We start from the raw sequence: 837285 nt of genomic DNA on the forward strand, positions 1-837285 counted from the left end.
GAATACGATGACCGTGAATCAATTAATGCCTACAATATGATGATTGCACGGGGCGATTCAAAAGAGTATGCTTTAGCGGCATTACGACAAAAATCACGAGATAACTGTCGAATTCCTATGCAATGGACGGATGAAAAATATTATGGCTTCTCTACTCACAAACCTTGGTTAATGGGTCCTACTCACGATGAGGTAAATGTTGAGCGAGCACTTGAAGATAAAAATTCGGTTTTTTATACGTATCAAAAACTAATTAAATTTAGGAAGGAAATGCCGATTTTTGTTAAAGGAGATTTTGAATTAATTGATGCAGAAAATAATCAAGTGTTTGCCTATAAGCGAGTATTCGATGATGAAACCCTTTTGGTTGTATCGAATTTTACAAGTGAAACTATTCGTTTTGATACAGGGATTAATTTAACTGAGGGAAGTCAAATCTTAGTGGCTAACTATCCGCGGAAAATAGTGACACAGGAACTAGAATTACAACCTTTTGAAGCTATGATGATTTTAAAAAATAAGTAATTAAAAAGAGAAAAAACTTCGCGTTGAACGAAGTTTTTTCTCTTTTTAATTTTCAACATTTCGCACATAATCATCAAAGTATTGAATTAACTCTTTCTTGATTTGTTGATAATCTGCTTCAGAATAGTTCTTTTCTTCTAGCGTGCCATTAAAAAATGGCAAATTTAGTTCTTCTTTTAAACGTTCAATCACTTCTTCTTGCTTCATAAGGACCCCTTCTCAACGAATTGTTCTCTTCTATTATAGAACATTGTAGTCATCCGTCAATTGTTCAAAGGCAATTTTCATTTCTTCTAGACGTTCATTCAATTGATTGGTTTCATCTTCTTCATTGAAAAAATGTTGTTTTAATTCAAAATAAAAATTTTCGAAGGCTTGGAAAAAAGGCTCAGACTTGTTGTTTTCAAGAGCAGGAACACTTGTGTAGAGAACACGAGCGCTATGATAGTAAGTGAAAACCTCGTTAATATTTAATAAAATACGCGCTTCTTCTGGGCGTGGTCGACTTGTAACTAAGTCATGTAAAGATAAACTTTTTGTATGGGTTTCAGATAAATAAAATAAAAATAGTTCCAATTGCTCTTTCGTTGCAGACATGAAAACTCCTCCTCAAACAGTAGTAACATTTATTATAAATGAAAATGAAAGTGCTTGAAAAGCAATGCGCTCAGCAAAAATAATTATTTTAAGGGAAAACTATAGTTGTTGCTTTAGCATTCTTTTTAATCATGATAAACTGAGAGAAGTATAATAGGTCCTGACAGAGGAGGAAACAAATGAAAATTGTGATTATTGGTGCATCATTCGCAGGTATTTCCGCAGCAATTGCTTCAAGGAAAAAATATCCCCAAGCAGAAATTTCTTTAATTGACAAACAAGCAACAGTGGGGTATTTATCTGGTGGCTTAAGTGCGTATTTTAATCATACCATCAATGAATTACACGAAGCACGTTACATAACGGAAGAGGAATTACGTCGTCAAAAGATTCAGTTGCTTTTAAATAGAGAAGTCGTGGCAATGGATGTTGAGAACCAACTGATTGCTTGGGCGCAAAAGGAAGAACAACAGTGGTATTCTTATGATAAATTGATTTTAGCGACAGGCGCGAGCCAATTTTCCACGCAAATTCGTGGTAGTCAAACAGAAAAATTACTCAAATATAAATTTTTATCAGGTGCTTTAGCGGCTGTTCCATTACTGGAAAAGAGCCAGACAGTAGCCGTCATTGGTGCAGGACCCATTGGAATGGAAGCTATTGATTTTCTTGTGAAAATGAAGAAAACGGTCCATGTCTTTGAAAGTTTAGAAAATCTATTGCCTAAATATTTTGATAAAGAAATGGTTGCAGATGTTCAAAAATCTTTGGAAAAACAAGCAGTAATTTTCCATTTTGAAGAAACGGTCCTAGGAATTGAAGAAACAGCAAATGGTATTGTTCTTGAAACAAGCGAACAGAAAATTTCTTGTGACAGTGGGATTTTTGCTTTAAACTTACATCCTCAATTAGCCTATTTGGATAAAAAAATTCAACGAAATCTGGATCAGACAATCGCGGTGGATGCTTATTTACAAACTTCAGTGCCAAATGTTTTTGCCATCGGAGATTGCATTTCAGTTATGAATGAACCAGTCGCGGAAACTTTTTATGCTCCGTTAGTGAACAATGCGGTACGAACTGGCTTAGTAGTCGCCAACAATTTAGAAGAAAAAACACACCGATTCATTGGCTCTTTGCGAACAATGGGAACAAAAGTGGGGGACTATTACCTTGCTAGTACAGGTCTAACCGAAACGGAAGGTTTATTTTTTCCGCAAACACTTGCTTCCGTAATTGTTAGACAGCCAGCGCCGCCTCTACAACATGGGACAGAAATTTTAGGCAAATTAATCTATGATAAAGTGACACAACGGGTCCTTGGGGCACAGCTTTGTTCAAAAAACAATTGTTTAGAAAAAATAAATACGTTAGCATTAAGTATCCAAACAGGTCAGACACTGACAGACCTATTACAAAAAGATTATTTTTATCAACCTTCCTTAACCAATATTTATGATATTACAAATTTGATGGGTGCTTCGGCTTATTGGAGAGAGAACGATGAAAGTTGAGACGTTATTGGAAAAGAAAGCGATGCGACAATTATTAACGGTGCAACAAACCATCTTAGCAGGCGGTACCTGCTCAGTCTCTGATTTAACAGCATTTTTAGCGGTCACAAAAGCCTCCTTTGAAAAAGACTTAGAGGATTTACATTATTTTTTGAAACCTTTTGGACAGGATTGTCAGCTTACTTATGATGGCCAACAGCTATCAATCACCTTATCGGATTTTTTTTCGTTGAATCATTTAATTGAAGCATTTGTAAAAGAGTCTCTTAAATTTCAACTTTTAGATTATTTATATCGTAATAAAGAGTTTTCTATTGTTCAATTAACGACTAAATTTATGATTAGTGAGTCTTCTTTATTTCGAAAGATTAAGGAACTCAATCAATTGTTAGCCGCCTTTGATTTGCAAATAAAAAATGGACAACTACAGGGAGAAGAATTGCAGATTCGTTACTTTTACTTTCAGTTGTATTGGTATATTACTCCCTATGAAACACACCAGAAAAAAACGATGTCCCCGTTAAATAAACGGATAATTGAAGGGATTGAAACTGGCTTAGGTTTTACTTTTAATGAACATAATGCGTTAAAAGTTAGCCTTTGGTTGAGTATTACGAAAAAGCGCCTAGCGGTTACTTCAAAAAAATATCAACAATTGAGAAAGAAAATGATTGATTTTAAAGAAGATCCGTTATTTAAGCAAGTTCGACAATTGTTTTTCCGTTTTTCTAGTCGCTATTCATTAGAATTAGACGAAGGAGAAAGCATGATTCATTTTGTTTTTCTAATCACAATGTCGGTCTTACCAGAATCAGCTTTTGATGAATATTCCTTAATTCGGGGACGTCGTTCCGCTGTTTCTTTAGCTGATACGTTTATCTTGGAAAATGTGGTCTTGTATTATCGGCCCCATAAATTTGAACCTACTCTTGAGAAAACCATGGCTTACTATTTTTCACAAATTCATGGAAAACTCTATTTTTTTAAAGGAGAATTGGAAGTTTTTGATCGGGCCCATATCTGGGAAAAAGAACAGCAATTATCTAGTCGGGAATTAGCTTCTTTTTCAACAACGTTATTAGAAAAAGCTTTAGCTTGTTTTGATGAAACGTATCAACCAGGAGATAGTTTGCATGAACTTTCTCTGGTCAAATATTTAAGCGTGTTGGCATTAATTGAATTTAAAATGATTGGTGAAATAAAAATTGGAATTCATTTAGCAATGGATGCTCTTTATCAAGCGGCGTTAACACAAGTATTAATGCTTAGTCTTAAAAATATGAATGGCACGCTAGTGGAGAGGTATCAGCCTGAACAAACATATGATTTAATTGTGACCAATTATCAGCAAACGAGCTATCAAGGAACACCGGAAGTCTATGTTTTGTCAGAATTAAGTTCGACCTATGATGTGCAACAATTAAAAAAGAAAATACGCACCTTGCGGGAGAAATAAACAAAAGGTTGGTGTGACGGAAATTGTCTGATCCTCGCACCAGCCTTTTTACAACTAAAAGTCGAAAATTAGGCTTTTTTAAACAAAAATGTTTCTTTTTATTGAAAAATTAGAGATAATAAAAGTATTATTGAAAGCGTTGTCTTTGTTGGTTTTAGTAGAAATCCTTTCAATTTTTTTAAAATAAAAAAAGTTTTTGACATGTTTAGTTATTCTTTTGTTTGTAAGATAGGAACATAAAGAAAACGATTTCAAAAACGTTTAGGAGGAATTATCATGGCAGAAGAAAAATACATTATGGCGATTGATCAAGGAACGACTAGTTCTCGTGCAATTATTTTTGATAAAAAAGGAAACAAAATTGGTAGTTCACAAAAGGAATTTACTCAATATTTTCCTAATGCAGGCTGGGTGGAACATAATGCCAATGAAATTTGGAATTCTGTTCAATCCGTTATTGCAGGTTCTCTAATTGAGTCAGGAGTGAAACCAACGGATATTGCCGGAATTGGGATTACAAACCAACGGGAAACAACCGTTGTTTGGGACAAAGCAACTGGGTTACCCATTTATAACGCAATTGTTTGGCAATCACGCCAAACGACACCTATTGCTGATCAACTAAAAGAAGATGGCTACAGCGAAATGATTCATGAAAAAACTGGGTTAATCATTGATGCTTATTTCTCAGCAACGAAGGTTCGTTGGATCTTAGATCACGTAGAAGGTGCGCAAGAACGTGCAGAAAATGGAGAATTGATGTTTGGAACAATTGACACTTGGCTCGTTTGGAAATTAACGGGAGATACTCATGTCACTGATTATTCAAATGCAAGCCGGACGATGTTGTTTAATATCCATGATTTAGATTGGGATCAAGAAATTTTGGATCTTTTAAATATCCCACGAGTGATGTTACCGAAAGTCGTTTCGAACTCTGAAGTGTATGGATTAACAAAAAATTACCATTTTTACGGAAGTGAAGTTCCTATCGCTGGGATGGCTGGTGACCAACAAGCCGCCTTATTTGGTCAAATGGCCTTTGAACCTGGGATGGTTAAAAATACCTATGGAACAGGCTCATTTATTGTCATGAACACTGGCGAAGAACCTCAACTTTCTAAAAATAATCTGCTTACCACTATTGGCTATGGCATTAACGGCAAAGTATATTATGCCTTGGAAGGAAGTATCTTCGTGGCTGGTTCAGCGATTCAATGGTTACGAGATGGCTTAAAAATGTTGCAAACGGCTGCTGAATCTGAAGCAGTAGCCAAAGCGTCAACAGGGCACAATGAAGTTTATGTGGTTCCGGCATTCACTGGTTTGGGCGCACCATATTGGGATTCACAAGCGCGTGGGGCTGTCTTTGGATTAACACGCGGTACCACGAGAGAAGATTTTGTCAAAGCGACACTTCAAGCAGTTGCGTATCAAGTTCGTGACATTATTGACACGATGAAAGAAGATACAGGCATAGACATTCCTGTCTTAAAAGTAGACGGTGGAGCAGCAAACAATGATTTCTTGATGCAATTCCAAGCAGATATTTTAAACACTGCTGTTCAAAGAGCCCATAACTTAGAAACAACGGCCTTAGGCGCAGCTTTCTTGGCGGGCTTAGCGGTTGGCTTCTGGAAAGACTTAGAAGAAATCAAAGCATTCCAAGAAGAAGGACAACAATTTGAACCCATTATGGCGGAAGAAGAACGAGAAGATTTATATGAAGGTTGGCAACAAGCAGTAGCAGCTACCCAACAATTCAAACGTAAAAATAAGTAAATGGAAAAGGGGAATTTTCTATGACTTTCTCAATAGAAACACGCCGACAATCAATCGACGCTTTAAAAACACAACACTTAGATGTCTTAATTATTGGTGGTGGCATTACTGGCGCAGGCGTTGCCCTGCAAGCCAGTGCCGCTAAAATGAAGACAGGGTTAATTGAAATGCAGGATTTCGCAGAGGGCACCTCTTCACGATCAACCAAATTAGTTCATGGTGGTATCCGCTATTTGAAAACGTTTGACGTGGAGGTGGTAGCAGATACAGTGAAAGAACGAGCCGTCGTTCAATCCATTGCGCCACACATCCCTAAAGCGGATCCCATGTTATTGCCGATTTATGATGAGCCAAATGCAACATTTAATCTATTTTCTGTCAAAATAGCAATGGATTTATATGATCAGTTAGCTGATGTAACAGGTACCAAGTACGCCAACTATCTGTTGACAAAAGACGAGGTTTTGGCACGTGAGCCACAACTAAAAAGTGAAGGTCTACAAGGTGGCGGTGTTTATTTAGATTACCGAAATAATGATGCTCGTTTAGTTATTGAAAATATTAAACAAGCAGTAGCTGACGGGGCACATGCTGTGAGTCGGGTTCAAGCGGTGGGCTTTTTATACAATGATGAAGGGAAAATTACTGGCATTCAAGCAAAGGACCTACTAACTGACGAACAGTTTGAGATTCACGCAGATGTTGTGATTAATACTACTGGTCCTTGGTCAGATAAATTAAGAGGCTTAGACAAAAACGATTCATTTACACCACAAATGCGTCCAACCAAAGGGGTTCATTTAGTTGTTGACAAAAGCCGTTTAAATGTTCCTCAACCAACGTATTTTGATACAGGTAAACAAGATGGCCGCATGGTCTTCGTTGTTCCAAGAGAAGAAAAAACATATTTTGGGACGACGGATACAGATTACCATGGAGACTTTCAACATCCAACAGTAGAACAAAGTGATGTGGATTACCTATTGGAAGTAGTCAATAATCGTTATCCAGAGGTACAATTGACAATTGATGATATTGAAGCCAGCTGGGCTGGCTTACGACCTTTAATTTCTGCTAACGGTGGCTCAGATTATAACGGGGGAAACAATGGCAAACTTTCAGATAAAAGTATTGATGAAGTCATTGATGTCGTTGACAGATACCAAAAAAATCAAACAGATAAACGAGAAATTGAAGAAGTCCTAAACCATCTAGAAGACAGTTTGGTGGAAAATAAAGTCAATCCTTCAGCTGTCTCTCGAGGCAGCTCATTGGAAAGATCAGCGGATGGCTTGCTCACTTTGGCTGGTGGGAAATTAACAGATTATCGTAAAATGGCAGAAGGTGCGATGAAAATGATTCAAACCATCTTAGCAGAAGAATACCAGAAAGAATTCACCTTAATTGATTCTAAAAACTATCCAGTTTCAGGCGGGAAATTGAACCCTGCAACGGTAGACGAAGAATTAGAAGCGTTGGCAAAACATGGCGTGTCTAAAGGGTTAAGTGAAAAGGATGCACTATACTTAGCTCATTTATATGGCTCCAACGTGCCAACTGTTTTTGAAATGATTGATGATGCCAAAGTAATTCCTGGTTTAACCTTAACAGAAACTGTCTCTTTAAACTATGCGATGGAAGAAGAAATGGCTTTAACACCCGTCGACTTTTTATTGCGACGGACCAACCACTTATTATTTATGCGTGATCGTTTGGACCAAGTGAAAGCGGGAGTCATTGAAGAAATGGCACAGCATTATCAGTGGACAGCGGAAGAAAGAGCACGACACATTGAAACATTAGAAAAAGTAATTGAAGAATCAGATTTAAAAAATTTGAAAGTAGGGTGAAGAAAAAATGGGAACTTCGATGATGACACAATTATTCGGTGAATTTTTCGGAACGATGATTTTAGTTTTACTAGGGGATGGCGTCTGTGCCGCAGTTAACTTGAAGAAAAGCAAAGCCTTTGCTTCTGGTTGGGTCGTTATTGCTTTAGGTTGGGGCGCTGCTGTTACATTAGCTGTTTACATGTCTGGGTATATGAGTCCAGCGCATTTAAATCCTGCTGTAACAGTTGCGATGGCAATTACTGGAAACTTTGAATGGGGCATGGTTTTACCTTATATCGTAGCTCAAGTCCTAGGCGGTTTTATTGGTGGTTTAGTTGTCTGGTTAGCTTATTTACCCCATTGGAACATTACAGAAGACAAAGGTGCTATTTTAGGAACCTTCGCCACTGGTCCAGCTGTCCGTAACTATCCAGCCAATGTTTTAACAGAAATTATCGGCACATTTGTCTTGGTTTTTGGCTTACTAGCCTTTTCTCAAAACGACTTAGCGGCTGGCATTAACCCAATGCTTGTTGGGATTTTGGTCTTAGGACTAGGTCTATCATTAGGCGGACCTACAGGTTATGCAATTAACCCTGCACGTGATTTAGGACCTCGTTTAGCGCACCAAATTATTCCTGTGAAAACAAAAGGTGATTCTGATTGGGCTTATTCTTGGGTGCCAATTGTGGGACCTATCTTAGGTGCTTCATTAGCTGCAGTAATTTATTTATTCACTATTTAATAAAATGAAATGTAAATAGTTGTTTTAGACAATAAAAAACGCTTGTGAGAAGTAATCAATTCTTGCAAGTGTTTTTTGCTACATATTAAACCAAAAAAGATTTCCTTAGACATTTAGACAATTTGTCCAAATGCGGAACAGAACAATTTTTCTATATGATACAATAAAAGTGCACAAGTAATTGGGGGAGTAACACTTCATACTTATTTGTCAATTTTAAGCTGGACAGTGTGTTATTCAGTAATATATACTAATTTAAAAAGGAGTAAATGATTTGAAAGGGATAATGGTTTTGTTAGTGGGGACTGGGTACATTGGTTGGGTTATTTATAGAAATGGTCGTATGTATTTCCGTTATAAAAAAAATCTAAAAAAATATCAAACGACGCACCATCTAACGGACAGTGACCTAGAGATGTACCAAAGAATTATGGACGAATTAAAAAAACAAATTATTTATTTAAACGAACTAACGAATAAGTCACGAAATTTAAAAAAAATTGAACAAGTAGAACTGGGTGTTGCTTCCGCTAAAGGCATCTTTAAACACTTAGTGAAGTATCCTGAAGCAATTACTCATTTTAGTGATTTTTTATATCATAAGGTACCAGAGATTTTACGAGCATCAGAACGGTTTTTAAGCATTAAAGAAGATAAATTGTCAACAGAAGAAATAACACTTGCAACTAATGGTATCTTAAGTACCATACGAGTGTTGTCGGAAAGTATCACAGATGATTATGAAAGATTAGTCTCCGAAGCATCTGAGGAAATTTCCTTATCAAAAAAATTAGTGGAGAGAAAAAATGGCTAAACAAAAGAATTTTTATGATACATATGATGCACTTTTTCAAAAGCCAAAATGGTCGTTTTTTCCTGTCACAAGAACAGACACAGTAAAGCAACTTCCTAACCCCAATAAAAAAGTGGTAAAACCACAGACGAAAAAAAAGAAAAAACAAAAAAAGAACAAAAAAATTATTTGGATAGGCATTGCTGTAGCAATTGGCTTTATAGTATATATTGATCTTGCGGAGAAAGATGATTATTGGGATTACTCCGCTTCATCAGAAGATGTTTATCCTTTAAAAGAAGCTGGACTTACCACAACTGGACCTGTTGATTTAGAAAAACCACTAAAAGTCACAATAGAACAAAATAAACTTTTATTTAATCAAGGCTACCAAATAGAAATTATCGGCGATGCCGATATTGAAACCAGTGGCGGAAAGAACTTTTTAATTTTACCTTCTACAGAGGAGTATCCAGATACAAAATATCTAGGCAATATCAGTTTTTATGAAAAAAGAGACTATTATACATCGGCAGGTATGTACCTTTCTGGCAATCTTGTCAACAGTCTTTCTGATTATTTGGATACAAGTAAAGAGTTTATCAAAGCATATCCAATTGATAAAATTGCTGATGTACAAACCGGCTATATTTTAAAACGGAATCAAGGATATACAGACATCTCAAAATATTATCTCTTTAAAGATGGAACAGGATTTGAATTAGAAGTCTCTGTTGACCAATTGGAAAAGGTCAAAGATCCCAAAGACTATTCTTCTTTTGTAAAAACATACGCAAAAGAAGTCGCTTTTATAGAAAAAAGTTTTAAATTTGAGTCTACTGATGAGGAATCTCGATAGAGAAAATAGTTTTCAGCTTCAAGTAGCGCCTAGCAATACCTTTGTTGAAAAAATGTAAGAGCCTGAGACAAAAAACACTTTGGATCTTCGTCTCAGGCTTAAAAACTGATCAGCGGTGGAAGCGTAGCACTTTAAGGACTGAAGTACGACGTGTACCCACTTACTAGATTGTCTTTGAAGGTAACGTAGAAAAGAACAGCAATATACAAGTGACCTACAAACTATTTTCTGTCAGACTAAAACTGGCAGAAGTGGTTTGTAGGTCGCTTGTTTTCATTATGGCTGGTGAGACAGGTTGGCGCTTGATGTTTGTTTTAATATTGCAAATCAAAAATGGCGATACTTATTTTACTGAAAATTAGTTCCCAATCTTCTCGGGTTAATTCTTCTTCTAAAATGTAAATTCGGTCTATTTCTTTTGGTAAATCAAATAAGGGATAGTCAGTAATCACAATATCACAACTAGAAAAATCGGTTCGTTCAAAAATAATATCCTCACTAAATGCTTGCTTGATTTTCATCATAATAAAGCTAGCAATGTAAAAATCGCGAGAATATGCAACACCAATTTTAATTTTTTTGCGGGGACTATAGTGCTTATAAATTCGTAACAACAATTCACATGTCCAAATTGGGTTCTCCTGATCCTTAAATCTTAACTGATAAGGGGAATGCGCTGAAAAGTTTTGATAAAAAGCATAAATTTTTTTCTGTAAATCTTTTTGATAAGTACTATTTTTATTGACTAAAAAATCTAGAATCGCGGTATTTGGTTGCTGTGAAATAAATAATTGGTTATAGATAATATTTTTAAATAAAATAAGTAAGAAGTAATGACGATCAAATTCACGCATTTTTGGAATTTGAAAAACTTCGCAAAAATTGGTTAATAAAGAATCAACGTAGAAATATTCTGGGCAAGAAATTTCATTTAGAGCAGTCAGTAAATCTTTGGCTCGTTTTGCTGAATCAAAATTATCAATGGCAATGGGTGCAATGATATCTACAACCCGCTGTTGATCTTCTGAAAAATTTGATTGGGAACAAAAAATAGTTTGTTTTGAGTCTGAGAAAAGCCTTAAATAAGGATGTTCTTCAAATTCTTTTTGGAGATCATCTTCACAAGTATATGGAAAGCGATATTTTGCGATGTGTAAAAGTAAATTTAATTTTAGTAGAGAAGCGTGTTCCAAGCGTTCAAGAATTTCTGGTTTAATATGTTGCGTCAGTATATCTTCAAAATAAGTAGAGGTATAACGTGGTAAGGCTAAGGTATTTAAAAAGATGGTCCAGTAGACATCAAGAAAAGCATATAGGACTTGAAATTCAGAACCTGTAATCACTTTACTCGCGGAGGGGGAAAAATGGACGGAAATTCCATACAAACCAAATAGTTTATTAATGTTATTTAACCGTTTGTAAATGTAAGATGAGCTAAAATTAGTTTCTTGACTCACTTTCCAGACAGAATTGTTTTCTTTTTTGATAATTGCTTGAAAAAGAATGAAGTCAGTAGAATGGACACAGTAATAATTAAATAATAAAAAATAGTGGGAAAGAAAATCATTGGAAGTCGTATGTAATGAAATTTTTCCGTGATGGATCTGAATCTCTAAGGTATTTTCAGGAAGGGTTGCTAAGTCTTCTTGAATTTCACGAAGATAAATTGATAAATTTTTAGTAGAAAGATCGAATTTTCGGGCAACACTAGATAAATCAAGGTTCGTTTGTTTTGCTAAGTATAAAAAGACAGCCAATTTTTTTTGTGTTTTCTTTGAAAGTAAAAATGTTTTTATGGCATCTTGTGTTTTGATGAGACTCACTCCTTAGTAATAACTTCTCTTTTATTATAATAGTTCGCCTAATAAATTGTAATAAAAAAGAACAATTCTCATTGGTTTATGAGAAAATAACAAGATATTCAGCAGGAAAACACCTGTGTCAGTCGACACAGGTGTTACGATGAGCAAAAAGAGCGGGTTCTTTTTTTATCAAATAATTTTCCAAAGTGACGTGATCAACTAAAGAATCAATCACCCCTTCTTTAGAAACTGAAAATCCTGCAGCCTGAATTGCTATTTGAATGGCTGCTTCAGTCGGATAACCTTTCGAAAGATAGGAGGCGAGCGCGCTGATAAAGCTGTCACTGGCACCAGTGCTATCCACAGCTATATTTTCTGTTGCAGGGAAATAGTGGCACACTTGGGGTGTTTTTAATAACACGCCTTTTTTTCCTAAAGTAACAATGACATTTTTTACGCCCATTTCTAAGAAGTACGCCGCTTTCTCTTCTAATGTACCAGTATCTGGTTGAAGTTCCAATAATTCATCTTCATTGGGAATGAAAAAATCAACCTTTTCTAGTATATTCACTGGAATATGATGAATAGCAGCTGGTTTTAAAATAATCGGCACCCCTGAATGTTGGGCGATTTCACAAGCTTTTTCTACAGCAGACAAAGGAATTTCTGTTTGAATGAGACAAAAACTGGCATCCATAAATAGGTGTTTTTGCTGTGCGATTTTTTTAGGTGTAAGCGCTGTGTTTGCACCAGGTAAGATTGAAATCATGGAGTCGCCGCTTGTCTCAACATAAATATAAGCTTGACCAGTCTCAGTATCTTGAATACGTGTGATACCATCTGTCGTAACGTGGTATTTTTCTAATTCTTTATATAAGTAATTCGCATCTGTGTCTGAGCCTAAACAACCAATTAAGGTGGCCTGATGCCCCAGTTTGGTTAAGCCAACAGCTTGATTTAATCCTTTTCCGCCGGGGAATTTAGCATAGCTAGACAAAAAATTTGTTTTGCCGTTATGTGGTAAATTTGTTGAATACAGATAATTATCAACGTTTAAACTACCTACTACAATCATTTTGCTATGTGGATTAACACTAGACATGCCTAATGTATTTTTGTGATCTAGCACCAATTTTTCAGCGTCATTAATCAAGGCTGTTTTTTCTTTGCGTTTGTTAAGCAATAATAAGGCTAACTGGCTGCCAAACGTCTCTGTGTCTAATAAGACGGAAGAAATATGATCAGGTAAAAATGAACGATCAATTTTTCGCTTAATTGCGAGTAAAGAGTAATTATCGGGGGTTCGCAAACCGCTCTGCTTTAAAAGCTGTTCCAAAAAAACAGCCTGGGTATAGTCATCGGTAAGGATACCCGTAATCCCATCTGTGATAAGCTGATTACTGAAATCAGCAGGGATAGTAGTTAAAATATTTTCTTTACTAAAGGGTAAATTGACATCAAACAAGGCTTTTTTATAGCCTGCAATAATTGCTTCTTTATATTTTGGGTTAGTGACGAAATAACTAATTTTTTTATGGTTATTCTGTAATAATTCTTGGGTTAAAACATAACTAGCTTCTTCATAAAGCCCCGCTAGAGAAGGTAATTCGTTAGTTGAGTGATTGACGAAATAGTAAGGAATCGTTAATTCTTCTATAAATTTCGCGTATTGTTTACTGTTTTCATTGATTGGGTCCCAAATAATGCCACTGGCTTGTTTTAAAGTTGGCGAGGTAATATTTTTCAGTTCTTGTTCTAAACTACCGTGACTATTTAAAATCAAGCAGTTATAGCCATTTTCTTGAGCTTTATCAATAAAGCTCGTAACCCAAGCCTCAAAAGTTTCATGGCTATTTAATAATAACACGAAGGTTTTTGTAGTACTATTTGTGACGAGATTTGCTGAGTAAGGTGTGTAGTTGTAATCTCGAACGATTTTTAAGACACGTTCACGGGTTTCTTTACTAATAGTTTGATCTTTATTATTTATAATTTTGGATACAGTTGAAGCGGAAACGCCAGCTAATTTTGCAATATCTTTAATATTCATCATTTTCGTCCTTTCACTGAACTCTTTTTTATAGTAAGCATTCTAAAAGCAGAAAGTCAAGAAAAAGCCTAATTATTTATTATTTAGAAATTCTGCTTGACTTTTAATGAAAGCGCTGTTAATCTCAAGTTAAGAAAACGTTTCCGGAAATGTTTTTCCTAAATGTGAATGGAGGAAGAAAAATGGATACAAAGAAAAGACCGATCATTATTGATACGGACCCAGGAATTGATGATGCTGTAGCTTTAGCGATTGCACTGAATCATCCTAACCTAGAAGTTCGCTTAATAACGACGGTTGCAGGGAATGTAGATGTAGAAAAAACAACAAATAATGCCTTGAAACTTGTCGATTTTTTTGGGAAAAAGGTTCCTGTAGCCAAGGGGTGTAATTGTCCGTTACTTATTCAATTGGAAGATTCTGCTGAGATTCATGGGGAGACTGGCATGGATGGCTTTGAGTTTCCGCAACCTATCTCTACGTGTTTAGATATTCATGCAGTGGAAGCTATGCGAAAAGAAATTCTGTCTAGTGATGTTCCTTTGACCATTGTTCCAATTGCTGCATTAACGAATATTGCTTTGTTACTGACCCTCTATCCAGAAGTCAAAGAAAATATTGCAGAAATCGTCATGATGGGTGGCTCATTAGCAAGGGGAAATACAAATACAAGTGCCGAATTTAATACGTATGTCGATCCACACGCTGCACAAATTGTTTTCCAATCAGGTGTCCCGATAACAATGGTAGGATTAGATGTTACAAGTCAAGCTGTGTTAACGAATCATGAAGTAACAGCTATCAGAGCACTTGGTAGAGTTGGGGAAATGTTTTATGGTCTTTTCCGTCATTATAGAGGCGGCAGTTTAACTACAGGTTTGAAAATGCATGATGTCTGTGCGATTGCCTATTTAACTTCACCAGAACTATTTGAGACAACTGAAACGTTCATTGAAGTTGCTTTGGAAGGTCCAGCTGCGGGAGCTACTGTTGCGGATTTAAAAATGAAGTATCATAAAAACACGAATGCCGTTGCCTGTATAGATGTAAATGTTGAAGCTTTTCAAAAATGGGTTGTCGAAAAAATGAAAGCGGTTAATTAACTGAAGGAGGATAAGTATGATTGAAAGTTTATTGGTATTGGTCGTTTTAGTTGTTGTAGCCTATTTGATTGTAAAAAATTATCATCCCGCACTCAGTTTAATTATTGGTGCGCTTGTTCTACTTGCCTGTGCATGGATGTTAGGACATCCCATTTATCCTGCAGGGGAAGGAACCGGTTTTGGATTATTTGATATTTTCTTGAAGTTTAAAGATACAATTATTGCACAAGTGAGTTCAGCAGGAATTGTAATTATGATTCTTTTTGGTTATTCAGGCTATATGAATGCAATCGGGGCCAATCAGATGGCTGTCAACTTTTTGGTGAAACCATTAATGAAGATTAAACGTAAATCGTTATTTGTCCCTGTAGTCTTTTTAATTGGAAATTTAATGTCACTAGTAGTTCCTAGTGCATCAAGCTTAGCGATTATTTTAATGTCTATATTATATCCGATGCTAGCCAGCATGGGGATTTCATCATTAACTGCTGCAGGTGTGATTGCAATGACGGCAACTATCATGCCAACACCTTTAGGCGCGGATAACGTAATCGCCGCAAATAGCCTTGGTTATGATGTGTTAAATTATGTTGTATGGAATGCCAAAATTTCGCTGCCATCGTTATTAATCATTGCGGTGGCACAGTACTTCTGGCAAAAATACTGCGATAAAAAAGAAGGCGAGGCTGCCTATGTCTCATTAAATGAAGAAGGCTTAAGCAAACAAAAAGAATTTGATGTTCCTAAATTTTATGCAATATTGCCAATATTACCGCTATTATTAATTGTTGGAGTGGGAATCGCAGGAATGTTTGTCAAAGGAATAACGATGGATATTTTTGTTCTTACATTTATTTCTTTCTTCATTGCGGTATTGGTTGAGACGCTTCGCTTGAAATCTTTTAAAAAGGTTCAAGATACGGCTGTCGAGATGTTTAAAGGAATGGGGCAAGGGTTTAGTCAAGTCGTGATGCTTGTCGTAGGCGGTTCATTATTCACGTCTGCGATTCAAACGTTAGGAATTATTGATAGTATTATGGCATCTGTCGAAGCGTCAAGTTCAGCAGGAATCGTTACGACCTTAATTTTCAGCGGTGCAACGACCCTTTTTGGAATTTTAAGCGGTGGTGGACTGGCAATGTTTTATGCGGTTATCGAACTAATCCCTGGGATTGCCGAAAAAGCTGGGATTGATGGTATTTTAATTTCCTTGCCAATGCAGATGATCGCGAATTTAACTAGAACGATTTCTCCTGTAGCAGCAGTTGTCATGATTGTCGCATCAACAGTAGGAGTTAGTCCCATCAGAATTTTAAAACGGACGAGTGTACCGACCATCATTGGCATTATTAGTGTGATTGTCTTGTCGATTCTATTGTTACCTTATTAAGAGAATAAACAATGAAAATTAGAGTGGCTGATGAGAAAGAGTTACCGATGATTCTTCAATTTTTAACAGAAGTAAAGGCATACATGGATGTTGTGGGCATTACACAGTGGACAAAGGACTACCCTTCTCAAGAAGACATCCAAGAAGACATTACAAAAAAACGGTTGTATTTGCTAGTGCACGAAGAAATGATTTTTTCAATGGCAACGTTCTGTATGGAGCAGGAACAAGACTTTGTTTGGTTAAAGCGTTTTGCAACTTCGCCTAATTATATTGCTAAGGGTTATGGCAGTTTGTTGTTCCATGAATTGGAGAAACGAGCAGTCTGGGAAGGAAGACGTAAAATGTATGCTCAGACTAATCATACAAACCATAGAATGATTCGATTTTTCGAAAGTAAAGGGTTCACAAAAGTTCATGAATCTTTACAAATGAATCGCTTAGACTTTGGCTCTTTTTATTTATACGTTAAAGAATTGGAGAACCAATCCATCGTTTAAAATAAGAAAACAGGGAGCGTGGGACAAAAATCACTTTGGATTTTTGCTCCACGCTCAAAAACTGATAAACGGCGGGAACAAAAGCAACTCCTTCGGAAATAAGCCGAAATTCTCCAAAAATTAAAGAACAATTTTCGGAAATTCCTTCTTATTTCTCGGAGTTAAACGCTTCTGTCCCGACCTCCTGTTATTTTCCAAGGAAATAGTCAACTTAATTATACAAATAAAACACAAACACATTCGGGAACGGCAACATCTTTTTGAATCATTTCTAATAAGCCTGTTTCTTGGTTCCGACGATAAAGTGTTAAGTTATCAGAGTCTTGATTAGCGACAACAACGAAATCTTCAGAAGGATCTAAATCGAAATCTCTCGGAATATCGCCTTCTGTTGAAATTAATTGAATTCGTTCAATCGCTTCGCCATTTTCTGAAACAGCATAGACAGCAATTGAGTTATGGCCACGGTTTGAAGCATAAAGGAAACGGGCATCAGAAGAAATACGAATCGCAGCACCACCATTAAACGCATCATAATCAGCAGGTAAAGTAGAAACTTTTTGTAATTCAGTGAAAGAACCATCTGTTTCATCATATGAAAGAACTGAAACAGTGCTATCTAATTCACCAAATAGATAAGCCAATGATTTTGTTGGGTGGAACACTAAATGACGTGGACCAGTCCCTGGCTCAGTCACGAATTGAGCGATTTCAGAAAGCTTTCCATCTAAGCTAACATTATACGTATACACACGATCGGTTCCTAGATCACAGACGACTAAGCGTTGATCAGGTGTTAAATCTGTGTAATGAACATGGGCATTGTTTTGGTTTTCATGAGGACCAGTTGGCTCTGTATGAATCACTTTGTCAGCATCTTCCAAAGAACCATCTTCTAAGATACGATACACGTGAACGATACCTTGGTGATAATTTGCTGCATAGACAAGTTGTCGGTTTTCGTCAACAGCTACATAACATGGCGGCGCACCTTCCTCAGTTACTTTATTCAATAAGTTAAAATGGTCCATTTCTGGTTGATAAGCGGCAGTGCCACCTTCACCGTCAACACTAGTGACGCTAAAAAGTTCGCCCTTTTGACTCAGAGCAAGATAGGTAGGACTCGTTTCTTCTAACAAAAGTGTCGCTTCTGTTAAACGACCTTGTGTCGTATCTAATGCAATTTTATAAATGCCTTGGCTGGCTCTTCGAGTATAGGTACCTAGTAAAATTTGTTCTAACATCACAATTCCTCCAATTTGTTTCAACACAATCACTTTTTATGAAAGTGCTTTTATATAATGTAGTATACCATAAGAAGTCTAAGAACAATAAAACTTTCTATCTGAGATGTTCGCATTTTAAAGTGGTTTGTGCTATTATGATGAGAGACTGTGATGACAGTCATTTTTTGATTTTTAGAGGGGTGACGAACATGTACGACAATACGGATAATAACGGGACCGTTCGTTGTTCATTTTGTGGGAAAACACAAGAAGAAGTAAAAAAAATTGTTGCTGGTCCGGGTGTCTATATTTGTAATGAATGTATTGATCTATGTAAAGAGATTATTGATGAAGAATTTTATGATGAAGCAGTCCGAGAATTAACGGATGTGCCAAAACCCCAAGAAATTTTAAATGTTTTAAATGAATATGTTATTGGACAAGAACGTGCAAAACGCACACTTTCTGTTGCTGTTTACAATCACTATAAACGTGTAAATCAATCAGAAACAGCTGCAACTCAAGATGACGTTGAATTGCAAAAAAGTAACATTTGTTTAATTGGACCAACAGGTTCAGGTAAAACTTTCTTGGCTCAAACGTTAGCAAAAACATTAAATGTACCTTTTGCAATCGCTGATGCGACCAGTTTAACAGAAGCAGGTTATGTAGGGGAAGATGTTGAAAACATCCTTTTAAAATTACTACAATCTGCTGACTATAATGTTGAACGCGCGGAAAAGGGCATTATCTATATTGATGAGATTGATAAAATTGCCCGTAAGAGTGAAAATGTTTCGATTACTCGAGATGTTTCAGGTGAGGGTGTTCAACAAGCCTTACTAAAAATTCTTGAAGGAACAGTTGCAAGTGTACCACCACAAGGGGGCCGCAAACATCCACATCAAGAATTTATCCAAATTGACACAACGAATGTTCTCTTCATCGTTGGTGGAGCATTTGATGGAATTGAAACCATTGTTAAAAACCGCTTAGGCGAAAAAACTATTGGTTTTGGTAAAACTAATTCTGCTTTAAATGAAGAAGAAAGCATCATGCAACATATTATTCCAGAAGATTTATTGAAATTTGGTTTAATTCCAGAATTTATTGGACGCTTACCTGTAATGGCTGCGCTTGATAAATTAACGAATGATGACTTGGTTCGAATTTTAACAGAACCGAAGAATGCCTTGGTGAAACAATATCAAAAATTATTGTCTCTTGATGACACTAAATTAGAATTTGAACCAGAAGCATTAAAAGCCATCGCAGCCAAAGCCATTGAACGTAATACTGGCGCACGCGGACTTCGTTCAATCATTGAAGAAATTATGATGGACGTAATGTTTGATGTTCCTTCAGATGAAAGCATTGAAAAAGTTATCATTACTAAAATGGCCGCTGAAGGTACCGGTAAACCAACAATTATTTATAACAAAAAAGATAAAGAAGCTGTATAAGATTGAAGCTGAAAACAGCTCTTTCGGCGGATCTCCGAAAGAGCTGTTTTTGTTAAGCTTTTGAATGAAAGGCTGAACAGAAGAACGGAGGAAAACAATGAACGTACATAATGCAGAAATCGTGATTAGTGCGGTATCCCCTAAACAATATCCTGAATCTCAATTACCGGAGATTGCTTTAGCTGGACGTTCGAACGTTGGGAAATCATCTTTTATTAATACCTTGATTAATCGTAAAAATTTAGCAAGAACTTCAGGCAAACCTGGTAAAACGCAAACGCTAAACTTTTATTTAATTGAGGATGCCTTACACTTTGTGGATGTTCCTGGCTATGGTTATGCCAAAGTTTCTAAAACAGAACGTGCGAAGTGGGGAAAAATGATTGAAACGTATATCACTCAACGTGAGCAGTTACGTGCAGTCGTTTCTTTAATTGATTTACGTCATCCGCCGACCCAAGATGATATCCAAATGTATGAATTTTTGAAATACTATGATTTGCCAGTTATTATTGTGGCAACTAAGGCAGACAAAATTCCGCGGGGCAAATGGAACAAACACGAGAGTGTCATCAAAAAAGCCTTGAATTTTGATAAACAAGATGACTTTATTATTTTCTCTTCTGAAACAAAAGAAGGAAAAGAAGCAGCTTGGACAGCAATTGAAAAATTTCTATAGAAAAAAACAAGCAAAATTACTCTTTTGCTTGTTTTTTTGCTTCTTCTTTTTTTACTTCTTGTCGTTGTTTTGCCAGTTCTTCAAGAGGTACTTCTTTCTTTAATGGATCAACGGCGAAAGAATCGAAGAGTTTATCTAAGTCATTGGAACGTTCAAATTTTAATCCCATTTACTAAGCCTCCATTCCTTTTTTTATAGTGTAGCACGTTTTTTTTCATTTGGATAGCAACAGAAATGTAAGAATTCGTCATAGGTGCACCTGGTGTAATTTCTCGTAACTAAGACTTGCCAAACATGAAAAAACAAGCTATTCTTTAGTAAGAATTAGTTAGAAAGAAGGCACTTTATGAAAAATCCGTTAATCGGCGGTGTTCGTTTTTATCAACGATTTATTTCTCCAGGATTGCCTGCACGTTGTCGCTATTACCCAACGTGTTCACAATATATGATTGATGCAATTCATACACATGGAAGTGTCAAAGGAACAACGATGGGGGTAGCACGGATTTTACGATGTCATCCTTTTGTTAAAGGCGGCATTGACTATGTTCCGTTGAAATTTCGCTTGACGAAAAATCCTGATGAGACCTATCATGGACCGTATACGTATCGAAGAAATAAGAAAACAGAAGTAGAAAAGGATGGATAAATATGGCAATTTTAGCATTTGATCTTGGCGGTTCTTCCGTGAAATACGGCGTTTGGACAGGCAAAGAATTAACAAATCAAGGGAGCTTTCCAACACCTGGCTCTTGGGAAGAAATGAAAGCGCATTTATATTCGGTTTATGCAGACAAAAGAAATGAGTCGATTAGTGGTGTTGCTTTTAGTTCACCTGGAGTAGTTGACGAAAAAAGTCAACAGATTTTAGGGATTTCCGCCATTCCATATATTCATCATTTTAACATTTATGAAGAATTAGAAGCGTTGTTTGGCTTACCAGTGACTATCGAAAATGATGCGAATTGTGCTGGTTTAGCTGAGATATATGAAGGCGCGGCGAAAGGAAAAAAAGAAGTGCTTTTTGTCGTTATTGGGACAGGAATTGGCGGAGCGATTTTTCGCAATGGTGAATTGTACAAAGGCGCTCATTTATATGGAGGCGAGTTCGGACTGAACTTTTTAAGTAATGGCCAAACATTCAGTGAAATTGGCACAGCTGTCAAGATGGCTCAGCGCTATTGTGAACGAATTGGAGTCGAAAAACAGGCGGTGACAGGAGAAGAAGTTTTTGAACTGGCACAACGAGGGGATGAGATTGCTCGCGAAGAAGTCAATAATTTTTATGATTATTTAACACAAGGATTATTCGGCTTACAGTTTTCTTATGATCCTGAAATGATTGTACTCGGAGGCGGTGTTTCTGCTAAAGAAGGCTTATTAGCAGAGATTAATCGCCGGATGCTAACGCATTTACAGACCTTTGAATTAAAAGATTTTGTTCCAGAAATCGTGACCTGCCATTATCAAAATGATGCTAACTTGATTGGCGCAGCCGCCAACTTTCAAGCAAAAACGAATTGGGAACTATAAAGAAACAGCCGATTGTTATTCTCTTCAATCGGCTGTTTCTTTATTTATTTGCCTTGTCGTCAGTGCTTTCTTCTGCGTCAATCCGCGCTTGAACTTGTTGGCGTAAAGCTTCTAGTTCTTTTTCTTTCTTTTCTAATTCAGCTAAATCTTCAGAAATTTCATGGGCTTCTTCTGCTGGCTTAGGTTGTAAAAAGACGTTTAAACCAATCGCTATAAAGGTCCCAATGAATGTATCCAACACACGTTCCATTGCATATTGAAAGGAATCGCTTTGCGGAATACTTAAAGAAATCATTAAAAGTGTCGCAGTTGCAGAAATGATTCCAGCATTGTTATTAATCCCATCAGAAACAACGATGACGATAATGACTAAAAGTGGTAGTAGCAGTAATTCTACTAAGTGTTGATTAGGAAAATAATCTTGTGCTAATACATAAAGCAAAGCTAAAAAGCCACCCAATGTGTTTCCAATAATGCGCGATTTTCCAAAAGACAAACTGGTATTTAAATCTTGTCTTAGCGAAAAAACAGCTGCTAAACAGGCAATCATAGGTGAGCCACGATGGAAAAATTGAAATAAAAGAATACACAGCATGACAGCAATTGCTGTTTTTAACGTTCGCATGCCTAAACGAAATCGACCCACTATCATAAATATTCGCTCCTAAATAACTTTTCTCTTTAATGATAACCGAAATAGAGGTAAAATTACTAGAGAAAAGTGAAGAATTATTATTTTTTAAGGGGAGTATGCATGAAAATTGGTTTACGAACAGTCAAGACAGCCATTAGCGCTGCATTAGCAATGATTATTGCGGAAAAACTGGGATTACTTTATGCCCCTTCGGCAGGGATTATTTCAGTTTTAAGTGTTACTAGCACGAAAAAAACATCTGTCATGACAGGAATTTATCGTTTGTTATCCTTAGCTTTAGCAACTATTTTAGCGTATATTTGTTTTACTTTTTTAGGTTTTACAGCGATTGCTTTTGGTATTTTTTTGTTATTATTTATTCCAGCAGCTGTGTATTTTCAATTATCTGATGGTATTGTTGTGAGTTCCGTTTTGGTAACTCATTATTTAGTCGAAAAAAATCTTTCTTGGGCGATTATTGGAAATGAATTTTTATTAATGAGTATTGGTGTGGGACTAGCGTTATTAGCTAATTCTTATATGCCTGATACAGAAAAACGTTTAAGAGAAGACCAAGAAGTCATTGAAACAATGTTTCGTAAAATTTTAAGGGAAATGGCGCTACATTTAAACAACGCTGCAGGAGAGCGAAATTTGGTCATGCATTGTGCAGATTTAAAAACCTTTATTCGCACAGGCGAGACGTGGGCCAAAAATCATGCCGAGAATCAATTGCTGTCTACCAATACGTACTATTTAGAGTACTTTGCGATGAGAAAAATGCAAAGTAATATTCTAAAAAACATGTTGGAATTATTAGAAGATATTACTGTTGATGCGCAACAAGTTCGCTATATTCAACAATTATTGGAATATACGGCAGAAACATTTGCAGAGAATAATGATGGACAAGAAATTATGAATCGAATTAAGACCGTTTATGAAACCTATCGCACAAAACCATTGCCGCAAACAAGAAGTGAATTTGAAAATCGGGCGCGGCTCTTTCAGTTTTTACAATTATTTCAGTCATTCATTCAAGTCAAAGCGGACTTTGCCAAACTACAACTAGATAAATAAAAAAAAAGAAACCTTTTTAAACGGAGGTTTCTTTTTTGTTCTCTTAAAAATTCAGGCAAGTTCTTTAGTATTCATTGAGAATGTGTTAAACTAATGAGAAAGAAAAATAAAAGGAATGACCGCAATGGATAATGCTCAAGTGAAGAGAAAACATTTCCGTTTTCCAGCGTATGATGATGAACAGGGCGTAAAATTACCAACAGATAATGAACGTAACTTATTTCAAGATGATCTGATTGGTAAAGCAATGTCTGGTAGCAGAAGAACTGCAACATCTGCCGAAGATACTAGACAAAGCACACCATCCGTCCAACAACCAACAACGAATCAATCAACTACAAATAAACAAACACAACAATTAACGGCAGCACAACAAGAGCAATTAGCACGTCATCGTTCTAATTTGCCAGACTACACAAAACATGCTAGTAAAGCAACGAAAAATAAACAAGCAACGAAAAAAAATAATAGCCTTTTTGGGACGCCAAAAGGAAATGGCTGGACACAAACGTATAAAAAAAAAGAAGTCGTAGCGAAACCAAGTAGACCTGCCGCATCACCATTAGTGCAGAAAACGACACCTTCTTATTTTGTTCCTAAATATATCCCGGCTTCTGTGATTCCTGAGGAACAGGAACCTAGTTTTACTGAAGAAGAGTTGCTAAAAGCAATGAAAAAAGATCGTCGTTCATATGTGATTCTTGATGATGAACCAACGGCTTTTCAAGTGAAAGATACGGAAGAAGATCCAACGGTGCGGAAATTTAATATTCCAACCTCAGAACCTGAGATTCCTTTAACTAGACGACAATATCAACAAATCAAACCAGACTTAGAACGTTTTGGCGAAGATGCGTTAGATTTACGTTCGCGTTCCCGTTTGAATGCCGCAAAGAAAAATGCTAAAAGTCAAACTGCTTATGGGAAAAAATTAGCTAAAGCGAATGCTCAAGTGGAGCCGGAAGCACCTGTGACAGAAGAGAAGAAAAAGGGCATCTTGGATAAACCATTAAGTGGGATGCTAGAAGATTCAAGTTCTGTATTAGAAAACAGTAAATATTTTAGTTAAGAGATGAAACTTGCATGTGGATTTGAAACATGTAAGTTTTTTATTCTGTTTTAATAGTTGATTATTTTTTTGTTTTATACGATAATGAATCTCGTATGATTGAAATTTTTTTAAAAAAGGTATGTTTTATATAGTGACAGAGAAGAGGATTATAATGGGAAATCAAGAGAACAAATTATACCATTTTGTCGGAATTAAAGGTTCTGGCATGAGCTCATTAGCGTTGGTCTTACACCAAAAAGGCTACAACGTTCAAGGATCAGACGTAGAAGAGTATTTCTTTACACAACGGGATCTTGAAAAATCAGGTGTCCCTATTTTACCATTTAATGCAGATAATATTGATAAAGACATGATTGTTATTGCTGGAAATGCTTTTCCAGATACCCATGAGGAAATCGCCCGCGCCATCGAATTAGGCGCAGAAGTAATTCGTTACCACGATTTCATTGCTCGTTTTATCGAACCCTATACAAGCATTGCTGTAACAGGGTCACATGGGAAAACAAGTACGACTGGTTTGCTAGCACATGTATTAAGTGGTATCAATCCAACTAGTTATTTAATAGGTGATGGCACTGGCCACGGCGAACCAGATGCTGATTTCTTTGCATTTGAAGCGTGTGAGTATCGCCGTCATTTCTTGGCCTATTCACCAGATTATGCGATTATGACGAATATCGATTTTGATCATCCAGATTACTACAAGAGCATTGAGGACGTTTTTTCAGCGTTCCAAACAATGGCTCATCAAGTCAAAAAAGGAATTTTTGCTTATGGTGATGATAAGTATCTTCGCCAGTTAGAATCAGAAGTGCCAGTTTATTATTATGGTGTCAGCGAAGAGGATGATATCCAAGCACGAAATATTCAACGAACAACGGAAGGCTCATCTTTTGATGTTTATCACAAGGATGATTTTGTAGGTCATTTTGTCTTACCAGCATTTGGCCATCACAATATCATGAATGCGCTAGGTGTGATTGCTGTGGCTTATTTTGAAAAACTTGATATGCAAAAAGTCGCAGAAGAAATGCTAAGTTTTAAAGGTGTAAAACGTCGTTTTAGCGAGAAAAAAGTCAGTGACATGATTATTGTTGATGATTATGCGCACCATCCAGCCGAAATTAAAGCAACGATTGATGGCGCTCGTCAAAAATATCCTGACAAAGAAATTATTGCTGTCTTCCAGCCACATACATTTACACGAACAATTGCCTTAATGGATGAATTTGCTGAAGCACTGGATTTAGCAGATGAAGTATTCTTATGTAATATTTTTGGCTCTGCGCGTGAAACACAAGGCGAGGTACGCATTGAAGATTTAGGTGAAAAAATTCAAAAAGGTGGACAAGTAATTACCGAAGATAATGTGTCGCCTTTACTAGATTTTGAAAATGCAGTGGTGGTCTTTATGGGCGCTGGCGACGTTCAGAAATTTGAACAAGCCTACGAAACATTACTAAGTAACACAACTAGAAACGTTTTATAAGAGAACATAAACAAAATCGGGACAGGGGTATCTGGCTTCAAAAAATAAGAAGCTGCTCCTGTTCCGTTGTTTGTTTTTAAAATCTAGCATGGCAGATAAGTTGGTTTTGTTTAAACATCCTTTAAGGACTACTTTTTAGCTTGCCTTTTAAGTACATTTTGGTACAATTATCTTATCAATAACGGAGGTGTACTAATTTGAATATCGGAAAACCGAGAAAATTAGGCAAAACCATCGAAGATATCGAAGAGGGAGATTCGTTGTCCTTGACAGAGTCAATTGAAGACAAGGACTTATTACTTTACTTGGGCTTGACCAATGATGCGAATCCTTTATATATCCAACATGATTATGCCCAAAAAACAGAATATGAAAAACCAATCGTACCATCAATTATGCTGATGGGAATTATCACTAGTGCGATTTCAAAACATTTACCAGGACCAGGTTCACATGTTGTGAATTTCTCTGTGAACTTTGTGGAACCCGTTTTTCATTACGAAACATTGACTTTCCAATTAGAAGTAATCAAAGTCGACAAAATGAAAGATGTGATTACCATTTCAGTTGAGGCTGTTAATGAGCAAGAAAATCGCGTGTTAGATGCAGTGGTGATGGTTCAACCACCCCAAGTGACGATTGATGAACTAACAGAGAAAGAAGGGACTTTAACTTATGAATAATCAAGAGTATATCCAAACTGGCACAGGTTTGAATAAATTTTATGCCAAAATTTACGGATTTTTAGCGTTAGGAATTGGTATTAGCGCAATCATGGCTTATGCAATGACAACTGTCTTTTTACCCGTTCTAGCTACTTTATTCCAATCAAGCTTAGCTTTTTGGATGATTTGGCTTGTTGAAATTGGCTTAGTTTTATATCTAGGCGCAAAAGCACAGAAGAATCCAACCATTGCGATTGCAGGATTTGTTGCGTATGCATTATTAAATGGTGTCACTTTATCCGTGACGTTATTAATGTATACTGGTGGAACAGTGGCCGGCGCATTTTTAAGTGCAGCAGCTACCTTTGGCGCGATGTCATTAGTAGGTGTCTTTACGAAGAAAGACCTATCAGCAGTTGGTCATGCCGCTTATAGTGCCTTAATCGGAATCATCATTGCGATGTTGCTAAATATGTTCCTTTTACACAGTAATGCTGTAGAATTCTTTATTTCCATTTTAATGGTCCTAATTTTCTCAGGGATTACTGCTTATGATAACCAACGTATACGCCAAGTCTATGCGCAAACAGGTGATCAAGCAGGTACTGGGATGGCCGTTTTCTTCGCATTACAATTATATCTTGACTTCATCAACTTATTCTTAGCTTTCTTAAGAATTTTTGGTAAAAACAACTAACATGAACGTAAAAGAGCCAATCTGCTCAGCAGATTGGCTCTTTTTTTAACCCATTCCAATAGCGAAATTCAACAGTTTATCGGAGTATGTTGGATTTTCTAAATCGGTTTTCATTGTTTCGTTCAGTAGACTTAGCTGATCGGTAATGATGCCATCGACGCCATAAAAAATCATTCGTGTCATAACATCTTCATCATTTGCTGTCCAAGCATAAACCTTTTTCCCATCATGATGAGCGGCATTTACAAAGTTACGATTCATTGTACTGTATTCCATAGTAAAAAAGTCAACTGGCATTTTAGGCGGTCCCACAATGTTGAAAGGAATAACGTAGCCTACATAAAAGCGTGGTTCTTCTTTCTTTAAGGCCATCGCCGTATCATAGGTTAAGGTATGAAGGATATGACCGTTTTCTAAAATATTTTCGCGGTATTGTTTGACAAAACGCTGTACTAAATCAGGGCTATCTTGAGGCGTGGTTTTGATTTCAATTAATAAACGTTGTTTTAATTGATTGGCTTTGGCTAAATAATCATCGAAAGAAACCATTTTAGCAGTTTGACCATTTTCTGTGACATTCATATTCGTTAATTCTTTAAGTGTTAATTGATTCGGTCGTTTATTAACGCCCGTTAACGCCCGTAAATTAAAATCGTGCATGACAATAAATTGATGGTCTTTGGTTTCTTGAATATCCATTTCAACATAATCAGGTTTTGCCTTATTGGTCTCGATTAAAGAGTCTAAGGTGTTTTGAACGCCATTGTTACCATTGACACCACGATGGGAGATGGTAACCGGTTTTCGGTCAGGTGTATGACTTAGGTAATTCGTATTATAGGTGCCTACACCAATTCCGAAGATGATTGCAATCAAACAAAAAAGAACGACTCTGAAGGTGGTCCATTCTACCCGAACCTCTGATTTCGGGGTGAACCATTCTGGCGTGTCAGGCAAAATCCCTTCATCTTCCATATCATCAACAATAATGTAAAAAATAGCAACACTAGACAACACCAAGTTTAAGAGCATCATAACCTGAAGGAGTGTCATAGCGATGACAGCGCTAGGTAAAGACCACTCAGGTTTAAACGTTTCGACGGCGGTTTGACCTAAAAATATCAAGAAATAGCCAGCCGTAAAAATCCCTAAAACAGTTCCACCAATGATAATAAATTGTCCTAAAATCTGGAAAAAGCGTCGCTTTGTAATTTGCCAACTACGTTTCAAAGACTCACGAAAACCAACATCACGTAAAATCAACTCTGGAAGGGCAAAAGCAAGTCGAATCGCTAAATATAAGATAATCAGCTCTAACAATACGAAACCAATAATAATAATGACGCGATTTGCAAAAATAAAATCTAAGATAAAGGCTGGAATCTTAACTCTTGTTAATAAATAAGAGCGGAAGGTTAACCCACTTAATGGTAAAATCAAAAAGAAATATGCTAGGAAAAACAGAAAGGTAATTCCTCGAACTTTTTTGATCTGAAGCAAGGTGCCGTGCAATAATTGCGTTAGAGTAATTGGTTGCTTTTTCTTAATAAAATAAACACTAAGCAATAAAAAGGTAAATTCAAAAAAGAGCGCCAGTAAAATTAACAGCCCAATTAGTAGAAAAGTCAAAAGTACATAGGGATGTTGCGTAGCAATTGCCCCTAAGTTATCGTAGGAAATATAATCAATCCCACCTTCTTTGAGTACCAATTTGGACAAACTTGTCAATAAAGGCAATAGAACGAATAACATAAATCCGTGCATCAAGAGCACATCGCGAAAATACGCCGTTGTCCCTTTAAGAAAATCTAGCGTATTCACAATACTATTTTTAAAATAACTAAACATCAAAAGTCCCCCAGTTTCTACCAAAATTCCATAATAAAAGGACTAAATCAAACTGACACAGGCAGAGTTTTGATTTAGTCCGTTCGCTTTTTTATTTATTTTACATTCCCAGTAAGCTAGTTAAAAATGTACCGCCATAAATTAACGCAAGACTATATAAATAGATAGAAGCAGGTTTTGCTAATAAAATAATCAGAGTAAATTTTTTCACAGACATTTTTGTTAAACCGGCCATTAAACAAAGCGCATCATCCGGTGCAATCGGGAAGAAAATTGCTAAAGCAAACAATCGTTCAAAACGTTTTTCATTGTCTAACCAACCGATATACTTGTTATATGTTTTATCACTGACAAGGCTCATAATGAATGGTTTCCCATAATTACGACCTAATAAGAAAATGATAATAGAGCCAAGTGCAATACCAACGTAATTATAGACGAAGCCCATTGTTGGCCCGAAAATCAAGACCCCTGCAGCACAGCTAACACCACCAGGAATAATCGGAATAACCACTTGAATAATCTGAATTAACATGAAAATAATCGGACCGAGAATGACAGATTGCCCTACTAGTCCTCTTAGTGCATTGATGTCCTTGAAGACACCTAATCGGATAAAATAGATGGTTGCAATTATGGTTGCAACAATGCCCAAAATGGAAATAATATTAACAATTTTTCTAGATAGGGTAACACTCACATTTCTCATCTCCTTTAGTTATACTCATCGTACTTTTAGTATATAACTTTTTATCAATAAAAAACATCGTTTGTTCTTTCTGCAAACGAACAAAGTTGTAAGATACACATCATTTGATAAGTTTATTATACAAAAAAAGAGACAGAAAAGACATCCTACTTAAGACCCATTCTGCACTGATTTTTCGAAAGAGAGTAAAAGAAACGAAAGTGGCGCATTTTTTAGTAATATTATAGAGGGGCAAAGAGTGAAATTAAATTTGCATCCACGTCTTTAATGATTGCGTATCGTTGACCCCAAGGTGCATTCCAAGGTTCTTTAAAAACAATGTAACCAGCTTGGCTCATTTTTTTCACGGTTTTATCAACTTCTGCGGCCGTTTCACAAAGAAAAGCAAGTTCGATTTTATCGCCTTGTTGGCTAGGCGCAAACCCATAGACACCAGTAATCATTTGTAGTGAATTTAAAGAAATCCTGACGCCATTGTTTTGTAATTCTGTGTAATCAGGCGAAGCTTCTCCCAGCACGTTAAAACCTAGTGTTTGGTAAAAAGAGAGTGCTTGTGTCATATCGTTGACGATAATACCGACCATATCTAACTTCATCCTCATAACCTCCGATCTATGATAAAATAAGTGTAAGGGATTTTTTGGTAAAAACCAAACGATTTATAGCGAAAGTGCTTAAAAAATTAAAATGTAACAGTTTACAACGAAGAATAAGAAGACTATAATTATGTTAACTAGTTTTAGGTATACCTAAAAGTGAAATGTGTGAACAAGATAGATTGAGGGATGTTGGATGAAAGAAAAGAAAACGGAAAAAATGCTTAATTATGCAAATGGACCTAGTTTAGAAGAGATAAATAATACCGTTGAGGTACCTAAAAACGCAAGCTTTTGGCGAACTTTGTTAGCCTATAGCGGACCTGGCGCTTTAGTGGCTGTTGGTTATATGGATCCAGGAAATTGGATTACGTCAATTGCTGGCGGAGCGGAATATAAGTACACGTTACTTAGTGTGATTTTGCTTTCTAGTTTAGTTGCCATGTTACTACAAAGTATGGCTGCGCGCTTAGGAATCGTGACAGGAATGGATTTAGCCCAAGCGACTAGAGAGCATACAAGTAAACGAACGGGCGTTGCCTTGTGGGTGGTGACGGAGTTAGCCATAATGGCAACAGATATCGCTGAGGTAATTGGTGGTGCCGTTGCTTTGCAATTATTATTTGGTTTTCCATTATTAATTGGTGTGTTGATAACAACGTTTGATGTTTTATTACTTTTGCTACTGACAAAGTTAGGCTTTCGCAAAATCGAAGCAATTGTTTCTTGTTTAATTGCAGTCATCTTTTTTGTTTTTGCTTATGAAGTGGCATTAGCAGATCCAAATGTTGGTGAAGTATTACGAGGTTTTATTCCAGACACAAAAATAGCGACAGATAAATCCATGTTATTTTTAGCCTTGGGGATCGTTGGAGCGACAGTCATGCCTCATAACTTATATTTGCATTCTTCCATTGCGCAAGCACGGAAATTTGATCGTAACGATGATGCTGAGAAAGCCAAAGCAATTCGTTTCACTACTTGGGATTCAAATATTCAATTAACTGTCGCTTTTGTCGTAAATTGTTTGCTGCTAATCCTAGGGGGAGCATTATTTTATGGAACCAACAGTGAATTAGGTAAATTCGTTGATTTATTTGATGCTTTGAAAAATCCAGATATTGTTGGTAATATTGCTAGCCCAGTGTTAAGTATTCTTTTTGCAATTGCTTTACTGGCTTCTGGTCAAAATTCAACGATTACAGGTACGCTGTCAGGACAAATTGTAATGGAAGGCTTTATCCATTTAAAAATGCCGTTGTGGGCAAGACGAGTGTTAACTCGTTTGTTAGCAATTGTGCCAGTCATTATTTGTGTCATTATTTATGGCGGTAGCGAAACGGCTGTTGAAGACTTGTTGCTTTATACGCAAGTTTTCCTAAGTATTGCTTTGCCAGTGTCGATTATTCCTTTAACGATGTATACAAGTGATAAAAAATTAATGGGCCAATTTGCGAATCCAGCGTGGGTGAAATTTTTAGCTTGGATTATTGCTATTGCCTTGACGTTATTGAATTTATTTTTAATTTATGGCACATTAACTGGTTTAACGAATTAATAAAAACAAAGGCTGACTAGAAAAGTTGGCCTTTGTTTTTTCATAGAATTTGCGCGTAAGAAATGGTAGAATAGGAAAGATGAAATACAAGGAAGAGAGGCTTTCACGTGACAGATTATTTAAATGTAGGAAAAATTGTGAACACACAAGGAATCAAAGGAGAAGTTCGGGTCATTTCGAAAACGGATTTTCCAGAAGAACGTTATCAAAAAGGGTCAACGTTACTGCTATTTCAAGAGAAAAAAGCACCAATTGAATTGGTCGTGAAGTCCCACCGCAAGCATAAGAATTTTGACATTTTGAGCTTTGAAGGACATCCAAATATCAACGATGTTGAAAAATATCGTGACGGTATTTTAAAAGTTGCAAAAGACAATCTCGCTGAATTGGGAGAGGACGAATTTTATTATCACCAAATCATTGGTGCCACTGTTTATGATGAAACCGGTAGTGAACTGGGAAAAATTAAAGAAATTTTATCTCCTGGTGCGAATGATGTGTGGGTCGTCCAACGACCAAAGAAAAAAGATTTACTTTTACCGTATATTGAAGGCGTTGTTACAAAAGTCGATGTCGAAAATCAACGGATTGATGTGGACATTCCAGAAGGATTGATTGACGATGAGAATTGATGTATTAACTCTTTTTCCTAGAATGTTTGAAGGACCAATGGGGGAATCAATTATTGGGAAAGCTCGGGAAAAGCAGTTATTAGAATTGAATGTCTCTAATTTTCGCGATTTTTCAGATAACAAACACCAAACGGTCGATGATTATCCGTATGGCGGTGGCGCAGGGATGCTTTTAAAAGTACAACCGATCTATGATAACCTAAAAGCAATTGAAGAAGAGACAAACCAGCAACCAAAACGGGTCATCTTATTAGATCCAGCAGGAAAACCGTTTAATCAAAAAATGGCCGAGGAATTTTCACAAGAAGATCATTTAGTTTTTATTTGTGGACATTATGAAGGCTATGATGAGCGAATTCGCACGATGGTCACAGATGAAGTTTCATTGGGGGACTACGTTTTAACAGGGGGCGAATTAGGCGCAATGGTCATGATTGATGCGACAGTCCGTTTATTACCTGATGTCTTAGGTAACAATCTTTCTGCACAGACGGATTCACATTCCACTGGCCTATTAGAGCATCCACAATATACCAGACCTGCTATTTTCAATGATATGGAGGTCCCTGCCGTGCTAACGAATGGGAACCATAAATTAATTGCAGAATGGCAACTAAAAGAATCATTACGACGGACCTTTTTGCGTCGACCTGACATGTTGGAATCAGTAGAAATGACGCCTGAAATGTTGAAGTTATTAGAAGAAATTAAACAAGAAGAGCAAAAATAAGGGAACTTTCAAGAAAATTCTCTTTACAGCTTATTTTGTCTGTGGTAAACTAATTTGGTGAGTGCAATGCGCTCTAACTATTACAATATTCCGCTGTGGCAGAAGTGACCATAAGAATATTTGGGAATAAGGAGAAGGATAAAATGAATCCATTAATTCAAGAATTAACACAAGAACAATTACGTACGGATATTCCTGCGTTCCGCCCTGGTGACACTGTTCGCGTTCATGCGAAAGTAGTCGAAGGTACTCGTGAACGTATCCAGTTATTCGAAGGTGTTGTAATTAAACGCCGTGGTGCTGGAATCAGCGAAACTTATACAGTACGTAAAGTTTCAAATGGTGTTGGTGTGGAACGTACATTCCCATTACACACACCACGTGTTGCTCAAATTGAAGTGGTTCGCTACGGTAAAGTACGTCGTGCAAAACTTTACTACTTACGCGCATTACACGGAAAAGCAGCTCGTATCAAAGAAATCCGTCGTTAATCTTTACTATTCGACAAACGAACACCCTCTTGCTCAGCAAGAGGGTGTTTTTGTGTGTAATTAAGTGGAAAATCACTTTGACTTTTTTTTGAAGTCACATAAGTGTGAAAATTAGGTTTTTGGACAATGATTCAGAAATCTTTTGAAAATTGAAGGTGTGAGGAAATTTAGAAAGATAAAAAGAGGGAGTACTGAAAACCAAAATTTCAGTTAAGTGCTTGGATCAAGAAACAAAAACTACGTTAGTTTGTCAATATCAGTTGAAATTGGAGAAGAAGCAGAATGGGGTGATAGTATTGGCAAATTAATTATTTAAGGTCATCGTTACAGGATTTTTGTTTTTTATATTCAATCAAAAAGAAATAAATACAAAGAACACAGATAAGTATTTTAGCAAGTAACCAATAACTAGCAGGACTGTTGGTGCTATAAGAATACAAGAAAATAGTAGTAAACTTAATTAAGAATCGTTTGCTATTTAAATAGTGTTCTTTTCCTTGTAAAATATATACGATAAAATAAGTATATTAATTGTAAAAGGACATGATAATTATGGAAGAATTAGAATGGAATAATTTTTATGTTTGCTATAGTTTTGAGGGTAGTGATTCTTTTAATAACTGTCAAGATAGTAGATTACTTTGCGAATACTCCTGAAGTACAAATACAGAGAAAACTTCCTGAGTTTGAAAAAGTGCCACCTTATGATCCAAGAGATAATTCATTTCTGATACAAATTATTCTTTAAGTAGGACAACGACTAAGTTTATTTACCAAACCATTACAATAAGAAAAGGTGCAAGTATACCTAATTACTATTGGTATGATGATGGTCAATTTAGAGGAAATCTAAAACTTCAACGTTGGCAAGACTACGGAGAAGATCCAAACATAAGAGGATATATCTGTACTTATGGAGGCTACGTTACCAATGGTTCAAGCCCGGCGCAAAGAATTGTCGATATTAATGAACAATAGCTATTCTAACTTTATGTAATAGGAGGGAGTAATCATGAAAAAAATCGGGTATTTTAGTTGTATTATTTTTTTCATGTTTTTGGTAGGTTGTAGTAATAACAAAAAAGAAAACGGCAATCTTTTGAATGCCAGTTCGTTTCCTTTAATACTCACCACGATTATTGAAAAGGAAGAAGACCTAACGAAAGGTTCAATTTTTTTCAACAAGGATAAAACCATGACGCTTGAAAAAGAATATTTAGTTAATCCCAATAATGAAGACACAAAAAAAACAAGTAGAACAGAAAAAAAGGTATATAAAAATATTAAAATACAAGAAAATAAAGAGAACTATGAAATTACAGGTCAATTGGACAAAAAAACGAAAAAAATAGAGTTTAAAAAAGTTGATGAAGGTAAACGTATATCTGATGCAGAAGGTAATGTGTATGGTGATTTTGGTGGTAAATAGGATAGTTAAGTCATAAAAAAGAAGGCTAAAAATTTTTATTTTTTTCATCTCTATATTTTCTGATGCTGGTAAAAAAACTAACATCAGAAAGTATAGAGACGTTTTTGTGTAATTAAACAAAAAATCAACATTGACTAAGACCAGAAATACTTTCTATAGTTGTTCCTAGTTGCTCTAATATAAGACACCAAATTGATAACCATTTGCTTGATAAAACTCTATTAATTGTGGCAATGCTTGTTTTGTTAATTCCTTATCTGCTGAATCATGCATTAAGACTACTCTAATATTATAATCCGGATAAACCTCAAGTGAATGTTGATGGAAAGCGAGCATTTCTGCGACTGTAGTAGGCTGTCTGTCTAACGGCTCCGCATCCCCAACCATCGCATTCCAGTCAATCCAATGGATGCCAAGTTGTTTGAATAATTCATCAGATTTTTCTGTACCTCCCCATGACATATGACCTCCTGGGTATCGCCAGAGAGTTGTTTGAAATGTTTCGCCCAATATTTTTTTAAGAGAGTTCTCCATGGTTGCTATTTCCGCTTGTATTTCTTCAGTGTTGACAATCCCGTTTGGATATAACGTTGCATAATCATGAGTTGAACTATGAAAGCCTATTGAATGCCCTTCTGCAACTTCACGTTTCACTATGTTTTTATTTTCGGAAGTTAGGGTATTTCCTACAAGAAAAAAAGTTCCGTGGACGTTATACTTTTTTAATGTATCTAGGACTTGTGGGGTTATTTGATTATTAACGCCATCATCAAAGGTTAAGAATACTAATTTTTCACCTTTGTAAGGTTCTTCTCCAGTTATATATTTTCTGATTTTGTCTGCTGAATAAGCATATTTTTTTGATGAAATAGTCATGTGTGTTGATTCCTTTTCTAACTTGGTCGGGGAATCTTTTTTTGCAGTTGAATTTTTAGTCGATGTCTGCGTAGTATCATCATTTTTACTTGTTATCTTGGGTTGAGTTAATAGGAACGTTTGAATGAAAACAAGAACAATGAGGATTAACGCACTAAATAATACATACCCGTTTATTTTGAATTTTCTTTTCTTATGTCGCATACTTTCACTCCTCTTTGGTTAATGAAAAAGTTAAAAAATACACCTCCACGTTATACAAAATTGAACGTCCTATTAGTTATAGACGAATTTTAGGACCAAAAAGTTTCAATTTTTTCAATTTAGTTAGTTGTTTATTTAATAAAAAATAAAAGGTTGCTAGAGGATGAAAGGAGTATAATTTATTTATCTAGAAGAGTAATCGGAATGAGAAAGGACTGTGGAAATGGATCATCAACAGGTGTTGAAAAATGAAATTAAACAATATTTAGTGAGTAAAAACTGTGAGAAGACGTATTATCATTGTATGGAAGTTGGAGAGTATGCCTATCAACTTGGTGAAAAATATTTAACTAGTCCAGAAAAAGTAAGTATTGCAGGATATTTACATGATATCTCTGCGGTTTATCCAAATAATCAGAGAATTAGTGTCGCACAAAAATATGGGATTGAATTAAACGAAACAGAAATGGCCTTTCCAATGATAATTCATCAAAAAATTTCTAAGTCTATTGCGAAAATGGATTTTGGTATTGAAGACAATGAAATTTTATCAGCGATTGAATGCCATACAACATTGAAGAAAAACTATTCGGACATAGATTTAGTTTTGTTTGTCGCTGATAAAATAAAGTGGGATCAAGAAGGGAAGCCACCATACTTAGATGGTTTATTACAAGCTTTAAATTGTTCTTTAGAAAATGCCGCATATTTCTATATCGATTATATTTTGAAACACGATATTAAAGTCGTGCATCCTTGGTTATGGGATGCTTACAATCAACTTAATTTGATAATTAAATAACAAATAAACATAGTCGTTTTTAATCGAGTTTTGCTGGTGAGAAAAGTGGAAAAGTAGTACAGTATTCTTGTCAGAAAGAAGGGATTCCCAATGAAAAAAATAATCTTGATAGGTCTTTTATTGAGTATTTTATCAGGATGTTCTTCCAACAAAAGTGGCGATAGCACTGCAAGCAAATCAAGCAAGCCGACAGCAACATCAGAAATGAAAGCACCTGCTACCGTTAACAACAGCCAAGCAAGTCAAATGAGCACGGAGTCAAAATCTAGTACGACTCAAAGTAATTCTTCTGCTTCTACTAAAACTGAAAATCAGTTGTGGTCTGCACAAAAAAAGGCACAGCTACAACAATTTATGGCTGATTGGGGGCAACGGATGAACCAAACGTATAAAGAATATACACCAGGAAATTCAATCAATTTTAATGGTGTTCAAGCGCCTGATGGTCTAGTAGGAAATGCTACTATGCAACCAGCGATTGATCAGCATCCCATTTATTTAGAATGGTCTGAAAATGGACAAGTGAAGGATGGATATGCGTTAGTTGCTGTTTACTCTGATGCAGAAACGCAACCAGAAATGCAAAAGCATTTGTATTTATTCACCATCGTTAACAATCAGCCCTTAGTTTTAGTGACGATGCAAAATCAAGGAGATCCTTATGGCTATCTGTATTTTGGAGCAACAGATAATGCAAAGTTGAAGGCTGGGTTTGAAAAAATTGTAGGTGCCCCGTCAATTACTAAAGAACAAATCCCAAATATTTCAGTCAATCCGTGGTCTTCAAAAGAGGAAGCGATTGATTTTTACGAAGGAATGTATAAAAACACGGCAAACGAAATTTCAACTCAAATTGACTGGCATAACTATCAGCGGGCAAATTGGCGCGAGGTAGAAACAAAAGGCGACACGTTGACATTGCATTTTGCCAACGTGGGCGGTGCTGGGGGCTCATACACACAATTCACGAAAGTTGGTACGAATACTGTTGTTGTATCATTTGATGGTAATGCCGCTTATCCCGATAACCCAAGTAGCGTCTTGCTTGTGCAAAACAGTGATTATAAAGTTTTAAGGACTTTGAATCAGTAATAGGGGAAATACGTCGCTTACTTAAACATAGGCAAAGGCGGGGTGCTTACCATTTTATAAGTAACCTGCCTTTGCCTATGTGCTATTTTGGGGGATAGAGGTGCTCAGGGTAGGGGATGTTTATGCTAGATCTCTGTTTGACTAGGCTCAAATAGATCTAAATCAATCGTTGAAGTGATATCTGTTTATATAAAGATAGGCTAAATCGTCAATTTTTTACAAATCGTCGTTCATGTTAAAATAAATGGAGAAATGTTTTAGTATTCATAGTAAGTATTTTATCGTAGAATAAAAGATATACTAACAATGGAGCGATGAAAATGCTAAAAGAAGAAAGATTAAATGCGATAGTCTCTCTAGTAGATCAAAAAGGGGCAATCAAAGTTACTGAAATTATGGAACGATTAAATGTTTCGGATATGACTGTTCGTAGAGATTTGACAGAATTAGAAGCAGCGGGGCGTTTAAAACGAGTACATGGAGGAGCTAGCAGTTTAAATACATATCGTCCACATGAACTGTCTCATGCTGATAAACAAATTATTAATAGTGTTGAAAAAAAAGAAATTGTCCAAAAAGCATTAAGTTTAATTCACGAAGAAGAAACTATCTTCCTAGGACCAGGAACAACTATTGAACTTTTGGCCGAGGCAATGGAATTTAAACATTTAAGAGTAGTAACAAACTGTTTGCCTGTGTTTGAAACGTTAAGTAAAAAAAAGAATGCGTTGACCATTTATTTGGTTGGTGGAGAAATGCGACTTTTAACTAAATCTTTTTTTGGTGAAATCGCTAATAAAGCATTAGAAGAAATGCATTTTCATAAAGCATTTTTTAGTTGTAATGCGTTAAAAGATAATAAAATTATGACAGCCACTATTGAAGAAGGACAAACACAAGCAATTGCATTAGATAACTCAATAGAAAAATATTTGTTAATGGATACTTCTAAAGTAGAGAAACAGGATTTTTATTCTTTTTATCAATTAGAAGAAGTGACAGCGGTAGTTACAAATAAAGATAAATTTGACACATCTAAAGTATTGGAAAAAGTTGTCAGGGTGATCTACTAAAAAGAAGAGGTGCATCTGCACCTCTTCTTTTTAGTTTCCCTTATTGAGCTTTTTGAGCATAAATAATATTTCGCTTCTTCATTTGTTTTGCATACCAAATGAAAATCAGTAGATAGGCGACTAGCGCCAGACATGCGTATAAAATAAATTCGAGTTGACCTTGTGATGCATTGCCGACTAAGTATCCTAAGAATTTTTCCATTGGCCCTTCCATGGTAGTATGTGAAATTAAAGTATTATTATTTAGACCCGCTGGGAAAGCGCCAACTTTTTTTGCGGTTTCGGTAACGAACGGTGCAATTAGGGTACCAGACCATAAGAACAAAGGTAATTCGATTGCTCCAATGATAATCATTCGGATGAGTTTACCTCTTGTTACTACTAGTAGAGCAGGGGTTACACCCATTGCAATAATTCCGCCAAGTGGTAAAAGTTTATTGCCAGGTAGGACAATGGCTTCTAATAGCATAATTGGAGCCAATACGTTAGCTGCTGCCCAGATTTCAGCACGACCAGCTAAGAAAGGCCAATCTAAACCAATATTAAGTGTACGCCCTTTTAATTTATTCGAAGCAAAATCAGTGATACCTTGTGATAAAGGCTCAACTGCAGCGATAAACCAAGTTCCAATTAAAGAGAATAGTTCCAAACAGACTGCAGCCGTAAAGGATAGAGAAAAAATTTGCGTGGGTGTTTGGCCAGCTAAAAGACCCACAAAAATCCCTAAGTAAATCCCAATGGCAAATTTTGATCCCCAAAAGCCAATTTTACTATTCAATTTGGCAGCGTCAAAATCGTATTTGTCTAACCAAGGAAAAAGCTTATCAAAAATTTTATCAAAAACCATAATGATTGGATTCATCATATAGTTCATATGCGTGGTAGTCATAGGATTTGTATCTGGGGCGTTAAGTAAATCGTTAAACGTTGGTTTCATTAAGTCAGAATTGATAATTTTTAAAACACCTATGAAAATAACTAAGATTGTTGCAATTATTAAGTTTGCGCCACAAAAAATAGCAAATAAACCAACAATCGATAGATGCCAAATGTCGAAAATATCCACATCTAATGTGTTTGTTTTGTTTAGAATTAACATAATGACATTGACAATCACCATAATTAAAAGAAAGTAAAGCGTGTAAGGAGATCCCCAAGTGATGGTGGCTAAAGGTGCCCAACCAACATCAGTAATATTTAAAGAAATTCCTGTACGTTCTACGAAAGAGGCCATTGCATCTGAGAAAGCAGTAGTTAAAATTCCTATAATAGCACTGATACCAGTTAAAGCAATTCCTAGTTTAAGACCACCTTCTAATGCGCGAGTGGGTTTTACCTTAAAACAAAGGGCAATCAGTGTTAAAACAATAGTCATTAAAGGAGCAGCACCTAAATCAATTAAAGGTTTAAAAATTGTATTTGCTAGGTCAATAATCGTATTCATTTATTTTCTCCTTCATAAGCTAAGATAACAAAATTTTTATCTTAGTTTTGTTATTGTTGACAATGAAGCGTAAGTAATTAGTCTAAAAAGGAAATCATTTGTTTAAAGAGTGAATGATACTTTCCATTTGTTGATAAACAGGTTCAGCCATTGCTGGAATTCGATAAAGAATTGCGCCTGCATCAACTACAGGAATCGTGATTGGGAAACCTAAATCTGTTTTGGCGATTTGGGCGAAAATATCATAATGGGATAGCATCTCTTGATTGATATCTTTAATCATTACGGCATCGCAAGAAACTTGGTAGCCTCTTTTAGATAATTCTGTTTCTAATGCAGATTTGATTTGATGGCTAGAGTTTACCCCAGCCCCACATGCAGCTAAAATTTTAATCATGTTAAATCTCTCCTTTAAAATTTTTTTGTAAAAAACGATAAACTTCTTCTTTATCTTCACATTGAAAAAAAGCCAATAGTGATGAACGGTCTGTCGTGTTAATAAAATCCATGATAGTCGCTAAAAGACCCGTTTGTTCAATACCGTTTTCATTTAAAATCATGAAAAGAAAGGAAACAGAGAGCGTTTCATCTGGGATAATCATGTTATGAAATGATAAGGATTGTTTCAATTTAATCGGGATAATTCTTGTCGTGCGTACAAAGGTACTTTCGGTATGCGGAATGGCGATATTCGGTAGTGCAGGATCAATCGGTGTTAAACTTAAACCAGTCGGATAGTTATGTTCTCGTTCCAATAAATTAGTTAGAAAATCAGGTGTAACTAATTTCTTTTTTAACAAGTCTAAATAAACTTCTTCAAAAACTTCTTCTTGTGTTTTTTTGTTTGAAATATAGGTAGTATCTAATGAAAAAATCGATGTTTTAATAACCATAGAACCCCTCGTTTCTTTAATATATTATTATTTATTTACAAGTATAATATAAAACGCTTTCAAAAAGATGTCAACACAATATTAAACAATAATAAACAAAAAAGAAAATAAATGTTGAATAAAGTTCGATATTGTTTTATTATGTTTTCGAGAAGGGGATTTGAGTTTAAAGAAAGGGACAGAATTTTAATAGTAGATACACGAGGTAAGGAGGAAAACAAAATGCGTGTCATACTTGGTTCAGATTTAGATGGAATAAAATTAAAAGCAGAAATGAAACAATACTTATTGCAAGAAAAAGTTGAGGTAATCGATAAAAGTGAAAGTGCTTCGGAAGACTTTATAGAAGCAACGCTTGCTGTTGCTCATGAAGTTTTAAAGGATACTGAAAGTTTAGGAATCGTTTTTGATGGTTATGGGGCAGGTAGTTTTATGACTGCTGCTAAAATTAAAGGAATGATTGTCGCTGAATTGTCAGATGAGCGTTCTGCATATATGGCGCGAGAACACAACAATGCTCGGATGATCACGGTGGGCGCAAAAATTGTTGGAACGGAACTAGCCAAAAACATAATAAAAGAATTCTTAACAGGTCATTATGCAGGCGGGCGTCATCAAATACGTGTAGATATGTTAAATAAAATGGCTTAACAAATAATAGAAAGGAAGCGTTTTTATGAGAATTGCCATTGGTTGTGATCATATTGTGACGGATACCAAAATAGCAGTTTCTGATTTTTTGAAAGCAAAGGGATATGAAATTTTAGATGTAGGCACGTATGATTTTACTCGAACTCACTATCCTATTTTCGGAAAAAAAGTGGGAGAAGCCGTAATGAGCAATCAGGCTGATTTGGGTATATGTATTTGCGGAACAGGCGTTGGAATTAACAATGCGGTTAACAAAGTGCCGGGTATCCGTTCTGCTTTAGTTCGCGATATGACTACAGCGTTGTATGCGAAAGAGGAATTGAACGCAAATGTTATTGGTTTCGGTGGGAAAATAACAGGAGAATTCTTGATCTGTGATATCGCTGCGGCCTTTATTGAAGCACACTATCATCCAACAGAAGACAACGAACAACTAATTGAAAAAATTAATCAAGTTGAAAAACAACATCCAGAACAACAAGATGCGCACTTTTTCGATGAATTTTTAGATAAATGGCAACGAGGAGTCTATCACGATTAGTATTTAATCAATGAAGGTTACTTAAGAAAGTGATCTTAAATAATAATCATTGGTATTTGAGTTAAATTCCCCTTCATTAATTTTTATTGCTGTTTTAATGTGGCACTGTAAAGAGCATTATTAAGAAAAAGAAGTAACAAAGGAACAAATTGAAGGCTATACAGGTAACCATAAAAAGTACACGAGTTCTTTTCTCGTGTACTTTTTATGGTTTTACTGCTTGTTTTATTTTAGTAATTATTTTTCTATAAAAATAGTCCCAGAATTATTAAAATAATGCCGATAACTAAACTGCCGATGCCAGAAGCCGTACCATATTTTTTACCTAAATTTATATCAGTAGTATTTTTAGGAATCAAGTTTGAGAAAAAATAAAATTTTTTTACCAAGATTAGATATGCAACAAGTAAAAGTAATAATCCTAAGAGAAGATAACTAAGATTTTCAGCTAATAAATCTAGATGAGCTAATAACAATATCCCTAAAAAGAGGCCTACCAATCCATATTTCATCGTTTTTTTTTTTGCTGACATATAAATATCCCTACTTTACTTTTTAATTTATCAAGAGCATAAAACCATAGATTCGATATAAGTTCATTTTGTTGTATCCAAAAGAGGATGACCTGGAATGACCTATATAATTAGAAAATTGGAGTGATATATAGTTATTTTACCATAGCTTAAATGAGTTGATTAACTCCGAATAATGTACAACTATGTACACCTATTGTGGGTGGAATGTGTGTTGGGACTTTGCTAACCTAATAGTTGAAAAAATGAATCAATAAATTTAGAAAAGGGACTATTCAAACGTAAATTTTTTTGGAAATTGCTATATTATTTATTTTTTTAAGCGTAATCAACTAAATGTTTTTATGGATAAAGAAAGTCATTGTTCCTTGTCATCAAGCTACAACAGCCAAATTCATTAGAACTTTTTTAGTGAATGACTTTAATTTTAGAAAGGTACTGTTGTTAAACATTCATGCTATCAAAGGAGTGTGAGGCGAACGAAGCAAATATTTTCATTTTATAAAAGTTGTATTATGGACTCTTAAAAAGAGGTGATTTAAAAAATTTTGAAGTAGAAATGTTAAGAAAGGAGAGAGGAAATGACTTATTTAGTTCTGGTCAGTCATGGCGATTTTGCTAGAGGGTTAAAAAATTCATTAGGGATGTTTGCTAGCGATGAGATAGAGACAGTCAGAGTGTTTGGCTTACAACCTGGTGAATCTACCGATAATTTTGGTAAGCGGTTTCTTTGTGAGGTTGAAAAATTACCGCAGGAAACGAGGCTAATCGTTTTGGCTGATATTGTAGGCGGAAGTCCACTTGCTACTATTTGTAAAGTATTAGATAAGCAAAAAATGCTAGAAAATTCTCTGATTGTTGGAGGAGTGAATTTTCCAATGGCTTTAAATGCGCTTCTATTGAAAGAAACTAGTGAATTATCTGATTTGAAAAAAATGATAGTAGCAGATGCTTGTCATGGTATTAGAGAGTTAACTGTAACTGAAGACGATGTAACTGAAGAGGATATCTAAAGGAGAAGATGAACATGTCAATTTCTTTTGTTCGAATCGATGATCGAATGATTCATGGCTTAATTACTTTACGTTGGACTAAAGAAATGCCTTGTGATGGCATTATAGCTGTGAATGACAAAGCAGCAAGTAACCCTATTTTAAAGGAAGCATATAAAGCAGCTGCACAAGATAAAAAAACCTTTATTTGGACAATGGCGCATTTTTTTGATGTAAAGGATAAAGTATTAGCGTCTAAGTCAAAATACTTTTTGATTACAAAGAGCCCTTTGGATATGAAAAAAATTTTGGTGGATTGGCATTTTGTTCCAAGTGAAGTAAAAATGATTAATGTTGGACCGGGGAATGATCGCGAAGGGACAATTAAATTAGGGGATAACCAATCCTTTACAGCAGAAGAAGCAGCGGCTTTTGAAGAAATTGAAAAGGCTGGTTACAAAGTGGATTTTGCCTTGTTACCTGATCAACGAATTGGTTCTTGGGCGCATTTTAAAGCTAAATTTGGTTACTGATTCTAGAAGTTTTGAAAAGAGGAGAGTAGTATTATGACAATCAACTGGATACAAGCGGCTATTTTAGGCCTATTTGCTTGTCTGTGTTCAAATTCTTGTATGGCTGGACAAGCGGTGGGAAATTATACGATTGGGCGTCCTTTAGTCGGCGGATTAGTTTGTGGCATTATTTTAGGAGATTTAAAATTAGGAATCGCTTGTGGCGTAGCGATGCAATTAGTTTACATTGCTTTAGTCACACCTGGAGGCACAGTGTCTGCTGACGTGCGGGCAATTTCATATATCGGGATTCCTTTGGCGATGGTGGCGATTTCGACCAAAGGGTTAGATCCACTTGGCGGCTCTGCAGCCGACCTGGCTAAATCGGTCGGCACATTAGTTGGAACGATCGGAACGGTATTATTTTATTCTGTTGCTGCGTTAAATTTAGTTTGGCAATCGTTTGGTTGGAAAGATATAAAAAAAGGCAAGCTTGATCATTTATATGCCATTAATTTTGGTTGGCCGTGGATTTCTCATCTACTTTTTTCCTTTTTGCCAACCGTGATTTTAACCTATTTTGGGGCTACGGCTGTTACAGCAATGAGAGATGCATTACCTATGGATGGTCTTGCAATGAAAACGCTTTTTACTGTAGGTGGCATGCTTCCGTGTGTGGGAATTGCAATTTTGTTACGTCAAATTGTTAATAAGAACATTGATTTTGTCCCTTTTTTTGTAGGGTTCACATTAGCTGCTTCATTAAAACTCAATTTAGTCTCAATAACGATTATTGCGCTTCTTTTTGCTGTAATTTTTTATAAAATTGCTTTGATTAAAAACAATACTAAACTGGTTGATTCAACAGGAAGTCTAACGAATGATGACGAAGAGGAGGACATATGAGATGGAAGAGTTGAAAGCCAATAAATTAGACCAAAAAACGTTAAAGCATTCTTTTCATTTATGGTTTTGGGGAGCGTTAACTTGTTTTTCACAACAGCATATGCAAACCTTCGGCTATCTTTCTTCAATGCTTCCTATTATCAAAAAACTTTATCCAAAACATGAAGACCAAGTGAAAGCCATTCAAGCATATACAGCTTTTTTTAACACAAATCCAATGCTTGGAACGGTCATTGTTGGTGTGACTGCTAGTATGGAAGAGGCTAGAGCAAGTAAGAATGAAATTGATGGAGAAACCATTAATGATATGAGGGCAGGATTAATGGGACCAATTGCAGGGATTGGTGATTCATTAGTTGATGGTACCTTGATTCCTATCTTGTTAGGAATTTCCTTAGGAATGTCCACGGGCGGTTCGCCAATTGGTGCCATATTTTATATTATTGTTTGGACGTTAATTTCCTATTTTGGCCAACGCTTTTTGTATTTTAGAGGCTATCATTTTGGCGATAAAGCAGTAAGTTTCTTAGTTGGGAAAGAAGGAGCCGCCGTTAGAGTTGCTATCGGAGTTATTGGTAGTATGGTTGTCGGTGGGGTCCTTGCATCTTGGGCAAATGTGACTACTTCTTTTAAATTAATAGGTGCTGACGGAAAAGTTTTCCTTAAACTGCAAGATAAAATTGACAGTATTTATCCAGGATTATTAACGATACTTGTTACCTTGTTTTGTTGGTGGTTAATGTCCAAAAAACATGTTTCCGCTATTTGGACGATGCTTATTTTAGTTGTTATTTCTCTCGTTGGCGTTTTATTAGGTGTTTTCAATCCAGGATTAACTTACTGAACAATCACCAAAAAGGACTCTAGCTGTTAGAGCAAACTGGCTTTTGCAGAAAATCGATGCCGAAAAAGCTAATAAATTAAATTATTGTTCTCTAAGACACAGAAAGAATCTTGTGATTAAAATAAAAATATATAAAATAGAAGAAATTTAGAGACTAGCTTCTATTTTATATATTTTTTTGTTTTAGAAATTTAGTGGTTTATTAGAATTTTAGGAAAAATTTTACGAAAAGTGTCGCAAAAATGGCTCCTAAAAACGGTGCAGTTCCGGGAACAATCAACCCATATTGCCAATCATTATTGGTTTTATTTTTGATTGGTAAAAGTTGATAGGCGATACGAGGACCTAAATCACGTGCTTGATTCATTGCGAATCCTGTAGTACCACCTAGCCCCATGCCGATTGCCCAAACAAGCAAGCCAACAGCAATGGGTAGTTGTGTTTCGTAGGAATGTGCAATCGCTAAAATAGATGTTAAAAAAATGAATGTTGCAAAAGTTTCAACAAAATAGTTTCTTGGTAAATTTCGTTGGTTCGGATTTGTAGAAAAAATATTACGAATGGCGATTGGATCGACACTATCGGCGGATAGCTTGAAATGATCAGCATACATAATATAAACAATGACGGCGCCACAAATGCCGCCTAACATTTCAGCGATGACATAGGGAATGAAGTAAGACCATGGAATCATTCCTAAAATAGCTTGAGCGAGGGCCATTGCTGGATTAATACAGACTCCGCCAAAGACGAACAGAACAACAGAGATTCCAAAAGCCCAAGTAGTGATTGCAAACATGTGACCAGAACCAGCGTATTTTGTTCGTTTTAGGACATCGTCGCAGTGAACACCTACCCCAAATACGATCATTAATGCAGTTCCCATAAATTCTGATAAGATATGATGAAACATAAGATAAAGCTCCTTTAATCAATAGTTTTGTTATTTAATGTTTGGACGAGGCGATAGACTTCCTCAATTGTAAAATTATATTGTTTAGCAATTCGTTCACAATCTTGGTATTCAATAGACTCTTTCAATAGGCCATGATAATGATTTTTTTTAATATGGACCTTACCAAAAGGTGTTTCCAAGATTTTGAAAGAACGGTCCATCACACTACGTTCCATTGTTTGAAAACGCATACCAATTGTAGAAGTATGTTTAAAGAGTAGTTCTGTAAAATATTCTTTTTCCTCTGTTGTTGTTAAAACCGTTAATAGAATGGCACTTCGGTTTTTTTTCATATGAATGGGCGTGAAAAAAACATCTAGAGCACCATGTTCCAATAATAGATCCATTACGTAACCTAACTGTTCAGGAGTTTGATTGTCTATATTTGTTTCAATTTTTAAGACTTGGTCATGGTGTTCTGTCCTCTTTTTTTTACTATGTGTTTCAGTAAAGATTGATCCTCTGAGGGCATTGAACTTGCCTGTTTCCCGTTTGCCAAATCCGTAACCTATTTTTTCAATTAATCGTTGTTCTGGTGCGACAAATAGAGGACTAAGTTCTTTAAAAATAGCTAAGCCAGTCGGTGTGACAAGTTCAGTTTTTATCTCAAAGTCTTGTTGAATGATTAAATTCGTTTCTTTACGTAATTCCATCACCGCAGGAACTGGTATTGGCATGACTCCATGGGCAATTGTGATAGTACCACTTCCATCTGTAATTGGCGTTGAATAGACTTGTTCAATTTCTAACTGTTCCCATAGGATAAAAAAGCCAACGATGTCAACAATTGAATCAATTGCTCCGACTTCATGAAAATGAATAGTGTCAATTGTTTGTTGATGCACAGCAGCTTCAGCTTTTGCAATGTCATAGAAAACATTTTTACTATGTTTTTTTACAAAATTGGACAAGTCGCTTTTTTCAATTAATGTATAAATATCTTTTAAATTTCTAGAATGATTATGATGATGTGCATGTTCTTTCGTTTCATGATGTTCATTTTCGTGGTCAGGAGAGAGACTGTGTTTTATACCGTAATCCTTTTTTCCATGTTGTAGGAGAACATCGAAATCTGTTCCGTAAATACAACTTTTAGCAATTCGTTGGGCTTGAATGGTGAACCCATCGATGGGAAGTTTTTTTAATTCGATTAACAGTTTGTTTAAATCCCCGCCTAAGTCAAGCAACAATCCATTTAACATATCACCACTAAGACCAGAAAATGGTTCTAAAAATAAGCTTTTCATAGTGAAGACTCCTTTATTTGATTAATCATACTTGCATTATAAGCGGCACCAAACCCGTTATCTATGTTGACTACACTAACGCCAGAGGAACAACTATTTAGCATTCCTAAAAGAGCAGTCAGCCCTTGGAAATTGCTGCCGTAGCCTATGCTAGTAGGGACGGCAATCACTGGCACGCTAACTAGTCCGCCTAACACGGACACCAGTGCGCCTTCCATGCCTGCAATCACAATAACCGCCGAAGCCTGTTGAATCTCATCTAGGTGAGCGAACAAACGATGAATGCCAGAAACGCCTACATCATAGATACGTTTTATTTGATTCCCGAAAGTTTCTGCAGTGATTGCTGCTTCTTCAGCAACGGACATGTCTGACGTTCCAGCAGTAACTATCGCAATATAGTTTTTTGTTGTAGCCTCCATTTGGTTGATAACGAAACAACGTGCAAGTTCATAGTAGGTTCCATGAGGAAAGTTCGACTCTAAAGGCTGGGCTTTTTGTTGTGAAACGCGAGTAACTAAGATTGTATTGTTTTCTTTTCTTAAGCTATTGATAATTTTGATGAGTTGCTCAATTGTTTTCCCTTCCCCATAAACGACTTCTGGATACCCAGTTCTTTCTTTACGCTGCGTATCAATTTTTGCAAAGTCTAATTCGCAAAAGCCATTTAATTTGTTTGTTGCTTCTTCTAAAGATAATTTTCCTTCTTTAAAAGCTCCTAAAATTTCTTTCGGTTGCATAATACAACGCTCCTTATTCCTGATTTCTCAAGGATCATTATTCTACAATGACAGACAAGCCATCTCGAATCACAGTCACTTTTGCATTTAGACCTTCTCTTTCAAATGCTCGCTCTAACGCTTTATCAAACGTTTTTGCTATTTCCATATGCATCGAAGTGATAAGCTCAGGATCAACAAGATCTGAAACAAAAATTATATGATGATGAACTAAAATTCGCGCTAAAATTTGCGAAGTCCATTGATCTGGCACGGTTTCTAATCGTGGTGTATGGATGGCTGCTTCTAAAAATTCGTTTGGATTTTTAACATTGGCAATATTTTCATAAAAACCTTCACCACCGTGACCATCACGACACCCAGCGACCATAATAATGACACCGCCGTCTTTATTGGTTGCTTCTGCAGCGGTCATCCCTTTAACTGCTTGATAAATGTTTTGATCAAGTGGAAATCCGCCGTTCGTTGAAACCGCAATGTCGCAAGGTATTTTTTTGACACGGGCAATTTCTTTTACAAAGTTACAACCAACTTTATGCGCTTCAATCATATCGCCTGCAAAGGAACCAATAATTTTTTTGTCACCATCTAAAACGACATTAACAATAAAAGCTAGATTCGCTTTAGCGGCAGCGTAGACCATGTCATTATGAATCGGATTATCCGTTAGATTTCCTGTCCGTGAGTTGGAGGAATCAATAAATTCTCCAGAATGGTTAGCCATGATGGTTTTATAAGAAGCAATTCCAGGTAAAACAGATTTACGTCCACCAGAAAATCCTGCAAAAAAGTGTGATTCAATAAATCCTTCGGCCAGAAGTAAATCTGCTTCTGCTGCAATGCGATTAATGATACAATCGCCCCCTGAAGGTAGTTGACCGATTTTGACCATTGAGGAATCATCAGTAGAGATATGCATAACGATTTCTTCATTCTCTACAATCTCTTTACCATATTTGCTAATCAGTTCTTCTCGTGTAGAAGGGCGATGAAAGCCTGTAGCAACTAAAATCCGGATTCTAGCTGTTTTGTTCACTGAACGAATTCTACGCAAAATAATTGGGGTGATAATATGTGAAGGAACGGGACGTGTGTGATCGGAACTAATGAGGACAATGTCTTTTTTACCCTTAGCTAATTCTTCTAATGGAAGGCTTCCAATAGGATTGTCCAGCGATTTTTCGACTGTTTCTTTCTCAGTATATGGATTTGAAAAATGTTCAGCTTTTGATTCGAGAAGCCCAATAAAATTTTTATCGGGAATTCTTGCAGTAATCATTTTCTTGTCATAAGGTAGGTTAATTTCTACCATAGCAATCATCTCCTAAGTAATATTTTACGAGACTAAGTATAATGAAATTTAGGAATCACACAGTCCTTATTGTGGGTAACATTTGCTAACAAAAGGTTGGTGAGAGTGTTTATAATAGTTAACGAATCAAACAGAAACTTAGTCAAAGGAGTGACAATTATGGAGTCAGATTATCTTACAGCTTTCTTAGATAGAAAGAAGACGCCGATTATCAAAAAAAAACGCCATACTTATCTCGCTTATCATGGATTGGAGGAAGCGTACACCTATGTATTAAAGAAAGGGGTCGTTAAGACGAGTATTATTTTAAAGGATGGACGAGAATTTAATCTGTCGTATATTGTGTCTCCTGACATTATTTCATTGTTACGTGATGAAGTATCAAATTATACATCTGCTCCTTTTAATATCCGCATTGAGTCGGAAGAGGCTAGCTTTTATCGGATACCAAGGACTGTATTTTGGGAATATGTTAGAGAAGATGCTGTTCTTCAAGATTATGTACGGGATTACTACCGAGCAAAATTATCGGAGAGTATTAGTTCCTTACAGAATATGACAATGAATGGTAAGAAAGGGGCTGTTTGTACTTTTATTTACCAATTAATTGATTTGTTTGGTGTACAGACAGAGGAAGGAATATTAATTGATTTTCAAGTAACTAATGAGGATATTGCGGGGTTTTGCGGGATTTCAACGAGAAATAGCGTAAACCGAATTATCCATGATTTAAAAGAGGAAAAAGTCATCGATATCAAAAAACAAAAAATTGTGATTTACGATCAAAGTTATTTAGCTGATTATATTGATCGATAAGATAGGAGTCTGACGAACATGCATATTCCAGAAAATTATTTAAGCCCACAAACTTGCGCAGTGATGGGCGCGATTATGGTACCTGTCTGGTACCGCGCGGTAAAAAAAGTTGACGTTCAAATTAAATTAAAAAAAGATACAGGGACCATGTTAGGGATTTCCTCCTCCTTGTCATTTTTAATAATGATGTTTAATTTGCCAGTACCTGGTGGAACAACTGCGCACGCTGTTGGGGCTGTTCTCATCGCATTATTGATGGGACCTTGGGCCGCGACGCTGTCTGTTTCGGTGGCTTTACTATTACAGGCTTGTTTATTTGGTGATGGTGGTATATTAGCTTTTGGTGCAAACGCCTTTTCTATGGCGTTTGTGATGCCATTCGTGGGATATGGAGTTTATAAGCTAGTTACGCGTGTAAAAAAATTTGAAACAATGGGTCTTTTCTTAGCTGGGTATCTTGGTGTAAATGTTGCGGCATTTTCTACTTCTGTATTATTAGGTATCCAACCCTTACTATTCCATGAAGCGAATGGTACGCCACTTTATAGCCCATATGGTCTTTCTATAACTATACCAGCAATGATGAGTGTCCATCTGTTAGTAATAGGAATTGTTGAAGGTCTCTTCACCGTGTGTGTCTATAATTTTGTAAAAAGTGTGTCAAAAGATGCAATTTTTATCGAAGAAAAGAAGAAAAGGACTCCGTTGTTGCGATTAAAGAGACTGTTATTGGTTATGGTAATTTTATGTCCATTAGGTTTGATTGATCATGCCACCGCTTGGGGTGAATGGGATTTATCTGAATTAGTCAAGAATTTAAAACAGAATCATTTGCCTGCGGTACAACCAAAAGGTATGGTGAATGGTTTTTCATTTCATGCACTTTTCAGTGATTACTTTATTCCAGGACTGCCATTAGCACTCGGGTATATTTTAAGTGGCGTAACAGCCATAATCGTTTTTTTACTCATTTTTCGTTTATTTAATGGAAGAAGGCAAAGTTGATGCCTGAATGGATGAAAGAATCTTCCACGTCCTTTGAACCTAATAAAAAAGAAACCTTTATGCTTAAAAATCGAAAAGGAATCCTTTTTTTATTAAATAAATTTCAGGTGAGTGGGAAACGCAATAAGACTATTCTCAGTGATATACACCCAGCAATTCAACTGATCAGTACTTTTTTACTAATTGTTTTAATCAGCACAGCACAAAAAGTTCTTGTTTTGTGGCTCTTAGGCATCTACCTAGGCATGTTACTTTTAGTTGAAAAACCAACTATTCTACGAAACATTGTCAAAAAAGCTAGTATCCTCATTTTGATGCCGCTGATTATCTATTTACCGATCTTTTTTTTAGGTCAATTTAGTTTATTATTTATTGTTCATTTGTTTTTTTTTAGCCATAGCGATTAGTCAATATATGGAAACAACCAACATGAATCAATTTATAGCAGCATTAAAAATCTTTCATTTTCCGAATATAATACTTTTACAATTAGATATTACGATTAAATATATCTTTTTCTTTGGAAATCTCTTAATCCAACTGCTTGCCGCTGTAGAAGCTAGAGCAGTTGGTGGAAATATCCAGTTGAGTACGGGTAGTAATTTAATCAGTCTAATTTCTTTAAAATCTTTTACGTATGGGGAAAAGTTGGACATGGTGATGGAAGCAAGAGGATATACTGGTCAATATTATCGAGTAAAGCAACCATTAAAAACGAAAGATTTTTTGGTTAGTATTGTCTATCTTTTATTTTTCGGGGGGTTGCTTTATTTAGGGAGGAACTAATATGTATCGAGTAAATCATTTGGTTTATCGCTATCAAACGAAGCCTGTTTTTTCGCCTTGTAATTTGGAAATAGCCAGAGGAGAATATCTGGTTTTGATGGGAGATAACGGCAGTGGAAAATCCACTTTTTTAAATTTGCTCGCAGGTTTTTTAAAACCTTCCGAGGGAACGATTTATTTTATGGAACAATCATTAACGGCCTGGAAAAAAGACCCTATTCATAAAAAGAAGTATTATGCTCATTTGGGTATATTATTTCAAGAGACGGACACACAATTATTTAATGCAACAGTTTATGACGAATTGGCATTTGGCCCTAGACAGCTCCAACTATCCGAGCATGAAACAGCAAAAAGAATTAATGATTGTTTGAATTTATTAAAAATTACCCATTTAAGCAATCAAGTACCTTATCAATTATCGGGAGGAGAAAAGAAAAAAGTGGCTTTTGCTAGTCTGTTAGTAATGAATCCAGACGTGTATTTATTAGATGAGCCGTTTGCTGGGTTGACAAAAGAATCGGAAAAATTATTTAAAAAGATAATAAAAAATCTGCATCAACTTGGTAAAACAATTATCCTTTCCACCCATGACTATTTGAGTATTTGCGAGGAAGCTGATTCCATTTTATTGTTTGATTCGGCTGTCACAAGGTACTCAAAGGAAGAGATAGAAGCCAATGCTAACTTGTTACAACATTTAAAACGGTATTAAGTGTACAAATATTGACAATAATTGATACTATGAATCGTGATTTTTTCTAATGTGGAGATGTCTATAATTAATTATGTAAAAGAAAATCAATAGGAGATGGTTTAAATGTCTGTCATGAAAACGAAAGAACAAAATTTAGTTAGCGAATTACAAAAAATGGATAAGTTGGCTGTTGCATATTCAGGTGGAATTGATAGCTCTTACTTGCTAAAAAAAGCTTTGGACACTTTAGGTGCTGAAAATGTACTTGCGGTTGTTGTAAATTCAGAATTATTTTCTGATGATGAGTTTGATAAAGCGGTCGATTTAGCTAATGGATTGGGAGCAAATGTGTTAGGCCTTGAAATGAGCGAATTAGCGGATGATAGAATTGTTGCAAATAACCCTAATAGCTGGTTCTACAGTAAAAAATTATTATATAAAACTATTCGTTCGGCTATTCAGAAAGAGGGATTTGATGTTCTGGCCGATGGGATGATTATGGATGATAATACTGACTTTCGTCCTGGATTAAGAGCAAGAGATCAAGAAGGGGTCATCAGTCCGCTACAACAAGCTAAATTATATAAAATTGAAATACGTCAACTTGCTAAAGACGCAGGTATTTCCAATTGGAGTAAAGTTGCCTCATGTAGCATTGCTTCAAGAATTCCTTATGGCATTAAGTTAACACGCTCAGCTATTGATCAAGTATTTGCTAGTGAAAAATATTTACGGGAAATAGGTTTTCCAATTGTCCGTGTCAGAGCACATCATGATTTAGCACGGATTGAAATTCCAGAAGACAAACTTTCTCTGTTATTAGAAAACAGAGAAAAAATTGCAGATTATCTTAAAAAACAAGGATTTAATTATGTAACTTTTGACTTAGAAGGATTTAAATCTGGCCGAATGAATGATATCCTCACAGAGACTGAAAAAAAGGTTTTTTGTGAATGTTAGACAGATAAGTTTATAAAATTGAGTCGGTGTAACGGAGTCAGGACAGGGGTATTCCGTTACAAAAACCAAGTTTTCTGCTCGATTAGGTCGGTTGTTTTCATTGATTACTCTGCCAGTAGATTATCAACTTTTAAGCCTAGGAAAAATTCCCTTTGGATTTTTCCTAGGCTTTTTGTCTATTTAATCATTTGATATTTGCTAAAAAGAAATTAGCTGTAGAATTTTTTAAGATTACCAGTGATTGTTCAATTTGAGGAAAATAAATGGATTGTTCGGACTGGTTGATTAGTCGATTATTTTTGGGATTCGTGAGTGAAAGTATTTGCTGTGAATAGTTAAATAACTCAGTGTTTAGTGTGTCCGGCCTAACTGGCGTTAATTTTTTTAAGTAGTATTGTGTTTTCATAAGTTCTAAAAGAAGCTCTTCCATAGCAGTTTGCATTTCCAACAGTTGATCATTTAGTTGTTTTTGTTGCATTAAGCTTTCAGCAGAGGCATCGTTACTATAAATAGGAGATTCAAGAACAATTTCTTGAATAGAATAGTTTACTCTACGTTGTACCCGATAAGCTAGTACCCAAGCATCACTAGGCAACGTGGTCTCTTCATTGATTAACGCTAGCAAAATAGAGCTGATCGTTTTTGACCAACTATTGATATTTTTACGTAATACTTGACTATGCCATGTTGGGAAAATAAAAAACATAACAAAAGCAATCAGCGCACCAATAATTACATCAAAAACTCTTGTATAGCCTGCAGAACTACCACCTAATGTGAAAGTTAACCAAGTGGTCACACTTAGCATTAGAAATGCTTGACTTAATTTACGGACGGTTTCATACAATATAACTAGCAAACAAGACAATAGCATTGTCCATAAAGGATTTAGGTTTGTTAAGTTAGCAATTAATTGAGACAAAAAGATGCCTAAACAACCACCTAAAATAGAACCAATAGTTCTTGAAGTGATTTTACCGAGTGTACCATGATAACCTGGCATAACCATTAAACAACCAGAAATAACTACCCAGAATTCGTGATTAGCTAAAGGCAAAGGGTACATGTAATTAAGAATAAGCGAACAAAAATGACACACTAAACCTGTTAAAGCTAAACGAATTGCGAATCTAGCAGAGCTGCCTTTGTAAGAATGAAGGATCTCTTTGGCTTCTGCAAGTCCTTCTTTTGTGGGTAAGAAAGATTTAAATGAGATTTTTTTAAAGGATTGTTTGTTTTGTATCAAAAGGATTGCTGATTTTATTTCGGTGTTTGCTGAAGCAAATTCTTGAAGAGGCAGGGTTAATTGTTCTCCTTTTAAAAAGAGTAGAATTGCTTTTAAAGCAGGAAGATTTTCAGCTGCATTGGTTGAATCTAACGAGCCTGCAATTGCATCTGCTTGTGAAACCAAGGGATAAATCCATGGTGTTTTTTGATGATTGACCCATGGCATCGTTTCAACAGATTCGCGTACTTTTATTCTGAAATGGACATAGCGTGCGGGTTTTCCTTGTGCTAATAAATATAATTGTTCATATAAATCGGCTACTAATTTTCGTGCTTCATTATTTTGCGGCTTAGAATAAAGACAATAGATTAAACAAAGGATGGACATACCTAAAATTATTGCACCCAGACCTTCAAAAGTTTGACCAATAGACAAATTGCCTTTTAATTGCGCACCAGCTAGTAAAGAAATGGTCCCAAAGAGACATCGAATATACAGACCAATACTAAAGTTTCTTACAATCCCCGAAAAATACAAACCAAGGACGAATAATAAAATAATGAATATACTTGACGACTGTAAAAGTATCCCCAGACTGGCACCAAGAAAAATCATTAAAATACCATCTATGGCACTTCTTTGTGGAGAGCTATGTCGTGGTAAGACACAAATTACAGTGCCCAAAAAGCTACCAACATTTACTAAAACAAAAGCGAAAGGAAAGACTATTGTTAGAACAGCACCAACAGCATTTGCAATAATGATACTAAGAACAAGGGCAAACCAGTTCTGTCTTGTATCAAAAGTTAGTATAGGGCGACTATACGCCCAAGATGATTCTAAGAAGACCTCAAAAAAATTTTTGATAGATAATTTCACAAAACATTCCTTCTTTAAAAATTTATTAAAAGCTAAAAAATTATTCCTCTGCTAGTATACACCTCTAAATTTTTTTTTCAAATTTGCTCTTTTTAAGAAAACTCACAATTATAGTCCAACATTAAGTTTAGCCATATATTTTTGTTGAATAAATTCTGTAAGCTCATGCCAACTTTCTTCATTTTCAATGGAATCTAAGTAGAAAATATCTTGATTAGAAGTAGCTTTTTCGAAGGAATCTGTGATGATGATATCCGCATTTGTGAAGTCTTCGGTAATAGAGATTGCGTTTGTATTATATAAGGAGGATAACCGTGTTTTAATAAAATAACTTGCATAAAAATCTTTGATAATTTGTAAATAGATTCTCACTTGTACTTTTTTTTCGGACACAGACAATGTGTAAAGCAGTTGACTGAGTAACTCTAAATGCGTTTCTTGGTGAACTAATTTTGCCACCGTTCGTTTTATTCGATTAAAGTATGCCACATCTGACGGAGTACAAATTTCTGGCTGCGGTAAATAAAGTGTTAAAAAAGTATAATAATTGCCCTCCGTTAAAAAGTACCAAGCATTAAAAATAGAAAGATAGTAAACGTATTGATAATCATGCTGATTTGTCAGTAAGTAGGCTACTTGCTTAAATAATTTTTTTGATAAGACACAATAAGGATGGTTAGATTCTATAAATAATTTTTCTATTTGTTTCGTTTGCTTTTCCGAAAAGATATAAGGGATAAAAATGCGAGATAAAAAATTAAAGTATAAAATTTCAGTTTTTCTTGTTTCGCATTGAATGTCAGCGAAGGAGTGTTCAAGAAAAAATAAAGTCACATGACTGTATTGATTGATCAGAATAAAAAAAGAATGCAGGTTTTTAGAGTGCGGCATCTTTAAGAAGTTTTGTGCACTTGTTCTAGTTTTAAATATCGCATATAAAATATAAAACGCTCTTTTCTTCATTCGGACATTTTTATAGGATCGTTCAAGAAGTTCATCGGGTAGACTTTTTTTTATTTCTTCAAGACTTATTTTAGAAAAAGGCCAAGCCAATTCTTGAAAGGAATCTTGTAGGAAAATGAAAGAAAACACTCGAATCGATAATTCATTGCCAGTTAATTGATAAATACCCTTAATACTAACGATTACTATATCAAAAATTTTAAAAAAGTTATTCAGTTGTTTCGTGATTTTTACCAGATAATGTTCAGAAATATATAAAACTTTAATTAATTCGTTTTTATCAATGGAAGAATGTGTGACCAATTGTACGCAATAATTAAATTGTACATTGTTTTTTAAAAGATTAAGTTTTAACGTGTAGGCGTATTCGACCGCGCTTTTTCGGTACGCTGGATTTACACAAACAATGCCATTATTGTTAGAGACAATAAAATGTTGGATTTGATAAGTATCCTCGAATTCTTGATTTATTTTTATCAGATTTTCTTTGACCGTTCTTTTTGAAATTTTTAAATTGGAAGAAATTTCATTTAATGACGTATGAGCTCGCTTCACTATATAAAATAAAATTTCTAGCTCATTCGTTAGGTAGGATGGAAACATGTTATGGACCTCCAAAAGTAAAATTTAGGTTCATTGTAGTCTACTTTCTTTAAATTTTTGTATTGATATGTTAACACAAGCGCAATAAGAAGCGGCCATCACAATTAATGTACAGCCTTATACATTAATTGTGTGTGGCAAAGCAATTTCAATGTTGATAAGCTAGCAGTAGTTAGAATAATTATTATTTAGTTTCTAATTCCAAAAAAGGTCAAGGTGAGTAAGCAATGAAAAAAATCAACGAACAATTAAAAATGAAAATGCCAACCTACAAAAGAAAAAAAAGCATTGCTTATTTCTTTTACTCTTGTCTACTATTGGTATCGATTTCTTGTTTTTTGAGCGTGCATTTTCAAGAATGCGAGGCAGCTTCGCTCTATCAAGCGGGAGGGATAGCCATTGATTTGAGAACTGATTTACCTTATGGAATGGAGATAAGCCATGACGGTGGTGGTGGTCCTGATGGATCATTTGGAGGAAAATTACACGTAAAATTATACGGAACAGTGGACACTTCTCATACAGAAGCATTGAAGTTTCTTTCTTTTGGTACTGTAGGAATGCAATATGGACTGATGTTTCATTTGCCAGAAAATATAAGTGCAGATAATTTTAAAGCGGCTTATGACAAGGCTTTTGCGGATAATCCAGAAAATTTTTATTCAATTAGTGGACAAAAAAACACACAAATACCAATTGTTAACACAAAAGGAATGCGGACGTTTAACGGTTCTTCAGAAGATGGTTCACCGGGATGGGGTGATCCTGATCAAGATTATAGCGGAATTGATACTGAGCATCAGGTGATGTTTTGTGAACGGGGGGACACTATTAATTTTTCTTTTACTAAACTTTATGAAATTTGGCGACATGAACCTGACAAATCGGCCATAAAATTTGAACTTCATTTTGATTTAGATGTTGCTACTTTAATGAAGGATGGCGATTCAAAGGATTATTCCCTCAATAAAAATTTAACGAAACATCGCTTACCAGTATCAAATGTTTTGTCAGATGGTACTGAAAGTGATCAATTTTCGTTGTCGGCAGATTTTTTTGGTCGAACTTACGAATCAGATACAACGAATACGGTTAATCATAATTGGCTATTGTTTAGTTCGGATATGTGGTTACGTGCGACAAGTTTAGCGGCAGCAGCAAAGCAAGATCCAAATAATTTGAATCATCAAATTATCACTGGAATCACTGGGAAAGTGGCTACTTGGTCTTCTTATATCTCGCCATGGGACAGCGGCGATAAAGACAATCCATTATCCAATTACAATACCCAAGATGCCTCTAAATATCCTGAAATACCTGAAAGCAAAACGATGTTACCAGGGGATTTTTTATCACCAAAGTTTACGATGAACCAAAGACAAGACAATCCGCTTAATTGGACAGATGGGTATGTTGCTCAACGGTTTGCGCGCGTAGTTAATTTTCATACTCACACAGTTGATCCTAAGGCCAATGTGAATGTCTCTTCACAACAACAAAACGGGTTAACAACCTATTTATTTAGTGGCAAAGATGGTTGTGGGCTGCCGTTAGTCAATCCGCCAGGAACGGATTCTTCAGAGCCCACAGATAAAACATATATGCGCGTCACAATAGATCCATACCAAGTGCCAAGTTTAGAAAAGGCAGCTTTTGTTAAAGGTCAAACAACATTTCACCCGCAACAAAAGATACCAGTAGAACTAACCGTTAAGGCTCCGACAACTAGAAAAGTTCAGATTGAAGAAAAAATTTCAGGTGCTGCCCAAACTGATTTTCATAAAATTGGGGAGCAAGATTTAAAAAATTTACCAGTCACAGATGATTGCGTTAGTTTTAACTGTTTAGCAGATGCTTTACCAACTTCAGGAGATTACACATTAACATTTAGAATTCTTGATGTTGATGATACATCTAAAAGCTACTCAAATGAGAAAAGTTTAGCTGTACACATTGATCAAGCGCAAATTAAAGTTAAATCTCAAGATACGGTTTATCAATATACTCAATGGCAACCAGAAAGTGAAGTGACTAGCCTACAAACACCAGATGGTAAAAAAGGTGATTTTCGAGACGTATGTGTCACCATATATAAACTGGACGGAGAGCAAAAGGTCCCAGTAGATGCGGTGGATACAAAAGTGGTTGGTAAATATGAAATTGATTATAACTACCTAGGATTAGAGGCGCAGACTGCACTAGAAGTCATTCCCTCTTCAGCTCATATTGGTGCACATAACGGCAGCTTTTCTGTGGGGACGCCCTTCGATCCAAAACGTCTTTTTGATAGTGCAACAGATAATGATGGACAGTCCATTCCTTATAGTAAGATAACGATTCGCTATACGCCTAAGCAGGTAAACGATGAAGTAGCGGGCATCTATAGAATTACTTATGATATCTCTAAAATAGTAGGTTTTAGTAAAAGTGTTACTGTTGATTGGACCTACTATTACTCTAATCGTCTAGACTTTTATCACTTATCTGAACAACTAATGCCTTTTGAGAACGTAAAATTTAATGGCCAAGATCAAACACAGACATTAAAAAGTTGTGAGATGAACATTGAAGATACGGGGGATCCTAATCGGACAACTGGCTGGCAGCTTGAAGTAGCCTATAATTTAAATGATCAGAAAACACAAGCGTGGAAAGACGCAGGGCTTGATCTCACGCTAAATCCAAAGTCAGTCGATTATGTAACAACTGAGCAAAATATTATGGTTAACGATGAGCAACAATTAGTAGCTGATGTAAGTAACCAATCTATCAAAAATAAAAAAGTTTTGACGAAATTACAATTATTGCCCACATTAACTATTTCAAAAGTCACACCTGCTGATAAATATGAAGCTCAGTTAATTTGGAACTTAGAAGCAACACCGTAAGGGAAGAGGGAATAGCTGTGAAATGGTTTATCTATGATTTATTGTTTGTTGCCTTTATTCTTGGTTTGCCAATTCAAGCACAAGCTGAAGACAAGACAACTGACGCACAAGCTGGCACAAAAGTCATGGTAATAGTGAAAGAGAGTGAGGATATTGTTCCACATCCCAATGAGCTTATACCGCAGACTAACGATATGCCAACTTCACGAGGACAACCTAATTTTTTACCAAAAACAAACGAGATTACGTCTCAAGAGACGCTTTTTGGGATCGTGGTACTCGGAGGTACATTAATCGTCGGACTTTATAAAGAAAAGAGGAAAAATAATGAATAAAAAAATAATTGGTTTAACTGTCACTTTAGGAACGGGGATTTTTTTAATTGGACAACAAACTGTGAATGCGGCTGATAATACCAATACCACAGCGAATGTGTCGGTTTTAGGTGGCGGATTAACCATTACACCATTAGCACAAATTAACTTTGGGACGGTGACAAAAGACGGCCAAGATCATACGCAACCAGATCAAAGCAAGTCGCAACTTATCATTAATGATAATCGTGGGACAACGAATACAGGTTGGTATCTGACAGCGAATTTAGAAGATAAAGGAAAAGGTGTCACTGGCTTAGACGGAATGACACTTCATTTAGACACTAAAAAACCTGACGGATCTTCTGAAAAAGGTACCTTTACGGGCGTTGATTTAACCACAGATGCTTCAACCATTATTTCGCTAGATAAAAGTGATATCCGTTTATCAGACACTGTCACGACAGCCGATTTAAATGCAACGTTAAATATACCTAAAAGTATTGCTGCAAATACCTACTCTGGGACCATCGTCTGGAATGCCATCGATGGAGCACCCGCCTAAGAATTTAACATAAAACGATGTAAGAAAACGAGGCAGATAAATTGAAAAGAATTTTAAAGATACTTTTTATATTGACTATTCTCTGTTTAGGTGGAGCGATGCGTGCCTGGGCAGAGCCGTCTAATACCAATAGTTCAGCAACAATTGACAATGCGAATGCGTATACAGTCACACCCGTTTTCGGAGCAACTCAAAATAACAAAACCAGTAATTTTTTTGATATGACATTAACTCCGAAACAAAAAGATACATTCAAATTAACGATAACCAATACTACGCCGAACCCTCAAAAATTTAAAGTTCAGGTAAATACAGCAACAACAAATAGTAATGGGATAGTTGACTATACAAAAAGTAGCTTTGAAAAAGATTCATCGATGAGTTTGGTACTTAGTGATTTGATTAGTCCTAATAGGAAGGATATTAGTGTTCCTGGTAAACAATCACAAACGATTGATTTTCAAATAACGATGCCAGAAAAGTTATTCTCAGGAATTTTATTAGGTGGAGTGACGATTCGACCTGTAGAGATAGCTGGGGACCAAAGCAAGGGTGGGATTCAAAATGTTTATATGCATACGATTGCTATTCGGGTGAATGAAACAGCAGAGACCATACCTGCAAAATTGGAAAGTGGTTCTGTTAAAATTGGGCAAATTAACCGCCACAATACTGTTTCGATGGAAATTAAAAATCCACAGCGGAAGTTATTGTCAAAAGTCGAAGGAGATTTTTTTGTTAAAGAAAAAGGAACAAACAAAACGATCATTCACGAAAAGAAAAATAATCTGAGTTTTGCACCAAACACAAGGTTTGACCTGCCTATTTTACTGAAAGATTCGTTTAAACCTGGAAACTATAACTATACCATTAAGTTGAAAAATCATGAGGGGAACTGGACGTTCTCAAAGGATTTCACGATAAACAAGAAGCAAGCTGATCAGTATAATAAGCGTTCTGTTGATCATAAAGCCAAAAACCTTCACTGGCTTAAGTACCTCATGGCCTTTTTAATTCTAGTTATTTTAGGTGCCGTCTGCTATATCTTAGGAAAAAAGAAGGGAAAAATGAAGTTGTAAAACCTGCCTTTAAAATAGTTGACAATTATGCAGAAAAAATCATGCCAGTATGAATTATCTATGACATAAGGGAAGAATAGCTGTCTAGCAAGGATAAATTGTCAAATTAGCGTTAATTTACGCAAGTCATTGGTGTTCCTTATTTTGGAAAGTAGTATTATACTATTATTGTTCAATGATTCACAATAGAAACAAGGGGGAAAGAACCATGTATAAAGCAATTGTCGCAGCAAAAGGAAAAACAACAAAAATTGTTGAAAAAGAATCGCGTCCATTGAAAGATAATGAAGCGCGGTTGAAAATGGAAGTCTGTGGTGTCTGTCATACGGATTTACACGTTAAGAATGCAGATTTTGGCGATGTTAGCGGTTGTACCTTAGGTCACGAAGGAATTGGGATTGTGACGGAGGTTGGAAAAGACGTTACTAGTTTAAAGATTGGTGATCGTGCATCTGTTGCATGGTTTTATGAAGGCTGCGGGCATTGCGAATATTGTACTTCTGGTCGAGAAACGCTTTGTCGTTCAGTAAAAAATGCTGGATATACAGTTGATGGTGCCATGGCCGAAGAATGCATCGTCACAGACGGTTATGCGGTGAAAGTACCAGAAAATTTAGCATCAGAGCCAGCTTCCTCTATTACTTGTGCAGGGGTAACAACCTACAAAGCGATAAAAGAATCTGGGATTCGTCCAGGTCAATGGCTAATGATTTCAGGATTAGGTGGGCTAGGTAATCTAGCTTTACAATATGCCAAACATGTCTTTAATGCCAAAGTAGTAGCTGTTGATGTGAATGATAATCAGTTAGCTTTTGCGAAAGAAATGGGTGCTGATCTTTTAATTAATCCAGTTAAAGATCCTGATTTTGCTGCACAACTTCAAAAAGAAATTGGCGGTGTCCATGCAGCAGTAGTTACTGCGGTAGCTAAATCAGCATTTAATGGCGCAGTCGATGCAGTCCGTGCGGGAGGAACGGTTGTCGCCGTTGGATTGCCTGTTGAGACAATGGATTTATCTATTCCACGTCTTGTTCTTGATGGCATTCACGTAGTCGGATCGTTAGTTGGAACCCGTCAAGATTTAAGCGAAGCTTTCCAATTCGGTGCAGAAGGAAAAGTTGTTCCTGTTTGTCAAACACGCCAACCAGAAGAAATTAATGCTATTTTTGAAGAAATGGAACAAGGAAAAATTCGCGGGCGCATGGTCATTGATTTTCGCAGTTAATTTAGTTTTTTAGTGATTCGTTGATTTAATCTGAAAACCATGAAAGGATGGATGGAATGTTTGCGAATCTTACTCTCCGTGAGAGACGACTGCTTAAGCAAGCACAAGTGGGAGCCACAATTAGCTTTATTCTTTTGTTTGTACCAATTCTGACAATCAGTCTTTTGCATACTAGTGACTTATTAGCAAAATGGCTAGGTATAGTTGGGGTAATTATGGTTTTACCATTGTTGTATTTTGCGTGGCAGATTTTAAAGATAGCCTATAAAGATCAAAAAGATAATCCAACGCCTCCTTTATGGGTTCCGAAAGTTTATGGGATTGGGCTTTCGATCAATCCCTATCACCGGTTTGGAAAGTTAATTTTTATATTGCTAGCGGTACTGATAGTTGGCATCATCATTAGTTTGCTTTTCACACCAGCAAGTCAAATCAATCACTAAAAACAATTATTAAACACCCTCTTGCTGAGCAGGAGGGTGTTGATTATTTTTAAATAGACTAGATTTGAGCAACAGGTATTAGATTTTTGAAAAAAGTCTTTCTTTTTCTGATGTGGATATTTTCGCAATAAAATCATCATTATAAGTGAATTAACAGGTTTATCAAGGGTTAATACTTGTTAATGGTGGCTGCTATAATTAACCGTTGACAAACACAAAAAAACCATCATACGATAATTATGTTATTAAAAAAGTGAAAAATTGGTAGTCAACAAATGAAAACGCATTTATTGGGAAATTGTGATTCTGTACTAAAATTTTTATATAAGATGAAAATAGATTGTTTTCATTTAATAATTTATTGAAAGGATGTGTTTATGGAGGGGTTACTGAAACTGACTTTCTAACAGTCTCAGTAAACTAAGAAAATCGTTATGACTTTTCATCTGGATAAAACTTTGTTGGGTTTTGGATTTTGTGAGTAATTGTGTCGGAACTATTTTATGGGGAGCAATTTTAAGGAGGAAAAAATGAACAAAGAGTATCAGGGTAAAAAAATTTACGGTAAAAAGCACTGGTTGACATTTTTATTAGTGAGTTCGTCTGTATTGGCGTTCCATTCGTTTGTTACGATGGATTCTCAAGTGGTTGATGCGCAAGAGCAAACAGCAAAAGAAGACGTAGCTGATTCAGGAACGTCAGTCGGAGCAATTGTGTCGATTGAAAAAGCGGAGAAAAACTTTGTCATTACGTATGCTTCTGGAAAAAAAGCACAAATTAGTATTTTAAACGACCATCTTTTTCGCTATCATCTAGATCCAACTGGTAAATTTGAAGAATATCCAACGCCAAATGATCCAAAGCATGTTGCGAAAATTACGGCTAAAACAATGGCCGACTATGGTACACAAGCCTTTGAGCAAACGAACGTCACAGATTCAGGAAACCAATTTATTCTAGAAAATAATGGTTTAAAAATTATATTCGAAAAAGAAAGCGCTTTAATGAAGGTTCTAGACAAGAAAAAGAATCAAGTCATTTTAGAAGAAACCGCTCCGCTATCCTTTAAAAATGATAAAGCTACACAAACGTTAAAACAAAGTAGTCAAGAAAATTATTTTGGCGGAGGAACTCAAAATGGTCGATTTACGCATAAAGGAACAGCTATCCAGATTGTCAATACGAACAATTGGGTAGATGGCGGAGTAGCATCGCCTAACCCATTTTATTGGTCAACTGCAGGGTATGGCGTTGTTCGAAATACATGGAAACCTGGCAACTATGATTTTGGCAGTCATGATCCACAGACAACCACAACAACGCACGAAGGAACAGATTTTGATGCCTTTTATTTCTTTAATGATTCCTCAGCAGGTATTTTAAAAGATTACTATGAATTAACCGGGAAACCAGCTTTGATGCCAGAATACGGGTTCTATGAAGCGCATTTAAACGCGTATAATCGGGACTATTGGGTGAAAGTAGCAGAAGGAACCGCGGGAGCAGTTAAGTTTGAAGATGGTAATTTTTACAAAGAATACCAACCAGGCGATCTAGGAAACTTAAATGGCACGCTAGAATCTTTAAATGGAGAAAAAGAGAATTATCAATTTTCTGCACGCACAGTTATTGATCGATATAAGAAAAATGATATGCCGTTAGGGTGGTTCTTGCCAAATGACGGCTACGGTGCTGGCTATGGCCAAACAGATTCATTGGACGGCGATGTACAAAACTTAAAAGAATTTACAGAGTATGCTCAAGCCAATGGTGTTGAAGTGGGGCTGTGGACTCAATCTAATCTCCATCCAGCGGATCCTAAAAATCCTAAAAAAGGAGAACGGGATATTGCGAAAGAAGTTAGTGTCGCTGGTGTTAAAGCTCTCAAAACGGACGTGGCGTGGGTCGGGTATGGGTATTCCTTTGGCTTAAATGGTGTAGAAGATGCCGCGGATGTTTTTGTAAAAGAAACAGACGGCGCAGTTCGTCCGATGATTGTTTCATTAGATGGTTGGGCCGGAACCCAACGGCACGCTGGTATTTGGACAGGCGATCAAACGGGTGGTCAATGGGAATATATTCGCTTCCATATCCCAACATATATCGGGACTTCGTTGTCTGGACAACCAAATGTCGGTTCAGATATGGATGGAATTTTTGGTGGAAAAAATAAAGAGGTCAACATACGTGATTTCCAATGGAAAACTTTTACACCAGTGCAGCTAAATATGGACGGCTGGGGCTCCAATCCAAAAACGCCATTTGCTTTTGATCAAGAAGCCACAGATTTGAACCGAGCGTATCTAAAATTAAAATCAATGATGATGCCTTATAACTACAGTATTGCCAAGGAATCAGTTGATGGACTACCAATGGTACGGGCCATGGCTTTAGAATTTCCTAATGAAGGAACAGCATATACAAAAGATTCTCAATACCAATATATGTGGGGACCCAATTTACTCGTTGCCCCAATTTATAATGGCAATCAAGATGAGGCAGGAAATTCAATCCGTGATGGAATCTACTTACCAGATGAAAAACAAGTCTGGGTTGACTTATTTACAGGCGAAAAATATCAAGGTGGCCGTGTCTTAAATGGAGTAAAAACACCGCTCTGGAAGGTGCCCGTTTTCGTCAAAGATGGCAGTATTATCCCAATGACGAATCCAAACAACAATCCAAAGGAAATCCAACGGGATCAACGATCTTTCTTGATTTATCCAAATGGCGCCACTTCTTTTAATATGTATGAAGATGACGGAATTTCAACTAGTTATGAAGCTGGGCAATCAGCTACGACTAAAATAAATAGTCAAGGCCCTAAATCAAACGAAAAAGGGGATCTGACCGTTACTATCGAACCGACAAAAGGAAGTTACAAAGGCTTTGTTGATGAACGAAGCACCACGCTTGATTTGCTAGCTTCAGAAGCACCCGAAAGCGTAACAGCAATGGTGGGGGGAACAGAAGTAACCTTGAAACAAGCAGCTAATAAAGAAGAATTTTTAGCTGGCACAAATCTATATTATTTTGATAAAGAATTCCAAGTGAATCAGTATCTTTCTGAAGCTTCAGGAGAAAAACTGAACCAATCAGCGTTATCAGTAAAACTAGCGAAACAATCTGTGACCGCCAAAGATGTTCAAATAACTGTCAAAGGTTTCATTAATAAAGGAACGGTTGATGGAGGAAATACAACGGTCGATGACCAGTTAACTATTCCGGCAAATGTCGCAATCAATGAAGAAAAAACAACGCCATCTTCTTTGACTCTTCAATGGGATCAAGTAACTGAGGCAACAAGCTATGAAGTAGAGCGTGACGGGACTGTTTTCGGAAATATTCAAACGAATACAGCAACATTTGATGGATTTTCCTTCCTAAGCGAACATACTTTTCGAGTTCGAGCTGTTGGAAAAAACGGGGTCTCTGAATGGAGTGAACCGATTAAAGGAAAAACACAAGATGATCCCTATAAAGAAACAATTAATCAAGTCAAAGCAACAAGTAATTTACCAGAACAACCAGGCGCAGAATTGAAGAAATTAACAGATAAAGATTTGAGTACAGGTTGGCATACGAACTGGTCAACCGGCATCGCTAATCCAAGTGATGGAAATTTCTTGTCTTTAAAATTTGATCTTGGTGCGGAGTATCAAATGGATAAAATTGAATACTTGCCAAGAGACAATGCCGGCAACGGAAATATTTTGCAACTCCAGTATCGGACGTCGAAAGATGGAGCTAATTGGACAGAGTTTTCAGAACCTATTAACTGGAAGCAAGATGCTTTGACAAAAACCATTGAAACGAAGGACCAAGCGTATCGTTTTGTTGAAATGAAGGTATTAAAATCGGTGGGTAATTTTGGCTCTGGTCGTGAGATGCTCTTTTACAAACAACCAGGAACAGAAGGAATCTTACATGGAGACATTACTAACGATGGAACGATTGATGAAAATGATGCAATGAGTTATCGAAACTATACAGGCTTAGAATCTGTGGACAGTGACTTTAATGGCTATGTTGAAAAAGGTGATTTAAATAAAAATGGGGTAATTGATGCTTATGATATCAGTTATGTTTTACGACAATTAGATGGTGGGATTGAGATACCTGATGTCGAAGAAATTGCGGGCGGTTTATCCCTTGCTGTGGTTAATGAAAATGGCAAGGATACCTATCTTCCTGGCGATACATTAACCTTTACACTTAAAGGTCAAGACTTAAAAAACATTAATGCGTTAAGCACAAAAATGTCCTTTGATTCTAGCAAATTTGAACTTGTCGGTCAGCCTGCAACCACGAATAATACAAAACAAATGGAAAATTATTCTAAATATCGGAAACATTCAAATGATGTGGAGAATCTATATTTAGTTCTTAGTAATCAAGGAAATAAACAATTGTTAAATGGTTCAATGGACTTAGTTACCTTTAAAGTTAAAGTAAAAGAAACAACTCGCGTAAAACGTGCGACAACTGTTGAGCAGCCATTACAATTTGATATGAGTCAAGGCTTATTAGTAGGCCAAGGATTCCAACAAGCCACACTTTCAGATTTTTCTGTAACAGTGAAGCCCACAGAGCTAGTAGATAAAGAGTTATTACAAGCGCTAATTACGCTAAATCAAGCACGTGTCGAAAAAGAATATACGCCTGAAACTTGGGCAATTTTTAAACCAGTCTTAGATGAGGCAGTAGCTGTTCTAGCCAATGAACAAGCCACACAGACAGACGTTTCTGCTGCTGTGGAAAACCTAAAAAAGGCTGTAGAACAGTTGGAAAAAATGCCTGATGTAGCGAATAAAGCTGATTTAGAAAAAGCAATTCAAGAGGGGCTAACGAAGAAACCAAGTGATGGGCAAGAATTCACCGAAGAAACTAAAAAAGTTCTCGAAGAGTCATTAGCAGCAGCTCAAAAAGTATTTGCTCAAGAAAAAGTTACCCAAGAAGAAATAGACCAAGCGACTAAAACATTGCGTGAAGCAATTGCACAATTAAAAGAACAACCCGTCGCCGTTGATAAGGAAACCTTAAAAGAGAAAATCGCTCAAGCCCGAGGAAGAAAGCCGGAAGAAGGATACCAATTTACAAAAGAAACAGAAAAACAATTGCAAGAAGCAATTCAAGCGGCTGAAGCAATCGTAGCGAAAGAAACGGCGACAAAAGAAGAAGTCTCAGCGGCTCTAAACGCATTGGAAACTGCAATGGCTCAATTAAAAGAAGTACCCCTTGTAAATAAAGACCAATTACAAGAAGTTGTCAAACGAGCGCAGCAAGTCACTCCAAGTGAAGGGCACCAATTTACTGCCTCCTCGTTACAAGATTTACAAAAAGCGCTTTTAGCAGCTAAAAACACATTGAAAAACCCAGCAGCTAATCAAAAAATGATTGAGGAAGCGGTTGCTGAATTAACTAGTGCCATTGATGGGTTACAAGAAGAAGCGTTAGTTACAGATAAAAAAGCCTTAGAGGCAATGATAGCCAAAGCAAAAGCAATCAAACCATCTGCCGGAAAAGAATTTACCAGCGAGTCTAAAGCGCGCTTAACTGAAGCAATTGACCAAGCGGAAGGGATTTTAGCTGATAAAAATGCTCGGCAAGAACAAATTGATACTGCTGAAAAAAATGTAAAAACTGCTTTGGATAGTTTAGAGGAACAAGTCCTTCAAGCGGATAAAACAAAGTTGAGAGAACTGCTTCAAAAAGCAGAAACCTTGAAACCTAAAGCAGCAAAACAATTTACAAAAGCATCGCAAGAAGCTTTAGCTGAAGCAATTAAACAAGCAAAAGCACTTGTTGAGGACCCAAATGCGACGCAAGAAGCTGTGGACAAATGTTTAAGTATTTTAGCACAAGCCATTGAAGCAATGGCAGAAGAGCCAATCAGTAGCAACTCTACAGGCAACAATGGAAATCATGGCACGGTTAGCGGGACTGGTGGTGTAACCAGTCCAGGAAAGGGCACAGCAGCAGGTGGAACGACAACAAAAACCACCACTTCTGGTACTTTGCCAAAAGCAAATGAAGTTGTTTCGCCAATCTGGTCAATCAGTGGTTTTCTATTGATAGTAAGTATTGGTTTAGGAAAATTATTCTTCAAAAATAAAAAAGACCAAAATTAGCGTATCATTAACTTACAAGGCGCATTTGTACAAAAACAGTGTGCAAATGCGCAAGTAAGTAATAGGAGAGGATTTTTACGAATGAAAAGAAAGAAAATCAAGAATCAACTACTTGTTTTAACAAGTATTCTCGTTCTTCTGAGTTTGGAAGTCGCTCCAGTTGTTACGTTGGCTGCAGAATTACCAAGTAGCTCGCTACAAACAGCTCTGTCCTCGGAAACGACAATTACTTCGGAAGAAAAAGTAATTGAAACAACCGAAACAACTGTTGCTACATCGACAACGTCCACTAGTAGTTCGTCATCTGAATCAAGTAGTTTTACCGATACGACTACCGAATCAACGAGTCAGTCAACGACAGAAACGACAACCACAAATACTAGTTCTGAAACAAAAAAAGAACCTACAGAGCCAACGGTATCATCAGAAATCACGCAGCCTGTTGAACAATCGCAACCACCACAAGTTCCTGTGACCAAGCAAGAACCTGAAGAACCTATTCAAGTTCCTGAAGCCACCAATAACGTTGTTGAAGAAAATCAGGCTGTATCGTTAAATCCGTCCCTCAAAGTAGATGAAATAGCTTCTTCAAATTTAAAAGGCTACGAACTTCCACTGTTGTCGTCTTTTGGCGAAAAGAAACGGGCAGTCGTGGTGGCTGAAGCATTAAGACACGTTGGGAAAACAAAAAAAGAATTTAATTTGACGGAGCAAGCATTGACCAGTAGTTTCCTTGCCCAAAAAATTTACCAACAATTATTTAAAATAGACATTGGCAGTACACCGCAAGAACAAATGACATTTGGTAAAGTTCGTTCTATAGAGGAGGCAGAACCTGGTGATCTGATTTTTTGGCAAACAGCTGAAGGAAAAACGCTTCAAAATGGTGTTTATCTTGGCCAAGGAAAATATTTAATTGCCGCAGCGGAAGCGGATTCTAAGGAGGAACCAGAAGTAATCGCTCAGTTAGAGAATATCTATACTGCCAAACAACAACCAGACTCAAAAGAGGAAATACGCTTGGTAGTGACTAATCCTTTCAAGGAGTTCACATTAACGGAGTATGGCAAAGAAGTTTTAGCAACATATGGTGCGTCATTTGAAATGCAGAAGTCAGAACAAACCACAGCGTTTATTAAAAAAATTGGTGAGACAGCCAGAGAACTTGGCGAAAAATACGATGTTTTTGCATCAGTGATGATAGCTCAGGCTATTTTAGAAAGTGGCTCTGGCGAAAGTCAACTAGCCAAAGAACCTTATTATAATCTCTTTGGCGTGAAAGGTTCGTTCCAAGGAAATAGTGTTAGCTTTTCAACAAAAGAGGCTGATCAGAGGGGCCAACTTTATACAATTTCCGCTGGGTTTCGCGATTACGGTGGATATAATGACTCACTGCAAGATTATGTTCAATTACTCCGACAAGGGATTGACGGAAATCAAGATTTTTATAAACCAGCGTGGCGTTCGGAAGCCAAAAACTACCTTCAAGCAACGCGTTTTTTAACAGGTAAATATGCAACAGACAAGCAATACGATAATAAATTAAATTCGTTAATTGCGGTTTATAACTTAACGCAATTTGATTTACCAAAAACAGTGGACGGTTTGATTATCCAATCTAAAAATGAGCTGTCGGAAGCGGAACAGCAACAAATGCATTTTCCAGTCTATGATGGGATCAATTATAATCGAAGTGGTAGCTATCCCGTGGGCCAGTGTACGTGGTATGTCTATAATCGTTTCAAACAGTTGGGCACTTCTGTGGATGAATTTATGGGAAATGGCAGTGACTGGGGAAGAAAAGGACGTGCATTAGGCTATCAAGTTAGTTCATTGCCTAAAGCTGGTCGTGCGATTAGTTTCCAACCAGGAGTTGCTGGCGCAGATAATCAATATGGACATGTTGCTTTTGTTGAAGCGGTCACTTCTGATGGAATCATTATTTCTGAAAGCAATGTCATCAATGATCAAACGATTTCGTATCGTGTCTTACCTAATGTAATTGCTTATAGTAGTGGCGTGACCTACATTGGCGCTTGATCGACTCATTCAACAGGAAGAAGTGTGGATGTTTAAGTAAAAAATTAGCACAATGATCCATGTGTGAACTAACAAATTAAAATAACCAGAATCGACCAATGAATTGATTTTGTCATGTATAAAATGACAAGAACAGTTTGGCGGTTGATTCTTTGTTTTTCATCAACGAAGAGACAATAGTCCTCATGATTCGTTAGAAAAAGATGAATAGTCCAAAGTACTCTTTCTTGATGCTTTGTTATTTTATGTTTTTGTTTGCAGGAAACTACTGAAATCGCTATACTAAATTTATGTGAATATACTAACAGACAATCAATTTTTTTATCTCTTTTATTGGTGTATAGATTGATTGAACATTATAATCATTTGTCTTTTGTTGTGTAATTTTATATCTTCTTGAGAAAGGGATGAGTGAACAAATGGCTATTTATATATTAGAAGACCAAATTATTCAAGCAAAAGCGTTAGAAGCATTGTTAACAAATATCCTACATTCAAGAAATATTTATAATGAAACAATCCATTTATTTTCACGTTCAGATGAATTATTACAAGTGGCACACCAGGACGCCCAACTAAATATCTTTTTCCTAGATATTCAAATGAACAATCATATCCAGGCAGGATTTGAGGTTGCTAAAGAAATCAGAAAAACAGACAGTGAAAGTCTGATTGTATTTATTTCTACTCACACAGAATTAGTTTTAACTTCCTACAAATATATGGTTTCAGCTCTTCAATTTATTCAAAAGAACGTGGATTTTCTAGATTTCCAAAAAGAGGTCGAAACATGTGTCGATGCATATATTCAACAAAAAGAAAATATAAAGACAAAAAGTGAATATATTATCATTAACTTAAAAGCGTCCTCTATAAAAATGGATATTAATGATATTTATTTCTTTCAAACGGAATACGATCATCGTGTATCAATGGTTGGTAAAAATTTTAAAAGAGAATTTTATGGAACGTTATCAAAAATTGAACAACTGCATCCAGATTTGATTAGAGTCCATCAATCAATCATCATCAATAAAAAATATGCGTCAAAATTAAATTATAAAACGCATCTTTTAACTATGAGAGACGGAACGGAAGTACCAGTCTCAAGAAGATATTATACTCAGGTCAAGGCACTATTTCTTACTTAGGGAGGGATAATGACTAATTAAGGAATTATCTATCTATTAGTCGCTATATTCGTTATAATTTAGCGCAATACTTGAAGAGGAGGGCGATATGCTAATCGATTGGATTCTAAAAAATATTATGGATATGGATCAGGAAGATCAATCAGGAAAAACACAATGGACAAAGTATTATCTAACCGTTTATTTTTCTGGCTTATTTAATTTTCTGATGATTCTGATTTTATCAGTTTTATTTGGGACGTTAAGCGAAACCTTTATTGTATACGTCGTACTGATTTTTTTACGGCCTGTCGCAGGTGGCTGGCATGCAAAAACTAAATGGCTCTGTCGTCTAGAAAGCATTGTTATCTATGTCGCCATACCATTTGTATTGAAAAATTCTTCTGTGAGCTTACCGTTTATTTATAAAATTCTATTGATTTGCCTCTTAGTTGTATTATTTTATTGGTATGCGCCACAAGGAACAGCAATTGAACCTGTTCAACCATCTGATTTAAACGTGCTCAAAAAGCAAAGCCTTATAAGGGTGTGTTTACTTATTTTATGTAGTCTGTTTGTCAAAGAAAAGATTGCTTCAGTAATACTCTACGGTCTCGTCATCCAAGGTCTGATGATACTCCCTGTAACAAAAAATTTAATTGAAGGAAGTGTTTTTATGAAATTTGGTAAAAAAATAATTAAAAATGTTATTGAAAAAAGAGTTGCAAAAGTCAGTGATGGTGTGGGAACTAAGCCTAGATTAAATCAAAATTCGCCCAATATATTTGGACAATGGATGGGACAAACTGAAAAACCTAAAAAGAATATTGAAAAATGATTTTGTCGTTATTAGCTACTAACGTTTTGCTTGTATCTAGCTTTATCGTTTTTGTCTTTTTACGAGTAACATTGATCAAGATTGAATGTAAAATACCGTTACTTTCATTGCTTATTGTCATTAATCTTTGTTCGTTTGCGGCATTAATGTTGGGCTACTCTTGGTTGATTTATGCGCTGACAGTCGTTATTTTTACAGGATTTTTACTCATTCACAAAAAGAGGTTCTCAATTTTTAAAGCGATATTTTTATCCGTTTTTACATTGCTTATGGTTTCGTTTATCAATTACACGGAGCAAACGATTTTAAGTGTTTTTTTTCAACAGATTTATCAAAATAAATTATTATGGATTGCCTCAAATGTTCTTCTGTTGCTTATAAATATCTGGATTGCTTTAAAAATTCCCAATAGTGTTTTTTTAAGATTAAATCGTGTGTTAGAAAATAGCCGAATTTTTTTTGGTTGTTTACTTTTATTGTTGATTCTGTTGTTACTTTTTGTGTTTTTGATTTCGCCAGAGATTTCACCTGACTTTATGCGAGGATTTGTCACGGTAAATAGTTCTAAATTGGAGTTATTAATAAGTGTAGGTTTATTTTTAATTCTGATTGGTTTAGTCATTGAAGCTTATTTGGAAGAACAACGTATCAACACTCAATTATTGAATAATTTAACGATTTATACTGAAAAAATAGAATCCATTAACGAAGAGCTAGCGATGTTTCGTCATGACTATAAAAATTTATTGTATAGTTTACAAATTGCTATTTCATACGAAGATATTCTGGAAATCAAAAGAATTTATGAAGAAACGATTGCACCAACCAAAAAAATTATTGATAATGAAGAATTTGAACTTATGAAGTTAAATCGTTTGAAAAATATGGAACTTAAGGCACTCATAAGTATGAAAATTAATACCGCAAAGCAAGCAAAACTAAAAGTGATTGTTGATGTGCCAGAAGTATTTATTCTTGATACATCAATCGAATTAGTGGTTGTGATTCGTTTGTTGGCTATTCTATTAGATAACGCGATTGAAAACAGTGCAAAATCAGAATTGAAAATGTTCGCTATCTCAATTTTCAATAAAAATGAAACACAAGAGTTTGTGATAACAAATAGTGTTCAAGCCGAATTTGATTTTAGGGTTATGAAGAAAACCAAATTTAGTTCTAAAAGTAACCCTGAAGAGCATGGTTGGGGATTGTTATATGTAAAAGAAATTGTTGATTTTTCAGATCAATTTGACTTGCAAACGTCCTTCAATGAAGGATCGGTTACTCAACATTTAATTATTGAAAAAAATCATAATAGTAAAAAAGTTGTTAACGAATGAATTTGTTAACAACTTTTTTGCTATGGTATTGAGATATGAGGGGCAATACAGGAAAAAATGTCGGCTGATTAAGGAATTTAGATAGTGCCGGTTAGGTAGTTGTCTATAATGAAAATAGCAACAAATATTTACGCAGGGAAAGGGGCGGTCGTTTAACGGGAAAGATTAGGGAAGATAAAGCAATACTTTTGTTGGGAAAAGAAATAAAAGGAAACTGGGGAAGGAGTTAATCGTTTAATGAAGGGAAATAAAATTTTATACATTTTAGGTACAGGCATCTTTGTTGGAAGTTCATGTCTATTTTCTTCACTTTTTGTAGCAGCAGAAGAACAAGTTTATTCAGAAAGTGAAGTTTCAACAGTTTTATCGAAGTTGGAAAAGGAGGCAATTTCTGAGGCAGCTGCTGAACAATATACGGTTGTAGATCGAAAAGAAGATGCGTGGGGGATGAAGCATCTTAAGTTAGAAAAGCAAACGGAAGGCGTTACTGTTGATTCAGATAATGTAATTATTCATTTAGATAAAAATGGTGCAGTAACAAGTGTTACAGGAAATCCAGTTGATCAAGTTGTGAAAATTCAATCGGTTGATGCAATCGGTGAAGAAGGAGTTAAAAAAATTATTGCTTCTGATAATCCGGAAACTAAAGATCTTGTCTTTTTAGCTATTGACAAACGTGTAAATAATGAAGGGCAATTATTTTATAAAGTCAGAGTAACTTCTTCACCAACTGGTGACCCCGTATCATTGGTTTATAAAGTGAACGCTACAGATGGAACAATTATGGAAAAACAAGATTTAACGGAACATGTCGGTAGCGAAGTAACGTTAAAAAACTCTTTTCAAGTAGCGTTTAATGTACCAGTTGAAAAAAGCAATACGGGAATTGCTTTACACGGAACGGATAACACAGGGGTTTACCATGCAGTAGTTGATGGCAAAAATAATTATTCTATTATTCAAGCACCATCACTAGCAGCATTAAATCAGAATGCTGTTGACGCCTATACGCATGGAAAATTTGTGAAAACATATTATGAAGATCATTTCCAACGACACAGTATTGATGATCGAGGGATGCCCATCTTGTCAGTTGTTGATGAACAACATCCAGATGCTTATGACAATGCTTTTTGGGATGGAAAAGCAATGCGTTATGGTGAAACAAGTACACCAACAGGAAAAACGTATGCTTCCTCTTTAGATGTAGTTGGTCATGAAATGACACATGGTGTGACGGAACATACTGCCGGTTTAGAATATTTAGGACAATCAGGTGCGTTGAATGAATCTTATTCTGATTTGATGGGTTATATTATTTCGGGTGCATCTAATCCAGAAATTGGTGCGGATACTCAGAGTGTTGACCGAAAAACAGGTATTCGAAATTTACAAACGCCAAGTAAACACGGACAACCAGAAACCATGGCTCAATACGACGATCGAGCACGGTATAAAGGAACGCCTTATTATGATCAAGGCGGTGTTCATTATAATAGTGGAATTATTAATCGGATTGGTTACACCATTATCCAGAATTTAGGCATTGAAAAAGCACAGACTATTTTCTACAGCTCATTAGTAAATTACTTAACACCTAAAGCACAATTCAGTGATGCTCGTGATGCGATGCTTGCTGCTGCAAAAGTTCAATATGGCGATGAAGCAGCTTCAGTGGTGTCAGCAGCCTTTAACTCTGCTGGAATCGGAGCTAAAGAGGATATTCAGGTAAACCAACCAAGTGAATCTGTTCTGGTCAATGAATGAAAAAAATTCCCCAATTAAATAAAAATGGATAAGGAGTGGCATAATCTTATGAAAAAGTTCTCCATACGAAAAATTAGTGCTGGTTTTTTGTTTCTGATTTTAGTAACTTTGATAGCCGGTTTTAGCTTGTCTGCAAATGCAGAAGAGTATATCGTTCCTGCCGAAAGTCATTCACGACAAAAAAGATCGTTACTGGACCCTGAAGACAGAAGACAAGAAGTGGCAGATACAACCGAAGCGCCTTTTGCGTCAATCGGAAGAATCATTTCCCCTGCCAGTAAACCAGGCTATATTTCTTTAGGAACAGGCTTTGTTGTTGGAACCAATACAATTGTCACCAATAATCATGTGGCTGAAAGTTTTAAGAATGCCAAAGTATTAAATCCGAATGCCAAAGATGATGCTTGGTTTTATCCAGGTCGAGATGGCAGTGCGACACCATTTGGCAAATTCAAAGTGATTGATGTAGCTTTTTCCCCGAATGCGGATATTGCGGTCGTGACTGTCGGCAAACAAAACGATCGTCCAGATGGCCCAGAGTTGGGAGAAATTTTAACGCCATTTGTTTTGAAAAAGTTTGAATCTTCAGATACCCATGTCACAATATCAGGCTATCCAGGTGAGAAAAGCCACACACAATGGTCTCATGAAAATGATTTGTTTACATCTAACTTTACAGACTTAGAAAATCCATTACTATTTTATGATATCGATACAACAGGTGGTCAATCTGGTTCACCAATCTATAATGCTCAGTTTGAAGTAGTTGGTGTTCATTCCAATGGTGGCATTAAGCAAACAGGAAATCATGGTCAAAGACTAAATGAAGTGAATTATAACTTTATTGTTAATCGAGTGAATGAAGAAGAAAATAAACGTTTATCCGCTGTGCCAGCAGCGTAAAGAACCATAAAAATACTCGGAATTTCCAGAATCACGGGAAATCTCGAGTATTTTTGTTTTTTAAGATAGTGTAAGTTACGATAAAAGTACCTTGTAATTATCGGTTAAAAGCATATAATAGTGCTGAAAAGAAGGCAAATAATCCGATTAAGTTAGTATTTCTAAACCATCATAACTCGTAATGATTTCATGCTTTTGAGATAAAGCCGCCATCTCCGCATAAGACAAGCCGCCATTGTGAGAAAAATGGTTGGCAACGTAAATCGTTTTATCTGTGACGAGTTTTCTTTCTTTTAATTCTGCAATTAATTTTAAATTTTCTTCCCAATTCATATGACTATTGCCAGTTTCGTTTGTTTGACTAGTACAATCTAGAGAAACAATACTAAGAAGTAAATGGCTCTTTTCAAGATATTCAAACATTTCTGACGTAAAGTAACCTGTATCATGGGTGGATAAAAAAGCATCTTTACCATCGTCTATAACGAAAATAAAACAATCTTCACTGAAATTTCCATGTTGTGCAGGAAGGGGATAAATCGTATAGTTCGCAATAGTAAAACATTTGTAGGGCTGAATAACCTGATACTGTAATCGGGTATCGTCTTGACGACCTTCTAAATCAAAGGCGCGCTGATAAAACGTCTTAACTGCTTCATTTCCGTAAACAGTTAAACGATTGGGAATATCTAATGCATAACCAGACATTCGATAAGCCAAATCCTCGCCGTAAAAATGATCGGAATGCCAATGAGAGATTAGTAAAGAGTCAAAGTCTGCAAAACACAAGTCATACTGCAACAAGTGTAAATAAGAATCCCCTGGAAAATCAATCAGCAGGACATCATCAATAATTAATTGAGTTTGTGTACGAATTTCTCGTCCTTTTTTCTCTCGAGCGTACTTACATAATTTACAATTACAAAAAATTCCTGGAATCCGTTCTGCTGCACCCGTACCTAAATAGTTGATTTTCATTGGGAGTACCTAACCTTTCTTTGACATTCTTCATACTTAGTAGATAACGCTGAACCTTAAAGTAAATGGGCATGGAAACTGAAACATTTGTTGTGTCCATCTTACCTTTTTTAGAAAAGAATTGAAATGGAATTTCTTAAGTAAATTTGCGTAAAATAGAAAAAGCTAGACGCCTTTTTTAATAAGCTGAATTTGTTGCGAATGTTCATGCTATTTCCGAGAAAAAGTTTTACCAAAGGCACTTTCATATCCATCTGCTATTAGTTATAGAAAAATAACAAGATGGACATAGCTTATTAGAGCAAAAATAACTACGCTATTGATAAAGAGTGAGGCGTGTTTTGAACAGGTTGCGTGGGCAAATGAATTTGAATAAAAGGGATGACAAAAGATGACTATTGAAAAATTAGAATATTTTTATACCATTGCAAAATATAATAGTATTTCCAAAGCAGCCTCTGAACTCCATGTTAGTAAATCAACCTTAAGTGCGTCATTAAAAGATTTGGAAAGTGAATTGGGCCATTTACTTTTTGACCGTAACGGTAATTCTTTGACGTTAAATTCCTATGGTGATAAAATCGTCCAATCTGTATATATCATTTTAAACGAGGCCAAGAAAATGAAACTTAATTTGCATGAAATGATTGAGAATCCAGTGATGCGTTTAGGTTTTGGAAATACGTCCTTGATGTATAAAGTGACAGAAAACGAGGATCAACTGAATCGTTTTTGGGAATGTTACCATGGTTCATCGTTTGAGTTATTGAATAAATTGGAGAATCATGAGTTGGATTTTGTGATTACTTCTGCAGATGTGAATAGTCCAGTTTTAAAGAAAGAACAATTAATTGAACTAAAAATGTATCTTTGTGTTTCAAGAGAAATTAAACAAGAAATTGAGGAAGAAGGCTTCACCTGTTTGACCAACTATCCATTTCTATTTTTGCCGCATCACTTAGATCATTTAGAAGCTACCAAGAGTGTGCTAGAAATGTTGCAATTAACAAGTCCGCTTGTTTGTTGCTACGATACGTTGATGCTTACTCGTCTCATTGAAAAAAGTAAAGGAGTTTATGCGGTAATCTCTCTTCGGAAAGAACAACTGCAGGAAATTGATTCTAAACTCTTCTTTTTACCGATTGAACGAAAACAAAAATTTTATTTATACCGAAATGTTTCCAGTTCGGTTTTTGTCCAACCTGGTCAAATCAAGGCAACTTTACAAAAGTTGCTAGAGACTTAGCCATTAAAATTACTTTGGAATAGTTACCAAAAATAGCTTTATTCGCTTAGATTTACTTCTGCTGCGGATAAGGTTATTTTTGATGTTCATTGTTTAAAAGAGATGCTCAATTATGGGACTGTTCGATATTTCTGAACGGAATGTTCAATTATTTAATAACTTAAGAATCGATAAATCGTATCTATTACGGTTCAATTTAAAAGGGTTCTGGTGTATAGTTTGGCTATCTAAAGATTTACTTTTTTAAGTATAAAATAACTAAATGGCAAGCAATATAAAGAACTGTTGATACGTGAGTACTTGCGATAATCGTGTCGTTAGAAGTTTAAGTGTCATTGTTGCTTTTCCTGTTTTATGTAGTTGCTAGAAAGGACTGTTTTTATGATCGATAGAAAAAAAGTTATTTTGTATACTTGTTGCATGAGTTTGTTTGTAGTGACCATGGATGTTACGGTTGTCAATGTGGCGTTACCATCCATTCAAAGTGATTTTCACACGAATCTGTCTACATTACAGTGGGTAACAGATGGGTACACTTTAATGGTAGCATCCTTATTATTGTTATCTGGGTCTACAGCAGACCGAATTGGCCGTAAACGAGTCCTTCAATTGGGCTTAGCCTGTTTTGGTTTAGCGTCTTTCCTATGTGGGATTTCGCAAACCCCAGGGCAATTGATTGCGTTTCGCATGTTGCAAGGGATTGGTGGTTCTATGTTAAATCCGGTAGCAATGTCTATTATTACACAGGTATTTACCGAAAAGTTAGAACGTGCGAAAGCAATTGGCTTGTGGGGCTCTGTTACAGGGATTTCCTTAGGCATGGGCCCGATTATTGGCGGACTAATTGTTTCTTATTTTAGCTGGCGGTATGTCTTTTTTGTAAATGTACCGATCATTGCTGCGGCAATCATCCTTACACAAAAGTTTGTACCTGAGTCAAAAGTAGAGAAAACGGTGAAAAATGATTTTGTTGGTCAAGCATTGATGATTCTTTTTCTATTTAGTTCTATCTATTCCATTATCGGACTACCTAGAAAAGGGCTTTTCGCGCCAGATATTTTAAGTACTGGGATAATCGGCTGCTTAGCCATTGTCATTTTCTTTATTTATGAATATAACATTGACAATCCGTTAATCAACCCGCGTTTCTTTTTATCTATTCCATTTACATCGGCTTCTTTTTTAGCTATTTTTGGCTTTATCATATATAACGGCTATTTATTTTTAAACACGCTATATTTGCAAGAGATGAGAGGCTTCAGCCCGTTGGAAGCTGGCTTATCAACCATTCCTTTGGCTTTTGTTAGTTTTCTTGTTGCCCCGAGAGCCGGCGAAATGGTAGGGAGAATAGGGACGAAACGTCCTATTATGCTTTGTGGTATTTCAATGTTGGCTGTTAGCTTTTTACAATTATTTGTAACTAAAACAACGCCTATGATTATTTTATTTATTATTTATATCTTTTTAGGCATTGGGTTTGGGATGTTAAATTCGCCGATTACCATTACAGCGATTGAAGGAATGCCACTTTCTCAGTCAGGAACGGCAGCAGCCATTGCGGTGACATGTAAGCAAATTGGCAATTCTTTAGGGGTTGCGCTACCAAGTCTTTTAATTACAAAGCCTATTACTAGTTCGCTTACTCGAACACCTTTTACAAACGTATGGCTTTTATTTGGATGTTGCGCCATTGCGATTATCTTTTTAAGTTATTTATCCAATTCTCCGCTAGCGAAAAAGTCATTGCGCAGAGTTAGGTTTTATTTTTAACAAATCAAGATTTTTTTTGAAGGGAAAGGAAGACAAACTTAGATGAAAAAAATAAATAACCGATTAGGACTCTTTTTATTTTTTGTTTTACTCTTTTGGGCAAAAACGATTCTGGCGTATTACCTAGATTTCTCATTGGGCGTTAAGGGCAGTCTCCAGCGAGAAATTTTATGGTTCAATCCAGTTGCTACTACGCTGTTATTATTTGGCTTTAGTTTGTATTTTAAAAAGCATAAAACATTTATGCTTAGCTTAACTCTTTTAAATGTTTTAAATACATTAATTTTATATTTGAATATTATTTTTTATCGTGAATTCACTGACTTTATTACCATCCAATCTGTTTTTGGCTTTTCAAAAGTTTCAGAAGGGATTTCTGGTGATTTACTTGCTTTAATGAGAGTCCACGATGTCTTTTATTGGCTAGATACTTTAGTGCTGCTCGTTTTGGTATTTTACTCTTTTAAACAGCGACGGAATCATCAAGTCTTTGTGACCAAACCTATCAACAGAAGATTGGCGATCTCAATTAGTTGTTTAAGTGTCTTGCTCTTTTCGGTTAACTTATTTTTAAGCGAAACCGATCGTCCTCAATTGCTTCAAAGAATTTTTGATCGTAATTATATTGTAAAATATCTTGGCTTGGATGCATTCACAGCCATCGATGGTGTCAAAACAGCCATGTCAAATGAGGTAAGAGCAGAAGCTAGTTCAAACGAATTACCTGAAATCATGAAATTTACCAAGCAAAACAATTTACCGCTTAATCCGCAGTATGCCGGGATTGCCAAAGGAAAAAATGTATTTGTGATTCATTTAGAAAGTTTTCAACAATTTTTGATTAATATGAAAGTCCAAGGCCAAGAGGTTACACCGTTTTTAAATCAGCTCTATCAAAACAAAGCGACAATCAGTTTTGATAATTTCTTTCATGAAGTAGGGCAAGGAAAAACGAGTGATGCGGAGAACATGTTAGAAACAGGAACATTCGGGCTCCCGCAAGGCTCTCTTTTTACACAATTAGGATCAGACAATACTTTCGAAGCGGCTCCCGCTGTTTTAGGACAAAAAGGCTATACAACCGCTGTTTTCCATGGAAATGTGGGGAGTTTTTGGAATCGAGACCATGTGTATAAAAACTTAGGTTATCAATACTTTTTTGATCGGTCATATTTTTCAAAAGATGACAAAATGCTAGGTTACGGTATTTTAGATAAACAATTGTTGCGTGAATCAGCTAGTGAGCTTGAACATTTACAGCAGCCATTCTATGCGAAGTTTTTAACTGTGACCAATCATACCCCTTATTATACGGATGACCAAAACTTCCCGTTTCCTAAATTGAACACAGGCAATTCGATTGTGGATGATTATGTTCGAACAGCGCACTATTTGGATCAATCGCTAGAACAATTTTTCCATTACTTGCAAACAACAAGTTTATACAATCATTCTATTTTTGTTATTTATGGTGACCACTTCGGTATTTCAGATGCGAACAACAAGGACTTATGTAAAGCTTTCAACCGCGATCCAAAAACGTGGACAAACTATGACAATGCGCAATTGCAAAGAGTACCTTTGATGTTTTACATGCCAGGCTATACGCAAGGGAAAATCATGCACGAATATGGTGGGGAAATTGACGTTTTACCGACACTGTACCATCTTTTAGGTGTCGATGATAAAAATTATATCCATTTTGGCACGGACCTTTTATCTCCTCAATATAAACAAGTGGTTCCTTTTAGAAATGGCGATTTTGTAACGCCTCGATTTTCTTATCTAGGTGGGGAAATCTACAATAATCAAGGGAAAAAATTAGACCAAGTTCCAGCAGATTTAAAAGCAGAAGTCACGAAAGATAACGATTGGGTGAAAAAATCGTTAAGTTTATCTGACAAATTAAATCAGGAAAACCTTTTACGTTTTTATAAACCACAAGGATTCCAAGAAGTGCAACCAAAGGACTACAACTATGATGTGGCTTTTGAAAAAAACAAAGTCTTAGAAGTAGAAAAACAAAAAAATGCACAATCAACCAGCTTGTTTAGTCAAAATGGCAATCAAACGACAGTCCAAAATTATCCGACTACGCCATAGATCATTTAAGAAGGATAACTTTTGGAAGGGAAAGAGAATCATATATGAAGTGAAAGAGGTCAGAACAGAGTCGTTTATTTTCGAAGCAATTGGTTCTGTTTCCACCATTTATCAGGTTTTGAGCCTGGAACAAAAATCCAAAGTGATTTTTGTCCCAGGTTTTTTCGCTCTTTTATTGAGTAAGAAGTCAGTTTAGAATTTATATTAAGTTTCGCTGTACATTTTAAAATTACCATCAACAGAAAATACAACAGGCGAATTTTAGATAAAAAAATTAGTAAAACAAGTATTAAATAAATAGTATTTTTGAGGATAAAGTAAGAGAAATGTTGTTTTTTTAATAGTTGTTAACGGAAAACAAAATTATTTTATAGCCATAAAATATATTTTTATTATAATTATATTATAAAATAATGAGCATATGATTTGCAGATAATTTTTTCAGGGCCTATTCTGAATAGGAACTTAGCTATAAAAATAAAAGAGGAGAGTGGTTTTGATGAGAAAAAATCAGAAGATTGTGCCAATTGTGACAGCTTCAGACGAAAATTATGCTCCTTATTTGAATGTAATGATGACAACTGTTTTAGAAAATTGTCATTCGGAGAGATCTGTTCATTTTTATGTGATTGATGATGGGCTGTCGCTATCTAGCAAAAAAGCACTCCAAGAAACGGTTAGTAGTAACTCACAAAATGCGACTGTTGAATTTCTAACAGCAGACAAAGAAGTCTATCAAAATTTTTTAGTGAGTGATCATATTACAACGACCGCATACTTACGCATTTCTTTACCGTCACTTTTACAAAAATATAGCTATAAAAAGGTTCTTTATTTAGATGCAGATACGCTGGTTTTAGATGATATTGTCCAGTTGTATGATACGCCATTAGTGAACCAAACGATTGGCGCGGTTATTGATCCTGGTCAAGCATATGCCTTGAAACGTTTGGGCATCCATTCCTCCGATTATTATTTTAATTCAGGAGTCATGATGATTGATATTGACCGATGGAACGAGAAAGCAATCACTCAAAAAACAATTCAGTATCTAGAAGAAAATGGGGACCGCATAGTTTATCATGATCAAGATGCTTTAAACGCTGTTCTTTATGAAGATTGGCTAGCTCTAGAACCAAGATGGAATATGCAGACGTCTTTAGTTTTTAATCGTCATGAAGCGCCTAATGAAGCCTATCAAAAATTATATGCAGCGGGAAATCAAGAGCCAGCGATTATTCATTTTACTGGTCACGATAAACCCTGGAATACGTTAGAAAATCATCCTTATACAGCTCTTTATCTAAACAAGTTAAAGAAAGTAGGTGCAAGAAATGGAAAATAGAAAAGAATTAGCGATTGTCTCATGTTGCAATACCAACTTTGTACCGCATCTTGCTGCTATGTTTGTTTCAATTTTAGAAAATAGTCCTTCAGCGGCAGCTGTTCATTTTTATGTGATTGATGACAATATCAATTTTGAAAGCAAGCAACTACTGTATTTTACGATTAAACATACCCAAATCAATGCAGAGTTAACATTTTTAAAAATCAACCCCCATTTTTTCAAAAATGTTGTAACCAGTGAACGAATTCCCAAAACAGCTTACTACAGGATTGCTATTCCAGAGTTGTTTAGAGGAAGCCAGATCGAACGGCTGTTGTATATGGATTGTGACATGATTGCCTTAGATGATGTCGCAAAATTATGGACAGTTGATTTAGGTGAAAATATCATCGCCGCTGTTGAAGATGCAGGGTTCCATCAACGTTTGGAAAAAATGGCGATTCCTGCAGAATCTATGTGTTATTTTAACTCAGGCTTGTTGCTAATCGATGTTAAAAAATGGTTGAATTTAGATGTAACCACTAAAGTCTTAAGATTTATTGAAGAAAATCCAGATAAATTACGTTTCCATGATCAAGATGCATTGAATGCGGTTTTACACGACCGTTGGACCCAGTTACATCCTAAGTGGAATGCCCAAGGTTATATTCTGTCAAAAGCGAAAAAACATCCGACTATTTATGGAGAAAGACAATATGACGAAACGAGAAGAGCACCATCCATTATCCACTTTACTGGCCATGTCAAACCTTGGACGAAAGAATTTCAGTGGTATACCAAGCGTTATTATGATCAATATGCGAATAGGACGGCCTTTCGTTGTGTCAACACATTCAATCAATATTTATCTTATACGAAAATTAGCAGAAGGATTGAATATGCTCAATAATGAATATTGTCATGGATTTCGTAAAATCAGTTACTTGTTAGTTGTTGCCAGAACCAAACAATAGAAAGGAAGAAGTCGGGATAGAACTGTTTTTCAGATTTTGAGTATGAGACAAAAATCTAAAGTGATTTTTGTCTCATACTCTTTTTTGTCTATTTAAAATAAAGCCAGCAACTGGTATCATATTTAAGGATGGTTTTTTATAAAAAAATGATTTCTTGAGGGAAAAAATATTACAATAAAGAAAAATAAAAAAATGTAAACGTTATCATTTCAAGGTTATAGCGGTATGAAGATATTTATTAATACTTTTTATTGACAAAATAAAAAAAACCACCGTACTATTGGTTTGTGGTTATAACCAGTTAGGGTAAAGGAGAAAGTTATGGAAAATGCCTTTAAAAACAAAGCTTTGTATCATCAACTTGTTGATTTGCTGCAGGAACGAATCGAAACATGCATGATTCCTCATGACAAGTTGCCCTCTGAACGTGAATTGACTGCACAATATGGAGTGAGTCGGACGACGGTCCGGTTAGCGCTACAAGAACTAGAAAATAGAGGTTCCATCTATCGTCGTCATGGCAAAGGAACATTTGTTTCAGATATAAAAAAAGAGGCCGCTGATTTAGCTGGCGCATATAGTTTTACAGAACAAATGAAAGGGCTGGGTCGAAAACCACATACCCGTATATTATCCTTCGAAAAATTGGAAGCGGATAAATTTATTTGTCAGCATTTGAATCTTTCGTTAGGAGAGGCAGTTTTTAAATTAAGTCGGTTGCGGATTGCTGATAACGAGCCATTAATGGTTGAAGACACATACTTGCCTGTGAAATTTTTCTTATCACTCACGGATCAATTACTACGTAGCAAGCCATTATATGATCTATTTTCGGAAGATTTTAAGCAAACCGTTCGTTTAGCTGATGAAGAATTATACGCTAGCATTGCGTCAAAAGAAGATGCCAAATTATTGATGATTCCGGAAGGAGCGCCAGTCCTTCATTTAGCACGCCAGACATATAACATGAAAAATGAAATTATTGAATTTACGTTGAGTGTGGCGCGAGCAGATCAATTTCATTATCAGATACGCCATATTCGGAATAGTTAGGAGAGTTAAGTATGTTTACAGCAGAAAAAGAAGAACTAGAACAACTAGGAGCGGAAATCACGACACGTGAAATTCGTCAGCAACCTGAGCTTTGGCAAGAAACCGTGACACTTTATTATGAAAATCAAACAGCTTTGGAAAACTTTTTAAAAGAAGTCCAAGCCAAAGCGCAAGGAAAACGCACAAGAGTAATTTTTACAGGAGCAGGGACTTCACAATATGTCGGTGATACGGTTGTACCTTATCTCCGAGCACACGGCGACACACAAGCTTTTTCATTCGAAAGTATTGGGACAACGGATATTGTGGCCAAACCAGAAGATTATCTGATTAAAGACGAACCAACATTGTTAGTTTCGTTTGCAAGAAGTGGAAATAGTCCTGAAAGTTTAGCGGCAGTTGAAGTAGCTAATCAAGTGGTTGAAACAATTCATCATTTAGCGATTACTTGTGCTGAAGAAGGACAACTGGCACAAATAAGCCAAAAAGAAGAAAACAGCTTTTTATTCTTAATGCCAACACGTTCCAATGATGGTGGTTTTGCGATGACTGGTAGCTTTTCTTGCATGACCTTGGGTACATTACTACTCTTTGATCAAACAGCCTTTGAGCAAAAACAAGATTATGTAACCGCTCTAATTAAATTAGGTGAAGAAGTGCTATCCCGTGAAGAAGAATTAAATGAAATTGTTAACCTTGATTTTGAACGCATTGTTTATGTTGGTTCTGGAAGTTTAGCTGGTTTGACAAGAGAAGCGCAATTGAAAATTTTAGAACTAACAGCCGGCAAAGTTGCCACAATTTTTGACTCTTCTATGGGCTTCCGTCATGGACCAAAATCATTTATTAATGAAAAAACAATAATGTTTGGTTTTGTTAATAATACACCATACACAAGAGATTATGACTTGGATATCTTAGAAGAAGTTCACGGTGACGAAATTGCGGCGGGTGTTTTTGCGATTGCTCAACCTGGCAAACGTAATTTCTCAGGTTCAACTATTGAATATTCCGCAGAAACTGCTCTATTACCTGATGGCTATTTAGCATTAGCAGATATCATGGTAGCCCAAACAGTCGCACTTTTAACATCTATTAAAGTTGGAAATAAACCGGATACCCCTTCACCGACAGGTACAGTGAATCGTGTGGTTAAAGGTGTAACGATTTATGACTATAAATAATACAACATTTGGAGGAGGAACTATGCTTACGTTAACAGCTGGAAAAAAAGCGGCAATGGATCGTTTGTCAACCCAAGAAGGAATCATTAGCGCATTAGCCATTGATCAACGAGGTGCCTTGAAAAAAATGATCAAAGCGCTAGATGTAGAGCCAACTGATGCACAAATTGAAACGTTTAAAGAATTAGTCTCGAAAGAATTGACACCTTATGCGTCCGCCATTTTATTGGATCCAGAATATGGATTGCCTGCTGCAAAAGCACGCGATACCGAGGCTGGATTGTTACTCGCTTATGAAAAAACGGGCTATGATGCAACAACTCCGGGACGATTGCCTGATTTACTAGCAGATTGGTCTGTTTTACGCTTGAAAGAAGAAGGCGCAGATGCGATTAAATTTTTACTCTACTATGATGTGGATGAGGATCCAGAAATCAATCATCAAAAACATGTATTTATTGAACGCTTAGGGAGTGAATGTGCAGAAGAAGACCTACCATTTTACTTAGAATTAGTTTCTTATGATGCACAAATAGCAGATGCAACTTCTTTAGAATATGCAAAAGTTAAACCGCATAAAGTGAATGAAATGATGAAAGAATTTTCTAAACCCCAATATAAAGTAGATGTATTGAAAGTGGAAGTTCCAGTTAATATGAATTTTGTAGAAGGTTTTGCGCCGGCTGAAACAGCGTATACAAAAGAGGAAGCGGCGAATTATTTCTTAGAACAAAGTCAAGCCACTGATTTACCATTTATCTTTTTAAGTGCCGGTGTCTCAACAGAGCTATTCCAAGAAACACTACGTTTCGCTAAAGAAGCTGGTTCAACATTTAATGGTGTTTTATGTGGCCGTGCTACGTGGAAAAATGGCGTGAAACCTTTCGTTGAAGCAGGAGAAACTGCGGCTTGTGATTGGTTAAAAACAGAAGGCCGAGAAAACATTGAAAGTTTAAATGAAGTCATCGCGGCAACCGCCAGCTCTTGGCATGCGAAAGTTCAAGTAAACGAAGGGTAATTGGGAGGCATAGCTGTGATAGTAACAGTAACAATGAATCCGTCAATTGACATCTCCTACCTATTAGATCATCTAAAGCTTGATACCGTTAATCGGACCAGTCAGGTGACCAAAACCCCTGGTGGCAAAGGACTAAATGTCACTCGCGTTATTCATGATTTAGGTGGAGATGTTATCGCTACCGGCGTTCTTGGTGGTTTTCATGGGGCGTTTATTGCAAACGAGTTAAAGAAAGCAAACATCCCCCAAGCATTTACATCAATCAAAGAAGAAACACGTGATTCGATTGCGATTTTGCACGAGGGGAATCAAACTGAAATTTTAGAAGCTGGACCGACTGTTTCCCCAAAAGAAATCAGTAACTTCCTTGAAAATTTCGATCAATTAATTAAGCAAGCAGAAATTGTCACAATTTCTGGCAGTTTAGCGAAAGGATTACCATCAAATTTTTATCAAGAATTAGTTCAAAAAGCTCAAGCACAAGAGGTTAAAGTACTACTAGATACTTCTGGTGATAGTTTAAGACAAGTTCTTCAAGGACCATGGAAACCGTATTTAATTAAACCTAACTTAGAGGAACTAGAAGGATTACTAGAGCAAGATTTTTCAGAAAATCCATTAGCAGCTGTGCAAACAGCTTTAACAAAACCAATGTTTGCTGGAATTGAATGGATTGTCGTATCTTTAGGAAAAGATGGTGCAATTGCCAAACATCACGATCAGTTCTATCGTGTAAAAATTCCAACGATTCAAGCTAAAAATCCTGTTGGTTCAGGAGATGCAACCATTGCTGGTCTTGCATATGGACTAGCGAAGGATGCCCCAGCGGCCGAACTGCTAAAATGGGGCATGGCGGCTGGAATGGCTAATGCCCAAGAAAGAATGACTGGGCATGTAGACGTAGAGAACGTGAAGAAACATCTTATGAACATCCAAGTAGTCGAAATTGCTAAATAAAGAGCTTTCTTTATTTAGCAATTATCCAGTAATTGAAAGCGTTTACTAGAAAGGGTGGCAATGTGGAAAGATTTGAAATTAAAGAGGAGTTTCTTTTAAATGGTCAACCATTTAAAATTTTATCAGGTGCCATTCATTATTTTCGTGTAGATCCCTCAGATTGGTATCATTCACTTTATAACTTGAAAGCTTTAGGCTTCAATACAGTTGAGACATATGTACCATGGAATTTACATGAACCGCAAAAAGGAACATTTCATTTTGAGGGAATATTAGATTTGGAGCGCTTTTTAAAATTAGCACAAGAACTTGGACTATATGCGATTGTGCGGCCGTCTCCTTATATTTGTGCAGAATGGGAGTTTGGCGGTTTTCCAGCCTGGCTATTAAATGAACCAGGACGGATGCGTTCGAATAATCCAACCTATCTGAAGCATGTTGCGGAATATTATGATGTTTTAATGGAAAAAATTGTTCCGCATCAACTTGCTAACGGTGGCAATATTTTAATGATTCAAATCGAAAACGAATATGGTTCATTTGGCGAAGAAAAAGCGTATTTACGGGCGATTCGCGATTTGATGATTGCACGCGGCGTGACAGCACCATTTTTTACTTCTGACGGGCCATGGCGCGCAACATTGCGGGCAGGCAGCATGATTGAAGATGATATTTTAGTAACCGGAAATTTTGGCTCAAAAGCCAAAGAAAATTTCGGTATGATGCAAGCCTTTTTTGAAGAACATGGTAAAAAATGGCCGCTAATGTGTATGGAATTTTGGGATGGCTGGTTTAATCGTTGGAAAGAGCCAATTATTAAACGAGATCCGCAAGAATTGGCTGAATCAGTTAGAGAAGCATTAGCATTAGGCAGTATCAACTTATATATGTTTCATGGCGGCACCAATTTTGGGTTTATGAATGGCTGCTCCGCACGAGGAACCATTGATTTACCACAAATCACTTCCTATGATTATGATGCGCCTCTTGATGAACAAGGGAACCCAACCGAAAAGTATTTTGCGTTACAAAAAATGCTTCACGAAGAGTACCCTGCGTTACCACAAGCTGAACCATTAGTAAAAGATTCTTTTGCGCAAACAGCAATTCCTTTAACCAACAAAGTGAGTTTGTTTGCGACTTTAGAAACGATTAGTCAGCCAGTGGTCAGCGTTTATCCGCAAACCATGGAACAATTAGGACAAAATACCGGCTATCTTCTTTACCGAACAAGCATTGAAAAAGATGCTGCAGAAGAAAAGCTAAGAGTGATTGACGGTCGTGATCGTCTGCAATTATTTGTCAATCAGGTACATCAAGCAACGCAATATCAAACGGAAATTGGCGAAGATATTTACGTTACACTGCCGCAAGAGAATAATCAAATCGATATTTTAATGGAAAATATGGGTCGTGTCAATTACGGGCATAAACTATTTGCAGATACTCAGAAAAAAGGGATTCGAACGGGTGTCATGGCAGATTTACATTTTATGACGCAATGGCAACAATATTGTTTATCTATGACAAGCTGTGAACAGGTAGACTATTCAAGAGAATGGCAGCCTGATCAACCAAGCTTTTACCAGTATCATGTGGAGTTAGCAGAAGTGAAAGATACATTTATTGATGTTTCTAAATTCGGCAAAGGAATTGTTTTTGTTAACCAAACCAATCTTGGTCGTTTCTGGAATGTTGGTCCGACGCTTTCCTTATATATTCCCAAAGGATTATTAAAAGAAGGGCAAAATGAGATCGTCATTTTTGAAACGGAAGGAACGTACCAACCAGAAATTCAGTTAGTAAAAGAACCACTATATAAAGAAATGAAAGAGGGATTACAATGAGTATTATTGGCGTAAGAATTGATGGACGTTTGATTCATGGACAAGTGGCAAATTTATGGGCGACAAAATTGAATATTTCCAGAATTATGGTCGTTGATGATGAGGTTGCAGGGAATGCCATTGAAAAAAGTGGCTTGAAATTAGCAACACCAGCTGGCGTGAAACTAAGCGTGTTACCAGTTGAAAAAGCTGCTCAAAATATTTTAGCAGGAAAATACGACTCACAACGTTTACTAATTGTGGTACGGAAACCAGATCGTTTATTAAAACTAGTAGAACTTGGGGTGCCGATTAAAGAAATCAATGTTGGGAACATGTCTCAAACAAACGAAACACGGTCGATTACTAAGTCAATCAATGTGGTCGATCAAGATATTGAGGTTTTTAAAGAGTTAAATGCTAAAGGTGTCCATCTGATTGCTCAAATGGTGCCAAGTGACAAAGCGGAAGACTTTATGAGTTTGATAACAAAATAGGAGGGAACAAAAAATGAATATCTTATGGTGGCAGATCTTATTATTAACATTATACGCAGGATACCAAATTTTAGATGAATTACAAATTTATTCTTCATTAAGTGCGCCAGTGTTTGCAGGTCTTTTTGCAGGATTAGTGATGGGGGATATTAAAGCAGGACTTATTATTGGTGGAAGTATGCAATTAACTGTATTAGGAGTTGGGACTTTCGGGGGTGCCTCCAAAATTGATGCTAACTCAGGTACGATTCTTGCCACAGCATTTTCTGTGTCTTTAGGAATGAACCCTGAACAAGCAATCGCTGCTATTGCAGTACCAGTTGCTAGTTTAATGATTCAATTAGACATTTTGGCTCGTTTTGCGAATACCTACTTTGCACATCGAATTGATAAAATGGTCGAAGATATGAACTACAAAGGAATTGAACGTAACTTCTTAATGGGTGCCTTACCTTGGTCTCTTTCTCGAATGATTCCAGTCTTCTTAGCACTTGCTTTTGGTGGTGGTTTAGTACAAAAAGTTGTATCTGTCCTAAATGGCGATTTGAAATGGTTAGGTGATGGCTTGTCTGTTGCTGGGGCGGTCTTACCAGCGGTCGGTTTTGCAATTTTACTACGTTACTTACCAGTGAAAAAACATTTCCCTTATTTAATTCTTGGTTTCACTGTAACTGCTTTACTAGGAACAATCTTTACAAACATGCAACTTTTAGGAACATCTGTTGCGAGCGTTGTGAAAGACTTCAGTGGTGTATTTAACGCACTACCAATGTTAGCAGTCGCTTTAATTGGTTTCGCTTTAGCCGCAATTAGCTACAAAAATGGTCAAATGATTCCGAGTGGGCCAGCAGCCAAAAAAGAACATGCAGCGAATGATTCAGACGAAGGAGAGATTGAAGATGACGAAATCTAATTATAAATTGACGAAAGAAGATTTTAAACAAATTAATCGCAGAAGCTTGTTTACTTTCCAATTAGGTTGGAACTACGAAAGAATGCAAGGATCAGGTTACTTGTATACGATTTTGCCACAATTGCGTAAAATTTATGGGGATGATACGCCTGAATTAAAAGAAGTGATGAAAACACACACGCAATTTTTCAATACTTCAAACTTCTTTAATACGATTATTACAGGGATCGATTTGGCCATTGAAGAAAAAGAAGGCATTGCTGGAAAACAAACAGTTTCAGGTTTGAAAACTGGTTTAATGGGACCGTTTGCAGCAATTGGGGATTCAATTTTCGCAGCTTTAATTCCAACTATTTTTGGGGCGCTAGCTGCTAACATGGCGATTAATGGTAACCCAACTGGTATCTTTATCTGGATTGTTGCTCAAATTGCCGTGATGGTCTTCCGTTGGAAACAATTGGAATTTGCGTATCGCGAAGGAATTTCTTTGGTAACAACTATGCAACACCGCTTAACTGCCTTAACAGATGCTGCAACTTTACTAGGGGTCTTCATGGTTGGCGCTTTAGTGGCAACGATGGTTAATGTCAAACTATCATGGGCACCAAGTATTGGGGATGTAACACTTAACATGCAAAATAACTTGGATATGATTTTACCACGTCTACTTCCTGCAGGAATTGTCGGTGGCGTTTATTGGATGCTAGGTAAAAAGAATATGACGTCTACTAAAGCCATTTTTATCGTATTAATTGTCTGTGTCGCATTGTCTGCGTTAGGTGTTATTTCAAAATAAGTAAGACAGGAGAAAATCGATGAGTGAACATTTAGTTTTAGTAAGTCATGGCCGTTTTTGCGAGGAATTGAAAAAAAGTGCGGAGATGATTATGGGACCGCAAGAAACAATTTCCACTGTTGCTTTATTACCAGAAGAAGGTGAAGCTGACTTTTTAGAAAAATTTGAAGCGATTACGGAATCGTTAGAAGATTTTGTTGTCTTTGCTGATCTATTAGGGGGGACACCTTGTAATATATTATCTAAAAAAATTATGCAAGGTGCTTCGTTTGACTTATATACTGGAATGAATTTACCGATGGTTATCAGCTATGTAAATGCAAATTTATTAGCGATTGAAGGTGACTATGTTAAGGAATCAGCAGAAAGTATTGTGAAAGTCAACGAATTGCTGCTAAATGTTGCAGTAGATGATGAGGATGAATAATTCTGACTTGTTGTCGTAAGTAATCAAAGTTTTTAAGAGAATGATTTAGAGATGGACGTTCCAAAAATAAAAGAATTTATTTTTGGAACGCCCCTTTAATTGTTAATAATGAAAGCGTGTTCAAAAAATGTTAGGGGGCTGATTTATCAGATGAAACATGGAAAAATAAAACGATTTAGTACATTGACACTATTGGCAAGCGCAACGATTTTAGTACCATTAAGTACGTCTGCAGAAGAAACAACAAACAGCAGCACTGAAACAAGCTCATCAATGGTGGAACCTGCCGCAACAGAAGAAAAATTGTGGCAATCTGATTTTCCAGGAGGGAAAATTGGTGAGTGGCAAGATGTGATTGGTAAAACAAATCGAGAATTAGCAGGAGAGTCATTGGCGATTTCACGAGATGCAGCAGCAGGTAATAATGCCGTATCTTTAAATTTAGATTCCCCTAAATTAGCTGATGGTGAAGTAGAAACAAAGTTTAAATACACTGCTGGAAGCGGTCGAACGGGTGTGATTATTCGTGGTAATACCAAAGATAGCTGGGTTTTTGTAGGCTACAACGCGAATGGCAAATGGTTAGTTGAAAGCCCTAATTCGTGGAATGATTCGATTTCTGGGCCAACGTTAAATGAAGATACGAATTATTTGTTGAAAGTACGTTATGTTGGTGAAAAAATTACTATCTGGCTTAACACCACGTTGATTTACGAAGGAGAACCTGTTTTGGCCAACGGAGACAAAATTCCAACAGAAGCCGGACATGTGGGTGTCCGTTTGTGGTACGACAAAAAAATTGTCAATTATGACTATTTTAAAAATGGCCCCGTAGATAGCATTCCAGAAATTGTGCCAGAAGTGACACAAATTGCGCCAGTCAAAGTTTTTACAAAAATTGGTGTCGCACCAAAATTACCGAAACAAGTAAAAGTGACCTATAATACTGGTAAAGAAGCCAATGAAGCAGTCAGTTGGGATGAAATCGATCCTGATGCATACAAAGAACCAGGAACTTTTGAAGTCGACGGTACTTTGGAAAATACAAACATCAAAGCAAAAGCCAGCATTGTTGTTGCTAAAGACAATGAAGCTGAAAAAGGCGACAAAATCTCTTCCGCAGATTTAACAGCCGTGGTTGATCCACAATTTCCACGAATTATTCGCTACGAAGACCCTCAGAGTAATCAAGTGATTTTTAATGGCCAACACGAGAAAATTGACCAAGTAATGATTGATGGCAAAGCATATAAAGCAACTGCTGAAAAACAAAAGAGTGAAGCAAATCAAGCCGTTTATAATGTAGCTGTCCCAGAAATTGGTTTGCGTTTCACAACGACATTGACTGTTTCCGAAGGCCAAGAATTAGCTATGAAACTCTCAGATATTCGTGAAGAAGGAACTAAAATACACACAATTTCAATTCCAAATCAAGGCTTGATTTCTGTCAATAGTACAGATGAAGGGGCGACTTTTGCTGGCGTTGTGATGAATACTGGGACAAATGCAAATAACGGAAATAAAAATGGTGATACTATCCAAGATTTAACTACAACAAGCCAAGAAGAAACGAAAAAATATATGTATGGTTTCTTAAATACAGCGAATTATGCTGCAAGTTTTTGGACGAACGCCTATGGAGACGGCTCTGTCGATGGTAGTGACAACAATCGAATCCATAAACAAACAAAAGAAGCGGCGACTGGTTTTGTAACAACCTTGTCAAGTGGGGCATGGACCTATCGACCATTTGATGCACCGGAAGATTACACAACTGGAGAAACGCCAGAAGTGAAAGTTAAATTCTCAAAAGATAGCAACGACGACAATCGGGTGGATTGGCAAGATGCGGCAATTGGGTTCCGTTCAATTATGAATAACCCAATGGGCGCGGAAAAAGTCCCTGAATTAGTCAACCAACGGATTCCTTTTAACTTTGCTAGTCAGGCGACAAATCCATTCTTAGTGACGTTAGACGAATCAAAACGTATTTACAATTTAACAGATGGATTAGGACAAATGAATTTACTAAAAGGGTATCAAAATGAAGGACATGATTCTGCGCATCCAGATTACGGTGCTATTGGTCAGCGACCTGGTGGGGAACAAGCGTTGAATCAATTAATTGATGAAGGCCATAAATTAAATGCCGTTTTCGGTGTGCATATTAATGACACCGAGTCTTACCCAGAAGCAAAAGGATTTAATGAGGAATTAGTTGATCCAACGAAGCGTGGCTGGGATTGGTTAGATCCGTCTTATTTTATTAAACAAAGACCCGATGCATTGAGTGGTCGTCGCTATGAGCGCTTTAAAGAATTAAAACAAAAAGCACCGAATCTAGATTATATTTATGTTGATGTTTGGGGCAACCAAGGCGAATCAGGTTGGGCAAGTCGTCAACTAAGTAAAGAAATTAATTCACTCGGTTGGTTTACAACCAATGAATTTCCGAATGCTTTAGAGTATGACTCGGTTTGGAACCATTGGTCTGCAGAAAAAGATTACGGCGGTACAACAACGAAAGGCTTTAACAGTACAATCGTTCGTTTTATTCGGAATCACCAAAAAGACACTTGGATTATTTCCGACAACCCTTTGTTAGGTGGAGCTGAATTTGAAGCCTATGAAGGTTGGGTGGGTAAAACCAATTTTAATACCTACCGCCAAAAAACTTTTGCCATTAATGTCCCAACTAAGTTCTTACAGCATTACCAAATTACGAACTGGGAAACTACAACAGCAGAAGATGGTCAAATCTATGGCACGATTAAATTAGCGAACGGTGCTGAAAAAGTGACCGTTACTCAAGCAGATGCTAATTCGCCAAGAAGCATTACGTTAAATGAGACAGAAGTTCTAAAAGGTGATGCGTATCTACTGCCTTGGAATGTCAATGGTCAAGACAAACTATATCACTGGAATCCAAAAGGCGGTACCAGCACTTGGTCATTGGATAAGAAAATGCAAGGAAAAACGAATTTACATTTATATGAATTAACAGATCAAGGGCGTATTGACAAAGGCACAATTGCCACTACAAATAACCAAGTGACCATCCAAGCCGAGGCTAATACACCGTATGTCATTGCTGAACCTGACAGTATTGAACCGATGACATTTGGAACAGGAACACCATTTAAAGATCCTGGATTTAATGAAGCCAATACCTTGAAAAATAACTGGAAAGTTTTCCGAGGTGATGGAGAGGTTAAAAAAGATGCTAACGGTGATTATGTCTTTAGTTCAGAAAAAGAAAGAACCGAAATCAAACAAGACATCAATCTTCCTAAATCAGGAAAATATAGTTTGTATCTAAACACAGAAACACATGATCGCAAAGCCACAGTAACTGTTAAAATTGGTGGTAAAAAATATACGCGGACAGTGAATAATTCGGTTGCCCAAAACTATATTCAGGCAGATATTAACCATACAAGCAGGAAAAATCCGCAGTATATGCAAAATATGCGAATTGATTTTGAAATCCCAGATAATGCCAAAAAAGGCTCGGTGACGTTAGCGGTTGATAAAGGCAATTCCGTTACAAAATTTGATGATTTACGAATTGTTGAGCGTCAAACGGATATCATGAACCCAGACAAACAAACAGTTATTAAGCAAGATTTTGAAGACACACAAGCAGTTGGGTTATATCCGTTTGTTAAAGGCTCAGCTGGTGGTGTAGAAGATCCACGGATTCATTTATCAGAAAGAAATGAACCTTACACACAATATGGTTGGAATGGAAACCTTGTTTCAGATGTATTAGAAGGCAACTGGTCCTTGAAAGCCCATAAACAAGGAGCAGGTTTGATGCTTCAAACAATTCCGCAAAATATTAAATTTGAACCGAACAAGAAATATACGGTCCAATTTGATTATCAAACTGATGGTGAAAATGTCTTTACTGCTGGGACCATTAATGGGGAGTTGAAAAATAACAATGACTTTAAGCCAGTCGGTGAGTTGACTTCGACAGCAGCAGATGGTCAAACCAAGCATTATGAAGCAGAAATAATTGGGGATGCTTCAGGAAACACTACGTTTGGTATTTTTACAACAGGTGCCGATAAAGATTTCATTATGGATAACTTTACGGTCACAGTGGAATCGAAAAAATAAATTTAGTCTATCTAAGCAACTTGGGCTACAAGTTAAACGTACTTGTAGCCCAAATTGCTTCTTTTATGAAAAGAAGAAAGGCCTAGTGCCTCATTTTTATACTGCAGAATAAACAGACACATTTTTTAAAGTGTTTGGCTTCTTTGTGTATTTCATCAAGAACGAATGGACAAACTTGCCTTTTGCCACAAATCGTTTACAATTACAATGATAGGCATAATTTATTTAGAGGTGAAGTGATTGAAGAAATACAATGTTGATTGGAATTACTGGGTTGTCCGCTTTTTATTTGTAATGGCGCTGATTGTTGGCTATTTATTAATCACGAATTATCAGCACTTTGTCCATAGTGTTTCGGGTTTGTTAGGCATCTTATCCCCATTCATTACTGGGTTCGTGATTGCTTATTTATTGAGTGGAAGTCAGAAAAAAATCGAGGGATTACTAGAAAGAGTTCCTTTACCAGTCGTTAAAAAAGCGAAACACGGCTTGAGTGTACTCCTTTTGTACCTGATTATTTTGTTTATTTTTGTCTTGACATTAAACTATATCGTTCCGCTACTCATTAGTAATTTAGTAGATTTAGCAAACTCTTTACCCACTTTTTATGATCACATGGTTCAGTTTGTGATGAGTTTAGAAGATAAAGGGATTTTAAAAACAGCCGCGATTGAAAAATATTTAAATAGTGTCCTTAAAGATTTGTCGCCGGAACGTTTTTTAAATCAATGGACACAAGCGTTATTTTCATTAGGAACGTTGACTAAAAATGTTTCCTCATTCTTTTTAAATGCATTTTTAACGTTGATTATCTCAATATATGCGCTGGTATTTAAGCAATCTATTTTGACATTTGTTGAAAAGGCCGCCCACAAATTGCTGTCTGAAAAAGTGTACAAGCAAACACAAACCTGGTTAAATACAACGAATAAAATTTTCTATAAATTTATCAGTTGCCAATTTCTTGATGCTTGTATAATTGGCGTTTCATCAACGATTTTGTTAAGTATTTTGAATGTGAAATTTGCTGTGACTTTGGGGATTTTATTAGGTATTTGTAATATGATTCCTTATTTTGGTTCGATTTTTGCGTCAATTGTTGCTGGTGTGATTACGCTTTTCACAGGTGGTGTTACTCAAGCCATTACGGTGTTACTAGTTTTATTAATTTTACAACAAATTGACGGTAATATTATTGGTCCTCGAATTATGGGAGATGCCCTAAATGTCAATCCGATTTTAATTATTGTTTCAATCACGATTGGGGGAGCGTACTTCGGCGTCTTAGGGATGTTTTTAGCAGTTCCTGTTGCTGCAATCATTAAAATTATTGTCTCGGAGTGGCTAAATGAATCAAAAGAAAATGATAAGATTGTAGATTCTATTGAATCCTAAAGTAAAACTTTTCGTCTCGCGTTGACGAAAAGTTTTTTAGTGAGAAAGAAAGTTTCATTATTTGGAATTTTTGATATGCTATACTTGAAGTAAATAGAAAATCAAAATTGAGGTGAATAAATGCAGTTTTTAAAAAAATATGGCGGCTATTTTTTAGTTTTAGGGGTCTTACTTGATTTTTTTACACCTTATTATGTCGGATTCAAAGATCAAGGTTACAATCAATTGACAGAAGTAATTAGCTTATTAGGTGATGTGAATAGTCCAGTTAGGGAAACCTTTAATCATTTAACTATCATTGCGGGAATGTTGATGTTAGCAAGTTTACCTAGGATATATGCTATTTTTTCCAGAAAAACGAAAAAAGGTGCTTGGTTAGTAGTGGCAATGATTGGCGCTTATGGTTTATTTGATTGTATTTTCAGTGGGCTCTTCAGCGTAGACACTTCAAGCGCTGACACAGTTGCTACCGCGTTTCATAACGGAGGATCAGCAGTCGGTTATACAGGCTTTTTGTTGTTATCAGGCGTCTTAACCATTATCTATAGTAAAGACGGTTCGCAAAAAAATAAAAAACTTTTTGGCTTTTTGTTTATTTTATGTATACTTGCAGCCGGCTTATATGGCTTAGCAAGGATTCCACAGCTACAACAGGTAAAACCATTTAATTATTTAGGCTTATGGCAAAGAGTGAGTTCATTTTGTAATTATCTACCAATGCTGGCACTGTGTTTACAAACTAAAACCAATGACAAATTTGATTGAACATTTGTCATTGGTTTTTTACTAGTTAAAATTGTCTGGTAAGAACTTAATTATTGGCTACGGTGACTTCACCAGTAACAGTGGCGCCATCTTTTTCTAAGTCAGCAGAATCTTTGTATTCTTGTTTATCAAAAGTAATATTGCCATTAACTTTGGTACCATTTAAAGTAAAGCCATTTGCTTTCACCTCAATATCACCTTTGACAGTCCCGTGAACGATGTTGAAATTTTCAGAAGAAACGATTAGTTTAGGAACAGTGATTTCATATTCAGCAGTTACTTTTTTATTATCATCTTGAGAATAAAGCGCTAATTTACGATAGACATCGTTGGAATCTTTCCCCTTATCATGGAAAGTACCAGCAACTGTTACCTCTTTATCAAAAGTGACATTGTCAGTAGCTGCGACAATCCAATTTCCTTTATCACTTAACGCCATTTCGAGTTCTTCAGGTTTGGCACTAATTGAAGCACCAGAGACTACTTCTGTACTTGAATTAGCTGTTTCTTTGCTACTAGAACTACTATCTGTTTTTTTATCAGATGAACAAGCACTAAGCAGCACAAGAGCAGCAGTTGCCGTCAAAACAGTGGTGAGTACTTTAGACATTTTCATGAAAATCCCTCCAAAAAATTTATTTATTTCTTCCTTTATCATAACTGATTCAAAGGGAAATGAGTAATCATACACTCAAAGATTGAGAAGTTTGGAAGGGGAATCCACTTTAAAATGTATTTATATTTTTAACAATTTATTGTTATATAGTCAGTAGTATAAATTGGAAACTTAAGCATTCTTTTAGAATTTGATGGTTTTTAGCTTCTTTTTTTATTAATAGTTTTTATTTTTTGCAGCCTCTTTTTTCACAAGTAACATATTGGGTTGTATTTTCCCAGTCTTCAGGATTGTCATCGATTCGAGCTCCACAAGCTGTATAATTGCCATTTCTTACGTGGATTTTCCCTTTTTCAGATTTTTTTGTATCATTTCCAATATATTTTACATTAGCCATAAATTAGCAACTCCTTTTGTTGTATTTATAAATTTTTACTTCTGCTTAAGTTTCCATAAATAAAGATAGCATTTTTTTACATTGCAAACAAATATTTTTAGTTAACCTTAAAAAAAATAAGTTTTTGATTCATTTCTTTTTCAAATGTTCCTTTTCTGTAGTAAGCTAGTAATAGACAGAATTTAAGGAGGAGATTTTGATGCCTTGGAATATGAATGATTATCCTACATCAATGAAAAATTTAGCACCTTTGATTCGGAAAAAAGCGATAGATATTGGCAATGCGTTGCTTGCGGATGGCTACCCTGATGATCGTGCCATTCCAATTGCGATTAGTCAAGCGGAGAAATGGTATCAAGAGGCAAGTGCAGCAGACAAAAAGGCATTTGAACAAGAAGCAAATCCTACGAAACAAGATTCGCATAAACAGGATAAACATGCGGGAAAATTATTAACGGCGGCTGTCAACGTTAAATATAAAGACGGCCAATGGTTGGTGATTTCAGACAGCGCTGAAAAAGCAAGTAATACATTTACCCACAAACAAGAGGCGATTGAACGAGCCCAAGAAATTGCTCGGAATAAGCAAACAAAGCTGAAAATCTATAAGCAAGATGGTACGTTACAAGAAACCAAAGAGTATACTGAATAATTTTTCGAAACCTTGATATTCCGTTGCAATTCAAGAAACGGCTATCAAGTTTTTTTTGCGAGGGAGAAATGGACAAGTAAGAAAAAATAACAAAAGTTAAGAATGAGAATAAGGCTTGCTTTTCTAGTTTTTGGTGGGTACAATTACACTAATTAAGATAAAAAATCAAAATAATTGAGGTGCTACGACAATGGAAAAAGCCAATCTTGATTGGAATAATTTAGGATTTTCTTACATTAAAACGCCCTTTCGTTATATTAGTTATTGGCGAGATGGCAAGTGGGAAGAAGGCACGCTAACAGATAACAATCAGTTAACGATTAGTGAAGGTTCGCCTGCTCTACATTATGGCCAACAATGTTTTGAAGGATTAAAAGCGTATCAATGTGCAGATGGTTCTGTCAATTTGTTTCGTCCAGATGAAAATGCCAAACGGCTACAAAAAAGTTGTGCGCGTCTACTGATGCCACAAGTACCAGTAGAAACCTTTGTTTCTGCATGTCAAGAAGTGGTGAAAGCCAACCTTGCTTATTTACCGCCATATGGAACGGGCGGTACGTTGTATCTTCGCCCTTATATGATTGGTGTCGGCGATAATATTGGTGTAGCACCTGCCAAAGAATACATTTTTTCTATTTTTTGCGTGCCAGTTGGTTCGTATTTTAAAAATGGTTTAGCACCAACCAACTTTATCGTTTCTGACTATGATCGAGCAGCGGGTCGAGGAACTGGGGCCGCTAAGGTGGGGGGCAATTATGCAGCTAGTCTTTTACCAGGTGCAGAAGCACATGAGAAAGAATTTAGTGATTGCATTTATTTAGATCCGTATACGCATACGAAAATTGAAGAAGTTGGTGCAGCTAATTTCTTTGGCATAACCAAAGATGGTACTTTTATTACGCCGAAATCAGCGTCTATTTTGCCAAGTATTACTAAATATTCATTATTGACGCTAGCAAAAGAACGTTTAGGGATGACGGCGCTTGAAGGAGACGTTTACATTGATCGATTAGCGGACTTCTCCGAAGCAGGTGCTTGTGGCACAGCGGCGATTATTTCTCCTATCGGTGGGATTCAAAATGGCACAGATTTCCATGTGTTTTATAGTGAAACGGAAGTTGGACCAGTGACTAAGCAACTATATGATGAACTGGTTGGCATACAGTTTGGTGACAAAGAAGCGCCAGAAGGCTGGATTGTAAAAGTTTAAAGAGACAAAAAAGAGAGAATTCATGCTCTCTTTTTTTGTGTAGAATATTCAGAATTTTCTATAAAAATATTGACTTTGATTCTATTTAAAGGAATAATGGAAGATACAAGATTTAAAAAAGGAGGGAAAGCTATTGCTTATTAAATCAGCAGAATCAGAAGAAATGACGATTTTTTTTGATAAAGAAAACCAACCAAATGCACAAGTTCAAATGGGCATTATTACATTACAACCTGGTGAAAAACGGCCTTTAGCTGGATATGCTCGCCATGAACAGGATGAATATTCTTATGTGATTTCTGGCGAAGCACATACGATTTTAGAAGATGGTCAAGACTTAGTTGGAAAAGCTGGACAAGCCCAATTAATTGAAGCTGGTGAGGGGCACATTAATTATAATGATGGGTTGGAGCCAGCGGTCGTTGTCTGGATGCTTGTGGAAAGGACAAAATAAAAGGGGAGCTGTCTTTCTGTAAGTAAAAGCATAAAAAATGAAGAGTTATAGGAGAAAGAAGATGAAAAAGTATTTAAAAATCATAATGGTTTGTATTTTATTGGTAGGATTTTTAGCTGGGTGTACCAATAAAAATGAAAATAAAAAGAAACAGAAAAATACCAAAGAAGCCGTTCAACTGATGTCACCTTCAGAATTAACAACGCTCAACACCTCTGTATTATTGGATTTTCCAGATGCTATTGTCCAAACTGCAGCGTTTGAAGGGTTATATAGTTTAGATGAACAAGACCAATTGGTACCAGCTGTAGCAAAAGCATTGCCGACGATTTCAGAAGATGGAAAAACCTACACGATTTCTTTAAGAAAAGAAGCGGTTTGGAGTAACGATGATCCTGTCACAGCGCATGATTTTGAATATGCTTGGAAAAAAATGATTGATCCTAAAAACGGCTTTGTTTATAGCTTCCTCATCGTTGAAACAATTCAAAATGGTGCAGAAATCTCAGCGGGGAAATTAGCACCCAATGAACTAGGTGTCACAGCTGTGGATGATTATACATTAAAAGTGACGCTCAAAGAGCCAAAACCCTACTTTACGTCCTTGTTAGCTTTTCCTACATTTTTCCCGCAAAATCAAAAAGTAGTCGAACAATTTGGTGCGGACTATGGAACTGCTAGTGATAAAGTCGTCTATAATGGTCCGTTCGTGGTAAAAGATTGGCAGCAAACAAAGATGGACTGGCAACTAGCAAAAAATAATCGCTATTGGGATCACCAGAACGTGCGCTCAGACATTATCAATTATACGGTTATCAAAGAAACATCTACTGCATTGAATCTTTTTGAAGATGGACAATTAGATGTGGCTACACTAAGTGGTGAACTGGCGCAACAGAATAAAAATAATACGTTGTATCATTCGTATCCAACAGCGACAATGAACTATTTGCGCTTAAATCAAAAACGGAAAGGGCAAGCAACGCCGCTTGCAAACGAAAACCTGCGTAAAGCGTTGGCTTTAGGCATAGATAAAGAAAATCTAGTCAATAATATTATTGCAGATGGTTCTAAAGCGCTACATGGTGCGATTACGGAAGGCTTTGTGGTGAATCCCACAACGGGTCTCGATTTTCGTCAAGAAGCAGGTAATTTAATGGTTTATAACAAAGAAAAAGCGCAAAGTTATTGGAAAAAAGCACAAGCAGAATTAGGAGAAAAGGTTAACGTTGAATTGATGGTAACAGATGATGGTTCTTACAAAAAAATTGGTGAAAGTTTGCAAGGCTCGCTACAAGAACTGTTTCCTGGTTTGACAATAGAGCTAACCGCATTGCCAACGGAAGCTGCATTGAATTTTGGGCGAGAAAGCGACTATGATTTATTCTTAATTTACTGGACACCAGACTATCAAGATCCTATTTCTACCCTGATGACTTTATACAAGGGCAATGATCGCAATTATCAGAACCCTGTCTATGACAAATTATTAGATGAAGCAGCCACAACCTATGCCTTAGAGCCAGAAAAAAGATGGGCGACACTGATTGCAGCTGAAAAAGAAGTGATTGAAACGACTGCTGGCATGATTCCACTTAGCCAAAATGAACAAACAGTCCTGCAAAATGATAAAGTCAAAGGCTTGAATTTTCATACCTTTGGCGCTCCATTAACGTTAAAAAATGTTTATAAGGAAAAATAAAAAGAGAGCCTGGGCTGAAAATCGCTTTTGATTTTCGGCCCAGGCTTAAATCCTGCTTTTTAACCCAAAATTTGTCACCATTTAGCCTTTTCGGGTTTTATCTCGAACGCTTCTGTTCTAATAGTTCAGAATCAGGTGCAGTGTGGGGCTGGGCATATTTTTTCATATATGTCGGCAAGGCTTGACTAATCTTCGTAGGTAAAACAACATAGTCAGTTTTGGCCAAATCATCACCAATGAGACTGTGTAAGTAGACGGCGCCAGCAACGGTTTCAATTGTCGGCTTAAACTGAGCTAAAAAACCAGCAATGATGCCAGCCAAGGTATCCCCAGTTCCGCCAGTAGCCATCCCAGGGTTGCCGCCTGTATTTTGAAAAGGTTCTCCTGCGTGGAAAATTGTTGTGCGATGACTTTTTAAAACAATCGTACTGCCTAATTTTGCTTGTTGGCGCTGGTTATTTGCCAGTGTTTGTTGCTCAATAGGTAAGTGACTCAAACGTTGCCATTCCATTTGATGAGGTGTGAAAACAACTTTTTCAGGATAGGTAAGGGAAAAATTGCCTTGGCTAAACAGGGTAATCGCTGAGCCATCGATAATTAACCATTGTTGTTTTTGATGTTGGGCGAGTACCATCTTTAATATTTGTTGTGCAGTAGCATCTAAGCCTAAACCTGGACCAATTAAAATAACCTCCGCTTGCTCTACGACGTCCGTCAGAAGGACTGTTTCTTCAAAGCCCACGACCATCGCTTCTGGGCATCTTGCATGTAAAGGCCCGTGATTTTTAACATCAGTAATCACAGTGGTGAGACCAGCGCCACTATTGATACACGCTTCGGTACTCATGATGATGGCTCCGCCGTATTGACGGTTTCCTCCGATTAATACGACACGCCCAAAATTGCTTTTATAAGAGTCGGAGGGGCGTTGAGTGATGACTTCCTCTAAAATGTCCTTGCTTAAATAGCGCATTCTATCACTCCTTTTCTTGGGATTTCTTTGTTCTCAGTATACTACAAGAGCACCGAAAAAATCAGTTTATTTAATGTTAAAAGTTACTCTATTGAAGGCAATGAGGTGTATAATAAGGACCAGATAAATGAGTTAGGAGAGTGAAATAGATGGAAGAGAAAAAAACATTTTATATGAGTGGCTACGTAGGAATTGCGAGCTTATTAGTTATTTTAATTGCGGGAATTGGTTTATTTATTTATGGAGCGAGTCATACTAATGGTGTTCTTGTTGTTTTAGGTATTATTTTGTTAGTTGGGGCTATTTTATTTTTAAGTTCCTTAACTATTGTTAGTCCCAACCAGGCGAAAGCTATTTTATTTTTTGGTCGTTACTTAGGTACGATTAAAGAAAATGGGTTGTTTATTACCATTCCATTTACGCAAAAAATGAACATTTCTTTGAAAGTACGAAATTTCAATAGTTCTCTATTAAAAGTCAATGACTCTGACGGGAATCCAATCGAAATCTCTGCGGTCATCGTTTTTCGGGTAGTCGATACAGCTAAGGCGTTATTTAATGTCGATTATTATCAAGACTTTGTGGAAATTCAAAGCGAAACGGCAATCCGGCATGTAGCAACACAATATCCTTATGACACTTTTTCAGATAATGATGTAACTCTGCGAGGAAATACCGAACAAATTTCCGAGGAGTTAACCAAAGAATTGCAAGAACGCTTAGCAGTGGCTGGTGTAGAGGTTATCGAAACACGGTTGAATCATTTAGCTTATGCAACTGAAATAGCTAGCTCCATGTTGCAAAGACAGCAAGCAAAAGCAATCTTAGCGGCTCGACAAACAATTGTTGAAGGTGCGGTAAGCATGACACAAATGGCCTTAGAACAGATTGAAGAAGGGCAAGAAATTAATTTTACCGATGAACGAAAAGTACAACTTATTAATAATTTACTAGTCTCAATCATTACTGATAAGGGCACACAACCAGTTATTAATACAGGCGACGTTTCTTCTTAAAGAGGAAGCAACGCTAAAAATAGCAAAAAAGAGTCATCTTTCCGATGGCTCTTTTTTTGATAAACACGAACATTATATAATTTTAATCTATAATATTTCGGTTTTTCTTTGACATCTCTTTTTCTCATTGTTAGAATAACAGTGAAAAAAGGCGGAAGGAGTTATTACATTCATGAAACCATTAGTCGCTGTGATTATGGGAAGTACCTCAGACTGGGCAACGATGAAAGCTGCTTGTCTTGTGTTGGAAGAGTTGGAAATTCCTTATGAAAAACGAGTGATATCAGCACATAGGACCCCTGATTTGATGTTTCGTTTTGCAGAGGAATCACGAACAAAAGGATTGAAGGTTATTATCGCTGGCGCTGGTGGAGCGGCCCATTTACCAGGGATGGTAGCTGCAAAGACAACCTTACCTGTCATTGGTGTTCCAGTTAAAACACGAACATTAAACGGTATTGATTCACTGTTGTCTATTGTGCAGATGCCAGGGGGAGTTCCTGTAGCAACAACTGCGATTGGCACAGCAGGTGCTACCAACGCTGGGTTATTAGCTGCAGAAATACTAAGTATTGATGATTTACAGTTAGCAGAAAGAATCCAAGCAAGACGACAATCATTGGAAAAAGCGGTTATGGAAAGTGGGGAACAACTTGAATAAACCTTTAAAAGTAGGAGCAACTATTGGCATTATAGGTGGGGGACAGTTAGGGCGAATGCTAGTCATGAGTGGTAAAAAAATGGGTTTCCAAATGATTGTGTTGGACCCAACGATCAATAGTCCAGCTGGTCAAGTAGCTGACCGTCAAATTGTGGCAGCCTTTGATCAGATATCTGCTTTAACTGAACTAGCAGAATTAAGCGATGTGATCACCTATGAATTTGAAAATATTGAAGTGGCCTCCCTAGAAAAGGCCATTCCACTAGAAAAGTTGCCACAAGGAACAGAATTGTTAAAAATTACTCAAAATCGATTGCTTGAAAAAACGTTTCTTCAATCGATTGGCTGTAAGATTGCCCCTTTTGCGGAAGTAAAAAGCCAGAAAGAGCTGCCACAAGCAATAGAAAAGATTGGTTTTCCATGTGTCTTAAAAACTATTCAAGGTGGATACGATGGAAAAGGACAAGTCGTCTTAAAATGCGAAGAGGATTTCTCCCAAGCGACTAAATTATTAGCTAACGCCACTTGTGAATTAGAAAAGTGGGTGCCTTTCACTAAAGAACTTTCAATCATCGTTGCAGGGAATAAGCATGGTTACCAAAGCTTTCCTGTATCTGAAAACATTCATCGAAAGAATATCTTGCATGAATCAATTGTGCCAGCTCGAATTTCTGAGAATGTGCAACAAAAAGCAGCGGAATTGGCGCAACACATTGCTGAGGAATTAAATTTATCTGGGGTTTTAGCTATCGAAATGTTTTTAACGGATTCAGAAGAGTTGTACGTCAATGAATTAGCGCCACGGCCTCATAACTCAGGTCATTACTCTATTGAAGCTTGCTCATTTAGTCAATTTGATGCGCATATTCGAGGGATTAGCAATTGGGGCATTGGGTTACCCCAGTTACTTCAACCAGTGGTTATGGTGAATCTCTTAGGCGAACACTTAGAAAAAAGCTACCAATTATGCACGTCAAAACCCACTTGGCAAGTCCATTACTATGGAAAAGCCGAATCAAAAGTAGGCAGAAAAATGGGCCACGTCACCATTACAACACCTTGTATATCAGAAACGTTAAAGGAAATTGAGACTGTTGGTATTTGGAATGTAACTTAATAAATGCTTGCTCCAAGCAAGTTTTTTATTTTTACATTCGATAAACACGAACGATTATTGTTTTTTTGTAACTAATGTAAGTCTTTGTCTGGTGTAAATCGGCTGGCTTAGAAAGAATAGGGTTCATGAAGCTAACGAGAAGAGGGAAAGAATGGAAAAGAAAGCACTTGTGTATACAGGAAAAGCGAAGAAGTTGTATCAAACAGAAAATGCAGCGGTTCTTTTTGTGGAATATCTTGATCAAGCAACAGCTTTAAACGGTCAAAAAAAAGACAAAGTTCTTGGGAAAGGCGCTTTAAATAATCAAATCACTAGTCTAATTTTTGAACATTTACAGCAACAGAAGATTCCCAATCATTTTATCAAAAAAGTATCTGAACACGAACAATTAATTCAGGCCGTAGAAATGATTCCTTTGGAAGTTGTCGTACGTAATTATGCGGCAGGAAGTTTTTCAAAGCGTTTAGCGATTGAAGAGGGCACTAAATTAGTGACGCCTATTATTGAATTTTATTACAAAGAAGATCGTCTGGATGATCCTTTTATTAACGAAGACCATATTCAATTTCTAAAAGTAGCCACTCCTGCTGAAATTGTGGAGATTAAAGCATTGGCTTTACAAATTAATCAGGCGCTTAGTCAACTCTTTCAACGCCTCAATATTTGTTTGATCGATTTTAAAATCGAGATTGGTCGGACGAAGGCCAATCAATTGTTACTGGCAGATGAAATTTCTCCAGACACCTGTCGTTTATGGGATTTAAACACAAACGAACATCTGGATAAAGATGTTTATCGCCGTGAATTAGGAGAAATAGTTCCTGTATATGAAGAAGTTTTACAACGTTTACTAACAGCTAATTGAGGAGGAAGCGCGTATGTATTTTGTCAAAGTCTATGTTACGTATAAAGAATCAATTTTGGATCCCCAAGGTGAAGCGGTTAAGGAAGCAGTCCATCGGCTTGGTTTTACAGAAGTAGCCGAAATCCGTGTCGGTAAGTATTTTGAAATGCACGTCCAGCAGACAGAAGCAATTGAAGAGAAAATTGAACAAATTTGTGATCAACTATTAGCCAATGTAAATATGGAATCCTATCGTTTTGAAATTTTATCTTTGGAGGAAATTTAAATGAAATTGGCAGTGATTGTTTTTCCAGGATCCAATTGTGATGCAGACTTATTGTGGGCTGTCAAAGAGGTGATGGGCGTTGATGCAGAATTTGTCCGACATGATGCCACTTCTTTAGCAAAATTTGATGGCGTGTTATTGCCGGGCGGTTTTTCTTATGGCGATTACTTACGTTGTGGTGCAATTGCTCGGTTTTCGCCAATTATCAATGAGGTGATTCGCTTTGCTACAGAAGGCAAAATGGTTTTTGGTACTTGTAATGGCTTTCAAATTTTAACAGAAATTGGCTTGCTTCCTGGTACGTTGTTAAGAAATGATTCGCTTCGTTTTATTTGTAAAAGTGTCCCATTGAAAGTGAATACGCACACAAAGTTTACAAGCGAGTATCCTGAAAATGTTTCGATACATTTACCAGTAGCGCATGGCGAAGGGAATTACTATTGTGATGAAAAAACGTTGAAAGAGCTGAAAGAAAAGAACCAAATTGTTTTTACGTATCAAGAAAAGGTGAACGGTAGTCTTGCGAATATTGCTGGTATTTGTAATGAACAGGGCAATGTTCTAGGAATGATGCCTCATCCGGAACGAGCGATGGAAGAATTGTTAGGTTCAACAGATGGACGCAGCTTTTTTGCTTCAATCATTAAAAACTTTGGAAAGGAATTAAGCCAATGATGAATGAACCAACACCAAAAGAAATCAAGGAGACACGGTTGTATGCAGAATGGGGACTAACAGATGAAGAATATCATCAGATTGAGACCATTTTGCAAAGAGAACCTAATTATACAGAAACTGGCTTATTCTCCGTGATGTGGAGTGAACATTGCTCTTACAAAAATTCCAAGCCCGTTTTAAAAAAGTTTCCGACGGAAGGGCCACAAGTGCTTCAAGGCCCTGGTGAAGGAGCTGGGATTGTCGATATTGGTGACGGATTAGCTGTTGTTTTTAAAGCAGAGAGCCATAATCATCCTTCTGCAGTAGAACCTTACGAAGGAGCAGCTACAGGCGTTGGTGGAATTATTCGCGATATTTTCAGTATGGGGGCGCGGCCGATTGCTTTACTGGATTCGCTAAGATTTGGCGAACTGACGGATGCACGAACACGTTATTTGTTTCAAGAAGTTGTGGCGGGGATTAGCGGTTATGGAAATTGTATTGGTATTCCAACCGTTGGCGGTGAAATTGCTTTTGAGCCATGTTATCAAGGAAACCCACTTGTTAATGCTATGTGTGTGGGATTGATTCGTCATGATGAGATTCAAAAAGGCCAAGCAAAAGGCGTCGGAAATAGCATTCTTTACGTAGGTGCGAAAACAGGACGAGATGGAATTCACGGTGCGACCTTTGCTTCAGAAGAATTTAGTGAAGGTGAAGAACAGCAACGATCTGCGGTACAAGTAGGTGATCCGTTTATGGAAAAATTATTATTGGAAGCTTGTCTTGATTTAATCAAAAATCATCAAGATATTTTAATCGGCATCCAAGATATGGGGGCGGCTGGCTTGGTTTCTTCAAGTGCTGAAATGGCATCAAAAGCAGGTTCAGGCTTGATTCTAGAGCTGGATAAAGTTCCGCAGAGAGAGACGCAGATGAGCCCCTATGAAATGCTCTTGTCTGAGTCCCAAGAACGGATGTTAATCTGTGTGGAAAAAGGAGCAGAACAGCAAGTTTGTGAATTGTTTCAAACGTATGACTTAGAAGCGGTAGCGATTGGCTCCGTAACAGATGATGGACAGTATCGTGTCTTTCACGGTGGCAAAATAGTCGCAGATGTACCAGTAGATGCTTTGGCAGAAGAAGCCCCTGTCTACCAGAAAGCCTATCAAGAACCAGAGCGGATGCGTGCTTTTAAAAAATTAGCGCCCTTCATTCCAGAAATTACGAATAGTACGGAATTATTAAAACGCCTATTGCAACAGCCAACGATTGCATCGAAAAAATCAGTTTACGAAACCTATGATAGTCAAGTACAAACGAATACAGTGGTGCAACCAGGAAGTGATGCAGCTGTTTTAAGAGTGCGGGGCACCAATAAAGCCTTAGCGATGACAACAGATTGTAATAGCCGTTATTTGTATTTAAATCCTGAAATTGGTGGGCAAATTGCGGTTGCAGAAGCAGCCCGTAATATTGTAGCAAGTGGAGCACAACCTTTGGCTATCACTGATTGTTTGAATTATGGTTCCCCTGATAAACCAGAAAGTTTTTGGGAATTATGGACGTCGGCGGATGGAATCGCCGCAGCCTGCCGTCAGCTAGGAACACCCGTGATTTCAGGGAACGTCTCTCTTTACAATGAAACAGATGGTCAAGCCATTTACCCTACGCCGATGATTGGCATGGTGGGCGTGATTGAAGATGTTTCACAAATTACCACACAAGCGTTTAAACAAGTTGATGACTTAATTTATCTCATCGGTGAAACCCACGCAGATTTTAACGGCTCAGAAATTCAAAAAATGCAACTGGGTCGAATTGAAGGGCAATTACGCTCATTTGATTTAAAAGAGGAAAAAGCAAACCAAGAATTAGTTTTAAAAGCAATTCAAGCAGGCCTAGTTGCTAGCGCGCATGATTGCGCTGAAGGCGGCATTGCCGTTGCTTTAGCCGAGTCGGCTTTTGCCAACGAACTGGGGCTACAAGTGACACTGCCATTAAAAAAAGAATATCTATTTGCGGAGACGCAATCCCGTTTTATTCTTTCAGTTAGTCCCCAGCATCAAGAAGCATTTGAAACACTTATCGGAAAAAAAGCCCAACATATTGGGAAAGTGACTGAAACTGGTTTGGTCATTCATGCGTTAGATGATGTGATCAATTGTTCAACAAAAGATGCCAAAGCCTTATGGGAGGATGCGATTCCATGTCTTATGAAGCAAAAAGCTTAAATGAAGAGTGTGGTATTTTTGGTATTTGGGGTCATCCTGATGCGGCACACGTGACCTATTTTGGTTTACACAGCTTACAGCATCGAGGCCAAGAAGGCGCAGGAATTGTGGCGAACAATTCTGGGAAATTAGATGGCCACCGTGATTTAGGTTTATTAGCAGAAGTATTCCAAAAGCAAGAACAACTGAATGCGTTAGAAGGAACGGCGGCTATTGGTCATGTACGCTATGCAACCGCTGGTACGGGTAGCGTGGATAATATTCAGCCATTTTTATTTAAATTTTATGATAGTCAAATTGGGTTAGCACACAATGGCAATTTGACAAATGCCAAGCGTTTACGAAAACAACTAGAAAGAGAAGGCGCTATTTTTCATTCCAATTCAGACACTGAAATTTTAATGCACTTGATTCGAAAAAGCACTGCTGCCTCGTTTCTCGATAAATTAAAAGAGAGCTTGAATTTGGTTAAGGGTGGCTTTGCTTATCTTTTATTAACAGAAACGATGATGATTGCTGCACTGGATCCCAACGGCTTTCGCCCTCTCTCCATCGGACAAATGAACAATGGGGCGTACGTTGTGGCATCCGAAACGTGTGCATTAGAAACAGTTGGGGCTCGCTTTATTCAAGATGTGGCGCCTGGTGAAGTAGTCATCATTTCTGATGAAGGCTTGAAAATAGAGGTTTTCACTACGGAAGTCCAACCGGCAATTTGTGCAATGGAATATATTTATTTTGCACGACCAGATTCAAATATTGCTGGAGTTAATGTGCATACAGCTCGTAAAAGAATGGGGAAGAACTTGGCAATCGAAAGTCCAGTCGCAGCTGATATGGTAATTGGTGTACCGAACTCGTCATTGTCTGCAGCTAGCGGCTATGCAGAAGAAGCACAGATACCTTACGAACTAGGTTTAGTAAAAAATCAATATGTCGCTCGAACATTCATCCAGCCGACACAAGAATTAAGAGAACAAGGTGTCCGTATGAAACTATCGGCAGTTCGTGGCGTGGTCAAAGGAAAAAAAGTCATTTTAGTAGATGATTCGATTGTTCGCGGGACCACTATTCGGCGCATTATTCATTTATTAAAAGAAGCAGAAGCGCAAGAAGTTCATGTCAGAATTGCTTCACCGCCATTAAAATATCCGTGTTTTTATGGCATTGATATACAGACGAGGGACGAACTAATTGCGGCAAACTATTCAATTGAAGAGATCAAAGAGCAGATTGGCGCAGATTCGCTGGCTTTTTTGAGTGAAGCAGGGCTGATTGATGGGATTCAATTAAATTATGATGCTCCTTATTCTGGGCTGTGTATGGCTTACTTTAATGGAGACTATCCAACGCCTTTGTATGATTATGAAGAACAATATCAAGCATCCTTGAAAAAAGAAACTAGGAGGAATTGACATGGAAAATGCCTATTCAAAAGCTGGCGTAAATGTTGAGGCAGGATACGAAGTAGTGGAACGAATTCAAAAGCATAGCCAAAAGACACAACGGACGGGAACGTTGGGCATGCTTGGTGGTTTTGGTGGTTGTTTTGATTTAAGTAGTTACAAGCTTAAAGAACCAGTTTTGGTATCAGGAACGGATGGCGTAGGCACAAAGTTACTCTTGGCAATTGAAGAACAGAGACACGAGACAATCGGAATTGATTGTGTAGCAATGTGTGTCAATGATGTCGTCGCACAAGGCGCCGAACCGTTATATTTTTTAGATTATTTAGCGTTAGGGACCGTTAATCCAGCTAAAGTTGAAGCAATTGTTGCGGGTGTTGCGGCTGGCTGTTGTGAGGCGAATGCAGCCTTAATTGGGGGCGAAACAGCTGAAATGCCTGATATGTATGAAGCAGATGCTTATGACGTGGCTGGTTTTGCCGTGGGTATTGCTGAGAAAAGTCAACTCTTGACTCCAAGTAACGTAAAAGAAGGCGATTTCTTGATTGGTCTTCCTTCAAGTGGTCTTCATTCTAATGGTTACTCTTTAGTAAGAAATGTTTTTTTTAAGAAACATTCGTTTAAAACAACGGACGAGCTTCCAGAATTGGCACCCAAAACGTTAGGGGAAGAATTATTAACACCAACAAAAATTTATGTGAAGGAATTATTGCCATTGTTAAAAGCAGGACTCGTGCATGGGGCTGCGCATATTACTGGCGGCGGGTTTTTAGAAAATCTACCAAGAATGTTTTCTTCCGCATTAGCTGCAGAGATTCAATTAAATAGTTGGCCAGTGCTACCAATTTTTAAATTGCTTCAAAAATACGGTGAAATTCCACCTGAAGAAATGTATGAAATTTTCAATATGGGCTTAGGAATGATTTTAGCGGTGAGTCCAGAGCATGTTGAAAAAGTTCAGGAGCTTTTGCCAGAAGCTTTTGAAATTGGTCGTTTGGTACCTAGGAAAACGAAAGCCGTTATTTTTAAGGAAGCCTTATGAAGATAGCTGTTTTTGCATCTGGCAATGGTAGCAATTTTGAGGCGATTGCTGCAGCTTTTTCCCAGAAAAAAATCGCAGGGCAGTTGAGCTTAGTCTTTTGTGACCAGCCTGAAGCCCATGTATTGACCCGTGCCCAAAAGCGCAAGATTCCCGTTGTTTGCTTTTCGCCATCTGATTTTCCATCTCGTGGGCAGTATGAAGAACAAGTATTGAAACATTTAAAAGAGCATCAGATCGATTTAATCGTGTTAGCTGGTTATTTGAGAATTATCGGCAAGACTTTACTGGAGACTTATCCAAAGAGAATCGTCAATATTCATCCTTCTCTGTTACCTAGTTTTCCAGGTCTTCACGGAATTGAAGAGGCATTTCATTATGGAGTGAAAATAACAGGAATCACTATCCATTATGTTGACTCTGGGGTTGATACAGGACCGATTATTTTCCAAACAACCACCAAGATTGATACTGAAGATACATTGGACACATTAACAGAGAAAATTCATGCTCTTGAGCACGAATGGTACCCAAAAATAATTTCACAAATTGTAAAGGAGACAATGAAATGACCAAAAGAGCATTGATTAGCGTTTCAGACAAAACAGGAGTGACAACATTTGCAGCAGGCTTAGTTGCAAATGGCTTTGAAGTTATCTCCACTGGGGGAACAAGGACTGTCTTAGAAGAAGCGGGGGTACCGACACTTGCTATTGACGACATCACTGGCTTTCCAGAAATGTTAGATGGTCGTGTCAAAACGTTACATCCGAATATCCATGGCGGACTTTTGGCAAAAAGGGGAAACCAAGCGCATCAAAAAGCACTGACTGAACAAGGCATTCATTTTATTGACCTTGTAGTAGTGAATCTTTATCCATTTAAAGAAACAATTTTAAAACCAGCAATCTCTGAAGCAGAAGCGATTGAAATGATTGATATTGGCGGTCCTAGCATGTTACGTTCAGCGGCAAAAAATTATCAAGACGTAACAGCAGTGGTTGATCCTAGTGATTATGAACAGGTATTAAGTGAAATTAGCAGCACTGGAACTAGCCAGTTAGCCACTAGAAAAAGATTAGCAGCAAAAGTCTTTCGTCATACCGCTGCTTATGACGCGCTTATCGCTGACTATTTAACGACGCAAGTGGGTGAAACTGAACCAGAGAAACAGACGCTTACTTATGAACGTAAGCAAACATTGCGTTATGGCGAAAATAGCCATCAACAAGCCACCTTTTATCAATCCGTTGTACCTGTATCATTATCCATTGCTTCCGCTCGACAACTTCATGGCAAAGAACTGTCATATAACAACATTCGAGATGCTGATGCAGCACTCCGGATTGCTAGCGAGTTTACAGAACCTACGGTCGTCGCTGTTAAACATATGAACCCATGTGGAATTGGAACAGGAAAAACGATTTTGGCAGCCTATCGTCAGGCATTTGAAGCAGATCCAGTTTCAATTTTTGGTGGCATTGTTGTTTTGAATCGTCCAGTGGACCAAGCGACTGCGGCTGAAATGCATCAAATCTTTTTAGAGATAATTATTGCGCCTAGTTTTGAGGAAGAAGCTTTGGCACTGTTATCTCAGAAAAAGAATCTTCGTTTGTTAACGTTAGATTTTCATGCTCAAGAAAAAAAAGCGGTGGAATTAGTTTCTGTTATGGGCGGGTTATTAATTCAAGAACAGGATACAGTTGTTGAAAATGACCAAGCATGGCAAGTTGTTACAGAGCGCCAACCCACACCAGCTGAAAGAGACGCATTGAACTTTGCTTGGAAAGCAGTCAAGCATGTAAAATCAAATGCTATTGTTTTAGCCAATGAAAGCCAAACGGTGGGGATTGGCGCTGGTCAAATGAATCGAATTGGGTCAGTAAAAATTGCAGTTGATCAAGCCCAAGCAGCTGGAAAATTACAAGGGGCCGTCTTAGCAAGTGATGCCTTTTTCCCCATGGCAGATAGCGTGGAATATGCTGCACAACATGGTATTCAAGCAATTATTCAGCCAGGCGGGAGCATTAAAGATCAAGCATCAATTGATCTAGCGAATCATTATGGTATTGCGATGATTTTTACTGGGACTCGTCATTTCAAACATTAATTTTTAAAGGAGAAACCGATGAATATATTAGTGATTGGGCGTGGTGGTCGTGAACATGCAATCGCCAAAAAATTACAGCGAGAAGACAAAGTCAAGACTGTTTATTGTGCACCAGGTAATCCTGGTATGAGTGGTGATAATATTCGGACCGTACCTATCAGTGAAGAGCAGCAAACGGAACTAATTCAATTTGCGAAGGATAATCAGATTGATTGGACATTCGTCGGACCAGAAACGCCATTAATTGAAGGGATTGTAGACGCCTTTCAAGCAGCGGGATTACTGATTTTTGGCCCGACAAAAGCAGCTGCAATTATTGAAGGTTCAAAAAGTTTTGCGAAAGATTTTATGCAAAAATACCAGATTCCAACGGCGGAATATCGGGTCTTTCGACGTTTGGCACCTGCCTTAGAATATATTGAACAGCAAGGAGTACCAATTGTTATTAAGGCAGATGGTTTGGCAGCTGGAAAAGGAGTAGTAGTTGCCGAAACAAAAACAGCCGCAAAACGGGCGCTAGTTGCGATGATGGAGGACCAACAATTTGGAGCAAGCGGTCAAACGGTTGTAATCGAAGAATTTTTGCAAGGAGAAGAATTTTCCTTAATGGCTTTTGTTTCTAATGAGAAGGTATATCCGATGGTGATTGCTCAAGATCATAAGCGGATTTTCGATGGGGATGCTGGGCCGAATACAGGGGGGATGGGCGCTTATACACCAGTGCCTCAGATCCCAGAAGAAGCGGTTCAGCAAGCCATTAGCCAAGTCCTGAAACCGACTGCTAAAGGAATGGTGGCTGAAAAACGTCCGTTTCAAGGGATTTTATATGCTGGTTTAATCCAAACAGCAACTGGCCCCAAGGTTATTGAATTTAATGCTCGATTTGGGGATCCAGAAACACAAGTTGTGTTGGCCCGTTTAGAGAGTCCCCTTTCAGAAATAATTTCTTCATTGCTGGCGAAAGAGCAACCAACGATTGTATGGAATGAGTTAGCGAGTGTTGGTGTTGTTATAGCAGCAGAAGGCTATCCTAATCAATACAAGACAAATCTACCATTGCCCGAAATGTCTGGTGAAACCATCTATTATGCAGGGGTAACTCGTTCAGAACAGGCTCTGGTTTCGGCTGGCGGACGAATCTTTTTAGCAGAAGCAACTGCTTCGACTCTTGAAGAAGCCCGCAAAAAAGTTTATCAAACATTGGATAATTACTCATTTCCTGGAATGTACTACCGAAAAGATATAGGTGTGAAAGGCTTGATTTAGGATTTTCAAAAACAGAGGCAAGGACATTTAATCGAATGTTTCCTTGTCTTTTTTTTATTGCAAATTCAGATAGGGAGGCATAAACTGAAAGTATATCCATCATTAAACTAGAGGAGAAAGCTAAAATAATGAGAGAGAAGCAGATTGAAAAAGTTAGTCAGCGGTTGTTTATTGTTACAAGTATTTTAGCAGTCAGTTTACTATTATTAAGTGCGGTGGTCTATCCTGATTTACCAGCTCATGTGCCCATTCATGTGAATTTTTGGGGCGAGGGTAATTCGTTTGGCCCAAGATCTAGTATATTTATGTGGCCAGCGGTCCTGTTTGGCTTGAGTATTTATCAACGAAGTTATCAATCAGTACAACCATATGGCAGATGGCTGAAGGTATTATTAATCATTGTTAATCTTGGCGCTTTGTTTAGTATTCTGCGTCTATTTATTCATTTGTTGGTTTGAAGGGGTCGAAAGGTGAGAGAATGAGAAAGTTAATTTTGGTTTTTGTGGGCTGTGCCATGGCCTTTTGTTTATGGCCTAATCAAGCGGCGGCTGTAGCTGGTGGCTATGGCGGCGGACGTGTAGAAAGTCCTAGCGGAGGTAATCCCTCGAATGGTTTTTCGCCAAGCGGTGATGGATCAAGAAGTTATGTTCATAATAACGAGACCGGGACCAGCAACACAACGCCACTGGAAGGCTTAATTTCAACAGTGTTTTTTGTTCTTTTTGGGGGCGCGATGATTTGGCAAAGACGCCGTAGAAATCAACCAGTCGATGAAGGAGCTTTTCAAGAAATGTGGGCGGCATTACCTGGAACATCAAAAGAAAAAAAGGCACTCTTAAAAGAAATACAACAAACGTTTTTAGAAATACAACAAGCGTGGGATCAAGAAAACTTGTCTGTGGTCAAAGATAACTATACAGAAAAATTTTATCAAAAACATCTTGCAGTATTACAAGCAAATCAACAAGCGGGCATCAGAAATCATGTGAAAAAAGTGAAAGTAGCGCCAGCTTCGAATTATCATCCTATTAGTGAAACCAGTTTTTCACTGATGCTTCATTTTTCTTGTATTGACTACGAGGAAGATACTCAAAGCGGTCGTGTTTTATCAGGATACAAGCACTAAAAACAATATTTTTCACAACTTTGGTATTTTGATTACAATCCATCTCTTGGAAAATGGCAAGCAGACTTCATTCAACCTAAAGGATAGTGCTGAAAAGCGCTTGGGGTTTAAACCCCAAGCGCTTTTTTATTCTTCGATGCGTTTTACAAGCTGTATTTTTTTATTTAATACGTAAATCAGAATACCGCCGACGGTCATTGAAAGAAGTTCACCAAGTCCAACGGTCAACCATGTGTACCAAAAAGGTAACTGATAAAAGAACGTTAAGGGTCCGGCGACAGTGAACATGGACAAAGCAAAAAGAATGGCCGTCAGCATTAGTTTAATCAATAAATTTTGCTGATTTTTTGTCGCAAAATAGGCAATCCATAAGACTGCGCACGTTCCAGCGCTACCGATGACTATATCGATGATACCAAGAGGCGAAGCGGTGTTGGCAATCGCAACCCCTAACGTAATGGACCAGATATATCGCTTGTTAAAAACGCCTAAATAATTAAATAATTCGGCAAGACGAAGCTGTATCGGACCAAAACTAAGCGGAGCGAGAAGTACAGTGACAACAACATACAAAGCGGTAACCAGCGCCATTTTAGCCAACGCCGTAGCTGACCACGTACTGGTTTGTGGATTTGATGAATGATTCATTTAAGATTCTCCTTTATAAAACAACGACGTGTTTTAGTGATAACCATAACCAAAGGAAGGGCAGTAAAGCCAACTGAAGTGTTATGGTGTGAGTTGCCTCACTGTGTTACATGTTACTGAAGAACAGACACTCTGTAAAGTCTTTTTATTTCATGGTCCAACCACCATCAATGGTCATAACTGTGCCATGGATATAATCAGCGTCATCACTAGCTAGAAATAATGAAAGTTTTGCTACTTCCTGTGGCTGCGCCCAACGGCCCGCGGGTGTTTCACGTGCTACCCAAGTAGCCATTTCACCTTCTCCTACAAAATCAGCTGCGTTCATGGGTGTTTGGATGGCACCTGGCGCAATCGCATTTGCTCGAATGCCTAATTTGGCATAATCGTAGGAAAGTTGTTTTGTATACCCGATGATTGCGTGTTTGGAGGCAGTGTACGCTGCGCCGCCGCCCCCAGCTACTAAGCCAGCGATAGATGCCATATTAACGATTACTCCTTTTTTTTGTTGGAGGAAATAAGGTAATAGAGCATTGGTCACTAAAAAGACACTTTTTAAATTGGTTGCTAAAATTTGATCCCACAAAGCTTCCGAAGTTTCTAGAGAAGGGCGATAATCATCTAAAATACCTGCCGTATTTAATAAAATATCAATTTGGCCGTTGTTTTTCACAATTTGTTTCATCGTGGCTTGCACAAATGAGGGAGAAGACACATCACCGACAAAATAAGTAAATGGCTTAGTAGAATCTGGATTAACCAGTGCGGCTGTCTGTTTTAACCCCGTTTCGTCTAGGTCGATGCCAATAACCTCAGCACCTTGCTCAGCAAAGGCAATTGCTTGTGCTTGGCCAATCCCTGAAGCTGCACCGGTTACAAGCACCCGTTTTGTTTCAAATTCTTTTGGCATAAGAAAAACTCCTTTAAACATTTAAAAATTAAGGTCTAGAAGAACGAGCAATCGCCGTAATCTGCCAGACCTTATGTGTGTAATTATGCTTCAACAATCACCCAATCTTCTGCTAAGACATCACAAGGTGTTGGTGAAAACATGCTGTAGCCTTCATCAGAAGTTTTGATTAAAAAATACGGGGTAACTTGTAAAAATTCACCTTCGGAGGTGCCAATTTCATCACGTAATTCAATAAAAAGTTCAAAACCGCTCCAGCCTTTACGTACGGCTTTTTTTCCTGCTTTAATCTGTGGCAATACTTCTTCAAATGTCATTTGATTGTGCTCCTTTTTCGTTAAATGGTAGTTCGTGATAGCTCGTTGCGCCTTTTTCAATTGTCAACTGACCGTTAAGTAGATCCGTCATTTCAGCTATAAATGTTTCTGTTGCTTGTTCATCTACTAAACAAATTAACTGAATAGACTCTGTGTAAATAGTTTCTTTAAGCGTGTAGGGACTATGTTCCAAAAAGGCTTGGGCTTTTCCTAATAAAGGATAGGCGATCGTAATCAATAGTTCTTGTTGCAATTTGCCAATGACTAAACCAATTTCATCTAAAGTGTGGGAAAGAGCATGACTATATGCTCGGATTAAACCGCCAGCGCCTAATTTTATTCCGCCAAAATAACGAGTGACAACAGCCACTACGTTGATTAACTCTTTTTTCTTTAAGACTTCTAGCATTGGAACACCAGCAGTGCCACTAGGTTCGCCGTCATCGCTGCTCCGCTGAATGTCATTTTTTTCGCCGATCACAAAAGCACTACAATTATGATTGGCTTTCCAATGTTCTTTTTTTATTGCGGCGATAAAGGCTTTTGCTTCTTCTTCTGATGTTACGCGCTTTACAGAACAGATAAACCGCGATTTCTTGATTTCAATCTCGCTGAAACCATCTTGTTTGACTGTAATATAGCTTTCTAACATATGGGCATCCTTTTCTCTCGTAATAAAGTCAGTATAAAAAAGAATCAACTGAATAGCAACTTTTTCTCTCATCTTTTTTGTGAGATTTTTTGGAAAAAAACGTTATAATAAGGTATGATAGAGAAAAGGGAGGCGCTGGAAATGGTACATACACGACAGAAAAAATATGATACAATTACTCATTATTTGAAAACGAATGGCGGTTCCCAAGTTACCTTGACCTTTACCCAGTTTGATGAATTGTTATTCCCTCATTCTGGTTTACCAAAAACTGCTAAGACAGATGTCGATTGGTGGGCGAACGATTATAAGCATCCAGAAAAGGGCGCTTATGGTTGGTTGAATGCGAGTTACCAAGTAGTTCAAGTGAATTTGGAAAAAGAATATGTGGTATTTAATAAATTACTGAAATCAGCATGGTACGTTTAAACCAAGATTGTATCCGCTTTAAAAAACAAGAATGATTGACAAAAATTAACTTTACACTATAATATTTTTAATAGATAATGTTGAAAATTGAAAAAGGCAATGGTAAAAGGGGCTGTTAAAATGTCAAAAAAAACAATTATGTTAGTTTGCTCCGCTGGAATGAGTACTAGTTTACTTGTTACAAAAATGCAAAAAGCAGCATTTAATCAAGGCTTAGATGCCCATATATTTGCGGCTTCTGCATCGGAAGCAGAAACAAATTTAGAAAATAATCCAGTCGATGTGTTATTGTTAGGTCCACAAGTTCGTTATATGAAGAGTGATTTTGAAAAGCGTCTATCACCAAAAGGTATCCCAACAGATGTCATTAGCATGTCTGATTACGGCTTAATGAACGGGGAAAAAGTGTTGGAACAAGCCTTGGGTTTGTTAGCACAAGCAGATAAAAAAGAGTAAAAACAAGTTGTTTTTTCGAGAATTTTCGAAAAAGCAACTTGTCTTTTTTTATGACTTTAGTTAATTGGAATTGAGCTGAAACAGTCATTCTAGTTTATCAGTTCCATAAATTATAGAGCCGAAATTAGTCCTGTGAGCTAGAGAAAGACAACTGTCTTTAATTTTTTACTTTAATCTAGATACTAAAAAAACATACTTAACAATCTATTTTCTGAATAATGAACGCCTTTTTCCGTAGTCTGAAAGTTGTAATTCAAAGAATGATTAACAATATTTTTATATACGAGTCATTATAGTATGGCATAAGCATTTCGAATAACAGACTTATTCAGCAAATAAATGAGAGAGAATTCTGTTTTTGTTGTTTAAAAATAATGAGGTTATTTCATAAGGCATACTTTCTTCATACGTGATTTCTAAAGGACTATCTTTATCAAAAGAAATAATTTGTGAGTCAGGCATTGCAAGTAATATAGGTGAATGAGAGACAATAATAAACTGAGACCCCTCATCAATTAGTTTTTTTATAGATATCATTAAGGCTAGTTGGCGTTGAGGTGAGAGAGCCGCTTCAGGTTCATCTAACAGGTACAGACCATTTCCTCTAAACCGATGGTTCACCAGATTCAAAAAACTTTCGCCGTGTGATTGATGATGTAGGGATTTATCGCCATATTCAGAAAAATCTAAGTCTATATTTTCTGCATATGTAGCAACATTGTAGAAACTTTCAGCTCTTAAAAAGAAGCCATCCGTAGCACGCTTTACACTTTTTGCAACAGTTAAATAATTATGTAAATCCAAGTGAGTATCGTTTGTAGAGAAATTAAAATTAATACTACCGCCTTCAGGATTAAATCCCCAATTGACTGCAATTGCTTCTAATAAAGTGGATTTTCCAGTTCCATTTTCACCTGAAAAAAAAGTAATAGGTTTTTTAAAATTTAGTGAATTAAATTTATTCAGCCCTTCAATTTTTGAAAAAACAGAATCTTCTTCAAAAGCTTTGAGTTCTAGTCTTTTTAAAAAAATATTTTCCATGATAAAGTTTGCTCCTTTCTAGTCTTTTCAAATTAAAGCTTGAATTACTAGATATACTTTAACATTAATTTTTCTTTAAAGGTAGATAAATTTGTTTATAAAAAAGCTGCATATAGGTAAGTCGAAAGTAGAAGATTCGTGTAAACAATAAAGCGTATCAAGAGTTTGTTTAGTAGGTAACGACTAGATAAGAATAGAAAGATAACGGTGGGAGATCTCCTTTTTCGCAAAAAAGCTAGAGAAATGCGTATTTTATAATTGAGGTGGTTAACATGGAAGATTTGCATGGACGTAAAATAATTATTGAAGAAACAGAACCTTCAATACAGACAAAACTGGTTTATTTACCAACAATGTTAGAGCGTTCCCCCCTAACAATTCAATGTCAGCGGTGCGGGGAAGTCGTATCCAAAAAAGAAAACAGACTGGCGACAAATGTATACTACTGTCATGCGTGCATTCAATTAGGCCGTGTGACTTCTTGTCAAAAATTTTGTCATTTACCAGAAAGGCCCAATAGCCCAAGAACTGTCTTTTTTGAGTGGTCTGGACAATTAACAAAGGGACAGCAAGCGATCTCGGTTGAACTTTGTGAGACAGCAAAAGCAAGAGAGAATCGCTTAGTGTGGGCAGTTACAGGTGCAGGCAAAACAGAAATGTTATTTGCTGTTTTACACCAAACCTTACAAGAAGGGGGGCGGATTGCGCTGGCTTCGCCGCGTGTCGATGTTTGCTTAGAACTGTTTCCCAGAATCCAAGCGGTTTTTCCTCATGAAGCAATTGCTTTACTTCATGGAAACAGTCAAGAACCATATCGCTATACGAAACTAGTGATTTGCACCACGCATCAATTATTGAAATTCCATCAAGCGTTTGATTTACTTATCGTTGATGAAGTCGACTCTTTTCCTTTTGTTAATAACGAACATCTTTATTATGGAGTGCGTAACGCACGAAAAAAAAGAAGTAGTTTGGTGTACTTAACAGCAACGCCTACGAAAGAATTGCGGAAGCTTTTACAGCAAAAAAAGTTAGCAGCCAGTATTTTGCCAGCAAGATATCACCGTAGGCCATTACCTGTGCCACGCCGATTTTGGGTTCAGTCGTGGCAACGTCTTTCTAGCAAAAATATTAAAATCATTGCACATCATTTGAAACGTTTATTGGTGCGTAATTCAGTTTTACTATTTTGCCCAAGCATTTCATTAATTCACCAATTGCATGCATTAATAGCTGAGCGATTTTCCGACAAAGAAGTTGTCGCCGTTTATGGTAGTGATGAGCTTCGCCTAGAAAAAGTTCAAGCAATGCGTCAGCAGAAAACGGATATTTTGATCACTACAACCATTTTAGAACGTGGTGTGACTTTTGATGCAGTCTCAGTTATTGTTTATGGTGCTAATCATCGAGTCTTCACTTCTTCAACACTTGTCCAAATTGCGGGCCGAGTCGATCGAAGACAAGAATTCAATTACGGCGAAGTTTTATTTTTACATGATGGGGAAACAAGAGACATGAAAGAGGCAATTCGGCAAATAAAGCAAATGAATCGCTTGGCTAGCAAACGAGGGATGTTAGATGGATTGTAAAAATTGCACAAGCCCCATTCGTTTGGAGATAACATTAAAAATGCTCTTACGTTTTAAAAAATGGGCGAGGCCTTCACTTTGCCAGCACTGCCAAGCAAAGTTCCAGAAACTGCCAATGACAGGCACTTGTTTTGGCTGTAGTCGCGTCAGCCAAGAGCGCTATTGTTTTGATTGTCAAAGGTGGCAGCTGCTTTATCCAGAGTATTCTTTTCATAATGCAGCGTTGTTTCATTATGATGAAGGAATGCAAGAGTGGATGGAACGCTATAAATTTCAAGGAGACTATCGCTTAAGAATGTGTTTTAACGAGGAAATCAACTTTTACTTTCAGCAACAATCTGCGGACTATATTATTCCGGTGCCCTTATCCGAAAAACGAATGCAAGAACGAGGCTTCAACCAAGTAATTGGCTTACTAGAAGCGGCTGATGTTCCGTACAGCCCTTTTTTAATTAGAAAAGAGGAAAATGTTCCGCAATCTAAGAAAACTAGAAAGGAAAGAATGCGGTTGCAACAACCATTTGCCATCCAAAAAGAAAACCAAAAAAAATTAAAAAAATGTTCTGTTATTTTGGTGGATGACATCTATACCACTGGACGAACTCTTTTTCACGCAGCGGCTGTTATCAATGACTGTTATCCTAAAAGTTTGAATACGTTTACTCTCGCGCGATAAAAAGAAAAGAATTCATAAATTTGATGACTATTTTGTTGGCAAAACCCAGATTATTCGATATAATGAAATTAAGAAGAAGGGAATTAAAGAGTGGTCCTTTAATCTTTTCTTTACTGGTAGATGAAAGGGGTAATTGTTATGTTTAGATATAATGTACGTGGAGAAAATATCGAGGTAACCGAAGCGATTCGAGACTATGTTGAGAAAAAAGTCGGTAAATTAGAAAGATATTTCAGCGATTCACCTGAAGCAACGGTTCACGTGAATTTGAAAGTGTACACTGAAAAAACAGCCAAAGTCGAGGTTACTATTCCTCTTCCTTATCTAGTTTTACGAGCTGAAGAAACGTCACCTGATTTATACGCAAGTATTGATTTGGTTGTCGATAAATTAGAACGACAAATTCGTAAATTTAAAACAAAAATCAACAGAAAATCTCGTGAAACAGGACGTAACAATACAAAAGCCGCTGTCTTCTTAGTTGGTGAAGAAACAGAAGAAACACCTTCAGAATTAGACATCGTTCGTACAAAACGTCTATCATTAAAACCGATGGACAGTGAAGAAGCTGTTTTACAAATGAACATGTTAGGACACAACTTCTTCATTTTTGAAGATGCTGAAACAAATGGAACAAGCATTGTTTACCGTCGTAAAGATGGCAAATATGGCTTGATTGAAACAGACTAAAGCTTAAAATAAGAGCTGAAATGCCTTCGTGCATTTCAGCTCTTTAAACATCTTTAAAGCACGGAGTAAAGAAAAAATAAAGAAATACATAAAATAACTTTAAAAGTTCCTCTTTTAAAGGAAAATGTCTGTAAAATAGAGAGAAATGGTTTTCTTTCTCGTCAAGTAATGATAAAATAAAACGGATAGATTGTGCTTCTTGTACAAAAAGGATACAAAAATAAAAAGAGGTAATTGAAAGGAACACAGATACCAATGGCAAATTTTTTGAAAAAAATGATTGAAAACGATAAAAAAGAATTAAGACGATTAGAAAAAATCGCCGATAAAATTGATGCACATGCAAGTGCAATGGAACAACTAAGCGATGAACAATTACGTGAAAAAACAGATGAATTTAAAGCCCGTTATCAAAAAGGGGAAACCTTAGACGAACTATTACCAGAAGCGTTTGCGGTTGTCCGTGAAGCTGCTAAACGTGTACTAGGTTTATTCCCATACCGTGTCCAATTAATGGGTGGGATTGTGCTTCATGACGGGAACATTCCTGAAATGAGAACAGGTGAAGGGAAAACCTTGACTGCCACAATGCCTGTATACTTGAATGCACTATCTGGCGAAGGAGTACACGTTGTTACAGTTAATGAATACTTAGCAACCCGTGACTCTAACGAAATGGGAGAATTATATAATTTCTTAGGCTTAAGCGTTGGCTTAAACATTAACTCTAAATCTTCTGATGAAAAACGTGAAGCGTATAACTGTGATATCACTTATAGTACAAATAACGAATTAGGATTTGACTATTTGCGTGATAACATGGTTGTTTATCGCAGCCAAATGGTTCAACGTCCATTAAACTATGCAATTGTCGATGAAGTGGATTCAATCTTAATTGATGAAGCAAGAACCCCATTAATTATTTCTGGACAAGCTGAAAAATCGACAGCACTCTATACGCGTGCCGATAATTTTGTCAAACGCTTAAAAGAAGACGAAGATTACAAAATTGATATTCAGTCTAAAACAATTGGTTTAACAGAAGCAGGGATTGAAAAAGCTGAACAAACTTTCGGATTGGATAACCTGTACGATATTGAAAATACAGCATTAACGCACCATTTAGATCAAGCGTTACGGGCAAACTATATCATGTTATTAGACATTGATTACGTGGTTCAAGACAATAAAGTCTTAATTGTTGACCAATTTACTGGTCGTATCATGGATGGTCGTCGTTATTCTGATGGCTTGCATCAAGCGATTGAAGCAAAAGAAGGCGTCGAAATTGAAGATGAAACAAAAACAATGGCGACGATTACGTTCCAAAACTACTTCCGGATGTACAAAAAACTAGCCGGGATGACTGGTACTGCTAAAACAGAAGAAGAAGAATTCCGTGAAATTTACAATATTCAAGTCATTCAAATTCCAACCAATCGTCCAATTATCCGTGACGATCGTCCAGATTTACTTTATCCAACCTTAGAAAGTAAATTTAATGCAGTGGTGGAAGATATTAAAGAACGTTACCACAAAGGACAACCAGTGTTGGTGGGGACTGTTGCGGTAGAAACGTCAGAATTACTTTCGGATAAATTAAACGCAGCTAAAATTCCTCATGAAGTATTAAATGCGAAAAATCACTTTAAAGAAGCCGAAATCATTATGAATGCCGGTCAAAAAGGCGCAGTTACAATTGCAACAAATATGGCTGGTCGTGGAACGGATATTAAACTTGGTTTAGGTGTACTTGAACTAGGTGGTCTAGCGGTTATCGGGACAGAACGTCATGAGTCACGTCGTATTGATAATCAGTTGCGTGGACGTGCAGGACGTCAAGGGGATCCAGGGGTTTCACAATTTTATTTATCTTTAGAAGATGACTTAATGAAACGCTTTGGTTCAGAACGAATTAAAACATTCTTAGAACGAATGAATGTGCAAGAAGAAGATGCAGTTATTCAAAGTAAAATGTTTACTCGCCAAGTAGAGTCTGCTCAAAAACGTGTGGAAGGAAATAACTATGACACACGTAAAAATGTCTTACAATACGATGACGTGATGCGCGAGCAACGTGAAGTTATTTATGCGCAACGACAAGAAGTAATTATGGAAGAAAATGACTTGTCTGATGTATTGATGGGCATGGTAAAACGGACGATTGGCCGAGTGGTGGATAGCCATACACAATTAGAAAAAGAAGAATGGAATTTAGATGGGATTGTCGATTTTGCAGCCTCAACACTTGTCCATGAAGATACGATTTCTAAAAAAGATTTAGAAAATAAATCAGCTGAAGAAATCAAAGACTACTTAGTGGCACGTGCGCAAGAAGTATTTGAAGAAAAATCTCAACAATTGAATGGCCAAGAACAATTGCTAGAATTTGAAAAAGTAGTCATCTTGCGTGTTGTCGATACTAAATGGACAGATCACATTGATGCAATGGATCAATTACGCCAATCTGTCGGCTTACGTGCGTACGGTCAAAACAACCCATTAGTAGAATATCAAACAGAAGGTTATTCTATGTATAACAATATGGTGGGTTCAATCGAATATGAAGTAACACGTTTATTCATGAAATCGGAAATTCGCCAAAATGTCCAACGTGAGCAAGTAGCTCAAGGACAAGCGGAACATCCAGAAACAGAACAAGATGCAGCTGCACAAAGCAACACAAGTGCGAAGCGTCAACCTGTGCGTGTAGATAAAAAAGTGGGCCGTAATGATTTATGCCCATGCGGAAGTGGCAAAAAATTCAAAAATTGTCATGGAAGAAACGCTTAATTAAAGAAAAAACGCAGGGTGGGGCAATTTGTCCCGCCTTTGCTCTTTTTACAATAAAAAGAAAGAAGGAATCATTTTGGAAAACCCAGAAATTCGTACATTATTAGACGAAATGACACAAAAAATTACTAGCTTCAGGAGGTCTCTTTGACTTAGACCAGTTAGAAGAAGACATTGCCGAGGCGGAAAATCAGATGGGAGAACCTGGTTTTTGGGACAACACAGAAACGGCTCAAAAGCTAATTAACGAAACCAATAGTTTGAAAGAAAAATATCAACAATTTCATCAGCTCTCTGAGGAACTTGACGAATTAACGGTGATGTTTGAATTACAACAAGAAGAATATGATGCAGAGATTCAAGAAGAATTGGAAGAAAGAATTCATCTCTTGCAAGAACGTTTAACAACGTATGAGCTATCCTTACTACTAAATGAGCCATATGATCATAATAACGCCCTAATTGAATTACACCCTGGTGCCGGTGGTACTGAATCACAAGATTGGGGAAGTATGCTTTTACGAATGTACACACGTTGGGCAGAAAGTCACGGTTTCCAAGTTGAAACGTTGGATTACCAAGCTGGAGATGAAGCAGGGATTAAAAGTGTCACCTTATTAATCAAAGGTTACAATGCTTATGGTTACCTAAAATCTGAAAAAGGTGTCCATCGTCTTGTGCGGATTTCGCCCTTTGATTCCGCTAAACGCCGTCATACTTCGTTTTGTTCAGTTGATGTAATGCCTGAATTAGACGACACAATAGAAATTGCGATCAATCCAGATGACTTAAAAATTGATACCTATCGAGCAAGTGGTGCTGGTGGTCAGCATATTAATAAAACAGAATCGGCTGTTCGAATCACACATATTCCAACAGGTACCGTTGTCGCAAGCCAAGCACAACGTTCTCAATTAAAAAACCGTGAGCAAGCAATGAGTATGTTAAAAGCCAAATTATATCAATTGGAAATGGAAAAGAAAGCCCAAGAAGCAGCAAGTTTACGTGGTGAACAAATGGAAATTGGCTGGGGCTCACAAATCCGTTCTTACGTGTTCCATCCGTATTCAATGGTCAAAGACCATCGGACAAATTACGAAACCGGCAATGTACAAGCTGTGATGGATGGAGACCTTGATGGTTTCATTGATGCCTACTTAAAACAGCGCTTAAGTTAAGCTCTTCATTAAATTGAAATAAAAATGTAACTTAATGCAAGAAGTTTGCAATATTGACATGTTATAATGAGTAGGATTGAAGAAAAAAGAGATGGAGAGAACGCCATGATTGAAATGAAAGATGTAATGAAGAAATATTCGAATGGTACAACAGCGATTCGAAATATTTCAGTAGAGATTGACCAAGGCGAGTTCGTCTATGTGGTTGGTCCCTCAGGTGCAGGGAAATCAACCTTTATTAGATTAATGTATCGTGAAGAAAAAGCAACAAAAGGTAATTTGACAGTTGCAGGTCATGATTTAATGAAAATAAAAAATAAAGAAGTTCCTTATTTACGTCGTGAAATCGGCATCGTTTTCCAAGACTATAAACTATTACCAAAGAAAACTGTGTATGAGAACGTGGCCTATGCGATGCAAGTTATCGGACGACGTCCTCGCGAAATCAAAAAACGCGTGATGGAAGTTTTAGATTTAGTCGGTCTAAAACATAAGGTACGTGTTTTTCCAAGCGAACTTTCTGGTGGGGAACAGCAACGGGTATCCATTGCACGAGCAATCGTAAATACACCGAAAGTTTTAATTGCCGATGAACCAACTGGGAACTTAGATCCAGAGAATTCATGGGAAATCATGAAATTGTTGGACCGGATTAACGCACAAGGAACAACAGTCGTGATGGCAACGCATAATAGTACAATTGTAAATACGATTCGTCACCGTGTTATTGCCATTGAAAATGGTCGCATTATCCGTGACCAAGTGGAAGGAGAATACGGCTACGATGATTAGAACATTCTTTTCTCATTTATTTGAAAGTATCAAAAGTTTAAAACGGAACGGTTGGATGACTGTTGCCTCAGCAAGTGCGGTTACAATTACATTAGTTTTAGTTGGTATTTTTATGGGCGTTATTTTTAATGCAACGAAACTTGCTGATGATGTCGAAAAAAACGTGACAGTGTCAGTTTTTGTCGATATTGGTACAAAACAAAATGAAATGAAAACATTAGAAAAACAACTTAAAGGATTAGACAATGTTGAAGATATTTCTTATTCAAACAAAGATCAACAATTGAAAAAAATCCAAGAACAAATGGGGGATGCCTGGAATCTTTTCGAAGGCGACAGTAACCCATTATACGATGTGTATTATGTCCGTGCAAAAACACCAGAAGACACGAAAGATATTGCGAAACAAGCAGCTAAATTCCCAAGTGTTTTTAAAGCCGATTACGGTGGTGTAAACTCAGACAAAATCTTTAAAATCGCTCAAACCGTTCGAACTTGGGGCTTAGCAGCTGCTGCATTACTTTTATTCGTTGCAGTGTTCTTAATTTCCAATACCATTCGGATTACGATTTTATCTCGTCAAAAAGAAATCCAAATTATGCGTCTTGTAGGAGCGAAAAACAGTTTCATTCGTTGGCCGTTCTTCTTAGAAGGTGCTTGGATTGGGTTGATTGGCGCAATCGTGCCAGTCATTATTATGACGTTAGGCTACCATCAAGTTTATAACATGTTTAACCCGCAGTTATTGCGTTCGAATTATTCATTAATTCGTCCAGAAGATTTTATCTGGAAAGTCAATCTATTAATGATTGCAACAGGAATGATTATTGGATCACTAGGTTCAGTTATTTCAATGCGTCGTTTCTTGAAAATTTAAACGAAAAAAAGCTCTCCAAAATGGAGAGCTTTTTTTGTTTTAGTTTTAAAATACTTGTTATTTAATTTAAGAGTTTTCTCAGTTGTACCAACAAATTGATAACTTATAATTTTCAAGTCCTACATATAATGGTAAAATAGAATAGATTGAAATTAATTGGAGGAATAATGAATCGATGAAAAAAAGATTGCTATTATTTATTGGTTTGGCAAGTATACTTACTTTAACAGGATGTGCAAAATGGATTGATCGTGGTGAATCCATCACAGCGGTAGGCTCATCAGCTTTACAACCATTAGTAGAGACAGCGAGTGAGGAATATCAAAGTCAAAATCCAGGAAGATTTATTAATGTCCAAGGTGGCGGAAGCGGAACAGGTTTGAGTCAAGTCCAATCTGGCGCGGTAGACATTGGTAATTCTGATTTATTTGCAGAAGAGAAAAAGGGCATCAAAGCGGAAGACTTAATTGATCATAAAGTTGCTGTCGTTGGGATTACACCAATCGTTAACAAAAATGTCGGTGTCAAAGATATCTCAATGGAAAATTTAAAGAAAATCTTTTTAGGTGAAGTAACAAACTGGAAAGAACTTGGCGGGAAAGACCAAAAAATTGTTATTTTGAATAGAGCGGCCGGTAGTGGTACGCGCGCTACTTTTGAAAAGTGGGTCTTGGGAGATAAAACAGCCATTCGTGCGCAAGAACAAGATTCCAGCGGCATGGTTCGTTCCATTGTTTCTGATACACCAGGAGCGATTAGTTATACCGCATTTTCATATGTTACTGATGAAGTAGCTACGTTAAGCATTGATGGTGTTCAGCCAACAGATGAAAATGTAATGAACAATAAATGGATTATTTGGTCTTATGAACACATGTACACTCGTAAAAATCCAAGTGATTTAACCAAAGAGTTTTTAGACTTTATGTTGTCAGATGATATCCAAGAACGTGTGATTGGTCAATTAGGGTATATTCCTGTTTCGAAAATGGAAATTGAACGGGATTGGCAAGGAAATGTCATTAAATAATTCTCTTAACACAAAATTTACAAAATTAACATAAAATTTACATGTTATTAAAAACAAATTGATGTAAAAAAGGTACACTATTTTTATCTGTAAAAGTTGGATTGTTTGAGGAGGAAATATTCTTGGAAGATGTACAGAAAAAATTATTAACAAAATCGAAAAGAGCCAAGATGGAGCAACGAGGGAAATTTATTAGTTTCCTATGTATTGCCTTAATTGTAGCAGTGGTTGTTTCAATTTTCTATTTTGTTGCAAGTAAAGGACTTGCTACATTCTTTAAAGATAAGATTAATGTGTTTGATTTCTTATTTGGAACAAACTGGAACCCAAGTGATATCGGCGCAGACGGTAAACCCATGGTTGGGGCTTTACCGATGATTGCGGGTTCCTTTATTGTAACGTTTTTGTCAGCGATTGTTGCGACGCCATTTGCGATTGGAGCGGCTGTTTTTATGACAGAAATTTCACCTAAAAAAGGAGCGAAATTTTTACAACCAGTTATTGAATTACTTGTAGGGATTCCCTCTGTTGTATATGGATTTATTGGTTTATCTGTCATTGTTCCTTTTGTCCGTTCAATCTTTGGCGGAACTGGCTTCGGTATTTTAGCTGGTACGTTTGTGCTATTTGTCATGATTTTACCAACGGTTACTACGATGACCGTAGATGCATTAAAAGCTGTGCCTCGACATTATCGTGAAGCGTCGTTGGCGCTTGGTGCTACGCGTTGGCAAACAATTTATAAAGTTGTCTTGCGGGCAGCTGTGCCTGGTATTTTAACTGCGGTTGTCTTTGGTATGGCTCGTGCGTTTGGTGAAGCCTTAGCAATCCAAATGGTAATCGGAAATGCAGCTGTGATGCCAACTAGTTTGACGACACCAGCTTCGACACTAACAAGTATTTTGACAATGGGGATTGGGAATACAATTATGGGAACAGTAGAAAACAACGTTCTTTGGTCTTTAGCCTTAATTCTATTGTTGATGTCTTTACTATTCAACATTGTTATCCGAATTATCGGTAAGAGAGGAGCCTTAAAATAATGAATGCAAAAAAAGCAGATAAAATCGCAACAGGTATCTTATATGCCGTATCTGGCGTCATTGTTTTAATTTTGGCGGCCTTACTGATTTACATTTTAGCTAGAGGAATTCCACATATTTCGTGGGAATTTTTAACACAACCATCCAGAGCCTATCAAGTTGGTGGCGGGATTGGTATTCAGCTTTTTAACTCACTATATTTACTATTGATTACAATGATTATTAGTATTCCAATTTCATTGGGTGCTGGAATTTACTTATCGGAATATGCGAAAAAGAATTGGTTAACTGATTTAATTCGTACCTCGATTGAAATTTTAAGTTCATTGCCTTCCGTTGTTGTCGGGCTGTTCGGCTTCTTGATTTTCGTTGTACAAATCGGATATGGCTTTTCAATCTTATCAGGTGCGTTAGCATTAACATTTTTTAACTTACCATTATTGACTAGAAATGTTGAGGAATCTTTGAAAGCCATTCATTATACACAGCGTGAAGCGGGGTTAGCCTTAGGTCTTTCACGTTGGGAAACAGTTAAAAAAGTTATTTTGCCAGAAGCGTTACCAGGAATTTTGACAGGTGTTATTTTGAGTTCTGGTCGGATTTTCGGTGAAGCCGCTGCGTTAATTTATACAGCAGGACAAAGCGCACCTGCCTTAGATTTCAGTAATTGGAATCCATTGAGCGTTTCAAGTCCGATTAGTATTTTCCGTCAAGCGGAAACGTTGGCTGTGCATATTTGGAAAATTAATACCGAAGGAACGATGCCAGATGGCGCTGCGGTCTCAGCAGGTGCCTCCGCTGTGTTAATTTTAGTAGTTTTACTTTTCAATTTCGGCGCTCGTTTTATCGGCAACCGTCTTTATAAGAGAATGACATCAGCTTAATGTTAGGGGAATTAGCATGAAAGAATACAATTTAAATGATACCCATTTACTTCAACTAGATAGCCAAAAAGACCCGATTGCGTTACACACGGAAGACTTACATGTCTTTTACGGGGACAATGAAGCTATCAAAGGTGTTGATTTACAATTTGAAAAGAACAAAATAACCGCCTTAATTGGACCTTCTGGTTGCGGTAAATCCACGTATTTACGTTCGCTAAATCGTATGAACGATGGCATTGCCAATTCACGTGTTACTGGAAAAATCATGTATAAAGATGTCGATGTCAATACGAAAGAAGTTGACGTCTACGAAATGAGAAAACGCATTGGCATGGTTTTTCAGCGGCCCAATCCATTTAGTAAATCTATCTATGAAAATATCACATTCGCATTGAAACAGCATGGTGAAAAGGATAAGAAAAAATTAGATGAAATCGTTGAAACAAGTTTGAAGCAAGCCGCACTTTGGGATCAAGTGAAAGATAACTTAAACAAAAGCGCCTTAGCTCTGTCTGGTGGGCAACAACAACGTTTGTGTATCGCTCGGGCAATTGCGATGAAACCAGATATTCTGTTGTTAGATGAACCGGCAAGCGCGTTAGATCCGATTTCAACAGGAACGGTTGAAGAAACGTTAGTGAACTTAAAAGATGATTACACGATCATCATTGTGACACATAACATGCAACAAGCGGCGCGGATTAGTGACTATACAGCTTTCTTCTATATGGGTAAAGTCATTGAATACGACCATACAAGAAAAATCTTTACACGACCAAAAATTCAAGCAACGGAAGACTACGTTTCAGGACATTTTGGTTAGGAGGAGCAAGATGGGCAAAGAAATTATTTCATCAAAAGATTTACATTTATATTACGGGAAAAAAGAAGCATTGAAAGGCATTGATTTAACTTTTAATCAAGGAGAATTAACTGCCATGATTGGTCCTTCTGGTTGCGGGAAGTCAACGTATTTACGTTGCTTGAATCGTATGAATGATTTAATCCCAGACGTAACTATTACTGGAAGTGTCGTCTATAAAGGAAAAGATATTTATGGACCGAAAACAGATAATGTTGAATTACGTAAAGAAATTGGCATGGTTTTCCAACAGCCTAATCCATTTCCATTTTCAGTTTATGAAAATGTGATTTATGGCTTGCGCCTAAAAGGAGTCAAAGACAAGCAAGTCTTAGATGAAGCAGTTGAAACCAGTTTGAAAGCTGCTGCCGTTTGGGAGGATGTCAAAGATAAACTTCACAAAAGTGCACTTTCACTTTCTGGTGGACAACAACAGCGGGTTTGTATCGCTCGTGTGTTAGCTGTGGAACCAGATATTATTTTATTAGATGAACCAACTAGCGCCTTGGACCCAGTTTCTAGTGGTAAAATTGAAAACATGCTGTTAACATTAAAAGAGAAATATACCATGATTATGGTGACACATAATATGTCACAAGCATCACGGATTTCTGATAAAACGGCCTTCTTTTTACAAGGTGATTTAATTGAATTTAATGACACGAAAAAAGTATTTTTAAATCCAAAAGAAAAACAAACAGAAGATTACATTTCTGGTAAATTTGGTTAAAAGGGGGAAAAAGAATGTTACGGACACAATTTGAAGAAGAACTATTGAATCTGCACAATCAATTTTATGAAATGGGTATGATGGTTAGTAGTGCCGTCCATAAATCCGTGAAGGCATATATTAATCATGATAAAAAATTGGCTCAAGAAGTGATTGATCGCGATATTGAAATTAATGATATGGAAGTCAAACTTGAGAAAAAGAGTTTTGAAATGATTGCGTTACAACAACCAGTGACAACAGACTTACGTATGATTATCACTGTTATGAAAGCTAGTTCGGATTTAGAAAGAATGGCGGACCATGCCGTTTCAATTGCTAAATCAACGATTCGCTTAAAAGGAGAAACACGTATTCCTGAAATTGAAAAAGAAATTTCAGATATGTCTGATTATGTGAAAAAAATGGTGGATAATGTTTTAATCGCCTATGTTAAAACGGATCAAAAAGATGCACGAATGATTGCACAAATGGATGATCGTACTAATGAATATTTCGATAGTATTTACAAACATGCCGTAGAAGCAATGAAAGCTAATCCAGAAACGGTCATTAGCGGAACTGATTATCTACATGTGGCACAATACTTGGAAAGAATTGGCGACTATGTCACAAATATTTGTGAGTGGATTGTTTACTTGGCAACTGGTAAAATTACCGAATTGAATAGTAATCGTGACGAACAATTTTAAGAAAAACAAATAAAAAAACTAGGAGACGGCCTTTTTTAGACCAATTCCTAGTTTTTTTAGCGTAAAATGAGCTGATTTTATAAAACTAGTCCTTACTAATGAGAAGAAATCGTTCTTAAGTCCTATGACAAATGATCAAAAACAAGGCATAATAATGCATGTAAGGAAAACACTATTGAGTGAAAAATTTGCTAAGGAGGCAATATCCATGAAAGAAAGAGAACGCGTATTAGAATTAGTGAAAAAAGGTATTCTAACGTCAGAAGAAGCGTTAATTTTATTAGAAAATATGGCAACTGAAAAAGATGAAAAACAAATCGAAAAAGCTGCTGAAAAAGTTGATACACAAAATATTGGAACAACAAATAAAGAAGATCAAGTCGCAGATTTAATGGATGCATTAGAAAAAGGCGAATCAGAAGGACCTACTGTTGATTCGTTTGAAGAAAATACACAGGACAGTGCAGAAAAAGATCGTGAAAACTTAGAAAGAATTCTTGATGAGTTAGCAACAAAAGCCAATCGTGCTTCGGCTGAATTGGACGAAGTCAACGCAGAAATTGCCGGCATTAAAGAAGAAATTAAAGAAGTCGCAGAAGAAATTGGGACATTAGATACAAAAGAAGAATTAGATGCATTAACAGAAGATGAACAAGTTCAACGAAAAGACTTGCACGTTTTACTTGCACAATTAGAAGAAAAATTAGCGACTCAAAGTACTGAAAAAACAGCACTGGAAGAAGAACTAAAAAGCATTCGCAAAGAACAATGGAAAGGTCAATGGAATGATACAAAAGAAAAAGTTTCTTCTCAATTCTCTGAAGAGTGGAAAGATCAAGCCACAGACACCTTTAACCAAGTCGGCGGCAAAGTTGCCGAAGTTGGCGGCCAAGTGGGAGAATTCTTGAAAAAAACATTTAATTCTTTCAGTGACACCATGAATGATAATGTGGAATGGAAAGACATTAAAATGAAAGTTCCTGGTGTGGCAACAACTAAGTTTGAACATGAATTTAACTATCCAAATCCACAAGCAAGTTTAATTGATGTCAAGGTAGCAAATGGTACCGTGGTTTTCAAAACTTGGGATCAAGAAGATGTGAAAGTCGAAGCAAAAATCAAATTATATGGTAAAATGGCAGGAGATTCACCAATGGAAGCTTTCTTAGAACGAAGTGACATTGATGTGGATGATGAAACAATTTCTTTCCAAGTGCCAAACAAACGGGTGAAAGCAGATTTAACGTTCTATTTACCAAAACGCACTTACGATCATGTATCTGTTAAATTATTAAACGGAAATGTCTTAGTAGAAGAGTTAACAGCGAAAGATGTTTACACAAAATCAACGAATGGGACGATTACGTTTAAAAAAATTGATGCAACTATGTTAGAAATTGAAGGCGTGAATGGTGAAATTAAAGTCCTAGAAGGAACAATTTTAGATAACATTATTGAAACAGTCAATGGCGATGTGTCTATTTCCGCGGCACCAGAAAGTCTAAGTGTTTCTCTGATTAATGGAGATATCCGCATTACAGCTAAAGAAAAAACGCTTCGCCGTGTTGAAGCAAGCTCTGCAAATGGGAATATCAAGTTGGCCTTGCCTAATGACTTAGGCGTTGAAGGGCAAGTGAAAACGAATTTAGGTAGTATTAACAGCCGTTTAACAGATATTGAAGTTGTTCGTGAAAAGAAAGATCGCGGCAATCAACAATTACATTTTAGACGTGTACTGGAAGAATCAATGGCTCAAATTAATGCTTCTACAACAACGGGAAGTATTTTCCTAAAAGATACGGATAAATAATTAACAATTTTAAGCTAGAAAGGCTGACGAATCAGCCTTTCTAGTGTAAAATTTAGTAGACGAGGTGAAAACATATGAAAAGAAAACTAACAAAATCTCCGAATAACGTGGTTTTAACAGGAAGCTTAGCTGGGATTGCTGATTGGCTAGGAATTGACCCAACAATTATTCGTGTCGTTTATGTCTTGCTCAGCTTTTTCTCAGCAGGATTTCCAGGCATTCTCTTATACATTGCCTTAGCAGTCTTGATCCCTTCTGGAAGAACAGGAAGCGATCGCGGCTACGGCCATCAAAATCCTTATAATAGAAATGTTCGCAATGAAAATCCTTATGCTGCCAATAAAAAGCAACGTAAAGAAGCGGAAAAAATTGATGATGACGAATGGAGTGACTTTTAATGACATATTTTCAGCGATTGGTTGTTAATACACTGACATTCATTTCTTTATCAGTTGTTTTTCCTGGCATGATTCATGTGAGAGGCATAATGCCTGCAATTATTGCCGCCTTTGTTCTCTCAATCCTAAATATGTTGGTGAAACCAGTCTTAACAATCTTGTCGCTCCCATTTACTTTATTAACGTTTGGTCTATTTAGCTTTGTCGTCAATGCAGCGATTTTACAAATGACCTCGTTTTTTGTGGGGGAAATGAACTTTGGCTTCTCAAGTTTTTGGGCAGCGGTGCTAATGGCTGTAATTATGTCAATTGTCAATACGATCGTTACGGATCACAATTTATCTAAATATGAATAAAAAAGCCTGAAGAACGTAGCATAAAATGCGTCCTTCAGGCTTTTTCGATGGTTAAATTTTCTAGGTGACATTCTGGATGGCGGCTGATATAGCCATATAAAATGTTTAAAAAATCAACTTGTTGCTTCGAGTAATGCTCAATTGTTTTCGGTGGTTTTTTGGGCATGATTTTTTTTGCTAGTTCAAGCGATGAATATTTTTGAAACGTTTGTTTAGTTACAACACGTGTTGCTACCACCAAGCCTTGGTAAATTAAATAGTATTTGATTTTTTTCTGACAAGGTAACCACATCAGTTGCCAATCTCGTTGGTTAGCTTGACTAATTCGTTGATTTTGGTTTGCAAAGCGCGTCAGAAAGAGCCAATCTTCTTTGAGTTTTGCCGCTTTTTCGAAGGCTTGTTTTTCAGCAGCTTCTTGCATTTGTTGAGCAATTCGTTTGATTGGTTCTCGTCCTTGATTATGGAAAAAGTCGAACAATTCTTGTTGAAATAGTTCGGTCGGAATGGCACTCTCTTTTTGAAAGGTTTGATGCCAATAGTTGGTTGGGACGAGATCGTAGATACTATCCAAAATTATTTTTAAACGGTTTAATTTTCGACGAATCGAATAAGGACCAAAACAGTTCTCTTTAGTGGGAATATTTAAGAGTTTAATCTCTAATTGCCGCTCATTAACGGCTACCGATACATAAGAATATTGTTCATAAGCATTCATTTGGCGATTATAGCGCGGCCGGTACTGTTGAATCAGTTGACATTCTAGGAGGAGCGCATCCAATTCTGTGTCAGTATGGAGAACATCGAAGTCTATAATTTGTTTGACTAAACGCATCGTCTTTCGAGAATGTTGATGACTATTAATAAAATAGCTCGACACGCGATTTTTTAATTTTTTGGCTTTACCCACATAAATAATTGTGTCGGTTGCGTCTTTCATTAAATAAACACCCGGTGTTAACGGTAATTGATGGGCTTTTTCCTTTAAATATTCTTTCATAAGTTTCCTCTTTTCTTAAAAGGATCGGCTTCAAGTATACAAAGTTTTCTGAAATAGTCAAGTAACAGAAATAGCATAGGTAATTTCACTGAAAAATAGTTTCATTTTTTTGAAATATGATAATTCTAGGAATTATCTAGTGAATAGCTAGAAACTTGTATTTTTAAATGATAAAATATAACAAGTAGCAGAAAGGACTGACATTCGATATGACAGAAGTGGTAAAGATTTATCAACTGGTAGAAAATCTTTCTTTAGAAGTAGTATACGGAGATGAAGAAAGCTTAAATAGAACAATTAAAACTGGTGAAATTTCCCGGCCAGGTTTAGAATTAACTGGGTACTTTAATTATTATTCCCATGACCGTTTACAATTATTTGGGAGCAAAGAAATTACCTTTGCAGAACGAATGATGCCTGAAGAGCGTTTATTAGTGATGCGCCGTTTATGTGCGAAAGATACTCCAGCCTTTATAGTATCCAGAGGACTAGAAATCCCCGAAGAATTAATTACAGCAGCAAAAGAAAATGGGGTTTCTGTATTACGTTCACCGATTTCAACTTCCCGTTTACTAGGGGAACTATCCAGTTATTTAGATGGCCGTTTAGCTGTTCGGACAAGTGTCCATGGGGTTTTAGTTGATGTTTATGGACTTGGTGTTTTGATTCAAGGAGATAGCGGTATTGGTAAAAGTGAAACAGCTTTAGAGCTTATTAAACGTGGACATCGGCTAATCGCAGACGATCGTGTCGATGTTTATCAGCAAGATGAATTAACCGTGGTTGGAGAGCCACCAAAAATTTTGCAGCATTTAATTGAAATTCGTGGTATCGGGATTATTGACGTCATGAACCTGTTTGGAGCTAGTGCGGTCCGCGGCTTTATGCAAGTTCAATTGGTCGTTTATTTAGAGGCATGGGAAAAAGACAAGAAATATGATCGCCTCGGTAGTGATGATGCAATGGTTGAAATAGCTAACGTTGATGTCCCTCAGATTCGTATTCCTGTTAAGACCGGCCGAAATGTGGCCATTATCATTGAAGTAGCAGCAATGAACTTCCGCGCGAAAACAATGGGCTATGATGCAACAAAAACGTTCGAAGAGCGCTTAACCCGTTTGATTGAAGAAAATTCAGGAGAATAGAAGGAGAAGATGTGATGATGTTAGCTCAAGTAAATTCAATTGCATTTCGCCTTTTCGGTATTCCCGTCTATTGGTATGCAATTATTATTGTTTCAGGGATTGCTTTAGCTGTTTGGCTAAGTAGTCGTGAAGCCGTTCGTGTTGGTTTAAAAGAAGATGATGTCTTTGACTTTATGCTCTGGGGATTACCTGCAGCAATTGTTGGCGCGCGCTTGTATTACGTCGCTTTTCAATGGCAAGATTATGTAGACAATCCGATTGAAATTTTCTTTACTCGAAATGGTGGCTTAGCGATTTATGGTGGTCTTATTGGTGGGGGACTGGCGCTGTTTTTCTTTACGCGTCATCGTTTCATTTCTACATGGACTTTTTTAGATATTGCCGCACCAAGTGTGATTTTAGCGCAAGCAATTGGTCGCTGGGGCAACTTTATGAATCATGAAGCCTATGGGCCAGCGACCACCAGACAATTTTTAGAAAATCTCCATTTACCATCGTTTATCATTGATAACATGAATATCAACGGAACGTATCATCAACCAACATTTTTATATGAATCTGTCTGGAATGTTTTAGGCTTTATCGTTTTAGTGTTATTACGCAAAAAGCCACACTTTTTAAAAGAAGGCGAAGTCTTTTTAGGTTATATAATATGGTATTCTTTCGGCCGTTTCTTCATCGAAGGCTTACGGATGGACAGTTTGTATGCGTTTAGTAACATTCGTGTCTCACAATTGTTGTCTTTAGTGATGTTCGTGGCAGCAATTGTTATTGTGATCGTTCGTAGAAGAAATCCCAATTTGAAATTTTACAATCGGGAGAAACAAAAGAAAAAAATAACAACTTCTTAATCCAACTTGATTGAAGAATATGGTAAACTAAAGAAGTAACGTTGTTTAGCGAAAGGAGAGTTTCACCGATGAAACAAAAAGTCGCTGTTTTAGGTCCAGGTTCCTGGGGGACAGCTTTAGCTCAAGTATTAGCCGAAAATGGACACGAGGTCTGTATTTGGGGAAATAAACCAGAGCAAATCGATGAAATAAATACAAAACACACCAACAAACATTATTTACCAGAATTAATCTTACCTACTTCAATTCAGGCAACCACTGATTTAGCCACTGCTTTAGTAGATGTGGATGCGGTACTGTTTGTGGTACCAACTAAAGCCATTCGTTCAGTAGCACAAGAAGTGGCCCAACATTTAAAAACAAAACCAATTATTATTCATGCAAGTAAAGGGCTCGAACAAGGTACACATAAGCGGATTTCAGAAGTGATAGCGGAAGAGATTCCAGCAGAAAAACGGCAAGGGATTGTGGTTTTATCTGGTCCAAGCCATGCAGAAGAAGTCGCTGTGCATGACATTACAACCATTACAGCAGCAAGCGAAAATTTAGCAGACGCTGTGTATGTGCAAGAGTTGTTTATGAATGATTACTTTAGAATTTATACGAATGATGATGTGATTGGTGTAGAAACAGGGGCGGCCTTAAAAAATATTATTGCTTTGGGCGCCGGAGCGATTCATGGCTTAGGCTTTGGTGATAATGCCAAAGCGGCAATTATGACTCGTGGTTTAGCAGAAATTAGTCGTTTAGGGGTTGCGATGGGAGCAAACCCATTAACATTTATTGGTTTAAGTGGTGTTGGGGATTTAATTGTTACTTGTACAAGTGTCCATTCTCGAAATTGGCGTGCGGGTAATTTATTAGGAAAAGGCCATAAGTTAGATGAAGTCTTAGAAAACATGGGCATGATTGTGGAAGGTGTTTCAACAACTAAAGCAGCCTATGAATTGGCACAACAACTAGAAGTCGAAATGCCAATCACAGAAACAATCTACAATGTCTTGTACAATGACGAAGATGTACAACAAGCAGCAAAAGAAATCATGTTGCGCGATGGCAAAACCGAAAACGAATTTACACTTGATTTTTAGGAGGAAAAAAGATGAAAGTTAAAAAGGCAGTTATTCCAGCAGCTGGGTTAGGAACACGTTTCTTGCCGGCTACTAAAGCGATGGCAAAAGAAATGTTACCGATTGTTGATAAACCAACGATTCAATTTATTGTAGAAGAAGCACTAGCTTCAGGAATCGAAGATATTTTAATTGTGACAGGCAAAGCCAAACGTCCGATTGAAGATCATTTCGATTCAAATGTTGAATTAGAAAATAATTTAAAAGAAAAAAATAAAACCGATTTATTGAAATTAGTCGAAGAAACAACGGATGTTAATTTACATTTTATTCGTCAATCCCATCCGAAAGGCTTAGGTCACGCTGTTTTACAAGCGAAAGCATTTGTTGGCAATGAACCTTTTGTCGTGATGTTAGGCGACGATTTAATGGAAGATAAAGTGCCATTAACGAAACAATTAATGGATGATTACGAACAAACACATGCTTCGACAATTGCGGTAATGAAAGTACCCCATGAAGATACTTCAAAATATGGTATTATCAATCCAGAAAAAGAAATCGAAAAAGGACTATACAATGTCGAGAACTTTGTTGAAAAACCAAAACCTGAGGAAGCACCAAGTGATTTAGCGATTATCGGCCGTTATTTATTAACCCCTGAAATTTTTGATGTACTTGAAAATCAAAAACCAGGCGCTGGTAACGAAATTCAGTTAACAGATGCGATTGACACTTTAAATAAAACACAACGCGTTTTTGCTCGTGAGTTTAAAGGAGAACGTTACGACGTTGGCGATAAATTTGGGTTTATGAAAACAAGCATTGAATATGGTTTGACTCATCCAGAAGTAAAAGATAATTTACGAGAATACATTATTAATTTAGGTGCTCAATTAGCGAAAAAAGAGCAACCAAAAGAAAAATAAATAAAAATAAGCGTAAAATTTCAATTCGTTAGAAGGAAATTTTACGCTTTTTTTCTTAAAGAAAAGGGCATGAGAATTTTATAAAATAAATTGTCATTCTTAGCTTTATGAGTTGTGAAAAATATAAGTTGGTGTTATCCTAAGATTATAAATAAAATTTCAGAGGGGAGTAATGATATGTCAGGTGGGGAAATTGCTGCCTTAATTGCAGCGGTAGCATTTGTTGTTTTAGTCATCTTTTTAGTACTTGTGTTATATAAAGTTTCTCAAGTTGTTTCAAAAATTGAAGATACAATTGATGAAACAAATACAACAATCAAAGTCGTGACTAGCGATGTGAATGTATTGAGTCGCCAAGTGGAAGGCTTGCTTGTTAAAAGTAATGAACTATTAACAGATGTGAATCAAAAAGTGGCAACGATTGATCCGTTGTTTACGGCCGTTGCTGATTTAAGCGAAAGTGTCTCTGAATTGAACACCTCAAGTAAACATTTGATTACGAAGGTAGGAACCGTAGGGAAAGGCACAGCGAAAGCTGGTTTAGTGAGTAAAGTAGGCGGTTCTGCTTTTAGAGCAATGCGTTCAAAAAATAAAAAAACAAATAACTAATTGGAGGAGATTTTTATGGCTAAAAAAGGCGGATTTTTCTTAGGAGCAGTAATTGGTGGAACAGCAGCAGCCGTTGCAGCATTATTACTTGCACCAAAATCAGGTAAAGAATTACGTGATGATTTATCAAATCAAACAGATGATTTAAAAAACAAAGCGCAAGATTACACAGATTATGCTGTTCAAAAAGGAACAGAATTAACAGAAATCGCAAAACAAAAAGCCGGCGTTTTATCAGATCAAGCCTCTGATTTGGCAGGTTCTGTCAAAGAAAAAACAAAAGATTCATTGGATAAAGCACAAGGTGTTTCTGGCGACATGCTTGATAACTTTAAAAAACAAACAGGTGATTTATCTGATCAATTTAAAAAAGTAGCTGACGATGCTCAAGATCACGCGCAAGATTTAGGTGAAATTGCCGAAGATGCAGCAGAAGATATCTATATTGACGTTAAAGATTCTGCGGCAGCAGCCAAAGAAACTGTTTCTGCTGGTGTCGATGAAGCAAAAGAAACCACCAAAGATGTTCCTGAAAAAGCTGCAGAAGCAAAAGAAGATGTTAAAGATGCAGCGAAAGACGTGAAAAAAGAATTTAAAGGGTAATAAGCGTTTAGCTCATGAAAGCTAGCAACATATCGCGCTGCTTTTGTTCAGCGGCTTACCTTAAAATTTAGAAATGAGGCCATCAGTCCGGTTGACTGATGGCCTCATTTTATTTTTATGCTATTGGATAATTTGCAATTCTTTGGTTGTCTTAGTGAATGGTTCGGAGCCTGTTTTCGTTACGTGTAAACAATCTTCAATACGAACGCCTACTTTTCCAGGAATGTAAATACCGGGCTCAATAGAGAAACACATACCTTCTTCAATAACTAAATCATTGCCATGAACCAGCGATGGGTATTCATGGACAGTGGTTCCAATGCCATGGCCTAAGCGATGGTTAAAATATTCACCATAACCAGCTTTTGTAATTACACCTCGGGCAATATCATCTAATTCGCCTGCTGTAACACCAGGTTTCACCGCTTCAGTTGCTGCTAATTGTGCTTCTAAAACAATTCCATAAATTTCTTTTTGGAAATCAGAAGGTTCCAAGTAGCCGACTGTTCGTGTGGCATCACTACAATAGCCATTATGAACGACACCTAAATCAAATAACACTAAGTCATGGGGCTCAATTTTTGTTTCGCCAGGTACCCCGTGAGGACTAGCTCCGTTTTTTCCTGTTAAGACTAACGTATCAAAACTCATTGAGCGAATACCTTGACGTTTTAATTGATACTCGATTTCTGCAACAATTTCTTGTTCCGCAACGCCTGCTTGAATTGCTTTGAAGCCAATCTCAAAAGCGACATCCGCCCAACTACCAGCTTCTAGTAAACGTTGAATTTCAGGTTCTGTTTTAATTAATTGAAGTTTTTCAATTAAAGGCGTAACATCATGCGAAAAATCGCTAGCAGGGAAATAGGTTTTCAATTGATCGAAACGAGCTAAAGAAAGAGCTTGTTTTTCTAAAGCAAAGCGTGGTGTGCCTTGTGTCCGTTTATTTAATAAAGTCGCAATTTTTTCCCAAGGATTTTCGCTATCTAAATAACCATAAACGGGATAAGTCCAACTACTATTTTCGGCATCTTCGACTTCTAATGCAGGTGTAAATAAAAATGATTGGTCGTCCGCAGCGATAAACAAAGCTAACACGCGCTCATGAGGTTCGCTTTCGTAACCGGAAAAGTAAGCGATATGACCAGGATCACTAATATAAGTGAAGTCAATCTTTTCTTGGTGCATCCAATTTTTTAAATCGGCAATTTTTTCTTGATTCATAAAACATCCTTCTTTCTTTTATTCTGAAGTGAATCACAGTACTATCATAACATGAAATGACAAAAAGTTCCTTTTGAAATGGAAAGTAAATTTTCATGAAAAAACGATAAAACGGTTGCAAAAATAGAAGAATTTTGATATTCTAGGCTAGGAAAGAAATGTAAACAGTGTTTTCAGAAAATGAGAACAAATTCATATTTATAGGAGAAGAAACATGGAAAAACAAACAATTACAATTTATGATGTTGCTAGAGAGGCAAATGTATCTATGGCTACTGTTTCTCGTGTTGTCAATGGTAATCCCAATGTAAAACCAGCAACGCGTAAAAAAGTCTTAGAAGTGATTGATCGCTTAGATTACCGTCCTAACGCAGTCGCACGTGGTTTAGCAAGTAAAAAAACGACAACAGTGGGTGTCATTATTCCAGATGTTAGTAATGCATTTTTTGCTTCATTAGCACGTGGCATTGACGACGTGGCTACAATGTATAAATACAATATCATTTTAGCTAATTCAGATGGAGACGATCAAAAAGAAGTTACTGTATTAAACAATTTACTTGCCAAGCAAGTAGATGGGATTATCTTTATGGGTCATCGCATTACAGATGATATTCGTGGTGAATTTTCACGTTCAAAAACGCCTGTTGTCTTAGCAGGTTCAATTGATCCAGACGAACAAGTCGGTAGCGTTAATATTGATTACACAGAAGCAACGAAAGATGCAACAGCGACTTTAGCGAAAAATGGGAACAAAAAAATTGCTTTTGTTAGTGGTGCATTAATCGATCCAATTAATGGTCAAAACCGAATGAAAGGCTACAAAGAAGCTTTAGCGGAAAATGGCTTGTCTTATAATGAAGGCTTAGTTTTTGAATCTGAATATAAATTTAAAGCAGGTATTAATTTGGCTGAGCGTGTCCGTAACAGTGGGGCAACTGCTGCCTTTGTTACAGATGATGAGCTAGCGATTGGTTTATTAGATGGGATGCTAGATGCTGGTGTGAAAGTTCCAGAAGAATTTGAAATCATTACAAGCAATAACTCATTGCTTACAGAAGTCTCTCGTCCACGTCTATCAAGTATTACACAACCTTTATATGATATCGGTGCCGTGTCAATGCGCTTATTAACAAAACTAATGAACAAAGAAGAAATTGAAGAAAAAACAGTTGTTTTACCTTATGGAATTGATCAAAAAGGTTCAACAAAATAAATTGAATTAAACGGCTAAACAAAGAGCGGTAACTCTTAGTTTAGCCTTTTTTTGATACCTAAAAATGAGCCAGAAAAATACGTTTTCTGGCTCATTTTAGCGAGTTAATTATTATTCTTTTTATTATCGTTGTTTTTATTGTTATTGTTGTTGTTATTATTTGTAGTGGCACGTGGAGCAAGATTTCCCCAATAAGAAGCGTAATTGCTGTCTGTTCCACCGATCCCAAATTTATAGGTACTTTGTGGTGCACCATCTTTGGCATAGTATGAAATCGTTGTTTTGCCAGGTGTATTGAACTTGGCACCATTATAGGTAATTGAGCCAGGCTTTTCACCAGTAAATTCAGAAACTTTTGATTTAATGACACTTGGATCTAATTCAAATTTTTGACCAATGCCAAACAATTCTGGATTCGCATAGTACAGCGCGTTGGCTAAGTTCGCCATATAATTTCCATTATTGTCGCCGCTGGTCATCGTCATTGGTGCTGGTAGATCATGTCCTGCCCAAGAACTTAGTGTCACAGTTGGGGTAGAGACAATCAGCCATGAATCTTTAAACTCATCAGTTGTCCCAGTTTTTCCGACCCAATCAGCACTAGCTAGATGAGGATTCAAGCCAGCTAACGTTGGTTTGAATTTTGTCGTATTCGCAGAATCCACCACTGAGCGCAACAAGTCATTCATAATAGAAGCGGTCGCCGGTGAATAAACTTGCGTTCCTTCATCTTTGTGTTCGTAGACCACATGTCCGCTATTGTCTGTGATTTTTTCAATCATGTAGGCTTTTTGATATTTACCTTTGTTAGCAAGCGCTTGGAAGCCGTTTGTTTGTGTTACAACATTTGTTTCTACTGAACCCAATGGCGCAGATTCATAAGCCCAAGCATCTGAAGCTGGATAGTTCATTTTACTTAAGTAGTGATTGTAAGAGAAATTATCATCACCCATTTTTTTTCTTAGCTCATTATTAACATGAACGACAGGGATATTGAAAGACCAATTCAAGGCATTCCGAACAGTCACGAATTGATTTAAATCCACATTTGTGGAATTAACAAATTCACGACCATCAGCATAAGTCGTTGGGTAGTTGGCCAGACGACTTTCAGAACCAATGATTCCTTGATCAATCGCAGGACCATAGACAGAAATTGGTTTAATCGTAGAACCAACTTGACGATCGGCATTAAAGGCATGGTTGTTTTGATTAATATCGAAGTTTCTGCCGCCGATAAAACCAAGGATACGACCAGTAGCGTTATCCATTAAAATATTGCCAGTTTCAATCATTGTATTCCCATTGACATCTGCAGTGCCATCATCAAGCAAATAACCATAATTTGCGACAGCGGTTTGCATCGTGTTGTAAATATTCTGATCAATGGTTGATTGGATTGTATAGCCTTGCGACTGGATTTCGCGACGTGCTTGTTCTTCATATTGATCTAAACCAACTTGATCTAAATCATCACGATTAACTTTAGCTTTTTTCATATCTAAATCCATGACAATCTCAACTGCTTTATCTAACACCGTATAGTATAGATAGCCTTCTGTATTGACATTGGCCTGTTCAGTTGGTAAAAAGTCTTTTTTCAAGTCGTAAGCTTTGGCTTCTTCATATTCCTTTTGCGAAATAGCTTTTTCTCGGTACATACTGAAAAGAACAAAATCTTTTCTCTTCATGCCTAAAGACAAATCGTCTTTCAAGGCACCGGTGTTAGTATAGGGCGTGTAAACAATGGGACTTTGGGGAAGTCCTGCGATAAAGGCCGCTTGAGGAAGATTCAAGTCCTTGGCACTTTTACCAAAGAGTCCTTTGGCTGCTTCTTCCACGCCTGCAATATTTTCACCTTTGTTATTACGACCAAAAGGGGAGACATTTAGATAAGTTGTCACGATTTCGTCCTTAGAAAAGTATTTTTCAATACGTAAAGCTAATAAAATTTCGTTGGCTTTCCGTTTAAAAGTCGTTTCGTCAGTTAAAATCTGTTGCTTGACCAATTGCTGAGTCAATGTTGAACCACCAGAAGAACCGCCGATACCTGTCGCATCAGAAATCAGCGCTCGAACTAGCGCTTTTGGTACCACCCCATGATGTTCTTCAAAATATTCATCTTCTGTTGAAATAATGGCTTTTTTTAGCAATGGAGACATTTGATCGCCATTAATTCGTGTCCGAATTAAATCTGATTTGATGTTAGCAATCGGGGTACCGTCTGCGTAAGTCATTTTTGACACTTCGGTAATATCACTGATTTCTTTTTGCAATTCTTCCTTCGTTGGGGGCTGTGTATCTTCAACTAGAAAAGCAAAATATCCCATTCCGATACCTAAGCCAAGAGAGCCACCTAAGACAATCAGAATAACCCCAAAAACCACTAATGACTGAAAAACGCGAATAATGACATTTAAAATAAGTAAAAAGACATTGCCGCCAGAAGAGGTCGTTGGTTTTTGCTTATTGTTACTTGAATTATTTTTCAAAAGCTTCACCTCAATAAAATGATACATTCTGTGTTATTATAGCAAAAAAAAGCTTCTATGAATAGTTTCTACACCAATTGCCATTTTTTGTTGAAAAAACTTAAGAGAAAATAGGGAAATCTCATTTTTTGACTTTTCAAGTGTGACAGAATCGGTTACTATGAATAGGGGAATTTGATCTATTATTATGTTTTACTATAGGAGGAAAATCATGAATTCAGCTTTTTTTGAAGAATTAAAAGCCCGTGGGTTGGTCTACCAAGTCACAGATGAAGAAGCCTTACAAAAACAATTAAATGAAGAATCTGTTAAATTATATATCGGCTTTGATCCAACGGCAGACAGTTTACACATCGGGCATCTACTGCCAATTCTTATGTTACGTCGTTTCCAACAAAATGGCCATGTGCCCATTGCTTTAGTTGGTGGCGGAACTGGCATGATTGGTGATCCATCATTCAAAGATGCAGAACGTAGTTTAAACACACTTGATACAGTGAAAGCTTGGTCTGAAAGTATTAAAGGCCAGTTGTCACGTTTTATCGATTTTGAAGATGAAAAAAATCCAGCGATTCTAGCAAATAACTATGATTGGCTTGGAGAGCTTTCGTTAATTGATTTCTTACGTGATGTGGGAAAAAACTTTACAATTAACTATATGATGAGTAAAGAAAGCGTGAAACGCCGAATCGAAACAGGAATTTCTTATACTGAATTTGCGTATCAATTATTACAAGCGTATGATTTCTTGAAATTGTACGAAACAGAAGGTTGTTTATTGCAATTAGGCGGCAGTGATCAATGGGGGAACATTACTTCAGGGATTGAATTATTACGCCGAGAACAAGAAGTTCAAGGATTTGGCTTAACTATGCCTTTAATTACAAAAGCAGATGGTACCAAATTTGGTAAAACAGAAGGAAACGCAGTTTGGTTAGATGCGGAAAAAACTTCGCCATATGAATTTTATCAATTCTGGATTAACACAGATGATCGTGATGTCGTGAAATTCTTGAAATACTTTACTTTCTTAACATTGGATGAAATTGCAACAATTGAAGAAGAATTTACAGCGAACCCAGGTCAACGTGCTGCGCAAAAAGCGTTAGCCAAAGAAGTGACTACTTTAGTCCACGGTGAAGCAGCCTATCATCAAGCGGTTAAAATTTCAGAAGCTTTATTCAGCGGGGATATCCAAAGCTTAACAGCAGAAGAAATTAAACAAGGCTTTAAAGATGTACCAACGTACGAGGTGCAACCAGAGGATCAATTAAGTTTAGTCGACTTATTAGTTACCTCAAAAATAGAACCATCCAAACGTCAAGCCCGTGAAGATGTTCAAAATGGAGCGATTTACGTCAATGGAGAACGTAGACAAGATTTAGCAGCTGAATTGACAGAAACTGATAAAATTGAAGGACAATTTACTGTGATTCGTCGCGGGAAGAAAAAATATTTCTTGTTAAAATACTAATAGGAAGTATGATTATTGGTATACATGGTTTTTTGAATTATTGAATACCAAATTGAATACCAAATTTTAAAAATTAGCATAATTTGACAACTTATCAATTGCTTTTCTTTCAGAAGACTTGGTTACATGAGTGTAAATATCCATCGTGGTATTAACGTTAGTGTGGCCAAGTCTTTTCTGCACATCTTTAATTGTAGCTCCCGATTCGAATAACAAAGAAGCATGAGTATGTCTAAATGAGTGAGGGGATAGAGAAGTTTTCATTTCCGATGACAAAAGAAAATTAATGTGTTCTGGATAATGTAAAGTGTTATTCTTTCTATGAAAAATAAGCTGTTTATCATTACCTTTAGTTTTAAAACCATATTTTAACAATTCTTGCTTTTGATGTTTTTTCCAGATAATTAACTCAGATACAGTGGTATCATCAAGGCCTATGGTTCTATTAGAAGCTTTTGTCTTAGGCGTCGATATAATGTATTCTTTGCCTATTCTTGTAAGTGTTTTATTTACGGTTAATTGTTTGTATGAAATGTTAATATCTTCCCATGTTAAGGCGTATAATTCTCCCTTTCTGATTCCTGTAAATGCTAAGACACGGAATATTAAATAGTCTTGAAAGTTTAGTGTTTCTTTCGCTTCCGCCAGAAAATCTTTTAGTTCAGATAGTTCTAAAAACTGTTTCTTTTTTGTTTCATTTGTTTTATCTTTTTTAGGCATTACAACATATTGCATGGGGTTAATATCTATAATATCCTGAGCAACAGCATAGTGTAACATTTTTTGGGTTATTGATTTTAGCAGATAAAACGCTGAATATTCTTTACTCCATTTATTGACCGCTTTTTGACACATTAGTTTTGTTAATTTATTTATTTTAATGTTGCCAAACTCTGGCAAGATGTGAAGCCTAAACATACGCTCTGTATGGCCTGCTGTGATAGGTTTAACTGTATTTACATATTGGGCATACCAAAGCTCGTATACGTCTTTAAACGTGCTATAATTCTGTTTTACGAAACCTTTGGAATCCACTTCAAGTTCTAGTCTAGATAATGCCAGTTTTGCTTCTTTCTGTGTTCTAAAACCACGACGTGTGGTGCGTCTGCTTTTACCCGTTACTGGATCAACACCTAAATACGCGTTGAACATATAAGCTGTTGATCCATCTTTTTTTGTATATTTTTTTATTGAAGTCATATCTAGCAACTCCTTTATTCAAATTTCATTGCGGAAATATTATCTAAAAATATTTCTAATCATACTCTCCAATATCTTTTAGTTGTAAAAATAATTTGGCATAGTCGGATTTTAGCTCTTGATACTCTTCCTCAGTGAACTTATAACTTGGACCAGTACGAAGGTTTAAGTGTATATAGTCAATGTTCAATTCGTCGCATAATCGTTTTTCTACTTCATATTTATTCATATTGCTCCTCCTTGGGGAATGTATGTTCTTGTGTGGCTGAAAAGAAAAGCCCGAAGGCTAATCTTTATACTGTTGCTTTGAATTTTGCAGCCTTTTCAAATGATACAATAGGGCTAAATTGAATTTCTATTTCTCCAGGTTGATTTAACCCGAAGTGGGCAATACAGTCCATTTCTTTTCCAGAAGCTACCGATCCCATCGTGTTGTCATTCGGATACGTTTCGGCTTTTTTGTTATCAGAGCCGTATACTTCAATATCCATACCCACTGGAATATCTTTATCACCGTTGTTTTTAACAATATATGAAACTTTAACAACCTGTGCAGGTTGTTTTTCAGTAAATTCATTACGTTCTTCTGTAAGTTCTACTCCTGTTAGAGTATATTCTGCATTTCCTACTTTGACTGTATCGCCGATATTATAAAATTTATTTTCTTCTTTTTCATCTTTTGATTTTGAATTTTTGCTTGTTGATGATTGATTAACTTTTTCTCCACCGTTAGAAGAAGCTTTTTTATCATTACTACCAAGCGATCCTCCAATAATTATTAATACAATAACAGCCAATACCCAAAACCAAATTTTTTTATAAAAAGGTTTTTTTTCTTTCATAGTATAAGTTTTACCGTCTTCGCCTATCACTTTTTTTGCCATTTTTTTCTCCTCTTTCTGATATAATTTTTATACTCATAGCTCTCTACAAGAGAAATGCCCATGTTAGCGCACGGGACTTTTTATATAATTACACGTCCGATTACATATAGATCATCTAATTCGTCAGCGTAAAAATCAGGATATAATCGATTTCCATCTTCATCTAATTCGGTATTTAGAGACACCAAACGTAGCCTAGTTCCTTCTAGGTACATTTTTTTAATAAATGCTTCGCCATTTATTTCAATTGCCCCAATCTGTCCATTATAGATATCCATAGTTTCTTTTACAAAAACAATTTCACCATCTTGAAAAGTAGGGTACATACTGTCTCCACAAACTTGGAATGCTAAATCATACTGCGAAGGAGCTGAGCCGACTTCAACACTTTCTATACAACCTTTGTCATTAAATGCACCTCCACCAGCTGATAATCTGCCTGAAAGTTCTACAGTGGTTGTATTTGTTGGCATGAAAGCAATAACTTTATTATCGGATGTATTTCGTTTTTGCTCATCTAATTGCTGCTTGGCATACCTATATACTTTCTGCTTTCTTGTAGTATCTAACTTATTATAGATAGCTTCTATCGAAGAAAAATCATTCGAAGTGTTCCAGCCCATCAATTCTTCGGGAGTTGTTTTTAGAATTTTAGCAATAGTTATCAATCTCTCTGTAGGTAGTTTTTCGATATCGCCTTTTTCATATCTAAAAATTGTTGAACGTGATACACCAAGTTCATTAGCGATTTTATCAGCGCTAATATTCAATTCTTTTCTTCTTAATTTCATGCGTTCGCCTACATTCATTTTATCACCTCCAATAATTATTATATATTGCAGGTTGCATAATTGCAACAAAAATAATTGCATAAATGCAACTTTTTTGTTGACTGATAACATTCAAGGTGGTATATTACAAATATCAAGTCGCATAAATGCGATTTCAGAGAGAGGTGTTATAAATGATTAATGTTGCTAAATTAAAAGGCCTAATTGTTGAAAGAGGAACGACCCAACAAGCTGTAGCTGATTCTATTGGCATAGACAGAAGTACTTTCTACAGAAAAATGAAAAAAGGTGGAGATTTTTCTATAGAAGAGGCAAAAGGCATTAAAGAACAGGTTCCGTTATCAGATGCAGAAGCGATAGAAATTTTTTTTGGCAAAGAAGTCGCATTTACGCTACAAAAGAAAGGTTTAGGGGTGGGAACTGATGACCACGTTTGAAGAAGCGCTAAAACCATTATTTGATCAGTGGTTAGAGGAAGCATTGCCAGAAATAGGATGTAGGTTTAGACAGGAGATTGAATCGGAACTAGAGGCAAAAAACCAACAAACATTATTCAATCAAACGGAAATGGCGAAACGGCAAGGCGTTTCTGTAGAAACATTTAGAAAATGGCGAAAAGCTGGCTTGCAAGCAGAACCTAATCCCACTGGTAAATTGTTATTTGATTTAAATAAAGTTAATAAATGGCGAAAAGATAATGCTGCTAAGAAAGAACTTTAACTATATAAGGAGGCAGAGAAAATAACAATCGAAGGAACACCAGAAGAGATAACAGAAATGCTCCAAGCTATTGCGAGTAGCAAGGAGCAAATAGTTATTGAAAATGTACTAGGTAAAAAAGCAAGTCAATAGATTTCATTTTCTATGAATTCCCAAGATTTCGTATATAACCAACCTGCATGATCGGGGCCTATTTCGGTAATAAATATTAAATCATTATCGTCTAAAGCTTGTTGCTTGAGGGTATCCTTCATCTGCGCTGCTGTCATGTCGGTTTTTATTAACCAGAAAGATTCTAAGGGTTTGATATGACTACAATTCCAAGAAGCAATTGTATCAGCAATTTTTGCATATTTTTGTCCAGGAGATTGTAAGTCGTAGGTTAAAGCATACGATTTCATCAATTGTGTTCACCACCTTGTCATTTTTTCAGCAGACCACTTGCTGATAATTAAATTATACCAGAAAGGAAATAAACCAAATGAACAATTTAGTAATTATGAAAGACCAACAAGCGGTAACAAGTAGTTTACAAGTTGCAGAAGTATTTGAAAAGCAACACAAAGATGTTTTAGAGGCAATTGACACAAAAATTCAATCGGCGGAAAATTCCGCTCATTACCAAAATATGTTTGCCGAAGGTGAATATAAAGATTCAAGAGGTAGAAAACAAAGATTGTATTACATGAATCGTGACGGTTTTTCTTTTATTGCATTTGGATTCACAGGTCAAAAAGCAGATACATTCAAACTGAAATATATTGAGGCTTTTAATCAAATGGAAAAAGAAATTCAACAACCTAAATTGCCGACATCCCAAAGAGAATTGGCGATGCTTGCTTTATCAGCAAACGAAGAAACAAACGAACGTGTAGATGTAATCGAAAAAGAAGTAGCTGACTTAAAAGATAATCAAAAAATTGGTGCAGATGATTATGGCTACTTATCACGTCGAGTTCATCAACGAGTAGCAGAAGTAGCAAGAGGATTTGGAAAAATCACAAAGGAACAGCGTGGCAAGCTATACAAAGATATTAATTCAGGTATTAAGCAAATCACAGGCGTGGGGACCCGATCACAATTAAGAGAAAAACATTATCCAATCGTAATTGAATATATCAATGACTGGGAGCCTTCCACAGCCACAAAAACAGTTGTAAGACAAATGAGTTTTGACTTAAACGATATAGCATAGGGAGAATATTATGGCTTATACAACTGAACAAGAGGCTTGGATACTCAACCAAATCAAAAAAGAGCGTAAACAGCTACAAGATGATAGAGCAGCGCTCAGACAATCTGAACAATTAACGGAAAATAAAGCAGCTCAAATCGAAATAGAGCTTGAATTTTTAAGAGGTTTAGAAATTCAAAATAGAATTCATTTATAGGAGGTTAACCATGAAAGAAAATGAATTAGCAGAAATTATATTGGCTTTATGTATAGAGAATAAAATTACAATTTCGATACTTCGTAAGTCTGTAGATAAAGTAATTGAAGAGTTTGATAAACGAGGAATAATTGAAGAAAAATAAAAGCACTTGTTTCCAAGTGCCGATTTATCCATCAGGATTCATACAATAATCACATTCTTCTTCATACAATGGATGCTCTTTGATGTCTAAATATAAATAGTCTGATGCATAAACATGTGAAGGGTCCATTGAGTAAATCATGCAACTAGCGCAATAGTTGTCTAAATCATGGCTTACTCCCGTATTTCTATTAAGAATGTATCTCTTATTATTGAACGGTGCCTGCTGGATACGAATCCTATTTCCCATCTTTATCACCTCACTTTCATAGTAAATTATATCAAAAAATCATAGGAGGTTAACAATGAAAGCGATACGTGAAGCACGATTGATAGGCGCATTTTTATTGATGATTGTACTAGGAGTATTGCTGAAAAGTCACTTTTCAATGCCAATACTAGCAACACTAAGTGCACCTTTCTTTATCCATTGGTTTTTTAACTGGGATGAGGCAAAATACCAATATTCTAAAAAAAGACAAAATAAAAAGCCCCACTTTAGTTAGAGCTAAAGCAGGGGAAATAAAGTGAATAGAATCTAAATAAATTATATCACAGAAAGGACGGCAATAAAATGTCAAAAAATATTAATGTTCCTTTAAGTGGGATTAGTGAGGGAGGATTACAAGAACGATTTGATTATGAGCTTGCTCAAGTCATTAACAATATTAATGATCCTAATACCGATCCTACAAAAAAGAGAAAGATAACAATTGATTTAACGATTATTCCAGACGAATATCGTGAAGATATTTTGATTGATTATCAAGTGAAATCAAAATTAGTTCCAAGAGAAGCATTAACTTCAAAAATTATTATTGGTCAAGATGGTAAAGGAAAACCGTTAGCAAATGAATTGAAAAGTGGACAACGAGGCCAGATGTATTTCGATCCAGATGATTCTGAATTGAAAGATGATAAAGGCACACCAGTAGAAGAAATTGAAGAAACAGATAAAATAAAAAAATTTAAAACAAACTAGGAGTGAAATATTATGTCAGAACATTTAAAGGAAGCTTTAGCGTATGCAGTAAGATTACGTGATGACCAAAAAATTATTTATAAAGAAGAGGAAAAAGTATTTTTTGATCGCTCAAAAGCGGATTTAATGGAACTCGATCCAATTAAACGAGCAGAAACACTCACAGTTAATTCTTTATCTGGATTAATTGGTTATCTACAATCAAAATTTTCCCATGAAGAAGTTACGTCAAAATTATTAATTCATGTTGAAAGCCCAACAAACGTTGCTGTTTATTCAGCTTTAGATGCAGACCGTAAGCGTGAAAAAATTATTGAAGCAAAAGCGTTATTAGAAGTGTTTCCATATAGTCGCTTTATGGATTCAGAAGAATTTATTATTAATGTTCAATCTCTTATTCAACGTGATCTTGATGCAAAAGCTATTCTGGAATGTGCCAGCGCTATTCGAATTGAAGGCGGGGGAGATTTAGTTGATAACGGAGTTTCTCAAGTTGCTACAGTAAAAGAAGGAGCAGCAACGCTCACAAAAGCAGAAGTACCTAGTCCAGCATATTTAAGACCTTATCGAACATTTTTAGAAGTTGAACAGCCAGATAGCCCATTTGTTTTTAGAATCAATAAATATGGTCATTGCGCATTGTTCGAAGCAGATGGTGGGATTTGGAAACATGTAGCTATGGAACGTATTCATGAATATTTAACTCAATCTTTAAATGAGTATGTAGAAAAAGGTTCAGTAACAATTATTGCGTAAATAAAAAGAGCCTCACTCGTTTTTTGACGAGTGGGGACACATATAAAATTAACTAAGGAGAGTATACCAAAATGAACGATAAAATTCAAAAATTGATTAAAAAACTAGCAAAAGAATGCCAGAAAGAAGATGTAGCTTTATCTTTGGCAGCTATCGATTTAGAAGGAGAGATGGCAATATCTCAAGTTGGAAAAGGCACGATAGTAGCCATTGCTGCACATAGCCAATATACACTAACAAAAGAAAAACTGGAACAATCAGATTGTGATTGTCCAAAACATCGTTTATTAAAGGAGATGTACGGTATTGCAACAGAAACTACGACTAAAAATACACATACTTTTGTCACAGATGATCCAAACGATTTGATGGATATATTATCGAAGATTTCTCGAGGTGAGTTTAAATGACTAGAAAAGAAAAGTTAAACCAAGCAAAAAGATTAGCTGATTTATGGTACAAGCAACAAAAAAATAAAATATACATTGCGCAACAAAAAGAGCGTAGAGGTGTCGCATGACGACAAAAAAGCGACTTAAGCCGGCAAGCAATAAGTCGCATACAAAAAATTATACAAGAAAAATTATATCACAGAAACGAGGTCTTGTGAATGAATCGTAGTGAAGCAGATGTGCTAGATCAATTTTTAACAGAGCCGTCAGAAGAATTACAGAAAATCGAACCAGAATGGGAATATGACGAGGAGGAAGATAGCCGTGGCAACACTTTATGAACTTAGCAACGATTATTTAAAAGTTTTGTCATTAGCTGAAGAGCTTGATGATGGAACATTAAAAGATACGTTAGATAGTATTAGCGATTCAATCGATTTAAAAGTAGAAAACACAGCAAAAGTAGTTAAAGAACTTGAAAGCAACATATCTATTGTTGAAAAAGAAATCAAACGGCTACAGTCACGAAAAACAACGCTTTCTAACAATGTAAAGAACCTAAAAGGATATCTGCAAGATGAAATGGAAAAGGTCGGCAAAACGAAAATCAAGGGCGAATTATTCAATGTAGGAATTCAAAACAATCCAGTTTCTGTGAATATTATAGACGAAAAATTAATTCCTATTGGCTTTTTAATTCCTCAACCTCCCAAAGTTGATAAAACAGCTTTGAAAGAAGAACTGAAACATGGGGAAATCAAAGGTGCAGAATTAGTTCAAACTAAGAGTTTGAGAATTAGATAGGAGGTTTCAATATGGAAATAAAAAAGGCTAAACGCGAAAAAATAAAAGTTCCTATCATGATAACTGGTGCAAGTGGTAGTGGAAAAACAGTAAGTGCGTTGTTTATTGCTAAAGGAATTATTGAAAAAATGCATTCAGACTTATCAGAACAAGAACAATGGGAAAAAATAGGTGTCATTGACACTGAGCACAAACGATCGTTGTTATATGCTGATTCAACTATTGGGAATGTCGACATAGGGGAATTTTTGCATATTGATTTTGAAGCACCATTTACTGTCCAGCGATATATACAGGCTTTTAATTTATTCAAACAAGCTGGGGTTGAGGTGGTGATAGTCGATTCTCTAACACATGCTTGGAGTGGTGAAGGTGGCATTTTAGAACAAGTAGAAAACCATCAGAGAGGCAACTCTAAAAATCAAATGTTGGCTTGGAATAAAGTAAAACCATTAGAGAAAGAATTTCTTAAGTTAGTAACAGGAAATTCAATGTATGTGATTGGAACGTCTAGAAGTAAGCAAGCCTACGACATGGAAAAAAATGAACAAGGTAAAACACAAGTAGTAAAACTAGGGTTGAAACCTGATCAAAAAGATAGTTTGGAATATGAATTTGCTATCGCTTTACGTATTGATCAGGACCACATAGCGGAAGCTACCAAAGATAACTCAAATATGTTTAATATGCCTTTTAAAATAACAAAAGAAGTAGGCGAAAAAATATATGAATGGAGTAGCGAAGGAATAGATTTAGAAAAATTAAAAGATGAATTAATTAGTAGTATTACAGAACTTGCTACACAATCTGAAAATCATGAAAATATGTTTAAAGAGTTGCACAGCAAGATTAACAACGTACCTTTAAAAAACGTAAAAACTAAAGTTCTTGAGCGTATGAAAGAAATGCTAGAAAAGATTGAAGTTCCTAGTGTAGAACAACAAAGTGAAAACGAACTCGATGAAGAACAAACAGAATTATTTGACGACGCAAATCCTCCTATTGCAAATGATTTTGAAAAGAAGTGATTGAATGATTGGAAAAATCATAAACCACAAAGGGAATAAATTGGCCATCGAATTTGAGGATGAAATAAATTCAAATTTTCTCGAACTTCTAGCTAACAACGATGACAATTTAGTAAAAGTTGAACTATTAGATAATCGACAAATGTCTCAAAAACAGAATGCACTTTCTCACGTTTTAATAGCTGATATAGCTCGTTGGAGTTATGACGAACCCAAATGGATAGAGGAAGTTTTAAAGTATTACTACGAAGCTAAAAGTGGCGTGTATTTTGAACATAGTAAGGCTACACGACATGAAGCAACAGAATGGATTAGTTTTTTAATCGAATTCATTTTGAAAAATGATGTACCACTAGAAAAGAGATACCAATACTTGCTAGAAAATAACAAATGGTTTTATTACTGCCTAAAATATCGTAAGTGCTGTATTTGTGGTAAACATGCTGATATTTGTCACATTGAGGTTGTTGGTATGGGGCGTAATCGTAAAAAAATCAATCATGAGACATTCACATTTTATGCAGGATGTCGTCAGCACCATCAAGAGGAGCACCAAATGGGCACTAAGAACTTCTTGAATAAGTATCAAATTAAACCAGTGAAATTAAACATCGAAGAACGTAAGAAACTGAACATAGGAGGATGATTTAAATGCCAAACTGGGCAGAGGGAACACTTAAAATTAGAGGAAAAAAAGAGAATGTAATCAGATTTTTGAAAGAGGGGATAATTGCTTCACCTAATTTTAAAATGACTGAAGATGGACCAGTCACAGTCTCGCAAAAGGTTGAAATTTCTGAAGATGATTATTCAACCACATTGTACAGTGAGAACGAATTCTACATCAATAATACCAGACGTGCTTTCATAGATAGAAAAGAGATAGAAGTATGGCACGAAGAATGTGATGAAGCGTTAGCAGAGATATTAGATTTTAAACAGGCTTGGGGTGTTATCGAAGAAGATTTTGAAGGTATTTCAAAAAAATATAATATCGATATTAAAATTTTTGTTTTTGAACAGGGGATGGAGTTCACACAAGAAGTTGAAATTATAGAAGGGGAAACAACTAAAAATATTGTGAAAAAATACGATGACTATTTTTGGGAAGTGCCGTTTTCAACTATAGGAGGTTAGATAATTGGCTGAAAGAAGAATGTTTGCAAAGACCATCATTGATAGTGATGCATTTTTAGACATGCCACTGTCAACTCAATCTCTTTACTTTCATTTGTCAATGCGAGCAGATGATGATGGATTTATTAATAATCCTAAGAAAATCCAACGAATGGTTGGATGTGGAGATGATGATTTAAAGCTATTAATGGCCAAAAGATTCATTTTAGTTTTTGATAGCGGAGTTATTGTTATCAAGCATTGGAAGATTCATAACTATATTCGAAATGATCGATATAAACCAACTCTTTATCAAGAAGAAAAGGCTGAATTAGTAGAAAAAAATAGTAAGGCATATACCTTTAAAACCGAGGTTTTAGAGAGTGAAAGCCATCTTGGTATACCAGATGACAACCATGTTGGATACCAAATGGATACACAGGTTAGGTTAGGTAAGGATAGGTTAGTTAAGGATAAAAAAAAGAATAGTGTTGAGCCGAGCTCAACTATGCTTGAATTATTCGAAAAAGTTTGGAAAACATATCCGAAGAAAACCAATAAGAAAAAAGCCAAAGAGCAATTCTTAAAGAAAATTAAGTCAGATGAAGACTTCGAACGGTTTAAAACAGGATACAAAGCTTATCTTAAGTATATCAAATTAAACGACTGGTATCATCCACAAGAATTGTTCCGCTGGATACGTGATGAACGTTTTAACGATGAATACGACTTGTCTGAAACGACAACGCAAGCAAGATATACGAATCCTCCAGTTAGACAAGAGCAATTACCAGATTGGGTAAATGAACCAAAACAAGAAGAGGAAAAACTATCACCAGAAGAGCAAGCAGCTCTAAAAAGACAAATACAAGAATTGTCGGGAGGAGAGTAAATCATGATTGAAATGAAGGTACTTGATTATCGAATTACTAGCGATGATAAGCAAGTAATCGTAAATAAAGCGAGACGAAACGAACACGGAGAGTTAACCATTTTGACTGATAAAGACGGTACAGAAAAAGAGTCTCTCGCTTTGATTGGTTATTATGGCAATTTAAGTAAGGCTCTCGTCGCAATAGAACGCGATTATGTGCTTTCTAGTGGTAAAACAATACAAACAGTCAAAGAATACAAAAAAGAGCTAGAATCGATTCACAGCAAGCTAAAACGTGAATTAGATTTCGGGGAGGAATTTTAGATGAATGAATTAGTTAAATTAGTGGAAGAATGGGCGAAAGAAAAGCGTTTAGATAAAGCAGAGCCTGAAAAGCAAATGTTAAAAGTGATTGAGGAAGTCGGAGAAGTTGGGGCTGCATTGGCAAGAAACAACGAAAACGACCTAAGAGATGGTATCGGTGATGTGGTTGTGACATTAATTATTCTCGCTATGCAAAATAACATGGACTTATACGAATGCCTAAATCAAGCATATAGCGAAATCAAAAATCGCCAAGGGGAAATGGTAAACGGAGTATTCGTCAAAGAAGCCGATTTGTAAGGTTCGAGGTGGAAGAGATGCGAATTGTTCTACCGATTGAACCAAAGCCACAAAGTCGCCCGAGATTCGCAAGACGTGGGAATTATGTCCAAACCTATGAAGATAACGCTATGAGAGCCTATAAACAAAAGGTAAAAGCGTATCTACGAAAGGCAAAACCAGAATTGATTGAAAAAGGGGCTATTTTTGCGCAGGTGACGTTTTACGTTCCTGCACCTAAATATCTATTAAGTTCTAAAAAGAAACGCTTAGAAGTGGAATTAGAGCGGAAATATTGCGATAAGAAAAGTGACTTAGATAATTACCTAAAAGCAATACTTGATGCAAGTAACAAAATACTTTTTTTCTGATGACGGACAAGTAGCAAAAATAATTACTGAGAAAAAATATAGCTACAATCCTAGAATCGAAATAGAGATATACGAAATTGGAGAGGGTGGCGATGAAGAAAAAGAAAAATAATCCATATAAGATTATAGGCGATATGGTCATTATGGAAACTTTTAAAAATGACATATTTATATTTGATCGTGAAGATTTAGAACTTGTCTTGGAATCAACTTGGTGTAGAAACAAAAGTGGAGGATATCTAGTTTCAAGACGAAAAGGAAAAATTGTTAGGTTACACAGACTTTTAATAAATGCCCCAAAAGGTTATGTAGTCGATCATATAAACGGCGACATTTTAGATAACAGAAAAGCTAATTTGCGAATAGTTTCTCAAAAAGAAAATTCTAGGAATGCACGTTTACGTAAAAACAATACTACAGGTTATCCCGGAGTTTCACAGAAGCCAAACAAGAGATACAGAGCAAGAATCATGGTTAATAGACAAGAGATTGCTTTAGGAACTTTTGATACTTTTGAAGAAGCTAAAGAAGCAAGAATAAATGCAGAAAATAAATATTTTGGGGCATTTGCACCTCATAAAGGAAACTTAAGATATTTATGATGGTCAAATTGCTGTGATGGTTTGTCAAAAGCTGTATAGCATGCGACCACGGACAGAAATTGAAATTATGAGTTTGGAGGAAAAGGAATGACGAAAAACAAACTCAGAGAAACAAAAAGAGCCATTCGTCAGAGAATTCTTTTTTTGACTGGTGATGATGAATCATGGATGAATAATCCAGAAATCGTGGAAGAGGTCCAGAGATTATCAAAACGACTGAATTCTAACCTTATAAACGATAAGCGACCATTACCAAAATTAGAGCCTGACAAGCTGACGAAAGAAGAATATCAGCACTTATTAGACTTAGGTTATCAAGTAAATGATATTAAGAAAGCTCTCGGACTGGGAACAACCACATTTCAAAACTGGCGAAAGGCAAACGGCATAGAAAACATAATTAAGCGAAAAGAAAATAACAAAGTAAAGGAGACAAAACACATGAAATTTAATTTAAATACAGCAATGTTACTTATTTCAGGAAATTTTGGAGTGAAAGCAGAGGAATGTTTAACGATCTCAAAAAGCGGTCTGGCTTTAAGTGGTCCAGTAGTTCAACGATTGAACAAACCAGAATGGGTTCAACTGTATTTAGACGAACAAAACAAAGCGTTATTTGTTTTGCCGTGTGAAGCAACTGCGGAAGGTGCAAGAAGTTGTGTAAGTCCTAAAGTGAATAAAAAAACAGGCTATCGAAAAAGCTGGAATGGTCATGTGTTAAGAAAAGCTGCCGAAGTTGGAGGCTTTAACATTGAAACAGATGTTTACCATGTAAAACCAGAAGAAGTTGAAGATCATCCAAACGCTTTAGGATTTGACAAAGGCGGTCAAAGTGAATGGGTAAAACTAAATCTAAAATCAAAAAGAAAAAACGTAGACAAAAAGAAAAAGCTATTGCAAACAGCACATACAGCAAGCGAGGTAAAAGCGATGGTATGTATAAAATGCAAGGGACAGATGATTGTCTGGGAAAAAGATAGATTCGGTCATTCAAAAGCAACTTCTTGTCCGCTATGCAACAAAAGCGGGCAAAGTGTTGCGAAAAAGTTAGCAGAGATAAAAAAATTAAAGTAGAAAGAGGGATTTTATTATGAGCGAAAACAAATTAGTTGGTTTAGGAATTGGTGCAGTTGTTGTATTAGGTTTAGGGGCAGTAGGAGCGTTTAAATTCTTTGAAAAAATTGATAATGGCTATGTGGGTGTCCGCTACTCAATGAATGGCGGTGTCCGTGATGAAGTACTTACGCAAGGCGTGAAATTTGTAGGACTTGATAAAGTTACTCAATATCCAATTCGCTTACAAACGATCCAAGCAAAAGATGTTTCAGTTTCAACATCTGATGGTAAAAAAACAACGGTAAATATTAAATATGATTACAAAATCGATGCAACAAAAGCTGCAAAAATGTACAAAGAATTTGGCAATATTACCAGTGAAGATATTGAAAAAGGCTGGTTAAAATCAAAGCTACAGAAAGAAGCTCGTGAAGTTTATTCAAAATATAGCTTGCTTAGTGTCTTATCAGGCGATTCTTCAAAAGTGGAAGCTGCTTTATTGGAAAACTTTTCTAAAGCTGTAGAAAGCAAAGGTTTTGAAGTGGAAGATGTCACAGTGGGTGTACCAGAAGTAGATACTGATACACAAAAATCGATTGATGCGATTATCCGAGCTGGTCAAGAAAATGAAAAAGCAAAATTAGATGCTGAGACAGCAAAAACACAAGCAGACAGTGAAGCATATAAGAAAACTAAAGCAGCCGAAGCAGAGGCAGAAGCGAACAAAAAAGTAGCTGAATCAGTAACAGATGAATTGATTCGCTATACAGAAGCACAAGCTCGACAAAAACATGGCTGGGTTACAACAAATGGAGCCAATACAGTAGTCAAAGAAGGAAACTAAAATGGCATTTTTTCTAATTAAGATATTTATTGCTTTAGGAATAGTAGTCACGTTAACGATAACGTGGCTGCTCTTAAAGCCATTTATAAGGGATAAAAAAGACGATGAGGATCGTTGGGATAATTTTTAAGTAGAAGGAGGAGTGGAGGTTTGGTCGACCATAAAGAATTCTTTACTCCTTTGGAATTATGATACAAATTTTAGAACTATTTGGCGGCATTGGTGCGCCGAGAAAAGCATTAATAAATTTAGGAATTCCTCACAAATCAATTGATTATGTTGAATGGAATGAAAAAGCAGTACGAAGTTATAACGCTATGTTTGAAAAAGAAATAAAATATCAACCGCAATCTGTTGTTGGATGGAATTTGAAGCCAGATATTTTAGTGCATGGTAGCCCTTGTCAAGATTTTTCTATTGGTGGTAAGCAATATGGCGGTAATGTTGAAGATGGAACAAGAAGTAGCCTGATGTTTGAGACACTTAAAATTATAGAAAACTTTGGTATATGGAAACCTCAAGTAGTAATTTGGGAGAATGTTCCGAATGTATTCTCAAAAAAACTAGTTGGAGCGTTTCAAAAATACTTAAGTGATATGGAAAAGCTAGGATATTTCACAACATATAAAATCTTAAATGCAATGGATTTTGGTATTCCTCAAAAACGAAAAAGAGTATTTGCTATTAGTAAATTAGATGGTGAACCATTCAACTTTGATCTACTTAAACACAGACCACTAAAACCACTGGGGGATTTTCTGGAAGTCACCACTGATCAAAAATATTTGGTGACACAGCCTAGCATGTTATCAAAGATTAGAAGTAAAAGTAGCTTAGCAAATGGTTTCAGTGGCAGATTAGAAGTCGTAAACGATTTTGTTTATACGATTACCACGAGACAAGATCGATGTCCCAATAGCGGTTTGATTGAGTATGAGAAGAACAAATATAGAATTCTAACTGAAAAAGAGTGCTGGAGGTTAATGGGATTTGATGATGATGATTTTAACAATGCTAAAAAAGCAAATCCTGGAAAAAACGAAAAGTACAAAAATACGACACTTTATCATCAAGCAGGAAACAGTATTGTAGTCCCTGTTTTAGAAGCGATTTTTGAATGTTTATTACCAGAAAGCGAGTGAACAAAATGATTCCAAAATTTAGAGCGTGGGATACCTACGAGAAAGAAATGATAGAAAATGTTACACCTTTGTTTGATGACTCGAATAGCATGATGGCCATAATTACGGATTTTCAGATTAAAGGCAGTCCTGGTACGTCTAAAATAGAGATAGTAAGTTATGATACAACTTTTAATTGGGATGAATTTCCTTATGTCATCATGCAATCAACAGGCTTGAAAGACAAGAACGGCGTTGAAATTTTTGAGGGTGATATTTTGAAAATAATAGAAGTAACAAATGAAGGTATTTCAGAATACATTACTGATGTTATTTGGGAAGACTGTTCATTCGTGTTTAAAAGTGAGGGTGTAGATTACTATGACACTTTTTTAGGGGCGTTTTCAGGAGATCCAAATACGACATACCCACTTTTTGAACTATTAGTCATCGGAAATGTATGGGATAACCCAGAACTATTGGAGGGAACAGAATGAGTGAACTGAATCAATTAATTGGTTTTCTTGAAGAACAATTAACAGTAAGCGAACCAACACCTGATTATACTAGGCATAATCAGGAAATTATAACATATATTGAATATCTAAAATTAATGAAGCAACCGCAGCTCAACGAAAATCAGCAGATTGTGCTGGATTGGTTGAAAGAATCATGCAAATTACACGGATTACGTGAAGTTATCGAAATCATGGGATTTTTATCAACTACTGGTGGAAAAATGAAGTATAAGCAAGTAGCTTATGCATATGGTGATTTAAATGATGATGAATTAGCTCAAGTATTACAGTCATTTAGCCAGTGGGTTTGGGAACAGGAGGAAAAATAAATGAAATTTTACGAAATTAAAGAACCTTATTTTGCATTAATCGCTGCTAAAGATGAAAAACAATGTTTAAAACTTTACAAGGATATTGTTTGCGAAGTAGAAGACGAAAAAGAATTTTTTGATGATATGAAAACAATTGATAAATACGAAGCGTTGAAAATGGTTGCTGACAGCAGAGTGGGAGAGCAGGAAATGACAGGAATTGAAAGAGCTTTTGAAGATTTAGAAAATCTTGAAGAAAACGGCGAAGTATTGTTAATCGATGGTAGCTTGCTTTAGGAGGGAAACAGCGATGAATAAACAAGAATTGATTGAAGAGTTAGAATGTTTAGAAGTTCCTACGGATAGCTATAATTATTTGAGAGGTGCTAACTATGCTGTTGAAAAAGCAATTAGCTTAGCAAAACAACTAAAAGAATCGAAAAAAGCTGTGGTGCCGAATTTCGTGGCGGAGTATATAGAAATAAGAAAAAGAGATTATGAAGTAGGCGGTCTAGGTGCTGCGATCATTAAAGCTTTAAGGTCATGTAATGAGCCTGATTTAGAATCTTGGATGAATAATAATACTGAAGTGTTTGCTCGTGCATGGCTTGACGGCTACGAAGTCAAGAAAGAGCCGCTTTATTATGTGAAGTTGCCAGAAATTGGATATATGAGATTTGGATTTTGTATACCTGTTACAGAAAATATAGAAGAAGCAAAAAAATATACTGAACAAGAAATCAAAGCAGTTGACGAGCGCTATTGGCCGTTTGCTGTGAAGGTGGAGGAAGAATAAATGAAATACCAGGTTAGCTGGGAAAACAAATTAACAAACGAAATAAATATACATGGAACGTTCGAGACATTGCAAGACGCCTTACAATCAATTTATGATTGGTGGGACAAAAATGAATTTACTACACGTTACATTCGGCACTGGAACACTGGAAATCGTACGACTATTGATTACGGAAGTCACCACATGTTTTATTATATTTCGGAAGTAGAGGACGAATAAATGGAAAAATAAAAAGCCGGATCGCTCCGACTGTGAGTAATGTTTTCGACATAGTTATTATACCACAAAAGGAGCGATTCCACTTGATTCAATTGCTAAAAGAAGTAGATTTTCGACAAACAAAAGCGAATGCTAGAAATGTGTTGAAGAATTTTAGACGTTTAGAGCGAATAGCTGGTCGCTCTTTGATAGATTTAAAATCACCAATTATTACAGATATGCCTAAAAGCCAAAGTCATGGGAACAAAGCAGAAGATGCGCTAGTACAATTAGCAGATGCAGAAGCAGAAAGAGACGCAATTTTATCTGCGCTTATGGCATTAAGCCTAACTAGCAGACAAATTTTGCATTATAGTTTCTGTGTGCAGGACCATTACTCTAATTATAAAATCGCAAGAGAAGTCGGCTATTCTGAAAGAAGTATTCAAAGAATGAAATCAGAAGCTTTGATTGAATTCGCGGAAGCTTACCGAAACGGCAAAATAATTGCATATAAATAATTTTTGGCGGTTTTTTGGCGGAAAGTTGGCGGTTTTTATCAATATGTAGATGTTACTATGGTAGTGTCGAAAGATAAGGAAACGAGGTAAGGCATGCATTACCTATCTTAGCTCCGTTTCGCTTATCTTTTGAGGTTACCTACAAAAAAATAAAGAATAAGGATGTGGAGAGTCCAGTTCTTTCTGTCTCGTTTAGTCATAGGTAGCAAATATTGCAATAAACTTGGCATGAAGCTTACACGTAGACGTACGCTGAAAGCCTTCGTCAAGATAGCGCTATGTAAGTTGCAATGATCACTCACAAATCAGACGTTCTCAAAAATAAAAGAATGGGGTGTAATTCCTCTCTCTTTTTCTACAGGTTTGTGAGTGATTTATCGCTGTGGCGGAATAGGTAGACGCTCGTACGTGAGATTAGACATTGGAACAACGTATAAGTTCATATGTAGGGCTTTGGCCCATCGGGTAAATCTAATCATGCAAGGTGCAAATCCTTGCCAGCGATATTGAGTTTGTGGTAGGCAATCTCAAAAATGGCATAGTATAAAAATCCTTTCGGTTGGCGTGTAGCATCTGGGATGCAACGAGCATATAGCGAGATAAGAGGCAGGTTCGATTCCTGTCACGCCAATAGGTAGCTTTGCTACTTAAATAAAAGAATCGTCAATAGATGTTTCTGCTACATTCACGTGAGGCACTAGCTTGCAAGTGCCTCTTTTTGTTTGGAGGAATTGTTGTGTTTAAGTTATTTGAAGTCATTAAGCAGAAAAAAGATATAAAAAAACTAATAGGAGAGAGAACATGAAAAGTTATTGGTATGTATCGTTAACACATAAATATCCACAGCCGAACCGTTCAACTGATTCAGTACGTGTTGTAATGTCTGTGCAGATAAAGAAGAATGCATCTATTGTCGAAATGACGAGAGAAGCTACACCGAAAGAGATTGATTCTTGTAAGCTAGTTTATTGTGGTCATGGTAGTTGGGAAGATAAGCATATACAAGAGAATATAAAGAAGTACGTGAGGTGATAACAAATGAGTAAAAAAGAACAGATTAAAAAGCAACAGGCGCAGTTTTTAGAAATTATGAAGAAGATTCGTGAAGAGAAAGATGTAGATGCAATCGCAGAATTGTTTCTCGAAATCATTTCAGTATATGGCTTGAAGATGGATGAGACATCAGCATTACTTTATTACGTTCAGAAAGAAACACTTGAAGCAGATCACAATGCACAGTTCTTAAACGAACGATTGGAACTCGATGTTAAGTCGCTAGGTATTGAAGGAGTGTTACAAGTTCAACGTGCTTTGGTTAACACTTACCTTTCTAATATTGCCAACAATGATTGATGTATCATCCAAACAAGCACGAGCAAAGTTCTATAGCTCATCAGAGTGGAGAAGATTAAGACAGCAGTGTTTAGAGAAGGACCATTACGAATGCCAGTGGTGCAAACAAGAAGGCAAGCTAACAACTCAATATGATTCTATTCTTGAAGTGGATCACATTAAAGAGTTGGAACATTATCCACAGTATGCCTTAGACATAGACAACCTTAGAACTTTATGCAAAGACTGTCATAACAAACGACACGGAAGATTTAACTATAGAGAATCGAAAAGAAAAAGAAAGTGGGATGATGAATGGTGGTAAGCATGGAAGAAGCAAGAGTATCTGCGTTCTGCATGACTAACAAACATCAACACAATGAAATGAATGAAAGGCTAGGTGTGAGATACATAGCACGAGCTGAAGTGTTTTTTCCAACTTGTAAATGGAAAAAACAGAGAAACGAAGTTGTGGGAAATAATTTGCAAAAATCAACCAAAAGTGGGGGGATAACATACCCCCCCATCGAAATATTTTGCCCTAAAGTGGGGACAGCGGGAACCGGTGGATGGGGTCAACTGTCCAGAAAAATAGAAGTTCTCACGTACAACCCCCCCTTATTTACATAATGTTTAGAAAAGAGGTGAGTTCATGTCGAAGTTAGAAGAACGAGATAAACTCGTGAAAAAAGAAAAAAATAGGCTAATGAGGCTATTTAAAAATATACCAGAGAATAAGAAAAAAGCTGTGCAAGGTTTGATAATTCAAGCAGCTAGATTGCGTGTTTTGCTCGATGAAATGTGGGAAGATATATCAGAAAATGGCGATTATGAAATGTTTTCTCAATCAGAGAAACAAGAACCATATGAGCGAGAAAGACCAGTGGCCAAGTTATATAATTCAAGAGATGTTAGTTATCAAAGAGTTATAAAACAATTAACAGATTTAATTCAAGAATCTACAGAGGAAGATTCGGCAGGAAAATCACCTCCTTCTGATGGAAGTGATTTAATTTGTTAAGTAATAAATACGTTGAAGCATATTTTTCTATGTGGGAACAAGGAAAAATACAATTAAATAAAGAAAGAATTCAATTAATAGATTATCTTAAAGAAAAGGTATTGTGTCGCAATGATTTGTATTTTGATGAAAAACAAATTGAGCAATATATTGCATTTTCTGAAAAGAATTATTTTGAAATTGATCCATGGGAAAAATTTATAGTTCCGTTTATTTTTTTGTATTTTAAAGATACAAATGAAGTGTTTTTCGAACGTTTTTTCATAACTTTGGGACGTGGAGGAGGAAAAAACGGGTTTATTTCAACCTTGTGTAATTATTTTATCAGTCCGTTACATGGAATAAATAACTATGATGTGACTATTGTAGCTAATTCAGAAGAACAAGCAAAACGTTCCTTTGATGAATGTTTTAATAAAATAGATGCTAGCGAAACTTTACGTCGTCATTTTAAACATGGTCGGTCAAAAATTATTGGAAAAAAAACAAACAGCGTTTTTAGATTTGCGACAAGTAATGCTAAAACAAAAGATGGGGGACGAGAAGGCTGTGTTATTTATGATGAAATTCATGAAATGGTAAATTCTGCAATTGTAGATGTTTTTTCAGGTGGTCTTGGTAAAGTGGATAATCCACGAGAATTTTTTATTTCTACTAATGGTTTTGTTCGAGAAGGATACTATGATTTGTTAATGGAAAGTTGCATAGAAGTTTTAGAAGGGAAAAGTTCAGAACGAATTTTTCCTTTTATTTGTAAATTGGACAATATTAAAGAAATGGACAATGAAGAAATGTGGGAAAAAGCAAATCCTGCTTTATGTAAACCATTAACTAAAAGAGCAGAACGATTGTTAAGAAAAATTCGGAGTCAATATGAGGCTTTGTTAAAAGCACCAAGTGGCAGACGTGCCTTTGTAACGAAACGAATGAACTTGATTGAAGGAAATGAAGAAAAAGATGTAACTACGATTGAGAAGTTAAAAGCAACGAATAGGACTTATGCTATTGCAAGCGGTCAAAGTTGTGTCGCAGGTTTTGATTATGCAAGTATCAGAGATTTTGCAAGTGTAGGTTTGTTATTTGAAGTTGATGGAAATTTTGTTTGGAAACAGCATAGTTTTGCAAGAAAGCAGTTTTTGGACACTTTTAAATTGAAAGCTCCTATAAAAGAATGGGAGAGAGAAGGACTGATTACGATTGTTGATGAACCTTCAATTGATCCTCAACACTTAGTAGATTGGTTAAACGAACAACGGTTAATGTATTCTATTGAGCTAGTATGTGCAGATGGTTTTCGCATGGACTTATTAAAGCCTTTGCTGGAAAAAAATGATTATCAATACGAGTTTTTGAGAAATCCACGAGGTGTTCAAGCCAAAATAGCACCAATTATCGAAGATGGTTTTGCTAATGAACGTTTTATTTTTGGAGATGATCCATTGATGAGATGGTATACAAACAATACGTATATTAAAGAAGATGGACAAGGTAATCGAACTTTTTTGAAAAAAGAACCTGTTCGGAGAAAAACAGATGGCTTTCATGCATTTTTAGCAGCTTTGTATAAAAGAGACTGGATTAACGAAAGTGTTGATTATAAATCAGCTTTTGATATGTTGGATGAATTAGAATTTTAAGAGGTGATCATGATGTATAAACCCCAATACTTAAATATAGAACGAAAAGAAAAATCTGCTTATGGAAGTAATGCTGCATATTTCTCAAAAATAATTGTTAAGAGTAATGGGTTTAAATGGGCTGTTCCAAAGAAAAAAATAAATAAATCTGGACGTCGTTTTTTAGGGAAAATCAGATAAAAACCTTTCGGAATATTATTTAATAAGAGAGAGGAGGTGAACGAATGAGTTTATTCGATCTTTTAAAAAGTACATCAGCTAAGAATAGAGCAATTCAAGAAATGTTGGATTTTGAATTTATAAGTGAGGTATCCACCCGAGCCTATTTAAAACGTTTAGCACTAGATTCTGTATTGAATTTTGTTGCCCGAACTATGTCAACGATGCAAATTCAAATAAGGGATGGTACAAAAAGTGAATGGGAATATTTATTAAATGTTCGCCCAAATAAAGATATGTCAGCAAATGATTTTTGGCAAAGATTTTTTTATACTTTACTGAAAAATAATGAAGTATTAGTCATTGTATCAGATGATGATCAATTGTTAATTGCAGATAGTTTTTATCGCAATGAGTATGCTTTATATGAAGATGTTTTTGAGGGCGTTACGGTAAAAGGATATACTTATCAGAGAAATTTTAAAATGTCTGATGTTATTTATCTTCAATACAATAACGATAAATTAGAAAAGTTTACGGATGGTTTATTTAATGATTATGGCAAGCTTTTCGGTCGTATTCTGGAAGTAGCTATGCGAAATAATCAAATTCGAGCTTCTGTATCAATCGATCAAACGGGTAGCTATGGAGATAAGAAAGATGAAAACGGAAGAAGTACTCAAGAAAAACTACAAAAATTTGTAAATAAGATTTATAAATCGTTTAAAACAAATTCTGTGGCAATTGTTCCAAAGCTTAAAGGGTTTGACTATGAAGAATATACAAATAAAACCAATTCTTCTAATCAATCGTTAGAAGAATTAGAACAATTGAAAAAGACTTTAATTAATGACGTTTGTCGAGCAATAGGCGTTCCTTCTGCTTTAATTCATGGAGAAATGGCAGATTTAGAGTTTAACCTTAAAGCCTATCAAAAGCTTTGTATCATGCAATTAAAAGATAAGTTACAGTCTGAGCTTAATAATAAAATACTTGAAAAAAGTGAATATAAAAAAGGCCAAAGAATTGTTATTGAAAATGTTCTTAAACGTGATCCATATGAAGAAGCAGTCAAGATTGATAAATTAATTGCTTCAGGTGTATTTACACCAAATCAAGTATTAAGAGATTTTGAATACGATGAATCTGATGAACCGTTTATGAATGAACATCATATAACTAAAAACTATGAAAAACTGAAAGGTGGTGAGGAAGAAAATGACAGTGAAAATCAAGATTAATGGACCGATTATTTCTAATGATGATAAATGGTTTTATGATTGGCTCGATATGGATGCAACTTGTCCAAAAGATGTTTTGGATTTGCTGCCAGTAGAAAATGAATCTGTAGAAGTAACCATCAATTCTTATGGTGGTCTTGTAGATATGGGAAATGAAATTTACACAGCATTGCGTTCTTATGAAGGCGATGTAAAAGTAAACATTGTTATGGCAGGAAGTGCTGCAAGCATTATTGCTATGGCTGGAAATACAGTAGCGATTAGCCCTGTTGGACAAATTATGATCCATAATGTAGCCATGGGTGCTGGTGGAGATTATCATGTTATGGATAAAGCCAGCGAAATTTTACAAAAGGCTAATTCTTCTTTGGCTAATGCTTACGTTGCGAAAACAGGAAAAACGAAAGAAGAAATCTTAGCGTTAATGGACAAAGAAACATGGTTAACCGCAGAAGAGGCTGTTGAAAATGGTTTTGTAGACGAAATCATGTTTGAAAATATTGAACGTCCGTTGTTAGTTGCTGATGCTGGAAGTGGTCTTATTTCAAAAGATATTATCAATGAAGTGAAAAAACTAAAAAATCAGCAAAATGAATCGGTGACAATGGTAAATAAAGAAGAATTAAAGGAAATGATTGCTGAAGCTATCATTGAAGCCAAACAAAAGGAAATTACAAGTGAACAAACTATTGAATCTAAAGAATCAACAAACGTATCACCGTTTGCTAGATTCTTATTTTAATACACATTTTTAGGAGGAATTGATTATGACAATTAAATTATCGCAAGAATTTGAACAAGCAAAATTAAATTGGATTAATGCTGTTCAAAATGAAGAGTCTATTGAAAAACAAGGACAATTGTATGGCGAAATGCTTGATCAATTATTAGTAGAAGCGGAAAAAGCAGGAGAAAAAGGCGCAGAATCAATTGCGGCAGTTTCTAGTAAAGATAGAAACATGGATGCTAAAACACGCAAATTTTATAATGAAATTAATAAAGAAGTAGGGTACAAAGACGAAGAGCTGTTACCAGAAGAAACAGTAGATGAAATTTTTAATGATTTAACGACAGAACATCCGTTATTGTCTGCAATTGGCTTACGCAATGCAGGGTTAAGATTGAAATTTTTGAAATCTGATACAAGTGGAGTAGCTGTTTGGGGAAACGTTTTTGGAGAAATCAAAGGACAATTAGATGCAGCATTCAGCGAAGAAGAAACAATTGATAACAAATTAACCGCATTTGTCGTATTACCAAAAGATTTAAAAGGTTATGGGCCATCATGGATTGAGCGTTTTATTCGATTACAAATTCAAGAAGCTTTTTCTGTAGCCTTAGAATTAGCCTTTTTAACTGGTGATGGGAAAAACCAACCTGTAGGATTGAATCGTAAAGTGGCGAAAGGAACTCCTGTATCGGACGGGAAATATCCAGAAAAAGAACCATCAGGAGAATTAACTTTTGCCGATTCAAAAACAACAGTTAATGAGTTGAAAGAGCTATTTAAGCATCATTCAACAAAAGAAAACGGTAAATCTTTAGCTGTAGCAGGCAAAGTAAATTTAGTGGTGAATCCAGCAGATGCTTGGGATGTAAAAGCACAATATACTTTTTTAAATGCTAATGGAGTATATGTTACAGCATTACCATTTAATTTAAATATTATTGAATCTGTAGCACAGCCTACTGGTAAAGCATTGTCATTTGTAGTCGGAAGATATGATGCCTATATGGGTGGTTCTATGGGTATTCAAAAATATGACCAAACTTTAGCTCTTGAAGACTTAGATTTATATACAGCCAAAGGTTTCTATTTTGGAAAAGCAAAAGATGATAAGGCTGCGGCAGTTTGGACATTATCAGTAAGTACATTAGAAAAGTAAAACGCCCCACAATAGGAACAATTACACCTACGACAGATGGGGCTAATGTGGAATTGACATAGTTAAAGGAGGGATTTGATGACTAACGAAGAAGCATTGAAATTAGCCGAATTAAAGTTAGGAAAATTCAAGAAGCGGATGAAGATTTTTGGATCATCGGAAGATGATTCGTTAAAAGAAATCTTAGCCGCTTCTTTTTTACGACTTAATTCGCTAATTTATCCAACTAATCCCGAAAATGATTTAACTTTCATTGAGCTAGTTTTTGAAAGAAGTCGTTATGTTTATAACGATTCTTTAGAGTTTTTTGAAACAAATTATCAATCTGATATTTTAGCTTGTTCTTTAAAATATGCGGAGGTGTCTGATGATGATACATCCGAGTTATAAAACGCCCAAAATTAATAGTGGAAATCTTCGAACGCCTGTTCAATTTTGGAGATTTGTTCCAAACGATGGACCAGAACCAATGGAAGAAAAAAGGGAAAAGTTATATGAATGTTTTTGCTTGGCCTACAATCCCTCAATGAAAGATATGGAAATCTTGAATGCCAAAGGAACAAATGAGGGATTAACAATTAAAATCCGTGATCCCCATCAAGACTATATCCCAACTAATAAACACAAAGTAATTATTGATGATTACAGAGTGTTACCTAAAGGGAAAGAATGGGAGATTGTAGATGTTTCACCTGATTTTGAAGATAACCGCTTTATTAAAATTGTATTGGGGGCTACATCATGAGCGAGATAATCGGTTTAGAAGAAACGCTCAAAAATATGGAAACACAACTCGGAGCTGCCAGAGTCAACAGAATAGCCAATAAAGCATTGAGAAAACAAGGTGAAAGAAACAAACAGATTGTTAAGAAATACATGGCCAGTTATATGGATTCAGGGAAAACACATGATTTAGTAATAACTAGTGGTATAAAAAGTAATCCTAAGCGAGTGGAGACTGGTTGGGCTTCAAAAGAACGTGCACCTATCGTTCACTTAAACGAATTTGGCTACACACGTCATGGAACTTATGTGCGCCCTCGTGGAATGGGAAAACTTCAAGCAGCAGCTGATGAAATCCAAGCGAAAGCATTTAAAGAAATGAAATCGGATATGGAGGAATTAGCAAAATGAAAGACATGATGATGGAGGTTTACGATGCGCTGATTAAAAATGAAACAATCAAAAAGTTAGTAACACCTCAAAGAATCAAATTTTATGAAGTACCTGAAAATTTAGATATGACAAAGCCTTTTATTGTTATTGATAATTTTCTTGGTCCACAAACCAATGCTTATTTTGCTAATAATAAAGCATTATCTATTCGGTTTAATTACCAAATCAATGTTGAAAGTATGGATAGAATGACAACCAAGCGAATTTCTAAAGCAGCGGAAGAAACAATGAGGCAAATTGGCTTTGGTCGCCTTGAAGGCGGATTAGACCAATATTTTAGTGAAACAAAACGTTTTGTAGATGCAAGACGCTACAGAAAAAATACACAAATTCATGACACCAATTATTAATTGGTGTCTATTTTTTAGGAGGAAAACAATTATGCAAACATATGGTTTTAGCAGAATTACAATTAAACAATTAGATAATGAATTGAATCCAGTTGATGGAAAAAAATATACTGTTGAAGGTAAACCAAGAGAAGGTGCAGCAGCAAGTTTTGAAATTACTGGTTTGAAGAAAGAACCGTCAAAAGTATTTGGTTCAAATATTGCATATTATGTAGCTCGCAAAGGGCATGGAGATATTGCAGCTAATTTAGGTATTTTGGATTTTCCAGCAACTATTGAACATGAAATTTTAGGACATAAAAAAGCAACGGAAGAAAGTAAAGTTTATCACATTGGAGAAGATACAGAGCCACCATATTATGCAGTTCTCATTGAATCAGAAGATTTGTATGGTGAAAAAATTGGTTTTGGTATGTATGCAGGAACATTTTCATGCGATGGTATCAAAGGAGAAACGTTAAATGATGATGACTTTACACCAGAGCCGGGAGAGTACGTTTATTCTGCTATTTCTCGCCAAGTAGGAGATAAAAAAGTAACCGTTGGTTTTGCTGATAATTCTGAAGCATTAGAAGAATTGAAGAAAGAATTATTTGGAGATGAAACACACGAATTGGAAAAGTTACAAGCCCCACAGTAGGAACGATTACACCTACAACAGATGGGGCAACAATTGAGATGTTTTAAAAGGAGGAAAAGTAATGCCTGATACATTCAGAATTTACAAGAAGAGTGGAGAAAAAATTGCTGAAGGTACAAGTCCGTTAGCAATTACAGGATTATCATCTGGAACAGTAGTTAATGAAGGTGATTATCAAGCAACTCGTGTTAAAGGAGAGCGAGAATCTGAAAAGGTTAATATTGCAGGATTTACCGTTCAAGAAGCAAGAGGGCTAAATACTGCTGCTAATGATAAACCAACAGAAAATAGTACAGTACCAGAAATTAAGGAATGGTTAACTAAACATAATATAGATTTTTCAGGAAAAACATTGAAAGCTGATTTATTAGCATTGATACCGAACGACTAGTTTTACTAGTCGTTCTTTTATGATGAAGCTTTAACTAAGTTTCAAAGTTATAGCAGAGGTGCTAGTGGAGAATTTTCTTTATTAGAACAAGGTATCTCAAGTAATACAGGTTCAATTGTAAATAATTTTTCTAAAATGGGTCAATCAATTGAAACAATACTAACTAAAAAAATTGAAACATTGAAAGGTATAGTTAAAGAGTTACCAGACGATATTAAAGAAGCTGCCAATGAATTAACAGAAGATGAAATAGCAAATCAGGAAAAATATCTTGCTATAGTAAAAGAAAACAATGCTAAAATTACTCAAATCAAAAAAACTGCTTCAAATAATAATCGACAAATTAGCTATGAAGAAACTGTTCGGATAAAAGCTTATGCTCAAGAAAGTGCTGAAGCATACGTAAATTCACTGGGGAAAAGTGAAAAAGAATCAAAACAAATTCTGGAAGCAATGACTGGTAATGTTAGTGTTGCTTCAAAAGCACAAGCTAAAGAATGGCTGCAGTCATTAGGAAAACAAAGACAAGAATCTTCTCTTGAATATCAAAAGATGCAAGAAGATATGAAAGAAAAATTAGTGGATTCAGGATATGATTTAAATAGTAAGTATGCTAAAGAAATGCTTAAATTACTTAAAGAAAGTAGCGATTCTGCTCAACAAATAACTGATGATCAGATGTCAACAATTCTTGCAAAATATCCAGAATTAACTAATGAAGTTTTCTTAGCTAATGGTCAATTGATAAGTACAATGGGTGATGCATCAGAAGCTGCAATTACTCAAAATAAAAAACTAGCTTCTTCATTTACAGATATGACTAATACTTCTGCCAAAGCAGCAGAAGATAACGCAAAAAAAGTTGAACTAATGTCTGAAAAAAGTGGAGAATATGCTGATTTTTGGAATGATTTAGTTTTAGAAGATAAAGATGGACATGTGAAAACTAACGCTCAAGAAGCAATAACAGAAGCTGCAAAATCTGAACAAGGATGGAATAAGTTATTATTTGCTTCTAAACATGCGGATTTAAAAAGTAATGCCAAATTGATGATAGCGGAAGCTGCTATAGCTAATGGACGTTGGGAAAAGATGACCTTTACTGAACAACAAGCTTTGCTAAAGAGTAATGTTACTAAAACCATGACACAAGCATTGCAAGCTAAAGGTGATTGGGGAAAACTAAGCTTTGAAGAAAAGAAAGCAGTTCTTTATTCAAATACTCCAGAAGTTATGGCAGAAACAATGCTTAATTTGGGATTGTGGAAAGAGTATCAACCACAAGTTAAAGAATTAAAAGTAAAAAATCAAGGATTTCTTGAGGTATTAAGTCAATCTCAAGATAAAATTATCCACTGGTCACAAGTCCCAGTGGATATAAAGGAAATTCTTGGTGATAATTACGATTTACTTTCAAAAATATATGGATCAGAACAATCATATAATCGCTGGAAAAATTTACCAGATGATGAGAAAAAACTTCTGGCTAATAATTCTGATGTATTGCAAAAAATTATGACTTCTGATACTAGTTTAAAACAATGGAATGCGTTACCAGCTGATCAGAAAAAAATGCTTGGAGATAATACTGATTTATTAACAAAAGTTATGGCATCAGAAGAAAGTATGAATGCTTGGAAAGCTTTGCCTGATCCAGTAAAAAAAATGTTAGGTAATAACGAAGATTTAAAAGCTAAGATAGCCGAAGGTAGCTTAAGTGTTGAAACATATAATCAAGTTAAACCACATTTAAAAAAATTACTAGGTGATGCTTCAAATGTATCAAACCAATCACAGGTAGGTATTCAAAATTTAAATGCATTCAATGCAAACAATCCAGCAATGAAACTTTTAAAAGGTGATTCTTCAAGTGCGCAAAATGCTGCTAGAACTGGGGGTAGTGCCTTAAATATTTATAAAGCAAATAATCCAGCTAGCAAGAATTTAAAAGGTAATGCTTCAGGAGTAGTAAGTGCAACAGCTAGTGGTAATAGTAGTTTAAATGTTTTTGCTGCAAATAATCCTGTAGAGAAGTTGTTAAAAGCACGAGATGAGGCAACTGGGCCAGCAAGTTCAGCTAAAAATGCAGTAAATGATTTTAATTCAGGACCTTCAGTTATAACTAAAACATTAAAAGTTGTTGCTGATATTGGCGGAAAAGTGGCAAAAATTTTAGGACTTGAAACAGGAACAAATTATCACGTTGGAGGTCCAGCGATTGTTAATGACCAAAGAGGACCTGTTTATAAAGAATTAGTTATTCCTAAAGGCGGTGTGCCATTTATTCCAGAAGGAAGAAATGTTTTTCTTCCTGATTTGCCAAGAGGTTCAAAAGTCATTAAAGCTTCTGAAACAAAAAAACTGATTCCTCGTTATGAAAACGGCGTAGGCGTTCCGAGAAATTCTTCGGTTGTTAAAAATTTAATTGCTGTGCAAGAATCGAAGGAATCAACTGATTTTGGAGAATTAGCTTCAACTATGCGTGAATTACTTGCATATATGAAGAGCGGTAATTTTAATGGTATGGAAGTTAATCAAAATTTTGTTGTATCTGATACTAAAACAGCTCGTGAAGCAGCTATTGAAAATAAACGTCAATTAAGGAATTTAGCAAGGGGGCTTAAATAGTGAAGTTAGAATTAATGTATACAAATCAAAATGGGGAGCAACTCGTTTTTAACGAATCAGCTCCTTATTTTTTGCAAAATGTAGAAGGATTAGAAGCACCTGAAAATGTTGTTTTAGCAGAAGAAGTGTTCGGTGATGACGGCGCTAAAGTTGTAGGAATTCGATTAAGTACCCGTAAACCATTAATAGAAGGAGTTTTAATCGGTAAAACGGAAGAAGAAATTTATCAATTACGACGTGATATGATTCAAAAAATCGATTTAAAACAAACAGGTAAATTAACATTGAAAGTTTATGATAAAGAATATGAAACAGATGTGTTACCTATTCAAGCGCCTAGCTTCAAACTTTATGAAGATAGTCCTTTTAAAATTGATGAATGGAATTTATTTTCATTGCAGTTTGAAGCATTTGATTCGTATTTTCGTGATGTATCTTTTTATAATTCGTTAGTCCCATTAGCTACATTAAATCCAACACTTATTTTTCCTATGGTATTTGTTCAAGGTGAAGAGCACACGTTCGGGCGTTTTGAATCAGGAAATATTGAAAAAATTGTAAACAATGGAGACGTACAAGTTGGAGCAGTCTTTTTTATGAAATGTGTAACAACTGTGACTAATCCACAAATTTATGATGTAACGAAACAAACATTTTTTGGATTTAAAGGAACATTTGAATCTGGAACGAGATTTGAACTTTCAACTGTGCGTGGCAATTTATATGCTAAAAAAATTATAAATGGCAAAGAGACAAATGCGGTGCCAGAACGACTAGAAGGAAGTAGTTTCTTTCGATTATCAAAAGGAGATAATTATTTACAGCTAAAAGCAGCAAATAATACACAAAACGGTATTACATGTGAAATGCAATTTACACCGTTAGTAAGTGGGGTGTAAATAATGGATTTTGCTACGTCACCATTTGTAGAAATCTTTAGAAGAAAGTCAGGGTTTCAATACGAATCTTCTTCAGTCCTAGATATTTGGAAATCATTAAGTATTACGGAAAACTACAAGAAGTCAAATACATTTGAAGCCGTTCTTTTGATTGATTATATGCCAGAAGAGATGTTGAAAGAAGAAACTATTTTATTAATTAATAATTGCTTTTACTATATTGATTCTATTATTTGTGATGATTTTAGTAGTGGGTTAATCACTATTTCTGGTAAATCACTTTTTGGAAAAACTGGCAAACGGATCGTGTATCGTATTTATAATCAAACAAAAAGACCAGAACTAATCTGTTATGACCATTTAAGAAATGAGGTCATTGCTCCTTCAGATTCAAAGAGAAAAATTGATTATTTATCTGTAGAACAGCCACCAGCGATTACTAGTTCAACAATTAGTTATCAAAATAGTTATGGAAATGTTGAAGAAGAAATTGAAGGGTTATGCGAAAGTTATGGTTTTGGTTTCGATGAAGTTCCCTATCAATCAGGAAAAGTTGGAACAACTATTCGATTTAGAAAAAGTGAAAATCGCTCAAATATTATTCAATTTAGTACTACGTTTGAAAATATTACAAATGAATCTCTTGAAAAAAACAATTATGATGAAGCGACTACAGCTCTTATTTATGGAGAAGGAGAAGGTAAAGCTCGTAAGCATACTCAAGTAAACAACAATTTGAGTGGCCTCGAACGAAAAGAGATATATGTAGATGCTCGTGATTTACAACAAACGGTGAATGATGTGAAAATGTCTGATTCTCAGTATATTGCAACGCTTCAATCCAGAGGAAAAGAAAAGTTAGCTGAACAACCAGCGGTACTTGCTTTGAATGGGACTATCAATTTAAATGATAGTCTTTTTGTTTATGGTCGAGATTATAGATTAGGAGACCGAGTGAAACGTATTTCTTCTTTTGGTTATTCAGATACTGTTGTTTTAAATTCTGTAACTCAAACTTGGGATGAGAAAGGTTACCATATAGACGGTGAATTTGGTAATCAGAGTAAAACAATTATTGATGTAATTAAAAGAAAGTAGGTGTTTGTTTTTGGCAGAATTAAGTTTATTTTACGATGGTGTGCTACAAGATAATGGAAAGTATGATCGTGCGTATACCTCGGCAGACTGGGCAAAATATTTTGAGAATATTTTTCGAAATGGCGTGATGATGTCTATTGGAGAAGCGTTGAGAATAGCGCCAGCAGATTCAGTCGGAATGAGAGTAGTTGTTAAAGCTGGTTCAGCATGCTTAAAAGGCTATCAATATATAAACACAACAGCTTTTGCATTACCAATTGAAGTCGCTTCTTCGACACAAGATAGAATTGATTCTATAGTTGTTCGGCATGATTTAAATGCTAGACGATCATATGTAGCGGTAAAAAAAGGAAATATAGCAATTGAGCGCACGTCAGATATTTTTGAAATACAATTGGCTACTATTCGAGTTCCACGAAATAGCACAGCTATTACAGCAGATTTAATTATAGATAAACGTTCAGATGAGAAAGTTTGTGGCTATTCTACACCATTTGAAAATGTTTCGGTATCTGGAATGGAGAAGCAATATGAAGAAATGTTAAAGCAAGTATTTAATGATTTTTCAGCTTCAGCAGATGAAAAAAATAGAGAAATGTCTCAATCGTTAAATGATATGTCTGTTTTATTCAATACATGGTTTGATAATCTCAAAAATTTATTAGATAAAAATCAAGCTGCAAATTTGCAAAATCAAATTGATAAATTGACTGCAACTATTGATTTAGGAACTATCAATCATAAATTAGGTGGGTTTCCCAGTGTTAGAGCTTTAAGTTGGGATTATGGAGCAGGTGTTGTTCCTGTCGGTCAAGAAACAACAGGTGCAGGTGGAGGACATCCGCAGACGTTATCAATAAATATAGAATATTTAAGTAGAAATTCTTTAAAAGTAAAAGTACCTGTTGATTTCGGACTAGTGAATCCTAAATATCAAAAGCTTGATGAGTATCATCATAGATTCATTTCAGGAATAAAAACAATAGAAGTTATTTTAGGAGGAAATTAAATGAATGAGATTATAAAAATTAACGAAGGGGATCCGTTGTGGCATGAACCTATTAATGAAAATTTTGAAATTGTAGAACAATTAATTCAAGCTAAAAAAAGATATGTTTACAAAAAATCAGGACTTAGCGAAGTAGAAACCGCGTACAAAACTGCGTTTGGAGAAGAAACAAATATTCTTCTTATTCGTGAAAACGATAAAGTAGAGGCTTATTTGCGTGTAAATGTGGCAGATGCAACTAAACTAAAGACTGCTATGGTACCAATTTTTATTATTCCAGAAGGATTTAAAATTGACCAATCATTAAGAGAGGATTTTTGGAATATTGCATTAACGACAGTTCAATATACTTTCCCCCAAGGGAATTATGGAGCTCTATATGAAATGAATGCGAAAGGTATTCGGTTTGGTAGTGATAGAAAAGGAAATCACTATGTACATGGTAGTTGGCGCACTGCTGATCCTTTTCCAAAAAGTGGTAGTTTGGGAACAGGAACTGTTACTATACTTGATTAATACGTCGAAAAAGAAGTGTAAAGAAATTATCGGAAAGTAGGTAAGTAGTTTTGATTGAAGAATTTGTAAGAGGTTTATTAACAAATCCAGAGCAAGTAACATTTACAACTCTATTTGTTGGTTTATTTATTTGGGTGATGAAACAAAATAATGATCGTGAGCGTAATTATCAAGAAACAATTGGAAAGCTTGCGGACTCGTTAAAAGATGTTGAAGACATTAAAACGACGGTAGAAAAAATTCATGAGAAATTAAATTAAGGTATGGCTCTAAGCTATACCTTTTTATTATTAATTTTAGGAAGGTGTTTTTATGAAAAAAACTGTTAAATTATTAGTAGCTGGTGCAATGACATTAGGTTTGATGTTACCGATTGGCGCAAATGCTTATCAAATTGAACAAGACCCAATCAATTTTGGCGGCTATTTTCCCGGTTATGCAACCAATGAATTGATTGTATTGCATGAGTCAGGAAATGGAAATAATGTTGGTCCAAACAGTTTAGATAATGAAACAGCATATATGAAACGGAATTGGCAAAATGCGTATGTTTCATATTTTGTTGGTTCTGGTGGTCGAGTGAAACAGTTAGCACCAGCAGGACAAATTCAATGGGGCGCAGGACCAACAGCGAATGCAAAAGCTTATGCTCAAATCGAATTAGCACGAACGAATAACAAAGAAACGTTCAAGAAAGACTATGCAGCCTATGTTAATTTGATTCGCGATTTAGCAACTCAAATCGGCGCAACATTTGATTTAGATGATGGTACAGGATACGGAATTGTATCGCACGATTGGGTGTCTAAAACTTGGTGGGGTGATCATACAGACCCTTACGGATATTTAGCGCAGTGGGGCATCAATAAGGCACAGTTAGCCCAAGATTTGCAAACAGGATTGCCAGAAGATGGCTCAGAAACGATTGTGAACCCTGGAAAGCCGAACGCACCAAAATATAAAGTAGGTCAACACGTTCGCTTCACAACAATCTACAAAAATCCAGATGCGCCAATTAGCCAACATATCAATGCAGATAGTTTGTGGACGCAAGTTGGAACAATTACACAAAAACTAGACGGTCGTAAAAATTTATATCGTATCGAAAACAGCGGCAAATTACTAGGTTATGCAAACGATGGTGATATTGCGGAATTGTGGGAAAGTAGCAAACCAACACCAGCTAAAACATTCACCATTGGCGTAAATGAAGGCATTGTTCTTCGCAACGGTGCGCCGAGCTTGTCAGCGCCCGTTTACGGAGTATGGCCGAAAGGTTCTACTTTTAAGTATGATTCAGTTCGTGTAGCAGATGGCTATGTTTTTTTAGGTGGTTCTGATTCAAACGGAACTAGAATTTACATTCCTGTTGGTCCAAATGATGGCAATCCATCAAACACTTGGGGTACTGGATATTAAGAACAGCTTGATTTTCTGTAACCCTTAGTTTAGAATAAACTTACACTTATTTAAATTTCTCTTGAGTCGCCTTCCCAAAGGCGGCTCTTTTCAGGACCATTAGCTCAGTTGGTTAGAGCAAACGGCTCATAACCGTTCGGTCACAGGTTCGAGTCCTGTATGGTCCATAACGAAAGCCTCGCTCTCTAAATGAGAGTGAGGCTTATTTTTATTCGTCTAGGCATGAAATTGACTACCATTTGACTACCATAATGGTGTGAAAAGTTGTGGAACATTTGTAGTTGAATAAAACATAAACGGCTTTGTATCAACGTTTATTTGTGTTTTAGTGAGTAATTTGTACTTGTGATTTATTTCTTGTTAAAATACTAAAACACTGTGAACTTCAATCTTATACGGTTTATAAATTAAAAATAATAGTTAACAGTTAATACTAGCTTAATATTTTGCTTTAGGAAGACTTGTTTACCTTAATGTAAGCAAGTCTTTTTATAAAGTTTTGCTTATAGTACTAGAATCAATAGTCACCAACATTATCTTGAACGGTTTATTATATAAAAATACCGACCAAGTTTCTCTGGTCGGTATTCTGTCTAATTTTTAAGTCTCACTACAGATAGCCAATCCTTACTTGTATAATATTACTGTATGGAAACCTTCCATAGATCCTGACAGACCTTGATTTTGTAGTGAATCAATTTTTATATCAACAATTTCATAACCATCTAACTGCATAGAAGATATTATTTCATCAATTTGCGTAGTGTATTTGTCCTCACAGCCAAAATTTTGATTAATCCATTTACTAAAACTATTTACCATAACTAGATGAGTTAAACCATCTTTAGGTTTTAAAAATTTTTTTATTTCTTTTTGATAAATAGATTCTGCAGCACTTTTTTGTCCTTTTGTAAACATTCCCACTCTATTTCACCACCTTTCCAGTAAAATTATTATTGCTAATATATTTATTGCTTCAAGCTTTTTGTGAATGTCCAAAGTGTTAATCACTAATAAAGTTAGACTATTATTCCTCTCTATGGTGATTCATTAAGGAAAAGTATTGGTTAAAGCATATAGACGATAAAGATAGTATATCAATGTTCACAAAAGTCTACAATAAAAATTCAAATTTGTTATAGACTATATTAGAAAAGTAATGGGTGGGTATTGTTGTATCAACAATAAGGAGGACTGTAAGAAAAGTCCTTTGTCAAGATAGTATTGAAATAAAAAGCTGAAAATCAAAAGGACAAATGTTACAAAAAACTCTTTTTTACTATTGGGCATATTCAATTACAGATAACTTGTGCTATGCTAGAATAAAAAGTGCAGTCGCTATAAGGAGTAGGTTATGAAATCAATTGTCGAAAAGTTAAACTTAACGAAGTATCAGCAACTAGTTACTTTAAATAGACCACAGGGAGAGTATCTATCTGAATTTGCTTCAGCCGCGCAGCAATTACCCTCAGAACCAGTTGAGCTGATTTTTGCATTTGTGAAAACGATGGCGGAATTTCAAGAGATTGTTTCAATGGTGATTGAAGGTCAACATTTAGTAGAAAATGGGTTGTTATATGTGGCTTATCCGAAAAAAGGCAATAAAATGTATCCAACCTTTGTCCACCGAGATGAAATTTTTCCAACATTACAAGTAAACGAGGCAGATGGGTATATTAAAGGCTCAACCTTAAAATTTAATCGCATGGTTAGTTTAGATGAGACTTTTACGGTTGTCGGCATGAAGAATGTTCTTAAAAAGCCAGCGAAGAATCAGACCAGTTCTGCTGTTGGGGATTATGTTCAATATTTACCAGAAATTGAAGCGTTGGTACAAACAGAACCAGCTGCTGCAGCGACATTCGCTGCATTAACGCCTGGTTATCAAAAAGAGTGGGCGCGGTATGTATTTAGTGCAAAGCGAGCGGAGACACGGAAAAAGCGGCAAACTGAAATGTTAGCCATTTTAAAAGAAGGCTATAAAACCAAAGCCCTTTATCAGCAAAGGAAGAAATAATGGGGCAGTCAATTGAAACAGTTACAGCATACATCGAAACAGTTGAACCAAAATGGCGAATTGCTTATCAGCAAGTATTAGACGCCGTTTCGCAAAATTTGCCAGCAGGATTTGAATTAACAATGCAATATGGCATGCCAACCTTTGTTGTGCCGCTTTCAGTATTTCCAGAAGGCTATCTCAACCGTGGTGATGAGCCGTTACCATTTATCAGTTTAGGCGCTACTAAAAGGCAAGTAGCTTTATATCACATGGGATTAATGGGAAATGAAGCCGTCCGAAGTTGGTTTCAAGAAGCCTATCAGGAACAAGTGTCAACAAAGCTAAACATGGGGAAAAGTTGTCTTCGCTTCACTAATCCTAAGCGAATACCCTATGAACTAATTGGCGAATTAGTAACAAAAATCACGCTAGAAGAATGGCTGCAACAGTATCAATACCACCAAAAGAAAAAGAAGAATTATTAGGAGGAACCACATGTTATTAGGATCACACGTTAGTATGAGTGGCAAGAAAATGCTATTAGGCTCTGCCGAGGAAGCGGCTAGTTATGGCTCAACAACCTTTATGATTTATACAGGTGCGCCACAAAACACGCGCCGGAAACCGATTGAAGAAATGAATATTGAAGCTGGGCAAGCTTTTATGAAGGAACACAATTTAAGTAATATCGTCGTTCATGCCCCGTATATTATTAATTTAGGTAATACAATTAAAACGGAAAATTTCGGTTTTGCCGTTGACTTTTTGCGACAAGAAATTGAGCGAGCACAAGCGTTGGGAGCAACGCAAATCACGTTACACCCAGGTGCGCATGTTGGCGCAGGTCCAGAAGCCGGCATCAAACAAATTGTTAAAGGTCTAAACGAAGTCTTGTGGAAAGAGCAAATCCCTCAAATCGCTTTAGAAACAATGGCTGGTAAAGGAACCGAAATCGGCCGTACGTTTGACGAACTAGCTGCGATTATTGACGGAGTTACGCTAAATGATAAGCTTTCTGTCACTCTGGATACTTGCCACATTAATGATGCAGGTTATAATGTAAAAGATGATTTTGATGGCGTATTAGTTGAATTTGATAAAATTATCGGATTGGATCGTTTAAAAGTCATTCATGTGAATGATTCTAAAAATCCTATGGGCTCACATAAAGATCGTCATGCCAATATTGGTTTTGGCACTATTGGTTTTGAAGCTTTAAACGGTGTGGTTCACCATGAAAAATTAACTGCTTTACCAAAAATTTTAGAAACACCTTATGTCGGAGAAGACAAAAAAAATAAAAAGGCCCCTTACGGTTTTGAAATTGCGATGTTAAAAAATCAAACATTTGATCCAGAATTATTAGAAAAAATTCAAGGACAAAACTAAAGCAACAATCGCTCTTAAAGGTCCTATTGACATTTAAGAGCGTATATTTTTGACTTTTAATCACTATTTTGCAAAAAAATCAGACTTTTTTCATTATTTAAGAGAAATCCCGCAAAAAGAACTTTTCTTTTTTTGCTATTTCTAGTAAAATAATTCATTGAGAGCAAAACTATACGGAGAGGAGAGAGTTTCAATGGCAACAGGTTGGGTAGTATTAATCGCAGTAATCGCTTTATTAGTAGGCGCTGCAGGGGGCTTTTTCCTTGCACGCAAATATATGCAAGATTATTTCAAAAAAAATCCTCCCGTTAATGAGGATATGTTACGCATGATGATGGCATCAATGGGTCAAAAACCGTCAGAGAAAAAGGTTAGACAAATGATGCAACAAATGAAAAACCAAGGAAAATAGTAAAGGTTATTCAGGTAATCATGAATAAGTGTAAAAACGGGCTGATTTTCAGTCCGTTTTTTTGTTGTTTTGCGGGAGAATAGGATAATCTAGGAGGAAAAGAGCGAGACGTTTAATCAAAAACAACAATAACGAAGAAACCTTCTAGCTCGAAAGTAGTCTTCGTAGAACAACAAAGTAAAAGGAGGGACAACTGAATGTCCATATTCAAAAAATTAGGCTGGTTTTTTAAGCAAGAGAAAAAAAGTTATATTATTGGGGTTTTCTCATTAATGATGGTCGCTCTTGTTCAATTAGTCCCGCCCAAAGTTATTGGCGTCGTTGTAGATGAAATCGTTAACAAAGAAATTCGCTTAACGAAAATTATCGTGTGGGTTGCACTCTTGATTGGTGCTGGGCTTGCCCAATATCTTTTTCGCTATATTTGGCGGATGCATATTTGGGGGAGTGCCGCTCGTTTGGAAAAAGAGCTACGGACTCAATTATTTCATCATTTCACAAAAATGGATAGCATCTTTTATCAGAAATATCGGACAGGTGACTTGATGGCGCATGCAACCAATGATTTAAATGCCATCCAAAATGTGGCTGGAGCTGGGATTTTAACATTTGCTGACTCTGTGATTACGGGAGGAACAACGATTATCGCAATGGTTCTATTTGTCGATTGGCGCTTAACATTAATTGCTTTATTACCGCTGCCTTTATTAGCGGTCACCTCACGAGTTCTAGGTTCTAAGTTGCATGATGCCTTTCGAGATTCACAAGCTGCTTTTTCAGCGATTAATGATAAAACACAAGAAAGTATCACTGGAATTAAAGTCATTAAAACATTTGGGCAAGAAAAAGAAGATCTTGCTGATTTTACAGAGAAAATTGATGATGCTATCGTCAAAAATAAACGAACGAACTTTTTAGATGCACTATTTGATCCGTTTATTACGCTGATTATTGGTGTTTCTTATGTTTTGACAATTATTATTGGTGGTCGTTTCATCATGGAAGGAACGATTAGTTTAGGTCAGTTGGTCTCTTTCATTGCCTATATTGGGATGCTAGTTTGGCCAATGTTTGCGATTGGGCGCTTATTTAATGTGTTAGAACGTGGGAATGCTAGTTACGATCGTGTGAACGAATTATTACATGAAAAAACGCATATTATCGAACGAAAAGATGCCATCAAAACAATGGCGCAAGGGACAATTTCAATGAAGATTGATTCTTTTTCTTATCCAAAAGAAGAGACGGTGGCTTTGGAAAATATCCGATTTTCGTTGCAAGAAGGAGAAACCTTGGGGATTGTTGGCAAAACAGGCGCTGGTAAAACCACTATTTTGAAATTGTTGATGCGTGAATATGACCAATACCAAGGAACGATTTTCTTTGGAAAACATAACATTAAAAATTACACATTAGATGCATTGATGGGTGCAATGGGGTACGTGCCACAGGACCATTTTCTCTTTTCCATGACGGTACGAGATAACATTCGTTTTGCTAAACCAGACTTGGAACAAGCAGCAGTTGAACAAGCGGCAGCATTAGCATTTATTAACCAAGAAATTAAAGCATTCCCTGAAGGCTATGACACAATGGTTGGGGAACGTGGCGTTTCGCTTTCTGGAGGACAAAAACAACGGATTTCTATTGCACGGGCCTTGATTGTTGAACCAGAATTGTTAATTTTAGATGATGCCTTATCTGCAGTCGATGCGAAGACTGAAGAGGCGATTTTATCAAATCTAAAAGAAACGCGCCAAGAAAAAACCACTATTATTACAGCGCATCGTTTAAGTAGTGTCATGCATGCAAAAGAAATCTTAGTGTTGGATGAAGGGAAAATTATTGAACGGGGGACACATCAGGAGTTACTGACTCAGAAGGGTTGGTATCAGCGGATGTGGGAAAAACAGCAATTAGAAGCGAAAATTGAAGGGAGTGAGAGTTAATGGAAGAAAAGTATCAATCCGAATGGTCCAGAGAGTTACCGCTGAAAGAACAATTAACGATTGTTCAGCGTTTGTTTCGTTTTGCCAAACCGTTTCGACGCATGTTTTACACAGCTATTCTCTTTGCATTTGGCTTATCAATTATCAATATTCTTTTGCCTAAAGTCATTCAAGTTTTTATGGATAATTATTTAACGCCTAAAACTGCTACAATGCAAGTGATTCTAACTTTTGCTGCTATTTATTTTTTTGGTGTCATTGTCAAAAGTATTGTTTGGTTTTTCCAATGGTATTTGTATTCGATGGCTTCTTTAAAAACGTATCAATATATACGAGTGAAATTATTTGAAAAATTACACACTTTAGGTATGCGTTATTTTGATCAAACACCAGCGGGTTCGACGGTGTCTCGTGTTACCAACGATACAGAAACATTGTTTGAATTCTGGTATGTATTCCTAATGGTGATTACAGGAATTTTTGCCGTAATCTCGTCATTTTTTGCAATGTTTCAACTCAGTCCAGAAATTTCATTTTATTGTCTAATTTTCTTGCCAATTTTATTAGTTGTAATTTGGTATTACCAAAAATTTAGTTCAAAATTATATCGCAGTATGCGGGAAAAATTAAGTCAATTAAACACCAAACTAAATGAATACATCTCTGGTATGCAAATCATTCAACAATTTCGCCAAGAAAAACGTTTGGAAAAAGAATTTGAAGAAACCAATGATGACTATTTAAAAACACGAGTAGCAATGATTCGTATGAATTCGTTATTATTAAGTCCCATCATTAATTTGTTGTATACGTTGGCGATTGCATTGGCCTTAACTATGTTTGGCATCGATGCTTTACATTCTCCTGTAGAAGCGGGGATGATTTATGCTTTTGTAACGTATGTCCAAGCTTTTTTTAATCCGATGACACAAATGATGGACTTCCTAAGTATCTTTACAGATGGGATTGTCGCAGGTAGTCGTATTTTAAAAATTATGGATACGGAAGAATTAACACCGCAACAATCAGTAGGTGCGAATGGGGAAATTATTCGCGGGAAAATTGAATTTCGTAATGTTACTTTTTCTTATGACGGCAAAAACGAAGTATTGAAAAATATTAGCTTTGTTGCAAATCCCGGGGAAACCGTCGCTTTAGTCGGTCATACTGGAAGTGGTAAAAGTTCAATTATTAATGTACTCATGCGTTTCTATGAATTTTATGAAGGGCAGATTTTAATTGATGATCGTGACATTCGTGATTTTCCCATGACAGAATTACGGGAAAAGATGGGCTTGGTATTACAGGATGCTTTCATGTTTTATGGAGATATTGCTGGAAATATCCGTTTACTGAATCCAAACATCACAGATGAACAAATTAAACAGGCTGCGGAATTTGTTCAGGCGGATAAATTTATTCACACGTTACCCAATACCTATCATGCGAAAGTCATTGAACGAGGAGCGAGTTATTCTAGCGGACAACGTCAATTAATTTCGTTTGCACGAACAATTGTAACTGATCCCAAAATTTTAGTTTTAGATGAAGCAACCGCTAATATTGATACAGAAACAGAAGGATTGATTCAAGAAGGATTAGCCAAAATGCGACAAGGAAGAACGACAATTGCGATTGCGCATCGCCTTTCGACGATTCGTGATGCAAACTTGATTTTAGTTTTAGACAAAGGGCAGATTGTAGAACGAGGAACGCACGAAACGTTACTGGCAGAAGGTGGCCTTTATGCGGATATGTATCAGTTACAAAGTACGGAAGTTTAACGTAACAACAGAAAGAGTTAAATAACCCAAACAAAGACATTTAGTGTTAGGAAATTCCTAATTCTAGGTGTCTTTGTAGCTCTTTAAATTGCAAAAAAGAAGAGAAATGGTATGATATGAAGAGAGAAAAATAAACGAGGAAGTTAGGTGGAACTGTGAAGCCAGTTATAGTCAAAAATGTGCGAATAGGTGAAGGCAATCCCAAAATTGTGGTGCCCATTGTTGCTCGAACAGCCGAGGATATTTTGGCCGAAGCAACGGCGAGCCAAACACTAGATTGTGATTTGGTGGAATGGCGTTTAGACTATTATGAAAATGTCGCTGATTTTTCCGATGTATGTAATCTTTCACAACAAGTAATGGAACGGTTGGGGCAAAAACCGTTATTGTTAACTTTTCGTACACAAAAAGAAGGCGGCGAAATGGCTTTTTCCGAGGAAAATTATTTTGCTTTGTATCATGAATTAGTGAAAAAGGGTGCGTTGGATTTATTAGATATTGAATTATTTGCGAATCCGCTGGCGGCAGATACGTTAATTCACGAAGCTAAAAAGGCGGGGATTAAAATTGTTCTCTGTAATCACGACTTTCAGAAAACACCATCGCAAGAGGAGATTGTCGCGCGGTTACGCCAAATGCAAATGCGTCAGGCAGATATTTGTAAAATAGCTGTGATGCCACAAGATGCGACAGATGTACTTACGTTACTTTCAGCAACCAATGAAATGTACACCCATTATGCATCCGTTCCAATCGTTACTATGTCAATGGGACAGTTAGGGATGATTAGTCGCGTAACAGGTCAACTGTTCGGATCGGCACTAACTTTTGGCTCAGCCCAGCAAGCGTCTGCACCAGGCCAACTATCCGTACAAGTATTAAGAAATTATTTAAAGACATTCGAACAAAACAAGTGATTCAGAAGGTGAAAAAAGTGGCAAAGAAAAAAACACAACAAAAAACGAATGCGATGCGCATGGTGGAACAACATAAAGTACCATATAAAGAATATGAATTCGCTTGGAGCGAAGATCATTTAAGTGCAGAAAGTGTCGCTGAAAGTTTAGGTATTGAAAAAGGACGAATTTTTAAAACCTTGGTTACAGTAGGTAATAAAACAGGTCCAGTCGTGGCTGTCATTCCTGGTAATCAAGAATTAGATTTGAAAAAATTAGCGAAAGCTAGTGGCAACAAAAAGGTAGAAATGCTTCACTTAAAAGATTTAGAAGCAACCACAGGCTATATTCGTGGGGGCTGTTCACCAATTGGGATGAAAAAACAATTTCCCACCTATTTGGCTGAAGAAGCTCAACAATATTCTGCAATTATTGTTTCTGCAGGCAAACGTGGCATGCAAATTGAATTAGCACCTGAAGCAATCCTTTCGCTAACCAATGGGCAATTAGCGGAAATAACGACAGAAGAATAAGTGGGCTATAAGAAGAAGTCGAGACAGAACCGTTTATCTGTTTTTAAGCGTGGAGCAAAAATCCCAAGTGATTTTTGCTCCACGTGTTTAATTATCAAATTAATAAAGGAAAAGCATTAAGTAAACAGTGCTACTTTTTATTGGGATAAAATTTTTGTAATGCTTGCCGTGCGAGCATATCGGCCGCTTTGTTTTGACTTTCAGGTAGCCATTTGATTAAGAGCAAAGGAAAATTCTTTTCTAGTTGTTGATATTCTGCTAAATAAGGCTGGTACTTTTCATTTTTAGCATAGTTTTTTTCAATTGTTTGGACAACAATTTTACTATCTGAGTGGAGAAGAACGGTTTGTTGATTGTCTTCATTGGCAATCGCTTGTTTTAAAGCTTCAATCAGCACTTTAAATTCGGCTTCGTGATTACTAACAATGCCTAAAGGCACATGCAATTGTTGCCGCGATTGGTCGGTGAGGTAAACGATACCGCCGCCAGATTCACCTGGATTGCCTTTTGTTGCCGCATCTACATAAATTCTTAACATAAAATTACTCCTAATTTCTTTTTGTTCTTAAAAAAAGTATGTTACTATTATAACATATTTAAATTTAGCGGCGTTGATCCAGAAGTAGTGAGGGCACTTTATGAAAAAACAGAAATTTTATTGGCAGCCAGAATTAGCATCAACAATTATTTACTGGTCTTGCACATTTTGTATATTATTTATTAGTTTAATTTTAGCATTGGAAAATAATGGTCCTTACTTGATTAGTAATCTGGTGATGGTTCCATTTTTTGTGTTTGCTTATCTAGGAATTGCGCGGTCTTTTAATATGACAGAAACATCTTTAATTGTCAGAGATGTTTTGTGGTTTCGCAAAAAAGCACTTCCGCTTTCTCAGATAGAAAAAGTAACCTACAATGAAAAAAGCATCGAAATTTTTTCCTCAGAATTTAAGGAAGGCTCAAAAGTCTTTTTAATGAAAAAGAAAACGATTCCGTTATTTCTTGAGGCACTTAAGGTAAAAAAGCCTGAATTGAAGGTAGCAGAAGATCATTCTTTGGGCCTTCATAAAAAAGAAGAAAAAAACAAGAGTGAGTCATAAGTCGAAACGACTGGTGACCCACTCTCAAAATCTTAAAATAATCAGCTGAAACAAACGCTACGTTTACTTACTTTTTGGAGCTAAGCGCTGTTGGTTCAGCTTTTTTAGTTATCTATTTTTTTGACATGTGCTGCTTGTAGCCCACGATTGCCTTCCATTATCTCGAATTCTACAGATTGATTCTCATCAAGTGATTTGAATCCGTCACCTTCTATAGCAGTGAAGTGGACAAAAATCTCATCTTCTTCGTTGTAAACGATAAAACCATAACCTTTTCTGTTATCGAACCATTTGACAATTCCTTTTTGCATCCAATTCACGCTCCTTTTAGATTTGTAAAGACACTTTCATTATACGAGAAAAGGCTACCAAACGTCAATGGTTGGGTTGTTTAAAAAAGGTTATTCTAGCCATTCTATTCAATACAAGCTATAATTTAAAAGAAACAATGTGTCACAAAGACGATAAAGAATTGAAAAGGGGTCCGTTATGAAGACAGATATTAACATTGCACAAGCAGCAACATTAAAACCTATTCAAGAGATTGCCGAAACAATCGGTCTTTCAGAAGATTCGCTAGAACTTTATGGGAAATACAAAGCGAAAATAGATTTTCCGACGCTTCAATCCTTAGAAGCGCAACCAGAAGGTAAATTAATCCTCGTTACGTCGATTAATCCAACGCCAGCAGGAGAAGGAAAGTCAACCGTGACCATTGGTTTAGGAGATGCATTAAATCAAATCAATAAAAAAACCGTTATTGCCCTAAGAGAACCATCATTAGGTCCTGTGATGGGGATTAAAGGTGGCGCAACAGGTGGCGGTTACGCACAAGTATTACCAATGGAAGAAATCAATTTGCATTTTACTGGTGATATGCATGCGATTACGACAGCCAATAATGCCTTAGCTGCGTTACTAGATAATCATTTACAGCAAGGAAATGAATTAAAGATTGATTCTCGACGGGTGATTTGGAAACGGGCAGTGGATCTAAATGATCGTGCGCTCAGACAGGTCGTTGTTGGTTTAGGCGGTCCTTTCCAAGGTGTACCAAGAGAAGACGGTTTCGATATTACTGTGGCGAGCGAAATTATGGCGATTCTTTGTTTAGCGCAAAATTTAACGGACTTAAAAGAACGCTTAAGTCGGATTATTGTCGCCTATAATGACCAAAAAGAGCCGGTGACGGTTAAAGATTTAAACGTGGCAGGTGCCCTGACTTTATTATTAAAAGACGCCTTAAAACCTAATTTAGTTCAAACGATTGAAGGAACTCCAGCTTTTGTTCACGGTGGTCCTTTTGCCAATATCGCTCATGGATGTAACAGTATTTTAGCGACAAAAACGGCTTTGCATCTAGGGGATTATGTCGTAACAGAAGCAGGTTTTGGTGGCGACTTGGGTGGCGAAAAATTTTTAGATATTAAAGTACCTTCTTTAGGGAAAGCACCCGATGCCGTTGTGATTGTGGCAACGATTCGCGCGTTGAAAATGCATGGCGGTTTGGCGAAAGATCAGTTAGCAGAAGAAAATTTACCAGCGTTACAAAAAGGCTTTGCCAACTTAGAAAAACATATTCAAAACATGCAACGTTATGATGTACCAGTAGTTGTTGCAATTAATGAGTTTACACAGGATACAGAAAAAGAAATTCAACTATTGAAAGAAGCATGCCAAGCGTTAGGCGTGCCCGTCGAGTTAACAAGTGTTTGGGCGCAAGGTGGCGCAGGTGGCACGAATCTAGCGAAAACAGTAGTAGCAGAGATTGAAGCCAATACAAAACAGTTTCAACCTTTATATAACCCTCGCCAAACAATTGAAGAAAAAATTCAAGCCATTGTACAAACGATTTACGGCGGGGAACAGGCGATTTTTTCTCCGAAAGCACAAAAGCAAATTGCAGACTTTACAAAAAATGGTTGGGATCAATTACCAATTTGCATGGCGAAGACACAGTATTCACTTTCTGACAATCCTCAAAAATTAGGACGGCCAGAAGGATTTACGATTACGATTCGTGAACTAGTTCCAAAAATCGGTGCGGGGTTTATCGTGGCGTTAACGGGTGACATTTTAACGATGCCTGGCTTGCCGAAGGTTCCTGCTGCGTTAAATATGGATGTGGACGAAACGGGTCAAGCGAGCGGTCTCTTTTAAAGCCGCTCTTTCCTGAGACCTATTTTTAGTATATACTTGAAAGTAGCTCAATAAAAAATAATGACGGAAATTTATTGCGTAGTTTATTATAAGGAGCAACGACTATGGGGGAACGAGCAGATACATTTTTAGCACACTTTAATCGCATTGAAAAGTGGATGAGAGAGAGACTGAACAATCCTGTCAATATGGGATTCAGTGAAATGACAAGACGTCTTTCCCGAAAAGAAAAAGGACAGATTGCTCAATTTGAAGAGGATTTGCTTCAAATGGCTCAGTTAAGAAATGCCATCGTTCATGAGCGAATTGCTGATGATTTTGTAATTGCAGAGCCAAACGAATGGGCAGTTCAACGAATTGAAACGATTGAACAAGCTTTAACAAAACCAGAAAAAGTAGTGCCTAAATTTGCGAAACGTGTTACAGCTTTTGAAATCACCACTTCTTTAGAAACGTTATTAACGATTATTGCAAAAAAACAATATTCTCAATTTCCGATTTATGAAAAAGGTGTATTTAAAGGATTAATCACGGTTCGAGGGATTGGTGTATGGTTTGCCATTGAGAGCACCAAAGGCGAAGTTCACATTGCCAACCGAACGGTGCGAGAATTGTTGGCATCAAATTATAAACGCAGCAACTATCAATTTGTTTCCATTGAAGCAACCGTTTTTGAAGTTGAACAAATGTTTCGGGAGCAGCCACGCTTAGAAGCTGTGCTTATTAGTAAAAGTGGCCATCCTAATGGTGAGTTAGTAGGCATTGTTCGACCAAGAGATTTAGCAAGTATTCATAGAGAAAAGGAATGACGCGATTGTTAGTAGTATATTTTTTAATCAGTGCCTTATTAGTAGGGCTTGACCAATGGAGCAAATATTTGACGGTCCAAAACATTTCTTTGGGTGAAACAAAAGAATTCATTCCTGGATTTTTGTCGCTGACCCATTTAAGAAATACCGGAGCTGCTTGGAGCTTATTAGAAGGAAAGATGATATTCTTTTATGTCATCACAGTAATTGTTAGTGTCGTGATTATTTATTTATTAATTAAGAATTATAAAAAAAGTATCTGGTATTCTGTAGGTTTATCTTTTGTCTTAGCAGGTGCCATTGGAAATTTTATTGATCGTGTACGTTTAGGCTACGTGGTGGACATGCTCCAAACGGATTTTATGAATTTTCCTATTTTTAATGTTGCAGATAGTACGTTAGTGGTCGGCGTTATTTGTATATTTATTTATTTGATTTTAGATGAAAAAGCAGCAAAGGAAGGCAAAAATGGAACAAATTAACGTAACGATTCAAACAGAAAAAGGCCGGATTGACAAAGTATTAAGTGAACATTTACCCAATCATTCCCGCTCGCAAATTCAACAATGGTTAAAAGAAAAACACGTAACAGTTAACGGTGAAACGGTCCGCGCAAATTACAAAGTTACAGCAGGCGATGAAATTGTTGTAACAATTCCTGAACCAGAAGTGCTAGATATGGTAGCAGAGGATATTCCTTTGACCATTGTTTATGAAGACAATGATGTGATTGTCGTCAACAAACCTCAAGGCATGGTTGTTCATCCTTCGGCAGGGCATCCCAATGGTACATTAGTGAACGCGTTACTTCATCATGCGGATCACTTATCGGCGATTAATGATGTGGTGCGACCCGGAATTGTTCATCGAATTGATAAAGATACTTCGGGGCTATTGATGGTGGCTAAAAATGATCAAGCCCATGAATCATTAGCGAAACAGCTAAAAGAAAAAACATCGTTACGCAAATACGTCGCCTTGGTCCACGGTGTTATTCCTCACGATAAGGGAGAGATAAATGCGCCTATTGGTCGTTCCAAGGTTGACCGAAAAATGCAAGCGGTCATTGAAGGCGGTAAAGAAGCAGTCACGCATTTTACTGTTTTAGAGCGTTTTGATGCATTTACCTTAGTTGAATTACAACTAGAAACAGGCCGGACACATCAAATCCGTGTTCACATGAAATATATCGGTTATCCATTAGCTGGAGATCCATTATATGGACCGAAAAAAACATTGCCTGGCAATGGACAATTTTTACATGCGAAGTTATTAGGCTTTACACATCCTACTACAGGTGAACAATTAGTCTTTGAAGCACCTTTACCAGAAGTTTTTGAAAAAACTTTACACCAATTAAGAAATAATCATTGATTTTTTTCTGAAGAAGAGGTAAACTCTTTTTTAAGAAGAAAAATAACTAAATAACTGTAACCTTTAAGTTTAGTCCCGTGAGGCTAAGAAGGAATCATGCAAAAGAACACTAGGTGCGCTTAGTTAGTAAGTTGTGTGGGCTACATGGTACCCTTGTACCTTTTTAAACTGTAACCAACATCCTCCTATCCTCATACGGGTAGGAGGATTTTTTGTTGGAAAAAATAACAGGACAATTTCAATAAAAACCCACTTATTTTTCAGCTGCTCAATTGAAGGAAGAATCGCTGATCCCAAGACAGCGAGGACGTAGATAAAAAAGAAATGAGGAGGAAATTATTATGCCAAAGAAAGAAGTTGTTGACGCAGTCACAATGAAACGAGCGCTTACTCGAATCTCGTATGAAATTATTGAAAGAAACAAAGGAATTCAAGACATTGTTTTAGTAGGAATTAAAACGCGTGGGATATACATTGCACAACGTCTAGCCGAACGCTTAAAACAATTAGAAGATATTGACGTGCCAGTTGGTGAATTAGATATTACTTTGTATCGTGATGATGTGAAAGATATGGAGGAACCTGAATTACATTCTTCTGACGTACCAGTCTCAATTGAAGGTAAAGAAGTTATTTTAGTGGATGATGTCTTGTACACGGGCCGGACCATTCGTGCTGCGATGGACGCTGTTATGGATTTAGGTCGTCCGAGAAAAATCTCTTTAGCAGTCTTAGTAGATCGTGGGCATCGGGAACTACCGATTCGTGCCGATTATGTAGGAAAAAATATTCCAACATCAAAAACTGAGGAAATTATTGTGGAAATGGAAGAGCGTGACGGCGCAGATCGTATTATGATCAGTAAAGGAAACGAATAAAAAGGAGTGAACAACGTTGTCAGAAAAAGAATTTCGAAATGAGGATGCAGTCTTAGATATTAAAGACAGACCGCAAGCTTTTCACTGGGTTGGCCTAAGTTTACAACATTTATTTACGATGTTTGGCGCAACGGTTTTAGTACCAATCTTAGTGGGAATTGACCCAGGGATTGCGTTAGTCAGTTCAGGATTAGGAACAATGGTCTATCTGATTACTACAAAAGGAAAAATCCCCGCTTATCTTGGCAGTAGCTTTGCTTTTATTGCAGCGATGCAGATGTTAATGAAGAGTGATGGTTATCCAGCCATTGCCCAAGGTGCTATGACAACTGGTTTGGTATACCTAATCGTTTCATTAATCATTAAAAAAATTGGTTCTGACTGGTTGGATAAAATTTTACCGCCTATCGTTGTAGGACCTGTCGTGATGGTTATCGGTTTAGGCTTGGCAGCTAATGCCGCAAATAACGCAATGTATAACAACAACGTTTATGATTTTAAATATATTGCCGTAGCCTTGATTACTTTAGGCTTAACCATTTTTTACAACATGTTTTTCAAAGGCTTCTTAGGATTAATTCCAATTCTTTTGGGAATTGTCAGTGGGTACCTAGTCGCTTTAGCTTTCGGAATTATTGACTTAACCCCTATTAAAGAAGCTGCTTGGTTTGCTTTACCGAATTTTGAAGTACCTTTTGTTCAATATGAACCGAAATTGTATTTAAATGCCATTACAACAATGGCACCAATTGCTTTTGTAACAATGACAGAACATATTGGTCATTTAATGGTCTTGAATAAATTAACCAAGCGCAACTTTTTCCAAGACCCAGGCTTATCTAAAACTTTAATGGGAGATGGCTTAGCGCAAATTGTAGCAGGTTTTGTTGGTGGACCGCCAGTTACAAGTTATGGTGAAAATATCGGCGTGCTGGCAATTACAAGAGTACACAGTGTCTTCGTGATTGGTGGAGCCGCGGTGTTCGCTGTAGCTTTAGGATTTGTTGGAAAATTAAGTGCCTTGATTCTAAGTATCCCAGGACCAGTTATTTCAGGAATTAGTTTCGTCTTGTTCGGTGTGATTGCCGCAAGTGGTTTGAAAATCTTAATCGATAATAAGATTAATTTTGATAAGAAAAAGAATTTATTGATTGCTTCAGTAATTTTAGTCATCGGCATTGGTGGCTTAGTCTTCAAAGTAGGAACCTTTGAATTGTCTTCAATGGCATTAGCAACCGTCTTAGGAATTGTTTTGAATTTAATTTTACCGGAAAACGCACGTAGCGAAGAACAGTAGGAGGACTGGACGAATGATTATTACATCTGAACGAATTAGTTTAAAACATCTTTTAACTGCTGAGGCTTTAACCGACCGTGAAGTCATGGGGTTAATCCGTCGCGCAGGAGAATTTAAACAGGGGGCAAAATGGCACCCAGAAGAACGTCAATATTTTGCAACAAACTTGTTTTTTGAAAATAGTACTCGAACACATAAAAGTTTTGAGGTAGCTGAGAAAAAATTAGGCTTAGAAGTGATTGAGTTTGAAGCAAGTAGAAGTTCTGTTCAAAAAGGAGAAACGTTATACGATACAGTACTAACGATGTCGGCAATTGGTGTAGATGTAGCAGTCATTCGTCATGGTAAAGAAAATTATTACGATGAATTGATTCAAAGTAAAACGATTCAATGTTCTATTATTAACGGTGGGGACGGGAGTGGACAACACCCTACACAATGTTTATTGGATCTGATGACCATTTATGAAGAATTTGGTGGATTTGAAGGCTTGAAAGTGGCGATTGTGGGAGATATTACACATTCTCGCGTTGCTAAATCAAATATGCAGTTATTAAACCGTTTAGGCGCTGAAATTTATTTTTCAGGTCCAGAAGAGTGGTACGATCATCAGTTTGATGTCTATGGACAATATGTGCCATTAGATGAAATTGTTGAAAAAGTCGATGTGATGATGTTGCTTCGCGTGCAGCACGAACGTCATGATGGTAAGGAAAGTTTTTCAAAAGAAGGCTATCATTTGGAATATGGTTTAACCAACGAACGGGCAACTCGTTTACAGAAACACGCAATTATTATGCATCCAGCGCCAGTCAATCGGGATGTTGAACTGGCAGATGAATTAGTGGAAAGTCTGCAATCAAGAATCGTCGCGCAAATGAGTAACGGAGTCTTTATGCGCATGGCAATTTTAGAAGCAATTTTACATGGAAAGGCCTAGGTGGAGAAATGAAGACGTTAATTAAGAATGGGAAAATCATCAAAAAAGAGAATCAATTGATTGAGGCAGCACTTTGGCTAGAAAATGGTGTGATTCACGCAATCGGAGAATCGTTTGACGAAGCAGATTTTGAGCAAGTGTTTGATGCGAACGGGCAACTAATCACGCCAGGCTTGGTCGATGTGCATGTTCACTTTAGAGAACCAGGCTTTACGTATAAAGAAACGATTAAAACGGGTAGTAAAGCTGCTGCTCGCGGTGGTTTTACTACGGTTTGCGCAATGCCCAATTTGAATCCAGTACCAGATACGGCTGAAAAATTAAGTGAGGTTTACGACTTAATTCAAAAAGATGCAGTCGTGAAAGTTTTACAATATGCCCCCATTACAGAAGAGCTACGGAGTGAAGTTTTAACCAATCAGAAGGCCTTAAAAGAAGCGGGCGCCTTTGCATTTACGAATGATGGTGTTGGTGTCCAAACGGCAGGAACGATGTACTTAGCCATGAAAGAAGCGGCTGCATTAGATATGGCACTTGTTGCGCACACGGAAGATGAATCTTTATTATTTGGTGGTGTGATGCATGAAGGAGAAGTTTCTAAGAAATTAGGCCTACCAGGGATTTTAAGTGCAACGGAAGCTTCACAAATTGCTCGGGATATTACTTTAGCAAAAGAAACAGGCGTTCATTATCATGTTTGTCATGTTTCAACAGAAGAAAGCGTGCGCGTTATTCGGGATGCTAAAAAAGCAGGGATTCACGTAACAGCCGAAGTTTCGCCACACCATTTAATTTTAGTCGATGAGGATATTCCTGGTGACGAAGGGTTTTGGAAAATGAACCCGCCATTACGTGGTTTAGCAGATCGACAAGCATTGATTGACGGTTTGTTAGATGGCACGATTGATTGTATTGCTACCGACCATGCGCCCCATGGTTTAGAAGAAAAACAACAATCATTTTTAAACGCACCTTTTGGCATTGTCGGTAGTGAAACGGCCTTCCAATTGATTTATACGAACTTTGTCGAAACAGGCATTTTCACATTAGAACAAGTGATTGATTGGATGGCAGTGAAACCGGCAGAAATTTTTGGATTAAACGCAGGAACACTAACAATTGGTGCACCAGCAGATATTGCAGTTTTTGACTTAGCAACAGCTGCACCAATTGATGCAGAAGCATTTGAATCAATGGCTGTCAATACACCATTTACAGGGTGGACAGTCAAAGGAAAGACACTTATGACATTTGTTGACGGAGTATTAGCTTGGTCGGAGGAGGCGCAGTAGGTTTGAAAAGGTTATTGATTTTAGAAGACGGAACAGTATTTGAAGGAAAAGCGTTTGGTGCAGAAGGCAATGTAGTAGGAGAAGTTGTTTTTACTACTGGCATGACAGGTTACCAAGAAGCAATTACTGACCAAAGTTTTAATGGACAAATGATTACTTTTACGTATCCATTAGTTGGAAATTACGGGGTCAACCGAGATGATTATGAATCCATTGCACCAACCTGTAAAGGTGTCATTGTTAAAGAGCATGCGCGGGTTGCTTCAAATTGGCGTCAACAAATGACCTTGGATGAATTTTTAAAGCGCAAAGGGATTCCGGGAATTTCAGGAATTGATACGCGTGCGCTGACTCGTAAGTTACGATCAGCTGGAACAATGAAAGGGAGCATCATTGATGCCGTGGATGATTTGCCGCATGCGTTTGATCAATTAAAAGCGACAGTCATGCCGAAAAATCAAGTGGCACAAGTCTCCACCACTAAGCCTTATCCGAGTCCAGGTATTGGGCGTAATGTAGTCGTCGTTGATTTCGGGTTGAAACATAGTATTTTGCGAGAATTATCAAAACGGCAATGCAACTTAACCGTGTTGCCTTATAATACAACGGCCGAAGAGATTTTAGAATTAAGTCCCGATGGTGTCATGTTGACAAATGGGCCTGGAGATCCCAAAGATGTGCCTGAAGCTATTGAAATGATTCAAGCAATCCAAGGAAAAGTTCCAATTTTCGGTATCTGCTTAGGTCATCAGTTATTTTCATTAGCGAATGGTGCGGATACGTATAAGATGAAGTTTGGACATCGCGGTTTGAATCATCCTGTACGAGAAATTGCAACAGGACGCATTGATTTCACTTCACAAAACCACGGATATGCCGTAGATGAAGCAACAATTGATCCAGAAAAATTACTTGTGACCCACGTGGAAGTCAATGATGGAACGGTTGAAGGCGTGCGTCATCGAGATTATCCAGCTTTTACTGTGCAATATCACCCAGATGCGGCTCCAGGACCGCACGATGGTCTTCATTTATTTGACGAATTTATGGAATTAATGGATGCATGGAAGGAGCAAAACTAATGCCAAAACGAACGGACATCAAGAAAATCATGGTGATTGGTTCAGGACCAATCATTATTGGACAAGCAGCAGAATTTGACTATGCAGGCACACAAGCCTGTTTAGCGCTAAAAGAAGAAGGGTATGAAGTTGTTTTAGTAAACTCAAATCCAGCGACCATCATGACCGATAAAGAAATCGCGGATCATGTTTATATTGAACCGATTACTTTAGAATTTGTTTCAAGAATTTTGCGAAAAGAACGTCCTGATGCTCTTCTACCAACATTAGGTGGTCAAACTGGATTAAATATGGCGATGGAATTATCGGAATCAGGAATTTTAGATGAGCTAAATGTAGAATTGCTAGGAACAAAGCTCAGTGCGATTGACCAAGCGGAAGACCGTGATTTATTTAAACAATTGATGGAAGAATTAGAACAACCGATTCCAGAAAGTGAAATTGTCAATACGGTGGAACAAGCCGTGGCTTTTGCCAAACGAATTGGCTATCCAATTATCGTTCGTCCCGCATTTACCTTAGGTGGAACAGGCGGCGGCATGTGTGATACGGAAGAAGAACTCCGTCAGATTGCCGAAAACGGTCTGAAATTATCACCAGTTACACAATGTTTAATTGAAAAAAGTATTGCTGGTTTTAAAGAAATTGAATATGAAGTAATGCGTGATTCGGCTGATAATGCGATTGTGGTTTGTAACATGGAAAACTTTGATCCTGTCGGCATTCACACTGGGGATTCGATTGTTTTTGCTCCGAGTCAAACTTTATCAGATTATGAATACCAAATGTTACGAGATGCGTCCTTGAAAATTATTCGTTCATTAAAAATTGAAGGTGGCTGTAATGTTCAATTAGCTTTGGACCCGCATAGCTTTAATTATTATGTGATTGAAGTGAATCCTCGTGTTTCTCGCTCATCTGCACTTGCTAGTAAAGCCACAGGGTATCCCATTGCGAAGTTAGCCGCAAAAATTGCTGTTGGTTTAACATTAGATGAAATGAAAAATCCAGTTACTGGAACCACTTATGCCGAATTTGAACCGGCTTTGGACTATGTTGTTTCCAAAATTCCTCGTTGGCCTTTTGACAAATTTGAAAAAGGTGCTCGAGAACTAGGAACGCAAATGAAAGCAACCGGGGAAGTCATGGCAATTGGCCGCAATATTGAAGAATCCTTATTAAAAGCAGTTCGTTCTTTAGAAATTGGTGCTTATCACAACGAGTTAGAAGAACTAAGTCATGTCAGTGATTTAGAATTAACGAAGAAAATGGTCCATGCGCAAGATGATCGATTGTTCTACTTATCAGAAGCCATTCGCAGAGGATATAGCATCGAAGAATTACAAAGTTTAACGAAAATTGATTTATTCTTCTTGGATAAACTTTTACACATTATCGAAATTGAAACAGCCCTTGAAAGTCACGTGGACAACGTAGCTGTTTTGAAAGAAGCCAAACAAAATGGTTTTTCTGATCGGAAAATCGCAGCACTTTGGGGACAAACAGAACAAGCTGTCGCTGACTTCCGCAGAGCCAATCAAATTGTGCCCGTCTATAAAATGGTGGATACGTGTGCTGCAGAGTTTGAATCACACACGCCTTATTTTTATAGCACGTATGAAGTGGAAAACGAAAGCAATGTTTCGAAAAAGCCTTCTGTACTAGTATTAGGTTCTGGTCCCATTCGCATTGGTCAAGGGGTCGAGTTTGATTATGCAACGGTTCATTCTGTCAAAGCGATCCAAGCGGCTGGTTATGAAGCAATTATTATGAATAGTAATCCTGAAACAGTTTCAACAGATTTCTCTGTTTCTGATAAATTATACTTTGAGCCATTAACTTTAGAAGACGTCATGAATGTGATTGATTTAGAAAATCCGATTGGCGTGATCGTCCAATTTGGTGGACAAACAGCGATTAATTTAGCTGAGCCGCTCACAAAACAAGGCGTTAAAATTCTTGGAACAACGATTGAAGATTTAGATCGTGCGGAAAATCGTGATTTATTTGAACAAGCTTTGCAAGAGTTAGCGATTCCTCAACCACCAGGAGATACGGCCACAAGTGCAGAAGAAGCAGTCGTGATTGCTGATCGTATCGGCTATCCCGTTTTAGTGCGTCCAAGTTATGTTTTAGGTGGTCGTGCAATGGAAATTGTCGAAAATCAAAAGGATTTGGAAGATTATATGCGACATGCAGTCAAAGCTTCTCCAGAACATCCTGTCTTGGTTGATAGCTATTTATTGGGACAAGAATGTGAAGTTGATGCCATTTGTGATGGTGAAACAGTACTAATTCCAGGGATTATGGAACATATTGAACGAGCTGGCGTGCATTCTGGTGATTCAATGGCGGTTTATCCACCGCAGTATCTTTCTCAAGAAATTCAAGCAACGATTGCCGATTATACAAAAAAACTGGCACTTGGTTTAAACTGTGTAGGTATGATGAATATTCAATTTGTTATTCATGAAAATCGTGTTTATGTGATTGAAGTGAATCCTCGTGCGAGTCGAACAGTTCCTTTCTTAAGTAAAATCACAGGGATTCCGATGGCCCAAGTTGCTACAAAAGCGATTCTTGGTGAGAAATTGACTGACCTAGGATATCAAGATGGATTATACCCTGAAAGTAAACAAGTTCATGTGAAAGCCCCTGTATTCTCCTTTACGAAACTACAAAAAGTAGATACGTACTTAGGGCCTGAAATGAAATCAACTGGGGAAGTTATGGGTAGTGATTATTATTTAGAAAAAGCCTTGTATAAAGCCTTTGAAGCATCTGGCTTGCATTTGCCAAGTTATGGGGCTGTACTTTTCACCATTGCTGATGAAACAAAAGAAGAGGCGTTAGAAATTGCTAAGCGTTTTTCAGCAATTGGCTATAGTTTAGTCGCAACGGAAGGAACCGCTGACTTTTTAGCGAAGCATCAGTTGCCTGTTAAGAAAGTGACGAAAATTTCTAATCCTGAAGGGGAAACCGTGCTGGATGTCATTCGCAATGGGAATGCACAAGTGGTAATCAATACCATGGATAAAAATCGTTCCAGTGCCAACCAAGATGGGTTTTCAATCCGTCGGGAAGCAGTCGAACATGGGATTCCATTGTTTACCTCACTTGACACAGCAAATGCGATTTTAAAAGTTTTAGAATCAAGAGCCTTTACGACAGAAGCCATTTAAGCAAAAATCTGGAACAATCGTCTAAGGAGGACTGTTCCAGATTCTTTTACGAAGAAATAGAAAATCATTTATAGGGGAATCAGAGAATAAAGGAGTGAAGGATACTGATGCAGAGAAAGCAAGAAATGATGACCATTGTAGATCAAAAACAGTTAGCGCCACGGATTTATCAGTTAGACTTACAAGGCGAGTTAGTGAAAGAGATGACACGACCTGGACAGTTTGTGCATATCAAGGTTCCGCGTGCAGATTTACTTTTGCGGCGACCGATTAGCATCAACCAAATTGATCATTCGAATGAAACCTGTCGTTTGATTTATCGAGTCGAAGGCGCTGGAACGGAAGTGTTTGCCACCATGAAGGCTGGTGAACAATTAGATATTTTAGGTCCTTTAGGAAACGGCTTTGATATAACTACCGTAGCAGCTGGTCAAACTGCTTTTATCGTTGGCGGAGGAATCGGGATTCCCCCATTGTATGAATTATCAAAACAACTCAATGAAAAAGGCGTGAAAGTGATTCATTTTCTTGGTTATGCATCAAAAGAGGTTGCTTATTACCAACAAGAATTTATGGCATTAGGAGAAACACATTTTGCCACAGATGACGGCTCGTTTGGCGCTCATGGCAACGTGGGCCGTTTATTGTCAGAAGCGTTAGCAAAAGGACGGATCCCTGATGCAGTTTATGCTTGTGGTGCGAATGGTATGTTAAAAGCAATTGATTCTTTATTTCCAACACATCCACACGTTTACCTTTCTTTAGAAGAACGGATGGCCTGTGGAATTGGGGCTTGCTATGCCTGCGTTTGCCATAAAAAAGGAGACACTACTGGAGCAAAAAGTGTCAAGGTCTGTGATGAAGGTCCGATTTTTAAAGCAAGTGAGGTTATCTTATAATGAAAAATCCTTTAGCCGTTTCAATTCCAGGTTTAACATTAAAAAATCCAATTATTCCCGCCAGTGGTTGCTTTGGGTTCGGGGAAGAATATGCTAACTATTATGACCTTGATCAATTAGGTTCAATTATGATTAAGGCAACAACCCCCCAAGCACGATATGGAAATCCCACACCACGTGTAGCTGAAACACCTAGTGGTATGCTAAATGCCATTGGATTGCAGAATCCAGGCTTAGACGTGGTTATGCAAGAAAAATTACCGAAATTAGAAAAATACCCTAACTTACCGATTATCGCAAATGTTGCAGGTGCTTGCGAAGAGGACTATGTGGCTGTTTGCGCAAAAATTGGGCAAGCGCCTAACGTCAAAGCAATTGAACTGAATATTTCCTGTCCCAATGTGAAACACGGCGGCATAGCTTTTGGTACAGATCCAGAGGTTGCTTTTCAATTAACACAAGCAGTCAAAAAAGTCGCCTCTGTTCCGATTTATGTTAAACTATCACCAAACGTAACGGACATTGTGCCGATCGCCCAAGCAATTGAAGCAGGGGGCGCAGACGGTTTTTCTATGATTAATACATTGCTAGGGATGCGCATTGATTTAAAAACGAGAAAACCTATTTTAGCCAATCAAACTGGCGGACTATCTGGCCCAGCCATTAAACCTGTTGCTATTCGCTTAATCCGACAAGTCGCCAGTGTTTCTCAGTTGCCAATTATTGGAATGGGCGGTGTTCAAACAGTGGATGATGTCTTGGAAATGTTCATGGCAGGTGCTAGCGCTGTCGGTGTTGGTACGGCCAACTTTACAGATCCATATATTTGTCCGAAGTTGATTGACGGATTACCTAAGCGAATGGAAGAGTTAGGTATTGAATCGTTGGAACAATTAATTAAAGAAGTGAGAGAGGGGCAGCAAAATGCACGATAGACCAATTATTGCGTTAGATTTTCCCACGCAAAAAGAAGTGGCTGTTTTTTTAGAAAAATTTCCTAAGGAAGAAGCCTTGTTTGTTAAAGTGGGGATGGAACTTTTTTACGCAGAAGGACCAGCGATTGTTCGCTGGCTTAAAGAACAAGGACACGATGTTTTCTTGGATTTAAAATTACATGATATTCCGAATACTGTGGAAAAAGCGATGACAAATTTAGCAAAATTAGGCGTTGCCATTACCAATGTCCATGCAGCAGGGGGCGTTCGAATGATGCAAGCAGCTAAGGAAGGTCTAATCAAAGGGACTCAGCCAGGCGCTAAGGTTCCTGAGTTAATTGCTGTAACCCAGTTGACTTCTACTAGTGAAGAAGAGATGCAGCACGATCAATTAATCAACGTTCCTTTAGAGACAAGTGTCATTCATTATGCTAAATGTGCGGAAAAAGCGGGTCTGGATGGCGTGGTTTGTTCAGCATTAGAAGCTCGTGGTATTCAAGAAGCAACCAAGCAAACGTTTATTTGCTTAACACCTGGTATTCGTCCAGCAGGAAGTGCAGTAGGTGACCAACAACGGGTCGTTACGCCGCAACATGCTCGCGAAATCGGGTCCACATATATCGTTGTTGGCCGACCTATTACCCAAGCAGAAAATCCTTATGAAGCCTATCAAGAAATCAAAAAAGACTGGAGCGGAAAGTAACATGACAAAAGTAGCAAAAAAGATTGCCAAAGATTTATTAGATATTGAAGCGGTATTTTTAAACCCTAATGAGCCGTTTACCTGGGCAAGTGGCATAAAAAGTCCGATTTATTGTGATAACCGTATCACGATGAGTTATCCTGCTGTGCGTAAAGAAATTGCAGAAGGCTTAGCGGCAAAAATTAAAGAGACTTTCCCAGAAGTCGAAGTGATTGCTGGGACAGCTACCGCAGGGATTCCACATGCGGCATGGGTAGCCGATATTTTAGGATTACCAATGGTTTATATCCGCAGTAAAGCCAAAGATCACGGCAAAGGGAATCAAATTGAAGGCCGAATTTCTGAAGGACAAAAAATGGTAGTTATCGAGGATTTAATTTCAACAGGCGGTAGCGTGTTAGAAGCGGCAGAAGCGGCGGAACGTGAAGGAGCAACGGTTTTAGGCGTTGCGGCAATCTTCACTTATGAGTTACCCAAAGGAACGGCAAATTTTGCAGATAAACAGATGACGTTACTAACGTTAACCAATTATTCAACTTTAATTGATGCTGCATTAGAAGCAAATTATATCGAAGAAAAAGATGTTACCTTATTACAAGAATGGAAAAAAGATCCTGAAAACTGGGGCAAATAACCGTTGAACTAAAGATGGTTCTTGTCGTCTGATTTTTAGTGTCATTTTCAGTAACCAGATTTAACGGTAGGAGAACTTAGGTCATTTGCCGAGGAGCGTAATGATCTAAGTTCTTTTGTTTGACGTAGAAAAGATGTTAGGATAGAGTTTTAACATGAGTTTTACCTGATTACTATGTGGAAATGAAGGAAGAGTGTATGAAAAAAATAAAAAATATGGACGTTGAATGGAGCTATACAGGCAACGATGGACCAGAACATTGGCATACGCTATGTGACTGGTTTGCAGAAGGTGCTAAGTTTGCTTATCAATCGCCAATTGCTTTAGAAAAAGAAAGTGCTGAGACAATAAATTCTCAGATTACGTTTCATTATAAAAAAGAAGAATTCACTGAAAAGGAATTCAAAAATACGTTTCATTTTGTACCACCAAATACGGAAAGTTACGTAATGTTTGAAAATGTTGCGTATCATTTAACCGATATCCATTTTCATATGCCTAGCGAACATTTGCTGTCGGGAAAGCAGTATCCGCTAGAATTCCATTTGGTTCATATGAATGATGCTGGCGAAAATTTAGTTGTCGGTTGCCTGTTTAACATCACAGAGGAAGAAAATCGTTTTTCAGAAGCGAATCATCCGATGGACTGGGAAAACGGCACGCACCAACAATGGTTTAATCCGTCAATCTTTTTACCAGAGGAGCGTCTACACTACCATTATGTAGGCTCGTTAACAACACCGCCAACTAAGGGTCCAGTGAAATGGTTTGTATTTGATACCATTCAAAAAATGGATCAAGCCTTTTTAAATAAGATCAAGGAAGGAATGTTGGCCTTTAACAATCGGCCCCTTCAGCCGTTGAATGGGCGTAAGATTTATTTTTCAAATGATTAGTGTGTGGAGGAAAAAGTGTTGAATATTCAACAAATGAAGTATGTTGCTGCCATAGCTAACAATGGGAGTTTTCGGGAAGCAGCCAAAAAACTATTTATTACACAACCTAGCTTGTCAAATAGTATTCGGGAATTAGAAGAAGAACTAGGGATTTCCCTCTTTTTACGTACCAATAAGGGCGCTTTTTTAACAGAAGAAGGAATGGTTTTTTTAGAACAAGCAGAGAAAGTCTTAGTTCAAATGGAGTTATTGGAAAATCGCTATCGCGAGACAGTGACCAGCGAACGATTCTCCATCTCTTCGCAACATTACGATTTTTTAGGTGAGGTAATTGCCAAAGTTCTTAAAAAGTATGGGGATCAATATAAAGATTTTCGTGTCTTTGAAACCACAACCTTAAAAGTAATTGAAGACGTCAAAGGATTTCACAGTGAGTTGGGGATTATTTATTTAAATGAACAAAATAGTGTCAGTATTGAACGGTATTTAGAACAAGCTAATCTAGCCTACGAGGTAATTAGTACTTTTAATACACACATTTTTTTAGGAAATCATCATCCTTTAGCCAAGCAAAAAGAAATTCATTTAGAGGAATTAGTTCCCTATCCACAAGTCCGCTTTAATCAAGAAGGAAGCAATTTTTCCTATTTTTCTGAAGATTTAGTTGAAATTCCTGAACAGGAATCGGTCATTCATACTACAGATCGTGGAACCTTGATGAATTTGTTGGTAGAAACCAATGCTTATGCTTCTGGTTCAGGAGTCGTAACGGGTTTTACGAAGAAAGAAATTCGGTTAGTGCCATTGGCGCCAGCTTTGGAAAATCGTATTTGTTTACTCTTTCCCAAAAATCGGGAAATCAGTCCGATTGGTCGCTACTTTATCAAAGAACTAAAAGCGTTGTTTAAAAAAGAGGTAGATACCAAAACATTTAGCACTAAGGAATAAAAAGAAGAGGTCGGGACAGAAGTGTTTAACTCCGAGAAATAAGAAGGAATTTCCGAAAATTGTTCTTTAATTTTTGGAGAATTTCGGCTTATTTCCGAAGGAGTTGCTTCTGTACCCGCCGTTTATTAGTTTTTGAGCGTGGAGCAAAAATCCAAAGTGATTTTTGTCCCATGCTCTTCTTTTTTTGCTCATTTTGAAACAGTAGAAATGGTTTCTCTTTCAATTAATGTGACAGGCACTTGAATGTCTTCTATGATTTGAAGGTCTTGCTGCATCGTTTGTAATAACACTTCGCCAGCTAGTTTTCCCATTTCTTTAAAGTCTTGTGCCATGGTTGTTAATGGCGGTTCGACAAATGCTGCTGCTTGAATATCGTCAAAACCAATAATCGATAATTCTTTTGGCACATGAATACCTAGGTTTTTACAGTTTCGTAAACAATGTAACGCGCTGAAGTCATTATCGCAGACCACGGCTGTGAGTTGGTGCGCCTCAAAATACTGTTTAAAGTTGTGTTTATCTAAGAGATTGGTTTCTGTGATTGCTGTATGAAACGCCAGATTGGCTTCTTTTAAAGCTTGGAGATAACCTAAATAACGTTGCCGAACGGATTGTAGCGCCGGACTTCCTGAAAGGATATATCCAATTTTTGTATGTCCTAAGCCAATTAAGCGTTCGGTTGCTGTTTTACCACCAGCAAAGTTGTCTGATTGAATGGTTGCAAAAGGCAAATCATGGATCTTTTTATCCAAGACAACGACTGGAAAATTCATCAAAGCCAACTCAAACAGTAAGTCGAGGTAGTCATTACTAGTAGCAGCATAATAGACAAGCCCGGCAAACTCATTCACAATGTCCGCAGCATTTTTCTCTCTCAAAAAATTAGGCGAGGTCATAAAGACTTCTAAACCAGCTGCTTGAATAGTAGGGGCCAAACCGCTATAGAAATTTCCTACTGATAAATCGTCTGCAAAAGGCAATAAAAAAAGAACTTTATTTAAAGAGGTATGAAGAGGATGCTTTGGTGCTTGAACAAAACTTCCTTTTCCTTGGTGACGTTGGATTACGCCTTGCGTTTCCAACTCAGTTAGCGCACGTTTGGACGTAATTCTACTGACGTTAAACTGAGCCGATAATTCTTTTTCGGTAGGCACTTGCGCTCCAACAGGCAATCGCCCTGAATCAATTTCATTTTGTAAATAATCAATAATTTGTTGATATAATGGTTGCTTCATTCATTTCACCTCACAATAAGATATATCTTATTTATAGTTTACCATAAATTAATTGGTTTTAAAATGAAAAAAATGATCGAAATCACTAGACAAAGTGAAATGTAAACGCTATAATTCAATTGTGAAATGATATATCAAATTTAAGAGGTGACGAGAATGGTTTATACAGAAGTTCCAAAATCCGTAGCAACATTTATGGAGACAATTACAGAAAAATGCGGTGAAGCACATCAAGATTGGGCAAAAAACTTTCAGGCGGCCTTTGCCAATACTTTACTAACAACAGTGAAACGTCAAGAAGATGGTACTACCTTTTTATTAACAGGCGATATTCCAGCAATGTGGTTGAGAGACTCAACAGCACAAGTTCGTCCCTATTTAGTGATTGCGAAAGAAGACGAAGACCTTGCTCAAATGATTGCTGGTTTGGTTAAACGCCAGTTTCGTTATATTTGCATTGATCCTTATGCCAATGCGTTTAATGAAACAGATAATCATGCAGGCCATCAAACTGATAAGACCGAAATGAATGGCTGGATTTGGGAACGGAAATATGAAATTGATTCATTATGTTACCCGGTCCAATTAGCCTATTTACTTTATAAAAATACTGGGATGACCGAACAATTTAATTCAGATTTTGTGGAAGGCGTCAAAAAAATTCTCAACGTTTTCACAACAGAACAAGATCACGCACAGTCACCTTATTTATTTGAACGAGATACGTGGCGTCAAGAAGATACGTTGGTTGAAGCAGGGAAAGGAACGCCAGTTGGCAAAACAGGGATGACATGGTCAGGCTTCCGTCCTAGTGATGATGCCTGCCAATATGGTTACTTAGTTCCTTCTAATATGTTTGCAGTCGTAATTTTAGGCTATATTCAAGAAATTTTCTCTGATGTTTTAGAAGATGCTACGATTGTGGCGATTGCTAAAAAATTACAAGAAGAGATTGAAGAAGGCATTCAAACATTTGGACGAACAAAAAATCAAAATAACGAAACGATTTATGCGTATGAAGTGGATGGCTTAGGCAATGCAAGCGTGATGGATGACAGTAATGTTCCCAATTTAGTAGCAGCCCCTTATCTGGGTTATTGTTCAACAGAGGATGAACAATATTTAACAACGCGTCAAACCTTATTAAGTAAAGAAAATCCTTACTTCTATGAAGGCAAATACGCGAAAGGGATTGGTAGCTCGCATACACCAGAAAATTACGTGTGGCCGATTGCTTTAGCAATGGAAGGAATGACAACCAAAGATAAAGCAGAAAAAGAACGAATTTTAGATTTATTAGTTGCCACAGATGCGGGGACTCATTTGATGCATGAAGGTTTTGACGTAGATAATCCTGAAAATTATACAAGAGAATGGTTTTCATGGGCTAATATGATGTTTTGTGAATTAGTTATGGATTATTTTGACATCCGAGTGGAAAAATAGGAGGAAAAGTGATGACAAAGAAAAAAGTCTATATTGTTTCCCATAGTCATTGGGATCGTGAATGGTATCTGCCTTATGAAGAACATCATATGCGCTTAATTGAATTAGTGGATAATGTATTAGATTTAATTGAAAATGATCCAGAGTTTAACAGTTTCCATTTAGATGGACAAACGATTATCTTAGACGACTATTTACAAGTTCGCCCAGAGAAAAAAGAAGCCGTGAAAAAAGCTGTCCAAGCAGGCAAACTAAAAATCGGACCATTTTATATTTTACAAGATGACTTTTTAATTAGCTCTGAATCCAATGTTCGAAACATGCTGATTGGGCATTTAGAAAGTCAAAAATGGGGAGCACCAGTTCAATTAGGTTACTTCCCGGATACATTTGGGAATATGGGTCAAACGCCTCAAATGATGCAATTAGCAAATCTGCCTGCGGCTGCCTTTGGACGCGGGGTGAAACCGATTGGCTTTGATAATCAAGTCTTAGAAAGCGACTATAGCTCACAATATTCTGAAATGTGGTGGGAAGGTCCTGACCAAACCAAAATTTTCGGCTTGCTTTTTGCAAACTGGTATAGTAACGGGAACGAAATTCCTTCAGAAAAAGAAGCGGCAATCGCTTTTTGGAAACAAAAATTGGCTGATGTGGAACGTTACGCTTCCACAAACCATTTATTGATGATGAATGGGGTCGACCACCAACCGGTACAAAGAGATATTACTAAGGCCATCGCTTTAGCCAATGAACTATTCCCAGAATATGAATTTATTCATTCCAATTTCGATGACTATTTGAAAGCTGTTCAAGAGGAGTTACCAGAAGATTTAGGAACAGTAACAGGTGAATTAACGAGTCAAGAAACGGATGGCTGGTACACATTAGCCAATACTTCTTCTGCTCGCGTCTATTTAAAACAGTGGAACACAAAAGTCCAACGCCAATTAGAAAATATCGCAGAACCTTTAGCAGCAATGGCTTACGAAGTAACTGGTGACTACCCACATGACCAATTTGATTATGCTTGGAAAACATTGCTTCAAAACCATCCGCACGATAGTATTTGTGGCTGTTCTGTCGACGAGGTTCACCGAGGCATGATGACTCGCTTTGAAAATGCCAATGATGTCGGGCATTTCTTAGCAGATGAAGCAACACGACAATTAACAGAAGCAATTGATACAAATGTTTTCCCAGAAAAAGCGCACCCGTTTGTTTTATTTAATACTAGTGGCTATCAGAAAACGGAGGTTGTCACTGTGGAAGTGGAGATTGAACGATTGCCATTTTATACAGGAAAACCTGAAGATCTTTATCATGAATTAAAACAAAAAGCCACCCCAGATTATCAAGTGATTGATCCAACTGGAAAAGCCGTTGCAAGCCGTATTGTCAAAGAAGATGTTCGTTTTGGTTACGATTTACCTAAAGATGCTTTCCGCCAACCGTACATGGCTAAATACTTAACGGTCGAATTATCTGTCAAAGAAATGGCGCCATTCTCTTGGGATAGCTTTGCATTGATTCAAGGAGAAACGAAAGCTTTTGAAGGAAGTCTTTTGGCTCAACCAGCAATAAATGAAATGGAAAACGAATTTATTCAAGTGAAAATTGAAAACAATGGTAGCTTAACCATTGCTGACAAAAAAACAGGAGAAACATTTTCAAAATTGTTAACATTTGAAGATACTGGCGACATTGGGAATGAATATATCTTTTTCAAACCGACCGAAGACCAAGGAATTACAACTGAAAATGTAACGGCTGAAATCACGAATAAAGAAAATTCCCCTGTAAAAGCAAGTTATCAAATTAAACAAACTGTCATGTTACCAGTTTCAGCAGATGAACGATTAGAAGAAGAACAAAAGGCTGTTCGTGAGTTTAGAGAACGCCAAGCACAACGTTCAACGACGCTTCGCCCGTTCGAAATAACGACAGTGGTTACAATGATCAAAGAAAGTAACCAATTGTTCTTTGAAACAACCATTAATAATCAAATCAAAGATCATCGTTTACGCGTGCTTTTCCCAACTGGCATGGTCACAGAAACACATGAAGCGGATAGTATTTATGAAGTCGTGACACGACCAAATCAAGTAAGCGACACATGGGAAAATCCAACAAACCCGCAGCACCAACAAGCGTTTGTGAATGTTCATGACCAAAACAAAGGCGTGACTATCTTTAATGAAGGCTTAAATGAGTATGAAGTCTTAGCAGATGGAACCATTGCGGTCACATTAATTCGTTGTGTTGGCGAACTAGGTGATTGGGGCTATTTTGCGACACCAGAAGCACAATGCCAAGGAGAATATACCTTTAAATATGGTTTGTCATTGCATGGAAAACCAGAAGAACGCTTTGCTACGTATCAACAAGCCTATAGTGCACAAATTCCTTTTACTGCAGCTACTACTGCGCGTCATGAAGGTAAACTAGCACCGAACCATGTCTACTTGACAACGGCAGAAGGACCAATTGGTTGGACAGCCGTTAAACGTCAAGAGCAAACAAATCATTTAGTCGTTCGTGGCTTTAATCTAACAGCGCAAAATATTCCTTGTGAACTTCACAAAGAGACACAACCAGCGACTTGTTTAACAAATGTATTAGAAGAACCGTTGACACCAGCGATAGAAATCGATGCACCATTACGTCCGTTTGAAATTCGGACATGGCGTTTCGAAAAATAAATAAATAGGAGAACTTTGTTGAAAAGGACAAAGTTCTCCTATTTTCTTCTCTGCCGTTTTTTTGAGATATTTATAATAAAAATCTAGCGAAACAATGAGAAAATCATTCATTTTACGGTCAATTTGTGCTACTATAACGTCAACTGAAGGAGTGAAGCTAAATGGATTTAACCAATCGTTTTAATCGTCAAGTAAATAAAATTGCTGTTTCTTTAATTCGTCAATTTGACGAACAAGTCTCAGGAATTGAAGGTATTTTAAAATTAACGCTAGGAGAGCCGGATTTTAACACACCTGAGCATGTCAAAAAAGCAGCCAAAGAAGCAATTGATGCGAATTTTTCTCATTATACAGGGATGTCTGGTTTATTAGATGTCCGTGAAGCAGCCGCTTATTTTATGAAAGAAAAGTATCATTTGACTTACCAGCCTGCGACAGAAATTTTAGTAACAGTTGGAGCAACAGAAGCGATTTCAGCTTCGTTATTAGCAATTTTAGAACAAGGTGACAAAGTGCTATTGCCAGCACCTATTTACCCAGGGTATGAACCAATTATTACATTGGCGGGGGCGGAGCCGGTATATTTGGACACACGAGACAACGATTTTGTCTTGACCCCTGAAATGATTGAAGCGGCAATGGCCGAGCATGGGGAACAAGTCAAAGCAATTATTTTAAATTATCCTAGCAACCCAACTGGTGTCACCTATAACCGCCAAGAGTTGCAAGCAATTGCTGATGTTCTAAAAAAATACGACATTTTTGTGATTAGCGATGAAATTTATAGTGAGTTAACTTATGATGAGAGTCATGTTTCGATTGCTGAAATGTTACGTGACCAAACGATTTTAATTAACGGTTTGTCGAAATCACATGCCATGACAGGCTGGCGGATTGGCTTTATTTTTGCACCAGCGATTTTAACAGCGGAGATCATTAAAGTTCATCAGTATTTAGTTACTGCAGCTGCAACAGTGTCTCAAAAAGCGGCTGTTCGTGCCTTAATCGAAGGAATGCATGATGCTGAAATTATGAAAGAAGAGTATCGGAAACGGCGCGATTTTGTTTATGAACAGATGACTCAATTGGGGTTTGAAGTTGCGCGTCCAAATGGGGCCTTTTATATTTTTGCTAAGATTCCTACTGGTTATGAACAAGATTCTATGAAATTTTGTATTGATTTAGCGCAAAAAGAAGCAGTAGCGTTGATTCCAGGTATTTCTTTTGGTCCAGAAGCAGAAGGATACGTCCGGATTAGTTATGCGTCCGATATGGATAAATTAACAACGGCCATGGAACGAATTGCACATTACATGGCGACACAACGCGTAACGCACTAGCCTTTATAGATTCTTTACACACCTTTACCTTTTATTTACATTTAATTGAAACAGAATTAACAGAGTCTTGGTAGACTAAACTTGTAACTAATTGAAAAGGAAGTGCAAAGATGAAAAAACGTGTAATTGCAGCAACTATGCTGAGTCTAGGGTTATTATTAACTGGGTGCGGAGCTCAAGGAGGCACAACTGAAAAATCCAGCGAAGCGGATAGTAACAAACCAGTTAAAATTGTCGCTGTTGGTTCCACCGCTTTACAACCGTTAGTAGATGCTGCGAAAGATCAATTTACACAAGAACATCCTAATTATACAGTTTCTGTCCAAGGTGGCGGCAGCGGAACAGGACTTTCGCAAGTTGCAGATGGCGCAGTGACCATTGGAAATTCCGATGTGTTTGCCGAAGAGAAAGATGGCGTGGATGCCTCTAAATTAGTCGATCATCGGGTGGCCGTGGTTGGTATGGGACCAGTGGTCAACAAAGAAGTCGGCGTGAAGAATTTAACGAAGCAACAATTGATTGATGTCTTTACTGGCAAAGTCAAAAACTGGAAAGAAGTGGGCGGCAAAGATCAAGAAATCGTCGTAATAAACCGCGCAAACGGAAGTGGCACCCGAGCAACATTTGAAAAATGGGGCTTAGATGGAGCTAAACCAGTTCAATCACAAGAACAAGATTCTTCGGGAACAGTTCGTAAAATTGTTGAACAAACACCAGGAGCAATCAGCTATTTAGCTTTTTCTTATATGGATGATTCCACCGTTGCCTTAAGCATTGATGGTGTTGAACCAAAAGAAGAACACGTGAAAGACAATTCATGGAAAATCTGGTCTTATGAACATATGTATACAAAAGGGGAGCCTAATAAAGAAGTAAAAGCCTTCTTAGACTATATGGTCACCGATGATGTTCAAAAAACAATTGTCAAAGACTTAGGTTATTTAGCCATCACAGATATGCAAGTAGAACGTGATGTAAATGGAAAAGTAACTGAAAAATAAACAAAAAAACTCAGCCAATAAACAGGATTGGCTGAGTTTTTTTAGGCTTCTTTTTTTGTTAAAGGCAAGGTGATTGTAAAAGTGGTCCCTAAGCCTAAGTGACTATCAATGGCGATTTTACCGCCTAATAATTCTGTGTAATTTTGGACAATGGCTAGACCTAGACCGGTGCCACCAGAATGACGGCTACGTGCTTTATCGACACGATAGAACCGTTCAAAGATCCGTTCTTGGTCTTTTTGACTAATGCCAATGCCAGTATCTTGAACAGATAAACGTAATTGCTGATTTTCTATAGCATAAGAAATAGTAATCTGACCATTTTCTTGGGAATACTGAATGGCATTTTCAATTAGATTCTTCACGATTGGATAAAACAATTCGTATTTGGTGAAAAACTGGCTCTCTGGCAGACCATGAACGACTGTTTTCAGCTGTTTTGCTACCAATTGTTGCTGATAAGAGCCGAGAATTTCTGTAATAAATTTTTCTAAAGTAATTTCTTGTTCTGCATAAGGAATTGTTGCGCTGCCCCGAGAAAGTTCTAAAATTTCTTGAATTAATTGTTGCAGACGCTGGGCATCTTTTTGCATGATGTGCAAAAATTGATCAAGGACTTCCGGATCTTCTTTGGCACCGTCTATGAGTGTCTCGGTAAAGCCCAAAAGAGAAGTGACAGGCGTTTTTAATTCATGAGACACGTTTGATACAAAATCTTTTTGCATTTTTTCTAGTTGGCGAACGCGCGTTAAATCATAGGCAATTCCTAACACTTGATAATCATTGGCGCTTTGATCATCCAAGTAACGAAGAGAAAGATCTAAGCGTAAAGGTGTGGGTCCTTGTGTCACAGTGATTTCTTGATGTAAACTGTTTTTTTCAGCAACGACTTGATGGATTAAATGAATCAAATCGGCGTCTTGAATCACTTCAAGATAATTGCTTTGCATATTTTTAGCAGAGAGTCCTAACATTTCCTGCATTTTAGGGTTCAACAGACGAAGCCGTCCTTGCGTATCAATGATAAAGACACCAATCATCAACTCATCTAAAAGTTCGTGAAATTGCTCATCCGCAGACGTATACGCTTTATACGTTTGACTTACTTGTTGACTCAGTAAGTTAATAGTTTCGTAAAGTTCATTCCATTCAGAAGATTGCTGGATAATGGATCGATTTTCATCTGGATGTTTAAGCATTCGTTTCAGAATCGGTAAGACAGTCACTAGCGGTTGATTTTTTTGCCGTAACAATAAAAAGATAAACAAGGTAATTAGTAGGAACAAAATGCCAAATGTAAAGATAATATAGCGACGAAAAGATTGAATATTTTTAGAAAATAGCGCGGTTTGTTCCGAAATCCGAATAATGCCAACGATTTCTCCTGATTTTAAAACAGGCGTGGCAACGTACAGAAGTTCTTTATTTAACGTTTTACTCTTTCGTAAAGCTGAACCATAGGTAGCTCCTGATAGAACCGCAGCGATTTCAGGTCGTTTTTTGTGCGACTCTAGCGGTTCATTTTGGCTGCTGTCAAAAAAGACGGTACCATTTTTTTGCAACAAAGTTACCCGTTCTTCTGCATCATCTAACGCATGGGTGACAAGGAGTTGTTGTTGGTTTGTCAGTTGTCCTTTTTCGAAAACGGAAGGGGGCAACTGGTCTGTTAAAAGGGTATTTTTTCTTCTTAAATAGGTTTCTTGCTGAGCAACCATTTCTTTTTGAAAGAAAAAATTGGTCGCTGCAATACTCCCGACAAATAATAAAAGCATGACTGCCGCAACTAAAAAATATTCAATCCGCAGTCTCTTTTTCATCGTTTTGGCTCCTGAAAACGGTAGCCGAAGCCACGGACAGTTACTAAGTAAACGGGCCGTTTGGGATCGGGCTCGATTTTATCACGTAAATGACTAATGTGGACATCGACGATGCGACTTTGTCCAGCGAAGTCATATTGCCAAATTCGCTCCAACAAGGTTTCCCGATTAATGACCCGATCTTTGCGTTTCATAAAGTAAACGAGTAATTCAAATTCTTTCGGTGTTAGTTCAATGGGCTGATTGCGCACAAAAACTTCATAATTTTGTTCATCCACACGAATCTCGCCAATCACAAGCGGAGCTTTAGGTGTGTCCTCTTGAAGCGGTTCGGTCGTGGTAGGTTTTAAACGACGAAAAATAGCTTTCATGCGTGCTAGGACTTCTCTGGGACTAAAAGGTTTTGTTAAATAATCATCTGCCCCAATTTCCAAGCCAATGATTTTATCTACTTGTTCATCTTTGGCAGTTAAAATCAAAATAGGCGTGTCAATTTTTTCTCGACGAAGTGCTTTGGTAATTTCTAAGCCATCCATACCAGGAAGCATTACATCTAAAATTATAAAATCATATTGATTAGACAAAGCTAATTCGAAGCCGTTTTTACCATCTTCGGAAGTAGTCACCTGATAGCCTTCTTTTTCCAAATTAAAGGTTAACAAAGTTAAAATCGATGGTTCATCATCGACGACAAGAACTTTTTTCATTTACATAACTCCTTCAAGAAATTTCTGAAAATAAGTGTATATTTCACTATTGTTAGTTTAACATATTTTTAGAGGAAGAACGTACTTTAAAGTAAGCGAGAATGCTACTTTTGAGAAAAGTCAACTCATGGTATAATAGAGAAATGAAATGAGGAGAAGCGAATGATTGGTATTAGTAGTTGCTTAGGTGGGATTTGTTGCCGTTACGATGGAAAATCTCAAGAACAAGAAGCGTTAAAACAACTTGTAACTAATGGAAAAGCAATAATGATTTGTCCCGAAGTTTTAGGAGAGTTGCCCATTCCACGTCCGCCAGCAGAAATCATTGGCGGGGACGGCTTTGATGTTTGGGCGAATACTGCTTATGTATATACGGATAATGGGGAAGATGTCACTGAGGCGTTTAAAGCAGGGGCACAGCGCGCGTATCAAAAATTAAAAACTCAACAAATTACAACCTTGATCTTGAAAGAAAAAAGTCCCAGCTGTGGCAGCCAGCTGATTTATGATGGACAATTTTCTGGCATTAAAAAAGCTGGAGTTGGAGTCGCAACTGCTTATTTTATTCAACAAGGAATGACCGTTTATTCTGAAGAAACATGGCAACTTGCGGACATTTCTTTTTAAAAGGTAAAAACTTAGTAAAAAAAGATTGACTATTCCCTATGAAATCGGTAACCTATAAGGGATTGAAGATGGGAGCACGGCTCATGGAAATGGAAAAAACAAACCGCATGAATGCGTTATTTGAATTTTATTCGACATTATTAACGGAAAAGCAGATGAATTATATGGAGCTTTACTATGCTGATGACTTTTCTTTAGGAGAAATTGCGGAAGAATATGAGGTTAGTCGCCAAGCGGTTTATGATAACATTAAACGAACCGAAAAAATTTTAGAAGAATATGAAAAAAAGTTACATCTTTATTCAAACTATGTTGTACGGAAAGAATATCTTGAACAACTACAGCAGTATGTTCAAGAAACTTATCCCAAAGATAGTGAAATCAAAAAATATATTGAACAAATTCAAGAAATAGAGGAATGAAACTATGGCTTTTGAGAGTTTAACAAACCGCCTACAACAGGCAATGAGTAAAATCCGTCGTAAGGGAAAAGTTTCCGAAGCCGACGTAAAAGAAATGATGCGAGAAATCCGTTTGGCTTTATTAGAAGCCGACGTTAATTTACAAGTGGTCAAAGATTTCACAAAACGTGTCAGAGAACGGGCAGTAGGAGTCGAAGTATTAGAAAGCTTATCACCCGCCCAACAAATTGTAAAAATTGTTGATGAAGAATTAACGAAAACGTTAGGTTCAGAAACGGTTGAACTGAATAAATCTCCAAAAATCCCGACAGTGATTATGATGACAGGGTTACAAGGGGCTGGTAAAACAACTTTTACTGGTAAATTAGCAAAACACTTAATGAAAACTGAAAACGCTCGTCCGCTTTTAATCGCTGGTGACGTTTATCGTCCAGCAGCGATTGATCAGTTGAAGGTTTTAGGTCAACAATTAGAAGTTCCCGTTTTTGATATGGGAACAGATGCTAATCCAGTGGAAATTGTTCGTCAAGGGTTAGCATTAGCAAAAGAAAAGAAAAATGATTATGTCTTAATTGATACGGCCGGCCGTTTACACATTGACGAAGCTTTAATGGACGAATTGAAACAAATTAAAGAGTTGGCTGATCCCAATGAAATTCTGTTAGTTGTTGATGCGATGACGGGGCAAGATGCTGTCAACGTTGCAGATAGTTTTAATGAACAGCTTGGAATTACTGGGGTTGTTATTACCAAAATGGACGGCGATACTCGTGGGGGGGCTGCGCTGTCAATTCGGGCAGTAACGGGCGCTCCGATTAAATTTGTCGGTTCTGGTGAAAAATTAACCGATTTAGAAATTTTCCATCCCGATCGTATGTCGAGTCGTATCCTAGGTATGGGGGACATGTTGACGCTAATTGAAAAAGCGCAACAAGATTACGATGAGAAAAAAGCAGAAGAACTTGCTCAAAAAATGAAAGAAAACAGTTTTGACTTTAACGATTTCATTGAGCAATTGGATCAAGTTATGGGCATGGGACCGATTGAAGACTTATTAAAAATGATCCCTGGAATGAGTAACATGCCTGGTATTGAAAATGTCAAAGTCGATCCAAAAGATGTGGCACGGAAACGGGCGATGGTCTTATCAATGACCCCTGCAGAACGTGAAAATCCTGATCTATTAAATCCTAGTCGCCGCCGCAGAATTGCAGCTGGTTCAGGAAATAGTGTGGTTGAAGTCAATCGTATGATTAAACAATTTAAAGAATCCAAAAAAATGATGCAACAAATGTCCAAAGGGGATATGAACATTCCTGGTATGGATCAAATGTTAGGTGGCGGCGTTAAAGGCAAGCTAGGTAAAATGGCCATGAATCGTATGATGAAGAAAAACAAAAAGAAGAAAAAGAAAAAAAGATAAACAGGCTTTAGTTAATTATTGGAAGAAACAGAAAGTGCGCCATCAGTCGAAGAGACTAATGGCGCACTTTCTGTTTAAGCGTAGTTTTGGATAATTGCGTTTAATGCTTCGGCAAAACCAGCACCGTGTTGTTCATAATATGACGTAAATCGTTCATCGCCAACATACATAAGGCCTAACCCTTTGTGTGCTTCTGGCGAATAGCTTGACCAAGAGTACATTAACCAATCTTTGTGTAATTGGAAAATTTCTTGCGCAAGTTGCCTAGTCAACTTGGGTGATTTTTGATACATGGCTAACTTAGAAAATAAATCTTTTTCCACGTTCTGCATTGCTTGCATGTCTTTTTCCGTCAAGTTTAAATATTTTTTGTTGGCTTGTTCAATCGTTTCGTTGCCATATTTTTCCCGAATCTCTTTACCATATTTTTCTTCGTTTTCTTGAACTCGTTGTTGTTTGAATGCTTCGAATTTTTGCTGATCTGACATGTTTATCTCTCCTTTGTAATGGTGTAAGGTTTGTTGAACAGAGGCTAAAAGACGATCAATTTCATTGCGCTTTTCCAATAGTTTTTGTTGATGCTCGTATAAAGCCTGTTCAACATTAAAGTCAGGTTGCTCCAAAATTTCTTTAATTTCATCTAGTTTCAGATCCAATTCACGGTAAAAAAGAATTTGTTGCAAACGATTCACCTCGGCTTGCCCGTAAATTCGATAACCAGAAGAATTAATTCTGGCTGGTTGAAGAAGACCAATTTCATCATAATATCGTAACGTCCGTGCACTGACGCCAGATAGTGAAGCCATTTTTTTTATTGTATATTCCATCATTCATTCCTCCTGACAAAATCTATCATAAACCTTTACGTAACGAGAGGGTCAAGCAAAAAAATAAAAAAAGTGAGACAACCTGTAAAAAGTTGCCTCACTTTTTCTCGATTGATTCAATTAGGCAGTTAAGCGATTAAAGAAATCCACGTAAGCATCTACAATTGATTGTAAGAAGCCAACAGTGCCATCAATAATTTTACCATCTTCACCAATTAAGTTCGTAATACCGCCAATATAGGCTTCAGGTTGTTGTAAAGTTGGAACATTTAAGAAGACTAATGATTGTCTTAAATGATGGTTCGCACCAAATCCGCTAATTGCACCTGGTGAAACACTCACCACAAGTCCTGGTTTTTTATCCCAAACGCTTTCGCCATACGGACGTGAACCGACATCCAATGCATTTTTTAAAACAGCTGGTACTGAACGGTTATATTCTGGTGTTACAAACATTACGCCATCTACTTGTTTAACTTCTTCACGGAATGTTGTCCAAGCTTCGGTGGGGGTTCCTTCATCATCCAAATCTTGATTGTATAATTCTAAATCACCAATGTTAATAAAAACAGGTTCGAAATCAGCTGGAAATAAGTCCGCCATTGTTTTTGCTACCAATTTGTTAAATGAATCTTTTCTTAAACTCCCTACAAAAATACCAATTTTTTTTGTCATGTAAATCCCTCCATTTTTCTTTTACTTACTTTATGATAGTACTTTTTCAAAAAAAGCGCAAACGTTTTATCCTTGTACATTGTTGAACTTCGTAACTTCACGTATAATAGCTAGTAAAAGGATGAGTAAAGGAGCAACTGCTTGAATAAAAAAATAAATTGGCGCCGACAATTAACACCGTCGGAGAAACAAACATTGACTGAATTAAGAAACAAGGAAATGATTAAACAAGGAACTTTTTATAAATTGGAACAAACATTTCCTGAGGAATCAGCTTATACTTATTATGGTTTATACAGGAAGGGACAAGCCATTCAAGCGTATATCGTAGGGTATTGTTTTGATGGGGAAACCTTGGAAGCGACGATTGTTGCGCCAAATGTAGGGCCATTTTTTGAAGAACTTGTTCAAGAACTCGAAAAGCAAGCAGCTTTGTGGGGAATGAAAGAAGTCTTTCTCGTGATGGACGACAAGCAATCTGTTGGCCTGAATTATTTTAATAGACAAGGAATTGTGCCAGCTTTTTCAGAACAGTATCTGGTTTTTCAAAGAGAAACTTACTCACAGGCGTTGGCGAAGCTGACACTTCTCCGACCACAAGCGGCTGATTTGCATTCCTTGGCTAGGTTACTAGAAGGTACGCCTTTGCCGGAGGACCTTCAACGAACACTTATTTATAAAGAAAACAATCAACTTTTAGCCACGCTACGTTTGGATCATTTTGAAAACGAATGGGGGATTTATGGCTTTGTTGTGACAAAAACGCAACGAGGTCGCGGTCTTGGCCGTCAAGTGTTACAGTCTGCGCTCCGAATGATTTTAGAAAAGTCAGCCTCAGCGACTATTTTTTTAGAAGTTGAAACAGAAAATCAAGCAGCGCTTCATCTCTATCAAACAGAAGGCTTTCAAGTGAGAAACCAGTACAACTATTATCAAATTTTGTAAAAATTCTTCATTATTTCGTTTGTTTTCCTGCAAATTGGCTAAAAAAATTGAAAAAAAGTAAAGGTGTCAAGAAAAAACTCTTTACAGGTTGTTGTTAATCTGTTAAACTAACTCTTGTGATTAAGTTAATGGAGGTGTATTTAATAATGGCAGTTAAAATTCGTTTAAAACGTATGGGTTCTAAAAAGAGTCCTTTTTACCGTATTGTAGTAGCTGATTCTCGTTCTCCTCGTGATGGACGTTTCATCGAAACTGTAGGTACTTACAACCCTTTGAAAGACCCTGCAGAAGTAGTTTTAAAAGAAGATTTAGTTTTAGATTGGTTATCTAAAGGTGCGCAACCTTCTGATACAGTTCGTAACATCCTTTCAAAAGAAGGCGTTATGAAAAAACATCATGAAGCTAAAAACGTTAAGAAATAAGGTGATTGAATATGGCAGATGTGAAAGAGTTAATTTTAACTATTGTCCGTCCGTTAGTCAGTCAACCTGAAGCAGTCTCATTAGAAATTGAGGAATCAACTGATTTCCTCGAGTATAATTTGACTGTGGCCAAAGAAGATATTGGACGTATCATTGGTAAACAAGGGCGTGTTGCAAAAGCAATTCGGACAATTGTTTATAGTGTACGTATCGATGGTCCGAAAAAGGTCCGCTTAAATATTCTTGATGGTAAATAAGCATTAACAAGGAGGTAGCCTAGCTATCTTCTTTTTTTATACATAACCAAAAAGTTTTCATTGCTAGAGACAGGCCTTTCTTGCTAAAATAGATGTATCCAGAATAAAGGAGCGATTTGTATGGCAAAACGAATTATCATTATGAACTTTGATATTGAAAGTAAATCGTACCAAGCATTTTCCGAAATAAAAAAGATGCAGGCAGAAAGACAGCTTAAAGGTGAGCAAATGGCGGTTGTTACGCATGTTAATGATGGCCAGCATCAATTTAAAATCAATGATTTTATCGATTTTACAGGCAACAATCATACATCAAAAGATAGCATGATTGGGATGCTAGTAGGCATATTAGGTGGTCCTCTGGGCATTCTTTTTGGCTGGTTTGCTGGAAGTATGTATGGTGCAAGCAAAGACGCCAAAGAAATTCAAGAAGCACAAACGGTTTTTGAACATGTGATTCAAAAGATTGATGAAGGACAAACGGGATTATTATTAATTGCAGAAGAAGAAGACAACCGTCCGCTCAACCAATTGATTATGTTTGACTTAGGTGGCGAAATCACGCGGCTTGATTTAGAGGAAGTCCAACAAGAAATTAACGATGCGAACGAAGTTGCAAATGAAGCGAAACAATCGTGGCAAGCAAAAAAAGAACAACATAAAGAAGCGACATCGAAAGAAGAATAAGGATCAAAGACTGTTTTCTGAATAAAGGGAAACAGTCTTTTAAAATACTAAGAAATCACGGTTTTTTATGGTAGTTTGCTAATTATTTGTTATTTTATCGTAAAATACGGTAAACTAAGAAGAAAACTTTGAGAAAATAGATAAATTATTATTTGCTAAAGGAGCAAACTTCTTCTAAAATAAAAAGGAAGTTTAAAAGAAAGTATGGTAGCAGATGGAAATACAATTTTTAGGAACAGGCGCTGGTGTACCAGCAAAACATCGCAATGTCACAGGAATTGCGTTGAAATTATTAGATGAACGAAATGCAGTTTGGCTCTTTGATTGTGGTGAAGGGACGCAATTGCAAATTTTAAAAAGTAGTATTCGCCCAAGAAAAATTGAAAAGATTTTTATTACACATTTACATGGGGATCATATTTTTGGTTTACCTGGTTTGTTAAGTAGTCGTTCTTTTCAGGGCGGGACAGAACCTTTAGAAATCTATGGACCAGTTGGGATTGCTGATTTTGTTAAAACTTCTTTACGGGTCTCGCAATCGCGGTTGTCCTATCCACTGAAATTTATTGAATTAACGAAAGAAAATGACGTTATTTTTAAAGATAAACAATTCACTGTTCGCTGTAATATCTTGGACCATGGCATCACGAGCTTTGGCTATCGAATTGAGGAAGCAGCGCATGAAGGAGAATTACAAGTAGAGAAACTTCAAGCTTTAGGGATTCCTTCTGGGCCGTTGTATGGCAAACTCAAACGTGGTGAAACGATTGTTTTTGATGGACAGGAAATTAATGGACAAGCGTTTGTGGGAGAGCGTAAACCTGGACGAATCGTGACGATTTTAGGAGACACTCGCAAAACTAAAAATAGTGTAACCTTAGCACGACGAGCGGATGTTTTAGTCCATGAAAGTACGTTTAATAAACACGAAGCAAAAATGGCAAAAGCCTACTTCCACTCAACCAGTCAACAAGCAGCTGAAGTTGCAAAAGAAGCGCAAGTAAAACAACTTATCTTAACGCATATTAGTGCCCGTTATTTAACCAAAGAGGCCTATCAGCTTCAAGAAGAAGCCCAAGAAATTTTCCCCAATACAAAAATCGTGAAAGATATGGATATCATTGAGATTCCATTTGCCAATGAAGGAGGAGCTTAGATGGATTTAACAAATAAAGTCGTTGTCGTAACTGGAGGTTCAGCTGGTTTAGGTGAACAAATTTGTTATGAAGCAGCTAAACAAGGAGCGGTCGTCGTTGTCTGCGCCCGCAGAATTAATTTGATTGGTAAAGTTCGCGAGCAGTGTGCCACTTTAAGCGGACGAGAAGCATTTTCTTATCAATTAGATATTGCCGATCCAGAAAGTGTTGAACGTGTGGTTGAAGCTATTTCAGCAGAAGTTGGTCCTATAGATGTTTTAGTCAACAATGCTGGTTTTGGCTTGTTTGAAAATTTTGTTGAAATTGACTTGGCTGTTGCACGCCAAATGTTTGATGTCAACGTTCTAGGAATGATGACGTTTACTCAAAAAGTAGCTATTAAAATGATTGAAGCTGGGCAAGGACATATTATCAACGTTGCTTCAATGGCTGGGAAGATGGCTACAGCTAAATCAACCGTTTATTCTGCAACGAAATTTGCTGTGTTAGGTTTTTCAAATGCTTTACGTTTAGAATTGAAACCGTTGGGTGTAGCAGTAACGACTGTCAATCCAGGACCAATCCAAACAGAATTCTTTGATAAAGCGGACCCGACAGGCACTTATCTAGCTGCGGTGGATAAAATTGTTTTGGACCCTACGAAATTAGCGAAAGAAGTGGTTGGGAGTATGGGGACTTCTCGACGTGAGATTAATCGTCCGTTTGTCATGGAAGCAGCTGCCCGCTTTTATACATTGTTTCCACATTTAGGAGATTTCATAGCGGGAAATATTTTAAATAAAAAATAAAGGAGTCGATCAAGTCATGAAAAATCAATGGCGTGTTATTTTGGGCCTTGTGTTGGTCTTAATTGTTGTTATTTTTGCTGTTTTAAATAATCAAGCTGTTCCAGTAAACTTTGGTTTTACTAAAATTAGTGGACCGTTAATCTTAATTATTTTAGGTTCTGCAATTATTGGCGCACTAGTTGGGTTACTAACCTCCACAACCACTATTTGGAACCAACGTAAAGAATTAAAAGCTGTACAAAAAGAGTTGGATATTTATAAAAATGATATGGATAAATTAGTCAAAGAAGAAACGGAAAAAGTTCAACGTTCTTTTGATAATCAATTGGCTGATTTGCAAGCCAAACAAGCGGCAGCACCACAAGTCTCAGAACCAGTGGTCAACGAACAAACATCAAACACAGAAGTAGACGCAACGCCTGTGTCAGGTAGTCGTATTGATCGTTATGTGAAACCTCGTGTGAATGAAGAGGAACAAAAATAAGGAAGAGACTTTATCGCTAAGTTTCTTTTAAAATAAAACTGTGATATCTGCTATTTATCTAACAGATATCACAGTTTTTTTCTCAGATTTAAAAAAATGCTTTCTTTAGTTTTTGGAAAAATTTTGCTATAATTACTTGGTTAGGAGTGACGTCGTGAAAAAATCAAACTATCAATGGCAGTTACAGACAAAGACAGAATTACCTGTAGAATTTATAGAACAATTAAAAAAAGAAGAAATTAATCCATTAATTGGCCAACTTTTATGGCACCGCAATATCCGGACAGAAGAAGCATTACGTAAGTTTCTACATCCGACTATCGAAGATATTTATGATCCGTTCTTAATGCATGATATGGAGAAAGCGGTAGCCCGTATCCAGCAAGCCGTCGAAGCGGGTGAACAAATCCTTGTCTATGGGGATTATGATGCAGATGGCATCACTAGTACCACGGTTATGAAAGAAGCAATCGAATTAGTCGGTGGCATGGTTCAGTACTTTCTACCGAATCGTTTTGTTCATGGATATGGACCTAATAAAGACGTATTTGCTGAACAAATTGAACAAGGAGTCCAATTAATTGTAACCGTTGATAATGGTGTAGCCGGACATGAAGCAATTAGCTACGCTATGGCTCAAGGGGTAGATGTAATCGTTACTGACCATCATGAATTGCCTGAACAATTACCAGAAGCCTTTGCGATTGTCCACCCTAGACATCCGCAAGGTGACTATCCTTTTGGAGATTTAGCTGGTGTTGGTGTGGCTTTCAAAGTCGCTACTGCGTTACTTGGTGAATTGCCAATTGAGTTATTAGATTTGGTAGCAATTGGGACAATTGCTGACTTGGTTTCATTAACCGATGAAAATAGAACGTTTGTCAAAATGGGCCTTCAAATGATTCAAACTGGTGATCGAATTGGTTTAGACGTTTTATTACAAGAAGCGGGTGTGAAAAAGGAAGCTGTTTCAGAAGAATCAATTGGCTTTACCATTGGACCTCGTTTAAACGCATTAGGTCGATTAGGGGAAGCCGCACCAGGTGTTGAATTGATGACTACATTTGATGAAGAACAAGCGCTGGAAATCGCTAAATATATCGATCAACAAAACAATGAACGAAAAGACATTGTAACGACGATTGCCAAAGAAGCGCTGGATTTAATCGACCCGAATGCGCCGGTCCATATTTTAGCGAAACAAGGCTGGCATGAAGGCGTCTTAGGGATTGTCGCGGGCCGCATTATGCAAGAAACGGGGAAACCAACCATTATTTTAGCAATAGATGAATCTGGTACGACCGCTAAAGGCTCTGGACGTAGCATTAGCGCATTGAATCTCTATGAGGCGTTGAACGAAGTGCGTGAGCAATTCACTCATTTTGGTGGGCATCATATGGCAGCGGGAATGACTTTACCTGTTGAAAATATTCCTTTTGTTCAAGAACATTTGGCACACTTTATTGAAAAAAATCAAATTGATATGGCTAATGGACAAGAGTTGCTCATTAGTGAGAGCTTAGCGGTATCGCAGGCAACGACTACTTTTATTGATCAATTGCGTATTTTGGCGCCTTTTGGGACTGATAATACTGTGCCAACTTTTGTATTTAAGGAAATCACGCCTACGCAAATTCGGCAAATTGGTGCAGATAATGCACATCTGAAATTTCAAATGAATCAAGAAGGGGCACAATTGGATGCAATTGCTTTTCAAATGGGGCCTCAAGCGGATGAACTAGCACAAGGAACCGCCGATGTGGCAGGCCAACTTTCCATCAATGAATGGAATGGTCGTAAGAAACCACAATTAATGGTGACTGATTTTGCTGTATCGGGAAGACAATTATTTGATTTTCGTGGCAAAAATAATCAAACGAAACCAATTCCTTCAGAAGCAACAGCTTATCTTTTATTTGATGAAAAAAATCAAAAATTCATTTCAGATCCAACCGCTAATATTATTGTTTGGTCAAACCAAGAAGAATTGGTGGAAGCTGTTTCTCAAAATCAAATCGAACAACTGGTTTTTGTCGACTGTCCTGTGGAATCAATCACGGTTAAAGAAATTGTTGAAGCAACTGAGATACAACGTATATACATGATGTTTATTTCACCAGAAGAAGCTTATTTAAACGGTATGGCTTCACGTGAACAATTTGCAACATTGTATAAATTTATTTTGCAGCAAAAAGAAGTAAATCTACGTTCTCAGCTATCGAAGGTGGCAAATTACTTAAATATCCAAGAAAAATTATTAATTTTCATGATACAGGTGTTTTTTGACTTAGGATTTGTTACAATAGAAAGCGGTGTTTTAAACAGTATTGAGAAACCCGACAATCGACCATTGACTGAAAGTCAAGTGTACCAACAACGATTGAAAAAAATAAAAACAGAAGAATTTCTACTTTACAGTGATTGTCAAACAATACAACAATGGCTGTGGAATGAGGAGGACAAATAAAAATGGATTTAAGAGATTACATTGCAAGCATTCCAGATTATCCTGAGAAAGGGATCGTGTTCCGTGACATTTCTCCATTAATGGCTAATGGGGATGCCTATCGTGAAGCAACGAAACAAATCGTGGATTACGCGAAAGAAAAAAGAATTGATATGGTTGTAGGACCGGAAGCTCGTGGCTTTATTGTCGGCTGTCCAGTGGCTTATGAATTAGGGGTTGGCTTTGCTCCGGTTCGCAAAAAAGGAAAACTTCCTCGTGAAACCATCGAAGTGACTTATGACTTAGAATATGGTTCAGATACATTAACGTTGCACAAAGATGCCATCACACCAGGTCAACGTGTGTTGATTTGTGATGACTTGCTAGCAACTGGTGGTACAATTAAAGCAACCATCGAATTAGTCGAACAATTAGGTGGTATTGTGGTTGGTTGTGCGTTCCTAATTGAATTAATGGATTTACATGGCCGCGATAAAATTGATGGCTACGATATTGTTACCTTAATGGAATACTAATCTAATTTAATTAGAAAGAGCGAAGGAATTTAATCCTTCGCTCTTTCTTTGACATATTTATAAAAACGGAGCATAGCTTGGGGGGAACACACCGTTTTATTATTTATTAAGGGAACTTACGATAAACGTATCTTGCTTGCTGTTGTTTACGTGTACGTGTATAACGCTTCTCATCCCATGACATAAACCAAAGAATAAATAACGGCGTCACGATCATAAAAGCAAGACGTAATCCTAATGTTCCCAAAAAAATACCTATAACCAATACAAAAAATAAAAATCCAACACGACGAATTGCTTCCATGTGTATCACCTCTTCATTTGATTCGAACTAGTGTTCGTATTGTTATTATACGAATGTATGTTCGTTTTGTAAAGTCTTTTCTACTAATTTATGTTAAAATAATTCGAAAAGAAGAATAATCCTTTATAATAAAGAGATTTAGGGCAATAAAAGAACACGATGCTTTGAGCATCGTGTTCTTATTGTGCTGTGATTACGTATAAAAGAGAACAGAAAAATACATGAGGATCGCTGCAAGCATGACGAACAAGTGCCAAACTACATGCATAAACCGCACATTTTTCAATGAATAGAAGGCTGCACCTAATGTGTAAGACACGCCTCCTGCGACCAATAACGCTGTTCCTGTAAATCCAAGAGATTCATATAACGGACGAGCAGCGATGATACAGAGCCAACCTAAAACAATATAAATAATCGTTGAAATGTTTTTCACTGTTTCTTGTTTATGCAACGTGAGGGATTTATAGACAATACCGACGATGGCGATTAACCAGACTAAACTAAATAAGGTCCAACCTAACCAACCGCCAATACTAATTAAGCAAAACGGCGTATAGCTGCCAGCAATCAATAAGAAAATAGAACTATGATCGAAGACCTGAAAGACCTTTTTGGCTCTTGTAAAAATTAAACTATGAAATAACGTTGAAGATAAAAAAAGTAGAATCAACATGGAGCCATAAATAGCATAAGATACCACGTGAATTGGTGAGCCTAAACGAGCCCCTTTAACAAGTAAAATGACTAAACCAGCAATACTTAAACCTGCGCCTATGCCATGTGTAACTGCATTTAAGACTTCGTTCACGATTAGGTATTTTTTTGAGAAATGCGTTTTTTCCAATAAATTCACTTCCTTTATTTTAATTTGATGAAAAATTCGGCAGTGTCTGTTATACTATAACTAGATAATTAACCGTTTAATGGTATTCTACCATGAAAACAGGTTCCTTTTAAAGAAAGAGTGATAAATTTATGACAAACGTTAAAATCGTAACGGATTCTTCATGTACGATGGAAAAAAGTCTTAGAGATGAATTAAATATCCATATGATGCCTTTATCAATTATGGTTGATGGCGTTGTTTATCCAGATGATGATCATTTGCCAGGCGAAAAATTTATGGACATGATGGCTAATGCGAAGGCCTTACCCAAAACCAGTCAACCACCAATTGGTGAATTTGTAGAATTATATGATCGCTTAGGTGAAGATGGCAGTGAAGTAATTTCGATTCACATGACAAAAGGCTTAAGTGGAACGGTTGAAGCGGCCCGTCAAGCTAGCAACTTATCATCAAGTAAAGTAACGGTGATTGATAGCGATTTTACAGACCAAGGTTTGTCTTTCCAAGTCATTCAAGCAGCAAAATTGGCACAAGCGGGAGCGGGTGTTCCAGAAATTTTAGCTGAAATTGAACGCGTCAAACAAAATACCAAATTATACATTGGCATTTCAACATTGGATAATTTGGTTAAAGGTGGACGAATCAGCCGTACAACAGGATTATTATCAAACATTTTTAATATGAAAGTTGTCATGGACTTTGAAAATACGGAATTGATTCCTGTAGCGAAAGGCCGAGGCGTTAAAACGTTTAATAAATGGTTTGACGAATTGAAATCAGAATTAAGTAAGATTCCAAATGTTCGACAAATTGGCATTTCTCATGCGGATGGGCTAGAACTAGCAAATGGATTCAAAGAAGGATTACAAGCAATCTTTAAAGACATGGATATTCCCGTATTACATACGAATCCAGTCATTGCAACACATACAGGAAAAAATGCCTTTGCTATTATGTACTATACAGACTAAGAAATAACGAGGTTGGGTCTCACTCTTAAACGAGTAGACGCAACCTCTTTCTAACAAGAAAAGGAAAATTTCTTGTTGGTTTATTTAAAAGGAAGTGACGAAGATGAAAAAACAAACACAGCATATTTTGCTGACCGTCTTAACACCTATCCTCATTGCGCTAGGTGTTTTTACATTGTTAAGTGTGGCCATCCCCAAAGCAAAGCCACTATTAAAGCAAGAGAAAGTGGCCACAACTGCTCAAAAAAATCAAAAAGAAGTCATTCATTATACAGCTATCGGTGATTCTTTAACTGAAGGAATTGGCGATTTGACGAATAGTGGAGGTTTTGTTCCTATTGTGGCAGATGATTTAAAAGAACACTACAACTTGAACGGTGTTCAAACAGACAATTTTGGGAAAAATGGGGATCGTAGTGATCAAATTTTAAAACGAATCAAAGAGAAACCTGAAATTCAAAAAGGCCTTGCCTCTGCGGACGTGATTACGCTAACGGTTGGCGGAAATGACTTAATGAAAGTAATTAGTAGTAATATTTTCGACTTGAAAGTCAGCTCGTTCAATCGTCCACAAAAAGCCTATCAACGCCGAGTAAGACGACTACTTGAAGAAATCCGAGAGTACAACGAGAAGGCCCCTATTTATGTCTTAGGAATTTACAATCCCTTCTACTTAAACTTTTCCGAAATTACAGAAATGCAAGAAATCGTTGATAACTGGAATCAAGCAACCGAAGAAATGGTTCAAGAGCAAAAACGAGCCTATTTCATTCCTATCAATGATTTACTCTATAAAGGTCGTGGCGATGAAGTTGGCGTAACCGGTGGCGACTCAGAAACTACAGGAAGTAGTGCTAGCAAAGAGGATTTAAACAATTTGTTATATGAAGAAGATCGCTTCCATCCGAATAATCTTGGCTACCAAATTATGGCCGGAGCTGTCCGGGATGAAATGGTCAAGACAGAGAAAGAATGGATAACCAAATCAGAAGGTAGTGAATAAAATGAATGAAGAAAAGCCAAAAACAAGTAAATCAATTAAAAAGACACAACCAACCAATCTTAAACGAAATCCCTGGAAAATCGCTTTTCTTGTTCTAGTGGGTTTAGTCATTGGTAGTGTAGCTTTCGTGACATTTCGAGCAACACAAGTTCGCGAACCAGATTTAAAGAAAATACCAGCAATTGTTGAAAAAGAAGGCGAGCCAGTCGTCACCATTCAGTCAAAAAAACAACAGGTGAACAAACTGATTGACTTTTATTTAGCCGACTTTCAAAAAGGTTCGGAGATCAAATATAAATTTTATTTAGAAAATGATGCTTTATTAAATGGAACATTTCAGGTGTTAGGGCATGACATTCCTTTTTACTTATATTTTGATCCTTACGTGATGGCGAATGGTAATGTACAATTAAAAGCAAAAAGTTTATCTATAGGAACGTTAGGCTTGCCAATTAAAGAAGTATTGAAATTTGCTAAACGTTCTTACAAACTACCTAAATGGGTTGAAATCAATCCAGATGATCAAACTGTTTTATTACGTTTAGATCAGTTTAGAATGCAAAATGGTCTATTTGTTCGAGCAGAAAAGATTAATTTAGTTGACGATGACATTCGGATGAATATATACTTGCCAAAAGAGAAATAAAAAAGGAGTGTTAGAGATGGAAGAAAAAGCAATTTTTGCAGGCGGCTGTTTCTGGTGTATGGTGCAGCCTTTTGATACACAACCAGGGATTATCTCAGTTGTTTCGGGTTATACAGGTGGGCACGTGCCTAATCCAACATATGAACAGGTTCTAACACACACAACAGGCCATACGGAAGCAGTAGAAATCACCTTTGATCCAGCGATTATTTCTTACGAACAATTAGTGGACATTTATTGGCAACAAACGGATCCTACTGATGCTTTCGGTCAGTTTCAAGACCGCGGCGATAATTATCGGCCAGTTATTTTTTATCGTTCTCAAGAACAAAAAGAAATTGCTGAGAAAAGTAAAGAACGTCTAGCTAATAGCGGCCGTTTTACAGAACCAATTGTTACCACCATCGAACCAGCAGCACCATTTTATCCTGCTGAAGAATACCATCAAGACTTTTATAAAAAAGACGCTTTGCGTTATGGATTGTCCCATCAACGTAGAAGTGAATTTATCGAAGAAAAATGGAGTGATTAATTTACATGAGACGAAGCTTTTACCATTACTTAATGACATTAAAAGGTCCGGCTAAAGATTCTGAAACTGATTTTGCCAATGAAGCGGCCAAAGATATTCAGTTTCCAAAACAAACCGAGGATTATCATGAACTTTCTTCTTATTTAGAAATGAATGCTGACTATTTAAGCAACATGGACATCTTTGATGAGTTATGGGAAAAGTACCTTGAAAACAATAAATAAATCCAGAGGAAAAGCAAACAAAGCTTTTCCTCTTTTTTCATTCATGTTATAGTAAACAAAAGTAGTGACGAATTTGTTAGAAATGAGATGAAATATATGAAGAACAAACGAACTGTTCCTTTTTATCAATATATTATTTCGCTCCTCTGTGTCGCATTTTTAGCTGGAGGAAGTAGTTATATTTATTTTGATCATCGTGTTAAAAAGATGAGTCAAGAAGGGGCAATTACCAATGCTGATTTAAGCAAAGTGCAGGATTTATATAATGAAATTAGTACCAATTATGTAGGTGAAGTAGATAAAAATGAATTAGTTGAAGGCGCCTTAAAAGGCATGTCTGAAGCCATTGGAGACCCATACTCAACTTATCTAAATGAATCTGCTGCCAATGATTTAAACGAAAGCTTATCTGGCGATTTTGAAGGAATTGGTGCCACTATGACAATGAAAGATGGCGAACCAGTTGTAGCAGAGGCCCCTGTAGCAGATTCCCCAGCTGAAAAAGCGGGAATCAAAGAAGGCGATATTATTGAAAAAGTTGATGGTACAGCTACAAAAGGGATGAAACTAGCAGAAGTCGTGTCAAAAGTCCGAGGTAAAAAAGGAACTTCCGTTGAATTGACTATCCAAAGAGAGGGAGAAACTAAAAATATCTCAATCAAACGTGGGAAAATTCCCGTTAAAACAGTGACAGGTGAGTTAGACAAAAAAGATGCACAAATTGGCTCGATTAAAATTACGTCCTTTGGTAAAAAAACATATCAGGAATTGAAAGAAACAATCACGAATTTACGAGACAAAGGAGCTAAATCCTTTGTAATTGATGTACGCCAAAATCCTGGTGGACTGCTAGATCAAGCAGAGCGAATGGCCAGTATGTTTTTAAAAAATGGCGAAACAATTGTTCAATTTGAAGACAAAAAAGGACGTACGATGAAAGAAGTTGCTTCCAAAGAATTAGACGGCGGCTTTAAAGTAAAAGAACCTGTTGCAGTTATCATTGATGGCAATAGTGCCAGTGCATCCGAAATTTTTGCTGCAGCACTGCATGAATCTGCGAATGTCCCATTAATTGGAACGAAAACATTTGGCAAAGGAACGGTCCAAACGGTGAAAGATTTAAATGACCAAACCGAAATAAAATTGACTGTTTTAAAATGGTTAACACCAAAAGGTGAATGGATCAACGAAAAAGGAATTGAACCAACCATCAAAGCTGATTACCCCGAGTATGCCTATTTAAAATTGATTCCTCGCGATAAAACGCTAAAAGAAGGAAATCAATCTGAAGATATTCAGAACTTAAATGCTATTTTAGCTGTATTAGCGTATCCTGTTGATGAAAACAATGCAAACTACACCGCAGAAACAAAAGCAGCGGTTAGCGATCTTCAACAGAAAAATGGCTTGCCTATAACTGGAGAAATCGACAATGAAACAGCCACAAAAATTGAAGCCACTTTAGGTAAATTAATTCTTGAAAATGACGCTGCTTACGATACAGCAGTCAAGGAAATTCAAAAAAACTAGAAAAAAGGTGGCACGAAGTTGAAGAAGAAACGTGATTATGTTGGGTATTTAATGTACTTTCTGAAAATCTTAGTACCAGCAATCGTAGCCGTTTTTATTTTAAGAGGATTTTTCCTGATTCCTGTTCGGGTGGATGGCCATTCCATGCAAAAAACCTTGAATCAAGGAGATATGATTGTGATGGAAAAATTCTCCGCCATTAAACGGTTTGATGTGGTGGTCTTTAAAACAGACACAGGATCGATTCTGATTAAACGTGTGATTGGTTTACCAGGAGAAGCTGTGCGTTACGAAAACGATCAATTATATGTCAATAATCAGCCAATCGCTGAACCCTATTTAACTAAAAACAGAAAAAAAGATCATGAAACGATGCCTTACACTACGAATTTTGATTCAAAAGAATTGTTAATGCAAGAAAAATTACCTAAAGATAGCTATTTTGTACTTGGTGATAATCGCCGTATGTCCAAAGACAGCCGTTCTTTTGGTGCAATACATGCAGATCAAATCTTAGGGAAAGCACAATTTGTTTATTACCCACTCACTCATATGAAGATCATTCCTAAATAAGTAAGACCACTAGTTCGTTTATTTAAATAACGACTAGTGGTCTTTTCTAATCTGAAAAATTGTTCTCTTAGCTGAAAAATGTTAAGGTTAAAGTAATGATAGATGTAGGAGGTCATGCAAATGATTAGAAAAACTATTTTAGCAAGCTCTATCTTAGGCGTTGGGTTGCTAATTGGTGCATGTGGGAATCAAACCCAAACCCAAACCCAAATGAATTCAACCAATACCAGTGAATCATCACAGCCTAAAGTAACCGAATCAAGTCGCAAGTCATCTGAAAGTGCGTCTAATAACGAAGGTGTATCAAGCGATTCTAGTAAATCCACAAGTTCCACTACAGAATCAGAAATCTTAAAAGGTCTGGCGGAAGAAAAAACGCTAAAAGAAAAAATCCCGTCCTTAAATCAAACAACGATTAAGAAAGTCACTGATAATGAGTATAAACGCATTCTTGTGATGGAAGAAAAGGCTACAGGAACGACCTATAAAAGTATTTTGATAAAAAAACAAAATCGCTTAAAAATTGTCAACGAAACAACCGATGAATTGTTATACAATGGAACCCTATAAGAACGAAACCATTCAATAAACTCAAAAGTATCGCCATTGTTTTCAAAGAAAAATTTCTTTGGAAACAATGGTTTTTTTGTTGACAAAAGAATTTCTAAGATATATAGTTAGTTACATAAGTAGTTAACCGTTTAAGCGAGGTGTAAAAATGGAATTTAATTTTTCGGGGGAAAAGCCTTTATTTCAGCAAGTAGCCGATCAGATTGCCGAAGGAATTTTTAATGGCGCTTACTTAGAAGGCGAACAAATTCCCTCAACCACAGAAATATCAAAAAGTTACCAAATCAATCCAGCCACCGTTTTAAAAGGAATGAATTTATTAGTAGAACGACAGTTGATTGAAAAGAAACGGGGGATTGGCATGTTTGTTTTACCAGGCGCTCAAGAGAGAGTAAGAAGTGCACGGAAAGAAGAATTTTTAAATAAAGAAGTCTTAGAAGTTGTCGCAGAAGCTAAAAAATTAGGGATTACAGCTGAACAATTAAAACAACTAATTGAAAGAGGGTATGAAGCATGAGTTTGCGGGTGGAATCAGTAAGTAAAAAATATCATCAAAAAAAAGCACTAGATAATATTTCAATTACTTTTGAAAAAGAAACGATTTATGGGCTCTTAGGCAGAAACGGGGCTGGTAAAAGTACGTTATTAAATATCATAAATAATCGAAGTTTTGCCACTTCAGGTTCCGTTCAATTGGCGGGAGAAACAGTGACCGATAATGAGGCTGCTTTGACTCATATTTACTTAATGAGTGAAGATAATTTGTTTCCTCCTCAGTTAAAAATTAAAGATATTTTTAAAACGACTGAAGGTTTTTATGGATCCTTTGACTGGTCTTTGGCCGAACAAATGTTAAGCGATTTTGGTTTAGATAGTAAAAAGACATTCAAAAAATTATCAACTGGTTATCGGAGTATTGCTAAACTAATAGTGGCGCTATCCGTCCCCTGTGAGTATATTTTTTTAGATGAGCCAGTCTTAGGTTTAGACGCCAATCATCGGGAATTATTTTATACTTATTTAATTGAGACATACCAAGAACGTCCCCGTACGTTTGTGATTTCCACCCATTTGATTGAAGAAATTGCGAATTTATTAGAAGATATTATCATCATTGATCAAGGAAAATTGATTCGCACAGAATCTATTGAAACAATTTTGAAAAACGGTCGCATTGTTTCTGGGCCGAAAGAACAAGTAGAGCGCTATACTCAGTCATTGGAAATCTTAGGCATGGACACTTTAGGTGGAGCAGTTACGGCTTACGTGTACGGCGACTTGCCGACTGAAAAAGCAGAGGTTCAAATTGCGCCGCTAAATTTACAAACATATTTTGTACAATTAACCAATAGAAAGCCTAATGGTAATAAGTCAAGATATAAATTTTAAAATATGAGTTAGATTTTGAAAAATTAGACCGCACTGAACTAGACCCGACTAAAATCAAATTTTTTTCGGGGTAATCACGAAGATTTTCGCAAATAACTTTATGTTATTTTTCTATCACCACCTTCGCCGGCTGATAGAATTGACCGTTGCGTAGTAGCGCATCGATCAAGCGCACAAATTTTCTTCCGGTTAAGACGAGCGCTCGTTTATGTTTGTGTTTAGGTACTTCATTTTTCTTTTTTTGGTAGTACTCTTTAAATTCTGGAAGTGTACTTCTTACTCGATTGGTGGCTTCAATTAAGTAGTAACGAAAATAGCGATTTCCAGAACGATTTAGTGGCGTGTTTTCAGATTGAGAGTTTCCTGATTGATTTTTAGACCAAGTTAACCCGGCATACTTTGCTAACTTGGATTGATCATCAAATCGCTCGATTTGACCAATTTCAGCGATTAAGCCTGCAGTATAAACAGCTCCTAATCCTGGGACACTTAATAAGCATTGGGCTTCTGGAATTGTTTCAAGTAAAGCAGTAATGTTTTTTTCAATTTCTTTAATCTGTTTTTTTAGAAATTTGATTTCGTTGGCGATTATACCTAATACAAGGTCAATGGAATTCTTGGTTACTTTACCTAAACGATAAGAACTACGTACAGCTTTTTGAATACTTTTGACAAGTTGCTCTGGATTTTTGAATCGACCTTTTCCTAGCTTTTGAAGTAATTCAGCGGCTGATTCAAGAGGCATTTCCGAAAATTCATCTAAGGTAATACCTTCTGTAAGTAGATTCATAATTGAAGCTCCGAATATGGAAGTTTTATTGTCTTCATTCGCAAGTTCTTTTGATAAAGTATTACATTTATACGTCAAATTTTCTAAAAAATGTTGTTTTGCTTCTACCATTTGTGTCACTAATTGATAACGAGATCTTGTTAGTCGTTGAAGTCCAACATAAACTTCTTCTTTAATAGGAGACAATGTATGGAGATCTACTCGTAGATAATCAGCTATGATCTGTGCATCAATTTTATCTGTTTTATCCTGATCGAACATTCTTGAATACTGTTTGATTCTATAAGGATTTTCTACAGTAACTTCGACAGGTAACAGCTTTAAATCTTCATCTAAGTAGAAAAACATTGCTGGGTGAAAACTATAAACAGAAGTCGATTCCATACCTATGACAATTCGGCAGAAACCAAAGGTTTCTTGGTAGTCGAGAATTCTTTGTTTGATTTCGCTAGCTCCGATTAAATCGTTGCTAAGTGAACCTTCAAACAAGATCTCTTTGGAGTCTGTTAAAAAGCAAGTATCTAATTTTTGAGAACTAACGTCTAAACCAATAAATAATTTCATGGAAGGTCCTCCTTTCATAAATTTTTTGGAATACTTAGCTATTGAAGTTTATCCCTGAATCTTATTGAATAACCGCAATCTCGCTTAATAGTACTCAATTGTTTACCTCTTAAAAGCCACCCTATTTCCTACTAGAAATAGTTTAAGAAGTGAACGGTACAGCTAATGGGTTTGAGGCATGATAATCAATAAGTCGGGATGCAGGCTTTCTGCTGTAGTCATAGCTACAAAGGAAATTAGCAGTGTTCCGATAGACCGTTTCCATAAGTCTATTATCCAGGAACAAAATTCAATAGCCAAGGTTTAAAAGTTATTTAATAAGGAATAGCCCTAAGGGGTGACTGAAACGATGGAAGTCGTTTCAAAATATATATTACGAGAAGGAAAAGTAAAATGAAATTTAAAACAGCTTTGCGGTATCGTGTTATTTATCAAGTCCGTTCCTTAGCAATTTATTTTGGCTTTTATGCTTTGTTCGGCATTCTTTTTCCTCTTATTGGGTTGCTCTTTTCTAACGACGTGAACACTGTCAGCTCTGATGCAGTAATTCCTTGTCTGGTTTTTATGGGGATACTATCATTTTTAGGGGTAAACACAGATTTTAAACTGTTTATTCAAAACGGGCTTTCCCGCTGGACGATTTTTTTGGTGAATTTTGTAAGTAATGCTATTTTATCTTTGGTTGGATCCTTGGCTGTACTTGTACTGATTAAAGTATTTAGCGGCAATTTCATTTCTCATTTTCAATTATCAATGAAATTAATTGATGTCTATGCGCAAGGAAACTTTTTCATGTCGTGGTTGCTCTTTTTTATCTTACTAATGCTTAGCGGCTCACTTGGCTTGTTAGCAGGTGTCTTTAATGATCGGATAGATGGCGTAAAAAAACTCATTGTTTTATTGCTGTTATTAATGATTCCTATTTTACTGGGCACGATTGCACAATTAGGGGGGGCACCAATGCGCCTGAGAATGCTCCATGTCTTGCAAGCAATGGTTGGTTATCAATCCACTGGTTTTACTGTCCTACCACTTCTTCTGACAATCAGTTGCTTTGTTGGCATTAATCTTGGTTTGGCCTATTTATTGAATAAACATCGTGAAATTAAACGCGTAAATGCATAACTAATTAATAAGAACATGTTCAATGAGGTGAATTTGGAACATGTTCTTATTGTTTTAATTGAGAGATACATCGGAAGTACCATGACAAAGGAAAGGGCTTCCGTCAAAATAGAAAGAGAAGAAAGGAGTATGAAAAGAGTAAAAAACTTTGTAAATAAGTAAACGACAAAGAATGAAAAATGGAGGGGTAACATGGCGGTAATTGAAGCAAAAAATATTAAAAAAAGTTATGGAAAGAACGAAACAAAATTTGATGCGTTAAAAGGTGTTGATTTAAAAGTTGAAAAAGGTGAATCTGTGGCCATAATTGGTAAAAGTGGCTCTGGGAAATCAACATTTATGCACATTTTGGCATTGTTAGATCAACCAACTTCAGGAGATATTTATTTAAATGGTAAAAATGTTACTAGTATTAGAAAGAAAGTGCTGAATAAAACGAGAAATGAAGAATTTGGTTTTGTTTTTCAACAATTCTTTATGAATGCCAAGGATACAGTTTTAAATAATGTTCTTTTACCATTAAAAATTGGTGGAATTTCCGGTAGCAAGAGGAAAAAGATGGCTTTAGATGCGTTAAAAGCAGTCGGTTTGGAAGATAAAGTTCAAAACAAAGCGAATAATTTATCTGGTGGTCAAAAACAACGGGTATGCATAGCGCGTGCTTTAGTTAATAATCCGCAAATTATTTTTGCGGACGAACCTACAGGGAATTTAGATTCTGCCACTGGGAAGAAAATTGAAGAATTATTATTTGATTTAAATAAAAATAAAGGAATTACCTTAATTATTGTGACACATGATCCAGATTTAGCAGCACGTTGTGATCGGCAAGTTCATGTTCGAGACGGCTTGATTGTAGGAGGAGATGAGTAAATGAAATTTAGAGATATTTTAAAATCAGCTAGTACCAATTTAATGCGTAATAAAGGCCGAACCGTATTGACCATTATTGCAATCTTTATTGGAGCATTTACCATAGCTTTAACTACAGGAGTCAATATTGGTGTAAATGATTATATTGACAAACAAGTCGGCAGTGTCGGTGGTGCAAATCAGCTATTTATTCAGCCAAAAATGGAGATGAATGTTGGTAACGGAACAGAACCAAGTAAATATAATCCAGAGAAAAAAACCAGTACGATTCAACAACAAAGTATGCTTGCTGAAAAAGATATTGAGAAGATTAAAAAAATCTCGGATGTTACATCAGTGGAACCAATGAAATCCGTTGCTATCGATTATATAAAAGGAGCAGATAAGCATAAATATGTATTTTCAGCAACTTCTGCGCTAGATGAGATGACCATTGATTTAGCGGCTGGCCGTAAAGTTTCGCAAACGAGCCAGGACTTCGAAATTAATTTATCACCAGAATATGTAAAAGCGCTCGGCTATACATCTAGTAAAGCTGCCGTGGGAGAAACAGTTCAATTAGGTATCTCAAGTTCCTTGAAAGGACAAGAGCAAGTTATTGAAGCGAAAATTGTTGGCGTTAGAAATGCCAGTGTCATTCAAAATGGGCTCTCGTTGATGAATAAAGCATTGATTGATAAAGTTGTCTCAATCAATCAAGCAGATCTTCCAGAACATTTAAAAAATCAATACGCGATGATTATTGCTGAAGTTAAAAAAGACAGCACGCCAGAGCAGATTAAGGACATCAAAAAAGATTTAGACAAAGCTGGCTATTTAGCGACTACTGTCGAAGATGAAATTGGCATGATTCGTAATATAATCAATGCAATCACTGGTGTCTTAACCATGTTTGGTGCAATTGCCTTGTTAGCTGCAAGCTTTGGCATTATTAACACGCTGTATATGTCTGTCCAAGAAAGAACGCGAGAAATTGGTTTAATGAAAGCCATGGGACTTAGCAATGGGAAAGTCTTTACAATTTTTAGTGTTGAGGCGGCTTTAATTGGCTTTTTTGGCTCAATATTAGGCATTTTAGGAGCTGTTGGGGTTGGAAATTTAGTTAATCGTTTGGCAACGGATTCTTTTTTAAAGGCTTTAACAGGATTTAAATTAATTCAATTTTCATTGCCATCTTCACTAATGATTATCTTAGTTATTATGTTTATTGCTTTTTTAGCAGGAACTTTACCAGCTCGAAGAGCAGCCAAATTAGATCCAATTGAATCTTTACGTTATGAATAATAGACTAAAAACAGCTACTTTCTCTCAATTTAACTAAAGCATATTCTTATATAAAAAGAAGGCAATAGGCGTATACTAAAAGTGTGAAAAATGAAACAAATGAGAGGAAGTTGGTTTATGAAAGCTGTTGTGATTAATCAGTACGGAAGTAAAGAGGTACTTGAAGAAGCAGAAGTAACACTGCCAGAATTATCGGAACATCAAGTGTTGGTAAAAGAATACGCGACATCAATTAATCCGATTGATTGGAAATTGCGTGAAGGATATTTAAAACAGATGTTTGATTGGTCCTTTCCGATTATTCTTGGTTGGGATGTCGCTGGTGTGATTACAGAGGTGGGGAGTCAAGTAACGGATTGGCAAGTTGGCGATAAAGTTTTTGCTCGTCCTGAAACTACTCGTTTTGGCACCTATGCAGAAGTAACGATTGTGGATGATCATTTATTAGCAAAAATCCCTGAAACAATTAGCTTTGAAGAAGCGGCTGCCGTTCCGTTGGCTGGTTTAACCGCTTGGCAAGCATTGTTTGATCATGGTCACCTTAAAGAAGGAGAAACTGTTTTAATTCATGCTGGTGCAGGTGGGGTCGGTACTTATGCGATTCAACTAGCAAAAGAAGCGGGCGCACATGTCATCACGACCGCTAGCGCAAAAAATCATGCCTTACTGAAAAAAATTGGTGCAGATGAAGTGATTGATTATCATACAACGAATTTTGCAGAGGTATTAACTGATATTGATTTGGTCTTTGATACAATGGGTGGTGAGGTTCAAAAAAATAGTTTTGACGTCTTAAAACCAAACACCGGTCGTCTTGTTTCAATTGTGGGCATTGAAGATAAACAATTGGCAGCCAAAAAAAATATTTCTGCTGAAAGTATTTGGCTTCAACCAAATGGAGAACAATTACAAAAAATTGCTGATTTGATGGCAGCTGGAAAAGTGAAATCAATTATTGGTGAAGTTTTCCCTTTTTCTAGACAAGGGATTTATGATGCACATGCACTCAGTGAAACGCACCATGCAGTTGGTAAAATAGTTGTTCAAATGGCAGAATAAAAAGAAGCTCAGACAGTGAATTATCTTAAAATAGAAAAAGTGAGCCTGGGACAAAAATCCAAAGAGATTTTTGTCCCAGGCTCAAAACCTGATAAACGGCGGGAACAGAACCAACTCCTTCGGAAATAAGCCGAAATTCTCCAAAAATTAAAGAGCAATTTTCGGAAATTTCTTCTTATTTCTCGGAGCTAAACGGTTCTGTCCCGACCTCACTTTTTTGTTAAGAGGACAGATGTGCCAACCAAGTTTGTGTTTCCTTAATTTCTTGATAAGTTAATTGATGACTTTGTGTCCAAACCTCTTGTACGGTTGCTCCATGATTCTGAAATAGTTGAATCACACGCATACTCTCAGGAAGTGGGACAATCGGGTCATGCTCTCCTAGAGATAATAAAACAGAAGTGTCGGTCAAGTCTGGTTGATTGGTCAATTCAACAGGAAACATGGGATGATAGAGGACAGCTTGATGGTAGCTGTCGGGATGAGTAAGCAATAATTGAATAGCGATATTGGCCCCATTTGAATAGCCAATAAAAATAATTTTATCCAATGAAAATTGATGCTCGTTAGCGGCTTGTTGAATAAACTTATGAAGCGCCTCGCCGCGTTTTTCTAGATCTTCTAAGTCATAATGACCTTCCGCTAGGCGCTTAAAATAACGATTCATTCCATTTTCTGAAACATCACCACGAATACTTAGCACAGTAGCTTGTTTATTTAGTTCTTGGGCAATTGGCAGGAGAGATGTTTCATCACCACCTGTACCGTGAAGTAGCACAAAGACAGGTGCTTCAGGATGTCCTTTTTTAAAAATTGAATGCATTTTTTTCCTCCTTAGGCTCGTTTTGTATTGAAAGGCTTGATAACACTCTCAATATACTCACGACGGTTTTCTAAAAATGGCGCAAGAGATAACTTTTCTCCTAATGTTTCGTAAGGTTCATCCCCCATAAATCCTGGTTCATCGGTGGCTAATTCGACTAAAATATGCCCAATACGAACATACAATGATTCAAAGTAATAACGATCGACATAGCCAGAGTTTTGTAAGCCTAAATGATCAAAGAGCGCTTGCCAAGTCCCAAGTGATTTACGATCCGCTAGGCGGAATGCAACGTGATGTACTTCACCATATCCTTGTTGCGCTTGTGAGCTAGTATCATCGTCTACCAAAATGACTTGGGCACCATTGCCACCTTGGCCAACTTCTAGTAAATAGCGATTGCCTTCTTGTGCCACTACGTGAAAGCCTAGAATTTCTTCAAAGACTTCTTTGAATTCATGAAAATAGGAAATAGCTATTTCGACAGGTCCTAAGCCATAAATCGCAAATTCTGTAGGGACAGGTCCTTTTTTCCAAGGGGTGCCCGCTGCAACGCCCTGATTTAATTCATCAGAGATTAATTGATACGCTTGATCATCAAAATCCCAGAAGCGAAGGACTTTTTTGCCAAATTCTTCAGAAATACCTGTGTGTTTGACAGCAAATTCATTGAAGCGATTTTCATAATAAGTCAAAGCTGCATCTGAAGGAACCCGGAACCCTGTTCTTGAAATTGTATTGGTTCCTTTTAATCCTTTAGGGTTATTGGGAAAATCGAAAAAGGTCATGGTTGTACCTGGTGTACCCAAATCATCGGCAAAATAGGTATGGTAAGTATAGATATCATCTTGATTCACTGTTTTTTTGACTAAACGCATCCCTAAAACGTCCGTAAAGAAGTGATAGTTTTTTTCTGCATCACTTGTCATAGCTGTAACGTGGTGGATTCCTAATAATTGATCTTCTTTTTTCATCATTATTTCCTCATTTCGTTTCATTTGTTATTTTTCGTAAAGTTTTTTGAAGAAGTGTTAATTCTTCGGAAGAGAGTTGTTCAAATGCTTCTGCAATTCGCTTTGCATGCGTCGGGAAAATTTCTTTAATTAATGTTTTTCCAGCTTCTGTTAATTCAACGTAAGTAATGCGTCGGTCTTTTTCACTGGGGGTGCGCGTTACATAGCCTTTTTTATGTAATTGGTCAATAACATAAGTGGTGCTACTGCTAGCGATTAAAATTTTCTCCTTAATTTTTTGGATGGTCTGAGGACCTTTATGGAGTAACAGCTCTAATACTGAAAATTCTGTAATGTTTAAGTCATAACAAGTGACATCTTGCTTGGCAAGTTGCTCTAGTCGATGGCTGGTTCTTAATAAACCGATATAGGCTTTTAAAGCTTCTTGCTGTTGGGTCATTGTTTCACCTCTTTTTATTTCGAATTCGAGATAAATATAACTTACTTTTGGTAAGTAATCAATTAATATGCTTAAAAAGACAGCCAGCAAAAAATGTGAATTTTTGCTGGCTGTCTTTTTTGTTTAATTTAGAAGATCGTTGGAACTAAGCCGCCATCGATTCTTAAGGCTTCGCCTGAGAATGAAGAAGAATCCGGGCTGGCCACAAAGGTAACAAAACGACCAATTTCTTCTGGTCGAATGAGCCGTTGGATTTGTGAACGAGAACGATGATTTTTCATGAAATCTTTTTCCCAATCCTCTTTGGGAATGTCTGAATCAGCGTACATATCTTCCAACATTTTTTCTACACCTTCGGTAAGGGTTGAGCCAGGCATAACCGTGTTAACGGTGACATGTGTGCCGACAGTTAAGTTGGATAAACTTTTAGCTAAGGAAAGATTCATCGTTTTTGTCATGCTATATTGGGGCATTTCGCCAGAAGGCATCACCGCTTCTTCGCTAGCGATGAAAATAATGCGACCAAAATCTTGTGCAAGCATTTTAGGTAGATAAGCTTTTGCTAATGCATTGCCTGACAACACGTTCACAGTAAAAAATTTTTCCCAAGTGGCGTCATCGATGTCCCAGTATTCCATTGGTTCAAAAATCCCCATATTATTCACTAAAATGTCGACTTTAGGGAATTTTTCAAGTAAAGTAGTTCGTTGACTTTCAATGGAAATATCGGCAGTTCCTGCTTGAGGATGAGTGTCTGGAAACATTGTTTGTATTTCTTCAACAACTTTGATTACTTCGGCTTCATTGCGCCCATTGATAATGACATCGGTCCCTTCACGAGCCATTTCAATCGCAATTGCTTTGCCAATTCCTTTGGTTGAACCAGTAATTAATGCTAATTTATTCGTTAAGTGTAAATCCATTTAAATCCCTCCAACGTTTGTCTATATGTCTATATCTAGTGTAGGTCTTTTTCTGGACTTTTAAAAGGAAAAAGTTTTTTCGGCCCGCGGGAAACAAGCCCCAATAACTACTTAACAGCTGAATTTTCACTTTTTGGGCGTAAAACGAGTAATTATTGTCAGTAAAAAAGCGTCACTTTTTTGATAGAATAACTAGAGACGAAATTGGCTAAGACCAATTTTGTAAAATTGTACATAAAAAAGAAGAGTGGGAATGCTATGAAGAAACAATATTACTGGAATATACCCGATAACTTACTAAACTCGTTAAAACAGCGGAAAAAGTTATACAGCTTTTATAAAAATGAACAAAATAAGGCAAGAGAATTAGTAGAGAATTGTCAGTCGGTTCTTTTTCCTGAATTAGTCGCTTCGCTGAATAAAATAGATGAGCGGATTAAATTATTGATATTCTATCAAAATTTAGAAGATTGTGAGCTTTCAGAAGAAGAAATTATTACTGTGATTGAGCGAGAATATTTTGTGACTTTTTATGAAACAATTGAAGAATCGACCACTGAAATTATTAGTAGTCATTCTATGTATTATTTATTGCAACAGCCGACTAAAGAAATGCTTTGGGATTTAGACTTTAGTAACATGTTAAAACAAGGTCAGTTAGTTGATTTAATGGATTATCAAAAATTGACCAAATGTTATCAAAAGCTGCAGAATCAAGCTAAAAATTTGATTGAAAAATTAAATAAAGAAACATTTTACACATTCTATAGTCAACTTTTATTGATTGATTGCCAATGCAAATTATTAATAGAAGAGGCGCTTCTGAAAGAAGAATCATTGATGACGGTCGATGAATGCTTAACAGCCATTAAGCAAGAAATTCGAAAAATTCATTTTGAACAATTTAAATACCAACATTATTTATTTGAAGATTTATCTTTGCGGTACCAAGTTTAACGGAAGTGACAAAAAGAATGGTTGAATCTAACAAGAATGTTCGTTGTTTTCTGTTATATAAAAAGATATGATAGTTTCTGTAGAAAAAATAAAGGAGACGATTCATGAACGCAAATCGCTTAAAGTTATTGATGATGGGGTTAATGGTTCTTGACCATATTAGTTATTTTGTTCCGCCAGAATGGGCACTGATTTTTCATGTAATTACTCGTTGTGTCGGTGTATTTTTTGGTTACATGGCTGTAGAAGGGTTCAACTATACACGGAATGTTTATCGTTACAATGGTCGTTTGTATATTTGGGCAGCAATCATGTTTGTTGGAAATACGCTTCTAAATCATTTAGTGAATAATCCAGCTGTTGCTGTTCACAACAATATTTTCTTCACCTTAGCCCTTGGTGTCAGTATGTTAATTGTGACAAAAGCGATGCTAGAGATGCCAAAAATCAGTTTAAAAATTGTTTTATTGATTAGTATATTAGCAATTTTAGGAATAGGAGCAATGTTTGCTGAAGGTGGCATTGTGATGTTACCTTTTATGTTGATTACGTATTTAGCCAGAAAGAGACTTGTCTTACGGAACTGTTTATATGGTGCATTAGCGCTCTTTTTCTTAGTTACAAGTTTTCAATGGTTGGGAGATTGGCCAACGACAATTGAAATGTTAGCTTATAATTCTGATTTTATGTTTATCACTGTGTTACCATTTATATCGCTTTACAATGGTGAGAGAGGAAGCAAAGCACCATTTTTCAAATATTTATTTTACGGATTCTATCCGCTTCATTTATGGCTGATTGCATTGATAGCCAATTACGTTCATTAAACCTTTTTATATTAAAAGAATAAAAACAGCGACTCACAAAAATGTGAGTCGCTGTTTTTTTAGATGGGTAAGATACTGATTCCTAAAAGAAGAGTGACAAGTAGAAAAACAAAAAGCACAATTCGCTTATCATGAACCAGTAAGGCAATGTATTCTCGGATTAGAGCAGTTGGTAAAAAATATAAGGCAGTTGGCGCCCCGACACCTTCAGCTTTTAAGCCGACACGATGGGCATACATAGCTCCTCGTAAGACATGATAGTTATTTGTTGAAAAAATAACAGAGGGTTGTTTAGAATCAGACGGCATCTTTTGCCAATCTGCCTGAATTATTGCTTTAGAAAACAACATATTTTCATAAGTGGTTGTGGATTGGTCCTCCATCAAAATTGCTTCTGCAGGAATATTTTGTGAAAGCAAATATTTTTTCATTGCGAAAGCTTCGGCCACAGGTTCGTCAGGACCTTGACCACCGCTGACTACAAATTTAGCGGTGGGATTTTTTTCATAATATTCAATCCCTTTATCTAACCGACTCTTCAAAAGTGGAGGTACTTCCTCGCTACGAATTCCTGAACCTAAAACAATGATATAATCAACCGCTTTTTTTAAAGGAATCATTTGGTACATCCATGAATACAAGACGTAAGCAGCAAATAGAAAGGTCAGCAAAAGATCCATTAACAATAGAAAAAGTAAGAACAGAAAAAGCACATAAGGTATTTGCGCTGTGCCAACTGATAATAAATATAGAAAGGCGGGTAAAGCAATTAATAAGTTCAGCCCTAGGCCAGCAGACAATTTAGCCGTGACACTTTTGCCTTCTTTCGTTTGCATCGTACGTGAGTTAAAAATAAAGTAAAGGCAAATGCCGATAAACACAGCGGGAATTAATAGATAAGCAATGGCCAAAGTAATTAGGTCGCCATTCTTAAAATGTAAATAAATTTTGTCTAGTCCGATAAATAGTAAGGTGACTAATGACAATAAGGTGCCAGAAGCCAGAGTGATACCGCCGAGGATACTGCGGTTATTAATTTTTAATATACCAAATCCTAGTAGGGCGATAAACAAAAAGAATAGTAGTAGTGCCATTTAATTCCTCCTAAAAATAAGTATCTAAAGTATAACATGCTTTAGGATCTGACATAAATAAACAGCTGTGCCGAAGCATAAGTTTTCCTTTCATTCTTAGAAAAGAAGTTTTTTCATGAAAAGTAAATTAGATAACAATTGTTTAGAGAAAGAAAAGCTTGATTTACTAAGCTTTTCCTTCTCTATAAAAAATATTAATAAGGACATAAAAATTAACAATTTGTATGCGCTTACATACTGAGGTAGATTTAAAGTGTAAAGAAGAAAAAATGAGGTGAGAAAATGATCACTGTTTCAATTGCAGGAGGTTCACAACCAGAGATTTTACAGCTAGTTAAAAAAGCACTAAAAGAAGCCGAGCAACCATTGCAGTTTATTGTATTTGATACAAATGAAAATCTTGATACTGAAAATCTCTGGAAATATGTTCATTGCTCAGATGAGGCCACGGTAGCACAGGAAGCTGTCAGTTTAGTTGCAACTGGTCAAGCACAAATTTTATTGAAAGGAATTATTCAGACCCACACATTACTAAAAGAAATGTTGAAAAGTGAGCATCAATTAAAAAATAAACCGATTCTTTCCCATGTAGCAATGGTGGAGCTGCCTGCAGGAAAAACCTTCTTGTTAACCGATTGTGCGATGAATATCGCTCCCACTCAAGCAACCCTCATTGAAATTGTTGAAAATGCTAAAGAAGTCGCCCAAAAATTGGGATTGCATCACCCGAAAATTGCTTTGTTAAGCGCAGCGGAAAATTTCAATCCTAAAATGCCTTCGTCTGTTTTAGCAAAAGAAGTCACGGCACATTTTAATGGTCAACAAGAGGCTACGGTTTTTGGGCCACTTTCGCTTGATTTAGCGACCTCTGAAGAAGCGGTTGCGCATAAACGTTACAGCGGTCCTATCATGGGGGATGCAGATATTTTAGTGGTCCCAACTATTGATGTTGGAAATTGTTTATACAAATCATTAACCTTGTTTGGGCACGCCAAAGTGGGAGGAACGATTGTTGGCACAAAAGTCCCAGTCGTTTTAACATCTAGAAGCGATTCAACAGAAAGCAAATTCCATTCATTAAGATTTGCCATGAGACAAGTTTAAAAAAAGGAGCAGAAAAAAATGGAAACAGTATTGGTTATTAATCCTGGCTCGACCTCCACGAAGTTAGCGCTTTTTGCTAATCATGATTGCTTGGCAGAAGAAACGCTTAGACATAGCGTCCAAGAATTGGCACCTTTTGAAAATGTTGTCAGTCAAACACCATTTCGAAAACAAATGATCGCGGAATTTTTAGAAACACATAACATCACACAATTAGCCGCTGTCGTGGGGCGTGGTGGTTTGCTTAAGCCTATTCCTGGCGGTACGTATCTTGTCGACCAACAAATGCTAGAAGACTTGCGGACAGAACGCTTTAATACCCATGCTTCAAATTTAGGGGCGATTTTAGCTAATGAGTTTGCAGAAAAATATCACGTGCCAGCCTTTATTGTCGATCCTGTTGTTGTAGATGAGCTACAGCCATTAGCCAGGATTTCTGGATTAAAAGGCATTCAGCGGCGTAGCGTTGGTCACGCCTTAAATCAAAAAGCGGTCGCTCGAAAAATCGCTGAGGATTTAGGGAAAACATATGAGCAAAGCAATTTTATCGTTGTTCATTTAGGTGGGGGCATTAGCTTGGGGGCGCATCAAAAAGGCCGCATGGTGGATGTGGTAAATGGGCTTGATGGTGAAGGTCCTTATACGCCAGAACGCAGTGGTGCCTTACCGCTCGTTGAATTTGCGCAATGGATACTTGAACAGGAGTTAACGATTAGCCAAGTGAAAAAGCTAATTGCGGGTAATAGCGGTCTTAAATCATACCTAGGTGAAACAGATTTACGGCATATCCAAGCACAAATAGCTGCAGGTGATCAAACAGCAAATTACTATTTAAAAGGAATGTGTTACCAAATCGCAAAAAGTATTGGCGAGATGGCCGTGGTTCTTGAAGGCACAATTGATGCAATTATTTTAACAGGGGGCGCAGCCTATTCGCAAACCGTTGTTCAAGAAATTAGTCAAAAAGTCACTTGGATTGCACCAATTAAGGTTTACCCAGGTGAAATGGAGATGGCTGCTTTATATGAAGGCGTCAATCGAGTATTAACAGGGGAAGAACAAGCTTTAAATTATAGTGAAGCAAAAATTGAGCAGGAGTGATCAAAATGGCGGAACAAACAGATTTACTGATTTTAGGTGGCGGAACAGGAGGCTATGTAGCTGCAATTCGAGCCGCACAAAAAGGGCTAAACGTCACAATTGTTGAAAAATACAAATTAGGTGGCACTTGTTTGCACAAAGGCTGTATCCCTACAAAAGCTTTATTAAGAAGCGCAGAGGTTTTTGATACCTTAAAACAAGCGGCTTCTTTTGGGATTGAAACAGAGGCAGCGTCCATTGATTTTTCTAAAATACAACAACGAAAAGAAGGAATTGTTGAGCAGTTGCACAAAGGTGTTGAAGGCTTATGCAAGAAAAATAAAATCAAAATTTTAGCAGGCGAAGGTGCGATTTTAGGTCCCTCCATTTTTTCACCAGTCTCTGGCGCAGTGGCAGTTACGTTTAATGATCCAACACGAGAAGAAGAAATTATCGTTCCTAAAAATGTCATTATTGCGACAGGCTCTAGTCCTAAAACGTTACCTAATTTGCCACTGGATGAAGAATTTATCTTATCTTCTGATGGGATGCTTGAATTAGAAGAGCTACCAGAATCAATTGCAATTATTGGTGGTGGCGTTATTGGTGTCGAGTGGGCTTCTTTATTAAATAGTTTAGGTGTCAACGTAACTATCATTGAATTTTTGGATCGGTTACTTATAAATGAAAGTGCAACAATTTCTAAAGAATTAAAGAAACGTTTAGAGCAACGAGGAATTAACATTTTATTAGGTAGCAAAGTCCAAGAAGCGAAAGTTACTGGACAAAAGGTTCAAGTAGAAGTTGCAGGACAAGAAAGCCTCACTGTTGACAAAGTCATGGTAGCAATTGGTCGTCAACCCAATATCAATAAGTTAGGGTTACAGAATACCTCAGTGAAATATACTGACAAAGGCATTGAAGTAAATGAATTTTATCAAACCACAGAAGGACATATTTATGCGATTGGTGATTGTATCGATACACTTCAACTAGCCCATGTGGCTATGAAAGAAGGAGAGTTAGCTGTTCAGCATCTTTTAGGCGAGACAGTGGAACCTTTAAATTATACAAACGTGCCTCGAGGTGTTTATACAAATCCTGAAATAGCAAGTGTCGGCTATACTAGAGAAACTTTACCAGAAGATAAAGAAGTAGTGATTGGCACCTTTAATTTTAATGGTAATGGTAAATCACTTGTTTATGGAGAAACAGATGGCTTTATAGAAGTAATTCGTGACAAGAAGACCGATGATTTATTAGGGGTTTCTATGATTGGGCCACATGTCACGGATTTAATTGCCGAAGCAAGTACTGCCATGTATTTAGATGCCTCGCCCATTGAAATTGGTGAAGCAATCCACGCGCATCCAACAATGACAGAAGTATTGCAAGAAGCAGCCTTAGATACTTATGGCTTAGCGATTCACAAATAGAGAAAGGTTGATGAAAATGAAAACGCTTAAAAAATCGGGTTTATCAAAAGAAGAATTGATTCAGGCATATCGTCAAGTACTACGAGGACGTCGTTTAGACGAACGGTTGTGGCAATTAACAAGGATTGGTAAGACCTCTTTCAATATTTCTGGTCAAGGGGCAGAAGTTGCACAAGTAGCGATGGCGATGGCTTTTGATCCTCAAAAAGATTATTTTTTACCGTATTATCGTGATATGACCGCGTGCTTGGTTTGGGGCATGACCTCCAAAGATATTTTAATGGGTTCTTTTGGAAAAGAAGCGGATCCTTCTTCCCATGGTCGTCAAATGCCGAATCATTATGGTTCAAAAGAGCATAATATTGTTTCCTTCTCTTCAACAGTAAGTACACAAATGCCATTAGCGACAGGTGTTGGTTATGCAGCGCAACTTCAAAAAGCTGATTTTGTTGCATTGACCACCACTGGGGAAGGCTCTGCCAATCAAGGAGAAGTCCAAGAAGCTATGAACTTTGCAGGCGTAAAAAAATTACCAGTCATTTTTGTTGTTGAAAATAATGAATATGCGATTTCTGTCCCAATTGAAGAACAGTATGCCAATAAACGAATGGCCGATCGCGCGAAAGCTTATGGCTTTGAAGGTGTAACCGTTGATGGTAGTGATTTTACTGAAGTCTATCTAGCGTTTAAAGAAGCAGTAAAAGCGGCTCGCGGGAAAAAAGGACCAAAATTGATTGAATTAATGGTTTCTCGCTTGACTTCTCATTCCGCTGACGATGATCAATCTGTTTATCGTTCAAAAGAAGAAATTGAAGAGATGAAAAAGAACGATGCAGTGAAGCTTTTTGAAAAACAATTATTAGAAGAGGGCTATTTAACAGACGAAGACATTGCCAAAATTGATGAAGAAATTCGTGCAGAAATCAATCAAGCAACGGATGAAGCAGAAGCAATGCCAGATCCTGTACCGACATCAATTTTAGAAGAAGTGTATGCAAAATAAGAGAAGAGGAGAAGAAATATAATGGCTGAGATGACTTATTTAGAAGCAATTAACTTAGGAATTTCTGAAGAAATGGCTCGTGATGAAAAAGTAGTTATTTTTGGAGAAGATGTCGGCGGCGACAAAGGCGGCGTGTTCGGTGTAACAAAGGGCTTGGCTGCTAAATACGGTGACGAGCGTTGTTTTAATACACCGTTAACAGAAGGCCTAATTGGTGGTTTAGCTGTCGGCTTAGGTTTAATGGGCTATCGCGCAATTGGTGAATTTCAATTTGCGGATTACATTTTGCCTGCAACCAATCAATTGTTATCAGAGGCTCGGACAATGCGCTATAGAACAAAAGGCGATTGGACTGCGCCAATCGTTTATCGGACCCCTTATGGCGGCGGTGTTCGTGGTGGGCTGTATCATTCTCAGTCTACAGAAAAAGTTTTTTGTGGACAACCAGGATTAAGAGTTGTGACCCCCTCTAATCCTTATGATGCAAAAGGGATGATTAAAGCAGCGATTCGTTCCGATGATCCAGTCATTTTTTACGAACATAAGCGTTTATATCGTTTACTAAAAGATGAAGTGCCTGCAGATGATTATATCGTACCAATTGACAAAGCCAATGTCGTTAGAACGGGTAGTGATTTAACCGTGATTAGTTACGGCATGACCTTGCAATTAGCTTTAGCTGCGGCGGAAAAACTAGCCGCTGAAGGAATTGATGCCGAAATCGTCGATGTTCGCTCATTATATCCTTTAGATCGCGAAACATTAGTAGCTGCAGCTAAGAAAACAGGGAAGGTCTTACTCGTAACAGAAGACAATAAAGAAGGCAGCGTGATGAGTGAAATTGCGGCAATGATTTCAGAAGATGCTCTCTTTGATTTAGATGCACCGATTCAACGACTTGCAGGACCTGATTGTCCAAGCATGCCTTATGCATTACCTTTAGAAAGAGAATTTTTAATCAATGAAGAGCAAGTATTAGCAGCAATGAAAGAATTAGCAGAATTTTAATTGAAGCAAGGAGGAAAAAATAAATGGCCACAAAAGAAATCAAAATGCCTCATCTAGGCGAAAGTGTCACAGAGGCAGCCATTGTCCAATGGTTAGTTAAACCAGGAGATTCAGTGAAACGCTATGATCCCTTAATGGAAGTCGTTTCTGATAAAGTCACCACGGAAGTCCCATCAGATTTTGATGGTGTAGTAAAAGAATTTCTGATTTCTCTAGATACAGATGTGCCCATCGGAACAGCGGTGATGACGTTAGAGACAGAAGAAACAACCGAAAAAACAGAAGAAGCTACTTTAGCACCAGTGAAAGAAGCAAGTGCGGAACAAGCACAAGAACATGAAACGGTTGAAACAACAAGCACTGCGACGTCCCATCAAAAAAATAATGGTCGTTATTCCCCAGCAGTCCTTAAAATTGCCCAAGAAAAAAAGATTGATTTAACACAAGTTACAGGGACAGGTCGTGATGGTCGAATTACTAGAAAAGATGTTACAAACTTTACACCAACACAGGCAAGAACACCTGAGAAAACAGTGAGTCCAGGAACTAGCCCTTCAATTTCAGAGGAGCCAGTTGCTTCGCAAAATGAAAGCGCCGCAACAGCTAGTCCAACTGAAACAACCACAGATAAAATTGTCTCTGCAGATCCTGTACGTAAAGCAATTGCTAAAAAAATGGTCCAAAGTGTCAACGAAATCCCTCACGCTTGGTTAATGGTGGAAGCGGATGTGACCAACTTAGTCCAACTTAGAAATTCATTAAAAGATGAATTTAAACAACAAGAAGGCCTGTCTCTAAGCTTCTTCCCATTTTTTGCCAAAGCAGTCATTCAAGCGTTAAAGAAAAATCCAAAAATCAATACATCTTGGGATGATGGCTCAATTATTTATCATAAAGATGTTAATTTATCCATAGCTGTAACGACAGACGAGCATCTTTACGTGCCAGTGATTCAACAAGCGGATAACTATTCGATTGCAGGGCTAGCTAAAGAAATCAATCGCTTGGCACAAGAAGTCCGACAAGGAACGCTAGCAAGCAAAGAAATGCAAGGAGGGACCTTTACCCTTAATAATACTGGGACACTAGGTTCCGTCCAATCGATGGGAATTATTAACCATCCACAAGCTGCGATATTACAAGTAGAGTCAATTAATAAACGCCTTGTGCCAACCGCAGATGGAGGCTTTAAAGTGGCAGATATGGTTAACTTATGTCTTTCTATTGATCATCGAATTTTAGATGGACAACAAGCAGGTAAGTTCTTGCGAGATGTTAAAGATAATTTAGCGAAATATAATGCGGATACGGATGTATATTAAAAATCGTTCCTTACTTTAGTTAAATAAAAAGCGCCTCAAAGAAATAAACGCTCTTCTTTGAGGCCGCTCTTTATCTAACAGAAAGTTCAATCATTCTCAAACTTATTCTAAAAAAACAAAAATAATCAATAGGAGTGTTGAAAATGCCCACTGATAAACTGGATGCTCAATTAACCCCAAGAATATTTTTTAACAAAGTGTTAGCTGGAACAGCTTCCGGCACCATTATCGCCTTAATTCCCAATGCTGTATTAGGAGCCATTTTAAAATATTTTGCAGAATACAAGATTATCGAAATGATTATTCATGCGGCGCAAATTTTCCAACTAGCCACCCCTTTAATTATTGGTGGACTGATTGCTTTTCAATTTGGCTTAACGCCACAGAAAATGATGATTGCTGGCGGTGCAGCATTTGCTGGCTCTGGCGTGATTAAATTTAATTCAGAAGTGAAAGGCTTTATTGGTGCAGGCACTGGTGACATCATTAATATTATGATTACCGCTTCTGTTGCAGTCTTACTTTTATTAGTCATCGATAAAAAATTCGGTTCAGTGGAAATCATTGCTTTACCGATCGTTGTTGGAGTAGGTGCAGGCTTGTTTGGCATGTTGATTTACCCATATGTGACACAGATCACGGTCGCCATTGGTAAAGTGATTAACAATTTTACTGATTTCCAGCCAATTATCATGAGTATTTTAATTGCTTGTTCATTTGCTGCACTGATTATTTCACCAATCACTACTGTGGCAATCGGTTTGGCGATTCAGTTGAATGGCTTGTCTGCAGGTGCTGCCGCAATGGGAATTGCAGCCACAACTGTTGTTCTTGTGATTAATTCTTGGAATGTCAACCAATCGGGAGTGACACTGGCTGTCTCTTTGGGCGGTATGAAAATGATGATGCCTAACTTATTTAAATACCCAATTATTTTAATTCCTTGTTTATTTACAGCGACTATTTCAGCAATTCCTGTGGTTCTATTCAACATTTCAGGAACCCCACAATCGGCTGGATTTGGCTTGGTTGGACTCGTGGGGCCACTTGCTTCATTGGATGCGGGCTTAGGGATCTTACCTTTACTCTTTTCTTGGTTTGTTGTCCCAATTGTCGCGGGTTTATTCTCAAAATTCTTATTTGAAAAAGTGTTGAAACTTTATGATAGTAAAGTCGTCTTTGCTTATCAAGGCTAGGCTATCCATTAATTTTCTTTAATGATTTGGATAAAATCTCTAACATCTTCTGTCATACTAAAATCGCGGCGCAAAGCAATGCCGATGGGGAAATAGTCAAACTTATCTTTTAAAGGAATCCATTTCAGTCCCTGACTTTTTCCCACTTCATAATATTCAATCGGTAGCAAACAAATCGAATTATTTTTTTGTAAACTATAAAGAAGTACTTGTAAATCATCGTTATGCAAAATGATATTCGGCTCATAACCGAAGCTCCGAGTCCGATCTAGTAGTAGGCGACCAATCATAAAATTATCACTTAACGATGAAAATCGTTGATCTTTCAAATCTTTAAAAGTTAATTTTTCATGTTGAGAGAGAGGATTTGATTCTGGTACCACGACATAAACATGGTAGCCTTTGGTAGTCGTTTCTAAAGGTTCAATATGAATAATTTCAGGTAAGGTATTTGGGAAAGAAATTAGTCCCATATCAATTTCTTTATTTGCTAACATCGTTTGTAATTTTGGCGAGCCATCTTGCTGTAATATTAAATTCACATGTGGATGGGTTGTTAAAAATCGTGAAATTTCTTTCATAAATTGTACAGCAAATAAAGTAGTTAAGCCTAAACGCAATTGCTTTTTAACTGGTTTCTGGTTCATTTCACGAATATCTGTTACCAATTGATCGAATTGAAAAACAACTTCTTGGCCATGTTCATATAAATAAAGACCTGTATCGGTTAATTGAAACGGTTGATCAGAATGATCAAACAACGCTGTGCCTAACTCAGATTCCATTTTTTTCAATGCTAAAGAAAGTGTTGGTTGGGTGACAAATAAATTGCGAGCGGCCGCCGATAAACTGCGGGTATTAACAATTTCAATGAAGTACTTTAAAAGCTGAATATTCATCAGAAACTCCCTTTCTTTTTAAAAGCGCTTACACAAATGTGCTTGGATAAAAAATAACAAATAGATCACTTATAATATAACATATGTTTTGCCTTTTTATTGCTATAAAAGTAAGAGATAGAGATTTTCTTAGCAGATTTTTACCTAAAAATAAAAAATTGAACGGAGGAAAAGAAATGAAGATTATTATCGCAGGTGCTGGCGCTATGGGCAGTCGTTTTGGACTAATGTTACATCAAGCAGGAAATGACGTTATTTTTGTTGATGGTTGGCCAGAACATATTGAAGCAATAAGAAAAAACGGGTTAGTTGCTGATTTTAATGGCGAAGTGGTGACCGCTAAAATTCCTATCTATCCTCAGACAGAAGTAGCAAGCATCGATTTTACAGCAGACTTAGTTATCCTATTTACAAAAGCAATGCAACTGGAAGGAATGCTTGAAGCATTAGAACATTTCCTTAATAAAAATACGAAAGTTTTATGCTTGTTAAATGGAATTGGTCACGAAGATATTATCAAAAAATACGTGCCATACGAAAATATTTTATTAGGAAACACAATGTGGACCGCTGGGTTAGAAGGACCGGGTAAAGTAAATTTATTTGGCAATGGTTCGATTGATTTACAAAATTTAGGAGCGCAAAGTGAACAAGCAGCAGAAGCAGTCATTAAGGTATTAAATAACGCTGGCTTAAATGCACGTTATTCTGAGAATATTTTATCATCCATTTATAAGAAGGCCTGTGTAAATGGAACAATGAATGGTTTATGTACTTTGTTGGATTGTAATATGGCAGACTTTGGCGAAACAGAGCAAGCAGATCAAATTGTTCAACAAATAGTTAATGAATTTTTAGCAGTCGCTGAAGCGGAACAAGTTACGTTAGATAAACAAGCAGTCCTTCAACAAATCCGCTCGTGTTATAATCGAGAAACAATTGGTCTGCACCATCCATCGATGTATCAGGACTTAATAACCAATCATCGTTTAACCGAAATTGATTATATCAATGGAGCAATTGTTCGCAAAGGGAAAGTCTATGGGATTGCTACACCGTACTGTCAGTTTTTAACAGAGTTAATTCATTGTAAAGAAAATTTACTTCATGCTAAATAACAAGTAAAAACAGAAATACTCTTGAGTCGGTCTTGAGAAGAGCTTGACCTACTTCTTTCTATACTTTGCCAGTGTACAAGGCTGAGACAAAATCCAAAGTGAGTTTGGCTCAGCTTTTTTGTTTTTTAAAGAACACTACAGAAAATAAATCAAATCCGTGAAAAATATGTTAAACTAGAGAAGGTGTTTTTTCGCAAGAATCTACGCGGAACACAGGACTCGTTGAAGAATTGAATCAAAGAAACAATGTGTTAAAGAAGGGATTTGAACAGATTATGACCATTCAATGGTTTCCCGGCCATATGGCCAAAGCAAGAAGAGAAGTTTCGGAAAAAATCAAATATGTCGATATTGTATTTGAACTAGTTGATGCGCGGTTACCGCTTTCTTCCCGTAACCCAATGATGGACCAAATTGTCCAACAAAAACCACGATTAGTCCTTTTAAATAAAGGGGACTTAGCAGATAACGACCAAAATAAAAAATGGCAACATTACTTTCAAAAGAAAGGGTACCAAACCCTAGTCATCAATGCCCAACAAAATAAAGGAATCAATAAAATTGTGCCAGCAGCCAAGGAAGCGTTAAAAGAAAAATTGGCTCGTGAACAGGCGAAAGGCTTGAAACCGCGTGCGATTCGCGCAATGTGTATTGGGATCCCCAATGTTGGTAAGTCAACCTTAATGAATCGTTTAGTCGGAAAAAAAATTGCGCAAACTGGGAACAAGCCAGGCGTGACAAAAGGACAACAATGGTTACGCTCTGGTTCCCAATTGGAATTACTGGATACACCAGGAATTCTCTGGCCAAAATTTGAAGATGAAGAAATTGGGAAAAAATTAGCTTTAACTGGCGCTATAAAAGATCAATTATTGCATTTAGATGATTTGGCGATTTATGGATTAGAATTTTTTGCACGTTTTTATCCGCAACGTTTGACGGAACGATATGGTTTAACAGAGGAAGAGCTATTTTTACCTGCTCCAGAACAGTTGATGTTAATTAGCCAAAAACGTGGTTTTAGAGATGATTATAATCGAGCCAGCGAAATGATTATTTTAGAAATTCGCAGTGGAAAATTAGGTACATATACTTTGGACCGCTGGGAAGAACTAGGAGACGAATAATATGGCAAAAGAGTCGATTCAGGCAATCAAAGAAGCGTTGCTAACTGTCATTGATGCAACCGATGAACGATTAGCAAGCTGGCGAGAAGATGAACGTTCAGGAGTGCAACAAGCGATCAAACAATGGGAACGTCGCCAGTTAGCCAAAGAAAAAGAATGGCAACTTTTTAAAGAAATGAGTCAATTTGAGGAAGCGGCCTATAAAAAAGGCCATCGTTTAATTGCAGGAATTGATGAAGTAGGCCGCGGACCATTAGCTGGCCCTGTTGTGACAGCTGCAGTTATTTTACCGAAAGATTGTCAGTTATTAGGCTTAAATGATTCAAAAAAACTATCTGCTAAAAAACGGGAAACGTTATATAACCAGATTCAAGAACAGGCTGTCGCTATCGGGTTAGGTATCGCTGATCAAGGAGTCATTGATCAAATTAATATTTATCAAGCAACTAAACAAGCGATGAAAATGGCAATTGACGATTTAGCTTTTGCACCAGATTATTTGTTAATTGATGCAATGCAGTTAGACGTTCCCCAACCACAAGAAAGTTTGATTAAAGGGGATGCACGCTCCATTTCGATTGCAGCAGCCAGTATTATTGCAAAAGTAACAAGAGATCGATTAATGGAAGAATATGATGAATTATATCCTGGATATGGATTTAAAAACAATGCAGGCTATGGAACAAAAGAACATCTTCTCGGGTTAGAAAAATACGGTGTAACACCCATTCATCGACGTACGTTTGCGCCAATAAAAGATATGATTTAAAAATAAAACACTTTTTTTACGTATTCTTATTTTAAGAAGATGTGAAAGAGGTGTTTTTTGTTGGAAATTTTACAACGACAATTATTATTTAAATTAGCGGTATGCCAAGGAATTGGCAATTTAGGTATCTTAAAAGTGTTACAAGAAGCTATCGCACAAAAGCGTGTTGATTTTTCCAGTACAGAAATTATTAGAATCGCTGAAATCAAGAAATATCGTGAATTATTTGAACAATCTTGGTTACACCATACGATTCATAGTGAAGCGTTATATATACGACAATGCCAACACCAATTTATGACAATTTTAGATGCCGTCTATCCTAAATTATTACGAGAAATTTATAATCCACCAGCAATTCTTTTTTATAGAGGAAATTTACAATTGTTAAGCAGAAGGAAAATTGGCATCGTCGGCGCTCGCTATGCCACTTCGTATGGGTTAAGAGTGACTGAAGCTCTGGTTCCTAAAATAGTCAAAGAAGGATTCACAATCGTCAGTGGACTTGCCAAAGGCATTGATAGTCGTAGCCATGAGATGGCCATCCAGAACGGGGGTCAGACAATTGGAATTTTAGGCACTGGATTAGATGTATATTATCCGTATGAAAAGAAAGAATTACAGCAAACTATGAAGCAGAATCAGCTTGTTTTAACAGAATATGTGAATGGGAGTGGGCCGAAAAAATATCATTTTCCTGCACGTAATCGCATTATTGCTGGATTATCTTTAGGGGTCTGCGTGATGGAAGCTCGTAAGAATAGTGGCTCTTTAATTACTGCACAAGCGGCGATGGATTACGGGCGCGAGGTATTTGCCGTACCGGGAAGTATTTTCCAGTCTTTTTCAACAGGCTGCCATGAATTAATTCAGGACGGCGCTAAATGTGTTCAGACAATTGATGATATTTGTGAAGAATTGTGACTTTTACTAATTGTGAATTGACAACCTACGTTCACTTCGGTACTATTTAATCAGATTTTAATCTTTTGGTTGTTAGTTAGGAGTGTCTAAATGGAAACGGTTGTTAGAAAAAGATGGTTGTTTGGTATGCAGCTACTGGGCTTTTTGATTTTGGATCAAATTCCTTTGATGATGGTCTCACTTGTTCAATTTTCTACAGAAAATTTTTGGTTTCGCTTTGTTAGTGGATTAGTGGCTGTTGGACTTGGTGCCTATTTCGTCTATCTATTTGTTGCTTTTTTGAAAAAGAAAAAGCTCATAACTTGGACTTTTTTAGGAATCAAAGAAACCTTGCCAGTGGTCTTGTTAGGTTTGGTGATAATCTTTTGTGTGGGAATACTTGGTGATTTCTTATTACGTCTGGAAGGACTAGAGACGACCTCTAACCAACAAAGTGTTGAAGAAATTGTCCAAGCCATTCCTAAAGGGCTTATACTTATTTTTGCAGGTGTGATTGGGCCAATTTTCGAAGAGGGAATTTTTCGTGTCGGGATTCAAGCGTTTTTCAAGCCAGCTTCAAAAATAGGCATACTCGTTTCTTCTATTTTATTTGCACTTGTGCACACGCCCACAGATATAGGTAGTTTTATTATTTATTGGGGCATGGGTTTAGCGTTAAGTTGGGTCTATCTACGCACGGGTCGCTTTGAAGCTGCTGTCTTGACTCATTTTATTTGGAATGTTTTGGGTATTTTAATGCTTTAGGATAAAATCTATAAATCATAGGCATTTTTTATTTATAAATTCGGACAGTCAAACAGAAATGACAGAAATGTTAGAAAGCCTAGTCTTGACAAACCTATTCTATATAGCATATGATGTATTACGATTTGTGCGTTTTTTACATATATTATATAGTAGGAAAGCGAACACGAAAGGAGCTAATTGAATGGCCTATAAGTATCTCGTGATTGTAGAATCACCTGCCAAAGCCAAAACAATTGAAAAATATCTAGGAAGAAACTACAAGGTGGTTGCCAGTGTTGGTCACATTCGCGATTTACCAAAAAGTAAAATGGGGATTGATATTGAAAATAATTATGAACCTCATTATATTTCGATTCGCGGAAAAGGCGATGTCATCAAAAGTTTAAAAGCGGCTGCAAAAAAAGCTGAAAAAGTCTATCTCGCAGCCGATCCGGACCGAGAAGGTGAAGCAATTGCTTGGCATTTAGCTTATCTTCTTGGCCTTGATTTAAAAGATAAAAACCGTGTGGTATTCAATGAGATCACTAAAGAAGCGGTAAAAGCGGCATTTAAAGAACCTAGAACCATCAACGTTGATTTAGTTGATGCACAACAAGCACGGCGCATTTTAGACCGTTTAGTTGGATACTCGATTAGTCCTATTTTATGGCGTAAAGTCAAAAAAGGTTTGAGTGCTGGTCGTGTGCAATCTGTTGCTTTAAAAATGATTATTGATCGAGAAAATGAAATTCGAGAATTTAAACCTGAAGAATATTGGAGCATTGATGGGAATTTCCAAAAAGGTCGCAAGAAATTCAAAGCAAATTTCTGGGGCGTAGATGGTAAAAAGAAAAAATTACCAAATGCAGAAGCGGTGAAAGAAATCACTTCTCGAATTGACGGTAAAGATTACGATGTTACAAAAGTTGAGAAAAAAGAACGGAAACGTAATCCTGCATTACCTTTTACAACCAGTAGTTTACAACAAGAAGCGGCACGTAAATTAAATTTCCGTACCCGTAAAACCATGATGGTTGCGCAACAATTGTATGAGGGAATTGCTTTAGGGAAACAAGGCACTGTGGGGCTGATTACCTACATGCGTACAGACTCAACCAGAATTGCCGATTCCGCCAAAGCAGAAGCTGCTGAATTCATTGAAAAGACCTACGGAGATGAGTTCTCAGCACATGGCGGCCGCAAAGCAAAAAATACGCAAGGTGCACAAGATGCCCATGAAGCGGTTCGTCCGTCAAGCGTTTTAAGAACACCTGATGAAATGAAGAAGTATTTAGATAAAGATCAATTAAAATTATATACTCTTATTTGGTCGCGCTTTGTAGCTAGTCAAATGACACCAGCGATTTTAGATACCATGAAGGTCACGCTTCAACAAAACGGCGTAACGTTTATTGCCAATGGCTCCAAAGTGAAATTTAAAGGGTTTATGCAAGTATATGTTGAAGGACGCGATGATGGTAAAGAAGACAAGGAAAATATTTTACCTGAATTAGTGGAAGGTGACGTTGTTAAATCGGTCGATATCGAACCGAAACAACACTTTACTCAACCACCGGCTCGTTTTAGTGAAGCCACGTTAATCCGGACTTTAGAAGAAAATGGTGTGGGCCGACCATCAACGTATGCGCCAACATTAGAAACCATTCAACGGCGTTATTACGTGAAGCTAACCAATAAACGGTTTGAACCAACGGAATTAGGTGAAATTGTGAATTCCCTAGTTTCAGAGTTTTTCCCACAAATTGTCGATACACATTTTACAGCGACAATGGAAACGGACTTAGATAAAGTCGGTGAAGGTCAAGAAAAATGGGTTGAAGTTGTCGATCGTTTCTACAAGCCCTTCGAAAAAGAATTAACAAATGCCGAAGAAAAGATTGAAAAAATCCAAATTAAAGATGAACCAGCAGGTTTTGACTGCGAACTATGTGGACATCCAATGGTGATTAAGCTGGGTCGCTACGGGAAATTTTATGCATGTAGTAATTTCCCAGATTGTCGGAATACAAAAGCGATTGTCAAAGAAATTGGCGTGACTTGTCCTGTGTGTCACGAAGGACAAGTTATTGAACGGAAATCAAAGAAAAATCGGATTTTCTATGGCTGTAGTCGGTACCCAGAGTGTGACTTCACTTCTTGGGACAAACCAGTAGGCCGACCATGTCCAAAATGTGGGCAATATTTAGTAGAGAAAAAAGTTAAAGGCGGCAAACAAGTCGTTTGTATCAATGGCGATTATGAAGAAAACGTCCAAAAATAAGAAAAATTGAGACCGAAGAATTTACTTCGGTCTTCTCTTTTAGTAAAATGAATTGAGTTTGTAAGAGACAGCTCTTAACTTCTTGACATAGAAAGGAATTTTTATACATGACAAAAAAAGTCACAATTATTGGTGCCGGTTTAGCCGGAAGTGAAGCGGCATGGCAAGTGGCCAATGCTGGCGTACCAGTTGATTTATATGAAATGCGCCCTGTCAAAAAGACACCAGCGCATCAAACAGAAAATTTTGCAGAGTTAGTTTGTTCTAATTCATTACGTGGAAATAGTTTAACCAATGCGGTAGGTGTTTTGAAAGAAGAAATGCGCCGTTTAAATTCAATCATTATTGGTAGTGCAGATCAAACCGCTGTACCAGCTGGCGGCGCCTTAGCAGTTGACCGTGATTCTTTTTCTGAAACAATCACTGAAAAAATTAAAAGTCATCCATTAATTACAATCAAAAATGAAGAGATCACCGATATTCCAGAAGGGATTGTAATTATTGCAACGGGGCCCTTAACCTCTGAAAGCTTATCTCAAAAAATTCAAGAATTTAATGGTTCTGAAGGCTTTTATTTTTACGATGCAGCAGCACCAATTATTGATAAATCAACAATTGACATGGATAAAGTTTATTTAAAATCTCGTTATAACAAGGGCGAAGCGGCTTACTTAAACTGTCCGATGACTGAAGAAGAATTCAATGCTTTTCATGAAGCACTAGTCAATGCAGAAGTGGTTCCTTTACGCACGTTTGAAAAAGAGAAGTTTTTCGAAGGCTGTATGCCCATCGAAGTAATGGCGCAACGTGGCATTAAAACCATGTTGTTTGGCCCAATGAAACCTGTCGGACTAGAAGACCCTAAAACAGGTAAACGCCCTTATGCTGTAATTCAATTACGTCAAGACAATGCTGCAGCTTCTTTATACAATATTGTTGGTTTCCAAACGCATTTAAAATGGGGTGAACAAAAACGAGTATTCCGTATGATTCCGGGATTAGAAAATGCTGAATTTGTTCGCTATGGCGTCATGCACCGTAATAGTTTTATGAATTCTCCAGAGTTGCTAAAACCAACCTACCAATCAAAAAAACGTGACGATCTGTTTTTTGCTGGACAAATGACTGGTGTTGAAGGATATGTTGAAAGCGCGGCAAGTGGTTTACTCGCAGGTATTAACGCAGCTCGTCTTGCCAAAGGGGAAGAGCCGATTGAATTCCCTCGCGAAACGACTTTAGGAAGTATGGCTTATTATATTACACATGCAGAAGGCAAACATTTCCAACCAATGAATGCAAACTTTGGGCTTTTCCCAGAGTTACCTGAACGAATTCGTGACAAAAAAGAACGCTATGAAGCAATTGCTAATCGGGCCTTAGATGTCCAAGCTCAAGTTATCCAATCTTTAGACTAAATTAGAAAAAATATGAGAAAAGACCGAGCATCATTGCTAAGAAATGCGATGATACTCAGTCTTTTAATTTTTAGAAAAAAATAACAAAAGCTAAAGAATAGTTAAAATTGTGAACATATTTAGAAATATTGATTAAATTCTGACAACTTAATTGTCTTTTGAAAAAGGTTATGCTAAAGTTACTTTGTAATCGAATGAGGAGGGCTATCACATGGAAGAAAAGAATTGGCCTGAGTTATTTGCTCGTTATCTTATTGTCGAAAGAGGCTATTCAGAAAAAACAAAAAAAGCATATCAAGAAGATATACAACATTTTTTTTCGTTTTTAAAGACTTCAGGTAATGACAATTATTTGACTGTGGAACATTTGGATGTTCGGGCTTATTTGAGCGAATTATATGATCAGAAATATAGCCGCAATTCGATTAGTCGAAAAATTGCCAGTTTGCGTTCTTTTTATCAATTCTTATTAAAAAATGAAGCAATCCAAGAAAATCCTTTTTCCTATGTTCATATGAAAAAGAAACAGTTACGGTTGCCCCGTTTTTTTTATGAAAAAGAAATGGATGCATTATTTGAGAGCGCACAAGGGGAGCAACCGCTTGATTTGAGAAATCAAGCATTACTAGAAGTTCTGTATGGGACTGGTATTCGGGTCAGTGAATGTGCGAACTTAACGGTGGACGCAGTTGACTTTCAAGCTTCTGTTTTATTGGTTCACGGAAAAGGAAATAAAGACCGTTATGTGCCTTTTGGTTCATTTGCACAAGACGCCTTAAAGGATTACTTAGAGAATGGCCGCGCGCTATTAATGACAAAATATCAAAAAAAGCATCCGTATGTCTTTGTTAATCATCATGGTGAACAAATCACGCCAACAGGGATTGAATATGTCTTAAACCAACTAATTAAAAAAAGTTCATTAAATGCGGAAATTCATCCCCACATGTTACGCCATACATTTGCGACACACTTATTAAATAATGGCGCCGATATGCGGACAGTTCAAGAATTATTAGGACATGCTAATTTATCAACAACTCAGATATATGCGCATGTGACAAAAGAAAGTTTACAAAAAAATTATCGAACGTTTCATCCTCGTGCATAATGGAGGTAAACGTCTAGGAGGAACAATAATGGTTGAATCACAATTTCACTCTACAACAATTTGTGCAGTCGAAAAAGATGGAAAATTTGCAATGGCTGGTGACGGCCAAGTAACAATGGGGGAATCTGTCGTTATGAAAGGTACGGCCAAAAAAGTGCGCCGTATTTACAATGATGAAGTCGTTGTCGGTTTTGCAGGAAGTGTGGCAGATGCCTTTACATTAGAAGAAAAGTTTGAAGGAAAATTAAATGAATACAACGGAAACTTAACGAGAGCTGCGGTTGAGTTAGCCCAAGAGTGGCGGACACAACAGTCTATGCAAAAATTAGAAGCTATGCTGATTGTGATGAATAAGGAAGAAATGCTCTTAGTTTCAGGAACTGGGGAAGTCATCACACCAGACGATGGTATTTTAGCAATTGGTTCTGGCGGTAATTTTGCTTTGTCCGCTGCAAGAGCCATGAAAAACTTTGGTGATAAAGAAATGCCAGCGAAAGAGATTGCTAAAAATGCCTTAAATATTGCTGCAGATATCTGTGTATTTACGAATCATAATATCATTGTAGAAGAATTATAAGCGAGGGAAAATCCATGAATGAATTAAACAAAACACCAAAAGAAATAGTCAAAGAACTAGATCAATATATTGTTGGACAGCAAGCTGCCAAAAAATCAGTGGCGGTAGCTTTACGTAACCGCTATCGTCGCTTGCAATTAGAAGAAAATATGCAACAAGATATTACGCCTAAAAACTTACTAATGATTGGACCAACAGGTGTTGGTAAAACTGAGATTGCTCGTCGTCTCGCAAAAATTGTCAATGCGCCTTTTGTAAAAGTTGAAGCAACCAAATTTACAGAAGTAGGCTATGTCGGTCGGGATGTCGAATCAATGGTGCGGGATTTAGTAGAAAATGCGATCCAAATTGTTGAAAAACAACAATACAGTCGCGTGTATGCGCAAGCGTTAAAAAAGGCCAATCAACGTTTAGTCAAAGTATTAGTGCCTGGAATTAAAAAAGAACAAAAACAGGCTGGCGGTAATCAATTTGAACAAATGATGAACATGTTTAACATGGCTCAGCAACAGCAAGAAGCACAAGAAGAAGTAACGGAAGATATTCGAGCGAATCGCCGAACAATTTTGGAACAGCTGGAAAAAGGTCTATTAGATAATCGTGAAGTAACAATTGAAATTGAAGAACCGAAGAAAACGATGCCAGCTATGAACAATGGCCTAGAACAAATGGGCATCGACTTAAATGAAACGTTAGGCGCTCTGTCACCAAAGAAAAAAATCGAACGTACTGTAACGGTGAAAGAAGCACAAGAATTATTAGTGAAAGAAGAATCAGCAAAAATTGTCAATGATGCTGATATTCATAGTGAAGCGATTCGTTTAGCTGAATCAAGCGGAATTATTTTTATCGATGAGATTGATAAAATCACCTCTAAAAGCCAACAAAATTCGGGCGAAGTCTCTCGTGAAGGAGTACAAAGAGACATTTTGCCGATTGTTGAAGGCTCCCAAGTTAACACGAAGTATGGTCCTTTACAAACGGATCACATTTTATTTATCGCTTCAGGTGCTTTCCACTTGTCAAAACCAAGTGACTTGATTCCAGAATTACAAGGCCGCTTCCCAATTCGAGTTGAATTAGATGATTTAACGGCGGATGACTTCGTAAGTATCTTAACTGAGCCAAACAATGCTTTAATTAAACAATATGTAGCATTAATTGGCACAGAAAATGTTTCAGTCATCTTTACCAAAGAAGCAATTGAACGGTTAGCACACATCGCTTATGATGTAAACCGTGATACAGATAATATTGGGGCGCGTCGTTTACACACAATTTTAGAACGTTTATTAGAAGATTTATTATATGAAGCACCAGATATGCAAATGGGTGAAATTACGATTACCGAAGCATATGTCAATGAAAAATTGAATGACATTGTTCAAAATGAAGATTTAAGTCGTTACATCTTATAAAAAAGGCTGGAGGAGAAAAGATGGCTACATTATTAGAAAAAACACGTCAAGTGAACGAGCTTTTGCAAAAAAACAATCTGTTTGACGTACAAGCAGAACTTCCGTACAACAAAATGGCAATGATTTTAGGGGATATTTTAGAAAGTAATGCGTATATTATTAGCAGTTCAGGGGATTTGTTGGGGTATACTGAAAAATTAGATGTTAATAATACCCGTATCAAAAATATGTTTAAAGAGAAAAAATTTCCTCAAGGATACACCGAGGCCGTGGATATGCTCAAAGTAACCGAAGCCAATATTCCAATAGATAGTGATTTAACTGCATTTCCTTTTGAATCACGAGAGCTGTATCCGTTTGGGTTAACCACTATTGTGCCTTTGTACGGTGCTGGCAAACGCTTGGGTACGATTATTTTAGCGCGTGTTGAAAAATCCTTTAACGAGGATGATTTAGTGTTAGCTGAATATAGTGCGACCGTTGTCGGCATGCAAATTTTGTATCATCAATCCAGAACAATTGAAGCAGAAGTTCGCAGTGCGACTGCCGTGCAAATGGCCATCAACACTCTTTCATATAGTGAATTAAAAGCCGTCCACGCCATTTTTGAAGCCTTAGATGGCGAAGAAGGTCGTTTAACTGCTTCAAGTATTGCAGACGAAATAGGCATTACTCGTTCCGTAATTGTGAATGCCTTAAGAAAATTAGAATCAGCTGGAATTATTGAATCACGTTCTCTTGGTATGAAAGGGACTTATTTAAAAGTGTTAAATCAACAATTTATTAAAGAGTTGGAAAAATAAGCAATTGCTCGTATCAACTAGGAGGACAACGCAATGACTGTACAAATTGAAAATGAATTTCTAATCGCAACATTTGCTGAAGAAGGAGCAGAATTAGTAAGTTTACAATCAAAAGAAACCGGCATTGAATATATTTGGCAAGGAAATCCTGAATTTTGGGCCCGCCATGCGCCCGTACTTTTTCCGATTGTCGGTCGTCTAAAAGAAGATACGTATATGTACCAAAATCAAGCGTATCATTTAACTCAACATGGTTTTGCTCGTGATCAAGTATTTGATGTGATTGAAAAAGGTGGAGAAGAAGTTTCTTTTTCACTAAAATCAACAAAAGAAACCAAGAAGAAGTATCCTTTTGATTTTGAACTAGTGATTACTTATACATTAGAACACCAAGAATTGACTGTAAACTACCAAGTAGAAAATACAGGGAAAGAAGAGATGTATTTTGGGATTGGTGGTCATCCAGCCTTTAATGTACCTTTAGAATCTTCACTAACGTTTGAAGATTATTATCTAAGTTTTTCACCTAAAAAATCACGGACACAAATTCCCTTAGCAGGCCCGTTGATTGATTTAGCGAATAAAACGCTAGCCCAAACGAATACCAGCTTTGACTTAACGCATCAATTATTTGAAAATGATGCAATGATTTTTGAAACAAAAGGTCAAACAGCGATTACAATTGCCACAGACGAAAGTGACCATCAAGTCACTTTGAGTTATCCAGAAATGCCTTTTGTGGGGATTTGGTCACCGACACCGAAAGAAGCACCTTTTGTCTGTATCGAACCTTGGTGCGGGATTGCTGATGCTGTCGATGCAACTGGCCAACTTGCTGAAAAATTTGGCATCAATAAGTTACCAGCTAACGAACTATTTAAAACACAGTATATGATTAGTGTAAAATAAAGAAAAAGGCTGTGAACATTATTTGTTCACAGCCTTTTTCTTTATTTTTTTGCACGTAAGCCAAAAGAAAGGCGACTTTCTGTTCCATTTTTAATTCGCTGAATGTTTTCACGATGACGGACAAAGATAAAAGTAGTCAAAGCAATCGCAATCACGGTTAATAACCAGTTAAATGTTGGTAAAATAGCTGGAACAGTGAAAGGCAAAATAATAGTAGAAAGTGTAATTAGTACAGCGCTAATCATACTTGTTAAACTCACCATACTGGTTAGATACAGACAAATCACAAAAATAAGAGCAGAATAAATAAAAAATGTGGGGCTGTATGCTAATAACATGCCAGCGCTAGTGGCTACGGCTTTACCACCTTTGAAATTGGCAAAAATAGGGAAGGTATGCCCTAAAACAGCTGCTACCCCAAAGAAGAGCGGATTCACGCCTTGTAAACCAAACAAATAGGGTAATGAAGTGGCTAACGTTCCTTTCAAGATATCCATTAATAATACCGTAATTCCGGCAGGTTTCCCTAAGACACGAAATGTATTGGTTGTTCCTGTATTCCCACTCCCAAATTGGCGTATATCTTTTTTAAAGAAAAGTTTACCAATCCAAACACCTGAGGGAATCGAACCTAATAAATAGGCAACAAGTAACAAAATGACGATTTTCATCAAGTTAACCTCTTTCTTATTCAAACTAGGATTTATTTTATCATGAATAGAAAAACGGAACAACGTCTAATAACTAAAACAAGAAAAGTTTTTCTTTTGCTTGAGGAAGCGTTGACAAATGGTTGATAACCGTTATAATAAATGTGTGTCATTAGACAAAGACGTCTAATCACTGGTTTGAAAATTAGTTATCAACGAAGATACAATATATATGTACTTATGAAGTGTCAGGGAAAGAGGTGCGAATCCTCTACAGACCTACCTACTGTATGGTGGATGAAACCAATAAGACCACAGATTATTCTGGAAGGATTGGGAGTAAGAAGAAGCTAAGTCAGGATACCGGCTTGATAAGTCTAATCATTCTTTTGTAGGAAAAAGAAGGGGCTTTGAAGATAACTGGCTGAGTATATCATTAGCATAGTTAAGTGACTGCTTTTTTTCTATTGGAGAAAAAAGTGGTTTTTTTGTATTGTTTTGACGTTGAGACAAAGGAGGTTCATTTCAGAAAATTTTCCCCAAAATAAAATAGACGAATGCGAGGATGAAAAAATGAAAAAATTTACTTTAACAATGATGACTTTAGGTTTAGTAGCAACACTTGGCTTAGCAGGATGTGGCAAACAGGAAAAGAAAGCAACTACCTCTTCTGAAAAAACAGAAGTAACGTTACCAACCAAAGACCGTAGCGGCAAAGAAATTACTTTACCCAAAGAAGCAACCAAAATTATTTCCCTAGTACCATCAACAACAGAAGTGATTGAAGACTTAGGTAAAACCGACCAATTAATCGCAGTTGATACTCAAAGTAGTACAATGATGACTGATTTAAAAAAATTACCACAAATGGATATGATGGCTGTCGATGCAGAAAAATTGATTGCCTTGAAACCACAAATTGTTTATGTGAATGACATCAATTTAGCTAGCTCAGAAAGTGTTTGGAAGCAAGTGGAAGATGCTGGAATTACAGTCGTTAATATCCCCACTAGTACAAGTATCAAAGCAATCAAAGAAGACGTCCAATTCATCGCGGATAGCTTATCTGAACATGAAAAAGGACAAAAGTTAATCAAAACAATGGATCAAGAAATCGACGAAGTAGCCAAAATTGGGAAAACTATTAAAAAACCAAAAACTGTTTTGTTTGAAGTGGCTGCCTTACCAGACATTTATAGTTTTGGTAATGGGACATTTTTAAATGAAATGATTGAAACAATTGGGGCAAAAAATGTTTTGGCAAATGAAAAAGGCTGGTTACCAGTGACAGAAGAAGCGGCCATTGCTGCAAAACCAGAAGTCATTTTAACCAATGTTAACTATATGAAAGATCCCGCCAAAGAAATTTTAGCTCGTAAAAACTGGGAAAGCGTTCCTGCAGTTCAAAACAAAGAAGTTTTCGAAATCGATAACATGTCTAGCTCTTTACCAAATAACCACATTACCAAAGCATTAAAACAAATGGCAAAAGCTGTTTATCCAGAGGAATACAAGGATTTAAAAGATGAGTAAAAAAACGTGTCTCATACTGATGCTCTTGATCAGTATGAGCATGCTCTTTTTGGGTATTAAAATTGGAAGTGTTCAGATTTCGTTAACGGATTTGCTTCAAATTTTAGTGAAAAAGACGGTTTCAGAAGACGGGATTTTAGAGGGAATCATCTGGAATGTACGGTTACCGCGTGTCGTGATGGCCTATCTCGTGGGCGCAGGCTTAGCAGTAAGTGGCACGGTGATGCAATCACTCTTAGGTAATCCTTTAGCTTCTTCATATACTTTGGGCGTATCAGCGGGAGCATCCTTAGGCGCTGCGTTAATCATGGTAACTGGAGTAACTGCTTCGATCTTAGGGGCGTTTTTATTGCCTTTAACTGGTTTTATCTTTGGCTTAGCAACGGTCTTTTTAGTTTTGTTATTTACGCAAACAATGGATAGTCAAATGTCCAATCAAACAGTTGTTTTAGTAGGAATGATTATGACCTTGTTTGTCGGTGCTATTTTGACGTTGATTACAGCACTTTTCCAAGATTATTTGAAACAATTAGTCTTTTGGCAAATGGGTAGTTTTTCTGGCAGTAATTGGCAAAAAATTGCTATTTATTGTCCAATCTTGCTTGTCAGTAGTCTGTTTCTTTGGTTTGATGCCAACGCATTGGATGTTCTCGGTTTAGGAGAAGAACATGCGATGTTAGCGGGAGTAGAAGTCAAAACAGCAAAACTACGCATTATTCTTTTGGCTAGTTTACTAGCAGGAAGTGCGGTTTCATTTGTCGGTGTGATTGGTTTTGTTGATTTAATAGCACCACATATTGTCCGTCGCTATCTAGGGGCGACTCATCGCTGGCTGATTCCCGGTTCAGCAATCTTAGGTGGGACCATCATGGTACTAGGGGACACAATTGCCCGCACGATTTTATCACCAAGAGAAATTCCCATCGGGGCCGTAACAGCCTTGATCGGAGCGCCATTCTTCTTGTATATTTACTTTAAAAAAAGGGGCGTTGCTGCATGATTGAATTAAAAGAAACAGCTGTAACGCTCCAACAAACCCCCATTTTAAAAGATATTTCCCTCGTTTTTCCGACAGGTAGTAAAACTTGTATTTTAGGTCCAAATGGTTGCGGTAAAACGACACTTTTAAAAACGATTGCCGGACTTGTCCCTTATAGTGGTTCTGTTTTAATTGATGGTCAAGAAGTTCATGGACAAAAGCGGAAGGAATTGGCAACGAAAGTAGCGATGATGAGTCAATTCACGACAGTTGCTTTTGATTATACGGTTTACGAAACAGTTTTGATGGGGGCGTATCGACAACAAGCACAACGTTTTTTACCTATTGTTTCTAAACAAGAAAAAGAACGAGTCCTTTATTATTTAGAACGCACGGGTTTATTGCCTTTAAAAGATAAAGTTGTCAATCAGCTTTCAGGAGGACAACAACAACGAGTATTTTTGGCTAAATTATTTGTACAAGATCCAGAAATTATTTTATTGGATGAACCCAATAATCATTTGGATATTCGGTATCAACAAGAATTGATTCAGCAGTTAAATGAGTGGAGTGCGCAAGAAGGGAAAACGTTAATCGGGGTGTTTCATGATATCCGTTTAGCGTTAACGCTAAGTGAAAAAATTGTGTTTATGAAGCAAGGGAAAGTGGCCGCGCAAGGTGATTTTCAAACGTTGGCTTCCAAAGAATTTTTACAAACAATTTTTGAAACAGATATTGTCTCCTATTTTCAGAAACAACATAAAGTTTGGGAAACTATTCAATAATTTTGACAAGTTTTTTGGAAACAGGTAAGATAAAGGCAAAGAATCAGAAACACAATGGCGTGTTTTAACAAATCGGCAAAGGAGCCCAAGACTAAGTACGTGATGGTACTTGCTTTGGGCTCCTTTTTTATGGAGGTAGCGATGAAACGAATCATTTTAATGGGAGCTATCGGTTGTGGCAAAACCACGTTATGTCAAGCTCTGCAAGGCAAAGAATTAATTTATGATAAAACACAGGCGGTGGAATTTCATACAGAAATGATTGATACACCGGGCGAGTTTATTTTGCATCGACAATATTATAATGCGTTAAACGTCATAGCGGCAGAAGCAGATGTGATTGGTTTGGTTCAAAGTGCTGTAGAAACACAACAAGTTTTTTCACCAGGATTTGGTAGTATTTTCCCGAAAGAAATCATTGGTATTTTAACCAAGATTGATTTAGCACAAGATTCTCAGCAGTTAGAGATTGTTCGGCAACAATTAAAAAGTGCGGGTGCAACAAGAATTTTTGAAATTTCTTCTGTTGAAAAAATTGGCTTGCAAGAATTAGTAGATTATTTAGAGGAGGATGAAGCAGAATGAAAATTTATACAAAAACTGGCGATAAGGGAATGACGAAATTAGTCGGCAGCTCAACCGTCGCTAAGGATTCTGATCGAGTTGAAAGTTATGGAACGATTGATGAATTGAATTCTTGGGTCGGCTATATTATCAGCCAACTTCCACAAGAAAATCAAGAAATTAAAGGAGAACTAGAAGCTTTACAACATTTACTTTTGATGCGGGAACAGATTTGTCAACACCGATTGAAGCACAACGACCATTTAAATTACAAAAGGAAAGTGTGCATTGGCTAGAACAGCGGATTGATTTCTACACTGCACAATCACCAGATATTGATCGTTTTATTTTACCTGGCGGAACCCCAGCAGCCAGTATGGTTCATGTGGCTCGGACGATTGCACGGCGCGCAGAACGCATCATTGTTCGTTTAAATTGGACAGCCAAAATTAACGAAGAGGTATTGATTTTTACCAATCGTTTATCAGATTATTTTTATGCGTTGGCTCGCTATTTAAATGTTCAAGCACAACGACCTGATGTTTTTTATGAACGAAGCGAAAAAGTTTTCCACAAAATTAAAGAAGATGGATTGTAAACAGTTGCTTTTCTAAAAAACTTATGGTAAATTTCAGATAGATTAAACGAATATTTTATGAAAAATATGAATGGAAGCCAGTGAGAATCTGGCACGGTCCCGCCACTGTGAAGAAGCAAGGTTGCTTTTAAGTCAGGTCTTTTCATTTTTTCATTATTGGGCATGCTGTTTCGAGGCAAAACAGGATGTTTCTTAACAACGCTTGTGTTGAAAATCCAGCCCAAGATATTTGTATTAATCCAATTAATGGCACGAGGAAGTGCTTTTGGGAATTTTGGGCTGGTCTTTCAATGTTGAAGGAGATTTCAGGTACAATGACGTACTGCTATATTCCCTTTTTTTATTGACAATTAATTAAAGGCGTTGTACTCTATGGATAAGGTTTCGTGTACAATGGCGTATACATAAGGAAGCAAAGACGCTTCAGACAGATGATTTTTCGTTTGTTTGAAGTGTCTTTTTGTATTTTATTAAGGAGGAATTGAGATGAAAACAATTCATTTCCCTACCGAACTATGGGTAGGAGAAGGCGCATTAGCCAATTTGGAAACACTTCATGATAGACGTGTTTTCATTGTCACAGATCCATTCATGGTTGACTCTGGATTTGTGAATGAAGTGACAAAGCATTTAACAAAAAGTGAATGGCAAATTTTTAGTGACATCATCCCCGATCCACCAATTGATAAGATTGCTGCGGGAATTAAGCAGTTAGCGGCATTTCAAGGAGATACGATATTAGCTTTAGGTGGGGGATCCGCTATTGATGCGGCCAAAGCAATGAAATTTTTTGGCAAACGTACTTTGCAAACTCAGATTGCTGAGTTTATTGCGGTTCCTACAACTAGTGGAACTGGTTCAGAAGTTACGAATTTTTCAGTGATTACGGTTGCAGAAACTGGCACCAAAATCCCGCTTGTAACGGATGAAATTCAACCAGAAATTGCGATTTTAGATACAAATTTAGTGATGAGTGTGCCACCAAAAATCACAGCGGATACAGGAATGGACGTCTTAACGCATGTTATTGAAGCGTATGTTTCAACAGAAGCAAATCCGATTTCAGATGCGTTGTGCGAAAAAGTCGTTCGCCTGGTATTCGACAATTTAGAAATAGCCTTTAATGAGGGTAGCAACCAACAAGCTCGTGAAAATATGCATTTAGCTTCATGTATGGCAGGGATGGCGTTTAATGTTACTTCGTTAGGCTTGAATCACGGCATTGCTCATGCGGCAGGTGCGCGTTTACATGTGCCACATGGACGAATGAATGCAATGCTCTTACCTGAAGTCATTGCATATAACAGTGGCTTAGCGAATGGCAAAGTCACCAACGAACCAACAGCCAAACGTTATGCGCAGTTAGCAAATTGTCTAAATGATACACAGACAACCAATGCACGGATTGGTGTTCAACAATTTATTCGACAAATCAAGCAACTCCGTCAAAAATTAAACATGCCTGCCACTTTTAGTGACTATGGTTTACCAAAAGAAGAAGTCCAAGCTGCGATCCCAAAAATAGCTGAAGGCGCATTGATGGATGGCTGCACCAAAACAAATCCTGTCCAACCAACAGCAGCAGAAGTGACAAAAATTTTAAATTCTATCTTATAAGCGATTGACAGGATGAAATCGATAACATATAATGTGGGTAGCACAACGGCGTGCTTCAAAATTTAAGAGCAAAGAAGCTCCTTAGTAGAAAGCGAAAGTGGAACCTTTACGTTTTTTATTGAGGATTTTTTATTTGCTAAATTAAAGGAGCGAGTCTGGTTGGAAGAAAAACAACGAATGATTCAAGAATATGTTCCTGGGAAACAAGTAACGTTAGCGCACATCATTGCTAGTCCTAATAAAGAAATTTATACAAAATTAGGGTTGCCAGAAGGCACCAGCAATGCACTAGGTATTTTGACAATCACTCCGAGCGAAGCGGCAATTATCGCTGTTGATATTGCGACTAAAAGCGGAGATATCCAAATCGGTTTTATTGATCGTTTTTCTGGATCGGTAGTCATTTCTGGTGACGTAAGCTCAGTGGAAGCAGCCTTACAAGCGGTGATTGAAGGTTTACAACAGATTTTAAACTTTTCTGTAACTTGTAAAATTACCAGAACATAGCGTTGAAAGGACAAGGGCGTGAAGAAAATGGATGGACGAATTGTAATAGTCGATGATGAACCTATTACGAGACTCGATATTCGTGATATTGTGATAGAAGCAGGATACGAAGTAGTCGGTGAAGCGGCCGATGGTTTTGAAGCAATTGAAGTATGTAAAAAAACACAACCTGACCTAGTATTAATGGACATTCAAATGCCAATTTTAGATGGTCTAAAAGCAGGTAAAAAAATTGTTCAAGACCAACTAGCCAGTAGTATTGTCTTTTTATCTGCATACAGTGACGTACAAAATACGGACAAGGCTAAAAAATTAGGTGCACTGGGTTATTTAGTTAAACCTCTAGACGAAAAATCATTAATACCTACAATTGAAATGAGCATTGAACGAGGCAAACAAACGCAGCTGTTACTAAATCAAATCGATAAATTAAGTTTAAAATTAGAAGAACGTAAAATTATCGAAAAAGCCAAAGGTATTCTTGTAAAAGAAAATCATATATCGGAAGAAGAAGCCTACCAAATGTTGCGTACGTTAAGTATGAACAAACGCGCACGTATGAGTGAAATTGCAGAATTGATTGTAATGGATGATGAATAAATGAAACGATTAGAGCAATTATGTCACCAATATACCAATCTTTCAGAATCAGACATTAAAGAATTACAACGTACAGCACGTTATCTTTCTTCGACGACACTCTATCAAAGTGCAGATGTTTTTATTGATGTGTATAAGGAAATGTCACAGCAAGCACTAGTCGTTTATCATAAGCCGCCTGCGAAGACAACTTCTTTATATAGCGGAGATGTCGTCGGGATGGAAGCTTTATTAAAAAATGAACCTGGTGTTCTGCGTACCATGCAGACTAGCTTAAATAGCATTGGTTTGTTAGCAGTGACTCAGGAAAATCGTTTGATTAAGCAAAATATCTATCCCATTCGCAATGAACATCGAACGATTGGTGTCATTATTGTCGAGATTGCGGCAGATGAAGAGATTCAAGCGGACTTACAAAAAGAGGAGCTAAATAACTGCCAGTTAGCAAAAGTAGCGAAATCAACTAGTCAAGTCGACGCATTATTTATTGATCAATTGGCAGAAGCCGTTTTGATTTTTGATGCGGCGGGTCACTTATTAATTACCAATCACAATGCACAAGAGCTTTATCGCAAACTTGGTTATCGGGATAATATCATTGGAATGAGTTATGACAATTTGTCCATCGATTATACAACTTTTGAATATGTGTTGTATCAAATGAAATATAAAATGAGTAATCAACCAATTGAAAGCAAAACGACCTACCTTAATTATTATTTTAAGGTTCGGAAAGTATGGTTGGCATCAGAAGAACAACTGATTATGATTATTCAAGACAATACAGAATTTAAAGAAAAAGAAGCGGAAATTATTTCCAAATCTGTTGCGATTCGTGAAATTCATCATCGTGTTAAAAATAACTTGCAATCGGTGGTTTCCTTATTGCGTATTCAAGAACGGCGAACGCAAAGCCCCGAAGCAAAAAAAGTCCTTCATGAAAGTGTCAATCGAATTATGGCGATTGCAGCCACCCATGAATTGCTGTCAAAACAAGTCAAAGATGACGTTGCTTTACGGCAAACATTGGAAGCAGTGATGTATAATTTTAGACATCTTTTTCAAGGCGCACAACCCATTGAGATGATGATGGATGTTGATCCAGCCATTATGGTTTCTAGCGAACAAATGGTCACCATTTCCCTTGTTGTCAACGAACTATTACAAAACATTTTTGATCACGCATTTGAGCCACAAACAAGTGGCGTTGTTAAACTTAGTGGAACATTAGATAATAAAATGATTACCATTACTGTTACAGATAATGGTAAAGGCTATGACGTTCATCAAAGTAACGAGACCAGTTTAGGTTTGATGATTGTCAAAAGCTACGTAAAAGATAAATTAAAAGGAAAAATTACAATTGAATCCAATAAACAGGGAACTAAAACCTGTTTCTATTTCGAACAGAACACCAGTGATGTTGTTCATTGATTAAGCAAAGGCGCTTAAAGAAAAGTAGAAAGAAATTTTCTAACGATTCTTTAAGTGCCTTTTTGTATGCAAAAGGAGGCGAGTCAGGCGATGTCGAAGGAAACACTTTTAACCGTAGGGATTGATTTAGGGACGTCTACAACCCAATTAGTCTTGTCAGAATTAACTGTTGAAAATTTTGCCTCTGCGTTTACAGTACCACGTATCAGCATTTCTGATAAAAAAGTCATTTACCGAAGTGACATTATCTTTACACCCTTACTTAACCAATCAGAAATTGATGCAGAACCTATCAAAGCGTTTGTAGCGGAGCAATATCGCCAAGCAGGCATTCATAAACAAGATATTCAAATGGGTGCGGTAATTATCACAGGTGAAACTGCTCGAAAAAGCAATGCCAACAATGTGCTACGAGCACTTAGTGGCTATGCAGGTGATTTTGTCGTTGCTACGGCTGGACCTGATTTAGAAAGTATCATTGCTGGAAAAGGCGCTGGGGCTCAAACTTATTCTGAAACGAAACGCAAACCAGTGGTTAATTTAGACATTGGTGGGGGAACGACAAATTTAGCTGTCTTTAAAGATGGTGAAGTGATTGACACGGCTTGTTTTGACATTGGCGGACGCTTAATTAAATTAGATCAACAACAAAAAATCACCTATATAGCTCCGAAGATTCAAGAAATTATAAATAAAAAAGGGCTAACCTTGCACCTTGGTGACCAAGCCACCGAACAAAACTTACTGCCAATTATTTCGGAATTAGTTGCCGTGTTAGAAAATAGCATTGGCTTGGGGACACAAAGTCCGTTCTACCAGTTATTAGTAACCAACCATCCACTACGAAAAGCTGAGGAATTACCAATTGTAACATTTTCTGGTGGTGTGGCTGATTGCTTAAATACGACAAGTACGAATCTCTTTAAATATGGGGACATCGGCTTACTTTTAGGGAAATACTTGAGAAAGTCACTGATTTTTTCGGAAAAAGAAGTCTTAGAAAGCGCAGAAACAATCCGAGCGACGGTCGTCGGAGCAGGTTCACACACTGCTGAAATTAGCGGAAGCACGATCGCTTATCGTGAGCAAATTTTGCCGGTAAAAAATATCCCAATTCTAAAATTAGCGCAAGAGGATGAAACCCTTACTGTGACAGAATTAGGCAAGCGAATCCAAGAAAAACTCAATTGGCATCGTATTGAAGAAACACCCCAGATTGCCCTAGCAATTAGAGGCATGAGCAATCCAACATTTGCTGATATTCAACGCTATGGTCAAGGGATTGTGGAAGGATTAGCTAGTTTAGTTGCTGAACAAATTCCCATTATTGTTATGGTGGATGAAGACATGGCGAAAGCTTTAGGGCATGCCTTAAGTGCCCATCTGCCAAAAGACTATCCGTTTATCTGTCTTGACTCGGTCAAAGTAGAAAACGGTGATTATGTAGATATCGGCTTACCAGTGGCAGAAGGGGCCGTCCTTCCAGTCATTGTTAAGACCTTAGTATTTAATTAAAAAGGAGCGACACAAAGATGATTTTAAAAACCAAACTATTTGGCAAAGTCTATCAATTTACATCCGTTAAAGAAGTCTTAGCCAAAGCCAATGAAGAAAAGTCTGGCGACAAGTTAGCTGGCGTAGCTGCTAATTCAGCCGAAGAACGCGTGGCAGCGAAAGTCGTTTTATCGGAATTGTCCTTAAATGACTTGTTTAACAATCCCGTTGTTGATTATGACGAAGACGAAGTGACACGCATTATTATTGACCAAGTCAATATGCGAATTTTTGAAAGTATTAAACATTGGACAGTTGCAGAATTACGCGAATTTATCTTATCTTCGGAAACAACCGATTTTGATATCAAACGAATTTCCCGTGGACTCACTTCTGAAATGATTGCTGCTGTCTGTAAATTAATGTCCAACATGGATCTAATTGTTGGCGCAAAAAAAATCAATATTGAAAAAACCGCCAACACAACAATTGGCCGTCCCGGAACTTTTTCAAATCGTTTACAGCCGAACCATCCAACCGATAATGTCGATGGCATTATGGCATCAGTTATGGAAGGTCTTTCTTATGGCGCCGGTGATGCCTTAATTGGTTTGAATCCTGTTGATGATTCTACAGAAAGTGTTAAACGGATCTTAAACAAATTTGAAGAGTTCCGTAGCGAATGGGAAATTCCAACACAAACTTGCGTGCTTGCTCACGTAACGACACAAATGGAAGCCATGCGTCAAGGCGCGCCAACTGGCTTAGTCTTTCAATCCATCGCTGGTTCAGAAAAAGGGAACACAGCATTTGGTTTAAATGCAGAAATTTTAGCTGAAGCACAAGATTTAGCGCTTCACAGTGGTCAAGCAGCTGGTCCTAATGTGATGTATTTTGAAACAGGTCAAGGCTCAGAACTTTCTTCTGAAGCGAACTTTGGCGCAGACCAAGTGACAATGGAAGCGCGTTGTTATGGCTTAGCCAAAAAATTTGATCCGTATATTGTAAATACCGTTGTCGGCTTTATTGGACCAGAATATCTTTACGATTCAAAACAAGTCATCCGCGCTGGTTTAGAAGATCATTTCATGGGCAAATTAACTGGAATTTCAATGGGTTGTGATGTCTGCTACACCAACCATATGAAAGCTGATCAAAATGATATGGAAAACTTAGCAATGTTATTAGCAACAGCTGGTTGTACGTATATCATGGGGATTCCTCATGGCGATGATGTCATGTTAAATTATCAAACAACTGGGTTCCATGAAACTGCGACGATTCGTGAAACATTAGGCTTACGTCCAATTAAAGAATTTGAAGAATGGATGGAAAAAATGGGCTTAATGGAAAACGGAAAATTAACAAGTCGCGCTGGCGATGCATCTGTATTTATTAAATAAACGAGGTGAGAATACAAATGAACGAAAAAGAATTAAAAGAAATGATTGCCGGAATTTTAACAGAAATGGTCGCTGACAATCAAGCGGTTTCGACTGCCACTGTGACTGCTGAAGAAAAACCAGTCACAACACACGTCACTGAAACGACAGAAATTGAAGAAGGCCTAATTCCTGACATTACTGAAGTAGATTTACGTAAACAATTACTATTGAAAAATGCCGTAGATCCTGAAGCACTATTAAAAATGAAAGCTTTCTCGCCAGCTCGTTTAGGCGTTGGTCGTGCAGGGACGCGTTATATGACTAGTTCAACATTACGTTTCCGAGCGGACCATGCGGCAGCACAAGATGCGGTCTTTTCAGACGTAAGCGAAGACTTGGTAAAAGAAATGAATTTTATTTCTACAAAAACAATCTGTAACAGTAAAGATGAATATTTAACACGTCCAGATTATGGTCGTCAATTTGATGAAGAAAATAGTGAAATCATTCGGAAAAATACGACACCAAAAGCCAAAATCCAAATGGTCGTAGGGGATGGCCTTAGTTCAGCTGCTATCGAAGCGAATATTAAAGAAGTCCTACCAGCAATTAAACAAGGATTAAACATGTACAACTTAGATTTCGACAATGTAGTTTTTGTTAAATATTGTCGCGTGCCAGCAATGGATAAAATTGGTGAAATCACTGACGCTGATGTTGTTTGCTTGCTAGTTGGCGAACGTCCTGGTTTAGTAACAGCTGAATCTATGAGTGCCTACATTGCTTACAAACCAACTGTCGGTATGCCAGAAGCACGGCGGACAGTTATTTCAAATATTCACAAAGGTGGGACACCGGCTGTTGAAGCAGGGGCCTACATTGCCGAAATTATCAAAAAAATGTTAGACAAGAAAAAATCTGGTATTGATTTAAAAGAAGCTGAATAAAGGAGGATTTCTCATGAAAAATGATCGTCTAGGCGCAAATGTCCTAAGTATGAAAGTCATTCCCAATGTCGATCCGGCATTAGCAAAAGAATTATCATTGAAACCAGAACATCGCTCATTAGGAATTGTTACTTCCGATTGTGATGATGTCACTTATGTTGCATTAGATGAAGCAACCAAAGCCGCCGATGTTACTGTAGTTTACGGTAAAAGTATGTATGCTGGCGCAGCAAATGCTTCAACCAAATTAGCCGGTGAAGTGATTGGCATTATTGCTGGTCCGAGTCCTGCTGAAGTCAATAGTGGCTTGAGTGTCATTACGCAAGTCATTGAAGAAGAAGCCAGCTTCTATAGTGCTAACGAAGATGACAGTATTGTTTATTTTGCACATGTAGTATCAAGAACGGGTAGCTTTTTATCTGAACAAGCGAATATTCCTGAAGGTGAAGCGATTGCTTATCTGATTGCACCACCGCTAGAAGCAATGGTTGGCTTAGATGCAGCAATGAAAGCTGCCGATGTTCAAATGGGTGTCTTTTATGGCCCACCTTCTGAAACGAACTTTGGCGGTGCCTTATTGACAGGTAGTCAATCTGCATGTAAAGCTGCTTGCAGTGCGTTTGAACAAGTCATTCAAAATATCGCTGACAATCCGTTGAGTTATTAAGGATGTGACCTGAATGAAAGCATTAGGAATGGTCGAAGTCAAAGGATTTTTAGGTGCCATTAGTGTGGCCGATGCGGCATTGAAAGCCGCCGACGTTACTTTGTTAAAAGCTGAAATTATTAATGGCGGTTTAACAACTGTGGAACTGATTGGTGACGTTGCCGCGGTTCAAGCTGCCGTTGAAGTAGGAACGGAAGTAGCTAAAGAATTAAATTGTTTAATTGCTCATCATGTGATCTCACGGGTTGATGCTCAAACGGAAGTGATTTTATCAGATCCAGAACCCAAGTCAGCACCTGAACCGATGGAACAAGTAGAAGTAATTGAAGAAGAGATTGAAACACCAGATTCGGAAGAACACACTGGCATACGCCAAAAATTAGAAACACAACGCGTGGTTGATTTACGCAAACAAGCCTACAAAATGAACCTAAGTAGTTTAAAGAAAAGTGAGATTAAATTTGCCAATAAAGAAGCTTTAATTCAAGCAATCATGGCGGAAATAGAAAGAAGTGAAGACGAGTGGAATTAGTAGATAAAGACTTACGTTCCATCCAAGAAACAAGAAATTTAATCAGAAAAGCCAAAGAGGCACAGCAAGTATTAGCAACATTTTCGCAAAAACAAATCGATGCGATTGTCCAAGCAGTTTCAGAGGCTACATTTAACCAACGAGAAAAGTTAGCGAAAATGGCCAATGAAGAAACAGGATTTGGTATTTATGAAGATAAAATCATCAAAAATGCTTTCGCTTCAAAAGTAGTATATGACGAAATGAAGGACAAAGCTACAGTTGGTGTGATCAATGATGATGCTGCCAAAAAAGTCACTGAAATTGCTGTCCCAGTTGGTGTGATTGCAGGATTAATTCCTTCTACCAACCCGACATCAACAGTCATTTACAAAGCATTAATTTCATTAAAAGCTGCCAACAGCATTGTTTTTTCACCACATCCCAATGCGTTGAAATCGATTATTGAAACAGTGGAAATTATCCAAAAAGCGGCTATTGCTGCAGGGGCACCAGAAGGTTGTGTCTCGGTCATCAAAACGCCAACCATGCAAGCGACTAGCGAATTAATGAAAAATAAAGAAACAAATTTAATTTTAGCTACTGGTGGAAACGCAATGGTTAAAGCAGCGTACTCTTCTGGAACACCAGCAATCGGTGTTGGGCCTGGTAATGGACCAGCCTACATCGAACGAAGCGCAAATGTTCCTCATGCAGTGAAACAAATAATGGATTCAAAAACTTTCGATAACGGTACAATTTGTGCATCGGAACAATCAATTATTGTTGAAACTGTCAACCGTGAAGCGGTCAAAGAAGAGTTAATTAAGCAGGGCGCGTATTTCTTAAGTCCAGCCGAAGCCGACAAATTAGCTAAATTTATTTTACGACCAAACGGTACAATGAACCCGCAAATCGTGGGTCGTTCCGTTCAACATATTGCTTCATTAGTTGGTTTATCTATTCCAAAAGATCGCCGCTTAATTGTTGCCGAGGAAACACATGTAGGCTTGAAATATCCATTTTCAAGAGAAAAATTGGCACCGATTATTGCTTTCTATACAGTTGAAAACTGGGAAGCAGCTTGCGCGTTATCAATTGAAATTTTGAAAGGTGAAGGTGCGGGTCATACGATGGGTATTCACACAGAAAACAAAGAAGTCATTCGTGAATTTGGCTTAAGAAAACCCGTCTCTCGTTTGCTTGTTAACACCTCTGGTACACTTGGGGGAATTGGTGCTTCAACTAACTTAGTGCCAGCATTAACACTTGGTTGTGGCGCAGTTGGTGGCAGCTCAACTTCTGATAATATTGGGGTTGAAAATCTGTTCAATTTACGTCGTGTTGCATATGGCGTGCGTGATTTAGAAGAGATTCGTCAAGAATTTGGTCAAACATCAACCATATCTGTGGCTACTTCTTGCGAAACAACCAATCAAGAAGAACTAGTAAATGCCGTGGTGGCTCAAGTTTTAGCTCGCTTAAACTAACAAGAAACGAGCGAGTAAGAGTAAAACAAATGAATTATTGGATTTAGGGTTTGGGACCTAAGTCAAATTGATAATTGTCCCAAATTTTTAAAAATAAAACATACATCTTAGGAGGAAATTATAATGTCAAGTACAAATGCTTTAGGAATGATCGAAACTCGTGGTTTAGTAGGTGCTGTTGAAGCAGCCGATGCAATGGTGAAAGCGGCAAACGTTACTTTAATTGGAAAAGAACAAGTCGGTGGCGGTTTAGTTACAGTAATGGTTCGCGGTGACGTTGGTGCCGTGAAAGCAGCAACAGATGCTGGTGCTGCTGCAGCAGAACGTGTTGGCGAATTATTATCTGTCCATGTAATTCCACGTCCACATACAGAAGTAGACGCTATTTTACCACACGCAACAACTGAATTATAATTTTGATTTTTTGGGGCAGAGGTAGGTTCATTACTTCTGTCCTAAACTTTCATTGAGGAGGGGTGTTATGACAGTTATTACAGAAGATATGCTTCGCATCAAAAGGCTTAAAAAAGAACTAGAAGATGGCACGGATTTTGTGTTTCCTGTAGGCAGTTTTCTGACGCCAGCCGCCAAAAGCTATCTACGCGAGCATCGGATTAATAGCAGCTTCTCTTCAACAAACCCATTGCTTTCTGAGGTTCATTCAGTGAAGGCCTCCTCACAAAAACAAAAACAAGAACATTTATCGAAAGAAACAATTTATGAGATTCGGCACTTAAGCCATCTATTGTATTTGCCTTTCTTAACGAATGAAGCGTTATCAACAGAAGGTTGGTTATATTTCGAACAACAACAACTGTGGTTAGAGAAATTTATTTTAGAACAGTCGCTTGTAATGGAACCAGTCATTTTGGAATCAAAGGTAACTATTCTAACTAACCAACAGAGACAATGGCGCTATTCCTCAAAAGAAATTCAATTACAACTAGATAAAATTATTCTCCAGTTAAAAGGAGAATCACAACTGTTCGGCCTTTTTCAATCTTGGGCTACAGAATTAATTAGCACCATGGCTGAAATATCACGAAACTAGGAGATGAACAAATTGGATTCAATGAATGAAATTGTTGAAGAAGTTGTTAAACGAATTCAGCAACAACAACAAAATACTTTTGAAGTTGAAGCTTCTGGCCGACATGTTCATTTGTCTCGTCAAGAGATTGATGCATTATTTGGACCAGGATATCAACTAACAAAAGTGAAAGATTTATCACAACCCGGACAGTTCGTTTGTAAAGAACGAATTACGGTTGCTGGACCTAAAGGACTTTTTCAAAATGTGGTTATTTTAGGCCCTGAACGTAGCGAATCACAAGTTGAAGTTTCTATGACGGATACACGTATTTTAGGAATTAACGCCCCAGTTAGAGAGAGTGGCAAGACAGAAGGGACACCAGGTGTCACGCTGATGAACGGATCAGCAGTTGTGACATTAAGTCACGGCTTAATTGTTGCCAAACGTCATATTCACATGACACCCGAAGACGCCTTGAAAAATAAAGTAAGCAATAGCCAAATTGTGCAAGTCAAAGTGGAAGGCACACGTCCGTTAATCTTTGATGATGTAGTTGTGCGAATCAGTCCGCGATTTGCAACGTACATGCATATTGACTACGATGAAGCCAACGCTTGCGGCTTAACCAAAGGAGCTCGTGGCTATATTCTTAAGTAAAAGGAGGAAGGACAATGAACGTTTCTGAAATGGAAAATTTGATTCAACAGATTACTGATCGAATTTGCCAACAATTGCTGTCGTCGTCTTATTCAGTGGCTTTAGCAGAAGCAAAAGAAGCATTTCCTGAAGAAATGTTTGTTCGTTTTCCTGATGTAAATTGGGTAACCAAGGAGCAGAAGCTAGCACGAGGTTTGGTTGTAAAGAGGCTAACGATTTCCCAAGTAAACGCGATTGCGCATTTACAGGAAACGGATGAATTAGTCAAAAACATCTTAGCATTCTTATTTGAAGGTAAGCCGGTATTGGTTTTAACCCCAATACCTTCAGTGACTAAAAATTCCCGATTGAAGTATCGTTTGAAACAAACGATTCAGGAAAACGTGGACATGTGCCAACAGTTTGGGCTGATTTTTTATCATGATTCAGAAAATTACGCTGTGTTTCAGGCGGCCTGTCAAAAACAACTTCGTTCTTTGGCGGAGACCAAACGAACCTACATTACTGAAAAACAATTGATAAGAATGACAGAAGCAGGTGTTTCTTTAAGTAAAAATGCCTATTTAACCCCGTTAGCGACAGATTATGCTCGGAAACATCAATTGCTGACGTAAGGAGGAAAAACGATGCTTTTAGGAAAAGTGACTGGTAGCCTTTGGTCAACAAGAAAAGATGAAAAATTAAATGGCTGGAAATTTATGATGGTTGATATTTTGAATCAAGAGGACGAAAAGCAAGGATTTCTAATTGCTGCTGACAACGCTGGAGCTGGTGTCGGGGACAAAGTGTTAATTAGTCAAGGCAATGCTGCCCGTATTTCGGCAGAAGATCCGAATGTCCCAATTGATGCAATGATTGTTGGTGTCATTGATTCTACAGAGGAAGAATAGGGAGGACGAGACATGAGCATTAATGAAATTATTATGTATATTATGGTTCTTTTCATGATTATTGGAGGAATCGATAAATGTATTGGCAACAAACTAGGTTTAGGGGAGCAATTTGAGGAAGGGATTATGGCTATGGGTTCTCTAGCGCTTTCTATGGTAGGGATTATCACTTTAGCGCCTGTCTTAGCCAATCTTTTAAGCCCGATTGTCGTTCCTGTCTATGAATTACTAGGGGCTGATCCAGCAATGTTTGCCACAACCTTATTGGCTAATGATATGGGCGGCTTTGCGTTAGCGCAACAATTAGCCAATGATCCACAAGCTGGTTTATTTGCGGGGGCAATCTTAGGCGCAATGATGGGGCCAACGTTAGTCTTTACAATTCCAGTAGCGCTTGGCATTATCCAAAAAGACGACCAACAATTCTTAGCAACAGGTGTTTTGAGCGGGATTATTACAATTCCTTTTGGTTTATTAGCAGGTGGTTTAACAGCTGGCATGCCATTGTCATTGATTATTCCTAACTTAATTCCAATTATTATTGTTGCCGCTTTAATTATTTTAGGTTTATGGTTAGCGCCAAAAGGCATGATTAAAGGCTTCCAAATTTTTGGCCAAGGCGTAGTGATTGTCGCTATCTTTGGTTTAGTTGTGGGGGCGATTCAACTATTATTAGGAATTACAGTGATTCCTGGTATTGCACCAGTTACTGAAGGAATTGAAGTCGTTGGCGGGATTGCTTTAACTTTAGCTGGCGCTTTCTGTTTAGTAGCAGTGATTACGAAAGTCTTTAATAAACCATTGATGAAACTAGGAAAAGTTTTAGGAATGAATGAAGTAGCGGCTGCAGGAATGGTTGCTACATTAGCTAACAATATTCCCATGTTCCAAATGTTAAAAGACATGGATAATCGAGGAAAAATTATTAATATCGCTTTTGCTGTTTCGGCTTCTTTCGTTTTAGGTGATCACCTTGGTTTTACTGCAGGCGTAGCAAAAGAAATGATTTTTCCAATGATTGTTGGCAAATTAGTTGGAGGGATTACCGCCATTTTTGTGGCTATCTTTATGGCAAATCGAATGCTAGGGAAACCCGAAACAGAAGTGAAATAATGAGGTGTAAATATGACAGAATTAAATCGTGAAATGATTGAAACGCTTGTTCGACAAATTGTCACAGAAAAATTAATGCCGACTAAACAAGTGGATCCAAGTGGAATTATGTCCATCAAATTACCCGAAATCGACGTAACAGAAGACGACCGCTTAGATACAGGCAACCCAGCGGACATTGTTTACACAAAAGATCTGTTTTCTTTAGAAGAAAGCCCGCGCCTTGGTTGCGGTTTAATGGTGATGAAAGATACCACCTTCGATTGGACACTAGAATACGATGAAATTGATTATATTATTTCAGGACAACTGGATATACTGATTGACGGACGTAAAATTTCTGCAACAGCCGGTGAAATTATTTTAATCCCGAAAAGTAGCAAAATTCAATTTTCAGTGACGGGTGATGCCCGCTTTGTCTACGTGACTTATCCAGCAGATTGGCAAAGCCAATAATTATTTTACCGGCAGTCAGAGAATAATTTTGCAAAAACCCTTTACTCAGCGTTATAATAGATAAGAACGAAAAAAGGGGTTGAGTGAATGACATTTGAGAATCCAAGTCAAAATCAAATTTTTGATATTTTAAAACAAGCAAAAAATATTGCGGTGGTTGGTTTGAGTAACAAGCCCGACCGCACAAGTTACAAAATTGCGGAAATTTTACAGCAACATGGCTATCGTGTATTGCCTGTCAATCCAGTTTTAAAAGGTGAAACGGTGCTTGGCGAAACGGTTTATGGGACATTAACAGAGATTCCTGAAAAGATTGATATTGTTGACGTCTTTCGGCGGAGTGAATTTTTGCCAGAAGTGGCCGCAGAAACATTGAAAACAGAAGCGCCTGTCTTTTGGGCCCAACTAGGTTTGGAAAATGAAGAGGCAGCGAACTTGTTATTAAATGAAGGTCGTCAAGTTATTATGAACCGTTGTATTAAAATTGAATTGGCAAAAATGGCAGATGCTGAATAAACACGTGTAATTTTATAAAGAAAGAGCGTCCTGAACGGAAAGCTCTTTTTTTTTTGACCCAGATAGAGTATTATTGTAATGATGGTTTTAGAAGGAGCGAACGGAAAACGCAAGAAACCGGCTCACTCTTCTTCTAATTCTTTAAGAAATAGTTAATGTACGCTTATTAACTAAACGAGAATCTAAGTATAAGGAGTTTTTTCTTTGGCTAAAAAAATTAACAATGAGTACAATGATGCCTCTATCCAAGTCCTAGAAGGATTGGAAGCAGTGAGGAAAAGACCTGGTATGTATATCGGTTCAACCGATAGCCGTGGACTCCATCACTTAGTCTATGAAATTGTCGATAATGCAGTCGATGAAGCGTTATCTGGCTACGGGAATGAAATCAACGTAACTATCCAAAAAGATAATAGTATTTGTGTTGCAGACTCTGGCCGCGGAATGCCAACAGGGATGCATGCTTCTGGTATCCCAACAGTAGAAGTCATTTTTACTGTCTTACATGCGGGTGGTAAGTTTGGCCAAGGTGGCTATAAAACTTCAGGCGGACTCCATGGGGTGGGTGCCAGTGTTGTTAATGCCTTATCAAAGTGGTTAGAAGTTCATATTGTTCGTGATGGCGTTGAATACATGGAACGATTTGAGGACGGCGGTAAACCAGTTGGTACCTTAAAAAAAATCGGCAAAACAAAAAAACGCAACGGTACCTCTGTTACTTTTTTACCTGACGACACCATTTTCTCTACGACAAATTTTTCTTACGAAATTTTAGCAGAACGTTTGAGAGAATCAGCTTTCTTATTAAAAGGCGTCAAAATTACTTTAACGGATGAACGTGGGGAAGAACCCAAAGAAGAAGTCTTCCACTACGAAAAAGGCATTAAAGAATTTGTTGCCTATCTAAATGAAGAAAAAGATACATTAACACCCGTTGTTTATTTTTCAGGAGCCAAAGAAGGTATTGAAGTTGAATTAGCTTACCAATACAACGATGGCTATTCTGAAAATGTTTTATCTTTCGTTAACAATGTCCGCACAAAAGATGGCGGTACCCACGAAGTCGGTATGAAAACGTCAATGACGAAGGCGTACAATGAATATGCACGTAAAGTAGGACTATTAAAAGAAAAAGATAAAAATTTAGAAGGTAGCGACTTCCGTGAAGGCTTAGCAGCTGTCCTTTCAATTCGAGTACCAGAAAACTTACTACAGTTCGAGGGTCAAACCAAAGGGAAATTAGGCACACCTTTAGCAAGAACCGTTGTCGATAACGTCGTAGGCGAACAAATGGGCTTCTATTTACAAGAAAACAGTGAAATGAGTCAATCATTAATTCGGAAAGCGATTAAAGCCCGTGAAGCCCGCGAAGCGGCTCGCAAAGCTCGTGAAGAAAGCCGGAACGGTAAAAAACGGAAAAAAGGCGAATCGTTACTTTCTGGAAAATTAACCCCGGCTCAATCCAGAAATCCTAAGAAAAATGAATTATATCTTGTCGAAGGAGACTCGGCCGGTGGTTCAGCAAAACAAGGACGCGACCGGAAATTTCAAGCCATTTTACCGCTACGAGGAAAAGTCATTAATACGGAAAAAGCGAAAATGCAAGACATCTTGAAAAATGAAGAAATCAATACTATGATCTATACGATTGGCGCAGGCGTTGGTCCTGAATTTTCAATTGAAGATTGTAATTATGATAAAATCATCATCATGACCGATGCGGATACCGATGGTGCCCATATTCAAGTGTTGCTATTAACGTTCTTCTATCGTTATATGAAACCATTAATTGAAGTCGGCAAAGTCTATATTGCCTTACCACCTCTTTATAAAGTTTCTAAAGGAACTGGAAAAAAATCAGTCATTGAGTATGCTTGGACCGATGGTGAATTGGCAGAAGTGATTGATAAAGTTGGTAAAGGCTATATGCTCCAACGCTATAAAGGTCTGGGGGAAATGAATGCAGAACAACTTTGGGAAACAACGATGGATCCTGAAACTAGAACCTTAATTCGTGTTCGGATTGATGATGCAGCTCAAGCAGAACGCCGTGTGACCACATTAATGGGCGACAAAGTCGAACCTCGTCGAAAATGGATTGAGCAACATGTTCAATTTACGTTGGAAGAAGATGGCAGTATTTTAGATCGTTCAGAAGAAGACACTTCTGCACCAACAGGAGAAAGTCTTTTAGATGCGGAAAAAACAAAAGAAGCAGAACAAACCGATGACACTGAAATCAGTTTGTTTGACATAGAGTAGGGAGTGACAATTTTGGAAAAACGCCAAGAAGTTCAAGAATTAACCCTTGAAGAAGTAATGGGCGATCGTTTTGGAAGATATTCCAAATACATCATTCAAGAACGGGCCCTACCAGATATTCGAGATGGGCTAAAACCAGTACAACGCCGCATTCTCTTTTCAATGAATAAAGATGGCAATACCTTTGATAAAGGCTTTCGTAAATCAGCAAAATCTGTCGGAAACATTATGGGGAATTATCATCCCCATGGCGACAGCAGTATTTATGAAGCGATGGTGCGTCTAAGTCAAGACTGGAAATTACGGGAAGTACTAATTGAAATGCATGGAAACAACGGAAGTATGGATGGCGACCCACCAGCGGCGATGCGTTATACAGAAGCTCGTTTATCACAGTTAAGTGGTGAGTTGTTAAAAGATATCGACAAAAGTACCGTCGATTTCGTCTGGAATTTTGACGATACAGAAAAAGAACCCACTGTTTTACCAGCCAAATATCCTAATTTATTGGTAAATGGCTCAACGGGGATTTCAGCAGGCTATGCAACAGAAATTCCTACGCATAATTTAGCGGAAATCATTGATGGAACTGTGTATTTAATTGATCATCCTAATGCAAGTTTAGAGAAATTAATGGAATACATTCCAGGACCAGATTTCCCAACAGGTGGGATCCTACAAGGAAAAGCAGAAATTAAAAAAGCCTACGAAACCGGCCGTGGTAAAGTAATTTTACGTGCGAAGACAAAGATTGAGCCCTTAAAAGGCGGCAAACAACAAATTGTCATTTCTGAAATTCCTTATGAAGTCAACAAAGCAACGCTAGTGAAGAAGATGGATGAAATCCGTTTAAATAAAAAAGTAGACGGCATTGCCGAAGTTCGTGACGAAAGTGACAGAACTGGCTTGCAAATTGTTGTTGAACTAAAAAAAGATGTCAATGCAGAAGGTATTTTAAATTATCTATTTAAAAACACTGAATTGCAAATCAATTACAACTTTAACATGGTAGCCATCGACAACATGACCCCGCAACAAGTGGGACTAAAACGGATTTTAGAAAGTTACATTACGCATCGCAAATCAGTTATCATTAACCGTTGTCAATTTGAGTTGGACAAAGCTCGCAAACGTGAGCATATTGTTGCTGGTTTAATTAAAGCATTGTCTATCTTAGATAAAGTGATTGCAACAATCCGTGGCAGTAAAGATAAAAAAGATGCGAAGAAGAACTTAGTATCCGACTATGCGTTTACTGAAGAACAAGCTGAAGCAATCGTTACTTTACAGCTATACCGTTTAACCAATACGGATATTACTGATTTACAAGAAGAAGCGAAAACTTTAGAACAACAAATTGCTGAGTTATTGAACATTTTAAACAATGAAAAAGAACTATTCTCAGTCATGAAAAAAGAACTTCGCGAAGTTAAAAAGCAATATGGCAATCCGCGCTTAACTCAAATTGAAGAGGAAATCCAAGAAATCAAGATTGAAACAGCCGTGTTAGTTGCGCAGGAAGACGTGGTCGTAACCGTGACGCACGAAGGCTATATCAAGCGGAGTAGTATTCGTTCTTATACAGCATCAAAACCAGAAGAAATCGGCATGAAAGAAGGCGACTTTTTACTATATGCTGGCGAAGTCAATACATTAGATCATCTTTTACTAGTAACAAATAAAGGGAATATGATCTATCGCCCCGTCCATGAGTTGCCAGATTTACGCTGGAAAGAAATTGGCGAACATATTTCTCAAACCATTTTAAATCTTGCTATCGATGAATCGATTATTGCTGTATATCCTTATAAAGAGTTAAGTCCGACAAAAACCTTTGTTTTCATTACAAAAGCTGGCATGATTAAACAAACCAAAATGGCTGATTTTGAGCCTTGGCGCACTTATAAGAGCCGCCCGACATCTTGTATGAAATTAAAATCAGACCAAGATGAAATTACCAATGTTTATTTAACAAATGATCAAGACTTATTGGATGTTTTCCTCGTTAGCAATCGCGGTTTTGGCTTACGCTATCCATTATATGAAGTACCTGTTGTGGGTAGTAAAGCGGCTGGAGTTAAATCAATGAACCTCAAAGAAGACGATTATGTCGTTAATGGTTTACTGGTTCATTCTGAAGGGGATACACCGATTGTCATCGTTACCCAACGTGGCGGTGTTAAACGTATGTTAGCCCAAGAATTAACACAATTAGGACGAGCAAAACGTGGACTAATGGTCTTGCGGGAATTGAAGAAAAATCCACATCGTGTTGTCTTTATGTCTGAAAGTACCGATTTAGATTTATTAGTTACTACGCAAAAAGGCACACAAGAAGTTATTCAGTCGAAAAACTATCCAATCAGTGAACGAACATCCAACGGTTCCTTTGTCATCGATGAACAAAAAGATGGCCAAGTAATGGAAGTCCACGAGATGCATTCTGCAGTGATTGAAGAAGAACAAACAAACTAAACTGTGTTATAAATATCTCCACAGCAGGCATCTGTATTAATACAGATGCCTGCTGTTTTTAATACAGAAGTACATTTTTCACAAGTGATAACAACTATAAATCGTTCTTATTTTCACAAGTATAAATGTTTATATATCAGCGTTTATAATCTTTGCTCCCCATTTATTTATTAAGAAAGTGCAATAAATAATAAAAAAACGCTTGCATCTAAAAGGTTATGTGTTATACTAATCACATAAAGCTGTTACATACAATCAAGTAGCAGTTAACTAAGGAGGCAAACACTTCATGAAACAATGGGAAGGCTTTAAAGGCGACAAATGGAGAACAAGCGTTGACACTCGTGATTTTATTCAAAACAACTACACAGAGTACAAAGGCGACGACAGTTTCTTAGAACCAATCGCTCCGAGCACTGACAAATTATGGACAAAACTACAAGAGTTATTTGAAATCCAACATGAAAAAAATGGCGTTTATGACATGGATAGCGATATCCCAGCAACTATTACGTCACATGAACCTGGTTACTTAATCAAAGAAGAAGAAAAAATTGTCGGTTTACAAACAGATGTACCATTAAAACAAGCATTTATGCCATTCGGTGGTATTAAAATGGCGAACAATGCCTTAGTTTCAAATGGTTATGAAACTGACGAAGAAATGACAAAAATCTTCACAGAATACAGAAAAACACATAACCAAGGTGTTTTTGATGCCTACACAGCTGAAATGCGTTTAGCACGTAAAAACAAAATCATTACTGGTCTTCCAGATGCTTATGGCCGTGGCCGTATTATCGGTGACTATCGTCGTATCGCATTATACGGTATCGACTACTTAATGGAACAAAAGAAAAAAGATCATGATAACACTGGTAACAAAGAAATGACAGACGATGTTATTCGCTTACGTGAAGAAATTTCTGAACAATACCGTGCGTTAAATGACTTAAAACAAATGGCTGCTTCTTATGGTTTCGATATTTCTCGTCCTGCTGCAAATGCGCAAGAAGCAATCCAATGGTTATACTTTGGTTACCTAGGTGCCATTAAATCTCAAAATGGTGCGGCAATGTCAATTGGTCGTATCTCAGCATTCTTAGATATCTATATCCAACGTGACTTAGAAGCTGGTTTAATCACTGAATTTGAAGCACAAGAAATGATTGACCATTTAATCATGAAATTACGTATGGTTAAATTTGCACGGACACCAGAATACAACCAATTATTCTCTGGTTATCCAATTTGGGCAACATTATCTATTGCTGGTATGGGTATTGACGGTCGTTCATTAGTTACCAAAAATGACTTCCGTATCTTACACACCTTAACAAACATGGGACCATCTCCAGAACCGAACTTAACTGTATTGTATTCTTCTCACTTACCAGAAGGCTTCAGAACATATGCAGCTAAAATCGCGAAGGAAAGCTCATCTATCCAATTTGAAAACGATGACTTATTACGTGAAAACTGGGGTTCTGACGACTGTGCAATCGCATGTTGTGTTTCTGCAACAGTTATGGGTAAAGATATGCAATTCTTCGGCGCTCGTGCGAACTTAGCGAAAGCTGTTCTTTATGCAATTAACGGCGGGGTCGACGAAAAAACTAAAATGCAAGTAGCACCAAAATATCGTCCAATGACTGGTGACAAATTAGATTACCATGAATTCATGGAACGCTATAAAGACATCTTAGACTGGTTAGCTGAATTGTATGTTAACACATTAAACATTATTCATTACATGCATGATAAATATGCATATGAAGCACCACAATTAGCTTTAATGGATACTGATTTACAACGGACATTCGCAACTGGTATTGCCGGAATCTCTCATGCGACTGATAGTATCATGGCAATTAAACACGGTGAAGTAGAAGTAATCCGTGACGAAGATGGTATGGCAATTGATTATGTACCAACAAAAGAATTCCCAACATACGGAAATGATAACGAAGAAGCCGATGCAATGGCTAACTGGATTTTAGATTACTTTATGACACAAATTAAACGTCAACACACATACCGTAACTCTAAACCAACGACTTCATTATTAACAATCACTTCAAACGTTGTTTATGGTAAAGCAACAGGGAACACGCCTGACGGACGTCGTGCCGGCAAACCTCTTGCACCAGGTGCGAACCCAAGTTATCAAGACGGTAAATTCTTAGGTGAGAAAAATGGCTTGTTAGCTTCATTAAACTCAACAGCTCGTTTAGAATATACAATCGCTTTAGATGGTATTTCTAATACACAAACCATCAACCCTAATGGTTTAGGTAAAGACGACGACACAAGAATTAACAACTTACGTAACGTATTAGATGGCTACTTCGATAAAGGTGGTTACCACTTAAACGTAAACGTATTTACAAACGAATTATTATTAGATGCACAAGCACATCCAGAAAAATATCCAAACTTAACTATCCGTGTATCTGGATATGCCGTGAAATTCCGTGACTTAACTCCTGAACAACAAGCAGACGTTATTTCAAGAACTTCACACGACAGACTATAAAAAACATTTACATTATTTAACTGAAAGGGTGACATTTAACGTGTCATCCTTTTCGTTTGAAAGAAGAGGGATCATTATGACAACACCAGTTACAGGTAGAATTCATTCAACAGAAAATTTTGGTACCGTTGATGGCCCAGGTGTCCGTTTTATCGTATTTACACAAGGGTGTCGCATGAGATGTCAATTCTGTCATAATCCAGATACTTGGAAAATTGGTTCCGGTGGTCGTGTGGTGACGACTGACGAAGTATTAGAGGAAGCATTACGTTTTCGCTCTTATTGGGGCGAAAAGGGTGGTATCACTGTCAGTGGTGGTGAGCCGCTATTGCAAATGGACTTTTTAATCGATTTATTTAAAAAAGCCAAAGCACAAGGCATTCATACCACCTTAGATACGTGTGGCAAACCTTTTACTCGGGAAGAACCCTTCATTAGTCAATTTGATGAATTGATGAAGTATACAGATTTACTCTTATTTGACATCAAACATATTGATAACGAGCAGCATAAACTGTTAACAACGCAATCAAATGATAATATTTTAGAGATGGCTACCTATTTATCTGAAATTGACAAACCTGTTTGGATTCGCCACGTATTGGTGCCTCAACGTAGTGATTACGACGAATATTTAATCCGTCTGGATGCCTTCATAAAAACATTAAACAATGTAGATAAAGTTGAAGTGCTTCCTTACCATACGATGGGCAAGTACAAATGGGAAGAACTAGGTATTCCTTATCCATTAGAAGGAATTGAGCCTCCTAAAAATGATCGTGTTGAAAATGCGAAAAAACTACTACATGTCGAGGACTATCAAGGTTATCTAGCACGTTAACAAACGAAAAAATAGAAAAGAAGACAATTTTTTTGTTGTTTCTTTTCTATTTTTTGTTATCATTAAGAGTGAATCAAAACCAAGGAGTGTGTATTATGTCAAAAATTTTAGTTTTTGGACACCAAAATCCTGATACAGATGCTATCGGAGCAGCAATTAGTTTTGCTTACTTACAAAAAGAATTAGGAAAAGAGACAGAAGCTGTCGCTTTAGGAACACCAAGTGAAGAAACTCAATATGCCTTAGATTACTTCAATATTGAAGCACCACGTGTTGTCACTGAAGCAGCTAGCGAAACAAACCAAGTCATGTTAGTGGATCATAACGAATTCCAACAAAGCATTTCAGATATCGCTGAAGTAAACATTTTAGCAGTAGTGGATCATCACCGGATTGCCAACTTCGAAACAGCAGATCCATTGTATTATCGTGCAGAACCAGTAGGGTGTACCAGTACAATCATCTATAAAATGTTTAAAGAAAATAACGTGACAATTCCAGCTCAAATTGCTGGTATGATGGTCTCAGCGATTATTTCTGATACATTATTATTTAAATCACCAACTTGCACACAAGAAGACATCGATGCAGCGCACGCCCTAGCTGATATTGCTGAAATCAATTTAGAAGGCTATGGTCTTGACTTATTAAAAGCAGGAACAAATTTAAGCGATAAATCAGCTGAAGTTCTTTTAGATTTAGATGCTAAGAGCTTCCCAATGAACGGCAAAACAGTTCGCGTTGCCCAAGTAAATACCGTCGACTTAGCAGAAGTTTTAGATCGTCAAGCTGAATTAGAAGCAGCTATGGCCGCAGAAAATGCAGCCAATAATTATGACTTGTTTGTCTTAATTATTACGAATATCCTAGACAGTGATTCTGAATTATTAGCGATTGGTGCGGAACAAGCTAAAATTGAAGCAGCATTCAATGTAACATTAGTTAACAATCGTGCGTTCTTACCAGGCGTTGTTTCTCGTAAAAAACAAGTAGTACCACAATTAACAGAAGTCTTTAACTAAAACCGTAAGCGCCTAAGCAACGCGATAAATTCCTTGTTGCTTAGGCGCTTCAATAGTAAAGGGGCGTTAACATGAATGATTTAGCAATTTACTATCATTCTCCGCAACAAACGAAACAATACAATCATTTGCTCAACCAATCACTTTTTTTCCCTCTTGTTACTTTTATGTATGAACATCGGGAAGAAAGAATCATTTTAAGACAATTAAAAGCGGCCTTTGCAACAGAAGCCAAGTTAGAACAATTTTTATCAGAAATGATTGATTGTCAGTTAATCATTCGGGAAAATCGTCAATATCGTTTGAATTTTCCTATTTATACGGCAGCTGAAGTTGCGAGTTTGACCTTGGCTGAAGACGAACTTCCTAAGTTTAAAGGAACTGTAACAGAGCAATTATTTTGGCTAGCTGAATCTTTTTGGCCACAAGTGTTTCCAGAAGAGGAAGACTATTTTTTTGGCGTGAGCGGTGACCCCTCATTTTATCAAAAACAAAGATTGGCCTCGGCACAACTATCTATGATTACGCTTGAGAAAGAAAAGACAGAGGTTCCAACAATGCCTCGTTATTTTGATTACTTGTGCAAAGAGCAACCCTTGCCAGAAGCCTTCAGCGCTTTATATGACTTGCTAGGGGACGTAAATCCTGAATACTATCTTTCGCAAGCGAGAAGAGTTATTAAACAAGCTCTGCGAGGCCGCAAAGTCAGTACTGTGCCTAATATTTTTCAAGAAAGTTTGCACTTGACCCAAGTGATTACGATTGACCAGGACCACTTAAAACTCCTTTTACCAGTAGCAACGGAACAAGCCGAGCCTTTAGAAGCACAGTCGGATATTCTAGCATTTTATTATGAAAAAATTGCTAACCGATCGGCCATCGAACGCTTAGTTTTTATGCAACAATTGATTGAGCAACTAGGTACGAACTCTCTAAGTTATCTTAGAATAAATTAAAGTTACGATAATTTTATTATGTAAACTAAAAATCAATAACAAGAAATGACGCCGCTTCTTAGTGAGAAATGGAGTCATTTCTTTTGCGAACTTTTTTCGTCCAAAAACCACCGGAAATGAACTTAGGCTCATAGGAAATGATAAATGCTCTCGGCTCTAATTGATTGATTAATTTGTACAATGTACGTTCGTTTTTTCTTGGGGAAAGAATTTCTAAAACCATTCGTTCTCCTTCGCGTCCGTAGGCGACACTTTGCGTAACACCATAGCCGTGTTCACGAAGTGTTTCTGGTAAATGAAATTGTTCAGTAGTAGAAGGGAGGATAACTGATACCATAATATAACCCAAGGCCAAATAGTCTTCGATTTTAATTCCTACACTAATGCCAACAGCGTAACCAAGCGCATAAACAAGTAAATTTAAAGGATTGTCTAACCGATTCAGAACCATACTTAGCCCTAAGACATAAATTGTTATTTCAGCCATACTAACCAGCGGTGCAATAACCCGATAACCTTTCATCGTTAACATAAAACGAATAGTATTTAAGGTAATATACGCAAAATTAATGATAAAAATCATAGCTAACATTTTCAAATCAACGACCATAAAATAAGTACCTCTTTTCAAAATCTTTACATCCAGCCCTCATTATAGTACAGAAAAACTGAGAATCAAAGGCGAAACACTTATAGAAATGAATTCTTTTTTGAATACTCGCTCATATTATTCGCCTAATTTAACTGTTATTTGATATAATCTTAGTATGAAGTAAAAAGGAGGTAAGCGATGAAAATTTTTGTTTGGATTTTGTTATTTTTATTAGTAATTAACGTTATTGCTGCCTTAATTACTGTTTTTAGAAAACCTCGTAGTATTTCCAGCGTTTTAGCATGGATGATGACGTTGATTTTCTTGCCTGGTATCGGCTTTATTATTTACTTATTCTGTGGGCGAGGTATCGATGGACAAGAAGTTTTTAAATTGTCTGATGATGAAAAACAAATGGTTCAACGAATTAAAGAAAAAGTGGACATCGATAACAAAAAAGCAGGGCGCGATAAACGTTATGATTTACTTTATGATGCGAAAGTTTTAAATCGTTATTTCCGGAATATGGACGCATCACCGTTGGCCAAAAGAAATAGTTTACAATTATTCACAGATGGCCAAGAAAAATTCCAAGCATTATTTGAAGATATTCGTGCAGCGAAAGAAACCGTTCATGTGGAATATTATGCGTTTTTTAATGACACGATTGGCAATCAATTTTTAGATGTATTAATCGAAAAGTTGCATGAAGGCGTGGAAGTTTACTTAATTTACGATCCTTGGGGTTCACCCGGCGCAAATAAAAAGTTTTTTGCTCGTTACGTTGACGCTGGAGGAAAAGTAGCTCCCTTTATTACTTCTCGCGATATGATCCGTAAAACACGTCTAAATTATCACTTGCATCGGAAAATTGTTGTCATCGATGGGAAAATTGGCTGGACCGGCGGGTTCAATGTTGGGGATCAATATTTGAATGTCACCGAAAAATTTGGTTACTGGCGAGATACCCATATTCGTTTGGTCGGGACGGCCGTATTTTCATTGCAAGAGATATTTATCATGGATTGGAATGCTTCAGTCAAATATCCTGAAGAACGTATGACGTATCATGAAAAATATTTTAAATTACCAGAAGATCATGAAGTGGATCATTTGTCCTTACAAGTTGTTTCAGATGGTCCTGATTCAGAAGAAGAAATTTTGAAAAGCGGGTTTGTTCGGATGATTTTTTCTGCAGAAAAGAGTGTCTGGATTCAAACACCGTATTTAATCCCTGACGATAGTATGATTAATGCGTTGTTAGTGGCGGTTCGTTCAGGTGTCGACGTGCGAATTATGATTCCTTGTATGCCTGACCATCCCTTTATTTACCGCGCAACACAATATTACGCGAATTACTTACACAAACGCGGCATTAAAATTTATATTTATGATAGTGGGTTTATTCATGCAAAAACAATGGTGATTGATGATGAATTAGCTATGGTTGGCACAACAAACCAAGATATTCGCAGTTATTCATTGAATTTTGAGGTGAGTACGTTTATTTACAATCCCGACATTGCGTGGATATTAGCGCAAATCTTTGAAGAAGATATAGAAAAAAGTGTCTTACTAACCGACGAGATAATTAAAAAACAAGGGTACTGGCTACGCTTCAAGCAAAACTTTTCACGCTTGTTGTCACCAGTCTTGTAATCAATAAATCAGCAGTGAATGTAGTAAACTACTATTTTCACTGCTGATTTTAGTAACAAAACACTGAGGTGGTCTACCTAATTCATTGATAATCCCTCTAAATAATGGTAAATTAAAAATAAATTCAATCAGCTATTCTATCGTGAGAAACATAGTTATTACGTAGATCAGATCAAAGGGACATTCACGACGAGCAAATATTGAGTGTGTTTGCTGAAACGTGCATGTGTGATTTGATCTTTTTTATTGAGCTGTTATTTTATAGATAAGGAGTGGTCATCATGGACTACCAAGCAATAGCAAAAGAAATTTTGAAAGACGTAGGTGGCAAAGACAATATCGTGGATGTCACACATTGTTATACACGATTGCGTTTCATATTGAAAGATACGAAACAAGCGAACAAAGAAGCCTTACTACAAACAGAAGGTGTCATTTCTGTTGTTGAAAGTGGCGGGCAGTATCAAGTGGTTTTAGGCAATAAAGTCGCGCATGTTTATAATGCTCTAGAACCTTTGTTGGCTCAGCAACTTACGACCAAAACATCTACAAAAGAAAAAAATTCATTAGGCAATCGAATTTTAAATACTGTTGCCGCGATTTTCACGCCTGTCGTACCAGCAATTGCCGCTTCTGGCATGTTAAAAGGAATTCTAGCTATTGCTGTGATGGTCGCAAACAATTTTTACCAGGTCGATTTAAAACCTTTGAATACGTATATTATTTTAAGCGCCGCTTCCGATGCACTTTTTTATTTTATGCCAGTTATTTTAGGTTATTCAGCTGCTAAGGTTTTCAAAACAAACGAATATATCGCCATGGTAATTGGAGCCACCTTATGTTATCCAACCATCGTTTCATTAATGACTGAAGAATCAGCGGTTACCTTGTTTGGATTACATGTGACCAAAGCCAATTACGTTTCCACAGTAATTCCTATTATTCTTGCAATTTTTATGTTAGCTTATGTGCAACGCTTTTTGGAAAAAGTTATTCCAGAAGTTCTAAAAATTATTATGGTTCCTACGCTATCATTACTTTTAATGATTCCAGCCACTTTATTATTATTTGGACCGATAGGGATTTATTTAGGTGACGGCGTGAATTGGTTGTATTATTATATAATGAATTTTAGTCCCATCTTGTTAGGCGGTTTTATCGGCGGAATTTGGTGTGTCTTAGTCATTTTTGGGGCTCACCGTGGGCTTGTGCCAATTGGGATTAATGATGTCGCTCGAACAGGACGGCAAAATTTGCTAGCGTTTGCTGGTGCAGCAAACTTTTCTCAAGCGGGCGCCGCATTTGGCGTGTTTGTCCGCACAAAAAATAAAGGCTTGAAAGCCGTTGCTGCCTCTGCAACAGTGACTGCATTATTTGGTATCACAGAACCAGCCATTTATGGTGCAAACTTGCGGCTAAAAAAACCGATGATTTATGCGGTGGCTAGCGGAGCAGCAGGCGGGGCCTTAATGGGCTGGGGCGGTTCCTACGGGACAGCCTTCGCTAACCAAGGACTCTTGACCATCCCAGTTTACGCAGAAGCAGGAACCAAAGCCTTTATTTGTTATTTATTAGGTTGTGGCATTGCTTTTTTTGGTGCATTTCTATTAACGATTTTTCTAGGCTTTAATGATTTACCGCTTGACGATTCACGTCAAGAACCTGGATTAAAGACAGAGATAGGAACAGTCAAAGAAAAGCGACGGATTCAAGCACCTGTTCAAGGACAACTCGTATCTTTAGACCAAATTAACGATGAAGTCTTTGCTTCTCAACAAATGGGAAAAACGCTAGCTATTTATCCGACAGAGGAACAAATTGTTTCACCAGGAAATGGGCAAGTGACGGCTTTATATCCAACTCATCATGCAATTGGCTTAAAGTTAGACAATGGTGCTGAAATCCTCCTTCACATTGGAATCAATACAGTCGAATTAAAAGGGCGGGGATTTGAAACGTTCGTAAAAGTAGGAGAAAGGGTCAGACTAGGACAAAAACTGCTCTCTTTTGATAAACAAGTTATCCAAGCTGCTGGTTATGATCCAACCGTCTTAGTCATCGTAACAAATACTGTGGAAATGGCTATAATTGAGACAACCAAACAAACAGAGATTACACCACAAACAAATTTATTTTTCATGCAAGTAAAGGAGCAAAACTAATGGTTAAACAATTTAAGAACGATTTTTTATGGGGCGCTTCTTCCTCCGCTTTTCAAATTGAGGGCGCTTGGAATGAGGACGGCAAAGGCCTAACAGTTGCTGATTATAATTCTTTTAAAAAGTCAGCTGTTCAAGCAGATACGAAAGTCGCCAGCGATTTTTACCATCATTTCAAAGAGGACATTGCGTTAATGAAAGAATTAGGCTTAAAAACCTATCGTTTTTCTCTTTCATGGGCACGAATCATTCCAACAGGTGATGGCGAAATCAATCAAGCCGGCATCGATTTTTATAATGCCGTCATTGATACACTTTTAGAAAACGATATTTTGCCGTTTGTCACACTTTATCATTTTGATTTACCTTTTGCGTTGGTGGAAAAATACAATGGTTGGGCGGATCGTCGTTGCGTTTCCGCATTTCAACGCTATGCGCAAGTCTGTTATCAAGCGTTTGGTGATCGAGTCAAAAATTGGCAAGTTACGAACGAACAAAACTTAATGATTCGTGTCGATGAACGAATGAATATGTACGATGTTGCACCAGAAAATACTGAAAAAATTCGTGCACAAATGGATTACCATATGTTTGTTGCCCATGCGCTAGCGACGAATGATTGTCACCAATTGGTCGCTGGGGGAAAAGTCGGTCCCTCTGTTTCCTCAACGATGACTTATCCTAGTTCCAATAAACCTGAGGATGTTTGGGCAGCTCGTATGAATGATAACTTTAAAACAAATTATGCTCTAGAAATGTATTGTTTTGGCGAATACCCTGGTTACTATCAAGAGTATTTAACCAAATGCGGCATTTATCCCGAAACACAGCCAGAAGATCAAGCAATTCTGAAAGCCGCTAAACCAGATTTTATCGCCCTTAATTATTATCGGACGTTAGTTGCTAGCTATTTACCGACAGATGAGCAACACCCATTGGGTACGAAAGAAAAGGACATTGATTTTGATCTATACGGTTATTTTAAAATCGAAAAAAATCAACATTTAAAAACCTCTAAGTATGGTGCCCAAATTGATCCAACTGGTCTACGTTTAGTTTTAAATGATTATTATCGTCAATACCGTTTACCGTTAATCATTACAGAAAACGGCTTAGGCACACCAGATCACCTAACAGAGGACGGAAAAGTTCATGATGACTATCGAATTGCGTATTTGCATGACCATATTGCTGCTTGTCATGCGGCTATTTCTGACGGTGTTGAGTTGTTTGGCTATTGCCCTTGGTCGGTCATGGATATTTTAAGTTCTCATCAAGGATTCAAAAAACGCTACGGTTTTATTTACGTCAATCGTGAAGACCATGAGTTAAAAGATTTACGACGCATTAAAAAAGATAGTTTTTATTGGTACCAATCAGTGATTAAAAATAACGGTTTACCAGAAGAATAATGACCAAAAAGGATCATCCGTTGGCATAAGCGGGTGATCCTTTTGTTTTCAAGTTTTGTCGTTCCGTGTTAGGCTTAAGTTAATAAACCCATTAAAGGTGGTGAGAGAGATGAATAATTACGATTTATGGAAATGGGCTGCCGGGAAACGAACCGAAAAAGATAAAAATGAAACCTATAGCGCCAAAAATTGGTGGTATGTTTTACTAATGCTCGGTGTATTTGTAGGGATCATGTTGTTGTATTATTTAATCTCTGTGCTTTGGAATTAAGGGAAAATGGGCAAATGAGGAATTAAGAATAAAAAAAGACACCTTTTCAGGTGTCTTTTTTAACAGGATTCAGACAATGATAGCTGAATTGGAATAGGATAATTTTCCTCGAGTGCAACATCAGGATCCTTCATTCTACGAAGCAGTAAGTCAATCATAACGTCACACATCTCGTCGATTGGCTGCACAATGGTTGATAGTTGTGGGGCAATTCTTTTGATTAATTTTGTCCCATCATAACCAATTACTTTTAATTCTTCAGGAATGGCTATCTTCAATTTTTGAGCAATATTCATAACTGTAATTGCTGTCAAATCATCTGTACAAAAGATGCCGTCTACAGTTTTATTTTGAAGCAAACGTTCGATTTCTAGATTTTTTAATGTTGTAGAGGTTCCATTATCAATTTGTAGAATCGTTTTTTCTGCGCCATATTTTTCCATCGTTTGTTTATAACCAGCCAATCGATAATCGCTAGGTGCGCCTGTGTTATTAGCACCAGTAATAATTGCAATCTTTTGTGCACCACTTGCAAATAAGGCTTCAGTGGCTTTTTGGCCACCTTGAAAGTTTTGCGAAGAGACAATTGGAATGCCAGGTGCCAAGAAACGGTCAAAGGAAACAATAGGTAGTGAAACATTTTCATATTCGTTAATAGCTAAGTTATGGCTACCAGTGATTACACCGTCCACTTTATTTGCAGCGAGCATTCGTAAATAGGCGCGCTCTTTTTCTGGATCTTTTTCACTATCACATAAAATCACTTTATATCCTTGAACAAAGAGCTTTCTTTCCAGTGTTTCAATTAATTCACCAAAAAATGGATGACTAACAGAAGGGAAGACTAAACCAATCAGCTGCGTACTTTTTCCTTGGAGGCTTCTGGCTAATCCATTGGGTTGATAATTTAATTCTTCCATCGCTTGATGAACTTTATCAATTGTTTTTTGACTAAGATAACCATAATTATTAATCACGCGGCTCACCGTTGTCGGGCTCACACCAGCAAGCTTTGCTACATCCGTTAATTTAACCACCATTAAAATTCACCATCATTCCTAATTATTCGTATTTTCCAGCTCATAAAAACAAGCTTTTGCCGTCTTGGATAGATGAAGATACCGTTGCGCTTTATCTGGAAAGAAGCGACCAGTCATCGTTTTTTCACCTTTATTTACATAGATTTCTGCAACAGAGCAATCAACAAAAATAGTTAACTGAACTGACTTATTTTTCCTAATTTTAGTTTCACGAATTGTGCCATACTTTTCAGCAAAAGGTTGGCCAGCAAATGTTCGATCAAGGGTTATTTTACCATGAATCGTATCAATTGTAATTAAAAGTCCTTTTGAACCCGTTTCGTTCGCTAAAAGCCGAATAAAAGCAATCTCATTTTTGGGAATATCCACTTCTAATTCAAAAGAAGCAGTAGATAAAAAATGGCAGCCATTTGATAAAGTAGTAGCGGATTGACGAAGCATTTCTGTTTCAGAAACTGGATATTGAAATAGTTTCCCGTTGTGAATTGTGAGTTCTTTAATCAGACTTAAGCCATTTGCCCAACCCTCCACATCACTTGGGTAAGTGATTTCTGGCAACCCAATCCAACTGACCGCAAGTGCACGACCATCTGGCGCATTAAAGGCTTGAGTAGCGTAGACATCAAACCCTTCATCTAAATTTTCAAAAGGCCCAGCCTGAACTAAAGAAAGATTCTCCAAATCAAACGTTTCGGCCAATGTGTACATATTCGGATAGATATTCTGATAACTTTTTACAGATGGAGATAGACCTTGTGGGCAAAATAATAAGACAGGCTGGCCATCAATAAATACCAAATTGGGGCATTCAACCATGTAGCCTAATTCTTGGTCGGTGAACGTCAATTCGCCAAGTTGATGAAAATTGTGTACGTTTCGATCTTTAGAAAAATAGACCACAATTTTTCCTTGTCTATTTAAATCGCTAGCACCAATTAATAAAACAAGTCCTTCTTGATAAGGAAATACCATCGGATCACGAAAATGGGAAGAATAATTGGGGTCAATAGGTAGGAATGGTGTTGATTCCTTTGTGATCGCACCTAAAGAATTCAGCCATGCAATATTTTGATATGCAAATCGTTGCCAAGTTTGATCACGAACATTTCCTGTATAAAATAAACATAGTTGGTTATCTATTGGTAAAGCTGAGCCTGAATAGACGCCATGAGAATCATATTCAGAGTCGGGATAAAGGGCAATTCCTTCATAATCCCAGTGAATTAAGTCGGAGGAAGTTAAGTGGGCCCAACTTTTTAGTCCGTGAACACTCCCGAAAGGAAACGCTTGATAAAATAAATGCCACTGGTTATTGAAATACGAAAAACCGTTGGGATCATTTAGTAGTCCTGTCTGTGGTTGAATATGATACTTAAAACGCCAACTAGATTGCGCGATAATAGAAGTTAGATTTTCGAGGTGAGCAGATGTCCAAGAAGAATAAGGCGCATAACGTAATTCATCCGTCCATTGGTTCATGATGCTTGACATAAGTAATGTCTCCTTTATTAGAAAATAGTAGTTAGTCTAATAGTATAAACAAATCATAAAAAGTCAAACGTATAACATATATAAATCTAATTAAATCAAAATAATATCATAATTTACATTTATTTATGATAAACGTTCGACATATTACACAAAAACGAGTATCATACAAAATGTAAAAACGGTTACAGAAAAAATTAACAGGACTAGTTTAAGAGTGAGGAGAACCAGAATGAACAGAAATTGGTGGCAAAAAGAAGTGGCCTATCAAATTTATCCACGTAGCTTTTCGGATAGTAATAATGACGGAATTGGTGATTTACAAGGCATTATTCAAAAACTGGATTACTTAGAAAATTTAGGAATTACGCTGATTTGGCTGAGTCCAATGTACCCGTCGCCAATGGCTGACAATGGATATGATATTTCAGACTATTATGGTATTTCTAGCGATTTTGGTACAATGGCAGACTTCGATGAACTCATTGAAGAAGCAAAAAAACGAAACATAAAAGTTATTTTAGATTTAGTGGTAAACCATACATCTGATGAACATGCTTGGTTTCAAGATGTTTTAAAAAATCCTCAAAGTCGTTTTCGAGACTTTTATATTATAAAAGAAGGACGAGAAGCACCTACAAATTGGCGGTCTAACTTCGGTGGTAGTGTTTGGGAAAAATTACCTGGGGAAGATGCCTACTACTTTCATGCCTTTCATAAAAAACAGCCGGATTTAAATTGGGAAAATCCTGAACTACGCAAAGAAATCTACCAAATGATCCGTTTTTGGTTAAACAAAGGAATTGCTGGTTTTCGTGTAGATGCGATTAATTTTATTAAGAAAGATTTGACTTGGACAAACTTACCTGCTGATGGGGCAGATCAATTAGCCAAAGTAACAAAAGCGAGTAGAAATATGCCAGGAATGAGTGACTTTCTGAACGAGTTAAAAGAAAAAGCTTTTGCTGGTTTTGATATTGTCACAGTTGCTGAAGCGGCCGGCGTCAATTATCCAAATTTATCAGAATTTATTGGAGAAACAGGGTATTTCGACATGATTTTTGACTTCAAATGGGCTGATTTGGATGTGAAATCAGGAAGCGAATGGTTTTATAGAATCGATTGGTCTTGGAATGATTTACGCACATTAATTTTCAAACAGCAAGAAGCCATGCAAGAGGCTGGTTGGAGTGCAAATTTTATTGAAAATCATGATCAACCTCGAGCGACAACGAAATATTTAAAAGAACAGGCTCAACAGCCAAATGCGGTTAAAACATTCGGCGCCATGTATTTCTTTTTAAGGGGCACGCCTTTTATTTACCAAGGACAAGAATTAGGAATGACCAATTTTGAAAGGGGTTCGATTGATGAATTCGATGATATTTCTAGCATTGATCAATACTATCGAGCAATAAAAGAAGGATTTACGCCCAAAGAAGCCTTGTCACTTGTCAATTTGCGTAGTCGAGACAATGCCCGCACGCCTTTTCCATGGAATGATTCTATGTATGGCGGTTTTTCAAGCGTCAAACCTTGGTTAGGAATGGTGGATAATTATAAAGAAATCAATGCCGAAGCAGAAATAAAAAATAGTCAAAGTATTTTTCATTTCTATAAGCGGATGATTGCATTTCGTCAAAAGAGTCCCTATACAGACATCTTACTTTATGGAACATTTGAGGGACTATCAAATCTTCCAGATAATGTTATTGCTTATAAACGCAAATTAAATGAAAAAACAATTTACGCCTTTTTTAATTTTGGTGAGGCGGTTCCAATCCCTCATTATTTAGTTAATGGCACAGTTATTTTTGATACACAGTCTGAAGAACGAGAGCAATTAGTTCAGCAGGGAACATTATTAAAAAGCTATCAAGGACTATTGATTACTATAAATGAGTAGCTAGGAGGAGTATATAACATGGCAGAAAATTATCAGCAGGCAGCCAAAGACATTATTCAATTAATCGGTATGGATAACATTATATCGGTCACCCATTGTCAAACGCGGTTACGTTTTATTTTGAAGGACCATGAACAAGTAGATGGTAAACAACTAGAAAAAATCGATTTAGTCAAGGGTGTTTTTTATAATGGTGGTCAATACCAAGTGATTTTAGGAACTGGTATTGTGACTAAAGTGTATGATGAAATAGAAAAACTTGGAATCAATGTTGTGTCAAAAGCAGAGCAAACAGCAATTTTAAAAAATAATGAAACGGGCATGCGCAAAACAATGCGCATTTTAAGTGAAATATTCATTCCAATTGTTCCAGTAATTGCAGCAACAGGATTGTTCCTAGGGTTAAAAGGTGTTATTTTTAACGACACTTTTTTACAATTATTCGGAGCAAGTGTAGCCAATATTCCTGAAAGCTTTCAACAAATTGTCTCTGTCATTACAGATACCGTCTTTGCTTTTTTGCCAGCTTTGATTGTTTGGTCTACCTTTAAAGCATTTAATGCGACGCCTGTAATCGGGATTGTTATTGGTTTAATGATGGTATCACCCATTTTACCAAACGCTTATGCAGTTGCAACACCAGATTCTGGCGTGAAAGCTATTATGGCTTTTGGCTTTATCCCAGTTGTCGGTGCACAAGGGTCCGTTTTAAGTGCAATTGCTGCTGGTATAATTGGCGCAAAGATTGAACTTTTTTTCCGAAAAAAGATGCCGAATATTCTCGATCAAATTTTTACACCTTTTATGACTATGTTAATTACTTTTTTAATCATAATTCTCGGAATTGGCCCAATTTTGCATACCGTTGAGTTAGGCATGGTAGATGTTGTCCAATGGTTGATTGGGTTGCCCTTAGGACTAGGTGGTTTCGTGATTGGTGCCTCATATCCTTTAATGGTTTTGATTGGTATTCATCATACACTAACTATGGTAGAAACATCATTATTAGCAAATACAGGATTTAATGCATTGATTACAATATGTGCCATGTATGGGTTTGCCAACGTTGGCAGTTGTTTAGCCTTTGCGAAAAAAGCGCAAGATAGCAAAGTGAAGTCGACAGCCATTGGTTCTATGTTGTCTCAATTATTTGGAGTTAGTGAGCCTGTGTTATTTGGATTACTTATTCGTTGGAACTTAAAACCGCTGCTATGTGTCTTGTTTACATCAGGTTTAGGCGGAGCAATTTTAGCTATTTTTCATATTCAATCAAATTCTTATGGATTAGCCGTTATTCCTTCTTTCTTAATGTATATCTATAGTGCACATCAATTAGTGATCTATTTATTAGTCGCACTTTTATCTGTCGGTGTATGTTATGCATTAACCAGTCTATTTGCAATTCCACAAGAGGTTTTAATTTCAGATAAAGTAATCGAAGAGGAAGAACGCGAAGTCTTTGAAATGCAACATAACACCTTAGATGAACAACTTTTTTCTCCGGTAACTGGTTACGCCATGAATCTTACTGCTGTTAATGACCCGGTATTTTCAAGCGAGATGATGGGCAAAGGTTTAGCAATCATGCCAACAGCGAACAAGGTTTACGCGCCTGCAGATGGTTTATTAAACTTGGTTGCAGAAACTGGGCACGCTTATGGTATCCAAACGGACGCAGGAGCTGAAGTATTAATTCATATAGGAATTGATACTGTCACATTGGGGCAGGAGGTCTTTCAGACACAAGTAACCCAAGGTCACCGTGTTAAAAAAGGAGATCTTTTAGGAACGTTCGATCGAAAAGCCATTAAAGAAGCTGGGCTTGACTCAACTGTCATGGTTATCATTACAAATACTTCAAGTTATTTAAGTGTAGAGCCAATGATGTCAGATCATAATGAAATTACGCCGGAACAAATTATTTTAAATCTAAATACACCTAACTAAACAAAAGAACAGCAAGAAGTAGTTATCACTTCTTGCTGTTCTTTTTCTTAAGAAAAAACCAATGATTTTCGGTTGTATTTGTCTATCCGTTTGTAGTATGATTGAGTCAGTTTTAAAGGAAACATGCCAAGTATGGAAGACCATACTTGACACGCATTGACTAATTAAACATGGGGAACGTTGCCATAAGTTGATGTTCCAGTCAATAATGCAAGTAAATCAAACATAGCATGTACCTCCTTTAATTGATAATCAAAGTATAACATCTTTTAATGAATTTACATAATAATACAAGTGGAGGTCTGTTCGTGAAGGTAGCAGGAGACAAAATAAAACAAGCGAGAAAACTTAAAAAAATCACACAATCAGAGCTGGCTAACGGCATCTGTACGCAAGCAACAATTAGTAATATTGAAAACCGTAATCTATGTGACAGTTTAGATATTTTCTCATCTATTTGCCTCCGATTAGATTTAGAAGTAGAAGAATGCATGATGATTTCTGAAGAAAAGAAAATTGAAAATCTACTAAACAAAGTCGAGGATTTATCTTTACGGTTATTTCACTTAGAGGCCTACAATTTATTACAAGAAGTGCCTGAAGGTCTTATCTTATCTAATAATGAACTAACGACTAAATTGTTATATTATAAGGGAATTACTTGTTTATTAGGAAAAAAAGATAAAGCAGAGGCCTTGTTTTACCTATACCGGGGCGCGGAAATTGACCGTAAAGTCAATATTTACAACATTTTAAGCCTGAATGCGCTAGGTACGCTATATGAACTGGAAAAAGATATGAGAAAAGCGCAAGTGTATTACGAAAAATCATTACAAGAATTGGAACAATTTAAATTAGAATGTTCCTTGGAGCGCTGTAGAATTTATTATAATTCTGCTAAATTCTACTCGGAAATAAAAGATTACAAAAAAAGTGTCATTTTAAGCGAAAAAGGGATTCAGATTTGTCGTGACAAACACTCCATTTATTTGCTAGATTATCTTTTATATGAAAAAGCCTTTAACAAACAAATGCTCGGGGAAGACACAGCTGATGACTATCGTCAAGCCTATTATTTTACACAATTTTTTGGCAATACAGAAGTCCTACAATATATTGAGAAAGATATGAAAGCTTTTAATATTTCCTATTAATTTAATCAAAAAGCCGATAAAAGCTGAAAATCCAGTTTTTATCGGCTTTTTGAAAAGTCTAGGCAAGTTGCTTTTAAAAATCAGCAGTCACGGTTACGATAAGCAAGACGAAGTATTTAGGAGGATTTAAAAATGAAAACAGTAATGTGGTTTAGACGTGATTTACGATTACAGGATAATAAAGCATTAGCACACGCGTTACAAAATTCTGCAGCTGATGAATTGATTTTATTATTCCAAATGAATCCTCAACAATTTATTCAAGAAAGTGCTAATCATAACGCTTTTTTTGCAAGTTTAGCCTCGTTTAAAGAACGAATCGATCAAGAGGCACATTTACAAATCATGGTCGGCGAACCATTAGATTTATTTTCACGTTTGAAACGCAAATTACCCGATTGGCAGGCCATTTATTTTAATGAAGATACTTGTGGCTTTGGGGCAAAGCGGGACCAGCAAGCTATGCGCTTTTTTGAAGAAAATAATATTCAGTCTTTCTCTTTTCAAGATGCCTATTTGCATGGCTCTGAAGAAATTAAGAAGAACGATGGCAGCAAGTACCAAGTGTTTACGCCCTATTACAATAAATGGAAAGAGGCGCCTAAAGAAACACCGATTCCTGTTTCCTATACAGCTGAAAAAATTTTTAGTGCGTGTCTTTTTCCAGAAGAGGAAGCAGCTTATCGTGAACAGATTGCGAGGATTCCTTTAAAACACTATAGTGTCGGCGAAAAAACAGCCAGAAGGTGCTTAAATACTTTTATTGATCAAAAACTTCGATCCTATGAAAATAAGCGTGATTTCCCTTATCAGGATCAAACGAGTCATCTGTCTACTTTTTTAAGAACGGGAGAACTTTCGATTCGCACCATTTGGCAAGAGCTTGCATCTGCGCCTTCTAGCTTAAGTAAAGAAACCTTCAAAAAAGAATTAGCTTGGCGTGACTTTTACAATATGATCTATAGTGCGTTTCCACAACAAAAAGAGGAAGCTATTCAAGAAAAATTTCGTTATATTCAATGGACAAATGACCCAGAAATGTTTGTCAAGTGGCAAAAAGGGGAGACGGGGTACCCTATAATTGATGCCGCAATGCGACAACTGAATCAAACTGGTTGGATGCACAACCGCTTAAGAATGATTACTGCCTCTTTTTTAGTTAAAAATTTACACATCGATTGGCGTTGGGGTGAAAAATACTTTCAAAAAATGTTGATTGATTATGATGCCGCCAATAATATCGGTGGCTGGCAATGGGCTGCTTCAACGGGAACGGACGCTGTCCCGTATTTTCGGATTTTTAATCCAATTATCCAGTCAAAAAAATTTGATAATGACGGCCAGTTCATCAAAAAATATGTTCCAGAACTTAAGCAAGTGCCACAAAAGTATATTCATCAACCAAATCTAATGAACGAAGCTTTACAAACGCAATATCATGTACATTTAGGAGAAAATTATCCAAAACCCATTGTCGATTATGCATCAAGTAAAAAACAAACATTGTTTCTATATGAAGCGAGCAAAGAAATTCATCAAGAAATGAACAATCCAAGGTTTAAATAAACAGTAAACCCAACTAGCTTAGCAAATAACTTGTAAGGTTAGTTGGGTAATTAATTAGTCGAAAGAGAGGTGCAATTTATCAGCTAAAGTTTTTTATTCTATTCTAGTTAACATAATATACATTATACAAAGTAGAGTAAAAAGTATTAAAAAGCAAACAAAACCAGTCTTTAGTTTATCTAGACTGGTTTTGTCACGTACTTTATATAAATTATGCTTGTTGATTAATTGCTTGTGCGACACGTGCTCCATATTCTGGATTTACTCTAGTGAACAAATCAATTTGACGCGCGATGATTTCTTGATTTTTCACTTGACCTAAAGATGCCGCTATATTGTTAATTAAGTTTTCTTTTTCTTCGCTTGGCAGCAAATTATACAAAGCGTTTGCTTGTGTAAAGTGATCTTGATTATAGCTATAATTACCAACATTTCCCTCAACTTCAAAGGAACTAATTTTCGCCGTAGGATCTTCTTTTGGTGTTTCAGTATAACTATTTGGTTCGTAATTAATTTCGCTATTGCCATTGTCAAAACGCATATTGCCGTCTTTTTGGTAGTTATTTACAGGCGCTTTTGCTTGGTTGATTGGCAATTGGTGACTATTAGCGCCCACGCGATGACGATGTGCGTCCCCATAAGCGAACAAACGTCCTTGCAATAATTTATCTGGAGAAGCTTCAATACCAGGAACGAAATTCCCTGGTGAAAAGGTTACTTGTTCAACCTCTGCAAAATAATTCTCTGGATTTCTATTTAAAGTCATCGTGCCAACTTCAATCAGCGGATACTCTTTTTGAGAAACCGTTTTTGTTACATCAAAAAGTGTTTCTTTCATTGTTAACGCATCTGCATACGGGATAATTTGCACAGATAATGTCCAAGAAGGAAATTCTTGATTTTCAATTGCATTATGCAAATCTTCAATATGGAAATCTGGGTTTTTCCCAGCAATTTCTTCTGCTAATTGACTCTCTAGATTTTTGATTCCTTGGTTCGTCTTGAAGTGATATTTAACAAAAAATACTTCTCCAGCAGCATTGACCCATTTGAATGTATGGCTACCAAAACCATGCATGTGACGGAACGACAACGGAATGCCACGATCACTCATTAAAATTGTTACTTGATGAAGGCTTTCCGGTGAATGAGACCAAAAATCCCAAACTGCTTCTGGACTTTTCAAATGCGTCCGCGGATTTCTTTTTTGGCTATGAATAAAATCTGGAAACTTAATTGCATCACGAATGAAAAAAATGGGCGTATTATTGCCAACTAAGTCGTAATTTCCTTCGTCTGTATAGAATTTAAGCGCAAAACCGCGAGGATCACGCAATGTATCTGATGAACCTAACTCTCCAGCTACAGTTGAAAAACGAGCGAATAAAGGTGTTTCTTTACCAACTTCAGATAAAAAATCGGCTTTAGTATATTGTGCCATTGATTGACTCACCTTGAAAACACCATGAGCACCAGCACCTTTGGCATGAACAACCCGTTCTGGTACGCGCTCACGATTAAAATGAGCTAATTTTTCTAATAAATGAACGTCTTGGATTAGGACAGGTCCAAATTTTCCTGCAGTTAGCGAATTTTGATTATCGCCAACTGGACTTCCTTGTGACGTAGTTAAATGTTGATTTTTCACCTAAAACACTCCTTCATCTAAAATTATACTCATTGTATAAAAAAATCACTCTGCATAACAAAAATAATGCTTAAAAACACTCGAAAACATTTGTTATTTAATAGAATGATTAAAAATAGCAGTAGAATTTAAATCAAAAACAAATGTATTAACTTTAAACTGTTTACACCAACAAAAATAACAACCAATAATTCAAAGAAAACTAAAATGCTGTTTTTTTATTCAAAAAAGACCTAGCATCCCAATCATGCTAGGTCTTTCGTTACTTTTTTTGAGCGACCATTTTTATTGGTCATTCAGCGTTATTGATTGATCGCAACAGTCGTGTCTTCAGTCGATAGACCTGTCATAGAGGTGCTATCGGAAAATATTTTTTCAACTTCTTGTTCTGATAAAATATTTTCTTTCTTAGGCATTGAAATCGTCGCTTTTTTGGCTTTTTGTGTAATGCTAATTTTACTAGATAATGATTCAAGTCCCATATCAACGTTCTTGTCTTGCTGCGGTTTCACATTAATCAACATATTTGTTTTATTTTCTTTTGTATTAACAGAAACTTTAGCAGAAACATCTTTGATTTTTTCGAAAGGATCTTGTTCTTTACCTTTTTCAGATGCTTCTGTCGTAATTTTGATTAACTTTTGTAATTCTTTTTTTGTAAACGTATGGGTAATGGTGTCCCCTTTTTTCTCGAACGTATCCTTGTCTAATCCTTCTAAAAACTCTTTGTATTCCTTAGCAGACTGTTTTCGTTCTTTTTCCGATTCTTGATACTCTTTGATTGTATCTTGCCATTCTTTCGTACTTTCCTCGTTCATGGCTAAAAGATCAATGTATTTTCCTTTTAGTTTTTCTGTATCTAACTGAGAACTATCGATAGCACCGTCAGTCATTGAGTCTGCGACAGCGACAATATATTCCATCATATCTGTTGCTAAATAGAGTTTTGGCTCTTTGCCCTCGTTATCTAACGATCCAACCAATGAAATCGGTACATCCATTCCCATCGCTTTTAATTTCATCTCTAAGTTGAATGCTTTTTCTTTTTTGGCATCTACTTGAATCTTCCCAGAAAGCGATGCGTCTTTGATTTGCGTGATGAGCATCCCAATCATAGGATTCGTTTGTGCACCATCTTCTTGTGAAAATTTCATGTCACTAATTGACATAGAGAAATCCCAAACCCCAGATTCTTGTGCGTTTTGATTGCTGATCCCTTGAATGAACTCATCTTTCGCACTTTTGCCACAGCCTGTCAGTAACAAAGCTGAACAGAAAACGCCTGTAATAATCCCCACTTTTCTTTTTAACACACTTTTTCCCCCTCATTATATAAAAAATTAATTCCATTTTATTAAGAATAGCAAACATTGCTTATAAATAGCAATGTTTAATTTTAGATTTCCTCTCTTTTAATAAGTGGGATTGATTTAATCTTTTAGGTTTGAATCATTAAGCTGTATTATTTTTAAAATAAAATTGCTTTTCGCCAAAAAATACTGGGAAAAGTTCTGCTAAACTGCCAGCTAAAGGACCTTCTCGCAATTCTTTTTCAGTGACCCAAAACAAGGGTTGTTTCGTTTCTTCTGGTAGTTTAGCCGCTGTTTCTGCAATGAATAATGTGGCTAATTCCCGCGCACCCGAACAATCATTCAGCCATTCTGCAACACCTACTAATTGTGGTTTCAGCACTAATCCTGTTTCTTCAAGGAGTTCGCGAACCATGGCTGTTTCCATGCCCTCGTTTTTTTCAACATGTCCGCCAGGGAACGTCCAACCAGGCCAATCCTTTTTTTGTCGTTCTTGCACAAGGATTTCATTTTTCTGATTTCTAATCATACATAATGTTGTTAATTCTACTTCAAAATTCCGATTCATTTGGCACCTCATCATTTTTTCCTTTGTTAAGGTTACGATACAGAAAAACAGAGAAAGATTCAACTAAGAATTTTCTCTGTTTTATCATCTAACTCTTTAATAAGTCGTATTGCGATTGATATAAATGATGATATAACGCATGTTTTGCCATTAGTTGATCATGAGATCCTTCTTCCACAATACGACCACCATCAATATAGAAAATTTTATCGCTATTTTTGATGGTAGAAAGTCGATGAGCAATAATAAACGATGTCCGTCCTTTCAGAAGTTGTTGTAGTCCTTCTTGTAACAATTCTTCTGTTTTTGTATCAATACTGGAGGTTGCTTCGTCTAAAATTAAAATTTTGGGATCTGCCAGTAAAGCACGAGCAAATGAAATTAATTGGCGTTGTCCTGCCGAGAGAGTACTCCCCCGCTCTTCCACAACTGTTTCATAGCCATCTTTTAAATCCTTGATAAAGTCGTGCGCACGAACAATTTTTGCGGCTTGGATAACTTCTTCCTCTGTGGCTGCTAAATTTCCGTACCGAATGTTTTCAATAATCGTTCCTGAAAAAATAAACGTATCTTGAAGCATTACCCCCATTTGTTTTCTTAACGAACGGAGTGTCACATCGCGAACATCATAACCATCAATTTTAACGGCCCCTTCATTCACATCATAAAAACGACTTAACAAATTGATGATTGTTGTTTTACCCGCACCTGTTGGCCCAACCAAGGCGATTGTTTGTCCTGGCTCAATATGAAAACTAACATCGGTCAAAATATTTTTTCCTTCTTCATAACGGAAATAAACATGCTGAAAGTCGACGGTTCCTTTAATTGGCGGCAACTCAATAGCGTGCGGCGCATCTTGAATTTCTGGAACAACATCCATCGTTTCAAAAATCCTTTCCAAATAGGCAGTTGCAGTAATCAGAGAATTGTAGAAGTTACCAATATTGATGACCGGATTCCAAAAGTTATTGATATAACCGATAAAAGCAATTAGCGTCCCAGTGGTAACGGACACACCTAATTGACGGATTCCTACGAAATAGATAAAACAAGTCGTAATGACGGATATATTTTGCACTGCTGGCCATAATAAATACTGGACACGCACAGCTTTCATAAAGGATTGACGATATTCTTCGCTTACCTCGTTAAAAATTTGGAAATTTTCATCTTCTCGTGCAAAAGATTGTGTAATTTTAATTCCTGAAATACTTTCATGAATATAGGCATTTAAGTTTGATTGTTTATTGCTAAGCTCTTGGTAAGCTTTCCGTTGTTTCCCTTGAATAAACAGAACCATCACGAACAACACAGGCAATAGCAGTAAACTGTATAAGGTTAATTTCACATCAATAAATAACATGAAAATTAAGGTGATAATCACATTAAATAAATCAGAAATTAAATTGATCAATCCGTTACTTAGTAAATCACTTAACGTATTGATGTAATTGACCACCCGAATTAAGATTTTTCCATGCGGCCGACTGTCAAAATAAGAAAATGGTAATTTTTGTAGATGCTCAAAAATTGAAAAACGCATATCTTTTAAAATATCTTGTCCAATTTCTGTGATGGCATATATCCGATAACGCATACACCAACCAATAATCACCAAGGAAAATAGGAAAATAGCCCCTAGTATCAAGAGTAACGAGAGATTCTTTTGTGGAATTACTTGGTCAATCGCAATTTTAGTAAAGTAAGGGCCTAACATACTTGCCAGATTAGCTAATATGATGACAAATAATGTTTTAAAAACAGCTTTTTTGTAAGGCTTAATATAGGCGCGTAATCGTTTATAATGAGACCAATTAAATTCTTTTTCTAAAGTCTCATCCACATCAAACGTATTTCTAGCCACGCGACTCACCTTCCTTTGTCAGACCTAATTGTTTTTGATATACGTCAAAATATTTGCCTTTTTGTTCGACTAATTCGCTATGCGTACCGCTTTCCACCACACGGCCTTTTTCCATCATCAAAATTAAATTGGCCTCTCTCACAGAAGAAATTCGGTGGGCAATAATAAATGTCGTTTTCTTTTCCGTCAAACGACCTAGTTCTTTTTGAATTTTTGATTCTGTTTCCATATCAACAGCGGAAGTTGTGTCATCTAAAATTAAAATAGCTGGATCTTTGGTTAAGGCACGGGCCAGTGAAATCCGCTGTTTTTGGCCACCAGATAGGCCAACGCCGCGTTCACCAACAATTGTTGCATAACCTTCAGGCATTCTGGAAATAAAGCTATGGGCATCAGCAATTTCAGCCATCATTTGCACTTGTTCCAAGTTAGCCAATGTGTTACCAAAAGCAATGTTATCTTCTATCGTATTGGAAAAAAGAAAGACATCTTGCATAACCATGGAGATATTTTCTCGCAATTTACGAACAGAATAGCTTTTAGCATCTTTTCCATCAATATAAACAGTGCCTTTTGTTGGATCATAGAACCGAGCGATTAAGTTAACTAAAGTGGTTTTTCCTGAACCAGTTTCCCCTAAAATACCAATTGTTTCACCAGGTTTTGCTGAAAATGAAACATCCGATAAAATGGGGGTTTCTGGATCATCTGAAAAATGAAAGGACACGTGATCAAACGTCACATAGCCTTGGATTGGTTCTGCTTCTTTTTCCCGAGCAATGGGAATCTTCGGTTTCGTTGCTAATAACTGACGAATTTTAATGGACGATGCCGTAAAGCGTTGCACATCATTGATCAACCAGCCACTCATTCGCATCGGCATGTTCAACATCCAAAGAAAGCCGTTAAAGGCCACTAAATCACCAATTGTCATCCGACCTTGAATTACAAAGAGGCCACCAAGAACTAAGGCGATAACATTTAAACTACCTGCAAAACCGTCTAACCACGGTAAATATTTTTTAGAGACATCTGCGGAAGCCATATTCCATTTTTTATAGTCTTCATTGTGCTTGTTAAACTTTTCAATTTCATAAGGTTCTTGAGAAAAAGCTTTAACCACCCGATTTCCACCAATATTTTCTTCGACCATTGAATTTAACCGAGAAAAACTTTCCCGAATCTCAAAAAATACCGGATGCGATTCCTTCGACATTTTTTGTGTTAACAGAAAAATCAAAGGTGTAATTAAAATTAATGCTAGCATCAATTGCCAATTGATCGTCCCCATCACAATCACGGCTGCGATGAACCATAAAATACATTCTAAAAGGTTATAAGTGACCCAAGAAACGAAATGGCGGATAGCGTCTGTATCCCCTGTCATTCGCGCCATAATATCGCCAACACGTGTATGATTAAAGAAATCAAAATCTAATTCTTGAAGTTTGACATACATATCTTTTCTTAAGTCAAATAACGCAGATTGTCCAACCGATTCAAACAAGACTTGATAACTATAACGAACAACTGTCCGAATAACGGTCACCCCAATCATAATCCCAAGAATTGGGATAAGCTCTTCAGTTTTCCCCTGATTGATTACTTGGTCTACAATTCTGCCAGATAACAATGGAATAATAACAATTAAAATAGCGTTAATAACGACAAAAATAACAGCTAGCAGTAACTTATTCTTATTTTTTTTAGCATATTGCCAAATCCATTCAAAACTATTCATTTTCTCCCCTACTCTCTCTTGTTTTTATGGACGTGTATAAGATTACTGTTTTTTTATAGGAAAAGAAATGGGCATTCTTGTATATTTTGATGTACAATATAGTATAGAAAGCGGATACAAGTAGGAGTGATTTTTTATGAACTACACAAATAGTCGAACGTTTAATCCTGAAATTTTATATGCCTTTGATCCTTGGAACGAAGAGACCCACCCTTATAATTGTCATCATCATGAATTTCTGGAAATATCTATTCTTTTAGAAGGTGAATCTGAATATATTGTTCAAGGGCAACAGTACCATGCCACTGCTGGTACAGTGTTTCTTTTTAATCCGCGAACGGAACATGGTGAGCAACAAAAAGCAGGAACTTACTCACATCAACTACACATTGGCATTTCAAATCTCTATTTAGAAGGCTTAGCGCGAAACGTATTTCCAAATAAATCAGCTTTATTAGATTTAAGTCATTTACATGGTGCTTTTTTAGAAAAAGCTTGGCAAATTGTTCATGAATTAAACCATCAAGAAGTTGAATCAGCGTTACAAATTAAAGCTTTAGTTATTGAACTATTGGTCTATATTTTAAGAAGCTTAGCAGTTGATCAAGAAAATAAAATTGAAACTCGGCTATCGAAAACGGAAAAAAGAAAACGAAATTTAGTCAATCATACGATTTATTATCTGGAAACCCACCATGACGAAGAAATTACTTTGGAACAGTTAGCTGAAATGTTATATGTTACCCCGACTTATTTGTCGAAAACCTTTAAAGCGGCCACAGGCGTTGGGCCAATCAATTATTTAATTCAAATCCGCTTAAACCATGCGAAAGAATTGCTGAAAAATGATTCCTTAAGTGTCAAAGAAGTAGCAAAAACGGTTGGTTACGAAGATGCCTATCATTTTAGTAAATTATTCAAAAAATATTATGGAAAATCTCCTTCACAATTTTAAGATAAAAAAACAAGGAATCGTCGGCTTCACTGCGTCCGTTTCCTTGTTTTTGCTTTACGTTGACTCTTTTAACTGTTTCGTCATTGTATAATCGGTATGGCGTTCATTTCCCATATAAAAATCATGTTCATCTGTTTTTACGAAGCCCAATGATTGATAAAATTTTTGCGCTGGATGATTATGTTCCCAAACACCTAACCAAACCGTCTCTTTTTTTGCTTCTTCCGCTAATTCAATTGCTTTCGTAATCAAATGTTTGCCTAAGCCTAAACGCTTAAAAGATTTACGAATATAAATGCGCTCAACTTGTAACGCTTGTGGATGTTGATAGGTAATCTGAGCATCACCGTGATTTAATTTCACATAACCTGCAAGTTCATTATTATAAAAAGCAAAGAAATATTGCGAATCTTTATGTAAGATTTCGCTTTCTAAAACTGCTGGACTAAATTTCCTCTCATAATGTGCCTGTAAATCCTCTTCGTTTTCGCCATCTCCATAAGTATCTGCAAAAGTCTCTTGGCAAATGGCCTCTAATTCTGGTACGTCTGCGACGGTACACTCTCTAATAAATACTGACATACTAAAACTCCTTTGTAGATTAAATCAACTGTTTAATTAAAATTAAACAAGGATTCCAAGCGTCCCATAATGTCGGAAAAACCTCAAGGCGCTTAAAACCCAATGATTCGTAAAAACGAATAGTATGATCGTACACGGAATAATTTCCTTCGTCAACTGTTTTGACTTGAATAAAAAAATAGTTATTTTTAGAATACGTTTCCACGCTTTCTATCAATAACTTGCCGATACCTTTGCGATGATACCGCTTTTTAACTGCCATACAATGGATTTCTACTGTATCTTTACTTGTTTCTGAAAGTGTTATAAAACCGAGTATTTTATTCTCTACATCCTTTGCCACCCACATAGGTAAAGTGCTAGCTATATCGATATACTTGCGGGTCTCTTTTTCAAGGCCAAACCATTCTGGAAGATTAAACAATACTTCTTGTGCTGCCTGAGTCTTTTTATCTGCATTTTTTTCCCTTATAATTGTAAATTCTTTCAATTTACAACCTCCTTTTTGTTTACATAACAAAATTATTGTATACCCAATCTTTTTTATTAAATAATAGCATAGGTAGTTTAAAAATGTAAGTTAGTCATTTATTCTTTATTATTTCCTTAAAACAACGCCTTTTCTCGCTAAATCTGCCCTTTCTTTATTTTTTTCTGTTAAACTAAACGTATTAAGTCTATGAGGAGCGTGCGTATATGGATTATCTGAACACCTATAAGCGGTTGCTAGCATTGGCGGATGCAGGTCTTTTTTACGGGAAAGATGCTTTTGATCAAGAACGTTACCAAGAACTACGAGAACTTACGTTACAACTTATTAGCGCAACCGGACCCGAAGCGACTGTTTTGCCCGACTTAGAAAAAATCTTAACTAAAGAGGAAGGTTATCCAACACCGAAAGTAGATGTTCGCGGTTTGATAAAAAAAGAGAATCGTTTTTTATTAGTTGAAGATTTACGGACCAAAGAATGGTCATTACCTGGTGGCTATGCCGAAATTGGCTGCTCCCCTAAAGAAAATATTGAAAAAGAAGTATTGGAAGAAACTGGCTTAGTTGTTACAGCAAAAGAATTGCTTGCTGTTTATGATACAGATAAACGAAAAGACATTCCTCAACTATTTCAGTACTATAAAATGATCTTTTCTTGTGAGATTTTAGAAAATCATCCCTTTGAAAAAAACATTGAAACCTCGAATTGTGCTTATTTTTCTTTAGATAATCTCCCCCCTCTTTCTATCAAACGAACAACGAAAGAGCAATTAATGGCATTAATGAACCAAACAACTGGAGCGCTTAGTGACTAACAAAAAGGATGAAGAACTTCTGTTCTTCATCCTTTTTCTATTATTAATTACATATTTTCTAAAGCGGCTTGGGCTAATAAGTTTAAGTAGTTCCAAGGGCGATCAAAATGTGGTTGGAAGAAGAAATCAGAAATCGCTAAATCTTCGACAGTCATTTTATTTTGGACCGCTAATGATAAAGTATTGGCAGATTGTGTGATATCATATTTAGACATCAATTGACCACCAACAATGCGTTGTGTTCCTTTTTCATAGACTAATTCCATCAGAACTTTTTCAGTTGTTGGCATAAACTCTGGACGATAGTTATCTTCGAAAACAGTTGCTTCGACATCTAGTCCGTTTAATTTGGCACTTTCTTTTGTCACACCTGTTGAACCAATTTTCCAACCGAATAAATATAAGCCAGAAGTTCCCTGTGTGCCACGATAAGCCAATTTTTGTTCAGTCAAATTACGACCTACTAGCATACCTTGACGAACAGCATTCGTTGCTAATGGGATATAATTTTTTGTTTGACTTGGGTTGTAGTGAACAACTGCACTATCACCCGCAGCAAAAATATCAGGATTGCTTGTTTGCATATACTCATTGACTTCAATTGCACCATTTGGTAACATGTCAACTTTATCTTTTAATAATTCTGTATTTGGACGGAAACCAACACACATAATCACCATATCTGCTTCGAATTCTTGACTTGGTGTAATGACTTTTGCTACTTTTCCTTGCTCATCTGCTACGAATTGTTGGACATTTTCACCTAAAGCTAAATTAACGCCACGATCAACTAATTCTTTTTCTAGAACATCTGTGAATGGCTTATCTAAATATTTATTTAAAATGCGGTCTAACCCGTCAACTAAAGTAACTTGTTTACCTGATTCTACAAAAGCTTCTACTAATTCAATACCAATATAACCGCCACCAACGACAACGACACGTTTGGCATCTTTCGCTTTTTCGATGATCACGTTGGCTTGTGAATAGTTTTTACATAATAAAATATTTTCAGCATCAATTCCTGGAATTGGTGGAATAATTGGCCAAGAACCAGTTGTCATCACTAATTTATCATAAGAAACGGTCTCAGTTGCACCCGTTTGTAAGTTTTTCGCTATAACAGTTTTGTCGTCCACGTTGATTTCTTCAACATTGTGTTCCATCTTCACTGTTGCTCCTAAAGAAGCCAGTTCTTCTGGATTTGAATAAAATAAATCAGCAGCATTTTTAACTACGCCTCCAACGTACAAGGCAATTCCGCAAGATAGGAAGGAAATATTGTCATTTCTTTCATATACAGTGACTTCCGCCTCCGGGTGATTTGCTAAAATACTTTTAACTGCTGAAGTTCCAGCATGGGTACATCCTACGACTACGACTTTCATGTTGTAAATCCCTTCTTTCACAATCTTTGTTTTGCAGAGGTGACGTCTCCCTCTGTCTGTTTAAAATATATCAGAGGAATCAAGCTTATTCGAGTTCTATGCTTGTGAATCGCATATAAAAAAATTCACAAACTGTTGCTAATTCTTAATAATAGCTAGTTAATTTTTTGTTTTTAAGAATTTAAAAGTCAATAACCACACAAAAAAACAAGCGTAAGAGTGAAAACTCTTACGCTTGTGAAATTTGCCTAGACAAGTGACTTATCTTTTGATAAATTTTTAACAGTATGTAATTTTTTACACATTCTCCTGTTGTGCTTGTTGGCAATCTGGACATAATCCATATAATTCTAAACGATGTTCATTAATTTCGAAGCCTGTTAATTTACTAGCGGCCATTTCAACGTCCTCTAACCCTGGATAATGAAAATCAACGATTTTACCACATTTTTGACAAATCACGTGATAATGTTTCTTCGAACTAAAATCAAAACGACTAGATGCATCGCCATAACTCATTTCTTGAACGAAACCGATTTCAGTAAATAAACGTAGATTGTTGTAAACCGTTGCTACACTCATATTTGGAAAATGATCTTCTAGTGCGCGATAAATTTCATCAGCTGTTGGGTGTGTATGATTTTCGATTAAATATTCCAAGATAGCATAACGTTGCGGAGTAATTCGGATATTGGCTTCTTTTAATTCAGCAAGTGCATTTTTAACCAATACGTTGTCCATCTTTGTATCCCTCCCCTGTCTCTCTTTCTTAAATAATACTATTTCTTATTACGATTGACAAGAATTATTGTAGGATTCTCGTGGAAAAAACGAGCATTTTACTAAACTAAGAGAAATGCTCGTTTTTTGGCGTGTTTTTTATTCTGGAAATTCATAAAGAGCTGTCGAAAGATAACGTTCACCGTTATCTGGAACCAGCGCTAAGACACGTTTGCCTGCGCCTAATTCGACTGCCAAATCAATGGCAGCTTTAATTGCTGCCCCTGCTGAAATCCCCACAAGGATGCCTTCTTTTGGCCCCATTAAACGAGCAGTTTCTAACGCGTCTTCACTAGAAACGGCCGCAACTTTTTGATAAACGGTGGTGTCTAAAACGTCTGGGACAAAGCCAGCGCCTATTCCTTGGATTTTATGTGGACCTGGTTCGCCACCTTCTAAAACAGGCGACTCCGTTGGTTCTACTGCAACAATTTCAATATCTGGAAAAATCCGTTTCAATTCATGGCCAACTCCTGTAACGGTTCCTCCAGTGCCAACACCAGAAACAAACGCATCTAAGCCACGTTTACCAAAGACATCAACAATTTCTTTTCCTGTTTTTTGTTCATGTACCATTGGATTAGCTGGATTATTAAATTGTAAAGGCATGAAGTACCCGTGTTCTTCTGCTAATGCTGTAGCTTTTGCAATTGCCCCTTTCATTCCTTCGGCACCAGGGGTTAATAATAGATCAGCCCCATATGCTTTCATTAATTTGCGGCGTTCAATACTCATAGTATCTGGCATCACAATCTTAACTGGATATCCCAACGCAGCACCTACCATTGCTAACCCAATGCCTGTATTACCACTAGTCGGCTCAATAATCGTTTGTCCAGGTTTTAGGCGACCATCTGCTTCGGCTTGTTGGATCATGCTTAAAGCAATTCGATCTTTCACGCTACCACCAGGATTAAAGAACTCTAGTTTAACAAAAACATCTGCAGCTCCTTCTGGTACCATCCGTTTTAATTTCACAACTGGGCTTTGACCAATTAACTCTGTTACTGATTTTACATAACCTTTAGTCATAATCCTACATCCTCCAATTTTACAAACAATATAATAATTCTTTCTCTAAGCATAGCTCAAAAAAACGATTTCTACCAGAAAAACGAATTTTAGTTTGTGAAAAATTAAATAAAAAAACGGATTATGCTCATCAAATAATTGCTGCTAGCCCTACCTATTTTCACGATAAAAGACCTTACAAAAACTGCCGCTTTTGTAAGGTCTTTCTTCAACTAAATAATTGCAAAATTAACCGATTTGGATGGTTTGACCCACCGATAAAACAGAATCCAATGTTAATCCATTTAGTGACATTAAATTATCAACTGTCGTTCCAAAACGTGCAGCAATGTCCCACAATGTGTCGCCGTTTGCGACAGTGTAACTTTGACTAGCTACAGTTTCTGCTGTTGCTGTTGCAGAAGCCGCTGTATCGATTGTTGTATCAACGGTTCCCGTTGTATCTGAATAACTAGTGGTTTGAGCGACTGGTGCTCCCCAATCATATTGAGTTAAATTATATGCTTCAATTAACCAATTCAATTTTTCGGCATAGCCTGGATCAGTTGCATAGCTTCCAGCTAAAGCGGCTGTTGCATCGCGATAACTGCTAGTATTACTCTTCCAAACGCCTGAATAATGGTATGTATCCCCAAAAGCAGTGGAACGAATAACATTGGCATGATCTTGGAACGATTCCGCATAAGAATTATAACTTCTAAATGCTGCTGTGACGGTCACCCATTGTCCGTCTAAATATTCTTTTGTTGGCATATAAACAGATTGTCCATTATAACTTCCTTTTACACCAAACAAGTTATAGTTCGGTGCAGATGCTAACCCAGAACTACCATAACTACTTTCTAGCAACGCTTGAGCAATCATGACGGAAGCATACATATCATTGCTATTGGCAACGGCTGCTGCTGAATTTCCGATTTCATTAATAAATGCTTGCTGGCTTGATTCTGCTTGGGCAGGTACCGCAGCACCAACCACAGGTGCTAAAATCATTGAAGTCCCCGCAACGGCGGTAGCACGTTTATAAGCTTTTTGCTTTTTAAGAGCTTTTTGAATATGTTTACTACTTCTTGTTAACTGTTCGCTCATTCATTTTTCCTCCTCACTGTCTCACTTTTCTATTTTACCGTTAATTTCCTATTGAAACAAGAAATAAACGTATTAAATTTTGAGTTTTAAAATTTCTGTAATGTAATTGAAATCTTGTTTGTATTTAATTAACCCTCTTCACACTTGTGAAAACAACCACTTCTTCTTTTCAATTTGATGAGATTTTTGTTATTTATCCTCTTACTTTTCTTTATTTATTGTGATAAAATTTTTAATGGACTTGTCACTTTTTGAACAAACTTTATAAGAGAAGTCTGTTTTTGTAATCAAAACAACTATTGCCGAGTAGTTGTTGTATTACAAAATGAATTACATAGAAATGTAGGTGGTTAGATGAAGAAACAACAATCGGGTTTAACAAATCAAGTGACGTTTTTATTAGCGTTAACTTGCGGGGTCGTGGTCGCCAATATGTATTATATTCAACCAATTGGCACCCAAATTGCTCAGGCCTTTCAAGTCAGTATTGGTTCTATTGGTTTTGTTACTATGCTGACCCAATTAGGCTATGCGCTAGGATTACTTTTTCTTGTTCCATTAGGCGATGTCGTTGATCGTCGCAAATTAATCATTCGAGTAGCTGCGCTCTCCTCGCTGTCTCTAAGTGCTGCGTTTTTTGCACCAAGTTTTCTCCTGTTTGCACTCTCTTCTTTTTTTATTGGGCTGCTCTCTATTGTCGCCCAAATTATTATTCCTTATGCTGCGGTCATGGCGGGACCAGCGAACCGTGGTAAAGTAACAGGTCGAATGCTGGGCGGACTATTGACAGGAATTTTATTGTCTCGAACGATCTCGGGTTTCATTGCTAGTGCAGCTTCTTGGCGAACAGTGTACCTAATCGCCGTAATATTCGTGTTAGCATTGGTCGTTCTACTCCAATTAAAATTGCCCAAAACAGTGATACATACTCAAACTTCAAATCGATTAACTTATTTAGGTTCTTTGAAAAGTCTTCCTAAGCTAATCAAATCGCAACCTTTGTTAAGAGAAGCAACTGTCAATGGCTTTTTTATGTTTGCAACCTTTTCAATCTTTTGGTCTACGTTAATTTTCTTTGTTAGTAGTCCAGCTTATTATTGGGGACCGAAAGAAGTCGGTATTCTAGCAATTTTTGGTTTATCGGGAGCTTTCGTAGCACCCATCATTGGTCGTCTATCCGATTATTATCCAGAACGGAAGATTGTTTTGATTGGCCTGCTGATGCAGTTCGGTAGTTTTATCTTACTTTTTCTAGGTGGAACACATGTGGTCTTACTAATCTTAGCAATTATTGTTTTAGATATCGGTACTCAATTTGGGCAAGTAGCCAATCAAACACGCGTCCAAAATTTGGGAGAAGAAGCCAGCAATCGTAACAATACCGTCTTTATGTTTTTCTATTTCATCGGCGGTTCACTGGGTTCATTGATTGGTACATTAATGTGGCAAAACTATGGTTGGTCTGGTGTTACTTTAACTGGTATTGGGTTCCAATTGTTCGCATTATTTTTTCACTTTATGCTCTTTGCTCCCAAAAAGAAATGAAGCAAAAAAACCTGAATGCTATCACAAGCATTCAGGTTTTTTAATGTTTATTTATAGTGATTTATAGGTATTAACCACATTTTCAGGAGTAAAGCCGAATTTTTCAAGAACTAGACCGCCAGGTGCAGAAGCGCCGAAGTGATCAATTGTGATTGTTTTGCCTTCTGTTCCTACATAGCGTTCCCAACCAAAGCTTGCTGCAGCTTCAATCGCCACACGTTTTGTCACAGCTTTAGGTAACACACTTTCTTTATATTCAGCAGATTGTTTTTCAAATAAATCAAAACTTGGCATTGACACGACAGATACATCGATGCCTTCTTCCGCTAATTTCGCTTGTGCTTCCACTGCTAGATTTACTTCAGAACCAGTCGCAATTAAAATCCCTGCTGGTTGTTCACCTTTTTGTGGTGACAATACATAAGCACCTTTTTGAACAGAATCAGAAGCGTGTTCTAACGTTCCTTCTAAAACAGGTAAGTTTTGACGACTTAGAACTAAAATAGTTGGTGTTTCCGTAGAATTCATAGCAATTTTCCAAGCAGCAACAGTTTCATTGCCGTCTGCTGGACGAATCACATGAACATTTGGAATGCAACGAACACTTGCTAATTGCTCAATTGGTTCGTGTGTTGGCCCATCTTCACCCACCGCAACAGAGTCATGCGTTAAGACGTAAGTTACAGGAACTTTTTGTAAAGCGGCTAAACGGATTGCTGGACGTAAGTAGTCAGTAAAGACGAAGAATGTTCCGCCATAAACATGGCTACCACCGTGTAATTGAATCCCGTTCATTGCTGCAGCCATTGCAAATTCGCGAACACCAAACCAAATATTACGGCCTTCGTATTGACCAGGTTCGAAATCTTTTTCTGCAGCAACCATTGTATTATTTGAGGCAGATAAATCGGCTGAACCGCCCCAGAAACTTGGAACAACTTTTGAAATAGCTTGAATCGTTTCTTTACTTGTTACACGACTTGCGGCACTTGTTCCTAGTTCATATTTAGGTAATTCTTGTTCCCAACCTTCAGGTAATTGGTTGGCAAAAGCTTCTTTAAATTGTTTGGCTAATTCTGGATGCGCATGTTCATAGTTCTTAAACATCTCATTCCAAGCCGCTTCTGCTTTTTGGCCTTCGTCAATCATCGTTTCTTTAAAACGAGCAGCGACTTCCTCTGGCACAGTAAAGTCAGGATATTCCCAACCATAAACAGCTTTAGCCGCTGTAATGCCCTCTTCACCAATTGGCGCGCCGTGAACGGAAGAAGTTCCTTCTTTTGGTGCTCCGTAACCGATGACTGTTTTAACTTCAATCAATGTTGGTTTATCCGTTTCAGCTTTAGCCGCTTCAATCGCAGCCTCTATTTCATCTAAATCATTGCCATCTTTAACTAAAATATGTTGCCATCCGTATGCTTCATAACGAGCCCCAACATTTTCAGTAAAGGCTTTAGAAGTTGGTCCATCTAATGAGATGTCATTTGAATCGTACAAGACAATTAATTTACCTAATTTCATATGACCAGCCATTGAACTTGCTTCTTGAGAAACACCTTCCATTAAATCGCCGTCACCACAAATTGCGTACGTATAATGATCCATAATAGGGAAACTATCACGATTATAAGTTGCAGCTAAATGCGCTTCAGCCATTGCCATACCAACAGCCATAGCAATCCCTTGTCCTAGAGGTCCTGTTGTTGCTTCAACACCATCTGTGTGGTGCACTTCTGGATGCCCTGGTGTTTTACTATCCCATTGACGGAAATTTTTCAAATCGTCAATTGTTACGTTGTATCCTGATAGATGTAATAAGCTGTACAACATTGCAGAGCCGTGGCCTGCTGAAAGTACAAAACGATCACGATCAACCCAGTTTCTAGAAGTTGTTGGGTTCACCTTTAAATGTTTTGTCCAAAGTGCATACGCCATTGGGGCAGCACCCATTGGTAAACCAGGATGTCCTGAGTTCGCTTTTTGTACGGCTTCAATACTTAATGTCCGGATTGTATTAACGCCCAATTGATCTGTCTTGTCAAACAAAAAAATCATCTCCTAATTTAGGTTTTTTTTACCTTTATTCATAGTGTAGCTTATTTCGACAATGAAAGCAATTACTTTCTGTTGTGAAGTCCTTTTTCACGTTGAATTTTTTTTAGTTTTTCAGGAGTCACATCGGTCCCTTCTTGATCCACGACCTTCATTCCTTCGATATGGTGACGCATCCCTCCACGAAATGCTTCTAAATACTCTTTACGTAATTCTTGTTGTTCGACTTTTTCTTTCGCACTAAGTTCTTCCACTTTTGCTTTATTCGCTAATTCATTTATACGGGCAATTTTTTCTTTCGATAACATCAAAATCCCTCCTTACTCTCACTGTCTATATTATAAGAACTGCCTTAAAAAAACAACTATATTCTGATATTTATAAAACACGAACGCTTGTTTGATTTCGTTCGCATTTTATGGTACACTAATTTTATCAATTGAAAGAAGGTGCGGGTTTTGGCGAAACGTACAGAAACAAGACAATTAGAAGTACTTAAATATATATACGAACAAGTCGAATTAAAGGGCTATCCGCCAACCGTTCGCGAAATTGGGAAGGCTGTTGATTTATCCTCAACTTCTACCGTTCACGGACATTTAGCTCGTCTTGAAAAAAAGGGTCTAATCTTACGTGACCCAACAAAACCGCGAGCAATCGAATTAACACCAGAAGGATTGGAAAAGATCGGAATTCAACCGACAACTATTCCGATGTTAGGTGTCGTAACTGCTGGTGAACCAATTTTAGCGGTGGAAGAAGCATCAGATTTCTTCCCGTTACCTCCTGATTTACGTACAGAAGAAAATGCTTTATTTATGTTGACGATTCGAGGAGAAAGTATGATTAACGCAGGTATTCTAGATGGCGACCAAGTGATTGTTCGTAAGCAATCGAATGCCAATAATGGCGACATCGTAATCGCAATGACCGATGAAGATGAAGCAACCTGTAAACGATTCTTCCGAGAAGTAGATCATATCCGCTTGCAGCCTGAAAATGATGCATTAGCGCCTATTCTTTTAGATAACGTTACAATTTTAGGTAAAGTTGTTGGTTTATATCGCAATCATATTTAATAAAAAAAGGAAGTCACTCCGTTGAGCGGCTTCCTTTTTTGCTTGTTAACAAGTGAATAGCCTTTTGGGCTTCCTCGATAACCTCTTCTTCAGTTTCTACAGAAAGTAGATAATTTAAAGCTTCTAAACTTTGCTCGGGTTCTCTTTTTGCGAGCTGACCTAACGACCAAGCAGCTGTTCCGCGAATGACAGGACGCTGATCATTTAAACAGAGAATAATTTGTGGGATAGCTTCACGGCCGCCCAAATTCGCTAACGCAATTAAAGCATTCCGTTGCAATGGTTTTTTACCACGCCAAGAGCCTGCTAAGTGTCCGAATTGCTGTTTAAATTCTTTATTGGAAATAGTTAATAACGGTGCCAATTTGGGATAAACTTCTTCAATCTTTGGTTCCATCTCTTCATGAAAATGAAAATCTTTTCCTTTATTATAAGGGCAAACCAGCTGACAAATGTCGCAACCATAAATGACGTTACGCATTTTTTTTCGATACTCTTCAGGCATCATGCCTTTTGTTTGCGTTTGATAAGACAAACATTTTTGAGCATTCATTCGACCGTCCCCTAACAAAGCCCCTGTAGGACACCCTGTGATACAACGAGTACAATCACCGCAACCGTTTGGAACAGGTTCATCTGGCTCAAATTGAATGTTGGTGGTCACCTCACCTAAATATACAAAGGAACCAAATTCTTCGGTAATCAGTAGACCATTTTTACCAATGAATCCTAAACCCGCCCGCTGAGCAACAGCGGTGTCAACATATTCGCCAGTATCTACTTGCGGCCGAAAGCGCCAGTGTTCTTTTTCTGCTTCAGTGGCAGCTTGCTCTTCAATAAAAGCAATTAATTTTTGCAACCGATCCTGCAAAATGTGATGATAATCAATTCCCCAAGAGGCTCGCGCAAATTGGCCACGCTTTTCATCTCTAGGCATTTTTTCCTGAGCTTTGGTGGGATAAGCTAAAGCAATGGAGATAATACTTTTAGGATGCTCAAACGTTTTTTCTGGGTAAATTCGTTCTTCCACATTTTGATGTTCAAACCCCGAGTTATATCCTCGCTCTCGTTGTTCATGTAGAGAATCTTCTAATTCAATAAATGGTTCAGCATGAGTAAAGCCGATTTTATCGATGCCTAAACGTTGACTCTCTTGAATAATTTTTTCTTTCAATGTCGGCATTGCTCATGCCTCCCTTCATTTTATTATTTATCGTTTCGATGATACGTTTCATAGTCATGTGCATAGAGATTTTTCTCGTCCACGACGCCGGGAACAGTGGCAACTTTTTCCCAAACAGACCAGTCGATTTCTGGAAAGAAAGTGTCGCCTTCAAACGTTTCATGAATCATCGTCCGATATAAGACATCGCATGCGGGAATCAGTTCTTTAAAAACGACAGAACCTCCACCAATAACGGTCACGCCTTCATACTTGTCAGCATACGCAAGAATTTCCTCTACGGAATGCATAACCAAAACGCCTTCAGCTTGGTAATCCGGATTACTGGTAAGAACAATCGTTGTTCGATTTGGTAACGGACGACATCCCATGCCTTCGAAAGTTGCACGTCCTAAGACCAATGTATTATGAATTGTTTTTTCCTTGAAAAATTTCAAGTCGTTGGGTAAATGCCAAGGCAACTTGCCTTCTTTACCAATCACTCCTTGTTCATCTTGGGCCCAAATGGCTGCTAACATAGCTTCTCTCTCCTTTTTTATACGGCAATCGGCGCTTTAATCGTTGGATGTGGGTCATAGCCTTCTACTTTAATATCTTCCATATCAAAATCAAAAACAGAAGCCTTGTCTGGATTCAAAACGAGCGTTGGAAAAGAACGAACTTCTCGTGATAATTGTTCTTGCATTTGCTCCACATGATTTTGATATAAGTGGGCATCTCCTAGCGTGTGTACAAACTCCCCCACTTCTAAACCTGTTTCATGTGCAATCAGATGTGTCAATAAAGCATAGCTTGCAATGTTAAAAGGAACACCTAAAAAAACATCGGCACTGCGCTGATAAAGTTGACAGCTTAATTTTCCTTCATTTACATAAAATTGAAACATAGTGTGACAAGGCGGCAACGCCATTGAAGGCACATCTTCTGGATTCCAAGCGGAAACAATTAAACGGCGAGAATCAGGATTGGTTTTAATCATTTCAATCACATTAGCTAATTGATCGATAAAGCTACCATCTTTGGTTTCCCAGTGACGCCATTGCGCACCATAAATATTCCCTAATTCACCATATTTTTCTGCAAACTCTGCATCATTTAAAATGGCATCACAGAATTTTTGATGTTCTTCTTTGTATTGTTCTGCAAACGCTGGATCTTGTAAGACACGATGCCCAAAATCCGTCATGTCTGGTCCTTGATAATCTGCGCTTTTTACGTAACGTTCGAACGCCCATTCATCCCAAATATGATTATTTCGCTCTAACAAATAGCGAATATTCGTGTCGCCTTTTAAAAACCACAATAACTCACTTTTAATCAAGCCAAACGGTACTCGTTTGGTTGTTAGTAAGGGAAATCCTTTGGCCAAATCAAAACGCATTTGATAGCCAAATAAACTATACGTCCCAGTTCCTGTACGGTCTTCTTTAAAATGACCTTCTTCTAAAATCTTTTTTCCTAGCGCTAAGTATGCTTCTTCCATCTTATTCCCTCCGTCTCTTAATCCGCGTATTCACTCAAGTATTCCCAACGATTCATTTTTTCTTCTAACAATTGTTCCGTTGCAGTTACTGCTTCTTGCAATTCTTGTAAACGAACAAAATCATCACCCTGATGATTCATTTCTTCAGTTAATGTTTCTAATTTCGTTTCTAATTGTGTGATATCTTCTTCAATTGTTGCCCACTCTTTTTGTTCCATATAAGTTAGCTTTGTTTTTTCTTTCTTTTCTGTCGATGCTTCTTTTACTGGTTTATTGAGTGGTTTTTCTTTGACCTTTTCTTGTTCTTTTTGGTTCGCCAAATATTCACTCATCGTGCCATAAAATGATAGGATCTGACCATTTCCTTGAAAAACTAACAATTTATCCATTGTTTTATCCAAGAAATAACGGTCATGAGAAACCGCAATTACCGCTCCTTTGAACGTTTGAATATAATCTTCTAAAATGGTCAACGTATCAATGTCTAAATCGTTGGTTGGCTCATCCAATAATAACACGTTAGGCTGACTAATTAATAATTTTAAGAGATATAACCGGCGTTTTTCTCCACCAGACAGTTTGCCAATCAGTGTACCATGCATAAAACGAGGAAATAAAAAGCGCTCTAACATTTCAGCGACCCCAACGCTGCTTCCATCACTGCGTTTCACTTCTTCTGCTGCTTCTTGCAAATAAGCAATCATCCGTTGATTAGGATCCATTTCTTCGTTTTGCTGGGTATAATAGCCAATTCGGACGGTTTCACCGATACTATATAGACCACTCTCTAAAGGAATGCGGCCAGCTAAAATATTTAATAATGTGGATTTGCCTGCACCGTTTTTACCAGTAATGCCAATTCGATCGTTTGCTTGAATGAGTAAATTAAAGTCTTTCAAAAGCTGTTTGTGATCAATGGCATAATTTCCTTCCTTGATTTCCAGAACTTTTTTCCCTAATCGCTGCGTGGCAAAGTCTGCTTCTAAGGTGCCATTGGTTTGTACCTGATGCAAGTTTTCTTTTAAATCCTGAAACCGATCAATTCTTGCTTGCTGTTTCGTTCCTCGTGCTTGAACGCCTGCTCGCATCCACGCTAGTTCTTGTTTGAAGAGGCGTTTTCTTTTTTCTTCTTGCTCTACAGCGACGCGTTCACGTTCGGCTTTTTCCATTACATACGTTTCATAGTTTCCTTTGTACTCATACAGTTTTCCAAAAGAAAGTTCGAAAATCCGATTGGTTACTCGATCTAAAAAGTAGCGGTCATGGGTCACCATTAAAACCGCACCACGATAGTTATTTAAAAAGTTTTCTAGCCATTCAATCGTTTCATAATCCAGATGGTTCGTTGGTTCATCCAATAACAGTAAATCAGGCGCTTCAATTAAGACTTGCGCCAAGCTTACTCGTTTTAACTGCCCACCAGAAAGCTCACCTATTTTCTTTTCCAATGTGGGAATGCCTAATTTTTGTAAAATAATTTTTGCATTGGTATCTGCTGTCCAAGCATCTTGTTTATTCATGGCTTCTTCTGCTTGCGTGTAACGTCTTTGAACCCCTTCGTCTAAACCATTCTCACTTAAAGCAGCTAACGCTAATTCATAATTTTTGACCGCTTTTATGATTGGGCTGTCTCCCTGAAACACGGCTTCTGCAATCGTAATATTCTCGTCAAATGTTTGATTCTGGGAAAGGTACCCAATTTGATAATCACTTGGCTGCTGAATCGCAGCAAGATCACCATCACCGCTATCTACGCCAGCAATAATATTTAATAAACTGGTTTTCCCTGTGCCGTTAATCCCAATTAAACCAATGCGATCTTTTTCATGAATCAAAAAAGAAAGATGATCAAATAGTGTTTTTTCCCCATATGTTTTGGTTAAATCTGTTACTTTTAATTCTTTCACCGACACTACCAACTCCTTCTATTTTGGTCTTGCTTATTGTATCAAAAATCAGCGTATGCGGCTACCAAAAAAATAAATTATAGACGTTCAGAATAATCTTCGTCAAGAGAGAATTTCATATGTAGCGAACCTTAACCTTGGATAAAAATTCAAACCCGTTTTGTCCAAGGTTCTGTATGTTCTTTATTTTCTTGATAAATAGCCTCGAGCAAGCTCCCAAACATTGTCTTCATAATTACTAAAAACTGTGTATATATCTTTTCCCAAAGGATTGAACAGTGAAATACAGGAAACACCGGGATCACAACCTTCAATATAAATATGCGTATGATTTTTTGTTGGATTTACCAACCAAATTCCAAGTCCATAATGTTCTTTTCCATTTCCTGCATGTTTTTTAATCATTTCTGAAATGCTCTTTTCAGATAAGATTTCATAGGAGAACAGTCCATCCCAAAAGTTACAGTTGTTTCATTCAGGACTAAGATGCCTTGCATATTACGACTTGTAGATAGATATTATGTACACTTTGTTATCCTATGTTCATGATTTTTAATTTTAAACAGAGTGATTGTAGTTTGAATTAACTGCAATCACTCTACTTTTTTCTAATGTTATTTACTAATTAATTACCATTAAACACTTTTTTCATAAATTTGTTATATGAATCTTTGAAATGTAATAATCTAATTCCTAATTCGTCTGAGAAATCCCAAGTATCTACTATCAATTGAGGATAAGAAGCTATAATTTTTTTATAGATTGTGGATTTTCAACAGAACTAACCATAGAACTAATTTCTGAATAGATTAGTTTTAATTGTGTTTTTTGAACATCATCAGATATATTACATCTTTTATCTAATTCATTTAACAACTCCTTGCCTTCATTTTTTAACTTTACTTGATTTGTACTAAATTGTTTAGATTGGGAATATACCATTATTTCGCACCACCTATAAATCGTCTCTATTTAAAATAAAATCAAGTAGTAGATTGTATACTTTCACTGAGTTCTGCCCATTCATTATCTGAAAAGCTAGAAAATTCCAGACCAACAATCTCACTGTCTTCATTTAGAAATAAAGATACATGGTTAGACATTTTTACAACAGAATCTATCTTTTCTTTATCTAGCTTAAAATACAACCTTTTATATTCCCTAGATATTTTAAAACCAGATTCTTTAGTTATAATCGAATTTCCATTAAAAATATCTGTTTGAATTACTGGATTTTTTTCTGTATACTCATCAATAAATAAATTAGACTCCTCAATATCATTGATGGCTGTTAATACTACTTCTACAATTTTCTGTGTAACAGAATTGATTTTAAGCTCAACGAAGGATTCGTGTTCGTTAACGAATCTATAATAATAAAATTCTCCTAAACTATACTTATCATCATTTTCTGAAAATGATACCGTGATTGGGACATAATAGTCAACTTCCATATCATCTTTGACTAGTTTATCTTCATAACTTTTAATTTTCATAATTTGCTCCTTCCATAGTTAAGGCAGATATACAGCATGTTTAATAACTGGTAATTGTCCTGCTTCTCTAGCCGGACTAAATATTAATTCCCAATTATCTATTATTATTTTAGCATTAAATTTTATCCCTGTAGAGGTAGCTTGTTCTACAGCACCTTGAAAACTCCTTAATAATTGTTGTTCGGTAAGTTTTTGTCCATGAGATAAATTTCGAGTTGAATATTCTACCATGTGCTTGGTTCCGTTTGGATTTACCCACAATTTTCCCCATTAACACTCATTTCGAACGATTTAGGAATAGTAGTTCCTTCTCTTGGAGGTTGTGTACCTTTAATATCATCCCAGACTGTATTTGTAGACCCATTGACTTTCTTATAAGTCACAGTTCCTGTGCTTTTATTTCTATCTAATACATAATTTTTTCTGTTTTTATTGCTAATTAAGGCGTCGTTAGCGGAACTTCTCCCTTTTTTCACATTCCCTACATTATCAAGTCCGTCCAGTCGTGAAGCGGCTTTATTTCCATAATATGAGCCTAAAACGACATTTCCAATCTCCGTAAGCGTTCCAGACCATGCAGTATACTTGAATTTATTGGCTTCTCTTTGACTAATTTTCTTTCCTGTATAAGGATTAATGCCTATATTTGCACAAGCAATGGTTTTTCTGCTGATTTCTTCTAGACTGTCGGTTTTCTTGATTAGCTCTATTTTTGGTTTGGCTGTTTCAAGAACCGTAGAAGCTTCTTTTTTAATTTCCGTGAAGTAACTTTTATCCACACCACTTGGCAAGGTGTAGAGACCGTTGCTTTTGACAGTTGTTTCATTCAGGACTAAGATGCCTTGCATCGCCAACTGCATTTCCTCTAAGCTAGTGGCGAACAGGTTTTTAGTTTGTCGATCAAACTCATTGAGCTTTTGTATTTGCTTGTGGAGTTTGTCAATGTCTTGAAGGTTGCGACTTGTAGATTGGTATTATGTAAGTTTTGTTATCGTGTATTAATAATTTTTAAATCCAGGTTCTATATTTATTTTAAACAGAGTGATTGCGGTTTAAATTGACCACAATCACTCTGTTTTTTCTGATAGATATATTTTGTTAGCTATTGACAACTGGATTGATGAACCTATATCCTTACTATCAAGGCCTTATTATTTAATTATCAATCAGTAAATCGTCTTTTTTTATATGATTTACATTAATTCTTTTAAAGCATAGAATACTTCATCTCTAATTTGTTTTTCGCTATAGTACACATTAGGTAATTTCAAATCTTCTGTATTATCAGAAAATCTAGCTGACATATCAGAAATATTTCCTAGAACTGTATATTCTTTATTCGACAATTCATCATAATCTATTTCTAAATCAAAAATTTTCATAAACTGATTTGTAAAATGGTTAATTTCTATTTCTCCAAGATTCAAACCATTTAATAAATAATATAGTTGCTCTTTTTTTGTCATTATAGTTTCCTCCAGTATTATTGTTTTGATACTGCTGGTAATGGGCCCAATGGTCTTCTGTCATATTTAAAGTGATAAACAGTGTTTGTTGGTTTATCATAAAGCACTTCAAAATTATACTTCTTGTCATTAATATAAATTTTACTATAATACATTGTCGCACTAGAACCTCTGGGGTCAGACATTGAGATACCACCATTGATTACTTCTTTCAATGTTTGAGCTGGAACTGCTCTATCAGGATTAGCCATGTGCTCGTTCACTTTGTTTGTATAGTTAAAGATATCTTCTCCAGAAAATTTAGCCTCAGCACTCTTATTCCTATCAAGCGTATAAGCCCGTCCATTCTTACTTCCTTTTAAGCCATTACTCGTGCCACCAGTTTCGTTAGAGAATGTCTGGGTACTTCGGATTGCTGCGGTACTTAAGCCTAACATCCACAGGGAATCCCACACACCTGACTCTTGGATTTCATCCATGACTCCTTGACCTTTTGACAGGAGACCTAATCCCAAAACTCTGTCATCTTTTTCAAAGTAATTATAGCCTTTTTTCTGCTGATTATTGACTCGGGTAGTCAGTTCCTTTGGCGTCAATTCTACTACATCTAAGTCATATTTTTTTACTAGAGAAGCCAAGTTTCCTGATAGTTTTTTCTCGTCTATTCGGTAGGAATAGCCGTCCTTTTCTAGCATGTAATAATTGAAACCGTTCTTTTTATCATGAACATAAAGAATGGTGCAACCCGCTAACAGCTGTTTGTCAGTGACTTCATTTTTAGTATCTTTTTTAATCTCCGTAAAGTAACTTTTATCCACACCACTTGACAAGGTGTAGAGGCCGTTGCTTTTGACAGTTGTTTCATTCAGGATTAAGATACTTTGAATATTACGGCTGTTAGTTTGGTATTATGTAAATTTTGTTGTCGTGGATTTATGATTTTTAATTTTAGATTCTGTATTTATTTTAAACAAAGTGATTGTAGTTGAATCAACTACAATCACTTTGTTTTTTGATAGATATAGCTATATTTTATTAGCTATTGTCAACTTGATTAGTAAGTCACTACTTACAATTCAAAGCTCTATCATTTAACTGACAATCAAGTGATAGTGTTTTTTCAGTTCTCTATATTAATTAAAAAGTTTTTTCCAAAACAAATATTCCCTACCTCTTGATCATCACGATAAATTTTCAAATAGTGATCTGCTTTTTGTAAACTTGAAATATCTTTTAATTCAATAGAAATCATATCCATTTCTTTATATTGCAAAAATACATTAATCCTTTGCTCATACGTATATATAAACATTGTTAAGTTGAAATTTTCATTACTTCTTCGGTATAAAATATCTCCATCTTCTATATTTCCTGTTAAACTTTGTCCTTCTGAATAGAATAGTTCCATTAATTCTAAATCATCGTATTTGATGTCCATTTCCACTCTTCCTTACATAATAATTATTTGGGTATAACTGTTACGACTTTACCACTATCATTAGTGATGACTTTAACATCTTTATTTTCAAAAGACCAAGTATTGGGTCTGTTTCCTTTCAATTTCGTGCCATTTTGAATAGCCTCTTCTACTACAAAGGGCGGTATATTTCTTGGCTTTATATAATTGTTGACAAATTTATTATATGGATCAGATCCTGGAACTAAATCGTTATTTTTAGCAATTTCTTGAGCTCTTGTTCGCAGTTGTGCTCTGATTTCAGGCGTATGAGGAGCCATTCTTTCTAAAGCATGTCCTGAATAATCACGCCCATTTATATTTGCTCCATTTTTATTTAAACTCCAAGATATATCATCAATATTTTTATTCCCACTGACTTTCTTAGAAAAAGTCTGCGCATTCCTTACCGACGCAATGCCCATTCCTAACATCCACAGGGAATCCCACACACCTGATTCTTGGATTTCATCCATAACTCCTTGGCCTTTTGACAGGAGACCTAATCCCAAAACTCTGTCATCTTTTTCAAAGTAATTATAACCTTTTTTCTGTTGGTTATTGACCCGGGTAGTCAGTTCCTTTGGCGTCAGTTCTACTACATCTAAGTCGTATTTCTTTACTAGGGAAGCTAAGTTTCCTGATAGTTTTTTCTCGTCTATTCGGTAGGAATATCCGTCCTTTTCTAACATGTAATACTCAAAGCCGCGTGATCTATCATGAACACGAATAATCGTACAGCCTTCTAATAATTGTTTGTCAGTCACTTCATTTTTAGTATCTTTTTTAATTTCCGTAAAGTAACTTTTATCAACACCACTTGGTAAGGTGTAGAGGCCGTTGCTTTTGACCGTTGTTTCATTCAGGACTAAGATCCCTTGCATCGCCAACTGCATTTCTTCTAAGCTAGTGGCGAATAGGTTTTTGGTTTGTCGATCAAACTCATTGAGCTTTTGTATTTGCTTGTGGAGCTTATCAATGTCCTGTTGCATGCTTTCTGCCATCTTAATAAAGGTCCGTTGGGCATTTTGTAAGAGTTCATAAATTCCTGGAATTGGCTGACTATGGGCTAATGTGGCGACTGCTCTAGCAGAATCGTGCAATAATTGTTGATTGGCTTTCATGATTTTTATTTTTAATTTGAGTTTGTCTTCATCTAAAAAGCCCTCACTGGCAATAAATGAATCCGCAGCGTTGTATTTGACCAAATCACTTTGGACGTTATCAACGGCGGCAGTCATTCGATGAATCGTCGGAATCACTAATTCTGAAAATAGCCCTTTTCCCGCATTATAAGCAGCGCCAGACAATGTATGACCGTCGATGGCTGCGATTAGTTGCTGACAACCAGCTGTTAGCTCACTGGTGGTTGTTCGGGCAACTGCTAGGTTGCTGGACAGCGCACGCATCATTGCTGAAGAATCGCTACTGGAGTAGATTAATCCCATGACAACCGACTCCTTTCTCTTTGGAGCTGTAGTCGTTCTTCATTCGATTGTGCGGTTGCTTTTGTGTATCTTTGACTTAATTCATGTGTCTGTTGTTGTAAAAAGCCCTTTAAATAGCGTTGTTTTCCAGAGAGCTCCTCTTGCTCCCAACGCGTAAACTTACCGCCTTTATGAATCACTTCTGCATTGAGTTGCTCAAGTTCGCGAAAATTTCTAGTTAGTTCATACTCTAGTGTACCAAAAATGGTTTGGATTTGCTTCTTTTCCTTCGACAATTGATCCATCGCTCGTTCTTTTTCGACAATCTGTTCCGCATAGTTCCTTCTTAATTTTTCATTCGTATCCTTTTCCATCGTTTCTCCTTATTTAAACGTTGTTTGGCTATCTCTAGCCGCCATCGTTGCCGCTAATTTGGGGAATTTATTAGCTTGTGCGTTGACACCATTGACTACTTTTGCTAATTTATTGAGCAGTTGATTACTGACTTTAACCCCTTTTTTCATACTTGAAATATTGCTTTCTCCTAAATGACATGTTTGATTTTTACTCACAGATACATTCTTGATCCCGGCAATTGCCTTTTGGGCAGTGCCTTGATTGGATGCGATTTTTACCATCAGCTTCCTCCTTTAATTATTATATAAAAAGAGCATTCAAAAGAATGCCCTTTCAATTCATTAAAAATCAGAAGAAATTTCTTACTCTTCTGATTCTTCATGTGCTCGAAACATCTGATTATATCTTTCTTCATCTTCTTGATTATCTCTAATGACTTTAGATAAAGTGAATGAAGAAGAAATTAACCCTACCGATTCCATTAAATAATATCCCTTTACCATTAAAGGCTCCTTTAATGTATAAAGTCCCACCAAAATTAATACCACAAAGAACAGAAACGAACCCCATGCTAACATCACAAAAGCTGGTGTGTTTCGATAAGCTTTTTTCTTTAAATGATTATTCATTTTCCCCTCCAACAACTATAATTATTTAAAAACCAAATGAATGTGCATCCTGTTGATCTCGTTGTGCGACAGTATCAGCGTATTTGTTCAATTGTTGATTGATGCTAATAAGTAATTCTTCCATTTTTTCACGTTACCCTCTAATTGATTATATTGTTCCAAGTACGCTTGAAATGCTTCGCCTTTCCATTGTTGCGAAATTTGTTGATTCATTGAATTAACTTTGCGAATTGCATTGTTAATTTGATTCGAGGCTTGTGCGTAAACTTTAGCTTGACTCTTAAGTTGTTCTGGAGTTACCGCAACTGTCCCTACCATTTTCACCACTCCTTTTTAATCGTATATTTATTATTACAATAATTAAATTGTACACACAAACACCACATAAATAAAGGTTTTTTTAACGAAACATTAAAAATTGTTATTAAATAACGTTTTATGCATATATCAAGAAATATAAATAAACGTTGCGAATAATCATTAAAATATTTATTTTATTAAAAATTATATCTATCAATGGATTTTGTTATTATTTTTAATTAAATGTATAATTATTATAAAGAAAAAACCACCGTAAAAATTCTTTAAAATAAAAAATTTTACGGTGGTTTTTAGTCTGTACTTAAAATTTAGTTATAGGATTTTTAAATTTTGAAGGAGATATCAACTCTTCTCATACACTATTACTTATTCTTTATTAAAATTTTTAACAAATCGTTTCAGCGGAACGTTATTCACTTCGCCGCTAATCGAATAACTCTCTAATAAATTGACATTTTTTCGTAACTCGTTCGCTTCGATAATTGAAATGCGTTCAGATTGTTCGTAATGATCAATCATCCGTCGTTCTTCTTGGAAGCCTAATAATAGGTCTTTGACATAGTCTGTCTCCGTATGAACAATATATGAATCAATAAATTCGCCTTTTTCAAACTTATGGGCTAAATCCAAGCGTCCGTCAATGAAGAAATCAATTAAATCATCATCATAGACACCGCGCAAATTATCTAAACTCTTCAGAATAACTTGAGAATTTCTTAGAAAAACTTGGCGAATATTTTCTAGTTCTTCATTTCGTAATTCTTTTTCTTCTTCAGAAGCTTCACCACGATTGAAAAATAGCTTAGGATGTAAAAGAATCGAAATGATTTGTCGAGCAAATAATAACCAAAAGCCTACAATCGATAATAATTGTTTGGCAATCGACCGTTGCATCCGTGTAATCAAGCGTTGATACATACGATAACTTCTGACACTAATTTCTCCTTGTTTCAGACTTTCTTCTAAGCCGTCTCGTTCAATGGACACAATTAACGTCCGCAACTCTTGCACTTCTTGTTTTCGTTCCGCACTTAGCTGCTCGGTATACAATTCTTTTAAACGATCTTGATAATTTTCAATGACCGCATTCATTTCACCACGAGGATTCTCTTCATTTTGCTGTTTTAAGACATCAATGACATCACGTAATAAATCAATTTCGACTGACTCTTCATTTTCCACTTCCGTCTCTGAATCAGTTAAAAATGGTAAAACTAGAATCCCGCCAATCAGAGTCACCAAAATAACACAAGCCGTAATGAATAGTAATAACGGTCGTTCTTTAAAATGCTCCCCGTTAATCGCTGTTGGCAAAATAAAGATGGTGGCTAAACTCACTGTTCCTTTAACACCGCCAAAAGTTAAAATCAGCATTTCATTCATTGCGTTTTTAACTTTCTTAAGGCCATGTTGAAGCGTGTAAACACTGAAAATGGCTAAGAAACGAATCAAAAAGACAACGGCGCTAATAATTAGAACAACCATTAGTAGGAACCAGTTTGAATATTGTTGGTCAATCCAAATTGGCGAAAACACTTGAGAAAGTTCAATTCCTAAGAATAAGAAAACTAAGGCATTTAAAGTGAACTCAATCATACTCCAAATACTTTCGCCAACATTTGACAGCTCTGCTTCAAAAAGCGAAACTTTTTTCAAACTAGACGCTTGCATAATTCCAGCAATCACAGCAGCAATAATTCCAGAAACGCCAATCAACTCTGAAATTAAATAAGCAATAAATGGCAAGAGTAATTCAATCAACAAGTAGCCTGTAACATCTTTTGCCACTGCAGTTTCAAGTAAATGAACAATTTGCTGTTTTAATAGAACTAACACGATTCCGACTACCGCTCCACCAATACTGGAAATAACCAAGGTCCCTGCCGCTTCCACCGGCGAAAATGACCCTGTTAATAAAGCCGCTAATGCAAATTGAAAGGCTGTAACGCCTGATGCATCATTAATGAGTCCTTCACCAGATAAAATGTTCATCGAACGTTCAGGAATGTCAATTCGACCTGATAACGAACCTACCGCCACCGCATCCGTTGGCCCTAAAGCCGCCCCAAAAGCGAAGCAAGCGGCTAATGGTAAAGTAGGCAAAATCATATGCAAGGTCCAGCCGACTCCGACTAAGGTAATTAACACACCAAAAAAGGCCAAGAAAAGAATCATCCCGAAATTTTTCATCATTGCTTTCAGATTGATTAGCTCCCCTTCTCTAAATAAAAGCGGTGCAATAATCATTACTAAAAACACTTCAGGCTCAAATTCAATTTCCTGCCCCATTTTAGTTAAACCAATTAGAACGCCTACAATAATTTGCACAATTGGCAGCGGAATGACGGGAACAATCCGGTTGAATATGTTTGAGAAGGTAATAGACAGTGCAAAAACAATGATTAGAAAGGTAAATTCCATCCTATCATTCCCTTCTATATTAAATTTTTATTGACTTACCGATCAAAACATTTAAGTAATTTTTTCTTTTTAAGAATAATTTTCTTTTCGACTTCTTCTAACTCAGAACTGCGTTCGCAAAGTTCCAATTGAGCGCGTCGTGCTTCTAAACGAAGAAGTTCTCCTTTAATTAATTCAATTTTTTTGTAGCGTAAGAAATTTTTCTTTTGCATACGTTCTGCAAAGTGTTGTCGTTTTTCTTCAGGGATTGCTTGATATTTCTTTTTCAAGTCAGCGACACACTTTTCAAATTCTTCACTCACCGAAACAACTTCCTTCCAAAATTTAATCTGACTAATTATAACAAATTTTACCAAAAGTACAAGCAAAATTGCTTTCTTTTTTTCAAAAGAAATTCAGACAAAACTTAACGCGTGAAAAGCTGATTTCTAGGAGCTGAACATGGTTAATCTTCATTAACAATAATATCAATTTCTGCCTCTTCATTCATCCGTGTTGAAAGAAAAAGAACCATTTCTTCTAGTGGCGCAGAAAAGCGTAAAACCACCCCTCTTCTGCCTTTTTTTAAATACCCTAAACGAATACCGTTCGACTTTTGAACAAGGACAATCTTTTCGATATCTTTAAAGGCCGTGCCCCGATTGTCAAAAGGATGCGTAATAATACAGTCCTCCGCAAAACCTCTTGCATCGTAAAGAAAACTGAAGATAATCAAAATATATAACACACTTCGAATCATTTCAATTTTATCTCCTGCCGAAAATGCATTGGCCAGAATCATTAAACTAAAAAAAGCAACTAAATATTTTGTTGTAGGATGTTTTGCAGCCGGAATTACAATACTTTTACGTACGAAGTAAAAGTAACCATACATAACGACGACAAATAAAAATAGCAATAACGTAAATCCATCGATAATCACAAACGACTCCTTTATTTCTTTTTCTTTTGAATATCTGTTAATATATCATTTATTTCTTTAATTTCTTTTTTTGATTCATTAATCTTTTTGATAACCGCCTCACGGTTTTTTCCAGGCGGTAAGTCAATTGATTCTTGGTAGTAGTTTGCTAAAGCTTGAACTTTTTTCATTTTTTCGCTTTGCAACAAGGCTATATTTCTTTTCATTTAACCGCCTCCTCTTCCTTAGTATACATTACTTTGTAAGGAATTGCTTAATTTGCAAGATATTTTCTAATAAAAAGGAGTAATTTTACATTTTCTTATAAACAAAAAGTATTCGGCTGAGTAACAGCAGCAAACGACAAAATAATAGAATAAAAGATGAGACAGAAGTAGTTTACTTTTGTCTCATCTTTTATTATTGAGCTGAAATCGCTAAACCAATTGCTTTTTCCCCTAGATGGGTCCCAATAACTGGACCAAAATGACCGATTTCAATTTCTGCATTTGGGTATAGCTTTTGTAATTTTGCTTGTTCTTTTTCAGCAACGATGCGGTTATTAGCATGAATCACATACAGTTTAACTGGTGCTTCAATCCCTGCGTTTCGTTCACCAATAATCTTTTCTGCACGAGCAAAAGCTTTCTTTGTTGAACGGATTTTTTCAAATAATACAATTTTTCCATCTTCAAAAGTCAAGATAGGTTTAATCTTCAATAGCCCAGCGATCAAGGCTGCGCCATTCGTTAAGCGACCGCCACGAACTAAGTTGTTCAGATCTTCTACAATTAGATATGCATACGTATTATCACGAATTAAATCTAATTTGGCAAAAATTTCTTCTAAGCTGGCTTTTTCTTCTGTTAAATCTAAAGCAGCTTCTACCATGTGTCCCATTGGCATACTTGTAATTTTTGAGTCATATGGATACAAAGCAACGCCTGGGATTTCATCAGTAAGTCCGTGCAATGTATGAACAAAACCAGAGATTCCTGAAGAAAGATGAATGCTGATGATGGTGTCGTACCCTTGTTCAGCGATTGATTTGTAAAGCTCTAACACTTCTCCTAAAGCAGGTTGTGAAGTCGTCGGAAATTCTTTACTATTATTTAGCAATGCATAATATTCATCTGCTTCAATGTCAATGCCTTCGTTGTATATTTTTCCATCTAAAATGACTGGGATGGGAATTACAAAAAGATTCGGATGATCTTTAATGCGCTCGGGTAAATAAGCTGTACTATCTGTCACAATAGCAATTTTCATTTTGTAACCTCGTTTCACTAATTTTCCACGTTGTTTCTAATATAGCATAAAAAAGGATATTTTAAAATGCTTTCCTTATTCGTTCAGGAATTTTTCGATGGCGTCAGCATTTTTTTGTTCATCTACTTCTAAAATACTGCCTGCATAAGAGGATTCACCAAAATTCCAAGAATCTGGTACCGGAACCGATAATGACTCAACCCCTGCTTTTCCTTTAATCAACAATGATGGTCCATTCGTTAACATGAAACTAACAGGCACATCTGTCGACATATAGCCGACTAATTTCCCAAGTGATTCTGGGGTTCTTAATAAAGTCATTGGGTTTTTCATTTGGCTCATTACAGCTGACATAACTTGTTGTTGGCGACGAACCCGACCAAAGTCGCCTTCTTCATCCATCCTAAAGCGAGCGTATTGAAGTAAGACATGTCCATCCATGACCTGTTGCCCTTTTTCAATATCAACACCATCTAAATTCAGTGATTTTTCTGCATCGATTTTGACACCTTTTGGAAACATAGAGTCAACAATTTTTTCAAATGATTGGAAATCTACCTTAGCATAATATTTCGTATCTAAATTAAAGTTTTGTTTTAACGTTTCACGAACCAATTCAGCACCGCCATAAGCGTATGCGGCATTAATTTTATTCGGCCCGACACCAGGAATGTCCACGAATGTATCACGCATAAATGAAATTAATTTCGGTTTTTTTGATGGTCCATTTAGTTGGAGAACCATTATTGTGTCGGCTCGTCCAGCATCTTCCCCACGTGTATCGCTGCCAAGAATTAAAATATTCTTAGCCCCATTGCTACTTTTGACACCATTAAATGTTTCTACTTTTTCTTGAGGCAACGAGTCATCATGTTCTGCTGCAGATTTTCCTTTTAAAAACATGACTGTACTATAGGCAAATAACAGAATCAATAGGATCACTAGCCATTTGAAAAAGCGTTTTGTTTTTGATTTTTTACGTTTCTTTTTTGGTTTCTTGTCTTTTTTTCCGCGGGGTGGTTGGTCAGAACCGTTGCCACCACCTGAATCTGTTTGATGTCGCCTCTCACTTCTGCGACTGTCCTCAGTATAGCTGTCTTCGTAAACTGGCTCTTGAAGGCTTTCAGCTAGTTCTTCTGGTTCTTCTTCTCTATGTTCACCCATTGATTTTCGGGGATTAAAGGTCTTTTTATGCTCTGCTGGTCTCGATTTTTCATGAATATGTTTATAACGATCTACACGACTCATCGTGTCACTCCTTTACCTCTGTGTTTTATCACCTTTCTTAGGATACCTCATTTCGCAGGAAATTCCTATTACAAATATGTAATTTAATAAAAAATGAAACTCACTTTATCTAATAAGTAAGCTTCATTTTCATTTTTAACTCTTTAAAGTGTGGACAAAACATAGATCGGGTAATCCCCTAAAATTTTTATTTCTGCGCCAATCAGTTCCAGTTCTGTTAAAGCTGCTTCAATTAGTTTTTCTGGTTGATCATTCACTAAGTCCATTAAAAAGAAGTACTCTCCGAGCTTTGTTTTCAACGGCCGCGATTCTACTTTGCTAAGATTAATCCCTCGCCAACTAAACACACTTAATGCTTTGTGTAAAGAGCCAGGAACATTACTTGGCATCGTAATCGCCAGCGTTATTTTTTTCTCAGATAGCGGGAAAGAAATCGCTAAATTTTCAGAACCAAGAACCCAAAATCGGGTTTGATTTACCGATAAATCTTGTATATTTTTTTCAACAATGGTCAAATCATACATTTCCGCAGAAAGTTTTGGTGCAATAGCTGCAAAAGGTAATTCTGGATGTTCTGCAATGTATTTGGCGGCGTAAGCTGTTGAAGGCGTTGCTTCTAAAATCGCTTCTGGAAAGTTTTTCGCTAGAAACATCTGCGATTGAGCTAATGCTTGCGGATGTGATAAAATTTTCTGACTTTGTTGCCAGATCGCTTGATTCTCTTTTGCCACCATTAATTGTTGTTGAATCGGTAAAACTAACTCTGCTTGGACAGGTAACTGCGCTTGATGATACAAATAATCTATCGATGCGTTAACAGTTCCTTCAATCGTGTTTTCTATTGGAATAATGCTGCATGCCACTTCTTGATGTTCAATTGCTTTCAAGCAAGCTGGAATCGATGCGTACGGCATCAACGTAGCTTCAGGAAAAGCAGCCAACGTTGCACTGTACGTAAAGGAACCAATCGGACCTAAATAACCAACTTTCATCGTTTCTCTACTCCTTTAATTGTTGCAGAATTTCATTGATAATTTCTTCTGGCGAGCGATTGGTCGTATCAATTGTCATCTTCGCACATTCTTCATAAAAATTTTTACGAGACTCAAATAAAGTAATGATTTCTTTTGAAGAACGTTCTATAGCTAAGGGCCGCTGGTTTTCAGTATCTTCTGTGATTCTTTTTAACAGCTCTTCTGGTGTCGCATGTAAATAAATCACTTGCTGAAAAGATTTTAATAAGCTACGATTTTCTGGTCCGACAACAATCCCGCCCCCAGTTGAAAGGACGGCTGTATTTTTTGACAGCTCCTTTAAAAGTTGGGTTTCCTGTTCTCGGAAAGCTGCTTCACCATATTTTTCGAAATAGTCAGGAATTGAGCGTCCTATTTTTTCAATTAACGCTGTATCTAAATCAAGATGAGGCATCTTTAGTTTATTGGCCAAACTTTGGCCGATAGTTGTTTTACCCGCACCCATGAAACCAATTAAAACAATGCTTTCCATGGTTCGTTATCCTCCTTCGTTAACAACTTAAACGTTCTAAGTCGTCAAAAAATGCTGGATAAGAAACTGAAACTGCTTCAGCCTTATCTAATTCAACAGTGCCTTCTTTTACAAGTAATGCAGCAATTTGTAACATCATCCCGATACGATGATCCCCATAACTGGTAACTCTTCCACCATGTAAAGAAGTTGGTCCATGTATAATTAAGCCATCATCAGTAGGCGTGATGTCGGCGCCTAAAATTGTTAATTCTTTCGCTACTGCATCAATCCGATTGGTTTCTTTGACTTTCAATTCTTCTGCATCTCGAATGATTGTCGTGCCAGTAGCCTGAGTAGCTAACAAAGCAATAATCGGTAACTCATCAATTAAACGTGGGATAATAGCGCCACCAATCTCTGTAGCTGTTAATTGACTCGTTTTTACAAGTAAATCGCCAGAGTGATTGGCCTCATCTTCATTTAAAATAGTGACGGAACCACCCATGTTTTTAATCACATCTAAAATACCTGTCCGCGTTTGATTTAAGCCAACATTTTTCAGAAGTATCTCGCTATCTGGGACTACTAAACCCGCAACTAAAAAGAAAGCTGCAGAAGAGATATCACCAGGAACTACCACATTTTGACCTGTTAATTGTTGCGGTCCAGTTAACATAATTTTTTTACCGTCTACTTCAAGCGTCCCACCAAATTGTCGAATCATCTCTTCTGTATGATCACGTGTCTTTTCTTTCTCAACCACTACAGAAGTGCCCTCGGCTTGCAAAGCGGCGAATAAAATAGCCGATTTCACTTGAGCACTCGCAACAGGCATTGTGTAGTCAATCGGTTGCAAATTTTGAGTCCCGCGAATAGAAATTGGCGGAAACTCCGTTTGCTGAACCCCTTGACATTCCGCTCCCATTTGGTTTAAAGGAAGCATCACACGATTCATCGGTCGTTTGGCAATAGACGCATCACCATCTAGGCGCGTTTCAAAGGGACAGCCAGCTAAAATGCCCAGCATCAGACGAATTGTTGTACCTGAATTTCCAACATCAATTGTATTCCTCGCCTTTTTTAAACCTGCAAATCCTTGCCCCTCAACGGTGATTGTCGTCCCGTCATCTTCAATGTTCACACCCAAAGAACGAAACGCCGCTAAGGTACTTAAACAATCTTCGCCTCTTAGAAAATTTGTAATCGTTGTTTTTCCAGAAGAAATCGCTCCAAACATAATACTTCTATGGGAAATCGATTTGTCGCTAGGAACCATCAGAGTCCCTTGTAAATGTTTCACATTTGTACGTAGTTGCACCCTCATCACCTCTTATTTTTCGTAACACGTATAGTTCGTTTTTTTAGATAAAATTTGTTTTGCAGCTTGGCAGTCTGATTGATTTTTAAAAGACAATTGAAGAATCCCATAGATTTCTTCTCTCGTTTCTAAAATTTTAATATTTGTAAGAGAAAGGTCCGCTTCGCCTAAAATTTGCGTAATTTCAGCGATGATTCCTGGTTGATCTGGTACATCAACAAACAGATCATAGAAAGCTGGGATTGCGCCTTCTTTGTGAATAGGCAATTGAGCACGTGTTTCTTTGGCCTTATCAAAAAAATTACGAATAGCTGGGGCGTTTTTTTCTGTTAACCATTGGCAAACAGTAGTCATCTCTTTTTGCCAATTTTCTAGTAAGTCCAATAATACTAAGCGATTGCTTAATAAAATATCCGTCCACATCGTTGCATCAGAGGAAGCAATTCGAGTAATATCTCTGAATCCTCCAGCCGCTAGCTGCTGTGCTCTAGGGTAAGTGGTATTCAGTTGCTGACTTTCGTTCACTAAAGCTGCGGCAACAATATGTGGCAAGTGACTTAGAGCACCAGTAATTTCATCATGTTCCTGTGCAGGCATCGTAATAAACTTCGCATGCGTTCCTTTTAGTAATGTTTGTAACTCCTGAATCTGTTTGTTTTTTTCGCCATGGTCATCGATAAAAATATAGTAGGCATTTTCAAACAAACGTTCATCAGCGGCTGTTACGCCGGATTTATGTGAACCAGCCATTGGATGACCACCAATAAAATTTTTCATGTTAAGCTTTGTTGCTAACTGATTAATTTCCACCTTGGTACTACCCACATCTGTGATCAGAGCAGTTTCTAGTGATAATTGGTTTAATTCTTCTAGTTGTACTAAAGTTGCTTTAACTGGGGAACAAAGAAAAATAATCTCTGCTCGTCTTGCCCCACTTGTTAAAGATTCAGCTATCTCATCAATTAGACCCGTTTTCTTAGCAAATTCAGTTGACTCCGCTTGATTATCGAAACCGATAATCTCACTGTTTGGATGCCCTTTTTTGATACACAAAGCCAGTGAACTCCCGATTAGCCCTAATCCTACGATTAATATACGTTTCTTCATTTTTTCCCTCCATATACTTGCGACTTTCTTCCATTAAAAGTTTTGAGTATATAGGCGATAACGTTTCACTGCTTCTTTCATTTGTTCAAATGAGTCACTATCAAATTTTTCGAGCATAGCCTTCGCTACTTCCGTTGCAACAACGGCTTCACAAACAACGCTAGCGGCCGGTACTGCCGTGCTATCAGAGCGCTCAACGCTGGCCTTATAAGGCTCTTTTGTATCAATATTTACGCTTTGCAATGGTTTATAAAGGGTTGGAATAGGTTTCATGACACCACGAACGATGATTGGCATTCCGTTGGTCATTCCTCCTTCAAAACCGCCTAAATTGTTGGAAGTTCTGGTATAACCTGTACTTTCGTCCCAAACAATCTCGTCCATCACTTGGCTACCAGGGCGTTGTGCCATTTCAAATCCAATGCCAAACTCAGCACCTTTAAAAGCATTGATGCTTACAACAGCTTGCGCAATTTTGGCATCTAGTTTACGATCCCATTGAACATAGCTCCCTAAGCCAGCTGGAACGCCACCCACAAGTACTTCTACTACCCCACCAATTGTATCGCCATTTTTCTTGGTTTGGTCAATTAGTTCTTTCATTTTTTCTTCTACGGAAGGATCTAATACGCGAACGGCAGATTGTTCAGATCGTTCTTGAATTTCACGAATCGTTAAATTTTCAGGAATCGTAGCTTCAATCCCGCCTAATACCGCGACATGCCCAGCGACTTGGATATCCAGTTCAGCTAAGAGTTTTTTAGCAACCGCACCAATCGCCACACGCATCGTTGTTTCTCGTGCCGAAGAACGTTCTAAAACATTCCGTAAATCATCATGTTGATATTTCATGCCACCAACTAAATCAGCATGTCCTGGACGTGGTTTGCTGACGCGGCGGATTTTCTTTTGTTTTTCAGGAACTGGCTCTACTGACATCACGGAGGTCCAATTTTTCCAGTCTTTGTTTTCGACAATCAACGTTACTGGTGAGCCAAGTGTTTTACCATGCCGAATGCCCGAAGTAATACGTACTTGGTCTTTTTCAATTTTCATCCGTCCCCCACGACCGTAACCGCCTTGACGTCTTGCTAATTCTCGGTTAATCTCTTCGCTACTTAAAGGCAGACCGGCTGGTAAGCCTTCAATAATAGCAGTTAATTCAGGTCCATGTGATTCGCCTGCTGTAATAAAGCGCATCTTAAATTCCTCCTTCTCTATTTAAAAATGCTCGAATTTCTTCCGTTGGTAAAGAGACAATTTTCGCTTGACCAATTTTTTCTAAGACAATGATTTTAATCTGTCCCCCACGTGTTTTTTTATCATGTGTAATTGCTTGATAGAGACGTTCTTCTGGCCAACGATCTGTCGTTACTGGTAAATGGAACTTTTCTAGCATGGTGACCAACTCTTGGGTAGTCCCAAGTGGGGAAAGCCCTTGTTGTTCTGCGACTTGAGTTATTTGAATCATTCCTAAAGAAACGCCTTCACCGTGAGCAATCACCCCGTAACCAGCTGTATTTTCTAATGCGTGGCCAATCGTATGCCCAAAATTCAGAATCAAACGTAACCCCAAATCTAATTCATCTTCTTCGACGACATCACGTTTAATCTTGCAACAGGCCGTGATAATTTCTTCTGCATGTGCCACTAAATCTTGTTCATTTTCCAAAGAGGATAAACGGTGCCACAATTCAACATCAGCGATAGCTGCTGATTTTACAATTTCTGCAATTCCTTCACGCACACGTCTAGGTTCTAATGTTTTAAGTGTATTAGGATCAATTAAAACCCCATCTGGTTGGGCAAAAGTACCGACAAGATTTTTGGCTTTTTTAGTGTTAACCGCTGTTTTACCTCCAATGCTACTATCTACTTGTGCCAGTAAGGTTGTTGGTACTTGCAAAAAGTGAATACCGCGCATATAGGTTGAAGCGACAAATCCAGCTAGATCTCCCACAACGCCTCCACCTAGAGCAATTAGACCATCACTTCGAGTCAATTGCTGTTCCGCTAAAAAATCATAAAGCAGCTGAGCTGTTTCGAGGCTCTTACTTTGTTCACCTGCCGCTACAGCAATCAATGATGTTTCAAAACCAGCAGCTTGCAATTCTTTCTCAACAGCTGCGCCATATAATTTATTCACCGTTTCATCGGTAATAATCGCTACCCGTTGTGGCTGCCACAGGCTACGTACCCAGGTGCCAATTTTATCTAAGGCACCTGTTTCGATGGTTAAATCATATGAATGTGTAGGTAACGTTACGGTTAATTTCATGTCCTCTACTCCTCTGTCTTTACTAATCTTCTAAAGCATTAATTTCTTTCATTGCTTTTTCGATGATATGAACTTCTTTCATCATACGTAGGTAAGTTTTTTCATTCAAGGATTGTGGCCCATCTGACCACGCATTCGCTGGATCTGGGTGAATTTCTACAATCAAGCCGTCCGCACCTGAAGCAACACCTGCTCGGGCCATTGGCGGTACTAAATCCCAGATACCAACACCATGACTCGGATCAACAATAATTGGAAAATGACTTAATTTTTTAATTAAAGGCACCGCACTTAAATCAAGTGTATTGCGCGTAGCGGTTTCGTACGTACGAATCCCACGTTCAATGAAGATCACATTGAAATTTCCTTGCGCAGCAATGTATTCAGCTGCGTTTAGCCATTCATCAATCGTACCAGCAATCCCGCGTTTTAAGCCGATAGGTTTTCCAGTTTTACCAACCGCTTGTAATAACTTGAAATTTTGCATGTTGCGCGCACCGATTTGTAAAATGTCACTGTATTTTGCGACAAGTTCTAAATTCGCTTCATCCATCACTTCTGTAATGACTTGCATATCTAATTCATCAGCCGCTTGGCGAATGTATTTTAGTCCTTCTTCTTCTAGTCCTTGGAAAGCGTATGGCGACGTTCTAGGTTTGAATGCACCACCTCGTAAAATTGTTGCACCGCCAGCTTTAGCAATTCGCGCACATTCACGAATCTGATCTAAGCTTTCGATTGAACAAGGGCCCGCCATCATGGTCATACTGCCGTCACCGATTTTAACACCGTTCACATCAACCACTGTATTCTCTGGATGAAATAAACGACTCGTTAGTTTGTAAGACAACGAAATGCGGACACTTTTTTCCACGCCTTCTAATGCTGTTAACTCTGCTTCAACTAATTTTTCTGTATCACCAATCAAGCCTATCACTGTTTTTCCATTATCTTGACTTGTTTGAGTAGTTAAGCCTGCACCTGTTACTAAATCAATGACTTGTTTCATTTGCTTTTCGGTTGCATTTTCTTTCATAATTACGATCATTATATTCTCTCCTCATGCCTTTAAACGGCGCTCTTTTTATCTATTTTCAATTTTACGTTTCACGACTGATACAGGCATTTTTTGTCCTGTCCATTGTTCAAAAGCAGCAGCTCCTTGATAAAGTAGCATGTCCAAGCCGTTGCTTGTTTCTGCGCCACGTAAACGGGCTTCTTTTAATAACTGTGTTTCTCTGGGATTATAAATAGCATCATACACGAATAACTTCGGCTGAATCATTGCATAATTTTCTATAGGACTACTATGCGCATGTGGATGCATACCCACACTCGTTGCATTAACTAACAAGACGCTTTCAGCAACATCTTTTGCTAGTTTTTCAGTATCCGCTAAATCATTTAAATGAATTACACAGTTGGTTCGTTCAGTGAAATTTGCCAGTTTTTTTTGACTGTCGTTAAACCCCGCGCTTTTCCTGTTGTAAACGGCGATTTCTTTCACGCCATCTAAAGCAGCTTGGGCAATGATTGATAAGGCTGCACCACCTGTTCCTAAGATGGTCATTTTATTCTGAAAAACGTCAACCTTTTTCTCTTTCAAACTCCACATAAAACCAGTACCATCCGTGCTGTCTCCGTAAAGTTTTCCATCTTTGTTGACAATCGTATTAATTGCGCCAACCAGTTGAGCGGTAGGACTTAGTTCATCCATATAACTTACAGCCGCCACTTTATTGGGCATTGATAAGTTGGCCCCTAACATGTGAAACGTTCGAATCGCTTCAATTGCTTGTGGCAATGTCTCTTGTCCAACGTCAAACGCCAGATACCGAGCATCAACTCCTAAATTTTGAAATGCTGTATTATGAATCAACGGTGAAATACTGTGTTGGCTGGGTTTCGCGAATAGCCCAGCTAAACGAGTGGCTCCAGTTATTTCTTTCATCCTGTGTGCTCCTTTACGAAATTTTTTTAGTAAGTTTCTGAAATCCTAATTTTTGGCCAAACAAAAAGGATATTCACAGTAAATTTTAAGAAAAATCTACAGTGAATACCCTACAAAAAAGCAATATAAAAGCCACTATAGATTTTCTTAAATCTACATGGCTGAAAGTCATCTTAAATTTCCCTAGCCATTATAGATACAAACGTTTGTTGTCTGTACCCATAATGTTATGAATACAAACCTATCTAAAATAGCTAAAGTAAAAGTTATTCAGTTGTGTATGGTTTTTCTTCGTTGTTGTCATAAGAATCACTCCAAAACTGATTTAATTAAGAATTGTTAACAGTATACCGCTAGAAAAAACATGTGTCAACACTTATTCGCTTATTTTTTCGACTATTCCATTAAAACCAATGTTATTTTATTCGCCAAAAGACTAAAAAAGCCACAGGAACCAGTCATTTCACTGATTCCTGTGGGGCAAAAATTATTTTAATTCTTCAGCGTATACATCATCAACTGTTTGTGTTGGGTCGATAACAATGTATAAGTTTTTAGTTTTTTCGCTGACTTTTGTAGATTGATAGATGTTATCCAAGCCCTCATCTGTTTTATCTTTGTAAGGGAAATAAACTAAATCTGGTGTGCCATTTTTGTAAAGAATTTCCATACGTTCGATATCTTCATATTTTAAAGCACGAGAGAACATCCCTAATTCTAAGCCACCTAAGTTAATATCGTGGGTTTGAACATGATCTCCTTCTTGGAAAATTTCAATTTTGAACCCTTCACATGGATGAATTTCAACAAATTCACTACCATGGATACGGCCAAAACTTGTTGTAATATGTTTGATCCATAAATCACCAATAAAACGACGATCAATCGTCCAAGTTTCACCATTTCTGAAATAAAATTTAAGTCCTGTCATTTCTCTAGCCATAGCACAAATCTCCTTACTTAAAAATAATTTCTTACATTATTAGTTTACCATACTTTTGATAAACGGTCACAAACTTTCGCTGTAGATTCTTAATCTTTTGTTATTCTTTTAAAAAAAGAATCAATCTCAACTACTGCACGTTGGTGAGAACCTTTGGCAATTTGTCGCTCTCCTTCATAAGCAACAAATTCATAGCGTATTTTGTGTGCAGTCTGTTCAATGCTGGTCATCGTAACAACGATTGTCGCCCCTACCGCAGATGGATATAAGTGGCGCAATTCTAACACCGTTCCGACAGTTGTTTCCCCAACTGATAATTGGTCCTTCACAGCTTCTTTGGCTGTTTGTTCAATCATGGCAGCTAAAGCAGGGGTTCCTAAAACTTCTAAGTCACCAGAACCGAGCATTTTAGCCGTTTGTGATTCTTTCACCAAAAATTCTTTTGTAAACATTTCTGTTGGCATTATGCTTTCTCTCCTTTTGAACGTTGTTTTTTAGCAAACGAAAGCAGAACTTCTTGTTTATTCTCTAAGCTACCTTCAACAACGTGTTGCTCGATTTCAGCAATCAGTTCCCCTAACCATTTGCCTGGTGTTTCTTCTAAGACGGCTAAAAGGTCTTTTCCTGTGATGGCCAATTCATGTCTTTGATGGATGGGTAATGCCTTAACTAACTCTTTTGTTACTTGTACTTGACTCTCTTGTTGGTAATAATATAAAAGTCTTTCAACAAGTACTGCTGATTCTTCGCCTAATTCATAAAGCATCATTGGCTGCCAGTCGTTACTCAAACGAAAACGCAGACCACGTACTAATTGTGAAACGTTTTGAATTAATTGATTTGAAAGTTTCCAAGCCTTTAAGAAGGGGCGGATTTCTGCTTCTGGTAAATTCAATGATTGGATAAGTAACGTCCACGCTTCTGCTTCTGTTTCAATTTGACGAGCAGGCAAGTCCATTAAACGAAAAAGTCCAGCCCCTTGTTCTCGTAATTTGGGACAATATTGATAGCATTCTGTTTCAATAAACGGAGCTAAGCCACCTTGTCGATTAACCCCTAAAAGCATTTTTACAAATTCAATCGTAATGCGCTCTACTGAAATTTTTTCTAATAAAGGATGAAATTCAGCGATAGCGGCTAAGGTTTTTTCTTCAATTTTAAAATCTAATTGGCTAGCAAAGCGTAAGCCCCGCATCATCCGCAGAGCATCTTCATGAAACCGCTCATGGGGATTACCGACTGCACGAATGGTTTGATTAGTTAAATCTTCGATACCATCAAACAAATCAATGATTTCGCCTGTGCTGTCAAGTGCCAAGGCATTAATCGTAAAATCTCGCCGTTTTAAGTCTTCTTTCAAGGAGCGAACAAAGGTGACTTCATCTGGTCGACGAAAGTCTTGATAAGTTGACTCGGTACGAAAGGTTGTTACTTCATACTGTTGGTCTTCCATCAATACAAGGACTGTACCATGTTCGATACCCACATCAACGGTTCGTTTAAAAATTTGCTTAATTTCTTCTGGATAGGCACTTGTCGCAATATCGACATCATGGATTGGTTTATTTAATAAAGCATCACGGACACTGCCCCCGACAAAATACGCTTCAAAGCCCTGTGCATTGATTTCACGAATAACGGGAGCGGCTTCTTTAAATTCGTTTGGAATAGTTGTCAATTTCATAGCATCTGTTCCAATCCGTAAAGTAGTTCTGTTCTCTGTACCACTTGCCGACAAGCTAACGCCACTCCTGTCATGAATGAACGCCGATCATAAGAATCATGCCGAATAGTGAGCCCTTCACCTACACTGCCAAATTGGACTTGTTGGTGTGCCACTAACCCAGGTAAGCGGACACTATGGATTCGCAGACCCTCGAAATCAGCCCCGCGTGCCCCTGGTATTGATTCTACCTCTTGCGGATTCCCTTGTTTTTTTGCTGGCCGAACTTCTTGAATCATTTCTGCAGTTTTTATAGCCGTTCCACTTGGTGCATCCAATTTGTTATCATGATGTAATTCAATGATTTCCACATCTGGAAAATACTGCGCCGCTTTTTGGGCAAATTGCATCATTAAAACTGCCCCAATTGCAAAATTTGGCGCAATCAAGCCGCCGATGGCTTTTTCTCGAGATAGGTTTGTCAATTCGTTGATTTGTTCCTCCGTAAAGCCTGTCGTCCCAACAACTGGCGCCATACCATGTTCCAACGCAAAACGTGTATTTGGATAGGCGGCTTCAGGAACCGTAAAATCAATCCAAACATCTGGTTTGACAGCTAGGACTTCTTCTAAGCGCTGAAAAACGGGAATTGCTGTTTCATCATTGAAAGAAACAGTTTCTTGTGCTTCATGAGGATCATACACACCTACTAATTCAAAGTCTGCGGTTTCTAAGACCATTTGTGTAGCAGTACTGCCCATCCGTCCTTTAAACCCAGCGACAATTATTTTAATCATGTGTTTTCCCATCCTTTCTTTCAAAGCGATAGCGATCCCGCTTGTTAAATTTGGCCATATTTTCTTCAAAAACTTCGGTTAAATCAATCTCTAAAGAATTTGCCATGCTAATCAATACAAAAAAGACATCTCCAAGTTCCTCTGATACTGTCTTTGGTTTTTCGTCTGCTTTTTTCTGTTTTTCACCATAATAATGATTGACTTCACGGGCTAATTCTCCGACCTCTTCCGTCAAACGAGCCATTTGTCCTAATGGTGAAAAATAGCCTGTTTCAAACTGTTGAATATAATCATCAACTTCCGTTTGCATCGATTGCAAACTACGTTGTTCTGATTCTGACATTTTACCCCAACCTTTCTTACTCTACCTCCTACATCTTATCAAAAACTTGGCTATCTGGAAAGGTTCTACTTGTTGTTTTATATAGAGAATGATACAGTTTATACTGTAAAAGGACGTGATTAAATGGAAGAACAAAGATTTTATTTTAAAGATGTGTTATTTATTGTATTAGGAAGCTGTATCTATGCCTTTGGTTTGGTTACTTTCAATATTGCCAATGACCTGGCCGAAGGTGGTGTCACGGGGATTACTTTGATTTTAAGAGCCTTATTTCATTTTAACCCAGCATATACGACATTATTAATCAATATTCCGCTCTTATTAATTGGTGGTAAAATTTTAGGCAAACGCTCCCTCTATTATACGCTAATTGGCACCGTGTCGTTATCAGTATTTTTGTGGTTTTGGCAAAAATTTCCTGTTGAAATTAATTTAGATCATGATTTATTGATTGCTGCTCTCTTAGCTGGTTTGGCCGCAGGATTTGGGAGTGGCCTTGTTTACCGCGTAGGCGGAACCACTGGTGGGACCGACGTCATTGCCCGCATTTTCGAAAAATACTTTGGGATTAGCATGGGCCGCTCGTTGTTACTTTTTGATGTTGCAGTCTTACTCCTCTCGTTGACCTATATTGATGTCAAACGAATGATGTATACTTTAATTGTGTCCTTTGTTTTCAGTCGTGTTGTTGATTCTGTACTCGATGGAGCCTATGCTGCGAAAGGAATTTTAATTGTTTCCAATCATTCCGAAGAAATCGGTCAAAGTTTAATGGCTTCTTTAGAACGCGGGGTAACATATTTAAATGGTGAAGGTGCTTATTCACAAGTGGAAAAACGGGTTCTCTACACGGTAGTCAGCCCTCGAGAAATAATGGAAGTCAAACGGATTGCTAATGAAATAGATGAAAAAGCCTTTGTGTCCATCATTAACGTACATGAAGCAATTGGCGAAGGCTTTACTTATGCAAAACCCAGCAAACAACGTCGCTTTAAATTAAAACAATAAATAAAACCCAGCATTTTCAATAAATGCTGGGTTTTATTTATTGTTGCTTCAAACGATTTAATTCATCGGATAATTCTAAAAACGCTTCTTTGTTGCCTGTTTCTAAAGCATCATCAATTTGAGCTTTAATTAATGCCATTCGCTGCGTTTGTTCTTCTTGCTTAAAATATTGATCAATCGCTCTGGCAACTTCCTGATCCACTTGTTCATTCCATGGCGCAAACGGATTATCTTCTAAAACAGATAAATACTGGCTCGTTTGCCAAGCCTCTGGAAATACACATTCTAAATAAAGAGCTTTCCGCCAATTCATCCGAATCTCATGAAAAATTTGTTCCGGATCTGTAAATTCTTGTGCTTGGATAAAAAGCAATAACGGCTCCTTACCTAAACCATCCGCTACCACACGAATCCCCCGATCGGTTTTCTCTACGTTCTCAACAAAATGAACATTATTTAAAATCGCATCGTGCGTTAATAAGTAATTTAAAATCCACAGTACTTCTCTTCTTCCAAAAGGCACGGTATTCACTAACCAAGTTAAAAATTTTTTCTTTTCTGATAAACTAACAAACATCGTCGTTTCCTATCTTTCTTCCATATCTGCTAGCACAGATTGCATGTCGACATCACCAGGTTCATGTTCCAAATAATGGTGCAACAAGTGTTTTGCTTTTTCAAGTTCGCCTTCTTCTCGTAAGAACAATGCGTATTCTTTTAGAAACTCTGGTTCGTGAGACAATTCTTGCGCTGCTTGTTCGTAATGAACTTTAGCGACGGCAAAGTCTTCTAATTCGTTGTACGCTTTTGCTAAGTTCCATTCAGCATAAGGATGATCCGTTTCCTCTAAATCATTTAAAATAGTAATTACTTCCTCAAAACGCTCTTCCGTGATGTAGAGATTACTTAAGGTCAAACGACTTTCATCTGTTTTCTCACCTAATTCCAAAGCTTTTAACAACCAGTTTTCAGCACCAGCAATATCGTGTAAGCGATAGGCATTTTCAGAGGCAAATTGGTATAACTCTACTTGGAATGGGTTTTCCGCAATTCCTTCTTCGATCACCGCTTTTGCTTCCTCTAATTGCTCTTCTTCTTGGAGCGCTTCCGCTAAATATAGATAAAGTGATTGATAATGTGGGTTTAGTGTTTTTAATTGCTGGAACAATGCAATGGCTTTTTGATTCTCATGTAACTGTAAATAAGTGAAAGCTAACTGGAATAAACGATCATCTGTTTGTTCTTCTTTGACTGCGGCTTCCAAATAAGGAACTGCTTCTTCAAAATCACCTAACATGCTGTAACTACTCCCTAAGCGTTCATTCAAGGAAATAGCAGAGATTTGCGCTGTCCCACTTTCTACAATGCTTTGATAACGAGTGATAGCCTCGACAAATTGACCATTTGTAAAGTATAGTTCTCCCAAAGCAAATTGAATTAACGGCTCTTCTGGCATAAGATTGGCTGCTTCTTTTAATTTCGCTTCACTGACTTCTGGAATCCCTAAAACTTGGTACAAATCCGCAGTAACTAAGAGGCTTTGGACATAACTGTCACTAGTTTCTGGAATTTTTTCTAAATAGATGAATGCGTCATCTATTTCATTATTTTCAATGGCGATTTCTGCTAATGGAATGTTTAAGCCATCTGCATCGGGAAATTGTTCCAACAACTGTTGGAAAATTTGTTTGGCTTCTTCTAGAAAACCTAAAGATAATAACGTTTCCCCTAAATCAGCTAAGGTATTTTCATCATCTTTCTTTAATGCTTCTTCAAACATCAACTGTGCTTCTGCTAAATTTTCAGCTTGTAATGCTTGAACCATTTTTTCACTATATGACATAATTTCCCCTCAAATCTCTTTTAAAATTTCTTGGTATCTTTCAATCGTTGTTAACAGTTGATCGGGCGTTGGCTTTAAAGCTGCTCCTAGTTGACCGATTTTTTCCAACACCATAGGAGGACCTAGTGTTTCTGTGTGAAGCAAAACTTGTTCTGCGTAATCAGCACTTAAAATTTCTTTTGGAAACGCCACCGGAAAACCTAAGCGAATAAACCAAACGATAAAATTTTTAAATTGAAAATCAAAGTGATTGACTTGCTGGCTCCATAAAACTTGTAACAACAATCCTAATAATCGTTTCATGGGACCTGATAACAAATGGCCATTTTCGGTTGTAGCAAAGGCCACTTCAAAAACTCGGCCAAATTGATCCACTTTTTCCCCTGCTTGTTCATACAAAGATAACAACTCGTCTAAAATACCATTAAATGACGTTTGATTCAACCGTTTTTTATCTGGATACGTTTGGTATAGCATTTGTAAATAAGTATAATCACAGACAAGACCCGCTCGAATAAAAACGAGCAAATCAATTAAAGGGGCAGCACCTTTTTTATTGGTCAAGGTACTATCAAACAAAATTTCTTCTGAATGATTTTCTATATGCATAGTTGCATGCTGTGCTTGCTGAATTGTGACACTTGGTAAAAGTCCTTGCCGTAACGCTTGAACAGACACAGGCATCAGCCAACATTTGGAGGAACACTTACTTACTTACTTGGTGCAGAAATGCGGTTAATTGTAGTACCCCTTCATTACCCAAACCAATCAATAAAACATCCTGATTTTCTGGCCAATCAGCTAAGAAACGTAACACACTTTCTAATTCTGATAAGTCATTGCAATGAACATCATTGCGACAAATATACCAGTTTAATCCCAACTGTTCCCCAAAGGCATAATTAATCTTCTCCGAAAAAAGATCATAGTAACGCTGATTCGCCAAAACAACGATTGACTCCGTCGTTACTGGTCGTTTTTTTAGGACGGAAGCAAATGTTTCTCCATAAATAATAGCGACCTTGTTTTCCCCTCTAGAATAGTTGTATTTCATTGATTCACCACCTTAAGACTGTTTCCTCTTCCTTCACCCCAAGTCTAGCATAACCACTAAAAAACAGCTACTGGCAACAACTTATTTTTGTCCTTCATTCATAAATCTTTCTCTTTTTATCAAAAAAGCAAGGAGCGAGTGTCGAACCGTTCCCGCTTGATTCTCGGAGCGAAGCACGTTTTTCTCACCCAAGGTTCGTCACAATTTAACCTTTTAGCGTGCTGTTTCGACCACCTCTTAAAATAACATTTTTTATGTATGATTCAAAAAAGAACCCTTGGAAACCAAGGGTTCTAATTGTCTGTCTTATTTCACTGCATCTTTCAATGCTTTACCTGGTTTGAATGCAGGTACTTTGCTTGCAGCGATTTGAATTTCTTGTCCAGTTTGTGGGTTACGTCCTTTACGAGCTGCGCGTTCGCGAACTTCAAAGTTACCAAAACCGATTAATTGAACTTTTTCACCTTTAGCAAGAGTTTCTTGAATTGTTGAAAAGACAGCGTCTACTGCTGCAGTAGCATCTTTTTTAGTTAAACCAGTTGAAGATGCAACGTTTTCGATTAATTCTGCTTTATTTGCCATGGATCATTTCACCTCCTCTATAAGAGATACGATGTTTTTACACACCTAAAGTTCCGTCTATTTTTGAGTGGTCCAAAAACAGACAGCAAATATTGATCTGGTTCAATATTCTGTTAACAAGATAGCATAAGAAAGTTGTAATAGCAAGGTTTTTAGTGTATTTTAACCAGTTTTTTCAAAAAATAATCATTTTTTCTCAAAGTTGATAAATTTATTTGAATATCTAAAAAAAGTATGGTAGAATGCACTATTTTCGGCGTCGCGGAATGATTTTAATCGGTGTACCTTCAAACGTAAATGCTTTTCTGATTTGATTTTCTAAAAACCGGGCATAAGAAAAGTGCATTAGTTCCTCTTCGTTGACAAAAATAACAAATGTAGGTGGTTTGACTGCCACTTGTGTTGCATAAAAAATCTTCAAACGTTTTCCTTTATCGGTTGGTGTTGGATTAATTGCTACAGCATCCATTACAACGTCATTTAACAACGCTGAAGGAATCCGTAAGTTTTGATTCATACTTACTGTTTCAATTAGTTCAGGCAGTTTGTTTAAACGTTGTTTGGTTAATGCAGACACAAAAATAATGGGTGCATAATCTAAATATTGGAATTCATCACGAATTTCAGCTTCAAAATCACGCATTGTATTTGTATCTTTTTTGACTGTATCCCATTTGTTGACCACGATAATAATACCGCGACCTGCTTCATGGGCATAGCCCGCCACACGCTTGTCTTGCTCACGAATACCTTCTTCTGCATTCAAGACCATTAAAACAATGTCTGAGCGTTCAATCGCCCGCATTGCGCGCATGACGCTATATTTTTCAGTTGATTCGTATACTTTCCCACGTTTACGCATACCAGCCGTATCAATCATTAAGAACTTTTGACCTTCTTCAGATTCAAAATACGTATCGATTGCATCTCGCGTTGTTCCTTCAATATCTGAAACAATCACACGATCTTCACCAAGAATAGCATTAATCAATGATGATTTACCGACATTTGGACGCCCGATTAAACTAAATTTAATTGTATCTTCGTCCTCTTCTTCTGAAGTGTTAGGAAAATGTTTAACTGCTTCGTCTAACACATCGCCAATGCCTAAACCATGACTACCAGAAACTGGGAAAGGATCCCCTAGTCCTAAAGCATAAAATTCATAAATATCATTACGCATTTCAGGATTGTCAACTTTATTAACAGCTAAGATCACTGGTTTATTACTACGATATAAAATTTTTGCTACTAACTCATCTGCATCAGTAATTCCTTCACGGCCACTAGCAACAAAGATAATCACATCTGCTTCATCAATCGCAATTTCTGCTTGGTGTTTGATTTGATCCATAAATGGTTCGTCACCTAAATCAATCCCACCTGTATCAATAATACTAAATTCACGCCCTAACCATTCTCCAGTTGTATAAATACGGTCGCGTGTTACGCCGGGAGTATCTTCTACAATCGAGATACGCTCACCGGCAATGCGGTTAAAAATAGTCGATTTACCGACATTCGGTCTACCGACAATCGCAATAGTTGGATTTGCCATTTGATTCCCTCCTTGAGAATTTCAATCCTTACTAGTTTACCTAATCAAACCTTAAAGTGCAAGAAAAGTTTTAGTTTCTGCTGATTTTCTAACCAATTCAAGAAAAAATGAGTTTGACATAGCCGATCTGTTTACGGCTATGTCAAACTCATAAATTTCAAGAAAGTAACGTGTTATTCCTCTTCTTTCGCATCAGATAAAGCGTCACCTAAAATATCGCCCATGGTAAAGCCAGTATTTTCTTCAGGCAATTCATATTCCTGTTCTTCTTTTGGTTCTTCTTGAGACTCAGGTTTTGGTTCTAACGCTTTGATACTTAAAGCAATACGATGTTCCTCTGGATTAACTTCTAAAACTTTCACTTGTACTTGATCCCCTTCATGAAGAACTTCATGAGGCGTTGCAATATGCTTGTGAGAAATTTGAGAAATATGCACTAATCCTTCCACACCAGGGAAAACTTCCACAAACGCACCGAAGCTTGTTAGGCGTTTTACTGTTCCATCTAAAACAGTCCCAGCGGCTGCTTTTGTTTCGATATCTGTCCATGGTCCAGGCAATGTTTCTTTAATAGATAAAGAAATACGTCCTTCTTCTGGATTAATTGAAAGAATTTTTACTTGAACGTCTTCGCCAACAGTTAACGCATCACTTGGTTTGCCCACATGCTGATGAGCAATTTCAGAAACATGAACTAAACCATCCACGCCACCTAAATCAATGAATGCGCCGAAATCTGTTAAACGAGCTACTTTCCCTTCAACAACGTCTCCGTCATGTAAAGAAGAAAGTAATTCTTCTTTTTTCGATTCTTTTTCAGCTTCAACAACTGCTTTATGTGAAAGAATTAAGCGGTTTTCTGAAGGTTCGATTTCAATAATTTTAAATGCTAGTGTTTGACCTTTATATTCAGAAAAATCTGCAACAAAATGATCTTCAACCATTGAGGCAGGAACAAATCCGCGAACACCAACATCAACAACCAAACCACCTTTAACAACATTTGTAACAGGTGCTTCGATTACTTTGCCCGCTTGGAAATCTTGTTCAATTTCTTCCCAAACTTTTTTAGCATCTAAACGGCGTTTTGACAGTAAATAACTGCCGTTTTCTTTATCTTTGCCAATTGATGTGATAACAACTAAATCTAACACATCACCGACTTTCACAAGTTCGTGTACATCTTCAACTGGTAAAGTCGATAATTCCTTTGCAGGAACAACGCCTTCAACGCCCGCTCCTTCAATGCCGACAACAACTTGTTTGTCTTCAATGGCTAAAACTTCGCCTTTAACAATATCGCCAACACTGACTTCTTGAACGCTGTTCATTGCATCTTCCATTGTTTCGTTGTTTGCTACTTGTTTGTCTTCAAAATCTGTCATGCCTCTTATCCTCCTATGCCAACAAAAATTCCAAAACTTAGCTATATATACTTACATAGTACGAGATTTTTGTAAAAAAATAAAGCGATTTCTTCTATTTTTCTTAAAATTCTTTAAAAAAGTTCAAAACCTTTTTGTTTAATCACATTTTGTATGGCGGCGACGACTTCTTCAATCGTCAAGCCTGTTGTATCGATTTTCACAGCATCACTTGCTTGGACAAGGGGTGATACTTCTCTGGTTGAATCTAAATAATCCCGACGTTCAATCTCCGCCTTCAAGGTTTCAAAATCCGTCTCAATCCCTTTTTCTTGATTTTCTTTAAAACGACGTTCTGCACGTTCTTCAACGCTAGCCACCAAGAATATCTTTACTTCGGCCTTTGGTAAAACTGCAGTACCAATATCTCGACCATCCATGACAACTCCGCCGGCTTGACCAATTTTCTGTTGTAACGCCACCATTTCTTCTCTAACTTTTGCATGTTTTGAAACAGCTGAAACAGCATTCGTTACATCTGGCTGGCGAATCGCTTCGGTCACTTCATGACCATCGATAAAAACACGTTGGCCATTTTCTGCTTGCTGAAAAGAAATAGTGTGGTTGACACAAAGCGCTACTAATGGTTCTTCCGCTTGAATGTCGATTTGATTTTGCAAGGCCAAATACGTAATCGCTCGGTACATGGCCCCCGTGTCACAATACACATAATTCAATTGTTTTGCTAAAATTTTTGCAACTGTACTTTTGCCTGACGAAGCTGGTCCGTCAATAGCAATACTGATTTTCCCCATGAAAAAACTCCTTAACTGATATGCATCCTTTAAAATGCGCTTCTTCTTTTATATTAAAATCAGAAGAAAAGAACTTGGATTTAAATTGATGACGAGTCTCTAACGAAAAAGCAATAAGCCGAAATCCCTCGAAAGACGCAAACCATCTTTCGGAAATTTCTGCTTATTGGCATTCTCATGTAATCATTCGTCGCGGTTTAGCCCTTGAAAGTGCTGTCCAAACCTCTTTTTCTGGATTATTTAATACGTAATGGTTGTCCTGGATAAAACACAGATGTATCAATCCCAGGATTTAACGCTAAAATTTGTTCTAATGTCATTCCGTTACGTTCGGCAACTTGACGTGCCCCTTCGCCACTTTGAACGGTATCATAAACAGGTTGTTGGTTCTGCGCTTGTTGCTGTTGTTGATTTTGAGCTTCTTGTTGTTGTTGCTGCTCTTGTTGTTGCTGTTGCTGTTGTTGTTGTGCTTGTTGGTCCTGTTGTTGCTGTGCAGCAGCATCTGAACTTGAAGGTGTTGTATTTTCAGCTGGTTGGCTACTTGCTGGTTCTGAGCTTTCCACTGATTTTGACGTACTTTCTTTTTTCTTCTCTTTTGATGATGATTGGACTAATGAAGAAGATGGCTGGCTATTTTTGCTAGCACTTTCGTTCGGTTTCTTGTCTTGCATCATCCATAAGAAAGTCCCAATTGGAATGGCAATAATTAATAATAGCAAAATAACTAAAACAGTTAGAAATAATGAATTTCCTCGTTGCTGTTGGCGTTTTGCTAAACGAGAACCACCACCATTTTGATCAGGTTCATAAATTGATTGTTCCCATGGCTCACGAGCTTGGTTTTTCTTTTTGTCCTTTTTACTCACTGCTAATTTCCTCCTAAACTTCTCTCGCTTGTTATTATATCATAGCTTTTGCCAACTGCCGACTAAAAAAATGAATTAATCACGTTCTTTAAATAATTTTAGAAATTTAGAACGCCAATCTTCTTCATTTTGATTGCTGGTCTTGTTCGATTTTACTATTGAATCTTGGTAAATGTCAAAGAATAACGCACAATTATCACAACAAGTTTCCGGTGATTGTTTTACAATCGGTTCTTGAAAATAAGTTTGAATCAACGTTCTTCGACAGGTTGTGGTTTCAATATACGTCAGCATCCCTCTTAATTGTGCTTGGCGATCTTTTTCTTTCTCCTCTAAACGATGCTCTAGCTCTTCAAAAGAATAATCCTTGGCTAAATAGCCTTGGACCCATTTTTGTTGTAACTCGGTGGCATTTTCTAACAAACCTGCTTGTTCTTCTCCTTCAATCAGCGATTTTAAGGTCGCTCGATTCGCTCTTGTCTCTTCTAAGAAAAACCGATGAATAAATTCATCCCCTTTTTTATACAATAATAGCGCCCAACTTTTTTGACCATCACGTCCAGCTCGCCCGATTTCCTGCAGGTAATTTTCTAAGCTATCAGGCAAATCAAAATGAATCACTCCACGAACATCAGGTTTGTCGATTCCCATCCCAAAAGCATTCGTTGCACAAAGAATATCGATTTGATTATCAATAAATTGTTCTTGCAAGCGACTACGTTCACTAGCCTCCAAGCCCCCATGATAATAGGCCACCTTAAAACTGGTTTTCGCCTGAATAAGTTGACTGATTTGTTCTGTTTTGTTGCGCGTGGCGCAATAGATAATGATTTTACCAGCCGTTTTAGATAAGTAATCTAGTAATACTTCTTCTTTTTCTGACGTTTCCTTCACGAACAAGCCAATATTTTTTCGATTCACTGAAGAAAGAACTTCTTGATAGCTACCATGAGAAAATAATTGTTTTATAATTGCGTGCTGTACAACGGGTGTCGCTGTGGCAGTTAACGCCAAGGTCAAAGGAAAGTCTAGCTGTTTTTGGACCAGATCTAATTTACTATATTCAGGGCGAAAATCGACGCCCCACTGATAAACACAATGGGCTTCATCCACCACAAATAATGCAATTTTTTGGCGTTGTAACACACTAAGTACTTCTTGCTGCAAAAGCATTTCTGGGCTTAAAAACAGATAATCGTATTGGAACATTTTCGCTAAAATATAACGCTTTTCTGAATACTGTAACGTACTGTTTAAGGCAACCGCACCTTTAATTCCTTGTCTTTGTAATTGACGCACCTGATCTTCCATTAACGAAAGTAAGGGAGAAACAATTACCGTTAGTCCCTCTAACTTCTGGCCCACAAATTGATAACACAATGATTTGCCAGTGCCTGTTGGCAAAACAGCCAATGTATTCATACCGTCAAGTAAGTTTGTAATCACTTCTTTTTGACCAGGCTTAAACGCTGCATAACCAAATCGAGTGAATAATTCTTGTTCTAATGTCAACAATACTCACTCCTTTTCTTGCCAAATTTGTTGGATTTGATATAACCGGAAATCTAAATAAGAAAGCGTATCTTCTTGCGCTCGCCAATCCCGATACACCCACAATCGCGGATCTTGTTCTGTTTGAGCCAAGTTTTGGAGTATTGCCTCCTTTTCAAGATAAACAGACACCTGCAGCTGCCCTTGAATAGCCAACTCTAATAGATGATCATGAATGGTACTCAGTTTTATTTTTCGCTGCTCAGCAATTTCTTGAAGCGTCTTGCCTTCCGTTAACAATCGTTGGGTTTCTTGCATACTTTGGTTTAGATTTTTTTCTAGATACGGCCATACAAGCGTTCGTAAAGCAGGATAGTTTCCTTCGTACATTATCAACTGCAGTAAATGATGAACCGCTTGCGTATGCCATAAACGCTGTTCAAGAGCTGTCTTATGGCTTGTTAATTGCTGAGGAACTTTGCCAGTTTGCTGATAACCAGAAAGTTGCGCAACCAAATAGTCGCTTTCTGCTTCAGGTAGTAACTCAAACCCTCGCAACAGTTCTTCTTTGATTGATTGAATGCGCTGCTCTTTCTTGTCTTGTTGTAACCATCGTTTCAAATATAGTTGCGGAATCGGTGTTGATAAAAGTGGAATATACTGTTTTTCCTCAAATGATAAATACGAAGTCACTTGCACGGCAAATTGAATGAGTTGCCAACTTTCTCGATCACTTCTGCCAAAACGATAAAGATCAATTGTAGGATAATCCAGCAACGAAAAATGGTGCTCCTTTAAAAATAGTTGCCCTTCTTTTGTTAGTTGAATCTCATTTGTCTCTTTGTGATACTGAATTTGTTTCGCCTTCGAAAGTTTTTCAAGAAATTGAAAATAGGCTTGTTCGGAAATCGTTGGCCACCAGCCAATGAACCGTAAACAATCATATAAAAAACCATAAATCAAAACAGAGCTAGTCCGTTTGCCTTTTAAAAGATGATACAAAGTTGATGCACGTACCTTGTATCCATGAGATAATAACGCTAAAATAAAAGTTGCTTCCATAGTAAACCTCTTTTAGATAGGATGTGTCACTGTTTATGCAATCACGTTTAGTTCCTGAAAAATGTATTGCTTGTGGACTTTGTCAAGTTTATGCGCCCAATATATTTGATTATGATGATCATGGGATTGTCCTTTTTAAAGACGAGCCGCATGCTCGACAACAATTTATTCCAGAAAACGAACGCGAGAATGTGTTAAAAGCGTACCGCAAATGTCCCACGCGTGCAATAGAAATAAGCAAAAATGAGTGCTAAATAATTTAGCACTCATTTTTGCTTAGAGTATTTTTTCGAGCCAAGCAAGTGTTTGCTCATCTATCGAAACAAACTGTAATTGTCCTTCTTTTAGCGGTTCTTTGACTAAATGAATTTGATCATTTAGGCCATTGATCCATTCATAACGAAGACCATTTTCTTTTGCTTTAGAATTTTTGGCTTCTAAATAATAATTGACATGGTAATTTTCTTTACCATCCAATTGTAGCGTATTAATGGTCACTTCAAAATCTGGTGAAACATCGGTCGATTTCTTTTCACGTAATCGTTCAAGTGCTTCTATAAAAGAAGGAAATTGAGGATTATTTTCCCCACCAACGAGATATTTTTTAGCAAATTCTGTACTATCCGTATGACTTTTCACTTGTTTGGCAAATGCTTGATAAAAGGTTTCTAGCGCTTTGCGGGCATCATAGTCGCTAGCTAACGGAAAATTCAATTGTAGCGTTGGATTATCGGAGAGCGCTTCGACAAAATCATTTTCACCAATCGTTTCTTTTGATGTTTGAATTTCTTCTCCATTAATCGTCTTTTTAAGTTGAATCGTCATCCCTTTGGACCAGAACAAAGGGCCAATCGTTTTGCTTCCATTCGTTAGCGTACCAACTTTCCAATCATTAATATAAATATCTGCGTCTGGCAGATTGCTCTCCACAACAAAATTCATTCGTTTAAAATCTAAAGGTATACTAGAAATATAATTTTCCTCTTCTAATAAACGATACTCTTCTGTGATAACAGGTTCGCCGGTGCTATCTTTCACTGTGGCTGTAAAAGTATATTGTCCTGGCGCTAAGGGTCCCAATTCCTTTTGATAAGTGGTTGAGTCGGAAGTGCCCACTTCCCGCCCGTTCATTGCCAGCGTCACACCTCGCTGATTCGTCGTTAACTGAACAGAAACAGGCGTTAAAATGAATTGATAACGGTGAAAGAAAAATGCTGTTTGACTTGTTTCACGAATAGTTAAACCATGTAGCTTTTTATCCTTTAATAGCGCTTTTTCTAATTTTTTTAGCTCAGTTGGATTTTTTTGATAATAAGTGATTAAAGGCTTAATGCTTTGCGGATTCACTTGAAATTCAGACTCGTTCGTCCTCATTTTTTTACTTAATTCTTGGGCATCACCATTCTCAATCGCTTCAATAAAATGAGAAATTTGTTGTTCCTTAGAAAAATAATGCGTCCCGAGAAAATAGCTACCCGCTCCAAGAACGATGAACACAAAAAGAAACACCCAGATCCAGCTTCTTTTTGATCTGAGAGGAGTAGATTCGTTCCCTTTATTCATTGATGGTTGTGCTTGGTTTTCCTCTTGATGCATTGATTCATTCATTAGCGGAGCGCCGCATTCTTCACAAAAGGACTCCGTATCACGATTCACGTGACGACAATTTTTACACTTTTTCACTCAGGAAAACTCCTCTTTCTTTGATGATTTCTATCATACCAAGGGAAAGTTAAAATTACAATGCAGATGGTTTAGTATTTTTTAACAGAATGATGACAGATTATGACAACCTCTTTTCTTTTAGGCGTAAATTTTAAAAAACCACTGTCAAACATTGTTCAACAGCAGGTTTTTTATCATTTATTTTGTTAACGGTGTTTTTTTCTGAATAGTATGTTGTTTTTTTGATAGCCATGGCAATAACTTCGCATGTAGTACTAGAAAAACACCACTGACTAAGAGGCCTTTAATAAGGTTGAATGGCACAATACCAATCGCCACATAGCTTGCTAAAGATGTTCCTAAAAATTGTTGTGTGGTCACACCATATAATTGTAAGTAAATGGGTGTAATGACAAAATAATTCGCAATACTCATGAAAATTGTCAAGGCTAAGATCCCACTTACTAAGCCCATTATCCGATTTGTACGGATATTTTTCTTTTTACCAAAGAAATAAAAAATTGGCAAGGTGAAGATACTACTTGCTAAAAAGCTAGCGAAATCTCCCACCATATTTTGCGGTGCTAGTCCGGTTAAGAACAGGTGTAGCAACGAACGAACAAAAGCAGTAATTACTCCTGCTAACGGTCCGTACAAGAACATTCCGAGTAGAATCGGAATATCACTAAAATCGATTTTCAAAAAACTAAACGCCGGCATAATCGGAAATGCCACAAATTGTAATACTGTACCGATTGCGGCCAACATTGCAATGCTGACCATTTTTTGTACCTTGTTGTTCATCTGAAATCCTCCAATTAAGGACCCATCTTCAACGAACTTTTTGATTCGCTTCTTTGTCATACAAAAAAACCCTATTTTTCTGCAGGGAAAAATAGAGTAGGATTATCTGATGAAAAAGCGTCTCAAATAAGCCCTATCTTCTTTATCCAGACTATACTGTCGGTATTGGAATTACACCAATTCAATCGTTAAAAACGAGTCGTGGACTATAACCACCGGTCGGGAATTACACCCTGCCCCTGAAGACGAACCTTGTATTATATTTTTTTACTTACTTAGTGTAACCGATTTGAACAATGAATGCAACTAACTAAGCTTTTTTATTAAATTTCATTGATTGTTTCATTTCTCAAAAAAAAAAAAAACAATCCCTTCGCCATAAGCGCGAAGAGATCGAGTCATTTTATCTTATTTAGCTTGATTTAATAATTGACTGATTTCTTTTTTAGTTAAATCACGATATTGTCCTGGTCGCAAACCTTGTAAGGTCAACTCACCGTAACGTTCACGTTTTAATTTTTGAACAGGGAAACCAACAGCTTGAAACATTTTCTTCACTTGATGATTACGTCCTTCATGAATCGTTAATTCCACGACACTGCTACCTGTTTTAATATCCGCTGAAAGAATTTGAAAATTGGCTGGTGCTGTGCGTTTGCCATCAATGCGAATGCCTTTGGCTAATGGCAATAGATCCCGTTTAGTAGGTACACCTTTAATTTTTGCTACGTAGACTTTATCTACTTCATGTTTAGGATGGGTTAATTTTTGTGAAAAACTTCCATCATTCGTTAAAAGTAACAACCCAGAAGTATCATAATCCAGACGACCGACTGGATAAATTCGCTCAGTAACATCTGTAAAATAATCCGTTACTACTTTACGGCCTTTATCGTCAGACACCGCAGAAATAACCCCTCTTGGTTTATAGAATAAATAATAACCATATTCTTCTTGATAAATTGGTACACCATCAACCTCAACAGTATCTTGTTTACTTACTTGCGTTCCTAATTCTTTGACCACTTGGCCATTGACTTTTACGCGACCTTTGACAATTAATTCCTCTGCTTTGCGACGCGAAGTCACCCCAGCATGAGCAATTGCTTTTTGTAATCTTTCCATTGTTTAAGCTTCCTCGCCTTCTGTTGTTTCAGACATTGGGTTCGTTTCTTGATAACGATCAAAAAATAGATCCATTGGTAGTTCTTCTTCTAATTCATCTTCCATTTGTTGGATATCTGGTAATTCATCTAAACTTTTCAACCCAAAGTAATCCATAAAATACTTCGTTGTGCCATACAAAATTGCTCTACCAGGACCATCGACGCGGCCTTTTTCTTCTATCAACTGACGGGCAACTAACTTTTGGATAGAGCCAGAAGTCTGTACGCCACGAATTTCATCAATTTCAATACGCGAAATTGGTTGCTTATAAGCAATAATGGATAATGTTTCTAGCGCCGCTTGTGATAAGGCGTTCGACATAGGCGATTGCGCATATTTTTTTAGTAATGAGGCATATTTTTTCTTCGTTGTTAAGACAAAATGATTGCCGACTTCTAAAATATTTAACGCCGATTTATTGTCAGAAGCATAATGTTCTTTCAATTTCGTTAATTCTTCATAGGTTTTTGCTGTTGACTTCTCTAATAAGTACGCAAGCTCTTCCAAGCCAATTCCTTCTTCGCCAACCACAAATAAAATTGCTTCAATTTGACTAACTAATGTCACTGTGTTTCCTCCACCTCTGTTGTATCTTCCTGCTGGGTTTCTGTATTAAATAACAAAATTTCACTATAATTATTTTCTTGTTCAGCATAAATCACGCCCGTTTTCATTAATTCTAAAAGAGCCATGAACGTTGTCACAATTTCTTGTTTGGAATAAGAATCGAAGAAAGAGTCAAACGACACTGCCTTCCCTTTCTGTACTTGACGCATACGCTCTGAAATAGCGGAGATTTTTTCTTCGATGGAAACATCGTCACTGGCAACAGTTGTTTCAACAGGCTGGCGATTTTTTTTCTTTTCTAACATGGAATGAAAGGCTAGAAATAAATCAATTGTATTGATTTGATTAGGCGGTAGTGTTGTATCTTCCTCTTTATAATCATCCATATCCATTGGTTCTTTTGTATAATAGAGTTTACGTTCTTCTTCTTTTTCATGTAAAACAGTCGCTGCATATTTAAATTTCCGATACTCCAATAACTGAGCTACTAAAGCTTCCCGTGGGTCTTCCTCTTCAAAAAAATCTTCATCATCAATGATTTCAAGCTCTTGTTTTGGAAGCAACATCTGACTTTTAATAGCCATTAAGGTGGCAGCCATGACTAGATATTCTCCAGCGACTTCTAACTCTAAGGTTTGCATCGCATGAATATAAGACATGTATTGTTCAGTTACTGCTGTAATGGGAATGTCATAGATATCGATTTCTAATTTTTGAATTAAATGTAGTAGAAGATCCAGTGGTCCTTCAAAGACATCTAGTTTTAAATTAATTTCTTGCAAAAACGACACCTACTTTCTTTTCTCGACTTCCTAGTTTACCATAAATTTATTCGTTTGTGGGCATTCTCGCAAATTAAGCCCGAGGAAAATGTTCCTTATAAACATCTGCCATTCGTTGTTTGGTAATATGTGTATAAATTTGTGTCGTGGAGATATCTGCATGTCCTAATAATTCTTGAACGATTCTAAGGTCTGCGCCATTTTCCAACAAATGTGTCGCAAAACTATGCCGTAATGTATGCGGGGTAATATTTTTCTCTATCTGGGCTTCTCGGACAATCTGTTTTAAATTTTTCCAAATGCCCTGTCTAGATAACGGTTCGCCATGATGATTAACGAATAGGTGTGTTTCATTCGGATGATTTTTAATCAATTGAGGTCTGGCTTCGTTCATATAGCGCTCAATCCATTGAATCGCATAATCGCCTAAAGGAATAATTCGTTCTTTGTCCCCTTTTCCGATTGTTTGCAATAAACCAATGGATAAATGCAGATCCCCTAATTTTATTTCAATTAGCTCACTAACTCGCAGGCCCGTTGCATACATCACTTCTAAAATAGCACGATTCCGCATACCTAGTGGTTTACTTGTATCAGGCGTTTCAATTAATCGAGTCACTTCGTCAACAGATAATGTACTTGGCAATTTTTGAACTTTCTTGGGGGAGTCAATATGTTGCATCGGATTATGTTCGCTTAAGCGTTCTTGACGTAAAAATTGATGAAATCCTCTCAAACTAGAAATCATCCGAATCACACTTGCTGAAGCTTGCTGTTCTTCGTGAAGGGATTGCAAAAATTCTGTAATCATGTAACGGTCAACTTCGTCCCAAGAATGCAAGCCTTGTTCTTGTAAAAAGGCTACGTATTTTTTTAAATCTCGTTCGTAACTCCGTCGTGTGTTATTTGATAAGCCCCGCTCTATTTGTAAATAGTGTAAATAATCGACTAATTGTTCTTCCATTATCCTTCCCTCATTTCTAGTACTATCCTATCAGATTATGCCCTAGATTGCATGGGTAAATTCCAACTTATTAAAAAAAATCAACTGACAACAAAAGACTTGTTCACTAAGTCGTTAACTTAAGAACAAGTCTTTTGTTTTTGCTACTATTAGTAAAGAATAAATTTGTTATTTTATATATTTATCTAGAAAAGCAGCTACTGTTTCCTTATATTTTTCTGGGTTTTTATTATAAGCTTTCGCATGCTCTGCTCCAGGCACGACATATTTCTCTTTAGGTCCTTGGGTTGCATTATAAACTTCGTCTAACATACTAAACGGCACAAACGTATCATTTTCACCATGAATAAAGAGCATTGGTAAATGATTCTTTTGCAATTGCTTAACAGCGCTTGCTTCCCCAAAGAAATAGCCAGCTCTAAGTTTCGTAATCCCGCTAGTAACATTAACTAATGGGAAACTTGGTAAATAGAAAAGCTCTTTCAATTGATATTGCAACTCCTGATTGACTGTAGAATAGCCACAATCTTCCACAATGGCTTTCACGTTATCTGGTAATTTTTCCCCGCTCGTCATCATGACTGTAGCAGCACCCATACTGACACCGTATAAAGTGATTTGTTCTTGCTGACCATTTTCGGTTAAAACTTTCTCAATCCATTGGACATAATCTTTACGATCGGGCCAGCCGAACCCAATATAATCTCCTTGACTTTTCCCATGACCACGCGCATCTGGCGCTAACACATTGTAGCCCCAATCATGATACATTTTCGCAAAGACAGACATCGTTTCTGCCGAACCCATATAACCATGCGCCATAATAACGGTACGATTACTTTTTTTGTCAGCTGGTAAATAAATGGCCTTTAGACGTAGCCCATCTTTCGAAGTAATTGACCATTCTTGTCGATTTTTGTCATCTTTAAACCACGCGCCTTCAGGTGTCTGGACTACTTTTGACCCTGGGGTGTTCTCATTTATAAAGTCTTTCTTTCCTGGAACTACTGCATAATTATAAAAATATAAGCCTGCCGCAATTAAACCAATTGCAATTACTACAATAAGCGCAATCAAAATTTTTAACCATCGATTCATCTACGTACTCCTTTTATTTAAACTGTATGATTCATTATAAGTTGTCACCCTTTTTTTGACAACTACCATTCAAAGATTCAACCATCTTTCTTTACCACTACAATGAGACAATTTTGTTGCGACAAAAAAAGCATAGCACAAAAATATTACCTTTTACGCTATGCTCCACTTATCTATTTATAGGAAACTAAAAATTATTTATTTTCAATAAGTTTAAAACTTGACCATGGTTTCAAAAATTCTAATAAGAAACGTTCGTCATCAGAAATACGACCAACCACATTTACACGGCCATCATTTTTCATTTCTTTTAAAGCAATTTGTGTTTCCCCTTTGTATTGTCCATAGCCAACGTTGTCAATCAAGACATCGCCTCGAACAATATCTCTCGTTGTATGAGCTGGGAAAGGACGATCTTTATAGTAAACACGTGTCATTGTTGAACGCAAAACGTAATCAGAACAATCTCCACGATAACTGTGTAAGTTATCGAACAATGCAATTCTTTCATCTTCTGTGATTTCTGGTTCTGTATCCACTTTGATCGAAGGATACGGTGCATGAAAGGCTTCTGCCATTGCTGCTAATTCTGCTTCTGAGGCATAAGCATTTCCGACAGAAATATCATCGATTAATCCTGTTAAAACTAAATGCTTAACTTGCGTTGCAATTTCTAAATCGCGGTGGTCTTCCAAAGAACATAATCCATCTTGTGTCGGCCATGGTCCAAATGTAGCATCGTGTGAGTTCACAAACGCCATCGTATTTAAATTATATTTTCTAAATTTTTCTGAACAATAAACAAAATGCTCATAGCCTAAGCCTGTATAACGATGTGGATAGAAATTATGTGAGCCTAGTAAATTTTCTGTGTTTGGTGAGTAGGCCATAATATTATCTACATAACTTGTCCCTGAACTCATATTAATTTCAATTTTAATGCCATAAGGGTTTCTTGTCATATTCGCCTCTTCTTGCCCAGTAAAGCCAAGATCTAAACGAATACCGTAAGCGCCCATATCATGGAAAAATGATAAATCATCATAAGAGATGCCTAATTGTTCGAACAATGCAGGATTAATATCGACCATCACTTCCATACCTAATTGGTTGGCGTAATCTACGACTTTTTTAAACTCTGCTAATACCTTTTCCCGATCATCATTGATTTGCAATAAACTAGTAAAGACACGCTTAAAGCCGTATTTATGAGCCAAATCCAAATATGCTTTGTCCTTTTCAAATGTTGAACGTTCTGGATAAATTGAAATACCTAATTTTCCCATGTGATTGCCTCCTAAATTGTAAAACATAATAATGTATCTGCTTACATTGTAACAAAAAAAACAAAAGTGGTCTACACCTTTCCTATAGGAAATCTTATAAAAATTCCACTGGTTTGTTATCTTCTCTTTTGTTATGATAAAAAAGAACCTAATTGTCAGTGTGAAAGGAAGAGGAAAACAGATGAAACATAAGAAAATGCTTGCTGTTGCTTCAGTTGCAGCATTCACCTTGCTTTTAGCAGGCTGTAACACAACCAATAATAAAGGCACGACCGCAACGAGTGATTCTGTCGCTAAATCCAGTGAAAGTAAAACAAAGGATTCGGTCGACTTAAATTCACTAGATTTACCACAACTAAATGACAAAGTTGCCGAAGATCAAGACTTAGTCCAAATGGTTACTTCAATGGGAAATATTGAAATCAAACTATTTCCTAAACAGGCTCCAAAAACTGTCGAGAACTTTATGAAACATGCCAAAGATGGCTATTATGATGGCTTGACTTTCCACCGCGTCATCAATAACTTTATGATCCAAGGTGGCGATCCTAGCGGTGATGGAACTGGCGGAAACAGCATCTGGAATAAACCATTTGAAGATGAATTTTCAAACCAGTTATATAACATTCGTGGCGCATTATCAATGGCGAATGCAGGACCTAATACTAACGGCAGTCAGTTCTTTATTGTCCAAAATACAGATGATCAATCTGATGGTCTTTTATATGATGATTATCCAAAAGCAATCATTGATGCTTACAAAAAAGGCGGCTATCCTTCTCTTGACAAAAAACATACTGTTTTCGGTCAAGTAACCAAAGGAATGGATATTGTCGATAAAATTGCCAAAGTCGAAGTTGGTGCCAACGATAAACCAAAAACCGATGTTAAAATTGAAAAAATCAATATTCTTCAAGAAGCAAAAAAATAACAAAAAGTCAGAACGTACGCTGAAGATACGTTCTGACTTTTTGTTATTTTTGAATCGCTTGTAATGCCTTTTCTGGTACTTGGTCTTGATTGACCTCTTCATACGTATTGATGTGGGCCCCTTTATTTGAGACTTTTAGATAATGATCTGTTTTTAATTCATGGTCCGCTGTGAAAGTTATTTCTCGCGTTTTGCCTTCCTCATCTGCGGCTACTTGCGTATAACTAGCAATTCCATAGCCATTAACGCTATCGGCTTTCTTTGTTTTAACATACACATTTCCTTCTTTAACCAATGGATTTAATTGATCTAACACACCAGCTAATTCGCCAGAGTTCTTCTCTGCGTAAAACTTGGCCCCAAATAAACCACCACCAATAACAATTGCTGTCACCACTAAAAATTTAATAAATTTCATCACATAAATCCTCCCGAGTAATTATTCTCTGTTACTTCTTCCAAAGTATAGCAAGATTTAAACAATCCTTCCTCGGGCGCAACGACCAGTTTTTTCTCAGACTTATGTCGTATTTTTTTATTTTGAATAAATAACAAAACACTACTCTTCTATCAATAATTGACTTAATAATTGAATTTCTTGATTCTTAGTTAAGTCAATTGTTTTCATTGTAACCGCTGTGGCTAAACCTAAATAGATTACCACCATTTTAGGAAATAATTCGACAAATTTTCCTTTGTCCATTTGTACATATTTTTTATCCAATAATAAACGCTCTTCAAAAAAAGTTTGAAGCATTTGCTGCAATTCTTCTTCATAACCATGTGCTTTCATAAATAACGCCGTATAGATTTTTTGATGTTTTTGGGCAAATAATATAAAGTTCAGACCCAATGCAATCACTGGGTCTGAGGCACCGACATCTGCTTTATAAAATAATTGCATACGATGAAATAACGATTTAATTAAGGTTCGTTTTAAATCGTCCATGTTGACAAATTCTAAATAAATTGGCTGCGTAGAAATCCCCATAGTATCTGCAATATTTCTAGCAGTTAAATTAGAAAAACCTTTATCTACTAAAATTTTTTCAGCTACGTTTAAGATTTTTTCCTTTGTATATACCTTCGTTCTAACCATTTTCATACCCCTTTTCTCTTTTAGTTAACAATAACTTTATTATGTTCACACAAAAGAAAACCATTTTCATTATATATATAATATTTTACACTTTTTTATGCGTTTCTTTTCTCAAAATTTTCTATACATTTCAAAAAAATTGAGAATTTTCATCGCCTATAAACAAATAGGTCCAGAACAAAAGGTCATCACCTTTTGTTCTGGACACTAAACGGCTACACTCTTTATTCTTCTATTTGTTTGCCTTGTTCTTTGGCAAGCTCATTTTTATCATAAGCTACAAAGAACGGATAGTAAATCAAGATGGCCACTAGAATTAAAACAATATTCAAAACAGCAGCACGCCAATCGCCGCCTGTCGCCATAAAGGCGCCAATTGGTCCTGGTAAGGTCCAAGGAGCGGTAAAGACAACTTCACTTACTAAACCTAATTTTGTGGCAAACCAAGCAATCGTTGCTAAAACCATTGGTGCAAAGATAAAAGGAATCATTAAAATAGGATTTAAGACAATCGGTACACCGAAAATAACTGGCTCATTAATATTAAAAATAGACGGTGCTAAAATAGCTTTTCCTAGTTTTGAACCATATTCTGATTTTGCCCGAAAGGCTAATAATATGGCTAAACCAATTGTGGCTCCGGCACCACCAATCCAAATGAACCATTGGTAAAAAGGTTCTGCCGCAATCCGAGGTAATGCTTCGCCAGCTGCTTTAGCAGTCGTGTTTTCCTCTAATAGTTGTAGCCATAGAGGACGCGCCAACGATCCTACGATTGAAGCGCCGTGAATCCCAAAGAACCAGAAAAATGTTGTTAAAAAGACTAACAGCAAGACACTCAATAAAGAGTCTGCTGCTTGAACTAGTGGTCCTACTAAGTTCCCTACAAATGTGTGCCAATCAAAGCCTAAATAATAAGTAATTGAACCAATCAATAACATGACAATTAACGTCGGAGTCAATGATTCAAATGAACGAGCAACAGCAGGTGGAACGTTATCAGGCATTGTAATTTTGAACTTAGACTTATCTGTCACTCGATAGATTTCGACAGCAATAATTGACGTCACAATCCCGACAAACATCCCTGCACCACCCAAATTAGCCATTGGTAAAACAAACCCCGAAACGCCAGCTGCTTTACTGGCTTCTTCAGGAATCGCTACAGGTACTAATGTTAATAAAAAAGCAATCGTAGCCAAAATCCCTCCAGAGACTTGATCAAGATTATATGATTTCGCTAAACTAGCGCCAATGCCAAAAGTCGCATATAACGCCATAATGTACATTGTCATTCGGTAAGGCAATAAGATTGTAGCAGCATTACTTGTTAAAAATTGAGTAATGCCCCAAGATTCTGGTAACGGCGGAAACGCAATAATTAGAAAAAAAGAACCGACAATAATTAAAGGTAATGTCGCAATAATCCCATCCCGCACCGCACGTAAATGGCGCTGATTGGCAATTTTAGCCATTGGTCCAGCTAGATGATTTTCAATCCAAACAGTCAGTTTATCTAACATAAATAACACTCTCCTCTGTTTTTCTCTTAAAAAATAACTCCTTTAATCAGCCATAAATAAGAGATAAGCTCTAATAAAATAAGAGAAATTAAAAACAACCAAATAAAACGCTTACAAAAACCTGTTTTCGTTTCAATAAAATAATGACTATACGCTAACGCAAAAGCAATCCCAACAGGCAAAAAAATCATGGCACCAATATTAAACGGCAGATTGAAAGTCCATAATAAAACACTCGGCAACAGGACACCACATAAGAGCCCCATACTAAAAAGAAAACCGGCACTTTTAACTGAAAACTTAGGAACCATTGCTTGATTGTTTTCCATTTCAATTTCGCTCCTTTCGTTTGTTATTTTGTTACATTTAAAATTATAAGCTATTAAAAATATTATTTCAATCTATTCGGTGATTTAATACTAATTTTAAAATAAAAAACCAGTTCACTGAGTGAACTGGTTTTATGCTTATTCGACAAATTCAAATTCAAAATTACCAATCCGAACAATGTCGCCATCTTTCGCGCCACGTGCTCGTAATGCCTCATCGACACCCATACCACGTAATTGACGTGCAAAACGCATTACTGTTTCATCATGATCGAAATTCGTCATTTCAAATAATTTTTCTAATTTTTCACCAGATAAAACCCATGAAGCATCTGGTTCACGATCAATCGTAAATTCTGGACCTTCTGGTTGGAAGCCATAACGAACGGTTTCTTCCTCTACCACTTCATCTTCATATAATGGGAATTCAGGCGTTACTTCCAACAAGTCAGCTGTTGCATTTAATAAAGGTTCAATACCTTTACGAGTAACCCCAGAGATTGGGAAAATAGGTAGCTCATCGGCATACTCATCGGTGCGTTCCTTCGCAAGTTGCTCTTTAAATTTCGCTAAATTCTCTTCTGCTTCAGGCATGTCCATTTTATTGGCAACAATAATTTGAGGTCGTTCCATCAAGCGTAAATTGTGTGAAGCCAATTCTTTATTGATTGCCAAATAATCTTCGTAAGGATCGCGTCCTTCCATGCCACTCATATCAATGACATGTAAAATAACACGCGTCCGTTCAATGTGGCGTAAGAACTGTGTTCCTAAGCCGACACCTTGAGAAGCTCCTTCAATTAAGCCTGGCAAATCTGCTGCAGCAAAGCTTCGACCATCACTAGTAGTCACCATCCCTAAGTTTGGAACTAACGTCGTAAAATGATAGGCACCAATTTTCGGACGAGCGGACGAGATAACAGAGAGTAACGTTGATTTCCCTACAGAAGGAAACCCAACTAAGCCAACATCTGCTAAAACTTTTAATTCTAATTCGATTTTACGTTCTTGGCCCGGTTCGCCGTTTTCGGCAATTTCTGGTGCAGGATTTCTTGGGGAAGCAAAGCGAATATTCCCGCGACCACCGCGTCCGCCTTTTGCTACTACTAAGGTCTGACCATTCTCAATTAAATCCCCAATTAAGGCTCCAGTTTCTGCATCACGAACTGTTGTACCTGGTGGAACTTTGACAAGTAAATCTTCTGAACCACGACCGTGCATTCCTTTACTCATACCATTTTCTCCAGGTGTCGCCTTAAAATGACGATTAAACCGGAAATCCATTAATGTGCGTAATCCTTCTTCAACAACTAAAACAACGTCGCCACCGCGACCGCCATCACCACCAGCGGGACCCCCGTCTGGTACATATTTTTCTCTACGGAAAGCAACCATTCCGTCGCCGCCTTTACCAGCTTTGACATCAATCGTCACTTGATCTAAAAACATGGACATATAATTTGTCCTCCTATTCTACTTCTACTATCTTTAATCACCTCAAAAAGCGTGATTCGAAAGTCTTTATTATTGTATCGGGAAAACAACCGTTTGTCTAGCAATTCTAGTTAGTTATCGTTGGAAAAAGCAAAATTTCTCATGAATCTTTCGCTTTCTTTTTGTCGCTTCGCTATCAGTCTTTTGACAAAAAAATTTTAGAGGTTCATACTATAGATAGTTGAAGAAAATCACTTTTTCAGCAAGGGTCCAAAGAAACACAAACATCTAAAGGAGGAATTTTTGTTATGACAGTCAAAGTAGGAATTAACGGTTTTGGAAGAATTGGTCGTTTAGCCTTTCGCCGAATAAAAGAAGTTTCTGATGATATTGAAGTTGTGGCTATCAATGATTTGACTAGCCCAACAATGTTGGCTCACTTATTACAATTTGACTCTACGCATGGCACCTATCCTGGCACCGTGACAGCCACTGAAAATGGCATTGTGGTTGACGGCGAAGAAACCCGTGTCTACGCAGAACCAGATGCAAGTAAAATCCCTTGGGTTAAAGAAAACGGAGTAGACATTGTCCTTGAATGTACAGGTTTTTATACCTCTGAAGAAAAAGCACAAGCTCATTTAGATGCAGGTGTGAAACGTGTGGTTATCTCTGCTCCTGCAGGCGCAATGAAAACAATCGTTTATAACGTCAATGATGATACACTTGATGCCAACGATAAAATCATTTCTGCCGGCTCATGTACGACAAACTGTCTAGCACCGATGGCTTACTTTTTAAATAATGAATTTGGAATTGAAGTTGGTACCATGACAACTGTCCATGCCTACACATCAACACAAATGCTATTAGATGGCCCTGTTCGTGGCGGAAATCTTCGTGCGGCACGCTCTGCTGCAGACAATACTATTCCCCATTCAACTGGTGCTGCTAAAGCAATTGGCTTAGTTATTCCAGAACTTAATGGAAAATTACAAGGCCATGCCCAACGTGTTCCCGTTGTGGATGGATCCTTAACAGAATTAGTTAGCATTTTAAAAACAAAAGTAACAGCTGATCAAGTAAATGAAGCAATGAAAAAACACACCATTGATAACCCTTCTTTCGGTTATGATGATCGTGAAATTGTTTCTGGAGACATAATCGGCACGACAGAAGGTTCGATTTTTGACCCAACGCAAACAGAAGTAACGACAGCTGGCGATTTCCAATTAGTGAAAACTGTGGCTTGGTATGACAATGAATATGGTTTTACTTGCCAAATGATTCGCTTATTGGAAAAATTCGCTAATTTATAATTCCAATGAATAAAAAACTGCCTTGCATAAATTAATGCAAGGCAGTTTTTTTAATGTTTACTTTGACAACTTTGACAAATACCATGAAAAGTTAAGCGATGATCTTTGACTAAAAAATGATACCGACTTTCAACAATTTGCTCTACTTCACCAAGCAAGTCTTCTTCCACTTCCTCAATTGTGCCACATTCTAAGCATAACAAATGGTGGTGAAAGTGTTTGGCGCCTTCTTTTCTTAAATCATAGCGAGCTAAACCATCGTTAAAGCTCACTTTATCAACGACTTTTAAGTCTGTTAAAATTTCTAGCGTTCGATAGACTGTTGCTAGACCAATTTCCGGACTTTTTTGTTTTACCAAGAAGTAAATTTCTTCTGCTGATAAATGATCTTTTTCATTTTCCAATAATACAAGTACGGTTGCTTCCCGTTGTGGTGTTAATTTAAAGCCTGATTCATGTAATTGTTTTTTTGTCTTTTTTAAAGCAGCAGTCGAATCCATTATTACAGCTCCTTGTTTAGAATGATTACAAATTAAGAAACTTAATTTATCAATCAAATTAAAATAATTATAAAAGAAATAACTGTAATTTGCAAGATATTCTCAATTAGCTACCTTAATTTTTTTCTTTTGATTGCTCCAACGAGCCAATTAGAATTGTTTTACCATCTTCTTGTTTAATTAATTTTTGTTTCATTAAATGACCTAAAGCGCGTTTAAATTGAGCTTTACTAATACCAAAAGTCTGTTTAATTTCATCAGGGCTTGATTTATCGGTGAAAGGAATTTGGTGATCGTTTGCTCTTTCTAAGAAAGTTAGAATCATTAACGCATCATCGCTGATTACTTCATGACTTCTTGGTTTTAATGAAAGATTCAATACGCCGTCCGGCCGCACGCCAATCACACGTCCCACTACTTTTTCACCTAAACGTGGTTCTTGGAAACGTTCAGAAGGATGGATAAATCCAATGTATAAATCATCAGTTAAAATATACGTTCCTGCAAGTTTCAGACGATACACATGCCCAGTTAAGTTTTGGTTTTGCATTTCAGCATTCCCGCGTTTTGCCATGGCTTTAAAGACTTTTTCATCTGCTAATTCGCCCCAAATGCGGTCTTTACTGTCCACTTTTAAAGTAACCATTACTCGGTCTTCTTTTTTAGGCCAAAGTTCCCGCATGGTTGGTAATTCATCCAACGAAATAACGACATCTTTATCTGGTAAGCCAACATCCACAAAGACACCTAAATCACGTCTCGTTCCTGTGACAGTACCAAAGCCATAGCTACCAATGCGCACAGTAGGAATTGTAGTTGTCAGTGCTGGCTCTTGTTTTTGATTTAAATAACCAAACCCTTCTACAGCCTCCCCTATAGCATGCGTACCTTCTTCTTTTTTTAAACGGAATGTGATGCCATTTTTTTGAACAAAATAAAATTGTTCATTTTCATCGACCACAATGCCGGTAAATGTTGTTGCTAGTAATTCTCTCATTTATCATTAACTCCTCAAGGAAAATCAATCGAACAAAAGATTTCCGCTTTTGTTCGATTGTTTCTATTTTCTTTTATTGCCCTGCATTACGAGAAGCGTTCCCTTTGAACCAACCTGTTTTAGCATTGATTGTAACTAAATACATGTGAACATTTTTCTCTGTAGTGCCTTCTAATAATTTTGATTGATTGTTGGTTGCATAAAGATTGTAGTAACCTTCGCCATTCACAATTTTGGCAGGTTCTAAAGAATATCCGCCAGGAACCACATAGCCACGAGCAATCACTGTGTCTAAGACTTTTTCTTTCACACCTGGTGCCCATGTCCACGCTGGATTGCTACTATCAGCGATATCGGCAGCATCTGGCGCATAAAGCGGACTAGTGTACACCCCGTCACTGTTCGGTGCCGTGTAGCCATTCGCTTCTGTTTTTGCTGTTTCTTCCTTCTTAGCGTTCTCTTTTTTCGCGGCAACAGCTTGTTTCGCTTGTTCTTCTGCTTGTTTTGCTTGCTCTGCGGCAGCTTGTTCTTCTGCAATTCTTTTCTGTTCTTCTTCAACCTTGGTTAACGCTTGGTCAGCTGTCGTGACTTGTTTGATCAGTTCTTTTTTCAGCTTATCACTTGTTACTTTATCTACTTCTGCCTTAGCAGCTTGATACGTGTCTCGATTCAGCTGATTGGTAGTTTTTCCATCTTTATAAATGACCTCAACCGCTTTTTTAGCTTTTTGTAATTGGTTGTATTGTTGGTTCGCTTGATCGATTGCTTGGTTCATCAATTGGTCAAATGGATCATTTCCTGTTAATTTCTTTACGGAAATTGGTTGATCAGCAGCTAGAATCGCCGGTTTCAACTCATTGCCATTGACAATCGGCGCCTCAAATAATTGGTTGATTTGTTGAATGGTTTGTTGCTTCTCTTTCAATGTTTGAATTTGTTTATTTAATTGAGAATACTCTTCTGAATCTTTAATTTCCGCGACTTGTTTTGAGAGTTTTTCTGGACTAACAGTCACCATATCGGGTTTAATAAAAACTTGCTCCTTCGTGGTATAAAAGGCTGCTAGTTCATCTTTCAGCGTATCTGTTTTCTTGGTTAGCGCCGCCGCCTCTTGCGCGGCAGCTTTTTGCGTTTGATCATGATACGCCCAAGCACTACCTCCAGCTAATAAAACAACCGCAAGCGCAACGAAAACTACTTTTTTTGATGGTTTCTTCGGAGCAGGCGCTGGTTGAGCATTCCCAGTTTCATTCATCGGTGGTATCACACCTGAATCTGAAACTTTTTCCTCGGTTGCATCAGCGTCGCTCGGTGCCTCTAGCGACGCTGCACTTGTTAACCCTTCTTCAGAATCTGAAATGGATTCAGTTGGTGTTTCGGCTTGGGTTAATACTGCCTCACCGCTGTTTTCTAACTCTTGGGTCTCTGCTGTTTCTTCTGATGGATTTTCAGACATTTCTGTATCTGCTCGATGCGCTTGAATATAAGCTTGCAAAGTTTCGTTTGGTGTTACATCTTGATCTTCTATCGGTGGTTGTGAAAAAATTTCTTCTTCAGAAGTGGTAGAGATAACTTCAGTTCCTGAAATCTCTGTTAAAGCTTCCTCTTCTGACTTCACCGTCTCAGATACCTCAGCTGTTTCTGCTTCAACAGTAGTTGTTTCTTCCGTTGTTTCTTCTAAATTAACTGCTTCGTCCGTTGCTAGTTTTTCTTCTGTTGAATGAGTAGTCGTCGCTTCTGTCGCTGGTATCGTTTCCTCCACCGAATCATGAGTCTCCTCACTAGCCCCTTCTTGAAGCGCTGCTTCTGAATCAGAGCCTATTAAGTTATCTTCTATCGACTCTTCTTTTTTGTCATCATTACTTTCTTCTTCTGGTGATTCGCCAAACAGTTCCATCACATGGCCTAAGCTCATATCTTTTAACTCAGACCATTCAATATTCTCATTTAATTGATCTTCGTGTTGTTCATTTTCCTGTGTTTCAAAATCTATATTTGTTGAAGTCGTTTCCACTTCTTCTTTATCAACTGTTGTGTCAGTTAGTGAATAGCCACATGTTGGGCAGGTCGTTAATTCTGCATCGAATTCGTTCCCGCACTTCGGACATTTTTTTGTCATTCTTCCGCCTCACATTCTGCTAATATTCCATTACTTCTAATTTACCACAACTTGCGCCTTCTTCCAATAACTAGCAATGACATTTAGAGACTTTTTAAAAAACAAAAGCGGCTCTTCTCGCATGCACGAAAAGAGCCGCTAAACGGTATGTTTATTCTAAAAAGTCTTTTAATTGTTTTGAACGAGAAGGATGTCTTAGTTTTCTTAACGCTTTTGCTTCAATTTGACGAATACGTTCGCGAGTGACACCGAAAACTTTTCCGACTTCTTCTAGCGTACGTGTCCGACCATCATCTAAACCAAAACGTAAACGTAAAACATTTTCTTCACGGTCTGTTAAAGTATCCAGAACATCTTCTAGTTGTTCTTTTAACAATTCGTAAGCTGCATGTTCAGCAGGACTTGTAGCATCTTGGTCTTCAATGAAATCACCTAAATGTGAATCATCTTCTTCACCAATTGGTGTTTCTAAAGAGACTGGCTCTTGTGCGATTTTTAGGATTTCACGAACTTTTTCTGTTGGTAAATCCATTTCCGCACCAATTTCTTCTGGCGTTGGTTCTCTACCTAAATCTTGCAATAGTTGGCGTTGAATCCGAATCAATTTATTGATTGTTTCAACCATGTGAACAGGAATTCGAATTGTTCTAGCTTGGTCCGCAATTGCCCGCGTAATCGCTTGACGAATCCACCAAGTAGCATACGTAGAGAATTTGAACCCTTTACGGTAGTCAAATTTTTCAACAGCTTTCATTAAGCCCATATTACCTTCTTGAATTAAATCCAAGAATTGCATACCACGACCTACATATCGTTTGGCAATTGAAACAACCAAACGTAAGTTGGCTTCTGCTAAACGTTGTTTTGCTTCTTGATCGCCTTCTTCAATTTTAAGTGCCAATTCAACTTCTTCTGCGGCAGTTAACAATTGAACGCGCCCAATTTCTTTTAGGTACATACGCACGGGATCATTAATTTTAACACCTGTTGGCGCAGATAAGTCTTCTGCTTGGGCCTTTTCCGCTTCTTTTTCATCTTTTTTCAAGCTATGTTCACTTGGGTCTCCATTTTCATCGACCACGCTGATACCAGCATCTTCAACTTTTTGGATCAATTTTTCCATAGCTTCTGCATCCAAAGTATACGGTGTGGCTAATTGATTCGCTAAATCATCATAAACCACTGTTCCTTTAGGCTTGTTTTCTTTGATAAATGCTGCCACTGCAGCTTCATATTTTTTACTTGTTTCTTTTTCCATGAAAGAAGGCCCCCTTCATTTTTCGGTTCACGCTTGAAATAACTGATAAATCACTGGGACTTATCAAAATAAAATGAACAAAACGCTTAGTTCTATTCATTTATTGCTTAAGTAAATGTTCGTTGAGCTTTAAGCTGTCGAGCCAATTGGATAATCTCCATTGTTAATTCGGCTTCAAGCTGTTGGTTGCCCACTCGTTTTGCTTCTTGCTGTTGAATCTTTTTCTGCTCAATTGCCTCTGCAATACTTGATAAGGCAATTACATGTAATAAATCGGCAACTTCTCGCTCAGAGCTTTCTTCTGATAAATTCTGATACGCAATTTCAATTGCTAATTGTTTGGTTTGATTATCTTGCAAGAAATTAATAAAATCGGCAATGTCGAAACTTTGATGCAGTGTCGCATAACTTTCTAGCAAGAAATATAATTCTTGGTATTCATCATGAGCGAACGAAAAATCTGGCAATTGTTGAATGGTTTGCCGTACTCCTTGTTCATTCATTAAACGAAATAATAAAGAACGTTCTGCTTTTTGAACTTGGGTTAACGGTAACTTGTTCTGTACGTGATTCTCTTCAAAAACAGGTTCTTCCATTGGTGGTGGCATCATTTCATCTTGATAAAATTGTTGCCTTTCTTGCCGTTGGACTGAACGTTGCTCCTGCTTCAATTGATTGAATTGCTCTTCCAAACTATGAACAGAAAGTTGAAATTCCTGAGCAATTTGGTTTAAATAACGATCACGTTCCAAAGGAGATTGAACATTGGTTAACTCCCGTAACAATTCGTTCACATAATCCAATTGTTCTTTTTCGTTATTCATGTTTCTAGTTAACCGATGATAATTCATTTTAAAACTAAAAACTGTTTCTCGGCCATGATTGGCTAAATTTTGAAAAGCTTCTGCGCCATATTTCCGCACATATTCATCAGGATCCAGCTTTTCAGGGATGCTGACAATACTCAAGTCAAAATGACTGTTTTCTTGCAATAATTGAATCGCACGGTTTGTGGCTTGAACACCGGCATTATCGCCATCGTAACAAATAACTACTTCCTTAGCGACCCGCTCCAAACGCCGAATTTGTTCATTGGTCAAACTAGTCCCCATTGAAGCCACCCCACTTTTTACGCCTGATTGCCAAGCAGCGATAACATCCATGAATCCTTCAAAAAGCAATACTGTATTTTCTTTACGAATTTCTTTTCTGGCTCTATCAAAGTTAAACAGCGTTTCTCGCTTATTAAAAAGTGTTGTTTCAGGACTATTCAAGTATTTAGGCATCTCATCTCCTGGAAAATCAGCTGTTTTTAACAAGCGACCAGAAAAGGCGATGACATTGCCTTGGGGATCATTAATTGGAAACATGATTCGTTGATAGAAACGATCCAAAAACGTACCGTTATCTCTTTGGACAAACAGCCCAGAAGGCTCAAAAAGCGTTTCATCCAGTTGTTCATTTTTAAAAACTTGACTTAAGAAATCACGTTTTTGCGGCGCAAATCCAATTTGAAAGGTCTCAATTAGTTCTTGTGTTAACCCCCGCTCTAATAAATAGTTTAATGCGGGTTCGCCAATTTTAGTATTCACTAAAATATGATGGTAAAGTTCTGCGGCTTTACTATGCAGTTGTAACAAACTCCGTCTTTGTTGGTGTTCTGGGGTATCCGCTACTTCACGCGGCTCTGACCAATCAAAGTCCACAGATAAATGTTCCAAATCTGCAACACGTTTCACGGATTCTGGAAAACTAATGCCTTCAATTTCTTGCAAGAAATTAAAAACAGTTCCACCTTTCCCGCAGCCAAAACAGTGAAAAATTTGTTTGTCTTCTGCTACTGAAAATGAAGGGGAACGTTCTTCGTGAAACGGACATAAACCCATATAATTTTTACCGGATTTTTTTAACTGGACATACTGCCCAATAATATCTACTATATTCGTTCGGTGACGAACTTCCTCAATGACTTCCTGAGGAATGCGTTGTGCCATTGTCCTCACCTCCTAAGAATAGCATTGTGCTAACTCATGTGATTGACCGTTTAAAAAACGCACTGTCATTTCAGTGCGAATTCCAATGGACACATTTACACATGATTTATTGTATCACATAATCTCTGTTTTTCAAGTATCTTGTTTCAACTCAACAAAAAAAGAAAGTATCTAGGACAAAAGTCATCCTAACTCCTGCCTCAGACACTAACTCTTAAAATAATCAGTTAAACATCAAGCTTGCTCCGACTTCCTTCAAGATTTAAAGAAGAACTGCATTTCTGGAGACGAATGCTTTTAGCTCAACCTCTGTTTTTTATAAATCTTTAATTGTTTTTCCAGCACGTTTCATTTGTACGAAACCAATTGTTACACGCACCACAATATTAATGGCCATCATAATAAAGAAGAGACCCATTGTTTGCGAAGTTAAGAAACCAATTTCTAAAATGTTGTGGAATAACATAGCTGCTACATAAATACCAATAATGGTACTGAAAACCAAGAAAATGCGTAGTGGATTTAAAGGCAGACATGCTCGAACAACAGCCATACAGCTAATTCCAACTAATAAATAATACATTAACGTCGTGGTGTCTAAAGAAGAAAATCCTTGATTTTGTCCAATCAGATAAACAGCAATGATATTCGCTACAACTAAAAGCGCATTAACAGACGCATTTTTCAAAGCCGTTGGTAAAAACTTCCCGACAACTTTTCGTTTGTCCCCTTCGAAAGATAAGAAGAAGGCTGGATATCCTTCAATTGCTAAATCAATCAAGGTCACTTGAATCGGAATGAACGGAAACGCAATGGCCGTTAAGGCACAAATGATTGAGAGAATAAACGAATAAATCGTTTTAATGAAGAAAACGCTGGAAACTCGGGTTACATTATTTACCACACGCCGTCCTTCAAACAAGACATCTGGTAACGTTGTAAAATCAGAATCTAGCAAAACTAGATTAGAAATTTGCCGAGTAGCGCCATCTCCTTCTGCCATAGCGATACTACAATCCGCTTCTCGTAACGCTAAAACATCGTTGACGCCATCGCCGGTCATCGCCACCACATGCTCTGTGTCTTTCAACTCACGTACAATGGTTCGTTTTTGCTGAGGCGATACACGTCCGAACACTGTGTATTGCTGAACCGCTTCACGCACTTCTGCTTCTGTCGTTTTGGTCGACAAATCAATATAAGACTCATAACCGGGTAGCCCAGCACGACGAGCAATATTTGAAACAGTCACCGGATTATCACCAGAAATTACTTTTAAGTCGATTCCTTCTTCTTTTAGATAAGCCAGTGTTTCTTTGGCATTTTGGCGAATTGGATCATCAATTTCTAGAATTGCTAATGGCTCTAAATAAGGCATTTTGGTTTCGTTTAACGGTTGTTGTTCCGCAATGGCTAACATCAAGACGCGATACCCATTCTCTTGTGCTGTAAAAACAGCTTCTGGCAACCGACTATCGTCTACCAAACGCTCAGGAGCCCCTAAATAAACTGTCCCAATTTCTGGAAATTCAATAGCTCCCCATTTTCGTTCAGAAGAAAAAGCCAAGACTTCTTTTGCGCCAAATCGATTGGATACTTCATAATGATCACGAATTGCTTGCATTGTAATATTATTATCCGTACTTTCAGATAGGTAGCTTCCGATAATCTGTGGGAAGAGTTCTTCATATTTGTCATGCAAGATAATCGCCTTTTGCACTTTCATTTTACCTTCTGTAATCGTTCCAGTTTTATCTAAACACAAAGTGTCCACATGGGCCAATGTTTCAATTGAGTACATATCTTGTACTAGAATACGTTTTTTGGCTAACTTAATGACACCTGTTGTCAGCGCAATACTAATTAATAGTACTAATCCTTTTGGTAACATCCCTAACAAAGCAGCTGCAGAAGCAACAACAGATGTTTTAATGCCAGCATCTCTTAACCAAAAAGCTTCAACAAATAAAATAATCCCTAGAGGAATAATCACCCAACTTGTAAATTTAGAGACTTTACGAATCGAATTGACTAACTCTGATTGAATTGGTTTATGCACTTTGGCTTCTTGGGTGATTTTCACAGCATAGTTTTCGGCACCAACGTGGATAACACGGGCATAGGCTTGTCCGCTAACAATGAAACTTCCAGAAAGCAAGGTATCGCCGATTTCCTTTTCAATTAAATCTGATTCACCTGTTAACAACGCTTCATTCGCTTCGACTTTACCGTCAATAACTTCCATATCAGAAGGAACTTGTTCCCCTGCAGAGATAATAACAATATCTTCCATAACTAGTTCTTTTGTATCAATTTCTTGTTGTACGCCATTTCGAACAACATGAACATTTTCTTTTGCCACAATAGATAATTTTTGAACTAAATTACGGGCATGAATTTCTTGGAAAATCCCGATTGACATGTTCACAATAATAATCGCTAAGAAAGCCAGATTGGAATACGCTCCGACAAATAGTAAACAAACAGCGATTGCAAAGTTTAAAAAGTTGAATAACGTCATGACGTTATCAAAAATAATATCTTTTGTAGATTTCGCTACATTTTCCTCATAATTATTTTGAAGGCCTAACTCTTTCTGCTTGGCAACTTCTTCTGTACTTAACCCTTTTTTCAGGTCGACTTTATTCAACATCCAGCTCTTTCCCTACCTTTTCAATTAATCAGTTACATCCCTTCTAGTTTACTTGCATTTTCATGAAACTGCAAGAAAAGCCTAAAAAATTCCTGTAAGTTGAAAGAATTCTTTAGACTTTTCTCGTTTTAATTTAACTTTTCAATAAACCAACGATTCATTTTGACAATTTCCGCATAGAACATATTGCCACCATTTTGATAAAGGTAACCACCATTGTAAACTAACGCTTGCCAACGATAATAACGATATTTCGTATTTTGGTCATTCCCTAGCAACGGTGAAAGGACTTCTCTTGAATATTCTTCTGCTAACTCTGTCGTGTGTTTCCCGCCACGTTCTTTAACAAACTGAATATAATCCAGTCCATAATTATATGCTTGTACGCCTGTCCATTCATCACAGCCAGCTTCTTTTGCTTTCGCTAACGCTTCCGCGAGAAATTTGACGCCATGTGCGATACTTTCTTCTGGTGTTTCAATCACTTCTTGTTGTCCATAAACACTTTCACTGCTCTGCATAATATCGCCAGATTTTCCTTTAGATTCTGTATAGATAATCGCTAAAGCTAATGTTTTGTATTCAGGTATTTTATTTTTTTTGACTTCTGCTTCTACTTGTTTTTCAAAGGTCATTACCGTTTCAACATTTTGATGTATTTTATAGCCAAGATAGCCAAGACCAGCAACTAAACCAACAAACAAAAGTAGCATGATTTTATAAATTATTTTTCTTACTCTACGCATCGAATCATCCAAACTTTTTCTTTTAAGATACGTTCTATGTTACTTGAAATAACTGAAAAAAGCGAAGTTTTTGTTACTTCTTTAGTTTTATTTAATAAAAGTAACTTTTTTGTGAACAAACCGTAACTTCGCAAGATTGAACGTTTTCACCTAGAATAGAATAACAAGTAATTTTATCGAATTTCATCAAAAAAAGGGCTGCCTTACGGCTAGCCCTTTTTTACTTTTATTTTACGGTAACATTTCCGATTACATCATTCATTGAAGTCGTTTGACCTGCTTTTTGTAAATCGTATTGAGCAACAATATCTTGATTTGTGAAAACAACAATTAAATCTGATTTTTTGCCAGCTTGTTCTAATGCGGCTAAATCAATGGTTGCAATTTTATCGCCTTGTTTTACAACTTGGCCTTCTTCAACATGTAATGTAAATGGTCCACCTTGTAACTCAACAGTATCTAGACCCATGTGTAATAATACTTCAATGCCTGAATCTGTTTGGATACCTAACGCATGTTTTGTTGGGAAAATGCTAGTAATTTTACCAGCAACAGGTGTTGAAACTTCGCCGTCTGTTGGTACGACAGCAAAACCGTCACCCATCATTTTTGCTGAGAAAACATCATCTGGTACTTCAGAAATAGGAATAACTTTCCCATTCGCTACAGAATATAATTCAGTTTCTTTCGTTGAAACTGGTGCTTTTTCTTCAACAACTGGTTGAGAAACAGGTGTTTCTTTGACTGGTGTTGCTGGCGCTTGGTGGTTATATAATCGTTGCATTTCGTCAGCAACAAATTGTACTTCTGTACCAACGATCACTTGGATATTGGTGTCATCAATGACTTTCACACCAGGAACCCCAGTTGCTTTAATTTTTGCTTGATCCACTTTGCCTGTATCTTTCACTGTTAAGCGTAAACGAGTTGTACAGTTATCAATAGAAGTTACATTAGCATCAGCGCCTAAACCATCATAAATACGACGAGCTAGAGAAGCAAATTTGTTGTCGCCTTCTGCAACATCTGGCGTTTCTTCGCCATCGCCTTCTTCACGTCCTGGTGTCATTAAGTTAAACTTAGTGATTGCAAAACGGAAACCGAAGTAGTAAATTGCTGCAAAGACAAGTCCTTGAACCACCAACATCATTGGATGATTCGCGACTGGGTTTTTCAAACTTAAGAAGAAGTCTACAAAACCTGCACTAAAGGCAAAGCCAGCTGTCCAATGCATAAACGCAGCGAATGCTAAAGAAATACCTGTAAAGACCGCATGTAAAACATATAAAGGCCAAGCAACGAACATAAATGAGAATTCTAAAGGTTCAGTAACGCCTGTAAAGAAAGCCGCAAAACCAGCAGCTAACATTAATGAAGCTGTAACTTTTTTCTTCTCAGGACGCGCACATTGATAAATAGCAAACGCGCCTGCTGGTAAACCAAACATCATTACTGGGAAGAAACCAGCTTGGTACATCCCTGTTTGTCCTACAATTGCTTTACCAGTATCTAACGCTTGTTGACCAGCTAAAAAGTTCCCAATATCATTGATACCAGCAACATCAAACCAGAAAACAGAATTCAAAGCATGGTGTAAGCCTGTTGGAATTAATAGTCGGTTAAAGAAACCATACAAGCCAGCTCCTACGAAACCTAAGCTAGAGATTCCTTTACCAAAAGCAACTAATCCGTTATAAACAACTGGCCAGAAGAAGAATAAGACAGCTGAGATTGCTAACATCGAAATAGCTGACATAATAGGAACTAAACGTTTTCCACTAAAGAATGATAAAGCCATTGGCAATTTCACACCAGAGAAACGATTATACATTGCCGCAGCAACTAAACCAGCGACAATCCCGACAAAGACATTGTTGTCCATGCTGTTGAAGGCTGGGTTTACTTCAGCAATATCCTTGAAGCCTTTAATGGCTTGGATAGAAGCAGGCGCTAAAACAGTTTTTGGCACTAAATAAGCGACTAAACCAGCTAATGCTGCCGATCCATCTTTATCTTTTGACATTCCTAACGCTAAACCAACCGCAAATAATAATGCTAAGTTGTTTAAGATAGCCAAACCACCATTCATTAGAAAAGTTGTGGCTGGACTAGCGCCGATTGTTCCCACGATCCAGTTGGCAATACCGACTAATAAAGAAGCCGCCGGTAATACAGCAACTGGTAACATTAACGAACGTCCCATTCTTTGCATATACGCTTTCATTATACGTAACTCCTCACATAAACTATTTAATTTTTATTATTTGGTCATTCTTAATCGTTCAATGTGAATCGATAAATAACCAAGTTCTTCATTTGGTACTTGATAATGAAAATTTCTCATTAATAAGACTTGTACTTTTTTTGAGATTTCATAGCTTTCAGCATACTTTTTCTTTACGACTTCCAAAATTTCTTCATCTAAAACAGCATATTGATTTTGTTGGAAGCGATGAATAAACAAACGTAAATGATTCACCAAACGTGAATAACTGAGACTATTTTTATCATCATGAATATCAATAGCCAATTCCTGCTCGATTAAATGAATAATTTCAGAAACGATTGTAACTTCACGGATACTTTTACTATTATCAGTACGCCCGCTGCGAGCACTATGGATATGAATTGCAATATACCCCGCTTCATCATAACTAAATGGAATCTCTAAGGTTTGTGTTAAATATTCTACAGCCCATTGAGCAATAGCAAATTCTTCACTATATAAAATCTCAATTTCACTTAAAAGCTTGTTCCGAACAATAATATTATTTTGAATATTTTCAGCTGCAAAAGCAATGTGATCACTCAACCCAATATTAATATGTTCATTCAACTTTTCACCCAATACCGTTTCAGCATGTTGGATAATTTCTTCACTCGCTAAAAAGTATTTGTCTTCAATTTGTGATAGCAATACTTGAAGTTTTTTCAGTCCTTCTGGCTCCATCACAAACATCCGCTCCACCAATTGTCGAGATAAGACATCATTTTTAGTCTTATTAAACCCGACGCCTTTACCGACAGCTACTTTCTCCTGTCCTTCGTCAAGAACAAGTACAGCATTTTGATTTAGCACCTTTTTAATTTTCATAAATGACCCTCTTCTGCAGAAGTAATTCTAACATTTTCAGTGAAAACAACAAAAAAAGCATAGAACAATCCCGTTAAACATGTTGCGTAACCATTGTACACCACATTGTATTACGAAATTCTTCCATGCCTAGTATTATCCAGTCACATGAAAACGCTATTCATTTGTTAACAGTGCTTATTCTAACGAGTATCATTATTTTTGTCAACCTTTTTCAATTATTTTTTTATTAATTGTTGACTATTAACAAAAAAGAAGCTCTTATCGGAAAAAAAGTACCTTCAGCTAAAGGTACTTTTTTTCACTAATTTATTCTTTATAGGCATACTTATATGTGCTCGTTGCACCGAAGTTATGATACTGAATGCCTTTGACACCTGGTCGTACAAGCTGACTACGGGCCTCTTGGTATAAAGGAATTAAAGCGGCATCTTCTTCCACCAAGACTTTTTCAGCTTTAATTAATGTTTGCCAACGAGTTTCAGGATCATTTGCGTATTTAGTTGTTGCTTCTTCAATTAGTTGATCAAACGTTGGGCTAGAATAGTTCATACGGTTACCACTAACTGAGCTTTCTAAGAAAGTCATTGGATCCTGATAATCGGGTCCCCACATGCCAACAGACAATTCATAATCCCCTTTTCTCATTAATTCAATCGCATTATTTAAAGGAACTGTTTTGACATTAATAGTGAGACCTGGCAACGTTTCTTGTAACTGGCCTTGGATAAATTCAGCAACTTTTCGGTCACTATCACCATCTCTTGAAAGAAGTTCAATGGCTACATCTCCGTTTAGCTCTGCTTTTGCTTTATCTAAATACTCTTTGGCTTTTTTGGCGTCTGTTTTGACAAGGGCGCCTGCTTCTTGACGAAAATCTTCATTCGTTTCTGGGTTATATACAAATTTTTCTGGAATGTACCCATAAATTTCTTTTGAACCATCTGCTAAAATATTATCGACTAAACTCTTTTTATCCAAAGCATAAGCTAAAGCTTTGCGGACATTCTCATTTGCAAAAATGGATGGTTTTTCGTTTCTTTTTTGGTTTAAACGTAAGGAATAGACTTTTGACCGTTCGATTGCTTCATAGTCAGGGTTGTCTCGATTTTGTTTAGCAAAATCTCCTGTTAAGACAGCCACATCTAATTCACCTGATTCGTACAAATTATAAACGGTATTGGTTTCTTTAAGAACTTCAAAATGAATCGTTTCTGATTTTACTTTTTCTTTATCGTAATAGTCGGGATTACGCACAAAGTCCCATGACATCGCTGACTGATCCCAATTTTTCATTAAAAACGGACCATTAGATACAATCATTTCACTAGAAGTGCCATAGGCTTGTCCTTTTTCTTTCACGAATGCTTCGTTTTGTGGGAAAAATGGAGAAAATGCCAATAACGACGTAAAATATGGTACAGGCTTTTCTAAAGTAACCTCCAAAGTATAATCATCAAGCGCTTTGACACCCAATTCCTCTGGTGCTTTTTCCTCTTTTGTAATAGCTGTTCCGTTCAGAATCGTTCCTTCTAACAAGAAAAAGTAATTGGCTTGGTTTTTGGGATTCGCTAATTTACGCCAAGCAAAAACGAAATCATTGGCTGTTACAGCATCACCATTGGACCACTTGCCATCTTCTCTTAGTTTAATGGTATATCGTTTGCCATCCTCAGAAATTTCTGGCATCTCTTTAGCAGCAGCTGGTATTAGTTGATCTTTTTCATCCAATTGATATAACCCTTCAAAGACATTGGACTGTGCGTTAATACTGGCTTCATCTTGTGTAAAAATAGAATCCATTGAACCGATTTCCGAGTTCTCCATTAAATTTAAAACTTTTTTCGAGACACTGGTTTTCTCAGTTGCTTTCTCGTCTATTTTTGTTTCTGCTGTTGTGCCACAACCTACCAAGACCGTACTAACAAATAACATAATCCCCATCATTTTTAACTTTTTCATACTATTCCCCCTATGTGTCAATCAAACGGCAACTCTTCCATGGAAAGCCGTTCTTGCGAAACTATCAAGCATGCGTAGGGCAAGCCCTCATTTTCGTACTCAAATTCTCCCCGCTGGTTGTCAATTGGGTCTGCACGTAATTGCATTTTTGCCGGGTGAAAGTCTGCCTGGATCTCACTATTTGCGACCATTCTAAAAACATCTAAATTGCCGAAATAATGATTCCACCGCTGTCTATCCCCGTCTCGGTAAGCACCTCCGCCAAAAGATAAATCCGCAAAGAGCCAGCCGTACGGTTCTATATAAAATTGTGCCCAATCATGACAGCCTGTATAATGTGTAGAAACATATAATCCCGATTGCCATTTGGCTGGTATCCCTGCAATCCGACAAAGCGTGATAAACAAAATCGCTTGCACGCCGCAGTCACCTTTTAAATTAGTTGCAGCATACTCTGAAATATTGGTAATTGTAAAATATTCACGCATGAAAGAATAATGAATCTTTGTCGTCACAAAGTCATAAATCAAGCGTGCCTTTTTTAAGGGATTACTTTCATCGCCTACAATCTCATCTGCTAAATTTCTTAAATAAGGCGTGAATCGAATATGCGGTAACTGTTCCTCCAAATCAAAGCTTGGTTGCATTTTGTCTACGTTACTTTCTTCTAACTGTTGGTAAACCATCCGATTAACATAACAATATTCAACTGTAAACGTTTGATTTTCTTTTAAGATTGTTTCAAAACACAGTGTTCGTTGAGGCGCATCTTCTGCCGCAATATAGGTTTCCTCAGGTGACGTAGCTAGGATTTCAATTTCTGATTGTTGTTGACACGCTTTGGGCAGCGGCAAATGGACACGAACACGCTCACCTGGACGCTCAAATTCTTTTTTCACCTGAATGGTGGCTTTAATTGTTGTTTTCACTTTTCTACCACCGTTTTTTTGCATTTGTTCGATGTTCTCTTTTAGTTCTTTTTTGCGGAGAATTTCTAATTGATTGCTTTCTGCTTCCCGCAAACGTGCAACATATGCCGCATTTGTTTTAATTAAATTGGCCAAAAATCGAAGTTGGAAATACGGTTCACCGTCAATATAAACCCAGTCCACTAATCCCGTTTCTTTTAAACGAATTAATTCCTCTGTTTGATAATCCTGAAAAGTGTCTCTCATCATTTGATCAGCTTTTGCAAAGCTATGAGGATACTCATTCATACGCATCATTTTAATGACATCTTTTTCAATTATCAAACGTTCTTTTAATGCCTGCGGAAGTTCTTTTGTCAACCAAAAATCAATGGCAATATCCGCACTTGCAAAATCGCCAAATTCTTTCACCCTTTGAATTTCCTCAGGCAAAGGAACACTAAGATACTTTAAATCATACTTCATTTGCTTTACTCCTTTTTTAATGAGAAATGCCTAATCCAGCTGCTTCTCCTAATTCCAATAATGGTTTTGCTTCTAAGGATACGCCCCCAGTTACGGGCGCAGTTTCTAAACCGAATGTCGCATCTAAATCTGCTCGTGTGATATTCTTTTGAGCAGCAGCTAAATGGGCAGCAGCCGTGATGCCAATGGTTGTTTCTTCCGCCATGCAACCAATCATGCATTCGATGCCTGCTGTTTCACAAATCTGATTAATTTTCAGCGCTTCATGAATGCCGCCACACTTCATTAATTTTATATTGATAACATCGACTGTGCCTTTTTTAACTAATTCCAACGCATCTTGAGCATCAAAACAGCTTTCATCAGCCATAATTGTCGTATTAACTTGTGAAGTAACGTATTTTAGACCTTCTAAATCGCGTCTTTTAACTGGCTGTTCCACTAATTCAATTTGATAATCTGCTAATTCTTGAATCGCTTTAACTGCATCTTTGGGCGTCCAAGCCTGATTCGCATCTAAGCGGAGCTTGATATCAAAGCCAACTGCTTCACGAATCGCTTTTACTCTTGCGATATCAGCTTCAATTCCTGTTCCGACTTTAATTTTTAATGTATCAAAACCTAGTTTGACTTTTTCGACGGCTTTTTGTGCCATCACATTTGGTTCATCAATACCTAGTGTAATATCCGTTATTACTTGGTTATCATAGCCGCCTAACAATTGATAAAGAGGCAGTTGAGCTTTCTGACCCATCAAATCATAACAAGCAATATCGATTGCTGCTTTTGCCGCTGGAGCGAAAGCAGATATTTTATCCATCACTTCATGAATTTTCTCAATATTAAAGGGGTTTAAGCCAATGATTGCTTGGCCAAATAATTCGATCGTTTCAAGCGTGCCAGCCAACGTTTCACCGGTAATAAAAATTCCTGGCCCTCCTTCTCCATATCCAACTAATCCCTCTTCTGTTTCAATTTCCACAATTGCACTATCCGCTGATTCTATCGTCCCCAAAGCGATCGTAAATGTTTCTTTCAGTTTAATTTTCGATGCCCTAACATGTACCTGCTTAATTTTCATAAAATCCTCCCTTTGATATTTCCAATTGACTGAAAATTCAGTTTTTTAAAAATATCCAAAAATTAAATTTAGATTGTTATCGATCATTCTAAACTCATTGTTTTCTAATGTCAATAAAATAATGAGATTTCAATTAAAATAAAATGAATTTCGAATTTTATGAGCTTTTTTAATAAATCAGTAAATTACATGACATGTGAGATACTTCTCATTTACAAACATTCTTAAAAAAGGTATGATAGTAAAGAGGCAACTTGCAAAGGAGTAGAAGACGAATGAGTGAACAACCTCAACAACGTTCAACCGAAGAAGTTGAAGCAATTAAAGAAGATATTTTAACTGCATTAGAAACAGTGATTGACCCTGAATTAGGCATCGATATTGTTAATTTAGGACTAATTTATGAAGTTGAATTTGCAGAAGAAACTGGTGATACTGTCATCAAAATGACCTTAACCACAATGGGTTGTCCGTTAGCAGATGTTTTAACAGAACAAATCCATGGTGTTTTAAAAGATATTCCTGAAGTGAATAATATCGAAGTAAAATTAGTCTGGTACCCTGCTTGGACAACGGATAAAATGAGCCGTTACGCACGAATTGCTTTGGGTATTCGCTAGTTATTTCGAGGCTAATGATAAAAAACATATGAAAGAACCGATTGGTCCGTTCTTTCATATGTTTTTTTGTTTGTTTAATTTACTTATTTGATAAAAATTACCTGATGCCATCAATACTTGGCTTTTTCCAAATTTTTGCTACTGGATGGAAGTCTAATAAAAACTGTAGCTGCGTTCCACTGAAGCCTGATGCTCCAGCAAACATGATATGAAAAGTGAGTCCTCTATCCATAATCAGATACCCTGTATCCAGCACGCCATTTCTTTCATAAAACTGATAACGTTTTTCTCTTTGGGCTTCATTCGCTGCATTTTTGCCAATTTCTTCACTCTCCAAAAGAACCCCCTTAGGATAACGTGTCTTCAATAACGCTAACACGGTTGAACCTAATCGTTGGTTTCGGTGGTGCTGATCAATTGCAAAGAAAAAGACATAGGTTGCTTCAGGTGCAATTTGACTATTTAACAAAATCCCCACGTTCTCATCCGCCTCTTGAATAACAAACAAATGAAATTTTCCTGCTTGAGAAGACGTCAATAATTGATCAAACGGCAGTCTCTCTTCTTCTGGAAAAGCTTCTATGTAGGTTGCTTCCCAATAGGCTTGATTTCCTTGATTTAATAATGTGAATTGCATAAAAGCTCCTTTCTAAAATGATTGCTTCGTACTAATAACTTTTGTTACTTACATAAGACCTAAAAGTCATTTAAACATGCGACTGGTTATCCCTATACGCAATTATTTTTTGATACTAATCTAGTAGTTTAATCGTTCTCTGTTCCTGAGTCAATAAAAGAGCACAAGATTCGAGACTTTCAACGTTTAGTGAAAAGTCGATTCTTATTTCATTACAACCTATTCACTATTCGCTGCCCTCTTTTTTCTATTCGTTGATTTACTTGAACTAAATATTCATTTATCTCCTCTAGATTCTGAGGTAAGATAAACGAGTCTTTTTTCAAATGATTTTTCCATAGCGCTACTGGTTGATACTGTTCATTTAAAAATGGTTGCATCTCATACGTATGAACGTAGCTTTCCCATGAATGAAACGAAGCTAAAAATATCGAAAGTTGTTCTAAAGAATAATCCCAATAATCTTTAAACGATAAGCTTCTTCCACTGTTAAATCCTAGTGGAACTACTGTAATGTTTCCAATTGAATGGGTAAGTTCGGCAAAACGCTTTAATTGTGGGTCCTGATGGACTCGATCAAATTTAGTAAAATTGTCGAGAAGGAATTCATTCCATGTATATTTTTTGGGTACAGGATTTGGTAAATAGTCAGGAAAAGCTTGGTCAAAATAAGTTAAATATCGGTCCGAAATCACAGCCGATGCCCCGGAATCATGAGGCGGATACTTGCTATTTACTGCAAGCAAATTCTGTTCAGAAGGTTTTTCTAAATAGCTTTCTTGATTTTCCCCAATTACTTCCGCTGGTCTAAAGAAATCGGGATAAACAAGTTGTAACATAATTTTATACGTTGTCCAAAATGAGTTCATAATATCTTTGTGCACGGTCGCCTTCCCAGTTAACTTTAAAAAAACATCCTCCACAACCTCGTACTTTTCAATATGGACATTCGATGTTCTAGCTTTTAAAATATTTTTAACTGGCTGCTGTTGGTCATACTCTTGACCCAAAAGCAACTTCTTTAAATCATCTTTCGCTGAAATTGTCTTAACTGTAATCTCCGCCACTTTGAATAACTCCCATCCTATGATTTTCTCTATATTCTTTTATATTATTATACTAGAAAAACGCTCCCTCCTGCCCTTTTTTAATCAACAAATCATCAATTAGAAAACACCAACGAAACAGAAGTGCAACACTAGCATGCGAAAAAATGCGATCGGCAACTTATTTTTTAGACACTCTGTGTGTTTCGTATAGTCGAGGCTGGTTGCGTGTATTTTTTTCAAGAAAATTGAGCACAGCTATGGTATAGTCAAAACTACGATTATTTCAAACACGGAGCGACAGTTTATGGAAATGTACCAAGTAATTAGATATTTTTTAAATGAAATGGAGAAAAAGATTTGGCATGCCTTGTTAACATTAGTACTTTTTTGTCTTTATATTTCCATTTTTGATGTTCCTTTTACAATTAAAAATACATTCATCGGCAGACTACTTTTCCCGAAAGCTTTTATGAACGCAGGAAGTGCGAATCTGATTTTTTATTTGATTAGTTTTTTTGGTTTTTTATGGTCAATTTTCATTTTTGCTTATCTATTGAATAAGACACGCCTCAAATTATTAAATAAAACCTTTCCTTATCTTTTGGAAATATTAGAAGTCTGTATTTTGCCTTTAGTGATTCTTTTTGCTTACATTTATATTTATTTGCGGGTCCATGGCGAAGGTTTCAGCTATATACGAGAATCTCTTTTACAGCAAGAGTTAACTTATTCAATGAAATGGTTCCTTTGCCTTGGTAGTTTGGCGCCGTTATTTTTCTTTTTAAGCACTTTAAATTTAGCTAAACGAGTCAGACAAAAAAAAGACATGGAATCATGAAAATCCATGTCTTTTTTAGTCGGATATTGTTTTTACCGCAGGACAGTTTTCTTCCAAAAATTCAAAAATACTACTGTAATAATTTTCAGGTTCGTAGACACTTGAAGATAAATGTGGTGCTTTAGCAACAATGAGACCTTTTTTTATCCCCTGAGTTGCCGCTAAATTTTCTTCAAACATTGTCATTGGAACAAAGCGATCACCTGTACCGTGAATAAAGAATGTGGGCAACGTATTTTTGTGTAATTGTCTCACGGAAGAAGCGGTTTTCAATTGAAAGCCATAGTTATTTAATGCTAATTGATTAGCAATTGTTAAAATAGGAAAAGCGGGTAAATGAAAAGATTCATGTAGGACATATTTAAATTCATCATAAACAGAAGTGTAGCCACAATCCACTATTAATCCGCGGACATTCGTTGGTAACTTTTCACCACTTGCCATCATGACAGTAGCCGCTCCCATGGAACCGCCCACTAAAATAATTTCTGCTTCCATATCAATGGCAAGAACTTCACTAAGCCAACTTAATAAATCTAACCGATCCAGCCATCCCATCCCAATTTTATTACCTGAACTTTTCCCGTGCGCACGCAAATCGGGAACTAAAACATTGTAGCCTTCTTCTGCAAAACGTAATGCAGTATATGCCATATCGCGTTTTCCGTTTGAACGATAACCATGCACACAAATCGCCCAACGATGGTTATCTGGATAAGGAATAAAGCACCGTGCATACAATGTTTCATCTTTAATTTTCAACCAACGATCTTCAGCAAAAGACTCTGTCCAAAAAGCTTCGCCTTCTTGTTTTTGTTGTTCTTCTATTTTTGTATATCTTGTTTCACGTTCTTGAAAATTATCAGGATTTAATAACCGATGCCCTTTTTTATGATACCAAGGGTTGTCTTTAAGCAACGCAATTTTCAAAAAATAATTGGCAATGTAAACAGAAAAAACAACGCCAATCATTGCAAAAATGATCAGTAACCCGAGGAGCCATTTCATCTGCAAATCACACCCTCTTCTAAAGTATTTCCTTCTTCATTTAATATACTATGGATTTTTCATTTCTGAAAGAAATCACCCTCACATTTTGTTATTTTTTGAAAAAAAGTAGCCGTCTCAAAAAGAGGCGGCTACTTTTAATCTATCAACAATCCAACGTTGTCATATCTTCATATGTCTCACGGCGAGCAACTAATTTTGCTTGTCCATCTTCGACAAAAACCACCGCTGGTCGAGGATTTCGGTTGTAATTACTTGCCATTGAATAACCGTAAGCCCCCGTACTACTAATGGCCAATAAATCCCCTGCTTTAACTTCTGGCAATAAAATATCTCGAAGTAAGACATCTCCTGATTCGCAATATTTACCAACCACTGTGACTTTCTTGACTGAATCATGTCCCTCACGATTCGCTAGAAAACCATCATAAACTGCTTGATACAAAGCAGGCCGTATATTATCACCCATGCCACCATCTACGGAAACAAAATGACGAACACCAGGAACCTCTTTTTGCGCGCCAACTGTATATATCGTTGTGCCCGCTTCGGCAATTAAACTGCGGCCTGGTTCAATCCAAAGCTCAGGCAGTGGATACCCTAATTGTTCACAATGACCTTTCAAGGAATAAACAATTTTTTCAACAAATGTTGCTGGTGCTAATGGCTCATCTTGCTGCGTGTACTGCACACCAAAACCACCACCCATATTTAAAACACGTGCTGTAAATTGATGGACTTGCCGCCAGTCTTCTAAAATAGTGAACATTTTTTCAACAGCAGCTAAAAAGCCTTCCACAGCAAAAATTTGCGAGCCAATATGGCAATGGACCCCTTGCACATCAAAAGAGGGATTTGATAAAAGGCGAACGAGCGCTTCTGTTGCCTGGCCACTTGCAACATCAAAACCAAATTTTGAATCTTCTTGGCCTGTCAAAATGTAATCATGTGTTTCTGCATCCACGCCAGGACTCACCCGAAAAAGAACTTTTTGTGTTTGGTTTCGTGTAGCTAATAATTCTTCCAACAAGTCAATTTCGTAAAAATTATCAATGACAATTGTACCTATTTTGTTGTCCAAAGCATAACGTAATTCTTCAGGGGTTTTATTATTTCCATGGAACTCAATTTCCGCTGGCTCCATGCCCCCTTTTAAAGCTGTGAATAGTTCTCCACCAGAGACAACATCGCAAGCAATATCTTCTTCCTTTAACACTTGATAAATAGCTAAACAACTAAATGCTTTACTTGCATAAACCACTTTATTTTTGATACCTAATTGATTTAACGTTTGTTTAAAACCACGTGCCTGCGCGCGAATATGAGCGACATCATAAACAAATAACGGCGTCCCGAATTTTTGCGCCAACTTTACGGTGTCACAACCACCGATTTCTAAATGATTTTCCCGATTCATTTTTGCTGTACCAAATAACATGTTTTCCCGCCCCTTCATTTTGTTTTATTAAAAATCATAGCATAAAACCCAGTAGCTTCCTATAATTTTCCACATTTTTCTCTGACTTTCTCCTGTTGCTTTTTTTCGCCAAATAGCCTACAATAATTGGCATACGAATAAAAAACCTTTATTATCAAGACTTTAATCTTTTAAATAAAAATTGGTATATACGAAAAAGAAAGAAGGCAGATGACTTGGCTACACTGAACCGCGATCAACAAATTGAAGAAATTATTAATTTGGAAGCAATTTTGAATTTACCGAAAGGAACAGAACATTTTGTCAGTGATTTACATGGTGAATTTGAAGCTTTTGACCATATTTTAAGAAATGGTTCTGGGCGAATCCGAGAAAAAGTTCAATTTTTATTTAAACAAGAATTAAATGCCCATCAGATGGACGAGCTTTGTTTTATTATCTACTATCCAGAAGAAAAATTAACACTTTTAGAAAATGAAAGCGCCCTCTCTTATGAATGGTGGCTATTAACGATTCGCCGTCTGGTTGAAATCGTCCGTTCTTCTTCGATGAAGTACACACGTTCTAAAGTTCGCAAAGCCCTTCCTGAAACCTATGGGTATATTCTCGAAGAATTGATTTATCAATATGATGAAACAACAACCAAAAACGGTTACTATCAACAAATTATTGAAAAAATTATTTTACTAGGTGAAGCCAAACGTTTCGTGACAGAATTAGCTTATCTAATCCAACGTCTGATTATCGATCACCTACATGTTATTGGGGATATCTATGACCGAGGGCCAGCACCAGATAAAATTATGGACCGATTAATGTCCTATCACTCCTTGGATATTCAACTAGGCAATCATGATATGATTTGGCTGGCTGCTTATAGTGGTTCACTGGCTTGTTTAGCCAATGTAGTACGTATTTGTGCTCGCTATGGAAATTTAGATTTGTTAGAAGAACGTTATGCTATCGATTTAACCGCCTTAAAAAAATTTAGTTTAGAAACATATAAAGAAAATCCTGCTTTTGCACCCAAGAAAAATCCCTATCGTGCGTTAACTGAAGCTGAAAAACAAGTAGCGATGCGTGTGCAACAAGCCATTGCCATTATTCAAGAAAAACTAGAAGGGCAAATTATTGGTCGACGCCCTGATTTTAACTTGGCACATCGGCTACGCTTAGATAAGATTCAAGGGGAAACTATTACTTTTGACGAATGTCGTTATACATTAATTAACAGCTGTTTCCAAACCGTTTCTGAAGAGCAGCCTTACCAATTAACACGTGAGGAAAAACAGATAATTGATGATTTATTAACGCAATTTCAGTCTTCGCCGCGGTTAACAAAACACATGCGCTTTCTAATGAAAAAAGCTTCTCTTTACCTTGTGTATAATCAAAATTTATTGATTCATGGCTGTCTGCCTCTGAATGCGGACGGTACTTTTCAAGCTTACACATTTAAAGGCCACTCCTATTCAGGAAAAGCTTTAGTTGACTTCTTTCAGGAAATGTTAGAAGAAGCTTACGCTCAGCCTGCTAGTACAGATGACTATGCGACAGATTGTTTATGGTATCTTTGGTGTGGCGAAGGTTCCTCATTATTTGGCAAACGAGCTATGAAAACCTTCGAGCGTTATTTTCTCGCTGAAAAAGAAACACATTACGAAGAAAAGAATCCTTATTACTCTTTGCGTGATACGGTTGAAGTTTGTGAAAGAATCCTAGATGAATTTGAAGTGACTGGTGAAAATCGACATATCATTAATGGCCATACACCAGTTAAACGAACAAAAGGCGAATCGCCAATCAAAGCAAATGGCACGCTTCTCGTAATTGACGGCGGCTTTTCAAAATCTTATCAGACAATTACTGGAATTGCTGGTTATACATTGTTGTACAACTCGTTTGGTTTACAACTGACCGCGCATAAATCTTTTTCTAGTAAAGAAACAGCCATTTTAAATAATCAAGACATTCATTCCATCAAACAAGTCATCGATCGTCCCTTACAGCGGCTATTGGTGAAAGATACCACTATCGGCAAAGAGCTATTAAAGCAATCGCAAGCACTCCAAAAACAAATGAAACAAAACCAGTAGTGCCGTTAAAAAGACGCTTGCGCTCTTATCCGAAAAATGATTAAATGGAGGAGTTGAGAAAAATATCTATTAGAGAAACGGAAAGGGTTTTACATTGAAGAAACAGCAACTCTCACTATACGGCACCATTTTCTTTCTTTGCTTTTTCCTAATTGTGGGCTTCTTCTTCTCAAGTCGTGGCGAAGATTATGCCAAAGAATCTGAACAAAAAGTTACAATTGATTCCGCCAAACATGAGAAGCATACGAAAGACAAGGAAGAAAATAATTCAGCAAATACAGTATTTTTTGATAAAATAAATGACCTGCTCGTCGCTTCTGTCAAAGAATTTGAAGGAACGGTCGGGATTAGTTATTTGGATTTAGAAACTGGCGAACAGCGTTCCGTGAATGGCCAACATGAATTTTATACAGCTAGTACTATTAAAGTGCCACTGACGATGTTAGTCGCTGACACGGTTGCTTCTGGTCAAAAAAAATGGACAGACCTGATTCCTTATAACGCTGAAGAAGATTATGAAGAAGGAACTGGGATCATTGCCTATAATATCCAACCAGAATATCCATTAAAAACGTTACAAGAATATGCCATCACCTATTCTGATAATATCGCTAAAAATATGCTCTATGATACATTGGGTGGTGATGCAAAAGCAAAACGAGAAATGTATCAGCGTTATTTGCACAAGTCACCTTCGATTGAAGAACCACAATTTTCTTCGGAAGATGCGCTTGTTATTCTACAAAAATTATATACTGAAAAAGCAACAAAACCAGATTACCAAGCGATTTATGATTCTATGAAACAAAGTGTTTTCCATGAAAGAATGGAAACTCCCACAACTCAAGGAAAAGTTGCTCATAAAATTGGTTCTTATGATGAATTTATTCATGATATGGGGATTTTAGAAACACCTCACCCCTTTGCTTTAGCAATTTTTACTAAAGGACCTGATAATGCTAAGAGTGCTGCGTTTATTGCTTCAGTGACAGATAAGCTGTGGCAATTACAGGTGTCTGAATATCCTAATGATAACCATTGATAATGAAAATAAAAGCATCTTTTTTTAATGACAACGCTCAATAAAAAAGATGCTTTTTTTAGTAGTTATATTAATTAAAATATTTGTATTTCCCATAACCTTTTTAGCAATTATTTCTGAGTATTTATTAACTCCAACGAACCTAATTCTTTTCCTGCTGCATCATCTTCATAAGAATTTCTAACGATTACTTTATATAATGACTTATGATCCAAACTACTTAAGTCAAAAGAAATGTTAATTGTAGCATCTTCCCCTTTATTAAAGCCACTACCAATTTGACGTGCAATAGGTATCTCAAGACCGTTTTTATAAACTGAAATTAGAATATCACGACTTTTTTTATTTTTTTCTGGATTTGGAACATCCATAATCAGCGTAGTTTGAAGCGCATCACTTTGGGCCTTAATATTTTTAATTTTTTTCACGTTTTTAATGCTAGGTATCGTTTCTTTCATAATGGGTTGGTAAGGAATTTTAAACGTCCAATCGCCTTGATACTCTAATGCATTCTCAACACTAAAAGATCGGCTACTTGCTTTGATTGCTTCTTTTAATTCATTATCATGCTGTTCTTGATCTTCCCAAGCTAATCGGTAGATATGAAGCGTTAATTGATCTTGACTAACAAGTTTTTGCTTATTGAAAGTTGAAATCACTGAACCATAAAAAACATCCTTCTCGATTCTATATAACGATGTTGAACTTACACCCCCAAATAAATCTTCTTTGCTTCCTTCTCTAAATAACCCTAGTTGAATATCTTGAGAATAATTATTTCTAGCGATTTTTTTCTGTAATAACTCTTTTAATTTTTGATCTTTAATCTTAAATTGATAATCAAACGCCATTTTATTTTTTGTCGATACAAATTTTGTTAATACGATTTCTCGCTCATTTTGTACACTCCGCAATTCTAGTTTTGTTGGAACACCAGAAGATTCTACTGTTTGAACACCTGTATCTTGACTAATCCCCAATACCTCTTCTATGGCACGTCCAATGGGTGTTTTTACTATCAAAGTAAAAGTGGTAGCAATACTAATTAGCCCTATAATTAAATGTTTACGCGATATCTTTTTCTTTGGCTGTCTGTATTGTTTTATTTCTCCCATTAATATCTTAGTTCTTTGTGTGTTTAAACGTTCCACTGTTTCTAAAGGCATCTTTTTTTCATATTTTAATATATCACTTCGTTTTCTATCCATTTACCATGTCTCCTTTAAATATGTCCTTAATTTTTTTCGACCACGAGAAAGACGAATTTTGATGGTATTTGTTGAAACATCAAGTTGCTGAGCGATTTCTTTTATACTAAAGCCAACATAATAGTACATAACTAGCGGAACGCGATAATTATCAGGTAATTTATGTAATCCTTTATTCAAATCATATAAATCATCAAAAGCAGGAACAGAAGAATAAGTATCCATCCAGTGAGTTGTTCTCTGCTTTTCTCTAAAAATATTTTGAACTTGGTTTAACATTATTTTAAAAATCCATGAATTAAACGCATGTTCATTTTTTAATGTTGTTATTTTTTCCCATGCACATAGTTCAGTTTCTTGTAAACAATCAGCAACGTCGACTTCGTTTAATAGCATTTTATATGCAGCATTGTATAAAACTGTTTCATATTTTTGACAAAGGTGAACAAATGCTTGTCCATCTCCTTTTTTTGCTTTCTGAACTAATTTTTTTGTTGAAATTTTATCCATAAAACACCTCTTTTCATTTAACTAACTATTAGACGTTAAGTATCTGTAAAAGGTTTCATATTTTTATAAAAAAAATATCTGGGACAAAAGTCATTTTGACTACTGTCCCAGATACTAAAATCCACAATGAATAGCTGGCTACTTTACAGACAACAACTTCGTAAAACGTTCTGCCAACATTTGGTGGGCATCAATTTTTTTGGTTCCTTGTGCTTTTGCTGCAAAACTAGCAAAGTTTAAGCCAGCCCCAAATAGTTGTAACGCACCGTTGCCTAAATCTCCCTTTTTGAGAGCTTCAAGCCCATCTTCGATAAACTGGTTACTTTCATCTAAATGACACTCAGGAAGATATTTCACGCCGTGATGATAGCGTTTTACATTCAGAATGATTTGCTTCGCGGCTTCTTCTGAAATAGCCGCTCCCAAGTTTAACAGTAGCTCATTGATTGGTTCCACCAAGCGAGCATAATCACTTTCGTATTTTTGACAATTCAGTGCAATCGCTTTGCGGCGTTCTTCATTTTTCATTTTTTCCACTCCCTTTTTTATTAAAAACGAGCACGAAAGCTACCAACTGGCTTCGCACTCGTTCTTTCTAACCACTAATTTTCTTTGTTCATGCTTTTAATTTTAATTAGACGTGTAATTTCGCCACGTTCATTTTCTTCTAATTTCATTTGAATGTAGTAAATTGTTTCTTCTAATTGTGGAATCGTCATATACTCTAAAGCGTTGACACGACGACGCGTTTTTTCAATTTCTTTTGATAATAATTGGCACGTCTTTTCAACATTTGCAAGTGCTAATAATTTCGGTAAAATGCTTGAAATTTTAGCAAAAGCTTGATCAAGCTCGCTGTTTGAATTCACGTAGCCATAATCTAAAGGTGCTTCTTGAACCGATTCATCGTAATCAAAAATCATTTTAGGAACTGGCACACTTAAGATGTTCTGTTCAATAATTTCTAATTCAACTTTTTCGGCTGGAATTGCCACTAACTCTTCAATAAAGGCTTCGTTCAACGTTGCGTTTGCCAATACAAAATTTGATAACGCATCCGTCACTTCTTGTTCAACCTGAATACGTAACTCATTGTTTTCTTTGACTAGCGCAATAAACCGTCGCATCAATTCATCTTGTTTGTCTTTCAGCAACTTATGACCTCTCGTGGCCGTAGTTAACTGTTTTTTCAATCGGGAAAGTTCCATACGGGTTGGATTAACATTTAATCGAGCCATTTTTCTACTTCCCTTCAGTTAAATATTGATCGAGCATATCCTCTTTAATTCGTTTTAGTTCTGTTCTCGGTAGCATACTTAATAGTTCCCACCCAAGATCTAACGTTTCTTCAATCGAACGGTTTGTATCGAATCCTTGGTTGACATATTCTTCTTCAAAACGTTGGGCAAAAACTGCGTAAATTTTATCGACATCGGAAAGAGCTGATTCTCCTAAAATGACAGCTAATTCTTTGGCTTGTTTCCCTTGTGCATAGGCTGAGAACAATTGATTCATCGTCGCTGCATGATCCCCGCGCGTTTTGCCTTCACCAGTTCCTTTGTCTTTAAGACGGGAAAGTGATGGCAAGACATCAATTGGTGGTTGGATACCGCTCTTATATAGTTCCCGGGACAAGATAATTTGCCCTTCTGTAATATAGCCAGTTAAATCGGGAATTGGATGTGTTTTATCCTCCTCTGGCATTGTTAAAATAGGAATCTGTGTTACGGAACCTTTTGAGCCACGAATTCGGCCTGCTCGTTCATACAACGTTGCTAAGTTCGTGTAAAGATAACCCGGGTAACCACGACGTCCTGGAACTTCACGGCGTGCTGCTGAAATTTCTCGCAACGCTTCGCAATAATTGGTCATATCCGTCATGATAACTAAGACATGCATGCCCTTTTCATAAGCTAAATATTCAGCGGCTGTCAAAGCCATTCTAGGTGTTGCAATCCGTTCAATGGCTGGATCATTCGCTAAGTTCATAAACAAGACTGAACGATCAATTGCGCCTGTTTGACGGAAATCTTCCATAAAATATTCCGCTTCTTCAAAGGTAATCCCAATGGCCGCAAAAACTACGGCAAATTCTTCTTCACTATTTAACACGTTGGCTTGTCTGGCAATTTGTGCCGCTAATTCTTTATGAGGTAAGCCAGATGCTGAAAAAACAGGTAATTTTTGACCACGAACTAAGGTATTTAAATGGTCAATCGCTGAAATCCCTGTTTGGATGAACTCATCGGGATAATCACGAGCAACTGGATTGATAACTTCGCCGTTAATATCTAATTTTTTCTCAGGTAATAATTCTGGTCCATTATCTTTTAAGCGACCTAAGCCGTCAAAAACGCGCCCCATCATATCTGGCGAAACCCCTAATTCTAAAGGATGTCCCAGAAAGCGAACTTTTGAATCACGAATATTGATGTTACTCGTTCCTTCAAAAATTTGGACCATCGCTTTATCTCCATTGATTTCTAAAACTTGCCCTTGGCGAATTTCGCCATTTTGCATGCGTACTTCAATTAATTCTTCGTATTTTACGCCTGCCACTTTTTCAACAATCATCAGAGGACCAACGACTTCATTGATTGTACGATATTCTTTAATCATTCGTCATTCCTCCTTCAGCAATGATTTCTTTTATCGTTGTTTTAATTTCTGCTTGTAAACGATCCAATTTTTCTAATTCTTCTTCTGGTAAATACTTGCTACGAGCAATGCGATCGCGGATTTCAACTGTTCCCGCCATTAACTCAGAGAAATAAGTGCCTAAACTTAAGGCTTTTTGACCTTCTTCACCAAAAGTTAGAATCAATTGCAACATTTTCGCTTGTTTGGTTCGAGAAGTGAACGTATCCACGTCATCAAAAGCATTTTGTTGCAAATAGTCTTCCCGTAATGATTTGGCTGTTTCCAACGTTAAACGGTCTTTATCCGACAAGGAATCAATCCCAACCAAACGAACAATTTCTTCCAATTGAGATTCCTCTTGTAAAATCCGCATCCCTTCAGCTACCATAGCGGCCCAGTTTCCTTGCAATTCCAAGTCTAAATATTGCCCTACTTCTGTGGAGTAAAGAGAATAACTTTGCAACCAGTTAATAGAAGGAAAATGACGTTTTTGTGCTAATTGAGAATCTAAGCCCCAGAATACTTTAACAACGCGTAACGTATTTTGAGTGACAGGTTCTGATATGTCCCCACCAGATGGCGAAACCGCACTAATCGCCGTAATGCTTCCTTCACGATGATCTTTTCCTAACGCGATGACTTGTCCTGCTCGTTCATAATATTCAGCTAAGCGACTACCTAAATAGGCTGGATAGCCTTCATCACCAGGCATTTCTTCTAACCGACCACTCATTTCTCGTAACGCTTCTGCCCAACGAGAAGTAGAATCCGCCATAATTGCGACTGAGTAACCCATATCACGGAAATATTCTGCAATGGTAATCCCTGTATAAATCGAGGCTTCCCGTGCCGCTACCGGCATATTTGACGTATTCGCAATTAAAATCGTCCGATTCATCAAAGACTCACCAGTTGTTGGATCAATTAATTCTGGAAATTCATTTAAAACATCTGTCATTTCATTCCCGCGTTCCCCACAACCAACGTAAACGACTAAGTCGACATCGGCCCACTTGGCAATTTGGTGCTGAACGACTGTTTTTCCAGCGCCAAATGGTCCTGGAACTGCTGCCGCTCCGCCTTTCGTAATTGGGAAAAAGGTATCAATTACGCGTTGTCCGGTCACCATCGGTACTTTGGGACTTAGTTTTTCTAAAATGGGACGTCCCCGCCGAACGGGCCATTTTTGCATCATGCTAAAACTTTTTGTTCCTTTAGCCGTTTCCACTGAATAAACTGTTTCATCAATGGCAAAGTCCCCTGCTTTAATTTCGGCAATCGTTCCTGAAACGCCGAAAGGCACCATAATTTTATGTTGAATAATCGGTGTTTCTTGAACCACACCGACGATGTCACCTGCCGACACTTCTTCACCAACTGCCACAGTCGGTTCAAACGTCCATTTTTTCTCACGATCTAACGCATCAATTTTAACGCCACGGCCTAAAAAGTTACTGTGGGTTACTTCTTGAAATGTATCCAATGGTCGTTGAATACCATCAAACATTTCGGCAATTAAACCTGGGGCTAATTCAACAGATAATGGTTCTCCTGTTGAAATAACTGGTTCTCCTGGTCCAATGCCTGTTGTTTCTTCATATACTTGAATCGAAGCGACATCGCCTCGCATTTCAATAATCTCTCCGATAACGCCTAAATCTCCTACATGACAAATGTCTTGGATACTAGCATCTGACATGTTTTCAGCTAAAATCAAAGGACCTGAAACTTTGACAATTTTTCCAATTTGCACGCTCATTCTCCTTTGCATTATAAAATATTTTGTCCAATTGCTTTTTCAACATTTTTTTCAATCTCACTTAAACCGATTCCGATTGTACCATTATGACTTGGGATTAAAATAATCGCTGGTGTCACTTGTTCTTTGTATCGTTCAATCGTTTCTTCTGCTAAAGTAGAGGCTTCTTCCGTTATGAAAATGACCCCAAACTTATTTTTTGCCATAGTTTCAATGGCTTCTCTAACTTGCATTTCTGAAATGGCATGATGGACCTCAAAGCCAAACAGTTTAAATGGTAAGATTGAATTTTTGTCTCCAATGACACCAATTTTATACCCCATTGACTTTTCGCATCCTTTCTCGAATTTTTTCATTTGAAAACCCACTATGTTTTCCGACCAAAATTAAACGCAAATTTTTCCATTCAACTTCTTTCGCATTCAAAAAGGCTAGTAATGGGAGCGGCCCAAAAGCGACCGTTCGACCGTTTTCATACATTGAGGTCAGGTAATCATCTTTGAGTTTTTCAAAAGCCAATAAATTTAATTCATTGGTTTCTTTATTGATAATCTTTTCTAATAGTTGTCCGTAATTCGTTGTTCTGACAAATGCTGTAAATTCTACAAGTGACTTTTCCGCATAGGTCAACAGTTCTTTCTTTGAGAGACTGCCAGCGCTAGAAAGCACGGTTGATAAAAAGTTACTGTTTTGATGTTGAACAATCCCTCTAGCCATCGTTGATAGATTGGTTAAATCAATAAAAGCGATGACTTCCTTCGTTAACTCTTCATAGCCCAATTCATCCGCTAATTTTCGCTGTTGCTGTAAAAATGCTCGATCATAAAGGATATCAATTGCTTGTGGTAAACCGCCCTCTTCCAGATAGGCAAAAACATCACGAATCACTTCTAATAATGCTGGCTCAAGTTCGGAAGAGTTTTTTGTATGAATGGCACTTTTGACTGTGTTTAGAGAATAACGACCATCCTCTAAATAAAGATAATCAAAATCTTTACCTGTTTGCTCAGCTTTCGTCAAAATTTTCAAGTTATGGAAGGTAAAACGCATCGTATACAACGTTACTACAGCTGGTTCTGGAGCCATTTCATATAACCAGCGATAAAGATTTCCCAGCGCTTCAGAAGAATGGTAGTCAAATTTTTCTTCAAAAGTTTCGGTTAAATAAGGTTGATAAACCGTACTTTTTAACATATTTTTAACGTCTTCAACTGTTTCCGCTTCTAAAAGTTGTTGAAACTGTTGCTCAGAAAGCAGCTCCGTTTCTTTTAAACGAATCAGCGGATTAATTTGATGATACGTTGGTTTTCTCATGCTACGTCCTCCCTTCTTAACTGAAAAGTTTTTCTGCTACTTTAAAGCCTTCTGTTTTTTGAATCTCTTCAACTAATGCTGAAAAGAGAAAATTATAATCCAAACCGTCTTTTGCAACGATAAAGCCACTTTCTTTTGGAACAACTTCCTCTGAAAGCTCCCATTGAACAGTAGCATCAGAAAGGGCGGTCAGCCATTCTTGCGTCACTTTCGTTTGAGAATACTCTCCTAAAAGAATGGTCGCTTTTCCTGTTAATTCAAGTGAACCTAATTGTGCTTTCATAAATTGTTGAAATTCTTCCGCTGACCATTCACTCATCTTTAAGACCACTTCATCAAATAATTGGTTAAGATATGCTTGTTTTTTATTTAATGCATCCTGACGAATTTCTAGTGTTTGCCGTTGTTGGCGTTGTTTAAATTCTTTTAATAATTGTTGTTGTCGTTTTTCTATTTCATGTTCTTGCTTCAGCAAAATTTCTTGTTGTGCTGCTTGGAATTCTTGATCGATGCGCGTTTGTTCACTGGTGACATAGGCTTCGACTTCTTGCTTTCCTTGCTGCTTAATTTCACTGATGATTTTTTCAATGGCATCCATCCATCTGCCTCCTCAATTATTTGACGTTCAATACAAGTAAGAAGGAAATTACGAACCCTAAGATGGCATAAGTTTCAACCATGGCAGCATAGATAATTCCTTTTGTTGCATGTTCTGGTTTCTTCGCTAAAATTTGAATCCCCGCAGCGGCCACACGACCTTGGGCAATCCCAGAGAACAATCCTGCAAAAGCAATTGGTAAAGCTGCTACAAAATAGTTCAACCCTTGAACCATACTCATATCGTTTCCTAAGTTAATATAAATTAAGAAAGCAATAACGAAACCGTATAGTCCTTGTGTACCTGGTAATAACTGTAAAATTAACGCTTGACCAAATTTTTCTGGCTGCTCCGTCGTTAAAGCTGCTGCTGCTTCCCCAGTAAAGCCAACCCCTTTGGCTGATCCAATCCCAGCAAAAATTGTCGCCATCGCCATTCCTAATACTGCAAAAACAATTCCACCATTATTATTAATTAAGTAATCCATCATCTCTATTTTCCTCCAATAAATAATTTTCTATTTTTTCTCAACATTGACATACTTTTCTTTTGTTTTTAGCGGATTAAACGCCCGGCCACCGCCTGTGTAAAATTTTCCAAAGAACTCAACATATTGCAAACGTGCGCCATGAACATACGCACCTAATAACGATAAGAATATGTTTAACGCATGTAAAACAATTAACAGCAAGATGCCCACGCTAAAACGGGCAACTGGCGGCATGAACTCTACGAGCATATTAAACGCTGAAGCAATACTTCCCCCAGCAATTCCTAACGCCATCAAACGTGTATAACTAACTAAATCACCGACATAACCTGTCACACCGTATAGTCCATACAGTCCTTTGGCTAAGCCTTTTAATTTGGCCTTCGATTGAATCATTGGAATCACAATAATTGCAATGGCAGAAAGACTAGCTAAAATTGCACCTGCTGTAAATAAGCCTTCATTTTTAACCACTAATTTACCAACGACTAACAATGCTAAACCAAACAAAATCCCTAACCAAGCGTAACTTTCGTTAATACTATCTAAATAGCGCTTTTGTTTTGATAACTGAATCCCATTAATCATTAAACCGACAACCAATTGGATAAACCCAAAAATAACCGATAAAATAAGAATCGTATTTACATCTTCGGTCGTTGATAAAATCGGAAATGGTGATTTGATTCCAAACATTGTTGGCGGTAATGCTGCACCGAAAAACGAACCGTAAATGAAGCCCCAAATAATTGTTGGAAATGATAAAATCAAGAAAAAGTTGGCAAAACGTTTCATGCCTCTCGGTAAAACAAATGCTTTCAACGCAATAATAGACAAGAGTAGCATCAGTAAGCCATAGCCAATATCCGCTACCATCATGCCAAAAAAGACTAGATAAAACGGCATCATCGCAGGTGTCGGATCAACTTCTTCATATTTTGGTAAGCTATACATCTCTGTTAACATTTCAAACGGCTGCACCAATTTATTATTCGCTAGTTTAACTGGTATATCTGTCTCAATTTCCGCCTTCGTAGGATTTTCAAAAGTAAGAGCTATTTCGTCCTTAGGAACTTTTTCTTCAATCGCTGTCAAAATATCGGCTTTTTCTTCGACTGGAATCCACGTTTGCAAGATGAAAAATGATGAAGCATTTAACAAATGTTGACGTGCTTGTTCTCTTTGGATAACCGCCAATAAGACTTCTTCAGCCAAGCAAAACGTTTCATAAAAATCATGATAAGAAGCCAGTTGTTGCTTTAAGGCTTTTTCTTCTTTTTGTAAAATTTCATATCGTTCTTTGACTTGTTGATATGCCTCTTTAGGTGGAACATCATAACGGTATTGGAGTGGTTCAAAACTATATTGGTTTAATAACTCGGTTACACTCTGCTGATGTTCCTTCAGGTAAACGAGTGTAAAGTAACTATGATGCATACTTTGATAAATTTCTTCAAAATAAACCGTTGGCCATTGAGACAAAGCGCTCAAGAAACTGGCTTTATTGGCTAGATTTATCGAACCATGAACGACATAACTACTTTTTAACTGCTGTTTATGCGGTAAAATATCCAGATATTGCCAGCGGCCTAATAATTCTTCTTCAGCTTCTAATCCTTGACGATCCGTTTGAATTTGTTTCAAAGATTCTTGAATATTCTTTAATTCCGTCAAATAGCTTTGTAATGTTTCTTCATCAAAGGTTTGTTCCAACTCTTCTAAGGTGTAGACTTTTCTTTTTATCTTTAAGCCTTTTCCTGAAGAGCGTGTCAAAAATAAAAGAAGCTCTTGCAATTGTTGTAGCATCGTTTCATATTTACGTAGCTGTTCAGTTGACTGTTCTGCTTGTAAAAAAGAATATTGACTCTTTAAGGCTTGTTCTTCTTCAGGCGAATGAAAAATCCGTTTTACTTCGACAATTTGCAAGCCTTGAATGGCTTGTAGAATTGCTGCTTCTTTTTCGGCAGCGGCAATTATTGTCATTTTTTCCATTTTACTAACTGCCATAAACGTCTTTCACCCTCTCAATAATTGAATCAATGACTTGTTCTTTGTTCGCTTCGTAACGTTCGTGAAGCGCTTGTTCAGTGCGCTTTGTTTCATCTAAAAGTTGTTCTTTTTCAAGTTGTAACATCTTTTCTTGCGTTGCTAGTGAATCCGTCAGCACTTTTTCAACAGCTTCTTCACTCTCTTGACGTAGTTTAGCTAAACGTTCTTGCTTCTGTTCTTCATATAAACGACAATTCATCTTAGCTTGTTGCCGATGCTCTTCCACCGCATCTTCCGCTGCCTTGATTTGCTCTAGTACTTCTTGTACCATTGTCTCCACCTCCTTAGTTTTTACACCTTTAGCATATAAGAAAAAGGACTAGCGAAATAGAGATACGCTCAGCCCTTTTGTTTTAGGTATGCAAAAAGGCGCAAACTCAAAAATTGTTCTTCTCACCCCTTGAAGAACTGAATCCTTGAAGCTTTCGCCCAACCATTCTTTATTCAATACTCTACCATCTTAGCAAAGTTTTTCGCAAAATTCAATACTTACCCAAATGAATTAAAATAACAAATTTTCACTTTTATAATAGGTAATAAAAAGGCATTATTTTTTTCGCTTTATAATTATTGATCTTGAATTTTTTTCACATAGATGTGCTATACTTACGTAAACAATTAAATTTATTTGGAGGGATCTCTGATGAATATACGATATATTTCAATCTCTGGTAATACACGCTCATTTGTTCAACGTTTAACAACTTATGCTGAAGAGCAACATCAGCAAAACGAAAAAAATCCTACGATTACTTTCAAAGAAATTTCGGAAAATTCTCCGTTAGAAGTAGAAACAGAACCATTTTTTACTTTTGTGCCTACCTATTTAGATGGTGGCGATGGCATCAACAACGGCAATACCGAAATTTTAACAGAAGTCATGCGAGAATATCTTGCTTTTGAAAATAATTATCGTTATTGCTCTGGCGTGGTGGGCAGCGGCAATAAAAACTTTAACCACCAATACTGCCTGACAGCTAAACAGTATGCGGAACAATTTAACTTCCCCTTCTTAGCTGACTATGAATTAAGAGGTACTCAAGCGGATATTGAACGAATTTATGCTATTTTAAAGGAAAACCAATAAGCAAGTTTCATTACTAAAAAGCTCACCTATGATAGACTACATTTTGAGGTGAAGAAAAATGAGAAATACATGGTTAGCAGAACAACTTCAGTCAATCAGCGAAGAGCCCAATTCTTTTATTATCGAGGAAACCATCAAATATATTGAACAATTAGAAGATGATAATGAAAGTCTTCAAGTTGCATTGGAAGGAACTATTTGGAGTCCTAAAAAATGGAACGAACCATTGGAAAAATAATTTAAACAGAAGAAAAGAGCCAGAAACGTAAGTGTTTCTGGCTCTTTTCTTCTGTTATTTACAAATTATAGACGTGCATTTAAATCTTTTGCTAATTCTTCAAATCCTGGTTTACCTAATAAAGCGAACATGTTGCGTTTGTAAGCTTCAACACCTGGTTGGTCAAATGGATTAACCCCATTTAAGTAACCTGAGATGCCCACAGCAATTTCGAAGAAGTACATAACATAACCTAATGAATAAGCATCCATTGTTGGCACTTTAACGATCATGTTTGGCACACCACCATCTGTGTGAGCAAGCAACGTACCTTCGAACGCTTTTGTATTGACGAAGTCAATTTCTTTTCCTTGTAAATAGCCTAAGCCATCTAGATCTTCATTTTGTTCTGGAATTGAAATGCTATGGCGTGGATTTTCAATTTTAACCACTGTTTCAAATAAGTTACGCATACCTTCTTGAACATATTGACCCATAGAATGTAAGTCAGTTGAAAAGTCTGCGGCTGCTGGGAAAATACCTTTGCCATCTTTTCCTTCTGATTCACCGTATAATTGTTTCCACCATTCAGAGAAATAGTGCATGCCAGGCTCATAGTTAATTAACATTTCAGTTGTTTTACCTTTACGATATAAAATGTTACGTAACGCAGCATATTGATAGGCTTGGTTTTCTTTTAAGTCGCTCGTTGCGCCGTATTCTTTACGTGCATCATTTGCACCTTCCATTAAACGATCAATATCCGCACCGCTAACAGCGATTGGTAAAAGACCTACTGGCGTTAAAACAGTGAAACGGCCGCCCACATCATCAGGAATCACAAATGTTTCCCAACCTTCCGCATCAGCTTCAACTTTTACTGCTCCTTTAGCACGGTCAGTTGTCGCATAAATACGTTTATTGGCTTCTTCTTTGCCATATTTATTAATTAATAACTCTTTAAAGACGCGGAAAGCAATCGCTGGTTCTGTCGTAGTTCCAGATTTTGAAATAACGTTCACAGAAAAATCACGATCACCAATCACATTGATTAAATCAGCTAAATAAGTTGAGCTGATGCTATTTCCAGCAAAGAAGATTTGTGGCGCTTTCCGTTCTTCTTTGGATAATAGATTATTAAATGAATGTGTCAAAAATTCAATTGCTGCACGGGCACCTAAATATGAACCACCGATACCAATGACTACTAATACCTCAGAGTCAGATTGAATTTTTGCTGCTGCTTTTTTAATGCGCGCGAATTCTTCTTTGTCATAGTTTTCTGGTAAATCAATCCAGCCAGTAAAATCATTACCAGCTCCTGTACCTTCACGTAATGCTTTGTCCACTGCAGTGACTTGTGTTTGCATGTATTCCAATTCATGGTCAGCAACAAATGGTGCTAATTTGGAATAATCTAATTGAATGTGTGACATTCCTTTTCCTCCTCGAAAGTAAACTTACTACATGTATACTTTACGTGTTTTTAGACATTTTTTCAAGCAAATTCTTTTGGATAGACCAATTGTTTAATTTTAACTATTTAATTAGAGATATTTATTCTCTTAATCAAATAAACCAAGAAAAAATGCTAGGAAATCCTAGCATTTTTTGTTATTAAACGAGTCCTTGACTTAGCATCGCTGCCGCTACTTTTTCAAAGCCAGCAATATTCGCACCTAAAACAAAGTTATCTCGTGCCTGATATTCGTTAGCTGTATCACGACAAGTCTCATAAATGTTTTGCATAATTTGATCTAGCATACCGTCAACTTTTTCAAAGGACCAAGCTAAACGTTCAGCATTTTGGCTCATCTCTAATGCAGAAACCGCAACACCACCTGCATTAGCGGCTTTGCCTGGACAATAAATTACAGCTGATTTAGCAAAAACGGCGACTGCTTCTAGTGTACAAGGCATATTTGCGCCTTCTGCCACGACTTTCACTCCGTTTTTCACTAAAATAGCAGCTTGCTTTTCGTTGATTTCATTTTGTGTTGCACATGGTAACGCAATGTCATACGCTGTTTCGAAATCCCAAACAGATTCTTTGTCATAATAAGTTGCGCCTTTACGTGTTTCAACATATTTTGAAATGCGTTCACGATTTTTTTCTTTTAGTTCTTTTACTAACGCCACATCAATTCCTTCTGGATCATAAACAAAACCAGACGAATCGGAACATGTGATTACTGTAGCGCCTAGCTCAGTTGCTTTTTCCATGGCATAAATTGCGACATTCCCGCTACCAGAAACAGCGACTTTTTTGCCTTCAAACGTATCGTTTTTATCTGCTAATAAATGTTTAACAAAATAAACCGTTCCATAACCCGTCGCTTCTGTTCTTGCTTGGCTTCCCCAGTATCCTAAAGGTTTTCCAGTCAACACTCCTGCATCATAGTTGCGCAAGCGTTTATACATGCCAAACAAATAACCAATTTCACGAGCGCCTACGCCAATATCGCCTGCTGGAACATCTGTACTTGGACCAATATGTTTTTGAAGTTCGGTCATGAAACTTTGACAAAAGCGCATCACTTCAGCATCTGACTTACCTTTTGGATCAAAATCACTACCGCCTTTGCCGCCACCGATTGGCAAACCAGTTAAACTATTTTTAAAAATTTGTTCAAAGGCCAAAAACTTCATCACACTTAAATTCACACTTGGATGAAACCGCAAACCACCTTTGTATGGTCCAATCGCTGAATTATATTGGACACGATAGCCTCTGTTCACATGCCAGTTGCCCTGGTCATCTTGCCACGGCACACGAAATTGAAAAATACGTTCAGGTTCAATCAAGACACCTAAAACATTTGCTTCAATGTATTGAGGATTTTTTTCTAAAAAACCTTCTACGGTTGGTAAAAACTCATCGACTGCTTGTAAATATTCTGTTTGACCTTGGTCTAATTGGTGAATTTTTTCTTGAATATTTTTAACATATTGTTTTGCGTCCATTTAATCATCCTCTCATTGTTATAGGTTTATTTTAACTGAAAATTCAAAAATTACCATAGTCAAACGTTTATTTTTTTATTTATTTCTTTTTTGCATTTTTATTGCGCTAATGAAAGCGTTGACATATTTTTGTAAAGTATGTAATATAAAATTAGTAAGCAAAGATAAAAATTTGTTGATATTTTGCATTAAATACACTCTTATACATCAAGATGTATTTAAAGAAAAGAGGAATATTTATGGAAATGGAAAAATTTAAAGATGATTTAAAATCGTTAGGTAAAAGAGTAACAAAATTAAAGGAAAATATTGCTACCGAAGAAGCAACCAAAACTTCTTTAATTATGCCCTTCTTTCAAATACTGGGTTATGACATTTTTAATCCTTTGGAATTCGTTCCAGAATTTACTGCTGATGTAGGGATTAAGAAAGGGGAAAAAGTAGATTATGCGATAGTAATTGATAGTATTCCTACTATGTTAATTGAAGCAAAATCTGTCAACGAGCAATTAACAAAACATGATTCTCAATTATTTAGATATTTTGGGACTACGACATCAAAATTTGGAATATTAACAAATGGTAAAGAATATAAATTTTTTACCGATTTGGAAGAACCCAACAAAATGGACGTCTCTCCATTTTTAACTATTGATATAACTAATTTGAAGGATACACAAATACCAGAAATTGCTAAATTCCATAAAGACACATTTGATATTGATAAAATTACAAGTAGCGCTTCTGAATTGAAATATTTAAATAAATTTAAAGCTTTCTTATCAGATCAGCTTTTAGACCCTTCAGAAGATTTTGTAAAATATTTTGTTGGAGAAATTTATGGCGGAGTAAAAACTAAACAAACATTAGATAAGTTTACACCTATAATAAAAAAAGGAATAAATCAATTTATCAATGAAAAAGTAAATGAAAAGTTAAGTGCTGCATTAAATACTTCTGTTTCGGACAAAGAAGATGATTTGTCTGAACAGCCTGAAGATGAAATCGAGAATAATATAGTTACTACTCCTGAAGAATTAGAAGTTTACACAATTTCTAAACTCATTTTAAAAGATACAGTAGTGTTGGATAGGATATTTTATCGAGATAATAAAAGTTACTTTAATGTACTCCTAGATAATAATATCAGAAAATGGATTTTAAGATTTTACATGAATAATAATGGTATGAAAATAGAACTAAACAACGGATTAAAAGAATTAATTTCAATCGAATCACCATTAGATGTGTCTAATTATTCAGAAAAAATAATAAAAATTGTAAACGAGTTCTTATAAAACTAAGGAGCCAGTTAGTAAATTTTCAATTAGCTGGTTCCTTAGTTTTATTTATTTTTTTCCTTAAATCCAGAAAAAAACCCGTAATTATGGTACACTACCTATTGAATTGGAGGAGAACTATGAAGAAATTTGATGTAATTATTGTCGGCGCTGGGACGAGTGGTATGATGGCCACGATTGCGGCTGCAGAAGCAGGCGCTCAAGTATTATTGATTGAAAAAAATCGCCGTGTTGGGAAAAAATTATTAATGACTGGTGGCGGCCGCTGTAATGTAACCAATAATCGGCCCGCAGAAGAAATCATTTCATTTATTCCTGGGAATGGAAAATTTTTATACAGCGCATTTTCACAATTTGATAACTATGATATCATGAACTTTTTTGAATCCAATGGTATTCACTTAAAAGAAGAAGATCACGGACGCATGTTCCCTGTCACAGATAAATCGAAGTCAATTGTTGATGCGCTATTTAACCGCATTAACGAATTAGGAGTCACTGTTTTTACAAAAACACAGGTCACAAAAGTACTACGAAAAGACGATCAAATAATTGGCGTTGAAACCGAACTGGAAAAAATTTATGCACCGTGTGTTGTATTAACAACTGGCGGCCGCACTTATCCTTCCACAGGAGCAACTGGTGATGGCTATAAACTAGCCAAAAAAATGGGCCATACCATCAGCCCACTCTATCCTACCGAATCGCCTATTATTTCTGAAGAACCTTTTATCCTTGATAAAACGTTGCAAGGTCTCTCTTTACAAGATATTAATTTAACTGTTTTGAACCAAAAAGGAAAACCTTTAGTTAATCATCAAATGGATATGCTGTTTACACATTTTGGCATTTCAGGACCTGCCGCGCTCCGCTGTTCTAGTTTTATTAACCAAGAATTAACTCGCAACGGCAATCAACCTGTCACGGTAGCCTTGGATGTGTTTCCGACAAAATCTTTTGAAGAAGTGCTGAAAAATGTTGATTACATGATTGAGGAACAGCCAAATAAAGTGGCAAAAAATGCCTTTCATTCTTTAATACCAGAACGTCTGCTCACTTTTTATCTAGAGAAACTAGCAATTGAAGAAGTGCCTGCCAAACAACTAACAGAAAAGCAACGTCTTTCCTTTGTGGAACTACTGAAAGACTTTCAGTTCACTGTTACGAAAACATTGCCTTTGGAAAAATCTTTTGTCACAGGCGGTGGGATTTCCCTCAAAGAAGTGACCCCTAAAACAATGGAGAGCAAATTAGTCAATGGTTTATTTTTTGCTGGTGAACTTTTAGATATTAATGGCTATACTGGAGGCTACAATGTTACAGCTGCATTTGTCACTGGACATGTTGCTGGCTCCCATGCCGCAGAAATTGCAGAATACACCTATTTACCAATTGAAGAAGTCTAAACAAAAAGTCGCTAAAATAGCGACTTTTTGTCTACTTTTTTTATTTATCAATAATTTTCCCGTTTTCTAAATAAATAGTGCGGGTGGCTACTTTTTCCACAAACGTTTCATCATGCGAGGTGAAAATTACTGTTCCTTGATAGGCACTTATAAATTCTTCAAGTGCTTGGATTGTGTCTAAATCAAGAAAATTGGTGGGTTCATCCAATAAGATGATATTATTTGGTTCTATAAATAATTGCGCCAAAGTAATTTTTATGGCTTCGCCACCACTTAGAGAAGATATCTTTGTCTGTAAATTTTCTTGTTGAAAACCTAGCCGATATAAAAGTGAACGCACAATCTTTTCAGAATAATTTGTCCGCTTCAATAAATAAGTCAACAGTGGTTCATCATTTTTTAATCGATAATCTAATTGATGATACGTTCCTAACCGGACTTTGGGAGAAAAGTAAATGGCCGGGTGACGGGCTTCAATTTGTTGAAGAAAAGTACTCTTCCCAGCACCATTTTTTCCACAAAGTGCTATTTTTTCGTTTAAAGGAATTTGAACGTTCACTTGGTTAAGAATTGTTCGATTCTCATAAGCGAAAGTTAAATTTTCAATTCTAATTGGATATGGATTGTATAAAGAGAACTGATTATTAGTAGGAAAAATAATTTTTCGCTCTTGTTTTGCTTGCGCAACATCGGGTAATCTGTCAATTCTGACCCTAAAATCAGAGAATCGGACTTTAGTAGGATACAATTTTACCGAAACTATGGCAAAATAAAGACGGAGGTGAAAACCATGAAGATTACATTGACACGAAAAACATCAGCTTGGGGCGCGTTACGCTATTTTACATTTTATAAAAATGGTGTGCATCAAGGGAAACTTTTTACTAATGTACCTATTGAAATTGAAGCTGATCCTGGGGATGTTTTAACGTTCTATGAAGGCTGGTTCCAATTTTATCGGCGCATTGAAGTTACTGAAGATACCAAAGAAATCACGATTATCAATTCTAAAAAATTGCAACACGTTTTCTATACCTGTGTCGTCTTATTTTTAATTTTAACGCTATTATTCCTTTCCGCACAGAAACTTTCGACATTTATTATTGCTGAAATTTTAATTTACTCTGGTATTCAGTGGCTGTTCCGGCAACAAACCTATCATTTTACTGTCAAGAAAAAAACGGAATCCTTTGCTTCCTATTCTAAAAAAAGTATCGCACACTAAACGAATCTTTAGCGTGCGATATTTTTTAATTACTTTTCATTAATTCGGCCACATATGTGACTGTTTCTGGTTGTGTTTCTTCAATTTTATTAATCGCATCTGCAAAATTCGGTAAATGTGCTTTGTGGGCAATTAATAATTCGTCCAACAAGGTCTTCGCCATGACGCCGCCAGGAACTAATGGATTAATAGTGAAAGCATGCAATGCTGCGCCGTAATCACCATTGATGGCTGCTCGAATAACCGTTTCTTCCATAGCTTTCATATTTTGAATAATTCCTCGTGCTGCTGGCGGAAAGGCCCCCCAGTTGTAAGGTTCATGGCCATGTGCTGTCACAGGTCCAGATACTTCTACAACACAATCATACGGTAAATCAGTAATTGTCCCATTATTTTCAGTAGAAACAACCATATCCGTTCGTTTATCATTATAGATTGATGCGATCATTTCACAAGCTGCATCGCTATAGTGTGTGCCGCCCCGTTCTTCTAATTCTTTTGGTTTGTAATCTAGTTTGGGATCTTTATACAATTCAAACAAACGACCTTCCGTTTCTTTAACCACTTGTGCTCTTGTTTCGCCCCGTTCATACTCTTCGATGGAATGCTTCAACATCTCATCTTCAATATAATAATAGCGATGATAACCACATGGTAACATTCCTAAATCTTTTAACTGTTCATAATGGAACGGCGCATCAAAAATATTTTTCAAATGACTTTCTTGCTCTTGCTTAGGTCCGTAAATTAAATCAATGAGTTCTTGTGTTCGCTCTTGTCCTTCTTTGTCCCAAACGCGGTGCCAATGGAAATGATTAATTCCAGCAAATTTAAAGAATAAGTCTTCTTCTGGAATTCCCAGCATTTCGGCCGCTTGTTTTCTATGACCAATCGGCACATTACATAAGCCAACTGTTTTTTTCCAACCGCCATGTTTAATTGCAGCTTCCGTAACCATTCCAGCTGGATTAGTAAAATTCACTAACCAAGCATCTGGGCAAAGACGTTTCATATCGTCAATAATAGCTAAAATGACAGGAATTGTTCGAAATGCTTTAAACATTCCTCCCGCGCCATTTGTTTCTTGGCCTAATACCCCATGTGACAAAGGAATCCGTTCATCTTTAATGCGAGCATCTAATAATCCTACACGAAACTGTGTTGAAACAAAATCCGCCCCTTTTAAGGCTGCTTCACGGTCCAATGTTAAATGAACTTCCCAATCTAAACCAGCAGCTTTAATCATGCGCTTCGCCATTGCCCCAACGATTTCCAATTTTTCTTTACCAGCTTCAATATCGACTAACCAAATTTCCTTAATTGGCAGTTCATCTTTTCTTTTAATGTATCCTTCAATTAATTCAGGTGTATAACTAGAACCGCCACCAATTGTTGCAATTTTTAATGCTCCTCTTGTCATCCGTCTTCTTCCTCCTTGATTAAATTGTTATCGTTTACATCTTTAGGATAAATTATGGGAATGTTCCCATGTCAAGCACTATTTTCAAAAAAATGTATGCTATACTTCTTATAAGAATACATTCCACTTTGGAGGTAAAAAATGACGTCTATCATTGATGTAGCAAAAGTTGCCGGTGTCTCGAAATCGACTGTTTCTCGCTTAATTTCTGGAAAAGGATATGTGAGTGCCGATAGTCAAGAAAAAATTCTCAAAGCAATGAAAGAATTAAATTATACCCCGAATTATGTGGCGCGGAATTTACGAGCAGGTGCCACAAAAACTATTGGCTTTTTAGCCCCTAGCTATTTAGGTTCCTTAGGTATTTTCTTGAATCGCTTTATTTCAATTGCCAAAAAATACAATTATTCCGTAACCTTATTTTTTACAGATGGCGATCAACAGAAAGAAATTGATGCCTTGAACCAATTAAAATACAAACAATTAGATGGCTTGTTTTTATTGACACGAACAAATGAATGGTCGGTGATTGAGCCTTACAGCGCGTATGGCCCTTTAGCAACCTGGCATCGTATCGATTCACCTAATATATACTCTTCCTACATTGATCATTACTCTGGTTACTATCGTTCCTTAGAATATTTACAACAACAAGGATACCAAAAAATCGGTCATGTCCTCGGTAATCCCGAAAATTTAAACACGCACGCACGAAAACGTGCAATGAAAGATTTTTATGAAAACACTCAGGCACCTTGGCAAGCTGAGTGGCTGATTAATGATCAGTATACTAACCATTCTGGTCGCAAAATTGCCCACTACTGGCAACAATTAACCGAAAAGCCAGAAGCTTTGGCCTTTTATAATGATCACGTAGCAGCTGAGTTTATTTCAGAACTTGAAAATCTAAATTATGCCGTTCCTCGCGATGTCGCTGTCATTGGCTTTGATAATAGTTATGTCAGTGAATTGATGCATATTACGACTGTTGATTATGCCATTCAGTATCAAGCCGAAAACTCATTTATTTACCTATACAACCAATTAAATCAGACGAACATTCCTGAAAAAAAATTAACCGTTCGTCTAGTTGAACGACGAACGGTGCCTAAAAAAGACCCGGCAGATCAGTCACTTTGACTGATTTACCGGGTCCTTTTAGAGTTAAACAAAAATTATTTATGCTTTTGTTCATTTTTTAAAATAGAAATTGACTGTTTTAAGGATTGAATCATGCCGCCTTCGCTGTATACAAGAACGTTTGATTTGTATAAACGAGCAGAGAAGATTGTTAAAATAATTCCAAAAACTGCCAAAATCACTAATGAGACAATTGCTTCCATTGTTGATGCCGTTTCGGTCGCCAAGCGTACTGGCATAATGTATGACGAAATCAGCGGAATAAAGGAAGTCACTTTCACCACGATATTTTGTGGATCATTCGTCCCAAACGTAATGCCAATCATATAACCAATTAAACCAATATACATGATGGGCTGAACTGCTTTTGCTGTATCCTCTGGTTTGGAAACAAGAGAACCACAAAGTGCTGCCAAAACAGCAAAAACGAGAATACCAATAATGAAAAAGCCTAATGTAAAAATAAAGGTTGATGAAAAAATACTTTGTGGTGAAATACCACTTAATAGACTTTTCATAAAATCAAGATTTTTCAATTGAGAATAGCCGAGAACAAACGCCACTCCGTAAATAAAAATTTGTGTTAAAGCTACTAGAATAACCCCAGTTAATTTGCCATAAAAATGGGTTTGCGCTTTTGTACTAGAGAGAATAACTTCCATGATTCTAGTGCCTTTTTCAGAAGCAATCTCTTGGGCAATAATTGAAGAATAACTGCTGATGAAGACAAATAACAAAATTGTTATCCCCATTGCTAACGCCATTTGAATCCCTGTGTTATCTTCTCCTGTTTTTATTTTGCCATTTTCATCAAAACTAATTTTTGATTTTTTAAATGTTGCTTGTTGATTCAACATGGCAACTTGCTCAGCTGTTAAATTTAAACGATTGGCATTCGCCATTGTTTGTAATTGGTTTAACATTTGAGGGATTAGCATCTCGGTTGCATTTCCTAAAGAGCGTTCAGAGTAAAGCTGACCAGAAATCTGATTATCTGTAGTGTCCAAAAGTAAATAGGCATCAATTTTCTCGTCTTTTAATTGTTCTTGGGCCTTTTTCTCAGAAGAAACAGCTTTGAAAGAAAAGTCCTCTGTTTTATTCTTTGTCAACTCTTTAACCAGCGCTTGGTTTTCCGAAACCAGACCAATGGTAGTATCTCCTGAAAAACCGCTAGCTAGAGAGCCCGCTAAGTAAACAATTCCTACAAGAAGAAATGGCGCTAAAATCATGATTAAGAAAGACAGCGACTTCACATTTTTCTTATAGACATCAGTCGCAATAATCCAAAATTTACTCATCTTGCCCACCTACTTTCATTTTGAAAATTTCTTCCAATGTTGGTGGTTGTTGATTAAACATTGGAATGTAGCCGTTGGCTGTCGCTTTATCAAACAACACTTTGCCCACTTCAGCGTTTTCTAATGTCGCTTCTAAGACGCCATCTTGTCGCAAGTGTGCTTCTTTCACACCTGCTGTAGCAGCAACTTCCTCAACAGATAACGGTGATTCTAAAAATAATTTTGTTCGACCAAATTGTTGTCGAATTTCATGAACCTGACCATCTAAAACCATGCGTCCATTTTTTAACATGACTAAATGGTCACAGATTTTCTCCACATTGTCCATATTATGACTGGAAAAAATGACACAAGAACCTTGATTTTTCAATTCAATAATGCCGTCTTTTAATAATTCTGCATTAACTGGATCCAAGCCACTGAATGGTTCGTCTAAAATAATTAACTTCGGTTCATGAATAAGTGTCGCAATCAATTGAACTTTTTGTTGATTGCCTTTTGATAAAGATTTAACTTTATCCGTTTTTTTGCCTTTAACTTGAAATTTTTCCATCCAAAAGTCAATTTTAGGTTCAATTTCTTTTTTTGTTTTTCCCCGCAATGAAGCGAAATAAATTAGTTGGTCTTCAATCGTAATTTTAGGATATAAACCCCGTTCTTCTGGTAAATAACCAATAATATTGTATTCTTTTTCGTTTAATGGTTGACCATTCCATAAAACTGACCCGCTATCTTGTGTTAAAAAATTTAAAATCAAGCGAAACGTAGTTGTTTTCCCGGCACCATTTTGGCCAATTAATCCTAAAATTTTCCCGTCCGGTATCGTAAAGGATACATGATCAACTGCTTTAAAATCCCCAAAGGTTTTGACTAACTCTTTTACCTCTAACACATAAACGCCCCCTTCACTTTTTCTAAACCGCTGTTTAGTTACTCATATCGTATCTTTCCTGTGTTGGCTTGTCAATGACAATTGTTATGGAAAGATGCTGCACTTTAATTAGACGCTTTATTTTCTGCTAAGCGAAAAAGGCCATCCGTCTCGGAAGAAATATACACTTCATTTGCGGTCAAGCCTGTGCTTTCATAAAATGTATTTTTAAATTCCTTTGCCGATTTTGATGATTGACAGGCCCAAATTCGACCTGTACGATTCAACCACGTACTCAATTCATTCATTAAACGCTCATCAATCAGTAATTGATTTGGTACTTTTTTAAATTTTATTTGATAAACGGGTGTTAGTATTTTCATGATCAGACGTACTCTCTTTTAAGTTAGTATTAGTATATCACGAAAGAAATCGTTATCATATTTTCTTGAGAGTTCAACTTTTCATGAAAAAATTGAATAAAAAAACCAGACAAATTAGGAAAAGCACCTAATTTGTCTGTTTCATTTTCATTTATTTTTCTATCTCAGAGGTTGTTTCTTGGTGCAAATGACGATACACATTCTTTGCGACAGTTTCAGGTAACCCAGCTTTTCTTAATTCTTCAACACTGGCTGCCGTAATATTTTTAAGCGATTTAAATTCTTTTAAAAGATTTTTTTTACGTTTTGGTCCCAGACCTTCAATGTTATCTAATTTGGAAGCAAAACTATTTTTACTACGTAATTGACGATGGAATGTGATGGCGAAACGATGGACTTCATCTTGGATTCGTTGCAACAAGAAAAATTCTTGTGAGTTTCTTTCCAATGGTACAACTTCTAAGTTTGGACCAAATAAAAGTTCACTCGTTTTGTGCTTGTCGTTCTTGGCTAATCCAGCTACAGGAATATCGACTCCTAGTTGATTGGCTAACACATCTTTAGCAACATCGACTTGACCTTTACCACCATCGATTAAAATTAAATCAGGAAAAGGCAAGCCTTCTTTTAAAACTCGTGAATATCTGCGATAAATGACTTCTCTCATGGAAGCGTAATCATCAGGACCTTGGACGGTTTTTATTTTATATTTTCGATACTCATTTTTAGCTGGCCGTCCGTCAATAAACACAACCATCGCAGAAACAGGGTTTGTTCCCATAATATTTGAATTATCAAATGCTTCAATTCGAATGGGCGCAGGTATGTTCATCGCATTGCCTAATTTTTCAACTGCGCCAATTGTTCGTTCTTGTTTCCGTACAATCAAATCGAATTTTTCATTTAAAGCAACTGCAGCATTTTTACTGGCTAATTTAACCAGTTTTTTCTTTTCTCCCCGTTGCGGCTGCAAGACTTTCGTAGCTAATAAAGCTTCGACGCTTTCTTTATCAATGTCATCAGGAATCAAGACTTCTTTTGGCACAAAATGCTCATTCTCTTGATAAAATTGTCCAATAAAAGTTAAAAATGCTTCACTGGCATCATCATAAAATGGAAAAATCGATACATCACGTTCGATTAATTTTCCTTGTCTGACAAAGAATACTTGGACACACATCCAGCCTTTATCAACAGCATAACCAAACACATCACGATCAATTAAATCCACATTCGTCATTTTTTGGCGGGTCATAACTGTTTCAATCGCTTTAATTTGATCGCGAAATTCTGCAGCTTTTTCAAATTCCATATGTGCAGCTGCATAAGCCATTTTTTCTTGTAAGCGGTCCTGAATTTCTGTATGTCCACCAGAGAGAAACCCTTTAATCTCTTCCACCATATCTTTGTAGACTTGCGGATCCACATCAAAAGCATAGGGACACAGACATTGTCCTAAATGATAATACAAACAAGGTGTTTTTTGCGACGGATTACATTTTCGCAAAGGAAAAAGCCGATCTAACAGTTTCTTTGTTTCATTCGCTGCATTTACATCTGGATATGGTCCAAAATATAACGCTTTGTCTTTTAAAACCTTTCGAGTAATCATTAAACGAGGATATTTTTCGTTTGTGATTTTAATAAAAGGATAGGTTTTATCGTCTTTTAACATGATGTTATATTTGGGATTATTTTTATGGATTAAATTAATTTCTAATAAAAGTGCTTCAATATTTGATTCTGTCACAATATATTCAAAATCATCGATTTCACTGACTAATCGTTCTGTCTTAGTATCATGGCTACCACGAAAATAAGACCGGACACGGTTTTTCAAAATTTTGGCTTTCCCAACATAGATAATCGTGCCGTTTTTATCTTTCATTAAATAACAACCAGGTTGATCAGGAAGCAGTGCTAATTTATTTTTTATTCGTTCGTTCATACGATACTTCCTTTCTAACAAAATGCTTCATCTATTATACACCTCTTTTTGTAATTAAACAAAAAAAGCCGCTACTTTATGTACGAAAGAAACAGCCTGAAAAGACAATCGCTAATGATTTCTCTTCAGACTGAATCAGACTATTCGTAATGACTAATCAACGTTTATAAGTGTTTGGCAATCATTGCTTGCAATTGGTCTTTTGTATGAACACCGACTGCTTTTTCAACAACTTCGCCATCTTTTTTCAATAGCAATGTTGGGATGCTCATGATTCCAAAACTTGCTGGTGTTGCAGGATTTTCATCCACATCCATTTTGACGATTTTCACTTCGTCTTCATCATATTCTTCAGATAATTGTTCTAAGATGGGTGCTTGCATACGACAAGGGCCACACCAAGTTGCCCAAAAGTCGATTAAGACTAATCCTTCATCTGTTTCTGTTGCAAAATCTTTATCGGTAATTGCTTGTGTCATTTCACAAACCTCCTACTCTTTACTCTTATTACATGCTTAGTATAACACTTCATCTCTAAGATAGCGAGTGTTCTGCTTACTTATTGTAAGTCCTTGTTTATTGGAATTTTACGACAGTCGCACCATTACCACCTTGGTTTTGTGGCGCAAATTCATAGCTTTTCACACTGCGGTGATTTTTTAAAAATTCCGTTATTCCGGTTCTTAATGCACCTGTTCCTTTGCCGTGAACAATGGTTACTTGTGGATAGCCCGCTAGAATCGCAGCATCAATGTATTGGTCAACTTCTGCCAATGCTTCTTCGTAGCGTTTGCCACGTAAGTCTAGTTGTGTGCCAACATGACTGCTTTCTGCAGAACGAACCGTTGTAACTCTTGGTTTTGCTTCTTTTTGTGGAGCGACAGGCGTCATATCCTCTTCAGATACGTTCATTTTTAAAATGCCTAATTGGACTTGCCATTGTCCTTTGCCGTTGTCTTTTAATAAGGTCCCTCGTTGGCCGTAAGTATTGACAATTACTTCATCGCCAGCTTTTAATTTTTTCTGTTCTTTCGCCTTCTTCAGCACTTTGTTTTTAGCAAGCTTGGTTTCTTCATGGTGTAATCGAGAAAGTTGTGTTTTCGCATCAATTAACTGATGTTCTTTGACACCACCTTGTTGGCCACTTTCCAATTGCATTTTGCGAATATCAGAAATAATGGTTTCCGCATTTTCTTCCGCTTCTGCAATAATTTTATTTGCTTCTTTCCGCGCTTTTTGTAATTCTTTTTCTCGTTCTTCAAAAAATACTTGATAGGCTTCTTTTAGTTCCTTATGCAAAGCTGCCGATTCATCGACATAGTGGCGAGCTTCTAAGTATTCAGTTTCGGCCATTTTGCGACGGTTTTCCAAGTCTTCAATCATTTCATTTAAATCTTGACTTTCACCGTCCATTATTTGTTTTGCAGCCTCAATAATACTATTGTCTAATCCAAGACGTTTCGAAATTTCAAAAGCATTACTTCGGCCAGGCACGCCAATTAATAAACGATAGGTTGGACTCAAGGTATCTACATCAAATTCCATACTGGCATTGATTGTTCCAGCTCGATTATAGCCATACACTTTTAATTCAGGATAATGGGTTGTTGCCATCACATAGGCTCCTTTAGCACCCAATGAATCTAAAATGGCAATCGCTAAAGCGGCCCCTTCTTGCGGATCTGTCCCAGCACCTAATTCATCAAATAGTACTAAACTTTGATGATCGACTTTCTTTAAGACAGACACGATATTCGTCATATGTGAAGAGAAAGTACTTAAACTTTGTTCAATCGATTGTTCATCCCCGATATCCGCAAATACTTCTGTAAAAATACCCATTTTACTTTCTTCTTCAACTGGAATAGGTAATCCAGCTTGACCCATTAATTGTAAAAGACCTAACGTTTTCAGAGTAATGGTTTTCCCGCCGGTATTAGGCCCTGTAATCACAATTGCTTGATATTCTTCTCCAATCACAATGTCATTGGCTACAGCTTTTTCTGGATTTAATAGTGGGTGCCGGGCTTGTTTAAAAACTACATGATTTGCTTGACTAACTTCTGGAACAACTGCTTTTAGTTCTTTTCCTAGTCGCGCCTTAGCATTAATAAAATCAAGTTTACCGATGACATAAGCATTATGCGTAATTTCTCGGCGATAAGGAACCAACTCAGCCGACAGTTCTGCCAAGATGCGAGTAATCTCATTTCTTTCGGCAATTTGTTGTTGTCGCAAACGATTATTCATTTCTAAAATTTGTTTAGGTTCAATAAATAAGGTTTGTCCTGAAGCACTTTGGTCGTGAACCACGCCACCAAAAATATTTTTATATTCTTGTTTGACTGGAATTACGTAGCGTTCATTTCGCATAGTAACAAGGGCATCACTCAGATAACGTGCGTTTTTCCCACGAATAATACTATCTAGTTCTTCTCGAATGGTCTGCTCACTACGACGAATATTTTGCCGAATTGCCTTTAAAGCTGGCGAAGCTTCATCTGTGACGTAGCCATCATCATCAATGGCTTGTTTGAGTTGGCGATTTAATTCAGGCAAAACTTCTAGTTGCTCTCGCCACATATATAAACGTTCAAAATCCACTTCATTTTCACTTAACTCATCAAAAAAACGAGTCAGTTCTGAAGTAGTCGATAAGACACGACCTACTTGTGCTAATTCTACACCATTTAAATCCGCACCAATTTCAATCCGTTTCATGTGTGGTTGGATATTTTCTAATTTAGGAATGGGGATTCCACCACGTAATCGTTGAACTTTTAAACCATCCTGTGTTTCATTTAGCCATGCTTGAATTTTATTTTCATCAGCAATCGGTAATAATTCCGAAACTTCGTTTGTCCCCTGAGCTGTCACAATAAATTGCAACAACTGTTGTTTTACTTTATCAAACCCTAATGTTGATAGAATACGCTGATTCATTTTTCCACCTACTTTTCTAACTTTTTCATTTGTTGAAAAGACTGAGACATAACATAAGAAGTTTCGCTTTGCTCACTTACTTCTTATCTCTATCTCAGTCCCATTCAGCTTTATTTCGTAATTGGTTCAACCCATAATTCATATGCTTGTTTTGTTAGAATTGGGGTATTTTTTACAATGCCTCGTGCCAAGCCACTTGATCGAAACTGATTTTGGACAATATCTGACGGAATCATTGACGCCGTAGCTAACACTAGAAAAAGACCCACGTATAACACAAGAACACTTAATACGCCACCTAATAGTCCATTTACCTGTTTCAAAACTGGAATAAATGTTAATCCATGTAAAAAGATAGCTAAAAAACGAACGACCAACCAGCCTGCAAACAGCAATAATAAAAACGCAACCGCTGAATAAAAGGCTTTGTCCAAGTCTAAAGAAATCTCTTGATTAAAAAAGACAAGCTTTGACGTTGGCGTAACCGATGGATATGGAATATACAATTCTAAATGAGAGGCGACCTCTTTGTAATAGGTTCGAGCAACAAAATATGAAATTAAGTAACCTACCGAATAGAGCACTTGTAAAATCAAGCCTCGTTTAGCTCCTGTATAAAATCCAAAGGCTAAAAGTAATAAAATAAGTATTGTTAACATCTTGTCATCCTTTCAGGAACTACTCCGAAACACCTTTATTTTGAATCTGCTGTTTTCGATTTTCATTCAAAATTTGTTGGGCTTCCACATGATTATGAATTTCTACATCTTCTTGTCCATTCTTTTTCAAAACATCCCGTGCTTCTTCTTCGATAATTTCCATTCGGCGCACACGATTCTCTAATTCAGCCAAACGAATGGTTTTCTGTTTTAAATCTGCTACTTGTTTTTCCAATTTTAAAGCATATTCTTGTTTTTTTAGTTGATCTGAAATTGCATTAATTGCTAATAAAACAGAAGCTTGTTCCGTATCAGTTTGCGGAGAAAGATGTTTAATTTCCGCCAGTTGTTCGTTGACAATTTTTGTGACTAAATCCATATGTTGTTTTGACTCTTGGCCAATAATTGTATACGTATGGTCTGCAATGATTGCTTTATATCGTGTTTTTTCATTTGATGCCATGTTGAGGTTCCCTCCTGTAAATCAATCCATTCTTGCTTATTGTACCATGAAAAAAAAGCGAAGCGCAATTTTCGTACAAATTCTCTCTTATTATATGCCACAAAGCGAAAAATTTAAAGATTTCTTTACAAGAACTCTGGCAATTTAAGAACGAATAGAAATTGTGTAGGAGAAAAAGCGTGGAACAAAAAGTCAAAGTGATTTTTGTCCCACGCTCAAACTCTGATAATCAGCTAAAAATGTTTGTTTCAGCTGTACTTTTTAAGGCTTAGTTATTATCTTTCATCTTTTCTACACGTAAACAACGCATAGCATTTAAAACAGCGATAATAGTTACACCAACATCAGCAAACACTGCTGCTTGCATTGAAGCCAAGCCTAATGCACCTAGTACCAAAACAATAATTTTAACAGCAATCGCAAAGATAATGTTTTGTTTAACAATTCTCAATGTTTTTCTTGATAATTTAATCGCAGAGGCGATACGACTTGGTTCATCATTCATAATCACCACATCAGCAGCTTCAATTGCCGCGTCACTTCCTAAACCACCCATGGCAATCCCAACATCAGCCCGGGCTAAAACAGGTGCATCATTCATACCATCACCAACAAAGGCAACTTTGTTTTTAGGTGAAGATGCTTTTAACAACTCTTCTAAACGATCCACTTTGCCATCTGGTAAAAGTTCCGCATAAACTTTGTCAACACCAACTTCTTTTGCAATAGCTTCTGCAACTTGTTGATTGTCTCCAGTCAGCATAACAGTTTGTTTGACCCCTTCAGCTTTTAATTCTTTTATTGCTGAAATGGCGTCTGGTTTCAATTGATCCGCAATCACTAAGTAGCCTGCAAATTGATTATCAATAGCGACAAAAATTAAAGTTCCCGCTTCCTTCACTTCTGGTGCTTCGATACCAAATTGTCTCATTAACTTCGCATTACCGACTAAAACTGTTTTGCCTTCAATTGTGGCTTTGATACCGTGACCGGCAACCTCTTCAATTGCTGTTGCTGGAACAGTTTCTTTGCCATAGCTTTCTTTAATAGAAATAGCAATTGGATGAGTGGATAATTGTTCTGCTGTTGCTGTTAAACGCAACAACTCTTCTTCAGGTAAAACAACACTAGTTATGTTTTGAACCACAAAATTTCCTTTTGTTAGCGTACCAGTTTTATCAAAAACAATCGTTTCCGTATTCGCTAAAATTTCTAAATAGTTGCTCCCTTTAATTAAAACACCTAGTTTGCTGGCTCCGCCAATTCCACCGAAGAAACTTAAAGGAACAGAAATGACTAAGGCACATGGACAAGAAATAACCAAGAACGTTAATGCCCGATAAACCCATTCATTAATAGAAGTATCAGGGAAAATAAATGGTGGAATCACTGCCAATAAGACAGCTAAAACAACGACAACTGGTGTATAGTAACGAGCAAATTTAGAAATAAAGTTTTCTGCAGGGGCTTTTTTACTGCTAGCATTTTCAACTAAATCTAAAATTTTGCTAACTGTTGAATCCCCAAATTTTTTCGTAACATTAATGGTCAAGGCCCCATTTTTATTGATAAAACCACCTAAGATTTCATCGCCGACTTTGACCGTTCTTGGAACGGATTCACCAGTCAACGCAGAGGTATCTACCATACTTGATCCATCAATAATTTGACCATCTAATGGAACTTTTTCACCTGGTTTCACTAATATTTGTTGCCCAATTTCAATTGTATCTGGAGCGACCGCTTTTATTTGTCCATTTACTAAAAGATTTGCTGAATCTGGACGAATATCCATTAATTTGGCAATTGATTTTCTGGATTGATCAACCGCAGCACTTTGGAACCATTCGCCGACTTGGTAGAACAACATTACTGCCACAGCTTCGGGATATTCCCCAATAAAGAATGCCCCAATCGTTGCCACAGACATTAAGAAATTTTCATCAAACACTTCCCCACGAAAAATATTCGTTACCGCTCGTTTGACAATGTCGCCACCAATTAAGACATAAACGACTAAATAAGACGCCAAAGCAACCCAATTATTACTTGGCTTAATGATAATAAGTGCTAAAAATAAAACAAATGCAATAATGATACGAATTAAGCGATTCTTATTTGGATTACGTCCCTCTTCTTCTTTGACATCTTTTAAAGAAATAACTTTGACATCTGGTTCTAACTTACCAATCACTGCACGCGCTTCATTTTCGACTTCTAAATCATGTCCTGATTCAACTTCCAGTGTCATTTTTTCAGCCATGAAGTCCACACGCGCTTTTTCTACTCCGTGAATTTTTTGGACAGATTTTTCAATTTTGTCTGCACAACTTGCACAATCAAGTCCTTCTAGTTTATAACTCTTTTGCATTTAAACACCTTCACTCCCTATATAATAGCGATTATTCCGTTTACATGAATAACCTTTCATGAATCTATTATAAATGAAGATGCAATCATATGTCAACCGCTTCACGTAATCTTTTTCTATTTTATAGACATAATGGCATAATTGCTGTAGGTGGAATGGATAACTGAGTAATAACTTTCGGATTGAGTCTATTGCTCCCTTTCCACCAAATTTTGGTTTGTTGGTGTTGAAACCAAGCACTTTGTTCAAAAGGTGCTGACAATGTTTGTAAGTGATGCACTTCGATTTGATTGGTTGCCTGCGGTTCTGTTGTGAAATCATGGGCCCGAATACCAATAGAATGACAAGAAATAGGAACTTCTTGTGTAACCGTTAGTGTTTGTTGCCAGCCAATCACTTGGACTCTGTGCGCATCTATGCGTTTGACAGGCCAAATATTTTTACAACCAGTGAGTTTAGCTGCTTCAATCGTTTGAGGTTGGTTAAATAATTGATTTGTTGCACCAAAAAGTGTTTGGTTTTTTGTGATTATCACTAAACTCTGACATAACTTATACAGTTCATCTAAACTATGACTCACAATTAAGGCATGTTGATTTAAATTACTTAATCGCTGTTGAAGTTCAATTTGCAGCTCTTCCTTTAAGGGTGCATCTAATGCGGAAAATGGCTCATCTAATAATAGGTAAGCCGGCTGAGCCGCTAGCATTCGCGCAAAAGCCACTCGTTGTCTTTGTCCTCCAGAAAGTTGACTAGGATATTGTTGTTGGACTTTAGTTAAGTGAAAAGACGCAAGCAATTGAGTGACCAATTGTAAATCTTTTGTCACGCACGTGAGATTTTCTACTACCGATAAATGAGGAAACAACGCATACTGCTGAAACAAAAGACCAATTTTTCGTTGTTGCGGCGACAAATTGATCTTTTTTTCAGCATCGAATAAGACTTGATCATTTAAAACAATCTGACCTTTATCCGCAGTCTCAACACCCGCAATACATTTTAATAACATACTCTTGCCACAACCAGAAGCACCTAAAATTCCTGTTGTTTGCGTCTTTGTTTCAAACTGAATTTGCAAAGTATGACTTTTCAATTCTTTTTGAATATCAACAATTAATCTCATTCCGATCTTCTCCAAGCGCGCTGACTAAAAAATTCCGTAAAAAATAAAATAATCAGGCAAAGTAATAACATAATCACAACATATTGATTGGCTAAGCGCCAATCCCCACTTGCTACAGCAGAGTAGATAGCTAAAGGAAGCGTTCTTGTTTTGCCAGCAATATTCCCTGCTAACATTGTCGTCGCTCCAAATTCGCCTAACCCACGGGCAAAGGCTAACACGCCACCGGCCAAGAGACCGTTCATCGACAAAGGTAACGCAATTTTTCTAAAATATCGACTTTCCGAAAATCCGAGTGTCTGGGCTACCGCCAACAATTCACTATCCATTTGTTCAAACGCCGTTAAGGCTGAACGATACATTAAAGGAAATGAAACAGCAACGGCAGCAATAACCGTAGCTGGCCACGAAAAAACAACTTGAATGGCAAAAAAATCAAGTAAAAACTGGCCCACTGGTTGCTGAACACCAAAAATAGTTAAGAGAAAAAAACCAAAAACAGTCGGCGGTAAAACTAATGGCAACGTAAATAAACTATTCAAAAGAATTTTTAATTTACGATTTTTCAAACGAAAAACAATATATGCAACGCCTGTTCCTAAAATAAAAGTAAATAAAATGGCGATTATTGCTGTCTGAAAAGATAAAAGAATTGGTCGAACATCCATTTTCCCACCTACTTTGTTAACTTAAAGCCAATATTTTCAAAATATTTTCTGCATTGTTGACTCTGTAAAAAATTTAAAAAAGCATCCGCTGATTTTTGTTTCTTAGAGGCGGCAACTTTACCAACTGGATAGATGATTGGCTTCTTCAAAGCAGCTTCAGGCATGGCCGCAACAATCGCTACTTTTGAATTGGTTGCTGCATCTGTCGCATAAACTAAGCCAGCTTCTGCACTTGCATTAGCTACCCATTCAAGGACTTCTGTTACATTCGTGCCAAAGCTTGCGTGTTTTTCTACATAAGACCAAGCGCCTAAAGCTTTTAAGCCTTCTTCGGCATATTGACCAGCTGGAACACTCGCAGGATCACCAATTGCTATCATTTGGGCTTTTTTTAAATCAGAAAAATCATGCCACTTTGCTTGATCTTGGTTAGGCACAATAAGAACAAGCTGGTTTTCCAATAAAGGAACGACACTTTTCTTATTAATTAGTTTTTCTGCAACCAATGCATTCATTTGTTTTGTCGAAGCCGAGAAAAATACATCGGCTTTTAGGCCTTTTTCAATTTGCATCTGTAATTTTCCAGAACTATCATAGGTTCCAGTTACCTGAATATCTGGATGCTCTTTTTCAAAGGCTGGAATAATTTTCTTTTCCATGACTGATTCTAAGCTAGCTGCTGCCGCAAGGGTTATTTCTTCTTTTTTTGTTGAAACTGTTTCTTTTTGCGGCTGATTTGTACATGCAGCAATTAGGGCAACTAAACTGAATAAACTAAGCAAGAACACAGTCTTTTTTTGTTTAGACATTTGAACGCCTCTTTTCTTTTATAAATACCCGCCATAACTCAAGTCAATAATTTCAGATTTTTTAATCACTTCTTTGGCCATTAATCTTGGTAACAACAAATCAAAAACCGTTTTTTCTGAAAATAAAACACCACCTGGTAAGCCAATGATCGTTTGCTCTCCTTTATAAGCCAGCAAAAACATTGAGCCTGGTAAGACTGGTGTCCCATGGGTTACGATTTCAGCACCTGTCTGCTTAATTGCTAACGGTGTCAAATCATCAGGATCTACACTCATACCACCTGTACAAACAATCAGATCAAGCCCTTGTGCTAACATCTTTTTGATTGCAACAGTAATTTTTTGCGGCTGATCATCGACAATTTCTTGCTTGACAATCGTAACTAAAGGATACGCGGAGAACTTGGCTTTTAACACAGGGTAAAAAGCATCCTCAACCAATCCTGTGTAAACTTCACTGCCAGTAGTTACAATCCCGACCCGTATTTTTTTGAAAGGTTTCACAGAGATTAGTGGCTCAGACGTGCTGAACTGGCATGCCTTTTCTAATTGGCTTTTAGAAATTGTTAGTGGAATCACTCGAAAGGCTGCAACTTTTTCATCTTTCTGAACTTCTATATTGGTAATTTTAGTTGACAAGGCAAGACCTTCAATTTCATTTAAAGCAATTAATTTTTCTCGATTGACTTTTAAAAGACCTCTCGTGCTAGCTTTAGCAACAATTTTTCCTTCATGGACTTCACTCGGCTGACATGAGTCATCTGTTAACAGGTTATACAAAAATGTCGCTGCCTCTTCTTCATGTATTTCTGCTGGATCCAAGGAAACAAACAGATGTTTTTTCCCTAATGATAAAAGAATTGGAATATCTTCTTGAACAACTATATGTCCTTTTTTAAAACACACTTCCTTGGTCTTTCCATAGTCAATTCGCGTAATATCATGACTCAACGGAAGGCCAACTGCCTCTTCTGTTCGAATTGTTTTCATGGTTTATTCCTCATCATGTATGATTTTTTTATTTGTGATTAAATCCAAAGCGTGGGGCAAAACAGGCAACAAAAAATGCAAATGTTCTGTTACACTTTTTGGACTACCAGGCAAATTAACAATGAGCGTGCGTCCTCTTTGAACAGAAACGCCTCGACTTAACATAGCAAATGGTGTTTTTTCCAAGCTAAGTTGACGCAAGCCCTCACTGATCCCAGGAATGATTCGCTCTGCTACACGTAAGGTAGCTTCTGGGGTCCGATCCCGTTCACTCAACCCTGTGCCGCCTGTCGTTAAAATCAAATCACAGGTATTAGACCACTCTTGCAATAGCTCTACTAATTGATTTTCTTCATCTGGTAAAATGGTTTGTTTGGTTACCTGGTAGAGCGCAGGTAACTGTTCACGAATCAAGGAACCCGATTGGTCGACAGCAAGTCCTTGAAAGCAACGATCACTTAATGTTACAATGCCCACTTTAAACAACGTCTAACTGGTCTCCTTTTTTAATATGACCTTCTGTCACAACAACTGCAAAGATTCCTTCTCTAGGCATGATGCAATCGCCCACTCGCGCATAAATCTGACAGTGTTTATGGCACTCTTTCCCAATTTGAGTAACCACCAATTCGGAATCGCCTATTTTCATTTTCGTTCCAACAGGTAATTGACGTAAATCAATCCCTGAGACGATTATGTTTTCCCCGAAAGCACCATTGCCAACCCGAGCTCCTTTTTCATTGAAAGCCGTTATTTCTTCAAAAGATAACAAACTGACTTGTCGATGCCAATTCCCGCCGTGCGCATCATTTTCTAATCCGAAACCTTTAATTAAGTTGACTTCAGGAATTTCCTTTTTCTGTGTGCCTCTTCGTGGGCTAATATTTATTGCAATAATTTCTCCTGTTTTCATACTTACCCTCCTATTTGTGACATAAATCGTTGTTCTCCTTGTTGTTCCAAGAAAAGATGTTTTTCAGGCTTACAGGCAATGCCACTCTTGATAATCCCTAACAATTCTGCTGTTTGTTCCTTAGCTAAAGCTTCCTTTAACGAGTAGCCGTCTGCAGAATGCAGGCACGTTTTTAAATGGCCGTCTGCAGTAATTCGAATTCGATTGCACGTCTCGCAAAAACAATGCCCTAATGCACTAATAAAACCTATTTTTCCTTTAAAATCTTTTAAGGCGTAATAACTAGCAGGGCCATTGCCCAATGGTTTTTGGTATGGTTGTAACGTTCCATAATGTTTGGTTAAAATGTCTTCTACTTCTTCTTGTTGCTTACCTGGATGCTCCTTCCCTAATCCAATTGGCATCATTTCAATGAAACGAAGATGCACAGTCTCTTTCTTAGCGATTTCAGCCAGTTCTACAATTGTTGCTTCACTTAGCTCTTTCCTAGCTACAGTATTAATTTTGATATTAGGTAATCCCACATCAATCGCTTGTTCTAAGCCCGCCAGAACATTCCTTAACTGACCAACTCTTGTTATTTCTCGAAATTCTTCTGGATCCAAAGTGTCTAAGCTAATATTAATGCCGTCCAAGCCCACCTCTTTTAACCCTTGAGCCTCACGAGCTAACTTCATGCCATTAGTCGTTAGGGTTACTTTTTCGATGCCTGAGATTTGCTTTATCCTTTTAATTAAAGAGAGTAAATTTGGTCTAACAAGCGGTTCACCACCTGTTAATTTAACTTTTTTGATGCCTTCTTTCGCTAATATCCTCAGTAAAAAAATAATCTCATCATCTGTTAGAAGCTGCTCTTTTTTTAAAAAGCAAAGACCTGTTGCTGGCATGCAATACGTGCAACGTAAGTCACAACGATCTGTTAAAGACAAACGAACATAATCAATTTCACGGTTAAATGCATCTTTCATGCTGTTCACTCATCACTTTCCTTTGATTTAATTGAAGAACGAATGAAATGACCACTACGTCCACCATTTTTCTCTAATAAACCAATGTTTGTCATTGTCATTCCTCGATCAATTGCTTTACACATGTCATAAATTGTTAAGAGTGCTGCCTGCACACCTGTTAGCGCTTCCATTTCAACGCCAGTTGAACCCACTGTTTTTGTAAAGCAACGTACTTCTAAACAAGTTTGATTGCGCCAATCAAACTGAATTTCACACTTTGTCAAAGCAACCAAATGACACAAAGGAATCCATTCAAACGTTCGTTTTGCGGCGGTAATCCCAGCGACTCTTGCTACCTGTAATACTTCACCTTTTTTAATCATTTGGGTCTGGATCGCTTCTGCTGTCGCTTCCAACATGTGAATTTCTCCATAAGCGAGGGCTGTTCTTTCAGTGTCATTTTTTTCCGAAATATCAACCATATGCACTTCTCCTTGTGTATTCAAGTGCGTAAATTCCTTACTTTGAACCATTTCTCCACCTCACATTTGACATTTGTTAACGTTTACACAATACTTCTTTTTCAAGTGTATCACTCTTGCATCAAAAAAACAATCTGGCATCCACAATTTTTTTTAGCGAGAAATCGAAGTTAAAAAAGTTAAGCGACAAAAATTACGTGCTTCGCTTAGCCTGACCAGACTTTTGTCTAAGTCTTAAAACTTGATAAGCAATAAGAGGTCGGGACAGAAGTGCTTATTTCCGAAGGACCTTCACCAAGTAGGTACGATGATTTCATCTGTTCATGCTTCACAGTGAAACATCGCAACTCTTAGAGCTGTAGCTCTTTTGAAGGCTGTACTGTGACGAGACGCATGTCGAGAAAACACCTTAGAAGTTGTTGAGATCGGAGCAACGCGTAGTGTTGGTTCTGTTCCCGCCGTTTATCAATTTTTAAGCCTGGAACAAAAATTCAAAGTGATTTTTGTTCCAGGCTCTTACTTTCATACTAATCTTAGGTCAGGTTGTCATCAAGTTTGCCAATAATAGACTTTTACAAGCGCGCCTTTTTTGAGTAGTACACCAGCTGGTTGTTCTAGTAAGCAATTTGTTTCTAAAGTATTTGATAAATTGGATGAAAGATGACTTTTTGTCACTAAATTTACTTTGCCATCTATTTCTTTCGCTCGGTAAAATCGACGTAGTCTACTGGGGGCTAATTCATGCGCTAAAATTACTGTTCGTTCCTTTAGATTTAACTCGACACAATTAAAAAAAGTAGCTAATAATGTCCAGTAAAAAAGATGTAAATTAACCATTGCCGCAAACGGATTGCCTGAAACGCTTAAAATGAGTGTTTCTTGAAATTGACTTCCCATAACTGGGGTTCCAGGTTTCATATTTACAAAATGAAACAACTCTGTTCCTCCGATACGTTTAATCGCTAAAGGTAAATTGTCCTTTTCACCTACCGAAACACCACCACAAGTAATTAATAAATCAAGTTTTGGTGAAATCTCAATCAGCCTCTTCGCTAATTCTTCAGGGTCATCTGAACAATGGTCTAGGTGGATTACTTCATTGCCACTCGCTTTGACAAAAGCTGCTAACATGTAGAGATTACTATTATAAATTTTCCCAACTGACAGCGGTTCTTCCAAAGAAACTAACTCACTACCCGTCGCTAAAATCCCCACCTTCATGCGCTTCAATACAACAACTTTATCAATCCCTTGCATTGCCAACAGACCAATCATGCGACTATTAATCTGTTGATGTTTTGCTAAAATTTTTTGCTGAAAAGCAATATCTTCTCCAATTTCCGCATAGTTTTGGCCCGCAGTGACAGAGCGAAAAATTTTAACATGGTCCTGCCCAAAATCCGTCCATTCTTGTGGCACTACAGCATCAAAATCGGTTGGAATAAAAGCACCTGTCGTTATTTTAATCGCACAGTTATTCGTCTGATTACAATAAAACATGGAATCCCCTGCCACTAAAGAACCGACGACTTTTAAACAACTTGGGCTTTCAGCAGTCGCACCTCGTGTTTCTACTGCACGAACGGCATACCCATCCATCCCGGCACGAGGAAAATGAGGAATCGCTGTCTCTGCAAAAATGGTTTCTCCGCTAATCCGCCCCAAGGAATCAAGCAGCGCCACTTCTTCTGTTTCACATTGACTCTTCATATGTTGGGTCATTTTCTCTCGTGCTTCTTCCAACTCGATCATGTTTTAACCATCCTTTTTTATTTATTCACTGGTTTAATCGCAACGGCACAAACTTTATATTCAGGAATTGTGGCGATATCATCAAATACAGCATTGGTGATTTCGTTAACATTCCCATCTGGAAAATGGAATGTCATAAAGACTTCTTGCGGAAATACTCGATTTCCGACAGCCGCATAGGTTTCAATTTTGCCACGTCGAGAATGAACTTCAACTTTGTCACCTTCTTGGATTCCCAGAGCTTGTGCATCGACGGCATTTATCTCAATATAAGAGTGATTCGCTATTTGGTTAATCCCTTCCGTTCGTCCTGTCATTGCTCGGGTATTGTAATGGTAAAGCATTCGGCCTGTCGACATTAAATACGGGTACTCTTCATCTGGTAATTCTTGTGCTTGCTTATACGGAATTGCTTTAAATAAACCTTTCCCACGAGCAAAACTGCCCACATGCATAATCGGCGTACCTGGATCTGTCAAGCTCCGACAAGGCCATTGTAAGCTCTCCTTCTCTAATCGTTCATAATTAATTCCACCAAACGAAGGCGTCACAGCTGAAATTTCTTTCATAATTTCTTTTGCAGATTCATACGCACAAGGATAGCCCATCCGTGTCATGACTTCACAAAAAATTTCATAGTCTTCTCGCGCTTGTCCCCTTGGTTCAACAGCTTTACGGACTCTTTGCACGCGCCGTTCTGTATTTGTAAATGTCCCGTCTTTTTCTGCATAACTGATGCCTGGTAAAACGACATCTGCATAAGCAGCCGTTTCGGTCATAAATAATTCTTGAACAACTAAAAAGTCTAAACTTTCTAAAGCTTGACGAACATGTCCTGTGTCTGGATCCGTAACAATTGGATCTTCTCCAAAAATATAAAGGCCTTTGACGTTTCCTGCCGTTGCTGCTGGCAAGACTTTAGTAGAAGTTAAACCTGTGTTTCGATTTAACGGCACATGCCAAGCTTTTTCAAATTTGTCGATTACTTCTGGATTATTGACTTTTTGATAGCCTGGGAAATCATAAGGCATACAGCCCATATCGCAAGCACCTTGAACATTATTTTGACCTCGCAAAGGATTGACACCACAGCCTGGTTTTCCAACTTTACCAACCAACATTGCCAAATTAGACATACTCATAACACCCTCAGTTCCTGTCGAATGTTCCGTTACGCCTAAACAATAAATGATTGGTGCTTTCTCTGCTTTTGCATACATGCGTGCTGCTTGAATTAAATCTTCTGGATGAATATGACAAATTTCTGCGACTTTTTCCGGCGTATAATCAGCCACCATTTTTTCTAAATCTAAAAATCCTTCTGTCCGTTCTTCAATAAAATGGCGATCTGCTAAACCTTCTTTCAAAATCACATGCATCATGCCATTAGCAAATGCGACATTCGTTCCCGCCTGAACTTGTAAATGCAGCGCACTATCCTTCACTAAGTTAATTTTCCGCGGATCAACAACAACAACTTGCGTTCCTCTTTGGATGGCTTGGCGAATTTGCGCACCAATAACTGGATGAGCTTCTTCTGGATTGGAACCTACTAATAAAATCATGTCGACATCTTCAGTGATATCAGCAATAGGATTAGTCATCGCACCAGAGCCTAAGGTTTGGGCTAAACCATGGACCGAAGCCGAATGACAAACACGGGCACAGTTATCAACATTATTGGTACCAAAAGCAGCACGCACCATTTTTTGAAAGACATAATTATCTTCATTTGTCGCTCTAGAGCACGAAAAACCAGCAAGAGCATCCGGACCGTTTTCTGCTTTAATTTCGTTAAATTTTGACGAAACAAGCGTTAAGGCTTCTTCCCAAGAAGCAGGTTCAAAAATGCCATTCCGTTTAATTAATGGCTCCGTTAAGCGATCTCCTGACCCAACAAATTTATATGAAGCAAATTTTCCTTTCACACAAAGTAAATTTTTATTAGCTGGTCCATCCAGGGGTTCAACACCCACCAAACGATTATTTTTAACGAGTAAATTCATCTGACAGCCTGTCCCACAATGTGGACAAGTTGTAGGAATTTTCTGGGTTTCCCATTTGCGGTACTCTTTCGTATCTTTTGCTGTTAACGCTCCTGTAGGACAGGAAGAGACACAATTGCCACATGATTCACAGATAGATTGATCAAACGCCTGCCCATAACTTGGCATCATTTTTGTTTCAAAGCCACGATTAGCAATACTAAGTACATCTCTTCCCTGCCGCAATTGACAGACACGAGCACAACGACGACACATGATACACTTTTCTGGATCATAAGAGAAAAATGGATTACTGGTATCTTCTTGATGGCAAGGCATTCTTTTTCCCTCGGTAAAGCTAGTGGCATCAATCCCATAATCTAGCGCATACTGTTGTAATTGACAATCCCCGTTTTTTCCACAAGAAAAACATTCTAATTTATGATTACTCAATAATAAATCAAGAATAAAACGTCTGGAATCAACAACTTTTTCAGAATGTGTTGACACAACCATGTCCTCTTGACAATGTGCCGTACAAGCAGTTGTTAAGCCACCACGTCGGCCGCCTTCCACCTCAACCACGCACATCCGACAAGAACCATCAGGTGCTAATTCCTTTAAATGACAGAGCGTTGGAATTTCAACACCTAGCGTTTTCGCTGCTTCGAGAATAGTAGTCCCTTTAGGCACAGTTACTTCTTGGTTATCAATAGACAACGTAACTGTTTGCGTATGCAACTTTGTTTTCATTTTTACCAACCTCCTTTGCTGGTGGCATAGATTTCTGTTTCAGCAGTCGTTTCAAATTCTTCTGGAAACAAAGCCAATGCACTCTTCATTGAAGTTGCGACGGATTGGCCCAAACCACAAGCTGATAATCGCGTGACATGCGTGAGCATCTTTTCCAATCGTGGCAAATCACTAGCTGTTGCCTCTTTCCGATTGAATTTACTCAATAATTCCAAAATCCTAGTTGTTCCCAATCGACAAGGGGTGCATTTACCACAGGACTCATGAGCAAAAAAGGCCGCTACGTGTACTAAATAGTCCACAACATTGACTGAATCATCCATTACTACAATTGCACCAGAGCCGACAGATAAGTCATGGGCCCATAAATCTTCGTAAGAATACAAACAATCCGTTAACGTTGAGACAGCACCAATTGGACCGGATTGTCCACCGAAATGAATAAATTTTAATGCTCGACCAGTTGCAGAGCCTCCGCCGTATTGCTCGCCATAAATTATTTCTTCTAATGGTGTTCCAAGGTTGACCTCGTATAAGCCCCGATTTTTAATATGTCCAGACAAACAAATTAGCTTTGTGCCGCCACCATCGGCAGTACCCATCTCTAAAAAGGCTTGTCCACCTTCTCGTAAAATTACAGGAACACTTGCAAATGATTCAACATTATTTACTAATGTTGGTTGCAAATATAAACCAACATCTGCTAAGTGTGGTGGTTTGACACGCGGCCGCCCCGTTTTTCCTTCAATTGAATTTAAAAGTGCTGAATTTTCCCCACAAATATAGGCGCCAGCACCAGAAATAATCGTAATATCATAATTAAATCCTTCAATTCCTAAAATGTTTTCCCCTAAAAAGCCAGCTTGTCGTGCATTATCCAGTGCTTCTTGAAATGTTTTTTGGATTCTGCGATATTCTCCTCGCATATAAATATAACCTGCTTTTGCTGAAAATAAATAGCCAGCAATGATCATTCCTTCAATCACACTCAATGGATCTTCAGATAAAAGTACTTTATCCTTAAAGGTCCCTGGTTCGCCTTCATCAGCATTACAAACAATGTACTTTGTGGTTCCTTTTGCATGATAAAGATGGCGCCATTTTTTTCCTAAAGGATAGGCTGCTCCACCGCGACCTCTTAAGTGCGCAATATCCAGTTCGTTTAAAATTTCTTCATCCGATAGTGAAATTGCTCTTTTTAAACCATCAAATCCATCGTATTTACAATATTCAGAAACATCGGTCGCAGATTGCATTTTCCCCATTCTCTCTAATAACATTGGTTGGTTTCTCTTAAGCATTGACTCACCTCCTACAGTCCTTCATAGCAATCATTTTGTAAATGTTGAATTAATTGATAAATTTTCTCTTCTGTTAGTTGACTAAAAACGGTGTCCTTAATTTTAATTACTGGACCTAAATCACAAGCCCCGATACAAGGAATACTGTGATACATAAATAAGCCATCTGGGGTCGGCTGATTCTCTGGCACTTCTAAAATGGTTTCTAATACCTCTGCAACCATCGCCCCACCAGTATAATGACACGGTGTGCTGTTACAAATCTTCAAGACATACTTCGCTTGCGGTTCCGTCTTTAAAATGGCATAAAAACTGACGATTTCATAGACTCGCGCTTCCGTTAAATGTAGATGCTCTGCAACTAATTGAGCTGTTTCCTGATCGATATACCCTTCCTCTGAAGCAAATTGTAATTCAATTAAAATATTTAAAATTCGTTGTGGATCAGCATCGTTTTCTAGAATAATCGCTTCTTTTTCAATTAAGCTTAATGCACACATTCCTTTTTATTCCCCCTTTTTAGTGAAACTTGAAGTTGTTCTCCTTGATAATAGATACGCAATTCTTTTGGTATTTCAGCAGATAGTAAACAAAAATCGGCTTTATCTATAACATTTTTTGCTGATTCTTTTTGGCGATTCTGGTTATTCATCATAAGAAATAGTCCTGGCTGCACAACATTACGTAATGAATTTGATTCACAAATGATTAATGCTTGGGCCGGCACAGCTTTCAGAAATTGCTGAATGGCTTCCGCCAAATTTTCTTGAAAAACTTTCAATAGAAAAACTTTTTGACAACCTGCAGCTAATAATTTCATGGTATCTTTATTGCCAATCGTCTCTTGCTCTTCTACTAATTCATAACCAGCTGTAATACTGGTACAAATTCCGCATCCTTTTGTGCCTCGTTGACACACCCCTCGTTGACCACTAATCGTAATAATCTTCAAGCCATAAATTGGATAGACTTCTTGGTACTGTTTAATAAGAGCTTCGGCTAATGTCGTTTTGCCACTATTCCGACCAGTAGATCCAATTTGAATCATATTTGGTACCTCAATTGCCATAGAGCTCCTCCGTCTGAATCGTTTTCTCAACTCTTGGTTTGACAGTTGCTGGTTTTGTCATAAAGATCAATGGTACGGCCATAAAAAGACTGCCCCCTACCGCATTGCCTAAAAATACCCATAGTGTATTTTGCAAATAATCCCACCAACTGATTGTGGTGCTTTGTGAAAAAATTGCCGCTGGAATAATAAACGCATTGGCGACCACGTGTTGAAACCCACAAACAACGAAAACCATGACAGGAAACCACAAGCCAAACATTTTACCTAAATATGATTTTGCCAACGCTCCGAGATAAACCGCTAAACAAACAAAAATATTACAGCCAATCCCTGAAACAAAAGCAACTAGCGGTGGATCAGCAATTTTCGCCTGAGCAACTGCGACTGTTTTATCCAGAAACGCACCTTCAGTTAACCCAACAATATGGCCAAATAAATACGCCACAAGAAATCCGCCTAGACAATTGGTCAATAAAACAACTAGCCAGTTATAACAAAGAGTGCCCACTCGAACCTTTTTCTGTAATACGCCTAATGTCATTACCATCATATTGCCTGTTGCTAACTCACCACCAACAAAAGTAAGCGCTATCAATCCAACTGGAAATAAAGCTCCACCCAGAAAGTTGTTAAAACTTCCCCATTCTGTGGGGGCGGTTCCAGTGATACGAATAAACGCCAAGTAACCCAGTGCAATACAAAAACCAGCCATGATGCCTAAAATACAGAGTCGAACAAACGATAATTTCCCTTTCATTTTTGCCTTATCACCTAAGCTTGCAACTATTTCTTCACTACTGAAAAAATCCATTACGATTCCTCCTTTTTATCGATACCACTGAGACAATTCTTCTTTTCGATTGACATTTTTAAGTTGATTCTCTTTTGATAGTTGCACCGTTTTTACAGATAGATGCTCAAATTCTTGCCGAATCTGATAGTTATTTTGCGCAAGCTGTTTTTGAAATGTTGGTAAACAAGAACATCGATAAAAGCCAAATAATGGTTCTTGACGACCTTCAAAGTCAAAGATTGTTACTTGATTTTGTCCACGCTTAGAGGCTAACTGATACACAAGTTTAGGAGAAAAAGTTGGTATATCACAGGCAATTACAAACACTTCAGCTTTCTGAGTATAGTTCATTGCTGTCACAATCCCACCTAATGGCCCCTTTCCAAGATACATATCTTGAATGATTGTGCATTTTCTAAACGCCTTAGGAAATTTTTGACTATCATTCGTTACTAAAATAACCTCTTCGAACAGTTCCATTAACTTTTCAGCTGTTTGCAAGATCACGTATTGGCCTTGAATTTTCAATAATGCTTTATCAAATCCCATCCGTGAACTTTTCCCGCCGCATAACAGCACTGCTGTACAATCAGCAATAATTTTCGCCACCCCTTTAACATAATTTTTATTAGTTCAAAAAAATATTTTTTAGCCATGTATTAAGTCTATTATAAGACATCCCTCGTACAAGTCAATTCCTTTTAAAAAAAAAGAACGAGAAAAAGAGTCGCTCTTTTTCTCGTTCTAACTTATTCATCTGTTTGACGTTTTATTTCTTCAATCTCAATGCGTAATGATTTTCGTTTCTCAATGGCGACATAAACCAAGCCAATCAAAAAGGGTAACACAAAGCTACCAAATCGATACAGTAAAACAGATGCTACAGCATCAACATTGCCGACCAATGGTTTAAACAACAATAAGTAAACAAATTCAAATGGACCAATGCCAGCAGGTGTCGGAATAACTCCTGAAAGAATAACAGCAAAACTGGTAAAGGACATCACTAATAATAAATCAATATTCGGGTGATTTTCTACTAAAACAATGTAAGGAATAATGTACCAAAATAATAATTTAAATACATTCCATGAAAAGATTCGAAGCAACGCTGAGCGATCTTGTGTAATTGTTTGGACAGCCGCACGCAAGGAATAGATTTGTAAATTACAATTATCCACCCAATCTCTTAGTTTTGGTCGTTTAAACCAACGATTGGCAAACTTAACCAATAAAACTTGCAACTTTAAGCTACTAGATAAAATAAGTAATGCTGCAATTATTACTAATGTTAAAATAACACCTGCTAAAATGAATGGAATCATTTTAGGCGCATTTTCATAAAACAGGGAAAATTGAATAATCAAACCAATAATTGCTAAAAAAATCACGGCTGCTTTGTACATAATCATATGTAATGCCGTTATCCCCACACTTTTAGAAACAGGAATTCCCTTTTTCTTATAAAAATAAATTTCTGAAAGCAAGGTTCCCGTGCCAAATGAAATAATCCGATAAAATGCTACATAACAAGAAGTAAAAAAACCATCCACTGTTGTAAAGTCTTTGTTAAAATAACGAGCTATTTCCTTGATTGAGCGCCCTTCTGCAAATTGATAAACTACTCCAAAAAAAATAACAGCAATCAGCACCAGCCAACTCGTTTCCATCAGTTGAGCAAAAATATCACTTAATGAATTATCCATGACATAAAAGATTACGCCTAAAACGATAATCATTAACAACATATTTAAGCCAATTTTTACTTTTCCTTTCATCGCTTCTCCTTTTTTGTTCTTACTTAAACGTTAGATAGATGCAACTAATCATCGCGATTACGCCAATTGAATAACACAATGCAAAAACTGGTTTTTGGGTTTTATGATGAAATTTCTTTTGTCCCATTAGCCCACCTAGACCGCCACCGACAAGTCCTATCGTCAATAAGCGGCGTTCTGGAATACGCCAGTCCCCACGTTTTGCTTGTTTTTTATCATAACCCATCATACTAAACAATACTAAATTAATGACGAGGAAATAAATGATTACTATCCACTGAAGCATTCTTTCTGGCCTCCTAACTAGTTACTGTACTAGGATACCTTGTTCTGATTCTAATTGCAAAAAAATTTTCAATGACTCATGAAACTACAACAGGAAAGTAAGCTCTCGGTTGCCCGTTTTCTTACTTTCCTATTGAGTACCTCATTTATTTTGCATTTAATTCAGCAATTTTAATAATCACATTGGTCGCTTTTTCCATGGCTTGTAATGAAACAAATTCAAAACGGCCATGCATATTTTCGCCACCAGCAAAGATATTTGGTGTTGGAATCCCTAAATAAGAAATTTTTGAGCCATCCGTTCCACCGCGAACAGGTTCAATAATTGGTTGAATTGACAATTCTTCCATTGCTTGTTTAGCAATTTCGACAATGGACATATCTTTTTCAATCACTTCTCGCATATTATAGTATTGATCAAATAAATCAACTTTGATTCGTTCTTCATCAAATGGTGCATTCAATGTTTGCTGAATTTCTTTAATTTTAGCTTTACGTGCTTCAAAAATCTCGCGATTGTGATCGCGAATAATATACGTCATTGTAGCTTCTTCTGGCGTTCCAGCAAACGCTGCTAAATGATAAAAGCCTTCTTCACCTGCTGTTTTTTCTGGAACTTCGTCAGCAGGTAAGGCATTATGGAAATCAATTCCTAGTTGTAACGCATTAATCATTGTATTTTTCGCCGTTCCTGGATGAACGTTTTTCCCTTGAATTGTAATTTCTGCTTGCGCCGCATTAAACGTTTCAAATTGTAATTCACCTACTGGCCCACCATCCATTGTATAAGCAAAATCCACGTTAAATTGAGCGACATCAAATTTGTCGGCACCTACACCAATTTCTTCGTCAGGACCGAAAGCCACACGAATGGTGCCATGCTTAATTTCTGGGTGATTAATTAAATATTCCATGGCTGTCATTATTTCCGCAATACCTGATTTATCATCAGCCCCTAATAAAGTGGTACCATCGGTTGTGATAAGTGTTTCACCACGATAATTTTTTAAGTTAGGAAAGTCTTTCGTATTTAAAGTGAATTTGCCTTCTTTATCTAAAGGAATCGTTGATTCTCCGTCATAGTTCTCAACAATTTGCGGAGAAACATTCACTGCATTAAAATCAGCCGTATCCATATGGGCAATAAAGCCGATTGAACGAACGTCTTTCTCCACGTTACTAGGTAACGTAGCAATCACAAAACCATTTGTTTCGTTATAAATAACATCGCTCATCCCTAATTCTTCTAATTCTTTTTTTAAGGTTTGTGCAAAGGCTACTTGTGTTTGTGTTGATGGTGTCGTTGTGCTAGTTGCATCTGAGCGTGTTTCTGTTTTCACATAGCGTAAAAAACGAGGTAATAGATTTTCATACATAAAAGAACACTCCTTTAATCTTCATTTTTTTATTTAAAACGAAATGGGTTGGTATTCGCTTCTGATTCAAAAATGGATACAGCCCACTCATTTTCTTGTTTCCATTGATTCATTAATTCCACAAGTTTTGGCTTACAAAGCGCTTCAATGTAATGACCAGGATCGATGACTGGTAAATCTTCAGCAATCATGTCATGTGCCGTATGATAATACACATCACCAGTAATATAGACATCGGCTTGTTTACGTAATGCATCATGATAGAATTTTTCACCACTTCCACCACAAATGGCTACCCGTTGAATCATTTTAGTATCATCTTTTGCAATGACCCGCAAGCCATCCAATTGGAAAGCTTCCTTGACTTGCTGTACAAAATCAGAGAGTCTCACAGGCTTGTCTAATACTCCAACCCGACCTAAACCAAATTCTTTTGATTGATTTTCAATGGTATAAACATCATACGCCGGTTCTTCATAAGGATGCGCCTGTAACATAGCTGCAAGAACTTGTTCTTGCTTAGTTTCAGGGAAAATCACTTCGATTTTTGCTTCTTGGACGACACTTTCTTGACCAATTTCGCCAATCGTGGGATTTGCTCCTTGTGTTGGTGTAAAACGTCCTGTTCCAATTAAAGAGTAACTTGTTTTAGAATAATCACCTTGAGACCCGGCGCCAGCTAGACCTAAAGCTTCTCTCATTTGCGGAGCTTCATCAATTGGCACAAAAACGGCTAATTTTTTATAAGGAACAGTATGTGTTTTAGTTAAAAAGGTGGTCTGTTTAATTCCCAATAATTCACAAAACCAATCGTTTAAGCCATTGTCAATAATATCCATGTTAGTATGCGCTGCATAAACAGCAATATCGTGTTTTAATAAATCAGCGTACATTTTTTCTTGAAAATTATCTGTGGTTAATCGCTTAACTGGGCGGAAAATAGGTGGGTGTTTCGCAATAATTAAATCAACCTGCTTCTCAATTGCTTCTGCAACGACCTCAGGACGAACATCTAAGGTAACCATCACATTTTCAATTGGTTTATCTAACGTACCAATGTGCAAGCCCACAGGATCTCCCGTTTCTGCTAACCATTCGGGACAATAGTCATTGAAGCGTCGAATCAATGTCTTACCGTTCACAGCCATTGGCCAGCACCTCCTCAATTAATTGTTGGTCTTGCTGTAGTTTTACTTGTTTTTCAATATGTTCTCCACTTGCTTTTGCTAGTTGTGCAAGAACAGTTTTGCGCTGTTTTAATTCTCTTTGCCATTTTTTAGTAAAAACCGGTCCTTGTTTTTTTATTAAAACTGGCCCAAATAGTAATTCTTGGTCCGTATAAGAAACGGATTGCTCTGTTTTTTCGGCTACGATAATTTCATACAATTTACGGTTTTCTTCCACGATTGTTTCATCAATAATACTGTAGTCATTTGCCATTAACCAGCGGCGTAAAGTTGGTTCACCAATATTCGGTTGTAAAACAAGGCGTTCCTTCCCTGTTAAACGATTTTTTTTGCGTCCAGCTTCTAAAATATCTCGGATTAATGTGCCGCCCATTCCACAAATACTAATGACGTCTATTTGATCTTCAGGTTCAATTGCATCTAGCCCGTTCGCTAAACGTACGATAATTTTATCCGTCAAATTGGATTTACTGACTTGGGTTTTGGCAGATTGATAAGGGCCTTCCACCACTTCCCCAGCCACAGCAAAAGACAGTTTATTTTCTAACATTAAAGCAACTGGTAAATAAGCATGGTCTGAACCAATGTCTGCTAAGCGACTTCCTCTAGGGATTAAGTCACCAACCGTTGCGAGACGTTTTGATAATTGATTTTCATTCATATTTTTGATTCCTCCGTTGCTTATTATACCATTGTCAATTGAAGATGAAAACTTACACATTCGTGCAATCTACTGTTTTCTCTCCCTAATCACTTATAAAAAAGAACCCCCTTCAAAATCAATTTCATAACCTTGAAGAGGGCTGTCATTATTGCTATAAAGAGCATTCTCCTTATATTAATAATAGGGAAAACATTTTTAATTAGGCATTTGCCAACCAGTTTTCAACTTCTGCTAAGGCATCCGCAATCCCTGCTGGATTTTTCCCACCAGCTTGAGCCATATCAGGACGACCACCGCCGCCACCGCCAACTTTTGGCGCAATTGCTTTGATTAAGTCACCGGCTTTTAAGCCTTTTCCGTTCATGTCTTTTGTCATAGCCGCTAACAAGCTTACTTTTTCATCTTGTGCAGTTGCTAGAACTAGTACATCAGACAATTCTTTTTGTTTCCATTGGTCAGCCAATTGGCGTAATTGATTCATGTCTTTAACATTGACTTGAGCGGCAATATAACGAACACCGTTGACGTCTTTGACATCTTTAAAAATGTCACCAGCTTGTTGGTTCGCTAATTTGCCTGCCAATTGTTCGTTTTCTTTTTGTAGATCACGTAATTGTTGTTGCAATTGCTCTGTTTTCGTAACCACTTCTTTTAATTGAGGTGATTTAACTAGTGTAGCAATCTCTTTCAATTGACGTTCTTCTTCTTGTAAAAGTTGATACGCTTCTTTACTCGTCACTGCCTCAATACGGCGTACTCCTGCACCAATCCCAGATTCAGAAACAATTTTGAAAATCCCGATATCTTCTGTATTAGCAACATGTGTTCCACCACATAATTCGATAGAGTAATCCCCAATATTAACTACACGGACTTCTTTGCCATATTTTTCGCCAAATAACGCCATTGCGCCCATGTTTTTCGCTGTATCAATATCTGTTTCAATTGTGACAACAGGAATAGCTTCCCAGATTTTTTCGTTAACGATGGCTTCCATCCGCGCTAGTTCTTCTGATGTAACTTGCCCAAAATGAGTAAAGTCAAAACGTAGATGTCCTGGTGCAACTAATGAGCCTGCTTGGTTGGCATGCTCCCCTAACACATCTTTTAAAGCACGATGCAATAAATGGGTTGCCGTATGGTTTTTCAAAATACGTGTCCGCATCCGTTCGTCCACTTGCAATTGATAAATTTGACCTTCTGCTAATGGCGCCAAAACTTCTACTTTGTGTAAAAATTGACCGTTTGGTGCTTTTTTCACATCCACCACGTTGGCAACGACTTCCCCTGCGGTATTTTTTACATAGCCGCGGTCAGCAATTTGTCCACCCATTTCAGCATAAAATGGTGTTTCAGCAAAAATTAATTCGGCTGTTCCTGCAGATGCTTCATTTACTAGTGCGTCACCTTGAATAATAACAAATAATTCACTATCATGTGTTAATTCTGTATAGCCAACAAATTTACTTTCTACTTTAATATCTGTTAATAAAGCAGATTGAACACCCATTGAAGTTTCTTTACTGCGGGCAGAACGAGCACGTTCACGCTGTGCTTCCATTTCTGTTTCAAACCCAGCATGGTCGACTTTCAAGCCTTCATCTTCTGCAACTTCTTCCGTTAATTCTACGGGGAAGCCAAAAGTATCATAAAGTTTGAAGATAATTTTTCCATCTAATGTATCGCCTTTTGCATCTTTAACTTCTTTAATAACCTCATTTAACATGCTTAAACCTTCATTGATGGTTTCATGGAAACGTTCTTCCTCTGTCCGAACCACTTTTTCGATGAAGTCTTTTTGTTGTAATACTTCTGGATAGTAGCTTACCATGATTTCGCCAACAACAGGCACTAATTTGTATAAAAAGGCTTCATTAATGCCTAATTTTTTCCCGTGCATTACCGCACGACGTAATAAACGACGTAACACATAGCCACGACCTTCATTTGAAGGAAGCGCACCATCACCAATTGCAAAGGATAAAGCACGAATATGGTCAGCAATCACTTTAAAGGAAACATCCGTTTGTGGTGCATCTCCATATTTCACGTTGGTTCCTAAAGCTTCTACCGCATGAATGATTGGCATAAATAAATCAGTTTCAAAATTTGTTGGTGCATCTTGAATGATAGATACAACACGTTCCAAGCCCATCCCCGTATCAATGTTTTTATGTGGTAATGGTTCATACGTATCTTCTGGTGTATGGTTAAATTCAGAGAACACTAAGTTCCAAATTTCTAAATAGCGTTCATTTTCGCCACCAGGATAATTTTCTGGATCATCTTCTGGAATATCTAAAAATTCTTCGCCGCGATCATAAAAGATTTCCGTATCCGGACCACTTGGACCAGCACCGATATCCCAGAAGTTATCTTCTACATCAATAATATGGTCTTCAGATAAACCAACTTCATCACGCCAAATGCGTTTTGCTTCTGTATCTTTCGGATAAACAGTCACATATAATTTTTCTGGGTCAAAAGCAAGCCATTCAGCACCAGTTAAAAATTCCCAGGCCCAGTGAATCGCTTCATTTTTAAAATAATCTCCAATTGAGAAGTTCCCTAACATTTCAAACATTGTATGATGACGAGCCGTTTTCCCAACATTCTCAATATCATTTGTACGAATAGATTTTTGAGCATTCGTAATTCTTGGATTTTCTGGCACAACAGAGCCATCAAAATATTTTTTCAAGGTTGCAACACCAGAGTTAATCCATAATAATGTTGGATCGTTTACTGGTACTAAAGAAGCGCTTGGTTCTACTGAATGTCCTTTAGACTTAAAGAAGTCTAAATACATTTGGCGAACTTGACTACTTGTTAATTCTTTCATTGATTTTCCTACTTTCTATTAATAATTAACTATTTATGTTTTGTACCCTCTTAAGTGGCAGATTGTGAACACAAAAAACACCATTGCAGTCAAGGACGATTGCTCGCGGTACCACCTTGATTGCAATGATGTTGGATCATTACCTCTTAAGCTCTATAACGCAGAGTCGCGTTGATATTTCTATCAAGTCCATCTAAAGGGAGCAAGTAAATTTATCTGATGCCCTTCTCTCAGCAATGAACGGCTTTCTGTAATCAAAATAAGATTCCTCATATCCTTTAGCTTATAGTCAAAAGTATAAGAAAGATCTGCTAAAAAGTCAATTGTTTTCGTAGGAATCTTTCCTTACTGAGCTGTTTCAAATAACGTTTGCTCTAAATAAGGCAAAATTTGTTCATTTATTTGATACCCTTTTCCCCAAGAGGTTGTAATAATCTCTTCGTTCATACCTGCATCACTAAATTTTTGTTTCACTCGTTTACATACGAAAGACAGCTGCGATTTTGTAGAAGCATCTGGTTCTTTCTGCCAAAGCAAGCGACAAATTTGATCACGATCCAACCCTTCGTGGGCATGCTGATACAAGATTTTTAAAAAGCGTTGTTCGTTTTTTGTAAAGCGAATCTTTTTTACTTGGTCATCAAGTAGCTCGGCTGTGACTTCGGCAAAACTTTGATCGACAGTGTCAATTTTTTCACGAATATCTTCCAATGAATCTTTGAGGCCTAACCACCGGATAATACCTCTTTCCTGCCAAATCTCCGCTTCACGTTTATTACACATCGATTGTGAACGTCGATAAATCGGCTTCTCTAACGATGAAAGACTTCCTAATAATCTCAAGCAATCGTTCTGAGAAAGTGTTTCGCTTAATACAATTGCATCAAAATAATTAAAAAAAGTTAACTCATGTTCTATAGTTTCTTCAAAGCAGTTCGTACAAAAGACTTCATAATTTAAATGTTGTAATTGCTGCTGAAATGTTTGCTCAACTAAAATGTTCTTTGTTAATACCAAAATCCTTCTCATTTCTTCTTTCCTCCTAAAAATTCTCTCTGCTACCAATAACTAAACGCACCAACCAAACTACGTTACCAAATTGCGTGTTTCCTCCAGCGATTGATTAATAAACACCTTTTTATCTTCATCTCTCTTCGCTCCTTTATTCTTTATTTTGGTGGTTATTTATATTATATTAGAAAATGAATTTTTTTGTGTGTAAAATTTTTTTATCCTCCGTAAAAAAAAATGAATTTCCTTTAATATCAGCTAATAAAGCCGATTTTTTAACAAAAAAAGAGCCGAAACTTCCTACTTTTTGCTAAAACACGCCAAAAATTCTGTAATTTTATTATTTTTTTCTTGAGAAAACATCAAAATGTTGGTTCTAAACACCAACATTTTGATGTTTTTAACAAAAATCTTTACAATTAATTGGTAAATTTCTCTACTTTTAGCAATAGTCACTTTAAAAAAAGAGTTATTTTAAAAGTGACTTAAATATTTATCATATAAAAAAGTAAGGGACGAGAATCTTTACGATTCTCGTCCCTTACTTTAAATAATCCACAACAATGTTAGTTAGAAGAATTCTTTTTTGCTTTTCTAGCAGAACGATCTTTTTGACGACGTTCAATTTTACGTTTTTTCTTATTGCTGTCTTCAATTGCCCAATTAATTTTTTTCTTGTATCCTGGTTTAATTTTTTTCTTTTTCTTTTTCACTAAACCAATTAACGTTGGATCTAATTCTTCTCGAGATTTTTCTCGTTTTGTTCGACGGTTGCGATCATACGTCTCTACAATCTCACCATTTTTAATTTCTTTTGGTTTGAAAGAAACACCTAATTGCTCAATCTGAGTAATCGCTTCATCATCTGCTGGTGAATATAATGTTATGGCAGTCCCATTCAATCCATTACGCCCTGTACGGCCAACCCGATGGATAAAGAAATCCAATTCATGTGGAACTTCTGCATTGATGACATGTGAAACCCCTTCAATATCAATCCCACGTGCGGCTAAATCAGTAGCTACCACATATTGGTAGTCAAGATTTTGAACTTGACGCATCACACGTTTTCTTTCGCGTGGTGTGATGTCTCCATGAATTTTGGCAACTTTTAGGCCCTGATCTTTTAAGTAATCGGTGATTTCATCAACTCTTTGTTTAGTATTTGCAAAAACAATCGCTAAATAAGGATGCCCGATAGTCAATAATTGATAAATTATTTGATTGCTGTTTTTTCCTTTGGTGGAAATCAACCAATTGTCAATTGTTTCTGAAATAACTGCTTTTGGTTTGATATGTTCAATCACTGGATTTTCTAAATATTTTTTTAAAAATGGTCGTAATTTTTCTGGAATGGTTGCAGAAAAAACGAGCATTTGTAATTTTTCTGGCAAACGACCTGCAATTTGATCGACTTCTGCTAAAAAGCCCATATCTAATGTCATGTCTGCTTCATCGACAACAAAAGCAAAAGCCGTATGCACTTTCAAGGCTTGTTCATTCATCATATCTAAAATCCGCCCTGGTGTACCAATCACCATATGAGGTTGTTGATGCTTTAATTTATTTAATTGACGTTGTTTATCTGTTCCGCCAACAAAATTTGACACTCGAATTTCTGGTTGACTGAAACGAGCCAGTTGCTGCGCTTCTTGATAAATTTGATTGGCTAATTCACGACTAGGCGCAGTAATCACAATTTGCACTTCGTCGATAGTTGGCTTAACTTTATCCATTAATGGAAGTAAAAAAGTATGCGTCTTTCCACTTCCTGTTTGCGATTGTCCAATGACACTTTTCCCTTTCTTAATGATTGGGATTAATTTTTCTTGGACTTCTGTTGGTTCTTCAAACCCTTTTTCTGCGAGTGCTTCGTTGATAAAAGGTTGAAATTGAAATTGTTTAAATGAAGGCACTTGCCTCACCTCTTCTCGTTAAATTCTTTATGCACTTTGGCATTATAACATAAAAACAACTTTTACTCACCTGCTGATTCCTTTGTTTTCGCAACTTCTAATGTACTGACTGTATAAGTATGGCTGGCTTTTTCATAAAACAAACGCCGTTTTTTACGAATCAAGGTTAACAAAACGTTGATCAAAAACAGTAAATATAAAATTAAACAGAACAAATACAGAAGCAGTGACACCATTTGCAACATCCGATTAGAAGAATTCAATAAATCAGTGGCATTGGCTAGATAAATACTAATTAAACCATACACAAAATACAAATAACCGTAGCGAACAAACAAGGCTTTTAAACGAATTTTTTCATGTCCTGTTTCAACCACCCGAATGCGAACAACTTTTTTCCCTAACGTTTGACCGTTTGTCAGTTTCATCATGACGATAAAGACCGCAAAAACCATGATAAAGAACCACATCCGATCTGAAAAAATCGGATAATTGGTTGCCCAATTTTTATAAGCTGGAATGAAATTTAGTCCAAAAACGAGCAGGCCTTGCACAAAGCCAATCACCAACCAATCAATCCCCCATGCAAAGAAACGTCTTAACAGGCTAACTGTCTGCCCTTTTTCATAAGAGGTGGCATCAATTTCTTCTCTTGTTGGCAATAAAAAGGTAAAGAGTGGCGTCAACCAATAACCAACTATGCCTCCGACGGTATTATTAATTAAATCATTGACATCCGCCAAGCGATACGAACGTGGATAAATAAAATAAAGGCCAGATAACTGTGTTAATTCAAAAAATAATGACAATAAAAAACTCGCAAGAACTGTTTTTAAAAATGAACATTTGAAATAATACCGTAAATACACACCAAAAGGTAAAACTAATAAAACATTAAACAGTGGTTCTAAAACGGCATGCTGTTTTAATGCTGGCAAATACGTACTAGGATCTTTGAGCGAAAAAACAGTTTCGTTTAAAATCCCTGAAATAAAATGAAAAGGCCGCAGTTCCATTGTTGGTCCTGTGTATTGAGCCACTTCTGCCCGAGATGGCAACGGTAAAATCACCAAGAAATAGGCACATAATAAATAAAAAACAAATGAATACAAAATCATTGCTCGTGTCCAAACAAAGGAACCATATTTGCGGTATTCATAGATTAATAATGCCCCAGAAATAAAAAATGCTAGAAACGGGAAAATAATGATTGCCCATTTAATTGGTTCGCTATATACTGCCATAAAAATTCCTCCAAGATAAACAATTTCAAGTATGAATGCCTCAATAACACTATACTTGTTTCTAAAAAAATGTACCAACAATAAATTTTATTTTGCAAATCCTCTCCTTTGCAGTATCATTAAGAAAAAGGAGGACGTTCTCATGTTACAGCCATATTTTGCGTTTGGAGTGCCGCTATTTTTACTTGTGCTCTACTTACTCTTTGCACTGATTCACCGTCAAACAACGATTCATTATTTACGGTTTATTTTGTTACTTATTTCAACATTTCTCATGGTTTTTAGTTTCCAAGTATTGCAAGAATCATGGACCATCAACCCTGAAACGTTAAAAGATGCCGCTTATTCTCCGCAATGGTTATGGATTCCTTTAGGTATCGGGTTAATCCTCACACTTTACAACGCTTGGCACGGCCTTCGTACAATGATAAAATACAAGACCGATAAACATTAGTAAGAGTCTAGGACGATGGTTGTGTCCTAGACTCTTACTGTCTCATCATTCAAATGAAATTTAATTTTTCTTAACAAACTCTGATTTTAACTTCATTGGACCAAAGCCATCTACCTTACAATCGATGTTATGATCACCTTCCACTAAACGAATGTTTTTCACTTTTGTGCCTTGTTTAATTGCGCCACTGGCACCTTTAACTTTCAAATCTTTGATTACAGTAACACTGTCACCATCCGCTAAAAGATTGCCATTTGAGTCCTTGACTACTAAGCCTTCTTCTGCAACTTCTTCTGTTGGTGACCATTCATGACCGCATTCTGGACAAATAAATAATCCGCGATCTTCATAGGCATATGCCGACCCACATTCAGGGCAGTTTGGTAATTGCTCTGTCATTAACGTTCTCCTTTGTAAAAAATAATTCTTTTTCATTTTACCTTATTTTCTAGTGAATGAAAAGTAGTCCTAATGATTTATCAACGTCCGATAACTACTTTCTAATTACTTATTTATTTTTGAGCCCACTCTTGGCAAGCTGCTTGGATTTCTTGGTAAATCACTTCAATTTCAGCTGCATCACGGGCATTAGCGCCACTTGCCAAAGGATGGCCGCCGCCATGATGTTTTTTAGCAATTGTATTAATGATTGGTCCTTTGGAACGTAACCGAACGCGATAATAACCTTCCGGCTGTTCAACAAAGATTGCCCATGAGAGAACATCTTCAATTTTTCCTGGCATTGAAACAATGGCTGCCGTTTCAGAATCGACAATATCATAACTGTTTAAAATACTTTGTGGTAAAACGACACGAGCAGCGCCATTTGCGTCGATTTCTAAATTTTGATAAATATAACCCGCTAATTTAGCAACCTTTAAAGGCATTTGGTCTAACTCACGATTTAAGTCTGCGGCATTAAAGTTAAACGTACGCAATTGCGCAGCGACAGCGAGTGTATGCGCCGAAGTGGAAGGATAAAGAAAACGTCCTGTATCCCCCACAATCCCAGCATACAATAAACGAGCTGCATTATCTGTCATCGTTAATTCTGCTAAATGCTGTTGCCAAAAATCAACAATAATTTCACTACAACTACTTGCATTTGTATTCACCCAAACTAAATCTCCATAAGGTTCATCATTCGGATGATGATCGATTTTAATTAATTGATCGCCTAAAGAAAAACGCGCATCACTAATTCTTGGAGCATTTGCAGTATCTGTTACAATGACTAATGCACCTCGATAGACATCGTCAGTAATAACGTCCATTTCAGCTAAAAACTCTAAGCCTTCCACTGGTCCGCCTACTTGATAAATATTTTTTTCAGGAAAGCTCGCTCTTAAGAGTTCTGCTAACCCAACCTGTGAGCCAATTGCATCTGGGTCGGGCCTTTGATGTCTATGAATAATAATTGTTTCATATTGTTTAATTGCTGCCATAATTTCTTTTACTACGTCCATTCTTTGTAGCCTCCTACGTTCTCTCCATCACTTGGCAAACAACAATTGCTTTTGCCACAATGACATTTTCTAAATAAACTTCAATATCTAATTTTGCAGAGCGACGACCAATTTCTAAAATCCGTGGACGAATGTCCAATTCACTTTCCAACTGGATTAGCCGCAAATAATGTAGATTCACTTGTTCAATTAGTACATTTCTTTTTTGATTCATCAACATTGTTCGTTGTGTCACGTTAGAAATAATTTCACTTAGGACACCGAACGAGATGGTACCAACACTGTTAACCATTTGGGGCGCAACCGAAAAACGAAAACGGGTTGTTTCTTTGCCATTTTCTTCAACAGGCATCACTTCCCCGGAAATTTGATCTGAAATTGTATCTGCAATTTGTGGTTGTCGTTGCACCAATTGCATAGCTTTCATCACATCTTGGCGAGAAACAATCCCAACAAGCGCTAAATCATCTTCCACCACCGGCATGACTTCTAGACCATCCCAAATCATTTGATGACTGACACTCGCTACACTCATCATCTTTTTCACAACATTGGGATCCTTTGTCATGACTTTATCCACGGTTAAATGTTCACTTTTACCAATGACATCTTTGGCTGTGACAATCCCCACTAAACGTAATTTCTTATTTACTACTGGGAAACGAGAATGATGGGTACTTTCAGATAATGCCTGATAATCTGCAATCGTCTGAGTTGTCAATAAATAATTGGTTTTTTCAAGCGCTGTATAAATATCACTGACGAGTAAAATGTCTTTTTTAATCAGCTGATCACTTAAAGCACGGTTAATCATAGTAGCCACAGTAAATGTATCATATGTGGTTCTCAAGACAGGCATACCCAGACGATCTGCTAACTGCGCAATCTCTTCAGATGTTTCAAATCCACCTGTAATTAAAACGGCTGCCCCATTTTCTAAAGCAAGCTTTTGCACACCTTGGCGGTTACCAACAATCATTAAGGAGCCTGGAGTAATATATCGCGTCATCGCGGTTTCTGTCATCGCACCAATTACAAATTTATTAAGGACTTTGTCTAGACCAGAGCTACCGCCTAACACATCCCCTTCAATAATCCGGACCACTTCACCAAATGTTAATTTTTCAATATGTTTTTTTAACTTCCGCTCAATTCGTATCGTACCAACACGTTGAATGGTGGAAACAAGCCCAATATTTTCTGCATCTTTGATGGCCCGATACGCTGTTCCTTCACTAACACTTAAACTTTTGGCAATGCTTCGAACAGAGATTCGATCGCCAATTGGTAATTCTTCAATATGTTTTAAAATTTGATCATGTTTCGTCGCCATAATTTCCTCCTAAACTAGGATCGTCTCTCCTGGGTTTAATACTTTCCCGCCAACTACTTGCTCTACGAATATTGCTGGATTTTGTTGGATAACAGGAAAGGTATTGTAATGAATTGGAATGGTTATTTCGGGATTTAAGTAAGAGACTGCTTCTAGCGCATCCTCTGGTCCCATCGTGTAATTATCGCCAATTGGTAAGAACGCTACATCAATGGATTTGTCTTTTGCAAAAAGGCGCATATCTGAAAACAACGCCGTATCACCAGCGTGATAAATTTTTTTATCTTCTGCTTCTAAAATAATCCCACTTGCTTCGCCCATGTAGGTCATTACGCCGTCTATTTCATAACCGGAACTATGCAAAGCTGGCACAAATTTAACCGAACCAAAAGGAAAGACATAACGCCCACCTAGATTCATTCCATGCGCTTTTACCCCTTGCGACTGTGCATACGTAGCCACTTCAGCTATCGCAATAATTGTTGCCTTGTTGGCTTGAGCAATTGCTAGCATATCGCCAATATGATCGCTGTGTCCGTGAGTGATTAAGATGTAATCAGGGTGTAAATCTTCAAGTGAAACGTCCGCTAAAGGGTTGCCATTAATAAAAGGATCAAATAAAAGGTTCGTGCCGTCGTTTAGACGAATTTCAATACATGAATGTCCATGTCCTATCAGTTCCATTTGTATTCCTCCTACGGTATTTTCTACACACTCTTATGATAATTAATCGTCAAATTCATTCTTAAAAGTAGTACAGTTTAGTACAGTTTACTTTCTTTATTGTAACAGAGAATTAGAAATATACAATCGCATTTGCTTATTTTCTTAGCTAGTAAAGAAACAGACGAGAAAAATCATGAATCTTTCTCGTCTGCTTCTTTTTACTTATTTGGTTGTTTTCCGAAAACGTAAAATCGTTAATATAAAGGCCGCCACACATAATAGAAAGGCGACAAAAAAGGTTTCACGCATTCCCACAATAAATATATCTGGGCGATTAGCCAGATACGTGGTTACTCGTTCACCATAGGCTTCGCTCATACCACGATATAAAATGGTCGTTGACAATGCAATCCCAATGACCATCCCTAAGTTTCTAGCAAAAGAATTCATACTTCCTGCTACACCTAAATCTTGCTTTTCAACACTGCTCATAACCATTGTATTGTTTGGAGACTGGAAAAGTGCATTTCCCAAGCCCATAATGGCCGTTGCAATCACATAATACCAGATGGGCGAGTTCATATCTAAAAACATATACATTAACGACGTACAGCACAAGAGCAACAATCCGCCAAACGTTAAAATAGCTGGGCCAATTTTATCCGTCAAATAGCCACTCAGAGGAGCCCCAACCACCATTAATAACGGAAATACCATCATTAATAGACCAGCATAACTAGCACTTAGTTTGCGTGCATCCTGCAAATAAAATGGAATGACAACATTTACAAAAAAGTTTGAGGCAAAAATTAAAACGGCGGACAATAAACTTAATGTAAAAATTTTGTTTTTAAAAATTGCGAACTTAATAAGTGGGCTTTTTCTTTTTCGTTCAACCATTATAAATAATCCTAATGCGATTACTGCAATAATGAACAATAAATAGGATTGTAACGAGCCAAACCCGCTCTCTTGTCCGAGGAAAATCCCGCCGAAGAACGTCATAATCGCAATGGCAATACAAGCAAATCCTGAAAAATCGATTTTTTCTTTTGTTTTTGTAATATCTTTTGGTAGAAACTTTTCGCCAATTAAAATTGTAACTAGCCCCACAGGAACATTAATCCAAAAAATATACGACCAAGAAAAGTTTGATAAGATCAATCCACCAATCCCAGGACCAGCAATCGCGCCTAAAGAGACAAAGGCACCTACTGCACCAAGCGCCCGCCCTCTTTCATTTAAAGGGAATACTTCCGTAATAATTCCTGAATTGGTCGCCATGGTCATGCTAGCACCAATACTTTGAACGACTCGCGCAAATAATAGAAAGCTCAGCGATTGATTAAAGCCACAAAGTAACGAACCAATCGTAAAAATAACCGTGCCAATTCGATAAACTTTTATTTTTCCAAAACTGTCGCCAATTTTTCCAAATAATAATAAACAAGCACAGACAACCATTAAATAAATAGATACGACCCATTCCGCTTGATTCATGGGTACGGACATTTCTTTTGAAATAGTCGGTAAAGCAATATTTACAATGCTGGAATCTAATGTAGACATGAAGGTAAACATAGCCACAGAAACTAAGATCCACCAACGATTTTTCTGCACTTCAGAATCCTCTTGGTAACTTTTAATTTTCTCCATTGATTCATCCCCTCTCGCTCCAAAACAGTTTACTTACTAATAATAACTCTATTTCTTCTTTTTTTCATCGGAAATTTTCTAAAAAATCACTCATGAGATGTTCACCTTCTTATTACACGCTCGCAATTGACAACCATTCGCTTTTACGCTAATTTAAAATTAGCAAACGGAAAACACAAGGAGGACTTGAAATGACCTTAATTTCTCGCATTAAACAACTAGCTCAGTCAAAGCAATTAACCCTCGCCCAATTAGAAAGAAACGTCGGCATTTCCAATGGACAAATTCGTCGTTGGGATACCTCTTCGCCTAAAGTAGAGAATCTTTTAAAAATAGCAGACTATTTTTCTGTTTCCTTGGACTATTTAATGGGCCGCACCCAACAAACAGAGATCAATCATCAGGCACCTATGACAAGCACACAAAAAGAGTTACATATTCACATTACTACGGAAGAGTTAACAGAAGAAGAAATTACTCAGTTAGAGGAAGAAGCAAATCGTTTCTTGCGGTTCCGTAAATTTGAAATGACAAATTCTTAAAGAGCGTTCACTTCTCCTAGTCAATTAATAGCAAAAACTAGAACCTAAATAAAAAAACCACCACGACCGTCGTCTGTGGTGGAAATGAAGGTTGTTATTTACTCTTGGTAGGAGTAAGTATGAAAAAACCAATTCGGGATAATTGGCATAACGTAAGTATAGTGGTTTGTGCCTTTTTTATCATGAGTTTCAGCTATATTTTTTATAAAACTTTTATTAGAACACCATTAACAGTCCTTTATTTAGATTCTTTAAAGCGTTTTCTTTTATTGAACATATTGTTTTAAACATTCGATTTCCTGTGCTACACTTACTTTTAGAAGGGGGATTTTATTATGGCAAATCAAAAAAAAGATAGCTTATCAACATTATTTTCTGAAGAAGTTCATGGACCGTTTGTTACTTTCTTGTTTAACACCCATGTCGCTCATCAAAACGTAGAAAAAGATTCGCTTGTTTTGAAAAATTTTGCAAAAGCGGCAAAAACACGCTTTGAAAAAAAATTTCCTGAGGAAAAATGGGCTGTTTTCCAAGAAAAAATTGACGCACTTCTAGCTGATGCTTTCTTCTGGCGCAACGGCACAGCAAGTGTTTCAATCATCTTATCTCCAGAGAACACCTTTGTTCAACGATTAGATGTGCCCATTGACGATCAATATTACGTGGACACGATTCCTTATTTACTTGGACTAGTCAAAGACAAACAATTTAACTACCATTATTACCTACTTGCTCTAAATCGTGATTCAATGAAACTTTACAAGGTTGATCATACGACTGTGACTCCTGTTGAATTGCCTAAAGACGCGCCAACAGACGTGGTCACAGCTTTAGGTGATGAATTAACGGGTGGTAATTTAAACTTTTCAACTCAAGGTAGTTCTAACGGTTCTAAAGAAGGTGTCGCTTATCATAGCATCAATACTAAAGATAAAGAAGTTGAAATTGATTGGGTGAACTACTATCAAGCAGTCGATACTTTCTTAAAAGATCAACTGGATAATCCTGAAAAATTACCGCTTTATCTTTATGCTTTACCAGAAAACCAAACACTCTTTAAAAAGATTGCTAAAAACCCTTATTATGATTGCTCAATTTCAGTTGCTGCTTCACCTGCACAAGCAACCATTCAAGATATCCGCAGCGCTAGTGAAAAAATAGCTGCAGAGTTAACAGAAAAAGAAACAGCTTCTTATAACAAATTACTAGATCGTAAATTCTTAGATCAATTTACAGATATTTCGCCAGCGGCAGCTGACGGCAAAATTTCCCATCTTTTTATTGCAACGTCACTCTTTGTTACTGAAAACAATGAAATGTCATCTGAAGAGTACGATCGCCGCAAACTTTTAAACACCATTGCTTACCAAGTTATTCAAAATGGCGGTCAAGTTTTTGTTTTAGACCAAAAAGCTGCACCAGATGAAAAATCTTTAGCGGCTATCCTCCGTTATTAAAAACAGGCAAAAAGCCCATTGTAAGAAAGCGCCTTACAATGGGCTTTTTTTCTGAGTCTTATTGAAACAGCACTATAACAGCCTTATCTTCACTTTCTAGTTTTTAAAAAACATCCGATAAAAAAGAAAATAAGGTTATCGCTATACAAAAACCAGTTAGTATGCTATAGTAATAGATGTAGTTTTTGTTCGGTAATATGGGTAGCTGTTTCAAATAAACATCTTCCACATTTTTCACCTTTCAAGTAATTGCAAAATATGAATGTGTTATAACACACATCTAGGAGGATATTTATTATGGAAACAGGTACAGTAAAATGGTTTAACTCAGACAAAGGCTTTGGCTTCATCACTGCAGAAAACGGAAACGATGTATTCGTACATTTCTCAGCTATCCAAGGTGACGGCTTCAAAACTTTAGAAGAAGGTCAAGCAGTAACTTTCGAAATCGAAGAAGGTCAACGTGGCCCTCAAGCAACTAACGTTACTAAAGCTTAATTAAACAATACTGACTCAAAAACCTGACGTTAATCGTCAGGTTTTTTTTTATAAAAAAAAGAACAAGAAAACTTTCTGAAACTAAGTGCTTCCTCTATTTTTTTTGAAGAGTTTTCGTTATACTGAAGAGGAAAAATGTTTTAAAGGAGTTTATTTATGCAATTTTATGGTGATTTAACCTTTTTAGGTGTTTATTTATTGGGTCTCTTTTTCATTCCCTCGTGGCGGAAAAAGAAAAAAGAACACGATTGGTTGCCGTGGATGTTTGGCTGGACCGTCTTTATGTTCTTCTCATATGTTTTATATTTAGAAATCATTCGTGGCACAGCCTTCTTTTTAATTCCCATTGCTTTTTTTGGCTTGTTTGCGCTCTTCTACTTCAAAGAAAAAAGGCGTTTACTGAATGGAACATTATTTAATATTTTTCTTGTGGTTCTAGCGACTTATTTAGGGATTACTGCGATTCGTACAAACAACTACTTTCTAATCACCTTAGCAATTATTGCCCTGCTGGCGATTTTTATCGCTTTGGCTTTAGGACTCTATGCCTTAATTATTTTCCTCTATTGGAATGCGGTCGTTGTTATGAGAAAAGAAGGTCGGTCTCTAGGGAACTTGTTGACGTTGTTGCTGGCAATTGGCTTAACATTACTATTAATTTATAATTTCTTTTTTCAATCGTTGTTACCAACGTGGCTCTCCTTACCATTAACTATTGCGCCATTTATTTTGACTTATTTCGCGTTTGTTTTTTATAATTTTTTAACTGTTTCTACGTTGTATCAATTTAATCAGCCAAAATATACACAGGATTATATTGTTGTGTTAGGTTCGGGGTTAATCAATGGTGAGATTGTGCCGCCATTATTGCAAGCCCGCATCAACAAAGCCATTCAATTTTACAAGGCTCAAAATCGCGCAACGTTAAATCCGCCAAAAATCGTCATGTCTGGTGGCCAAGGCCCCGATGAATTACTTCCTGAAAGTGTCGCGATGAAAATGTATGCTTTAACACAAGGTATTCCTGATGATGATATTTTAGTAGAAGCTCATTCAAAAAACACCCTGGAAAATATGCGTTTTTCCAAAGAAACAATGATTGAGGATTTTGGAAATGCTAATTTCCAAGCCATTTTTACTACAAACAATTATCACCTTTTCCGAGCGGGTCTTTTCGCTCGAATGGCTGGCTTAAAAGCTGATGGCATTGGTGCAAAAACCGCTTTTTATTTTTTACCTAACGCGTTTATTCGAGAGTTCATCGCCATTGTAGTGATGTACAAACGTCGCCATATTATTGTTTGCGGCCTAGCTGCCATCGGTATGGTTATGTTATTCTTAACAGGATTGATTATTCAGTAAAGAAGGAGTTTCCCCTATGAGTTTGTATCAAAAATTTATTCAAAATGAACGTTTGCGACGTTTTTGCGTCCTTGCTTTGATTATTTTTGTGCTTTATTTATCCAGAAGCATGATTACAACAATTCTTTTAACATTTATCTTTACCTATTTAGCTGTTCGTTTGGTCCATTTTGTTCAACGCTATATGAAAATCCCGACGATTGTCATCGTTCTCTTAACCTATGCATTGGTTGTTTTTCTAATCTATTTAGCGATTACTAAATATGTTCCCGTTCTAGTTAACCAAACGACTCAAATGATTAATTCTGTAGTTGATTTTTATCAAAGTCCACATACAGATACAAATCAAGTATTGCAATTTATTGATCAATACTTGGAAAAATCTAACTTACTCTCTCAACTCCAGAATGGTGCTTCAATGATTTTACGCTACATTCAAGATATTGGTGCTGTCGGTTTATCATTTGTCATGTCCTTTATTTTAAGTTTCTTCTTTATGATTGAGAAGAAGCAAATGGCTGATTTTTCTAAGTTATTTTTAAAAAGTGATTTTGATTGGTTTTTTCAGGATATCTATTATTTCGCCAACAAGTTCGTTAACACATTTGGTGTCGTAATGGAAGCTCAGTTTTTCATTGCTGTGGTGAATACAGTCATTACTACCTTGGCCTTGGCGATAATCGGCTTTACTCAGTTACCTAGTTTAGCCATTATGATCTTCATTTTGAGCTTAGTCCCAGTTGCTGGTGTGATTATTTCCTGCATTCCGCTAAGTTTCATCGCTTATTCCCAAGGTGGCTTGAACGATGTGATTTATATCTTAGCTTTAATTACAATCGTCCATTTATTTGAATCTTACGTGCTAAATCCTAAATTCATGTCTAGTAAAACAGAGTTACCAATCTTTTATACGTTTGTCATTTTATTAGTTAGTGAGCGTCTCTTTGGTGTATGGGGACTTATTGTAGGAATCCCTGTGTTCACTTTCTTCTTAGATGTCTTAAAAGTAAAACCAATTCGTGGCCTGAAACGGCTACCTAATGTGAAAAAAAATAGTTCAGCAGAATAATTTCTGCTGAACTATTTTTTATTGTTTTCTTAAATCATTTAAAATAGCCAAGGCTCGGTCTTGGTTCATCGTTTTTTGACGTTTTAATTGTTGAGCGACTGCCTCAACTTCTTTACCAGTAGCTCCGACCGTCATCGCCAAAGAACGTGCTTGTAGAGCCATGTGTCCTTTTTGAATTCCTTCAGAGACTAAGGCCCTTAACGCCGCTAAATTTTGTGCCAAACCAACAGCCGCTACTACTCGACTTAGTTCTTTTGCATCCGTCACTGCTAACAAATCAGCGGCTGCTTGAGATTTAGGTAAGACTTTTGTGGCACCGCCAACCGTGGCTAACGCAAGCGGAACTGAAATTTCACCAATTAGTTGTTCGCCATCCAGCGTCCAACTAGTCAAGCCTTGGTAGCGACCTTCTTTCACCGCAAAAGCATGACAAGAAGCGCTAACAGCGCGTGTATCATTTCCTGTAGCTAAAACTACAGCTTCAATGCCATTCATGATTCCTTTGTTATGCGTGACTGCCCGATAAGGATCTAATGAAGCATAGCGTGAAGCTAAAACAATTTTTTCAGCAATTTCCCGGCCATTGCTCCCCTTACTTAAACGTGAAACTGGAATAGCCGTTTTCATCATAACAACCGACTCCGTTGCGTAATTGCTTAAAATACTGAATAGAATCTTTTGCTCCGCAAACCATTCACGGAACAACTCGGCCACACCTTCCAACATAGCGTTAACGATATTTGCCCCCATTGCATCCTTAACATCTACTAAAAAGTCGACAGATACAAACGATTCATCAAAAGCACGATATTGCAAATCTCTTAAGCCGCCGCCCCGTTTAACGATAGATGGATAACTTAACTCTGCTTGTTGAAAAATTTCCGCTTCTCTTACTTGTAGTTTATCAATCAATGACTCGGGGTCTGCAACATCGTAAAAAACGATTTGTCCACGCATTAAGCGTTGTTGACTCACTGTTTTAAATCCTTGTGCTATTTTTGCACCATTACTCAAAGCCGCAATCACTGAGGGCTCTTCTGTCGCCATTGGTACCAAATAATCAGTTTCGTCCACTTTTAAATGTAAGCCAATGCCCATCGGCACTTCTGTTTCACTGATTTGATTTTCAATCATATGATTGGCAATCTGCAAAGATAAAGCCGTATTTTCAAATTCTTTTTTTGTATCAGCAGAAATCTGGCCTTCATTAAGAAGAGAAGCCAGGCGTTCCTCAGGACTCATTTGATAAAATCGGCTGTTTTTTTTTTGCTGAGGTCTCTCTAGTAGCATAGCGAGTCCTAAGCCACCGCCGATACATAAAGAAGCCACTCCATATTTCTTTTCTTTTTGATTTAATTGATAACTTAAACTCGTTAATAAACGAGCACCTGTGGCACCAATTGCATGACCTAATGAAATACCGCCACCATAAATGTTGACCTTTTCCTCTGGTAAAGCCAGTTCTCTTTGGACCACGATTGAAGTTGCTGCAAATGCTTCGTTGATTTCATACAGATCAATTTCTTCCGTAGTAAGTTGATTGCGCGCTAACAGTTTTTGAATGGCTTTAATCGGCGAAATTCCCATATAGGCTGGATCAATACCGACTTCCACACTGTCTCGAATAATAGCTAAATAAGGAAGACCGTGTGCTTCGGCATATTCTTGTGAAGCAATAATCAAAGCAGAAGCCCCATCATTAATGGTTGATGCATTCCCTGCTGTCACAGTACCGTCTTCTTTAAAAACTGTTTTAAGCGTTCCTAGCTTCTCAACGCTCGAATTAGGGCGAATCCCTTCATCTTTCTCCACAAGCGTTCCTGATACTTCTAAGGGGGCTATTTCGTCAGCGAATATCCCTTCTGCTTGTGCTTGAGCTGCTTTTAATTGTGAATGTACAGAAAATTGATCTTGCTCTTCTCTAGTTACATGATACTTTTCGGCCACATTTTCAGCAGTTAAGCCCATTGCCTGACCACTAAAGGCATCCGTTAACCCATCATACATCATACTAGAAAAAGGCGCATCGTAGCTTTCTGTTTCGTAATTAAATCGTTGTAATTTAGGTGCTTGGGACATATTCTCAATCCCGCCAGCAATTAAAACTTCCGCTTCTCCTAATTGAATCAATTGTTTCGCCAAAATAACGGCCTTCATTCCTGATCCGCAGACCTCATTAACTGTCATTGCGGGAATTTCATGAGACAAACCGCTGTTTATTGCTATTTGTCGTGCGGGATTTTGGCCATTTCCAGCCTGTAAAACATTTCCAAAGATTACTTGATCAATTTCTTCAGAAATAGTGGAATGTCTTTTTAAAAGTTGTGTTGTAACATGTGTTCCTAAGTCTACGGCACTTACTTGACTTAAGCTGCCTTTATATTTTCCAATTGGTGTTCGTAATGCATCAATAATAACTACTGTTTTCAACTAAATGCACCTCCATCTTGAAATATATCATAAAATCCCAGAATCACAAGTGCCAATTACTGAATGTTAACAGACTTATAAGATATTTTTTAATAATCTATGAAGTTAATACAAAAATTCCCCATTTTGGTTCATTTCGTGCTATTTTATATAATGAATCTATTTATCGTAAAGGAGTTAAAGAAATGACAATTGGGATTGATAAAATTAGTTTTTTTGTGCCCCCTTATTATATTGATATGACGGCACTGGCTGAAGCCAGAAATGTAGACCCTGGAAAATTTCATATTGGTATTGGGCAAGACCAAATGGCGGTGAACCCAATCAGCCAAGATATTGTGACATTTGCAGCCAATGCCGCAGAAGCGATCTTGACCAAAGAAGATAAAGAGGCCATTGATATGGTGATTGTCGGGACTGAGTCCAGTATCGATGAGTCAAAAGCGGCCGCAGTTGTCTTACATCGTTTAATGGGGATTCAACCTTTCGCTCGCTCTTTCGAAATCAAGGAAGCTTGTTACGGAGCAACAGCAGGCTTACAGTTAGCTAAGAATCACGTAGCCTTACATCCAGATAAAAAAGTTTTGGTTGTAGCAGCAGATATTGCAAAATATGGCTTAAATTCTGGCGGTGAGCCTACACAAGGAGCTGGGGCGGTTGCAATGTTAGTTTCTAGTGAACCGCGCATCTTGGCTTTAAAAGAGGATAATGTGATGCTGACGCAAGATATCTATGACTTTTGGCGTCCAACAGGCCATCCGTATCCTATGGTCGATGGTCCTTTGTCAAACGAAACCTACATCCAATCTTTTGCCCAAGTCTGGGATGAACATAAAAAAAGAACCGGTCTTGATTTTGCAGATTATGATGCTTTAGCGTTCCATATTCCTTACACAAAAATGGGCAAAAAAGCCTTATTAGCAAAAATTTCCGACCAAACTGAAGCAGAACAGGAACGAATTTTAGCCCGTTATGAAGAAAGCATCGTCTATAGTCGTCGCGTAGGAAACTTGTATACGGGTTCACTTTATCTGGGACTCATTTCCCTTTTAGAAAATGCAACGACTTTAACCGCAGGCAATCAAATTGGGTTATTCAGTTATGGTTCTGGTGCTGTCGCTGAATTTTTCACTGGTGAATTAGTAGCTGGCTATCAAAATCATTTACAAAAAGAAACTCATTTAGCACTGCTGGATAATCGGACAGAACTTTCTATCGCTGAATATGAAGCCATGTTTGCAGAAACTTTAGACACAGACATTGATCAAACGTTAGAAGATGAATTAAAATATAGTATTTCTGCTATTAATAATACCGTTCGTTCTTATCGAAACTAAGTATTTAAATCCCCCTATTCAATCAACAAAAGAGCTAGACATTCAAGTTTTTGCTTGAATGTCTAGCTCTTTTTATGAAAGCCAAACTTCTTTGACCCCGTCTGTCACGGCGATACCATCTGTCAAAGCTAAACGTTGTGAATAAGAAACGTAGCCATAATAAACATCAACACCGCCGCCATTGTTCCAAGTAACAGTGATTTTAACATTTGGAGTAATCGATTTTGTAGCTGGTTGGGTCGTCGGGCGATAACTAGTCGTATCATAACTTAAAATAGTGCCCGAAGCTCCACTTATTTCGGCTTTTCCTGTGTAAATTTCGCCATTCGTATTCGTCTGCGTGACCGCTCCATTCGCTTCAATGATTAACCCCGCTTGCTTTTGATCTCCTCGTGGATAATAAAAAAGATACGTGGTTGCCCATTTAGCAAACTCATCTGGAATCGGTTTAAGTGATTCTGTTTGTGCCGGACTCGACTTCGTTTGCTTTTCAACCGCGACTTCTTCTTGTCTTTTTAAGCCTTCATTATTTTGATTATTTAGTTTCTCAACCGTTTCTTTAACGATCGAATAGTGTGGTTTCCCTAAATCGCTAACAGGGATCGTAGCTAATTTTTCTTCTGATTCTTTATATTGCCCCTCTGCCGTTAACTTTTTAGCTTCTGTAATAATGGCATCATACTTGGTTTGGTCTACAGAAGAGGATGTGCTTTGTCCCGTAGCTTCGACTTGTTTTGTGACACTGGTTTTTTCCGTGGTCACGTCTGACGAATTTCCACAAGCACTTACAAACATTGAGCTAACGATTAATAAACATCCCACAATCACATGCTTTTTCATCTTTAAATCCCCCATTGGTCTATCTTTGTTATTTTTTGTTACTTAAATTATCCCATAGATGAACAAAAGAAACCATTATTTATAAAAAAGTTTAGCAAGCGCTTCAAGAGAGGCACTTGCTAAACTTTTTTCTCACTGTTATTGATTGATTACTTTGACTAGTTCTTCAAATAATAATGCACTAGATGCTGCTCCTGGATCAATATGACCAATTGCTCGTTCCCCTAAATAAGAGGCACGTCCTTTTTTCGCCACCCAATCTTTTGTTGCTTCAGCAAATTGTTCAATTTTTTCTTCATTAAATTGTTCCGTTCCAATTACTTCAGCAACAGGTGCCCAGACATCAACCATCGTTTTATCTCCTGGTTCAGCTTTGCCACGCATCTGAATCCCAGCTAGACCTTGCTGAACAATTTCTTTTAATTGCTCTGGCGAACTGATGGTTTCCAAATCTTTTGTCGCTTTAGTCATATTCATAAATGCAGTACCATATAAAGGACCAGAAGCTCCGCCAACTTTTGAAATCAAAGCCATGGATAGAACTTTAAATGTCTCCGTGATTGTTGTTGGTACTTTTTTGTCAAACGCAATTTTGTATTCAGCCATACCACGAGCCATGTTGTTACCGTGATCCCCATCACCAATCGGCGTGTCTAATTCACTTAAATAGTCTTTTTTTTCTTCAATAACTTTTGAATAGTTGTCTAACCATGTTTGAATGTCTTTTACTGTTAATTCCATCTTTTATCACCCTTACCAAGAAATTGTTGTTACATTGCTTTCTAGCGCTGTTTGCCAGTCTTTTGTCGCCAAGTCAATCATCGTTAAAGATAATCCTTGCATGTCAATAGACGTCATATAGTTACCCACTTTATGGAAGGTCACTTGAACACCTTTATCTTCTAATAATGTTAGCACGTCGTTCATAAATACAAATTGTTCCATTAATGGCGTGCCGCCCATGCCATTGACAAGTACCCCCACTGTTTGTGGTTGTTGTTCATAGCTACTTAATGTTTTTCCAACTAATTCTTTCGCTAACTCTTTCGATGGTTGGATTTTTTCACGACGATAGCCTGGTTCTCCGTGAATCCCTACGCCAAATTCAATTTCATCTTCTGGTAAAGTAAAACCTGGTTTGCCAACTTCAGGCACAGTGGCTGCTTTTAAAGCCACTCCAATTGTTTTCGTGGCTGCTACAATCTTTTCTCCTAAAGAAACGAGCTCTTCTAAAGAAGCACCTTGGCGGGCATGGTGTCCTAAAATTTTATGGACAAGAACAGTCCCGGCAACGCCGCGTTTTCCAGCGGTATAGGTGCTATCTTCGACAGCAATATCGTCATCGACAACGACCATTTCTACATGAATGTCTTCCATATCAGCCATATCTTTGGCCATTTCAAAGTTCAAAATATCGCCTGTATAATTTTTTACGATTAACAGAACACCGGCCCCTTGGTCTGCCGCTTGGATCCCTGTTAAAATTTGATCTGGTGTTGGTGAAGTAAAGACATCACCTAAAACTGCGGCATTTAACATTCCATCACCAACAAACCCAGCATGTGCAGGCTCATGACCACTTCCGCCACCAGATACTAACCCAACTTGTTTGTTTGAGTCGTTGCGAGCAATCACGCGAGAATCTTCGACTTGATGAACAAGGTTTCCATAGCTTTTCACAATTCCTTGAAGCATTTCTTCGACAATTTTACCAGGTTCATTAATAATTTTTTTCATTTAGTTCCACCCTTTCTTACCAGCATTTTGAGCTTCTGCTAAAATTTGCGTCAAATCATCTGAGACACCTGCAGTAATTGCTGCCGCAAAGGCACCTTCAACCAATGGTGCATCGACTAAATGATAATGTTTCTGTTGGTCTTCTTCTAGCATATCAAAAGCTAATTCTGAACTTAAAACGGCACTGCCTAAATCGGCAAAAATTAAAAATTCTCGGTCAGAGTCCGCTTCGTTAATCGTGTCAATGATTTTCATTGGATCTGAACCTAATGAACCATCTGATGTGCCACCAAGTGAATGAATCGTAATTTCTTCACTGGCGTTCATCTGTTCAATCATCTCTTTAATACCATCTGTAATCATTTTGCTATGTGAAACGAGTAAAATATCTGCTTTCATGTGGACACTTCCTTAATCTAATTTATGTCTTGTTTTATATTCTTGTCCGACTTTATCTGCAACAATGATTGCATTCGCTACTTCTTCAACGACAATTGGGAATGGCATTGAATGAATTGATTCTTCTGGAATGCAAGCAATTTTGGCTACTTCCAATGCTTCTTCATAAGTGATTTCATCGACACCAATGTCTGAAAGCGTTAATGGTAAACCTACAGAAGCGCTAAAGTCTAAAACAGCTTCTAATTCGTCTTTTGCTGCATCTTCTAATACAAGTTGTGCAATCGTTGCAAAGGCTACTTTTTCACCATGTAAATAACTGTGCGCACCAGGTAAGACTGTCATACCGTTATGAATCGCATGCGCTGCAGCTAAACCGCCACTTTCAAAACCTAAGCCTGAAAGTAAGATATTTGTTTCGATAATCTTATTCAATGATTCAGTAACCACATTTGCATCACAAGCTAATTTCGCTTTTAACCCATCTTCCTGGAGGTTTTCCCAGCAAAGTTTTGCCATGGCCAAAGCTGCATATGTGCCGCTAGCAGCAGGCGTTAAGCCTTCTCTTGAACCCATTGGCAAACTAGCATTAACCCGAGAATATGAATTGTGTGTTGCGCGTGCTTCAAAATATGTGGATAAGGCATCCCCCATTCCAGCAACTAAAAATCTAGTTGGCGCTTTGGCAACCACTTTTGTATCAACCATAACGACGCTTGGACTTTGTTTAAAGTAAGCATAATCATCAAATGAGCCATCTTCATGATATAGTACAGCTGAATGCGAAGTTGGTGCATCTTGAGCCGCAATCGTTGGTACAATAATTAAGTTTTCACCTTCTGCTACGACTTTTGAAGCATCGATTGCTTTACCGCCACCTAAACCAATGATACAGTCTGCTTGTTCTTTTTGTCCAACGTTTTGCAAGCGCTTTGTTTCTTCACGCGTTACTTCTCCACTAAAGCCACCCTCTACGAATGTAATGTCAAACTTTTTCGCTGTTTCTTCCAATTGTGGACGTACACGATCAACGTCAGCAGGATTTGCAATTAGTAACGCTTTTTTTCCAAAAGTTGAAACGAAGTAACCTAAGTTTAGTAATTCATCTTCCCCTTGAACATATTTCGTTGGTAAAATCAATGCTTTTCTCATGTTGATAGCCTCCTATATTTTGTTTACATACATAGTATAAAACGCTTTCATCAAAAAAGCATTGAACTTTTGGTATCGTTTTCTTGCAAAAAATGATAGAATTATTTTGTGAAATAATAAAATATTATGATTTTTAAACTTTAGATTGAAGGATTGCCTTATGACTGTAGAATTAAAAAATATTTTAGATTTAGAAAAGTGGGAAAAATTGCAAGAATCATTGGCCTTAAGCACTCGTTTAGCCATTATTTTAGTCGATTATAAAGGTCGACCTGTGACGAAACATAGTCAAGTTCAACCCTTTTGCCAACTGGTACGTCACTCCCCTGAGCTCTCGAAACTTTGTGAAAAATGTGATGCTCGTGGTGGCTTGGAAGCTGTTCGCACTGGTCAGCCTTTTATCTACCGTTGTCACTTTAACATCGTTGATATGGCCATCCCCATTATTGTTGATGACCAGTATGTAGGAGCCATTATGGCTGGTGAAGTTTTGCTCGAAGATCACCAAGAAGAGTTAGAACAGGTTTTAACCATGAATGATGCCTTCATTCAAGAATTTTTAGTAACACACCAAGAGCTGTATCAACAATACCCTGTTTTAGAACTAGCAGACTTAGAAAAGAGCGCGACATTAATCGCTGATCTAAGCCAATATATTATTTCTGAAGCCATCAAAAAAGATTATTTAATCAATACGTACAAACAATCCTTACAGATTAGTTCGCGAAAAGAAGAGCTGGAGCCATTGAATATGATCCAAAAAGATATTCAACAAACTTTATTAACTGCTCAATTAACTCCTTCAAGTGCCTATCAAACTAAAAATAAGCAATTACAACCGGTTTTAGATGCCCTTTGGGAAAACAAATCGCTGCGTTTAAATTTACAAGAACTGGCAGACCTTGTTCATTTGACACCGACGTATTTAAGTCGTTTATTAAAAGAGGAGTTTGGTATTCCCTTTAGTCAATTTTATCGACAATTAAAAATCACATGGGCTAAACAGCTTCTTTTGGAGACAGATAAAACAATTGCCCAAATCAGTGAAGATTTAGGGTTTGTTGAAGATAGCTATTTTGTCCGGATCTTTAAACAAGAAACGGGTGAAACACCCCTTAAATACCGTAAAAGAAAGAACAGAGCATAAAAAAACAACGACTCCTAGAAGTCGTTGTTTTTTTACACCTTTTGCTCTTGCTGTGGCTAATGCAACAAGTGCAAAAGGCGCATTATATCTGTCGTGCGACAAAGTGATACTATTAAATATGAATTGGTAAACCTAAAGCCAATTCAGCTGTATCCATAGTGATTTCGCCCAATGATGGGTGTGGGTGGATTGTTAAAGCAATGTCTTCTGCATTCATGCCAGATTCAATAGCTAAAGCTAATTCAGAAATCATGTCACTTGCACCGACACCGGCAATTTGTGCACCGATGATGACATTGTCTTCTACAGTTGTAACTAAACGCATGAATCCTTCAGTTTTATCTAAAGAGATTGCACGGCCGTTACCAGCAAATGGGAATTTGTAGCCTTTTGCTTCGATTCCCGCTTCTTTTGCTTCTGCAACAGTCATACCAACGCTTGCCAATTCTGGATCAGTAAAGGCAACAGCTGGCATTGCTTTGTAATCAACTGCAACTTTCTTACCAGAAATTGCTTCAGCAGCAATTTTTGCTTCGTAGCTTGCTTTATGCGCTAACGCAGCACCTGGTACGATGTCGCCGATTGCGAAGATGTTTTTCACGTTAGTACGTCCTTGGTTATCAACTGGGATTAAACCACGTTCGCCAATTTCAACGCCCGCTTGTTCTAAGCCTAAGTCGTCTGTGTTTGGACGACGTCCAACAGTGACCATTACGTAATCTGCTTCAACACTTTCTTCTTTTCCGTTAACTTCATATTTAACAGTGACGCTATCGCCATTGTCAACAGCTTCTTTAGCCATTGCAGAAGTCACGATTGTTACGTTTTTCTTCTTGAAGTCGTCTGTGACAACTTTAACCATATCTTTTTCATAAGTTGGTAAAATTGATGGGCTACCTTCTAAAATTGTTACTTCTGAACCTAAGTTAGCATAAGCGCCACCTAATTCAGCACCGATGACACCGCCACCGATAATAACGAATTTTTTAGGAACTTCTTTTAAGTTTAAACCGCCTGTAGAATCTAACACGCGTCCGCCAAATTTGAATCCTGGGATTTCAATTGGACGAGAACCTGTTGCTACAATAGCATTATTGAATGAGTAAGTTTGTGCTGAGTCTGGGTGAATAACACGCAATGTATTTTCGTCAACGAAGAATGCTTCGCCTTCAATAATTTCTACTTTGTGTTTTTTCAATAACATGCCAACGCCGCCTGTTAATGATTTAACAACTGTGTTATCTTTCCAGTCTTGTGTTTTTGCAAAGTCTAATTCGACTCCTTTAGCTGTTACACCAAAAGTTGAAGAATCTTGTGCTTCTTGGTAATGATGTCCAGCAGCAATTAAAGCTTTTGAAGGAATACATCCAACGTTTAAACAAACGCCTCCGATGTATTCGCGTTCGATAATCGCAACTTTTTGACCCATTTCTGCGGCACGAATTGCAGCAACGTATCCTCCAGGTCCAGCTCCGATTACGACTGTATCTAGTTCAATGGCGAAATCTCCTACTACCATTTGTTAATCATCCTTCCATTAATAGTAATTCTGGATCAGCTAATAAGCGTTTAATGTTGTTCATTGCTTTTTGAGCAGTTGCGCCGTCAACGATACGGTGGTCAAAGCTTAATGATAATTTCATCATGCGTCCCACAACGATTTCGCCGTCTGCATTAACAACTGGTTCTTGTGCAATTGTACCAACGCCTAAAATAGCAACTTCAGGGTAGTTGATTACTGGTGTAAACCAGCCGCCACCGACTGAACCAATGTTACTAATTGTGATTGTACCATCACGCATATCTTGTGCAGTTAATTTGCCTTCGATAGCCAATGCTGCTTTTTCGTTGATTTCATCAGCGATAGCAAACATGCTCTTCGTATTAGCATTTTTAACATTTGGTACATATAAGCCATGATCTGTATCAGTAGCGATACCAATGTTAAAGTAATTTTTGTAAACAATTTCTTGTGCTGCGTCATCGATTGATGCATTCAAGATTGGGAATTTTTGAACAGTTGAAGTCAATGCTTTTACAACGTATGGTAAGAATGTTAATTTTGTACCATTTGCAGCAGCAACATCTTTAAATTTCTTACGGTGATCCCATAATTTAGAAACTTCTACTTCATCATGTAATGTTACGTGAGGAGCAGTGTGTTTGCTGTTAACCATTGCTTTAGCAATTGCTTTACGTGTTGGTGTCATTTTTTCACGTGTTTCCATTTCGCCTAAATCAGAAGTAAAGGCTTTTGGCGCTGCTTTAGGTGCAGCTGCTTCCGCTTTAGGTGCTGCTTCTGTTGCGGCAGCTTCAGTAGCTGGTGCTACTTGAGAACCACCAGAGACAAAGGCATCAATATCCGCTTTAATGACACGGCCACCTTTACCAGTTGCAGTTACTTGTGTAATATCAACGTCTTTTTCACGCGCATACTGACGAACAGATGGCATTGCTAAAACGCGTTTGTTTGGATCAGCGGCTGCAACTACGCCTGTTGAAGCGGCTGGAGCTGATGCTTCCGCTTTAGGAGCGTCAGTAGCTAGTGCTGCGGCTGCCGGTGCTGCTGAATTATGACCAGGTGCGTCAATTTCAACTAACACGTCACCAACATTGGCAACTGTTCCTTCTGGTACAACGATATTTTTTACAGTACCTGTTACTGGTGATGGAATTTCTTCTACTGATTTGTCATTTTGTACTTCTAATAATGAATCATCTTCATTAATTGTGTCGCCAGCTTTAACGAACCATTTAACGATTTCGCCTTCGGCAATTCCTTCACCGATGTCTGGTAATTTGAATTGGAAAAATCCGCCAGCTGCTTCTGTTGTTGGTACAGAAGCAGGTTGTGCTGGTGTTTGTTCTTGTGCAGGAGCTGCTGGTGCTGCATCGTTATCTTCGTGACCAGGTGCGTCGATTTCGATTAACACGTCACCAACGTTTGCAACTGTTCCTTCTGGTACAACGATATTTTTTACAGTACCTGTTACTGGTGATGGAATTTCTTCCACTGATTTGTCATTTTGTACTTCTAATAACGTATCGTCTTCGTTGATTGTATCGCCAGGTTTTACAAACCATTTAACGATTTCGCCTTCGGCAATCCCTTCACCGATATCCGGTAATTTAAACTGATAAGCCATTTTTTAAGTCTTCCCTTCTTCGTTGGATCTGTCTATTTTCTTAGGAGCAAAACGCGGGGAAACGACTATAGTAGCTGAACATTTCATGCCTATAGCCGTATTCCACCTGTTTAATTCTTCGTTTATCTACTTCGAATAACTATTAAAATTCGACGATTTCTCTAGCTTTTGCTTCGATATCTTTCGCATTTGGTAACCAGATATTTTCTGCTTGTCCGAATGGGAAGATTGTATCTGGAGCAGATACACGTCCGATTGGTGCTTCTAATGATAATACGGCACGTTCAGAAATTTCAGAAACAACCATAGCGCCAACGCCAGCTTGTTTTTGTGCTTCTTGAACGACAACCACACGGCCAGTTTTTTCAACAGAGTTAATAATTGTTTCCACATCTAAAGGAGCCACTGTACGTAAGTCAATGATTTCTGCTGAAATATTGTCTTTCGCTAAGCTATCAGCTGCTTTAATCGCTTCACGAACCATAGCGCCGTAAGTGATGATTGATACGTCTGTTCCTTCACGAGTTACAGCCGCTTTATCTAAAGGCACTTCATAAGCTTCGTCTGGCACTTCCTCACGGAATGAACGGTATAATTTCATGTGCTCTAAGTAGACAACTGGATCGTTGCTACGAATAGATGAAATTAATAGTCCTTTTGCATCGTAAGGGTTTGATGGAATAACAACACGAACACCTGGTGATTGTGCGATTAATCCTTCTAAGTTATCTGAGTGAAGTTCTGGTGTATGAACACCACCACCAAATGGGGCACGAACAGTAATTGGCATATTACGAGTTCCACCCATACGGTAACGCGTACGAGCCATTTGACCAACGATTTCGTCAAATACTTCAAAAACGAAACCAAAGAATTGGATTTCGGGAACTGGACGGTAACCTTGCAAGGCAAGACCGAAAGCCAATCCACCGATACCAGATTCAGCTAAAGGTGTATCGAAGACGCGGTCTTCACCAAATTTTTCTTGTAAACCTTCAGTTGCACGGAAAACCCCACCGTTGTTACCAACGTCTTCACCGAAGATTAAGACATTTTCGTCTTTCTCTAATTCAAGAGCTAAGGCATCTGTAATTGCTTGGATCATAGTTTTTTGTGCCATTTTTATTTCGACTCCTTCGCTTCATAAAATGCAATTTGTTCTTTAATTGTTTGAGGTTGAACTTCAAACATATTTTTCAAGAAATCAGAAACTTTTTGTTTTGGCGCTTTATCCGCTTCTGCAATCGCTACTTTGATTTCTTCTTTTGTTTTTTCAATAATTTCTTCTTCTTTTGCTTCAGACCATAAGCCTTTATCTGTTAGATATTTACGGAAACGAGTCAATGGATCTTTTTGTACCCATTCGTCATCCATTTCTTTTGAACGGTAACGTGTTGGATCGTCTCCAGATAAAGTATGTGGACCATAACGATAAGTTAATGTTTCAATTAAAACTGGACCGTTTCCTGCAGCTGACCAATCGCGTGCTTCTTTTGCAATTGCGTAAACTGCTAATGGATCCATACCATCAACTTGAATACCAGGAATTCCTGCTGCAACAGCTTTTTGAGCTAAAGTTTTAGCCGCTGTTTGTTTTTCACGAGGTGTAGAAATCGCAAAACCATTGTTTTGGATAATGAAGACACCGTTTGCTTGGTAAGCACCAGCAAAGTTAATTGCTTCATAGAAGTCCCCTTGTGAAGAACCGCCGTCACCAGTATAAGTGAAGACAACATTTTCTTTTCCACGTTTTTTCAATCCTAAAGCAACACCAGCTGCTTGGATGTATTGAGCACCGATGATAATTTGTGGTGGTAATGCATTTAAATCTTCCGCGTAGTAGTTCCCTGCTACGTGACCACGAGACCATAAGAAAGCTTCTCTTAATGGTAAACCATGTTGTACTAATTGAGGTACATCACGGTAACCTGGTAATAAGTAGTCTTCTTTTTCCATTGCAAATTGACTTGCCAATTGGCTTGCTTCTTGTCCAGCTGTTGGCGCGAAGAATCCTAAGCGTCCTTGACGGTTTAATGCAGTAGAACGTTGGTCTAGCACACGAGACCAAACCATGCGTGTCATTAATTCAACTAATTCCTCATCCGATAAATCAGGTACTAAATCTTCATTCACAATTTTTCCATCTTGATCCAAGATTTGGAAAGTTGGGAAATCAGCGTCGACTTTAGCCATTAGCTCTTTAAAGTCAATAGGTTTTTGTTTCTTAGCCTTTGCCATTTTGTCACACAATCCTCTCTATTACGTTTCTTTAATTTCGATAAAAGTAAAACAGAGTGCGAAACTGTATTACTTTTTATCGACTACACTTAACAAATTATCACTAAATTCGAAAAAGCGCAAGAAAAAAACTCTAATTTCTTCATTTTTTCACAAAAGAGCAAAACCGCATGTTTTTGCGGTTTAGTGATAAATTTCACAAACAAGAAAACGGTTTCTGTTCCACACTTCTTCTGTACTATTTTTCTCCCAACTGTTATATTCTATTTTGAAAATATTATATAACAGTTCTATTAATTTGAGCCCCCTTATCCCCGAACTGGCTAGTAATCTGATTTCCGAACTTTGCGTTTTCATGAAAATTATCTTGAAAAAACCAAAAAATAAAAACCGTCAGCCGAGTAACCTACTCAGCATGCGGTTTTTTATTTTTTAGAGAACAAAGTTTTTTTCGTTAATTTTTATTTTTTTTGGCTCGTTTTTTTGCCAAATACTTTACCTTAGGTTTTATCACGAACATTCATTGCTTAAAATCACCAAATTTTCGCAAAACGAGTAATACAGCTTAGCAAATTCTTTTCTCTTTCAGTAGATTTTACTAAATCCATTCCTTGGTAATTTTAATATATAAACGTTTAGCTACTTCAACAGTTAACATGTACGCAATGATGATTCCAAAGAACCATGGCCAGTAGTTAGCCGGAAGTTTCACAAAGTCAAAAACCTCTCTTATGGGCGTTGCTACAATCAAGAAACCGAGTAAGATTGCGCCTAAACTACTTAGCATCACAGGCATTGACGCACGACTTTGAATAAATGGTATTTTCCGCGTCCGGACCATATGAACAACTAACGTTTGACTAACAAGTCCCACCATAAACCAACCTGTTTGGAATAAATGTTGAGTTGCCAAACTATTGGCGCTAAACACAAACCACATGACAAGATACGTTAGAATATCGAAAATACTACTTACCGGGCCAATACATACCGTAAATTTCGCTAGTCCGTTCGTTTCCCAACGAACAGGGCTTAATAACTCTTCTTCATCGACATTATCCCAAGGAATTGTCAACTGAGCCACATCATAAATCAAATTTTGAATCAAGAGTTGTAAGGAAAGCATTGGTAGAAATGGTAAAAAGGCACTGGCTACTAAAATTGAAAAGACATTCCCAAAATTAGAACTGATGGTAATTTTAATATATTTCATCATATTGCTAAATACTTTTCGTCCTTCAATCACACCAGATTCCAGTACATTTAAACTTTTTTCCAGTAAAATAATCGAGCTAGCATCTTTAGTAATATCAGCTGCAGTATCTACTGAAATGCCCACATCAGCTTTTCGTAATGCCGGTGCATCATTAATGCCATCCCCCATAAAACCAACCGTATGACCTTTTGCTTGTAGCAATTCAATAATTTTAGATTTTTGCATCGGATTTAATTTGGCAAATAAATTAGTTTCTTCTACTTGCGCCCGCAACTCTTCATCTGTCATTGCTTCAATTTGAGAACCTAATAACACATGGGAAACTTCAATACCTACATCTTTACAGACTTTTTTGGCGACAATGTCATTATCGCCCGTTAGCACTTTCACGTTGACACCATGTTCATGTAAGGAGCGGATAGCGCTGACAGCTGACTCTTTTGCTGGATCAAGAAAACCCATAAATCCAATCAATGTCATCTCTTTTTCATCTTCAACTGAATAAACTGCTTCTTTATGGACATCTTTTTTTACAGCTACCGCTAACACACGCATCCCTTGTTTGTTCATTTGAACATTCACTCGGCGTAGTTCTTCTCGTACAGCAGTGCTTAATGGTACAATTTCGCCATTAATTTGCGCATGCGTGCACACTTCTTCCATTTCTTCCACGGCGCCTTTCGTAATCATCAATTGATGATCATCTGCATTCACGACAACCGTTAAGCGGCGTCTGGAAAAATCAAAAGGAATTTCATCAATTTTAGTGACATTTTTAAACGGCGTTTTCCATTGATGCTCTTCATAAAAATTAATAACGGCAATATCCATTAAATTTTTCCAACCTGTTTGATAAGAAGAATTTAAGTAGGCTAAATTTAGAACCTCGTCACTCAAATCACCTAATGGATTCAAATGTTGAACCAAAACTACACGATCTTCGGTAATCGTTCCAGTCTTATCTGTACAGAGCACATCCATACCACCCAAATTTTGGATAGCCGCTAATTCTTTAACAATGACTTTATGTTTCGATAAGGATAATGCACCCTTGGCTAAGTTACTCGTAACAATCATTGGCAACATTTCTGGTGTCAAACCAACTGCAACGGCAATCGCGAAGAAAAACGCTTCGCCCCAAGCACCTTTAGTTAAACCATTAATCAAGAAAACGATTGGAAACAAAATCATTACCATTCGTAATAAAAACTTACTGACTTTTGCTAAGCCTAAGTCAAAACTAGTTTTTCCTCGTTGTGTTGTAGCATTTTTAGCAATATCACCAAAAAATGTATGTTGCCCAGTTTTTAAAATAATCGCTTTTCCTTGTCCACTCAAGACATCTGTGCCCATAAACACTAGGTCTTGCATATCTAATGCAGAAACCTCTGTTTGTTGACGATCCACACCTGCATCCACAAATTTTTCGACAGGCATGGATTCGCCTGTTAGCGACGATTGATTAACGAATAAATCTTTGGTCCAAATCAACACGGCATCTGCAGGAATCATGTCTCCTGTAGCTAAAGTTACAATGTCTCCTGGAACAATTTCGTCCATTGGAATTTCTTTCGTAATTCCTTCCCGTGTCACTGCAGCGGTGTTTTCAATTAATTCTTTTAAATCCAAACTCGCTTTTTGAGAACGATATTCTTGTATAAAAGCAATCAAGACACTGGCTAAAATCATCACGCCCATCACGATAGCGGCTTCGAAATCTTTCGTTAAAGTTGAAACGACCATCAATAAGGCTAAGACATAGACAAACGGATCTTTGAATGCACTTAAAAATAAAATAATTGCTGGGGTTGGCTTTTGTGCAGAAACTTCGTTTGGTCCAAATTCCTCTAATCTTTTTTCGGCATCTTCATTCGAGAGTCCTTTTTCAGATGTCCGTAATTCCATCATTAATTCCCGTTCAGAAAGCAACGCCAATTTACGTAATTCTTGATCTTTTGTTGCTTTTCTCATATCCATTGTTTTTTTGTTCATCATTTTCTTTTCCTCCAAGGTTGTGGTCACCTACCGAAAAGAGTGCTAAAATCTTCTCCTTTCGTTGGTGACTGTATTTTGTTTCTCTGTTCACTTCCAGGGTCTTCCATGACAGTCATCCTTTCTTTTTCTTATTTATACTTCCAGTGAATAATTGCTTTTTTGCCAAACACACAAAAAAGGACCTACTCAACAATAGAGTACGTCCCAAAATACCATCTTTAAATAAGATTCTCTATCGTTGAGCTTTAGCACTATAGGGCGTAGATAACATGTATCAGCTACATTATGAATAACCTTCACGATTATTCCTGTTCAACCAACTAAGGGTCTCTCGATCCTTTCGCGGCAGCAGCATTTGTCCAAATAGGAGCCTCACCTAACAATTATTCAGTTTTTATCCACTTCTTATAATAGAGGAGTTTGACATTCTTGTCAAAAGATTTATGACTTTTTTGTTATAAATAAAAAATAACTACTTTAAAGTTTCCTTTATTTCTGCTTTTCGCTCAGGAATAAACCACATAACTAAAACAATCGTATCAATAATCAGAACAGCGATTGGCGCTACTAGTTTGCCTACAATCAACGCAATAATATTCAACACAATCGAAAGCGTTAATTTTGGATAGTGGCCAAACAAACGTTGTACTTCGGATTTGGGCCCATTTGCCTGAATCAATGCCCGCACCACTAGATAATAAGCAACATCAGCTCCTAATACTACTAAGCCATACAAAGCTTGTGGCGGCCAAGAAAATGGATGTTCACCTACCCAACCAGTAACAAACGGGAAAAACGTCAATGTCAAAATTAAAAAATTATTCATCCAAAGGACACGTCCATCAATTTTACGGACACTTTGAAATAAATGATGATGATTGTTCCAATAAATCAATAAAGTAACAAAACTAATTAAATAAATAATGATTTTGTGTCCAGATTGAGTCAGAGCAGACCAATCTGCTTTTTCAGGAATTTTTAATTCTAAAATTAATAACGTTAAAATAATCGCAATCACTGCATCTGTAAAAGCTTCTACACGTGTTTTCGGCATCATTTCCCCCTACTTTCATAAAATTAAATAACTTACCCAAAGTAAGTATAACGCATTTCTGTAAAAATTCAATTATTTATGAAGTCTCTCGGTTGTTGAAGTTCCTAAAAACGAGTGCAAGAGCCCTACTTAAAAGTAAGCCTCTTGCACTCGTTATAGAACAAATCAGTTATTGGAAGACCCCTGCCTGATAAGGTGCTAACTGCATCCGTTTCTTCACCGTAAAATCTTGATTCCCTAATAATTGTTGCCACTTTCTGCCTAGTAATTTATTCGGCAAGTCAAATTGGCACTTTTCTCCACTTAAATTGACAATCACTAACGCTGTTGCCTCAGTTGTTTTTCTTAAAAAAGCAAAAACAGACGGATGATTGGGCGCTAATAGTTCAAACTGTCCATCTGTAAAGACTGGATTTTCTTTCCGCAGCGCAATTAACTTTTTATAATAATTCAACACGGATTGCGCATCCGTTTCTTGGTCAGCCACATTTATTTCTTTGAAATTGGGATGAATTGCTAACCACGGATGCCCCGAGGTGAATGAACTTGCCTCTTGATTCGTCCACTGCATAGGCGTACGCGAATGGTCCCGCGTCCAATGCGCCACTTCTTTTAATGCTTGTTTCGCATCGTAGCCATTTTCTATAAGCAAACGATAATGGTTATGGGAATCTTTAGCATCTAACTCGTCAATCTGTTGAAACGGATAATTAACCATGCCGATTTCCTGTCCTTGATAAATAAACGGCGTTCCTCGCAAGAGCAAGGCGATTGTTCCAATCGCCTTAGCAGAATGAGAGGTTTCATCGCCTAAAATTGAATTGATTCTGGGATTATCATGATTTTCTACATATAATGCATTCCAGCCTTCTGTCCCTAAATGCTTTTGCCAGCGCGCCATTACTTTTTTATAGCCTAAAATGTTTAACCGTTCTTCTCCTGGCTTTCCTTCTCGAACATTGTGCTCTAATTCAAAAATCATATTCAGATAGCCCGCATCATTGGTCCATTCCACCGCTTTTTTACTTGAAACGCCACTAGCTTCCCCCACTGTCATGATGTCATACTCAGCAAAAATAGCTTTCAAATCCAGCATATAGTCTTCAATGCCTTTTACATTCATAAAGGGAGCCCATGGATTCGTGGTAATTTTAAAATCCCAAAGTTCTTTTTGGATATGACTAATCGCATCCAATCGGAAACCATCAATTCCCAAATCTAACCACCAGCGAATCATCGCATAAATCTCTTCACGAACTTTAGGATTTTTCCAGTTCAAATCAGGTTGCTCTTTTGCAAACACATGAAAATATGCTTGCTTTGTACCCGCGTCATACGTCCAAGTCGAGCCACCAAAAAAGCTTTGCCATTCATTCGGCATACGATCTGGTGTCGCATCGGCCCATAAATAATACTCACGATACGGATTATCTAAACTTTTTTTTGCTTCAATAAACCACGGATGTTGATCACTGGTATGATTGACTACCAGATCAAGAATAATCTTCAAACCTAATTGATGCGCTTGGTCCAAAAGTTCTTGAAAATCTTCCATCGTACCAAATTCTGGCTGAATCCCTTGATAATCCGCAATATCATAACCATTGTCAACGTTTGGCGAAGTGTAAATCGGATTTAACCATAAAAAATCGACCCCTAGTTCTTTTAAATACGGTAATTTCTCAATAATTCCCTGCAAATCACCAATGCCATCCCCGTTGCTATCTTTAAAACTCCGAGGATAAATTTGATAACCGACAGCATTTTTCCACCATTGTTCCATCTTATTGACTCACTTTCACAACAAATGCTTGCCAAGGCGCTAACGAATAATCTGCTAAAGCAGTGACATCTGTCGGCATATTTTCAATCATTACTTGTTCTACATGAACGTCTGCAGAAAATGGCTGAACTTTGTCAGAAAAGTTCGTTACAACAAGCCAGCGTTCCTCACCATAGGTACGATAAAAACTGATCACTTCGTCCACTGTTTCCAGCAATTCAAAGTTGCCCCAAACGATTAAAGGATGTTCTTTTCTCAAACGAATCATTTCTTGGTACGTATAGAATAGTGAATTTTTATCTGCCAAAGCAGCAGCGACGTTAATCGTTTGATAATTGGGATTAACATCAATCCAAGGTGTACCCGTCGTAAAGCCCGCATTTTTTTCAGCGGTCCACTGCATAGGCCGGCGTGCATTGTCGCGACCTTTAGTATTAATTTTCAGCAAAATTTCTTCTTTAGAATATCCTTTTTCTAAATACTCATGGTACATGTTAATCGTTTCGATATCCCGCGCTTCACGAATATCTGTAATCGGCGTATTGGTCATACCAATTTCTTCCCCTTGATAAATATAAGGTGTGCCTTTCATCATGTGCAGTAAAATAGCGAATAACTTACTGCTTTCCAACCAATATTCTTGATCATTTCCCCAACGTGAAATCATTCTCGGTAAATCATGGTTATTCCAAAATAAAGAATTCCAGCCATCATTTCCTAATTCTGTTTGCCATTTTGCAAAAACCTGTTTCAACTTGGCAACTTCCATTGGCTGAAGGTCCCATTTTTCTTTACCTGGTTGTTGATCCAAGCTCATATGTTCAAACTGAAAAATCATGGATAATTCATGACGCTCTGGACTAGAGTACATTTTTGCAATCTCAGGTGTGGCCCCCCATGTTTCACCTACAGTTAACAGCTCTTTGCCGCCAAATGTCGCGGCGTTCATTTCTTGTAAATAACGATGTAAATGAGGCCCATTCGCGGTGATCTCTTCTCCTGGAATTTTACCCACTAAGTCAATTACATCTAAACGGAAACCGCCAATTCCTTTATCAATCCAAAAATTCATCATCTCGTAAACCGACTGACGCATTTGTTGGTTTTCCCAATTTAAATCTGGTTGTTTTTTACTAAACAAATGCAAATAGTATTGCCCACTCGCTTCATCAAACGTCCACGCCGAACCCGAAAAGGCAGATTTCAATCGGTTAGGCACACCGCCATCTGAAGCAGGATCAGCCCATACATAATAGTCTCGGTAGGGGTTCTCCTTACTTTTTTTCGCTTCAATAAACCAACGATGTTCATCTGACGTATGGTTAACCACTAAGTCCATAATAATTTCAATCTTTCGCTTTTTCGCTTCCTCAATTAGACGATCCATATCCGCCATCGTCCCAAACTCTGTCATAATCGCTTCATAATCAGAAATGTCATAACCATTGTCATCATTGGGTGATTGATAAACTGGTGATAACCAAATAGCCCCAATGCCTAACGTTTCCAAATAATCCAATTTTTCAATAATTCCTGGTAAATCTCCAATGCCATCTCCATTGCTATCTTTAAAACTGCGAGGATAAATCTGATAAACCACGACTTCTTGCCACCAATGTTTTTCCATTCTTCTTCACATTCCTTTGCTTAATTATTATGCTTGATATAAAAGAAAACCTTTTGGTAAAACCATTATCTGTTCTGAAGCAGTTTCGATAGAAGAACTTAGCAAAACTTCTCGATCAGTTCTATCGACAAATTGTGTCTCTTGGCCAGTATTAAAAATCCCATAGATCGTTTGTTCCTCCAAACGACAAGCGAGTCTAATCAACCCCGTTTCAAAAGAAGTGCCTGTCCAATCGATTGTTCCACCAGAAAAAACAGCCGCATACTTTTTGCGAAGGGCAATCAATGATTTTACAAATTCCTTCAAATCCAAATCTTGCTGATTTTCCTCCCAAACCATACAACGACGACAATCAGGATCCATATCACCTGTCATACCAATTTCATCACCATAGTAAAGACAAGGGACGCCTGGTTGAATATACGTAAACGCTAATACTTGGCGCATCAACTCTTTATCCTCTTTCGTTTCATGCAATAAGCGTGGTGTATCGTGGGAATCTAAAACATTAAACTGCATTTGATTCGTTTGTTGTCGATAGAGCATTAACTGGTTGTTCATTTCAGAAAGCATCTTTTCCAAGGACAGTTCTTGCTTGACAAAGTAGCCCATAATCGCATCTGTGTATGCATAATTCATCACTGCATGAAATTCGTCTCCTTGGAGCCAGCTTTGCGACGAGTGCCAAATTTCTCCTAAAATATAAAAATCTTCTTTTGCGTCATCACATGTTTGCCGGAATTTTTTCCAGAACGCATGATCCACTTCGTTTGCCACATCTAAACGCCAGGCGTCAATATCATATTCCTCAATCCAATAACGAGCAATTTCTAAAAGATAGGCTTGTACCTCTGGATTTGCTGTATTTAATTTAGGCATATGCGGAGTAAATGCAAAAGTATCATAGGTAATGTTGCTTGCTTCTTCAAAATCAGCACTTTCTTCATAGCTAGCTGGAAACTCATTTACGTGGAACCAATCGGCATAAATTGAGTCCTGGCCATTTTTTAACACATCTTGCCATTGAGGCGAAGTGTCCCCCATATGGTTAAAAACGGCGTCCAACATAATCTTAATGCCCCGTCGATGACACTCTTCGACTAAACGCTTAAAGATAGCGCCATCACCAAAAGCTGGGTCAATTTTTAAATAATCAATCGTATCATATTTGTGATTAGAAAACGCTTCAAAAATCGGGCAAAAATATAAGCCATTAACACCTAAATCTTCAATGTAATCAAGATGATCTAGCACCCCTTGCAAATCCCCACCAAAAAAATCTTGTCGATCTGGTCTTTTAGATCCCCACGGTAACGTCCCTTCAGCATCATTGGTGGGATCACCATTTGCAAAACGCTCTGGAAATATTTGATACCAAACCGTTTCTTTCACCCATTCAGGTGCTTTAAAACGATCGATTTCATGAAAATACGGCATCCGAAAATAATTATTCGCCATCTCTAAATACTTTTCTTCTAAAGGATAAATGCCGTGTTCGCCATAAAACGCCCTCAAACCATCCGCCCCTACTAAAGTAAAAGCATATGAAAGGCGTTTAAATTTTGCACTTAATGCAATAAACCAGTAATCATATAACTCCGTAGATACTAACTTCTCCATGGTTAACGACTGTTGGTACCACTTTTCTTTCCCTAAAAGATAAGGATCTCCTTGCACTAATTGGACAGAGGCAATGTCGCCTTTTGCCGTACGCAAACGAATATGCATGGTTTCTTCTGTATAAAGATAAGCAAATTCACTTTCTGGACGATGGTAGATTGCAGCAGTGTTCATTTAATTCTCTCCTTTAATTGTCGCTTTTCGTGTATTTTCTAATACTCGAACACATTTTAGCGCAAACGATTGCATTTGTATACCCTTTTTTACTTTTTTATTTAAAATGCTCAATTAGTGGTATACACCACTTTAAATAAACAGTATGTTATTTATAACAAAAAAAACTTTTTTAACTTTCTCGATGAAAAACACTTGATTATTTCCGCAATCGGTTGCATAATAAGACTTGTAAAAAATAATTTTTGGAGGGTTCAAAAATGAAAGCGAATTGGAAAAAGATTTTAATGGGCGGTATCCTTTTAAGTGCTTCTGCGGTTTTACTTACTGCCTGTGGTGGCGCAGAAAAAACGAAAGCTGAAAATGAAAGCGGTTCAGCAAATAAAGCAGCTGGTGACGTAAAATTATGGGTTGATACTGAATATATGGGCGTCTTTAAAAAAGTTGTCGCCGATTTTGAAAAAGAAAACCCCGATATTAAAGTTAACTTAACTGCTGGAAATTCGGCAGATGCTAAAAAAGACATTGCAAAAGATCCTAAAGCTGCCGCAGATGTTTTCATGATGCCACATGATCAAATTGGTCAAATGGCAGAAGCTGGTCTGATTTACCCTAACACAAAATATGAAAAAGAAGTCAAAGAAAACAATATCGACTCGGCAGTCGCAGGAGTCACTTGGAAAGACAAAGTCTATGCCTACCCTTATGCCGTAGAGTCACAAGTTCTTTATTATAACAAAGATACGTATTCTCCAGAGGAAATCAAAACTTGGAAGTCTTTAACTGAAAAAGGCAAAATCGGTACCAATTTTGGCGAAGATGGCGCAAATTATATCTTCGGCCCTCTATTTATGAGTAACGGCGATTACTTATATGGTGAAAATGGCGAAGATCCAAAAGGTACCAACTTTAATAACCAACAAGGTATAGAAGTATTACAATGGATTGCCGATCAAAAAAATAATCCTGGTGTGATCCAATCAAATACAGAAGCATTGTCTAATCTAGGTTCTGGCAAAACGGATGCCTTTCTTTCTGGCCCTTGGTCTAAAAACGATGTAGAAAAAGCTCTTGGCGACAAAATGGGGGCTGCTGCCTATCCAACCATTGATTTTGGCAATGGAGAAAAACAAATGAAAGCTTTCTTGGGCGTTCGTAGTTTTGCTGTCAACCAACAAACACAAGCACCATTGGCCGCAATGACATTAGCAAACTATTTAACCAGTGAAAAAGCACAAATGACTTACTTCAAAGAAATCGGCTTTGTCCCTTCAAACAAAAAATTACAAACAAACGAAGAAATCACACAAGATACTGTTGCAAAAGCTATCTTAGAAATGGCGCAACCAACCCACTCTGTGGTAATGCCAAAAATCCCAGAAATCGTTTCATTCTGGCCTGCGATGGATGCAGTGATCAATGATACGTACAAAGGCAATATCAAACCTGCGGATTATCAAGCAAAATTAGATAAATTAGTCCAAGACACATCAAAAGAAGCAAAAGAATAAAAAGAGTAAAGAAATGGGACGAGCTTCAATCTGCTGTCCCATTTCCTCTATCTTTTTTATTTAAGTAGAAAGTGAGTGAACGAAGATGTTCAAGAAAAAGAAAGCCCAGACGTCATTTCGAGAGGTCTTTAAAAAAGGCGACTTCGCTACAAAACTATCTTTTTTAGTTATGGGTGCTGCAAACTTCGCCAACAAGCAGTGGTTAAAGGGAATCATCTTTTTAACAGCTGAAATTGGCTTTATCTATTGGTTAATCCATAATGGTTTCCATGCATTAATGATGCTAGGAACACTAGGGACCCAACAGCAAGGATTAGTATATGATGATTCTTTAGGGATTGAAGTTCTAAAAGAAGGCGATAATTCAATGCTCTTATTATTATTCGGAATTGCAGCAATTTTAGTCTGTTTATCGCTAATCATTTTATATGTAATCAATTTAAAAAGCGCCCGTCACCTATATGAATTAAAGACAGCCGGCAAAAAAATTCCAACAACTATGGATGATTTACGTAGCTTGTTAAACGAACGTTTCCATGCAACTTTAATGACGATCCCCTTACTAGGCGTTCTTTTCTTTACCATCTTGCCGTTGTTGTATATGATTTCAATTGCCTTTACCAACTACGACCATAACCATTTGCCACCGAAAAACCTTTTTACTTGGGTTGGATTGGCAAATCTAGGCAATGTAATCACAGGCGATATGGCTTCAACGTTCTTTCCAGTACTTGGCTGGACCTTGATTTGGGCTGTTTTCGCAACCGCAACTTGTTTCTTTTTTGGAATCATTTTAGCCTTGCTTATCAATACAAAAGGCTTAAAATATAAAGCATTTTGGCGGACTATTTTTGTTATCACGATGGCCGTACCTCCGTTTGTTTCACTTTTAATTATGCGAAACCTCTTAAATGGTTCTGGACCTATCAATGCTCTGTTGTTAAATTGGGGCTTAATCGATTCTTCTATCCCCTTCTTAACAGATCCGAATTGGGCAAAATTAACCATTATTGTTGTCAATATGTGGATTGGTATTCCTGCTACGATGTTAATCTCTACAGGGATTATCCAAAATCTCCCTGAAGATCAAATCGAAGCTGCTAGAATTGATGGCGCCAATAAATGGCAAATTTTTAAAAGTATTACATTTCCACAAATTCTATTTGTGATGACCCCGGCGCTAATTCAACAGTTTATCGGCAACATCAATAACTTCAATGTCATTTATCTATTAACAGGCGGCGGTCCAGCCAATTCTAACTTCTACGGTGCAGGCTCAACTGACCTTTTAGTTACCTGGTTATACAAATTGACTGTCGATACAATGGATTACAATTTAGCCTCTGTGATTGGTATTTTAATCTTCATTCTTTCCGCAGTCTTCAGTTTAATTGCCTATACACGGACGAATTCATTTAAGGAGGCGTAACTTATGGCTAAAGCAAAAAGTTACCAGAAAAAACAACGCACTGCACTTACCAGCGTTTACATCATTCTAACCATTTTAGCAGTTTTTTGGATGTTCCCCATTGTGTGGATTATCTTAACAAGTTTTCGTGGCGAAGGCGGTGCATTTGTTCCCTATATCATTCCCAAAACATTCACTTTAGAAAATTATAAAGTATTATTAACAAATCAGACTGGCAACTTCCCCTTTGTCCGTTGGTTTTTGAACACCTTGTTCGTTTCCATCGCAAGCTGTCTGTTATCAACTTTCATTACAATCGCAATGGCTTATGCGCTGTCCCGGTTGCGTTTCCGCTTAAGAAAACCCTTTTTAAAAGTGGCGCTCGTTTTAAATATGTTCCCTGGTTTTATGAGCATGATTGCCGTTTACTATATTTTAAAAGCCTTAAATTTAACTGAAAGTTTATTCGCTTTAATTCTGGTTTACTCTGCAGGCTCGGCGCTAGGTTTTTACATCGCCAAAGGGTTCTTCGATACCATTCCGATGGCTTTAGACGAGTCGGCTATGATTGACGGTGCCAACAAGTGGCAAATTTTCACAAAAATTACGTTGCCATTGTCGAAACCAATTATTGTCTATACTTCTTTAACCGCCTTCATGGGCCCTTGGATGGATTTTATTTTCGCAAAAGTTATTATGGGTGATAAAGTTGAAAATTACACCGTTGCGATTGGTCTCTTTTCGATGATGACCAAATCAACAGCCAATTCACTATTCATGGCTTTTACAGCTGGATGTGTGCTAATTGCCATTCCAATTACTATTTTATTTATATTAATGCAACGTTTCTATGTAGAAGGCGTGACTTCTGGCTCTGTCAAAGGCTAGAAAAAACATCGTTTGGTTTATAGCCAAACGATGTTTTTTATTTTTTGGCGTTGTTTTCCTTACACGTTTTTCTTCGTAGCGCTTGATAATTGGACAAAATTTTCATGACCGCCAAAAAGTGTTGATTGACCTCTTGATAATCCTCTAAGGAAAGAACACTAAGCGTTTCAGATAGTTGCTGTTTTACTTGATTTTCTTTTTGCTTAAAGAGCTTCTCGCCTTCTTTTGTCGTATAAACATTAACCACGCGGCGATTTTCTTGATTATGGCGACGTTGAACAATCGCTCGTTCTTCTAACCCCGCAATAGAGCGACTCACTTGAACTTTCGACGTTCCTACTTGGTTGGCTAACTCTGTCATACTGATTCCTTCATTCGTTGCCACAATTAATAAAATTAACATGTCTAACTTTGTTAATTTTAGATCCTCCAAGTCTAGGTCTTTAAAAAGCAATTGGCTCATATATGAAAAAATTTCAGTAAAGACACTAATATCTAAATTTGATGAATGCTTCTCTTTATCCATATGTTCTCCCTCGTTTCCCACCTAGTGTATACTAAATTCACTTGATTATCAAATGGTAATGATTGATTTTTGTTAACTATTATGTTACGTTATACACTAACTTAAGGTTGTGTTGTTGATAAATTGGAAGAAGGATGCGAAAAATATGCTAGAACTCAAAGAGATAAAAAAATATTATACTGTCGGCGGAACGACCACTAAAGCTTTAGATGGCGTCTCTGTCGCTTTTCGAAAACAAGAATTTGTAGCCATTCTGGGTCCCAGCGGCTCTGGTAAAACGACGATGTTGAATGTGATTGGCGGATTGGACAATTACGATTCTGGTGACTTAATTATTAACGGCAAATCAACAAAAAATTTTAAAGAAGCCGACTGGGATGCTTATCGGAATAACTCAATTGGTTTTATTTTTCAAAGTTACAACTTAATTAGTCATCAAGGGATTTTGGATAATGTCGAGCTTGGTATGACACTGAGTGGTATTTCAAAAGCAGAAAGACGTCAAAAAGCCGAAGATGCACTCATCCGTGTCGGTTTGAAGGACCATATCCATAAAAAACCTTCCCAATTATCTGGCGGTCAAATGCAACGGGTTGCCATTGCTCGTGCTTTAGCTAACGATCCCGATATTTTACTTTGTGATGAACCAACTGGTGCATTGGATTCAGAAACCAGTCTGCAAATTATGGCACTTATCCAAGAACTTTCGAAAGAAAAATTAGTTATTATGGTGACCCACAATCCTGAATTAGCTCACGAATACGCTGATCGAATTATTGAATTTTCAGATGGCCAAATTCGTCATGACTCGCGTCCTCATATTGAACATGAAAAAAAAGAACCTTTCGAATTGAAACGCACCAAAATGAAATTCACGACTGCGCTGCGTTTGTCTTTTAATAATATCCGCACTAAAAAAGGGCGAACTTTTTTAACCGCCTTTGCTTCAAGTATCGGAATTATCAGTATCGCGATTGTCCTTTCTCTTTCAACAGGATTCCAGAAACAAATTGATAAAACTCAGTCGGAAACGTTAGCGCAATTTCCGATTACCATTTCTAAAATAGCGACCGATCAAGATCCAGAAAGTTTCAATAATCAGGACAAAAAAGGCACCTTCCCGAAGGAAAAAGAAGTGACTGCTAAAATTAGCGATGCGGACCGTGCGCAACACACGAATTTAATTGATCAAAAGTTTATTGACTATGTCAATCACATTGATCCTGAATTAAGTAATAATATCGGCTATACTCGTCTAGTCAATATGAACTTATTAAGAGAAATCAACAGGAAAGCACAAGCTGTCAAATTTTCAAACGATGCACCCGACGGCCAATCAAACGCGATGGCTTCTATGATGGCTGCCCAAACTGGCGTCGGCGTTTCTGCTTTTCCTAAACAACTAGAAAATGGAAAAAACAATTTCTTAAAAGACAATTACTCGTTACTCGAAGGAAATTATCCAGAAAAAGAAACCGATGTCGTTTTAATCGTCGATAGTAACAATACCACCAATATTAATGCTTTAAAAAATCTTGGCTTTGACGTGAAAGATAATCAAAAGATTGCCTTTTCAGACATTGTTGGCACAAAAATGAAATTAGCCAATAATAATGCATTTTACACCAAATTACCGACAGGCAACTTCATTCCTAACCAAGATTTGCAAGCTGTTTACGATAACCCAGAAAATACTGAATTAACAATTTCAGGGATTTTGCGAATTAAAGATTCTTCAACAATGAATCTATTAGCACCTGGAATTGCTTATAGCGATGCACTTTCAACTAATATGATTGCCAAAAACAAAACCTCTGATATTGTTAAAGCGCAAGAAGCCAGCAACACTAACGTTATGACTAACGAAACATTAGATGCTTCCGCGAAAGAAAACCTATTGTCTTATTTAGGAGCGAACGAAATCCCTTCAAGTATTATGATTTATCCAAACGACTTCAAATCAAAAGATAAAATTCTTGATTATTTAGATGCTTATAACAAAGGAAAAGATAAAAAAGACCAAATCATCTATTCTGATTTAGCTGGAACAATGACCCGCTTAACAGGTGGTTTAATGGATGCCATCACCTATGTGCTGATTGCATTTGCTGGGATTTCCCTTGTTACAAGTATGATTATGATTGGGATTATCACCTATACTTCTGTCATTGAGCGGACCAAAGAAATCGGTATTCTGAAAGCGTTAGGAGCTCGTAAAAAAGATATTACCCGGGTGTTCGATGCCGAAACTGCTATTTTAGGCGTTGCCTCTGGTATTCTTGGTGTTGTGATTGCCTTTCTCGCAACATTTCCGATCAATGCAGTGCTCTATAACCTGACTGATTTAGAAAATGTTGCCACCTTAAATCCAATTCACGGGATTATTTTGATTGTAATTAGCACAATCTTAACCATGATTGGTGGCCATATTCCTGCCCGAATGGCAGCGAAAAAAGATGCGGCAGTTGCTTTACGTGCAGAATAAATAACAAAAAATAATCCTTTAATTTCTCTTAAAGGATTATTTTTTGTTTGTAATTTTTATAAAACCTCCGTATACTAAATGATTGTGAATACTTAATAAAAGGAAACGAGGTAATTTCATGTTAAAAAAACCATTTTTACTATTTTTTTCACTTTTAGGAGCTATTTTTATTTTAGCTAGTTGCGGCGTAGGAAAAGATGCCGTCACGGATACAAAGTACAAAGTTAGTTTGCAGCAAGCTGCTGAAATCTACGAAAAAGAAGCCGGCAACAGCAAACCATTAGTAAATGTCCAATTTGATACAAAACCAGAAAGTGACTACAGCTATATCTTTACCAACGATACAGAAACACTTTACGTGAATCCTGAAACAGGAAAAGTCACCAAAAATACTGAAGCAAATCAACTTGGTGAAAACGAGACAGCCTTTTCAGCTGCTGAAGTCAAAGAATTAGGCGCTGTTAACGACGTTTTAGCCAAAGCAAAAAAAGAAGTTGGAGGACTTTCTCCACGTATTTTGACTTGGAAGTTAACCAAAAATAACAATAAACTTGTTTATACAGTAGATGTTAAAACGACTACGGCAGATGAAAAAGTTACCTTAGATGCCAATAAATAAGCACAAGCGTATAACTTATCACTAAATAACCAAATCTTAAAATACTCTTTGGGACAGAACCTACGCATTCGGAAACCTTAACATTTTCTGAAGCCGATCGTTCTGTCCCAATTTCATTCTTTTAAGTAATAATAATTGTTCGTTACCCCTGCTACCGTTATACTTAGTTTAAAAGAAAAGATGGGAGTATCAATTCATGGTTTATACAGTTGATTTTAAAGAAGTAGCCACTATTGGTTTAGAAAGTTCACCAGTGGCACTTGCCCTTGCTGGACTAAGAGCGAATGAAGCTCGCTATTTTTGGAATAAATACAAATATCGCTTTACGACCGTCCCTGCCTCTGAAGCTCCAGAAACATTGGCCTGGATTGAAAAAATTTTATTGGAACGAGCGTTACATTTACCTTACAAGCCACTTGAAATTTCTTCTTTCACTTTAGATGGCATAAAAATGGCCTATGTATTTTATGAAAACGGCTTAGCAGTTAACGTGATGTACACATTAGCTGAGGAAGGCAAACGCGCCGTTGGGTTTAAACTTTCAGATGGTATGGCAATCCCTGCAGAATTTGAAGGAAAATTCAAATTTGCTCGTCAAAAATCAAAATTAGCTGGAACCATTCGCGGCTCTTATTTTGTCATTAAAGGAACCTATTAAAAAAATGCTTTTGCCCTTATTATTAAAGGCAAAAGCATTTTTTTATTTTAATTCTTCAATATAGTTAAATACTTGTTGTCCAGCAATACCGCCTTCACCGACCGCTGTCGTGATTTGACGCAATGTTTTTTCACGGACATCACCAATGGCATAAACACCAGGAATTTTTGTTCTCATTTCTTGGTCTGTTTCAATCCAACCAGCCTCATTCGTAATACCAGCTTTCTTAAATGGTTCTGTTAATGGATCTAGCCCCACGTAAATGAAAACGCCGTTTGCTTCAATTTCAGAAACTTCATCTGTTTTGACATTCCGTGCTTTCACACCTGTCACGACCATTTCATTGCCAACAATTTCTTCGACAACTGTATCCCAAACAAAGGAAATCTTTTCATTTGCAAAGGCACGATCTTGAATGATTTTTTGCGCACGCAATTCATCACGACGGTGAACAATCACTACTTCAGAAGCAAATTGTGTTAAATAGATTGCTTCTTCAACTGCAGAATCGCCGCCACCAACAACTACTAAGCGTTTATTTTTAAAGAAGGCACCGTCACAAACGGCACAATAAGAAACACCACGGCCAGCAAATTCTTCTTCGCCTTTTACACCCAATTTTCGGTGTTCACAGCCTGTTGCAATAATTACCGCTTTAGCTTCATAAGATTTGTCATCACAAATCACTTCTTTATAAGATCCGTGGTCTTCAATGCCCATCACAATGCCATACGCATTTTCCGTACCAAATTTTTCTACATTTTCATACATTTTATAGGCCAATTCTGGACCCATAATAGAATCAAAGCCTGGGTAATTCTCTACCTCAGCAGTGTTGTTCATTTGCCCACCAGGCGCACCGCGTTCAATCATCAATACAGAAAGATTAGACCGTGATGCATAAAGTGCTGCCGTCATCCCAGCAGGACCGGCACCAATGATAATTACATCATACATTTTATTTCCCCCAAAATTTTAAGTAAGTTTACTTTACTCCTTAAACAATTTCTTGTCTACTTTTCTGCCCTTTTTTGACATTCGGAGTAGGTGTGTCTATTACGTAAGTTATTGTACCACGGTTTTGTGTTTTCTAGGAGGGGGAATGAAGATTAATTTAGCTATTGTATTTAAACCAGAATTCTTCAATTTTTTCTTTGAATGCTATCGTTGGATAATTCCCTCTTAAATCAAAAGTGTGTCTATCACCATCACTAAATTTTATTTGATAATTATAAATAACCTCACTTTCCATTTGTCTGAAAAGTCCTACATCAATGACCTCCGACCAACCACGCACTATTAGAAATCCCTTTTCATGATATGACAAACCATGACTGTCCATTCTATATAAAATGCCACCATATTTTCTGATATACTTAGTCTCATTAATCCCGGTTTCGATTATCAAAAAAGCAAACATACATATTAATTTAAGTAAGGATAAAGCACTGATTAGTATAGCCACTACTGTTAAAAAAACAAAAAAAATTATATTACTTGTCACTGGATTTTTATAGAGTGGAAAGTAAAACCATACCAAGCAACTAAGTGTGACAAAAATAACACCTAGTCCTATACCAATTTTTTTGTACCCATCTGCCTTAGTCAGTCTCACTTCAAATATCTCTTCCTCATTTATAAGCAAACTCAAACTTTTCTCTCCTCTTTCCTTACGAGAAAACTCTAATCAGTTCAAAACTATTTAACACCAATCCTCAAATCAGTGTATACCTTATTATCTATTACTTGCGGACAATAGAAAATTGGTGAAACAATTGTCAAATCTTCCTGAACAACTATAGTGATTAACTCTTCTAATGCTTTAGAGAATTCAGATAGCTTATCACCTTTTGCTCTAGTTGCTAACATATTGTTCACCTGAAAATAAGATTGGAAACGATATTCTTCTGGAAGATTCTCTTGCCATTCTTCATTGACAGGTAAAAAAACTTGAATCAGCAATTCTTCTTCACGAATGTCAGAATTCATTGAATAGAAAAAGCTGTCTGATAAAGAATAATCTGCTTCAAAAATTGTTTTCAAAGCATCTTCTAAACAACGACCCATCTCCTCTGAAGTCGTTACATAATAACGACTGATGACATTTTGATAATGTAATGATTGTTTATAGCCAATTGTTTTTCTCATTTTTTCACCTACTCTTTTGTTGGGATTAAAACATCTACCCAATATTCATCATAAACTAAGGTCATTACCAACAATAATTTATCGTCAAATTCAATCTTTTGTTCCAGCAAGTAATCCGTCATTTCCTCAATATTAGCACCAAGTTCATCATCAAAAGGAATTCTTTTACGAACTAGATGATCATAATGAATATTTTCTACAGTAAAAATCTCGCCACTTTCAACTGGCTCATTCACAGGAATATAAAATTTATACGTTTGTTGTTCTTCACTTAATTCAGTTGGTTTTAGTTCAATCATTGTTGGTCCATTTTTATAAAAACCTTCTTCATAAGTTAATTCTTCTGATTGTAAAATTAAATCCACTAATTGATCTGTTGTTGTTCGTTTTTCAATATACACTAAATTGTTCATTTCCAATGATACTTTTTCAATCATCTTTTTCCCTCTTTTCATTAAATTAATTTCCTAAAATCGTTCTATTTTTAAATTTCCAATACCTACCAATTCCTTTGACTGAATCTTTGAAGGCTGGTTTTAAGCCTCCTTACGTGCTTGGAGTCAAGTAAAGTCTTTGCCTTTTCTCATATATTTATCAATTCCGGTTAGTTTATCAAACTTACTCAACCATTTCCCGGCTTTTTTGATGACTAAAGTGCCGTCTGACATTCGTTTAATTCTGGAAGAAATGTATAATTTTTTCATATGGTTTATATATTTTTTTCCTGAAACAACACCTTTTGCTATCGCATGATTAATTAATTTATCTAGTTCGTCTAACTTTTCTTCTGTTAAATTGCCATCCATAGCCATTAAAATTGGATGGTCTTTTTCAAAAGCAAGTCTATCTTTTTCTTCTTCCTGGACTTTTTTATGCGCTTCTTTTATTTCATTTTTAAATGTTTTATCCGTAAATATTTCCAATGATTTAGGATTGGTATAGCTTAATCCTCCGACGTTCGTGATTTGGCTGGATTGTTGGGCTAGTTTGTCTTTGACAGCACTGCCTGCTTTGCGTCCATTAAAAGTGTCCATGCCTTTCAGCGTTTCCGTCAAGACTTTCTTAGCCTCTTCCATTTTTTTATTAAATTGATTGGATGGTGCGGAAATAGGGACGATATGTGCCACAGAACTGTAGATGTTGCTAATTTTCTTATCTAATTTCGCAAAATTTGATAATGGTGTTGAAAATTTTCCTTTCGCTTCATTTAAGGCATCTGTATCAGTGATGGCTGATTCACTATTTTCCTTCACACTAGCTTTAAAATCACTAATTGTTTTTTCCATTTCTTGTGCTATTGTATGTAAAAGATCATAATAATTGGTTAGCATCGGTAGTTGGTAATTACCAATTTCACCATTAATAGCTGTTTTGACTTTTCCAGATAAAGCATCACTTCCTTGGACTGTTTTCCAATCTCTTTTGGCACGATTGATTTCTGCTTGTAGTTTATTTCTGGAAGAAGTAATTTTGTTTTTAGCTTCCATTACTTCACGCATATTAATTTTCATTTGCCCACCTCCTCATTAGACATACGTACACGAATATTTTTCATCTTGCGCCAATTGTTTTCTCAAAACTTCAAAAGTAAACTTTTCCTCGTACGCATTAGTAGGCCCTTCTGAAATAACTCGTTTTACCATGACCGAGTTAAAATAAATTGGCTCCACCTCTGCTTGTAATCCAAATGGCCATAAAGTTCCTACGTAATCAATCATCATTTGCGTTTCTGGAATGGTTAATTTTCTCCCTTGAACAGAAACAAATAAACCTAATTCATCTGTAGTAAAAAGCGCTTTAACATCTTCGGTTAATAATTCTTCATCTAATTCGACAATGGTTCCAATTGGATAGATTTCTGTAAAAATTGTATCAACGAAACCCATAAATCGTTTAAATTGTGGCACGGTCAATACAACTTGTTTTTTTAACCAAGCAAAAGTGACTCTTTACTCTTCATAATCAAAACTAATATGAATAATCGCGCCAATTCTTGGTTTATGTTCATAACTTGTGGTTTGATTGAGGAAACTTTGATAAATATTTTGAGCTAATTGGGGTTGACCGCCCAAAATTAAACCGAGTTCGTTTATAGTGTCCTTTGTTATTTCTCCAGTCAGGTTACTACTTTCTATAGTAGCCACCCACAACTCCTTTTGTTGTTGATTCATTTTTCTTCACTCCTTATTGACTAATTTTCATAGTAGCAGCTCCCGCTTTATCATCATTGGCTTTATTTTTTCCGGCAGCAATCATTTTATTGGTGCTTCCTTTTGCAAATTCTTTGTAACTTTCTAGAGAAGAATTGATTTGCTCTATCATTGTTTTGAATTCTGTAAAAGGTCGCGCATTTGTTTGAGAAAAAGATACAGTTTTCATTTTGCCAATTCCTGAAATTGTGCTGTTTGCTTTATTGACAGATTGCGTCCATTCCGATAAATTTACACCGCTTTTCATTATTTTTTTCACTCCTTTATTAATAATCCAAACTCATTGCTATTGATAATAGTGCCGAAATTTGTGAATTTAATGAACTGATTGTCATGGCTTCACGTTGCGCTTCTTCTTGTAAGTTAGACAATTTCCGTTGAAACGTTTGTAAATTTTCTTGATTTTTTGTGGCATATTTTGATAAATCACTATCTACTTTTCTAACTTTTTCATTATACTTATTCCGTCGTGTGCCTTTAAAATTACTTCCAGAAATACTCTTTAACTGACTAGAAACGGTTGATTTCAATTGATGAATACTAAGAATCTCTCGACTTAATTCACGAATTGCTTTTTCTAATTCTCGAATTTTCTGATCAATTTGATTTTTGTTGGCTTGTGCCATGTTGACCTGACTACTTAAATGACTGGCTTCAGCACGCTTTCCGGCTGCCAGTGCTCTTTTTTGCGCTTTTATTGCTTCATCACTCATGAGGTTCCTCCTTTATCGAATCCCTAAAATCGTTGAAATCACTTGAGCCAATACACCACTAGCAGTATTTAAAAATAGATTGGACGTAAAAATTTTCCGATTCATTTTAATGATTGTCTCAAATTGTTTTGCGTCTTTTTCTTCAACAGCTTTTAGCGCTTGCCTGTTGACTTGTTTTGTTTCGTCTTCATTTTTCAATGAAGTGATGACTGCTTTAAAATTAGCTTCAAGTACTGGCCAATCATAAACAGGTTGTTCATTTTTTTGATGATTCTGGTTGCCAAATGTCGAATGATAAATAGTACTATCTGTGATATCACCAACAGTAGTTGACGAATGTTCTTCATGATTATTCGAATGTATTGTATTGCCTTGTTGAATCCCTGTGTTTAGGCTGGCCTGGTTGCCATGAATTACATGGTGATTTCCTTGAATAATTTTTTGTTCCGCAATATTGATTTCTGAATACATATTTTTGTGATTGAATGCTGCTTCAACTGCATTACGGACTTTGTTTAAAAATTCAGCATCTTGAAAATAAAGGGAGTAATTATCTCCAGAATTTAGTTGAAAGATTAAATATTCTTTATTACTTTGATGTCTTTGATAAACCATATAGATATACAATCCTGTCAATCCCATAATAATTAAACTAATCCAACGTAATCCTTCAAACCGAATAGTTCCAAAAGCTAAAACAAAAATGCTTATCGCCATCACAGGAATTCTCATCCGCTTAGTTCCAGCATATATTCTGGAAATGTTACTTAATTGTAAAGTTAGATGATCAAATCTTAAAATGTTATCTTTGATAATAAAATGATTTGTTTCAATTTCTTCTTCGCTCTTTTTCATATCAATTAATTTTGACAATTCATTATTCATAATTCCACTCCTTTTTATTCACTTACTAACTTCACCTGCATTGCTGTTCGACCTTCAAAGAAATGAGATTCATCCAATTCCACGGCAGGTTCATTATAATCACTTTTCGTTTTAACAAAGCTTTGGTCTGCGAGTCTGGTACCAACCATACCCGCTGGGATATTAGCACGTAATAATTTATCGGCATCATTAAAACTGTTTTCCAATAATTTTTGATTGGTTTGGAAAATAAAATACATCGCGACTTGGCTACCTTTTTTCAGTAGGATATTTAGGTTTTCAGCACTAATAAAGGATTTTTCGACAAATTGTTGCGCTTCGGGAATATAAATCAACATCGGTTCATACTCACTAATCATTTGTCGTTGTTCAATTTCCTGTAATAATTCATTGACAAAGCTTCCATATTCAGTTCCTGCGATCACTGTATCAAAGCTATCTGCATAACCGCCAAAACGGTCACTATGGTTAAAGATAATCCGTTCGGCACGCCCTCTAAAATGCTTCATGTCTTCGATAATCACTTTTTCAACAGATTCATTTTGTTGTGGTGTATCATCACCAATCACAAAATAACCATGTTCCGTTGGTTTGAAGCCCACTATGTTAGTCGTTTCTTTATCAAAGGCAATAGGGAACTCCATATTTTCCAGCATTTGTTGAGCGTGTGGATGATTGTATAGATTCGCCATAGCGATTGTTTTCGGTAACATTGGAATTGGTAGTGATCGTTCACCGCCCCATTTTTGGTCCATCTTTTCAATTTCTTGTTCTAAACGGTTTAAACGAGCGATATCATTTTCCCCTTCTGTTGGTAGATAGATTTGAATTTCTTGCGGCTGTTCCAATTTCACTTGCGCACGTCCCATAATTTCTTGTGGAATCAAAGCTTCTCGTCCAACAACATCACGAATCGCATCTTCTTCTACTAAATACAAACCGATATGTGTTGGGATATTACTTGTCATACTCATTTTAAAGCTATTTGTTCTTAGGACCGTAATAATGGTATACAAGCCAACACTTGCTCCTTCTCGTAGCAATTGATTTAAAACAGATTCAATTGGATCCTCTAATGGGCTTTCTTTGACTGCATCAAACCCATCTACAATCGTAACAATCACTGGTAATTTCTGTCCTGATTTTTCTTCGTATTGATTTAAACTAGCAACACCGTATTCCGTATTCAGTAAAGGCATCTTTACGCTCTTGAATTTCTTTACGAATTCGTTTTAAGAATTTAACCAATTTTTCCTCTTCTTCCAAACGGACTAAATCAGCAACGTGTGGTAATTTTTTCAATGGTAACAACCCATTTGTACCAAAATCAAACAAATTAAATTGAACTTGTTCTGGTGTATTTTTACGAGCAAAGTTCATTACTAGGGTTTGCAAAGCTGTTGATTTACCGAACCCCGGTGAACCATATAAGGCAGTATGATTTAATTCGTGCAAATCGAAATTGAAATTGACTTGTTCTTGTTTTGCTGGAATATCCATAAAACCAAAAGGAACAGAAAGTTCTCGTTGTTCTTGCCATTGCGTTTTAAAAAGTGGTGAAACAATTTCTGTTGCTAATGGAGGTAACCAAGGTTTCTCTGGTAAAGTTGCTTGACTTTCTTCCGCATGCTTGGCAATTTCTTCAACAATTGCATCTAATTGTGTTAACTCTTCCTCCGTTTTAATAGAAACCTCTTCTTCTTCGGAAAGGTCGGCAGTTAATAATTCGTATTGTCCTAATTGATTAATTGACCAAATCCTTTCATCCACTTTTTCTTCCTTGGTAGCGAATGGATCATAGTTAGCACCACTCCAAGCAGATTGGAATAATTCGTAAATTTCATTATTCCCTACTTGCAAATAAGCACGACCCGGTTGAGTAATACTAGCAGCATCTGGGGTTTTAATAATCTCATTGGAATCATTGGCGTCAGCAACTTTTAAGGCCAGCTTAAACCGTGAGTTTGACCAGATTTGGTCATCCACTACGCCGCTTGGTTTTTGTGTCGCTAAAATTAAATGTACACCTAACGAACGACCAATCCGAGCAGTAGAGACAAGTTCTGCCATAAAATCTGGTTCATTGGCTTTTAATTCAGCAAATTCATCGCTGATTAAAAATAAATGGGGTAAGGGCTCACTTGGATAGTTTTTCTTTTCTTCTGGGTCAGTAATTTCTTTTCCTTGTTTATATAATTTCGTATAACCATTGATGTGGTTAACCCCGTATTCTCCAAATTTTCGTTGCCATTTTTGTAGTTCTGCACGAATACTTTGTAATGCTCTAGCTGAACTAGCTCCATCTAAGTTAGTAATCGAACCCAACAAATGAGGTAATTTTGCAAATAAGTTAGCCATTCCGCCTCCTTTAAAATCAATAGGTAAAAAACCTACATCTTCTGGAGCAAAATTAACAGATAATGACAACATATAACTTTGAACGATTTCAGACTTACCAGAGCCAGTCGTTCCTGCGACAAGTCCATGCGGTCCATGGGCACGTTCATGTAAGTTCAAGTAAACAATGTCATCTTTGCCACGAACGCCAAGAGGAACTGCTAAAGACTTAGAAGTATCGGCTTTTTGCCAAATAGTATATGTTTTAATGCTATATTATGTAGAAAGACCAGAAGTTATATTGCAACTCCAAAATCTCAACTTTTTCTAGAATTGGCATAACTATTCTGGTCTCATTCATAGAAGTTTATCCGGATTACTTTTATTTATTACTGAAAAAATCGTTATGAATATCTTCTGTTAGTTTTCATATATTTTAAATGTTTGTAACTGTTATTATTTGTTCCTATACCATTCTTCTTTATCAAAAAAAAACGTTCTACGAAATTCTTCTGAATATTTTTTTATTAATGCACCTTGAATAAATTCATTCCCATCAAAAAAGGTTGTTGGAAGTAAACCTACGCAAAAACCACCGAGTATAACACCAAATCCTCCAACGACACCGTAAAGAAAATTAGTTATGTTATTTATATCAGATAATATAAAGAAAGATTTTGTTATTCTATATACTTGCATACCCACAATAGTAAATATAATCAATCTAGCTGGAAACCGACTAAGTCCTTGTTGCCATTTTTTTACGGGTAATACAAAACCGTACGTATCATTCAATACTTTTTTTGTATCGGTAACAATTATTATTACTACTAACTTATACAGTAAAATATAGTAAAGCACTATCAATAACAGTCTGATATATGTGTTCAACTGTTGAAATTGCGCAAATACGATTATCCCACTATAGCCAAATACGCTAACTTCACTCAATGAAAACAGTATCATTTTATAATTAAATCGATTCAATCCTATACAACGATTTTTTTTAGAAATTTTGAAATATAAATAGCAACTCAAAATGACAATGCCTATAAATATTCCAATAATTGCCATAAAAATTGGATATCCTTGTTTTGATACATCTTTAAAATTGTATGTTGACATTGCAATTAGAAATATAGTAGGAATTATCATCGACCCAAGCAAAATTATTTTTTTTTGATAGAATAGCTGAGCAACGTATTCTTTTCACCTGATATATTTTCTAAAAGTATGTCGTAGTTTATATTTTTTTTTGCTTGTTCAAAGGTTATTATATTTATCATGTTATTTAAACTTTTCATAAACGCAACTCACTTCCTTTTATAAATTTTGTTATTCATTTGCGGGTTAATATTAGTGCTGCCACTATGAGCAGGCACCCCTATTTTATATTCTTTATCCGTTGGAATCACTTCATATTCTCCATGTTTTTTATATTGTTCATTTAACCATTTTCTTTTATCTTCTGCAGAAGATGACCAACCAAATCCATCTTTATCTCCCCATATTTTGGGAATAGAATTAATAATATCTTTTCCCATACGACCAGTAGTATTCACCGTCCCCAACACAGCTCCAACAGGTCCTCCATATTCTGCTCCTTCTAGCGGCCCCATGTCCCAAGCAAATGAATTAATCCCACCATAAATGGCCTTACTTACATCTCCATATGCTGGACTTTTTGGATTGATGTATTCTTCATAGGCATAAGAAAGTAAGGTTAAACCATCTCCTATATATAATAGTCCTTCTTTCAGTATGGGATATGCTTTTAAAAAATCAGAAACAGCTTTCAATTTTTTAAACTCAGCTAAACCTACTTTGGAACCTGCAATGATTCGTGAACCCAATGAGCTTTTTGACAAAACACCCGTCAAGTGGCTCATTGGTGCTAAAACTTCCCAACCCTTTTCACTTAATTTAAATAATACCCCATATAACTGAGCTTGTTTATCTAGCGGCAACTTTTCTGCTAAAATAGCCAGCTCCGAACTTCTTAAAACCTTCAGCACTTTTTCTTTAGGCCAATCATTCACATTTTCTTGAAAAATAAATATTTCTAATGCTGCCATTTTCAATTTCTCTGGTACTTTATCTGAATCCAATGCAGTAATAATATAGTTAAACAATCGTTTATCTTTTTTTACTTTTTCGATAGCCGCCGCTGGATTCTTCTTAAATAAGTCATTAATCATTTTTGCCATATTTTGTTGATTTTTCTTTGCTTCTTCTAAGCTTTCAATCCCTTGGATTTTTGTAAACCATTCTTTACTGGTTCCTTCTGGCAATGTATAACTACTTGTTTTTGTGTATGTACTTCTAAAAGGAGAAAAAATCTTCTCCTTTTAGAAAATCATTGCTATTTTTTATCTGTAAATAACTAAAAACCAAAAATCTCGCTTTCTTGATTTTCTTCCTTTCTGGATTTATCTAAATCACTTTTCCATTCAAGATAAACCTCTAAAAAGCGCGTTTCTTCTTCATCTGAAAATCCTTTAAAAATTACTTTATCAATATTTTCGTGATTAAAGAAAATAGTTGTTTCAGGATTTAAACCCGTTGGATATAGTACCGCCATATAATCTGCAAACGTATCTTTATCCGTCGCTTGATCTGTGTATACAACACCTCGACCTACTACTACTAATTTCTGTAGCCCTTCTTCTAACAATACAATACTTCCCAATGGCAATAGCTCTTTATTTTCAATCATTTCCGCACTCCTCTTTCTTCGTACCTTTAATATGTTTGTTAAAATACTTTTCTCCATACCACTCTAATTGCGTTTTACCTTCCCATTTTCGATATTTCTCTGGATATTTATATTTGTAGTAGCCGTGTAATAAGTAAGGAAAGAATAGATAAGCTTCTACCACAATAAACCCTACATCTATCGCTATCCACATACTTACTATTCCAATGGAACCCACAATATCTGTTCGTACCTCATTACCACTAGAAAAAATCAGTTTCCATAACATAACTATAATTACAACTATCCAGCCATATTTCATTATTAGTTTTAGTATCTTTTCCACTATTTCATCAATTTTTTCTTTCTTTGCTTCTGTTTCATATAGCATTTTTTCTACCGATTTCTTTTTACTTCTAAAGATGATATATCCTAATAATCCTAGCAACCCTGATATACCAATCATTCCTATTATTGTTAGCATTTTAAAAAACACTGTTGCGAACAAAAGATTCATTTCTATAAATAGCCAAATTATATACAGATTTAGATTAAACTGACCTCGTATTCTTGAAAAGTAGTGTTCTCCTCGATCTCTAAAAAATATTACTAAAACGACCCATATAAAAAATAGAAAATAGAATAACCACATTGGTAAAAAATTAAGCTCTGGTTTAGGAAATGAGTTCTCCCAAAATTTTCCTTCACTAGCTTCTGTAGAGACAAAAGCTAGCAAAAAATTAAGTCCTACTAAAAAGAAAAGTAAGAAAATCCCTATTATCCTAGCAAATATTTTTCTTCCACCTTCTGGATCAGGTAATCTATTCACATCTTTATTCATAAAAATAATAAAAGGGTCATCTTCTAAATTTAAACTTTGTTCAAAAGTTGCATTGAATAATTTATTTTTCTTCATCCACTTCTTTCTCCGTACCTTTAATATGCTTATTAAAGTATTTTTCTCCATACCATTCCAATTGTGTTTTGCCTTCCCATTCTCGATACTCTTCTGGGTATTTATATTTGTAATAGCCGTGTAAAAGATATGGGAAGAATAGGTAGGCTTCTGCTGCTATAAATGCTATATTACATGCAAACCACATGCCTAAAACACTTATAAAACCAAATATATCTGATTTTATCCCATCGCCACTAGGAAAGAAAAATTTCCATACGATAACCACTATAACTATTACCCAACCGTATTTCATTACTAATTGAATAATTGTTTCTATAAAGTTATCTATTTTAGTTTTTTCATTTACTTTCATTTCAAGCATATTCTTATTTAGAAAATTTACCTTACTTCTGATAATTAGATATCCAATTATACATATTAATAATAAATAAATTCCCATTCCAATTAAACTTAGTGCCTTTAGAAAAAAAGTAATGAAGAATAAATTCGCTTCTAATAGAAACCATAATAAATAGTTATTACAGGTACCCATTGTAACAAAGATTTTTGTGCTAATATTTCTGTCATTCTTATGTCTTGTATATAACCATATACACAAGTATCCAGATAAAAATATCCAAAAAATAGCTTTTGGCAACAAATTTACTTCGGCTGCTGGAACAAAACTATCTTTATCCGGATGTTTCATTCCATAGTCAGTCGCTAATACAAATCCATATTGAACGGCTACCAAAATGATAGCTATGACTACTAATAAGAATTTTCTTTTTCCATTATATAACGATCTCTTTTCAGTATCCTTTATCATATACATAACTAGTTGATCATCTAATAAGTTTAAACTTTGTTCAAAGGTAGCATTGAATATTTTTTTCACACTCATCACCAACTAAAACTAATCTTAGGTATTTCAACCGAAGATAGTGCCTTTCCAATTGTTTTTCCTACTTCCTGAACATCATCGTATACCTGTTTTACTGTGTTAAAACTCTGTTCTGCTGTTTTCCCCACTTTCTTAGATACACCATTTATAATTTTAGTTGATTTATCATATAGCTTGTAAGCCCCATCCTTAATATCATCATACGCATTCGGCCATATAAATTGTGCAACTTTATTTGCACCTCCGACTATTCCACCTAGTATAGCTCCAAATGGTCCTGCCACAGCTCCTCCTATCGTCATCCCCTCCAACGGACCTACACTTTTCACTGTGTCTATCGCTCCACCAATAACACCTTTGCCAATACTACCTGTTTTCCCGTATTCATTAACAGCGCTAGACACAAATGTCACACCTAATTGTGCATATGTTGCCACTTGAGCAGCTGTTCCTAGCCCTTTAGCTACACCCCAACTTTTGGCACTTTGAACAAATTTAGAATGTTTCAGACTTTCACTTACGTAGGTTTTTATCGGATTTGTCATTTTACTAAACCATTGATATCCCTTACCTAGGGTATCTATTTTAGGAATCCATTTCCCATGTGCTACCGCTTGTCCAAATGATTCGTATTTTGCTAATCCATTAATCAATTTTATTTGGACTTTTGACGGTAATTTATCGGCAAGCATCCAAAATTCATCATTTTTCATCAGCTTATCTACTAATGCCTTGGGATACATAGCCAATAATTGTTCCATTCGTTTCATGTTATCCGTTTTACCACTGGTTAATGGGTTCATCAATTGTTTCACTTGTGTATATAATTCTAAAAAAGCATTACTATTATTTGTCGCTATTTGCTCCTTAGCTTTAGGTTTTATTTGATTAAACCAACTTTTATCCACACCACTCGGCAATGTATAACTACCATCCGCATGAATTGTTGTTCCATTCAACACCATTATACCTTGCATAGCCAGTTTAAATTCAGCTAAACTTTCTTGAAACAGCCCACTTGTTTTGCCATTAAATTCTCTTAGCTTATTCAACTTTTTTTCAATCCGTTGAATATCCTTTTGACAGTCTTGCGCTCTCCTCGCGAAATCTCGCTGCATCCCTCTTATCATTTCTGATAGTAAGGGCTCTGGCAATGCATTGGCAATCATGTTGGCTGTACGTTCAGCGTTCTCCAAAGCTGTCTTTGAACTTTTACATAATGTTAATTGTTCATTTAAGTTGTCTTCTTCCAAATAACCTTCACTGGCAATAAAACTGTCGGCTGAAGAGAACGTATTCAAATCTCTTTGAACATTATCTACTGCACTCGAAACACGTTTGATTGTTGGAATCACTAACTCTGAAAATAACCCTTTCCCTGCGGTATACGCTGCTCCTGCTAGTGTCTGGCCATCGATCGCTGCGATTAATTGCTGACTACCAGAGTTTAGATTACTGACTGCTGTCCGAGCAATAGAGAGATTCGTTGCTAATGAACTTTTGATGGCATCGCTGTCACTACTTGAATAGATTAATCCCATGGCAATTCATTCCTTTCTTTTTGATATTCAAGACGTTCTTCGTTTAATTGTTCATTTTTTCTGACACATTGTTGATAAAATTCCTGATGAACTTGTTGAAAAGTAGAGGTTTGCTTTTGCTGCTTCTGAAGATAATCTTCTTGTAGCCATCTTGCTTCTTGATTACCATTCTTAGCTAATTCATGATTCAGATTTTCTAACTTACGTATATTTCGCGTTAAATCTCCTTCTAATGTGTCAAATAAGTTTTGAACTTGTCTCTTTACACTAGAAATTGAAGATATTTCTTGCTCTTTTTCAATAATTTTTTGATTGTATTCCGCTCGTAACTGCTCATTATTTTTCATTTTATAATCCTCTTATTTAAATCTTGTCCTGCTATCACGTGCTGCGATGACTGCGGCTAATTTAGGAAACTTACTTGCTTGATTATTTACACATTCCACCATCTTTGATACGTTGGCTACAAGCTGATTACTGACTTGCGCACCTTTTTTCATACCAGAAAGATTACTCTTTCCTAATTGACATTTAGCGCCTCCACTCACCGATACATTACTAATCCCAGAAACCGCCGCTTGTGCGGCTCCTTGATTTGAGGCAATCTTTCCCATCTAGTCCTCTCCTCCTTTTCTAAAATAATAAAATGGGTCTCCATTTGTTTCCATTTCCGTTTTTTCTAGTTCACTACTTTTTTCAACCTCCGGTTCAGAATCCTTTGGAAACGATTCTGCACTCCCGTTCATTTGTGAAAGTAAATTTTCCAAAAACTCTTCATCCGTTTTATCAGAAAAACCTTCAAACAAAACCTCTATAATTTGCTCTACTTCAATTGAAAAGACTTCTTGTGTTGGTATATCCCCAAAAGGATGTGGTGCAACTTTATAACGAGAAACAATTTCTCCGTTACCATTTTTGGCAATCGCTCGAGCAACAATGAAATAATATAATGTATCATTGGTTGTATCTTTTAACTTCAACACACTCCCCAATGGTAAAAAAGGGGTAGTTAAATCTTCACTCATTTGTTCACCTCCATTGGCACAACAATTTTATCTAATACTTCTTCTTTTAAGCGATGTAACACATTTTTAGGGACAGGAAGATTTTGCTGATCATAAGGAACATTTTCAACAAATGATTGATTTTGCAATGTTCCTCCGAAAAGAACTTGTTCTGTGTTTTCTTTGATTGTCGAAATAAAACTACTGTAAGTAGATGTAAGCTTTGTTGAAGTATCTAATAAAATTAACTGTAGTTTGCCGATAGGACTATTTGTTATATAAGCCAGACTATCAATATCCAATGATAATTTATCGACCAAGTCTGCCAAGCCATTAATAATCACAATTCGTTGTGTCGTTTCATCAATTAACATTGCTTCTAACGCTTCTTTCAACTCCACGTTCTGTTGTACTACTTGTGTTCGTTGAATATAAAGGGATACTTTTTCAGACCATTCTTCTAAGTTCCCCGCTACATCAATCAAGACAACTTCATAATTGACAGTTAATTCACTGATTTGCTGCATAAACCATGGAAAGATTAGTTGGGATTGTTTAGTAGATTCTGGAAAAATACCTAGCGTTTTTCTTTGGAATAAGGGTAACGTTTCTGGTTCAGCACTTAATTTGTTTAATCCCAAATATAACTGATTCAATTCTTTTTCTGGTACAAATTGTTGGAATTGTTCATGTGATAATTTTTCAGGAACCATTGGAATTCTTTCAGGACGAATTCCCACCCAGTCATGATTCATCGTAGCCACTTTGGTTTCTAAATTTTCTAATAATTCTGCACTATTTTCACCCTCTGTTGGCAAGTAAAATTGAATCGCCGTTGGCGTATCCAACATGACTTGCCCACGTCCGCTGATTGCTTGAGCCATTAAAGCATCTCTACCTAACAAGCTACCTATTTCACTTTCGTCATTTAAATAAAGAACGACTTTAGTTGCGATATTACTCATCATATTCATCCGAATACTGCCAGAACGGCTCGCAGTAAAAATTAAGTAAACGCCAAGACTAGCACCATCTCTTAAGAGTTGTAAAAGTAGCTCGTCAATCCCGTCTTTCCGTTGATCTTCTAAACTTAAACCATCATAGCTATCTAGCAAATTAATAATAATTGGTAATTTTTGCTGCGTTTTCGCTTCATACTGGATTAGACTAGCTACACCAGTTTCTTTAAATAGCTGCTTTCTTTGCGCTAGTAATTGGCTAACTCGATCCAACATTTTTTGCAATTTTTCGTCTTCTTCTAACGTCACAATGTCTGCCACATGGGGCAAATCTTTCAACGGAAGCAGCCCGTTATTCCCAAAGTCTAATAAATTAAAATGTACTTGCTCTGGTGTATTTTTAGAGGCGATATTCAACGTAAGGGTTTGTAAAATCGTCGATTTCCCATATCCTGGACTCGCAAAAATTGCTGTATGGCTGGACTTCTCCAAATCATATTCATAGACTTCTTGAGCTTGCTTTGCAGGAATATCAAGTAAGCCTATTGGTACTTTAAGGCTACGATCATTTGATTTTCCAATACTTGGTGTTGCTATTTTTTCTTCAAGATTAGGTAACCACGGTTTATCTGGAATCGTCAGTGTTGATTGTTCAAAAATTTCGCCAATCGTAGTAATAACAGCTTCCAATTGGGTTGGTAAGTCGCTCTTATCTTTGCCTTGAACCACTTCTTCACCTGGATCATAAAGCAATTCAGTTTGGCCTAAATCATTGATCCTATAAATCCGTTCATCCACCACTTCTTCCATCACTTGGTCAGGATCGTAAGGAATCCCCGCATAACCACTTTGGAACATTTCATAAACTTCATTTTCCCCAACTTTTAAATACCCCCGACCAGGATTGGTAATTTGAGCTGCATCTGGTGTTTTTAATAATTCATTAGAATCTTGGACACTAGCCATTTTCAAAGCAATTTTGCTGGTACTATTGGCTTCAATTTGATCATTTACCACACCACTTGGTTTTTGTGTCGCCAAAATTAAATGAACACCCAATGAACGGCCAATCCGCGCCACCGAAGTTAGCTCATCTAAAAATTCTGGAACATTCGCTTTTAATTCCGCAAATTCATCAGAAACCAAAATTAAATGAGGCAATGGTTTAGTAGGATAGATAATATCAGATTTCGGTTCGTGTCGTTGTTTGTATAAACTCATATATCCGTTGATATTATTCACACCATATTTGGCGAATTCTCGTTGACGTTTATCCAATTCTGCTTTGATACTGGCTAAGGCTCTAGCTGTTCCGGCTCCGTCTAAATTGGTAATAGCGCCCATAAAATGCGGTAGCTTATCTAATGTATTGGCTATTCCGCCACCTTTCCAATCAATAATCAACATGCCGATATCTTCAGGAGAAAAATTAATCGCTAAGCCAATTAGATAAGTTGTTAAAAATTCTGATTTTCCTGAGCCTGTGGTCCCTCCAACAAGTGCATGAGGCCCATGCAAACGTTCGTGTAAGTCCCAATAGACATAATCTGATTTACCACGCCAGCCAATTAGTGAACGAATTGATTTATTTGGCTGCGCATTCAACCAACGTTGATCGATAGTTAATTCTTCAATCCTTGTTACTTCGTATTGCTCAAGTAAACTCAGACTTTCTGGCACCGCATTCTTCTCCACTTCCACATGCTGCAAATTCGCCAAGCGCTGAATCGCATAAGCAAGCGGATAAGCAGTCGGTAAATGATTAGGAACGAAGTTTTGGTTCACATATTTATTATTTTGATTGATTAAAGTCGCCGCTTCACTACTTTGATACTCAATCAGTGTAGTTGTCGTTTCTGGTAACATATTTAAAGCATCTTTTCCCCAAATAACTGTCACACCATATTGACTCATATCTTCAGCTAAAAATTCATTTAAGCCATGCCCTGACAACCAGCTTTCCTCTAAAATCGACAGAATATACTGTGGTTGAAAGTGAACTTTTTCATTGCCGGCTTCGCGCACTTGTTGACGACGTTTCGTAATCATTTGATAGAAAGAATTTAAAACCATATCCCTTGTTTGAGGATCATGAACAATCCCACGCAAATTCAGGCTGCGGATTTTGACGTGTGGCAACCAACGCCAAGAATGCCAATCTTTCTGATAATCTTCCTCTGGTACTAAAGTAACAAACTCTACGTCACGATAGGAATGTAAAACAGACACTTGAAATAACAACGTTTGAATGGCTGTCCTTAAAACAGCAGGTGTTCCCGCCAATCCTAAGGTTTGTCCCATTAGTGGTACAACAATCGGCGCCTTTTCTAATTGTTTATATGGCCATACTAATTGTTCTTCAGCTTCTTGACTTAGTGAATCATCTTCCGTTGACTGATAATTTGTCGTAAAACTTGAAGAAATTTCACCAACCCCTAAGCGAACTGTCAAAAAATCTTCATTAGTCATCATGCGTTCATATATTCGCGCATGATACTCTTTTGTCATTAAGGCTAATTCGTTCATGGCAGGATTCATATATTCCAAGGCCTCTTTTTGTTCTTGTTGCAAGATACTTAAATGAGCTTTCTCTTGTATTAAATATTGTTCGTAGCTATTTGTCCGTTCGATATTCTTTTGCTTTGTTTCTTTTTTATTGGTGAAATAACTAGAGACTGAAAAACCAGCCGTCAATAAACTCGCTCCGCCCATACTAAGCATCATAATTGGATTGCCCCCACTTAAAAAGCTTGTTGCGCCACTCAAAACGACCATTCCTAAAGGTGGGACAATCGTCCGTAACAGTTCATTTTTACCTTCTGTTTGCTTGGCTTTTGGGGCAGCAATTTCTATTTGTTTTTTTGGCTCCTTCAAGTGAATCCGTGGACTTCGTCGAAATGACGGGAAATCGACAGGATATTCTGGAATAACCTCCTCTTCTACAATTTGCCAAGGATTCAGGGAATATGTAGCTCCTAGACTTGTTAACTTTAATTGTTTTTCCCGAACTTCAATGATTAAGCCATTGACAACTAATTGATCACCGACTGCAAAAGCATAGCTTCCTTTTTCAACTAAATAATGATTGTAGTAAATCGTATCTTCTCCGGGATAAATCGTTGCTGTATATTCTCCAGTTTCTGATGTTAGTGTAATATTAATGATGGCATCTGTTTCTAATGAAATCGCAGCATTTTTGGCAGAGGCAATTAAAAAATCTTTCTGCGGTTTATTGGTGGTGACAGTAATCAATTCTTCGTGGGGAAAAACAGAAAAATTTTCAGCAGAATCAAAGGTTTCACCATTACAGAATAATTCTTCATTTTCGTAAAAAAATAATTGTTGATTGATTGAAACACTTGGGTTTTTAGCCGTAATTTGACGGTGAAGAAGTTGGGGACCAAAATAAAAAATGTCAAAATAAATCATGCTAGATGTATGAATTTGATCATTCACAGAGACCAATTTTTTATTGATTTTCGTTGTCATCCGTTTTTCCTCCCAAGATTTTCATGTATTTATCAATTGCTTCTTCATATTTTGTTAACAATGCTTGTTTTTTCTCGCCGTTCATTTTGTTATTGGCTTTGGTTGCATCATATAATTTTGTATAGGCATGTAATATATATTGGTTATCGCCTAAATTTTGGGCAATATCTAATGATTTTTCAAAGTCTCCTTTGCCAATATAAATCCAATAAAGTAAGGTATTTTCACTAGATTTTTGAGATAAATTATTTAAAATTGCTGTTTTTTGTTCATTTGATAAATTATCTAGTTGGACAGAACTAACAGCAGCAACATACTTAGCTCCTATCGGTAATTCTTCTGGTGTATCTTCTTTTAATGTTTTCGTAACACTTGCATAGTCATTAGAAATATACTGCGCTTCTGCCAAACTCACTCGCTCTTGGGCTGGTAATTTTTTTAAGACATAAATCCCTGTTGTAGTAGCAAAAAGTAGCGTTAAAGCCAATAACACTAAGCTGGCCCATTTAAAGGTTAAATAACTTTTTTTACTCACTAATTTGGTTTCTGCTTCACGCTTGGCTTTTTGACGAATGATTTGTTCACCAATGATTTGCTCAATTTCATTGATTGTTTTCACCTCTTGTAATTGTTTAGATAGCGTATCTTTCAGGGTGCCATTCCCTTGAATCAATTGTTCATACTCATACTTTGGATGTAAGATTGCTAAAATCAGCGCTCGATATTGTTTAAAAAATTCTCTTTCATCTGCTGAATAAGGCACAATGACCTGCATAAAACCACGATGAGCAATTAATAATTCTTCTCCCAAGATATAGATGTTTTCTGGATGAATAAAGGGTTGGACCGGCGTACCTAAGAAATCAACCAAATAATGAACTCTTTGCGCTAACAATAATCGCTCATATTGATCCATTTTTTTTATCGCTTGTAAAATGGATTGCATATATTGATCCTTATGGTATTGAATCACTAACGCTTCTTCCGTTGCTTGTATTATTTTTCCCGATAAAAATCCACGACTTGATTTTAAAAATTGTTGAAACTGTTCTAGTCTTTCTAACTGATATTGATTTGCTTGTAATGTCACTTGAACATATTCTTTTGTTGCTTCTAACGTAATTGTCTCTGAAATATCCTTTAACTCGCTCATCCATGTGTCTCCTTTATAATTTCTTTTACTACTAGTTGGTCGCCATTCCCTAATGGATAATCTGCAATTAATTGATTATCAGCTAAATGAATTGGTTTATTCAAAACAACCAATTCAAATGATGCTGGCAAACGGTTTGGCAACAGCTCAAACGATTCGAGTAACAATTCTTTTAAACGTGCAACTGATACCTGATTAGGGATTTGCAAATCAATAATTTGATTCGACACATGTAAGCCGATACCAATCGATGTTCTTTTGTTCATGTTTCTTTCACTCCTTAATTTCCGCTTTGTGCACGATGATATGAAAAACGGTTTCCTAGAAAAACACCAACGAATAAAATAACTATACTTCCTAAAAAAATACCACTGTACAACCAAAAGTTTATGGATATTTCTCGGTGAACCTCAAGAGATTCAACGCTTTCAGGAGAAGTGACCGTTGCCGTCTCTTTGAACAGAAAAGGCCTTACCTTTTTATCAACTGCTAATGTTTTTGCATTCTGTTCTGTCCTAAATACATCATTTTTTGCTTCGTTGACAACCCTCGCTTTACTTTGATTGACTTCTTTTTCTTTCTCTTCTTTTATCGGCAAAAACAAATCTGGAATAATGAAATTCACTTCTACGTTTTTTTTCTGCTGATTGTCTTGGTAGATCACTTGATTATTTATTTTTAAAGCGCCTACTTCTTCTGCTTTTGTTTTTGTTGATGACAATGACAAATAGAGCATATTAACACTTAAAACAATCACTATTTTTATTAATTTTCTCATGGCTATTCCTCCGGTCGTACAAACAAGTTAAGGACAACACCTAAAACAAGTAAAACGATTAAAATAAGGTAACTAACCCAACTAATTTGTATCCCATTTACTAAAGCAGTAAAGCCATTTTGGATATTTTGAAGCGGCGATAAACGATAGAGCCAATTGCTTAATGAGCCTACCTTTGTTGCAATGCCTAATAAAGGTGTCAACATGAAAAATAACCCCAGCATAGCTCCATAAATATATAAAGTAAGTTTTTTAAATTGGCGTAAACAAGCACAAACCAAAAGTGAACCGCTAGCAAATACTAAGAAACTATAGCTAAACCAAGCGAATCGATTTATTTGAGATACATTGAACACCAGTAGAAGTGAAAAGACACTCCCAAACAAAATAACCGTAATCAAGAGTAATAACAGATTTGGTATATTTTGCCAAACTCTGGTTGGTTCAACCAACGCATCCGCTACAGTAACTGTTCTTTTCTTCATAAAGCCTTGGAAAGTTAGCGCAATAACGAATGTTAAAATACTAACAATCAAGGTAGCGTAATAGGGAATTAAAGAGACTTGTCGGGTTTCGCCAAAGATCCCTTCTCCTTGAATTGGGCTCGCAAGGAAACTAAATACCCGTGGATTATCAGCACCGCCGTCTCTTGTATTAGCCAATACTTTTTCAAATGTTTTGGCATACTCTTCATTTTCTTTGGTTGTTTTCTTTGACTCATCAATTGAATCATTTAAGTTTGCTAAGATATTTTGCGCATGATCTTGAACTTTGGTTGTTGAGGCTTTCAATTCTTTGATAGTCTGAGCAACATCTTTGACTTTGGCTGCTGAATCAGCTGTTGTTAGACTAGTTTCTTTCGTTGTTTGCATTAACGTTTGCATCATTTTAACTAAATTTTCTGTTTCTACATCTAAAGTGCTGGTTTGATTTTCTTCTGGATGTGGATTTCTTTCATCAATTACAGAAGTAGCTCCCACTTTTCCAGCTTCTTGCCAAGTAGCATATGTCGCATTGACTTGTTTTGTTGCTTCATCAAACCATGTATTTAATTTCTCCGCTTCTCGTAATAATTTTTCAGGGACCGTCATTAAATTTAATGTTCCGTAAAGTGTTGTAGGTCGTCCGTCTGTATTTTGATCTGTCTCAGTACCAATTAATTGTTTTAATTGATTAATTTGTTCATCTGTTTCTCGATATAATTGATTTCCTGTTTTTTTATATTCGTCTAATAATTTATCTGTAATCATCATGGTTTGCTCGTTTTCAGTGATATTGTCGTACATCCAGTAAATGGATGTCTCACCTGCTAACTCTTCAATTGTTTTATCCTGATTTTCAGGAGCGGTTAACATTGCTGCATACTCTTGAATAGATAGACTTTGATTAGGCGTACCATATAAAGTCACAATTTGTTGTGATACAGTATCTAAAAGTTGAAATTGCTTCATGATTTCAGGAATATCGGTTACTAATGGTTGGTCCATTGCAATATACACAGCGAACGAACGTGCATTTTGAAGCTCATTATTTACCCACCAAGAATAATCAATCTGATTAAATGCTGTTTTTTGTTGTTCTGGTGTCAGTTGCCAAGACATTGGTAAGTCAATCGTTAAGGAAAGTTTTTCTGGAAGTGAGAGCAAATCATTTACTGGCTCAGTTACTTTTTCAGATTCATCTTCGGATTCTTCTGCCAACTCTTCTTGCGTATTTTCTTCGTCCACTTCATCATTCTCAGGAATCTCAGCTTGTATTTTGACTGGTTTGGTAATTGTTAGCTGTGTTGGGGTAATTGCTGAAATATCAATGCTGTAACCTGTACCTGCTAACTGCTGATTCAAAGATGTTTTAATTGTTTGAACTTTTGAATCATCTAAAAGAAATGACAATTCGCCATTTTGTGTATTGGTTTGTCGTAATGAAATAACCGACTCTTGATTTGTCGCTAGTGAAAAAGTTACTTTTTCTTGTGGAATCGCTATAGTATCTTCATGAAGTTGTTTAGGTTCCAAATACATAAAGCGGCTTGAATTGGTGAAATCAAGTTCATGTTGTTCTGCACATCGCTGAATAATTTGTAACTCATCACGGAAAAGATTGCCTTGTTCAACTGAAATCCTATTATTCATTTCTAATTCACTAACGAGTCTTTCTAAACTTACAAAAGAAATTTCACTTAGTGATTCTTCCAATCTTTCCTGATAATTTTTATCTAAGTTAGGTATATTTTCTTTTTCGTTCGTAATTAACTGAATAATCGCTTGCTTAATTTGAGTGTCTGTTGCTATCTCAGGTGTTGCTTCAAGATCATTATAATATGTAGCCGCAATTTGCTTTTTTAACGCAGTTAATTGTTCTACTTGCATATGTAGTTCTGCGATTTCTTTTTGTAGTTCGCCAATGCGATTGCTTTGTGTTTCTTGAAATAATTTAGATTCTGATAAAAAGTCAGCATAAATCCCTGAGCTTCCTTGTTCACTTGGTGTGTAGAAGGAGCTAAACTGATTGATTACCATTCCATTTAGTTGATCGAATTGTTGTTTGTATACTGTCGTGTCACTTTCCCATTGATTAGTCAATTCTTGTTTTTGTCTCTCAAACTGTTCATTAAATTGTGCAATTGATTTTTTTATTTTTTCATTTGCTTCTTTCGAATACTCGTCCACTGATTTTTTCGTATCTTCCGTTGTCTTACTAGTTGATTCTAAGCTCCGATTGTTGCTTTCTAATAAGGTTTGTACTGATTTTACAAACGCTTCTTGCTCGTTTGTAAATAATTTATTGTCCTCATCTAAAATACTAGCCGTACTTAATACTGTCGTATAATTCATGGGAATTTCTTTAAATGGTTGCTGAATTGTTTCTTCTAATTGATTTTGATACAGCAACTGCGTATCAGTAATTTGGTTAACGTTTTGTTGTGCGATAACTAAATTTCCAACAATACTGGAAAAATACATCTGAATTACGCGTTGGTTAAAATCTTTCAAAATAGTATTTACTTTGTCTTGAATTGCTTGATTGGTCAATTCATTTTGTCCGTCTCGCACTTGGTATTCAACAGAAGCCTGCTCTGGACTAACAGCTTGTAGTGACAATAATTTCTCCGAAAAATCTTGCGGAATAATAATTTGAGCATCGAATTGTCCATTTTCAACCCCAGATGTTGCGATATTCCGAGTCGTTGTTTCCCATCGATTAGCTGTATCTTTGTTAATTAATGTGACAAAATCAGAACCTAATGCATAACGTTTTCCTTCAAAACTTGCGCCTTTATCTTCATTAACTAATGCGTACTGCATCTTTGTTGTCTGATCTTTGCTACTTCGAGTCACGCTCTCATCTTTAAACCCTAAATGAATGAAAAAAAGTAATAACAAGAAAGTTGCTCCAATTGCTAAGGCAAAAGGGATACCTTTTTTTATTTTCCCTTCCATTATCTTCTCTCCTTTAGAAAAAGCGCTAGTGCAATTCATTGCGCTAGCGCTTCAATCTTTGATCAATTAAAAGCCAAATGATCCTGCATCTTGACGGTCACGTTCTGCGACAGTGTCTGCATATTTGTTTAATTGTTGATTAATACTAATCAATAATTCTTCCATCTGTTTGACATTACCTTCCAATTGATTGTACTGTTCCAGATACGCTTGAAATGCTTGCCCTTTCCATTGTTGTGAAATTTGTTGGTTCATTGAATTCACTTTACGAATTGCATCTTGAATTTGAGACGATGCTTGCGAATATACTTTCGCTTGTGATTTCAGTTGTTCTGGTGTTACAGCAATTGATCCTGCCATAAGTAATCCCTCCACATTTTTTATAGTTTTATTACCTGTTACAAATATTATAACTATATATAAAAAATATAGTCAACAACTATTTAAAAATATACGTATTCGCATAAAAATAATTATAACAATAAAATAAACAAATAAAAACTCTTAAAAACAACATTACAAAACCATCCAAATCAATATTTATCAAAATAAAAACAAAAATAACTGATAAATAAAAATTATTCAAAAAATATTTAAATAAAATTTAAAAAAATAAATAAATTCTGTTAAATTGTTATTTTTTAACGTCAGATAAATTAACAAGTAAACATGTATTTTATTAAAAAAACAACTTATTTCTTTAGCAAAAAAAATTAAAAGATAGGAAAACTTATCAATGTGATAAGTTTTCCTATCTTTTATTCATTCTTTTTATCTACTTCTCTAAATAAAACTCAAATCGACTTCCTGCATACTGCGTACGAACATATTCAAAAGGTAGTCCGTTTTCAAAATAGGATACTTGGCGCACACGCAGAATCGCATCGCCTCGTTTAATCTCTAAATATTCTGCGATCTGTTCCGATGCTTGAACAGCAGAGATTGTTTGGTTAGAGTGGCCAATTTTGTGGCCAGATTTAGCTTCAAGTGTTTTATAAAAAGAGTTCGTGATTTCAGATTTGCCATATTGCGAGACCAATGAATAAGGAATGCTCGCCACCTCAAAACAAATCGGAATGTCATCCGCAAAACGAATTCTTTCCATTCGTAAAATTGAATCTTCTGGACCTAGTTGTAATTTTTCCATCTCACTAGAACTAGGTTTCGCTACAAAATAAGACACCGTCCGACTAGAAGGAACGCGATTTTGAGACAAGGTAATTTCTGTAAAACTAGTGGTACCTGTCATTGTTTCTTGAACTTTCTTACGTGCTACATACGTTCCTGAACCAATTTTTCGTTCTAAAATCCCTTCGTCTGCTAAAGTCTGAATGGCTTGGCGTAAGGTCATTCGACTAACATCAAATTTCAAGGCTAATTCTCGCTCAGAGGGCAAACGATCCCCGATACTCCAGACACCTTTTTCAATATCTTCTTTGATTTTATCGTGAATTTGAATATAAATTGGTATATTTTGAACCATTTACGCTTCCTCCTCTTCGTTCATCTCCTCTTCTATTATAACTGGTATAGACCGTGTAAACAACCAAAAAATGATAAATAAAAGAGGAATTGGAATTTTTATCAAAGTTGGTCTAGTTGCATGCTTTCTTTTTATAACAAAAACATTTGGCTTAGTCAGTAAAAAGTGACCAAGTCAAATGTTTTTAAACGAATTTCTATTAGTTATTATCTTTTTACATTTCCTTCTTTCAACAACTTGTTCGCTGTGGCCATCATCAAACGGATTCGGTTCAACTGATTGACCAAAGATACCCCTGGATCATAATCCACCGCCGCAATGTTTGCTTGCGGATATTGACGTCGTAGCTCTTTCACGACCCCTTTTCCAACAATATGGTTTGGTAAACATCCAAACGGCTGCATACAAACGATGTTATTCACCTCATGTTTTAAGAGCTCAATCATTTCAGCTGTTAAAAACCAACCTTCACCCGTATGATTGCCAATTGATAAAATTTTACTTGCATCTGCTGCCATATCATAAATGGAATGAATGCCATCAAAACGGACCGACTTTCTCAATGCCTTATCCATTGGTTTTTCTACCAATTCAATGATTTTTATCGCAAATTCTGCTAAACGTTTGCTTTGTTTTGACATGCCCATATTTTCGTATTTCCAAATTTGATTGTACAATGAATAGTTCATAAAGCCAACAATATCTGGCACAACTGCTTCAGCACCTTCTTCTTCTAACAAACGCACAATATCATTATTCGCTGTCGGCGAATATTTCACTAAAATTTCCCCGACCACACCGACTTTTGGTTTTTTTATCTCTTGTAAAGGAATTTCATCAAACGTCCGAATAATTTTTTTCATGAAGTGATTAAATTGTGTCAGCGAACCATTCCGGACATTGGCTTCCACTCTTTTTAGCCAATCTTGGTGTAGTTGATCCACCATTCCTTTTTCTGTTTCATAAGGTCTTGTTCGATAAACTACTCGTTCGAATAAGTCACCATATAAAAAGGCAACTACTAAGCGTTTGATCATTGGCAACGTAAATTTAAATCCTGGATTGGATTCGACTCCTTTATTGCCCATCGAAACTGAAACTACAGGAACTTGAGAAAAACCGGCATCATTTAAGGCTTTTCGTAATAAGGGAATGTAATTCGTTGCGCGACAACCGCCCCCTGTTTGCGTCATTAAGACACTGACATTATCCAAATCATATTGACCACTTTCCAAAGCTTCAACTAGTTGTCCGATAGAAATAATTGCTGGGTAACACGCATCATTATTGACATATTTTAACCCGACATTCACGGCTTCTTTATCCTGCGCAGGCAAACAGACGACATGATAGCCAGAAGCTTGTAATGCTACATCGACTAATCCAGATTGATGAATCGGGCTAAGCATTGGTAACAGCAAAGTATGTGTTTTTTTCATTTGTTTTGTAAACACAATTTTCTCCGGCTCTTCCATTTGCATATGCGGAACAAACTGTTGCTTCTCCCGCTCATTGACAGCCGCTTTCAAGGAGCGCAATCGAATACGAATTGCACCCAAATTCGCGCCTTCATCGATTTTGAGGACTGTATAAATTTTGCCAGACCGATCCATGATTTCTTCTACTTGATCGGTTGTCACAGCATCTAAGCCGCAACCAAAGGAATTCAGTTGGACAAGTTCTAAATTTTTCGTCTTAGCCACTACTTTAGCCGCCGCATATAAGCGAGAATGATAGACCCATTGATTCACCACACGTAAATTCTGCACGTCTCCAAGATGCGAGATACTGTCTTCTGTCAAGACATGGAATCCTTCCTGTGTAATGACTTCGGCAATGCCGTGATTAATCTCTGGATCCAAGTGATACGGTCGCCCCGATAAGACAATCCCTCTCTGGCCTTTTTCAGTTAACATGGCTAACGTTTCTTCGCCTTTTTCTTGAATTTCTTTTTTAAAAGCTGCTAATTCTTGATAACCATGATGCAGCGCTGTTTGAATTTCTTCTAAGGAAATCCCTAAATCAGCAAAATTTTCAGCTAAAACTTTGGCAACTACAGCTTCATTCGCTAAATTAAGATAGGGATTTCGATAATCCACTTGGCCCTCTCTGATGGCATCCACATTATTTCGAATGACATCTGGGTAGCTTTGCACAATTGGACAATTAAAATGATTATCAGCTTCCACTGTTTCTTGCTGTTCAAAAACGACACCAGGATAAAAGATGATTGGCACTTGCGCATCAATTAATGCTTGAATATGTCCATGCGCCATTTTCGCTGGGTAACAAACCGTATCACTGGGAATCGTTTCAAGGCCTTGTTCATAGATTTGTTTATTAGAACGTGGCGATAATTCAACCCGAAAGCCTAAGTCAGTAAAAAATGTATGCCACAAAGGATAATTTTCATACATGTTTAGGACTCTAGGGATACCCACGCGCCCACGAAACGCTTTATTTTCCCGCAAAGGTCGGTACTTAAATAACTTGCGGTACTTATAATCAACCAAATTTACTTTGCGTTCTTCTCGTTTAATTTTAATTCGTGCACCACGTTCACAGCGATTTCCCGTAATAAATTGGCGCCCATCCGAAAACACTGTGACCGTTAATTGACAATTGTTTTCACACAAGCCGCAATGAGTAAATTCCTTTTCAGAGGTAAATGCCGCTAACTCTCCTAAAGAAAGAAGCGTGGTTTCTTCCCCAATTTCATAAGCGTCCAAAGCAATCAGCGCTGCCCCATAAGCCCCCATCAAACCAGCAATAGAAGGACGAACCACTTCACGACCGCTAATTTTTTCAAAAGCTCTCAAGACCGCTTCATTGTAAAATGTTCCTCCCTGGCAGACAATCTTTTCTCCCAACTCTTCAGGTCGGCGAACCTTAATGACTTTATAAATGGCATTTTTGATGACTGAATAAGATAGTCCAGCAGAAATATCGCCGACAGAGGCCCCTTCTTTTTGAACCTGTTTCACTTTTGAGTTCATAAAAACAGTACACCGAGAACCTAAATCAACAGGCGCTTGCGATTCTAAAGCGGCCAAAGCAAAATCCTTCACATTATATTTTAAAGATTGCGCAAAGGTTTCGATAAAAGAACCGCACCCAGAAGAACAAGCTTCATTTAATTGTATCGAGGAAAGCACGCCATTTTTAATGGTCATCGCTTTCATATCTTGTCCTCCGATATCCAAAATAAAATCCACACCTGGCTGAAAATGGTTGGCTGCTTTGTAATGGGCCATCGTTTCAACTTCACCAATATCGACTTTTAACGCATTTTTTATTAGCTGTTCTCCATATCCTGTAACAGCCGTTTTTCCGATAAAAACTTCTTCAGGCAGTTGTTGATAAAGTGATTTCAGTACTGTCATGGTGGTTTCTAAAGGTTGCCCTTGGTTATTACCATAAAAAGAAAACAACAAATGACCATCTTCATCAATCAATGTGACTTTTGTCGTTGTTGAGCCTGCATCAATCCCTAAAAAGGCCACGCCAGTATGTTGAGATAAAGGTTTCTCCGTTGCTTGGGCTTGCGCGTGTCTTTCTCGAAAATCTGCTAAATCTTCTGCGCTGTTAAATAACGGTGGTAACGTGTCGCTCGGCTGTAAATCAGTAGCCTGGCTGTTCACTAAGCGCTGAATTAATTCTTCCAATGTACATTCGGCTGCATCTTCTGAATAAAGTGCTGCTCCCATTGCTACAAACAGTTGCGGTTGTTCTGGAAAAATAACATCTTCTGGCTGAATTGCTAAGGTTTCAACAAACCGTTTTCTCAATTCTGACATGAAAAATAAAGGTCCCCCTAAAAATGCTACTTTACCTTTAATTTTGCGACCAGCAGCTAACCCGGCGATTGTTTGATTAACTACCGCTTGAAAAATACTCGCCGCGATATCTTCTTTCGCTGCTCCTTCATTGATTAAAGGTTGAACATCCGTTTTGGCAAAAACCCCACAGCGGGAAGCAATCGGATAAATAGTTTGATAATTCTTCGCCAATTCATTCACTCCATTGGCATCCGTTTTAAGTAAAACAGCCATTTGATCGATGAAGGCGCCTGTCCCACCTGCACAACTACCATTCATTCGTTGCTCTAAAGCACCATCAAAAAAAGTGATTTTTGCATCTTCTCCGCCAAGTTCAATAGCAACATCCGTTTCTGGGATTATTGTTTCAACAGTTCGTGTACATGCGATAACCTCTTGAACAAAGGGAATCCCTAATACCTCAGCCAGCCCCATACCACCAGAGCCAGTTATGCTCATTGTCAAAGGTTGGTCTGCACCGATCCTTGATAGCCCTTCTTTTAAAATACGCTCCGTTGCTGCTTTGACATCTGAAAAATGGCGTTCATATTTTGTAAAAATAGGCTGATTTTGTTTATTTAAAAATACTAATTTTACTGTCGTTGACCCAACATCAATCCCTGCTCTCATAACCATCAATTAAAATACCCCTTCATTTCCCAACAGTTTGTTGATTATTATACAAACTGTTTGTTATAATAGATATACCTATTTTAGAAAGGTTCTAAATGATTTGCAACAAGCAATTTACCCTATTTTGTGAGATAAACAACAAAGTTTCCGCGAATGTTGACTATCTCGAAAGGAATTTATGATGGCAAAGAAAACAGACCTTAGAGTACAACGAACCAGAAAAATGATTATTGAAGCTTTTTTTAAACTTGTAGAAACGAAAGGCTACGAAGCGGTGACGATTCAGGATATTGCTGATGAAGCTATGATTAATCGTGCGACTTTTTATGCTCATTTTAAAGACAAACAGCATTTATATGATGCAATCTTCACCTTTACGCTTAGTGCTTTTACCGCTATTCTTGATTCGCAACAACTGGTTAATGGCAACCGTGTCCGCGTGAAGCACATTGAAGAACTTCTGACGCAACTCTACATCAACATTCAAGAGAACAAATCTTTCTTCTTAACTATCATGGACAATAATTTCAACGAACACTTTCGAAAACGCTTAGCTGAAATTATCGAAGAAAAATATGCGACGATTTTTTCGCAGTTGCGTATTACCGAAAATGATATTGATGTACCGATAGATTTTGTTATTGAATACATGACCTCTATCTTCATCGGTACCCTTCATTGGTGGATTACTAGCGAGACGGATATGACACCCAACCACTTAGCCCAATTAGTTATCAAATTAGTTGGTAATGGGCATTTAACTGTCTTAGGCATCGAATTAGAAAAATAAAAACACCGGAGTAGACAATAATTTTGTCTGCTCCGGTGTTTCTGCTAAAGACGAGTTAGTTTTTTGAACGCCATTTGATATTGTGGGCTGTATTTCTTGAAGAAGTGACTTTAACACCACTTTTGATGTTGCCTTTTTTACGAGGAATTAAGTCAACTTTGACATCATACTTACCATCGCGTGCTAAATCGTAAACATTTTCAACCATTTCTGTAATTTTTTCTTTAAAGTTCATTCTTATCAACTCCAGACTATTCTTTCTTAATACTTTAGCATATTCTTATATAAATGAAAACTTTTCTAGCCTGTACATGAGGAAAATCTTACCTCATTTTTGTTATATAATTATACAAAAAAAGAACATCTCTCTATCAGAAATGTTCTGAAAACTGGGGTAGCTGGATTCGAACCAACGCATGACGGAGTCAAAGTCCGTTGCCTTACCGCTTGGCTATACCCCAAAAAGAAAATGGAGGAAAGTGGATTCGAACCACTGAACCCTAAGGAACGGATTTACAGTCCGTCGCGTTTAGCCACTTCGCTATTCCTCCAAAAAGTCATTGTCGCTGTAACGACCTGACTTAGTTATAATACAATCTTTTCCAGAAAAAAGCAACCCTTTTTTTAAAAAAATTGTTATTTATTTTTTATTCACTTAAATTCCATTGACGAATAATTGTTTCAAAGGCTTCGTCCAGATTTTTTGCTGTACCTTCTTGCTTGCCATCAATTTCAATGATGAATTTTTTATCATTTTGCGGAATGACACGACCGATTTCTTTTTTACCAATAAATAATTTGTTCATTAAAACATTTGCTCCATTGTATTGGGCTTTTTCTTCTTCAACACGTACTTCAATATCTTTATTCTTTTTTGACATCTCTATCCCTCCAAGAACTCTATGTTATCAGAATCTTTGAAACAAAACAAGCACCCGCTATTTCTCTGTCAGATTGTTCGTTTATCGTTTCAACGCAGCATTAAGGAGTAACGAAATGCGATTCGCTACTCCTTAAAGGCTGATTTCTATTCTTTTTCTGAACCTTCTGCTGCATGATAGTTCACGCTATTTGAGGTACCTTTTTTAGAAAAGTTTTCAATTAGCTCTTTCACGTCGAGGCCCGTTGTTTCTTTTAGTGTTTCTTGTGTACCAGCCAACAAGTTTGTTGCATAATTGGTAATACGGTTGGCGCCAGAATTTTCGCCACCTGCGCCTGTATCTACCACTGAAATCTTGTCGATGTTGCCCAGTGGTTGTGCTGCTTCTTTCATTAATTGTGGCAACATTTCCATCACCATACTTAACACAGCTGCTTCACCATATTCTTTGAAGGCATCAGCAATCTTTTGTTTGGCTTCGGCTTCCGCTGCACCACGAGCTAAAATAGCTTCGGCTTGCGCTTGACCTGTTAAACGCGTTTTGTTGGCTTCCGCTTCTGCTAATGCTTCAACTTTGAAGCGTTCTGCTTCAGCTTCTGCCACTTCGCGTGCTTTTTGAGCAAGAGCTTCTTGTTCGCGTGCATAACGATCTGCATCTGCTTTTTTCTTCACTTCTGAGTCGTATTGTTTTTCACGACGCGTAATTTCTTTTTCTTCTAACTCAATTTGTTTTTGACGTTCAACGACTTTGACTTCCATTTCTTGTTCCACCACGTGTTGTTGGGCACGGGCGCTTTCCAAGTTATAGGCTTGGTCTGCTTTGGCTTTGGCAATGTCTTGTTCTTGTTTGTATAACGCTAATTTCAATTCTTTTTCTTTTGAAGCTTCTGCAATTTCTGTTTGACGTTGCAATTCCGCTTGTTGTGATTCTTTTTCAGCTTCCGCTTTTTTGATGCGAGTTTCTTTCAAGGCTTCTGCTTCAGCAATATCTGCATCACGTTTAACTTGAGCGATTCTTGGTTTCCCTAATGAATCCAAGTATCCATTTTTATCACGAACTTCTTTAATTGTGAACGACACAATAACTAAGCCCATTTTAGCTAAGTCAACACTGGCAACTTCTTGTACACTTTGGCTAAATTTATCACGATTTTGGTAAATTTCTTCCACTGTCATTGAACCTAAAATCGAACGTAAATGTCCTTCTAATACTTCACGTGCTTCATTTTCTAATTCTTCCGTTGTTTTTCCTAAAAATTGTTCCGCTGCTGTCGCAATTTCTTCAACTGACGAACCAATTTTAATGATTGATGTCCCATCACACATCACAGGAACCCCTTGTTCTGTGTACACTTCTGGTGTAGAAACATCTAATTTACTTGAAAGCAAACTAATTCGATTTGAACGTTGGAACACTGGTAAGACAAACGCACCACCGCCACGAACGATTTTAATTTTGTTGCCACCTTCGTCTACATGAACATTTTTAGAGCCTAGATAGCTCCCGCTGATAATTAACGCTTCATCAGGTTTGGCTGTCTGATATTTAGAAACAAACACAATTAATAACATTAATAATACTAAAACTGCAATAATAATCGGTAACAAAATCCCCATTTTCTTCTCTCCTACTCTATATTTTTAGACTGCCTTCGTAAGGAATGACATAACAAACCCGTTCTTTCAATTCAATAATCAATACCTCACTACCTCTTGGCGCAGCCACTTCTTGTGGCACATAAAATGCTGCTGGTCGACTTAACGAACCTGTGACACTCTTCAATTGAATCTCGCCCATTCCCCGGACAGGAATTGGGGTAATCACAGTAGCAACACGACCCTCCATGTCTTTTTCCGAAATAGAAATTGTGGCCTCTGAATTTTTCAAAGGGACCAACACATAAAAATTTAGGAAGAAAACAATAATGGTTGAAAGAATACCACTGACAATTAAAATAAGCCAACTATTCACCGCTGTTAATTCTTCCCCAAGGTACCCAAACAGCGAGGTAAAAGCAATCCATGGAATAATCAGCATTGGGTCCACCGGTCCATCAAAATTAAAAACATCCCCAAAAATAATTAGTAAAAAAGCGAGGACCGCGCTCCCCACTAATGCATAAAAATAAACCGTTTCCAATGGTAGACCTTCTAACACTTTTCCCACACTCCTTTCTGTGCTATAACCTAGTAATAGTGTACCAATTTTTAAATAAAAAGAGTAGTAATTTCCAAATAAATCTCAAAAGATACATCTTAAGACCTATTTTTTCTTAATAAAAGAAGCAGCAATAAACGAGCAGTCCTAGAATTATCGAACTTCTACGGACTCCTCGTTTTTAAAATGTGCTATTCATTTGATTTTAACGCTTCAATCATATTGATTTTCTTCAATTTCCGATGCATAATGACCATCACAAACAACGTGAAACACATGGTGATAACTGCGGAATACAGATAACTTGGCCAATGAATAATTGGCGAAAACATAATTAAATCAACTTCAACGGTTGCTAAAATATACTGATGCAAAATTTTCCCAAAGAAGCAGCCAACAATAATACCAATGAACGTTAAAATAATGTTTTCACGGTAAACATAGGTGGTGACTTCACGATCGTAAAATCCTAAAACCTTAATCGTGGAAAGTTCTCGAATCCGTTCAGAAACATTAATGTTGGTTAAATTATATAACACAATTAACGCTAAAGAACCAGAAACAGCAATTAGTACCCAAATGACAATATCAAGGCTTTTCAGCATATCATCAAACGAACCTTTCATCGCAGTTAAAAACGTAATGTTCAACACTTTCGGCTGTTTTGTCAACGCCTCTCCGATTGAGGTTTCTTGTTTTGAGGATAGCTTTTTGTCAAAAAGTAGGAATTCTGTATTATACTCCGGCTTCTGTTTGGTCATCGTCTGGTAGAGTTTCGGCGTCATATAGACAAAATGACCCGTGTAGTTTTCTGCAATCGCGGCAATTTTCACGTGATAGGTTTGATTATCACTATTTTCTAAATTTAATTGATCTCCGACTTTATAGCCAAATAATTTAGCTAATTTTTCATTAATCATTACACCGTCATCGTTGAGGGAATATTTTTCTCCAGTGACTCGATCATTAAATAATTGAAACTCAGCCATTTTCGAAGGATCTTGTGGCACATAAAGAGTAATATTTTGAGTTGGTGCGCCTTTGCCCTTCGTTTTAAAGATTTCTGAATATAACGGAATTGTTTTATTCAAACCATCCAGTTTGCGCAATGTTTCTTGATACTCTTTTGTCTCTTCAGCTGTTGTTTGCTCTTTAAAAGTCACGACTGCTTGGTAATGCCAGATTTTATTAAATTGAATTGTAGCGACATCCACAATTGAATCGCGTAAACCAAAACCAACAATTAACAGCCCCATACAACCAGCTATTCCGATAACGGTCATCAGCATCCGTCGTTTATAGCGGAACAGATTTCTAGCGGTCACTTTTTGAATAAAGCTCATGCGTTGCCATAAAGGGCGGATTCGTTCTAGTAAAATCCGTTGACCTGCTTTCGGCGCTTTGGGTCTTAGCAAGGTAGCTGGGGTACTTAATAAATCGATTCTTAATGTCACTAAGGCCGCTCCCACAGTACAAGCTAAGGCTACAATGATGCCCCATAAACTGTAATTTAAGTACCACGGTGTAACTAAATCAGGAATATTGTACATTTGACCGTAGGCATCAAAAATTATTTTAGGGAATAGATAATAGCCAACTGCCAATCCTAATAATGCACCTGTTAGACTGGCAACCGTTGCATAGGTAATAAAAATCGAAGCAATTTCACGATTACGATAACCTAAAGCTTTCAAACTACCAATTTCCATTCTTTTTTCTTCCACCATACGTGTCATGGTAGTTAAGCTGACTAATGCCGCAATTAGGAAAAAGAACAACGGGAATAGCGTGGCTAAAGAAGAAATCCGATCAGCGTTATCTTGATATTCAGAAAATCCTGGATTGTCTTCCCTAGTAAAATAATAATACGTTGGGGCTTTCAAATTGGCTAGCTCTGTTTCTTTTTCAGCCAACAGTTGTTCCTGTTTAGCCAATTCGTCTTTTTGCTTTTCAAGCATCTCAGCTGGAATTCCTGGTTGTTGCTCCAACTGCGCAAGCGCTTGTTTTCCCGTTTCCAGCGCTTGCCGACCTTGGTTAATGTCCGGCTGAGCCGAATCACGCAGAGCCGCAACCTGTTCTTCTGGCCGATTTTTCAGTGCCTCTTTTACTTGATTTAAGGCCTGCTCTCTTTTCTTTTCATAATCAGAGGAATACGTATTTTGATGTTTTAATGAACGAAATGAGATTAGCAATTCTGGATACCGTTGACTGTCAAAAGCTTTTTCCGAAACCACGCCAAAAAAGTTTAACGTTCCAGACCCGACCGTTGTGGTTCCCCTGGATGTATTATCAATATATTCTGGTGAATTGATAAATCCAACAACAGTAAAATGAGTTTGCGTCAGTCCTTTTTCTTTAATCGCTGCATCGTTTAAAGTGATTTTATCACCCATTTTATAGTCATATCTAGTTTTCGCTAATGTATCTAATGCAATTTCATTTGTTTGTTTAGGTAACCGACCGTCAACTACTTGATAGTTAACCGATCCTGCTTGATTTTTTCGATAGCCAAACAATTTTACTGCATTATTTTGCGGCCCAATCGTGGCATCTATTGTATACCGCGGCACAACTGTTTCGACATCTTTTAAAGACTGTAGTGTTGTTAAATCTTTCTTTTCCAGTCCCATTGTAGAAATTATTCGCGCATCTGGAAGCTGCTCTTTCTGGTAATAATTATTCGCGGTTTTAATCATATCTGGTCCAGTAGCTTTCAAACCAACAAAGACCATTACACCAAGGAAAATAATCCCCATAATCGATAAAAATCGTGTAGTAGATTGTCTAATTTCACGTAAGCTTGTTTTAATTAGCGCTGTTTTCTTCATTTTAGGCACCTACCATTCAATTTCAGCAACCAATTTAGGCTGATCATTCACAGTCATTTCGCGAACTTTTGCATCATTAATTCGAATTACCCGATTGGCCATTTCTGCAATGGCTGAATTGTGGGTAATAATTAAGACGGTCGTTCCAGTTTCACGAGCAGTGTTTTGCAAAATGGTTAAAATTTGTTTCCCTGTTTCATAATCCAGTGCTCCTGTCGGTTCATCACATAAAAGTAACTTGGGCTTTTTAGCAATCGCACGGGCGATGGTTACTCGTTGTTGTTCACCACCAGAAAGTTGCGCTGGAAAATTATCTAAACGTTCCCCTAAACCCACCGATTGTAAAACATTGGTCGAATCCAACGCATCCGCAACGATTTGCGAAGCCAATTCGACATTTTCTTTTGCCGTTAAATTTGGGACTAAATTGTAAAATTGGAAAACAAACCCGACATCATTGCGTCGATAAGTGGTTAATTGTTTCTCTGAAAACTGAGCGATATCTGTGCCATCAATAATAATTTCCCCTTCATCACAGCTGTCCATTCCACCAAGAATATTTAAAACAGTTGATTTTCCAGCACCACTGGGGCCTAAAATAACCGCTACTTCTCCTTTTTCCACTTCAAAAGAAATGCCGTCATTCGCAGTAATAGTTGTCTCTCCCATTTGGTAACGCTTGTATTCATTTTTGACTTCAATATAGGCCATCCACTATCCCTTCCCTTCTACATTAAAATAGTAACATATCTGAGAATACAAGTCTTTCAAAGAAAAGCCTTTTTTGATTTTTTAGCAAATTTACGTATAATAGAAAAGATGGTCCACTTAAATTTGGACTATTGCAAGTATAAAATTAGAGGAGCACGTTATGGCAAACAGAAAGAAGAAACCACCATTTAATTCAACCATCATGCTGATTGGCGCATTAATCATTTTAATTTTAGGCGCGGTTGGCGTTAAAGTTCCTGATGCTTTACAAGATTTATTTAATGTTCAACCACAAACAACCACCCCTTCAAGCACACCAGCACCAAAAGGAGATAATCCTGGACCCATTGAAAATGGTAAAGCCACATTTTCAGCAGAGGAATTAAAGGATAGCTCAAACGGCTGGATTACTTATCATTCTCTAGATCGTCTAAAACGAGCGACAGGCGCTGATGCGCTATTAAAACCCGCCATGGTCAATACAGGAACTTCCGCTAATAAAGATATTCGACCAGCTGGTTTCATTTCAGGAAAAGCTAATCATTCGCGTGGCCACCTAATCGGCCGTCAAATGGGAGGCAGTGGTGATGATCCACGTAACTTAACCACCTTGTATCAGAATCCTGTCAACACTCCTTATATGACGAAATATGAAAATCAGATTCGGGCAGCTCTTGATCGCGGCGAAACCGTTCGCTATCGCGTGACACCTGTATATAACGGAAACGATTTGTTGGCTGAAAAAATCATCTTAGAAGCCAAAAGCCTTAAAACAAATTCACCCATTGATTTTTCAGTAACTATTTTAAACAAACAATAAGGAGGAACTTTCATTGGATTTTGAACAGCTAAAAGAAACATTACCCGATGCAAAACCACAAACATTTTTGCAAGCAATCCTCTCTCAACCTCAAGAAGAGGATGCTGAATTAACTTTCAGTGAAGAAATTGATGAACAGTTTGTCGAAAATTGTAAATTTTTAGCCTCTCCGGAAACCATTTCTGAAACAGATGTGGAACATTGGCGCGAACAAGAATTTTTAGTTGTCGCCCAAAGTTTAGATGGCGATTATCTAGCAGGCACTCTGGAGCAAACCTTTGTGATTCCTAGCTCCCTTTACAAAGAGGATATTGAGCAATTTGACAAGCAATTAATCGATTTTTTTATTGCCTACGAGAACAAAGAAATCACTTCTGCGATTTTACCAAAAGAATTATAAAAAAAGCTTGCGGATAAATTTCCGCAAGCTTTTTCTTGTGTCTTATGCTCGATAACGTTCAACGCCATCTAAATAAGTAGCTGCTAATTCCATGGTTGGTTCTAATACGATAAAGTCAGCATCACGACCATTTGCAATCATGCCGCATTGATCATCAATTTTACAGCTGATCGCAGGAACTAATGAAGCCATCATAATTGCTTGTGCAGGTGTTGCAATACCCCAATCAACTACATTTTTAATTGCTTCTTTTAGTTTTAAAATACTTCCTGCTAAGTTCCCAGTATCCAAACGAGCCGTTCCTTCTGCTACCACAACAGGAAATTCACCTAAATTGTAGTTGCCATCTGGCATACCGCCAGCCATCATGCAGTCTGTAATTAACGCAACGTGATCATGGCCCGCTTTTTCCATCAATACTTCAGCCGCTTGCGGATGTACATGGTGTCCATCACAAATTAATTCAGAGAAAACGTGTTGTAACGTTAACAATGCACCAACCATCCCTGGTTCACGGTGATTTAAGCCACGCATCCCATTATATGCATGAACAAAAACGCTAGCGCCTGCTTCAACTGCCACATCAGCTTCTTCTAAGGTCGCATTACTATGGCCTAAAGCAACAACGACACCTTCATCTGTAACGGTTTCAACAAATTCTTTCACACCATTACGTTCTGGTGCCAACGCAATTTTCTTAATAATTCCGCCTGAAGCTTCTTGCCATTCGTGGAATGTATCAAGGTCTGGATCTCCAAAATAACTTGGATTTTGTGCGCCTTTATGTTCTTCAGTAAAGAAAGGTCCTTCAAAGTAAATCCCTTGAATTTTTGCACCAGGTACTTCTTGGTAGACTTGACCAATCGTACGTGCAACGTCTGTTAAACGTTCTTTACTTGAAGTTAACGTTGTTGGTAAAAATGAAGTTACACCACAAGATAATAAGCCTTCAGACATCACTTTAATGCCTTCTGCATCGTTATCCATTACGTCATGATTCATGTAACCATGAATATGAGTATCCACTAAACCTGGGGCAATCCATTTGCCTTCCTCACGAATAATTTTTACGTCCCCTTGCGGTTCATCTTTTGTATAATTACCAAAGATACCATCCGTGATTTCTAAATAACCAGGTCCTTTAACATCGCTTTTTAAAAAGAACTTGTCTGCAAAGATAAATGTTTTCATCTTCATCCTTCTTTCTTTATTTTACTTACTTCAAAAGTACTCTTAATCAGTACAAAAGTCAAGAAATGGTGTAGACCTTTTAAGCAATTCTGAGGATTTTTTAAAGATTGCCACTTTCCACATTTTTCATTTGTTGCGCTAAGTTCAGATAACGTTCTGCTTCTTCGTGTTTATTCTTTCTCATTAAAACTAAATATTTTAGATTTAATAATTCACTTAAATAATAATAACTATTTTTTTTGCGGGCCCAAGTAATTCCTTGATCCACATAAATTTCGGCATCTTTTTCTGTATAATTTTTGAATAAGAAATCAGCATAATTAAAAAATATTTTCGTTAATTCTGCATTACTGCGTTCATTTGGCAATTGATTAAAATAATGAATACTCAAACTTAAAAATCGTTCTGCTTCTACTCGATTGCCCATGTAACCATAAGTGGCACCTAGACAACTAATTAATTGAATCTCTAAATCAGAAACATTTAACTTATCAGCTTTATAGGTGAAAGATAACCCTTTACGCAAGCTAGCAATAGCTTTTTCATAATCATTTAGAACAAACAATTCACAACTACCTAAATAATAATAATATTTTTGCCAGTCCGTATCTAAATACAATTGTTCTTCAATACGATTTTCCTTTAAATAATTTAATAATAATTGATATTTTTTATGGCGAAAATATTCAGCCATTTTTTCAAATGAATACGTAACAACGTGCACATCACCAGATTTATAACGCATAATCTGGTCAACCGTCACACCTAAACGATCACAAAGTTGTTGCATTACGAGGACATTCGGCAACTCTTCATTGTTTTCAATGCGGCTTAAAACACTTTGCGAACAGATGTCTTCTGATAACATTTTCTGTGTCAATTTTCTATTTTTTCTAATTTCTTTAATAACTGCACCTAAAGAATTCATCACAATAGCTCCTATTTATATCGGCCATTTTCCTTGCAAAATGGGGATTTTGTCAAAATATGCGAATTCGCATTATGCTTTTATTGTACTTTATTGCATAATATACTGCAAGAACATTATCTAAGGTTTTCTTAGAAAATAAATAGGTTCATTTTTATTAAAAAGGAGTGTTATTGTATGGCCGAAGAGAAAAAGGTTCACTTCATTTGGGAAAAAACAAATTATTCAGGCTTTGTGGAGAAGGAGTATGAAAATTCTTATCTCATCGTAGTAGCAAATCCTAGTCCTGATATGGAAGAAAAATATACCAACCGAATGATTATTAGTAAAAAAGCATGTGAAACCGCAGAATAGTATTGTTGATAAAACAAGAACTACCAAAAAATAGCTTCGTTAGAGGCTATTTTTTGGTAGTTCTTTTATTTTTGTTTGTAGGTACTTAAAAATTCACGCATTTTATCTGCTGTAGTTTTTAAGTCTTCCATCTTCGGTAAATAAACAATACGGAAGTGATCGGGTTGTTGCCAGTTGAAACCACCACCATGGACTAATAAAATATGATGTTTGTGTAAGAAATCTAAAACAAATTTTTCATCATCATAAATGTCAAATTTGGCCGTATCAATTTTCGGGAAAATATAGAAAGCTGCTTTAGGCTTCACGGCTGATAAACCAGGAATGTCATTTATCGCATTGTAAATAAATTCTCGTTGTTCGTAAATTCTGCCACCTGGTAAAAGTAAATCATCGACACTTTGATAGCCGCCTAATGCGGTTTGAATGATTTGTTGTGACAACACATTCGAACATAACCGCATGGAAGCAAGCATATTTAGCCCTTCGATATACCCTTTTACTCGTGATTTATCTCCACTTAACACCATCCAACCGCATCGGAAGCCTGCCACTCGATGTGATTTTGACAAACCATTCAATGTTACGACAAATAAATCAGGAGCTAATGTAGCAATCGGTACATGAACCAAACCGTCCATGACCAAACGATCATAAATTTCATCGGAGTAAATAATTAAATCATTTTGACGTGCCACTTCGACAATTTCTAGTAATAACTCTTTCGGATATAAAGCACCAGTCGGATTATTGGGATTGATAATAACGATTGCTTTTGTATTCGAAGTTATTTTTGATTTTATATCATCAATGTCTGGATACCATTCTGCTTGCTCATCACAAATATAATGAACGGGTGTACCGCCCGCCAAAGAAACAGAAGCAGTCCATAAAGGATAGTCTGGCATTGGCACAAGTACTTCATCGCCGTTATTTAACAAGCCTTGCATACACATGGTAATTAGTTCACTCACGCCATTACCAGTGTAAATATCATTAATCGTTACATTAGGAAATTTTTTTAATTGGCAATATTGTTCAATCGCTTTTCTTGCAGAAAAAATACCTTTTGAATCGGAATAACCTTCTGAATCGCGAACATTCACAATCATGTCGCGCACAATTTCATTTGGGGCATCAAAACCAAATGGCGCTGGATTCCCTGTATTTAATTTCAAAATACGTATGCCCTCTTCTTGCATGCGTTCTGCTTCTTCTAAAACAGGACCACGGACATCGTAACTTACGTTATTTAATTTATCAGATTTTTTAAAATTTCTCACACGGACTCCCTCGCTTCACAAATTTATACTCTAAAGTTACGCCAACTATAATGAAAAAGCAATAATAAATATCAGAATTTAATAAAAAATTGATGGTTTTTCCGTAATAAACAAGAGCGTGGGACAAAAATCACTTTGGATTTTTGCTCCACGCTCAAAAACTGATAAACGGCGGGAACAGAAGCAACTCCTTCTTATTTCTCGGAGTTAAACACTTCTGTCCCGACCTCTTGTTATACTAGTTGATGCAGATGATGGGACTCGAACCCACACGGACATCTGTCCACATGACCCTCAATCATGCTTGTCTGCCAATTCCAACACATCTGCATTTTAAGAGCACTTATTTATCCTAAAATAATTACTGGTCTTTGTCAAGATAACAAAGACCAGAATCGTTAGATTTGTTCTTTTTTCGCTTGCCAGGACAAACGCCCATGACATTTTCCGCAGACATATCGTGTCGTATCAATTCGTCGTTTTCTGAGGATGACTTCTCCACAAGACTGACATTGGTACTGATGGAAAACTGCTTTTTTCCGTTCTACTAGAGGCGGTGCATAACGGGCACCGCCAGTCTTAGCCAATAACTCTTTAAAGTCCTTATCTTTATGCTGATAGCCTTTGCCAGCTAAATGTAAATGATAGTGACATAACTCATGCTTAATGACTTTTTCCAGTTCCTCTTGTCCATACTTTAAAAAGACAGTTGGATTAAAATCCAGGTGATGCGAAGCTAAATGATAGCGACCGCCCGTAGTTTTTAACCGCCGATTAAATGTAGCTTGATGCAGAAAAGGTTTCTGAAAAAATACGATTGAAATTTTTTCCACTAGCGTTTGAAGTGCTTGATCTGTCATCAAGACTGGTTGAGACTCTTTCATTGTTACTCTTTTCTATCAGTCCGAGGCAACATGGTTAAACTAATTCGCCCCTTTTTCAAGTCAACATCTTCTACCCAAACTGTGACTACATCACCCACCGCAACAACATCCGTTGGGTGCTTAACAAATTTAGGACTTAACTTAGAAATGTGGACTAAGCCATCTTGCTTCACACCAATATCGACAAACGCACCAAAGTCAATTACGTTTCGAACAGTCCCTTGCATTTCCATTCCTGGTTTCAAATCTTCCATCGTCAACACGTCTTTACGTAAAAGTGGCGCTGACATCTCATCGCGCATATCACGACCTGGTTGGATTAAACTAGCAATAATATCTGTGAGTGTTTCTGAACCTACTTCTAACTCAGTAGCTAATTGATTCACTGGTAACTGTTTCAATTTTTCGATAGCTTCTGCTGTCCCTAATTCTTTAGAAGCAATCTCTGCTTTTTCTAAAATTGCTTGTGCTACTGGATAACTTTCTGGGTGAATGCCAGTGTTATCTAACACATTTTTGCCATTAGGAATTCGTAAAAAGCCAATTGCTTGTTCAAATGCTTTTGGTCCTAAACGAGGTACTTTTTTGACTTGATTTCGTGCTGTAAAGACACCATTTTCATCACGATAAGTGACTAAGTTTTGCGCCGTTGTTTTATTTAAGCCAGAAATATGTTGTAAAAGTTGAGCACTCGCTGTATTCACATCAACACCAACTTGGTTTACCGCAGTTTCTACAACAAAATCCAATTGCTCGGCAAGACGTTTTTGCGATACGTCATGCTGATATTGACCGACCCCGACTGCTTTGGGATCAATTTTTACTAATTCTGCCAACGGATCTTGTAAACGACGTGCAATGCTGACCGCACTTCGTTCTTCGACTTGTAAATCAGGAAACTCTTTACGAGCCACTTCACTCGCAGAGTAAACGGAAGCCCCTGCTTCATTAACAATCACGTAAAAGACGTCACGCTTCACCGCTTTTAATTGCTCTGCCACAAACAATTCAGATTCACGACTTGCCGTTCCGTTTCCAATAGCTACCATGTCCACTTGATAGTCTTCAATGATTTTTTTAAAGGCTGGACCAGCGGCTTCACGTTTCGCAGCAGTCGCTGGTTTATGTGGATAAATCACTTGAATTGCTAAAACTTTACCCGTTTCATCGACAACTGCTAATTTACAGCCTGTCCGATAAGCCGGGTCAAATCCTAGAACAACTTTTCCTTTAAGTGGTGACTGTAATAATAAATTACGTAAATTTTCACCGAAAATTGCAATCGCTTGTTCATCAGCTTTTTCTGTTAATTCATTGCGAATCTCCCGTTCAATCGCTGGTCCAATAAATCGTTTATAGCTATCTAAATAAGCAGCCTCAATGTATGGAGCAGCAAAACTTGTTGCTTGTTTGCCGATTAGTTGACGTTGGAAATAATCATTAATTTTTGTTTCATCAGCGACAAGGGAAACCTTTAAAATGTCTTCTTTTTCACCACGATTCGTTGCTAAGACACGGTGCGGCACCATTTTGCTAACTGGTTCTGCAAAATCGTAATACATTTCATAGGTCCGCTTTTCGTCTTTTTCTTCGTCCTTAACTACGCTAACATATTGCGCATGCTTAACCATATAATCACGTAACCATGTTCGGTATTTTGGTTCATCGCTAATACGTTCTGCTAAAATTTCATGAGCACCTTGCAAGGCTATCTCGGCGGTTGCAACTTCTTTTTCTTCATTAATAAAAGTAGCCGCTTTGGCTAAGATATCCGCGTTTTCAGGTAAAGAGAGCAACCAATCTGCTAATGGTTCCAACCCTTTTTCTTTCGCGATAGTCGCTTTAGTCCGACGTTTTTGTTTATATGGTCGATATAAATCTTCCACTTGTTGCATTTTTACTGCTTTTTGAATATCTGTTTTGAGTTCTTTTGTTAGTTTTCCTTGCTCTTCAATTAAACGGAGAACTTCTTCTTTCCGCTTTTTCAAGTTTTGTAAATAATGATAACGTTCTTCTATTTCACGGATTTGGACTTCATCTAAACTTCCAGTCATTTCTTTCCGGTAACGGGCAATAAAAGGAACTGTATTTCCTTCATTTAATAAAGTTAAAACCGTTGTTATTTGTTTTGAACGATACGTCGTCAATTCTTTTTGAAGTAGCGCTACTACTTCTTCGTTATAAGCTTCTGCCATTAACTAGATACCTCTTTTCTTATGCATACTTATCTATTTTAGCATATTTTTGCTTCTAAATATAGAAGTGAGGTAACTGATTCATACGATTAAGGAATCAAAATTCTGGTTGCCACGCAGGGGTGCGTTTTTGATATTCGATATCTTGGACAATGCCTTTTTCATTAAAAATCACACCATGCACTGAGCCGCCAAAAATAGCACCACCATCTATCCCAATTTTTCCATCACTTTGCCAAAGGTCCGTGGTCTGCATATCACCATGTAACATCGGAGTAATGGTATGACCAAAAACAATGGTCTTGCCTGTATTATTTTTCCCTTGATGAAAGGGTTCGCGAATCCACAAAAAATCCTTAGGTGCTGTTTGCCGCCAATCTTCCATCGTTAAATCAACCCCAGCATGCACAAATAAGTAATGCTGCCATTCAAAATAAAGTGGTCGTTTTGTTAAAAAATCAATTAACTCTGGATAGCGACTACGGATCATTAAGGCCATTTCTGTTGGTGAGTATTCTGCAGTAGCTCCTGGATGCAAGAGGCTTTCAATTGTTTCCTTGCCACCATTGCGAACATATCCTGCAAACCAGTCCTCTGGATTTTGAAGAAACTGCAAAAAATATTCTTCATGATTGCCTCGTAAATAAACAGCGCCGTGTTGCTCGACAAGTTCTTTTCCTTTGAGAAAACAGGCTTTAGAATGTGGACCACGGTCGTTTAAATCACCAATTAAAACTAGCTGATGATCAACTGGGTCATAGTCTGTGAGTAAGGCATCAAACAAATCTGCTTGTCCATGAATATCACTGATTACATAAACATATGGTTTCATAAATAAGCCCTCCTAACTTGCTTATATTAAGTATACGCTAAATTTTAAAATATTCTCGTAAAATGTTTGGAAATAAGAAACGAAAATAGGACATAAGTCAAAACGACTTATGTCCCACTCTCTAAATCTTAAAATAATCAGTTGAACAAAAGCAGCACCTGCAATTACTCGTTGCAATTTAGCCTTCGAGAGTGATGAACACTTGGAGCTAACTGCTTTTGTCTCTGACTCGTTTGGTTTATTTTTTCTTCTTACCGCCAAACGCATCTTTCATTTTATCAAAGAAGCCTTCTTCTTGTTGTTCAGTTACATTTTGTCCGCCAGCTTTTGCAAAAGCTCGTAGGGCATCCTTTTGTTCTTCATTAAGATTTTTTGGTGTTATTAATTTCACTTTCACGTGTTGATCACCATTGCCCCCACCACGTAAACGTGGCGCACCTTTGCCTCTTAAGCGGAAGTTTGTGCCAGTTTGTGTTCCAGCCGGAATTTTTAATTTCACGTCACCATGAACAGTTGGTACAGTTACTTCGTCCCCTAGAGCCGCTTGGACAAAACTTACTGGTAAATCATAGTAGATTTCTGCGCCATCTCGATCGAAAATATCACTATCTTCAACACGAAAGACTACATATAAATCACCATATGGTCCACCATTAGTACCCGCTTCTCCTTGGTTAGCTAAACGCATTTGTTGACCGTCTTCTACTCCAGCAGGCACATTTACTTTGACAGTATGTGCTTTTTTCTCATGACCTGTGCCATGACAAGTTGGACATGGTTCTTTAATTTCTTTCCCTGTGCCATGACACACATCACAAGTTTGACGACTCATCATACGACCTAATGGCGTTTGACGTTCAACATTGATTGTTCCAGAGCCATGACATTTATGACAAGTTTCTGGGTGTGTGCCTGGTTTGGCGCCATTACCGCCACAGGTTGCACAAGTATCTTCTCGATTGTACTTAATCTCTTTTTCGACACCGAAAATTGCTTCTTCAAATTTCAATTGAATTGTATATTGTAAATCGGCGCCTTGTCTTGGTGCATTTGGATCAACAGAACGGCCACCGCCGCCACCAAAGAATGAATCGAAAATATCTTCGAATCCACCAAAACCACTACTGCTAAATCCGCCGCCACCGAAACCGCCAAAGCCACCAGCGCCGCCACCGTAATTAGGATCAGTTCCTGCATGGCCATATTGGTCATAGGCCGCTTTTTTCTGTGGATCACTTAATACTTCATACGCTTCAGAAACTTCTTTAAATTTTTCTTCCGCATCGGCTTCTTTGTTAATATCTGGATGGTACTTTTTGGAAAGTTTGCGGTATGCTTTTTTAATTTCATCATCTGAAGCACCTTTTGCTAATCCTAGCACTTCATAATAATCTCGTTTCGTCGCCATTGACTTCCCTCCAACTTTCTTCAAACTTTACAATGTGTTTAGAACCAGCCAAATTCATCGATTGCTTTCGGTCTCTCTGGTTGGATTATCTGTCACACCTTGAATCAGTGTTACTAGCTGTGAATAGGTATTTTCAGCTTGTTTAACATCGTTGTAATCATACCACAGTTCTTTCAAAACCTAAATAGTTTCTTGCTAACTTGATTGTGGTTGATTTTCTCACAAAAGACAAGGGACTGGGACATTAGTCATTGTACTAATGATCCAGTCCCTAAAATCAATTGTTATTGATTATTTGTCATCACCATTTACTTCTTCAAAATCAGCATCAACAACATCATCAGCGCCACCTTGAGCAGCTTCAGGATTTTCTTGTGCTTGTTGTTGCGCAGCTTGTTCGTAAAGTTTTACTGTTAAGTTTTGGACGATTTCATTCAATGAATCACGTTTTGCTTTCATTTGTTCGATATCGTTTGCTTCGATGGCTGCTTTTAATTCATCACGCGCATCTTCTGCTTTTTTCACTTCTTCAGCGTCTACTTTGCCTTCTAATTCTTTCAATGTTTTATCAACAGTGAATAATAAAGCATCTGCATCGTTACGTAAGTCAACTTCTTCTTTACGTTGTTTATCTGCTTCAGCGTTTGCTTCAGCATCTTTCACCATACGTTCGATTTCATCATCAGATAAACCTGAAGAAGATTTAATCGTGATTGTTTGTTCTTTTTGAGTGCCTAAGTCTTTCGCACGAACATTTACAATCCCGTTTTTATCAATGTCAAAGCTTACTTCAATTTGTGGCACACCACGAGGAGCCGCAGGAATATCTGTTAATTGGAAACGACCTAATGTTTTATTATCAGCGGCCATTGGACGTTCACCTTGTAAAACGTGAATATCAACAGCTGGTTGATTGTCAGCAGCAGTTGAGAAGACTTGTGATTTACTTGTTGGAATCGTAGTGTTACGATCAATTAATTTTGTAAATACGCCACCCATAGTTTCAATCCCTAATGACAACGGTGTTACGTCTAATAAGACAACGTCTTTAACATCACCAGTGATTACGCCACCTTGGATTGCAGCACCCATTGCTACTACTTCGTCAGGGTTAACTGATTTGTTTGGTTCTTTGTTTGTTTCTTTGCGAACAGCTTCAACTACAGCTGGAATACGTGTTGAACCACCAACTAGGATAACTTCGTCGATTTCAGAAGGATTTAATCCAGCATCTTTCAAGGCTTGACGTACTGGTACTTTTGTACGTTCAACTAAATCACTTGTTAATTCATCAAATTTTGCACGAGTTAAGTTCATTTCTAAGTGCAATGGTCCTGCTTCGCCAGCAGTAATAAATGGCAAGCTGATTTGTGTGCTTGTTACACCTGATAAGTCTTTTTTCGCTTTTTCAGCAGCATCTTTCAAACGTTGTAATGCCATTTTATCGTTAGCTAAGTCAATGCCATTTTCTTTTTTAAATTCTGCAACCATGTAGTCAATGATTTTATTATCAAAGTCATCCCCACCTAGGTTGTTATCACCGGCTGTTGATAATACATCGAAAACGCCATCGCCTAATTCAAGGATTGACACGTCGAATGTACCACCACCAAGGTCAAAGACAAGAATTTTTTCATCTTTGTCTGTTTTATCTAAGCCATAAGCTAAAGCTGCTGCTGTTGGTTCGTTAACGATCCGTTCTACTTCTAAACCAGCAATTTTACCAGCATCTTTTGTTGCTTGACGTTGCGCATCGTTGAAATATGCAGGAACTGTAATAACTGCTTTTTCAACTTTTTCACCTAAATAGTCTTCAGCAAAACCTTTTAAATATTGTAAGATCATTGCAGAAACTTCTTGTGGTGTATATGATTTTCCTTCAACATCAACTTTGTAGCCAGCTTCACCCATGTGACGTTTAATAGATGAAATCGTGTTAGGATTTGTAACAGCTTGACGTTTTGCTACTTCGCCCACTTGAATTTCGCCGTTTTTGAATGAAACGACCGAAGGAGTTGTGCGGTTACCTTCTGGGTTTGCAATAATTTTTGCTTCGCCGCCTTCTAGTACTGCGACAGCTGAGTTTGTTGTTCCTAAGTCAATACCAATAATTTTACTCATAGTGAATATCTCCAATCTGTATTAGTTTTCTATAATAATATATTTTTAATTAACGTTTGTTATTGTGCAACAATGACCATGGATGGTCGTAACACACGATCTTGTAATTTGTACCCTTTTTGTAGAACTTCAACAATGGTATCTGCTGGGGTTTCTTCAGAAGCAGGGACTGTTTGAACGGCTTGATGTAAATTTGGATCAAAGGTTTCACCCATTGCTGGGATTTCTTCAATTCCTTCTTCTTTTAAAGCCACAGTAATACTTTCTAGCACCATCGAAATACCTTTTTTCAAGCTTTCGCCTTGTTCATCTGATACTTCAATAGCCATTGCTCGTTCTAAATTATCAATAGATGGTAAAATCTTTTTACCTAAATCTTGTGAGCGGTAACGAACTAATAATTCTCGTTCGTTTTTATTTCGATTGCTCATATTAGCAATTTCGGCTCTTGCCCGCAAGAACTTGTCTTCCATTTCGGAAAGCTCTGCTTTAAGATTTTCAATCTCTGTTGCTTCAACTTCTACTTCAGAAACGCCAGCAGCATCAACAGCTTCCATTTCTTCTTGTAATTCTTCTTGCTTCTCTTCTTTTTTACTCACTTCAGCAACTTCCTTTCTCTTTATGCATCTACTTCTTATCCTAACAAGGTTTGCTTAATTACCTAAAAAACGGTAATAGTCACCTAGTTGTGAAGCTAGCTCATGTCGAAACGTGTCTACCAAACCGAATATTTTTGAATACGGCATACTGGTTGGTCCTAGCAGGGCAATTGTTCCTTTGCCATGTCCTGATACTTCATACGTAGCAGTGATCATGCTCATATCTTCTAAGAGATTGTTGCCAATTTCTGAGCCGATACGAAAAACAATTGGATTTTCTGTTGTTGCAGAACCATTTAATAAATGCGTCAGCTCATCAGAATTTTGCATAAAGGAATAGACAGATTTCAATTGTTCAATATCTTGTTTGATGCCAAAATCTAACAAATTCATGCGACCACCGACAAAGACTTTTTCTTCAAAGGCATGTCCTAACATCTCATCGAATAAGTTCATCATTCCTTCTGGCGTTTGGAAATAGCGATGTAAAATCATCGGAATCTCCGTCCGCAAACGATGATAAACGGTCAACAAAGGTTGTCCAACCAACTTATCATTGATGATTTGTGTCATTTTTTCAAGATCTTGGCTAGAAACAGCGGCAGGAATGGCAAATACTTGGTTTTCAACATTGCCTTTATCTGTCACTATAATAGCAAGGACTTGCCGATCATTCAAAGGAACCATTCGAAAGCCGGTTAATTTCCGTTCTTTCACTTCAGGTCCTAATGAAAAAGCAGTATAACTTGTCAATTCTGATAGAATTTCAGCTGATTGTCGAATAATATCATTAATCTCATGAAATTCTTTTCCAAAAGATTGACGGATTCTTCTAAGTTCGTTCTCTTCTACTTGTGTTGGCTGTAAAAGATGATCCACGTAGTAACGATAACCAGCCATTGAGGGGATTCGCCCTGAAGAAGAATGGGTCTTAGCTAATAAGCCGTATTCTTCTAATGCTTTCATATCATTACGAATTGTAGCAGAACTAGAGGCAATGCCATCCTCCATCAATTTCTTAGAACCGACAGGTAAGCCCGTGTTCGTGTAATTTTGGATGATAAGTCTCAAGATATTTTGTTGTCTTTCTGTAATCATCGTTATTACCACCCTTCATTAGCACTCTTAACATCTAAGTGCTAACTACATATACTAATATAACAAGTCCTTACCTTTTTGTCAAGGGAAATACGCAACTTTTTAGCACTCTTCACACAAGAGTGCTAATCGCTGCAAATCACCTTAAAAAACCATCAATACCAACTTTTGTAATAAAAAAATCATCGAAATGCTTTGTCACACTTCGATGATTTTTTTATTTTTTTACTCTTTTTCACTTAACAAAAATGCTTCAAAAACATTATTTCCCACAAATAGTCCTTTTTTCGTTAAACGTAAGATATCTGCTTCTTCAATTAATAATTCTTCTTTGATTAAGCGTTGAATGACCTCTCCATAAATTGCTTCAATTGGTTCATGAAATTTTTGTTGGAATTTTTGTTTAGAAATGCCTACTTTTTTACGTAAGCCTAAAAATAGCTCTTCTTCTATTTGATTTAGACGAGTTAATTCTTCAGTCTCCACAATTGGCAATTGATTTTCTCGCAAGGGTTTCAAATAATGTTGGATTGGGCCATGATTTTTGTAACGAGTTTGCCCAAGATAGCCGCTGGCACCTGCGCCAAATCCATAGTAGTGGTCATTATTCCAATAAGCCAGATTATGCTGGCTTTCTTTTCCTGTTAAAGCAAAATTACTGACTTCATATTGGTGACGTCCTTTTTTCTCCATTGCTTCAATCGTTTCGTCAAACATTTGTGCTTCGATTTCTTCTTCAGGCAGCTGTAACCGTCCTTGACGAACCCAGTTCATGAACATTGTTTTATTTTCAAGAATTAATGAATAAAGCGAATAGTGTGGCAAGTCCAATGCTAAGGCTCTTGTCAAAGTATCGCGAAAACTTTCCAATGTTTGTCCAGGTAAAGCATAGATTAAGTCAATACTGACATTGGTAAAATTTTCTTTTTCTAAAAATTTCATTGTTTCATAAACATCTGCGGCGGTGTGCTTGCGACCGATTTTTTTGAGCAAGCGATCATCAAATGTCTGAACGCCCATCGAAAGACGATTGACGCCATAGTTTTTCATGACTTGTAATTTTTCTTGGGTTAAATCACCAGGGTTTGCTTCCACCGTAAATTCATTTCGGTCATCAAACGTTAGCTGTTCGCGAACCCCTTTTAGTAGCACATCTAACTGTTTCGCTGATAATGAAGTTGGCGTGCCTCCGCCAATATAGATGGTTTTCATTTCTTGTTCTGGATACAATGCTTGCGTAAGTTGAATTTCTTTTAATAAACTCTGAATATATTCATCAACTGGTTGTCCTTCTAAAAAGACCTTGTTAAAATCGCAATAATAACAAATATGCTCACAAAATGGAATATGAATATAGGCCGACCGATCGAACATCGGCGTTGAAGTTGAAAGTTGGTTTGTTTTGGTCATTAGCTCGTTTTATCTCCTTATTACCAAAAAGCTCGTTCTTTTTGGAAAGTCTCTACTAGCCATACTAACTGTAAATGACAAATAAATCCATAAAAAAATTCGCACAGTCACTTAAAACAACAACGAGGAGCTGTCATAAAAACCGACACCTCCTCAACCTTGAAAGAAAAGTAAAAAAATTTTTCTATATATAATAGTACAAATCAGTTACAGTAATTGACCGTAACGTTTGACGTATAAAACTTTAATGAACGCAACCAGTGTCAAATAAGCAACAATTGTCGGGATTAAATACAAGAAATAGCTTGGTGATAAACCGACAAATCCTAGTTCTGCACCGAAAGCGGTAAAGGGTAAAACAGTTCCGAGGACAATCCCTGCTGTAGTGACTAACGTCATAATTCCAGAAGCACTACTTTGAAGGAAAGGCATTTTTTCTGTTCGTAGGAAATGCAAGACGAGCATTTGGGACCATAAGGACTCAATGAACCACCCTGCATGGAAAATACCGATAAAGAGCAATTGATCTGCTCCATTTAATTCAAAGAATGAGCCACCTAGGATAGCCGGACACACAATGAAATACATAAATAAATAGGTAACAATATCAAAAATAGAACTCGTTGGGCCAAACCAACGCATAAAATTACCAATTGATTTTGGTTCCCATTTTTTTGGTTTTTCTACGTATTCTTCATCTACTTTGTCCCAAGGAACTGACATACACGAAGTATCGTAAATTAGATTTAATAATAGCGATTGAATCGGAGCAATCGGTAAAAATGGTAAAAAGATACTTGCTGGGATCACGGAAAACACATTGCCAAAATTAGAACTTGCTGTTAATTTGACGTACTTCATCGTGTTCGTAAACACGCGCCGTCCAGATAAAATTCCTTTTTCCAAAACCATTAAATCTTTTCTCAATAAAATTACATCCGCTGATTCTTTCGCTACATCGACAGCTGTATCAACAGAGATTCCCACATCAGCAGCGCGCATTGCTCCAGCATCATTTATTCCATCACCTAAAAAGCCAACAGTTTGACCATTTTCAGTTAACGCATTTACAATACGAACTTTTTGGTCAGGCGTAATTTTGGCGAAAATATTATACGCTTGAACGGTTTTTCTTAATTCTTCTTGGTTTAATTGTTGAAGTTCATTTCCTGTAATAATTTTTTCGCCAGCCAGACCAACTTCTTTACAAACAGAATGCGTCACATACTGATTATCCCCCGTTAATACTTTCACAGCTACATTATGTTGATGCAAGGCGTGAATAGCTGCCGCTGCTGTTTCTTTTGGCGGATCCAAGAAGGCAAGATAACCTTGTAAAATCAACTCTGATTCATCTTTAGTTGTATACTCCCATTCAGCCGCTTCGACTTTTTTATCGGCAATTGCTAGAACGCGCAAACCATCTTGATTTAAAGCTTCAACGTCTTTGGTAATTTTTTGACGCAGCGTCTCTGTTAAGGGCACAATTTCGCCATTTAAAAGTACCTGTGTGCAGACCAAGAGCATTTCTTCAACCGCCCCTTTGGTAATTAGACGTGTTTCTCGCGTTTTAAACTCTTTGATAATCACACTCATTCGACGTCGATTGAAATCGAAAGGAATTTCATCTACTTTATAAAAATCATCTGATTGTATATCACTTTCTTGTGTCGCCGCTTGAATAACGGCGTTATCCATTAAATTACGCAAACCTGTTTGAAAATAACTGTTTAGAAATGCTAAATCCAAGACTTTTTGATCTTCTTGGCAACCAATATTATAGTGGTATTCTAAAATTACTTTATCTTGTGTTAAGGTACCTGTTTTATCCGTACAAAGTACATCCATCCCGCCAAAATTTTGAATGGCATTGACATTTTTCATAATCGTGCCTTCTTTAGCCATTTCTCGAGAACCTTTGACTAAATTGGTTGTTACAATCATAGGTAACATTTCTGGTGTCAAGCCGACAGCTGTGGCAATCGCGAACATTAATGCTTCCACCCAATCGCCTTTTGTTAACCCATTAATTAGAAAAACAGTTGGCGTAATGACCAACATAAAGCGAATCAGCACCCACGTTGTTTTATTAATTCCTGTTTCAAAACTCGTCTGCTGCTGCTCTTCTCCGTTATCAGAAGCCATCCTTCCGAATAAAGTTTGATTACCAACTTTAATGACAATGCCCAAACCAGTGCCACTAATTACATTTGTTCCTAAAAACAAAAGATTGTCGTATTCTGTATCAATTTGATCACTATCTTTTTGATGAGTCGCGTGTTTTTCAATGGGAAAACTCTCTCCAGTCAAGGATGATTGGGAAACAAATAAGTCCTTAGATTGGATTAAACGTAAATCGGCTGGAATCATATCGCCAGCGGATAGTTGGACTAAGTCGCCACACACAACTTCCTCAATAGGAATTTCCATTTGCTTCTTGTCACGAATGACTGTCGCTGTAACTTTAATCATATTTTGTAATTTTTCAACTGCATTGCTTGATTTGACTGATTGTACAAAACTCATCGTGCCGCTTAAGATGACCATCGCTAACATAATTAACACGCCAGTCACATCTTTTTCCTCTGGCGCAGCATAGACATATTCTGTAAAAAATGAAATCGTGGCTAGTGCTAGTAACACCAAAGTAAACGGCGTGATATACGATTTTATAAAAAGTCGCAGCCGTGAAGCTTTTTTTTCATTCATAATTTTATTGCGGCCATAACGTTCTTGTAATTCCTCAATATCTTGGTGTTTAATGCCATCCCAAGTTGAGCCGAAACGTTGTAAAACTTTTTCTACTTCTGAATGGGCAAACTTTTTGTAACTATAGTCATGGCCCAAGTGACGCATTTTCTTTTCCATTTTCTTTCACCTCATTTATCTGTTGTTGACTTGAATTGACGATCGGTTCATCTTCCATTTTCCTCACCCTTTCCACAAAAAAAGACACGCTGAAAAACTCAACGTGTCAAAGAATAATCGTTCTTATCGTTGAGCTTTAGCACTATACAACGTAAAAAGCGATTGCTTTTAGCTACCTTAAGAAAAGCCTTCATTCGACAGTTCCTGTTCTACCCATTGGCGTCTCTCGACATTTTTGGGCAGTAGCCTATGTTTGTATAGGAGCCTCACCTAACAAATCTTATTTAATTACAACAGCAAGTATAATTCTTCCATGAAAAAATAACGATATAGAAAAAGTTTTTAGTAGATAACTTTTTGTCCATTCAGTAACAAAAAGAAAAATAATCCGCTTATTTACTATGGTTTTCTGGTATGATTCGTATTTATTCATAGAATCATAACTGGTTAAATTAATCTAAAGACCGTCAGATAGCCTTGTCGAGAAGCTTTTCTTCTGCTATTTTTTGTATAGTTAAAGAAACGGCGGTGAGGAAAATGAAATTACAACAACTAGAATATTTTATGGCAGTTTCAAAGTATGCGAGTTTTACTTTAGCTTCTCAAAAGCTCCATACGAGTCAACCTTATTTAAGTACCCAGCTCAAGGAGTTGGAACGTGAATTAGGTGCTTCATTAATTTTAAGAGACAAGAAACATTGTCGGCTTTCTCCAGCAGGCGAAGTCGTCGCCAAGCGAACAGAAATGATTTTTGCACTCATTAAGGAAGCGCAAGAAGAGATTAATGAATTAGTGACCCAAGGATCGACAACGACCATTCGGATTGGAACAAACTTAATTGATATAGATAAAGCATTTGGAGAAGTCTTGTTGTTATTTAATCAATCCTATCCGTATGTAAGTATTGATTTTAAGTATTATTACGATCTTGAAACAGCCTTGGAAACAGATTTAATTGACATTGGGATTGGGATATTTTTGGATACCTCGATTCCATTAGAGAAAGAATTAATTTATACAGAAAGCTATCTCCTTTGTGTCAATAAAAATCATCCTTTAGCCCATGCCGATAGCGTGACGATTGACGAAATTCGTTCTTTACCTTTTGCTGCATATTCCGATCAAGTATATGAAAAAAAAGTGTTTAAACGTTGGGAACGTAAAATCAATTGGGAAAATCGGCAAATCGTCATCGAACTTCCTTCTCTTCATTTAGTCTTAGACATGGTCCAACGAGAAAAAGCCTGTAGCATCCTTCCCTATTCACTCACTGATGAACTAAACAGACGTAACTTAGTTGGTATTCCTCTGGAAGATAGTCCAGAACGAGCCATCTATTTAGTTCAGAATAATCATCACGGACATTGTGAAGCACACCGTTATTTATTTGAACAATTACGTTATTTATTCTAGGAATAGAAAAAGGAGGAATTCCCATGGAACTATTTCGTTTACATTATTTTTTAGAGTTATGCAAAGTGAAACAATTTACTAAAGCAGCCGAAAATTTAGCAATTTCTCAAGCTGCATTAAGTAAGCAAATAAAAATTCTTGAAGCAACGTTAGGCGCTGAACTTTTTAATCGCCAAGGTCAAACTACCACCTTAACACCGGCTGGATTAATTTTAGAAAAATATTGTTGGCGCATCACCAATGAGTTGGTCTCAATTGAAGAAGAGCTAAAAGAAATTAATCATTCTTCCAACCATATTTATGTAGCCACTTATCTCTGTGATTTAGAATATAAATTGAATGACTTACTAATGACAACATTAACGGATCGTTCATCCAACTTACAAGTCCATACTATTATTACAGAAAATATTCTTCAATCCTTGGAAACAATGGATGCAGATTTTGGTATTTCCTTTGCTGACTTACCATTACCTGAACATATTGGTAAAATTGATTTATTTACAGCAAATTATCAATTCATTTTAAGAAATGATCATCCAGCTTTGGCCAAAGCCACGACGGAAGAAATTTTAAAAGAACTAACAATGTACCCCTTCGTCCGTTTAAATACCGAATTTTCCGAGCAAAACAAATTAACCAATTGGCTAGATACTACGTTTTCTAATTTTTCTCCAGAGAAAGTCATTCAAGTGGATACTCTTTCACTTATTACTCACTTGGTGTCTCATTCCGATAGTTTCGCTATTGTCCCCGAATACACAAATATTCAACTTTTAGACAATTCGATCCATACACTGACTTACCAAGAACTACCTAAACGAAACATGGCAGTTTATTATTTAAAAGAACGTTACATGAGTCGACAACTTCAACAACTTTTGGCTGAATGCCAAAAACAATTTCAATAGTAAAAACCAAGACTAGAGCTTGTCGGCAAGCGAGTTCCAGTCTTGGTTTTTATTTGTGTTTTCAGGTAGCGGCTTCTCTTCCTTTGACAAATCCTAAAGAAGTGATAGCCATCACTAACGAAGTGCCTCCTTGACTTAAAAACGGAAGCGGAATACCTTTTAACGGCAACAGTCCAATCACCGCACCGATATTCTCCACCGTTTGAAAAACCAGCGAAAAAATGAGGGCGACACAGATGTACATACAAAAACGCGAATTGCTCCGCAAGCCAGCTACTAAAACTTGATAAAACAAGTAAAAATAGAGAAAAACAACAGTGGCACTGCCCACAAAGCCCCAGGCTTCCCCGATAAAAGTAAAAACCATATCAGACTCACGAACAGGAACATACACTTCAATCCCATGCACACCCTTGCCAAATAAACCACCCGAACCAATTGCCAATAAGCCTTGTACTTGTTGATAGGAGATTTTATCGACATAATCATAGGGATGAATCCATGCTAAAATTCGATCCAATTGATATTGTTTAAAATGTAAAAAGAAGAGTACTTTGTGCCCCCACTCTGTAAAGACTAACAGAATCAAGACCACGCCTAACGTTGCTAAAGCACTGAAAATAATGATTAAAATTTTGCGATCAATTCCTGAAATAACTAAAAGAGATAGAATAATCGTTACGAAAACAAGGGATGTCCCAAAATCTTTTTGTACCGCCATCAAGAAAAAAACAGGGACACTAACCGCAACGATTTTTTTTAGAAGTTGCTTGTCTGAACGCCATTTATCAGACCAGTCTTGTTGCTCATGTTGGACAATAATTTTTGCCAACATTAAAATAAACGCAATTTTCGCAATTTCTGATGGCTGAAATTTAATAAACCCTAAATCTAACCAGCGCTTTGTGCCCGTCAATAAATACATTCCTTTGTCATAGGAAAAATACAAAGCACTCATTAAGATTAATGAAAACCCATAGAAAAAAGGAGCTACTTTCCAAATAAATTTCTGTGACAGCCGACTAGCTAAAAACATGCCTGCATAGCCAACAAAAATAAAGAAAAGTTGTTTTAATGCTGGCACAGTTCCATCTTTTCCTTCATTAACGGCAATCCAATATTGCACACCAGAAGATAAAAGTGTGAGTAAAAAAATGGGCAATAATAAATCATAATTAAGATGTAAGTTGAATTTTTTTGTATTGACCATTTAACTGCCGCCTTTCGTTTGCAATAATTTTAATGACGATTCCTAATGCCACTGAAAAGATTAAATAACTTGTCCCACCGTAACTAACAAACGGTAAAGGAATTCCCGTCATTGGAATCAAACCCAAAACGCCACCAATGTTAATCGCCGTTTGAGCTAAAATCAAGGTCCCGACCCCTAACAAAAACAAGCCGTAACAATGATTCTTTATTACACAACTACTTCGCAAAATCGAGGCCGCTAAAAATAACAAAAGAAATAGTAATAGTAAGCCGCCAATCAAACCAAGTTCTTCCACAATCACCGCAAAAATAAAATCGGTTTGACCTTCTGGCAAGCCACCTTTTTTTACCATACCATTGGCTAATCCAGTGCCCCAAAACCCACCGTTATACATTGCTAAATAGGCCATTGAAGGCTGAAATCCTCGATCATGAAAGGATAAAAACGGATTTTTCAAAACAACTAAGCGGTCATACACATGCGCAAAAAAATGTGGTAAGTAGCGGTGATCGCCTAGAAAAATAATTATTTTAGAAAGAAGCGCCGCGCTAGCAACGACAATCCCCGCAGCAATTACACTAAATTTTGCATGAATACTTGCTGAGAAAATTAAGACACTGCCAATAACTAAAATAAGAATGGCCCCGCCAACTTTGGGTTGAATTAAAACTAAAAATGCAACGACCAAAACAAACAGCCATTGTTTCCTTAACTGCTTCGTTGTCAAGCCATTTTCTTTTTCACCTAAATAACAGCTCAAGTAATAAATAATCGCAAAATTACAAAGTTCTGATGGCTGAAATTGGATTCCAAAGAGAGAAATCCAACGTTGTGCGCCATTCGCTGCTACACCAAAAAAAGGTAGTCGAACCATTAACAGTAATAGTACCGAAACTAAAAGCAGTCCAATCGCAATTTTTTTATTAAATAACACTTCTAGTCGAACTTTGTAAATCACGAACATTAGCACCCAGCTGAGACACATAATAATGCCTTGTTTAATAAACACAGCAGTGGGCTTCACGCCTTGCATCAACAAGTCATAGCTACTGGCGCTATAAATCATTAACGCGCCAATAATACTTAATATAATAAAGGTCAAAAGAATTTTTGTTAGACCTAAAGTACGTAGATTCATTCTCTCACCTCTATCTTTTTCTAATTAAATCAATCTTACCAGTCTGAGTTAGAAAACAAATAGAGAGTTTTTTATAGAACTATTACTAAGCTTACATAACAAAAAGTAGCTAGACTTGGTTCATTTCACCTAGTTTCACTACTTTTAAAAAAAGACATTTATATAATTTTTGTGTGTTGCTCACATTTCTGATAAATTTTTCCAAACTTATCTCTTTCTAAATACTGATAATCTACTAAATACCGTCTCAAAAGTGCATAATCTTCATAGATTTCTCTAAGTCGCTGATTGACTTCTTTTTCCGTATATTCTTTCCCAAATTCAAATTGGTTGGCCACACGTTGAAACACTTGGACTTTTTTCGCATTTTTCTTGGGAATAACCAGCAACTTTCCTTCTTTAAAAAAATTTTCAACCATGTTTATTCTCCTTTTTTGTTTTGACTATTGTTTAGAAAATTGATGATTCAGTTTTTCTTTCTGTTTATCGGTCCATTTGCCAGCGACTTCATTGACAATTGTTTCAGCAAAATCGCCTACTTTTTCTCCCGTAATATTTTTGATAGGTGTTCCGTTAGCAGCTCCTTCTTCAAACAAATCAAGTAAATCAGTCAACGCATTGAACATATTGGCTCCGCTATGATCTGAAAAATGCCATGCATATTTTTCAATTTCTTGAAATACTTGTCGATACTCTGCTGGTAATGCTGCAATACGTCGTTTATATTCTTTGTACTCTTTTTTATCCCCAACAACTTTTTTGATCAACGCTTTAAAATTTGACATGCTCTATCCCTCCATTTTTTTCATCTTGTTTACTTGTTTTGAAAGCAACGTCCACCGCTGCCAAAAATCAGCGAGTTCTGCTTCTCCTGATGAGGTTAAGCGATAGAACTTCCGCATTGGCCCTTTTTCTGAAGGCTTTTTTTCAGCTATAACCCATTGATTTTTTTCTAAACGCAGTAAAATCGTATAAATGGTTCCTTCAACAATTTCAGTAAACCCTTGGTCATTTAAAATTTTTGTAATTTCATAACCATATGTTTCTTTCCTTTGGATGATGGCTAAAACTAAACCTTCTAAAATGCCTTTTAGCAACTCTGTCTGCTTCACTGCTTTTCCTCCCTGAACTACTCTTTATTACTATGTACCACTACATAATAATACTGAGTACCGGTTCTGTCAACTACTTTGTAGTAAAAAGTAGTAAAGACACGACAACTACCAGTACTTAACTAGTGGTTGTCGTGTCTTATTATTCTTTATTCATTTATTCCGAGTTCTGCTTCAAAGGCTTCTAATTCTGCAGGGTGTGTTTCTGGATAAGCAAAGCATGTTGAAAAATGCCACTCCCCACCACTTGTGCCAAAATAACCTGGCAGTAATTCCAAAGCCAATAATGCTTCTGATGTTTCTTTTTCCGGTAACGTAATCTGAAAAGTAGTCGCTGGAACAAAACCAAACTTCGTATAGTAAGTTGGATGGCCCAGGATAATCAATCCGCCGACGCCTAATTCTTTGGCCTTCTGCACAGAATGCTTAATTAACGCTGAGCCTACGCCCGTGTTCTGTGCTTCTGGATGGACACTTAGCGGACCAACGGTCAAAACAGCCTTCTCTGTATGATCAGGTAATCGTAGTTTGGCTTTTGAAGACATAATATGACCCGTTAATTTTCCTTGATCAGTTTCTGAAACTAAGGACAACTCCGGAATAAAGTCGGCACTTTCTCTTAATAAATGCACGATAAAATGCTCTGTGGGACGCCAGTTTTCGGTCAAGTTTAATTCCTTGAACGCTTGATACGTTAAACGCTCTACAGCTTGATACTCTGCAGGTTTTTCTTGACGAATCTTCATTATTTGTCCTCAGATTGTTGGAAATAGTCAGCCGTATCTCGTTCATCTTGTTTTAATTGGTCGATCAAGGCTTCAGCCCCATTGAATTTCACTTGGTCACGTAAATAATGATTCCAACGAACCACCACTTGCTCACCATAGATGTCTTGATGGAAGTCCAAAATATAGACTTCCACGGTTAGATCGCGTCCTTCTCCAAAGGTGTCATTATGACCAATTGAGCCCATGCCGACATACCATTTGCCACCAACTTCGATTTGCACAGCATAGACGCCAATTCTTGGTAAGCGCACGGTGCTTTTCACTTTGACATTAGCGGTCGGGAAACCCAATAAACGGCCACGAGCATCGCCATGGACAACTGTTCCTTCTGTTTCATAAATATATCCTAACAACTCCGTGACCTCCTCCATTTCGCCGGCTTCCATTTTTTCGCGAATTCTTGTTGAGCTAATTTTGGCACCAGTCATTTCTTCTTTTGGTACTGTCACCACTTCAAAACGGCCTTGCGCATAAGTTGGTAACTGTTTGACTCCAGCGATTTCTTTAGGACCATACGTATAATCAAACCCAGAGACTGCCACTGCACTATTTAAATTAACGATATACTGATCGACAAAATCTTGCGGTTTTAATTGAGCAAACGCTGAAGTAAATTCGACAATATATAAAATATCAACGCCCAAGTTGGCCATTAGGCGTTCTTTTTGTTCCAAGCTAGTTAAATATTTCATATTTTCTGGTAAAACTTTTTGAAAAACGATTGATGGGTGTTGGTTGAAGGTCATCACAGCTAACTTCAAGCCTTTTTCCTCAGCAATCTTTTTGCCTGTTTCAATTACTTTTTGGTGGCCTTTGTGAACACCGTCAAAAAAGCCTAGGACCATCACGACTTCTTCATTAGGAATTTGAGTGGGTTCATAGGGATGATGTAGTTGAATAACTTGCATGTGCAAAAACTTCCTTCTTTTTTATTTAATTGTTCCGTAGAACTTTACTTGGTTTCAATAATTTATCATGCGTTGGGTGTGGCATGTATAAACTAACCACTTGATTTTGGTAAAATAAGGCAACTAAGGATTCTGGCATTGCCTTTATTCCTAGTTCTTTTTTGTGCAAACGCATGCCATTTTTTACTTTTTGATACAATTCATCTGATAAATCAATTCGTGGGAATTGTTCTACTGCTGTCTCAATGGGCAACAGGCATTGATCGATTGTTTCAGCAGCCATTTGTTTGGCTACTTCTTCTAACGTTAAGCATTGCGCAGCTTGCAAACCGCCACTTGCCGTTCTCGTTAAATCCGACATATGGGCAGGATAGCCTAATTTTTTGCCAGTATCCACGGATAGTGTCCGCACATAGGTTCCTTTGCCACAGACCACTTTAAACCGCCAACTTTGTGTTTGAGCGGATTCATTAAAAATTGGTTCACTAGTGCGTTCAAATGAATAAATCATTGCTTTTCGTTGGGGCCGTTCAACTTCTTCCCCATTCCGCGCATATTCATATAAACGTTTACCATTGACTTTCACCGCAGAAAACATCGGTGGGATTTGTGTGATTTCACCTGTCATTTCGGCCATTGCTTGATCAATTTGTTCAGTTGGCAGAGGTGTTGTAACTGGTTTTTTTTCAACAATTTCACCACTAACATCTTCGGTTGTCGTAGCAAATCCAAGTGTAATTTCACCTTCATAGGTTTTGCCAGAATCTACCATGTATTCGATCACTTTCGTTCCTTTGCCAACGCAGATGGGTAAGACCCCTTCGACATCTGGATCTAACGTACCACCATGACCAATTTTTTTGGTATGTAAAATTTTTCTCAATTTAAATACGCAGTCATGACTTGTCATGCCACGTTCTTTCCATAACGGTAAAATGCCGTCCATTATAGTTCCTCCAGTTCGGATAATACTAACTTTGTCATTATAGCATAAAAGTACCTAGCTTCGCAGTCTCCGTTGCTTATTCCCTTTGGCAAAATCTCTGCTAAATGCAAAAAAAGCCACAAACTCTGATAAAAGCAGAGTTTGTGGCTTTTTTTTTTAGCTAGTAAATGATCCCCATGTATTCTGTGCGTTGCCATCGTTTGGTCCGATTGGCAAATAAATTCTCGCGCCTGTCGTATCTGTTCCACCAATAAAAACATACCCATCTGCAATATAAAACGCATCGTAATAAAAGCGAGTATTTTTGGGCCAGATACCATAAATAGGTGCTGACAAACTAGGTTGTCCTGCTCTTAAAACAATGCCTTCGTCCACACCAATTAGAAATGATTTCTTCGTTTGCGGGCGCCAAAGTTCAGCAATGTCGCCATCGTTCACATAGCCTAACAAATGTCCGCTATTTTCAATACGGTAAAGGTTTTGTCGGTCGGGTAATTTCGCTGTAATTGTTCCTACTTGTGTCCAAAGTGCCTCTGCTGATAGATGTTCATTGATTAAAGCATCTGGTGTTGGATAGATTGAAGTGAAACGAATTGCTTGTCCTACTTGATATTTTGGCGCATTAGGTTTACCTGGCTGAATAATGACAGTCTCACCTGTTTCAGAAACGCCCGTTTGTAAATCTTGTGCCAACTGCGCTTTACTAATCCCCCAACGCGCTAAATAACCATAAGGATCTGTATGATCTCCCCACCAATTTTTTGTAATCCAATCATGAGTGACTATGCCATAACCTGTTCCATCATCCAGCGAAAAATCAGCACCAATGTTTTGAGCCAAATCACGGGCCAAATTAACATAGGCAGCATAATCTTTTTTAAACGTCGCCGCATTATTCGTTCGAGCCAATTCGATTTGCGCATAGGCTTTTTGATTAGCTAAAGAACCTGCGCCATATTGAATTTGGCCAGCAGGAGCTAATTGTTTCACTCGTCCACCAGATCCGACAAAATATGAGACATAAGCATTTGACCAATTTCGTTTCATATAGGCCACTTCATTGTCTAAACTGTGTGGTCCTAGGTTCCGCTCGTTTCCAGATTCATGTAAAACAATTAATTCATTGCTTGCAGAGCCTGGAAAATAAGTAAAGTTGATTGGATCCGCTTCGATGGTGTAAGCGCAAGCCGTCATCGGAATCGTTAAACTTAAGCCAATTACTAAAGCAAGTTGAATCATTAATCTTTTAAACATAGCATGCTCCTTTCTTAAAAAAGCCATGAAAGGAAAGTCAAAACAACTTCCCTTCCACGGCTTAAACCTGCAGATAAATGGCGGGACAGAAGTAATTTCTTCGGCAATCAGCCGAAAGTTCTACGTTTGTCCCGACCACTTCTACTTAATCATCTTTATTTTTTAACTGAATAAATAACTCTTTTAACTTTTTCGGCATAGGAATAAAGGTTGCAATATTTTCAAAAAAAGAAAGTCCTTCGTTCGCAATGTAAAAAATCAGAACCATTTCCCGAATTGGCAAATTGTTCCCCACAACTTTTTCAACACGAACCGCTACGGCAACCACAAATAACATCGTAACTTTTTTCGCAATTCCGAGCATACCAATCCGACTGGACAATTCTTTTGTGGCGATTGCCTTAATCCAACCTGTGATGAAATCGACAATAATTAAAAAGAGGAAGACATCCAACAATTGATCTAATCCACCTAATAAACGTACGACAATCCCACCGAAAATGCTTAAAAGCATTGTTATTGTGTTGAGATAACGTTCCATAAAAAGACTCCTAAACTAGCTTGTTATTTTGTTGGAAACGGATCGTCTGTGTACCAACTTCCTTGGAGGTAAATATTTCCGGCTCTGCTTGAGGCAAAAATTATCCCTTGATTTCCGATTTCATATAGTGCATTACAATTAGGATACGGAAAAGCGTAAGGTGCAACTGAGAGCGGAATATTCCAAATACTAGCACTTATTTTTGAGGACATTTTGTACCCAGTTGGTATGTTAAATACTTTAGGCATGTGGTTATTCAATTTCGTCGGATCACTCAAATTACATCTTACGAATGCATCGACACGATTTCCTACCCTAATTAATACAAATTTCATATTGTCTTTATTAAAGGCCGCCTGATATTTTGCCTCGACTTCACCGACTCCACTAGCTTCATAAATGGCCATTTTAGAGGATTCCAAAGGCACACCATTGACGGTTGGCATAGTTACAAAATTCTTCATCCCAGCAATCTCTTGGTCACCTGTTTGTGTCACAGCTTGACCTTTAATCGCTTCCGCAACGTTTTTCGGGTGCATATATTTACTCGTTAAAGTTCCCGCGACTGCTTCGCTGTCTGATGCGAAGCCATAATTTTCTACATTGCCCAGCCCAACTTGTTCAGCGGTTACTTGGTGTGGATTATCCTGATTTTCCACATGGGTATTGAGTTGCTCTGCCTGAACAAAACCACTCTTCGCTAAAACCGCTTGGGCATCAACAGACAGACCAATATGAAGTCCCACGTAATCAACTTCTACGCTGGCTGGCGTCACCCCATTCGATGAATCTGTATAGCTCATTAAATAAATGAACCCTTCATCTGTGATAAAATTCTGATCATTGATTTGAATTGAAAAATCGCTGAACTCTTTTGCTGATTCTTGGATTTGAGTTACCCAATTATCCGTAGTTGGTAAATACGCAGCGATTTTAATCGTTTGATTATTGGGCGCAGCGGCTTTCACACGTTGATTAATCGTAAAAAATTGAACGTTCTGGCGAACAAATGCCACCGCCTCGTCAGTTGTGAATGTTTCAAACATTTGTGGAATTAATTTTTTTGCGGCTTCAACGAGATTGAAGGCCGCTAATTGTTGTGGAATCACACCACTTTGGGTGGAACCTGTTTTCACACCCTCATCATCACGGCTGGCCATTTTATTGTAGTCCGCTTGGGAAACTTCCTCCCAAACGTCTGTTGGCTTCTTAAGAATTTTAGCCGTAAAATCAGTGGAATAACTGTTTGCATTGGTGGCTGTATTGCCGGCCGTTTTACCGTTAAAGTCTAACTTCAATTTGACAGTGGTTGGCTTAGCCAATAAAGAAATACCATCTGCTTTTGTCATACGGTCATTCAAATCAATTTGAAGACGATTCGCTAAGGTAGCTTGTTTGATGCCTTGTGTATCTGTGCGTGCTTGGACAATTTCTGGATTACTATCACCTGCTTCTGCTACTAATTGATCGAAATCATTTCGTAAAGTATCAAATTCTTGTTTATTATTATTTGCCGTTGAAACTGCATTTCCTGCAATCGTGATGGCTGTTTTGGCATTGTTCATCGCTTGGTTGGCTGTTTCATTTGCTTGATTGCCTGCATCGGTGGCAATTTGTACGGCTTCTTTGCCAGCTTCATCTGCAATGTTTTTCGCTTCAGAAATTCCATTCGTTAACTGGACTTGGTAAGCATCTACTTTCTCAGCTGATGCATTCGACTGATCCAAGATTGCATTGATTTTAAGGCGACCTTGATTCAGGGTATCTAATTCTTCAATATGTTCTACTGACATTTCGTCACACTCCTCTAGTTTTCATTATTTTATTAAAACTGGCCACCCAATTGGGATTGAATATACACACGACAGATGACCGAAGCATCCAACCATAGTGGCTGATGAGAGAAAAATTGAAGCGTGTGATTGCCGCGTTCGATTTTTCCATCTGTTGTTTTTCGTAAATAACTCAAAATGTTTAGCCGTTGTTGTTGCAATGATAGTTGGGGTAATTTTTTGCCATCCACTACCAAATCAATGTTCGTTACAGAATGCGAAGGTCCTTTAGCAGTTGCCTTGAACGTTAATTCTGCGGTGTTTATATAAAGAATGTCCTCGTCAAAGTATAAATTCAGCTCCACTGGCTGTGTCTTGCTAAGTTCTCCTTGTATTGAACGATTTAAAAGTGTCGTCGCCCCTTGTGCGTAAGTTTCGCTAATCTCTTGTTTCCGACTGAAAGCTGTCATGGTACTATGAATTGTTTCTTGCAGATTTCCCAACTCTAGCTGAATGTCTTGGGGGGCACCAAAGACATCTTTTTTACTTTCTTTTTTGATACGAAGGTTGACACTCCCAAACTCATTCGTATTAATCATGATAACCGTGCCCAACCGCAAACGATCGATTGCTAAAGGTTGATCTGTTAATTTAATTAAATCAGCTGCAGTCACTACCCAAGAAACTTGTGGCTTGGTCCATTCTTCTAACATTCGCAAAGCATTTTCCTTTAATGCCTTGGGATCAGAAAAACGCTGTTCCACCCAAATTGACTCCAATAAACCATAGCAGTCAATTGCGGCCTTGTTCTCTAAATACGGAACCCCTTGATTGACCGAGCGAATATTGACTTTGTTAACACCTTCGCCTGAACCTAATGGATAAATCCGATTGATTAGCATCTTGGGATTACGTTCTATTTCAAATCCTTGCATGTTGTAACCTTCTTGAATTCGCGCAACTGGTTCTGTTGGCGGTTTGACTAATGAAAGTTCAAAAGGATAGACCTCTGTATTCCATTGCCAAAGATATTCCTCTTCGAAATCGGCTGGGATGCTAAATAAAGGCTCGACTAGCCCATTTTCATTTTCCCATTTATAGGTTAATTTCCTTGAAAAATCACATTTTTTTAGGACCCAATGCTTTGTTTTTTGTTTATTTAATAGAAATTGAATGGCCTCTTTCGTTGTTTTGTTTTTAATTTCGTGACAACCAAAAAGGACAGTATCACCTAAGGTACATAATGCTTCTGTGGCAGAGTAGTGAATTTGATTATTGTTCGCATCTTTCTTAATTGTGGTTGGCATCACGCGATATAAACCAATATATTCATTCTCATTGTCGGTCAGTTCCACCCATTGCATTTCTGCAATAAATTCATTTTTAGGATCATCTAGCGGCATGGTAAAATCTAAACTGCCAATTTTGTTCTCTATTTTTTCATAGCTGACTTGATAGGCATTGTCCAAAATTGCCGTATATGTTCTTTTCAAATCCAGCGCCATTAACATTTAATCACCCTCCTACACAAATCGGTTAGGATAGCGAATCGTCAAGCGGAAGTCGCTATCTTTGGCTTGAATATACAGCGGTTCATTGGGATATAGATAAAAATCGTTCATTGGTCGAATCATCGGTGCACCATTTTTTGTCAGATAAAAATTTTCAGTATCGATAATAATTTCCGAACGATCAAAGTCTCCTAAGTTAATTGTATCGTTCCGTGTTTTAATCCAAACACCACGTCCGGTTCCTGTTAAAATAATGGTCGGTTTGACTTTTAATCCTTCGACCGTAGGATAAATTTCAATTGGCCGAACTTCTTTGCCTAAATCCCCCATCGTGTAAGCCCGATTTTGAAAGGTAATCATGGTTGATCCCCAATAGGCTCCACCTTCAATTAAAATTGGAAAATCAACTGCACCTGAGCCTGTATTCCCCATTAAGTAATTCGCTTGAAATGTAATGGTTGGCGAACCCCACATCACACTAGTCGCATCACTCCGTGTGTATTTATACGGATCAGAAAGCAATAAAGTAAAGGTGCCTGTTACTTGGTTAACGCCTTCGGGTACATCACTCACTGAAGACTTACTGCCAAACCACAGCATTTCCGGTTCATCGTTAAACCAAATAGAAACGTCTTTTTCTGTAAACAAAGCAACGTTTAAATGATTAAATGCATCTCGAAACGCTTCATTATTCACAGCTGAAAGCCGATATTTGACTGTTAATTCTCGTTCTGGAATCCGCGCATAAACGTGACGTTTACCATCACGAATCCCTAATTGATAGCTTTCAATTTCGCTTGGAACTAATTCTCGTCCTGAAACTGATAATGTTTGATAGCCAGGGATGACTTTTTCTAAAAATTGACCGTTAAAATTCAACGCTTCTGAAGGAAGAGGCGTTGAACGAGTTGCTTGATTGGTATCAACAAATTTATACATGTTATCCTCTCCTTCCTAAGCGGTTATTTTGTTTCACTTGTTGTCGTTGTAACTCCGTTGCTAAATAAGGCGCCGTAGTTGCTGCGACAACTTTTCCATCTAACGTTGACTCTACTGTCACAAATAATGGTCGATTGTATGCATCATTTTCTAAACGATGGTCAATCGTTGCTGTGAAGTTTCCTCGACCAGCTAAGTCCAAGGCAAAATCATTTAACAGCGGTAAGTCTAAAATAGAAGCCATTGCTCTACTAACGGCTGTTTCGCCTGCATAAATCCCCGTGGCAATCGTGCCGCCGAAATTCAATTTATGCAAATCAGATAAGGGACCTTCTTTTGCTGGTGAAAATGGTAAAAAGTTACGAATTTTACTGACGACCCCATCGATTGCTTCTTTGGCTTTTCCTATTGCGCCTGTAATTCCATCAGCAATCATGCCGACAATATTCGCACCGGCATCGGTGAATTTTGAAAACCAACCTTGGATTGCTTGCCAAGCACCTTCAATTACAGAACCAATGGCAGTTTTTACCTGATTGGCTGCATTGGTAACCCCATTTTTGATATTTTCAACTAACTGTCCGCCCGAAGCTAACAGTTGACCAAAATAAGAACCAATCTTCGTGATCATTTGTGAGATTAATGTTCCTGCTGCGGACAGCAAGGCACCCAATAGACTGAGTACACCATTAATTAAGGCTTGAATCAGTTGAATCCCAGCACTTAACAACTGTGGCAACGCATTGATTAACGCACCCATTAAAGCGGTAATGAGCGTAATTGCTGCAGTAACCAGTTGCGGTAAAATTGAAATAATCCCTTGGATCAAAGCCATTAGCAATTTGACACCTGCGCTGATGATTTGTGGTAAGGCACCAATTAAGGCATTTACCAATGTCAAAATTAAGGTAATAGCTGCCGCAACTAAGGTTGGTAAAATCGAAATAATTCCTTGAATTAACGCCATTAACAATTTGACACCTGCGCTGATAATCTGTGGCAAGGCACCTACCAACGCAGTCACTAACGCTAGAATAATCGTCAGCGCTGATTGAATTAACTGAGGTAAAATCGTCATAATCCCAGTGACTAATGCCATCAAAATTTGTAAACCAGCAGTCAAAATCAACGGTAACATAGTAACAAATGCATTGACTAAGGCTGTGATAATTGAAACACCTGCTGTAACTAGCATTGGTAACGCTGTGACAAAAGCTGTCACTAATGTAGTGATGATATTAATCGCTGCAGTTGTAATTGTTGGCAAGGCGGTGACAATCGCATTAACTAAAGTCATTAATAAGCTCAAACCAACTTCTATCAACATTGGTAAGACTGTTGTAATCCCCTGAATCAACGTAGTAATAATTTGTGTTGCCGCTTCAATTAAGACTGGCAAATTGGCAACGATCGCACCAACAATTAACGTAATTAAACTAGATAACGCGGTGACGATGCTTGGAATAGCTTCTGTTATTTTCCCGAGAATACTGGTTAAGACGGTTGTAAAAAGTTGTATAACTTTCGGTAGATTAGCCGCAAGCATTGTTGTAACCGATGTAATCGTGTTACCTAAATTATCAAAGACTTGGGTAATACCACCCGCACTCAAATCACCGGTTTTCATCCAGGCCGTCACGAATGAAACAATCAAGGAAATAATTAGACCAAACGGCCCAGAAATTCCTAATGCAGCCAGTGCAACCTTTGTCAGAACTTTTACCAAAAGACCAACCGCTAAACCAGCTTTGTCAAAGGTGCCACCAAATTGCCCTAATAAGTTACTACCTAATTGCAAACCGCTGGCAAAAACGCCTGCTAGCACACGACCAATTGTTGAAAAAATAGTCGCCATTTTCTCTAAGCCTACTGCAAAAAATTGTTTAAAAACTGCCATTACTTGTTGAAAGGCCGGCTGGATCTGTTGTAGCAGTCCTACCAATTTGCCAAACGCCGCTGAGACAGCTCCTTGAATGGCACTAGCTAAGCTATTGATACTATTTCTAAATGTTTCATTGGTTTTATAGAAATAAATAAACGCTGCTACAGCTGCTAAAACGGCTACTACAATTAAAATTAATGGTCCTCCACTTAAGGCACTAAAACTAGCACTTAGTTTTGATAAGCCACCACCTAACTTCCCAATGTTTCCTTGTACAAGAGCCAAACCAGCACTAAACTGTTGAAATTTTTGCTGAGCCATCGTTACCATAATCAGCATGGGCCCAATGGCGGCTAAAATACCCATAATGGCAACAATAAAAACTTGGACAGGTTTTGGTAATTTGATAAATAAATTCACCAAAGCTGTGATGCCTTTGACGACTGTGATAACCACTTGAACCAAAATTTCCATTCCTGGAGCCATCACGCTTTGAATCACTTGTGCTGCCGCTTCAAATGATTGATTCATCTGAGTCAATGCCCCTTGCAACTCGCCTTGCAATGAATCAGAAATCCCTCCTGCACTGGCCATAATCAGTCCTTGCATTCCTTGAAATTCGCCACTGACCCCAGCACCGACGCCCATAGCTGTTTTTAAAACGTTCAGCATAGGTAAGGAAACGGCACTAGTCATGGCCGTCCCAAAGCTCAGCATATTATTTTGTGCATTAGTAAAGCCATCAGAGGTTTCTTTCCCCGCTTTTTTAGCTGCTTCACCGGCTTGTTCAGCAGAATCTGTTAACGCTGTGTTCATTTGATCTGCTGCCTTTGCTGTTTCGTCTCCTGTTTTTTTCACTGTTTCTCCAGATTGTTGCATGACGGTTTTAAATGTGTTCATGACCGTGGCTGACTGATTGACACCCGCACTAATTTCCCCTAAATATCCACTTAATAAGGCATACTCACCGCTCATACTTTTTAATGCTTGTTGGACGCCTGCAAGGCTTTTCTTTGCCTCCGATAACGGCGTTTTTTCTTTGTCATTCTCCATCTACTCTCCTCCCTTCTCGATAGCGGCGTAGACGCTCTGCCACAGTGGCAAGTTGCGTTTTTTTCCGCTCATTTAATTTTGTTCGTTGTGGCTGGTTAGCTGCCAGAACTTCAGCAACTCGTTTTTCATAATCATAAAAACTTTTAAAGCTTTCAAAAACGGGTTTTCCTTTTTTGTTTGTCGCTTGCGCTTTAACATTTAAGTAGGCAAGCTCGTGCCTTTTCCGCTCTTCATCTACTTCTGCTAAATTAAAAGCAATCATTCGTAATTCAAATTCAGACATGGTCATCCGATCCACTTCTTCAAATGAGCGACAGCCTAAGTAGCGAAAAGCAGAAAGAGCGATGTCGTGATACACGTCATCGCTCGTTTTAATTAGTTGGTCGCTTGCGCTTCTGCTTTCTTCGCTTCTTTGCTGAACTGATCGATCATTGGTTTTGTAAGAGGTTGCTTTCCCATTTCTTTAAGCAAGTCATCTGAAAGTTTTTTGACATCTTGGGTCATTAACCATGCTTCAATTTCCGACTTACCTATTTTTAATTGCCCACTTTGTAAAGCTTCCATGATGTCAACTAAGATTACTGGATTGTATTGGCGTAAATAAATCATTGCTGAACTGATGCCCATGCCGAATTTGGCAGCGCCATTTTCAATTTGGTAACGTTTATCTAATTCACGAATCGCGCCAATCGTAAATTTCACTTCAATTGTTTTTCCGTTAATCTCTAAATTCATTTTTTATCCTCCTAAAATTCAACACTTTTTGATTATGCGCCAGGTTGTGGTGCTTTATCTGGAACGGTATCTTGGAACGCATATTGTGCTTCTGCAATAATATCTGCTTCTACTGTTGCAAAGCCATCTTGTGGTTTGCCATTAATAGAGGCTTCTGTTTCGATTTCTACTAATTCTTCTACATTGGCTGGTAAACTCCATGAATTTACATAACCTTGGGCATAAATTGCTGGATATTTACCTTCCGCATTTTTTTCACCTTTTAAATCAACATCCCAAAATTCCATTAAGATGCCATCTTCAACTGCGTCTTTCATGTATAAATTTTCATCATCGCGAGAGGCTAAACCGCTTAACGATAACGTAACTTCTAAACCAGAAACAGCATTCGCAACGCCATCTTTTGTTTGCGTACCGCTCGATTCACGTGAGAATTCCCATTCATGTTCAATTTGAAATAAGGGTTTCATTGCTTTCTTTGTCGCTGCTTCATCCAAGCGACGAACTAATAAAATACGGTCTTTTCCTTGCATAACTTCTCCCATTGATAATTCCTCCTAGTAAAATTGCATGTGTAATGGTAGTACAGCATGCCAAATTGTTTTTTTCATTTGTTTGGTATCTTTTACCATTTGTGCTTTGACTTCTTGATGTTTGATACCCCAATTAAAATGAGCCGTTCGTTTTAAGTTACTGGTTGCCTGCCGTAAAATCGTTCCTTTAATTGTAGAAATTTGTTGTCGTTCAGATAACGCACCATAAACATGCATTATTAATTCAATTTCACCCAAAATAGCTGATTTAGTTGGCTTAGGTAATTCTTTACTATCACCTAAGTAAACAAATGGCTGATCTGGTAAATCTGTCGGCAGTTCCTCTAGCAACAAAAATCCTGACGTCTGGCAGATTGCAACAAGGGCTTCATATAATTCTTGTTCCGCTTCATTCATTTTTAGCGCCACCTTTCCATTCAAAAAATTCAGGATTGGTTAACAAATTGGCTCTCTTCTAGTCAAAATGAAGGATCTTGAAAGTAGCCGGCATTTTCTGCTCCTTCATAGCTGACACAAGAAAGCAGTCAAAATCATAGAATTCCGTGTCTTCATTTTTTTGGTTGCCTCACGTTTATCTATCTCTTTCGACACTATTAATTTACCATGTTGACACCTGAAAAAATTCCACGTTTTTTCCATGTTTACATCCCTAGTTCATCCGCCACCGCTTCAAAGAAATGATTTCTTAATTTATAGGCTTGGCTTTTACTAATAAATAATTGCTGGGCAAGTCCAATTAATGTTAAAGAGGGCCGTTTTTTCATATATAGTTCTTCAATAATCACGCGCGTTTGTTCATCCGCTTCAGCTAAACAATTTTTGATAATGTCTCGATTTCTCTCTAAGTTCCACAGACGACGATCCATAGCTATCGTAATCGCCATTCGTTCGGTCACTACAGAGTGAAGTCCTTGTCCTCTAATACCAGCATTTAAATCTGCTTCTTGATAAGGGTGCCGTAATTCTTCTTCCCGTTGCCGGATATACTCATCTGTTTTATAAAAGTCTGCTAAAATATCTTTGATATAATTAAATGTTGACGTACGCATTGGTTAATCTCCTTTACTTTTATTCATTTAAAAGTGTTAATCGATAAATAAAATAACACTCTTTCGACATTTCTAAGCCGTGACGAATCGCTTCATCTGAATAACCGAGCCAAATTAAATAGAGATACTCGCTTTTTGTAAACGTTGCGGCCTTAATGGATTGGATGGGTCTTGATTGATCCATCGACCAATTACCGATTGCTTGTCCTAATTCTTGAATTTCCTGCATAATAAGTTTATTTTTTTGACTTGCCCAATCGGGATATTGATTCATTAGTTGTAAGAGTCGTTTTCTTTTTTGTGCTTTTTCGCTTTGTTGCTTTGAAATATCTTTAAATACAACGCTTTTCATTTCAAATAAATCTTTTTTACGTTTTGTTAAATTACTCATGTTTACGGCCTTCTCTTTCACCAATTAGATAACCTAACATTAGTGTCATTGTCCAAAAGATAAACCCAATAATAATTGTTAACATATTTATTTCACACTCCTCATTCGTTTGTCTGTTGTGTCTTTATATTGGAAAACATAGCCACTGGCGTGCTTCATTAGACGAGAAATAATGCGTGTTCCATAGGCCTCCACCAGTTGTTTTCCAGAAAAATTAGTAGTAAAAATAGTTGCTTTATTCTGTCTAGCTTCTAAAATTCGGTTTAAGATGTCATTGTTAAAATCCGTACTAACTTTATTTTTAATTCCTAATTCAGCACCTAAATCATCTAAGACCAAAACGTCTGCTTTTTTCATTCTAGTAATATACGCTTGAGCCTTTGCTTGGCTTTTGGCCGACTCATTCATGGACATTTTTAGTTTTTCTAATAACTCAGAGTAGCTGACAAATAAACAATACTTTTGATATGCAGAGCGTTCTAAGACTTCAACTAAAATACTGATAGCCAAATGACTTTTACCAACACCAGGTTTCCCTGAAAAAATAACGTGGATTGGCTTTCCTTCAACAATCGCTGAAACTGCTGCTAAGGCCCGTTCTTTTGCTTGTCTTGTTTCTAATTCAGTGGTTTGGTAATTGGTTAAGCGACATTGCCGTAGCGCATCATCAGCAATTAAGGACCCTTGATGAAAAAATTTTTGTGTACGCGCCATAAAACTCTCTTGAGAACGTTGCTGAGTGGCTTCGTGTTCATGTTTTTTTAGCATTTTATACCCACACGACCAACAAGTTGGGGCACAACGTTCTGTGCCATCTTTATTTTTTTGTTGCCAAACATATTGTTCACTGCCACATTCAGGACAACGGTCTTCAACTTTTTCTAACAATTGACTCAATAATATTTGAAAAGTTTGATCTGTCGCATGCATACTGATTTCCTCCTCGTAATATATATTTTGAAACGACTTCCATCGTTTCAGTCACCCCTTAGGGCTATTCCTTATTAAATAACTTTTAAACCTTGGCTATTGAATTTTGTTCCTGGATAATAGACTTATGGAAACGGTCTATCGGAACACTGCTAATTTCCTTTGTAGCTATGACTACAGCAGAAAGCCTGCATCCCGACTTATTGATTATCATGCCTCAAACCCATTAGCTGTACCGTTCACTTCTTAAACTATTTCTAGTAGGAAATAGGGTGGCTTTTAAGAGGTAAACAATTGAGTACTATTAAGCGAGATTGCGGTTATTCAATAAGATTCAGGGATAAACTTCAATAGCTAAGTATTCCAAAAAATTTATGAAAGGAGGACCTTCCATGAAATTATTTATTGGTTTAGACGTTAGTTCTCAAAAATTAGATACTTGCTTTTTAACAGACTCCAAAGAGATCTTGTTTGAAGGTTCACTTAGCAACGATTTAATCGGAGCTAGCGAAATCAAACAAAGAATTCTCGACTACCAAGAAACCTTTGGTTTCTGCCGAATTGTCATAGGTATGGAATCGACTTCTGTTTATAGTTTTCACCCAGCAATGTTTTTCTACTTAGATGAAGATTTAAAGCTGTTACCTGTCGAAGTTACTGTAGAAAATCCTTATAGAATCAAACAGTATTCAAGAATGTTCGATCAGGATAAAACAGATAAAATTGATGCACAGATCATAGCTGATTATCTACGAGTAGATCTCCATACATTGTCTCCTATTAAAGAAGAAGTTTATGTTGGACTTCAACGACTAACAAGATCTCGTTATCAATTAGTGACACAAATGGTAGAAGCAAAACAACATTTTTTAGAAAATTTGACGTATAAATGTAATACTTTATCAAAAGAACTTGCGAATGAAGACAATAAAACTTCCATATTCGGAGCTTCAATTATGAATCTACTTACAGAAGGTATTACCTTAGATGAATTTTCGGAAATGCCTCTTGAATCAGCCGCTGAATTACTTCAAAAGCTAGGAAAAGGTCGATTCAAAAATCCAGAGCAACTTGTCAAAAGTATTCAAAAAGCTGTACGTAGTTCTTATCGTTTAGGTAAAGTAACCAAGAATTCCATTGACCTTGTATTAGGTATAATCGCCAACGAAATCAAATTTCTAAAAAAACAGATTAAAGAAATTGAAAAAAACATTACTGCTTTACTTGAAACAATTCCAGAAGCCCAATGCTTATTAAGTGTCCCAGGATTAGGAGCTGTTTATACTGCAGGCTTAATCGCTGAAATTGGTCAAATCGAGCGATTTGATGATCAATCCAAGTTAGCAAAGTATGCCGGGTTAACTTGGTCTAAAAATCAATCAGGAAACTCTCAATCTGAAAACACGCCACTAAATCGTTCTGGAAATCGCTATTTTCGTTACTACTTAATTGAAGCCACCAATCGAGTAAGAAGTACACTTCCAGAATTTAAAGAGTACTACCAAAAAAAGAAAAATGAAGTACCTAAACACAAACATAAACGAGCGCTCGTCTTAACCGGAAGAAAATTTGTGCGCTTGATCGATGCGCTACTACGCAACGGTCAATTCTATCAGCCGGCGAAGGTGGTGATAGAAAAATAACATAAAGTTATTTGCGAAAATCTTCGTGATTACCCCGAAAAAAATTTGATTTTAGTCGGGTCTAGTTCAGTGCGGTCTAATTTTTCAAAATCTAACTCATATTTTAAAATTTATATCTTGACTTATTACCATTAGGCTTTCTTTAAAAACCTAACTCTTGATATTCTTCTGTCATTTGCGGCGTATGCTCCAACACTTGTTTTTTATCATTTACTAGAACTTCATGTACGGATAAATAATTTTGTTGCTCCCAACTTTTCAAAATAGCATTTACATAGCCGTAATTCCGTTTATTTCGATCGACGGCAATTCCTAAAGCATGCAAGATTAATTGGCATGCTTCCTCTTGGCTAGCCCCTTTTTGTATAAAATCTTGCAACCAATACTTAAAATCTTGGCTTGTTTTTGAGGCCAGTGTACCAAAGCCGTTTTCCTCATAAAAATGATAAATCGTCTTTAAACAATCGTTTTCCGAACTACTACCTTGACTCTGACCTAACTTAGACTGGCCTATGCTTTCCTGTGGTAACCGTTGGTAGTCAGCTGGTTGACCACTGACAGACGATTCTACTTTAAACGTATAAGCTTTGCTATTTTTTTCAACAATCTGATTTTTCTCTTCTTGATACAAGGTTGGTTTGTAACGATCACTGCGAATATAATTATGAATTTTCCAATGTTTGATAACGATTACACCACTTTCAAATACTAGAATAAATTTTTTAACCATTAGCAATTTTAGATCGTCTTCCCCACAACCAACCATTCGCTGCAATTTTTTGGGATTATTGATAAATCCATCATCATCGGCACGCATCGCTAAATGAAAATACAGGGCCTGACTTGATAAAGGCATATCTAAAAACGCATCACTATCAATAATCGTTTTTGCAAACATGCGTCGTTCTGCCAATCCGCTTCTCTCCTTTTGACTAAATTATTGTTACTCTGTTAGTAATTCCATGAGGCCAATCATACCAATCACGATGACCCCAATTTTTATTGAGACACTGCTTATTAATAAAATAATTGCTAAAAGTAACATATCCGACAACGTTTTTTTATAATTCCGACTCATTTCTTCACCCTTTCCACCAAAATACGGTTTTCCGAACAAAGTGTTCAAAAAAATTAGTTCAGTTAACCGAACATTTGAATGGCTCTATCTTAGCATCAAATATTTTCACTGTCAACTCATAAGTTCGGTTTTATGAACTGCTAAATTTAATTGCGATTGTTACTTGCCTTCTCTAAACAGGTATAGTATACTTTGAGGCAATAGGAGGTTCGGAAATATGAACATTTTTGCTATCCGTTTAAAAGAGGCTTTAACAGCCAAGAACATCAAACCTAGTGAATTAGCGAAAAAAACTGGCATCGGTAAATCTTCGATCAGCGATTGGCTAGCTAGTCGTTACGAAGCAAAACAAGACAAAGTTTATCGCATTGCAGATGCATTAGATATTAATGAGGCCTGGTTGATGGGACAAGAGGTTCCCATGGAAAAAAATGCCTCAACTATCGACCGCATTTATAAAAAATTAGAACCCCAACGACAAGCCATCGTTTATCAATTTGCCGAACAACAATTACACGAACAACAAACGCAAGCAGAAATTCTCTCATTCCCTCGCCGTGACGAAATGACACTGGCTGCCCACGCTGGGGATCCAGAAAAGATATTTTCAAAAGAAGAAATCGAGAAAATTCACGATTACTTGGATGAAATTGATGCCAAATATCAACAATCGATTTCTTCTGACAAAAAAGAGGATTAACTTCCCATCTACTCTTTTTATTAAGTAATGGCAGGTGAATGGTAAAGTGAATGATTATGAAAAACTCGTCAGTTCCATTCAAAAGGATGTGACGGTTTTAGAAATTGATTTATACAATCAAACAGGTTGTTATGGGTTGTATCGAAATGGCAAAATTTATATTGAAAAAACATTGAGTACCCGTCAAAAGAAGAACATTTTAGCCGAGGAATACGGGCATTATCAAACATCCGTTGGCACTATTTTAAATCAAAATTGTACAGAAAATCGGAAGCAAGAGTTGAAAGCCCGTAATGTGGCCTTAGAGCAATTAGTTACATTAGACGATTTAATTCGTTGCTCTGAAGCTGGCTTAAGCAACCATTATTCTTGTGCTGAATTTTTGGAAATCGATGTTGAAACATTAAAAAATGTGATTACGTACTATCGACAAAAGTATGGCGCCACTTATCTTTATAAAGGACGGATTTTTGAATTTAGGGATTATTCTGTGGTGGTATTAAATACTGGGTTAACTTAAAAAGCATGGAACAAAATCAATAAGGATTTTGTTCCATGCTTAAAAGTATTCTGGAAAATTCAAGAGCGGTTTTTGTACCAATGGTTAATATGTCCAACGCCAAGCATAAGATTGGGGACAAGTATAAGGACGAATATAAATGACGGCCAAAATCCGATGAACTGAATAATATGTTCCCGCATACTATGTAGTACAAAGAAGAAAAGAAAAAAGTACAGGGAACTCTTGCCTGAACCCATTTCTTTTAAATAACGATCTCCATTTTTATAGAAAACAACAATTCTTTTCATTTTTGCACCTCCATGACTATTTTATCAAGAAATCATGAAAAGAAAAAGCACACCATTCGTCTGGTGTGCTTTTTCTTTTTAATTATTCACCTTGATTCAACTTACGAATCAACTCATCAATGTGATTTCCGTATTGGACAGATTCGTCTCTTTCAAAAATCAACTCTGGTGTTTTATACAAGGTTAACCGTTGTCCTAATTCTTTACGAATCAGTCCTTTGGCTTTGTCTAAGCCTTGTTGAGCTTTTTGTTGTTCGGAAGCTAAATCAGATAACAAGCTGTAATAAATCGTTGCTTGTTGTAAATCACCGGTCACACGAACATCTGTAATAGTGATGCCTTGGACGCGTGGATCTCTGATGCGTTTGTTCAAGATATCATTCACTTCACGCATGATTTCTTGACCTACACGACGGTCACGATAATTTGCCATAGTGTCTTCCTCCAATTACTAAAATTATTGTTTGATTTCTTCCATAATGAAGCCTTCAATCGCATCATCTACACGTAAATCATTGAAGTTTTCAATCATAGCGCCACATTCAAAACCAAGTTTGACTTCTTTCACGTCATCTTTAAAGCGTTTCAAGCTTGCTAATTTACCTTCATAAATAACAATACCATCACGAATGACACGCACGCCACTATCGCGGCGAATAAAGCCTTCTGTAACATAACAGCCAGCGATTGTGCCAACTTTAGATACTTTGTACAATTCACGAACCGTCATTTGACCCGTAATTTTTTCTTCAAATTCTGGATCTAATAACCCTTTCATCGCTGTTTCGATTTCTTCTAGGGCTTTATAGATAATACGGTGTAAACGAATATCAACTTCTTCTTGTTCTGCTTGTTGTTTTGCTTGTGGTGTTGGGCGAACGTTAAAGCCGATAATAATCGCATTACTTGCTGCAGCTAAAGTTACGTCGCTTTCATTGATGGCCCCAACTGCCGCGTGAACAATTTTCACACGAACGCCTTCTACATCAATTTTTTGTAAACTTGCTGAAACGGCTTCGGCAGATCCTTGTACGTCTGCTTTGACAATGATATTAACTTCTTTTAATTCGCCTTCTTTTAGACTTTCAAATAAGTTATCCAATGTCACACGGCTACTTGCTGAACGTTGTTCAAGCAACGCACGTTTAGCCCGTTCTTCCCCTGCTTGACGTGCTGTTTTTTCATCTTCAAAGACCACAAAACGATCACCCGCTTGAGGAACATCATTTAATCCGGTAATTTCTACAGGAGTTGCGGGTCCTGCTTCTTTATCACGGCGGCCCATGTCATTGGTCATCACACGAACACGTCCGTAAGTATTACCAACAACGATTGGATCACCAACATGTAAAGTTCCTTGTTGAACGAGTAATGTCGCAACCGGACCTTTACCTTTATCCAAGCGCGCTTCAATCACTGTTCCAATTGCTTTTTGCGTTGGATCAGCTTTTAAGTCTTCTACTTCAGCAATCAATAAAATATTTTCCAATAGCTCATCAATGTTTTGATTGAATTTCGCTGAAATATTGACGAAAATCGTATCTCCGCCCCACTCTTCAGGAATTAATTCATGTTCACTTAATTCTTGTTTCACATGATCAGGGTTCGCACCAGGCTTATCAATTTTGTTAACTGCTACAATAATTGGCACTTTTGCCGCTTTGGCATGGTTAATCGCCTCGATTGTTTGTGGCATTACTCCATCGTCCGCTGCAACAACTAAGATGGTAATATCAGTGATGCTGGCACCACGCGCGCGCATACTTGTAAAGGCCGCATGTCCTGGTGTATCTAAGAACGTAATTGGTTTGCCATCAATATCTAACTGATAGGCACCAATATGCTGCGTGATACCGCCTGCTTCACCTGAAGTCACACGAGAATGGCGCAATGTATCTAATAATGTTGTTTTCCCGTGGTCTACGTGTCCCATGATTGTGACAACAGGGGGACGTGTAGTTAAGTTTTCTTCAACAACTGCTTCTGGTTCGAAGAATTTATCAATGTCCGCAATATCAACTTGAACTTTTTCTTGCGGTTCCATGCCATAGTCCACAGCTAATAATTCAATTGTATCTTTATCTAAGGCTTGGTTTTGGTTAACCATGACACCCATCATAAATAATTTTTTGATGATTTCCGCTGGTTCGCGGTGGATTTTTTTCGCAATATCCGCCACGTTCATACCTTCTGTATATTCTAAAACATCTGGTAATTCACGGAATTTACGTGCTGGTACTGCTGGCTTCGCTGATTCTTGTTGATGTTTGCCTTTTTTCCCTTTTTTATTGAAACGATTGCGGTTTTGGTTATTAAAGTTATTCCGGTTATTACGATTTTGACCGCCACCAAAATTGTTGTTACGGTTTTGGCCGCCACGATTTTGGTTGTTCCCGCCATTGTTATTTTGGCTGGTCCGATTTTGATTCGTTGTAGAACCGTTATTGTTTTGGGTATTGCGGTTTTGATTGTTTGTATTTGTTTGATTGCTACGGTTTTGTGTGTTGCTTTGGCCGTGACGATTTTGGTTATTTCTTTGTTGTCCATTCGTTGATTGATTGTTTGGACGATTTTGATTATTTCTTTGTTCACCAGGTTTATTGTTCATTGGTTTCTTATTGGCTGGTTTATTTTGTGTTGTTTGTTGCTTTTGGTTGTTTGTTGCTTTTGATTGAGTATTTACGGTACTTCCTCCTCCGAATGCTTGACGAAGCTTTGTTTCTTGCTCGGAACTAATTGCGCCCATATGGTTTTTAACATCCATACCTAATTGATGCGCTTTATCGACAACGTCTTTGCTTGCTTTATTCATTTCTTTTGCTAGTTCATAAATTCTTTTTTTTCCCATGCAATCACCTTCCTAACCTTTTAGTAATTCCTTGATTTTGGTGGCAAATCCTGCATCAGTTACTCCGATAACCATTCGTGGTCGCCCAATCGCTTGGCTGAGCTCGAATTGACTGAACAGTTCGCTAACAGGAACATTATAATAAGAACTTTTGTCCTTGATTTTCTTTCTAGTATTCTCACTGGCATCTTGCGCAACAAACACAAATTTCGCTTTGTTTGCACGAATATCTTTAAGGGTTAATTCCTCGCCTGTGACTAATTTACCGGCGCGCATTGCTAAACCTAAAAGGTTCAAAATTTTGGTTTTATTTTCCATCGCCAAACAACTCTTTGCGGGCTTTTTGATGTGTTACATAATCCAATAGTTCTTGATAAAATTCATCACTTAATTTTGTTTCTAAGACACGATCAAGAATTTTTTTATCCCAAGCTTTTTGGACTTCCGCAGGATCCAAATCAACGTAAGCGCCACGTCCAGGTAATTTACCAGTTGGATCTAAGGCCACTTCGCCTTCTTTGGAGCGAGTAATTCTGACTAATTCTTTTTTCGGTTTCATTTCGCCTGAAACAACCGATTTACGCATTGGAATTTTTCTCTTTTTCATTTTTTCACCCTCCAAAAACGTTATTCTTGTTCAGGTAATTCTTCTGTAATTTCTGCTTCAACAACTGCTTCTTCAGCAGCCAAGTTTTCGTAATCATCTGCCGTCATATCTGAATGGATAATTGCTTCATCCATTTCTTCTGCAACTTCGGCAACTTCTTGATTGGCTTGTTGTTCATAAAATTCAGCCATATCAGATTCTGATTTGATATCAATTTTATGGCCCGTTAATTTAGCAGCTAAGCGCGCATTTTGACCACGTTTACCAATTGCTAATGACAATTGATAATCAGGTACAACGACTGTACATGCTTTGCTATTTTCTGGATCAAAAATAACATCTAATACTTGAGCTGGATTCAAGGCATTACTAATATAAATAGCTGGATCTTCGTTCCATTCCACAATATCCATATTTTCGCCTTTTAATTCATTCACAATCGCTTGGACACGTTGGCCTTTTGGACCAACACAGGTACCCACTGGGTCAATATTAGGATCTGTTGAACGAACGGCTACTTTTGAACGATCGCCAGCTTCACGAGCGACGCTTACGATTTCAACAATTCCATCATAAACTTCTGGAATTTCTTGTTCAAAAAGACGTTTTAGTAAATCTGGATGACTACGGCTTACAAAAACTTGTGGGCCTTTTGATGTGTTTTCAACACGTGATACGTAAACTTTAATCCGATCATGCGGTTGGTAAAATTCATTTGGCATTTGATCTTGTTTTGATAAGACTGCTTCGATTTTGCCTAAGTTTACATAAATATAACGACGATCTTGACGTTCAACAATTCCTTGCATGATGTCATTTTCGTATTCGCTAAATTCATTATAAATAATTGTTCTTTCTGCTTCACGGACACGTTGTAAAATTACTTGCTTTGCTGTTTGGGCAGCAATGCGGCCAAAGTCTTTTGGCGTAACCTCAAAACGAATTTTGTCGCCGATTTCATATGCCCCATTTAATGCAACGGCATCTTTTAATGAAACTTCCAGTTGTGAATCAAATACTTCTTCTGTTACTTCTTTGACAGCATATACGTGAATATTGCCTTTTTTTGGTTCAAATTCAACTTCGACGTTGCTTGCTTGTCCATAATGTCTTTTATATGCAGAAACTAAAGCTGCTTGTAACGCTTCAATCACCGTATCTTTAGGAATCCCTTTTTCAGCTTCTAATACGTCTAATGCATTTAACATTTCTTTGCTCATTGTTTTTCTTTTCCTCCTATGGATTCGTTAAAGCTGAACGAGTGGTTCTTCTTCCAAGGGAAAAACTTCTCGTTAAAACTTGTCACAGGCCTAGCTAAAAGTAAAACTTTTAGTGGACCCTTTTTTACCTTCGAGTCTGTTGATTAAAATTGAATGGCTAAACGAGCTTTTGCGATATTTTTACGTTCAAAAGTCATTTCCTTCACTCTGGTTTTAATTTTTACACTTAATGTTAATTGTTCTGAATCAAGATGGACTAAGGTACCTTCAATCTGTTTTTCTCCATCAACTGCTTGATAAAGAGAAATATGAATGTACTTGCCTACCGCTTGTTCATAATCGCTTTCTTTCTTTAACGGACGTTCTGCTCCCGGAGAAGAAACTTCCAGAAAGTACGCTTGCGGAATTGGATCTGGATCCATTGCATCTAGTTTTTCACTTAATTTTTCGCTGACAAAGGCACATTCCTCAATATCAATGCCACCTTCTTTATCGATAAATACTCGTAAAAACCAATTTTTTCCTTCCTTAACAAACTCTACTTCCACAAGTTCAAAATTTTGTTCTTCTAAGATTGGTGTGACTAACTTTGTTACAGTTTCCACAGCACTACTCAAAATTTTCGCCTCCTTCGAGATTGATGTAACGAACCGTGTCCTGATGACTTTTCCATCAAAAAGAGTGAGCAGAAATCCGCTCACTCCCAACTAGTATCATTACGCTAAAGATAGTATAGCACAGAACCATTCCAAACTCAAATGAACAAGCTAAATCTCTCGAAATTTGCACATTTTGTCTCGATTACTGAAACTATCTAAGCGATTATTTTTTCGTTTTAAAATAGATAAATACTCCTTGAATCAAAAGAAGGCTACCTAAGAAAAGAAACGCGTTTTCTTTTGTTTCTCCTGTTTTTGGCAATTCTTTATTACGAATCGCCTGTTTTTCAATGGTTATTGAAGTAGTTTCTGTGGTTGAATTCGTGGTAGTATCTGTTGTCCCACTCGTTGGTGGTGTGGTACCCTCTATAGGTTTTTCTGGCGTATAGTGATTAGTAAATACTTGACCTCCATCATACTGAGTAGTCGCCACAAGATTTCCTAAAAGCGCCTCGACGGTTACTTGAACTTGAAGGTTGTGCGTATCGTAGGAAACACCTGCCTGTTGCGTGTTTACTTCCCGAATGGTGTATTGATAGTTTCCAGGAGTTTCAAAGGTTAATGGTGAAAATTGAATTTTCCCTAAAGTATCGTTACTAACCGTTTCTAGTACTGTGCCTTTCTCATCTAACAATTCAAATTGAAATTCAGCATCCTTCAGTGGTTTTCCTAAAAGAACTTTTCCAGCTAAAAATGAAGCAGCGACTGGTTGATATGAAATCTTATGATTCACAACAGTTTTCAGTGCAACTAAGTTTTTACCAAAGTCTTCAGGCGTTATTGGAATCTTGTTTTGCGAAAGTTGGTAACCGGTAGGTGCTTTGGTTTCTTCTAAAGTATAGTTATCTTTTAACAAGCCTTTAACAATCGCTGTTCCGTTTTGATCTGTTGTGATTTTGGCCACTGTTTGATTGGTTGAGTTACGAATGAGTTCAAACTCTGCACCTGCTAAACGCTGGCCTGCTTCATCTTCTTTATGAATTTCAACAACATATTGTTCACCATTGGCTTCTCCACCACCCGTTTGTGAGACACGACTCACTTCGACTTCTTCCACCACCGTTTGATTTTCTGTTAATTTTGCATAATTTGTGAAGGTTTCACCTTTTTCGGGAAGATGATCGATTTTGGTTTTATAGGTGATACGATATTCGTTAGTCCCAATATTGCCAAAATGCACCGAAAAATTACGGTCATCAGGACCATACTGGACAGCCAACTGACCAGTTATATCTTCCTCTGGCGTGAACTGCCAAATAGCGTTTCCATCCAGTTTCCATTGTCCTCGTTCAATTTTCATAGTGTCTTTGATATAACTTAAACTTGCTGTTTTTAGCACATCTTCCACTTCTAAATCAGTATACGTTTGCCCTGTTGGATTAATCCGTAGTACATTGTAAATTTCGGTTGGATCGTCTTCGATAAACCACGAATACTTGCTAAATTTTTCGTTAACATCATCGCCTTCACCTTGGTAATCAAGATCGCCAGCAAATATTTTTTCCCCTTCAACCGTGACGTAAATAGGAATCTTGGATTCATTTTCGACATTTTCGAAATCAATCAAACTTGTAAAATATAAAGACCCACTAATATTGGCATGGTTTTCTACGTAATCTGTATACGTTAACGTGACCGTTTTATTTGCTACATCGGTCTGTGCAATTGCAACCACAGCACCTGTATCATCTACTACATTAAAGGTCATATTTTTCTCGAGACGTAGCTCTTCGGGTAAAGTAATCACACTCGTATCCCCACTATTAACGGTATTATCCGGTAAGTTGAACTCAATTCGGAGGTAGATGTCTGTATATTGATTAATGGTCCCAAGTGGGTTTCCCTCTTTGTCCGTTAGCTGAATCGCTGTCACAATGTTGCCTACTTGCTTACGCGGCACTACATTTGGCGTAGCAGAAGTTTGATTGGTTTCACTGGTACTAGTTGGTTCCGTTTGCGCATATCCTGTTTCAAGTTTCAGAAAAGGCGTTATCAGCGTCGACAAAAGAATGAAAAACATTCCCCAATAGACAAAACTTCTTTTTTTCATTTTTATTCAATCCTTCCTATCTAAAATAATTGGTTAGGTTTATACTATCAAGGATTAACTAGGTACAAGTGTTTTTATTTTTCCCAACAATAAAAAACAAAAAACACCGAACCAAAATAATTTTGGCTCGGTGTTTTGCTCCTAATGTCTTTTCTTATAAAACCATAATTGAACTTTTTCAGAAATGGTTGATAAATGTTGGAAAGTTGAGTCTGCTGCAAAGAAAAGAATGGCTAAAAGTAACAAGGCTGTTGGCGATACCGAAGTTAACGAGAATAAGTTTTTCATGGAAATACTTGTAATAACCATTCCGATTAAACAGCCAATCATTACGCGCTTGCGGTAACGATTCATTGGTGAACTAATTTTATAAAGAACCATAAAGCCGACTGAAACTAGCAACAATGTTGCAGTCGTTGAAATGTCCGTTTTTTGAAGTGCAAGAATATCACCACAAATTAGTAAGGCACCGACTACCAACATATCCGTTAACCCACCAGGAATTGCTTTTGATAACACATTGAAAAGAAATTTCCCTTCAATGCGACGATGATTTGGTTCCAAAGCTAGAAATGTCGAAGGAATCCCAATTGTAAATAAACTAATCAATGTGACTTGTGTCGGTTGTAAAGGATATGTCACGGCAAAAATCATAGCAAAGACAGACATCAGCAAGGAAAAAATATTTTTTACAAGGAATAAACTTGAAGAGCGTTCAATGTTATTAACTACTTGGCGGCCTTCAAAGACAACCTCCGGCATCGTTGAAAAATCAGAATCTAACAACACAACTTGCGAGGCTTGTGCTGTAGCTTGATTTCCTGAAGCCATGGCAATACTACAATCTGCTTCTTTCATGGCTAAAATATCATTGACTCCATCCCCTGTCATCGCCACTGTATGATCTAATTTTTTCAACAATAGTACAAATTGTTTCTTTTGTTCTGGCGTGACACGACCAAAAACGGTGTATTTTTCTAAAGCTTCTGTCTGGGCTTCCATTGTAGTTAATGTTCGCGCGTCCACATAATTTTCAGCACCAATAATGCCTGCCGCTTGTGCTACATTGGATACTGTTAAAGGATTATCACCAGAAATGACCTTAATAGCCACATTTTGTTCAGCGAAATATTCAAAAGTTGCTTTGGCTTCTTTACGAATCGGATTCCAAAGAAGAATGTAGCCTAGAGGTTGAACCTCTGCTGTCAACGTTTCCTGAAATTCTCCTAAATACTTTCCGAACACCAATAAGCGATAGCCTTGACTTGTATAATGTTCCACTTCAGATTGATACATTTCATAATTGTCTCTCAAAATCATCTCTGGCGCCCCAAGAATATACGTCGCTTCTGGGAAAGTCACGCTACTAAATTTTTCGACAGACGAAAACGAGGTATAGCTAACGGCTTCCCTCTGATTATTAGTAACAAAAAATTCTTTCATCGCTTTCATCGTATCATTGTCAGCTGACATTGTTCGGCAAAAATCGCCAATTAATTTTTCGACATTGGTTAAGTCTGTACCATCATTTTCGATACTCACCACAGGAACCAACTCTTGGACTTCCATCGTGTTTTCAGTAATTGTTCCTGTTTTATCTACACATAACACATCAACACGTGCTAAGGATTCGATACTTTTCATGTTGTGCAATAAAACGCCGCGCTTCGCTAAGCGCATTGTGCTGGCAGCTAATGCAACGGTTGTTAAAAGGTACAACCCTTCTGGAATCATCCCAATCAAGGCAGCTTCCATGGAGACAATGCTGTCATGAAGCCCTTGATGGTTGATGAAATAACTTTGGAAAAATAGAACACAGCCGATTGGAATAATAATAATCCCTACCCATTTCACCAAACGGTTAATGGAACCGACCATCTCTGATTGTTCCCCTTTTTTAATTGATTTCGCTTCAAGCGTTAATTGATGAACATAGGCCTCAGCGCCAATTTTATCAATTCTTGCATAACAAGAACCTGACACAATAAAGCTACCTGACAAAAGTTGGCTATCTGCTACTTTGGTAATCTCATCAGATTCCCCGGTTAACAAGGATTCATTCACACGGACTTCACCAGATAAGACAATTGCATCCCCAGAAATCTGTTCACCCGATTTAAAGAGCACCACATCGTCCAAAACCAGTTCATCTGGCGAAATTTCTTGTTCTTGGCCATCCCTCACAACGGTTACTTTTGTAGCATTTAGAATATTTAAGCTATCTAATACTTTCTTCGACTTAATTTCTTGGTAAATTCCAATGACCGTATTAATGATTACTACTGGCAAAAAGGTCATATTTTTATAAGATTGTACCAGCATTAATAACACACCTAGTACCACAAAAATTAAGTTGAAATACGTAAATACGTTATTAATAACAATCTGTTTCGTTGTGATAAACTCTGTGTCGACGGCGGCATTGACTAAGCCTTTTCGCTGTCTTTCTTCAACTTGTGCGGCCGTCAAGCCTTGTTTATCTTCTGGATAATAGCGTTCCGCGTTAGCAGTCACTGCTATTGGTTCATTTTCTTGCATTTCTTTTTTTCTTCTCAAACACATCACCCCTTGTTCTAGTCGACTCTTTCATCGTCTCCTTCTCTCCCACAGTATAGCACTGAATAAAAATTTAGATAACAACTAGCGTCCAACTATAGAAAAAAATTATACATTTCCTAAACATTGTCATTTTCAGGAACAAGCTAACGCAAAACCTTTTCATTTACTTGTTTTTCCTTTACTATAGTAAAGAAGAAATATCAAGAAATGAGGAACAATTGATGGCACAGAATCACGTAATTAAAGTTAGTAAAAAAACATTAGCAGAGATGACCACTGTTTATCAACCCAATCGTTTAAATAAAACGGTCCCTTATACTGTCTTTGTGGCCAAGGTTGGTACCACTACCATCACTGCTTATCAATCAGGTAAAGTCATGTTTCAGGGACCTCAAGCTGAAAAAGAGGCCGCTCGTTGGGAAGGAACGAGTACCACACCAAAGAAAAAAGTGTCCCCCCAGACTACAACGCTGCCTGCTGATTTTGGCAACTGGTCTGTGATAGGTTCCGATGAAGTCGGTAATGGTAGCTATTTTGGTCCAGTAACTGTCTGTGCTGCCTATGTTGACAAAAGCATGATTAGCAAACTAAAAGCATTGGGTGTTCGTGATTCCAAAGAATTAACCGACCCACAAATTATTCAATTGTCACATGTCATTAAAGAACTGATTCCTTACAAGTTATTAATCGTTGAACCAAAAAAATACAATGAGATCCAACCAAACTACAATGCTGTACACATGAAAGTCGCTTTGCATAACCAAGCGATTTATCTGTTGCTACAAGAGTTGGCTCCCACAAAGCCAGAAGGGATTTTGATTGACCAATTCACCCCTGAAAATAACTATCGGAAATATGTTCGTAATGAAAAAAATCAAGTCACTGAAAAATTGTTCTTCGTCACTAAAGGAGAGCAGTATCATGTTGCCGTTGCTGCCGCCTCTATTATTAGCCGCGCTGCTTTTTTAGAAGAGTTAGACAAAGAATCTGCAGAATTGGGTTTCTCTGTGCCCTCTGGTGCTGGCAGCAAATCAGACCAAGTAGCCGCCCGTATTTTGAAAAAAGGCGGCCTAGACTTATTAGCGAACTACGCGAAGCTGCATTTTGCAAATACCCAAAAAGCCCAAAAGTTACTATAAAATAAACACCAAGCAAAAGTCCCAATGCCGATTAGCGGCGCTGGGACTTTTGCTTGGTGTAAAAAATTATTTTTCAATTTCGATAAACAGGACTTTTAAGTAATTACCTTCTGGAAAATTAGGATTCACTTGAAAGTCTGCCGGTAATTGATACGTGTCCGTAATCTTGTAACGAACATTTTTCTCTTGCAAGGCAGTAATCACCATTTTTTTATATTTGGCTAAGGATAAATTTGCCGCATTGGTTGAGGCAATAAGCGTTCCCTTATCCGTTAAAATATCAATAGAATCTTTCACTAGCTCCCCATAATTTTTAGCAACGGAAAAAACTTTCTTTTTGTTACGAGCAAAACTTGGCGGATCCAAAATGATCATGTCATAGCTCAAGCCTTTACGTGAAGCATATTTAAAGTAGTCAAAAACATCCATGACAATAATCTTTTGCGGGGCAAGATTTAAATGATTGACTTCAAATTGCTCAGTCGTTTTCGGTAAGCTTCGTTTAGCTAAATCCACACTAGTGGTGGCCACGGCACCTCCCATAGCGGCAGCTACTGAAAAAGCACCTGTATAACTAAACATATTTAAGACTGTTTTACCTACTGCAAAACCATCTACTAATCGACCACGAACTTCTTTTTGATCTAAAAAGATGCCTGTCATTAATCCTTCGTTTAAATAGGTAGCAAATTGAACGCCATTTTCAGTGACAAGTAATGGCTCGGGTGCTTGTTCGCCATACAAAAACTGTGATTCGGGTAAATCTTTTGTGGAAAAGCGAATCTTTTCGTAGGCACCAATAATATCAGGGTAAACTGTGCGAAACGCCGTCAAAAGTTCGGCTTTTTTCTGATAAAGGGTTTCATTATACCATGAAAAAACGGCGTAATCTGCATAGCGATCGATGATTAGACCCCCAATGCCATCTCCTTCTCCATTAAATAATCGATAAGCGGTTGTCAGCGAATCCTTTTCAAAAGACGTCCGCTTCTCACGACTTATTTCAAAGAGTTGTTGAAAAAAAGATTGATTAATTGGTCCATGCCATGACAGCAACCAACCAATTCCTTTATTTTGTTCGCCTAAATATCCTTCAGCTAAACACTGGCCTTTACTATCAATCAAAGTAAGCCAATCTGTTGGTAACGGCGCTGGCACTTGTTGCAAATCTTCTTTCTGAATTAAAGGATATCCTTTTTTAAATTTATGTTCTGCTTTTTTAGTTACTTGAAGTTTCATTCTGTACACCTACTTTTCAAAGTCCTATCTAGTATAGCAAAAAAAGGCCCATCTGTCTTTAAAGGATTCAAGCTTCACGTCATTTAACGAACTAAAAAGTTTAAGGAAATAGTAAGTTTTCTTTAACATCCCCATTCCTCACTTCGGTAAGAATTGACATAAAATTTGTGAAAGAGTAAAATTAAAGCGATATTGTAAAATACGAAATTTACCTAATTTTACTTTTATAGAATCATCGTTTAGAAAGGACGTTTATTTTGAAAAAATTATTTAAAACAAATATTTTGAACACGCGACTGGGGTTATTCTCGCTAATCGCCATCTTACTGTGGCTAAAAAACCTCTTTGCGTACGCCGTTGATTTCCATTTACGTTTGGAAAATATTAACGAGTATTTCATACTCTTAATTAATCCAATTGCCACAACGGTCTTTTTATTAGCCATCGCTTTGTATGTTCGCCGTAAAAAAGCTTCTTATATTACAATGATGATTATTTACTTCTTGATGAGTTTACTGCTCTTCTCAAATGTCGTGTATTATCGAGAATTTACTGACTTCATCACAGTTAATACGATGCTTGGTGCTGGCAAAGTAGCTAGCGGTCTTGGCGAAAGTGCCTTACGTCTCTTTAGACCTTATGACGTCATTTATTTCTTAGACTTCATTATTATTGGCGTATTATTATTAACGAAAAAAATTAAAACAGATGCGCGTCCAGTCCGCGCACGTGTAGCAGTCTCTGTCACACTCCTTTCTGTTGTCTTTTTCTTATTCAATCTATTTATGGCTGAAACAGAACGTCCCCAATTATTAGGACGTCAATTCTCTCGTGACTATATCGTGAAATTCTTAGGCTTAAATGCCTTTACCGTGTACGATGGCATTACAACTTACCAAACAAACCAAGTCCGTGCCGAAGCTAGTGCTAACGATATGAAACAAGTTGAAGATTACGTGAAACAACAATATGCGGCACCCGATGATAGTAAGTTTGGTATTGCAAAAGGCAAAAATGTAATTTATATCCATTTAGAAAGTTTCCAACAATTTTTAGTTAATTACAAATTAAAAGATGAAAATGGCGTAGAACACGAAGTCACACCATTTATCAATAGTCTTTACAATAGTAAAAGTACCTTTAGCTTTGATAACTTCTTCCACCAAGTTGGTCAAGGAAAAACAAGTGATGCCGAAACGTTACTTGAAAATTCACTATTTGGTTTAGACCAAGGTTCACTCTTTACACAAGTTGGTGGGAAAAATACGTTTGAAGCAGCACCCGATATTTTAAAACAAACGCAAGGTTACACTAGCGCTGCTTTCCACGGAAATGCCGGTAACTTCTGGAATCGGAATGAAACCTATAAACGTTTAGGCTATGACTATTTCTTTGATGCTAGTTATTATGATGTTAATTCAGATAACTCATTCCAATATGGGTTACACGATAAACCATTCTTTAATCAATCCGTTCAATATTTAGAACATTTACAACAACCGTTCTATTCTAAATTTATTGCTGTATCCAATCATTATCCTTATTCTCAATTTACAAACGATGAAGCAGGATTCCCAATTGCAAAAACCTCTGACGAAACAATTAATGGTTACTTTGCAACAGCGAATTATTTAGATAAAGCGGTCGAAGAATTCTTTAACTACTTGAAATCTTCAGGTCTCTATGAAAACTCAGTCATTGTTCTTTATGGCGATCACTATGGGGTTTCTAATTCAAGAAACCAAAACTTAGCAGAATTAGTAGGTAAAACCAAAGCAGATTGGAACGATTTTGACAACGCCAATATGCAACGTGTTCCTTATATGATTCACGTTCCTGGTCAAGAAAATGGCGGTGTGAACCATACGTATGGCGGCCAAGTTGATGCCTTACCAACCCTTCTACACTTGCTTGGTGTCGATACGAAAAACTACATTCAGTTAGGCCAAGATTTATTCTCTAAACAACACAATCAAATCGTTGCTTTCCGCAACGGCAATGTTGTAACACCTAAATATACTATTTTAGGTTCTAGCATTTACGATACTAAAACAGGCACTTTAATTACAGAGCCAACCGAAGAAGTTAAGAAAGAAGTCGCTGATTTAAAAGCCAAAGCGACGAAACAATTAGAAACGTCTGACCAAATTACTAACGGCGACTTGCTTCGTTTCTATACCAATAGCGGCTTAAAACCAGTTAACCCAGAAGACTATGATTACAAGAACCAATTGCAACAACTGGAAGCAATTGAAAAAGAAAAAGGTGAAAAATCAACGAGTGTTTACAGTAAAAACAATAATAAATCAACCGTTGATGAATATCACACTGACAGTTATCAAGGCTATCAAAAAACTGGTAAATAAATCTTCAAAAAGCTTGAGCAATTTGCTCAAGCTTTTTTGCTACTTTTTCATAATTAATTCATATTATTTCACTATACTAAAGATAGTTTAGAGAGGTGAAAGTTGATGAGAAGTGTCCGTTACGCTACAGCTAGTAGTTTTTATCATAAAAAAATCACGTTAATCACTGCACTCTTCTTCTTCCTGTTCTCTTTCTTATTGACTGGGCTGTTTAACTTAATTGATTTTGAAAAAGAGTTTTTACGAACGATGCCAGACTTTGTCGATATTGAAAAACAAACTAGTTACCATTACCAACTGATCCAATACTATTGGCACCTCTATCTAGGTAGTGTCATTTTCTTTGGTGTTACTTTTCTTCTGTTGATGTATGTGACATTACGCATAAAAAAGGAAGAAATACATACATGGTATCACATGCACTTTTCAAATATGTATGTCACCAAACAGCTCTTACTAGAGTTATGTTTACCGGCTCTATTAGGAATTTTCAGTTTTTTACTTTTCACTTTAATGTTTCAAGAAACGTATAATACTGTTCTTTGGGCTGCCCGTGATGCTATTTTACAGTGGTCTCATTTGGAAACTCCAGCATTTTTAGCTAAAAGTACCGACCAGGATGTCACGATTACAAATATCCAGCATTTAGGGATTCAAACGATCCAAGCGTTTTCTTTTGATTTTAAAAGTATGCAGTCGCTTTATACAATCCGTAATTGCTTTGTTAACTGCTTAATCTTGCTTGGCATTCCTCTTGTTTGCGGGACTCCTTTCACGTTGATTTATTTACGCACACATCAGAAATAAGGGAGGGATTTTCTATGAATGTCACACCATCATTCAAAAAAACAACCGAAAAAAAATCCTCATTCGACGCGTTAGCTTTGCGAGAAGTTTATGGAATCATTTATTCTGCTCCAGAACAAGAACTCGCATTGGCCGATTTTTTCCAAACAAATCAACTAACCATTACTAGGCTTTCTTCTAGTGAAACCTTTCTGCCCTACTTGCCATTAGAAGAAAATTTATTTATCGCTAGTACGATCAAAGAACGGGATCGAAAAGTAGTTCTAGCCGAAGCTTTCCAGGTGTTCCAATTAGAACCTGCCTTACTTGGTCGTTCCTTTACTTCTTTTACGACTTTTGAAAAAATTAAAATGCGCATAATACAACTTTTGCTTTCAAAAACAAGTACGTTAGTGATTGATGACATCTTTTCTTCATTAACGATTGGACAACGTCAAGAAATTTTACCTCAATTAAAAATAGCAGTTCAAAAAAGAAACAAGCGCTTGCTATTTCTGACAAAAGATCCACAAATTATTGATAGTCCCTATGTGCAGCCCCTGTCTCTACATGCGTTATTAAACTAAAAAAACGTCTGGCACTGATTGTGACCAGACGTTTTCTTTAGTTTTCAGTAATTTCAACATCAGGAAATGAAATAATAAACGTGGTGCCTTTACCAAGTTCACTCTCAACATTAATTTTTCCTTTATGCAAGCGGACCAATTGTTGAACGATTGGTAAGCCTAATCCTGATTCTCCATATTTCGTATTTTTACGGGATGGATCTACTTTGTAATAACGATCCCAGATATTCAGAATTTGCTCTTCCGTCATGCCGATTCCTGTATCAGAAATACGGACAATGGTTTCTAAATAGCCTTTTTCTAAAGCAATATGAATTTCGCCATTTTCAGTAAATTGGATGGCATTTTGAACAATATTGACAACTACTTGAACGAAACGATCATAATCGGCATACACATCAATTGGTTCGGTGGTGTCTAAATACAATTGATTACCGGCGGCTTCAGCTTTGGCCGTTAGTTGAGTCACAATATTTTCTAAAGCTTCTGTTCCGTTGAACTTCTTCACAACAATTTGAATCTGGTTGGTCCGAATTTTTTCATAATCAAGATTTTCATTGACTAAGCGAATCAAGCGAGCGGTCTCATTTTGCATCAGTTTAATCGCATTCTCTTTTTGATTTTCAGGAATAGCATTATACTGCAATCCCTCTAACAAGCCATTAATAGTTGTTAAAGGCGTCCGCATTTCATGAGAGGCATCCGCCATAAATTGACGACGGCGCTCTTCTTGCCGATTGATTTCTTCTTGTGATTCTTTTAAAGACGCGGCCATTTTATTAAAATCTTCTGCTAGGTCATCAAATTCATCTTTGTCATGGACCGGTAATTGAATATCAAAATTTCCACTAGTAATTTCTTTGGTGGCTTTACGCATCCGATTAATTCGTTTCACTTGGAAAGTCGCAAATAGATAGCTTAGTAACAAGGCAATCACACCAGAAAAAATAAAGCCTTTAATCAAGTTTTGTGTCACGGACTGGACACTTCGGTCAACGTTTTTGGCAGGTTGTGTAATCACCATTGCTCCAAGCAGAGTTTTAGTATTTTTATCAAATACAGGCAGCATCACGTAGGCTGAGGTATTCTTTTCCCCATAAATATCAACGTTTTCTGTTGCATAAACGTAGTTACCTTTCATAATTTGATCCCAATTTTTATCAATTAAAGAAAAGTCTAACTTTTTCGTGCTATCAATTGTTGGGTATAGAACTTCTCGATTCTTTTTAATAAATACAAATTGTACATCTTGCTTTTGTAACACTTGCTCAGTTAACTGTAATGAATAAGCAAATGCATTTCGTTCTGATACTCCGGCTATATTGGTGAAAAATCCCCTTGTTTCTATGACTGATTCTGCATAACCATATAATTGATCATAGTTGTTAGCTTGCATTGTGCGCTTGGTCAATTGTGTGAAAGACGTTCCAACAATGAGAATAATCAGAGCAATCACACCTATAAAAGCAAGTAATTGTTGATACAAATACTTCATTAAGCAACACCTGAATCGTCGAATTTATACCCTACGCCCCAAACCGTTTGGATGACTTGAGGACCCACTTTTTCAATTTTTTGTCGTAATTTTTTGATATGGGCATCAACTGTCCGTTCATCGCCAAAGTATTGATAGTCCCAAACCAATTCTAGTAGTTGTTCGCGTGAAAAGACTTGGCGTGGTTTTTTTGCTAAAGTGTATAGCAAATCAAATTCTTTAGGTGTTAGGCCTTCAATTAATTGATTATCTAAATATGTTTCTCGTGTTTTCGTATTCATTTTAAAATGATCCGTAATCACATCAAACGTTTCATCTGTATTCTCAGACGTATCATGCGCAGCCTCTGCCACCTCGGCACGACGATGTAGAGCTTTCATCCGTGCAATCAAAGTTAATGGACTAAATGGTTTTGTCACATAATCATCCGCACCCATTTCAAGGCCAATTACTTGGTCACTTTCAGAATCACGAGCGGTCAACATAATAATGGGAACATTGGCTGAAACTTTGCGAATTTCACGACAAACAGCCATCCCATCCATACTAGGTAAGTTTAAGTCTAACGTAATCATGTCCCATTTTTCTGGCGAAGCAAGAAAAGTCGCCAATCCTTCTTTGCCATCATCTTTAAAGGTAGCTTCCCACCCCTCATTTAAGAAAAACATTTGCATCATTTCTGAGACGGACTCATTGTCTTCAATCATTAATATATTCATTTCATTCACTCCTTATTCACTTTTCATAAAACTGCTCTATTGTAGTATACTCTAAAATTGAATTTGTACCAACCGATTCTATATTTCTTCAAAAATCCTTTACAGAACCATCAAAAATCACTTTTTTTCCTGCTCTTTTAAAGAAAACGAAGGGAACCCATTGTCTTTTCAGAAAAGTTTGTTAAAATAACAAGCGTAGAGAGGATGTTAGGGTATGGATAAAATGAAAGCTATTACTTTTTTTGATTTAGATGGAACTTTGTTAGATGGAACATCGCAAATTACTCCTGAGATTACCGCAGCAGTGGCGGCCTTGAAAGACAATCAAATTTTACCTTTAATTGCGACAGGACGGACCTTGTGTGAGATTCAGCCAATTATGAAAGCCAGTGGCATTGACTCAGCGATTGTAATGAACGGGCAATTTATTCATTATGAAGGAAAAACGATTTATTCAGATGAATTTACAACAGAGGAATGTGTTTCACTGCATGAACATGTCAAACAGCGTGGTCATGAATTGGCTTTTTACAATGAGCGCCGTATTTTTTGTACAGGGCATACTGGCACAGTGAAACAAGCCTATGACTATATTCATTCAGCTGTTCCAGAAATTGATCCCACAGGTTATGAGAATGATGCCGTCAACATGATGTTGGTCTTAAGTCAACATGGCGATGATGATGAATATTACTATGAGCGATTTCCTGAATTAACCTTTTATCGCAATGGTCCTTTTTCAATTGATATTGTTCGTAAAGGGGTCTCTAAAGGCTCTGGTGTCAAAAATCTTTTTAACACCTTGGGATTAAACGGCATTCCCACTTATGCCTTTGGTGATGGCATCAATGATTTGGCGCTGTTTGAGGCCTGTGATTATGGAATTGCCATGGGTAATGCGCGAGAAGAACTAAAAGAAAAAGCCACCTTTATTTCAACTAAAAATACTGAGAATGGCATTGTTAATGGCTTGAAAAAATTTGATTTACTATAAGAGAAAACTACCTTCTTCTATTGATGTACTTTAGAAGAAGGTAGTTCTTTTGTATGTTCATTTTTCTTTTTCTGCTGAGCACAGAGAGCTACTCCCACTACTTGAATCAGCAAAATCGCTCCCAACAAACAACTTAATACGATGTTTCCTGATAGGATTGTTCTTCTGATTAAAATAATTAATACGACACTGCTAATTCCGTAGAGTAACCATTGGTTGTCCATTTTTATTGACCCCTTTGTTTTTCTATGTTTAGGATAGGATGTTTCCTACTAAAATGCAAGGAAAGATCCTAGATTCTTACAACTAACCCATAATTTTTACTAATTCCTTATTTGTTTTCATTTATTCTTAAGATTCGTTTCATTTTTGTAAAAAATCACACTTTTTTTCTATCTCTGTTTTAAATTGCGTACAGTTCTTAAAAAAAATGATACACTAAAAGTGAACTCGAAATGAAAGGAGCCATTCCTTTGGTTAATAGCGAAAAAAGAAAACAATTAATTATTGATACATGCATTTTAGCTGGAAAAATTATGCTGGAAAGCGGATCTGAAGTATATAGAACCGAAGATACGATTACTCGGATTGCTGCAAATGCTGGCGAGCCAGAGAGCGTTTGTTATACGACGGCTACAGGGATTTTCGTAGGCTTTCGTTCCAGTAATTATACGCAATTAGAAAACATCCCCCAGCGCTCGATTAATTTGGAAAAAGTTAGCCTTGTCAATCAATTATCAAGAGAATTTGCGCAAAAAGAGATTACTCTACCAGAGCTTTATCAGCGCTTAACTCTATTAGAAACGGATACCCCCACTTTTTCAATTTCGTTACGCTTGTTAGCAGCCGGAATTGTTAGTTGTACGTTAATGTACATTTTTGGTGGCACTTGGCAAGATTTTATTGCAACTTTTTTTGTTGGCGTGATTGGGTATGCCAGTTATCTTTTTACCCAAAAGTTATTCCAAGTTCCTTACCTCGATTCATTCGCAGCCGCTTTTGTCATTGGTTTGTTGGCCTATTTGGCTGTGCATTTTCGCTTAGCAGTCAACATCGATAATATTATTATTGGTGCGGTAATGCCGTTAGTTCCAGGTGTGGCGATTACGAACTCTTTTCGCGACATTTTAGCGGGCCACCTCATCAGCGGGACGGCGCGAGGAACAGAAGCTATTTTTATTGCTGGGTCTGTTGGCCTAGGGATTGCCTTGATTTTTAAATTATTTATGTAAGGAGTGTTCAAATGGAACTAATTTTTCATCTTCTCTTTAGTTTTTTATCGACTGTGACGTTTGGTATTATCACGAACATTCCTCGTAAAGCACTGGTGGCTTGTGGCATTACTGGCATGACAGGCTGGATGATTTATTATGTCTTAACGCAAACTTTTGATGCTAGTCAAACCTTTGCAAACTTTTTAGGAACGCTCGGGTTAGGGATCGCTAGTATCTTTTTTTCCCGTTACAAAAAAATGCCGATGATTATTTTTTACATTCCGAGTTTGGTTCCTTTAGTACCAGGAGGCCCTGCCTATCAAGCAGTTCGGAGCATTTTGTTAGGAAATATTGATGACGGGTTGCAGTTGATTTTAAAAGTTGTCTTTACTGCTGCAGCTATCGCAGCGGGCTTTATGGTGACCTCGTTACTGGAACGAATTGTCAAACGTTTTTTCCCCAAGCGACTCTTCCGATTGGTCAAAAAATAAAAAAACAAGCTCATTTTCTGAGCTTGTTTTTTTATTCTACTTCTTCAAAGAACAGCAACAAATCTTGTAGCGTTAATTGTGCTTTTTCAGCAGCGTTTAAATCTTGAACAATTTTACCTTTTTGTAAAACAATTAAACGATTGCCATATCGTAAAGCATCTTCCATTCGATGGGTAATCATCAAACAAGTTAAGTTCCCTTCTTCAATCCGTTGTTCCGTTAAGTGCATCAACTGCTTGGATGTTTTGGGATCTAAGGCAGCAGTATGTTCATCTAAAAGTAATAATTCTGGTTTTGTGATAGTGGCCATTAATAAACTTAAGGCTTGGCGTTGACCGCCAGAAAGGTTACCTGTCGGTGTATCCAGATGATTTTCCAAGCCATTGCCAACTTCTTGACAGATTTTTGTAAACAAGGCGCGTTGCTCATTTATCTTCCGTAATGTTAAGGGACGTTTTTGTCCGCGTTTCATGGCAAGCAATAAATTTTCTGCCACAGTCATTCTTGGTGCTGTCCCCATTTTAGGATCTTGAAAAACACGCGCTAGAGATTTGGCCCGTTTGACTTCAGAAAGATTGGTGCGATTGACTCCTTCAATTAAAAATTGTCCTTCTGTTAGTGTCAAAGTTCCTGCTAAACTATTGAACAGCGTACTCTTGCCTGCGCCATTTCCACCTAAAACAGTAATGAAGTCCCCAGGATAAATGGCTAAGTTCACATGATCCAAAATCACTTTTTTTTCATTCATCCCATTATCAATGATTTTTGTCGCATTTTTTAATTCAACAACTGGTTTCATTTCGTTCCCCCCTTATCAGAAAAGCCGTGTAGTCGTAATGCTTTTTTCAATTGTGGGATCATTAAACAGATTGCTAAAATCACTGCTGAGAAGATTTTCAAATACGTCGTATCAAAGCCTAATTTAATCACTAATAAAATCAATAGTTGATAAATAATACTCCCTACAACAATCGCCATCAGCCGTTCACCAAACGTTAATTCTCCAAACAGTACTTCACCAATAATGAGTGAAGCCAAGCCAATCACAATGACACCTGTTCCTTTACTTACATCCGCATATCCATCATTTTGGGCAATCAAAGCGCCAGATAAGCCAATCAAGCCATTCGATAAAACCAATCCTAAAATTTTCATGCGATCCGTTTGAATGCCAATCGAGCGAGCCATTTCTTCATTGTCACCTGTCGCAATATAGGCTTGTCCTAAACTAGTATTAAAGAAAAATAACAGTAAAATCATTACCACAGCCAAAACACTAATCCCTAAAAAAATAGTATCATAATAATCGGGTAAGGCCATTTTTTGAAAAACATCTTGAATCTTCGGTTGGTTTAATAAAGACTTATTTGGCGATTTCATCACAAATAAAATCACGGAATTTAAACCAGACATCACTAAAATTCCTGCTAAAATAATTGGAATTTTTCCTTTTGTAAATAGTAAACCAGTCACTAAACCGGCAATCATTCCTGCTCCGACCCCTAAAAGAGTCGCTACAAATGGTGAAACCCCTGTTGTAATGGCAGTTACACAAACCGCCCCTCCTAACGGAAATGAACCTTCTGTGGTCATATCTGGAAAATTTAAAATACGATAAGTCATAAAGATACCTAGTCCTAACAAGGCCCATAACATTCCTTGTCCAATTGCTGAAACAATCATCGCTTCTCCTACTTTCTTTGATAATTAGTTAATCAATTTCGATTTTTTTGCTAACTCTGCGGGAATCGTAATTCCTAACTTTTGAGCTTGTTTTTCATTGATAATTGTGTCGCCTGTATTAAAGGTATAAATGGGTGTAGTTGCTGGTTGACTTTTTCCAGACAGAACCTCTGCTGCCATTTTGCCGGCTTGTACCCCCAACGCATGTTGATTAATCCCAACAGTTGCTAAACCGCCTTGTTCTACCATTGTATCCACCGAAGGAATAATCGGCGTCTTGGTTCGATTTGCTTCTCCGACTACCGTTTGCATAGCATTAGCAATCGTATTATCAGTTGGTATATAAATCACATCTGTTTCCTTAGTCATCACTTGAACCGTTTGTGCTATTTCATTACTTGATGGCACAGCATATGTTTTCACTGTCAATCCTTTGGCTTCAGCTGCTTTCTGCGCTTCAGCTACTTGGTATCGAGAGTTTTCTTCTGAGGAAGCATAGAGAATACCTATTTTTTTGGCAGCTGGTATCAATTCTTTTAGTAAATCCATCTGGGCTGACAAAGGAGATTGATCACTAACACCCGTGATATTACCGCCTGGCTTTTGATTGTCTTTCACCAATCCTGCACTAACAGGGTCCGTAATGGCGCCTAAAATGATTGGGATTTCTTGGGTAGTGTTGGCTAACGCTTGCGCAGCTGGCGTGGCGATACCAATTAAAACGTCTGCCTTTTTTTGTACTAATTGTTGACTCATGATTGCTAACTTACTCTGGTCGGCTTGACCATTTTGAAAAATAATTTCTAAGTTTTTGCCTTTGTCATAGCCATTTTCCTTTAACCCTTCTTCGACACCTTTATAAATTTCGTCCAATGCGGGGTGACTGACAAACTGCAAAACCCCTACAGTAACGGTTTCTTTCTTTGAATTCGTCACTTTTTGATTCACAAAAAAAGCACCAATTAAATAAATAGCTAATAAAGACACGACAAACGTTAAACGTTTATTTTTCATTTTGCATTCTCCTAACTGCCCTTTTGTTTGGCAACTTTTTCTTTTTAATAATAAAACCATTATCTATAGGGCGTTTCTTCCGTTGAAAGTGAAACTGAGATTCGTAATCCTCTGCTTAGTCAAAATCCTAGGAACACTTTTTTACAAATGTCAGGATTTAACTGCGACGAGGATCGCAACTTTGTGAGAATCGCAGGAGTACTTTTTCTACGAATGGGACAACGTTCTCTTCGTTCACCTTGTACTACTCATCACTCTTAAAGGCCAAACTGCGGCGAGTATACGCAGCCTGCATCTACTCTGTCACTTCGTGCCAATCGTAGTGATTGTCAGGATTTAACTGCGACGAGGATCGCAACTTTGGTGAGAATCGCAGGAGCACTTTTCTACGATTGTGACAACGTTCTCTTCGTTCACCTTGTACTACTCATCACTCTTAAAGGCCAAACTGCGGCGAGTATACGCAGCCTGCATCTACTCTGTCACTTCGTACCAATCGTAGTGATTCGTAGCAAAAAAACAACGACTTATCCTAAGTGTTTAGGAGTGGTCGTTGTTTTTATGCAAAACAAAAACCACATAGACGGGTCCTCTATGTGGTCGTTTTTTCTTCTTGAATATAACCAGCATAGATACACTTTTTAGAATAAGTCTTCTAAAGTTGTATCTATGAAAGAATCATACATACAACTATCTACGCCAGTTTTGCCATGATTGGTGCATTTCTTTTACGTTAGATAATTGTGTCATGTATTTTCCCTCCTAGTTATGTTGTTAAAGGTAGTCTACACTATATTGATTTTGTTCGTCAAGAAAAAGTTTTTATTTTCTTGCATTTCTTTTACTTCTAAAAAACGAGCCACTCTTATGAGAGGCTCGTTTTTCTTTATTTCAGCATATTTACCACTTAATTGTTTCGGTTTCTTTCAATTTTCACGGGAACTTTAACTGCTTGTTTTTGCGATTGAATCAGCCATAAACTTACTAAAATCGTCATTGAAATTACTAATGCCATCGAAAATCCCCTCTTTCTAATTCCTTAAAACTTTCTACAATCTAAGTTTAACATAGCTAGCTATTATTCACCAGTTTCTGGTACTGTATCAGTGCTTTCTGTCGTCGTTTCAGTAGATTGAGCAACGCCAGTCGTGCTGGTCGTCGTCTGTGTTTCAGCGGTCTTCGCTGCTTCTTTTTCAGCTTCTTGCGCCGCTTTTTGCTGGTCTTTCAAAACGCCAGCCATTGGTAATCGATTTAATTCTGGTATTAATTGTGTTTTTAAATCCATAGATTTTTCGACAACCGTCCGTGTCTTTTCTTTGCCATTTTCAAAGAAAACAAGCGTGATCTCATCGCCGCTAACATTGTATTGCTCTTGTGCTTTGCCAGCATTATAAATTAACGGATAGATATACAGCGAACGATGAAATTCATTCATTTTATCTGAATTAAACAGCTTCACCATTTGATCGTATTGCTTGCCAGATGGTTTAGCAAACATGACTGACATGGCTCCTGTTTCTTGGATTTTCTTGTCTGCTGTTTTGTAATCTAAGACACTGACTTTCTCTGATTTGATGGGTCCTGCGACTAACGATTCAACTTGAGCAGCTCGAATATTTTTTTGCATCGTTGGAATAAAAATGATTGAGCCAATTATTAATACTAATGCTACAATAGCGGTAATCATTAACAGTTTTCTTTGTCTTAATTCATAAAGTGCCTCTTTTAGTTCTTCCATAAAATTATTCAACTTCTAATCGCTCCTCGCTTTTAGTTCTTATCTATTATACTAATCATTTTCTTTCTTGCCTACCCTTGCGCTTTAATTACTAAAAAAACCAGCAAACTTCCCCAGCTTTCTAAGGAAAACCCAACTCCTTTTTAACAAGCTTCTTTCTTAAATTCAAAAACTCCGCTATAATAAAGCTATTAGTCGGAAAGAAACGAGGGATTTATTATGTCATTTGATGGCGTATTTACTCATAGCATGGTTCATGAGTTGACAGAAACACTCGTAAGTGGCCGGATTTCAAAAATCCATCAACCTTATGAAAACGAAGTCGTTTTAGTCATTCGTGCGAAAGGTAAAAACCATAAATTATTATTATCAGCACATCCTAGTTATGCGCGCATACAACTATCTACAATTACCTATAGCAATCCAGAAACACCTCCTAATTTTGTGATGATGTTACGAAAATTTCTGGACGGTGCCATTTTAGAAACGATTCAACAAATAGAAAATGATCGCGTGATTCACTTCACCTTTTCAAAAAGAGATGAACTAGGTGACTTACAAAATATTGTTTTGATTGTTGAATTAATGGGACGTCACAGTACTATCGTTTTAGTTAACCAATCTTCTGGAAAAATCTTAGATGCAATAAAACACATTGGAATGAGCCAAAATAGTCATCGTTCGTTGCTTCCTGGAGCAACTTATATTGAACCGCCAAAACCAATAGGACTTAATCCGCTCACGGCCTCAAAAGAAGAAGTCTTTGCGCTTCTTTCTACAGCTCCTGAATTAAACGGACGCTATTTACAACAACATTTCCAAGGTCTAGGCAAAGATACAGCAGACGAATTAAGTGCCCGTTTACTTGCACAACCAAATGAAAAAATGGCCATCTGGACAGAATTTTGGTCCTCAGTCACTGAAGCTGTTGTACCGACATTAACCGTCACTGAAAAAAAAGAATATTTTACGCCCATTCCTTATCAATCATTAGTTGGTGAACAAACAACGTATCCGACACTCAGTGAATTACTAGATGCCTTTTATTCTGGTAAAGCAGAGAAAGACCGTGTCAAACAACAAGGCGGCGAACTAATTCGCAAAATTGAAAATGAACTAAAAAGAAATCAAAAGAAACTTAAAAAATTACAACAAACCTTAGCCGATACAGAAAACGCTGAAAATTACCGTCGCGACGGAGAACTATTAACAACCTTCATGGCACAAGTCCCAAAAGGAGCCACCGAGGTGGAATTACCAAATTATTATGAAGAAAATGCACCGTTGCGTATCTCGCTAAATCCTGCACTTTCACCTAATCAAAATGCACAAAAATATTTTCAAAAATATCAAAAATTGAAAAATGCTGTCCGAGTTGTTAAGACACAAATTCAGCAAACGCAACAAGAAATTTCTTATTTAGAGTCAGTTGTGGCACAACTTGAAATTGCGACACCAATGGACATTGAAGTGATTCGTGAAGAACTGATTGAGCAAGGCTATTTAAAACGTAAAAAAAATAAAAAACAAAAACAGCCGAAAAAAAGCCAACCCGATCTTTTTTATGCCACAGATAGCACACCTATTCTCGTTGGAAAAAACAATTTGCAAAATGATCAATTGACTTTACGAACCGCTAAAAAAACTGATTATTGGCTCCATGCCAAAGATATTCCTGGATCTCATGTAATTATTCGTGACGCACATCCTAGCGAAGAAACCCTTACTGAAGCCGCACTTCTAGCAGCTTATTTTTCAAAATATCAACTTTCTTCACAAGTGCCTGTCGACTATGTCCAAGTAAAACATGTGCACAAACCCAATGGAGCAAAACCAGGTTATGTGATTTATGAAAACCAACGAACGTTATATGTGACGCCAACAGAAGAATCGATCAAAAAAATCCAGCAAAATAAGGCTTCTACTTCCTAATTATATTAAACTAAAAAACAACGTACTGCCGATTGATCGTACGTTGTTTTTTTGCATTGGCAAAGACATTTATCAAGTGATAAATAACACAAGTAAGCTCAATTAGTTTACAAACTAGCTATTTCTCTCTATACTGACTGTTGGAGGTGAAATTCATGGTCTTTTTACACATTATTTTTGGGATGTTTGCCTTTATTGGCGCTTTAGGTTTAGGTGTCGCCTTCCGCGATAGCTTTACAGAACTTTCAACACCAAAGAAAGCAGCGATTATTTTATCTTACGTAGGTGCGATTGGTTCAACAGTCCTAGGGTTCACATCAGCAACAAAAAATCCATTTGTTTTAGCTGCAACAGTTGTCTTAGTTGTCGCCTTTTCTATTGCTCTTTTCAAAAAAAGCAGTAAAGAAACAAGCAAATAACAAAACCTTTGAAGAGCGGCATAGCGACAAGCTACCCTCTTCCTTTTACATACTATTTAAAGGAGTGAGGCAAATGTCTCTGACTATTTCTGAAGAAGTAAAACAACGTTTAGCCCCTTTCTTAACTGAAACGAACACCTTCTTGTTGGTAGCAAATGACGGCTCTAATCCTTATTCTTCCGCAGAAGGTTGTTGTATGATTGGCGATCGTTTCATTATCGTTCCTGTTGATCAAGCAGAAGCGCCTTATACCGAAACAATTGCTAATGATTCTTTTCACGTCTATACTTCAACGTATGACCAAATGTTTTTAACAGGGCATTTACAGCTAGTGATTCATCCGAATGCGGGAACCATTACTTTAAAAAATGAAAGTGGCATATTAGATAGTAATGTGGACATTTATCAACACTAAAAAAGCAAACAAAACGTTTACGCGTTTTGTTTGCTTTTTTAGTGTTGAAAGGCTTGAAAGGTAGTAATGATTACGTACATCATCCCCGATGCAATAATCGGACCAGCTGCAATTCCTTTTAAAAAAACGACGCCAAGAATCGTTCCAAAAACTAAGGCCACCGTAATCTCAGGCGATTGATTAATTAAACCTACTCCTTTTGAGGATAAAACAGCCACCAGAATTCCACAAAGTATCCCCAGCCATCCCATCGGTGTTTTGAATGATTGAATTAAATCCTTTAAGCCAATTTGTCCTGTAGCAATCGGGACTAAAATGGTAATTGAAATAATTGTGACGCCTAAATTAATGCCTTTATCTGACAACCACGACATGATTTTCGCACTATTTGGTAAAGCTTTTAAAGCAAGCACAACAACTGACGCAATTAATAAACTTTGATTTTTTGCAACAAACGCAATCAAGGCAATCAGTAGTAAAAAAAGCCAACTTTCCACTGGTTGTCCTCCTTTCTGATTTGGTTCTTTCGTTAACCAAACTTTCTTGTCTTTCCTATTTTAGCAAAGAACCTCTTTAATTACCATTCAGCTTCAGTAATTATTGTCTTTTTCACCCGAATCTTGCTTAGAAAAAACGAGTTAAAAATTAATTTTTTCTCATAACAAGCCTTTTTCTCTTTGAAAAATTATTTTATGAAGTATACTAATATTAACTATAAAGTAGTTTACTTGCATTTATACTGGATATTCGATATCCTATTTAAGGCTCTTCAATTGAGCGAGCATCACAAAAGACATTTTAGTAGCAATTCTTGGGGAAGTAGTGCTACTAAGATGTCTTTCCTTTTCTTATTTTTACTAACAATATACGTTTCTTATATTAAAATTCACAACTCTTTATAAATAAAAGCGCCTGCCCCACAGTTGTCTGGACTGTAGGGCAGGCGCTTTTCAAGTCATTTAAGCACGCTTTAGTTTTCTTTCAAACGATAAACACTTGGACTTGGGTTAAGAAAACCTGCTTCTAAAATTTCGATGTTAGTTAATGCTTGCTCTTCAGTTACTAGTTGCGGTGCACCATTTTTCAACGTTTCATAGACGGCATCATAATAACGACCGTAATCACCTACAGGCGTTTTAATTTGTTTTTTAATCCAGTCGCCATTGCCATTACGGTAGGTCACTTCTCCATAATACATTGGTGAATCTTCTCCAAAGCCTGGTGCATCCGGCATGATTCCGGCTTTTAAATCATTTTCTTGTTGATCTTCGCCATATTTGATGAACGAGCCATTGCTACCATGAACAATAAAACGTGGATACGGACTAGCGACAGAATGATTCGTTTTAACTTTTACTTTTAATTTTGAACCATAATGTAAATCAACGTCAAAATAATTATCGACTGCCTCGCTCACTTCATTATTACGAATATCATAAGTGACTTGATCTGGACGCCCGAAAAGAGCAATCATGCGATCCATTAAATGAATGCCTAGTCCGTAAAACGAACCATTTTCTTTAGGTCCTTGTTCCGTGATACTTCCTAGTCGATAATAATCAATATGCGTTTCCACTTCATTGATTTCTCCTAAAAAGCCTTGCTCCACTACTTGCTTCATCGCTAGGTAATCGCCGTCGAAACGTCGATTTTGATAAGGCATCACTACTACCCCTTTTTCTTGCCCTAAAGCAAATAATTCCTCTGCGTGTTCTAACGTATCACAAAATGGTTTTTCCACAATCACTGATTTACCAGCTAAAATGGCTTGTTTGGCTAAATCATAATGTGTATGCGCAGGTGTACAGATTGTGATCAATTCAATTTCTGGATCCGTCAATAATTCATTAAGATCAGTGGTAAAATTTACGCCTTTTTCTTTAAAGGGCGCTGCTGCTTTTTCATTAACATGTAAATCGAAAATCGTTTTCACTTCTAGTGTTTCTCGAATCATTACGTAAGGTAAATGGTAGCGGTTGGCACTTTTACCAAATCCAATAAACCCCATTTTTACTGTCATATTTTCCACACTCTTTTCTTATAATTAGATAAGTCCATTTGTTTCAATGACTTTTTGATACCAATAATAACTGTCCTTCGGGATTCTTTCTAAGGAACCTTTTTGTGTTTCATCTTGATCCACATAGACAAAACCATAACGCTTTTGATAGCCGTTAAGCCACGACAGTAAATCGGTGTAACTCCATGTACAATAACCAATAACTGAAACGCCATCCGTAATCGCCTCTTGAATCGCTTGGATATGGCTTCGCAAATAATCAATGCGATACGTATCGTGAATTTGTTTATCTTCTGTTAAGGTATCATATTCGCCTAACCCATTTTCAGTAATTAAAATAGGCACTTGATAGCGACTAGCTAATCGTCGTAAGGCAATTCTCAAACCTTGCGGGTCAATGGCCCAATCCCAGTTCGTTCGTTCAACATATGGATTATTTACTTTTTTAAATAAACCCGGTACCCCAGATTCCGTTTCAGAACCCTTTTCACCCGTTGTATTCATCTTCCCTATTCCGACGCCATCTAATGGATTAGCAACAACCGTATCCGTCCGATAATAATTAATACCTAGAAAATCAGGTTTGGCTGAACGTAGTAACGCTAAATCGTCCTCTTTTATCGTTGGGGCCACACCTTGCTCCTGTAAGTAATTTAATGCGGCAATTGGGTATTCTCCCCAAAGATAGACATCTAACCAAAAATGCGACAACAAATCTTCTGCATTTTCTGCCGCCAAAACATTGGCAGGATGCGCATCAACGGCATAAACAGGCGTATAAGCAAAGCTAGGGCCAATTTTGCCAGGCATTTCTAATTCATGAAACGCATTAATCACTGCTGCATTGGCTAAATTAGCAATATGATTGGCCTCATACATCCGTTTATTGTCTGTTACGCCGGGAGGATGCACGGCTAATTGATAACCTAACGAAGTAAACACATTTTGTTCATTTAAACTAATCCAATAGCGAACTTTGCCACGGAAAGCGTCAAATAAAATTTTCGCATAGGCCACAAAATCATCAATAATTTTTCTTGATTCCCAGCCACCATATTCTTTTTGCAAAACAGCTGGCAAATCCCAATGATACAAAGTTACCATTGGTTCAATTCCTGCCGCTAATAACTCATCAATTAAATCTGAATAAAATTTCAGTCCCGCTTGATTTACTTGACCACGCCCTTCAGGTAAAATTCGTGTCCATGCAATCGAGAAACGATATGCTTTTAAACCTTGTTGTTTCATTAAAGCCACATCTTCTTTGAAACGATGATAATGATCGACGGCTAAATCGCCAGTTGTCTCTTTGAACGTTTTTCCTGGTAGCCGAACAAATTCATCCCAAACAGATGCGCCTTTGCCGTCTTCATTCCAAGCACCTTCCACTTGATAAGCTGCCGAAGCAGAGCCCCATAAAAAATCTTGCGGAAATGCTTTTAGTTGATGATGTTCCATTGTCATACCTCCCTCTTTTCTGTGCTACCCTTTTATTGTAAAAGGTTTTCACAAAAAGTACCAATCAGATCAATAAGTTCTTCTGTTTACTTTTAAAACTATATAGTTTTAAAAAGAATAAGTCAACTACTTTTATTTAAGTACTTGATTATTAAGTGGTTACGTTAAAAATAAATATATAGTTTTAACATGTTAAATTCATGGTATAATGAGAGAAATACTGGTGATAAAGGAGGACTCTGATGCGGACAAATACACGTTATAAAGAAATTTATGTAGCTATAAAACAGGATATTGAAGCAGGTGTTTATCCAATTAATCAAAAGTTACCCCAAGGTCGTCTTCTTGCAGAAAAATATCAGGTCAGCGAACTAACCATTACAAAAGCCTTACATTTGCTTGTGCAAGAAGGTTATGTTGTCAGACGACGTGGCTCGGGCAGCTTTGTTCAAGACTTTCAAAATCGAACCATTACTAAATTTTCTCCGTTAACCGGCACTTACTCAACCTACGATGGAAAAGTTGAATCCGTGGTTTTAGGCTTTGCAACAGAAGTACCTGAGCCTTGGGTGACTGAAAAATTAAGTATTACAGAAGAAGAGTTAGTCTACAAAATTATTCGTTTACGGATTATCGAAGATGTGCCCTCAATTATTGAATATACTTGGATGCCCGTTGCCCTAATTCCGAACTTGACAATCAAAGAATTGAAAGTCTCCATTTATCAATATATTTCGGAACAATTGCATCAAAAAATTCAAAGTGCGCGGGTCAGCATTTCTGGGATTCGTCCTTCTGCGTTGGAAAAAAAATATTTAAACTTAACCGATAATGATTTCCTGATGCGTGCAGAACAAATTGCTTACCTAGGCAATGGACATATTTTTGAATACTCAATTGCGAATCATATTCCTAGTGAATTCACTTTTGAAACTGTCTTAATTGCAGAAAAATAGAAAACTTTTATGTTGCCATTTCTCATTTCTAACAAAATGATCTCTTTACTTTGAGCCAATACTTTTTGTTAGAAATGTTTTTCTGTTAGTTAAAAATATTTTTCAAATTATATTTCCAAACATGAATTTTGATAAAAGTATTGCTATTTACTAGAACTACGATTAAAATATTGCTTGTAGCACTCTTTTTAATATAGATACAAGCAATTTGTTTTTTACATAGTCAATCAACCAAAGTGAGGACTTTATATGAGGAAACCCTACATTTTAATGAGCTTACTCGTTCTAAGTACCTTATTAAGTGCTTGTTCAACTGTAAGTGGCAGCCCAGCAAGTCAAAGTGCGCCCGCACCTGATGAAGTGTTGGCGACAAGTATTGGGACGTATGAAAATCGAACATTGTTGGTTCCAGATGGTCGTTTAGCCTTAACTGCCTTGCATAAAGGAAAAGATTATCAAGGCAAACCAATGTTTTATGTCCTGTTTGAATTAACCAATACAACCGAAAAAACACAAAATATTCAGCTAATGATTCAAAGTTTTATGGAAGTTAGTCAAACTGTCCACGGAAAAGCCCAAAATTTACAATATGCAGTCTTAACAGATTCACCTTTCCAAGACAAATTAGATCGTTTAGCAGATGAAATCACTCCTGGTGAAACAATCCAAGGCGCTTACCCGTATGAATTTATTAATGAGAACAAGCCGGTCCATTTTAAATTTAGAGATCGCCTTCTCAGTCTGGATGAACCCATTGCATCAGAAGAAATTACCATTACAGAAAAAAGTTTGGTCCGCTAGCTTAGCTAGCATTGGACCAAACTTTTTATTTATTATTCAGACGGAAAAGATTCTCCTTCTATAAAACGTGTGTAAATGTGTTCGCTCTCAGCAGCTTCTCCCCGCATTAAATGAATAATTTTCTCTGCAGCCACCATGCCCCATCGATGTTTAGAATAGGCAATTGTTGCTAATCGCGGTTGCACAAACGCACCTAGTTCAGAATTATCAAAACCAATAATCCGAATGTCTTTCCCCATTTGGTAATTTGTTTCTGCAACATATTTATAGACACCGATCGCCATTTCATCATTAAAAGCAAAAACATCGACTGGTTCTGTCTGTGGTTGACTCAAAATTTTTTTAGCAGCCGCATAGCCAGAAGGTTCGGTAAAATCGCCTTGGATAATTTCATAAGGTATCCCAAAACGAGTTAATTCTCGTGTACTAACAGCCAATCTTTCTTGGCTATCATAACCTTTTTCTGGTCCAGAAAGCAGAAGAACTTTTTTTGAACCCACATTGACAAATTGCTCAATTGCCTGCGTGGCACCGCCACGATTATCCAAGAGAACTTGCCGAATATTCCTATGCTCAGTGGTTCGATCAAGGACAACGATTGAATGGCCTCGTTCAGCAAACTTTTCAATTTCTTTTGTTGGAAATGTCCAATCTAAAATAATTGCCCCATCCACCATTTTTTCAGGAATGAAAAGATGTGACTTTTTACCGCTGCAGACAATCATCTCATAATCAAACAGTGCTAAGCCTTTCTTAATTCCCTCCAACAATTCACCATAAAAACTACCGCCATAATCGGCCAAATAGACACCAATAATATTGGTTTGACGACGTTTTAATGTGCGAGCGGCCATGTTAGGAACATAGTTTAGCTCTTCAGCAATTGCTTGGATGCGCGTTCGTGTTTCTTCAGTTACCTTTGAACTCCCATTCAATGCGTAAGAAACGGTCGAGATTGATACGCCTGCTTTTTTTGCAATATCTTTAATTCCTACCATGGACTACTCTCCTTTCTAATGGTAAATTTCAATAACACTTGCTTCATTTAATAATGAAAGCACCTCGTCTTTTTGAACTTCCATTCCCCCTTCTCGATAAGGGTTTTCTTCAAACTTAAACGGAACCTCTTGACCATCAATAACTATTTTCGCTGACTGATTTGGATAAAATTTATATGTGACAGGTTTATCAAACAATTGGTAAGTTAGTGCTAAACCAGACAATTTTTCTGGTAACACGGGATCGAAAACCACACTTTGGGCCTTTTGCCGAATCCCTAAAACAGCTGTAATTAATTGATTTAAATAAATTCCCGGCCCGCTTGAATAAATTCGCCAGCCACCTTTTACCCCAATACTTCCATCTTTTAGTTTACCAAAATTTTCTTGTGATTCATACCTTGTTTTAAAATCGCCATCGGAACTACTAAAATAGGCATTGGCTTGGCGTAACTCTGCATTGTGAACCACTTCTTTTAATTGAACTGGATTGATTTGCATTAATGCTTGCCAGGTTTTGTCTCGCTGACCAATTTTCGCCATCGCTTCTGTATAGCGAATGTGCGCATGAACATACTGTAAACCAATTTCGCGACCAAAATTAGCCGCCTGTTCTGCTCGTTTAAAATTAGTGCTCACACCGCCTCGATAGTTCGCTGGTTTGTTCATTAAGCGCACGCCATCAGGAAACGTTAATTCTTTTTCAATAATTTCTAAATGATGACTTACTTGTTCCGGTGTTAATAATTCAGCTAACATACTACGAGTCATTGGCAATAATCGATATTGAATCCCTGTTTTTTGGTCATTTGGGTGAATCATTTGTTCAAAAGTTTCTGGCGTTTCCATATAAATAAACCCTGGAATCGTTTCATCCGCCAACATATATTTTTGAAAATCGTTCTTTATTCCTGCGACTAAAATTGCTAAGTGCTGACTATAAGTAGCATCGATTTCCGTAATTAAAGCCGCAAATTTTTTCAACACTTGATACGTTAAGGCAACGGTCCAACTACTAGCCATTTGATTTTTAAGACGATTATCGTAAGGTTGTAACGTGTCATCCCAATCGCCGTCGCCATAACAAGATAGAAAAGTTTCTGGTAAAAAATGTTGTTCAATATAATTTATTTCTTTTTTCAAATGTTCAAATAAAGATGCTGTTTCTTTTGTTTTGTGATTATCTTTGCGACTTGTATAAGGGATTTCCGTAGCTAAGATTGAATAATCTGCGGTTTGTTCCAAATAATCAGTCACTACTTTCAATGGCCAGACGATAATATCGCCATGGCTTTCACTGGCTTTTTGTTCTTCGTATCGGTCAAACATAAACCATTGCGGCCAGTTGCCATCGTCCTCAAATTGATTTTCAAATAGATGCTGAATAATGGAGGCCACGATCTTAGGCTGTTGCGTCGCAAAGAAAAATTCTGTCGGTCCTTGCGACACATCTCGTGTGCCCCAAGCTGCTCCACCATACTGTTCTAAGCCATGTGGCGACAAATAATGAACGAGCATATTATGAGTATACCAACGAGTTAATTGATTCATTTGCTGCACACTTGAGTCTGTGTGTGTTAACTCAAAATGATGTAACAAGCCATTAATGAATGCCAAATATTGACTTTCTGCTTTTTCAAAATCTAATGGTGTATTGACTAATGATTGGTCCTCTATACTGCCCGTAATAAGTAGTGAAAATTTTTGGGTCTTTTCGATTGCCAAGACTAATAATTCTGCTTCAGCTCCACCAAATAATGTGCTATCGGTTACTTGAAATGATTTATCAACTGTCAATGCATAGGTTAGTTCTGGGTAATAATTTTCTGTGGCAGAATGATTTCCCGTCACTCGAAGCGTTTTGCCAGTTTGTTCTAATTGATAGGTTGGTACTTCTTCCGGTCCTAATAACAAATGGTTAGAAACAGCCCACATATATGCATCCTTTTGACTGGTCACTTCCAATTGAATCACTCTTGAATCAGGCGAAGTGAAGGTGCGTACACGAATTGTATCCTTTGGCAACTTATAATACCACGTAGCAGAGTTCAACCCCATTTCAAAAGCAGAAGGCATTGTTAGTAAGCGCCATAAGCCATTCTCTAAAATGTAGATTCGTTGACCAGAGCGTTTCATAACGTTTAAAGCGTTTCGGCTATTACTCATTAATTTGTTCATGGTCGTATTTCCTAAAACTACTTGTGAATTGAAAATGCCATACATATACACTGTCGTACTAAGCAAAGGTTCGTCAACCGTTAAGCCTTTACCACTTAATAAAATGTGGCCATGCGCTCTTTCCATGGCAATTTCTTTTTCTTGAAGAACAACATGATGGTAATTTTCCGTGAAAAAGGAATACGTCTGACCTGCTACTTTTTCAATTTGTGTCTGAAGGGGATAAAGTGCAGCCAACTCTTCTTCTGTTAATGGATTTCCTGTGATAGGTTCTCCTAAAAGTTTCGGAGGATAGTCCTGTGTTCCTTCTAATGAATCGAATGTCACAGTTTCATAAATAGCTTGTAAGGCTTCTTTCGATAAAAAAGGTTCAGCTAATGCTTGCGGATGTGTTTCTGTTACCGCACCATAAAAAACAAATTCCTTACTTTCATTCGTTAATTGGACGGCTTCCGTTTGTAAAGCGGTGTAAGCAAATTCATATTGATAGACTTCATTTGCTAAATATCTTTTTCCCAATGCTTCTGGTGTGTTTGTTTGTTTAAATGAACGTCCGAAAAATTGATAGCCGTCCGTTGAGTAGCCTGCTAATTTTTGAAAACTCCCTTGAATAAGGGCTGGAAACTTCTCATTTTGCGGTTGATTTTGTCTTGATAAAACAACAAGCTCTTCGCCCTCTTGCCAAATGTGATGATCAAGATACTGCGACACATACGCTTCATTTGATTGAACAGCTCCTTTTGTCGCTAAGCCAATATCTTGACCATAAACAATATCTACTAAGCCAGTTCCAGTGACATTAACCCGCCAGAACCATTGATTGCTTGGCCCCAAACGAAAGTCAACTTGGTAACGAACCGCTTCAAATTCACCCCGCCATGTCAATTGATTATCTGAAAGATAAAAATCACTTTGACTGTTGGAACCAATCATTGGTCGATAATTAATTGTGTCCCCTGTAATTATCCGCAAATAGAGTTGGTTCATACTGCCGTCTAAAGGATTGCCTTCTAATTGATTAATCATCATGCCACAGCTATTCAATTCTTTTAAATCACCTGTCTCTAGAAATGTAGCGACTGTGTCTGCTTGCTTAAGCTTCTTTATCTGCATAACTTATCCTTCCCATCTTATTCATTTAACGTGACTGTTGTGGTTTGTACATCGCGACTATTTCCACCAATCATTACGATAAATTCACCTGCATCACTGGTTACCTGATTATCTGAATGAACATAGCGCACCATATCCTCTGAAAGAAGAAACTGAACTTCTTTTTCTTCCTTTGGTTCCAGCCAAACTTTTTGGAAATCTTTTAACTCTTTAATTGGGCGAACCACTTGTCCCACCAAATCACGTACATAAAATTGCACGGTTTCCTCTCCAGCGATTGGACTGTCATTTCTTACTAAAACAGAGACCGTGATTGGTTGTTCTTTGGTAAATGTTAATGCACTTAGTTGAATTGGTTGATAAGAGAAATGACTATAACTTAAGCCAAATCCAAAGGGATATTTAGCGTAATTAGAGACATCTAAATATTTAGAAACATATTTTTCTTCTGGTGCTGACTCATAAGGACGCCCAGTATTGTCGACATTGTAAAAAATTGGCACTTGACCAACCGTTTCTGGAAACGACATACTTAAACGACCACTTGGATTGTACTGTCCCCACAAAATTTCTGCTAGCGCATTGCCCCCTTCTGTTCCAGGTTGCCAAGCTTGCACAATTCCTTTTGCAACATCTATCCCTTGTAAATCTAAGGGCCGGCCACTGTAGACCGTGACAACAACATTGGGATTTTTCTCAATAATTTGTGCCACTACTGCTAATTGTTTTTCGGGTAGACGAATATCACTGCGACTGGCAGCTTCCCCACTCATCCAATCTGTTTCGCCTAGTGCCACTACTACTTTATCTGCTTGACTAGCTAACGTTAGAGCCTCTTCAATGGCCGCCGCGGTCGGTTCAAAGTAATCAAAGGGTTCTTGGGCAACTAGAAGATTTGTGGTTAATTTTTTGGCCCCAGCCATGAGGGAAATGGCTTCTTCTTTCTTTCCTTGCCATGACCAAGCCCCTAAAATATCTTGTGATTGGGCCCCTGGGCCGACAAGCGCGATTTTTTCTTGCGGTGTAAAAGGCAAAATATTTTCATTTTTTAAAAGAACCATTGATTTTTGAGCAATCTTTTTAGCTATTTCTCGATGTTCTTTGCTTAAAATCACTTCTGCTTCCGCTTGTTCATCCGCACCACGATAGGGATTTTCAAATAGGCCTAGCTCATTTTTTAGTTTTAAAATTCGCATAACTGCTTCATCAATAAGTGTTTCAGCAATCCGGCCTTCTTCAAGTAATTCTTTTAAATAATCTGGATAACACGTGGTCATCATTTCAATATCTACACCAGCTTTGATAGCCAATTCTGCTGCCTGTTTTTCATCTTTGGCAACGCCATGAGGAATTAATTCTTTAATCGCTCCCCAGTCTGAAATCACAACTCCTTCAAAGCCAAATTCATTTCGTAATACGTCTCTAAACAGCCATTGGTTGCCTGTAGCAGGAATCCCATCCACTGTATTGAAGGACGTCATGACAAGTTTTGCACCCGCATCTAATCCAGCTTTATAGCCAGGTAAATACATTTCTCTTAGCTGCCGTTCAGACATATCTACCGTATTATAATCCCGACCAGCTAAGGCACCACCATATGCCGCAAAGTGCTTCACGCACGCGGCTACTCGCCAATTGTCCTCTTTTAAATTTTCTCCTTGGTAACCTCTAACCATTGCAGCAGCTAAGCGGCTGTTGAGTAATGGATCTTCACCTGTTGACTCCATGACACGTCCCCAACGTGGATCGCGCACTAAATCAACCATTGGCGAAAAGGTTACATGTAATCCTGAAACAGCAGCTTCTTTTGCTGAAATCTCCGCCATTTTTTCAACCGCTGCTTCATCCCAAGTGCTTCCTAAAGCCAAAGGAATCGGAAAGATGGTTCTGAAACCATGAATAATATCCGCCATTAAAAGTGTTGGAATATTTAATCGATGATTTTGCATATATTCTTTTTGAACACGTTTTGCTTCATTTGCACCGGAAACACCCAATGTTGTCCCCGCCGTATCAATCGTTTCTTGACTTAGTCCTAGCTCTGACATAGGGCCGGTCTTTTCTTCTGCTTTATCTGAATAAAACGCTGCTGCTAATTGTAATAATTGATTAATTTTCTCATCAATTGTCATTTCTTCGACTAATTGAATCAGTTGATTTTCTTTCATACTCTCACCTTTCTTCAATACATACTTCTGCTTCTAAAGGAAAATGGTCGGAGGGAAAACGTCCATCGATACTATCTGTTAAACTTGCGGTTTGCTGTACTTGCCAACCTTTTACATAAATATAATCAATTTCTTCTAATTCCGCCCAAGGTTTTGTGTAAGTAAAATTTTGAAATGTTCCTCTTGGGCCATAATGAGTAGCTAAATTTTTGCTATCTTGAAATTTTTTTTGAACAAGTTGATGCACCGCTTCCCCCGACTCTGCATTAAAATCGCCCATTAATAAAGTTGGATACTGTGCAATTTTGTCATGTAACTCCTCTAAGATAACGGTCATTCCTGCTAAACGAGCATGAGCTGAAATATGATCCAAATGAACATTGATGACTAAAAAAGGCGTATTTTGAGTCGTTTCCTTAAATAGTCCCCACAAAGCAATTCTTGGACAGCCAGCTTCAGGATGGATACTTGGCTGCTGAGGTGTTTCAGATAACCAAAAATACCCTGTATCAATAGCCTGAACTTTTTGTTCGTTATAGAGAATCGCTAGTCCTTCTCCTTGACCATCCCCTTCTCTTTCCGCAGAAAGACAGGTGAATGTTGTATACGCCTTTAAATCCCTGACTTGATTCGGTCGTACTTCTTGAATACAACAAAGGCTCCAATCATGAAAATTGATTAACTGACAAACAGCCTCTTTACGAAAAGACCATTGCCAATCTTGGTCATACTCTGTATCTACCCGGACATTATACGTAGCTATTTTCATTTTTAACCTCCTGCAATAGTTGTTGAATTTGACGCATTTCACGACGGATCTGGGTTGTTTCACCGCCACCATGACCTTTTTTCCAATATACTCTGACTGCTTTTCTTGCCTTTATCTGATGATAAGAAGGGAAAAAATCTTTCATCGGACATATCGGATCGTGACTCCCAACAGAAGCAAAGACTGGATTTTTAATTTGCGAAACAAAGTGACGACTATCAAAATAAGGAAGAACCGCGGCAATTTTTTCATGCGCTTGAGGATGCTCTTGTAAGTACTGATGAATAATTTGATACGAACCCGTTCCTTCTGCTACTCTATTTTCTAAACAAGAATGACTTGGAACATCTGCAAAAGTAGCTAAAATCGGGAAGTCGACTAAACTGTTCACCATTAACACTACGCCACCCCCTTGGGAACCACCACGAAGAATGATTTGGTCCTGATTAATTTCAGTAAAGGTCCGCACCACTTCTACGCTACGTAAATGGTCGGCAAACAAGCGGCGTTGGTACCAATCTTCTTTGTCTAGAAATCCTCGTCCCATTGGTGCTTCATGCCAAATTGTTTGATATGGCACACGATCTTTGGTTAATCCCCCTTGACCTCGATTATCAATGACAAAACAAGCACAACCAATTTGTGTCCAATGAGCAAATTGCCAAGGTTCTTGAATATGATTCATATAGCCTAAACAGTCAATCACTATTGGCTGCTTCCCCGCCGTTTTAGGAAGTAACAAATAGCCAAAGATGCGCTCACCTAGGAAACTTAAAAAGTCGACCTGTTCCACTTGAACATTTTCCAATGGATAGTCAATGACCCGCCGATGGATATCTAGCGGTATTTTTTGAAGTTCTTCCTTGGTCTTTTGCCAAAACTCAAAATACTCATTCATGTTCCACACCTAACACTTTCTGAAAAAACGCAACTTGAAGAAAAGCCGTTGTCCCGAATCCTAACGCAATATATAAAAACAAATTAAGCTTATAGAAAAAAACAAACGTTAAAAGAGGTAAAATAAACAAAATAATCGCATTGGCACTATTACTTAAGACCACATAAACCGTCTCACTTAGTGTCTTTTTAACGGACCAATTAAAAACGGAAAAGAGAAAAAGAAAACTCGTCAAAAATAATGCAACAAAACTTAATAGAAAAATAGCTAAGAAACCTAAACTAGTGGCTATTTTAAATAAACTTGTTACGACAATACCGCCCAGTAAAAAAGCAACGAACAAGACACCTGTTAAAATAAAACCTCGCATGATGTTATTTTTTAATGCTGTCCAAAACGTTCGCAAAACAGGAATATCTTTTTCACGATACAAACGATAGATCGTTCGATACAACGCAATTAAGCCGACACCGCTAAAGATGCCTGTTATACAGGTAATTAAAAAGAGAAAATTAATAATGATCAAGTTGGCAATAAAAGAAAAAATCCGATAATACCAACCTTCATATGCAAATAGCTTATTCATATTAAAAGAGAAAAGCGGATTTCTCGTTGCTTTATCCGCTTTTCTCTCCTCCTCTCTTACTTAAGTTTGTCTCTGTTTTCCGCCATTTTCTCAGATTTTATTTTTTCAATTGCATCCCATTTATTTGATTTTAAGAATGCTTTGTAGTCTTCTAAAGATTTGTCAAAGGCTTTATCATCTTTCGCACGAATCATTGAAATAACGGTTGTATTTAGTTTGGTTTCAATCGCTTCATTCGCCCGAGCTTCCGGCGTTCCTGCATCTGGATTAATATTTTCAATTACGAAATGTGGGACTAATTTTCCTTTGCCCCATTCTTGCATTTGCGTTAAAGCACTTTCCATTGGCACTTTTAGTTTATTAACACGGTCATTGTTAAAGTATAGGAAACGACTAATGCCATATTTTTTGTTGTAGGCATCATTGTCTGTTTGTTCTAATTTTTTCACTTCTGGTAAATAATCAATTTTTCCTTGATCATTGTACGCATAAGTAACTCCTTCAACGCCATATTTTGTTAAAATTTGTCCCGGTTCATCAATTAAATATGTGAACAGTTGAGTGACTTTCGCTGGATCTTTCGCATCTTTCGTAATGTAATTACTTAACCAACCTGAAATGCCGGTTTGATTTAATGTTGGTTTTCGGCCAGAAGTGCTACTTGGTCCATCAATGGCTATATAACGTGTGCCAGATTTTTTCATAAATTCTGTGAAGTTCCCACCTTGACCACTGGTTCCAGCAACGAGCATGGTTGCATAATTTCCTTGTTTCACTTTTTCATCAAACGTCGCTCCATCATCTGTGAAGCTATCATCACTAATATTTCCTGCTCGGTAAACATCATTAAATGTTTTTAACCATTCTAAGTATTCTTTATCTAAATTTCGATCATAGTATTTACCATTTTTATCCTCTAAAGGAACACCTAAGAAGTCTTGTAATTTGTCTAAAAATGGTCCTGCACCATCGCCCACTGTGGTGAAGCCCATTGGGGTCATCTCAGGATATTTTTCTTTAATCTGTTGCATGACTTTTTCAAAATTTTCTGGTGTTGAAACGTCTGGCTTGCCTAATGCATTATAGACATCTTCACGAATAACAAAATTATCATTTACTGGGATATTTCCACTTTCATAATCCGCTTTTGTATTAGAGTAATTAGGGTAACCATATGTTTTTCCATCCTCTAAGGCATACCATTTAAACGTATCTTGGTTAACAACTTTCATTAAATAGGGGTCATATTTTTTAGCTAAATCGTTTAAAGAATAGGCCCAAGAATCTGCTTTCAATGCTGCTTGTCCAGTTTTTTCAGTTAATGTCACGATATCAGGCATATCTCCACTTGAAATCATGGCATTTAATTTTGAATCATCGCCGGAAATAAATTCAATATCCACATTTAAGTCTTTTTTAATCTGCGCAGTGGTCACGTCTTTTCCAAAAGGCAGTGCCGTCCAATCTGAGTTAATATACCATTTAATCTTGGTCGGTTCTTTCTTCTTATCTAACTTCCAAGCAGGCGTCTTTTCATCTAATTCATACCGATTCTTAATTGAGACATCTGAGCTAGCTTTCTTTTCCCCTCCGCTACAGGCCGCTAAACTAACGACCGCCGTTGCCACCAATAAACCGCCTAAAACTTTTTTCATATTGTTCCCTACTTTCTTTATTCTTTTACTGCACCGGCCATCATACCGCCGATAAAGTGTTTTTGTAGTAATGGATAAATGATTAAAATTGGTATCGTTGTAATGACAATTGTTGCCAGCTGAACACCACGTGTCGTTGCCTGCACCACCATATCTGTACTGCCGCTCTCTGTCATGGTACTCAAGTTTGATTGAACAATAATTTCATAAATTTTCATCTGCAATGGATACAAATATTCTTTGGTAATGTATAATTTCGTGGTCATAAAGTCATTCCATTGACCAACCCCATTAAATAAAATAATGGTGGCTAATGCCGGTTTTGTTAAAGGTAAAAAGATTTTATAAAAAATTTGAAACTCACTGGCGCCGTCTATTTTGGCGGATTCTTCTAAAGATGGTGGAATTTCTCGGAAAAAGTTCATTAAGATAACTACATCATAATAGCTAAATAAAGCTGGAATGATATATACCCAGAAGGTATCTAAGAGTCCTAATGACTTAATCAAAAGATACGTGGGAATCATGCCCCCACCAAAGTACATTGTAATAACACCCATCGTTGTATAAATGTTACGCCCGACTAGTCTAGATTTACTAAGTCCATAGGCAACAATCGCACAGAACAGTGTATGCGTCGACGCACCGATGACTGTTTTTAAAACAGAAATCAAAAACGCTCGCGGAATGCTACTATCCGAAAAAACTTTCCGATAATTTTCTAGCGTAAATCCTTTCGGCCATAAAACCAAGCCTTTACCGGCTAAACCCGAACTTGACGAAACTGAGGAAACTAAAATATTCCAAATTGGCACGATAATTAATAAAGAAAACAACACAAGAATTAACGTATTGAAAAAGTAAAACCATTTGTTTTCTTTTGATTTTCTTTTAATCACAGCTGTTGCCTCCTTTATAAAATAACCGACCGACCATTGTTCATTTTTCTAGTAATGCGATCTGTAATGACTAATAAAACAATTGAAATAACAGAAATCCCTAAACCAACTGCCGTCGCATAAGAAAAGTCCCCTTGCGTTAGCCCCATACGATAAACAAATGAATTAATTACTTCTGATTTGTTTTGGTTTTGAGCATTCATTAAAACCAACGTTTGATCTAAGTTCGATCCCAATAAACCGCTAACATTTAGAATTAAGTTCAACGAAATAATCGGTGCTAATAAGGGCAAAGTAATCGTTCGGATTTGTGTTAATTTTGAAGCACCATCAATTCTCGCCGCTTCATAAAACGTTGGATCAATACGAGACATGCCAGCAAGATAGAGAATCGTGCCCCAACCTACTTCTTTCCACAAATCAGAAAGAACAGCAATCCACCAATACTTATCAGGATCTAACAAATGATTGACGCCCTGATTCATTAAGCCTAACGACATCATGACTTGGTTGATAAAGCCATTTGTTGAAAGCCACGAAATCAACATCCCGCCTAAAACGATCCAAGAAAAAAAGTGCGGAATATAAGAAATCGTCTGAATCACTTTTTTTAAATGTCCATCTCTCATTTCAAAAATCATTACCGCTAAGATAATCGGAATAGCGAATCCTAAAAAAAGTTTCATTAAACTAATCGCTAAGGTATTACGAACTGCTTCCCAAAAAAAACTATCTTCCATAATGATTCGAAAATTTTCAAGTCCAACCCATGGTGCAGAAGAAACCGTATCAACAATCGTATAATTTTTAAAAGCAATGATAATTCCATAAATTGGAATGTAGTTAAAGACAATCATGAATGCTACACCCGGAAGTACCATCCAATGCAATTGCCGCTGATCATAAAACTTTTTTAGTTTTTTCATAAGCAGGGTTCCTTTCTTTTTAGTGAAACGTTTCTACAAACAGATTATACATTCACTTCGAACGGTTGTAAACCCTTACATTATGGTTTTATTTAAAAATAACAGCATTAAAAAGCGCTATAGACCATTTACAAAGAAATTATTTCCCCTACTTCTTTTTCCATAAAAATACTCTTTTCTAGATATTTTAAAGCATTTTATAGAAACGTTTCACCAAAATATGAACATCTTTTTCTTAAAAATAATTCTGTTAAATAACAGAAAAAAGTCTGGTCGGATTGACCAGACTTTTTAAATATAGATAGTAAAATGTGTAATTTCAGGGATCACCCCAAAACGGGCATGAATGGCGGTCGTTCCTAGGCCTGTATTAACATATAGTTGCGTTTCTTGGTCCAACTGATACAATCCTCTGGTATACTTTTCTGCTAAAACATTTGTGATTGGATAAAAAGGAATCCAAATTTGTCCGCCATGGCTATGTCCTGCTAAAACTAACTGTGTACCCGTACCAACAAATGCATCCGCGACATCTGGTTCATGGGTCATTAATAACGCATAGTCATACGTTTCTCGATAGGATAATGTTTCTGAAACGGAAGGATTTCCTAATAACGAGTCATCTAAACCACCAATAAAAAGACGGCGTCCATCTGCTAAGGTTACTGTTTCTCCTTGGTTTTTCATAACGGTAAAGCCACTGGCCTCCATGACTTCATCATACACCGCAGAAGCACCGCCACCGTAATCATGATTTCCCCAAACTGCATATTTTCCAATTGTCGCTTGCAACTGTTTTAATTTTTCAATCATCGGTTCTTTTTGTTGCGGATTTTTGGCATAATTGTCAAATAAATCACCTGTAAAAACGATAATATCTGGTTTTTCACGATTGACTTTTTTTATGACTTTATCTAACCGCTTCGTCTCATAAAATTCTGAAACTTGTATATCCGAAAGTTGCACAACATTTAATGGTTCTCGTTGATTTTTCTTTCCCAAAGTCACCTGATTAACGTGAACTAAATTCGGCTCAATCTTCCACGCATAGATTGGGAGTGCGATAATTAAGAAAAAAAATAAGAGCATTATACTTAAACCAATTTTTTTAACCACATCACTCGCTCCTTTCTTTTCTCTGATTTCCGAAGACTTAGTATAGAGAAAAATCTTCTTAACCACAATCTAAAACAAAGGAAATTAAGGCTTTGTTAAACAACCTAAAGAATTTCCACAATCTCTTATCCTTTTCTTAGCTTTTTTATAAAAAAAGCTAGATAATTTCATCTGTCGATGAAATTATCTAGCTAGAACATTCTTCTCTTAATGATGATGTTTTCGAAACGTTTGATAACCAATTAAGCAAAATAAAATCCCCAATAAAATCATTCCAGTTACTGAAAATAAGCCTGCTAACATCTTTCGCATCCTCTCTGTCGCTAAACTTCCTTATTTGTAGTCACTATTTCTTGTTGTAAAATTGGTTGAAATAGACGACGTTCTGCTAATTTTCTTGCTAAAATTGCTTCACTTTTTTTCGTAAAGATACCTAAGTTATGGCGCTTGCCTTTCAAAGAGATATAAGCCAGCCATTTCCCAGAAGCGGTCTGGCTCACTCCTTTGTGTCCACTGCTATTATTTTTGGGGCGTTTACTTTGTAACTTCCCTGGAATTACGCCAGCAACTCTTTGTCGGTAATCCTTCTTTTTACGATGACCGCAACTTTTGGTATGGCCATTCAACAAATTTTCACAGCGAACCCAGCAAGATTGTCCGCACGAACACAGACAATACGCTTTCATTGTCTGTTGAATACTTTCAATCCGTACCACGACTAATTCATGATAGTTTTTTTTCAACATTGTTTGATAGCGATGGTGAGCACATTTCGTTCGATACCCACGAATTAGTTGTCTTCTTGAAGCTTCTGCATAGCTCCCACAAGAACAGCGACAGGCCCAAACAATCAGCCCTTCTTTTCTTTTTGCCGTTGGTGCTACTACTGTCAACTCACCAAACTTTTGACCAGTTAAATCTTTATAGTTACCTGCTTGTCTCAATTGACTATCCTTCGTATTCTTGTTCTCGCCACATCTCGATTGGGTCTCTCCCATAGTGCTCATTTTTCTGAGTCTCTCCCTTTCTTAGTTCTCTGACTACCTCAGCAAATACTTGCCAATCTTTTGTTTCCGGCAAATGACGCCATGTCAATTGACGACACCGTACTTTCGAACTATAAAAATCGGACAAATACAAATCGGTTTCTAAGGTTAATTTGTGATCAATCATGACATCCATATAATTGAAAGAAGCAATAATTTTTGCAATAAAGCGGTTATAATCCTCCCCACCAGAAAAATCAACAAATACATGAATCGTTTTTTCAATTGCGCAAAAAGACCGATCATTTAACAAACAAAACATAAAATCATAATATAGATGCACGCGTTCATACATTAAAAATCGTTTTTGATACAGCGACTCTGTCTTTTGTATAAAACCATCTAAGGCGCGATGAATTTGAGGAAACCGCTCTTCAAAGAAACTGCTCTGCTTGGCGGGAATAAATGCAGCCACCGAAAAGTATAGGCGGTCCCAGCGATAACAAATCAACTTTAATTTTTCTTTTGTTTCCACCGTAATTCGCTTTTCAAAGAAAGGAATAACACTATTCATATGATCAATAAATTCGTCTAACATGGTTAACTTATCTGGAAAAACAATCGGACTATCAATGTATTCATTTAAACTTAAAAAAAGAAAAATATATGAAGTCTCTTTGCCAAAATCCTCTTTAAAAAGAGGGGTTTCGCTTGTATAAATTTTTTCAAATGCGTGCTGTAAACAGCTAGGCACATGAACTTCCGTAAAAGAGTCCACTACATGATCAGAAAATACACGAAAACGTTGGATCGTTAAAAGAATAAATAGTTGTGCGCTTTGATTAAGACTAAACGTTCTTTGATACATCAGTTGTAAATCGTTTATAAATCGTTTAATGCCAGGACTATTTTCCAGCAAAATGTTAGGCAGCCTTTCTTGATTACTTCCATAAAAATAATACAAGCATTGAAAACAAAAACTTCGGATATTTTTCTCTTCTCCAACCAAGCCTGTTGACTTTAATTTAATATGCCAATTAGCTAAAATCAGATTTAGTTTATACGAGAAGGCATAAATTTTGCTTTTGCTCATAAAATGAATTTGAGAAAATTCTTGAATCGTGTGCTTTTGATAGAGGCCCACATCAAGAAGCAACTTGGCCATTAGTGATTGATCAAAATAATATTTTCTTAAGGCTTGATAATCAATTTGCGATAATTTTTGCGCACTAATCAGTCCTTTAGCTGGAAAAAGAATTTGACTCCTTGAAGAAATCTGTGTACATTCATAATTTATTTGACGGCACAACGATTCTAACTTTTGAGTGGATAAATCAAAATATCCATAAAATTCTTCTTTTAATAATGGACCTTCACTATTCATAAAAGTTTGATAAATAAGTAATTTATCTCGGAATTCTTGGTCTAATAATTCATCTAACAAAGTAGTCACATTTTCAACTCCAAACTATCACGCCTTAAGTATCTATTTTTTTAACAAGACGTGAGTGTCAATCTTGCTTATTTTTTCCACAAATTTAAAAATGATTCTTTCAATATTTAGGAATCTTCATAGAAAAGTATTATTTTAACCAAAAAAAGCCCCCTTGCGTCACCAAGGAGGCTTTTTTTGTTATTTTTTTACTTTAAATTTAAAGAAAAGCTGATTTGTTTGACTAATTTTCTGTTTCTTTTCTAGCCTATTCGTCAAAAATGATTGAAACTTTTGGTTCGTCTTCTATACTATCTTCCTATAAAGTTCTTACTCTTTTAAGTATCAGCTTCTGTCAATAAAAGTCCTCATTTGGCATTGCTAATCTGAATACAGTATGACTACTTGTTGCCGCTATTTTTTGCTGTTATTTTACTCTTTAATTGAAGCGCTAGAAACGCTGTCAACTGTTGGCTTTTCGGTCGCTGACTCTTCTTCATGGACTGATGCACTTGAGACACTATCTGCCGTTTCTGGCGCTTCTTTTTTGGAGACACCACTGACTGCATCGACGTTTTTTCCACCGACTAATTCTTGCCCTGTTTGTTTTAAATACCAATCAACAATTGGTTTAAAGTCTAAAATATACTCATTAATTCCCGCGTAATTTCCATTATCATCATACATCGCTTGATAGTTATGCACTACATAGGTATCTGGTCCGTGCATTGGAACATGAACGCGAATAGCCTCTGTTTTTCCTGACCGTAATTGTTGAATCACCCATTCTACATTTTTCAATGCTTTTGGCGGATGGCAATTCGCTAATGGATTACCAACTTGTCCTGGTTGCCGTTTAGCAAACATTTCTTCAGCAGCCATTTTTTTATTGTAATATAAAAATTGATTGTTACTGTCTGCATAAGTCAATTCCATTGGCATTGATTTTAAGAAATAATTTAGCTGATCTACGGTTAAAATGCCTCGATCTAATTTTACATATGTGTCGCCTTCCACAGCCTGAACCGCTTCTGCTGCTTGTTCTACCCAATCATCTGCTGCCATATCAACCCCTTCGATCGTTGTTTCAATGGTTCCTTTTGCATGTAAATCCTCAGGTAAGTCTTTTGGCTTAGCTCCTTCTAATTTTGAAATCACATCAATGAATTCCACGAATTTTTGTAATGTGCTTTCTAAAAATTGACGTGTTCCCTCCGCAATTAAGTTGCCGTTTTCATCAAATGCTTCTTTAGCTTTCCCTAATAAAAACTCGTTCCCAGGCATCACGATTGCATTGACACCAGGTGCATCAAGAATTTGACGGAGATGTAATTGCGCACGCGAGGTTCCTTGATCATAATAAGAGCAACCAACAATCATTACTGGTTTATTTTCCAGCGGATGAATTTTGAATGATAACCATTCTAACACACTTTTCAAACCGGCAGGAATGGTATGGTTATGTTCGGGCGTCGCAATAATTACGCCGTCTGCTTGTAAAATTTTGCGATTCATATTCTGAATCAAGACACTGTTCGTTTGATCCTTACTTTGATTAAACATTGGAATATCTTTAATTTCTAAAATTTCCAAGTCGAACATTTTATAAAACTCTTTGCCAATATATTGCAGTAGTAACCGATTATAAGAAGAATCAGCGTTTGATCCGACGATCCCAATTAATTTCATTTTATTCACTCCATTTCGTTAAATCGTTTCCCATGAGAAATTTTCTGCTTCTTTTTTATTTTGCGCATGCGCATGTTTCAGCTGTTCTGTAATTTCAATAAATACACAAAAATCTGCAAACAAACCAGCTAGTTTATCTATTTGTTCTGAATCTTTTAACGCATTGTTTTCATCAAAAGCTTGTAAGGAATGCGCTAATAGAAATTCAGAGCTTGGCATAATTCGTGCTTTCAATTCAGGAGCATCTAAAATTTGACGCAGATGCGCTTGTGCTCTAGAGGAACCTAACGTGCCATAGGATGCACCAGTAATCATAACTGGTTTATCAACAAACGGAAAAATCCCGTAAGATAACCAACTTAGGGCATTCATCAAAGAAGCCGGCACCGCATGGTCATATTCAGGCGTACTGATAATGACGCCATCTGCTGCTTCAATTTTTTCAGCAACCGTTTTAACTATTTCTGGCAAAACTTTGTCTTCTGGCTTGTTAAACATAGGAAAGTCAACAATTTCAACTAGTTCAATGTCAGCCTCCTGCGCAAAATAGTGTTGCATAAATTGCAAAAGTTGACGATTGGTTGATTGCTCTGAGTTCGTTCCTACTAAGCCGATAATTTTTTTCATAATGAGCTGTCCTTTCTTTTTCGGTTCTATGAATGGATAATGTGAAGAGTATCTGCTAACCCGCTGCTATATAAAATTTGCTGGTCTTGTGTAATGATGACTCCTTCAATCCCATCTAGTTGATTGAGGATTTCAAGCGCTTCTGGAATTGGATAACCAAATAAACGCGTTGTCCAAATCTCACCATCCACTGAAGCATCCGAGATAATTGTGATGCTGGCCATTTCAGTTTCCAATGGGTATCCGGTTGTCGGATCCAACAAATGGTGATAGACTCGCCCAGCTTCGGTTAAACTTCTTTCATAAATGCCCGACGTCACAACCGATTGATTAACCACTTCGACAAGTAAGCTGATTGTTTCTCTGGATTCTTGCGGATTGCGAATACCAATTCGCCATTTTTTGTTTTGATGCGTAGAGGGCCCCAACGTCACAATATTGCCGCCCAGATTAATCAAAGCAGACGTCACATGGACTTCTTTCAAATAGGCAATTAGTAAATCAGCGATATAGCCCTTTGCTAAAGCCCCCAGATCTAATTTCATTCCTTCTTCTTCCAAAAAAACCGTTTGTTTTAATGGATTTAAGTGAATCTTTTCTGGATTAATTTTTTTCAAACAGGCTTTAATTTCCTCTTCTGACGGGACACGGGCATCTTTAAAACCGATTCGCCACGTTTGAACTAGTGGGCCAATGGTAACATTCAAATGACTAGCTGGATCACAACTATGCTTTTTCCCTAATGCAATTAATTGATACAACTCTGGATGAACGCTGACTGGTTTTTGCCCAGCTTGTTGATTGACAGCCATCAGTTCCGAAGTTGAATCATTTGCACTAAAGCGTTGTTCATAAGTGATCAATCGTTGATGCACTTCTTCTAGAATTTTTTCAGGTTCTTCATGGTCTACAAATACATCTATTACTGTGCCCATCAAATAAATAGTTTGACTTTGTTGCACCTCAAGACTTCCTCTCCACGAAAGATTGTGTTTTATTTCACATTTATTCACAAATGAATCATACGCCTTTATTTGATGCCAGTCAAGTCGTTTATATATTTTTTTATATAAAATAACGACCTTAAAATTTTCATTTAAGGTCGTAACGTGTCTTTAACTCTTTTAAAAAACGCTTTTTTTATTATATTTTTAAAATAAATATATAATTTTCTATATAAACTAATTCTCCTTAGATAAAATTGTTTCTTTCAATGTTTGAATTGCTTCCAACAAGATGCGGTTTTTATTGATTTTTGCATACGCGCGGGCATCTTGTAGTAGTTCTAAAATTTGCTCTTGCGGCTTTTCTTCAGCTAAGGCATTTTTCGCAAGTTGGAAAGCTGCTCTTGCCAAATAATACGTGACGTGATTATCAGAACAGATGGAAATCGCATACTCTAACAAAGCATCACTTGTTTCTAAATCGCCTTTTTCTGCATAAAAAACACCACAGTGAAAGACAACATTTAATACTCGCCAAGTATCTTCCATTGATTGAATAGTATAGAGATAAATTTCCTTGAAGACCTTATTGAAATAAAATTCGGCTTTCTCAATTTCGCCTTCTTTGGCATAGGCCATGCCAATTCCAGTAAAAGCTAACAAACGGTAAATATCGCTCGTGTATTTTTGCTCTTCAAACAGAAGTTTTTCAAAGGTAAATAAGCAATCCATCAACGAAGCATTTTGAAAAATCATGACAAAGCCTTGTAAATAATAATATTCTAATAACAGTTGGGAATCTTTGATTTCATCAAAAGGAATATTTTTTAAAATTGTTTGCAATTGGTCATGTTCGCTGGTAATCAAGAAGAATTCTGCTTCTTCCATTTTTTCAAGAATTTCAGGTTGTTTAATCCCTACGCGCGGGAAGAGTTCCCCCAAAGGTAGCTCTAAACGATTACATAGTTGGATTAATATTTTTAAAGTTGGGACTTGACCATTCTTTTCAAAGCGACTAACCGTAACTTGCGTACAAATCCCTTTAGCCAATTCACTTTGCGACAAACCACGTGCTTTGCGTTTTTCTATAAACCGTTGTATATTCATTGCTTTTCCTCTCATTCTCATCTTCTCAAACTTACTATAATACAACTTACCTTAAAAATATATATAGAAAAAGAAAAATGTTTATAACAAAAAAGAACACAGACAACTCTTTCATTAAAAGTTTGTCTGCGCTCTATTAGAACCTGAATCACTAAACGTCAATCCAGCGTTATTTAATCAATCCGATACGTCCTACTTGCTCTGTTTAGAGAGCAGCTCTCTTTTTAGCTTCTTTCACAAACGTATTCATGGCCTGATATAATTTTTCCTTGATTTCTTTGAGATTAGCTTGTTGTAATTCTTTATTGGCAACTAACTGTTGACCGTTCACCCAAACGGCTTCAACATTGCTAGCATTTGCTGAATAAACCAATGCTGAATAGGCATCAAAAATCGGAAACATATTAACTGATTGCGTTTCAATTAATGCTATATCCGCTTTTTTGCCCACTTCCAATGAGCCGACTTGCTCCGCCAAGCCTAACGTTTTAGCGCCCCCCATCGTTGCCAGATAAACAATTTCTTTCGCAGGAAACAAGGAGCGATCTTGGTGTGCTGTCTTATGAAAATTCGCAACCATGCGCATTTGGGTGAATAAATCTAATGTATTCCCACTACTAGGTCCATCCGTGCCTAAACCGACAATAATCCCTTGATCAAGCATTTGCTTAATCGGCGCTACGCCTTTGGCTGATTTAGTATTCGCACCGATACAATGAGCGACACGCGCTTTTCCATTAGTAGCAGCTAAACTCGCAAGATCTTCATCTGTTGCCAAAATACAATGCGCTAAAATAAACGGCTCGCTCAAATAACCCAGTTCTTCTAAGAAAGCAATTGGTGTTTTTTGATAGGCTTTTTCAAACTCAGCCATTTCATAAGTCATTTCAGCAACGTGCATGGTCACAGGAACTTGGTATCGCCGACTAAGTTCAATAATTTTTGCTAACACTTCTGGTGAGTTGGTATTTGGTGCATGTGGCGCAAGCATAGGCGTAATCAACGGATGTCCTTGCCACTTGCGAATAAAGGTTTCCGCGTAAAAAAGACCGCCTGAAGGTTCCGGACTATCACAAGTGGGCATGTCAATAATCGTTTCTCCGAGCAAAGCGCGAACACTCATTTTTTCGCAACTTTTAGCAATTTCATCTTCAAAATAATACATATCACAAAAGCTCGTAATACCACTCAGTAACATTTCAGCAATTGCATAATCACTACTGCATCCTACTAATTCTTTTGTCATGAATTGTTCTAATGGAAAAAGAAAACGCCGGAGTCGATCTGGCACATCGTCCCCTAACGAACGAAATGGAATCATGCCTACATGGGTATGGGTGTTAATCATCCCAGGTATTAAAATTCCGTTTTGGCCATCGATTACTTGATTTGCAGCCACTCGCTTTTCATCAAGTGTGGTCATTGATGCTAATTCCACAATTGTGTCTTCTTCAATCACTAAATAGCCGGCTTTGATTTCTGAAAATTGCTCATCCATTGTTAGTATATGCACATTTTTAATGAGTGTTTTCATGCAAAAGAACTCCATCCTCTGGAAAAACTAATGGATAGAAACGTTGTGACTTCGTATCCATCATCCCAAAATCTGTCACTTTAATGGCTGGCGAGACAGGTAATGATAGTGTAGAAAAGGACATGATTTCATTCATATTTTGATAACCTAACGCTTGCATAGCTTGTCGGACTTTTTGTAAAGAAGCGCCTAATTGTTCAATCGGTGCTTGCGATAAAATCCCACCAATTGGTAAAGGACAAGTTGCCATCACTTGCTGATCCGAAGCAACCAAATAGCCGCCTTGCATCGCTAATAATTCATTCTGCGCTAACAGAATATCCTCAATCGTATTACCCATCACCATTAAATTATGATGATCATGGGCCCAGGTTGTCGCAATGGCTCCTTTCTCGGAAAGGGGTTGATCCATTAAAGAAAAAGAAATATTACCATTTTTTCCGTAACGTTCCATCACAATTAATAAGGCACAGTTGGCTTTTTGCCATTGCAACAACCCATTTTCAACAGGAATTTCTTTTGTAATTCGCTCTGTAAATGTGCCAATCTCTTGTTTTTGAATCACATTACAACGAACTGTTTCTTTTGTTGTAGCCACCTTTAAAAGTAAATCTTCTTCTGTTAACTTTTTACATTGGATGGTTTGTTGGTAAGCGGCTGGAAACTCTTCGATTTTTTCTGGATAATGGAAGGGCTCGCCTTTTTCAAAAACGACCTTTCCAGATTTATAAACCGTAGTAATATCAAAACTTTCTAAGTCATTTAATAACAAAAAGTCAGCTTTTTTACCAGGTGCAATTTCGCCACGATCATGGAGACCCATTCGTTTGGCCGGCGTATAAGTTGCCATATAAATGGCTTTTTCGATAGGCAACCCTGCTTGAACGGCTTTTTTGACATTTTCATTTAGATGACCTTTTAGCAAATCATCAGCCATCACGTCATCCGTGATAATACTTGCATAATTGTAGAAGTCATTGTCTACTATCACCTGAATGTTTTCAGGAGTGATTGATTTATTTTGAAATTGAATAAAGACGCCCGCTTCAATTTTTTCTTTTAACGTTTTAGGAAATTGATGGGTATGATCTGAAGTGATACCACTATATAGAAAATCTGCTAACTCTTGATCTTCGATTTTAGGACAGTGGCCTTCTAAAGGCATGGTTGGTCGTTGTTTTTGGCACAAATCGATAATTTGACGAATTAAAGAATCTGGCTCATAGGAAATCCCTTTAAAATTCATGGCTTCCCCTAAACAAATCACTTTTGGTTCTTTGAGTAATTCTGCTACTTCTGCTAAGCCGATAATCCCACCAGTTGTTTCTAATTCGGGAGTGGTCGAAGGAACCGAAGAAGGAATTGCGTGAAAGATATCTAGTTCTGTTTCAGCGGCCATAAAAGCTTTTAAGCCTTCTAAGCCAAATACATTAGCCATTTCATGGGCATCGGCAATCACCGTTGTCACACCGTAACGCACTACTGCTTTGGAAAAAATAGTAGGTGTCGTCATGGAACTTTCAATATGCATGTGTGCATCAATTAAGCCGGGAATCATCCATTGATTCTCGGCATTAATTGTTTTTTGGGGCTGCAAATTGACGTTCTCTTCTTCATAAATGTAATAAAATTTATCATTTTTAATCGCAACATTTCGTTGAACGAATGTTTGAGTGACTGTTTGATACAGCCACACATTTTTTAGTAATACATCGACGTTCATTTTGTCCCTCTTTTCTAAAACTATTGATTCATCGTCCGGTTCCATTGATCAATCCAATCCGCTAGTTGACTATTAATAAAATTAAAATCGACTGTTTTGGCACGTTCGGCAATGGCACCATATGTTTTATTTTTCGCTTCTTTTTCGCTTAGCGTTACTTGTTGATTTGTAGGTCCTTCATTTAATGAAATCGCTTTGGCCTTTTGTGATTCTTCACTAATCCGTGCATTAACAAATTTAAAGGCGGTTTCTTTGTTTTGTGCTTTTTTAGGAATATTGACTGTATTATAGTTGGCATACGTGCCGCTTTCTGGAACGACATACGTCACGTTTTCTGCTGCGCCTTGAATAATATCAACCGCAAAATCAGCAACCACAGCTGCTTCAATTTCACCAGATTGGAACATATTAGCTAAGTCTGACGATTTTGAATACGTTTTAACAACGTTTGGTTTTAATTCTTTCATCGCTTCAAAAGCGGCCTTCCCGTTATCTTTTGTAATATCTTGACCAGCATGTTCACTGGCAACGTATAACATTAAAGGACCTGCCGTCGTGGCAACATCTGGAACAGAAATTTTACCTTTCAAATCAGCTGACCATAAGTCATCCCAGTTTTTAATTTCTTTGCCTAATTTTTCTTTGTTGTAAACAATCCCGATACTGTTTACAGCGATTGGTACGCCAGCACCACTTTCAAAAACCTCTTTTGCTCCCGGCGTTAACTGACTTAAATTAGGTACCTCTTTTTCTGTAATTTTTTCAAATAACCCTTCTTTTCCACCTTGTGCTGCATTTGCTTGTGCTAATTCAATGACATCAATTCCCGCATTGGGATTATTTTTTAATTTCGTAAAGCGGTCTGCGCTATTGCCTACTTCTAAGGTAACTTTCGCTTCATTCTCTTTTTCAAATGGAGCGATGATGTCTTTTTTGACAATATCTTCACTTAATCCGAAAGTTGAAACGACTAAAGCATTACTTCCACCTTTGCTCTCGCTTTTCGTAGTTGCTTCGCTGTTTCCACAAGCAGTCATTAATAACGTTGCAGCGACTAATGTCCCTAAAATTACGCGTTTTTTCATTTTTAAATCTTCCTCCAAAATGGTTTTTATTTTTCTAAAATAACTAATTTCTCAGCTGGAAAAGCCAAGTGAATGGTTTCGTTTGTTTCATATAACTGTTCACTTGTTCCATTAACCAGCAATGTACCTAACGCTGTTTCCACTTCATATTGATAGCTTTTCCCTAAAAATGTTCGGACAGCGACAGTACCTGCGACAGTATTAGTAGCAGCTTCTGAAACAATCTCAATGTCCTCTGGACGAATCGTTGCCACTGTCGTTGTAACATTTGGTTCAGGATTAGTCGTTTTCACTATTTGATTTGTTTGTGTCCGATAATGACCGGCTTCCATTTTTTCGACAGAGAAAAAGTTTTCAAAACCGATAAATTCAGCGACAAATTTAGTACGAGGCAAACGATAAATCGTTTCTGGTGAATCATATTGTTCAATCACGCCATTATTCATAATGGCCACTTTATCTGAAATAGAAAAACATTCTTCTTGGTCATGTGTGACAAAAACTGTCGTAATGCCTAATTGTTGTTGAATCCGTTTGATTTCAATCCGCATTGCCACTCGTAATTTTGCATCTAAATTACTCAACGGTTCATCCAGTAGTAATAGTTTAGGTTCGATAATCAGAGCACGTGCTAGCGCAACCCGCTGTCTTTGACCACCAGATAATTGTTTTGGATAACGGTCGCCCAAGCTTTCTAAACCACATACTTTTAGCATTTCCGTGACTTTTTGGTCCATGGTTTGTTTGCTTTCTTTGCGTAATTTCAGCCCAAAAGCGACATTTTCTGCAATCGTTAAATGGGGAAATAACGCATAGCTTTGAAAAACCATCCCGAAGTTTCTTTTATGGACAGGAACCTTTGTTAGTTCTTCTTGGTCAACGAAAAACTGTCCGTCGTTTGGCTTAATTAATCCAGCAATCACTCTTAGCGTAGTCGTTTTACCACAACCACTCGGTCCTAATAAAGAAACTAACTCTCCTTTTTCCATTGAAATATTTAAATCTTTTAAAATATCTTGTTTTCCGTCATAGCTGACGCGAATATCTTTTAAATCCACAAAAGTCAAAATTTTCTCCTCTTTCTATCTCGTGCTTCTTCCATGTTTTAGGCAATGGAAGCTAGTCCCAACGTTTTTTCAATTAAAAACATTAAGCCCATTGTTAGTAGCATCAACAATACAGAAATTGCTGAAACAGTTGGATCATAATTGTATTCCATATAACTTAATAAAGAAGTAGGCAGCATCGTCACACCGGGACCTGATAAAAACATCGATACAGGAACATTGTTAAACGAATTGACAAATGCTAACATAAAGGCTGCAAAAATTCCTGAAGACACATTGGGTAAAACAATTTGAATGAAAGCTCGCAATCTTGTACAACCTAATGTCCAAGCTACTTCTTCCATTGAATAATCTAGTTGTTCCATACTTGATCCAACCACTCGAATAATATAAGGCAAACTAATTAAAAAATGCCCCATTAACAATCCTTGAAAGACAGGCAAACCTAATTTAATAACAATATATTGAAATAACGTATACCCGACCACAATTCCTGGAATCACAGTTGGGGATAAGAAAAAGCTTTTAATAAAGTTGCGCCCACGAACGGAATAACGTGCCAGCGCATAGGAAGCCGGAATCCCTACTATTAATGCTAAAACAGTCGCTAATACCCCAATCAACAAGCTTAACTTAAAACTGTCCATAAACGTTTCCGATTGTAAGGCTTTGGCGTACCAATCTAAAGTAAATCCTTTAATCGGAAATTGAATCGCTGCGGCTGTTCCAAAAGAAGTCACCACAATCAAACATAATGGTAAAAATAAAAACAGAAAAACTAGAATTGCAATAACAGATAGTCCTTTTTGCTTACGCATGATTTGCTTCTCTCCGATCTACTTTCTTAGCGACCATGTCTAGGCCTTTCATCACAATTAATGTCGTTAAAATCATAATAAATGCAAGAACACTCGCCGATTGCCAATCACCTAAAGTATTAGCCTTTTGATATAAGAAGGTCGACATCATCATTTTTTGGTTACCACCTAACAGCTGTGGCGTCGTATAAGCCGTTAAAGTTCCTGTAAACACTAATATACTTCCTACAATGGTGCCTGGAATTGATAAAGGTAAAACAATTTTCCGAAAAGCCGTCATTGGATTGGCGCCTAGCGTCTCAGCCGCTTCTAGCATTTCTCCTTCAATGTTTTCCATAACCCCAACTAAGGTCATAATCATTGTTGGTAAAAATAAATACACTGAACCGATAATAATTGCAAATTCTGTATACAATAAATTCAGCGGTTGCTCAATTAAGCCTGTTTTTAATAACAACGTATTCACTACACCGTTTTTTCCTAAAATGTTAATCCAAGCAAAATTTCGAATAACTGAATTGGTTAATAGTGGAAACAAGGTCATAGCCATTAAAAAGCCACGCCATTTTTTGGAAACTCCAGCAATAAAGTATGCCGTTGGAATACCCAACACAATTGAAATACCCGTCACAATTAACGAAACTCTTATCGTTCGCCAGAAAATTGAAACATTATAGTCATCTTTAAAAAAAGTAACATACTGATTTAGTGTCAAGCCATGATCAGTAAAAATGGTTGGCAAAATGCTAGTAATTAATGGAATCATTAAGAAAAATAATAATAGTACTAGCCCCGGTGCCACAATTAAATAAGGAACTTTCTTGTTCATTCGTACACTCCTCGTTCGTTTTTTCACTTCATCAGTATACGCAAGGAAAACGTATATTTCAACACATTTTCATCTTTTTGTTCGTTTTTAAACCCGAACGTTCGTATATTTTTTCGAAAAAGGTTATTAAAAAATAAAACACGAACATTAAACAAAAAAACACAAACAAGACTGTTTGTGTTTTTTGTCAACTTTTTTATTTATCACTTAATTTTCTTGGAACGTTTGATCCTTTTCCATCATTTTCACTATAATACCATCTTGATACACCTGATAATATCCGAACAATTCATTCTCTTTTGAGACACTATTCTTTTCAGATATAATTTGAACAACATAACTTCCTTTATTTGACTGCTTAAACGTATAATGAAACGCCGAGTCATTCGTTGGTATCCCTAAACCATTTTGTAAAAATTCAATCGCTTCCTGTTTAGTATAAGATTCTGCTTCTAATTGCGTTCCTAAATGCGGATTTTTTTGATCGACAAATTGTCTTACTTTGTCATTATTAGCAGACTTTTCTATAACGACTTCCTGTTGTGAATCCCTACTTCCTGAACAGCCAGATAATACAAATAAAATCATCAACAACCCCAAACACTTACTCAAAGTTTTCTCCTCCTCTCCCTTTTCATTAGTGATACCTGATGATTTCTTTTATATTTTAGCATGCTTGATATAACGAATGGTGCTCAAAAAAGACAGAATCAACAAGTAAAAATTGTCGACTCACCTTTCTCAACTAATATTAAAAACTATTTGTCTCAATATTTTCGAATTCCCTGTAAATTACTGATAAATAAAAACAGCTCTTTTTGCGTATACTTATATTATCAGCACCTAAAGGAGGAACTTTCTTGAATAAAAAAAATCTACTCACTTATCAATCAATGGCAGCCTTGTTTCTAATATTCAGTCTCTTTACTTTTGACCCATCGGTTTCTTTTGCCACCCGTTCTGGAAAAACGCCGGTTTCAGTTGAACTAGAACTTGGAGGGCTGCCTGGCGATGAATCGGTTGACGATGCCATTGATCCTGACTTAGAAAATCCTAACACTAGTTTTGACTTGCTCTTTATTCCGAAAGAATTTACTTTTGAAACCCAAGCGATTTCTGGTGATTTAACGTCAGTTCCTATACGACCTTCTGAAGGCAATACTCATACAATGAGACACTTCGGGATGGGGGATGTTCGCGGAGCCTTAACTGGTTGGCATGTCACTGCTGAAATCCCACACATGCGAAACGAAGCTCATTCTTTACTAGGCATCATTACGTTTCAATTAACAGGCGGCTATGCCCGCTATGACAAAACGTTAAGGCGTTTCTTTATGACAAATACAATGTATGGACTGGATTTTTCAGAAGATCCTGCTGCACCCGACTTCCCGACCAACCCAATTATTATCGGTAACGGTGCGACTTTAATGAGTAACGCTGGTGATAGAAAAGGACAAGGAATGTGGAGCGGCCGCATGACCGATATTTCTCTTGCAATCCAAACCCCTGTTTCACAATTATTTCCTGGCGCATATACAGGTTCGATTATCTGGAATTTAATCTCTGGACCTGCATAGAATAAAAAAAACGCTTAGAAAACTAGCGGAATCACTACTCTTCTAAGCGTTTTTTTATATCATAAGGACTATTTGCTCCTTCTATTTGTCTAAGCATGCTTTACCACTTTTCGTTTAACGAATCACTTGGCCCCAACGGTAATCAAACTGATATTCTTGATTACCATTATTCAGGTTAATTTTGTATAAATAACGCGGGACTTTAATGAATAACGCATCCTCTACTTGAAAAGCTTCAATAGGTACATTTTCTTTAGTTAAAAGCAACGGTGTTTGCCACTCGTATGTTTTTTTCTGCCAATTGTATAAGCCAACTATCGCTTGATTACTTTGTCTTTTCTTGTATGACAGAACATAATAATTTGCTTCATCTTTCTTGCCTAATAAGACTGGTGCTATTAGTTGCTCTTCTAGTTTTCCTTGCACTGTTGTACGTTCTTCCGATGATAGCTCTTGACCAATTTGACTCTCATTTGAATCTACCGTCCATTTAGGCGCTTCTTGTGTTTGAAAGACTTCTTTGAAGGTTGGGTCTTGTTTTAACTGCCAATTTTTCAAATCTAATTGATAATATCGATTGTTTAATCCATAAATATAGAGATAGCGATTATCCATAAAACGATAATCAACGAAATCAGAGCTTAAATAGTCTTTTAATTCAGGGAATTTCTTCACTAAATCCGCTTCAGAAAACTGTTTTTTCCCTGTTTTTGTATCGAGTAAGTAAATGGCCTCGTTATCAGCATTATTCAAAACCACATATTGATCTGTTTGACCAATTAAATAATCACGCCAACCTAAACGTTTACTCCACATTCGTTCGCCCGTCTGACTATTAACAGAAATCACTTGGAACAATGAGTTACTGGTGCTAATGCCATTCGTTCGTCCATTTGGAATAATCATTCGCTCGATTGAAGTTAAGCCTTTTGTTTTTTCAGAATAAAACGTCGCACTTTTCTCTTCAATCGTTACTGAACGAAACATTCCGAAAAAGATTAAACCAGCAAAATGTACCACTGCAAGATAAACCAACAAAATTAACGCATAGGGAACCAGTCTCCTTGTACTCCGCCTTCTTATTAAGGAAATAACCAAAATACCACTAATTACTATAAAAATAATTGCTACAATGATGACAAAAATATCATGATAAAGCCAACCAGACAATTGCCAGCTTCTATAAAGTGTGTCCATTACGCCATCCTTTCCAATTGTTATTTGCTTATTATAAAAAGGATACTATTTTTTTTTGAAAAATAACAACAAAAAGCGACGAACAGCAATAAGCCCATTCAAGTTGACTAACTAGGTAAACTTGAATGGGCGTGGAGAAATGTGCCTTGTTATTCCGCTTCTTCAATTGCGGACAAAGCTTTTGCAATATCAATTTCTTTATTCCGATAGTCAGCATCATGAACTGGAAAATGCTGCCGCAATTCTGCTGCTTCCATCCACGAAACAGTCCCTTGTTTAATGCCAAAATCAAGAATGTGCCCACCAAATTGGTGATCCTCACTGATAAAGTGCAAATGAAATCCTGCAGCAGAAGCACCATGAAATAATTTAGGTGTAAAGAACCCTACAACTGTTCCCTGAATATTCTCCGCTGTAAATTCAGGTTGATTGCGTGCTGCTTCTACAAATGGTGGATATGGTTTTTCTTGTTTAGGTGCCACACGGACATGCATCTTCGCAAAAAGACCGCTAATTTTAATTGCCGCAAAAAAATTAGGACTAATTTTTTCTAAAATTTGTGCTTTAATATTTTCATCGGTTTCCGTTGATACAGGGAATGCGCCATCTTCTTGAAAACGAGTAACTGCGGCATATGGCGTTAATTCTTCGCCTTCTAAAATAGTAATTTCGCCAGTTTGATTCGCATGATACAATATACCGTCCAATAAAATAATTTCGCCATTTGAGCCTTCTAATGTCCCAATTCCAAAATCACCTTGCGTGAGTAACGTACCAATTTCTGCCGTTCCTGCCATCAAACTTTCCATTAAACCGCCTAGCGTACCATGTTGATAAACATATTGTTCGCTCATTTTTCCATCTCCTAATAAAGTTGATCTGGTAACAATGTTTTACCTAATTCTTGATTATCTGAATAATCCACAGGAACATCAATAATCACTGGGCCTTCTGTTTGCATTCCTTCTTCTAAAGCTGCGGCAAATTCTGCTTGTGAATGTACTCGAACCCCTTTGGCTCCAAAAGCTTCAGCATATTTCACAAAATCAACTGGACCAAAATCTACGCCAGAGGATCGATTATATTTCATTTCTTCTTGGAATTTAACCATATCATAACTACCATCATTCCAAATAATATGCACGATATTTTGCTTTAAACGAACCGCTGTTTCTAATTCTTGCGCCGAAAATAGGAAACCGCCGTCCCCAGAAACAGAGATAATTTGTGTATTCGGACGAACCAGCGCAGCCGAGATTGCCCAAGGCAAAGCGACACCTAATGTTTGCATACCGTTACTAAATAATAAATGACGCGGTTCATAACTTCTAAAGTGGCGAGCCATCCAAATGTAGTGACTCCCTACGTCAACAGTAACTGTCATTTCATTCGTGGTTTTTTCTTGAAGCGTTTGAACAATTTCTAATGGATGTAATCGATTTTCAATTGTACTTGTTTTTACTTCTTTAATCGTTAATTTTTCTTGAAGCGTTTCTAAATAATCTTGCGCATCTTCTGTTAATATTGGTTCACTAAATGCTTCTGATAATTTCAAAATATTTTTAGACATATCACCAATTAGCTCTTCTTCCGGTTGCATATATTGGTCAATTTCCATTTGAACTTCATCAATAACAATAACGCGCGCATCTTTTTCTGCATTCCAATTACGTGCCTCATATTCAATTGGGTCATAACCAATCGCAATCACTAAATCACTTCTTTTTAACAAACGATCCCCAGGTTGGTTTCGAAATAAACCAACACGCCCAAAGAAATGTTCTTCTAATTCTTTTGAAATAATGCCTGCTCCTTGGAACGTTTCCACGACTGGCAAACCAGTTATAGCAACCAATTCACGAATGGCTGCGGTAACTTTTCGTGCAGAGGCCCGCATTCCTAAAAGTAAAACAGGTAATTTCGCTTGCTTGATTCGTTCAGCTAAAGCTGCGATTGTTTCTGCTGATGCATGGCCCAGTTTCGGAGCCGACAAAGGCTTAATTGCTTCGCCTGTCACCGGACTATCTGTGACATCTTGTGGGATCGATAAGAACGTTGCACCTTTTTTCGCTGTTTTGGCGATACGGTAAGCATTGGCAATATTTTCAGATAATGTTTCTGGATCTTGAATTTCTGTACTGAATTTTGTTATTGGACTAAATAATGCAGCATTATTCATGCTTTGGTGAGTTAATTTTGACAAATCGGACCGTTTCACCTGTCCAGCCAATGCTAAAACAGGGTCCCCTTCTGCAGTCGCAGTTACTAACCCAGTTGCTAAATTGCTGGCACCAGGTCCACTAGTTGCAATAACTAAGCCAGGCTCTCCCGTCAAACGACCAATCCCTTGTGCCATAAAGGCTGCATTTTGTTCATGTCGAGCTAAAATTAATTCTGGACCTTTGTCAACTAATGCATCAAAAACCCCATCAATTTTTGCACCGGGAATCCCAAAAATATAGGGCACTTCGTGATTGATTAAACTTTCTACTATGATATCTGATCCTTTTTTACTCACTGTTATACCTCCAATTAAAATCTGTACTAATTACAAATACAAAAATACCACTAAAATTCTAATTAATCAACAATGAAACACATTGAAAACGTGTAATATACTAATTCGCATATTTTAATAGAATTGAGATATTTCAAAAGATTAAGCAAAAATAATGCAAAATACCTTAAAGTTTTATAGTCTTTCAACAATTATTATATACTTCTTCACTAAAAATTAGTAAGATTAACCTATAAGAAAAAAATCACAACCTGTGATAAATTATTGGAGGAAAAATATGTCAAAAGGGAAGAAAATTTTTGCCATTATCTTTGGAATTATCTTGGTTCTATTTCTTGCAGTTGTTGGAATGGGAGCAAAACTTTATTGGGATGTTTCTAAATCAATGGATAAAACCTATGAAACAGTAGAACGATCTAAAAAAAGTCAGGTCAATTTAAACAATAAGGAGCCTTTTTCTGTTTTATTATTAGGGATCGATACAGGCGATGATGGGCGTGTCGAGCAAGGTCGTTCGGATACAACAATTGTTGCAACAGTTAACCCTCGTGACAAGCAAACAACCTTAGTCAGTCTTGCTCGCGATACCTATGTTGATATTCCAGGTCAAGGAAAACAAGATAAATTGAATCACGCCTATGCTTTTGGTGGGGCATCTTTAGCAATGGACACAGTTGAAAACTATTTAAATATACCTATTAATCATTATGTTTCAATTAATATGGCTGGTTTAAAAGAATTAGTCAACGCGGTTGGCGGAATCGAAGTGAACAATAATCTGACTTTTTCACAAGACGGATATGATTTTACGATTGGTAAAATTTCATTGGATGGTGAACAAGCACTCTCCTATTCAAGAATGCGTTACGAAGATTCTAATGGTGACTACGGCCGCCAAGAACGGCAAAGAAAAGTGATTGAAGGCATCGTCCAAAAAGTCTTAAGTCTTAATAGCGTGAGCAACTATCAAGAAATTTTAACAGCTGTTTCTGATAATATGAAGACAGATTTAAGTTTTGATGACATGAAAAAAATTGCCTTAGATTATCGCAGTGCCTTTGGTAAAGTGAAACAAGACCAACTTCAAGGTACTGGTTTTATGCAAGATGGTGTTTCCTATCAACGTGTGGATGAACAAGAATTAACTCGTGTCCAACAAGAGTTGAAAAATCAATTGAATACAAAATAAAAATAAAACCCACGAGTACTATAAATACTCATGGGTTTTATTTTCTCTTCTATTAACGTTCTTGTTTTACCGCTTCTAAAGCCGCTGTATTAATAATGTTCCAAGGTTTGTCAAACGCTGGTTGGAAGAAGAAGTCCGCATAGGCTAAGTCTTCAATCGTCATTTTGGCTTGAATCGCTAATGAAATAGCATTAATGTTTGCAGTTAAATCTGCTTTCGACATTAATTGAGCGCCTAAAATTTGTGTTGTTTCAGGATCATACACTAATTTAAACCAAGCTTTTTGTTTGTCTGGATTAAAGTCCATCAAGTAGTCTTCTACTACTGTCACCGCTTTTGTTTCTTTTCCTAATTTTTGAGCCATGACTTCGTTAATCCCTGTTGAAGCAAATTTATAATTAAAGACGGCCAAGCCAGAAGATCCTTGAACACCAGGGAAAGGTTTAACTGGTTCCTCTAGGTTTTTCACAGCAAAGCGACCTTGTTTACGAGCATTCGTTGCTAAGGCAATATTTACTTCTGTGTCTGCAGGATTGTATTTAATTAACGTAGCATCCCCTACTGCAAATACATCTGGCTCACTTGTCCGCATGTATTCATCCGTCTTGATTAGGCCATTCGGATGTAATTCTAAGGTACCTTTTAACCAAGCAGTGTTTGGACGGACACCAACCGCTACAACGACCAAATCAGCATCGTACGCATTTTTATCTGTAACGACTTTTTGCACACGACCGTCGCCTTCGTAACGTTCAACTGTTTCACCAGTTGCAATGGTAATATTATTAGCTTCCATCTCTTCTGTTAAAACATCTGTAAATTCTTTATCTAGATACACCCCTAATGGACGATCTAAAATATCAATAACGGTAACCTTTTTACCGGCTTTTGCAAATGCTTCGGCAGCTTCAATCCCAATATAACCACTACCAATCACAACCACATTATTGACTTCTGGATCTACTGTTTTTTGTTTTAATTTAATGGCCCATTGACGACCACGCATCAAATAAATATTATCCAAATCTTTACCTGGAATATCTAATTCAAATGGGACAGCTCCGGGACTGATGATTAATTTATCATAATTTTCAACACGTTCTTCACCTGACACTAAATCTTTCACTGTCACTTGATGTTCTTTTGGTTGAATCGCTGTAATTTCAGTATTAGAAAAGACATTCACACCACGACTCTCCATTTTTTCGCCAGTCATATAGCGAACAGAATTAACATCTTTCACTTTTCCTTCTAGGTACAACTGCATGCCACAAGACAAGAATGAGATAAAATCACCTTTCTCATACCATTGAATTTCTGCATCAGGATGAAGATTTAGTAATTCCTCTACCGCTTCATAACCTCCATGTGATGATCCTAAAACAATAACTTTCATCGCTCGTTCCTCCCATATAATATTATTTCTTACATAATAAAGAATATCATATATTCTCAAAAAATAACAAATAATATCCTCTTTTCCATTCTCAATTAAGTTCTTTAAATGAGAATAAAAAGGAGTATCCTCTGTATTTTGCCACTTTTCAATTACTTTTTTTATTTACTAAAAAATAAAAAATACTAAATTCTCCGATACGATTGATAGGGACGCCCCACTTTTAAATAGCTATTTTTACTTTCTAAAAGGTTATTTTTTTCTAGAAACAACACATATTTGCGAACAGAAACATGTGAAAGCTGACTCGCTTCTGATAATTCTTGAATCGTAAAATAGTCGGTAAATTCGTCTATTTTTTTTAACAATAATTGTAATGTTGCTTGTGTTAGTCCTTTTTCTAAGGACATGTTTTGAAGATCTTGTTCATTTTTACGTGCGTTTGTCTGTGAAGAATGAAACAATTGGTCCACTTTTGTTTGCGAAAGCTCCTTCGTTTCCAGCGTGAATTGAGCAGCTTTTTTCTGATAGTTTTCGATACTTTGTTGAAATCGCTCAAAAGAAAAGGGTTTAACTAAATAGTCTAAAACGCCTAAATGTAAGCTTCGTTTAACATTTTCCAACTCGTTGGCAGCCGTAATCAGGATAACTTCTGTGTCAATTTTTTCATCTCTAATTGTTGCCAGATAGGTCAAGCCGTTGCCATCTTTTAAATGAACGTCTAATAAAACAAGTACTGGTTGTTTTTCTTTCGTTAATTGTAGACCTTCAGCAATTGTTGCCGCCGTAAAAATAGTCGGTTGGTGAATTAATTTTTCAAGATATTTTTGATGTATATATGCAACCATAGGATCGTCTTCAATAATCAATAGGTTCATTTTCCTCTGCTCCTTCGTAATGAACATTTATGCGAAGGACAAGCCAATTGTTTTGTTGGTTTTCCCAAGTCAATGTCGCTTCCGCATTCTCTAATAATCTTGCCAAATAAGAAGTGAAAAACTCTTGTTCAAAGCGTTCCAGTTGTTCTTTTGGATAAGCAAACGAATAAGTCGTCGTCAAACTTCCTGACTGATAATCAATGGTTTCAATGATCTCTTCTGGTAACGGTTGTTCCATCAGGAAACGATGAATATAACGGTAGATAGCAATCAAATTTTGCGTATCTTCATCTCGTTTATTTGGTGGAATTTCTGGATAAATTTCAATAGCTAATTGTGTTTTAATTTCTGCAAACTTGATTCTTTCCCCACTTAAAAAACCTGCTAAAATAGGATTCCTAACCAAAATAGCTAAGCGCTGTGCAAATTCCTTTTCTGGTTTCAATAAATCGGCTAGATAATGTTTTAGCGCCTCGTAATCTTCTAAATCGACTAAGCCATAAATGACATGCATCTTATTCATAAATTCGTGTGATTGACTTTGTAATGCCGAAGCATATGTCGTTGTGCTGACAAGCTGTTCTGCGACAATAAACGTTTCCGTCGCATTTTTCAGAAAGATAACATGCCCAATTTTTTTTTTACGGACATTAATCGGGGCGATTGAGACAAAATAATCCTGGCCATTTTGACGATAGAATTGCTCTGTTTTTGAATGTACGACTAATTTTTCAGGAGATAAAACCAATGCTGAAAGTTTCTTTCCTAGTAAATTTTCTTCACTATTTGTTATATTATGATACATTTTAGTCGCCTCAATATTTGCTAATAAAATATTTTGTTCGGTATCAATCACAAGGATTGCGTCTTTCGTTTCCTCAAGCATGGCGTTTCGCTCTTCTAATAGACGAGCAATTTCTCTTGGCTCTAAATCGTGAAGTTGTTTTTTTAAATAATAAGAAACCACGATGGCTAATATAAAGCCAAAACCAACACTTAAAAGGACACTCACTGTGTAATCATTTTTTGTTCGTTCAATCAATTGTGAAAGCGAGGTCATTTTAATGCCCATTGCCACAACCCCAATTTGTTTTCCTTGATCATAGACTGGGACAAAACCTCGTAATGATTCTCCTAAACTCCCTTGACTAACAGACAAATGTTCCTCCCCTTTTAATGCTCGCACTTCATCGCCACCTTCAAAATGCTTACCTATTTTTTGGCGATCAGGATGTGTTAAACGAATCCCCTGCATATTCATAATCACGATAAAATCCAACTGATGGATTTCACCTAAACGAACCGTATACGCTTCCAATTCATCTGAATAGTGATCATTCTTTAAGGCTTCAATAACATTCGGTTCAATAGCCAACTGTTCCCCGACGGCTAAAAGTGCTTGCTCTTGGTTTTTACGAACTTCTTTAATTGTTTGGACCGTCGTTACTCCGTAAAAGAAAGTAATCATAATAATTAATGTTGCAATAAAAATCACTGATAAGAAGCACCATAATTTCCCGCCACGCTTCATTCCATCCCTCTTTTCTCTTCAAATAAAGTATAGCATAGGAAGATTTGGTTAAAAAACTTTTCTTTAGTTAAATTAATTAAATAATCTACTCTACAGAAAACGTTTACATTATGATGAATATAGATTAAAGTTATAGGAGGAAATAGCATGGAAAAGAAATTGCACGCAACAGCTGCTAATGAAACAGATTGGCGCAACAAATTAACCAAAACGAGGATTGGTTCGGTTACGTTACCTGTTTATCTTGTAACAGCTAGCATTATTCTTGTTACGGCTCTATTAGAACAACTACCAGTCAATATGTTAGGTGGTTTTGCCGTAATTTTAACAATGGGTTGGTTACTTGGAACAATTGGTGGAAATATTCCTATTTTGAAACATTTTGGCGGTCCCGCAATTTTATCTTTATTAGTACCATCAATTATGGTCTTTTTCAATTTACTCAACCAAAATGTCTTAGACTCAACAGATATTTTAATGAAACAAGCAAACTTTCTCTATTTCTATATTGCTTGTTTAGTTTGTGGAAGTATCCTTGGAATGAACCGCAAAATTTTAGTCCAAGGTTTAATGCGCATGATTGTCCCGATGGCATTAGGAATGATTTTAGCAATGGGCGTTGGGACCCTTGTTGGAACGCTGTTAGGTCTCGGTTGGAAACATAGCCTTTTCTATATTGTCACTCCTGTTTTAGCTGGTGGAATTGGTGAAGGCATTCTTCCTTTATCCCTTGGTTATAGTGCCATTACTGGATTGCCAAGTGAACAATTAGTGGGGCAATTAATTCCCGCAACCATTATTGGTAATTTTTTTGCTATTATGTGTTCTGGTTTACTTAGTCGTTTAGGAGAAAAACGCCCTGAACTTTCTGGACAAGGTCAGTTGATCAAAATTACTAATTCAGATGATTTAAGTGATGCTTTAGAAGAAGACAAAGCACCAATTGATGTAAAATTAATGGGTGCTGGTGTTTTAATTGCGTGTACCTTATTTATTACAGGCGGTTTATTGCAACACTTAACAGGCTTTCCTGGTCCTGTTTTGATGATTGTTGTCGCAGCCTTTTTAAAATACTTAAACGTAGTACCGAAAGAAACCCAACGCGGATCAAAACAGCTTTATAAATTTATCTCTGGCAATTTTACGTTCCCGTTAATGGTCGGCTTAGGTATGTTATATATTCCTTTAAAAGATGTCGTAGGAATGCTTAGCTGGCAATATTTTATTGTGGTAATTAGTGTCGTTTTCACTGTTATTGCTACAGGATTTTCCGTTTCACGCTTCATGAATATGAATCCCGTTGAGGCTGCCATTGTCTCCGCTTGCCAGAGTGGTATGGGTGGGACTGGCGATGTGGCTATTTTAAGTACAGCCAATCGAATGAACTTAATGCCGTTTGCACAAGTTGCGACACGTTTAGGCGGTGCCATTACAGTAATAACAATGACTGCTATTTTTAGAATGCTTTTTTAACTATAAGTGAATTATTTAGGAGGAAAATGATATGTCAACAAAAGATGTAAAAGAATTAGCGATTGAGCAAGCAAAAAAATTTGGGGGAAAATTAGAAGTCTGCCCTAAAGTTCCGATTGAAACAAAAGCAGATTTAGGAATTGCCTACACACCAGGTGTTGCGGCTGTTTCTTCTGCCATACATGAAAAAAAAGAACGCGCTTACGAATTAACGACAAAGAAAAACACCGTCGCCGTTATCAGTGATGGTTCAGCAGTTTTAGGTTTAGGTAACATTGGTCCTGAAGCAGCGATGCCTGTCATGGAAGGAAAAGCTGCATTGTTTAAACGCTTTGCTGGTGTGGATTCGATTCCCCTTGTTTTAGATACACAAGATACTGAAGAAATTATTCAAACGGTGAAATTTTTGGCTCCAACCTTTGGGGGAATTAACTTGGAAGATATCAGCGCTCCTCGTTGTTTTGAAATTGAACAGCGTTTAATCGATGAACTAGATATTCCCGTTTTCCATGATGATCAACACGGGACAGCGATTGTTGTTCTAGCGGCTTTGTACAACAGCTTAAAATTAATCAACAAGAAAATAGAGGACATTCATGTGGTAATCAACGGCGGTGGCTCCGCTGGTCTTTCAATTACAAGAAAATTTTTAGCTGCTGGCGTAAAACATATTATCATTGTTGACCGTACAGGGATTCTAAGCGAAACAAATACAGCTCTGCCACCACACCATGCAGAAATTGCGAAGCTAACCAATCGGGAACATCGTACTGGTGATTTAGCTACTGCTCTTGAAGGCGCTGATGTCTTTGTTGGTGTTTCAGCACCAGGTGTTTTAAAACCCCAGTGGATTCAACAGATGAATGAGCAGCCAGTTATTTTTGCAATGGCTAACCCAGTTCCTGAAATTTTTCCTGATGAAGCTTTAGCGGCAGGCGCTTATATTGTCGGAACTGGTCGTAGTGACTTTCCGAATCAAATTAATAATGTGTTAGCCTTCCCTGGTATCTTCCGCGGTGCCTTAGATGCTCGGGCGAAAAAGATTACGATTGAAATGCAAATTGCCGCTGCCAAAGGTATTGCAAAATTGATTCCCGATAACGAACTCACGCCGACCAATATTATTCCCGATCCATTCCAAGAAGGAGTCGCAAAAGTCGTCGCCGAAAGCGTCCGTAACGCTGTCAAAGAAACAAATTAAAAAGAGAAAAAAGGAACAACCTAACTCCTCTTGAGTTAAGTTGTTCCTTTTTAAAATCTGAAACGCTAATCTATTATTTAAAACTGATGTTAAACTCTTGCATATCTTTTTCAATATAAGCAAGTAATTTTTTATTTTCAAAGAAACGTGTAAAGTAGTACGCAATACGATAATCTTCAACAGCATCTAGTCCTAGCATTTGTTTATTAAACGCTTTTTCGTATAATAAGCAATCTAAAGAGTAAATAGAACTGTGCGTCCGATTAATTTCGATTCCTTTATCACTTAATTCAATACTCTTTGCATAGTCTTTAATTAATGAATAGAATTTTGCGGTATTATAATAAATACGGCATTGCTCTAATGGATAATCTAATTTGAATTCGCTTAGCAATTGTAAAGATTTATCGTAATAAACTTTTGCTTTTTCAATATCATCTTCTAATTCATATAAAATACCGATCGCATTCATACTCAAAATATTATAAATATTAATATCACGACTAATTTCAGAACCACGATGTAAATAGAACAATGCTTCGCTATTATTTTTCTTACCTAATAAACTCGTAATTCCTTTATAATAGAAAAATTTTGTTTCTAAAATTCTGTTTGAACTTTCGATATCATCTGGATAGTCTTTCAACAAATCATAGGCTTCATCGTGCTTAAAGTAAAAGCATAATTCTTCTACTTTATTTAATAAGCTTTCGAGTTTTTTCTCACTAGAACCTTCGATACATTCTTCTACTTGTAAGTCTAAACGTAGACATACAGATGAGAAAATGTCTAAACTGTCACACACATTTTTGTTTTCAATGTTACTAATTGTTGCTTGTGTACAAATTCCTTTTGCCAATTCAGCTTGCGATAATTTTTTCTTTTTACGCGCTGTTTTGATTTTTTCTCCCGCTACTCTCACAGTCAAAACTCCAATCTTTCTATTTTTTTTGTATTAAACATACCATCATTTTACAGATAATGTTATAATGAAGCTATCATAATAAAGGAGGTGAAATATATGTTTGATTTACTTGCTTTATTAACTGGAATTTCAGTTCGTGGCAATGCACCACACCAATAATTACGTGTTTGTTTAACTGAATTTCTGACGGCTCTACCTATGCCAGTAGGTGGAGCCATTTTTTTATTTAATATTATAAAATTAACAGTATTTCCAAAACCTCATACTTAGTATAACACAAATTATAAATTATGCTAGATAGTTGCCAAATTAACGTCATTACAAGGATGTTACGTTTTTACAACATCTTGTAAAACTAGACAATGCTGTCCTTCTTTATCCACCACACTCAATGATAGTGATAGTATCTTATGATAGAAACAACATGTACATTATAACAATTATTATTAAGAAAGCTACTTCTCAATAGGAGAAGTAGCGCTTCTCTCGTTACAGTTTTACTCTTCTTCTTCAGCCATGAATGTATTGAAAACTTCTTCAATCATATCCCATTCAGCGTCTGTTTCGATTTGCTGTAAATCGCCTTCTGTACCTTCTGCGTTTTCCACATATGAGTAAGCTTGCAATTCAACATCTTCATCCTCAGGAATTCCTGCTGGATATAATAAAACATAATTTTTACCGAATTCTTCTTGACCGTCAACAGTTAGTAAGATCTCGTATAATGTTTCATTTCCTTGTTCGTCTACTAAAGTAATGTGTTCATGTCCTTCGTGATCATGATCGTGGTTGTGTTCTGTCATTCTTCTTCTCTCCCTTGATGTATTCAAAGCTCGATAATTATCGGCTATGTGCATCTAAATAATTTTGTAGAATCATTACTGCCGCTAGTTTATCAATGACTTTCTTTCTTTTGGCTCTTGAAGCATCTGCTTGCTCCACCAAGAAACGCTCTGCTTGGACAGTTGTTAATCGTTCATCTTGATAGTCAACAGGTAATTGAAATAATTCTTGAATCTTATCACCATATGCCATGGATGCTTCAGCTCTAGGACCGATGGAATTATTCATGTTTTTCGGTAAACCTACGACAAATTTCGTGACTTCGTATTCTTTCACCAATTCACCTAATCGCTCAAAGCCGAAGTTCTCTTCCTCTTCATTGATGCGAATAATTTCGATGCCTTGCGCTGTCCAACCTAATAAATCACTAACAGCCACACCGACTGTCCGTGAACCTACATCTAGCCCCATGATCCTCATTTGATATCGATTCCGTGGTTCGCTAAGTAATATTTGGTTAATTCTTCCATGATTTCATCACGTTCATGACGACGAATTAAGTTTCGAGCATCTTGATAACGAGGAATGTAAGCCGGGTCCCCAGAAAGTAAATACCCTACTATTTGGTTAATAGGATTGTATCCCTTTTCTTCTAATGCCCGATATACGGTTTCTAACGTTTCACTGATTGCTTTTTTTCGATTATCATCAAAATCAAAGCGTACTGTTTCGTCTGTAAAACCCATTTTACTACACCTCACTTCTACTTTTATACAATTTCATTTTACTAGAAAAGAACCGAAACTACAAACAAAATTTCTTCTCCTTCTCTCTTTTTTGTTATTTCTTAGTCTTTTATTAATAAAGGCTTCGTAAAAAAATGACAACCATCGATAATTTTAAAATTATAAAAACAAATACACAACTTTATAAAACAAGAATAAAGCTCTGCTAAATCGCCAGAATATCACCTTTCCCTCCAATTCATTTTGCGAAAAAATCGACGTTTTTCTTTTGAAAACTTTTAAATATCTATGATTAAATAATATCAGCCTTTTAATGTTACAATTCGCTAACAATCTGTTTACGATGTAAATTTTTGATTGCAGCTGTTATTTATTTCCTCTTTTTGGTTCGTTTGTAGTACACTAGAAGAAAATACATAAAGTGAGGCTTGCTCAATGACTCCTGCTCATTTGGATTTACTTTTAGAAACCTGTTTGTTAGCTGGTAAAATTATGATAGAAAGCGATGCAGAAATGTACCGTGTTGAAGATACAATGAGCCGAATTGCGCTTGCTTCTGGCAACTATCGAATGGTTAGCTATGTGACACAAACCGGGTTATTTGTTGGCATAGATGGAACCTCCACGATTCGTATGGTTCAAGTAATGAAACGTGGCATTGATTTAGAAAAAATCTCTCGTGTGAATCAGCTGTCTCGTGCTTATGTGGCTGGTGATTTTTCTTTAGAGGAATTACTGAATAAACTAAAAGTGATAAATAGTGAACACCGCCATTTTCCAATTAGCGCACGCATTGTTAGTGCGGCCGTTGTCAGCGCTACAATTATGATTCTTTTTGGTGGCGTCTGGTCCGATTTATTCTTGACTTTTCTGATTGGTGGTTGCGGCTATAGTCTTTATTATTTTAGTTTAAAGTTTCTCAAGATTAAATTTTTATCTGAATTTTTAGCTTCGCTGTTTATTGGTGCAGCCGCTATTCTTTCAGTCAAATTGGGACTCGGACAATCACAAGATTTAATCATCATTGGTTGTGTCATGCCTTTAGTGCCTGGTGTGCAAATTACCAATGCTCTTCGCGATTTGCTAGCTGGACACTACTTATCGGGTGTTTCTCGTGGGACTGAAGCATTAATGACTTCAGGAATGATTGGTTTTGGCATTGCTTTTGTCTTTCAACTTTTCTATTAAAAGGAGTGACTTACTTGCTAGGAATCGTTTTGGTACAATTTATCTTTAGTTTTTTAGCTTCTGCGGCGTTTGCAATTATTATTAATGTTCCCCGACGATCACTGGTGGCTTGTGGTCTAACTGGTAGTGTAAGCTGGATGCTTTATTGGGTAATCGTTGAAGTTTTTAGTGGAAATGCAGCATTAGGTTCCCTTATCGGTGCTGTCGGTGTTGCGGCAGTAAGCTACCTATTCTCAAAAATATTGAAAATGCCTGTCACGATTTTTAATATTCCTGGTATTGTTCCATTGGTACCTGGTGGCTTAGCTTATCAAGCTGTTCGGAATATCGTAATTGGCAATTATGAAAAAGGCGCCTATTTTACCGTGCAAGCTGTAATGATTGCTGGGGCAATTGCGTTAGGCTTAGTCGCTTCTGAGGTTTTCAATCAGAATATCCGCAGCTTTCGGGAAAAAAGAGAATCTTTGGGTTTTATTCGTCGTAAGCGCAACAAAATTAAAAAATAGACAGCAAAAAAGTTGGTTGCTTCCATTTGATAAGGAAGCAACCAACTTTTTTTAAAAGGAACGATAGACATATTGATTTTTTGGTGCTTGATCTGCTTTGACTTTCTCCACTTGCACAGTTGGTATTTGCCGTTTAAACGGTGGATAATAGGATAACTCAACCGTGCCGGTAATCGTTACCCAATCATTGTTTTGAAATTGCGTATGTTCAGGAAAATGAACCAACAAGCCAAAAACGCCAGAATCAGCGACACAATGAATAATCCCAAAACGGAAGACAAATTGGTCAACACTTTCTTCTCGTTTTGAATTATAGACAAAGCCTTTATAAGAAATCCTTTTCCCTGCAAATTGACTTGGATAATTATAGATTAATTCCATAATTTCCAAATAGTTTTCATCCGTAATTGAAATCACAGATTGTCCATCATATTGTTTCATGGCTTTTGCCATCTGCTTGTCATAATCCGTCTTATTGAAATACATACTTGTATCAGGTTTCAAATATTGCGTTTGCATATCAGGATCCCCTACTGATTCTTTACTTACTGGAAAGTTAAATCCTTTTGCTTCAACAATTGTTGTGTCTAAACTAACTGTCGGAAATAATAAGCCAACAATCAACGGTAAAGAAAGTAGTAAATAGGCAAGCCCTCTTTGGCTGGGTTTTTCCAAATTATGCTGATGGCCATGATGTTCATGTCCCCCATGTTGGTGCATGTCTTCATGTTTTTTTTGCATTGATGGATCTGCTTGGTTCCACAAAATCAATTGGACAATCGCCATAATAAAAGCTAAAACCATTGATAAAACAGCTAAGTAATTATAATGAATATTGATATATTGGTTCAGTTCACCTGAAATTTGAAGATACATCATCAACCCCATATATCCAATTAAAATAATAAATCGTATCATCGATTGTAGGCCTCCTTTCTAAACTACTGCCGCATAAATAGTTACGACAAGCGCCACTATCAAAACAAATTGTACAATGAATGACATCTTAAAATAACGTTTCATCATCAATAAATTTTTAATATCTACCATTGGACCAAAAACTAAGAAGGCGACAATTGGTCCTGTGCCAAACAAACTCAAAAGAGAAGAACCAATAAATGCATCTGCTTCTGAACAAAGTGATAGAGTGGCAGCGATGACTAGCATGACTAGAATCGCTAAAATCTTTGAATGGCCCAATTGCATAAGCGCACCAGTTGGAATATAGGTTTGCATGATTGCTGCCAACAAGGAACCAAAAATTAAATAACGACCCGTATCAAAAAATTCATCAATACTATGGGTTAACGCTGACCAGCCGTTTTTCCAAAATGAACGAGCTTCATCAACGTGTTCATGCGTATGAGCAACCTGCTCTTCTTTAATCTGCGCCAACTCTTTTTCTGTTAAAATTGATTCTTTTCGAAAATAAGCTAACCAAATGCCGATAACCCACGCAACAATCATACTGCCTAAAACTCGCCAAATCACAAATTTTGTTGCGCCACTAAAGGCTACGTATGTTGAGAATAGCACAATTGGATTAATGATTGGTGCCGTTAACATAAAAGCAAAAGCGGTATGTGTTGGTACATCTTTTTTAACAAATTGATGCACAATTGGGACGATCCCGCATTCACAAGAAGGGAAGAAAAACCCTAGGAAACTCCCTACACAAATTGATAAAAATTTATTTTTAGGTAACACTTTTTTTACTCGTTCTGGTGTTAAAAAAACATGTAAAGCGCCTGAAATCAAGCAACCTAACATGACAAAAGGCAATGCTTCGATAATAATCGAAAGAAAAATAGTGCTCATTTGTAAAACAGAGTTTGGTAAAAATTGAAACATTATAGACCTCCCACTAGTAAAAATCTAGTTAACTATACTCCTAACACCAGACAAACACAAGTATTTGTCAAAAAATTAACTAAGAGTTTAAAAGTATTATCACCGATGTATCAGTCAAACCAACTAGATAAAAGAACAAAAAAATACGTAGACTACTAGTCATCTAACTACTAGCCTACGTATCTCATTATTGTTAAACCACCATTATTCTAAATTTGAAATAACTCTGAGGCTGAATCGGGGTCTGTATCATATACCTTAAATGCTTCACCGACGCCTAAATCCTTTTGCTTCAAAGTAGACTCCATTGCCATTCGCGCATGAAGTTTCGTATTATTTTCTTTGCTAAGATGACCTAAATAAATGCGTTTTGTTTTATCACCTAATACATCCGCCATCACAAGAGCACCATCATCATTGGATAAATGGCCTTTATCTCCTAAAATCCGTTGTTTAAGACTCCATGGATAAGGTCCTGCTCGCAAAATTTCAATTTCATGATTGCTTTCGACTAAATAAGCATCTGCGTTTTCAATCGTGCCACGAATATGATCGCTACAATAACCTGTATCCGTTAGAACAACAAAGGAACGATTATTGCGATGAAAACGATAAAATTGAGGCGCAATCGCATCATGTGAGACACCAAAACTTTCAATGTCCATATCTCCCAAGGTCAAAACTTTGCCCATTTCAAAAATATGTTTTTGAGCGACATCGACTTTGCCAATCATGGGATCCATCGCTTGCCACGTTTTTTCATTGGCATAGACATCTAACTTATATTTTCGCGCTAACACGCCAACGCCATGAATGTGGTCCCGATGTTCATGTGTAACTAAAATCGCATCTAAATCTTCTGGTTTGCGATTGACTTCTGCTAACAGTGAAGTGATTTTTTTGCCACTTAAACCCGCATCTACTAATACTTTCTTTTGGTTGGTTTCAATAAAAAGGGAATTGCCTGTACTGCCACTGGCAAGAACACTGATATTAAAAGCAAACTCTGAATCCATTTAAAACTCTTCCCTTCTACATTACAACATTAACGTGTTTCATTATACAACGGACCTTAATGTTTTTCCACCTTTGGCACAGTATTATTTGTGATGATGGTATTACTTACGGCATTCACCTGTTCAATTTCAACTGAATCTTCACCAGTAGAAATTCCTACAAACCAGACTGGAACGTATACATTTTTCTCACGAATTTTATAAATTCTTGAATAGGCCAATTTAATGAATGTTATTTTGGAATTACTAGGAATCCGGTTATTCATATAGAGCGTGTCTATCGCATCACGATTGGAATATAAATCCGTTTTGTCTCGTAACTCTTCAATATTTTCAATGTGCGTTTGCGAATATTTACTAATTTTCCATAATTCACCTGACGTATCTGCTAAAATACTTAATTTTGCCGTGTCGTCTCTAAAAGGAATTCCTTTATACGATTGTGCAGCTACAATTTCTGCCGTCGGCTCTTTTAAATGAGAAAATTCTGGTAAGTATTGATATTCGTCTCCGAATAATAAAGCATTTTTTTCATTTAAAAAGGTACTTAAATCTTTATCAATTTTCTTAGGATCAATAAAATAGTTTTTACTAGGTACACTCGTTAAAGTATTATCCGCAATTTGCAGCCCATTTCTCAAAAAATTTTTATTCTTTTCACGTTGGATTTTTAAAGCAGCAGAAAAATTGGTTTGTTCGCCACTTAAATAATAGCCTTCCAATCGTTCTGAAGAAAGTGTCCCTTTATACGAGATGTTATCTTTTTCCAACCGACTTTCAATCGATTCTGTTTGGCTGGAAGAAGAGACGTTGCTCTCCTCTTGTTGACCTTCCCGATAAATTCCAAATAAAAAGATATTTAATCCTAAAAATGCTAAGAAGAAAATCCACTCAATTCGTTTAAAATCCATTAGCCCACCTCCAAGCTTGGTAATTGTTTTACCAAGTCCGTTGCAGTGTACCAATTGTTGTTATAAAGGACATACCATTCCGGACTTAAATCAACGACTTGTTTGACTTCTTCAATTGTCTGCCACGTATAACCGATAACAGCCGATTGGATTTTTTCCTTTTTAGCACCAGCCGTTTCTAAACGCTTAATCAATTTTTCCGTGCTTTCCAGCGTCACTTCTTCTTCTGAAGGAATCGGTACTTGGATTGTATTCACACTTGTGTTAATGGTTACGCTTGGCGCAGCACCATCGTTGTTCGTGATGCGAATATCCACTTGGCCTTTTAAATCATTACTGAACACTGGGAAACCTTCCACAAAAGTCCGATAATTGACACTATCTTTCGTTCGATCAAAGTAACGTAAATTCCCCATATTGGTTCCTAAACGTTTTACATAAGAAAAGCTTTGATTATAGATTGAATCCCGTTTATTCTCTTCTGGCAAGGTCCCTTTAAAATCGATTTTTCCCAATTTTTCTTCTGCAAACAATCGTTCTTCTTTACTCGTGTAGGTTAAGTCTTGACTGTCTTCATTGGTTTGGATATCTTCCGTTTCATTGAAAAAAGCATTCCTAAAACGAGTAACTGGTTGCGAAGCTAAGATATAACTGTACTTTTTCAACTTCATATCATTGGTTAAATAACATTGCCCTTGTTTGGTTAGCGTATTTTCGGAAACGTCTTGATATTGTAATCCCTCTTTATTGATAATTCCCATTAAGCGCGCCTTATTGACAGTCATGGGTGCTTCATAGACGTTGGCTTGATCATAATCTAAAAAACGTATCTTATTTTCGTTAAAATCCAATTGAATTTTCGTAAAATACTGGTCCGTCAACTCATTAAAGTTAGTAAAATTAATGGATAGATTATAAATCGAAGCATAGTCCGAGATTAAAAAGGGACCTTGATAAAGAAGTTCAATGCCTTGTTCCATTTGGTTGTAGCGCTTAAGTTGCTCTGCATTTTTTGTCACAACTTGTGTCAATTTACCAAACGTAGCCATTTTAATATCATTTTGAACATTACTAATTAATGTTTCACGATTACTTTGCATCGCTTTTCCATCAGTTATTCGAATCAATTGCAAAGGTAAATAGACATCGCCAATGGCTTTTTCATTGACAGCTGTTGTGACTTGGCTTCCCGACTTCATTTCTGGTATTTTTTTGGCAGAATTCAGCCAGATATTGACTGAAAAATATATACTTAAAATGACCATCAAAATCAAGCCAATTCTTGTAATCCATTCTGATAATTTCATCATTCCCACCAATCCTCTTCATAAGGTTCATATGGTAGTGAAATATAGAAAGTCGATCCTTCACCTTCTGTACTTTCCACCCAAATACTCCCGTTATGGGCCCGAATTACTTCTTTAGAAATTGCTAAACCTAAACCAGTCCCACCTTGTGCTCGCGCACGTGCTTTATCCACACGATAAAAACGTTCGAAGACTTTCCCGAGATCTTTTTTAGGGATGCCCAAACCTTGGTCCGAGATACTAAAGACGACATTATTATGTGTTTCAACTAGTCGGCAGGTAATGACGCCGCCATCTGGCGAATACTTAATCGCATTGTTCAAAATGTTGTCTAAAACCTGAATTACTTTGTCTGTATCTAATTCTACCCATAAATCGCGTTTAGTAAATTCACGGCGAATTTTGTAATTTTTTTGCTCATTTTCAATCATCATATCAAAGCGATCCAAGACAAAATTAATCAATTCGTTAAAATTCACATATTCTAATTGAAGATGTGTATTCCCAGAGTCCATCCGAGATAAATTTAACAAATCATTAATCATACGAATCATCCGGTCGGTTTCTTCTAACGTGACTTTTAAGAAATTCGGCGCAATATCAGGGTTTTCCCAAGCTCCTTCACTTAAAGCCTCTATATAACTACGCATACTTGTCAAAGGCGTTCGCAACTCATGAGAAACGTTGGAAACAAATTCCCGTCTTTCCCGTTCGTTTTTTTCCTGTTCTGTGACGTCATGCAGTACGCAAACTAAGCCAGTAATAAATCCTGATTCCCGACGAATCATCGTAAAGTCTACCCGGATAATCATTTGGTCTTCTTCACGATCAGACGTTGAGCGATCAATCAGCAGTTCATCTGGCTCTTCTAACAGCTTCCGCAATGTGTAATCTTCTTCAATATCTAACAACTCTAATAACGAGGTCCCAATCACATTTTCATTTTTTACATTTAATAATGAAAGGGCCATCTCATTAATCGTAATCACCTTTCCGCGGCGATCCGTCGCAATGACACCATCTGTCATATGCGTTAAGACACTATCTAAACGATTTCTTTCTGCTTCCATTGTTTCTTGTGCTTCTTCAATCCGTTCTGATAATTGATTAAATGTTTCTGCTAATTGGCCTAATTCATCTTTTCCATGGACTTCTACTTTTCCAGCGTAATCACCACGAGCGATTCGAATGGCTTGCTCACGCATTTCACCAATCGGCTTCGTGATTGATCGTGCAATCAGTAAAGTCACAATAATCGAAATTGCTGCGGCAATAATAGAAGCAGTGAAAAAGATACTTGCTGTGTTGGTAATTTCTTGGTATTTATTTTCTAAATTACTTTTCACATAAAGGACACCAATCACTGTTTCTCCAGTAGGCGATTGAATCGGCTGGACATTCACATACACGCGTTTATCATTATCTAAAGCTTGATATTTTTTACTCGTAAAGTCATTTAAATCACGATAATCATTCTTTTTCCCAATAATATTTTGTTGATTTAAATCATTGGTTGCCCGAATAATCCCTTTATCATCGACAATTCTCGCTTCAGAAATATCTGCATTTGAAAAATCAGATAACGCTTTTTTTAAATTTGCATCAACATCACTACGTTCGAGATCTTTATTGCTCATCTGCGTGCTTAACGTATTTGACAATTGGACAACTTGGGAATCCATATTTTTTTTAAAATCGGAAATTGTAGTGGCTTCCAATTCACGAATGAAATAGCCACCAATGATTTGAATCGCAATCAGTAACAGCAGAATAAATGATAACGCAATCTTAAAATTAACAGATTGAAAAAAGTGAACTTTTTTCTTCATACCTGATTACTCCTGTTCAGGATTTCTTAGATAATAACCAACCCCACGACGAGTAACTAAATACGTTGGATGACTTGGACTATCTTCAATTTTTTCTCTTAAACGACGCACGGTTACGTCCACTGTCCGCACATCCCCAAAATAATCATAACCCCAAACGGTTTGTAACAAATGTTCACGAGTCATCACTTGTCCGATATGTTTTGCTAAGTAATAAAGTAACTCAAATTCACGGTGGGTTAATTCAATTTTTTCACCCCGTTTTGAGACCATGTATGCATCAGGATGAATGGTTAAATCACCAATCGTTAATTCAGATTGTGTTGTCACCTCGGCTTCTTTCGCATTGGTTGCACCTCGCCGTAAATTGGCTTTTACACGAGCGACTAGTTCACGATTTGAAAATGGTTTCGTTACATAGTCATCGGCTCCTAATTCCAATCCTAAAACCTTATCAATTTCAGAATCTTTGGCAGTCACCATAATGATTGGCATATCATGTGTTTTGCGCACTTCTCGCGCGACTTCTAAGCCATCCATTTTAGGGAGCATTAAGTCTAAAATAATTAAGTCTGGTTCTACTTCTTCCACTTTTTCAAGTGCTTCTTCTCCATCATAAGCAGTAAATACTTCATATCCTTCTTTAACCAAATTATATTTAACGATCTCTGAAATTGGCTTCTCGTCATCAACTACTAAAATTTTCTTCACAAAGAGACACCTCTTTTTCCTTCTAATCTTATTTGATACTTTCCTATTATACCTTATTTTGATGATGTTTTCATCTTTGGTTAAAAATGCGCCTTTAGGTTCTACTAGTATAACAAAAAAAGAATCTCTGACAACAATTGACGCTTGTTATCAAAGATTCTTCTTCCGCTAATCTATTCTTCCGTATCTAAGACGAATTTTGCTACAAGAGCGGCTAATAATCCACCAATTAATGGCGCAACGATAAAAATCCACAACTCAGATAACGCTGAACCACCCGCAAAAACGGCTGGCGCGATGCTACGAGCTGGGTTGACAGAAGTTCCTGTCAAAGGAATGCCGACTAAGTGAATCATTGTTAGTGTTAACCCAATTACGATTCCTGCTAATGAAGCATTGCCTTTCTTAGCACTTGTAACTGTCATGACAACTAAAACAAAAATAAATGTTAAAATAATTTCGACTGTCAATGCACCAGCAACACTTAATTCCCCTACGCCATTTTGACCTAAGTTCTCAATACTTTTACCAGCACCTTTTAGAATGCTTAATAATGCAAATGAGGCAATCAAGCCACCAACAATTTGTCCCACTACATAGTAGATTAGTTCCATTGTTGTTATTCGTTTATTAAGCCACATTCCTATAGAAACAGCTGGGTTTAGATGTGCACCTGAAATTGTGCCAATACTATAGGCAGCAGCAACGATTGTTAACCCAAATGCTAAGGCAATCCCCGTTGTTCCAATCCCTTCCATGCCATTTCCTAGAACGGCTGTTCCTGTCCCAAAAAAGACAAGAATAAATGTTCCTAAACATTCTGCTATTGCTTTTTTCACAAAAAATTCCCCCTTTGTAGATGAATTGTAACACATTCGTGAAATTTTCAATATAATTTTCGTTGTTTTTCCAGTAAAATGATATTTCTATGAAAAAGAGAAATCTTAAATGAAAAATCCCCTCAAAAAAATTTGAGAGGATTTTTCATTTAATCAATCATTTAATAACTGTATGCCAACACCTAAAAGTCCTGGTCCTGTATGAACAACTAATGCCGGACTAATCGTTCCAAAGTAAATTTCTTCTGCTTGTGGAAAAGCTGCTTTCAAGCGTTCCATCATTGCTTTTGCTTCTTCCTCTGCCGCACCGTGAGCGACTGCCAAACGAAAACGGGGTGCCTCACCTATAAAGTTCGTCACCAACTCAAACGTTTTATCAAGACTTTTTTTACGGCCGCGAGACTTAGCCACCGTATAGTAAATGCCTTCTTCATTACAAGAAATAATGGGGTTTAATTTTAGCGCATTCCCTAAAATAGAAGTGACTAAACCAATTCGTCCACCTTTTTGTAGATATTCTAAAGTGGCTACATTAAAAAATACTTTTGCGTTGGCTACTTCTTCTGTTAATTTTTGTTGTAATTCTTGCCATCCTAATCCTGTTTCAATTAATTCTGCTGCTCGAATCGCTTGAATGCCAGCCCCGATACCAATGTTCTTTGTATCTAAAACAAATACATCTAGTCCTTCGGTTTGTTCTCCAAGCAAGCGAACCACATTATACGTTCCACTTAAACCACTAGAAATGGTCACCGCTAAGACTTTTTCGTAACCCGCTTCTTTAATTTTGTCAAAAATAGCTTGGATTGTTGCACCATCTGGTAATGAAGTACTAGGGATTTCTTTCTCTAAACGTTGATACACTTCTTCTGGTGTAATATCTACCTTATCTGTATAGGTTTTTTCAGGATAAATAATCTGTAAAGGCAAGACATACATGCCGTATTGTTTGACTAATGCCTCTGGAACATCTGTCCCAGAATCAACCAGTAGTGCGATCTTTTCTTTATTCATGTGTCATCTCATCCATTTCTTTTAAGTATTCTTGTTCCAATTCAATCACTTTTTCACTAAACATTTTAGTAGCAAAAGACATTGTCGCTGCTTTTACAGCCAAATATTCAATCCCCATAGGTTCTTGTGATTTGGCCTGAACTTCTTTTTCTTGCGCTTGAGCAGCAATCACATAAATCGCTCGTTCCTGTTCTTGACAAAATAAATTGTACGCTTCACGAATACCAACCGTAGCTCCTTGGAATAAAATGCCTTGCTTAATTTCTGGCAATGTTAACACTTGTTTCAACAACGTAATCGCAATTAAAAACGCTAAATGCTTTTGATTGTAGCGCTTTTTCACTGGGGCCGGGATTAACCCGTGTTTGACATAATTATTAACCATCGATGACGTTAACAAAGTATGTTTTTCCAGTGTAATCAATGGGGATAAGTATTTTTCTATCAGAGTAATCACTTGATCCATATATAATTCAATATCTGGTAACTCATGCCATCTTGGCAAATGAACGTTTTCCAATTGTTGGCCCCAATCTTGTAGTGATTTTTCTATCTCGTCCATAAAAACCCTCCTAACCATTTCTAAAAAAGAATATCATACTTTTGACAATTATTCAATCTAGTTTTTAAAACTAGATTTAATAAAAAAGAAAAGCGAGCAATTTTGGAATTGTTCACTTTTCTCTCTTTATTTTTTTAAAGAACGTTTTCCGATTAAAATACCTATCAAAAACAGGCCTTCTAATAAAACAAAAAACAAGATAAAACAATGCATAAAGTAGGCTTCAGGTAAGGCATTGATAATCGGATCAGTCAGCGGATTAAATAACCAAGCATCGTTGTTAAAAAATAATCCATGAAACGCAATAAAAAATTGATCAAAGCCAATCAGCATGAAAAAGCCAAAAAGCACAGGTAAAAACATGCCCCACTGAAATGGCCGTATCAATGTCCATAAACGCTGATTTTTCACCAAATATTTTAAATAAAGGACACTAGGCAACAACGTAACTAGTAATATGCCATAGCACAATAAAAACAATTTTTTCACTTCATAAAAATGAAAAGCCGCGCTATCAGACATTGGAAAATCAGGAAATACTAATGTTTTTTCAAAAGGATTGTTTAAGTACATCATTAAATGATCGTAATTTTTAATCAAGGTCACACGATCAACCTCTACGTCTTTTAAAATATTTAAGTGTTGGATATCAAAAAGATACAATGGACGAAAATTAATCGTGATCGTGATACTTAAAGCCACAATCGTTAAAAACAAACAAATGAGTCCAAGCGTTTCCCTTAAACGCAATTTCGACCTCATCATACTCAAAAAGTCCATTCATCTAAGGAATCAACAACATAGGTTGGCGGCGTTGGCAAAGTTGGAACAGCTGACTTAGGAGTAAAACCTGATGTAACTAACAAGCTATCAATACCATTTTGAATCCCTGATTGAATATCGGTTTCATAATTATCTCCAACCATAATTACTTGCTCTTTTTCCACGCCTAAATGCGCAATCGCTCGTTCCATGATAATCGCTTTTGGTTTGCCTATATAAACTGGTTTCGTTTGAGTAGCTGTCTCCACAAACGTCACAACTGAACCTGCGCCAGGTAATAAGCCTCTTTCTGTCGGAATGTTCTTATCTGGATTGGTCCCAATAAACAACGCCCCTTTTTGAATGGCTAAGGTAGCTAAAACCACTTTTTCGTAAGATAATTCTGTATCAAGTCCCACGACAACATAATCAGGATTTGTTTCATCCCATTCAAAACCTGCTTCTAAAATTAAGTCAATTAAACCAGCCTCGCCGATGACAAAGACTTTCTTGCCTCGATTGGTTTCTTTCATGTAATCAATCGTCGCTAAAGTCGCTGTATAAACAAGGGATGCTGGGACATGAATATCAAATTCATTTGCTAAACGTTGTGCCACTGTTTCAGGAGATTTAGTGGTATTATTCGTTACAAATAAAAAAGGCAAATCTTTTTCCTGTAACTGCTCGACAAAACGTTTTCCGGCTGGAATTGGTTCTTTTCCTAAATAAATCGTTCCATCTAAATCAATTAAATATCCTTGATAGTCTTTTTTCACTCTGATTACTCCTCACGTTGACGAATCGTAAAGCCTTTGCCAGATTTTTTGGAACTAGGCTGTTTGGGTGTAGTCGTTTTTTTATTTTCTTCTTTTCGCGTACGAATCACTGGCTTGCTATTTTTATTAGCGGGCGCACTCTTTTCCTCGACAAACGCGTTAGAACGATTATTCTTTTTATGGCGACGACGACGATGCGTTGTTTTTTCTTTACGTTCCCCTGTTCGTTCAATTACAAAATAGGCACAGCCAAAATTACAATATTCATACAAATAGTCTTCTAGTGTATCAATGCGTTGATCCGGCGCTGCCCGACGATTAGAAGTATCAAAAAAGCCACGCAAGCGTAACTGTTCATAGCCCCAGTCTCCTACGATATAATCATAACGCGCTAATACTTCACTAAATCGTTCACCTAAGCGTTCAGGATCAAAGGCATCACGATGATTTTTAACAATTCGGTACTCTCTTTCACCAATTTGAATATCTGTTTCATTCACAATGGTGACAATTTCCCCTTTTTTCTTTTCTTTTACAGGTTCTTCTTTTATTTCTTCAAGAACTGCTGTTAGTTCTTCTGTAAAGGTTGCAGCAGTTTCTGTTTCTTTTTTTTCGGTTGTCTTTTTGTCTGTCATTTTTTCACCACCTAGTTTTTATTATACCTTGTTTTTATTTGATTGGATAGTGGGCATGCAGATAGTTCGCCACGACAGTTCTTAAAACGTCTGGAAATAAAAATTCGACTTCTCCAACTAACTCAATCGTTGGGAAAAACGGAACAAATTGAAAGTGATCCACTGTTGTCAGCGTATATTTCTGCTCTGGCTGAATAGGTTTCCCTTGCCAAAAAACGGTCTGGCTATTTCGCTCAAAACGAATCCCATCATAACATAATTCGCCAAAAATTTTCCCGCGGAAGCCCATCCCGCGAATCGGAAATTTCCGCAGAAATTGACGACTTTTTTCCATTTCACGAATCAAACGGCTCATGTCTGACCCTTTCAAGGTAACCTTGATTAAATGCATTGGATGAGGCAAGGCCTCATGTAATTGGTCTGCATTGATTATTCCTTCTGGTAAATCTGCTAAAAATAACCCGTTGTTCAACACAGCCGCTTCGGTCTGCCCCGCTTTTTTTAACGCCTTCAAGGCAACAGTTATAAAGGCATGCGGTTGCCGTAAGTCCGTTGACAAGGTTTCAGGGATTTGTGCAATTTGCTGCGCTTGCAATAGTCGATGACCTTCCGTTAAGTAATCCGCAATTTCCTTGGCATCCGTTGCTTGCTCTTCTAAACTTGCTGTTTCAATCGTTTTTGCATAACTTGTGACTTGCTTCGTGTCGGCATCCACAAACAGATGCACTTCACCAATATACTGTCCATATTTGCCAGCAGCTGCTAGTTGCACATGATTAATTTTTTCCCCATCTTTAAATAAATGATGTGTATGGGAACCTAAGATCACTTGAATTTCAGGATAATTCGCCGCAATCATAAAATCAGTATCTATCCCCAAGTGACTAAGCAAAATGAGAACATCACATTGAGGCGCAACTTCTGTAATCAGTTGAGGAAGGACTGCTTCCACTTGTTTGATTGTCCAGCCATTGGGATTATACGTTAAAGGAAATGGTGCGGTTAAGCCAATAAACCCTAACTTCGTGCCTTCTTTAGTTGTCATAATTTTATATGCTTGACAAAAATCTGGTAACGTTTGGGTTTTTGGATCTTCTAAATTAGCTAAGACCACTTCAAATGTTGCCTGATCATATAAATGCTCTAATTGTTTCTTTGAATTGCCGATTCCTTCATTATTTCCAATTGTAACCAGGTCATACGCTAATGTATTCATTATAGCTACATTTGCTCGACCATCTGTTGCTTCGGTCAAAGGATGACACCGATCTGAAAAGTCACCTAAATCAATGGTTACGACTGTTTTGCCCTCTTTTTGGTACAGCGAACGTTTGGCTTTAACCAGACGCCGTATTTTGGGCCAATTTTCAAAGTGAGAATGAAGATCATTGGTATGGAACAACACAATCTCTTCCACTAAAATCGCCTCCTTTATTCAGCGCTCTGATTAATAGTACCATATTTATAGAAGAAAGTTACAAAAAAGAACAGATGACTTTAGAAGAATTTCTCCTAAAATCACCTGCTTTTATCAGGACGAACTATGCGTTATTTTTGGGACGCTTGCGTTGCGTCGCTTCCATGATAACTGGTAAGATCACAGGACGACGTTTGGTTTGTTCAAATAAATAACGGCTTAAGTTTTCGCGGATTTCTTGTTTCAGTTTGCTCCATTCGAAATCGTCACTTTCTAAATGCTTTTCAACAATTTCTGTAACAATATTGCTACTTTCTTTCATTAGGTCTTTACTTGTTTTAACGTAAACAAAACCTCTAGAAGTAATTTTAGCTGGGGAAACAATTCGTTTTTCTCGACGATTAATTGTCACAACAGCCACAAAAATACCATCTTCGGAAAGAATACGACGATCCCGTAAAACGATATTACCAATATCGCCGACACCAATCCCGTCAATCATAATATTTTCGGCCGTTGTGCTGCCAGCTACCGACATTCTACCTTTTGTATACTCTAGAATGTCCCCACGACCTGTAATAAAGATATCTTTATAAGGCATGCCAATTTCGTGTGCTAAGTCCGCATGCGCAGCTAACTGGCGGTATTCACCTTGGACAGGAATGAAATATTTTGGTTTCATTAAGTTCAGCATCAATTGCAAGTCATTCGGATTAGCGTGACCAGACACACGTAAATTGTCGGAAATTTGCTTCACCGTAGCACCGGCCCGATAGACAATATCCTCTGTTTTGGCAACCGTTGTTTCCATGGCCGTTGTCGGCGTTGTCGTAATATAAACTAAATCGCCTTCTTCAATTCGAACGACACCATGTGTATTATTAGCCATTTTTTGAAGTGACTTAATCGGTTCTCCCATCCGGCCTGTTTCTAAAATTAATAACTGTTCAGGTGCATATTTTTTCATTTCTTTTGGTTTCACTAATAGATCTTCGCTTGGCAATTGTAATTTTTCCAATTTCATCGCCGTCCGAATAATCCGTTCAAAATCTTGGCCTGTCAAAACGACTTTACGACCAGAACGATCCGCTGCATTCAATACTTGTTGAACCCGTTGCAAATTACTTGCCACACATGCCACGATGATTCGTCCTTCCCAATAGCGAATCGTATCGAACACTTCATCAGCGATTTGGGCTTCGGAAGCAACTTGGACTGGGTTTTCAGCATTTGATGAATCACTAAGTAACGCCAAGACGCCCTCTTTCCCAATTTCAGCCAAACGGCCATAATCGGTTTGATACATCTCAATCGCACTTTGATCAAATTTAAAATCACCAGTATAAACAATGTTGCCTTCTTTTGTTTTGATGCTAACACCAATCGAATCTGGAATGGTGTGCGTTGTTTTAAAGAAGCTCACCGTTGCTTGACCAAAATCAATTTCTGTATGCGGGTCAATCACATGGAAATCTTTAAATTTCTTCGTTTCCGCATGACTGTTGACACTTAGTTTTGCTAGTTCAATCGTTAATTCTGTCCCAAAAACAGGCACTTGAATTTTTGAAAGTAAATACGGTAAGGCCCCAATTGCATCTGCATGGCCATGTGTTAAAAAGACCCCTGCAATTCGTTCACTATTTTCTTCTAAATACGTAAAATCCGGAATGACAACGTCAATTCCTAAAAGTTCGTTCTCTGGATATTGTAATCCACAATCCAGTACAAAAATTTCATCTTCCACTTCAGCAACGTACATATTTTTTCCATTTTCACGAACGCCGCCTAATGGAACGATTTTTATTGTACTCACTCTTTTCACCTCTCTATGATTACACGTTCTTTAAATCTCTAACGTGCGAATAATTCTTTGCTCTTCTTCTGGTGTACAAGCAACTAGAGGTAAACGTAAATTTCCAACAGGAATACCTAAATGATTTAAGGCCGCTTTCACGGGTGCCGGTGAAGGCACTGAAAACAATGCGTTCATTTTTGGTAATAACTGTCGTTGAATTTTAGCCGCTTCCGGCAAGTTCCCCTGCTCCAGCGCTTGATACATCTCATACATTGACGAACCGAAGACATGACTGGCTACCGAAATAACCCCTTGTCCGCCAAGTGCCTTGGTGGCAAAAGCCAACCCGTCTTCTCCAGTATACACTAGAAAGTCTTTTGGCGCTCTTTCAATCAACTCAGTAATTGCATCTAACCCTGCACATTCTTTAATCGCCACAATTTTTTCCAATTGTGCTAAGCGCAAAGTAGTTTCCACTTCTAGACATGCAGCCGTTCTACCAGGAACATTATACAAAATAATTGGCAGTTCACTTGCTTCTGCGATGGTTTTAAAATGTTGATACATACCTTCTTGATTTGGTTTATTATAATAAGGAACAACCGCCAAAACAGCATCAATACCAGCGATTGTCGCTAACTCTTTCACAAAAGCGACTGAGTCACGTGTATCATTCGTACCCACACCACAAATAATCGGAATACGTCCATCGATCAGTTCAATCATTCGCTGGAATAATTGTAATTCTTCTTCATGAGTTAACGTGGGTGATTCACCAGTTGTTCCTGCTAAAATAACGCCTTCTGTATGATTGGCCAATAAATAGTCTACCAATTGCGGTAGTTTATCAAAATCTATTTCTCCCGATTCTTGAAACGGCGTAACCATTGCCGTAATAATTGTTGCATTCGTTAAATCCATCCTATTCCCTCCCGAGTATACAATACAAACCTTCTAGTCGTTTTCAGGTACACGAAGCAAATTCATTTCGTGTAGCGTTTCAGCAATTTGGACCGAGTTCCAAGCAGCTCCTTTTAATAGGTTGTCTGACACAATCCATAAATGGAAACCGTTCTTCACGTCAACGTCTTGACGAATACGGCCGACAAATGTTTCTTTCTGGTTGACGCTATTTAGCGCTTGTGGATATAGTTGTTCACTTGGCTCATCTTGCAAAATTACACCTGGAGCTTGCGCCATTAATTCTTGGATGGCTGAGACCGATGCATCTGCTTGTTTCACTTCTATATAAACAGATTCAGAATGTCCTGAAATTACCGGAATACGGACACAGGTAGCAACGACTTTTAGCTTGTTGTCTCCCATGATTTTTTTTGTTTCATTCATCATTTTCCATTCTTCGTAGGTATACCCTGCTTCTGAAAAAACATCGATTTGAGGTAACGCATTAAAAGCAATTGGATAATGTTTTTTGTCACTGCCAGCTGGCAAAATTTCAGCTGACCATTCGCTGACAGGTTTTCCCTCTAAAAAATCTTCGGCTTGTTCTTTTAGCTCATTAATTGCACGGATACCTGCGCCACTCACAGCTTGATACGTTGAAACGATGATTCGTTCTAAGCCAAACGCTTGCCGAATTGGTTCCAAGGCCACCATCATTTGAATCGTAGAACAATTGGGATTTGCGATAATTCCCTGATGATTTTTCAAGGCTTCCGGATTCACTTCTGGAACAACTAAAGGAACATCTTTTGCCATTCTAAAATGGCTAGTGTTGTCAACAACGACAGCTCCGCGCTTAACTGCTTCTGGTGCAAACTTTTCGGAAATACCCCCACCAGCACTAAATAATGCTAAATCGATTCCTTCAAATGATTCCGGGACTAATTCTTCCACGATAAGAGGTTGTCCTTTAAACTGAATCTCTTGTCCAGCAGAACGCTTAGACGCCAATAACCTCACACTGGCAATTGGCAAACTTGTTTCTGCTAACAATTCAATCATTCTTGTCCCGACAGCACCTGTTGCTCCTACCACGGCAACATGATATTCTTTTCCCATATTTTCATACTCCCCTCTTACCTTCTTGTAAAAGCTACTTGTCCTATTTTACCATAGTATTGAAAAAACCTACATAGTCAAAAAAATGATTTTTTTATTTTCCCATGATATTTTAAAACTATTACCCATCAAAGGACTATCCATTGACTTTTGACTTAAATTTGTTATAGTTAAAACGAATTTAATTATAAAGGGAGCGAAATTTCATGGCACGTGTAGAAAGTTTTGAATTAGATCACAACACAGTAAAAGCACCATATGTTCGCCTTGCTGGCACAGAACAAAATGGTGATGCGTTAGTCGAAAAATATGACTTACGTTTCTTACAACCAAACAAAGATGCCCTACCAACAGGCGCATTACACACGTTGGAACATTTATTAGCAGTTAACATGCGTGATGAATTAAAAGGAATCATTGACATTTCGCCAATGGGTTGCCGCACTGGTTTTTATATGATTATGTGGAATCAACATTCACCACAAGAAATCCGTGATGCATTAGTCAACGTTTTAAACAAAGTAATCAATACAGAAGTTGTTCCAGCAGTCTCTGCAAAAGAGTGTGGAAACTACAAAGATCATTCTTTATTTGCAGCGAAAGAATATGCAAAAATTGTCTTAGACCAAGGAATTAGTTTAGATCCATTTGAACGTATTCTGTAATCTTTAGCAATTAACGACAGAGAAACCCACTATTAAGCTGTGGGTTTTTCTGTTCTCTTTCTTAATTTAAACGGAGGTTTTTTATGAATCAAACAATCGAACAATTACTAAGTCACCGTTCCGTTCGTCATTTTAAAAAGCAAGCGTTAACGGACAAGCAGAAACAACAGTTAATTACTGCAGCTCAAGCAGGATCAAGCTCCAATTTTTTACAAGCTTATACAATTATAGAAATCAAAGATCCTGAGCTACGCAGAGAATTGGGACGTTTAGCGAATTGTGAAGACTATGTCGTTAACACTGGTGTGTTCTATGTTTTTGTTGCTGATTTGTATCGTCATGCAACGATTTTGTCAAAAGAGGGGCAATCATTGGAACCCTTAAAGACACCAGAATCATTATTAGTAGCTGCCGTTGATACAACGATTGCTGCGCAAAACATGGCCATTGCGGCTGAATCTATGGATTTAGGGATTTGTTATATTGGCGGCATTCGAAATGACTTAGACACAGTAGCCAAACGCTTATCTTTGCCTGAATTAACTGTACCACTTTTCGGATTAACAATCGGTGTACCAGAAACGTTAAATGGTGTAAAACCACGGATGCCTTTTGAAAATATTTTAAGCGAAAATCACTACCAATCAGACAAATTGACAGATATGCACACATATGATGAATTATTAAAAGATTATTATGCCAGCCGCTCAAGTAACGCCCAAACAGCGGATTGGTCACAGAAATCTTTGTCCTATTTTTCTTATAATCGTCGCCCAGAAGTAAAAATTTTCTTGCAAAAACAAGGATTTGATGTCTAAACAAAAGAGCGTGGGCTTACGTTGAAATAACGTAAGCCCACGCTCTTTTGTTAATTTTTATTTATCTTTACTAAATTTGTCTTTTAAGTCTTCAAAGCCTTCTTTAACTTTATCAGTTAATTTTTCAGCGCCTTCTTTAAGGTCGTCGCCGGCATCACGTGCTTTGTCTTTTACGTCAGCAAAGGTTGATTGAGCTTTTCCTTCAAGTTCTTTGCCTTTATCATCCGTAACTTTGCCTTGCGCTTCTTTTGCAGTACCTTCTACTTTATCTTTTGCATCGTCAAAACGTCCTTTTAAATCTGCCATGCTAATCCCTCCTAAATAATTAATTACATAATAAGAGTATCATTCTTAGCCATTTCCTTCAAATATAATGCATGAACTGCGAATAAATGGTTATTTTTGAGCTATTAAAGCTTTTTTTGCCAAGGCAAAGCAACCAATTGTTCCTGGATTATCTTCTAAAAGAGGCGTCACCAAGTATTTTTCTAAAGGCGGTGTTTCCACGTATCCATTGACTAATTCAGCAAATTTTTCACGAACTTTCGGCATCAAATGGCGTTGTTTCATGACGCCGCCACCTAAAATGATCACTTCTGGCGCTAATAATAAAGTCGTATTGTACGCTGCTTGTGCTAAATAATAAGCTTCTAGTTCCCAAGTTTTATGATCCTCTTCCAATAAATGACCTTTTTTACCAGAACGACCTTCAACTGCTGGTCCTGCTGCAATCCCTTCTAAACAATCTCCATGATAAGGACAATTTCCTGCATACGTATCTTCAGGATGACGACGGACTAACGCATGCCCCATTTCTGGGTGGCTAAAGCCTTCAATAAACTCACCGTTTTGAATCGCTCCAGCGCCAACACCAGTTCCAATTGTATAATATACACAACTAGATGTATGTTGCCCATTTCCAGCAACATACTCACCATATGCCGCAGCATTCACATCCGTTGTCCAAGCCATTGGCACATCAAAATGTTGTTTCATAGTTCCTAACAAGTCAAAGTTACGCCAAGCTAATTTTGGTGTAGAAGTAATATAACCATACGTAGGAGAATCAACGTGAATATCAATCGGACCAAACGAACCAATCCCAATCGCTTTTAAAGGATATTGTTGGAAAAATTCTATTACTTTTTTCATTGTTTCTTCTGGGGTTGTTGTGGGAAAACTGACACGTTCCACAATGGTCAAATCATCTGTCCCAACGCCACATACAAATTTTGTGCCACCGGCTTCGATACTTCCTAAAAGTTTTTCTGTCATTGCAATATGCTCCTTCGTTTCCATTTTATAAGTAAGCGGATACATTACTTTTGATTAAATAACTAACATACACGTTTAGTTTACCACTTTTTTGTCGTTTCGACAGAACAATTTAACAATTTCAGTCAGGTTGCCCAATGAAATCTGGCAAGTTGCTAAAGAGCATTTTCCTAAAACAAAAAAACGAGCATTCACGGTTATCTAACAATGAATGCTCGTTTTTTGTTTATTGATTCTTTAGCGAAAAATATAACAATAGTCCGATTGTAATCCACCCACCACTAAGTAAAAGCATTAACCAACTCAAAAGCGTTTCTTTTAGAATACTTCTGGGTTCTTTTGCATGCTGAATAAAACTCATACTAGTCAGCAAAGAAAAGAGGAAAAACATAAAACAAATGACCGCTAAACCGCCAGACAACCAAAACCAACTAGCCATTATTCTCACTCTCCTTTTCGCTTGTTTTTTGATAATTATTGCGCCAAATGACACTATAAATTGCCCCAATTGTGATTACTAACAACGTGTAGAAAGTCGGTAACCACCATGTAGGTAGGACCCATTTGACCGTAGCTTCTTGATTCAATTTTTTTGCTTCACGAGTGTTAATCGTAAATTCTTGTTGAAAAGGCCAAGACTGTTGTTCATCTTGTTGTAAAATAGCACGTCCTGTAAATATATAAGTCCCAGCATCTAGCGGTTGTTTGCCCAAATCAAGATGAAAATTCATGGAACTATTTGGGGCAAAGCGAACATTTTTTAGTGTCCGTTGTGCAATTTTTTTAGAGGATCCTTTTTTTATCACTTGACCTTCTAAACGAACTTCTGGAAAAATAGCAGCATACGGATTTTGAATGACCGCCTTTAGTGATTTGGCCCCTAAAGCAATTGTAGGTGTTACTTTCACTAATTTCAGTTGGTTCACCTCTGTTAAAGGAACATTCGCAGCACTCCTCATGGCAATCGCAACATTAAACCCGTAGCGACTGGTTAATCCCGTTGTTTGGTTCTCTTCCTCTGTTTTTTCATCTTTGAGATGCGCATAAACCCCGCCCAAAACAACTCCTTTGATAGGCTGATCAAGTCCCTTCACCTTCATCTTTGCTGATACTGTTTGATGAGGCGGCACACTCACTTCCTCATTTTCTAAAGTAACCAAGTCTGTCAGCGGAACCTTTAACGATGAATCAAGTGGTTTATCAAAATCATTGTACACAATCAACCCATTATCATTTGTTGAGGCATTTGCTAGAGTCAATACGATGGACAATTTTTCGTCTGTCTTATTTTTTATGTCTAAGACAATAGTGGAAGATTGCTTTGGTGCCAGAATTAAATCATAATAACTAGATGTTCCTGACACTTGATTTTCTGGTAAAACAGGCGTTACTGTAAATTTAGTCTTCATTTCTTCTGTAGCTTCTACTTTTGGAACAATAATAAAAAATGTGAAAAACAGAAATAGACAGAAAACACCGACTTTTTTTCTACTCATTTCTTCAAGATCTCCTTTATAAAGCTGAATGTACCTACTAGTCTAACAAATCAGCGAAACAATGCTGATCAATCTTTGACTTTTGGGAAGGATAATCTTGAAAAGAAAGAGGAAAAGATTGGTAAGTTGCTTTATTTCTTTTCTCTGAATTAAAACTACATATTTAACGCAAAAAAAAGAGGTTTCCCACCACAGTGGAAAACCTCTATAAACCTTGTCATAACAATGTTTTGAAAGACTATGCGTCTGGATTTGCGTTTTCGTCTTTGAGACCGTATTTTTTGTTGAAACGGTCCACACGTCCGTCGGCTTGTGTGAATTTTTGACGACCAGTGTAGAATGGGTGTGAGTCTGAAGTAACCTCAACACGTAATAATGGATAAGTGTTGCCATCTTCCCATTCAACAGTTTCTGAAGATCCTTTAGTTGAACCTGAAAGGAATTTGAAACCTGTTGTTGAATCCATGAATACTACTGGTTGGTAATTTGGATGGATATCTTGTTTCATACGTTTTTTCGCTCCTTTGCCCTGATCCATTTGCTGTATCAGAGTTATTTTGTCGGTATACAACAATGCTATCTTACCATGTTTTCAGTTGGTATGCAATTATCTTTTTGGATTTCTTTTAATTTGTTTGCCAAACGAAACATCATGGAAAACTTCAAATAATTGTTGATTATTTTGGGTCCGTTTCAACATTTTTATGAATTGATCCGTATATTCCAGCGAGTCTCCTGACATATTATTTCTCAATTTCCACGTTTCTTCTAGTTGTTCTGGTGTCATTAGCAACTCTTCTTTTCGCGTACTTGATTTTTTAATATCAATTGCTGGGAAAATACGGCGTTCTGCTAATTCACGAGATAAATGGAGCTCCATGTTGCCTGTACCTTTGAATTCTTCATAGATGACATCATCCATTCGGCTACCTGTATCCACCAATGCCGTGGCTAAAATAGTCAGACTGCCCCCTTCTTCGATATTTCTGGCAGCACCAAAAAATCGTTTAGGTTTGAAAAACGCAGCTGGATCTATTCCGCCACTTAAGGTTCGACCACTAGGCGGGACCACTAAATTATAGGCCCTTGCTAAACGAGTGATGCTGTCCATTAAAATAACTACGTCCCGTTTGTCTTCAACTAAGCGCATTGCTCGATCCAGAACCAATTCAGCAACTCGCGTATGATTTTGTGGTTGTTGATCAAAAGTTGAAGAAACCACATCGCCTTTAACGCTTCGCTCTAAATCAGTCACTTCTTCAGGGCGCTCGTCAATTAACAACAGAATCAATTCCACATCAGGATGATTTTCTGTAATCCCATTAGCAATTTCCTTTAAAACACTTGTTTTTCCCGCTTTTGGCGGCGCTACAATTAAACCACGTTGCCCAAAACCAATTGGGGCAAATACATCAATCATTCGTGTTGATAATCTGCCAGCCGTTGTTTCTAACGTTAATTGTTTTTCAGGATACAACGGTGTTAGCGCTGGAAAATGTGGCCGCTCTTTCGCTTCTTCAGGATCTTTCCCATTGACACTTTCAACATGCATGAGTCCATAGTAACGTTCTGATTCCTTTGGCGGACGCGCCTTGCCAGCTACTTTGTCCCCATTTCTCAATCCGAAACGACGAATTTGAGAAGAAGAAATATAAATGTCTTCTGCACTTGGTCCATAATTAATTGGCCGCAAAAAGCCATAACCATCCTGAGAAACAATATCTAAAATTCCTTCCATGAAGAAAAACCCTTGCTTCTCAGCTTGTGCACGAATCACAGCTAAAGACAATTCTTTTTTGTTCATTTGGCTATAATAAGGAATTTTAAACTCTTTCGCGTACGCATAAATATCTTTTAACGTACTGTTTTCCAATTCAGCCATTGTTAAATAGTCGCTCATTGATCCACCTCAAACGGACCTTCTTGTTCTTCGGTTTCTAGCATTTGAATATCAGCGCCTAAAGCAGTTAACTTTTCGATAATGTGGTCGTACCCACGTAAAATATATTCTACATTATAAATTGTGGTCGTACCTTCAGCCATCAAGCCGGCAGTGACTAGGCACGCACCTGCCCGTAAATCAGAGGCGACTACTTCTGCACCATGTAATTGATTTGGGCCATTTAAAATAATCATATTGCCTTCAACCGAAGCATCAGCTCCCATCCGCACTAACTCAGGGATATGCTTATTTCGTTGAGCATAAATCGTATCAATAATTTCACCAGTTCCTTGCGCTTTTAAAAGTAATGGCGTTAACGGTTGTTGCAAGTCTGTGGCAAAACCAGGATACGGATAGGTTTTCACCGTTGTCATTTTCAGATCATGTGACGGATGAACTTCAATCATGTCTTCTTCAATTGTCATCTTAACGCCCATTTCTTGCAATTTCGCAATAAAGCTTTCTAAATGCTCATAAATAACATTTCGAACTTTGATTCCTTCACCCATAGCTGCTGCCATAGCTAAATAAGTCCCAGCTTCAATTCGATCTGGAATAATCGAGTGACGACAACCATGTAATTCTTCGACACCTTCAATCCGAATAACGTCCGTTCCAGCTCCTCGGACTTTTGCACCCATGTTATTTAATAATGTAGCAATATCAATAATTTCTGGCTCACGCGCAGCATTTTCAATAATCGTTTTGCCTTTGGCTTTAACTGCGGCTAACATGACATTGATTGTAGCGCCAATAGATACCATATCCATAAAAATTCGGGTTCCTTGTAAGCCAGCTTCGTCTGTTCTCAAGTACATCGCCCCATGTTCGTTGGTTACATGAGCGCCTAATGCTTCAAATCCTTTGATATGTAAATCAATTGGACGAGGTCCTAAGTAACAACCGCCAGGTAAGCCGACAACGCCTTCCCCAAATCGACCAAGAAGTGAGCCCATAAAATAATAGGACGCACGTAAGCTATTGATTTTTCCTTTTGGCATAGGCACAGAAACAACTTCTGTTGGGTCAATAATTAATGTATTATTTTCAAAAGTAATTTTAGCACCCATAATTTCTAAAATTTCAATTAATGAGTGAACATCCTGAATGTCAGGAACGCCATCTAAAGTCACGGGCGAATCTGCTAAAATAGCAGCTGGAATTAAAGCGACCACACTATTTTTGGCGCCGCTAATGGTTACTTCGCCTTTTAATGGACGATTCCCATTGATTACGATTTTTTTCATTTATATTCTCACCTATCTGTAATATACGTTTTCTAAATAAACTACCCAATCATTCTATCATAATCAAGCTTAAGAAAAAAGAAAACTTCTCAGGTATTTTAATAGAATGAAAAAATAACAAAAAATAAAAAAGACAGCCACGTGCTGTGGCTGTCTTTAACGTAACTAGTTGATTAAGCTTTGTTAGCTGAACCGAACCAATCAATGTGTTCTTCTGCATCTTTGATGATTGCAGCTTTACCTGGTGCTAATAATTTACGAGGGTCAAATCCTTTACCTTCTAAATCTTTACCAGCTTCAATATATTCGCGCGTTGCTTTAGCGAATGATAATTGGAATTCTGTATTTACGTTAACTTTTGAGATACCCATTGAAATTGCTTTTTCAATTTGTTCTTGAGGAATACCAGAACCTCCGTGTAATACTAGAGGTACATCAGAACCGACAGCTTCAGCAATTGCTTGTAAGTGATCAAATGCTAAACCTTTCCAGTTTTCTGGATATTGACCATGGATGTTACCGATACCACATGCTAAGTAGTCAATACCTGTAGCAACCATTTGTTTACATTCTTCGATATCAGCTAATTCGCCAGTACCGATGATTCCGTCTTCTTCACCACCGATTGAACCAACTTCACATTCGACAGAAATACCTTTAGCGTGAGCTTTTTCAACTACATCTTTCGCTAATTTTAAGTTTTCTTCGAATGGTAAGTGAGAACCATCAAACATGATTGAAGTATAGCCAACTTCGATACATTCTAAAGCAGCTTCGTAGTCACCGTGGTCTAAGTGAATTGCTACTGGAACTGTGATATTCATTGAGTCTACTAAATTAGTAATCATGTCTTTAGCTACTTTGTAGCCGCCCATGTATTTAGCAGCGCCCATTGATGTTTGGATTAGAACTGGTGCTTTTTTAGCTTCTGCTGCTTCTAAAATCGCTTGTGTCCATTCTAAGTTATTTGTGTTATAACCACCTACTGCATAGCCGCCTTTACGTGCTGCTTTTAAGAATTCTGCTCCTGATACTACTGGCATAAAAAATTCCTCCTAAGTTTTTAAAAACTTTATTTGTTAGGTGTTCCCTAACCAACGGTTCTATTTTAGCAGAATTCCTGACACTTTTCTAGTAAAATTCCCTTTTTCAGAAAATTTTTGTCTATTCTTTCACATAACCTTCATTTTTATAAAAAAACCTCCAGTTTTCCCGTTAAGACTTTGGGACCTGAAGGCCGACTTGCTATTTTAATTTTTTCTTTGGTGGATAACGTTTCACCTTGTAGGATTGAAGCTCAGGAAATGTTCCTGTACTATGAAAAATCCGTTGTTCATCTTCATTGGCAAAACGCCCTAAAACCGATTGTGTTGGTAAAATATTTACAAAGGCATTCTCATCGATACTGTAAACTGCTTGTTCTAAATCATAGAGCTCGTAGCGAGTAATGACCATCATAATCATCCGACCTTCTGCACCTGAATAGCCGCCGATTGAAGGCAACAAGGTCATGCCACGAGCGATTTGTTGAGAAACTTCTAAGGCAACAGCTTCTGGTCTCGTGGTGACAATCATTGCTGTGACTTTTTGGTGACTGGTATGAATCATGTCGACCACCTGACTCAAACAGTAAATAGAAATAATAGTATACAACGCACTTTCCCAGTTAAATACAAAACCAGCCAACAGCACAATAATACCATTCAATAAGAACATAAAATTACCAACGGTTTTCCCTGTTGTTTTTGAAAGAATCAGTGAAATAATGTCCATGCCGCCAGTGTTAAAGCCCATTTTCAATGAAAGCCCTGCGCCAACGCCGACTAAGACACCACCCATAATTGCGTTCATCAAAGGATTCGTAGTGACTGTTACGATTGGCACAAACATAGTGACAACGGAAATACCAATAACATTGATGAAACTAAGAATCGTTGATTGTTTCCCTAATTTTACAAACCCTAGAATGAAGACGGGAATGTTTAAAAATAAAATGAAGATCCCTGTATTAATATGGATTCCTAAATTTGTATATAATAATGTAGCAATGATTTGCGCAATTCCGTTCATCCCTGCCGAAAAAACTTTTGCCGGAATCAAAAAGAAATTCAAACCGACCGCAGAAGTCAAAGCGGTTATCGCCATCACTGCTATTTTTTTTATCGATTCATTTCTTTGGTAAGTACTAACCAATCGACTCATTTTCTTCGCTCCTTCGCTATTCTTCTGACTTAGAATAACAGGTTCTATCCTAAAAGAAAAGGGGCTAAAAGCGAACATTGAAAAAAATTTTTTTGCAACGTTTCCATGAAAGAATGCGGGAAGATATCCCTAAAAACTGATCTTCTTATTTCTCTATTCAAAATGATTCTAGCCTAACCTTTTTTACTATTTCATGATATGATGAAGCAAAGAATATTTTAGGAGGTTTTTACATGGCTGCAAAAGAAGCAAGTTTTGATGTAGTTTCAGAGGTCAATATGGAGGAAGTCAAAAACGCGATTCAAATTGCCTTGAAAGAATTGAAAAATCGTTTTGACTTTAAAGGGTCAATTGCTGATATTAAATTGGAAAACGATAAATTAGTAGTCGTAGCTGAAGATGATTATAAAGTCGAGCAAGTGAAGGATATTTTATTTGGAAAATTAGTCAAACGCAATGTTCCGATTAAAAATATTCATTTCTCAGAAAGTGAAAAAGCCTTAGGCGGTACCGCTCGCCAATATGGTGATTTAATCAGTGGTATTGATAAAGAAAATGCGAAAAAAATCAACACAGCTATCAAAAACTCTGGGATTAAAGTTAAGTCACAAATCCAAGAAGACAAAATTCGGGTAACTGGAAAAAGTCGGGATGATTTACAAAAAGTCATGGCTCTTTTACGAGAATTAGATTTACCAATGGCTCTTGAGTTTAATAATTATCGCTAAAAAAATCCTTCAACTGTTAATGAACAGTTGAAGGATTTTTTTGTTTTGGTACCGGCCATTCTTGATTATTCAATAAAACGATTGGTCGGCGTTGGATTTTCCCTGAAAAAGCGGCAATTGCTTTGAAAACCTTTGGCATAAAATAAAACGCATTTAATTCTTCTAAATCCAGTTCTTCTTCTGCCGTAAACGAGACACAAACCTCTTGTTCTGAAAGCATAATTTCAATTTTCTTTAAAAATTGAAGTTGCCGCATTCCCGGCACGAAATAACCAGCCTTTGCAACACGAGAGGCTGTAATATCTAATTTATCACTAATGATTAGCGCTAGCGTCATTAACTCTTCTGAATCAAAGCCGTTACTATGATTTTCTATAGAAGATAAAATTTCTTCTTGATAAGGCAAACAAATCTTTTGCTTACGAAAATATGCTTCTGCAAATTGTTTCCCACGAAGTGCATGTCCTGCTTTTCCTTGTAGCGCACCCACATCATGGAGCAGTGCCGCAATTTTTGCCGCTTCTAAATACTCCTCTGAAACAGCAAGTTGTTTCAAAATCATTTCCGTCATGGCTACGACATTGTTTACATGAAACCAATTATGGTATGCCCACCCAGCTTCTTCATCTTCCATTTGACCAATTGCATCATAAATTTGTCGAATTTCAGTATCTTGATGAATGCGTTCAAACAGCTTCATTTATTTTCTCCTTAAAATTAGTTACTGTTCCAAAAATTCTTTTAACTCTGCAGGATTTTTTTCGCTGTTTAAACCAACAATTAAACGAATCCGCGCTTTCGGTCCGTTTAAACCACGGGCAAAAACGACCCCCATTTTTTTCAAGCCAACGCCACCACCAGCATAATCATAGATATCTTCAGCGATGCCATTGGAACAACGAGAAACTAAAACGACTGGAATCCCGTTATCTAGCATTTTTTGTAATGCTGGGAGCGTTTCTGGCGGTAAATTACCCGCACCTAACGCTTCAATTACTAACCCATCCGTTTCTGGGGTGTTTAATAATTCAAACATTCGTTCACCCATCCCCGCATAGGCCTTCACTACGTGAACATTTCCTTTCACAGAAGAAACATCGCAAACTTCTTGCGGTAAGACCTCTTTCGCAAAAAAAGCACGTTCTTTCGCAATGGTTCCAATTGGTCCAAAAGTTGGCGTCCGAAACGTTGCTACGTTCGTTGTATGTGTTTTTGTCACATAACGCGCCGTATGAATTTCATCATTCATCACGACTAAAACACCTTTATCGTACGATTCGTCTGAACAAGCAGTCCAAATAGCACTGATGAAATTATACAAGCCATCACTACCGATTTCGTTACTTGACCGCATTGCTCCTGTTAAAACAATGGGGATTTTTTTCTCTAAGGTTATATCTAAAAAATAAGCTGTTTCTTCTAATGTATCTGTTCCATGCGTAATAACCACGCCATCAATTGGTTCAGAATAAGCTTTTTGAATCCGTTCTTTTAATTGAAACATCCGTTCTAAGGTCATGTGTGGTGAGGGGATATTAAAAATATCTTCGACAACTAAATGAACCTTGCCAGAAAATAATGCTTCTTGTTCCATCAACGGATTTTTTTCATTCGGGGCAACACTTCCTCCTGCTACTTTCGACATGGAAATGGTCCCACCTGTATGAAGGACTAAAATGGTCTTCATTTGTTTCCTCCTTTATTTTCTTTATTTTTTAACCAAAATTGTTTCACTTGTTGAATGAGTTGTTCATTGGTGTTTGCCTTTCGATGCGCCAACCAATGCGGCGGAAAGAAACGCTGGACACTTGGTAATTCAAATCGTTCGTCTAATAACAACACAAAGCCTTTATCTTGCGCATCTCGAATGACACGTCCAGCCGCTTGCAAGACTTTATTCATACCAGGAATTTGATACGCAAATTGAAACCCTTGCCCTCGCTCTTCTTGATAAAAAGTGCGAATCAGTTCTTGCTCTGGGTTCATTTGTGGTAGCCCGACACTAACAATTATCGTACCAATCAATCGGGTACCTTTCAAGTCAATTCCTTCTGAAAATATACCACCTAAAACACAAAAACCGATGAAAGTTTCTTGAGGATTCTCTTTAAATTCAGCTAAAAATGCTTCTCGCTCTTTTTCGTTTAAGTCCGTTCCCTGAATTTGAGTTTTTACTTGCGGGTAACGTTGGCTAAATACTTGATAGACATCATCCATATAGGCGTAGGAAGGAAAGAAAATTAAATAGTTGCCTGTTTTTGTTTCACTTAACTTCCCTAAAAGTTCACTAATCTGTGGATAACTTTTTTCACGGTTTTTATAGGTTGTTTGAAGATGACTACCAATCATCAACAATTGATTTTCTTCTGGAAAAGGATACGGAATCCGATAACGTAGGCTTTCTTCACCTCCACCAAGCACTTCTTGATAATAATTCAGAGGTGTTAAACTTGCCGAAAATAAGATACTCGCTTTCCCTTTATCTAATCGTTGTGACAATAAATAAGCCGGATCGACACAAAATTGTTTCACAACGCAGTCATAGTTTCGCAAAGAAATAGACGTATAAAAACCGTTGTCGTAATACTCGCTGATTCGAAGATAACTTAAACAATCAAAATAAAAACTGAGAATCGACGCCAATTCCTCAATGTGTTGATTTTCTGGCAACCATTCTGCAATTACTTCTGTTAATCGCTGTATCTGTTTAACTAATGAATCAATTGGCGCACGTTGGGCAAAAAAATCCGTGTCTTTTTCTTCACAGATTGCTTCAATATCATCAAACGTAGTTAAGACTTTTTGACAAGCTCTTTTTAATTGAACAGATTCTTTTTGCAATCTTTTTTGAATTTGCAAAACCGCATTCCTAGAAATAGCGGCCGAATACATCTCCCGTGAACGATTAACCAAATTATGGGTTTCATCCACTAAAAAAATATTCTCTTCTGCACTTTGGGATTCTTCAAAGAAGCGCCGTAAATAAACCGTTGGATCAAATAGATAATTGTAATCGCCAATAATTAAATCACACCAAAGACTTGCATCTAGCGACAACTCGAATGGACACAATTGGTGCTTTTGTGCATACCGTTCAATAACCTCTCTCGTTAAATGATTTTCATGTTGCAATAAATCCCACAGTCCCTCATTTAAACGATCATAATAGCCGTCAGCAAACGGGCAATGTTCTGGTGTACAATTTCGTTCAGTTAAAAAACAAATTTTATCTTTTGCTGTTAACGTAATACTCTTAGTTTGCGCTTGTTTTTCGGACAGCGCTTTGACGGCATCTTCAGCCACTTGCCGCGTGATGGTCTTAGCTGTTAAATAAAAAATCCGTTCGCCTTCTTCTTCACCAATTGCTTTCATCGCTGGAAAAAGAGTGGACATTGTCTTGCCTGTTCCAGTTGGTGCTTCCACGAAGAGCCGCTGTTTACTAAGAATTGTTTTATAGACGGCTACCGCCAATTCTCGTTGCCCTTTGCGATACTCCCCGTAAGGAAAACTAAGATTTTTTAATGATTTATTTCTCAAAATACGCCATTCTTCTTTAAAAATTACCCACTGTTCATAGCGCCTCATCAAATCAGTAAAAAACTCCGCTAATGCAGCTTCTGTAAAATGGCGTTCTTGTCGTGTGATTTGTTTTGTGGTGGTCTGATAATAAGTGAGTTGCAGCGTTATTTCAGAAAGTTGTTCTTGTTGGCAATACATGTGACCATAACACATCGCTTGATACCAAAACAATTCGACCTTTTCTGGCGGCAATTCTTCAAACGCTGGTTCGGATGTTTTAATTTCATCAATGACCACTTGCCCAGTTTCTTTCACAAAAATGCCGTCTGCACGACCTTCTACACAATAATTATGGCCATTTAAAGGCACCTCAATTTTTAAAGATACTTCCTTTTGATAAAGGCTCCCCGCTTCCTTTTGCAACATTCGATGAAGGCGACTACCTTCTTGTGGTGTATGTTCACTCACATGGCGAGAATCGATACTTCCCCGCCTTAAAATAAATTCGACCACTTGACGCACCGCAATTTTTCTCGTTGATTTCACGTAATCCCACCTATCTGCCTCCCTATTATAGAACATACATTCGCTAAACAAAAGCAAAAAATCCAAAACGAACACAATCATGCGTTCATTCTGGATTTCTCTTTAGATTATCAACAATTAAAAACAACTTGTTTCTTCTAACTGTTTGGTTTCTTTTCCATTTGCTTTTGCCACGACCAATTGCGCCATTTGTTTAAACGAATTATTTAAACCAATGCCGCCCTTTTTGGGCATCTTCACAATCGGTACTTGCTGATAATAGTGACTAACTGCTGGATTTTCTTCTGCCATCGCTGCAATTGCAGGAATGCCTGCAGCATTAAACTTACAAGCTAGACGAGCAGCCATTTCTCCAAAATTAGGATAATGCATGGCTGGTCCGCAAAGAACCGCATCGGCATGAAACTTTTTTGCAAAGCCAATAAATTTCTTTGCTACCTCTTCCTCGTTTTCCAAATAATATTGGTCACCACAATAAAGTGTCGCAACAATTTCCGCTCCTTGCTTCTGTAAAAATGGTAGCAATGTTACCCCTGGACCTAAGGGAGCTTTTTTACCACTTGGTTTCAGCTGAGCTTGTTCATCACTGCCAAATCCTGCTAAACTGTGGTTTAAGACTAAAAGGATTTTTTTCATGCCTATTTCCTCCTTATTTATAAATCATCGAAGTCAAAGGAATCAAAATCAATTTCTTCACTCTCTTCTTCTTGTGCTTTCCATTCTTCACGTAAATATTGGTCATCCATAACTCGAATAAAAGGATAATAAATGAACATTCCTAGTACCAATAAGAGAGCTTGCAGAATTGATCCTTGCCAACCGCTGACTAAAAATCCTGAGATAATTGGCGGAGTCGTCCACGGCAATTGAATACCGTTCGTCAATGGAACTAAGCCCCAATCCATAGCAAAATAGGCAATAATAATATTAATTGCGGGTACTAAGACAAATGGAATTAAAAGGATTGGATTTAAAACAATTGGTAACCCAAAAATGATTGGTTCGTTAATCCCAAAAACACCAGGAATTAGTGAAAGTTGCGAAAGCTTTTTAATTCGTTGACTTTTACAGAATAAGACCATCACAATGATTAATGAGAGTGTGGAACCGGCGCCACCAAATGTTGCAAACATATCTTGAAATTGTCCAGTGATGATGTTGGGAATTTCATGACCGTCTTTAAATGCTTGTAAATTTTCAACAGACAATGCCCGCAAAACAGGATTAAAGACTGCGCCAACCACGCTACCTCCGTTAATGCCAAAGAACCAAAAGAAGTGTAAAAATAAATAAGCAATGCTCATCGCACCTAAGGTATTACCAAGACTCAATAAGGGCGTTTGTAGAAATTCAAAAATAACATCTTGTAAATTACCATAAGGAGTTAAAGCAGCCAGCCAATTGACTAAAAACATGAGAGTAACAACTAAAAAACTCGGAATCAGGGCCTCAAAAGACTTAACCACTGTTGGTGGCACTCCTTCTGGCATTTTTATTGTCCACCCTTTACGAACAATGGCCACAAATAAACGAGTCGCAATTAATGCGACAATCATTCCTAAAAACAAGCCACTGGAACCCATCCATTTTAAAGGTAAACTGGTAACTTCATAAACCTTTGAACTATTTTCCGGTGTAAATAATGTTTGATAAGGCGTTACAATAAAAAATGAAACCAATGCGATAATTCCTGCTTGCATTGCATCCACATTGAATTGTTTTCCTAAACTATAGGCAATACCGACAACGGCCAGAATAGTCATTACATCAAAACTAGCACTAGCTGGAACAGACATCATTGTCGCCCAGTCTTTACCAAGCAAATGAGACATCCAAGTATCCCATTGTGGCAAAGGAAAATTAGCAATTAATAAGAAGACCGAACCAACAATCAACAAGGGCGTTGATAAAAGGAAGCCATCACGAATCGCTACTAAATACTTATTTTCTCCTATCACTTTTGCCAAAGGGGTCAATACGCGCTCTAACCAATCCAAAAATTTTTGCACGGTCGTCACTCCTATCTATTATTTTTTATTTTGCTTAATTAACCGCAGCGCTTCTTTCAATGCTTTTTCGCCATCCATCATGCCATAAATTTCTGGCGCAATTGCAGCGACAGGAATCCCTTGAGGAGCAAATTGTTCTTTTGTTTTTTCTAATAAAAAACGGACTTGTGGTCCTAATAAAATAGCAACAGGCTTCTCTGCTTCAACCACTTCTTGTGCTCTTGCAATAGGAAAAGCAGTAATCATTAAAGGCATTTGATGTTTTTCCACCACTTCCATCATTTTATTCACCATAATACTTGTAGACATTCCTGCATCACAAAAAAGATAAATTTGTTTTTTACTCATGTTCCTTCACTCTCCTCATTTATTCAATTGGTGCTTTGATTCTTTTTTCATAGGCCGCTAACCATTCTTGTGAAATCGGCTGAATCTCTGTGGTATGATTCTTGCCTGGATTTGCAATATAGATTTCTGGTTGCTGCATATCAGTACCAACTGTAAAAGTAAATTCCACATTCGTAGCTACGCCCCAGTCTCCCTGTTTGTTCATGGCCACTAGTGAAAAAGCTCCTGCTTTCCCATAACGTTGGGTCAATTTTTCATGAAAAGCATAGACGGCTTGATCACATGCTTGTTGTGGCGAGCACCCTTCCCCCATTAAACGGACGATTTCATAAGAAAGACAGCCTTTCATTAAATCTTCACCTAATCCTGTAGCCGCAGCACCACCAATTTCGCTATCAACATAAAAACCAGAACCTGACAGTGGTGAATCACCAACACGTCCTGCTTTTTTCATGAAGAGTCCCGAACTGGAAGTGCCAGCTGCCATTGATCCTGTTTGGTCTAACGTAATAGCGCCGACAGTATCATGCCCATCATAGGGGTTCAACTGATTTTCCTGAATTTCTTTTAAACGCTTTTGCCACCATTGATTAGCGCGTTCTGTCAACATATTCTTTCTTTCAAAACCGTGCAACATTGAATATTTCGTTGCACCTGCGCCAACACGAAAACTATTAAACTTCTCTTTACTTAATGCTTTAGCCACTGAAATCGGATTTTTAACATCTGTAATTCCTGCCACAGCACCAATTGCAAATGTGTCTCCATCCATATAGGCAGCATCCATTTCTAAAATCCCTTCCTCATTAGGTAAACCGCCGTAGCCCACTGACTTATAAAAAGGATAGTCTTCTACTTCTTTAATTAATTGTTCCACGGCCGTGCCTGCAGCACCTCCTTGTTGTAATTCTTCTGTAGCTTTTAGTAACCCATCATGTGCCATCCGCCATGTCGCAATTGCACCCCAAGTCATTTTCCATCCGCCCTTTCGTTAACGCTTACATTTCCCCATCATTATAAACTAGTATATACTGTTTTGTATATACTGAAAATGAAATTTTATACAGAAAAATAGAAGATACACGTATGCGACCTCTACGAAACACATTGGCTCCTTCTCATACGTGTATCTTCTATTGGTTTTATGCTTCTGTTAATGCAATCATCGCTTGCATATAGATTTCCAGATTAAGCAGTAAATCTTTTTCATCCATATATTCATCTTGGTTATGCGCAATGCCTTTTTGACCAGGAAATGATGGACCAAAAGCAACGATATTCGGCATAAAACGAGCATACGTAGCACCTGTAGTTGTGACTGGCGTCCCATCTAAGCCAGTAATTTGTTCATAAACCTTGGTTAATTTTTGAACATTGCGCTCATCTTTTGGAAACAGCGTACTAGGGAGGCGGCGGATGACGGTCACTTCACTTTCTGGAAATAGTGCCTTCGTTAGCTGCGTGGTTACTTCGTTTTCTGTAATAGAAACAGGATAACGCACGGCCAATGATAACACCAATTGCTGTCCTCGTTTTTCCAACGCATAGGGCGTTAAAATCAATTGCCCGCTATCCTGATCCTTAAAGTCCAGAGCTACTCCTTCGCCATAGTGCTTTTCATGAAAACTAGCCGTTAACCAGTCGAAATACTGTAATAAATTTCCTTTGACTAACTGTTCCTCGCTAATTTTCTGTGCCAATAAAGTAATCGCGTTCTTGCCTAGTTCTGGCGCATTGGAAGGAGCACGTTTTCCCGTGATTGCTGTTGTTTTTCCTGCAATCACCACACTTAATTGATCAGGCACATGGTCTTTTGCTTGATCACCCATAATCTGACCAATTTGTTCACTTGAATCATCTGGGATGGTCGTTGTGATTTCATAATTAACAATCCCTCGCTCCCCATAAACTACTGGATATTTACAATCTGGAGTAAATCCAAAAACGGGTGCGTTTTCCTTCTCTAAATATAAGGGGATATCTCCACTCCCACTTTCTTCATCCGTGCCAAACATTAAGCGAATGGTTTTCTTTGGTTGGTAACCAAGTTCTTTCAGTAATTTCATTCCATACAGGCAAGCCAATATAGGACCTTTATTATCTAGAATTCCTCTACCATACAAACGTTGATTTTTTTTCGTTAATTGAAAGGGCGGCACTGACCAGCCAGAACCTTCTGGTACTACGTCTAAATGACCAATAATCCCCAGGTATTCTTCCGCTGTTCCCCATTGCGCATAGCCAACTGCGTCATTGACAATCTCAGTTTGAAAGCCATAACGCTCTGCAAGTTTCAGCGTTTCTTCCAAGGCTCTTTTCGGTCCTTCGCCAAAAGGGGCCTCTTTTTTAGGCGACCCTTTCACACTTCGAATCTCCATAATTTTGTTTAAGTCTTCATAAAATAAATCTTTTTGAGCGGCTATTTCTTCTTTAATCTTCATTCGTTCCAAGAACCTCCTAGCTCCACTTGGTTGTTTTCAGACGGGCTATAACGGGTCAGTGTGTTTTTAAATGTGTACCGATCTGCTCGATATAAAGAGACATCATATAAAATGGGGGTTGCATCAAGCGCATAGGTGATAGAGTGGACTTGTAAAAGTGGCTGGCCCACAGGAACATTCAATAATTCTGAAATTTCCGCTTCAACTAAGATTGCTTCAATTTCTTGATGCGAATAAGCAATCTCGACGTTCTTCTCGATTAAGCAGAAAAGAGAGCCCTCGAAGTCTTGCTTCGTATGGCCTTGTACGTATGCCTGTGGCAAATAAATTTTTTCAACTGTCATTGGCTCGCCGTCTAACATTCGGCGGCGAATCAGTTCATAAATTGCCTCATTTTTGCCCACTTGGAGCGCCTCCCGAATTTTCTCAGCGGGATGTACTACTTCTTCAAAGGAAATGACTTCTGTCTGGCTTTTTTTCCCGTAAGCTTTGGCTGCCTCAGTAAAACCTTGTAAGCCAGCACGACCACTTTGAATTTTCGCTTGCGACATCACATAACTACCTTTACCATGTCGTTTTACCAAAATATTTTTGCGAATCAAATCATCAATCGCTTTACGGATGGTCAAGCGACTGCAGTTATATTCTTTAGCTAAATCATATTCTGAAGGTAATTTTTGTGCACTTACATACAGACCGTCTCGAATCTTCTTTTCAATTTCTGCAGAAATTTGCTTAAATTTGGGTGCATTTTCTGTCATTTCATCGCCTATCTTTCTTCAAAAAAATAAATTTCCTAGTATATACCACACTGTCTATACTAAATCAATTTTTAAGAAACCGCAATCATTTGTTGCGTTTCTTAAACATCAAAAAAGAAAGCGAGCCACAAGTCGGTTGGACTTGTGGCTCGCTTTCTTAGGAAAAATATGTTATTTCCCTTTCATCCGTTCTTTGCCTTCTTGACACATATAGAGTAGCGGACAGGCTTCACATTTAGGCGCTCTTGCTAGGCAGTGATAACGCCCAAAGAAAATCATGGTATGGTGCGTTTTCACCCAGAGTTCTTTCGGAACTTTACGCATTAAGGTTTGCTCAACTTCAGTAACATTCGCATTTAGCTTACAAATTCTAAGGCGCTTGGACACTCGTTCCACATGTGTATCTACTGCAAAAGCCGGTTCGCCGAAAGCATCTCCCATTACTACATTGGCTGTTTTTCTCCCCACGCCAGGTAAACTGACCAGTTCATCTCTGGTTTGCGGAACTTCTCCATTGAAACGTTCTAAAAGTTGTTGTGCGCACGCTTTAATATTTTTTGCTTTATTGCGATATAAGCCAATGGTTTTTATTTTAGCAATAATCTCCTCCACCGGTGCAGCTGCTAAAGCTTCTGGTGTTGGAAAAGCTGCGAATAAACCAGGAGTCGCTTTATTTACCGATACATCGGTTGCTTGCGCACTTAAAATCACAGCAATTAATAATTCAAAAGGATTCTTATGTTTTAATTCACATTCTGCATTTGGAAACATCTCATACATAATTTCAATAGCTTCCATCGTTTTCTCTTTTGATAGCATGGCCCACCTCCTTTTTATTCACTGTCTTCTGGATTTAACCAATTGTGTAATGTAACCTTTGGTAACGCTTCTTGTGTCTGACCTTGTTGTTCAATCTCATTTTGAATCATAGAATCTTTTCGTTTTTTCTGATCAGCAGCCACTTGTTCTTTGGTGGTAATATTTTTACGCTCCCACGCAAGTAAAATACGATCAATATATTTCAAACTATACGCCTGATTTAAAACAGCTTCTCGCAACGCTAACCGGATTAATTCAGGGGAATAATGGTCCGTGTTCAACCACTGACCAATCATTTCTAATTCAATGGGTGAAAGTGGACGTCCGAATTCTTTTTCAAAGCCTTGGTAAAGCTGTTTAATTTCATCTTCGTGGTTTGCGACAACTTGTTTTTCTTTGCTCGTTTGTAAAAATAATTGAATCTTTTGAAAAACAGGCAGTAAATCATACGTATCCATCATTTGACCTTTTTGGTTTTGTTGTGTTTCAATTCGAATAAATCCGCGAGAAACCAATTGATTTAACAACTTATAAATCGTATCTGGCGTTTTGCCCATCGTCTCTGCAATCGCCATTAAGTCTGGAAATAAATCGCCTGCATTTTGCGAACGAAAAAGTTGCAGTAAAAAGAGAAATTCATCATCTTTCAAACCAATTTTTTGGTAATGATCAAATAGTAAGTTTGAGATTGTTGTTTCACCAGCTTCTAAATATTCACGAATTGATAACATTGTTGTTGTCCACTTCCCCTTGCTTGTTTCACTTATTGCACTTGATAAACATCAAAATAAATAGCTTTCATATAATCAATTAAATAACTAGGATTCAATTCTTCTCCCGTTGCATCATAAATTAATTGATTTGGTTTACGTGAAGCGCCGTACTGATGAATATGTTGTGTTAACCATTTACGGATATCAGAATAATCCTCCGAAGCTAAAATTTCATCAACAGATAATTCTTGTTTCATTGCGTGAAATAGTTGCGCGGCGTACATATAACCCAAGGCATAAGATGGGAAATAACCAAAGCTACCTCCAGACCAATGAACATCTTGAAGGATACCTTCTAAATCATTTTCAGGTGATACGCCTAAGTACTCTTGGTATTTTTCGTTCCACACTTTTGGCAAATCAGCGACTTCCAAAGAACCATTAAATAACATTTTTTCAATTTCATAACGAATAATGATATGCAAAGGATAGGTGAGACTATCGGAATCAATCCGAATCAAACTTGCTTTCGTTTCTTTTAAAGAAGCATAGAAATCTTCAAAAGCAATATCATCAAAAGTACCTTCTGCACATTCTTGGAAAAACGGGTATTGTTTTTGCCAAAAAGCTCGGTTGCTACCAATGATAATTTCATTAAAGAGCGATTGTGATTCGTGAATCCCCATAGAGGCACCTTCGCTTAGCGGCGTAAAGTCAAATTTAGGATCAAAATTTTGTTCATACATCCCATGACCCGCTTCATGAATCACACCAAATGTTGCCATTGAGAAATTATTTTCTTCCCAGCGCGTAGTAATCCGCGCATCATTTCGATTTAGAGCTGTCATAAATGGATGAACTGTATCATCTAATCGACCTTTTGAAAAATCATAGCCTAATTGCTCAACCACACCAATCACAAAACGGCGTTGTTGTTCTTTGGTCATTTTTCTAGATAAAAAGTCAGTTCTAGGCGGCGTACCTTTTTCTGCTAAAACGGTCCGAATTTCTTGAATCCCTTGTTTTACTTGGTCGAATACTTGGTCTAGCTTCTCAACCGTCATCCCTGGTTCAAATTGATTTAATAACACATCGTACGGTGTTTTTTCTTCTTTTTGCCAATAAGGAATGAACTCTTTTTGGAACGCAACGACCTTCGTTAAGGTTTCTTCTAACAAGCCGAAATCTTGTGCAGCGCGTGCTTTTAGCCAATCTGTATGTGCTTGGTTTAATACTTTAACATATTCTTGCATACGTTCAGCTGGAACATTTTTATTCAAAGCATATTCTTCTTTTACTTTTTCAAAAACCAGTTTCCCTAATTCAGATAATTCTTCAGGGCGTGTCTCAAAATAGGCCAATGCTTCTTGAATAACTGGGCCAATACTTCGTTCAAAATATAATCCGGTTAAATACCCTTCTACTTCTCCTCGAAAAGGACTACTTTTTTCTGGCATCCCAGTTGATGAATCCCAGTCTAATAATGTCAAGGCATTTTTTAGTAATTGAATTTCTTTCACTTCTTGTAAAAATACAGCTTCCTTCATTTTTTACACCAGCTTTCTTAGTCTTCCCGTGGTTTTCTTGGTGGACGTGTTCCCCAGTATTGGAATAAATCTGTTCGTAAGGCTCCGTTGTAAAGCTTCCGTTTTTTAGTAGCTTTGGCACCATAATATTCTTCAAAAGCAAGATCACTCGTCAGTATATACTTGCTCCAAGTAGTTAACGGACGGAAAACATGGCCCATTTCTTTATACAAACGACGAACACTTTCCTCTTCTCCTAAACGCTCACCATAAGGCGGGTTAGCTACCATTACACCATATTCCTTCTCGGTTGTAAAATCTTTTAATGCCAATTGTTTAAAGGTAATTGAATCACCTAAACCAACTTCCTCAGCATTCGCTCGTGCGACTTCAATCATTCGCCCATCAACATCTGAACCACAGATATCTAATTCAACATCGTAGTCTGCCTTTGCCTCGGCTTCGTTACGTACTTTTTCAAAAATTGCTGGATCAACCCAATCCCATGTTTCACAAGTGAAACTACGATTAAAGCCAGGGGCAATGTTATGGCCAATTAATGCTGCTTCAATACAAATTGTTCCAGAACCACAAACTGGATCATAAAAAGGACGATCTTTGCGCCAATTGGTCAACATCACTAAAGCAGCTGCCATGTTTTCCTTAAGAGGTGCGCCCCCCTTTTCAATGCGATAGCCTCGTTTAAATAAACTTGGTCCAGTCGTGTCCAACGTCAACGTCACTTTATCTTTTAGCAGAGCCACTTCTAATTTAAACAAAGCTCCTGTTTCGGTTAAAGGCACCGTCGCTGGACGATGGTAAACTTCTCTTAAACGGTTAACAATGGCTTTTTTGGTGATGGCTTGGCAATCAGGAACACTATACAATTTTGACTTAATTGATTTACCTGCAACTGGAAATTCTGCATCTAAAGGCAAATAATCTTCCCAAGGAAGTGCTTTAACTTTTTCAAATAATTCATCAAAACTATAGGCGTTAAATTCGCCAACGACGATTTTAATCCGATCTGCTGTTCGTAGCCATAAATTGGCAGTAGCAATTGTTTCAACTGTGCCTTCAAAGACGGCCCGACCATTTTCTACTTCACAGGGAATCCCTAAATCACGCAATTCTTTTCCAACTAATGCTTCTAAGCCACTAGCAGCCGTTGCAACAAGTTTGAATGTTTTTTCTTTCGTCATAAAAACTCCTTCTTGACTCTTTTTTATTGTCTGGAGCTAACAGTCCTGCCGACTACTGCTCCGCTTGTTTTTTGTAATTGTCCGCTTTCTCTGAACTAAACGGGCCTGTCCCGGCCTCTTTAGAACAGATAGCTTACTACTTTTATCTCAGTTTCTTTATTTTAACATTTTTTTATTCTTTTCGTAAAAAAAGCCTTCACAACTACGTTGGAAGGTCTTCCTGAATTACTTGTAATTTTCTATAAGCCATGTTCTGTATCACCAATTCTTCAGGAAAAATTGGTGACGGTCATCATCTATCTGCAGAGTAAACTCTGCCTCTTCTACTCGTTCATTTCCTTTAGAAGAGCGCCCCTACCATTGTTTGGGTTGCTCGCTCGAGGGGTTTACCGCGTTCCACCGATGGAGTTTCCCACATCGCTTCGTCACTGTGGCACTTTCAAGGATACTTTGACATAGTCGAAACCTTAGTCATTTTTCCTGCCGTTACTCTAAAAGAGTACCTTAGCTTATGATTTCGCTAAGCACGAACACTACAAGCATCTCAGCTTGTGCGAGCATGGACTTTCCTCAGCTTGCAAAAGCAAACCGCGATCACCCGAAAATTACAAATCTGTTTAAACGAACAGCAAAAATTTATACACTAAAACAAGTGTCCGCTATTCTAACAAATGCTTTCTGTTCCTCGTGAAAACTTGACTTAAATTGTCTTGTTAAAATTGACGTGTTTGTGCATTATCAACATCATGGTTCGCTGGTTCTGCAGTCATTGACGGTGCGGAAGGCGTTACAGGTGTTGAAGGTGTTTCATCTAACTTTTTACCAAAAACTTCACGCTCTAAGTTTGATAAACGTTTTAAAATATCAAAGTTGGTCACTGCTGCACTTTTTGGTACTTCTTGAGCAACACGAGGCGTTGGTTGGTTTTTTGATAATTGGTCTAATTTTGCCATTAAGCGGCTGTTTTCTTCTTGCAAGCTTAATAATTCTTTATTATAAGCTTCGTAGTCTTTAATAACATTGTCTAAAAATTCGTCTACTTCAATCGGGTCATACCCGTTCATCATTTTCGTTTTAAATTCTTTTTGTAAAATGTCTTTAGGACTATATACTAAATTTGCCATGTTTACACCTCATTTGTTTATTTACGATAGAAAATTTCATAGTTCCACAAATACTATTGTAACGAAAAATAGCTAGAAAATCAAACAGATTCTCTAATCAATCACCGAGTTTTGTAAATCATCCATTGTAATTAAGCGAATATCATAGGGTTCTCGTTCCGAAAAATGTTGTGCATCCTTTAAAAAATACTCCGTTTTGCCAGGGTACTCTTTGTCATAAATAAGTAAGCTGCCCCCAGAATGTTCCAAAAGAAATTTTGTATGCATTTTTAATTGTGCTGGCGATTGATAGGGCTGGTGACTTACTGAGTTGATATAATCAGCCAAACTTTCCGCTTTCGTTAACAGTTCTCGATTTTGTTCATTCCAATTATTGCCAAAGTCTTTAAATGGATAAAGCAAACCTAGCTGGACTTCTGGATATTCCGTTTTTAATTCCCCAACTACTTCAGCTGTCCAAAGTTCAACACCTAAATTGCCAGAAATCAAAATCCATTCTACTCCCGCTTCAATATAACTGGCTAACTCTTTTTTTAAGACATTTTTAATAACTGTGATTTTCGGGTCTTTTCCTTGAAATATCCCCAATTCAAAGCTGCGATAACCGGTGACATAGAGGGTTTTTATCATTTCCATAAGTCATCCCTTTTCTTTCAGGTCTTTTTTTTGGTATAATACAGGCTAGGAGTGTGATAAACGTGACGTTCCATTATCCTAACGGAATACCTTATAATCATCATGAAGCACAATCACCAAAAAAACAAGTAAAAAAGAAACGCCCCGTTGAATTTGGTAATCGTGGGATGGATTTCGAAGAAGCGATCAATCAAAGCAATCAATATTATCTATTGAATAAGCAAGCAGTCGTTCATAAGAAACCCACTCCTGTTCAAATTGTTAAAGTAGATTATCCCAAACGAAGTGCGGCTGTTATTAAGGAGGCCTACTTTAGACAAGCTTCAACGACTGATTATAACGGTGTATATCAAGGCCGTTACATAGATTTTGAAGCGAAAGAAACGAAAAATACCACGTCCTTTCCCTTTAAAAATTTTCATCAACATCAAATTGATCATATGGAACAATGTATAGCACAACAAGGGATTTGTTTTGTGCTATTATGGTTTTCAAGCTTAAAACGCTGCTTCTTTTTTAGTGGTGAAAATCTAATAACGCATTGGAAAAACCAAGCAGTTACTGGAAAAAAATCTATGCCGCTTGCACTCATCGAGAAAGAAGGAATTGAATTATCTTTTGGAATCGCACCGCGAATCCCTTATCTCGACGCAGTGGAACAATATATTCAGACACACTAGATTCATAAAGTTTTGAAAGTATAACAAAGGAGTTGCTATTTATGCCAACCGCAAATTCAGGCTCGCGAGCTGCTAGACATGCATCCAACACCTCATCGAAGTCGAGTTACAAGAAAAAGACACAACCGCCGAAAAAGAAAAAACGGCTTGTTTTAAAAATCTTTCTTGGCTTACTTATCGCTGGGATGGTCGCTTTTTTAGCAGGCGTTGGTCTTTTTTGGTTCTATGCACGACAAGCCCCAAAATTAGAAGATGACAAACTGAATGCGACAGTTTCATCGAAGCTTTACGATATTAATAATGAAATTTTTGAGGATTTAGGCGCAGAAAAGCGTGAATTAATTCAACCAAATGATGTGCCTCAATTATTAAAAGATGCCATTGTTTCTGTCGAAGACCGTCGTTTCTATAAACACATTGGTGTGGATCCGATTCGGATTATCGGTTCTGCCCTTTCAAATGTCAAAAATGGTGGATTACAAGGCGGAAGTACCTTAACCCAACAATTAATTAAATTGTCCTACTTCTCTACAAAAGAATCTGACCAAACCTTGAAACGGAAAGCACAAGAAGCATGGATGGCTGTTCGTTTAGAACGTGAAAAATCAAAAGAAGAAATTTTAACTTACTACATTAACAAAGTCTACATGGCGAATGGTTTTTATGGAATGGAAACAGCGGCTGAAAATTATTATGGTAAACATTTATCTGAACTTGATTTACCACAAACGGCCCTACTGGCAGGAATGCCACAAGCGCCAAACTCATACGATCCCTATACAAAACCAGATACTGCTAAAGAACGTCGGGATGTTGTACTTTACACAATGTACGACAATAAAAAAATCTCGAAAGCAGAGTACGAAAAAGCTAAAGCTACCCCAATCGATGAAGGCTTAGTGCCATTAAAAGCCAGTGATGACAATCGAAAAGTCGTAGATAATTACGTCAAAGAAGTAATCAATGAAGTGAAAGCAAAAACTGGTAAAAATGTTTACACAGACGGACTAGATATCTACACAAACTTAGATATGAATGCCCAAAAACAACTTTACGATATTGTCAACAGTGATCAATACGTTGCGTTTCCAGATGATAAAATGCAAGTGGCTTCAACCGTTATTGATGTTGCCTCTGGACAGGTCCGAGCACAAATTGGTGGTCGTCACATTCCTGATGATGTGCAATTAGGAAACAATTTAGCTGTTAACACCCAACGTGATGTTGGTTCAACTGTGAAACCAATCATGGATTATGGTCCCGCAATTGAGAATTTAAATTATTCGACAGGTCGCCTCATGGTGGATAAACCAACGAAATATCCTGGTACCGACATTGATGTCTTCAACTCTGATTTAACATACCAAGGCGTCATTACTATGCGCCGTGCGATTATGGGTTCTCGTAACACGACCGCGGTCCAGACGTTTGATGAAGTTGGTAAAGAAAACATCATGCCTTTCATTAAAGGGCTAGGAATTGACTATAAAAACTTAGAAGCCTCGAATGCCATTTCAAGTAACACAAGCGATGTAGATGGCGATAAATATGGAATTTCCTCATTGAAGTTAGCAGCAGCTTATGCGGCTTTCGCCAATAACGGAATATACAACAAACCGTATTACGTAAACAAAGTCGTTTTCAATGATGGAACTAGCGTTGATTATCAGCCTGATGGTAAACGTGCGATGAAAGACTCTACCGCCTATATGATGACGGATATGTTAAAAGATGTTTTAAATGGCGGAACAGGATTTAACGGCGCCATTCCAGGCTTAATCCAAGCGGCCAAAACAGGGACTTCTAACTATACTGATGAAGATTTAGCGCGAATGGGCACAACAGAAAAAGGAATTGCCCCGGATAGTACCTTTGTTGGTTATACAACACACTATGCCGTTTCTGTTTGGACTGGATACAATGATCGAAATACACCAATCTATCAAGAATACTATGGAATTGCCTCGGATGTTTATCGTGAAATAATGAGTTACTTGTCTCAAAATGTTTCAAACGATGACTGGGTGCAGCCAGACAGTGTTGTGCGTGTAGGTAATGAATTATACGTGAAAGATGCCTATGAGGTACCAAATGTACAAGTTTTACCAAGTACTACCTCTTCAGCACCACAGCCGAAATCTAGCAGTACGGTGGAATCCTCTTCCACAAAAGAAGCGGAAAGTTCATCAAGTTCTAGTTCAGAAAGTGCGCCTTCTTCCTCTGAAGCGCCACCATCAACCGAACAGCCGGCAAGCTCTTCCTCAGCAGAGCAACCGGCAACATCAGAACAACCACCTGAACCTTCAAGTTCTAGTTCACAAGAACCGCCGCAACCACCTGAAAGTAGTTCTAAACCAGATGAAAATAAAGCAGCATAAAAAGTACGGGGCTCATGATGAGCCCCGTACTTTTTTAGATTAAAAATGGACGAAGTGAACTGAATCACTTCGTCCATTTTTGCTTATTTACTTTCTTTATTTGCCAAAGCTGCACCAACAAATCCTTTGATTAAGCGTTGTGGGCGATTTGGACGAGAAATTAATTCTGGGTGGAATTGACAAGCCACAAAGAATTGTTTTTCAGGAATTTCAACAATCTCAACTAAACGATTATCTGGTGAAACTCCAGAGAAAACTAAGCCATTTTCTTCAAATAATTGACGGTATTTGTTGTTAAATTCATAACGATGACGGTGACGTTCTTGGACAACATCTTCATTTCCGTATGCTGCCGCAGTTTTCGTTCCTTTTTTCAATTTACATGGATATAAACCTAAACGTAGTGTGCCACCTAAATTCTCAATGTTTTCTTGATCTGCCATTAAATCAATAATGTTATTTGTCACGTCAGGATTAGTTTCTGCAGAACCAGCATCTTCTAAGCCCACAACGTTACGACCAAATTCTACACAGGCCATTTGCATACCTAAACAAATACCAAGGAATGGTACGTCATTTTCGCGAGCAAAACGAATCGCTTCAATTTTTCCTTCAATTCCACGATCACCAAAACCACCAGGAACCAAAATACCATCTGCTGAACCAATTCTTTCAGCGACATTTTCAGCAGTTAATTCTTGTGAATCAACCCAATCAATTTCGATATCTGAATCAAAATCAAACCCAGCATGTTTTAATGCTTCTACAACAGAAATATAGGCATCTGGTAATTCAACATATTTACCAACCAGCGCAATTTTTGTTTTCTTTTTCAAGTTAAGAACTTTTTCTTCTAATGCACGCCACTCAGTCATGTCTGCAGCCGGTGCATCCAATTTTAAATGATCACAAACAATTTGATCCATGTTTTGTGCTTGAAGTGCTAATGGAATGGAGTATAACGTTTCAACATCACGAGATTCAATTACCGCTTCCGGATTAACATCACAGAATTGTGCTAATTTGTTTTTAGTGTTTTGAGAAACAGGTAATTCCGTACGGACCACTAAAATATTTGGTTGAATCCCTAAACTTCTTAATTCTTTGACACTATGTTGTGTTGGTTTAGTTTTCATTTCGCCAGCCGCTTTTAAGTAAGGAATCAAGGTTGTATGGATGTACATTACGTTGTCACTACCCATATCAGCTTTCATTTGACGCAATGCTTCTAGGAAAGGTAATGATTCGATGTCGCCGACAGTACCACCTACTTCTGTGATAATCACATCGGCATCCGTCATTTTCGCTGCACGCATGATTTTTTCTTTGATTTCATTGGTAATGTGTGGAATAACTTGCACTGTTGCACCTAAGTATTCCCCTTTACGTTCTTTACGTAAGACTTCTGAATAAATTTTCCCAGTGGTTACGTTTGAGTATTTATTTAAGTTAATATCAATAAAACGTTCATAGTGACCTAAGTCCAAATCTGTTTCGGCACCATCATCTGTGACAAAAACCTCTCCATGTTGGTAAGGACTCATTGTCCCCGGATCCACATTAATATATGGATCGAATTTTTGAATCGTAACTTTTAATCCACGATTTTTTAATAATCGTCCTAAAGATGCTGCGACAATCCCTTTTCCAATAGAAGAAACCACGCCACCTGTAACAAAGATGTATTTTGTCATAATAGTTAAAAACCCTTTCTTTGATAATATTTTGTAGAGAGAAGTAAAACAACTTTGAGACTCTTACGTTTCTCCAAATAAAAAAGAAACAAAAATAGAAAAGCTCCCTATCCATTACGAATAGGGAGCTTGTAAGTTCGTTCAAACTTCTGACCTTCTTAAAGGTGCCCAAGTAGTATAATACAAGCAAACGGACATCAGGTCAAGTACTTCTATTCAAGAAAATAATTTTTTCTATTTTCTCATTTTTCTTAAGCATTCAACTAAAAAGCTTGACTCCTTCTTAGGAATCAAGCTTTTTAGTTTCTTACTCTTCAGAATATTCGTCATCAAAATCGTCTTCATCTTCAACATCATCGTCATCAATGATCGTTAAATCTTCTTCGATTTGCGGAATGTCTTCTTCATCATCGTCTGAATCTGCACCAATCTCTTGTAAGTCAGAGTTGTATGCTTTGATTTCTTCATCTTCATCTTCTTCATCATCGTACAAGATGTCTTCTTCATCATCATTTGTTAATTCAGCATCTTCTGGATCGTCATCGTTATAGTCAATTACATCTTCATCGTTTGGATTAGTGATGAAGGCATTTACTTTTTTACGTTTTCTACGACGTGGTGCATCTTCTTCGTCTTCTTCCAAGCCATGTGTAACTTCTTCATCGATTGAATCGATTGGATACCATGAACGTAAGCCCCAACGATTGTCTCCCAATGAGATAAAGCTACCGTCGATGTTTAAATCTGTATAAAATTGTGCTAATTGGTCACGAATTTCACTATCAGACTTGCCAAGATAATTTTGGATTTGGTTAACTAAATCAGAAAAATCCATTACATCTGCATGTTGTTCTAAAATAGCGTGTGCTACTTCAATCATGGATAATTCTTTTTTGTTTAACCCTTCAAATACATTAATTTCCAAGAGGTACACGTCCTTTCACAGTCTACTCCTTATCATACAAAAACATTGAAAAAAAATCAATTCTATTCTGCAATATTTATGCAGTAAATTCTAATTCTAAATGATATTCTCCGATTCGCTCTGTTTGAGAGTATAAATCATAATCAACTAAAATCTTACCAGACATTGGTTGATCTTTTAAACTAACACGCAAATTATGTGTAAACGTACTAATCTGTAGCAAGCCATAAGGGGTTCGATAACTTGTATCTAATTTTTCCTGATAGCCAAATCTTAAACGCATCCGTAATTCACCGGCACGAATCAGCTGAACATGCCCGTCTGGTTCAATTTTAATGGTTACGGGGGTTGGTTCTGTATCCTCTAATAATTCTTCTTTGTAACGAATGTATAATGTATCACCCATTTTTACTAATTGACCTTCTAAGTCAAAGAAAAAATCTTTTTGTTCGTTGCCTTGTTGGACAATCGTTTTTAGTTGAATCGATACAGGAACGCCTGTTGATAAATCCATAATGGTCACTCCTTTTCCAAAATATAACTTTCTTATTGTTGACTTTTTCAATGTATTTGTCAACTAAAGTCAATTTTTCCTTGCTTATGTACCTTTTCTTATTGTATAAGCTCTTTTCACGGGTTGCAAGCATTTGTTTCATCTATTTAATAAGAAAACCGTTTACTATTTTAGAGAATTCCTTCAGAATTCGTTTATATAACATGCTTTTTTGCGTTTTTTGTATATAATATAAGAGAGAGTAAGAAAATAAACGTATTAAATGACGTAATTATAAATAGACAGGACGTTTTTTATGAGCACAACTTTTCCCCTTCACACTGAATCATTTATGCTCCTTGATTCAGGTTGTTTAACAAACAGTGACTATTTTTTACCTTTTGCCTTGACCGATGTTTTAACCACTTTTTCAGGAATGCAGCACCAACCAATCATTCATTTCTGGCAATTGGATCAAGCTATGATTCTTGGCATGAAAGATACCCGTGTACCTCATCTAAAAGAAGGAATCGCTTCTCTGCAAGAAAACGATTATTCTGTAGTCGTTCGCAATGCCGGCGGTTTAGGGGTGATTGCCGATTCGGGTATTTTAAATGTTTCACTTATTTTACCAAATAATTCTGAACACAAATTAAGTATCGATGCGGCTTATGAATTAATGTGGGCTTGGCTCCGTCAGAGTTTTCCGGAGAAAGAGATTGATGCCTTTGAAATTACTACATCCTATTGTCCCGGTACTTATGATTTAAGTATTGGCGGTCAAAAGTTTGCTGGGATTGCCCAACGACGCGTCAAAGACGGTATTTCTGTCATGATTTACATCAGTGTTAACGGCAATCAACTTGCTCGTGGAGAAGTGGTGCGAGACTTTTACCTTGCTGGCTTACAAGAACAATTTGGTGAAAATGGCTATCCACCCGTTGATCCAGCAGTGATGGCAAATTTAGAAACCCTGATTGAGACTCCATTAACAATAGACGCCGTAAAAACCCGTTTAATCGAAGCATTACCTCAACAATTTGAAAAATCTATTGATCCAAACTTAACCGAACCAATTATAACCTCGGAATGGTTCCAAACAAATTTAACTGTCCAGCTGGAAAAAATGGCGCAACGAAACGCCTTAATTAAAGGAGAGATCGTATGACGATTCCGTATAAAGAGCAACGATTACCAATCGAAAAAGTTTTCCGTGATCCCGTCCATAATTATATTCATGTCCAACATCAAGTGATTTTAGACCTTATTAATTCTGCTGAAGTGCAACGATTACGTCGCATTAAGCAACTAGGTACTTCTTCTTTTACGTTTCACGGTGCCGAACATAGTCGTTTTTCCCATTCTTTGGGTGTTTACGAAATTACACGTCGGATTTGTGAAATTTTCCAACGTAACTACTCTGTGGAACGATTAGGTGAAAACGGCTGGAATGACGACGAGCGCCTGATTACACTTTGCGCAGCTTTATTACATGATGTCGGTCATGGTCCTTATTCACATACATTCGAGCATATTTTTGATACAAACCATGAAGCAATCACGGTCCAAATCATCACCTCACCAGAAACGGAAGTCTATCAAATTTTAAATCGTGTTTCGGCAGATTTTCCTGAAAAAGTCGCCAGCGTTATTACTAAACAATACCCAAATCCTCAAGTGGTGCAAATGATTTCTAGTCAAATTGATGCCGATCGCATGGACTATCTGTTACGTGATGCATACTTTACAGGGACTGAATACGGAACCTTCGATTTAACTAGAATTTTACGTGTGATTCGACCCTACAAAGGAGGCATTGCCTTTGCTATGAATGGGATGCATGCGGTGGAAGACTATATCGTTAGTCGTTACCAAATGTATGTCCAAGTCTATTTCCATCCTGTTTCTCGTGGGATGGAAGTGATTCTTGATCATTTATTGCATCGGGCGAAAGAATTATTTGAAAACCCTGAATTTGACTATGATTTACAAGCCTCTCTGCTTGTACCATTCTTTAAAGGGGACTTCACCTTACAAGAATATTTAAAATTGGATGATGGCGTCCTCTCTACGTACTTTACACAATGGATGGATGTGCCTGATTCAATTCTAGGTGATTTAGCCAAACGTTTCCTTATGCGTAAGCCTCTGAAGTCAGCCACCTTTACGAACGAAAAAGAGAGCGCAGCAACGATTGCTTATTTAAGGGAATTGATTGAAAAAGTTGGTTTCAACCCTAAATATTATACTGCCATTAATTCAAGCTATGATTTACCTTACGATTTTTATCGTCCAAATAAAGACCGTCATCGTACACAAATTGAATTGATGCAAAAAGATGGCTCATTAGTGGAATTGGCAACGGTCAGTCCCCTAGTTGCAGCACTTGCTGGTCAGAGTCAAGGAGATGAACGTTTCTATTTCCCTAAAGAAATGCTTGACCAAGGAAATAAAAAACATTACGATTTATTTGATGAGACGTATCGTGAGTTTTCAAGTTACATTCATAATGGTGCGTTAGTTTTAAAAAAATAGGTTTTCTAGGAGGATTCTATGTCAATTAAGTTAGTTGCTATTGATATCGACGGAACATTGCTAAATTCACAACACAAGATTACCCCACGGGTCAAAGAAGCGCTCCAAAAAGCAAATGAGCAAGGCGTTCGTATTGTTTTATGTACAGGCCGTCCTTTGCCAGGCGTGAAAGAACAATTGGATGAATTAGCCTTATATGGTGAAAATGATTTCGTGATTACCTACAACGGTTCGCTTGTCCAAGCAACCAAAGATAATACGATTATTTCACGCTATACCTTGAGTTATGAGGATTTTTTAGAAATTGAAATGTATTCTCGTAAAGTCGGCGCTCACTTGCATACAATTGATGATTCCGCTATTTACACTGCCAATCGCAATATTGGTAAATATACGATTCACGAAGCATCTTTAGTGAACATGCCTTTGAAATATCGTACGGTGGATGAAATGACACCAGAGATGAACATTATTAAAATGATGATGATTGATGAGCCGGAAGTTTTAGATCCTGCCATTGCAAAATTACCATTACATTTTACCGAAAAATATACGACTGTTAAAAGTACGCCTTTTTACTATGAAATCATGAATAAAAATGCTAGCAAAGGCAATGCTCTAGCAAAATTGGCAGACCATTTAGGCTTAAATAAAGACGAAGTGATGGCCATTGGTGACAATGAAAATGACTTATCCATGATTGATTACGCTGGGATTGGTGTTGCGATGGGCAATGCGACAGAAAATGTTAAAACAATTGCCGATGTGCATACCACTAGTAATGACGAAGATGGTGTCGCTCAAATTATTGAAAAAATGGTTTTAATTTAAACATTCTTTTCAATAACAATAACCCTCAATCTAATCAACATAGATTGAGGGTTATTCGTTATTTTATGATGCTGCCGCTAGCCATTTTTCAACGGCCCAGCGGTGGCTTCCTCTTTTTAATAAACGGACTGCTTCTTCTGGTGCAACCCAGTGTAAAGTATTGGTCCTTTCTAAGGGTTCGCTAAGTTGCCGCCAAGTATTCGCTACATAAAAATATCCAGGATTATAATAGGCCGTTTGGCGATGATTCGAATAAAAATATTCATCGGCTTCCCCTAAATAACGGCCAATTTCTACACTAATTCCTAATTCTTCTAGCACTTCTCGATGGATTGCTTCTTCTTTCGTTTCGGTGCCTTCAATTTCGCCTCCTGGTAAAAAATAAGCTCCATTTGGCGCTTGTACCAGAACCATTGTGTTATTTTCTGGCTTTGAAACAATAATGTATGCAGCATATCTTGTTTGATAGGTCAATGTCTCTTCTCTTTTTCCAAACGTTGGCGTTTTCATTGGCGCACCTCTTCTCTTTTCATCTATTTTACCTGAGAAATTCCTTTAGAACAAGTCAGAAACCAAGCGTTTTTCTCTACATTTCACGTTTATCTATGCTACTATTAACGTTGGAAATATAATTAAGTTTGAAAGGGAGTTTTTAACTATGAAAATGGCTCATACATGTGTGCGTGTAAAAGATTTAGAGGCATCATTAGATTTCTATCAAAAAGCCTTCAATTTTGAAGAAAGTCGCCGTCGTGATTTTCCAGAAAATAAATTTACTTTGGTTTATTTAACTTTACCAGGAGACGACTACGAACTAGAACTAACTTATAATTATGATCATGAAGCATACGATTTAGGCAACGGTTATGGTCATATCGCCATCAGTACAGATGATTTAGAAGGATTACACGAAAAACATCAAGCAGCTGGCTTAACTGTCACTGACTTAAAAGGCTTACCTGGAACTGCACCATCTTATTACTTTGTTGTCGACCCAGATGGTTATAAAATCGAAGTCATTCGTGAACGTTAAAAAGTTTCACTTGTTCACTTACTGAGTTTTTTGTGTTTGAGAGCTGTCCGAGACAAAACTTGTCTCGACTTCTTCTCAAACACTTTTTTCAAAAAAAGTGCTACAATAGAACGTATGAATTTATTGAGGATGTGATGTTATTATGACAAAAAAAATTATTGGAATCGCTGGCAATCAACTTTTGCAGGCAGCTGAAGTGTTTCACGGTAACCAAGTGACTTACACCCCACAAGGTTTTGTTAGCGCTGTTCAAGCCGCAGGTGGCGTTCCTCTCGTTTTGCCAATTGGCCCCAAAGAATTAGCCGCTACGTATATACAACAAATTGATAAACTACTTTTAGCAGGCGGTCAAGATGTTGCCCCTGAATTTTACGGACAAGAACCCCATATAAAATTAGAAGAAACGAATCGTGATCGTGACGAGTTTGAGTTAGCCCTAATTGAAGAAGCCTTAAAACAAAACAAACCTATTTTTGCGGTTTGTCGTGGAATGCAATTAGTCAATGTTGCTTTAGGTGGCACATTATATCAAGATTTATCGATGTATCCTCAATGGTCAGTTAAGCACGGACAACAACCCACTCAACCAATCTTTGCGACGCATCGTATTGATGTTGAACCAGACAGTCAATTATCAAACATATATGGTACAACTGGTCAAGTCAACTCGTACCATCACCAAGCACTACATACTTTAGGAAAAGATTTACGCGTTACTGCTTGGTCCTCTGATGGCCTTGCAGAAGCAGTGGAATCAACAAATGAACAGCAGCCTTTATTAGCTGTTCAATGGCATCCTGAACTAATGTACGCACGTGATGCCAAATCCCAAGCACTCTTTAACTACTTTGTTCAAAAATTATAGTAAAAACGGAGGGACGTCTTTCGCCCCTCCGTTTTTACTTGCTATCATACTTAAAAATCAAAATTATCTGGATCTGCACCAAAACGATGATCCTTATTTAACTGATTAATTGCGGTTATTTCTTCTGGTGTTAATTCAAAATCAAAGACAGCAAAATTTTCCTGAATTCTTTTTTCGTGAACAGATTTAGGAATCACGATAATATCATTTTGTAAGTGCCAACGAATAATCACTTGGGCCGCTGATTTACCATATTTTTCACCAATTTTCACTAGTACTGGTTCAGATAATAAATTACCTTGTCCTAGAGGAGACCAAGCCTCCACGGCAATCTTATTTTCGGCTAAATATTTTCGTAGCGGTTCTTGTGTTAACGTAGGATGTAATTCAATTTGATCCACCATTGGCACAACATTTGCTTCTGTTAATAAATCTTCCAAATGATGTTGATGAAAATTGGAAACGCCAATTGCTTTGGCACGACCACTTGCGTAAATTTCTTCTAATGCTTTCCATGATTCTTTATATTTACCAGCAACAGGCCAGTGAATTAAATATAAATCAACATAGTCTAACCCTAATTTTTCTAAGCTTTTATCAAATGCTTTAATCGCATTTTCATAGCCTTGATCTTCATTCCATAATTTCGTCGTCACGAAAATTTCTTCGCGGGGAATACCCGATTGACGAATGCCTTCGCCCACCCCTGCTTCGTTTTTATAAACGGCTGCCGTATCAATCAAGCGATAACCCGCTTCTAAAGCCCATTTTACTGAATTTGTTGCTTCTGAGCCATCTTCTACACGCCAAACGCCTAAACCTAGGCGTGGCATTTCATTGCCGTTTGCTAATTTTTTTGTTTTATCCAAAGTCATGTGTTTCTTCAGTCCCTTCATTTTCATTACTTTTAGTATACTACGCATTCTTCTTTCACGAAACAATCACGACTTGTCAGGTCATTTTCTTTATTTTTAATAAATAACGACGCCAATAGGTCAGCACTCCGATTAGTGCCACGACTACAATTGCCCGACCGCTAACGCTTCCAATCCACAGTTTAACTGCAAGTAACCAGATACAAAAGAGATAAACACAGGACCAATTAAAGGAAACTTTCAATGTACATGATTCCGCAACTTCGATTATCTGACTACTAAAAAAACGACTTCCTAATCGTAAAGCGACTGGATTATGGAAGATGAATGTTCGTCGCTTGTCAGCCGTCAAGCGAGTGGCACATCGTTCATCAATAAAAATTGTTACAGGTAATTTAGAAAGTAAATCATTTTTTGCCCATTCAATTGAAACTTTCACGCAGCACTCACAACCTTTAACAAAATTATAAAATATATTATTTATTTACAAAATTATAACATTCCTAAAAAAACATGTTAAGTCTTTAAAAAAACTTTCTATTTTCTTCCCCTTTCGCCGAGAGATTTAGTATACTAAAAGAAGAAATTTTAGAGAAAGTTGGATTTTTATGTTGATACTTGGTTTAGCCAGTACTGAAACAGTCGATTCTTCTGCTCCTGATTTAGCAGAAGCGACCGTAAAAAAAGTGAGCGCGCTACAACGCTTTTGGAACAATATTAATTGGGATGCCATTGTCGCTACCTTAATTGAAAAAAGTTTATCAATTTTATTTTTAATTTTTCTATTTTTTATTATTCAGCGAATCGGGAAATATTTAATTGATCGCACCTATGCAAATTATAGTAAAAAGCAACATTTTAGTGAAAGCCGTTTAAAAACGTTACACACTTTAATTATTAATGCATTTCAATATACGCTGTTCTTTTTCTTCATCTATTCTCTTTTGACCATTGTCGGTGTGCCTGTTGGCTCATTATTAGCCGGAGCGGGAATTGCCGGTGTTGCCATTGGTTTAGGGGCTCAAGGATTCATGAATGACTTAATTACCGGATTTTTCATTATTTTAGAACAACAAATGGATGTAGGCGATTATATTCGCTTATTGGCGTTAAATATTGAAGGAACAGTTACTTCTGTCGGATTACGAACCACTCAAATTAAAGCGGTTGATGGAACTGTTCATTTTATTCCAAACCGAAACATCACCACAATCAGTAACCTGTCTCGTGCCAATATGCAAGTGTTAATTGATGTCCGCATCAATCCTGAAGAAGGTTATGAAAAAATTTGTGAAGTGATTACAGAAGTCAATGAAACGTTAAAAGAAAAGTATATCGAAAGTATTCAAACTGGGCCAGATATTTTTGGTATGGTTGATTTAGGCAATGGCAACTTTGCGGTGCGAACGACCATGTATGTACTAAACGGCAAACAATTTGCGGTCAAAGAAGAATTTCTAGCTCAATATATCAAAGCATTAACAGAGGCCGGTTTTACGATTCCCAATACGCCCATTATTGCAAAATAAAAAACAGCCACCAGATATTTATTAGTTATCTGGTGGCTGTTTTTCTAATTGTCCAATGATTTTAAAAACCCACTAACTGCCTCCACTCCAAACAATAACGCCTCTTCGTTCGGTTCAAACTTGGCAGAATGAAGGCTATAAGGACTTGCCACGCCTAACCAAAACATCGTGCCTGGGACTTTAGACAATAGATAGCCAAAATCTTCACCTGTCATTGCAACCGGTGCTTGTTGAAATTGAACTGTTGCTTGTTTGCTCATGTATTCAATCAAATTCGTGGTACATGCTGGCTCATTCACTACAGGTAAATACCCTTTTTGATCAAGATGAACAGTTACTTCACATTGAAAAGATTGCGCAATACCTTCACTAATTTCGCGAATTCTTCGCTGCGTTTGTTCATTCGTTTCTGCTGTCAATGTGCGAATTGTACCAGATAAAGTTGCTTCTTCGGCAATCACATTGCAGGCAGTCCCTGCATGAAAAGTCCCAAAAGTAACGACTGCCCCGACCACAGGATCAACATTTCGACTAACGATCGTTTGCGCTTGCTGAATTAAATTTGTGGCCGCCAAGACCATATCATTTGCTTGATGCGGAAAAGCCGCATGTCCACCTTTTCCTTTTAAGGTAATGTTCACTTCACAAGTGGCAGCAAACAATGTCCCTACTCTGGTACTAATAGTTCCGACTGGCAAATCAGGATTAACATGAAGCGCATAAAATTCATCAGGTAACCACTCACCAAACGCATGGTCTTCATACATCAACATCCCCCCTGCTTCATTTTCTTCAGCAGGTTGAAATAAAAATAAAAAGTTATTGTCTGGTTGCTGTTGACTTAATTCTTTCAAAACCCCTAAACCGATTGTCATGTGAAAATCGTGCCCACAGGCATGCATAAACCCTGGTCGTTTTGATTGAAAAGCAGAAACCACTTCCTCTTGAATAGGCAAACCATCAATATCAGCACGCCAGCCGATGGTTTTCTGAGGATTTTTGCCTTCTATGAAGACTAAAATCCCCGTTTGCCATGTTCGAACTTGCAGATAAGGTTGCTTCATTTTATCAATTTCATTAAGTAAAAAGGCTTGTGTTTCCTTTTCTTCTAGACCGATTTCAGGTATTTGATGTAGTTGCCGTCTAATCGCAATTAATTCTTCTTGCTCCACAAAAGCCACTCCTTCATTTTTGGGGTAATCGAAAGCCGCCATGAAGAAGTTTCTTCATCGCGACTGACTAATTTATTTTTAGAGTTTACGTAATTCTTCTAAAATCTCTGTTTTACTCTTGGTTTTATCATCAATTTGTTTAATTACTTTTGCTGGCACGCCTGCGACAACGGTATGCGCTGGAACGTCTTCCACAACTACTGCCCCAGCAGCCACAACGGCACCTTCACCAACACGAACCCCTTCTAGTACGACCGCATTCGCTCCAATGACAACCTCGTTTTCAATAACCACAGGTGCGGCACTTGGGGGTTCAATGACACCAGCTAAAACCGTTCCCGCGCCAATATGACAATGTTTTCCTACAGTTGCACGACCGCCCAAAACAGCGCCCATATCAATCATAGTCCCTGCACCAACGACGGCGCCAATATTTAGAATAGCCCCCATCATAATCACCGCTTGATCGCCAATTTCAACTTTTTCGCGAATCAAAGCACCTGGTTCAATCCGAGCATTAATGTCTTTCAGATCAAGAAAAGGAATTGCTGAGTTACGTGCATCGTTTTCTACAACATAATCCTCAATTTTTTCTTTGTTTGCTTCTAAAAAAGGTTTTACGTCAGCCCAATCGCCAAACAGTGTCCCAGTTTTACAATTATTAAAGACCTTAATTGTTTCCGGAAACGTGACTTCTTTTAATTGCCCTTTCAGTGTTACTTTAACAGGCGTTTGCTTTTTGGCATCGCCAATATACTGAATAATCTCATATGCGTCCAATCACAGCACTCCTTTACTTCGTGTTATCATACAGAATAACGCATTTATGAGAAAAAAGTAAAGAGTTTCTTGTGTTTTATTTAAATTACTTTCATTTCTTCTTCTGATTTAGGCAGAACAAGATGATGTTTTTCTAATTCATGCGCCATATGATTGACCGCTTTTAAAATTTCTTTGCGTGTAATGATACCTTTAAAGCGTTGATTATCATCAACCACTGGTAAAAAAGAAGCATCTACTAATAAATGTAACACTTCTTCTAAATCCCACGATTCACCAATTACAGGAACATTGACTTCCATTACATCGGCCACAGTAAATTCATTCAATTTTTCAAAATCCACTGAAGTCAAATCAAACATTTTATCTACAACGTCTGTCAAGCCGATTAAGCCAACAAAGCGATCTCCCTTATCTAACACAGGAATCTTGGAATAGCGAACTTGCGATAAGACTAATGCCGCGTGACTTAAAGGATTTAAACACATTACATTGGCGACATTTTCGGCAGGTACTAAAAACGTTTCTTGTTTTTCTAATAATAATTCTTTTACAGCAGTCCCTATCATGATTGGGTTGCCTCCATTTCTAATTCTTTAACACGTAACTTATTGTACCTAATTCTGCGAAAAAAGTCTTGGAATTCGCAAATTCTTCATAACTTAACAAACGAAAATTAACGTTTTGTTCTATTCTCCCCAAAAAAAGAGAACGCTTTCTTAAAAAAATAAAAAATTGATAGTAGAACATTCCCTCGCTGGCTTATGTTCTACTATCAGGTAAAAAATCGACTTTTTTACTTCGTAAACGTTGCCTTTAATCGTTCCAACGGTTGGTGCTCTTTGTTATAGTACTGAACGAGATATTGTTCAGGTGTACTTTCAATTATGGCATATGTTTTCTCTTGAACTGGTCCACGAGGTAAACGAATACTTCCCGGATTAACAAAGAGAATGTTATTGTGTCGCTCTGCGCCGAGTACATGAGTGTGACCAAATAAGGCAATTGTCGCTCCTGCTTCTTCCGCTTGTAAAGCAAGTGTCGTGAGCCCCATTCTAACATTGGCCAAATGACCATGTGTCATATAAATAACTTGATCACCCACTTTTTTAGTCACAGTTTTGGGAAATTCATCATAAAAATCACAATTTCCTTGGACTACAATTAATTTCTGCCAAAGTTCATCTGTCGGTTCTAATTCAGAATCACCACAGTGAAAGAGTGCATCGACTTGTCCTTCATAATGATTCACTAAGTCAACTAAACAGTCACGGTCGCCATGATTATCGCTTACTACCAAGATTTTCATACGTTTCAACTCCTATTTTTTTAGCCATTCTTCCCATTGTTCTTTTAATTTTGCCACTGCTTGTCCACGATGACTAACTTTATTTTTCTCTTCTCCAGACAATTCAGCTGCCGTTTTACCAAGCTCTGGGACATAGAAAAGTGAATCGTACCCAAAGCCTCCTTCACCACGAGGAATCGTGCCGACTTCTCCGGGCCATTCAGCTTCGACCACCAGACTTTCTTTCTTTGGTTCAGCAAAAACCAATGTACAATGGAAACGCGCTTGTCTTTTTTCTTTTGGCACGCCCGTTAACTCATGCAATAGTTTCGCATTATTTGAAGCATCGTTAGTTGGTTCACCAGCAAAACGAGCAGAATAGATTCCTGGCATTCCCCCTAACGCATCAACAATTAATCCTGAATCATCTGCTAATACTGGTTTCTGTAAAATTTCTGCAATTGTTTCAGCTTTTAGACGAGCATTTTCTTCAAATGTTCGACCAGTTTCTTCTACATCTGGCAAATTCGGATAATCTAATAACGTCTTAACTGTATATCCTTTTTCACCAAAAATTGAACTAAACTCTTTCGCTTTACCAGGATTTCTAGTTGCAATGACAATCACTTTCTCTTCTGAATCTTGCGAAGGGACTTCTTCAGAGGCTAAAGCATAAAGCGCTTCTTTCTGATACGCAATTAATTCCTCAATCCCTGTTTTTCCATAAAAGAGCATGGCATTTAACTCATCTCCTGAGAAGGTAGCTTCTTCACCCGTTCCTTGAATTTCCACAAATTCACCAGACTCGGTCATCACGATGTTCATATCCACTGCAGCATTCGAGTCCTCTGCGTAATCTAAGTCCAGCACACAATAACCATCGGGTAAAATACCCACGCTGACAGCAGCTAAATGCTCTTTAATTGGGTCTTCCGCTAGCGCACCAGTCATCAATAAATGATTAACTGCTAAGCGTAGAGCAACAAAAGCGCCTGTAATACTAGCAGTACGGGTTCCACCATCTGCTTGAATCACATCACAATCGACAACAATGCTCCGTTCCCCTAACTTTTCTAAGTCAACAACAGCTCGCAATGACCGCCCAATCAAACGTTGAATTTCCATTGTTCGCCCTGTTAATTTTCCTTTCGCACTTTCCCGAATATTTCTTGTGTTCGTCGCACGAGGGAGCATGCTATATTCAGCTGCTACCCAACCTGTTCCCGCGCCTCGTAAAAATGGGGGAACCTTTTCTTCGACAGTGGCTGAGCAAATTACTTTTGTATCGCCAAACGAAATAACCACCGAACCTTCTGGATGTTTAAAAACATTGGTTTCAATAGTGATCTTTCGCAATTCTTTTGGTGCACGACTATCATGTCTAATCATTTTCGTTTCCTCCTAAGTGAATCTGTTGTGCTTTTAAGTTCTCTATACCAAGCCAACTGCTTGCAATCTCTTCAAACATTTTTGCAGAACCAGTTGTATAAAATTCATGGGGCTGTGTAGGAGCTTCAGGCGTATGTGCAATGTCAAAATAATCGAGAAGCATGCTAACTTCGCCAACTGTTTCGGCTCCTGAGTCAATTAATGTCACATGACTTCCCATCACATTTTGAATCACCGGACGTAACAACGGGTAATGGGTACAACCTAAAATCAACGTATCAAGTCCTTTTAATTGTAATGCTTGAAGTGTTTCTGCCACAATTTTTTTTGCTACGGAAGAACGATATTGATTACTTTCAACAATGGGGACAAATTTAGGGCAAGCTAAACTAGTCACCTCAATTGCTGGTGCCTTACTTTTAATGGCGATTTCATAGGAAGCACTTTTGATTGTCCCTAAGGTACCTATGACACCAATTTTGTTATTTTTTGTGACTTTAACGGCTGCTCGTGCGCCAGGTAAAATAACACCGACAACTGGAATTGGCAAGGCAGCTTTAATTTCTTCTAATGCGACAGCCGTCGCGGTATTACATGCGATTACTAGCATTTTTATTCGTTTTTTCAATAAAAAATCGGCCATTTCCCAAGTAAACTGAACGACTTGTTCGGCTGGTCGTGGACCATATGGGCAACGGGCTGTATCTCCTAAATAAATTAATCGTTCATTTGGTAATTGTTTTAGCGCTTCCTTTAAAACAGTTAATCCACCAACGCCAGAATCAATTAATCCAATGGCTTCTTGATTGCTCATTCTCATCCTACCTTTGCCTTTTATTCACTGCCTTTATTTTCTACTTTTTAAGGACTATTGTCAATTTTTCCTGTTTTGCTCTCATTTATTTCTTTTTTTGAAGGAAATCTTTTTCGATTAAAAAACTAGTAATTCATTTTTTTGTATGTTATAATTCCTAACATTGAGAATACAATTAGAAATACATTTGGTTAATTTAATTTAAATAACATGTTTCTCACCGAATCCTCTGTTATCTTTTCTACCAAATGATTGCAAAGGAGACTGCCTATGATTTCTTTAGAACATGTAAATAAGTATTTTGGGGAGCATCACGTTTTAAAAGATATTACTTTGAATGTAGAACAAGGAGAAAAAATTGTCATTATCGGACCCTCTGGCTCTGGCAAAAGTACATTAATTCGGTGTATGAACCAATTGGAAAAAGTCAATGATGGTTCCGTCGTAATTGATAACATTGACATCACCAAACCGAAAGCACCGATTCAAAAGGTTCGCCAGAAAGTTGCCATGGTCTTTCAAAATTTTAACTTATATGCTCATAAAACGATTATTGATAATTTAACGTTAGCACCGATTAAAGTGATGGGCGTTTCCAAAGACGAAGCGGTTCGTACTGGCATGGAGTATTTAGAACGAGTCGGTTTGGCTGATAAAGCTTCTGCTTATCCTTCGCAGCTTTCTGGCGGGCAGCAACAACGGGTCGCTATTGCTCGTGCCTTAAATATGCATCCTGAGATTATCCTTTTTGATGAACCGACTTCGGCACTTGATCCAGAAATGATTCAAGAAGTTTTAGATGTAATGGTCGATCTTTCCAAACAAAATATTACCATGGTTTGTGTCACACATGAGATGGGCTTTGCTCGTCAAGTGGCTGACCGTGTAATCTTCATGGACCAAGGACAGATTATTGAACAAGGAACACCTGAACATTTCTTTACAAGCACTGAAAACCCTCGTGCAAAAGAATTTCTAAGCAAAATTATTCATAACGGGTAATGAATAAAAAAACAAAAAATTGGAGGAATGAACAATGAAAAAACAAAATAAATGGCTAGCTGGACTCTCCTTACTTGTATTAGCAGGCATCATTGTGGGCTGTGGTAGCGGCAACAATGACTCAACTTCCAAAAGTGCTTCATCAAACAAAACGGTCACAGTAGAACAATTAAAAAAAGCGGGGAAAATTAAAGTAGGTGTCAAAGAAGACATTCCTAATTTTGGCTATATGAATCCTGATACAAACAAAAATGAAGGAATGGAACCAGATATTGCACGCTTGATTGCGAAAGAAATTACCGGCAGCGAAGAGAATGTGGAATTTGTGGGCGTGACAGCGAAAACGCGCGGTCCCCTTTTAGACAATGGTGAACTAGATATGGTAATTGCTACATTTACAATTACTGATGAACGTAAAAAGACTTATAATTTTACAACTCCTTATTATACAGATGAGATTGGTTTCCTTGTGCGCAAAGAGGATAACTTCTCCAGCATGAAAGATTTAGACGGAAAAACAATCGGCGTTGCACAATCTGCTACGACAAAAGAAAACTTAGAGAAAAAAGCGCAAGAGGAAGGAATCAAATTTACTTATCAAGAATTAGGTTCTTATCCAGAATTAAAAACAGCGTTAACTTCTAAACGAATTGATGCATTTTCAGTGGATAAATCAATCCTATCTGGCTATGTGGATGGCAAGACAGAAATTTTAAAAGATGGTTTTTCGCCACAAGAATATGGAATTACCACAAAGAAAGCAAATACTGAATTAAATGATTATCTAAATGGTTTAATTGAAAAATGGGAAAAAAATGGCACACTAGAAAAAATTTATCAAGACTGGGGCTTAAAAAATTAATCATTCCTAAGACTTGAAGAATCAAAAATTTTAGGAGGGATTTTTATGTTTTTGTTAGCCAATATTTCCTGGCTTGAAGAAGGGCCATTTGCCTTATATCGTTGGGAAGCTTTATTTCAAGATTGGCGAATTTTTGGTCAGGCATTTCTCTATACTATTCTGCTTTCTTTAGGAGCGATTTTAGTTGCCTTTGCTTTAGGCATTTTCTTTGGCAGTTTATCAGCGACCAAAAGTAAACTTTTACACGCAATTAGTCGTGTCTATGTAGAATTTTTTCAAAACACACCTTTGTTGATTCAATTTATCGTAGTCTATTATGGCTTTCCTCTGCTAAGCCCACTGCTTTCATTTTCTATTACTACGATTGCCATTCTGTGTGTAGGCCTCTACCATGGCGCCTACATTTCTGAAGTGGTTCGCTCAGGAATCGGAGCTGTCCCAAGAGGGCAATTTGAAGCGGCTTACTCCCAAGGATTAACGTATGGTCAAACGATGCGGTATGTGATTTTACCACAAGCATGGCGGATTATGTTACCGCCTTTAACCAATCAAGTAGTGAACCTAATTAAAAATACGTCAACAGTTGCCATTATTTCTGGCGCAGACGTAATGTTTGCTGCCAATAGTTGGTCGTCTGTCAACTTGAACTATATTCCCGCCTTTGCGCTCGCTGGTTTCTTATATTTCATTCTTTGCTTCCCATTAGCGAATTTGGCTAGAAAAATGGAAGAAAAAAATAAGAAAGCATATAGTAGATAGGAGGAAAACAGATGCCTTTTTCAGAAGAAATGCGTCAATTACTGACAGCAAATAATTTTCAATTTCTATTTAACGGCTTAAAATTGACGCTCTATATTTCCTTCGTCTCAATTATTTTGAGTACGATTTTTGGCACCATTCTAGCCGTTTTGCGAAATCAAACCCATGGACCACTGAAGTTACTTGCCAGTATTTATGTAGAAGTGGTGCGTAATATTCCAAACTTATTGTGGATTTATGTTATTTTTTTGATTTTCAAAATCAAATCCACACCTGCTGGAATTGTGAGTTTTACTGTGTTTACTACCGCTGCTTTAGCGGAAATTATTCGTGGTGGTTTAAATGGGGTCGATAAAGGCCAAATTGAAGCGGCGCGTTCTCAAGGGTTTTCAAATTGGCAAATTCTTTATCATATTGTTTTGCCTCAAGCCATTCGCAATGTTTTACCAGCGATCGTTTCTCAGTTTGTTACTGTCATCAAGGATACAAGTTTCTTGTATTCCGTAATTGCTTTACAAGAACTCTTTGGCAAATCTTATATCTTAATGGGGCGCTACGCACAAACAGGACAAGTATTCACTATTTACGGAATAGTCGCCCTTATTTATTTCATTATTAACTTTAGTATCTCACAATTTTCACGTTGGCTTTCACGAAATTGGGCGAAAAGTTATTAATGTAGTTAAAAACAGGAGGCTGAGACAAAAGTGTTTAGCTCCAAGAAATAAGAAGGAATTTCCGAAAATTGTTCTTTAATTTTTGGATAATTTCGGCTTATTTCCGAAGGAGCTGCTTTTGTTCAGCTGATTATCTTAAGATTTAGAAAGTGGGGCATAAGTCATTTCGACTTATGCCCCACTTTCCTGTTTTTATTTTATCTTACTTCTACTTGATGTTTTTCAATTAGCGCTTTTTCAACTTTTTCCATTGAACGGTTAATTTCTTCATCCACTAATGTCGCTTCTGCATTAACGAAAGTTAAACTATATGCCATTGATTTTTTGCCAGCGCCTAGTTTTTCACCTTGATATACATCAAATAAATGAATCTCTTTCAAATATTTACTTGCGTTATCTGAAATAGTTTTAACTAGTTCTTGATTGGTAACTGTTTCATCGACTAATAAAGCAATATCTCGAGAAACTGCTGGGAATTTAGACACTGCTTCATAAGTAACCCCGCCTGCTTCTGTAGCTACTAATTGTTGCAAGTTTAATTCAGCAACATATGTTTCAGGAATATCGTACGCTTTTGCTGTCGTTGGGTGAACTTGTCCGACAAAACCAACCACTTCATCTTCTAAATAAATCCATGCTGTCCGGCCTGGATGCATTTCTGGAATCGCCGTTGTCGCTTGATAACTGATTTTTTCTGTTAATCCTAAAACAGCTACAATACTTTCCACTAAGCCTTTTACTGTATAAAAATCAACGGCTGTTGCTTTTGTTTGCCAATCTTTAACCATTGTATTACCAGTTAAAGCAAGTGCTAAGTGATTTTCTTCTGTAGGTAAATTTTTTGTTGGATCTTCTGTTTGGTAGAAAACGCGTCCTACTTCGTAGAAGGCGATATTATTATTTTTACGCGCCACATTGTATGCGACATCATCTAATAAACCAGAAATTAAGTTCATACGTAACACAGAACGCTCTTCACTCATTGGCCATTGCAAACGTGTTGTTTGACTTTCTTTCATCATAAATTGACGGGATTTTTCTTCTGTTGTCAACGCATAGCTGATGGCTTCACTCGTACCATGACCTTCCAGTAAGCTCTTTAATTGGCGCGTAACATGTTGTGCTTTGGTTAGACTTCCAGCAACTGTTTCTCCACTTGGCAATGTTGAAGGTAAATGATCATATCCATAAATGCGGGCCACTTCTTCAATAATATCTGCTTCAATCGCAATATCCCAACGTCTTGGTGGAATCGTAATTTCATAGGCGCCTTGATTTACTTCATAAGCAAAACCGAGTGCTTCAAAAATTTCATTCACCGTTGCTTCATCTAATGCAGTGCCTAAATATTGGTTGATTCGTTCTAAAGTCACAGCTACCTGTGCTTCTTTAACGGCCACTTCAGAACCAACTGCAGTGCCTGAGACCACTGTTCCGTTGGCTAACTCTGCAATCATCGCGGCTGCCACATCACAAGCTAGCCCAACTGTCGCTTGGTTGATACCTTTTTCAAATCTACTTGAAGATTCACTCCGTAAATTGAATTGTTTAGACGTTTTGCGAATAGACAATGGATTGAACAATGCCGCTTCTAAAGCCACAGTTGTTGTTTCTTGACTGATTTCAGAATTAGCCCCACCCATTACACCGGCTAAGCCGACAGGCGTTTTTCCATTCGTAATGACGATATTTTCTTCTGTTAATTGACGTGTTTCACCATCTAATGTAATTAGTTCTTCTGCTGCTGTTGCTCGACGAACCAAGATTTCTTTACTATCTAATTTTTGGTAATCAAATGCATGCAATGGTTGACCAAATAATAATAAAATATAATTTGTCACGTCCACCACATTGTTAATCGGACGGATTCCTTCATTCATCAATCGATTTTGCAACCACTGAGGACTTTCTGCAATCGTCACATCTTTAATAACACGAATTTGATACGCTGGCGCATCTTGTGAATCTTCAACAGTTACTGTTACGTAATTTTCCACGTTATCTGAAGCATCTTCTTTGAGTTCGGGATCATTAAACTGAGGCGTTTGACGATAAATTGCGCCAACTTCATAGGCTACCCCTCTCATACTTAGTGCATCTGCACGGTTTGGTGTAATTGATAATTCAATAATCGCATCATCCATGTCTAAATAAGGGAAAACAGGTGTCCCATTCACTGCTTCTTGAGGTAAATAATAAATTCCTTCAGCGTAGGCTTTTGGTACGACATTATCTGAATATCCTAGCTCTTCTAACGAACAAATCATTCCGTTAGAAACTTCGCCACGCATTTTACCTTTTTTAATTTTTTGATTTCCTGCAATTCTTGAACCAGGTAACGCTACGATGACTTTAATTCCTGCTTTTACATTTGGTGCTCCACAAACAATTTGTGACAATTCTTCTTCACCGATGTCTACTTGGCAAATTGATAAGTGGTCAGAGTTTGGGTGAGGAACACATTCTTTTACTTCACCGACAACAATTTTCTTTAAGCCTTCTTCAGGTACAGCAACGCCCTCAACTTCGATACCTGTCACAGACATTTTGTCCGCTAATTCTTGCGGAGTAACGTTTGAAAGATTAACATATTCATTTAACCATTTATAAGAAACTAACATTTTTCAACTACTCCTTTACCTTGAATTGATTTAAGAAACGTAAATCATTTTGATAAAAATTACGGATATCATTTACACCATAACGTAACATAGCAACGCGATCTGGTCCTAAGCCAAAGGCAAAGCCTGAGTACTCTGTTGGATCAATCCCTGACATTTGTAACACATCTGGATGAACCATCCCCGCACCTAAAATTTCAATCCAACCTGTATGTTTGCAGACGTTACAACCTGCGCCGCCACATTTAAAACAGCTAACATCTACTTCGACTGAAGGTTCTGTAAAAGGGAAATAGCTAGGACGTAAACGAATTTTACGATCTTCACCAAACATTTTTTTCATCATGACTTCTAACGTCCCTTTTAAATCACCCATTGTGACATTTTTATCGACAACAAGGCCTTCAATCTGATGGAATTGGTGACTATGTGTCGCATCATCTGTATCACGACGGAATACTTTCCCAGGAGAAATCATTCGTAATGCACCTTTTGAAAAATCGTGTTTTTCCATTGTTCGAGCTTGAACTGGTGAAGTATGCGTACGAATTAACATCTCATCTGAAATATAAAACGTATCTTGCATGTCGCGTGCCGGATGATCTTTTGGTAGATTCATGCGTTCGAAATTATAGTGATCCGATTCTACTTCGTATCCTTCCACTACTTGATAACCCATGCCTAAGAAAATATCTTCAATCTCTTCCATAACTTGTGTCAAAATATGACGTGTACCTTGAGGCATTTGTTTCCCAGGTAAAGTTACATCTAAACTTTCTTCTTTTAGTGCCGCATTTAACGCTTCGTTTTCTAAAACAACTTTGCGCGCTTCAATTGCTTCTGTTAATAAATCACGAATTTCATTTGCAAAGCCCCCCACCACTGGTCGTTCTTCTGGTGAAAGGTTTTTCATGCCTCTTAATACTTCGGTGATTGGCCCTTTTTTTCCTAATGTTTCTACGCGAATTTGGTTTAATTCTTTTAAAGTAGCAACTTGTGCGATTTCTTTGAGCGTATTGTCTCTAAGAGCTTCTAATTGCGCTTGTAATGTCATTATGCGTTCCCCTCTATCTTTTATTTAAACTAAAAAAAACGATAACCCATTCCTTTCAAAGGAACGAGCTATCGTGTTACCATCCTAATTCATAACAAATTGTTGTCATGCACTCATTTCATTTAACGGCAATTACCGGTTTGCTTTCTTCTTGAAAACAAACAAACTCAGGAAGTGAATTTCGCTTGGTGACTGTGTAAATCAGCTTCCAGTCTCTGGCTGACTCTCCCTAAAACACGTCAATTCAAACTACTTGTTTCCATCACTGTTTTTTTAGTTATTTAATTACGTTTAGTTTACAAGAAGTTTTGCTTGCGGTCAACTGCATTCTTCGTCTTTTACCCATTTTTCTGCCCAATGTTGAATTTGTTCCATTGCTAATTGCAAGTCTTCGCCTTTTTCGGTCAGGAAATATTCTAAGCGATTTCCTTCACCGCAACGAACAGCTTTGGTGATAATTCCTTCAGCTTCTAGTTCCTTCAATCGCTCTACTAAGACACGATCACTTAACATTGGAATTTTTTCTTTTAATTCGCCAAAACGTTGAGGACCTCGTTCTAATAAAACATCAATAATTAAACCATTCCATTTTTTACCAAGTATTGAAAATGATTTTTCAAATTTGGGACAAAGTACAAACGATTCTGTTTTTACTTTTTCCATCTTCCTCACCTCTTCAATGAGTATAGCACATTCCTTACAAAATGTAAGTGTTTCTGCTTCTAATTTTTTCTACTTTATAAAATCTACAACATTTCCTGTCTGCATGTCAATAATTACTCCTCCATTTAATAAAATTAAATAGACGTGCGACACCTCTTTATGCGTTGCCTCTTGTAGTGCTCTACGATAAAGATTCATCTGTCCGCGATACCGTTCGACAATTTCAGAAATCGCTTGGGGAGAGGTGCTTTTTACATGATCGGTTTTATAGTCATACAAAATGCATTGATTGTCTAATTCGATATAGCCATCAATAATCCCATGAATTAATAAATCATCTTGTGTCGTTTCTGGATAATTTTGAATGAGCTCTTCTGCTTCAATCAGCATAGAAAAAGGTTGTTCCCTTCTAACGGTTTGATGGTGTTGAATCAATTGTTTTCCTAAGGCGGTGTCAAAGAAGGCCACGATTTGTTCCAGATTCATTTTTTCAGCAATTGCTGGTAAAATCAATTTATTTTCCACTAAGCGTTCTTGAACAGCTCGCACTTCCTCGTAAGAAGGTTGCTTACTTAAATCAATTAGTTGTAATAAATAATGGGTTGCTGTCCCAATTTCAGCTGCTGAGGGCGCTTGAACCGTATCTAAAAATTTAGGCTTACTTAAATCTCCTTCAATCATTCGATTGACAATCAACGGTTGCGCTTGAATAGTATTGTCTTCCCGAACCTCAATTTTACCAATTTCTTTGTTATCGGGGTCATCAAATACTCGCTTGATTTCAGAAACAGACTGATAACTGGTGGTCCGAGTAGCCACTTCAAACGGATAATTGAAACTTAACCGTGCAAGACCACGATTGATTTTGTCAGCAGATAATTGCGCTTTTTCGGCTAAATCCTCTGCTTGTCTTTCTGGCAATTGTAATTGCTGAATGGCTGCTCGTAGTTGTTCTTCGTTGAACCACTGAATATGAAAGTTAGCTGGGTGCTTTTTGACTTGCGGAACGTTACTTACTACTACTTCTTGCTGATATTCATCGGCTTTTTGATGGCGTACCAATGTCATCCCAACCCAATTCATTAAACTACTTTTACTTTGCAAGCGATTTTCAGCTGGTAGCACCAGTGTTTCTACATCGCCAACTTTCAGCCACTCTTTCCACATTGCGGCTTGGTCTTTATAGGAGCCTACCAGAAAAAGTTTCTGTTCTGCACGTGTCAACGCCACATATAACTTCCGCATTTCTTCGGATAGTAATTTTCTCAATCGTACTTGTTTAATCGCCAAAAATGGTAAAGTATCGTACATAACTCGTTCTTCAGGTTGTAAATAACGAATGCCTACCCCTAAATTTTCTTCAAAGATATAGCGTTCATTCAAATCACTGACATTAAATTCTTTGGTCATATCTAAAACGAATACCACCGGAAATTCTAACCCTTTACTAGCGTGAATCGTCATGACGCGTACGGCATTCTCTTCACTTAAAACGACTGGTTCCGCTAAATCTTTGTCTTTTTCTTGCATTTTTTCGATGAAGCGAACAAATTGAAATAATCCGCGAAAGGTTGTTTTTTCATACGCCGCGGCCCGATCGACCAACGCATATAAATTGGCTTGGCGTTGTTTGCCAACAGGCAACCCGCCAACATAATCAAGATAGGCCGTTTCCCGATAAATTGTCCACAGCAAGTTGCTAAGCTGGTTGCGTCGAGCCTGTTCCCGCCATTTTTCTAATGATTCAGCAAAACGTATAGTTTTTTCCTGAACAACTGCTTCCTCCATGGTTGGTTCCATCTTTTGATTAAACGTTAAAAATGCTTCGTAGTAACTGGTTTCCTTATTAGCCAAACGAATAAGCACTAATTCGTTTTCTTTTAATCCAACAATTGGTGAACGTAACACAGCTGCCAAAGGAATGTCTTGATAGGGATTATCAATCAATTGAAGCAAGGCAATCATTGTACGAATTTCCGTTGCTTGGAAATAATTTTGAGCATCATTGACTTGAACTGGAATTTCTAATGATTTAAAAACATCTAAAATAGTTAAATTATTTTTCTTTGTAGGCGTTAATAAGACAATATCTTGATAAGTAATCGGTCGATCCGTTTTCAGCTTTTTATCATAAATTAAGAAATTTTGGTCAATTAATTCACGAATTTTCAAAGCAGTAACGTAAAGTTCCCCTTCTGTCTTATCTTCAATCAACAACTCAGAGGATTGTAATTCTGGAAATTCAACTGATTCTGTTGCTTTTTTTTCATAAATTAGCAATTCAGTTGAATAATCAGCCGCCTCCGAAAATTGATCAAAACCATGAACCAAAGCGGCTGACTCATCGTAAGCAATTTGGCCCACTCGCTCATCCATTAATTGACTAAATACTAAATTCGTAAAGTCTAAAACGTCTTTGCGGGAACGAAAATTTTCAGCTAGAATAATTCGTTTGCCCTCTTTGCCTTGCCCATACTGATTGTATTTTTCAATAAACAATGTAGGATCTGCCAAGCGGAAAGAATAAATAGACTGTTTCACATCTCCTACCATAAAAAGGTTTCCTTCTGTGCTAAGCGGACGGCGCAACCAATACAAAATAGATTCTTGTAATTGATTGATATCTTGGTATTCATCGACTAACACTTCATCAAATTTTTCGCGATAGTAAAGAGAGGCTTCTGATGCTTGCCAGCCATCTGCCTGATTTTTCGCTAAAATAGCTAACGTATAATGTTCTAAATCGTTAAAATCCACTAAATTTTTAAGCCGTTTTTCTGCGCCATAGGCCTCCATAAATTGTTTCCCCACGTGAGCCATTTCTTGAACAATGGGCGTGGCCTCTTTCAAGACTTGTTTCATGGCATCTGGAGAAAGTGTAAACAGTTGCTTTTTCAAATCATTTAACGCTTTTTTATTTTGTTCTCGTAACTGTTTGGCTTGTTCCGCGGTTGGTTTCAACTCTTCGGCACGAACCGTTGGGTAGCGGTCAAAGCTCAACAATTCAGTCAAATTATAGGCGCTCTCTAAATCATTTCTCTCTAAAAATTGTAAAAATTGTTTTGTTTGTTCCTTTTCATTTTGAGCTAAATACCAAATCTTTTGAAGTTTCTCTTCGCCTTCTGTTAAGGTCACCATTTCTTCGTAACGCTGAAGAGTTCGTTGTAACGTCTCAACAGCTAGCGGTTTTAAATACGTCTGAAATAACGTTGATTCGCCTAGCTGATCCCCTACTTCGTAGGCTTGTGTTAAGCCATTAATCCACGCCTCTGGATCAGGATTGGCTTTGGCAAATTCATAAAAAGAAAAAATTAAGTTAGTGAGTCCGTCATCACTACGATCATTGGAAAAATTCGCTGTTAATTGGTAAAATTCTTCTTGATTTTCCGCATAAAATTGTTCACGTAATGCATCCCAAACATCTTCTTTTAATAACAATGTTTCTGTTTCATCTGTTAACATCCGAAAAACTGGATCTATGTCAATTAAATAATAAAAACGACGAATAACAGTTAAACAAAAGGCATGTAACGTGCTGATATTGGCTGTTGGCAAAAGAGCAATTTGACGAGAAAAATGCCGTCTTCTTTCTGGATCTTGTTCTTCATTCATTGCCTTTTGTAAAGCCACTTGGATACGTTCTTTCATCTCACGGGCGGCGGCTTCAGTGTACGTCACAATCAAGAGACGATCGATATCGACGCCGCTTTTGACTTTTTCAATGACACGGCGGACTAAAACGGTGGTTTTTCCTGAGCCAGCCGAAGCAGAAACTAAGATATTTTCATCGCCATCAAACACCGCTTGCCATTGACTGTCGGTGAATTGCTCATTGGCTGGACGTAGTGGAATTGTTTTACTCATCTTCGGTTGCTCCTTCCTCATCTTTGTTTAACAAGCGCGCCATAATTTCCTCTTTGGATAAATTCTCAATACGATGATAATTATTTTCTTTTAGCATCACATCAAAATCACAGACACTTCGAAACGGACAATAGCGACAAGCAATCCGTTCCTTGCCTTGATAAGCGGGATTAAGTTGAACTTCGCCGCCAATAATTTGATTCCCCGCTTCAATAAATTTATTTCGGTTATGGGAAAGCAACGCGCCTAATTCTGGTTCTGTCACAAATTTATCTTCTTGGCGACGACCAGGTTTAATTTGTTCTTTGGCGGATTCTTCAATCGGAAACAGCAACGAACTTTGTTTAGCTTGCAGACTCGTATCTAAATGATCCAATAAATCTGGGTCTTTCATCAAAAGACCATCAAACTGATATTTTTTAAGCATTTGTTGTTCAATGTCGTCTTTGCCTTCATAAGATAACGTAGGATTGTGTACATGCAGATAAAGTGAGCCAGCAGGTTTAGCTTCTTGACCAACTAATTGCACAGCATCCATTAAAGCCACATCCAAGTACGTCAGCATTTGCATGGCTAAGCCGTAATACGCTTCTGTCATATTAAATTTACGGTGACTCGATTTATAATCAATCACACCTAAATAGGTTGATTCGGGGGTAACCAATTGATCAATCCGGTCGATTTTTCCCCGAACATGAATTTTCCCTTGATTTTTTAATGGTAATTCCAAACCAGAAATTCCTTTTTTAGCGGCAATTTGGCCAAATAACACTTCCGTTTGAACAGTCGTCATGCCACTTCGTTGGCTTTGGCGTTTCAGCGCCCAACTGACTTTTTTAATTGTTTGACTCAATTGATAGCGAATATAGTTCATGCGACTAGAGGTCGTTAATACAGAAAAACGCGCATACCCTAAAATACTATTTAGCACTTCCTCCGCCAATAAATTGACTTCCTGATCGGTTAATTCAGATAAGTTCCGTTGATTCATAATCAATAATTTAAAGAACTGATCCAATGCTTCATGGAAAAATTCCCCTGTAGCTGCTGGCGAAAGCCCAAAGACATCTCTTTCTTTCAAACGTAAGCCATAGCGAGAAAAGTATTGATATTGACACCGATAAAAACTCTCCATCCGAGAAACGGATGTATAAATATCTTTACCATATAAAGGTTCTGCTAAGACCTCATCAATCTTTTCAGGAATATTTTGATGCGTTAAACTTTCGAAAACTTGCTTGGCTAGCGGCGCAATTGATTGGTTCATTAGCGCTTTTTCCATATTTAACCAGAAAGGCAACAATCCTTCTTGTGTTTCTTTCCGTTGTCTTTTCAAACGCGTTAATTCACCGATTAACGTCCGATACGTACTAATATGGGCTAAACTGGTCGTTTCATCATCGAAAATGGTTGTTTCATTTTTTTCAAAAACGGGCAAGTTTAAATCTTTTTGGATATTTTTAAAATAAGGAGACGGTTTGACTTCTTGAGCGGTGTCTTTAACACTTGGATAGGTTAAATATAACCGTTCTCGCGCTGAAGAAAAGACGAGATACGCAACAAACGGTTCTTGCGCAATTTTGCGCCCAGTTGTCCCACGTAAATATTGGTTTTCCGTTAACGTATCATTGATTGTCTGACGTTCTTCATCAGACAATAGTGTTTTATTTTCAATCTTTTGTGGAAAAATTTCTTCCGTCATCCCAATAGCAAAAGTAACCTTGGCAGCGCCAGGTCGAGTTAAATCCATCGCGCGAACTTGTACTTGGTCAATCGCTGTCGGCACTTTACTATAGTGCAAACCTTCCAAGCCACTAACAAATATTTCTTGAAACGTTGTAAAATCAAACGAACTTTCTCCGTAAACAGTGACGTATTCATCTAGTAACGACATCAATGCATCCCAAGTCTGTTCATGGTTACGAGCTGTTTCTAGTTGACCTGCTTCGATAGCTTGTAAGCGCCACATTTTTAATTGTGTTGCCACACCACTTTGCAGTAAAAAGTGATAGAAGACGGTCGCTGCTTCCAAACCAGTTTTGGCACTTATCATTGCTTGAAAGTAACTAGGTAGCAGCCGTTGAAGCGATTGACGAATCGCATTTGACTCTTCTTCCATCGTAGCGACATCTTCTTGCTCTTCCGCTTCAAAATCATACCGAATAAATTCCCAATCTTTTTCTTGCGACCAATAATAACCTTCATAGCCGTATGCCAGGACTACATTTTCGGTAATATCAACTTTTCTGCGCCAAGCGTTCCGTTGGTTTAACCAATCAGTCAAGCTTTCTTCAGAAGTAGCGAGTTGATTCATTGGCATAAATAATTCCGTTCTCAAAAAACGGAGCACATCGCGATAACGATAATTGTACGAATGAATAGCAAATAAAGATTCAATCCATTCGACTAAAGGATGCCGATCCATAGCCATATCTCGGTCGACATAAACAGGAATCTCGTGTTCCGCAAAAATCGGTTCTAATAAATTTTCATAACAATCTAAATCACGAGTCAACACCTGAATTTCTTTGTACCGATACCCTTCTTCCACCACTAAACGGCGAATTTCAGTTGCAACATGTGTTAATTCTTCTTTAACGTTTTCAGCACGCCACAGAAATAAGCCATCGCCTCTCCAGTCAGTTGTGCTTAATGGATGCAGGTGCTCTTGCGATTGAATCCAATAATCATTTAATCCTTGCAAGTCTGGGTTTGTAATTAATACCTCTTTCTTTTCCACATAATCTGAAAGAATCGGAATTTGCTTCTGTCTTGCTAATTGATAAAGCTGATGGTAGGTTTGCCCCGCTTCATAAAATAACGACCGCGGATCAGGTAAGTCATGCGGATATTGTTTGTCCAATAAAAGGGCTACTTTCACAGAACCTGCTTGCGCCATTAGTACTTCAATCAACTTTAATTCTCTGGCAGTAAACTGCTGATAGCCTGAAATAACGAATTGGACATTCGACAAATCAACCGTTTGTAAATACTCACTTAAATGTTGAATAATCTCCGCTGATTCATAGCCATACTGACTCATTTGCAATTGGAATCGCGTAAAAATTAACGTTAAATCTTGAAACTTAAGTTGTAAATCTTGTCCTTTAGGGTTCTCCGTTTGTTTTTCTAAAAATGGATAAAGCTCCGCAATCTCAATATTGCCTTCGCGCATTTCTTGATAAAGCTGAAATAGTTGCTGAATAAAGCCAGGCTTGTTAATTTCACCTCTAAAAATTTGTAACTCTTCTTCTGCTTCTACTAAAATTTTGCGGAAAATCATCGCAGCGCCTGCATCAGATAAAACATCTGCCGAGTAAAAAGGTGTATGTTGTAAATAGTACCAAGCCAAACGGTAAAAACTAAAAACCTGCAGACGGGTACTGGTTATTGAATCAGACGTAGTTGTCTGTAATTGACGTAACTTTTGCAAGACTTGAATTTCTTGCTCAAACTTAATATGGTTCGGGACTAAATAGAATACTTCATGCTGTGCGTCTTCCTCTAGCCATTGTTTTGTCGCCTGTATAAGTGGCGCTTCTAAATCTGCCACAGCGGTTCCTCTAATAAACTGCACACTCATGGTTTCACATCCTTTTCCTTTGCACTGCCTTTATTTTACCACAAAAGAAGGACGGAAACATGTGTTTGTTTTTACACATTTCCGTCCTTCTCTTTTACTCATTGTCTCTTTTATTGTTTTGACACTTCTGGTATTGGACCAAACCGTGAGAATGGCCACATAACGAATTTCACTTCACCCAAAATATCTTTTTTATGAATAAAACCAATGACACGACCGTCTTTTGAATTCCGTCGATTATCACCTAAAACAAAGTAGCTATCTGCTGGTACTTTTTCTTTTAATGAAAAATCGCCTGTCAAAGGTTGACCATCTGTTAAGGCTTTTTTAAATTCATCTAAATAGGGTTCGTCAACTTCTTTTCCATTGATGTACAACGTATCATCCTTGTACGCAATTGTATCTCCAGGTAAACCAATCACACGTTTAATATAATTTTTATCTGGTTCATCTGGCGCTGGGAAAGTAATAATATCGAAACGATTAATTTCTGTGTTTTTTAACGTAATTACCCGTTCACCATCTGCTAACGTTGGATCCATTGAATGACCTCTCACTACGACAGGCGTAAATACAAATTGTCTCAGTAAAAACAGACCCAAAGCTAAACAGGCAAAAAAGACGACTGTTTTAATTAATTCTTTTGATTTCAAACTCATTCCTCCAAAAACCTTATTATCTTATGTCTCATATTCTACCACAAAGTAAATCAATCCTATAGTGCTTAACACCCAATTAATTTTTATGTACGCTTTTTTTACAAAATGGTCAGAAAAAAAACGTATTTCTTTCAAATTTGATTCTTACTTTTTTGATCCTGCTCATAAAAAAAACATAATCAATTCTAAAAAGGGCTGAATTGATTATGCTTCTAGCGTTTTAGCGATCCATCACAACCACGTAACAAACTTCTAAAGGACCATGCAACCCGACAACCAGTTGCATTTCAATATCTCCTGAATTAGAAGGCCCTGAAATAAAGTGAATCGCTGAGCCGATTCTTTCGCCTTTTTCTATTTTTTCTGTATAAAAAGCTGCTGGCTGAGTCGAACGTGGAACGAGTTTGCTAAACGGTATAATTGAAATGTAATGCTTCGGTAAAAAGTGTAAAGCTCTGCCTTGCCCCGCATTGGACTCCACCACAATCGTTCCTGATTCAGCTAGTAAAAACTCAGCAAAGGCAATCGCGATATTTGCCTGAGCAGCTGTTTGAATATTCGCTTCTCGTTGCTCACTTCCAGGTTGCCATTGCTTAACAGAAACAGCCTCTAATGACTTAGCTAAATCAGCTAATCCATAGGCTTCAAAACGTGCATCTGTTGGCAATAAAAGATTGCCCCCACCAAACTCAGCAACAATTTGCTGAATCGTCGTCAGTAAATTTTCTTGTGTGGTTTCCACTAAGTTCGTGTGAATCGTTTCCACACGCTCTTTCACAATCGTTAATAGCTCTGCTGGTGTTTTATCTGCCAACTGTTCTTCTGGTAAATGATTAACTGGCTCAAATGGATGGGCCGAAACAGGCTGTTTTTCTACGCCTAATTTTTCTCGTAGATTTTGTAAAAAAGGTTCTCGATTTTGAATCGCTTCGTTAGTCATTTTTTTCACCTTCTTGATGTTTTTTGAACCAACTTCTGAAGTTTTCTGAAGATTTTGGTGGTCTTGGCAAATCACGAACATCGGTCCAACCTTTTACTAACCCTGGTCCTTTATCAAGGTAGCCCCCATGATTGTACATGTTTTCAACAGTAATGTCTTTTTGTTTACTTAAAATGCCCGCTGCAGCATGATCGACTTTCATGGCTGCTTTAAACATTGCTGGTGAACCAGTGGCTTTGCCTACCATACGCATTTGGAAATCTTCAAATCCATGTTTCATTTTCAGATCATCGGTCATCACTTTACGATGTTCAATTAATAATTCGTGCAATGGAATTTTCACAGGACATGTTTCCGTACATGCCCCACAGAGACTAGACGCATAAGGCAATTCCCCAAACTGTTTATATCCACCTAAAATTGGAGAAAGCACAGCACCAATTGGTCCTGGATAAATAGAGCCATAACCGTGTCCTCCAATATGGCGATAGACCGGACAAACATTCAGACAAGACCCACAACGAATACACTGTAAGACTGGCTGAAAGGCTGTTCCTAACGCTTTTGAACGCCCGTTATCCAAAATGACTACGTGAAATTCTTCCGGACCATCGGATTCATCCGCATTTTTTTGCCCAGCAAACGTCACATACGTTGTTAAATTTTGACCAACGGCACTTCTGGCTAAAAGGTTATCTAAAACCTCTGCTTCACGCATCGTTGGTACGATTCTTTCCATTCCCATTAACACGATTTGTGTCTTAGGAATACTGATGGTCAAATCAGCATTTCCTTCATTTGTATTTAAGTTAATTAAGCCGCTATCCGCAATAGCGAAATTACAACCTGTAATGCCAATCTCCGCTTCCAAAAAGAATTTGCGCATCACTTCTCGTGCACAGCGTGCCAAATTTACCGGGTCATTATCTCCTTGATACCCTAATTTTTTCGCAAAAACCTGACGAATCTGTTCGCGATTTTTATGAATACTTGGGAAAACAATATGTGACGGTTCATCCCAGTCATCCATTTGTAAAATGAATTCCGCCAAGTCTGTTTCCATCACGCTGACATCGTCTAATCCCAATAACATTGGATCAATATCGACTTCGGTCGTCACCATTGATTTAGATTTCACAATTTTTTTCGCCTTTTTTTCTAGAACCACTTGTTTCACATATTCATTGGCCTCTTCGGCGGTTTGAGCAAAAAAGACTTTGCCACCTCGTTTGGCGACGTTATCACTGAACTCTTCTAAATAGTCAGGCAGATACTGAATTGTATGTTGGCGAATTTGTTCTCCCAATTCACGCCATTGTGGCCAATTGCCTAAAGCTTCCCGCGCACCTTCTCGTTTCTCCCATTGGGCATCTTGTGCTTTGGCGACAGCCTTTTGCATAAACACATCTTTTTTACTTTCTTCAATTCGTTCACTTAACGGCTTATTGCTCGTTGATAATCCCACAGTTCTTCCCCCTTACCCTACCGATATGATTTGCGGTTGGTCCATGCGTGCTTCATCCACTTCGTGATTAAGGACTTCTGCAATATGCATAATCTTAATCTTTTTCCCATCACGATTAAATTTACCGCCGATATTCATCAGGCAACCCATATCCGCACTAATTAAAATTTCTGCGCCTGTATCAATCACATCGTTCATTTTTTCCGTCACCATTTGTTCAGAAATAGCTGGCATTTTCACTGAAAACGTTCCGCCAAATCCGCAACAATTTTCAAGATGTCCTAAAGGAATCATTTCTAATCCTTTCACATGATCCAACAAAACAAAAGGCGATTCTCGTTCATTTAAAATTCGCGTCATATGACAAGAACGATGATAAGTGGCTTTCCCATGTAACGTTGCGCCAACATCTTTGACCCCTAAGACACGATAAAGAAACTGACTAAACTCGTAAGTTCGCTCAGCTAAACGTTGTGCTTTTGGTCCATAAATAGGATCATCTGCTAAAAATTTGTGGTATTCTTTCATCATGCCGACACAAGACCCCGCAGGTCCCACCACATAATCGGCACCGTCAAAACTATCAATTTGATTCTTAAGCGTTGTCGTGCTCTCTGTCACATAGCCACTATTATACGTTGGCTGACCACAACACGTTTGGCTTGTTGGTAAAACCGTTTCACAGCCATAACGTTCCAAAACCTCTACCATTGCTTGCCCTACATTTGGAAAAAGTAAATCCACCACGCATGTCGAAAATATACTCACTTTCACGCAAAATAACCTCCTCGTTTTCTACGAAAAGGCTCCATGAAATTAATTGGGCGGCTGTCATTAAAAGTCACTTGGCTGTCGTCTCTAACTACTTCACAGTGCCTTTTCAACAAATACGTTATTTGTAACAAAAATCGTTTTTTAAAATGATTCTTATACAATAATTATTTTACCAGTATCTGGTTTTAACAGCAAACGATTCCAGAAATTTTGTGCATTTTCACACAAAAAAGGAGGCTTTTTTATAAAAGTTTCTTTTAACTCCTTTGAAATTCGTTTTTTCTGAAGAAAAGAGTGACGAAATTTTGAAATTTTGGTAAACTAAGAAAAAACGAGAAACGAGGGCCATGCATGTTCATTTCATTTAACATGTTTATTCTATTAATTGTTGCAACGATCCTAATGATTTTTCTGATTATCTATTTGACAGTCACTGGAAATGATAAAAATAATAAAAAGAAACAAAAGAAAGAAACAAAAAGAACTACGCCAACTTTAAACAAAAAAACAACCGTTCCCCCTTCTCAGAAGCCAAACGTTGTGACTGATGTTGCAAAAAAGAGCGAGCCAGAAAAGCAAGCCGTACAACGAACACAGAAACCAACCACTAGAGAGGACGAGACTTCTCAATTTACACGAAGCCAACGTCATAAATGAAAATGGGACATAAGTCGAGATGACTTATGTCCCATTTTCTAATTCTTAAGATAATCAGCTGAACAAAAAATCCGCTAGTTGTTTCACTTTTTCTTTTAATTAATGATAGTTTATTCTTCTTTTCAGGTGTATACTAAATGATTGAAAAGAGACTTTAACTAATTAGGAAGAGGTGATTTTTTGTCTGCAAAGCGGTTTATTCAATTATTCATTTGTTATGCTATTTCAATGATTGTCGCAATACTTTTAACGGACTTATTTAATTTCTCGAGTCCTATAGCTTATTTAGTAGTGGCTAGTATCATCGGCTATGTAGTCATTACTGTTCCATTAACAATTATGACTCTATTAAAAAATAAAAATTAATAAAAAAATTGAGCGATTTTAATCACTTAAATTGCTCGATTTTTTATTTTCATAATATTTTTCACTTATTTTTTCATTTTCATTGACAGAATAGTTGTAATTGTCAGAAAATTGTATATAATAAAGAAAGTTATTTTCATATTATTTTTTTCAATTAAAGGAGAATCCTATGAGTGAAACACAACAAACAACCTTAAAAAAACAATTAAGCTCGCGCCACATTACGATGTTAGCCTTAGGGGGAGCGATTGGCGCAGGTCTTTTTAAAGGAAGTGGCGAAGCAATTGGTATTGCTGGTCCTTCTGTTTTAATCGCCTTTCTAATTGGCGGTGCTGTTCTCTTCATCGTCATGAGTGGTTTAGGAAAACTTGTTTTAGATGGCGGAGACACACATCATGGTTTGTCTGGCTTGGTTCGACCATTTTTAGGTGCACATTCTGCTGATTTTATTGATTGGGTTTATTATTCCATGTGGACAATTAATATTATCGCAGAAGCGGTTGCCGCAGCTTCCTTTTTACAACTTTGGTTTCCTAATATTCCTGCTTGGTTTTTTGTTTTCATTTTAGCTATTTTAACGACGCTCATTAATCTTTACTCGGTTCGTTTATTTGCAGAAACAGAATATTGGTTGGCGTTTGCTAAAATTAGTGTCATCATTTTGTTAATTATTTTTGGTGTTTATCTGGTGGGACAACAAATGCTAGGCAGTGGTGTCTTCCCTACTTTACAAAGTATCACCGATCATGGTGGCTTCGCCCCACATGGCATGAAAGGTATTGTTAATTCTTTATTAGTAGTTATTTATTCTTATGGCGGTTCAGAATTAATCGCGATTACTGTCAGTGAAGCAGATGATCCTAAAAAAGCTATTCCTAAAGCGATTCGTGGTGTGATGGGACGGATTATTTCCTTCTATATCATTCCATTATTCTTACTTTTGATTATTTTCCCTTGGAATACCTTAGCAGGCACAACGGTGAGTCCATTTGTTATGGTTTTTGAAAAAATGAATATTCCTTTTGCTGCTGACATCGTAAATTTTGTGATTATTTTAGCCTTGTTTTCTTCTATTAATTCTGGGGTATACGCCTCTTCTCGCCTTTTATATTTTCGCTTAAAAGATAAAAAAGGACCCATGAGTAAACTTGCGGTTTTAAACAAGCACCAAGTACCTCAACGTTCAGTTTTCTTCTGCGCCAGTGTTTTATATCTGGGCGTTATTCTTTCTTATTTTGTTGGCGATGAATTATTTGGTTACTTAGCCGGTTCTCTCTCTTACACTGTCTTGCTAATTTGGATTTTAATTAGCGCTGCGGCGTTTGTTCTGTCTTTAAAACGAGGGTCTCTCTTTGAAAAAAGTATTAATCTTCTTGCTTTAATCATTTTAGGCCTCATCTTTATTGGCATCTTATTTACAAATTCGTCAGGCGTTACTCTTTTAACAGGCCTATTGTACTTTGTTATTTTCTTTAGTTATCGTAAGAAAAATGATTCCTTTCTACTCTCTGATGAAAGCTAAATAGACCGAAAAAACGAACAGTTTTGTAAGATAACTGTTCGTTTTTTCGATGTTCAAAAGCCGTCTTCTTTTGCTATACTATTTTCGTAAATTGTTAGGAGGAGAAAAAATGAAAAAAATTGGCGCTATTTTATTGATTGGCGTATTGATTGTTGGTGGTTATATAAGCTATCGTTTTTATGCAGATACATATAAGGGTGAAAAAGCCTATGCACAAGTTCCTCTAGAAATTCCTGAAAGAAAACAAGCATTAAACAATCAAAAACAACCAGTCTCTGGTCTATATTCATTAAAATACGCGTTAACTTTTGTTAAAAGTAATGGAAAAACGCAAGTCATGGATTACGAACGGACAGACAAAAATCCTCAACCTTTGGAACCGAATGCTTACATAGAAGCAACCATTAGTAAAAAAAGAATCATCCAATCTCCTGTCAAAATTGATAAAAAAGAGATACCAGAAAAAGCTTTCGCACAATTAAATAACCGAAAAACAACCAGCGATAATTAGTCATCGCTGGTTGTTTTTTTACATGGAATAACAATTAATTCATAAATAATGGTACGCTGATTTTGCTTAATTTCATGAGAACCAAAAATTTCTTGTACGCGTTGTTCTAAAATTGGAACTGACCATTGTTCTTCAAAATAGCTGCGGAAAAAGTCTTTTGAAATAGCTTCTGATGCTTCAAAGAAAAATTTTTTTGTGAAAAAAGGTCGCTGTTCTTTTTTTAGAAATGCTTTGTATTGTGCCATCCAATTTAACTGCGGGTTGCTCTCTTGCTCAAAAGGAGAAAACAACGAATCTTGCTCTTCCACTAGCCGAAATATAAGACACCATTCCTCACTTAATTGGCACAATGCATTAACTTTTTCCGGCGTATCCAAAGCAGGGTTCATCGCTGAAAAAACGACTTGAAATTTTTTCCCAGTCTCAATCAGTCTTTCTTGGCTTTGGTGAAGAAAAGCAACGTTGCTTTGTGCTTTTGCTTCCGCAATCTCCAACATTCTCTGAGAAATATCGGCTAGCGTATACTCCGTGACTTGCTCTTGAAAAAAAGGTAAGTATCGTCCTGTCCCACCTGCGATATCCAGAAATGTCTGACACGGAAAAAGACCTTCTTGGACCAAGAAATCACGTAATTCTCGAGCAATTGGAAATGGCGATTCTTGTTGAATTTCTTCATATTCTTCTGCAAATTCATCCCAAAATTCCGCTAATTCTTGCTCATTATTATTCATCAACAGTTGCCCCTTTCTCTCAATTCTTATAAAAAGTGTAGCAAAAGAAGCGCCAAAGAGCTAACAAGTTCACTCATTTAAATCAATAATTTCATCTACAAATCGCAGGGTTTTAGGTCGATGAGTAACCAAAATAGTCAACTTATTGTGGGTAAATTTTTGTACTTCTTGTAACACTTTTTCTTCGGTCTTTTCGTCCAATGCAGAAGTCGCCTCATCTAAAATAAGAATCTCTGCTTGTGTAAATGCTAAGCGTGTAAAAGCAATCCGTTGTTTCTCGCCACCAGAAAAATTCATTCCTTTTTCACTCACAATAGTGTTTAAACCTTCCGGCAACCGTTCATAAAGTTCCCCCAACTGAAAACGATACATAGCTTCAATTACTTGTTCATCAGAAATTTCTTGATTCAATACAATATTTTCTTTTAACGTTCCTTGAAATATTGGCACATCTTGCGATAAATAAAAAACTTTTTCATAATAATCTTCCAAATTGAATTGTGTTAGAGGAAATTGATTCACATAAACTGTCCCCTCTGTCGGTTTCAATAATCCTAAAATCAATTTAATCAGGGTAGATTTGCCTGTCCCACTTTTTCCAATCAAGCCATAGGTTTTGTTCATTGAAAATTGTCGATTTTGTTGGGACATAATCGTTTGACTATCTACGCTAAAACACACATCTTTTAATGAAATTGTTTGAATTTCAGGTAACGCTTTGCCTGGAACCGCTAAATCAGGATCATCTTCTTTTTTATAAAAATCTTCCAAGCGCTGATAGGCTACTTTATCCAAATTATATTGAACAAATAAAACATTAAATATGGCTATCGGCGTATAAATTCGATCGATATACATCACTATCGCTACAAGTCCACCTAAACTTAGCGTCACGACGTTAGTAAAACTAAGTACGACAATACTTACTTTGATTAGTGCTACTAAAAAGGCAAAAAAGCCAAAGAAAAATTCATGGATCATAGTCATTTTTGTTATATTTTGACTATTTTCCTCTGCCATTAACGCGTAATTTTCAATCTCTTTTTTATATTTTCGATTAATTCTAAAAGTTACTAGTTCTGTCATCCCTCGTATCAAAGTAGCATTCATTGCTTCTTCAGAAATAAGTGTTTTTTCTTTCATTTTTTGTAGCGTTTTCAAAAGTATTTTAGTTAAAATAAATACAATCACATAACCAATTAGAATTGCTGGTAATAATTTTTTATCAATCAATGCTATGAAAAATAAATTAAATAACGTCTCTGGAATTAACTCTCGAAATAAGCGCCCATAAAAATTCAAGTGGATATTTCTCCCAGCTGCTGCACCAACTTCTACTTTTTGTAGTAAAGCTCCCGCTCCCAGTTTTAGATATTCTTCATAGGAAATCTTGCTCATTTTTATTAAACTTAATTTCTTCAAATAGAAATAGATGCCATTAGTTAAGTAAGCTTTCGGTTTCTGTTCACAGTAAGACAATAGCGGAATTAAAATAATTGTTGTTCCATACGCTACTAACAACCCTAGTTGGAAACTTTTTTGATAATGATCTAACAACTGTTGAAAAAAATAAATTGCTAAAGCACTACATAATGAAACAATCACGCCAATCAAAATGTACCAAGTGAAGCTTTTCCGAAAGTGCGACCATATTTTTTTAGTCATTTACTCCCTCCTTTTCGAGCATTATATACCTTACTGTAGCATAGTTTTTGATTGGCGCCTATCAACAATTTATCTCCAGATAATAGAAAAGCCCCCCAGCGAAAGCTGGATGGCTTTTCTATTGTTAATTCTTTCTGATTTGTAGATAACTTACACCTAAAACGGCAAATGTACTTGCCAGTATTCCTGCTATTAACATAAACGGTGTTTTTGTTGTGCCTGTTTTGGGAAGTTCTCGTTGCCCGTTTGCTTCATTTAATTTTTGAATTGGTTCACTAAGCAGTTGGGGAACCAATTGTGGGCTTCCTTCATTTTTCAATGTATTTAATGGAGCGTTTAGTATTTGTGGTTGATTTTTTGATGTAACATTTTTATTTGTCTCCACAGTTGTTTCTGTGGATGGCTGTTTTTTCTCAGTTGTAGTAATTTCTTTTGTTGGTGAGACATGGACTTCTGGTTGACTGCTTTCTGCGGTTTCTGTTGTGCCGTTCTCTTCAGTTGTTACGCTTGGTTTTTCAGGTATGATTGGTGCAATTGTACCTAGTGTTTCACTTTCATCTGGATTTTCTTCTTCTGTTGGCGACACATGGACTTCTGGTTGACTGCTTTCTGCGGTTTCTGTTGTGCCATTCTCTTCAGTTGTTACGCTTGGTTTTTCAGGTATGATTGGTGCAATTGTACCTAACGTTTCACTTTCATCTGGATTTTCTTCTTCTGTTGGCGACACATGAACTTCTGGTTGGCTGCTTTCTGCGGTTTCTGTTGTGCCATTCTCTTCAGTTGTTACGCTTGGTTTTTCAGGTATGATCGGTGCAATTGTACCTAACGTTTCACTTTCATCTGGATTTTCTTCTTCCGTTGGCGACACATGAACTTCTGGTTGGCTGCTTTCTGCCGTTTCCGTTGTGCCATTCTCTTCAGTTGTTACGCTTGGTTTTTCAGGTATGATTGGCTCCATCGTGCCTAGTGTTTCACCTTCATCTGGATTTTCCTCTTCTGTTGGCGAGACATGAACTTCTGGTTGGCTGCTTTCTACGGTTTCTGTTGTGTCTGTCTTTTCACTTGTTTCTGTTGCCTGTTCTGAAGTAGGTGTCTTTGGTTCCCATTCTTCTATTGTCTCTAAAGGAATGTCTAGACTTTCTTCTGTTGGCATTTCCACATTTTGATTGCCGCTTGCCTCGCCTTCTACAAAAACATTTTTAACCTGTGATGTATTTTTTTCATTCATTGGGTCTTGATTGTTTAGTTGATAATTGATGTCATAACTATTTTCAAATGTTGCTTGATGTTGGCCTGCTTCTGTGATTGTCGAAGTGTAACGGACGATAAAGGAAGTAAAGCGTGCTTTATCCCGATAAAAACGTAAATTAAAGTCATTATCTGTCACGAAGTCAATTTTGCCATAACCTTGTTGCTCAAACTCGGCAAGTGAAATATATTTAGTTTCTTTGTCATTCACAATATCAAATGTAAAACTCTCTTTATTTAATTGTTGACCACTTCCTTGTCGATCCGCAATTGAAATATCTTCTGTGACATCGGATTTACTGAGGTTCACATTTAAAAACCAACGTACTTGATTTGACTCTCCAGCCAAATCGCCTACTTTATAAAAAAACGGATAGTCTCGCTCAATTTGGCCAGTCTCTGTGTTAGTCACTCCTTCAATCGTCAAACGTTGAGTCGCCGTTGCTGTTCCGAAATCCGTTTCTATCACATTCGGTTGCGAACTATTGGTGATAAGCGTTTTAATCCCGAAAGAAAAATGCCCATTCACATTATGTAAAGATTCAACTTTTTCATTAAATGTTGCTACAACATGATCTTTATAGATAAAAACTTCCCCTAAACCATTTAAATTGATTTTTCGTGGTGAGCCATCGTTCTCGGTCATTCCAACTAGTTCGTCTGGTAAAGTTAAAGTAATAGTATCTCCAGGTTTTATTTTCTGATTTTCTTTGTCACTAAAAGATACTTTAATGGAGGTCATCTCCCCTTGATATAAAGTAGTGTGATCTAATTCTACTTTGTCAACGATTGAACTTTTGCTCAATTCGGCGCCAAACGAAATTGGACCAATCAATAACGCCCCCGCAATTGGTAGAATCATTACCAACAGTAACACTAAAAATTTTACACTTTTTGTCATAAAAAATTATTCACCCTTCTTTTCTCTTATTTTTTCCACTTAGTGGTCTTTTTCAGAAGTTGACAATAGCAAAAAGATATGTCTCGCACAATATTAATGCTCATTTAAGTAGCCTTTTTTTTAAATTTCTAATTCACTTCCTAAGGAAAACGTTTTATTATGGTAGTTACATTAGATAACGTTTGTTACAAAATATCTAATGCTGCCAAGTTTGAGTTGCATAAATAACATATTTCACATCAATAATGAATAAAAATACTTATTTCATCCTCATTTTGTTTCCCAGGCCATTTATTCTTGTTATAATAAAGTTTATGAGATAAGGAGGAAAAGAATGAAAAATTCATATTTTGACGGTGGTTTAGCCACGTATATCGGGACTTCAATTTTAGCAACCTTGATTACTGTCTTTACATTAGGCATTTGCACACCTTGGGGAATTTGTATGATGTACAACTGGAAAATCAAGCATACCGTTATTGATGGTAAACGCCTTTATTTTGACGGTACAGCTATGCAATTATTCGGTCATTGGATTAAATGGCTTTTATTAACTATAATTACTTTAGGAATTTATGGTTTTTGGTTGAATATCCGTTTGCAACAATGGATTACAAAACATACCCACACGCTTTCATAAAAAGAGGAAGGATGAACTGAGTTCCGGTCCATCCTTCCTCTTTTTATGAATATCTAACAGAGTGTTATCCTACTCTTTGAAAAAACAAGGAATTTATGCTATACTTTGATAAGTATCAAGGGATACTTATGTTATTTCGGGGGCGTTACGGATTCGACAGGCATAGTTGAGCTTGAATTGCGTTTCGTAGGTTACGGCTACGTTAAAACGTTACAGTTAAATATAACTGCTAAAAACGAAAACAATTCTTTCGCTTTAGCTGCCTAAAAACCAGCTAGCGAAGATCCTCCCGGCATCGCCCATGTGCTCGGGTCAGGGTCCTAATCGAAGTGGGATACGCTAAATTTTTCCGTCTGTAACATTTAGAAGAGCTTACCAGACTAGCAATACAGAATGCCTGTCACTCGGCACGCTGTAAAGCGAACCTTTAAATGAGTGTCTATGAACGTAGAGATTTAAGTGGCAATATGTTTGGACGCGGGTTCGACTCCCGCCGTCTCCATTTTTAGAAAAGTAGAGAAAAACAAAAGAGAGCTAAAACCTTATAAAATAAAGGTTTTAGCTCTTTTTATTTCTATAAGAAAAGGATACAAAAGAAGAGAAATGCAAAATATTTTGCACTCATTCTCTGAAAAACTTGCGACTTAACAACTCTTACGGTTGGAGTAATCCAATGATACACTTCAAATTAGCCAGGAACAAAACGTTAAATCAACTATTATCAAAGAATAGTAAACTTCAGAATCTACAATGAATAGCATTGAAACTAAAAAAAATTTGTATATCCATATTTTAAATTAAAAAATTCTCTACATATCTTTTCAGCATATTAAATAACAATATAATAACGAAATCCCAGACTAGTTTTTTTATTTTTTACAATTTTTTCTATAACTAAAAACTATTTTAAAAGGAACCGAGAAAAAAGCACCCATAATCCACTCCTTATTTTTTAATCTTTAATTTCACAATAAAAATTTCTTTTAACAAAAAAACTTTAAAAAACACTCGTTATATTAATTAGCTTATTTTAAATTAGTGAAAACAACCAATTGGTCTAGACGAAGAAATCGTTTACATTAGAATATGAGTTAAAAATGATAAATTATTAACTAAAAAAATAAGTTATTATATATTTTTAGTGGAAAACAAAGTAATATCCAAAAAGGAAAAGAAATAACAAAAAAAGAAAGAAAAGGAAGATCATTTTGAACAAGTTTTTAAAATATACATTTTCTCTACTGATTATTATTATTGGAAGTTTTTACAGCCACCAAGTTGTTTCTGCAGAGGAGCTAGTCGGAACTGGTATAGTTGATCTATTTGAATTTAGTGATACTAACTTATCTCAAGGACAAACAACTTCTGTCAAAATAACATTTAGTGAAAAATATAAAGATCATATCAAGCCTGGCGATACATTGACCTTTCCAATGCCAGCGGGGCTAGAGGGCATGACTGAAAATGACGGTTCACCAAGAAAAATTTTGTTAAGCGACTTAGGCGAAGCACTTATATACAAAGACAGAATTGTTGCAACTGCCAATGATCGTGTAAAATTTCTAGAACATGTACATGGTAGTTTTAGTTTTGGTATTAAATCAACTGTTACTAACAGTACAACCGATGCCACTATTGAAACAAATTTTGGAACAACTTTAGAAAAAAAATCCGTAACTGTCCGAGGCATTTCTCAAAATCCAGGAACGAGTACTCAACCATTTTTCTACAAATCAGGGGATTTACTAGGCGACTCTGATAAGGTCCGTTGGTTTTTAAATGTAAATTTAAACAAAGAAGAACTTTCAGATGATATCGTCATCTCTGACACTCACGGATCTGGTCAATTATTAAACAAAGATAGTTTCAATATTACGGTAAATAATTATTTAGGTTCAACTACCTATACTCTCAACGCTTTCATGGAAAAAGGATTCGGCACCATCGAACTTTCAACAGATAATAATTTTATTATTCGATTGAAGAAAGACCATGCACGTTTAGCCTCATTTACTATAATGTACACTACGACCATTACAACTGAAGGTCGTAAACAAGAGCTCTTTGAAAATAGTTATGACGTAAACTATCAAATTTTTAACAAAGAGCGAATGACAGAAAAAAATTCAACTAGCGTCAAAAATCTATTTGCTGAAGGAGAAGCAGATGGCGATTTAGACAAACAGGATCCTAATGAGCATGAGATTGAAACTCCTAACGAATCAGTTGAACCATTACCAGATAACACCCCCACTCCTGAAAAACCATTAGTTGAAGATTCAGAAAATCCTTCAGAAAAAGGACCAGATAAAAGTCAGCCTGAAATTCATATTGGTGAAAAAGAAGATCTTGTTGAAGATGAATCCGATAAAATCAAAGATTTAGAAGACACTCAATCAACAGAAAATCCTCTTTCTCCTAAAGATGTTGAGAATGAAACTAACAACTCTGTTGATAAAAATCAACCTGAAATCCATATCGGTGAAAAAGAGGAAGTTGTTGAAGATGAGTCTGATAAAACCAAAGATTTAGAAGACACCCCATCAACAGAAAAGCCTCTTCCTCCTAAAGATGTTGAGAATGAAACTAACAACTCTGTTGATAAAAATCAACCTGAAAGCCGTATTAGTGAAAAAGAAGACCTTGTTGAAGATGAATCCGATAAAATTAAAGATTTAAAAGACACTCCATCAACAGAAAAACCTCTTTCTTCTAAAAAAATCAAAAAAGAAACAAGCAACACTGTTGATACAAACAAAACTGCTGTGAAAAAAAACAGCCCTCAAGCGAATCAAAAAACAACAAGTGACACAAGCATGACAACCGCTTCATCTTTATCATCAGTAAATAAGAAAGAGAAAAAAATACTTCCTAAAGCAGGGACAACAAACAATATGTTTTTAACTCTGCTGGGTCTGCTAATCATTCTTTTCACTTCAATTACTGTTTATTCTAAATATAAAAAAGTAAATTAAATAAAAAGTAAAAGCCTAGATAGTATATGCGGAACTACCAACAGTTCATAAACTGTCTATTTTCCAAAATTGACTACCTCTTTACCACTATCTACTTCTTCAGAAACTATCGCCTACTATAACAGTCAGACAAAAGCTATCTATAGATTCATTATCATACCTTCTACTGGCAGTGATTAGTATGTTGCTTTATTTTTGGTCCCTTTCTTTAATCATATCTTCCAAACGACAATTAATTATTCTGTTTTTTGACTGTCTCCACTAGCACAATGGAAAGTAACGCTCCTAATAATAGTAAGCCTACTGAATAAATCGTTGTTAACATAATAGCACCTACTTTCTTAATAACCAGTTTTATCGTTACTAATTATTTTTTTAACCAACATTTGCCATTTCCATAAAGTTTTTTGACATAAAGATTATTATGACTTTTCATTTTCAGTCTTCTTAATAATTCCTGTCTATCAGTGGTTTCAGAAACAATACATTGAAATGTTTGAATTTCTTTTTGTTCGTTTATCAATGTCACTGCCTCCACTGTATACATTGATGTACTTAACCAATAGTTATCTAAAAAATTCATCTCTGCTTTCTGATTAATTTCTTCCTTTGATAGTAAACAAATAGTAGTTATTAAATCCACTGATTGAACAATCATATCCGTAAAATTTCGTTGAAAAAAGGAAAGCACCTCGGCTTCGGTACCATTTCTCCAAACAACAATTTTTTGAGTAAACGTTGATTTATTTGAGTCTATCAAATTAATACAACAACAAGACTTAATTACTTCTGTTGAAAATAATTTATTAATATACATGCTTCGTTTAATCCAACCTCCCCATCCTTTAAACTTTTTTAACGAACCCTATTTACATAGTGTTTAAGAATGAACAGTTTTTAAATAGTCCGCTGCTATTTTCATATTTCGTGCTACTTATTTATTTCTTCAACCGTTTTCCCATTCATTTGCAATGGTATAAATTTAAACGTCAACTTAGATTCAATATAATTTTGTTCCTCTTCTAATTTTGACAAATCCGCTGTTCCTGTGAATTCAAAGCTTATTTCTTTAATACCAGTTCCTTTCATTTGATTATAGTCCCCTTGACTATTCGCTAAGCGCACAAACTCTTTTTGGATATCATATTTATTCTTGGTGCCGCCGTTATTTACTAAAGGTATCACTGTTGTTCCCTGATACCCAGCTGAACGCTGAATGTTTAACGTATTCAATGCTGCTACACCATTACCGCCCATAATTTCATATGTTAAGATATCCACTTTGATAGGACGTCCCGACTTATTTTTAATTTGATAATTTTTAGGCGAAGTAATATTACTTTTATCTTGATCAGATTCAAAAACGACAGCTGTTGGTAATATTACTTTAAGCCAACGATTATCTCCTTCTGGCAGTGGTGTATCAGGATTGGTCGAATCAATTTCGCCTAGATTTCCTCGGGTGATCACTTCAGCTATTGTCTCCCCATCTTTCCCCTCAATTGTCTGGGTGAGATTATCCTCTGTGATTTTGTTATAAACAAGTGTTTTTTCTTGTTCTTCTAACCTATACTTGAAGCTCAACTTATTCCCTGTTGTTACGTAGTTAAAACCTTCAATCTTCTTTGGTTCTAGGTTAAGTATTTCACCAAAACGGCCGTTCTTATAAATCGTTGATTCAGATAATTTTTTGCCGGCTTCATCCGCATAATTAATAATAATGTTACCTGGTTTAATGTCTAAAAAGTCTTGATATTTTTCAAGATATTGCTCTCGTTTTTCATCAGGTAAATCTAATATGCCCAGATAAATTTGATTTTTTTCATTTGAACGATCAACTTCACTTAGTTCAGGATCTTTTTCAAGGTTAGCTACTGCTTCGTCAATTTTTTGTTCAAGTCTTTTTTGACCATCGTCGCCTTTTACCACATTCATCAACTGATTATTTTTAACTACAAAGGTATTCGTCTTACTATTTTTATTGATTAAATCACTGGTGCTTGAGACCAATCGTCCTTTTGTTTCATCATGAAAAATGACAACTTTATAGCCTTCTTTTAATGGAAAAGTATCAAAACTCTTTTTAACCTTAGTTCCGTCCATTTCTTTTGAAAAAACTGAGATTCCTTGTTCATTCTGAACATCAATCGCTGCATATTTTTCATTAGGATAATAAGAATGAGGTTGATCGCTTGTAACATTAAACGTTCCAATACCCAGATTAAAATTTGTTTGAAATTTAGCAAATTCTCTATCCCCTAATCCTCTAAACATAATTGTTTCATCTAATAGTTTCGATTTTTCGTAACGTTTAAAGTTAATGACTTTCTGATTTTGAGCATCTTTAATATACACATAATAATCATCTATTTCGTAGATATTACTTGTCTTAGGAAAATCTACAGTATAGGCGCCATTTTCAAGATGATCAATTTTAACTGTTGGCGAGTCAATCCCTACTTCCTTAACAATCGTTTTACCATCTTTAATTCTTAATTTTTGCCCTTTTATTTGATTGAAATCATCTATCTTAAGCTGAATAGTTAAAGAGCCACCAGCCAAGTTGACTTTTTTTAGTTCATGATTACTAACAACATTTGTGACAGAGTCCATAATGCTCCCAGGTAATTGTTGTGTTGCTTCGTTTAATCTATTTTTGGGCACAACAGCTGCGATTGGGGCAACTGGAGAATATTCTTTACTGCGATTTATCGCTTCAACACGGCTTCTATCGAAAGTAATCCCCCATTGTAAAAACACAGGCGTAAAATCTTGTTGAAATTCTTTACTATAAAAATAATTAAAATATTCTGCTGTTTGCATGTTTGTAATAAGTTGATTTTTTTGGTCGACGGCAACTCGCCACTCCTGATTTAATTTCATCCAAGCTTCTGGCCCACCTGTTTGAATGACTGCAGTTAGTAATGTGAGATTCGCTCTTAAATCATTCATTGAAGAATAGCTCATACCTTGTTCCCAAATTTTCGTATAGAGATTCTCCTCCACAGATTGTTTTTGACCATAACTAAATAACCAAGAAGAATTTTCGACATATTCCTTACCACTATATTTAGATAAATACAAAATTGCCATTAAATTATTTGAAACTTCTCCAGTTGAAATCCCTTTACTATTGTAATAAGGCTGGTAGGCATGTCCAATCTCATGAAGGGTTCCCCAAGCATTTTTTGTCATCCACATATCTACAACGGTTGCTCTACCATTTGCTGCATAATCACTTCCATAATATGCACCAATACCATATCTCGCACTTCCATCTGCCTTTAAAAAAAAACGATTATGGGGTTTTTTATTCACACCAAAGTCATCAGAAGATAACCCTATCAATTCATCATAGTAATCTATAATCCCATCTTGATAATCAATATATTCATTTAAATTTGTAAATGTCGGTAATTTTTTAATTCTCTCTTTTTCATCCAAAGGAATTAGCAACTGAAAATTATGTCCCTTGATTAGAGAAAATGGTGCTTTGGATTGATCCCAATTAGCAAAAAAGTCTGACTCTTTATCTGCACTTTGATAAATAGGTAACGTTACTGTGGAGCCTGTTATTTCATATTCTACCTCACTTCCACTCCCTCCATACGGTGTGTTGACAAATGGAACACCTGCATAATCTGTTTTGATTGTTTTCCATTCTGTCGTTAAAGTCACTTGCTGTTCTTCTTTTTCTTTATTACCTAAAAGCCAAAATTTTAAATTTTTATACCCATCATCCGTTCTTTTTTTACGAATTTTAATGGTTGAGCCAGGGGACATTACAATTCCTAAGTCTTGTTTATCATGATACTTTCCTCTAGATGTTCCTGATTGAAAGAGTAATTCTGGATATTCTAAACTTTGGATTTCTTTTGTACTCGTATCTGCTTGAGCTGGTTGTTGACCCCAAAAAAATGTTAACAAAATAAATAATGTAGATAAATAAATATTCTTTTTCATAAGCACTCCTCTGTTGTTTTTATCACAATGATTTGATTTATTGAATTCGTAGTTGTTTCTTTTTAAGTATTTATTTTTCAAAATATAAACCGATTATTACTATTTTTTTACTTTAGTCTCCTTATCTTTTTTCATACTTTAAAGGAAAAAGAGACACGATTTTCTCATGTCTCTTTCTATAAACTTTTTATTATTAATGAGTTTCACTTATTTATTTTTTCTTTTTTTAGCATAGGCGATTGTTGTTAAAAAAATCACACATGCTCCAATTAGTAAACCAATCGTATTTTTTGTTTCTCCTGTTTTAGGTAAATCCCCTTTTTTTAAAACCGTTAATTTTCTATCAAATGTTTCTTCTTGCTTCGGATAATCTTGAGTCCCCTCTGTATCTATCGGATCCAAATTTCCAGTTACATGAATCGTTGTTTCTGTACTTGCTGTTACAAAAACTGGCAATACAAATACCGCTAAACAGAGAGAGAATATACTAATTAAGACAAATCGTTTTGTTTTGCTCACAGATTCTCCCTCCTATCACTTTTTTGCTTATTTGTTTGCTTCTTCGGTTGTTTTTCCATCCATACGTAATGGTGTAAATTTGAAGGTTAATTTAGATTCTACAAAGTTTTGATCTTTTGCTAATTTTGATTTATCCATTGTTCCTGTAAATTCAAATCTCGTTGATTTATAACCAGTTCCTTTTACTTCTTTGTAGTCCCCTTTGTTATTCGCTAAACGAACTAGTTCCGTATTAATTGTATATTTTTGTTTCGCTGCCCCATTCTTAACTAAAGCAATTGTTGGATTGCCCGCATAGCCGATAGAGGGCTTGATATTTAATGTACTTAAAGCAGCTACTCCATTTCCTCCAGTTATTTCATAAGTTGATACATCAACTTTTATAGGACGACCTGATTCATTTTCAATCTTATAATTTTTTGGAGAAGAAATTGTCGCTTTATCTTTATCAGATTCAAAAACTACCGCAGTAGGTAAAGTTACTTTAACCCAACGATCATCGCCTTCTGGTAGTGGCGTATCTGGATTTGTTGAATCAGTATCTCCCAAAATACCTCGCGTAATCACATCCGCTGTTGTTGATTTTCCTTCTGAACCATTGATAGTTTGCGTATCGCCTTCTGCTGCCAAAACTTGACCAGCAAACCCTAAACTAAAGACACCTAACATTGCTGAACTAACAAGCATTTTTTTATTTAACATAATTTAATTACCTCTTTCTTATATTTTTTCAGATTTCCACTACTATTAACCAGAATTTTTATAGTAAAAATCTTTGATATTTTAAGTTTAGCATCGAATCCCTCCTTATTCTTCTACTTCAATTTGAATTTCTGCCGCTGTTTGACCTTTGTATTTTTTTGTTTTTTGATCATAAATTGAAACATTAGCTGTACAGATATAGTTTCCTTTTGCCAAATTCTTACTTAATTTTCCTTCAGTAATTTCATAACCTGGTTGAATTGCACCTGAATTGTAAATTACATCGCCTGTTTTATCTTCAACAATTTCAACAGCAATTGGATAAGCATTTTCGACTTCATTACGGATGTAGATATCTCCGATTGCCTCACCATTTTTAAAGGTTGCTTCGGGATAAATACTCAACGTGAACTTTGATTCGTCAACCTCTTTTTCATTGGCTTTTTTACGCTCTTCTTTGGACATTTTTTTCGCATCTTTTTCATCAGGCAAATATGAACCACCAATGATTTCTCGTGGCTGATTGTCAATAAATTTGTAGGCAGCCACTCCTCCTAAAAGAAGAACTAACAAAATAAGAATGATTATTTTTTTTCGTTGTTTTATTTTTTCTAAAATAGTAATTCCTCCTAATCTGCCAGTGCTTTAAATTTTAATTTAGTCTTATATTCCACAATGTTTTTTTCAGACATTTTGCCGTAGTATTGACCATCAATCGATATATTGGTTGCAGATTGTGGTGCCAATTCTTTAATTTCTTGACTTTGAGTAGCTTCATTTAGTCCTTTAATAGCTGGCTGATTATCAATTAAAAGGTTCAGTTTTGCACTGTTTTCTTCTTTATTTGGTTCTTTTTCTGTATTACTTAGTAGTTTTACATTGGAATGAACTTTTTCAAATTTTTCAAAAATGACATTGGTTTTTAGCTCTTCTGAATTATTTCGTATTTGATAATTTTTAGCTGTAACCTTTTTCGGGCTATTATAGGTTCCAAAAACTAAGTCAGTAGGGAGTGTCACATTTATAAGTTTATCGGTATTTCTATAAAAGTATTTTATTTTAGTATTACTGCGGAATGTTTGATTTGGCATTCCAACAATTGTCTCTTGTTGTGAATTAGAATCATTTGTATAACTGTAGCCAAAATATTTATAGATTGTCCCATTATTATCAAGAAATTTATCAGGTTTCGGCTGATAGGTGTCTGTAGAATCTAAGACAGTTATTTTTTCTTTCGATAAAGGATTGTTTTTTTCATCTACTGCTTGTTCCCTAATTGTAAAGGTTGTTCCAATTGTTACCTCATAAGAATACGTGATTGTTTTACCTGTAGTTAATTTTTCAGAAACTTCAAGTGTGCCACTAGAGGTAGGTTTACTAGTATCTGGATATTTACTAAATCCCATAACATTTATTTTGTTGGAATCAAGATTTGTAAAAAAGCTAGCTTTGATTGAATCCAGGTACTCTTTTGAAGAATTCACAGGAACTTTGACTTTCTTTGTATTTAAACGATTAATCTCTAAGAGTGAATAACCTTGTTTGGTAATTTCATAGTAGACATAATCATTATTTTTGCGAGCGAAAGATTGTTTTTGTTCGTCTCCTTCATACACCCAATGGCGATCTTTTTCTGCCGCGAAGGAACGGATGATATCTCCATAATTGACATCAACTCTGCCCCATTGATTTACTGGTTCACGTGGATATTGTTGTCCTTGGGCGGTTACACTTTTATCCCCTTTGTCAGTATCTTTTATCTTTCTACTTGTACGCATATTAAAATAATCTACTTTGTAATAGTCTTCATTTGTAAAATAATAATGAATTTGGCTATCTAGACCTTCACGGTTTCCCGGCGTAGCAACTATTTGCGGTTTTTCTTCCAACTGTAAAGTGTACACGCCTGCTGTTCGCCAGGCAGGTAAATTAGGAATTTCTATTCCTCCAAAAGCAATAGATTGCCCCCAGTTAACATTTACTAAAATAGTATTTTCTACAACATTATTACTTTGAGCTGATGAGACTCTTAATCGGACTCCAGTTTTACCAATATATAACATTTCGTTATCTATTTTAGATAATAACTGTGTATTGTATTCATCTCTATTCAGTGTCTTATTACCAACTTTGACTTCTTGGATGAAATTTTTATAGTCAAAATTATTTGTATACTGTCCTAAAATAAACTGCGCGTCGTCTTTAAACTTAACAGTCATTTGATCTTTTACAATTTCAAATGGCACTATATAATCGTATTCTATAGCTTTACCTGTACTTAACTTTTGACTAACTCTGATGACTCCCTCTGCATCACCAATCTTTGCTCTTGATGGAAGTTTGATAAAACGTGCGGTTACCCCATCTGGCAAATCAATTGATTTACCAATATTGTCTATAATTTCTCTATCAGATGCACCTATTGATATTTTTTGTTTTTTCGTGGAAGCAAAATTGATTTTTAATGGTTTATATCCTTTAGGTGTAATTTCATAATAAATAGAATTTTGACCTTGATTATATAATGTTTTTTTATCATTTTGATACAAGTAATTCCAATTAGGAAATACGTGCCAAGCTCGAACCACATCTCCATAATGAACGTCTTGCTTACGATTTATTCCCCATAAATTTAAATTATCTTCAATTTGATCCTTCCCAAACGCTTCTACATGTTTTGTTCCCTTCGTTTCTTCTGTCATAAGGAAGTTTTGAGTGTTAGATAAATCAAACCAATTAAATGTATAAAACAATTTTTGTAGAAGAAGATCATAACCTGTATACACCGAGGAGACATCTAAACTGCCAGTTACGCCAATTGCAGAGGTAACTACTGGTTTGCCCAGTGTATGAAGCGTATAGGCCCCCGCTGTCCTATGCGCTTCATACACTGTAGTATTTGTTTGATAAACAATGCTATCTCCCCAAACTATATTGATAGGAACATCAACTAAAATTGTTCGTGCTCTTGACTTATCTGATACTTTCACTTTGATTATTTGCTTATACACTCTATCAGTTTGAGGAATATTCACTAAATCTACAATATATTCATTTTTATTAACCTCCTTCCCATCAATCCTAACCCATTTCACAAAGTCTGATATATCCCACATACTACTATCACTACCTACTATTAAATCTTGAGGATTTGGCTCAGCAATAATTTCTGGTGCTTTTTCTACAGATATGGTAATAGGCGACTCTATTTCATTCTCTTCCTCTCCACATTTTTCAATAATCTTTATATTCACTGTTTTATCTCCAGTAGTTGAAAATAAAGTTTCTTCTGGCAAAAATTCTAAAGTAGAATCTTTTAATTTGTTATTTATAGTCACCGCATCTTCAATCATCTCTGAAGTTAATTCTTGATTAACTTTCAATTGTATTGCTTTTTCTTGATGTATTGACAGTTCAGTTTCTGAACTGTCAGCTCCTCTTTTTGCACTACTTTCCATACTGTTTGTTGGTTCTAAATCACTATTTTTGATTATACTATTTGAATTTTGTATAGAGGTTGTTGTTTTTTCAGTAGAACTGTCCTGCTCTGATGTTTGAGCAACTACAGACCTTGTTTTTAATGGCAATGTTAGTAGCATAACCAACAAAAAAATATAAATTACTCTCTCTTTATAAAAATTTTTCATTTCTTTCCTCCTATACGACATAAAAATAATCTGTTTATGCAATCTTTCTATTAAAAATCTCTTAAGTTACATTTTATAAAAGATGTTATTTTTGTTATCTTTTAACTGTTTATATCGTAGCATGGAGATCGACATGGTTATTATCTTCTACGCGTAAAATTATGCCCGTCTATGATAATTAACTTTTTTATCACTAAAAAACTTCGCTCTTTCATGTATAAAAAACATGAAAGAGCGAAGTTTTCTGTTAAGAACTCTATTTATCTGAATCTAAAAAATAAGAAGTAAAGATATCATCCACCGATAAATGATGATTTTCAATAATTCTATTACTAACCAATTGATTCAAATATGCACCTAATTCTGTCCAAGCAGCTTGATCAAAAACATCTTTAAAGTGAAAATAATACTTTTTATCATAACCGCCAGTATCCGAGACAACAATATTTGCTTCAGTATAATTATCTGTTACTTGCAAAGAGTTGGCATTGTACATCGTTTCAATCGCATTTTCAATAATTGATTTGTATTCTGGACGATGAAAAAATTCAACAAATACTTTTTGTGGATAAGGGAATATTAAACTAAGATAGCCTAAAATGATTTGCGTTAAACTACCAACTAATTTTGAAAATGATGGTTCTTGTTGATAGTTGTCTAAGCCTTTAGCTACACACGACTCAACAAAATAGTCCATTTCTCCATTTAGTTTTGGAAACTTAAACAAGGGCATAAACTTGTATAACTGTAAGTAATGAATAACAATTACTCGACTACACAAGTTATATAATAATAGGTACTGTAGCTCTTCTGGGAAATTAATTTTCTGTTGCAATTGGTGGATTACTTCAATACAACTATTGATAATACCATTTCCTTCGAAGCCCGACATTTGTTTCCCCGCTTGAATTTTTTCATCCTTTGTTCTTAGTTCTTCTATAAAATAGTTTGCTAAAAATAAAAGATGAATTGGTTCATTGTGAGAGCTTTTCTTTCCAATATCTTTCTCTCCCAAGTAAGTTTGAAGTAAATTGATTTCATGGTGATCCGTAATGATTTCTCCCAAATCCAATATATCTTGAGTCAACGGAGCCAAGCGATGATCACTTTTCAGTGCCGATCGATAAATAGCCAAAAGAAAATTCACTTTATTTTTGCCTACTGGTGATAATTTTTCACATCTATTTGTAGGTGCATATTGGCGCGTGTTAATTATTTCTTTTTCTGTAATCGTATTTACAAGCCAATAATTTCCTTTTGTAGCAGCAACTACAGAGAGATAATGAAAAAGCCTAATAGTTGATTCACATCCCTCTAATTGCATAATTGCTTCACTCTTTTTTTCTAATTGAAAACCAGCATCAACTTGCTTAAAAAACTGTTTTAATTTGTTAATTAATTTATAAACATAGGACTCACTGTAAGAGAGACTTTCAGCAGCTTGTAAAATACTAAAACGTCTCTTTTCCAAAACAAATAACATTAATTGAAAAAAACTAGATTCAGTGACATATTTAATACGACAATTCGTTATCAATTCAATATATTTATCTGCTTCAACTTTAAAGTTGAATTTAATAAGACCATCATTTAGGACTAAATAGATATTTTCTTCTATATCTTCATTCAATTCACTGATAAGTTCTTTAATTTGTCTTCTAGAAGTGCCCAACTCTTGTTCCATAACGGTTGCATCTACTTTCATAAATTCTAGTTTTGACAAAATTTTTAATTTCTGTATTTGTTTTTTTGTTAAAAATAAACTTGCTAATTCTTTTGGTACCAGATTGTTCACTCCTCTAATTACTTTTGTTACGAAAATGTTCTAACAAAAAAACTATTTAACTGAGAGTATACCTTTTTATATACTTAAAAGCAAAGACAGATAATCAGAGAACTACTCACTTGCTTAGACTTATAGTTTAAACTTCAAACTATCTTGTTTTATTTTTATAAAAAAAGAGTCCCCTTTCTCAAGGAAACTCTCAATTGCTAAGTCAAAATAACTTCACGTTATCTAAATCTTTTAAATCAATCCTATGGTTCGCGGAACAAAGGAGCTAAAAACTTAATAGAATAAATCGCACAAATTCCGACAATAATATAGATAATTTTTGCTAATGGTGTGGTTGCACCGCCACTAATTGTTGCAACTAAATCAAAATTAAATGCACCAACTAATAACCAGTTTAAACCTCCGACAATCAATAAAATTAAAGCAATAATATCCAGATATTTCATTTTTAACACTCCTTCCAAATTTGATAAGCCAAGAGTAACACGTTTATTCTTTATTTACGAAAATAATGATTCAGGAAAAAAAACTTTTTTTCAATTATTTTCTCGAATCATTTTTTCATTATTAAGAATTTTATGATATAACTAAAGAGTAGACAAAAACAGATTCATTATCTCTGATAAGAAATGGTGGTTTATTATGCGTGCTAAGTTATTTTTAATTTTGCGGAATCGAGTGTTATCCCGTGTTGTCTTTGTCATTCTATTTTTACATGTGCTTTTTACCACAAATGATTTCACGGTGTTACTGCTCCTCTTACTATTGAATTATTTACTCACGCTTGAGGATAGCGCGAAAAAAAACAGAAAAATCCAAACTTGGCAGGAATTTAAACAGTCGATTGATTGGCCCTTTGTCGCTTTTTATTCAGGGCTTGCTCTTTTAGTTATTTCGTTAATACTTCTGTTTCTCTGGTTCAATTATGCACGATAAGGAGGATTAAAAATTGAAAAGCTATTTTTTTACTCTTTTTTTTAGTATGTTTAGCCTTTTCGTCATACTACTTTGATTTTCTGGTCGTCTTTTTCCGCCGCTTGTACCAGATAATGAAGCCGCTAATAATTAACGCACAGGCAATTAAAAGTAATGTCCATAATAGTAAATTTTGTTGTTGTACCACTTTTTTCATCCCCGCTGCTGCTTTTTCTGGTTGATATGGGATACGATGTCCTCGAACTAATAACCGATGACTGTTTATCATATACGGTGTGCAAGTTAATAAAGTGACGAGATCTTGGCCAGACTCAATGTGTAAATCTTTTGTATCAGTTGGTTCAACGGTTTTTATTTGATCTACTTGATAAGCAAGCGTCTTCCCATTAACTTCGATATAAAATTCATCGCCTTTTTTTAATTCTGGCAAATCTGTAAATAATTTGGCTTGTGGGAGACCACGATGGCCTGAAATGACCGCATGTGTATTCGCACCACCTGTAGGATAGGAGGTTCCTTCTAACAAGGAGCTTCCTTTTTCCAATAGCAATGCATTCGTTTTATCAAAAATTGGTAAACGGACATTTATTTTTGGAATGGTTAAAACACCAATCGTATGACTTTCAAAATAGGATTTGTCTGGTTTTTTCGTTGTTTTTTGCGTTTCAGAAAAAGGATCTAATCCAGGATTGCTGCCTTTTTTCGCTAATTCTTGGTTTTTCTTTTCCATTTTTTCTTGAAGTTCAGCCATTTCTTTGGTGTTTTCTTGGCTTGCTTTTGCTTGATAATGAGCGATAATTTGTTGATCCAGATAGTTATTTAATGCATCGCTAACAAAAGGATACGCAAATGCACCTATTCCAATAATCAGTAAAAGAATCATAAAACCATCAATGATACGACGTTTCTTTTTTAACTTCATTGCTTCCTCCTTAAAAATAAAGCATGAGAGCCTGGGACAGTGATTGGCCCAGGCTCTTTGTTTTTCTAAAAATTTATTCGGTGATGCTAGAAATTAAGCATTTTCTTTTCTACGTCTAGCAAAGTAGACTCCTGCAATAAGTAGCAAGACTGCGCCACTTCCTAAGTAAACGTAGATTCCTTTGCCACCTGTTGAAGGTAAGGTACCTTTGTGTTTGTTTGGTACTTTTTCTGGTGAAACTAGGTTTTCTGTTGTGCCATATGATTGTTCATTGACCACAAATTCAATCCGATTTGTTAACAAGACATAATCATCAGGAGCTACAGTTTCTTCTAAATAATAGGTACCGTATTTAAGCCCTGTGATATCAACTAATCCATCAGCCGTTGTTGTAAAAGTAGTTGCTTCAGCTTTTGTTTTCACCCAAGTTGCTGCTTTCGTTGTTTCATCGATTTTCAAATAATTTGCTGTGTCGCTGTTTTGATCACGGACGACAAAGGAAGCTCCCGCCAAGGCTTGTGTCGCTGTCACATCGCCATCGACTTTAATGAAACGTTTCCCACCTGTCACAACTTCAACAGTTGGTGGTGTTTGGTCGTCGGTATGACCGTTATCAACATTCGCCTCATTTTTAAAGCCTTTCGTAGGATCTGCTTTTTCATTTAAATGCATAAAGTAAACGAATTTTAGTGTGCCGCCTGGTGTTAGCGTAGGAATATACGCTGGATTAACGGCGACAGTGAAGCCATTTGCTTGTTCAGTCACTTGGTAATTTTCAGGAGCAATCATTGTATCCCCATCATATAACGCATAGGCATACTCTCCAGAAGTCTCGTTATCAAAAGTTAAGGCTGCATCATGTTTATCAATTAAATTGAATTTGACGTATTTATTAGCGTCGCCTTCTTTGTCTGCAATCCCCAATGGAATATTTACAGAAATTTGATATTTAATTTTTTCGCCAATTGCCACATCTTTACCATCTAAGTTTGGTGTTGTTTTATCAACTTTAGAGGTATCATTTTTGACTGTTTTTTCAACAGGTGTTTGATTGTTTGCTTCAATTGTAAATGGTGTTTTTGTTTGATTTTCAATTAATTCTGCATTATTTGGCGCTTTTACTTCTTCTAAAATATACGAACCAACCTCAAGATTTTTAACTGTTAATTCTCCCGTTCCATTCTCTGCTTCTGTGAAATCATTTTCGCCAATTTCATAACTTTTCCCAGTAATAAAGCGTTTTGCTTGTTCTTTATCCGTTGTCCATGTATATAATCCATCTTTGACTCCTTGGATATATTTTACTGTGCCTGGTGAGCCTTCGCTTTTGGAAATAACAAATTCTGCGCCATTTAATCCTTCATTTTCAGCAGTTCCTACTTTTTTCACATGTAAACTACCATCATTGGCTACCACATTTTTAGGATAAATATGAACAATCGCTAATTCTTCTGTTCCATATTTATAGGAACCATCTGCTTGCTTGATCATTTCGTAAACTGGGAACGCCACCACCATATTCGTAGCAGCAACTACGCCCTCTTTTGGTTCCTCTTTAATGGTGTACACTGCATCTTTACCATTTTGTTTTTTAGGTAACTGAACAGTGACATTCCCATTTGCATCGGTGGTTCCTTGAGCAACAGGTTTCCCAGGAGTTAAACTTTGGACAGCTTGTTTAGCTGCATCAACGCTTGCGCCTGCCGCTCGTTGCTCGTAAAATTCGCTCGTCACGTTATAAATACTAAACGTCACATCTGCCAGTCCTTGATATTTATCAAACTCGCTCATTTCTTTCCCGCTATTTTGAATAAGCGGATCTGGTAAATCCGTCATTTTCTTTTTGTGAATCACGAGCTGTGCGCTCTCCCCATTTTCTTCTGCAAATGCAGTTGTTGTCCCTAATACACTCGTGAAAAGTGGCAAAATTAGTAACAAGGTACTAACGGTGTACCAAACTTTTTTTAATTGCTTCATTTTCTCTCTCCTCTTTTTTGTTTTTGATAAAATAGCCAAATGGCTACCAGCCCAATGATTAGCAGGCCTGCAATCGTCAACCAAATAGAACGTTCTTCATTTGTTTTTGGTAAGAAGCCTGACTCTTTTACTTTTTTATTGATTACATGTAACGGTGCTGTTCGTTGTCCGTTCGTTGCATAAGAATTTTTTTCCACCGTAAAAGGAATTTCTGTTTGATTCAGAAGATAACCTTTTGGTGCAGAGATTTCTTCTAAGAAGTACTGGCCATCTTTTAAGCCTTTAACTGAAAATTCACCGGCTTGATTAGACGTGAGTTTTTTAGCTAATGCTTTTTCTTTTTGCCAACGATACCCGTTTGCTGTTTCATTGAGGTATTCCCCCGCTTGATTTTTGACGATAAAAACAGCCTCTGGCAAGGTGATTTTCGCATTTTCACTATCAACTTTGACAAAAGACTTGCCACCTGTACGAACTGTGGCTCTTTTAGTCAAGGTATGTTTGTCCGTGACTAATTGTCCTTCGTTGTTAATCGCAGTGTCAGGTTCAGCGGTCTTTTCTAAACGCATTTGATACGACACAGTCATTGTTTGATTTGCAAAGTTTTGCAAGTCTTTAATTGAAAAATCAAGCGTAAATCCATGCTTTTGCGTCGTCAGTGTGTAACCTGTAGTAACTGTTTTTCCAGCCACTTTTACCACAATTGATTCTGGTAAAAGTGTCAACGTTGTATCCGCCTTATCTGACAAACGGAATTCCTGATATCCTAAAATATTCGCTGGAATCTGAGTCGTTAACTGATAGTTAATGTGCTCTCCTTGATTAAAGCCTTGTTGCTTATCGAGTACCGTTTTTTCAAGTGGTGGTAAGTCATAGGCATTTTCTTCATTTTTTGGATATAAATGAATATGCGTTAACGATTGCCCTTGTGGATCTTGAACAGGCAAAATCACTACTAGGTTGCTAGCTTTTTCCTTTACCACTTCCGGTGCTTCCGCTTCAACAAATAAATAGGCTTTATCTCGTTGCTGCGAATCTTTGCTAGCTAATGAAAAAGAAACCACTCCATCTTCTCCATTTATTGTCTGTGTTTTATCTTCTGCGATCGGTTTTCTATTCATTGCACCGGTTTCTGCTAATTGACGCTGTGCCTCTTGGACCGTTTTTCCTTCAGAACGAAGCTGATAAAACGGATCCGTCACATCATAGACTTGATAAATGACGTCATTTAAGCCCCGATAATTTTGAAGCAGCGTTCCCTCTTCCCCTGTGTTTTGCTGCTGTTCTGGTAATTGACCATCAGGGAACAATAATTTGTGCAACGTAACTTGAACGCTTGCTTGCGATGCCTCTGCTAATGCTTGCTGTGAAAACCCGAAAAGAGCGAGTAGCATGACGCAAATACTTAACCAACGTGCGTTTTTCATTGATTACACACTCCCTTCTGGTCGTCTAATAAAGAGATAAACACCCGCTATCACGAATGTACTAATCGCTATCAAGTAAAACCACAAGCGTCCTATGCCACCAGTTTCAGGTAAAGGAACCTTTGCTTGGTTAGTAACATCTAAAGTAATTTGATTATTCTTCTCTCCAGAAATTAAAACATCTGCTACTTTTTCCCCATCTATCGTGACTGAACCATCTTCGCGAATTATTAATTCGATTGGTTCTTTTAACCCCTGATATCCTTCTGGCGTAAAGGTTTCTGTTAGGACATATTTCCCTGGTTTTAAGTTTTCAAAAACAAAAGTATCCGTTTCTTTGCCATCTTTTGGTAATTCAATATCCGTATCTGGTCCTGTTAAACGGAATTTCGCTCCTTTAAGTGGCGTCTGATTATCGGCTTTTTTATGAACCGTTAAGTCAAAAGGTTTCAAATGATTTTGATGTGTCAGTGTCCATTCTGGCGCATTTTCTTCAATATTTTTGCCTGCATAGTGAATTTCCCCATATTTATCAACAGTAAATTCATAATTTCCAGCAAGAGTGTCGTATCCTAATGGTCCTGATTGTTCCACTATTCGATACTCACCAGGTTCACTAATTTTAAAATAGCTCAATCCTGCAGTATCTGTTTTTTGAGTTGCCACAGTTTGGTAACTTCCTTGAGCATTTTTTCTTTGCAACGCAAAAGTCGCCTCTGCTAAGTTCACTTGTTTGCCGTTTTGCATGGTGTATTTTCTAATTCTGATTGGCAAAGAAGAAAATTTATTTTCAATTTCCAATGGAATAACTTGATTTGTGGTGGTCACTTCTTGTCCATCGATGCTTACTTTGCCTTGCTCACTCACCTCAATTTGCCAAGTCGTTTTCTTACCTAACTCATGTCCTGCAGGTGCTTTTACTTCAGTTAATGTATAGCGTTCCCCTTTTTGTAGGCGCACATCTTTTGGCAAGGAGTAGCTCCCATCTTTATTGTCCACTAATGTTGTCTGAACATTTTTACCACTCAATTCAAAGACGGCTCCCGCTAAGTTTTTCTCACCTGAGGAAGAATTTTTGATTACTTTTAAATCTAATGGCTTGAACTGCTTCGTGTTTTTCCAAGTAGTATCGTCGATTTTTTCTTGACTGTAACCAGGAACTGCTAATTCACGGGTTGTTTGGTAATTGAAAGCTTGTCCTTGATTATTGTATTGGGGAAGTCCAAGAACTTCTTGATAGCTTTCATCCGCGGTTTTGGAAAGTTGGGTTACATTTTTGCGCTCCCAACTATTGCTGGTATCATTTTCTGGTTTTGATAATTTAATATACCCAGTTTGCCAGTTGGCTGTGTCAGTTACTTGCTTTCTACTAATTTCATAAATCACGTTATCTGGCCGACTTGTTGGGTCTTGATCATACTCTTCCCAGATTTTTTTCACGTTTAACTTCACGCCAGGTGCTTTTCCCGAAGGAACCCCAAAATCAACTTTTTCAGGGGCCGTGGCTAATGGCTGAAACGTTGTCCGACCATTCATTTGATACCAAAAATCAGGTTTGAAGTTTTCTGACTCTGTTTGAATACGTACTTGATAATGAATTTGAATTTCTTGCCCTTTACCCAAATAAATCTCATTACTATTAATTGTAGCGCCTGTTAGCGACACTTCTGGTAATGTTTGAACCTGAACAGGACCCACACTTTTCATTGATAATGTATTTGGCTCGTATTTAAAAGGTTCAGCAATTGGATCAACTACTTTTCCGTTTACAACCGTTCCTGAAATCTGAACGGCTTTTTTCGCTAAATAATCAGAAATGTCTGGTGCATAATCCGCGGATTCATAATAAAGGTCTCCATTTTCATCGGCTGACACCATCTCACGCATTTTATCTTCAACTTGTTGTTTAGATAAATTAGCTCGTGGATCGCTTTGCAATTGAATGCCCAATCCATGTATTTCAATCCCACGTTGTTTTAAGGCCATTGCCTCACCTATCGTGGCGATAAACGTACTGTTAATCCGTTTATTGATATTGTTTTGATCTGGCGCATTATAGCTACCAGAGATATAAGAAGTGCTACCTGGTTGATCTTGTCGATTCGTAAATTGTGTCCCGTAAAAGCGACCATCCGCCTCTGTTTGAACTCGACTCACTTTATAAGAGAAGGTTGGGACGCCATCCGTTAAAAGTACAATGACTTTCTTATGTCCATTTGGCGTTGCTAACATATCACCAGCATCTCTTAATGCTTTTTGAGTGAAAGTTCCTCCTCTAGTGCTACTTGGCGTAATATTTTTAATTGGATTTTTGACTGTATCAAACGGCCCCATTTGAATGGCGTTGTTATTATAACCGTCACTTGAGTAGCCAACATAGCCCATGTTGATGTTATTGGTAATACCGCTATCTGCCAATGTATCAACAAAACGGTTCACTCCTTTTTGAACTTCACCAATCCGATTGTTTTCATTCATACTACCGGACCAGTCAACGACTAAGACCAAATCCAATGGCGTGATTTCTTTCTGAACATTCCCACGCACATTAAGATATACATCAAAAAGCCCTGGTGTTGTTGTTTCTCTAGCATATTTTCGGATGGCATAATCGGCTTGGTCTCCTGTACCGCCATACTCAATATAAGAATTTGTGCGATTAGTAGGGTCCCCATTCCAACTCGTTTGGCCGTCCCATTGTGCACTACCGTCTTTATTCCCTTGATGGTTTAACACATTTTGATTGCCTGTGGGCTGCCAATTAGCTGTCGGATAAGTCCCAGAATTATCCGTCGTGTATTGTGGTGCAATTAAAGGCAGTGCCAGATTCGCTCTCAAAGTAGCTGGCGCCATTCTTGCTTCTGCAAATGGATTGGTTACCTCTTCTGTTGCGGTCGGCTGTTCTGTTTTTTCTGGAGCCGAATCATTTTTGTTAGTTTCTTTCGTATTTTCTGGTACAGTTATTTTTTCTGGTTCAGTTGATTCTTTAGCAGAATCCTCTACTGTTATTTTTTCAGAAGTAACTGAAACATCATATTCGTTGTTTTCATACAATAACTTAGGTGGCTGAGCTGTTTGAAGCGAACTTTGCTCAACAGCTAACGAAAGCTGTACCGGCTTTTTTACTTGTGCGTCCAAAGTCAGATAAAGCGTACCATTAGTCACTTGGTAAGAATATCCGTCTTTTTCAATTACAGCAGTATCCATGAACTGTGCATTTTTCAATTGAATTTCTCGTTGTAATGGCTGCTCTGTTTGGTTGAGAAGATTTAACTCGATATTAATATTCGTTTTATCATTCTCATCTGTTATCATTTGAGCGGATGTAATTTCAACTTCTTTGGCTGTTTCTGCATAGCCAATGAGCGGTATGAAATAGGATGAGACAAGTAAAAAGACTACGCCGAAAACCCCAAATTTCTTTAGTAATTTAATGTCTGTTCTCTCCTTTCTTTTATGAATTAACAGTTAAATTAGAATTGCCTAGCACGTAAAATTTCATTATTCTAATCTGATAATTATTATACAGAGAAGGAGCTCATTAAATCACACCAGCTTTCATACCAAGCGGTTTCATTTCTGAAATTGCGTTATTGTTTCGATGATTGTTTCATTAAAGTAAAGGACTTGGGAGGAAACAATATGATTAGGTTTTTAGAAAAAAATTATCGGAAAATGGAAGAAATCATTCGTGTCTTATCCATTTCTGATAAATGGATGACTAAAAAAGAACTTGCAAAATATATTGGTAGTTCTGAGTCTACTTTTATTCGTTATATTGAGGAGATTAAACAGCGTTGGGGCGAAAGTTTAACCATTAAAACATCGCATAAATTAGGCTATCGTTTAGAAAACTTTAATGTGTCCTTATATTTAAACGTACTGACGGATATGGCAAAAACGTCAACGACCACCCAATTGCTCCATGAATTTATCCAAAATCCTGGCAAAACCATCGAATATTATTGCGATACCATCAATATTAGTCGCTCTTCTTTTGCTCGAAAATTGAAGCAGTGTAATCAGGTCTTGGAAACTTACTCTCTTCGCGTTATCGTTGATCAAGGCTATCAATTAACTAGCCAAACAGAAGAATTGCCTTTACGTATTTTTACAACCTTTTTCTTTTTAATGTATTATGGTCATTATGAATTGCCTTATCAATTAGATAAGCAGGAAATCAAACAATTAATGCGCCGTAATCAATGCCAATTAAATATTATTAGTATGGATAACAGTTATGAACACGATTTCTTTATTATGTATTTTATTGTTGATTTATTAAGAGAACATCAAGGATTTCAACAACGTTTCCAGAAAAAAACAGATAAAAAGAGTCCTATCAAAATGGAAGATTATCTTTTACTCAGTCGTCATTTTACTGGGCTCAGCCGTGAAACCTATCGGGAAGTTCTCCGATATTTTCAAAGAGGCGCTTTTCAGCAATACTACTCCGAAGACCAAGAAGTCATCAGTCAAAGAATACGTGAAAATTTAAAATTTAATGCTTTTTCACAGATTGAACAATTAACAGAAGAAGTCGTCGACTTCGCTGTTCACTTGTTAACCTGTCTTTATTTGTTTTCTCAATTAGTGCCTTTTGACACCTCCGAATTGACACAAAGGGCCACCTTTTTCACTCGACAAATTCATTTTACTCAGCTTCACTTATATGCACGATTAAAAGCAGAATTGCATTTTTTTTCCGCTCTTTTAGAAACAAATCTATTAAACTATTCATCTTCTTATATTTTTTGGTTGCTTAATACTTTTCCAGAAATTAACCAGAGTTTCGACTCAAAAAAGATTTTGATTATTAGCGACATGGGCCTGAATCATAGTCAATATATTGGAAACTATGTCCACGATATTTTAGCTTTGCATCGGATTCGTTCAAATACGTTAGCAATTACGGAAGAACAATTAGGTGACCATCAACTTGAAGAATTTGATTTGATTATTACCAATCAACCAATTATTGAAACCAGTGTTCCAAGTATTTTAATTAATGATGCTATCTTATTTTCTAACAAAAGAGAATTGCTCGATTTATTAAACTTTTAACGTCTTAATGGTTTTCCCTATCTACCAAAAAGATAGCCCTTTTATCAAGAACCACGTAATGTGAGGTGCCATCATACAGAAGATATTTTTATTTTTCTGAAATCAAAAAGAAAATAGGACATAAGTCATTTCGACTTATGTCCTATTTTCACTCTTAAGATAATCAGCTAAACGAAACCAGCAAATTAAATTTCTGATTGATTCACTGGCCATCTTGTGTGACTTTTACTTGGCAAAATTAATGTAATGAAGATCACTAAAGTACCGATAAAAGGAAGTAAATAGAATAAAATCCACCAGTTACTGTGGTCGCGATCATGCAATCTTCTTGCTCGAACAGTAAAGTTTGCCAACCAAATTAAAGCAGTCAGCAAGAAAAAGATAATGGTCACAGTATTCCATTCTTTAATGATTGTTCCATCATTGGGTGTTACTTCAATATATCTGTAAACGCCCGTAATTGCTGAATAAATCCCTAACACCAAATAATTAATTAATTGTGGCCACCAATATTGTGCTCGTGTTGCTGACGCATTCATTGTTGTAATATTATTCCAGTATTCTCTATACGCGTTAAACATATTATCACCCCCGCATTAACTATTACAGAAGTCTTTCGTTTTGTCAAAGAATAACGTTATTTTATGCCGCTTAATGACACGTCCATGTGCCTTCCTTAAACTCACACGAAGCTGACTTTTCAGAAGAAGGAGTTAATGAAACTAACGGTTGCTGTTGTTTTTCTTCTGCGAGAATTTTTTGAATAGTTTGGCTGATTTGTTGTTTCGGTACTGCACCATTAATTAAATATTTTTGATTAATGATTAGTGCGGGAACTCCTTGTAAACCATAAGCAGAAGCTAGCGCAAAATCTTCTTGAACCGCCGTCCAAACAGCCTCGGAAGCAACAGCTTCTTTCCATAAAGCAAAATCAATCGTTGTCTCTTTTACTAGCTCCTCAATTACTTCTGGCTCTTCAATATTTAAACTTCTCATAAATAAACCTTCTTGTAACTTATCAAACAGTACCCAATAAGTGTCTTGGTTGCCAATGTATCCAGCTGCTTTTGCTGCTAATAATGCATTCTTTGATGTTGGAAAATCAAATTGTTGCTTCCTCATCCCTTCAATATTAAAACGATGCTTTGAATCGTTTTGATTGGCATGCACCCAATGCGTCAAAACTTCTTCTTTTACTGCTGCTCGTGAGCCAAACATTGTTTCAAAATCGTTTGCGGACCATCCCAACGCAAACGACCGATGGATCAATTCAATTTCAGGAAATTCTTGTTGAATCTCATGCATGCGGTCAGACATTGGAAAACAAAAACTACAAATAACATCATGGAAAAATTCTATTTTCATCCTTACCCTCCAGTAACTCTTTTTTCAAAACAGATTGAACTAAATTTACCATTTTACTTACTAAAAGTAAACAAATGAAGCCAATTAAAAGAAAAAGGTGAAACAAAATGCGCTGTGGCTTTTGTCTCACCTGTTCTATCTACTTATTCTGATGTGTCCATTCCATTACCCGCTCACCATTCGTATCTAATTCACCATTAAATACAAAACCAAGTTGTTGATACAACCGAATTGCTGAGCTGTTCGTATCATAAACACTCAAGTATAGCTTGTTTGTTTGGTATTTTTCTATTAGCATTAACATTAAAAGTCGACAGGATGCTTTCCCATAACCTTGTCCTTGGAACCGTTGATCAATTAAAAAGCGGTCTAGCCAAACGCGCCCATCTTGCCAACGTCCATACATGGCATAGCCGATTAATTGATTGCCGTCATAAATACCTGCCGATTCCCATTCTGGAAATTGGTCCGATTCTTTTAGATTTTCTGCCATTGATTCAATGAAGGTTTGTTGTTCAGCGAAAACTTGTAGGTTTTCCACTGCTTTACGATTATCGCTTGTTACTTTTTCAAAATGTATTTCCATTGTTTTCACCTAATTAGTTGTTATTTTCTGCATACTTGTATTCTTTCTTGCTTCTTATTTTAACATACTTATTTCCCTTTGCTTTCTCTAACTCTCTGTGATTATACGTTTCTCTTTTTTATGGGAAATCTTCCCTATAAATGGAGACTCTTTTCAAGAGATTTCTTTTTACACTACCCGTTTCAAATGATATAAATGATATATAGAGTGTTTTAACTATGTGCAACATGATTAAAAGTTAACTGTTGGGGAGCAGTTAACTTTTTCTTTTTAACCACAAAAGAGAGGATCCGCTGTGAGAAATAACTGCAGTGGATGCTCCCTTTTGTATATTATTTATTTACTAGCCGATAGTTGAAAGCTTTCCCGTTACTCAGTAGTATCGATTTTGTCTTCTTGACTATCTAAAGAACGGTCAACTTTTTCGTCGTAACTTTCCATGGAATTTTCATTTTTATGTTTCTGCTTATCGACCGTTTTATCGACTTTTTCTTTCTGTCGATCAATTGTTTTTTCCATCTCTTCGCCAGCCGAGGTACAACCACTCAGTAAAAGGAAACTTGTGAATAAAAACGCTGACAAGATAACTGTTTTTCCGATTTTTGTTTTCATAAACTCACCTCTCGTTTAATTTAAAAAACGTCCCGATAAAACATTGTTTCCTTGATTAATTACTCACAATTAGCGAACGACTAAGACATTGCACAAAGCATGGTTAACCACATAATCTGTAGTAGAACCAATCAAGGTTCGTTGAATAGCACCTCTTCCCGTGGCACCTAGCACAATTAAATCTATGGCATAATTTTCAGAAATCGTGTTGGCAAGATAACGTTTTGGGCTCCCAAGCTCAACAATTTTTTTGACTGTTTTTACACCAATTTCACTCGCTTGTTTTGCCTTTTCAGTGAGCATCTCTTCTGACTTGTGTTTTTCTAAATCATACAATTCTTCAAAAGAAAATGGACTCGTCGTAAATTCAGCATCATTAATAATTGTAGCTAAATAAAGAGTAGCTTGTTCCTCTTTGGCAATCCTGACAGCTTCATGAAAAGCTTTTTCAGATTGATCTGAGCCATCAAGAGCAACCAAAATATGTTGATATACTGACATTTTATCCGCCTCCTTAACCAAATTAAGAATCAAAACTAACACAACAGCTGTGTTACATTTTAGTGGCTATCTGTTGTAATTTTTCCACGGTTAATGCTTGATAATTTGTTTCTTCAAGTAGTCCTGTTTGAATTTCAACAGAAACATCTTCCGTACATGTTTCTAAAAACATTGTGGCATAATCAAACTGTTGCTCTAAGAATGTTTCATACTCCAGTCGACAACGTAAAAATTCTTTCGCGGTATCTGAAACATGTAAACACATGCGGCGCTTATTCGCTTTCTTGGTTATCACAAAATAGGTTCCTTCTAAAATCGTGGTAATCTCTTCAATAATATACGCTGCATCTTTTACCATTCCGTCAATCCAGTCCTTTATTTGTTTTCAGTATCGTTGCTTTTTTCTTTGTCGTCACTTAACAGCTCTTTAATTTTTTCACGATTGTCGTATAACTTTTTTCCTACGCCCACTAAGGCACCACCAGCCAATAACTTTGTTAAAAAGCCGCCACTTGCGTTTGTTTTTTTGCCATGGTGTCCTTTTAAATGATGTCCCATCCTAGCCACCTCCATAATTTTTATTTCTATTACCTATGAACATTATCTCATATGTTTTCACAAAACGCACGTATAACAATAGTTTTTTAATCAAGGCTCGACCACTTTGTAAACTCATGACTTTTAATATGACGAATATCTTCAAATAAAATATGTGTATTTCCAACTTTTGCATACTCCATTGAACTCATCCCTTCAAAAACACCAACAATTGGCGGTTGAACACGGCCAAAATCATCCAAAGTATTCAATTGGATTTCTAAAACCTGGTTATTTTTTAAAGACTGCTCTAAGTATTCTTCAATTTCTTCTGTTGTCTGTTGCGGTAAGCGTTCAAACGCTCTCTTAGAATATTCGTCAGAAGCTTCGATTCCTTCTTGTAACTCCCCCAATGCAAAAGCGGTCGCCCATTTCAATTCAAAGGGCCGATCATGGTACTCATTATAAGGTGTAAATTCTTTTTTTGTTCGTTTCATGATGTTATCCTCCTAAACCGACATTTCCTCCAGCATGTCCACCGACTAATCCTGAACGATGAATTGCCGTCGCGCCTTCCAACAAAGAAGAGGCGTGGATTAAAGCTTGAAAGCCAAATTTTTGTCGGATTTTATCAATCAGATAGTTTAACTCCATTTCACTAATTTGCTCTTCTGGTTCCGAAAATAAATCTAATTGTAAAGATTCATTCCAAACTAATTTCCCATAAGAAAGCCCTAATTGCCGGACATCGGTTCCCGCTAGATAATGTTCTCTAAAAAGGGCTAATACATAGGTAATCAAAACTTTTGTATTGTTTGTTGCAGGAATCGTTTGTTGTTTTCGCCAACCAGTTCGTCCTTCACGGTCAATTTGTCCTTTGGAATAACCAACGTAGACTGTGATACATTCCGTTTGACAATGCGCTTTTCTTAAACGAGCAGCCACTTGTTCTGTCAGTTCCTTTAAGACTAGTTCAATCTGATCTCTTCGCGCATAATCTCTCGGTAAAATCTGACTATTCCCAAATGATTTTTCAGCTTTATGTTGCGCTTTTTTCCCTAAAAAGGTACGATCAATCCCCCATGAATGAGCATACAATTGAAGCCCCATCACGCCAAATGTTTCTTGTAAAAGATGCGGATTCGCTTGCGCTAACTCATATACAGAATCAATTCCTAAACGATTCAGTCGTTTAGCCATTCTGCGACCAATCCCACAAAAATCTGTCAAAGAAGGCAACTGCCAGACAGTATCTGGTACACGATCATACCGCCATTCTGCAATAAAATCTGGCGAATGTTTGGCGCCATTGTCCAACGCCAATTTAGCCAGTAACGGATTGTCCCCTATCCCAACGGTCACATAAATACCCACATGATTATAAACGACTCTTTGGATAATCCGAGCCATTTTATAGGCAGTTTCACAATGAAAATAACTTAAAGAAGCCGTTACATCAAGAAATGATTCATCTACACTAAACACAGAGTGATCTTCATCTGCGACAAACTTTTTATATAAATTATTAATTTCTTGATTTTTTTTCATGTACAAATTCATTCGTGGCGGAACCACATATAAATCAGGATGAGCGGGCACTTGATTTTTACGCGTAACATTTGAAACACCTAAAACTTTTTTTGCCATTGGCGATGCTGATAAAACTAATCCCCCCGCATTTTCGGCATTACTCATCACTACCAACATCGTTTTCAACGGATCTAACCCACGTTCTGCGCATTCTACACTAGCGTAAAAACTTTTGCAATCAATACAAAGAATATCGCGACTAGGTTCTTTTTCATAATCAAATTTCACAAACATCACCTCACTTGCAAAATCATTATACGAACAAACGTTCGATTAATCAAGCGAACACTGTTTATTTTTTTGTTTTTTTCAAGAACGGTCGGTGATCAAAAAAAAAATAAGTATTCGGAATTTTTATATTCCAAATACTTATTTTTTCTTTTACATCTTATTTCGATTTAAAAATAACGATAAAAAGCCCGTTCCTAACAGAATTACTGCTGAAACATAATAAGGGAAAAAGTGATTGATATCAAATAAAGCTCCTGCTGCCATTGGTCCTAAAATATTACCAAAACTTGTAAATGTCGAATTTAGTCCGTTGATGGTTCCTTGTTGATCTCCAGCATGTTTGGATAAATAAGTAGTTACTGCTGGTCTAAACAAGTCAAACGCTAAAAAGACAATAAACGTTGAAAATACAACAACTAAATTATTTTTTGTAAAGGCAATCACGGCAATAAAAATGGCACTTGCAAAAAAGGTTAATTGGATTAAACCCATTTCACCTATTTTTTGGACAATTGCATCAAAGAAAAACAACTGACAAATCAACGCTAAAATACCACTAACCGTAATCACGATTGCTATTTCACTTGTGGTAAAGCCAAAATTAATGGTCGCCATAATACTATAAATAGATTCGAACGCTTGCAGGCCAAAAGAGGAAATTAAGATAATCACAAATAATGAGGTAAACATTGGATTTCTTAAAATATCCATAAATGAACCTTTTTTCGCTTCAACAGCGGCTAAAATTCGTTTCTCTGGCTCCTTCAAAACAGTTAATGTCAAAATAAAACCAATAAACGCTAAAAATGCGGCTGCAAAAAACGGGGCGCGAATACCTAAATAAGCAATAAAACCACCAACTCCTGGTCCGATAATAAAACCACCACTAATTGCAGCTGACACAAGTCCCATCGCTTTCGGACGTTCAGAAATCGTGGTCATATCTGCCACAAAGGCTGTCACTGACGGCATTAATAAAGCGGCGGCAATCCCACCTAAACCACGAGAAATATAAAAACCGCTTTTCGCTTGGGCTAAACCAAATAATAACTCAGAAATTGAAAACACCAACATACCCGTCGCAATCATTTTTTTCCGACCAATTTTATCCGAAAGGACACCTGCGATTGGCGATGTGATTAATTGGGTAATCGCAAAAATAGAAATCATCATTCCCATTGTGGTACCAGAAAAATGCATTTCTTCTTTTAATTGGGGAATTACGGGAATGACTAGGCCTACGCCTAGAAAAACAAGAAATAAGTTAGAAATTGCTAAGTACATCATACTATTTTTTTTCGTCATAATTTGCCTCCTCCATAAAAAAACAGCCATCAAAAATGGCTATTTCTGTTTCTTTGTATGTACTTTCTTTGACAGTGTTTCGGCTGAAACACTCGTTGAGTCATTGAGATACATTTTACACTAATTCGCTGAAAATTTCACTAGTTTTTACTTATTTTTTTAAAGGAAATTGTTATTTTTTAAAGACATAACTTAAGTATCCAAGTATTTAATGAATCGCTTTTGTTTTTTATCAGAAATATAGCCAATGTGTTCATAAAATTGATGTGCTGCTGTACGCTGTTCCCCTGAATTTAAGCGAATCGCAGACAAGTTACACTTTTTAGCTTCCGTTTCTAGTTTCGTCATTAATTGTTTGCCAATTCCACGGCCTTCTGCTTCTTTTGCCACTGCTAATCCCAGAACGTTCAATAACGTTTGGGAATAAATTGTTTCATACAGTTGCGCATGCACATAGCCTAAAATCTTGCCTGTCTTCGTTTCTTCATAAACATATAAAAACTCTCTGTCACTGGCTAGTAGTAATTTCTCAATCTGTTTACAGGTCACGTCAACGGGAACTTCATAGCCCAATTGTTCTTTATTAATGATAGTTAACGCCGTTGCATCTGTTGGCTTCATTTTTCTAATCAAGGGTAACAACCTCCTAAATGATATTTATAGAGTATTACTTTGGCTACTCTATAGTTTTTTCGATAAATAAAGAACTAACTCATCATCATTAACACACCGTTCGTTTGGTTTCAGCTGCTTATTTTGAAACCAGACTCCTGAACCATCTGGCACATATCCCTGTTTGATATATAATCTTTGCGCTGCACCATAACCAGGATGCAAGCCTACTCCCAAAGAAACAGTATCTGCATAACTTTTGGCAACATTTTCTGCACGATTTAATAATAACCGCCCCACTCCTTGTTTTTGAAATGGCAAGAATACATTGAAATCAGCTATTTCAGGATATAAATTTTTAAAAGGTCCTTCCTTAGCTAATGGCAGTAACGTCACATAACCTAACAGCGTTGCCTTTTTCTCCGCTACAAAAACCGTTCGTTGCTTGACTAATTGTTCTTCTAAATAGTTCATTAAAATCTCTTGGCGACTTGGCCAACCTTGTTGGACAAATTGAGTATCCAGCGCTAAGATATCTTTCTCTTGCATTTCTCTAATAACCACGAGCTCAGACATTAGCATTTCCTCCCGAAAAGCGTTTTCATTTTATAAAACGAAGCGAATAATTCTTCGCTCCCTTATTCATTTTCAAAAACCATCGAGTTGATGATATTTGGGCAAAACAGCAACACATGTTTTTTCTGAATTAACAGCAATAACGAACCCTTGCCATAAGGACCACGTCACCGTTTCACCTAATTTCTCTTTCACTCGTTGAATCATTTCAGCTTGCGTTAAGTCTCGTGCAGGAAAATGTTGAACTTTATCGTTACTGATTAAAAAAATAAATGATTCTGAAAAAGCTGTCATGACTTCAGGTGGTAAATTTTTTAATCGTTCTTGATAATCCATTGAAACCACTCCTTCTTTTTTATCATACCACAACATCCATTTCTCTAAAAAGCGCAGCACTTACTACTGAATATCTGCTAAAATTTGCCTGATAATCTGCTTTTCAGACAGTTGTTCAGATAACCGCTGTTCTCCCGCAAGCCCTAAATAATCTTCTGGTAGCCACCAACGTTTCATTTCCACGACACCAAATTCTTGATTCTTGTTTCTCTGGCTATGTCTTTTCAACGTTTCTTCAAAAGAAAGATCAAAATAATAAACCTGAACGTTTCCTTCAAAGAGATGATTCATTTCCTGAAAAAAGGAATGATAAATAGCTTTTTGAAAAATCCCTTCAACAATCACATACTGGCATTCTTGATACCCAAAAGCTACCAACTGTTTTAACAAAGCAATACTTAGATTACCTGTTTCATCTTTAACACGAAGCATTTCTCTGCGCACCACATCTTGAGAAATCAATAACGATTGTTCTTTAAGACACTGATGAAGCGCGTTAGCTATCGTTGTTTTACCACTACCAGAATTACCACGTAAAATAATTAATTTCGGTTGCATCTGTTTCCCTCCATTTTCTTGATTGTTGAAAACCAGCACAAAAGAGCAAAAAACTTGGAAAAAACTCTCCAAGTTTTGCTGTTATTTTGATGAATGTTTCGTTGAATCTCGCTGAATGAATTCCGTTCCGACAATAATTTTTCTAGGAACTGGGGGGGTATTCAAGCATAACTCTTTCATTGTCTCAACGGCTAGCTCACCCATCCATTCAGTATGAACTTTAACTGTTGTTAATGTTGGTGAAACATATTTTGCGACACTAATATCATTAAAACCAATGATAGAAATATCTTCTGGCACACGAATGGCTGCTTCTTGTAACGCCCGCATTGCACCAATCGCCAATGTATCACTTGCAGCGAAAAAAGCGGTTGGACGAGTGTCCGCTTCTTCAATAAAGTCTTTCATCGCTTGATAGCCTTCTTCAACAGAAAAAGCTGCTTCGACAACCCATTCTTGATGATAAAGGTCCAGATCTTTTAAGGTTTCTTTAAAAGCGACAAAACGTGGATCAACCAATGCCACGTGGGACTCTTTCGTATATTCTTGCCCAGAAAGCATACCAATTTTCTGATGCCCTTGCGCCAAAAATTCTTGCACAATTGTTTTAACACTTCCAGCAAAATCAACAACAATGGAGTTTTGGCCAAAAGCCATTGCATCAAAGTCTACAAATAGAAGAGGTGCGCCTAAGGCGGCTAAGGCCGCCACTTGCTTTTCATCAAATTTTCCTAGGGCAATTGTCCCATCAAATCTTTTTTGAGACAGGTTTGTCAGAGATTCTTTGACTAAAAGAAAACCCAATTCCTCTGCCCGCTTTTCAACACCTAAACGAATCGATAAATAGTAAATATCATCCAGTTCTTCTGGATCGCTGAACCATTGGACAAACCGAATTTTCTTTTTGCCTGCTTGTTTTTTTCTGGCTCGCTTTTTATAATTTAACGTTTCTGCTGTTTCAAATATTTTCTTCTTCGTTTCATCACTAACTGATAATGTTTCATCATAGTTCAAAACTCTCGAAACTGTCGCTGAAGAAACACCGACTTGCTCTGCTATATCTTTAATGGTTACGATGTTCCTCACCTCAAACTAATCATTTTCTATACATTGAATAAATCGTTCAAAAGCACGACGGCCTTCTTCATCACGTTTAAAGACGCCGGCATCTGTTAAAATTTGAACAAAAATTGTCCCAATTCCTTGTTGGATCACTTCTTTGACATTGGCTTCAGTGATGGTTTGCTGACTGAGTTCATCCGCCCAAGCTCGATGACTTTCAGCAATTTGATTGGGTTGCTTTAATAAATACTTTTCGACTTCTTTTAATTCTTGTGCCAGCCTTGGTGGCAAAATAGCTAGTCCCATTACTTCAATTAAGCCAATATTTTCTTGCTTAATATGTTGTACTTCTGGATGTGGATGAAAAATGCCATCTGGAAATTCCTCCGAAACATTATTATCTCGTAAAACTAAATCCAATTCAAATAATGACCCTTTGCGTCGAGCAATTGGCGTAATCGTATGATGCGGTGTACCATCTTCTGAATAGGCCCGAACTGAGACTCGTTCATCAGAATAATTGCGCCATTTGGTCAAAATTAATTCGGCCGCCTCAACTAGTTCCTCTTGACGATCACTTTGAAGACGAATCACAGACATCGGCCATTTTAAAATACCCGCAGTTATCTCAGGATATTTTTTCAAAGAAAATCTTTTTTCCATTGGTGCTAAATCCATTGGAAATGTATGACGTCCTGCTTGGTAATGATCATGAGATAAAATAGAACCACCAACAATTGGCAAATCTGCATTAGAGCCCACAAAATATTCAGGGAATAACTCCGTAATTTTAAGGAGCCGCTGGAACGTTTTTTTCTCTATTTTCATTTCTCGATGTTGTTGGTCCAAGAAAATCGCATGCTCATTATAGTAAGCATATGGCGAATATTGAAAGCCCCAAGCTTCGTCCTCTAAATTTAGTCGGATAATCCGATGGTTTGTCCGTGCTGGATAATTTACACGGCCATAATAGCCTTCATTCTCCATACATAACATACACGCTGGATATTTTTTTTGACTCATTTTCTTTTCAGCCAAAATTTTTCGAGCATTCTTTTCTGGCTTCGATAAGTTAATGGTAATTTCTAGTTTACCATAGGGTGAGTCCATTGGGAAAATAATATTTTTGGCGATTGCTTTCGTTTTAATGTAGTTATTCGTTTTACATAACTGATAAAAATAATCCGTTGCTTTTCGTGGAGACTCTTGATAATAATCCATAAACTTCCGATTAATGATGGTTGGGGTCGGCGTAATAAAATCCATTAACTCTGCTTCTAGTTGTTCTGCTTCCGTAATTGAGTCATCGATTTGGTGATTGGCTTGTGCAATGTTTAAAAGATGTTCCACCACACGCAACGGTTCTTGCTCACAAGCAACCGCTTCTGGTTGTTCAAAAAAATCACAGCCAACTAGTTTGGCAATCCGATTCGTCAAATAATAGCGGTCTGTTTCCGTCCAATCGCCATTTTCTATGATTATCTCTACAAATGCAGCAATCCATTTACTACTTTCTTTCATCATCTGATGTTCTCCTATTCATTATAGCCTTGAGGATGTTTCACATGCCATTGCCAAGCGGTGGCGATAATGTCCTTGACCTCAGTTACTTCTGGTTGCCAGCCTAAAACTCGTTTGGCTTTTTCACTAGAAGCAATTAACGTACTAGGATCCCCTGCTCGGCGTGGCGCGATTGTCGCAGGAATTTCTTGACCTGTCACTTCGCGTGCAGCATCTAACATTTCTTTAACAGAATAGCCGTTGTTGCTACCCAGGTTAAAGACGTCACTTTCGCCGCCATTTTTCAAGTATTCTAAAGCCAAAATATGTGCTGCAATCAAGTCTTCAATATAAACATAATCTCGAATGCACGTGCCATCTGGTGTATCATAATCATCCCCAAAAATACTTAGCTCTGCTCGTTGGCCTAATGCCACTTGTAAAATAATTGGTACAATATGCGTTTCTGGCGTGTGATCCTCACCAATTGAGGCATCTTTTTTTGCTCCTGCAACATTAAAATAACGCAAAGCAACATATTTCATTCCATAAGCGTTGTCGCACCATTTCATGATTTTTTCCATCATTAATTTACTTTCCCCATACGGATTTTTAGGATTCGTTGGGGTTTCTTCTGTAATAGGCATTGCTTTTGGTTCGCCATAAGTGGCCGCTGTGGAAGAAAAAACAATATGTTTCACTCCGAATTCTTGCATGACTTCCAAGGCAATTTGAGTGCCGTGAACATTGTTATTGAAATACATTAACGGTTTCTCCACGGATTCTCCTACTAAAGAATTGGCCGCAAAGTGCAACACCCCTTCAATTGATTCCTTTTCAAAGACACTACGTAAAAAAGCTTTATCACGAATATCGCCTTCATAGAAAGTCGCTTGTTCATGAACTGCTGAACGATGCCCCGTTAATAAATTATCAACAACAATAACGGCATATCCTTTTGAAATTAATTGATCGACGGCATGTGAGCCAATGTAGCCTGCGCCACCTAATACTAAAATAGACATTTAAAGCCTTCCTTTCTAAAATAACTTTCTGGCACCATCATCAATTGATGCAGGATAAAAATCAGCAGCATAGCCAATTTTATCTTGATAACTCTGGCCAACAGCTTCAATAAATGCATCTATATTTTGCTTTGGTACCAAAGCAATACTACAACCGCCAAACCCTGCACCAGTCATCCGTGCGCCCAAAACGCCTGGTTGTTCTTGCGCACAAGCCACTAAGGTATCCAACTCAATACCGGTTACTTCGTAATCTTCTTTTAGCGAACGATGTGAGGCATTTAATAATAAGCCAAATTCTTCCAAATCCCCTTCAGTTAGCGCTTGTTTTGCCAATAAAGTTCGTTCATTTTCTGTGACGGCATGACGCGCTCGTTTAATCAACGTTGGATCTCCAATCAATGCTTGATATTGGTCAAATGTCTCGCTGTCTAATTCACCTAAAAATTCAATAGATAACTCTTTTTGAAGCAAACGAACGGCTTCTTCGCATTCTGCACGACGTTCATTATATTTTGAATCTGCTAATTCACGGCGTTTGTTAGTATTCATAATGACAATCGTATACTCACCTAATTTGGCGGGAACCATTTCATAGTGCATATTATTGGTATCTAGTAGAATAGCTTGATCTTTTTCTCCCATTCCTACGGCAAATTGGTCCATAATTCCCGAATTAACGCCAATAAATTCATTCTCCACTTTTTTACCGATTTGCACCAACTCAAGCATTGGACAGTGTAAAGCATATAAATCATTACAGATCGTCCCCATTAAAAGTTCAATAGAAGCAGAAGAAGACAAGCCAGCACCATTAGGAATCGTACCGTAGAAGAGCACATCTAAGCCAGAATCAATATTGTGTCCGCTTTCAATCAAGTAATTTAAAACGCCTTTCGGATAATTTGCCCAATCATCTGAATCTGAATAGGTTAAATCTTCTAATGAAAATTCGATGAGACCAACCTCTTTAAAATTATCAGAAAACATTCGAATTTTTTGGTCGTCTCTTTTTCTTGCCACACCAAATGTCCCTAAAGTAATAGCCGCTGGGAAAACATGACCGCCATTGTAATCTGTATGTTCACCAATCAAATTAATTCTTCCAGGGGCAAAATAACAGGCTGTCCCTTTCTCACCAAATATTTCTACAAATCGATTCATTAACAGTTCTTCCATCACTAATCGCTCCTTTCACTAGTAAACAAATTGTATAATATTTACTAAACTTTTGCAAATATTTACTTAACATTTTCTTGATTGTCATTTTGATTGAAAACGTGTACAATACAATTAAATAAAGATTTATTTTCTTAGCGTTTCTTTTTGACTATTTAAATAATCTAAACAACAAAGTTAAATTTACTAAATATTTACTTAAAGGAAGGATTGATTATTTTGACTATTTCAACTGAATCATTTGGACAAGGAATGCTTCTTTACACACTGACGAATAAAAATGGTGTGACTTTAAAAGCAACAGATTTTGGTGCGCGAATTGTTGCGCTCGACGTTCCTCTTACAAAAAATGAATCCCGATCACTCGTGCTAGGCTTTCCCTCAGCAGATGAATATTTGTCTAAAGACTTATATTTTGGTGCAACAATTGGTCGAACAGCTGGCCGAATTGCCGATGGCTCCTTTGAACTAGCGGGTAAAACGTATCAAACGATGATTAATACTCCTACTCAAACAACACTTCACGGTGGCACACCTGGGTTTGAAAGTAAAAAATGGCACAGCGAAATCCAAGAGGCACAAGCGAATCCTTCTGTGAAATTTTGGCTAGAGAGTCCTGCTGGTGAAAATGGTTTTCCTGGAAATCTCACTGTTTCAGTCACGTATACATTGACTGAAGAAAATGAATGGCAAATTGAGTATCAGGCAACTACAGATGAACAAACACTTTTTAATCCAACCAATCATGTCTACTTTAATTTAACTGGAAATCCTGCAATCCCCATTGATGCGCATGAGTTACAAATAAATGCCCAAAAGTTTGTCCCGCTTGATGAAAGAGTTTTACCGCTTGGAGAATTAGCTTCCGTCGACCAGACAGCTTTTGATTTACAAAAACCTAAAAAATTAGCTGAGGTTTTTTCAAGTAACGATGAACAAATCCAAAAGATGAACGGCTTCGATCACCCTTTCATCTTAACCAATCATGATTTAATTAACCCAGATGTTATCTTAAAAAGTCCTACTAAAGATATCACCTTAGAAATGTTCACTGATCAACCTTCAGTTGTTATTTTTTCAGCAAATTTTGCTGATAACGGTCCCGATATTCAAGGGCAAAAATTAGTCAATCACGGAGCGCTCACATTTGAAACCCAAGTCTGTCCTGGTGCTGAAAGATTTCCGTTGTTCGGTTCTATCACCCTCTCACCTGAACAGGAATTTCACTCAACGACCCGTTTCAAACTAATTTATTAAGTGAAATGGTGCTCTTAACCAAACTTATCTTCGAACTAAAAAAGATAAGAATGGTTAAGAGCACTTCTATTATTTGACATTTTTAATCGCTCCATTTACACTATTTTCAATTAGAAAGGCGGTGATGTCTATGTATGCAATCAAATTTTTTCATGGCTATTTAACTGCAGATGGTAAACGTACGCGAGATAAATCAGGTTGTTTAGTTTACCACTCTGAAAAAGAAGCACAAAAATTAGCAGATAAAATTGGCGGGAGAGTTAAAAAAATTGGATAACCTTAGGTAAAGGATAGATAAGCAAGGCTATTTTGCTATCTGTCCTTTTTTATTTTACATATTCCTCGACTTATTGTATTGATTTGATACAATAGAGAAAAAGCCTAAAGGAGCGCTTACATGAAACAAAATGACTTTGATTATATGCAAATGTTAAAAGGTGAATTATATTACGCCCCCACCATTTTACCCGAAAACAAATCAACAAAAGGCAAGGTGTTAGCTCAAAAAATCAATCAACTTCCTATCGATAATGTGAAAGAAATTGTGGCCCTAGAAAAAGAATTATTAGGAAAAACTGGCAATGAGTTATATATCACCCCACCCCTCTATGTAGATTACGGTCGCCATATTGAGGTAGGAGAAAATTTTTATGCAAATATGGATTGCATTTTTTTAGATGTAAACAAAATTATCTTCGGTGATAATGTCATGGTTGGCCCTCGTGCTAGTTTTTATACTGCCGGCCATCCAATTGATCCAACGATTCGAACTACAGAATTAGAATTCGGGACGCCAATTATTGTTGAAGATAACGTGTGGATTGGCGGAAGTGCCACCATTTTACCTGGCGTTACAATTGGAAAAAATGCTATTGTCGCTGCTGGTGCTGTGGTTACAAAAGACGTTCCTGCCAACACGATTGTTGGGGGTAATCCAGCAAAAGTCATTCGCAAAATTGATGAAAACGATCAGCAATTTTGGACAGAAAAGCAACGGCAGTATCAAATCGCTAAGAAGCAATTCTTTCATGAATAAAAAATCCCCAATCCAATGAAAATAACGGATTGGGGATTTTTTATTTTAATCTTCTTCATAATAATTAAACATCCAATGGATGCCAAACTGATCTTTTAGGGAACCATACTTTTTGGACCAAAAAGTTTCAGATAATGGCATTGTAACAGTGCCACCTTCAGATAATCGTTTAAATAAGCGATCAATTTTTTCATCATCATCTGTGCTAACCACGAGCGAAAGGTTATTTCCTTCCGTAACTTCAAAACCAAACATATCAGGAACATCTGAAATCATTACATAGGTTCCTTCAATAATGATACTTGCGTTCATCACTAAATCCTTTATCTCGTCGTTTATAGGATGCTCAGGATCCTCAGGTGCTTCGCCAAAAGTCATTAAATTTTGACATTTTGTATCAAAAACATCTTCATAGAACGCAATTGCTTCTTTTGCTTCACCTTTAAAATTTATATACAGCTCTAACAAATGACTCACCTTCTTTCATGATCAAATTTTATACTTTATTTTCTCATGATTTGTCAGAAAGCAAAAATAGTCTGCTTAAAAATCTGATTTTTCTAGTAACAAGGTAACAAATTTTTCCAAATACAGTTGGTCAACCTCATCATAGCTATTTGTTACACCACTATCAATATCTAAAACACCGACCAATTGATGATTTTTTACCATCGGTACAACGATTTCAGACATCGCAGCTGAGTCACAAGAAATATAATTGGCGTGTGTCTTCACGTTATCAACAATCAATGTAGCTTGTTTTTCTGCTGACTCACCGCAGACACCTTTGCCCATTTTAATTCTGGTACAAGAGACTTTCCCTTGAAAAGGCCCCAAAACTAATTCTTCATTTTTATATAAATAATACCCAGCAAAAACGGTGTCTGGTAACGTTTGTGCAAGTAACGCGGACGAGTTTGCTAAATTTGCAATAGCATCCGTTTCTATTTCTAACAAACCGCTCAATTGTTGTAAGCACAATTCGTAGGCTGCTTTTTTGTTTTCTCTCGTTTGTTCAGTCATGCTTGGTTCATCTCCTTCATTTTGTCTTATTATAAAGGAAGATACGCAAAAGTGCTATGTTAAAGTGAGTCAAACAAACTTGAAACGCTGATACACGTTGTGAGCAGAAGCACTTTATAAGGATTAAACTGTGACGAATAACCGCTGGACTGACACTATGCGTTGCTCAGAGCTGAACCCTGTTTCCTCTGTTTGGCTTTTTAGCATTCTATTTCTACCTAATTTTAAAGCAAGTTAAACCCATTGTCCTTTCAACATAATCTTGCGTTTCTGTGGTTTTCTAGCAATCACTTCTGCTGTAGAAGCTGCTTCTGTAAAGATAAAGTTTGCTTCGTCGCCTTCTGTAAACCAAAGGCGTTCTTCTTCAAATGAAAAAGGTGCTTCTTTGCCACAGCCATGGACGTAAGCTTGAGTAAGTTGCTCTTCTGTAATCTTTCCTGTCATTTCACAAAAATTACGTAATTTTTCAAATAAATCACCTGAAACATTAGAACTCCAAGAGTCAAAAAAGCCATCACTACCTAAATGAACCGATACACCAGCTTGGCGTAACACATCAATTGGTGGCAATAAATAACGAGGATCATAGGGAATTGTAGACATAATCGCCGTTTGATGTGTTGCCAAGCTTTGGTATAGTTTTTCTTTTTCTGCTGGTCGTACATCTAGCAGCGCAAAGGCGTGACTGATAGCGGTTCGCTGAGTAAATTTTCGTTCTTCCAAAATGTCTAAAAATTTATCAATTGTATAAACACCAACCTCCCCCGTATCATGCAAGTGGATATCGATTCCTACTTGAAATTCTTCTGCCAGATCGAAAATAGTTTCTAAAGATTCTTCAATTGCATAATCAATGCCTGCAGGATCTAAACCGCCAACCATTGTTCCACCATTTTTTAGGGCTTCTCTCATGAGTAAAACCGTTTGGGGATTTTTTAATAATCCATGCTGTGGAAAGACAACAATATCATAATCAATCACATGCGCATATTTTTCTAAGGCTCTTTTGACGCCCCAGAAGTTTTCTAGTTCTACATAAGGATCAATGTTGACATGTGTCCGAATATAAGAGGCTCCATACCCAATCAATTTTTCAATCATGGCCGTCGCTCGTTGTTCTGTTGACGGCGCTAACAATTTAAGTTCACTGGCTTCGTCTGCTAAACGCTCTTTTAAATTCTTAACAGGTTGGCTAGCACGCCAGCCTAATGAAAGGTAGGTTTTATCTAAGTGATTATGGCTCTCTTGAAAAGCGGGAATAGCCAGTTGTCCGTTTAAATCAGTGCCTTGTTGCTTTTCAGTGACTTGATTTTGCGGAATAATCGCTTGGATTTTCCCTTCTTGAATCGCTAAAGTATAGCGTGCGGTTTTAGTATACGTTAATTCGTGGTGGTCTTTAGCAAAACCAGTTTCTAAACGAACATTATTCAAATAAACAATGGATGCTGTCATTCTCTTTCCCCCTTTTGAACGGCTTCAACCAGTTGTCCTTTTAGTATCAGTTGTTGGATTGGCTGTTGGCGTGCAATCACGTGAGCAGTGCTCTCAGCATTAAATAGTAGGAAATCTGCAGAATCGCCGACGTTAGGCCAAACTCGCTGCCCGTTAGGATCAAGAGGCGTTACAAAATTACTCGCTAAGCCCCATAAACGATTCAAGCGATACTCATCGCTAATTTTAAATCTTTGAGCGGCTGTATTTAATTTTTCTATTGTATTGCCACTGCCGAAAGGCGACCAATGATCCGTCAAACTGTCATGAGCAACGGAAATCTTAACACCTTGTTCAACCAAGGTTGGAATCGGCATGGTGGGCATTCCAATTGGTACAGTCGAAGTCAAATCAATACCTGTTTCGATAAATTTTTGCGCAATGTCTCTAATTGCTGCTTCTTCTAAGCTCCCCAAAGCTAAAGCATGACTTAAAGTGACTTCGCCAAACATCTTTGCTTGTTCTGTATAATCAACAAATTTATTAAATTCATAAAGTCCCAAAGTATCACGGGCGTGTAAATGAACATCAATTTTTTTATTAAATGTGGTAGCTAATTCAAATATTTTTGCGATTGAATGATCCACATGACGATCCACAAGGGCTGGATCAACGCCGCCGACATGAGTTGCCCCCATGCGTAAGGCTTCGCGCATCAAAGGTTCGACTTGTGAGCGGAGTAATCCGTGTTGAGGAAAAGCCACAATTTCATGAGTAACGTATTGTTCATATCGACTAAATGCTTCTTTAGTAATTTCAATATGTTTCGTTCCAATAGATGGATCTACATTACAATGACTGCGAATATGATAATGGCCTTGTTGAATATACTGCTCAATAACTTGGCAAGCACGTTCTAAACTAGTTGGTAATTGTTCAGGTAACAGCCAAGTTTCTTCTTCAATACGTGTTAAAATTCCTTTCGTTAGTGGACGACAGGCCTTCCAAGGTCCCCCAAAATACGTTTTATCAATATGAATATGCATTTCTCTTAGAGCAGGTAAAACGAGTTGCTGATTCACATCGATAACTGTTTCGTTCTCTAAAGGCCTTAACTGCGGTGCGACCGCAGTACAGACCTCGTTTTCAATTCGAATATCATAGCTAGCTGTTTCTGTCGCAACAATTCGCTGATTCACAGTAGAAAATCCTGTTTCTAATTTACAGTTTTTTAAAAGCATGACAAACCCCTTCCTACCTTCATTCAATTAGTTAACATAAGCCCATTTTAAACTGTACGTAGGTCCAAATGAATGCCAATACAGATCCTTGATTTTTTGATTAGCTAATACAGAAATGCTTCGATTATAGATTGGTGCTAAAACCGTTTCCTGATTCACCAAAATATCTTGTGCTTGAGCAAAGTCATTTAAACGAGCCTCTTGATCAGCCGCATGTGTTGTTCTAGTTTCTTGAATTAATTGATCATACGTATCACTCTTGAACGTTACGCCGCCCAAGGTACTATCCGAAGTAAAGATGCGCATAACTGTTAATGGATCACGATAATCGGTTCCCCAACCAGATAATTCTAAATCATAGTCTCTCGTTTGATCACGATCAACACGAATAGTAAAAGGAACTTGAGTAACATTCACTTCTAATCCATCTAGATTTTCTTCCAATTGAAATTGGAAAAACTCAGCAGCTTTTTTGGCGCTGTCTGTATCATCTGTTAAAAATTCTAATTTGATTTTATCCAGCCCAATTTCTTTTTTCCCTTTTTCCCAGAATTCTTTTGCTTTCGCTGTATCGTAGGTTAAGTAGTTATTTTTCTTAGCAGCTAGTTTTGTGAAATCTGTTCCATCTGGCGCAATCGTTTGTCCCGGCGGAATTACTTGATCTGTAGCCGTTGATTGATCTTGCAAGACTTCTTTTACAAAACTTTCTTTATCAAAAGCTTGTGCCAACGCTTTACGAATATTGTTGTTCGCTAAAGCCGGATTTTCTTTTCCATCACGAACGCTGTTCATTTTTAAAAAGTATGTGACGAATTGAGGAATTGAAAGAAAGGCTGGATTATCAACATAACCAGGAATAAATTCACCACTTAGCTTATTCACTACATCCAATTCATTCGAGTCAAACAAATTCACCGCTGTCGTTGGGCTCTTAATTACTGAAACTTTCGCTTCTGTTAATTTAACTTTTTCAGCATCCCAATACGTATCATTTTTTTCGTAGGTCCAGTCATCGGAAGAGGCATTATCCCATTCTTTCAATTTAAAAGGACCATTATAAATCAAATGTTCTGCATCAGTGGCATATTTATCCCCTTGTTCTTTGATATATTTTTCATTTTGTGGAAACAAAACAGGAAACGAAAGTAATGATTTCAAATAAGGGGTAGGCCGCTCTAAAGTTATTTCTAACGTTTTATCATCTAGCGCCTTAACCCCAAGAGTATTCACATCTGCGCCTTCTAAAGCAATTTCCTTAGCATTTTTAATGACATCAAAAAATAACGCTTGATGAATCGACCCTGATTTAGGGGAAGCAACTTGTTGCCATGCATAAACAAAGTCATTTGCTGTTACTGGATCATCATTCGACCATTTGGCATCTTCTCTAATCTTAAATGTATAAACGGTTTCATCTTCAGAAATCGCTGGTTCTTCGGCAGCGACCCCCAACTCTAACTCGTCTTCTTTACCTAAAACATAGAGTCCTTCATAAACTTGATTCATGACTAAAGTCGAGGTCGTATCCCCCGCTGTGTGTGGTTCCATTGTCGAAATAGCCGCTTCAGAACTAATTGCAATTTTTTGTTCCGCTGCTTTGTTACTATCAGCCGAGTTTCCCGTTCCCGCCTGACAAGCCGTTAAAGCTAAAAGCAAACCGACACATCCTAACATTTTTAATTTCTTCATACCGATCCCTCCATTTTACAAACTATAACCTTCAAAGTTACCAGAATTTTCTGATAAAATATAGAAAAAGAAGCATATCCGATAAGAGTCTCAAAAAACTTACAAATTATAGAAATACTTGAGAAATTTAAAGTAGCTGAAACAATAGTAAAAGCATTAAAAATTAAGTATACTATTGCTATATCTTTAAACGATGCGTTTCTATAGGTTGTAAGCGCTGATTGTTCTTATTTGGTCACTTGTGACTACCAATCACGTGATGACTTGGAACTTTTTTCTATTAGTATAAGGATACCTTATTTTCCCTAAAATAGTTTTGTAACATCTTACAATAAATACACTTAATTTTTAGATAATTCATACAAAAGGAGGCCTTGCTAATGATGACGGTCAATGATCTACTCCATGCAGAAGAACTACCTGGTTTAACCTTATTGACGCACGAGACCAATTTAGATGCGCCAATTCTACAAGCAAATATTTTAGAAAATCCTGATGCTTTTGACTGGTTAACGCCAGGAGAAATTTTATTAACTACCGGCTATATTTTCAAAGATCAGCCTTGCTTGCAAAAACGTCTTATTCAAGAACTAGCAAATATGAACTGCGCTGCTCTAGGCTTTAAAGTCCAACGCTATTTCAATGAAGTTCCACAAGAGATGATCCAATTAGCGAATGACGTCGGATTACCAATTCTCTCAATCCCTTATAATTACAACTTTTCTCAAATTATTTCATTGGTCAATCGCCGAGTCAATCAACCTGACGAAACGATTAGCCAACATTCTGTTCATATGCATAATAAATTTTATACAATTATCAAAGCTGGCGGAAAAAGTACCCAATTACTAGAAGTATTAAGTGCCGCGATTCAAGCGCCTGTAATGCTTTTAGACGAGCGTTTTCAGATTATGAATCATTTTGATTTACCTGATGCGCCAACAAGAATCACCAGTATTTTAAACAACGCGACTCTCAAAAAACAGTTTGAGACAGCTTTAAAAGCCCAGAACAATGAGCTACTATTATTTTATAAAGAACCATTGACTGTTGAATTTTCCTTAGCGAACCATCAGTTATCTTTGCGAATTTTACCCATCAAAAAGAAAAATCTCAGCTTATCTTACTTAGTGATTTGGCAAACTACCAAAAAATTACAGACGATTGATTTATTATCTGTGGAGGTCTGTGCTCACTACCTTTTACCACAACTTCAATTAGAATCTTCGGAAAATTTAACAACGAGGCAAAAGATCGGGGCGCTGTTTCAAGACCTTATCCAAGAGAAAAATACCAATCCTCAAGCTTGGCAAGAATTTAGTAATTATCTGCAATTAAATGAAAAAGATACATTTAGTCTCTTGCTTGTAGCCATTGAACAATTGGAACAACTGTTTAATCCGACTATTCAAATGAATAGTATTGGCCATCAATTGAATCATATTTTAGAAGGATATCGACAAAAAATTACTGCCTTTCCTACACAAACTGGCTTTATTTTATTACTAGAAAATCCAGCACAAGAGGAAGCCACCTACCTTGCACAAACCACTCATCTTGCCAAGAATTTACTAGAGCAACTAATGAAACTGAATCCAAAATTATCATTTAAATTAGCGATTGGGCCAACTGTCAAAAAAATCACCAATCTGTGTGATTCTTATAAATTAGCACAAGAAACATTCCACTTAGCACAAGCAAGTCAAGAATTACAACAACGAACTATTTTGAATTATGACGACCTCTTTTTTTATCGTTTAATGATCGAAACCCTGACCAAACAAGCCAAACAAAAAATATATCAACGATTGATTGAACCATTAGAAAAAGAAGATCAAAAACATGAAAGTTCCCTACTAGAAACCATCAACACCTACTTTCAATCGAATAAAAATATTTCGTTGACTGCCACAAATATGTATGTACATCGTAATACAATTATTTACCGCTTAAAAAAAATAGAAGAGATTCTTCACTTAACTTTAGAATTTCCTGATAGTTCGCTACAACTAAGTTTGGCTGTTTATTTATATAAACAAAAATTACTATAAAAAGGCCACCACGAATAGTAAATCGTGGCGGCTTTTTTAACTGTTTCAATTTTGTTAGCGAATAATCATTACAGAAATTGGGGCATATCGAGCCATATAAGCTGCTTGGCTACCAAAAAAGCTTTTTAATTTGCTAGTTGACTTGGAGCCAATAATTAACAAATCTGGTTTATTCAAAGGAATAAGCTTATTAATAATTAATTCTCCTGGGTTCCCTTCATTGACAATTACACTTACTTTATCGATGCCATTCGCTAACGCTTCTTGTTGATATTTTTCCGTTTGTTTCTCTAATTTCGCCAACTGTTCTTGCCAATAATTTTTATCTAACGATTGGTAAACATTAATCTCTTTCTCTTCTAAAATCGAAACAATAACCAATTCAGCTTGTTCTTCTTTTGCTTTTTGGATAGCATAATGAAATGCTTTTAACGCATCTGGCGACTCTTCAACACCAACCATAATTTTTGAAAATTTCATTATTTAACCTCCTCTACTTGTTGCTCCATAGCTGCAAGCTGCTGTGCATATCGTTTATCGCCTTTATATAATTCCACAACCGTCCAAACTAACAAGAGGATGACGAGTGCTATGATGACATAGGCGATATTATCGGCTAACGTAATTTGACTCGCTGTCGGATTATCACCGAAAAATCCTTCAATTTGATCAGGTAAGCCTTTCATATTGAGGTAAATTAAGCCAATGACAGAAACCCAGCCTAACAATTTAATTAACCACGAGTTTTTAAAATGTTCACCCATTTCAACACGGCTATCTGTAAACATCAGTAAAGGCAACATCGAAAATGGCAAAGCAAATGCTAGAAAAACTTGTGAATTGTTCATTAAATTATTAATCGCAATATGCTCCTCCACTGTACTTTTTCCGCTGGTCATTAAAACACAGATTAAGACAGGAATAACAGATAACAAACGTGTGACCATCCGACGTAACCAAATTGGTACGCGCATATGAATAAACCCTTCCATAATGATTTGACCAGTTAACGTTCCTGTAATTGTTGAATTTTGTCCTGATGCCAATAAGGCTACCGCAAATAAAATTGATAAAATTCCAGAACCTGCAATATGCGCTAAAATAGAATTACTCATAACCGCTGGATTTGATAAAGCATCAAACAAACCAAAGAATGAAGGATCTTTGACACTGCCGGATTTAAAAACGGCCACACCCATAATCAATAATAAAGAGTTAACAAAAAATGCCATCGTTAATTGAATATTAGAATCCCAAGTTGAAAAGCGTAAAGCGCGTTGAATATCGGTTTTATCTTTACGATCAATTTTACGACTTTGCACAACAGAAGAATGTAAATACAAATTATGAGGCATCACTGTTGCACCAATAATCCCCAATGCACCTGTCAGTGGCGTTTGCCCATTCACCGCATGTGATGTAGAAAAAGCTTCTGCGCTAGGAACCAGCCCTTTAATTACATCTCCCCATACTGGATTTGACAATGCCACTTGATAAGCAAAAATCACAAAAATAACAACAATTAAAGCAACAACAATAGCTTCAATTTTTCTAAAACCAATTTTTGTCAATAACAACAAAAGTAAAACATCAAATACCGTAATGAAGACAGCCAGACCTAAAGGAATATGAAATAATAAATATAAGGCAATTGCGCCCCCGATAACTTCAGCGATATCTGTAGCCATAATTGCTAACTCTGTTAAAATCCATAATACAATACCTAACGTCTTACTAGTTCTAGCACGAATCGCTTGTGCTAAATCCATCTGTGAAACAATGCCTAATTTAGCAGCCATATATTGGAGCAACATTGCAATCAAACTGGAAATTAAAATAATCGACATCAATAAATATTGAAAATTTTGTCCCCCAGTAATTGAAGTAGACCAGTTTCCTGGATCCATATACCCCACTGCTACCAATGCTCCTGGACCTGAGTAAGCAAATAACGTTTTCCAAAAACTCATATTTTTAGGCACGTCGATGGTGCCATTAATTTCTTCAAGCGAAGGACCATTTGCATATTCAATCAAATGATGTCTTTGCTTTGGTTCATGTTCTTCTGAATTTTTCAATTCAATTCCTTCTTTCGTTTTGCAATAATTTTAAAAGGCCCTTCCTGTTAGAAGGTTAACCTCTAATATATTTTAGGTACACCTAAAATATACTGCTAAAAATAACAAAATGCAAGACTTGAAAGAAAATTTTGACAGTGTAAAAATAGATTGTCGTAAATGTGCGGTCTTAAAGTTTGAAGAAATCAGGGTAGCTGGTAGTTGATTATCTTAAGAAGTAGAAAATAAAGGACCTAAGTCATTTCGGCTTAGGTCCCTTATTTTGTTTTTATTCGGTTACTCTATTAAGAATGGTTGCTACAATTTCTGTCGTGTCAGCTGAATGATTTCTAAAAATCTCGGTAAACTGAATCTGACGAAAACCTTCAAGTACTTCGGGCAACTTATTTTTCCCCCATTCAAAAGTTCCATCATTTCTTTTCAATAATCTCTGTAAAATTTCTTCTTTCTCGACCGCTAACAAAAAATGATAAACGTCAATACCTGCTCGTCTCAGATATCCAATCAGCTCTTCTTCATATTCATTTTTATAAAGGGTCATTGGAAAAATAATCGGCCGTCCAGACTCTTTGGACATTCGTTTTAATAAATGAGCATTCCAGCAACGCCATTCCTGATACTCTTGAAAATCATTTTCTTTCATTTCTTTGGGAACTAACTCCATCAATGCACTACCAATAATTTCTGGATCATAAATGATTGCATTGGGAAGTTTTTGTTGTAACTCATGTGCAATGGTCTTTTTTCCGGCTCCAAACGCACCGTTTAACCAAATAATCATCATAATTTCCTTTCTTCTGAACAAATTTCTTTGTTGTTTAATTTAGGTGCTAGATTACTTTTAATTTTTTTGTCCATTCACGTATAGTTACTACTTACACCTTTAACAGTAAACGAGACAAACTAAAAATACAACATCCTACGCTATTAACCTTGCGTTACATAACATACTCATCTGATAATTTTCCCCTAAAAAAACAGAATGTGGGCAATCTTTTTAAGAATCATTGAATAGAATAACAACAAACAGTAATTCAGGTATAACTAGCTAGAAATTGTTTTATTTTTAGTCACGAGTATGATAAGCATGTAAATCAAATAGAATCATATTAGGTGAGGTTACTCTGAAGAACACAGGTTATCGCTCGGAAATGTCGAGAGACAGTAACGAGTAAAGCAGGGATTGTCGAATTAAGGCTTTCCTAAGATAACTAGAATTTTTTTCTTACGTCTCAGAAAGCCAAAGCTCAATTATTGTGATTACCCTATAATCTTCTTCTTTTATTCGGCGACCTCTTTAATATGATTAATTGGAGGTTTTTAAATTGAAAGCTGTCACTGCATCATCTAAGAAAAATACCCTACTTGCTAAAAGTATCGGGAATCTTACCTTGCTCATCATTTTAGGCATTTTCATTTTTATCATCGTCTTCTCTTGGCTAAAAATGAATCGCCCTCTTCACACCCTTCCCTCAGAAGAATTCCTCGCAAAACCAAGTAAAACAGATGATTTCTTATCTCCATCAAATCTTTTTTACTTTTCAATTCGAACCATGTTTCGAATGATTGTGGGGATGGCTTGGTCCTTCCTGTTTTCCTTTGTTTTTGGTATTTTAGCCGTAAAATATAAAACGGCACGAAGAGTCATTTTACCATTAGTTAATTTCCTTGAATCTGTTCCATTGCTAGGTTTTTTGACCTTTACAACTGCTTGGTTACTTGGTTTATTTCCAGGAAATGTGATGGGCGCAGAAGCGGTTGCTATTTTTGCCATCTTCACAGGTCAAGCTTGGAACATCATGTTGACTCTTTATCAAATAATGGAAGTTATTCCTTCAGATCTAGTCAATGTGACCGATCAGTTCAAGTACAATGCTTGGGAAAAATTTTGGCGTCTTGAATTTGTTTACTCAATTCCTGGCTTACTTTGGAACGTTATTATTTCTCAAACTGCGGCTTGGTTTGCCTTGGTGGCCAGCGAGCAAGCTTCTGTTGCCTTTCCTAAAGAAACCAACCTTTATTTACCAGGAATTGGTTCTTATATCCAAGTAGCATTAAATCGAGCCGACTTTAAATCCTGTTTATGGGCTGTTTTTGCCTTATTAATCAATGTGGTGATTTTAAACTTTTTAGTTTTTCAACCTTTAGTTCGAGCCACTTATTATTTTAAATATGAAACAGATGTCGAAAGTACGACGCCACCTAAATCCATCATTTATCATTTATTAAAAAAAGCAACTTTAACGAAATACTTTTCAAAAGCTTTTGTGAAATTCAGTCATTTTTGGATTTACGATTTACCAAAAGTTTGGTACTTTTTCAAGCTAGACTATCTCTATCGATTACTAGCAAAATTACGCCATTTCTTCAAAACATTATGGTATGTCAGCTTAACCATTATTGGGGTTTATTGTTCTATTAAGCTCTATCATTTTTTGCCCCATCAAGATTTCAGCATGATTCCTAGATTAACCCTTTATACTACGCTACGGGTTACCTTGGCTATGGTCGTTGCTGGCATTATCTTTACTCCCTTAGCAATCTGGGTTGCGAATGATAATCGGCGCTTAAGTATCGTTCAACCGATTGGACAAATTTTAGGCTCCATTCCGTCAAATGTTTATACTCCATTCATTGTGTTGATTATTAGTATGGGCTTCAACAAATTAGAATGGTGGATTTTACCACTCATCATGGTTGGTTGCCAATGGTATTTTTTCTTTAATGTAATTGCTGGCTACTTAGCCATCCCTGATGATATTCGTGACGTAACCAAACTTTTTAAATTATCTAAATGGCAATGGTGGACAAAATTTTTGATCCCTTCTATTTTACCTTACCTCATTACAGCAATTATTAACGCTGCTGGTGCTGCTTGGAACGCTGATATCGCAGCAGAAAGCATTCAATGGGGCAAAAAATCAATAGATGTTACTGGCCTAGGACAATATATTGCGGCAAACGATGGCGTAAAAGATAAATCTGCCTTAGGAACCTTAGCGATGTGTTTCGTTGTTGGTTTATGTATCGCCTTTGTTTGGCAACCTTTATATCGAGCAGCAAAACAAAAATTTCACTATTAATAGCTGGACGACTCAACTCGACTAAATTTTTAAGATAAACTAGAGAGGAGAACGATAGGTGATTTCCCTTGACCTATCTAATAAGACGATGGAAAATAAAGAATTATTAAGCATAAAATCAGTATATAAAGAATTTGAAATTGAAGGACATTCAGAACATTTAAAAGTCCTTGAAAATATTGATTTAACAGTTAAAACGAATGAATTTTTAAGTATTATCGGACAATCAGGAACAGGAAAATCAACGTTGCTCAGAAGTATTGCTGGACTTCTTCGTACAACTAGAGGTGAAATTACTTTTGAAGATAAAATCATTAATGAGCCTGATGCCAATATCGGCATGGTTTTTCAACATTTTGCCCTTTTTCCTTGGTTGACAGTTGAAAAAAATATCAGCTTTGGCTTAGAAAACCGTAAAGAAATTTCTCGCGAACAAATAAATAAAAGAGTCAGTAATCTCATTGAAATGATTGGTTTAACTGGTTTTGAAAAAGCTTATCCCAGAGAGTTATCTGGTGGAATGAAACAGCGTGTAGGCTTTGCTCGTGCTTTAGCCATCGAACCTAGCTTATTGCTCTTAGACGAACCTTTTTCAGCTTTAGATATCATTACAGCCAGCCAATTATCTAACGATTTATTAGAAATTTGGCTAAACAATCAAATTGCGACTAAATCAATTGTAATGATCACGCATGACGTTCAACAAGCAGTCCAACTTTCTGATCGGGTTGTATTAATGGATGCAAATCCTGGTCGTATTGCCAAAATTTACTCAATCGATATCCCCAGAAATCAACGTTCGCCAAAAACAACCATTGATATTGTAGAACAAATAACAGAAGAAATGGTTCGTCGCATTCATTTGTAAATAGAACTGTTTTGACTTCTGCTTATGTCTTGACAAAGAGTTACTTAAAAGACTATTATTTCTTTGTAATAAGTTAGGTGAGGCTCCTATACAAACATAGGCTATTGCTCAGAAATGTCGAGAGACACCAATGAGTAGAACAAGACTGGTCGAGGAGAAGGCTTTTCTCAAAATAGCTAAGAGTGATCTTTACGTTGTATAGTGCTAAAGCTCAACGTTCATGTTGATGTATATTTTTAGTCTCTAGTCAATCAGTTAAGTACTTTTATTTAAAATTAAGAGAGGAGTGAAAGTATGACTACTATGTTAGCAATCATTGGAACTGTTGTAATCATCACAGTTCAAGTTATTGAATATAATATGACAGAAATTCATATTCCCACTGCAGGAACATTTAATGACGATGATGCAGAACCCCCACATTCTTCTGTAACCCTTGTATTTATTCGCACTATACTTATCACTCTCTCACTTAACTTTCCATCTCATTTTTTTGAGATGGTTTTTTTATGTATTCGAGAAAATAATAAACAAAAAAGACTGTTAAATCAATGATTTAACAGTCTTTAGTATACCGGCGGCCGGGGTCGAACCGGCACTCCCGTGAAGGAACTGGATTTTGAGTCCAGCGCGTCTGCCAATTCCGCCACGCCGGCAAGATATTTTTGGAAGGCGGTAACCGGATTTGAACCGGTGATGAAGGTTTTGCAGACCTCTGCCTTACCACTTGGCTATACCGCCATATTCCATTTTTGTTACAAAAAAACTGGGGTAGCTGGATTCGAACCAACGCATGACGGAGTCAAAGTCCGTTGCCTTACCGCTTGGCTATACCCCAATAAAATTACAAAGGGCGACCGATGGGAATCGAACCCACGAATGCCAGAGCCACAATCTGGTGTGTTAACCACTTCACCACGATCGCCGTAATCTTAAAAAGTGTATCTATTAAATAATTAAATGGCAGGGGCAGCAGGAATTGAACCCACACCAACGGTTTTGGAGACCGTTGTTCTACCTTTAAACTATGCCCCTAAAATGGAGGAAAGTGGATTCGAACCACTGAACCCTAAGGAACGGATTTACAGTCCGTCGCGTTTAGCCACTTCGCTATTCCTCCATAAATGGCGTGAGACAGAGTCGAACTGCCGACACACGGAGCTTCAATCCGTTGCTCTACCAACTGAGCTACCACGCCTAAAACAAAAGCTTGTTCAAATAATTTTCAAGTAACAACATTAAATGGCGGTTCCGACGGGATTTGAACCCGCGATCTCCTGCGTGACAGGCAGGCATGTTAACCCCTACACCACGGAACCAACCGAGTAATGGAGGTTAACGGGATCGAACCGCTGACCCCCTGCTTGTAAGGCAGGTGCTCTCCCAGCTGAGCTAAACCTCCAAAAAGGAATGTTACTATTAAAATAAATGACCCGTACGGGACTCGAACCCGTGTTACCGCCGTGAAAGGGCGGTGTCTTAACCGCTTGACCAACGGGCCAGTTTGTAAATATGAAACGGAGAGTAAGGGATTCGAACCCTTGAGACAGTGTTTACCGCCTACATGATTTCCAATCATGCTCCTTCGGCCTCTCGGACAACTCTCCATAGCTGAAAGAAGCACATACTCATGATATTTCATATGTTAAACTCCGGCAGTAGGACTCGAACCTACGACATCATGATTAACAGTCATGCGCTACTACCAACTGAGCTATGCCGGAATAATCGCGTGGCGACGTCCTACTCTCACAAAGGGAAACCCTTCACTACAATCGGCGCTAAGAAGCTTAACTTCTGTGTTCGGCATGGGAACAGGTGTATCCTTCTCGCTATCGCCACCACACTGGGTGTTGTTTCTTATTGAGTTGAATCTTCATTCACTCAAAACTGGATTGAAGTTTGAATCAAAATAACCAAGTTGCTTTTACTTATCCATTCTTTGGTTAAGTCCTCGACCGATTAGTATTGGTCCGCTCCAACTATCACTAGCCTTCCACTTCCAACCTATCTACCTGATCATCTCTCAGGGGTCTTACTTTCTTAAAGAAATGGGAAATCTCATCTTGAGGTGGGCTTCACACTTAGATGCTTTCAGCGTTTATCCCTTCCCTACATAGCTACCCAGCAATGCCCTTGGCA

At 37.1% G+C, this 837285-nt stretch carries 797 protein-coding genes, 17 tRNA genes, 2 rRNA genes, 2 other RNA genes, 13 pseudogenes, 7 riboswitches and 2 other annotated features (2 of these 840 only partly in view); of the genes and pseudogenes, 371 read left to right on the forward strand and 460 right to left on the reverse strand.

Features of this window, described 5'->3' with window-relative positions; all coding sequences use genetic code 11:
• A protein-coding gene (locus tag IGK86_RS06040) for an alpha,alpha-phosphotrehalase (RefSeq protein ID WP_016616928.1) crosses the window boundary here: on the forward strand, positions 1-525 show its 3' portion. The gene continues 1143 nt to the left of window position 1, outside the view; 525 of the gene's 1668 nt are visible here — the last part of the coding sequence; its start codon lies beyond the left edge, outside the window; the stop codon is at positions 523-525.
• 45 nt (positions 526-570) lie between these two features.
• Here the strand turns inward: IGK86_RS06040 and IGK86_RS06045 are convergent, their stop codons facing one another.
• Together IGK86_RS06045 and IGK86_RS06050 are read right to left on the reverse strand one after the other, a co-directional pair.
• On the reverse strand, positions 571-732 hold the full coding sequence (locus tag IGK86_RS06045) for a hypothetical protein (RefSeq protein WP_002357133.1): 162 nt from the start codon (positions 730-732) through the stop codon (positions 571-573).
• A 33-nt stretch (positions 733-765) separates the two neighbouring features.
• Positions 766-1122, reverse strand: a complete 357-nt coding sequence (locus IGK86_RS06050; RefSeq protein ID WP_002357135.1) for a hypothetical protein — start codon at positions 1120-1122, stop codon at positions 766-768.
• A gap of 179 nt (positions 1123-1301) precedes the next feature.
• On the opposite strand from IGK86_RS06050, the gene IGK86_RS06055 reads away from it, so the two are divergent.
• The 7 genes from IGK86_RS06055 to IGK86_RS06085 all read left to right on the forward strand — a co-directional run bounded on the left by IGK86_RS06055 (position 1302) and on the right by IGK86_RS06085 (position 10103).
• Positions 1302-2636 carry an FAD-dependent oxidoreductase gene (locus IGK86_RS06055; RefSeq protein ID WP_002374545.1) on the forward strand — a complete coding sequence of 445 codons (1335 nt, stop codon included), beginning with the start codon at positions 1302-1304 and terminating at the stop codon, positions 2634-2636.
• On the forward strand, positions 2626-4092 hold the full coding sequence (locus tag IGK86_RS06060) for a helix-turn-helix domain-containing protein (RefSeq protein ID WP_002385844.1): 1467 nt from the start codon (positions 2626-2628) through the stop codon (positions 4090-4092). Before IGK86_RS06055 ends, IGK86_RS06060 begins: the two co-directional genes overlap by 11 nt.
• A 276-nt stretch (positions 4093-4368) precedes the next feature.
• On the forward strand, positions 4369-5874 hold the full coding sequence (gene glpK, locus IGK86_RS06065; protein ID WP_002357138.1) for a glycerol kinase GlpK: 1506 nt from the start codon (positions 4369-4371) through the stop codon (positions 5872-5874).
• A 20-nt stretch (positions 5875-5894) separates the two neighbouring features.
• Entirely contained in the window at positions 5895-7724 is a 1830-nt protein-coding gene (gene glpO, locus IGK86_RS06070; protein WP_002379559.1) for a type 1 glycerol-3-phosphate oxidase, read from the forward strand.
• Positions 7725-7731: 7 nt separating this feature from the next.
• Entirely contained in the window at positions 7732-8451 is a 720-nt protein-coding gene (locus IGK86_RS06075; protein WP_002357140.1) for an MIP/aquaporin family protein, read from the forward strand.
• A 286-nt stretch (positions 8452-8737) separates the two neighbouring features.
• Positions 8738-9265, forward strand: a complete 528-nt coding sequence (locus IGK86_RS06080; protein ID WP_016616926.1) for a 5-bromo-4-chloroindolyl phosphate hydrolysis family protein — start codon at positions 8738-8740, stop codon at positions 9263-9265.
• Positions 9258-10103 carry a hypothetical protein gene (locus tag IGK86_RS06085; RefSeq protein ID WP_002365799.1) on the forward strand — a complete coding sequence of 282 codons (846 nt, stop codon included), beginning with the start codon at positions 9258-9260 and terminating at the stop codon, positions 10101-10103. The genes IGK86_RS06080 and IGK86_RS06085 overlap by 8 nt, the downstream gene beginning before the upstream one ends.
• Before the next feature lie 314 nt (positions 10104-10417).
• Here IGK86_RS06085 and IGK86_RS06090 read toward each other — a convergent pair whose 3' ends face one another.
• Together IGK86_RS06090 and IGK86_RS06095 are read right to left on the reverse strand one after the other, a co-directional pair.
• A complete protein-coding gene (locus IGK86_RS06090; protein WP_002394554.1) occupies positions 10418-11926 on the reverse strand; it encodes a helix-turn-helix domain-containing protein in 1509 nt (502 codons plus the stop codon).
• A 118-nt stretch (positions 11927-12044) separates the two neighbouring features.
• On the reverse strand, positions 12045-13958 hold the full coding sequence (locus IGK86_RS06095; RefSeq protein ID WP_010819456.1) for a PfkB family carbohydrate kinase: 1914 nt from the start codon (positions 13956-13958) through the stop codon (positions 12045-12047).
• A 146-nt stretch (positions 13959-14104) separates the two neighbouring features.
• On the opposite strand from IGK86_RS06095, the gene rihC reads away from it, so the two are divergent.
• Genes rihC through IGK86_RS06110 form a run of 3 tightly spaced genes read left to right on the forward strand, consistent with a single transcriptional unit; the run spans position 14105 to position 16948 of the window.
• A complete protein-coding gene (gene rihC, locus IGK86_RS06100; protein ID WP_016616924.1) occupies positions 14105-15058 on the forward strand; it encodes a ribonucleoside hydrolase RihC in 954 nt (317 codons plus the stop codon).
• A 16-nt stretch (positions 15059-15074) separates the two neighbouring features.
• Entirely contained in the window at positions 15075-16448 is a 1374-nt protein-coding gene (gene dcuC, locus IGK86_RS06105; RefSeq protein ID WP_438742162.1) for a C4-dicarboxylate transporter DcuC, read from the forward strand.
• Positions 16449-16459: 11 nt separating this feature from the next.
• On the forward strand, positions 16460-16948 hold the full coding sequence (locus tag IGK86_RS06110) for a GNAT family N-acetyltransferase (RefSeq protein WP_010713299.1): 489 nt from the start codon (positions 16460-16462) through the stop codon (positions 16946-16948).
• Positions 16949-17163: 215 nt separating this feature from the next.
• On the opposite strand, the gene IGK86_RS06115 is transcribed toward IGK86_RS06110, so the two are convergent.
• Complete coding sequence (locus IGK86_RS06115; RefSeq protein WP_438742165.1) at positions 17164-18192, reverse strand: lactonase family protein; 1029 nt, start codon at positions 18190-18192, stop codon at positions 17164-17166.
• A 191-nt stretch (positions 18193-18383) separates the two neighbouring features.
• On the opposite strand from IGK86_RS06115, the gene clpX reads away from it, so the two are divergent.
• Positions 18384-19637 carry an ATP-dependent Clp protease ATP-binding subunit ClpX gene (gene clpX, locus IGK86_RS06120; RefSeq protein WP_002357154.1) on the forward strand — a complete coding sequence of 418 codons (1254 nt, stop codon included), beginning with the start codon at positions 18384-18386 and terminating at the stop codon, positions 19635-19637.
• Positions 19638-19734: 97 nt separating this feature from the next.
• Entirely contained in the window at positions 19735-20316 is a 582-nt protein-coding gene (gene yihA / locus IGK86_RS06125) for a ribosome biogenesis GTP-binding protein YihA/YsxC (protein ID WP_002357155.1), read from the forward strand.
• 16 nt (positions 20317-20332) lie between these two features.
• On the opposite strand, the gene IGK86_RS06130 is transcribed toward yihA, so the two are convergent.
• Positions 20333-20485 (reverse strand): SPJ_0845 family protein, encoded by a 153-nt coding sequence (locus IGK86_RS06130; RefSeq protein WP_002357156.1) that lies wholly within the window; start codon positions 20483-20485, stop codon positions 20333-20335.
• A 177-nt stretch (positions 20486-20662) separates the two neighbouring features.
• On the opposite strand from IGK86_RS06130, the gene yidD reads away from it, so the two are divergent.
• Together yidD and IGK86_RS06140 are read left to right on the forward strand one after the other, a co-directional pair.
• On the forward strand, positions 20663-20965 hold the full coding sequence (gene yidD / locus IGK86_RS06135) for a membrane protein insertion efficiency factor YidD (protein ID WP_002357157.1): 303 nt from the start codon (positions 20663-20665) through the stop codon (positions 20963-20965).
• Positions 20966-20967: 2 nt separating this feature from the next.
• Positions 20968-21849 carry an ROK family protein gene (locus tag IGK86_RS06140; RefSeq protein WP_002360061.1) on the forward strand — a complete coding sequence of 294 codons (882 nt, stop codon included), beginning with the start codon at positions 20968-20970 and terminating at the stop codon, positions 21847-21849.
• 40 nt (positions 21850-21889) lie between these two features.
• Here the strand turns inward: IGK86_RS06140 and IGK86_RS06145 are convergent, their stop codons facing one another.
• Positions 21890-22501: an FUSC family protein gene (locus IGK86_RS06145; protein ID WP_010713300.1), complete on the reverse strand. Its 612-nt coding sequence runs from the start codon at positions 22499-22501 to the stop codon at positions 21890-21892.
• 102 nt (positions 22502-22603) lie between these two features.
• Here IGK86_RS06145 and IGK86_RS06150 point away from each other — a divergent pair, with 102 nt between their 5' ends.
• From IGK86_RS06150 to IGK86_RS06170, 5 genes are all read left to right on the forward strand, one after another.
• On the forward strand, positions 22604-23563 hold the full coding sequence (locus IGK86_RS06150) for an aromatic acid exporter family protein (RefSeq protein WP_002360063.1): 960 nt from the start codon (positions 22604-22606) through the stop codon (positions 23561-23563).
• Positions 23564-23678: 115 nt separating this feature from the next.
• Positions 23679-24632, forward strand: coding sequence for a hypothetical protein (locus tag IGK86_RS06155; RefSeq protein ID WP_002360064.1), 954 nt, complete (start codon positions 23679-23681; stop codon positions 24630-24632).
• Between the two features lie 154 nt (positions 24633-24786).
• Entirely contained in the window at positions 24787-26124 is a 1338-nt protein-coding gene (murC, locus tag IGK86_RS06160) for a UDP-N-acetylmuramate--L-alanine ligase (protein WP_002357163.1), read from the forward strand.
• A gap of 197 nt (positions 26125-26321) precedes the next feature.
• Positions 26322-26807, forward strand: coding sequence for a MaoC/PaaZ C-terminal domain-containing protein (locus tag IGK86_RS06165; protein WP_002357164.1), 486 nt, complete (start codon positions 26322-26324; stop codon positions 26805-26807).
• Complete coding sequence (locus IGK86_RS06170) at positions 26800-27486, forward strand: Bax inhibitor-1/YccA family protein (RefSeq protein WP_002357165.1); 687 nt, start codon at positions 26800-26802, stop codon at positions 27484-27486. Before IGK86_RS06165 ends, IGK86_RS06170 begins: the two co-directional genes overlap by 8 nt.
• Positions 27487-27531: 45 nt before the next feature.
• Here IGK86_RS06170 and IGK86_RS06175 read toward each other — a convergent pair whose 3' ends face one another.
• From IGK86_RS06175 to IGK86_RS06185, 3 genes are all read right to left on the reverse strand, one after another.
• Positions 27532-29334: a glycerophosphoryl diester phosphodiesterase membrane domain-containing protein gene (locus tag IGK86_RS06175; RefSeq protein WP_002364138.1), complete on the reverse strand. Its 1803-nt coding sequence runs from the start codon at positions 29332-29334 to the stop codon at positions 27532-27534.
• A 100-nt stretch (positions 29335-29434) separates the two neighbouring features.
• Entirely contained in the window at positions 29435-30034 is a 600-nt protein-coding gene (locus IGK86_RS06180; protein WP_002357169.1) for a TVP38/TMEM64 family protein, read from the reverse strand.
• A 230-nt stretch (positions 30035-30264) separates the two neighbouring features.
• Positions 30265-30639 carry a VOC family protein gene (locus tag IGK86_RS06185; protein ID WP_010822937.1) on the reverse strand — a complete coding sequence of 125 codons (375 nt, stop codon included), beginning with the start codon at positions 30637-30639 and terminating at the stop codon, positions 30265-30267.
• 196 nt (positions 30640-30835) lie between these two features.
• Here IGK86_RS06185 and IGK86_RS06190 point away from each other — a divergent pair, with 196 nt between their 5' ends.
• The 5 genes from IGK86_RS06190 to IGK86_RS06210 all read left to right on the forward strand — a co-directional run bounded on the left by IGK86_RS06190 (position 30836) and on the right by IGK86_RS06210 (position 35479).
• Complete coding sequence (locus IGK86_RS06190) at positions 30836-32197, forward strand: Nramp family divalent metal transporter (protein WP_002360069.1); 1362 nt, start codon at positions 30836-30838, stop codon at positions 32195-32197.
• A gap of 107 nt (positions 32198-32304) precedes the next feature.
• Positions 32305-32829, forward strand: a complete 525-nt coding sequence (rimM, locus tag IGK86_RS06195) for a ribosome maturation factor RimM (protein ID WP_010822092.1) — start codon at positions 32305-32307, stop codon at positions 32827-32829.
• Positions 32819-33559: a tRNA (guanosine(37)-N1)-methyltransferase TrmD gene (gene trmD / locus IGK86_RS06200; protein ID WP_010821691.1), complete on the forward strand. Its 741-nt coding sequence runs from the start codon at positions 32819-32821 to the stop codon at positions 33557-33559. Before rimM ends, trmD begins: the two co-directional genes overlap by 11 nt.
• Positions 33560-33702: 143 nt before the next feature.
• Positions 33703-34050, forward strand: coding sequence for a 50S ribosomal protein L19 (rplS, locus tag IGK86_RS06205; protein ID WP_002357176.1), 348 nt, complete (start codon positions 33703-33705; stop codon positions 34048-34050).
• A gap of 1012 nt (positions 34051-35062) precedes the next feature.
• Positions 35063-35479: a hypothetical protein gene (locus IGK86_RS06210; protein WP_010828836.1), complete on the forward strand. Its 417-nt coding sequence runs from the start codon at positions 35063-35065 to the stop codon at positions 35477-35479.
• 174 nt (positions 35480-35653) lie between these two features.
• Here IGK86_RS06210 and IGK86_RS06215 read toward each other — a convergent pair whose 3' ends face one another.
• On the reverse strand, positions 35654-36559 hold the full coding sequence (locus IGK86_RS06215; RefSeq protein WP_016616923.1) for a polysaccharide deacetylase family protein: 906 nt from the start codon (positions 36557-36559) through the stop codon (positions 35654-35656).
• Positions 36560-36782: 223 nt separating this feature from the next.
• On the opposite strand from IGK86_RS06215, the gene yqeK reads away from it, so the two are divergent.
• From yqeK to IGK86_RS06230, 3 genes are all read left to right on the forward strand, one after another.
• On the forward strand, positions 36783-37361 hold the full coding sequence (yqeK, locus tag IGK86_RS06220) for a bis(5'-nucleosyl)-tetraphosphatase (symmetrical) YqeK (RefSeq protein WP_002390435.1): 579 nt from the start codon (positions 36783-36785) through the stop codon (positions 37359-37361).
• Between the two features lie 90 nt (positions 37362-37451).
• Positions 37452-38453: a DUF4767 domain-containing protein gene (locus IGK86_RS06225; RefSeq protein ID WP_016616921.1), complete on the forward strand. Its 1002-nt coding sequence runs from the start codon at positions 37452-37454 to the stop codon at positions 38451-38453.
• Between the two features lie 320 nt (positions 38454-38773).
• Positions 38774-39526, forward strand: a complete 753-nt coding sequence (locus IGK86_RS06230; RefSeq protein WP_002369238.1) for a DeoR/GlpR family DNA-binding transcription regulator — start codon at positions 38774-38776, stop codon at positions 39524-39526.
• Between the two features lie 40 nt (positions 39527-39566).
• Here the strand turns inward: IGK86_RS06230 and IGK86_RS06235 are convergent, their stop codons facing one another.
• The 3 genes from IGK86_RS06235 to IGK86_RS06245 form a co-directional block, all read right to left on the reverse strand.
• The gene (locus IGK86_RS06235; RefSeq protein ID WP_002357183.1) at positions 39567-40970 is read right to left on the reverse strand and encodes a PTS galactitol transporter subunit IIC; all 1404 of its coding nucleotides are present in this window, start codon (positions 40968-40970) and stop codon (positions 39567-39569) included.
• Between the two features lie 94 nt (positions 40971-41064).
• Entirely contained in the window at positions 41065-41367 is a 303-nt protein-coding gene (locus IGK86_RS06240; protein WP_002357185.1) for a PTS fructose transporter subunit IIB, read from the reverse strand.
• A gap of 1 nt (position 41368) precedes the next feature.
• The gene (locus tag IGK86_RS06245) at positions 41369-41863 is read right to left on the reverse strand and encodes a PTS sugar transporter subunit IIA (RefSeq protein WP_002357187.1); all 495 of its coding nucleotides are present in this window, start codon (positions 41861-41863) and stop codon (positions 41369-41371) included.
• 222 nt (positions 41864-42085) lie between these two features.
• On the opposite strand from IGK86_RS06245, the gene lacA reads away from it, so the two are divergent.
• Both lacA and lacB read left to right on the forward strand, forming a co-directional pair.
• Entirely contained in the window at positions 42086-42514 is a 429-nt protein-coding gene (gene lacA, locus IGK86_RS06250) for a galactose-6-phosphate isomerase subunit LacA (RefSeq protein ID WP_002357188.1), read from the forward strand.
• A 25-nt stretch (positions 42515-42539) separates the two neighbouring features.
• Positions 42540-43055 (forward strand): galactose-6-phosphate isomerase subunit LacB, encoded by a 516-nt coding sequence (gene lacB / locus IGK86_RS06255; RefSeq protein WP_002357189.1) that lies wholly within the window; start codon positions 42540-42542, stop codon positions 43053-43055.
• Positions 43056-43300: 245 nt separating this feature from the next.
• Here the strand turns inward: lacB and IGK86_RS06260 are convergent, their stop codons facing one another.
• Positions 43301-43588 (reverse strand): hypothetical protein, encoded by a 288-nt coding sequence (locus IGK86_RS06260; protein WP_016616920.1) that lies wholly within the window; start codon positions 43586-43588, stop codon positions 43301-43303.
• A 581-nt stretch (positions 43589-44169) separates the two neighbouring features.
• Here IGK86_RS06260 and IGK86_RS06265 point away from each other — a divergent pair.
• From IGK86_RS06265 to IGK86_RS06280, 4 genes are read left to right on the forward strand one after another with little or no spacing between them, the layout of a single operon-like run.
• Positions 44170-44601 carry a PTS sugar transporter subunit IIA gene (locus tag IGK86_RS06265; RefSeq protein WP_016616919.1) on the forward strand — a complete coding sequence of 144 codons (432 nt, stop codon included), beginning with the start codon at positions 44170-44172 and terminating at the stop codon, positions 44599-44601.
• Between the two features lie 14 nt (positions 44602-44615).
• Positions 44616-45113 (forward strand): PTS system mannose/fructose/N-acetylgalactosamine-transporter subunit IIB, encoded by a 498-nt coding sequence (locus tag IGK86_RS06270; RefSeq protein WP_002357192.1) that lies wholly within the window; start codon positions 44616-44618, stop codon positions 45111-45113.
• Between the two features lie 33 nt (positions 45114-45146).
• Entirely contained in the window at positions 45147-45998 is an 852-nt protein-coding gene (locus tag IGK86_RS06275) for a PTS mannose/fructose/sorbose/N-acetylgalactosamine transporter subunit IIC (protein WP_002357194.1), read from the forward strand.
• Entirely contained in the window at positions 45973-46842 is an 870-nt protein-coding gene (locus IGK86_RS06280; RefSeq protein ID WP_438742171.1) for a PTS system mannose/fructose/sorbose family transporter subunit IID, read from the forward strand. Before IGK86_RS06275 ends, IGK86_RS06280 begins: the two co-directional genes overlap by 26 nt.
• A gap of 202 nt (positions 46843-47044) precedes the next feature.
• Here the strand turns inward: IGK86_RS06280 and larD are convergent, their stop codons facing one another.
• The 4 genes from larD to larA are packed head-to-tail and all read right to left on the reverse strand — an operon-like array spanning position 47045 to position 51096.
• Positions 47045-47755: a D/L-lactic acid transporter LarD gene (gene larD, locus IGK86_RS06285; protein WP_002357197.1), complete on the reverse strand. Its 711-nt coding sequence runs from the start codon at positions 47753-47755 to the stop codon at positions 47045-47047.
• Between the two features lie 14 nt (positions 47756-47769).
• On the reverse strand, positions 47770-49044 hold the full coding sequence (gene larC, locus IGK86_RS06290; RefSeq protein ID WP_002394542.1) for a nickel pincer cofactor biosynthesis protein LarC: 1275 nt from the start codon (positions 49042-49044) through the stop codon (positions 47770-47772).
• The gene (gene larB / locus IGK86_RS06295; protein WP_016616918.1) at positions 49041-49784 is read right to left on the reverse strand and encodes a nickel pincer cofactor biosynthesis protein LarB; all 744 of its coding nucleotides are present in this window, start codon (positions 49782-49784) and stop codon (positions 49041-49043) included. Before larB ends, larC begins: the two co-directional genes overlap by 4 nt.
• 37 nt (positions 49785-49821) lie before the next feature.
• Positions 49822-51096 carry a nickel-dependent lactate racemase gene (larA, locus tag IGK86_RS06300; protein ID WP_438742173.1) on the reverse strand — a complete coding sequence of 425 codons (1275 nt, stop codon included), beginning with the start codon at positions 51094-51096 and terminating at the stop codon, positions 49822-49824.
• Positions 51097-51255: 159 nt separating this feature from the next.
• Here larA and IGK86_RS06305 point away from each other — a divergent pair, with 159 nt between their 5' ends.
• The 6 genes from IGK86_RS06305 (at position 51256) to larE (ending at position 55360) form a co-directional block, all read left to right on the forward strand.
• Positions 51256-51912, forward strand: coding sequence for a Crp/Fnr family transcriptional regulator (locus IGK86_RS06305; RefSeq protein ID WP_002361998.1), 657 nt, complete (start codon positions 51256-51258; stop codon positions 51910-51912).
• 18 nt (positions 51913-51930) lie between these two features.
• Positions 51931-52917 carry a cobalt transporter CbiM gene (gene cbiM, locus IGK86_RS06310; protein ID WP_002374603.1) on the forward strand — a complete coding sequence of 329 codons (987 nt, stop codon included), beginning with the start codon at positions 51931-51933 and terminating at the stop codon, positions 52915-52917.
• Positions 52917-53324 carry a hypothetical protein gene (locus tag IGK86_RS06315; protein WP_438742175.1) on the forward strand — a complete coding sequence of 136 codons (408 nt, stop codon included), beginning with the start codon at positions 52917-52919 and terminating at the stop codon, positions 53322-53324. The genes cbiM and IGK86_RS06315 overlap by 1 nt, the downstream gene beginning before the upstream one ends.
• 22 nt (positions 53325-53346) lie before the next feature.
• Complete coding sequence (locus IGK86_RS06320) at positions 53347-53703, forward strand: CbiQ family ECF transporter T component (RefSeq protein ID WP_438742177.1); 357 nt, start codon at positions 53347-53349, stop codon at positions 53701-53703.
• 1 nt (position 53704) lies between these two features.
• Positions 53705-54418 carry an ABC transporter ATP-binding protein gene (locus tag IGK86_RS06325; protein WP_002361995.1) on the forward strand — a complete coding sequence of 238 codons (714 nt, stop codon included), beginning with the start codon at positions 53705-53707 and terminating at the stop codon, positions 54416-54418.
• 105 nt (positions 54419-54523) lie between these two features.
• A complete protein-coding gene (gene larE, locus IGK86_RS06330; RefSeq protein WP_016616915.1) occupies positions 54524-55360 on the forward strand; it encodes an ATP-dependent sacrificial sulfur transferase LarE in 837 nt (278 codons plus the stop codon).
• Positions 55361-55544: 184 nt separating this feature from the next.
• Here the strand turns inward: larE and IGK86_RS06335 are convergent, their stop codons facing one another.
• Both IGK86_RS06335 and IGK86_RS06340 read right to left on the reverse strand, forming a co-directional pair.
• Entirely contained in the window at positions 55545-57467 is a 1923-nt protein-coding gene (locus IGK86_RS06335) for an FUSC family protein (RefSeq protein ID WP_025193985.1), read from the reverse strand.
• A gap of 108 nt (positions 57468-57575) precedes the next feature.
• Positions 57576-59033, reverse strand: coding sequence for a helix-turn-helix domain-containing protein (locus IGK86_RS06340; RefSeq protein WP_010710266.1), 1458 nt, complete (start codon positions 59031-59033; stop codon positions 57576-57578).
• Between the two features lie 227 nt (positions 59034-59260).
• On the opposite strand from IGK86_RS06340, the gene IGK86_RS06345 reads away from it, so the two are divergent.
• The 13 genes from IGK86_RS06345 (at position 59261) to sprE (ending at position 79696) form a co-directional block, all read left to right on the forward strand.
• A complete protein-coding gene (locus IGK86_RS06345; protein ID WP_159150457.1) occupies positions 59261-61921 on the forward strand; it encodes a bacterial Ig-like domain-containing protein in 2661 nt (886 codons plus the stop codon).
• The gene (locus tag IGK86_RS06350; protein WP_016616911.1) at positions 61897-62256 is read left to right on the forward strand and encodes a hypothetical protein; all 360 of its coding nucleotides are present in this window, start codon (positions 61897-61899) and stop codon (positions 62254-62256) included. The genes IGK86_RS06345 and IGK86_RS06350 overlap by 25 nt, the downstream gene beginning before the upstream one ends.
• A complete protein-coding gene (locus tag IGK86_RS06355; protein WP_002357217.1) occupies positions 62249-62800 on the forward strand; it encodes a hypothetical protein in 552 nt (183 codons plus the stop codon). The genes IGK86_RS06350 and IGK86_RS06355 overlap by 8 nt, the downstream gene beginning before the upstream one ends.
• A gap of 98 nt (positions 62801-62898) precedes the next feature.
• Entirely contained in the window at positions 62899-63879 is a 981-nt protein-coding gene (locus tag IGK86_RS06360) for a DUF916 and DUF3324 domain-containing protein (protein WP_016616909.1), read from the forward strand.
• 208 nt (positions 63880-64087) lie between these two features.
• Positions 64088-65104, forward strand: coding sequence for an alcohol dehydrogenase AdhP (gene adhP / locus IGK86_RS06365; RefSeq protein ID WP_010817394.1), 1017 nt, complete (start codon positions 64088-64090; stop codon positions 65102-65104).
• A gap of 47 nt (positions 65105-65151) precedes the next feature.
• The gene (locus IGK86_RS06370) at positions 65152-65547 is read left to right on the forward strand and encodes a hypothetical protein (protein WP_002361986.1); all 396 of its coding nucleotides are present in this window, start codon (positions 65152-65154) and stop codon (positions 65545-65547) included.
• 503 nt (positions 65548-66050) lie between these two features.
• The gene (locus IGK86_RS06375; protein ID WP_438742183.1) at positions 66051-71678 is read left to right on the forward strand and encodes a TIM-barrel domain-containing protein; all 5628 of its coding nucleotides are present in this window, start codon (positions 66051-66053) and stop codon (positions 71676-71678) included.
• Positions 71679-71759: 81 nt separating this feature from the next.
• On the forward strand, positions 71760-73718 hold the full coding sequence (locus IGK86_RS06380) for an amidase domain-containing protein (protein ID WP_016616906.1): 1959 nt from the start codon (positions 71760-71762) through the stop codon (positions 73716-73718).
• Between the two features lie 419 nt (positions 73719-74137).
• On the forward strand, positions 74138-74869 hold the full coding sequence (gene fsrA, locus IGK86_RS06385) for a response regulator transcription factor FsrA (protein WP_078126945.1): 732 nt from the start codon (positions 74138-74140) through the stop codon (positions 74867-74869).
• 88 nt (positions 74870-74957) lie between these two features.
• Positions 74958-75686 (forward strand): quorum-sensing system protein FsrB, encoded by a 729-nt coding sequence (fsrB, locus tag IGK86_RS06390; protein WP_002377181.1) that lies wholly within the window; start codon positions 74958-74960, stop codon positions 75684-75686.
• Positions 75683-77026 (forward strand): sensor histidine kinase FsrC, encoded by a 1344-nt coding sequence (gene fsrC, locus IGK86_RS06395; RefSeq protein WP_016616905.1) that lies wholly within the window; start codon positions 75683-75685, stop codon positions 77024-77026. The genes fsrB and fsrC overlap by 4 nt, the downstream gene beginning before the upstream one ends.
• Before the next feature lie 237 nt (positions 77027-77263).
• Entirely contained in the window at positions 77264-78793 is a 1530-nt protein-coding gene (gene gelE / locus IGK86_RS06400; protein ID WP_016616904.1) for a gelatinase GelE, read from the forward strand.
• A gap of 48 nt (positions 78794-78841) precedes the next feature.
• Complete coding sequence (gene sprE / locus IGK86_RS06405) at positions 78842-79696, forward strand: serine proteinase SprE (RefSeq protein ID WP_080120709.1); 855 nt, start codon at positions 78842-78844, stop codon at positions 79694-79696.
• 147 nt (positions 79697-79843) lie between these two features.
• Here sprE and IGK86_RS06410 read toward each other — a convergent pair whose 3' ends face one another.
• On the reverse strand, positions 79844-80674 hold the full coding sequence (locus IGK86_RS06410) for an MBL fold metallo-hydrolase (protein ID WP_002360106.1): 831 nt from the start codon (positions 80672-80674) through the stop codon (positions 79844-79846).
• Between the two features lie 391 nt (positions 80675-81065).
• On the opposite strand from IGK86_RS06410, the gene IGK86_RS06415 reads away from it, so the two are divergent.
• The 17 genes from IGK86_RS06415 to IGK86_RS06495 all read left to right on the forward strand — a co-directional run bounded on the left by IGK86_RS06415 (position 81066) and on the right by IGK86_RS06495 (position 103050).
• Complete coding sequence (locus IGK86_RS06415; RefSeq protein ID WP_002357233.1) at positions 81066-81920, forward strand: LysR family transcriptional regulator; 855 nt, start codon at positions 81066-81068, stop codon at positions 81918-81920.
• A gap of 381 nt (positions 81921-82301) precedes the next feature.
• Positions 82302-83690 carry an MFS transporter gene (locus IGK86_RS06420; RefSeq protein ID WP_002382423.1) on the forward strand — a complete coding sequence of 463 codons (1389 nt, stop codon included), beginning with the start codon at positions 82302-82304 and terminating at the stop codon, positions 83688-83690.
• 42 nt (positions 83691-83732) lie between these two features.
• Entirely contained in the window at positions 83733-85793 is a 2061-nt protein-coding gene (locus IGK86_RS06425; RefSeq protein WP_002360109.1) for an LTA synthase family protein, read from the forward strand.
• A 499-nt stretch (positions 85794-86292) separates the two neighbouring features.
• Positions 86293-87138: a glycosyltransferase family 8 protein gene (locus IGK86_RS06430; RefSeq protein WP_016616900.1), complete on the forward strand. Its 846-nt coding sequence runs from the start codon at positions 86293-86295 to the stop codon at positions 87136-87138.
• Entirely contained in the window at positions 87128-88030 is a 903-nt protein-coding gene (locus tag IGK86_RS06435; protein ID WP_010713323.1) for a glycosyltransferase family 8 protein, read from the forward strand. Before IGK86_RS06430 ends, IGK86_RS06435 begins: the two co-directional genes overlap by 11 nt.
• Positions 88031-88415: 385 nt before the next feature.
• On the forward strand, positions 88416-89147 hold the full coding sequence (locus IGK86_RS06440; RefSeq protein ID WP_002360115.1) for a GntR family transcriptional regulator: 732 nt from the start codon (positions 88416-88418) through the stop codon (positions 89145-89147).
• An 11-nt stretch (positions 89148-89158) separates the two neighbouring features.
• Positions 89159-90331, forward strand: a complete 1173-nt coding sequence (agaS, locus tag IGK86_RS06445; RefSeq protein WP_010707482.1) for an SIS domain-containing protein — start codon at positions 89159-89161, stop codon at positions 90329-90331.
• Between the two features lie 22 nt (positions 90332-90353).
• Positions 90354-91349, forward strand: coding sequence for a tagatose-bisphosphate aldolase (lacD, locus tag IGK86_RS06450; protein WP_002357245.1), 996 nt, complete (start codon positions 90354-90356; stop codon positions 91347-91349).
• Positions 91350-91364: 15 nt separating this feature from the next.
• Positions 91365-92306 carry a hexose kinase gene (locus IGK86_RS06455; protein ID WP_010707483.1) on the forward strand — a complete coding sequence of 314 codons (942 nt, stop codon included), beginning with the start codon at positions 91365-91367 and terminating at the stop codon, positions 92304-92306.
• A 32-nt stretch (positions 92307-92338) separates the two neighbouring features.
• Complete coding sequence (locus IGK86_RS06460; RefSeq protein ID WP_016616898.1) at positions 92339-94153, forward strand: glycoside hydrolase family 35 protein; 1815 nt, start codon at positions 92339-92341, stop codon at positions 94151-94153.
• Positions 94150-94629 (forward strand): PTS system mannose/fructose/N-acetylgalactosamine-transporter subunit IIB, encoded by a 480-nt coding sequence (locus IGK86_RS06465; RefSeq protein ID WP_002361968.1) that lies wholly within the window; start codon positions 94150-94152, stop codon positions 94627-94629. The genes IGK86_RS06460 and IGK86_RS06465 overlap by 4 nt, the downstream gene beginning before the upstream one ends.
• A 13-nt stretch (positions 94630-94642) precedes the next feature.
• A complete protein-coding gene (locus tag IGK86_RS06470) occupies positions 94643-95542 on the forward strand; it encodes a PTS mannose/fructose/sorbose/N-acetylgalactosamine transporter subunit IIC (protein WP_002357253.1) in 900 nt (299 codons plus the stop codon).
• On the forward strand, positions 95529-96338 hold the full coding sequence (locus IGK86_RS06475) for a PTS system mannose/fructose/sorbose family transporter subunit IID (protein WP_002357254.1): 810 nt from the start codon (positions 95529-95531) through the stop codon (positions 96336-96338). The genes IGK86_RS06470 and IGK86_RS06475 overlap by 14 nt, the downstream gene beginning before the upstream one ends.
• A 19-nt stretch (positions 96339-96357) precedes the next feature.
• Positions 96358-96765, forward strand: coding sequence for a PTS sugar transporter subunit IIA (locus IGK86_RS06480; protein ID WP_002365775.1), 408 nt, complete (start codon positions 96358-96360; stop codon positions 96763-96765).
• A gap of 150 nt (positions 96766-96915) precedes the next feature.
• Positions 96916-100890: an endo-alpha-N-acetylgalactosaminidase family protein gene (locus tag IGK86_RS06485; protein WP_010713325.1), complete on the forward strand. Its 3975-nt coding sequence runs from the start codon at positions 96916-96918 to the stop codon at positions 100888-100890.
• 240 nt (positions 100891-101130) lie between these two features.
• The gene (locus tag IGK86_RS06490) at positions 101131-102285 is read left to right on the forward strand and encodes an AI-2E family transporter (protein WP_002386882.1); all 1155 of its coding nucleotides are present in this window, start codon (positions 101131-101133) and stop codon (positions 102283-102285) included.
• 120 nt (positions 102286-102405) lie between these two features.
• A complete protein-coding gene (locus IGK86_RS06495) occupies positions 102406-103050 on the forward strand; it encodes a DUF998 domain-containing protein (RefSeq protein ID WP_438742189.1) in 645 nt (214 codons plus the stop codon).
• A gap of 46 nt (positions 103051-103096) precedes the next feature.
• Here the strand turns inward: IGK86_RS06495 and IGK86_RS06500 are convergent, their stop codons facing one another.
• Together IGK86_RS06500 and IGK86_RS06505 are read right to left on the reverse strand one after the other, a co-directional pair.
• Positions 103097-103708, reverse strand: a complete 612-nt coding sequence (locus tag IGK86_RS06500; protein ID WP_002382413.1) for a lipoprotein — start codon at positions 103706-103708, stop codon at positions 103097-103099.
• Between the two features lie 184 nt (positions 103709-103892).
• Complete coding sequence (locus tag IGK86_RS06505) at positions 103893-104063, reverse strand: hypothetical protein (RefSeq protein WP_010707488.1); 171 nt, start codon at positions 104061-104063, stop codon at positions 103893-103895.
• Positions 104064-104262: 199 nt separating this feature from the next.
• Between IGK86_RS06505 and IGK86_RS06510 the strand changes: the two genes are divergently transcribed.
• From IGK86_RS06510 to IGK86_RS06525, 4 genes are all read left to right on the forward strand, one after another.
• Positions 104263-104715 (forward strand): DUF2188 domain-containing protein, encoded by a 453-nt coding sequence (locus IGK86_RS06510; protein WP_002369264.1) that lies wholly within the window; start codon positions 104263-104265, stop codon positions 104713-104715.
• Positions 104716-104905: 190 nt separating this feature from the next.
• Positions 104906-105925 carry a branched-chain amino acid aminotransferase gene (locus IGK86_RS06515; protein WP_002366823.1) on the forward strand — a complete coding sequence of 340 codons (1020 nt, stop codon included), beginning with the start codon at positions 104906-104908 and terminating at the stop codon, positions 105923-105925.
• Between the two features lie 133 nt (positions 105926-106058).
• Positions 106059-106379: a cupin domain-containing protein gene (locus tag IGK86_RS06520; protein ID WP_002365769.1), complete on the forward strand. Its 321-nt coding sequence runs from the start codon at positions 106059-106061 to the stop codon at positions 106377-106379.
• 61 nt (positions 106380-106440) lie between these two features.
• The gene (locus tag IGK86_RS06525) at positions 106441-108081 is read left to right on the forward strand and encodes a peptide ABC transporter substrate-binding protein (RefSeq protein WP_033627809.1); all 1641 of its coding nucleotides are present in this window, start codon (positions 106441-106443) and stop codon (positions 108079-108081) included.
• A 97-nt stretch (positions 108082-108178) separates the two neighbouring features.
• On the opposite strand, the gene IGK86_RS06530 is transcribed toward IGK86_RS06525, so the two are convergent.
• On the reverse strand, positions 108179-109054 hold the full coding sequence (locus IGK86_RS06530; protein ID WP_016616894.1) for an NAD(P)H-hydrate dehydratase: 876 nt from the start codon (positions 109052-109054) through the stop codon (positions 108179-108181).
• 149 nt (positions 109055-109203) lie between these two features.
• Here IGK86_RS06530 and IGK86_RS06535 point away from each other — a divergent pair, with 149 nt between their 5' ends.
• The 14 genes and pseudogenes from IGK86_RS06535 to IGK86_RS06600 all read left to right on the forward strand — a co-directional run bounded on the left by IGK86_RS06535 (position 109204) and on the right by IGK86_RS06600 (position 122903).
• On the forward strand, positions 109204-110070 hold the full coding sequence (locus IGK86_RS06535) for an SPFH domain-containing protein (protein ID WP_002357267.1): 867 nt from the start codon (positions 109204-109206) through the stop codon (positions 110068-110070).
• 172 nt (positions 110071-110242) lie between these two features.
• Positions 110243-110731: a 5-(carboxyamino)imidazole ribonucleotide mutase gene (gene purE / locus IGK86_RS06540; protein ID WP_016616893.1), complete on the forward strand. Its 489-nt coding sequence runs from the start codon at positions 110243-110245 to the stop codon at positions 110729-110731.
• Positions 110724-111848 (forward strand): 5-(carboxyamino)imidazole ribonucleotide synthase, encoded by a 1125-nt coding sequence (gene purK / locus IGK86_RS06545; protein ID WP_016616892.1) that lies wholly within the window; start codon positions 110724-110726, stop codon positions 111846-111848. The genes purE and purK overlap by 8 nt, the downstream gene beginning before the upstream one ends.
• A gap of 151 nt (positions 111849-111999) precedes the next feature.
• The gene (gene purC, locus IGK86_RS06550) at positions 112000-112713 is read left to right on the forward strand and encodes a phosphoribosylaminoimidazolesuccinocarboxamide synthase (protein ID WP_002357270.1); all 714 of its coding nucleotides are present in this window, start codon (positions 112000-112002) and stop codon (positions 112711-112713) included.
• A gap of 13 nt (positions 112714-112726) precedes the next feature.
• Positions 112727-112978: a phosphoribosylformylglycinamidine synthase subunit PurS gene (purS, locus tag IGK86_RS06555; RefSeq protein ID WP_002357271.1), complete on the forward strand. Its 252-nt coding sequence runs from the start codon at positions 112727-112729 to the stop codon at positions 112976-112978.
• Positions 112979-113653, forward strand: coding sequence for a phosphoribosylformylglycinamidine synthase subunit PurQ (gene purQ / locus IGK86_RS06560; protein WP_002361952.1), 675 nt, complete (start codon positions 112979-112981; stop codon positions 113651-113653).
• Positions 113650-115869, forward strand: a complete 2220-nt coding sequence (purL, locus tag IGK86_RS06565; RefSeq protein ID WP_016616891.1) for a phosphoribosylformylglycinamidine synthase subunit PurL — start codon at positions 113650-113652, stop codon at positions 115867-115869. The genes purQ and purL overlap by 4 nt, the downstream gene beginning before the upstream one ends.
• Positions 115845-117284: an amidophosphoribosyltransferase gene (gene purF, locus IGK86_RS06570; RefSeq protein WP_016616890.1), complete on the forward strand. Its 1440-nt coding sequence runs from the start codon at positions 115845-115847 to the stop codon at positions 117282-117284. The genes purL and purF overlap by 25 nt, the downstream gene beginning before the upstream one ends.
• A gap of 1 nt (position 117285) precedes the next feature.
• The gene (purM, locus tag IGK86_RS06575) at positions 117286-118317 is read left to right on the forward strand and encodes a phosphoribosylformylglycinamidine cyclo-ligase (RefSeq protein ID WP_016616889.1); all 1032 of its coding nucleotides are present in this window, start codon (positions 117286-117288) and stop codon (positions 118315-118317) included.
• Positions 118314-118886, forward strand: coding sequence for a phosphoribosylglycinamide formyltransferase (gene purN, locus IGK86_RS06580; RefSeq protein WP_016616888.1), 573 nt, complete (start codon positions 118314-118316; stop codon positions 118884-118886). Before purM ends, purN begins: the two co-directional genes overlap by 4 nt.
• Entirely contained in the window at positions 118838-120424 is a 1587-nt protein-coding gene (purH, locus tag IGK86_RS06585; RefSeq protein WP_016616887.1) for a bifunctional phosphoribosylaminoimidazolecarboxamide formyltransferase/IMP cyclohydrolase, read from the forward strand. Before purN ends, purH begins: the two co-directional genes overlap by 49 nt.
• Before the next feature lie 18 nt (positions 120425-120442).
• Entirely contained in the window at positions 120443-121690 is a 1248-nt protein-coding gene (gene purD, locus IGK86_RS06590; RefSeq protein ID WP_016616886.1) for a phosphoribosylamine--glycine ligase, read from the forward strand.
• Positions 121691-121818: 128 nt separating this feature from the next.
• Positions 121819-122148, forward strand: a complete 330-nt coding sequence (locus IGK86_RS06595; RefSeq protein WP_002371050.1) for a DUF1648 domain-containing protein — start codon at positions 121819-121821, stop codon at positions 122146-122148.
• A 20-nt stretch (positions 122149-122168) separates the two neighbouring features.
• A pseudogene (locus tag IGK86_RS06600) lies at positions 122169-122903 on the forward strand (TIM44-like domain-containing protein).
• Positions 122904-122942: 39 nt separating this feature from the next.
• On the opposite strand, the gene IGK86_RS06605 reads toward IGK86_RS06600, so the two are convergent.
• The 4 genes from IGK86_RS06605 to IGK86_RS06620 form a co-directional block, all read right to left on the reverse strand.
• Positions 122943-123464, reverse strand: a complete 522-nt coding sequence (locus tag IGK86_RS06605; RefSeq protein ID WP_002385866.1) for a QueT transporter family protein — start codon at positions 123462-123464, stop codon at positions 122943-122945.
• A gap of 145 nt (positions 123465-123609) precedes the next feature.
• Entirely contained in the window at positions 123610-124395 is a 786-nt protein-coding gene (locus tag IGK86_RS06610; protein ID WP_016616884.1) for a 3-oxoacyl-ACP reductase, read from the reverse strand.
• Between the two features lie 62 nt (positions 124396-124457).
• Positions 124458-124691, reverse strand: a complete 234-nt coding sequence (locus IGK86_RS06615; RefSeq protein WP_002357284.1) for a DUF2829 domain-containing protein — start codon at positions 124689-124691, stop codon at positions 124458-124460.
• Positions 124681-125415, reverse strand: a complete 735-nt coding sequence (locus tag IGK86_RS06620) for a YigZ family protein (RefSeq protein WP_016616883.1) — start codon at positions 125413-125415, stop codon at positions 124681-124683. Before IGK86_RS06620 ends, IGK86_RS06615 begins: the two co-directional genes overlap by 11 nt.
• Positions 125416-125484: 69 nt before the next feature.
• Here IGK86_RS06620 and IGK86_RS06625 point away from each other — a divergent pair, with 69 nt between their 5' ends.
• The gene (locus IGK86_RS06625) at positions 125485-125772 is read left to right on the forward strand and encodes a DUF7662 domain-containing protein (protein ID WP_002357286.1); all 288 of its coding nucleotides are present in this window, start codon (positions 125485-125487) and stop codon (positions 125770-125772) included.
• A 120-nt stretch (positions 125773-125892) separates the two neighbouring features.
• Positions 125893-126228: a PTS sugar transporter subunit IIB gene (locus tag IGK86_RS06630; RefSeq protein ID WP_002360150.1), complete on the forward strand. Its 336-nt coding sequence runs from the start codon at positions 125893-125895 to the stop codon at positions 126226-126228.
• Positions 126229-126552: 324 nt separating this feature from the next.
• Here IGK86_RS06630 and IGK86_RS06635 read toward each other — a convergent pair whose 3' ends face one another.
• Positions 126553-127269 carry an AAA family ATPase gene (locus tag IGK86_RS06635; protein ID WP_010712529.1) on the reverse strand — a complete coding sequence of 239 codons (717 nt, stop codon included), beginning with the start codon at positions 127267-127269 and terminating at the stop codon, positions 126553-126555.
• Positions 127270-127541: 272 nt separating this feature from the next.
• On the opposite strand from IGK86_RS06635, the gene IGK86_RS06640 reads away from it, so the two are divergent.
• From IGK86_RS06640 to IGK86_RS06715, 16 genes are all read left to right on the forward strand, one after another.
• Positions 127542-128858, forward strand: coding sequence for a DEAD/DEAH box helicase (locus IGK86_RS06640; RefSeq protein ID WP_016616882.1), 1317 nt, complete (start codon positions 127542-127544; stop codon positions 128856-128858).
• Positions 128848-129534: a ComF family protein gene (locus IGK86_RS06645; RefSeq protein ID WP_016616881.1), complete on the forward strand. Its 687-nt coding sequence runs from the start codon at positions 128848-128850 to the stop codon at positions 129532-129534. Before IGK86_RS06640 ends, IGK86_RS06645 begins: the two co-directional genes overlap by 11 nt.
• A 138-nt stretch (positions 129535-129672) precedes the next feature.
• A complete protein-coding gene (gene hpf, locus IGK86_RS06650; RefSeq protein ID WP_002357293.1) occupies positions 129673-130224 on the forward strand; it encodes a ribosome hibernation-promoting factor, HPF/YfiA family in 552 nt (183 codons plus the stop codon).
• Positions 130225-130479: 255 nt separating this feature from the next.
• Positions 130480-133017 carry a preprotein translocase subunit SecA gene (secA, locus tag IGK86_RS06655; RefSeq protein ID WP_002381826.1) on the forward strand — a complete coding sequence of 846 codons (2538 nt, stop codon included), beginning with the start codon at positions 130480-130482 and terminating at the stop codon, positions 133015-133017.
• Between the two features lie 76 nt (positions 133018-133093).
• Positions 133094-134195 (forward strand): peptide chain release factor 2 gene (prfB, locus tag IGK86_RS06660; RefSeq protein ID WP_104662261.1). Its coding sequence is split into 2 segments (ribosomal slippage): positions 133094-133165 and positions 133167-134195, totalling 1101 coding nucleotides; the frame shifts between segments, so codons are not numbered across the junction.
• Between the two features lie 105 nt (positions 134196-134300).
• Entirely contained in the window at positions 134301-134987 is a 687-nt protein-coding gene (gene ftsE / locus IGK86_RS06665; protein WP_002361935.1) for a cell division ATP-binding protein FtsE, read from the forward strand.
• On the forward strand, positions 134980-135864 hold the full coding sequence (ftsX, locus tag IGK86_RS06670) for a permease-like cell division protein FtsX (RefSeq protein WP_002360154.1): 885 nt from the start codon (positions 134980-134982) through the stop codon (positions 135862-135864). Before ftsE ends, ftsX begins: the two co-directional genes overlap by 8 nt.
• Positions 135865-136039: 175 nt before the next feature.
• On the forward strand, positions 136040-136894 hold the full coding sequence (locus tag IGK86_RS06675; protein ID WP_002357298.1) for a phosphate ABC transporter substrate-binding protein PstS: 855 nt from the start codon (positions 136040-136042) through the stop codon (positions 136892-136894).
• Between the two features lie 122 nt (positions 136895-137016).
• Positions 137017-137937 carry a phosphate ABC transporter permease subunit PstC gene (pstC, locus tag IGK86_RS06680; protein ID WP_002357299.1) on the forward strand — a complete coding sequence of 307 codons (921 nt, stop codon included), beginning with the start codon at positions 137017-137019 and terminating at the stop codon, positions 137935-137937.
• Complete coding sequence (gene pstA, locus IGK86_RS06685; protein ID WP_002357300.1) at positions 137937-138821, forward strand: phosphate ABC transporter permease PstA; 885 nt, start codon at positions 137937-137939, stop codon at positions 138819-138821. The genes pstC and pstA overlap by 1 nt, the downstream gene beginning before the upstream one ends.
• 16 nt (positions 138822-138837) lie before the next feature.
• Entirely contained in the window at positions 138838-139647 is an 810-nt protein-coding gene (gene pstB / locus IGK86_RS06690; RefSeq protein WP_002357302.1) for a phosphate ABC transporter ATP-binding protein PstB, read from the forward strand.
• Between the two features lie 10 nt (positions 139648-139657).
• Entirely contained in the window at positions 139658-140416 is a 759-nt protein-coding gene (gene pstB, locus IGK86_RS06695; protein WP_002357303.1) for a phosphate ABC transporter ATP-binding protein PstB, read from the forward strand.
• Positions 140417-140430: 14 nt separating this feature from the next.
• The gene (gene phoU / locus IGK86_RS06700; protein WP_002357304.1) at positions 140431-141108 is read left to right on the forward strand and encodes a phosphate signaling complex protein PhoU; all 678 of its coding nucleotides are present in this window, start codon (positions 140431-140433) and stop codon (positions 141106-141108) included.
• A gap of 208 nt (positions 141109-141316) precedes the next feature.
• Positions 141317-142918, forward strand: coding sequence for a daptomycin-sensing surface protein LiaX (gene liaX / locus IGK86_RS06705; RefSeq protein ID WP_438742196.1), 1602 nt, complete (start codon positions 141317-141319; stop codon positions 142916-142918).
• Between the two features lie 74 nt (positions 142919-142992).
• Positions 142993-143316, forward strand: a complete 324-nt coding sequence (locus tag IGK86_RS06710) for a PspC domain-containing protein (protein WP_002357306.1) — start codon at positions 142993-142995, stop codon at positions 143314-143316.
• Complete coding sequence (locus tag IGK86_RS06715) at positions 143316-143672, forward strand: phage holin family protein (protein WP_002357307.1); 357 nt, start codon at positions 143316-143318, stop codon at positions 143670-143672. The genes IGK86_RS06710 and IGK86_RS06715 overlap by 1 nt, the downstream gene beginning before the upstream one ends.
• Positions 143673-143706: 34 nt before the next feature.
• Here the strand turns inward: IGK86_RS06715 and IGK86_RS06720 are convergent, their stop codons facing one another.
• Positions 143707-144669, reverse strand: a complete 963-nt coding sequence (locus IGK86_RS06720) for a GIY-YIG nuclease family protein (protein WP_002374708.1) — start codon at positions 144667-144669, stop codon at positions 143707-143709.
• Positions 144670-144878: 209 nt separating this feature from the next.
• Between IGK86_RS06720 and hprK the strand changes: the two genes are divergently transcribed.
• The 6 genes from hprK to IGK86_RS06750 all read left to right on the forward strand — a co-directional run bounded on the left by hprK (position 144879) and on the right by IGK86_RS06750 (position 149876).
• Positions 144879-145814, forward strand: coding sequence for an HPr(Ser) kinase/phosphatase (hprK, locus tag IGK86_RS06725; RefSeq protein WP_002357309.1), 936 nt, complete (start codon positions 144879-144881; stop codon positions 145812-145814).
• Between the two features lie 17 nt (positions 145815-145831).
• Positions 145832-146665 (forward strand): prolipoprotein diacylglyceryl transferase, encoded by an 834-nt coding sequence (lgt, locus tag IGK86_RS06730; protein ID WP_016618333.1) that lies wholly within the window; start codon positions 145832-145834, stop codon positions 146663-146665.
• Positions 146666-146733: 68 nt separating this feature from the next.
• Positions 146734-147756: an NAD(P)H-dependent glycerol-3-phosphate dehydrogenase gene (locus IGK86_RS06735; protein WP_002357312.1), complete on the forward strand. Its 1023-nt coding sequence runs from the start codon at positions 146734-146736 to the stop codon at positions 147754-147756.
• Positions 147757-147767: 11 nt separating this feature from the next.
• Complete coding sequence (gene galU, locus IGK86_RS06740; protein WP_002357314.1) at positions 147768-148664, forward strand: UTP--glucose-1-phosphate uridylyltransferase GalU; 897 nt, start codon at positions 147768-147770, stop codon at positions 148662-148664.
• Positions 148665-148841: 177 nt separating this feature from the next.
• On the forward strand, positions 148842-149273 hold the full coding sequence (locus IGK86_RS06745) for a DUF948 domain-containing protein (RefSeq protein WP_002357316.1): 432 nt from the start codon (positions 148842-148844) through the stop codon (positions 149271-149273).
• Between the two features lie 15 nt (positions 149274-149288).
• Entirely contained in the window at positions 149289-149876 is a 588-nt protein-coding gene (locus IGK86_RS06750; RefSeq protein ID WP_025193984.1) for a YtxH domain-containing protein, read from the forward strand.
• 120 nt (positions 149877-149996) lie between these two features.
• Here the strand turns inward: IGK86_RS06750 and IGK86_RS06755 are convergent, their stop codons facing one another.
• The gene (locus tag IGK86_RS06755; RefSeq protein ID WP_016616877.1) at positions 149997-151100 is read right to left on the reverse strand and encodes an aminopeptidase P family protein; all 1104 of its coding nucleotides are present in this window, start codon (positions 151098-151100) and stop codon (positions 149997-149999) included.
• Between the two features lie 214 nt (positions 151101-151314).
• On the opposite strand from IGK86_RS06755, the gene ccpA reads away from it, so the two are divergent.
• Positions 151315-152316 (forward strand): catabolite control protein A, encoded by a 1002-nt coding sequence (gene ccpA, locus IGK86_RS06760; protein ID WP_002357319.1) that lies wholly within the window; start codon positions 151315-151317, stop codon positions 152314-152316.
• Between the two features lie 104 nt (positions 152317-152420).
• Here ccpA and IGK86_RS06765 read toward each other — a convergent pair whose 3' ends face one another.
• Positions 152421-154835, reverse strand: coding sequence for a transglycosylase domain-containing protein (locus tag IGK86_RS06765; protein ID WP_016616876.1), 2415 nt, complete (start codon positions 154833-154835; stop codon positions 152421-152423).
• 184 nt (positions 154836-155019) lie between these two features.
• Here IGK86_RS06765 and tyrS point away from each other — a divergent pair, with 184 nt between their 5' ends.
• Positions 155020-156282 carry a tyrosine--tRNA ligase gene (tyrS, locus tag IGK86_RS06770; RefSeq protein WP_002357324.1) on the forward strand — a complete coding sequence of 421 codons (1263 nt, stop codon included), beginning with the start codon at positions 155020-155022 and terminating at the stop codon, positions 156280-156282.
• Between the two features lie 66 nt (positions 156283-156348).
• Here the strand turns inward: tyrS and IGK86_RS06775 are convergent, their stop codons facing one another.
• The 4 genes from IGK86_RS06775 to IGK86_RS06790 all read right to left on the reverse strand — a co-directional run bounded on the left by IGK86_RS06775 (position 156349) and on the right by IGK86_RS06790 (position 159268).
• Positions 156349-157482 (reverse strand): tyrosine-type recombinase/integrase, encoded by a 1134-nt coding sequence (locus IGK86_RS06775; RefSeq protein WP_023895660.1) that lies wholly within the window; start codon positions 157480-157482, stop codon positions 156349-156351.
• 55 nt (positions 157483-157537) lie between these two features.
• Entirely contained in the window at positions 157538-157711 is a 174-nt protein-coding gene (locus IGK86_RS06780) for a hypothetical protein (RefSeq protein WP_023895661.1), read from the reverse strand.
• 64 nt (positions 157712-157775) lie between these two features.
• Entirely contained in the window at positions 157776-158366 is a 591-nt protein-coding gene (locus IGK86_RS06785) for a DUF4352 domain-containing protein (protein WP_023895662.1), read from the reverse strand.
• An 80-nt stretch (positions 158367-158446) separates the two neighbouring features.
• A complete protein-coding gene (locus tag IGK86_RS06790; protein WP_057086519.1) occupies positions 158447-159268 on the reverse strand; it encodes an XRE family transcriptional regulator in 822 nt (273 codons plus the stop codon).
• Between the two features lie 62 nt (positions 159269-159330).
• Between IGK86_RS06790 and IGK86_RS06795 the strand changes: the two genes are divergently transcribed.
• Positions 159331-159594, forward strand: a complete 264-nt coding sequence (locus IGK86_RS06795; protein ID WP_002410610.1) for an XRE family transcriptional regulator — start codon at positions 159331-159333, stop codon at positions 159592-159594.
• Entirely contained in the window at positions 159581-159877 is a 297-nt protein-coding gene (locus tag IGK86_RS06800; RefSeq protein ID WP_002410611.1) for a hypothetical protein, read from the forward strand. The genes IGK86_RS06795 and IGK86_RS06800 overlap by 14 nt, the downstream gene beginning before the upstream one ends.
• A 125-nt stretch (positions 159878-160002) precedes the next feature.
• Here the strand turns inward: IGK86_RS06800 and IGK86_RS06805 are convergent, their stop codons facing one another.
• Positions 160003-160281, reverse strand: coding sequence for a hypothetical protein (locus IGK86_RS06805; protein WP_031324408.1), 279 nt, complete (start codon positions 160279-160281; stop codon positions 160003-160005).
• Between the two features lie 77 nt (positions 160282-160358).
• Here IGK86_RS06805 and IGK86_RS06810 point away from each other — a divergent pair, with 77 nt between their 5' ends.
• The 51 genes and pseudogenes from IGK86_RS06810 (at position 160359) to IGK86_RS07060 (ending at position 191877) form a co-directional block, all read left to right on the forward strand.
• Entirely contained in the window at positions 160359-161072 is a 714-nt protein-coding gene (locus tag IGK86_RS06810; protein ID WP_023895421.1) for a Rha family transcriptional regulator, read from the forward strand.
• Positions 161073-161082: 10 nt separating this feature from the next.
• Positions 161083-161268, forward strand: a complete 186-nt coding sequence (locus IGK86_RS06815; RefSeq protein WP_438742203.1) for a hypothetical protein — start codon at positions 161083-161085, stop codon at positions 161266-161268.
• 10 nt (positions 161269-161278) lie between these two features.
• Complete coding sequence (locus IGK86_RS06820; RefSeq protein ID WP_023895510.1) at positions 161279-161413, forward strand: hypothetical protein; 135 nt, start codon at positions 161279-161281, stop codon at positions 161411-161413.
• Positions 161414-161717: 304 nt separating this feature from the next.
• Complete coding sequence (locus tag IGK86_RS06825) at positions 161718-161918, forward strand: hypothetical protein (RefSeq protein ID WP_438742205.1); 201 nt, start codon at positions 161718-161720, stop codon at positions 161916-161918.
• A gap of 68 nt (positions 161919-161986) precedes the next feature.
• Complete coding sequence (locus IGK86_RS06830; RefSeq protein ID WP_002363338.1) at positions 161987-162394, forward strand: hypothetical protein; 408 nt, start codon at positions 161987-161989, stop codon at positions 162392-162394.
• A gap of 12 nt (positions 162395-162406) precedes the next feature.
• A complete protein-coding gene (locus tag IGK86_RS06835; protein WP_023895134.1) occupies positions 162407-163150 on the forward strand; it encodes a hypothetical protein in 744 nt (247 codons plus the stop codon).
• Between the two features lie 71 nt (positions 163151-163221).
• Positions 163222-163560: a hypothetical protein gene (locus IGK86_RS06840; protein ID WP_185775946.1), complete on the forward strand. Its 339-nt coding sequence runs from the start codon at positions 163222-163224 to the stop codon at positions 163558-163560.
• Positions 163561-163760: 200 nt separating this feature from the next.
• The gene (locus IGK86_RS06845; protein ID WP_023895147.1) at positions 163761-163883 is read left to right on the forward strand and encodes a hypothetical protein; all 123 of its coding nucleotides are present in this window, start codon (positions 163761-163763) and stop codon (positions 163881-163883) included.
• Entirely contained in the window at positions 163867-164346 is a 480-nt protein-coding gene (locus IGK86_RS06850) for a siphovirus Gp157 family protein (protein ID WP_002381628.1), read from the forward strand. Before IGK86_RS06845 ends, IGK86_RS06850 begins: the two co-directional genes overlap by 17 nt.
• Before the next feature lie 11 nt (positions 164347-164357).
• Positions 164358-165374, forward strand: a complete 1017-nt coding sequence (locus tag IGK86_RS06855) for an AAA family ATPase (protein ID WP_010828388.1) — start codon at positions 164358-164360, stop codon at positions 165372-165374.
• 4 nt (positions 165375-165378) lie between these two features.
• Entirely contained in the window at positions 165379-166020 is a 642-nt protein-coding gene (locus IGK86_RS06860; RefSeq protein ID WP_438742209.1) for a putative HNHc nuclease, read from the forward strand.
• Positions 166021-166025: 5 nt separating this feature from the next.
• Positions 166026-166511 carry a hypothetical protein gene (locus IGK86_RS06865; RefSeq protein WP_113847620.1) on the forward strand — a complete coding sequence of 162 codons (486 nt, stop codon included), beginning with the start codon at positions 166026-166028 and terminating at the stop codon, positions 166509-166511.
• Between the two features lie 4 nt (positions 166512-166515).
• Positions 166516-167382 (forward strand): DNA replication protein, encoded by an 867-nt coding sequence (locus IGK86_RS06870; protein ID WP_438742211.1) that lies wholly within the window; start codon positions 166516-166518, stop codon positions 167380-167382.
• Positions 167383-167385: 3 nt separating this feature from the next.
• A complete protein-coding gene (locus IGK86_RS06875; RefSeq protein WP_002357013.1) occupies positions 167386-167688 on the forward strand; it encodes a hypothetical protein in 303 nt (100 codons plus the stop codon).
• Positions 167689-167988 (forward strand): MazG-like family protein, encoded by a 300-nt coding sequence (locus IGK86_RS06880; RefSeq protein ID WP_010712210.1) that lies wholly within the window; start codon positions 167689-167691, stop codon positions 167986-167988.
• Between the two features lie 17 nt (positions 167989-168005).
• Positions 168006-168450 (forward strand): annotated as a pseudogene (locus tag IGK86_RS06885) (RusA family crossover junction endodeoxyribonuclease).
• A gap of 31 nt (positions 168451-168481) precedes the next feature.
• Complete coding sequence (locus tag IGK86_RS06890; RefSeq protein WP_243168292.1) at positions 168482-168940, forward strand: HNH endonuclease; 459 nt, start codon at positions 168482-168484, stop codon at positions 168938-168940.
• A pseudogene (locus tag IGK86_RS06895) lies at positions 168939-169031 on the forward strand (RusA family crossover junction endodeoxyribonuclease); the annotation flags it as partial. The gene IGK86_RS06890 and the pseudogene IGK86_RS06895, both read left to right, overlap by 2 nt.
• Positions 169028-169784, forward strand: a pseudogene (locus tag IGK86_RS06900) (hypothetical protein). The pseudogenes IGK86_RS06895 and IGK86_RS06900, both read left to right, overlap by 4 nt.
• Before the next feature lie 246 nt (positions 169785-170030).
• A complete protein-coding gene (locus IGK86_RS06905) occupies positions 170031-170840 on the forward strand; it encodes an SPFH domain-containing protein (protein ID WP_128704560.1) in 810 nt (269 codons plus the stop codon).
• A 188-nt stretch (positions 170841-171028) separates the two neighbouring features.
• Positions 171029-171982 carry a DNA cytosine methyltransferase gene (locus IGK86_RS06910; protein WP_142430075.1) on the forward strand — a complete coding sequence of 318 codons (954 nt, stop codon included), beginning with the start codon at positions 171029-171031 and terminating at the stop codon, positions 171980-171982.
• A 5-nt stretch (positions 171983-171987) separates the two neighbouring features.
• Positions 171988-172458 carry a YopX family protein gene (locus tag IGK86_RS06915; RefSeq protein WP_438742614.1) on the forward strand — a complete coding sequence of 157 codons (471 nt, stop codon included), beginning with the start codon at positions 171988-171990 and terminating at the stop codon, positions 172456-172458.
• On the forward strand, positions 172455-172808 hold the full coding sequence (locus IGK86_RS06920) for a hypothetical protein (protein WP_438742215.1): 354 nt from the start codon (positions 172455-172457) through the stop codon (positions 172806-172808). The genes IGK86_RS06915 and IGK86_RS06920 overlap by 4 nt, the downstream gene beginning before the upstream one ends.
• Positions 172809-173087: a hypothetical protein gene (locus IGK86_RS06925; protein ID WP_010712975.1), complete on the forward strand. Its 279-nt coding sequence runs from the start codon at positions 172809-172811 to the stop codon at positions 173085-173087. It abuts the gene before it with no gap.
• Between the two features lie 13 nt (positions 173088-173100).
• Positions 173101-173586, forward strand: coding sequence for a DUF1642 domain-containing protein (locus IGK86_RS06930; protein ID WP_438742217.1), 486 nt, complete (start codon positions 173101-173103; stop codon positions 173584-173586).
• Positions 173587-173808, forward strand: a complete 222-nt coding sequence (locus IGK86_RS06935; protein WP_438742220.1) for a hypothetical protein — start codon at positions 173587-173589, stop codon at positions 173806-173808.
• Positions 173809-173891: 83 nt separating this feature from the next.
• Complete coding sequence (locus IGK86_RS06940; RefSeq protein WP_010774470.1) at positions 173892-174308, forward strand: ArpU family phage packaging/lysis transcriptional regulator; 417 nt, start codon at positions 173892-173894, stop codon at positions 174306-174308.
• A 560-nt stretch (positions 174309-174868) separates the two neighbouring features.
• Positions 174869-174939 (forward strand) — tRNA-Arg (locus tag IGK86_RS06945).
• Positions 174940-175109: 170 nt separating this feature from the next.
• Entirely contained in the window at positions 175110-175340 is a 231-nt protein-coding gene (locus tag IGK86_RS06950; protein ID WP_438742222.1) for a hypothetical protein, read from the forward strand.
• Between the two features lie 6 nt (positions 175341-175346).
• Complete coding sequence (locus IGK86_RS06955) at positions 175347-175661, forward strand: hypothetical protein (RefSeq protein ID WP_438742224.1); 315 nt, start codon at positions 175347-175349, stop codon at positions 175659-175661.
• Positions 175654-175965, forward strand: coding sequence for an HNH endonuclease (locus IGK86_RS06960; RefSeq protein ID WP_438742616.1), 312 nt, complete (start codon positions 175654-175656; stop codon positions 175963-175965). Before IGK86_RS06955 ends, IGK86_RS06960 begins: the two co-directional genes overlap by 8 nt.
• A 327-nt stretch (positions 175966-176292) precedes the next feature.
• Positions 176293-176661, forward strand: a complete 369-nt coding sequence (locus tag IGK86_RS06965; protein WP_023895545.1) for a hypothetical protein — start codon at positions 176293-176295, stop codon at positions 176659-176661.
• Complete coding sequence (locus IGK86_RS06970) at positions 176655-178298, forward strand: terminase large subunit domain-containing protein (RefSeq protein WP_438742226.1); 1644 nt, start codon at positions 176655-176657, stop codon at positions 178296-178298. The genes IGK86_RS06965 and IGK86_RS06970 overlap by 7 nt, the downstream gene beginning before the upstream one ends.
• Positions 178299-178307: 9 nt before the next feature.
• Positions 178308-178478 carry a hypothetical protein gene (locus IGK86_RS06975; protein WP_202576242.1) on the forward strand — a complete coding sequence of 57 codons (171 nt, stop codon included), beginning with the start codon at positions 178308-178310 and terminating at the stop codon, positions 178476-178478.
• 44 nt (positions 178479-178522) lie between these two features.
• Positions 178523-179698: a phage portal protein gene (locus tag IGK86_RS06980; RefSeq protein ID WP_438742230.1), complete on the forward strand. Its 1176-nt coding sequence runs from the start codon at positions 178523-178525 to the stop codon at positions 179696-179698.
• Positions 179676-180440, forward strand: a complete 765-nt coding sequence (locus IGK86_RS06985; RefSeq protein WP_202575914.1) for a head maturation protease, ClpP-related — start codon at positions 179676-179678, stop codon at positions 180438-180440. Before IGK86_RS06980 ends, IGK86_RS06985 begins: the two co-directional genes overlap by 23 nt.
• Before the next feature lie 25 nt (positions 180441-180465).
• Entirely contained in the window at positions 180466-181584 is a 1119-nt protein-coding gene (locus tag IGK86_RS06990; protein ID WP_172759987.1) for a phage major capsid protein, read from the forward strand.
• Positions 181585-181662: 78 nt separating this feature from the next.
• Positions 181663-181974, forward strand: a complete 312-nt coding sequence (locus IGK86_RS06995; protein WP_192190546.1) for a hypothetical protein — start codon at positions 181663-181665, stop codon at positions 181972-181974.
• A complete protein-coding gene (locus IGK86_RS07000; RefSeq protein WP_373465608.1) occupies positions 181955-182329 on the forward strand; it encodes a phage head-tail adapter protein in 375 nt (124 codons plus the stop codon). Before IGK86_RS06995 ends, IGK86_RS07000 begins: the two co-directional genes overlap by 20 nt.
• Positions 182326-182718 (forward strand): hypothetical protein, encoded by a 393-nt coding sequence (locus IGK86_RS07005; protein ID WP_438742233.1) that lies wholly within the window; start codon positions 182326-182328, stop codon positions 182716-182718. Before IGK86_RS07000 ends, IGK86_RS07005 begins: the two co-directional genes overlap by 4 nt.
• A complete protein-coding gene (locus IGK86_RS07010; protein ID WP_438742235.1) occupies positions 182715-183110 on the forward strand; it encodes a hypothetical protein in 396 nt (131 codons plus the stop codon). Before IGK86_RS07005 ends, IGK86_RS07010 begins: the two co-directional genes overlap by 4 nt.
• 31 nt (positions 183111-183141) lie before the next feature.
• Positions 183142-183750 carry a major tail protein gene (locus IGK86_RS07015; protein WP_174114237.1) on the forward strand — a complete coding sequence of 203 codons (609 nt, stop codon included), beginning with the start codon at positions 183142-183144 and terminating at the stop codon, positions 183748-183750.
• Between the two features lie 61 nt (positions 183751-183811).
• On the forward strand, positions 183812-184141 hold the full coding sequence (locus IGK86_RS07020) for a hypothetical protein (RefSeq protein ID WP_202575916.1): 330 nt from the start codon (positions 183812-183814) through the stop codon (positions 184139-184141).
• Positions 184142-184276: 135 nt separating this feature from the next.
• On the forward strand, positions 184277-186769 hold the full coding sequence (locus tag IGK86_RS07025) for a hypothetical protein (RefSeq protein WP_438742238.1): 2493 nt from the start codon (positions 184277-184279) through the stop codon (positions 186767-186769).
• Positions 186769-187668 carry a phage tail domain-containing protein gene (locus IGK86_RS07030; RefSeq protein ID WP_023895281.1) on the forward strand — a complete coding sequence of 300 codons (900 nt, stop codon included), beginning with the start codon at positions 186769-186771 and terminating at the stop codon, positions 187666-187668. The genes IGK86_RS07025 and IGK86_RS07030 overlap by 1 nt, the downstream gene beginning before the upstream one ends.
• Before the next feature lie 3 nt (positions 187669-187671).
• A complete protein-coding gene (locus tag IGK86_RS07035) occupies positions 187672-188766 on the forward strand; it encodes a siphovirus ReqiPepy6 Gp37-like family protein (RefSeq protein ID WP_438742240.1) in 1095 nt (364 codons plus the stop codon).
• 10 nt (positions 188767-188776) lie between these two features.
• Positions 188777-189775 (forward strand): structural protein, encoded by a 999-nt coding sequence (locus tag IGK86_RS07040; protein WP_192189374.1) that lies wholly within the window; start codon positions 188777-188779, stop codon positions 189773-189775.
• Positions 189776-190291: a hypothetical protein gene (locus IGK86_RS07045; protein ID WP_207491325.1), complete on the forward strand. Its 516-nt coding sequence runs from the start codon at positions 189776-189778 to the stop codon at positions 190289-190291. It begins immediately after the preceding gene.
• 50 nt (positions 190292-190341) lie between these two features.
• Entirely contained in the window at positions 190342-190551 is a 210-nt protein-coding gene (locus IGK86_RS07050) for a BhlA/UviB family holin-like peptide (protein WP_010711299.1), read from the forward strand.
• 52 nt (positions 190552-190603) lie between these two features.
• Positions 190604-191710 carry an SH3 domain-containing protein gene (locus IGK86_RS07055; RefSeq protein WP_438742243.1) on the forward strand — a complete coding sequence of 369 codons (1107 nt, stop codon included), beginning with the start codon at positions 190604-190606 and terminating at the stop codon, positions 191708-191710.
• 93 nt (positions 191711-191803) lie between these two features.
• A tRNA-Ile gene (locus IGK86_RS07060) sits at positions 191804-191877 on the forward strand.
• Positions 191878-192337: 460 nt separating this feature from the next.
• Here IGK86_RS07060 and IGK86_RS07065 read toward each other — a convergent pair.
• Positions 192338-192628, reverse strand: coding sequence for a hypothetical protein (locus IGK86_RS07065; RefSeq protein WP_002393362.1), 291 nt, complete (start codon positions 192626-192628; stop codon positions 192338-192340).
• Positions 192629-193064: 436 nt separating this feature from the next.
• Between IGK86_RS07065 and IGK86_RS07070 the strand changes: the two genes are divergently transcribed.
• The 8 genes from IGK86_RS07070 to ybaK all read left to right on the forward strand — a co-directional run bounded on the left by IGK86_RS07070 (position 193065) and on the right by ybaK (position 200672).
• Positions 193065-193727, forward strand: coding sequence for a YdeI/OmpD-associated family protein (locus IGK86_RS07070; RefSeq protein WP_010713352.1), 663 nt, complete (start codon positions 193065-193067; stop codon positions 193725-193727).
• Positions 193727-194194, forward strand: a complete 468-nt coding sequence (locus IGK86_RS07075) for a DUF1801 domain-containing protein (protein ID WP_016616875.1) — start codon at positions 193727-193729, stop codon at positions 194192-194194. The genes IGK86_RS07070 and IGK86_RS07075 overlap by 1 nt, the downstream gene beginning before the upstream one ends.
• Before the next feature lie 10 nt (positions 194195-194204).
• The gene (locus IGK86_RS07080) at positions 194205-195098 is read left to right on the forward strand and encodes a deoxyribonuclease IV (RefSeq protein WP_002357396.1); all 894 of its coding nucleotides are present in this window, start codon (positions 194205-194207) and stop codon (positions 195096-195098) included.
• A 193-nt stretch (positions 195099-195291) separates the two neighbouring features.
• A complete protein-coding gene (locus IGK86_RS07085; protein WP_002357397.1) occupies positions 195292-195510 on the forward strand; it encodes a YneF family protein in 219 nt (72 codons plus the stop codon).
• Between the two features lie 197 nt (positions 195511-195707).
• Entirely contained in the window at positions 195708-197459 is a 1752-nt protein-coding gene (locus tag IGK86_RS07090; protein ID WP_438742245.1) for an ABC transporter ATP-binding protein, read from the forward strand.
• Positions 197459-199243, forward strand: coding sequence for an ABC transporter ATP-binding protein (locus tag IGK86_RS07095; protein ID WP_438742247.1), 1785 nt, complete (start codon positions 197459-197461; stop codon positions 199241-199243). Before IGK86_RS07090 ends, IGK86_RS07095 begins: the two co-directional genes overlap by 1 nt.
• A 155-nt stretch (positions 199244-199398) precedes the next feature.
• Positions 199399-200160 (forward strand): type I 3-dehydroquinate dehydratase, encoded by a 762-nt coding sequence (aroD, locus tag IGK86_RS07100; protein ID WP_010712514.1) that lies wholly within the window; start codon positions 199399-199401, stop codon positions 200158-200160.
• A complete protein-coding gene (gene ybaK, locus IGK86_RS07105; RefSeq protein WP_016616874.1) occupies positions 200157-200672 on the forward strand; it encodes a Cys-tRNA(Pro) deacylase in 516 nt (171 codons plus the stop codon). Before aroD ends, ybaK begins: the two co-directional genes overlap by 4 nt.
• A gap of 130 nt (positions 200673-200802) precedes the next feature.
• Here the strand turns inward: ybaK and IGK86_RS07110 are convergent, their stop codons facing one another.
• The gene (locus IGK86_RS07110; RefSeq protein WP_002357402.1) at positions 200803-201210 is read right to left on the reverse strand and encodes a ribonuclease HI family protein; all 408 of its coding nucleotides are present in this window, start codon (positions 201208-201210) and stop codon (positions 200803-200805) included.
• Between the two features lie 100 nt (positions 201211-201310).
• Here IGK86_RS07110 and IGK86_RS07115 point away from each other — a divergent pair, with 100 nt between their 5' ends.
• Positions 201311-201772 (forward strand): EbsA family protein, encoded by a 462-nt coding sequence (locus tag IGK86_RS07115; RefSeq protein ID WP_002357403.1) that lies wholly within the window; start codon positions 201311-201313, stop codon positions 201770-201772.
• 104 nt (positions 201773-201876) lie between these two features.
• Here the strand turns inward: IGK86_RS07115 and IGK86_RS07120 are convergent, their stop codons facing one another.
• Entirely contained in the window at positions 201877-202083 is a 207-nt protein-coding gene (locus IGK86_RS07120; RefSeq protein WP_002357404.1) for a cold-shock protein, read from the reverse strand.
• A 178-nt stretch (positions 202084-202261) separates the two neighbouring features.
• On the opposite strand from IGK86_RS07120, the gene IGK86_RS07125 reads away from it, so the two are divergent.
• From IGK86_RS07125 to IGK86_RS07200, 16 genes are all read left to right on the forward strand, one after another.
• The gene (locus IGK86_RS07125; protein ID WP_016616873.1) at positions 202262-203932 is read left to right on the forward strand and encodes a formate--tetrahydrofolate ligase; all 1671 of its coding nucleotides are present in this window, start codon (positions 202262-202264) and stop codon (positions 203930-203932) included.
• Between the two features lie 104 nt (positions 203933-204036).
• Positions 204037-204741 (forward strand): CBS domain-containing protein, encoded by a 705-nt coding sequence (locus tag IGK86_RS07130; protein WP_002360173.1) that lies wholly within the window; start codon positions 204037-204039, stop codon positions 204739-204741.
• 5 nt (positions 204742-204746) lie between these two features.
• Positions 204747-205223 (forward strand): signal peptidase II, encoded by a 477-nt coding sequence (gene lspA / locus IGK86_RS07135; protein ID WP_002360174.1) that lies wholly within the window; start codon positions 204747-204749, stop codon positions 205221-205223.
• Positions 205210-206115: an RluA family pseudouridine synthase gene (locus tag IGK86_RS07140; RefSeq protein ID WP_002371061.1), complete on the forward strand. Its 906-nt coding sequence runs from the start codon at positions 205210-205212 to the stop codon at positions 206113-206115. Before lspA ends, IGK86_RS07140 begins: the two co-directional genes overlap by 14 nt.
• A gap of 338 nt (positions 206116-206453) precedes the next feature.
• Entirely contained in the window at positions 206454-206993 is a 540-nt protein-coding gene (pyrR, locus tag IGK86_RS07145; protein ID WP_301280621.1) for a bifunctional pyr operon transcriptional regulator/uracil phosphoribosyltransferase PyrR, read from the forward strand.
• Positions 206994-207009: 16 nt separating this feature from the next.
• Positions 207010-208290, forward strand: a complete 1281-nt coding sequence (locus IGK86_RS07150; protein WP_002357410.1) for a solute carrier family 23 protein — start codon at positions 207010-207012, stop codon at positions 208288-208290.
• 13 nt (positions 208291-208303) lie between these two features.
• A complete protein-coding gene (locus IGK86_RS07155; RefSeq protein ID WP_002357411.1) occupies positions 208304-209230 on the forward strand; it encodes an aspartate carbamoyltransferase catalytic subunit in 927 nt (308 codons plus the stop codon).
• Between the two features lie 8 nt (positions 209231-209238).
• The gene (locus IGK86_RS07160; protein WP_438742251.1) at positions 209239-210522 is read left to right on the forward strand and encodes a dihydroorotase; all 1284 of its coding nucleotides are present in this window, start codon (positions 209239-209241) and stop codon (positions 210520-210522) included.
• A gap of 2 nt (positions 210523-210524) precedes the next feature.
• Positions 210525-211604: a carbamoyl phosphate synthase small subunit gene (locus IGK86_RS07165; protein WP_002360175.1), complete on the forward strand. Its 1080-nt coding sequence runs from the start codon at positions 210525-210527 to the stop codon at positions 211602-211604.
• The gene (carB, locus tag IGK86_RS07170) at positions 211604-214786 is read left to right on the forward strand and encodes a carbamoyl-phosphate synthase large subunit (protein WP_025193983.1); all 3183 of its coding nucleotides are present in this window, start codon (positions 211604-211606) and stop codon (positions 214784-214786) included. Before IGK86_RS07165 ends, carB begins: the two co-directional genes overlap by 1 nt.
• Positions 214787-214893: 107 nt before the next feature.
• A complete protein-coding gene (locus tag IGK86_RS07175) occupies positions 214894-215685 on the forward strand; it encodes a dihydroorotate dehydrogenase electron transfer subunit (RefSeq protein WP_016616869.1) in 792 nt (263 codons plus the stop codon).
• Complete coding sequence (locus tag IGK86_RS07180) at positions 215682-216620, forward strand: dihydroorotate dehydrogenase (RefSeq protein ID WP_002379493.1); 939 nt, start codon at positions 215682-215684, stop codon at positions 216618-216620. The genes IGK86_RS07175 and IGK86_RS07180 overlap by 4 nt, the downstream gene beginning before the upstream one ends.
• The gene (gene pyrF, locus IGK86_RS07185) at positions 216610-217323 is read left to right on the forward strand and encodes an orotidine-5'-phosphate decarboxylase (protein ID WP_002374722.1); all 714 of its coding nucleotides are present in this window, start codon (positions 216610-216612) and stop codon (positions 217321-217323) included. The genes IGK86_RS07180 and pyrF overlap by 11 nt, the downstream gene beginning before the upstream one ends.
• A gap of 1 nt (position 217324) precedes the next feature.
• Positions 217325-217957 (forward strand): orotate phosphoribosyltransferase, encoded by a 633-nt coding sequence (pyrE, locus tag IGK86_RS07190; RefSeq protein ID WP_002357418.1) that lies wholly within the window; start codon positions 217325-217327, stop codon positions 217955-217957.
• 182 nt (positions 217958-218139) lie between these two features.
• On the forward strand, positions 218140-218853 hold the full coding sequence (locus tag IGK86_RS07195; protein WP_016616868.1) for a carbonic anhydrase: 714 nt from the start codon (positions 218140-218142) through the stop codon (positions 218851-218853).
• A gap of 18 nt (positions 218854-218871) precedes the next feature.
• Complete coding sequence (locus IGK86_RS07200) at positions 218872-219801, forward strand: LysR family transcriptional regulator (RefSeq protein WP_002361904.1); 930 nt, start codon at positions 218872-218874, stop codon at positions 219799-219801.
• Between the two features lie 188 nt (positions 219802-219989).
• On the opposite strand, the gene IGK86_RS07205 is transcribed toward IGK86_RS07200, so the two are convergent.
• Entirely contained in the window at positions 219990-221036 is a 1047-nt protein-coding gene (locus IGK86_RS07205; RefSeq protein WP_016616867.1) for a GntR family transcriptional regulator, read from the reverse strand.
• 156 nt (positions 221037-221192) lie between these two features.
• Here IGK86_RS07205 and IGK86_RS07210 point away from each other — a divergent pair, with 156 nt between their 5' ends.
• The 4 genes from IGK86_RS07210 to IGK86_RS07225 all read left to right on the forward strand — a co-directional run bounded on the left by IGK86_RS07210 (position 221193) and on the right by IGK86_RS07225 (position 227525).
• Entirely contained in the window at positions 221193-222482 is a 1290-nt protein-coding gene (locus tag IGK86_RS07210) for a glycoside hydrolase family 125 protein (RefSeq protein WP_002357422.1), read from the forward strand.
• Positions 222483-222493: 11 nt separating this feature from the next.
• Positions 222494-225184, forward strand: coding sequence for an alpha-mannosidase (locus IGK86_RS07215; RefSeq protein WP_016616866.1), 2691 nt, complete (start codon positions 222494-222496; stop codon positions 225182-225184).
• A gap of 161 nt (positions 225185-225345) precedes the next feature.
• Complete coding sequence (locus IGK86_RS07220; protein WP_002365726.1) at positions 225346-226524, forward strand: pyridoxal phosphate-dependent aminotransferase; 1179 nt, start codon at positions 225346-225348, stop codon at positions 226522-226524.
• Positions 226525-226634: 110 nt separating this feature from the next.
• Positions 226635-227525 carry a phosphate ABC transporter substrate-binding protein PstS family protein gene (locus tag IGK86_RS07225; RefSeq protein WP_002357425.1) on the forward strand — a complete coding sequence of 297 codons (891 nt, stop codon included), beginning with the start codon at positions 226635-226637 and terminating at the stop codon, positions 227523-227525.
• A gap of 41 nt (positions 227526-227566) precedes the next feature.
• On the opposite strand, the gene pnpS is transcribed toward IGK86_RS07225, so the two are convergent.
• Complete coding sequence (pnpS, locus tag IGK86_RS07230; RefSeq protein WP_010707533.1) at positions 227567-229342, reverse strand: two-component system histidine kinase PnpS; 1776 nt, start codon at positions 229340-229342, stop codon at positions 227567-227569.
• Positions 229339-230049 (reverse strand): response regulator transcription factor, encoded by a 711-nt coding sequence (locus IGK86_RS07235; RefSeq protein WP_002360193.1) that lies wholly within the window; start codon positions 230047-230049, stop codon positions 229339-229341. The genes pnpS and IGK86_RS07235 overlap by 4 nt, the downstream gene beginning before the upstream one ends.
• 162 nt (positions 230050-230211) lie before the next feature.
• On the opposite strand from IGK86_RS07235, the gene IGK86_RS07240 reads away from it, so the two are divergent.
• The 3 genes from IGK86_RS07240 to ffh all read left to right on the forward strand — a co-directional run bounded on the left by IGK86_RS07240 (position 230212) and on the right by ffh (position 232521).
• Positions 230212-230676: a DUF523 domain-containing protein gene (locus tag IGK86_RS07240; protein ID WP_002357428.1), complete on the forward strand. Its 465-nt coding sequence runs from the start codon at positions 230212-230214 to the stop codon at positions 230674-230676.
• Between the two features lie 83 nt (positions 230677-230759).
• A complete protein-coding gene (locus IGK86_RS07245; protein WP_002357429.1) occupies positions 230760-231098 on the forward strand; it encodes a putative DNA-binding protein in 339 nt (112 codons plus the stop codon).
• A gap of 4 nt (positions 231099-231102) precedes the next feature.
• Positions 231103-232521 carry a signal recognition particle protein gene (ffh, locus tag IGK86_RS07250; protein ID WP_002361897.1) on the forward strand — a complete coding sequence of 473 codons (1419 nt, stop codon included), beginning with the start codon at positions 231103-231105 and terminating at the stop codon, positions 232519-232521.
• 74 nt (positions 232522-232595) lie between these two features.
• Here the strand turns inward: ffh and IGK86_RS07255 are convergent, their stop codons facing one another.
• Both IGK86_RS07255 and IGK86_RS07260 read right to left on the reverse strand, forming a co-directional pair.
• Complete coding sequence (locus IGK86_RS07255) at positions 232596-233351, reverse strand: MerR family transcriptional regulator (RefSeq protein ID WP_010707535.1); 756 nt, start codon at positions 233349-233351, stop codon at positions 232596-232598.
• 117 nt (positions 233352-233468) lie between these two features.
• Entirely contained in the window at positions 233469-234023 is a 555-nt protein-coding gene (locus IGK86_RS07260) for an NADPH-dependent FMN reductase (protein WP_002357432.1), read from the reverse strand.
• A gap of 141 nt (positions 234024-234164) precedes the next feature.
• On the opposite strand from IGK86_RS07260, the gene IGK86_RS07265 reads away from it, so the two are divergent.
• The 9 genes from IGK86_RS07265 (at position 234165) to IGK86_RS07305 (ending at position 241745) form a co-directional block, all read left to right on the forward strand.
• Positions 234165-234968, forward strand: a complete 804-nt coding sequence (locus tag IGK86_RS07265) for a GNAT family N-acetyltransferase (RefSeq protein ID WP_174116540.1) — start codon at positions 234165-234167, stop codon at positions 234966-234968.
• A 146-nt stretch (positions 234969-235114) separates the two neighbouring features.
• Positions 235115-235390, forward strand: a complete 276-nt coding sequence (gene rpsP / locus IGK86_RS07270; RefSeq protein ID WP_002357434.1) for a 30S ribosomal protein S16 — start codon at positions 235115-235117, stop codon at positions 235388-235390.
• A gap of 11 nt (positions 235391-235401) precedes the next feature.
• Entirely contained in the window at positions 235402-235647 is a 246-nt protein-coding gene (locus tag IGK86_RS07275; protein ID WP_002357435.1) for a KH domain-containing protein, read from the forward strand.
• 120 nt (positions 235648-235767) lie between these two features.
• A complete protein-coding gene (locus tag IGK86_RS07280) occupies positions 235768-236334 on the forward strand; it encodes a DUF1269 domain-containing protein (RefSeq protein WP_438742256.1) in 567 nt (188 codons plus the stop codon).
• Between the two features lie 214 nt (positions 236335-236548).
• Complete coding sequence (rnz, locus tag IGK86_RS07285) at positions 236549-237490, forward strand: ribonuclease Z (RefSeq protein ID WP_002360200.1); 942 nt, start codon at positions 236549-236551, stop codon at positions 237488-237490.
• Positions 237491-238279 (forward strand): SDR family NAD(P)-dependent oxidoreductase, encoded by a 789-nt coding sequence (locus tag IGK86_RS07290; protein WP_010823712.1) that lies wholly within the window; start codon positions 237491-237493, stop codon positions 238277-238279. It abuts the gene before it with no gap.
• 16 nt (positions 238280-238295) lie between these two features.
• A complete protein-coding gene (locus IGK86_RS07295) occupies positions 238296-238763 on the forward strand; it encodes a LapA family protein (protein WP_010707540.1) in 468 nt (155 codons plus the stop codon).
• Positions 238764-238917: 154 nt separating this feature from the next.
• Entirely contained in the window at positions 238918-241230 is a 2313-nt protein-coding gene (recJ, locus tag IGK86_RS07300; RefSeq protein WP_010713365.1) for a single-stranded-DNA-specific exonuclease RecJ, read from the forward strand.
• A gap of 2 nt (positions 241231-241232) precedes the next feature.
• The gene (locus IGK86_RS07305) at positions 241233-241745 is read left to right on the forward strand and encodes an adenine phosphoribosyltransferase (protein WP_002357441.1); all 513 of its coding nucleotides are present in this window, start codon (positions 241233-241235) and stop codon (positions 241743-241745) included.
• Between the two features lie 106 nt (positions 241746-241851).
• On the opposite strand, the gene IGK86_RS07310 is transcribed toward IGK86_RS07305, so the two are convergent.
• Positions 241852-242049: a hypothetical protein gene (locus tag IGK86_RS07310; protein WP_002360203.1), complete on the reverse strand. Its 198-nt coding sequence runs from the start codon at positions 242047-242049 to the stop codon at positions 241852-241854.
• Positions 242050-242242: 193 nt separating this feature from the next.
• Positions 242243-242896 carry a PAQR family membrane homeostasis protein TrhA gene (gene trhA, locus IGK86_RS07315; RefSeq protein ID WP_002357443.1) on the reverse strand — a complete coding sequence of 218 codons (654 nt, stop codon included), beginning with the start codon at positions 242894-242896 and terminating at the stop codon, positions 242243-242245.
• Positions 242897-243027: 131 nt separating this feature from the next.
• Between trhA and IGK86_RS07320 the strand changes: the two genes are divergently transcribed.
• The 10 genes from IGK86_RS07320 to IGK86_RS07365 all read left to right on the forward strand — a co-directional run bounded on the left by IGK86_RS07320 (position 243028) and on the right by IGK86_RS07365 (position 250337).
• A complete protein-coding gene (locus IGK86_RS07320) occupies positions 243028-243870 on the forward strand; it encodes a DegV family protein (RefSeq protein ID WP_002357444.1) in 843 nt (280 codons plus the stop codon).
• Between the two features lie 103 nt (positions 243871-243973).
• Positions 243974-244873 (forward strand): SGNH/GDSL hydrolase family protein, encoded by a 900-nt coding sequence (locus IGK86_RS07325; RefSeq protein WP_002365717.1) that lies wholly within the window; start codon positions 243974-243976, stop codon positions 244871-244873.
• A complete protein-coding gene (locus IGK86_RS07330; RefSeq protein ID WP_002357446.1) occupies positions 244866-245519 on the forward strand; it encodes a YpmS family protein in 654 nt (217 codons plus the stop codon). Before IGK86_RS07325 ends, IGK86_RS07330 begins: the two co-directional genes overlap by 8 nt.
• A 16-nt stretch (positions 245520-245535) precedes the next feature.
• Positions 245536-246051, forward strand: coding sequence for a peptide-methionine (S)-S-oxide reductase MsrA (gene msrA, locus IGK86_RS07335; protein ID WP_002357448.1), 516 nt, complete (start codon positions 245536-245538; stop codon positions 246049-246051).
• 5 nt (positions 246052-246056) lie between these two features.
• A complete protein-coding gene (locus IGK86_RS07340; RefSeq protein ID WP_002364020.1) occupies positions 246057-246275 on the forward strand; it encodes a YozE family protein in 219 nt (72 codons plus the stop codon).
• Positions 246276-246362: 87 nt separating this feature from the next.
• Complete coding sequence (locus IGK86_RS07345) at positions 246363-247805, forward strand: S41 family peptidase (RefSeq protein WP_438742259.1); 1443 nt, start codon at positions 246363-246365, stop codon at positions 247803-247805.
• An 18-nt stretch (positions 247806-247823) separates the two neighbouring features.
• Entirely contained in the window at positions 247824-248378 is a 555-nt protein-coding gene (lepB, locus tag IGK86_RS07350; RefSeq protein WP_002382369.1) for a signal peptidase I, read from the forward strand.
• A gap of 114 nt (positions 248379-248492) precedes the next feature.
• Positions 248493-248948 (forward strand): hypothetical protein, encoded by a 456-nt coding sequence (locus IGK86_RS07355; RefSeq protein WP_016616862.1) that lies wholly within the window; start codon positions 248493-248495, stop codon positions 248946-248948.
• 148 nt (positions 248949-249096) lie between these two features.
• Complete coding sequence (locus IGK86_RS07360) at positions 249097-249465, forward strand: GntR family transcriptional regulator (RefSeq protein WP_002365712.1); 369 nt, start codon at positions 249097-249099, stop codon at positions 249463-249465.
• Positions 249462-250337, forward strand: coding sequence for an ATP-binding cassette domain-containing protein (locus tag IGK86_RS07365; protein ID WP_438742261.1), 876 nt, complete (start codon positions 249462-249464; stop codon positions 250335-250337). Before IGK86_RS07360 ends, IGK86_RS07365 begins: the two co-directional genes overlap by 4 nt.
• A 103-nt stretch (positions 250338-250440) precedes the next feature.
• Here the strand turns inward: IGK86_RS07365 and IGK86_RS07370 are convergent, their stop codons facing one another.
• On the reverse strand, positions 250441-251691 hold the full coding sequence (locus tag IGK86_RS07370; RefSeq protein ID WP_438741968.1) for an IS110 family transposase: 1251 nt from the start codon (positions 251689-251691) through the stop codon (positions 250441-250443).
• A gap of 393 nt (positions 251692-252084) precedes the next feature.
• Between IGK86_RS07370 and IGK86_RS07375 the strand changes: the two genes are divergently transcribed.
• From IGK86_RS07375 to IGK86_RS07390, 4 genes are all read left to right on the forward strand, one after another.
• On the forward strand, positions 252085-252816 hold the full coding sequence (locus tag IGK86_RS07375; RefSeq protein ID WP_002371093.1) for a hypothetical protein: 732 nt from the start codon (positions 252085-252087) through the stop codon (positions 252814-252816).
• Positions 252817-253008: 192 nt separating this feature from the next.
• Positions 253009-253689: an ABC transporter ATP-binding protein gene (locus tag IGK86_RS07380; RefSeq protein ID WP_002357457.1), complete on the forward strand. Its 681-nt coding sequence runs from the start codon at positions 253009-253011 to the stop codon at positions 253687-253689.
• A complete protein-coding gene (locus IGK86_RS07385) occupies positions 253690-254973 on the forward strand; it encodes an ABC transporter permease (RefSeq protein WP_016617351.1) in 1284 nt (427 codons plus the stop codon).
• Between the two features lie 90 nt (positions 254974-255063).
• Positions 255064-256032: an NADP-dependent oxidoreductase gene (locus IGK86_RS07390; RefSeq protein ID WP_016617352.1), complete on the forward strand. Its 969-nt coding sequence runs from the start codon at positions 255064-255066 to the stop codon at positions 256030-256032.
• 220 nt (positions 256033-256252) lie between these two features.
• On the opposite strand, the gene IGK86_RS07395 is transcribed toward IGK86_RS07390, so the two are convergent.
• From IGK86_RS07395 to IGK86_RS07410, 4 genes are all read right to left on the reverse strand, one after another.
• The gene (locus IGK86_RS07395; RefSeq protein ID WP_002361880.1) at positions 256253-256855 is read right to left on the reverse strand and encodes an alpha/beta hydrolase; all 603 of its coding nucleotides are present in this window, start codon (positions 256853-256855) and stop codon (positions 256253-256255) included.
• Positions 256856-256866: 11 nt separating this feature from the next.
• Complete coding sequence (locus tag IGK86_RS07400; protein ID WP_033596522.1) at positions 256867-257829, reverse strand: ring-cleaving dioxygenase; 963 nt, start codon at positions 257827-257829, stop codon at positions 256867-256869.
• 10 nt (positions 257830-257839) lie between these two features.
• Positions 257840-258268, reverse strand: a complete 429-nt coding sequence (locus IGK86_RS07405; protein ID WP_002380343.1) for a MarR family winged helix-turn-helix transcriptional regulator — start codon at positions 258266-258268, stop codon at positions 257840-257842.
• 128 nt (positions 258269-258396) lie between these two features.
• On the reverse strand, positions 258397-259191 hold the full coding sequence (locus tag IGK86_RS07410; RefSeq protein ID WP_002360217.1) for an SDR family NAD(P)-dependent oxidoreductase: 795 nt from the start codon (positions 259189-259191) through the stop codon (positions 258397-258399).
• Between the two features lie 204 nt (positions 259192-259395).
• On the opposite strand from IGK86_RS07410, the gene IGK86_RS07415 reads away from it, so the two are divergent.
• Both IGK86_RS07415 and IGK86_RS07420 read left to right on the forward strand, forming a co-directional pair.
• The gene (locus IGK86_RS07415; RefSeq protein WP_016617353.1) at positions 259396-260148 is read left to right on the forward strand and encodes a DUF7006 family protein; all 753 of its coding nucleotides are present in this window, start codon (positions 259396-259398) and stop codon (positions 260146-260148) included.
• Positions 260149-260252: 104 nt separating this feature from the next.
• Complete coding sequence (locus tag IGK86_RS07420; RefSeq protein WP_002357468.1) at positions 260253-260975, forward strand: TraX family protein; 723 nt, start codon at positions 260253-260255, stop codon at positions 260973-260975.
• Between the two features lie 59 nt (positions 260976-261034).
• On the opposite strand, the gene IGK86_RS07425 is transcribed toward IGK86_RS07420, so the two are convergent.
• Positions 261035-262069 carry a YdcF family protein gene (locus IGK86_RS07425; protein ID WP_002382358.1) on the reverse strand — a complete coding sequence of 345 codons (1035 nt, stop codon included), beginning with the start codon at positions 262067-262069 and terminating at the stop codon, positions 261035-261037.
• 282 nt (positions 262070-262351) lie between these two features.
• Between IGK86_RS07425 and ptb the strand changes: the two genes are divergently transcribed.
• The 8 genes and pseudogenes from ptb (at position 262352) to IGK86_RS07465 (ending at position 270218) form a co-directional block, all read left to right on the forward strand.
• The gene (gene ptb / locus IGK86_RS07430) at positions 262352-263173 is read left to right on the forward strand and encodes a branched-chain phosphotransacylase (RefSeq protein WP_016617354.1); all 822 of its coding nucleotides are present in this window, start codon (positions 262352-262354) and stop codon (positions 263171-263173) included.
• 18 nt (positions 263174-263191) lie between these two features.
• Positions 263192-264274 carry a butyrate kinase gene (gene buk / locus IGK86_RS07435; protein ID WP_002397335.1) on the forward strand — a complete coding sequence of 361 codons (1083 nt, stop codon included), beginning with the start codon at positions 263192-263194 and terminating at the stop codon, positions 264272-264274.
• 5 nt (positions 264275-264279) lie between these two features.
• The gene (gene lpdA / locus IGK86_RS07440) at positions 264280-265689 is read left to right on the forward strand and encodes a dihydrolipoyl dehydrogenase (RefSeq protein ID WP_010713372.1); all 1410 of its coding nucleotides are present in this window, start codon (positions 264280-264282) and stop codon (positions 265687-265689) included.
• Between the two features lie 10 nt (positions 265690-265699).
• Entirely contained in the window at positions 265700-266692 is a 993-nt protein-coding gene (locus tag IGK86_RS07445; protein WP_002360226.1) for a thiamine pyrophosphate-dependent dehydrogenase E1 component subunit alpha, read from the forward strand.
• Between the two features lie 21 nt (positions 266693-266713).
• On the forward strand, positions 266714-267700 hold the full coding sequence (locus IGK86_RS07450; protein WP_002357475.1) for an alpha-ketoacid dehydrogenase subunit beta: 987 nt from the start codon (positions 266714-266716) through the stop codon (positions 267698-267700).
• A 44-nt stretch (positions 267701-267744) separates the two neighbouring features.
• Positions 267745-267894, forward strand: a pseudogene (locus IGK86_RS07455) (biotin/lipoyl-containing protein); the annotation flags it as partial.
• 192 nt (positions 267895-268086) lie between these two features.
• Positions 268087-269022: pseudogene (locus tag IGK86_RS07460) on the forward strand (dihydrolipoamide acetyltransferase family protein); the annotation flags it as partial.
• Positions 269023-269165: 143 nt separating this feature from the next.
• Positions 269166-270218 (forward strand): PTS sugar transporter subunit IIC, encoded by a 1053-nt coding sequence (locus tag IGK86_RS07465; protein WP_002384478.1) that lies wholly within the window; start codon positions 269166-269168, stop codon positions 270216-270218.
• Between the two features lie 8 nt (positions 270219-270226).
• On the opposite strand, the gene IGK86_RS07470 is transcribed toward IGK86_RS07465, so the two are convergent.
• Positions 270227-271117 carry a LysR family transcriptional regulator gene (locus IGK86_RS07470; protein ID WP_010775861.1) on the reverse strand — a complete coding sequence of 297 codons (891 nt, stop codon included), beginning with the start codon at positions 271115-271117 and terminating at the stop codon, positions 270227-270229.
• Between the two features lie 176 nt (positions 271118-271293).
• On the opposite strand from IGK86_RS07470, the gene IGK86_RS07475 reads away from it, so the two are divergent.
• The 12 genes from IGK86_RS07475 (at position 271294) to IGK86_RS07530 (ending at position 284295) form a co-directional block, all read left to right on the forward strand.
• On the forward strand, positions 271294-272235 hold the full coding sequence (locus IGK86_RS07475) for a 2-dehydropantoate 2-reductase (protein ID WP_025193958.1): 942 nt from the start codon (positions 271294-271296) through the stop codon (positions 272233-272235).
• A 275-nt stretch (positions 272236-272510) separates the two neighbouring features.
• On the forward strand, positions 272511-273362 hold the full coding sequence (gene ylqF, locus IGK86_RS07480; protein ID WP_002357480.1) for a ribosome biogenesis GTPase YlqF: 852 nt from the start codon (positions 272511-272513) through the stop codon (positions 273360-273362).
• 1 nt (position 273363) lies between these two features.
• A complete protein-coding gene (locus IGK86_RS07485) occupies positions 273364-274131 on the forward strand; it encodes a ribonuclease HII (protein WP_016617357.1) in 768 nt (255 codons plus the stop codon).
• A 60-nt stretch (positions 274132-274191) separates the two neighbouring features.
• Complete coding sequence (dprA, locus tag IGK86_RS07490) at positions 274192-275055, forward strand: DNA-processing protein DprA (protein WP_002382350.1); 864 nt, start codon at positions 274192-274194, stop codon at positions 275053-275055.
• 90 nt (positions 275056-275145) lie between these two features.
• Complete coding sequence (locus IGK86_RS07495; RefSeq protein WP_016617358.1) at positions 275146-275799, forward strand: CPBP family intramembrane glutamic endopeptidase; 654 nt, start codon at positions 275146-275148, stop codon at positions 275797-275799.
• A 184-nt stretch (positions 275800-275983) separates the two neighbouring features.
• Positions 275984-278062 (forward strand): type I DNA topoisomerase, encoded by a 2079-nt coding sequence (topA, locus tag IGK86_RS07500; RefSeq protein WP_002357484.1) that lies wholly within the window; start codon positions 275984-275986, stop codon positions 278060-278062.
• 107 nt (positions 278063-278169) lie between these two features.
• Complete coding sequence (gene trmFO, locus IGK86_RS07505; RefSeq protein ID WP_002357486.1) at positions 278170-279477, forward strand: FADH(2)-oxidizing methylenetetrahydrofolate--tRNA-(uracil(54)-C(5))-methyltransferase TrmFO; 1308 nt, start codon at positions 278170-278172, stop codon at positions 279475-279477.
• 211 nt (positions 279478-279688) lie between these two features.
• Positions 279689-280588: a tyrosine recombinase XerC gene (gene xerC, locus IGK86_RS07510; protein ID WP_016617359.1), complete on the forward strand. Its 900-nt coding sequence runs from the start codon at positions 279689-279691 to the stop codon at positions 280586-280588.
• Between the two features lie 28 nt (positions 280589-280616).
• Positions 280617-281165 carry an HslVU peptidase proteolytic subunit gene (gene hslV, locus IGK86_RS07515; RefSeq protein ID WP_002357489.1) on the forward strand — a complete coding sequence of 183 codons (549 nt, stop codon included), beginning with the start codon at positions 280617-280619 and terminating at the stop codon, positions 281163-281165.
• 14 nt (positions 281166-281179) lie between these two features.
• Entirely contained in the window at positions 281180-282583 is a 1404-nt protein-coding gene (gene hslU, locus IGK86_RS07520; protein ID WP_002366731.1) for an ATP-dependent protease ATPase subunit HslU, read from the forward strand.
• Positions 282584-282603: 20 nt separating this feature from the next.
• Positions 282604-283386, forward strand: a complete 783-nt coding sequence (codY, locus tag IGK86_RS07525; protein ID WP_002408465.1) for a GTP-sensing pleiotropic transcriptional regulator CodY — start codon at positions 282604-282606, stop codon at positions 283384-283386.
• A gap of 33 nt (positions 283387-283419) precedes the next feature.
• A complete protein-coding gene (locus tag IGK86_RS07530) occupies positions 283420-284295 on the forward strand; it encodes an aldose 1-epimerase family protein (RefSeq protein WP_016617360.1) in 876 nt (291 codons plus the stop codon).
• A gap of 41 nt (positions 284296-284336) precedes the next feature.
• Here the strand turns inward: IGK86_RS07530 and plsY are convergent, their stop codons facing one another.
• Positions 284337-284966 (reverse strand): glycerol-3-phosphate 1-O-acyltransferase PlsY, encoded by a 630-nt coding sequence (gene plsY / locus IGK86_RS07535; RefSeq protein WP_002360243.1) that lies wholly within the window; start codon positions 284964-284966, stop codon positions 284337-284339.
• 205 nt (positions 284967-285171) lie between these two features.
• A riboswitch (cobalamin riboswitch) is annotated at positions 285172-285331 on the forward strand.
• A gap of 118 nt (positions 285332-285449) precedes the next feature.
• Between plsY and IGK86_RS07540 the strand changes: the two genes are divergently transcribed.
• The 29 genes and pseudogenes from IGK86_RS07540 to IGK86_RS07680 all read left to right on the forward strand — a co-directional run bounded on the left by IGK86_RS07540 (position 285450) and on the right by IGK86_RS07680 (position 314813).
• Positions 285450-286478: an ABC transporter substrate-binding protein gene (locus IGK86_RS07540; RefSeq protein ID WP_002382345.1), complete on the forward strand. Its 1029-nt coding sequence runs from the start codon at positions 285450-285452 to the stop codon at positions 286476-286478.
• Complete coding sequence (locus IGK86_RS07545; protein ID WP_002360246.1) at positions 286471-287478, forward strand: FecCD family ABC transporter permease; 1008 nt, start codon at positions 286471-286473, stop codon at positions 287476-287478. Before IGK86_RS07540 ends, IGK86_RS07545 begins: the two co-directional genes overlap by 8 nt.
• A complete protein-coding gene (locus IGK86_RS07550; RefSeq protein ID WP_002365688.1) occupies positions 287475-288242 on the forward strand; it encodes an ABC transporter ATP-binding protein in 768 nt (255 codons plus the stop codon). The genes IGK86_RS07545 and IGK86_RS07550 overlap by 4 nt, the downstream gene beginning before the upstream one ends.
• A gap of 141 nt (positions 288243-288383) precedes the next feature.
• Positions 288384-288827 carry a EutP/PduV family microcompartment system protein gene (locus tag IGK86_RS07555; protein ID WP_438742268.1) on the forward strand — a complete coding sequence of 148 codons (444 nt, stop codon included), beginning with the start codon at positions 288384-288386 and terminating at the stop codon, positions 288825-288827.
• Positions 288824-289404 (forward strand): annotated as a pseudogene (locus tag IGK86_RS07560) (cob(I)yrinic acid a,c-diamide adenosyltransferase). The gene IGK86_RS07555 and the pseudogene IGK86_RS07560 overlap by 4 nt, the downstream one beginning before the upstream one ends.
• 44 nt (positions 289405-289448) lie before the next feature.
• Positions 289449-289598: riboswitch (adenosylcobalamin (AdoCbl) riboswitch) on the forward strand.
• 292 nt (positions 289599-289890) lie between these two features.
• Positions 289891-291021: a 1-propanol dehydrogenase PduQ gene (locus IGK86_RS07565; RefSeq protein WP_002363992.1), complete on the forward strand. Its 1131-nt coding sequence runs from the start codon at positions 289891-289893 to the stop codon at positions 291019-291021.
• 159 nt (positions 291022-291180) lie between these two features.
• On the forward strand, positions 291181-291528 hold the full coding sequence (eutS, locus tag IGK86_RS07570) for an ethanolamine utilization microcompartment protein EutS (RefSeq protein ID WP_002345864.1): 348 nt from the start codon (positions 291181-291183) through the stop codon (positions 291526-291528).
• A 27-nt stretch (positions 291529-291555) separates the two neighbouring features.
• Positions 291556-292128 carry an ANTAR domain-containing response regulator gene (locus IGK86_RS07575; RefSeq protein ID WP_002357503.1) on the forward strand — a complete coding sequence of 191 codons (573 nt, stop codon included), beginning with the start codon at positions 291556-291558 and terminating at the stop codon, positions 292126-292128.
• The gene (locus tag IGK86_RS07580) at positions 292129-293562 is read left to right on the forward strand and encodes a sensor histidine kinase (protein WP_002357504.1); all 1434 of its coding nucleotides are present in this window, start codon (positions 292129-292131) and stop codon (positions 293560-293562) included. It abuts the gene before it with no gap.
• Positions 293563-293628: 66 nt separating this feature from the next.
• Positions 293629-295077 carry an ethanolamine ammonia-lyase reactivating factor EutA gene (gene eutA, locus IGK86_RS07585; protein ID WP_438742270.1) on the forward strand — a complete coding sequence of 483 codons (1449 nt, stop codon included), beginning with the start codon at positions 293629-293631 and terminating at the stop codon, positions 295075-295077.
• Between the two features lie 17 nt (positions 295078-295094).
• On the forward strand, positions 295095-296459 hold the full coding sequence (locus tag IGK86_RS07590; protein WP_002357506.1) for an ethanolamine ammonia-lyase subunit EutB: 1365 nt from the start codon (positions 295095-295097) through the stop codon (positions 296457-296459).
• A gap of 17 nt (positions 296460-296476) precedes the next feature.
• Positions 296477-297388, forward strand: a complete 912-nt coding sequence (gene eutC / locus IGK86_RS07595) for an ethanolamine ammonia-lyase subunit EutC (RefSeq protein WP_002363986.1) — start codon at positions 296477-296479, stop codon at positions 297386-297388.
• Positions 297389-297401: 13 nt separating this feature from the next.
• Complete coding sequence (gene eutL, locus IGK86_RS07600) at positions 297402-298055, forward strand: ethanolamine utilization microcompartment protein EutL (protein ID WP_002357509.1); 654 nt, start codon at positions 297402-297404, stop codon at positions 298053-298055.
• Positions 298056-298068: 13 nt separating this feature from the next.
• A complete protein-coding gene (locus IGK86_RS07605) occupies positions 298069-298587 on the forward strand; it encodes a BMC domain-containing protein (RefSeq protein WP_002366723.1) in 519 nt (172 codons plus the stop codon).
• Positions 298578-300056 (forward strand): acetaldehyde dehydrogenase (acetylating), encoded by a 1479-nt coding sequence (locus IGK86_RS07610; protein ID WP_016617363.1) that lies wholly within the window; start codon positions 298578-298580, stop codon positions 300054-300056. Before IGK86_RS07605 ends, IGK86_RS07610 begins: the two co-directional genes overlap by 10 nt.
• 123 nt (positions 300057-300179) lie before the next feature.
• Positions 300180-300470: a BMC domain-containing protein gene (locus IGK86_RS07615; protein WP_002357513.1), complete on the forward strand. Its 291-nt coding sequence runs from the start codon at positions 300180-300182 to the stop codon at positions 300468-300470.
• Between the two features lie 67 nt (positions 300471-300537).
• Entirely contained in the window at positions 300538-301107 is a 570-nt protein-coding gene (locus IGK86_RS07620) for a hypothetical protein (RefSeq protein ID WP_002374804.1), read from the forward strand.
• Between the two features lie 3 nt (positions 301108-301110).
• A complete protein-coding gene (gene eutD, locus IGK86_RS07625) occupies positions 301111-301746 on the forward strand; it encodes an ethanolamine utilization phosphate acetyltransferase EutD (RefSeq protein ID WP_002357516.1) in 636 nt (211 codons plus the stop codon).
• A 14-nt stretch (positions 301747-301760) separates the two neighbouring features.
• Complete coding sequence (locus tag IGK86_RS07630; RefSeq protein WP_010707565.1) at positions 301761-302360, forward strand: TIGR02536 family ethanolamine utilization protein; 600 nt, start codon at positions 301761-301763, stop codon at positions 302358-302360.
• A gap of 12 nt (positions 302361-302372) precedes the next feature.
• The gene (locus IGK86_RS07635) at positions 302373-302636 is read left to right on the forward strand and encodes a EutN/CcmL family microcompartment protein (RefSeq protein WP_002357519.1); all 264 of its coding nucleotides are present in this window, start codon (positions 302373-302375) and stop codon (positions 302634-302636) included.
• Positions 302637-302648: 12 nt separating this feature from the next.
• Entirely contained in the window at positions 302649-303749 is a 1101-nt protein-coding gene (gene eutH, locus IGK86_RS07640; protein ID WP_002357520.1) for an ethanolamine utilization protein EutH, read from the forward strand.
• A 12-nt stretch (positions 303750-303761) separates the two neighbouring features.
• Positions 303762-304205: an ethanolamine utilization protein EutQ gene (locus IGK86_RS07645; protein WP_002357522.1), complete on the forward strand. Its 444-nt coding sequence runs from the start codon at positions 303762-303764 to the stop codon at positions 304203-304205.
• Between the two features lie 87 nt (positions 304206-304292).
• Positions 304293-304721, forward strand: coding sequence for a CoA-binding protein (locus tag IGK86_RS07650; protein ID WP_002363980.1), 429 nt, complete (start codon positions 304293-304295; stop codon positions 304719-304721).
• 204 nt (positions 304722-304925) lie between these two features.
• Positions 304926-306983 (forward strand): DNA topoisomerase IV subunit B, encoded by a 2058-nt coding sequence (gene parE, locus IGK86_RS07655; protein ID WP_438742273.1) that lies wholly within the window; start codon positions 304926-304928, stop codon positions 306981-306983.
• A 12-nt stretch (positions 306984-306995) separates the two neighbouring features.
• Positions 306996-309458 (forward strand): DNA topoisomerase IV subunit A, encoded by a 2463-nt coding sequence (parC, locus tag IGK86_RS07660; RefSeq protein ID WP_010823694.1) that lies wholly within the window; start codon positions 306996-306998, stop codon positions 309456-309458.
• Positions 309459-309747: 289 nt separating this feature from the next.
• Positions 309748-311994 (forward strand): formate C-acetyltransferase, encoded by a 2247-nt coding sequence (pflB, locus tag IGK86_RS07665; protein ID WP_002357529.1) that lies wholly within the window; start codon positions 309748-309750, stop codon positions 311992-311994.
• A gap of 76 nt (positions 311995-312070) precedes the next feature.
• Positions 312071-312835 (forward strand): pyruvate formate-lyase-activating protein, encoded by a 765-nt coding sequence (pflA, locus tag IGK86_RS07670; protein ID WP_002357530.1) that lies wholly within the window; start codon positions 312071-312073, stop codon positions 312833-312835.
• 95 nt (positions 312836-312930) lie between these two features.
• Entirely contained in the window at positions 312931-313857 is a 927-nt protein-coding gene (locus IGK86_RS07675; RefSeq protein ID WP_002360265.1) for a manganese-dependent inorganic pyrophosphatase, read from the forward strand.
• A gap of 71 nt (positions 313858-313928) precedes the next feature.
• The gene (locus IGK86_RS07680; RefSeq protein WP_016617365.1) at positions 313929-314813 is read left to right on the forward strand and encodes a DUF1803 domain-containing protein; all 885 of its coding nucleotides are present in this window, start codon (positions 313929-313931) and stop codon (positions 314811-314813) included.
• Positions 314814-314871: 58 nt separating this feature from the next.
• Here the strand turns inward: IGK86_RS07680 and IGK86_RS07685 are convergent, their stop codons facing one another.
• On the reverse strand, positions 314872-315423 hold the full coding sequence (locus tag IGK86_RS07685; protein ID WP_016617366.1) for a DUF2179 domain-containing protein: 552 nt from the start codon (positions 315421-315423) through the stop codon (positions 314872-314874).
• 180 nt (positions 315424-315603) lie between these two features.
• On the opposite strand from IGK86_RS07685, the gene cls reads away from it, so the two are divergent.
• From cls to IGK86_RS07705, 4 genes are all read left to right on the forward strand, one after another.
• The gene (gene cls, locus IGK86_RS07690) at positions 315604-317064 is read left to right on the forward strand and encodes a cardiolipin synthase (RefSeq protein WP_016617367.1); all 1461 of its coding nucleotides are present in this window, start codon (positions 315604-315606) and stop codon (positions 317062-317064) included.
• Positions 317065-317345: 281 nt separating this feature from the next.
• A complete protein-coding gene (locus tag IGK86_RS07695; protein WP_016617368.1) occupies positions 317346-319226 on the forward strand; it encodes a beta-glucoside-specific PTS transporter subunit IIABC in 1881 nt (626 codons plus the stop codon).
• Positions 319226-320635, forward strand: a complete 1410-nt coding sequence (locus IGK86_RS07700; protein ID WP_010775848.1) for a glycoside hydrolase family 1 protein — start codon at positions 319226-319228, stop codon at positions 320633-320635. The genes IGK86_RS07695 and IGK86_RS07700 overlap by 1 nt, the downstream gene beginning before the upstream one ends.
• Before the next feature lie 109 nt (positions 320636-320744).
• On the forward strand, positions 320745-320906 hold the full coding sequence (locus IGK86_RS07705; protein WP_002361843.1) for a hypothetical protein: 162 nt from the start codon (positions 320745-320747) through the stop codon (positions 320904-320906).
• 59 nt (positions 320907-320965) lie between these two features.
• Here IGK86_RS07705 and IGK86_RS07710 read toward each other — a convergent pair whose 3' ends face one another.
• Positions 320966-321946, reverse strand: coding sequence for a LacI family DNA-binding transcriptional regulator (locus tag IGK86_RS07710; RefSeq protein WP_002366709.1), 981 nt, complete (start codon positions 321944-321946; stop codon positions 320966-320968).
• Positions 321947-321964: 18 nt separating this feature from the next.
• Positions 321965-323425 (reverse strand): sucrose-6-phosphate hydrolase, encoded by a 1461-nt coding sequence (locus tag IGK86_RS07715; protein WP_016617370.1) that lies wholly within the window; start codon positions 323423-323425, stop codon positions 321965-321967.
• A gap of 241 nt (positions 323426-323666) precedes the next feature.
• On the opposite strand from IGK86_RS07715, the gene IGK86_RS07720 reads away from it, so the two are divergent.
• The 4 genes from IGK86_RS07720 (at position 323667) to IGK86_RS07735 (ending at position 330007) form a co-directional block, all read left to right on the forward strand.
• Positions 323667-325340, forward strand: a complete 1674-nt coding sequence (locus IGK86_RS07720; RefSeq protein ID WP_002404311.1) for a glycoside hydrolase family 13 protein — start codon at positions 323667-323669, stop codon at positions 325338-325340.
• Positions 325341-325358: 18 nt separating this feature from the next.
• Positions 325359-327287: a sucrose-specific PTS transporter subunit IIBC gene (locus IGK86_RS07725; protein ID WP_016617371.1), complete on the forward strand. Its 1929-nt coding sequence runs from the start codon at positions 325359-325361 to the stop codon at positions 327285-327287.
• Positions 327288-327559: 272 nt separating this feature from the next.
• Entirely contained in the window at positions 327560-328441 is an 882-nt protein-coding gene (locus tag IGK86_RS07730; RefSeq protein ID WP_016617372.1) for a helix-turn-helix domain-containing protein, read from the forward strand.
• A gap of 132 nt (positions 328442-328573) precedes the next feature.
• Positions 328574-330007, forward strand: coding sequence for a cryptochrome/photolyase family protein (locus IGK86_RS07735; RefSeq protein ID WP_016617373.1), 1434 nt, complete (start codon positions 328574-328576; stop codon positions 330005-330007).
• Positions 330008-330218: 211 nt separating this feature from the next.
• Here IGK86_RS07735 and IGK86_RS07740 read toward each other — a convergent pair whose 3' ends face one another.
• The 5 genes from IGK86_RS07740 to IGK86_RS07760 form a co-directional block, all read right to left on the reverse strand.
• Positions 330219-331655, reverse strand: a complete 1437-nt coding sequence (locus IGK86_RS07740; protein WP_016617374.1) for a catalase — start codon at positions 331653-331655, stop codon at positions 330219-330221.
• A 302-nt stretch (positions 331656-331957) separates the two neighbouring features.
• Positions 331958-332968 carry a hypothetical protein gene (locus IGK86_RS07745; protein WP_010707578.1) on the reverse strand — a complete coding sequence of 337 codons (1011 nt, stop codon included), beginning with the start codon at positions 332966-332968 and terminating at the stop codon, positions 331958-331960.
• A 139-nt stretch (positions 332969-333107) separates the two neighbouring features.
• Complete coding sequence (locus tag IGK86_RS07750; protein ID WP_016617375.1) at positions 333108-333533, reverse strand: NUDIX domain-containing protein; 426 nt, start codon at positions 333531-333533, stop codon at positions 333108-333110.
• 88 nt (positions 333534-333621) lie between these two features.
• On the reverse strand, positions 333622-335400 hold the full coding sequence (locus IGK86_RS07755; protein ID WP_438742280.1) for an ABC transporter ATP-binding protein: 1779 nt from the start codon (positions 335398-335400) through the stop codon (positions 333622-333624).
• Positions 335393-337141, reverse strand: coding sequence for an ABC transporter ATP-binding protein (locus IGK86_RS07760; RefSeq protein WP_010823685.1), 1749 nt, complete (start codon positions 337139-337141; stop codon positions 335393-335395). Before IGK86_RS07760 ends, IGK86_RS07755 begins: the two co-directional genes overlap by 8 nt.
• 136 nt (positions 337142-337277) lie before the next feature.
• Between IGK86_RS07760 and IGK86_RS07765 the strand changes: the two genes are divergently transcribed.
• Positions 337278-338096, forward strand: coding sequence for a helix-turn-helix transcriptional regulator (locus IGK86_RS07765; RefSeq protein WP_002357554.1), 819 nt, complete (start codon positions 337278-337280; stop codon positions 338094-338096).
• Between the two features lie 54 nt (positions 338097-338150).
• On the opposite strand, the gene IGK86_RS07770 is transcribed toward IGK86_RS07765, so the two are convergent.
• The gene (locus tag IGK86_RS07770; RefSeq protein WP_010707581.1) at positions 338151-338678 is read right to left on the reverse strand and encodes a GNAT family N-acetyltransferase; all 528 of its coding nucleotides are present in this window, start codon (positions 338676-338678) and stop codon (positions 338151-338153) included.
• 19 nt (positions 338679-338697) lie between these two features.
• Positions 338698-339198, reverse strand: coding sequence for a GNAT family N-acetyltransferase (locus tag IGK86_RS07775; RefSeq protein ID WP_002382331.1), 501 nt, complete (start codon positions 339196-339198; stop codon positions 338698-338700).
• A 176-nt stretch (positions 339199-339374) separates the two neighbouring features.
• Between IGK86_RS07775 and IGK86_RS07780 the strand changes: the two genes are divergently transcribed.
• Positions 339375-339983 carry an NUDIX hydrolase N-terminal domain-containing protein gene (locus tag IGK86_RS07780; protein WP_002363964.1) on the forward strand — a complete coding sequence of 203 codons (609 nt, stop codon included), beginning with the start codon at positions 339375-339377 and terminating at the stop codon, positions 339981-339983.
• Between the two features lie 47 nt (positions 339984-340030).
• On the opposite strand, the gene IGK86_RS07785 is transcribed toward IGK86_RS07780, so the two are convergent.
• The 4 genes from IGK86_RS07785 to IGK86_RS07800 form a co-directional block, all read right to left on the reverse strand.
• The gene (locus IGK86_RS07785; RefSeq protein ID WP_002357559.1) at positions 340031-341371 is read right to left on the reverse strand and encodes an NADH oxidase; all 1341 of its coding nucleotides are present in this window, start codon (positions 341369-341371) and stop codon (positions 340031-340033) included.
• Positions 341372-341668: 297 nt separating this feature from the next.
• Positions 341669-342112 carry a Fur family transcriptional regulator gene (locus IGK86_RS07790; protein WP_002357560.1) on the reverse strand — a complete coding sequence of 148 codons (444 nt, stop codon included), beginning with the start codon at positions 342110-342112 and terminating at the stop codon, positions 341669-341671.
• 138 nt (positions 342113-342250) lie between these two features.
• Entirely contained in the window at positions 342251-343183 is a 933-nt protein-coding gene (cysK, locus tag IGK86_RS07795) for a cysteine synthase A (protein WP_016617330.1), read from the reverse strand.
• A gap of 228 nt (positions 343184-343411) precedes the next feature.
• A complete protein-coding gene (locus tag IGK86_RS07800; RefSeq protein WP_002357562.1) occupies positions 343412-344272 on the reverse strand; it encodes a glucosaminidase domain-containing protein in 861 nt (286 codons plus the stop codon).
• 354 nt (positions 344273-344626) lie between these two features.
• Here IGK86_RS07800 and IGK86_RS07805 point away from each other — a divergent pair, with 354 nt between their 5' ends.
• Entirely contained in the window at positions 344627-345817 is a 1191-nt protein-coding gene (locus tag IGK86_RS07805) for an MFS transporter (RefSeq protein ID WP_002357563.1), read from the forward strand.
• 51 nt (positions 345818-345868) lie between these two features.
• On the opposite strand, the gene tkt is transcribed toward IGK86_RS07805, so the two are convergent.
• Positions 345869-347863 (reverse strand): transketolase, encoded by a 1995-nt coding sequence (gene tkt / locus IGK86_RS07810; RefSeq protein WP_010775843.1) that lies wholly within the window; start codon positions 347861-347863, stop codon positions 345869-345871.
• A 71-nt stretch (positions 347864-347934) separates the two neighbouring features.
• A complete protein-coding gene (locus tag IGK86_RS07815; RefSeq protein ID WP_002382327.1) occupies positions 347935-348177 on the reverse strand; it encodes a DUF896 family protein in 243 nt (80 codons plus the stop codon).
• A gap of 150 nt (positions 348178-348327) precedes the next feature.
• Between IGK86_RS07815 and lexA the strand changes: the two genes are divergently transcribed.
• Positions 348328-348948, forward strand: coding sequence for a transcriptional repressor LexA (lexA, locus tag IGK86_RS07820; protein WP_002357566.1), 621 nt, complete (start codon positions 348328-348330; stop codon positions 348946-348948).
• Positions 348949-348961: 13 nt separating this feature from the next.
• Here the strand turns inward: lexA and queG are convergent, their stop codons facing one another.
• From queG to IGK86_RS07995, 35 genes and pseudogenes are all read right to left on the reverse strand, one after another.
• Positions 348962-350131: a tRNA epoxyqueuosine(34) reductase QueG gene (queG, locus tag IGK86_RS07825; RefSeq protein WP_002366694.1), complete on the reverse strand. Its 1170-nt coding sequence runs from the start codon at positions 350129-350131 to the stop codon at positions 348962-348964.
• Positions 350132-350154: 23 nt separating this feature from the next.
• The gene (gene dfr, locus IGK86_RS07830; protein ID WP_002360302.1) at positions 350155-350649 is read right to left on the reverse strand and encodes a trimethoprim-sensitive dihydrofolate reductase; all 495 of its coding nucleotides are present in this window, start codon (positions 350647-350649) and stop codon (positions 350155-350157) included.
• A gap of 17 nt (positions 350650-350666) precedes the next feature.
• Positions 350667-351614 (reverse strand): thymidylate synthase, encoded by a 948-nt coding sequence (locus IGK86_RS07835; RefSeq protein WP_002357569.1) that lies wholly within the window; start codon positions 351612-351614, stop codon positions 350667-350669.
• Positions 351615-351631: 17 nt separating this feature from the next.
• A complete protein-coding gene (locus tag IGK86_RS07840) occupies positions 351632-353521 on the reverse strand; it encodes an ABC-F family ATP-binding cassette domain-containing protein (RefSeq protein ID WP_002365663.1) in 1890 nt (629 codons plus the stop codon).
• A 183-nt stretch (positions 353522-353704) separates the two neighbouring features.
• Positions 353705-353926, reverse strand: coding sequence for a hypothetical protein (locus IGK86_RS07845; RefSeq protein ID WP_016617329.1), 222 nt, complete (start codon positions 353924-353926; stop codon positions 353705-353707).
• Between the two features lie 578 nt (positions 353927-354504).
• On the reverse strand, positions 354505-355017 hold the full coding sequence (locus IGK86_RS07850; protein WP_016617327.1) for a hypothetical protein: 513 nt from the start codon (positions 355015-355017) through the stop codon (positions 354505-354507).
• Positions 355018-355035: 18 nt separating this feature from the next.
• Positions 355036-355248, reverse strand: a complete 213-nt coding sequence (locus tag IGK86_RS07855; protein ID WP_016617326.1) for a hypothetical protein — start codon at positions 355246-355248, stop codon at positions 355036-355038.
• A gap of 20 nt (positions 355249-355268) precedes the next feature.
• Positions 355269-355871 (reverse strand): hypothetical protein, encoded by a 603-nt coding sequence (locus tag IGK86_RS07860; RefSeq protein ID WP_025193947.1) that lies wholly within the window; start codon positions 355869-355871, stop codon positions 355269-355271.
• A gap of 339 nt (positions 355872-356210) precedes the next feature.
• Entirely contained in the window at positions 356211-356483 is a 273-nt protein-coding gene (locus tag IGK86_RS07865; protein WP_016617324.1) for a hypothetical protein, read from the reverse strand.
• A 17-nt stretch (positions 356484-356500) separates the two neighbouring features.
• A pseudogene (locus IGK86_RS07870) lies at positions 356501-357370 on the reverse strand (hypothetical protein); the annotation flags it as partial.
• 233 nt (positions 357371-357603) lie between these two features.
• Positions 357604-357921, reverse strand: a complete 318-nt coding sequence (locus IGK86_RS07875; RefSeq protein ID WP_029742320.1) for a hypothetical protein — start codon at positions 357919-357921, stop codon at positions 357604-357606.
• A gap of 23 nt (positions 357922-357944) precedes the next feature.
• A complete protein-coding gene (locus IGK86_RS07880) occupies positions 357945-359387 on the reverse strand; it encodes a T7SS effector LXG polymorphic toxin (RefSeq protein WP_016617321.1) in 1443 nt (480 codons plus the stop codon).
• A complete protein-coding gene (locus tag IGK86_RS07885) occupies positions 359378-359740 on the reverse strand; it encodes a hypothetical protein (protein WP_016617320.1) in 363 nt (120 codons plus the stop codon). The genes IGK86_RS07880 and IGK86_RS07885 overlap by 10 nt, the downstream gene beginning before the upstream one ends.
• Before the next feature lie 9 nt (positions 359741-359749).
• On the reverse strand, positions 359750-360004 hold the full coding sequence (locus IGK86_RS07890) for a hypothetical protein (RefSeq protein ID WP_016617319.1): 255 nt from the start codon (positions 360002-360004) through the stop codon (positions 359750-359752).
• An 81-nt stretch (positions 360005-360085) separates the two neighbouring features.
• Complete coding sequence (locus tag IGK86_RS07895; RefSeq protein WP_016617318.1) at positions 360086-360352, reverse strand: YiaA/YiaB family inner membrane protein; 267 nt, start codon at positions 360350-360352, stop codon at positions 360086-360088.
• Between the two features lie 25 nt (positions 360353-360377).
• Positions 360378-360670, reverse strand: a pseudogene (locus IGK86_RS07900) (WXG100 family type VII secretion target).
• A 369-nt stretch (positions 360671-361039) separates the two neighbouring features.
• On the reverse strand, positions 361040-363094 hold the full coding sequence (locus IGK86_RS07905) for a cation:proton antiporter (protein ID WP_002360309.1): 2055 nt from the start codon (positions 363092-363094) through the stop codon (positions 361040-361042).
• A 35-nt stretch (positions 363095-363129) separates the two neighbouring features.
• On the reverse strand, positions 363130-363462 hold the full coding sequence (locus tag IGK86_RS07910) for an ACP phosphodiesterase (protein ID WP_002357572.1): 333 nt from the start codon (positions 363460-363462) through the stop codon (positions 363130-363132).
• Positions 363463-363539: 77 nt separating this feature from the next.
• Positions 363540-364016, reverse strand: coding sequence for a hypothetical protein (locus IGK86_RS07915; protein ID WP_002357573.1), 477 nt, complete (start codon positions 364014-364016; stop codon positions 363540-363542).
• Positions 364017-364027: 11 nt separating this feature from the next.
• Positions 364028-364222 (reverse strand): hypothetical protein, encoded by a 195-nt coding sequence (locus tag IGK86_RS07920; RefSeq protein WP_002357574.1) that lies wholly within the window; start codon positions 364220-364222, stop codon positions 364028-364030.
• A 193-nt stretch (positions 364223-364415) separates the two neighbouring features.
• Complete coding sequence (locus IGK86_RS07925) at positions 364416-365264, reverse strand: DegV family protein (RefSeq protein WP_002382324.1); 849 nt, start codon at positions 365262-365264, stop codon at positions 364416-364418.
• A 75-nt stretch (positions 365265-365339) separates the two neighbouring features.
• A complete protein-coding gene (locus IGK86_RS07930) occupies positions 365340-366512 on the reverse strand; it encodes an LCP family protein (protein WP_002365661.1) in 1173 nt (390 codons plus the stop codon).
• Between the two features lie 143 nt (positions 366513-366655).
• Positions 366656-367504 carry a prephenate dehydratase gene (gene pheA, locus IGK86_RS07935; RefSeq protein ID WP_016617316.1) on the reverse strand — a complete coding sequence of 283 codons (849 nt, stop codon included), beginning with the start codon at positions 367502-367504 and terminating at the stop codon, positions 366656-366658.
• 7 nt (positions 367505-367511) lie between these two features.
• Positions 367512-368018 carry a shikimate kinase gene (locus IGK86_RS07940; RefSeq protein WP_002357579.1) on the reverse strand — a complete coding sequence of 169 codons (507 nt, stop codon included), beginning with the start codon at positions 368016-368018 and terminating at the stop codon, positions 367512-367514.
• Positions 368019-368037: 19 nt separating this feature from the next.
• Positions 368038-369276 carry a 3-phosphoshikimate 1-carboxyvinyltransferase gene (gene aroA, locus IGK86_RS07945; RefSeq protein ID WP_373419663.1) on the reverse strand — a complete coding sequence of 413 codons (1239 nt, stop codon included), beginning with the start codon at positions 369274-369276 and terminating at the stop codon, positions 368038-368040.
• A 54-nt stretch (positions 369277-369330) separates the two neighbouring features.
• On the reverse strand, positions 369331-370425 hold the full coding sequence (locus tag IGK86_RS07950; RefSeq protein ID WP_016617314.1) for a prephenate dehydrogenase: 1095 nt from the start codon (positions 370423-370425) through the stop codon (positions 369331-369333).
• A gap of 33 nt (positions 370426-370458) precedes the next feature.
• Positions 370459-371625, reverse strand: coding sequence for a chorismate synthase (gene aroC, locus IGK86_RS07955; RefSeq protein ID WP_002357582.1), 1167 nt, complete (start codon positions 371623-371625; stop codon positions 370459-370461).
• Between the two features lies 1 nt (position 371626).
• Positions 371627-372703, reverse strand: a complete 1077-nt coding sequence (gene aroB, locus IGK86_RS07960) for a 3-dehydroquinate synthase (RefSeq protein WP_002396345.1) — start codon at positions 372701-372703, stop codon at positions 371627-371629.
• Between the two features lie 22 nt (positions 372704-372725).
• Positions 372726-373751: a 3-deoxy-7-phosphoheptulonate synthase gene (gene aroF / locus IGK86_RS07965; RefSeq protein ID WP_002363948.1), complete on the reverse strand. Its 1026-nt coding sequence runs from the start codon at positions 373749-373751 to the stop codon at positions 372726-372728.
• A 36-nt stretch (positions 373752-373787) separates the two neighbouring features.
• Positions 373788-374654, reverse strand: a complete 867-nt coding sequence (aroE, locus tag IGK86_RS07970) for a shikimate dehydrogenase (RefSeq protein ID WP_002369402.1) — start codon at positions 374652-374654, stop codon at positions 373788-373790.
• 487 nt (positions 374655-375141) lie between these two features.
• The gene (locus IGK86_RS07975) at positions 375142-375597 is read right to left on the reverse strand and encodes a hypothetical protein (protein WP_002357586.1); all 456 of its coding nucleotides are present in this window, start codon (positions 375595-375597) and stop codon (positions 375142-375144) included.
• Between the two features lie 89 nt (positions 375598-375686).
• Positions 375687-376061: a thioesterase family protein gene (locus IGK86_RS07980; RefSeq protein ID WP_010713406.1), complete on the reverse strand. Its 375-nt coding sequence runs from the start codon at positions 376059-376061 to the stop codon at positions 375687-375689.
• Positions 376061-377281: a CCA tRNA nucleotidyltransferase gene (locus IGK86_RS07985; protein WP_016617312.1), complete on the reverse strand. Its 1221-nt coding sequence runs from the start codon at positions 377279-377281 to the stop codon at positions 376061-376063. The genes IGK86_RS07980 and IGK86_RS07985 overlap by 1 nt, the downstream gene beginning before the upstream one ends.
• Positions 377278-378057 carry a 4-hydroxy-tetrahydrodipicolinate reductase gene (gene dapB, locus IGK86_RS07990; protein ID WP_002357591.1) on the reverse strand — a complete coding sequence of 260 codons (780 nt, stop codon included), beginning with the start codon at positions 378055-378057 and terminating at the stop codon, positions 377278-377280. The genes IGK86_RS07985 and dapB overlap by 4 nt, the downstream gene beginning before the upstream one ends.
• Positions 378050-378400: a nucleotide pyrophosphohydrolase gene (locus IGK86_RS07995; RefSeq protein ID WP_016617311.1), complete on the reverse strand. Its 351-nt coding sequence runs from the start codon at positions 378398-378400 to the stop codon at positions 378050-378052. The genes dapB and IGK86_RS07995 overlap by 8 nt, the downstream gene beginning before the upstream one ends.
• 123 nt (positions 378401-378523) lie before the next feature.
• Here IGK86_RS07995 and IGK86_RS08000 point away from each other — a divergent pair, with 123 nt between their 5' ends.
• Positions 378524-379408: a YitT family protein gene (locus IGK86_RS08000; RefSeq protein ID WP_002357595.1), complete on the forward strand. Its 885-nt coding sequence runs from the start codon at positions 378524-378526 to the stop codon at positions 379406-379408.
• 37 nt (positions 379409-379445) lie between these two features.
• On the opposite strand, the gene IGK86_RS08005 is transcribed toward IGK86_RS08000, so the two are convergent.
• The 10 genes and pseudogenes from IGK86_RS08005 to IGK86_RS08050 form a co-directional block, all read right to left on the reverse strand.
• Entirely contained in the window at positions 379446-379985 is a 540-nt protein-coding gene (locus tag IGK86_RS08005; protein ID WP_002361802.1) for a ReoY family proteolytic degradation factor, read from the reverse strand.
• Between the two features lie 9 nt (positions 379986-379994).
• Positions 379995-381251 carry a tetratricopeptide repeat protein gene (locus tag IGK86_RS08010; protein ID WP_002377424.1) on the reverse strand — a complete coding sequence of 419 codons (1257 nt, stop codon included), beginning with the start codon at positions 381249-381251 and terminating at the stop codon, positions 379995-379997.
• A 9-nt stretch (positions 381252-381260) separates the two neighbouring features.
• A pseudogene (locus tag IGK86_RS08015) lies at positions 381261-382305 on the reverse strand (hypothetical protein).
• A gap of 306 nt (positions 382306-382611) precedes the next feature.
• On the reverse strand, positions 382612-382887 hold the full coding sequence (locus IGK86_RS08020; protein WP_002357604.1) for an HU family DNA-binding protein: 276 nt from the start codon (positions 382885-382887) through the stop codon (positions 382612-382614).
• Positions 382888-383134: 247 nt separating this feature from the next.
• On the reverse strand, positions 383135-384445 hold the full coding sequence (gene der, locus IGK86_RS08025) for a ribosome biogenesis GTPase Der (RefSeq protein WP_002357608.1): 1311 nt from the start codon (positions 384443-384445) through the stop codon (positions 383135-383137).
• 173 nt (positions 384446-384618) lie between these two features.
• Positions 384619-385830 (reverse strand): 30S ribosomal protein S1, encoded by a 1212-nt coding sequence (gene rpsA / locus IGK86_RS08030; RefSeq protein ID WP_002360341.1) that lies wholly within the window; start codon positions 385828-385830, stop codon positions 384619-384621.
• Positions 385831-385943: 113 nt separating this feature from the next.
• Entirely contained in the window at positions 385944-386624 is a 681-nt protein-coding gene (gene cmk / locus IGK86_RS08035; protein ID WP_002357612.1) for a (d)CMP kinase, read from the reverse strand.
• Positions 386625-386860: 236 nt separating this feature from the next.
• Positions 386861-387490 carry a LysM peptidoglycan-binding domain-containing protein gene (locus IGK86_RS08040; protein WP_002369411.1) on the reverse strand — a complete coding sequence of 210 codons (630 nt, stop codon included), beginning with the start codon at positions 387488-387490 and terminating at the stop codon, positions 386861-386863.
• Positions 387491-387565: 75 nt separating this feature from the next.
• On the reverse strand, positions 387566-389002 hold the full coding sequence (locus IGK86_RS08045) for a RecQ family ATP-dependent DNA helicase (protein WP_010709419.1): 1437 nt from the start codon (positions 389000-389002) through the stop codon (positions 387566-387568).
• Positions 389003-389008: 6 nt separating this feature from the next.
• The gene (locus tag IGK86_RS08050) at positions 389009-390043 is read right to left on the reverse strand and encodes a helix-turn-helix domain-containing protein (RefSeq protein ID WP_016617308.1); all 1035 of its coding nucleotides are present in this window, start codon (positions 390041-390043) and stop codon (positions 389009-389011) included.
• Between the two features lie 35 nt (positions 390044-390078).
• Between IGK86_RS08050 and IGK86_RS08055 the strand changes: the two genes are divergently transcribed.
• The gene (locus IGK86_RS08055; RefSeq protein ID WP_002357617.1) at positions 390079-390297 is read left to right on the forward strand and encodes a ferredoxin; all 219 of its coding nucleotides are present in this window, start codon (positions 390079-390081) and stop codon (positions 390295-390297) included.
• 22 nt (positions 390298-390319) lie between these two features.
• On the opposite strand, the gene IGK86_RS08060 is transcribed toward IGK86_RS08055, so the two are convergent.
• The 8 genes from IGK86_RS08060 to IGK86_RS08095 all read right to left on the reverse strand — a co-directional run bounded on the left by IGK86_RS08060 (position 390320) and on the right by IGK86_RS08095 (position 398376).
• Positions 390320-391651: a zinc ribbon domain-containing protein gene (locus tag IGK86_RS08060; RefSeq protein ID WP_016617307.1), complete on the reverse strand. Its 1332-nt coding sequence runs from the start codon at positions 391649-391651 to the stop codon at positions 390320-390322.
• A gap of 255 nt (positions 391652-391906) precedes the next feature.
• Positions 391907-392572, reverse strand: coding sequence for an ECF transporter S component (locus tag IGK86_RS08065; protein WP_016616373.1), 666 nt, complete (start codon positions 392570-392572; stop codon positions 391907-391909).
• Between the two features lie 71 nt (positions 392573-392643).
• A riboswitch (FMN riboswitch) is annotated at positions 392644-392763 on the reverse strand.
• A gap of 157 nt (positions 392764-392920) precedes the next feature.
• Entirely contained in the window at positions 392921-393637 is a 717-nt protein-coding gene (locus IGK86_RS08070) for a pseudouridine synthase (protein WP_002357624.1), read from the reverse strand.
• A 3-nt stretch (positions 393638-393640) separates the two neighbouring features.
• Positions 393641-394246: an SMC-Scp complex subunit ScpB gene (gene scpB, locus IGK86_RS08075; protein WP_002357625.1), complete on the reverse strand. Its 606-nt coding sequence runs from the start codon at positions 394244-394246 to the stop codon at positions 393641-393643.
• A complete protein-coding gene (locus tag IGK86_RS08080) occupies positions 394243-395037 on the reverse strand; it encodes a segregation/condensation protein A (protein WP_002384532.1) in 795 nt (264 codons plus the stop codon). The genes scpB and IGK86_RS08080 overlap by 4 nt, the downstream gene beginning before the upstream one ends.
• A 64-nt stretch (positions 395038-395101) precedes the next feature.
• Positions 395102-395992 (reverse strand): site-specific tyrosine recombinase XerD, encoded by an 891-nt coding sequence (gene xerD, locus IGK86_RS08085; RefSeq protein ID WP_002360354.1) that lies wholly within the window; start codon positions 395990-395992, stop codon positions 395102-395104.
• A gap of 168 nt (positions 395993-396160) precedes the next feature.
• Complete coding sequence (locus IGK86_RS08090) at positions 396161-397090, reverse strand: alpha/beta hydrolase (protein ID WP_010828788.1); 930 nt, start codon at positions 397088-397090, stop codon at positions 396161-396163.
• A 194-nt stretch (positions 397091-397284) separates the two neighbouring features.
• Positions 397285-398376, reverse strand: a complete 1092-nt coding sequence (locus IGK86_RS08095) for a DUF871 domain-containing protein (protein WP_425133849.1) — start codon at positions 398374-398376, stop codon at positions 397285-397287.
• 181 nt (positions 398377-398557) lie between these two features.
• Between IGK86_RS08095 and IGK86_RS08100 the strand changes: the two genes are divergently transcribed.
• Positions 398558-399307: a peptidylprolyl isomerase gene (locus IGK86_RS08100; protein ID WP_010823672.1), complete on the forward strand. Its 750-nt coding sequence runs from the start codon at positions 398558-398560 to the stop codon at positions 399305-399307.
• Between the two features lie 43 nt (positions 399308-399350).
• Here the strand turns inward: IGK86_RS08100 and IGK86_RS08105 are convergent, their stop codons facing one another.
• From IGK86_RS08105 to obgE, 5 genes are all read right to left on the reverse strand, one after another.
• A complete protein-coding gene (locus tag IGK86_RS08105) occupies positions 399351-399725 on the reverse strand; it encodes a YxeA family protein (RefSeq protein ID WP_002357632.1) in 375 nt (124 codons plus the stop codon).
• A 141-nt stretch (positions 399726-399866) separates the two neighbouring features.
• Entirely contained in the window at positions 399867-400412 is a 546-nt protein-coding gene (locus tag IGK86_RS08110) for a TetR/AcrR family transcriptional regulator (RefSeq protein ID WP_002360361.1), read from the reverse strand.
• 218 nt (positions 400413-400630) lie between these two features.
• On the reverse strand, positions 400631-401929 hold the full coding sequence (locus IGK86_RS08115) for a PTS sugar transporter subunit IIC (protein WP_002363934.1): 1299 nt from the start codon (positions 401927-401929) through the stop codon (positions 400631-400633).
• Positions 401930-401955: 26 nt separating this feature from the next.
• Positions 401956-402258 (reverse strand): hypothetical protein, encoded by a 303-nt coding sequence (locus IGK86_RS08120; RefSeq protein ID WP_002357636.1) that lies wholly within the window; start codon positions 402256-402258, stop codon positions 401956-401958.
• Positions 402259-402396: 138 nt separating this feature from the next.
• Complete coding sequence (gene obgE, locus IGK86_RS08125; RefSeq protein WP_002384537.1) at positions 402397-403713, reverse strand: GTPase ObgE; 1317 nt, start codon at positions 403711-403713, stop codon at positions 402397-402399.
• 287 nt (positions 403714-404000) lie between these two features.
• On the opposite strand from obgE, the gene gap reads away from it, so the two are divergent.
• Positions 404001-405011 carry a type I glyceraldehyde-3-phosphate dehydrogenase gene (gap, locus tag IGK86_RS08130; protein WP_002357638.1) on the forward strand — a complete coding sequence of 337 codons (1011 nt, stop codon included), beginning with the start codon at positions 404001-404003 and terminating at the stop codon, positions 405009-405011.
• 50 nt (positions 405012-405061) lie between these two features.
• On the opposite strand, the gene fur is transcribed toward gap, so the two are convergent.
• The 12 genes from fur to IGK86_RS08190 form a co-directional block, all read right to left on the reverse strand.
• Entirely contained in the window at positions 405062-405511 is a 450-nt protein-coding gene (fur, locus tag IGK86_RS08135) for a ferric iron uptake transcriptional regulator (protein ID WP_002357640.1), read from the reverse strand.
• A gap of 115 nt (positions 405512-405626) precedes the next feature.
• Positions 405627-406508 carry a CvfB family protein gene (locus IGK86_RS08140; RefSeq protein WP_002361792.1) on the reverse strand — a complete coding sequence of 294 codons (882 nt, stop codon included), beginning with the start codon at positions 406506-406508 and terminating at the stop codon, positions 405627-405629.
• A gap of 73 nt (positions 406509-406581) precedes the next feature.
• On the reverse strand, positions 406582-408627 hold the full coding sequence (locus IGK86_RS08145; protein ID WP_016617303.1) for a cell division site-positioning protein MapZ family protein: 2046 nt from the start codon (positions 408625-408627) through the stop codon (positions 406582-406584).
• 151 nt (positions 408628-408778) lie between these two features.
• Positions 408779-409885 (reverse strand): RNA polymerase sigma factor RpoD, encoded by a 1107-nt coding sequence (gene rpoD, locus IGK86_RS08150; RefSeq protein WP_002360364.1) that lies wholly within the window; start codon positions 409883-409885, stop codon positions 408779-408781.
• Positions 409886-409992: 107 nt separating this feature from the next.
• The gene (gene dnaG, locus IGK86_RS08155) at positions 409993-411879 is read right to left on the reverse strand and encodes a DNA primase (RefSeq protein ID WP_016617302.1); all 1887 of its coding nucleotides are present in this window, start codon (positions 411877-411879) and stop codon (positions 409993-409995) included.
• A 316-nt stretch (positions 411880-412195) separates the two neighbouring features.
• Positions 412196-414532 carry a cation-translocating P-type ATPase gene (locus IGK86_RS08160; RefSeq protein ID WP_002357645.1) on the reverse strand — a complete coding sequence of 779 codons (2337 nt, stop codon included), beginning with the start codon at positions 414530-414532 and terminating at the stop codon, positions 412196-412198.
• A 128-nt stretch (positions 414533-414660) separates the two neighbouring features.
• Positions 414661-415278, reverse strand: coding sequence for a lysozyme family protein (locus tag IGK86_RS08165; RefSeq protein WP_002357646.1), 618 nt, complete (start codon positions 415276-415278; stop codon positions 414661-414663).
• Between the two features lie 226 nt (positions 415279-415504).
• Complete coding sequence (nagE, locus tag IGK86_RS08170) at positions 415505-417502, reverse strand: N-acetylglucosamine-specific PTS transporter subunit IIBC (RefSeq protein ID WP_002374894.1); 1998 nt, start codon at positions 417500-417502, stop codon at positions 415505-415507.
• Positions 417503-417538: 36 nt separating this feature from the next.
• Entirely contained in the window at positions 417539-418372 is an 834-nt protein-coding gene (locus IGK86_RS08175) for a PRD domain-containing protein (protein ID WP_002357655.1), read from the reverse strand.
• Between the two features lie 309 nt (positions 418373-418681).
• Positions 418682-420334 (reverse strand): peptide ABC transporter substrate-binding protein, encoded by a 1653-nt coding sequence (locus tag IGK86_RS08180; protein WP_002363926.1) that lies wholly within the window; start codon positions 420332-420334, stop codon positions 418682-418684.
• A 17-nt stretch (positions 420335-420351) separates the two neighbouring features.
• On the reverse strand, positions 420352-421728 hold the full coding sequence (locus IGK86_RS08185; protein WP_016617301.1) for a transglutaminase-like domain-containing protein: 1377 nt from the start codon (positions 421726-421728) through the stop codon (positions 420352-420354).
• A 16-nt stretch (positions 421729-421744) separates the two neighbouring features.
• Positions 421745-422809, reverse strand: a complete 1065-nt coding sequence (locus IGK86_RS08190; protein WP_002377472.1) for a dipeptide epimerase — start codon at positions 422807-422809, stop codon at positions 421745-421747.
• A 275-nt stretch (positions 422810-423084) separates the two neighbouring features.
• Here IGK86_RS08190 and IGK86_RS08195 point away from each other — a divergent pair, with 275 nt between their 5' ends.
• Positions 423085-423429 carry a metal-sulfur cluster assembly factor gene (locus IGK86_RS08195; protein ID WP_002357660.1) on the forward strand — a complete coding sequence of 115 codons (345 nt, stop codon included), beginning with the start codon at positions 423085-423087 and terminating at the stop codon, positions 423427-423429.
• 97 nt (positions 423430-423526) lie between these two features.
• On the opposite strand, the gene IGK86_RS08200 is transcribed toward IGK86_RS08195, so the two are convergent.
• Together IGK86_RS08200 and IGK86_RS08205 are read right to left on the reverse strand one after the other, a co-directional pair.
• On the reverse strand, positions 423527-424066 hold the full coding sequence (locus tag IGK86_RS08200; RefSeq protein WP_010713419.1) for a GNAT family N-acetyltransferase: 540 nt from the start codon (positions 424064-424066) through the stop codon (positions 423527-423529).
• 212 nt (positions 424067-424278) lie between these two features.
• Complete coding sequence (locus IGK86_RS08205; protein WP_010828783.1) at positions 424279-425133, reverse strand: hypothetical protein; 855 nt, start codon at positions 425131-425133, stop codon at positions 424279-424281.
• Between the two features lie 286 nt (positions 425134-425419).
• On the opposite strand from IGK86_RS08205, the gene IGK86_RS08210 reads away from it, so the two are divergent.
• On the forward strand, positions 425420-425953 hold the full coding sequence (locus tag IGK86_RS08210; RefSeq protein ID WP_002365632.1) for a hypothetical protein: 534 nt from the start codon (positions 425420-425422) through the stop codon (positions 425951-425953).
• Positions 425954-425968: 15 nt separating this feature from the next.
• Here the strand turns inward: IGK86_RS08210 and IGK86_RS08215 are convergent, their stop codons facing one another.
• Both IGK86_RS08215 and lysA read right to left on the reverse strand, forming a co-directional pair.
• Positions 425969-426961, reverse strand: coding sequence for an alpha/beta hydrolase (locus tag IGK86_RS08215; RefSeq protein WP_016617300.1), 993 nt, complete (start codon positions 426959-426961; stop codon positions 425969-425971).
• 145 nt (positions 426962-427106) lie between these two features.
• Positions 427107-428417 (reverse strand): diaminopimelate decarboxylase, encoded by a 1311-nt coding sequence (gene lysA / locus IGK86_RS08220; protein WP_002360386.1) that lies wholly within the window; start codon positions 428415-428417, stop codon positions 427107-427109.
• Between the two features lie 197 nt (positions 428418-428614).
• Between lysA and IGK86_RS08225 the strand changes: the two genes are divergently transcribed.
• Both IGK86_RS08225 and IGK86_RS08230 read left to right on the forward strand, forming a co-directional pair.
• Positions 428615-430495, forward strand: coding sequence for a fructose-bisphosphatase class III (locus IGK86_RS08225; RefSeq protein ID WP_016617298.1), 1881 nt, complete (start codon positions 428615-428617; stop codon positions 430493-430495).
• 154 nt (positions 430496-430649) lie between these two features.
• A complete protein-coding gene (locus IGK86_RS08230; RefSeq protein WP_002361778.1) occupies positions 430650-431537 on the forward strand; it encodes a serine hydrolase in 888 nt (295 codons plus the stop codon).
• A gap of 110 nt (positions 431538-431647) precedes the next feature.
• Here the strand turns inward: IGK86_RS08230 and IGK86_RS08235 are convergent, their stop codons facing one another.
• The 12 genes from IGK86_RS08235 to IGK86_RS08290 form a co-directional block, all read right to left on the reverse strand.
• Positions 431648-432745 (reverse strand): hypothetical protein, encoded by a 1098-nt coding sequence (locus IGK86_RS08235; RefSeq protein WP_016617297.1) that lies wholly within the window; start codon positions 432743-432745, stop codon positions 431648-431650.
• The gene (locus IGK86_RS08240; protein WP_016617296.1) at positions 432746-433255 is read right to left on the reverse strand and encodes an RNA polymerase sigma factor; all 510 of its coding nucleotides are present in this window, start codon (positions 433253-433255) and stop codon (positions 432746-432748) included.
• A 138-nt stretch (positions 433256-433393) separates the two neighbouring features.
• Positions 433394-433783: a hypothetical protein gene (locus tag IGK86_RS08245; protein WP_002357671.1), complete on the reverse strand. Its 390-nt coding sequence runs from the start codon at positions 433781-433783 to the stop codon at positions 433394-433396.
• A gap of 74 nt (positions 433784-433857) precedes the next feature.
• Positions 433858-434493: a V-type ATP synthase subunit D gene (locus IGK86_RS08250; RefSeq protein WP_002357673.1), complete on the reverse strand. Its 636-nt coding sequence runs from the start codon at positions 434491-434493 to the stop codon at positions 433858-433860.
• A gap of 4 nt (positions 434494-434497) precedes the next feature.
• Positions 434498-435874 carry a V-type ATP synthase subunit B gene (locus IGK86_RS08255; protein ID WP_016617295.1) on the reverse strand — a complete coding sequence of 459 codons (1377 nt, stop codon included), beginning with the start codon at positions 435872-435874 and terminating at the stop codon, positions 434498-434500.
• A complete protein-coding gene (locus IGK86_RS08260) occupies positions 435867-437648 on the reverse strand; it encodes a V-type ATP synthase subunit A (RefSeq protein ID WP_010775823.1) in 1782 nt (593 codons plus the stop codon). Before IGK86_RS08260 ends, IGK86_RS08255 begins: the two co-directional genes overlap by 8 nt.
• Positions 437649-437665: 17 nt before the next feature.
• Entirely contained in the window at positions 437666-437977 is a 312-nt protein-coding gene (locus IGK86_RS08265; protein WP_002357676.1) for a V-type ATP synthase subunit F, read from the reverse strand.
• Positions 437967-438968, reverse strand: a complete 1002-nt coding sequence (locus IGK86_RS08270) for a V-type ATPase subunit (protein ID WP_002398269.1) — start codon at positions 438966-438968, stop codon at positions 437967-437969. Before IGK86_RS08270 ends, IGK86_RS08265 begins: the two co-directional genes overlap by 11 nt.
• Before the next feature lie 16 nt (positions 438969-438984).
• Positions 438985-439566 carry a V-type ATP synthase subunit E gene (locus IGK86_RS08275; RefSeq protein ID WP_002365627.1) on the reverse strand — a complete coding sequence of 194 codons (582 nt, stop codon included), beginning with the start codon at positions 439564-439566 and terminating at the stop codon, positions 438985-438987.
• A 16-nt stretch (positions 439567-439582) separates the two neighbouring features.
• Positions 439583-440056 (reverse strand): V-type ATP synthase subunit K, encoded by a 474-nt coding sequence (locus tag IGK86_RS08280; protein WP_002363905.1) that lies wholly within the window; start codon positions 440054-440056, stop codon positions 439583-439585.
• 27 nt (positions 440057-440083) lie between these two features.
• Positions 440084-442063, reverse strand: a complete 1980-nt coding sequence (locus IGK86_RS08285; RefSeq protein ID WP_438742300.1) for a V-type ATP synthase subunit I — start codon at positions 442061-442063, stop codon at positions 440084-440086.
• Positions 442053-442376, reverse strand: a complete 324-nt coding sequence (locus tag IGK86_RS08290) for a hypothetical protein (RefSeq protein WP_002391201.1) — start codon at positions 442374-442376, stop codon at positions 442053-442055. The genes IGK86_RS08285 and IGK86_RS08290 overlap by 11 nt, the downstream gene beginning before the upstream one ends.
• A gap of 116 nt (positions 442377-442492) precedes the next feature.
• Positions 442493-442540: a sequence feature (sodium ion sensor (DUF1646 type); this cis-regulatory element may regulate processes involved in with the transportation of sodium ions), on the reverse strand.
• Positions 442541-442748: 208 nt separating this feature from the next.
• Here IGK86_RS08290 and nrdI point away from each other — a divergent pair.
• Both nrdI and IGK86_RS08300 read left to right on the forward strand, forming a co-directional pair.
• On the forward strand, positions 442749-443192 hold the full coding sequence (nrdI, locus tag IGK86_RS08295; protein WP_002389303.1) for a class Ib ribonucleoside-diphosphate reductase assembly flavoprotein NrdI: 444 nt from the start codon (positions 442749-442751) through the stop codon (positions 443190-443192).
• A gap of 58 nt (positions 443193-443250) precedes the next feature.
• Positions 443251-443430, forward strand: coding sequence for a hypothetical protein (locus tag IGK86_RS08300; protein ID WP_002357684.1), 180 nt, complete (start codon positions 443251-443253; stop codon positions 443428-443430).
• A 65-nt stretch (positions 443431-443495) separates the two neighbouring features.
• On the opposite strand, the gene IGK86_RS08305 is transcribed toward IGK86_RS08300, so the two are convergent.
• The gene (locus tag IGK86_RS08305) at positions 443496-444845 is read right to left on the reverse strand and encodes a glucose-6-phosphate isomerase (protein WP_002357685.1); all 1350 of its coding nucleotides are present in this window, start codon (positions 444843-444845) and stop codon (positions 443496-443498) included.
• A gap of 181 nt (positions 444846-445026) precedes the next feature.
• Positions 445027-446373 (reverse strand): NADP-specific glutamate dehydrogenase, encoded by a 1347-nt coding sequence (gdhA, locus tag IGK86_RS08310; protein ID WP_002360402.1) that lies wholly within the window; start codon positions 446371-446373, stop codon positions 445027-445029.
• Positions 446374-446612: 239 nt separating this feature from the next.
• On the opposite strand from gdhA, the gene IGK86_RS08315 reads away from it, so the two are divergent.
• Both IGK86_RS08315 and IGK86_RS08320 read left to right on the forward strand, forming a co-directional pair.
• Entirely contained in the window at positions 446613-447671 is a 1059-nt protein-coding gene (locus IGK86_RS08315) for a type I restriction endonuclease (protein WP_202574053.1), read from the forward strand.
• Between the two features lie 122 nt (positions 447672-447793).
• Complete coding sequence (locus IGK86_RS08320) at positions 447794-449080, forward strand: NAD(P)/FAD-dependent oxidoreductase (protein ID WP_016617292.1); 1287 nt, start codon at positions 447794-447796, stop codon at positions 449078-449080.
• Positions 449081-449120: 40 nt separating this feature from the next.
• On the opposite strand, the pseudogene IGK86_RS08325 reads toward IGK86_RS08320, so the two are convergent.
• Positions 449121-449789, reverse strand: a pseudogene (locus IGK86_RS08325) (ATP-binding cassette domain-containing protein); the annotation flags it as partial.
• 9 nt (positions 449790-449798) lie between these two features.
• Here IGK86_RS08325 and IGK86_RS08330 point away from each other — a divergent pair.
• Entirely contained in the window at positions 449799-450305 is a 507-nt protein-coding gene (locus IGK86_RS08330) for a hypothetical protein (protein ID WP_002357693.1), read from the forward strand.
• Positions 450306-450330: 25 nt separating this feature from the next.
• Here IGK86_RS08330 and IGK86_RS08335 read toward each other — a convergent pair whose 3' ends face one another.
• A complete protein-coding gene (locus IGK86_RS08335; RefSeq protein WP_002357694.1) occupies positions 450331-451725 on the reverse strand; it encodes a 6-phospho-beta-glucosidase in 1395 nt (464 codons plus the stop codon).
• 141 nt (positions 451726-451866) lie between these two features.
• Here IGK86_RS08335 and IGK86_RS08340 point away from each other — a divergent pair, with 141 nt between their 5' ends.
• The gene (locus IGK86_RS08340) at positions 451867-452865 is read left to right on the forward strand and encodes a LacI family DNA-binding transcriptional regulator (RefSeq protein WP_002360405.1); all 999 of its coding nucleotides are present in this window, start codon (positions 451867-451869) and stop codon (positions 452863-452865) included.
• A gap of 35 nt (positions 452866-452900) precedes the next feature.
• On the opposite strand, the gene IGK86_RS08345 is transcribed toward IGK86_RS08340, so the two are convergent.
• The 33 genes from IGK86_RS08345 to IGK86_RS08505 form a co-directional block, all read right to left on the reverse strand.
• Positions 452901-454163, reverse strand: a complete 1263-nt coding sequence (locus IGK86_RS08345) for an ABC transporter permease (RefSeq protein ID WP_002374927.1) — start codon at positions 454161-454163, stop codon at positions 452901-452903.
• Positions 454156-455055, reverse strand: a complete 900-nt coding sequence (locus IGK86_RS08350) for an ABC transporter ATP-binding protein (protein WP_002357699.1) — start codon at positions 455053-455055, stop codon at positions 454156-454158. The genes IGK86_RS08345 and IGK86_RS08350 overlap by 8 nt, the downstream gene beginning before the upstream one ends.
• Before the next feature lie 104 nt (positions 455056-455159).
• A complete protein-coding gene (locus IGK86_RS08355) occupies positions 455160-455417 on the reverse strand; it encodes a DUF3884 family protein (RefSeq protein ID WP_016617291.1) in 258 nt (85 codons plus the stop codon).
• A 151-nt stretch (positions 455418-455568) separates the two neighbouring features.
• Positions 455569-457365 (reverse strand): excinuclease ABC subunit UvrC, encoded by a 1797-nt coding sequence (gene uvrC / locus IGK86_RS08360; RefSeq protein ID WP_002357701.1) that lies wholly within the window; start codon positions 457363-457365, stop codon positions 455569-455571.
• A gap of 164 nt (positions 457366-457529) precedes the next feature.
• The gene (gene trxA, locus IGK86_RS08365; protein ID WP_002357703.1) at positions 457530-457844 is read right to left on the reverse strand and encodes a thioredoxin; all 315 of its coding nucleotides are present in this window, start codon (positions 457842-457844) and stop codon (positions 457530-457532) included.
• 97 nt (positions 457845-457941) lie between these two features.
• Complete coding sequence (locus IGK86_RS08370; RefSeq protein WP_016617290.1) at positions 457942-460308, reverse strand: endonuclease MutS2; 2367 nt, start codon at positions 460306-460308, stop codon at positions 457942-457944.
• Positions 460309-460418: 110 nt separating this feature from the next.
• Positions 460419-460967, reverse strand: coding sequence for a CvpA family protein (locus IGK86_RS08375; RefSeq protein WP_002357705.1), 549 nt, complete (start codon positions 460965-460967; stop codon positions 460419-460421).
• Between the two features lie 19 nt (positions 460968-460986).
• Positions 460987-461430, reverse strand: coding sequence for a cell division protein ZapA (gene zapA / locus IGK86_RS08380; protein ID WP_002357706.1), 444 nt, complete (start codon positions 461428-461430; stop codon positions 460987-460989).
• A 268-nt stretch (positions 461431-461698) separates the two neighbouring features.
• A complete protein-coding gene (locus IGK86_RS08385) occupies positions 461699-463801 on the reverse strand; it encodes a heavy metal translocating P-type ATPase (RefSeq protein ID WP_002398260.1) in 2103 nt (700 codons plus the stop codon).
• A 121-nt stretch (positions 463802-463922) separates the two neighbouring features.
• Positions 463923-464927 carry an ATP-binding cassette domain-containing protein gene (locus IGK86_RS08390; protein WP_010828773.1) on the reverse strand — a complete coding sequence of 335 codons (1005 nt, stop codon included), beginning with the start codon at positions 464925-464927 and terminating at the stop codon, positions 463923-463925.
• Positions 464924-465595 carry a molybdate ABC transporter permease subunit gene (modB, locus tag IGK86_RS08395; RefSeq protein ID WP_002360415.1) on the reverse strand — a complete coding sequence of 224 codons (672 nt, stop codon included), beginning with the start codon at positions 465593-465595 and terminating at the stop codon, positions 464924-464926. Before modB ends, IGK86_RS08390 begins: the two co-directional genes overlap by 4 nt.
• Positions 465596-465603: 8 nt before the next feature.
• Positions 465604-466404: a molybdate ABC transporter substrate-binding protein gene (gene modA, locus IGK86_RS08400; protein WP_002357711.1), complete on the reverse strand. Its 801-nt coding sequence runs from the start codon at positions 466402-466404 to the stop codon at positions 465604-465606.
• An 18-nt stretch (positions 466405-466422) separates the two neighbouring features.
• Positions 466423-467394: a molybdopterin-binding protein gene (locus IGK86_RS08405; RefSeq protein WP_010713437.1), complete on the reverse strand. Its 972-nt coding sequence runs from the start codon at positions 467392-467394 to the stop codon at positions 466423-466425.
• A gap of 3 nt (positions 467395-467397) precedes the next feature.
• Positions 467398-467880 carry a MogA/MoaB family molybdenum cofactor biosynthesis protein gene (locus IGK86_RS08410; RefSeq protein ID WP_016617289.1) on the reverse strand — a complete coding sequence of 161 codons (483 nt, stop codon included), beginning with the start codon at positions 467878-467880 and terminating at the stop codon, positions 467398-467400.
• On the reverse strand, positions 467873-468307 hold the full coding sequence (locus IGK86_RS08415) for an MOSC domain-containing protein (protein WP_002357714.1): 435 nt from the start codon (positions 468305-468307) through the stop codon (positions 467873-467875). Before IGK86_RS08415 ends, IGK86_RS08410 begins: the two co-directional genes overlap by 8 nt.
• Positions 468308-468309: 2 nt before the next feature.
• A complete protein-coding gene (gene moaA, locus IGK86_RS08420) occupies positions 468310-469284 on the reverse strand; it encodes a GTP 3',8-cyclase MoaA (RefSeq protein ID WP_080114602.1) in 975 nt (324 codons plus the stop codon).
• On the reverse strand, positions 469281-469790 hold the full coding sequence (gene moaC, locus IGK86_RS08425) for a cyclic pyranopterin monophosphate synthase MoaC (protein WP_002366623.1): 510 nt from the start codon (positions 469788-469790) through the stop codon (positions 469281-469283). The genes moaA and moaC overlap by 4 nt, the downstream gene beginning before the upstream one ends.
• A gap of 498 nt (positions 469791-470288) precedes the next feature.
• A complete protein-coding gene (locus IGK86_RS08430; RefSeq protein ID WP_010713440.1) occupies positions 470289-471491 on the reverse strand; it encodes a molybdopterin molybdotransferase MoeA in 1203 nt (400 codons plus the stop codon).
• 17 nt (positions 471492-471508) lie between these two features.
• Entirely contained in the window at positions 471509-474229 is a 2721-nt protein-coding gene (gene fdhF / locus IGK86_RS08435) for a formate dehydrogenase subunit alpha (RefSeq protein WP_104877077.1), read from the reverse strand.
• A gap of 2 nt (positions 474230-474231) precedes the next feature.
• A complete protein-coding gene (locus IGK86_RS08440) occupies positions 474232-475530 on the reverse strand; it encodes a complex I 51 kDa subunit family protein (RefSeq protein ID WP_010775812.1) in 1299 nt (432 codons plus the stop codon).
• An 11-nt stretch (positions 475531-475541) separates the two neighbouring features.
• Positions 475542-476030: an NADH-quinone oxidoreductase subunit NuoE family protein gene (locus IGK86_RS08445; RefSeq protein ID WP_002357722.1), complete on the reverse strand. Its 489-nt coding sequence runs from the start codon at positions 476028-476030 to the stop codon at positions 475542-475544.
• Positions 476018-476599: a hypothetical protein gene (locus IGK86_RS08450; protein ID WP_002378323.1), complete on the reverse strand. Its 582-nt coding sequence runs from the start codon at positions 476597-476599 to the stop codon at positions 476018-476020. Before IGK86_RS08450 ends, IGK86_RS08445 begins: the two co-directional genes overlap by 13 nt.
• Entirely contained in the window at positions 476589-477413 is an 825-nt protein-coding gene (locus tag IGK86_RS08455) for a formate/nitrite transporter family protein (protein WP_010775809.1), read from the reverse strand. The genes IGK86_RS08450 and IGK86_RS08455 overlap by 11 nt, the downstream gene beginning before the upstream one ends.
• 15 nt (positions 477414-477428) lie before the next feature.
• Entirely contained in the window at positions 477429-478004 is a 576-nt protein-coding gene (gene mobA, locus IGK86_RS08460) for a molybdenum cofactor guanylyltransferase (protein WP_002361748.1), read from the reverse strand.
• A gap of 140 nt (positions 478005-478144) precedes the next feature.
• A complete protein-coding gene (locus tag IGK86_RS08465) occupies positions 478145-479173 on the reverse strand; it encodes a lysylphosphatidylglycerol synthase transmembrane domain-containing protein (protein WP_002360426.1) in 1029 nt (342 codons plus the stop codon).
• A 19-nt stretch (positions 479174-479192) separates the two neighbouring features.
• Positions 479193-479459, reverse strand: coding sequence for a DUF1294 domain-containing protein (locus tag IGK86_RS08470; RefSeq protein ID WP_002357729.1), 267 nt, complete (start codon positions 479457-479459; stop codon positions 479193-479195).
• 145 nt (positions 479460-479604) lie between these two features.
• Positions 479605-480834, reverse strand: a complete 1230-nt coding sequence (gene pepT / locus IGK86_RS08475) for a peptidase T (protein WP_002360428.1) — start codon at positions 480832-480834, stop codon at positions 479605-479607.
• Between the two features lie 29 nt (positions 480835-480863).
• On the reverse strand, positions 480864-481982 hold the full coding sequence (locus IGK86_RS08480; protein ID WP_002374954.1) for a Nif3-like dinuclear metal center hexameric protein: 1119 nt from the start codon (positions 481980-481982) through the stop codon (positions 480864-480866).
• Positions 481966-482682, reverse strand: a complete 717-nt coding sequence (locus IGK86_RS08485) for a tRNA (adenine(22)-N(1))-methyltransferase (protein WP_002360431.1) — start codon at positions 482680-482682, stop codon at positions 481966-481968. Before IGK86_RS08485 ends, IGK86_RS08480 begins: the two co-directional genes overlap by 17 nt.
• Positions 482683-482884: 202 nt before the next feature.
• Positions 482885-485527: an alanine--tRNA ligase gene (gene alaS, locus IGK86_RS08490; RefSeq protein WP_002366615.1), complete on the reverse strand. Its 2643-nt coding sequence runs from the start codon at positions 485525-485527 to the stop codon at positions 482885-482887.
• Positions 485528-485872: 345 nt separating this feature from the next.
• On the reverse strand, positions 485873-486556 hold the full coding sequence (locus IGK86_RS08495; RefSeq protein ID WP_002374960.1) for a helix-turn-helix domain-containing protein: 684 nt from the start codon (positions 486554-486556) through the stop codon (positions 485873-485875).
• A 548-nt stretch (positions 486557-487104) separates the two neighbouring features.
• Entirely contained in the window at positions 487105-488463 is a 1359-nt protein-coding gene (locus tag IGK86_RS08500) for a DEAD/DEAH box helicase (RefSeq protein WP_016617282.1), read from the reverse strand.
• 53 nt (positions 488464-488516) lie between these two features.
• Complete coding sequence (locus IGK86_RS08505) at positions 488517-489698, reverse strand: VanZ family protein (RefSeq protein ID WP_002357739.1); 1182 nt, start codon at positions 489696-489698, stop codon at positions 488517-488519.
• 55 nt (positions 489699-489753) lie between these two features.
• Between IGK86_RS08505 and IGK86_RS08510 the strand changes: the two genes are divergently transcribed.
• Positions 489754-490152 carry a hypothetical protein gene (locus IGK86_RS08510; RefSeq protein WP_002382283.1) on the forward strand — a complete coding sequence of 133 codons (399 nt, stop codon included), beginning with the start codon at positions 489754-489756 and terminating at the stop codon, positions 490150-490152.
• A gap of 60 nt (positions 490153-490212) precedes the next feature.
• On the opposite strand, the gene IGK86_RS08515 is transcribed toward IGK86_RS08510, so the two are convergent.
• The 5 genes from IGK86_RS08515 to IGK86_RS08535 form a co-directional block, all read right to left on the reverse strand.
• Positions 490213-490551 carry a zinc ribbon domain-containing protein YjdM gene (locus tag IGK86_RS08515; RefSeq protein ID WP_002357741.1) on the reverse strand — a complete coding sequence of 113 codons (339 nt, stop codon included), beginning with the start codon at positions 490549-490551 and terminating at the stop codon, positions 490213-490215.
• 113 nt (positions 490552-490664) lie between these two features.
• Positions 490665-491618, reverse strand: coding sequence for a DHH family phosphoesterase (locus IGK86_RS08520; RefSeq protein WP_002357742.1), 954 nt, complete (start codon positions 491616-491618; stop codon positions 490665-490667).
• Positions 491619-491631: 13 nt separating this feature from the next.
• Positions 491632-492951, reverse strand: a complete 1320-nt coding sequence (locus IGK86_RS08525; RefSeq protein WP_002357743.1) for a DRTGG domain-containing protein — start codon at positions 492949-492951, stop codon at positions 491632-491634.
• Between the two features lie 9 nt (positions 492952-492960).
• The gene (locus IGK86_RS08530) at positions 492961-493635 is read right to left on the reverse strand and encodes a metal-dependent hydrolase (protein WP_002361745.1); all 675 of its coding nucleotides are present in this window, start codon (positions 493633-493635) and stop codon (positions 492961-492963) included.
• A 204-nt stretch (positions 493636-493839) separates the two neighbouring features.
• Entirely contained in the window at positions 493840-495273 is a 1434-nt protein-coding gene (locus IGK86_RS08535; RefSeq protein WP_002366610.1) for an MFS transporter, read from the reverse strand.
• 191 nt (positions 495274-495464) lie between these two features.
• Here IGK86_RS08535 and IGK86_RS08540 point away from each other — a divergent pair, with 191 nt between their 5' ends.
• The 5 genes from IGK86_RS08540 (at position 495465) to IGK86_RS08560 (ending at position 500201) form a co-directional block, all read left to right on the forward strand.
• Positions 495465-495815: a helix-turn-helix domain-containing protein gene (locus IGK86_RS08540; RefSeq protein ID WP_002357747.1), complete on the forward strand. Its 351-nt coding sequence runs from the start codon at positions 495465-495467 to the stop codon at positions 495813-495815.
• A 335-nt stretch (positions 495816-496150) separates the two neighbouring features.
• Positions 496151-497272: a baeRF6 domain-containing protein gene (locus IGK86_RS08545; protein ID WP_016617281.1), complete on the forward strand. Its 1122-nt coding sequence runs from the start codon at positions 496151-496153 to the stop codon at positions 497270-497272.
• Positions 497273-497569: 297 nt separating this feature from the next.
• The gene (locus IGK86_RS08550; protein WP_002357750.1) at positions 497570-497770 is read left to right on the forward strand and encodes a cold-shock protein; all 201 of its coding nucleotides are present in this window, start codon (positions 497570-497572) and stop codon (positions 497768-497770) included.
• 156 nt (positions 497771-497926) lie between these two features.
• Positions 497927-499132, forward strand: a complete 1206-nt coding sequence (locus tag IGK86_RS08555; protein ID WP_002382277.1) for a YdcF family protein — start codon at positions 497927-497929, stop codon at positions 499130-499132.
• A gap of 16 nt (positions 499133-499148) precedes the next feature.
• Entirely contained in the window at positions 499149-500201 is a 1053-nt protein-coding gene (locus tag IGK86_RS08560; protein WP_002357754.1) for an AI-2E family transporter, read from the forward strand.
• A gap of 18 nt (positions 500202-500219) precedes the next feature.
• Here the strand turns inward: IGK86_RS08560 and IGK86_RS08565 are convergent, their stop codons facing one another.
• The gene (locus IGK86_RS08565) at positions 500220-502631 is read right to left on the reverse strand and encodes a hydroxymethylglutaryl-CoA reductase, degradative (protein WP_438742309.1); all 2412 of its coding nucleotides are present in this window, start codon (positions 502629-502631) and stop codon (positions 500220-500222) included.
• A gap of 185 nt (positions 502632-502816) precedes the next feature.
• Between IGK86_RS08565 and IGK86_RS08570 the strand changes: the two genes are divergently transcribed.
• Positions 502817-503968 (forward strand): hydroxymethylglutaryl-CoA synthase, encoded by a 1152-nt coding sequence (locus IGK86_RS08570; RefSeq protein WP_002366606.1) that lies wholly within the window; start codon positions 502817-502819, stop codon positions 503966-503968.
• A gap of 72 nt (positions 503969-504040) precedes the next feature.
• Here the strand turns inward: IGK86_RS08570 and IGK86_RS08575 are convergent, their stop codons facing one another.
• The 5 genes from IGK86_RS08575 to IGK86_RS08595 all read right to left on the reverse strand — a co-directional run bounded on the left by IGK86_RS08575 (position 504041) and on the right by IGK86_RS08595 (position 508096).
• On the reverse strand, positions 504041-504823 hold the full coding sequence (locus tag IGK86_RS08575) for a hypothetical protein (RefSeq protein WP_002385941.1): 783 nt from the start codon (positions 504821-504823) through the stop codon (positions 504041-504043).
• Between the two features lie 123 nt (positions 504824-504946).
• The gene (dhaL, locus tag IGK86_RS08580; RefSeq protein WP_002360441.1) at positions 504947-505549 is read right to left on the reverse strand and encodes a dihydroxyacetone kinase subunit DhaL; all 603 of its coding nucleotides are present in this window, start codon (positions 505547-505549) and stop codon (positions 504947-504949) included.
• A 12-nt stretch (positions 505550-505561) separates the two neighbouring features.
• Positions 505562-506545: a dihydroxyacetone kinase subunit DhaK gene (dhaK, locus tag IGK86_RS08585; protein ID WP_104877080.1), complete on the reverse strand. Its 984-nt coding sequence runs from the start codon at positions 506543-506545 to the stop codon at positions 505562-505564.
• Entirely contained in the window at positions 506546-506944 is a 399-nt protein-coding gene (dhaM, locus tag IGK86_RS08590) for a dihydroxyacetone kinase phosphoryl donor subunit DhaM (RefSeq protein WP_002357762.1), read from the reverse strand. It abuts the gene before it with no gap.
• A 12-nt stretch (positions 506945-506956) separates the two neighbouring features.
• The gene (locus IGK86_RS08595; protein ID WP_002363858.1) at positions 506957-508096 is read right to left on the reverse strand and encodes a glycerol dehydrogenase; all 1140 of its coding nucleotides are present in this window, start codon (positions 508094-508096) and stop codon (positions 506957-506959) included.
• Between the two features lie 160 nt (positions 508097-508256).
• Between IGK86_RS08595 and IGK86_RS08600 the strand changes: the two genes are divergently transcribed.
• Entirely contained in the window at positions 508257-509243 is a 987-nt protein-coding gene (locus tag IGK86_RS08600) for a PocR ligand-binding domain-containing protein (protein WP_002382271.1), read from the forward strand.
• 112 nt (positions 509244-509355) lie between these two features.
• Here the strand turns inward: IGK86_RS08600 and lpdA (IGK86_RS08605) are convergent, their stop codons facing one another.
• The 9 genes from lpdA (IGK86_RS08605) to IGK86_RS08645 all read right to left on the reverse strand — a co-directional run bounded on the left by lpdA (IGK86_RS08605) (position 509356) and on the right by IGK86_RS08645 (position 524096).
• Entirely contained in the window at positions 509356-510762 is a 1407-nt protein-coding gene (gene lpdA, locus IGK86_RS08605) for a dihydrolipoyl dehydrogenase (RefSeq protein ID WP_002357765.1), read from the reverse strand.
• A 7-nt stretch (positions 510763-510769) separates the two neighbouring features.
• Positions 510770-512389, reverse strand: coding sequence for a dihydrolipoyllysine-residue acetyltransferase (locus IGK86_RS08610; RefSeq protein ID WP_016617275.1), 1620 nt, complete (start codon positions 512387-512389; stop codon positions 510770-510772).
• 142 nt (positions 512390-512531) lie between these two features.
• Positions 512532-513509 carry an alpha-ketoacid dehydrogenase subunit beta gene (locus tag IGK86_RS08615; protein ID WP_002357767.1) on the reverse strand — a complete coding sequence of 326 codons (978 nt, stop codon included), beginning with the start codon at positions 513507-513509 and terminating at the stop codon, positions 512532-512534.
• A gap of 2 nt (positions 513510-513511) precedes the next feature.
• Positions 513512-514627 (reverse strand): pyruvate dehydrogenase (acetyl-transferring) E1 component subunit alpha, encoded by a 1116-nt coding sequence (pdhA, locus tag IGK86_RS08620; protein ID WP_002357768.1) that lies wholly within the window; start codon positions 514625-514627, stop codon positions 513512-513514.
• A gap of 598 nt (positions 514628-515225) precedes the next feature.
• Positions 515226-517838: a magnesium-translocating P-type ATPase gene (mgtA, locus tag IGK86_RS08625; protein WP_002388982.1), complete on the reverse strand. Its 2613-nt coding sequence runs from the start codon at positions 517836-517838 to the stop codon at positions 515226-515228.
• A 223-nt stretch (positions 517839-518061) separates the two neighbouring features.
• Positions 518062-518229, reverse strand: a riboswitch (M-box (ykoK) riboswitch).
• Positions 518230-518310: 81 nt separating this feature from the next.
• Positions 518311-518892, reverse strand: coding sequence for a TMEM175 family protein (locus tag IGK86_RS08630; RefSeq protein ID WP_016617274.1), 582 nt, complete (start codon positions 518890-518892; stop codon positions 518311-518313).
• Between the two features lie 169 nt (positions 518893-519061).
• Positions 519062-520675 carry a glycoside hydrolase family 13 protein gene (locus tag IGK86_RS08635; protein WP_438742314.1) on the reverse strand — a complete coding sequence of 538 codons (1614 nt, stop codon included), beginning with the start codon at positions 520673-520675 and terminating at the stop codon, positions 519062-519064.
• Position 520676: 1 nt separating this feature from the next.
• Positions 520677-522302 carry a glycoside hydrolase family 13 protein gene (locus tag IGK86_RS08640; RefSeq protein WP_016617272.1) on the reverse strand — a complete coding sequence of 542 codons (1626 nt, stop codon included), beginning with the start codon at positions 522300-522302 and terminating at the stop codon, positions 520677-520679.
• Positions 522303-522329: 27 nt separating this feature from the next.
• Positions 522330-524096: a glycoside hydrolase family 13 protein gene (locus IGK86_RS08645; RefSeq protein ID WP_438742318.1), complete on the reverse strand. Its 1767-nt coding sequence runs from the start codon at positions 524094-524096 to the stop codon at positions 522330-522332.
• Between the two features lie 260 nt (positions 524097-524356).
• On the opposite strand from IGK86_RS08645, the gene IGK86_RS08650 reads away from it, so the two are divergent.
• From IGK86_RS08650 to IGK86_RS08660, 3 genes are all read left to right on the forward strand, one after another.
• Positions 524357-525607: an extracellular solute-binding protein gene (locus IGK86_RS08650; RefSeq protein ID WP_002382263.1), complete on the forward strand. Its 1251-nt coding sequence runs from the start codon at positions 524357-524359 to the stop codon at positions 525605-525607.
• Between the two features lie 85 nt (positions 525608-525692).
• On the forward strand, positions 525693-527036 hold the full coding sequence (locus IGK86_RS08655; protein ID WP_016617270.1) for a carbohydrate ABC transporter permease: 1344 nt from the start codon (positions 525693-525695) through the stop codon (positions 527034-527036).
• Between the two features lie 3 nt (positions 527037-527039).
• On the forward strand, positions 527040-527903 hold the full coding sequence (locus IGK86_RS08660) for a sugar ABC transporter permease (protein ID WP_002360454.1): 864 nt from the start codon (positions 527040-527042) through the stop codon (positions 527901-527903).
• A 37-nt stretch (positions 527904-527940) separates the two neighbouring features.
• On the opposite strand, the gene IGK86_RS08665 is transcribed toward IGK86_RS08660, so the two are convergent.
• The gene (locus IGK86_RS08665; protein ID WP_002365578.1) at positions 527941-528450 is read right to left on the reverse strand and encodes a MarR family winged helix-turn-helix transcriptional regulator; all 510 of its coding nucleotides are present in this window, start codon (positions 528448-528450) and stop codon (positions 527941-527943) included.
• 124 nt (positions 528451-528574) lie between these two features.
• Here IGK86_RS08665 and IGK86_RS08670 point away from each other — a divergent pair, with 124 nt between their 5' ends.
• From IGK86_RS08670 to IGK86_RS08680, 3 genes are all read left to right on the forward strand, one after another.
• Positions 528575-530914, forward strand: a complete 2340-nt coding sequence (locus tag IGK86_RS08670) for an ABC transporter ATP-binding protein/permease (protein ID WP_010713453.1) — start codon at positions 528575-528577, stop codon at positions 530912-530914.
• Between the two features lie 118 nt (positions 530915-531032).
• Entirely contained in the window at positions 531033-531533 is a 501-nt protein-coding gene (gene camE / locus IGK86_RS08675) for a plasmid sex pheromone cAM373 precursor (RefSeq protein ID WP_002366593.1), read from the forward strand.
• A gap of 196 nt (positions 531534-531729) precedes the next feature.
• Complete coding sequence (locus tag IGK86_RS08680; protein WP_438742321.1) at positions 531730-532191, forward strand: phage tail protein; 462 nt, start codon at positions 531730-531732, stop codon at positions 532189-532191.
• A 42-nt stretch (positions 532192-532233) separates the two neighbouring features.
• Here the strand turns inward: IGK86_RS08680 and trxB are convergent, their stop codons facing one another.
• The 28 genes and pseudogenes from trxB to IGK86_RS08820 form a co-directional block, all read right to left on the reverse strand.
• Positions 532234-533148 carry a thioredoxin-disulfide reductase gene (gene trxB, locus IGK86_RS08685; RefSeq protein WP_002357780.1) on the reverse strand — a complete coding sequence of 305 codons (915 nt, stop codon included), beginning with the start codon at positions 533146-533148 and terminating at the stop codon, positions 532234-532236.
• Positions 533149-533305: 157 nt separating this feature from the next.
• Positions 533306-533842 (reverse strand): hypothetical protein, encoded by a 537-nt coding sequence (locus IGK86_RS08690; protein ID WP_227301199.1) that lies wholly within the window; start codon positions 533840-533842, stop codon positions 533306-533308.
• A gap of 47 nt (positions 533843-533889) precedes the next feature.
• Positions 533890-534339, reverse strand: coding sequence for a DUF5085 family protein (locus IGK86_RS08695; protein WP_016617266.1), 450 nt, complete (start codon positions 534337-534339; stop codon positions 533890-533892).
• 8 nt (positions 534340-534347) lie between these two features.
• Positions 534348-534794, reverse strand: a complete 447-nt coding sequence (locus IGK86_RS08700) for a hypothetical protein (RefSeq protein WP_016617265.1) — start codon at positions 534792-534794, stop codon at positions 534348-534350.
• A 120-nt stretch (positions 534795-534914) separates the two neighbouring features.
• Positions 534915-535850: pseudogene (locus IGK86_RS08705) on the reverse strand (T7SS effector LXG polymorphic toxin); the annotation flags it as partial.
• A gap of 15 nt (positions 535851-535865) precedes the next feature.
• Entirely contained in the window at positions 535866-536246 is a 381-nt protein-coding gene (locus tag IGK86_RS08710; RefSeq protein ID WP_238535488.1) for a DUF4176 domain-containing protein, read from the reverse strand.
• A 42-nt stretch (positions 536247-536288) separates the two neighbouring features.
• Positions 536289-536510, reverse strand: coding sequence for a hypothetical protein (locus IGK86_RS08715; protein WP_438742326.1), 222 nt, complete (start codon positions 536508-536510; stop codon positions 536289-536291).
• 13 nt (positions 536511-536523) lie between these two features.
• Positions 536524-536796, reverse strand: a complete 273-nt coding sequence (locus IGK86_RS08720) for a hypothetical protein (RefSeq protein ID WP_002385949.1) — start codon at positions 536794-536796, stop codon at positions 536524-536526.
• 19 nt (positions 536797-536815) lie between these two features.
• Positions 536816-537262, reverse strand: coding sequence for a YwqH-like family protein (locus IGK86_RS08725; protein WP_016617262.1), 447 nt, complete (start codon positions 537260-537262; stop codon positions 536816-536818).
• A 12-nt stretch (positions 537263-537274) separates the two neighbouring features.
• Entirely contained in the window at positions 537275-538147 is an 873-nt protein-coding gene (locus IGK86_RS08730) for a DUF6232 family protein (protein ID WP_438742330.1), read from the reverse strand.
• A gap of 14 nt (positions 538148-538161) precedes the next feature.
• Positions 538162-540736 (reverse strand): annotated as a pseudogene (gene essC / locus IGK86_RS08735) (type VII secretion protein EssC); the annotation flags it as partial.
• Positions 540737-540940: 204 nt separating this feature from the next.
• On the reverse strand, positions 540941-541558 hold the full coding sequence (locus IGK86_RS08740) for a hypothetical protein (protein WP_229234576.1): 618 nt from the start codon (positions 541556-541558) through the stop codon (positions 540941-540943).
• A 239-nt stretch (positions 541559-541797) separates the two neighbouring features.
• Positions 541798-542691, reverse strand: coding sequence for a hypothetical protein (locus tag IGK86_RS08745; protein WP_229234574.1), 894 nt, complete (start codon positions 542689-542691; stop codon positions 541798-541800).
• A 176-nt stretch (positions 542692-542867) separates the two neighbouring features.
• The gene (locus IGK86_RS08750) at positions 542868-543200 is read right to left on the reverse strand and encodes a DUF4176 domain-containing protein (protein ID WP_010824596.1); all 333 of its coding nucleotides are present in this window, start codon (positions 543198-543200) and stop codon (positions 542868-542870) included.
• Positions 543193-544095 (reverse strand): hypothetical protein, encoded by a 903-nt coding sequence (locus tag IGK86_RS08755; RefSeq protein ID WP_016617256.1) that lies wholly within the window; start codon positions 544093-544095, stop codon positions 543193-543195. The genes IGK86_RS08750 and IGK86_RS08755 overlap by 8 nt, the downstream gene beginning before the upstream one ends.
• Positions 544082-544981, reverse strand: coding sequence for a hypothetical protein (locus tag IGK86_RS08760; protein ID WP_016617255.1), 900 nt, complete (start codon positions 544979-544981; stop codon positions 544082-544084). The genes IGK86_RS08755 and IGK86_RS08760 overlap by 14 nt, the downstream gene beginning before the upstream one ends.
• Positions 544981-546522: a hypothetical protein gene (locus IGK86_RS08765; RefSeq protein ID WP_016617254.1), complete on the reverse strand. Its 1542-nt coding sequence runs from the start codon at positions 546520-546522 to the stop codon at positions 544981-544983. Before IGK86_RS08765 ends, IGK86_RS08760 begins: the two co-directional genes overlap by 1 nt.
• Positions 546513-546869 (reverse strand): hypothetical protein, encoded by a 357-nt coding sequence (locus IGK86_RS08770; protein WP_002394401.1) that lies wholly within the window; start codon positions 546867-546869, stop codon positions 546513-546515. Before IGK86_RS08770 ends, IGK86_RS08765 begins: the two co-directional genes overlap by 10 nt.
• 12 nt (positions 546870-546881) lie before the next feature.
• A complete protein-coding gene (locus tag IGK86_RS08775) occupies positions 546882-547136 on the reverse strand; it encodes a hypothetical protein (protein ID WP_002394400.1) in 255 nt (84 codons plus the stop codon).
• Positions 547137-547547, reverse strand: coding sequence for a DUF4176 domain-containing protein (locus IGK86_RS08780; RefSeq protein WP_016617253.1), 411 nt, complete (start codon positions 547545-547547; stop codon positions 547137-547139).
• Positions 547544-551974 (reverse strand): type VII secretion protein EssC, encoded by a 4431-nt coding sequence (gene essC, locus IGK86_RS08785; protein ID WP_016617252.1) that lies wholly within the window; start codon positions 551972-551974, stop codon positions 547544-547546. The genes IGK86_RS08780 and essC (IGK86_RS08785) overlap by 4 nt, the downstream gene beginning before the upstream one ends.
• Positions 551955-553127: a type VII secretion protein EssB gene (gene essB / locus IGK86_RS08790; protein WP_016617251.1), complete on the reverse strand. Its 1173-nt coding sequence runs from the start codon at positions 553125-553127 to the stop codon at positions 551955-551957. The genes essC (IGK86_RS08785) and essB overlap by 20 nt, the downstream gene beginning before the upstream one ends.
• The gene (locus IGK86_RS08795; protein ID WP_010712367.1) at positions 553124-553393 is read right to left on the reverse strand and encodes an EsaB/YukD family protein; all 270 of its coding nucleotides are present in this window, start codon (positions 553391-553393) and stop codon (positions 553124-553126) included. Before IGK86_RS08795 ends, essB begins: the two co-directional genes overlap by 4 nt.
• Before the next feature lie 14 nt (positions 553394-553407).
• Entirely contained in the window at positions 553408-553905 is a 498-nt protein-coding gene (locus tag IGK86_RS08800; RefSeq protein ID WP_016617250.1) for a hypothetical protein, read from the reverse strand.
• A gap of 2 nt (positions 553906-553907) precedes the next feature.
• On the reverse strand, positions 553908-557384 hold the full coding sequence (esaA, locus tag IGK86_RS08805) for a type VII secretion protein EsaA (protein ID WP_438742336.1): 3477 nt from the start codon (positions 557382-557384) through the stop codon (positions 553908-553910).
• Between the two features lie 27 nt (positions 557385-557411).
• Positions 557412-557705 (reverse strand): WXG100 family type VII secretion target, encoded by a 294-nt coding sequence (locus IGK86_RS08810; RefSeq protein ID WP_002357798.1) that lies wholly within the window; start codon positions 557703-557705, stop codon positions 557412-557414.
• Positions 557706-558120: 415 nt separating this feature from the next.
• On the reverse strand, positions 558121-558828 hold the full coding sequence (locus IGK86_RS08815; RefSeq protein WP_002357800.1) for a GntR family transcriptional regulator: 708 nt from the start codon (positions 558826-558828) through the stop codon (positions 558121-558123).
• A gap of 206 nt (positions 558829-559034) precedes the next feature.
• Entirely contained in the window at positions 559035-563282 is a 4248-nt protein-coding gene (locus tag IGK86_RS08820; protein WP_104877086.1) for a 2-hydroxyacyl-CoA dehydratase, read from the reverse strand.
• A 175-nt stretch (positions 563283-563457) separates the two neighbouring features.
• Here IGK86_RS08820 and IGK86_RS08825 point away from each other — a divergent pair, with 175 nt between their 5' ends.
• Entirely contained in the window at positions 563458-564069 is a 612-nt protein-coding gene (locus tag IGK86_RS08825; RefSeq protein ID WP_002357803.1) for a TetR/AcrR family transcriptional regulator, read from the forward strand.
• Between the two features lie 55 nt (positions 564070-564124).
• Here IGK86_RS08825 and IGK86_RS08830 read toward each other — a convergent pair whose 3' ends face one another.
• The 8 genes from IGK86_RS08830 to IGK86_RS08865 all read right to left on the reverse strand — a co-directional run bounded on the left by IGK86_RS08830 (position 564125) and on the right by IGK86_RS08865 (position 570646).
• Entirely contained in the window at positions 564125-564304 is a 180-nt protein-coding gene (locus IGK86_RS08830; RefSeq protein ID WP_002357804.1) for a hypothetical protein, read from the reverse strand.
• A 154-nt stretch (positions 564305-564458) separates the two neighbouring features.
• A tRNA-Gln gene (locus IGK86_RS08835) sits at positions 564459-564530 on the reverse strand.
• Positions 564531-564539: 9 nt separating this feature from the next.
• Positions 564540-564620, reverse strand: a tRNA-Tyr gene (locus IGK86_RS08840).
• 96 nt (positions 564621-564716) lie between these two features.
• A complete protein-coding gene (locus IGK86_RS08845) occupies positions 564717-564950 on the reverse strand; it encodes a DUF2969 domain-containing protein (RefSeq protein WP_002357806.1) in 234 nt (77 codons plus the stop codon).
• Between the two features lie 146 nt (positions 564951-565096).
• A complete protein-coding gene (locus IGK86_RS08850) occupies positions 565097-566566 on the reverse strand; it encodes a flotillin family protein (protein ID WP_002365565.1) in 1470 nt (489 codons plus the stop codon).
• A gap of 16 nt (positions 566567-566582) precedes the next feature.
• Positions 566583-567116: a hypothetical protein gene (locus IGK86_RS08855; protein WP_002357809.1), complete on the reverse strand. Its 534-nt coding sequence runs from the start codon at positions 567114-567116 to the stop codon at positions 566583-566585.
• A gap of 182 nt (positions 567117-567298) precedes the next feature.
• Positions 567299-569935 carry an FtsX-like permease family protein gene (locus IGK86_RS08860; RefSeq protein ID WP_033627760.1) on the reverse strand — a complete coding sequence of 879 codons (2637 nt, stop codon included), beginning with the start codon at positions 569933-569935 and terminating at the stop codon, positions 567299-567301.
• A gap of 9 nt (positions 569936-569944) precedes the next feature.
• Positions 569945-570646 (reverse strand): ABC transporter ATP-binding protein, encoded by a 702-nt coding sequence (locus tag IGK86_RS08865; RefSeq protein ID WP_438742340.1) that lies wholly within the window; start codon positions 570644-570646, stop codon positions 569945-569947.
• Positions 570647-570806: 160 nt separating this feature from the next.
• Here IGK86_RS08865 and IGK86_RS08870 point away from each other — a divergent pair, with 160 nt between their 5' ends.
• The gene (locus IGK86_RS08870) at positions 570807-571466 is read left to right on the forward strand and encodes a DNA/RNA non-specific endonuclease (protein ID WP_002363828.1); all 660 of its coding nucleotides are present in this window, start codon (positions 570807-570809) and stop codon (positions 571464-571466) included.
• Positions 571467-571479: 13 nt separating this feature from the next.
• Positions 571480-571866 (forward strand): hypothetical protein, encoded by a 387-nt coding sequence (locus IGK86_RS08875; protein WP_002357813.1) that lies wholly within the window; start codon positions 571480-571482, stop codon positions 571864-571866.
• Between the two features lie 42 nt (positions 571867-571908).
• Here IGK86_RS08875 and nagA read toward each other — a convergent pair whose 3' ends face one another.
• Both nagA and IGK86_RS08885 read right to left on the reverse strand, forming a co-directional pair.
• On the reverse strand, positions 571909-573057 hold the full coding sequence (nagA, locus tag IGK86_RS08880) for an N-acetylglucosamine-6-phosphate deacetylase (RefSeq protein ID WP_002357814.1): 1149 nt from the start codon (positions 573055-573057) through the stop codon (positions 571909-571911).
• Positions 573058-573157: 100 nt separating this feature from the next.
• Complete coding sequence (locus IGK86_RS08885; protein ID WP_002381942.1) at positions 573158-573985, reverse strand: helix-turn-helix domain-containing protein; 828 nt, start codon at positions 573983-573985, stop codon at positions 573158-573160.
• Between the two features lie 177 nt (positions 573986-574162).
• Here IGK86_RS08885 and IGK86_RS08890 point away from each other — a divergent pair, with 177 nt between their 5' ends.
• Positions 574163-574339 (forward strand): hypothetical protein, encoded by a 177-nt coding sequence (locus tag IGK86_RS08890; RefSeq protein WP_002357816.1) that lies wholly within the window; start codon positions 574163-574165, stop codon positions 574337-574339.
• 65 nt (positions 574340-574404) lie between these two features.
• Here IGK86_RS08890 and IGK86_RS08895 read toward each other — a convergent pair whose 3' ends face one another.
• The 12 genes from IGK86_RS08895 to mgtA (IGK86_RS08950) form a co-directional block, all read right to left on the reverse strand.
• Positions 574405-575622 carry a pyridoxal phosphate-dependent aminotransferase gene (locus tag IGK86_RS08895; protein ID WP_002357817.1) on the reverse strand — a complete coding sequence of 406 codons (1218 nt, stop codon included), beginning with the start codon at positions 575620-575622 and terminating at the stop codon, positions 574405-574407.
• A 246-nt stretch (positions 575623-575868) separates the two neighbouring features.
• Positions 575869-575952, reverse strand: a tRNA-Leu gene (locus IGK86_RS08900).
• A gap of 68 nt (positions 575953-576020) precedes the next feature.
• Positions 576021-576482, reverse strand: coding sequence for a SprT family protein (locus tag IGK86_RS08905; RefSeq protein ID WP_002365561.1), 462 nt, complete (start codon positions 576480-576482; stop codon positions 576021-576023).
• A gap of 26 nt (positions 576483-576508) precedes the next feature.
• Positions 576509-578701, reverse strand: a complete 2193-nt coding sequence (locus IGK86_RS08910; protein ID WP_016617244.1) for a Tex family protein — start codon at positions 578699-578701, stop codon at positions 576509-576511.
• A gap of 97 nt (positions 578702-578798) precedes the next feature.
• Positions 578799-579533, reverse strand: a complete 735-nt coding sequence (locus IGK86_RS08915) for a metallophosphoesterase family protein (protein ID WP_016617243.1) — start codon at positions 579531-579533, stop codon at positions 578799-578801.
• A 238-nt stretch (positions 579534-579771) separates the two neighbouring features.
• Positions 579772-580941 carry a molecular chaperone DnaJ gene (gene dnaJ / locus IGK86_RS08920; protein ID WP_002357822.1) on the reverse strand — a complete coding sequence of 390 codons (1170 nt, stop codon included), beginning with the start codon at positions 580939-580941 and terminating at the stop codon, positions 579772-579774.
• 54 nt (positions 580942-580995) lie between these two features.
• On the reverse strand, positions 580996-581118 hold the full coding sequence (locus tag IGK86_RS08925; RefSeq protein WP_002357824.1) for a hypothetical protein: 123 nt from the start codon (positions 581116-581118) through the stop codon (positions 580996-580998).
• Positions 581119-581232: 114 nt separating this feature from the next.
• A complete protein-coding gene (gene dnaK, locus IGK86_RS08930; protein ID WP_002357825.1) occupies positions 581233-583062 on the reverse strand; it encodes a molecular chaperone DnaK in 1830 nt (609 codons plus the stop codon).
• 59 nt (positions 583063-583121) lie between these two features.
• Positions 583122-583661: a nucleotide exchange factor GrpE gene (grpE, locus tag IGK86_RS08935; RefSeq protein WP_002357827.1), complete on the reverse strand. Its 540-nt coding sequence runs from the start codon at positions 583659-583661 to the stop codon at positions 583122-583124.
• A 54-nt stretch (positions 583662-583715) separates the two neighbouring features.
• Positions 583716-584759 carry a heat-inducible transcriptional repressor HrcA gene (gene hrcA, locus IGK86_RS08940; protein WP_002357828.1) on the reverse strand — a complete coding sequence of 348 codons (1044 nt, stop codon included), beginning with the start codon at positions 584757-584759 and terminating at the stop codon, positions 583716-583718.
• A gap of 225 nt (positions 584760-584984) precedes the next feature.
• Positions 584985-586133 carry a radical SAM family heme chaperone HemW gene (hemW, locus tag IGK86_RS08945; RefSeq protein WP_002357829.1) on the reverse strand — a complete coding sequence of 383 codons (1149 nt, stop codon included), beginning with the start codon at positions 586131-586133 and terminating at the stop codon, positions 584985-584987.
• A gap of 243 nt (positions 586134-586376) precedes the next feature.
• Entirely contained in the window at positions 586377-589037 is a 2661-nt protein-coding gene (gene mgtA / locus IGK86_RS08950; RefSeq protein WP_438742344.1) for a magnesium-translocating P-type ATPase, read from the reverse strand.
• Between the two features lie 114 nt (positions 589038-589151).
• A riboswitch (M-box (ykoK) riboswitch) is annotated at positions 589152-589322 on the reverse strand.
• 252 nt (positions 589323-589574) lie between these two features.
• Here mgtA (IGK86_RS08950) and IGK86_RS08955 point away from each other — a divergent pair.
• Both IGK86_RS08955 and IGK86_RS08960 read left to right on the forward strand, forming a co-directional pair.
• The gene (locus IGK86_RS08955; RefSeq protein ID WP_002382245.1) at positions 589575-590450 is read left to right on the forward strand and encodes a LysR family transcriptional regulator; all 876 of its coding nucleotides are present in this window, start codon (positions 589575-589577) and stop codon (positions 590448-590450) included.
• A 23-nt stretch (positions 590451-590473) separates the two neighbouring features.
• Positions 590474-591361 carry a LysR family transcriptional regulator gene (locus IGK86_RS08960; RefSeq protein ID WP_002357832.1) on the forward strand — a complete coding sequence of 296 codons (888 nt, stop codon included), beginning with the start codon at positions 590474-590476 and terminating at the stop codon, positions 591359-591361.
• A gap of 61 nt (positions 591362-591422) precedes the next feature.
• Here the strand turns inward: IGK86_RS08960 and IGK86_RS08965 are convergent, their stop codons facing one another.
• The 21 genes from IGK86_RS08965 to IGK86_RS09065 all read right to left on the reverse strand — a co-directional run bounded on the left by IGK86_RS08965 (position 591423) and on the right by IGK86_RS09065 (position 610077).
• On the reverse strand, positions 591423-592571 hold the full coding sequence (locus tag IGK86_RS08965) for an FtsW/RodA/SpoVE family cell cycle protein (protein ID WP_002357833.1): 1149 nt from the start codon (positions 592569-592571) through the stop codon (positions 591423-591425).
• Positions 592537-593712, reverse strand: a complete 1176-nt coding sequence (locus IGK86_RS08970; protein WP_002357834.1) for an FtsW/RodA/SpoVE family cell cycle protein — start codon at positions 593710-593712, stop codon at positions 592537-592539. Before IGK86_RS08970 ends, IGK86_RS08965 begins: the two co-directional genes overlap by 35 nt.
• Before the next feature lie 158 nt (positions 593713-593870).
• Entirely contained in the window at positions 593871-594131 is a 261-nt protein-coding gene (locus IGK86_RS08975) for a DUF2087 domain-containing protein (RefSeq protein ID WP_002360471.1), read from the reverse strand.
• A 24-nt stretch (positions 594132-594155) separates the two neighbouring features.
• Positions 594156-594497 carry a DUF1048 domain-containing protein gene (locus IGK86_RS08980; protein ID WP_002357836.1) on the reverse strand — a complete coding sequence of 114 codons (342 nt, stop codon included), beginning with the start codon at positions 594495-594497 and terminating at the stop codon, positions 594156-594158.
• 3 nt (positions 594498-594500) lie between these two features.
• A complete protein-coding gene (locus tag IGK86_RS08985; protein ID WP_010775788.1) occupies positions 594501-594824 on the reverse strand; it encodes a PadR family transcriptional regulator in 324 nt (107 codons plus the stop codon).
• 149 nt (positions 594825-594973) lie between these two features.
• On the reverse strand, positions 594974-595570 hold the full coding sequence (locus IGK86_RS08990; protein WP_002357838.1) for a GNAT family N-acetyltransferase: 597 nt from the start codon (positions 595568-595570) through the stop codon (positions 594974-594976).
• A complete protein-coding gene (gene ribF, locus IGK86_RS08995) occupies positions 595570-596520 on the reverse strand; it encodes a riboflavin biosynthesis protein RibF (protein ID WP_010775786.1) in 951 nt (316 codons plus the stop codon). The genes IGK86_RS08990 and ribF overlap by 1 nt, the downstream gene beginning before the upstream one ends.
• 25 nt (positions 596521-596545) lie before the next feature.
• The gene (truB, locus tag IGK86_RS09000) at positions 596546-597466 is read right to left on the reverse strand and encodes a tRNA pseudouridine(55) synthase TruB (protein WP_010713466.1); all 921 of its coding nucleotides are present in this window, start codon (positions 597464-597466) and stop codon (positions 596546-596548) included.
• 156 nt (positions 597467-597622) lie between these two features.
• The gene (locus IGK86_RS09005) at positions 597623-598747 is read right to left on the reverse strand and encodes an SH3 domain-containing protein (protein WP_016617240.1); all 1125 of its coding nucleotides are present in this window, start codon (positions 598745-598747) and stop codon (positions 597623-597625) included.
• 118 nt (positions 598748-598865) lie between these two features.
• A complete protein-coding gene (locus IGK86_RS09010) occupies positions 598866-599261 on the reverse strand; it encodes a phage holin family protein (RefSeq protein WP_002357842.1) in 396 nt (131 codons plus the stop codon).
• Between the two features lie 23 nt (positions 599262-599284).
• Entirely contained in the window at positions 599285-601054 is a 1770-nt protein-coding gene (locus IGK86_RS09015) for a hypothetical protein (protein ID WP_010713468.1), read from the reverse strand.
• A gap of 32 nt (positions 601055-601086) precedes the next feature.
• Complete coding sequence (locus tag IGK86_RS09020; protein ID WP_438742348.1) at positions 601087-602544, reverse strand: phage tail protein; 1458 nt, start codon at positions 602542-602544, stop codon at positions 601087-601089.
• 12 nt (positions 602545-602556) lie between these two features.
• The gene (locus tag IGK86_RS09025; protein WP_010777582.1) at positions 602557-603483 is read right to left on the reverse strand and encodes a distal tail protein Dit; all 927 of its coding nucleotides are present in this window, start codon (positions 603481-603483) and stop codon (positions 602557-602559) included.
• Position 603484: 1 nt separating this feature from the next.
• On the reverse strand, positions 603485-606418 hold the full coding sequence (locus tag IGK86_RS09030; protein WP_104877083.1) for a phage tail protein: 2934 nt from the start codon (positions 606416-606418) through the stop codon (positions 603485-603487).
• Complete coding sequence (locus IGK86_RS09035; RefSeq protein WP_002361692.1) at positions 606408-606776, reverse strand: hypothetical protein; 369 nt, start codon at positions 606774-606776, stop codon at positions 606408-606410. Before IGK86_RS09035 ends, IGK86_RS09030 begins: the two co-directional genes overlap by 11 nt.
• A gap of 17 nt (positions 606777-606793) precedes the next feature.
• Entirely contained in the window at positions 606794-607153 is a 360-nt protein-coding gene (locus IGK86_RS09040; RefSeq protein ID WP_002357848.1) for a tail assembly chaperone, read from the reverse strand.
• Between the two features lie 32 nt (positions 607154-607185).
• Positions 607186-607698, reverse strand: a complete 513-nt coding sequence (locus tag IGK86_RS09045) for a phage major tail protein, TP901-1 family (RefSeq protein WP_002381948.1) — start codon at positions 607696-607698, stop codon at positions 607186-607188.
• Between the two features lie 12 nt (positions 607699-607710).
• Entirely contained in the window at positions 607711-608127 is a 417-nt protein-coding gene (locus IGK86_RS09050; protein ID WP_002382237.1) for a hypothetical protein, read from the reverse strand.
• Positions 608128-608348: 221 nt separating this feature from the next.
• Positions 608349-608756, reverse strand: coding sequence for a RinA family phage transcriptional activator (locus IGK86_RS09055; RefSeq protein WP_002360491.1), 408 nt, complete (start codon positions 608754-608756; stop codon positions 608349-608351).
• A 19-nt stretch (positions 608757-608775) separates the two neighbouring features.
• Entirely contained in the window at positions 608776-609168 is a 393-nt protein-coding gene (locus IGK86_RS09060; RefSeq protein ID WP_016617237.1) for a hypothetical protein, read from the reverse strand.
• 66 nt (positions 609169-609234) lie between these two features.
• Positions 609235-610077, reverse strand: a complete 843-nt coding sequence (locus IGK86_RS09065; protein WP_010715123.1) for an ATP-binding protein — start codon at positions 610075-610077, stop codon at positions 609235-609237.
• A 392-nt stretch (positions 610078-610469) separates the two neighbouring features.
• Here IGK86_RS09065 and IGK86_RS09070 point away from each other — a divergent pair, with 392 nt between their 5' ends.
• Entirely contained in the window at positions 610470-611720 is a 1251-nt protein-coding gene (locus IGK86_RS09070; protein ID WP_438741968.1) for an IS110 family transposase, read from the forward strand.
• Positions 611721-611862: 142 nt separating this feature from the next.
• Here IGK86_RS09070 and IGK86_RS09075 read toward each other — a convergent pair whose 3' ends face one another.
• Positions 611863-612618, reverse strand: a complete 756-nt coding sequence (locus IGK86_RS09075; RefSeq protein ID WP_016617236.1) for a DnaD domain protein — start codon at positions 612616-612618, stop codon at positions 611863-611865.
• Between the two features lie 45 nt (positions 612619-612663).
• Positions 612664-612846, reverse strand: coding sequence for a hypothetical protein (locus IGK86_RS09080; protein ID WP_050443818.1), 183 nt, complete (start codon positions 612844-612846; stop codon positions 612664-612666).
• A 169-nt stretch (positions 612847-613015) separates the two neighbouring features.
• Here IGK86_RS09080 and IGK86_RS09085 point away from each other — a divergent pair, with 169 nt between their 5' ends.
• On the forward strand, positions 613016-613498 hold the full coding sequence (locus tag IGK86_RS09085; RefSeq protein ID WP_016617234.1) for a helix-turn-helix domain-containing protein: 483 nt from the start codon (positions 613016-613018) through the stop codon (positions 613496-613498).
• Positions 613499-613532: 34 nt separating this feature from the next.
• On the forward strand, positions 613533-614018 hold the full coding sequence (locus IGK86_RS09090; RefSeq protein WP_016617233.1) for a toxin-antitoxin system toxin component: 486 nt from the start codon (positions 613533-613535) through the stop codon (positions 614016-614018).
• Positions 614019-614077: 59 nt separating this feature from the next.
• Here IGK86_RS09090 and IGK86_RS09095 read toward each other — a convergent pair whose 3' ends face one another.
• The 9 genes from IGK86_RS09095 to IGK86_RS09135 all read right to left on the reverse strand — a co-directional run bounded on the left by IGK86_RS09095 (position 614078) and on the right by IGK86_RS09135 (position 624254).
• Complete coding sequence (locus tag IGK86_RS09095; protein ID WP_010715121.1) at positions 614078-614308, reverse strand: hypothetical protein; 231 nt, start codon at positions 614306-614308, stop codon at positions 614078-614080.
• 82 nt (positions 614309-614390) lie between these two features.
• Positions 614391-614741: a 30S ribosome-binding factor RbfA gene (rbfA, locus tag IGK86_RS09100; RefSeq protein ID WP_002360497.1), complete on the reverse strand. Its 351-nt coding sequence runs from the start codon at positions 614739-614741 to the stop codon at positions 614391-614393.
• A 24-nt stretch (positions 614742-614765) separates the two neighbouring features.
• Positions 614766-617156, reverse strand: coding sequence for a translation initiation factor IF-2 (gene infB, locus IGK86_RS09105; RefSeq protein WP_016617232.1), 2391 nt, complete (start codon positions 617154-617156; stop codon positions 614766-614768).
• Positions 617157-617168: 12 nt separating this feature from the next.
• Complete coding sequence (locus IGK86_RS09110) at positions 617169-617474, reverse strand: YlxQ-related RNA-binding protein (protein ID WP_002357860.1); 306 nt, start codon at positions 617472-617474, stop codon at positions 617169-617171.
• Complete coding sequence (rnpM, locus tag IGK86_RS09115; protein ID WP_002363794.1) at positions 617464-617763, reverse strand: RNase P modulator RnpM; 300 nt, start codon at positions 617761-617763, stop codon at positions 617464-617466. Before rnpM ends, IGK86_RS09110 begins: the two co-directional genes overlap by 11 nt.
• A gap of 20 nt (positions 617764-617783) precedes the next feature.
• A complete protein-coding gene (nusA, locus tag IGK86_RS09120; protein ID WP_002357862.1) occupies positions 617784-618983 on the reverse strand; it encodes a transcription termination factor NusA in 1200 nt (399 codons plus the stop codon).
• Between the two features lie 143 nt (positions 618984-619126).
• Positions 619127-619600, reverse strand: a complete 474-nt coding sequence (gene rimP / locus IGK86_RS09125) for a ribosome maturation factor RimP (RefSeq protein WP_002357863.1) — start codon at positions 619598-619600, stop codon at positions 619127-619129.
• Positions 619601-619805: 205 nt separating this feature from the next.
• On the reverse strand, positions 619806-621692 hold the full coding sequence (locus IGK86_RS09130; protein ID WP_016617895.1) for an Ig-like domain-containing protein: 1887 nt from the start codon (positions 621690-621692) through the stop codon (positions 619806-619808).
• Between the two features lie 141 nt (positions 621693-621833).
• Positions 621834-624254: a cation-translocating P-type ATPase gene (locus IGK86_RS09135; protein ID WP_002393199.1), complete on the reverse strand. Its 2421-nt coding sequence runs from the start codon at positions 624252-624254 to the stop codon at positions 621834-621836.
• A 218-nt stretch (positions 624255-624472) separates the two neighbouring features.
• Between IGK86_RS09135 and rnhC the strand changes: the two genes are divergently transcribed.
• Complete coding sequence (gene rnhC, locus IGK86_RS09140) at positions 624473-625390, forward strand: ribonuclease HIII (RefSeq protein ID WP_010816463.1); 918 nt, start codon at positions 624473-624475, stop codon at positions 625388-625390.
• 66 nt (positions 625391-625456) lie between these two features.
• On the opposite strand, the gene IGK86_RS09145 is transcribed toward rnhC, so the two are convergent.
• Positions 625457-626629 (reverse strand): class I SAM-dependent rRNA methyltransferase, encoded by a 1173-nt coding sequence (locus IGK86_RS09145; RefSeq protein WP_016617229.1) that lies wholly within the window; start codon positions 626627-626629, stop codon positions 625457-625459.
• 257 nt (positions 626630-626886) lie between these two features.
• On the opposite strand from IGK86_RS09145, the gene IGK86_RS09150 reads away from it, so the two are divergent.
• The 3 genes from IGK86_RS09150 (at position 626887) to IGK86_RS09160 (ending at position 630368) form a co-directional block, all read left to right on the forward strand.
• Complete coding sequence (locus tag IGK86_RS09150) at positions 626887-628995, forward strand: LTA synthase family protein (protein ID WP_002357869.1); 2109 nt, start codon at positions 626887-626889, stop codon at positions 628993-628995.
• A 105-nt stretch (positions 628996-629100) separates the two neighbouring features.
• Positions 629101-629802, forward strand: a complete 702-nt coding sequence (locus IGK86_RS09155) for a hypothetical protein (RefSeq protein ID WP_002357870.1) — start codon at positions 629101-629103, stop codon at positions 629800-629802.
• Positions 629803-629816: 14 nt separating this feature from the next.
• The gene (locus IGK86_RS09160; RefSeq protein ID WP_016617228.1) at positions 629817-630368 is read left to right on the forward strand and encodes a hypothetical protein; all 552 of its coding nucleotides are present in this window, start codon (positions 629817-629819) and stop codon (positions 630366-630368) included.
• A gap of 37 nt (positions 630369-630405) precedes the next feature.
• Here IGK86_RS09160 and IGK86_RS09165 read toward each other — a convergent pair whose 3' ends face one another.
• Both IGK86_RS09165 and IGK86_RS09170 read right to left on the reverse strand, forming a co-directional pair.
• A complete protein-coding gene (locus IGK86_RS09165; protein WP_002363787.1) occupies positions 630406-631863 on the reverse strand; it encodes a sensor histidine kinase in 1458 nt (485 codons plus the stop codon).
• Positions 631863-632582, reverse strand: a complete 720-nt coding sequence (locus IGK86_RS09170) for a response regulator transcription factor (RefSeq protein ID WP_002381953.1) — start codon at positions 632580-632582, stop codon at positions 631863-631865. The genes IGK86_RS09165 and IGK86_RS09170 overlap by 1 nt, the downstream gene beginning before the upstream one ends.
• Before the next feature lie 214 nt (positions 632583-632796).
• On the opposite strand from IGK86_RS09170, the gene IGK86_RS09175 reads away from it, so the two are divergent.
• Entirely contained in the window at positions 632797-633576 is a 780-nt protein-coding gene (locus IGK86_RS09175) for a Cof-type HAD-IIB family hydrolase (RefSeq protein ID WP_002363786.1), read from the forward strand.
• Positions 633577-633593: 17 nt separating this feature from the next.
• Here IGK86_RS09175 and IGK86_RS09180 read toward each other — a convergent pair whose 3' ends face one another.
• Positions 633594-633800, reverse strand: coding sequence for a hypothetical protein (locus IGK86_RS09180; protein ID WP_002357875.1), 207 nt, complete (start codon positions 633798-633800; stop codon positions 633594-633596).
• Positions 633801-634031: 231 nt separating this feature from the next.
• Here IGK86_RS09180 and IGK86_RS09185 point away from each other — a divergent pair, with 231 nt between their 5' ends.
• Positions 634032-634808 carry a threonine/serine exporter family protein gene (locus tag IGK86_RS09185; protein ID WP_002404495.1) on the forward strand — a complete coding sequence of 259 codons (777 nt, stop codon included), beginning with the start codon at positions 634032-634034 and terminating at the stop codon, positions 634806-634808.
• An 11-nt stretch (positions 634809-634819) separates the two neighbouring features.
• On the forward strand, positions 634820-635281 hold the full coding sequence (locus tag IGK86_RS09190; RefSeq protein WP_438742356.1) for a threonine/serine exporter family protein: 462 nt from the start codon (positions 634820-634822) through the stop codon (positions 635279-635281).
• Positions 635282-635312: 31 nt separating this feature from the next.
• Here IGK86_RS09190 and IGK86_RS09195 read toward each other — a convergent pair whose 3' ends face one another.
• The 4 genes from IGK86_RS09195 to IGK86_RS09210 all read right to left on the reverse strand — a co-directional run bounded on the left by IGK86_RS09195 (position 635313) and on the right by IGK86_RS09210 (position 639716).
• Entirely contained in the window at positions 635313-636080 is a 768-nt protein-coding gene (locus IGK86_RS09195) for an ABC transporter ATP-binding protein (RefSeq protein ID WP_002357878.1), read from the reverse strand.
• A complete protein-coding gene (locus IGK86_RS09200; RefSeq protein WP_010713483.1) occupies positions 636077-636964 on the reverse strand; it encodes an ABC transporter permease in 888 nt (295 codons plus the stop codon). Before IGK86_RS09200 ends, IGK86_RS09195 begins: the two co-directional genes overlap by 4 nt.
• A gap of 24 nt (positions 636965-636988) precedes the next feature.
• Positions 636989-637978: a tryptophan ABC transporter substrate-binding protein gene (gene trpX, locus IGK86_RS09205; protein ID WP_002391629.1), complete on the reverse strand. Its 990-nt coding sequence runs from the start codon at positions 637976-637978 to the stop codon at positions 636989-636991.
• 1078 nt (positions 637979-639056) lie between these two features.
• Complete coding sequence (locus IGK86_RS09210; RefSeq protein WP_002386659.1) at positions 639057-639716, reverse strand: hypothetical protein; 660 nt, start codon at positions 639714-639716, stop codon at positions 639057-639059.
• Between the two features lie 219 nt (positions 639717-639935).
• On the opposite strand from IGK86_RS09210, the gene efbA reads away from it, so the two are divergent.
• From efbA to IGK86_RS09225, 3 genes are all read left to right on the forward strand, one after another.
• The gene (gene efbA / locus IGK86_RS09215; protein WP_016617227.1) at positions 639936-641648 is read left to right on the forward strand and encodes a fibronectin-binding protein EfbA; all 1713 of its coding nucleotides are present in this window, start codon (positions 639936-639938) and stop codon (positions 641646-641648) included.
• Between the two features lie 155 nt (positions 641649-641803).
• Positions 641804-642067 (forward strand): hypothetical protein, encoded by a 264-nt coding sequence (locus IGK86_RS09220; RefSeq protein ID WP_002381957.1) that lies wholly within the window; start codon positions 641804-641806, stop codon positions 642065-642067.
• 73 nt (positions 642068-642140) lie between these two features.
• Positions 642141-642482 (forward strand): iron-sulfur cluster biosynthesis family protein, encoded by a 342-nt coding sequence (locus IGK86_RS09225; protein ID WP_002391631.1) that lies wholly within the window; start codon positions 642141-642143, stop codon positions 642480-642482.
• 38 nt (positions 642483-642520) lie between these two features.
• On the opposite strand, the gene IGK86_RS09230 is transcribed toward IGK86_RS09225, so the two are convergent.
• The 3 genes from IGK86_RS09230 to IGK86_RS09240 all read right to left on the reverse strand — a co-directional run bounded on the left by IGK86_RS09230 (position 642521) and on the right by IGK86_RS09240 (position 645960).
• Positions 642521-642979 carry a DUF441 domain-containing protein gene (locus IGK86_RS09230; protein WP_002357887.1) on the reverse strand — a complete coding sequence of 153 codons (459 nt, stop codon included), beginning with the start codon at positions 642977-642979 and terminating at the stop codon, positions 642521-642523.
• Positions 642980-643452: 473 nt separating this feature from the next.
• Positions 643453-644502: an oxidoreductase gene (locus IGK86_RS09235; protein ID WP_438742360.1), complete on the reverse strand. Its 1050-nt coding sequence runs from the start codon at positions 644500-644502 to the stop codon at positions 643453-643455.
• Between the two features lie 24 nt (positions 644503-644526).
• Entirely contained in the window at positions 644527-645960 is a 1434-nt protein-coding gene (locus tag IGK86_RS09240; RefSeq protein ID WP_104877137.1) for a glycoside hydrolase family 1 protein, read from the reverse strand.
• Positions 645961-646202: 242 nt separating this feature from the next.
• Between IGK86_RS09240 and IGK86_RS09245 the strand changes: the two genes are divergently transcribed.
• Both IGK86_RS09245 and IGK86_RS09250 read left to right on the forward strand, forming a co-directional pair.
• Positions 646203-646916 carry a GntR family transcriptional regulator gene (locus IGK86_RS09245; protein WP_016617225.1) on the forward strand — a complete coding sequence of 238 codons (714 nt, stop codon included), beginning with the start codon at positions 646203-646205 and terminating at the stop codon, positions 646914-646916.
• 270 nt (positions 646917-647186) lie between these two features.
• Positions 647187-647717 carry a DUF5067 domain-containing protein gene (locus IGK86_RS09250; protein WP_016617224.1) on the forward strand — a complete coding sequence of 177 codons (531 nt, stop codon included), beginning with the start codon at positions 647187-647189 and terminating at the stop codon, positions 647715-647717.
• A 32-nt stretch (positions 647718-647749) separates the two neighbouring features.
• Here the strand turns inward: IGK86_RS09250 and IGK86_RS09255 are convergent, their stop codons facing one another.
• From IGK86_RS09255 to IGK86_RS09365, 23 genes are all read right to left on the reverse strand, one after another.
• Positions 647750-648715 (reverse strand): LacI family DNA-binding transcriptional regulator, encoded by a 966-nt coding sequence (locus tag IGK86_RS09255; RefSeq protein ID WP_002363772.1) that lies wholly within the window; start codon positions 648713-648715, stop codon positions 647750-647752.
• 15 nt (positions 648716-648730) lie between these two features.
• On the reverse strand, positions 648731-652006 hold the full coding sequence (locus tag IGK86_RS09260) for a GH36-type glycosyl hydrolase domain-containing protein (protein WP_016617223.1): 3276 nt from the start codon (positions 652004-652006) through the stop codon (positions 648731-648733).
• A 17-nt stretch (positions 652007-652023) separates the two neighbouring features.
• Positions 652024-654174 carry a glycoside hydrolase family 3 N-terminal domain-containing protein gene (locus IGK86_RS09265; RefSeq protein WP_010707661.1) on the reverse strand — a complete coding sequence of 717 codons (2151 nt, stop codon included), beginning with the start codon at positions 654172-654174 and terminating at the stop codon, positions 652024-652026.
• A 4-nt stretch (positions 654175-654178) separates the two neighbouring features.
• On the reverse strand, positions 654179-654943 hold the full coding sequence (locus IGK86_RS09270) for an endonuclease/exonuclease/phosphatase family protein (protein WP_002377753.1): 765 nt from the start codon (positions 654941-654943) through the stop codon (positions 654179-654181).
• A complete protein-coding gene (locus IGK86_RS09275) occupies positions 654924-655841 on the reverse strand; it encodes an acetylxylan esterase (RefSeq protein WP_002382200.1) in 918 nt (305 codons plus the stop codon). Before IGK86_RS09275 ends, IGK86_RS09270 begins: the two co-directional genes overlap by 20 nt.
• Entirely contained in the window at positions 655834-656427 is a 594-nt protein-coding gene (locus tag IGK86_RS09280) for a DUF624 domain-containing protein (protein ID WP_010713489.1), read from the reverse strand. Before IGK86_RS09280 ends, IGK86_RS09275 begins: the two co-directional genes overlap by 8 nt.
• Positions 656428-656483: 56 nt before the next feature.
• Positions 656484-658082 carry an ABC transporter solute-binding protein gene (locus IGK86_RS09285; RefSeq protein ID WP_016617221.1) on the reverse strand — a complete coding sequence of 533 codons (1599 nt, stop codon included), beginning with the start codon at positions 658080-658082 and terminating at the stop codon, positions 656484-656486.
• Positions 658083-658099: 17 nt separating this feature from the next.
• Entirely contained in the window at positions 658100-658981 is an 882-nt protein-coding gene (locus IGK86_RS09290; protein ID WP_002357901.1) for a carbohydrate ABC transporter permease, read from the reverse strand.
• 14 nt (positions 658982-658995) lie between these two features.
• On the reverse strand, positions 658996-659907 hold the full coding sequence (locus IGK86_RS09295; RefSeq protein WP_002382199.1) for an ABC transporter permease: 912 nt from the start codon (positions 659905-659907) through the stop codon (positions 658996-658998).
• Positions 659908-660198: 291 nt separating this feature from the next.
• A complete protein-coding gene (locus tag IGK86_RS09300; RefSeq protein WP_016617220.1) occupies positions 660199-661089 on the reverse strand; it encodes a metallophosphoesterase in 891 nt (296 codons plus the stop codon).
• A 257-nt stretch (positions 661090-661346) separates the two neighbouring features.
• Positions 661347-662021: an AP endonuclease gene (locus IGK86_RS09305; protein WP_016617219.1), complete on the reverse strand. Its 675-nt coding sequence runs from the start codon at positions 662019-662021 to the stop codon at positions 661347-661349.
• On the reverse strand, positions 661972-663462 hold the full coding sequence (locus IGK86_RS09310) for a helix-turn-helix domain-containing protein (RefSeq protein WP_016617218.1): 1491 nt from the start codon (positions 663460-663462) through the stop codon (positions 661972-661974). Before IGK86_RS09310 ends, IGK86_RS09305 begins: the two co-directional genes overlap by 50 nt.
• Before the next feature lie 411 nt (positions 663463-663873).
• Positions 663874-665130 (reverse strand): NAD(P)H-dependent oxidoreductase, encoded by a 1257-nt coding sequence (locus IGK86_RS09315; RefSeq protein WP_438742364.1) that lies wholly within the window; start codon positions 665128-665130, stop codon positions 663874-663876.
• 18 nt (positions 665131-665148) lie between these two features.
• Positions 665149-665757, reverse strand: a complete 609-nt coding sequence (locus tag IGK86_RS09320) for an NADPH-dependent FMN reductase (protein ID WP_002357907.1) — start codon at positions 665755-665757, stop codon at positions 665149-665151.
• 26 nt (positions 665758-665783) lie between these two features.
• Entirely contained in the window at positions 665784-666719 is a 936-nt protein-coding gene (locus tag IGK86_RS09325; protein WP_438742367.1) for an FAD:protein FMN transferase, read from the reverse strand.
• Between the two features lie 219 nt (positions 666720-666938).
• A complete protein-coding gene (locus tag IGK86_RS09330; RefSeq protein WP_002385979.1) occupies positions 666939-667829 on the reverse strand; it encodes a helix-turn-helix domain-containing protein in 891 nt (296 codons plus the stop codon).
• Between the two features lie 184 nt (positions 667830-668013).
• Positions 668014-669342: an amidohydrolase gene (locus IGK86_RS09335; RefSeq protein ID WP_016617216.1), complete on the reverse strand. Its 1329-nt coding sequence runs from the start codon at positions 669340-669342 to the stop codon at positions 668014-668016.
• Entirely contained in the window at positions 669326-671110 is a 1785-nt protein-coding gene (locus IGK86_RS09340) for an adenine deaminase (RefSeq protein WP_016617215.1), read from the reverse strand. The genes IGK86_RS09335 and IGK86_RS09340 overlap by 17 nt, the downstream gene beginning before the upstream one ends.
• Positions 671086-672150, reverse strand: a complete 1065-nt coding sequence (locus tag IGK86_RS09345) for an ABC transporter substrate-binding protein (RefSeq protein ID WP_002357914.1) — start codon at positions 672148-672150, stop codon at positions 671086-671088. The genes IGK86_RS09340 and IGK86_RS09345 overlap by 25 nt, the downstream gene beginning before the upstream one ends.
• 26 nt (positions 672151-672176) lie before the next feature.
• On the reverse strand, positions 672177-673217 hold the full coding sequence (locus IGK86_RS09350) for an ABC transporter ATP-binding protein (RefSeq protein ID WP_002384674.1): 1041 nt from the start codon (positions 673215-673217) through the stop codon (positions 672177-672179).
• A gap of 38 nt (positions 673218-673255) precedes the next feature.
• Positions 673256-674035, reverse strand: coding sequence for an ABC transporter permease (locus tag IGK86_RS09355; RefSeq protein WP_002357916.1), 780 nt, complete (start codon positions 674033-674035; stop codon positions 673256-673258).
• Positions 674028-674864 (reverse strand): ABC transporter permease, encoded by an 837-nt coding sequence (locus IGK86_RS09360; RefSeq protein WP_438742370.1) that lies wholly within the window; start codon positions 674862-674864, stop codon positions 674028-674030. The genes IGK86_RS09355 and IGK86_RS09360 overlap by 8 nt, the downstream gene beginning before the upstream one ends.
• A gap of 207 nt (positions 674865-675071) precedes the next feature.
• Entirely contained in the window at positions 675072-675452 is a 381-nt protein-coding gene (locus IGK86_RS09365) for a hypothetical protein (protein WP_002393185.1), read from the reverse strand.
• A gap of 230 nt (positions 675453-675682) precedes the next feature.
• Here IGK86_RS09365 and IGK86_RS09370 point away from each other — a divergent pair, with 230 nt between their 5' ends.
• Complete coding sequence (locus IGK86_RS09370) at positions 675683-676444, forward strand: WxL domain-containing protein (protein ID WP_025188861.1); 762 nt, start codon at positions 675683-675685, stop codon at positions 676442-676444.
• Positions 676445-676558: 114 nt separating this feature from the next.
• On the opposite strand, the gene IGK86_RS09375 is transcribed toward IGK86_RS09370, so the two are convergent.
• The 3 genes from IGK86_RS09375 to alsS all read right to left on the reverse strand — a co-directional run bounded on the left by IGK86_RS09375 (position 676559) and on the right by alsS (position 680159).
• A complete protein-coding gene (locus IGK86_RS09375; protein WP_002357921.1) occupies positions 676559-677641 on the reverse strand; it encodes a PA2928 family protein in 1083 nt (360 codons plus the stop codon).
• Between the two features lie 149 nt (positions 677642-677790).
• A complete protein-coding gene (gene budA / locus IGK86_RS09380; protein WP_002366507.1) occupies positions 677791-678495 on the reverse strand; it encodes an acetolactate decarboxylase in 705 nt (234 codons plus the stop codon).
• Between the two features lie 11 nt (positions 678496-678506).
• On the reverse strand, positions 678507-680159 hold the full coding sequence (alsS, locus tag IGK86_RS09385) for an acetolactate synthase AlsS (RefSeq protein WP_002357923.1): 1653 nt from the start codon (positions 680157-680159) through the stop codon (positions 678507-678509).
• A 277-nt stretch (positions 680160-680436) separates the two neighbouring features.
• Here alsS and IGK86_RS09390 point away from each other — a divergent pair, with 277 nt between their 5' ends.
• A complete protein-coding gene (locus tag IGK86_RS09390; protein WP_438742373.1) occupies positions 680437-681348 on the forward strand; it encodes an LCP family glycopolymer transferase in 912 nt (303 codons plus the stop codon).
• Positions 681349-681400: 52 nt separating this feature from the next.
• Here the strand turns inward: IGK86_RS09390 and IGK86_RS09395 are convergent, their stop codons facing one another.
• From IGK86_RS09395 to IGK86_RS09405, 3 genes are all read right to left on the reverse strand, one after another.
• On the reverse strand, positions 681401-682744 hold the full coding sequence (locus IGK86_RS09395; RefSeq protein WP_010775757.1) for an NADH peroxidase: 1344 nt from the start codon (positions 682742-682744) through the stop codon (positions 681401-681403).
• Positions 682745-682929: 185 nt separating this feature from the next.
• A complete protein-coding gene (locus IGK86_RS09400; protein WP_016617212.1) occupies positions 682930-683622 on the reverse strand; it encodes a response regulator in 693 nt (230 codons plus the stop codon).
• Entirely contained in the window at positions 683603-685153 is a 1551-nt protein-coding gene (locus IGK86_RS09405) for a Spo0B domain-containing protein (RefSeq protein WP_016617211.1), read from the reverse strand. Before IGK86_RS09405 ends, IGK86_RS09400 begins: the two co-directional genes overlap by 20 nt.
• 147 nt (positions 685154-685300) lie before the next feature.
• Here IGK86_RS09405 and IGK86_RS09410 point away from each other — a divergent pair, with 147 nt between their 5' ends.
• Positions 685301-686626, forward strand: a complete 1326-nt coding sequence (locus tag IGK86_RS09410) for a 2-hydroxycarboxylate transporter family protein (protein ID WP_016617210.1) — start codon at positions 685301-685303, stop codon at positions 686624-686626.
• Between the two features lie 31 nt (positions 686627-686657).
• On the forward strand, positions 686658-687827 hold the full coding sequence (locus IGK86_RS09415; protein WP_016617209.1) for an NAD(P)-dependent malic enzyme: 1170 nt from the start codon (positions 686658-686660) through the stop codon (positions 687825-687827).
• A gap of 73 nt (positions 687828-687900) precedes the next feature.
• On the opposite strand, the gene IGK86_RS09420 is transcribed toward IGK86_RS09415, so the two are convergent.
• The 4 genes from IGK86_RS09420 to ireB all read right to left on the reverse strand — a co-directional run bounded on the left by IGK86_RS09420 (position 687901) and on the right by ireB (position 690281).
• Positions 687901-688749, reverse strand: a complete 849-nt coding sequence (locus tag IGK86_RS09420) for a helix-turn-helix domain-containing protein (RefSeq protein ID WP_002382173.1) — start codon at positions 688747-688749, stop codon at positions 687901-687903.
• A 500-nt stretch (positions 688750-689249) separates the two neighbouring features.
• Positions 689250-689555: a DUF1292 domain-containing protein gene (locus IGK86_RS09425; protein ID WP_002357933.1), complete on the reverse strand. Its 306-nt coding sequence runs from the start codon at positions 689553-689555 to the stop codon at positions 689250-689252.
• Positions 689556-689592: 37 nt separating this feature from the next.
• Positions 689593-690015, reverse strand: coding sequence for a Holliday junction resolvase RuvX (gene ruvX / locus IGK86_RS09430; protein WP_002357936.1), 423 nt, complete (start codon positions 690013-690015; stop codon positions 689593-689595).
• Positions 690012-690281, reverse strand: coding sequence for a regulatory phosphoprotein IreB (gene ireB, locus IGK86_RS09435; RefSeq protein WP_002357937.1), 270 nt, complete (start codon positions 690279-690281; stop codon positions 690012-690014). The genes ruvX and ireB overlap by 4 nt, the downstream gene beginning before the upstream one ends.
• A 435-nt stretch (positions 690282-690716) precedes the next feature.
• Between ireB and IGK86_RS09440 the strand changes: the two genes are divergently transcribed.
• Together IGK86_RS09440 and IGK86_RS09445 are read left to right on the forward strand one after the other, a co-directional pair.
• The gene (locus IGK86_RS09440) at positions 690717-691469 is read left to right on the forward strand and encodes a threonine/serine exporter family protein (protein WP_016617208.1); all 753 of its coding nucleotides are present in this window, start codon (positions 690717-690719) and stop codon (positions 691467-691469) included.
• 5 nt (positions 691470-691474) lie between these two features.
• Positions 691475-691975 carry a threonine/serine exporter family protein gene (locus IGK86_RS09445; RefSeq protein WP_002382172.1) on the forward strand — a complete coding sequence of 167 codons (501 nt, stop codon included), beginning with the start codon at positions 691475-691477 and terminating at the stop codon, positions 691973-691975.
• Between the two features lie 51 nt (positions 691976-692026).
• On the opposite strand, the gene IGK86_RS09450 is transcribed toward IGK86_RS09445, so the two are convergent.
• From IGK86_RS09450 to IGK86_RS09530, 17 genes are all read right to left on the reverse strand, one after another.
• Positions 692027-692893 carry a TIGR03943 family putative permease subunit gene (locus IGK86_RS09450; RefSeq protein ID WP_002357940.1) on the reverse strand — a complete coding sequence of 289 codons (867 nt, stop codon included), beginning with the start codon at positions 692891-692893 and terminating at the stop codon, positions 692027-692029.
• A gap of 18 nt (positions 692894-692911) precedes the next feature.
• Positions 692912-693826: a permease gene (locus IGK86_RS09455; protein ID WP_002357942.1), complete on the reverse strand. Its 915-nt coding sequence runs from the start codon at positions 693824-693826 to the stop codon at positions 692912-692914.
• 209 nt (positions 693827-694035) lie between these two features.
• Positions 694036-694842, reverse strand: a complete 807-nt coding sequence (locus IGK86_RS09460) for an MBL fold metallo-hydrolase (protein WP_002357943.1) — start codon at positions 694840-694842, stop codon at positions 694036-694038.
• Positions 694843-694898: 56 nt separating this feature from the next.
• Positions 694899-695753 carry a two-component system regulatory protein YycI gene (locus IGK86_RS09465; RefSeq protein WP_002365516.1) on the reverse strand — a complete coding sequence of 285 codons (855 nt, stop codon included), beginning with the start codon at positions 695751-695753 and terminating at the stop codon, positions 694899-694901.
• Positions 695753-697063, reverse strand: coding sequence for a YycH family regulatory protein (locus tag IGK86_RS09470; RefSeq protein ID WP_002385989.1), 1311 nt, complete (start codon positions 697061-697063; stop codon positions 695753-695755). The genes IGK86_RS09465 and IGK86_RS09470 overlap by 1 nt, the downstream gene beginning before the upstream one ends.
• Positions 697060-698889, reverse strand: coding sequence for a cell wall metabolism sensor histidine kinase WalK (gene walK / locus IGK86_RS09475; protein ID WP_438742380.1), 1830 nt, complete (start codon positions 698887-698889; stop codon positions 697060-697062). The genes IGK86_RS09470 and walK overlap by 4 nt, the downstream gene beginning before the upstream one ends.
• A gap of 6 nt (positions 698890-698895) precedes the next feature.
• Positions 698896-699600 carry a response regulator YycF gene (gene yycF / locus IGK86_RS09480; RefSeq protein ID WP_002357947.1) on the reverse strand — a complete coding sequence of 235 codons (705 nt, stop codon included), beginning with the start codon at positions 699598-699600 and terminating at the stop codon, positions 698896-698898.
• 173 nt (positions 699601-699773) lie between these two features.
• The gene (locus IGK86_RS09485) at positions 699774-700475 is read right to left on the reverse strand and encodes an MIP/aquaporin family protein (protein ID WP_002409404.1); all 702 of its coding nucleotides are present in this window, start codon (positions 700473-700475) and stop codon (positions 699774-699776) included.
• A gap of 117 nt (positions 700476-700592) precedes the next feature.
• A complete protein-coding gene (locus IGK86_RS09490; RefSeq protein WP_002357950.1) occupies positions 700593-701453 on the reverse strand; it encodes a DegV family protein in 861 nt (286 codons plus the stop codon).
• On the reverse strand, positions 701446-702015 hold the full coding sequence (locus tag IGK86_RS09495; protein ID WP_002361647.1) for a DUF1836 domain-containing protein: 570 nt from the start codon (positions 702013-702015) through the stop codon (positions 701446-701448). The genes IGK86_RS09490 and IGK86_RS09495 overlap by 8 nt, the downstream gene beginning before the upstream one ends.
• Before the next feature lie 126 nt (positions 702016-702141).
• Positions 702142-702795 (reverse strand): TIGR01906 family membrane protein, encoded by a 654-nt coding sequence (locus IGK86_RS09500; RefSeq protein WP_016617205.1) that lies wholly within the window; start codon positions 702793-702795, stop codon positions 702142-702144.
• On the reverse strand, positions 702783-703553 hold the full coding sequence (locus IGK86_RS09505) for a TIGR01457 family HAD-type hydrolase (RefSeq protein ID WP_002357953.1): 771 nt from the start codon (positions 703551-703553) through the stop codon (positions 702783-702785). The genes IGK86_RS09500 and IGK86_RS09505 overlap by 13 nt, the downstream gene beginning before the upstream one ends.
• Positions 703554-703558: 5 nt before the next feature.
• A complete protein-coding gene (locus IGK86_RS09510) occupies positions 703559-704188 on the reverse strand; it encodes a YutD family protein (RefSeq protein ID WP_002377795.1) in 630 nt (209 codons plus the stop codon).
• 34 nt (positions 704189-704222) lie between these two features.
• Positions 704223-705605: a bifunctional metallophosphatase/5'-nucleotidase gene (locus tag IGK86_RS09515; protein ID WP_016617203.1), complete on the reverse strand. Its 1383-nt coding sequence runs from the start codon at positions 705603-705605 to the stop codon at positions 704223-704225.
• Between the two features lie 124 nt (positions 705606-705729).
• Positions 705730-707418 (reverse strand): ribonuclease J, encoded by a 1689-nt coding sequence (locus IGK86_RS09520; RefSeq protein WP_002375145.1) that lies wholly within the window; start codon positions 707416-707418, stop codon positions 705730-705732.
• Between the two features lie 30 nt (positions 707419-707448).
• Positions 707449-708321 (reverse strand): 4-hydroxy-tetrahydrodipicolinate synthase, encoded by an 873-nt coding sequence (gene dapA, locus IGK86_RS09525; RefSeq protein ID WP_002357957.1) that lies wholly within the window; start codon positions 708319-708321, stop codon positions 707449-707451.
• Between the two features lie 33 nt (positions 708322-708354).
• Positions 708355-709422, reverse strand: coding sequence for an aspartate-semialdehyde dehydrogenase (locus tag IGK86_RS09530; RefSeq protein ID WP_010823592.1), 1068 nt, complete (start codon positions 709420-709422; stop codon positions 708355-708357).
• A gap of 206 nt (positions 709423-709628) precedes the next feature.
• Between IGK86_RS09530 and IGK86_RS09535 the strand changes: the two genes are divergently transcribed.
• Both IGK86_RS09535 and nfsA read left to right on the forward strand, forming a co-directional pair.
• Positions 709629-710087 (forward strand): S-ribosylhomocysteine lyase, encoded by a 459-nt coding sequence (locus IGK86_RS09535; RefSeq protein ID WP_016617202.1) that lies wholly within the window; start codon positions 709629-709631, stop codon positions 710085-710087.
• Between the two features lie 83 nt (positions 710088-710170).
• Positions 710171-710905: an oxygen-insensitive NADPH nitroreductase gene (nfsA, locus tag IGK86_RS09540; protein ID WP_002360554.1), complete on the forward strand. Its 735-nt coding sequence runs from the start codon at positions 710171-710173 to the stop codon at positions 710903-710905.
• A gap of 57 nt (positions 710906-710962) precedes the next feature.
• Here the strand turns inward: nfsA and IGK86_RS09545 are convergent, their stop codons facing one another.
• The 9 genes from IGK86_RS09545 to IGK86_RS09585 all read right to left on the reverse strand — a co-directional run bounded on the left by IGK86_RS09545 (position 710963) and on the right by IGK86_RS09585 (position 719067).
• A complete protein-coding gene (locus tag IGK86_RS09545; RefSeq protein WP_002357962.1) occupies positions 710963-711211 on the reverse strand; it encodes a YtxH domain-containing protein in 249 nt (82 codons plus the stop codon).
• A gap of 90 nt (positions 711212-711301) precedes the next feature.
• On the reverse strand, positions 711302-712180 hold the full coding sequence (scrK, locus tag IGK86_RS09550) for a fructokinase ScrK (RefSeq protein ID WP_002357964.1): 879 nt from the start codon (positions 712178-712180) through the stop codon (positions 711302-711304).
• 226 nt (positions 712181-712406) lie between these two features.
• Positions 712407-712619, reverse strand: coding sequence for a hypothetical protein (locus IGK86_RS09555; RefSeq protein WP_002357965.1), 213 nt, complete (start codon positions 712617-712619; stop codon positions 712407-712409).
• Complete coding sequence (locus tag IGK86_RS09560; protein ID WP_016617201.1) at positions 712612-713676, reverse strand: DUF916 and DUF3324 domain-containing protein; 1065 nt, start codon at positions 713674-713676, stop codon at positions 712612-712614. The genes IGK86_RS09555 and IGK86_RS09560 overlap by 8 nt, the downstream gene beginning before the upstream one ends.
• A gap of 238 nt (positions 713677-713914) precedes the next feature.
• The gene (locus IGK86_RS09565) at positions 713915-714184 is read right to left on the reverse strand and encodes a type B 50S ribosomal protein L31 (protein ID WP_002357967.1); all 270 of its coding nucleotides are present in this window, start codon (positions 714182-714184) and stop codon (positions 713915-713917) included.
• A gap of 99 nt (positions 714185-714283) precedes the next feature.
• Positions 714284-715576, reverse strand: coding sequence for a transcription termination factor Rho (rho, locus tag IGK86_RS09570; RefSeq protein ID WP_002357968.1), 1293 nt, complete (start codon positions 715574-715576; stop codon positions 714284-714286).
• A complete protein-coding gene (locus IGK86_RS09575; RefSeq protein WP_002357969.1) occupies positions 715573-716865 on the reverse strand; it encodes a UDP-N-acetylglucosamine 1-carboxyvinyltransferase in 1293 nt (430 codons plus the stop codon). The genes rho and IGK86_RS09575 overlap by 4 nt, the downstream gene beginning before the upstream one ends.
• Positions 716866-717038: 173 nt before the next feature.
• Positions 717039-717908, reverse strand: coding sequence for a class II fructose-bisphosphate aldolase (locus IGK86_RS09580; RefSeq protein ID WP_002357972.1), 870 nt, complete (start codon positions 717906-717908; stop codon positions 717039-717041).
• A 202-nt stretch (positions 717909-718110) separates the two neighbouring features.
• Entirely contained in the window at positions 718111-719067 is a 957-nt protein-coding gene (locus IGK86_RS09585) for a YitT family protein (RefSeq protein WP_002381974.1), read from the reverse strand.
• A gap of 233 nt (positions 719068-719300) precedes the next feature.
• On the opposite strand from IGK86_RS09585, the gene IGK86_RS09590 reads away from it, so the two are divergent.
• On the forward strand, positions 719301-719795 hold the full coding sequence (locus IGK86_RS09590; protein WP_002357974.1) for a YajQ family cyclic di-GMP-binding protein: 495 nt from the start codon (positions 719301-719303) through the stop codon (positions 719793-719795).
• 16 nt (positions 719796-719811) lie between these two features.
• On the opposite strand, the gene IGK86_RS09595 is transcribed toward IGK86_RS09590, so the two are convergent.
• The 16 genes from IGK86_RS09595 to IGK86_RS09670 all read right to left on the reverse strand — a co-directional run bounded on the left by IGK86_RS09595 (position 719812) and on the right by IGK86_RS09670 (position 735439).
• Positions 719812-720495: an HD domain-containing protein gene (locus IGK86_RS09595; protein WP_016617198.1), complete on the reverse strand. Its 684-nt coding sequence runs from the start codon at positions 720493-720495 to the stop codon at positions 719812-719814.
• Between the two features lie 21 nt (positions 720496-720516).
• Positions 720517-721482, reverse strand: a complete 966-nt coding sequence (locus IGK86_RS09600; RefSeq protein WP_002357976.1) for an asparaginase — start codon at positions 721480-721482, stop codon at positions 720517-720519.
• Positions 721479-723941, reverse strand: coding sequence for a helicase C-terminal domain-containing protein (locus tag IGK86_RS09605; RefSeq protein WP_016617197.1), 2463 nt, complete (start codon positions 723939-723941; stop codon positions 721479-721481). The genes IGK86_RS09600 and IGK86_RS09605 overlap by 4 nt, the downstream gene beginning before the upstream one ends.
• A gap of 36 nt (positions 723942-723977) precedes the next feature.
• The gene (locus IGK86_RS09610; protein WP_002361637.1) at positions 723978-724496 is read right to left on the reverse strand and encodes a GrdB-related putative oxidoreductase; all 519 of its coding nucleotides are present in this window, start codon (positions 724494-724496) and stop codon (positions 723978-723980) included.
• Between the two features lie 17 nt (positions 724497-724513).
• The gene (celB, locus tag IGK86_RS09615) at positions 724514-725869 is read right to left on the reverse strand and encodes a PTS cellobiose transporter subunit IIC (protein WP_002384702.1); all 1356 of its coding nucleotides are present in this window, start codon (positions 725867-725869) and stop codon (positions 724514-724516) included.
• Positions 725870-725887: 18 nt separating this feature from the next.
• Entirely contained in the window at positions 725888-726217 is a 330-nt protein-coding gene (locus IGK86_RS09620) for a PTS sugar transporter subunit IIB (protein ID WP_002357981.1), read from the reverse strand.
• 19 nt (positions 726218-726236) lie between these two features.
• A complete protein-coding gene (locus IGK86_RS09625) occupies positions 726237-727190 on the reverse strand; it encodes a N(4)-(beta-N-acetylglucosaminyl)-L-asparaginase (protein WP_002380170.1) in 954 nt (317 codons plus the stop codon).
• Positions 727191-727359: 169 nt separating this feature from the next.
• Entirely contained in the window at positions 727360-728658 is a 1299-nt protein-coding gene (locus IGK86_RS09630; protein WP_016617196.1) for a Sapep family Mn(2+)-dependent dipeptidase, read from the reverse strand.
• Positions 728655-729419, reverse strand: a complete 765-nt coding sequence (locus IGK86_RS09635; protein WP_002357984.1) for a GntR family transcriptional regulator, LSA1692 subfamily — start codon at positions 729417-729419, stop codon at positions 728655-728657. The genes IGK86_RS09630 and IGK86_RS09635 overlap by 4 nt, the downstream gene beginning before the upstream one ends.
• Before the next feature lie 171 nt (positions 729420-729590).
• A complete protein-coding gene (gene nth, locus IGK86_RS09640) occupies positions 729591-730238 on the reverse strand; it encodes an endonuclease III (protein WP_002357985.1) in 648 nt (215 codons plus the stop codon).
• Positions 730239-730252: 14 nt separating this feature from the next.
• Positions 730253-730969 (reverse strand): DnaD domain protein, encoded by a 717-nt coding sequence (locus IGK86_RS09645; RefSeq protein ID WP_002361632.1) that lies wholly within the window; start codon positions 730967-730969, stop codon positions 730253-730255.
• 32 nt (positions 730970-731001) lie between these two features.
• Complete coding sequence (locus IGK86_RS09650; RefSeq protein WP_016617195.1) at positions 731002-732498, reverse strand: carboxypeptidase M32; 1497 nt, start codon at positions 732496-732498, stop codon at positions 731002-731004.
• Positions 732499-732515: 17 nt separating this feature from the next.
• Positions 732516-733679, reverse strand: coding sequence for a THUMP domain-containing class I SAM-dependent RNA methyltransferase (locus tag IGK86_RS09655; protein ID WP_002357989.1), 1164 nt, complete (start codon positions 733677-733679; stop codon positions 732516-732518).
• Between the two features lie 237 nt (positions 733680-733916).
• An RNA gene (rnpB, locus tag IGK86_RS09660) (RNase P RNA component class B) lies at positions 733917-734285 on the reverse strand.
• A gap of 107 nt (positions 734286-734392) precedes the next feature.
• Entirely contained in the window at positions 734393-734803 is a 411-nt protein-coding gene (gene gpsB / locus IGK86_RS09665; protein ID WP_010775738.1) for a cell division regulator GpsB, read from the reverse strand.
• Positions 734804-734896: 93 nt separating this feature from the next.
• Entirely contained in the window at positions 734897-735439 is a 543-nt protein-coding gene (locus IGK86_RS09670) for a DUF1273 domain-containing protein (protein ID WP_002360568.1), read from the reverse strand.
• A gap of 62 nt (positions 735440-735501) precedes the next feature.
• Here IGK86_RS09670 and recU point away from each other — a divergent pair, with 62 nt between their 5' ends.
• Positions 735502-736119, forward strand: coding sequence for a Holliday junction resolvase RecU (gene recU / locus IGK86_RS09675; RefSeq protein WP_002388848.1), 618 nt, complete (start codon positions 735502-735504; stop codon positions 736117-736119).
• A 41-nt stretch (positions 736120-736160) separates the two neighbouring features.
• On the forward strand, positions 736161-738497 hold the full coding sequence (locus IGK86_RS09680; protein ID WP_016617194.1) for a PBP1A family penicillin-binding protein: 2337 nt from the start codon (positions 736161-736163) through the stop codon (positions 738495-738497).
• A gap of 83 nt (positions 738498-738580) precedes the next feature.
• On the opposite strand, the gene IGK86_RS09685 is transcribed toward IGK86_RS09680, so the two are convergent.
• From IGK86_RS09685 to IGK86_RS09695, 3 genes are all read right to left on the reverse strand, one after another.
• The gene (locus IGK86_RS09685; protein ID WP_002357995.1) at positions 738581-740191 is read right to left on the reverse strand and encodes a CTP synthase; all 1611 of its coding nucleotides are present in this window, start codon (positions 740189-740191) and stop codon (positions 738581-738583) included.
• 307 nt (positions 740192-740498) lie between these two features.
• Positions 740499-741116 carry a DNA-directed RNA polymerase subunit delta gene (gene rpoE, locus IGK86_RS09690; RefSeq protein ID WP_002357996.1) on the reverse strand — a complete coding sequence of 206 codons (618 nt, stop codon included), beginning with the start codon at positions 741114-741116 and terminating at the stop codon, positions 740499-740501.
• 76 nt (positions 741117-741192) lie between these two features.
• On the reverse strand, positions 741193-741630 hold the full coding sequence (locus tag IGK86_RS09695) for a DUF1934 domain-containing protein (protein ID WP_002382132.1): 438 nt from the start codon (positions 741628-741630) through the stop codon (positions 741193-741195).
• A 331-nt stretch (positions 741631-741961) separates the two neighbouring features.
• Here IGK86_RS09695 and IGK86_RS09700 point away from each other — a divergent pair, with 331 nt between their 5' ends.
• The 3 genes from IGK86_RS09700 to yidA are packed head-to-tail and all read left to right on the forward strand — an operon-like array spanning position 741962 to position 744975.
• A complete protein-coding gene (locus tag IGK86_RS09700) occupies positions 741962-742777 on the forward strand; it encodes a lipoate--protein ligase family protein (RefSeq protein WP_016617193.1) in 816 nt (271 codons plus the stop codon).
• The gene (locus IGK86_RS09705) at positions 742774-744144 is read left to right on the forward strand and encodes a dNTPase (RefSeq protein ID WP_002357999.1); all 1371 of its coding nucleotides are present in this window, start codon (positions 742774-742776) and stop codon (positions 744142-744144) included. The genes IGK86_RS09700 and IGK86_RS09705 overlap by 4 nt, the downstream gene beginning before the upstream one ends.
• Before the next feature lie 18 nt (positions 744145-744162).
• Positions 744163-744975 carry a sugar-phosphatase gene (yidA, locus tag IGK86_RS09710; RefSeq protein WP_002377829.1) on the forward strand — a complete coding sequence of 271 codons (813 nt, stop codon included), beginning with the start codon at positions 744163-744165 and terminating at the stop codon, positions 744973-744975.
• A 63-nt stretch (positions 744976-745038) separates the two neighbouring features.
• Here yidA and IGK86_RS09715 read toward each other — a convergent pair whose 3' ends face one another.
• A complete protein-coding gene (locus IGK86_RS09715; protein WP_002363716.1) occupies positions 745039-745485 on the reverse strand; it encodes an NUDIX hydrolase in 447 nt (148 codons plus the stop codon).
• 148 nt (positions 745486-745633) lie between these two features.
• On the opposite strand from IGK86_RS09715, the gene gloA reads away from it, so the two are divergent.
• The gene (gloA, locus tag IGK86_RS09720; protein WP_002358003.1) at positions 745634-746008 is read left to right on the forward strand and encodes a lactoylglutathione lyase; all 375 of its coding nucleotides are present in this window, start codon (positions 745634-745636) and stop codon (positions 746006-746008) included.
• 142 nt (positions 746009-746150) lie between these two features.
• Positions 746151-746873, forward strand: coding sequence for a gamma-glutamyl-gamma-aminobutyrate hydrolase family protein (locus IGK86_RS09725; RefSeq protein WP_002358005.1), 723 nt, complete (start codon positions 746151-746153; stop codon positions 746871-746873).
• Between the two features lie 50 nt (positions 746874-746923).
• On the opposite strand, the gene IGK86_RS09730 is transcribed toward IGK86_RS09725, so the two are convergent.
• Complete coding sequence (locus tag IGK86_RS09730; RefSeq protein ID WP_002382129.1) at positions 746924-747796, reverse strand: aldo/keto reductase; 873 nt, start codon at positions 747794-747796, stop codon at positions 746924-746926.
• 28 nt (positions 747797-747824) lie between these two features.
• Positions 747825-748187 carry a hypothetical protein gene (locus IGK86_RS09735; RefSeq protein WP_016617192.1) on the reverse strand — a complete coding sequence of 121 codons (363 nt, stop codon included), beginning with the start codon at positions 748185-748187 and terminating at the stop codon, positions 747825-747827.
• 169 nt (positions 748188-748356) lie between these two features.
• Between IGK86_RS09735 and IGK86_RS09740 the strand changes: the two genes are divergently transcribed.
• Positions 748357-749277 carry a mechanosensitive ion channel family protein gene (locus IGK86_RS09740; protein ID WP_002382128.1) on the forward strand — a complete coding sequence of 307 codons (921 nt, stop codon included), beginning with the start codon at positions 748357-748359 and terminating at the stop codon, positions 749275-749277.
• A gap of 44 nt (positions 749278-749321) precedes the next feature.
• On the opposite strand, the gene IGK86_RS09745 is transcribed toward IGK86_RS09740, so the two are convergent.
• The 6 genes from IGK86_RS09745 to racE all read right to left on the reverse strand — a co-directional run bounded on the left by IGK86_RS09745 (position 749322) and on the right by racE (position 754726).
• The gene (locus IGK86_RS09745; RefSeq protein WP_002388919.1) at positions 749322-750491 is read right to left on the reverse strand and encodes an N-acetyldiaminopimelate deacetylase; all 1170 of its coding nucleotides are present in this window, start codon (positions 750489-750491) and stop codon (positions 749322-749324) included.
• 36 nt (positions 750492-750527) lie between these two features.
• The gene (dapD, locus tag IGK86_RS09750; RefSeq protein ID WP_002358012.1) at positions 750528-751229 is read right to left on the reverse strand and encodes a 2,3,4,5-tetrahydropyridine-2,6-dicarboxylate N-acetyltransferase; all 702 of its coding nucleotides are present in this window, start codon (positions 751227-751229) and stop codon (positions 750528-750530) included.
• 80 nt (positions 751230-751309) lie between these two features.
• Positions 751310-751798, reverse strand: coding sequence for a cyclic-di-AMP-binding protein CbpB (gene cbpB / locus IGK86_RS09755; protein WP_002358013.1), 489 nt, complete (start codon positions 751796-751798; stop codon positions 751310-751312).
• A gap of 227 nt (positions 751799-752025) precedes the next feature.
• Positions 752026-752538, reverse strand: a complete 513-nt coding sequence (locus IGK86_RS09760) for a metallophosphoesterase (protein WP_002381991.1) — start codon at positions 752536-752538, stop codon at positions 752026-752028.
• A 12-nt stretch (positions 752539-752550) separates the two neighbouring features.
• The gene (gene rph, locus IGK86_RS09765) at positions 752551-753906 is read right to left on the reverse strand and encodes a ribonuclease PH (protein WP_002358026.1); all 1356 of its coding nucleotides are present in this window, start codon (positions 753904-753906) and stop codon (positions 752551-752553) included.
• The gene (gene racE / locus IGK86_RS09770; protein WP_002358027.1) at positions 753899-754726 is read right to left on the reverse strand and encodes a glutamate racemase; all 828 of its coding nucleotides are present in this window, start codon (positions 754724-754726) and stop codon (positions 753899-753901) included. The genes rph and racE overlap by 8 nt, the downstream gene beginning before the upstream one ends.
• Positions 754727-754990: 264 nt before the next feature.
• On the opposite strand from racE, the gene IGK86_RS09775 reads away from it, so the two are divergent.
• From IGK86_RS09775 to IGK86_RS09790, 4 genes are read left to right on the forward strand one after another with little or no spacing between them, the layout of a single operon-like run.
• The gene (locus IGK86_RS09775) at positions 754991-755722 is read left to right on the forward strand and encodes an amino acid ABC transporter ATP-binding protein (protein ID WP_002360585.1); all 732 of its coding nucleotides are present in this window, start codon (positions 754991-754993) and stop codon (positions 755720-755722) included.
• A gap of 34 nt (positions 755723-755756) precedes the next feature.
• On the forward strand, positions 755757-756584 hold the full coding sequence (locus tag IGK86_RS09780; protein WP_016617190.1) for a transporter substrate-binding domain-containing protein: 828 nt from the start codon (positions 755757-755759) through the stop codon (positions 756582-756584).
• Between the two features lie 45 nt (positions 756585-756629).
• Positions 756630-757343, forward strand: coding sequence for an amino acid ABC transporter permease (locus tag IGK86_RS09785; RefSeq protein WP_002363695.1), 714 nt, complete (start codon positions 756630-756632; stop codon positions 757341-757343).
• Positions 757344-757354: 11 nt separating this feature from the next.
• The gene (locus IGK86_RS09790) at positions 757355-758020 is read left to right on the forward strand and encodes an amino acid ABC transporter permease (protein ID WP_002382114.1); all 666 of its coding nucleotides are present in this window, start codon (positions 757355-757357) and stop codon (positions 758018-758020) included.
• Between the two features lie 197 nt (positions 758021-758217).
• Here the strand turns inward: IGK86_RS09790 and pheT are convergent, their stop codons facing one another.
• From pheT to IGK86_RS09835, 9 genes are all read right to left on the reverse strand, one after another.
• Positions 758218-760641, reverse strand: coding sequence for a phenylalanine--tRNA ligase subunit beta (gene pheT, locus IGK86_RS09795; RefSeq protein WP_016617188.1), 2424 nt, complete (start codon positions 760639-760641; stop codon positions 758218-758220).
• A 7-nt stretch (positions 760642-760648) separates the two neighbouring features.
• Entirely contained in the window at positions 760649-761695 is a 1047-nt protein-coding gene (gene pheS / locus IGK86_RS09800; protein ID WP_002358034.1) for a phenylalanine--tRNA ligase subunit alpha, read from the reverse strand.
• 56 nt (positions 761696-761751) lie between these two features.
• Positions 761752-761970, reverse strand: a binding site (T-box leader).
• A 43-nt stretch (positions 761971-762013) separates the two neighbouring features.
• The gene (locus IGK86_RS09805) at positions 762014-762358 is read right to left on the reverse strand and encodes a winged helix-turn-helix transcriptional regulator (protein WP_002358035.1); all 345 of its coding nucleotides are present in this window, start codon (positions 762356-762358) and stop codon (positions 762014-762016) included.
• Positions 762359-762427: 69 nt separating this feature from the next.
• Positions 762428-766222: a helicase-exonuclease AddAB subunit AddA gene (gene addA / locus IGK86_RS09810; RefSeq protein WP_016617187.1), complete on the reverse strand. Its 3795-nt coding sequence runs from the start codon at positions 766220-766222 to the stop codon at positions 762428-762430.
• Positions 766215-769805 (reverse strand): PD-(D/E)XK nuclease family protein, encoded by a 3591-nt coding sequence (locus tag IGK86_RS09815; protein ID WP_016617186.1) that lies wholly within the window; start codon positions 769803-769805, stop codon positions 766215-766217. Before IGK86_RS09815 ends, addA begins: the two co-directional genes overlap by 8 nt.
• Before the next feature lie 110 nt (positions 769806-769915).
• Positions 769916-770464: a signal peptidase I gene (lepB, locus tag IGK86_RS09820; protein WP_002358039.1), complete on the reverse strand. Its 549-nt coding sequence runs from the start codon at positions 770462-770464 to the stop codon at positions 769916-769918.
• A 220-nt stretch (positions 770465-770684) separates the two neighbouring features.
• Positions 770685-771404, reverse strand: coding sequence for a LutC/YkgG family protein (locus tag IGK86_RS09825; RefSeq protein WP_010713526.1), 720 nt, complete (start codon positions 771402-771404; stop codon positions 770685-770687).
• Positions 771397-772869: a LutB/LldF family L-lactate oxidation iron-sulfur protein gene (locus tag IGK86_RS09830; protein WP_002365496.1), complete on the reverse strand. Its 1473-nt coding sequence runs from the start codon at positions 772867-772869 to the stop codon at positions 771397-771399. The genes IGK86_RS09825 and IGK86_RS09830 overlap by 8 nt, the downstream gene beginning before the upstream one ends.
• 12 nt (positions 772870-772881) lie before the next feature.
• Positions 772882-773643: a (Fe-S)-binding protein gene (locus tag IGK86_RS09835; RefSeq protein ID WP_002365495.1), complete on the reverse strand. Its 762-nt coding sequence runs from the start codon at positions 773641-773643 to the stop codon at positions 772882-772884.
• Between the two features lie 369 nt (positions 773644-774012).
• On the opposite strand from IGK86_RS09835, the gene IGK86_RS09840 reads away from it, so the two are divergent.
• From IGK86_RS09840 to IGK86_RS09855, 4 genes are all read left to right on the forward strand, one after another.
• Positions 774013-774300: a hypothetical protein gene (locus IGK86_RS09840; protein WP_002390077.1), complete on the forward strand. Its 288-nt coding sequence runs from the start codon at positions 774013-774015 to the stop codon at positions 774298-774300.
• Positions 774301-774480: 180 nt separating this feature from the next.
• On the forward strand, positions 774481-774666 hold the full coding sequence (locus IGK86_RS09845) for a hypothetical protein (RefSeq protein ID WP_002358046.1): 186 nt from the start codon (positions 774481-774483) through the stop codon (positions 774664-774666).
• Between the two features lie 169 nt (positions 774667-774835).
• Complete coding sequence (locus IGK86_RS09850; protein ID WP_010713527.1) at positions 774836-776188, forward strand: amino acid permease; 1353 nt, start codon at positions 774836-774838, stop codon at positions 776186-776188.
• A gap of 109 nt (positions 776189-776297) precedes the next feature.
• Positions 776298-776699 (forward strand): YxeA family protein, encoded by a 402-nt coding sequence (locus IGK86_RS09855; protein ID WP_002388016.1) that lies wholly within the window; start codon positions 776298-776300, stop codon positions 776697-776699.
• Here IGK86_RS09855 and IGK86_RS09860 read toward each other — a convergent pair.
• From IGK86_RS09860 to ace, 3 genes are all read right to left on the reverse strand, one after another.
• Positions 776696-777430, reverse strand: a complete 735-nt coding sequence (locus IGK86_RS09860; RefSeq protein ID WP_010713528.1) for a class I SAM-dependent methyltransferase — start codon at positions 777428-777430, stop codon at positions 776696-776698. The two genes, IGK86_RS09855 and IGK86_RS09860, sit on opposite strands and share 4 nt — an antisense overlap.
• Before the next feature lie 69 nt (positions 777431-777499).
• Complete coding sequence (locus tag IGK86_RS09865; RefSeq protein ID WP_016617183.1) at positions 777500-779095, reverse strand: ATP-binding cassette domain-containing protein; 1596 nt, start codon at positions 779093-779095, stop codon at positions 777500-777502.
• A gap of 124 nt (positions 779096-779219) precedes the next feature.
• Positions 779220-781244: a collagen-binding MSCRAMM adhesin Ace gene (gene ace, locus IGK86_RS09870; protein ID WP_104877116.1), complete on the reverse strand. Its 2025-nt coding sequence runs from the start codon at positions 781242-781244 to the stop codon at positions 779220-779222.
• A 334-nt stretch (positions 781245-781578) separates the two neighbouring features.
• Here ace and IGK86_RS09875 point away from each other — a divergent pair, with 334 nt between their 5' ends.
• The 3 genes from IGK86_RS09875 to IGK86_RS09885 all read left to right on the forward strand — a co-directional run bounded on the left by IGK86_RS09875 (position 781579) and on the right by IGK86_RS09885 (position 784859).
• Positions 781579-781884: a DUF898 family protein gene (locus IGK86_RS09875; protein WP_010713532.1), complete on the forward strand. Its 306-nt coding sequence runs from the start codon at positions 781579-781581 to the stop codon at positions 781882-781884.
• 138 nt (positions 781885-782022) lie between these two features.
• Positions 782023-782389: a transfer-messenger RNA gene (gene ssrA, locus IGK86_RS09880) on the forward strand.
• 703 nt (positions 782390-783092) lie between these two features.
• Positions 783093-784859, forward strand: a complete 1767-nt coding sequence (locus IGK86_RS09885) for a collagen binding domain-containing protein (RefSeq protein ID WP_104877117.1) — start codon at positions 783093-783095, stop codon at positions 784857-784859.
• Between the two features lie 367 nt (positions 784860-785226).
• On the opposite strand, the gene IGK86_RS09890 is transcribed toward IGK86_RS09885, so the two are convergent.
• The 8 genes from IGK86_RS09890 to IGK86_RS09925 form a co-directional block, all read right to left on the reverse strand.
• A complete protein-coding gene (locus tag IGK86_RS09890) occupies positions 785227-785676 on the reverse strand; it encodes a hypothetical protein (protein WP_016616819.1) in 450 nt (149 codons plus the stop codon).
• A 113-nt stretch (positions 785677-785789) separates the two neighbouring features.
• A complete protein-coding gene (locus IGK86_RS09895) occupies positions 785790-788822 on the reverse strand; it encodes a putative mucin/carbohydrate-binding domain-containing protein (protein ID WP_016616820.1) in 3033 nt (1010 codons plus the stop codon).
• 207 nt (positions 788823-789029) lie between these two features.
• Entirely contained in the window at positions 789030-789341 is a 312-nt protein-coding gene (locus tag IGK86_RS09900; RefSeq protein WP_016616821.1) for an LPXTG cell wall anchor domain-containing protein, read from the reverse strand.
• A gap of 27 nt (positions 789342-789368) precedes the next feature.
• A complete protein-coding gene (locus IGK86_RS09905; RefSeq protein WP_016616822.1) occupies positions 789369-790043 on the reverse strand; it encodes a hypothetical protein in 675 nt (224 codons plus the stop codon).
• Positions 790044-790148: 105 nt separating this feature from the next.
• Positions 790149-790592, reverse strand: a complete 444-nt coding sequence (locus tag IGK86_RS09910) for a hypothetical protein (RefSeq protein ID WP_229234601.1) — start codon at positions 790590-790592, stop codon at positions 790149-790151.
• An 80-nt stretch (positions 790593-790672) separates the two neighbouring features.
• Complete coding sequence (locus IGK86_RS09915; protein ID WP_438742397.1) at positions 790673-793690, reverse strand: hypothetical protein; 3018 nt, start codon at positions 793688-793690, stop codon at positions 790673-790675.
• Positions 793691-793946: 256 nt separating this feature from the next.
• Positions 793947-795485 (reverse strand): helix-turn-helix domain-containing protein, encoded by a 1539-nt coding sequence (locus IGK86_RS09920; protein WP_016616825.1) that lies wholly within the window; start codon positions 795483-795485, stop codon positions 793947-793949.
• A gap of 242 nt (positions 795486-795727) precedes the next feature.
• Positions 795728-795931 carry a DUF378 domain-containing protein gene (locus IGK86_RS09925; RefSeq protein ID WP_002381996.1) on the reverse strand — a complete coding sequence of 68 codons (204 nt, stop codon included), beginning with the start codon at positions 795929-795931 and terminating at the stop codon, positions 795728-795730.
• Between the two features lie 196 nt (positions 795932-796127).
• On the opposite strand from IGK86_RS09925, the gene IGK86_RS09930 reads away from it, so the two are divergent.
• Positions 796128-796421 (forward strand): hypothetical protein, encoded by a 294-nt coding sequence (locus tag IGK86_RS09930; RefSeq protein ID WP_002358125.1) that lies wholly within the window; start codon positions 796128-796130, stop codon positions 796419-796421.
• A 67-nt stretch (positions 796422-796488) separates the two neighbouring features.
• Here IGK86_RS09930 and srtC read toward each other — a convergent pair whose 3' ends face one another.
• The 4 genes from srtC to ebpA all read right to left on the reverse strand — a co-directional run bounded on the left by srtC (position 796489) and on the right by ebpA (position 804215).
• Positions 796489-797343, reverse strand: a complete 855-nt coding sequence (gene srtC, locus IGK86_RS09935; protein WP_438742400.1) for an Ebp pilus assembly class C sortase — start codon at positions 797341-797343, stop codon at positions 796489-796491.
• Between the two features lie 93 nt (positions 797344-797436).
• The gene (gene ebpC, locus IGK86_RS09940; RefSeq protein WP_104877119.1) at positions 797437-799320 is read right to left on the reverse strand and encodes an endocarditis and biofilm-associated pilus major subunit EbpC; all 1884 of its coding nucleotides are present in this window, start codon (positions 799318-799320) and stop codon (positions 797437-797439) included.
• Complete coding sequence (gene ebpB / locus IGK86_RS09945; protein WP_016616828.1) at positions 799317-800747, reverse strand: endocarditis and biofilm-associated pilus minor subunit EbpB; 1431 nt, start codon at positions 800745-800747, stop codon at positions 799317-799319. Before ebpB ends, ebpC begins: the two co-directional genes overlap by 4 nt.
• Positions 800748-800750: 3 nt before the next feature.
• A complete protein-coding gene (ebpA, locus tag IGK86_RS09950) occupies positions 800751-804215 on the reverse strand; it encodes an endocarditis and biofilm-associated pilus tip protein EbpA (RefSeq protein ID WP_154212976.1) in 3465 nt (1154 codons plus the stop codon).
• A 174-nt stretch (positions 804216-804389) separates the two neighbouring features.
• Here ebpA and IGK86_RS09955 point away from each other — a divergent pair, with 174 nt between their 5' ends.
• Positions 804390-805811 (forward strand): helix-turn-helix domain-containing protein, encoded by a 1422-nt coding sequence (locus IGK86_RS09955; RefSeq protein ID WP_016616830.1) that lies wholly within the window; start codon positions 804390-804392, stop codon positions 805809-805811.
• A 185-nt stretch (positions 805812-805996) separates the two neighbouring features.
• On the opposite strand, the gene IGK86_RS09960 is transcribed toward IGK86_RS09955, so the two are convergent.
• The 18 genes from IGK86_RS09960 to IGK86_RS10045 form a co-directional block, all read right to left on the reverse strand.
• On the reverse strand, positions 805997-806392 hold the full coding sequence (locus IGK86_RS09960) for a DUF805 domain-containing protein (protein ID WP_002358131.1): 396 nt from the start codon (positions 806390-806392) through the stop codon (positions 805997-805999).
• Between the two features lie 70 nt (positions 806393-806462).
• A complete protein-coding gene (locus tag IGK86_RS09965; RefSeq protein ID WP_016616831.1) occupies positions 806463-807176 on the reverse strand; it encodes a DsbA family oxidoreductase in 714 nt (237 codons plus the stop codon).
• A gap of 139 nt (positions 807177-807315) precedes the next feature.
• Positions 807316-807762: a GNAT family N-acetyltransferase gene (locus IGK86_RS09970; RefSeq protein ID WP_016616832.1), complete on the reverse strand. Its 447-nt coding sequence runs from the start codon at positions 807760-807762 to the stop codon at positions 807316-807318.
• Positions 807763-808131: 369 nt separating this feature from the next.
• Entirely contained in the window at positions 808132-808374 is a 243-nt protein-coding gene (locus tag IGK86_RS09975) for a hypothetical protein (protein ID WP_002358134.1), read from the reverse strand.
• 69 nt (positions 808375-808443) lie between these two features.
• Positions 808444-808875: a universal stress protein gene (locus IGK86_RS09980; protein ID WP_002391595.1), complete on the reverse strand. Its 432-nt coding sequence runs from the start codon at positions 808873-808875 to the stop codon at positions 808444-808446.
• 52 nt (positions 808876-808927) lie between these two features.
• On the reverse strand, positions 808928-809233 hold the full coding sequence (locus IGK86_RS09985; protein ID WP_002358136.1) for a hypothetical protein: 306 nt from the start codon (positions 809231-809233) through the stop codon (positions 808928-808930).
• 17 nt (positions 809234-809250) lie between these two features.
• Complete coding sequence (locus IGK86_RS09990) at positions 809251-809448, reverse strand: hypothetical protein (RefSeq protein ID WP_002375234.1); 198 nt, start codon at positions 809446-809448, stop codon at positions 809251-809253.
• A 71-nt stretch (positions 809449-809519) separates the two neighbouring features.
• Positions 809520-809909 (reverse strand): hypothetical protein, encoded by a 390-nt coding sequence (locus IGK86_RS09995; protein WP_010775718.1) that lies wholly within the window; start codon positions 809907-809909, stop codon positions 809520-809522.
• Positions 809910-809913: 4 nt separating this feature from the next.
• Positions 809914-811236, reverse strand: coding sequence for a Y-family DNA polymerase (locus IGK86_RS10000; protein ID WP_002382081.1), 1323 nt, complete (start codon positions 811234-811236; stop codon positions 809914-809916).
• A 147-nt stretch (positions 811237-811383) separates the two neighbouring features.
• A complete protein-coding gene (gene emeA / locus IGK86_RS10005) occupies positions 811384-812538 on the reverse strand; it encodes a multidrug efflux MFS transporter EmeA (protein WP_438742404.1) in 1155 nt (384 codons plus the stop codon).
• Positions 812539-812730: 192 nt separating this feature from the next.
• Positions 812731-813171 (reverse strand): GNAT family N-acetyltransferase, encoded by a 441-nt coding sequence (locus IGK86_RS10010; RefSeq protein ID WP_010713541.1) that lies wholly within the window; start codon positions 813169-813171, stop codon positions 812731-812733.
• 48 nt (positions 813172-813219) lie between these two features.
• On the reverse strand, positions 813220-813732 hold the full coding sequence (locus IGK86_RS10015) for a GNAT family N-acetyltransferase (protein WP_002384748.1): 513 nt from the start codon (positions 813730-813732) through the stop codon (positions 813220-813222).
• Between the two features lie 66 nt (positions 813733-813798).
• The gene (locus IGK86_RS10020; RefSeq protein ID WP_002393495.1) at positions 813799-814098 is read right to left on the reverse strand and encodes a hypothetical protein; all 300 of its coding nucleotides are present in this window, start codon (positions 814096-814098) and stop codon (positions 813799-813801) included.
• Between the two features lie 27 nt (positions 814099-814125).
• Complete coding sequence (locus tag IGK86_RS10025; protein WP_181042485.1) at positions 814126-814692, reverse strand: kinase; 567 nt, start codon at positions 814690-814692, stop codon at positions 814126-814128.
• Positions 814693-814701: 9 nt separating this feature from the next.
• Positions 814702-815706, reverse strand: coding sequence for a LacI family DNA-binding transcriptional regulator (locus IGK86_RS10030; RefSeq protein ID WP_002358146.1), 1005 nt, complete (start codon positions 815704-815706; stop codon positions 814702-814704).
• A 6-nt stretch (positions 815707-815712) separates the two neighbouring features.
• Entirely contained in the window at positions 815713-817203 is a 1491-nt protein-coding gene (gene galT / locus IGK86_RS10035; protein ID WP_016617125.1) for a UDP-glucose--hexose-1-phosphate uridylyltransferase, read from the reverse strand.
• Between the two features lie 14 nt (positions 817204-817217).
• The gene (galE, locus tag IGK86_RS10040; protein WP_010773940.1) at positions 817218-818207 is read right to left on the reverse strand and encodes a UDP-glucose 4-epimerase GalE; all 990 of its coding nucleotides are present in this window, start codon (positions 818205-818207) and stop codon (positions 817218-817220) included.
• Positions 818208-818222: 15 nt separating this feature from the next.
• Positions 818223-819386: a galactokinase gene (locus IGK86_RS10045; protein WP_010775714.1), complete on the reverse strand. Its 1164-nt coding sequence runs from the start codon at positions 819384-819386 to the stop codon at positions 818223-818225.
• A gap of 252 nt (positions 819387-819638) precedes the next feature.
• Between IGK86_RS10045 and galM the strand changes: the two genes are divergently transcribed.
• From galM to IGK86_RS10060, 3 genes are all read left to right on the forward strand, one after another.
• A complete protein-coding gene (galM, locus tag IGK86_RS10050) occupies positions 819639-820643 on the forward strand; it encodes a galactose-1-epimerase (RefSeq protein WP_016617492.1) in 1005 nt (334 codons plus the stop codon).
• 130 nt (positions 820644-820773) lie between these two features.
• The gene (locus IGK86_RS10055; protein ID WP_002384758.1) at positions 820774-820920 is read left to right on the forward strand and encodes a hypothetical protein; all 147 of its coding nucleotides are present in this window, start codon (positions 820774-820776) and stop codon (positions 820918-820920) included.
• 120 nt (positions 820921-821040) lie between these two features.
• On the forward strand, positions 821041-821679 hold the full coding sequence (locus tag IGK86_RS10060) for a sugar O-acetyltransferase (protein ID WP_010775712.1): 639 nt from the start codon (positions 821041-821043) through the stop codon (positions 821677-821679).
• A 45-nt stretch (positions 821680-821724) separates the two neighbouring features.
• On the opposite strand, the gene IGK86_RS10065 is transcribed toward IGK86_RS10060, so the two are convergent.
• From IGK86_RS10065 to IGK86_RS10085, 5 genes are all read right to left on the reverse strand, one after another.
• Positions 821725-822156 carry a VOC family protein gene (locus IGK86_RS10065; RefSeq protein ID WP_002382065.1) on the reverse strand — a complete coding sequence of 144 codons (432 nt, stop codon included), beginning with the start codon at positions 822154-822156 and terminating at the stop codon, positions 821725-821727.
• A 66-nt stretch (positions 822157-822222) separates the two neighbouring features.
• Positions 822223-822702 carry a GAF domain-containing protein gene (locus tag IGK86_RS10070; protein WP_016617491.1) on the reverse strand — a complete coding sequence of 160 codons (480 nt, stop codon included), beginning with the start codon at positions 822700-822702 and terminating at the stop codon, positions 822223-822225.
• A gap of 234 nt (positions 822703-822936) precedes the next feature.
• Positions 822937-824154, reverse strand: a complete 1218-nt coding sequence (locus IGK86_RS10075; protein ID WP_016617490.1) for an amidohydrolase — start codon at positions 824152-824154, stop codon at positions 822937-822939.
• Positions 824151-825401, reverse strand: a complete 1251-nt coding sequence (locus IGK86_RS10080) for an amidohydrolase family protein (protein WP_016617489.1) — start codon at positions 825399-825401, stop codon at positions 824151-824153. The genes IGK86_RS10075 and IGK86_RS10080 overlap by 4 nt, the downstream gene beginning before the upstream one ends.
• Entirely contained in the window at positions 825402-827063 is a 1662-nt protein-coding gene (locus IGK86_RS10085) for a peptide ABC transporter substrate-binding protein (RefSeq protein WP_002363656.1), read from the reverse strand.
• A gap of 380 nt (positions 827064-827443) precedes the next feature.
• On the opposite strand from IGK86_RS10085, the gene IGK86_RS10090 reads away from it, so the two are divergent.
• Positions 827444-829114: a PucR family transcriptional regulator gene (locus IGK86_RS10090; protein ID WP_002358159.1), complete on the forward strand. Its 1671-nt coding sequence runs from the start codon at positions 827444-827446 to the stop codon at positions 829112-829114.
• A gap of 54 nt (positions 829115-829168) precedes the next feature.
• Here the strand turns inward: IGK86_RS10090 and IGK86_RS10095 are convergent, their stop codons facing one another.
• The 3 genes from IGK86_RS10095 to IGK86_RS10105 all read right to left on the reverse strand — a co-directional run bounded on the left by IGK86_RS10095 (position 829169) and on the right by IGK86_RS10105 (position 831976).
• A complete protein-coding gene (locus IGK86_RS10095) occupies positions 829169-829594 on the reverse strand; it encodes a universal stress protein (RefSeq protein ID WP_002358161.1) in 426 nt (141 codons plus the stop codon).
• On the reverse strand, positions 829594-831192 hold the full coding sequence (locus tag IGK86_RS10100; RefSeq protein ID WP_002382010.1) for an Nramp family divalent metal transporter: 1599 nt from the start codon (positions 831190-831192) through the stop codon (positions 829594-829596). The genes IGK86_RS10095 and IGK86_RS10100 overlap by 1 nt, the downstream gene beginning before the upstream one ends.
• Before the next feature lie 268 nt (positions 831193-831460).
• Positions 831461-831976, reverse strand: a complete 516-nt coding sequence (locus IGK86_RS10105) for an AAA family ATPase (RefSeq protein ID WP_016617488.1) — start codon at positions 831974-831976, stop codon at positions 831461-831463.
• Positions 831977-832290: 314 nt separating this feature from the next.
• Positions 832291-832458, forward strand: a riboswitch (M-box (ykoK) riboswitch).
• 44 nt (positions 832459-832502) lie between these two features.
• Here IGK86_RS10105 and IGK86_RS10110 point away from each other — a divergent pair.
• The 3 genes from IGK86_RS10110 (at position 832503) to IGK86_RS10120 (ending at position 835698) form a co-directional block, all read left to right on the forward strand.
• Positions 832503-834275, forward strand: coding sequence for an ABC transporter permease subunit (locus IGK86_RS10110; protein ID WP_016617487.1), 1773 nt, complete (start codon positions 832503-832505; stop codon positions 834273-834275).
• A gap of 88 nt (positions 834276-834363) precedes the next feature.
• On the forward strand, positions 834364-835143 hold the full coding sequence (locus tag IGK86_RS10115) for an ABC transporter ATP-binding protein (RefSeq protein ID WP_002360638.1): 780 nt from the start codon (positions 834364-834366) through the stop codon (positions 835141-835143).
• 62 nt (positions 835144-835205) lie between these two features.
• Positions 835206-835373, forward strand: a riboswitch (M-box (ykoK) riboswitch).
• 64 nt (positions 835374-835437) lie between these two features.
• On the forward strand, positions 835438-835698 hold the full coding sequence (locus tag IGK86_RS10120; protein ID WP_010713556.1) for a hypothetical protein: 261 nt from the start codon (positions 835438-835440) through the stop codon (positions 835696-835698).
• Between the two features lie 17 nt (positions 835699-835715).
• Here IGK86_RS10120 and IGK86_RS10125 read toward each other — a convergent pair.
• From IGK86_RS10125 to IGK86_RS10190, 14 genes are all read right to left on the reverse strand, one after another.
• A tRNA-Leu gene (locus IGK86_RS10125) sits at positions 835716-835799 on the reverse strand.
• Between the two features lie 14 nt (positions 835800-835813).
• Positions 835814-835884: transfer RNA gene (locus tag IGK86_RS10130), tRNA-Cys, on the reverse strand.
• Positions 835885-835909: 25 nt separating this feature from the next.
• Positions 835910-835981: transfer RNA gene (locus IGK86_RS10135), tRNA-Gln, on the reverse strand.
• Positions 835982-835995: 14 nt separating this feature from the next.
• Positions 835996-836068: transfer RNA gene (locus tag IGK86_RS10140), tRNA-His, on the reverse strand.
• A 36-nt stretch (positions 836069-836104) separates the two neighbouring features.
• A tRNA-Trp gene (locus IGK86_RS10145) sits at positions 836105-836178 on the reverse strand.
• Between the two features lie 4 nt (positions 836179-836182).
• A tRNA-Tyr gene (locus IGK86_RS10150) sits at positions 836183-836263 on the reverse strand.
• Positions 836264-836268: 5 nt separating this feature from the next.
• Positions 836269-836341 (reverse strand) — tRNA-Phe (locus tag IGK86_RS10155).
• 45 nt (positions 836342-836386) lie between these two features.
• Positions 836387-836462 (reverse strand) — tRNA-Asp (locus tag IGK86_RS10160).
• Positions 836463-836472: 10 nt separating this feature from the next.
• Positions 836473-836545, reverse strand: a tRNA-Val gene (locus IGK86_RS10165).
• Between the two features lie 27 nt (positions 836546-836572).
• Positions 836573-836644: transfer RNA gene (locus IGK86_RS10170), tRNA-Glu, on the reverse strand.
• Between the two features lie 17 nt (positions 836645-836661).
• Positions 836662-836750 (reverse strand) — tRNA-Ser (locus IGK86_RS10175).
• Positions 836751-836793: 43 nt separating this feature from the next.
• A tRNA-Asn gene (locus tag IGK86_RS10180) sits at positions 836794-836867 on the reverse strand.
• A 6-nt stretch (positions 836868-836873) separates the two neighbouring features.
• Positions 836874-836989: ribosomal RNA gene (gene rrf / locus IGK86_RS10185) — 5S ribosomal RNA — on the reverse strand.
• Positions 836990-837085: 96 nt separating this feature from the next.
• A 23S ribosomal RNA gene (locus tag IGK86_RS10190) occupies positions 837086-837285 on the reverse strand (it continues 2713 nt past the right edge of the window).

Source organism: Enterococcus sp. DIV1206 (assembly GCF_051712485.1).
Taxonomy (GTDB): Bacteria; Bacillota; Bacilli; order Lactobacillales; family Enterococcaceae; genus Enterococcus; species Enterococcus faecalis.

Bases quoted from the DNA above. Each gene is read 5' to 3' on its own strand.
- IGK86_RS08775 (WP_002394400.1), bottom strand. From the start codon at position 547,136: ATGGGAAAGATTGCCTCAAATCAAGGAGCCGCACAAGCGGCGGTTTCT.
- IGK86_RS06315 (WP_438742175.1), top strand. From the start codon at position 52,917: ATGCCTGAATGGATGAAAGAATCTTCCACGTCCTTTGAACCTAATAAA.
- IGK86_RS08515 (WP_002357741.1), bottom strand. From the start codon at position 490,551: ATGACAGAGCAATTACCAAACTGCCCTGAATGTGGGTCGGCATATGCC.
- IGK86_RS07420 (WP_002357468.1), top strand. From the start codon at position 260,253: ATGAACGCAAATCGCTTAAAGTTATTGATGATGGGGTTAATGGTTCTT.
- hrcA (WP_002357828.1), bottom strand. From the start codon at position 584,759: ATGATTACAGAAAGACAACAAAATATCTTGAGACTTATCATCCAAAAT.
- IGK86_RS07340 (WP_002364020.1), top strand. From the start codon at position 246,057: ATGAGACGAAGCTTTTACCATTACTTAATGACATTAAAAGGTCCGGCT.
- galU (WP_002357314.1), top strand. From the start codon at position 147,768: ATGAAAGTTAAAAAGGCAGTTATTCCAGCAGCTGGGTTAGGAACACGT.
- IGK86_RS10120 (WP_010713556.1), top strand. From the start codon at position 835,438: ATGACTACTATGTTAGCAATCATTGGAACTGTTGTAATCATCACAGTT.
- IGK86_RS07175 (WP_016616869.1), top strand. From the start codon at position 214,894: ATGCAGAGAAAGCAAGAAATGATGACCATTGTAGATCAAAAACAGTTA.
- galE (WP_010773940.1), bottom strand. From the start codon at position 818,207: ATGTCTATTTTAGTATTAGGTGGCGCAGGCTACATTGGCTCACATGCC.
- carB (WP_025193983.1), top strand. From the start codon at position 211,604: ATGCCAAAACGAACGGACATCAAGAAAATCATGGTGATTGGTTCAGGA.
- IGK86_RS06845 (WP_023895147.1), top strand. From the start codon at position 163,761: ATGAATCGTAGTGAAGCAGATGTGCTAGATCAATTTTTAACAGAGCCG.
- pheA (WP_016617316.1), bottom strand. From the start codon at position 367,504: ATGAAAGTTGGTTATTTAGGTCCGATTGGTTCCTTTACGTACAGTGCA.
- IGK86_RS07005 (WP_438742233.1), top strand. From the start codon at position 182,326: ATGAGCGAGATAATCGGTTTAGAAGAAACGCTCAAAAATATGGAAACA.
- IGK86_RS07850 (WP_016617327.1), bottom strand. From the start codon at position 355,017: ATGAAAATTAAAAGTTATGAAGATAAACTAGTCAAAGATGATATGGAA.
- IGK86_RS07295 (WP_010707540.1), top strand. From the start codon at position 238,296: ATGAAAAATCAATGGCGTGTTATTTTGGGCCTTGTGTTGGTCTTAATT.
- IGK86_RS07620 (WP_002374804.1), top strand. From the start codon at position 300,538: ATGACAGTTATTACAGAAGATATGCTTCGCATCAAAAGGCTTAAAAAA.
- IGK86_RS08005 (WP_002361802.1), bottom strand. From the start codon at position 379,985: ATGTTTGTTAGTTTATCAGAAAAGAAAAAATTTTTAACTTGGTTAGTG.
- IGK86_RS09065 (WP_010715123.1), bottom strand. From the start codon at position 610,077: ATGCATGCGACAGATCAAACTTTTCAAATATTATTGAGTCAATTGTTA.
- IGK86_RS09960 (WP_002358131.1), bottom strand. From the start codon at position 806,392: ATGTTTAACGCGTATAGAGAATACTGGAATAATATTACAACAATGAAT.
- IGK86_RS07615 (WP_002357513.1), top strand. From the start codon at position 300,180: ATGTCAAGTACAAATGCTTTAGGAATGATCGAAACTCGTGGTTTAGTA.
- IGK86_RS06990 (WP_172759987.1), top strand. From the start codon at position 180,466: ATGACAATTAAATTATCGCAAGAATTTGAACAAGCAAAATTAAATTGG.
- IGK86_RS06280 (WP_438742171.1), top strand. From the start codon at position 45,973: ATGATGACGAAGAGGAGGACATATGAGATGGAAGAGTTGAAAGCCAAT.
- gelE (WP_016616904.1), top strand. From the start codon at position 77,264: ATGAAGGGAAATAAAATTTTATACATTTTAGGTACAGGCATCTTTGTT.
- IGK86_RS08600 (WP_002382271.1), top strand. From the start codon at position 508,257: ATGACTGTAGAATTAAAAAATATTTTAGATTTAGAAAAGTGGGAAAAA.
- fsrC (WP_016616905.1), top strand. From the start codon at position 75,683: ATGATTTTGTCGTTATTAGCTACTAACGTTTTGCTTGTATCTAGCTTT.
- IGK86_RS06610 (WP_016616884.1), bottom strand. From the start codon at position 124,395: ATGTTTAAAGGAGTTTTTCTTATGCCAAAAGAATTTGAAACAAAACGG.
- IGK86_RS08680 (WP_438742321.1), top strand. From the start codon at position 531,730: ATGGTTTATACAGTTGATTTTAAAGAAGTAGCCACTATTGGTTTAGAA.
- eutD (WP_002357516.1), top strand. From the start codon at position 301,111: ATGAACAAATTGGATTCAATGAATGAAATTGTTGAAGAAGTTGTTAAA.
- eutL (WP_002357509.1), top strand. From the start codon at position 297,402: ATGAAAAATGATCGTCTAGGCGCAAATGTCCTAAGTATGAAAGTCATT.
- IGK86_RS08235 (WP_016617297.1), bottom strand. From the start codon at position 432,745: ATGGATAGAAAACGAAGTGATATATTAAAATATGAAAAAAAGATGCCT.
- IGK86_RS08470 (WP_002357729.1), bottom strand. From the start codon at position 479,459: ATGCTTCAGTGGATAGTAATCATTTATTTCCTCGTCATTAATTTAGTA.
- IGK86_RS07355 (WP_016616862.1), top strand. From the start codon at position 248,493: ATGCAAATGATTAGAAAAACTATTTTAGCAAGCTCTATCTTAGGCGTT.
- IGK86_RS07575 (WP_002357503.1), top strand. From the start codon at position 291,556: ATGGATGGACGAATTGTAATAGTCGATGATGAACCTATTACGAGACTC.
- IGK86_RS07380 (WP_002357457.1), top strand. From the start codon at position 253,009: ATGGCGGTAATTGAAGCAAAAAATATTAAAAAAAGTTATGGAAAGAAC.
- IGK86_RS08765 (WP_016617254.1), bottom strand. From the start codon at position 546,522: ATGGGATTAATCTATTCAAGTAGTGACAGCGATGCCATCAAAAGTTCA.
- IGK86_RS09680 (WP_016617194.1), top strand. From the start codon at position 736,161: ATGCCAACCGCAAATTCAGGCTCGCGAGCTGCTAGACATGCATCCAAC.
- IGK86_RS08285 (WP_438742300.1), bottom strand. From the start codon at position 442,063: ATGGCAGTTAGTAAAATGGAAAAAATGACAATAATTGCCGCTGCCGAA.
- IGK86_RS09635 (WP_002357984.1), bottom strand. From the start codon at position 729,419: ATGACAGAAAATGCACCCAAATTTAAGCAAATTTCTGCAGAAATTGAA.
- IGK86_RS09580 (WP_002357972.1), bottom strand. From the start codon at position 717,908: ATGCCAGTAGTATCAGGAGCAGAATTCTTAAAAGCAGCACGTAAAGGC.
- IGK86_RS06985 (WP_202575914.1), top strand. From the start codon at position 179,676: ATGACAGTGAAAATCAAGATTAATGGACCGATTATTTCTAATGATGAT.
- IGK86_RS08905 (WP_002365561.1), bottom strand. From the start codon at position 576,482: ATGACAGATCAAGCACTTCAAACGCTAGTGGAAAAAATTTCAATCGTA.
- IGK86_RS07010 (WP_438742235.1), top strand. From the start codon at position 182,715: ATGAAAGACATGATGATGGAGGTTTACGATGCGCTGATTAAAAATGAA.
- lacD (WP_002357245.1), top strand. From the start codon at position 90,354: ATGCTTACGTTAACAGCTGGAAAAAAAGCGGCAATGGATCGTTTGTCA.
- rnz (WP_002360200.1), top strand. From the start codon at position 236,549: ATGGAAATACAATTTTTAGGAACAGGCGCTGGTGTACCAGCAAAACAT.
- racE (WP_002358027.1), bottom strand. From the start codon at position 754,726: ATGAGAATGAGCAATCAAGAAGCCATTGGATTAATTGATTCTGGCGTT.
- IGK86_RS07210 (WP_002357422.1), top strand. From the start codon at position 221,193: ATGGTTTATACAGAAGTTCCAAAATCCGTAGCAACATTTATGGAGACA.
- IGK86_RS09695 (WP_002382132.1), bottom strand. From the start codon at position 741,630: ATGGATTTATCAACAGGCGTTCCTGTATCGATTCAACTAAAAACGATT.
- IGK86_RS06975 (WP_202576242.1), top strand. From the start codon at position 178,308: ATGATGTATAAACCCCAATACTTAAATATAGAACGAAAAGAAAAATCT.
- IGK86_RS08980 (WP_002357836.1), bottom strand. From the start codon at position 594,497: ATGTCAAATTTTAAAGCGTTGATCAAAAAAGTTGTTGGGGATAAAAAA.
- IGK86_RS07785 (WP_002357559.1), bottom strand. From the start codon at position 341,371: ATGAAAGTCGTAGTCGTAGGATGTACCCATGCTGGAACTTCAGCAGTT.
- IGK86_RS06375 (WP_438742183.1), top strand. From the start codon at position 66,051: ATGGGGAGCAATTTTAAGGAGGAAAAAATGAACAAAGAGTATCAGGGT.
- murC (WP_002357163.1), top strand. From the start codon at position 24,787: ATGGGAAATCAAGAGAACAAATTATACCATTTTGTCGGAATTAAAGGT.
- IGK86_RS08890 (WP_002357816.1), top strand. From the start codon at position 574,163: ATGGCCGAAGAGAAAAAGGTTCACTTCATTTGGGAAAAAACAAATTAT.
- infB (WP_016617232.1), bottom strand. From the start codon at position 617,156: ATGGGAAAAAAAAGAATTTATGAACTAGCAAAAGAAATGAATAAAGCA.
- cbiM (WP_002374603.1), top strand. From the start codon at position 51,931: ATGCATATTCCAGAAAATTATTTAAGCCCACAAACTTGCGCAGTGATG.
- ruvX (WP_002357936.1), bottom strand. From the start codon at position 690,015: ATGAGGATCATGGGGCTAGATGTAGGTTCACGGACAGTCGGTGTGGCT.
- IGK86_RS06245 (WP_002357187.1), bottom strand. From the start codon at position 41,863: ATGGTTATTAAAACATCGATTTTTTCATTAGATACTACCTATATTTCA.
- IGK86_RS09620 (WP_002357981.1), bottom strand. From the start codon at position 726,217: ATGAGTAAAAAACAAATTTATCTTTTTTGTGATGCAGGAATGTCTACA.
- tyrS (WP_002357324.1), top strand. From the start codon at position 155,020: ATGAATTCAGCTTTTTTTGAAGAATTAAAAGCCCGTGGGTTGGTCTAC.
- IGK86_RS06155 (WP_002360064.1), top strand. From the start codon at position 23,679: ATGACCGCAATGGATAATGCTCAAGTGAAGAGAAAACATTTCCGTTTT.
- rihC (WP_016616924.1), top strand. From the start codon at position 14,105: ATGTTTTTCCTAAATGTGAATGGAGGAAGAAAAATGGATACAAAGAAA.
- IGK86_RS09980 (WP_002391595.1), bottom strand. From the start codon at position 808,875: ATGTCAGTATATCAACATATTTTGGTTGCTCTTGATGGCTCAGATCAA.
- IGK86_RS07065 (WP_002393362.1), bottom strand. From the start codon at position 192,628: ATGTTTACAAAAGGACAAAAAAGTGCTGCAGAATCTATTTATCAAAAA.
- IGK86_RS06775 (WP_023895660.1), bottom strand. From the start codon at position 157,482: ATGACTTCAATAAAAAAATATACAAAAAAAGATGGATCAACAGCTTAT.
- hslU (WP_002366731.1), top strand. From the start codon at position 281,180: ATGAATGAATTAAACAAAACACCAAAAGAAATAGTCAAAGAACTAGAT.
- IGK86_RS08915 (WP_016617243.1), bottom strand. From the start codon at position 579,533: ATGAAACCATATGTTTATGTAATCAGTGATATTCATGGACAAGCAGAT.
- IGK86_RS07410 (WP_002360217.1), bottom strand. From the start codon at position 259,191: ATGGATTTACACTTAACGAATAAATTAGCATTAATTACTGGTTCAACC.
- IGK86_RS07015 (WP_174114237.1), top strand. From the start codon at position 183,142: ATGCAAACATATGGTTTTAGCAGAATTACAATTAAACAATTAGATAAT.
- IGK86_RS09425 (WP_002357933.1), bottom strand. From the start codon at position 689,555: ATGACAGAACACAACCACGATCATGATCACGAAGGACATGAACACATT.
- IGK86_RS07545 (WP_002360246.1), top strand. From the start codon at position 286,471: ATGAGTAAAAAAACGTGTCTCATACTGATGCTCTTGATCAGTATGAGC.
- IGK86_RS08110 (WP_002360361.1), bottom strand. From the start codon at position 400,412: ATGAAAATGGTTAGAACGAAGGTATATACAAAGGAAAAAATCTTAAAC.
- secA (WP_002381826.1), top strand. From the start codon at position 130,480: ATGGCAAATTTTTTGAAAAAAATGATTGAAAACGATAAAAAAGAATTA.
- IGK86_RS06355 (WP_002357217.1), top strand. From the start codon at position 62,249: ATGAATAAAAAAATAATTGGTTTAACTGTCACTTTAGGAACGGGGATT.
- IGK86_RS08575 (WP_002385941.1), bottom strand. From the start codon at position 504,823: ATGGGGGATTTAAAGATGAAAAAGCATGTGATTGTGGGATGTTTATTA.
- yqeK (WP_002390435.1), top strand. From the start codon at position 36,783: ATGGATCATCAACAGGTGTTGAAAAATGAAATTAAACAATATTTAGTG.
- rph (WP_002358026.1), bottom strand. From the start codon at position 753,906: ATGATTAGACATGATAGTCGTGCACCAAAAGAATTGCGAAAGATCACT.
- yihA (WP_002357155.1), top strand. From the start codon at position 19,735: ATGAACGTACATAATGCAGAAATCGTGATTAGTGCGGTATCCCCTAAA.
- IGK86_RS08215 (WP_016617300.1), bottom strand. From the start codon at position 426,961: ATGAAATGGCTCCTCGGGTTACTGATCATTTTTGCAATGATTGGCGTT.
- IGK86_RS06495 (WP_438742189.1), top strand. From the start codon at position 102,406: ATGCAGTTTTTAAAAAAATATGGCGGCTATTTTTTAGTTTTAGGGGTC.
- eutH (WP_002357520.1), top strand. From the start codon at position 302,649: ATGAGCATTAATGAAATTATTATGTATATTATGGTTCTTTTCATGATT.
- IGK86_RS07075 (WP_016616875.1), top strand. From the start codon at position 193,727: ATGGGGCAGTCAATTGAAACAGTTACAGCATACATCGAAACAGTTGAA.
- IGK86_RS10085 (WP_002363656.1), bottom strand. From the start codon at position 827,063: ATGAAGAAATTAAAAATGTTAGGATGTGTCGGTTTGCTTTTAGCTTTA.
- purN (WP_016616888.1), top strand. From the start codon at position 118,314: ATGAAGATAGCTGTTTTTGCATCTGGCAATGGTAGCAATTTTGAGGCG.
- walK (WP_438742380.1), bottom strand. From the start codon at position 698,889: ATGAAGAAAAAAGTTCACTTTTTTCAATCTGTTAATTTTAAGATTGCG.
- IGK86_RS06965 (WP_023895545.1), top strand. From the start codon at position 176,293: ATGTCGAAGTTAGAAGAACGAGATAAACTCGTGAAAAAAGAAAAAAAT.
- IGK86_RS06260 (WP_016616920.1), bottom strand. From the start codon at position 43,588: ATGTCAGCAAAAAAAAAAACGATGAAATATGGATTGGTAGGCCTCTTT.
- lpdA (WP_010713372.1), top strand. From the start codon at position 264,280: ATGGCGGAACAAACAGATTTACTGATTTTAGGTGGCGGAACAGGAGGC.
- IGK86_RS09200 (WP_010713483.1), bottom strand. From the start codon at position 636,964: ATGATTGTTTCAGCAATTGGACAAGGAATGTTATGGGCCTTGTTAGGA.
- purL (WP_016616891.1), top strand. From the start codon at position 113,650: ATGATGAATGAACCAACACCAAAAGAAATCAAGGAGACACGGTTGTAT.
- IGK86_RS09465 (WP_002365516.1), bottom strand. From the start codon at position 695,753: ATGGATTTTAAACGAATTGAGTGGATTTTCTTCTTAGCATTTTTAGGA.
- larA (WP_438742173.1), bottom strand. From the start codon at position 51,096: ATGGTAGAAATTAACCTACCTTATGACAAGAAAATGATTACTGCAAGA.
- IGK86_RS09110 (WP_002357860.1), bottom strand. From the start codon at position 617,474: ATGGAAAATAAAACCAAAATTTTGAACCTTTTAGGTTTAGCAATGCGC.
- IGK86_RS09815 (WP_016617186.1), bottom strand. From the start codon at position 769,805: ATGAGTGTGCAGTTTATTAGAGGAACCGCTGTGGCAGATTTAGAAGCG.
- IGK86_RS06265 (WP_016616919.1), top strand. From the start codon at position 44,170: ATGACTTATTTAGTTCTGGTCAGTCATGGCGATTTTGCTAGAGGGTTA.
- IGK86_RS06800 (WP_002410611.1), top strand. From the start codon at position 159,581: ATGACCACGTTTGAAGAAGCGCTAAAACCATTATTTGATCAGTGGTTA.
- IGK86_RS09365 (WP_002393185.1), bottom strand. From the start codon at position 675,452: ATGATTTTATTTGTATTATCTGGCTGTTCAGGAAGTAGGGATTCACAA.
- IGK86_RS06810 (WP_023895421.1), top strand. From the start codon at position 160,359: ATGAACAATTTAGTAATTATGAAAGACCAACAAGCGGTAACAAGTAGT.
- ccpA (WP_002357319.1), top strand. From the start codon at position 151,315: ATGGAAAAACAAACAATTACAATTTATGATGTTGCTAGAGAGGCAAAT.
- larD (WP_002357197.1), bottom strand. From the start codon at position 47,755: ATGTTTCATCATATCTTATCAGAATTTATGGGAACTGCATTAATGATC.
- IGK86_RS07025 (WP_438742238.1), top strand. From the start codon at position 184,277: ATGGGTCAATCAATTGAAACAATACTAACTAAAAAAATTGAAACATTG.
- IGK86_RS07605 (WP_002366723.1), top strand. From the start codon at position 298,069: ATGAAAGCATTAGGAATGGTCGAAGTCAAAGGATTTTTAGGTGCCATT.
- galM (WP_016617492.1), top strand. From the start codon at position 819,639: ATGCTTCTTTACACACTGACGAATAAAAATGGTGTGACTTTAAAAGCA.
- IGK86_RS09855 (WP_002388016.1), top strand. From the start codon at position 776,298: ATGAAAAAAATTGGCGCTATTTTATTGATTGGCGTATTGATTGTTGGT.
- yidA (WP_002377829.1), top strand. From the start codon at position 744,163: ATGTCAATTAAGTTAGTTGCTATTGATATCGACGGAACATTGCTAAAT.
- IGK86_RS07120 (WP_002357404.1), bottom strand. From the start codon at position 202,083: ATGCAAAAAGGAATTGTCAAATGGTTCGATAACAGAAAAGGTTATGGT.
- IGK86_RS10075 (WP_016617490.1), bottom strand. From the start codon at position 824,154: ATGACAGCATCCATTGTTTATTTGAATAATGTTCGTTTAGAAACTGGT.
- IGK86_RS08560 (WP_002357754.1), top strand. From the start codon at position 499,149: ATGAGTTTGTATCAAAAATTTATTCAAAATGAACGTTTGCGACGTTTT.
- IGK86_RS06835 (WP_023895134.1), top strand. From the start codon at position 162,407: ATGTCAGAACATTTAAAGGAAGCTTTAGCGTATGCAGTAAGATTACGT.
- IGK86_RS08250 (WP_002357673.1), bottom strand. From the start codon at position 434,493: ATGGCTCGATTAAATGTTAATCCAACCCGTATGGAACTTTCCCGATTG.
- IGK86_RS07000 (WP_373465608.1), top strand. From the start codon at position 181,955: ATGATACATCCGAGTTATAAAACGCCCAAAATTAATAGTGGAAATCTT.
- IGK86_RS06515 (WP_002366823.1), top strand. From the start codon at position 104,906: ATGGAAAAAGCCAATCTTGATTGGAATAATTTAGGATTTTCTTACATT.
- IGK86_RS09075 (WP_016617236.1), bottom strand. From the start codon at position 612,618: ATGTTTGCAAAAACGATTATTGATAGTGATGCGTTTTTAGATATGCCT.
- IGK86_RS06085 (WP_002365799.1), top strand. From the start codon at position 9,258: ATGGCTAAACAAAAGAATTTTTATGATACATATGATGCACTTTTTCAA.
- pflB (WP_002357529.1), top strand. From the start codon at position 309,748: ATGAAACAATGGGAAGGCTTTAAAGGCGACAAATGGAGAACAAGCGTT.
- IGK86_RS09625 (WP_002380170.1), bottom strand. From the start codon at position 727,190: ATGACTTGGGGTGCAATTGCGACATGGCGGATGGCACATGATGGGTTA.
- IGK86_RS06930 (WP_438742217.1), top strand. From the start codon at position 173,101: ATGAATAAACAAGAATTGATTGAAGAGTTAGAATGTTTAGAAGTTCCT.
- IGK86_RS09340 (WP_016617215.1), bottom strand. From the start codon at position 671,110: ATGGAACCGGACGATGAATCAATAGTTTTAGAAAAGAGGGACAAAATG.
- IGK86_RS08385 (WP_002398260.1), bottom strand. From the start codon at position 463,801: ATGCAAAAGAGTTATAAACTAGAAGGACTTGATTGTGCAAGTTGTGCA.
- IGK86_RS09460 (WP_002357943.1), bottom strand. From the start codon at position 694,842: ATGGATTCAGAGTTTGCTTTTAATATCAGTGTTCTTGCCAGTGGCAGT.
- IGK86_RS07730 (WP_016617372.1), top strand. From the start codon at position 327,560: ATGAATTTACATAATAATACAAGTGGAGGTCTGTTCGTGAAGGTAGCA.
- IGK86_RS09575 (WP_002357969.1), bottom strand. From the start codon at position 716,865: ATGAAAAAAATCGTAATCAATGGGAATCGTCCATTAAAAGGCGAAGTA.
- IGK86_RS09400 (WP_016617212.1), bottom strand. From the start codon at position 683,622: ATGAACCTATTGATTATTGAAGACGATCCTATGGTTGCATATATACAT.
- esaA (WP_438742336.1), bottom strand. From the start codon at position 557,384: ATGAATTGCACTAGCGCTTTTTCTAAAGGAGAGAAGATAATGGAAGGG.
- pflA (WP_002357530.1), top strand. From the start codon at position 312,071: ATGACAACACCAGTTACAGGTAGAATTCATTCAACAGAAAATTTTGGT.
- nagE (WP_002374894.1), bottom strand. From the start codon at position 417,502: ATGAAAGCGTATATGCAAAGAATGGGACGTTCGTTAATGTTACCAGTT.
- nfsA (WP_002360554.1), top strand. From the start codon at position 710,171: ATGAATCAAACAATCGAACAATTACTAAGTCACCGTTCCGTTCGTCAT.
- essC (WP_016617252.1), bottom strand. From the start codon at position 551,974: ATGACAACGAAAATCAATAAAAAATTGGTCTCTGTGAATGATCAAATT.
- IGK86_RS09965 (WP_016616831.1), bottom strand. From the start codon at position 807,176: ATGAAAATAGAATTTTTCCATGATGTTATTTGTAGTTTTTGTTTTCCA.
- IGK86_RS09560 (WP_016617201.1), bottom strand. From the start codon at position 713,676: ATGAGTAGAAAAAAAGTCGGTGTTTTCTGTCTATTTCTGTTTTTCACA.
- IGK86_RS07205 (WP_016616867.1), bottom strand. From the start codon at position 221,036: ATGAAGCAACCATTATATCAACAAATTATTGATTATTTACAAAATGAA.
- IGK86_RS07750 (WP_016617375.1), bottom strand. From the start codon at position 333,533: ATGAATCGGAATTTTGAAGTAGAATTAACAACATTATGTATGATTAGA.
- trpX (WP_002391629.1), bottom strand. From the start codon at position 637,978: ATGAAAAATAAACGTTTAACGTTTGTCGTGTCTTTATTAGCTATTTAT.
- IGK86_RS07240 (WP_002357428.1), top strand. From the start codon at position 230,212: ATGATTGGTATTAGTAGTTGCTTAGGTGGGATTTGTTGCCGTTACGAT.
- IGK86_RS07590 (WP_002357506.1), top strand. From the start codon at position 295,095: ATGATTTTAAAAACCAAACTATTTGGCAAAGTCTATCAATTTACATCC.
- IGK86_RS06720 (WP_002374708.1), bottom strand. From the start codon at position 144,669: ATGAAAGAATATTTAAAGGAAAAAGCCCATCAATTACCGTTAACACCG.
- aroB (WP_002396345.1), bottom strand. From the start codon at position 372,703: ATGAAATTAACCGTAACGTTACCTACACATTCATATGATTTAACCATC.
- IGK86_RS10070 (WP_016617491.1), bottom strand. From the start codon at position 822,702: ATGACTGAACAAACGAGAGAAAACAAAAAAGCAGCCTACGAATTGTGC.
- modA (WP_002357711.1), bottom strand. From the start codon at position 466,404: ATGTCTAAACAAAAAAAGACTGTGTTCTTGCTTAGTTTATTCAGTTTA.
- IGK86_RS08115 (WP_002363934.1), bottom strand. From the start codon at position 401,929: ATGTTAGATAAACTGACTGTTTGGATTGAAAATCATCTAGCTGGACCA.
- IGK86_RS07980 (WP_010713406.1), bottom strand. From the start codon at position 376,061: ATGCCAACAGAAATGTTTACAAAAGAATTTTTGGTGAAAGAATCACAA.
- IGK86_RS09510 (WP_002377795.1), bottom strand. From the start codon at position 704,188: ATGACAGACAAAAAGACAACCGAAAAAAAAGAAACAGAAACTGCTGCA.
- IGK86_RS06935 (WP_438742220.1), top strand. From the start codon at position 173,587: ATGAAATACCAGGTTAGCTGGGAAAACAAATTAACAAACGAAATAAAT.
- IGK86_RS09260 (WP_016617223.1), bottom strand. From the start codon at position 652,006: ATGCAGATAAAGAAGCTTAAGCAAGCAGACACAGTCGCTACATTTCTA.
- IGK86_RS06640 (WP_016616882.1), top strand. From the start codon at position 127,542: ATGGAAGATTTGCATGGACGTAAAATAATTATTGAAGAAACAGAACCT.
- IGK86_RS06875 (WP_002357013.1), top strand. From the start codon at position 167,386: ATGATTGAAATGAAGGTACTTGATTATCGAATTACTAGCGATGATAAG.
- IGK86_RS09585 (WP_002381974.1), bottom strand. From the start codon at position 719,067: ATGAGTCGATTGGTTAGTACTTACCAAAGAAATGAATCGATAAAAAAA.
- IGK86_RS09355 (WP_002357916.1), bottom strand. From the start codon at position 674,035: ATGCGTAAGCAAAAAGGACTATCTGTTATTGCAATTCTAGTTTTTCTG.
- IGK86_RS09245 (WP_016617225.1), top strand. From the start codon at position 646,203: ATGCGGACAAATACACGTTATAAAGAAATTTATGTAGCTATAAAACAG.
- IGK86_RS09705 (WP_002357999.1), top strand. From the start codon at position 742,774: ATGACGATTCCGTATAAAGAGCAACGATTACCAATCGAAAAAGTTTTC.
- IGK86_RS08375 (WP_002357705.1), bottom strand. From the start codon at position 460,967: ATGTTAACAATACTTATTTTATTACTTTTAGCCTTTGGATTTTATACA.
- IGK86_RS09825 (WP_010713526.1), bottom strand. From the start codon at position 771,404: ATGACTAACGAAGCGATTCAAAATCGAGAACCTTTTTTACAAAATCTA.
- IGK86_RS09775 (WP_002360585.1), top strand. From the start codon at position 754,991: ATGATTTCTTTAGAACATGTAAATAAGTATTTTGGGGAGCATCACGTT.
- IGK86_RS09970 (WP_016616832.1), bottom strand. From the start codon at position 807,762: ATGGAAATACATTTTGAAAAAGTAACAAGCGATAATCGTAAAGCAGTG.
- IGK86_RS08990 (WP_002357838.1), bottom strand. From the start codon at position 595,570: ATGAAGATTCGTCAAGAAAAACCTGCAGAGTATCAAGCTGTAGAGCGT.
- msrA (WP_002357448.1), top strand. From the start codon at position 245,536: ATGGAAGAAAAAGCAATTTTTGCAGGCGGCTGTTTCTGGTGTATGGTG.
- IGK86_RS07855 (WP_016617326.1), bottom strand. From the start codon at position 355,248: ATGGTAGAATATTCAACTCGAAATTTATCTCATGGACAAAAACTTACC.
- IGK86_RS08020 (WP_002357604.1), bottom strand. From the start codon at position 382,887: ATGGCAAATAAAGCAGAATTAATCGAAAACGTTGCATCTTCAACTGGT.
- IGK86_RS08810 (WP_002357798.1), bottom strand. From the start codon at position 557,705: ATGGCAGGATCAATTGCTGTAACACCAGAACAACTGAAATCACAAGCG.
- IGK86_RS09315 (WP_438742364.1), bottom strand. From the start codon at position 665,130: ATGAAATTAATTGGGATCGTCGGATCAAACGCTGATTCTTCTTATAAT.
- IGK86_RS06995 (WP_192190546.1), top strand. From the start codon at position 181,663: ATGACTAACGAAGAAGCATTGAAATTAGCCGAATTAAAGTTAGGAAAA.
- IGK86_RS07305 (WP_002357441.1), top strand. From the start codon at position 241,233: ATGGATTTAAGAGATTACATTGCAAGCATTCCAGATTATCCTGAGAAA.
- IGK86_RS08770 (WP_002394401.1), bottom strand. From the start codon at position 546,869: ATGAAAAATAATGAGCAGTTACGAGCGGAATACAATCAAAAAATTATT.
- IGK86_RS09440 (WP_016617208.1), top strand. From the start codon at position 690,717: ATGACTCCTGCTCATTTGGATTTACTTTTAGAAACCTGTTTGTTAGCT.
- IGK86_RS09190 (WP_438742356.1), top strand. From the start codon at position 634,820: ATGGAACTAATTTTTCATCTTCTCTTTAGTTTTTTATCGACTGTGACG.
- IGK86_RS07725 (WP_016617371.1), top strand. From the start codon at position 325,359: ATGGCAGAAAATTATCAGCAGGCAGCCAAAGACATTATTCAATTAATC.
- gpsB (WP_010775738.1), bottom strand. From the start codon at position 734,803: ATGGCAAATTTAGTATATAGTCCTAAAGACATTTTACAAAAAGAATTT.
- IGK86_RS06905 (WP_128704560.1), top strand. From the start codon at position 170,031: ATGAGCGAAAACAAATTAGTTGGTTTAGGAATTGGTGCAGTTGTTGTA.
- IGK86_RS06530 (WP_016616894.1), bottom strand. From the start codon at position 109,054: ATGCGCTATTTAAGCAAGGACATTTTAGAGGAAGTCATCACTCAACGC.
- IGK86_RS06050 (WP_002357135.1), bottom strand. From the start codon at position 1,122: ATGTCTGCAACGAAAGAGCAATTGGAACTATTTTTATTTTATTTATCT.
- IGK86_RS06130 (WP_002357156.1), bottom strand. From the start codon at position 20,485: ATGGGATTAAAATTTGAACGTTCCAATGACTTAGATAAACTCTTCGAT.
- IGK86_RS09070 (WP_438741968.1), top strand. From the start codon at position 610,470: ATGAAATTATTTATTGGTTTAGACGTTAGTTCTCAAAAATTAGATACT.
- cbpB (WP_002358013.1), bottom strand. From the start codon at position 751,798: ATGATAGGGACTGCTGTAAAAGAATTATTATTAGAAAAACAAGAAACG.
- IGK86_RS07345 (WP_438742259.1), top strand. From the start codon at position 246,363: ATGAAATATATGAAGAACAAACGAACTGTTCCTTTTTATCAATATATT.
- IGK86_RS09805 (WP_002358035.1), bottom strand. From the start codon at position 762,358: ATGGAAAAAGTAAAAACAGAATCGTTTGTACTTTGTCCCAAATTTGAA.
- IGK86_RS07470 (WP_010775861.1), bottom strand. From the start codon at position 271,117: ATGAATATTCAGCTTTTAAAGTACTTCATTGAAATTGTTAATACCCGC.
- IGK86_RS10055 (WP_002384758.1), top strand. From the start codon at position 820,774: ATGTATGCAATCAAATTTTTTCATGGCTATTTAACTGCAGATGGTAAA.
- IGK86_RS07800 (WP_002357562.1), bottom strand. From the start codon at position 344,272: ATGAGCGAACAGTTAACAAGAAGTAGTAAACATATTCAAAAAGCTCTT.
- IGK86_RS09890 (WP_016616819.1), bottom strand. From the start codon at position 785,676: ATGTATATTAATAAATTATTTTCAACAGAAGTAATTAAGTCTTGTTGT.
- IGK86_RS09905 (WP_016616822.1), bottom strand. From the start codon at position 790,043: ATGTTAAATAAAAAAATGCTTGTTAGTTCAGCAATGTTAGGTGTCTTT.
- ace (WP_104877116.1), bottom strand. From the start codon at position 781,244: ATGACAAAAAGTGTAAAATTTTTAGTGTTACTGTTGGTAATGATTCTA.
- IGK86_RS09335 (WP_016617216.1), bottom strand. From the start codon at position 669,342: ATGAAAACACTCATTAAAAATGTGCATATACTAACAATGGATGAGCAA.
- IGK86_RS07195 (WP_016616868.1), top strand. From the start codon at position 218,140: ATGAAGGAAGAGTGTATGAAAAAAATAAAAAATATGGACGTTGAATGG.
- IGK86_RS06790 (WP_057086519.1), bottom strand. From the start codon at position 159,268: ATGTTATCAGTCAACAAAAAAGTTGCATTTATGCAATTATTTTTGTTG.
- IGK86_RS06920 (WP_438742215.1), top strand. From the start codon at position 172,455: ATGAGTGAACTGAATCAATTAATTGGTTTTCTTGAAGAACAATTAACA.
- IGK86_RS09535 (WP_016617202.1), top strand. From the start codon at position 709,629: ATGGCACGTGTAGAAAGTTTTGAATTAGATCACAACACAGTAAAAGCA.
- xerD (WP_002360354.1), bottom strand. From the start codon at position 395,992: ATGGAAGAACAATTAGTCGATTATTTACACTATTTACAAATAGAGCGG.
- IGK86_RS09390 (WP_438742373.1), top strand. From the start codon at position 680,437: ATGTCAAAAGGGAAGAAAATTTTTGCCATTATCTTTGGAATTATCTTG.
- pheS (WP_002358034.1), bottom strand. From the start codon at position 761,695: ATGACATTACAAGCGCAATTAGAAGCTCTTAGAGACAATACGCTCAAA.
- IGK86_RS07450 (WP_002357475.1), top strand. From the start codon at position 266,714: ATGGCTGAGATGACTTATTTAGAAGCAATTAACTTAGGAATTTCTGAA.
- IGK86_RS08210 (WP_002365632.1), top strand. From the start codon at position 425,420: ATGGAAATGTACCAAGTAATTAGATATTTTTTAAATGAAATGGAGAAA.
- IGK86_RS08595 (WP_002363858.1), bottom strand. From the start codon at position 508,096: ATGAGAAAAGCATTGATTTTACCAACGAAATATGTTCAAGGGGAAGAT.
- IGK86_RS09745 (WP_002388919.1), bottom strand. From the start codon at position 750,491: ATGGCGGCTTTCGATTACCCCAAAAATGAAGGAGTGGCTTTTGTGGAG.
- galT (WP_016617125.1), bottom strand. From the start codon at position 817,203: ATGAAAGAAAGTAGTAAATGGATTGCTGCATTTGTAGAGATAATCATA.
- IGK86_RS09055 (WP_002360491.1), bottom strand. From the start codon at position 608,756: ATGCGTACGTCAACATTTAATTATATCAAAGATATTTTAGCAGACTTT.
- IGK86_RS06215 (WP_016616923.1), bottom strand. From the start codon at position 36,559: ATGCGACATAAGAAAAGAAAATTCAAAATAAACGGGTATGTATTATTT.
- IGK86_RS07255 (WP_010707535.1), bottom strand. From the start codon at position 233,351: ATGATGGAATATACAATAAAAAAAATGGCTTCACTATCTGGCGTCAGT.
- IGK86_RS06360 (WP_016616909.1), top strand. From the start codon at position 62,899: ATGCGTGCCTGGGCAGAGCCGTCTAATACCAATAGTTCAGCAACAATT.
- moaC (WP_002366623.1), bottom strand. From the start codon at position 469,790: ATGGTTCAAAGTAAGGAATTTACGCACTTGAATACACAAGGAGAAGTG.
- fsrB (WP_002377181.1), top strand. From the start codon at position 74,958: ATGCTAATCGATTGGATTCTAAAAAATATTATGGATATGGATCAGGAA.
- IGK86_RS06635 (WP_010712529.1), bottom strand. From the start codon at position 127,269: ATGGAAAATATTTTTTTAAAAAGACTAGAACTCAAAGCTTTTGAAGAA.
- IGK86_RS08530 (WP_002361745.1), bottom strand. From the start codon at position 493,635: ATGGAACTGATAGGACATGGACATTCATGTATTGAAATTCGTCTAAAC.
- IGK86_RS08725 (WP_016617262.1), bottom strand. From the start codon at position 537,262: ATGAGTGATGAAGCAATAAAAGCGCAAAAAAGAGCACTGGCAGCCGGA.
- IGK86_RS07400 (WP_033596522.1), bottom strand. From the start codon at position 257,829: ATGAAAAAAGAAGATCAATTATTAGGAATCCACCACGTTACAGCTATG.
- larE (WP_016616915.1), top strand. From the start codon at position 54,524: ATGTCTGTCATGAAAACGAAAGAACAAAATTTAGTTAGCGAATTACAA.
- fsrA (WP_078126945.1), top strand. From the start codon at position 74,138: ATGGCTATTTATATATTAGAAGACCAAATTATTCAAGCAAAAGCGTTA.
- IGK86_RS07885 (WP_016617320.1), bottom strand. From the start codon at position 359,740: ATGGAAAAGGATACGAATGAAAAATTAAGAAGGAACTATGCGGAACAG.
- IGK86_RS06435 (WP_010713323.1), top strand. From the start codon at position 87,128: ATGGAAAATAGAAAAGAATTAGCGATTGTCTCATGTTGCAATACCAAC.
- IGK86_RS09990 (WP_002375234.1), bottom strand. From the start codon at position 809,448: ATGGAGGTGGCTAGGATGGGACATCATTTAAAAGGACACCATGGCAAA.
- purS (WP_002357271.1), top strand. From the start codon at position 112,727: ATGTATTTTGTCAAAGTCTATGTTACGTATAAAGAATCAATTTTGGAT.
- IGK86_RS09405 (WP_016617211.1), bottom strand. From the start codon at position 685,153: ATGAAGCGTGGCGGGAAATTATGGTGCTTCTTATCAGTGATTTTTATT.
- IGK86_RS09500 (WP_016617205.1), bottom strand. From the start codon at position 702,795: ATGGACTTTTTGAGTATGATGAGGTCGAAATTGCGTTTAAGGGAAACG.
- IGK86_RS08280 (WP_002363905.1), bottom strand. From the start codon at position 440,056: ATGATGGATTACTTAATTAATAATAATGGTGGAATTGTTTTTGCAGTA.
- IGK86_RS07215 (WP_016616866.1), top strand. From the start codon at position 222,494: ATGACAAAGAAAAAAGTCTATATTGTTTCCCATAGTCATTGGGATCGT.
- IGK86_RS07035 (WP_438742240.1), top strand. From the start codon at position 187,672: ATGGATTTTGCTACGTCACCATTTGTAGAAATCTTTAGAAGAAAGTCA.
- IGK86_RS07280 (WP_438742256.1), top strand. From the start codon at position 235,768: ATGGCAAAACGAATTATCATTATGAACTTTGATATTGAAAGTAAATCG.
- IGK86_RS08100 (WP_010823672.1), top strand. From the start codon at position 398,558: ATGAAACATAAGAAAATGCTTGCTGTTGCTTCAGTTGCAGCATTCACC.
- IGK86_RS08090 (WP_010828788.1), bottom strand. From the start codon at position 397,090: ATGAATCGATGGTTAAAAATTTTGATTGCGCTTATTGTAGTAATTGCA.
- IGK86_RS08970 (WP_002357834.1), bottom strand. From the start codon at position 593,712: ATGAATCTACGTACTTTAGGTCTAACAAAAATTCTTTTGACCTTTATT.
- lysA (WP_002360386.1), bottom strand. From the start codon at position 428,417: ATGAAGGGGCGGGAAAACATGTTATTTGGTACAGCAAAAATGAATCGG.
- IGK86_RS08955 (WP_002382245.1), top strand. From the start codon at position 589,575: ATGAAATTACAACAACTAGAATATTTTATGGCAGTTTCAAAGTATGCG.
- IGK86_RS09085 (WP_016617234.1), top strand. From the start codon at position 613,016: ATGAACATTTTTGCTATCCGTTTAAAAGAGGCTTTAACAGCCAAGAAC.
- aroF (WP_002363948.1), bottom strand. From the start codon at position 373,751: ATGATCGTAATTATGAAAGAAAATGCAACCGAAAAGCAAATGAAACAA.
- purE (WP_016616893.1), top strand. From the start codon at position 110,243: ATGAAACCATTAGTCGCTGTGATTATGGGAAGTACCTCAGACTGGGCA.
- IGK86_RS10045 (WP_010775714.1), bottom strand. From the start codon at position 819,386: ATGGAAGAACTGTTAATGAATCGATTTGTAGAAATATTTGGTGAGAAA.
- IGK86_RS06910 (WP_142430075.1), top strand. From the start codon at position 171,029: ATGATACAAATTTTAGAACTATTTGGCGGCATTGGTGCGCCGAGAAAA.
- IGK86_RS09840 (WP_002390077.1), top strand. From the start codon at position 774,013: ATGTTTATTCTATTAATTGTTGCAACGATCCTAATGATTTTTCTGATT.
- IGK86_RS09975 (WP_002358134.1), bottom strand. From the start codon at position 808,374: ATGAAAACAAAAATCGGAAAAACAGTTATCTTGTCAGCGTTTTTATTC.
- IGK86_RS08120 (WP_002357636.1), bottom strand. From the start codon at position 402,258: ATGGAAAACAATCAAGCAATGGTTCCTAAGTTTTCAGTTAAAAGTGCC.
- IGK86_RS08440 (WP_010775812.1), bottom strand. From the start codon at position 475,530: ATGCTTAAGAGAAACCAACCAATGTTATTAGAGAGAATGGGGAAAATG.
- IGK86_RS08300 (WP_002357684.1), top strand. From the start codon at position 443,251: ATGAGAAATACATGGTTAGCAGAACAACTTCAGTCAATCAGCGAAGAG.
- xerC (WP_016617359.1), top strand. From the start codon at position 279,689: ATGGAAGAAAAGAATTGGCCTGAGTTATTTGCTCGTTATCTTATTGTC.
- pyrF (WP_002374722.1), top strand. From the start codon at position 216,610: ATGCACGATAGACCAATTATTGCGTTAGATTTTCCCACGCAAAAAGAA.
- IGK86_RS06275 (WP_002357194.1), top strand. From the start codon at position 45,147: ATGACAATCAACTGGATACAAGCGGCTATTTTAGGCCTATTTGCTTGT.
- nth (WP_002357985.1), bottom strand. From the start codon at position 730,238: ATGCTATCAAAAGAGAAAACGATGGAAGCTATTGAAATTATGTATGAG.
- IGK86_RS08485 (WP_002360431.1), bottom strand. From the start codon at position 482,682: ATGAATGAAAATCAATTATCAAAACGTCTCGCAACGGTTGGTGACTTA.
- IGK86_RS08525 (WP_002357743.1), bottom strand. From the start codon at position 492,951: ATGGCGACGAAACATGATCAAATTTTAAAACATATTGAAGAATTACCA.
- IGK86_RS07735 (WP_016617373.1), top strand. From the start codon at position 328,574: ATGAAAACAGTAATGTGGTTTAGACGTGATTTACGATTACAGGATAAT.
- IGK86_RS08430 (WP_010713440.1), bottom strand. From the start codon at position 471,491: ATGATCGAGTTGGAAGAAGCACGAGAGAAAATGACCCAACATATGAAG.
- IGK86_RS08865 (WP_438742340.1), bottom strand. From the start codon at position 570,646: ATGGCCTATATTGAAGTCAAAAATGAATACAAGCGTTACCAAATGGGA.
- IGK86_RS08740 (WP_229234576.1), bottom strand. From the start codon at position 541,558: ATGGCAATTATTGGAATATTTATAGGCATTGTCATTTTGAGTTGCTAT.
- pyrE (WP_002357418.1), top strand. From the start codon at position 217,325: ATGACAAAAGTAGCAAAAAAGATTGCCAAAGATTTATTAGATATTGAA.
- fdhF (WP_104877077.1), bottom strand. From the start codon at position 474,229: ATGAAAACAAAGTTGCATACGCAAACAGTTACGTTGTCTATTGATAAC.
- IGK86_RS08480 (WP_002374954.1), bottom strand. From the start codon at position 481,982: ATGGCTGTGAACGGTAAGACATTGATTCGACGCTTCAATGACTATTGT.
- IGK86_RS09760 (WP_002381991.1), bottom strand. From the start codon at position 752,538: ATGAAAATCTTGGTAGTAAGCGATAATCATGGCGACCGTGACTGTTTA.
- IGK86_RS08745 (WP_229234574.1), bottom strand. From the start codon at position 542,691: ATGGCAAAAATGATTAATGACTTATTTAAGAAGAATCCAGCGGCGGCT.
- IGK86_RS07930 (WP_002365661.1), bottom strand. From the start codon at position 366,512: ATGAGTCGTGTAGATCGTTATAAACATATTCATGAAAAATCGAGACCA.
- IGK86_RS08415 (WP_002357714.1), bottom strand. From the start codon at position 468,307: ATGAAAACAGGAGAAATTATTGCAATAAATATTAGCCCACGAAGAGGC.
- IGK86_RS08240 (WP_016617296.1), bottom strand. From the start codon at position 433,255: ATGGATAAAATTTCAACAAAAAAATTAGTTCAGAAAGCAAAAAAAGGA.
- IGK86_RS08960 (WP_002357832.1), top strand. From the start codon at position 590,474: ATGGAACTATTTCGTTTACATTATTTTTTAGAGTTATGCAAAGTGAAA.
- IGK86_RS08305 (WP_002357685.1), bottom strand. From the start codon at position 444,845: ATGTCACACATTCAATTAGATTATTCCAAATTAGCACCATTTGTTGCT.
- IGK86_RS06345 (WP_159150457.1), top strand. From the start codon at position 59,261: ATGAAAAAAATCAACGAACAATTAAAAATGAAAATGCCAACCTACAAA.
- IGK86_RS08965 (WP_002357833.1), bottom strand. From the start codon at position 592,571: ATGGTCAATACAAAAAAATTCAACTTACATCTTAATTATGATTTATTA.
- IGK86_RS06825 (WP_438742205.1), top strand. From the start codon at position 161,718: ATGAAAGCGATACGTGAAGCACGATTGATAGGCGCATTTTTATTGATG.
- IGK86_RS06535 (WP_002357267.1), top strand. From the start codon at position 109,204: ATGGAAGAGAAAAAAACATTTTATATGAGTGGCTACGTAGGAATTGCG.
- IGK86_RS08055 (WP_002357617.1), top strand. From the start codon at position 390,079: ATGCAATCACGTTTAGTTCCTGAAAAATGTATTGCTTGTGGACTTTGT.
- purQ (WP_002361952.1), top strand. From the start codon at position 112,979: ATGAAATTGGCAGTGATTGTTTTTCCAGGATCCAATTGTGATGCAGAC.
- IGK86_RS08180 (WP_002363926.1), bottom strand. From the start codon at position 420,334: ATGAAAAAGTTAAAAATGATGGGGATTATGTTATTTGTTAGTACGGTC.
- IGK86_RS09295 (WP_002382199.1), bottom strand. From the start codon at position 659,907: ATGAAAAAACTAAAAAAGTTTTATGATCAGCGGCAATTGCATTGGATG.
- IGK86_RS09225 (WP_002391631.1), top strand. From the start codon at position 642,141: ATGTCTCTGACTATTTCTGAAGAAGTAAAACAACGTTTAGCCCCTTTC.
- ptb (WP_016617354.1), top strand. From the start codon at position 262,352: ATGATCACTGTTTCAATTGCAGGAGGTTCACAACCAGAGATTTTACAG.
- IGK86_RS08050 (WP_016617308.1), bottom strand. From the start codon at position 390,043: ATGGAAGCAACTTTTATTTTAGCGTTATTATCTCATGGATACAAGGTA.
- IGK86_RS07130 (WP_002360173.1), top strand. From the start codon at position 204,037: ATGGGGGAACGAGCAGATACATTTTTAGCACACTTTAATCGCATTGAA.
- dfr (WP_002360302.1), bottom strand. From the start codon at position 350,649: ATGTTAGCAGCCATTTGGGCCCAAGATGAACAAGGAGTGATTGGTAAA.
- IGK86_RS07445 (WP_002360226.1), top strand. From the start codon at position 265,700: ATGAAAATGAAAACGCTTAAAAAATCGGGTTTATCAAAAGAAGAATTG.
- IGK86_RS07080 (WP_002357396.1), top strand. From the start codon at position 194,205: ATGTTATTAGGATCACACGTTAGTATGAGTGGCAAGAAAATGCTATTA.
- IGK86_RS06915 (WP_438742614.1), top strand. From the start codon at position 171,988: ATGATTCCAAAATTTAGAGCGTGGGATACCTACGAGAAAGAAATGATA.
- emeA (WP_438742404.1), bottom strand. From the start codon at position 812,538: ATGACGAAAAAAAATAGTATGATGTACTTAGCAATTTCTAACTTATTT.
- IGK86_RS09605 (WP_016617197.1), bottom strand. From the start codon at position 723,941: ATGATTGTGTTCGTTTTGGATTTTTTGCTTTTGTTTAGCGAATGTATG.
- IGK86_RS07475 (WP_025193958.1), top strand. From the start codon at position 271,294: ATGAAGATTATTATCGCAGGTGCTGGCGCTATGGGCAGTCGTTTTGGA.
- IGK86_RS08495 (WP_002374960.1), bottom strand. From the start codon at position 486,556: ATGAGAAGGATTTTGGTATTAACAAAGAACATTTTAGTTGAGCAAACA.
- hslV (WP_002357489.1), top strand. From the start codon at position 280,617: ATGGTTGAATCACAATTTCACTCTACAACAATTTGTGCAGTCGAAAAA.
- IGK86_RS10000 (WP_002382081.1), bottom strand. From the start codon at position 811,236: ATGTTTGTGAAATTTGATTATGAAAAAGAACCTAGTCGCGATATTCTT.
- IGK86_RS08650 (WP_002382263.1), top strand. From the start codon at position 524,357: ATGAAAGCGAATTGGAAAAAGATTTTAATGGGCGGTATCCTTTTAAGT.
- rpoD (WP_002360364.1), bottom strand. From the start codon at position 409,885: ATGGAAAAAGAAACAAGTAAAAAATATGAAGCTGCAGTGGCAGCATTT.
- IGK86_RS07845 (WP_016617329.1), bottom strand. From the start codon at position 353,926: ATGATTAAAAAACATGCAGGAAATGGAAAAGAACATTATGGACTTGGA.
- IGK86_RS07815 (WP_002382327.1), bottom strand. From the start codon at position 348,177: ATGTTATCGAAAGAAAAAATTGCCCGTATAAATGAATTAGCGAATAAA.
- IGK86_RS08065 (WP_016616373.1), bottom strand. From the start codon at position 392,572: ATGACAAAGAAGCGAATCAAAAAGTTCGTTGAAGATGGGTCCTTAATT.
- IGK86_RS08730 (WP_438742330.1), bottom strand. From the start codon at position 538,147: ATGAATAATGAATTGTCAAAATTAATTGATATGAAAAAGAGCGAAGAA.
- IGK86_RS08800 (WP_016617250.1), bottom strand. From the start codon at position 553,905: ATGAGAAAATTAATAAAAATAGTGATTGTTTTAAGTGTTAATATGCTC.
- cls (WP_016617367.1), top strand. From the start codon at position 315,604: ATGAAAATTTTTGTTTGGATTTTGTTATTTTTATTAGTAATTAACGTT.
- IGK86_RS07790 (WP_002357560.1), bottom strand. From the start codon at position 342,112: ATGGACAACGTATTGGTTAAAAATGCACTTGCTGAATTAAAAGAAGCC.
- IGK86_RS06815 (WP_438742203.1), top strand. From the start codon at position 161,083: ATGGCTTATACAACTGAACAAGAGGCTTGGATACTCAACCAAATCAAA.
- IGK86_RS09095 (WP_010715121.1), bottom strand. From the start codon at position 614,308: ATGAAAAGAATTGTTGTTTTCTATAAAAATGGAGATCGTTATTTAAAA.
- IGK86_RS08795 (WP_010712367.1), bottom strand. From the start codon at position 553,393: ATGAACAAAAGAACATCGATTGGTATCGGCTTACATGTGTCGAATCAA.
- IGK86_RS09235 (WP_438742360.1), bottom strand. From the start codon at position 644,502: ATGACAGTAAAAATGGGGTTTATTGGATTTGGTAAAAGTGCCAACCGC.
- IGK86_RS08720 (WP_002385949.1), bottom strand. From the start codon at position 536,796: ATGAAAAGCGGTGTAAATTTATCGGAATGGACGCAATCTGTCAATAAA.
- IGK86_RS08105 (WP_002357632.1), bottom strand. From the start codon at position 399,725: ATGAAATTTATTAAATTTTTAGTGGTGACAGCAATTGTTATTGGTGGT.
- IGK86_RS07495 (WP_016617358.1), top strand. From the start codon at position 275,146: ATGGAAACGGTTGTTAGAAAAAGATGGTTGTTTGGTATGCAGCTACTG.
- gap (WP_002357638.1), top strand. From the start codon at position 404,001: ATGACAGTCAAAGTAGGAATTAACGGTTTTGGAAGAATTGGTCGTTTA.
- IGK86_RS07160 (WP_438742251.1), top strand. From the start codon at position 209,239: ATGAAGACGTTAATTAAGAATGGGAAAATCATCAAAAAAGAGAATCAA.
- IGK86_RS06145 (WP_010713300.1), bottom strand. From the start codon at position 22,501: ATGATAGTGGGTCGATTTCGTTTAGGCATGCGAACGTTAAAAACAGCA.
- IGK86_RS07290 (WP_010823712.1), top strand. From the start codon at position 237,491: ATGGATTTAACAAATAAAGTCGTTGTCGTAACTGGAGGTTCAGCTGGT.
- IGK86_RS09320 (WP_002357907.1), bottom strand. From the start codon at position 665,757: ATGAAAAAAATTATCGGCTTAGTAGGAACGAACTCAGAGCAATCAACC.
- IGK86_RS06150 (WP_002360063.1), top strand. From the start codon at position 22,604: ATGAAAATTGGTTTACGAACAGTCAAGACAGCCATTAGCGCTGCATTA.
- dnaJ (WP_002357822.1), bottom strand. From the start codon at position 580,941: ATGGCGACGAAACGAGATTATTATGAAGTGCTAGGATTAGCAAAAGGT.
- IGK86_RS06140 (WP_002360061.1), top strand. From the start codon at position 20,968: ATGGCAATTTTAGCATTTGATCTTGGCGGTTCTTCCGTGAAATACGGC.
- IGK86_RS07020 (WP_202575916.1), top strand. From the start codon at position 183,812: ATGCCTGATACATTCAGAATTTACAAGAAGAGTGGAGAAAAAATTGCT.
- IGK86_RS09790 (WP_002382114.1), top strand. From the start codon at position 757,355: ATGCCTTTTTCAGAAGAAATGCGTCAATTACTGACAGCAAATAATTTT.
- IGK86_RS09005 (WP_016617240.1), bottom strand. From the start codon at position 598,747: ATGGCTTTTTTAAGAAAGGAGCATGCTATGTTTAAAAGATTAATGATT.
- IGK86_RS08820 (WP_104877086.1), bottom strand. From the start codon at position 563,282: ATGGTTATGAGAGCAGGGATTGATGTTGGGTCAACGACAGTAAAATTA.
- IGK86_RS09185 (WP_002404495.1), top strand. From the start codon at position 634,032: ATGAAAGGAGCCATTCCTTTGGTTAATAGCGAAAAAAGAAAACAATTA.
- IGK86_RS07070 (WP_010713352.1), top strand. From the start codon at position 193,065: ATGAAATCAATTGTCGAAAAGTTAAACTTAACGAAGTATCAGCAACTA.
- IGK86_RS07090 (WP_438742245.1), top strand. From the start codon at position 195,708: ATGTCCATATTCAAAAAATTAGGCTGGTTTTTTAAGCAAGAGAAAAAA.
- IGK86_RS06425 (WP_002360109.1), top strand. From the start codon at position 83,733: ATGAAAAAAATAAATAACCGATTAGGACTCTTTTTATTTTTTGTTTTA.
- IGK86_RS08670 (WP_010713453.1), top strand. From the start codon at position 528,575: ATGCTAGAACTCAAAGAGATAAAAAAATATTATACTGTCGGCGGAACG.
- IGK86_RS09610 (WP_002361637.1), bottom strand. From the start codon at position 724,496: ATGAAAAAAATCCTTTTAGTCTTAAACCACAGTTTAGCAGGATTTGGC.
- IGK86_RS08070 (WP_002357624.1), bottom strand. From the start codon at position 393,637: ATGGAAAGATTACAAAAAGCAATTGCTCATGCTGGGGTGACTTCGCGT.
- IGK86_RS08570 (WP_002366606.1), top strand. From the start codon at position 502,817: ATGACAATTGGGATTGATAAAATTAGTTTTTTTGTGCCCCCTTATTAT.
- IGK86_RS06115 (WP_438742165.1), bottom strand. From the start codon at position 18,192: ATGTTAGAACAAATTTTACTAGGTACCTATACTCGAAGAGCCAGCCAA.
- IGK86_RS09275 (WP_002382200.1), bottom strand. From the start codon at position 655,841: ATGAATGAGTATTTTGAGTTTTGGCAAAAGACCAAGGAAGAACTTCAA.
- IGK86_RS09255 (WP_002363772.1), bottom strand. From the start codon at position 648,715: ATGGTAGGAATTAAAGATATTGCAAAAAAAGCAGGCGTATCAATCTCG.
- IGK86_RS09250 (WP_016617224.1), top strand. From the start codon at position 647,187: ATGAGCTTACTCGTTCTAAGTACCTTATTAAGTGCTTGTTCAACTGTA.
- IGK86_RS06480 (WP_002365775.1), top strand. From the start codon at position 96,358: ATGAGTGAACATTTAGTTTTAGTAAGTCATGGCCGTTTTTGCGAGGAA.
- IGK86_RS09280 (WP_010713489.1), bottom strand. From the start codon at position 656,427: ATGAATAAGCTATTTGCATATGAAGGTTGGTATTATCGGATTTTTTCT.
- IGK86_RS08750 (WP_010824596.1), bottom strand. From the start codon at position 543,200: ATGATTGAAAATAAAGAGCTATTGCCATTGGGAAGTATTGTATTGTTA.
- IGK86_RS07890 (WP_016617319.1), bottom strand. From the start codon at position 360,004: ATGGTAAAAATCGCATCCAATCAAGGCACTGCCCAAAAGGCAATTGCC.
- IGK86_RS07630 (WP_010707565.1), top strand. From the start codon at position 301,761: ATGAACGTTTCTGAAATGGAAAATTTGATTCAACAGATTACTGATCGA.
- IGK86_RS08245 (WP_002357671.1), bottom strand. From the start codon at position 433,783: ATGAAAAATGAAGAACGCCGCAAAGCGATTGCACTGAATTGTCAAAAA.
- dhaK (WP_104877080.1), bottom strand. From the start codon at position 506,545: ATGAAAAAAATTATTAATGAACCTGGTAAAATTGTCGAAGAAATGCTT.
- IGK86_RS09955 (WP_016616830.1), top strand. From the start codon at position 804,390: ATGATTAGGTTTTTAGAAAAAAATTATCGGAAAATGGAAGAAATCATT.
- IGK86_RS06605 (WP_002385866.1), bottom strand. From the start codon at position 123,464: ATGAATCATTCATCAAATCCACAAACCAGTACGTGGTCAGCTACGGCG.
- pepT (WP_002360428.1), bottom strand. From the start codon at position 480,834: ATGTATGAAAATCTATTACCTCGTTTTTTACGCTATGTGAAAACAGAA.
- lgt (WP_016618333.1), top strand. From the start codon at position 145,832: ATGTTAGCTCAAGTAAATTCAATTGCATTTCGCCTTTTCGGTATTCCC.
- IGK86_RS07385 (WP_016617351.1), top strand. From the start codon at position 253,690: ATGAAATTTAGAGATATTTTAAAATCAGCTAGTACCAATTTAATGCGT.
- IGK86_RS07940 (WP_002357579.1), bottom strand. From the start codon at position 368,018: ATGGAAAGCATTGTTTTAATTGGTTTCATGGGTGCGGGTAAAACAACT.
- IGK86_RS07805 (WP_002357563.1), top strand. From the start codon at position 344,627: ATGAAGAAACAACAATCGGGTTTAACAAATCAAGTGACGTTTTTATTA.
- zapA (WP_002357706.1), bottom strand. From the start codon at position 461,430: ATGGCATCAAATGAAAAAACACGATATAAAGCAATCATTGCAGACCAT.
- IGK86_RS09045 (WP_002381948.1), bottom strand. From the start codon at position 607,698: ATGGGAGAAGTTATGCAAGGAAAAGACCGTATTTTATTAGTTCGTCGC.
- rnhC (WP_010816463.1), top strand. From the start codon at position 624,473: ATGGCACAGAATCACGTAATTAAAGTTAGTAAAAAAACATTAGCAGAG.
- IGK86_RS07115 (WP_002357403.1), top strand. From the start codon at position 201,311: ATGAAAAAACAGAAATTTTATTGGCAGCCAGAATTAGCATCAACAATT.
- IGK86_RS06710 (WP_002357306.1), top strand. From the start codon at position 142,993: ATGAAAAGAAAACTAACAAAATCTCCGAATAACGTGGTTTTAACAGGA.
- IGK86_RS09175 (WP_002363786.1), top strand. From the start codon at position 632,797: ATGGATAAAATGAAAGCTATTACTTTTTTTGATTTAGATGGAACTTTG.
- IGK86_RS09025 (WP_010777582.1), bottom strand. From the start codon at position 603,483: ATGTATAAATTTGTTGATACCAATCAAGCAACTCGTTCAACGCCTCTT.
- IGK86_RS07835 (WP_002357569.1), bottom strand. From the start codon at position 351,614: ATGGAAGAAGCATACTTAGCGCTAGGAAAAAAGATTTTAGAAGAAGGT.
- IGK86_RS06715 (WP_002357307.1), top strand. From the start codon at position 143,316: ATGACATATTTTCAGCGATTGGTTGTTAATACACTGACATTCATTTCT.
- IGK86_RS09545 (WP_002357962.1), bottom strand. From the start codon at position 711,211: ATGGCAGATTTAAAAGGACGTTTTGACGATGCAAAAGATAAAGTAGAA.
- IGK86_RS07320 (WP_002357444.1), top strand. From the start codon at position 243,028: ATGACAAACGTTAAAATCGTAACGGATTCTTCATGTACGATGGAAAAA.
- efbA (WP_016617227.1), top strand. From the start codon at position 639,936: ATGTCATTTGATGGCGTATTTACTCATAGCATGGTTCATGAGTTGACA.
- IGK86_RS09670 (WP_002360568.1), bottom strand. From the start codon at position 735,439: ATGGAAATGATAAAAACCCTCTATGTCACCGGTTATCGCAGCTTTGAA.
- IGK86_RS07365 (WP_438742261.1), top strand. From the start codon at position 249,462: ATGAGTTTGCGGGTGGAATCAGTAAGTAAAAAATATCATCAAAAAAAA.
- agaS (WP_010707482.1), top strand. From the start codon at position 89,159: ATGTTTACAGCAGAAAAAGAAGAACTAGAACAACTAGGAGCGGAAATC.
- IGK86_RS07895 (WP_016617318.1), bottom strand. From the start codon at position 360,352: ATGAATAATCATTTAAAGAAAAAAGCTTATCGAAACACACCAGCTTTT.
- trmD (WP_010821691.1), top strand. From the start codon at position 32,819: ATGAGAATTGATGTATTAACTCTTTTTCCTAGAATGTTTGAAGGACCA.
- IGK86_RS08540 (WP_002357747.1), top strand. From the start codon at position 495,465: ATGACCTTAATTTCTCGCATTAAACAACTAGCTCAGTCAAAGCAATTA.
- IGK86_RS07765 (WP_002357554.1), top strand. From the start codon at position 337,278: ATGAACTACACAAATAGTCGAACGTTTAATCCTGAAATTTTATATGCC.
- rpsP (WP_002357434.1), top strand. From the start codon at position 235,115: ATGGCAGTTAAAATTCGTTTAAAACGTATGGGTTCTAAAAAGAGTCCT.
- IGK86_RS07260 (WP_002357432.1), bottom strand. From the start codon at position 234,023: ATGACAAAAAAAATTGGTATTTTTGTAGGGAGTTTAAGAAAAGATTCA.
- IGK86_RS07920 (WP_002357574.1), bottom strand. From the start codon at position 364,222: ATGAAAAGAAATATAGCCTTGTTGCAAAGCGAAAAAATGAAAAAAGTT.
- IGK86_RS08175 (WP_002357655.1), bottom strand. From the start codon at position 418,372: ATGAAAATTAAAAAGGTGCTAAATCAAAATGCTGTACTTGTTCTTGAC.
- IGK86_RS06950 (WP_438742222.1), top strand. From the start codon at position 175,110: ATGAAAAGTTATTGGTATGTATCGTTAACACATAAATATCCACAGCCG.
- IGK86_RS06860 (WP_438742209.1), top strand. From the start codon at position 165,379: ATGATTGGAAAAATCATAAACCACAAAGGGAATAAATTGGCCATCGAA.
- pnpS (WP_010707533.1), bottom strand. From the start codon at position 229,342: ATGAAAAAGAGACTGCGGATTGAATATTTTTTAGTTGCGGCAGTCATG.
- IGK86_RS08760 (WP_016617255.1), bottom strand. From the start codon at position 544,981: ATGAGTGTGAAAAAAATATTCAATGCTACCTTTGAACAAAGTTTAAAC.
- IGK86_RS07310 (WP_002360203.1), bottom strand. From the start codon at position 242,049: ATGGAAGCAATTCGTCGTGTTGGATTTTTATTTTTTGTATTGGTTATA.
- IGK86_RS07375 (WP_002371093.1), top strand. From the start codon at position 252,085: ATGAAATTTAAAACAGCTTTGCGGTATCGTGTTATTTATCAAGTCCGT.
- codY (WP_002408465.1), top strand. From the start codon at position 282,604: ATGGCTACATTATTAGAAAAAACACGTCAAGTGAACGAGCTTTTGCAA.
- IGK86_RS07975 (WP_002357586.1), bottom strand. From the start codon at position 375,597: ATGGCTAGAGAAATGACAGGACTTAAATTTTATTTCAGAAATGGTGAA.
- IGK86_RS07780 (WP_002363964.1), top strand. From the start codon at position 339,375: ATGGATTATCTGAACACCTATAAGCGGTTGCTAGCATTGGCGGATGCA.
- IGK86_RS07405 (WP_002380343.1), bottom strand. From the start codon at position 258,268: ATGACCCAACAGCAAGAAGCTTTAAAAGCCTATATCGGTTTATTAAGA.
- IGK86_RS06595 (WP_002371050.1), top strand. From the start codon at position 121,819: ATGAGAGAGAAGCAGATTGAAAAAGTTAGTCAGCGGTTGTTTATTGTT.
- addA (WP_016617187.1), bottom strand. From the start codon at position 766,222: ATGAGTAAAACAATTCCACTACGTCCAGCCAATGAGCAATTCACCGAC.
- dnaG (WP_016617302.1), bottom strand. From the start codon at position 411,879: ATGGCACAACGCATTCCTCAGGAAGTCATTGAGGAAGTTCGTCACCGA.
- IGK86_RS07770 (WP_010707581.1), bottom strand. From the start codon at position 338,678: ATGTCAGTATTTATTAGAGAGTGTACCGTCGCAGACGTACCAGAATTA.
- IGK86_RS08270 (WP_002398269.1), bottom strand. From the start codon at position 438,968: ATGAGAAAACCAACGTATCATCAAATTAATCCGCTGATTCGTTTAAAA.
- IGK86_RS07720 (WP_002404311.1), top strand. From the start codon at position 323,667: ATGAACAGAAATTGGTGGCAAAAAGAAGTGGCCTATCAAATTTATCCA.
- mgtA (WP_002388982.1), bottom strand. From the start codon at position 517,838: ATGATGAACAAAAAAACAATGGATATGAGAAAAGCAACAAAAGATCAA.
- IGK86_RS07675 (WP_002360265.1), top strand. From the start codon at position 312,931: ATGTCAAAAATTTTAGTTTTTGGACACCAAAATCCTGATACAGATGCT.
- IGK86_RS08555 (WP_002382277.1), top strand. From the start codon at position 497,927: ATGCAATTTTATGGTGATTTAACCTTTTTAGGTGTTTATTTATTGGGT.
- IGK86_RS06925 (WP_010712975.1), top strand. From the start codon at position 172,809: ATGAAATTTTACGAAATTAAAGAACCTTATTTTGCATTAATCGCTGCT.
- IGK86_RS09165 (WP_002363787.1), bottom strand. From the start codon at position 631,863: ATGAAGTATTTGTATCAACAATTACTTGCTTTTATAGGTGTGATTGCT.
- rbfA (WP_002360497.1), bottom strand. From the start codon at position 614,741: ATGGCAAATTATCGTGACCGTCGTGTAGGTCAAGAAATCATGCGTGAA.
- IGK86_RS06510 (WP_002369264.1), top strand. From the start codon at position 104,263: ATGCCTTGGAATATGAATGATTATCCTACATCAATGAAAAATTTAGCA.
- IGK86_RS08610 (WP_016617275.1), bottom strand. From the start codon at position 512,389: ATGGCTTATCAGTTTAAATTACCGGATATCGGTGAAGGGATTGCCGAA.
- IGK86_RS06240 (WP_002357185.1), bottom strand. From the start codon at position 41,367: ATGATTAAAATTTTAGCTGCATGTGGGGCTGGGGTAAACTCTAGCCAT.
- IGK86_RS09470 (WP_002385989.1), bottom strand. From the start codon at position 697,063: ATGATGAAATTATCAGAATGGATTACAAGAATTGGCTTGATTTTGATG.
- ylqF (WP_002357480.1), top strand. From the start codon at position 272,511: ATGACCATTCAATGGTTTCCCGGCCATATGGCCAAAGCAAGAAGAGAA.
- IGK86_RS07360 (WP_002365712.1), top strand. From the start codon at position 249,097: ATGGAATTTAATTTTTCGGGGGAAAAGCCTTTATTTCAGCAAGTAGCC.
- IGK86_RS09740 (WP_002382128.1), top strand. From the start codon at position 748,357: ATGTTGATACTTGGTTTAGCCAGTACTGAAACAGTCGATTCTTCTGCT.
- dhaL (WP_002360441.1), bottom strand. From the start codon at position 505,549: ATGGAATTAACAGTAAAAGACATTCAAACATGGTTAGACAACTATTCA.
- nusA (WP_002357862.1), bottom strand. From the start codon at position 618,983: ATGAGCAAAGAAATGTTAAATGCATTAGACGTATTAGAAGCTGAAAAA.
- IGK86_RS09195 (WP_002357878.1), bottom strand. From the start codon at position 636,080: ATGAAACCAGTTGTTGAATTAAAAAATGCGACAAAAATCATTGATAAT.
- IGK86_RS08550 (WP_002357750.1), top strand. From the start codon at position 497,570: ATGGAAACAGGTACAGTAAAATGGTTTAACTCAGACAAAGGCTTTGGC.
- eutA (WP_438742270.1), top strand. From the start codon at position 293,629: ATGCAAAAGGAGGCGAGTCAGGCGATGTCGAAGGAAACACTTTTAACC.
- IGK86_RS06840 (WP_185775946.1), top strand. From the start codon at position 163,222: ATGAACGATAAAATTCAAAAATTGATTAAAAAACTAGCAAAAGAATGC.
- purD (WP_016616886.1), top strand. From the start codon at position 120,443: ATGAATATATTAGTGATTGGGCGTGGTGGTCGTGAACATGCAATCGCC.
- IGK86_RS09715 (WP_002363716.1), bottom strand. From the start codon at position 745,485: ATGAAAACGCCAACGTTTGGAAAAAGAGAAGAGACATTGACCTATCAA.
- IGK86_RS09915 (WP_438742397.1), bottom strand. From the start codon at position 793,690: ATGAAAAATTTTTATAAAGAGAGAGTAATTTATATTTTTTTGTTGGTT.
- IGK86_RS06485 (WP_010713325.1), top strand. From the start codon at position 96,916: ATGAAACATGGAAAAATAAAACGATTTAGTACATTGACACTATTGGCA.
- IGK86_RS07580 (WP_002357504.1), top strand. From the start codon at position 292,129: ATGAAACGATTAGAGCAATTATGTCACCAATATACCAATCTTTCAGAA.
- cmk (WP_002357612.1), bottom strand. From the start codon at position 386,624: ATGGGGAAAATCAGTATTGCTATTGACGGACCAGCTTCGTCAGGCAAA.
- dcuC (WP_438742162.1), top strand. From the start codon at position 15,075: ATGATTGAAAGTTTATTGGTATTGGTCGTTTTAGTTGTTGTAGCCTAT.
- IGK86_RS09490 (WP_002357950.1), bottom strand. From the start codon at position 701,453: ATGAATAAAGAAAAGATCGCACTACTGGTTGATTCTGGGACAGATGTT.
- budA (WP_002366507.1), bottom strand. From the start codon at position 678,495: ATGAGCGAACAATATGTTTATCAACATGGTACGCTAGGCGGTTTAATG.
- IGK86_RS08290 (WP_002391201.1), bottom strand. From the start codon at position 442,376: ATGGTACAAGAAGTACTAGAGCAAATCAAGGCAGCGGAAGATGCGGTG.
- IGK86_RS09415 (WP_016617209.1), top strand. From the start codon at position 686,658: ATGTCAACAAAAGATGTAAAAGAATTAGCGATTGAGCAAGCAAAAAAA.
- IGK86_RS09595 (WP_016617198.1), bottom strand. From the start codon at position 720,495: ATGAAGCTGTTTGAACGCATTCATCAAGATACTGAAATTCGACAAATT.
- purH (WP_016616887.1), top strand. From the start codon at position 118,838: ATGGTACCCAAAAATAATTTCACAAATTGTAAAGGAGACAATGAAATG.
- IGK86_RS08545 (WP_016617281.1), top strand. From the start codon at position 496,151: ATGGCAAATCAAAAAAAAGATAGCTTATCAACATTATTTTCTGAAGAA.
- IGK86_RS06855 (WP_010828388.1), top strand. From the start codon at position 164,358: ATGGAAATAAAAAAGGCTAAACGCGAAAAAATAAAAGTTCCTATCATG.
- IGK86_RS06745 (WP_002357316.1), top strand. From the start codon at position 148,842: ATGTCAGGTGGGGAAATTGCTGCCTTAATTGCAGCGGTAGCATTTGTT.
- IGK86_RS09555 (WP_002357965.1), bottom strand. From the start codon at position 712,619: ATGGCTAGTTGGTTTTGGTTGTCTGGCGGTTTAGCGGTCATTTGTTTT.
- pheT (WP_016617188.1), bottom strand. From the start codon at position 760,641: ATGTTAGTTTCTTATAAATGGTTAAATGAATATGTTAATCTTTCAAAC.
- IGK86_RS06320 (WP_438742177.1), top strand. From the start codon at position 53,347: ATGAATCAATTTATAGCAGCATTAAAAATCTTTCATTTTCCGAATATA.
- IGK86_RS07985 (WP_016617312.1), bottom strand. From the start codon at position 377,281: ATGAAATTGACAACTATTCCAAACGAATTTAAAGAAGCCGCTCCCGTT.
- dhaM (WP_002357762.1), bottom strand. From the start codon at position 506,944: ATGAAAGCAGATATTTTACTCGTTTCACATAGCAAAATGATTACAGAT.
- IGK86_RS06465 (WP_002361968.1), top strand. From the start codon at position 94,150: ATGAGTATTATTGGCGTAAGAATTGATGGACGTTTGATTCATGGACAA.
- IGK86_RS07425 (WP_002382358.1), bottom strand. From the start codon at position 262,069: ATGGCACTACTACTATTCTTTTTGTTTATCGCCCTACTAGGATTTGGT.
- plsY (WP_002360243.1), bottom strand. From the start codon at position 284,966: ATGAAAATCGTCATTTTGTTACTTGTTGCCTATTTATTAGGTTCGATT.
- adhP (WP_010817394.1), top strand. From the start codon at position 64,088: ATGTATAAAGCAATTGTCGCAGCAAAAGGAAAAACAACAAAAATTGTT.
- IGK86_RS09020 (WP_438742348.1), bottom strand. From the start codon at position 602,544: ATGTTAATGGCGCTGGATTTGAAAAGAACATATACGGCAATTTTGGAC.
- IGK86_RS09925 (WP_002381996.1), bottom strand. From the start codon at position 795,931: ATGAAATATCTGGATATTATTGCTTTAATTTTATTGATTGTCGGAGGT.
- IGK86_RS07880 (WP_016617321.1), bottom strand. From the start codon at position 359,387: ATGGGATTAATCTACTCCAGTAGCGATTCTTCAGCAATGATGCGTGCG.
- IGK86_RS09220 (WP_002381957.1), top strand. From the start codon at position 641,804: ATGGTCTTTTTACACATTATTTTTGGGATGTTTGCCTTTATTGGCGCT.
- IGK86_RS06505 (WP_010707488.1), bottom strand. From the start codon at position 104,063: ATGGCTAATGTAAAATATATTGGAAATGATACAAAAAAATCTGAAAAA.
- IGK86_RS06080 (WP_016616926.1), top strand. From the start codon at position 8,738: ATGGTTTTGTTAGTGGGGACTGGGTACATTGGTTGGGTTATTTATAGA.
- IGK86_RS09015 (WP_010713468.1), bottom strand. From the start codon at position 601,054: ATGTCAGTAGAACATATTGAAGAATTAGATACCCTGAATCAAGGTCGC.
- IGK86_RS06170 (WP_002357165.1), top strand. From the start codon at position 26,800: ATGAATAATCAAGAGTATATCCAAACTGGCACAGGTTTGAATAAATTT.
- IGK86_RS09725 (WP_002358005.1), top strand. From the start codon at position 746,151: ATGACAAAAAAAATTATTGGAATCGCTGGCAATCAACTTTTGCAGGCA.
- IGK86_RS08455 (WP_010775809.1), bottom strand. From the start codon at position 477,413: ATGGATTTTTTCAGTAGTGAAGAAATAGTTGCAAGCTTAGGTGATAAG.
- IGK86_RS08010 (WP_002377424.1), bottom strand. From the start codon at position 381,251: ATGTCATATAGTGAAAAAATGGTTCAAGCATTACAAGCTGAAAATTTA.
- IGK86_RS07225 (WP_002357425.1), top strand. From the start codon at position 226,635: ATGAAAAAACGTGTAATTGCAGCAACTATGCTGAGTCTAGGGTTATTA.
- IGK86_RS09650 (WP_016617195.1), bottom strand. From the start codon at position 732,498: ATGAAGGAAGCTGTATTTTTACAAGAAGTGAAAGAAATTCAATTACTA.
- IGK86_RS07465 (WP_002384478.1), top strand. From the start codon at position 269,166: ATGCCCACTGATAAACTGGATGCTCAATTAACCCCAAGAATATTTTTT.
- IGK86_RS09210 (WP_002386659.1), bottom strand. From the start codon at position 639,716: ATGGAAGAACTAAAAGAGGCACTTTATGAATTAAGACAAAGAAAACTG.
- IGK86_RS08845 (WP_002357806.1), bottom strand. From the start codon at position 564,950: ATGTCAAAAAAGAATAAAGATATTGAAGTACGTGTTGAAGAAGAAAAA.
- IGK86_RS06210 (WP_010828836.1), top strand. From the start codon at position 35,063: ATGAAAAAAATCGGGTATTTTAGTTGTATTATTTTTTTCATGTTTTTG.
- IGK86_RS07220 (WP_002365726.1), top strand. From the start codon at position 225,346: ATGGATTTAACCAATCGTTTTAATCGTCAAGTAAATAAAATTGCTGTT.
- IGK86_RS07095 (WP_438742247.1), top strand. From the start codon at position 197,459: ATGGAAGAAAAGTATCAATCCGAATGGTCCAGAGAGTTACCGCTGAAA.
- hpf (WP_002357293.1), top strand. From the start codon at position 129,673: ATGTTTAGATATAATGTACGTGGAGAAAATATCGAGGTAACCGAAGCG.
- IGK86_RS08315 (WP_202574053.1), top strand. From the start codon at position 446,613: ATGGAAATGGAAAAATTTAAAGATGATTTAAAATCGTTAGGTAAAAGA.
- nrdI (WP_002389303.1), top strand. From the start codon at position 442,749: ATGAATATACGATATATTTCAATCTCTGGTAATACACGCTCATTTGTT.
- IGK86_RS08095 (WP_425133849.1), bottom strand. From the start codon at position 398,376: ATGGGAAAATTAGGTATTTCAATTTATCCAGAACGTTCAACATTTGAA.
- IGK86_RS09455 (WP_002357942.1), bottom strand. From the start codon at position 693,826: ATGTTTCAATTTTTACCAAACTCTGTTTTACAAATGAGCACTATTTTT.
- IGK86_RS10115 (WP_002360638.1), top strand. From the start codon at position 834,364: ATGGAAAATAAAGAATTATTAAGCATAAAATCAGTATATAAAGAATTT.
- IGK86_RS07760 (WP_010823685.1), bottom strand. From the start codon at position 337,141: ATGAATAGTTTTGAATGGATTTGGCAATATGCTAAAAAAAATAAGAAT.
- IGK86_RS08450 (WP_002378323.1), bottom strand. From the start codon at position 476,599: ATGGCAATTGAGGTACCAAATATGATTCAAATTGGATCTACTGGTCGG.
- IGK86_RS07485 (WP_016617357.1), top strand. From the start codon at position 273,364: ATGGCAAAAGAGTCGATTCAGGCAATCAAAGAAGCGTTGCTAACTGTC.
- IGK86_RS07110 (WP_002357402.1), bottom strand. From the start codon at position 201,210: ATGTTAAGAATTTATGTAGATGCGGCAACAAAAGGCAATCCAGGTGAA.
- ffh (WP_002361897.1), top strand. From the start codon at position 231,103: ATGGCTTTTGAGAGTTTAACAAACCGCCTACAACAGGCAATGAGTAAA.
- IGK86_RS09345 (WP_002357914.1), bottom strand. From the start codon at position 672,150: ATGAAAAAACGCGTAATTTTAGGGACATTAGTCGCTGCAACGTTATTA.
- IGK86_RS09030 (WP_104877083.1), bottom strand. From the start codon at position 606,418: ATGGAGAATGACAAAGAAAAAACGCCGTTATCGGAGGCAAAGAAAAGC.
- modB (WP_002360415.1), bottom strand. From the start codon at position 465,595: ATGGATGTTCGACCAATTCTTTTATCTTTTCAGACAGCAATAATCGCC.
- mgtA (WP_438742344.1), bottom strand. From the start codon at position 589,037: ATGGAAAAGAAAATGCGTCACTTGGGCCATGACTATAGTTACAAAAAG.
- IGK86_RS09135 (WP_002393199.1), bottom strand. From the start codon at position 624,254: ATGTGTTTGAGAAGAAAAAAAGAAATGCAAGAAAATGAACCAATAGCA.
- IGK86_RS09160 (WP_016617228.1), top strand. From the start codon at position 629,817: ATGAATGTCACACCATCATTCAAAAAAACAACCGAAAAAAAATCCTCA.
- IGK86_RS06420 (WP_002382423.1), top strand. From the start codon at position 82,302: ATGATCGATAGAAAAAAAGTTATTTTGTATACTTGTTGCATGAGTTTG.
- IGK86_RS06625 (WP_002357286.1), top strand. From the start codon at position 125,485: ATGGTACATACACGACAGAAAAAATATGATACAATTACTCATTATTTG.
- IGK86_RS09450 (WP_002357940.1), bottom strand. From the start codon at position 692,893: ATGATACGATTTATTATTTTAATTGGATATATGGGGTTGATGATGTAT.
- IGK86_RS09040 (WP_002357848.1), bottom strand. From the start codon at position 607,153: ATGAATTTAGAGATTAACGGAAAAACAATTGAAGTGAAATTTACGATT.
- IGK86_RS07695 (WP_016617368.1), top strand. From the start codon at position 317,346: ATGGACTACCAAGCAATAGCAAAAGAAATTTTGAAAGACGTAGGTGGC.
- lacB (WP_002357189.1), top strand. From the start codon at position 42,540: ATGAGAATTGCCATTGGTTGTGATCATATTGTGACGGATACCAAAATA.
- IGK86_RS06630 (WP_002360150.1), top strand. From the start codon at position 125,893: ATGTCAAAAAAAACAATTATGTTAGTTTGCTCCGCTGGAATGAGTACT.
- trmFO (WP_002357486.1), top strand. From the start codon at position 278,170: ATGACAAAAAAAGTCACAATTATTGGTGCCGGTTTAGCCGGAAGTGAA.
- phoU (WP_002357304.1), top strand. From the start codon at position 140,431: ATGTTACGGACACAATTTGAAGAAGAACTATTGAATCTGCACAATCAA.
- buk (WP_002397335.1), top strand. From the start codon at position 263,192: ATGGAAACAGTATTGGTTATTAATCCTGGCTCGACCTCCACGAAGTTA.
- dnaK (WP_002357825.1), bottom strand. From the start codon at position 583,062: ATGAGTAAAATTATTGGTATTGACTTAGGAACAACAAACTCAGCTGTC.
- IGK86_RS09930 (WP_002358125.1), top strand. From the start codon at position 796,128: ATGCGTGCTAAGTTATTTTTAATTTTGCGGAATCGAGTGTTATCCCGT.
- IGK86_RS08165 (WP_002357646.1), bottom strand. From the start codon at position 415,278: ATGCGTAGAGTAAGAAAAATAATTTATAAAATCATGCTACTTTTGTTT.
- lepB (WP_002358039.1), bottom strand. From the start codon at position 770,464: ATGAGTTTGAAATCAAAAGAATTAATTAAAACAGTCGTCTTTTTTGCC.
- IGK86_RS08715 (WP_438742326.1), bottom strand. From the start codon at position 536,510: ATGAATCAACAACAAAAGGAGTTGTGGGTGGCTACTATAGAAAGTAGT.
- IGK86_RS08640 (WP_016617272.1), bottom strand. From the start codon at position 522,302: ATGGAAAAACATTGGTGGCAAGAAGTCGTGGTTTATCAGATTTATCCT.
- cysK (WP_016617330.1), bottom strand. From the start codon at position 343,183: ATGACTAAAGGTTATGTAAAATCAGTAACAGAGTTAATTGGTCAAAGC.
- IGK86_RS06500 (WP_002382413.1), bottom strand. From the start codon at position 103,708: ATGATAAAGGAAGAAATAAATAAATTTTTTGGAGGGATTTTCATGAAA.
- IGK86_RS07275 (WP_002357435.1), top strand. From the start codon at position 235,402: ATGGCAGATGTGAAAGAGTTAATTTTAACTATTGTCCGTCCGTTAGTC.
- ftsX (WP_002360154.1), top strand. From the start codon at position 134,980: ATGATTAGAACATTCTTTTCTCATTTATTTGAAAGTATCAAAAGTTTA.
- IGK86_RS08910 (WP_016617244.1), bottom strand. From the start codon at position 578,701: ATGGCAGAAGCTTATAACGAAGAAGTAGTAGCGCTACTTCAAAAAGAA.
- IGK86_RS09530 (WP_010823592.1), bottom strand. From the start codon at position 709,422: ATGGGAAAAGAATATCATGTTGCCGTGGTAGGAGCAACAGGTGCTGTC.
- IGK86_RS09700 (WP_016617193.1), top strand. From the start codon at position 741,962: ATGCTCCTTGATTCAGGTTGTTTAACAAACAGTGACTATTTTTTACCT.
- aroC (WP_002357582.1), bottom strand. From the start codon at position 371,625: ATGCGCTTTATTACAGCAGGCGAATCACATGGACCTGAATTAACTGCT.
- IGK86_RS08695 (WP_016617266.1), bottom strand. From the start codon at position 534,339: ATGAGAAAAACAATTGGCTATAAACAATCATTACATTATCAAAATGTC.
- IGK86_RS10095 (WP_002358161.1), bottom strand. From the start codon at position 829,594: ATGAAATTTTCAAAAATTATGGTTGGTGTTGAAGAGTCGCCAGATGCG.
- IGK86_RS06880 (WP_010712210.1), top strand. From the start codon at position 167,689: ATGAATGAATTAGTTAAATTAGTGGAAGAATGGGCGAAAGAAAAGCGT.
- IGK86_RS09155 (WP_002357870.1), top strand. From the start codon at position 629,101: ATGAGAAGTGTCCGTTACGCTACAGCTAGTAGTTTTTATCATAAAAAA.
- lpdA (WP_002357765.1), bottom strand. From the start codon at position 510,762: ATGGTAGTAGGAGATTTCGCCATTGAACTAGATACAGTCGTAATCGGA.
- essB (WP_016617251.1), bottom strand. From the start codon at position 553,127: ATGAGCGAGTTAAAGGATATTTCAGAGACAATTACGTTAGAAGCAACA.
- pstB (WP_002357303.1), top strand. From the start codon at position 139,658: ATGGGCAAAGAAATTATTTCATCAAAAGATTTACATTTATATTACGGG.
- camE (WP_002366593.1), top strand. From the start codon at position 531,033: ATGTTAAAAAAACCATTTTTACTATTTTTTTCACTTTTAGGAGCTATT.
- IGK86_RS08830 (WP_002357804.1), bottom strand. From the start codon at position 564,304: ATGAACTTTAAAGAAAAAATTACAGAAATGGTTGAAAATGTTTACGAT.
- purC (WP_002357270.1), top strand. From the start codon at position 112,000: ATGGAAAAGAAAGCACTTGTGTATACAGGAAAAGCGAAGAAGTTGTAT.
- IGK86_RS06055 (WP_002374545.1), top strand. From the start codon at position 1,302: ATGAAAATTGTGATTATTGGTGCATCATTCGCAGGTATTTCCGCAGCA.
- IGK86_RS07045 (WP_207491325.1), top strand. From the start codon at position 189,776: ATGAATGAGATTATAAAAATTAACGAAGGGGATCCGTTGTGGCATGAA.
- IGK86_RS09170 (WP_002381953.1), bottom strand. From the start codon at position 632,582: ATGAATATATTAATGATTGAAGACAATGAGTCCGTCTCAGAAATGATG.
- IGK86_RS07705 (WP_002361843.1), top strand. From the start codon at position 320,745: ATGAATAATTACGATTTATGGAAATGGGCTGCCGGGAAACGAACCGAA.
- IGK86_RS10060 (WP_010775712.1), top strand. From the start codon at position 821,041: ATGAAACAAAATGACTTTGATTATATGCAAATGTTAAAAGGTGAATTA.
- IGK86_RS08630 (WP_016617274.1), bottom strand. From the start codon at position 518,892: ATGCCGAAAACACGTGTAGAAGCTTTTACAGATGCAGTGATTGCGATT.
- IGK86_RS07875 (WP_029742320.1), bottom strand. From the start codon at position 357,921: ATGGACATCAAATACGATGATTTAGAATTAATGGAACTATTCTATTCA.
- IGK86_RS06750 (WP_025193984.1), top strand. From the start codon at position 149,289: ATGGCTAAAAAAGGCGGATTTTTCTTAGGAGCAGTAATTGGTGGAACA.
- IGK86_RS07925 (WP_002382324.1), bottom strand. From the start codon at position 365,264: ATGAAAATTGCTATTGTGACAGATAGTACAGCTTATTTACCCGAGCGC.
- IGK86_RS08615 (WP_002357767.1), bottom strand. From the start codon at position 513,509: ATGGCACAAAAAACTATGATCCAAGCAATTACAGATGCCTTAGCTCTT.
- IGK86_RS07370 (WP_438741968.1), bottom strand. From the start codon at position 251,691: ATGAAATTATTTATTGGTTTAGACGTTAGTTCTCAAAAATTAGATACT.
- IGK86_RS08505 (WP_002357739.1), bottom strand. From the start codon at position 489,698: ATGGCAGTATATAGCGAACCAATTAAATGGGCAATCATTATTTTCCCG.
- IGK86_RS08755 (WP_016617256.1), bottom strand. From the start codon at position 544,095: ATGAAGAAAAATAAATTATTCAATGCAACTTTTGAACAAAGTTTAAAT.
- IGK86_RS07710 (WP_002366709.1), bottom strand. From the start codon at position 321,946: ATGGTGGTTAAATTAACGGATGTAGCAAAGCTTGCTGGTGTGAGCCCG.
- glpO (WP_002379559.1), top strand. From the start codon at position 5,895: ATGACTTTCTCAATAGAAACACGCCGACAATCAATCGACGCTTTAAAA.
- IGK86_RS07685 (WP_016617366.1), bottom strand. From the start codon at position 315,423: ATGGTCGTTGATTTGAAAATGTTAGCTATGATTTTTATCATTAATTTT.
- pstB (WP_002357302.1), top strand. From the start codon at position 138,838: ATGAAAGAATACAATTTAAATGATACCCATTTACTTCAACTAGATAGC.
- IGK86_RS09860 (WP_010713528.1), bottom strand. From the start codon at position 777,430: ATGAATAATAATGAGCAAGAATTAGCGGAATTTTGGGATGAATTTGCA.
- IGK86_RS07395 (WP_002361880.1), bottom strand. From the start codon at position 256,855: ATGCATTCAATTTTTAAAAAAGGACATCCTGAAGCACCTGTCTTTGTG.
- IGK86_RS09590 (WP_002357974.1), top strand. From the start codon at position 719,301: ATGGCTGCAAAAGAAGCAAGTTTTGATGTAGTTTCAGAGGTCAATATG.
- IGK86_RS07055 (WP_438742243.1), top strand. From the start codon at position 190,604: ATGAAAAAAACTGTTAAATTATTAGTAGCTGGTGCAATGACATTAGGT.
- IGK86_RS09375 (WP_002357921.1), bottom strand. From the start codon at position 677,641: ATGGACACACTTTATAGAAGCTGGCAATTGTCTGGTTGGCTTTATCAT.
- nagA (WP_002357814.1), bottom strand. From the start codon at position 573,057: ATGAAAACATTTATCTTTGCAGACAAGTTCTTTTTAAAAAGCGATGTT.
- IGK86_RS10020 (WP_002393495.1), bottom strand. From the start codon at position 814,098: ATGTTGTGGTATGATAAAAAAGAAGGAGTGGTTTCAATGGATTATCAA.
- IGK86_RS07155 (WP_002357411.1), top strand. From the start codon at position 208,304: ATGATTATTACATCTGAACGAATTAGTTTAAAACATCTTTTAACTGCT.
- IGK86_RS06430 (WP_016616900.1), top strand. From the start codon at position 86,293: ATGAGAAAAAATCAGAAGATTGTGCCAATTGTGACAGCTTCAGACGAA.
- IGK86_RS09685 (WP_002357995.1), bottom strand. From the start codon at position 740,191: ATGACAAAATACATCTTTGTTACAGGTGGCGTGGTTTCTTCTATTGGA.
- IGK86_RS09865 (WP_016617183.1), bottom strand. From the start codon at position 779,095: ATGACTAAAAAAATATGGTCGCACTTTCGGAAAAGCTTCACTTGGTAC.
- ebpC (WP_104877119.1), bottom strand. From the start codon at position 799,320: ATGAAGCAATTAAAAAAAGTTTGGTACACCGTTAGTACCTTGTTACTA.
- IGK86_RS08815 (WP_002357800.1), bottom strand. From the start codon at position 558,828: ATGGTTCAAAATATACCAATTTATATTCAAATTCACGATAAAATCAAA.
- IGK86_RS06675 (WP_002357298.1), top strand. From the start codon at position 136,040: ATGAAAAAAAGATTGCTATTATTTATTGGTTTGGCAAGTATACTTACT.
- IGK86_RS09895 (WP_016616820.1), bottom strand. From the start codon at position 788,822: ATGAAAAAGAATATTTATTTATCTACATTATTTATTTTGTTAACATTT.
- IGK86_RS09305 (WP_016617219.1), bottom strand. From the start codon at position 662,021: ATGGGAGAGACCCAATCGAGATGTGGCGAGAACAAGAATACGAAGGAT.
- IGK86_RS08975 (WP_002360471.1), bottom strand. From the start codon at position 594,131: ATGGTTGAAAATTTTTTTAAAGAAGGAAAGTTGCTGGTTATTCCCAAG.
- IGK86_RS06175 (WP_002364138.1), bottom strand. From the start codon at position 29,334: ATGTTTAGTTATTTTAAAAATAGTATTGTGAATACGCTAGATTTTCTT.
- IGK86_RS08195 (WP_002357660.1), top strand. From the start codon at position 423,085: ATGAGTGAACAACCTCAACAACGTTCAACCGAAGAAGTTGAAGCAATT.
- IGK86_RS08255 (WP_016617295.1), bottom strand. From the start codon at position 435,874: ATGATTAAAGAATATCGTACAATCAATGAAGTCGTTGGTCCTCTGATG.
- IGK86_RS09240 (WP_104877137.1), bottom strand. From the start codon at position 645,960: ATGGAACATCATCAACTAAAAGCATTTCCGCAAGATTTTTTATGGGGC.
- IGK86_RS09360 (WP_438742370.1), bottom strand. From the start codon at position 674,864: ATGAACAAGAAAGTTCCTTATTTAATTGTGGCACCGGGGCTAGTACTA.
- IGK86_RS06780 (WP_023895661.1), bottom strand. From the start codon at position 157,711: ATGAATAAATATGAAGTAGAAAAACGATTATGCGACGAATTGAACATT.
- IGK86_RS07235 (WP_002360193.1), bottom strand. From the start codon at position 230,049: ATGAAAAAAGTTCTTGTCGTCGATGATGAACCATCGATTTTAACTTTG.
- IGK86_RS06370 (WP_002361986.1), top strand. From the start codon at position 65,152: ATGGATGGAATGTTTGCGAATCTTACTCTCCGTGAGAGACGACTGCTT.
- rplS (WP_002357176.1), top strand. From the start codon at position 33,703: ATGAATCCATTAATTCAAGAATTAACACAAGAACAATTACGTACGGAT.
- IGK86_RS07680 (WP_016617365.1), top strand. From the start codon at position 313,929: ATGAATGATTTAGCAATTTACTATCATTCTCCGCAACAAACGAAACAA.
- IGK86_RS06225 (WP_016616921.1), top strand. From the start codon at position 37,452: ATGAAAAAAATAATCTTGATAGGTCTTTTATTGAGTATTTTATCAGGA.
- IGK86_RS06735 (WP_002357312.1), top strand. From the start codon at position 146,734: ATGAAACAAAAAGTCGCTGTTTTAGGTCCAGGTTCCTGGGGGACAGCT.
- IGK86_RS10090 (WP_002358159.1), top strand. From the start codon at position 827,444: ATGATGACGGTCAATGATCTACTCCATGCAGAAGAACTACCTGGTTTA.
- IGK86_RS09285 (WP_016617221.1), bottom strand. From the start codon at position 658,082: ATGAAAAAAGTTTTAGGCGGTTTATTGGTGGCAACGGCGGTCGTTAGT.
- IGK86_RS06095 (WP_010819456.1), bottom strand. From the start codon at position 13,958: ATGATGAATATTAAAGATATTGCAAAATTAGCTGGCGTTTCCGCTTCA.
- queG (WP_002366694.1), bottom strand. From the start codon at position 350,131: ATGCCGACATTGAAAGAAAAAATTATTCAAGAGAGTCAACGTTTAGGC.
- sprE (WP_080120709.1), top strand. From the start codon at position 78,842: ATGAAAAAGTTCTCCATACGAAAAATTAGTGCTGGTTTTTTGTTTCTG.
- IGK86_RS06060 (WP_002385844.1), top strand. From the start codon at position 2,626: ATGAAAGTTGAGACGTTATTGGAAAAGAAAGCGATGCGACAATTATTA.
- IGK86_RS08635 (WP_438742314.1), bottom strand. From the start codon at position 520,675: ATGGAACAATGGTGGAAAAATGCTGTCGGTTATCAAATTTATCCTCGG.
- IGK86_RS08660 (WP_002360454.1), top strand. From the start codon at position 527,040: ATGGCTAAAGCAAAAAGTTACCAGAAAAAACAACGCACTGCACTTACC.
- IGK86_RS09330 (WP_002385979.1), bottom strand. From the start codon at position 667,829: ATGAGAATGAGAGGAAAAGCAATGAATATACAACGGTTTATAGAAAAA.
- IGK86_RS08370 (WP_016617290.1), bottom strand. From the start codon at position 460,308: ATGAATCAGCGTATTCTATCAACATTAGGGTTTGATAAAGTAAAACAA.
- IGK86_RS08340 (WP_002360405.1), top strand. From the start codon at position 451,867: ATGACGTCTATCATTGATGTAGCAAAAGTTGCCGGTGTCTCGAAATCG.
- gloA (WP_002358003.1), top strand. From the start codon at position 745,634: ATGAAAATGGCTCATACATGTGTGCGTGTAAAAGATTTAGAGGCATCA.
- IGK86_RS06785 (WP_023895662.1), bottom strand. From the start codon at position 158,366: ATGGCAAAAAAAGTGATAGGCGAAGACGGTAAAACTTATACTATGAAA.
- srtC (WP_438742400.1), bottom strand. From the start codon at position 797,343: ATGAAGTTAAAAAAGAAACGTCGTATCATTGATGGTTTTATGATTCTT.
- IGK86_RS09145 (WP_016617229.1), bottom strand. From the start codon at position 626,629: ATGAAACTTCAAGTAACTAAAAAAGCAGAACATAAATTTAAAAAAGGA.
- IGK86_RS07245 (WP_002357429.1), top strand. From the start codon at position 230,760: ATGGAAATGGAAAAAACAAACCGCATGAATGCGTTATTTGAATTTTAT.
- IGK86_RS06270 (WP_002357192.1), top strand. From the start codon at position 44,616: ATGTCAATTTCTTTTGTTCGAATCGATGATCGAATGATTCATGGCTTA.
- IGK86_RS07530 (WP_016617360.1), top strand. From the start codon at position 283,420: ATGACTGTACAAATTGAAAATGAATTTCTAATCGCAACATTTGCTGAA.
- IGK86_RS06075 (WP_002357140.1), top strand. From the start codon at position 7,732: ATGGGAACTTCGATGATGACACAATTATTCGGTGAATTTTTCGGAACG.
- IGK86_RS08870 (WP_002363828.1), top strand. From the start codon at position 570,807: ATGGCAAACAGAAAGAAGAAACCACCATTTAATTCAACCATCATGCTG.
- IGK86_RS08465 (WP_002360426.1), bottom strand. From the start codon at position 479,173: ATGAAAGGAAAAGTAAAAATTGGCTTAAATATGTTGTTAATGATTATC.
- IGK86_RS07555 (WP_438742268.1), top strand. From the start codon at position 288,384: ATGAAACGAATCATTTTAATGGGAGCTATCGGTTGTGGCAAAACCACG.
- IGK86_RS09730 (WP_002382129.1), bottom strand. From the start codon at position 747,796: ATGCGTAGTATACTAAAAGTAATGAAAATGAAGGGACTGAAGAAACAC.
- IGK86_RS10105 (WP_016617488.1), bottom strand. From the start codon at position 831,976: ATGATGATTATTTGGTTAAACGGTGCGTTTGGAGCCGGAAAAAAGACC.
- IGK86_RS08405 (WP_010713437.1), bottom strand. From the start codon at position 467,394: ATGAAAACAATTCGAACAGAAGAGGCAGTTGGCCTTCCGTTGAGTCAT.
- IGK86_RS09410 (WP_016617210.1), top strand. From the start codon at position 685,301: ATGGAAAAGAAATTGCACGCAACAGCTGCTAATGAAACAGATTGGCGC.
- obgE (WP_002384537.1), bottom strand. From the start codon at position 403,713: ATGTCCATGTTTTTAGATCAAGTGACGATTGATGTCAAAGCTGGTAAA.
- IGK86_RS06830 (WP_002363338.1), top strand. From the start codon at position 161,987: ATGTCAAAAAATATTAATGTTCCTTTAAGTGGGATTAGTGAGGGAGGA.
- IGK86_RS07950 (WP_016617314.1), bottom strand. From the start codon at position 370,425: ATGAAGAAACGTATATTAATCGTAGGATTAGGGCTAATCGGGAGTTCA.
- IGK86_RS07635 (WP_002357519.1), top strand. From the start codon at position 302,373: ATGCTTTTAGGAAAAGTGACTGGTAGCCTTTGGTCAACAAGAAAAGAT.
- IGK86_RS06190 (WP_002360069.1), top strand. From the start codon at position 30,836: ATGAAAGAAAAGAAAACGGAAAAAATGCTTAATTATGCAAATGGACCT.
- IGK86_RS07650 (WP_002363980.1), top strand. From the start codon at position 304,293: ATGACATTTGAGAATCCAAGTCAAAATCAAATTTTTGATATTTTAAAA.
- IGK86_RS06470 (WP_002357253.1), top strand. From the start codon at position 94,643: ATGAATATCTTATGGTGGCAGATCTTATTATTAACATTATACGCAGGA.
- IGK86_RS06045 (WP_002357133.1), bottom strand. From the start codon at position 732: ATGAAGCAAGAAGAAGTGATTGAACGTTTAAAAGAAGAACTAAATTTG.
- scrK (WP_002357964.1), bottom strand. From the start codon at position 712,180: ATGACAGAAAAACTTTTAGGAAGTATCGAAGCCGGTGGCACAAAATTT.
- IGK86_RS09985 (WP_002358136.1), bottom strand. From the start codon at position 809,233: ATGGTAAAAGATGCAGCGTATATTATTGAAGAGATTACCACGATTTTA.
- IGK86_RS06765 (WP_016616876.1), bottom strand. From the start codon at position 154,835: ATGTATCATTTTATTGAGGTGAAGCTTTTGAAAAATAATTCAAGTAAC.
- IGK86_RS06380 (WP_016616906.1), top strand. From the start codon at position 71,760: ATGAAAAGAAAGAAAATCAAGAATCAACTACTTGTTTTAACAAGTATT.
- IGK86_RS06960 (WP_438742616.1), top strand. From the start codon at position 175,654: ATGATTGATGTATCATCCAAACAAGCACGAGCAAAGTTCTATAGCTCA.
- eutC (WP_002363986.1), top strand. From the start codon at position 296,477: ATGAACGAAAAAGAATTAAAAGAAATGATTGCCGGAATTTTAACAGAA.
- IGK86_RS08885 (WP_002381942.1), bottom strand. From the start codon at position 573,985: ATGAATTCTTTAGGTGCAGTTATTAAAGAAATTAGAAAAAATAGAAAA.
- IGK86_RS06185 (WP_010822937.1), bottom strand. From the start codon at position 30,639: ATGAAGTTAGATATGGTCGGTATTATCGTCAACGATATGACACAAGCA.
- IGK86_RS06340 (WP_010710266.1), bottom strand. From the start codon at position 59,033: ATGTTTCCATCCTACCTAACGAATGAGCTAGAAATTTTATTTTATATA.
- IGK86_RS08185 (WP_016617301.1), bottom strand. From the start codon at position 421,728: ATGAAGTATGATTTAAAGTATCTTAGTGTTCCTTTGCCTGAGGAAATT.
- trxA (WP_002357703.1), bottom strand. From the start codon at position 457,844: ATGACACAAGCAATTACCGATAAAGATTTTGCAACAGAAACAGATGAA.
- IGK86_RS08520 (WP_002357742.1), bottom strand. From the start codon at position 491,618: ATGGACGTAGTAAAAGAAATTATGGCAGCAATTAAACAATATGAAACA.
- IGK86_RS09850 (WP_010713527.1), top strand. From the start codon at position 774,836: ATGAGTGAAACACAACAAACAACCTTAAAAAAACAATTAAGCTCGCGC.
- rnpM (WP_002363794.1), bottom strand. From the start codon at position 617,763: ATGAAAAAGAGAAAAATTCCAATGCGTAAATCGGTTGTTTCAGGCGAA.
- IGK86_RS07125 (WP_016616873.1), top strand. From the start codon at position 202,262: ATGAAGACAGATATTAACATTGCACAAGCAGCAACATTAAAACCTATT.
- IGK86_RS07325 (WP_002365717.1), top strand. From the start codon at position 243,974: ATGAAAAAACAAACACAGCATATTTTGCTGACCGTCTTAACACCTATC.
- larC (WP_002394542.1), bottom strand. From the start codon at position 49,044: ATGAAAAGCTTATTTTTAGAACCATTTTCTGGTCTTAGTGGTGATATG.
- IGK86_RS09485 (WP_002409404.1), bottom strand. From the start codon at position 700,475: ATGTGTTACAATTCATCTACAAAGGGGGAATTTTTTGTGAAAAAAGCA.
- IGK86_RS06230 (WP_002369238.1), top strand. From the start codon at position 38,774: ATGCTAAAAGAAGAAAGATTAAATGCGATAGTCTCTCTAGTAGATCAA.
- aroA (WP_373419663.1), bottom strand. From the start codon at position 369,276: ATGGTTCCTAGCGACAAATCGATTTCCCATAGAAGTATTATGTTTGGA.
- IGK86_RS08060 (WP_016617307.1), bottom strand. From the start codon at position 391,651: ATGAATGAATCAATGCATCAAGAGGAAAACCAAGCACAACCATCAATG.
- IGK86_RS06475 (WP_002357254.1), top strand. From the start codon at position 95,529: ATGACGAAATCTAATTATAAATTGACGAAAGAAGATTTTAAACAAATT.
- trxB (WP_002357780.1), bottom strand. From the start codon at position 533,148: ATGTATGATGTAATTATCATTGGTGCCGGTCCTGCTGGGATGACGGCA.
- hprK (WP_002357309.1), top strand. From the start codon at position 144,879: ATGACAGAAGTGGTAAAGATTTATCAACTGGTAGAAAATCTTTCTTTA.
- IGK86_RS07085 (WP_002357397.1), top strand. From the start codon at position 195,292: ATGGCAACAGGTTGGGTAGTATTAATCGCAGTAATCGCTTTATTAGTA.
- lacA (WP_002357188.1), top strand. From the start codon at position 42,086: ATGCGTGTCATACTTGGTTCAGATTTAGATGGAATAAAATTAAAAGCA.
- IGK86_RS09645 (WP_002361632.1), bottom strand. From the start codon at position 730,969: ATGTTATCAATTCGTGAATATTTAGAAGCTGGTGAAACAACAATCTCA.
- IGK86_RS09780 (WP_016617190.1), top strand. From the start codon at position 755,757: ATGAAAAAACAAAATAAATGGCTAGCTGGACTCTCCTTACTTGTATTA.
- IGK86_RS08390 (WP_010828773.1), bottom strand. From the start codon at position 464,927: ATGAGATTAATTGTTGATATTCAAAAAGAATTGAAAAGTCATACTTTG.
- IGK86_RS08145 (WP_016617303.1), bottom strand. From the start codon at position 408,627: ATGACAAAAAAATGTCCGAAGTGCGGGAACGAATTCGATGCAGAATTA.
- IGK86_RS09785 (WP_002363695.1), top strand. From the start codon at position 756,630: ATGTTTTTGTTAGCCAATATTTCCTGGCTTGAAGAAGGGCCATTTGCC.
- IGK86_RS09630 (WP_016617196.1), bottom strand. From the start codon at position 728,658: ATGAAGATTAAAGAAGAAATAGCCGCTCAAAAAGATTTATTTTATGAA.
- uvrC (WP_002357701.1), bottom strand. From the start codon at position 457,365: ATGAACGAACGAATAAAAAATAAATTAGCACTGCTTCCTGATCAACCT.
- der (WP_002357608.1), bottom strand. From the start codon at position 384,445: ATGGCAAATCCAACTATTGCGATTGTCGGTAGACCGAATGTCGGTAAA.
- IGK86_RS06325 (WP_002361995.1), top strand. From the start codon at position 53,705: ATGTATCGAGTAAATCATTTGGTTTATCGCTATCAAACGAAGCCTGTT.
- IGK86_RS09010 (WP_002357842.1), bottom strand. From the start codon at position 599,261: ATGGAACGTTATCTCAACACAATAACAATGCTTTTAAGCATTTTCGGT.
- aroE (WP_002369402.1), bottom strand. From the start codon at position 374,654: ATGAAAGAAATAACTGGAGCCACTCGTTTAGCTGGGCTATTCGCGAAA.
- IGK86_RS08000 (WP_002357595.1), top strand. From the start codon at position 378,524: ATGGAAGAACAAAGATTTTATTTTAAAGATGTGTTATTTATTGTATTA.
- IGK86_RS06755 (WP_016616877.1), bottom strand. From the start codon at position 151,100: ATGAATCAAGAAAAAATTGCCGATTTAAAAAATTGGATGCACCAAGAA.
- rpsA (WP_002360341.1), bottom strand. From the start codon at position 385,830: ATGACAGATTTTGAAGACAAACAAGTAGCAAACAACGAAACAATGGAA.
- IGK86_RS08160 (WP_002357645.1), bottom strand. From the start codon at position 414,532: ATGTTGAATAAAGTCGACCTGAAAAAAGGGTTAAGTACAGAAGAAGTT.
- larB (WP_016616918.1), bottom strand. From the start codon at position 49,784: ATGCAACCGAAAGAAATTTTAGGAGCTTTTAAAGAAGGAAAATTATCT.
- glpK (WP_002357138.1), top strand. From the start codon at position 4,369: ATGGCAGAAGAAAAATACATTATGGCGATTGATCAAGGAACGACTAGT.
- IGK86_RS06980 (WP_438742230.1), top strand. From the start codon at position 178,523: ATGAGTTTATTCGATCTTTTAAAAAGTACATCAGCTAAGAATAGAGCA.
- IGK86_RS08335 (WP_002357694.1), bottom strand. From the start codon at position 451,725: ATGACAAGAGGAGCATTAAAAATTGCAACAATTGGTGGCGGTTCTAGT.
- IGK86_RS09395 (WP_010775757.1), bottom strand. From the start codon at position 682,744: ATGAAAGTTATTGTTTTAGGATCATCACATGGAGGTTATGAAGCGGTA.
- IGK86_RS07390 (WP_016617352.1), top strand. From the start codon at position 255,064: ATGAAACAAATGAGAGGAAGTTGGTTTATGAAAGCTGTTGTGATTAAT.
- IGK86_RS07865 (WP_016617324.1), bottom strand. From the start codon at position 356,483: ATGACAAAAAAAGAGCAACTATATTATTTATTAAATGGTTTGAATCTT.
- IGK86_RS06795 (WP_002410610.1), top strand. From the start codon at position 159,331: ATGATTAATGTTGCTAAATTAAAAGGCCTAATTGTTGAAAGAGGAACG.
- IGK86_RS09995 (WP_010775718.1), bottom strand. From the start codon at position 809,909: ATGAAACGAACAAAAAAAGAATTTACACCTTATAATGAGTACCATGAT.
- ebpB (WP_016616828.1), bottom strand. From the start codon at position 800,747: ATGAAAAACGCACGTTGGTTAAGTATTTGCGTCATGCTACTCGCTCTT.
- IGK86_RS09495 (WP_002361647.1), bottom strand. From the start codon at position 702,015: ATGGACGAGATAGAAAAATCACTACAAGATTGGGGCCAACAATTGGAA.
- IGK86_RS07715 (WP_016617370.1), bottom strand. From the start codon at position 323,425: ATGAACCAATGGACGGATGAATTACGTTATGCGCCTTATTCTTCTTGG.
- IGK86_RS06305 (WP_002361998.1), top strand. From the start codon at position 51,256: ATGGAGTCAGATTATCTTACAGCTTTCTTAGATAGAAAGAAGACGCCG.
- IGK86_RS08320 (WP_016617292.1), top strand. From the start codon at position 447,794: ATGAAGAAATTTGATGTAATTATTGTCGGCGCTGGGACGAGTGGTATG.
- IGK86_RS08140 (WP_002361792.1), bottom strand. From the start codon at position 406,508: ATGAGAGAATTACTAGCAACAACATTTACCGGCATTGTGGTCGATGAA.
- IGK86_RS08355 (WP_016617291.1), bottom strand. From the start codon at position 455,417: ATGAAAATACTAACACCCGTTTATCAAATAAAATTTAAAAAAGTACCA.
- IGK86_RS09565 (WP_002357967.1), bottom strand. From the start codon at position 714,184: ATGAAACAAGATATCCATCCAAATTACCAACCAGTAGTATTCATGGAT.
- IGK86_RS06415 (WP_002357233.1), top strand. From the start codon at position 81,066: ATGACTATTGAAAAATTAGAATATTTTTATACCATTGCAAAATATAAT.
- pstA (WP_002357300.1), top strand. From the start codon at position 137,937: ATGAATGCAAAAAAAGCAGATAAAATCGCAACAGGTATCTTATATGCC.
- gdhA (WP_002360402.1), bottom strand. From the start codon at position 446,373: ATGGACGCAAAACAATATGTTAAAAATATTCAAGAAAAAATTCACCAA.
- IGK86_RS07565 (WP_002363992.1), top strand. From the start codon at position 289,891: ATGAAAACAATTCATTTCCCTACCGAACTATGGGTAGGAGAAGGCGCA.
- IGK86_RS08825 (WP_002357803.1), top strand. From the start codon at position 563,458: ATGATGGCAAAGAAAACAGACCTTAGAGTACAACGAACCAGAAAAATG.
- IGK86_RS07645 (WP_002357522.1), top strand. From the start codon at position 303,762: ATGACAGAATTAAATCGTGAAATGATTGAAACGCTTGTTCGACAAATT.
- IGK86_RS09600 (WP_002357976.1), bottom strand. From the start codon at position 721,482: ATGAAGACCATTTTAGTCCTTCATACAGGTGGGACCATTTCCATGTCG.
- pdhA (WP_002357768.1), bottom strand. From the start codon at position 514,627: ATGGCAAAGGCTAAGAAACAAAAACCTATTGACTTTAAAGAGCTAATG.
- IGK86_RS06865 (WP_113847620.1), top strand. From the start codon at position 166,026: ATGCCAAACTGGGCAGAGGGAACACTTAAAATTAGAGGAAAAAAAGAG.
- truB (WP_010713466.1), bottom strand. From the start codon at position 597,466: ATGGACGGCATTTTACCGTTATGGAAAGAACGTGGCATGACAAGTCAT.
- IGK86_RS06440 (WP_002360115.1), top strand. From the start codon at position 88,416: ATGGAAAATGCCTTTAAAAACAAAGCTTTGTATCATCAACTTGTTGAT.
- IGK86_RS10015 (WP_002384748.1), bottom strand. From the start codon at position 813,732: ATGCTAATGTCTGAGCTCGTGGTTATTAGAGAAATGCAAGAGAAAGAT.
- hemW (WP_002357829.1), bottom strand. From the start codon at position 586,133: ATGTTCGATCGGTCGGCCTATATTCATATTCCATTTTGTGAGCATATT.
- IGK86_RS08265 (WP_002357676.1), bottom strand. From the start codon at position 437,977: ATGGGGTATAAAATTGGTGTCATTGGAGACAAAAATTCAATCTTACCA.
- ribF (WP_010775786.1), bottom strand. From the start codon at position 596,520: ATGCAAGTTATTCAACTACATCATCCCTATGAACCCACTCAAATTCCT.
- IGK86_RS09875 (WP_010713532.1), top strand. From the start codon at position 781,579: ATGAAAAATTCATATTTTGACGGTGGTTTAGCCACGTATATCGGGACT.
- IGK86_RS09265 (WP_010707661.1), bottom strand. From the start codon at position 654,174: ATGAAAGAAAATCAACTGATTCAATTAGTCGAAGAAATGACAATTGAT.
- IGK86_RS08700 (WP_016617265.1), bottom strand. From the start codon at position 534,794: ATGAAAAGAGGGAAAAAGATGATTGAAAAAGTATCATTGGAAATGAAC.
- IGK86_RS06890 (WP_243168292.1), top strand. From the start codon at position 168,482: ATGGAAACTTTTAAAAATGACATATTTATATTTGATCGTGAAGATTTA.
- IGK86_RS08190 (WP_002377472.1), bottom strand. From the start codon at position 422,809: ATGAAAATTAAGCAGGTACATGTTAGGGCATCGAAAATTAAACTGAAA.
- IGK86_RS08850 (WP_002365565.1), bottom strand. From the start codon at position 566,566: ATGGGGATTTTGTTACCGATTATTATTGCAGTTTTAGTATTATTAATG.
- IGK86_RS08345 (WP_002374927.1), bottom strand. From the start codon at position 454,163: ATGAGTAAATTTTGGATTATTGCGACTGATGTCTATAAGAAAAATGTG.
- IGK86_RS08275 (WP_002365627.1), bottom strand. From the start codon at position 439,566: ATGGATGCCATTGAAAAAATCATCAGTGAAATTAAGCAGCAAGGAAAG.
- fur (WP_002357640.1), bottom strand. From the start codon at position 405,511: ATGGATTCGACTGCTGCTTTAAAAAAGACAAAAAAACAATTACATGAA.
- IGK86_RS07995 (WP_016617311.1), bottom strand. From the start codon at position 378,400: ATGTCAGAATCAGAACAACGTAGTTTGCAATCGATGCAAACGGAAGTT.
- rho (WP_002357968.1), bottom strand. From the start codon at position 715,576: ATGAGCGACTATTTAACAATGGCTGAATTGGAAAACAGTACGTTAAAA.
- purM (WP_016616889.1), top strand. From the start codon at position 117,286: ATGGAAAATGCCTATTCAAAAGCTGGCGTAAATGTTGAGGCAGGATAC.
- IGK86_RS06620 (WP_016616883.1), bottom strand. From the start codon at position 125,415: ATGAGAGAAAAAGTTGCTATTCAGTTGATTCTTTTTTATACTGACTTT.
- ftsE (WP_002361935.1), top strand. From the start codon at position 134,301: ATGATTGAAATGAAAGATGTAATGAAGAAATATTCGAATGGTACAACA.
- IGK86_RS07140 (WP_002371061.1), top strand. From the start codon at position 205,210: ATGGAACAAATTAACGTAACGATTCAAACAGAAAAAGGCCGGATTGAC.
- IGK86_RS06820 (WP_023895510.1), top strand. From the start codon at position 161,279: ATGAAAGAAAATGAATTAGCAGAAATTATATTGGCTTTATGTATAGAG.
- topA (WP_002357484.1), top strand. From the start codon at position 275,984: ATGGCCTATAAGTATCTCGTGATTGTAGAATCACCTGCCAAAGCCAAA.
- IGK86_RS07905 (WP_002360309.1), bottom strand. From the start codon at position 363,094: ATGGAATTTACCTTTCTAATCATTGTTTTTGCACTGTCTATTACCTTC.
- clpX (WP_002357154.1), top strand. From the start codon at position 18,384: ATGTACGACAATACGGATAATAACGGGACCGTTCGTTGTTCATTTTGT.
- IGK86_RS09655 (WP_002357989.1), bottom strand. From the start codon at position 733,679: ATGACGAAAGAAAAAACATTCAAACTTGTTGCAACGGCTGCTAGTGGC.
- IGK86_RS06615 (WP_002357284.1), bottom strand. From the start codon at position 124,691: ATGACATTTGAAGAAGTATTGCCACAGATTAAAGCAGGAAAAAAAGCC.
- IGK86_RS07700 (WP_010775848.1), top strand. From the start codon at position 319,226: ATGGTTAAACAATTTAAGAACGATTTTTTATGGGGCGCTTCTTCCTCC.
- IGK86_RS08200 (WP_010713419.1), bottom strand. From the start codon at position 424,066: ATGCAATTCACATTATTAAATCAAGGAAATCAAGCCTATTGGGAAGCA.
- IGK86_RS08445 (WP_002357722.1), bottom strand. From the start codon at position 476,030: ATGTGTGCATTAAGCTTAATTGAAAAAGAAGCGATTATTCTAGAAAAC.
- IGK86_RS09180 (WP_002357875.1), bottom strand. From the start codon at position 633,800: ATGGACAACCAATGGTTACTCTACGGAATTAGCAGTGTCGTATTAATT.
- IGK86_RS09130 (WP_016617895.1), bottom strand. From the start codon at position 621,692: ATGAAAAAAAGAAGTTTTGTCTATTGGGGAATGTTTTTCATTCTTTTG.
- IGK86_RS08655 (WP_016617270.1), top strand. From the start codon at position 525,693: ATGTTCAAGAAAAAGAAAGCCCAGACGTCATTTCGAGAGGTCTTTAAA.
- IGK86_RS07550 (WP_002365688.1), top strand. From the start codon at position 287,475: ATGATTGAATTAAAAGAAACAGCTGTAACGCTCCAACAAACCCCCATT.
- alaS (WP_002366615.1), bottom strand. From the start codon at position 485,527: ATGAAAGAATTAACAAGTAGTCAAGTTCGCCAAATGTATTTAGACTTC.
- IGK86_RS08780 (WP_016617253.1), bottom strand. From the start codon at position 547,547: ATGAGTGAAGATTTAACTACCCCTTTTTTACCATTGGGGAGTGTGTTG.
- yidD (WP_002357157.1), top strand. From the start codon at position 20,663: ATGAAAAATCCGTTAATCGGCGGTGTTCGTTTTTATCAACGATTTATT.
- dapB (WP_002357591.1), bottom strand. From the start codon at position 378,057: ATGATTAAAATAATTGTCGCTGGGTTTAAAGGACGGATGGGCAGTACT.
- IGK86_RS06645 (WP_016616881.1), top strand. From the start codon at position 128,848: ATGGATTGTAAAAATTGCACAAGCCCCATTCGTTTGGAGATAACATTA.
- IGK86_RS08645 (WP_438742318.1), bottom strand. From the start codon at position 524,096: ATGAACACTGCTGCAATCTACCATCGTCCAGAAAGTGAATTTGCTTAT.
- purF (WP_016616890.1), top strand. From the start codon at position 115,845: ATGTCTTATGAAGCAAAAAGCTTAAATGAAGAGTGTGGTATTTTTGGT.
- IGK86_RS06110 (WP_010713299.1), top strand. From the start codon at position 16,460: ATGAAAATTAGAGTGGCTGATGAGAAAGAGTTACCGATGATTCTTCAA.
- IGK86_RS06235 (WP_002357183.1), bottom strand. From the start codon at position 40,970: ATGAATACGATTATTGACCTAGCAAATACAATTTTTAAACCTTTAATT.
- liaX (WP_438742196.1), top strand. From the start codon at position 141,317: ATGAAAGAAAGAGAACGCGTATTAGAATTAGTGAAAAAAGGTATTCTA.
- IGK86_RS06525 (WP_033627809.1), top strand. From the start codon at position 106,441: ATGAAAAAGTATTTAAAAATCATAATGGTTTGTATTTTATTGGTAGGA.
- IGK86_RS08535 (WP_002366610.1), bottom strand. From the start codon at position 495,273: ATGGAGAAAATTAAAAGTTACCAAGAGGATTCTGAAGTGCAGAAAAAT.
- IGK86_RS06410 (WP_002360106.1), bottom strand. From the start codon at position 80,674: ATGAAAATCAACTATTTAGGTACGGGTGCAGCAGAACGGATTCCAGGA.
- IGK86_RS06955 (WP_438742224.1), top strand. From the start codon at position 175,347: ATGAGTAAAAAAGAACAGATTAAAAAGCAACAGGCGCAGTTTTTAGAA.
- dapA (WP_002357957.1), bottom strand. From the start codon at position 708,321: ATGGATTTAACGAATGCAACAATTATTACGGCAATGGTTACGCCGTTT.
- IGK86_RS09270 (WP_002377753.1), bottom strand. From the start codon at position 654,943: ATGAAAATAGCTACGTATAATGTCCGGGTAGATACAGAGTATGACCAA.
- ireB (WP_002357937.1), bottom strand. From the start codon at position 690,281: ATGGGTTTTACAGACGAAACAGTACGCTTTGATTTTGATGATAATCGA.
- IGK86_RS08860 (WP_033627760.1), bottom strand. From the start codon at position 569,935: ATGAAGAAAACAGCGCTAATTAAAACAAGCTTACGTGAAATTAGACAA.